This is a genomic window from Streptomyces scabiei 87.22 (assembly GCF_000091305.1).
GTDB classification, from domain to species: domain Bacteria; phylum Actinomycetota; class Actinomycetes; order Streptomycetales; family Streptomycetaceae; genus Streptomyces; species Streptomyces scabiei.
This window is the reverse complement of the sequence record NC_013929.1, coordinates 1,438,065-2,360,810: the sequence shown is the minus strand read 5'-3', so window position 1 is coordinate 2,360,810 and position 922,746 is coordinate 1,438,065. Positions and strand designations below refer to the sequence as shown.

The 922,746-nt window shown below is 71.5% G+C and carries 752 protein-coding genes, 2 tRNA genes, 24 pseudogenes and 1 riboswitch (2 of these 779 running past the window's edge); of the genes and pseudogenes, 414 read left to right on the top strand and 364 right to left on the bottom strand.

Going from position 1 to position 922,746, the window contains the following annotated elements; all coding sequences use genetic code 11:
- Window positions 1-541 carry the 3' portion of a uroporphyrinogen decarboxylase gene (gene hemE, locus SCAB_RS09860; protein ID WP_012999923.1) on the top strand. It extends 539 nt beyond the left edge of the window, so the window shows 541 of its 1,080 coding nt (coding positions 540-1,080); its start codon lies off the left edge, out of view; its stop codon occupies window positions 539-541.
- Between the two features lie 10 nt (window positions 542-551).
- Here the strand turns inward: hemE and SCAB_RS09855 are convergent, their stop codons facing one another.
- Window positions 552-1,361, bottom strand: coding sequence for a rhomboid family intramembrane serine protease (locus SCAB_RS09855; protein WP_012999922.1), 810 nt, complete (start codon window positions 1,359-1,361; stop codon window positions 552-554).
- 139 nt (window positions 1,362-1,500) lie between these two features.
- Between SCAB_RS09855 and SCAB_RS09850 the strand changes: the two genes are divergently transcribed.
- Complete coding sequence (locus SCAB_RS09850) at window positions 1,501-1,839, top strand: hypothetical protein (protein WP_012999921.1); 339 nt, start codon at window positions 1,501-1,503, stop codon at window positions 1,837-1,839.
- A gap of 542 nt (window positions 1,840-2,381) precedes the next feature.
- Here SCAB_RS09850 and SCAB_RS09845 read toward each other — a convergent pair.
- Both SCAB_RS09845 and SCAB_RS09840 read right to left on the bottom strand, forming a co-directional pair.
- Window positions 2,382-3,785 carry an FAD-dependent oxidoreductase gene (locus SCAB_RS09845; protein ID WP_012999920.1) on the bottom strand — a complete coding sequence of 468 codons (1,404 nt, stop codon included), beginning with the start codon at window positions 3,783-3,785 and terminating at the stop codon, window positions 2,382-2,384.
- Window positions 3,786-3,823: 38 nt separating this feature from the next.
- Window positions 3,824-4,816 carry a DUF4349 domain-containing protein gene (locus SCAB_RS09840; RefSeq protein ID WP_012999919.1) on the bottom strand — a complete coding sequence of 331 codons (993 nt, stop codon included), beginning with the start codon at window positions 4,814-4,816 and terminating at the stop codon, window positions 3,824-3,826.
- Window positions 4,817-5,028: 212 nt separating this feature from the next.
- Between SCAB_RS09840 and hemG the strand changes: the two genes are divergently transcribed.
- Entirely contained in the window at window positions 5,029-6,513 is a 1,485-nt protein-coding gene (hemG, locus tag SCAB_RS09835) for a protoporphyrinogen oxidase (protein WP_012999918.1), read from the top strand.
- Between the two features lie 5 nt (window positions 6,514-6,518).
- Window positions 6,519-7,250, top strand: coding sequence for a hydrogen peroxide-dependent heme synthase (hemQ, locus tag SCAB_RS09830; protein ID WP_012999917.1), 732 nt, complete (start codon window positions 6,519-6,521; stop codon window positions 7,248-7,250).
- Here the strand turns inward: hemQ and SCAB_RS09825 are convergent.
- The 7 genes from SCAB_RS09825 to SCAB_RS09795 form a co-directional block, all read right to left on the bottom strand.
- Window positions 7,247-8,803 (bottom strand): alpha/beta hydrolase, encoded by a 1,557-nt coding sequence (locus SCAB_RS09825; protein WP_041669004.1) that lies wholly within the window; start codon window positions 8,801-8,803, stop codon window positions 7,247-7,249. The genes hemQ and SCAB_RS09825 overlap by 4 nt on opposite strands.
- A 105-nt stretch (window positions 8,804-8,908) precedes the next feature.
- Entirely contained in the window at window positions 8,909-9,676 is a 768-nt protein-coding gene (locus SCAB_RS09820) for a TIGR04222 domain-containing membrane protein (protein WP_012999915.1), read from the bottom strand.
- 132 nt (window positions 9,677-9,808) lie between these two features.
- Window positions 9,809-10,585, bottom strand: coding sequence for a DUF4142 domain-containing protein (locus SCAB_RS09815; protein ID WP_012999914.1), 777 nt, complete (start codon window positions 10,583-10,585; stop codon window positions 9,809-9,811).
- 248 nt (window positions 10,586-10,833) lie between these two features.
- Complete coding sequence (locus tag SCAB_RS09810) at window positions 10,834-12,165, bottom strand: DUF692 domain-containing protein (RefSeq protein WP_041670478.1); 1,332 nt, start codon at window positions 12,163-12,165, stop codon at window positions 10,834-10,836.
- 197 nt (window positions 12,166-12,362) lie between these two features.
- Entirely contained in the window at window positions 12,363-13,166 is an 804-nt protein-coding gene (locus SCAB_RS09805; RefSeq protein WP_012999912.1) for a DUF4142 domain-containing protein, read from the bottom strand.
- Between the two features lie 140 nt (window positions 13,167-13,306).
- Window positions 13,307-13,915, bottom strand: coding sequence for a DUF4142 domain-containing protein (locus tag SCAB_RS09800; protein ID WP_012999911.1), 609 nt, complete (start codon window positions 13,913-13,915; stop codon window positions 13,307-13,309).
- A gap of 397 nt (window positions 13,916-14,312) precedes the next feature.
- Complete coding sequence (locus SCAB_RS09795) at window positions 14,313-15,065, bottom strand: peptidyl-tRNA hydrolase (RefSeq protein ID WP_012999910.1); 753 nt, start codon at window positions 15,063-15,065, stop codon at window positions 14,313-14,315.
- 71 nt (window positions 15,066-15,136) lie between these two features.
- Between SCAB_RS09795 and SCAB_RS09790 the strand changes: the two genes are divergently transcribed.
- Window positions 15,137-16,078, top strand: a complete 942-nt coding sequence (locus tag SCAB_RS09790) for an ABC transporter ATP-binding protein (protein WP_012999909.1) — start codon at window positions 15,137-15,139, stop codon at window positions 16,076-16,078.
- A complete protein-coding gene (locus SCAB_RS09785; RefSeq protein WP_012999908.1) occupies window positions 16,078-16,749 on the top strand; it encodes a hypothetical protein in 672 nt (223 codons plus the stop codon). The genes SCAB_RS09790 and SCAB_RS09785 overlap by 1 nt, the downstream gene beginning before the upstream one ends.
- Here the strand turns inward: SCAB_RS09785 and SCAB_RS09780 are convergent.
- The 5 genes and pseudogenes from SCAB_RS09780 to tnpA all read right to left on the bottom strand — a co-directional run.
- Window positions 16,741-16,932: a hypothetical protein gene (locus tag SCAB_RS09780; protein WP_012999907.1), complete on the bottom strand. Its 192-nt coding sequence runs from the start codon at window positions 16,930-16,932 to the stop codon at window positions 16,741-16,743. The two genes, SCAB_RS09785 and SCAB_RS09780, sit on opposite strands and share 9 nt — an antisense overlap.
- A gap of 34 nt (window positions 16,933-16,966) precedes the next feature.
- The gene (locus tag SCAB_RS09775) at window positions 16,967-17,845 is read right to left on the bottom strand and encodes a polysaccharide deacetylase family protein (RefSeq protein WP_012999906.1); all 879 of its coding nucleotides are present in this window, start codon (window positions 17,843-17,845) and stop codon (window positions 16,967-16,969) included.
- 39 nt (window positions 17,846-17,884) lie between these two features.
- Window positions 17,885-18,157 carry a DUF397 domain-containing protein gene (locus SCAB_RS09770; protein ID WP_012999905.1) on the bottom strand — a complete coding sequence of 91 codons (273 nt, stop codon included), beginning with the start codon at window positions 18,155-18,157 and terminating at the stop codon, window positions 17,885-17,887.
- Window positions 18,154-18,974 (bottom strand): annotated as a pseudogene (locus tag SCAB_RS09765) (helix-turn-helix domain-containing protein). Before SCAB_RS09765 ends, SCAB_RS09770 begins: the two are co-directional and overlap by 4 nt.
- Before the next feature lie 126 nt (window positions 18,975-19,100).
- A pseudogene (gene tnpA / locus SCAB_RS44615) lies at window positions 19,101-19,391 on the bottom strand (IS200/IS605 family transposase); the annotation flags it as partial.
- Between the two features lie 76 nt (window positions 19,392-19,467).
- Here tnpA and SCAB_RS09760 point away from each other — a divergent pair.
- Window positions 19,468-20,712 carry an RNA-guided endonuclease InsQ/TnpB family protein gene (locus SCAB_RS09760; RefSeq protein WP_012999902.1) on the top strand — a complete coding sequence of 415 codons (1,245 nt, stop codon included), beginning with the start codon at window positions 19,468-19,470 and terminating at the stop codon, window positions 20,710-20,712.
- A gap of 107 nt (window positions 20,713-20,819) precedes the next feature.
- On the opposite strand, the gene SCAB_RS09755 is transcribed toward SCAB_RS09760, so the two are convergent.
- The 5 genes from SCAB_RS09755 to zapE form a co-directional block, all read right to left on the bottom strand.
- The gene (locus tag SCAB_RS09755; RefSeq protein ID WP_173402853.1) at window positions 20,820-22,193 is read right to left on the bottom strand and encodes a PhoX family protein; all 1,374 of its coding nucleotides are present in this window, start codon (window positions 22,191-22,193) and stop codon (window positions 20,820-20,822) included.
- A gap of 108 nt (window positions 22,194-22,301) precedes the next feature.
- A complete protein-coding gene (locus tag SCAB_RS09750; protein ID WP_037724544.1) occupies window positions 22,302-23,138 on the bottom strand; it encodes a slipin family protein in 837 nt (278 codons plus the stop codon).
- Window positions 23,139-23,308: 170 nt separating this feature from the next.
- Window positions 23,309-24,823: a SulP family inorganic anion transporter gene (locus SCAB_RS09745; protein WP_173402852.1), complete on the bottom strand. Its 1,515-nt coding sequence runs from the start codon at window positions 24,821-24,823 to the stop codon at window positions 23,309-23,311.
- A gap of 56 nt (window positions 24,824-24,879) precedes the next feature.
- Window positions 24,880-25,458 carry a carbonic anhydrase gene (locus SCAB_RS09740; protein ID WP_012999898.1) on the bottom strand — a complete coding sequence of 193 codons (579 nt, stop codon included), beginning with the start codon at window positions 25,456-25,458 and terminating at the stop codon, window positions 24,880-24,882.
- A gap of 715 nt (window positions 25,459-26,173) precedes the next feature.
- On the bottom strand, window positions 26,174-27,328 hold the full coding sequence (zapE, locus tag SCAB_RS09735; RefSeq protein ID WP_049875679.1) for a cell division protein ZapE: 1,155 nt from the start codon (window positions 27,326-27,328) through the stop codon (window positions 26,174-26,176).
- Between zapE and SCAB_RS09730 the strand changes: the two genes are divergently transcribed.
- From SCAB_RS09730 to msrB, 4 genes are all read left to right on the top strand, one after another.
- The gene (locus SCAB_RS09730; RefSeq protein ID WP_041669001.1) at window positions 27,327-28,157 is read left to right on the top strand and encodes a pyrimidine reductase family protein; all 831 of its coding nucleotides are present in this window, start codon (window positions 27,327-27,329) and stop codon (window positions 28,155-28,157) included. The genes zapE and SCAB_RS09730 overlap by 2 nt on opposite strands.
- A 121-nt stretch (window positions 28,158-28,278) precedes the next feature.
- A complete protein-coding gene (locus SCAB_RS09725) occupies window positions 28,279-28,734 on the top strand; it encodes a hypothetical protein (protein WP_037724546.1) in 456 nt (151 codons plus the stop codon).
- Between the two features lie 128 nt (window positions 28,735-28,862).
- Complete coding sequence (gene murC, locus SCAB_RS09720; RefSeq protein WP_012999893.1) at window positions 28,863-30,248, top strand: UDP-N-acetylmuramate--L-alanine ligase; 1,386 nt, start codon at window positions 28,863-28,865, stop codon at window positions 30,246-30,248.
- Between the two features lie 13 nt (window positions 30,249-30,261).
- Window positions 30,262-30,669, top strand: a complete 408-nt coding sequence (gene msrB / locus SCAB_RS09715; protein ID WP_012999892.1) for a peptide-methionine (R)-S-oxide reductase MsrB — start codon at window positions 30,262-30,264, stop codon at window positions 30,667-30,669.
- A 62-nt stretch (window positions 30,670-30,731) separates the two neighbouring features.
- Here the strand turns inward: msrB and SCAB_RS09710 are convergent, their stop codons facing one another.
- The 4 genes from SCAB_RS09710 to SCAB_RS09695 form a co-directional block, all read right to left on the bottom strand.
- Window positions 30,732-31,703, bottom strand: a complete 972-nt coding sequence (locus SCAB_RS09710; protein ID WP_012999891.1) for an alpha/beta hydrolase — start codon at window positions 31,701-31,703, stop codon at window positions 30,732-30,734.
- 266 nt (window positions 31,704-31,969) lie between these two features.
- Window positions 31,970-32,839 (bottom strand): helix-turn-helix domain-containing protein, encoded by an 870-nt coding sequence (locus tag SCAB_RS09705; RefSeq protein WP_106437246.1) that lies wholly within the window; start codon window positions 32,837-32,839, stop codon window positions 31,970-31,972.
- Window positions 32,840-32,942: 103 nt separating this feature from the next.
- Entirely contained in the window at window positions 32,943-34,976 is a 2,034-nt protein-coding gene (locus SCAB_RS09700) for an AfsR/SARP family transcriptional regulator (RefSeq protein ID WP_012999889.1), read from the bottom strand.
- Between the two features lie 31 nt (window positions 34,977-35,007).
- Window positions 35,008-38,097, bottom strand: a complete 3,090-nt coding sequence (locus SCAB_RS09695; protein WP_012999888.1) for an AfsR/SARP family transcriptional regulator — start codon at window positions 38,095-38,097, stop codon at window positions 35,008-35,010.
- 274 nt (window positions 38,098-38,371) lie between these two features.
- On the opposite strand from SCAB_RS09695, the gene SCAB_RS09690 reads away from it, so the two are divergent.
- Window positions 38,372-39,748: an FAD-dependent monooxygenase family protein gene (locus SCAB_RS09690; protein WP_037724467.1), complete on the top strand. Its 1,377-nt coding sequence runs from the start codon at window positions 38,372-38,374 to the stop codon at window positions 39,746-39,748.
- 198 nt (window positions 39,749-39,946) lie between these two features.
- On the opposite strand, the gene SCAB_RS09685 is transcribed toward SCAB_RS09690, so the two are convergent.
- On the bottom strand, window positions 39,947-40,405 hold the full coding sequence (locus SCAB_RS09685) for a GNAT family N-acetyltransferase (RefSeq protein ID WP_012999886.1): 459 nt from the start codon (window positions 40,403-40,405) through the stop codon (window positions 39,947-39,949).
- Window positions 40,406-40,697: 292 nt separating this feature from the next.
- Here SCAB_RS09685 and SCAB_RS09680 point away from each other — a divergent pair, with 292 nt between their 5' ends.
- The 4 genes from SCAB_RS09680 (at window position 40,698) to SCAB_RS09665 (ending at window position 47,661) form a co-directional block, all read left to right on the top strand.
- A complete protein-coding gene (locus SCAB_RS09680; protein WP_012999885.1) occupies window positions 40,698-41,960 on the top strand; it encodes an MFS transporter in 1,263 nt (420 codons plus the stop codon).
- Between the two features lie 88 nt (window positions 41,961-42,048).
- Window positions 42,049-43,824 (top strand): glycoside hydrolase family 35 protein, encoded by a 1,776-nt coding sequence (locus tag SCAB_RS09675; protein WP_012999884.1) that lies wholly within the window; start codon window positions 42,049-42,051, stop codon window positions 43,822-43,824.
- The gene (locus tag SCAB_RS09670) at window positions 43,824-46,229 is read left to right on the top strand and encodes a beta-galactosidase (protein WP_037724472.1); all 2,406 of its coding nucleotides are present in this window, start codon (window positions 43,824-43,826) and stop codon (window positions 46,227-46,229) included. The genes SCAB_RS09675 and SCAB_RS09670 overlap by 1 nt, the downstream gene beginning before the upstream one ends.
- A 334-nt stretch (window positions 46,230-46,563) precedes the next feature.
- Window positions 46,564-47,661, top strand: a complete 1,098-nt coding sequence (locus tag SCAB_RS09665; RefSeq protein WP_012999882.1) for a LacI family DNA-binding transcriptional regulator — start codon at window positions 46,564-46,566, stop codon at window positions 47,659-47,661.
- A gap of 76 nt (window positions 47,662-47,737) precedes the next feature.
- Here SCAB_RS09665 and SCAB_RS09660 read toward each other — a convergent pair whose 3' ends face one another.
- The 3 genes from SCAB_RS09660 to SCAB_RS09650 form a co-directional block, all read right to left on the bottom strand.
- Window positions 47,738-48,553, bottom strand: coding sequence for an SAM-dependent methyltransferase (locus SCAB_RS09660; RefSeq protein ID WP_037724477.1), 816 nt, complete (start codon window positions 48,551-48,553; stop codon window positions 47,738-47,740).
- Window positions 48,554-48,675: 122 nt separating this feature from the next.
- Complete coding sequence (locus SCAB_RS09655; RefSeq protein ID WP_012999880.1) at window positions 48,676-48,936, bottom strand: DUF397 domain-containing protein; 261 nt, start codon at window positions 48,934-48,936, stop codon at window positions 48,676-48,678.
- A gap of 1 nt (window position 48,937) precedes the next feature.
- The gene (locus SCAB_RS09650; protein WP_037724550.1) at window positions 48,938-49,813 is read right to left on the bottom strand and encodes a helix-turn-helix domain-containing protein; all 876 of its coding nucleotides are present in this window, start codon (window positions 49,811-49,813) and stop codon (window positions 48,938-48,940) included.
- Between the two features lie 476 nt (window positions 49,814-50,289).
- Here SCAB_RS09650 and SCAB_RS09645 point away from each other — a divergent pair, with 476 nt between their 5' ends.
- Together SCAB_RS09645 and SCAB_RS09640 are read left to right on the top strand one after the other, a co-directional pair.
- On the top strand, window positions 50,290-50,748 hold the full coding sequence (locus SCAB_RS09645) for an ATP-binding protein (RefSeq protein ID WP_049875678.1): 459 nt from the start codon (window positions 50,290-50,292) through the stop codon (window positions 50,746-50,748).
- A 194-nt stretch (window positions 50,749-50,942) separates the two neighbouring features.
- A complete protein-coding gene (locus SCAB_RS09640; RefSeq protein WP_012999877.1) occupies window positions 50,943-51,854 on the top strand; it encodes an adenosine kinase in 912 nt (303 codons plus the stop codon).
- Between the two features lie 42 nt (window positions 51,855-51,896).
- Here the strand turns inward: SCAB_RS09640 and SCAB_RS09635 are convergent, their stop codons facing one another.
- The 3 genes from SCAB_RS09635 to SCAB_RS09625 form a co-directional block, all read right to left on the bottom strand.
- Complete coding sequence (locus tag SCAB_RS09635; protein ID WP_012999876.1) at window positions 51,897-52,499, bottom strand: GTP-binding protein; 603 nt, start codon at window positions 52,497-52,499, stop codon at window positions 51,897-51,899.
- 44 nt (window positions 52,500-52,543) lie between these two features.
- Window positions 52,544-52,972: a roadblock/LC7 domain-containing protein gene (locus SCAB_RS09630; RefSeq protein ID WP_037724478.1), complete on the bottom strand. Its 429-nt coding sequence runs from the start codon at window positions 52,970-52,972 to the stop codon at window positions 52,544-52,546.
- Window positions 52,973-53,046: 74 nt separating this feature from the next.
- On the bottom strand, window positions 53,047-53,328 hold the full coding sequence (locus SCAB_RS09625; protein ID WP_037724479.1) for a hypothetical protein: 282 nt from the start codon (window positions 53,326-53,328) through the stop codon (window positions 53,047-53,049).
- Between the two features lie 765 nt (window positions 53,329-54,093).
- Here SCAB_RS09625 and SCAB_RS09620 point away from each other — a divergent pair.
- Window positions 54,094-55,329, top strand: coding sequence for an acyl-CoA dehydrogenase family protein (locus tag SCAB_RS09620; RefSeq protein WP_012999874.1), 1,236 nt, complete (start codon window positions 54,094-54,096; stop codon window positions 55,327-55,329).
- Between the two features lie 255 nt (window positions 55,330-55,584).
- Here SCAB_RS09620 and SCAB_RS09615 read toward each other — a convergent pair whose 3' ends face one another.
- From SCAB_RS09615 to SCAB_RS48995, 5 genes are read right to left on the bottom strand one after another with little or no spacing between them, the layout of a single operon-like run.
- A complete protein-coding gene (locus SCAB_RS09615; protein WP_012999873.1) occupies window positions 55,585-56,169 on the bottom strand; it encodes a GAF domain-containing protein in 585 nt (194 codons plus the stop codon).
- Window positions 56,170-56,206: 37 nt separating this feature from the next.
- The gene (locus SCAB_RS09610; RefSeq protein WP_012999872.1) at window positions 56,207-56,809 is read right to left on the bottom strand and encodes a GTP-binding protein; all 603 of its coding nucleotides are present in this window, start codon (window positions 56,807-56,809) and stop codon (window positions 56,207-56,209) included.
- Window positions 56,787-57,155: a DUF742 domain-containing protein gene (locus tag SCAB_RS09605; RefSeq protein ID WP_012999871.1), complete on the bottom strand. Its 369-nt coding sequence runs from the start codon at window positions 57,153-57,155 to the stop codon at window positions 56,787-56,789. Before SCAB_RS09605 ends, SCAB_RS09610 begins: the two co-directional genes overlap by 23 nt.
- A 4-nt stretch (window positions 57,156-57,159) precedes the next feature.
- Window positions 57,160-57,594: a roadblock/LC7 domain-containing protein gene (locus SCAB_RS09600; RefSeq protein ID WP_012999870.1), complete on the bottom strand. Its 435-nt coding sequence runs from the start codon at window positions 57,592-57,594 to the stop codon at window positions 57,160-57,162.
- Window positions 57,581-59,416 carry a sensor histidine kinase gene (locus SCAB_RS48995; protein ID WP_012999869.1) on the bottom strand — a complete coding sequence of 612 codons (1,836 nt, stop codon included), beginning with the start codon at window positions 59,414-59,416 and terminating at the stop codon, window positions 57,581-57,583. Before SCAB_RS48995 ends, SCAB_RS09600 begins: the two co-directional genes overlap by 14 nt.
- Window positions 59,417-59,755: 339 nt before the next feature.
- Here SCAB_RS48995 and SCAB_RS09590 point away from each other — a divergent pair, with 339 nt between their 5' ends.
- Complete coding sequence (locus tag SCAB_RS09590) at window positions 59,756-60,670, top strand: IS982 family transposase (protein ID WP_012998283.1); 915 nt, start codon at window positions 59,756-59,758, stop codon at window positions 60,668-60,670.
- 288 nt (window positions 60,671-60,958) lie between these two features.
- Here SCAB_RS09590 and SCAB_RS09585 read toward each other — a convergent pair whose 3' ends face one another.
- Window positions 60,959-61,939, bottom strand: coding sequence for a helix-turn-helix domain-containing protein (locus SCAB_RS09585; RefSeq protein WP_012999867.1), 981 nt, complete (start codon window positions 61,937-61,939; stop codon window positions 60,959-60,961).
- Between the two features lie 364 nt (window positions 61,940-62,303).
- Here SCAB_RS09585 and SCAB_RS09580 point away from each other — a divergent pair, with 364 nt between their 5' ends.
- The 5 genes from SCAB_RS09580 to SCAB_RS09560 are packed head-to-tail and all read left to right on the top strand — an operon-like array spanning window position 62,304 to window position 66,435.
- Window positions 62,304-63,677 carry an ATP-binding protein gene (locus SCAB_RS09580; protein WP_012999866.1) on the top strand — a complete coding sequence of 458 codons (1,374 nt, stop codon included), beginning with the start codon at window positions 62,304-62,306 and terminating at the stop codon, window positions 63,675-63,677.
- A complete protein-coding gene (locus SCAB_RS09575; RefSeq protein ID WP_012999865.1) occupies window positions 63,674-64,087 on the top strand; it encodes a roadblock/LC7 domain-containing protein in 414 nt (137 codons plus the stop codon). The genes SCAB_RS09580 and SCAB_RS09575 overlap by 4 nt, the downstream gene beginning before the upstream one ends.
- Window positions 64,084-64,443, top strand: a complete 360-nt coding sequence (locus SCAB_RS09570) for a DUF742 domain-containing protein (RefSeq protein WP_012999864.1) — start codon at window positions 64,084-64,086, stop codon at window positions 64,441-64,443. Before SCAB_RS09575 ends, SCAB_RS09570 begins: the two co-directional genes overlap by 4 nt.
- Window positions 64,421-65,053, top strand: a complete 633-nt coding sequence (locus tag SCAB_RS09565; RefSeq protein ID WP_012999863.1) for a GTP-binding protein — start codon at window positions 64,421-64,423, stop codon at window positions 65,051-65,053. Before SCAB_RS09570 ends, SCAB_RS09565 begins: the two co-directional genes overlap by 23 nt.
- Window positions 65,054-65,103: 50 nt before the next feature.
- The gene (locus SCAB_RS09560; protein ID WP_041668997.1) at window positions 65,104-66,435 is read left to right on the top strand and encodes a cytochrome P450; all 1,332 of its coding nucleotides are present in this window, start codon (window positions 65,104-65,106) and stop codon (window positions 66,433-66,435) included.
- A gap of 34 nt (window positions 66,436-66,469) precedes the next feature.
- Here SCAB_RS09560 and SCAB_RS09555 read toward each other — a convergent pair whose 3' ends face one another.
- Window positions 66,470-67,717 (bottom strand): cytochrome P450 family protein, encoded by a 1,248-nt coding sequence (locus tag SCAB_RS09555; protein ID WP_041668994.1) that lies wholly within the window; start codon window positions 67,715-67,717, stop codon window positions 66,470-66,472.
- Window positions 67,718-67,917: 200 nt separating this feature from the next.
- Between SCAB_RS09555 and SCAB_RS09550 the strand changes: the two genes are divergently transcribed.
- Window positions 67,918-68,331 (top strand): hypothetical protein, encoded by a 414-nt coding sequence (locus SCAB_RS09550; RefSeq protein ID WP_037724486.1) that lies wholly within the window; start codon window positions 67,918-67,920, stop codon window positions 68,329-68,331.
- A gap of 168 nt (window positions 68,332-68,499) precedes the next feature.
- Here the strand turns inward: SCAB_RS09550 and SCAB_RS09545 are convergent, their stop codons facing one another.
- Together SCAB_RS09545 and SCAB_RS09540 are read right to left on the bottom strand one after the other, a co-directional pair.
- Entirely contained in the window at window positions 68,500-68,910 is a 411-nt protein-coding gene (locus SCAB_RS09545; RefSeq protein WP_173402850.1) for a DUF6114 domain-containing protein, read from the bottom strand.
- Window positions 68,907-69,569, bottom strand: coding sequence for a DUF6230 family protein (locus SCAB_RS09540; RefSeq protein ID WP_012999858.1), 663 nt, complete (start codon window positions 69,567-69,569; stop codon window positions 68,907-68,909). Before SCAB_RS09540 ends, SCAB_RS09545 begins: the two co-directional genes overlap by 4 nt.
- 737 nt (window positions 69,570-70,306) lie before the next feature.
- On the opposite strand from SCAB_RS09540, the gene SCAB_RS09535 reads away from it, so the two are divergent.
- Window positions 70,307-70,960: a hypothetical protein gene (locus SCAB_RS09535; protein WP_012999857.1), complete on the top strand. Its 654-nt coding sequence runs from the start codon at window positions 70,307-70,309 to the stop codon at window positions 70,958-70,960.
- Between the two features lie 102 nt (window positions 70,961-71,062).
- Here SCAB_RS09535 and SCAB_RS09530 read toward each other — a convergent pair whose 3' ends face one another.
- Window positions 71,063-72,121 carry a lytic polysaccharide monooxygenase auxiliary activity family 9 protein gene (locus tag SCAB_RS09530; RefSeq protein WP_012999856.1) on the bottom strand — a complete coding sequence of 353 codons (1,059 nt, stop codon included), beginning with the start codon at window positions 72,119-72,121 and terminating at the stop codon, window positions 71,063-71,065.
- A 405-nt stretch (window positions 72,122-72,526) separates the two neighbouring features.
- On the opposite strand from SCAB_RS09530, the gene SCAB_RS09525 reads away from it, so the two are divergent.
- From SCAB_RS09525 to SCAB_RS09495, 7 genes are all read left to right on the top strand, one after another.
- Window positions 72,527-74,338: a S8 family peptidase gene (locus SCAB_RS09525; protein WP_012999855.1), complete on the top strand. Its 1,812-nt coding sequence runs from the start codon at window positions 72,527-72,529 to the stop codon at window positions 74,336-74,338.
- A 131-nt stretch (window positions 74,339-74,469) separates the two neighbouring features.
- Window positions 74,470-75,078 (top strand): hypothetical protein, encoded by a 609-nt coding sequence (locus tag SCAB_RS09520; RefSeq protein ID WP_049875677.1) that lies wholly within the window; start codon window positions 74,470-74,472, stop codon window positions 75,076-75,078.
- Window positions 75,071-76,231, top strand: coding sequence for a damage-control phosphatase ARMT1 family protein (locus tag SCAB_RS09515; protein ID WP_012999853.1), 1,161 nt, complete (start codon window positions 75,071-75,073; stop codon window positions 76,229-76,231). The genes SCAB_RS09520 and SCAB_RS09515 overlap by 8 nt, the downstream gene beginning before the upstream one ends.
- A 130-nt stretch (window positions 76,232-76,361) precedes the next feature.
- Window positions 76,362-78,569, top strand: a complete 2,208-nt coding sequence (cyc2, locus tag SCAB_RS09510; protein ID WP_012999852.1) for a germacradienol/geosmin synthase Cyc2 — start codon at window positions 76,362-76,364, stop codon at window positions 78,567-78,569.
- 145 nt (window positions 78,570-78,714) lie between these two features.
- Window positions 78,715-79,332, top strand: coding sequence for a PDZ domain-containing protein (locus SCAB_RS09505; protein ID WP_012999851.1), 618 nt, complete (start codon window positions 78,715-78,717; stop codon window positions 79,330-79,332).
- Between the two features lie 281 nt (window positions 79,333-79,613).
- Window positions 79,614-80,687, top strand: a complete 1,074-nt coding sequence (locus SCAB_RS09500; protein ID WP_106437392.1) for an aminopeptidase P family protein — start codon at window positions 79,614-79,616, stop codon at window positions 80,685-80,687.
- 48 nt (window positions 80,688-80,735) lie between these two features.
- Window positions 80,736-81,662: an aminoglycoside phosphotransferase family protein gene (locus SCAB_RS09495; RefSeq protein ID WP_012999849.1), complete on the top strand. Its 927-nt coding sequence runs from the start codon at window positions 80,736-80,738 to the stop codon at window positions 81,660-81,662.
- A 57-nt stretch (window positions 81,663-81,719) separates the two neighbouring features.
- Here the strand turns inward: SCAB_RS09495 and treZ are convergent, their stop codons facing one another.
- A complete protein-coding gene (gene treZ, locus SCAB_RS09490; protein ID WP_012999848.1) occupies window positions 81,720-83,465 on the bottom strand; it encodes a malto-oligosyltrehalose trehalohydrolase in 1,746 nt (581 codons plus the stop codon).
- Between the two features lie 255 nt (window positions 83,466-83,720).
- Between treZ and SCAB_RS09485 the strand changes: the two genes are divergently transcribed.
- The 3 genes from SCAB_RS09485 (at window position 83,721) to SCAB_RS09475 (ending at window position 86,194) form a co-directional block, all read left to right on the top strand.
- Complete coding sequence (locus SCAB_RS09485; RefSeq protein ID WP_012999847.1) at window positions 83,721-84,272, top strand: DUF1707 and FHA domain-containing protein; 552 nt, start codon at window positions 83,721-83,723, stop codon at window positions 84,270-84,272.
- A gap of 195 nt (window positions 84,273-84,467) precedes the next feature.
- A complete protein-coding gene (locus SCAB_RS09480; protein WP_374194886.1) occupies window positions 84,468-85,790 on the top strand; it encodes a M14 family zinc carboxypeptidase in 1,323 nt (440 codons plus the stop codon).
- A complete protein-coding gene (locus tag SCAB_RS09475) occupies window positions 85,787-86,194 on the top strand; it encodes an SSI family serine proteinase inhibitor (RefSeq protein WP_012999845.1) in 408 nt (135 codons plus the stop codon). The genes SCAB_RS09480 and SCAB_RS09475 overlap by 4 nt, the downstream gene beginning before the upstream one ends.
- Before the next feature lie 58 nt (window positions 86,195-86,252).
- Here SCAB_RS09475 and SCAB_RS09470 read toward each other — a convergent pair whose 3' ends face one another.
- The 3 genes from SCAB_RS09470 to glgX form a co-directional block, all read right to left on the bottom strand.
- The gene (locus SCAB_RS09470) at window positions 86,253-87,506 is read right to left on the bottom strand and encodes a M14 family zinc carboxypeptidase (RefSeq protein WP_012999844.1); all 1,254 of its coding nucleotides are present in this window, start codon (window positions 87,504-87,506) and stop codon (window positions 86,253-86,255) included.
- Between the two features lie 208 nt (window positions 87,507-87,714).
- The gene (gene treY / locus SCAB_RS09465; protein WP_012999843.1) at window positions 87,715-90,057 is read right to left on the bottom strand and encodes a malto-oligosyltrehalose synthase; all 2,343 of its coding nucleotides are present in this window, start codon (window positions 90,055-90,057) and stop codon (window positions 87,715-87,717) included.
- Window positions 90,058-90,162: 105 nt separating this feature from the next.
- Complete coding sequence (gene glgX, locus SCAB_RS09460; RefSeq protein WP_012999842.1) at window positions 90,163-92,295, bottom strand: glycogen debranching protein GlgX; 2,133 nt, start codon at window positions 92,293-92,295, stop codon at window positions 90,163-90,165.
- A 327-nt stretch (window positions 92,296-92,622) separates the two neighbouring features.
- Between glgX and SCAB_RS09455 the strand changes: the two genes are divergently transcribed.
- The 3 genes from SCAB_RS09455 (at window position 92,623) to SCAB_RS09445 (ending at window position 95,232) form a co-directional block, all read left to right on the top strand.
- Window positions 92,623-93,870: an SAV2148 family HEPN domain-containing protein gene (locus tag SCAB_RS09455; RefSeq protein WP_012999841.1), complete on the top strand. Its 1,248-nt coding sequence runs from the start codon at window positions 92,623-92,625 to the stop codon at window positions 93,868-93,870.
- 160 nt (window positions 93,871-94,030) lie between these two features.
- The gene (locus SCAB_RS09450) at window positions 94,031-94,750 is read left to right on the top strand and encodes a 3'-5' exonuclease (protein ID WP_012999840.1); all 720 of its coding nucleotides are present in this window, start codon (window positions 94,031-94,033) and stop codon (window positions 94,748-94,750) included.
- Window positions 94,747-95,232 (top strand): GNAT family N-acetyltransferase, encoded by a 486-nt coding sequence (locus SCAB_RS09445; protein WP_012999839.1) that lies wholly within the window; start codon window positions 94,747-94,749, stop codon window positions 95,230-95,232. The genes SCAB_RS09450 and SCAB_RS09445 overlap by 4 nt, the downstream gene beginning before the upstream one ends.
- A 16-nt stretch (window positions 95,233-95,248) precedes the next feature.
- Here the strand turns inward: SCAB_RS09445 and SCAB_RS09440 are convergent, their stop codons facing one another.
- Window positions 95,249-96,112, bottom strand: a complete 864-nt coding sequence (locus tag SCAB_RS09440) for a phosphotransferase enzyme family protein (RefSeq protein ID WP_012999838.1) — start codon at window positions 96,110-96,112, stop codon at window positions 95,249-95,251.
- A gap of 247 nt (window positions 96,113-96,359) precedes the next feature.
- On the opposite strand from SCAB_RS09440, the pseudogene mgt reads away from it, so the two are divergent.
- Window positions 96,360-97,635: pseudogene (gene mgt / locus SCAB_RS09435) on the top strand (macrolide-inactivating glycosyltransferase).
- 39 nt (window positions 97,636-97,674) lie between these two features.
- Here the strand turns inward: mgt and SCAB_RS09430 are convergent.
- A complete protein-coding gene (locus tag SCAB_RS09430; protein ID WP_012999836.1) occupies window positions 97,675-99,321 on the bottom strand; it encodes a sigma-70 family RNA polymerase sigma factor in 1,647 nt (548 codons plus the stop codon).
- A 369-nt stretch (window positions 99,322-99,690) separates the two neighbouring features.
- Between SCAB_RS09430 and SCAB_RS09425 the strand changes: the two genes are divergently transcribed.
- Both SCAB_RS09425 and SCAB_RS09420 read left to right on the top strand, forming a co-directional pair.
- Window positions 99,691-101,124, top strand: a complete 1,434-nt coding sequence (locus SCAB_RS09425; RefSeq protein ID WP_012999835.1) for a glycoside hydrolase family 43 protein — start codon at window positions 99,691-99,693, stop codon at window positions 101,122-101,124.
- A 368-nt stretch (window positions 101,125-101,492) separates the two neighbouring features.
- Window positions 101,493-102,449 carry a CDP-alcohol phosphatidyltransferase family protein gene (locus SCAB_RS09420; protein ID WP_012999834.1) on the top strand — a complete coding sequence of 319 codons (957 nt, stop codon included), beginning with the start codon at window positions 101,493-101,495 and terminating at the stop codon, window positions 102,447-102,449.
- 78 nt (window positions 102,450-102,527) lie between these two features.
- Here SCAB_RS09420 and SCAB_RS09415 read toward each other — a convergent pair whose 3' ends face one another.
- Window positions 102,528-104,792, bottom strand: a complete 2,265-nt coding sequence (locus SCAB_RS09415; RefSeq protein ID WP_012999833.1) for an MMPL family transporter — start codon at window positions 104,790-104,792, stop codon at window positions 102,528-102,530.
- 236 nt (window positions 104,793-105,028) lie between these two features.
- Here SCAB_RS09415 and SCAB_RS09410 point away from each other — a divergent pair, with 236 nt between their 5' ends.
- Complete coding sequence (locus SCAB_RS09410; protein WP_012999832.1) at window positions 105,029-105,577, top strand: DUF1697 domain-containing protein; 549 nt, start codon at window positions 105,029-105,031, stop codon at window positions 105,575-105,577.
- A 51-nt stretch (window positions 105,578-105,628) separates the two neighbouring features.
- Entirely contained in the window at window positions 105,629-106,213 is a 585-nt protein-coding gene (locus tag SCAB_RS09405) for a TIGR03086 family metal-binding protein (RefSeq protein ID WP_037724497.1), read from the top strand.
- Window positions 106,214-106,233: 20 nt separating this feature from the next.
- Here SCAB_RS09405 and SCAB_RS09400 read toward each other — a convergent pair whose 3' ends face one another.
- The 20 genes from SCAB_RS09400 to SCAB_RS09310 all read right to left on the bottom strand — a co-directional run bounded on the left by SCAB_RS09400 (window position 106,234) and on the right by SCAB_RS09310 (window position 129,750).
- On the bottom strand, window positions 106,234-106,977 hold the full coding sequence (locus tag SCAB_RS09400; protein WP_012999830.1) for a sirohydrochlorin chelatase: 744 nt from the start codon (window positions 106,975-106,977) through the stop codon (window positions 106,234-106,236).
- A 5-nt stretch (window positions 106,978-106,982) separates the two neighbouring features.
- Entirely contained in the window at window positions 106,983-107,885 is a 903-nt protein-coding gene (locus SCAB_RS09395) for an ABC transporter permease (protein ID WP_012999829.1), read from the bottom strand.
- The gene (locus tag SCAB_RS09390) at window positions 107,872-108,660 is read right to left on the bottom strand and encodes an ABC transporter ATP-binding protein (RefSeq protein WP_037724500.1); all 789 of its coding nucleotides are present in this window, start codon (window positions 108,658-108,660) and stop codon (window positions 107,872-107,874) included. The genes SCAB_RS09395 and SCAB_RS09390 overlap by 14 nt, the downstream gene beginning before the upstream one ends.
- Window positions 108,661-108,696: 36 nt before the next feature.
- Window positions 108,697-109,806, bottom strand: coding sequence for an aliphatic sulfonate ABC transporter substrate-binding protein (locus SCAB_RS09385; protein ID WP_012999827.1), 1,110 nt, complete (start codon window positions 109,804-109,806; stop codon window positions 108,697-108,699).
- Between the two features lie 219 nt (window positions 109,807-110,025).
- Complete coding sequence (locus tag SCAB_RS09375) at window positions 110,026-111,360, bottom strand: sulfate adenylyltransferase subunit 1 (RefSeq protein WP_012999826.1); 1,335 nt, start codon at window positions 111,358-111,360, stop codon at window positions 110,026-110,028.
- Between the two features lie 2 nt (window positions 111,361-111,362).
- A complete protein-coding gene (gene cysD / locus SCAB_RS09370) occupies window positions 111,363-112,301 on the bottom strand; it encodes a sulfate adenylyltransferase subunit CysD (RefSeq protein ID WP_012999825.1) in 939 nt (312 codons plus the stop codon).
- The gene (cysC, locus tag SCAB_RS09365; RefSeq protein ID WP_037724556.1) at window positions 112,298-112,834 is read right to left on the bottom strand and encodes an adenylyl-sulfate kinase; all 537 of its coding nucleotides are present in this window, start codon (window positions 112,832-112,834) and stop codon (window positions 112,298-112,300) included. The genes cysD and cysC overlap by 4 nt, the downstream gene beginning before the upstream one ends.
- Before the next feature lie 95 nt (window positions 112,835-112,929).
- Entirely contained in the window at window positions 112,930-113,685 is a 756-nt protein-coding gene (locus SCAB_RS09360) for a phosphoadenylyl-sulfate reductase (protein WP_012999823.1), read from the bottom strand.
- On the bottom strand, window positions 113,682-113,861 hold the full coding sequence (locus tag SCAB_RS44600; protein WP_012999822.1) for a hypothetical protein: 180 nt from the start codon (window positions 113,859-113,861) through the stop codon (window positions 113,682-113,684). Before SCAB_RS44600 ends, SCAB_RS09360 begins: the two co-directional genes overlap by 4 nt.
- Entirely contained in the window at window positions 113,858-115,549 is a 1,692-nt protein-coding gene (locus SCAB_RS09355; RefSeq protein WP_012999821.1) for a nitrite/sulfite reductase, read from the bottom strand. The genes SCAB_RS44600 and SCAB_RS09355 overlap by 4 nt, the downstream gene beginning before the upstream one ends.
- 168 nt (window positions 115,550-115,717) lie before the next feature.
- The gene (locus SCAB_RS49250) at window positions 115,718-115,801 is read right to left on the bottom strand and encodes a putative leader peptide (RefSeq protein WP_309486338.1); all 84 of its coding nucleotides are present in this window, start codon (window positions 115,799-115,801) and stop codon (window positions 115,718-115,720) included.
- A 92-nt stretch (window positions 115,802-115,893) separates the two neighbouring features.
- Window positions 115,894-116,475 (bottom strand): GNAT family N-acetyltransferase, encoded by a 582-nt coding sequence (locus tag SCAB_RS09350; protein WP_012999820.1) that lies wholly within the window; start codon window positions 116,473-116,475, stop codon window positions 115,894-115,896.
- Window positions 116,476-116,550: 75 nt separating this feature from the next.
- Window positions 116,551-117,981, bottom strand: a complete 1,431-nt coding sequence (locus tag SCAB_RS09345; protein ID WP_012999819.1) for a hypothetical protein — start codon at window positions 117,979-117,981, stop codon at window positions 116,551-116,553.
- 191 nt (window positions 117,982-118,172) lie between these two features.
- Window positions 118,173-119,501: a helix-turn-helix domain-containing protein gene (locus SCAB_RS09340; protein WP_012999818.1), complete on the bottom strand. Its 1,329-nt coding sequence runs from the start codon at window positions 119,499-119,501 to the stop codon at window positions 118,173-118,175.
- A 360-nt stretch (window positions 119,502-119,861) separates the two neighbouring features.
- A complete protein-coding gene (locus SCAB_RS09335; RefSeq protein WP_037724503.1) occupies window positions 119,862-121,505 on the bottom strand; it encodes an acyl-CoA dehydrogenase family protein in 1,644 nt (547 codons plus the stop codon).
- Window positions 121,506-121,616: 111 nt separating this feature from the next.
- Window positions 121,617-122,627, bottom strand: coding sequence for a 2,3-diaminopropionate biosynthesis protein SbnA (gene sbnA / locus SCAB_RS09330; RefSeq protein WP_012999816.1), 1,011 nt, complete (start codon window positions 122,625-122,627; stop codon window positions 121,617-121,619).
- Window positions 122,628-122,673: 46 nt separating this feature from the next.
- Window positions 122,674-123,717: a 2,3-diaminopropionate biosynthesis protein SbnB gene (sbnB, locus tag SCAB_RS09325; protein ID WP_012999815.1), complete on the bottom strand. Its 1,044-nt coding sequence runs from the start codon at window positions 123,715-123,717 to the stop codon at window positions 122,674-122,676.
- Entirely contained in the window at window positions 123,714-124,766 is a 1,053-nt protein-coding gene (locus SCAB_RS09320) for a TauD/TfdA family dioxygenase (protein WP_012999814.1), read from the bottom strand. The genes sbnB and SCAB_RS09320 overlap by 4 nt, the downstream gene beginning before the upstream one ends.
- On the bottom strand, window positions 124,763-127,225 hold the full coding sequence (locus SCAB_RS09315) for a non-ribosomal peptide synthetase (RefSeq protein WP_012999813.1): 2,463 nt from the start codon (window positions 127,223-127,225) through the stop codon (window positions 124,763-124,765). The genes SCAB_RS09320 and SCAB_RS09315 overlap by 4 nt, the downstream gene beginning before the upstream one ends.
- Before the next feature lie 14 nt (window positions 127,226-127,239).
- Window positions 127,240-129,750, bottom strand: a complete 2,511-nt coding sequence (locus tag SCAB_RS09310; RefSeq protein WP_173402849.1) for a Pls/PosA family non-ribosomal peptide synthetase — start codon at window positions 129,748-129,750, stop codon at window positions 127,240-127,242.
- 566 nt (window positions 129,751-130,316) lie between these two features.
- On the opposite strand from SCAB_RS09310, the gene SCAB_RS09305 reads away from it, so the two are divergent.
- The gene (locus tag SCAB_RS09305; protein ID WP_173402848.1) at window positions 130,317-131,441 is read left to right on the top strand and encodes a YihY/virulence factor BrkB family protein; all 1,125 of its coding nucleotides are present in this window, start codon (window positions 130,317-130,319) and stop codon (window positions 131,439-131,441) included.
- Between the two features lie 60 nt (window positions 131,442-131,501).
- Window positions 131,502-132,188, top strand: a complete 687-nt coding sequence (locus SCAB_RS09300) for a helix-turn-helix domain-containing protein (protein WP_012999810.1) — start codon at window positions 131,502-131,504, stop codon at window positions 132,186-132,188.
- A 22-nt stretch (window positions 132,189-132,210) separates the two neighbouring features.
- On the opposite strand, the gene SCAB_RS09295 is transcribed toward SCAB_RS09300, so the two are convergent.
- From SCAB_RS09295 to SCAB_RS09285, 3 genes are all read right to left on the bottom strand, one after another.
- Window positions 132,211-132,636 carry a VOC family protein gene (locus SCAB_RS09295; protein ID WP_231884921.1) on the bottom strand — a complete coding sequence of 142 codons (426 nt, stop codon included), beginning with the start codon at window positions 132,634-132,636 and terminating at the stop codon, window positions 132,211-132,213.
- 139 nt (window positions 132,637-132,775) lie between these two features.
- Window positions 132,776-134,887, bottom strand: coding sequence for an alkaline phosphatase family protein (locus tag SCAB_RS09290; protein ID WP_012999808.1), 2,112 nt, complete (start codon window positions 134,885-134,887; stop codon window positions 132,776-132,778).
- A gap of 204 nt (window positions 134,888-135,091) precedes the next feature.
- Window positions 135,092-136,132 carry a LacI family DNA-binding transcriptional regulator gene (locus SCAB_RS09285; protein WP_012999807.1) on the bottom strand — a complete coding sequence of 347 codons (1,041 nt, stop codon included), beginning with the start codon at window positions 136,130-136,132 and terminating at the stop codon, window positions 135,092-135,094.
- Between the two features lie 599 nt (window positions 136,133-136,731).
- Between SCAB_RS09285 and SCAB_RS09280 the strand changes: the two genes are divergently transcribed.
- Complete coding sequence (locus SCAB_RS09280) at window positions 136,732-138,360, top strand: carboxylesterase/lipase family protein (protein WP_037724170.1); 1,629 nt, start codon at window positions 136,732-136,734, stop codon at window positions 138,358-138,360.
- A 19-nt stretch (window positions 138,361-138,379) separates the two neighbouring features.
- Here the strand turns inward: SCAB_RS09280 and mmuM are convergent, their stop codons facing one another.
- Window positions 138,380-139,333 carry a homocysteine S-methyltransferase gene (gene mmuM, locus SCAB_RS09275; protein ID WP_012999805.1) on the bottom strand — a complete coding sequence of 318 codons (954 nt, stop codon included), beginning with the start codon at window positions 139,331-139,333 and terminating at the stop codon, window positions 138,380-138,382.
- A gap of 135 nt (window positions 139,334-139,468) precedes the next feature.
- Here mmuM and SCAB_RS09270 point away from each other — a divergent pair, with 135 nt between their 5' ends.
- Window positions 139,469-140,941, top strand: a complete 1,473-nt coding sequence (locus tag SCAB_RS09270) for an amino acid permease (protein ID WP_012999804.1) — start codon at window positions 139,469-139,471, stop codon at window positions 140,939-140,941.
- A gap of 61 nt (window positions 140,942-141,002) precedes the next feature.
- Here the strand turns inward: SCAB_RS09270 and SCAB_RS09265 are convergent, their stop codons facing one another.
- Complete coding sequence (locus tag SCAB_RS09265) at window positions 141,003-143,114, bottom strand: autotransporter (RefSeq protein ID WP_012999803.1); 2,112 nt, start codon at window positions 143,112-143,114, stop codon at window positions 141,003-141,005.
- Between the two features lie 234 nt (window positions 143,115-143,348).
- On the opposite strand from SCAB_RS09265, the gene SCAB_RS09260 reads away from it, so the two are divergent.
- Together SCAB_RS09260 and SCAB_RS09255 are read left to right on the top strand one after the other, a co-directional pair.
- Window positions 143,349-144,422, top strand: a complete 1,074-nt coding sequence (locus SCAB_RS09260; protein ID WP_012999802.1) for a glycoside hydrolase family 43 protein — start codon at window positions 143,349-143,351, stop codon at window positions 144,420-144,422.
- Between the two features lie 11 nt (window positions 144,423-144,433).
- Complete coding sequence (locus SCAB_RS09255) at window positions 144,434-145,846, top strand: RICIN domain-containing protein (protein ID WP_041668988.1); 1,413 nt, start codon at window positions 144,434-144,436, stop codon at window positions 145,844-145,846.
- A gap of 7 nt (window positions 145,847-145,853) precedes the next feature.
- Here the strand turns inward: SCAB_RS09255 and SCAB_RS09250 are convergent, their stop codons facing one another.
- The gene (locus SCAB_RS09250) at window positions 145,854-147,548 is read right to left on the bottom strand and encodes a rhamnogalacturonan lyase B N-terminal domain-containing protein (protein WP_012999800.1); all 1,695 of its coding nucleotides are present in this window, start codon (window positions 147,546-147,548) and stop codon (window positions 145,854-145,856) included.
- 188 nt (window positions 147,549-147,736) lie between these two features.
- Here SCAB_RS09250 and SCAB_RS09245 point away from each other — a divergent pair, with 188 nt between their 5' ends.
- The 4 genes from SCAB_RS09245 to SCAB_RS09230 all read left to right on the top strand — a co-directional run bounded on the left by SCAB_RS09245 (window position 147,737) and on the right by SCAB_RS09230 (window position 152,446).
- Entirely contained in the window at window positions 147,737-148,783 is a 1,047-nt protein-coding gene (locus SCAB_RS09245) for a rhamnogalacturonan acetylesterase (RefSeq protein ID WP_037724174.1), read from the top strand.
- 318 nt (window positions 148,784-149,101) lie between these two features.
- Complete coding sequence (locus SCAB_RS09240; RefSeq protein ID WP_012999798.1) at window positions 149,102-150,853, top strand: DUF2264 domain-containing protein; 1,752 nt, start codon at window positions 149,102-149,104, stop codon at window positions 150,851-150,853.
- A gap of 106 nt (window positions 150,854-150,959) precedes the next feature.
- Window positions 150,960-151,850, top strand: a complete 891-nt coding sequence (locus SCAB_RS09235; RefSeq protein ID WP_012999797.1) for a metalloregulator ArsR/SmtB family transcription factor — start codon at window positions 150,960-150,962, stop codon at window positions 151,848-151,850.
- Window positions 151,847-152,446 (top strand): dihydrofolate reductase family protein, encoded by a 600-nt coding sequence (locus SCAB_RS09230; protein ID WP_037724175.1) that lies wholly within the window; start codon window positions 151,847-151,849, stop codon window positions 152,444-152,446. The genes SCAB_RS09235 and SCAB_RS09230 overlap by 4 nt, the downstream gene beginning before the upstream one ends.
- 31 nt (window positions 152,447-152,477) lie before the next feature.
- Here the strand turns inward: SCAB_RS09230 and SCAB_RS09225 are convergent, their stop codons facing one another.
- Both SCAB_RS09225 and SCAB_RS09220 read right to left on the bottom strand, forming a co-directional pair.
- Complete coding sequence (locus SCAB_RS09225; RefSeq protein ID WP_012999795.1) at window positions 152,478-153,074, bottom strand: TetR/AcrR family transcriptional regulator; 597 nt, start codon at window positions 153,072-153,074, stop codon at window positions 152,478-152,480.
- 196 nt (window positions 153,075-153,270) lie between these two features.
- Window positions 153,271-154,590, bottom strand: coding sequence for a jacalin-like lectin (locus tag SCAB_RS09220; protein ID WP_037724284.1), 1,320 nt, complete (start codon window positions 154,588-154,590; stop codon window positions 153,271-153,273).
- Window positions 154,591-155,052: 462 nt separating this feature from the next.
- Between SCAB_RS09220 and SCAB_RS09215 the strand changes: the two genes are divergently transcribed.
- Complete coding sequence (locus SCAB_RS09215; protein ID WP_063649836.1) at window positions 155,053-157,074, top strand: DUF11 domain-containing protein; 2,022 nt, start codon at window positions 155,053-155,055, stop codon at window positions 157,072-157,074.
- Between the two features lie 95 nt (window positions 157,075-157,169).
- Here the strand turns inward: SCAB_RS09215 and SCAB_RS09210 are convergent, their stop codons facing one another.
- From SCAB_RS09210 to SCAB_RS09185, 6 genes are all read right to left on the bottom strand, one after another.
- Window positions 157,170-160,079 (bottom strand): glycoside hydrolase family 2 TIM barrel-domain containing protein, encoded by a 2,910-nt coding sequence (locus SCAB_RS09210; protein WP_012999792.1) that lies wholly within the window; start codon window positions 160,077-160,079, stop codon window positions 157,170-157,172.
- A 21-nt stretch (window positions 160,080-160,100) separates the two neighbouring features.
- Window positions 160,101-160,994 (bottom strand): carbohydrate ABC transporter permease, encoded by an 894-nt coding sequence (locus SCAB_RS09205; protein ID WP_012999791.1) that lies wholly within the window; start codon window positions 160,992-160,994, stop codon window positions 160,101-160,103.
- Entirely contained in the window at window positions 160,991-161,956 is a 966-nt protein-coding gene (locus SCAB_RS09200) for a carbohydrate ABC transporter permease (protein WP_012999790.1), read from the bottom strand. The genes SCAB_RS09205 and SCAB_RS09200 overlap by 4 nt, the downstream gene beginning before the upstream one ends.
- A gap of 23 nt (window positions 161,957-161,979) precedes the next feature.
- Window positions 161,980-163,245, bottom strand: a complete 1,266-nt coding sequence (locus tag SCAB_RS09195) for an ABC transporter substrate-binding protein (RefSeq protein ID WP_037724178.1) — start codon at window positions 163,243-163,245, stop codon at window positions 161,980-161,982.
- A 249-nt stretch (window positions 163,246-163,494) separates the two neighbouring features.
- Complete coding sequence (locus tag SCAB_RS09190; RefSeq protein ID WP_012999788.1) at window positions 163,495-164,784, bottom strand: ROK family transcriptional regulator; 1,290 nt, start codon at window positions 164,782-164,784, stop codon at window positions 163,495-163,497.
- A gap of 320 nt (window positions 164,785-165,104) precedes the next feature.
- Window positions 165,105-166,352: an FAD-binding protein gene (locus SCAB_RS09185; RefSeq protein ID WP_041670464.1), complete on the bottom strand. Its 1,248-nt coding sequence runs from the start codon at window positions 166,350-166,352 to the stop codon at window positions 165,105-165,107.
- A 155-nt stretch (window positions 166,353-166,507) separates the two neighbouring features.
- Between SCAB_RS09185 and SCAB_RS09180 the strand changes: the two genes are divergently transcribed.
- The 6 genes from SCAB_RS09180 (at window position 166,508) to rsgA (ending at window position 173,955) form a co-directional block, all read left to right on the top strand.
- Window positions 166,508-167,515: a hydroxyacid dehydrogenase gene (locus SCAB_RS09180; RefSeq protein ID WP_012999786.1), complete on the top strand. Its 1,008-nt coding sequence runs from the start codon at window positions 166,508-166,510 to the stop codon at window positions 167,513-167,515.
- A 120-nt stretch (window positions 167,516-167,635) separates the two neighbouring features.
- On the top strand, window positions 167,636-168,007 hold the full coding sequence (locus SCAB_RS09175; RefSeq protein ID WP_012999785.1) for a hypothetical protein: 372 nt from the start codon (window positions 167,636-167,638) through the stop codon (window positions 168,005-168,007).
- 248 nt (window positions 168,008-168,255) lie between these two features.
- Window positions 168,256-169,599: a radical SAM protein gene (locus tag SCAB_RS09170; RefSeq protein WP_012999784.1), complete on the top strand. Its 1,344-nt coding sequence runs from the start codon at window positions 168,256-168,258 to the stop codon at window positions 169,597-169,599.
- A 312-nt stretch (window positions 169,600-169,911) separates the two neighbouring features.
- Window positions 169,912-171,468, top strand: a complete 1,557-nt coding sequence (locus tag SCAB_RS09165) for a cellulose-binding domain-containing protein (protein ID WP_012999783.1) — start codon at window positions 169,912-169,914, stop codon at window positions 171,466-171,468.
- 220 nt (window positions 171,469-171,688) lie between these two features.
- Entirely contained in the window at window positions 171,689-172,525 is an 837-nt protein-coding gene (locus SCAB_RS09160) for an alpha/beta fold hydrolase (RefSeq protein ID WP_012999782.1), read from the top strand.
- A gap of 320 nt (window positions 172,526-172,845) precedes the next feature.
- On the top strand, window positions 172,846-173,955 hold the full coding sequence (gene rsgA / locus SCAB_RS09155) for a ribosome small subunit-dependent GTPase A (protein WP_012999781.1): 1,110 nt from the start codon (window positions 172,846-172,848) through the stop codon (window positions 173,953-173,955).
- 139 nt (window positions 173,956-174,094) lie between these two features.
- Here the strand turns inward: rsgA and SCAB_RS09150 are convergent, their stop codons facing one another.
- On the bottom strand, window positions 174,095-174,577 hold the full coding sequence (locus SCAB_RS09150) for a DUF456 domain-containing protein (protein ID WP_012999780.1): 483 nt from the start codon (window positions 174,575-174,577) through the stop codon (window positions 174,095-174,097).
- Window positions 174,578-174,908: 331 nt separating this feature from the next.
- Here SCAB_RS09150 and SCAB_RS43710 point away from each other — a divergent pair, with 331 nt between their 5' ends.
- On the top strand, window positions 174,909-176,966 hold the full coding sequence (locus tag SCAB_RS43710; RefSeq protein ID WP_012999779.1) for a protein phosphatase 2C domain-containing protein: 2,058 nt from the start codon (window positions 174,909-174,911) through the stop codon (window positions 176,964-176,966).
- Window positions 176,967-177,408: 442 nt separating this feature from the next.
- Entirely contained in the window at window positions 177,409-177,903 is a 495-nt protein-coding gene (locus SCAB_RS09135; protein ID WP_046774269.1) for an ATP-binding protein, read from the top strand.
- Between the two features lie 150 nt (window positions 177,904-178,053).
- Here the strand turns inward: SCAB_RS09135 and SCAB_RS09130 are convergent, their stop codons facing one another.
- Window positions 178,054-179,112 (bottom strand): DUF2637 domain-containing protein, encoded by a 1,059-nt coding sequence (locus tag SCAB_RS09130; protein ID WP_012999777.1) that lies wholly within the window; start codon window positions 179,110-179,112, stop codon window positions 178,054-178,056.
- Between the two features lie 335 nt (window positions 179,113-179,447).
- Entirely contained in the window at window positions 179,448-180,314 is an 867-nt protein-coding gene (locus SCAB_RS09125; RefSeq protein ID WP_049875672.1) for a (2Fe-2S)-binding protein, read from the bottom strand.
- Between the two features lie 198 nt (window positions 180,315-180,512).
- Between SCAB_RS09125 and SCAB_RS09120 the strand changes: the two genes are divergently transcribed.
- Window positions 180,513-181,403, top strand: coding sequence for a GntR family transcriptional regulator (locus SCAB_RS09120; protein WP_041668986.1), 891 nt, complete (start codon window positions 180,513-180,515; stop codon window positions 181,401-181,403).
- A 243-nt stretch (window positions 181,404-181,646) separates the two neighbouring features.
- Here the strand turns inward: SCAB_RS09120 and SCAB_RS09115 are convergent, their stop codons facing one another.
- Together SCAB_RS09115 and SCAB_RS09110 are read right to left on the bottom strand one after the other, a co-directional pair.
- A complete protein-coding gene (locus SCAB_RS09115) occupies window positions 181,647-182,423 on the bottom strand; it encodes a hypothetical protein (RefSeq protein ID WP_037724290.1) in 777 nt (258 codons plus the stop codon).
- Between the two features lie 150 nt (window positions 182,424-182,573).
- Window positions 182,574-184,259 carry a PucR family transcriptional regulator gene (locus SCAB_RS09110; protein WP_012999773.1) on the bottom strand — a complete coding sequence of 562 codons (1,686 nt, stop codon included), beginning with the start codon at window positions 184,257-184,259 and terminating at the stop codon, window positions 182,574-182,576.
- Between the two features lie 342 nt (window positions 184,260-184,601).
- Here SCAB_RS09110 and SCAB_RS09105 point away from each other — a divergent pair, with 342 nt between their 5' ends.
- From SCAB_RS09105 to SCAB_RS09080, 6 genes are all read left to right on the top strand, one after another.
- Window positions 184,602-185,489, top strand: coding sequence for an FAD binding domain-containing protein (locus tag SCAB_RS09105; RefSeq protein WP_012999772.1), 888 nt, complete (start codon window positions 184,602-184,604; stop codon window positions 185,487-185,489).
- Window positions 185,489-186,109 carry a (2Fe-2S)-binding protein gene (locus tag SCAB_RS09100; protein WP_037724181.1) on the top strand — a complete coding sequence of 207 codons (621 nt, stop codon included), beginning with the start codon at window positions 185,489-185,491 and terminating at the stop codon, window positions 186,107-186,109. The genes SCAB_RS09105 and SCAB_RS09100 overlap by 1 nt, the downstream gene beginning before the upstream one ends.
- Window positions 186,110-186,111: 2 nt before the next feature.
- Window positions 186,112-188,499, top strand: a complete 2,388-nt coding sequence (locus SCAB_RS09095) for a xanthine dehydrogenase family protein molybdopterin-binding subunit (RefSeq protein ID WP_012999770.1) — start codon at window positions 186,112-186,114, stop codon at window positions 188,497-188,499.
- A gap of 281 nt (window positions 188,500-188,780) precedes the next feature.
- The gene (locus tag SCAB_RS09090) at window positions 188,781-190,226 is read left to right on the top strand and encodes an NCS2 family permease (protein ID WP_012999769.1); all 1,446 of its coding nucleotides are present in this window, start codon (window positions 188,781-188,783) and stop codon (window positions 190,224-190,226) included.
- Window positions 190,227-190,278: 52 nt separating this feature from the next.
- Window positions 190,279-191,445 (top strand): XdhC family protein, encoded by a 1,167-nt coding sequence (locus tag SCAB_RS09085; RefSeq protein WP_012999768.1) that lies wholly within the window; start codon window positions 190,279-190,281, stop codon window positions 191,443-191,445.
- 89 nt (window positions 191,446-191,534) lie between these two features.
- Window positions 191,535-192,311 carry a hypothetical protein gene (locus tag SCAB_RS09080; protein ID WP_012999767.1) on the top strand — a complete coding sequence of 259 codons (777 nt, stop codon included), beginning with the start codon at window positions 191,535-191,537 and terminating at the stop codon, window positions 192,309-192,311.
- A 73-nt stretch (window positions 192,312-192,384) separates the two neighbouring features.
- Here SCAB_RS09080 and SCAB_RS09075 read toward each other — a convergent pair whose 3' ends face one another.
- On the bottom strand, window positions 192,385-192,840 hold the full coding sequence (locus SCAB_RS09075) for an SRPBCC family protein (protein WP_037724185.1): 456 nt from the start codon (window positions 192,838-192,840) through the stop codon (window positions 192,385-192,387).
- Window positions 192,841-192,980: 140 nt separating this feature from the next.
- On the opposite strand from SCAB_RS09075, the gene SCAB_RS09070 reads away from it, so the two are divergent.
- Window positions 192,981-194,246, top strand: a complete 1,266-nt coding sequence (locus SCAB_RS09070) for a cytochrome P450 (protein ID WP_012999765.1) — start codon at window positions 192,981-192,983, stop codon at window positions 194,244-194,246.
- Between the two features lie 99 nt (window positions 194,247-194,345).
- On the opposite strand, the gene SCAB_RS09065 is transcribed toward SCAB_RS09070, so the two are convergent.
- A complete protein-coding gene (locus tag SCAB_RS09065; RefSeq protein WP_012999764.1) occupies window positions 194,346-195,695 on the bottom strand; it encodes a Gfo/Idh/MocA family protein in 1,350 nt (449 codons plus the stop codon).
- 65 nt (window positions 195,696-195,760) lie between these two features.
- Here SCAB_RS09065 and SCAB_RS09060 point away from each other — a divergent pair, with 65 nt between their 5' ends.
- The 5 genes from SCAB_RS09060 to SCAB_RS09040 are packed head-to-tail and all read left to right on the top strand — an operon-like array spanning window position 195,761 to window position 199,954.
- Entirely contained in the window at window positions 195,761-197,056 is a 1,296-nt protein-coding gene (locus SCAB_RS09060) for an ABC transporter substrate-binding protein (protein ID WP_012999763.1), read from the top strand.
- Complete coding sequence (locus SCAB_RS09055) at window positions 197,053-197,994, top strand: carbohydrate ABC transporter permease (protein WP_012999762.1); 942 nt, start codon at window positions 197,053-197,055, stop codon at window positions 197,992-197,994. Before SCAB_RS09060 ends, SCAB_RS09055 begins: the two co-directional genes overlap by 4 nt.
- Complete coding sequence (locus SCAB_RS09050) at window positions 197,991-198,863, top strand: carbohydrate ABC transporter permease (RefSeq protein WP_041668981.1); 873 nt, start codon at window positions 197,991-197,993, stop codon at window positions 198,861-198,863. Before SCAB_RS09055 ends, SCAB_RS09050 begins: the two co-directional genes overlap by 4 nt.
- A gap of 2 nt (window positions 198,864-198,865) precedes the next feature.
- On the top strand, window positions 198,866-199,483 hold the full coding sequence (locus SCAB_RS09045; protein WP_012999760.1) for a hypothetical protein: 618 nt from the start codon (window positions 198,866-198,868) through the stop codon (window positions 199,481-199,483).
- 42 nt (window positions 199,484-199,525) lie between these two features.
- Complete coding sequence (locus SCAB_RS09040; protein WP_012999759.1) at window positions 199,526-199,954, top strand: ankyrin repeat domain-containing protein; 429 nt, start codon at window positions 199,526-199,528, stop codon at window positions 199,952-199,954.
- Window positions 199,955-200,014: 60 nt separating this feature from the next.
- On the opposite strand, the gene SCAB_RS09035 is transcribed toward SCAB_RS09040, so the two are convergent.
- On the bottom strand, window positions 200,015-200,500 hold the full coding sequence (locus SCAB_RS09035; RefSeq protein WP_012999758.1) for a MarR family transcriptional regulator: 486 nt from the start codon (window positions 200,498-200,500) through the stop codon (window positions 200,015-200,017).
- Window positions 200,501-200,610: 110 nt separating this feature from the next.
- Here SCAB_RS09035 and SCAB_RS09030 point away from each other — a divergent pair, with 110 nt between their 5' ends.
- A complete protein-coding gene (locus SCAB_RS09030) occupies window positions 200,611-201,459 on the top strand; it encodes an alpha/beta fold hydrolase (RefSeq protein WP_012999757.1) in 849 nt (282 codons plus the stop codon).
- A gap of 63 nt (window positions 201,460-201,522) precedes the next feature.
- Here the strand turns inward: SCAB_RS09030 and SCAB_RS09025 are convergent, their stop codons facing one another.
- Window positions 201,523-202,539, bottom strand: coding sequence for a LacI family DNA-binding transcriptional regulator (locus tag SCAB_RS09025; protein ID WP_012999756.1), 1,017 nt, complete (start codon window positions 202,537-202,539; stop codon window positions 201,523-201,525).
- Between the two features lie 111 nt (window positions 202,540-202,650).
- Here SCAB_RS09025 and SCAB_RS09020 point away from each other — a divergent pair, with 111 nt between their 5' ends.
- Entirely contained in the window at window positions 202,651-203,802 is a 1,152-nt protein-coding gene (locus SCAB_RS09020) for a Gfo/Idh/MocA family protein (protein ID WP_012999755.1), read from the top strand.
- Window positions 203,803-203,862: 60 nt separating this feature from the next.
- Here SCAB_RS09020 and SCAB_RS09015 read toward each other — a convergent pair whose 3' ends face one another.
- Window positions 203,863-204,633, bottom strand: a complete 771-nt coding sequence (locus SCAB_RS09015) for a GntR family transcriptional regulator (protein WP_046773492.1) — start codon at window positions 204,631-204,633, stop codon at window positions 203,863-203,865.
- Between the two features lie 139 nt (window positions 204,634-204,772).
- A complete protein-coding gene (iolD, locus tag SCAB_RS09010; protein ID WP_037724190.1) occupies window positions 204,773-206,650 on the bottom strand; it encodes a 3D-(3,5/4)-trihydroxycyclohexane-1,2-dione acylhydrolase (decyclizing) in 1,878 nt (625 codons plus the stop codon).
- Between the two features lie 601 nt (window positions 206,651-207,251).
- Between iolD and SCAB_RS09005 the strand changes: the two genes are divergently transcribed.
- The 8 genes from SCAB_RS09005 to fxsT all read left to right on the top strand — a co-directional run bounded on the left by SCAB_RS09005 (window position 207,252) and on the right by fxsT (window position 219,446).
- Window positions 207,252-208,271 (top strand): sugar ABC transporter substrate-binding protein, encoded by a 1,020-nt coding sequence (locus tag SCAB_RS09005; RefSeq protein WP_037724191.1) that lies wholly within the window; start codon window positions 207,252-207,254, stop codon window positions 208,269-208,271.
- Window positions 208,272-208,276: 5 nt separating this feature from the next.
- Window positions 208,277-209,353 (top strand): ABC transporter permease, encoded by a 1,077-nt coding sequence (locus SCAB_RS09000; RefSeq protein ID WP_012999751.1) that lies wholly within the window; start codon window positions 208,277-208,279, stop codon window positions 209,351-209,353.
- 8 nt (window positions 209,354-209,361) lie between these two features.
- Window positions 209,362-210,336: an ATP-binding cassette domain-containing protein gene (locus SCAB_RS08995; RefSeq protein WP_231884918.1), complete on the top strand. Its 975-nt coding sequence runs from the start codon at window positions 209,362-209,364 to the stop codon at window positions 210,334-210,336.
- Window positions 210,337-210,688: 352 nt separating this feature from the next.
- Window positions 210,689-210,844: an FxSxx-COOH cyclophane-containing RiPP peptide gene (gene fxsA, locus SCAB_RS44015; protein WP_063649857.1), complete on the top strand. Its 156-nt coding sequence runs from the start codon at window positions 210,689-210,691 to the stop codon at window positions 210,842-210,844.
- A 33-nt stretch (window positions 210,845-210,877) separates the two neighbouring features.
- Complete coding sequence (locus SCAB_RS08985; RefSeq protein WP_012999748.1) at window positions 210,878-213,283, top strand: FxsB family cyclophane-forming radical SAM/SPASM peptide maturase; 2,406 nt, start codon at window positions 210,878-210,880, stop codon at window positions 213,281-213,283.
- 238 nt (window positions 213,284-213,521) lie between these two features.
- Window positions 213,522-214,109 carry a TIR-like protein FxsC gene (locus SCAB_RS08980; RefSeq protein WP_162934504.1) on the top strand — a complete coding sequence of 196 codons (588 nt, stop codon included), beginning with the start codon at window positions 213,522-213,524 and terminating at the stop codon, window positions 214,107-214,109.
- Between the two features lie 4 nt (window positions 214,110-214,113).
- Window positions 214,114-215,460: an FxsC protein gene (fsxC, locus tag SCAB_RS08975; RefSeq protein WP_012999746.1), complete on the top strand. Its 1,347-nt coding sequence runs from the start codon at window positions 214,114-214,116 to the stop codon at window positions 215,458-215,460.
- Window positions 215,457-219,446, top strand: a complete 3,990-nt coding sequence (gene fxsT, locus SCAB_RS08970; RefSeq protein ID WP_012999745.1) for an FxSxx-COOH system tetratricopeptide repeat protein — start codon at window positions 215,457-215,459, stop codon at window positions 219,444-219,446. Before fsxC ends, fxsT begins: the two co-directional genes overlap by 4 nt.
- A 69-nt stretch (window positions 219,447-219,515) precedes the next feature.
- Here the strand turns inward: fxsT and SCAB_RS08965 are convergent, their stop codons facing one another.
- Both SCAB_RS08965 and SCAB_RS08960 read right to left on the bottom strand, forming a co-directional pair.
- Window positions 219,516-220,454, bottom strand: a complete 939-nt coding sequence (locus tag SCAB_RS08965; protein ID WP_012999744.1) for an alpha/beta fold hydrolase — start codon at window positions 220,452-220,454, stop codon at window positions 219,516-219,518.
- A gap of 1,219 nt (window positions 220,455-221,673) precedes the next feature.
- The gene (locus SCAB_RS08960; protein ID WP_012999743.1) at window positions 221,674-223,410 is read right to left on the bottom strand and encodes a serine/threonine-protein kinase; all 1,737 of its coding nucleotides are present in this window, start codon (window positions 223,408-223,410) and stop codon (window positions 221,674-221,676) included.
- A gap of 166 nt (window positions 223,411-223,576) precedes the next feature.
- On the opposite strand from SCAB_RS08960, the gene SCAB_RS08955 reads away from it, so the two are divergent.
- The 6 genes from SCAB_RS08955 (at window position 223,577) to SCAB_RS08930 (ending at window position 230,252) form a co-directional block, all read left to right on the top strand.
- The gene (locus SCAB_RS08955) at window positions 223,577-224,008 is read left to right on the top strand and encodes a PPOX class F420-dependent oxidoreductase (protein WP_012999742.1); all 432 of its coding nucleotides are present in this window, start codon (window positions 223,577-223,579) and stop codon (window positions 224,006-224,008) included.
- 80 nt (window positions 224,009-224,088) lie between these two features.
- Complete coding sequence (locus tag SCAB_RS08950; protein WP_041668980.1) at window positions 224,089-226,431, top strand: ATP-binding SpoIIE family protein phosphatase; 2,343 nt, start codon at window positions 224,089-224,091, stop codon at window positions 226,429-226,431.
- A 342-nt stretch (window positions 226,432-226,773) separates the two neighbouring features.
- Entirely contained in the window at window positions 226,774-227,442 is a 669-nt protein-coding gene (locus tag SCAB_RS08945) for an SDR family NAD(P)-dependent oxidoreductase (protein WP_012999740.1), read from the top strand.
- A gap of 93 nt (window positions 227,443-227,535) precedes the next feature.
- Entirely contained in the window at window positions 227,536-228,369 is an 834-nt protein-coding gene (locus SCAB_RS08940; RefSeq protein WP_012999739.1) for a VOC family protein, read from the top strand.
- A gap of 152 nt (window positions 228,370-228,521) precedes the next feature.
- A complete protein-coding gene (locus SCAB_RS08935) occupies window positions 228,522-229,433 on the top strand; it encodes an alpha/beta hydrolase (protein WP_037724202.1) in 912 nt (303 codons plus the stop codon).
- A gap of 123 nt (window positions 229,434-229,556) precedes the next feature.
- A complete protein-coding gene (locus SCAB_RS08930) occupies window positions 229,557-230,252 on the top strand; it encodes an alpha/beta fold hydrolase (protein ID WP_012999737.1) in 696 nt (231 codons plus the stop codon).
- A gap of 52 nt (window positions 230,253-230,304) precedes the next feature.
- Here the strand turns inward: SCAB_RS08930 and SCAB_RS08925 are convergent, their stop codons facing one another.
- Entirely contained in the window at window positions 230,305-231,090 is a 786-nt protein-coding gene (locus tag SCAB_RS08925) for an MBL fold metallo-hydrolase (RefSeq protein ID WP_012999736.1), read from the bottom strand.
- 127 nt (window positions 231,091-231,217) lie between these two features.
- Window positions 231,218-233,191: a Xaa-Pro dipeptidyl-peptidase gene (locus tag SCAB_RS08920; protein WP_012999735.1), complete on the bottom strand. Its 1,974-nt coding sequence runs from the start codon at window positions 233,189-233,191 to the stop codon at window positions 231,218-231,220.
- Between the two features lie 376 nt (window positions 233,192-233,567).
- Between SCAB_RS08920 and SCAB_RS08915 the strand changes: the two genes are divergently transcribed.
- Both SCAB_RS08915 and SCAB_RS08910 read left to right on the top strand, forming a co-directional pair.
- The gene (locus SCAB_RS08915; protein ID WP_012999734.1) at window positions 233,568-234,836 is read left to right on the top strand and encodes a DUF418 domain-containing protein; all 1,269 of its coding nucleotides are present in this window, start codon (window positions 233,568-233,570) and stop codon (window positions 234,834-234,836) included.
- 182 nt (window positions 234,837-235,018) lie between these two features.
- Window positions 235,019-236,737, top strand: a complete 1,719-nt coding sequence (locus tag SCAB_RS08910; protein ID WP_106437389.1) for a sensor histidine kinase — start codon at window positions 235,019-235,021, stop codon at window positions 236,735-236,737.
- A gap of 108 nt (window positions 236,738-236,845) precedes the next feature.
- Here the strand turns inward: SCAB_RS08910 and SCAB_RS08905 are convergent, their stop codons facing one another.
- Complete coding sequence (locus tag SCAB_RS08905) at window positions 236,846-237,511, bottom strand: response regulator (RefSeq protein ID WP_037724206.1); 666 nt, start codon at window positions 237,509-237,511, stop codon at window positions 236,846-236,848.
- Window positions 237,512-237,868: 357 nt separating this feature from the next.
- On the opposite strand from SCAB_RS08905, the gene SCAB_RS08900 reads away from it, so the two are divergent.
- Window positions 237,869-239,203, top strand: coding sequence for a glycoside hydrolase family 68 protein (locus SCAB_RS08900; protein WP_106437242.1), 1,335 nt, complete (start codon window positions 237,869-237,871; stop codon window positions 239,201-239,203).
- Window positions 239,204-239,357: 154 nt separating this feature from the next.
- Here SCAB_RS08900 and SCAB_RS08895 read toward each other — a convergent pair whose 3' ends face one another.
- Window positions 239,358-240,368: a LacI family DNA-binding transcriptional regulator gene (locus SCAB_RS08895; RefSeq protein WP_231884916.1), complete on the bottom strand. Its 1,011-nt coding sequence runs from the start codon at window positions 240,366-240,368 to the stop codon at window positions 239,358-239,360.
- A 202-nt stretch (window positions 240,369-240,570) separates the two neighbouring features.
- Here SCAB_RS08895 and SCAB_RS08890 point away from each other — a divergent pair, with 202 nt between their 5' ends.
- Window positions 240,571-240,984 carry a hypothetical protein gene (locus tag SCAB_RS08890; protein ID WP_041668979.1) on the top strand — a complete coding sequence of 138 codons (414 nt, stop codon included), beginning with the start codon at window positions 240,571-240,573 and terminating at the stop codon, window positions 240,982-240,984.
- Between the two features lie 80 nt (window positions 240,985-241,064).
- Here SCAB_RS08890 and SCAB_RS08885 read toward each other — a convergent pair whose 3' ends face one another.
- Window positions 241,065-243,938, bottom strand: coding sequence for a hypothetical protein (locus SCAB_RS08885; RefSeq protein ID WP_012999728.1), 2,874 nt, complete (start codon window positions 243,936-243,938; stop codon window positions 241,065-241,067).
- A 152-nt stretch (window positions 243,939-244,090) separates the two neighbouring features.
- The gene (locus tag SCAB_RS08880) at window positions 244,091-245,104 is read right to left on the bottom strand and encodes a hydroxyacid dehydrogenase (protein WP_012999727.1); all 1,014 of its coding nucleotides are present in this window, start codon (window positions 245,102-245,104) and stop codon (window positions 244,091-244,093) included.
- A 371-nt stretch (window positions 245,105-245,475) separates the two neighbouring features.
- Between SCAB_RS08880 and SCAB_RS08875 the strand changes: the two genes are divergently transcribed.
- Genes SCAB_RS08875 through SCAB_RS08855 form a run of 5 tightly spaced genes read left to right on the top strand, consistent with a single transcriptional unit; the run spans window position 245,476 to window position 251,051 of the window.
- Window positions 245,476-246,801, top strand: a complete 1,326-nt coding sequence (locus SCAB_RS08875; protein ID WP_012999726.1) for an ABC transporter substrate-binding protein — start codon at window positions 245,476-245,478, stop codon at window positions 246,799-246,801.
- Window positions 246,802-246,834: 33 nt separating this feature from the next.
- Window positions 246,835-247,788, top strand: coding sequence for a carbohydrate ABC transporter permease (locus SCAB_RS08870; protein ID WP_012999725.1), 954 nt, complete (start codon window positions 246,835-246,837; stop codon window positions 247,786-247,788).
- Window positions 247,785-248,651, top strand: coding sequence for a carbohydrate ABC transporter permease (locus SCAB_RS08865; RefSeq protein WP_012999724.1), 867 nt, complete (start codon window positions 247,785-247,787; stop codon window positions 248,649-248,651). Before SCAB_RS08870 ends, SCAB_RS08865 begins: the two co-directional genes overlap by 4 nt.
- A 7-nt stretch (window positions 248,652-248,658) precedes the next feature.
- Window positions 248,659-250,254, top strand: a complete 1,596-nt coding sequence (locus tag SCAB_RS08860; protein ID WP_012999723.1) for a glycoside hydrolase family 43 protein — start codon at window positions 248,659-248,661, stop codon at window positions 250,252-250,254.
- Window positions 250,251-251,051 (top strand): alpha/beta fold hydrolase, encoded by an 801-nt coding sequence (locus SCAB_RS08855; RefSeq protein ID WP_012999722.1) that lies wholly within the window; start codon window positions 250,251-250,253, stop codon window positions 251,049-251,051. Before SCAB_RS08860 ends, SCAB_RS08855 begins: the two co-directional genes overlap by 4 nt.
- 194 nt (window positions 251,052-251,245) lie before the next feature.
- Here the strand turns inward: SCAB_RS08855 and SCAB_RS08850 are convergent, their stop codons facing one another.
- Window positions 251,246-251,806 (bottom strand): hypothetical protein, encoded by a 561-nt coding sequence (locus SCAB_RS08850; protein WP_012999721.1) that lies wholly within the window; start codon window positions 251,804-251,806, stop codon window positions 251,246-251,248.
- Between the two features lie 322 nt (window positions 251,807-252,128).
- On the opposite strand from SCAB_RS08850, the gene SCAB_RS08845 reads away from it, so the two are divergent.
- Both SCAB_RS08845 and SCAB_RS44595 read left to right on the top strand, forming a co-directional pair.
- Complete coding sequence (locus SCAB_RS08845; protein ID WP_012999720.1) at window positions 252,129-253,502, top strand: C40 family peptidase; 1,374 nt, start codon at window positions 252,129-252,131, stop codon at window positions 253,500-253,502.
- 196 nt (window positions 253,503-253,698) lie between these two features.
- Window positions 253,699-254,787 (top strand): peptidoglycan-binding domain-containing protein, encoded by a 1,089-nt coding sequence (locus tag SCAB_RS44595; RefSeq protein WP_049875669.1) that lies wholly within the window; start codon window positions 253,699-253,701, stop codon window positions 254,785-254,787.
- A gap of 35 nt (window positions 254,788-254,822) precedes the next feature.
- On the opposite strand, the gene SCAB_RS08835 is transcribed toward SCAB_RS44595, so the two are convergent.
- Complete coding sequence (locus SCAB_RS08835) at window positions 254,823-256,007, bottom strand: magnesium and cobalt transport protein CorA (RefSeq protein ID WP_078580083.1); 1,185 nt, start codon at window positions 256,005-256,007, stop codon at window positions 254,823-254,825.
- A gap of 251 nt (window positions 256,008-256,258) precedes the next feature.
- Between SCAB_RS08835 and SCAB_RS08830 the strand changes: the two genes are divergently transcribed.
- On the top strand, window positions 256,259-257,389 hold the full coding sequence (locus SCAB_RS08830) for a winged helix DNA-binding domain-containing protein (protein WP_012999717.1): 1,131 nt from the start codon (window positions 256,259-256,261) through the stop codon (window positions 257,387-257,389).
- A 111-nt stretch (window positions 257,390-257,500) separates the two neighbouring features.
- Here SCAB_RS08830 and SCAB_RS08825 read toward each other — a convergent pair whose 3' ends face one another.
- The 3 genes from SCAB_RS08825 to SCAB_RS08815 form a co-directional block, all read right to left on the bottom strand.
- Entirely contained in the window at window positions 257,501-258,292 is a 792-nt protein-coding gene (locus SCAB_RS08825; protein ID WP_012999716.1) for a S1 family peptidase, read from the bottom strand.
- Between the two features lie 354 nt (window positions 258,293-258,646).
- Window positions 258,647-261,505, bottom strand: coding sequence for a helix-turn-helix transcriptional regulator (locus tag SCAB_RS08820; RefSeq protein WP_012999715.1), 2,859 nt, complete (start codon window positions 261,503-261,505; stop codon window positions 258,647-258,649).
- Between the two features lie 300 nt (window positions 261,506-261,805).
- Window positions 261,806-262,705, bottom strand: coding sequence for a response regulator transcription factor (locus SCAB_RS08815; protein ID WP_012999714.1), 900 nt, complete (start codon window positions 262,703-262,705; stop codon window positions 261,806-261,808).
- A 101-nt stretch (window positions 262,706-262,806) separates the two neighbouring features.
- Between SCAB_RS08815 and SCAB_RS08810 the strand changes: the two genes are divergently transcribed.
- Entirely contained in the window at window positions 262,807-264,486 is a 1,680-nt protein-coding gene (locus SCAB_RS08810) for an AMP-binding protein (protein ID WP_012999713.1), read from the top strand.
- On the top strand, window positions 264,483-266,075 hold the full coding sequence (locus SCAB_RS08805; RefSeq protein ID WP_012999712.1) for an AMP-binding protein: 1,593 nt from the start codon (window positions 264,483-264,485) through the stop codon (window positions 266,073-266,075). The genes SCAB_RS08810 and SCAB_RS08805 overlap by 4 nt, the downstream gene beginning before the upstream one ends.
- Before the next feature lie 48 nt (window positions 266,076-266,123).
- Here SCAB_RS08805 and SCAB_RS08800 read toward each other — a convergent pair whose 3' ends face one another.
- Complete coding sequence (locus tag SCAB_RS08800) at window positions 266,124-266,828, bottom strand: hypothetical protein (protein WP_041668978.1); 705 nt, start codon at window positions 266,826-266,828, stop codon at window positions 266,124-266,126.
- A 283-nt stretch (window positions 266,829-267,111) separates the two neighbouring features.
- Between SCAB_RS08800 and gcl the strand changes: the two genes are divergently transcribed.
- Complete coding sequence (gene gcl / locus SCAB_RS08795) at window positions 267,112-268,896, top strand: glyoxylate carboligase (RefSeq protein WP_041668977.1); 1,785 nt, start codon at window positions 267,112-267,114, stop codon at window positions 268,894-268,896.
- A gap of 1,095 nt (window positions 268,897-269,991) precedes the next feature.
- Here the strand turns inward: gcl and SCAB_RS08790 are convergent.
- Both SCAB_RS08790 and SCAB_RS08785 read right to left on the bottom strand, forming a co-directional pair.
- Entirely contained in the window at window positions 269,992-270,882 is an 891-nt protein-coding gene (locus SCAB_RS08790; protein WP_041668975.1) for a 2-hydroxy-3-oxopropionate reductase, read from the bottom strand.
- 83 nt (window positions 270,883-270,965) lie between these two features.
- A complete protein-coding gene (locus SCAB_RS08785) occupies window positions 270,966-271,805 on the bottom strand; it encodes a TIM barrel protein (RefSeq protein ID WP_012999708.1) in 840 nt (279 codons plus the stop codon).
- Window positions 271,806-271,941: 136 nt separating this feature from the next.
- Here SCAB_RS08785 and SCAB_RS08780 point away from each other — a divergent pair, with 136 nt between their 5' ends.
- The 6 genes from SCAB_RS08780 (at window position 271,942) to SCAB_RS08755 (ending at window position 275,845) form a co-directional block, all read left to right on the top strand.
- Window positions 271,942-272,193: a hypothetical protein gene (locus tag SCAB_RS08780; protein ID WP_012999707.1), complete on the top strand. Its 252-nt coding sequence runs from the start codon at window positions 271,942-271,944 to the stop codon at window positions 272,191-272,193.
- On the top strand, window positions 272,190-272,552 hold the full coding sequence (locus SCAB_RS08775; protein ID WP_012999706.1) for a helix-turn-helix domain-containing protein: 363 nt from the start codon (window positions 272,190-272,192) through the stop codon (window positions 272,550-272,552). Before SCAB_RS08780 ends, SCAB_RS08775 begins: the two co-directional genes overlap by 4 nt.
- A gap of 86 nt (window positions 272,553-272,638) precedes the next feature.
- Window positions 272,639-273,157, top strand: a complete 519-nt coding sequence (gene uraD / locus SCAB_RS08770; RefSeq protein WP_012999705.1) for a 2-oxo-4-hydroxy-4-carboxy-5-ureidoimidazoline decarboxylase — start codon at window positions 272,639-272,641, stop codon at window positions 273,155-273,157.
- Window positions 273,154-273,546 (top strand): hydroxyisourate hydrolase, encoded by a 393-nt coding sequence (gene uraH / locus SCAB_RS08765; RefSeq protein WP_012999704.1) that lies wholly within the window; start codon window positions 273,154-273,156, stop codon window positions 273,544-273,546. The genes uraD and uraH overlap by 4 nt, the downstream gene beginning before the upstream one ends.
- Before the next feature lie 3 nt (window positions 273,547-273,549).
- Complete coding sequence (gene pucL, locus SCAB_RS08760; RefSeq protein ID WP_012999703.1) at window positions 273,550-274,455, top strand: factor-independent urate hydroxylase; 906 nt, start codon at window positions 273,550-273,552, stop codon at window positions 274,453-274,455.
- A gap of 10 nt (window positions 274,456-274,465) precedes the next feature.
- Window positions 274,466-275,845, top strand: coding sequence for an 8-oxoguanine deaminase (locus SCAB_RS08755; protein ID WP_012999702.1), 1,380 nt, complete (start codon window positions 274,466-274,468; stop codon window positions 275,843-275,845).
- A 115-nt stretch (window positions 275,846-275,960) separates the two neighbouring features.
- Here SCAB_RS08755 and SCAB_RS08750 read toward each other — a convergent pair whose 3' ends face one another.
- The 5 genes from SCAB_RS08750 to SCAB_RS08730 all read right to left on the bottom strand — a co-directional run bounded on the left by SCAB_RS08750 (window position 275,961) and on the right by SCAB_RS08730 (window position 280,920).
- On the bottom strand, window positions 275,961-278,159 hold the full coding sequence (locus SCAB_RS08750; protein ID WP_012999701.1) for an alpha-N-acetylglucosaminidase: 2,199 nt from the start codon (window positions 278,157-278,159) through the stop codon (window positions 275,961-275,963).
- A gap of 377 nt (window positions 278,160-278,536) precedes the next feature.
- Window positions 278,537-278,959, bottom strand: a complete 423-nt coding sequence (locus tag SCAB_RS08745) for an acyl-CoA thioesterase (RefSeq protein WP_041668974.1) — start codon at window positions 278,957-278,959, stop codon at window positions 278,537-278,539.
- A gap of 83 nt (window positions 278,960-279,042) precedes the next feature.
- Window positions 279,043-279,696 carry a hypothetical protein gene (locus SCAB_RS08740; RefSeq protein ID WP_041668973.1) on the bottom strand — a complete coding sequence of 218 codons (654 nt, stop codon included), beginning with the start codon at window positions 279,694-279,696 and terminating at the stop codon, window positions 279,043-279,045.
- A 45-nt stretch (window positions 279,697-279,741) separates the two neighbouring features.
- Window positions 279,742-280,341, bottom strand: coding sequence for a histidine phosphatase family protein (locus SCAB_RS08735; protein ID WP_012999698.1), 600 nt, complete (start codon window positions 280,339-280,341; stop codon window positions 279,742-279,744).
- 9 nt (window positions 280,342-280,350) lie between these two features.
- The gene (locus SCAB_RS08730; protein ID WP_012999697.1) at window positions 280,351-280,920 is read right to left on the bottom strand and encodes an HAD domain-containing protein; all 570 of its coding nucleotides are present in this window, start codon (window positions 280,918-280,920) and stop codon (window positions 280,351-280,353) included.
- Window positions 280,921-281,001: 81 nt separating this feature from the next.
- Here SCAB_RS08730 and SCAB_RS08725 point away from each other — a divergent pair, with 81 nt between their 5' ends.
- Window positions 281,002-281,655, top strand: a complete 654-nt coding sequence (locus SCAB_RS08725; protein ID WP_012999696.1) for a class I SAM-dependent methyltransferase — start codon at window positions 281,002-281,004, stop codon at window positions 281,653-281,655.
- A 54-nt stretch (window positions 281,656-281,709) separates the two neighbouring features.
- On the opposite strand, the gene SCAB_RS08720 is transcribed toward SCAB_RS08725, so the two are convergent.
- Window positions 281,710-282,918 carry a pyridoxal phosphate-dependent aminotransferase gene (locus tag SCAB_RS08720; protein ID WP_012999695.1) on the bottom strand — a complete coding sequence of 403 codons (1,209 nt, stop codon included), beginning with the start codon at window positions 282,916-282,918 and terminating at the stop codon, window positions 281,710-281,712.
- A gap of 95 nt (window positions 282,919-283,013) precedes the next feature.
- Between SCAB_RS08720 and SCAB_RS08715 the strand changes: the two genes are divergently transcribed.
- Window positions 283,014-283,646, top strand: coding sequence for a winged helix-turn-helix transcriptional regulator (locus SCAB_RS08715; RefSeq protein ID WP_012999694.1), 633 nt, complete (start codon window positions 283,014-283,016; stop codon window positions 283,644-283,646).
- A gap of 163 nt (window positions 283,647-283,809) precedes the next feature.
- Here SCAB_RS08715 and SCAB_RS08710 read toward each other — a convergent pair whose 3' ends face one another.
- From SCAB_RS08710 to SCAB_RS08700, 3 genes are all read right to left on the bottom strand, one after another.
- Entirely contained in the window at window positions 283,810-284,625 is an 816-nt protein-coding gene (locus SCAB_RS08710) for a hypothetical protein (protein ID WP_041668972.1), read from the bottom strand.
- Complete coding sequence (locus tag SCAB_RS08705; protein ID WP_012999692.1) at window positions 284,625-285,893, bottom strand: VWA domain-containing protein; 1,269 nt, start codon at window positions 285,891-285,893, stop codon at window positions 284,625-284,627. Before SCAB_RS08705 ends, SCAB_RS08710 begins: the two co-directional genes overlap by 1 nt.
- 130 nt (window positions 285,894-286,023) lie before the next feature.
- Complete coding sequence (locus SCAB_RS08700) at window positions 286,024-287,526, bottom strand: IucA/IucC family protein (RefSeq protein ID WP_012999691.1); 1,503 nt, start codon at window positions 287,524-287,526, stop codon at window positions 286,024-286,026.
- Between the two features lie 180 nt (window positions 287,527-287,706).
- Between SCAB_RS08700 and SCAB_RS08695 the strand changes: the two genes are divergently transcribed.
- The 3 genes from SCAB_RS08695 to SCAB_RS08685 are packed head-to-tail and all read left to right on the top strand — an operon-like array spanning window position 287,707 to window position 290,600.
- Window positions 287,707-289,392, top strand: a complete 1,686-nt coding sequence (locus tag SCAB_RS08695) for an IucA/IucC family protein (protein WP_012999690.1) — start codon at window positions 287,707-287,709, stop codon at window positions 289,390-289,392.
- Window positions 289,393-289,407: 15 nt separating this feature from the next.
- The gene (locus tag SCAB_RS08690) at window positions 289,408-290,322 is read left to right on the top strand and encodes a HipA family kinase (protein ID WP_012999689.1); all 915 of its coding nucleotides are present in this window, start codon (window positions 289,408-289,410) and stop codon (window positions 290,320-290,322) included.
- Window positions 290,319-290,600, top strand: a complete 282-nt coding sequence (locus tag SCAB_RS08685) for a SelT/SelW/SelH family protein (protein WP_012999688.1) — start codon at window positions 290,319-290,321, stop codon at window positions 290,598-290,600. Before SCAB_RS08690 ends, SCAB_RS08685 begins: the two co-directional genes overlap by 4 nt.
- A gap of 26 nt (window positions 290,601-290,626) precedes the next feature.
- Here SCAB_RS08685 and aceB read toward each other — a convergent pair whose 3' ends face one another.
- Window positions 290,627-292,261, bottom strand: a complete 1,635-nt coding sequence (aceB, locus tag SCAB_RS08680; protein WP_012999687.1) for a malate synthase A — start codon at window positions 292,259-292,261, stop codon at window positions 290,627-290,629.
- 185 nt (window positions 292,262-292,446) lie between these two features.
- Window positions 292,447-293,064 (bottom strand): nucleotidyltransferase family protein, encoded by a 618-nt coding sequence (locus SCAB_RS08675; RefSeq protein ID WP_012999686.1) that lies wholly within the window; start codon window positions 293,062-293,064, stop codon window positions 292,447-292,449.
- 261 nt (window positions 293,065-293,325) lie between these two features.
- Between SCAB_RS08675 and SCAB_RS08670 the strand changes: the two genes are divergently transcribed.
- Window positions 293,326-293,616, top strand: a complete 291-nt coding sequence (locus SCAB_RS08670) for a DUF5955 family protein (RefSeq protein ID WP_012999685.1) — start codon at window positions 293,326-293,328, stop codon at window positions 293,614-293,616.
- Between the two features lie 138 nt (window positions 293,617-293,754).
- Here the strand turns inward: SCAB_RS08670 and SCAB_RS08665 are convergent, their stop codons facing one another.
- Complete coding sequence (locus SCAB_RS08665) at window positions 293,755-294,564, bottom strand: IclR family transcriptional regulator (protein ID WP_012999684.1); 810 nt, start codon at window positions 294,562-294,564, stop codon at window positions 293,755-293,757.
- Window positions 294,565-294,833: 269 nt separating this feature from the next.
- Between SCAB_RS08665 and allB the strand changes: the two genes are divergently transcribed.
- On the top strand, window positions 294,834-296,174 hold the full coding sequence (gene allB / locus SCAB_RS08660) for an allantoinase AllB (protein ID WP_012999683.1): 1,341 nt from the start codon (window positions 294,834-294,836) through the stop codon (window positions 296,172-296,174).
- A gap of 52 nt (window positions 296,175-296,226) precedes the next feature.
- Window positions 296,227-297,366 carry an allantoicase gene (alc, locus tag SCAB_RS08655; protein WP_012999682.1) on the top strand — a complete coding sequence of 380 codons (1,140 nt, stop codon included), beginning with the start codon at window positions 296,227-296,229 and terminating at the stop codon, window positions 297,364-297,366.
- Window positions 297,367-297,412: 46 nt separating this feature from the next.
- On the opposite strand, the gene SCAB_RS08650 is transcribed toward alc, so the two are convergent.
- Window positions 297,413-297,616, bottom strand: a complete 204-nt coding sequence (locus SCAB_RS08650) for a hypothetical protein (protein ID WP_012999681.1) — start codon at window positions 297,614-297,616, stop codon at window positions 297,413-297,415.
- Window positions 297,617-297,795: 179 nt separating this feature from the next.
- On the opposite strand from SCAB_RS08650, the gene SCAB_RS08645 reads away from it, so the two are divergent.
- Together SCAB_RS08645 and SCAB_RS08640 are read left to right on the top strand one after the other, a co-directional pair.
- Complete coding sequence (locus SCAB_RS08645; protein WP_012999680.1) at window positions 297,796-299,073, top strand: sensor histidine kinase; 1,278 nt, start codon at window positions 297,796-297,798, stop codon at window positions 299,071-299,073.
- Between the two features lie 270 nt (window positions 299,074-299,343).
- Complete coding sequence (locus tag SCAB_RS08640) at window positions 299,344-300,189, top strand: hypothetical protein (protein ID WP_012999679.1); 846 nt, start codon at window positions 299,344-299,346, stop codon at window positions 300,187-300,189.
- 19 nt (window positions 300,190-300,208) lie between these two features.
- On the opposite strand, the gene SCAB_RS08635 is transcribed toward SCAB_RS08640, so the two are convergent.
- Window positions 300,209-301,237, bottom strand: a complete 1,029-nt coding sequence (locus SCAB_RS08635; protein WP_012999678.1) for an aldo/keto reductase — start codon at window positions 301,235-301,237, stop codon at window positions 300,209-300,211.
- Window positions 301,238-301,385: 148 nt separating this feature from the next.
- Between SCAB_RS08635 and SCAB_RS08630 the strand changes: the two genes are divergently transcribed.
- Together SCAB_RS08630 and SCAB_RS08625 are read left to right on the top strand one after the other, a co-directional pair.
- Entirely contained in the window at window positions 301,386-302,060 is a 675-nt protein-coding gene (locus SCAB_RS08630; protein WP_037724231.1) for a response regulator, read from the top strand.
- A gap of 35 nt (window positions 302,061-302,095) precedes the next feature.
- On the top strand, window positions 302,096-303,286 hold the full coding sequence (locus SCAB_RS08625) for a cytochrome P450 family protein (protein WP_012999676.1): 1,191 nt from the start codon (window positions 302,096-302,098) through the stop codon (window positions 303,284-303,286).
- A gap of 152 nt (window positions 303,287-303,438) precedes the next feature.
- Here SCAB_RS08625 and SCAB_RS08620 read toward each other — a convergent pair whose 3' ends face one another.
- On the bottom strand, window positions 303,439-304,449 hold the full coding sequence (locus tag SCAB_RS08620; RefSeq protein ID WP_012999675.1) for a Gfo/Idh/MocA family protein: 1,011 nt from the start codon (window positions 304,447-304,449) through the stop codon (window positions 303,439-303,441).
- A 129-nt stretch (window positions 304,450-304,578) separates the two neighbouring features.
- On the opposite strand from SCAB_RS08620, the gene SCAB_RS08615 reads away from it, so the two are divergent.
- The 8 genes from SCAB_RS08615 to SCAB_RS08580 all read left to right on the top strand — a co-directional run bounded on the left by SCAB_RS08615 (window position 304,579) and on the right by SCAB_RS08580 (window position 315,519).
- The gene (locus SCAB_RS08615) at window positions 304,579-305,316 is read left to right on the top strand and encodes a GntR family transcriptional regulator (protein ID WP_012999674.1); all 738 of its coding nucleotides are present in this window, start codon (window positions 304,579-304,581) and stop codon (window positions 305,314-305,316) included.
- Between the two features lie 136 nt (window positions 305,317-305,452).
- Window positions 305,453-306,598 carry an ROK family glucokinase gene (locus SCAB_RS08610; protein ID WP_012999673.1) on the top strand — a complete coding sequence of 382 codons (1,146 nt, stop codon included), beginning with the start codon at window positions 305,453-305,455 and terminating at the stop codon, window positions 306,596-306,598.
- Complete coding sequence (locus SCAB_RS08605; RefSeq protein WP_012999672.1) at window positions 306,595-307,176, top strand: hypothetical protein; 582 nt, start codon at window positions 306,595-306,597, stop codon at window positions 307,174-307,176. Before SCAB_RS08610 ends, SCAB_RS08605 begins: the two co-directional genes overlap by 4 nt.
- Before the next feature lie 138 nt (window positions 307,177-307,314).
- Window positions 307,315-310,164 (top strand): DEAD/DEAH box helicase, encoded by a 2,850-nt coding sequence (locus SCAB_RS08600; protein ID WP_041670448.1) that lies wholly within the window; start codon window positions 307,315-307,317, stop codon window positions 310,162-310,164.
- A complete protein-coding gene (locus SCAB_RS43700; protein ID WP_012999670.1) occupies window positions 310,161-312,443 on the top strand; it encodes an SWIM zinc finger family protein in 2,283 nt (760 codons plus the stop codon). Before SCAB_RS08600 ends, SCAB_RS43700 begins: the two co-directional genes overlap by 4 nt.
- Window positions 312,444-312,710: 267 nt before the next feature.
- Window positions 312,711-314,009, top strand: coding sequence for a bifunctional 3-oxoadipate enol-lactonase/4-carboxymuconolactone decarboxylase PcaDC (pcaDC, locus tag SCAB_RS08590; RefSeq protein ID WP_012999669.1), 1,299 nt, complete (start codon window positions 312,711-312,713; stop codon window positions 314,007-314,009).
- A 24-nt stretch (window positions 314,010-314,033) separates the two neighbouring features.
- Window positions 314,034-314,669, top strand: coding sequence for an MBL fold metallo-hydrolase (locus SCAB_RS08585; RefSeq protein WP_012999668.1), 636 nt, complete (start codon window positions 314,034-314,036; stop codon window positions 314,667-314,669).
- A 70-nt stretch (window positions 314,670-314,739) separates the two neighbouring features.
- Complete coding sequence (locus tag SCAB_RS08580) at window positions 314,740-315,519, top strand: exodeoxyribonuclease III (protein ID WP_012999667.1); 780 nt, start codon at window positions 314,740-314,742, stop codon at window positions 315,517-315,519.
- A gap of 11 nt (window positions 315,520-315,530) precedes the next feature.
- On the opposite strand, the gene SCAB_RS08575 is transcribed toward SCAB_RS08580, so the two are convergent.
- On the bottom strand, window positions 315,531-317,321 hold the full coding sequence (locus SCAB_RS08575) for an SGNH/GDSL hydrolase family protein (RefSeq protein WP_037724314.1): 1,791 nt from the start codon (window positions 317,319-317,321) through the stop codon (window positions 315,531-315,533).
- A gap of 183 nt (window positions 317,322-317,504) precedes the next feature.
- Between SCAB_RS08575 and SCAB_RS08570 the strand changes: the two genes are divergently transcribed.
- Complete coding sequence (locus tag SCAB_RS08570) at window positions 317,505-317,954, top strand: DUF6278 family protein (protein WP_012999665.1); 450 nt, start codon at window positions 317,505-317,507, stop codon at window positions 317,952-317,954.
- Window positions 317,955-318,189: 235 nt separating this feature from the next.
- Window positions 318,190-318,933, top strand: a complete 744-nt coding sequence (locus SCAB_RS08565) for an amino acid ABC transporter ATP-binding protein (protein WP_012999664.1) — start codon at window positions 318,190-318,192, stop codon at window positions 318,931-318,933.
- 155 nt (window positions 318,934-319,088) lie between these two features.
- Here SCAB_RS08565 and SCAB_RS08560 read toward each other — a convergent pair whose 3' ends face one another.
- Together SCAB_RS08560 and SCAB_RS08555 are read right to left on the bottom strand one after the other, a co-directional pair.
- Complete coding sequence (locus SCAB_RS08560) at window positions 319,089-320,687, bottom strand: CocE/NonD family hydrolase (protein ID WP_046773693.1); 1,599 nt, start codon at window positions 320,685-320,687, stop codon at window positions 319,089-319,091.
- 167 nt (window positions 320,688-320,854) lie between these two features.
- Window positions 320,855-321,616, bottom strand: a complete 762-nt coding sequence (locus SCAB_RS08555; protein ID WP_012999662.1) for a hypothetical protein — start codon at window positions 321,614-321,616, stop codon at window positions 320,855-320,857.
- A 183-nt stretch (window positions 321,617-321,799) separates the two neighbouring features.
- On the opposite strand from SCAB_RS08555, the gene ggt reads away from it, so the two are divergent.
- Window positions 321,800-323,605 carry a gamma-glutamyltransferase gene (gene ggt, locus SCAB_RS08550; protein WP_037724234.1) on the top strand — a complete coding sequence of 602 codons (1,806 nt, stop codon included), beginning with the start codon at window positions 321,800-321,802 and terminating at the stop codon, window positions 323,603-323,605.
- A 127-nt stretch (window positions 323,606-323,732) separates the two neighbouring features.
- Here ggt and map read toward each other — a convergent pair whose 3' ends face one another.
- Complete coding sequence (gene map, locus SCAB_RS08545) at window positions 323,733-324,500, bottom strand: type I methionyl aminopeptidase (protein WP_037724235.1); 768 nt, start codon at window positions 324,498-324,500, stop codon at window positions 323,733-323,735.
- Window positions 324,501-324,573: 73 nt separating this feature from the next.
- On the opposite strand from map, the gene SCAB_RS08540 reads away from it, so the two are divergent.
- From SCAB_RS08540 to SCAB_RS08500, 9 genes are all read left to right on the top strand, one after another.
- Window positions 324,574-324,849, top strand: a complete 276-nt coding sequence (locus SCAB_RS08540) for a helix-turn-helix domain-containing protein (protein WP_012999659.1) — start codon at window positions 324,574-324,576, stop codon at window positions 324,847-324,849.
- A 144-nt stretch (window positions 324,850-324,993) separates the two neighbouring features.
- A complete protein-coding gene (locus SCAB_RS08535; protein ID WP_012999658.1) occupies window positions 324,994-326,406 on the top strand; it encodes a hypothetical protein in 1,413 nt (470 codons plus the stop codon).
- Between the two features lie 234 nt (window positions 326,407-326,640).
- Window positions 326,641-327,483: a nitrilase-related carbon-nitrogen hydrolase gene (locus SCAB_RS08530; protein ID WP_012999657.1), complete on the top strand. Its 843-nt coding sequence runs from the start codon at window positions 326,641-326,643 to the stop codon at window positions 327,481-327,483.
- An 83-nt stretch (window positions 327,484-327,566) separates the two neighbouring features.
- Window positions 327,567-328,853, top strand: a complete 1,287-nt coding sequence (locus SCAB_RS08525) for an aspartate aminotransferase family protein (RefSeq protein ID WP_012999656.1) — start codon at window positions 327,567-327,569, stop codon at window positions 328,851-328,853.
- A gap of 31 nt (window positions 328,854-328,884) precedes the next feature.
- A complete protein-coding gene (locus SCAB_RS08520) occupies window positions 328,885-330,462 on the top strand; it encodes a PucR family transcriptional regulator (protein WP_012999655.1) in 1,578 nt (525 codons plus the stop codon).
- 155 nt (window positions 330,463-330,617) lie between these two features.
- On the top strand, window positions 330,618-331,460 hold the full coding sequence (locus SCAB_RS08515) for a nitrilase-related carbon-nitrogen hydrolase (RefSeq protein WP_012999654.1): 843 nt from the start codon (window positions 330,618-330,620) through the stop codon (window positions 331,458-331,460).
- A 180-nt stretch (window positions 331,461-331,640) separates the two neighbouring features.
- Entirely contained in the window at window positions 331,641-333,044 is a 1,404-nt protein-coding gene (gene hydA / locus SCAB_RS08510; protein WP_012999653.1) for a dihydropyrimidinase, read from the top strand.
- A gap of 11 nt (window positions 333,045-333,055) precedes the next feature.
- Window positions 333,056-334,075, top strand: coding sequence for a TIGR03842 family LLM class F420-dependent oxidoreductase (locus SCAB_RS08505; protein ID WP_012999652.1), 1,020 nt, complete (start codon window positions 333,056-333,058; stop codon window positions 334,073-334,075).
- A 217-nt stretch (window positions 334,076-334,292) separates the two neighbouring features.
- Complete coding sequence (locus tag SCAB_RS08500) at window positions 334,293-335,861, top strand: NCS1 family nucleobase:cation symporter-1 (RefSeq protein WP_012999651.1); 1,569 nt, start codon at window positions 334,293-334,295, stop codon at window positions 335,859-335,861.
- Window positions 335,862-335,910: 49 nt separating this feature from the next.
- On the opposite strand, the gene SCAB_RS08495 is transcribed toward SCAB_RS08500, so the two are convergent.
- Window positions 335,911-336,582: a hypothetical protein gene (locus SCAB_RS08495; RefSeq protein WP_012999650.1), complete on the bottom strand. Its 672-nt coding sequence runs from the start codon at window positions 336,580-336,582 to the stop codon at window positions 335,911-335,913.
- 297 nt (window positions 336,583-336,879) lie between these two features.
- Between SCAB_RS08495 and SCAB_RS08490 the strand changes: the two genes are divergently transcribed.
- The 14 genes from SCAB_RS08490 to SCAB_RS08425 all read left to right on the top strand — a co-directional run bounded on the left by SCAB_RS08490 (window position 336,880) and on the right by SCAB_RS08425 (window position 352,475).
- The gene (locus SCAB_RS08490) at window positions 336,880-337,710 is read left to right on the top strand and encodes a class I SAM-dependent methyltransferase (RefSeq protein WP_012999649.1); all 831 of its coding nucleotides are present in this window, start codon (window positions 336,880-336,882) and stop codon (window positions 337,708-337,710) included.
- Between the two features lie 59 nt (window positions 337,711-337,769).
- On the top strand, window positions 337,770-339,596 hold the full coding sequence (locus tag SCAB_RS08485) for a gamma-glutamyltransferase family protein (RefSeq protein ID WP_012999648.1): 1,827 nt from the start codon (window positions 337,770-337,772) through the stop codon (window positions 339,594-339,596).
- Between the two features lie 116 nt (window positions 339,597-339,712).
- Window positions 339,713-340,558, top strand: a complete 846-nt coding sequence (locus SCAB_RS08480; RefSeq protein WP_012999647.1) for an inositol monophosphatase family protein — start codon at window positions 339,713-339,715, stop codon at window positions 340,556-340,558.
- 156 nt (window positions 340,559-340,714) lie between these two features.
- Window positions 340,715-342,127: a phytoene desaturase family protein gene (locus SCAB_RS08475; RefSeq protein WP_041668971.1), complete on the top strand. Its 1,413-nt coding sequence runs from the start codon at window positions 340,715-340,717 to the stop codon at window positions 342,125-342,127.
- 173 nt (window positions 342,128-342,300) lie between these two features.
- Entirely contained in the window at window positions 342,301-343,299 is a 999-nt protein-coding gene (locus SCAB_RS08470) for an SCO3242 family prenyltransferase (RefSeq protein ID WP_012999645.1), read from the top strand.
- An 83-nt stretch (window positions 343,300-343,382) separates the two neighbouring features.
- Window positions 343,383-344,231, top strand: coding sequence for a sugar phosphate isomerase/epimerase family protein (locus SCAB_RS08465; RefSeq protein ID WP_012999644.1), 849 nt, complete (start codon window positions 343,383-343,385; stop codon window positions 344,229-344,231).
- A 65-nt stretch (window positions 344,232-344,296) separates the two neighbouring features.
- Window positions 344,297-345,094 carry an EboA domain-containing protein gene (locus SCAB_RS08460; RefSeq protein WP_012999643.1) on the top strand — a complete coding sequence of 266 codons (798 nt, stop codon included), beginning with the start codon at window positions 344,297-344,299 and terminating at the stop codon, window positions 345,092-345,094.
- Between the two features lie 80 nt (window positions 345,095-345,174).
- Window positions 345,175-346,029: a TatD family hydrolase gene (locus tag SCAB_RS08455; RefSeq protein ID WP_012999642.1), complete on the top strand. Its 855-nt coding sequence runs from the start codon at window positions 345,175-345,177 to the stop codon at window positions 346,027-346,029.
- 10 nt (window positions 346,030-346,039) lie between these two features.
- Window positions 346,040-347,206, top strand: coding sequence for a metabolite traffic protein EboE (eboE, locus tag SCAB_RS08450; protein WP_012999641.1), 1,167 nt, complete (start codon window positions 346,040-346,042; stop codon window positions 347,204-347,206).
- Window positions 347,203-348,615, top strand: a complete 1,413-nt coding sequence (locus SCAB_RS08445) for an alkaline phosphatase family protein (RefSeq protein WP_012999640.1) — start codon at window positions 347,203-347,205, stop codon at window positions 348,613-348,615. The genes eboE (SCAB_RS08450) and SCAB_RS08445 overlap by 4 nt, the downstream gene beginning before the upstream one ends.
- On the top strand, window positions 348,612-349,805 hold the full coding sequence (locus SCAB_RS08440; protein WP_012999639.1) for a cytochrome P450: 1,194 nt from the start codon (window positions 348,612-348,614) through the stop codon (window positions 349,803-349,805). The genes SCAB_RS08445 and SCAB_RS08440 overlap by 4 nt, the downstream gene beginning before the upstream one ends.
- A gap of 92 nt (window positions 349,806-349,897) precedes the next feature.
- Complete coding sequence (locus SCAB_RS08435; protein ID WP_012999638.1) at window positions 349,898-350,398, top strand: VOC family protein; 501 nt, start codon at window positions 349,898-349,900, stop codon at window positions 350,396-350,398.
- A gap of 386 nt (window positions 350,399-350,784) precedes the next feature.
- The gene (locus tag SCAB_RS08430; RefSeq protein WP_012999637.1) at window positions 350,785-351,294 is read left to right on the top strand and encodes an O-acetyl-ADP-ribose deacetylase; all 510 of its coding nucleotides are present in this window, start codon (window positions 350,785-350,787) and stop codon (window positions 351,292-351,294) included.
- A 275-nt stretch (window positions 351,295-351,569) separates the two neighbouring features.
- Window positions 351,570-352,475 (top strand): hypothetical protein, encoded by a 906-nt coding sequence (locus SCAB_RS08425; protein WP_012999636.1) that lies wholly within the window; start codon window positions 351,570-351,572, stop codon window positions 352,473-352,475.
- A gap of 5 nt (window positions 352,476-352,480) precedes the next feature.
- On the opposite strand, the gene SCAB_RS08420 is transcribed toward SCAB_RS08425, so the two are convergent.
- Window positions 352,481-352,849, bottom strand: a complete 369-nt coding sequence (locus SCAB_RS08420; protein ID WP_012999635.1) for an ArsR/SmtB family transcription factor — start codon at window positions 352,847-352,849, stop codon at window positions 352,481-352,483.
- A 57-nt stretch (window positions 352,850-352,906) separates the two neighbouring features.
- Here SCAB_RS08420 and SCAB_RS08415 point away from each other — a divergent pair, with 57 nt between their 5' ends.
- The 3 genes from SCAB_RS08415 (at window position 352,907) to SCAB_RS08405 (ending at window position 357,059) form a co-directional block, all read left to right on the top strand.
- Window positions 352,907-354,856, top strand: a complete 1,950-nt coding sequence (locus SCAB_RS08415; RefSeq protein ID WP_012999634.1) for a heavy metal translocating P-type ATPase — start codon at window positions 352,907-352,909, stop codon at window positions 354,854-354,856.
- Window positions 354,857-355,036: 180 nt separating this feature from the next.
- A complete protein-coding gene (locus tag SCAB_RS08410; RefSeq protein WP_041668969.1) occupies window positions 355,037-356,521 on the top strand; it encodes an AlkA N-terminal domain-containing protein in 1,485 nt (494 codons plus the stop codon).
- Between the two features lie 37 nt (window positions 356,522-356,558).
- Complete coding sequence (locus tag SCAB_RS08405) at window positions 356,559-357,059, top strand: methylated-DNA--[protein]-cysteine S-methyltransferase (RefSeq protein WP_012999632.1); 501 nt, start codon at window positions 356,559-356,561, stop codon at window positions 357,057-357,059.
- A gap of 57 nt (window positions 357,060-357,116) precedes the next feature.
- Here the strand turns inward: SCAB_RS08405 and SCAB_RS08400 are convergent, their stop codons facing one another.
- Complete coding sequence (locus tag SCAB_RS08400; RefSeq protein WP_049875668.1) at window positions 357,117-357,890, bottom strand: response regulator; 774 nt, start codon at window positions 357,888-357,890, stop codon at window positions 357,117-357,119.
- Window positions 357,887-359,146: a sensor histidine kinase gene (locus SCAB_RS08395; protein ID WP_012999630.1), complete on the bottom strand. Its 1,260-nt coding sequence runs from the start codon at window positions 359,144-359,146 to the stop codon at window positions 357,887-357,889. The genes SCAB_RS08400 and SCAB_RS08395 overlap by 4 nt, the downstream gene beginning before the upstream one ends.
- A 235-nt stretch (window positions 359,147-359,381) precedes the next feature.
- On the opposite strand from SCAB_RS08395, the gene SCAB_RS08390 reads away from it, so the two are divergent.
- Window positions 359,382-360,170, top strand: a complete 789-nt coding sequence (locus SCAB_RS08390) for a class I SAM-dependent methyltransferase (RefSeq protein ID WP_012999629.1) — start codon at window positions 359,382-359,384, stop codon at window positions 360,168-360,170.
- Window positions 360,171-360,191: 21 nt separating this feature from the next.
- On the opposite strand, the gene SCAB_RS08385 is transcribed toward SCAB_RS08390, so the two are convergent.
- The 4 genes from SCAB_RS08385 to SCAB_RS08370 all read right to left on the bottom strand — a co-directional run bounded on the left by SCAB_RS08385 (window position 360,192) and on the right by SCAB_RS08370 (window position 365,404).
- Window positions 360,192-360,926: an SIR2 family NAD-dependent protein deacylase gene (locus SCAB_RS08385; RefSeq protein ID WP_012999628.1), complete on the bottom strand. Its 735-nt coding sequence runs from the start codon at window positions 360,924-360,926 to the stop codon at window positions 360,192-360,194.
- A gap of 65 nt (window positions 360,927-360,991) precedes the next feature.
- On the bottom strand, window positions 360,992-363,292 hold the full coding sequence (locus SCAB_RS08380) for a protein kinase domain-containing protein (protein WP_041668968.1): 2,301 nt from the start codon (window positions 363,290-363,292) through the stop codon (window positions 360,992-360,994).
- Between the two features lie 458 nt (window positions 363,293-363,750).
- The gene (locus SCAB_RS08375; protein WP_012999626.1) at window positions 363,751-364,242 is read right to left on the bottom strand and encodes an NUDIX domain-containing protein; all 492 of its coding nucleotides are present in this window, start codon (window positions 364,240-364,242) and stop codon (window positions 363,751-363,753) included.
- A 64-nt stretch (window positions 364,243-364,306) separates the two neighbouring features.
- Window positions 364,307-365,404: an ADP-ribosylglycohydrolase family protein gene (locus tag SCAB_RS08370; protein WP_049875667.1), complete on the bottom strand. Its 1,098-nt coding sequence runs from the start codon at window positions 365,402-365,404 to the stop codon at window positions 364,307-364,309.
- Between the two features lie 189 nt (window positions 365,405-365,593).
- Here SCAB_RS08370 and SCAB_RS08365 point away from each other — a divergent pair, with 189 nt between their 5' ends.
- Window positions 365,594-366,757, top strand: coding sequence for a glycerate kinase (locus tag SCAB_RS08365; protein ID WP_049875847.1), 1,164 nt, complete (start codon window positions 365,594-365,596; stop codon window positions 366,755-366,757).
- Window positions 366,758-366,760: 3 nt separating this feature from the next.
- Here SCAB_RS08365 and SCAB_RS08360 read toward each other — a convergent pair whose 3' ends face one another.
- The 10 genes from SCAB_RS08360 to SCAB_RS08315 all read right to left on the bottom strand — a co-directional run bounded on the left by SCAB_RS08360 (window position 366,761) and on the right by SCAB_RS08315 (window position 379,314).
- Window positions 366,761-367,987, bottom strand: coding sequence for an alpha/beta hydrolase (locus tag SCAB_RS08360; protein WP_037724331.1), 1,227 nt, complete (start codon window positions 367,985-367,987; stop codon window positions 366,761-366,763).
- A 204-nt stretch (window positions 367,988-368,191) separates the two neighbouring features.
- A complete protein-coding gene (gene pssA / locus SCAB_RS08355; protein WP_012999622.1) occupies window positions 368,192-369,010 on the bottom strand; it encodes a CDP-diacylglycerol--serine O-phosphatidyltransferase in 819 nt (272 codons plus the stop codon).
- A gap of 37 nt (window positions 369,011-369,047) precedes the next feature.
- Entirely contained in the window at window positions 369,048-369,704 is a 657-nt protein-coding gene (locus SCAB_RS08350) for a phosphatidylserine decarboxylase (protein WP_078531507.1), read from the bottom strand.
- A 191-nt stretch (window positions 369,705-369,895) separates the two neighbouring features.
- Window positions 369,896-371,101: an acyl-CoA dehydrogenase family protein gene (locus SCAB_RS08345; protein ID WP_012999621.1), complete on the bottom strand. Its 1,206-nt coding sequence runs from the start codon at window positions 371,099-371,101 to the stop codon at window positions 369,896-369,898.
- Between the two features lie 5 nt (window positions 371,102-371,106).
- Window positions 371,107-371,613, bottom strand: coding sequence for a MaoC family dehydratase (locus SCAB_RS08340; protein ID WP_012999620.1), 507 nt, complete (start codon window positions 371,611-371,613; stop codon window positions 371,107-371,109).
- A gap of 5 nt (window positions 371,614-371,618) precedes the next feature.
- On the bottom strand, window positions 371,619-372,593 hold the full coding sequence (locus tag SCAB_RS08335; RefSeq protein WP_037724251.1) for an HpcH/HpaI aldolase/citrate lyase family protein: 975 nt from the start codon (window positions 372,591-372,593) through the stop codon (window positions 371,619-371,621).
- The gene (locus SCAB_RS08330; protein ID WP_012999618.1) at window positions 372,590-374,647 is read right to left on the bottom strand and encodes a protein meaA; all 2,058 of its coding nucleotides are present in this window, start codon (window positions 374,645-374,647) and stop codon (window positions 372,590-372,592) included. Before SCAB_RS08330 ends, SCAB_RS08335 begins: the two co-directional genes overlap by 4 nt.
- An 8-nt stretch (window positions 374,648-374,655) precedes the next feature.
- Entirely contained in the window at window positions 374,656-375,993 is a 1,338-nt protein-coding gene (gene ccrA / locus SCAB_RS08325; protein ID WP_012999617.1) for a crotonyl-CoA carboxylase/reductase, read from the bottom strand.
- Between the two features lie 422 nt (window positions 375,994-376,415).
- Window positions 376,416-377,243: a TetR family transcriptional regulator gene (locus tag SCAB_RS08320; RefSeq protein WP_079062398.1), complete on the bottom strand. Its 828-nt coding sequence runs from the start codon at window positions 377,241-377,243 to the stop codon at window positions 376,416-376,418.
- 256 nt (window positions 377,244-377,499) lie between these two features.
- Window positions 377,500-379,314: a 3-hydroxyacyl-CoA dehydrogenase family protein gene (locus SCAB_RS08315; protein WP_012999615.1), complete on the bottom strand. Its 1,815-nt coding sequence runs from the start codon at window positions 379,312-379,314 to the stop codon at window positions 377,500-377,502.
- A 387-nt stretch (window positions 379,315-379,701) separates the two neighbouring features.
- Here SCAB_RS08315 and SCAB_RS08310 point away from each other — a divergent pair, with 387 nt between their 5' ends.
- Window positions 379,702-380,277 (top strand): adenylosuccinate lyase, encoded by a 576-nt coding sequence (locus tag SCAB_RS08310; protein ID WP_012999614.1) that lies wholly within the window; start codon window positions 379,702-379,704, stop codon window positions 380,275-380,277.
- A 4-nt stretch (window positions 380,278-380,281) separates the two neighbouring features.
- On the opposite strand, the gene SCAB_RS08305 is transcribed toward SCAB_RS08310, so the two are convergent.
- The 3 genes from SCAB_RS08305 to SCAB_RS08295 form a co-directional block, all read right to left on the bottom strand.
- The gene (locus SCAB_RS08305; protein ID WP_012999613.1) at window positions 380,282-380,836 is read right to left on the bottom strand and encodes a GNAT family N-acetyltransferase; all 555 of its coding nucleotides are present in this window, start codon (window positions 380,834-380,836) and stop codon (window positions 380,282-380,284) included.
- 64 nt (window positions 380,837-380,900) lie between these two features.
- Window positions 380,901-382,472: an alpha/beta hydrolase gene (locus SCAB_RS08300; RefSeq protein WP_012999612.1), complete on the bottom strand. Its 1,572-nt coding sequence runs from the start codon at window positions 382,470-382,472 to the stop codon at window positions 380,901-380,903.
- Between the two features lie 148 nt (window positions 382,473-382,620).
- Window positions 382,621-383,664, bottom strand: coding sequence for an Rv2578c family radical SAM protein (locus tag SCAB_RS08295; RefSeq protein WP_037724254.1), 1,044 nt, complete (start codon window positions 383,662-383,664; stop codon window positions 382,621-382,623).
- A 209-nt stretch (window positions 383,665-383,873) separates the two neighbouring features.
- Between SCAB_RS08295 and SCAB_RS08290 the strand changes: the two genes are divergently transcribed.
- From SCAB_RS08290 to SCAB_RS08245, 10 genes are all read left to right on the top strand, one after another.
- Window positions 383,874-384,317 (top strand): SRPBCC family protein, encoded by a 444-nt coding sequence (locus SCAB_RS08290; protein WP_012999610.1) that lies wholly within the window; start codon window positions 383,874-383,876, stop codon window positions 384,315-384,317.
- Window positions 384,318-384,500: 183 nt separating this feature from the next.
- Window positions 384,501-386,855 (top strand): MFS transporter, encoded by a 2,355-nt coding sequence (locus SCAB_RS08285; RefSeq protein WP_012999609.1) that lies wholly within the window; start codon window positions 384,501-384,503, stop codon window positions 386,853-386,855.
- Window positions 386,856-387,019: 164 nt separating this feature from the next.
- Window positions 387,020-389,485: an ATP-binding SpoIIE family protein phosphatase gene (locus tag SCAB_RS08280; protein ID WP_012999608.1), complete on the top strand. Its 2,466-nt coding sequence runs from the start codon at window positions 387,020-387,022 to the stop codon at window positions 389,483-389,485.
- A gap of 130 nt (window positions 389,486-389,615) precedes the next feature.
- Window positions 389,616-390,341, top strand: a complete 726-nt coding sequence (locus SCAB_RS08275; protein ID WP_012999607.1) for a class I SAM-dependent methyltransferase — start codon at window positions 389,616-389,618, stop codon at window positions 390,339-390,341.
- Between the two features lie 140 nt (window positions 390,342-390,481).
- Entirely contained in the window at window positions 390,482-391,315 is an 834-nt protein-coding gene (locus SCAB_RS08270; RefSeq protein WP_012999606.1) for a M55 family metallopeptidase, read from the top strand.
- On the top strand, window positions 391,308-392,657 hold the full coding sequence (locus SCAB_RS08265; protein ID WP_012999605.1) for a M20/M25/M40 family metallo-hydrolase: 1,350 nt from the start codon (window positions 391,308-391,310) through the stop codon (window positions 392,655-392,657). Before SCAB_RS08270 ends, SCAB_RS08265 begins: the two co-directional genes overlap by 8 nt.
- A gap of 27 nt (window positions 392,658-392,684) precedes the next feature.
- Window positions 392,685-394,667 (top strand): LpqB family beta-propeller domain-containing protein, encoded by a 1,983-nt coding sequence (locus SCAB_RS08260; protein WP_041668967.1) that lies wholly within the window; start codon window positions 392,685-392,687, stop codon window positions 394,665-394,667.
- Window positions 394,664-395,593 (top strand): S66 peptidase family protein, encoded by a 930-nt coding sequence (locus SCAB_RS08255; protein WP_037729766.1) that lies wholly within the window; start codon window positions 394,664-394,666, stop codon window positions 395,591-395,593. Before SCAB_RS08260 ends, SCAB_RS08255 begins: the two co-directional genes overlap by 4 nt.
- A 72-nt stretch (window positions 395,594-395,665) precedes the next feature.
- Window positions 395,666-395,914 carry a lipopolysaccharide assembly protein LapA domain-containing protein gene (locus tag SCAB_RS08250; protein WP_037729765.1) on the top strand — a complete coding sequence of 83 codons (249 nt, stop codon included), beginning with the start codon at window positions 395,666-395,668 and terminating at the stop codon, window positions 395,912-395,914.
- Window positions 395,915-395,964: 50 nt separating this feature from the next.
- Window positions 395,965-396,534, top strand: a complete 570-nt coding sequence (locus SCAB_RS08245; RefSeq protein ID WP_012999601.1) for a GNAT family N-acetyltransferase — start codon at window positions 395,965-395,967, stop codon at window positions 396,532-396,534.
- On the opposite strand, the gene SCAB_RS08240 is transcribed toward SCAB_RS08245, so the two are convergent.
- Both SCAB_RS08240 and SCAB_RS08235 read right to left on the bottom strand, forming a co-directional pair.
- Window positions 396,531-396,884, bottom strand: coding sequence for a VOC family protein (locus tag SCAB_RS08240; protein WP_037729764.1), 354 nt, complete (start codon window positions 396,882-396,884; stop codon window positions 396,531-396,533). The two genes, SCAB_RS08245 and SCAB_RS08240, sit on opposite strands and share 4 nt — an antisense overlap.
- 268 nt (window positions 396,885-397,152) lie before the next feature.
- Window positions 397,153-398,115 (bottom strand): LLM class F420-dependent oxidoreductase, encoded by a 963-nt coding sequence (locus SCAB_RS08235; RefSeq protein ID WP_012999599.1) that lies wholly within the window; start codon window positions 398,113-398,115, stop codon window positions 397,153-397,155.
- A gap of 278 nt (window positions 398,116-398,393) precedes the next feature.
- Here SCAB_RS08235 and SCAB_RS08230 point away from each other — a divergent pair, with 278 nt between their 5' ends.
- The 13 genes from SCAB_RS08230 to SCAB_RS08170 all read left to right on the top strand — a co-directional run bounded on the left by SCAB_RS08230 (window position 398,394) and on the right by SCAB_RS08170 (window position 408,176).
- On the top strand, window positions 398,394-399,770 hold the full coding sequence (locus SCAB_RS08230; protein ID WP_012999598.1) for an NAD(P)/FAD-dependent oxidoreductase: 1,377 nt from the start codon (window positions 398,394-398,396) through the stop codon (window positions 399,768-399,770).
- The gene (locus SCAB_RS08225) at window positions 399,767-401,614 is read left to right on the top strand and encodes a transketolase (RefSeq protein ID WP_012999597.1); all 1,848 of its coding nucleotides are present in this window, start codon (window positions 399,767-399,769) and stop codon (window positions 401,612-401,614) included. The genes SCAB_RS08230 and SCAB_RS08225 overlap by 4 nt, the downstream gene beginning before the upstream one ends.
- Before the next feature lie 29 nt (window positions 401,615-401,643).
- Window positions 401,644-402,633, top strand: a complete 990-nt coding sequence (gene ligD / locus SCAB_RS08220; protein WP_012999596.1) for a non-homologous end-joining DNA ligase — start codon at window positions 401,644-401,646, stop codon at window positions 402,631-402,633.
- A 77-nt stretch (window positions 402,634-402,710) separates the two neighbouring features.
- Window positions 402,711-403,118: a gas vesicle protein GvpO gene (locus tag SCAB_RS44590; protein WP_078580301.1), complete on the top strand. Its 408-nt coding sequence runs from the start codon at window positions 402,711-402,713 to the stop codon at window positions 403,116-403,118.
- 60 nt (window positions 403,119-403,178) lie between these two features.
- Window positions 403,179-403,604, top strand: a complete 426-nt coding sequence (locus SCAB_RS08210; protein ID WP_012999594.1) for a gas vesicle structural protein GvpA — start codon at window positions 403,179-403,181, stop codon at window positions 403,602-403,604.
- Window positions 403,601-404,350, top strand: coding sequence for a GvpL/GvpF family gas vesicle protein (locus SCAB_RS08205; RefSeq protein WP_012999593.1), 750 nt, complete (start codon window positions 403,601-403,603; stop codon window positions 404,348-404,350). The genes SCAB_RS08210 and SCAB_RS08205 overlap by 4 nt, the downstream gene beginning before the upstream one ends.
- Before the next feature lie 65 nt (window positions 404,351-404,415).
- Window positions 404,416-404,679, top strand: coding sequence for a gas vesicle protein GvpG (locus SCAB_RS08200; RefSeq protein ID WP_012999592.1), 264 nt, complete (start codon window positions 404,416-404,418; stop codon window positions 404,677-404,679).
- Complete coding sequence (locus SCAB_RS08195; protein WP_041668963.1) at window positions 404,676-405,344, top strand: hypothetical protein; 669 nt, start codon at window positions 404,676-404,678, stop codon at window positions 405,342-405,344. Before SCAB_RS08200 ends, SCAB_RS08195 begins: the two co-directional genes overlap by 4 nt.
- Window positions 405,337-406,566 (top strand): SRPBCC family protein, encoded by a 1,230-nt coding sequence (locus SCAB_RS08190; RefSeq protein WP_012999590.1) that lies wholly within the window; start codon window positions 405,337-405,339, stop codon window positions 406,564-406,566. Before SCAB_RS08195 ends, SCAB_RS08190 begins: the two co-directional genes overlap by 8 nt.
- Window positions 406,563-406,931 carry a gas vesicle protein gene (locus tag SCAB_RS08185; RefSeq protein WP_012999589.1) on the top strand — a complete coding sequence of 123 codons (369 nt, stop codon included), beginning with the start codon at window positions 406,563-406,565 and terminating at the stop codon, window positions 406,929-406,931. The genes SCAB_RS08190 and SCAB_RS08185 overlap by 4 nt, the downstream gene beginning before the upstream one ends.
- On the top strand, window positions 406,928-407,713 hold the full coding sequence (locus tag SCAB_RS08180) for a GvpL/GvpF family gas vesicle protein (protein ID WP_012999588.1): 786 nt from the start codon (window positions 406,928-406,930) through the stop codon (window positions 407,711-407,713). The genes SCAB_RS08185 and SCAB_RS08180 overlap by 4 nt, the downstream gene beginning before the upstream one ends.
- On the top strand, window positions 407,710-407,898 hold the full coding sequence (locus SCAB_RS08175) for a gas vesicle protein (RefSeq protein WP_012999587.1): 189 nt from the start codon (window positions 407,710-407,712) through the stop codon (window positions 407,896-407,898). Before SCAB_RS08180 ends, SCAB_RS08175 begins: the two co-directional genes overlap by 4 nt.
- Window positions 407,895-408,176 (top strand): gas vesicle protein K, encoded by a 282-nt coding sequence (locus tag SCAB_RS08170; protein ID WP_012999586.1) that lies wholly within the window; start codon window positions 407,895-407,897, stop codon window positions 408,174-408,176. Before SCAB_RS08175 ends, SCAB_RS08170 begins: the two co-directional genes overlap by 4 nt.
- A gap of 20 nt (window positions 408,177-408,196) precedes the next feature.
- Here the strand turns inward: SCAB_RS08170 and SCAB_RS08165 are convergent, their stop codons facing one another.
- The 3 genes from SCAB_RS08165 to SCAB_RS08155 all read right to left on the bottom strand — a co-directional run bounded on the left by SCAB_RS08165 (window position 408,197) and on the right by SCAB_RS08155 (window position 410,851).
- A complete protein-coding gene (locus SCAB_RS08165) occupies window positions 408,197-408,367 on the bottom strand; it encodes a hypothetical protein (protein WP_012999585.1) in 171 nt (56 codons plus the stop codon).
- Between the two features lie 43 nt (window positions 408,368-408,410).
- Window positions 408,411-409,232, bottom strand: a complete 822-nt coding sequence (locus SCAB_RS08160) for a class I SAM-dependent methyltransferase (RefSeq protein WP_012999584.1) — start codon at window positions 409,230-409,232, stop codon at window positions 408,411-408,413.
- Window positions 409,233-409,357: 125 nt separating this feature from the next.
- Window positions 409,358-410,851, bottom strand: a complete 1,494-nt coding sequence (locus SCAB_RS08155) for a bifunctional phosphatase PAP2/diacylglycerol kinase family protein (RefSeq protein ID WP_041670437.1) — start codon at window positions 410,849-410,851, stop codon at window positions 409,358-409,360.
- Window positions 410,852-411,004: 153 nt separating this feature from the next.
- Between SCAB_RS08155 and SCAB_RS08150 the strand changes: the two genes are divergently transcribed.
- The 3 genes from SCAB_RS08150 to SCAB_RS08140 all read left to right on the top strand — a co-directional run bounded on the left by SCAB_RS08150 (window position 411,005) and on the right by SCAB_RS08140 (window position 413,537).
- Window positions 411,005-412,624 carry an ABC-F family ATP-binding cassette domain-containing protein gene (locus tag SCAB_RS08150; RefSeq protein ID WP_012999582.1) on the top strand — a complete coding sequence of 540 codons (1,620 nt, stop codon included), beginning with the start codon at window positions 411,005-411,007 and terminating at the stop codon, window positions 412,622-412,624.
- A 95-nt stretch (window positions 412,625-412,719) separates the two neighbouring features.
- On the top strand, window positions 412,720-412,953 hold the full coding sequence (locus tag SCAB_RS08145) for a DUF6158 family protein (protein ID WP_012999581.1): 234 nt from the start codon (window positions 412,720-412,722) through the stop codon (window positions 412,951-412,953).
- Entirely contained in the window at window positions 412,950-413,537 is a 588-nt protein-coding gene (locus SCAB_RS08140) for a TIGR03086 family metal-binding protein (protein ID WP_012999580.1), read from the top strand. Before SCAB_RS08145 ends, SCAB_RS08140 begins: the two co-directional genes overlap by 4 nt.
- A 157-nt stretch (window positions 413,538-413,694) precedes the next feature.
- Here the strand turns inward: SCAB_RS08140 and SCAB_RS08135 are convergent, their stop codons facing one another.
- The 3 genes from SCAB_RS08135 to SCAB_RS08125 all read right to left on the bottom strand — a co-directional run bounded on the left by SCAB_RS08135 (window position 413,695) and on the right by SCAB_RS08125 (window position 416,890).
- Window positions 413,695-415,800, bottom strand: a complete 2,106-nt coding sequence (locus tag SCAB_RS08135) for a catalase (RefSeq protein ID WP_041668962.1) — start codon at window positions 415,798-415,800, stop codon at window positions 413,695-413,697.
- Window positions 415,797-416,339, bottom strand: coding sequence for a type 1 glutamine amidotransferase domain-containing protein (locus tag SCAB_RS08130; RefSeq protein ID WP_012999578.1), 543 nt, complete (start codon window positions 416,337-416,339; stop codon window positions 415,797-415,799). Before SCAB_RS08130 ends, SCAB_RS08135 begins: the two co-directional genes overlap by 4 nt.
- 128 nt (window positions 416,340-416,467) lie before the next feature.
- The gene (locus SCAB_RS08125) at window positions 416,468-416,890 is read right to left on the bottom strand and encodes a DUF2795 domain-containing protein (RefSeq protein WP_037729756.1); all 423 of its coding nucleotides are present in this window, start codon (window positions 416,888-416,890) and stop codon (window positions 416,468-416,470) included.
- 162 nt (window positions 416,891-417,052) lie between these two features.
- Here SCAB_RS08125 and SCAB_RS48990 point away from each other — a divergent pair, with 162 nt between their 5' ends.
- Window positions 417,053-417,184: a hypothetical protein gene (locus SCAB_RS48990; RefSeq protein ID WP_267886436.1), complete on the top strand. Its 132-nt coding sequence runs from the start codon at window positions 417,053-417,055 to the stop codon at window positions 417,182-417,184.
- 21 nt (window positions 417,185-417,205) lie between these two features.
- On the opposite strand, the gene SCAB_RS08120 is transcribed toward SCAB_RS48990, so the two are convergent.
- Entirely contained in the window at window positions 417,206-419,020 is a 1,815-nt protein-coding gene (locus SCAB_RS08120) for a thiamine pyrophosphate-requiring protein (RefSeq protein ID WP_012999576.1), read from the bottom strand.
- A gap of 233 nt (window positions 419,021-419,253) precedes the next feature.
- Here SCAB_RS08120 and SCAB_RS08115 point away from each other — a divergent pair, with 233 nt between their 5' ends.
- The 4 genes from SCAB_RS08115 to SCAB_RS08100 all read left to right on the top strand — a co-directional run bounded on the left by SCAB_RS08115 (window position 419,254) and on the right by SCAB_RS08100 (window position 423,990).
- Window positions 419,254-420,042, top strand: a complete 789-nt coding sequence (locus SCAB_RS08115) for an RNA polymerase sigma factor SigF (protein ID WP_012999575.1) — start codon at window positions 419,254-419,256, stop codon at window positions 420,040-420,042.
- A 707-nt stretch (window positions 420,043-420,749) separates the two neighbouring features.
- Window positions 420,750-421,430, top strand: coding sequence for a hypothetical protein (locus SCAB_RS08110; protein WP_012999574.1), 681 nt, complete (start codon window positions 420,750-420,752; stop codon window positions 421,428-421,430).
- A 133-nt stretch (window positions 421,431-421,563) separates the two neighbouring features.
- A complete protein-coding gene (locus SCAB_RS08105; protein ID WP_012999573.1) occupies window positions 421,564-422,781 on the top strand; it encodes an aminotransferase class I/II-fold pyridoxal phosphate-dependent enzyme in 1,218 nt (405 codons plus the stop codon).
- 147 nt (window positions 422,782-422,928) lie between these two features.
- Window positions 422,929-423,990, top strand: coding sequence for an MBL fold metallo-hydrolase (locus tag SCAB_RS08100; protein ID WP_012999572.1), 1,062 nt, complete (start codon window positions 422,929-422,931; stop codon window positions 423,988-423,990).
- Between the two features lie 13 nt (window positions 423,991-424,003).
- Here the strand turns inward: SCAB_RS08100 and SCAB_RS08095 are convergent, their stop codons facing one another.
- Window positions 424,004-424,618, bottom strand: coding sequence for a DedA family protein (locus SCAB_RS08095; RefSeq protein WP_012999571.1), 615 nt, complete (start codon window positions 424,616-424,618; stop codon window positions 424,004-424,006).
- A 43-nt stretch (window positions 424,619-424,661) separates the two neighbouring features.
- Entirely contained in the window at window positions 424,662-425,435 is a 774-nt protein-coding gene (locus tag SCAB_RS08090) for an MBL fold metallo-hydrolase (protein WP_037729752.1), read from the bottom strand.
- Window positions 425,436-425,599: 164 nt separating this feature from the next.
- Here SCAB_RS08090 and SCAB_RS08085 point away from each other — a divergent pair, with 164 nt between their 5' ends.
- The 4 genes from SCAB_RS08085 (at window position 425,600) to dnaK (ending at window position 430,915) form a co-directional block, all read left to right on the top strand.
- Window positions 425,600-426,088 (top strand): hypothetical protein, encoded by a 489-nt coding sequence (locus SCAB_RS08085; RefSeq protein ID WP_012999569.1) that lies wholly within the window; start codon window positions 425,600-425,602, stop codon window positions 426,086-426,088.
- A gap of 149 nt (window positions 426,089-426,237) precedes the next feature.
- Window positions 426,238-428,352, top strand: a complete 2,115-nt coding sequence (locus tag SCAB_RS08080) for a phage holin family protein (RefSeq protein WP_012999568.1) — start codon at window positions 426,238-426,240, stop codon at window positions 428,350-428,352.
- A gap of 157 nt (window positions 428,353-428,509) precedes the next feature.
- Window positions 428,510-428,935, top strand: a complete 426-nt coding sequence (locus tag SCAB_RS08075; RefSeq protein ID WP_012999567.1) for an OsmC family protein — start codon at window positions 428,510-428,512, stop codon at window positions 428,933-428,935.
- A gap of 105 nt (window positions 428,936-429,040) precedes the next feature.
- On the top strand, window positions 429,041-430,915 hold the full coding sequence (dnaK, locus tag SCAB_RS08070; protein WP_041668960.1) for a molecular chaperone DnaK: 1,875 nt from the start codon (window positions 429,041-429,043) through the stop codon (window positions 430,913-430,915).
- Window positions 430,916-430,948: 33 nt separating this feature from the next.
- Here dnaK and SCAB_RS08065 read toward each other — a convergent pair whose 3' ends face one another.
- Window positions 430,949-431,812 carry a helix-turn-helix domain-containing protein gene (locus SCAB_RS08065; protein ID WP_037729748.1) on the bottom strand — a complete coding sequence of 288 codons (864 nt, stop codon included), beginning with the start codon at window positions 431,810-431,812 and terminating at the stop codon, window positions 430,949-430,951.
- 58 nt (window positions 431,813-431,870) lie between these two features.
- Window positions 431,871-432,725 (bottom strand): helix-turn-helix domain-containing protein, encoded by an 855-nt coding sequence (locus tag SCAB_RS08060; protein WP_037729769.1) that lies wholly within the window; start codon window positions 432,723-432,725, stop codon window positions 431,871-431,873.
- A gap of 206 nt (window positions 432,726-432,931) precedes the next feature.
- Between SCAB_RS08060 and SCAB_RS08055 the strand changes: the two genes are divergently transcribed.
- The 3 genes from SCAB_RS08055 (at window position 432,932) to SCAB_RS08045 (ending at window position 436,013) form a co-directional block, all read left to right on the top strand.
- Complete coding sequence (locus tag SCAB_RS08055) at window positions 432,932-433,237, top strand: 4a-hydroxytetrahydrobiopterin dehydratase (RefSeq protein ID WP_012999563.1); 306 nt, start codon at window positions 432,932-432,934, stop codon at window positions 433,235-433,237.
- 5 nt (window positions 433,238-433,242) lie between these two features.
- The gene (locus SCAB_RS08050) at window positions 433,243-433,986 is read left to right on the top strand and encodes a class I SAM-dependent methyltransferase (protein WP_012999562.1); all 744 of its coding nucleotides are present in this window, start codon (window positions 433,243-433,245) and stop codon (window positions 433,984-433,986) included.
- Between the two features lie 161 nt (window positions 433,987-434,147).
- Window positions 434,148-436,013 carry a rhamnogalacturonan lyase gene (locus SCAB_RS08045; RefSeq protein WP_012999561.1) on the top strand — a complete coding sequence of 622 codons (1,866 nt, stop codon included), beginning with the start codon at window positions 434,148-434,150 and terminating at the stop codon, window positions 436,011-436,013.
- Window positions 436,014-436,064: 51 nt separating this feature from the next.
- Here SCAB_RS08045 and SCAB_RS08040 read toward each other — a convergent pair whose 3' ends face one another.
- The 3 genes from SCAB_RS08040 to SCAB_RS08030 form a co-directional block, all read right to left on the bottom strand.
- Window positions 436,065-436,982, bottom strand: coding sequence for an endonuclease/exonuclease/phosphatase family protein (locus SCAB_RS08040; protein ID WP_012999560.1), 918 nt, complete (start codon window positions 436,980-436,982; stop codon window positions 436,065-436,067).
- Window positions 436,983-437,164: 182 nt separating this feature from the next.
- Window positions 437,165-439,831 carry a cellulose binding domain-containing protein gene (locus SCAB_RS08035; RefSeq protein ID WP_012999559.1) on the bottom strand — a complete coding sequence of 889 codons (2,667 nt, stop codon included), beginning with the start codon at window positions 439,829-439,831 and terminating at the stop codon, window positions 437,165-437,167.
- 128 nt (window positions 439,832-439,959) lie between these two features.
- Window positions 439,960-442,875, bottom strand: coding sequence for a glycoside hydrolase family 48 protein (locus tag SCAB_RS08030; protein ID WP_041668958.1), 2,916 nt, complete (start codon window positions 442,873-442,875; stop codon window positions 439,960-439,962).
- Window positions 442,876-443,254: 379 nt separating this feature from the next.
- Between SCAB_RS08030 and SCAB_RS08025 the strand changes: the two genes are divergently transcribed.
- The 4 genes and pseudogenes from SCAB_RS08025 (at window position 443,255) to SCAB_RS08010 (ending at window position 447,638) form a co-directional block, all read left to right on the top strand.
- On the top strand, window positions 443,255-444,967 hold the full coding sequence (locus tag SCAB_RS08025; protein ID WP_012999557.1) for a glycoside hydrolase family 6 protein: 1,713 nt from the start codon (window positions 443,255-443,257) through the stop codon (window positions 444,965-444,967).
- Window positions 444,968-445,148: 181 nt separating this feature from the next.
- The gene (locus SCAB_RS08020; protein ID WP_037729073.1) at window positions 445,149-445,745 is read left to right on the top strand and encodes a dihydrofolate reductase family protein; all 597 of its coding nucleotides are present in this window, start codon (window positions 445,149-445,151) and stop codon (window positions 445,743-445,745) included.
- 139 nt (window positions 445,746-445,884) lie between these two features.
- Window positions 445,885-446,781 (top strand): class I SAM-dependent methyltransferase, encoded by an 897-nt coding sequence (locus SCAB_RS08015; protein ID WP_012999555.1) that lies wholly within the window; start codon window positions 445,885-445,887, stop codon window positions 446,779-446,781.
- 118 nt (window positions 446,782-446,899) lie between these two features.
- Window positions 446,900-447,638, top strand: a pseudogene (locus SCAB_RS08010) (SDR family oxidoreductase).
- A gap of 99 nt (window positions 447,639-447,737) precedes the next feature.
- Here SCAB_RS08010 and SCAB_RS08005 read toward each other — a convergent pair.
- A complete protein-coding gene (locus tag SCAB_RS08005) occupies window positions 447,738-448,574 on the bottom strand; it encodes an aldo/keto reductase (protein WP_012999553.1) in 837 nt (278 codons plus the stop codon).
- 231 nt (window positions 448,575-448,805) lie between these two features.
- On the opposite strand from SCAB_RS08005, the gene SCAB_RS08000 reads away from it, so the two are divergent.
- A complete protein-coding gene (locus SCAB_RS08000; RefSeq protein ID WP_041668957.1) occupies window positions 448,806-449,588 on the top strand; it encodes a hypothetical protein in 783 nt (260 codons plus the stop codon).
- A gap of 36 nt (window positions 449,589-449,624) precedes the next feature.
- Here SCAB_RS08000 and SCAB_RS07995 read toward each other — a convergent pair whose 3' ends face one another.
- Both SCAB_RS07995 and SCAB_RS07990 read right to left on the bottom strand, forming a co-directional pair.
- Window positions 449,625-451,451: an AMP-dependent synthetase/ligase gene (locus tag SCAB_RS07995; protein ID WP_012999551.1), complete on the bottom strand. Its 1,827-nt coding sequence runs from the start codon at window positions 451,449-451,451 to the stop codon at window positions 449,625-449,627.
- A 1,099-nt stretch (window positions 451,452-452,550) separates the two neighbouring features.
- Window positions 452,551-453,426 carry a LysR substrate-binding domain-containing protein gene (locus SCAB_RS07990; protein WP_086022932.1) on the bottom strand — a complete coding sequence of 292 codons (876 nt, stop codon included), beginning with the start codon at window positions 453,424-453,426 and terminating at the stop codon, window positions 452,551-452,553.
- Window positions 453,427-453,567: 141 nt separating this feature from the next.
- Between SCAB_RS07990 and SCAB_RS07985 the strand changes: the two genes are divergently transcribed.
- Entirely contained in the window at window positions 453,568-454,611 is a 1,044-nt protein-coding gene (locus SCAB_RS07985; protein WP_012999549.1) for a bile acid:sodium symporter family protein, read from the top strand.
- Here the strand turns inward: SCAB_RS07985 and SCAB_RS07980 are convergent.
- From SCAB_RS07980 to SCAB_RS07955, 6 genes are all read right to left on the bottom strand, one after another.
- A complete protein-coding gene (locus SCAB_RS07980; protein ID WP_041668955.1) occupies window positions 454,550-455,785 on the bottom strand; it encodes a DUF4185 domain-containing protein in 1,236 nt (411 codons plus the stop codon). The two genes, SCAB_RS07985 and SCAB_RS07980, sit on opposite strands and share 62 nt — an antisense overlap.
- A 153-nt stretch (window positions 455,786-455,938) precedes the next feature.
- Window positions 455,939-456,808 carry a formate dehydrogenase accessory sulfurtransferase FdhD gene (gene fdhD, locus SCAB_RS07975; protein ID WP_037722690.1) on the bottom strand — a complete coding sequence of 290 codons (870 nt, stop codon included), beginning with the start codon at window positions 456,806-456,808 and terminating at the stop codon, window positions 455,939-455,941.
- 8 nt (window positions 456,809-456,816) lie between these two features.
- Complete coding sequence (locus tag SCAB_RS07970; protein ID WP_012999547.1) at window positions 456,817-457,677, bottom strand: 2Fe-2S iron-sulfur cluster-binding protein; 861 nt, start codon at window positions 457,675-457,677, stop codon at window positions 456,817-456,819.
- On the bottom strand, window positions 457,674-459,506 hold the full coding sequence (locus SCAB_RS07965) for an NADH-ubiquinone oxidoreductase-F iron-sulfur binding region domain-containing protein (protein ID WP_012999546.1): 1,833 nt from the start codon (window positions 459,504-459,506) through the stop codon (window positions 457,674-457,676). Before SCAB_RS07965 ends, SCAB_RS07970 begins: the two co-directional genes overlap by 4 nt.
- Before the next feature lie 6 nt (window positions 459,507-459,512).
- Window positions 459,513-461,438: a molybdopterin oxidoreductase family protein gene (locus tag SCAB_RS07960; RefSeq protein ID WP_012999545.1), complete on the bottom strand. Its 1,926-nt coding sequence runs from the start codon at window positions 461,436-461,438 to the stop codon at window positions 459,513-459,515.
- A 10-nt stretch (window positions 461,439-461,448) separates the two neighbouring features.
- The gene (locus SCAB_RS07955; protein ID WP_012999544.1) at window positions 461,449-462,420 is read right to left on the bottom strand and encodes a 2-dehydropantoate 2-reductase; all 972 of its coding nucleotides are present in this window, start codon (window positions 462,418-462,420) and stop codon (window positions 461,449-461,451) included.
- A 272-nt stretch (window positions 462,421-462,692) separates the two neighbouring features.
- Here SCAB_RS07955 and SCAB_RS07950 point away from each other — a divergent pair, with 272 nt between their 5' ends.
- Entirely contained in the window at window positions 462,693-464,027 is a 1,335-nt protein-coding gene (locus SCAB_RS07950; RefSeq protein ID WP_012999543.1) for an OFA family MFS transporter, read from the top strand.
- Window positions 463,993-464,130 carry an MFS transporter small subunit gene (locus SCAB_RS47660; protein ID WP_162934351.1) on the top strand — a complete coding sequence of 46 codons (138 nt, stop codon included), beginning with the start codon at window positions 463,993-463,995 and terminating at the stop codon, window positions 464,128-464,130. Before SCAB_RS07950 ends, SCAB_RS47660 begins: the two co-directional genes overlap by 35 nt.
- A 75-nt stretch (window positions 464,131-464,205) precedes the next feature.
- Here SCAB_RS47660 and SCAB_RS07945 read toward each other — a convergent pair whose 3' ends face one another.
- Together SCAB_RS07945 and SCAB_RS07940 are read right to left on the bottom strand one after the other, a co-directional pair.
- Window positions 464,206-465,651 carry a hypothetical protein gene (locus SCAB_RS07945; RefSeq protein ID WP_086022843.1) on the bottom strand — a complete coding sequence of 482 codons (1,446 nt, stop codon included), beginning with the start codon at window positions 465,649-465,651 and terminating at the stop codon, window positions 464,206-464,208.
- A gap of 54 nt (window positions 465,652-465,705) precedes the next feature.
- Complete coding sequence (locus SCAB_RS07940; RefSeq protein ID WP_041668954.1) at window positions 465,706-466,176, bottom strand: GtrA family protein; 471 nt, start codon at window positions 466,174-466,176, stop codon at window positions 465,706-465,708.
- A 123-nt stretch (window positions 466,177-466,299) separates the two neighbouring features.
- On the opposite strand from SCAB_RS07940, the gene SCAB_RS07935 reads away from it, so the two are divergent.
- The 18 genes from SCAB_RS07935 to SCAB_RS44585 all read left to right on the top strand — a co-directional run bounded on the left by SCAB_RS07935 (window position 466,300) and on the right by SCAB_RS44585 (window position 488,229).
- Complete coding sequence (locus tag SCAB_RS07935; protein WP_012999540.1) at window positions 466,300-467,316, top strand: glycosyltransferase family 2 protein; 1,017 nt, start codon at window positions 466,300-466,302, stop codon at window positions 467,314-467,316.
- Window positions 467,317-467,535: 219 nt separating this feature from the next.
- Entirely contained in the window at window positions 467,536-468,474 is a 939-nt protein-coding gene (locus tag SCAB_RS07930) for a beta-ketoacyl-ACP synthase III (protein ID WP_012999539.1), read from the top strand.
- 201 nt (window positions 468,475-468,675) lie between these two features.
- Window positions 468,676-469,350, top strand: coding sequence for a GntR family transcriptional regulator (locus SCAB_RS07925; RefSeq protein ID WP_063807178.1), 675 nt, complete (start codon window positions 468,676-468,678; stop codon window positions 469,348-469,350).
- Between the two features lie 330 nt (window positions 469,351-469,680).
- Window positions 469,681-470,862, top strand: a complete 1,182-nt coding sequence (locus SCAB_RS07920) for an ROK family transcriptional regulator (RefSeq protein WP_012999537.1) — start codon at window positions 469,681-469,683, stop codon at window positions 470,860-470,862.
- A 162-nt stretch (window positions 470,863-471,024) separates the two neighbouring features.
- Window positions 471,025-472,629 (top strand): sugar ABC transporter ATP-binding protein, encoded by a 1,605-nt coding sequence (locus SCAB_RS07915; protein ID WP_012999536.1) that lies wholly within the window; start codon window positions 471,025-471,027, stop codon window positions 472,627-472,629.
- Window positions 472,626-473,642: an ABC transporter permease gene (locus tag SCAB_RS07910; protein ID WP_037722698.1), complete on the top strand. Its 1,017-nt coding sequence runs from the start codon at window positions 472,626-472,628 to the stop codon at window positions 473,640-473,642. Before SCAB_RS07915 ends, SCAB_RS07910 begins: the two co-directional genes overlap by 4 nt.
- A gap of 36 nt (window positions 473,643-473,678) precedes the next feature.
- Entirely contained in the window at window positions 473,679-474,716 is a 1,038-nt protein-coding gene (locus SCAB_RS07905) for a substrate-binding domain-containing protein (RefSeq protein WP_012999534.1), read from the top strand.
- A 77-nt stretch (window positions 474,717-474,793) separates the two neighbouring features.
- Window positions 474,794-476,074: a Gfo/Idh/MocA family protein gene (locus SCAB_RS07900; RefSeq protein ID WP_012999533.1), complete on the top strand. Its 1,281-nt coding sequence runs from the start codon at window positions 474,794-474,796 to the stop codon at window positions 476,072-476,074.
- A 12-nt stretch (window positions 476,075-476,086) separates the two neighbouring features.
- The gene (locus SCAB_RS07895) at window positions 476,087-477,091 is read left to right on the top strand and encodes a sugar phosphate isomerase/epimerase family protein (RefSeq protein ID WP_012999532.1); all 1,005 of its coding nucleotides are present in this window, start codon (window positions 476,087-476,089) and stop codon (window positions 477,089-477,091) included.
- Between the two features lie 257 nt (window positions 477,092-477,348).
- Window positions 477,349-479,847 (top strand): PQQ-dependent sugar dehydrogenase, encoded by a 2,499-nt coding sequence (locus SCAB_RS07890; protein WP_012999531.1) that lies wholly within the window; start codon window positions 477,349-477,351, stop codon window positions 479,845-479,847.
- 9 nt (window positions 479,848-479,856) lie between these two features.
- On the top strand, window positions 479,857-481,242 hold the full coding sequence (locus tag SCAB_RS07885; protein WP_012999530.1) for a ThuA domain-containing protein: 1,386 nt from the start codon (window positions 479,857-479,859) through the stop codon (window positions 481,240-481,242).
- Between the two features lie 120 nt (window positions 481,243-481,362).
- Window positions 481,363-482,523, top strand: coding sequence for an inositol-3-phosphate synthase (locus SCAB_RS07880; protein ID WP_041668952.1), 1,161 nt, complete (start codon window positions 481,363-481,365; stop codon window positions 482,521-482,523).
- On the top strand, window positions 482,520-483,419 hold the full coding sequence (locus SCAB_RS07875; protein WP_012999528.1) for a sugar phosphate isomerase/epimerase family protein: 900 nt from the start codon (window positions 482,520-482,522) through the stop codon (window positions 483,417-483,419). Before SCAB_RS07880 ends, SCAB_RS07875 begins: the two co-directional genes overlap by 4 nt.
- Window positions 483,416-484,081 carry an EboA domain-containing protein gene (locus tag SCAB_RS07870; RefSeq protein ID WP_012999527.1) on the top strand — a complete coding sequence of 222 codons (666 nt, stop codon included), beginning with the start codon at window positions 483,416-483,418 and terminating at the stop codon, window positions 484,079-484,081. Before SCAB_RS07875 ends, SCAB_RS07870 begins: the two co-directional genes overlap by 4 nt.
- Window positions 484,081-484,929, top strand: coding sequence for a TatD family hydrolase (locus SCAB_RS07865; protein WP_012999526.1), 849 nt, complete (start codon window positions 484,081-484,083; stop codon window positions 484,927-484,929). Before SCAB_RS07870 ends, SCAB_RS07865 begins: the two co-directional genes overlap by 1 nt.
- A gap of 2 nt (window positions 484,930-484,931) precedes the next feature.
- Window positions 484,932-486,101: a metabolite traffic protein EboE gene (gene eboE / locus SCAB_RS07860; RefSeq protein ID WP_037722732.1), complete on the top strand. Its 1,170-nt coding sequence runs from the start codon at window positions 484,932-484,934 to the stop codon at window positions 486,099-486,101.
- 85 nt (window positions 486,102-486,186) lie between these two features.
- Entirely contained in the window at window positions 486,187-487,230 is a 1,044-nt protein-coding gene (locus tag SCAB_RS07855) for a sugar phosphate isomerase/epimerase family protein (RefSeq protein WP_012999524.1), read from the top strand.
- 124 nt (window positions 487,231-487,354) lie between these two features.
- A protein-coding gene (locus tag SCAB_RS44585; RefSeq protein ID WP_231884914.1) for an IS5 family transposase occupies window positions 487,355-488,229 on the top strand; the annotation gives its coding sequence in 2 pieces (ribosomal slippage) (window positions 487,355-487,744 and window positions 487,747-488,229; 873 coding nt in all).
- A 21-nt stretch (window positions 488,230-488,250) separates the two neighbouring features.
- Here the strand turns inward: SCAB_RS44585 and SCAB_RS07840 are convergent.
- The 4 genes from SCAB_RS07840 to SCAB_RS07825 all read right to left on the bottom strand — a co-directional run bounded on the left by SCAB_RS07840 (window position 488,251) and on the right by SCAB_RS07825 (window position 494,935).
- Window positions 488,251-489,639, bottom strand: coding sequence for an OFA family MFS transporter (locus SCAB_RS07840; protein WP_012999521.1), 1,389 nt, complete (start codon window positions 489,637-489,639; stop codon window positions 488,251-488,253).
- A gap of 213 nt (window positions 489,640-489,852) precedes the next feature.
- Window positions 489,853-491,985 carry an acetate--CoA ligase family protein gene (locus SCAB_RS07835; protein WP_012999520.1) on the bottom strand — a complete coding sequence of 711 codons (2,133 nt, stop codon included), beginning with the start codon at window positions 491,983-491,985 and terminating at the stop codon, window positions 489,853-489,855.
- Window positions 491,986-491,988: 3 nt separating this feature from the next.
- On the bottom strand, window positions 491,989-493,239 hold the full coding sequence (frc, locus tag SCAB_RS07830) for a formyl-CoA transferase (RefSeq protein WP_037722733.1): 1,251 nt from the start codon (window positions 493,237-493,239) through the stop codon (window positions 491,989-491,991).
- A 10-nt stretch (window positions 493,240-493,249) separates the two neighbouring features.
- Complete coding sequence (locus SCAB_RS07825) at window positions 493,250-494,935, bottom strand: thiamine pyrophosphate-binding protein (protein WP_012999518.1); 1,686 nt, start codon at window positions 494,933-494,935, stop codon at window positions 493,250-493,252.
- 143 nt (window positions 494,936-495,078) lie between these two features.
- On the opposite strand from SCAB_RS07825, the gene sucC reads away from it, so the two are divergent.
- The 6 genes from sucC to fusA all read left to right on the top strand — a co-directional run bounded on the left by sucC (window position 495,079) and on the right by fusA (window position 503,747).
- Window positions 495,079-496,209, top strand: coding sequence for an ADP-forming succinate--CoA ligase subunit beta (sucC, locus tag SCAB_RS07820; RefSeq protein ID WP_012999517.1), 1,131 nt, complete (start codon window positions 495,079-495,081; stop codon window positions 496,207-496,209).
- Window positions 496,210-496,220: 11 nt separating this feature from the next.
- Window positions 496,221-497,105 carry a succinate--CoA ligase subunit alpha gene (sucD, locus tag SCAB_RS07815; protein ID WP_012999516.1) on the top strand — a complete coding sequence of 295 codons (885 nt, stop codon included), beginning with the start codon at window positions 496,221-496,223 and terminating at the stop codon, window positions 497,103-497,105.
- A 101-nt stretch (window positions 497,106-497,206) separates the two neighbouring features.
- On the top strand, window positions 497,207-498,772 hold the full coding sequence (locus SCAB_RS07810; RefSeq protein WP_012999515.1) for an aldehyde dehydrogenase family protein: 1,566 nt from the start codon (window positions 497,207-497,209) through the stop codon (window positions 498,770-498,772).
- 186 nt (window positions 498,773-498,958) lie between these two features.
- A tRNA-Leu gene (locus SCAB_RS07805) sits at window positions 498,959-499,043 on the top strand.
- Window positions 499,044-499,341: 298 nt separating this feature from the next.
- Window positions 499,342-501,345 (top strand): glycosyl hydrolase, encoded by a 2,004-nt coding sequence (locus tag SCAB_RS07800; protein WP_012999514.1) that lies wholly within the window; start codon window positions 499,342-499,344, stop codon window positions 501,343-501,345.
- 332 nt (window positions 501,346-501,677) lie between these two features.
- On the top strand, window positions 501,678-503,747 hold the full coding sequence (gene fusA, locus SCAB_RS07795) for an elongation factor G (RefSeq protein ID WP_012999513.1): 2,070 nt from the start codon (window positions 501,678-501,680) through the stop codon (window positions 503,745-503,747).
- Window positions 503,748-503,911: 164 nt separating this feature from the next.
- Here fusA and SCAB_RS07790 read toward each other — a convergent pair whose 3' ends face one another.
- Complete coding sequence (locus SCAB_RS07790) at window positions 503,912-505,282, bottom strand: glycoside hydrolase family 43 protein (RefSeq protein ID WP_012999512.1); 1,371 nt, start codon at window positions 505,280-505,282, stop codon at window positions 503,912-503,914.
- Window positions 505,283-505,641: 359 nt separating this feature from the next.
- Between SCAB_RS07790 and SCAB_RS07785 the strand changes: the two genes are divergently transcribed.
- From SCAB_RS07785 to SCAB_RS07755, 7 genes are all read left to right on the top strand, one after another.
- Window positions 505,642-506,010, top strand: a complete 369-nt coding sequence (locus SCAB_RS07785; RefSeq protein WP_037722710.1) for a hypothetical protein — start codon at window positions 505,642-505,644, stop codon at window positions 506,008-506,010.
- A gap of 147 nt (window positions 506,011-506,157) precedes the next feature.
- Entirely contained in the window at window positions 506,158-510,066 is a 3,909-nt protein-coding gene (locus SCAB_RS07780; RefSeq protein ID WP_231884912.1) for an nSTAND1 domain-containing NTPase, read from the top strand.
- 188 nt (window positions 510,067-510,254) lie between these two features.
- Entirely contained in the window at window positions 510,255-511,133 is an 879-nt protein-coding gene (locus SCAB_RS07775; RefSeq protein ID WP_037722712.1) for a C40 family peptidase, read from the top strand.
- Window positions 511,134-511,306: 173 nt separating this feature from the next.
- On the top strand, window positions 511,307-512,197 hold the full coding sequence (locus tag SCAB_RS07770; RefSeq protein ID WP_012999507.1) for a helix-turn-helix domain-containing protein: 891 nt from the start codon (window positions 511,307-511,309) through the stop codon (window positions 512,195-512,197).
- Window positions 512,194-512,424 carry a DUF397 domain-containing protein gene (locus SCAB_RS07765; RefSeq protein ID WP_012999506.1) on the top strand — a complete coding sequence of 77 codons (231 nt, stop codon included), beginning with the start codon at window positions 512,194-512,196 and terminating at the stop codon, window positions 512,422-512,424. Before SCAB_RS07770 ends, SCAB_RS07765 begins: the two co-directional genes overlap by 4 nt.
- Window positions 512,425-512,578: 154 nt before the next feature.
- On the top strand, window positions 512,579-513,397 hold the full coding sequence (locus SCAB_RS07760; RefSeq protein ID WP_012999505.1) for a phytanoyl-CoA dioxygenase family protein: 819 nt from the start codon (window positions 512,579-512,581) through the stop codon (window positions 513,395-513,397).
- Window positions 513,394-513,669: a hypothetical protein gene (locus SCAB_RS07755; RefSeq protein WP_012999504.1), complete on the top strand. Its 276-nt coding sequence runs from the start codon at window positions 513,394-513,396 to the stop codon at window positions 513,667-513,669. The genes SCAB_RS07760 and SCAB_RS07755 overlap by 4 nt, the downstream gene beginning before the upstream one ends.
- 99 nt (window positions 513,670-513,768) lie before the next feature.
- Here the strand turns inward: SCAB_RS07755 and SCAB_RS07750 are convergent, their stop codons facing one another.
- Window positions 513,769-514,734: a glycoside hydrolase family 6 protein gene (locus SCAB_RS07750; protein WP_012999503.1), complete on the bottom strand. Its 966-nt coding sequence runs from the start codon at window positions 514,732-514,734 to the stop codon at window positions 513,769-513,771.
- A 305-nt stretch (window positions 514,735-515,039) separates the two neighbouring features.
- On the opposite strand from SCAB_RS07750, the gene SCAB_RS07745 reads away from it, so the two are divergent.
- Window positions 515,040-516,053 (top strand): LacI family DNA-binding transcriptional regulator, encoded by a 1,014-nt coding sequence (locus SCAB_RS07745; protein ID WP_173402846.1) that lies wholly within the window; start codon window positions 515,040-515,042, stop codon window positions 516,051-516,053.
- A gap of 266 nt (window positions 516,054-516,319) precedes the next feature.
- On the opposite strand, the gene SCAB_RS07740 is transcribed toward SCAB_RS07745, so the two are convergent.
- Window positions 516,320-518,779, bottom strand: coding sequence for a SpoIIE family protein phosphatase (locus tag SCAB_RS07740; RefSeq protein ID WP_012999501.1), 2,460 nt, complete (start codon window positions 518,777-518,779; stop codon window positions 516,320-516,322).
- A gap of 300 nt (window positions 518,780-519,079) precedes the next feature.
- Here SCAB_RS07740 and SCAB_RS07735 point away from each other — a divergent pair, with 300 nt between their 5' ends.
- Window positions 519,080-520,732 (top strand): N-6 DNA methylase, encoded by a 1,653-nt coding sequence (locus SCAB_RS07735; RefSeq protein ID WP_041668951.1) that lies wholly within the window; start codon window positions 519,080-519,082, stop codon window positions 520,730-520,732.
- Between the two features lie 27 nt (window positions 520,733-520,759).
- Here the strand turns inward: SCAB_RS07735 and SCAB_RS07730 are convergent, their stop codons facing one another.
- Genes SCAB_RS07730 through SCAB_RS07720 form a run of 3 tightly spaced genes read right to left on the bottom strand, consistent with a single transcriptional unit; the run spans window position 520,760 to window position 525,994 of the window.
- On the bottom strand, window positions 520,760-522,895 hold the full coding sequence (locus SCAB_RS07730; protein ID WP_012999499.1) for a UvrD-helicase domain-containing protein: 2,136 nt from the start codon (window positions 522,893-522,895) through the stop codon (window positions 520,760-520,762).
- Window positions 522,896-522,935: 40 nt separating this feature from the next.
- A complete protein-coding gene (locus SCAB_RS07725) occupies window positions 522,936-524,183 on the bottom strand; it encodes an McrC family protein (protein WP_012999498.1) in 1,248 nt (415 codons plus the stop codon).
- On the bottom strand, window positions 524,180-525,994 hold the full coding sequence (locus tag SCAB_RS07720) for a DUF4357 domain-containing protein (protein ID WP_012999497.1): 1,815 nt from the start codon (window positions 525,992-525,994) through the stop codon (window positions 524,180-524,182). Before SCAB_RS07720 ends, SCAB_RS07725 begins: the two co-directional genes overlap by 4 nt.
- Before the next feature lie 127 nt (window positions 525,995-526,121).
- Here SCAB_RS07720 and SCAB_RS44580 point away from each other — a divergent pair, with 127 nt between their 5' ends.
- Window positions 526,122-528,434 (top strand): DUF2786 domain-containing protein, encoded by a 2,313-nt coding sequence (locus tag SCAB_RS44580; RefSeq protein WP_012999496.1) that lies wholly within the window; start codon window positions 526,122-526,124, stop codon window positions 528,432-528,434.
- Window positions 528,435-528,672: 238 nt separating this feature from the next.
- Here the strand turns inward: SCAB_RS44580 and SCAB_RS07710 are convergent, their stop codons facing one another.
- The 4 genes from SCAB_RS07710 to SCAB_RS07695 all read right to left on the bottom strand — a co-directional run bounded on the left by SCAB_RS07710 (window position 528,673) and on the right by SCAB_RS07695 (window position 535,248).
- The gene (locus SCAB_RS07710) at window positions 528,673-529,794 is read right to left on the bottom strand and encodes a PASTA domain-containing protein (protein WP_037722717.1); all 1,122 of its coding nucleotides are present in this window, start codon (window positions 529,792-529,794) and stop codon (window positions 528,673-528,675) included.
- Window positions 529,795-529,895: 101 nt separating this feature from the next.
- On the bottom strand, window positions 529,896-531,533 hold the full coding sequence (locus tag SCAB_RS07705; RefSeq protein ID WP_012999494.1) for a hypothetical protein: 1,638 nt from the start codon (window positions 531,531-531,533) through the stop codon (window positions 529,896-529,898).
- Window positions 531,534-531,890: 357 nt separating this feature from the next.
- Complete coding sequence (locus tag SCAB_RS07700; protein ID WP_012999493.1) at window positions 531,891-533,138, bottom strand: McrC family protein; 1,248 nt, start codon at window positions 533,136-533,138, stop codon at window positions 531,891-531,893.
- Window positions 533,131-535,248 (bottom strand): McrB family protein, encoded by a 2,118-nt coding sequence (locus SCAB_RS07695; protein WP_012999492.1) that lies wholly within the window; start codon window positions 535,246-535,248, stop codon window positions 533,131-533,133. Before SCAB_RS07695 ends, SCAB_RS07700 begins: the two co-directional genes overlap by 8 nt.
- Before the next feature lie 276 nt (window positions 535,249-535,524).
- Between SCAB_RS07695 and SCAB_RS07690 the strand changes: the two genes are divergently transcribed.
- Window positions 535,525-536,886 carry an endonuclease domain-containing protein gene (locus SCAB_RS07690; RefSeq protein WP_037722718.1) on the top strand — a complete coding sequence of 454 codons (1,362 nt, stop codon included), beginning with the start codon at window positions 535,525-535,527 and terminating at the stop codon, window positions 536,884-536,886.
- Window positions 536,887-537,010: 124 nt separating this feature from the next.
- Here SCAB_RS07690 and SCAB_RS07685 read toward each other — a convergent pair whose 3' ends face one another.
- The 3 genes from SCAB_RS07685 to SCAB_RS07675 form a co-directional block, all read right to left on the bottom strand.
- A complete protein-coding gene (locus SCAB_RS07685; protein WP_012999490.1) occupies window positions 537,011-537,664 on the bottom strand; it encodes a class I SAM-dependent methyltransferase in 654 nt (217 codons plus the stop codon).
- A gap of 79 nt (window positions 537,665-537,743) precedes the next feature.
- A complete protein-coding gene (locus SCAB_RS07680) occupies window positions 537,744-538,244 on the bottom strand; it encodes a glycine-rich domain-containing protein (RefSeq protein ID WP_012999489.1) in 501 nt (166 codons plus the stop codon).
- A gap of 120 nt (window positions 538,245-538,364) precedes the next feature.
- Window positions 538,365-538,739: a DUF6415 family natural product biosynthesis protein gene (locus SCAB_RS07675; RefSeq protein ID WP_012999488.1), complete on the bottom strand. Its 375-nt coding sequence runs from the start codon at window positions 538,737-538,739 to the stop codon at window positions 538,365-538,367.
- 230 nt (window positions 538,740-538,969) lie between these two features.
- On the opposite strand from SCAB_RS07675, the gene SCAB_RS07670 reads away from it, so the two are divergent.
- From SCAB_RS07670 to SCAB_RS07660, 3 genes are read left to right on the top strand one after another with little or no spacing between them, the layout of a single operon-like run.
- Window positions 538,970-539,221: a hypothetical protein gene (locus SCAB_RS07670; protein WP_012999487.1), complete on the top strand. Its 252-nt coding sequence runs from the start codon at window positions 538,970-538,972 to the stop codon at window positions 539,219-539,221.
- Window positions 539,196-539,711: a DUF6879 family protein gene (locus tag SCAB_RS07665; protein ID WP_012999486.1), complete on the top strand. Its 516-nt coding sequence runs from the start codon at window positions 539,196-539,198 to the stop codon at window positions 539,709-539,711. The genes SCAB_RS07670 and SCAB_RS07665 overlap by 26 nt, the downstream gene beginning before the upstream one ends.
- A 6-nt stretch (window positions 539,712-539,717) precedes the next feature.
- On the top strand, window positions 539,718-540,572 hold the full coding sequence (locus SCAB_RS07660) for a DUF5753 domain-containing protein (RefSeq protein WP_012999485.1): 855 nt from the start codon (window positions 539,718-539,720) through the stop codon (window positions 540,570-540,572).
- Between the two features lie 661 nt (window positions 540,573-541,233).
- Here the strand turns inward: SCAB_RS07660 and SCAB_RS07655 are convergent.
- The 5 genes from SCAB_RS07655 to SCAB_RS07640 form a co-directional block, all read right to left on the bottom strand.
- Window positions 541,234-541,575 carry an XRE family transcriptional regulator gene (locus SCAB_RS07655; protein ID WP_037722719.1) on the bottom strand — a complete coding sequence of 114 codons (342 nt, stop codon included), beginning with the start codon at window positions 541,573-541,575 and terminating at the stop codon, window positions 541,234-541,236.
- Complete coding sequence (locus SCAB_RS49245) at window positions 541,572-541,715, bottom strand: type II toxin-antitoxin system RelE/ParE family toxin (protein WP_012999483.1); 144 nt, start codon at window positions 541,713-541,715, stop codon at window positions 541,572-541,574. The genes SCAB_RS07655 and SCAB_RS49245 overlap by 4 nt, the downstream gene beginning before the upstream one ends.
- Window positions 541,716-541,928 carry a type II toxin-antitoxin system RelE/ParE family toxin gene (locus SCAB_RS49240; RefSeq protein ID WP_012999482.1) on the bottom strand — a complete coding sequence of 71 codons (213 nt, stop codon included), beginning with the start codon at window positions 541,926-541,928 and terminating at the stop codon, window positions 541,716-541,718.
- Window positions 541,929-542,311: 383 nt separating this feature from the next.
- Window positions 542,312-542,548, bottom strand: coding sequence for a hypothetical protein (locus tag SCAB_RS07645; RefSeq protein WP_012999481.1), 237 nt, complete (start codon window positions 542,546-542,548; stop codon window positions 542,312-542,314).
- Entirely contained in the window at window positions 542,545-542,892 is a 348-nt protein-coding gene (locus tag SCAB_RS07640) for a hypothetical protein (RefSeq protein ID WP_037722720.1), read from the bottom strand. The genes SCAB_RS07645 and SCAB_RS07640 overlap by 4 nt, the downstream gene beginning before the upstream one ends.
- 151 nt (window positions 542,893-543,043) lie before the next feature.
- Here SCAB_RS07640 and SCAB_RS07635 point away from each other — a divergent pair, with 151 nt between their 5' ends.
- Window positions 543,044-543,286, top strand: a complete 243-nt coding sequence (locus SCAB_RS07635; RefSeq protein ID WP_012999479.1) for a GntR family transcriptional regulator — start codon at window positions 543,044-543,046, stop codon at window positions 543,284-543,286.
- A gap of 100 nt (window positions 543,287-543,386) precedes the next feature.
- The gene (locus SCAB_RS43690) at window positions 543,387-543,539 is read left to right on the top strand and encodes a DUF397 domain-containing protein (protein ID WP_231884908.1); all 153 of its coding nucleotides are present in this window, start codon (window positions 543,387-543,389) and stop codon (window positions 543,537-543,539) included.
- 6 nt (window positions 543,540-543,545) lie between these two features.
- Here the strand turns inward: SCAB_RS43690 and SCAB_RS43685 are convergent, their stop codons facing one another.
- The 5 genes from SCAB_RS43685 to SCAB_RS07610 form a co-directional block, all read right to left on the bottom strand.
- Complete coding sequence (locus tag SCAB_RS43685; protein ID WP_012999477.1) at window positions 543,546-546,392, bottom strand: competence protein CoiA family protein; 2,847 nt, start codon at window positions 546,390-546,392, stop codon at window positions 543,546-543,548.
- Between the two features lie 245 nt (window positions 546,393-546,637).
- Window positions 546,638-547,771: an EcsC family protein gene (locus tag SCAB_RS07625; protein WP_012999476.1), complete on the bottom strand. Its 1,134-nt coding sequence runs from the start codon at window positions 547,769-547,771 to the stop codon at window positions 546,638-546,640.
- Between the two features lie 65 nt (window positions 547,772-547,836).
- Window positions 547,837-551,868, bottom strand: coding sequence for an Eco57I restriction-modification methylase domain-containing protein (locus SCAB_RS07620; protein WP_012999475.1), 4,032 nt, complete (start codon window positions 551,866-551,868; stop codon window positions 547,837-547,839).
- On the bottom strand, window positions 551,868-554,834 hold the full coding sequence (locus SCAB_RS07615) for a DEAD/DEAH box helicase (protein ID WP_012999474.1): 2,967 nt from the start codon (window positions 554,832-554,834) through the stop codon (window positions 551,868-551,870). The genes SCAB_RS07620 and SCAB_RS07615 overlap by 1 nt, the downstream gene beginning before the upstream one ends.
- Before the next feature lie 29 nt (window positions 554,835-554,863).
- Window positions 554,864-561,217: a protein kinase domain-containing protein gene (locus SCAB_RS07610; protein WP_012999473.1), complete on the bottom strand. Its 6,354-nt coding sequence runs from the start codon at window positions 561,215-561,217 to the stop codon at window positions 554,864-554,866.
- Between the two features lie 257 nt (window positions 561,218-561,474).
- On the opposite strand from SCAB_RS07610, the gene SCAB_RS43680 reads away from it, so the two are divergent.
- From SCAB_RS43680 to SCAB_RS07585, 5 genes are read left to right on the top strand one after another with little or no spacing between them, the layout of a single operon-like run.
- Window positions 561,475-564,522: a sigma-70 family RNA polymerase sigma factor gene (locus SCAB_RS43680; RefSeq protein ID WP_049875666.1), complete on the top strand. Its 3,048-nt coding sequence runs from the start codon at window positions 561,475-561,477 to the stop codon at window positions 564,520-564,522.
- Window positions 564,523-564,569: 47 nt separating this feature from the next.
- Window positions 564,570-567,695, top strand: a complete 3,126-nt coding sequence (locus SCAB_RS07600) for a helicase-related protein (RefSeq protein WP_012999471.1) — start codon at window positions 564,570-564,572, stop codon at window positions 567,693-567,695.
- Window positions 567,692-569,539 carry a DUF1998 domain-containing protein gene (drmB, locus tag SCAB_RS07595; RefSeq protein ID WP_041668950.1) on the top strand — a complete coding sequence of 616 codons (1,848 nt, stop codon included), beginning with the start codon at window positions 567,692-567,694 and terminating at the stop codon, window positions 569,537-569,539. The genes SCAB_RS07600 and drmB overlap by 4 nt, the downstream gene beginning before the upstream one ends.
- On the top strand, window positions 569,536-570,621 hold the full coding sequence (locus tag SCAB_RS07590; protein WP_012999469.1) for a DEAD/DEAH box helicase: 1,086 nt from the start codon (window positions 569,536-569,538) through the stop codon (window positions 570,619-570,621). Before drmB ends, SCAB_RS07590 begins: the two co-directional genes overlap by 4 nt.
- 29 nt (window positions 570,622-570,650) lie before the next feature.
- A complete protein-coding gene (locus SCAB_RS07585; RefSeq protein ID WP_037722722.1) occupies window positions 570,651-571,046 on the top strand; it encodes a hypothetical protein in 396 nt (131 codons plus the stop codon).
- 21 nt (window positions 571,047-571,067) lie between these two features.
- Here the strand turns inward: SCAB_RS07585 and SCAB_RS07580 are convergent, their stop codons facing one another.
- The 3 genes from SCAB_RS07580 to SCAB_RS07570 all read right to left on the bottom strand — a co-directional run bounded on the left by SCAB_RS07580 (window position 571,068) and on the right by SCAB_RS07570 (window position 576,465).
- Window positions 571,068-574,271 (bottom strand): type ISP restriction/modification enzyme, encoded by a 3,204-nt coding sequence (locus tag SCAB_RS07580; RefSeq protein WP_012999468.1) that lies wholly within the window; start codon window positions 574,269-574,271, stop codon window positions 571,068-571,070.
- A 342-nt stretch (window positions 574,272-574,613) separates the two neighbouring features.
- Window positions 574,614-575,624 carry a Gfo/Idh/MocA family protein gene (locus tag SCAB_RS07575; RefSeq protein WP_012999467.1) on the bottom strand — a complete coding sequence of 337 codons (1,011 nt, stop codon included), beginning with the start codon at window positions 575,622-575,624 and terminating at the stop codon, window positions 574,614-574,616.
- A gap of 79 nt (window positions 575,625-575,703) precedes the next feature.
- Window positions 575,704-576,465, bottom strand: a complete 762-nt coding sequence (locus SCAB_RS07570; RefSeq protein WP_012999466.1) for an SDR family oxidoreductase — start codon at window positions 576,463-576,465, stop codon at window positions 575,704-575,706.
- A 297-nt stretch (window positions 576,466-576,762) separates the two neighbouring features.
- Here SCAB_RS07570 and SCAB_RS07565 point away from each other — a divergent pair, with 297 nt between their 5' ends.
- Window positions 576,763-577,806 (top strand): LacI family DNA-binding transcriptional regulator, encoded by a 1,044-nt coding sequence (locus SCAB_RS07565; protein WP_012999465.1) that lies wholly within the window; start codon window positions 576,763-576,765, stop codon window positions 577,804-577,806.
- A gap of 90 nt (window positions 577,807-577,896) precedes the next feature.
- Here SCAB_RS07565 and SCAB_RS07560 read toward each other — a convergent pair whose 3' ends face one another.
- A complete protein-coding gene (locus SCAB_RS07560; RefSeq protein WP_041668949.1) occupies window positions 577,897-578,883 on the bottom strand; it encodes a GlxA family transcriptional regulator in 987 nt (328 codons plus the stop codon).
- 81 nt (window positions 578,884-578,964) lie between these two features.
- On the opposite strand from SCAB_RS07560, the gene SCAB_RS07555 reads away from it, so the two are divergent.
- Window positions 578,965-579,936 (top strand): NADP-dependent oxidoreductase, encoded by a 972-nt coding sequence (locus SCAB_RS07555; protein WP_037722727.1) that lies wholly within the window; start codon window positions 578,965-578,967, stop codon window positions 579,934-579,936.
- A 591-nt stretch (window positions 579,937-580,527) separates the two neighbouring features.
- Here the strand turns inward: SCAB_RS07555 and SCAB_RS07550 are convergent.
- Window positions 580,528-581,343, bottom strand: a complete 816-nt coding sequence (locus tag SCAB_RS07550) for a CDP-alcohol phosphatidyltransferase family protein (RefSeq protein ID WP_012999462.1) — start codon at window positions 581,341-581,343, stop codon at window positions 580,528-580,530.
- A gap of 107 nt (window positions 581,344-581,450) precedes the next feature.
- Between SCAB_RS07550 and SCAB_RS07545 the strand changes: the two genes are divergently transcribed.
- From SCAB_RS07545 to SCAB_RS48350, 5 genes and pseudogenes are all read left to right on the top strand, one after another.
- Window positions 581,451-582,431 (top strand): zinc-dependent alcohol dehydrogenase, encoded by a 981-nt coding sequence (locus SCAB_RS07545; RefSeq protein WP_012999461.1) that lies wholly within the window; start codon window positions 581,451-581,453, stop codon window positions 582,429-582,431.
- Window positions 582,432-582,599: 168 nt separating this feature from the next.
- Complete coding sequence (locus tag SCAB_RS07540) at window positions 582,600-582,998, top strand: 6-pyruvoyl trahydropterin synthase family protein (protein ID WP_037722728.1); 399 nt, start codon at window positions 582,600-582,602, stop codon at window positions 582,996-582,998.
- Entirely contained in the window at window positions 582,995-584,236 is a 1,242-nt protein-coding gene (locus SCAB_RS07535; RefSeq protein ID WP_012999459.1) for a glycosyltransferase family 4 protein, read from the top strand. Before SCAB_RS07540 ends, SCAB_RS07535 begins: the two co-directional genes overlap by 4 nt.
- The gene (locus tag SCAB_RS07530; protein ID WP_012999458.1) at window positions 584,233-585,201 is read left to right on the top strand and encodes a class I SAM-dependent methyltransferase; all 969 of its coding nucleotides are present in this window, start codon (window positions 584,233-584,235) and stop codon (window positions 585,199-585,201) included. Before SCAB_RS07535 ends, SCAB_RS07530 begins: the two co-directional genes overlap by 4 nt.
- Window positions 585,198-586,169: pseudogene (locus SCAB_RS48350) on the top strand (lysylphosphatidylglycerol synthase transmembrane domain-containing protein); the annotation flags it as partial. The gene SCAB_RS07530 and the pseudogene SCAB_RS48350, both read left to right, overlap by 4 nt.
- A gap of 113 nt (window positions 586,170-586,282) precedes the next feature.
- Here SCAB_RS48350 and SCAB_RS44575 read toward each other — a convergent pair.
- A complete protein-coding gene (locus SCAB_RS44575; RefSeq protein WP_078580078.1) occupies window positions 586,283-587,077 on the bottom strand; it encodes a creatininase family protein in 795 nt (264 codons plus the stop codon).
- 78 nt (window positions 587,078-587,155) lie between these two features.
- Here SCAB_RS44575 and ribA point away from each other — a divergent pair, with 78 nt between their 5' ends.
- The 4 genes from ribA to SCAB_RS07500 all read left to right on the top strand — a co-directional run bounded on the left by ribA (window position 587,156) and on the right by SCAB_RS07500 (window position 591,343).
- Window positions 587,156-587,815, top strand: a complete 660-nt coding sequence (gene ribA, locus SCAB_RS07515) for a GTP cyclohydrolase II (RefSeq protein ID WP_037722729.1) — start codon at window positions 587,156-587,158, stop codon at window positions 587,813-587,815.
- A gap of 194 nt (window positions 587,816-588,009) precedes the next feature.
- Complete coding sequence (locus SCAB_RS07510; protein WP_012999455.1) at window positions 588,010-589,155, top strand: NAD(P)/FAD-dependent oxidoreductase; 1,146 nt, start codon at window positions 588,010-588,012, stop codon at window positions 589,153-589,155.
- Entirely contained in the window at window positions 589,152-590,192 is a 1,041-nt protein-coding gene (locus SCAB_RS07505; protein WP_037722730.1) for a saccharopine dehydrogenase, read from the top strand. Before SCAB_RS07510 ends, SCAB_RS07505 begins: the two co-directional genes overlap by 4 nt.
- A gap of 8 nt (window positions 590,193-590,200) precedes the next feature.
- The gene (locus tag SCAB_RS07500) at window positions 590,201-591,343 is read left to right on the top strand and encodes a saccharopine dehydrogenase family protein (RefSeq protein WP_012999453.1); all 1,143 of its coding nucleotides are present in this window, start codon (window positions 590,201-590,203) and stop codon (window positions 591,341-591,343) included.
- Window positions 591,344-591,472: 129 nt separating this feature from the next.
- Here the strand turns inward: SCAB_RS07500 and SCAB_RS07495 are convergent, their stop codons facing one another.
- The 7 genes from SCAB_RS07495 to SCAB_RS07460 all read right to left on the bottom strand — a co-directional run bounded on the left by SCAB_RS07495 (window position 591,473) and on the right by SCAB_RS07460 (window position 599,589).
- A complete protein-coding gene (locus tag SCAB_RS07495) occupies window positions 591,473-592,708 on the bottom strand; it encodes an IS701 family transposase (protein ID WP_078580077.1) in 1,236 nt (411 codons plus the stop codon).
- Window positions 592,709-593,062: 354 nt separating this feature from the next.
- The gene (locus tag SCAB_RS07490; protein ID WP_041668947.1) at window positions 593,063-594,289 is read right to left on the bottom strand and encodes a serine hydrolase domain-containing protein; all 1,227 of its coding nucleotides are present in this window, start codon (window positions 594,287-594,289) and stop codon (window positions 593,063-593,065) included.
- A 25-nt stretch (window positions 594,290-594,314) separates the two neighbouring features.
- The gene (locus SCAB_RS07485; RefSeq protein WP_012999450.1) at window positions 594,315-595,760 is read right to left on the bottom strand and encodes an MFS transporter; all 1,446 of its coding nucleotides are present in this window, start codon (window positions 595,758-595,760) and stop codon (window positions 594,315-594,317) included.
- A complete protein-coding gene (locus tag SCAB_RS07480) occupies window positions 595,757-596,335 on the bottom strand; it encodes a TetR/AcrR family transcriptional regulator (protein ID WP_012999449.1) in 579 nt (192 codons plus the stop codon). The genes SCAB_RS07485 and SCAB_RS07480 overlap by 4 nt, the downstream gene beginning before the upstream one ends.
- A 52-nt stretch (window positions 596,336-596,387) precedes the next feature.
- Window positions 596,388-597,023 (bottom strand): hypothetical protein, encoded by a 636-nt coding sequence (locus SCAB_RS47950; protein WP_012999448.1) that lies wholly within the window; start codon window positions 597,021-597,023, stop codon window positions 596,388-596,390.
- 202 nt (window positions 597,024-597,225) lie between these two features.
- Window positions 597,226-598,566, bottom strand: coding sequence for an MFS transporter (locus SCAB_RS07465; RefSeq protein ID WP_012999447.1), 1,341 nt, complete (start codon window positions 598,564-598,566; stop codon window positions 597,226-597,228).
- A 357-nt stretch (window positions 598,567-598,923) separates the two neighbouring features.
- Window positions 598,924-599,589, bottom strand: a complete 666-nt coding sequence (locus SCAB_RS07460; RefSeq protein ID WP_012999446.1) for a TetR/AcrR family transcriptional regulator — start codon at window positions 599,587-599,589, stop codon at window positions 598,924-598,926.
- Window positions 599,590-599,789: 200 nt separating this feature from the next.
- Between SCAB_RS07460 and SCAB_RS07455 the strand changes: the two genes are divergently transcribed.
- Both SCAB_RS07455 and SCAB_RS07450 read left to right on the top strand, forming a co-directional pair.
- Window positions 599,790-600,689 carry a shikimate dehydrogenase gene (locus tag SCAB_RS07455; protein ID WP_012999445.1) on the top strand — a complete coding sequence of 300 codons (900 nt, stop codon included), beginning with the start codon at window positions 599,790-599,792 and terminating at the stop codon, window positions 600,687-600,689.
- 229 nt (window positions 600,690-600,918) lie between these two features.
- Window positions 600,919-602,778, top strand: coding sequence for a sugar phosphate isomerase/epimerase and 4-hydroxyphenylpyruvate domain-containing protein (locus SCAB_RS07450; protein WP_046773297.1), 1,860 nt, complete (start codon window positions 600,919-600,921; stop codon window positions 602,776-602,778).
- Here the strand turns inward: SCAB_RS07450 and SCAB_RS07445 are convergent.
- From SCAB_RS07445 to SCAB_RS07410, 9 genes and pseudogenes are all read right to left on the bottom strand, one after another.
- The gene (locus SCAB_RS07445) at window positions 602,765-604,219 is read right to left on the bottom strand and encodes a pentapeptide repeat-containing protein (protein WP_041668945.1); all 1,455 of its coding nucleotides are present in this window, start codon (window positions 604,217-604,219) and stop codon (window positions 602,765-602,767) included. The genes SCAB_RS07450 and SCAB_RS07445 overlap by 14 nt on opposite strands.
- A 137-nt stretch (window positions 604,220-604,356) precedes the next feature.
- Window positions 604,357-605,238, bottom strand: coding sequence for a phosphogluconate dehydrogenase (NAD(+)-dependent, decarboxylating) (gnd, locus tag SCAB_RS07440; protein WP_012999442.1), 882 nt, complete (start codon window positions 605,236-605,238; stop codon window positions 604,357-604,359).
- Between the two features lie 10 nt (window positions 605,239-605,248).
- A complete protein-coding gene (gene opcA / locus SCAB_RS07435; protein ID WP_012999441.1) occupies window positions 605,249-606,214 on the bottom strand; it encodes a glucose-6-phosphate dehydrogenase assembly protein OpcA in 966 nt (321 codons plus the stop codon).
- On the bottom strand, window positions 606,211-607,740 hold the full coding sequence (zwf, locus tag SCAB_RS07430) for a glucose-6-phosphate dehydrogenase (RefSeq protein WP_012999440.1): 1,530 nt from the start codon (window positions 607,738-607,740) through the stop codon (window positions 606,211-606,213). The genes opcA and zwf overlap by 4 nt, the downstream gene beginning before the upstream one ends.
- A complete protein-coding gene (gene tal / locus SCAB_RS07425) occupies window positions 607,737-608,915 on the bottom strand; it encodes a transaldolase (RefSeq protein WP_374194938.1) in 1,179 nt (392 codons plus the stop codon). The genes zwf and tal overlap by 4 nt, the downstream gene beginning before the upstream one ends.
- A 22-nt stretch (window positions 608,916-608,937) precedes the next feature.
- A pseudogene (locus SCAB_RS48345) lies at window positions 608,938-609,215 on the bottom strand (transketolase-like TK C-terminal-containing protein); the annotation flags it as partial.
- Between the two features lie 63 nt (window positions 609,216-609,278).
- A complete protein-coding gene (locus SCAB_RS07420) occupies window positions 609,279-610,667 on the bottom strand; it encodes a glycoside hydrolase family 16 protein (RefSeq protein WP_037729885.1) in 1,389 nt (462 codons plus the stop codon).
- A 769-nt stretch (window positions 610,668-611,436) separates the two neighbouring features.
- Window positions 611,437-612,141: a TetR/AcrR family transcriptional regulator C-terminal domain-containing protein gene (locus SCAB_RS07415; protein ID WP_041668944.1), complete on the bottom strand. Its 705-nt coding sequence runs from the start codon at window positions 612,139-612,141 to the stop codon at window positions 611,437-611,439.
- A gap of 54 nt (window positions 612,142-612,195) precedes the next feature.
- Window positions 612,196-613,815: a gamma-glutamyltransferase family protein gene (locus SCAB_RS07410; protein ID WP_012999436.1), complete on the bottom strand. Its 1,620-nt coding sequence runs from the start codon at window positions 613,813-613,815 to the stop codon at window positions 612,196-612,198.
- Between the two features lie 170 nt (window positions 613,816-613,985).
- On the opposite strand from SCAB_RS07410, the gene SCAB_RS07405 reads away from it, so the two are divergent.
- The 4 genes from SCAB_RS07405 to SCAB_RS07390 all read left to right on the top strand — a co-directional run bounded on the left by SCAB_RS07405 (window position 613,986) and on the right by SCAB_RS07390 (window position 617,818).
- Window positions 613,986-614,870: an ABC transporter substrate-binding protein gene (locus SCAB_RS07405; protein WP_012999435.1), complete on the top strand. Its 885-nt coding sequence runs from the start codon at window positions 613,986-613,988 to the stop codon at window positions 614,868-614,870.
- A 38-nt stretch (window positions 614,871-614,908) separates the two neighbouring features.
- On the top strand, window positions 614,909-615,784 hold the full coding sequence (locus tag SCAB_RS07400; RefSeq protein WP_012999434.1) for an amino acid ABC transporter permease: 876 nt from the start codon (window positions 614,909-614,911) through the stop codon (window positions 615,782-615,784).
- A gap of 58 nt (window positions 615,785-615,842) precedes the next feature.
- On the top strand, window positions 615,843-616,643 hold the full coding sequence (locus tag SCAB_RS07395; protein WP_046773296.1) for an amino acid ABC transporter ATP-binding protein: 801 nt from the start codon (window positions 615,843-615,845) through the stop codon (window positions 616,641-616,643).
- Between the two features lie 77 nt (window positions 616,644-616,720).
- Window positions 616,721-617,818 (top strand): EstA family serine hydrolase, encoded by a 1,098-nt coding sequence (locus SCAB_RS07390; protein WP_012999432.1) that lies wholly within the window; start codon window positions 616,721-616,723, stop codon window positions 617,816-617,818.
- 58 nt (window positions 617,819-617,876) lie between these two features.
- Here SCAB_RS07390 and SCAB_RS07385 read toward each other — a convergent pair whose 3' ends face one another.
- Entirely contained in the window at window positions 617,877-618,758 is an 882-nt protein-coding gene (locus SCAB_RS07385; protein WP_012999431.1) for an IclR family transcriptional regulator, read from the bottom strand.
- Window positions 618,759-618,762: 4 nt separating this feature from the next.
- The gene (locus SCAB_RS07380; RefSeq protein WP_037729932.1) at window positions 618,763-619,188 is read right to left on the bottom strand and encodes a MarR family winged helix-turn-helix transcriptional regulator; all 426 of its coding nucleotides are present in this window, start codon (window positions 619,186-619,188) and stop codon (window positions 618,763-618,765) included.
- 235 nt (window positions 619,189-619,423) lie between these two features.
- Here SCAB_RS07380 and SCAB_RS07375 point away from each other — a divergent pair, with 235 nt between their 5' ends.
- The 4 genes from SCAB_RS07375 to SCAB_RS07360 all read left to right on the top strand — a co-directional run bounded on the left by SCAB_RS07375 (window position 619,424) and on the right by SCAB_RS07360 (window position 623,283).
- Window positions 619,424-620,341: an SDR family NAD(P)-dependent oxidoreductase gene (locus SCAB_RS07375; protein WP_012999429.1), complete on the top strand. Its 918-nt coding sequence runs from the start codon at window positions 619,424-619,426 to the stop codon at window positions 620,339-620,341.
- A gap of 11 nt (window positions 620,342-620,352) precedes the next feature.
- A complete protein-coding gene (locus tag SCAB_RS07370) occupies window positions 620,353-621,228 on the top strand; it encodes an amidohydrolase family protein (protein WP_037729931.1) in 876 nt (291 codons plus the stop codon).
- Window positions 621,229-621,304: 76 nt separating this feature from the next.
- The gene (locus tag SCAB_RS07365) at window positions 621,305-622,816 is read left to right on the top strand and encodes an acyl-CoA synthetase (RefSeq protein WP_012999427.1); all 1,512 of its coding nucleotides are present in this window, start codon (window positions 621,305-621,307) and stop codon (window positions 622,814-622,816) included.
- 11 nt (window positions 622,817-622,827) lie between these two features.
- Complete coding sequence (locus tag SCAB_RS07360) at window positions 622,828-623,283, top strand: MaoC family dehydratase (protein ID WP_012999426.1); 456 nt, start codon at window positions 622,828-622,830, stop codon at window positions 623,281-623,283.
- 74 nt (window positions 623,284-623,357) lie between these two features.
- Here the strand turns inward: SCAB_RS07360 and SCAB_RS07355 are convergent, their stop codons facing one another.
- From SCAB_RS07355 to SCAB_RS07320, 8 genes are all read right to left on the bottom strand, one after another.
- Window positions 623,358-625,055 carry a PHP domain-containing protein gene (locus SCAB_RS07355; RefSeq protein WP_012999425.1) on the bottom strand — a complete coding sequence of 566 codons (1,698 nt, stop codon included), beginning with the start codon at window positions 625,053-625,055 and terminating at the stop codon, window positions 623,358-623,360.
- A 20-nt stretch (window positions 625,056-625,075) separates the two neighbouring features.
- Window positions 625,076-626,908 carry a LamG-like jellyroll fold domain-containing protein gene (locus SCAB_RS07350; protein ID WP_012999424.1) on the bottom strand — a complete coding sequence of 611 codons (1,833 nt, stop codon included), beginning with the start codon at window positions 626,906-626,908 and terminating at the stop codon, window positions 625,076-625,078.
- A 30-nt stretch (window positions 626,909-626,938) separates the two neighbouring features.
- Window positions 626,939-629,896, bottom strand: a complete 2,958-nt coding sequence (locus SCAB_RS07345) for a glycoside hydrolase family 2 TIM barrel-domain containing protein (protein ID WP_012999423.1) — start codon at window positions 629,894-629,896, stop codon at window positions 626,939-626,941.
- The gene (locus SCAB_RS07340) at window positions 629,893-630,897 is read right to left on the bottom strand and encodes an alkaline phosphatase family protein (protein WP_012999422.1); all 1,005 of its coding nucleotides are present in this window, start codon (window positions 630,895-630,897) and stop codon (window positions 629,893-629,895) included. Before SCAB_RS07340 ends, SCAB_RS07345 begins: the two co-directional genes overlap by 4 nt.
- Before the next feature lie 26 nt (window positions 630,898-630,923).
- Entirely contained in the window at window positions 630,924-631,793 is an 870-nt protein-coding gene (locus SCAB_RS07335) for a carbohydrate ABC transporter permease (RefSeq protein WP_012999421.1), read from the bottom strand.
- On the bottom strand, window positions 631,790-632,674 hold the full coding sequence (locus tag SCAB_RS07330) for a carbohydrate ABC transporter permease (RefSeq protein ID WP_012999420.1): 885 nt from the start codon (window positions 632,672-632,674) through the stop codon (window positions 631,790-631,792). The genes SCAB_RS07335 and SCAB_RS07330 overlap by 4 nt, the downstream gene beginning before the upstream one ends.
- Before the next feature lie 124 nt (window positions 632,675-632,798).
- Window positions 632,799-634,079 carry an ABC transporter substrate-binding protein gene (locus tag SCAB_RS07325; RefSeq protein ID WP_012999419.1) on the bottom strand — a complete coding sequence of 427 codons (1,281 nt, stop codon included), beginning with the start codon at window positions 634,077-634,079 and terminating at the stop codon, window positions 632,799-632,801.
- 62 nt (window positions 634,080-634,141) lie between these two features.
- Window positions 634,142-635,152, bottom strand: coding sequence for a carbohydrate kinase family protein (locus SCAB_RS07320; RefSeq protein ID WP_037729863.1), 1,011 nt, complete (start codon window positions 635,150-635,152; stop codon window positions 634,142-634,144).
- Between the two features lie 150 nt (window positions 635,153-635,302).
- Here SCAB_RS07320 and SCAB_RS07315 point away from each other — a divergent pair, with 150 nt between their 5' ends.
- From SCAB_RS07315 to SCAB_RS07305, 3 genes are all read left to right on the top strand, one after another.
- Entirely contained in the window at window positions 635,303-636,052 is a 750-nt protein-coding gene (locus tag SCAB_RS07315) for a DeoR/GlpR family DNA-binding transcription regulator (protein ID WP_041668943.1), read from the top strand.
- Between the two features lie 130 nt (window positions 636,053-636,182).
- Window positions 636,183-637,523, top strand: a complete 1,341-nt coding sequence (locus tag SCAB_RS07310; RefSeq protein ID WP_012999416.1) for a 6-phospho-beta-glucosidase — start codon at window positions 636,183-636,185, stop codon at window positions 637,521-637,523.
- A gap of 83 nt (window positions 637,524-637,606) precedes the next feature.
- The gene (locus tag SCAB_RS07305) at window positions 637,607-640,654 is read left to right on the top strand and encodes an alpha-mannosidase (RefSeq protein ID WP_012999415.1); all 3,048 of its coding nucleotides are present in this window, start codon (window positions 637,607-637,609) and stop codon (window positions 640,652-640,654) included.
- Between the two features lie 108 nt (window positions 640,655-640,762).
- Here the strand turns inward: SCAB_RS07305 and SCAB_RS07300 are convergent, their stop codons facing one another.
- Complete coding sequence (locus SCAB_RS07300) at window positions 640,763-641,917, bottom strand: ATP-grasp domain-containing protein (protein ID WP_012999414.1); 1,155 nt, start codon at window positions 641,915-641,917, stop codon at window positions 640,763-640,765.
- Between the two features lie 264 nt (window positions 641,918-642,181).
- Between SCAB_RS07300 and SCAB_RS07295 the strand changes: the two genes are divergently transcribed.
- Window positions 642,182-643,120 (top strand): metallophosphoesterase family protein, encoded by a 939-nt coding sequence (locus SCAB_RS07295; RefSeq protein ID WP_247194797.1) that lies wholly within the window; start codon window positions 642,182-642,184, stop codon window positions 643,118-643,120.
- The gene (locus SCAB_RS07290) at window positions 643,065-643,784 is read left to right on the top strand and encodes a 4'-phosphopantetheinyl transferase family protein (protein ID WP_037729860.1); all 720 of its coding nucleotides are present in this window, start codon (window positions 643,065-643,067) and stop codon (window positions 643,782-643,784) included. Before SCAB_RS07295 ends, SCAB_RS07290 begins: the two co-directional genes overlap by 56 nt.
- 73 nt (window positions 643,785-643,857) lie before the next feature.
- Here the strand turns inward: SCAB_RS07290 and SCAB_RS07285 are convergent, their stop codons facing one another.
- The 5 genes from SCAB_RS07285 to SCAB_RS07265 form a co-directional block, all read right to left on the bottom strand.
- Window positions 643,858-644,085, bottom strand: coding sequence for a hypothetical protein (locus SCAB_RS07285; RefSeq protein ID WP_012999411.1), 228 nt, complete (start codon window positions 644,083-644,085; stop codon window positions 643,858-643,860).
- Window positions 644,086-644,212: 127 nt separating this feature from the next.
- Complete coding sequence (locus SCAB_RS07280; RefSeq protein WP_012999410.1) at window positions 644,213-645,643, bottom strand: FAD-dependent monooxygenase; 1,431 nt, start codon at window positions 645,641-645,643, stop codon at window positions 644,213-644,215.
- Entirely contained in the window at window positions 645,627-646,835 is a 1,209-nt protein-coding gene (locus SCAB_RS07275) for an MAB_1171c family putative transporter (protein WP_012999409.1), read from the bottom strand. Before SCAB_RS07275 ends, SCAB_RS07280 begins: the two co-directional genes overlap by 17 nt.
- A gap of 62 nt (window positions 646,836-646,897) precedes the next feature.
- Complete coding sequence (locus tag SCAB_RS07270) at window positions 646,898-647,428, bottom strand: hypothetical protein (protein WP_037725487.1); 531 nt, start codon at window positions 647,426-647,428, stop codon at window positions 646,898-646,900.
- A gap of 31 nt (window positions 647,429-647,459) precedes the next feature.
- Entirely contained in the window at window positions 647,460-648,116 is a 657-nt protein-coding gene (locus tag SCAB_RS07265; RefSeq protein WP_012999407.1) for a helix-turn-helix domain-containing protein, read from the bottom strand.
- A 274-nt stretch (window positions 648,117-648,390) separates the two neighbouring features.
- Here SCAB_RS07265 and SCAB_RS07260 point away from each other — a divergent pair, with 274 nt between their 5' ends.
- Window positions 648,391-649,074: an MmyB family transcriptional regulator gene (locus tag SCAB_RS07260; RefSeq protein WP_012999406.1), complete on the top strand. Its 684-nt coding sequence runs from the start codon at window positions 648,391-648,393 to the stop codon at window positions 649,072-649,074.
- Between the two features lie 70 nt (window positions 649,075-649,144).
- Here the strand turns inward: SCAB_RS07260 and SCAB_RS07255 are convergent, their stop codons facing one another.
- The 4 genes from SCAB_RS07255 to SCAB_RS07240 are packed head-to-tail and all read right to left on the bottom strand — an operon-like array spanning window position 649,145 to window position 652,486.
- The gene (locus SCAB_RS07255) at window positions 649,145-649,945 is read right to left on the bottom strand and encodes an ABC transporter ATP-binding protein (protein ID WP_012999405.1); all 801 of its coding nucleotides are present in this window, start codon (window positions 649,943-649,945) and stop codon (window positions 649,145-649,147) included.
- Window positions 649,946-649,977: 32 nt separating this feature from the next.
- Window positions 649,978-650,757 (bottom strand): ABC transporter permease, encoded by a 780-nt coding sequence (locus SCAB_RS07250; protein ID WP_037725485.1) that lies wholly within the window; start codon window positions 650,755-650,757, stop codon window positions 649,978-649,980.
- Complete coding sequence (locus tag SCAB_RS07245; protein WP_012999403.1) at window positions 650,754-651,527, bottom strand: ABC transporter permease; 774 nt, start codon at window positions 651,525-651,527, stop codon at window positions 650,754-650,756. Before SCAB_RS07245 ends, SCAB_RS07250 begins: the two co-directional genes overlap by 4 nt.
- Window positions 651,524-652,486, bottom strand: a complete 963-nt coding sequence (locus SCAB_RS07240; protein ID WP_012999402.1) for an ABC transporter substrate-binding protein — start codon at window positions 652,484-652,486, stop codon at window positions 651,524-651,526. Before SCAB_RS07240 ends, SCAB_RS07245 begins: the two co-directional genes overlap by 4 nt.
- Window positions 652,487-652,807: 321 nt before the next feature.
- On the opposite strand from SCAB_RS07240, the gene SCAB_RS07235 reads away from it, so the two are divergent.
- Entirely contained in the window at window positions 652,808-653,647 is an 840-nt protein-coding gene (locus SCAB_RS07235; protein WP_012999401.1) for an IclR family transcriptional regulator domain-containing protein, read from the top strand.
- 150 nt (window positions 653,648-653,797) lie between these two features.
- Here the strand turns inward: SCAB_RS07235 and SCAB_RS07230 are convergent, their stop codons facing one another.
- From SCAB_RS07230 to SCAB_RS49235, 5 genes and pseudogenes are all read right to left on the bottom strand, one after another.
- The gene (locus tag SCAB_RS07230; protein WP_012999400.1) at window positions 653,798-654,763 is read right to left on the bottom strand and encodes a PDR/VanB family oxidoreductase; all 966 of its coding nucleotides are present in this window, start codon (window positions 654,761-654,763) and stop codon (window positions 653,798-653,800) included.
- Window positions 654,760-654,942 (bottom strand): hypothetical protein, encoded by a 183-nt coding sequence (locus SCAB_RS07225; RefSeq protein WP_012999399.1) that lies wholly within the window; start codon window positions 654,940-654,942, stop codon window positions 654,760-654,762. Before SCAB_RS07225 ends, SCAB_RS07230 begins: the two co-directional genes overlap by 4 nt.
- Window positions 654,939-656,003 carry an aromatic ring-hydroxylating dioxygenase subunit alpha gene (locus SCAB_RS07220; protein ID WP_173402845.1) on the bottom strand — a complete coding sequence of 355 codons (1,065 nt, stop codon included), beginning with the start codon at window positions 656,001-656,003 and terminating at the stop codon, window positions 654,939-654,941. The genes SCAB_RS07225 and SCAB_RS07220 overlap by 4 nt, the downstream gene beginning before the upstream one ends.
- Before the next feature lie 734 nt (window positions 656,004-656,737).
- A complete protein-coding gene (locus SCAB_RS47530; protein ID WP_049875665.1) occupies window positions 656,738-657,349 on the bottom strand; it encodes a hypothetical protein in 612 nt (203 codons plus the stop codon).
- Between the two features lie 4 nt (window positions 657,350-657,353).
- Window positions 657,354-657,464: pseudogene (locus SCAB_RS49235) on the bottom strand (AAA domain-containing protein); the annotation flags it as partial.
- Between the two features lie 346 nt (window positions 657,465-657,810).
- Between SCAB_RS49235 and SCAB_RS07210 the strand changes: the two are divergent.
- The 15 genes from SCAB_RS07210 (at window position 657,811) to SCAB_RS07140 (ending at window position 673,607) form a co-directional block, all read left to right on the top strand.
- Entirely contained in the window at window positions 657,811-658,926 is a 1,116-nt protein-coding gene (locus tag SCAB_RS07210) for an ArsR/SmtB family transcription factor (RefSeq protein WP_012999396.1), read from the top strand.
- Window positions 658,927-659,026: 100 nt separating this feature from the next.
- Window positions 659,027-660,196: an indoleamine 2,3-dioxygenase gene (locus tag SCAB_RS07205; RefSeq protein ID WP_158512230.1), complete on the top strand. Its 1,170-nt coding sequence runs from the start codon at window positions 659,027-659,029 to the stop codon at window positions 660,194-660,196.
- The gene (locus SCAB_RS07200; protein ID WP_037729155.1) at window positions 660,193-661,083 is read left to right on the top strand and encodes an alpha/beta hydrolase; all 891 of its coding nucleotides are present in this window, start codon (window positions 660,193-660,195) and stop codon (window positions 661,081-661,083) included. The genes SCAB_RS07205 and SCAB_RS07200 overlap by 4 nt, the downstream gene beginning before the upstream one ends.
- Before the next feature lie 126 nt (window positions 661,084-661,209).
- Window positions 661,210-662,499 (top strand): kynureninase, encoded by a 1,290-nt coding sequence (gene kynU, locus SCAB_RS07195; protein WP_012999393.1) that lies wholly within the window; start codon window positions 661,210-661,212, stop codon window positions 662,497-662,499.
- A complete protein-coding gene (locus SCAB_RS07190) occupies window positions 662,496-663,992 on the top strand; it encodes an amino acid permease (RefSeq protein ID WP_012999392.1) in 1,497 nt (498 codons plus the stop codon). The genes kynU and SCAB_RS07190 overlap by 4 nt, the downstream gene beginning before the upstream one ends.
- Window positions 663,982-665,457: a 2-hydroxymuconic semialdehyde dehydrogenase gene (locus SCAB_RS07185; protein ID WP_012999391.1), complete on the top strand. Its 1,476-nt coding sequence runs from the start codon at window positions 663,982-663,984 to the stop codon at window positions 665,455-665,457. The genes SCAB_RS07190 and SCAB_RS07185 overlap by 11 nt, the downstream gene beginning before the upstream one ends.
- Entirely contained in the window at window positions 665,454-666,305 is an 852-nt protein-coding gene (locus SCAB_RS07180; RefSeq protein ID WP_012999390.1) for a 2-keto-4-pentenoate hydratase, read from the top strand. The genes SCAB_RS07185 and SCAB_RS07180 overlap by 4 nt, the downstream gene beginning before the upstream one ends.
- Entirely contained in the window at window positions 666,302-667,267 is a 966-nt protein-coding gene (locus tag SCAB_RS07175; RefSeq protein WP_012999389.1) for an acetaldehyde dehydrogenase (acetylating), read from the top strand. The genes SCAB_RS07180 and SCAB_RS07175 overlap by 4 nt, the downstream gene beginning before the upstream one ends.
- Entirely contained in the window at window positions 667,249-668,289 is a 1,041-nt protein-coding gene (gene dmpG / locus SCAB_RS07170) for a 4-hydroxy-2-oxovalerate aldolase (RefSeq protein ID WP_037729158.1), read from the top strand. Before SCAB_RS07175 ends, dmpG begins: the two co-directional genes overlap by 19 nt.
- A complete protein-coding gene (locus tag SCAB_RS07165) occupies window positions 668,286-669,047 on the top strand; it encodes a 2-keto-4-pentenoate hydratase (protein WP_012999387.1) in 762 nt (253 codons plus the stop codon). Before dmpG ends, SCAB_RS07165 begins: the two co-directional genes overlap by 4 nt.
- Window positions 669,047-669,469, top strand: coding sequence for a RidA family protein (locus tag SCAB_RS07160; protein ID WP_012999386.1), 423 nt, complete (start codon window positions 669,047-669,049; stop codon window positions 669,467-669,469). The genes SCAB_RS07165 and SCAB_RS07160 overlap by 1 nt, the downstream gene beginning before the upstream one ends.
- A 26-nt stretch (window positions 669,470-669,495) precedes the next feature.
- Window positions 669,496-670,017 carry a 3-hydroxyanthranilate 3,4-dioxygenase gene (locus SCAB_RS07155; RefSeq protein WP_012999385.1) on the top strand — a complete coding sequence of 174 codons (522 nt, stop codon included), beginning with the start codon at window positions 669,496-669,498 and terminating at the stop codon, window positions 670,015-670,017.
- Between the two features lie 4 nt (window positions 670,018-670,021).
- A complete protein-coding gene (locus tag SCAB_RS07150; protein WP_012999384.1) occupies window positions 670,022-671,038 on the top strand; it encodes an amidohydrolase family protein in 1,017 nt (338 codons plus the stop codon).
- A gap of 77 nt (window positions 671,039-671,115) precedes the next feature.
- Window positions 671,116-672,330 carry a PucR family transcriptional regulator gene (locus SCAB_RS07145; RefSeq protein WP_012999383.1) on the top strand — a complete coding sequence of 405 codons (1,215 nt, stop codon included), beginning with the start codon at window positions 671,116-671,118 and terminating at the stop codon, window positions 672,328-672,330.
- 56 nt (window positions 672,331-672,386) lie between these two features.
- On the top strand, window positions 672,387-673,607 hold the full coding sequence (locus SCAB_RS07140) for an MFS transporter (RefSeq protein WP_012999382.1): 1,221 nt from the start codon (window positions 672,387-672,389) through the stop codon (window positions 673,605-673,607).
- 441 nt (window positions 673,608-674,048) lie between these two features.
- On the opposite strand, the gene SCAB_RS07135 is transcribed toward SCAB_RS07140, so the two are convergent.
- The 13 genes from SCAB_RS07135 to SCAB_RS07075 all read right to left on the bottom strand — a co-directional run bounded on the left by SCAB_RS07135 (window position 674,049) and on the right by SCAB_RS07075 (window position 688,556).
- On the bottom strand, window positions 674,049-675,512 hold the full coding sequence (locus SCAB_RS07135) for a benzaldehyde dehydrogenase (RefSeq protein ID WP_037729160.1): 1,464 nt from the start codon (window positions 675,510-675,512) through the stop codon (window positions 674,049-674,051).
- 67 nt (window positions 675,513-675,579) lie between these two features.
- Window positions 675,580-676,098, bottom strand: a complete 519-nt coding sequence (locus SCAB_RS07130; protein ID WP_037729162.1) for a flavin reductase family protein — start codon at window positions 676,096-676,098, stop codon at window positions 675,580-675,582.
- A 30-nt stretch (window positions 676,099-676,128) separates the two neighbouring features.
- Entirely contained in the window at window positions 676,129-676,929 is an 801-nt protein-coding gene (locus SCAB_RS07125) for an SDR family NAD(P)-dependent oxidoreductase (protein ID WP_012999379.1), read from the bottom strand.
- Window positions 676,930-676,947: 18 nt separating this feature from the next.
- A complete protein-coding gene (locus SCAB_RS07120) occupies window positions 676,948-678,270 on the bottom strand; it encodes an acyl-CoA dehydrogenase family protein (protein ID WP_197696209.1) in 1,323 nt (440 codons plus the stop codon).
- 16 nt (window positions 678,271-678,286) lie between these two features.
- On the bottom strand, window positions 678,287-679,111 hold the full coding sequence (locus tag SCAB_RS07115) for a hypothetical protein (protein ID WP_012999377.1): 825 nt from the start codon (window positions 679,109-679,111) through the stop codon (window positions 678,287-678,289).
- Window positions 679,112-679,284: 173 nt separating this feature from the next.
- The gene (locus tag SCAB_RS07110) at window positions 679,285-680,730 is read right to left on the bottom strand and encodes a FadR/GntR family transcriptional regulator (protein WP_012999376.1); all 1,446 of its coding nucleotides are present in this window, start codon (window positions 680,728-680,730) and stop codon (window positions 679,285-679,287) included.
- A 175-nt stretch (window positions 680,731-680,905) separates the two neighbouring features.
- The gene (locus SCAB_RS07105; protein ID WP_158512229.1) at window positions 680,906-682,180 is read right to left on the bottom strand and encodes an MFS transporter; all 1,275 of its coding nucleotides are present in this window, start codon (window positions 682,178-682,180) and stop codon (window positions 680,906-680,908) included.
- Window positions 682,181-682,255: 75 nt separating this feature from the next.
- Window positions 682,256-682,633, bottom strand: coding sequence for a nuclear transport factor 2 family protein (locus SCAB_RS07100; RefSeq protein ID WP_012999374.1), 378 nt, complete (start codon window positions 682,631-682,633; stop codon window positions 682,256-682,258).
- A 6-nt stretch (window positions 682,634-682,639) separates the two neighbouring features.
- Window positions 682,640-684,121 (bottom strand): carotenoid oxygenase family protein, encoded by a 1,482-nt coding sequence (locus SCAB_RS07095; RefSeq protein ID WP_037729166.1) that lies wholly within the window; start codon window positions 684,119-684,121, stop codon window positions 682,640-682,642.
- Between the two features lie 541 nt (window positions 684,122-684,662).
- On the bottom strand, window positions 684,663-685,436 hold the full coding sequence (locus SCAB_RS07090; RefSeq protein ID WP_231884905.1) for an IclR family transcriptional regulator: 774 nt from the start codon (window positions 685,434-685,436) through the stop codon (window positions 684,663-684,665).
- A gap of 92 nt (window positions 685,437-685,528) precedes the next feature.
- A complete protein-coding gene (locus SCAB_RS07085; protein ID WP_012999371.1) occupies window positions 685,529-686,371 on the bottom strand; it encodes a fumarylacetoacetate hydrolase family protein in 843 nt (280 codons plus the stop codon).
- Window positions 686,368-688,056, bottom strand: coding sequence for a bifunctional 3-(3-hydroxy-phenyl)propionate/3-hydroxycinnamic acid hydroxylase (locus tag SCAB_RS07080; protein WP_012999370.1), 1,689 nt, complete (start codon window positions 688,054-688,056; stop codon window positions 686,368-686,370). Before SCAB_RS07080 ends, SCAB_RS07085 begins: the two co-directional genes overlap by 4 nt.
- A 5-nt stretch (window positions 688,057-688,061) precedes the next feature.
- Complete coding sequence (locus SCAB_RS07075) at window positions 688,062-688,556, bottom strand: VOC family protein (RefSeq protein ID WP_012999369.1); 495 nt, start codon at window positions 688,554-688,556, stop codon at window positions 688,062-688,064.
- Between the two features lie 221 nt (window positions 688,557-688,777).
- Here SCAB_RS07075 and SCAB_RS07070 point away from each other — a divergent pair, with 221 nt between their 5' ends.
- From SCAB_RS07070 to SCAB_RS07055, 4 genes are all read left to right on the top strand, one after another.
- On the top strand, window positions 688,778-690,409 hold the full coding sequence (locus SCAB_RS07070; RefSeq protein WP_012999368.1) for an MFS transporter: 1,632 nt from the start codon (window positions 688,778-688,780) through the stop codon (window positions 690,407-690,409).
- Window positions 690,410-690,614: 205 nt separating this feature from the next.
- On the top strand, window positions 690,615-690,959 hold the full coding sequence (locus tag SCAB_RS07065; protein WP_323806093.1) for a hypothetical protein: 345 nt from the start codon (window positions 690,615-690,617) through the stop codon (window positions 690,957-690,959).
- 94 nt (window positions 690,960-691,053) lie between these two features.
- Window positions 691,054-692,523, top strand: coding sequence for an aldehyde dehydrogenase family protein (locus SCAB_RS07060; protein WP_012999366.1), 1,470 nt, complete (start codon window positions 691,054-691,056; stop codon window positions 692,521-692,523).
- 34 nt (window positions 692,524-692,557) lie between these two features.
- The gene (locus SCAB_RS07055; RefSeq protein WP_012999365.1) at window positions 692,558-694,078 is read left to right on the top strand and encodes a carotenoid oxygenase family protein; all 1,521 of its coding nucleotides are present in this window, start codon (window positions 692,558-692,560) and stop codon (window positions 694,076-694,078) included.
- An 87-nt stretch (window positions 694,079-694,165) separates the two neighbouring features.
- Here SCAB_RS07055 and SCAB_RS07050 read toward each other — a convergent pair whose 3' ends face one another.
- The 3 genes from SCAB_RS07050 to SCAB_RS07040 all read right to left on the bottom strand — a co-directional run bounded on the left by SCAB_RS07050 (window position 694,166) and on the right by SCAB_RS07040 (window position 696,826).
- Window positions 694,166-694,753 (bottom strand): TetR/AcrR family transcriptional regulator, encoded by a 588-nt coding sequence (locus SCAB_RS07050; protein WP_012999364.1) that lies wholly within the window; start codon window positions 694,751-694,753, stop codon window positions 694,166-694,168.
- A 142-nt stretch (window positions 694,754-694,895) separates the two neighbouring features.
- On the bottom strand, window positions 694,896-695,381 hold the full coding sequence (locus tag SCAB_RS07045) for an SRPBCC family protein (RefSeq protein ID WP_012999363.1): 486 nt from the start codon (window positions 695,379-695,381) through the stop codon (window positions 694,896-694,898).
- A 35-nt stretch (window positions 695,382-695,416) separates the two neighbouring features.
- Window positions 695,417-696,826, bottom strand: coding sequence for a flavin monoamine oxidase family protein (locus SCAB_RS07040; RefSeq protein WP_049875845.1), 1,410 nt, complete (start codon window positions 696,824-696,826; stop codon window positions 695,417-695,419).
- Window positions 696,827-697,183: 357 nt separating this feature from the next.
- Between SCAB_RS07040 and SCAB_RS49230 the strand changes: the two genes are divergently transcribed.
- Both SCAB_RS49230 and SCAB_RS07035 read left to right on the top strand, forming a co-directional pair.
- Window positions 697,184-697,633, top strand: coding sequence for a hypothetical protein (locus SCAB_RS49230; protein WP_012999361.1), 450 nt, complete (start codon window positions 697,184-697,186; stop codon window positions 697,631-697,633).
- Window positions 697,560-699,383, top strand: a complete 1,824-nt coding sequence (locus tag SCAB_RS07035) for an MMPL family transporter (RefSeq protein ID WP_318787723.1) — start codon at window positions 697,560-697,562, stop codon at window positions 699,381-699,383. The genes SCAB_RS49230 and SCAB_RS07035 overlap by 74 nt, the downstream gene beginning before the upstream one ends.
- A gap of 108 nt (window positions 699,384-699,491) precedes the next feature.
- Here the strand turns inward: SCAB_RS07035 and SCAB_RS07030 are convergent, their stop codons facing one another.
- From SCAB_RS07030 to SCAB_RS43995, 10 genes and pseudogenes are all read right to left on the bottom strand, one after another.
- Entirely contained in the window at window positions 699,492-700,073 is a 582-nt protein-coding gene (locus SCAB_RS07030) for a nitroreductase family deazaflavin-dependent oxidoreductase (RefSeq protein ID WP_078580299.1), read from the bottom strand.
- Window positions 700,074-700,256: 183 nt separating this feature from the next.
- Window positions 700,257-700,661 (bottom strand): annotated as a pseudogene (locus tag SCAB_RS44560) (aldehyde dehydrogenase family protein); the annotation flags it as partial.
- Between the two features lie 604 nt (window positions 700,662-701,265).
- Window positions 701,266-702,183 carry an SDR family oxidoreductase gene (locus SCAB_RS07025; RefSeq protein ID WP_041670423.1) on the bottom strand — a complete coding sequence of 306 codons (918 nt, stop codon included), beginning with the start codon at window positions 702,181-702,183 and terminating at the stop codon, window positions 701,266-701,268.
- A 492-nt stretch (window positions 702,184-702,675) separates the two neighbouring features.
- A complete protein-coding gene (locus tag SCAB_RS07020; protein WP_041668941.1) occupies window positions 702,676-704,139 on the bottom strand; it encodes an aldehyde dehydrogenase family protein in 1,464 nt (487 codons plus the stop codon).
- A gap of 178 nt (window positions 704,140-704,317) precedes the next feature.
- Window positions 704,318-705,448 carry a hypothetical protein gene (locus SCAB_RS07015; RefSeq protein WP_012999356.1) on the bottom strand — a complete coding sequence of 377 codons (1,131 nt, stop codon included), beginning with the start codon at window positions 705,446-705,448 and terminating at the stop codon, window positions 704,318-704,320.
- Between the two features lie 148 nt (window positions 705,449-705,596).
- Window positions 705,597-706,325, bottom strand: coding sequence for a helix-turn-helix domain-containing protein (locus tag SCAB_RS07010; protein ID WP_267886877.1), 729 nt, complete (start codon window positions 706,323-706,325; stop codon window positions 705,597-705,599).
- Between the two features lie 64 nt (window positions 706,326-706,389).
- Window positions 706,390-707,202 carry a hypothetical protein gene (locus SCAB_RS07005; RefSeq protein ID WP_012999354.1) on the bottom strand — a complete coding sequence of 271 codons (813 nt, stop codon included), beginning with the start codon at window positions 707,200-707,202 and terminating at the stop codon, window positions 706,390-706,392.
- Window positions 707,202-708,446 carry an acyl-CoA dehydrogenase family protein gene (locus SCAB_RS07000; protein WP_041668939.1) on the bottom strand — a complete coding sequence of 415 codons (1,245 nt, stop codon included), beginning with the start codon at window positions 708,444-708,446 and terminating at the stop codon, window positions 707,202-707,204. Before SCAB_RS07000 ends, SCAB_RS07005 begins: the two co-directional genes overlap by 1 nt.
- A 187-nt stretch (window positions 708,447-708,633) precedes the next feature.
- Window positions 708,634-709,743, bottom strand: a complete 1,110-nt coding sequence (locus tag SCAB_RS06995) for an LLM class flavin-dependent oxidoreductase (protein ID WP_041668938.1) — start codon at window positions 709,741-709,743, stop codon at window positions 708,634-708,636.
- A gap of 96 nt (window positions 709,744-709,839) precedes the next feature.
- Complete coding sequence (locus tag SCAB_RS43995; RefSeq protein WP_012999351.1) at window positions 709,840-711,405, bottom strand: SDR family oxidoreductase; 1,566 nt, start codon at window positions 711,403-711,405, stop codon at window positions 709,840-709,842.
- A 248-nt stretch (window positions 711,406-711,653) separates the two neighbouring features.
- On the opposite strand from SCAB_RS43995, the gene SCAB_RS06985 reads away from it, so the two are divergent.
- The 4 genes from SCAB_RS06985 (at window position 711,654) to SCAB_RS48985 (ending at window position 713,958) form a co-directional block, all read left to right on the top strand.
- Window positions 711,654-712,151, top strand: a complete 498-nt coding sequence (locus SCAB_RS06985) for a flavin reductase family protein (protein WP_012999350.1) — start codon at window positions 711,654-711,656, stop codon at window positions 712,149-712,151.
- A 177-nt stretch (window positions 712,152-712,328) separates the two neighbouring features.
- Entirely contained in the window at window positions 712,329-713,186 is an 858-nt protein-coding gene (locus SCAB_RS06980) for an alpha/beta hydrolase (protein WP_197696208.1), read from the top strand.
- 223 nt (window positions 713,187-713,409) lie between these two features.
- Window positions 713,410-713,766 (top strand): sugar ABC transporter substrate-binding protein, encoded by a 357-nt coding sequence (locus tag SCAB_RS44550; RefSeq protein ID WP_158512228.1) that lies wholly within the window; start codon window positions 713,410-713,412, stop codon window positions 713,764-713,766.
- Window positions 713,767-713,832: 66 nt separating this feature from the next.
- Window positions 713,833-713,958 carry a hypothetical protein gene (locus SCAB_RS48985; RefSeq protein ID WP_264086509.1) on the top strand — a complete coding sequence of 42 codons (126 nt, stop codon included), beginning with the start codon at window positions 713,833-713,835 and terminating at the stop codon, window positions 713,956-713,958.
- Window positions 713,959-714,227: 269 nt separating this feature from the next.
- Here the strand turns inward: SCAB_RS48985 and SCAB_RS43675 are convergent, their stop codons facing one another.
- Window positions 714,228-714,584, bottom strand: a complete 357-nt coding sequence (locus tag SCAB_RS43675; RefSeq protein ID WP_012999348.1) for a transposase — start codon at window positions 714,582-714,584, stop codon at window positions 714,228-714,230.
- An 833-nt stretch (window positions 714,585-715,417) separates the two neighbouring features.
- Entirely contained in the window at window positions 715,418-716,269 is an 852-nt protein-coding gene (locus tag SCAB_RS49375; protein WP_012999347.1) for an IS3 family transposase, read from the bottom strand.
- 287 nt (window positions 716,270-716,556) lie between these two features.
- On the opposite strand from SCAB_RS49375, the gene SCAB_RS06960 reads away from it, so the two are divergent.
- The 3 genes and pseudogenes from SCAB_RS06960 to SCAB_RS48340 form a co-directional block, all read left to right on the top strand.
- On the top strand, window positions 716,557-718,029 hold the full coding sequence (locus SCAB_RS06960; RefSeq protein ID WP_012999346.1) for a carotenoid oxygenase family protein: 1,473 nt from the start codon (window positions 716,557-716,559) through the stop codon (window positions 718,027-718,029).
- Between the two features lies 1 nt (window position 718,030).
- On the top strand, window positions 718,031-718,804 hold the full coding sequence (locus SCAB_RS06955) for an SDR family oxidoreductase (RefSeq protein WP_012999345.1): 774 nt from the start codon (window positions 718,031-718,033) through the stop codon (window positions 718,802-718,804).
- Window positions 718,805-719,032: 228 nt separating this feature from the next.
- Window positions 719,033-719,095: pseudogene (locus SCAB_RS48340) on the top strand (hypothetical protein); the annotation flags it as partial.
- A 55-nt stretch (window positions 719,096-719,150) separates the two neighbouring features.
- On the opposite strand, the pseudogene SCAB_RS06950 reads toward SCAB_RS48340, so the two are convergent.
- The 5 genes and pseudogenes from SCAB_RS06950 to SCAB_RS06930 form a co-directional block, all read right to left on the bottom strand.
- A pseudogene (locus tag SCAB_RS06950) lies at window positions 719,151-720,389 on the bottom strand (RNA-guided endonuclease InsQ/TnpB family protein).
- Window positions 720,390-720,667: 278 nt separating this feature from the next.
- The gene (locus SCAB_RS06945; RefSeq protein WP_012999342.1) at window positions 720,668-722,200 is read right to left on the bottom strand and encodes an ISL3 family transposase; all 1,533 of its coding nucleotides are present in this window, start codon (window positions 722,198-722,200) and stop codon (window positions 720,668-720,670) included.
- A 600-nt stretch (window positions 722,201-722,800) separates the two neighbouring features.
- The gene (locus SCAB_RS06940) at window positions 722,801-724,054 is read right to left on the bottom strand and encodes an acyl-CoA dehydrogenase family protein (RefSeq protein WP_012999341.1); all 1,254 of its coding nucleotides are present in this window, start codon (window positions 724,052-724,054) and stop codon (window positions 722,801-722,803) included.
- A gap of 139 nt (window positions 724,055-724,193) precedes the next feature.
- Window positions 724,194-725,480 carry a FadR/GntR family transcriptional regulator gene (locus SCAB_RS06935; RefSeq protein ID WP_012999340.1) on the bottom strand — a complete coding sequence of 429 codons (1,287 nt, stop codon included), beginning with the start codon at window positions 725,478-725,480 and terminating at the stop codon, window positions 724,194-724,196.
- 1 nt (window position 725,481) lies between these two features.
- Window positions 725,482-727,134, bottom strand: a complete 1,653-nt coding sequence (locus SCAB_RS06930; protein ID WP_012999339.1) for an MFS transporter — start codon at window positions 727,132-727,134, stop codon at window positions 725,482-725,484.
- 195 nt (window positions 727,135-727,329) lie between these two features.
- Here SCAB_RS06930 and SCAB_RS06925 point away from each other — a divergent pair, with 195 nt between their 5' ends.
- The 3 genes and pseudogenes from SCAB_RS06925 to SCAB_RS48330 all read left to right on the top strand — a co-directional run bounded on the left by SCAB_RS06925 (window position 727,330) and on the right by SCAB_RS48330 (window position 729,140).
- Window positions 727,330-728,622: a PucR family transcriptional regulator gene (locus SCAB_RS06925; protein WP_046913750.1), complete on the top strand. Its 1,293-nt coding sequence runs from the start codon at window positions 727,330-727,332 to the stop codon at window positions 728,620-728,622.
- 88 nt (window positions 728,623-728,710) lie between these two features.
- A pseudogene (locus tag SCAB_RS48335) lies at window positions 728,711-728,755 on the top strand (hypothetical protein); the annotation flags it as partial.
- A 172-nt stretch (window positions 728,756-728,927) separates the two neighbouring features.
- A complete protein-coding gene (locus tag SCAB_RS48330; RefSeq protein ID WP_041668930.1) occupies window positions 728,928-729,140 on the top strand; it encodes a hypothetical protein in 213 nt (70 codons plus the stop codon).
- On the opposite strand, the gene SCAB_RS46890 is transcribed toward SCAB_RS48330, so the two are convergent.
- Window positions 729,091-729,636 carry a hypothetical protein gene (locus SCAB_RS46890; RefSeq protein WP_158512227.1) on the bottom strand — a complete coding sequence of 182 codons (546 nt, stop codon included), beginning with the start codon at window positions 729,634-729,636 and terminating at the stop codon, window positions 729,091-729,093. The genes SCAB_RS48330 and SCAB_RS46890 overlap by 50 nt on opposite strands.
- 180 nt (window positions 729,637-729,816) lie before the next feature.
- Here SCAB_RS46890 and SCAB_RS48325 point away from each other — a divergent pair.
- Window positions 729,817-730,245: pseudogene (locus SCAB_RS48325) on the top strand (IS110 family transposase); the annotation flags it as partial.
- A 156-nt stretch (window positions 730,246-730,401) separates the two neighbouring features.
- Here the strand turns inward: SCAB_RS48325 and SCAB_RS48320 are convergent.
- Both SCAB_RS48320 and SCAB_RS06910 read right to left on the bottom strand, forming a co-directional pair.
- Window positions 730,402-730,710, bottom strand: a complete 309-nt coding sequence (locus SCAB_RS48320; RefSeq protein WP_012999335.1) for a hypothetical protein — start codon at window positions 730,708-730,710, stop codon at window positions 730,402-730,404.
- A gap of 70 nt (window positions 730,711-730,780) precedes the next feature.
- Window positions 730,781-731,650 (bottom strand): IS5 family transposase, encoded by an 870-nt coding sequence (locus SCAB_RS06910; protein WP_041668929.1) that lies wholly within the window; start codon window positions 731,648-731,650, stop codon window positions 730,781-730,783.
- A gap of 146 nt (window positions 731,651-731,796) precedes the next feature.
- Between SCAB_RS06910 and SCAB_RS06905 the strand changes: the two genes are divergently transcribed.
- Entirely contained in the window at window positions 731,797-732,141 is a 345-nt protein-coding gene (locus SCAB_RS06905; RefSeq protein WP_012999333.1) for an IS110 family transposase, read from the top strand.
- A 325-nt stretch (window positions 732,142-732,466) separates the two neighbouring features.
- Window positions 732,467-732,721, top strand: a complete 255-nt coding sequence (locus SCAB_RS06900) for a transposase (protein ID WP_049875661.1) — start codon at window positions 732,467-732,469, stop codon at window positions 732,719-732,721.
- Window positions 732,722-732,908: 187 nt separating this feature from the next.
- Here the strand turns inward: SCAB_RS06900 and SCAB_RS49370 are convergent, their stop codons facing one another.
- Window positions 732,909-733,349 (bottom strand): transposase domain-containing protein, encoded by a 441-nt coding sequence (locus tag SCAB_RS49370; protein ID WP_225968240.1) that lies wholly within the window; start codon window positions 733,347-733,349, stop codon window positions 732,909-732,911.
- A 499-nt stretch (window positions 733,350-733,848) separates the two neighbouring features.
- Between SCAB_RS49370 and SCAB_RS06890 the strand changes: the two genes are divergently transcribed.
- From SCAB_RS06890 to SCAB_RS06885, 3 genes and pseudogenes are all read left to right on the top strand, one after another.
- The gene (locus tag SCAB_RS06890; protein WP_012999330.1) at window positions 733,849-735,084 is read left to right on the top strand and encodes an MFS transporter; all 1,236 of its coding nucleotides are present in this window, start codon (window positions 733,849-733,851) and stop codon (window positions 735,082-735,084) included.
- Window positions 735,085-735,313: 229 nt separating this feature from the next.
- Window positions 735,314-735,553 (top strand): annotated as a pseudogene (locus tag SCAB_RS48315) (IS5/IS1182 family transposase); the annotation flags it as partial.
- A 290-nt stretch (window positions 735,554-735,843) separates the two neighbouring features.
- Window positions 735,844-737,103, top strand: coding sequence for a cytochrome P450 (locus SCAB_RS06885; protein ID WP_012999329.1), 1,260 nt, complete (start codon window positions 735,844-735,846; stop codon window positions 737,101-737,103).
- 153 nt (window positions 737,104-737,256) lie between these two features.
- On the opposite strand, the pseudogene SCAB_RS06880 reads toward SCAB_RS06885, so the two are convergent.
- Both SCAB_RS06880 and SCAB_RS48980 read right to left on the bottom strand, forming a co-directional pair.
- Window positions 737,257-738,108 (bottom strand): annotated as a pseudogene (locus SCAB_RS06880) (transposase).
- A gap of 17 nt (window positions 738,109-738,125) precedes the next feature.
- Window positions 738,126-738,434 (bottom strand): annotated as a pseudogene (locus tag SCAB_RS48980) (transposase); the annotation flags it as partial.
- A gap of 120 nt (window positions 738,435-738,554) precedes the next feature.
- Here SCAB_RS48980 and SCAB_RS06875 point away from each other — a divergent pair.
- Entirely contained in the window at window positions 738,555-739,178 is a 624-nt protein-coding gene (locus SCAB_RS06875) for a 2'-5' RNA ligase family protein (protein WP_106437236.1), read from the top strand.
- Window positions 739,179-739,313: 135 nt separating this feature from the next.
- Here the strand turns inward: SCAB_RS06875 and SCAB_RS48310 are convergent, their stop codons facing one another.
- Window positions 739,314-739,802, bottom strand: a complete 489-nt coding sequence (locus SCAB_RS48310) for a hypothetical protein (protein WP_012999326.1) — start codon at window positions 739,800-739,802, stop codon at window positions 739,314-739,316.
- A gap of 134 nt (window positions 739,803-739,936) precedes the next feature.
- Here SCAB_RS48310 and SCAB_RS49365 point away from each other — a divergent pair, with 134 nt between their 5' ends.
- Complete coding sequence (locus SCAB_RS49365; protein WP_374195935.1) at window positions 739,937-740,083, top strand: hypothetical protein; 147 nt, start codon at window positions 739,937-739,939, stop codon at window positions 740,081-740,083.
- On the opposite strand, the pseudogene SCAB_RS48305 reads toward SCAB_RS49365, so the two are convergent.
- A pseudogene (locus SCAB_RS48305) lies at window positions 740,026-740,371 on the bottom strand (transposase); the annotation flags it as partial. The gene SCAB_RS49365 and the pseudogene SCAB_RS48305 overlap by 58 nt on opposite strands.
- Window positions 740,372-740,864: 493 nt before the next feature.
- On the opposite strand from SCAB_RS48305, the gene SCAB_RS06860 reads away from it, so the two are divergent.
- The 10 genes from SCAB_RS06860 to SCAB_RS06815 all read left to right on the top strand — a co-directional run bounded on the left by SCAB_RS06860 (window position 740,865) and on the right by SCAB_RS06815 (window position 753,456).
- On the top strand, window positions 740,865-741,707 hold the full coding sequence (locus tag SCAB_RS06860; protein ID WP_012999325.1) for a polyphosphate polymerase domain-containing protein: 843 nt from the start codon (window positions 740,865-740,867) through the stop codon (window positions 741,705-741,707).
- Window positions 741,704-742,381: a DUF4956 domain-containing protein gene (locus SCAB_RS06855; protein ID WP_012999324.1), complete on the top strand. Its 678-nt coding sequence runs from the start codon at window positions 741,704-741,706 to the stop codon at window positions 742,379-742,381. The genes SCAB_RS06860 and SCAB_RS06855 overlap by 4 nt, the downstream gene beginning before the upstream one ends.
- A complete protein-coding gene (locus SCAB_RS06850) occupies window positions 742,381-744,162 on the top strand; it encodes a CotH kinase family protein (protein WP_049875659.1) in 1,782 nt (593 codons plus the stop codon). Before SCAB_RS06855 ends, SCAB_RS06850 begins: the two co-directional genes overlap by 1 nt.
- Before the next feature lie 85 nt (window positions 744,163-744,247).
- The gene (locus SCAB_RS06845; protein WP_012999322.1) at window positions 744,248-744,994 is read left to right on the top strand and encodes a response regulator transcription factor; all 747 of its coding nucleotides are present in this window, start codon (window positions 744,248-744,250) and stop codon (window positions 744,992-744,994) included.
- The gene (locus SCAB_RS06840) at window positions 744,991-746,562 is read left to right on the top strand and encodes a sensor histidine kinase (RefSeq protein ID WP_012999321.1); all 1,572 of its coding nucleotides are present in this window, start codon (window positions 744,991-744,993) and stop codon (window positions 746,560-746,562) included. The genes SCAB_RS06845 and SCAB_RS06840 overlap by 4 nt, the downstream gene beginning before the upstream one ends.
- Window positions 746,563-746,592: 30 nt before the next feature.
- The gene (locus SCAB_RS06835; protein ID WP_012999320.1) at window positions 746,593-747,429 is read left to right on the top strand and encodes a fumarylacetoacetate hydrolase family protein; all 837 of its coding nucleotides are present in this window, start codon (window positions 746,593-746,595) and stop codon (window positions 747,427-747,429) included.
- Between the two features lie 152 nt (window positions 747,430-747,581).
- Window positions 747,582-748,871 carry a bifunctional glycosyltransferase family 2/GtrA family protein gene (locus SCAB_RS06830; RefSeq protein ID WP_012999319.1) on the top strand — a complete coding sequence of 430 codons (1,290 nt, stop codon included), beginning with the start codon at window positions 747,582-747,584 and terminating at the stop codon, window positions 748,869-748,871.
- 17 nt (window positions 748,872-748,888) lie between these two features.
- Window positions 748,889-751,129, top strand: a complete 2,241-nt coding sequence (locus tag SCAB_RS06825) for an ArnT family glycosyltransferase (protein WP_037724136.1) — start codon at window positions 748,889-748,891, stop codon at window positions 751,127-751,129.
- 51 nt (window positions 751,130-751,180) lie between these two features.
- A complete protein-coding gene (locus SCAB_RS06820) occupies window positions 751,181-751,924 on the top strand; it encodes a response regulator transcription factor (RefSeq protein ID WP_012999317.1) in 744 nt (247 codons plus the stop codon).
- A complete protein-coding gene (locus tag SCAB_RS06815; protein ID WP_012999316.1) occupies window positions 751,921-753,456 on the top strand; it encodes a sensor histidine kinase in 1,536 nt (511 codons plus the stop codon). The genes SCAB_RS06820 and SCAB_RS06815 overlap by 4 nt, the downstream gene beginning before the upstream one ends.
- Window positions 753,457-754,024: 568 nt before the next feature.
- On the opposite strand, the gene SCAB_RS06810 is transcribed toward SCAB_RS06815, so the two are convergent.
- Window positions 754,025-755,632, bottom strand: a complete 1,608-nt coding sequence (locus SCAB_RS06810; protein WP_012999315.1) for an MDR family MFS transporter — start codon at window positions 755,630-755,632, stop codon at window positions 754,025-754,027.
- Between the two features lie 45 nt (window positions 755,633-755,677).
- Window positions 755,678-756,220: an acyl-CoA-like ligand-binding transcription factor gene (locus tag SCAB_RS06805; RefSeq protein WP_012999314.1), complete on the bottom strand. Its 543-nt coding sequence runs from the start codon at window positions 756,218-756,220 to the stop codon at window positions 755,678-755,680.
- A 226-nt stretch (window positions 756,221-756,446) separates the two neighbouring features.
- Here SCAB_RS06805 and SCAB_RS06800 point away from each other — a divergent pair, with 226 nt between their 5' ends.
- The 3 genes from SCAB_RS06800 (at window position 756,447) to SCAB_RS06790 (ending at window position 761,756) form a co-directional block, all read left to right on the top strand.
- Entirely contained in the window at window positions 756,447-757,664 is a 1,218-nt protein-coding gene (locus SCAB_RS06800) for a sensor histidine kinase (protein ID WP_158512224.1), read from the top strand.
- Complete coding sequence (locus tag SCAB_RS06795) at window positions 757,661-758,335, top strand: response regulator transcription factor (RefSeq protein WP_012999312.1); 675 nt, start codon at window positions 757,661-757,663, stop codon at window positions 758,333-758,335. Before SCAB_RS06800 ends, SCAB_RS06795 begins: the two co-directional genes overlap by 4 nt.
- 196 nt (window positions 758,336-758,531) lie before the next feature.
- Entirely contained in the window at window positions 758,532-761,756 is a 3,225-nt protein-coding gene (locus tag SCAB_RS06790) for an efflux RND transporter permease subunit (protein ID WP_012999311.1), read from the top strand.
- Window positions 761,757-762,051: 295 nt separating this feature from the next.
- Here the strand turns inward: SCAB_RS06790 and SCAB_RS06785 are convergent, their stop codons facing one another.
- Window positions 762,052-763,254 carry an IS110 family RNA-guided transposase gene (locus SCAB_RS06785; RefSeq protein ID WP_012999310.1) on the bottom strand — a complete coding sequence of 401 codons (1,203 nt, stop codon included), beginning with the start codon at window positions 763,252-763,254 and terminating at the stop codon, window positions 762,052-762,054.
- Between the two features lie 367 nt (window positions 763,255-763,621).
- Between SCAB_RS06785 and SCAB_RS06780 the strand changes: the two genes are divergently transcribed.
- The 3 genes and pseudogenes from SCAB_RS06780 to SCAB_RS06770 form a co-directional block, all read left to right on the top strand.
- On the top strand, window positions 763,622-764,656 hold the full coding sequence (locus tag SCAB_RS06780) for an IS110 family RNA-guided transposase (RefSeq protein WP_037724140.1): 1,035 nt from the start codon (window positions 763,622-763,624) through the stop codon (window positions 764,654-764,656).
- A gap of 412 nt (window positions 764,657-765,068) precedes the next feature.
- The gene (locus SCAB_RS06775; protein WP_012999308.1) at window positions 765,069-766,139 is read left to right on the top strand and encodes an IS110 family RNA-guided transposase; all 1,071 of its coding nucleotides are present in this window, start codon (window positions 765,069-765,071) and stop codon (window positions 766,137-766,139) included.
- A 34-nt stretch (window positions 766,140-766,173) separates the two neighbouring features.
- Window positions 766,174-766,614, top strand: a pseudogene (locus tag SCAB_RS06770) (transposase); the annotation flags it as partial.
- Window positions 766,615-766,676: 62 nt separating this feature from the next.
- Here the strand turns inward: SCAB_RS06770 and SCAB_RS06765 are convergent.
- A pseudogene (locus SCAB_RS06765) lies at window positions 766,677-766,832 on the bottom strand (transposase); the annotation flags it as partial.
- 743 nt (window positions 766,833-767,575) lie between these two features.
- On the opposite strand from SCAB_RS06765, the gene SCAB_RS06760 reads away from it, so the two are divergent.
- From SCAB_RS06760 to SCAB_RS06750, 3 genes are all read left to right on the top strand, one after another.
- On the top strand, window positions 767,576-768,856 hold the full coding sequence (locus SCAB_RS06760; RefSeq protein ID WP_012999305.1) for a lipase family protein: 1,281 nt from the start codon (window positions 767,576-767,578) through the stop codon (window positions 768,854-768,856).
- Window positions 768,857-769,632: 776 nt separating this feature from the next.
- Entirely contained in the window at window positions 769,633-770,556 is a 924-nt protein-coding gene (locus SCAB_RS06755; RefSeq protein ID WP_148274186.1) for a tyrosine-type recombinase/integrase, read from the top strand.
- 794 nt (window positions 770,557-771,350) lie between these two features.
- Complete coding sequence (locus tag SCAB_RS06750) at window positions 771,351-771,929, top strand: TetR/AcrR family transcriptional regulator (protein ID WP_012999303.1); 579 nt, start codon at window positions 771,351-771,353, stop codon at window positions 771,927-771,929.
- Between the two features lie 59 nt (window positions 771,930-771,988).
- On the opposite strand, the gene SCAB_RS06745 is transcribed toward SCAB_RS06750, so the two are convergent.
- The 14 genes and pseudogenes from SCAB_RS06745 to SCAB_RS43660 form a co-directional block, all read right to left on the bottom strand.
- Window positions 771,989-773,548: a class I adenylate-forming enzyme family protein gene (locus SCAB_RS06745; RefSeq protein ID WP_012999302.1), complete on the bottom strand. Its 1,560-nt coding sequence runs from the start codon at window positions 773,546-773,548 to the stop codon at window positions 771,989-771,991.
- Window positions 773,549-773,571: 23 nt separating this feature from the next.
- Complete coding sequence (locus tag SCAB_RS43665; RefSeq protein ID WP_012999301.1) at window positions 773,572-774,048, bottom strand: hotdog family protein; 477 nt, start codon at window positions 774,046-774,048, stop codon at window positions 773,572-773,574.
- 73 nt (window positions 774,049-774,121) lie between these two features.
- Window positions 774,122-774,913, bottom strand: a complete 792-nt coding sequence (locus SCAB_RS06735; RefSeq protein WP_012999300.1) for an ABC transporter ATP-binding protein — start codon at window positions 774,911-774,913, stop codon at window positions 774,122-774,124.
- Window positions 774,910-775,905, bottom strand: a complete 996-nt coding sequence (locus tag SCAB_RS06730; RefSeq protein ID WP_012999299.1) for an ABC transporter ATP-binding protein — start codon at window positions 775,903-775,905, stop codon at window positions 774,910-774,912. Before SCAB_RS06730 ends, SCAB_RS06735 begins: the two co-directional genes overlap by 4 nt.
- Window positions 775,902-776,756, bottom strand: coding sequence for an ABC transporter permease (locus tag SCAB_RS06725; protein ID WP_037724141.1), 855 nt, complete (start codon window positions 776,754-776,756; stop codon window positions 775,902-775,904). The genes SCAB_RS06730 and SCAB_RS06725 overlap by 4 nt, the downstream gene beginning before the upstream one ends.
- 3 nt (window positions 776,757-776,759) lie before the next feature.
- Window positions 776,760-777,755 carry an ABC transporter permease gene (locus SCAB_RS06720; protein WP_012999297.1) on the bottom strand — a complete coding sequence of 332 codons (996 nt, stop codon included), beginning with the start codon at window positions 777,753-777,755 and terminating at the stop codon, window positions 776,760-776,762.
- Window positions 777,756-777,765: 10 nt separating this feature from the next.
- The gene (locus SCAB_RS06715) at window positions 777,766-779,400 is read right to left on the bottom strand and encodes an ABC transporter substrate-binding protein (protein ID WP_063649835.1); all 1,635 of its coding nucleotides are present in this window, start codon (window positions 779,398-779,400) and stop codon (window positions 777,766-777,768) included.
- Between the two features lie 632 nt (window positions 779,401-780,032).
- Window positions 780,033-781,448, bottom strand: coding sequence for an amidase (locus SCAB_RS06710; protein WP_046773329.1), 1,416 nt, complete (start codon window positions 781,446-781,448; stop codon window positions 780,033-780,035).
- Window positions 781,449-781,714: 266 nt separating this feature from the next.
- Window positions 781,715-782,107: pseudogene (locus SCAB_RS48300) on the bottom strand (IS110 family transposase); the annotation flags it as partial.
- 502 nt (window positions 782,108-782,609) lie between these two features.
- Window positions 782,610-783,506, bottom strand: a complete 897-nt coding sequence (locus SCAB_RS06700) for an intradiol ring-cleavage dioxygenase (RefSeq protein WP_012999294.1) — start codon at window positions 783,504-783,506, stop codon at window positions 782,610-782,612.
- Window positions 783,503-784,558 carry a maleylacetate reductase gene (locus tag SCAB_RS06695; protein WP_037724158.1) on the bottom strand — a complete coding sequence of 352 codons (1,056 nt, stop codon included), beginning with the start codon at window positions 784,556-784,558 and terminating at the stop codon, window positions 783,503-783,505. Before SCAB_RS06695 ends, SCAB_RS06700 begins: the two co-directional genes overlap by 4 nt.
- Before the next feature lie 2 nt (window positions 784,559-784,560).
- A complete protein-coding gene (locus tag SCAB_RS06690; RefSeq protein ID WP_012999292.1) occupies window positions 784,561-786,351 on the bottom strand; it encodes an FAD-dependent oxidoreductase in 1,791 nt (596 codons plus the stop codon).
- Window positions 786,352-786,477: 126 nt separating this feature from the next.
- Window positions 786,478-787,422, bottom strand: coding sequence for a helix-turn-helix domain-containing protein (locus SCAB_RS06685; RefSeq protein WP_012999291.1), 945 nt, complete (start codon window positions 787,420-787,422; stop codon window positions 786,478-786,480).
- Between the two features lie 103 nt (window positions 787,423-787,525).
- Window positions 787,526-788,128, bottom strand: coding sequence for an acyl-CoA-like ligand-binding transcription factor (locus SCAB_RS43660; protein ID WP_148274184.1), 603 nt, complete (start codon window positions 788,126-788,128; stop codon window positions 787,526-787,528).
- A 360-nt stretch (window positions 788,129-788,488) separates the two neighbouring features.
- Here SCAB_RS43660 and SCAB_RS48975 point away from each other — a divergent pair.
- Window positions 788,489-788,656: pseudogene (locus tag SCAB_RS48975) on the top strand (TetR/AcrR family transcriptional regulator); the annotation flags it as partial.
- Window positions 788,657-788,894: 238 nt separating this feature from the next.
- Here the strand turns inward: SCAB_RS48975 and SCAB_RS48285 are convergent.
- The 4 genes from SCAB_RS48285 to SCAB_RS06660 form a co-directional block, all read right to left on the bottom strand.
- Window positions 788,895-789,410 carry a MarR family winged helix-turn-helix transcriptional regulator gene (locus tag SCAB_RS48285; RefSeq protein ID WP_012999289.1) on the bottom strand — a complete coding sequence of 172 codons (516 nt, stop codon included), beginning with the start codon at window positions 789,408-789,410 and terminating at the stop codon, window positions 788,895-788,897.
- 54 nt (window positions 789,411-789,464) lie between these two features.
- Window positions 789,465-791,045 carry a thiamine pyrophosphate-dependent enzyme gene (locus SCAB_RS06670; protein ID WP_037724143.1) on the bottom strand — a complete coding sequence of 527 codons (1,581 nt, stop codon included), beginning with the start codon at window positions 791,043-791,045 and terminating at the stop codon, window positions 789,465-789,467.
- The gene (locus tag SCAB_RS06665) at window positions 791,042-791,995 is read right to left on the bottom strand and encodes an SDR family NAD(P)-dependent oxidoreductase (protein WP_106437233.1); all 954 of its coding nucleotides are present in this window, start codon (window positions 791,993-791,995) and stop codon (window positions 791,042-791,044) included. Before SCAB_RS06665 ends, SCAB_RS06670 begins: the two co-directional genes overlap by 4 nt.
- A 73-nt stretch (window positions 791,996-792,068) precedes the next feature.
- On the bottom strand, window positions 792,069-793,025 hold the full coding sequence (locus SCAB_RS06660; RefSeq protein WP_052771510.1) for a zinc-binding dehydrogenase: 957 nt from the start codon (window positions 793,023-793,025) through the stop codon (window positions 792,069-792,071).
- A 394-nt stretch (window positions 793,026-793,419) separates the two neighbouring features.
- Here SCAB_RS06660 and SCAB_RS06655 point away from each other — a divergent pair, with 394 nt between their 5' ends.
- From SCAB_RS06655 to SCAB_RS06615, 9 genes are all read left to right on the top strand, one after another.
- Window positions 793,420-793,923, top strand: a complete 504-nt coding sequence (locus SCAB_RS06655; protein WP_231884904.1) for a MarR family winged helix-turn-helix transcriptional regulator — start codon at window positions 793,420-793,422, stop codon at window positions 793,921-793,923.
- Window positions 793,920-795,197 carry an acyl-CoA dehydrogenase family protein gene (locus tag SCAB_RS06650; protein WP_012999284.1) on the top strand — a complete coding sequence of 426 codons (1,278 nt, stop codon included), beginning with the start codon at window positions 793,920-793,922 and terminating at the stop codon, window positions 795,195-795,197. Before SCAB_RS06655 ends, SCAB_RS06650 begins: the two co-directional genes overlap by 4 nt.
- Window positions 795,198-795,232: 35 nt before the next feature.
- Complete coding sequence (locus SCAB_RS06645) at window positions 795,233-796,075, top strand: class I SAM-dependent methyltransferase (RefSeq protein ID WP_037724145.1); 843 nt, start codon at window positions 795,233-795,235, stop codon at window positions 796,073-796,075.
- Window positions 796,072-796,626 (top strand): DUF1697 domain-containing protein, encoded by a 555-nt coding sequence (locus tag SCAB_RS43650; protein ID WP_012999282.1) that lies wholly within the window; start codon window positions 796,072-796,074, stop codon window positions 796,624-796,626. Before SCAB_RS06645 ends, SCAB_RS43650 begins: the two co-directional genes overlap by 4 nt.
- The gene (locus tag SCAB_RS06635) at window positions 796,626-797,183 is read left to right on the top strand and encodes a flavin reductase family protein (protein WP_106437384.1); all 558 of its coding nucleotides are present in this window, start codon (window positions 796,626-796,628) and stop codon (window positions 797,181-797,183) included. Before SCAB_RS43650 ends, SCAB_RS06635 begins: the two co-directional genes overlap by 1 nt.
- Window positions 797,119-798,201 (top strand): SDR family NAD(P)-dependent oxidoreductase, encoded by a 1,083-nt coding sequence (locus SCAB_RS44505; RefSeq protein ID WP_231884903.1) that lies wholly within the window; start codon window positions 797,119-797,121, stop codon window positions 798,199-798,201. Before SCAB_RS06635 ends, SCAB_RS44505 begins: the two co-directional genes overlap by 65 nt.
- Before the next feature lie 75 nt (window positions 798,202-798,276).
- Complete coding sequence (locus SCAB_RS06625; RefSeq protein WP_049875656.1) at window positions 798,277-799,434, top strand: zinc-binding dehydrogenase; 1,158 nt, start codon at window positions 798,277-798,279, stop codon at window positions 799,432-799,434.
- A 42-nt stretch (window positions 799,435-799,476) separates the two neighbouring features.
- Window positions 799,477-800,835: an acyl-CoA dehydrogenase family protein gene (locus SCAB_RS43640; protein WP_012999278.1), complete on the top strand. Its 1,359-nt coding sequence runs from the start codon at window positions 799,477-799,479 to the stop codon at window positions 800,833-800,835.
- Between the two features lie 32 nt (window positions 800,836-800,867).
- On the top strand, window positions 800,868-801,227 hold the full coding sequence (locus SCAB_RS06615) for a VOC family protein (protein WP_012999277.1): 360 nt from the start codon (window positions 800,868-800,870) through the stop codon (window positions 801,225-801,227).
- Here the strand turns inward: SCAB_RS06615 and SCAB_RS46875 are convergent.
- The 3 genes from SCAB_RS46875 to SCAB_RS06605 form a co-directional block, all read right to left on the bottom strand.
- Window positions 801,202-801,591 carry a hypothetical protein gene (locus tag SCAB_RS46875; RefSeq protein ID WP_148274183.1) on the bottom strand — a complete coding sequence of 130 codons (390 nt, stop codon included), beginning with the start codon at window positions 801,589-801,591 and terminating at the stop codon, window positions 801,202-801,204. The genes SCAB_RS06615 and SCAB_RS46875 overlap by 26 nt on opposite strands.
- Window positions 801,592-801,782: 191 nt before the next feature.
- Window positions 801,783-802,406 carry a TetR/AcrR family transcriptional regulator gene (locus tag SCAB_RS06610; protein ID WP_012999276.1) on the bottom strand — a complete coding sequence of 208 codons (624 nt, stop codon included), beginning with the start codon at window positions 802,404-802,406 and terminating at the stop codon, window positions 801,783-801,785.
- 348 nt (window positions 802,407-802,754) lie between these two features.
- Window positions 802,755-804,062, bottom strand: coding sequence for an MFS transporter (locus SCAB_RS06605; protein WP_012999275.1), 1,308 nt, complete (start codon window positions 804,060-804,062; stop codon window positions 802,755-802,757).
- A gap of 202 nt (window positions 804,063-804,264) precedes the next feature.
- On the opposite strand from SCAB_RS06605, the gene SCAB_RS47260 reads away from it, so the two are divergent.
- Window positions 804,265-804,408, top strand: a complete 144-nt coding sequence (locus tag SCAB_RS47260) for a hypothetical protein (protein WP_158512223.1) — start codon at window positions 804,265-804,267, stop codon at window positions 804,406-804,408.
- A 42-nt stretch (window positions 804,409-804,450) separates the two neighbouring features.
- On the opposite strand, the gene SCAB_RS06600 is transcribed toward SCAB_RS47260, so the two are convergent.
- The 7 genes and pseudogenes from SCAB_RS06600 to SCAB_RS06575 form a co-directional block, all read right to left on the bottom strand.
- On the bottom strand, window positions 804,451-805,689 hold the full coding sequence (locus tag SCAB_RS06600; protein WP_012999273.1) for an acyl-CoA dehydrogenase family protein: 1,239 nt from the start codon (window positions 805,687-805,689) through the stop codon (window positions 804,451-804,453).
- A 211-nt stretch (window positions 805,690-805,900) separates the two neighbouring features.
- A pseudogene (locus SCAB_RS49360) lies at window positions 805,901-806,323 on the bottom strand (zinc-binding dehydrogenase); the annotation flags it as partial.
- 97 nt (window positions 806,324-806,420) lie between these two features.
- The gene (locus tag SCAB_RS06590) at window positions 806,421-807,224 is read right to left on the bottom strand and encodes a dienelactone hydrolase family protein (RefSeq protein WP_012999272.1); all 804 of its coding nucleotides are present in this window, start codon (window positions 807,222-807,224) and stop codon (window positions 806,421-806,423) included.
- Window positions 807,225-807,284: 60 nt separating this feature from the next.
- The gene (locus tag SCAB_RS48970) at window positions 807,285-807,407 is read right to left on the bottom strand and encodes a hypothetical protein (protein WP_012999271.1); all 123 of its coding nucleotides are present in this window, start codon (window positions 807,405-807,407) and stop codon (window positions 807,285-807,287) included.
- Window positions 807,404-808,351, bottom strand: a complete 948-nt coding sequence (locus tag SCAB_RS06585) for an SDR family NAD(P)-dependent oxidoreductase (RefSeq protein WP_012999270.1) — start codon at window positions 808,349-808,351, stop codon at window positions 807,404-807,406. Before SCAB_RS06585 ends, SCAB_RS48970 begins: the two co-directional genes overlap by 4 nt.
- A complete protein-coding gene (locus SCAB_RS48280; RefSeq protein WP_041668925.1) occupies window positions 808,348-808,530 on the bottom strand; it encodes a hypothetical protein in 183 nt (60 codons plus the stop codon). Before SCAB_RS48280 ends, SCAB_RS06585 begins: the two co-directional genes overlap by 4 nt.
- 62 nt (window positions 808,531-808,592) lie before the next feature.
- A complete protein-coding gene (locus SCAB_RS06575) occupies window positions 808,593-809,774 on the bottom strand; it encodes an acyl-CoA dehydrogenase family protein (protein WP_037724149.1) in 1,182 nt (393 codons plus the stop codon).
- A 237-nt stretch (window positions 809,775-810,011) separates the two neighbouring features.
- Here SCAB_RS06575 and SCAB_RS44495 point away from each other — a divergent pair, with 237 nt between their 5' ends.
- On the top strand, window positions 810,012-810,164 hold the full coding sequence (locus tag SCAB_RS44495) for a hypothetical protein (RefSeq protein WP_012999267.1): 153 nt from the start codon (window positions 810,012-810,014) through the stop codon (window positions 810,162-810,164).
- Between the two features lie 115 nt (window positions 810,165-810,279).
- On the opposite strand, the gene SCAB_RS06570 is transcribed toward SCAB_RS44495, so the two are convergent.
- Window positions 810,280-810,684 (bottom strand): hypothetical protein, encoded by a 405-nt coding sequence (locus SCAB_RS06570; protein WP_012999266.1) that lies wholly within the window; start codon window positions 810,682-810,684, stop codon window positions 810,280-810,282.
- Window positions 810,681-811,013, bottom strand: coding sequence for a hypothetical protein (locus tag SCAB_RS46870; RefSeq protein ID WP_148274182.1), 333 nt, complete (start codon window positions 811,011-811,013; stop codon window positions 810,681-810,683). The genes SCAB_RS06570 and SCAB_RS46870 overlap by 4 nt, the downstream gene beginning before the upstream one ends.
- A gap of 37 nt (window positions 811,014-811,050) precedes the next feature.
- Between SCAB_RS46870 and SCAB_RS06565 the strand changes: the two genes are divergently transcribed.
- Window positions 811,051-812,049, top strand: a complete 999-nt coding sequence (locus SCAB_RS06565) for a PIN domain-containing protein (protein WP_012999265.1) — start codon at window positions 811,051-811,053, stop codon at window positions 812,047-812,049.
- Window positions 812,050-812,092: 43 nt separating this feature from the next.
- On the opposite strand, the gene SCAB_RS44490 is transcribed toward SCAB_RS06565, so the two are convergent.
- The 5 genes from SCAB_RS44490 to SCAB_RS06540 form a co-directional block, all read right to left on the bottom strand.
- Window positions 812,093-812,365, bottom strand: a complete 273-nt coding sequence (locus SCAB_RS44490; protein WP_231884902.1) for a hypothetical protein — start codon at window positions 812,363-812,365, stop codon at window positions 812,093-812,095.
- A 166-nt stretch (window positions 812,366-812,531) separates the two neighbouring features.
- Window positions 812,532-813,410 carry a hypothetical protein gene (locus SCAB_RS46865; RefSeq protein ID WP_148274181.1) on the bottom strand — a complete coding sequence of 293 codons (879 nt, stop codon included), beginning with the start codon at window positions 813,408-813,410 and terminating at the stop codon, window positions 812,532-812,534.
- Window positions 813,407-814,120: a ParA family protein gene (locus SCAB_RS06550; protein WP_012999263.1), complete on the bottom strand. Its 714-nt coding sequence runs from the start codon at window positions 814,118-814,120 to the stop codon at window positions 813,407-813,409. The genes SCAB_RS46865 and SCAB_RS06550 overlap by 4 nt, the downstream gene beginning before the upstream one ends.
- A gap of 183 nt (window positions 814,121-814,303) precedes the next feature.
- On the bottom strand, window positions 814,304-814,894 hold the full coding sequence (locus SCAB_RS06545) for a helix-turn-helix domain-containing protein (protein WP_046774077.1): 591 nt from the start codon (window positions 814,892-814,894) through the stop codon (window positions 814,304-814,306).
- On the bottom strand, window positions 814,876-816,381 hold the full coding sequence (locus SCAB_RS06540; RefSeq protein ID WP_231884901.1) for a helix-turn-helix domain-containing protein: 1,506 nt from the start codon (window positions 816,379-816,381) through the stop codon (window positions 814,876-814,878). Before SCAB_RS06540 ends, SCAB_RS06545 begins: the two co-directional genes overlap by 19 nt.
- Before the next feature lie 734 nt (window positions 816,382-817,115).
- Between SCAB_RS06540 and SCAB_RS06535 the strand changes: the two genes are divergently transcribed.
- A complete protein-coding gene (locus tag SCAB_RS06535; protein WP_037725482.1) occupies window positions 817,116-819,167 on the top strand; it encodes a phosphocholine-specific phospholipase C in 2,052 nt (683 codons plus the stop codon).
- 44 nt (window positions 819,168-819,211) lie between these two features.
- Here the strand turns inward: SCAB_RS06535 and SCAB_RS06530 are convergent, their stop codons facing one another.
- Together SCAB_RS06530 and SCAB_RS06525 are read right to left on the bottom strand one after the other, a co-directional pair.
- Window positions 819,212-820,192 carry a DMT family protein gene (locus tag SCAB_RS06530; protein ID WP_012999259.1) on the bottom strand — a complete coding sequence of 327 codons (981 nt, stop codon included), beginning with the start codon at window positions 820,190-820,192 and terminating at the stop codon, window positions 819,212-819,214.
- Entirely contained in the window at window positions 820,189-820,992 is an 804-nt protein-coding gene (locus SCAB_RS06525; protein WP_012999258.1) for a phosphatase PAP2 family protein, read from the bottom strand. Before SCAB_RS06525 ends, SCAB_RS06530 begins: the two co-directional genes overlap by 4 nt.
- Window positions 820,993-821,270: 278 nt before the next feature.
- Here SCAB_RS06525 and SCAB_RS06520 point away from each other — a divergent pair, with 278 nt between their 5' ends.
- Window positions 821,271-821,885, top strand: coding sequence for a TetR/AcrR family transcriptional regulator (locus SCAB_RS06520; RefSeq protein WP_012999257.1), 615 nt, complete (start codon window positions 821,271-821,273; stop codon window positions 821,883-821,885).
- A 169-nt stretch (window positions 821,886-822,054) separates the two neighbouring features.
- On the opposite strand, the gene SCAB_RS06515 is transcribed toward SCAB_RS06520, so the two are convergent.
- Entirely contained in the window at window positions 822,055-823,107 is a 1,053-nt protein-coding gene (locus SCAB_RS06515) for a DUF2510 domain-containing protein (RefSeq protein WP_037725479.1), read from the bottom strand.
- Window positions 823,108-823,401: 294 nt separating this feature from the next.
- A pseudogene (locus SCAB_RS06510) lies at window positions 823,402-823,684 on the bottom strand (MFS transporter); the annotation flags it as partial.
- A gap of 296 nt (window positions 823,685-823,980) precedes the next feature.
- On the opposite strand from SCAB_RS06510, the pseudogene SCAB_RS06505 reads away from it, so the two are divergent.
- Window positions 823,981-826,654, top strand: a pseudogene (locus SCAB_RS06505) (ATP-binding protein).
- Between the two features lie 199 nt (window positions 826,655-826,853).
- Here SCAB_RS06505 and pcaDC (SCAB_RS06500) read toward each other — a convergent pair.
- From pcaDC (SCAB_RS06500) to pcaH, 4 genes are read right to left on the bottom strand one after another with little or no spacing between them, the layout of a single operon-like run.
- Window positions 826,854-827,975 (bottom strand): bifunctional 3-oxoadipate enol-lactonase/4-carboxymuconolactone decarboxylase PcaDC, encoded by a 1,122-nt coding sequence (gene pcaDC / locus SCAB_RS06500; RefSeq protein ID WP_012999253.1) that lies wholly within the window; start codon window positions 827,973-827,975, stop codon window positions 826,854-826,856.
- Complete coding sequence (locus SCAB_RS06495) at window positions 827,972-829,426, bottom strand: class-II fumarase/aspartase family protein (RefSeq protein WP_012999252.1); 1,455 nt, start codon at window positions 829,424-829,426, stop codon at window positions 827,972-827,974. Before SCAB_RS06495 ends, pcaDC (SCAB_RS06500) begins: the two co-directional genes overlap by 4 nt.
- Window positions 829,423-830,028: a protocatechuate 3,4-dioxygenase subunit alpha gene (gene pcaG, locus SCAB_RS06490; RefSeq protein WP_012999251.1), complete on the bottom strand. Its 606-nt coding sequence runs from the start codon at window positions 830,026-830,028 to the stop codon at window positions 829,423-829,425. Before pcaG ends, SCAB_RS06495 begins: the two co-directional genes overlap by 4 nt.
- 6 nt (window positions 830,029-830,034) lie before the next feature.
- Entirely contained in the window at window positions 830,035-830,808 is a 774-nt protein-coding gene (gene pcaH / locus SCAB_RS06485; RefSeq protein WP_012999250.1) for a protocatechuate 3,4-dioxygenase subunit beta, read from the bottom strand.
- 341 nt (window positions 830,809-831,149) lie between these two features.
- Between pcaH and SCAB_RS06480 the strand changes: the two genes are divergently transcribed.
- The gene (locus SCAB_RS06480; protein WP_012999249.1) at window positions 831,150-831,611 is read left to right on the top strand and encodes a MarR family winged helix-turn-helix transcriptional regulator; all 462 of its coding nucleotides are present in this window, start codon (window positions 831,150-831,152) and stop codon (window positions 831,609-831,611) included.
- An 11-nt stretch (window positions 831,612-831,622) separates the two neighbouring features.
- Here SCAB_RS06480 and SCAB_RS06475 read toward each other — a convergent pair whose 3' ends face one another.
- Window positions 831,623-832,624 carry a DUF3048 domain-containing protein gene (locus SCAB_RS06475; RefSeq protein WP_012999248.1) on the bottom strand — a complete coding sequence of 334 codons (1,002 nt, stop codon included), beginning with the start codon at window positions 832,622-832,624 and terminating at the stop codon, window positions 831,623-831,625.
- Window positions 832,625-832,754: 130 nt separating this feature from the next.
- On the opposite strand from SCAB_RS06475, the gene SCAB_RS06470 reads away from it, so the two are divergent.
- Complete coding sequence (locus SCAB_RS06470; protein ID WP_041670407.1) at window positions 832,755-833,945, top strand: zinc-dependent alcohol dehydrogenase; 1,191 nt, start codon at window positions 832,755-832,757, stop codon at window positions 833,943-833,945.
- A gap of 47 nt (window positions 833,946-833,992) precedes the next feature.
- Here SCAB_RS06470 and SCAB_RS06465 read toward each other — a convergent pair whose 3' ends face one another.
- Window positions 833,993-835,069 carry an ATP-dependent DNA ligase gene (locus tag SCAB_RS06465; protein WP_012999246.1) on the bottom strand — a complete coding sequence of 359 codons (1,077 nt, stop codon included), beginning with the start codon at window positions 835,067-835,069 and terminating at the stop codon, window positions 833,993-833,995.
- Between the two features lie 88 nt (window positions 835,070-835,157).
- Between SCAB_RS06465 and ligD (SCAB_RS06460) the strand changes: the two genes are divergently transcribed.
- Window positions 835,158-836,168: a non-homologous end-joining DNA ligase gene (gene ligD / locus SCAB_RS06460; RefSeq protein ID WP_012999245.1), complete on the top strand. Its 1,011-nt coding sequence runs from the start codon at window positions 835,158-835,160 to the stop codon at window positions 836,166-836,168.
- A 61-nt stretch (window positions 836,169-836,229) separates the two neighbouring features.
- Here ligD (SCAB_RS06460) and SCAB_RS06455 read toward each other — a convergent pair whose 3' ends face one another.
- From SCAB_RS06455 to SCAB_RS06445, 3 genes are all read right to left on the bottom strand, one after another.
- On the bottom strand, window positions 836,230-838,359 hold the full coding sequence (locus SCAB_RS06455; RefSeq protein WP_012999244.1) for a HEAT repeat domain-containing protein: 2,130 nt from the start codon (window positions 838,357-838,359) through the stop codon (window positions 836,230-836,232).
- Between the two features lie 104 nt (window positions 838,360-838,463).
- On the bottom strand, window positions 838,464-840,668 hold the full coding sequence (locus SCAB_RS06450) for an OmpL47-type beta-barrel domain-containing protein (protein ID WP_173402844.1): 2,205 nt from the start codon (window positions 840,666-840,668) through the stop codon (window positions 838,464-838,466).
- Complete coding sequence (locus SCAB_RS06445; protein WP_173402843.1) at window positions 840,668-843,148, bottom strand: ThuA domain-containing protein; 2,481 nt, start codon at window positions 843,146-843,148, stop codon at window positions 840,668-840,670. Before SCAB_RS06445 ends, SCAB_RS06450 begins: the two co-directional genes overlap by 1 nt.
- 199 nt (window positions 843,149-843,347) lie before the next feature.
- Here SCAB_RS06445 and SCAB_RS06440 point away from each other — a divergent pair, with 199 nt between their 5' ends.
- Complete coding sequence (locus SCAB_RS06440) at window positions 843,348-844,406, top strand: multicopper oxidase domain-containing protein (RefSeq protein ID WP_231885224.1); 1,059 nt, start codon at window positions 843,348-843,350, stop codon at window positions 844,404-844,406.
- A gap of 33 nt (window positions 844,407-844,439) precedes the next feature.
- On the opposite strand, the gene SCAB_RS06435 is transcribed toward SCAB_RS06440, so the two are convergent.
- On the bottom strand, window positions 844,440-845,315 hold the full coding sequence (locus tag SCAB_RS06435; protein ID WP_012999240.1) for a hypothetical protein: 876 nt from the start codon (window positions 845,313-845,315) through the stop codon (window positions 844,440-844,442).
- Window positions 845,316-845,469: 154 nt separating this feature from the next.
- On the opposite strand from SCAB_RS06435, the gene SCAB_RS06430 reads away from it, so the two are divergent.
- Entirely contained in the window at window positions 845,470-846,528 is a 1,059-nt protein-coding gene (locus tag SCAB_RS06430; protein ID WP_012999239.1) for a LacI family DNA-binding transcriptional regulator, read from the top strand.
- 10 nt (window positions 846,529-846,538) lie between these two features.
- Here the strand turns inward: SCAB_RS06430 and SCAB_RS06425 are convergent, their stop codons facing one another.
- Complete coding sequence (locus SCAB_RS06425; RefSeq protein ID WP_231884900.1) at window positions 846,539-846,997, bottom strand: hypothetical protein; 459 nt, start codon at window positions 846,995-846,997, stop codon at window positions 846,539-846,541.
- 385 nt (window positions 846,998-847,382) lie between these two features.
- Between SCAB_RS06425 and SCAB_RS06420 the strand changes: the two genes are divergently transcribed.
- Window positions 847,383-849,350, top strand: coding sequence for a helix-turn-helix domain-containing protein (locus tag SCAB_RS06420; RefSeq protein ID WP_231884899.1), 1,968 nt, complete (start codon window positions 847,383-847,385; stop codon window positions 849,348-849,350).
- A gap of 71 nt (window positions 849,351-849,421) precedes the next feature.
- Here SCAB_RS06420 and SCAB_RS06415 read toward each other — a convergent pair whose 3' ends face one another.
- Complete coding sequence (locus SCAB_RS06415; protein ID WP_012999236.1) at window positions 849,422-850,639, bottom strand: glycoside hydrolase family 64 protein; 1,218 nt, start codon at window positions 850,637-850,639, stop codon at window positions 849,422-849,424.
- A 389-nt stretch (window positions 850,640-851,028) separates the two neighbouring features.
- Here SCAB_RS06415 and SCAB_RS06410 point away from each other — a divergent pair, with 389 nt between their 5' ends.
- The 3 genes from SCAB_RS06410 (at window position 851,029) to SCAB_RS06400 (ending at window position 853,008) form a co-directional block, all read left to right on the top strand.
- On the top strand, window positions 851,029-851,277 hold the full coding sequence (locus tag SCAB_RS06410; RefSeq protein WP_049875842.1) for a WhiB family transcriptional regulator: 249 nt from the start codon (window positions 851,029-851,031) through the stop codon (window positions 851,275-851,277).
- A gap of 211 nt (window positions 851,278-851,488) precedes the next feature.
- Window positions 851,489-852,829, top strand: a complete 1,341-nt coding sequence (locus SCAB_RS06405) for an SDR family NAD(P)-dependent oxidoreductase (protein WP_012999234.1) — start codon at window positions 851,489-851,491, stop codon at window positions 852,827-852,829.
- 106 nt (window positions 852,830-852,935) lie between these two features.
- Window positions 852,936-853,008: transfer RNA gene (locus tag SCAB_RS06400), tRNA-Trp, on the top strand.
- A 22-nt stretch (window positions 853,009-853,030) separates the two neighbouring features.
- Here SCAB_RS06400 and SCAB_RS06395 read toward each other — a convergent pair.
- The 4 genes from SCAB_RS06395 to ssgD all read right to left on the bottom strand — a co-directional run bounded on the left by SCAB_RS06395 (window position 853,031) and on the right by ssgD (window position 857,536).
- The gene (locus SCAB_RS06395) at window positions 853,031-854,008 is read right to left on the bottom strand and encodes an acyl-ACP desaturase (protein WP_012999233.1); all 978 of its coding nucleotides are present in this window, start codon (window positions 854,006-854,008) and stop codon (window positions 853,031-853,033) included.
- A 223-nt stretch (window positions 854,009-854,231) separates the two neighbouring features.
- Window positions 854,232-855,008: a dimethylargininase gene (ddaH, locus tag SCAB_RS06390; protein ID WP_012999232.1), complete on the bottom strand. Its 777-nt coding sequence runs from the start codon at window positions 855,006-855,008 to the stop codon at window positions 854,232-854,234.
- Window positions 855,009-855,179: 171 nt separating this feature from the next.
- Window positions 855,180-856,811 (bottom strand): ABC-F family ATP-binding cassette domain-containing protein, encoded by a 1,632-nt coding sequence (locus tag SCAB_RS06385; RefSeq protein WP_012999231.1) that lies wholly within the window; start codon window positions 856,809-856,811, stop codon window positions 855,180-855,182.
- A 308-nt stretch (window positions 856,812-857,119) separates the two neighbouring features.
- The gene (ssgD, locus tag SCAB_RS06380; protein WP_012999230.1) at window positions 857,120-857,536 is read right to left on the bottom strand and encodes a spore wall synthesis regulator SsgD; all 417 of its coding nucleotides are present in this window, start codon (window positions 857,534-857,536) and stop codon (window positions 857,120-857,122) included.
- 318 nt (window positions 857,537-857,854) lie between these two features.
- On the opposite strand from ssgD, the gene SCAB_RS06375 reads away from it, so the two are divergent.
- From SCAB_RS06375 to mmpA, 3 genes are all read left to right on the top strand, one after another.
- Entirely contained in the window at window positions 857,855-858,901 is a 1,047-nt protein-coding gene (locus SCAB_RS06375) for a WD40/YVTN/BNR-like repeat-containing protein (RefSeq protein ID WP_012999229.1), read from the top strand.
- Window positions 858,902-859,021: 120 nt separating this feature from the next.
- Window positions 859,022-859,711, top strand: a complete 690-nt coding sequence (locus tag SCAB_RS06370) for an endonuclease V (RefSeq protein WP_037725510.1) — start codon at window positions 859,022-859,024, stop codon at window positions 859,709-859,711.
- 128 nt (window positions 859,712-859,839) lie between these two features.
- Window positions 859,840-859,986 carry a morphogenic membrane protein MmpA gene (gene mmpA / locus SCAB_RS47525; protein ID WP_162471715.1) on the top strand — a complete coding sequence of 49 codons (147 nt, stop codon included), beginning with the start codon at window positions 859,840-859,842 and terminating at the stop codon, window positions 859,984-859,986.
- Between the two features lie 35 nt (window positions 859,987-860,021).
- Here the strand turns inward: mmpA and SCAB_RS06360 are convergent, their stop codons facing one another.
- Entirely contained in the window at window positions 860,022-861,200 is a 1,179-nt protein-coding gene (locus SCAB_RS06360; protein WP_012999226.1) for a saccharopine dehydrogenase family protein, read from the bottom strand.
- A gap of 370 nt (window positions 861,201-861,570) precedes the next feature.
- Between SCAB_RS06360 and SCAB_RS06355 the strand changes: the two genes are divergently transcribed.
- Genes SCAB_RS06355 through SCAB_RS06345 form a run of 3 tightly spaced genes read left to right on the top strand, consistent with a single transcriptional unit; the run spans window position 861,571 to window position 866,259 of the window.
- Entirely contained in the window at window positions 861,571-862,782 is a 1,212-nt protein-coding gene (locus SCAB_RS06355) for a CaiB/BaiF CoA transferase family protein (protein WP_012999225.1), read from the top strand.
- Window positions 862,783-862,828: 46 nt separating this feature from the next.
- The gene (locus SCAB_RS06350; RefSeq protein WP_012999224.1) at window positions 862,829-864,043 is read left to right on the top strand and encodes an acetyl-CoA C-acetyltransferase; all 1,215 of its coding nucleotides are present in this window, start codon (window positions 862,829-862,831) and stop codon (window positions 864,041-864,043) included.
- 41 nt (window positions 864,044-864,084) lie between these two features.
- Window positions 864,085-866,259, top strand: a complete 2,175-nt coding sequence (locus tag SCAB_RS06345) for a 3-hydroxyacyl-CoA dehydrogenase NAD-binding domain-containing protein (protein ID WP_012999223.1) — start codon at window positions 864,085-864,087, stop codon at window positions 866,257-866,259.
- Between the two features lie 87 nt (window positions 866,260-866,346).
- On the opposite strand, the gene SCAB_RS06340 is transcribed toward SCAB_RS06345, so the two are convergent.
- Complete coding sequence (locus SCAB_RS06340; RefSeq protein ID WP_012999222.1) at window positions 866,347-867,078, bottom strand: MerR family transcriptional regulator; 732 nt, start codon at window positions 867,076-867,078, stop codon at window positions 866,347-866,349.
- Window positions 867,079-867,282: 204 nt separating this feature from the next.
- Between SCAB_RS06340 and SCAB_RS06335 the strand changes: the two genes are divergently transcribed.
- From SCAB_RS06335 to SCAB_RS06285, 11 genes and pseudogenes are all read left to right on the top strand, one after another.
- Window positions 867,283-867,759, top strand: coding sequence for a F0F1 ATP synthase subunit B family protein (locus SCAB_RS06335; protein ID WP_037725451.1), 477 nt, complete (start codon window positions 867,283-867,285; stop codon window positions 867,757-867,759).
- 110 nt (window positions 867,760-867,869) lie between these two features.
- A complete protein-coding gene (locus tag SCAB_RS06330) occupies window positions 867,870-869,834 on the top strand; it encodes a Xaa-Pro dipeptidyl-peptidase (RefSeq protein WP_012999220.1) in 1,965 nt (654 codons plus the stop codon).
- Window positions 869,835-869,973: 139 nt separating this feature from the next.
- A pseudogene (locus SCAB_RS06325) lies at window positions 869,974-870,598 on the top strand (transposase); the annotation flags it as partial.
- 446 nt (window positions 870,599-871,044) lie between these two features.
- Entirely contained in the window at window positions 871,045-872,085 is a 1,041-nt protein-coding gene (locus SCAB_RS06320) for a LacI family DNA-binding transcriptional regulator (RefSeq protein WP_078580063.1), read from the top strand.
- Window positions 872,086-872,427: 342 nt separating this feature from the next.
- Window positions 872,428-873,501: a sugar ABC transporter substrate-binding protein gene (locus SCAB_RS06315; RefSeq protein ID WP_012999216.1), complete on the top strand. Its 1,074-nt coding sequence runs from the start codon at window positions 872,428-872,430 to the stop codon at window positions 873,499-873,501.
- A gap of 7 nt (window positions 873,502-873,508) precedes the next feature.
- Window positions 873,509-874,468 carry an ABC transporter permease gene (locus tag SCAB_RS06310; protein ID WP_012999215.1) on the top strand — a complete coding sequence of 320 codons (960 nt, stop codon included), beginning with the start codon at window positions 873,509-873,511 and terminating at the stop codon, window positions 874,466-874,468.
- 12 nt (window positions 874,469-874,480) lie between these two features.
- Window positions 874,481-875,320, top strand: coding sequence for an ATP-binding cassette domain-containing protein (locus SCAB_RS06305; protein ID WP_012999214.1), 840 nt, complete (start codon window positions 874,481-874,483; stop codon window positions 875,318-875,320).
- Window positions 875,313-876,290 carry a ribokinase gene (locus SCAB_RS06300; RefSeq protein ID WP_041668922.1) on the top strand — a complete coding sequence of 326 codons (978 nt, stop codon included), beginning with the start codon at window positions 875,313-875,315 and terminating at the stop codon, window positions 876,288-876,290. Before SCAB_RS06305 ends, SCAB_RS06300 begins: the two co-directional genes overlap by 8 nt.
- Before the next feature lie 4 nt (window positions 876,291-876,294).
- Entirely contained in the window at window positions 876,295-876,690 is a 396-nt protein-coding gene (gene rbsD / locus SCAB_RS06295; protein ID WP_012999212.1) for a D-ribose pyranase, read from the top strand.
- A 69-nt stretch (window positions 876,691-876,759) separates the two neighbouring features.
- On the top strand, window positions 876,760-877,056 hold the full coding sequence (locus tag SCAB_RS49215; protein ID WP_319184439.1) for a hypothetical protein: 297 nt from the start codon (window positions 876,760-876,762) through the stop codon (window positions 877,054-877,056).
- A gap of 83 nt (window positions 877,057-877,139) precedes the next feature.
- On the top strand, window positions 877,140-878,864 hold the full coding sequence (locus SCAB_RS06285; RefSeq protein WP_012999210.1) for a BCCT family transporter: 1,725 nt from the start codon (window positions 877,140-877,142) through the stop codon (window positions 878,862-878,864).
- Window positions 878,865-878,933: 69 nt separating this feature from the next.
- Here the strand turns inward: SCAB_RS06285 and SCAB_RS06280 are convergent, their stop codons facing one another.
- Window positions 878,934-879,884, bottom strand: a complete 951-nt coding sequence (locus SCAB_RS06280) for an NAD(P)/FAD-dependent oxidoreductase (RefSeq protein ID WP_012999209.1) — start codon at window positions 879,882-879,884, stop codon at window positions 878,934-878,936.
- A gap of 66 nt (window positions 879,885-879,950) precedes the next feature.
- Here SCAB_RS06280 and SCAB_RS06275 point away from each other — a divergent pair, with 66 nt between their 5' ends.
- On the top strand, window positions 879,951-880,979 hold the full coding sequence (locus SCAB_RS06275) for a hypothetical protein (RefSeq protein ID WP_012999208.1): 1,029 nt from the start codon (window positions 879,951-879,953) through the stop codon (window positions 880,977-880,979).
- A gap of 73 nt (window positions 880,980-881,052) precedes the next feature.
- Entirely contained in the window at window positions 881,053-882,693 is a 1,641-nt protein-coding gene (locus SCAB_RS06270; RefSeq protein WP_012999207.1) for an ABC-F family ATP-binding cassette domain-containing protein, read from the top strand.
- 114 nt (window positions 882,694-882,807) lie between these two features.
- Here the strand turns inward: SCAB_RS06270 and SCAB_RS06265 are convergent, their stop codons facing one another.
- From SCAB_RS06265 to SCAB_RS06260, 3 genes are all read right to left on the bottom strand, one after another.
- Window positions 882,808-885,192 (bottom strand): Tex family protein, encoded by a 2,385-nt coding sequence (locus SCAB_RS06265; RefSeq protein WP_012999206.1) that lies wholly within the window; start codon window positions 885,190-885,192, stop codon window positions 882,808-882,810.
- Between the two features lie 210 nt (window positions 885,193-885,402).
- Window positions 885,403-885,546, bottom strand: coding sequence for an LPFR motif small protein (locus SCAB_RS47650; RefSeq protein WP_020115189.1), 144 nt, complete (start codon window positions 885,544-885,546; stop codon window positions 885,403-885,405).
- A gap of 85 nt (window positions 885,547-885,631) precedes the next feature.
- Complete coding sequence (locus tag SCAB_RS06260) at window positions 885,632-886,498, bottom strand: SCO6745 family protein (RefSeq protein WP_012999204.1); 867 nt, start codon at window positions 886,496-886,498, stop codon at window positions 885,632-885,634.
- Window positions 886,499-886,621: 123 nt separating this feature from the next.
- Between SCAB_RS06260 and SCAB_RS06255 the strand changes: the two genes are divergently transcribed.
- Both SCAB_RS06255 and SCAB_RS06250 read left to right on the top strand, forming a co-directional pair.
- Window positions 886,622-887,581 carry a GlxA family transcriptional regulator gene (locus SCAB_RS06255; protein ID WP_012999203.1) on the top strand — a complete coding sequence of 320 codons (960 nt, stop codon included), beginning with the start codon at window positions 886,622-886,624 and terminating at the stop codon, window positions 887,579-887,581.
- Between the two features lie 10 nt (window positions 887,582-887,591).
- Window positions 887,592-888,227: a DJ-1/PfpI family protein gene (locus SCAB_RS06250; protein WP_012999202.1), complete on the top strand. Its 636-nt coding sequence runs from the start codon at window positions 887,592-887,594 to the stop codon at window positions 888,225-888,227.
- Between the two features lie 16 nt (window positions 888,228-888,243).
- Here SCAB_RS06250 and SCAB_RS06245 read toward each other — a convergent pair whose 3' ends face one another.
- Complete coding sequence (locus SCAB_RS06245; RefSeq protein WP_012999201.1) at window positions 888,244-888,987, bottom strand: enoyl-CoA hydratase/isomerase family protein; 744 nt, start codon at window positions 888,985-888,987, stop codon at window positions 888,244-888,246.
- Between the two features lie 247 nt (window positions 888,988-889,234).
- Here SCAB_RS06245 and SCAB_RS06240 point away from each other — a divergent pair, with 247 nt between their 5' ends.
- Window positions 889,235-889,750 carry an ATP-binding protein gene (locus SCAB_RS06240; protein ID WP_012999200.1) on the top strand — a complete coding sequence of 172 codons (516 nt, stop codon included), beginning with the start codon at window positions 889,235-889,237 and terminating at the stop codon, window positions 889,748-889,750.
- Window positions 889,751-889,793: 43 nt separating this feature from the next.
- Here the strand turns inward: SCAB_RS06240 and idi are convergent, their stop codons facing one another.
- The 4 genes from idi to galE form a co-directional block, all read right to left on the bottom strand.
- Complete coding sequence (idi, locus tag SCAB_RS06235) at window positions 889,794-890,387, bottom strand: isopentenyl-diphosphate Delta-isomerase (protein WP_012999199.1); 594 nt, start codon at window positions 890,385-890,387, stop codon at window positions 889,794-889,796.
- 125 nt (window positions 890,388-890,512) lie between these two features.
- Entirely contained in the window at window positions 890,513-891,040 is a 528-nt protein-coding gene (locus SCAB_RS06230) for a GNAT family N-acetyltransferase (protein WP_012999198.1), read from the bottom strand.
- Window positions 891,031-891,969 (bottom strand): cation diffusion facilitator family transporter, encoded by a 939-nt coding sequence (locus tag SCAB_RS06225; RefSeq protein ID WP_012999197.1) that lies wholly within the window; start codon window positions 891,967-891,969, stop codon window positions 891,031-891,033. The genes SCAB_RS06230 and SCAB_RS06225 overlap by 10 nt, the downstream gene beginning before the upstream one ends.
- A gap of 167 nt (window positions 891,970-892,136) precedes the next feature.
- Entirely contained in the window at window positions 892,137-893,105 is a 969-nt protein-coding gene (galE, locus tag SCAB_RS06220; RefSeq protein ID WP_012999196.1) for a UDP-glucose 4-epimerase GalE, read from the bottom strand.
- A 386-nt stretch (window positions 893,106-893,491) separates the two neighbouring features.
- Between galE and SCAB_RS06215 the strand changes: the two genes are divergently transcribed.
- From SCAB_RS06215 to SCAB_RS06125, 20 genes are all read left to right on the top strand, one after another.
- Window positions 893,492-895,297 (top strand): DUF5941 domain-containing protein, encoded by a 1,806-nt coding sequence (locus tag SCAB_RS06215; RefSeq protein WP_078580062.1) that lies wholly within the window; start codon window positions 893,492-893,494, stop codon window positions 895,295-895,297.
- A complete protein-coding gene (locus SCAB_RS06210) occupies window positions 895,294-896,046 on the top strand; it encodes a phosphocholine cytidylyltransferase family protein (RefSeq protein WP_012999194.1) in 753 nt (250 codons plus the stop codon). Before SCAB_RS06215 ends, SCAB_RS06210 begins: the two co-directional genes overlap by 4 nt.
- Complete coding sequence (locus SCAB_RS06205; protein ID WP_012999193.1) at window positions 896,034-897,098, top strand: iron-containing alcohol dehydrogenase family protein; 1,065 nt, start codon at window positions 896,034-896,036, stop codon at window positions 897,096-897,098. The genes SCAB_RS06210 and SCAB_RS06205 overlap by 13 nt, the downstream gene beginning before the upstream one ends.
- A gap of 28 nt (window positions 897,099-897,126) precedes the next feature.
- A complete protein-coding gene (locus SCAB_RS06200) occupies window positions 897,127-897,855 on the top strand; it encodes a CDP-alcohol phosphatidyltransferase family protein (protein ID WP_037725438.1) in 729 nt (242 codons plus the stop codon).
- A gap of 8 nt (window positions 897,856-897,863) precedes the next feature.
- Window positions 897,864-898,736, top strand: coding sequence for a glycosyltransferase family 2 protein (locus SCAB_RS06195; RefSeq protein ID WP_012999191.1), 873 nt, complete (start codon window positions 897,864-897,866; stop codon window positions 898,734-898,736).
- A gap of 95 nt (window positions 898,737-898,831) precedes the next feature.
- Complete coding sequence (locus SCAB_RS06190) at window positions 898,832-899,761, top strand: ABC transporter permease (protein WP_012999190.1); 930 nt, start codon at window positions 898,832-898,834, stop codon at window positions 899,759-899,761.
- Window positions 899,754-900,530, top strand: coding sequence for an ABC transporter ATP-binding protein (locus SCAB_RS06185; RefSeq protein WP_012999189.1), 777 nt, complete (start codon window positions 899,754-899,756; stop codon window positions 900,528-900,530). Before SCAB_RS06190 ends, SCAB_RS06185 begins: the two co-directional genes overlap by 8 nt.
- A gap of 418 nt (window positions 900,531-900,948) precedes the next feature.
- Complete coding sequence (gene hpnC / locus SCAB_RS06180) at window positions 900,949-901,851, top strand: squalene synthase HpnC (protein ID WP_012999188.1); 903 nt, start codon at window positions 900,949-900,951, stop codon at window positions 901,849-901,851.
- Entirely contained in the window at window positions 901,848-902,798 is a 951-nt protein-coding gene (hpnD, locus tag SCAB_RS06175) for a presqualene diphosphate synthase HpnD (protein ID WP_012999187.1), read from the top strand. Before hpnC ends, hpnD begins: the two co-directional genes overlap by 4 nt.
- Window positions 902,798-902,938 (top strand): DUF6380 family protein, encoded by a 141-nt coding sequence (locus SCAB_RS49355; RefSeq protein WP_369122713.1) that lies wholly within the window; start codon window positions 902,798-902,800, stop codon window positions 902,936-902,938. The genes hpnD and SCAB_RS49355 overlap by 1 nt, the downstream gene beginning before the upstream one ends.
- Window positions 902,935-904,362, top strand: a complete 1,428-nt coding sequence (gene hpnE, locus SCAB_RS06170; protein ID WP_012999186.1) for a hydroxysqualene dehydroxylase HpnE — start codon at window positions 902,935-902,937, stop codon at window positions 904,360-904,362. Before SCAB_RS49355 ends, hpnE begins: the two co-directional genes overlap by 4 nt.
- Before the next feature lie 89 nt (window positions 904,363-904,451).
- Window positions 904,452-905,504 (top strand): polyprenyl synthetase family protein, encoded by a 1,053-nt coding sequence (locus SCAB_RS06165; protein ID WP_012999185.1) that lies wholly within the window; start codon window positions 904,452-904,454, stop codon window positions 905,502-905,504.
- A 137-nt stretch (window positions 905,505-905,641) separates the two neighbouring features.
- On the top strand, window positions 905,642-907,636 hold the full coding sequence (shc, locus tag SCAB_RS06160) for a squalene--hopene cyclase (protein ID WP_012999184.1): 1,995 nt from the start codon (window positions 905,642-905,644) through the stop codon (window positions 907,634-907,636).
- Window positions 907,636-908,280 (top strand): phosphorylase family protein, encoded by a 645-nt coding sequence (locus SCAB_RS06155; RefSeq protein ID WP_012999183.1) that lies wholly within the window; start codon window positions 907,636-907,638, stop codon window positions 908,278-908,280. The genes shc and SCAB_RS06155 overlap by 1 nt, the downstream gene beginning before the upstream one ends.
- A 5-nt stretch (window positions 908,281-908,285) precedes the next feature.
- Window positions 908,286-909,317 carry an adenosyl-hopene transferase HpnH gene (gene hpnH / locus SCAB_RS06150; protein WP_037725429.1) on the top strand — a complete coding sequence of 344 codons (1,032 nt, stop codon included), beginning with the start codon at window positions 908,286-908,288 and terminating at the stop codon, window positions 909,315-909,317.
- 4 nt (window positions 909,318-909,321) lie between these two features.
- A complete protein-coding gene (gene ispG / locus SCAB_RS06145) occupies window positions 909,322-910,479 on the top strand; it encodes a flavodoxin-dependent (E)-4-hydroxy-3-methylbut-2-enyl-diphosphate synthase (protein WP_037725502.1) in 1,158 nt (385 codons plus the stop codon).
- A 41-nt stretch (window positions 910,480-910,520) separates the two neighbouring features.
- Complete coding sequence (gene dxs, locus SCAB_RS06140; RefSeq protein ID WP_012999180.1) at window positions 910,521-912,575, top strand: 1-deoxy-D-xylulose-5-phosphate synthase; 2,055 nt, start codon at window positions 910,521-910,523, stop codon at window positions 912,573-912,575.
- The gene (locus tag SCAB_RS06135) at window positions 912,572-913,978 is read left to right on the top strand and encodes an aspartate aminotransferase family protein (RefSeq protein WP_012999179.1); all 1,407 of its coding nucleotides are present in this window, start codon (window positions 912,572-912,574) and stop codon (window positions 913,976-913,978) included. The genes dxs and SCAB_RS06135 overlap by 4 nt, the downstream gene beginning before the upstream one ends.
- Window positions 913,979-914,110: 132 nt before the next feature.
- Window positions 914,111-914,743, top strand: coding sequence for a helix-turn-helix domain-containing protein (locus SCAB_RS06130; protein WP_012999178.1), 633 nt, complete (start codon window positions 914,111-914,113; stop codon window positions 914,741-914,743).
- The gene (locus SCAB_RS06125) at window positions 914,740-914,862 is read left to right on the top strand and encodes a DUF6126 family protein (RefSeq protein WP_012999177.1); all 123 of its coding nucleotides are present in this window, start codon (window positions 914,740-914,742) and stop codon (window positions 914,860-914,862) included. The genes SCAB_RS06130 and SCAB_RS06125 overlap by 4 nt, the downstream gene beginning before the upstream one ends.
- Window positions 914,863-914,896: 34 nt before the next feature.
- Here SCAB_RS06125 and SCAB_RS06120 read toward each other — a convergent pair whose 3' ends face one another.
- The gene (locus tag SCAB_RS06120) at window positions 914,897-915,694 is read right to left on the bottom strand and encodes a tyrosine-protein phosphatase (protein ID WP_012999176.1); all 798 of its coding nucleotides are present in this window, start codon (window positions 915,692-915,694) and stop codon (window positions 914,897-914,899) included.
- A 223-nt stretch (window positions 915,695-915,917) separates the two neighbouring features.
- On the opposite strand from SCAB_RS06120, the gene SCAB_RS06115 reads away from it, so the two are divergent.
- The 4 genes from SCAB_RS06115 to SCAB_RS06100 all read left to right on the top strand — a co-directional run bounded on the left by SCAB_RS06115 (window position 915,918) and on the right by SCAB_RS06100 (window position 921,438).
- Complete coding sequence (locus SCAB_RS06115; protein ID WP_012999175.1) at window positions 915,918-917,993, top strand: alpha-galactosidase; 2,076 nt, start codon at window positions 915,918-915,920, stop codon at window positions 917,991-917,993.
- Between the two features lie 305 nt (window positions 917,994-918,298).
- Window positions 918,299-918,455, top strand: a riboswitch (cyclic di-AMP (ydaO/yuaA leader).
- Window positions 918,456-918,459: 4 nt separating this feature from the next.
- Window positions 918,460-919,467: a M23 family metallopeptidase gene (locus SCAB_RS06110; RefSeq protein WP_012999174.1), complete on the top strand. Its 1,008-nt coding sequence runs from the start codon at window positions 918,460-918,462 to the stop codon at window positions 919,465-919,467.
- Between the two features lie 277 nt (window positions 919,468-919,744).
- The gene (locus SCAB_RS06105) at window positions 919,745-920,461 is read left to right on the top strand and encodes a DUF6250 domain-containing protein (RefSeq protein ID WP_012999173.1); all 717 of its coding nucleotides are present in this window, start codon (window positions 919,745-919,747) and stop codon (window positions 920,459-920,461) included.
- Window positions 920,462-920,652: 191 nt separating this feature from the next.
- Entirely contained in the window at window positions 920,653-921,438 is a 786-nt protein-coding gene (locus tag SCAB_RS06100; protein WP_037725423.1) for an SGNH/GDSL hydrolase family protein, read from the top strand.
- A 131-nt stretch (window positions 921,439-921,569) separates the two neighbouring features.
- On the opposite strand, the gene SCAB_RS06095 is transcribed toward SCAB_RS06100, so the two are convergent.
- Both SCAB_RS06095 and SCAB_RS06090 read right to left on the bottom strand, forming a co-directional pair.
- The gene (locus tag SCAB_RS06095) at window positions 921,570-922,469 is read right to left on the bottom strand and encodes a bifunctional helix-turn-helix transcriptional regulator/GNAT family N-acetyltransferase (protein WP_012999171.1); all 900 of its coding nucleotides are present in this window, start codon (window positions 922,467-922,469) and stop codon (window positions 921,570-921,572) included.
- A 113-nt stretch (window positions 922,470-922,582) separates the two neighbouring features.
- On the bottom strand, window positions 922,583-922,746 hold the 3' end of the coding sequence (locus SCAB_RS06090; RefSeq protein ID WP_012999170.1) for an alpha/beta hydrolase. It continues 805 nt past the right edge of the window; the window shows 164 of its 969 coding nt (coding positions 806-969); the start codon falls outside the window, past its right edge; its stop codon occupies window positions 922,583-922,585.

Here is a 922,746-nt window from a genome sequence, read left to right as displayed (position 1 = left end):
GGCGATGATGTACGGCGACCCGGAGCTGTGGGCCGACCTGCTCGACCGCCTCGCCGGGATCACCTCCGCGTTCCTCCGGGTCCAGATCGAGGCGGGCGCCTCGGCCGTCCAGCTGTTCGACTCCTGGGCGGGCGCCCTCGCCCCGGCGGACTACCGCCGCTCGGTGCTCCCCGCCTCCGCGAAGGTCTTCGACGCCGTCGCCGGGTACGGCGTGCCGCGCATCCACTTCGGTGTCGGCACCGGTGAGCTGCTGGGCCTCATGGGCGAGGCCGGCGCGGACGTCGTCGGCGTCGACTGGCGCGTCCCGCTCGACGAGGCCGCCCGCCGCGTCGGCCCCGGCAAGGCACTCCAGGGGAACCTGGACCCGACCGTCCTGTTCGCCGGCACCGAGGCCGTGGAGGCCAAGACCCGCGAGGTCCTCGACGCCGCCGCCGGCCTGGAGGGGCACGTCTTCAACCTCGGGCACGGCGTCATGCCCAGCACGGACCCGGACTCCCTGACCCGCCTCGTGGAGTACGTCCACACGCGCACGGCGCGGTAGTACGCCCGACTCACCAGCCGGGCCGCGCCCGTCTGCCGAACAGCAGACCGCGCGGCTCGGGCGGGGGCGGGGTGCCGGGGCGCAGCGGCCAGGCCAGCAGCATGCCGGCCACGAAACCGACCAGATGGGCCGCGTACGCCACCGTGCCGACGTCCAGGGCGTCCTCGCCGGAGGAGTTGAACGCCTGGAGCACGAACCAGAAGCCCAGCACCAGCCAGGCGGGCAGTCTCAGCGGCAGGAAGACCAGGAAGGGCACGAGGACCCAGACCCTGGCCCTCGGGTAGAGGACGAGGTACGCGCCGAGGACACCGGCGATCGCGCCGGACGCGCCGATCAGCGGGTCGGTGGAGTCGGCGTTGACGAAGGCGTAGCCGTACGACGCGGCGTAGCCGCAGGCCACGTAGAACAGGGCGAACCGTACGCGGCCGAGCCGGTCCTCGATGGTGGTGCCGAAGATCAGCAGGAAGAGCATGTTGCCCAGCAGGTGCAGCCAGCCCGCGTGCAGGAACAGTGCCGTCAGGACGGACAGCGCGGGCGACTTGTCGTAGCCCGGCGGGCCCAGCGCGCAGCCGCCCGACGGGGCGAGTGCGCCGGTGGGGACGAGTTGCGGCAGCTGTTGGCGGATCAACTCCGACGGCACGGCCGCGTACTGCTCCAGGAACGCCTGGGTGTGGCACAGCCGGGACAGTGCGCCGTCGCCCGGCGCGGAACCGGCCAGACCCGGCATGAAGACGAAGACGAAGACGTTCGCGGCGATCAGTGCGTAGGTCACGTAGGGCGTGCGGCTCACGGGGTTCACGTCGTGCACGGGGATGACCACACCAGAACTTCTGCCCGGGATGAGGGGCAGGAATCAGCGCCCGCGGCGGCGGTGCGGGCCCCGGCTCCGCCGCTGGTGAACGTACGGGGCGGGTGGTGCGTATGACTCCTCAACCGCGGATCTACGTGAGGAACAGGCGATGAACGACCGAGTTGTCCCGGCGATGCACGCCACCCCCGATGGTGAGGCCGAGATCTCGCTGGTGGTGCGGCTGCCCTGGGAGGACGTCGCCGCGCTCGGCCAGGAGGCCGGGCGGCTGGCGGCGCGGATGCAGCGGCCCGTGACCCTGGACGAGGCGGTGAGCCACCGGCTGCGGTCGGCCCGGCCGGCGGCCGCGCACGCGAAGCCGGCTGCGGCGCCGACGGCCCAGCCGGCCGCGGTGACGTCCGCGGCGTCGGTGTCCTCCCTGCCGTCCCGCCCCCCGACGGAGCAGGCCCGACAGGCCATCGACCGCATCACCGGCACATCGGCCGTCTGACGAACCCACGCCGAGCTCCCGGACTCGCGCCGGGCTTCTGGTCCCGCGCCCGGCCGTCCGGGCACGCTCCGGCGTTTCCGGGCATGTGCCGGGCCGCCCGGACTCGCGCCGAGCCTCCTGGGCAGGTGCCGGGCTCCCGAACACACCGGCCTTCCGGGCACGCTTCGGGCTGCCTCGCACGTGCCGGGCCTCACGGGCACGCTCCGGGCTTCCAGGGACGCTCCGGGCTCGGGCACGTGTCGGGCCTCACGGGCACACCCCGGCCTCCCCGGGGCTCGGCCCGGACCGGCTGGGTGCCGGGCTCTCAGGCACGCGCCGGGCTCCCGGGGACGCGCCGGGCTCCCGGGGACGCGCCGGGCTCGGGCGTGCCTCTTGGCCTCCCCGGGGCTCGGTCCGGACCGGATAGGCACCGGGCTCTCGGGCACGCTCGGGGCTCCCGGGGACGCGCCGGGCCCCGGACACGCGCCGGGCTCCCCGGCGTGCCCCGGGCTCGGGCACCGCTCCGGGCCTCTCGGACATGCTCCGGGCTTGGGCCGGAGCGGCTAGGCGCCGGCCGATCTGACCGCTGCCGTCGCCTTTCTCGCCGCCACCAGGACCGGGTCCCAGACCGGGGAGAAGGGCGGGGCGTAGCCGAGGTCCAGGGCGGTCATCTGTTCCACCGTCATTCCCGCGGTGAGGGCCACCGCCGCGATGTCGACGCGCTTGCCCGCGCCCTCCCGGCCGACGATCTGGACGCCGAGGAGCCGGCCGGTGCGGCGTTCGGCGAGCATCTTCACCGTCATCGGGGCCGCGCCGGGGTAGTACCCGGCGCGGCTCGTCGACTCGACGGTGACCGTGACGTACTGGAGGCCCGCCCGGTCGGCGTCCTTCTCGCGCAGACCGGTGCGGGCGATCTCCAGGTCGCAGACCTTGCTGACGGCGGTGCCGACGACACCCGGGAAGGTGGCGTACCCGCCGCCGGCGTTGGCGCCGATGATCTGCCCGTGCTTGTTGGCGTGGGTGCCGAGCGGGATGTGCCGCAGGCTGCCGGAGACCAGGTCGAGGACCTCGACGCAGTCGCCGCCGGCCCAGATGTTCTCGTGGCCCCTCACCCGCATGGCCAGGTCGGTCAGCAGGCCCCCGTGGTCGCCCACGGGCAGCCCCGCCGCCCGTGCGAGCGTGGTCTCCGGGCGTACGCCGATGCCCAGGACCACCACGTCCGCCGGGTACTCGGCGTCCTTCGTCGCGACCGCGCGGACCCGGCCGTCGGCGCCGGTGCGCAGGGCGGTGACCTCGGCGTCGTCGACCATCGTGATGCCGAGGCCCGTCATGGCCCTGTGCACCAGCCGGCCCATGTCCGGGTCGAGGGTGGACATGGGCTCGCCGCCCCGGTTGACGACCGTGACCTCGTACCCCCGGTTGATGAGCGCCTCGGCCATCTCCACGCCGATGTAGCCCGCGCCGACGACCACGGCCCGGCGGCCCCCGGTGGCGGCCAGGGTGTCCAGGAGGGCCTGGCCGTCGTCCAGGGTCTGCACGCCGTGCACCCCGGGGGCGTCGACGCCGGGCAGGTCCGGGCGGATCGGCCGGGCGCCGGTGGCGATGACGAGCTTGTCGTACGAGGTCCAGGACTCGGTGCCCGCGTCGAGGTCCCGCGCGCGCACGCGGGCGCCCTCGACATCGATCTCCACGACCTCCGTGCGCATCCGCAGATCGATGTGGCGCGCCCGGTGCTCCTCGGGCGAGCGGGCGACGAGCCGATCGCGTTCGGGGACGTCGCCGCCCACCCAGTAGGGGATGCCGCACGCCGAGAACGAGGTGAAGTGGCCCCGCTCGAACGCCACGATCTCCAGCTCCTCGGGCCCCCGCAGCCGGCGGGCCTGCGACGCGGCGGACATGCCCGCCGCGTCGCCGCCGACGACCACCAGGCGTTCCCGTGAACGTTCTTCAGTACGGCTCATGTTCATGGGCACACGCTACGGCGGCCCGGTGTCCCGGTTCCGCGTCACTCCCGCTCCGACCGCTCCTCCCGCTCCGACGGCTCCTCCCGCTCCTCCAGGACGGGAGCGACGGCCGCGGCGGCCGTCGCCGGGGCGGGCCGGCGGGTGCGGGTCAGGCGCAGCCACAGGAACACCACGACCGCGGTGACCACCGCGAAGGGGAGGATCGCGGCGAGCGCCATCGCCAGCCAGCGGAACACGGCGACGAACGCGTTCCAGCCGCCCGCCAGCGCGTCCACGAAGCCCGGCTCGTCGTCGGCCTTGTCGGCCTTCTTCACCGCGGTCTCGGACAGCGACAGCGTGATCGTGGCGAGGCTCGCACGGTCCTTCAGGGACTTCTGCTGGGCCAGCAGGGACTCCAGGTCGGCCTGCCGGCTGCTCAGCTCGCCCTCCAGGGTGACCACGTCACTGAGCTTGCCCGCCCGGTCCATCAGCTCACGGATCCGGGCCACGCTCGCCCGCTGCGTCTTGATCCGGCTGTCCACGTCGACGACCTGGTCGGTGACGTCCTCGGCCTTCTCCTTGCGTGCGATCAGCTTGCCGGTGCCCTCCAGGTCGCCGAGGACCTGCTCGTACTTGTCCGACGGCACCCGCAGGACGACCCGGGTGCGTTCCCGGTCCTCGCCGTCCAGGGTCGTGGACTCGCTGCCCACGAAACCGCCCACGCTCTCCACGGCGGTCCGGGCCTCGTCCAGGGCCTTCGGCACGTCCTTGACCCGTACGGTCAGCGAGGCGGTGCGGATGATGTGGCTGGGCGCGATCTTGACCGGTGCGTCGGCGGCGCCCTGCTCGCTGTAGCCGCTGCCGCTCTCGTCGTTCAGGGCTCCCTCCTGCCGGGCGGCGGACTTGTTCGACTTGGAGGTGTCGGATGCCGAATCGAGGGAGCCGCCGCCGTCCCGGGGGTCGGAGCAGCCCGCGAGCGCCAGGGCTCCCGTGAGGAACAGCGCGGCGAGAGCCCCTGCGGGCCGCCGGGAACGTCGTACGTGTGCGTGGGCCATTGCGGCGTACCCCCCGAGGGTCGTGGCAGGCGTGGGTCCGCCCGCACTGCTGACGACCCTTCGACGCCCGAGGGGGCCGGAACGTTGGCGGCCGCCGGTCCCGAAGCGGTCACGGTCGGGACTCGGCGGGGCCACGGGGACGGCCGGGTCCGGGACGGGCCGGGGCCGGGACCGGCGTCATGACGGTCCGTGAGGTCTGAGAGGCTGGAGCCATGAGCGGATCAGGTACGGACGCCGGGCGCGGCGCCGGGCACGTCGTCGTCATCGGGGCCGGCATCGCGGGGCTCGCCGCCGCGCACAGGCTGGTGGACCGGGGCGCGCGAGTGACCGTCCTGGAGGCCGCGGACCGCGTCGGCGGCAAGCTGCTGCCCGGCGAGATCGCGGGCGCGCGCGTCGACCTCGGCGCCGAGTCGATGCTCGCCCGCCGCCCCGAGGCGGTCGCCCTCGCGCGCGAGGTGGGTCTCGCCGACCGGCTCCGGCCGCCGGCCACCGCCACGGCCTCCCTGTGGACCCGGGGCGCCCTGAGGCCCATGCCCAAGGGCCATGTCATGGGGGTCCCCGGCACCGCGTCCGCGCTCGCGGGGGTCCTGTCCGACGAGGGCCTGGCCCGGATCGAGCGCGACGCCGACCTGCCGCGCACCGAGGTCGGCGACGACGTGGCGGTGGGGGAGTACGTGGCGGCCCGCCTCGGCCGCGAGGTCGTCGACCGTCTGGTGGAACCCCTGCTCGGCGGTGTCTACGCGGGCGACGCGTACCGCATCTCGATGCGTTCGGCCGTGCCGCAGCTCTTCCAGGCGGCGCTGACCCACACCTCCCTCACCGAGGCCGTCCGGGGCATCCAGGAGCGCGCGGCGGCCGCCGGGCAGACCGGGCCGGTGTTCATGGGCATCGAGGGCGGGATCGGCCGGCTGCCGCTCGCGGTGGCCGAGTCGGTGCGGGCCCGCGGCGCCGAGATCCGTACCCGCACGTCCGTCACCGGACTGCGCCGGGAGGCTCCCGGCGGCTGGCGTGTCGTCACCGGCGGTACGGGCGGCGGGGAGGAGCGTGTCCTGCGCGCCGACGCCGTGGTCCTGGCCGTCCCCGCCCCGGTCGCCGCCGCCCTCCTGCGCGCCGAGGCCCCCGGCGCCGCGGCCGAGCTGGCGGGTGTGGAGTACGCCTCGATGGCCCTGGTCACCCTCGCCTACCGCCGGGCCGGACTCACCCTGCCCGAGGGCAGCGGCTTCCTGGTGCCGCCGGTCGACGGCCGCACGATCAAGGCGTCGACGTTCTCCTCCCGCAAGTGGGGCTGGCTCGCCGAGGAGAACCCGGACCTGCTGATCCTGCGCACCTCGGTCGGCCGGTACGGCGAGACGGCGATCCTGGACCACGACGACGCCCACCTCGTGGACGTGTCGCGGACCGACCTGCGCGAGGCCACCGGCCTGACCGCCGCCCCGGTCGAGACCCGCGTCACCCGCTGGGACGACGGCCTGCCCCAGTACCCGGTCGGCCACCACGCGCGCGTGACCCGCGTCCGCGAGTACCTGAGCAAGCTGCCGGGCCTCGCGGTCTGCGGAGCGGCGTACGACGGTGTCGGCATCCCCGCCTGCGTCGCGAGCGCCACCGCGGCCGTCGACGAGATCCACGGCGACCTGCGCGCGCTGCGGGATCTCACCGCCGACCCGGTGCAGAGCCTCCACGGCGGAGCGGGAGAATAGGAGCCATGAGCGACGTCGCCCCCACCCCCGAGACCGGCCGGATCCCGAACAAGGGCAAGCTGGCCAAGGACCTCAACGAGGTCATCCGCTACACCCTGTGGTCCGTCTTCCGGCTGAAGGACGTGCTGCCGGAGGACCGCGCCGGTTACGCCGACGAGGTCCAGGAGCTGTTCGACCAGCTCGCCGCGAAGGACGTGACCGTCCGCGGCACCTACGACGTGTCGGGCCTGCGGGCGGACGCCGACCTCATGATCTGGTGGCACGCCGAGACCAGCGACCAGCTCCAGGAGGCGTACAACCTCTTCCGCCGCACCCGGCTGGGCCGCGCGCTCGCCCCGGTGTGGTCGAACATGGCGCTGCACCGCCCCGCCGAGTTCAACCGTTCGCACATCCCGGCGTTCCTCGCCGACGAGACGCCCCGCGACTACGTCAGCGTCTACCCCTTCGTGCGCTCCTACGACTGGTACCTGCTGCCCGACGAGGACCGCCGCCGCATGCTCGCCGACCACGGCAAGATGGCCCGCGGCTACCCGGACGTCCGGGCCAACACCGTCGCGTCGTTCTCGCTGGGCGACTACGAGTGGATCCTCGCCTTCGAGGCCGACGAGCTGTACCGCATCGTCGACCTCATGCGGCACCTGCGCGCCTCCGAGGCCCGCATGCACGTCCGCGAGGAGGTGCCGTTCTACACGGGCCGCCGCAGGTCGGTCGCCGAACTGGTCGCGGGTCTGGCCTAGCCCCGGGCGGGGGCTGGCTCCGGGCGCGGTGCGCAGGCCGCGCGCCGCTCCGGCAGCCGCCCCTCCAGCAGGTACGCCTCCAGGTGGCCGTTGACGCAACGGTTGGCCCCCCAGCCGACCCCGTGGTTGCCGGCGTCCCGCTCGGTCACCAGTACCGACCCCCACAGCCGCCGGTGCAGGGCGATCGCCCCTTCGTACGGTGCGGCCGCGTCCCGCTCGGCCGCCAGGATCAGCGTGGGCGGCAGCTCACCGGGACCGGTCCGCACGTCGAGCGGCCGCTGACGCGGACCCGTCCAGTACGCGCACGGCAGGTTCGCCCACACGTTGTCCCACGTCTCGAAGGGCGCGGTGCGCGCCAGCCGCGTGTTGTCGCGGTCCCAGACCCGCCACTCGGTGGGCCAGGGGCCGTCGTTGCACTCGACGGCCGTGTAGACGGCGCTCGCGTTCTCCTGCTCGACGGCCGCCTCCTCCGGGGACGGACCGGCGATCTGCACCAGCGGTTTCGGATCGCCCTTCAGGTAGGCGGACAGGGCCAGGGCACGCTGCGGCCAGTGGTCGTCGTAGTACGCGGCCTGGAGGAACGCCCCGTGCAGCTGTCCCGGCCCCACCCTGCCCCCGGCGGGCCGGGCCGCCAGTCGCGCCGCCGCCCGCTCGTAGCTGCGCAGCACCTTCTCGGGGGTGTCGCCCAGCCCGTACACCGCGTCGTGCCGGGCGGTCCAGGCCCGGAAGTCCGCCCAGCGTCCCTCGAACGCGGCCGACTGGTCGAGGTTGTTGCGGTACCAGATCTGCTCGGGGTCCGGGTTCACCACCGAGTCGAACACCATCCGGCGTACGTGGGAGGGGAACAGGGAGGCGTACAGCGCCCCGAAGTAGGTGCCGTACGACGCTCCCACGAAGGTGAGCCGCGGCTCGCCGAGAGCGGCGCGCAGGACGTCGAGGTCGCGGGCGTTGTTGAGGGAGTGGTAGTGCCGCAGCGCGCTCCCGCCCCGCCGGGCACAGCCGCGCGCGAACGCCTTGGCCCGCGCGACGCGTTCCTTCTTGTACGCCTCCGAGGGGTGCGTCGGCGCCGCCGAGGGCCCCCGGCGCAGTGTCCTCGGGTCCCGGCAGGACAGCGGCGCCGAGCGGCCGACCCCGCGCGGGGCGTACCCGACGAGGTCGTAGGCGGCGCCCAGCCGCTTCCAGTCCGGGAGGAGGCCGAGCAACGGGAAGAACATCCCCGAGGCCCCCGGGCCGCCCGGATTGAACACGAGCGCGCCCTGCCGGGCCACCTTCCTGCCCTGGGCGTCCTTGCCCTTGGCCCGGACCCGGCTGACGGTCAGTGAGATCTGTCTGCCGTCGGGGCGCGCGTAGTCGAGCGGCACCTTCACCGTCCCGCAGCGCACCCCGTCCGGCAGGCCCTCCGCCGCCGGACACGTCCCGAACCGGATGCCCTCGTCCGCGGCCCGCCGTGCCACCGGCCCGGTGAGCGTGTCCGCCGCGACCGCCGGGGGAGCGGCGAGGAGACCGCTCAGCAGCACCGCCGCGACGGTCACATGGAGAACGGCAGCCCGCATGGCGAATCCCTCCGAAGCACGACAGCGTCACAGGGATGTTTGGTGCGGAAGGGGGCGAAAGTAAAGCACCGGCGGACGGTGTCGCCGCCGTGTGCCCCTACGGTGTCACCGCTGTTCGAACGCCGCCCGCAGTTCGGGAGAGCCCACCGCCCCCACACCCCGGACGGCCACCGAGACCAGGTCCGGGACGTCGCCCCCGTTCCGCCCCAGCACCGCGTTGAGCACCCGCGTGCCCTCCGGCGACGCCCACCGCGTGCCCGGCGGCCCCTCGATCCGTGCGATGACCAGGCAGCTGAGCGTCAGCACCAGCGGCAGCGCGAACCACAGCGCCACCAGCGCCCGGTGCTCGGCGAACCCCTGCGAGGGCAGCATCAGCGCCAGCGCCCCGAGGCCGCACACACCGAGCGCGGCCCCCCGTACCTGGGTGACCGCGTCGGCCACGCCCGTGCGTGCGGCGTCCGGTACGGCCAGTCCGGCCGCGACGAGCCGGTCGGAGAGGTGCCGGACGGCCTCGGCGGCCGCGGCGGCCCGGCGTACGGGGGCTATCAGGGACTGTCCGTCCGGGCCTGTCGCGCCGATGACGGCGCGTTCCATCTCGTCCCGGCCCACGGGGTCCACGACGGTCACCCAGCCGGTGTGGGCGAGGAGGAGCCGGCGCTGGCGGGCCATGGCGACGAGGGTGAGGTCGGCGACGCGCGCCGGGCCGCCCGACAGGAACGCCGCCTCGTACAGGGTGAGCCGGTGGCAGTGGTGGACGTGGTCCGCCCGGATGTCGTCGGCTGCGGCGGCCGCCCGCAGCGAGGTCAGGCAGAGTCGGGCACAGGAGACGCCGGCGGCGGCCCAGGCCAGGAGGAGGAAGAGGACCCAGAGCATGGCGTGTTTCTACGGGCCCGCCCGGAGCGGCGGCAGGCGTTGACCGGAATCCTGAGGGAAGGTTCCCGGTCTCGCCCGTTTGTACGCGCCCTCGGCCCGCAATTGCCAGGCCGCGGGGTGACGTGCGGTGCTTCAGCCGTCGTCCGAGGGCCCGTTGGCGGCCGGTGGCAGGGAGTAGGCCGACGGGGTCGGGGAGGGGGTCACCGGGACCGGGGAGCCGGGGCCGGCCTGCCCGTCGGCCGGCGGGGCCGGGGAACTGGTCAGGGGCGGGGCGCTCGCGGAGGCGGTGTCGCGGGCGATCGCGTCGTAGTCGACGAGGCCGGTGGCCTCCAGGACCCTGATGTGGTCGAGGACGGTGGTGTTGGCGTCGTCGGCGAGGGCGCGGACCAGGGAGTTGCGGGTGGTGGCGCGGACCTGGGCGACCACGGAGAAGACCCTGCCGTGCGCCAGCCGCAGGATGTTGGCGAACTCGCGGTCGTAGGTCTCGCCCCGCGCCGCGTCCAGGGTGGCCAGCCACTGCTTCTGCTGGTCGCTGGGCTGGTTGGGCAGGGGCACGTTCAGGCGCGCCGCGACGTCACGGACGCGGGCGTCGAGGAAGGTGTGCCCCTCGATGAGGTGCTCACCGGCGGTCCGTACGGCCGCCGTGTCGCCCTTCGTCTCGGCCTGCTGTCCGGCGGGCAGTTCCCACAGCCCGGCCAGCCTGACCTTCGTGATGAAGTCGCGGTCCAGGGCGGACAGCGGACCGTACCGCGTCGTCATGGTCGTCGCGTTGAGGACGCTGACGCCGGTGCCGGAGCGGTCCGCGTACGACCAGACCGGGAAGACCAGCGCGACGAGCGTCGCCGTCAGTCCGGCGACGATGAGTCCTGTACCACTGAAGAATCCTCCCCTGCCCCTGGTGGTTCGCATGGCGCCTCCTGCTCGCGGCACCGCACGCGGATGCGCGGCGGGTGCTTGTCGGCCTACGGACCGGTATGTTACTGCCCGGTCCGCGCCAACTGCCGTATGCGGAGGAACGGTTGAGGAGGGGACAAAACCCGCCGAACAGGGTGAGCGGCTCGCTGGACCAATCGGTCGCAAACGGGTCACACGCGACGGTAAACCCGTGCGCGGGACACGGGTCTGTTAATCGCAGCACACTCGGACGGGGCCCCGGCTCAGCGGCGCAGCAGCACCCTGCGGGTGGCGCGGGCCAGCCGGGCCGCGGGGCGCCGGGACAGCGGGGCGGGGCCCGAGCGCTCCAGCCACCAGTGGCGCACCTCGCGCAGGACGTCCGCGTCGTCGGGACGGCCGGTCAGCAGCACGTGCTCGGCGAAGGACAGGGCGTCGCGCCGGTAGCCGTCGGTCATCGGGTGGCCCTGCGCGTACGCCACGAACGTCGGACGGTACGACGGGCCGAGGATCTCCGGCAGCTCCGGCGCCACCTTCGCCACGACGTCCGCCCGCTTGGCCGCGAGGGACCGTGCCTGGACGCCCAGCCGCACCCGGTCGAACCCCTCGGGCACCGGCGTCCCCGCGACCAGCGCCGACAGCAGCGCGGCCTGCGCGAGCGCGAGCCGCTGCCGGGCGACGGGCTCGGCGGCAGGCTCGGCCTCGGCGGCGGATGCCGTCCCGGTGGCGAGGGACGCCGTCCCGGAGTCGCGTACCTCGGCCTTCTCCAGCACGCCCCGGACGGACGCCAGCTCCCGCTCCAGCTCGCCCGGCTCGGGGAAGTTGTCGTCGCGCTCCAGCAGGACGCCCGGCGGGGTCACCCGGGAGGCGAGGTCGGCGAGGACGTCGAGGACCTGCAGGGGGACCGGGTGGGCGTGGCTGTCGTGCCAGACGCCGTCCCGCTCGAAGCCGCCCGCGACATGGACGTACGCGATGGCCTCGACCGGCAGCTCGTCGAGCGCCTTCGCCGGGTCCTCGCCCCGGTTGACGTGGTTGGTGTGCAGGTTCGCCACGTCGATGAGGAGCCGGACGCCGGTGCGGTCGACGAGGTCGTAGAGGAACTGCCCCTCGGTCATGTCCTCGCCCGGCCAGTTGATCAGGGCGGCGATGTTCTCCAGCGCGAGCGGCACGGGCAGCGCGTCCTGGGCGATGCGGACGTTCTCGCACAGCACGTCGAGGGCGTCCCGGGTGCGCGGCACCGGCAGCAGGTGCCCGGCCTCCAGCAGCGGGGACGCGGTGAGGGCGCCCCCGGCCCGGACGAACGCGATGTGTTCCGTCACGAGGGGGGCGCCCAGAATCTCCGCGCGCTCGGCGAGGGAGCGCAGGCGCTGCTCGTCGGGGCGGTCGGCGCCGCCGAGACCCAGGGAGACACCGTGCGGCACCACCGTCACCCCGCGCTCGCGCAGCCGCAGCAGCGACTCGTGCACATGGCCGGGACAGACGTTCTCGGCGACGACCTCGACCCAGTCGACACCGCCCGACCCCGCCATGCGCTCGACGGCGTCGGCGATCTCCGGCCGCCAGCCGATCCCCGTCCCCAACTGTGCGATCTGCTCCATCGTCCCCTCCACGGTCACATCGGCCACGGCTTCACCAGACCCTGTGCGTCTCCTCACGGCGGACCTGTGCTGCGGTGTGACGGAGTCATGGCCCCGGTACACGGGACCGAACCCCTGGGAGGGGACCTTCAGAGCAACATTTGAGCTTTCCGCTGAGCTTTTTCGCTGAGCTTTCGTCGAGCTGTGTGCCGCGCCCGCTACTGGACCGCCGGCTGGCCCTGGTCCTTGTTGATCTCCTCCGGGTCGGGGCGGCCGGTGGGCACCGCGGACTCGAAGGGCGACGGCTTGGACTGGGTGTCCGGGTTGGTGGACGGGACGGCCGGGGGCGCGGCCGGCGGCACCTGGCCGGCGACGGGCGGCGGCGGGCCGGTGGGGCTCGCGGTACCGGTGACCGAGTTCTGCGCGATGGTCGCGAAGTCGACCTCGCCGGTGGCCTCCAGGATCGTGATGTGGTCCAGCACGGTCTGGTTGGCGTCGGAGGCCAGCTGGCGGATCAGCGAGTTGCGGGTGGAGTTCCGCACGGAGGCGATCGCCGGGAAGATCTTGCCGTGGGCGGTCCGCAGCAGGTTCGCCCAGACCTTGTTGTAGTCGGCCTCGGTCTTGGCGGCCGTCATCTGGTCCAGGAAGCCCTGCTGCTCCGCCGTCGGCTGGTTCGGCAGCTCGACGCCCAGCTTGGCCGCGATGACCCGGGACCGCTTGTCCAGGTCGGTGTGGCCCTTGATCAGGTGGTCCGCGGCCTCCCTGACGGACTTGCTGCCGCTGCGCTCCAGGGCCTGCTGCCCGGCCGGCAGCTCCCACAGTCCCGCCAGCCGCACGCGGATGAGCAGGTCGCGGTCGCCGGGGGTGAGCGGCCCCCACTGCGTGGTCACCGTGTCACCGGTGAGCGCGGCCGCGGCCGTCGCGTTGCGGTTGGGGTACGAGTAGAAGACGGGATAGGCGACCGCGGTGAGCGTGCCGGCGATCGCCAGGGCGACGAGGACTGAGCCCTTCGAGCGTCGCAAAAGAGCCTCCGGGAGGAAACCAACTGATCGTTGGGGTCTGACTGTTGCTTGGGGGTGAGGGGTGACCGCTGGTGCGGAAGACGACCGCCGGGTGTGTCCGGTGGTCCGCGGCCTCCGCCCGGGGCGGGGCCGGGGACGGGTCAGATCGTGCCGTTGGCGATCGCGTCGAAGTCGACCTGACCGGTCTTCTCCAGCATCGTGATGTGGTCCAGCACCGTCTGGTTGGTGTCCGAGGCCAGCTTGCGCACCAGGGTGTTCTCGGTCTGGTTCCGGATCGTCCCGATGGCCGGGAAGATCTTGCCGTGCGCGGAGCGCAGCAGGTTGGCCCACACCCGGTCGAACTGGTCGTCCGTGGCGTTGTCCATCTGCTGGAGGAAGCCCTGCTGCTGCTCGTTCGGCACGTTCGGCAGCTCGACGCCCAGCTGGGTCGCCACCGCCCGCACCCGCTCGTCGAGGTCCTTGTGGCCCACGATCAGGTGGTCCGCCGCCTCCTTCACCTTCGGGCTGCTCGACCGCGCCATCGCCTTCTCGGCGGCGGGCAGCTCCCACAGTCCCGCGAGGCGTACGCGGATGATGAGATCCCGGTCGGAGGCCGTCAGCGGCCCCCACTGGGTGTTCACCGTGCCGGCGGCCATGTTGGCCTGAGCGGTGCCCGAGCGGTCGGCATAGGACCAAACGGGAAACGCCAGGGCGCCTACGGTGACGACGAGAGCCAGGCCGGCGATGAGCGAGCCGTTGAAACGCGCCAAGGTGATTCCTCCCGGATGATGCCAACTGGTCGTTGGGGCAGTTACGTGGCCAGTGCCGGAAGATACGCGCGGGGCGGCGGAGTTGTTCAACGGCCTTCGAACGACCTGTGGACACCCAGTGGAGGCGGACACGATTCAGCGGGGCGCGGGCGGGTGTGGGCCGGTGCGGACCGGTGCGGGCGGCGAGGGGTCGGCTGTTCGGCTGCGGGTGGGTGGGGGGCTGGTCGCGCAGTTCCCCGCGCCCCTTGAGGGCCTACGGCCGCTCAGGGACGAAAAGCACGGGGCGCAGCCCCTGCTTTTCAGGGGCGCGGGGAACTGCGTGACCGGCCCCCGCCGGCCCGCAGCCGGAGACGAAGGACGCAGCCCCTGGCGCAGGGACGGGTAGCGGGCCCGGGGTTCAGGTGCGCAGGGGGCGGTGATCCGCGACCACCGTGCTGGAGCCGGGGGCGACCTCGGTGAAGCCGGCGTCGCGGACGAGGGGGAGGCCGCTGGTGGTGAGGGTCTCCCAGAGGGGCGGGGCGGCGGTACGCACCGCGAGGGGGAAGCCCGCGTCCCGCCAGGCGGCGCGGGCCCGGTCGTCCAGGTCCCACCAGGCGAGCTGGGCGCCGTGACCGGCCTGGGCCATGGCCTTGCCCGCCGACATCTCCACCCCGGGGTTCAGCCAGAGGACCGGCGCGGCGGGGTCGGGCCCGGCCGGCGGTTCCGGGTCGTCGAGGTCCGTGCCCGAGACCTGGAGGCGGGCCAGATCCTTGGGCCAGCCGTCCAGCGGGACCGGCGGGAAGACGCGTACCTCCGCCGACTTGCCCGCCACGGTGATCCCCGGCAGTGCCTCGGCCCGCCGCCACTCCGCGCCCCGCGCCCGCCGGACCACCTTGCGGATCCGGGCGTCCTGCCAGCCGCGCATCGCCTCGGCCCACTCTCCGTCGCCGAGCGACCGCGCGTCGCCGAGCATCACGAGTACCGCCCGCGCCGCCGTCTCCAACGCGTCCGTACGCGCCGGCGGAGCCCCCCGCTCGATGCGCGCGACCAGGGGCAGAACGAACTGCGGCCCCTCGTCGCGCGAGGTCCGCTCGTCCCGGAAGGGACTGTCCTGGGCGGCAGCGGAGGAGGCAGCGGGGGCGGGGTCGGGGGTCGGGTCGCTCGTGGTCACCCGCCCAGTCTGCCAGGCGAAAAGGGGCCCTCCCCCGACCCGCACTCGCCCGTCTGTACGAGGATGGGGCCATGGAACGTGAGTTACTGCTGAGGCTGGAAGGTGTCGGCCGCCGCTACGGATTCCGTGGCCCCTGGGTGCTGCGCGATGTCGACCTGGAGATCGCCCCCGGCACGCTGACCCGGGTCGAGGGTGCGAACGGCACCGGCAAGTCGACGCTGCTCCGCGTCCTCGCCGGACTCGACGCGCCCACGGTGGGCCGGGCCACGGGGCGCCCGCGCACGGCGTACGTCCCCGAACGCTTCCCCGCCGCGCTGCCGTTCACCGCCGCCGAGTACCTCACCCACCTCGGTGCCGTCCACGGCCTCGACCGCCCGGCCGCGGCCCGCGCCGCCACCGAGTGGCTGGAGCGCTTCGGAGCGGCCGAGTACGCCCGGACGCCGATGGAGGAGCTGTCCAAGGGCAGCAGCCAGAAGGTCGCCGTGGCGCAGGCCCTGCTCGCCGCGCCGGAGTTGCTCGTCCTCGACGAGGCGTGGACCGGGCTGGACGCCGACGCCCGGGAGGAGCTGGAGCGCGTGGTCGTCGAGCGGACCGCCGCCGGGGCCGCGGTGGTGTTCGTGGACCACGATCCGGGGCGGCTCGCGGGGGCGCCGGACGCGGTCTACGCGGTGGTCGGGGGCGCGCTCGCGCTCCGGGAGGGGAACGAGACGGGGACGGGTGCGGAGGACACCCGCGCTGCCGCTGCCGCTGCCGCTGCCGCTGTCGTCGTCGAGGGAAGCGGCGCCTCAGGGCACCAAGTACCTGAGCAGATCGCGAAGTTGGCGACGACGGTCGAGGAGGGCGGCGCGGGGACCCACCGGTTCACCGTCCCGGCGGCGGCCTCGGACGCGCTGCTCAGGGCGCTGCTGGAGGCCCGCCCGCCCTGGCACGTGGTGAGCGTGGGCCAGGCACCCGCGCCCCCGGCCGCACCCGACCCCGCACCGGAACCCGCACTGGAAGGCGAACGCGCCTGATGAACGCCCTCCTCCGCTACCAGGCGGCCCTCCTCGTCCGCTCCCAGCGCTGGCTCCCGCCCGTCATCCTGTACGCGGCGTTCCTCGCCATCGGGGTGCAGAAGGGGCAGCCGGTGCTCGACTCGCTCGGCTACACGGCCGCCGCGCTGCTGCCCGTCGCCGCCTGGCTGATGCGGATCTGCGTCACCAACGAGCCGCCCGCGGCCCGCAGTTGCACGGGTGCCGCGGCCGGACCCGGCCGCGCGCACCTGGCCTGTGTGCTGGTGGCGTTCTCGGCGGCCGCGCTCCTCGGGACGGCGGCCACGGTCCTCGTCGCGCTCATCAGCGCGCCCACGAGCACGGACCACCAGACCCGCGTCGAGTCGCTTCCCGCGGCGGGCGCCGGCCTGCTGGCCGCGCTGGCCTGCGCCCTCCTCGGCACGGCCGTCGGCGCGCTCACGAACTGGCCCCTGCTCCGCTCGCCGGGCCGGTCCGTGCCTTCCCTGCTGCTGGGGGCGTTGCTGGCCCTGGTCGTGGCCGGTTCCCCGGCCCGGATCGCGGTCACCGCCCTGGTCGACGGCTCGCGGCGGGCGGCCGTCCCGGTCCCCGTCCTGCCGCTGGTCGCGGCCGGTCTGCTCACGGCGGCCGCGACCGCCGTGGCGTGCGCCCTGACGACCCGCCGCTCAGCCTGAACAGGCCGCCCGCTCGGCCTCCCGCCACTCGCACACCGGGCACAGCGCGATCCCCCTGTGGGACTCCGGGTACTCGGTGGGCTTCCGGCACAGGACGCACTCGGCGAAGGGCTCCGCCCCGTCCGCGGCAGGGGCGGACCCCTGAGCCGCGATCGTCTCTTCAGCTCCCCGGTAGTCACTCATCCGTCCAGCGTAGAACGGCCGGGCGGGCGTCCCCTCAGCGCGCGACGGCCGCCGCGGCCGTCTCCGTCGCCGCCGTGCCGACCAGGTCGGACACCTTCACGAACCGGTAGCCGCGGGCCCGGAGCACCGGCACGATCCTCCGTACGGCCTTCTCCGTGACCGGGGCGGCACTGCGCGTGCAGTGCATGACCACGACCGACCCCGGCCGCACCCCGTCCAGCACCTGCCGCACCACGTCGTCCGCGTCCGTCGCGAACGCGTCCCCGCTCACCACGTCCCACTGCACGGCCGTCACCCCGGACGCGCTGAGACTGCGCAGCGCGCGGCTGTCGTAGCAGCCGCCGGGGAACCGGAAGTACGGCATCGGCTCCGTCACGCCCGCCTCCCGGAACACGCGGTAGGCGCGCTCCAGGTCGGCCCGCATGCGTCCCGGCGCCATGGTCGGCAGGCCGTGGCAGTCCTCGGTGAAGGCGTGATGGCTGTACGAGCGGTTCGCCACCTCGAACAGGGGGTCCCGTCCGATGGACCGCGCCTGGATCGGGTACTCCTCGACCCACCGCCCCGTCATGAACAGCGTGGCCGGAACCTTCAGCCGGCGCAGCGCCGCGATCAGCTCGGGATTGTCGAACCGCTCACCGGCGGCGGCCCGGTCCCCTTGGTCCGCGGTCATGTCGGCGTCGAAGGTGAGCGCGACGGTCTTGTCCGCCGTCGTCCGCGGGCCGTGCTCGAACACCGGGGTCAGCCCGGCCGGGCCCGGCGCGAGCGTGGGCGGCCGGGACGCCGTGGCCGCCGAGGGGCTGGCGGTGGCGGTGACGATGCGTGTCGAGGCCTGCGGGGTGCCACAGGCGGCGAGGGCGGCGCCGAGCACGCCGACCGCACAGAGCGCGGTGATTCTTCGTACAGGACTGATCACCGTACGAACGTACGGCGATGAGGTCGTCCGACTGTCGGTTCAGCCGCCGAACGACAGGGAGTCCGGCACGAAGTCACCCGCCTGGGCGACGAAGGGCTCCCCTGCGGCGGTCGACAGAACCAGCTCCGGGCTGCCGGGGACCTTGGAGTCACGCACGTGGACGGCGGAGGGAAGGGTGGCGACTTCTACGCAGTCGTCGCCCTCGGTGCCGCTGTACGTCGACTTTCGCCAGTGGAGGGCGATCTCGACGCAGCTGTCGCCCTGCGTCCCGCTGTAGCTGCTCTTGAACCAGGCGAGTTCCGACCTGCTCATTGCGCTCCTCGCATTCGCTCCAACAAGCCCTCGGAGTTAGCCGGGCTGAGGGCCTGCGAGCGCAGTGTCGCATACCGCTGACAGAGCACACCGACCTCTTTCACGTCGGAGATCAGGCGACCGCTCTTCTGTCCTTCCGCGTAGGCGTGGCGTCGTCCGTCCGGCAGCTCAAGGAGTCGTAGAGGCCCATCGAGACAGGCGTGATGCCTGCTGTTCAGCGGCATGACCTGAACGACGACGTTCCGCAGCCGGATGCGCTCCAGCAGATGGTCAAGCATCCCGCGTGTCACCTCCGGGCCCCCCAACTCCCGACGCAGGAAGGCCTCTTCGATGATGAAGCTGAACGAGGTGTGGGGCAGTTCCCGGAACAGCCGCTGTCGTTCCATGCGGGCGGTCACCTGGGCTTCGAGTTGTTCGTCGGTCCGGGGCGGGATGCTCTCCCCGAACACCGCCCGCACATACGGCTCCGACTGCAACAGTCCCGGCACCAACCGGCACTCGTACGTACTCAGACTGACCGCCTGGCCCTCCAGCCGCGCCCACTTCCGGAACCACGAGGCCAGCCCCGGCTGGCGCGACAGATGCTTGCCCGCCCTCCGCAACGCCCCCGTCCCGCCCAGCACTTCGTCCGCCCGCTCGACGAACACCTCGTCCGCCATCCGCCGCCCCAGCTCGATCGAGGCGACCGTATGGACGCTGAACCGCACCAGCGGCGCGAATTGTTCCCTCGTGTGCCCGTGATGCTCCCGCAGTGCCTGCACGAACGCCCCGAACGTCTCAGACTGTCGGACGGGTCGGGTTCCCAGTCGACGCTCATGCTCGGCCACCTCCAGATGCGCCGGGTCTCCCCACGATCAACTCGCGCAGAGTGACGAACGGTTACCGGGACTTCTGCAGAAAGCCCCGGCGTGCACGCCGGGGACGAATGCACCTCAAGACTGCATGAGGGCGACCAATGGTGTTCATGCATCATGGCGCGGTTGATCCGGCCGGTGAACTCCTGCCGTATCCGGCGGGCAGAGACGCCTTTGAGGCTGTTGACCAGCTTGGAGGCGGCGACCTTCGGCGGATAGTGCACCAGCAGGTGGACGTGATCGCGTTCGCCGTTGAACTCCTTCAACTCCGCCTCGAAGTCCTCGCAGATCTCACGCATGATCTCTTCGCTGCGTGTCACTGTCTCGTCGTTGAACACCCCACGCCGGTACTTCGTCACGAAGACCAAGTGCACATGCATTGCCGAAAGAACGTGTCTGCCCCGTCTTTAGTCGTTCTGTCCATCCATGAGGGCAATCGTTAGTAGCGTCTTGGTTATGCAGCTCCGCTACAACTACCGGGCCTACCCGGATGCCGCCCAGCGCTGCGCGCTGGCAAGTGCGTTCGGGTGCGCCCGCGTGGTGTGGAACGACTGCCTGCGCGACCGCAAGGAAGCGCACGCGGCAGGGCTGCCGTATGTGAAGTCGGCCGAGCTGTCCCGGCTTCGGATCACCCAGGCCAAGCGCACCGAGGAACGCGCCTGGCTCGCCGACGTCTCAGCGGTCGTACTGCAACAGTCCCTGCGGGACCTGGACACCGCCTACAAGAACTTCTTCGACAGCCTCAAGGGCAAGCGGCAGGGCCGCAAGGTCGGCCCTCCCCGCTACAAAACGAAGAAGGACACCCGTCAGTCGGTCCGCCTCAACGCCAACGCCTTCTCCCTCCAGGGCAACGGCACGGTGTACGTGGCCAAGGTCGGCAACCTCAAGGTCAAGTGGTCCCGCCGCCTGCCGGCCGCACCCACGTCCCTGACCGTCACCAAGGACAGCTGCGGCCGGTACTTCCTCAGCTTCGTGGTGGACACCGAGCCGGACAGCCTGCCCGAGCTGGAGACCGATGCCGGTATCGACCTCGGCCTGTCCGCCTTCGCCGTCCTGTCCGATGGCAGGAAGATCGACAGCCCGCGCTTCCTGCGCCGGGCGGAGAAGAAACTCAAGTGTCTCCAGCGGGAGCTGTCCCGTAAGACCAAGGGATCGAAGAACCGGGCCAAGGCCCGCATCAAGGTCGCACGCCAGCACGCCAAGGTGGCCGACCGGCGTCGGGACTGGCACCACAAGGCATCCACACAGATCATTCGCGACAACCAAGCGGTGTACGTGGAAGACCTCGCGGTGTCCGGCCTCGGCCGCACTCGGCTCGCGAAGTCCGTGCACGACGCGGGATGGTCCGCGTTCGTCGGCATGCTGGAGTACAAGGCAGCTCTGCACGGCCGCACCTTCGCCAAGGTGGACCGCGCTTTCCCGTCCTCTCAGGTCTGCTCGGCCTGTGGATTCCGGGACGGTCCCAAACCCCTGGACGTCCGGGAGTGGACGTGCAGGGGCTGTGGCACCGTGCTCGACCGCGACCACAACGCAGCCCGCAACGTCCTCTTCGAAGGACGCCGCATCGTCGCCGCCGGACGGGCGGAGACGCTAAACGCCTGTGGAGCGCCGGTAAGACGGGCACCCGTGCCCGCACAGCGCGGTGAAGCAGGAAGTCTCCGGAAGGGGCAGACGACCCGGGCCGGAATCCCTGGACTTTAGGCCAGGGAGCACGTCAAGCGTGCTGTCCATCGAACACAACAACACACACACGCATGTACGGCGACGTGCCGTACATGCGTGTCCTCATCGACCCCGCTCGGCTCCGGTCAGGTGCGGCGCCAGGGCCCCGTCACCGCGAACGTCGTTCCCGGGGTGTAGCAGTTGACGTACATCGTCCGGCCGTCGGGGGAGAACGTGACGCCCGCGAACTCGCCCCATTCGGGCTCTTCCGGGGTGCCGATGTTCTGGGCGTTGCGGGCCATGGCGTAGACCTCGCCGTGGCGGGTGACCCCGTAGACGTGCTGGGCGCCGTTGCCGTCCTCGCAGACCATGAGGCCGCCGGAGGGGGCGAGGCAGATGTTGTCGGGGGACTCGCCGGGGAGCTGGAGGTCGGTGTCGGGGCCGAAGGCGATCACCAGGGTGAGGGTGCGGTGGTCGGGGTCGTAGCGCCAGATCTGGCCGTAGTGGTCGGCGGCCGAGCCGTCCGCGCTGCGGGCGAAGGAGGAGACGAAGTACACGCAGCGCCCGCCCCAGTAGCAGCCTTCGAGCTTCTGCGCGTGGGTGATGCCCTTGGGGCCGAAGTCCTGGTGGCGGATGGCCGTCGTCGTGGCCAGGGGGTCGGGGACGTCGACCCACTCGATGCCCTCGAAGCAGGCCCCGGGGTCCTGGATGGGGGACAGGTCCGGTACGCCGGGCACCCGCATCGCCTGGAGCCGGCCGCCCGCACGGAGTGAACCGAGGCCGCCCTTGGGCTTCTCGGGGAGGAAGCGGTAGAAGAGGCCGAAGGGGCGCTGGAAGGCGTCCTCCGTCTCGTAGACCACACCCCGCTTGGGGTCGACGGCGATGGCCTCGTGCTGGAAGCGGCCCATCGCGGTCAGGGGCACGGCACCCGAGCGGCGCGGGTCGGCCGCGTCCACCTCGAAGATGAAGCCGTGGTCCTTGGTGTAGCCGTTGGTGCCGGCCCTGTCCTCGGTCTCCTCGCAGGTCAGCCAGGTGCCCCAAGGGGTGGGTCCGCCCGCGCAGTTGACGGCCGTGCCGGCGATGGCGACGCCCTCCGCGAGGACCTTGCCGCGGGCGTCGAGCGTCAGGGACGTACAGCCGCCCTTGCCCATCGGGTCGTAGGTCAGGCCCTCGACCGTGGGGACCGGGATGCGGCCGGTGTGCCGGTTCTCGTGGTTGCGGACGAGGTGGACCCGCCCGTGTCTGCCGGGGAAGGCGGACATGCCGTCGTGGTTGCTGGGGACCAGACCCTCGCCGGAGCGCAGGGCGTCGCCCTCGCGGGAGAGGACCTGATAGCGGAAACCTTTCGGCAGGTCGAGCAGGCCGTTCGGGTCGGGAACCAGGGGGCCGTAGCCGGAGTGGCCGAGGTCGCTCTGTGCGGCTGCGGAGCCCGCGAAGAGTTCGGAGAGGGCTCCGGTGAACGCGATGCCCGCGATGCCCGCGCCGGAACGGGCGAGGGCCTGACGGCGGGTCACTGACATGGGGGGACCTTCCTGTTGGCGGACAGGATGTGACCCGCATGTGTGTATCACGCGGTCACGGCCACGTGAACCACGCGCGTAGAGGGAAGCGGAGGAGTCGGTCCCGTGTCACTCGGTCGGCGGGGGCGGGGACACGGGGGGCGGGGAGGGCGCCCGGGGCGGCTGGGGCGGCTCCGGCGGGGGGCCTGCCTGGGCTCGTTCCAGGAAGCGGAGCAGTTCCACCGGGAAGGGCAGGACGAGGGTGGAGTTCTTCTCCGCCGCGACCGCCACCACCGTCTGCAGCAGGCGGAGTTGGAGGGCGGCGGGCTGCTCGGACATCTGCTGCGCGGCCTCCGCGAGCTTCCTGGACGCCTGCAGCTCCGCGTCCGCGTTGATGATGCGGGCCCGGCGTTCACGGTCGGCCTCGGCCTGGCGGGCCATCGAGCGCTTCATGGTGTCGGGGAGGGAGACGTCCTTGATCTCCACGCGGTCGATGGTGACCCCCCACTCCACGGCCGGGCTGTCGATCATCAGCTCCAGGCCCTGGTTGAGCTTCTCCCGGTTGGAGAGCAGGTCGTCGAGGTCGCTCTTGCCGATGATCGACCGCAGGGAGGTCTGGGCCATCTGGGAGACGGCGAAGCGGTAGTCCTCGACCTGGACGACCGCGTTCGCCGCGTCGACGACCTGGAAGTAGACCACCGCGTCGACACGGACCGTGACGTTGTCGCGGGTGATGCCCTCCTGGGCGGGCACGGGCATCGTCACGATCTGCATGTTGACCTTGCGGATGCGGTCGACGCCGGGGACGACCATGGTGAATCCGGGGGTCCTCGGGGTACCGCGCAGGCGGCCCAGCCGGAAGACCACGCCCCGCTCGTACTGCTTGACGACCCGGGCGGCGGCCACGACGTACACGGCGCCGGCGGAGGCGACCGCCGCGGCGGCCACGAGCAGTTCTTCTAGCATGACGACCCCCTTGAGCCGTCCCATGTCCATGGGAATACCACGATATGTCGCGGGTGAGGACGTAGGCGAATGCCCGCGTTCACAGAGGGCCGCCCGCGCCCACGGCGTGCCGCCCCAGCGGTACGAATGCCCGTGGAAGGGCGAGCTGGGGCGACACGGGGTGCTGCAGGTCAGGACGGTGCTGACGTCGCCTTCTCCTGGTCCGGCACCGTCATGCGCACCGGCTCCGTACCGGTCGCGCTGTGGCGGGAGGCCCAGTTCTCCAGGGCCGTGCGGCAGGCGTGGTCGAGGTGGTGCAGACCGGTGAGGTGCAGCTCCACCGGACGGTCCTGGGGCAGGGACTCCAGGTTGTCGAGGATCTTCGGCAGGCGCAGGAAGGTCGCGTTGCCGGAGAGGTACGCCTGGACGGGACCCGCGCCCTTGTCGATGATCTCCAGCTTGATGTGCGAGGCCTCCCAGGCGGTCTTGGCCACGGAGAGGGCCAGACCGATCAGCACGCCCTCGAACATGTTGACCGCGACGATCGCCACCGCCGTGGCCACCAGGATCAGCGCCTCGCCCCGGTGGGTGCGCCACAGGGAGACGACCCCGCGGAACGGGATCAGCTTGAAGCCCGCGTGGACCAGGATGCCGGCCAGGGCGGGCAGCGGGATCAGGGCGAGGGCGCCCGGCAGCAGGGCCGCGAAGAGCAGCAGCCAGACACCGTGCAGGACCCGGGACGCCTTGGTCCGCGCACCGGCCTGGAGATTGGCGGAGCTGCGTACGATCACGGCCGTCATCGGCAGCGCGCCCAGCAGCCCGCACACGGTGTTGCCCGCGCCCTGGGCCATCAGCTCCTTGTCGTACTCGGTGCGCGGACCGTGGTGCATCCGGTCCACGGCCGCCGCGCTGAACAGGCTCTCGGCGGAGGCGATGAGGGTGAAGGCGAGGATCGTGCCGAGGATCGCCACGTCCGCCAGCTCGCCGAAGGCGTCGAGGCCCGGGGGCTGGATGGCGTCCAGCAGCCCCTTCACCTCGACGTTCGCCACCGGCAGGTCGAAGGCCAGGGAGGCGAGCGTGGCCAGCAGGACCGCGGCGAGGGCGCCGGGGACCAGCTGGGCCTTCTTCGGCAGCCGCTTCCACAGCACCATCACGGCGACGGTGCCCGCGCCGATCGCCAGCGAGGCGAGCGCGGCGGTGCTGCCCAGCGCCTCGACGAAGGCTCCGGGCAGACCCGCGAGCTTGTCGATGCCGGAGGCGGGAGCCTTCAGCCCGGCCGCCGCGTAGAGCTGGCCCGCGATGATCACGAGGCCGATGCCGGCGAGCATGCCCTCGACCACGGAGACGGAGATCGCGCGGAACCAGCGGCCCAGCTTCAGCGCGCCCATGGCGAGCTGGAGCAGACCGGCGGCGAGCACGATCACGCCGAGGGCGGGCAGCCCGAACTGGCGTACCGCCTCGAAGACCAGCACGGTCAGCCCGGCCGCCGGGCCGGAGACCTGGAGGCTGCTGCCGGGCATCAGACCGGCGACGAGTCCGCCCACGATGCCGGTGACCAGGCCGAGTTCGGCCGGGACACCGGAGGCGACGGCGACGCCCACGCACAGCGGGAGGGCGACCAGGAACACGACGAGCGAGGCGCCGAGGTCCTGTCGCAGATGGGGGAACCGGGATATGAGGGGGGACGGGGAGGATGCGGAAGACATGGAGGTCCTGGAGCTCTCGGAGGTCTGGTCGGTCGTCTCGGACACCTGGCCCTCGCTCACAGGGTCTCGAACCGGTCGGTGTCCGCGCGGTGTTCGCGCACCGCACCGGTGTGGACCTCGTAGTACCAGCCGCGCAGCCGCAGCCGGCCGTCGGCGAGACGCTTCTCCACGCACGGGTAGGACCGCAGGCGCAGCAGCTGGCTGAGGACGTGGTTCTGCACACCGTCGGCGACGGCCGGGTCCTCGACGGCCCCCTCGGGGCGCGGGGTGGCGTGGGTCAGCCAGTCCCGGACGGCCGGTACGGCGTCCAGGTCGTCGCCGCGCACCAGGGCGCCGACGGCCCCGCAGTGCGAGTGCCCGCAGACCACGATGTCGGTGACGCCGAGGACCTCCACGGCGTACTCGATGGTGGCCGTCTCGCCGGTGGGGCGCTCGGGGGCGTACGGGGGGACGATGTTGCCGGCGGTGCGCAGCTCGAAGAGCTCGCCGGGGCGGGCGCCCGTGATCAGGGCCGGGACGACCCGCGAATCGGAGCAGGTGATGAACAGGACCTCGGGGGACTGGCCTTCGGCCAGCCTGGCGAACTCCTCAGGGCGCTGTCCGAAGGTACGGGCGTTGTCGATGAGGGGCTGCATGATGGGGTGACTCCTCCTGGCGCGCCTCGGCGGCGCGTCGGGCTCGCACGGCAAGGTGTGGGGGGAACGGGCTGACGTGGCTCAGCAGCGGAAGACCTGGAGAGCGGCCGGGGTGGGGGCCGTACGGGATCTCGCCGCCCGGGGGTGCCGGGGCGAGGGAGGTTCGGACCGGCTCGTGGCCGTCGGGTCCTCCTCCCGCGACGGACGCGCGGGGGGACCGGGAACGGTGTGCGGTGCCGCGCGATGCCGGTCGCGGGTGCGGAGCGGACCGGTCGGGTCCTGAACGGGTGCGCATGTGCGGTGGGTGGCCGCCTTGTCACGCACCGGCTTCGCGGTGGGAGTGTTTCCGGGCTCGGCTTTGGCCTTGACATGACCCGGTGTGTGCGCGGCTGCGAAGGAAGCCGCGGGAGCGAAGAACGTGAGGGTGAGCAGGACGGCGGCTAGGGCCGACAGAGCGGTCCGGGTCGTCGTACCACGCAAAAGGGGCCTCCTCCCTGGCAGTTCTCGCTGTCTTCCACGCGTCCACAGGTGCCCGAGTTGGTCAACCGTTGGTCAATCACTGGTCAAGAAACACGTTAACCCTGCAAAGTTGTTTGCAGGGTTAACTTAACGTTGCGAGCTGAAGAGAGCCTGAAAAGCGTGGGCGGGTTGGCCGAAATCGACCCTTGACCTGGGGGAGTTCGTCAGGGGCGGTACGTGATCGCTGCTGGTGGGATCAGTGCTCCACGAGTCGCTTCGCGTCGCGCGCGAGGGCGGTGAGGCGCGAGATGGCGCGGAAGTACTTCTTGCGGTAGCCGCCGTTCAGCATCTCCTCGCTGAACAGCCGGTCGAAGGGGAGCCCGGAGGCGAGCACGGGCACCTCGCGGTCGTACAGCCGGTCGGCGAGCACCACGAGCCGCAGGGCCGTCGACTGGTCCGGGACCGGCTGGACGTCGGTCAGGCAGACCGCTTTCAGACCGTCCGTGAGCGCGCCGTACCGGCTCGGGTGGACACGCGCGAGGTGGTCCAGCAGATGCGGGAAGTCGTCGAGCGAGGCGCCCTCGGTGGCGTACGCCGCCTTGGTGACCTCCTCGTCGGAGTACGGCGCCGGGGCCTCGGGCAGACCGCGGTGGCGGTAGTCCTCGCCGTCGATGCGCAGCGAGCGGAAGTGGGCCGACAGGCCCTGGATCTCGCGCAGGAAGTCGACCGACGCGAACCGGCCCTCGCCGAGCTTGCCCGGCAGCGTGTTCGAGGTGGCGGCCAGGGCCACGCCCGCGTCGACCAGCTTGCCGAGCAGGGTCGAGACCAGGACGGTGTCGCCCGGGTCGTCCAGCTCGAACTCGTCGATGCACAGCAGGCGGTGCCCCGAGAGCGTCTGGACCGTCTTCTGGAAACCGAGGGCGCCGACCAGGTTCGTCAGCTCCACGAAGGTGCCGAAGGCCTTGAGCGAGGGCTCGGCCGGGGTGGCGTGCCACAGGGAGGCGAGGAGGTGGGTCTTGCCGACGCCGTAACCGCCGTCCAGGTAGGCACCGCGCGGGCCCGCCGGGACCTTGGGGGCCTTCGCCCTGCCGAAGCCGAGGGAGCCGAGGAGGCCGCGCCTGCCCGCGCCGGTCGCGTGCGCCCCGCCGAGGCCCGCCGCGAAACCGCTCAGGACGCGGACGGCCTCGGTCTGGCTGGGCTGGTTCGGGTCCGGGAGGTACGTGTCGAAGCGCACCGCGTCGAAGCGGGGCGGCGGCACCATCTCGGCGACGAGCCGGTCCGCGGGGACATGGGGCTCGCGGGTGCACAGGGACGAGGGGCCCGCTTCGGGTATCGGGCCGATTCCGGACACGGTGGCTGAGGACGACGACACGGTTACCGAGTCTAAGGGTCGTGCCAGACTGCAGGACATGCGACGCCTGTTCCCTGTGACCGAAGAGACAGTGGCCCCGGCACCCGGCGCGGCCGGCGGTGCGGAGGCGGCCGCGGTACGGACGCCCGGCTCCGCCGACCGGGAGTGGAGCCTCGCCGAGCTGGCCGCCGCGTACGCCTATCCCGCGGCGGCGCCGGGCGGCCGGGAGCCGTGGCTGCGCGTCAACATGGTGTCCACGCTCGACGGCGCCGCCCAGCACGACGGCCGCTCGCAGCCGATCTCCAGCGACGCCGACATGCGGATCTTCGGCACCCTGCGGGGGCTCGCGGACGTGGTGGTCGTCGGCGCGGAGACCGTACGCCAGGAGGGGTACCGCCCGGCCCGGGCGCGCGAGGCGTTCGCCGAGGCGCGCCGGGCGGCCGGGCAGACGCCCGCGCCGGCCGTCGCCGTGGTGAGCGCGAGTCTGGACCTGGACTTCTCGCTGCCGCTGTTCGCCTCGTCCTCCGTCCCCACCCTCCTGCTGACCGGTGCCGCCGCGCCCTCCGACCGGGTGGCGGCCGCCGAGAAGGCCGGTGTCCGGGTCCTGGTCGCCGGCGACGGCGCGGGGGTCGACCCCGCGCGCGCCGTACGGGCCCTCGCGGGCCTGGGGCTGACCCGCCTGCTCGGCGAGGGCGGGCCCCGGCTGCTGGGGCAGCTGATCGCCTCCGACGTCCTCGACGAACTGTGTCTGACCGTGTCGCCGATGCTCACGGCCGGGGACGCCCAGCGGATCGCCGGAGGACCCTCCGTGCAGGTGCCCAAGCGCTTCGCGCTCGCCTCGCTGCTGGAGGAGGGCGGGTTCCTGTTCGGTCGTTACCGTCGTACGTGAAAGCGGGCGGAATCTTCCGTTCCGTTCAGCGTTCGCCGGGCACACTAGAACCCTGAGGAGTGAGGGCCCGCGGGGCCCTCCGACGAGAAGGGCGCCTGTGGTGTCGTTCACCAGCGTATTGATGATCGAGAAGGCTCTGACGTCGGCGGACGTGGAGTTCGTCACGAACCTGCACGGCGACGAGCGGGCCTTCTTCCATGTGCTGCTCCAGCCCCGGGGCAATCAGGCCGACCGGCTGCTGCGAGCCATCGACGACCTCGCCCTCGGCGAACTGGACGAGGCGGCCCGTGAAGGGGAGACGCCGGAGGGGGAGCAGGCGCTCGACGCCGGGGAGCGGGCCCTGGAGGTGTCGTTGCAGGCGTTGCGGGCTGCCGGGAGCGAGGCCGAGGGCCGGCTGATCGAGGACCACCCGCTGGACGCGCTGAAGTCGCTGGTGGAGGAGGTGGGGGCCGATGAGGTGCTGGTGCTCACCGATCCCCACTACGTGGAGGAGTTCTTCCACCGGGACTGGGCCTCCCGGGCGCGGCACAAGGTCGGGGTGCCGGTGCTGAAGCTGTTCTCGCACAGCCGGGCGTAGACGAGGCGCGCCCCCGGAGGGCGCGGCCCCCGGCCACGGCTACATGGGCGCCGAGGTGTGTGGCTAGGGTGGGGGCGCGCCTGCTGTGGGGCGCGGATCGTCTTCGTACCGTCGCTTGGAGAACAGACATGGCACCCGGACTGCCTTCCGCCATGGATCGGCCGCACTTCATCGGGATCGGTGGGGCCGGGATGTCCGGGATCGCCAAGATCCTGGCGCAGCGCGGGGCGAAGGTCGCCGGCAGCGACGCCAAGGAGTCGGAGACGGCCGAGGCGCTGCGGGCGCTCGGGGCGACCGTGCACATCGGGCACGCGGCGGGCCACCTCGCGGACGACGCCACCTGCGTCGTCGTGTCGTCGGCGATCCGGGCCGACAACCCCGAGCTGGCCCGCGCCGCCGAGCTGGGGATCCCCGTGGTCCACCGGTCGGACGCGCTCGCCCGGCTGATGGACGGTCTGCGGCCGATCGCCGTGGCCGGGACGCACGGCAAGACCACCACGACGTCCATGCTGGCGGTCTCGCTGGGCGAGCTGGGACTGAAGCCGTCGTACGCCATCGGCGGCGACCTCGACGTGCCCGGGTCCAACGCGCTGCACGGGGACGGGGAGATCTTCGTCGCCGAGGCGGACGAGAGCGACCGGAGCTTCCACAAGTACGCCCCCGAGGTCGCGATCGTCCTCAACGTCGAGCTGGACCACCACGCCAACTACGCCTCCATGGACGAGATCTACGCGTCCTTCGAGACGTTCGCGGGCCGGATCGTGCCCGGCGGCACCCTGGTGATCTCCGCCGACCACGAGGGCGCGCGGGAGCTGACCTCCCGGCTGTCCGGGGTGCGCGTCGTGACGTACGGCGAGCGCGAGGACGCCGACGTGCGGGTGCTGTCGGTCGTCGCACAGGGCCTGAAGAGCGAGGTCACGGTCCTGCTGGACGGGCAGGAGATCACCTTCGCCGTGTCCGTGCCGGGACGGCACTACGCGCACAACGCCGTGGCCGCGCTGGCCGCGGGCGTCGCCCTCGGGGTGCCGGCGGCCGAACTGGCGCCCGCGCTGGCGGCGTACACCGGGGTGAAGCGGCGCCTGCAGCTCAAGGGCGAGGCGCGGGGCGTCCAGGTGATCGACTCCTACGCCCACCACCCCACCGAGATGACCGCCGACCTGGAGGCCATGCGGTCGGCCGCCGGGGACGCGCGGATCCTGGTGGTCTTCCAGCCGCACCTGTTCTCCCGCACCCAGGAGCTGGGCACCGAGATGGGGCAGTCCCTGGCGCTCGCGGACGCCTCGGTCGTCCTCGACATCTACCCGGCCCGTGAGGACCCGATCCCCGGAGTCACCAGCGAACTGATCATCGCGGCGGCGCGGAGCGCGGGCGCGGACGTGACGGCCCTGCACGACAAGGCGGAGGTGCCCGGCACGATCGCGGGAATGGCGAAGCCCGGTGATCTCGTTCTCACCATGGGCGCGGGTGACGTGACGGACCTGGGCCCGCAGATCCTGGACCGACTCTCCGAATGAGGGGCTGAGACGCATGTCGTACGACGTCGAGAAGCCGGACGAGCAGTGGCGCGCGGAGCTGACACCGGCCGAGTACGCCGTGCTCCGGCAGGCCGGCACGGAGCCCGCGTTCGTCGGTGAGTACACCGACACCAAGACCAAGGGCGTCTACTCCTGTCGCGCCTGCGGTGCCGAACTCTTCACCTCCGACACGAAGTTCGAGTCGCACTGCGGCTGGCCGTCCTTCTACGACCCGAAGGACACCGACGCGGTGGAGCTGCTGTCCGACCGGTCGCACGGCATGGTCCGCACCGAGGTGCGCTGCGCCCGGTGCGGCTCGCACCTCGGGCACGTCTTCGAGGGCGAGGGGTACGCCACCCCGACCGACCAGCGGTACTGCATCAACAGCATCTCGCTGACGCTGACCGCCGACGAGAGCTGACCGCCGACGAGAGCTGACGACCGGACGGCGACCGGCCTGTGGCGGGCCGGTCGCCGGGTGGCTCAGCCGCCGTGCAGGGCCGTGCGCAGCGTGCCCGTGGCCAGGGTGATCGCGGCCTGCGCGGCGTGTGTGCCGCGCAGGGCGTCGAGCATGACGAAGTCGTGGATGACGCCCTGGAAACGCACGGCGGTCACGGCCACGCCCGCCTCGCGCAGCTTGTTGGCGTACGCCTCGCCCTCGTCGCGCAGGACGTCCGCCTCGCCGGTGATCACCAGGGCCGGGGGCAGGTCCCTGAGCTGCTCGACGCCCGCCCGCAGCGGGGAGGCGGTGATCTGGGCGCGCTCGGCCTCGTCGGCCGTGTACTGGTCCCAGAACCACTGCATGCCGTCGCGGCGCAGGAAGTAGCCGGTCGCGAACTGGTGGTAGGAGGCGGTGTCGAAGCTCGCGTCCGTCACCGGGTAGAACAGCACCTGCTGGACCAGCGGCACGTCACCGCGCTGCTTGGCCATCAGGGTCAGCGCGGCGGTCATGTTGCCGCCGACCGAGTCCCCGGCGACGGCCAGCCGGGTGCCGTCCAGGTCCTTGGAGGCGCCCTGCTCGACGACCCACCTGGCGACCGTGTAGTTCTGCTCGATGGCGACCGGGTAGCGGGCCTCGGGGGAGAGGTCGTACTCGGGGAAGACCACGGCGGCGTTCGCGCCGACGGCCAGTTCGCGCACCAGGCGGTCGTGGGTGTGCGCGTTGCCGAACACCCAGCCCGCGCCGTGGATGTAGAGCACCACCGGCAGGACGCCCTCGGCACCGGCGGGCCGCACGATCCGCGCCCGCACACTGCCCGTCGGACCGCCCGAGACGGTGACCCACTCCTCGTCGATCTCCGGTTTCGCGATCGCGCCGGACTGCACCTCGTCCACCGCCTTCCGTCCCTCGGCGGGCGGCAGTTCGAAGAGGAAGGGCGGGTTGGCGGTGGCCTCCGCGAACGCGGCGGCCGCCGGTTCCAGGACCGGGCGGGTCGGCTCGAAGGTGTCGGACATGGGGATCTCCTGGTCTGGTGCGTCTGGTGCGTCTGGTGCGTCTGGTGCGTCTGGTGCGTCTGGTGCGTCTGGTGCGGTGTGTGTGCTGATGTGTGGTGCCGTGCGGTGCGTCTGACGGGACAGGCGTGTGGCGGGCGGGCGTGGTGCCTCGTCCGCGTCCGGCGCATGCTCAGGCCGGCAGGCTAGAAGCGGAGAGCCGTGGGCGATCGCCCGCCGGCGCACCGGAACCGGTCCGAGAGCGCACGGACCGGGCGAGCCGCCGCCGGTCAGGTCCGCCCGCCGGAGTGTCCCGCCGTGTCCCGCCACTCGCTCGGCGACATGCCGTACGCCGCCCGGAACACCCGGCTGAAGTGGGTGGCGCTCAGGAAGCCCCAGCGGCCGGCGACCGAGGCGATGGTGCGGCGGTTGCGCAGGCCGTGCACGAGGTCGCGGCGGCACTCCTCCAGACGGCGGCGCTGGATCCAGCGGCCCACGGTCGTGCCCTCGTCCCGGAAGAGCTTGTGCAGATAGCGCACCGAGATGTGGTGCGCCCCGGCGATCACCTCGGGCGACAGGTCCGCGTCGGAGAGGTGCTCGTCGATGAACCGCACGACACGCGCCACCATCGGCGACCGGACGCCCGGCGTCTGCGCCTCGTCCTGTCCGGACCGTTCCGTGGCGAGGGTGGCCAGCAGGTTCACGGCGTTGCGGGCGAGCATCTCGGCGACCGGGGGATCGGCGGAGACCGTGTCGGCCAGCTCGGACAGGAACGGCGACAGCAGTGTCCCCAGCCGGGAGGTCCGGGCGACCGGGGCCGCCACGACGCGCCGCAGATCGCCGTCCTCCAGCCCCAGTTCCTCGCGCGACACGAGGAACACCTTCAGCCGGCAGTGCGCGGGCAGATCCGGCGACGGCGGGTGGCCGGCGTCGTAGAAGCAGATGTCGCCCGGCCGGAGATGGACGTCCGGGATCCGCCCGGCGAGCGGGGCGCCGGTCCCGCCCACCCCCACCAGCAGATAGGTGCCGCCGGTCCGCCCGGTCAGCCGGTACGCGTCCGCCGCGGGCCGGCCGTCCCCGGGCAACGCCCCGGCCGCCCCGTCGAGGACGGCGACACGCAGGCCCGTCGTCTCCACGAAACCGGTGTCCGACCTGGTCATCTCTCTTCTCCTCCGGGGCAGTTCCAGCACGGCGTCAGCCGCTGCCCTCGGAGCGTAGGAAGGGAGATGTGAAAAAAGAGTGACGGCGAAGTGCCGACGGCCGCTACGGGGTCTCCGGGCCTGCCCCGTGACCGTGGGCGGCCGCCAGTTCGGCGGCGAAGACGCGCAGCAGCTCGTGCTGGGCGTAGCGGCCGGGCGCGCGCTCGGTGACGAGGTGGGCGTCGGCGAGGCCGTCGAGCAGGAGGCGGGCGCGGCGGGCCGGGAGCCCGGCCAGCGCGGCGGCCGCGTCGGGGGTCAGACCGGGCCCCGGGTGCCGGGCCAGCAGCCGGAACAGCCGGGCGCTCTCCGGCGGCAGCCGGCGGTAGGACCGGGCGAACACGGTGCGCAGGTCGGGCGGTGCGCCGGGGTCCGTGCCGGGCTCACGCCCGTGGCCCGCCGGGTCGGTGGGGGCGGCGGACCTCCTCGACGGGGCGGCGAAGGCGTCCAGGCTGGCCCGGGTGCGCCGGAGTTCGTCCGCGAGGGCCGTGAGCGGGATGTCCGGGCGGGCGGCCGCGCGGGCGGCGGCGAGCGTCAGGGCCAGCGGCAGCCGGCCGCACCGGGTGACGATCTCGTCGGCCGCACCGGGCTCGGCGGCGGGCCGGGCGGGGCCGGTGTGCGCCGCCAGCATCGCGCGCGCGTCCGCCGCCGGCGGCAGGTCCAGGCGCAGCGGATGGGTGCCCGAAGCGATCAGACCGGCCAGCCCGTGGCGACTGGTGACCAGGGTCAGACAGCCGGGCGAGGCCGGGAGCAGCGGCCGTACCTGCTCGGTGTCCGCCGCGTCGTCCAGCACCAGGAGCAGCCGCCGGCCGGCCAGCAGACTCCGGTACAGGCCGGCCAGGGAGTCCGTGCGGTCCGGCATCCGCGCGGCGGGCACCCCGAGCGCGGTGAGCAGCGCGCGCAGCGCCGCCGCCGGGTCCAGCGGTGCCCCTTCGGGGCCGAACCCCCGCAGCCCGACGTCGAGCCGGCCGTCGGGGAAGCGTCCGGCCACCTGGTCCGCCCAGTGCAGCGCGAGGGCCGTCTTCCCGATGCCGGGCATCCCGCTGATCAGCACGGAGGCGGGTGTGCCCGGGGCGGTCCCGGTGGCGGGGGCGGCCGTGTCCGTGATCTCCGCCAGACGGGCGAGTTCGGCGCGCCGTCCGACGAACACCGGTGACGCGAGCGGTAGTCGGTCGGCGGCGGTCGTGGCGGTCATAGCAGCTGTGGCGGTGGTTGCGGTGGTGGCGGTGGTGGCGGCCGACGGGTCGGCTGCCGGCGGGCGCGGCGAAGGACCCGACGCCCCGGGGTACGCGGGCGGCCGGTGGGTCGCCCGGTCCGGACCCGTCGTCGCCCGCGACCGGGTCGGTCCCCACTCCTGGCGGAGCACCCTGCCGTGCGCCGCGACGAGTTCCGCGCCGGGCGCCACCCCCAACTCCTCGGCCAGCAGCCGTCGTACGCGGTCGTACGCGGCCAGCGCCTCCGCCTGGAGGCCGGAGGCGGCCAGTGCCATGACGAGGGCGGCCTGCAACGACTCGTCCAGCGGGTCGCGTTCGAGGGCCTGCCGCAGCCGGGGCAGCACCTGCTCACTGCCACCGCTCAGCAGCGCGGCGTCGGCGGCCATCCGTGCCGTGGCGGCCAACTCGCGTTCCACTTCCGCGAAGACGGCGTGCTCCCGTACGGCGGCGGGCACCCCCATCCCCACCGGGCCCCGCCACTCGCCGAGCGCGTCCACGAAGTGCCGTGACGCCACCTCCGAACGCCCGGTGGCCGCCGCCCGCTTGCCCCGTTTCGTGAGCGCGCGGAACCGCAGCAGATCGACCTCGTCCTCGGCCGCCTCCAGCACATAGCCACCGGCGCCGCGCAGCAGCCGCCGTCCGGGTGCCCGGGGCGGCAGCCCGGGTTCGAGCAGCCGCCGCAGCGAACCGGCGTACCGGCGCACCACGTTGCGCGCGCTGGCCGGTGCCCGCTCCGGCCACAGCACGTCCACGATCTCGCCCGCCGGCACCGGCCGGCCGGCCCGGACCACCAGCAGGGCCAGGAGCGCCCGTTGCTGGGGGAAGCCGAGGTCGAGTTCCGTCCCGCTCCGGCGGACCCTGAGCGGCCCCAGCACCTCGAACCGCATCAGCGACGCCCCGCGAGGCCCGGGCCGCCGGTCACCCGCACCGCTCGCTCGCGATCACGTCCCGTACCCGGTCGGCGTCGGGGTGCCCGAGGGTGATGAGGAGGGTGAGGGCCTGCTGCCGGACCTCGTGGGCGGCGCGGTGGTCGCCCGTCGCCGCGTGCGTGTCCCCGATGTCGACGAGGGTGCGGGCCTCCAGGTACGGCACGCCCAGCTCCCGGTAGAGGGCCAGGGAGTGGCCGTAGCCGACGAGGGCGTCGGGATGACGGCCCTGCTGGTCATGGGCGTACGCGAGGGTGTGCCACGTGGCGGCCTGGCCGTAGCGGTCGCCGAGCTCCTGGAGCAGGACCAGGGCCTCCTGGCAGTGACGCAGGGCTTCCCGGTACTCGCCGAGCAGCGCGTGGTACCAGCCGACGGAGTTGAGGACACTGGCGTACGCCGCCCGGCTGCCCGCGCCCCGGAACAGGTCCATCGCCAGCCGGTTGTGGTGCAGGGCGCCGGGCAGATCGCCCTCCTGGTCCCTCGTCCAGCCGAGACTGCGATGGGTGTCCGCCTGCCCGATGTCGTCCCCCAGGTCGGCGAAGAGCCGTAGCGCCCGGTCGAGGCGGCGGCGGGCGGAGCCCTGCAGCCCGAGCCGGCTCTCGGCCCGGGCCAGCGCGCGCAGCCCCCGGGCCTCGTACACGGGGTCGGCCAGCCGCAGGGCGGCGTCGAGGGCGATCCGCTGGACCGTCGCCCAGTCGTGCCAGTGGCCCCGGCGGTCGAGGAACGGCTCCAGCGACCAGGCGAGCAGACACGCCGACCGGTCGCGGCCGGACCGGGCCGCCGCCCCGACGACGGCGAGCAGCACCGGATACTCGGCGGTCAGCCAGGCGAGCGACTGCTCGTGGCCGACGAGCGGCTCGGCGCGGACCCCGGCGGGCAGCGGCCCCGGGGGCATCGGGTCGGCGTACGGGGCGAGGAGCGGTTCGGTGGCGTGCGCGGTGTGCAGGTAGTACGCGTACAGCCGCTCGACGGCCGCCTCGTGCCCGGCGTCCGGGACCCGGTCCTCCAGGAGTTCGGCCGCGTGGGCGCGCAGCAGGTCGTGCAGGGCGTACCGGCCGGGGGCGGGCTCGCCCACCAGGTGGACGTCGGCCAGCTCGGCGAGGAGCGACCGGGTCCGGCGGGCGGGCAGCCCGGCCAGCGCGGCCGTCGCGGACACCGAGAAGTCCGGCCCGGGGTGCAGGGCGAGCAGCGGGAAGAGGCGCGCCGCCTCGGCCGACACAGCGGCCAGCGACCAGGAGAAGACCGCGCCCACGTTCGCGGAGGCGTCCGTCCGGCTGAACGCGTCCAGGCTGCCGTGCGCCGCGCGCAGCTCCGCCGCGATGGCCGACAGCGCGAAGTCGGGGTGGGCGGCGGCCCGCGCGGCGACACAGGCCAGCGCCAGCGGGAGCCCGCCGCACAGTGCCGCGATCTCCGCCACCGCCGTCGACTCACCCGTGAGCCGCCGGGCGCCCAGCCTGCGTTCGAGGAACACCCGTGCCTGTCCGGCGTCCAGCGGCCGCAGCGCCAGGGTGTGCGCGCCGTGCGCGGACACCAGGCCCGACAGCTGGTCGCGGCTGGTGACGATGGTGAGGCAGCCGGGCGTGCCCGGCAGCAGGGGCCGCACCTGCTCGGTGTCCCGCGCGTTGTCGAGCAGCACCAGGAACCGGCGGCCGGCCAGCAGGCTGCGGTACAGCGCGGCCTGGGCGTCCACCCCGTGCGGCACCCGTTCCGGCGGTACGCCCAGTGCGTCGAGGAAGATCCGTACGGCTTCCCCCGCCCGCATCACGGCACCCGAGGGCGTGAACCCCCGGAGGTTGACGTAGAGCTGGCCGTCCGGGTAGCGGTCCGCGACGCGATGCGCCCAGTGCACGGCGAGCGTGGTCTTGCCGATGCCGGCCATTCCGCCGATGGCGCTGATCACGACGGTGCCGGCGGAGGGCAGGGCGTCGCCCGCGTCGCCCGGATCGCCGCCGGGGCCGTCGAGAAGGGCCAGGACCTGCTCCAGTTCGGCTCGGCGGCCGGTGAACGTCGGCAGGTCGTGGGGGAGTTGGGCGGGGACGGCGGCGGGCGGAGGGGGCGGCGTCGGAGCGACGGGGGGTGCGGCCGGGCCGTCGGCCTCCGCTCGGGCCTCCGCTCGGGCCTCCGCTCGGGCCTCCGCACCGGCCTCCGCTCGGGCCTTCGTCCGGGCCTTCGTTCGGGCTCCGGTCCCGGCTCCGGGCTCGGCTCCGGTCCCGGCCTCGGCCTCGGCAGGGGCCCCGGCCCCGGCTCCGGCCCCGGCCCCGGCTCCGGCCCCGGCCCCGGCCCCGGAGGGAGCCGGCGCGGTCGTGCCGGAGGCGCGGACAACCGTCGCGTGGGCGGCGCGGAGTTCCGCTCCGGGATCGATGCCCAGTTCGTCGGCGAGTCTCGCGCGGGCGGCCCGGTAGGTGCTCAGCGCCTCCGCCTCGTGCCCGGCGGCGGCCAGTGTGAGCACCAGCCGGGCCAGCAGCGGCTCGTCGCAGGGGTCGTCGGCCGCGGCCTGCCGGAGCAGGGACAGGACGGCGGCGGGGGTTCCGGCGCGCAGCGCCGCGTCGGCCGCGTCCCGCAGGGCCGCGGGCCGTTCACGGTCGACCGCCCGGAACCCGGCCCGCTCCCGCACCTCCTCGGGCAGCCCCGCCGCGACGTGGGGCCCCCGCCACAGGCCGAGGGCCTCGGTGAGCAGCGCCACGACCCGGCCCGGCGACTCACGGCCGTCGGCGCCGAGGCGACGTGCCTCGTCCCGCACCCGGCGGAACCGCAACAGGTCCAGGGAGTCGGCGTCGACCGCGAGCCGGTACCCGCCCGCGTCCCGTATCAGCCACCGGCCGGCCGCCCGATTGGGCAGACCCGGCTCCAACAGCCGCCGCAGCGTGCCCACATGGCGTCTGATCACATTCACCGCGCTGTCCGGAGGGCGGCGCCCCCACAGCACGTCGACGATCTCGGCGAGCGCCACGGGCTGCCCCGCCCGCACCGCCAGCAGCGCCAGCAGCGCCCTTTCCTGCGGACGCCCGGGCACCGGCTCCGCCCCCGCCCGCTCCACCCGGACCGGCCCCAGAACCGCGAACCTCACCGGCTCCAGCGCCAATTGGCCCTCCTGATATCTCGTATCTCGTATCTTCCCCGCGCCCCCTGACGATACGTGAGAGGTGCAAGCACCCAGAGTCACCGGTGCGTCGCGTTCGGTGGGCGGGCCGGACCCGGTCCCGTCTCCGGTGTGCCGACCCGGAGGCTCACCGGCCACGGTGATACTGCTGTGCATCAGATGGATCTCCGGAAAGAAAGGGGTGCGGTCGGTGAACTCGATACGGACGGAAGGCCGTTCGATCTCAGCGGGGGCGGCCGGATCCGCGGGACGGCACGTGGTGATCGTCGGGGGCAGCCTCGCGGGGCTGCTCGCCGCCCGGGCCCTCGTCGGGCACGCGGAGCGGGTGACGATCGTGGAACGGGACCGTTTTCCGAAGGGGGACGCGCGAGGAGCGGCGTCCCGGCCGGGAGTGCCGCAGGGCCGCCACCCGCACGTCCTGCTGGAGGGCGGACAGGTCGCCCTCGACGCGCTGCTGCCCGGGTTCATGGCCGAACTGACGGCGGCGGGCGCGCCCCGGGTCGGGATGCCGGCGGACATGGCGGCGTTCCAGAGCGGCCGTTGGTTCCGGCGGATGCCCGCCTCGACCCACATCCACACCGGGTCGCGGGCGCAGATCGAGGGGCTGGTGCGGCGCCGGGTCCTCGCCGAGCCGTCGGTCACCCTGGTCGAGGGGACGGAGACGGTCGGCCTGACCGGGGACGCCGCGCGGGTGCGGGGCGTCCTGGTGCGCGAGCGCGGCGACGGGGCCCGGGGCGAACAGCGGGAGATCGCCGCCGATCTGGTCGTCGACGCCTCCGGCCGCGGGACGAAGGCGCCGCGCTGGCTGGCCGCCCTCGGTGCGCAGGCCCCGCGCGAGGAGATCATCGACACGGGGCTCGCCTACGCCTCCCGCGTCTACCGCGACACCACCGGCACCCTCGGTGACGGCCCGGCCGCCGGCACCCTCGGCCTCCATGTCGTGCCCGACCCCACGCAGCCGTACGGTGCCGTCGTCGTCCCGCTGGAGGACGGCACCCACCTGGCCACCTTCTCCGGTCTGCGCGGCGACGAACCGTCCACGGACGAGGAGGAGTTCGAGGCGTACGCCGAGCGGCTGCCGCATCCCGTGGTGCACCGCTGGATACGGGACGCCGAGCCGCTGTCGCCCGTCTCCGGCTTCCGGCGCACCGCGAACGTGCGGCGCCGCTACGACCTGCCGGGCCGCCGCCCCGCCGGCTTCCTGGCCACCGGCGACGCCCTGTGCACCTTCAACCCGATCTACGGGCAGGGCATGGCCGTCGCCGCGATGGGCGCGGTCGCCCTGCGGGACGCGCTGGCCGACCCGCGCCGGACGCCCACCACCCGCAGGGTGCAACGGGCGCTGCTCGCGGCGTCGCGGCAGGCGTGGGACATCTCGGCCGGGGCGGACAAGGCGATGCCCGGGGCGATCGGCAACGCGGTCGCGGGCCGCCCCGCCGACCGTGTCGCCGGCTGGTATCTGCGGCGGGTGCGGGAGCGGGTCCCGGGCGATCCGGCGGTGGGCCGAGCCTTCCGCTCCGTCGTCTCCCTCAGGGAGCCGCTGGGCGCCCTGCTGGCCCCCGCGGTGGCGCGGGCGGTCCTCTTCGGGCCCGTCAAGGAGACGCCTGCCGAACCGCCGATGACGCGGGAATGAGGCGGGGCGCGAGGCATGCGGAGAGCGGTGCCGCCCGGCCCTTGACGGGGGACGAGATCCGGCTCGCTCCGCCTGGTCGACAGCGCACAGAACGTCTGCCGACCCGCCCTCGGGCAAGGCGCGCCCGGCATCCGCTCCCGGGCGCGCCCGCGCTTCCCCCTCGCGCGGTGGCCGGACGGGAGCGCGGTCCCGCGCGGGTCAGGCCGGCGCCGCCGCGTAGCACCGGACGGCCACCGTCCGGTCCGGGCCCCACCGCTGCTCGACCGTGGCCCGGAACTGCCAGCCGAGCCGTTCGTAGAGCGCCGCCGCGGCGGTGTCGGACGCCACCACGTCGAGCACCGGATGCAGCCCGCGCCCCCGGGCCTCGGCGCCCGCGCGGGCCAGCAGCGCCGCGCCGAGCCCCCGGCCCCGCGCGGACGGAGCGACGAACAGCCGGCTGATCACGGCCGTCCGGTCGGCGCCCACCCCCGTACGCCCGCTCCACAGCCCGGGTGCCGCGTCCCCCGCGCCGCTCCGGGCCAGGCCCACGTGACCGGCGATCCGGCCGTCCAGCTCCGCCACCCAGGCGGCGAGGAGCGCCGGAGGGCTCAGCCAGGCGCCGGGCCGCTCGGGCCAGTCGACCGGGTAGCCGTCACGCCCGTGCACCTCCGCGAGCACCCCGGCACACCCGTCGAGATCCTCCTCGACGCGACACCGGACCCGGGGGGCCGCGCTACCACCGGATACGTTCCCGATCTTCACCGCGGCATGGAATCACGGGTCCGGCACTGTCGGCCATCCGGTTTCGCCGGGGGCGTCCCGTGACCGTCGGCCACCTTTCCCGCGTCCCCCGCACCCCACCCGTCACCTCCGCACCAGCCCCGGCACTCAAGCCCGCCGGAGATCTTGACTGCGGTGATGTTACCGGTAACACTTCGAGGGTTCCCGTCACGGAGAGGTGGATTCCGGCGTGCCCGAAGCATCGACCGCGCACGAGGTGACGCCCGTCCGCACGACCCCGGAGAGCCGGGTCTTCAGCCCGGCCGCCGTGGTCGCGTCGTGCGGCGGATTCGTCCTCATCGGCGCGCTCCAGGCGCTCTACGGGCCCTCCATCCCGGCCTTCCGCGACGACTTCGCGCTGTCGCCCTCGGCCGCCGGCCTCGGGCTCAGCGCCCACTTCGTCGGCGGGGTCGCCGGCGTCCTGGTCTTCGACCGGCTCTACGGGCGGCTGGGCAACCGGCTGCTGCTCGGCTCCTCGTACCTGCTGATGGCCCTCGGCGCGGCGGGCTTCGCGCTCGCCCCGACCTGGCCCGTCGCGCTCGTCGCCGCCCTGCTCGCCGGACTGGGTTTCGGCGGCATCGACTACGGCCTCAACCAGCTCTTCGCCGTCGGCTTCGGCCACCGCTCCACCGCCATGCTGAACATCCTCAACGCCCACTTCGGGGTCGGCGCCATCCTCGGCCCCGCCCTGGTCGCCGCCGTCGGCGCCGAGCACTACCCGGCGCTCTTCCTCGCCTTCGCCGCCGCCAACCTGCCGCTGCTGCTGTGCCTGCGGGGCGTACGCGACCAGGTGCCCCAGCCGGTCCCCGGCACGACCGGCACGGCGGCGGGCGGCTCGCCCCTCTCCCGGAGCCTCGGCTCGGTGCTCGCCGTGTTCGTCGCCCTCTACGTCCTGCACGTCGGCATCGAGGCCGGTGTCGGCGGCTGGGAACCCACGCACCTGGAGGCGGTCGGATACGGGGCCGGGGCCGCGGCGACCGCCACCTCCGGCTACTGGCTGATGATGACGGCCGGCCGCTTCCTGGCCGCCCCCCTCGCCCTGCGCCACTCGCCCCGGACGATCATCACCGTGTCCTGCGCCGGCATGACGGTCTGCCTGCTGCTGGCCTCGGTGCCCGCGCTCGCCCCGTACGCCTACGCCGGAGTCGGCCTGTTCATCGCACCGATCTTCCCCACCGGCCTGCCCTGGCTGAACGCGGCCGCACCCCGGGCCCGGCGGGCAGGAGCGCTCGTCATCGCCGCCTCCATGATCGGCGGAGTGGCGGCGGGCCCGGCGCTCGGCAAGGCCATCGAGTGGTCCGGCGTCCGCGCGGTCCCGCTGCTGCTCGGCGCGGTGTCGGCCCTGTGCCTGCTGGCCACGCTGTGGCTGATCCGCGCCACCCGCCCGCCCTCGCCCCTGCCCTCTCTCTCGCCCCTGCCCTCTCCCTCGCCCGTGCGCTCCCCCGCACCGTAGCCGGGCCGCGGGCGACCGCCCCGCCGCCCGGCCCGTACGCCGGACCGTCCCCGCACCCCCCCGTACACCCCGCCGAAGGGAAACAGCCTTGAGCACGCCCGCTCTGACCACGTCGTCCGACGGCTTCCTCCTGAACGGAGAACCGTTCCGGATCGTCTCCGGCGCGATGCACTACTTCCGCATCCACCCCGACCTGTGGGCCGACCGGCTGCGCAAGGCCCGGCTGATGGGCCTCAACACCGTGGAGACGTACGTCCCCTGGAACCTCCACCAGCCCGACCCCGACAGCCCGCTCGTCCTCGACGGGCTGCTCGACCTGCCCCGCTATCTGAGCCTCGCCCGCGCCGAGGGCCTGCACGTCCTGCTGCGCCCCGGCCCGTACATCTGCGCCGAGTGGGACGGCGGCGGCCTGCCCTCCTGGCTGACCTCGGACCCCGGCATCCGGCTGCGCTCCAGCGACCCCCGCTTCACCGACGCCCTCGACGGCTACCTCGACATCCTGCTGCCCCCGCTGCTGCCGTACATGGCGGCGAACGGCGGCCCCGTCATCGCCGTGCAGGTCGAGAACGAGTACGGGGCGTACGGCGACGACACCGCGTACCTCAAGCACGTCCACCAGGCGCTGCGCGCACGGGGCGTCGAGGAACTGCTCTTCACCTGCGACCAGGCGGGCTCCGGCCACCACCTGGCCGCCGGCAGCCTGCCCGGTGTGCTGTCCACCGCCACCTTCGGCGGGAAGATCGAGGAGTCCCTGGCGGCGCTGCGGGCGCACATGCCCGAAGGGCCCCTGATGTGCTCGGAGTTCTGGATCGGCTGGTTCGACCACTGGGGCGAGGAGCACCACGTCCGGGACGCCGAGAGCGCCGCCGCCGACCTCGACAAGCTGCTGGCCGCCGGCGCCTCCGTCAACATCTACATGTTCCACGGCGGCACCAACTTCGGCTTCACCAACGGCGCCAACCACGACCAGTGCTACGCCCCGATCGTCACCTCCTACGACTACGACGCCGCCCTCACCGAGTCCGGCGACCCCGGCCCCAAGTACCACGCCTTCCGTGAGGTCATCGCCCGCCACGCGCCGGTCCCCGAGGAGCCGGCCCCGGCGCCCGCCCCCAAACTCACCGGGATCACCGTGGAGTTGGACCACCGGGCTCTGCTGCTGCCGTACGCGACCGGCCTCGCCGCCGCCGCGGAGCGCACCGAACGGCCGCCGACCATGGAGGAGCTGGGGCAGCGCTCCGGCTACGCCCTCTACCGCACCACCCTCCCCGAGGCGGGTGACGGTCTGCTGCACTTCGACGGCGGTGTGGGCGACCGCGCCCAGGTCTTCGTGGACGGCGCCCCCGTCGGCGTACTGGAACGGGAACGGCACGACGAGACCCTGCCCCTGCGCGTCCCGCGCGTCGGCGCCACCCTCGACGTGCTGGTCGAGAACATGGGCGGCGTCAACTACGGCCCCCGCATCGGCGCCGCCAAGGGCCTGCTCGGCCCGGTCACCTTCAACGGCACCGCCCTGCACGGCTGGGACACCCACCGGCTCCCGCTGGCCGACCTGTCCGCGGTCCCGTTCGCCCCGGCCGAGGCGGCCCCGGTCACCGTCCCGGCCTTCCACCGCGGCACCTTCGAGATCGACACCCCCGCCGACACCTTCCTCTCGCTGCCCGGCTGGACCAAGGGCCAGGCGTGGATCAACGGCTTCCACCTCGGCCGCTACTGGAACCGGGGCCCCCAGCGCACCCTGTACGTCCCGGGTCCCGTCCTGCGCCCCGGCGCCAACGAGCTGGTCCTGCTGGAACTCAACGCCACGACCAGTTCCCGCGCCGAGTTCACCGACGTCCCCGACCTGGGTCCGGTGAAGCCCTGATGGAGCGGCCGCTCCGCGTGCGCCTGCCACGGCTCGACGACCCACCCCTGCGCGGGCACCTGCCCTTCGCCGACGCGCCGGGCGTGCCCGACCCCGTCGAGGTCACCAGCCGCTGGCTCACACGGGGCGGCCGCCCGTGGTTCCCCGTCTCCGGAGAGTTCCACTTCTCCCGCTGTCCGGCGGGGGAGTGGGAGGAGGAGCTGCTCAAGATGAAGGCGGGCGGGGTCACGGCCGTCGCCGCCTACGTCATCTGGATTCACCACGAGGAGATCGAGGGCGACGTCCGTTTCGACGGCGACCGGGACCTGCGGCGCTTCGCGGAACTCTGCGCCCGCCACGGCCTGGACCTGATCCCCCGCATCGGCCCCTGGGTGCACGCCGAGGTACGGAACGGGGGCCTGCCGGACTGGGTGCTCGCCCGCACCGACGCCCCCCGGACCGACGACCCGGCCTACCTCGGTCCGGTACGCGCCTGGTTCGCGGCGATCGCCGCGCAGTTGCGCGGCCTGGACCGCGCGCACGGCGGTCCGGTCGTCGCGATCCAGATCGAGAACGAGCTGTACGACCGGCCGGACCATCTGCTCACGCTGAAACGGACGGCCCAGACGGCCGGTTTGTCGGCCCCCTTGTGGACGTCGACGGCCTGGGGCGGGGTACGGCTGCCGCCCGACGAACTCCTGCCCCTGTACGGCGGTTACCCCGAGGCCTTCTGGACCGAGGCGGACGGCGGCTGGCCCGGCACCTGCCGCACGCACTTCTTCTTCACCCACGAGCGCGACGACGAGGGCATCGGCGCGGACCTCCGGCCGACGCGCGAACACGGCCGTGACGGGGCGGAACAGGCGGGCCGGTTCCCCTGGGCCACCTGCGAGCTGGGCGGCGGCATGGCGGTGGCCTACCACCGCCGGCCGCGCGTCGACGCCGCCGACGTCGGCGCCCTCGCCCTCACCAAGCTCGGCTCCGGCTCGGTCTGGCAGGGCTACTACATGTTCCACGGCGGCACCAACCCGCAGGGCGAGCGCACCACCCTCCAGGAGTCCCACGCCACCGGCTACCCCAACGACCTCCCGGTCCTCACCTACGACTTCCAGGCCCCCCTCGGCGAGTACGGCCAGTACCGCGCGTCCTACGACGAACTCCGCCTCCAGCACCTGCTGCTGGCCGACTTCGGCCCGCTTCTCGCCCCGATGGCCTCCGTCCTGCCCGAGCGGCGGCCGACGGGCCAGGACGACCGGGAGACCCTGCGGTGGGCGGTCCGCGGTGACGACCGGTCCGGCTTCCTCTTCGTCAACAACCACCAGCCGCACGAGCCCTTGCCGGACCACCCGGGGACGACGTTCACGGTCGAGTTCCCGGACGGACCCGGCGGGGGGCTGTCCCTGCCGAGCGAACCGGTCACGATCCCCCAAGGGGCTTATTTCTGCTGGCCGTTGCGGCTGGACATCGCCGGACTGCGGCTGGAGTGGGCCACCGCGCAGCCCGTCTGCACGGTCGACGACGGCCGCGGCCGCACGGTCCTGGTCCTGGCCGCGACCGACGGCATCGCCCCCGAACTCGCCCTGGACGTCCGTACGGTGACGACGCTCTCCGCACCCTCGGGCGAGGTCACCACCGTCGGTGACCGTGTTCTGGTGACGGGCCTGCGGCCGGGTACGGACGCCCTGGTCGAGGTCGACACCGCCGACGGCGGCCGGGCCGGTCTCCTGGTCCTGGACGCGGCCACGGCCCGCACCGTGTACCGGGGACGGGCCTGGGGCGCCGACCGGCTGGTCCTGTGCGGGTCCGGCGGTGGGGTCGTCTTCGACGCCCCCGCGGACGAGGTACGCCTCCACGGCCCGGCCCCGGAACCGTCGTTCGCGGTCCTGCCCGCTCCCGAGCGGCCCCCGGTGGTGCCCGGGGCGGTGGTGAAGGAGACGGCCGACGGCGTCTTCGTCCGCTACACCGTGGTGCCGGACGAGGACGGGCGGCCCGCCGCGCCCCGCGCGCTGCCCCTCACGCTGATCCGGCCCCCGGGCGAGGCGCCTCCGGTCACGGCGGGTGTGCTGGGGCGGGCGAGCGTGCCGGCCGACGAGTACTTCGACACGGTGGCCGCCGAGTACACCGTCGACGTGCCGGACGACGTGCCGCCCGGCACCCTGCTCCGTCTCCACTGGACCGGCGACGTGGCCCGTGCCTACGTGGGCGGTCGTCTCGTCGCCGACCAGTTCTACTCGGGCCGGGTCTGGGAGATCGGCCTCGACCGGTTGCCCTCCGGGCCGGGCCGGTGCCTGAAACTGCGGGTGCTCCCGCTGCCCGCGGGGGCACCGGTGCACGTGCCGGGCCGGCCGGGCGACCGTGCCGTCCCGGCGACGATCACCCGAGCGGAGTGCACCCCCCACCGAACGTGGCCCCTCCGTCCCGGCTGACCTCGTGGGGGTGCGTTGTCGGGTGCGGGCCCGGTGGGGCTTCTCGCGCAGTTCCCCGCGCCCCTAGAAGCATCAGGCCCCTGCGGGCCTGAAAGCCCAGGCCCCTGCGCGCCTGAAGGTGGCCGGTGTCGGCGCTGAAAAGCTCGGGGCGCAGCCCCTGCCTTTCAGGGGCGCGGGGAACTGCGCGACCAGCCCCCACCGGACGGACGCCTGGGGGGCCAAGGGGCGCAGCCCTTTGAGGGAGAACCCCCGCCCCACCACCCCGCACCTATCCTGTGCCCCACCACCCCGCACCGGACCACCCCAGCCCCCTCACGGACAGGAAGACAGCCGCATGCCCCCCAGCACCACGGACGGCACCGCGGCCGAGCCTCCCCCCGCCCCCAAACCCACCCGCACCCGCAGCCGCCGCAACTTCGCCGGCTCCCGCCCGGTGATGGACGACGTCGCCCGCCTCGCCGGAGTCTCCAAGCAGACCGTCTCCCGCGTCCTCAACGACCACCCGGCCGTCCGCACGGAGACCAGACAGGCCGTGCTGGAGGCGATGCGCACCCTCGGCTACCGCCCCAGCCGCAGCGCCCGCTCCCTGGCCAGCGGCCGCACCCGCATGCTCGGCGTGATCTCCTTCGACGCCGCCCGCTACGGCCCCGCCTCCACCCTGACCGCGATCAACACGGCCGCCCAGAAGGCCGGTTACCTCGTCAGCTCCATCGCCCTCGACACGGCGGACCGGAACACCGTCGTCGAGGCGGTCGACCGGCTGTCGGCCGAGGGCGCGGACGGCATCATCGCCATCGCCCCCCAGCGCCCGGTCGCCACCGCGCTCGCGCGAGCCCGCCCGGACACCCCGCTGGTGATGCTGGACAACGGCCTCGGCGACGGCACCCCGGTGGTCTCCTCGGACTTCACCGCGGGCGCCCGGCTGGCGACCGGACATCTGCTGGACCTCGGCCACCCCACCGTCCGGCACATCGCGGGCCCCACCGGCTGGACCTCCGCCGACCGGCGCGCCGCGAGCTGGCGCGAGACCCTGACGAGGGCCGGGGCGCGCGTCCACGAGCCGCTGGTCGGGGACTGGAGCGCCGACTCCGGCTACGAGCTGGGCCGCCGGCTGGCGGGAGACCGGGGCGTCACCGCCGTCTTCGTCTCCAACGACCAGATGGCGCTCGGCCTCCTGCGCGCCCTGCACGAGGCGGGACGCCGGGTCCCGCAGGACGTGAGCGTCGTCGGCTACGACGACATCCCGGAGGCGGCGCATCTGCTGCCGCCGCTGACGACGATCCGTACGGACTACTCGTCGATCGGCACGATGGCGCTGCGGCTGCTGCTACGACAGCTCGACGGCCCGGAGCCGACGGCGGACGAGCCGGAGCGGGACCCCGTCGTCCCCGTCGAGTTGATCGTCCGGGACAGCACGGCGGCGGCGGGGTAGCGCGCCCACGGCGCCCTGTGCCGGAACCCCCGGCCCGGCACAGAAGGCCGGGCCGGGGGAGAGGGGTGCGCCTGGCTCACGGCTTCCGGGCGATCGCCCCGTACATCGCGATGTCCTCGTCGCGGATGTTCTCCTCGCCGGTGCCGTCCGGGTGCCACTTGTGCACCTGGACGATCCCGGGCTCGACGAGTTCGAGGCCGTCGAAGAACTCGTGGGCCTCGTCGATCGTGCGCAGCCGCATCGGCATGTCGCGGGCGGCGTACTCGCGGGCGACGCGGCCCACCTCCTCGGGGGCGAACTCGGCGGTGCCGATGGTCATCGCCAGGTAGCTGCCCGAGGGGAGCGGTTCGAGGAGTCGGCGGACGATGCCGACCGCGTCGTCCTCGTCCAGGACGAAGTGGACGATCGCGATCACGGTGAGCGCGACCGGCTTGCCCAGGTCGAGGGTCTCCGCGAACTCGGCCGAGCCGAGCACGGTCTCCGGGTCCTGGAAGTCGGCCTCGATGTAGGCGGTCCTGCCCTCGGGAGTGCTGGCCAGTAATCCCTGGGAGAGGGTGAGGACGATCGGGTCGTTGTCCACGTAGACGACCCGGGACTCGGGGGCCACGGACTGGGCTATCTCGTGGAGGTTGGGCGAGGTGGGGATGCCGGTTCCGATGTCGAGGAACTGGCGCATGCCCGCCTTCTCGGCGAGCCAGCGCACCGCGCGGTTCATCCAGTCGCGGTTGGCGCGCATGTGGACCGGCAGGGCGGGCCACTCGTGCGCCATCGCGTCACCGGCCTCCTTGTCGGCCGGGTAGTAGTCCTTGCCGCCGAGGATGTAGTCGTAGATACGCGCCGAGTGCGCGTGCTCGGTGTCGATCCGGTCGGCCGGCCATCCGTTGTCGGGCAACGCCGTCCCTCCCATCAGGTCGTGTCATACATGTGTACGGTCGGGCGGTGCCGGGGGTTCGGCAGAGAAGGAACCCGCCGACGAAACAGGTGGTGCGTCAACGAGGTGTGGCAGCAAGCAGGTCAGAGCAGGAAGTCGGCCTCGCCCGCCTTCACACCGGCCAGGAAGCTGGTCATCTCACGCGGGGTGAACAGCAGCGCCGGCCCGTCCGGGTCGGTCGACTGGCGTACGGCGACCCGGCCGTCGGCGAGCTTCTTCACCTCCACGCAGGCACCGCCGGCGTCGTCGCTCCAGGGCCGGTGCCAGTCCTGCCTGCCGAGTTCGCGGGCGGGCATGCCGTTGCGGACGTCGTCGTGTACTCCGTCGGGTACGGGGTGGTGCACGTCAGAGCTCCTTGCGTAGCGCACCGAGGAGGGCCTCGGTCTTTCGGGCGGGCGCCGACTGCGCGCCCAGCCGGTCCAGGGCCTCGCGGTAGACGACGACGTCGTCGCCCTTGTCGAGGTAGACGGCGCCCACCAGACCATTGAGGTAGACGATGTCCGGCAACTCCGGGGCCCTGAACCGGAACAGGTGGAACGCACCGGCCCGCATCGCCGGATGCGGGCCGTTGTCGAACGGCATGAGCTGGACCGTCACGTGCGGCAGCCGGTTCAGCTCGATCAGATGGTCGATCTGGGCGCGCATCACCTCCGGGCCGCCGACCGGCCAGCGCAGCACGGTCTCGTCCATCACCACCCACAGCCGGGGCGGCTGGGCACGGGTGAGGAGTTCCTGGCGCCGCATCCGCAGCGCCACCCGCCGCTCGGTGTCCTCGGCGGCGGCGTGCGGATTCCCTGCGCCGAGCAGGGCGCGGGCGTACTCCTCGGTCTGGAGCAGACCGTGCACGAACTGCGCCTCGTACGCGCGGATCTGGAGCGCCGCCTGTTCCAGGCTGAGGTAGGCGGCGAACCAGTCGGGCAGCACGTCGCGGTAGGTGTGCCACCAACCGCGCTTGTTGGCCTCGCGGACGGACTTCAGGAAGGTCTCGATCTCCTGCTGGTCCCGCACACCGTAGATCTGGAGCAGCTTCTCGACGTCCGGGAGGCGGAGCCGGGCGACCTTGGCGGCCTCCAGGCGGCGGATCGTGGAATGGCTGACTCCGATCGCCTCGCCGGCCTGTTCGAACGTGAGTCCGGCGCGTGTGCGCAGCTCCTCCAGCTGTCTGCCGAGGATCATGCGCAGGACCGAGGGCGCGCCGCCCCACTCGGTTTCCGCGGTCACGCCCACCACCCCCTCACGCCGAGCACTGAGGTCATGTCGAACTGCCTTACAGCTCTTGCGCACTTTCGTTCAAGGCTTGCGCGTTGTTGTGCGAGTCGCTTCGAGTGCGCAGTCTGACACGATCTTGGCTCGAACGGCGACGACATGCGTCCCGCAAAATGCAAATTTCAACTTGCTGGTTGCGAGGTGTTGTTCGCGGATGCCACAGTGGACGTACCGTCACGGCTTCGGCAACACCGGAGCTGCGCGGCCAGGTTGGGGGAGATGTGGCCGCAACTCAGCGCTGTCCGCCATGAGTTGCCACAGCTCGCGGCGTGCGGCGAGACGGCCGTGGCACCGGTGCCCCTCCGGTGCGAAGGGCCAACGAAAGGCTTACGGCGATGGCTCCGCCCACTCTCCCCCCCTCCACGGACCGGTTACTCCCGACCATGTACCCACCCCTCGGACCAGAGACCTACGAACCGCACCGAGCGGGCGTGTTCGGACTGCCCGCGGTGCCCGCGTCGGCGGGCGAGGCGCGCAGAACCGTGCGCGAGCTGCTCGGTGAGTGGGAGGTGCCCGCGGAGACGGCCGAGGACGTCCTCCTGATCACGTCCGAGCTGGTCACCAACGCCCTGACCCACACGGACAGCGAGTGGATCGTGTGCCGTCTGCACTTCACCGGCCGTCGGCTCCGTGTCGAGGTCGAGGACCAGAGCGGCGGTCCCACACAGCCGGCCCGGCGTCGACCGGGCCCCGACGACCAGAACGGGCGTGGGCTCATGCTGGTCGGCATGCTCAGCAGCGACTGGGGGGTGCGCGACACCCCACAACGGTCCGGTCGTGTCGTCTGGGCAGAACTGCCGTCGGAGGGCCGGGAAACCCCCGAGCCCGCCCCTCCGACGGCTCCGCACGAGAACGAGGCCCTCCCGATGAGCGATCCCTCCTGGACCTAGCAGGCCCTGCTCCCACCCCCTCCCGCCGGGCTGACGGCCCCCCTCCCGCCGGGCCCAAGGCCCAACCCCCCGCCGGGCCCACGGCCCGGCCCCCGCGGGCCGGTGCGGGTGACCGGAATCCCGCTCCGGTCACCCACCGGCCCGCCCGGACGTACGCTGCCTCCACAGTCGAACCCCTCGCCGCTGGAGGCCCGTTGCGCACCGAGTCCGAGATCGATGTCCTCGTGCTGGGCGGGGCCGGCGTCGACACCATCGTCTACGTCCCCGAGCTGCCGCTTCCGTTCGCCGACAGCCACCTGGTGCCGGCCATCGAGACCCGGGCCGGGCAGACCGGCGACTTCCTGGCGGTGGCCGCGCACGCTCTCGGCCTGCGCACCCACCACCTGGACCTCCTCGGCGACGACCACGAGGGCGACCTGGTCCGTGCCCTGCACCGGGACCGGGGCGTGCCGCTCACCGAGGGGCCCCTGCCCGGCGGCACCCGGCGCGCGGTGAACCTGGTCGGCCCGGACGGCCGCCGCTGCTCCCTGTACGACGGCAGCCGCAGCCAGCAGGTGGACGAACTGCCCCCGGACGCGGTCCGGGCCCTGGCCCGGGTCAGCCGTCACGTCCACGTCTCCATCAGCCAGCCGTGCGCGGCCTCCCTGCCCCTGCTGCACGAGCTGGGCGTGCCCGTCTCGACCGACCTGCACGACTGGGACGGCTCCGACCCGTACCACGAGGAGTACGCCCACGCGGCCGACCTGGTCTTCCTGTCCGCCGCCCGGCTCACGGACCCGGAGCGGACCATGCGCCGGATCACCGAGCGGGGCCGTGCGCGGACGGTGGTCGCCACGGACGGGGCGCGGGGCGCGTACCACCTGGTCGACGGCGCACTGAGCCACGTCCCGCCGGTGACCCCGCCGTCACCGGTCGTGGACTCCAACGGCGCCGGGGACGCCTTCGCGGCGGGCTACCTCTTCGGCCGGCTCACCGGCGAACCGCCGCACCGCTGCGCCCTCTACGGGGCGATCGCGGGCGCCCATGCCTGCACCGTCCCCTCGACCCGCACCGACTCCGTCAGCCGTGCGGAGCTCCTCGCCCGGGCCGGGGAGCCGGCCCGCTGAGCCCGGGCCCGGCCCTCCGGCGGTCCCGCGGGGCCGGATCGCTCAGCCCGGCCTGAGGCCCGCCGCGACCAGCCGGGCCTCCATCTTCCGGCGGGCCGCGCCGAGCACGGCCAGCAGCAGTTCCCTGCCGGACTGGCGCTGGCGCACGTCGCAGAGCAGGACCGGGACGGTGGGCGCCAGGTCGAGGGCCTGGCGGACCTGCTCGGTGTCGGCCTCACGGCGGCCGTCGAAGCAGTTGACGCCGACCGCGAAGGGGATGGAGCGCGACTCGAAGAAGTCGACCGCGGCGAAGCAGGCGTCGAGCCGCCGGGTGTCGGCGAGGACCACGGCCCCGAGGGCGCCGCTGCACAGGTCGTCCCACATGAACCAGAAACGGTCCTGGCCGGGCGTCCCGAAGAGGTAGAGCACCAGTTCGGGGGAGACGGTGATGCGGCCGAAGTCCAGGGCGACGGTGGTCGACACCTTCCGCTCGACACCCCTGAGGTCGTCCACCCGCCGGCCCGCCGCGCTGATGTGCTCCTCGGTCGCCAGCGGGGTCACCTCGCTGACCGCGCCGACCATGGTGGTCTTGCCGACCCCGAAGCCACCCGCGATGAGGATCTTCAGGGCGGTGGGTACGACGGTCTCGGAGCTGACGGACACCATCCATCACCCTTTCGACGAGTTCCGGGCCCGGCCGCCGCGGCGGCTCACGCGTCCTGCACGTACTCGGACGGGGTCTCCGCACGGGGCGCGGCGCTGAGGTACTTGCCGACCTGCTTGACCAGGGTGCCCATCTCGAACGCCATCATCCCGACGTCCACCTCCTCCGAGGCGATCGCGGCCAGCCGCGCGCCCCGGCCCGCGGCGGTGACGAAGAGGAACGCCCGCTCCATCTGGATGACCGTCTGCTGGACCTCGCCGCCGTGGAAGTGGCGGGCCACACCCCGGGCGAGGCTGTGCATGCCCGAGCCGACCGCGGACAGGTGTTCGGCGTCGTCGAACCGGATGTCCCTGGACTTGCCGATGAGGAGGCCGTCGCCGGACAGCACGATGGCGCAGCGGATCTCGGGTATGCGCTCCACGAGCCCGTCCAGCAGCCAGTCCAGTTGGGGACCGCTTCGTTCCTGCTCTGTCATGTCGTGCGTGTTCCTCACGGTCGGTCGGCGCCGGGGCGGGCGCCGGTTCGTCGGGGCGCCGGGGGGAGCGCCCGTCAGGCGGCGTCGGGGCCGGGCCGTGGTGCCGGCCGGCCGTCGGCGCCGTCGGTGTCGTCCGGTCCGGCGAGCCGGGCGCGGTCCGAGCCGCGCCGGATCGCCGTCATGGCGCGGGCCAGGGCCTCCGGGGAGAGGGTGTCGTCCGTGTCGTCGTGCGTTCCGGGAGCCCCGGCCGCGTCCACGGCGGTGGTGGGCGCGGCGGAGGTGCTGCGGGGCCGGCGGGGCAGGCCCTGGAGGCGGTGCGGGCCGACGGCCTCGGTGCGGGGCGTGTCACCGCTCATCGGGGCCGCCGTGTCGCGGTCGTGTCGCGCGTGGGGCCGATGCGGGGGAGGGTGCCTGGCATCTGCTTCCTCGTACGACAGCGAACGTCCGACGGCGGTGGGGGCGCCGCCCGGCAGCCCTGTGCTCCCGTAGGGGACACACGGCGGCGGGTATCAGCGGGCGGACGGAACGGTATCAGGACACGAGCCCCGTCGTCAGCAGACTCCGGACCGCAACTTGGCGTCCGGAGCCGTCACTTGACGGCTCGTACGCAAAGTGCCCTGGCGGGTCCGGGGGCGTTCGGCGGAACCCTCGCTTCCGTCAATCGCGCCGAATGGATACTTGTCGACACGGCAGGGTCTCCGAATCGCCACGGTCCAGCCACATTCGTCGCTTGCGGAGGTGGCTTGAAATATGTGTAACCTTGATCAAACCTGTCCGGACGGCGTGTCAGTTTGGTATTTGGGGGTGCACAGCGCTGAGGGAAGCCCTGTCCGGGCGGGGGTGCCTGGTGGTCCGGCCGATGCCTGCCCGAAGTCGGGTCGGGGAGGCCGTGCAAGTTCGGCTTGGAAAGTATCAAAATGTGGACAACTTCCCTTTCCCGTCTCACATTTACGTTCAGATTTCAACTGTCAATCTTTCGGCCAAACCCTCTTAACGATCTTGGCGTTAGAGGTTGATTTGTAGACCATGTTGCAGGTCGGCCCGTCTCCCACCGGAACCACGGCTGACGCACCGCCACCGCGTCTCCCCCGGGCGCGGGGTAACGCTCAGAAGGGCTCGGCGTGGAACACGTCTTCACAACCCAGGAACACGAGGATCTACGGCAGCGCGTACGCGAGTTCGCCGAGCATGTGGTGCGGCCGCTGATACCCGAGATGGAGGCCTCCCGCACCGCACTGGTGGGGCTCTCCCGGCAGATCGCCCGACAGGGCTGGATCGGTGCCACCATCGACCCGGTCCACGGAGGGATGGGTGCGGGCCACCTCGCCAAGACGGTCATCATCGAGGAACTGTCCCGTGTCAGCGGCGCGATGGGGGCCATGGTCCAGGCGTCCCAGCTGGGAGTCGCCAAGATCGTCCACTTCGGCGACGACAGCCAGAAGAGCCACTGGCTGCCGAGAATCGCCGCGGGAGAGGTGCTGCCGACCATCGCGGTCACCGAGCCGGGGTCGGGGGGCCATGTGGCCGGCATGGAGAGCAGCGCGGTCCGGGACGGCGACGACTACCTCCTCAACGGCCGCAAGATCTTCGTCGGCAACAGCCATGTGGGCGATGTGCACGGTGTCGTCGTCCGTACCGGGCCGGGCTCCGGCGGCATGACGGCGTTCCTCGTCGAGTCCGACCGGCCCGGCTTCTCCCTCGCCGAGCAGGTGCCCTCCATGGGGCTGCACGGGTTCAGCTTCGGGGAACTGGTCTTCGACAACTGCCGGGTGCCGGCCGCCAACCGGCTCGGCGAGGAGGGTGAGGGGCTGGCCGTCGCCTACTCCTCGTCCGTCCTCTACGGCCGCCTCAACCTGACGGCGGTGTCGCTCGGGATCCACCAGGCGGTGTTCGAGGAGACCGCGCGGTACTGCGCCGAGACACAGCGCTACGGAAAGCCGCTGGGCCATCTGCCCAACATCAAGATCGAGCTGGGGCGGATGCTGCAACGCCTCACCCTCGCGCGGCAGAGCGCCTACCTCGCCGCGCATCTGCTGGACCAGGGGCGGCCCTGCGACATCGAGCTGATGTCCGCGAAACTCTTCAACGTCGAGTCGTCCATCGAGTCCGCCCAGGCGGCCGTCAAGATCCACGCGGCCTGCGGCCTGTTCACCGACCGCCCGGTGGAGCGCTACCTGCGCGACGCGTTCCACATCTACGCCCCCGCCGGCACCTCGGACATCCAGGGCCTGCGACTCGGCGAGTTCGCACTCGGCGAGAACAAGGGCCAGTGGTCCGAACGCCTCGCCGACCTGGTCCGCACCCCCCGGCCCGAGACACGGGAGCCGGAACCGGTCCCGGTCGGCGAACTGGTCTGACCCCGGCGGCCGGACGCACCCGAGGGTCCACGGGGGAGCCCTCGCACGTCACGGCCGGGCGGCGGCGCCGGGAGGTTCGAGCACAGCCTCGCGCGGCGGATCGGCCGTCGGCGCCCGCCCGTCGGCGTTGCCGAGTCCCGGACGCGGAGAAACCGCGGACACGGTGTCGTGTCCGCGGTCTTCGTGTGTGCGGGGGGTGGGTGCTCGCCGGTCCGGTTGTTCCCGACCCGGGGACCGGCGGCCTCCGGGTCGGGCTCAGCGGCCCGAGGCGATCGCGTGGATCTGGTCGGACATCTCCTGTGCCATGTGCTTGATGATCTCCAGCCGCTGCCGGCCCCAGGTGCGGGAGTCGGTGTCGACGACGCAGATCGTGCCGAGGTTCATCCCCGCCAGGGTGTCGACCAGCGGTGCGCCCATGTAGGAGCGGATGCCGATCTCGTCCACTACCGGGTTGCCCGCGAACCTCGGGTAGTCGCAGACGTCGTCGAGCACCAGCGCCGCGGTCCGCTTGACGGTGTGCGGGCAGAAGCCGTGGTCCAGGCGCATCTCCCGGCTCATCGAGCTCTCGCTCACCAGCCCCTGCGCGATGTTCACCGGCCCGGCGTCCGGCGTGTAGAGCCCGGCGAAGAACTGGCGCTTGTCGTCCACGAAGTTGACCATCGCGTACGGCGCGTCCAGCTCCAGCGCCAGCCGGCGCGCGAACGCGTCGAACTCGGCCCGGGGGACGTTGGCGAGCCCCAGCTGGGCGAGCCTGGCGGCGCGTTGCGGGCCGGCCGGATCCTCGGGAGTGAGGAGCAGGCGGTCGAGCGGCGGCTCATAGGAGGAATAGGGGCTGTTCATCGGAACTCCGTTCGCGGTAGGCCGAGTTGGAGAAGTATCAACGGAGCACGGGTGGCTCGTACGTCGCCACACCGGGGGTCATGCCGAGCAGGTGCTGCACGAGTTCGACGAGCACACCCGTGCCGGAGCTGCAGTGCCGGGCGTCGCAGAACACGATCGGCGCGTTGGACTTCAGGCCGATGGCGTCGCGCACCTCCTCGACGGAGTACTGGTACGCCCCGTCGAACTCGTTCACGCCCACCACGAACGGGATCTGGCGCACCTCGAAGAAGTCCACCGCGGGGAAGCACGCGTCGAGCCGGCGGGTGTCGGCGAGCACCACCGCGCCCAGCGCCCCGTCGGACAGCTCGTCCCACATGAACCAGAACCGTTCCTGTCCGGGGGTGCCGAACAGGTACAGGACGTGCTCCGAGTCGAGCGTGATCCGGCCGAAGTCCATGGCCACGGTGGTGGTGGACTTCTCCTCCACCCCGTCGAGACTGTCGGTGCGGACACTGGCCGTGGTGATGACCTCCTCGGTGCTCAACGGGGCGATCTCGCTGACCGCCCCGACGAAGGTCGTCTTGCCCACCCCGAACCCTCCCGCCACGAGGATCTTCAGGGCGGTCGGGAAGGGGTCAGAGCCGTGCGCGTAGGCCATTGAGCACCGCCTCCAAAACATTTCGGTTGGCGGCGGAGGCCGCCTCGACCGCACGGGGCGCCCGTGCGGTGAGCGCCTCGTGCTGCACCAGGTCGGACAACAGGACTTTGGTGACGGCGATCGGGAGGTTCATCCGCGCGGCCACCTCGACCACCGGAACCGGCCTGAGGCACAGGCCGAGCACCAGGTCGTGGTCGGGGCCGAGGTCGGCGGCCGGCCGGACTCCGGTGGCCATCACCAGGGTGAGCAGGTCGAACGACGTCGAGGGTCGAGTGCGCCCGTTGCTGACGGTGAAGGGCCGGACTAAGCGTCCCGCCTCCTCGTCCAGGAACAGCTCGTCCGTCATCACGTCACATCCCCGCGCCGGACGGCGCGTTGGGGCGACGGGCCGGCGTGGCGAGGAAGGGCTGCACGGCACGGATCAGCATGCCCATCTCGTAGCCGAGCGTCTCGGTGTGCGTGGTCGCGTCCGCGGTGACCGCCAGCACGGCGCCGTGGCCGGCCGAGGCCACGATGAGGATGCCGTTGTGCAGTTCCACGATGACCTGCCGGACGGTGCCGCCGTTGCCCAGCACCCTGTCGTGGCCGAAGGAACGGCCCAGGGAGTTGAGCCCGGAGGCTATCGCCGCCAGCCGGTCGGCGTCGTCGGTGCTCAGATCCACATGTGCCTTGCTCAAGCCGTCGGACGACAGCAACAGGACCTGCCGGGTGCCGGGGACGGTCTTCTTGAGGTTGTCCAGCAGCCAGTCGATGTTCTGTCCGGTGGGGTGGCTATCGCTCACCATGGTGGGGTTCTTCTCCTTGCGGTCGGGGCGGGGCCCAGCGCGCGTCGTCGACGGGGATCGCGTCGGAGGTCGCGCCGGCGAGACCGAAGCCTCGGTTGATACCGGCCAGGAGGCCGGGACTGAAGGTGAGGTCCTGCTCGTGGGTCTCGGGGCGCGCGGGAGGTCCCTGGCGCAGCTCGGGTGCCAGGTGCTCCATCGCGCGGCGCTTGGGCAGGACGGGCCGGGCGGACCCGCCCGACGCCGGACCCTCGTAGCCGGGCGAGGGCCGGTACTCGGACCGTGCGCCGGAGACGGGCTGGGACCGCTCGTGCCGGGCCGCCGCGGGCCGGGGGGCGGCCGGCCGCTGCGGCGCACCGGCCGGGGGACCGGCGTGGGAGTGCGCCGGGGCGCCCCCGTGCGGCGGTACGGCGCCGGGCGGCGGCGCGGGGGACCTGGCCTCCCAGGCGGGCGCGGGCTCCTGCATCGGGTGGGACGCGGCGGGACCGGCCTGCATCGGGTGGGGCGCGGCGTGCTGTGCCTGGACCGGGTGGGGCGCGGCCGGGCGCGCCTGGACCGGTGGCTGGGCTGGCGCCTGGACGGGGGTGTGCCCCTCCTCGTCGCCCAGCAGCCCCTGCGGGAGCACCAGGACGGCCTGGACGCCGCCGTAGATGTTGCCCTGCAGTTGGACCGCGATGCCGTGCCTGCGGGCCAGCGACGAGACCACGAACAGTCCGATCCGGCCGTCGGCGAGCAGCTTGGCGACGTCGATGCGGGCCGGGTCCGCGAGCAGCGTGTTGATGCGGTCCTGGTCCTCCTGGGGGATGCCGAGGCCGCGGTCCTCGACCTCGATGGCGATGCCGGCGGTCACCCGGCGGGAGCGCAGGAGGATCTGGGTGTCCGGGTGGGAGAACATGGTGGCGTTCTCGACCAGTTCGGCCAGCAGGTGGATGACGTCGGCGACCGCGTGGCCGCGCAGGGTGCCCTCGATGGGCGGCACCAGCTTGACGCGGGAGTACTGCTCGACCTCGGCGATGGAGGACCGCAGCACCTCGGTCAGCGTCACCGGGTTGGTCCACTGGCGACGGGAGATCGCCCCGCCGAGCACCGCGAGGTTCTCGGCGTGCCTGCGTATTCGGGTCGCCAGGTGGTCGATTCCGAAGATGCGCCGGAGCAGGTCCGGGTCCTCGACCTGGTTCTCCAGGTCGTCCAGTTCCCGGATGGTGCGGTGGACCAGCGACTGCAGCCTACGGGCGAGGTTGACGAAGACCTCGACCTTGTCGCTGTTGTCGTCGGAGGCGGCCTGGAAGTGGCTCGCCGCCCAGACGAGCGCCTCCCGCGCCCGGTGCTGGGCCTCCGTGACGTCGTACTCCAGCTTCTGGTACGGGTCTTCGGCGTGCGCGGCCTGGTAGGCGAACCCGCGCGAGAGCAAGGGCTCGCCGCGCTTGAGCCGGGTCAGGTCCTCTTCGAGGGCCCAGTTGCCGGTGGTGATGGTCCGCCGCAGCGACTCGGCGCGCTTGGCGTCGGACCTGGCCCGTGACCTGGCCGCCCGCACGGCCCCGGCCAGGCAGCCGCACCCGAGGACCGCGCCGCCCGCCAGCACACCCCAGGTGGCGCCGTCGGCCGTGCCCTCCTGCAGCCGCAGGACCGTGCCGGTGACGGCGGTGGATATTCCGGCCATGACGGCGGCCGGCAGCACGGCGAGGCGGGTCAACCGTGGCTGGACCGAGGAGGAGTTCGCGGAATCCGACGCCCCGGACTTTCCGTGCCGGTGCCGGGACGGGGGAGCCGTCGCATCCGGCCGACCGCGTTCCGGGGTCGCTGCGAAGGGCGGGGGTTCAGGCATCGGAGTCCTCTCGATCAGCCAGTACGCGACAGAGTAGCGAAGAACGTCAACCAGCTGACCAGCGGTCCTGGACGCTCGGGGGAGGTCTGTCACCTGAGATGCCGTCAGTGACGGCAAGGGTCTGTGACGCCTTTCTACCGTCTATTCAGGAGGCGGTGCCGCAGCAGTTCTTCACACCCCCGCCACGATCCCCGGCAGTCTGTGAAAGCCGGCCTCCGGGTGGCGGGTCACCTGCGGGTTCCTCGTCCCACGGGTCCGCCGGGAGTGCGCGCAGCGCCTAGATGAATGAGTCCAAGGGTTGGCCTGCGAACATAGGACGAGGGCGTCCAATGTCAGTGTGTGAAGACAGACCTGGACACCCTCGCAACGGCACTCTATGCCCGAATCGACGACGAGTTGAAGGCTTCGCCGTGGCTGGCCCCGTACCGGCCCGTCGTCGGGATCGCGCCCACGCTCAGTGACGCCGAACTGGTCACCCTCGCGGTCATGTCGGCGCTGCTCGGTTACACCTCCGAGCGGCGCTGGCTGCGCCGTGTGGGGAAGGACTTCGGTCGCCTCTTCCCTTACGTGCCCCAGCAGTCCGGCTACAGCAAGCGGCTGCGCGCCGCTTCCTCGCTGCTCACCAGCATGATCCGGATCCTCGCCCGGGACACCTCGCTGTGGAGCGATGACGTGTGGCTGGTCGACTCCACCCCGGTCGGCTGCGGATGCTCCCGCGAGACGGCCAAACGCTCGGACCTGGCGGGCTGGGCCCAGTACGGCTACTGCGCGTCGCACTCACGGTACTTCTGGGGACTGCGGCTGCATCTGGTATGCACGCTTGGCGGGCTGCCGGTCCTGTTCGCCCTCACCGGTGCGAAGGCCGACGAGCGCGAGACACTGCGCGACATGCTCGACACCGCGCCCGATGTCACAGCGGCCCGCCCCGGCCAGACGATCATCGGGGACAAGAACTACTACGGCCGCGAGTTCGAGCACGACCTGGCCGAGCGTCACCTTGAGTTGCTGCGGCCGGCCCGCAAGGGAGAGGCCGAACGGGCCGGGGCACACCTGTTCAAGCCGCTGCGGCAGGTCATCGAGTCGATCAACCAGACCCTCAAGGCCCAGCTCGACCTGGAACGACACGGCGGCAAGAGCCCGGCAGGGGTGGCGGCCCGCGTCCTGTGCCGGATCCTCGCGCTCACAGCGGCGATCTGGCACAACGACAAGACCGGACAGCCGATCAAACGGTCACTCACCGCCTACGATCACTGACCGCAACGACACCCCTTGGACTCATTCATCTAGTTCACGCCATTCCGTCGCAATGCTGTCTCGTGTCAACTTCTTCTGTGGCATGCGGAATCGGGCGCGGAACGGGTTCGGCCGCACAAGGCGCGCACCGCGTACCCGAGGAACATTCACACCAGGTGGCCCGGAATGCCAGGGATATCGGGGGTCCGGACATGCTTTGACCAAGCTTTAGACTTCAATCGATCGGCGGCCCGGTCCGGTGTGACACCCTGGCCCGGAGAGGGTCCGCCGCACGTTCCTCGCCGAACTCTACCGATTGGCGCCGCAGTTGGGCCGACGTGCGCTCTGACGCATTTCCCGCGGGCTCACGTCGTAGCGTCGGCGGAAGGCCGTGCTGAGGGCGCTCGCGGACGAGAACCCGGCGGCGTAGGCGAGATCCGTGATCGTCATGTGCTCGCACTCCGCACACAGCAACCGGTCCCGGACCAGGCGCAGTCGCTCCTCGCGGATCAGTTCCCGGGGTGTGGTCCCGGCCTGCTGCAGGGCCAGCTGGATCTGGCGCAGCGACCAGCCGAGTGCGCGCGCCACCGCCGTACCCGTGAGGTTCGGGTCGGCCACGTGGTCGCGCACATAGCGGCGGACCAGGGCCTCCACCTCGCCCAGCTGTCCGGGGGCGTCGGGGCGGTCGTCGCCGGCGGTGAGCATGCACACCAGCTCCACCACCCGGTCCGAGACGGCGTTGAACTCCGCGTCGGACAGGTGCTCCCGCTCCTCGTGCAGCCCGGTCAGCATCGAGCCGACGATCCGGCCGAGGCCGGTGGTGAGGTCCAGGCCGCTGGCCACCGGAGACCGGGTGCCCAGCCGCCCGTCCACCTCGCGGGCCGGGATCGTGAGGACGAACGCGTCGATGGCGTCGCTCTGGAGGCACTGGAAGGGCGCCGCGAAGGTGACCAGCGCCGCCGTCCCGGGGGTCAGCCGGGCCTCGCCGCCGTCCTGCCGCAGGACGATCTCGCCGCTCATGGGGAGCAGCAGCCGGTAGTCCTCGTCCGGGTCCCGGTGGACCTGACGCATCGTGCGGGTGTACTCGATCTCGTCGGAGCGGTACTTCACCAGCTGGTACGTGTCGGTGCGCTGGCGGACGGTCTCGCCGCGGAAGTCGTCGGACCGGGCGTACCCGAAGCCCATCCGGGACTGGTACGAGCCGATCCGCTCGGTCCAGAAGTCGGCACGCTCACGCGGGTTCACCTCCTCGGTGGTCAGCGCCTCGACGCTGTAACTTCCCGCGGGCAACGCCGCTCCTCCCTGGTGCCGGCCCCGAACGCCTGCCTGTGGTCCTCTACGGATCCCGGCGGGAAAATCTTCAATCTCCGGATGATCAAAGGTAGTTACCGCCCGGTCGGACCCGAAAGGCACCCTAGCGCGGCGGGCGGCCGCCCTGTCGCGGGCCGACGGTGGCCGAATATGCCAACGGAAGAGTCGCCGCTTCTCTCGCGCCCCTTGCGTCACTCGTGCGCCCTGTGACAACTTCCCTGCGCGTCCCGGAAAGAACCCGCGCGGCGGCGCCGCTAGCGTCGTGCGCTCCGTCAACTCCCGTCCGCCGTCCCGCATCCGCCGGCCGGCGCCAGGGACTTGAGGACGTAAGGACGCGTACTCCATGACCGAACCGATACCGCAGCCGGTGACCTGGGCGCTGGCGGCCGCCCTCCTCGCCGCCGCTGTGCTCCTGCTGCGCCAGTGGGGGATCGCCCGGCGGCAGCGCGCGAGGAACGCCGCCCTGGCCGAGAACCTGCGGGCCCGGGAGGAGGAGCTGCGCCATCTGGTCACGGTCCGTCTGCCGGCCCTCGCCGACCCGGCCGGCCGGACCGTCCCCGCCGTCGGACCGCTCGACGCGCGGCTCGCCGACACGGAGTTCGGCAAGGGCCTCGACGAGGTGCTGACCCGCTTCACCGGGACCGTCGAGCACGCGCGCACCCGTGCGGACCGGTCGGCCAAGGCCGCCCTCAAGGCGTCCATGCGCGCGATCCAGGCCCTCGCCAACGAGCAGCAGGTCTCCATCGCCGAGATGCAGGACCGGCACGACGACCCCGACGTGCTGCGCGACCTCCTCGAAGTCGACCACACCAACGCCCAGTTCGGCCGGCGAGCCCAGGCCATCGCCGTGCTGTGCGGCTCCTGGCCGGGACGGCAGCGCGCCACCGCCCCGCTCGTGGAGGTCGTCCGGGGCGCCACCTCCCGCATCCGCGACTACCGGCGCGTGCGCGTCCACGGCCAGGCCGGCATCGCCGTGGTGAGCCGCGCCGTGGAACCCGTCGTCCTCGCCGTGGCCGAACTGCTCGACAACGCCGCCCGTCACTCGCAGCCCGGCACCACGGTCGAGGTCGACGTCCAGCACGTCCACAACGGCGCGTGCGTCGTCATCGACGACGCGGGCGTCGGCATGGACGCCCACGCCGTGGCCCGCGTCGGCCAGCTGCTCGGCGGCCAGGGCGAGGTGGACGTCACCCGCCTCGGCGACCCGCCCCAGTTCGGCTTCGCCGTCATCGGGATGCTCGCCCGGCGCTACGGCTTCACCGTCTCCGTGGACACCCGCTCCCCGTACGGCGGCGTCCGCGCCGTCGCCTTCCTGCCCACCGCGCTGCTCACCCAGCCGGAGCCCGCCGTCCCAGAGCCGGCGTCCGGCCCGGCACCCGCGCCCGGGTCCGCCGCCCGGCCCGCCCCCGCCGGGAACCGCACCCCCGCACCCGCTCCCCAGGACACCGCCGTGGGCACCACCGAGGGCGGGCTGCCCAGACGACGCCGGCGCACCCCCGGGAACCCGCCCGTCCCCGAGCCGCGGGAGGCGCCCGCCACCGAGGAGAGGCCCGGCCGCTCGCCCGAGGACAACGCCCGCATCATGGGCGCCTTCGCCCGCGGCACCCGCTTCGGCCGGGCGGCCGGACGCATCCTCGACGAGGACGAGTACGTCCCCGACACCGCCGCCGGCACCGGACGGACCACCCCCCACGACGAAGGGACCCCCCACGCATGATCGAGCCCACGGACAACGAGCTGGGCTGGATGCTCGACGACGTGCTGAAGGTGCCGGAGGCCCGCCACGCCATCCTGCTCTCCGCCGACGGCATGCTCCGCGCCCACTCCGCCGACATCGACCGCGACGACGCCGAGCGGCTCGCCGCCGGACTCTCCGGACTGCAGTCGATCAGCCGCAGCACCGCCGAGTTCTGCGGCCCCTCGCAGAGCCCGTGGCGCCAGACCCTGATCGAGTTCGGGCACGGCTACGTCTTCCTCGTCGCGGCCGGCGAGGGCGCCTACCTCGCGGTGTCCACCGGCGACGAGGTCGACATGGAGTCGGTGACGTACCGCATGCACAAGCTCGTCGACCGGCTCGGCAAGGAGCTGTCCAGCCCGGCGAGGCTGGACACGGGAAGCAGGGCATGACAGCCCGCCGCCGGCCCGCGGAACGTCTGGTGCGGTCCTACGTCGTCACCGGCGGCCGCTCCCGTCCGACCCGCAACACCCTCGACCTGGTCACCCTGCTGATCGCCACCGGCGGCCCGCCGCCGTCCGGTCTCACCCCCGAGGCGCGCCGGGTCACGGAGCTGTGCCGCCCCGGCGCCCTCTCCCTCGCCGAGGTCGCCGGCCGGCTCTCGCTGCCGGTCAGCGTGACCAAGGTGCTGGTCGCCGACCTCATGGACGGCGGCCACATCGTCACCCGCGCCCCGGTCCCGGCCGCCCGGCCGTCCGACGCCAGAATCCTCCAGGAGGTCCTCGATGGGCTCCGCGCCCGCCTCTGACGACGTCTACCTGCGGCCCACCGTACGGACGGCGGCCAAACTGCTCGTCGTCGGTCACTTCGCGGTCGGCAAGACCACGTTCGTCGGCACCCTCTCCGAGATCCGGCCGCTGCGCACCGAGGAGGTCCTCACCGAGGCCGGCGCCCTGGTCGACGACCTGGCCGGCACCCGGGACAAGACCACCACGACGGTCGCCATGGACTTCGGCCGGCTGACCCTCGACGACTCCCTGGTGCTCTACCTGTTCGGCGCGCCCGGACAGCAGCGCTTCACCCGGCTCTGGCGCGACATGACCCGCGGCGCGCTCGGCGCGCTCGTCCTCGCCGACACCCGGCGGCTGTCCCACTCCTTCGACGTGATGGGCGCCCTGGAGGACATCGGGCTGCCGTACGCGGTCGCCGTCAACGACTTCGACGGCGCTCCCGTGCACGGGCTGGACGAGGTGCGCGAGGCCCTCGACCTGCTCGACGAGACCCCGCTGGTGCGCTGCGACGCCCGCGACCCGGACTCCTCCACCCGGGCCCTGATCGCGCTCGTCGAGTACCTGCTCGGCCGCGAGACCGAGACCGAGACCGAAACCGAGTCCGAGTCCGAACCGGAGCCCGCGTGACCGCCCCGCCCCCGGCCGGACCGCCTCCCGGCTGCCCGGCCCACCAGCCCATGTACGGACCGGAGTTCGCCGCCGACCCGGCCGCGTTCTACCGACGGGCACGTGCGCACGGCCCCACCGCTCCCGTCGAGCTGGCCCCCGGGGTCCGGGCCACCCTCGTCACCTCCTACGACGCCGCGCTGTACGTGCTGCGCGGCACGGAGACCTTCGCCAAGGACGCACGCCGCTGGCGAGACCTCGGTGACGGCACGGTCCCCCCGGACAGCCCCGTCGTCCCGATGATGATGTACCGGCCCAACGCCCTGTTCTCCGACGGCGAGGAGCACCGGCGGCTGCGCGGCGCCATCACCGACAGCCTCGCCCGCGTCGAGCCCCACACCCTGCGCGGCTACGTCGAGCGCAGCGCCGACACCCTCATCGACCGGCTGGCGCCGACCGGCGGCGCGGACCTGCTCGGCGAGTACGCCCAGGTGCTGCCCCTGCTCGTCTTCAACCACCTCTTCGGCTGTCCGGCCGAGCTGGGGGTCAAGCTGGTCGAGGGCATGTCCGCCATCTTCGACGGGGTCGACGCCGAGCGCGCCGACGCGCTGCTCACCGCCACGCTCGTCGAGCTGGTCACGCTGAAGCGCGAGCGGCCCGGTCCGGACGTGACCTCGTGGCTCACCCTGCACCCGGCGAAGCTCACCGACGAGGAGATGATCCACACCCTCGTCGTCCTCATGGGCGCGGGCACCGAACCGCAGCAGAACCTCATCGCCAACGCCCTGCGCCTGCTGCTCTCCGACGACCGCTTCGCCGGTGACCTGTCCGGCGGCAGCCTCCCCGTCGAGGACGCCCTGGACGAGGTGCTGTGGACCGACCCGCCGATGGCCAACTACGCCGTGCACTACCCGAAGCGGGACGTGCTCCACGAGGGCGCGCTGCTGCGGGCCGGTGACCCGGTCGTCGTCTCGCTGGCGGCCGCCAACACCGACCCCGCCCTCGGCACGGACCAGCGCACGGGCAACCGTGCCCACCTGGCCTGGAGCGCCGGTCCGCACAACTGCCCCGCCCGGAGCGAGGCCCGGCTGATCGCCTCGGTGGCGGTCGAGAAGCTCCTCGACCGTCTGCCGGACATCGAACTCGCCGTACCGGTCGAGGCGTTGGAGTGGCGCCCCGGACCCTTCCACCGGGCCCTGGCCGCGCTGCCGGTGACGTTCCCGCCCGCACCGGCCCTCGCGGCCTCCGCCCCCGTCGCCCCCGAGCCGCCCGCCGCATCCGCCCGACCCGCGCCGGAGCCGCCCGTCACCCCCGGCCCGCGCCCGCCGGAGCCCGCCCGACCGACGAGCGGCCGCGGCCGGCTGCTGTCCTGGTGGCGGGGCGAGCGGCCGGGCCGGGCGTGACGGGCCGCCCCGGCGGTCGCGGGCGCCGTGCCTGTCAGCTCCTGCGGACCGGCAGCCGGCGGTGGCCGTTGGAGATGAAGGACTCCACGTGGCCCAACTCCGCCTCCGGAGCGGCCAGTTCGAGGTCGGGGAAGCGCGCGAAGAGGGCCGGGAGCGCGATGCGGGCCTCCATGCGGCCGAGCGGGGCGCCCAGGCAGTGGTGCACGCCGTGGCCGAAGGCGAGGTGTTCCTTGTCGGCGCGGGTGACGTCGAAGACGTCGGCGTCCTTGCCGTGGCGCCCGGGGTCGCGCCCGGCGGCCGCGTAGGCGGCCAGGATCGGGTCGCCCTTGGCGATCACCACCCCCGCCGGGCCCCCGAACTCGCCGAGGTCGAGGTCCTCCACGGCGTAGCGCAGCGGCAGGTTCGCCACCGGCGCCTCCACCCGCAGCGTCTCCTCGATCACGTCGTCCCAGGTGGCGCGGCCCTCCCGGACATGGGCCAGCTGTCCGGGGTGGGTGAGCAGGGAGTGCACGGCACGGTCGAGGAGGTTGACCGTGGTCTCGTGCCCGGCGCTGACCACCAGCACCAGGGTGTCGAGGAGTTCCTGCTCGCTGAGCCGGGTGTCGTCCTCGTCGCGGGCGGCGATCAGCCCGCTGGTGAGGTCGTCGCCCGGCGACTCCCGCTTGTCCGCGACGAGTTCGCCCAGCACGCCGTACATCCGCTCGTACGCGGCCGTCATCTCGCCCGGCTCGGCGGAGGTGTCGAACAGCTTGTCCACCAGGTCCTTGAGCACCAGCCCCTTCTCCTCGGGGAGCCCGAACAGCTCGCTGATCACCTGGATCGGCAGCGGGTAGCAGAACTCCTTCCGCAGATCGACCGTCCCGCCGTGCCCGAGGCCCTCCTCGACGCGGTCGAGCAGCTCCTCGGTGATCTCCTCGATACGCGGCCGCAGCGCGGCCGTCCGCCGCGCCGTGAGCGCCTTGGACACCAGGATCCGCAGCCGTCTGTGGTCGCCGCCGTACGCGGTGAACATGTTCTGCACGGCGACCCACGTGAACAGGGGCCACTCCGGGGTGATCTCGCCGGCGGCCAGCCTCGGCCAGTGCTGCCGAGCGTCCTTCGACACCCGGGGGTCGGTGAGCAGCCGCTTGAGCAGATCGGGGCTGCTGACCGCCCATGCCTCGACATCGTGCGGCCCCGGGAGCAGGACCCGCGTCGCCGGGCCCCGTTCGCGGATCCGGGCGGCCTCACCGTGGATGTCACGGCCGGTCGGGTCGATCACCAGGGGGCTGGGGTGGCCCATGACGGGTCCTCCTGCGGTCTTAAGGAGTCCAACAGCGCAACGTACGAGCCCGGTCACGCTACGGCTCCGCGGCACCGCCCGGCGAGATCCCGCACCCCGCACTGCGTACGGCGGCAACTTCCCTGCGCGTGCCCGCAAGTCGGGTGCGGCGCCCCGCTCCTAGGATCGGCCGCACCCCCCATGAAGAGCCGGTGAGTGCCATGACTGTCAGCAGGGTCCCGCGCTGGTTGTGTTCCTACAGCCGCGACGTACGTACCGTGCCGGCCGGCCGCTGGTGGTCCGCCGTGCGGGTGCCGGCCGCCCTCGGTGCCCTGGTGCTGGAGCTGCTCGGTGACGAGACGGGCGCCGTCATCGAGGACGGCTACGGCGGCATCCTGTACTGGCTGGTCCCGCCCGGCGCCGCCGTGGGCTGGAAGCCGCCCGGCGTGCAGGTCCTCGGCCGGGGCAGCCATGTGGCCGTCCCGCCGCCGGGCCGTACCTCGGGTCCCGGTCTCTACTGGCGCGTCCCGCTCTCCCACGACAGCTACTGGACGAACGCGGAGCGCCTGCGCGCGGCCCTGGCCGAGGCGGTGGCCACGGCCTCCCGGAACGGCAGATCCCCGCGCCCCGTCTGAGGGGACGCGGGGATCCGCGCGAACGAAACGATCACGGACGGCCGTGAACGGGTACGGACGGTCGCGCGCCGCTGCCGCAGGACGGGGAGCGGCTGCCGTACGACCACGGGCGGGCCACCACGGCCGCGCGTGCCGGCGGGGTGTCCGCACATGCCGGACGGCCGTGGACTAGCCGATGTCCAGGGCGTGCTTCTCGCCCTGCTCGGCCGCCGCCCGCCTGGCCGACCGCTTCTGCCGGGGTTCCTGGTCCGGCAGCCAGCCGAAGGCCATCGTGCTGCCCACGGCCCCCATCAGCAGACCCACCACGAAGCCGCCGATGTTGGACGTGAGCCAGGTGCCCAGGGAGAGCATGATCCCGAGAATGGAGTAGAACAGCCGCTGAGAGGGGTTGAAGAGGATCAGCAACCCGCACACGATCATCAGCGAGGGCAGCAGGTAACCCGCCAGACCCTGCATTCCGATCTTCAGGATGACCGGCAGCGGTGCCTTCATGGTCAGCAGGATCTCGGCGCCGCCCAGCGCAAGCAACACACCACCGGCGAACGGCCGGTGTCCCCTCCACTCCCGGTATCGGCTCACTTCGGGCAGCCCCCGCTCGTGAAGTTCATGTGCAGGTCGGGGAGCTTGAAGACGGCCGCGGTGGCCGCGTAGTTGTGCTGGTACAGGTTGTTGATGGTGACCGAGTCGGCCTGCTGGCCGTAGACACCGGGAGGACCCTGCTGGTCGACCTTGTCGAACGTGCTGGAGTCCCGGCCGATCTCGATGTTGTTGAACGAGGCGTCACCCGAGATGTCGTCCGAGTCGATCGCCAGGTTCTTCACGCTCACCGGCGTGCCCTTGTTGCCGGCCGTGAGGACGAGCTGGATGCCGCCCAGGTCGACGCTCTGGCACAGGTTCGTCAGCTTGCCGTTCTTCACGACCGAGGTCACGACCAGCACCTGACCGCCGGTGTCACCCTCGTTCGGGCTGTTCTCGATCATGTGGTCGAGCGCGCCGAACTGGGCGAAGCCCTGGCCTTCGAGCTTGTCGGCGGTGACCACGAACGGCATGCCGGAGATGGCGAACTGGACACCCAGAGCGCCCTGCGCGGTGAGGATCATCAGACCCGCGGCGACCGCCGTGGCCGGCACCGCCATCACGGCGGCGCGCTTCAGACGGACCCGCCCGCGTCTTCCGGACGCTTCGGGACCCTCGGGTCTTTCGTTGGTGGACGCCGTGGCGTCCGAGGACGAGGCCATGTGTGCTCCCTGGACTTCCATGTCATTGCAGGTGGGGCTTCGACGGCACGTTGTCCTGGCGCGGACACCGGTAGCGGCGCAAGGCTCGACGCACCTCCCGTAGGTGCAAGGGCTTACTTGCTACGCCGCAGTAGCCATTTGGGAAGTTACCGGTGGTTACTTTCAAGGGTCAAGGCGCTTGTGGCAAAAGGATGTTGGTTGTGCCGCCCCTGTGAAACGTGAACATCTCTCACCTTTGGTTTTACCGTCGAGGGCCCTCGAATTTCGGCCAACCTCGGAGTGATCAAGGACAGCAACTTGCCTACGACGCCTTGACGTTGACTCTTCCTCAGGTCTACAACTCATCGGGGTTTCCCCCACGGATCCGTGGCGCCGGATCCGACGCGCAGCGCATGCCACCGTCCCGAGCTCCCCGTCGCAGGCGAGGAGTGGGTGGTACCACCTGATCGCGCTGCGCGGCCCGACGCAGCACCACCCATCGCCGCGGTGCCGGGCACGGTCGCCTTCCCCTCCACTGGGCCGTGTCCGGACCCCGGCTGTCGCTGTCGATCCGTCACGTACGGAGAAGGCGTGTCACGGATCGGCAGCGACCGTACGGCGTCGTGCGGCATCGCCGCGTCACCCCCGCGCGAACGGTGTCGTCCCGCGCCCTCAGTCCAGCCCGCTTCCTGAGGGCTGTCACCCGCACCTCCGAGAGCCGTCACCCGCGGCCTCACTTCATGAGAAGAGGCTCCCCCATGCGTACGCGATCCCTCCTTGCCCTCGCCGCCGGCACCGCCGCCCTGATGGTGTCGGCCGTCAGCCCCGCCTCCGCCGCCGACACCGTGCTCACCACCGGCGGCCTCGCCGGTGACGCCGTCGCGGTCGGCGACGTGCTCAACGCCTCGCTCGCGACCGGCACGACCGGCAAGTTCTACTCCAGCGCGACGGGCACGAGCGGCGTCAACTGCGCCACGTCGACCTTCACCGCCACGGTCACCGACAACCCGGCCGCGCCGGGCACCGCCACCGAGCGGGTCGACGCCCACACCTTCGGCAACTGCACCAGCAACGTCTTCGGTGTCACCGGCGTCAACAGCGTCACCGTCAACAACCTGCCGTACACCACGGCCGTGACCTCGGACGGCGTCGTGACGGTCACCCCGTCGGCCGGTTCGGTCCTGCAGACCACCGTCGTGCTGCGCACCCTGCTGGGCACCATCAACTGCGTCTACCAGGCCGCCAGCATCTCCGGCACCTCCAGCAACGCCGACAACAGCATCAACTTCACCGCCCAGCCGTTCACCAAGACGTCCGGCTCGTCCCTGTGCTTCGCCACCGGCTACTTCACGGCGAAGTACTCGCCCGTCACCGACGCCAACCAGGGCAACGCGACGGTCTTCACCAACTGACCCGACCCGTCAGAACGTCGGTTACCGGTCCGGCGGCCGGTAACCGACTCGGCCGAGCCGGACGCGCCGGCCGCCCGACCGGCGGCCGGCCCGTCCGGCCGGTCAGTCGTCGACACGAGAGCGGTGCCTGCGTCCGCGGAGGAACAGGACGGCGCCCACGGCCACCACCAGGGCCGTGGCGCCGCCCGCCACCAGCGGTACGGAGGTGCCGCTCTCGTCCGTCGTGGAGGCGACGGGAGTGCCGGCGTCGGCCGCCGGTGCTCCGGCGCCGCTGTCCGGGGGCGGGGCCTGCGTGCTGCCGCTCGGCGCCGCCGAGGCGGGCTCGGGCGTCTTCTCCGAGGCCGGCTCTCCGGCCCCCGCCCCCTCGCGTTCGGCGGGCGTCTCCCCGGAACTCGCCCCGCCCGTACCGGAGTCGGCCCGCTTCGTCTTCGGGAACACCACGTCCGAGCACGAGTAGTAGGTGTCGACCGTGCTCGTGTTCTGCCAGATCGTGTACAGCACATGGCGCCCGGACCGGTCCGCCGGCAGCTTCGCCGAGAACCGGTACGAGCCGTCCCGCAGCGGCGGGTCCGTGACCGAGGCGAACGGCTGCTCGGGCAGATCGGACCAGGCCAGCGGTTTCGTGGGGTCGTAGCCCGGCTTCGTCAGGAACAGCTTGAAGGTCCCGGTGTGCGGAATCGTCGACCGGTAGGTCAGGTTCAGCGTGCCGCCGGGGGAGAGGCGGGTCGAGGGCCAGTCGGCGCGGGCCAGGTCGAGCCCCTTGTAGGGCGCGAGCCCGCCGCTGCACAGCTGCCCGTCCGGGACGACCTGGCGGTCCCGCCCGTTCACCCCGGCGATCCGCAGGTTGTCCCACGCGGTGAAGGGGCCGCCGTTCGCGGCGACCGCCGCCCTGCACGCCGCCGAGCCCTGCGCTTCCCCTTCGGGCGAGCACGCCGAGACCCGGCTCACCGGATCCGTCGGTGCGCCGTGCGCCCGGGCCGGGGTGGCGGTGCCCGCGGTGAGGAGCAGGGGGGCGACGACGACGGCGGCTGCCGTCGCGACCGCGGCCCGGCGACCGCCGTCGCCACGGCCGGAGTCGCGGTGGGCGGAGTCGTGGTGGGCGCCGGGCCGGTGGGCACCGGCCGGGTGGGCGCCGGTGCGGCGGGCGGACAGGCGGTACATCCGATACGTCCGATCCATGGGGGGCGGGGAGGCTGACGGTCCACCGTGTCGTACGGGACCCGGGGGTGCCGCGTTCAACACCGCGATCCCGTTCGACCGGTCGGATCCGGCCAGACGCCGCGGGGCGGAGACGCCTCGGCAAACCCGGCGAAGTGGCACATCGGGACCCGACTGCCCTGCCGCATAGGGGAGTTCCCGAGGGGTCGAGGGTTTTCCCCATATCCCCATGACCTGCACTTTGCCTACTGTCATCGCACAGCCGAACCATAGGTAACCCCTGGTGGACGGCTCGCGCTTGGCCGGCTTTCTGCGCCATCCCTTTCCGGACCCCCCGCCGCTTCGATGAAGAAGCGTTTCACCGCCCGCTCCTCCCCTGACATGAGCAGGCCACGAAAGGCGAAGCCCTTGCGAACCTCCACCTCTCGCCCCACCGGACGGAAGCTCATATCCGTCGCCGCGGTCTCCGTCGCCCTCGTGGCCGGCATGACCTCCTCCGTCGCCGTCGCCCAGGCCCCCTCCGCCAAGGCCGACGCCGCGCCCGCCGTCGCCGGTGCCACCGAGGCCGCGCCCGGCACCACCGCCGAGCGCCTGATCGTCGGGTACAAGTCCGGCGCCACCGAGGCCACTTCGAACAAGGCGGCCGACGCCGACGCCGCGGCCAAGGGCAAGGAGACCGGCGAGAGCCTCGACTTCCAGCGCCGGCTGGGCAGCGGCGCCGCCCTCGTCGACCTGGGCGAGGACGTCACCAAGGCGGACGTCGCCGACGTCATCGCCGAGTACCGGGCCGACCCGCAGGTCGCCTATGTCGCCCCGGACCGCCTGAACAAGGCGATGGCCACCCCGAACGACACCGAGTACAGCAAGCAGTGGGACCTGTACGAGGCCACCGCGGGCATGAACGTGCCGGGCGCCTGGGACAAGGTCACCGGCACCGGAGTGACGGTCGCCGTCATCGACACCGGTTACGTGGCCCACTCGGACCTCGCCGCGAACATCGTCGGCGGCTACGACTTCATCTCCGACGCCAAGGTCGCCAACGACGGCAACGGCCGTGACAGCAACCCGGCCGACCCGGGCGACTGGACCGCAGCCAACGAGTGCGCCGCGGGCGACCCGGCCAGCACCTCCTCCTGGCACGGCACGCACGTGGCCGGCACCATCGCCGCCGTCACCAACAACAGCAAGGGTGTCGCCGGTATCGCCTACGGCGCCAAGGTCTCCCCGCTGCGGGTCCTCGGCAAGTGCGGCGGCTACGACTCCGACATCATCGACGCCATCACCTGGGCGTCCGGCGGCACCGTCTCCGGCGTGCCCGCCAACACCAACGTCGCCAAGGTCATCAACATGAGCCTCGGCGGTGGCGGTGCCTGCACCTCCGCGACCCAGACCGCGATCAACGCCGCCGTGAACCGCGGCACCACGGTCGTCGTCGCGGCGGGCAACAGCAACGCCAACGCGGCCAACTACTCGCCGGCCAGCTGCAACAACGTGATCTCGGTCGCGGCCACCAACCGCGCCGGCGCCCGCTCGTACTACTCCAACTTCGGTTCGGTCGTCGACATCGCGGCCCCCGGCGGCGAGACCCGTACCGTCCAGTCCGGCGGCATCCTGTCCACGCTCAACGCGGGCGGCTCGACCCCCGGCAGCGAGTCCTACGACTACTACCAGGGCACCAGCATGGCCGCCCCGCACATCGCGGGCCTCGCCGCACTGGTGAAGTCGGCGAACTCCGCGCTGACCCCGGCGCAGATCGAGTCCGCGATCAAGACCAACTCGCGTGCTCTGCCGGGCGCCTGCTCGGGCGGCTGCGGCGCCGGCCTCGCCGACGCGGCCAAGACGGTGCAGGCGGTGACCGGTGGAGGCTCCACGGGGGGCACCACCTTCACCAGCACCACGCCCCTGTCCATCCCGGACAACGGTGCCGCGGTCGAGTCCTCGATCTCCGTCACCGGCCGCACCGGCAACGCGCCCTCGGCGCTCCAGGTCGGCGTGGACATCACCCACACCTACCGCGGTGACCTGGTGCTGGACCTGGTGGCGCCCGACGGCTCGACCTACCGTCTCAAGGCCTCCAGCTCGGACAGCGCCGACGACCTGGTCACCACCTACTCGGTGAACGCCTCCAGCGAGGTCGCCAACGGCACCTGGAAGCTGCGCGTCCAGGACGTCGCGGCCTCCGACACCGGGCGCCTCAACAACTGGAAGCTGACCTTCTGATCCTCGGCCCCCGGGCCGAACCCCCCGGCCGGACGGCCGGACCGCAGGACCGCCACCCCCCACCGCCGGCGGCCGACCGATGCGAGCGGGCATCGGCCGGCCGCCGGCCCCTTTCCGCCGGGCGTTAGCGTATGCGTATGCCGACAGAGAACTCCGAGGCGCCCGCCCCCGTGCCGGCCCCGGTGACCTGCCCCCGCTGCGGGGCCTCGGGGCCCGCGGTGCGCACGGTCCCCGACGCCTGCGCCGACCCCGACTCCCGTCGCTCCGGCCTCTCCGACCGGCTCTCGAAGGCCCCGGGCGCGCATTCGAGATTCGACAGCTTCACGCATTTCCTGGAGGGCATGGTCCTCGCAGGCATCGGCGCGGGCCTCGCCCACAGCGGCGTGCAGAGCGACAAACCCCTCTACACGGTGGGCGGTTCGATCCTCGCCGTCCTCCTCTTCGCCGGCACCCTCTGGGTGATCCGCGGCGAGGCCCGCGAACGCGCCGCCGTCACGGCGGGCGGACCCCGCGCGGACGCCCTGTGGCGGCCCGCCCACCACTGCGCCTCCTGCGACGGCGTCTTCTACCCCACCGGCAGCCCGTGGCCGGTTCCGCTGACGACGGACCAGTTCCGCAAGTACGTCTGGACCGAGGCCGGCTTCGAGCGGTACATGGAAGGGCGGCTGGCCACGGTGGAACTCCCGCCCCGGACACCGGCCGGCCCCGCCGACCCGAGGAGCACGTACGGCCATGCCTGACGCTCCCGTCGTCCACAGCGACGATCCGGCCTCCTTCCCGCACAGCGTCCTCGCCGAACGGCACCCCGCCCTGCTGCGCAAGGTCCAGGACGCCACGCCCTACGGCCCCGAACAGCGCCGCGCCCTGGACGCGTTGCTGCACAACACCCTGCACGGCTCGGTCGAACCACCGCCGGACGACGACTGGTGGGACACCTGGGACGTGCGCCGCCACGCGGGCCGCTCCTGGTTCGCCCTGCCCTTCCTGGTCGCCGAGAGCTGTTTCTACCGCCAACTCCTGCGTGCTGTCGGCTACTTCGGTCCCGGCCCCTGGCAGGGCGTCGACCCGTTCCGCCCCTTCAAGCTCGCCGAACTGGACACCCCCGAGGCGGCCGCCGAACTCGCCGCCCTCGGCCCGCTGTCGCAGCGGCCCCTCCCGGACCGGCTCCTCGCCCTCCTGCACGGCTCCCTCTGGGGCAACCGGGCGGACCTGGGCTTCCGCCTCCAGGCAGAGAAGGCCGACGAGAGCACCGCCTCGTCCCCTCTGGTGGCGGACGACACCGACGCGCTGCTCTCCCTGCTGACGGGCGGCGAGCACGGCACCGCCGGACGCACCCTGTGCCTGGTCGCCGACAACGCGGGCCGGGAACTGATCCCCGACCTCCTCCTCGTCGACCACCTTCTCACCCACGGCCACTTCGCCCGCGCCGTCGTGCACCTGAAGCCGTACCCGTACTTCGTCTCGGACGCCACCACCGCCGACACCCTCGACGCCGTACGCCACCTGGTCGCGGCGAAGACCGACGCGGGCCACCGGCTGCACGCCGCCCTCGCCGAGGGCCGCCTGACCCTGCGCGCCCACCCCTTCTCCTGCGCCCCGCTGCCCTACGCGGACATGCCCGCCGACCTGCGCGCGGAGTTCGCCTCCGCCGACCTGACCCTGATGAAGGGCGACCTCAACTACCGCCGCCTGGTGGGCGACCGCCTCTGGCCCCCCACCACCCCCTTCGCGGAGGTCACCTCCGCCTTCCCCGGCCCCGTGGCCGCCCTGCGCACCCTGAAGTCGGACGTCGTCACGGGCCTGACCCCCGAGACGGAGACCGCCCTCGTGACCGCCGAGGGGCAGCGCTGGCGGACGAGCGGGACGAGAGCGCTGATCCAGGTCAGGGCCTGACGGACCCGGGCGTCTGCCGAGGGACGTGCCCGGTCCACCGCGCGCTCGGACTCACGTTCACGTTCACGCGATGGTGTGATCATGTACCCCCGTCCGGATGCCCGCCGGTGGCCACGGGTAGGGCCCGGCCATGACGCAGCCGTTCGCACTCCCGCACTTCTACCTGCCGTATCCCGCGCGGCTGAACCCCCACCTCGAAGAGGCCCGTGCCCATTCCTCCGTGTGGGCGCGGGAGATGGGCATGCTGGAGGGCTCCGGCGTATGGAACCAGGCGGACCTGGACGCGCACGACTACGGACTGCTGTGCGCGTACACCCATCCCGACTGCGACGGGCCGGCGCTCTCGCTCATCACCGACTGGTACGTGTGGGTGTTCTTCTTCGACGACCACTTCCTGGAGCTCTACAAGCGCTCCCAGGACCGCCCCGGCGGCAAGGCCCACCTCGACCGGCTCCCGCTGTTCATGCCGCTGGACCTCTCCACCCCCGTACCCGAGCCGCGGAACCCGGTGGAGGCGGGCCTCGCCGACCTCTGGGCCCGTACGGTGCCGTCGATGTCGATGGACTGGCGCCGCCGTTTCGCCGTGGCGACCGAGCACCTGCTCAACGAGTCGATGTGGGAGCTGTCCAACATCAACGAGGGCCGGATCGCCAACCCGGTCGAGTACATCGAGATGCGCCGCAAGGTCGGCGGCGCCCCCTGGTCGGCCGGCCTCGTCGAGTACGCGACCGCCGAGGTGCCGGAGTCCGTCGCGGACACGCGGCCGCTGAGGGTCCTGATGGAGACGTTCTCCGACGCCGTCCACCTGCGCAACGACCTGTTCTCCTACCAGCGCGAGGTCGAGGAGGAGGGCGAGAACAGCAACGGCGTGCTCGTCCTGGAGACCTTCTTCGGCTGCGGCACCCAGCAGGCCGCCGAGACCGTCAACGACATCCTCACCTCCCGGCTGCACCAGTTCGAGGACACCGCGCTCACCGAGGTCCCCGCGATCGCCGTGGAGAAGGGCCTCACACCGGGCGAGGTCGCCGCCGTCGCCGCCTACACCAAGGGTCTGCAGGACTGGCAGTCCGGCGGCCACGAGTGGCACATGCGCTCCAGCCGCTACATGAACGAGGGCGCCACGTCCGCGCGCGGCCCCCTCGACCTCGGCGGCGCGGTCCTCTCCGGCCCCGCCCTGGTCACCCGGGCCGGGCACGGCACGTCCGCCGCGGACGTGGGCGCGCTGCTCGCGACCGCCGCCGCGCAGCGGCTGCGGGCCCACACGCATCAGCCCTACCAGAAGGTCGGCCCCTCGCTCCTGCCCGACTTCCACATGCCGTTCCGGGTCGCGCTCTGTCCCCACCTGGACGGCGCCCGCCCCCGCCTCACCGCCTGGGCGCACGCGATGGGCATCCTGTCGGAGGGCGTCTGGGACGAGGAACGGCTCGCCGCCGCCGACCTGCCGCTCTGCTCGGCCGGCCTCGACCCGGACGCCACCCCCGAGCAGCTCGACCTCAGCTCCGCGTGGCTGGCCTGGGGCACCTACGGCGACGACTACTACCCCCTGGTCTTCGGTCACCGCCGCGACCTCGCCGCCGCACGCCTGACCACGGCCCGGCTCTCCGACTGCATGCCCCTCGACGGCGAGCGGGCCCCGCTCCCGTCGAACGCCATGGAACGGGCCCTCGTCGACCTCTGGACGCGGACGACGGCGGCGATGACCCCCGACGAGCGCCGCGGTCTGAAGGAGTCCGTCGACAAGATGACCGAGAGCTGGGTGTGGGAGGTGTTCAACCAGATCCACCACCGCGTCCCCGACCCGGTGGACTACCTGGAGATGCGCCGCGCCACCTTCGGCTCCGACCTCACTCTCAGCATGTGCCGGATGGGCCACGGCCCGCAGATTCCGCCGGAGGTCTACCGCAGCGGCCCCGTCCGCTCGCTGGAGAACGCGGCCATCGACTACGGGTGCCTCATCAACGACGTGTTCTCGTACCAGAAGGAGATCGAGTACGAGGGCGAGGTGCACAACGCGATCCTCGTGGTGCAGAACTTCTTCGGCTGCGACTACCCGGCCGCGCTCGGTGTGGTCCACGATCTGATGACCCAGCGGATGCGGCAGTTCGAACATGTCGTCGCCCATGAACTCCCTGTCGTCTACGACGACTTCCGGCTCTCCCGGGAGGCGCGGGACATCATGGGCGGCTATGTGACCGACCTGCAGAACTGGATGGCCGGCATCCTCAACTGGCACCGGAACGTGGACCGCTACAAGCCGGAGTTCCTGGCCCGCCGCGCCCACAACTTCGTCCCGGACCGGCCGCCGACGCTGTCCCTCACACCCCTGCGCACGGGCTGAATCCCGCCGGGGTCCGCCGGGTGGGGCGCCGTCACCCGGGTCCCGGCGGGCCCCGGACCGACATGACGGGGTGTCAGTCTCACTCTTTCGTGGCTCGTCGGGCCGTGCCGCCCGGGGTAGATCCCCGGCCGGAGGTGGCGACACCATGGAACAGACCGCGTTGAGACCCAAACCCTTGCCGGGCCGGGAGTCCGGTGACGAGCGCCCGCCGGGCGCCGCCCGGCGTCCGCACGCCGCGCCCCGACGCGCCCGGCAACGACTGATCACCCTGCTGTCCGCCCTGGTCACCTGCGTGATCCTCGTTCTGTCGGGCGTGGGGCTCGGCACGATGGGCGTCACGGTGATCGGCATGGGCCGGCCCGCCCAGTGGCGCGAGCCGTCATCGGCGGACGCCGCCCGGCCCGACGACGGCCGCTCCCGGACGGCATCCACCGAGTCCGCGTCACAGCGGGGGAGTTCACTGTCCACGGTCCCCGTGGCGGCCGTGCGCCCGACCCTCGGCGTCGACGTCGTCGACGCCCCCGGGGACGCCCGGGGCAGAGGCGCGCTCGTGGCCGGGGTGCATGTGCCCGGCGCCGGGTACCGCGCGGGCCTGGTCCGCGGTGACGTCGTCCTCTCCCTGGGCGGCACCCGGACCGGTACGGCGGCCGACCTCGCGCGGGCGGTCGCCGCCGCCCGCCCCGGAACGGCCCTCAGGCTCGCCGTACGCCACGCGAACGGCACCCGGCAGTACCTGGTGGCCGTGCCGGGGGTGGCCACCTGACCGGTGCCGTCACGCGGGACCGGGCCAGGGGCCGGCGCCGGGCGCCCGCCGGAGAGCCGTGCCCGGCCGACGTGATGCCGCAATGGGCTCGCGTGCGCCGCGGCGGAGGGGCAGGATGCTGCCCGTAGGCCCAGGGCAGCTCCGAGCGGACGGAGGCAAGGATGACCGGCACATCCGGCGAGGGGGACGCCGCCGCGCCCCGTGGCTCCGACGGCCCGCCCCCGCCCGTCACCGCCGGGGCGCCGCTGCCGCCCTTCACCGCCGACGACCACCGGGCCCGGATGCGGCGCGCGGCACGGGCCGCCGCGGACGCCGGGCTCGACGGGCTGCTCGTCGCGCCCGGCCCCGACCTGGTGTGGCTGACCGGGCACCGGCCGCCGGAGACCGAGCGGCTGACGATGCTCGTCCTGCGCGACGGCGAGGACCCCGTGCTGGTGGTCCCCACCCTGGAGGCACCGGACGCCGCCGCGGCCCCCGGCGGCCCCGCGCTCACGCTCCACGACTGGACGGACGGCAAGGACCCCTACGAGGCGGCCCTCTCCGTCCTCGGCCCGGGCGGCCGCTTCGGCGTCAGCGACAACACCTGGGCGCTGCACCTGCTCGGCCTGCGGCGGCGGCTGCCCGGGACGTCGTTCACGGCGCTCACCGAGGCCCTGCCGATGCTGCGGGCGGTGAAGGACGCGGCCGAGCTGCGGCGGATGGCGGCGGCGGGCGCGGCCGCCGACCGGGCTTACGAGGAGATCCGGCAGGTGTCCTTCGCCGGACGCCGGGAGGCCGAGGTCGCCGCCGACCTCGCCGCGCTGCTGCGCAGGTTCGGGCACTCCCAGGTCGACTTCACCATCGTCGCGTCGGGCCCGAACGGTGCCAACCCGCACCACGAGGCCGGGGACCGTGTCATCCGCGACGGCGACATGGTCGTCCTCGACTTCGGCGGCCTCAAGGACGGCTACGGCTCCGACACCTCCCGGACCGTCCACGTCGGTGAGCCGGCCGCCGAGGAGCGCGAGGTGCACGACGTCGTACGGGCCGCCCAGGAGGCCGGTTTCCGCGCGGTACGGCCCGGCGCGGCCTGCCAGGAAGTCGACCGGGCCGCCCGCGCCGTCATCACCGACGCCGGGTACGGCGACCGCTTCGTCCACCGCACCGGGCACGGCATCGGCGTCACCACCCACGAGCCGCCGTACATGATCGAGGGGGAGGAGCTTCCGCTCGTGCCCGGCATGTGCTTCTCGGTCGAACCCGGGGTCTATCTGCCGGGCCGGTTCGGCGTCCGGATCGAGGACATCGTGACGGTGACCGAGGACGGCGGGCGACGCCTGAACAACACCACGCGCGAGATGGCGGTGGTCGAGTGACCCACCGCGTACCCTCGCTGCTCTGAGCCCCCGGACGACGGCGCGACCATGACCCAGGCACCGACACCCACCGCGGACAGTGTCCGCCTGCTGGTCCGTTCCCTGCTGCGGAACGGGACCGGCCGCAGCGGCGACGGACCCGACGTACGGCCCGTCGCCGGGGACGAGACCCACCGCACCTGGTGGGTCGGCACCCGCCATGTGCTGCGTCTGACGACCGACCGGCACGCCGTCGTACGGCAGAAGCGCGAGCTGCGGCTGCGGGACCTGGTGCGTCCGCACATCGGCGTGGCCGTCCCCGTGAGCGTCGCCCACGGGGAGTGGTCGGGCGGGCTCACCTACACGCTCGACACGAGGCTGCCGGGCGGTACGGCGGAGGACCACGACGTGTCCGCGGTGGGCGAGGCCGACCTGGCGGCGGTGCTGACGGGTCTGCGCGAGGTGCCGGCCCGGCAGGCCGAGGCGCTCGGGGTGCCGCGGCTCGCCCCGCGCTCGCTGGAGACCCTGCGGACGGCGGCCGGGCGGGCGGCGCGGGTCCTCGCCGGCGCCGACGAGTTCGACGCGGGGCGGCTCGGGCAGCTGACGTCCGGGAGCGCCGCGCAGCTGACGGCACCGGGGGCGGTGCTGGTCCACCACGGGCTGACGGGCGACCATCTCGTGGTGAGCGCGGACGGCCGGGTCCGGGGGGTCCTCGACTGGACCGGCACGGTCGTCGGCGACCCCGCCGAGGACATCGCCGGCCTCGCCACGGCCGTCGGCTCCCCGGCCGCCGTCCGGGCGGCCACCCTCGCGGGGTACGGCGCCCGCCCCTGTCTGCGCGGTCTCTGGCTGGCCCGCTGCGACACGGTCATCGCCCTCGCACAGGGCCTGCGCGGCCCGGCCCCGGCCGCGCTCCCCGCCCTGCGGCAGCGCCTGCGGCACGCCTGGGAGGCGATCCTGCTGGAGCGGGTGACGGACCTGCGGGGCGAGGACTGAGAGGCGAGGACCGAGGACCGGGGGGCGAAGACCGAGGGGCCGGGCGGGAACCGGGACTCACGCCACCGTCAGGACCACGCACGACTCCCCGCCCAGCGTCAGCACCCCGTCCGCGCCCGGCGCCGGGACCGGGTCCCAGGACGCCAGCACCCGCGCGTGCGGCACCCCCACCGGGATCGAGGCGGTCTCCTTGCCCAGGTTCAGCGCCACGCACACGTCACCCCGCCGGAAGCCGAACCACCGCGCCTCCTCGTCGTGGGCGACCTTGACGTCGGAGAGGTCGGGGTCGGAGAGGTCGGGGAAGGTGCGGCGCAGCGCGATGAGGGTGCGGTACCAGGCCAGCATCCGGGCGTGCGGCTCGCGCGCCGGTTCGGACCAGTCGAGGCAGGAGCGGTCGCGGGTCGCGGGGTCCTGGGGGTCGGGGACGTCCTCCTCGGCCCACCCGTGCGCCGCGAACTCCCGGCGCCGCCCGCGCCGCACCGCCTCCGCGAGGTCCGGATCGGTGTGGTCCGTGAAGAACTGCCAGGGGGTGGAGGCGGCCCACTCCTCGCCCATGAAGAGCATCGGGGTGAACGGGCCCGCCAGCACGAGCGCGGCCGCGCAGGCCAGCAGGCCGGGGGAGAGGGTCGCGGCGAGGCGGTCGCCCTGCGCGCGGTTGCCGACCTGGTCGTGGGTCTGGGTGTAGCCCAGCAGCCGGTGCGCGGACAGGCTCGTCCGGTCCAGGGGGCGGCCGTGGTGGCGCTCCCGGAACGACGAGTACGTGCCGTCGTGGAAGTAGCCGCCCGTCAGGGTCTTCGCCAGACCCGGAAGGCCGGCCCGCGCGAAGTCCTCGTAGTAGCCCTGCGACTCACCGGTCAGGGTGGTGTGCAGGGTGTGGTGGAAGTCGTCGTTCCACTGGGCGTGCAGTCCGAGCCCGCCCCGCGGGCGCGGGGTCACCAGGCGCGGGTCGTTCAGGTCCGACTCGGCGATCAGGAACAGCGGCCGGTCCACCTGGGCGGCGAGCGCGTCGACGGCCGTCGACAGCTCCTCCAGGAAGTGCAGGGCACGGGTGTCCCTGAGCGCGTGCACCGCGTCCAGGCGCAGTCCGTCGATGCGGTAGTCGCGCAGCCAGGCGAGCGCGCTGTCCAGGAAGTACGCCCGCACCTCGTCCGAGCCGGGCGCGTCCAGGTTGACCGCCGCGCCCCAGGGCGTGTGGTGCCGCTCGGTGAAGTAGGGCCCGAAGGCGGGCAGATAGTTTCCGGAAGGGCCCAAGTGGTTGTGCACGACGTCGAGCACGACGCCGAGGCCCTGCTCGTGTGCCGCGTCCACGAAGCGCTTCAGCGCCTCGGGACCGCCGTACGGTTCGTGCACGGCCCACGGCGAGACGCCCTCGTAGCCCCAGCCGTGCGTCCCGGGGAACGGGCACAGGGGCATCAACTCCACGTGCGTCACGCCCAGTTCGACCAGATGGGCGAGGCGTCCGGCGGCCGCGTCCAGGGTGCCCTCGGGCGTGTACGTGCCCACGTGCAGCTCGTACAGGACCGCGCCCGGCAGCCCGCGTCCCGGCCACGCGGCACGCCACGCGTAGCGGCCGTGGTCGACGACCGCGCTCAGACCGTCGGGGCCGTCCGGCTGCCGGCGGGAGCGCGGATCGGGGAGGACCGGGCCGTCGTCGACGGCGAAGCCGTACCGCGTGCCGTCCGCGGCCTCCGCCTCCACCGTCCACCATCCCGGCCGCCGCGGATCGCGCTCCATCGCGTGGGTCGCGCCCGCGCGGTGGAGCGTCGAACGGTCGGCCTGCGGTGCCCACACCTCGAACTGCACGGAACGGTTCTCCCTCGGCTGCCGGTCGTCGTCGTGGGTAGTCAGGGGCCGAGCCGCCCCGGCACACGCCCGACGCGCCACCGGAACCGCTCCCCTCCATCGTGCGCCAAACGGGATCTCCGCGCGGCCGGATCGCCGCATTCGCCCCATGGGTCGCACCTCCCGTCGGGCAGGTGTCCGGGGATGTGTCCGGGGATGGTCACCGTTCACGGCTTGTCTGGACACCCCCCGCCCCCCTGACCGACAATCACACGCGTGACGTCGTCCTTCGAGTTCCACACGTATCCCGCGCGGCTGTCGGACGCCGAGCGCGACCGCGCGCTGAGGGCGCTCCGTGACGGCGTCGCACTGGGCCGTCTGTCACACGACACGTTCATCCGGCGGATGGAGCTGGCGCTCACCGCCCGGCGTTCCGACGAACTCGCCGCGCTCACCGCCGATCTGCCCGTCGAGAAGCGCTGGTCGCGGCTGGTGCTCGGCACCGTCGGGGCGGTCTCCGGCTTCGGTGTGAAGCTGCGCCGCGCCTGGCAGGCCGAGCGGCTCCCGAAGCTCCAGCTGCCGCACCCGGGGAGCGATCACGCCCTGCGCATCGGCCGCGATCCCGGCAGCGGTCTGCGGCTCAGCCACGAGACGGTCTCCCGGGTGCACGCCGAGCTGAGCCGTCAGGGCGGCCTGTGGATCCTGCGCGACCTCGGCTCCACCAACGGCACCACGGTCAACGGCCGTCGGGTGATCGGCGCGGCCGTCGTCCGGGACGGCGATCAGGTCAGTTTCGGCCGGATGAACTTCCGGCTCTCCTCGGAGTGACCTTCCGACCGAACCTACGGCAAAGCTCTGGCCTGGTATTTACGCAGCGAGTTTGTCACCCTCCCTTGCCTTCCAGGGTGTTGACGCACGTTCTCGGCCGTGACTGACTGTGGGTACACCATGCACACCAGGTGAACCGACGGCACCACATTCGTGGAGGTGTGTGCCCTGCCGCCACTCCTCCGCTATCCGACCGTGGACGAGTTGTCCGCCCGGGCCGCCCGGCTCGTCGCCCGCCACCCGCACCGCGCCCGGCTGCGCCGCGTGGGCACCTCGCGGGCCGGCACCCCGATGTGGCTGCTGTCCGTCGGACGGGGCGACCGCCACGCCCTCGTCGTCGCCGGCCCGCACGCCAACGAACCCGTGGGCGGCGCCACCGTCCTCCGGCTCGCCGAACGGGTCCTGGCCGACCCCCGGCCGGCCGACGCCGCCGACACCACCTGGAACCTGCTGCTGAGCCTCGACCCCGACGGCTCCCGCCGCAACGAGGGCTGGCTGTCCGGCCCTTACACCCTCGGGCACCACTTCCGGCACTTCTTCCGCCCCGGCTTCCTGGAACAGCCCGAGTGGCTGCCCGACGGCGCCGACGGCGCCGTCATGCCCGAGACCCGCACCCTGCTCGACCTCCAGGACGAACTGCGGCCCTTCTTCCAGTGCTCGCTGCACGGCGTCGACGTCGGCGGCGGCTTCGTCGAGCTGACCCGCGACCTGCCGGGCCTGGACCGGCGCGTCGCGGGCGCCGCGGCCCGCCTCGGCATCCCGCGCGAGCTGAGCCCGTACGACACCCTGTACTGGCCCCGCCTCGGGCCCGCCGTCTACCGCATCCCGCCCCCGAGCCGCGGCGACCTCGCCGCCGCCATCACCGAGGCCGCCGTCGAGTCCACCTGGTACCACCCCCACCGGTACGGCACGGTCACCGCCGTCGTCGAGGCACCGATGTGGGGCGTGAGCGCCGTCGAGGACGCCGCCCTGCCGGCCGACGCCGACGCCGTGCTTCGCCGGGTCAGCCAGGCCCTGCGCCGCGACACCCGGCTCCTGGAGGGCATCCTCGCCCGCGTCCGCCCCTCGGTGACCCGTGGCCCGGACGCCGCCCGGTTCCTCGCCCCGGTCGACGACTACCTCCTGGTCGGCCCCGGCCTCGCCGACTCCTGGGACCCCGACGTCCACGACGCCGCCGCCCGGCCGCTGCCCCCGCTCGACACCGCCCGGCTCACCACCCTCGCCATCTCCGGACGCCGGGTCGCCCTGCGCACCGCCGGGCTGCTGCACCAGCTGGTGACCCGCGCGGGACGCGACCCGGCGGACGCGCTGCCCGAGCTGGACCGGCTCGTCGACCTGTGGTGCGCCGACTACCGCGACGGCTACCGGGCGCGCTGGATCCCCGTCGCCCGCCAGGCGGAGTACCAGGCCCGCGTGGTCCTCGCCGCGTTCGAGCTGGCCGCCGGACGGGCGGACGAGTCCCTTTCGGGTGAGCCGGGATGGAGTTCCGAGCCCGTCGTGCCGATGCACCGGGAATGACGCACTCCACCCGCGCGGCCCGCGCCGGCCTGCTCGCCGCCCTCGCCCTCCTCACCGTCGCCGCCTCGGCCCCCGGCCGGACCGCCGCCGTCCAGGGCGACTGGCTCTACGTCTCCCTCAGCCGGGGCGACGCCCGCTCCTCCGACACCCGCGGCACCCTGCTCCTGTGCGACCCGCCCCAGGGCCACGGCCGCGCCACCCAGGCCTGCGCGGACCTGCGCCGGTCCGACGGCGACATCGCCCGCATCCCGCACCGGCCCGCCGTCTGCACCGAGATCTACGCCCCCGTCCGGGCCTCCGCCGAGGGCCAGTGGAACGGCCGGCAGGTCGCCTACGAGCAGACCTTCGCCAACGCGTGCGTGATGGCGGCCCGGACGGGAGCGGTGTTCGCCCTCGCGGACTGACGCCCGCGCCGCCTCCCCGGCCCCGCGGTGTGCCCGGAGGTGCGCCAGACGGGCACGCTCAGAACCCCGCGTCCCCCCGCGCGCAGGCCGCGGCGGCCAGCACCGTCCGCACCTGGTGCTCGACCTGGTCGGCCAACGGCACCCGCCGCGCGCGGAACCGGTCGGCGAACGACTCGCACCACTCGGCGACCAGGTCCTCCAGGAACGGCGCCCCCGGGGCGCCGGCGTCCGCCAGGACGCGCCGCAGCATCGCCGCGGCCCGCAACGGCAGCCGGCGCCCGAAGGCGTCCACACTGCCCACGTACGCCGTCGACAGGTCCGGCGGCGGCCCGTCGGTCCAGTCCCGGGCCAGCCCCGGCACCAGGGCCAGCGCCCACCGGGCGGCCCGCAGCATCGGCCCCTCGGGCCCCCGCAGCCGCGGCAGTTCCTCGGCGAGCACCCGCTCCACCCGGCCCGCGTCCGCGAGCAGCCGCCGCGCGAGATGCCGCAGCGCCGCCGCCGGGGCCGGGTGCGGGGCGATGTCGTCCACCAGGTCGCTCGCCCACATCGGCACCTCGACGACCGCGGTCAGGCCGCCGTACCGGTGCGCGTGGTACCAGGTGCTGTGCCGGGCGTCGTCCGGCATGCTCGGGTAGGCGGGGTGGCCGCCCGGCCGGGGCATCACGAACACCCCCGGCCCGGACACGGGCCAGCCCGCGGCGTCCGAGGCGCTCCTCTCCACCGGTATGCCCAGCTCGGCCGCCGACTTGGCGAACGGCTCGGCCAGCCCCGGCACGTTCCTCGTCAGCTGCACCCAGCTGCCGCCGAGATCCGTGCCGTGCAGGGTCACCTGGAGGTAGGGCCGCAGCTCGTCCAGCACGCCGAACAGGGCGTGCGTCTCGGGCGGCAGCCGGTCCGGCGGCAGCACCGACGGCGACCACTCCGGCTGCTCGGGACCCGCCGGACGGAAGAACCCCAGGTGGTAGTCGAGGAGCGTGCGCGGCGCCGGCGTCGTGTGCAGGCTCGCCCCGTCCGGGTCCGCGCAGAGCACGAAGTGCCAGGAGACGCCGGAGCGCAACTCCCGCTCCCGCGCCACCCGTTCGGCCAGCGCCAGCACCGTCGAGCCGCCGTTCGGTTCGTTCGCGTGGGCGCCCGCGACGACCAGGACCGCCCGTCTCGCATGGCCGACGGACAGCAGCCGCAGCGGCCGGCCCGCACGGGACACCCCGATCCGCCGCAACGAGCACAGCCCCGGCCGGCGCTCCGTGAGCGTCCGTGCCCCCGCCTCCAGTTCCGCCACCGTGGGATAACCGAGCTCCGACAGCAGACCCACCCCCGTCCAGTCCACCTGGCATCAGCATCCGCGCACCCGGCGCGGCCGGGTGGGAGATATGCCCAGTGTCCGTCCATATGGGGGGCGGCGCCCAGGGGCGCCCGAGCGCACTCGCGGTTTTCGGCCATGCGGGCCGTCGCTCCCCGGCCGCCGGGGTCCGCCGTCACCCGGCGGGGTACCGCAGGGCCGCGCCCGCGCCGAGGGCCCGTCAGACGCCGACACGCTCCAGCAGCGCGACCGGCAGGGTCGCGAAGAGGTCCGCCACCCGTACGTCGCCGGTGAACTCCCGCCCCGAGCCCGCCACCTCGGCCCACCGGCCCTCCGGCAGCGTCAGCAGGGTGTCGCCCCAGCCCCCGGCCTCCGCCAGCCGCAGCGACAGACGCGTCACCGCCGTGACCACCTCCCCGGACCGCGAGAAGGCCACACAGTGCCCGGCCCGCGGCCCGTCCGCCGGCAGCGGCACGTACGTCGCCGCGTCCCCGAACACCTCCGGCCGCCGCGCCCGCAGCCGCAGCGCGGCCGAGGTGAGCCGGAACTTGTCGGTGCCGGTCCCGTCGGGCTCCTCGTCCCGCGGCGCGAAGGGCCTGCGGTTGTCCGGGTCCACCAGCGCCCGGTACTCGCCCTCCGTGCCCTGGTAGAGGTCCGGCACCCCCGGCATGGTGAGCTGCACCAGGGCCGCGCCGAGGCTGTTGGCCCGTACGTACGGCTCCAGCTCCTCGCGCAGCGCGGCGACCCGCGCGTCCACGGCGGGGCCCCGGGCGACGAAGTCCGCCACCGCCCGTTCGTACTCCGGGTCCTGCTCGGTCCAGGAGGTCTGCAGGCCGGCCTCCCGCACATGCTTCAGCAGGGCCTCCCGCAGCCGGTCCGGGTCCGCCGGCCCGAGACCGAACGCCGTCTGCCAGGCCGCCCACGCCAGCTGCTGATCCGGTGCGCCGGGCTCGTCCCGGGTCACCTCCGCCAGCACGCCGGCCCACCGCTCGGGGCACTCGGCGAGCACCGCGACGGCCGCCCGCACATCGGCGCTGCGCTTGGTGTCGTGCGTCGACAGCACGGTCCCCGTGGCGGGCCAGTCGCGCTGCACCCGGGCGCAGTAGGCGTGGAAGTCCCGCACCGACACGGCCGGGCTTCCGGGATCGCCGCCCACCTCGTTCGCCGACAGCAGCGGGACATAGCGGTAGAACGCCGTGTCCTCCACCGACTTCGCCCGCAGCGCCGACGAGGTCTGCGCGAACCGCGCCCGGAACTCCGCGTGTCCGGGTCCCTCGCCGGCCCTGCCCAGCACCAGATCCCGTACGGCGTCCACCGAGCGGGCCTCCTCGGGCACCACGAACAGCGCGCGTGCCTCGGCCGCGGCCTCCTCGGTGACGACGAGCGAGGCGTCCTGGGAGGGGTAGGGCCGGTACACCTCCATGCGCGCGAGCAGCTCGCACAGCGCTGTGCGCAGCGCCCACGGCGCCTGGTCGCGCAGCGCGAGGTCGGGGGAGCGTTCGCAGAGCCGGTGCGCCACCCGGGTGAGCCGTTCCACCTCGGCGACCAGCTCGTGCGTGAGCACCCGGTAGGCGGCCCGGCGGACGGTCGCCTCCCACTCGCCGCCCCGGTCCGCCTGGGCGCCGGTGAACCGCCGGTACGCGCCCAGCAGTTCACCGCCACCCGCCGGGTCCGTGAACAGCCCGTCGACGTGCCGCAGCGCGTCGTAACCGGTGGTCCCCGCCACCGGCCAGTCCGCCGGCAGCGGCTCCCCGTCCGCCAGGATCTTCTCGACGACGGTCCACCGCCCGCCCGTCGCCCCGTGCAGCCGCCGCAGATAGGCGCCCGGATCGGCGAGCCCGTCGGGATGGTCGACGCGCAGCCCGTCGAGGACCCCCTCCTCCAGCAGCCGAAGGATCGTCGCATGGGTCGCGTCGAAGACGTCCGGGTCCTCGACCCGCACCCCGATCAGCTCCGAGATGCTGAAGAACCGCCGGTAGTTCAGCTCCGTCCGGGCCAGCCGCCACCACACCGGCCGGTACCACTGCGCGTCCAGCAGCTGCGGCAGCGGCAGCTTCTCGGTGCCCTCGCGCAGCGGGAACCTGTGGTCGAAGTAGCGCAGCTCGCGCCCCTCCACCACGAACCGCGCGACCTCCTCGCCGAGCGGCCCGCCGAGCACCGGCAGCAGCACCCGGCCGCCCTGCGCCTCCCAGTCGATGTCGAACCACCGCGCGTACGCCGACTCCGGGCCGTCCCGCAGCACCTCCCACAGCGCCCGGTTGTGCCGGGGGGCCATGGCCATGTGGTTCGGCACGATGTCCGCGACGAGGCCGAGCCCGTGGTCCCGGGCGGTCCGGGCCAGCGCCCGCAGCCCCTCCTCACCCCCGAGTTCCTCCCGCACCCGCCCGTGGTCGACCACGTCGTACCCGTGCGCGGACCCGGGCACGGCCTCCAGCACGGGGGAGAGGTGCAGATGGGAGATGCCCAGGGAGGCGATGTACGGCACGGCGGCCGAGGCGGCGGCGAACGGGAAGCCGGGCTGGAGCTGGATGCGGTAGGTGGCGGCAGGCACGACAGAGGTCATGCAGTCCTACGTACCCGCCCCACGACATTTGGAGCACCTCGACACGCGACGCCGCCCGGCCCGCCGCCTCCGGGGCGCCCGGGCCGGGCGGGTCCGGGCGTCCGGCTAGGCCGGCCTCCGGAACACGGCCATGCTCCGGTCCACCAGCGCCACCCGCTCCCCGGCCGCGACCTTCGGTCCGTCCGCGGGGACCGCGTCCTCGCGTCCGGTGTCCACGACCAGCTGCCACTGCGGTCCGTGGTTGACCGGCACCACGAACTCCAGCCGCTCCGCCGACGCGTTCACCATCAGCAGGAACGAGTCGTCGCCGATCCGCTCGCCGCGCGCGCCCGGCTCCGAGATCGCGTTCCCGTTGAGGAACACGGTCAGCGCCCCGGCCTGCGCCGAGTCCCAGTCCCGCTGCACCATCTCCTGTCCGCCCGGCGTGAACCAGGCGATGTCCGACAGCTCGTCGTGCGTGCCCTCCACCGGCCGGCCGTGGAAGAACCGCCGCCGCCGGAACACGGGGTGGTCCTTGCGCAGCCACACCATCGCGCGGGTGAACTCCAGCAGGTCCCCGAAGACGTCGTCGCCGGTGTCGCCGTCCTCGCCGGACGGCCACGGCACCCACGACAACTCGTTGTCCTGGCAGTAGGCGTTGTTGTTGCCGCCCTGCGAACGGGCGAACTCGTCCCCGTGGCTAAGCATCGGCACACCCTGCGACAGCATCAGGGTGGCGATGAAGTTGCGCATCTGGCGGACGCGCAGCCCGGTCACCCCGGGGTCGTCGCTCTCGCCCTCGGCCCCGCAGTTCCAGGACCGGTTGTGGCTCTCCCCGTCCCGGTTGTCCTCGCCGTTGGCCTCGTTGCGCTTCTCGTTGTAGGAGACCAGGTCCCGCATCGTGAAGCCGTCGTGGCAGGTCACGAAGTTGATGGAGGCCAACGGGCGCCGCCCGTCGTCCTGGTAGAGGTCGGAGGAGCCGGTCAGCCGGGACGCGAACTCCGCGAGGGTGCGCGGCTCGCCCCGCCACAGGTCCCGCACGGTGTCGCGGTACTTGCCGTTCCACTCGGTCCACAGCGGCGGGAAGTTCCCCACCTGGTAACCGCCCTCGCCCACGTCCCAGGGCTCGGCGATCAGCTTGACCTGGGAGACCACCGGGTCCTGCTGGACGAGGTCGAAGAACGACGACAGCCGGTCCACCTCGTGGAACTGCCGGGCCAGGGTGGCCGCGAGGTCGAAGCGGAAGCCGTCGACGTGCATCTCGGTGACCCAGTACCGCAGCGAGTCCATGATCAGCTGCAGCACGTGCGGGGACCTCATCAGCAGGGAGTTGCCCGTGCCCGTGGTGTCCATGTAGTAGCGCGGGTCGTCCGTGAGCCGGTAGTACGACGGGTTGTCCAGGCCCTTGAACGACAGCGTCGGCCCCAGGTGGTTGCCCTCGGCGGTGTGGTTGTAGACCACGTCGAGGATGACCTCGATCCCCGCCTCGTGCAGCGCCCGCACCGCCGACTTGAACTCCAGCACCTGCTGCCCGCGGTCGCCCCAGGACGCGTAGGCGTTGTGCGGGGCGAAGAAGCCGATGGTGTTGTAGCCCCAGTAGTTGCTGAGGCCCATGTCGGCCAGCCGGTGATCGTTCACGAACTGGTGTACGGGCATCAGCTCCAGTGCCGTGACACCCAAGGCGGTCAGATGTTCGATGATCGCCGGATGGGCCAGCGCCGCGTAGGTGCCGCGCAGCTCCTCGGGCAGCCCCGGGTGGCGCATGGTGAGGCCCTTGACGTGGGCCTCGTAGATGACGGTGTGGTGGTACTCGGTGCGGGGCCGCCGGTCGTCGCCCCAGTCGAAGTAGGGGTTCACCACGACGGAGGTCATCATGTGGGGTGCCGAGTCGAGGTCGTTGCGCTCCTCGGGCGCCCCGAAGCGGTAGCCGTACACCTCCTCCCCCCACTTGACCGAGCCGCTGATGGCACGCGCGTACGGGTCGAGAAGCAGCTTCGCGGAGTTGGAGCGCAGCCCGCGCTCCGGCGCGTACGGGCCGTGCACACGGAAGCCGTACCGCTGTCCCGGCATCACACCGGGCAGGTACGCGTGCCGCACGAACGCGTCCGACTCGCGCAGTTCCACAGCCGTCTCGGAGCCGTCGTCGTCCAGCAGACACAGCTCGACTCGATGCGCGGCCTCCGAGAAGACCGCGAAGTTGGTACCGGCGCCGTCGTACGTGGCACCGAGGGGGTACGCCTGTCCAGGCCAGACCTGCATGGATACGACTCTTCCAGTTGTCGCGCGCCGCTGGGGCGACTCCGAGGGGAGTCTCCCCCAAACTGACAAAACCTCCTAGGACATACGTCCCTCCTGCCCCGTGACGGGCACTTCGTGACGCCCCGGAGGCCGCCGGTGTCCCGTCGCAGCCGCCCGCCGCCGCGGACCGGCCCACTTCCGCGACCGACTGCGGGCCGGAACGGCCGCGTCACACGCGGTAGTTGGGAAACGACCTGTCCATCCGGCTGTATCGTCACCCGCTACCGGAGTACCCTTCCTTGATCGTTGAGTAGGGGCGGGCTCGGGTGAGCGGAAGGCGGTGCGCGGGTGGGCTCGGGAGGGCTGGAGCTTCCTCCTGGTGACACGGGCGACACGGGTCACGAGGGGAACTCCACGGATGTCCCGCCCGGCGCGGTGTCCCTGGCACGGCCGATGGAGACGGGGTCCATCGGCCCGGAACTGGACTGGAACGCCGACGCCTGGCTCGAAGTGCGCACCCGCGCCCAGCGGGCGGGCCGCGCCTACATCTGGCTGAACCTCGTCGAGCAGCGGCTGCGCGCCGTGGTGGCCGCCGTGCTGCGGCCCGTCTACGAGCCCGTCCACGGCGACGACTGGGTGGTCGCCGCCGCCGGGCCCGCCGGCCAGGAGTGGGTGCAGCGCGCCGTCGCGGTCCGTGAGGTCAGCCGCCGCAAGGGTTATCTGCTCGACCCCGCCGACGACAACACCCTGAGCTTCCTGACCCTGCCCCAGCTGCGCGAGCTGATGGTGCAGCACTGGCCCTGCTTCGAGCCCTACATCGACGAGCGGCGCGACGTGGAACTGGCCCTGGACGAGCTGGAGGTCACCCGCAACGTCGTCTCCCGCAACCGGGCCCTGTCCGAGGCCGTCCTCGCCCAGGCCGAGCGGGCCTCGGCGAAACTGCTGGAGATCCTCGGCGCGGGCAGCGACGTGCCCTCCGCCCGCCGGCTGCCCGTCGACGCGGTCGAGGAGCTGGTCGGCGACCGGTACGCGGACGTGGTGGGCGTCCACCCCGACCGGGTGCGGCTGCTGCGGCAGTTCCCCGCCGAGGACCTCTTCGGCGGCGCCCGCCGCCTCGACGCCATCGGCATAGGCCTGAACCTCCTCGTGCAGAACTTCTCCGGGCGGCGGCTCGTACGGCTCGCCGAGTCCGGCTGCCGGGCGCGGCTGCTCTTCCTCAACCCGGCCTCCAGCGCCGTCAAGCGGCGCGAGCGCGAACTGGGCATAAAACGGGGCGAACTGAGCCGTGCGGTCGAGATGAACATCCTCCACATGCGCCGGGTCCGCTCCCGGCTGCGCGACCCCGGCGCCTTCGAGATCCAGGTCTTCGACGAGACACCCCGCTTCACCGCCTACCTCGTGGACGGCGACGGCTCGGACGGGGTCGCGGTCGTCCAGACGTATCTGCGGCGCACCCGGGGCATGGAGGCACCGGTCCTCGTCCTGCGCGGCGGCAGCAGGATCCTCAAAGCCGACGAGAACGGCGAAGCCGGGCTTCTGGACACCTATCGGGAGGAGTTCGAAGTGGCGTGGGCGGACTCGCGGCCGGTGTCGTGAGCCGCACGTGACGCGGGCGCGGCACGGCCGGTGACGGCGGCGCGGCACGGCCGGTGACGGCGGGGCGCGGGCGCCGGGCGGAACGCGGTCCTCGGATTGTCAGTGGCCCGTGCGATGGTGGTGGTCACTGGGGGAAAGCACCACCGAGGAGGGGGGCCACATGGGTTGGCACCGGCAACTGCTGATCGGCTTCGACCTGGAGACCACCGGGACGGACCCGCGCGAGGCGCGGATCGTCACGGGCGCGGTGATCGAGGTCAGGGACGGGGAGCGGATCGGACACCGGGAATGGCTGGCCGACCCGGGCGTGGAGATCCCGGAGGAGGCGGTGGCGGTCCACGGCATCACCAACGCCCGCGCGGTGGCCGAGGGCAGACCCGCCGACCGGGTCGCCGACGCCATCGCCGACGTCCTCGTCTCCTACTGGCGCACGGGCGTCCCGGTCGTGGCGTACAACGCGGCCTTCGACCTGAGCCTGCTCTCCGCCGAGCTGCGCCGGCACGCCCTGCCGTCCCTGCGCGACCGGCTCGGCACGGACCCGGCGCCGGTCATCGACCCGTACACGATCGACCGCTCCGTCGACCGCTACCGCCGGGGCAAGCGCAACCTCGAAGCGGTCTGCGGGGAGTACGGCGTGGCGCTGGACAGCGCGCACGACGCCTCCGCCGACGCCCTGGCCGCCGCCCGGCTCGCCCGCGCGATAGCCGAGCGCCACCCGAAGGTCGCCGCCCTCGGCCCGGCGGAACTGCACCGCCGCCAGATCGAGTGGTACGCCGAGTGGGCCGCCGACTTCCAGGCGTTCCTGCGCCGCAAGGGCGACCCCGAGGCGGTCGTGGACGCGACCTGGCCGCTGCGCGAACTGGAGGACGAGACGGTATGACCGCGACAGCGATCTCCCTGCGCGAAGTACGCGACGGCGACCTGCCGTTCTTCTGGCGGCACTGGTCCGACCCCGAGGCCCGGCAGGTGGCCGCCTTCACCGGGGCCTACCAGTACGACCGGGCGCTCTTCGACCGGCACTGGGCGAAGCTCCGCGCCGACCCCGAGGTGCTGAACCGCACGGTGGTCGCCGACGGCGAGGTCGTCGGCTCGATCGCGGTCTACGGCCCCGCGGACGAACGCGAGATCACCTACTGGATCGACCGCGCCCACTGGGGCCGTCACATCGCCACGGCCGCCCTCGCCGCCCTGCTCGACCTCGTGCCCACCCGCCCCCTGCACGCCCGCGCGGCCGCCGACAACACCGGCTCTATCCGTGTCCTGCAGAAGTGCGGCTTCGTCGTCACCGGCCACGACCGGGGTTTCGCCCGGGCCCGCGACGCCGAGACCGACGAAGTGGTGCTGATACTCCGGGCCGTCTGAGCCGGCACCGCTCCGCTCAGAACGGATACCAGCGGACCGTCTCGTCCCCGTCGCGCAGCGAGGCGACACGGCGTTCGAATTCCGCCAGCGCCCCGGGACTGCTCGGCGCGTGCTGGGCGACCCAGGCGCAGCTGGCCGTCTCACGGGCGCCCCGCAGCACGGAGCAGCCCTCCCACTCCCGTACGTCCCAGCCGTAGGTGGCGGTGAAGGCGTCGTACTCGTGCGCTGGCAGACCGTAGCGGTCGTGGGAGAGGGCCATGACGACCAGGTCGTGCTCGCGCAGGTCGCCGGAGAAGGTCTCCAGGTCGACGAGGACCGGGCCGTCCGGGCCGACGTGCACGTTGCGGGGCAGGGCGTCGCCGTGGATCGGGCCCGGGGTCAGCCGCGGGGTGAGGGCGGCCGCGGCCGCCGCGAACCCGTCCCGGCGCGCACGGAGATACGCCGCGTCCGCCGGGTCGATCGCGTCCCCGGCCAGGCGCAGCCAGCGCTCCACCCCGCCCAGCAGTTCACGGCGGGGCAGGGCGAAGGGCGGCGCGGGCAGGGCGTGGACCAGCCGCAGCAGTTCGGCCACATCGGCGGCGCCGGCCGGGCGGACGGGGTCGGGCAGGCGGTGCCACACCGTCACCGGGTGCCCCTCGACGAGCAGGGCCCGCGCCGAGGCGGCCCGCACGGCCGGGAGGCCCGCCTCGGCGAGCCAGGCCGCGACGGTCAGTTCATGGCGGGCCCGGTCCAGGAGTTCGGCGTCGCGGCCCACCCGGACCACCAGGTCACCGGCGGCGAACACCGCGTTCTCGCCCAGCGCGAGCAGCCGCGCCTCCCGGGCCGCACCGGGCAGTACGCCGGCCGCGTCCAGGACGTCCCGCGCCCGTGCCTCGTCCATCCTTCGCCTCCGTGTCCGTACGGCCGGCGCTCCCCTCCGGGGGCACCGGGTTCACGCGCATCGGGGCAAGTCTCGCATTCGCACAGGTCGGAGCCTTGGCGCGCTGCCTTGACGCCCTGTCATGCGCGCAGCGCGCGGACGGGCCGCACGCGGACGGGCCGCACGTGGACGGGTCGCTCGCGGACGGGCCGCACGTGGACGGGTCGCTCGCGGACGGGCCGCTCGCGGACGGACCGCGCGGTTCGCCGTGCCGCCCGTCGCCGTCGAGCGGCACGGAAAACAGTTGCACGAGACGTCTCGTCTCGCATACGGTCGGGCGCATGACCTTCCACATCGCCATGTTCTCCATCGCCGCCCACGGTCACGTGAACCCCAGCCTCGAAGTGATCCGCGAGCTGGTGGCCCGGGGGCACCGGGTCACGTACGCGATCCCGCCGGCTCTCGCGGAGAAGGTGGCGGAGGCCGGCGCCGAACCGAAGCTCTGGCACTCGACCCTCCCGGGACCCGACGCGGACCCCGAGGCGTGGGGGACCACGCTGCTCGACAACGTGGAGCCCTTCCTCGACGACGCGATCCAGGCCCTGCCCCGGCTCGCCGAGGCGTACGAGGGGGACGAGCCCGACCTCGTGCTGCACGACATCACCTCCTACCCGGCACGGGTGCTCGCCCACCGCTGGGGCGTCAAGGCGATCTCGCTCTCCCCGAACCTGGTCGCCTGGACCGGCTACGAGGAGGAGGTCGCCGAACCCCTGTGGGCCGAGCCGAGGAGGACGGAGCGCGGCCGGGCCTACTACGCCCGCTTCGCCTCCTGGCTGGAGGAGAACGGGATCACCGAGCACCCCGACCCCTTCGTCGGCAGGCCCGCCCGCTCCCTCGTCCTCATCCCGAAGGCACTGCAGCCGCACGCCGACCGGGTCGACGAGAGCCGGCACACCTTCGTCGGCGCCTGCCAGGGCGACCGCGCGGCACAGGGCGGCTGGGTGCGGCCGGAGGGCGCGGAGAAGGTGCTGCTGGTCTCGCTCGGCTCCGCCTTCACCAAGCAGCCCGACTTCTACCGGGCCTGCGTGCGGGCCTTCGGCGACCTGCCCGGCTGGCACATGGTGCTGCAGGTCGGCAGGCATGTCACCGCGGCCGAGCTGGGTGAGGTCCCGGCCAACGTGGAGGTGCGGGACTGGGTGCCGCAGCTCGCGGTCCTCAGGCAGGCCGACGCGTTCGTCACCCACGCGGGCGCGGGCGGCAGTCAGGAGGGGCTCGCCACCGCCACGCCGATGGTCGCCGTCCCGCAGGCCGCCGACCAGTTCGGCAACGCCGACATGCTCCAGTCGCTCGGCGTGGCCCGGCACCTTCCCCGGGAGGAGGCGACGGCCGAGGCCCTGCGCGAGGCGGTCCTCGCTCTCGTCGACGACCCCGAGGTGGCCCGCCGCCTCGACGCGGTACGGCGGGAGATGGCGGCGGAGGGTGGCACCCGGCAGGCCGCCGACCTCATCGAGGCGGAGCTCGACGGCATGCCCCCAGCAGTCTGATGCCGCGTCACATGGCCTTCCCGGAGCGGTTGTTCGGCGTCAGGCCCAGGGCGCCACGAGGACGAAGGAGCGACTGGCCCGGTACGCGGCCGTGTTCTGGGAACGGTCGAGCCACAGCTGGAGGTCGTCCCGGTGGCGGAGGTAGCGGCCGGGGTAGTTGTACGACTCCAGGGAGACCGAACCGGCCGTGGAACCGGGGCGGGGGCAGAAGGTGACGTCCTTGCGGAAGAGGGCGGAGCCGTCGTCGGCGTCCAGCCGGACACGGAACGCGTAGTGCCGCAGATACCTGCCCGCGGCGTCCCTGAGCGAGTAGCAGCGGGGGTCGGCCAGGCCGGGAACGAAGGTGAAGGTGGCCGCCCGACGGGTGGCGGCGGAGCTGGCGGCGTTCACCGGGCTCAGGGCACCGAACCGACCGGAGCCGCTCACGTAGTCACCGTGGTCGTCGACCGACCGGAGGGAGTGCCGCCCCGAGAGCGGCGCCCCGGCCGTCACGGTCGGTGCCGCGGATGGAGTCTGCTTCCGCTTCCGCTGCTGCGTCGGTGACGGCGTCGGTTTTCCTGGGGCGGAGGTCTGCGGGGAGGGCGGCGCGGACGAGGGGGCGGGTGACGGCGGGGCGGCGACGGCGGGCCGCGGCGCCGGCTCGTGCGCTCCCGTGAACGTGTACCAGGCGACTCCGGCTGCCGCGAGCGTGACGACGGCTGCGGCCGAGACTGCCACCGCGCTCGCCGCGGGCTTGGCGGCCGTGGTGCCGATCGTCCACGCCGCACCTTTCGCACCCCCCGCCGCACTTATCGCACCGCCCGCCGTGTGCGTGCCCGCTGTGTGCGTGCCCGCCGTGTGCGTGCCCGCCCCGGCGGCCGCTCCGGCGGTTTCCGCCCCCGGCATCCTGGCCAGCACCAGACCGGCCAGGCCGACAGGCACCGGCGCCAGCGCGAGGCCGGCCAGCAGCCTCTCCGCCGGTATCAGGTCGGACGAGTTCGACAGGCAGTGCGGGCAGTCCCGGACATGGCGGGCCAGCCGCTTGCGCCACAGCCCGGACGGCCGCCCGTCCCACGGGGCGAGGGCGGCGGCCAGGTCCGTGCAGCGCGGCGAGGCCGTCACGGCCCGGACGACCGTGCGCGCCGTCTCCAGCCGTTCCTTGACCCGCTGGACCCGGACGGCCGCATGCTGCGGTGCGAGGCCGCAGGCCGCCGAGAGTTCGCCCCGGGTCAGTTCACCGGCGCTCTCCATCCACCACAGCGCGAGCACCTCGCGCTCCTCGTCCTCCAGCCAGCGGGTGGCCTCGACCGCTTCGCGCCGCTGGCCCGAGAGCGCGAGCCGCAGCACCACCAGGTCGGCGAAGTCGGCCTGCGGATCCGCTTCGTGCGTGGTCGCCTCCAGGGGCTCCGCCGTGAGCCAGGGCCGCCCCTTGCGCCACCGGTCACGGATCTGACGCACGGTGATGGCAACGAGCCAGGACCGGAACCGGTCCGGTCGCTCCAGCCCGGGCAACCCGTCCAGGACCCGCATCATCGTCTCCTGGACCACGTCGTCGACGTCGCCGTGGCCGTTCAGCGCCCGGCCGACGATGTTGTAGACCAGGGGCAGGCAGTCCCGTACGAGCCGTTCCGCCGCCTGCCGGTCCCCGGCCCGCGCCGCCATGACGACGGCGACGTCCGTCCGTTCCCGCGCGTCCTGCGAGCGCACCCCGCCTCACCTGTCCCGTCGCCGTGCCGATCCGTCGCGGCGACAGTGTGCCAGGAACGGATCCGGAGGACGGGCTCGGGTCGCTCCCGTCCTCGCCCCACGTCTCCTCGACATCCGTACGGGGATTTCTGTTATGCGCGGCGTCGGCGGCGCGTCTCCTGTGCGTACCGCCGCCTCTGTCCCTCCTCCCTCTTGACTCCCGTTCTTATGCAGCTCTAACTTCGTGCCCGACTTTACGAACAATGTTCGCAATGTCGAACAAGAGGGGGCGTGCCGGACTTCCGGCCCGCTCCCGCGGTACACACGCCCGGCACTTCGCTCCCCACTCCGTCCCGGCACCCGCACCCGCACAGAGACAGGAAAACGCGCATGTCAAGGGTTCTCACCCGGCTCGCGGCGATACTGGTCGCAGTCGGCCTCCTCTTCACCTCGCAGTCCCTGACCACGGCCCAGCAGGCGGCCGCCGCCGACCCCGGCTACCTGATGGTGCACTTCACCGGCGAGGGGGCGGCCAACCAGCAGATGTACCTCTCGCACAGCGCGGACGGCGTCCACTGGAACGACCTCAACGGCGGTGCCATGGTCCTGCGTTCCACGATCGGCACCAAGGGGGTGCGCGACCCCGCACTCGTGAGATCCCCTGACGGCAGCAAGTACTGGATCATCGCGACCGACCTGTGCATCAGCTGCGGGCAGGACTGGAACGCCGCCATCAACAACGGCAGCCGCAACCTGGTGGTGTGGGAGTCGTCGGACCTGGTGTCCTGGTCGGATCCGTGGCTGCTCAACGTCGCCGGCGCGATCCCCGACGGCCGCAACGCCTGGGCCCCCGAGGCGATCTGGAACCCCGCGACCAACGACTACGTCCTGTACTGGGCGACGAACGTGCCCCTCAACGGCAAGACGAAGCACCGCATCTACTACGCCCGCACCAGCGACTTCCGCACGGTCGGCACCCCGCAGACCTACATCGAACGTCCCGGCGCCCAGGAGATCATCGACACCCAGATCATCGAGATGCCCTCCGGCGTGGGCAACTACCGCTACGTGCGCGCCTCCGGCGACGGGCAGATCACCCTGGAAGGCAGCAACTCCATCCTGGGAACGTGGACCGACCTCGGCAACCTCTCCGGCATCGGTCTGACCGGCGCGATGGTCGAGGGCCCGATGTGGATGAAGTTCAACGGGCAGAACAAGTGGGGCCTCTACCTCGACCAGTACGCCGCCGGACGCGGCTACATGCCGGTCCTGACGACCGACCCGTCCAACCCCGCCTCCTACCAGACGCAGGCTGCGGGAAGCTACGCCATGGGCGGCACGAAGAAGCGCCACGGCTGGATCCTGAACCTGACGGCCGCCGAGGAGAGCCGGGTGCTCGCCCGCTGGCCCAGCACCCCGGCCCAGCGCCTGCAGTCGTTCAACTTCCAGGACCGGTACGTGCGCCAGTCCGACTTCGACGTGCGCATCGATCCCGACGTGAGCCCCGCCGACGACGCCCAGTTCCGGATGCGGCCCGGCCTCGCGGGCACCGGCACCGTCTCCTTCGAGTCGGTGCGCTTCCCCGGGTACTTCCTGCGGCACGCCAACTACGACTTCCAGCTGGTGCGCTACGACGGCAGCGCGCAGTTCGCCGCCGACGCGACCTTCCGGAAGGTCGCCGGCCTCGCCGACCCGGCCTGGTCGTCGTTCCAGTCCTACAACTACCCCGACCGCTACCTCCGCCACTACGCCTACCAGCTGCGCCTCGACCCCGTCACCACCGCGACGGGACGGAGCGACGCCACCTTCCGTCTGACGAACTAACCGTGATCCGGGACGCCGGCGCCTCCGCGGGGAAGCGCCGGCCCGCCCCGGACCTCCGGATGGCCGACGTCTCCGGTGATCACGGAAACGAAGATCGACCAGCTCATCGGCCCCTCGGGGCAAGAGGCGGATAGCGGGGCAAGCCGTCAGGTTCCACGTGAACCGTGAAGTCCCGGCACATTTTAGGTAACGGTCCGGTCGCTTCATAACGTTGAGGTAACGCCCGTCCCGCGAGACGGACGCATCGACTCTGTTGCCGGGTTGGACCGTTACCCCCTGCGAAAGGTTGTGGTCGGCACTTCTTGTACCTCGGATGAACCGAACCCAAGCTGGGTGTGAATTCATTTCGAACGCCAGGAAGTTGACCCATGCGCCGAGACATACCCGACCTCGCGGAAGTGCGCCGCGTCACGCAGAAGAAGCGCGACGCCTGGTGGACCGTGCTGCTCGTCGACCCGGTCGCCACCCCGCTGGTGCGGCTGACCGCGAAGTACACGAGGATCACACCCAACCAGCTGACCTGGGGTGCCTTCGTGCTGGGTCTGGTCTCCGCGGCCTTCTTCGCGCTCGGCGACTGGCGCTGGCTGATCGCCGGAGCCCTTGTCTACCACCTGAGCTTCATCCTCGACTGCATGGACGGCAAGGTCGCCCGGCTCACCGGCCAGGGCTCCGTGTTCGGTGCCTGGCTCGACTTCGTCTTCGACCGTGTCCGCGTCGCCGCGTGCTCGGTGGCCCTGATGGCCGGCCAGTACCACCGCACGGGCGACACCCTCTACATCTGGCTCGCCGCCGCCGTCATCGGCTGCGACGCCCTGCGGTACATCAACTCCCTGGAGACCTTCAAGGTCCGCCACACCATGCGCAAGCAGATCAAGGCCCGGCTGCGCGAGGCCCGCCGCGCCGAGAACGAGCGGGACCTGGCCTTCATGGAGGACCTGCTGCGCGAGAACCCCGAGGCCGACATCGAGCAGGACCTGCGCACGGCCGCCGCCGAGGTCACCCAGGCCGCGCCGCAGGCCCAGGTCGTCGACCTCCACCAGGAGTTCCGCCGCCGCTTCCCCGCCTATCTGCGCGTCCGGTCCTTCCTGCTGCGCCACCGGGTCCGCCCCCACCTGGTCAGCGGCATCGAGTTCCAGATGGGCGTCTTCATGATCGGCCCGTTCGTCGACTCCGTGCTGACGGCGACCGTCGTCTCCGGCGCCCTGCTGCTCGTCTTCGAACTCGCCATCGTCTACAAGCTGCTGCTCTCGACCCGCGACTTCACCCGCACCCTCGACTCCTTCGACCGGGGAGACGTACGCGAGGACGTGGCCCAGGCCGCCTGAGCCGGCGGACGCGCCTGTGGGCCGGGGGGCGGTGACACCCCCCGGCCCACAGGCGCGTCCGGAGATCCGGAGATCCGGTCAGACCCGTACCCGCGTGTCCCGGCCGGCCGGCACGGGCTCCGGGCCCGGCTCCGGCGACTCGTCGTGGGTGAGGTCCGGCAGCCGGTTCAGCCACGTCGGCAGGTACCAGTTGCGCTCGCCCAGCAGGGCCATCACCGCCGGGAGCAGCACACCCCGGATGATCGTCGCGTCGATGAGCACGGCGGCGGCCAGGCCCACGCCCATCTGCTTCATCGACTGCATGGACAGCGTCCCGAAGATCGCGAACACGGCGACCATGATGACGGCGGCACTGGTCACGACCCCCGCCGTGGTGACCACCCCGTACCGGATCGCCTCCTTCGTCGTACGGCCCCGCAGCCGGGCCTCACGGATCCGCGAGACCACGAACACGTGGTAGTCCATCGACAGCCCGAACAGGATCACGAAGAGGAACAGCGGCAGCCAGGTGATGATGGCGCCGACGCCCTCCGCGCCCACGAGCGAGGCACCCCAGCCGTGCTGGAAGACCGCGACGAGGATGCCGTACGCGGCGCCCACCGACAGCAGGTTCAGCACGATCGAGGTGACCGCGATCGTCAGCGAGCGGAACGACAGCAGCATCAGCAGGAAGGCGAAGACCACCACGAAGGCGAAGACCGGGACGACCGCTCCGGTCAGCTGGTCGTTGAAGTCCTTGTTGCCCGCGACCTGCCCGGTGATCGGCGCCTCCACCCCGTCGACCTCGCCCAGTGTGGCGGGCCGTACCTCGTCGCGCAGCCGGTCCAGGCTCGCACCCGCCCGGTCCTGGTCGGAGCCGCCCACCAGCGGCACGTACACGAACGCCACGTTCTGCGCGTCGTGGACCTTGATCTCCACCGGACCGCGGGAGGCGCCCGAGGCCACGGCCTCCTTCTTGAAGTCGGCCAGCGCGGCCCGCACCTCGGGGGCGTTGATGTCCTTCGCCTTCACGACCACCTCGGCCGGCTCCGAGCCGCCCGGGAAGGCCTCGTTCACCCGGTTGTAGGTCTGCACGATCGGCAGCGAGTCGCCGAACTCCTGGTCCAGTGTGAGGTTCTGCGTCTTCATCCCGACCGCGGGCGCGGCCACGGCGAGCAGCGCACCGGCCGCGACCACCAGCGACAGCGCGGGCCTGGCGAGGACGACCCGCAGCACGGCGTTCCAGAAGCGGCTCTCCGCACCGGCACCGGAGCGGCCGTTCTTCCGCCGCTTCTCCGGGTGCAGGAACGGGATGCGGCCCTTCTCGACCCGCCCGCCCAGCAGCGACAGCAGCGCCGGCAGCACGGTGACCGAACCGACCATCGCCACGGCGACGACCATCAGGGACGCCAGGCCCATCGCCTCGAACTCGGCGAGCCCGGTGAACAGCATGCCCGCCATCGCCACACACACCGTGACACCGGAGACGATGATCGCGCGGCCACTGGTCGCGGCCGCCACCCGCAGCGCGGTCTGCGCGTCCCGGCCCGCCGCACGCTCCTCGCGCTCACGGCGCAGATAGAACAGGCAGTAGTCGACGCCGACGGCCAGACCCACCAGCAGCATCACGGAGTTGGCGGTGTCGCTCATCGGGATCACATGGCTGACGATGGCCATCAGACCCATGGTCGCCATGATCGCGGTGACGGCCAGTGCCACCGGCAGCAGGGCCGCGACGACGGCGCCGAACGCGATCAGCAGGATGCCGAGCGCCACGGGCACGGCCGAGTACTCGGCCTTCTGGAAGTCGTCCCCGAAGGCGTCGTCGAACGTCTTCATCATCGAGGCGCCGCCGATCTCCTCGATCCGCAGCGTCCCGTGCTCCTTCTGGACGCCCTCGACGGCCTTCAGCACCGGCTCGATCCGCTCACCGGCGGTGTCCGACGCACCGCGCACGTCGAACTGCACCAGCGCGCTGCGGCCGTCCTCCGAGATCGTCCCCGTGTCGTACGGCGAGGTCACGTCGCCGACCCTGCCGGTGCGCCCGACGGCCTCCATCACGTCGTCCACGGCGGCCCGGAACGCCGCGTCCGTGGCCCTGGTGCCGTCGTCCTTCGCCTGGACCAGGACGCTCTCCCCGGCCGGCTCCTCGATCCCCGCCTTCTCGACGATGTGGGCCGCCGCGCTGGTCTCCCCCTTGAGCTGGTCGCTGTCCTTGACCTCGACCGAGCCCATCGCCGAGCCGATCCCCATCGTCAGCACCACGAACAGCACCCAGATCCCGACGGCCGCCCATCGGTGCCGGGCGCTCCAGCCGCCGGCGCGGGCGGCGATCCCCCGCACCCGTACGTCTCCGTTCCCCATGACGGGCCAGCCCCCTCGGTGACGATGGCGGCCCCCTGCCGCCACCTTTCGTTTCGAAGGTATGGGCCGGATAAGCGCATCTCATCGTGCTGCCCGGTGACCGCCGACGCCTACGAGTCCTCCCCTCGGACCCCACCCTCTCCCCACCAGGGAGGACAGTGGCCCCCTACACCTATCCCGGCCCCTCGGGGCCGCCCCTCAGGGTGCACCGGCCCCGACCTGCCTATCGTGGCTCCATGACGACGTACGCGGCGCTCCTGCGCGGGATCAACGTGGGCGGGAACAAGAAGGTCCCCATGGCCGACCTCCGCACCCTGCTGACCGGCCTCGGCCACACCGGCGTGGCCACCTACCTCCAGAGCGGCAACGCGGTCTTCACCAGTGACCACGGCGACGAGGACTCCCTCGCCGCCGAGCTGACGACCGCCCTCGCCGGGCACTTCGGTTTCACCGTCGACGTCCTGGTGCGCGACCACGCCTACCTGGAGGCCGTCCGTACGGCGTGCCCGTTCCCGGCCGCGGAACTGGAGGGCAGGCAGCTGCACGTCACGTACTTCTCGGAGACCGTGGAGGCGACCCGCTTCGAGGAAGTCGACCCCCAGGACTTCCTTCCCGAGGAGTTCAGGCTCGGCGACCGCGCGCTCTACCTCCACACCCCCGAGGGCCTCGGCCGCTCCAAGCTTGCGGAGACCCTGGCCAAGCCCCGCTTCCAGAAGGGCCTGATCGCCACCACCCGCAACTGGAACACGGTGGCGAAACTGGCGGAGCTGACCGCGGCGGGCTGACTGTCGCGTTTGTTCAAGAGGACCGGGCGCGCCGTCCCTAGCGTGATGCGTATGAACCAGCACGACGCCTATCCGTACATGGTCGAATGCGCCACCGAGGCGGCCCGGGTCGCCCGGGGTGTCACGGCGGACCAGCTCGCCCGTCCCACCCACTGCGGCGACTGGGACGTCCGCGCCCTGGTCAACCACTGGGTCCTCTACACCTCGCACGGACTCGAACACCGCGCCCTGCGCAAGCCACTGCCCGAGGAACTGACACAGCGCGACTTCACCGCCGCACCAGACTGGGCCGACGCCTACGCGGCCCGGCTGGACCGCGCGGTCACGGCCTGGGCCGACCCGGCGGTGTGGGAGGGCGACGTCGACCTCGGCATGGGCCCGCTGCCCGCCGCAGACCTCGCCGGCATGATCATCAAGGAGATGGCCGTCCACGGCTGGGACGTGGCGACCGCCACCGGCCAGTCCTTCCGGGTCCCGGACGACGCCGCCCGTTTCGTCCTCGGCGTCGTGGAGACCCACGGCGATCTCTACCGCCGCTACGACGGCTTCGCCGATCCGGTCCCGGTACCGGCCGACGCACCGGTGTTCGACAGGGCGCTGGCGTCGAGCGGCAGGAACCCCGCACGGGGCGTCTGACGACGCCGGGCGGGACGGACTCAGGCCGCGGCGAGCTGCCGCTGCCCGAGGGCGGCGGTGTAGCGGCGCAGCAGCAGCGCGGCCAGCTCGGGGGAGGGGCCGAGCACCTCGGCCAGGACGTCCGCGCCCGCCCCGGCCGCGCCGGCCGCGATCCGGTCCGGCAGTCGTCCGGGGGCGATGACGTACGGCGCCACGGCCACCCGTTCGCAGCCGAGGGCCCGCAGTTCGCGGACGGCGTCCTCGGTGCGGGGCAGGGACGCGGAGGCGAACGCGGGCCGCACGGCGCACCAACCGGTGTGCCACCACTCCCGCGCGATGTCGGCGATCACCGCGATCGCCTCCGGGTCTGAGGACCCCGCCGAGGCCAGCACGACCCCGGTCGAGGACTTGTCGGCGGGGCTGAGCCCCGCCTCGTAGAGCCGGCGTTCGAGCGCCGACAGCAGCAGGGGCGAGGGACCGAGCACCCCTGCCCGGCGGACGCGCAGGGAGGCGGGTGCCTCCCGCAGGACCGCCGGGATGTCCGCCTTGGCGTGGAAGGCGCGGGTCAGGAGCAGGGGCAGGGCCACCACGTCCCGGACGCCCTGGGCCGCCAGCGACTCCAGCACCGCCGGGACCGAGGGGGTGTCGAAGTCGAGGAAACCGGTCTCCACGCGCAGCCCGGGGCGCAGCGCCCGCACCCGCCGGACGAGGGCGTGCACGGTCGCGGCGTGCCGCGGGTCGCGGCTGCCGTGGGCGACGACGAGGAGAACCGGATGCTCGGCCATGGGGACTAGCTCTTCACCAGCAGGCCGCGGCTGCGCAGCACCCACCGCTCCAGCGGGCTGAACAGCAGCAGGTCGATGGCGATACCGACGATCAGGATCAGGAAGATCGCGAGGAACACCTGCGGCATGCTGCTGTTGGTGCGGCCCGCCTCCAGCATCTGCCCGAGGCCCGAGCCGATGTCGGGTGCCTTGGCGATGATCTCGGCGGCCATCAGCGAGCGCCAGGAGAACGCCCAGCCCTGCTTCAGACCGGCCACGTAGCCGGGCAGCGCCGCCGGCATCACGATGTGCCAGGTGCCCTTCAGCCCGGTCGCGCCCAGGGTGCGGCCGGCCCGCAGGAACAGCGGCGGCACCTGGTCGATGCCGGACACCAGACCGTTGGCGATCGACGGGACCGCGCCGAGCAGGATCACCGTGTACATCACCGACGGCTCCAGCCCCAGCCAGACCACCGCGGCCGGTACCCACGCCACCGACGGCAGCGACTGCAGACCGGACAGGATCGGGCCGATCGCCGCGCGGACGACCCGGACCCGGGCCACCAGCAGCCCCAGCGGGGTGCCGATCGCCAGCGCGGCCAGGAAGCCGAGCAGACCGCGCGAGACGCTGGTCCAGATGGAGTCCAGGAGGGTCCCCTGCAACCAGGCCTGCCGCACCTCGTCCCATACGGCGGAGGGCGCGGGCAGCTTGTAGGCCGGCGCGACCTCCGCCAGCACGAGGAGCTGCCAGACCGCCAGTACCAGGGCGACCGCGATGACCGGGGGCAGCACCTTCCGGACGAGCACCTGGCGCAGCGGCGGGCGCCCGGTCTGCACCGAGTCCAGCGCGTCGAGGCCCGCCTCCAGCCCGGCGAGATCGTCCGCGTCGTCGGCGCGTCCGGGGCCGCTCTTGGTCTCAGTGCTGGCCATGGCGGCGGATCTCCCTACGCAGTTCTTCGGTGATCTCGACGGACAGCTCCGCCACGGCGGTGTCCTCGATACGGCGCGGCTGCGGGATGCCCACGGTCCACTCGCGGGCCACCCGGCCGGGGCGCGAGGACAGCAGGACGACCCGCTCGGCCAGCCGCACCGCCTCGCGCACGTTGTGCGTCACGAACAGCACCGACACCTGTGTCTCGCTCCAGATCCGCGTCAGTTCGTCGTGCAGCACGTCCCGGGTGATGGCGTCGAGCGCGGCGAACGGCTCGTCCATCAGCAGCAGCTTGCTCTCCTGCGCCAGGGCGCGGGCGAGGGCCACGCGCTGGCGCATACCGCCGGACAGCTCGTGCACCCGCTTGCCGTACGCGCCCTTCAGCCGGACCAGACCGAGCAGGTCCTCGGTCCGCTCGCGCCGTTCGTTCTTCGGAACTCCCCGCAGTTTCAGGGCGAGTTCGATGTTCTTGCCCGCGGTGAGCCACGGGAACAGGGCGTGCTCCTGGAACATCAGGGCCGGACGCCCGTCGGTCGTGATGCTGCCCGCGGTCGGGGCGTCGAGACCCGCGACCAGGTTGAGCAGCGTCGACTTGCCGCAGCCCGAGGCCCCCAGGAGGGTGACGAACTCGCCGGGGGCGACATCGAGCGTGATGTCGTCCAGCACGAGCTGCTGCCCGGCCGGTCCGGAGAAGGACTTCGATACGTGCTCGATACGGGCGGCGTGCTCGGCCGCCTGGACGCCGTCGGCGGCCTTGGCGAGTGCGGTGGCCATGGTCGTCACCTCCTGGGAACTCATCGGACTTCGCGGTTACTTGACGCCGAGACCGGCGTCGCTGACCTCGTCGTCGCCCTCGGCCTTGAGGACCTTGTTGAGCAGCTTCAGGTCGTAGATCCCGTCCAGCTTCGGGTTCTCCAGCAGACCGGCCTTGACCGCGTGGTCGGCCTCGGTCTGCAGGGTGGACGCCAGCGGGTCGTTGATGAACTGGATGGACTTCCACGCCGGGTCGAGCACGTCCGCCGGCAGCTCCTTGCCCGAGTCGGCCTTGAGCTGGGCGTTCGCCGCGGCCTTCGCCTCGTCCGCGTTCGAGCCGATGAACGCGTTGGTCTTGACCGAGCCGCGCAGCACGGCCTCCACCACGTCCGGGTGCTCCTTCAGGAACTCCTGGCGCACGATGATGTTCGTGATCACGAACTTCTTGTCCGGCCACAGGTCGGCCTCGTCCAGCAGCACCTTCGCGCCCTCGGCGACCAGCTTGGACGCGGTCGGCTCCGGCACCCAGGCACCGTCGATGGCACCGGACTTGTAGGCGTCCGGGGTGACGGAGTTCTCCGTGCGGACCACCGACACATCGCCCTTGCCGGTGTTCGCGTCGACCTTCCAGCCCTGCTCCGCGATCCAGTTGAGGAACGCCACGTCCTGCGTGTTGCCGAGCTGCGGGGTGGCGATCTTCTTGCCCTTGACGTCCTTCAGGGACTTGATCTTGTCGGGGTTGACGACGAGCTTCACACCGCCGGACGCCGAACCGCCGATGATGCGCAGGTTGGCGCCGTCGGCCTTGGTGTAACCGTTGATCGCCGGGGACGGGCCGATCCAGCCGATGTCGATGGAGCCGCCGTTGAGGGCCTCGATCTCCGAGGGGCCGGCGTTGAAGGTCGTGTACTTCGCCTTGGTGCCGCCGAGCTCCTTCTGGAAGAAGCCCTTCTGGATGCCGACGAGAGCGGTCGCGTGGGTGAGGTTGCCGAAGTAGCCGATGTTGACGGTGTCGAGACCGTCGATCTTCTTGGCACCGGCGGCGACCTTGTCGGTCGTGGACTCCGTGGACTGGGAGCCGTAGCCGCAGGCGGCCAGGGCCAGCAGCGGGAGAGCGGTGAGGGCCGCGAAGGTGCGGCGGAAGGCGGCGGAGCGCTGAGCAGGCACGGGAGGTGTTCCTCTCGGAGGCCCGGCGGTCACGGTCTCTCAGGTCGTGGCCGGGAGGTCGGGTTTTCGTCTACGGCGGTGGGGGGTGAGGGCGCGCAGGCAGTGCGCGTACGTCAGCGCACACATCGCGCCACCCCGCCCTGTCCGCTGCCGAGGGCGCCGCTGCCCACGCGGCCGCCCTCCTTCGCGAACGTCCCGTAGAAGTCCTGGGAACTCATGTCAGAAGTCCCACCCGTCGTCCTCGGCCTCGTCCTTGACGGGCTCGGGGGAGGCGAACGACTCGCCGACCATGCCGGCGGTCAGCGTCGTGCCGTCGCTGGGGTCGATCAGGATGAACGAGCCCGTACGGCGGGAGTCGGCGTAGGAGTCCACCGGCAGCGGTTCCGCGGTACGGATCTTCACCCGGCCGATGTCGTTGGCGACGAGCTGTCCCGGGTGCGGGTGCAGGGACAGGTCGTCGAGCGTCAGCCGGGACGGGATGTCCTTGACGATCGCCTTGACCGTGCGCGTGCCGTGCTTGAGCAGCACCCGGTGGCCCACGGTGAGCGGCTGGTCGGCGACGTGGCAGACGGTCGCCTCGATGTCCTGCGTGGTCGCCGGGGCGTCCTTGCTGGGCACGATGAGGTCGCCGCGCGAGATGTCGATGTCGTCCTCGAGGAGCACGGTCACCGACTGGGTGGTCCAGGCGACGTCGACCGGCTCGCCGAGCAGGTCGATGCCGGAGATCTTCGAGGCACGGCCCGACGGCAGCACCGTCACCGACTCGCCGACACGGAACGAACCCGCGGCGATCTGACCGGCGTACCCCCGGTAGTCGGGGTGCTCGGAGGTCTGCGGACGGATCACGTACTGCACGGGCAGCCGGGCGTGGCAGTGGCTCAGGTCGTGGGTGACCGGGACCGTCTCCAGGTGCTCCAGGACGGTCGGGCCGCCGTACCAGTCCATGTTCGAGGACGGCTCCACCACGTTGTCACCGGCGAGCGCCGAGATCGGGATCGCGGTGACCTCCGGGACGCCCAGCTCGGTCGCGTACGCCGTGAACTCCTCGGCGATCGCGGCGAACACGGGCTCCTCGTAGGCGACCAGGTCCATCTTGTTCACGGCGAGCACCACGTGCGGCACGCGCAGCAGCGCCGCGAGGGCCGCGTGCCGGCGGGTCTGCTCGACGACACCGTTGCGGGCGTCGATCAGGATCACCGTCAGCTCGGCGGTGGAGGCACCCGTCACCATGTTGCGGGTGTACTGCACGTGCCCCGGCGTGTCCGCGAGGATGAACCGGCGCTTGGCGGTGGCGAAGTAGCGGTAGGCCACGTCGATGGTGATGCCCTGCTCCCGCTCGGCCCGCAGGCCGTCGGTGAGCAGCGCGAGGTCCGGGGCGTCCTGGCCGCGGCTGGCCGAGACGCGCTCCACGGCCTCCAGCTGGTCGGTGAGGACCGACTTGGAGTCGTGCAGCAGGCGGCCCACGAGGGTGGACTTGCCGTCGTCGACGGAACCGGCGGTCGCGAACCGCAGCAGCGTGGTGGCCGAGAGTTCCTCGGCGGTGATCGTGCTCATGCTTAGAAGTACCCCTCGCGCTTGCGGTCTTCCATCGCGGCCTCGGACATCTTGTCGTCGGCGCGGGTCGCGCCCCGCTCGGTCAGCCGGGAGGCGGCGATCTCGGTGATGACCTGCTCCAGCGTCGCCGCGTCGGAGTCGACGGCGCCCGTGCAGGACATGTCACCGACGGTCCGGTAGCGCACGAGGCGCCTCTCGACGGTCTCCCCGTCCTTGGCGCCGCCCCACTCGCCGGCCGTCAGCCACATACCGGCCCGCTGGAACACCTCGCGTTCGTGGGCGAAGTAGATCTCCGGCAGCTCGATGCCCTCACGGGCGATGTACTGCCAGACGTCCAGCTCGGTCCAGTTGGAGAGCGGGAAGACGCGGACGTGCTCGCCGGGCGCGTGGCGTCCGTTGTAGAGGTTCCACAGTTCGGGGCGCTGGCGGCGCGGGTCCCACTGCGAGAACTCGTCCCGCAGCGAGAACACCCGCTCCTTGGCGCGGGCCTTCTCCTCGTCCCGGCGGCCGCCGCCGAAGACGGCGTCGAACTTCTCCGCCTGGATCTTCTCGGTGAGCGGCACGGTCTGCAGCGGGTTGCGGGTGCCGTCGGGGCGCTCGCGCAGGACGCCGCGGTCGATGTAGTCCTGGACGGAGGCCACGTGCAGCCGCAGTCCGTGACGCGCCACCGTGCGGTCGCGGTACTCCAGCACCTCCGGGAAGTTGTGCCCGGTGTCGACGTGCAGGAGGGAGAAGGGGACCGTCGCGGGGGCGAACGCCTTCAGCGCCAGGTGCAGCATGACGATGGAGTCCTTGCCGCCGGAGAAGAGGATCACCGGCCGTTCGAACTCGCCCGCGACCTCGCGGAAGATGTGGACGGCCTCGGACTCCAGCGCGTCCAGATGGGACAGCGTGTACGGGGTGCCGGTCTCCCCCGGAACGGCGGCGACGGTGGTCGTCATGCCAGACCCCTCTCGGTGAGCAGCTTGTGGACGAGCGCCGCGGACTCCTGGACCGTCTGGTCCTGCGACTCGATGCGCAGGTCCGGGGCCTCGGGAGCCTCGTACGGGTCGTCGACCCCGGTCAGTCCGGAGATCTCCCCGGCCGCCTGCTTGGCGTACAGACCCTTCACATCGCGCTCCGAGCACACCTCGACCGGCGTGGCCACGTGCACCTCGACGTACGCGGCACCGCTCGCCGCGTGGTGCCGCCGGACCGCCTCGCGGCTGTCGGCGTACGGCGCGATGACCGGTACGAGCACCTTGACGCCGTTACGGGCGAGCAGGTCGGCGACGAACCCGATGCGCTGCACGTTGGTGTGGCGGTCGGCGCGGCTGAAGCCGAGGCCCGCGGTGAGGAACTCGCGGATCTCGTCGCCGTCGAGGACCTCCACGAGGTGGCCGTCCTCGCGCAGGCGGCCCGCCAGCTCATGGGCGATGGTGGTCTTGCCGGCGCTCGGCAGACCCGTGAGCCAGACGGTGGCTCCGGTCGTCACGTGGTTCTCCTGGTTCGTCGCGGGGGCACGGCCCGTCCCGGGGCCGGTGTTCCCGACGGTGTCGGCTGTCTCTGCGGTGTCGGCGGGCGCGGCGCTCACAGGTGCAGCCCGCACTCGGTCTTGGCGTTGCCCGCCCAGCGGCCGGCCCGCGCGTCCTCGCCCGGGGCGACCCGGCGGGTGCAGGGGGCGCAGCCCACGGAGGCGTAGCCGTCCATGAGCAGGGGGTTGGTCAGCACGCCGTGCTCGGCGACGTAGGCGTCCACGTCGTCCTGCGTCCAGCGCGCGATCGGGGAGACCTTGACCTTGCCGCGCTTGTCGTCCCAGCCGACGACCGGGGTGTCCGCCCGGCTCGCGGACTCGTCGCGGCGCAGTCCCGTCGCCCACGCGTCGAACCGGGCCAGACCCTCCTCGAGCGGCTTGACCTTGCGCAGGAAGCAGCACAGGTCGGGGTCGCGGTCGTGCAGCCTCGGCCCGTACTCGGCGTCCTGCTCGGCGACGGTCTGCCGCGGGGTGATCGTGACGAGGTTGACGTCCATCACGGCCTCGACTGCGTCCCGGGTGCCGATGGTCTCCGGGAAGTGGTAGCCGGTGTCGAGGAACACGACGTCCACGCCGGGCCTGGCCCGGGAGGCGAGGTGCGCGACCACCGCGTCCTCCATGGAGGACGTCACGCAGAAACGCTCGCCGAAGGTGTCCGCGGCCCACTGAAGGATCTCCAGCGCCGAGGCGTCCTCCAGGTCGCGGCCGGCCTGCTCGGCGAGTGCCCTGAGCTCGGCGCGCCTCGCCTCGTCCTGGCCGGCCGTGTCCGGCGAGGAGGCCGAAGTGCCGGAATCCGCCTGGACGGCAGTCATATGTGATCCCCTCCGCTGTCGGCTCGCTGGAGTCCCCGGGACAGCAGCCCGAGGAACTTCAACTGGAAGGCTCGATTGCAGGCTCCGCATTCCCACGCGCCGTGTCCGGTCTCGTTGGGGCGCAGGTCCTCGTCACCGCAGTAGGGGCAGTAGAAGGGTGCGGCTCGCTCGCTCACGACAGGGCCTCCTCGTCGGCGCGGGTGACCCACGCGGCGAACCGCTCGCCGTCCTCGCGCTCGTCCTGGAAACGCTTGAGGACGCGCTCGACGTAGTCGGGGAGTTCGTCGGCCGTGACCTTCAGACCGCGCACCTTGCGGCCGAAGCCGGCCTCCAGGCCGAGCGCGCCGCCCAGGTGCACCTGGTAGCCCTCGACCTGCTCGCCCGCGTCGTTCAGGACGAGCTGGCCCTTGAGACCGATGTCCGCCACCTGGATACGCGCGCAGGCGTTCGGGCAGCCGTTGATGTTGATGGTGATCGGCTCGTCGAACTCCGGGATGCGGCGCTCCAGTTCGTCGATCAGCAGCGAGCCGCGCGCCTTGGTCTCGACGATGGCCAGCTTGCAGTACTCGATACCGGTGCAGGCCATGGTGCCGCGCCGGAACGGCGAGGGGTTCACCGTGAGGTCCAGCGCCTCCAGGCCGGCGACGAGCGAGTCGACCTGCTCCTCGGTGACGTCGAGCACGATCATCTTCTGCTCGACGGTGGTCGCGACCCGGCCGGAGCCGTGCGCCTCGGCGAGGTCGGCGATCTTCGTCAGCGTGGTCCCGTCCACGCGGCCGACGCGCGGGGCGAACCCGACGTAGAAGCGGCCGTCGTTCTGCGGGTGGACGCCCACGTGGTCGCGCCAGCGGGCCACCGGCTGGTCGGGAGCCGGGCCGTCGACGAGCTTCCGCTTCAGGTACTCGTCCTCCAGGACCTGGCGGAACTTCTCCGTGCCCCAGTCGGCGAGCAGGAACTTCAGGCGGGCGCGGGTGCGCAGCCGCCGGTAGCCGTAGTCACGGAAGATCGAGATGACGCCCTCGTACACGTCCGCGACCTCGTCCAGCGGCACCCAGGCGCCGAGCCGCTGTCCGATCTTGGGGTTGGTGGAGAGGCCGCCGCCGACCCACAGGTCGAAGCCGGGGCCGTGCTCGGGGTGGCGGACGCCGACGAACGCGATGTCGTTGATCTCGTGCGCCACGTCGAGCAGCGGCGAACCGGAGATCGCGGACTTGAACTTGCGGGGCAGGTTGGAGAAGTCCGGGTTGCCGATGATCCGCCGCTGGATCTCCGCCATCGCGGGCGTGCCGTCGATGATCTCGTCCGCGGCGATCCCCGCGACGGGCGAGCCGATGATCACACGCGGGGTGTCACCGCAGGCCTCGGTGGTGGACAGGCCCACGGCCTCCAGCCGCTCCCAGATCTCCGGCACGTCCTCGACGCGGATCCAGTGGTACTGGACGTTCTGCCGGTCGGTGATGTCGGCCGTGCCCCGCGCGAACTCCTGCGAGATCTCGCCGATCACCCTCAGCTGGCGGGTGGTGAGGCGGCCGCCGTCGATCCGCACCCGCAGCATGAAGTACTTGTCGTCCAGCTCCTCCGGCTCCAGGATCGCGGTCTTGCCGCCGTCGATCCCGGGCTTGCGCTGGGTGTAGAGCCCCCACCAGCGCATCCGGCCGCGCAGGTCGTTGGGGTCGATCGAGTCGAAGCCACGCTTGGAGTAGATCGTCTCAATGCGCGTCCGCACATTGAGACCGTCGTCGTCCTTCTTGAACTGCTCGTTGCCGTTCAGCGGGGTGAAGTGTCCCGCGGCCCACTGGCCCTCACCACGGTGACGGCTCACCTTGCGGCGGGGCGTGGCGGGGTTCTGCGGGGTGGCGGCCATGGGTGTATGTCCTTCGGGAAAGGCGGAGAGGCGGCTCTGACCTGCGCTTGCGCGCGCATGCGAGCACACGCGGGCAGCGTGTGCGGCGCCTGCGCGTCCTTGCGCCGGCTGAAACAGAGTGGGTGCGGCGGTGTGGCCCGGGGTCGTCCAACCCCTCGCGGTCGGGCGTCAGCTCGCCGGACAGATGGCGCTGGACATGCGGCCGAGGTCGACGTGCCGCCGACTCACCAAGGCAATTCCAGTTCCAGACATGACGGAAGCGTGGCACGGCTCTTTAGACCGAGTCCACCGTTATCCACATGTCGGACAAGGATGTCCCGCATCGCGAGACGGTGTGATGTGGGTCATGGTGTGGGAACGGTCGCTCCGGGCCAGGGGCCCGGCGCCAGGACGTCCGGCTCTTCGGTCACCTTCGTGTCGAACAGCCGGAAACCCCGCCGCTGGTAGTTCCCCATGGCGTGCTCCCCGTCCAGGGAGCAGGTGTGCAGCCAGACCCGCTCGGTGGGCGGCAGCTGCGGCCAGCGCTCGGCGAGGTCCCAGGCGCGGGCCGTCCCCTGCGACAGCAGATGTCCGCCGATGCGCCGGCCCCGGAACGCCGGGACCAGCCCGAAGTACGCGATCTCCACGACCCCGTCGTCCTGCGGGTCCAGCTCCACGTACCCGGCGGGCGTGCCCCGGTCGTGGGCGACCCAGGTCTCCACCCCCGGGCGGCCCAGGTGCTCCTGCCACCGCTCGTACGGCCACGACAGCCGGTCGATCCAGCGGATGTCGCCGCCCACGGAGGCGTACAGGAACCGGCTGAACTCGGGGGAGGGGACCTCGGCACGCACGATGCGGACGTCGTCGCCCTCGGGCGCCGCGGCGGGAAGCAGATCGCTGGGCGAGGTCTGCTCCAGGGACCAGGTGGTGACGGGGCTGCTGCTCATGGGCCCAGACAACCACGGGGCCCGGCCCGCCTCCAAAGACGGGCCGGACCCCGTGGTGCGGTCCGGGCGGCCGGCCTACTCCAGGGCGCCGTCGACGTCCCGCAGCCGCACCGCGTAGAGCAGACGCTCGGGGATCGGATCGGTGAGCGTCCACAGCTGGCCCGTCTCCGGGGAGTAGGAGAGGGAGGAGGTGTGCCGCCCCCAGCAGGCGTACGACTCCAGGTCCGCGCCCGAGGCACCGCTCGACCCGCCCGCCGGGCACTTGGCGGCGTCGGCCCCGCCCTCGTCCTGCCGCCAGAGCGTGCCGTGCGTGCCGCGCTCCTCGGCGGCCTGGTCGACGTACCAGCCGCCGCGCTGGGCGAGGACGCCCCGGACACCGGTGGCCTCGGTCTCGTACGCCTCGGTGGCGACGGCGTCGCTCCGGCGTCCGCCGGTGGTGAGCAGGCCGGTGCGGTCGCCGGTGATGTCGAGGGCGTAGCGCCAGACGCGGGCGGGCTCCTCACCGCCCCGCCGGAACCGCTCGGTCGCCACGACCGTGGGCGGCGTCGACGTCCGGTCCAGGGAGAGCGAGCCGAGGCAGGGCACCCCGTCGTTGTCCCGGGCGTCGCAGCCGGCGCCCGCCGGGGGGCTGTAGGCGGCGACCGCCGGCAGGGCGTACCGGTAGTGGTGGGCCGACCAGCCCTCGCCCGTCCTGCCGATCGCGTCGCTGTCGGTGACGTCGGCGCGCAGGAAGCGGGCCAGGTCGAACACGTACAGGGAGTCGTCCTGCCCGGCGCGGCCGTGCGGGCCCCGAGCGGTGACGATCAGTTTGTCGTCGTACCAGGCCATGCCGCCGAGCCGGGAGCGCAGGCCCTCGAAGTTCTGCCCGCCGGAGGTCGGCACGACCAGCAGGACCCATCGGTAGACCGGGTTCGCCGGGTCGCTCGCGTCGACGAAGGCGACCCGGGCGAGCCCCTTCTCGTCGACGGGGACGGCCGCACCGCCTCGGCGCGTGCCCGGGCGGTCCGCGTTCGCCGCGCCGCCGCCGGGCGGGACGCTCCGCAGCCCGGTGTGCGACCAGCCGGCCGCGATCACCCGGTTGTCCCGGGACGTGGTGACCGAGCGGGGGACCCACTTGGCGTCGACCGCGTCGCCCGCCTCCCAGCAGTACGCCCGCACGGCCGCCGGTTCGACCGGCAGGTTGCCCTTCTCGCTGTCGAAACAGTCGCCCCGGCCGCGCATCGCGTGGTTCGCGCTGTGCAGCACCTCGTCGACACCGACCGCGCCGCCCGTGCGGCCGGCCAGGGTGCGCAGCGCGGAGGGGTCGGTCAGGGTCTCGCGCAGCTGGAGCCTGCTCAGCTCACCGGCCGAGGTGATCGGGGAGAGGGCGCCCGGCGTGCTGCCGCCCGCGGCCTGTGACGTACTGATCAGGGTGGCCGCCGCCGTGAGCGCCAGCGCGGTGCCCGCCAGGGTCGCGCGCAGCGCACGTCCCCGTCTGCGTCGTCGGTGCCTGCCGCGGTGCTGCATAAAACCTCCCGGGGACGGCCAACTGCCGCCCGTGAAGAAGATCTTGACGGGGAGGCAGGTGGGGCGGCCTGGCAGCGATGCTACGGCAGTGGGACACGTGTCACGCCGAGGTCCCCGGAAATACAGGGAGATCCCTCACTCCGAGGCCATGATCCGTTCACCGGGAGCTGCTGCGGATGTTCGAGCGGGGCTCACGGGACCGGCCCGGCGCGCTCGTGTCCCGGTGGCTCCCCGGGGTGGAGGACGCCGAGGGGAACGGCCCCCCGCGCCCGCACCACCCCGGGTGCCACCGAGTGCGGCAGCAGGTCCAACGAGGTCTCGGGCAGCAGCACTTCGACGTCGGCCCGCTCGGTGAAGCGGTACGGGCGGTGGTCGAGGAAGGCGCCGAGGTAACGGCGCACCCGGGACATCTCCGCGCGGACGGTGACCGTGCGCGCGGGGTCGCCGAACATGTCGGCGGCGAGGGCGGAGGCGCTGCGGCCGCCGCGGTGCAGGGCGAGCAGGTACAGCAGTTCGGCGTGGCGGGGGGTGAGTTCGTGCGTCCAGGAGCCCGCGCAGCCGGCCACCGTGACGCTCCAGCGGCGCGGCCGGGAGACGTCGAGGGTGATGTGCGTGGCGGCCGGGGCGAGCGCCGGATCGGCGGTGGGGCGTATCAACCAGCCGCCGGGCAGCGGCTCGACGGTGCACGGCCCGAGCGCCGGGAGCCGGCAGCGGCCGGGGGAGAGCGGGGTGGGCAGGGCGACGCGGCTGGTGTACGGCATGCCGGTCACCGCCGCCGTCCAGCCGTCCCGGTCGACGGCGACCGCGCGACCGCCGATGCGGGCCAGCACCGGAGCCGCCACCGCCCGCAGCTGTTCGAGCGAGGTCAGGTGCAGGTCCCGCAGTCGGGCCTGGGCGAGCCGGGCGACCGCGTCGACCAGGGCGAGGGTGGAGGGGTGCAGCGTCTCCAGGGGGCCGCTGATGTCCACCACACCGAGCAGCCTGCCGTCCCGCGGGTCCGTGACCGGGGCGCCGGTGCAGGTCCAGGGGTGCAGCGCGCGCACGAAGTGCTCGGCGGAGAAGACCTGTACGGCCCGGCGCGAGACGAGGGGCGTGCCGATGCCGTTCGTGCCGACGGTCTCCTCGCGCAGGTCCGCGCCGATCCCGAGGCCCTGTCCGTCGGCCTTGCGGAGCACGGCCGGACTGCCCTCCCGCCACAGCACCCGGGCGTCGGCGTCCGCCACCATCATGATGTGCTGCGTGGTGTCCGCGAGGGAGAGCAGCCCCTCCCGCAGGACCGGCAGGACGTGACGCAGCCGTGTGGTCCGGCGGCGGCGCTCGATCTCGTCGCGGCCGAGGAGATCGGACCGGAAGTCGTGGTCGGGGTCGACACCGCTGCGCACCGTACGCCCCCAGGACTCGCGGATCGCGGGGCGCGGGGCGGGTTTCGAGGGCCGTCCGTCGAGGGTGTGGGCGTGTACCTCGCCGAGGACGCGGGCCGCCCGGGCGGCGTCCGTGGCGGTGAGCCGCGCGACTTCCATCGGCGAGTGCGGCACTCGTTCCTCCCCGGCAGGCCGGTGCCTCCCCGGCCCCGGTGGCCGCGGAAGCCCGGATCTGCGCGACGGCGTTGACTGCGGGCTTCATAGTCTGCCGCTTCTCGGCCACGGAGGGACGCACTCCGGCCACAGAGCGCCGACGAGTTGCAACCCCCTGCAACCCTGGCGGACCGCCGGGGCCCTCCTCGAAACTTGTTCCACGTCGCCCGGTGCGGCGTACGTGCTCCGCTCGTGGGGGCTCTGGTGGCGGGGGTGGTGCCGTGTCGGCGCAGCACCACCCCCGCGCCGGACCACCCGGAAGAGGGGCGCCCGCCGCGGGCGCGGCGTCCCTCCCGGGGCGGAGCCTCAGCCGACCGGGCGCGCCCGTTCCACGATCGACGCCAGGTCCAGGGTGTGCGGCAGGGTGCCGAATGCCGAGCCCCGGTCGCCGCCCAGCCGGGAGGCGCAGAACGCGTCGGCGACCGCCGGCGGCGCGTACCGCACGAGGAGCGCGCCCTGGAGGACGAGGGCGAGCCGCTCCACGAGCCGCCGCGCACGGGCCTCGACGCCCTCCAGGTCGGCGAGTTCGGTGAGCAGGTCCTTGATCGCTCCGTCGAGCCGGTGGTCGGCCCCCCGGGCCGCGCCCACCTCCCGCAGACAGGCGTCCAGGGCTCCCGGCTCGCGCTGGAGCGCGCGCAGCACATCGAGGGCCTGTACGTTCCCGGCGCCCTCCCAGACCGAGTTGAGCGGGGACTCGCGCAGCAGCCGGGGCATGCCGGACTCCTCGACGTAGCCGTTGCCGCCCAGGCACTCCGCCGCCTCGGCCACCAGCGGGGTGCAGCGCTTGGTCACCCAGTACTTGGCCACCGGCACCGCCAGCCGCAGGAACGCACGTTCGTTCTCGGCGCCCGCCTCCGCCGCGTCGTAGGCCGCGGCCACCCGCATCGCCAGCACCGTCGCCGCCTCCGACTCCAGCGCCAGGTCCGCGAGCACGTTGCGCATCAGCGGCTTGTCGATCAGCGGCCCGCCGAACGCCTCCCGGTACGTGCAGTGGTGCACCGCCTGGGCCACCGCCTGCCGCATCAGCGAGGCCGCGCCCAGCGCGCAGTCCAGCCGAGTGGCCGCCACCATCCCGATGATCGTCCGCACCCCGCGTCCCTCGTCGCCGACCCGGCGCGCCCACGTCCCGTCGAACTCGACCTCGGCGGAGGCGTTCGACCGGTTGCCCAGCTTCTCCTTCAGCCGCTGGATACGGAACACGTTCCGCGACCCGTCGGCCAGCACCCGGGGCACCAGGAAACACGTCAGCCCTCCCGGCGCCTGCGCCAGCACCAGGAACCCGTCCGACATCGGTGCCGAGCAGAACCACTTGTGACCGGTCAGCTCGTACGTCCCGTCCTCGGCCAGCGGCCGCGCCGCGGTGGCGTTGGCGCGTACGTCGCTGCCGCCCTGCTTCTCGGTCATGCCCATCCCGAAGAGGGCACCCGCCTTCTGGGCGGCGGGCCGCATGTCCCGGTCGTAGAGCAGGGACGTCAGCCGCGGCTCCCACTCCGCGGCGAGCGCCGGGTCCGTGCGCAGGGCGGGCACCGCCGCGTGCGTCATCGACAGCGGGCAGCCGTTGCCCGCCTCGACCTGTGTCCAGACGACGAACGCCGCCGCCCGCCGCACATGCCCGCCGGGCCGCGTCCAGGCCGCCGTCAGCCCCGCCGAGACGCCCTTGCCCAGCAGCCGGTGCCAGGACGGATGGAACTCCACCTCGTCCACCCGGTTCCCGTACCGGTCGTAGGCCCGCAGCTTCGGCGGGTTCTCGTTCGCCAGCCGCCCCCACTCCTGCACCTGGGCGGAGCCCGACGTCCGGCCGAACCCCGACAGCTCCTCGCGGGCCTCGTCCCGTACCTCCGGCGCCAGATGCCGTGCGACCGCCTCGTCGAGCACCTTGTCGGCGGCGAAGACGTCGTAGTCCACCAGGGGCGGAGCCTGATTGGTCACTTCGTGGGTGCTGGATGCCATGTCCGGAACCTACCCGGCGGCGGGACGTCGTCACGGAGATGCCACCGGTGTCCGGCCGACCGGTGTCCGGCGCGGACCAGGACGGTCCGGCACCGGATCACGGAGGCCGCCTCAGACGGGCGCCGCCAGTTCGCCCGTCCCCACCTCGCCCGTCCCGAACTCCTCCTCGGGCGCCGCCACCGCCTCCCCGTACTGCTCCTGCGGCCAGCCCGGCCGGTAGATCGTGTCGAGGTAGCGCTCCCCGAGGTCCGGGGAGATCGCCACCGCCGTCATGTCGGGCGAGCCGTTGCGGGCCAGCCAGGCGCCCGCGCCGCTGACGACCGTGCCGGTGGAGCCCCCGAACAGGAACCCGCGCCGGGCCATGCCGTGACAGGCCCGTACGGTGTCGATCTCCTCCACCCGGACGACGTCGTCCACGTACGACGCGTCGAGCAGCGCCGGGGCCACGCTCGTGCCGAGCCCCGGGATCATCCGGCGGCCCGGCGCCCCGCCGAACGCCACCGAACCGACGCTGTCCACGGCCACGATCCGCACCCGGCGCCGCCGCTCCCAGAACCACTGGGCGCAGCCCATCAGCGTCCCGGAGGTGCCGACCCCCACGAAGAGCACGTCCAGGCACGGGAACTGCCGGGCGACGGCGGGCGCGGTGGTGCGGTAGTGCGCCTGCCGGTTCGCCTCGTTGGTGTACTGGTCCAGCCACACGTACCCCGGGTCGGTGGCGCACAGCGCGCGGACGTACGAGATCCGCGCCCCCAGGAAACCGCCGTGCGGGTCCGGCTCGGAGATGACGTGGACCCGGCTGCCCAGCGCCTCGATCATGCGCCGGGTCTGCGGATTGCACCGGGAATCGGTGACGCACAGGAACCGGTAGCCCCGGCTCGCCGCGATCATGGCCAGCGCCACGCCCAGATTGCCGGACGACGACTCCACGAGCGTCGCCCCCGGCCCGAGACGCCCCTCCCGTTCGGCGGCCCGCACCATCTCGGACGCGGCCTTGAGTTTGATCGAGCCGGCGAAGTTGAACCCCTCGCACTTCAGGAAGAGCCGATGTCCGACGACCTGGCAGAGATCGACGTACAGCTCCTCCTCGTTGAAGTCCGTGGGAACGGATATGACTGGCACCGCTGCCCCCCTGGTCGTGCACTGTCGTACGCGCTGCGCCCGGCCCTCAGCCGTGGCGGCGCAGCTCGTGGAAGAAGTCGTCCACGACCCGCAGTCCGCCGGAGCGGGCCACTTCCCCGTGGACATGGGCGCCGACCGCGAGGTCGAGGACCCCGAGGCCGAAGGGCGAGAAGACCACCGGACGGTCGGCCGGCACGGCCGCCCGGCCGGTGAGGACGTCGTGGAGCGTTCCGTCGAGGAAGTCCCGGTTTCCGGTGAGCCGTTCGGTCAGGTGCGGTGAGGTGTCCGCCTTGAGGCAGTGCTCGACGTCGTCGACGAAGTTCGCCGACGCGAGCAGCACCTCGGGCGCGAGATCGCGCAGCGACACGTGCAGCACCAGCGGGTGGTGGGCGAACCACTTCGGGTCACGGATGTGCGGCTCGCCCGCGATCGTCGCGAACACCACCAGGTCGCTCGCCCGGATCACGTCCTCGGCGCCCTCGTGCACGGTCACCCGGCCCGTGGCGCCGGACCGCTCCAGGTACCCCCGGAACCCGGCCGCGCTGTCCGCGGACAGGTCGTGCACCCCCACCTCCTCGAACACGAAGTCCGTCGCCGCGAGGAACGTGTGGACGTACCGGGCGATCAGGCCGGTGCCGACGAAGCCGACCCGGGCCGGGCGCGGCGCCCCCCGGCGCGCCCCGCTCAGCCGGTCGGCGGCCAGCGCCGCCGACGCCGCCGTCCGGGCCGCACTGATGACCGAGGCCTCCAGGCACGCGAACGGATAGCCGGTGGCATGGTCGTTGAGGATCAGCACGGCCGACGCGCGCGGCAGCCCGGACGCCGTGTTCTCCGGGAAACTGGAGATCCACTTCAACCCGTCCACCCCGACCTTCCCGCCCAGCGAGGCGGGCAGCGCGATGATCCGCGAGGACGGACGGTCGGGGAAGCGGAGGAAGTACGACGGCGGATTGACCGTGTCCCCCGTGTTCCCGTCGCCGTGCAGGAGATAGACGGACTCGACCAGGCCGACGATCTCCCGCTCCCGGCCCCGCAGGGCCTGCTGCACCTGGGCGCCGGAGATCACGGCGAAACCCGGAACCTCGGTCATACGCGACTCACCTCGTCCTTCGTCGGGAAACCGGCCGGCCGAACCGGATCGGCCAGGCCCACCAGCAGCTCGCGGGGCCCCTCGAAGGGCTCACGGCCGTGGGCACAGCGGATGTTGTCCACGAGGAGCAGGTCGCCCGGCCGCCACGCCCGGCGGACGGTGTGCGCCTCGTAGACCTCGTTGAGCGTCTCGACGACGTCGGCACCGATCGGAGCGCCGTCGCCGTAGCGGGTGTTGAAGGGCAGTCCGTCGGTCCCGTACACGTCCACCAGGTACGCGCGCACCTCGGCGTCCAGGGTCCACTCGCTGAGGAAGGCGATCTGGTTGAACCAGCAGCGGCGTCCCGTCACCGGGTGCCGCAGCACGGCGGGGCGCCGCTGCCGGGTGCGCAGCGACCCGTCGGGCCGCCAGTCGACGTCGATCGAGTGCGCCCGGCAGTATGTCTCGACGGCGGCACGGTCGTCGGTGCCGAACGCCTCGGCGACCGACGCCCCGATCTCGTCGTTGTACGAGCGGGTGAGCAGCCAGCCCTCCCGTTCGAACCGCTCGGTCACCTCCGCCGGCAGCGCGTCCAGTACGGCCGCCGCGTCGGCGACCCCGGTCGCCCCGCCCCGTCCGGCGGCCTCCAGACAGGCGAAGAGCAGCAGGCCGGGGAAGTCCAGGGCGTAGCTCGACTCGTGGTGCATGCACATCGGCTGGTTCGACGGCCAGGCCGTCGGCGCGTGCACGCCGTCCCCGTACGTCCGCCGGGGAGCGAACGCCTCCCGCTCGACCGTCAGGGTGTCGGCCAGGCCCCGGAAGACCGCGCCCACCTCGGCGGCGTCCCGCAGCCCGAGTCCGCGCACCAGCAGCGAACCGTGCTCCGCGACCGCGGCCCGCAGCGCCTCCCGCCGTCCGGCCGCCCACCGGGAGGCGGGTTCGCCGGGGGTGACGGTGAGGAGCGGCGGACAGTCGGTCGACAGCACGATGTCCGGCAGCGGAAGGGAGGCCGCGGTCGCCGTGTCCTCCCGGCGGCGCCCGGCGGCCCGGCGGCGGCTCAGAAAGCTCATGACGGCCTCCCCGCTCCGGCGGCCCCGGCCCTCGTGTCGATCAGCCCGGCCAGCCCGGACAGCACCGGATGCGCGGTCACGTCCCCGGGGGACACCGCCCGCCGCAGCACGATCGCGAGCCGCACCGCCGACAGCGAGGTGCCGCCCCGGTCGAAGAAGTGGTCGTGCCGGCCGATCCGGGCCCGCGGCACCCCGAGCACCTCGGCCCAGGCGTCGGCCAGCCGCTCCTCGGTCGCCGTCGCGGGCGGCCCGCCCGCCTCCCCGTCCCCCGTGCCGAGTTCCTCGGCCAGCGCCGTCAGCGCCCGCCGGTCGGTCTTGCCGTTGGCGGTCAGCGGCAGGCTCTCCCGCCGGTGGAACACCGACGGCACCATGTATGCCGGCAGCGAGGCCGCCAGCCGGTCCCGCAGCTCCTCGACGGGCAGGGGCCGGCCCGAGTGGAAGGCGACCAGGTGCCCGCCCCCGGCGACCACCACCGCACCGTCCCGCACGCCCGCCACCCCGAGCAGCGCGTTCTCCACCTCGCCGATCTCGATACGGAAGCCGCGCACCTTGACCTGGGTGTCCCGGCGGCCCAGGAACTCCAGTTTCCCGTCGGGCCGCCAGCGCCCGTGGTCCCCGCTGCGGTAGAGCCGTTCGCCTGGCCGGTACGGGTCGGTGGTGAACGCGTGCGCGGTGCGCTCGGGGTCGTTGACGTACCCCCGCCCGACACAGACCCCGGAGAAGACGATCTCCCCGGGCGCGCCGAGCGGCACGGGCGAGAGGCTCTCGTCAACGACGTACACGCGGACGTTGTGCACGGGACGGCCCAGCGGCACCCGGCTCCCCTCGGGGGCCCGGTCCATGACCTCGTGATTGGTGTCGTCCGAGGTCTCGGTCAGCCCGTAGGCGTTGACCAGGGGTGTGCCCGGCTCGCGGGCGAACCAGCGCTCCACCAGCTCCTTCTTCAGCGCCTCCCCGGTCACCGACACCCGCCGCAGGTCGGGCAGCGCGCGTGGATGCCGCTCCAGGTGGGCGAGGACCGCTTCGAGGTACGACGGCACGACCTGGAGCACGTTCACCCGGCCGTCCACGACCCGGTCGACGAACCGTCCGACGTCCAGGACCGCCTCCTGCTCCACCAGCAGGGTCCGGCCCCCGGCGAGGGGTCCGGCCAGCAGCTGCCACAGGGAGATGTCGAAGCACTGGGGGGCGGTCTGGGCGACCGTGTCCCCCTCACCGATGCCGAGGTCGTCGAGCTTGGCGTACAGGTGGTTGAGCATCCCGGCGTGCTCGCACATCGCGCCCTTGGGCTCGCCCGTGGAACCGGACGTGAAGTAGATGTACGCGAGCCGGTCCGGCCCGATCTCCAGGCCGAGGTCGACGTCCTGGTGGGCCTCGTCGTAGGCGTCCTCCACCAGCAGCCGCCGCACCCCCGGCAGGGACGCCAGCGCCCCGTCCAGCGTGGCCGTGGCGCCCCGTTCGGTGAGCACCAGCTCGCACCCGGCGCGGGCCAGCGTGGTCGCGATGCGCCCGGCGGGGAAGTGCGGCTCGACGGGCAGATAGACACCTCCCGCCTTGAACACGGCGAGGACGGCCGCCATCCAGTCGAGGTTCCGCTCGGTCACCACCGCGACCACGCCCTCGGGGCGAAGACCCCGGGCCAGCAGGGCCCGACCGAGCCGGTTGGCGCGGGAGTTGAGTTCGCGGTACGTCCACCGCCGCTCGCCGTGGACGGCCACGACGGCGTCCGGGTGGGTCACGACCCGCCGCTCGAACAGCTCGTGCACCCGGCGGTCGGGCAGGTCGCGGTCGGGCCCCGCCAACTCGTCGAGCTGGAAACGGAGTTCGTCGTCCGACACCAGGCTCCGCCGCGCGTGCCCGGCGTCCGGTTCGGTGGCCAGCAGGGTGAGTGCGGTGACGTGGTACCCGGCGATCCGGGCCGCGGCGTCCTCGTCGAGCGCGTCGGTGCGGTAGCGCAGCCGCAGCGCCGGGCCGCCGTCGTGGTGCACCAGGCCCACCCGCAGTACTGCCTCCCCGCCGAGGCCGTCGTCGCCCCCGTCGGGGTCGAGCACCGTCTCGAACGGCGGCTCCCCGAGACCGAGTTCGTGCCACATGGCGTCCACGGGATGTCCGGCGTGCGTCCGCAGCTCCGCCGTGGCCCGCCGCGCCCTCTCCCGCAGCGCGCGCCAGGTGCCGCCGGGGGCGACGGTGATCCGGCAGGGCAGCGGGCGGCCGTCCACCACCATGCCGGTGACGACCTCGCTCTCGCCCGTCAGCGCGGCGAGCACCTTCGCGTGGGCGGCCGTCAGCGCGGCCGTCCCGTCCGTGGCGGGCAACAGTCCTTCGGGCAGGGCGACGTCGAGGACGCCCGTCCCCTTCCCCGGGGCCGTGCTCCACCGCGGTATCGCGGTCCGCCCGCCGGCGGTGAGCACCTCGTGCCAGTACGCGCGGGCGGCCTCGCCCGACTCCGACCGATCCATCGTTCTCCCCCGATTCACCGTGCTCCGGTGTTCTCCGTCGCCGGGTTCCCGCCCCAGCGCGCGTGCGGCGGCACCTGCTCGCCCTTCATCAGGAAGGAGTCGGGCGCGAGCACCGCTCCCTCGCCCAGCACGACGCCGTAGTGGACGAACGCCCCGACCTCCAGCGTGCCGCCGGCGCCGATCGTGACGTGGTCGGACTTGTAGGTGCCGTCCTCCTGCGAATGCGCCTGGATCTTGCTCCCGGCGGCGAGTGTGCAGTCGTCCCCGACGGTCGTCAGCGTCCGTTCGGTGATGTACACCCCGTCGTCGAAGACCCGGCGCCCGATCCGCACCCCCAGCAGCCGCCAGACGAGGGACTTGTACGGGGTGCCGTTGAACGCCTCCAGGTGGGCGTCCGGCAGCTTCCACAGCCGCTCCTGCCGCCAGAAGACGGGGTCGTAGATGGAGCACAGCCGGGGCCGCAGCGGCCGGAAGCGGGTCAGGGTCCGTTCCACCAGCGCGTAGAACAGGACGGTGAACACCAGCGCCGCCGGGGGCAGCGCGGCGAGCGCGAGCAGTCCTCGCGGCTCGTCGCCGTGCCCGTAGAGGTCGTAGGCCGCGAAGCCGAGGACGGTGAGCGCGCAGGTGTGCAGCCAGCGCAGGAACAGGAACAGTGCCATCGAGCGCAGGTTGAAGCGGTTCTTCGCGGCGAGCCTGCGGGCGAGTTCGGGGCCCTCGCGCAGATGGTCGAAGCGGCTGTCGCGCTCCACCGAGCGGGGGATCTCGAAGGGCGGCGAGCCGAGCAGTCCGACCCCTTCGCGGATCTCGCCGTCGAGCGGCACCAGCACCTTCGTGGCCAGCAGGCAGTTCTCGCCGGTCCGCCCGCCCACCGGGTAGGCGATGGCGTTGCCCAGGAAGTTGTGCCCGCCGATCGCCGTGCGGGACACCCGGAAGGAGGTGGAGGAGTATTCCGCGTTCATCACCGACAGCCCGTCCGCGACCATCGTGCCGCTGCCCACCCGCACCAGGTACGGGGTCTCGTGCTGCACCGCGGTCCCGAAGTTGGAGCCGGTCTGCTCGACGCGCGAGAGGTCGTACCCGAGGGCACGGAGGCAGGGGACGATGTACGAGCTGTCACCGCACAGCCAGGTGAAGAACTTCCGGTTGGTCGAGCGGAAGATCGCGCGGTGCACCGAGTAGTGGAAGCCGTACAGCGGATAGGTGCGGTCCGGCCGCACCAGCGGGCGCAGCAGCCGGGGGACGAGGAACGCGGAGACCGCCGCGACGACGACGGAGCCGGCGAACAGCGCGAGCGACAGGGCCGTCGCCTCCGCGTAGAAGCGGGCCGAGGTGAGGTGCAGCGCCGCCGGGTCGAGCAGGGTCTCCAGCTCGGGTGCGGCGGTGAGCAGCAGATGGGCGCCGCCGACCGTCAGCGGCACGTACAGCAGCAGTGCCTGGAGCAGGGCGGCGAGGCCGTAGCCGGCGCGCCGGAGCGTGCCGCAGGGCAGCGGGGCGACCCGGATGTGGTCCACGTCGGTGCGCCGGGCGGGTGAGCCGTGCCAGCTCTCTCCGGCCGGCACCGACTCGCCGTCCCGCAACGCGGAGGAGTGGCCGAGCTGGGCGCCGTCTCCCAGGGCGGTGCCGATGTCGAGGACGGTGTGTTCGCCGACGAAGGCGTCCCGGCCGAGGGTGACGGGGCCGGTGCGGATGTGCCCGGCGCGCGCCCGGTAGCAGAGGAAGGCGCAGTCCTTGCGGATCACCGTGCCCGCCCCGATCGTCAGCAGATCGGTGCAGACCGGGAGGGTGCGGCTGAGGATCGTGACGCCCGGTCCGACGCGGGCCCCGAGGGCGCGCAGGTACAGCACGTACAGCGGGGTGCCGACGAGCAGGATCATCGGGCTGGTGCGCAGCAGCGCCTTGACGGTCCAGAACCGCAGGTACGCAGGCCCCCAGACGGGGAACTCCACGGGTTTCCACCGTCCCACCAGCAGCCACTTGGCGGCGACCGGCAGGGCGCACAGGGCGGACAGGGCGAGCGCGCCGAAGACCGCCGAGCGCAGGTAGACCGCGACGAGCCCCGAGGCGTCCGCCACCCACGCGTACCCCCGTACGTATCCGGCGGCGGCGAGCAGGCAGTACCCGGCGAAGAGGAGCAACTGCAGGGCCCCGCACAGGGTGTAGCGCAGGGTGCTGCCCACGGGCACGGGCCCGGCGGGCGGCGGCGGGGCGGCCTGCCTCGCCGGGGCGTTCGTCAGCGCGGCGGCGAGGCTGCGGACGGTGGGGTGACCGTAGACGTCCCGGATGGACACCGACGGCAGTTCCGGGTGCTTCCTGACGCGGGCGCAGAAATGCGCCATGGTGAGCGAGTTGGCACCGAGGTCGTCGAAGAAGTGGCTTTCTGCGGGCACGTGTTCGACGCGTGCGACATCGGCCAGGAGTTCGGCCATAAGTCGTTCGATAGTGGTGTTCGATTTCTCCGCGTCCGGCTCGGCCCTCGCGGCCTCGCCCGGTTCTTCCGCCACGGACCGTGGCGCTGGAAGTGTCATTGAATTTCTCCGCGACAGGTGTTGCGATGGAAGGCGCCCGGGGGTGAACGGGACGGCGCGCGGAATGACAGAAAGGGGGGAGGGGTGCGGAAAAGGAAAGCGGTGACGTGTGGGACGGAATCGATCGGACCTGCTGGGGACCGAAGGGGATGGCCCGGCGTGTGCTCCGCCGGCGCCTCCTCCGGATGGGCGCGGCGGAATGCAATCCGGATTCTTTCGGTACATTCGGGAACAGGTCAAGCATGGCCGGGTGATTGACGCTTTCCCGCCCTTTCCCCGAACTCGCCGCGGATGTCGGACCCGAACCCGCCCCCTGCTTCAGCGGGCAACTTTCCAAGAAAAGAAAAGAATGCGCCGGATCGTTCATCTTCCGGACTCGTCATGATTCGGCCAGCACGTGCATGACAGAAAAGGCGATCCGGAATCACCTTTGATTTCTCCTGGGTTTCCCCGGGTTTGCTGCCTCGTCACGCGACCGGAGGGGGCCGTGCGTCGCACGCGGACCCTGGCGCGGCCCACGGCACCGGGAGGTGAGGGTGACACGCGCAGGCGGATACCTTTAGGGCGTGCAGCCAGCAAGTCAGTCACCCCCACCGTCGGCGAGCCCCCATGGGCGTCTCCATCGCGCGCGCGCCCTCTACCGGGACGTGTCCAAGCGCAGGACCGCCTGGCTGCTCCTGAAGGACACCGTCAACTCCTGCATCGAGTACCGCATCCTGGGCCTGGCGGCCGAGGCGGCGTTCTTCACGCTGCTCTCCGTGCCGCCGCTGCTGCTCAGCATGATCGGCCTGCTCGGCTACGTCGACGACTGGACCGGCGCCGACACCATCGCCAGCCTGGAGCTCAACCTGCTGGAGGCCTCGCGGACCGTCCTGTCCGAGAAGGGTGTCGCACAGATCGCGCAGCCGATCCTGGACGACGTGATGAAGGGCGGTCGCCCCGACGTCATCTCCATAGGCTTCCTCTTCGCCCTGTGGTCCGGCTCCCGCGCGGTGAACGTCTTCATCGACACCATCACCGTCATGTACGGCCTCGACGGCGTCCGCGGCATCGTCAAGACCCGCCTCATGGCGTTCCTGCTCTTCCTCGTGGCGCTGCTCATCGGCTCGATCGCCCTGCCGCTGATGGTGGCGGGACCCGACGCCGTCGTCCGGATCGTCCCGTGGTCCGCGACCGTCGTCCAGGTCCTCTACTGGCCCGTCGTGATCGTCCTGTCCATCGTCTTCCTGACGACGCTCTACCACGTGTCGGTGCCGGTCCGTTCGCCCTGGGTCGAGGACGTCCCCGGCGCCCTCGTCGCCCTCGGCATGTGGGTGCTGGGCAGCTTCCTGCTGCGCATCTATCTCACCAACACGGTCGAGGGGGCGACGATCTACGGCTCCCTGGCCGCCGCCGTCGCCGTCCTGCTCTGGATCGGTGTGGGCGCCTTCGCCGTGCTCGTCGGCGCCGCCGTCAACGCCGCGATCGACCGCGTCTGGCCGGCCGCAGCCACGGCCGCCGCCCGCGCCGCCAACGAGCGCCTGCGCGAGGAACAGGCCGCCGAGTACGTCGCCCGTGCCGCCGCCGCCCGCACCTACGACCCCGAGGACCCCGACATGCCCTCCGAGTTCCCGGAGCGCTGGTCCCGCTTCCTCCCCCCGGAGGACGTGACGTCGCGCCTGCGGTCACCCGTGAAGAAGGGGGAGGACTGACGGCGGCCCCGCCCCGGAGGGCGGGCGCGGCCCGGCCTCCCCGGGCGTAGCCTCGTTCCCGTGTACGTGGAAAGGGCTTCCCGGCTGGACGGGGCCGTGGTGTGGACCGCCGGCCCCGGTGAGCCGGGTGCGGGGCGGGTCCTGCCCGACGGGTGCATGGACCTGCTGTGGCACGACGGGCGCCTGCTGGTGGCCGGCCCCGACACCCGGGCGTACGTCACCGGAGGGTCGTCCGGCGGCTGGGCGGGGCTCCGCTTCTTCCCCGGTCAGGCGCCCGCCTTCCTGGGGGTGCCCGCGCACGAACTGCGCGACCGGCGGGTGGCGCTGGCCGACCTGTGGTCGCCGGCGGACGTGCGGCGGCTCACCGCGCGGGTGAACGCGGCCGGTGATCCCGCGAGCGGACTCGAAGCGGTCGTCCTGGAGCGGGCGGCCGAGGTGGGGCGGCCCGACCCGGTGCTGCGACACGTCGTCACCGCCCTCGACGCGGGGCGGCCCGTCGCGGCGACCGCCGACGAACTCGGGCTCGGCGCCCGGCAGTTGCACCGCCGGTCGCTCGCCGCGTTCGGATACGGACCCAAGACACTGGCCCGCGTGCTCCGGCTGCGGCGGGCGCTCGCGCTCGCCCGGGACGGCGTGCCCTTCGCCGAGACGGCGGCCCGCAGCGGCTACGCCGACCAGGCCCACCTCGCCCGTGACGTAAGGGAGTTGGCGGGTCTGCCGCTCGGTGAACTGCTCGGCGGACGCTAGCGGGGGCCCGCCGGGCGCCGGGCTACTCAGGGGCAGGGGCAGGGGCAGGGGCGGATACGGAGGCCGGCAGAGGTGCGAAGAGGTCGACGCCGTTGCCGTCGGGGTCGAGGACGACGGCGTACCGCTGGCCCCACACCGCGTCCCACGGCTCGATCTCGCCGCGGTACCCGGCGTCCACCAGCTCCGCGTACACCGCGTCGACCTCGGCCGGGCTGTCGCACAGCAGGGCCAGCCCGCCGCCGCCCTTCCCGGGGCGGAAACCCGGATGGAAGGACCGGACGGTCTCCACGGTGTCGAGCAGCAGCCGGAGTCCGCCGGGCAGGTCCGCCTCGGCGTGCGGCAGGTGCTCGGCACCCTCCGGGAAGGCGAAGCCGAGGCGGCGGTAGAAGGCGACGGAGGCGGCCATGTCCGAGGCCACCATGCCGATCGCGTCGAGTCGTGGAGTCATGCGGCCACCGTAGGCGGACCGCCGCGAGCCGGTCTTGAAGGAATCGGACACGGGCCCCGCACCGTCGCGGGGCCCGCCCAGGGCCGCGGAGTCCGTGTGCCGGGTCCGTCAGTCCGTCAGTCCGTCAGTCCGTGGTCCGTCAGGACGTACCGCCCGGCTGCTGCGGGCCGAACGCCGTCATGAAGCGGTCGCGGAACTTGTCCATCCGCCACACCGGGGTGTTGTCGGCGGGCTGGAGACCGTCGGTCCAGCCCCAGTCGGCGACCTTCTTCAGGACCTCGGGGTCCTTGGCGACGATGGAGACCGGGACGTCGTGGCTGGGGTTGGCGCCGGTGACCGTCTTGTTGGGCTGGTGGTCACCGAGGAAGACCAGGACGGTGTCCCGGGAGCCGTGCTTGGCCACGAAGTCGACGAGACTGCTCACCGAGTACTGGATCGACTTGCGGTACTCGTCCCGTACGGCCAGCGGATCCTTCCAGACCTCCGTGGGGTTCTTGCCCTCGGCCTTCTGCAGCCCGTGGTAGACCGACCCGTCGCCGACCTGGTCGTCGGGGATCGTGCTCGGGATGGGTGCCCACGGGTTGTGGCTGGAGGTCAGGATGATCTCCGCCATCATCGGCTCACGGTCCTTCTTGCCGTGCTCCAGCTCCTCGAACGCCTTCAGCGTGTACTGGTCGGGCATCGTCGACCAGCTGAACTTCGGTCCCTTGTAGCCGAGCTGGTCCGAGTCGTAGATGTGGTCCAGGCCGAAGTACTTGCCCTCCGGCCACGCCTTCTGGGTACCCGGCACGACACCGACCGTGCGCCAGGCGCCGGTGCGCCGGAACGCCTCGGTGAGGGTGAGCCGGTCGCTGGCGACGAGGTTGGCGTAACGCGACTGGTTCTTGATCCACAGACCGGACAGGAACGTGGAGTGCCCCAGCCAGCTGCCGGCGCCCGTGATGGGGGAGCGCAGCCAGCCGCTCTGCGACGCGTACCCGGCGTCCTTCAGCTCCTGCGTCTTCTGCGCGAGCGTGCGGCTGAGCGGCTCGCCCATCCGCGGGTCGTCGATCGCGGAGCGGCCGTAGCTCTCGATGAACGTGATCAGTACGTCCTTGCCGCGCAGCCCCGTCAGCAGCTGCTCGGGCGGCACGTCCGCGAAGGCGTCCACCGCGGACTGCTTGCGGAACGCCTCGCCGTCCTTGAGGCCGTCGCTCACCGACTCGATCCGGTTCTCCACGAGCGTCGCCGCGCTGTGCGAGGCGACGGGGACGTCGGCCACCTCCAGCGTCAGCGTCGAACACATGATCCATGCGGTGCCCAGGACGAGCAGCGTCCGGCCAGCCGTGTGGCGGTTGCGCGTCATCAGCCGGCTGATCCGTGCCACCGCCAGTGTCATCAGCACCGGAAGCACCAGCGTCAGCGCGATCACCCCGACGGTCACCGCCAGCGCCGCCGTGTCGCCGAGCGAGTCCTGGACGAACGTCCGCGCGTTGTCCAGCAGGATCCAGTCGAGCACCAGGTCGAACGGGCGGTCCAGGGTCCAGTACGACCCCATGTCCAGCATCTTGAGCGTCGTCAGCAGCCCGAGCAGCACGCCGACCACCACCACCGCCACGCGCCGCGCCTTCGCCGGCAGCACGAGGAGCAGCCCCGCCACGAGGATGCCCTCGGCCGGGAGGCGCAGGAACCGTCCGAACTCGATCTTCGTGACGTCGTTCGGCACGAGCAGTGCGAACAGGACGAGCGCGACGGCCAGTCCGGTCACGGCCCAGGTGACGTACCGCGCGGCCCGGGGGTGCGTGGTGCGCCGGCCGGAGGGGGCTGCGGGGGTGGGGGCGGGGGATGCGGGGGTGGAAGCGGGTGCCGGGTCCGGCGACCGGGTCGGGTCCGATGGCCCCGGCACCGGGTCCGATGGCTCCGGCTCCGTCTTCGGCTCAGGGGCTGGCTGCGCCTCCGCCCCAGCCTCCGCCGCTGTCTCCGTCTCCGTCTTCGGCTCCGCCTCGGGCTCCGCCTCGGGCTCCGCCTCGGGCTGCGCCTCCGGCGCGGATTCCGGCCCCGCATCGGGTGCGGACGTGGACTCGGGCTCGGCGCCGGTTGCGTCCTCCGCCCCCGTACGAGCCTGCGCTTCCGTCTGTTCGCTCGCTGTCGCCGTCGCGTCCGGCGAAGCCTCTACGGACGTCGGCTCCGGAGGGGTGGCTTCGTCCGGGGTCCTGTCGTCGTCCGGTGCCGGTGTCGGTCCCGGAAGCTGCGGCGAGCGTATGTGCGACAACCCGAAGGTCCTTCCCTGTGGAGCATGTGGAGCTCGGTGCTGGTGGAGCGGAGTGGGCCGGGGCCGCTTGTACCGCCGGACCCCCCGATGGGCCGATTGCTATGCCGTACGGTCCCACGACGCCCACCGTTCACCCGCACTCAGGGTCTTCGCAACCACTTGACCGAACCAAAACGCGCCCATCGCCAACCCGTTCCCACCTGCTCAGACCGGGCGGGGCGCCCCCGTGCTGGCCCGCTCCACCAGCCGTGTCGACAACTCGGTGCGGGTGCCGTCCGGTTGGTCGCCCTCCATCATCCGCACCAGCAGCCGGAGAGCCGTCTGCGCCATCTCCGACAGCGGCTGACGGACCGTGGTGAGGCCCGGAGTCGTCCAGCGGGCCTCGGGGAGGTCGTCGAACCCGACCACGCTGATGTCGTCCGGCACCCGCAGCCCCCGCTCGGCCAGCGCCGCGTACACCCCGAGGGCCATCTTGTCCGAGCAGACGAACACGGCGGTCGGCGGCTCGGGGAGGTCGAGCAGCTGGAGCATGCGGTGGTGGGCGGTGGTCTCCATGAAGTTGCCGTAGCGCATGTACTCCGGCCGGTACGGGATCTTCGCGGCCGCCAGCGCCGAGCGGTAGCCCGCCACCCGGGCGCTGCTGCACATCTTGCGCCGGTACCCGGCGATCACCGCGATCCGCTCGTGACCCAGGGACAGCAGATGCTCGGCGGCGGTCATCCCGCCCTGCCAGTTGGCCGCCCCGACCGACACCACGCCGGGCGGCGGTTCGAGGACCGGGTCGATGAGCACGAACGGGATGCGGTGCTGGGTGAGCCAGGAGTGCTGGGCGGGGGACAGCTCGGCCAGGTTGAACAGCACGCCCGCGGAGCCCCGGGCGGCGAGCCTGTCGAACCAGCCGCGTTCGGGACGGACGCCCCGGGTGCGGCTCGGACCGGCCGAGACCACGACCTCCAGGCCGGCGTCGTGGGCGGCCTGTTCGACGCCGTGCAGGACCGCGCCCGACCAGGAACTCTCCAGGGAGTGGACCACCAGGTCGACCATGCGCGGCGGCTTCGACGGCTCGAACCGGGGTCTGCGGACGTAACCGAGCCGGTCCAGCGCCTCGGTGACCCGGCGCCTGGTCTCCGGGGCCACGTCCTCCCGGCCGTTGACCACCTTCGAGGCGGTCGGCACGGACACCCCGGCCTCGCGTGCCACCACCGCCAGCGTCGGCCCGGCCGTCGCGCTCCCGCCACGCACCATCGCGACTCCACCTCTCAGGCCCGTCCCGGGGCCGGTGAAATTTTCGAACAGCGTCGCCCGCGCGACGGAGGCGTCCCTCGCGTAGCAAGCGCTTCCTACCGTAAGCCCAACTCAACACGGCGGGAAGAAGCAGGGATTCACAGGACCGTCCGTGCCAAAACTTTCGAAACTTCGAACAAGGGGCCCTGGGCGGGTCGGCCGACCGGGCTGGGCGGTGGAATTCGGACGCGAGACCGGCTGCAGGCGCTGTCCGAGCGGGAGCGAGAGCGGGAGCGGTCACGGACCGGGCCGATGCCGTAGCCGCACCGAACGGCCTCCCGACGACCATCCGCACCCGAACGGCCTCCCGACGGCCATCCGCACCCGAACGGCGGCCCGTCGGCAGCCGCACCCGAACGGCGGCCCGTCGGCAGCCACACCGAACGGCGGCCCGTCGTCGGTACCGGCAGGAGCCCGCCGCGCACCCCGGCGTACGCCGGCCGGGTACCCGTCCCCCGAACGGCCGTCCCAGCCCCGGCACGACCGGAATACCGCGAGGGGATGTGGTGCTCTGAGGTGGACGACGGTCCACGAGCGGGCGGGCGTGAGGAGCTGGTGCGATGACGGCAGACCGGCAGGGCCCCGTGGTGAGGACGCCGTACGGTGCCGTACGCGGCGTCTACGAGTACCGCGACCAGGGCGGGAACGGGGACGGCCGCGGCGAACGGATCGCGGTGTTCCGGGGTGTCCCGTACGCGGCCCCGCCAGTCGGTCCGCGCCGGTTCCGTCCGCCCGTGCCGCCCGAGCCCTGGACGGGGGTGCGGGAGGCCGTCGCCTTCGGGCCGACTCCAGCGAAGCCGCCGTACTCGGAGGCGTTCGCCCGCTGTCTCTCGGACCCCGTCGTCCCGGGCGACGACTGCCTCAACCTGAACGTGTGGACACCGGACCCGCGCCCGGGGGCCCGGCTGCCGGTCATGGTCTGGATCCACGGCGGCGCCCTCACCCGGGGTTCGTCGGCGGTGCCGGTCTACGACGGCGCCGCCTTCGCCCGTGACGGTGTGGTGCTGGTGTCCCTCAACTACCGGCTGGGAGTGGAGGGTTACGGCCTCTTCCCGGACGCCCCGCCCAATCTCGGGCTGCGGGACCAGCTGGCCGCGCTGGAGTGGGTACGGGAGTCGGTCGGCGCCTTCGGCGGCGACCCGGACCGGGTGACCCTGGCCGGTCAGTCGGCGGGAGCCATCAGCGTCGGCGCGCTGCTGGCCGTCCCCCGCGCGCGGGGCCTGTTCCGGCGGGCCGTCCTGCAGAGCGGGCCTCCCGAGGCCCTGGACCGGGACAAGGTGCGGCGCATGGTCCGCCGGATGGCGGCCCGGCTGAAGGTCCCGGCGACCGCCGAGGCGTTCGCGGCCGTGGACCGGTCCGCCCTCGTCGAGGCGCAGGCGGAGGCCGGCCGCCTCAGCAGTCCGGTGCTGGGCGGCCCCGCCTTCGGCATCGTCGTCGACGGCGAGCTGCTGCCCAGCGATCCGCTGGAGGCGCTGACCGAGCACGGCGCGGCCCCGGGGACCGACCTCCTGATGGGCTGGACCCGTGACGAGCACCGTCTCTGGCTCGTCCCCGGCGGCCTCCAGGAACGCGTGGACCGTCTCGGCGCCGTCGCCCTGGCCGGCGCACGGGCCCGCTGCCGCTGCGGTCCGGAGCTGCCCCGCGGCTACCGCGACCTCCACCCCGACCTGGGAACCGCCGACCTGGTCGGCCGGCTCGTCACCGACCACCTCCTGCGCGTCCCCCTGCACCGCGTGGCGGACGCCCGCCTCGGCCAGGCCCACTCCTACCTCTACGAGTTCGCCTGGCCCTCCGGCGTCCCCGCCCTCGGCTCCTGCCACGCCCTCGAACTCGGCTTCGTCTTCGACACGGGCGACACCCCGGCCTCCACCAAGCTCGCCGGCGAGAACCCTCCGCGCGACCTGGCCGCCGCCATGCACACCGCCTGGGTCCGCTTCGCGACGGAGGGCACCCCCGGCTGGCCCGCCTGGGACCCCACCCACCCGGTCCGCGTCTTCGACACCCCGGACAGCCCGGACGGACCTGATTCCCCGGACGGCCCCCGGATGGTCCTCGGCCCCTACGACCCCGAACTCGCGCTCTGGGACGCCGACACCCGGCGCCCCCGGCGGGTGCAGGGCGCGGGCACCTTCGTCACCTCGGGCGGAGGCCCGCTCCCTGCCCTGCGCCGCTTCCGCCGCAGTCCCTGAGACCGGGCCCGGCGGCCCCTCAGGCCAGCGTCCGCGCGATCGCCGAGACGGCCTCGGGTCCCACCCGGCAGCAGCCGCCGATGAGCCGGGCCCCGGCCGCCCGCCACCCCAGCACCTGCTCCGTGGTGAACGTGGACCGCCCGGTCCAGGACCGGGCCGCCGCGTCCCAGGTCTCGCCGCTGTTCGGATACACGACGACCGGCTTTCCGGTGACCCGGACGGCCGTCTCGATCGCGCCGTCCACGTCCTCGGACGCGCAGCAGTTCACCCCGACGGCGACGATCTCCTCGGCGTCGGCGGCCAGTGCGAAGGCCTCCTCCAGGGGCTGCCCGGCGCGGGTGCGGTCACCGGCGACGGTGTACGACAGCCAGGCGGGCACGTCCAGACCGCGCACCGCCCGCAGCAGGGCCTCGGCCTCGTCGGTGTCCGGGATCGTCTCCAGGGCCAGTACGTCGGGGCGGGCGGCGGCCAGCACCTCCAGCCGGGGCCGGTGGAACCGTTCCAGCTCGGCCACACCCAGCCCGTAACGGCCGCGGTACTCGGAGCCGTCCGCGAGCATGGCCCCGTACGGGCCGACCGAGGCGGCCACCAGCAGCGGGCGTGCCTCGCCGCGGGTCCCGGCCTCGGCCGCCGCGTCCGCGGCCAGCCCGATGCTCAGGGCCATGAGTTCGGCCGCCCGGTCGCCGTCGATCCCGCGCTTGGCGAAGCCGTCGAAGGTGGCCTGGTAGCTGGCGGTGATGGCCACGTTCGCGCCCGCCTCGAAGTAGGCGAGATGGGCCTCGGTGATCGCCTTCGGGCTCTCCGCGAGCAGCCGCGCCGACCACAGCTCGTCGCTCAAGTCGTGCCCGGCCGACTCCAGCTGGTTGGACATACCGCCGTCGAGAACGAGGACGTCGGCGGCCAGGGCCGCGGCGAACCTGCCGGACGGAGGGCCGGGGACGGGGGAGGGGCTGCCGGATGCGTTGCTGGTCATGCCGTCGACGGTAACCGAGCCACGGGGGCGGACCCACCCCCAGTATGTCCATCAGATGAACAGATCGCCCACCATGTGGAACACGGCGGTACGATCGCGCCCTCCCCTTCCCCCGCTCATCCCCCGGGAACCGCCATGACCACCACCAGCACCCCCGAGGCCACCGAGCCCGAACCGGCCCCGGCCACCGGCACCGAGGCGACCGCGGCCTCCGGGCCGGTCGCGACGGGCGCGGCCGCCCCGGGCCGGAAGTTCGGCGTCGTGGCGGCCACCGCCCTCGTGATGGGCAACATCATCGGCGGCGGCATCTTCACGCTCCCCGCCACCGTCGCCCCGTACGGCACGGTCAGCCTGCTGGCCTTCGGTGTCCTGTCCGTGGCCGCCGTCCTGCTGGCGCTGCTCTTCGGGAAGCTGGCCCGGCGCAGCCCGGTCACCGGTGGCCTCTACGTCTACCCCCGCGACGCCTTCGGGCCGTTCGCGGGCTTCCTGTCGGCCTGGTCGTACTGGACGATGTGCTGGGTCAGCATCGCCGCGCTCGCCGTCGGCGTGGTCGGCTACGTGGACGTGCTGATACCCCTGGGCGACAGCAAGGCCGTCCTGGCGCTGGTGGCCCTGGCCGCCCTGTGGCTGCCGGCCGCCGCCAACTTCGCGGGCACCCGCTACGTGGGCGCCGTGCAGGTCGTCTCCACCGTGCTGAAGTTCGTCCCGCTGCTGCTGGTGGCCACCATCGGCCTGTTCTTCGTCGACGCCGACAACTACGGCCCCTTCAACGCCTCCGGCGAAAGCACCCCCGGCGCGCTCGCCGCCGCCGCCGCGCTCCTGCTCTACAGCTTCCTCGGTGTCGAGTCGGCCGCCGTCAGCGCGGGCGAGGTCAAGGACCCCGAGCGCACCGTGGGCCGCGCCAGCGTCCTCGGCACGCTCGCCTCCGCGCTGGTCTACATCCTCGGCACGGTCGCCGTGTTCGGTCTGGTCCCGCACAAGGAGCTGGTGGACTCGGGGGCACCCTTCGCCGACGCCGTGAACGCGATGGCAGGCGGCAGCTGGGGCGGCACGGTGATCGCGCTGGTCGCCGTCGCCTCGATCGTCGGCTGCCTGAACGGCTGGGTCCTGCTCAGCGCCCAGATGCCGTACGCCGCCGCCCGCGACGGCCTCTTCCCCCAGCGCTTCGCCCGGGTCGGCAAGGGCGGTGTGCCCGGCTTCGGCGTCCTCGCCACCGCCGTGCTCGGCACCCTGCTGATCGTGATCAACTACGCGGACGACCCGGACACCGCCTTCCGCGTCCTGGTCCTCATCACCACGTTCACCGGCTGCGTCCCGTATCTGCTCTCCGCCGCCGCCCAGCTGTACTGGCTGGCCCGGGGCACCCGTGAGCGGGTCCGCCCGGCCGGCCTGGTCCGGGACCTGATCGTCGCGGGCCTCTCCTTCGCCTTCTCCTTCTGGCTGATCGCCGGCGCCGGCTACGCGGCCGTCTACCAGGGCGCCCTGTTCCTGTTCGCGGGCATCCCGGTCTACGTGTGGCTGCGGGGCCGGCAGGAGGGCACCGAGGAGACGGACGCCGGGAACGCGCCCGAGGGCGGGGCCGAGGCGGTCGCCGAGGTCCGGGCCTGAGTCGCGGCGCGGGAGCACACCGCCGTACCGCGCCCGGCACGGCCGGGCGCGGTGGGGAGGCTCAGCCCGCGGCCGCGTGCCGGCCGCCGCCCTTGCCGCGGCCCCTCCCGCGGCGGCGGGCCACCGGAACCAGCAGCCCGCACAGCCCGCCGAGGGCGAGCGCGTACGGCCACCAGCCGAGCCCGGAGTCGGCGGAGGCGCTCAGGGTGCGCGTACGGGTCTCGACGGCACCGGCACCGGCGGTGCTCACGGCCGACGGCGCCCGGTGCGCCTTCACCCTGGTCAGCACGACGTCGTTGCCGTCACCGCCCCGGTAGGAGATCCGGTACGTGTGCGCGGCCGGCCTCACCTCGGCGCCCTCGGGCAGCCCGGTGAACGTCCCGGTGGTCCGGCCCTTCCCCCGGTGGTCGATCACGGTGACCCGCGCGCCGGGACGGCCGCCGGAGGTCAGCGCCGCGAGATCCAGTCCGCCGGCGAGGCGTGCCGCCCCGTTCACCCGCAACGGCCGGTCGCGCAGCACCAGTTCGCCCTTCGCGGTCTGGGTGAAGTCGCCGGTCACCGTGAGGCCGCCGGCGACCACACCCGCGTTGGTCACCGCGCCCTTCACCGTGCCCCTGCCCGACAGCGACCTGGTCACCCTCAGTCCCGCCGTGCCCGCGTCGAGCCTCGCCCCCGCGGTGGTGAGCCGAATGGTCCTGCTCCGGCCGAGAGTCGCTCCCTTCCGGAGCGCCAGCGTGCCCTTCGTGACGGTCGTCGCTCCGGTGTAGGTCACCTCGCCGCCGGTCAGGGTCGTGGTGGCCCGGCCCGCCTGGGTGAGCGAGCCGCTGCCGCCGACCCGTGACAGGGTCACCGGCTTCGCGACGTTCCGCACGATCAGCGAGCCGTCGTCGACCACCCGGCAGAGGGCGCCCGCGGTGTGGAGGCCGCCGTCCCCGCCCGGCCTGCCGCTGCCCAGCCGCAGCACCGCGCCCTTCTCGACCGTCGTCGACCCGTCGTAGTACTGGACGGCGGCGAAGGTGACGTCGTTGCCCCGGGTCCCGGCGACGACGACGTCCCCGGCGCCGGGCGCTGAGAGGGTGTCGTGGAAGCGGCCGCCGCCGATGGGGGCGCCCAGGGTGACGGGCCCGTCGTAGTCGAAGGTGAGCCGTGAACGGGAGCGCGCGGCGAGGAGGTTGATGTAGACCGTCTCGGCGGTGCCCGGCATGAAGATCTTGTCCGTCGTCCCGTCGCCCCACTGGACGTTCGCGCCCTTGATGTTGGTGCCGCGCTTGTTCACGTTCTTGCGCGCCGGCGTCCAGTTCAGGGCAGGGTCGCTGAGCGAGGGGTTGGTGTCGCCGCCCCGGTCGGACCAGCTGTACTGACCGGTGAGGATCACCTTGCTGCCGGGCCGCGACTGGACGTTGATGTCGCTGCCGTACTCGCGCTGGTAGAAGTCCATGCCCTGGGTGACGGTCCGGCCGAGCGGGGTGTCCACGGTCCAGGTGCCCTGGTTGAGGACCTTGCGCGCGTTCGGCAGGGAGGTCGCGTACTCCGGGCGCCCGGCGTTCACCTGCGTGCCGTTGTCGATGACCCCGGTGAACGGATGGGTGCCCGACAGGTCCCAGGTGGCCCACAGGAACCTCGGCTGGCTGACCAGGCCGGAACCGCTGATCGTCCCCAGGTTGTACGCCACGTCCTTCAGGGTGAGCCGCAGGGTGCCGTCGACGCGGATGTTGTTCTGGTTCAGCCGGAACGCCGGGGTGCCGTACGGGTAGTGGCCGATCACCCCGGTCGCGCCGCGGTTCCCGTACTGGAGGGTCGCGCCCCGCTCGACGGTCACGGCCGGCGGGTCCGGGCGGGTGACGGTGACGTACGGGTGGTTGCCGCCGAGGATCCGCACGCGTTGCCGCTGCCGGGACTTGGGCAGGGTGAAGTCGCTGTCCCGGGTGAGGACCAGCGTCCCGGTGCCGCGCACGGTGAGGGAGCCGGTGCCGCTGAACACACCGTCGTACGTGGTCGTCCCGGGCGGCACGGTCACCACCGTGTCCCCGCTGAGCGTGACGTCCCGCCCCGCCAGTACGTCGGGGGTCGCGTCGTGGGGGCCGGCGGCGGTGGCGGTGGGGGCGCCGAGCAGGAGGGCGGTGACCGCCAGGGCTCCGGCGGCGGCCGCTGTCTTGTGGAATTGGCTGTGCACGGTCCGGAGACGGTCCGGGGCGCACGCGGATAACAGAAACCTCGCGAGGTCCGGCTTCTCCCCATCGGTTCGTTCCTGTGAGCTTGTGTTCGTCTCGCCCGACCCGTTGACCTGGACGTAACACACCCTTACCTTTTCGCCGTTCGCCATGACCGATCTTGTGCGAAATGTCGAACGATTCTGTTTTCTTTTGTCTCCCCCCACCGTGCAGCACTCTGCAGAGAGGCAGACCGCGTGAGCCGCGAGCACGAACTCCCCCAGCCCCCCGACCGAAGGCTGCTCCTGAAGGGCGCCCTGGCCGCCGGCGCCCTCGCCGCGCTGCCCCCCACCGCCGCCCACGCGTCCCCCGGCCGGCCCGCGTACGTCAATCCGCTGGTCCGCAACCGCGCCGACCCGCACATCAACCGGCACACCGACGGCTTCTACTACTTCACGGCGACCGCGCCCGAGTACGACCGGATCGTCCTGCGCCGCTCCCGCACCCTGCGCGGGCTGTCGACGGCAGCCGAGTCCGTGATCTGGCGCAAGCACGCCACGGGTGTGATGGGCGCGCACATCTGGGCGCCGGAGATCCACCGCATCGACGGCAAGTGGTACATCTACTTCGCCTCCGCGCCCGCCGAGGACATCTGGGCCATCCGTATCTGGGTGCTGGAGAACGCGCACCCCGACCCCTTCAAGGGGACGTGGGTCGAGCGCGGTCAGCTGAAGACCGCCTGGGAGACCTTCTCCCTGGACGCCACCACCTTCACCCACCGGGGCTCCCGCTACCTCGCGTGGGCACAGCACGAGCCCGGGATGGACAACAACACCGCCGTCTGGCTCTCGAAGATGGCCGACCCCCTCACCCTGACCGGCCCCCAGGTGCGCCTGACCACACCCGAGCTGGACTGGGAGGTCATCGGCTTCAAGGTCAACGAGGGTCCGTCGGTCATCAAACGCAACGGCCGTCTCTTCATGACGTACTCGGCCAGCGCCACCGACTTCCACTACTGCATGGGCCTGCTGACCATCGACGCCGACGCCGACCTCATGAACCCCGCCCACTGGTCCAAGTCCCCGACCCCCGTCTTCACCAGCAACGACACCACCCGGCAGTACGGTCCGGGCCACAACAGCTTCACCGTCGCCGAGGACGGACGCACCGACGTCCTCGTCTATCACGCCCGCCAGTACAAGGACATCGTCGGCGACCCGCTCAACGACCCCAACCGCCACACCCGGATCCAGCGCCTCGGCTGGAAGCCCGACGGCACCCCCGACTTCGGAGTCCCCGTAGCCGACACGACCACCCCGAACACCCGGTAAGGAGAGCTGACATGAGACGTGTGTACGCGACGCTCCTCGCGCTCTGTCTGGCGCTGGCCGGCGCCCTCGTCACCGCCGGCCCCGCCCAGGCGGCGCCGCAGACCGTCCCCAACGGCACCCAGTTCAAGGACACGTCGGGCAACCCCCTGCACGCCCACGGCGGCGGTGTCCTCAAGGTCGGCACCTACTACTACTGGTTCGGCGAGAACCGCAACGCCGACAACACCTTCAAGTACGTGTCGGCGTACCGCTCCACGGACCTGAAGACCTGGGAGTTCCGCAACCACGTCCTGACCGAGGCCACGGATCCGGAACTGGCGACCGCCAACATCGAGCGGCCCAAGGTCATGTACAACGCGGCCACCGGCAAGTTCGTGATGTGGATGCACAAGGAGAACGGCGTCGACTACAGCGAGGCCCGCGCGGCCGTCGCCGTCTCCGACACCGTCGACGGGAACTACACCTGGCGGGGCAGCTTCCGGCCGCTCGGCCAGCACATGTCCCGTGACATCACCACGTTCGTGGACACCGACGGCACCGGCTACATGATCTCGGCGGCCCGCGAGAACTACGACCTGCAGATCTACCGGCTCACCGCCGACTACACCGGTGTCGCCGCCCTCGTCGCCGACCCCTGGCACGGCGGCCACCGCGAGGCACCCGCCCTGTTCAAGCGGGGCGGCGTCTACTTCATGCTCACCTCGGGCGCCACCGGCTGGAACCCCAACCAGCAGCAGTACGCCACCGCCACCAGCATCGCGGGCCCCTGGACGGCCATGACCAACGTCGGCGATGTCACGGCCTTCGGCTCGCAGACCGCGTACGTCCTGCCCGTGCAGGGCACCTCGGCCACCTCGTACCTCTACCTGGGCGACCGCTGGGGCAACTCCTTCGGCGGCACGGTCAACGACTCCCGCTACGTCTGGCTGCCGCTGACCTTCCCGACCTCGACCACGATGTCCCTGTCCTGGTCGCCCGAGGTCACCGTCGACACGGCCACCGGCACGATCAGCGGGACCAGCGCCACCTACAACACCCTGATCGCCCGCCACTCGTCCAAGTGCGCCGACGTCACCAGCCAGTCGCAGTGGCCGGGAGCCCAGATCAAGCAGTACACGTGCAACGGCGGCACCAACCAGAAGTACTGGTTCAAGTCCGCCGGCAGCGGCTACTACCAGCTCATGACCCGGCACAGCTCCCTGTGCGTGCAGGAGAACACCGGCACGGTCACCCAGGAGAACTGCGACGCCTCGAACACGGCCCAGCAGTTCTCGCTCGTCACCACCGGCTCCTACGTGAACGTCAAGTCCCGCGCGACCGGCAAGTGCCTGGACGTCAGCGGCGCGTCCACCGCCGACGGCGCCGCCGTCATCACGTACGCGTGCGGCAGCGGCACGAATCAGCAGTGGACGCGCGGTACATGACGAACCGTCAGCTCAGGAGGTCGATCGCGTCGACCGACGTCCCCGCGCTGAGATAGGACGTCGACCCCGATCCGCTCACCACGTTGATCCGCAGCACGTTGTACTGACTCGTGTCGGTCAGCCAGGCCGACGCGGGCACGCTGTAGGTGAACGTGTGGTTGTTGCCCCGGTAGGACCCGTTCGTCAGTGACCGGGTGTTCGGCTGGGTGGGCGGAGAGGGGATCGCCGAGGTCCACCGGTCGTTGACGACGACCTGCGGCCGGCCGTTGGCGTAGGCCGTCGTCACCCCGATGCGCAGGGTGTGGGCGGCGGCGGCCTGCGCGGCGGTCAGCCTGAAGTACACGAGGAGACCACTGTTCACGTCCTTCCAGAGGTAGCAGGGGAAGCCCGAGGTCTCGGTACCGCTGCCGACGACCACATTGCCGGTCCAGGCGGCGGCCCGGACGTCCGACGGATGCGCGTACGTCATCAGCTCGGCGTTCTTGAAGCCGCCCGGGGTGCCGTTCCAGTCGTTGATCCGCCAGATCGCGCCCGCGTTGGACGGGTCGTTCGAGGACGGGATCGCGATCGAGTTCAGTGCCGTCGTCCCGCCCGCGGTGACCGTCACCGAGGTGGTGTACACCGCCAGTTCGCCCTTGAAGACCGTCAGCGTGTACGTCCCCGGCAACACCCCCGTCACGGAGAACCAGCCGTCCGACGCCCGGGCCGGACCCCAGTACTGGGCCGCCGCGTTGGCGAGCCCGACCGTGTACGCGTACGCCGTGTTCCGGCCGGTGATGCCGACGCCCGTGACCCGGCCCCGGCCGCTCGCGGGGACGTATCCGGACAGGCCGAGCGAGTCCGCCCACGGGGTGGTCAGCGTGCCCGGGAACAGCGACGAGGAGGGCGCCCCGCCGTCCGTGAAGGCGATGACGTAGGGCCCCTGGAGGCCGAACCGCTGGTCCTCGGTCTGGTTCTGGCCGTAGTACAGGATCTCGTAGAGCCCGCCGCCGTCCGCGCTCTGGTGGCGCAGCAGGGAGCGGTAGAAGGGGCCGCCGGAGGCCTTCTCGTGGTTGCTGCGGACCATCCACAGGCCGACCGAGCCGGTCCTCCAGCCGATGTAGTCGTAGTCCGTCACCCGCAGTCTGGAGTAGTGCTTGGAACGGGTCTGGCCGTCGGACTTGGCGAAGACGTCCGACGCCTCGATGGTGGTGGGCGCGTAGGTGTACGCGTCGGGCTCGTCGTTGAGGAAGAGGCCCGCCTTCACACGCACGATGTAGCGGGTCGCCGAGACCGAGGCGTCGGCCTTGTTGGTCCACAGGTAGATGTTGTTCTCGCCGCTGCGGGCCGCGTAGTAGTGCCGAAGCGTGCCGTGGGCGACGGAGACGAGGATCGTCGAGCCGGACTGCCTAATGGTGACGGTGGAGGCGCCGAGGCCGGACTCGATGTGCGAGTTCATGCCGCCGTAGCCCTGGTACTCCGTGCCCCGGTAGGCGAGCGAGGCGAGGTCGCCGTTGCTCTTGCGGACCTTGAACACGAGGTTCGCGCCGGTGTCGATCACGTAGTGCGTGCCGTCGTCGGTGTAGCCGAAGGCCGCGGCGCGGGCGGTGCCGGCCAGGGGACCGGTGAGCGCGGCCCCGGCGGCGGTCGCGGCGGCGCCGACGACGAAGGCGCGGCGGCCGGGCCCGGACGCGGCCTCGGACGGGGTGGGGGATTCGGCCATGGGGGCTCCTCGGGTGCCGTGGGGGGAGTGCGGTGATTCGGAAGGGTGACAGTTGAATCGTTTTCGCGAAAGGGCTTTCGCGGGAAGGAAGTTGGCAATCATGTGAATGACGCGCCACCTCTAGAAAGCGCTTGTCGAACGATGTACCGTCCAGCCGCCGGGCCATGTCACCTCTCGGAGGAGCCGCAATGAGACGTTTCACCCTTGCCGCGCTGACGGTGGCGACGACCCTGGGCGCCGTCCTCACGGCGGTACCGGCCGAGGCGCGGGCGGACCGGCTCGTGCTGGGCCCGGAGAACTGCGCAGGGAACGCCTGCCACTTCGACGTCCCCGCCGGGACCTACGAGGTGAGGGTCCGCCTCGGCGGGGACGCGGCGGCGAGCACGGCCGTCACCGGCGAGACGCGCCGCACGCTCCTGGCGGAGACGGCCACCGACGCCGGTGAGCACGTCCGCCTCAGCTTCACCGTCGACGTCCGTACTCCCGAGGGCGAGCCCACCGGCCCCGACGGCACTCCCGGCCTGGACCTCTTCGTGGGCGGCTCGGCGCCCGCCCTCGCCGACATCCGGGTGACCCGCGCCGAGCGGGCCCGCCAGATCCTCCTCGTCGGTGACTCCACGGTCTGCGACCAGCCCGGCGACCCCTACTCCGGCTGGGGGCAGCAGCTCCCGCAGTACTTCGGCAAGGGCCTGTCGGTCGCCAACCACGCCGACTCCGGCGAGAGCACGGTCTCCTACCTCGCCGACTCCCGGCTGTGGGCCACCGTCCAGCCGCGGATCCGCCGCAACGACCTGGTCCTGATCCAGCTGGCCCACAACGACAAGCAGACCGACGCGGCCACCTACCGGGCCAACCTCGAAACCCTGGTCGCGGGCGTCCGCGAGAAGGGCGGGAAGCCCGTGCTGGTCACCCCGATCGTGCGCCGCTGGTTCAACGCCGACGGCACCCTCAACAACGGAACCGCCCTGCTGGTCAACGGCCTCGGCGTCGACCACCCCGCGGTGACCCGCGCGGTCGCCGCCGACCGGGGGGTGCCCCTGATCGACCTCACCGCGAAGACGAAGGCGCTGGTGGAGTCGCTGGGCACCGAGGGGTCGAAGGCGCTGTACCTCTACAACGAGAAACGGGACAACACCCACACCTCGGTGCGCGGCGCGACCGCGTACGCCGGCCTCGTCCGGGACGAACTCGTCGCCCAGGGGCTGGTGCCCGAGGGGAAGACCAGGGTGGGATAAGACCCCTGGGGCGTCCCGACCGGAACCGGGGCGCCCCAGGTCTGTACGTGAGGTCTGCGTGGGGGAGGGCCGGAGTGGGCGAGGTGCGTGGCCGGGTGCGGGTCCGGCGGGGCTTCTCGCGCAGTTCCCCACGCCCCTGAAAAGCAGGGGCTGCGCCCCGTGCTTTTCAGGCCCGAAGGGCCGTTGGCTTTCAGGCCCGAAGGGCCTGGGCTTTCAGGGGCGCGGGGAACTGCGCGATCAGCCCCCACCCACCCGCACCCGACCACGCCCCCCACCACCCCGAAACCGCCCCCGCCCCCCAGAGAAAGAGCGCACCCCATGCCCACCCCGCCGCAGGCAGACCGCACACTCAGCCCGTACACCGGCTACACCCGCGCCCACTGGGAGGCGGCCGCCGACGCGCTGCTGGCCGCCGTGGAGCCGTACGCCACTGCCGACGGGGCGCTCTACCAGCTGCCCGGCGACCGGACCAGCTGGACGGGCCGCCTCTCCGACGGGCTGGAGGGATACGCCCGTACCCTGCTGCTCGCCGCCTTCCGCCGCGACGAGAAGGCGCTCGCGCGGTACGCGGACGGCCTCGCGGCCGGAGTCGCGGGAGTCTGGCCGCGCATCGAGGACCGTACGCAGCCCCTCGTCGAGGCCGCGTCGATCGCCTTCGCGCTGCGCGTGACCCGGGACCTGCTCTGGGACCGGCTCGACGACGACGTCCGCCAGCGCGCGGCGGCCTGGCTCGGCGACGCGCTCACCGCCGAACCCTGGCCCTGCAACTGGGAGTTGTTCCCGGTGACGGTCGGCGGCTTCCTGGAGGAGATCGGCCACGAACCGGAGTTGGCCCGCCGGGTCATCGACCAGCGCCTCGACCGCATCGAGCAGTGGTACCTCGGCGACGGCTGGTACACCGACGGCGACGGCCGCAAGTTCGACTACTACAACGGCTGGGCCATGCACCTGTACCCGGTCCTGCACGCCTGGCTCGCCGACGACGACCGTCTCCTCGCACGCTACGGCGACCGCCTCTCGGCCCATCTCGGCGACTACGCCCGGCTGTTCGGCGGCGACGGCGCCCCCCTGCACCAGGGCCGCTCCCTCACCTACCGCTTCGCGACGACCGTCCCGCTGTGGCTGGGCGCCCTCACCGGCCGTACGCCGCTGTCGCCGGGCCGGACGCGGCGGCTGGCGTCGGGCGCGCTGAAGTACTTCCTCGACCGGGGCGCGGTCGACGAGCACGGCCTGCTGTCGCTGGGCTGGCACGGCCCGAACCTCGCCGTTCTGCAGGGCTATTCGGGGCCCGCCTCCCCGTACTGGGCCGGCAAGGGCTTCCTCGGCCTGCTGCTGCCCGCCGACCACGAGGTGTGGACGGCGACGGAGGAGCCGGGCCCGGTGGAGCTGGAGGACGAGCTGCGTCCCGTCGGCCCGCCCAACTGGCTTCTCCAGAGCACGCGTTCGGACGGTCTGGTCCGCCTGCACAACCACGGCAGCGAGGACGTCCGCTACGACCCCTTCTACACCCGGCTCGCCTACTCGACGGTGACCGAGCCCGTACCCCTGGCGGAGCCCGCCGAGTCGTACGACAACAGCGTGATCGTCGGCGGCGACGCGAGCCGCACGGACATCGAACCGCTGGGGGTGGGGGAGGGCTGGGCTGCCTCCCGGCACACGGTCGGCGAGGACGGTGTCCGGGTCACCAGCCTGGTGGTGGCCCGGGGGGCCGTCGAGGTCCGGGCCCATCTGGTGACGGGTGCGGCGCCCGGCACCCCGGTGCGGGTGACGGGCTGGGGGCCCGCGGAAGGTGTGGAGAGCGCGGTGCATCCCGTGCACGGCCTGTCGGACGCCGCCACCGGGCAGGGCCTCACCGGGGAGACGGCCGACGCGGACGCGACCCTCTTCGTCGCCCTCGCGCGCCTCACCGGCGACCCCGCCCCGCAACCCCTGGCGGAGCTGGCCTCCGTGGAGGTGCGGGGCGCGTACGAGGTCTCCGTGGACTGGGCCGACGGTGAGCGGGCCCGGTTCGTCTTCACCGCTTCGGACGGGCGATCCTCAGCGTCTTCGTGGTCGGTGATGCCCGGTTGAGGGCGGTCGAGCAGGACGGGGTGGCGTAGCGGCCGGTGGTCCTCGCTCCGACGGGCAACAACATATTCCTTGACACGAATATGCGTGAGGGTGAATACTCGTTGCCATGGACGCACTCCTCTCCGCACTGGCCGACCCGGCACGTCTGCGGCTCGTGAGCCTGCTCGCCGAGCGGCCCCGTCCGGTCGGCGTCCTCGCCGAGCTGGCCGAGGCCCGTCAGCCGCAGACGACCAAGCACCTGCAGACACTTGAGCGCGCCGGCCTCGTCACTTCCCAGCGCACCGGGCAGCGCCGCATCTACGCACTGCAGCCCGGTCCCCTGCGGGAGCTGGCGGCCGCGCTCGGCCGGCTCGCCGACTCCGCGGAGCGGGCCGGGGGCCCGCGCGAGACGTACGACCGGTACGGGGCCGGCCTCCACGCGGAGCGGCTCGCCGCGGAGGAGGCGGGGTGGGCCGACGGCCGTTCGTTCGCCTTCCGCCGGTCGCTGACGGGGCGTCCCGAGCTGGTGTGGCGCCACCTGACCGAGCCCTCCCTCCTCGCCCGATGGTGGACGCCTCACGACCTCCGCGTGAGCGAGCTCGTCTTCGAGGCGCGAGAGGGCGGGCGGATCGTCCAGGAGTACCGCGAGGCCGAGGACGCCGCCGCAACCGCCCCGGTCGCCGGGCGCGCGGAGGGAGTCGTCGACGAGGTCCGCCCGGGAGAGCGCCTCGCCTACCGGCTCTCCCCCCTGCTTCCGGACGGCGGCCTCGCCTTCACCGCCCACGTCGCCCTCGACCTGCGGCCCACCGCGACCGGCACGGACCTCGACGTCCACTGGCGGATCGCCGACAGCGCAGTGGACTCCGCCGACTTCGTCGCAGGCATCGAGATCGGCTTCGGTCAGAGCCTCGACCAGCTCGCGGCGACCCTCGCCGCGGACCCGCACGACACCGACACCACCGACCGCACCGACACCACCGACCGCACCGACCGCACCGACACAAGGAGCACGCCATGACTGCCTCGACCGGACGCCGTGTGACCGCGAACCTCTGCCTCTCCCTCGACGGGCGTTACCACGGCCCCGGAGGGCCCGGCGACTTCGGCATGTTCGTGCCGTATGTGACCTCCGAGGTCGCGCGGGGCCAGCTCACCCGCATCTGGGAGGGCGCGACGACGGTGCTGCTCGGCCGGATCAACGCCGAGGGGTTCCTGGGCTACTGGCCGAGTGTCGCCGAGGACGAGAACGCCGATCCGCGCGACCGCGGATACGCGAAGTGGCTGGTGGACACGGAGAAGGTGGTCCTCTCCACCACCTTGACCGAAGCACCCTGGGACCACGCCCGTGTGGTGAACGCCCCCGCCGCCGATGTCGTCGCCGAACTCAAGGCCGTCGGCGAGGGCGACATCCTCGTCAACAGCTCCCCGAGTGTCATCAAGCCGCTCCTCGCGGCAGATCTGGTCGACCGGCTGTACCTCATGATCTTCCCCGAGATCGCCGGAGACGGGCAGCGACTGTTCGACGACGGCCTGCCCTCCACGAAGTGGAAGCTCTCCCACCAGGAGACCGGCGAGCTGGGCGAGCTCGCCATGGTCTACGACCGGGTCCGCTGAGCCGGCCGGGCGGGTTTCCCGTCCGTCCGGGTCACACCCCGGTCCGGGCCCCCTCGGGGTCCTCGCGGGGCCAGTGCGTGAGCGCCAGGTGCAGTGCCTCGACGGACCGGTCCCACGACTTCCGTACGTCGCGGGGCGCACCGAAGCCGCCGCCGGCCTCCAGGGCGCAGAAACCGTGGAAGGTGCTGCGCAGCAGCCGTACGGCGTCCGTGAGATCGGGTTCGTCGAGGCCGTACGCGCGGAGCATGCCGTAGGTGATCTCGGCGGTGCGGCGCAGGGCGGGGGAGTCGGTGACGGTGGCCTGGTCGAGGGGGAGCTGCGTGGCCGCGTACCGGCCGGGGTGGCGCAGGGCGTACTCCCGGTAGGCCCCGGCGAAGGCTGCCAGCGCGTCCTTGCCGGCCCGGCCGGCGACGGCCGCCGCGATCAGGTCGATCATCTCGCCGCCTGCCAGCAGGGCCATCCGGCCGCGCAGGTCCTGGAGATTGCGCACGTGCGAGTACAGGCTCGCGTCCTTGACCCCGAAGTGGCGGGCCAGGGCGGACAGGGAGACGTTCTCGAAGCCGACCTCGTCGGCGAGATCGGCGGCGGCCGCGGTGATGCGGTCGGGCGTGAGACCGGCTCGGGGCATGGGCCACCTCTGTACGGGACGAGAACCTAGGGTCTCTAGGTTAAGGCCGCGCACCCCCATGTGGTTGAGGCCGCCCACCCGCCCGCGCCCTGCCCGGCTCCGGCGACGGCGGCCCCGGCGCGGCGGGGATCCGGCCGGCCCCGCCCCGTACTGTTCGGGGGTGGGACCGGGGGACCGTCGCCGCGCCGGGTGGTGCTCAGCCGATCGGCGCGTACAGCACGCCCAGCTTGTCGATCTCATTGCCCGAGCGGCCCGTGAAGCCGACGATCTGCCAGCCGGCGGGAGCGGTGAAGGTCGTGGCGTCCGAGGTGGCCGTGCCGGAGGCGAGGGTACGGCCCTTGTCCGTGCCGAAGGCGGCGGAGAAGATCCGCGTGTGGCCGTCCTTCTGGCCCTGCGTCAGCTTCACCGAGGTCAGGTGCTCCCCGGAGGCCAGGGTGAGGGAGGCCGCCGTGCCGCCCGTGCCGCCGTGGGTCAGCGTCGTGCCCCCGTCGTGCGTGAGCGAGACCCCGTCGAGGCGCGAGGCGCCGCGCAGGGTCAGGGTGCGGGGCGAGACCGTCGAGGGCAGGTCGTCCGCGTCGCTGAACGCCGTGCCGTGCGGGCCGCCGGCGAAGTCGCTGGCGCGCAGGCGCGGGTTGAGCTTCCAGGAGAAGTCGACCGTGTGCGGGAAGTGGTCGGAGAGGTTGCCGCCCGCGGAGTCGAGGAACTTCGCCCACTCGTTGTTGTAGCGGTTCGCGGTCAGGTCGACGACGTTGCTGTCCCGGTAGAGGACCTTGTCGACGACCTCGCAGTCGTTGGCCGGGGCCGTCTTCGGGCAGACCAGCGGTTCGGCGCCGAGCGCGGGGGCGACCCCGCCCTTGACCAGCTGCACCCAGGGGTCCGTCAGGCCGTTGTCACCGACGATGCTGCGGATGTTGTCGCCGGTGCGCGTGTAGCGGGTGTTGGTGTCACCCATGACGATCACCGCGTTGCCCGCCGAGTTCGCCTTGATGAAGTCCGAGAGCTGGGTGATGTTGGCGCGGCGCGCGGCCAGGGCCGCCGCGTCGTCGTCGGCGTTGGTGTGCACGTTGTAGAGGTCGACGTAGACACCGTCGTCGAGCCGCACCCGGGCGAGGGAGAAGCCCTTCGGGGTCAGGCAGTTGGTGCCGGTGCAGGTGTTCCACTTGACGCGCTCGAAGTCGTCGAACGCGTAGTCGGAGAGGGTGTTGAGGCCGTCACCGAACGGCACCCCGCCGCTGGTCGCGGTGCGGTAGGGGTGGTTGTCGCCCGCGTACAGGGCCGCGTGGTAGTTGAAGTCCTCCTGCACGTTGACGATGTCGTACGCGCCGAGGCGCGGCGAGATCAGCGGCGTGTTCGTCGCGGGCTTGCCGGAGCTCAGCCCCTCGGGGAGGCCGGCGACGTTGTACGTCAGCACGTTGAACGTGCCGCTGGTGGCCGCCGCGGCGGGGGTCGCGCCGGTGGTGGCGAGACCGGTGACGGCCAGCGCGCCGGCGGCGAAGGCGCCGAACAGTCTTCGCAGAGGGCGCGGCGGGTTCGCAGAAGTCATGGGGGCTCTCCGGGGGAGGCGTGGGGAAGTTGAGCGGTGCTCAGATTCGACGCCAATCAGTGTGACGCGCAAGGTCAGTTGGGGAAACAGTGAGGGACGAGAAGTTCAGATGTCTTTACGTCGTCACGTCCTGAGGCGGTCCGTGCGTCCCGGGCCCCGGGCGGGTTCACGGACCGTCCAGGGCCCCGGGCAGGTCCACGGACAGATCCCCCCCCCGGCAGATCCCCGGGCAGATCCCCGGGCAGGTCCGTGGGCAGGTCCGTGGGCAGGTCTCCGGGCACGTTCGCGTACGCGCGGTCGGGCCGGGGTGTCCCGCCAGGGGGCGGGGCCCGCCCGGCGGACCGTTCACCCGGCAGGTGGAACTCTGCGGCCCAGTGAGCCGATCCGCTGGCCAGCCGCTCCCGGGAGCCGAGGGAGCGTCCGGACGCTGACGGCATGTCCATCCTTGCTTCCCTACGGGGACCCCTGCGCGCCGTGGCCGTCCTGGCCACCGCGCTCGCGTGTGTCGTCGCCGTGCCCCACGGCGCCTTCGCCGCACCCGGTGACCTGGACACCACGTTCGGCACCGGCGGAAAAGTCAGCATCCCGACCCCTTCCTCCGCCGACGGCCGGGACGTGGCGATCCAGGCCGACGGCAAGATCGTCTCGGTCGGCTTCGAACAGGACCCGGTCGACCAGGACGCGGAGTTCGCCGTGCTCCGGCACCACCCCGACGGCAGCGCCGACACCTCCTTCGGCGGTACGGGCGGCGGCGCCGGCGGTGAGGTGCTGACCGACTTCGAGGGCGGCGACGACGTGGCCCAGGGAGTCGCCGTACAGCCCGACGGCAAGATCGTCGTGGTCGGCCGCCACCAGGAGACCGACGACGAGTTCGCCGGCTGCTGCTGGTTCACGGTGGCCCGCTACACCGCCGACGGCAGCCTCGACACCACCTTCGGCGGCGGGGACGGCTGGGTCAGCCCCGGGCTCGCCGGCGGCGCCGAGGACGCGGCCGGGGTCGCGGTGCGGCCCGACGGCAGAATCGTCGCCGGCGCCCGGGCCGGGGGCCTGTTCGGGCTCGTCCAGTACCTGCCGGACGGCACCCTGGACACCGCCTTCGGCGGCGGGGACGGCGTGGTCACCACCGCGCTCTCCGACGCGCCGGACGTCGGCGCCACCGCCCGCGACCTGACCCTCCAGTCCGACGGCAGGATCGTCATGATCGGTGACGTCGGCCGGACGGCCTTCGACTTCGCCCTGGCCCGCTTCACCGCCGACGGCAGCCTCGACACCACCTTCGGCGGCGGCGACGGCAAGGTCACCACGGACCTCGGCGGCTACAACTGGGGCGAGGCCGTCGTCGTGCAGTCGACCGGGAAGATCGTCGCCTCGGGATGGAGCGGCGGCCGCTTCACGCTCGTGCGCTACCAGCCCGACGGGAGCCTCGACAGCGGCTTCGGTACCGCGGGCGTGGCGAACACCGACTTCGGTACGGGCGCCGGCGTGAACGACCTCGTGGTCCAGCCCGACGACCGGATCGTGGCCGGCGGCACCGCGGGCGGCGACTTCGCGCTGGCCCGCTTCCACGCGAACGGCACCCTTGACACCGGCTTCGGCACCGGCGGGCGCACCACCACCGACTTCGGCACCGGCGACAGCGCGTACGGCCTCGCCCTCCAGGCCGACGGGCGGACCGTCGCCTTCGGCAGCAACGCCGACGGCGTGCGCGCCCTGGCCCGCTACCTCGGCGGTGAGGGCGCCCCGCCGCCCACCGGCGTCGACCTGGCGGTCACCAGGACCGGCACCGGCACGGTGAGCATCGGCGACCGCGCCACCCACACCGTGACCGTCACCAACACCTCCACCACCACCGCGGCCACCGGCGTCGGCCTCACCGACACCGTGACCGGCCCCGCCGCCACCGTCGTCTCGGCCACCCCGGGCCAGGGCACCTGCACCACCTCGGCCACCGGCGCGACCTGCGCCCTCGGCACCCTCGCCGCCGGCGCGAGCACCACGGTGACGGTCGTCGTCGAACCCCGGGCCACCGGGACGCTCACCGGCCGCGCCACCGTGAGCGGCGCCCAGAGCGACCCCGACCCGGGCGACAACACCGCCACGGCCACCACCACCGTGAACAACGCCCGGGGCTGCACCCGCATCGGCACCAGCGGCGACGACACCCTGACCGGTACCAGCGGCAACGACGTCATCTGCGGCCTCGGCGGCGCCGACACCATCGACGCAGGACTCGGCACGGACACCGCCTACGGCGACTTCGGCAACGACCGCGTCGACGGCGCCGGAGGCAACGACACACTGAACGGCGGTCCCGGCAACGACAACCTGATCGGCAACGCGGGCAACGACCGCCTCACCACGGTCGACGGCGTCTCCGCCAACGACACCGCCAACGGCGGCACCGGAACGGACACCTGCACCACGGACCCCGGGGACACGCGCGTGAGCTGCCCGTGACGGGCAGGGTCACGGGCCCACGCCCGTCGTGACACGGACGAGGAGCGGCCGACCGGCCCGCGGGCCGGTCGGCCGCTCCTCGTGTGTCCGCCGCCCTACGACTCCGTCGTCGAGAACACGAACGAGAACTCCGCCGGCCCGGCGAGCAGCTGGTACTGCGGCAGCGCGCCCGGACCGCAGGACTGGGAGCCGATGCCCGTCTGGCCGTGGTCCAGGTTGACCCACACCGTGTCGCCGGCCCTCAGGTCGGTCAGGTGCGTGGCGGCGTCCAGCTGTTCGGTGGTCCAGCGGCGGGCCGTGAACCCGAACTCCGGGTCGCCCTCGATCCGCAGGCCGCCCAGCTCCGCCCAGCGGACGTCGGGACGGGCCCCGTTCTCCTGCGGGCGGAGGTAGGGGGTCTGCAGCTCGTCGACCGTGGAGTGATGGCGGTCCACCATGGACGCCGATTTCGTGTCGGCGTAGCCCTCGCCGGGGCCGCCGCCGTACCACGTCACGGCGTCGGCGGACGGCAGACCGAAGCGGATGCCGAGCCGGGGCAGCGGGACGGTCCACTGGCCCTCCGGGACCACGGACACGGTCAGCTTCAGCCGGGTGCCGTCGGAGGTCCACCGGTAGGTCGTGCGCAGGCCGGCCTCCCGGGCGGCGGGCGCCACCCGCGTCCGTACCGTCAGCGCGTCCTCACTCAGCTCCACCGCGTCCAGGCGGTGCCGCATCCGGTGCAGGCCGAGCGTGCGCCACTGCTCGCTGGAGCGCGTGCCGTCCCGCCAGGAGGCGCCGTCGTCGTTGTCCGTCGGCGCCCGCCACACGTCCAGCCGCAGCCCGGTCACGTCGACCGAACCGATGGTCCTCAGCGCGCCCGTACGGACGTCGAAGGACGCCGGGCCCAGGTGGATGAGCTTCTCGCTCGCCGTGGGCCGGTCGGTCGGCGCGACGGACGGCGACGGCCGCTCCCCGGCCGGCAGCTGGGCCCAGGCGACCTGATGGTCCTTCCGGCCCCACGCCGTGTCCTCCGCCAGCAGCGCCCGTACGGTCCACAGCGCCTCGCCCGCCGGTCCGCCGGCCGGCGGCTGCGGCAGCTTGACCTCGGCCGACTCGCCGGGCTTCAGGGCGGGCACGGCGAGCGCGCCGGCCTCCATGGTCTTCCCGTCGACCTGGTACGACCACTCGAAGGCCAGCCCGGACAGGTCCGCGAAGTCGTAGGCGTTGCGCACCCGGACGGTCCCGGTGGTGCCGTCGCCGTCGATGCGGACCGGCTCGATGACCTTCTTGAACTCCAGCAGGCCGGGGGACGGCGTCCGGTCCGGGAAGATCAGGCCGTCGCAGACGAAGTTGCCGTCGTGCAGCTCCTCGCCGAAGTCGCCGCCGTAGGCGTAACCCAGCTCGGGGTGGGTGATCCCGTGGTCGATCCACTCCCAGATGAAGCCGCCCTGGATGCGCTCGTGGGCCTCGAAGATGCGCTGGTAGTCGGCGATGCCGCCGGGACCGTTGCCCATGGCGTGGCCGTACTCGCACTGGATGAAGGGAAGCTGCCGGCGCCTGAGGGGGCCGCCGTCCAGGCGCTTGCCGATGAGTTCGGTCTCGGCGTGGTCGGCGTACATCCGGGAGTAGACGTCGGTGTCCCGGCAGTCCCAGTCGCCCTCGTAGTGCACGAGACGTGAACCGTCCCGGCCGTGGATCCACTCGGCCATGGCGGTGAGGCCGCGGCCGGTGCCCGCCTCGTTGCCCAGGGACCACATGACCACCGAGGGATGGTTCTTGTCGCGCTCGACCATCCGGGCCGCGCGGTCCAGGAGGGCCGGGGTCCAGCGGTCGTCGTCGACGGGGTTGTCCCGCCAGTTCTGCTCGGTGAAGCCGTGGGTCTCCAGGTCGCACTCGTCGATCACCCACAGGCCGTACTCGTCGCACAGGTCGAGGAAGGCGGGGTGCGGCGGGTAGTGCGAGGTGCGCACGGCGTTGATGTTGTGCCGCTTCATCAGCAGCACGTCCTCGCGCATGGTCTCCAGGTCGAGCGTGCGGCCCTTGACGGGGTGCCACTCGTGCCGGTTGACGCCCTTGAACAGGATCGCCTTCCCGTTGACCTTGAGCAGACCGTCCTCCAGCGCGACCGTGCGGAAGCCGATCCGCAGCGGGACGCGCTCGCCCGCCAGCACCAGCTCACCGTCGTACAGCCTCGGGCTCTCGGCGGTCCACGGCTCGACCGGGACCGTCACCGGCTCTCCGGTCGCGACATCGATGTCGAGGGCGGGCACGAGGACCCGGCCGTCGACGTCGGAGTCGACCCGCAGGGTCCCGGTACCGCCCACATGGTCGTAGGAGGCGTGCACGAAGAAGTCGAGGGCGCTGCCCGCCGGGCGGTGCAGCAGCGTGACGTCCCGGAAGATGCCGGGCAGCCACCACTGGTCCTGGTCCTCCAGGTAGGAGCCCGCCGACCACTGGTGGACCCGGACGGCGAGGACGTTGCCCGCCGGCTTCAGCAGGTGCCCGACCGCGAACTCGTGCGCGAGCCGGGACCCCTTGAACTCACCGATGTCCGTGCCGTTCAGCCACACCCGGGCGCACGACTCCACACCGTCGAACCGCAGCACCGCCCCGCCCTCGTCGAGAGCGGGCCACCCCTCGGGCAGGTCGAAGAACCGCAGGTGGTCGCCGGTCGGGTTCTCCGACGGCACCCTCGGCGGGTCCACCGGGAAGGGGTACAGGTGGTTGGTGTAGATCGGCGCCCCGAAGGCGCCGTCCCCCTGCAGCACCCAGTGGCCCGGCACCGCAACCTCGGCCCACCCCCCGGCGTCGAACCCCGGCGCCGCGAACGAGTCGTCCTCGGCGTCGGCGGTGGGGGAGAGCCGGAAGCGCCAGCTCCCGTCGAGCGACAGCGACGGGGCGTCGGAGGACGCGTACCAGGCGCGGGGCGGCAGGGCCCCGCTGCCCGGTGAGACGTCCTCGACGTAGTCGACGGATGTGCCGGTGGCGGTCCCGGCCTCGGTGGTGCCGGTGGTGCGGACTGACATCGCTCTCCTTGCTGGTTCTTCCTAGCCCTTGATCCCAGTCTGCGCGATGCCCTGCACCAGCCAGCGCTGGAGGAAGAGGAAGACGAACACCAGGGGCAGGATGGATATGGCCGTGGCCATGAAGATCAGGTGGAAATTCACCGTCTGGCCGGTCATGTAGTTCGAGAGCGCGACCTGGACGGTCCATGCGCTCGGGTCCTGGCCGATGACCAGGGGCCACAGGAAGGAGTTCCACCCGCTGATGAACGTGATCGTCGCCATCGCGGCGAAGAAGTTCAGCGAGTTGGGTACGACGACCCGCCAGTACGCGCCCATGTAGCCGAGCCCGTCCACCCGTGCCGCCTCCTCCAGCTCCTTGGGGAACCCCAGGAAGTACTGCCGGAACAGGAAGCAGGTGAAACCACTGAAGAGGCCCGGGATGATGAGGCCCCGGTAGGTGTCGATCCAGCCGAGGGACGACACCAGCACGAAGCTGGGCACGAAGGTCACGGCGGTCGGGACCATCAGGGTGCCGAGGACGGCGTAGAAGATCTTGTTGGCGTGCTTGTACGGGATGCGGGCCAGGCCGTAGCCGGCGAGCGAGCAGACCAGCAGGGTGCCGACGGTGTGCAGGACGCCGACGACGGCCGAGTTCCACAGGGAGCGCGCGAAGTCGACCGACGGGTCGTCGAACGGTTCGCTGATGTTGCCCCACTGGATGTCGGTGGGGAACCACTTCCATTCCTCGCCCGTGATCTCCGGGTCCGTCATCAGCGCGTTGCGCACGATCAGATAGAACGGGATCAGGAAGAGGAGCGCGGCGAAGCCGGTGGCGACGTACAGCCCGGTCGAGCCGATCACACTGCCGGTGCGTACGCGACGCGGCTTGGCCGACACGTCCACCCGGTCCGCCGGAGGTGTCGTGGTGGTGGTCACTTGGACTCCTCACCCCTTCCGAATCCCATGAACTTGCCCTGGAGCAGGGTGACCAGGCAGATCAGTACGGTGAGGATCAGCGCGCCCGCGCTGCCCGCGCCGTAGTCCTGGCTGTCACCGAGCGCCTTGTAGTACAGCTCGACCAGGGGCGGCCTGCCCCAGGTGGTCTTCGACAGCAGGTTGAAGAACTCGTCGAACGCCTGGTAGGCCGCCACGAGCAGCAGCAGGATGACGGCCGTGGAGGTCGCGCGCAGCTGCGGCAGGGTGATGTGCCAGAAGGTCTGCCAGCCGGGCTTCGCGCCGTCGATCGAGGCGGCCTCGTACAGCTCCTGCGGGATGTTCTGCAGGGCCGCGATGAAGAGGATCATGTAGAAGCCGGCCTGCAGCCAGAGCCGGACGCTCAGGATGACCAGCCAGTACCACGGCGGGTCGGGGCTGGCCAGCCAGGCGGTGTTGTCGATGCCGAACAGGCCCAGGAAGGTGTTGGCGAGACCGAAGCGGACACCGTTGAAGATGGACATCTTCCACACCAGCGAGGCGGCGACGTAGCTGACCGCCGTGGGCAGGAAGAACACCGACCTGAAGAACGCCCGCATGAACCGCAGCCGGTTCACCATGAGCGCCAGCCCCAGCGAGGTCGCCCAGGTGACCGGCACGATGAAGACGGCGAAGACGGTGAAGGTGACGAGGGAGCCTATGAAGTCCTCGTCGGTCAGCATCGTCACGTAGTTGTCGACGCCGACGAACGTGCTCGGGGTGACCGTGAAGCGGGCCTCGAAGAACGACAGGTAGAGGCTCCACAGGATCGGCAGGTAGACGAAGATCCCCAGGCCGATCAGGAACGGCCCGGTGAAGAGCCAGAAGTTGAACGTGGGGGAGCCCCGCAGCCCCCGCCGCGGCCGGGCCGGAGCGGCCTTGACCGGGGCGGGGCTGGAGACGCCGTCCTTGGTGATGGTCGACATGTCGTGAGTACCTGTCCGCCGACCTATCCGAAGAGCTTCTTGAGCTCTTTGTTGACCTTGGCGTCGGCCTTGGTGAGCTCCTTGTCCGGGTCGCCGCCCTTGCGCACGGAGTTCGCGAGGACGTCCTCCAGGGCGGTGATGCTCGCCTGGGTCCAGCCGATGTTGTCGAAGTGACCGTAGTCGGAGAACAGCTTGACGCCCTCAGCGGGCAGGCCCGACTTCAGCTTCTCGGCCGACTGTGCGATGGAGGTGCGCGGCGGGATGTGGAAACCGTACGAGAGCGCCCAGTCCTCCTGGTACTCCTTCTGGTCGATCCACAGCCACTTCACGTATTCCTTGGTCTCGTCGACGTTCTTGCCCTTGGCGTTGACGAACATCGACCAGCCGCCGTTGTAGACGGAGAGCTTGCCCGCGTCGCCGACCTTCGGGAACGGGAAGATGCCGAGGTCGTCGCCGAGAGCCTCCTGCATCTGCGGCATCGCCCACATGCCGCACCACTGCATGGCGGTCAGGCCCTGGTTGAGCGCCGACGGGTCCCAGAAGTCGGTCGGGGCGTCGAGCAGCAGGTCACCGCTGGTGAACAGCTTGCGCAGCTGCTTGAAGCCGTCGACGACCGCGTCCGTGTGGTAGGCGATCTGGTTCTTGTCGTCGAGGTGCTGCGCGCCGGCCGACCAGATCAGCGGGTTGACCATCGAGTGCAGGGTGTTGCCGAGGTAGGCGCCCTTGACCTTGCTGGTGGTCAGCTTGGCGGCGGCTTCGGCCAGCTCCTCCAGCGTCTGCGGAACCTCGACACCGGCCTTCTCGAACAGCGACTTGCGGTAGAAGAAGAACTGCGGGTCGTCGATCATCCGGATGCCGTATATCTTCCCGTCCACCGTGTGCGAGGCGATGTCGGCCGGGTTGAAGTCGTCCTTGACCGGGTTGATCAGATCGCTCAGGTCCGCGACCTGGCCGCTCTCGATCATCTGCAGCTGCGGGTGGAACTCGAAGCAGTCGGGCGCCTTGTCCGTGAGCAGCGAGGCGAAGAGCTTGCTCTCGAAGTTGGAGCCGGTGATCCACTGCGTGGTGACGTTGCCGCCCTTGTAGGCCTTGGCGTACTTCTTGATCGCCTGCTCGGTGCCCGCCTCGCCGTACGCGTGGAAGTACTGCGTGAGACCGGCGCCCGACCCCCCGCCGTTGCTCCGACCCGTGTTGCTGCCGCATGCGGCCAGACCGCCGGCGGCGGCCAGGCCCATGGCGGCCCGCAGTACGGAGCGGCGGTCGAAGTTGCTGTTGCTCATTGCCGACATGCTGACGTCCTTGTCTCGAGTACGGCTGTGGCGCTGTGCCTGAAGGCTCTGCGGCTCAGTGCCTGTTGACGCAGTGGCTCAAAGAGGCTTGCGGTGCGGGACGTTAACCTTCGGCTAAGGCTTCGGCAAGGGGTTGGACGAAGTCTGTTCGAAGCGTTGTATTCGGTTCGGTGTTCCGAACGTCCGTGCGGTGCGGCCGATTTGACGTGGAAAGGAGGGCCGCCGGGTCAGGGTCCGGCGGCCCCCGGCTCAGGGGTGCGGATGGAGCCGTTGGCGCTCTTCGGAGCGCCCCCGGTGCCGTACCGCGGGTTTGACCGGGGCGGCGCGCCGGCCCGGTTTCTGGCCGACCGACTGGAGCGCGCCCTCGAGCGCGAACGTCGCCGCGCCCAGGCACGCCGGGTCGGTCGGGATCAGCGAGAGCACGATGTCGGTGGCGGCCATCGGGCGCGGCAGCGCATGCCGGGCGACGGCCTCGCGCACCTCCGCGACCAGGGGCTCGCCCAGGGCGGCCGCGACCCAGCTGCTGAGCACGACCACCTCGGGATTGAACAGGTTGACCAGGTCGGCGATGCCCGCGCCCAGGTAGCGGGCGGTGTCCCGCACCACCTTGACCGCCACCGGGTCCTGCCGGGCCACCCCGCGCGCGAGCGCGGCGATGGTGGCCGTCTGGTCCTCGGGGTGCAGCAGGGTGCTGCGCGGACTCAGCTCCCGGAGGTTCAGCATGATCCCGGGGGCGCCCACGTACGTCTCCACGCAGCCGTGGTTGCCGCAGTGGCACAGGCGGCCGTCCAGCACGATCGTGGTGTGGCCCCACTCCCCGGCGCTGTTGCTCACGCCCCGGTGCAGCCCGCCGCCCAGGACGAGCCCCGCTCCCACGCCGGTCCCGAGGTTGACGATCACGGCGTCACCGTGTCCCCGCGCGGCCCCGAACCACAGCTCGGCCACCGCGACCGCGCGCAGCGGGTTGTCCAGGTACAGCGGGTAGGCGATGTGCTCGGTCAGCAGGTCGAGCAGCGGCACGTCGTGCCAGTCCCAGTTCGGCGCGTACTCCGAGATGCCGGTGGCGCGGTCCACCTGACCCGGCACGCTCACCCCGACGCCCAGCACCCGGGCGCCCTCGATGCCGGCCTGGGCGACCACCGAGCCGACGGCGGCGGCCACGTGCCCGACCATCTGCTCGGGCAGGTTCTCGCCGGGACGGACGTTCTCCTCGGCCCGGGCCAGGACGTTCAGCGCCAGGTCGAACAGCTCGACATGGACGTACGTCTCCGCGATGTCGACGCCGATCAACGCGCCCCCCGACGCGTTGACGGCCACCAGTCCCCGGGGGCGGCCCCCGGCCGAGTCCTCGAACCCGACCTCGGTGATCATGCGGAGGTCCAGCAGCTCGCCCACGAGCGTGGCGACCGTGGCCAGGCTCAGCCCGGTGGCCGCCGCCAGCTCCTGCCGGGAGGTGGGAGACTTGGCGATGATCTGGCGCAGCACCTCGTACCGGTTCGCGGTGCGAATGTCGCGTGAGGTGCGCTTCACCGACGACATGATCCCCTCGATCCCTCCAGGCCATGACGAGGCCTGCTGCCCCGGCGCGGTCGAAGGCTATGGCGCGGAAGGGGCTTTCTACAAGGGGTTAGGAAAGGGGGTTTACGAAGTCGCCCGGTGAACCGCCCGCCCGTGGCCGGAGACCGACGGCGCACGACGGATCACGACGGATCACGGCGGATCGCGGCGGAACACGGCGGCGCCCGCCCGAGCCGCCCGGTACGCGCGACTCCCGATACGCCGCGCGCGGGCTCGCCCCCCCGCACGTGCCCGCCCGCCTGCACCGCCCGCCCCCGCCCCCGCCGCGCGCACCGCGCGCCTCAGGCGCCGAGAACCTCCCGCACGAAGGCGTTGCGGAACTTGCCCGCCGGGTCCAGTCCGTCGGCCACCCGCCGGAAATCACCCAGCCGGGGGTACAGCGGCCCCAGTTCGGCAGCCGGCACGGTGAACACCTTGCCCCAGTGCGGCCGGGCGTCGAACGGCGCGAGCACCTCCTCCACCCGCCGCACCACCGGCAGGACGGGCGCCGCGTCCGCGATCCACGTGAAGTGCAGCGCGACCGTGTCCCGGCCCTCGGCGGGGCTGATCCACTGCTCGTCGGCGGCCATCGTCCGGACCTCGCAGACCTGCAGCACCGGTGCCACCGCGTGCCGGATCGAGTCGAGCGCGCGCAGGGCGTCCAGGGCGAACGGGCGCGGCATCAGGTACTCCGACTGCAGCTCCTCCCCGCTGCTCGGCGTGAACTCCGCCCGGAAGTGCGGCAGCCGCTCGTGCCAGGGGCCGGGCACCCCGAACTGCTCGGTGCAGTTCACCGCCGGCATGCCCGGCACCGGATGCATCGCCTCGGCCGCGGGCTCGGCCCACGGGAACTCCGTCACGGGCCGGTCCTGGCGCCGCTTGACCCACACCTGGTCGAAGCCGGAGTGCTGCCAGCGGGTGAAGAGGCTCACGCTGTACGCCGAGGCCGTGACGGCGGCGAAGTCCAGCCCGTCCAGGGGGAGTTCACCGAAGACGTGCTGGGTCATCCCGAAGGCGGGTTCCAGGTCGAGGGTGAGCGCGGTGACCACGCCGAGGGCCCCGAGCGAGGTGACCGCCGCGCCGAAGCGGTCGTCGCCGCGCGTGAGCGTCAGCGCCGACCCGTCCGCCGTGACCAGCTCGACCTCGCGCACCGCCGCCGCGAGCGGTCCGTTGCCGTCGCCCGAGCCGTGGGTGCCGGTGGCCACCGAGCCCGCCACGGAGATGTGCGGGAGGGAGGCCATGTTGTGCAGGGCGAGACCGCGGGCGTGCACCGCGCGGGCCAGCTCCGCGTACCGGACACCGCCGCCGACCCGTACCGTGCGGGCCGCCGTGTCCACGTCGATGGTCGTCGGCAGCCCGGTCAGGGAGAGCAGGACACCCCCGGGGCCGGGCTCCGCGATCTCGTTGAACGAGTGCCCGCTGCCCAGCACCCGCACGCGCTCGCTGCCCGCGACCAGGGCCCGCAGCGCGTCGGCGGAGTGCGGCCGGTGCAGCTCCTTCGCGGTGTACGTGATGTTCCCGGCCCAGTTGGTCAGGGTCTCCGTCGTCATGCGGCTGTCCTCCGCGCTCCGTGAGCCGTAGCTGTCGAGGGCCATCCTCTCCGCTCCGGGCCGGTCCCCGTTCATTGACCCTCTCCGAGCGCCTGCCTACGGTAGAGAGCGGTTGCTGCCGCCGCCACCTCCTCCTCCGTCCGGAAGGCCCTTCCTTGCCCGAGCGTCCGCTCGCCCTGTTCGCCATGACGGCCGAGAACGTTCCGCAGGTCTTCCCGCCGGAGGTGCTCTCACGGCTGCGCGAGACCGTCGAGATCGATCCCGCCCTCGTCGCCGAGGACTTCTCCGACCCCCGGGTCCGCAAGGCGCTGGCCGAGACCGAGATCCTGGTCACCGGCTGGGGCTGCCCCCGGATCGACCGCGCGGTCCTGGACGCGGCGCCCGGACTGCGGGCGATCCTGCACTCGGCGGGCTCGGTGAAGGGGTTCGTCACCCCGGACGTCTGGGAGCGCGGGATCACCGTCTCGACGGCCGCCGACGCCAACGCCCTGCCCGTCGCCGAGTACACGCTCGCCATGATCCTGCTCGCCGGCAAGGACATCCTCAACCGCCGTGAACGCCTGCGGACCGAGCGCGTCTCGCCGGGCTGGGGGTTCGTCCCCGGCATCGGCAACCACGGCCGCCGCGTCGGTGTCGTCGGCGCCTCCCGCATCGGCCGCCGCGTCATCGAGCTGCTGCGCCCCTTCGACCTGCGGGTGAGCCTCACCGACCCCTACGTCGACGAGGCCGGGGCCGCCGCCCTCGGCGTACCGCTGCTGCCGCTCGACGAGCTGCTGCGCACCTCCGACATCGTGACCGTGCACGCCCCGGACACCCCCGAGACCCACCGGCTCCTCGACCGCCGCGCGCTCGCCCTGATGCCCGACGGGGCCGTCCTGATCAACACCGCGCGCGGCGCGCTCGTCGACCACGACGCGCTCGTCGACGAGCTGCGCACCGGCCGGCTCTCCGCGATCCTCGACGTCACCGACCCCGAACCACTGCCCGCCGACTCCCCCCTCCTCGACCTGCCGAACGCCTTCGTCACCCCCCACCTGGCCGGCTCCCAGGGCAACGAGGTCGCCCGCCTCGGCCTCGCGGTCACGGAGGAGGCCGAACGGCTCGCCGCCGGAGAGACGCCGGCGTACGCGCTGGACCGGTCGGTGCTGGAACGGACGGCGTGACGTCCACCAGCGGTTTTCGACCCTGGTCGAAAGGGGGCGCGGACGAGCCCCCGAGGCGGCAGGCTTCGGTGCGGGACCGGGCCGAAGGGCTCACGTCATGACACGAAGGGAAACACGTACATGAGGTTTCGATGGCTGCTCGCCACCGCCGGCGTGGCGGCCGCGCTCGGCACGACCCTCGCGGCGCCGTCCGCGTCCGCCGCGTCCAACTGCTGGCGGCACGAGGACGGCATCAGGTGGTGGTGCAACAACGTCTCCGGCGCCTCGGTGTACGGGTCGGTGGGCAACAACCACCTCTACCCCAACCCGAACCAGGTCGTCGGAACCATGAACAGCAACCCGAGCTGGTTCTACTGCAAGCTGGACAACCAGGCCTGGGTGGGCGGGCCGCACCCGACCCGCTGGCTCATGACAGTCGCCGACAACGGCAAGCTCGGCTGGATGAAGGACACCGCCATCTACAGCGAGACGGACCCGCTGCGCGACTGCTGACCCGCGGGAGGCCCACGTGGCCCGCTGCTCGCGCGGCCCCGCACCCGTGACGGCCTGCGGGCCGCCGGTGAGCCGGGCCGCGGCCCCTGGCTCCAGGGGTGCGGGGGCCGCGCGAGCAACCCCTCCCTCCCGCACGTGGCGACGCACCCGTACCCCCCACCCCGCCGCCCGACCGCCGGAGGCATACCGTGGGGAGGTGCGTGCGGGCGATCCCCGGACGCCGTCGTCGTGAGCGAGGAGACAACGGGATGGATGGCAGCCGCACCGCACTGGTGGAGGACCTGATGGAGAGGTTCCCGCACGTGCCACGGGAAGCCGTCTTCAAGGAGGACCTGCTCAGGGGCGGTGTGGCCTTCGACGCCTCCGCGCTGAGCGACAACGAGAAGGGCGAGGTGAAGCCGAAGTCGTACTTCATCTTCTCCTTCGACCACGGCACCCTCCCCGAGCTGGGCGAAGCCGCGCTGCGCCGCCCGCCGGAGGAGATCATCCTCACCGGCGGCCCGTACGACCTGCGCCGCACGGTCGTCTCCGTACGGGTCAACCCGTCCTCGCCCTACCGGGTGGCGTCCGACGAGGACGGCCTGCTCGGCCTGTACCTCGACGGCAGGCGCGTCGCCGACGTCGGTGTCCCGCCCATGCCGGAGTACTACAAGCACACCCTCTCCAACGGAAAGTCCGTGATGGAGGTGGCCCCGACCATCCAGTGGGGCTACCTGATCTACCTCACCGTCTTCCGCGTCTGCCAGTACTTCGGCGCGAAGGAGGAGTGCCAGTACTGCGACATCAACCACAACTGGCGCCAGCACAAGGCGGCGGGCCGCCCCTACACGGGTGTGAAGGACGTCGACGAGGTCCTCGAAGCCCTGGAGATCATCGACCGGTACGACACGGCGAAGACGTCCACCGCGTACACGCTCACCGGCGGGGCCATCACCAAGACGGTCTCGGGCCGGGACGAGGCCGACTTCTACGGCCACTACGCCAAGGCCATCGAGGAGCGGTTCCCGGACCGCTGGATCGGCAAGGTCGTGGCGCAGGCGCTGCCGCTGGACGACGTCAAGCGCTTCCACGACTACGGCGTGAAGATCTACCACCCCAACTACGAGGTGTGGGACGAGTACCTCTTCAAGCTGTTCTGCCCCGGCAAGGAGCGCTACGTCGGCCGCGACGAGTGGCACCGGCGGATCCTCGACTCGGCGGGTGTCTTCGGCGCGCGGAACGTGATCCCCAACTTCGTGGCGGGCGTGGAGATGGCCGAGCCCTTCGGGTTCAAGACGGTCGACGAGGCCATCGCCTCCACCACCGAGGGCCTGCGCTTCTTCATGTCGCACGGCATCACGCCCCGCTTCACCACCTGGTGCCCGGAGCCCACGACCCCGCTGGGCAAGGCCAACCCGCAGGGCGCGCCGCTGGAGTACCACATCCGGCTGCTGCAGGCGTACCGCGCCACGATGGACGAGTTCGGGCTGTCGTCGCCGCCCGGATACGGTCCGCCCGGACCCGGCAACGCCGTCTTCTCCGTCAGCTCCTTCATGGACAGCCTGCCGGCCGTCGAGGAGACGGCCGGGGGAGCGGTGAAGGGGGACGGCTGAGGAGCCGCCCCCGGGGCAGGGGCAGGGGCAGCAGCAGGAGCAGGAGTGGGGAAAGGGGCCGACACGGAGAGTGCCGGCGATGTTTCCGTTCGGTAACTCCTGTGACGGTTGAGTCGTTCGGGGTCGGCGTACGTACAACTCCTCAAGCGTGACCGCTGGTAACGGCTTTTGAAGACGCAGCTTGTCAGTTGTGCGGAAACCGTGAAAAGCTCTGGGCCACCCGCAAGGTGGTCCCCCCGAACTCCCTTGAAGCAAAGGGTAGTTGACCGCTTTTGCGAACTTCCCCCCTCGCTCTGTGGATGCAGGAGACCCATGCCCGACCTGCCGAAGCCCCAGGACGCCGCCGAGGCCGCGCTGTTCTCGGAGTGCTGGGACGCGGTCCTGTCGTACGCCGACCTGTGCACCTCGGGGTCGGCCGCGGCGACCCAACTGGCCACCGACGCCTTCACGCACGGCATGCACGAGGCGCAGGCCCTGGAGTTCGACACGGGAGCCGAGCGCGGCGCCGGACGGCGTGCCCTGCGGCTACCGCGCATACCCTTCCTCCTGACCTGGGTCAGGACCACTGCCGCGGCCTGGGAGGCGGGCGGCCAGGGCCACCGGCTCGACCCCGACCTGCGCCTCTGGCTCAACTCGGACAAGGCCGCGCGCTACACCGGCCCGCCGCTGTACCGCCCCCTCGCCCTGCGCGCCCTGCGGGACATGCAGGAACCCGACGCCGCGCTGCTGTGGCTCGCCGAGGTCGAGTCGCTGCCGCTGGGCTCGGTGGCCCGCCGCCTCGGCCTGGACCCGGCGGTCGCCGCGTCCGAACTCGACCAGGTGCGGGCGCTGTTCAGGGACCGCTGTCACCGCAGCCAGCTCGACACGCCCATGAACCCCGACTGCCGCGTCTACGCCCGGCTGCTCGACGCGGTCACCCGCTCACCCGGCACCGACACGCCCGACGACCTGTCGCGCCACCTCGCCACCTGCGTGGGATGCGCGGAGGCCGCGGCCTGTCTCGGCCTGCACGGCGGCGGGCTGCCCGCCGCGCTCGCCGGCGGCGTGATCGGCTGGAGCGGACTCGCCTACCTGGAGCGCCGCCGCCGCGCGGCCGACGCGGGGATGCTTCCCGGACGCGCCGACGCCACCGGCACCGACCGCGGACTCTCGCCCGGCCGCGAGGCCAGGTCCCGGTTCACCCTCAGCCGCAACGGGCTGCTCGTCGCCGCCGGCGTCGTCTCCGTGCTGACGCTCGCGGTCTCCCTCACCCCCTTCGGCGGGGACGACGCGACCGCCGGCGGCCCCTCCGACGGATCGCCGGTGGTCCAGCAGGACCCCAGGTTCCCGGTGACGGGGGCCCCGTCCGGCGACGGGTCCGAACCGCAGAGCACGGCACGGCCCGATGCGACCGGTTCCGGTGCGAAGGACGACTCGGGCGACGGCGACGGCAAGAACTCGGACACGGACAAGGGCAAGGACGGCAACAGCAACGAGCAGCCCCAGGGCGACGCCTCGACGCCGGCCCGTGTCTCCCACAAGCCGGTCGACCCCGGCAAGTCGCCCGCCGCCGCCTGCCACGTCCGCTACGAGCTCGTCAACGAATGGCCCGGCGGCTTCCAGGCCACCCTCACCGTCACCTCCAAGAAGGCACTCGACGGCTGGCGCCTCGGCTGGACCTACGCGGGCGACCAGCGCGTCACCCAGATGTGGGACGGCACCTTCGACCAGGAGGGCTCCCAGGTCAGCGTCACCGCCGCCGACTACAACAAGACCGTCGCGGCGGGCGGCACCTTCGGCGTCGGCTTCCTGGGCATCTGGCAGGGCTTCGACAACCCCGCTCCCGTGAAGTTCACGCTCGACGGCAGTCCCTGCGCCACCGGGAAGTGAGTACGGCCGGGCGAGCGGCTCCGCCCGCCCGGCCTTCGTTCCTCGCCTCGTTCCTCGCCTCGTTCCTCGTTCCTCGCCTCCGGAGGCGTTGCACTACGGGGCAAGAACCGGTGCACTCGCGGACGAGTGACAGGGGTGCGTTCTTCCTAGGGTCGTCGCAGTCCCGCACTGCGGGCCGCCGGCCGGACGCCGGCCATCGTCGAACGAAGGAACGATCCCCTTGCCGTACATCACCGTGGGTCAGGAAAACTCCACCACCATCGACCTCTACTACGAGGACCACGGCACGGGGCAGCCGGTCGTCCTCATCCACGGCTTCCCCCTCGACGGCCACTCCTGGGAGCGGCAGAGCGCCGTCCTGCTGGAGGCGGGACACCGTGTGATCACGTACGACCGCCGTGGTTTCGGACAGTCCAGCCAGCCGACCACCGGCTACGACTACGACACCTTCGCGGCCGACCTGAACACGGTCATGGAGACCCTCGACCTGCGGGACGCCGTCCTCGTCGGCTTCTCCATGGGCACGGGCGAGGTCGCCCGGTACGTGTCCGCCTACGGCACCGAGCGGGTCGCCAAGGTGGCGTTCCTCGCCTCGCTGGAGCCCTGCCTGCTGAAGTCCGACGACAACCCGGACGGGGTCGCTCCGAAGGAGTTCTTCGACGGAGTCGTCGCGGCCGTCAAGGCGGACCGCTACGCCTACTACACCGACTTCTACAAGGACTTCTACAACCTGGACGAGAACCTCGGCACCAGGATCAGCGAGGAAGCGGTCCGTCACAGCTGGGACGTCGCGGCGGGCGGCGGGTTCTTCGCCGCCGCCGCCGCGCCCTCCACCTGGTACACCGACTTCCGCCAGGACATCCCGGCCATCGACGTGCCGGCCCTGATCCTGCACGGCACGGGCGACCGCATCCTCCCCGTGGACGGCACCGCGCGCCTGTTCCACAAGGCGCTCCCGTCCGCCGACTACGTCGAGATCGAGGGCGCCCCGCACGGCCTGCTGTGGACGCACGCGCAGGAGGTCAACACCGCGCTCCTGGCCTTCCTGAAGAAGTGACGTCCCGCCGCGGGGCCGGCGCCCGGGGAGACCCCGGCGCCGGCCCCGCGGCGGCCGTTCGAAGCCCCGAGGAAAACAGTTGGCGTCCGCCGCCGGGTGTTCCTATCCTGAGGGGGCTTCACACGGTGGCCCGAGGCCACCGGTGTCGGACGTGTGTCAGTCGTACGGAGAAACGGGAGGTGTGACCGATGGCTGTCTCTGTGATGGGTGCTGCCCGCAACCAGAAGATCATCCACTCCACCTCCGTGGCCTCCGGCTGACCTTTCCCACCACAGCGCGCACACGCGTGCCGCCGGGGCCGCCCTTGTGAAGGGTTTCCCTTGAATCACCTCTCTTTCTCGGCTTCCTCCATCTCCCCGCACCCGCTCGCCCTGTACGGCTGGGACGAGGGCTGGGAAGCGGAGTTCGCCGTCCACGCCGAGCAGGGACTCCTGCCCGGCCGTGTCGTCCGGGTCGACCGAGGTCAGTGCGACGTCGTCACCCCGGCCGGTCTGCTGCGGGCCGACACCGCCTTCGTCACCCCCCACGACCCGCTGCGGGTGGTGTGCACGGGCGACTGGGTGGCCGTGGAACCCGCGGGCGACCCGCGGTACGTCCGCACCTGCCTGCCCCGCCGCAGTGCCTTCGTACGCTCCACCTCCTCCAAGCGCGCCGAGGGACAGATCCTCGCGGCCAACGTCGACCACGCGGTGGTCGCCGTCTCGCTCGCCGTGGAACTCGACCTCGGACGCGTCGAACGGTTCCTCGCGCTGGCCTGGGAGTCCGGGGCGCAACCGGTGGTCGTGCTCACCAAGGCCGACCTCGTGCCGGACGCCGCCACGCTGGCGCACCTCGTGCAGGACGTGGAGACCGTCGCGCCCGGCGTCGCCGTGCTGGCGGTCAGTTCCGCTCACGGTGAGGGCCTCGACGTCCTCGCCGCGGTGCTCTCCGGCGGGACCTCCGTCCTGCTCGGGCAGTCCGGCGCCGGCAAGTCGACCCTCGCCAACGCGCTGCTCGGCGAGAACGTGATGGACGTCCAGGCCATCCGCGACGTGGACGGCAAGGGACGGCACACCACCACCACCCGCAACCTCCTCGCCCTGCCCGGCGGCGGCGTCCTGATCGACACCCCCGGGCTGCGCGGCGTCGGCCTCTGGGACGCCGAGAGCGGGGTCGGGCAGGTCTTCGCCGAGATCGAGGCCCTCGCCGCCGACTGCCGCTTCCACGACTGCGCGCACATCGCCGAACCCGGCTGCGCGGTCCTCGGCGCGGTCGAGTCCGGTGAACTGCCCGAGCGGCGGCTCGACAGCTACCGCAAGCTGCTCCGCGAGAACCAGCGGATCGTCGCCAAGAGCGACGCGCGGGTGCGGGCCGAGATCCGGAAGGACTGGAAGCGCAAGCACGCCGAGGGCCGCGCGGCCATGGAGGCGAAGCGGGGTGGTCTGCGCTGACCGTCCCGGCGGGCGGCTGAGCGGGGCCCGTCGCGCGGCCCCGCCCGCCCGGCACGAGAGGGGGGAGGGGCCGCCTGGCGACTCCTCCTCGGCGGAGCGGGGCGGGCCCGGGTCCGGGTCCGGGCGGCTCGGACCCGGCTCAGTTCCCGACCACCACGCCCACCCACGCCCCCGCCACCAGCAGGCACGCGAAGAGTTCCGTCAGGACGCTCGACCCGCCCGCGCGCATCGCCGTGCGGGTGGCGGCCTTCGCGGCCCCGTGACGGCCCAGACGCAGCCGTTCGGAGAGGTAGATACCGCCGACGAAGCCGGGGATCGCGCCGAGCACCGGGAGCAGTACGAAGCCGAGGAAGGCGCCGGAGCCCGCGTACACGCCCATGCGGGGGGTGGCCCCGCTCTCGGTCAGGCGACGGGGCGGCAGGCCCCAGCGGACCGCCCAGGACGCCAGCAGTACGACGGTGGAGCCGACCAGCACCCACCAGGCGGCGGGCCGGGGGTCCTCCAGAGCCCACCACATGACCCCGGCCCACACCAGCCAGGACCCCGGCACGCCGGGCACCAGCACTCCGCACAGGCCGAGCAGCAGCACCACCGCGACCAGCAGGAGTTCCCACACTCCCATCTGCCCAGGGTGCAGGACCCCGCCCGAAAGCGCAGGTCAGGCAGGCCGGTCCCGGGCCACCACCGGGCCCGACGGCGAGGTCCCGCCCCGGCCGGCGACCGAGGGACACAGTCCCCATGGCGGAATCACAGGAGCATCCGGTACACGGGGGCCGACCGGGGCGGCATCGCCCGGCGGTCCCTCGGCGCCCCCGTCCCACCGGCCCCCTGACTCCCTTGCCTCGCACCGGAGTTCGACGGGTAGTCCGACACGCCGCGTGGTCGTCGGCTCCGCAGGCTGATTTTCCGGATGCCCCGTTTTCATACGGCTCCGGAGGTGGACAATCAAGGGCATGAGCCAGCAGGGGGAGAGGCCCACCGGTCACGAGGACGACTGGTGGCGGCAGTTGTACGACGACACCAACGGGGACACCGGCCCCTCGGTCGCGGCCGATTCCCTCGACGACCGCTTCGCCTCGGCGGCGGACACGGTCGGGGAGTCGCCGGAGACACCGGACGGCGCGCCGGACGTGCCGGACGTGTCGGGGACGCCAGGGGCGCCAGGGGCGACAGGTGCCGCTGGATCGCGGGGGACGTCGGGGGCGCCAGGGCCCTCGGGATCGCCGGAAGTCTCGGGATCGCCGGACCCGGCCGGTCCCGCGGACGCGCCGAGGGCCACGGGCGCGCGGGGTGCCTGGGGGGCCGTACCGGGCACCTCCGGTGCCTGGGCGGCCGTGCCGGGCACGTCGGCCGCGAGGAGCGCGTCCCGCGGCGGGTCCGACGGACGCCCGGGCGGGCCGGGCACCGACCCCGACACGACCAGGGGATCCACGGGCGTGGCCCCGCAGCCCACCGGCCGCACCCCGGTCCCGCACACGGACAGGGTGCCGCCCCAGAGCCGGTCGTCCGGGTCCCGGGGCGGGGAGGGCGGGAGCGATCAGGACGAGCACACGGTTCCCCTCGCACCCTCGTCCCCGCCCTCGCACCCCGGCGCCACCCCGAACCTCGGCCCCACGACGCCTCCCGACCGCACCCCTCCGCCTCCCGACCACGCGCCTGCGCCCCCGGTCCCGGACCACGCGCCCGCGCCTCCGGTCCCCTCCCATGCCCCTCCGCCCCCGGCTCCCACCCTGCCCCCCGACCGTGTGCCTCCTCCGGCGCCCCCCGCCCCCGCCCAGGACCCCCGTCGGCACGGCGGGCTCGTCTCGCGGCGTGCGCCCTGGGAGTCGCCGACGGCACAGCCGTCCGGGCCGGTGACCTTCCCGTCCGGGCCCACCCCGCCGGGCGTACGCACGGTCGCGCCCTGGCGGCGTGCGCCCGCGCAGCGGTCTCCGGGCGGAGCGTCCGCCGTGAGCCCGACGGCCGCCTCCCCGGCCGGACCGTCCGACGCCCGGCCCCCCACCCTCCAGGAGCAGGAGGTCATGCCGGTCACCGGGGGTCAGCGCGTCCGGGTCGACTACGTGGGGTCGGGGCCGCCCACCTACGACGCCGAGCCGACCACCTTGCCGCCGGCGGACCCGGAGGATCTCGGGGACCTGGTCGCGGACACGGTGCTGGACGGCGCGCGCTACGGGGCGTGCACCCTGCGTGCCGCGTCGCTGCGCGGCGATTCGGCGCGCTACCGGGGCGAGCCGCGACGCGACGCGCTCCTCACCGCCCGCTTCGGTCTCGGCGAACAGGCACTGGTCCTGGTGGCCATGGCGACCGGCGCCCGCGCCACACCGGGTGCGCACCGCGCGGCGGCGGAGGCGTGCCGGTGGATCGGGCGGGCCGTCGGGCTGAGCCACGCACGGCTGGTGGAGGACATCCGCGCGGCCCGGCGCGGTGACCTCAAGTCCGGGCTGCACCGGCTCACCGACCGCAGCCTCGGCAGACTGCGCGCCGGCGCGGTCGAACAGGGGCTCGACCCGGAGGAGTACACGGCGAGCCTGCGCTGCCTGCTGATCCCGGCCGATCCCCGGTGCCGTACCCGTGTGTTCTTCGGGGTGGGTGCCGGCGGGCTGTTCCGGCTGCGGGACGGGGAGTGGCAGGACATAGAGCCCCGGGTCGCCGACTCGGCCGGCGCGCCGGTGCTCGGCTTCGGCTCGCTGCCGCACGAGACCCCCGAGGGCGACCGCCTCACCATGGACCTCGGCATCACGACACCCCCGAGCCCGTACGAACCCGCTCCCGCGCCCCCCCGTGAACCCTTCCGCTTCCGGGCGTCCGTGGCCCGGGAGGAGGATGTCCTGCTCCTGTGCAGCAGCGGTCTGGCCGAACCCCTGCGGGGAGAGGCGCCGCTCGCCGATCATCTGGCCTCGCGCTGGGGGGCGGGCGAGCCACCCGGTCTCGCCGCCTTCCTCGCCGACGCCCAGGTCAGGGTCAAGGGTTACGCGGACGACCGTACGGCCGCCGCCGTGTGGGAGGCGTGACGGCCCACCCGCCCGCCGCACAAGGGGCGTCGATCGGCCGCGCCCCCTGCGGTGGTGGCCCGTTCCGGCGCAGGTTTCCGGCCAATCAACATCATCGAGCCGGGTGGCCGGTTCGGGCGGGGAGCGCGGTGTGCGGGAGGTGGCCGTCTCCCGGTGCGCGGCGGCCGGATCCGTGCCCCCGCATGGGCGGTTGCGTCGGTCCGCCGCCCCGGGCGCGCGGTGCCGGACGTGCGGCGGGGCCGGGTCCGGCGGACCGTGGACGGGTTTCGGGAGGGAACAAGCGCTCTCACGGCGCGTGACGGCTGGCTTGACCCTGTGCGTTTGAAAGCGTACGGAGGGTCGTTGACGATTCGACATGAGTGCCGCGATCCGGACGGGGCATGGATCCCCGTGTACGTGTTCGGAACAGGGGGGAATCGTCATCGGCGCGTGGGCGGGGGTCATGAAGAGGCAGGCACGAGGGAGCGGTCCCGTGGCGACAGGGGCCACCTCGGCAGAGACGGTGGAGGATGCGGTCGGCGACCCGATGGACAAGGCCGACGCCGAGCAGTTGGAGCGCACTCTGGGGCGGGCGGACCTGAAGGCCGTGCCCGAGGCCCGCAGGGCCCTGCGGGAACTGCTGCGGCAGTGGGGCCGGCCGGAACGATCGGAGATCGCGGAGCTGCTGACGAGCGAGCTGGTCACCAACGCACTCATCCACACCGACCACGACGCGGTGCTGACGGCGACGGTCTCACCGAGCGGACTCCACGTGGAGGTCCGGGACTTCGTGGGACGCAGGCCCAGACCGAGAGTGCCGAACGGCGACGAGAGCACCGGCGGACGCGGCCTCTTCCTCGTCCAGGCCCTCGCCGACGCCTGGGGAGTACGGCCCCACGGGGTGGGCAAGGCGGTGTGGTTCGACCTCGACGGCGGGCTGACGGCCCCCTCGACGTGAGCCGGGCGATGCCCGAAACGGGCGATCCCTGAACGATCGATGTCTGAACGGTCGATGCATGAACGGTCGATGCATGAAACGGACAGGGGCGCGGCTTCCTGCCGCGCCCCTGTCCGATGTGTGGCTCCTCGTTCGAGCCCTCGTTCGTGCTCAGCCGAACTGCTGCTCCAGGTCCTTGAGCTTGCGCTCCAGGGAGTCCAGTCGCGGCAGGGCCATGGTGTCGTCCTCGGCGGTGAGGTCGACGGTGAGTGACTTGTCAGCGTTGCGCACGGGCTGCAGGGACGGACGCGAGCGCACGGGCAGCTGCTCCGGCGTCGATATGGCAGGCTCCGAGGCCACCTGGGCCGCGGGTACACGCTCCACGGTGGTGTCCACCTGGCGCTGGCCGCCGCCACCGCCACCGCCGCCACGACCGGGCAGACCCCGGTGGCCGCGGCTGATCGCCTTGAGGTGGGCGCGCTCCAGACGCTCCTGCTCGCGCTTGCGCGACCGGTTCTCCTCCTTCATCCGCTTGTCCTCGCGCACCTCGTCCACGGCCTCGTCCAGGCTGCGCACGCCCTCCAGGAGCATCAGCGACCAGGCCCTGTACGTCTCGCGCGGGGCCCGCAGCCAGCGGACCACGCGGATCTGCGGCAGCGGGCGCGGCACGAGGCCCTGCTCGCGCAGCGCGGCCCGGCGGGTCTGCTTCAGCGCGCGGTCGAACAGCACCGCGGCGGACAGGGACATGCCGGCGAAGAACTGCGGGGCGCCGTCGTGGCCGAGACCCCGGGGCGCGTGCACCCAGTTGAACCAGGCCGCGGCGCCGGCGAACGTCCACACGAGTATCCGGGAGCCGAGGGCCGCGTCACCGTGGCTGGCCTCGCGCACCGCGAGCACCGAGCAGAACATGGCGGCGCCGTCCAGGCCGAACGGAACCAGGTACTGCCAGCCGTCAGTGAGACCGAGGTTCTGCTCACCGAAGCCGACCAGACCGCGGAAGGAGAGCGCGGCGGCGACCGCGGCACAGCAGAAGAGGAGGATGTAGGAGAAGAGACCGTAGAGGCTCTCCTTGCGCCTGCGACGCTCCTCGCTGCGTTCCCAGGAATCCTCGGTCTTCGCGTGCTCCCCGGAGCGCTTGCCGCGCGCGAGCACCGCAATCGCCGCCAGCATCCCCAGGAGCAGTACGGCGCCCGGAAGCAGCCAGTTCAGCGATATGTCGGTCAATCTCATCAGGGGTCCCTTGCATTGGGATAGGGCGTAACGCCCGCCATAGTGGCCCAATCCTCGCGGCCCTCAGAGGGTTTCGGGGCAAGAGACCGCCAAGGAAGTGCAATGAGTGACGCCAGGCGGCATTCTGCTCGAACTACCGCGCGAGGGACGGGAGTAGAGTGCGAGTGAGATTACCCGTTCGAGTGGTTCAACGGAAAGTTCCTGCGGCAAGTGAGGAACTTGTGAACTACCTGTAATCAAACGGGGGCCCACCCGGAGTTGATCTTACGGCACCTGCCGCGGGCGATCACCGGGGGGTCGCCCGGTGAGAAGCATCCCCGTCCCGTGAGGGTCCGTCAACTGGTGGAGGCGGCCGTCAGTTTGCCGAGGCGGTCCGCCTCGCAGGTGCGCGGGCAGGTGACGCAGGTGTCCTGCGGGGCCAGCGTGTAGAACATGCAGCAGCTCGCCCGGTCCCGGGTGGGCAGCGACTCGCCGCCGGGGCCGGTCAGTTCGCGGAAGCCGGCGGCGCCCACGTAGGGCCGCGTCGCACCCGGCAGCAGCAGTTCCAGCTCGCGCCGGCAGCGCTCCTGCTCGTCGGCGCCCAGGAGTTCGGAGACGTACCAGATCCCCTCGACGATCTCGTCGGTCGCCATGCCCCACAGCGCCCGCCCGCGCCGCCGCATCCGGGGACCGAAGCCGCCGAGTACCGGCTCTATGTGCTCGGCGAACGCCGCCCGCACCTCGGCCCGCAGCGCCTCCTCGTCCGGCACCACCCGTGCGCCCGGCTCGCCGGCCGCCGGATCGCCCGGCAGACAGACGAACGTGCCGCCGCGCACCGCCAGCCGGCTCTCCTCGCGGTGGAACGCCACCTCCCCGGCGGGGAACCGGGGCACCCGGCGCAGCAGGAACCAGGGGACGGTGAACAGGAGGCAGGCGTACCAGGCGTACCGGTGCAGCCCGAAGGCCGCCACCACGTCCGGGCGCCCCTCGCGGCCGTGGTCCCTGCGGATCTGCGCCTCGTCCCAGGCGAGGAAGGCGTCCAGCTCGGCTCCGGCCGCCGCGAGTCCGGCGGCGGACACCCACCCCTCGCCGTCGGGCAGCGGCTCCATGGGGGAGAGTTCTGTCACGCTCACCATCGGCAGGACCTCGGTCAGACGGGCGTACGCCGCCGTCAGCGGCGACGTACGGGAAGCCGGGGCCGGTGCCGGAGCTGAGAGGGGCATACGGGGACCACCGTTTCACCGTCGCTGCCAGGTAAGGCTTACCTTACCCGAGGTGGTCGAGGTTTGAACTGAGGGCATGTGCGCCTATGGTGCTTTACGACCGGTAACAACCCCAGTAGTGACCTAAGCGCCCCGATGTACCCCGGCGGGCCGCGCTGCTCGACCACTCGACACACGACTCGGCTCGCAGGAGGACCCGTGGAGCAGGCCGGACCGCGCTCGCGTCAGGCCACCCCGCGTGCACCGGAGGCCACCGCCGCGCGCCCCGCGTCGGCCTACCGCGTGCCCGTGCAGCCCGGCGTCGCGGACGTCGACCGGGAGCGGGGCATCGCGGCCGACGGCGGCGGACCGGCCGCGGTGCGCCGCGACACCGGCATCGTCGCCGACACGGTCCGTGGCGAGCACACCCACAGCGAGACCCCCATCCCGCTGCCGCGTACGCCCGGGCGCCCCGTCGTCCAGCGGGCCTCCGTGCGGGGGCAGATCCTCGACGCGCTGCGGGCCGCGCTCGCGGGCGGCGAGCTGACGCCGGGTGAGGTGTACTCGGCGCCCGCGCTGGGCGAGCGGTTCGGGGTCTCCGCGACCCCCGTGCGCGAGGCGATGCAGCAACTGGCCATCGAGGGCGCGGTCGAGGTCGTGCCCAACCGGGGGTTCCGCGTCGTACGGCGGGGCGCCCGGGAGCTGGCCGAGCTGGCCGAGGTGCGGGCGCTGCTGCAGGTGCCGGTGGTGCTGCGGCTCGCGCGCACGGTGCCGGCGGACCGCTGGGGCGAACTGCGGCCGCTCGCCGACGAGACGGCCCGCGCCGCGTCCTCCGGGTGCCGGGCCACGTACGGGGACGCGGACCGGGCCTTCCACCGGGGGGTGCTGGGGCTGGCCGGGAACGAGCAGCTTCTGCAGATCACGGACGATCTGCACCGGCGTACGCAACTCCCCCTGGGGGCCGGGCGTTCGGGTGAGGTCGGGAGCGGGGGCCGGGTCGAGTTGATGGCCGACGCGGCGGAGCACATCGCGCTGCTGGACGCGTTGGTGGCGGAGGATCTGGAAGCGGCGTGCTGTCTGGTGGAGAAGCACTTCGGGGTGGCGGGCTAGGCCGCGCCGGCGACCGCGGGCCCGGTGGGGGCTGGTCGCGCAGTTCCCCGCGCCCCTGAAAAGCAGGGGCTGCGCCCCATGCTTTTCAGGCCCGCAGGGCCGTTGGCTTTCAGGCCGCAGGGCCGTTTGGCCTTTCAGGCCCGCAGGGCCTGGGCCTTTGAGGGCGCGGGGAACTGCGCGATCAGCCCCCACCCAGCCGCACCCGACCACGCACCCCACCACCCCGAAACCGCCCCCGCCCCCTCAAGCCGTCGCGGCCGGCGGTGGCGCCAACTGCCGGGCCAGCCACGTCGGTACGCCGCCGAGCAGCCGGAACAACCGCCCCGCCTCCTCGCGGAGCCGGGACGCCTCCGGTTCGGACTCGGTCTCCGCGAGGGCGACGAGCGCCGGGGCGGTGCCGACCAGATAGCCCAACTCCTCCCGAATGCGCAGGGATTCGGCGAAGCCGTGCCGCGCCTCGGCCAGCTCGCCGTCCCGCAGGGCGAGCCCGGCGAGGTGACGCCAGGTGAAGGACTGCAGCAGCAGGTCCTCGTGGGCGGTGGCACCGGCGTGGGCCCGGCGGTAGGCCGCGCGGGCGGCCTGCGGGGAGCGGGCCAGGTTCTCGGCGAGGACGCCCCGCCGGAAGTCCAGCAGGGCCCGGCCGGGCGCCCCGGGAGCGATCAGGGCCGCCGCCCGGCCGAGCGCGGCCCGCGCCTCGTCGGCGCGGTCCCGGACCCGCAGCAGCGTGGCCGCGTACGCCAGTTGCCCCCGCTCGCAGGCCGCGGCGCCCCGCTCGTCGTCGGTGCGGGCCTGCGCCTCGGCCGTGCGCAGCGCGTCCTCGGCCTCCTCCCAGCCCTGCTCGGTGTAGAGGCAGCGTTCGACGAGCAGCGAGGTCCGCTGCAGCGCGGCCTGCGGGGTGTCGGGCTCGATCAGGGCTGCCGCGTCGACCCAGCACGCGCGTGAGCGCAGCCGCCATACCGCGGTCTGGAGTGGATCGTCACCGGCGGTCGTTCCGTTACCAGACATGGCGGTATGCGCCACGTTGCCCTCCCCGAGCACGCCCTTGAGCTTTGAGTGGTGGCCGCATCTCAGCACGGATTCCGGCGCCCGGCCAAGGGGGTGGGTGAAGGAATTCACAAAGTCATGGGGTGCGGACGGCGCACTTGGATCTTCGCCCACCACCCCATCGCCTCAGCTCATGCGCAGGGCCAGGAAGAAGTCCAGTTTGTCCTCCAGCCGGGAGAGGTCCCGTCCCGTCAACTGCTCGATGCGGCCCACCCGGTAGCGCAGCGTGTTGACGTGCAGGTGGAGCCGCGCGGCGCAGCGCGTCCAGGAGCCGTCGCACTCCAGGAACGCCTCCAGGGTGGGAATCAGCTCGGCGCGGTGCCGCCGGTCGTAGTCGCGCAGGGGGTCCAGCAGCCGGGCCGTGAAGGCGCGGCGCACGTCGTCGGGGACGAAGGGCAGCAGCAGCACGTGCGACGCCAGCTCCTGGTGGCCCGCCGCGCACACCCGGCCGGAGCGGGCCGCCGCCACCCGGCGGGCGTGCCGTGCCTCCTCCAGGGCGCCGCGCAGGCCCTCCGCCGAGTGCACGGCCGCGCTCACGCCGAGGGTGAGCCGTCCGTCGTCGTCGAGTCCGGCGGCCAGCGGGTCCCGTACGGCGGTGAGGAGCGTGTCGGCGTGGATGCCGGGTTCCGTGCCGTCGGGCCCCGAGGCGAGCGCGGGGAGCGGGACGAGGGCGACGGCCTCCTCACTCGTGTGGGCGACGGCGATACGGTCCGAGGGCTCGGACCCCGTCGCCAGGGGGTCGACGAGGATCTCCTCCAGCAGCGCCTGGGTGACCGGGCCGCCGTCGGCCCCGTCGCCGTCCCGGTCGAGGCGGGCCACGACGATCTGCCAGTGCGGGGCCGACCCGAGGCCGGGCAGCAGCACCGGCGCGGCCACCCGCAGCCGGGCCGCGATCTCGGCCGGGGCCGCCCCCGCCTGCACCAGCTCCAGGACCTCCTGCGCGAGCCGGCGCCGTACCGTACGCGCCGCGTCGCGCCGGTCGCGCTCGACCGCGATCAGCTGGGTGACGCCGTACAGCAGGTCGAGCCGCTCGGCCGGCCAGTCCCCGGCGTCGGCCTCGACCGCGAGGATCCACTCGGACAGCGCGGCCGCACGCTCGTCGCGTGCGGCGGCCCCGCCGGGGTCCGTGCCGCGGCCCGCGCCGCCGACCGGGAAGAGCGAGTACGTGGTGGTGCCGACGGCCACGCGGTGGGGTCCCCGGCGTCCCGTGCGGGTCGCCGCGAGGTGCTCGGCGGCCAGCCGCGCGCGCAGCTCCGCGGGCAGGGCGGGCCCGCCGTCCTCGGGGCCCGCGACGAGCCGGCCGGTGGGGGAGAGCACCCAGGCACGCAGGTCCAGGTCCGAGCCCAGCAGGTCCAGCACCACGTCCGGGCCGCCGCCCGCGGGGCCCGAGGTCATCATCCGGCGGTGCCGGTCCACCACCGCCGCCAGGTCCCCGGCGCGTTCGCCGGAGACCTGCCGTACGACGTGCTCGGTGATCGTCGCGAAGGCCACCGACTCGTGGACCGCGAAGAGCGGGAGCCGGTGCCGGGCGCAGGCCACGACGAGGTCCTCCGGAATGTCGCCCAGCTCGGCCTCCCCGGCCGCCAGCGCCGCCACCCCGGCGCCGGCCAGCAGCCGTACGAAGGGCTCGGAGTCGGCGGCGTCGCGGCGCCAGGCCAGGCCGGTGAGCACCAGCTCGCCGCCCGAGAGGTAGCGGCTGGGGTCCCTGAGGTCGGTGGTCATCACACCGCGCACGGTGCGGTCCAGCTCGTCCCCGCCGCCGAGCAGCCGCAGACCCAGCGCGTCGGTGTCCAGCAGTGCGCGCAGCCGCATTCTCGTCGCCGCCGTTCTTGTCTAGAAAACAACGTCCGGTTCGCCCGGGAAGCAGGTCCGGGGCTTCCGGAGGAGGGTGGTCGTGGAGGCCGGGAACCCCGCATGTGTGCGGGATGTTTCCAGCCGAAAACGCAGAGGTTGCTGACGGCCTACGTTCATACGAATCTACAAGATGCGCCCCTTGGCCAGCCAACTCCTTCATGTTTTCCGTGACTGACCGGGGCCCGGCGGGCGCTGTGTACTGAGACACACCACACGTGAACAGCCCACGGAAGAGCCGGGCCCGCCGCACACGATCTGGCTCAAAGAGAACGACACAGACGAATGAAGAGAGCCGGTCACATGGACTTCCTTCGCCCCGCCAGCTGGGAGGAGGCGCTCGCCGCGAAGGCCGAGCACCCCACCGCTGTGCCGATCGCCGGCGGCACTGACGTGATGGTCGAGATCAACTTCGACCACCGCCGGCCCACACACCTGCTCGACCTGAACCGGATCGGCGAACTCTCCGAGTGGGAGACCGGCGAGGACACGGTCCGCCTCGGCGCGTCCGTCCCCTACACCCGGATCATGGAGAACCTCCGTACCGAGCTGCCCGGCCTCGCCCTGGCCTCGCACACGGTCGCCTCCCCGCAGATCCGCAACCGCGGCGGCGTCGGCGGCAACCTCGGCACCGCCTCCCCGGCCGGCGACGCCCACCCGGCCCTCCTCGCGGCGGGCGCCCAGGTGGAGGCCGAGTCCGTACGCGGCACCCGGCTCATCCCCATCGACGACTTCTACACCGGCGTCAAGCGCAACGCCCTCGCCCCGGACGAGCTGATCCGCGCCGTCCACATCGACAGGGCGGACGGCCCCCAGCAGTACTCCAAGGTCGGCACCCGCAACGCCATGGTCATCGCCGTGTGCGCCTTCGGGCTCGCCCTCCACCCGTCCTCGCGGACCGTCCGGACCGGCATCGGCTCGGCCGCGCCGACCCCCGTCCGGGCCAGGGCCGCCGAGGAGTTCCTGAACGCGGCGCTCGACGAGGGCGGCTTCTGGGACAACGGCCGGATCATCACCCCGTCGGTCGCCAAGCAGTTCGCGGACCTGTGCGCCGGCGCGTGCAACCCGATCGACGACGTCCGCGGCACCGCGAGCTACCGCCGCCACGCGGTCGGCGTCATGGCCCGCCGCACGCTGATGTGGACCTGGGAGTCCTACCGCGGCACCGCCGCCACCGAGGGAGTTGCGTGATGCGCGTCCATTTCACGGTCAACGGCCGTCCCCAGGAAGCCGACGACGTGTGGGAGGGCGAGTCCCTGCTGTACGTGCTGCGGGAGCGCCTGGGCCTGCCCGGTTCCAAGAACGCCTGCGAGCAGGGCGAATGCGGTTCCTGCACCGTCCGGCTGGACGGTGTGCCGGTGTGTTCGTGCCTGGTCGCCGCAGGCCAGGTGGAGGGCCGTGAGGTCGTCACCGTCGAGGGGCTGGCGGACTTCGCCGAGCAGCGCGCCGCGCGCGGCGGTTGCGCGCCGGGCGCGTGCGGTACGTCCGGCGCGGACGGGACCTCGCTCGACTCGGCCCGGCGGTGGGCCGCCGGGGGCACCGACGCGCAGACCGGCGAGGGCACCGGCGTCTCTCCGCGCACGACCCTCTCTCCGATCCAGCAGGCGTTCATCGACGCCGGCGCCGTGCAGTGCGGTTTCTGCACGCCGGGCCTGCTCGTCGCCGCCGACGAGATGCTGGAGCGCACCCCGAACCCCAGCGACGCGGACATCCGCGAGGCGCTGTCGGGCAACCTGTGCCGCTGCACCGGCTACGAGAAGATCATGGACGCGGTCCGTCTGGCCGCCGCCCGGCAGTCCGAAGGGGTCTGACCATGGGAACCACCGGCCTGCCCGTCCACCTCACGCAGGGCTCCCGCACCAAGGGCGGCATCGGCGAGTCCACGCTCCGCCCGGACGGCACCCTCAAGGTCACCGGCGAGTTCGCGTACTCCTCCGACATGTGGCACGAGGACATGCTCTGGGGCCAGATCCTGCGCTCCACGGTCGCCCACGCCGAGATCGTCTCCATCGACACGGCCGAGGCCCTCGCCACCCCCGGCGTGTACGCCGTCATGACCTACGACGACCTGCCGACCGACGTCAGGAACTACGGCCTGGAGATCCAGGACACCCCGGTCCTCGCGCACGGCAAGGTCCGCCACCACGGTGAACCCGTCGCGATCGTCGCCGCCGACCACCCGGAGACCGCGCGCCGCGCCGCCGCCAAGATCAAGGTGGAGTACCGCGAACTGCCGGTCGTCACCGACGAGGCCTCCGCGACGGCGCCGGACGCCGTCCTCGTCCACGAGGGCCGCTCCGACCACCATGTCGCGCACGTCGCCCACCCGAACATCGTCCACCGCCAGCCGATCGTCCGCGGCGACGTGGCGGCGGCCCGGAAGCGGGCGGACGTGATCGTCGAGGGCGAGTACGTCTTCGGCATGCAGGACCAGGCGTTCCTCGGCCCCGAGTCCGGACTCGCCGTGCCCGCCGAGGACGGCGGAGTCGACCTCTACATCGCCACCCAGTGGCTCCACTCCGACCTGCGCCAGATCGCGCCCGTCCTCGGCCTGCCCGAGGACAAGGTCCGCATGACCCTGGCCGGGGTCGGCGGAGCCTTCGGCGGCCGCGAGGACCTGTCGATGCAGATCCACGCCTGTCTGCTGGCCCTGCGCACCGGCAAGCCCGTGAAGATCGTCTACAACCGTTTCGAGTCCTTCTTCGGGCACGTCCACCGCCACCCCGCCAAGCTGCACTACGAGCACGGGGCCACGCGCGACGGCAGGCTCACGCACCTCAAGGCCCGCATCGTCCTCGACGGCGGCGCCTACGCCTCCGCCTCCCCGGCCGTCGTCGGCAACGCGGCCTCCCTCGGCGCGGGCCCGTACGTGATCGACGACGTCGAGATCGAGGCGATCGCCCTCTACACCAACAACCCGCCCTGCGGCGCGATGCGCGGCTTCGGCGCGGTCCAGGCGTGCTTCGCCTACGAGGCGCAGATGGACAAGCTGGCGGCGAAGCTCGGCATGGACCCGGTGGAGCTGCGGCAGATCAACGCCATGGAGCAGGGCACCCTCCTGCCGACCGGCCAGCCGGTGGACTCCCCGGCGCCGGTCGCCGAACTCCTGCGCCGCGTCAAGGCGATGCCCCTGCCGCCGGAGCAGCAGTGGCTCACGGCGGGCGAGGCCGCGGACGTACGGCAGCTGCCGGGCGGCCTGTCCAACACCACACACGGCGAAGGGGTCGTCCGGGGCGTCGGCTACGCCGTCGGCATCAAGAACGTCGGCTTCTCCGAGGGCTTCGACGACTACTCCACCGCCCGCGTCCGGATGGAGGTGGTCGGCGGCGAAGCCGTCGCCACCGTCCACACGGCCATGGCGGAGGTCGGCCAGGGCGGCATCACCGTCCACGCGCAGATCGCCCGCACGGAACTGGGCGTCGCCCGGGTGACGATCAACCCCGCCGACACCCAGGTGGGTTCGGCGGGCTCGACCTCCGCGTCCCGGCAGACGTACGTCACGGGCGGCGCGGTGCGCAACAGCTGCGAGCTGGTGCGGGAGAAGGTGCTGGAGCTGGGGCGCCGCAGGTTCGGTTCCTTCCACCCGGCCTGGGCCACGGCCGAGTTGGTGCTGGAGGGCGGCAAGGTCGTCACCGACGGCGGTGAGGTGCTGGCCGACCTCGTGGACGTCCTCGGTGACGAGGCCGTCGAGGTGGAGGCGGAGTGGCGGCACCGGCCGACCGAACCCTTCGACCTGCGCACCGGGCAGGGGTTCGGCCACGTCCAGTACTCCTTCGCCGCCCACCGCGCGGTCGTCGAGGTCGACACCGAGCTGGGCATGGTCAAGGTCGTCGAACTGGCCTGCGCCCAGGACGTCGGCAAGGCGCTCAACCCGCTCTCCGTGGTGGGCCAGATCCAGGGCGGTACGACGCAGGGGCTCGGCATCGCGGTGATGGAGGAGATCATCGTCGACCCGAAGACCGCGAAGGTGCGCAACCCGTCCTTCACGGACTACCTCATTCCCACGATCCTCGACACGCCGACCATCCCCGTCGACGTGCTCGAACTCGCCGACGACCACGCGCCGTACGGGCTGCGGGGGGTCGGCGAGGCCCCGACCCTGTCGTCCACGCCGGCCGTCCTCGCGGCGATCCGCTCCGCGACGGGGCTGGAGTTGAACCGGACGCCGGTGCGGCCGGAGCATCTGACCGGCACGGCGTAGTCGTTGCCGCCGGGCGCGTATGAGCTCGGGGGTGCGGGAACTTTGGCGACCGCGGGCCCGGTGGGGCTTCTCGCGCAGTTCCCCGCGCCCCTAAAAGACCAGCCCCTGCTTTTCAGGGGCGCGGGGAACTGCGCGTCCAGCCCCCACCCACCCGCACCCGACCACGCAACCCACCCGCACACCCCACCGTCTCGGGCCGTCCCCCGGGTCGGGCACCATCCCAAATCCCGCCGAAGCCCAGCGCAACGGCCGGGTCCCTGTGAATCTTGGGAGAACGCCCCATGGCCCAACAGTCGCTCCAGCCGAGGACGGCCGCCGACGGCAGCGCCGGTCCGGCCGCCCGGTCCCGCCTCGACCGGTACTTCCACATCACCCACCGAGGGTCCACCGTCGCCCGGGAGATCCGCGGCGGCGTCACCACCTTCATGGCGATGGCGTACATCCTCCTGCTCAACCCGCTCATCCTCTCCGGCCCGGACGCCACGGGCGCCACTCTCGGCCAGCAGGCCCTGATCACGGCGACCGCGCTCGCGGCGGCCGTCACCACCCTCCTCATGGGCTTCGTCGGCCGGGTCCCGCTCGCCCTGGCCGCCGGCCTCTCCGTCTCCGGTGTCATCGCCTCGCAGGTCGTCCCCCGGATGACCTGGCCGCAGGCGATGGGCATGTGCGTGATCTACGGCGTGATCATCATGCTCCTGGTCGTCACCGGCCTCCGCGAACTGATCATGAACGCCATCCCGCTGGCACTGAAGCATGCCATCACCATGGGTATCGGCCTCTTCGTCGCCCTGATCGGCTTCTACAAGGCCGGCTTTATCCACCAGGGCGAGGCGACCCCGGTCAGCCTCGGCCCCGCGGGCGAACTCGCGGGCTGGCCGGTCCTGCTCTTCGCCGTCACCCTCCTCGCGATCTTCATGCTCCAGGCCCGTGGCGTTCCCGGCGCGATCCTGCTCGGCATCGTCGGCGGTACGGTCCTCGCCGTCGTCCTCAACGCCCTCGACGTCATCGACCCGAAGCAATGGGCGGGCGGCGCACCGGAGTTGCGCGGCGGCGCGATCTCGATGCCGGACTTCTCACTGTTCGGGCACGTCGAGTTCGGCGGCTGGGGGGACGTCGGCGCCATGACGGTCGGCATGATCGTCTTCACCCTCGTGCTCGCCGGGTTCTTCGACGCCATGGCCACCATCATCGGGGTGGGGACCGAGGCGGGGCTCGCCGACGACAGGGGCCGGATGCCGGGTCTGTCCAGGGCGCTGTTCATCGACGGCGCCGGCGGTGCGATCGGCGGTGTGGCCGGCGGCTCGGGCCAGACCGTCTTCGTCGAGTCGGCGACCGGCGTCGGCGAGGGCGCGCGCACGGGGCTCTCCTCGGTCGTCACCGGCCTGTTCTTCGCGGCCTGCCTGTTCCTCACCCCGCTCACGGCGATCGTGCCCGGCGAGGTCGCGGCCGCCGCCCTCGTCGTCATCGGCGCGATGATGATGACGAACGCCCGGCACATCGACTGGTCGGACCGGGCCACTGCGGTACCGGTCTTCCTGACCGTCGTGATCATGCCGTTCACGTACTCCATCACCGCGGGCGTCGCCGCCGGAGTCGTCTCCTACGCCGCCGTCAAACTGGCCCAGGGCCGGGCGCGGGAGGTCGGCGCGTTCATGTGGGGCCTCACGGCGGTCTTCCTCGTCTTCTTCGCCCTCCATCCGATCGAGAGCTGGCTGGGCGTGCGCTAGGCGCCCGGCGCCGAGTACCGTCCGCGGACCCGTTGCTGCAAGGAGACCGAACATGCTGGACATCGCCGAAGAACTGCACCGGTGGGTCGGGCAGGGGCGCGACTTCGCCGTGGCCACCGTGGTGGCCGTCGGCGGCAGCGCACCCCGGCAGCCGGGTGCCGCCCTCGCGGTGGACGCCGAGGGCACGGCGATCGGCTCGGTCTCCGGCGGCTGTGTGGAGGGTGCCGTCTACGACCTGTGCCGGCAGGCGCTGACGGACGGCGAACCGGTGCTCGAACGCTTCGGCTACAGCGACGAGGACGCGTTCGCGGTCGGCCTGACCTGCGGCGGCGTCATCGACATCCTCGTCACCCCGGTGCGGACCCGCGACCCGGTCCGTCCGGTGGTCGCCGCCGCGCTCCGTGCCGCCGCGGGCGGGGAGGCGGCGGCGCTGGCCCGGATCGTCTCCGGCCCGGCGGATCTGCGGGGCCGCGCCCTGCTGGTCCGCCCGGACGGCTCGTACGTCGGCGGCTACGGCGCCCATCCCGAACTGGACCGCACCGTGGCCGCCGAGGCCCGTGCGCTGCTCGACACCGGTCGCACGGGCACCCTGGAGATCGGGGAGCGGGGCTCACGGTGCGGAGCACCGCTCACCGTCCTCGTCGAGTCGTCCGTCCCGCCGCCCCGGATGATCGTCTTCGGCGCGATCGACTTCGCGTCGGCGCTGGTCCGCGTCGGCAAGTTCCTCGGCCATCACGTCACCGTCTGCGACGCCCGCCCCGTGTTCGCGACCCGCGACCGTTTCCCGGAGGCGGACGAGATCGTCGTCGACTGGCCCCACCGCTATCTGGAGCGGACGACCGTCGACGCCCGTACGGTCCTGTGCGTCCTCACCCACGACGCCAAGTTCGACATCCCGCTCCTCCAACGCGCCCTGCGGCTCCCCGTCGCCTACGTCGGCGCGATGGGCTCCCGCCGCACCCACCTCGACCGCAACGAGCGGCTCCGCCAAGCAGGCGTCACCGAAAGGGAGTTGGCCCGGCTCCGGTCCCCGATCGGCCTCGACCTCGGGGCCCGCACCCCGGAGGAGACGGCCCTGTCCATCGCCGCCGAGATCGTCGCCGCCCGGCGCGGCGGCAGCGGCGTCCCCCTGACCGGCGCGCACACCCCGATCCACCACGACGGTTCCCTTGAGCGTTCGCCCGGTGTCACACCGCTGCCGAGCCTGCGGGTCTCCTGAGGCCGACCCGAACCGATGCCCGCGACTTGACCCCCGCAGGGAGAGGGCGGACCGTTGTTCCAGGACAACAGCGCTACGGGGGCGGTCAGTTGAGTACGGCGAACGACGACGGGCGCCCGGCCGCGGGCACGGACGACAGCGGACGTGACGCCGGGAACGAGGACGGTGGCCGGAACGGACGCGAAAACGGCAGGGGCACCCCCTCGGGCGACCGCGCCGAGGACCGCGCCCCCGGCCCGGAGGGCGAGCACGCCCCCGGCGGCTCCGCAGGCTCGAACGCCTCCGCCGCCGACCGGCGGCTGTCCACCCCCTCGACCGCCCTGCTCGGCCTCTTCCTCCTCGCCGACGTCGTCTTCGTCTGCGGGGCCCTGGTGACGCTCTGGCCCGTGGTGCTCGCGACGGTCGAACCCGGGGCGGAACCGACGGCCACCGCGCGCTGGTCGCCCTTCGGCCTCGGCGACTGGTCCCTGACCGCCGACACCGCGATGCTGCTCGCCGTGGTCGTGTGCAGCGCGCTCGGCAGCTTCGTCCACGCGGCCACCTCCTTCGCGACCTACGTCGGCAACCGGCGGCTCTACGCGAGCTGGCTGTGGTGGTACCTCCTGCGCGCCGGCATCGGCGTGGCCCTCGCGCTCCTCGTCTACCTGCTGCTGCGCGGCGGCCTCTTCGCCGGCAGCTCCGGCGCCGGCGCCACCAACCCGTACGGCTTCTCCGGCATCGCCGGGCTCTGCGGCCTGTTCTCCAAGCAGGCCACCGACAAGCTCCGCGAGATCTGCGACACCCTCCTCAGCACCACGGGCGACGGCGACCGCGACCGCCGCGACGGCCTGGCCGCCGCCCGCAACGGCGACCCGGGCACGCCCTGACCGCCGCTCTGTCCGCGGTGCACGTCGAGGGCGGGATCGGTGACGCCGTCGGGGGAACGCCCGGGTGGGGGACTCAGCCCGGCGGTCGGCCGTCGGGTGCGAGCAGTGCGTCCACCGCCCGGCCGAACGTCCGTCGCGCCACGAGCGACAGCGGCCGGTCGAGGAAGCCCGGCAGCCCGCGCACCCGGAGGTCCTCCCGCCAGACCACACGGGACGTTCCGGCGTCGTGCGGGTGGACCTCGATCTCGGCCCACCCGGTGACGAACGAACCGTGCTTGACCAGACGGCAGTGCCCGGGCGCCTCTCCCTCCGGCGGCTGCCAGACCGTGACCTCCATCGGGTCGTCGAAGGCGAGCGGGCCGAGGCCGCTGCGGGCCACGAAGACCGTGCCCACCCCGTTCGGGGGAGGTGTGCGGACGGTGACGCGGGTCAGCGGGACGACACCGGCGTGCCGGGGCCAGTCGGTGAGACGCCGCCAGGCGCGGTCCGCGGGGAGCGGGGGGAGGCGTTCCAGGAGGAAGAGAACCACGAGGTGATCGTAGGTGCCCGGGTCCGGCCCGACCCCGTGCGACCCGCACGGCCGGTCCGGCGCGGAGCCCTACCGACGGCCCCCGCCGTACGGCACCATGAGGCGCGACCGCACGTCCGCCCCGGCCGGAAGGTGCTCCCGTGGATGCTGAACTGCACGGCAGGCTCGACGAGTTGCAGCGCGATCCGTATCCGCACTACGCGCGGGCCAGGGCGGCGGAGGGGCTGACGTACGTCCCCGAGCTGGACTCCTGGCTGGTGGCGCGGGACGCCGACGTACGGGAGGTGCTGCGGCGCCCGGAGGACTTCTCGTCGGCCAACGCGCTGCGCCCCGACGTCATGCCCGCCCCCGCCGCGCTCGCCGTGCTCGGCGGCGGGTTCGGCGGCCGCCCCGTCGTCGTCACCGCCGACGGCACCCTGCACCAGGAGTTGCGGGCCCCCCTCGTGCGCGGGCTGTCACCGGCGAGGGTCGCCGCGGTCCTCCCGTACGCCGAGGAGCGGGCCGCGGCCCTGATCGACGGCTTCGTCGAGGGCGGGCGGGTCGAGCTGATGTCCGCCTATGCGGGCCGCCTTCCCGGTGAGGTCGTCGGACGCCTCGTCGGCTTCGAACCGGAGGACGTCCCGGCGCTGGTCCGCGCCGGTCACCGGGCCGAACGGCTGCTGTTCCGGCCCATGACGGAGGCCGAGCAGATCGCGGCGGCCGAAGACGTGGTCGCCGCCGCCCACCGCCTCGACGCGTTCGTACGGGCCCGGCACGCCGACCCCCGCGAGGATCTGGGCACCGAACTCATCAGGTCCGTCGTCGGTCATGGGACCGACGCCGCCAACGCCACCGCCACTTCCTCCGCCACCGACGCCAGTGAGCTGACGCTCGACCACCGCCACCAGGTCGTCTCCCATCCGCAGAACCTGCTGATCGCCGGGCATCTGACCACGACCGCTCTCATCGGGACGACCCTGCTGCACCTGCTGCGCGACCGCCGGCAGTGGGAGCTGCTGTGCGCCGAGCCGGAGCGCATCCCGGCCGCCGTCGAGGAAGCCGCCCGTCACGACACCGCGTTGCAGGGCTTCCGCCGTGTCACCACCCGGCCGGTCACCCTCTCGGGCACCGAACTCCCGGCCGGGACACCGGTGTTCCTGGCCTTCGGCAGCGCCAACCGGGACGGCTCACGCCACCCGCGCCCCGACGACTTCGACATCACCCGGCCCGCCGCCGGCCGCCACCTCTCCTTCGGCCTCGGCGCCCACGCGTGCCCGGGCTCACAGCTCGCCCGTGAACAACTGCGCATCACCCTGAGGCTGTTGACGAGCCGCTTGCCGGGCCTCCGCCTCGCGGAGGACCAACGGATCACCATGCGAACGACGTTGATCCACCGCGCCCCGGAACGCCTCGACCTCGTCTGGTGAAGCTCCGAGGACTTCCGCTGACCCCCGGGGACACCCGCTCCGGCCCCGCCACCGGACGCCCCCGCCACCGGACCGCCCGGACGCGGACCGGGCGGCGGTTCAGACGTCCAGCACCTCCCGCGCCGCCACCGGCACCCCGGTCTCCAGCGACCGGTTCGCCGCCAGCCCCGTCACCAGCGAGCGCGCGCCGTCCACCGCGTCGGCCGCCCGCCCCAGCGCGTCCGGTGCGCGCTCCCCGAACAGGTCGGCCAGCATGCGGACGTCGCCACCGCCGTGCCCGCCCTCGTCGACGGCCGTCCTCACCTCGCGCGGCGGCTCCCAGAAGCGGCGGACCAGCAGTTCGGTCCGGCCGGTCTCCTCGTCGGCCTCGGCACCGTGCAGGACCGGGCCCGCGCCGGGCCCGCGGACGCCGGGGCGGGTCCAGGCGGACTCCTCCACCAGCAGTTCGAGGCGGCCCTCGCTGCCGTTGAACGCGACGCGGTAGCCCTCCCAGGGGGAGTACGCCGTCAGGTGGTAGGTCAGGGTGGCGCCGGAGTCGTAGCGGACGAGGACCGCCATGTCGTCCTCGATGCTCACGCCGGGGGCGAAGACGTTCCGGTCGCGGTGGTAGCCGTCCTCCCGCTCGGCGTCCAGGTAGAGGGAGGTGAGGACGGGGGAGTCCCGCAGGTGGAGGGCGAAGGGGTCGGTCTCGGCGGCCGGGGAGCCGTGGGCGCGGGTGTAGTCCCGGGCGAGGCCCCGGCGACGGCCGGCCTCGGGGCCGTAGAAGAAGAGGCCGCCCTGGGCGAAGACGGTGTCGGGGCGGGTGCCGAGCCACCAGTTGACCAGGTCGAAGTGATGGGTCGACTTGTGGACGAGCAGGCCGCCGGAGTTCGCCCTGTCGCGGTGCCAGCGGCGGAAGTAGTCGGCGCCGTGCCGCAGGTCCAGCAGCCACTCGAAGTGCACCGAGCCGATCTCGCCGATCGCGCCGCCCGCGATCAGTTCCCGTACGGCCGAGTGCACCGGGTTGTAGCGGTAGTTGAAGGCGACGCGCACCTCGCGGCCGGTCCGGTGCCGGGCGTGGAGGATGCGGCGGGCACGGTCGGCGTCGGTCGTCATCGGCTTCTCGGTGACGACGTCGCAGCCCGCCTCCAGCGCGCGCACGATGTAGTGGTCGTGGGTCCGGTCCACGGAGCACACCACGACGAGGTCCACGCGCTCGCGCCGCAGCATCTCCTCGAAGTCCTCGGCCCCGTACGCCGGGACGGGCGCGCGGCCGGGGTGGTCGGCCGCGATCCAGGAGTTGTGCACGGCGACGCGGTGGGCGTTGGTGTCGCAGAGACCCACCAGGTCGGTCCGCCCGGCGAACGGTCCGGTCAGCGCCTCGGTGAACATCCGCGCACGGGCACCGAGCCCCACCACGGCGACACGGCGGCGGGGCACGGAGGTGGTGCAGGGGTCTTGTTCTGACATCCGGACCTTCCCTAGGGTCGTACCGGGGGGTGGAAGCGCTTTCTAGTGAGAGAGGTGACCCACTCATGCCCCGAAACAGGACGAGGAAGTCCTGGAAACCCCGTGCGGCGGCCACCGCGTTGGCGCTCTGCGCGCTGCTGACCGGCTGTTCCGCGGCGGACGGGTCGGGCAGCGTCGGCGACGGTGTCGTCCTGCGCTACACCTGGTGGGGCAACCCGGACCGCGCGGCGAGAACCCAGGCGGCCGTCGACCTCTTCGAGAAGCGGAACCCAGGGATCGACGTCCAGACATCCTTCGCCGGCTACGACGCCTACAAGCAGAAGCTCGCCACCCAGGCCGCCGGCGGCGACGCGCCCGACGTGATGCAGCTCGACTACCGGATGATCGACCAGTACGCCTCCGGCGGTGTGCTCCTCGACCTCGCGGAGCAGCGATCGGCCCTGGACACCGGCGAGTTCGAGCCGGGGCTCCTCGCCACCGGCACGGTGGACGGCAGACAGTACGCGGTCCCGCAGGGGCGCGGCACCGAGACGATGGTCTACGACACCGCGAAGTGGAAGGCGGCGGGCCTGGAGCCGCCCCGCACGGGCTGGACCTGGAGCGAATGGGCCGAGGCCATGCGGACGGTCGCCGAGAAGACCGGGGAGCCCGGCGGCACCGACCCCGGGCAGAGCGAGGACGCCTTCGAGATCTGGCTGCGCGGACAGGGCAAGTCCCTCTACACCGACGACCGCCGGCTCGGCTTCGACGCCGGCGACCTCACCCGATGGTGGACCTTCACCGACCGGCTCCGCCGCGAGGGCGCCGTCTCACCCGCCGAGCAGACCACCCAGCTCGACGGCACGGTCGAGAACACCCCGCTCGGCCGGGGCAGGGCCGCCTCGGACGTCAACTGGGACGCCCCCGCGAGCGGTTACCTCGCCCTCGTCCCCACCGGGATCTCGCTCGCCCCGATGCCGGGCGGCGAGGACGGCACCCCCGGCCAGTACTTCAAGCCCTCCATGTTCATGGGCGTGGCCGCCGACTCCGGCCACCCCAAGGAGTCCGCCCGGCTCGTCGACTTCCTGCTCAACGACGACGCGGCCGCGAAGATCCTCGGCGCCACCCGGGGCATCCCCGTCAACGAGTCGATCCGCGAGGACATCGCGGCCGGACTCGAGGACTTCGACAAGACGATCTACGAGTACCAGGCCACCGTCGAAGGGAAGCTCGACCCGCCGCCCCAGGCGCCCCCCTCGGGCGACAGCGCCCTGCAGACCACCTTCCAGCGCGACTACGACCAGGTCTCCTACGAGCGGATGTCCCCTCGCGAGGCCGCCGAGAACTACGTCACCGAGGCGAAGGCGGAGCTGAGGTCATGACCACCACACACCTGCCGACCACCGTACGCGGCACCGGAGTTCCGCAGCCGGACCCGCCCGCCCGGCGCCGCCGCCGCGAGGGCGCGGCCTGGGTGTTCCTCTCGCCCTGGGTCCTCGGCGCCACCGTCCTCACCCTGCTCCCGATGGCCGTCTCGCTCTACCTGTCCTTCACCGACTACGACCTGTTCAACGCCCCCAGCTGGGTGGGCCTGCGCAACTACACCCAGATGTTCACCGAGGACCCCCGCTACTGGCGTTCGGTGGCGACGACCCTGCTGTACGTCGTCATCGCGGTACCGCTCCAACTGGCCCTCGCCCTCCTGGTGGCCCTCGCCCTGAAGAACATGAAGCGCGGCCGGGCCTTCTACCGCTCCGCGTTCTACGCCCCCTCACTCCTCGGCGCGTCCATGTCCGTCGCCCTGGTGTGGCGGGCGATCTTCAACGACGGCGGCACGGTGGACCACCTCCTCGGCACCGGCGGCTGGGTCAACCGCCCCGGCTGGGCGCTGCTCGCGGTGGCCCTGCTCACCGTCTGGCAGTTCGGGGCCCCGATGGTCATCTTCCTCGCCGGACTCCAGCAGATCCCGGGGGAGTTGTACGAGGCGGCCGAGGTGGACGGCGCGGGTGCCTGGCGCCGCTTCCTGTCGATCACGGTGCCGATGCTGTCACCGGTGATCTTCTTCAACCTGGTCCTGCAGACCATCCAGTCCTTCCAGGTCTTCACCCCGGCCTTCGCGGTCAGCGCCGGCAAGGGCGGCCCCGCCGACTCCACCCTCTTCTACACCCTCTACCTCTACGACCGGGGCTTCGTCGCCTCCCACATGGGCTACGCCTCCGCCATGGCCTGGGTCCTGCTCATCGCCATCGGCGCGGTCACCGCGATCCTGTTCCGTACGTCCCGCTCCTGGGTCTTCTACGCCTCCGAGGGGGACCGATGACCACCACCACGCCCGCAACCCCCGCCCCGCGCAAGCCTCTCGACCGGCGACGTGTGGCGCTGCACCTCGGCTGCGCCGCCGCGCTGCTGGTGATGCTGTACCCGCTGGCCTGGCTCCTCGCGACCTCCCTCAAGCCCGCGAACGAGGTCATCGCCAGCCTCGACCTGCTGCCGAGCCGGCTGGAGTGGTCCAACTACACGACCACGCTGGACGGGGTCAACGACGTGTCGGTGGGCAGGCTGCTCGGCAACTCCCTGCTGATCGCCGGCGGCGCGGTCGTCGGGAACGTCCTGTCCTGCTCCCTGGCGGCGTACGCGTTCGCCCGCCTGCGGTTCCGCTTCCGCGGCCCGCTCTTCGCCTTCATGATCGCGACGATCATGCTGCCGCACCACGCCGTCCTGATCCCGCAGTACATCATCTTCAACCAGCTCGGCATGGTGAACACCTACTGGCCGCTGATCCTGCCGAAGTTCCTCGCGACGGAGGCGTTCTTCGTCTTCCTCATCGTGCAGTTCATGCGGGGCCTGCCCAGGGAACTGGAGGAGGCGGCGCGCATCGACGGATGCGGACCGTTCCGCAGCTTCTTCTTGGTGATCCTGCCCCTCACCCGGCCCGCTCTGATCACCACCGCGATCTTCACCTTCATCTGGACCTGGAACGACTTCTTCACCCAGCTCATCTATCTGTTCTCGCCCGAGAAGTTCACCCTGACCCTCGCGCTGCGGTCCTTCGTCGACGCCTCCAGCACCTCGGCGTTCGGCCCGATGTTCGCCATGTCGGTGATCGCCCTCCTGCCGATCGTGCTGTTCTTCCTGGCGTTCCAGCGGTTCCTGGTGGAGGGCATGGCCAACTCCGGGATCAAGGGATAGGGGTGAGCGGTGTGCGCACCGGCGGGGAACGGGAGGCGGGCGAGATCTTCGGCCCCCGGATGACACTGTTCGCGGACGTGCTGAGCATCGGGATCGCGGTGGCGGTGGTGAGCCTCCCCCTGGTGACCCTGCCCGCCGCGCTCTCCACGGCCTGCGCGCTGCTGCGGGGCGTACGGGAGGACCGTCCGGTCACGGCCGGCCGCTTTCTCGTGGCCCTGCGGCGGCGCCTGCGCCCGGGTGACCTCGCCGCCGGACTCGTGGCCCTGACCGGTCTGGCCCTCGTCCTCGCCGACCTGGCCCTGGCGGCCGCCGGACTCCCGGGCGGACGGGCCTTCGCCTTCCTCGCCGCCGCTGTCGGCGCGGGCGCCGCCGTGGCCGGCCTGCGCGCCTGCGCACGCCCGGAGTCGGTCGACGACTGGCCGGCGGCGCTGCGGGCGGCGGCCCGGGACACGGTCCGTGATCCGGGCGGCAGCGCACTGGTCGTGCTGGCCGTGGCCACGGCGGCGCTGAGCGCCTGGATGCTGCTGCCGCTCGCCCTCCTCGTGCCGGGCCCGCTGGCGCTGGCACTCACCGCCGTCGACCTCCGCGGAAAAGAGGTCGCCTCCCGGCCGGGCGTGTGATGGGCTGACGCACTCGCACGTCGGCGGCAGGGGGAGCGCAGGGTGAACAGGCGCCAGCGCAAGAAGTGGTCCGTACGTCTGGTCTCGGCCGCGATGGTCGGGGACACGGCACGGGTCCGCGCGCTGCTGCGGGCCGGGGCCCCGGCCGAGACGACCGACGCCGAGGGGACGACACCCCTGTACGCGGCCTCCGTGCACGGAGCCGCGGACACGGTGCGCGTCCTGCTCGCGGCCGGGGCCCTGCCCGACACCGAGAGCGGACGCGGCACGGAGGGCACGCCGCTGTGCGGGGCCGCGTGCTGGGGACACACCGAGACGGTGCGGGCGCTCCTCGACCACGGCGCCGACCCCGGCCTCCGCGAGGACCACGGCACGGGCCGCACCCCGCTCGACTGGGCGACTGCCGGTCCCCACCCCGAGACGGCGGCCCTGCTGCTGGCCGCGGGGGCGCGGCCCTCCGGGGGCGCGTGAGGAAGGGGCGAGCGCGTACGGACCGAGGGCGGGAAGAGCCGGCAGGACGAGGCAACGGCCCTACCCCGGCGGAGGGGCGGTGTCCGGGCGGTCGGACTCCGTGGTCCCCGGCTGTGGCAGAAGATTCCGGGCGAGGACGTCCAGGGCGTCCGAGACCTCCCGCAGCCGCTGCGGGTCATCGGACCCCAGCGCGAGGGTGAGAGCCTCGTCGATGCCGGCGGCGCGCACCTGCGCGACCCGGTCGGACACCCCGGCGGCCTGACGCACCAGCACCCGGCGCCGGTCGGCGGGATCCGGGGCGGTGTGCACCGCCCCGGCTTCCTTGAGCCGGGCGACGGCCGACGACACCTGGCTCTGCGGCAGACCGGTACGGGCCGCGATCTCCCCGACGGCGGAGTCGGGGTGGGCGGTGATGTCGCCGGCGACGGCCAGCACCACCCGGGCGCTGCCGGCATACCGGCCGGCGCCGCCCGGAGGCTCCGGCAGAGCGCCCTCACCGATCTTCATCAGGGCGCGTCCCAGCAGGAACAGCTCGACTCCGTTCATGCCCCCAACATACTTCGAATTAGATGCATCGATATTGATGTATCTAATTCGATGGATTACGGTGCTGTCAGGCACGACGGAGAGCCCGCCGTGCACAAGGGGGAGACACCATGCTCGACACCACCGGCGCACTCGCCGTTCCCGGCGCGGCTCTGCACTACCAGGTCCGGGGCACGGGACCGCTGTTGCTGATCTCGCAGAGCGGAGAGGGCGACGCCGACCGCAGCACCGACCTCGTCGGCCGTCTCACCGACTCCTACACCGTGGTCACCTACGACCGCCGGGGACTGTCCCGCAGCCACCTCGCCGCCCCCGGGTGCGGCGCGACCCTCGCCGAGCATGCCGACGACGTCCAGCGCCTGCTGGCCTCGCTCACGGACACGCCGGCCCTCATGCTCGGCTGCAGCCTCGGAGCCGTCATCGGCATGCACGTGGCCGTCCGGTATCCCGGCCGGATCCGCACCCTCATCGCCCATGAGCCCGTCGCCCCGCGCCTGTTGCCGGACGGCGAGCGCGCCCACCACGAGCGCGAACTCGCCGCGCTGCAGGAGCTCTATCTCCGCGAGGGCCTGGCCGCCGCACTCCCGGAGATCGCCAGGACTCTCGGCATCGACCCCGCCTCCACGGACAGGGAACCCGATCTGACGCCCCAGCCGATGAACGCCCTGCGCCTGGCCAACTTCGACCACTTCATCCGGCACGACTTCACCGCGGTCCTGCACGACACGCTCGACACCACCGCCCTGAAGGACACCGGCACCCGCATCGTGCCCGCCGTCGGACGCACCACCCCGCACACCGTCTTCGACCACCGGGCCGCGACGGCCCTGGCCGAACTGCTGGGCCGCGAACCGCGGTTCCTGCCCGGCGGCCACAACGGGAACACCACCCACCCCCGGGCCTACGCCGCACAGCTCCGGGAGATCCTCGGCAGTGAGGACCGGCAGGGGCAGCGCTGACGGGCGTGCCTCCGACGCCCGGCAGCAGGGCCCGCTCCCCTCGACGCGGGAGAGGCCGACGCCTCAGTGACCGGCCGGCGGGCCCGTGGTGCCGCGTACCTCCAGGGTCGGTGTGGTCAGGACCAGCCGGCCGGCGCGCGTCGGGTCGGCGATGCGGTCGAGGAGGCACTGGGCGGCCGCCCGGCCCACGTCGTGGCTGGCGTTGTCCACGGTCGTGAGCCAGAGGTGGCGCAGGCGGGCGACGTAGGTGTTGTCGTAGCCGACGAGGGAGAGGTCGCGCGGCACCCTCAGGCCCAGTTCCTCGGCGGCGGAGAGGGCGCCCACGCAGGCCATGTCGTTGAACGCCACGACGGCGGTGGGGCGTTCGGCGGTGCCGAGCAGCCGGACCGTGGCGCGGTAGCCGCCCTCCTCGGTCAGATCGCCGCGCTCGACGGACGCGAGACCGCCCAGTCCGTGCTCGCGCATCACCGTCTCGAAGCTGCGGCGGCGCAGCGCGCCGACCACGCCGTCCCCGGCGATATGGGCGATGCGCCGGTGCCCGAGGCCGATGAGGTGCTCGGTGGCGAGACGGGCGCCGAGCTGGTCGTCGCCCGCGACGACGTCCACCCGGGGCAGCGTGGGCTCCCGGGCGCCCGCCACCACGGTCGGGACGAGCCCGGCCGCCGTGCGCAGGGCCTCGGACGGGGGCAGGGTGCCGACCGCGATCAGCCCGTCGACCCGCAGCTCGGTGAAGGTGCGGGTGAGGTCCTCGCCGAGCCGGCGGTTGAGATGGCCGTCGGCCAGCAGCATGCGCAGACCGTTGTCGTGCAGACGGGAGTTGAGGCCGTCCAGCAGCTCCACGAACCAGGGGTTGCGCATGTCGTTGAGGAGGACGCCGACCGTGCGGGTGCGGCGCTCGCTCAGGCTGCGCGCGGCGGCGTTCGGGCGGTAGCCCAGCTCGTCCACGGCGGCCAGCACGGCCTGCCGCTTCTCCTCGCGCACCTGCTCCGAGCCGCGCAGCACCAGCGAGACCAGGGACTTGGACACACCGGCCCGCTCGGCGACGTCGCGGATCGTCGGGTTCGCGGGTCCGGGTCTCATGGCCTGGACCGTTCCACAGCGCCGTGCCCGTGTCAAAGGGCTTGACAGTCCCGGAACCTGCCCTCAGTGTGAGCGGCGTACGCGTTTGGAACGGTCCAAAAGAGGGTGGTCATGGTGAGTGCGCTCGGTGTCGCCGTGGTGGGATTCGGCTGGATGGGGCGGGTGCACACGCAGGCGTACGCCCGCGTGGCCCACCACTTCCCGCAGCTGTCCCTCAGGCCCGAGCTGGTCACCGTCGTCGAGGAGGTGCCCGGTCGCGCGGAGGAGGCCGCCCGGCAGTTCGGCTTCGCCTCGACCGCCCGGGACTGGCGCGAGGTGGCCGCCGATCCCCGCGTCCGGGCGGTCAGCATCACCGCGCCGAACTTCCTGCACCGGGAGATCGGCGTCGCCATGGCGGAGGCCGGCAAGCACATCTGGATCGAGAAGCCCGTCGGGCTCACCGCCGCCGACGCCCGCGCGGTCGCCGACGCCGCCGCCAGGTCCGGCGTCCAGGGCACCGTGGGCTTCAACTACCGCAACGCGCCCGCGGTGGAGGCCGCCCGCGAGCTGATCGCCGCCGGCCGGATCGGCAGGGTCACCCATATCCGCATCCGCCTCTTCAGTGACTACGCCGCCCACCCCGAAGGCGCCCTGACCTGGCGGTACGAGCGGGAGCGCGGCGGCAGCGGCGTCCTCGGCGACCTCGCCTCGCACGGCGTGGACCTGGCCCGCTTCCTGCTCGGCGACCTCGCCTCCCTCACCGCCGACACCGCCGTCTTCGTCCCCGAGCGGGCCCGGCCCACCGGCGCCACCGCCGGGCACAGCCGCGCCGCGGGCGGCGAACTCGGCCCGGTGGAGAACGAGGACTACGTCAACTGCCTCCTGCGCTTCGCCTCCGGCGCGCGGGGCGTCCTGGAGGCGTGCAGGGTCTCCGTCGGCGAGCAGAACAACTACGGCTTCGAGATCCACGGCACCGAGGGCGCCCTCTTCTGGGACTTCCGCCGCATGGGGGAGCTGGGCGTCAGCAGCGGCGACGCCTACCAGGACCAGTCCGTGCACACCCTCTTCGTCGGTCCCGGCCACGGCGCGTACGGAGCCTTCCAGCCCGGCTCCGCCAACGCCATGGGCTACGACGACCTCAAGGTCGTGGAGGCGCACAACTTCCTGCGCTCGATCGCCGAGGGCACCCCGTACGGCACCACCCTCGCCGACGCCGTGCACAGCGCCACCGCGCTGGACGCGATGAGCCGCTCGGCGGCGTCGGGGGCGTGGGTGCACCTCTGAGCCCGGCGGCGGACACCGCCCCCGGAACGCTCCCGTACCCGAACTCCCGCTTCCTGTAAGTCAGTTGCGGACGAGGAGCTGGAAGTCGAAGGAGTAGCGCGAGGCTCGGTAGACATGGGTGCCGTACTCCACCGCGCGCCCGGTGTCGTCGTACGCCGTGCGCTGCATGGTGAGGAGCGCGGCGCCCTCCGGCTCGCCGAGGCGCTCGGCCTCCTCGGCGGTGGCGAGACGGGCGCCGACGCTCTGGTGGGCGCTGTGCAGGGTGATGCCGGCGTTGCGCATCATCTGGTACAGGCCCGTCGACTCCAGCCGGTCGGTGCCGAGGTCCAGCAGTCCGCCCGGGACGAAGTTGGCCAGGTACGCCACCGGCTGGCCGTGCGTCAGGCGCAGCCGCTCGACGAGGTGCACCTCGTCGCCCTCGGTGAGGCCCAGGGCCGCCGCCACCTCGGCCGAGGCCGGCCGGAGCTCGCTCAGCAGCACCCTGGTCGTGGGCCGCTGCCCGGCCGCCTCCAGGTCGTCGTAGAGACTGCTCAGCTCCAGCGGCCGTTTCACCTGGCTGTGCACCACCTGCGTGCCGACACCCCGGCGGCGTACGAGCAGGCCCTTGTCGACGAGCGACTGGATGGCCTGCCGCACGGTCGGGCGGGACAGGCCGAGCCGGCCCGCGAGTTCGATCTCGTTGCCGAGCAGGCTGCCGGGGCCGAGGGCGCCGTGCTCGATCGCCGACTCCAGCTGCCGGGCCAGCTGGTAGTACAGCGGCACCGGGCTGCTCCGGTCGACGCTGAGGCCGAGACTCCCTGTACTCCCCGTGTTCGAGCTGGTCACGCCCATGAGAGTAGCCGTCCGTCCGGATGACAGGAACCCCTGTCATCGCATTGTCCTGACATGAGCGGTGAGGGCCGGAAGTCCGGCCGGACGCGGCACCGAGGGCCCCGCCCGGCGGGGCCCTCGCGGACGCGCGGCGCCCGCGTCAGAGGTGACGTCGCCGGCCGGCCGCCTCGCGGTCGTACGCCGCGCGCGCCTCGACGGCCGCCGGACGGGAGGCGGTCTCGGCGACCGGTACGTCCCACCATGCCTCCGCCGGCGGAGCGGTGGGCGCCGGGTCGGTCTCCACGTACACACAGGTGGGCCGGTCCGAGGCGCGGGCCGTCGCGAGCGCCTCGCGCAGCTCCTTCACCGTCCTGGCGCGGAGGACGTCCATGCCGAGGCTGGCCGCGTTGGCGGCGAGGTCCACCGGAAGCGGGGCGCCGGAGAAGGTGCCGTCGGCGGCGCGGTAGCGGTACGCGGTGCCGAAGCGCTCGCCGCCGACCGACTCGGACAGGCCGCCGATGGAGGCGTAGCCGTGGTTCTGGAGGAGGACCAGGTTGACCGGCAGGCCCTCCTGGACGGCCGTGACGATCTCCGTCGGCATCATCAGGTAGGTGCCGTCCCCGACCAGCGACCAGACGGCCGTGCCGGGCGCCGCCTGCTGGACGCCGATCCCGGCGGGGATCTCGTAGCCCATGCAGGAGTAGCCGTACTCCAGGTGGTACTGGCGCGGGCTGCGGGCCCGCCAGAGCTTGTGCAGGTCTCCGGGGAGCGAACCGGCCGCGTTGATGACCACGTCCTCGTCCCCGACGACCGCGTCCAGGGCGCCGAGCACCTGGGTCTGGGTGGGCACGGCGTGCTCGTCGGCCGGGGTGTAGGCGGCCTCGACCACCTGCTCCCAGCGCTCCTTGCCGGCCCGGTACTCCGCCTCGTACGCCTCGCTCACCCGGTGGCCCTCCAGTGCCTCGGTGAGCGCCGTGAGACCGGCCCGCGCGTCGCAGACGACCGTCCGTGCCGAGAGCTTGTGCGCGTCGAACGCGGCGATGTTGAGGTTGACGAAGCGGACGTCCGGGGTACGGAAGAGGGTGTTCGAGGCGGTGGTGAAGTCGGTGTAGCGGGTGCCGACGCCGATGACGAGGTCGGCCGTGCGGGCGATGTCGTCGCAGACGGCCGTGCCGGTGTGGCCGATGCCGCCGAGGTCGCCCGGGTGGTCGAAGCGCAGCGAACCCTTGCCGGCCTGGGTGGACGCGACCGGGATGCCGGTGGCGTCGACCAGCGCCCTGAGCGCCTGTTCGGCCTCGCTGTGGTGGATGCCGCCGCCCGCGACGATCAGCGGCCGCCGCGCGCCGCGGATCGCCCGCACGGCCTGGGCCAGCTCCACCGGGTCGGGCACGGGACGCCGTACGCGCCACACGCGCTCGGCGAAGAACTCCTCGGGCCAGTCGTACGCCTCGGCCTGGACGTCCTGGGGGAGGGCGAGGGTGACCGCGCCGGTGTCGGCCGGGTCGGCGAGGACCCGCATGGCGTTCAGGGCGGCCGGGATCAGTGCCTCGGGACGGGTGATCCGGTCGAAGAGGCGGGAGACCGGGCGCAGGGTGTCGTTGACCGAGACGTCGGCCTCGCTCGGGTGCTCCAGCTGCTGGAGCAGCGGGTCGGCGGTGCGGGTGGCGAAGTAGTCGCCGGGGAGCAGCAGCACGGGCAGCCGGTTGATGGTGGCGAGGGCCGCGCCGGTGACCAGGTTGGTGGCGCCGGGGCCGATGGAGGTGGTGACCGCCTGCGCGGAGAGCCGGTTCAGCTGGCGGGCGTACCCGACGGCGGCGTGCACCATCGACTGCTCGTTGCGGCCCTGGTGGAACGGCATCGCCTCCTCGCCGGCCTCCAGGAGCGCCTGGCCGAGGCCCGCGACATTGCCGTGGCCGAAGATGCCCCAGGTCCCGGCGATCAGCCGGTGGCGCTCCCCGTCGCGCTCGGTGTACTGCACGGACAGGAACCGCACCAGCGCCTGGGCGACGGTCAGACGGCGGGTGGGGGACTGGGACATCGGGACCTCACGGGTGGGGTGGGGGCGGGTGTCGGGCGGGCGGTGCGGAGCTGTCACGTGGGGCGTCCGGTCCGGGCCGTGGCGGCCGTCCCCGCGCGAGAGGCCCACCGGGGCCGCCGACGGACGGGGCCCAGGATCCCTCAGTGCCTCGCCCCGGGCCGTGCCGCGGGGTTCGACACGCGCGGGATGGACGCCGGAGTGCAACGGATGGAGATCGATTCCGATACGGCCGTCGTGACCGGATCGGGGGATTCGGCGGGCTCGGGCATGCGCGGCGCTCCTCGGGCGGGGGGTGCGGGCCTCCGGACGCCCGCGGCGCCCGGGGATGCGCGCGCTCGGGTCCGGATGTATCCCAGGAATAGGACCCGAAGCGACCCCCTGTCAAGGCTTTGTACTGACATCCTGACCTGCTCCTGAAATAATGTCTTAACAAAGTCTTGACAGGGGGGTCCGGCAGGGGTTTGTATCCCGTCCCAACGAATCAGCGCAGTCGGCCTACCGGCACAATGATCCGGACTTTCCGAGTCCGGGCCCGCGCGGGCGCTCCGCCCGACGCTGTCCCGATCCCTTTCCCCCCGTCGCACAGTGAGGTGCAGGAAAGATGGACCGCACGTTTCACTCCCGCTCGCGCAGAGTGGCCCCCTTCTTCGCCATGGCCGCGGCATCCGCGCTGCTGATAGCCGGCTGCTCCAGCGGTTCCGGCGGCAAGAAGTCCGAGGAGGGCGGGGCGGACGCCTCCGCGGGCAAGGCCAACACCCCCCGGATGAAGGTCGCGCTGGTCACCCACCAGGCCCCCGGCGACACCTTCTGGGACATCGTCCGCAAGGGTGCGCAGGCGGCGGCAGCCAAGGACAACATCGAGCTGATCTACTCGGCCGACCCGAACGCCGGCAACCAGGCCAACCTCGTGCAGAACGCGATCGACCAGAAGGTCGACGGCATCGCCATCACCCTCGCCAAGCCCGACGCGATGAAGGACGTCGTGGCCAAGGCGACCCGGGCGGGCATCCCGGTCGTCGGCCTCAACTCCGGTCTGAGCGACTGGCAGGGCCTCGGTCTGATGTCGTTCTTCGGGCAGGACGAGAGCGTGGCGGGCGAGGCGTTCGGCAAGCGGCTGAACGAGGCCGGCGCGAAGAAGGCCGTCTGTGTCGTGCAGGAGCAGGGCAACGTCGGCCTGGAGCAGCGCTGCGCCGGTGTGAAGAAGACCTTCGAGGGCGACACCCAGATCCTCAACGTCACGGGCACCGACATGCCGTCCGTGAAGTCGACCATCACCGCCAAGCTCAAGCAGGACACCGCCATCGACTACGTCGTCGCCCTCGGTGCCCCCTACGCCCTGACCGCGGTCCAGTCGGTCGCGGACGCCGGCAGCAAGGCGAAGGTCGCCACCTTCGACCTCAACAAGGACCTGACGGACGCCATCAAGAGCGGTGACATCCAGTTCGCGGTCGACCAGCAGCCGTACCTGCAGGGCTACCTGGCCGTGGACTCGCTGTGGCTCTACAAGAACAACGGCAACTACAGCGGCGGCGGCGAGCAGGCGGTGCTGACCGGCCCCGCGTTCGTCGACAAGAAGAACGTCGACACGATCGCCAAGTTCGCCGCGAAGGGCACCCGGTGATCTGAATGTCCCAAGCAACGGCTCCGGCGGCGAGTTCCTCGCCGCCGGCTCCGCCGGCCGGCACCCAGAAGGACGGGCGCACCGCACAGCGCTCGCTCGGACGGCGGCTGCTGGCGCGCCCGGAGGTCGGCGCGCTGATCGCCGCGATCGGGGTGTACATCTTCTTCTTCTCGGTGGCCCCGTCCTTCCGGGAGGCCAGTTCGCTGGCGACCGTGCTCTACCAGGCCTCCGTCATGGGCATCATGGCGATCCCGGTGGCCCTGCTGATGATCGGCGGCGAGTTCGACCTGTCCGCCGGTGTCGCGGTCACCACCTCCGCCCTGACCGCCGCGATCCTGAGCTTCCAGCTCACGGTGAACGTGTGGACGGGCGTGATCGTCGCGCTGATCGTGTCGCTGGCAGTGGGGGCGTTCAACGGCTGGCTGCTGATCAGGACCGGTCTGCCCAGCTTCCTCGTGACCCTGGGCTCGTTCCTGATCCTCCAGGGCTCGAACCTGGCGGTGACGAAGATCTTCACCGGCAACGTCGCCAGCGACTCCATCAGCGACATGGACGGCTTCGACCAGGCCAAGAGCGTCTTCGCCTCCGAGGTCGGCATCGGCGGCGTCGAGGTCAAGGTCACGGTCTTCTACTGGCTGGCGTTCGCGGCGATCGCGACCTGGCTGCTGCTGCGCACGAAGTTCGGCAACTGGATCTTCGCGGTCGGCGGGAACAAGGACAGTGCGCGGGCCGTCGGCGTGCCCGTGCACTTCACCAAGGTCGCCCTGTTCATGGGCGTCGGCGCGGGCGCCTGGTTCGTGGGTATGCACCTGCTGTTCTCGTTCAACACCGTGCAGTCCGGCGAGGGTGTGGGCAACGAGTTCCTCTACATCATCGCCGCGGTGATCGGCGGCTGTCTGCTGACCGGCGGTTACGGCTCCGCGGTGGGCCCGGTGATCGGTGCCTTCATCTTCGGCATGGTCTCCCAGGGCATCGTCTACGCCAACTGGAACCCCGACTGGTTCAAGGCCTTCCTCGGCGTGATGCTCCTGATCGCCGCCCTCGTCAACTTGTGGGTCCGCAGCCAGGCGACCCGGAGGTGAACCACCCCATGACCGACCCCAACGGATCCCCGGCCGACGGTGCGACCGCGCACGACGCCGCGAAGGACCCCGCGAACGGCACCGCGAAGGACACCGCCGGCGGTGCCGCGCGGGACGCGGCGCCCGCCTCGGACCGCCCGATCGTCGAGCTGCGGGAGGCGGGCAAGTCCTACGGCAACATCCGCGCCCTGCACGGCGTGAACCTCACCGTCCACCCCGGCCGCGTCACCTGTGTCCTGGGCGACAACGGCGCCGGGAAGTCCACCCTCATCAAGATCATCTCCGGGCTGCACCAGCACACCGAGGGCGAGTTCGTCGTCGACGGGGAACCGGTGCGCTTCACCACCCCGCGGGACGCCCTGGGCGCCGGTATCGCCACCGTCTACCAGGACCTCGCCACCGTGCCGCTGATGCCGGTCTGGCGCAACTTCTTCCTCGGCTCCGAGATGACCAAGGGCCCCTGGCCCGTCCGCCGTCTCGACATCGAGCGGATGAAGAGGACCGCGGACGAGGAACTGCGCAACATGGGCATCGTCCTGGACGACCTCGACCAGCCGATCGGCACCCTCTCCGGCGGCCAGCGCCAGTGCGTCGCCATCGCCCGCGCCGTCTACTTCGGCGCCCGGGTCCTCATCCTGGACGAGCCCACCGCCGCCCTGGGCGTCAAGCAGTCCGGCGTGGTGCTGAAGTACATCGCCGCCGCCCGCGACCGCGGCCTCGGCGTCATCTTCATCACCCACAACCCGCACCATGCCTACATGGTCGGCGACCACTTCAGCGTCCTGCGCCTGGGCACCCTCGAACTGAGCGCCGCCCGCGACCAGGTCAGCCTGGACGAACTCACCAACCACATGGCGGGCGGCACCGAACTCGCCGCCCTCAAGCACGAACTCGCCCAGGTGCGCGGCGTCGACGTCGACGAACTCCCCGAGGCCGAGGAGCTCACCGCACCCGCGGTCGCCCCGAAGGACGGGGCCGCGTAACACCCCGGCCGCCGTACCCCGCGGGCGCTCGCGCCGACGGGACGGTCATGCCGACGACACGGCCGCGGTCGTCGGGACGGCTCCGCGCACACGGGCGCCCGCCCCTGGGAGAGGGCGCCCGGGAGAGCCGTCCCGACGACCGCGGCCGTGCGTGCCGACGGCGGTCCGCGAGGTGAAGTCCCCCGCCGGCCAAGGCGGTTCACCAGGCCCGGACCGCGTCCCCGGCGCCGCCGCCGACGCCGGGGCGATGTCGGTCCGATTCACGACTTGGCTGGCGATCGCCTTGCTGTTCGGTTACCGGGCCGTCACCATGAGGTGTGCCGCCCGGAGCCGTACGCTCGAGGAGACGCCTATGGACAGGTACGAGCAGCCCTTCGCCACGAGCGTCGTCAGGGACTTGCACGACACCTCACTGGACGAGGTACCGGAGTCCGCTCAGGAGTCGGCCATGGCAAGGACGCTCGCAGGTGGCGGAGAGCCGGTGGCCGCCTTCCAGTCCTCGCTCTGACCGGCCCGGCCGGAACGACGGGGAAACGTACCGGTGACGGTGGCGGCGCGGCCCTTCCGCCAGTTCGTGATCAAGGTGCACAGCAGGTGCGATCTGGCCTGTGACCACTGCTACGTCTACCAGCACGCCGACCAGAGCTGGCGTGGGCGTCCGGGGACGATGTCCGAGGAGACGTTCCGTCGTACGGCCGAGCGGATCGCCGAGCACGCCGCCGCCCACCGGCTCCCCCGCGTCCATGTCGTCCTGCACGGCGGCGAACCGCTGCTCGCCGGACGGGAACGGCTGCGTGGTTACGCCCGCGCGCTGCGCTCGGCCCTCGACGGCGTGGCCGCGCTCGATCTGCGGATGCAGACCAACGGACTGCGGCTGGACGACGCGTTCTGCGCGATGCTGGTCGAGGAGTCCGTCGTCACCAGCGTCTCGCTCGACGGGGACCGCGCCTCCCACGACCGCCACCGGATCAGACGGGACGGCTCCGGCTCCCACCACGACGTGGTGCGCGCGGTGCGCCTGCTGGGCGCGCCGGCCCACCGCGCCGCCTTCGGCGGGCTGCTGTGCACGATCGACGTCGAGAACGACCCGGTGGAGGTGTACCGGGCGCTGGCCGAACTCGACCCGCCCGCCGTCGACTTCCTGCTGCCGCACGCCACCTGGGAGTACCCGCCGCCCCGCCCCGGCGGGGAGACCGCCACCGAGTACGCTCACTGGCTGATCGCCGTGCACAAGCAGTGGACCGCCGACGGCATGCCGATGCGGATCCGCATGTTCGAGTCGATCAGCCGGCTGAGCCGCGGTCGCGGCAGCCTCACCGAGGCGCTGGGGCTGGGCAGTTCGGACCTGCTCGTGGTGGAGACCGACGGCGCCCTGGAGCAGGCCGACTGGTTGAAGACGGCCTATCCGGGTGCCCCGGAGACCGGGATGCACATCGGCACCCACCGCCTGGAGGAGGCGGCCGCGCACCGGGGCATCCAGGCCCGCCGCGCCGGACTGGACGGACTCAGCGCGCAGTGCCGTGCCTGCCCCGTCGTGACGGTCTGCGGCGGCGGCCTCTACGGACACCGCCACCGCAGGTCCAACGGCTTCGACAACCCCTCCGTCTACTGCGCGGACCTGCTGAGGACCATCGAGTACGTCCAGAGCGCGGAACGCGACGACGCCGACGTCCGGCACGGCTGGCACGGCCTGTCCTGGGTGCACTTCGACGAACTGGCCGCCGGACACGGCAGCACGGCGGCGGTCCGGTCCCTGGCGGCGGCCCAGAACAGCCAGCGCCGGGCGCTGCTGGCCGCCGCCCGCCGCGCGGACACCCGGGGACCGGGCGTCCGGGTTCCGGGAAACCCGGTGCCGGGCGGCCCGGCGGACGCGGCACCCGGCTGGGACGCGGTCCTCGCCCTGCCCGCCGCCGCGCTGGACGTGCTGCTCGCCGACCCGTACCTGCGCGTATGGGCCCTCGCCTGCGGCCAGTCGGTGCGCCGGCGGGCCGAGGGCCACCCGGCCGAGGCCGCCCTGTCGGCCGTCGCACGCACCGGGGGCCGGCTCACCCTGGCCGTTCCGCTGCGGCACGGCGCCGAGGGCGCGGCGGTCCATCTGCCCGGCATCGGACGGCTGTTGCTGCGCGACGGCGGCCGGGACCGGCCCTCCCGCACGGTCACGGTGACGGCGGCGGACACCGCCCTCGTCGTCGAAGGACGCACCCTGGGCCGGGAGCGGCCGCCCGACGGCATGATCTGGCAGCCGCTGCGCCACCTGTCCGCGGACGGGCTGGACGTGGCCCTGGACGACCTGGACCCCTCCCGCGACTGCTACGGCTACGCGCCCCGGCCCCGGCTGTCCGAGGCCGAGTTCCGGCGCTGGGAGGCGATGTTCGCGCAGGCGTGGGAGCTGATCCGGACCGAGTACGCCGACTACGCGCAGGGCATCGCGGCCGGCCTCACCACGGTGACCCCGCTCGACCCCGCCCCGTCCGGCGACGACGTCAGCGCCACCTCGCGGCACGCCTTCGGGGCCGTCGGCATCGCGCTGCCCCGCTCGGCCGAGGACCTGGCCCTGTTGCTGGTCCATGAGTACCAGCACGTCAAACTGGGCGCGATGCTGGACATGTTCGACCTGATCGACGGCGCCGACGAGCGCCGCTACCGCGTGCTGTGGCGGCCCGACGCCAGACCCCTCGACGCCGTCGTCCAGGGCGCCTACGCCCATCTCGCCGTCGCCGACGTGTGGCGGATCAGGGTGCGGCGCGGTGCGTCGGGTGGGGACGCCACCCTGTACGAACGTTCCCGCGCGGAGGCGGAAAGGTGGCGTACGGCCGTACTGGACGCCCTCGACACGGTGGCCGGAACCGGCTCGCTGACCGCCCTGGGCCACCGCTTCGTACGCGGTCTGAGAGGCGAGGCGGAAACTCTGGGCGGGGTGGCAGAAACGGGCCCGATCGCGGTGTAATGGTCGGCCATATCCCGTTCCTCGCACCCGTGTCCGGTACAACTTGCTCCGGCCCGACCCCTGGCACCGGCGGTGGTTCTCGCGTTCCAATGGATCCCTGGAGGAGATCCAGCTGCGATGTCCGGGCCTGGGAGGGGCCCGCGGTGGGCTTACGGGGGAGGGGAAAGGCGAGTCCATGGTTCAGGCGGTATCTCAGGCGACTCGGTCGGCGGATTCCTCCGATCCGTACGTGTTCTTCATGAGCTACGCACGGACGCGGTTGGCGGGGGTCCGGGACAGGAAGGACGCCTCGGACGTGGCGCTGGAACAGTTCCACGTCCAGTTATGCAGCGACATCATGCAGTTGACCGATCACGACGGTCTGGAACTGCCGGGATTCCTGGACAAGAGAATGCATCCCGGAGACGACTGGGAGGGCCGGCTCAAACAGGCCCTGGCCACCTGCCGGGTCTTCGTTCCGATCTACAACAGCCGGTACTTCAGGCGGGAATGGTGCGGAAAGGAATGGGACGCCTTCGCCCGGCGCCAGCAGCTCCGCACCCGGCCCTACACGGGCAACGCGATCATCCCCGTCCTGTGGGTGGGCGAGCAGCATCTGACGCTGCCGGCCGTCGCGGCCAAGGTGCAGTACGCCCACGCCGATCTGGGTAAGGATTACCTGCAGTCCGGTCTCTACGGACTGAAGCAGGCGGGCCGCCACGCCAAGTACCGCAGCTCCGTATGGGCGCTCGCCCAGATGATCGTGAGAGTGGCTCAGCAGACCAGCCTGGAACCGTGCGACGTGGAGCTCTTCAGTGACCTCCGGAACGTCTTCGAGGGGGAATAGCGGGATGCCGATGTTCTTCATGAGCTATGCGCGGGTTCCTGCTCCCCGGCACCGCGACATCTCCCAGGACCCCAACCGGCTGGTCTTCCGGTTCTTCGACGAACTGTGCGGGAAAGTGGCCCACCACGCGAGAGTCCCGCGGGACGAGGCCGGTTTCGTCGAGCGGCCCGGGGCACCGGGAGAGAACGCGATCAAGGCGCTTCTGGGCTGCCAGGTGTTCGTTCCGCTGTACTCGAAGCGGTACTTCAGCAATCCGCAGTGCGGGCGTCAGTGGACCGCCGTCACCCGGCAGAGCGTCCAGGGGGCCCGGCCGAGCATCGTCCCGGTGCTGTGGACGCCCTACTCGCCCACGTCGCTGCCCGAGCGGATCAAGGACGAGCAGCAGTACCCCGAAGTGCCGGAGGGCTTCGGCGAGGCCGCCGAGAACTACGCCTCCATGGGACTGCACCGACTGCTCGACCAGGTGCTCGACCTGACCGAACGGCCGGACCCGGACGACGAGCACATGGCGGCGCAGTTCTCCGCCCAGGTCTCCCAGCTGACCGACTGGCTCGCCCGGCGGATCGTCGACCAGGCGGCCGCGGTGCCCCGCCGGCCCTCCGCGCACTCCGGCGGAGGACGGACGGCCGAACCGACGACCCTGGCCGGGCTCGACGACGCCTTCGCCGATCCGCCCTTCGCCTCCCCGCTGCACATCACCGTCCTCGCCCCGACCGAGGAACAGTTACCGGTCGGCCGGGACAACACACGCTACGGGCCCCGCGTCGACGACTGGCGGCCCTACGGACAGGCGGTGGGCCCGCTGGTCGAGCAGATGGAGGCGCTGGCCCGCAACCTCGGCTTCGAGCCCACCGTGCATCCCTTCCACAAGCACCAGGCGGAGCTGCGGAGCACGGAGATCCCGACGGCCCCCTGGATCCTGGTGGTGGACCCATGGGCCCTGGAGGACCCTCAAATGGCGGCCCAGGCAAGGGAGTTCGACCGGGCCCGCCGACCCTGGACGGGCGTGCTGAGTACTCTGGCGGGGGACGACCTGCAGACCAAGGAGCAGTCCGACCGGCTGCGCGGTCTGCTGCTCTCCCACTTCCCCCGCTTCCTCAGCGAGGGGCGGACGGGGGAGCAGGAGGCGGTACGCGGCCTGACCGGCGCGGATGTCTTCACCCGCTGGTTCAGCGAACTGGCCGAGGCGACCAAGATCCGCTATCTACGGTACATTCATTCGCAATTGTCCCGGAGCGCCGTTGACGCCCGGGATGTTCCGGAATCCGGTGCGGACCTGCCCCGACGGCCCGACGCCGGCAGGGACGACGGGGCACCGAGCGACGGACGTCGCGTGGAGGGCAGGCCATGACCGGCGACGACGCGGGCAGGATCATCACGTTCTACTCGTACAAGGGCGGTACGGGACGGACGATGGCGCTCGCCAACACGGCCTGGATCCTCGCCTCCGCGGGCAAGGCGGTGCTGGTCGTCGACTGGGACCTCGACGCTCCGGGCCTGGACCGCTTCCTGCACCCCTTCCTCAGCGAGAACCAGCTGCGCTCCACGCCCGGCGTGCTCGAACTGGTCAGCCGCTCCACCCAGTCCATGCTCCAGTCCTCCGCCGTCGCGGAACAGAAACGCCCGGGCGAACTGGATTCCGAATCGTCGATCTCGGTCGACATGTGGGCGGCCGACGGCATCCCCCTCAACAGCTGTCTGATCCAGGTCGACTGGGACTTCCCCGAGGGCGGCCAGCTCTACTACCTCCCGGCCGGGACGAAGAACAAGGGCTATCTGTCGGCGTTCTCGCAGTTCGTCTGGAAGCCCTTCATGGACGGGCCGCTGGCCACCAGGTTCCTGGAGGCGCTCAAGCGGGAGTTCGTCGGCAACTTCGACTACGTCCTCATCGACAGCCGCACCGGGCTCAACGACATCTCCGACATCTGCACCGTCAACCTGCCCCACACGCTGGTCACCTGCTTCACCCCCAGCAGCCAGAGCATCGAGGGCGCGGCCGGCGTCGCCGAGCGCATCGACGGGATGTACGGCAACCGGGACATCCGCATCCTGCCGGTCCCCATGCGCGTCGAGAACGCCGAGGCCGACCGGCTGGACGCCGCCCGCGGGCAGATCCAGTACCGCTTCGACCGCGTCGTGCGCAAGCACATCCCGCACCAGGACCCGGAGGTCTACTGGGGGAGCGTGGAGATCCCCTACCGGCCCATCTACTCCTACGAGGAGACGCTCGCCCCCTTCCGCGAACAGCCCGGGGACCCCAAGAGCCTGCTCGCCGCCTACGAGAGACTCACCGAGGTCATCACCGAGGGCCAGGTCACCTCGATGCCCCGCATCGACGAGCCGCTGCGCCGCAAGACCCTGGAGCGGTACACCCGCCACCGTCCGCCGCGCATCTCCGACGTCTACGTCAGCTTCGTTCCCCAGGACCGGAGTTGGGCCCACTGGGCGGGCGCGGTCCTGGAGCAGGCCGGTTTCAAGGTGCACCTCGCCCAGGAGGGCACGGTCGAGAGCGCCCAGCGCAGGGACGAGATCGAACGCGGCGTCGAGTCGGCCTCGCACACCCTGGTCATCTTCTCCGAGGCGTATCTGAGATCGTCCCGCTTCCGCACCACCTGGGAGGCGGTCTACGCCGAGGGCGACCGGCGCTCCCACCAGCTGGTCTCGATGCAGGTCGACCGCAAGCTGTCGCTGGACGCGCCCTTCACGGAACAGCTCGCCGACATGACCCGCTGCGACACCGGGGAGGCCGGCCGCGAGGCGCTGCTGAGCAGCTTCGGCCGGTCGGCGGAGTCGCTGACCCGCAACGGCTTCACGGGCGCCGAGCAGAAGCTGCCCCGGTTCCCCGGGGCGGAACCGCCGATCTTCTCGGTCCCGCTGCGGACCTCGTCCTTCACCGGCCGTACCGAACTGCTGGAGGGCATCCGGGCGAAGCTGTGGCGGGAGGACACCAGAGCCCTGGTCCTCAAGGGCATGGGCGGCGTGGGCAAGACCCTGCTGGCGCAGGAGTTCGCCTACCGCTACCGGAGCGACTACGACGTCATCTGGCACATCCAGGCCGAGCAGCGCATCCTGGCCGTCGAGCGGTACGCGGGCATGGCCGAGTCGCTGGGCCTGCCCGAGCGCACCAACCCCACGGACACCGCCAAGACGGTGTACGAGGCCCTCAACCACGGTGAACCGTACGGTAGTTGGCTGCTCATCCTGGACAATGTGACCGAGGCCGACCACCTCCCCGAGTTCATGATGGACGGCCGCGGCGGCCACATCCTCATCACCAGTCAGCGCTCCGAGGGCTGGGGCCGGTTCGTGGACACCGTCGACGTCCCCGTGTTCGAGCGCGACGAGAGCATCGCCCACCTGCACAGCCGCCTGCCCGACTGCGGCTGGCCGGAGGCCGACCAGATCGCCGAGGCCCTGGGCGACCTGCCGATCGCCATCGAGCGTGCCGCCGCCTACATCGAGCAGACCCGGGTCGACGTCCGCGGCTACATCAAGCAGCTCCAGCCCCAGGCCACCGGAGCCCCCGCCGACAACACGGTCGGCGAGGTCGTCAAGTCCAGCACTAACACCTGGGAGTTCGCGCTCGGACAGCTCAAGGAGAACTTCCCGCCGGCGGTGAAGCTCCTGCAGATCTGTTCCTACTACAGCCCCGAGCCCATCTCCATGGACCTGCTGGAGGGCGTGGAGGTCTCCCGCGCCCTGGGCGGGGCACGCACGGTCTCCCGCGCCTACAAGGAGCTGAGCCGGTTCTCCCTGGTCACGGTCGACCGCAAGGCCCGGAGCCTGACGGTGCACCGCATGATGCAGATCGCCATGCGGGAGGAGATGACCGAGGCGGAACGCGAGGACGCCCGCGAGGTGGTGTACCGCTCGCTGATCGCCGCCCGGCCCAACGGGGACGACCCCGAGAACCCCAACACCTGGGAGAAGTACCGCATCATCTGGCCGCACCTCGGCACACCCTGGGCCGAGACGTCGTCCGACGAGGGCATCAGGGAACTCTTCGTCGACCGCGTCCGCCAGCTGCGCCGCCGGGGCGAGCTGACCCAGGCCATGGACTACAGCGTGCGCCGGGTGGAGGCCTGGACCGCACTGGGCCCGCCGGACGAACGCTGGACGCTCCACATGCGCTTCCAGATCGCCAACATCCTGCGCGCCCAGGGCAGATACGAGGAGTCGCTCTCCCTGGACCAGCAGATCCTGGAGCGGCAGCTCGCCGTGCTGGACGACGAGGACGACCAGCACATCCTCATGACCACCAGCAGCATCGCCGCCGACCTGCGCGGTCTGGGCCGCCTGACGGAGGCCCTGCGGTACGACGAGGAGACGTACCAGAGATACGAGCTGATCTACGGCGAGGACCACGCGCGCACCCTCAGCGCGGCCAACAACCTCGCGGTCGCGCTGCGGCTGTCCGGCGACTACTACAAGGCGCGCGAACTGGACCGCAGGACACTGGAACTGCGGGAGGCGATCCAGCTCCACGACCATCCGCTGACCATCGAATCGGCCGTCAACCTCGGCCGGGACCTGCGCGACTGCGGGGACTACGAGGAGTCCGTCACCCTGCTGAAGCGCGCCTACGAACGCTGTCTGCGCAATCCGCGCCTCACCCAGGGCTCGCCGACCGTGCTCAACACGGCCAAGGGCCTGGCCGGTTCACTGCGTCGCGCGGGCCAGCCGGTGGAGGCCGAGGAACTCGTCCGACACGTCCTGAGGAGCACCCCCGAGGGCGAGAAGGGATCGTCCTCGGAACGCTCGCTGCTGGAGATGAGCCTGGCGGGCGACATGGCCGCCCAGGGCCGTGTCGAGGAGGCACTGACCCTCATCCGCAGAGTCCTCGACGACCTGCGCAACAACCTGGGGGACGGCCACTCCCAGACGGTCGCCTGCTCGGTCAACTACGCCGTCCTGCTGCTCGACGACATCGCCACCATCCGCCCCGAAGCGGCGGAGAAGGCCTATGAGTTGCTGCTCTGGGCGCAGGCGACGTTCTGCGAACTCAACGGCGACCACCATCCCTATGTACTCATCTGCCGCGCCAACCTCGCCGTGGCGGAGGCCGCGCTCGGCAAGTGGGACGAGGCGAGGAAGACCAGCCACGACGCCTACGAGCTGCTCAAGGAGGTACTCGGCCCCACGCACCCGTCGACGCTGACCTGCGCCGGGAACCTGGCCGTCGTGCTGAGCCATCTGGGCCGGGCCGACGCGGCCCGCACCAAGCACCACGACACCCTGGCCGCGCTCAGCAAGCGCATCGGCCGGGAACACCCCCGTGTGGTGGCCCTGCAGGAGTGGAAGCTCAGCTGCCTCGACCTGGAGCCGCACCCGATCTGAGCGACGCCCGCACGCGCGGCCGGTGCCGGTGATCGGTGGCGGCCGCGCACCTCGTGTGCTGCAGCCGGGTCAGCCACCCGCCTTGTCCCGGGCCCAGGCGAGCACCTGGGGAAGGGCCGGCAGCGCCGCGAAATGGGCGGCGGACGGCTGCAGTACGGCCTTGGCCGAGGGGATCCGCTTGGTCAGCCAGTGGAAATGGGCGACCGGGGCGAACACGTCGCGCTCGCCGTGCCACAGCATCACCGGCACGGAACCGTCGATCTCCTTGAGTTCGAACCCCCAGTGCGTCCGGAACGCGACCAGGTCGTCCACCCAGCCCATCGGCGCGCGCGGATCGACGGACTCCTCCGCGCCCTGTTCCGCCCGGCCCACCGCCGACAGGTAGTTCCGCAGGAGGTGCTGGCGGATCCCGGCGTCCTCGACGATCACCCGGTCCACGTTCGGCATCTCCTCGCGCAGCGAGGCCAGGAACACGGTCGGATCGCGGCGGATGGTCTCGGCGTTACGGGCCAGCAGCGCACCCAGTTCGGTCACGTCGGGGGCGTGGCGGTCGAGCAGTTCGTAGGTCGACACATTGGACTCGGACATCTCCTTGTGCCAGTCGAGTCCGTCGCCGTCGGCGTCGGGCGGGGCGAGCGAGACCAGCGCCGCGACGCTCGCCACCTGGCTGCCGATGTTCCGGGCCGCGCAGGCCAGGGCGTGCGGTGCGCCTCCCGACCTGCCCACCACGGAGTACTTCTTCAGATCCAGGTCCTCGGCGATGGTGCTGACGTCCACGGCCGCGTCGACCACCGTACGTCTGCGATGGCGGCCGGAATCGCCGTACCCCGGCCGGTCGTAGGCGATGAGCCGTACGCCCAGCTTGTGGAGGTCGAAGGTGCGCAGCCGGGGCCCGAGCCGGCTTCCGGGAGTTCCGTGCAGCAGAAACACCGGGTGTGCCTTCGGATCGCCCCAGGTCTCGTAGGCGATCGTCCGTTCGCCGGACGGCGTCTTCACTGTCTTGAGCACCCGATGCCCTCCCGTGCCGGCGGCTGTGGAGTGAAGCGCGGGACCTCCCAGCATTACGCATGGGAGGTCCCGCTCCTAGTAGCTGCTCAGCCGTTCTGGCTTCATGTGGCAAGAATTGGGTAAACGTGGGCCACTCGGCTGTTCACGCCCCAAGGTAGTGCACCAGGGCACGAGTCGCCGGGTGAGGAGGGAATTCATGGTGGCCGAGTGAGTCATGGGATATGCCCCCTCATCGCGCGTCCGACGTCCGTTCCGCACCTTCGTGATGCCCGGCACCTGGGTGAACACACATCCACCCGTACGGAGCAGGACGGACGCTGACGTTCCGGGAAGTGGCGCGGGTCACGCCCCCGGCGCCGGTTCGGGACGGTGCACTCGCGGCCGATACAGGTCGTCGGGCGTCTGGTGGTGCAGTACGCGGTGGCGGCACTCGCACCGTCGAGCGCACCACCGCCTCCCACCATGCCGGGGACCGCACGGCCACCGAGCTGCGGTGCCTCGGCGGCGGTGCGGTCGCCCTGTCTGCTGACCGGCGCCCACGCCATCCCTATCGCGTACCGTGAAGCATCCCGGAGATCGTCGAGCGCATCCCGAGCAGGGGTTGCGATGAGACGTAACGGATCAGCTGTCCGCCAGATTGCAAGCCCTGACGGCGTGTGCCCCGCTGACCTCGAGGTCCCTGAGCAGTTGCACGCACATCCCGAAATCGCTGGGGCCGCCTCCTGATTGCCCGATGCGGCAGGCCCGCCTGACCCAGGTCCCGACTATGTACCCCCGGTTCGCCAGATACTGCCGACAGTCCTGCGCATTGGCCTGCGCCGGAGTCGCCAGCGCCACCGTCCCGGCAACGATCGCGGTCGCCGCGAGGGATGATGCCGAGGCTCCAGCTAACAGTCTTTTCGCTGTGGTCACGAACTCGCGCCTTTCGACAGGTGGATACTCCGTTGTCTCGGCTCTCGTGGTGGCGAGAGCTGCCCTTGAGACTAGCCTCGGATAGATCAACTGGGCCTACCAGAGCGCAAGTTGACTTGCCGCTGTCTCTGCGTTCCGTGTTGTACGACCGGTCGCCGGGATTGATGCCGGACGGGAAGGATGTCGGGACGCACAGGGAGACGTATCGTCCGCCGACAGCCTTCACCGGCCGGTCGGGATGCTGCCTGCCCGTTCTGGAGCGGGCTGGAGGAACGGGCCGCCGTTTCGTGCGGCCACGGGCTCCACGCTAGGAGCGGGCAGACACAGTGAAGCCGTCCCTGACCTTGTCGAAGGTGGGGCGGTAGGTATCCCAGTCGACGTCAGGGGCCGAGAGATAGATGTCGTACTCGCGTCCGCCTTCTCGGCCGTAGCCGAGGTCGATGGCGCGGAAGGTGCGGGCCCGTCCCTGGAAGGTGAACTCCCACACCGCGGCGGGCTGCCCACGGAAGGTGGTCTTCTGCATACGCAGCTTCCGGTAGGAGGTGGGGTAGTTGACCTTCGTGTTCGCTTCAATGTCCTTGAAGTGGGCCATGGGGTGCGAGCCGGCGGGGTCCACGAAGCCGATGGCGAGGCGGACCAGCCCTGTCTCGTCGGTGTAGACGACTTCCCCCGACGTCCGCTTCTTGGCCTTCCAGCCGTCAGGAACGGGGAAGGAGACGCCGAGCCCCTTCTCCGTGACCAGTTGGAAGCCCTTGGGCACCGGCGAGGGGGAGTACGAGGGGGTGGCGGAGGACTTCTCGCTGTTCGGGGCGGTGTCTCCACTTGGGTTCGATCTCGCGTAGAGAGTGGCTCCGACAACCGTGGCCGCCACGGTCATGGCGACAGCGATGGTCACCGGCAGGCGACTGGGACGCCGCGCCCGGCCGCCTTGACCGTGGTCCCGCCCCTCTCGATGCAAGATGCCGTCGCCGTTGGGCTCCGGGCCGACCGGTGCGGCTCCCCCCCGAGTTCCTTGGCTGGATGAACGACCACCTTCGCCGCCGGTTGCCCGGCCGGATGCCCGGTGAGTCTGCCGGACGGCACTGGCGGTGACTTCCTCGACGACTCCCCGATCCGCCCGCCCACCGGTGATGTCCCCACCGGGATGCCTAGGCAACGCGGTCGTCGTCTCTCCGGACACCGCCGCCCGCAGGGCCCGTTCCGTCTGCTCGACGGTGGGGCGGTCCGCGGGGTCCTTGGCGAGGAGGGCCTCGACGAGGGGTGCCAGGGTGCCGCCCTGCTTCAGGGGCTCCAGCGGGTCCACGGCGATGGCGTACGCGGCCTCCATCGCGGTGAGGCGGCGGAACGGCGGGCGGCCCTCGACGGCCTGGTAGAGGGTCGCGCCCAGGGCCCACAGGTCGGACGCGGGGCCGGGCTTCTGGCCCCGGATCCGCTCCGGGGCCATGTAGTGGATGGAGCCGACCATCTCGCCGGTCTTGGTCAGCGTGGAGGCGTCCGCGGTCATCGCGATGCCGAAGTCGGTGAGGACGACGCGCCCTTCGGCGGCGAGCAGGACGTTGCCGGGCTTGACGTCCCGGTGCAGTACGCCGGCGCCGTGCGCGGCACGCAGCGCGGCGACCATGCCCAGACCGATACGGGCCGCCTCCTCCGGCGGCAGGGTCCGGCCGTCCGTGAGGAGGTCGGCGAGCGTGGGCGCCGGGACGTACTCCATGACGATGCAGGGCGGGCCGTCTCCGGTGCGGCCCTCCAAGGCACCCTGCACACCGTCACCCCGACCGTCCACGTGGTCGTCCACGACGTCGTGGACGACGATCACGTTCGGGTGCGCGATCCGGGCCGCGCTCCGGGCCTCGCGGCGCGTGCGCTCGTACAGGGTGACCAGGTCGTCGGGGGACAGATGGGGCTGGACGTGCAGCCGCTTCACGGCGACCTGACGGCCGAGGACCTCGTCCCCGGCCCGCCACACCGTGCCCATGCCGCCGCGGCCTATCTGCTCCGTGAGCCGGTAACGCCCGGCGACGAGCCGCCCTACGTCCGACACCACGTGCCCTCCGCCAGCCCCGCATACGTTCGATTCGCCTCGTCAGCCTATCCGGCCCCCGGCAAGGCCCCGACAGGAGGAGCGGGTTCGGGGCGCGCGGGGGGCGGCGGGGCCCCGCACGGCGTGGCGCTGCCGCCCGGGAACCGCGGTGAGCGCCGATGATGGCCGGATGACCGCTACTTCGTTCGATCCGCATGCCCTGCTGGCGAAGAGCCGGCTCGGTGTCCTCGCCACCCTCAAGGCCGACGGCCGCCCCCAGCTGTCGCCCGTCATGCCCTCCTACGACCAGGAGGCCGGGGTCATCCGCATCTCCACCACCGAGGCGACCGCCAAGACCGCCAACCTGCGCCGGGACCCGCGCGCCGCACTGGAGGTGACCAGTGCCGACGGAATGTCCTGGGCCACGGCCGAGGGCACGGTCCGCCTCGTCGGACCCGGCACCGACCCCGGGGGCCCGGAGGTCCGGGCCCTGGTCGACTACTACCGCGCCGCCGCCGGGGAGCACCCGGACTGGGACGAGTACCGCGCGGTGATGGTCTCCGAGCGCCGGGTCCTCGTCGTCCTGACGGTCGACCACGTGTACGGGGCCGCGCTCAGCTGACGGCGCTCGCGGGCCGGGCGCGGGTCGGCCACGGGGCCGGCGGTGGGGCGGGGACGACGGTTCGGCGTACCGTCGTGACTGTGGACCTCACGGCAGACGGTCTCGTGTCCCGAGTGGCGCGTGAGCTCGTCCCCAGGGTGGACGAGCTGACCGCCGAGGTGGAGCGGTGCCTGCGCCGGGAGCTGCCCGCACTGTGGGAGCACCCCGACGCCATGGCGTCGGAGAACGTCGCCGAGCACGTCACGGCGGTGCTGTCCGCCCTGCAGTACGGCGTCGACCCCGGCGGTATCGAGGTACCGGACAGCGAGCTGGAGCGCGTCCGCCGCTTCGCCCGGCACGGCGTCCCCGTCAGCGCGGTGCTGCGGGCGTTCCGGCTGGGCCAGGCCATCCTGCTGGACCATCTGCTGGAGGAGATGGTCCGGCGTACCGACGACGCCGCCCTGATCGGCGAGGCCACCCGCGACCTGATCGCCACGGCGACCGGGTACGTGGACCGCACCTCCGAGCAGGGCGTCGTCGCTTACGAGGAGGAACGGGACCGGCGGCTGCGGTGGCGGCTGTCGATGGTGAACGAGGCGAGCATGCGCATCGGCACCACCCTGGACATCGCCCGCACCGCCCAGGAGCTGGCCGACTTCGCCACCGAGCACTTCGCCGACCTCGTCACCGTCGACCTCCTGCATTCCGCGCTCGACGCCCACGACACCCCGGCGGACGCCCCGCCCGCGTCACCCGCGCTGCACCGCCTGGCCCGTCGGTCGGCCGCCCACCCCGACACCGATCCCGCCCGTGCGCGCCCCCACACCTTCCCGCCCGGCTCACCGCCGGCCCGCGCCCTGAACACGGGCCGGCCGACCCGGCACCGGCTCGGCGTCGACGGCCGGGGCCCGCACGAGAGCGCGGGGCCCGCGTTCGGCGGGTGCGCGGGGGAGGGCGGGCCGGACGACGGTGCCGGTGCCGGGGACCGGGCCGTCAGCGGCGACGACCGCACGGCGGGGCGCGACGGCGGCCCGGAGGCCGTGGACGGCGTGCCGCCGGGCCGTGCCCGGCCGGTGCACTCCACGCTGGTGGTGCCGCTGCGCGCCCGGGGCGCCACGCTCGGTGTCGCGCAGTTCTGCCGGGACCGCAACCCCGACGCGTTCGACGACGAGGACCTGCTGCTGGCCCAGGAGATCGCCGCCCGCGCGGCGGTCGCCGTGGACAACGCCCGCCGCTACACCCACGCCCGCGCCACCGCCCTCACCCTCCAGCGCAGCCTGCTCCCGCGCCGTACCCCGCCGCAGTCCGCCGTCGACGTCGCCTTCCGCTACCTGCCGGCCGACTCCCGCGGCGGGGTGGGGGGCGACTGGTACGACGTGATTCCGCTCTCCGGGGCCAGGGTCGCCCTCGTCGTGGGGGACGTCGTGGGCCACGGCATCCACGCCGCCGCCACGATGGGCCGCCTCAGGACCGCCGTACGCACCCTCGCCGACATCGACCTGCCGCCCGACGAGCTCCTCACGCACCTGGACGACGTGGTGATCCGCCTGGCCGCGGAGGTCGCGGACGAAGAAGGAGGCGCCGCGGGAGACGGGGGAGGGGCCGAGGCCGGGGCCGGAACGGCCGAGGGCGTCGGCGAGGGCGGGGACATCGGCGCCACCTGCCTCTACGCCGTGTACGACCCCGTCTCGCGCCGCTGCACCCTCGCCCGCGCCGGGCACGTGCTGCCCGCCGTGGTGCGGGCGGACGGCGGCGTCGACATCCTGGACCTGCCCCCGGGCCCGCCCCTCGGCCTGGGCGGACTGCCCTTCGAGACGGCGGAGATCGACCTGCCCGAGGGCAGTCTGCTCGCGCTCTACACCGACGGCCTGATCGAGGCACGGGACCACGACATCGGCGCGGGCCTGGACCGGCTCCGCGCCGCCCTCGCCCGGCCCGCGCCCTCCCTGGAGGCCACCTGCGACGCCCTCCTCGACGCCCTGCTGCCCGCCCGGCCGCCCGACGACGTGGCCCTGCTCCTGGCCCGGACCCGGACCCTCGGCGCGGGCCAGGTCGCCACCTGGGACCTGGCGGACGAACCCGCCGCCGTCGCGAAGGCCAGGTCCCACGTCACCCGGCAGCTCGGCGACTGGGGTCTCGCGGAGGCTGAGTTCACCGCCGAGCTGGTGGCCAGCGAACTCGTCACCAACGCCATCCGTTACGGCAGGCCCCCGATCCGGCTGCGTCTCATCCACGACCGCACCCTCCTGTGCGAGGTCTCCGACTCCGGGGGCACCACCCCGCACCTGCGCCGTGCCCGCGCCTTCGACGAGGGCGGCCGGGGCCTCCTCCTGGTCGCCCAGCTCGCCGACCGCTGGGGCACCCGCCGGGCCCGGCGGGGCAAGACGGTCTGGGCGGAGCTGAACACCGCCGCCGCCCCGTTCCCGGCCATGGCCGTCCTCTAGGGCCTGTCGTTTGGATCGCGCCTGGGCCGCGGGGCTTGGCACGCACTCCCCCACTGCCTCAAGGGCGTGGGGGGACCCCCAGCGGCGTTGTCGTCAGTTGCCGACTCCCCCACTCTCGGCTTCGCTCGAGCGGGAGGTACCCCCATCGCGTCGACGCCTTCCTCCGCCTTGCAGCTGCACGCACCAAGCCCCGCTCACCGGCGGTCATCAGACACCGTGGCCCGAAGCCGGCATGATCCAAACGACAGACCCTAGCCCGCCGGCCGGCGGGGCTCGTGCACGATAGGGACCGTCGAGCGCGCCACCGGGGCCCCGCTCCTCGGCAAGGAAGGCCGGAAAGCCATGAGCACCATCGCCGTCATCGGAGCCGGGCCGGGTCTCGGCGCGGCCGTCGCCCGTCGCTTCGGCCGTGAGGGGTTCGCCGTGGCGCTCGTCGCCCGCGACGCCGAGCGGACGAGGGCACTCGCCGCGGACCTGGCCGGCCAGGGCGTCACGGCCCGGGGTTTCGCCGCGGACGTGCGCGACCCGGACGCGCTGACCGCCGCGCTCGACGCGGCGCACACGGCCCTCGGGCCGATCGAGGTCCTGCAGTACAGCCCGCTCCCGCACCCGGACTTCATGCGGCCGGTGCTGGAGACGAGCCCCGCCGACCTGGTCGGCCCGATCGAGTTCTCCCTCTACGGCGCGGTCGCCGCGGTCCGGCACGTGCTGCCCGGCATGCGCGGCCTCGGCCGCGGCACCGTCCTCCTCGTCAACGGCGGCACGTCCGTGGTCCCGCACCCCGACCGGGCCGGCACGTCCGTGGCGTTCGCCGCGGAGAGCGCGTACGGCCGTCTGCTGCACGACGCCCTGGCGGGGGAGGGCATCCATGTCGCCCAGCTGGTCGTGCCGGGCGCGATCGTCGCCGGGCACCCCAGGAAGGACCCGGCCGTCCTCGCCGACACCCTGTGGGGCCTGCACCGCGACCGGCACGGCTTCCGCCACTTCGCCGAGGACCTGGACGCCTCGTAGGGGTTTCGCGCCGCGCCCCGCCGCCGACGCGCGGTCGTGCGGGGCGGGTGTCAGGCTGAGATCACCGGATCCGCGAACGCGAAGGGGCATCCCGTGATCACCACCGACCTCACCCCCGGCTCCCCCTGCTGGCTCGACCTCGGCGTCCCCGACGTACCGGCCGCCGCGGCCTTCTACCGATCCGTGCTCGGCTGGGAGTACGAGCCCATGGGCGGCGGCGGGGAGGGGGACGAGGGCATGGAGGGCGAAGGGGGCATGTTCCGCAAGGACGGCAAGGTCGTCGCCGGGCTAGGCGCGCTCACCGAGAAGGGCGCCCGCCCGGCCTGGATGATCTACTACACCGTCACCGACGCGGACGCCACGACCCAGGCCGTGGAGCGCGCGGGCGGCACGGTTCGGGTGGCGCCGAGGGACCTCGGCGAGTGGGGGCGGATGGCGCAGTTCAGCGACCCCCTCGGCGGCCAGTTCGCCGTCTGGCAGCCGGGCGCCAACGCCGGTTTCGAGCTGGCCGACGAGGCGGGCTCCCTGTGCTGGACCGAGCTGTACACGACCGACGCCGCGGCCGCCAAGGAGTTCTACGGCGGCGTGCTCGGCTGGCAGTTCGGCGACATGCCCCTGCCGGGCGGCTCGGGCACGTACCACCTCGTCAGGCCCGCCGGTCTCCCGGAGGAGCGGATGCACGGCGGGGTGATGCAACTCCGCCCGGAGGACCTCGGGCTGACGGACGGACGGCCCTACTGGCACCCCGTCTTCGCCGTCACGGACTGCGACGCCGCCGTCGCGGCCGTCACCGGACACGGCGGCAGTCTGCAGATGGGGCCCGCGGACATGGAGGGCGTCGGCCGGCTCGCCGTCTGCCTGGACCCCTCCGGCGCGGACTTCGTGCTCCTCGCCCCCGACCCCGGCTCCACCCCTGCCGAGAGCTGACGCCCGCTCCCCGCGCCGCCTTTCGGCCCCCGCTCTCCCTCGACCCCGCTCTTCGCCGCCTCACGGCCATTGCGCGAAACAGGATCAGCGGCCATCATCCCATCAACAGGAATCCTGTTAATTCAACGTTGTAGGGATGGGCGGGGCCGATCATGCCGTTCAGTGCCAGAATCCAGGCCAGAGGGGTCCAGCTGCTGCTCAGCGGCGTCATGACCCGGGTCCACAAGGACCTGCGCTTCACCGACGTCCCGAAGCGGACGGAAACCCTCCGGGTGGAGACCGGCGCCGGACCGGTCGACTGCACCGTCTACCGCCCGCCGGCCGGCACCCCCGGCCCGGCCCCCGTGTACGTCAACTTCCACGGCGGCGGCTTCGTCGTGGCCCGCCCCGAGCAGGACGACCACATCTGCCGCTTCATAGCCGCCACGGCCGGGTGCGTGGTCGTCAACGTGGACTACGCCGTCGCGCCCCGGCGGACCTTCCCCACCGCCGTCACCCAGGCCTACGACGTCACCGAGTGGGTCGCCGAGAACGGCCCGGCGCACGGCTGGGACGGCTCCCGGCTCGCCGTCGGCGGACACAGCGCCGGAGCCAACCTGACCGCCGGGATCTGCCGTACGGCCCGCGACCGGGGCACCTTCACCCCGCGCCTGCAGATCATCGACTCCGCGCCGCTGGACCAGCTCGCCGACCCGGCCACCAAGCGGTCCCGCATCGCCAAGCCGCTGCTCAGCCCCCAGCTCATGCGGATCTTCACCGCCGCGTACGTCCCCGACCCGGCCGACCTCGCCGATCCCCTGGTCTCGCCCGGACTCGCCGACGACCTCGCGGGACTGCCGCCCGCCCTGGTCATCACCGCCGAGAACGACCGACTGCGCGACGAGGGCGACGCCTACGCCAAGGCCCTCGCGGACGCGGGTGTCCCGGTCACCCACCGCCTGTTCGAGGGCGTCGACCACTACTTCACCCACACCGGCCCGGTACCGGCGGGCAAGGAGGCCATAGCCCTGATGGCCGACACCCTGCGCACCGCCCTCGGCACCACGGTCCCCGACGCCGCCTGACGGCGTCCGCCCGCGGACACCGCATCGTCGTCGACGGCCCAACAGGGCTTGTCCGCAAAGCTGTTGGGCTTCGGAAGCCGCCGACGGCGCTAACCTGGGGCGACGACGGACGAAAGGTGTGACGTGCTGCTCCACACCCGCCGATGGGGCACGGGCGACCGGACGGCTCTGCTCGTGCACGGCATCATGTCCGACTCCCGTACCTGGCGGCGGGTGGCCCCGGCACTCGTGGAACGCGGCTACCGGGTGATCGCCGTCGACCTGCGCGGCCACGGCACCTCGCCGCGCGGTGAGTACAGCCCGCAACTCTTCGCCGACGACCTCGTCGACACCCTGCCCCGGCAGGCGGACCTGGCCCTCGGCCACTCCCTGGGCGGGCTCACCCTGTCCCTCGCCGTGGAGCGGCTGCGGCCCCTGCGGGCGGTCTACTCGGACCCGGCCTGGTCGTCGGCCGACCCCGCCCGGCACATCGGCCCCGAGATCTTCGCCTCCTTCAAGCACGCCACCCGCGGGCAGACCGTCGCGCTCAACCCGCGCTGGGACGCCGAGGACGTCGACATCGAGATGGCCACGCTGGCCGCCTGGGACGCTGCCTCCGCGCACTTCCTCGGCGGCCGTCCGCTCACCGGCTTCGTCCCCGAGCGCCCCGCCGTGCCCTCCCTGGTCCAACTCGCCGACCCCAGCTTCCTGGTCGGGGCCGAGGACACCGACCGGCTCCGGGCGGCCGGCTTCGAGGTGCGTACCGTCGCCGGGGCCGGACACACCATCCACCGCGACGACTTCGACGGTTTCATGAAGTCCCTGGACGGCTGGATCTGACGTCCCGCGCCCGGTCGTGCCCGGTTCGCGCGCGGGGCGTCCGGGCCGGCGTTCACGCCGTGGCGCGCGCCCTCTCCAGCAGCACGGGGTCGTGCGCGTTGACGACGGACAACCCGGGGTCGTCGCGCCCGTGCAGCTCGGCCAGCCGGGCGTGGTTGTCGCGGACCCGCCCCCGGTCGTCCGCCAGCAGCGTCTCCACCGTGCGGAGGGTGCGCGGCACCGGGTGACCGTCGAGCGTGGCCCGGTGGAAGAAGGCGTCACCGGCGTGCAGGATCCAGCGGGGCCCGGTGTCCACCGCGACGCAGGCATGCCCCCTGGTGTGCCCCGGCAGGGAGATCAGGACGATCCCCGGGGCGACGGCGTCGAGTTCCCGGGCGGCGGCGAAGCCGCGCCACGCCTCGCCGTCCGGGGTGTGCTCGACGATCTTCGGGCCGTGGGCCCACTGGACCGGCCGGTACCGGGACCGCTCCCGCCGGGACGGGGAGACCATGGACCCCAGCACCTCGGCGGCGGTCGTGTGCACCTGCGCGTCGGGGAAGTCGGCCAGCCCTCCGATGTGGTCGAGGTCGAAGTGGGTGACGACGACGTGCCGGACGTCGTCACGCCGGAACCCGAGCGCCTCGACCTGACGCGCGGCCGTCTCCTCGGCCCGCAGCACGGGCCTGAGCAGACGCCGGTCCCGCCCCAGCCGTCCCCGGGGGTCGGCGACGTCACGCAGCCCGAACCCGGAGTCCACCAGCACCAGTCCGCCGGGCGCCTCGACGAGCAGGACGTGGCAGACCAGCGCGCCGGTGAGCGGCGGGACCATGGTCCCGCAGTTGAGGTGATGGACCTTCACGGCAGCACCGCTTTCGCGACGTCGGGGGGAGCGCGACGCGGCCCGCTCCCGGCCCTCCTGCCGGAAGACCGGGAGACAGCGTACGGCCACGATCGGGCCGTGCGAAGGACAGCGGGCTCGTACGGGTTCAGTCCCGGTCCGACGGGCTGCCGGCGGCGGAAGCGCCACCTCGGGCGGCTCGGGTGGCACGGGCGAACGCGGCGGCGCCGCCGACGAGCGGGACGTGCACCGACGTACGGGCCAGGTCCAGGGTGAGCGTGGGGGTGCTGGACGGCGGTTCGATGAGGCCCTTGTCCGTGCCCGCGAGGATCAGGGCCAGGCGGTGGCCCTCGGGGACGACATGGTCGGTGGCCGCGAGGTCGAGCGTGATGGTGCAGGCCCTGCCCGGGGTGAGCGGGACCCCCTTGCGGTCGGAGGCGTGGTTGCCGAGGTCGGCCCAGCCGCGGCTGAACACGGTGTGGCCGACGGACCTCTTCTTCGCCCGGGTCGCCTTGAAGCAGGCGCTGTCCCGCTTGGTGCCGCTGCCCCAGCAGGTGCGGTTCGTGAGGGTGGTGATGCCCTCGGCCTTGTGGGTGTAGTCCCGGACGGTGGCGGGGCCGAGGTCGACGAGGACGGCGGACAGATGGGCCGTCGAGGTGGTCGGGGTGGCAGTGACGGTGACCTTGGAGGAGCCGGCCAGACGCAGGTCACGGGTGAGCGGCTCGGTCACGAAGCCGGCCTTCTCGGGCGTCGTGCCGCCGATCCGTGCCGCCCAGTCGTTCTCACCGCGCGCCCGGTCGTCGGTGAACGTCTCGGTGCCGGTGCCGGTGCCGGTGCCGGTGCCGGTGCCCGGGGTCGGGCCGAGGGTTCCGACGCCCGGCCGGCTGCCGGTGGCCGGGTGCAGGGTGGCGGTGTGCGTGGCGCGCGGCGGCCAGAGCTTCGAGGTGGCCCACCGGTCGGGGTGGCGCTCGATGTCGGCCATGGGCTCACGGTCGATGCCGTTGTCGTAGCCGAGGAGTTCGTGGTCGAACCAGCGGTGCAGGGTACGGACCCAGTCGGCGCGCCGGAAGTCGAAGGGGTCGACGTGACCGGTCTGGGAGAGCCAGATCTTGCGCTCGACGCCGTGCTTCGCGAGTGCGTCCCACCACTGCCCGACGTGCTTGGAGCGGACGTTGAGGTCCTGCATCCCGTGGACGAGGAACACGCTCGCGCGTATCTTCGCCGCGTCCTTGATGTAGTCGCGCTCGCTCCACAGGGGCGTCCAGTCACCGCTGCGCGGGGCCCCGTCGATGAGCTTGCGGTCCGTGGCCGCACAGTGCCTGGAGGCGTCGTTGCTCTGCACTGCGAAGGACAGCCAGTCGGGGCCGAACGCGGAGAACGGGGCACCCTTGGCGAAGTAGTAGTCGTACCAGGAGGAGATGGCGCCGATGGGGACGATGGTCTTCAGGCCCTCGACGCCGGTGGCGGCGACGCCGTTGGCGATGGTGCCGTCCCAGCTCTTGCCGATCATGCCCGTGCGGCCGTTGGTCCAGCTCGCCTCGACGGCGGTGCCGCCGCGGCGGCTGGTGTAGGCCCTGGCGCGGCCGTTCAGCCAGTCGATGACGGCCTTCGCGGACCGGATGTCGTTGCGGCCGCCGACATCGACGCAGCCGTCGGAGCGGTTGGTGCCGGCGAGGTCGACACCGACGAAGGCGTAGCCGCGGGGAACGAAGTAGTTGTCGTAGAACAGCGGCATCCGGTCGACGTGCCCACGCTTGTCGTACGTCTTCTTCTGGCTCTCGTTGCCGCGCCCGCAACAGGCGTAGTAGGGGCTGGCTTCCATGATGACGGGGACCTTGCGGCCCTGCCGGGCGGGTTCGCGGGGCCGGACGATGTCGGCGGCCACGCGGTCGTTCCTCCCGTCGAGGTCGCTGTCGAGTCCGGTGTCGACCCAGACGGACTCACGGACGGCACGGGCGTAGGAGTGGACCGGCCGGCTCTCTTTCGGGCCGGCGGCGGCCTGGGCCGCCGCCGCCGGTGTGAGGAGGGTGGCCAGCAGGGTGGCGACGGTCGCGGTCGCGTACGTGACCGGCGCCGTGCGCCGGGGAAATGACGTGGTGCGCGAGTTCTCTGTCCGAGGCATGCGCCCAAGATCGCCGGTCCGGGCGCACCGACGCGTCTGCCGACCTTCCGGACCGTCCCCGCCGATCGGCAGAGCCCGGTGAGCCGACCGGCACCACCCGGAACTCCGGAGCCGCAGCCGGAGCGGGAGTGGGTGCTGGTGCCGATGCCGCCGCCGGGCGTGTCCGCACCGCGTTCCCGCAGCCCGGCGTCCGAGCCGACGGCTGCCGGAGACAGGGCGCCCGCCCGCGACGGCCGAGGGCCACCGGGTCACCCCTGCGGCACCGCGATCGGTCTCGGTGAGGGCCGATCGGCTCGGCGCTCTCCGTCGTTCGGCGGGGGGTGGTCCGGAAACTCGGCAGACGCGTCGGGGCATCCGGACCGGCGACCTTGGTGGCATGACCCAGACAGAGATCTCGCACGACCCGTCACCTCCGCCGCACGCGGCACCGGCCGAGCCCGTCGGCGTGGTCGAACAGCGGCCGTCGGCAGGGCGGTTGGTCGGCGTGGACCTGGCCCGCGCGCTGGCGGTGTTCGGTATGTTCGCCGTCCACGTCGCCCCGCCCGCCGACGACGTGGACGGCTTCGGCGGCTGGCTGCTGGGACTGACCGAGGGCCGCTCGTCGATCCTGTTCGCCACCCTCGCCGGTTTCTCACTGATGCTGATCGCCGGCCGCCGGGAGCCGAAGACCGGCCTGGCCGGCCGGCAGGCGGGGGCCCGGATCGTGATCCGTGCCCTGGTGCTGCTGACACTGGGCACCGTGCTCACGATGCTCAAGACCGGGATCGTGGTCATCCTCGCCTTCTACGGGGTGTACTTCCTGCTGGCGCTCCCCCTGATACGACTGCGGGCCAGGACCCTCGCGATCACCGCCGCCGCACTCGCGCTGATCGGTCCGCAGGCGGCGTTCGGCATGAGGTGGGTGCTGGGGGAGGCGGCGTCGAAGGCCGTCAACACGTACGACCCGATCGACCGGCTCGGCGGTGACGGACTGCTGAGCCTGCTCCGTGACGGCTACTACCCCGCCATCACCTGGATGCCGTTCGTGATCGCGGGCATGGCGCTGGCCCGGCTCGATCTGACCGCCGGGGCGGTGCAGCGCCGGCTGGTCGCGCTCGGCACCGCGCTCATGGCACTGGGATACGGCACCGCCTGGCTGACGGCGAAGCTGTACCCGCCGCTTCTGGAGGGCAAGGCCGAGATGAAGGAGCTGTTCGCGAACCTGGACCCGCAGTCCATCGAGAACCTGGGACCGGGATCGCCGGCCTACGATGCCATTCAGGACATGGCCACGGACAGCCGGAACATCGCCCTGTCGCTGCTGGGCGCCGAGCCGCACAGCGGTACGACCTTCGAGATCCTCGGCGGCCTCGGCGTGGCGATCATCGTGATCGTCTGTGCGACCGTGGCCATGGCCCGGCCGACGTGGCTGCGCCGGGCGGCGAGCCCGCTGATCGCCGTGGGCAGCATGTCCCTGACGCTCTACGTCGCCCACGTCGCGGCCTACACCATGCTGCCCGACGGGGCCACCGACACCTTCGTGCCGCTGCTCGGATTCATCGCCGGAGCGATCCTGTTCGCGACCGTCTGGTCGCGCTTCTTCCGCCGGGGACCGCTGGAGTACCTGCTCAACAGCACCACCAAACTGGCCAAGTTCGTCCGGTGACACACGGCCCGCCAGGGGGCGCCCGCCCGACGCTCGAACGAGACCGGTCCGGGCCGGGCCCGGACACGGTGACCACCTCCCGTGCCCTCGGGTACGCTCGGCGCCGGTCACCGACCACCGGTCCGCAGCGCAGTCCCGCCGCGACCGGTGACCTCGGCCCGGACGACCCGTACGGCCCGCACATGGCTGCGCTCACCGGACGGGCGGGCGCCCGGCCCGTCGACCCCCGTCGTCGCCCTGGAGGTGCCGTGGCCGGCCACACGAAACCCGCCCGGGTCGTCACCGCCGAGCTGGTGACGACCTGGCAGTACCTCTCGGGACAGGGCCGATCGCTGTTGGCGTGGTGGCTGTTCGCGCCCGCCACGGCAATCGTCGTCGGCGTCGTCAGCCTGCCGGAGCAGCCCGCCACGGCGATCGGTCTGCTCACTGCCGCGGTCGCCCTGATCTGCCGGTTCACCAGGCCCGTCACCTCGCTGCTGGTGGGGACCGGCATCACGACAGTGGCCTTGATCTGGCCGAGTACGACCCTGTCGGCCTCTCTCTGGCCGGTGAGTGTGCTGCTCGCCTACGCGGTGGGCCGCCAGGTGCCCGACACCCGCCGCGCCGTGGCCGCCTTGGCGCTCGCCACCGGATGGCAGACCGCCGCCGGCCTGGCCGATCGGATCCTTTCCGGGGCGACGCCCGACCCGAGCGACACCGGCCTCAACGTCGTGATCACCGTGCTGACGGTGGTCCTGCCGGGCGCCATCGGCATGCTGCAGGGGGAGCGGGCCCGCGCCATGGACGCCCTGTACGAACGCAACACCCTGCTGGAACACGCCAACCTGCTCGGCGAGTCGCAGGCCCGCATGCAGGAACGGGCGCGCATCGCGGGCGAGATGCACGATCTCCTCGGGCACCGGCTCAGCCTGATCGTCCTGTACGCCGGGGCCCTGGAGATGCGCACCCGCACCGTGGCCCCCGAGATCAACGAGCAGGCCGACCTGCTGCGGACCACGTCCCGGACCGCACTCGACGAACTCCGCGGCGTCCTGGGCATCCTGCGCCTCGACGGTGCCGAACGCCCCGACGGCACCGATGCGACGGTCGGCACCCGCGAGGATGTCACCGGCCTGGCCGCCGAGGCCCGGCACGCGCACCTGCCCCTCACCCTCACCTGGCACGGCGACGACCTCACCGACGCCGACGCCGGCACCCGTCGAGCGGTGAACCGCATCGTGCGCGAAGCCCTGACCAACGTGCACAAACACGCCCCGGGCGCACCCACGCGGCTGACCGTCACGGTGGACGCCGAAACCGTCACCGTGCAGGTGCGCAACGCCGCCCGCCCGCCCGCCGTCCCGCCGCCCAGCAGCGGCCTCGGACTGGCCGGCCTGCGCGAACGGGTCCGGCTGGCCGGCGGCGACTTCACCGCCGGCACGGACCCGGTCACCGGCGACCACATCGTCACCGCCGAGCTTCCCCTGCACCCCAGGAGCCCGAGCGCGATCGGCCCGGCCGACGGCCGGCCCGTTCCGGCCGACCGGCAGATGCCTCCTCCCGGGGCGAGGGAGATACCGAGGGCGAGGCAGCCGAGGAGGACCAGGACGGCCCTCTCCTGCCTCGCCGCGGTCGCCGTCGTGGTCTGTGGCGGCCTCGGCTTCAGCGTCTACTACCGCATCGACTCCGCCATCTCGCCAGGGATCTACCGGCAGATCAGGACCGGCGACACCCAGGACAGGGTGCGCGAGCTGACGGGCGGGGACAGCGCGGCCGCCCGCGAAGAGGGCCTGGCCGAGCGACCGGCGACACCGGCCGGCACCACGTGCGAGTACGCGATGGTCGAGGGACTGGAGAGCGTCTTCCGCTTCTGCTTCAAGGACGGCAAGCTCACGCAGAAGGACAAGATCCCGAGGCAGTAGGCGCGGCACCGGAGGCTCTGTCCACGCAGGCGGGTGACGGCGGCCCCGCCCCGACAGGCTCTTCGCGTGGCTCGACGGGACGGACGACGCGACGGATGACGAGAAGGATCAGGAACGGCTCTCCGGCGGACGGATCCCGGCGTCGTGCGCCAGGATGGCCGCCTGGACGCGGTTGGTGCAGCCGAGGGCGGAGAGGATGCGGCTGACGTGCGTCTTGGCCGTGCCTTCGCTGATCAGCAGCGCCTTGCCGATCTCGGCGTTGGAGGAACCCTCACGGAGCAGGAGCAGTACGTCACGCTCGCGGTCGGTCAGGGCCGTGACACGGCGCCGCGCCTCGTCGGCCTGGCTCTGGTCACGGCTGACGCAGCGTTCGATCAGCTGCCTGGTGACCCCGGGCGAGAGGACGGGTTCACCGGCGGCCGCCATCCGGACCGCCCTGATCAGATCGTCGGGCGGGGTGTCCTTGAGGAGGAACCCCGCAGCGCCGCAGCGCAGCGCCCGGGTGACGTACTCCTCCTCACCGAACGTGGTCAGCATGACCACGCTGGTCCGCGGGGCCACCGTCCCGATCTCGGCCGCCGCGGCCAGCCCGTCGACGCCGGGCATGCGAATGTCCAGCAGCGCCACGTCGACGAGGTGTCGGCGAGCGAGCTCGACGGCGTCGGCCCCGTTGTCCGCCTCGGCCACGATCTCGATGTCATCGGCGACTTCGAGCACGAACCGGATCCCGGCGCGGATCAGCACCTCGTCGTCGGCCAGAAGCACCCGAATCACTTGCCACCCCACTCTGTCGACCGTGACGACCCCGACGGCCCGCACACGAGCCGGCGCACGGCGGGCGCCACGGGCACCGGCACCTCGATTATCGACGAACGCCGAGGCGGCACCCACCGAACGGCGACATGTGGAGATTCGGGCGGGTCCGGTGACCCGTGCCGGCCCCGTCGCCCTCGGGCGGTCCACGCCGCAGCGCGGCGAGGTCCGTGCGCCGACCTTCTGACCCCCGATGACCCAGAAGTCCCTCATCTGTAACGCGAGATGAGTGTGTGTCAGGTGAGAAGAGGGGTAGTCGCGAGTCGGAAGCGCTTCCCGCTCTGTTCCATTCGCTCACGCTCCTTCGAAGGACGACGCATGCGCAGATCACGGAGAGTGCTGATCCGGCTGGCCACGGGATTGATGGCCCTCGCGATGACGGGCGGTGTCGCGGCACCGGCTTCCGCGGACGAACCGGCCTCGTCCCGGACGGGAACGCGGCAGTACAGCGCGGACGACGACTACTTCGCCGTCTGGTCCCGCGCGGACGCGCTGAAGCTCCGGCAGGACAGGACCAACACCGCCCCCCGTGTGTCGCCGGACTTCCCGGTGATGACCGACAAGGTGTGGGTGTGGGACACCTGGCCGCTCACCAAGCTCACCACCAAGACCGCCACCTACAAGGGCTGGCACGTCATCTTCTCGCTGACGGCTCCGCGCTCGGTGCCCTTCGGCGACCGGCACTGGTACGCGAAGATCGGCTACTTCTACTCGCGTGACGCCAAGAGCTGGAAGTACGGAGGTGATCTGTTCAAGCCCGGCACCTCGTTCGGCTCACGTGAGTGGGCCGGCTCGACGGCGCTCGTCGGCGACAAGGTGTACTCGTTCTACACCGCCTCCGGGCGCGACAACGGCGGCGTCGACCCGAGCGACGCCCTGCAGCGTCTGGCGCAGGCGACCGGCAAGATCCACGCGGACAGGAAGCGCGTGTGGTTCAGCGGCTTCCAGGACCACCGCATCATCGCCGAGGCCGACGGCAAGCTGTACCAGACCTTGCAGCAGTCCCAGGCGGGCCCGATCATCTACGCCTTCCGTGACCCGTTCGTCTTCCGTGACCCCCGGGACCGCAAGATCCACCTCTTGTTCGAGGGCAACACGGGCGGTGTCGCCGGCACGTACCGGTGCACCGAGCGCGACATAGGTGACGTCCCGGCCGGCCATGAGGTGCCGGAGGACGCCAAGTACTACACGGGCAACATCGGTCTGGCCACGGCCGACAGCGGCAGCATGGACAACTGGCGGCTGCAGCCCCCGCTGCTCTCGGCCAACTGCGTGAACCAGCAGACCGAACGGCCCCACCTGGTCATCCGCAACGGCAAGTACTACCTGTTCACCATCAGCCACAAGTTCACGTTCGCGCCCGGACTGAGCGGCTGGGACGGCCTCTACGGCTTCGTTGGACCGTCCCTGCGCAGCGACTACCGGCCGCTCAACGGCAGCGCACTGGTCCTCGGCAACCCGGAGGCCGCCCCGACGCAGCAGTACTCGCACTACGTCATGCCCAACGGGCTGGTGGAGAGCTTCATCGACACCGTCCCGACCGCCGACGGCGGGACCCGCTTCGGCGGCACCCTGGCCCGCACGCTCCTGGTCTCCCTGAAGGGCGACCGGACCAAGCTCGTCAAGCAGTTGGACTACGGCTTCATCCCGTAACCGATCCACAGGTCGGTGCACCCGCCGCGGTCGGCCACGCGCACCATGGCCCCGCGGCGGGTGTGCGCGTAGATGAGGTTGCTCACGTCTCTGACCTGCAAGATTCATCCTTCGCCGATCCTGTCCGGACCGGCACGGCCTCGGCCCGGCGGCGTCATCCCAGCCGGCGTACCGACCGCCGTATCACCAGCTGTGTGCCGAGCACGACGTGGTCATCGGCCGTCAGGCGCTCTCCGCGGCCCAGTGCCAGTCGAACCGCCGTGCGTCCCAGGTCCTCGTAAGGAACCCGAACGGTGGTGAGGGCGGGACTGAGATCGGCGGCGAAGGGGACGTCGTCGAAGCCCACGAGGGACACGTCACCCGGGACGTCCAGACCCGCCTCCCGCAGCGCGGCCAGCGCGCCGGTCGCCACCACGTCCGTACCCGCGAAGACCGCGGTGAAGTCCAGTCCGGCGGCGAGCGCCTCCCGGATTCTCTGGTAGCCCGAAACCCGGGTGTAGGGGCCGGGCAGGTCGAGTTCCTCGGCGGGCGGCACTCCGTGGGCTCGCAGCGCGTGCAACCACCCTTCGCGACGTCGTTCGGCCGTGCTCAGCAGCGGGTCGCCGCCGAGGAAGAGAATGCGTCGGTGCCCGGCGGTGAGGAGATGGTCCACGGCCTGGAAGGCGCCCCCACGGTTGTCGTACTCGATCACTGTGACGGGAAGACCGTCGGGCAGCGACGGCCGGCCGACGAGCACCAGGCGGGACCCTGCGGCGTCCAGGGCCTTGGCGTACCCGGCCATGCGGGAGCGGTACGCGTCGTCCTGCACCGCGCCGCCCACCAGCACCACCGCGCCCGCGTGCTGTTCGCGCATCAGCTGCACGAGGTCGTCCTCGCGGGCCGCGTCCCCGTGCGTGGCGCAGACGAGGCTCAGCCTGCCGCGGTCCGCCGCCTCCTGCTCCACTCCGGCCGCCACATGGGCCAGCGACGGGCCGGTGATGTCCTGGATGACCAGGGCGATGGGGCCGGCCACCCGCCCTGAGAGCGCTTTGGCGTGCACGTTCACCACGTAGTGCAGTGACTCCACGGCGGCCATGACGCGTGCACGTGTGGTGGCGGACACCGGGTAGTTGCCGGCGAGGGTGCGGGAAACGGTTGCTACCGAGACGCCGGCCCGGGTGGCCACATCGCGAATGGTGCTGGGGCGGTCGCCGCCCTGTGTGCCGTTCGGCCCACGCCTGGACCGTCTGGCCTGTCCGCTGTCCGAGGAACTGTTTCCCGCGCTCGTCACAACCCGACGTTACTGCATCCGAACCCTCTTGCGAGGACTGAGTGCGGAAAACTACCGTCCAGGAACAGTAAACGTTTACTCCACCCTGTCACTCGGCATGGTGATGGTGTCGGCGATGCTCGGGCGCGTCCACCTCAGCGGACGCCCCGATCTGCTGACCCCGGGCCGGGCGGCCGTCGTCCGCAGGGCGGGGGACGTCTACAAGACCTACCGCCACCTGCTGCCGCACGCCGAACCGCACTGGCCGCTGGGCCTGCCCGGCTGGCGCGACGGCTGGCTCGCCCTGGCACTGAGGACCGACGGCGGTCCGACGCTGCCGGCCCTGTGGCGCCGGGACGGAGCCGCGGAGAGCGTCACGGTGCCCCTCCCGGGAGACGGTCGGCCGCGGGTGCTGTTCGAGGCGGGGAGGAGGGCGGAACTCGTGGAGGACGACGCCGGCCGCACGCTGAAGGTGACCCTGCCGGCCGAGCGGTCGGCAGTGCTCATCGCCCTCGATCCCGAGCGTTCCTGAGCCACGCACGGCATACGCCGGCCCTGTGGCTCCCGGACGAGACCGGAGGCGACAGGGCCGGCGCTTCCTCGCGCACCCGCTCAGCGTCTGCGCAGCACCACCGTGGTGCCGGGCTTCACGGTCAGCTCGGCGCCGTCCCTCACCTTCGCGCCGCTGCCGAGATTCACGGAGTCGCCGAAGCCCTCGGTGGCGAGTGTGTAACTCCGGTCGTCTGTGGTGTTCATGGCGATCAGGTACGGGCCGTACGCGCACCGGTAGAAGGAGGCGCGTCCGGCGTACGGGGTTTCCACGCCCGGCGGAGAGTCGGGTACGTCGTCCGGTGCCTTGGCCAGGGGCAGCACCTGTCCGGCGAACGCCTGGTGCAAGGGGGCGCCGGGAGGCGGGAAGCCGCCGCCGGGGAGGTTCAGGTCGGCCACGCCGAACTCGAAGTTGACCCAGTCGGGCTCGGTCGCGGCGCGGCCGTCGGGGACGTACTTCACGTCCTGCCCCACGGTCGCCGAGCGTTCGATGCCGTCGGCGTCGATGAGGTGGACGCGGGCGAGCCGGTTGACGCCCCAGCGGGCCCGCCAGTACAGCGAGGCGTAGAGGATCTCGTCGCCGTGCTTGACGGCGACCACGCCGTTCTCCTCGTCGGAGAAGACGAAGCCGGGTTGTCCGGGGGTCATGGGCAGACGGGTGCCGTCGTCCGCGGCGCCACTGACGTACGCGTGGTCGTCGGCCGTGGTCAGCAGGTTGAGGTTGGTCCGGGACGTGGCTCCCAGGTCGTAGGTCTCCTTGAGCACGTGGAAGACCTGGTTGTCGGTGAGGGACTGCCGCGCGTACGCGGTGATGTCGGGGTCCTTCAGCAGGGCGGCGAGCCGCATCGGGTGGCCGTCCCACTTGCTGCCCTCGTCGTAGGCGATCACTCCGGGGTACTCGGGGTCGCGCCAGCCGATGACGGCTTCGATGCGCATGGTCCGGTAGCCGTCGGTGTCCAGCGCCGGGTGGTGGAAGACCGCGCGGGCCTTGACCATCTTGACCAGGTGCGCGCGGAGCTCGTCGTCGTCGACGCCGCCGACGCCGATGACCGCGTCGTACACGAGCGCGAGCCAGTCCTGCAGCTCGCCGTAGTTCCCGGCGTAGCCGAGCTCCTTGGAGATGCCGGCCCTGGTGACCTGGTGGTAGGCGCCGCCCAGGGGCTTCGTCGGGGTGCCGTCGGCCTTCTCGGCGCCGAGCCAGGGCGTCATGCCCACGGACTGGTGGATGTAGGCGCGTGCCTTGGTCTCGCCCCACGCGTCGGCCGAGCCGAGGAGGCTCAGGCCGCGGTCGGCGAGGTAGAGGCCGATGGCGCAGATGATGGCCTGGTTGGTGTACTGCGGCCAGTTCTGCCGCCAGTACTCGCGGCTGTCCCGCAGCATCTTCGTCCACGCGTCGCGGCGGATCACGGGTGTGGCGGTCGCCGTGGCGGGCGGGGTGAGGGTGAGGTCGTCGAACCAGGCGGTACCCGCCGTCGCCAGGCGGACCTGGACCTCGGCCTGGGTGGCGGTGGCGGGGGTGGCCAGGGTGGCGGTCACGTGCTCCCAGTCGTGGGTGCCCGCCGAGGCGTAGAACTTGTGGTCGCCGCCGACGAGGGCGCCGGACCCGTTGAAGAAGAGCACGTCCAGATAGGCGCCGTCGGCGCCGACGCCGTCGGTCTTGATCCAGGCGCCGTAGGTGTAGGTGCCCTGCTCCAGCGGGACGCGGGCGCCGGGGGCGAGGCCCACGGTGCCCGCGAAGGGGACGGTCACTTTCGCCGAGGCCGTACCGCCGCGCGAGACGGTGGTGTCGCGGCGGACGGTGCCGCTGCCCGACCAGGTCACCGAACGCCAGCCGGTGGGGGAGGTGGTGCCGAACTCGAAGCCGGCGTTGGTGAGGGTGCCCGGGGAGCCGATGACCGGTTCGTCGAGCAGTGGCTCGTAGGCGTCGCCGAGCAGCAGCAGGACCAGGCCGAGGCGGCCCAGGCCCATCCACTGCTGGGCGGAGTCGGTCATCACCGTCCGGTCGCCGAGGTACTTCCAGTACAGGGCGTCCAGGCTGCTGGTGATCTGCAGGGGGACGGCGCTGTCGTGGTACGCGGCGGTGGACGGCATCGCGTAGGCCCGTGCCAGGAACTCCAGGTACCAGGGGTCCAGCTGCGGAGAGGTCCGGGACGCCTCGGCGGCGGCCTGGGCCACCACCCGGGCGCTGATGGTGTCCACGACCTCCTTGCCGGGGGAGGGGCGCAGCCGGACGCCGGGCAGGGTGCCGGTGACGTCGTGGCGGTCCAGCCGGAAGTACGGCTCCCGGTGGGTGTAGAGCCGGTAGACGCCCCGGCTGGGGCGGGTCATGGGCTTGTAGTAGTCGGCCGCGGACTGCGCGTACCCGGAGATGCGGCCCATGGAGCGGATCTCCAGGGAGACCGAGCGCTTGCCGTGGGTCAGGTCGGTCGGCAGCGGCAGCGTGTGGAAGTAGAACCGTTCCGGGGTGCGCGGGTCGTCGGCGGCGATGTCGAGGGGGTCGACGGCTCCGAGGTGGTAGTGGCCGACCTGCTTGCCCTCGGCGAACAGCTGCAGCCGGCCGAGGTCCTCACCCGCGTCCGATCCCCACAGTTTGATCGTCACGTAGGTGGTGCCCTTGGGGCGGCAGGCCATGGTCACGGCCAGGGTGCCGCCCCAGAAGTCCGCGGTGTCCTTGGGCCTGAGCACCCGGGCCGACTGCCCGAGGCCGCCGGTGACGACGTCGGAGAGTGTGGCCGTCAGCCTGTGCTGCGTCTCGGACGTGCTGTCGCCGAGGACGAGCGTGTCGAGGGCACGCGGCGCCTGCTTCCCGTCGGTGAGGAGAGCCGGCGGAGACAGCGCGTCGGCGGGGGCGGCCTGCCAGAGCTGGCCGACGGTGAGGGCGCCGGCGGTGCCGGCCGCCGCTTTGAGCAGGGATCTGCGCTGAAGGGCTTCGGACACGAGGAATTCCTTTCGGGTGCGGCTGCGGCCACCCGGGGTGGTGGCCGCCCGGCGCGGGCGCGCCGCGTCGACGGGGCATCGAGTGCGGCGGAGTGCCGTGCGACGGGCTGGTGAGGGAGGAGTCGGAGAGCCTCTGTGAGGGGGAGACGGGCTCAGGCGCTGATGGCGAGTTCGGCGCGGCGGACCGCGTGGGCGGGTGCGAGACCGGCCGTGAGGCGTTCCAGCTCCTCCACGGCCGTACGGCCGAGGCGGGCCAGTTCGTTGCCGAGGGAGCCGGCGATGTGCGGGGTGAGGAAGACGTTGGGGAGCCGGTAGAGCGGGGAGCCGGCGGGCAGCGGCTCGGGCTCCGTGACGTCGAGCACGGCACTGAGCCGGCCGGAGACGAGTTCGTCGGTGAGCGCGTCGGAGTCGACGAGACTGCCGCGCGCGGTGTTGATCAGGACACCTCCGTCGGGCATCAGGGCGAGCCGTTCGCGGCTGAGCATCCGGTAGGTCTCCGGGATGTCGGGCGCGTGCACACTGACGATGTCGCTGGTGCGCAGCAACTCGTCGAGCGGCAGCGGTTCGGCGCCGAGCGCGCGGGCCTCGGCCTCGGGGACGTACGGGTCGTACAGGCCGACCCGAAGATCGAAGGGGCGCAGCAGTTCCAGCAGGCGGCGGCCCACCCGGGAGGCGCCGACGACACCGACCCGGCGGCCGAGGTTGCCGACGGCGGTGTACTCGCCGGGGGCGGGGTACGCGCGCTCGGCGCGGAAGCGTTCGCGGAGCCCGAAGGCGTCCTTGCCGGCGAGCAGGATGGCGGCGAGCGTGTACTCCGCGACCGGGAGGGCGTTGGCGGCGACGGCGTTGGAGAGGGTGAGCCCGCGGTCCCAGAAGGCGTCCCCGACAAGGCTGCGCACACTTCCACCGGTGTGCAGGACGGCTCGCAGCCGGGGCGCGGCGTCCAGCACACCGGCGCCGAGGTGCGGGCAGCCCCAGCCGGTGATCAGCACGTCGGCGGTGGACAGCGCCCGGGCCGCCGCCGGCTCGGCGAAGTCCCGCAGGACGAGGCCCTGGTCGATCGTCGCGAGCTCCCGCAGCCGGGCCATCAGGGGCGGGGGGAAGAGCTCGGGGAGGTGCACGGGGTTCATCGCGAACACGGCGACGGGCGGCGGTGAGGTGGGCATGACGCTCCTGCATGGCGATGAAGGGGAGCGAACCGGACAGCGCGGTTCAGTAAACGTATTCCACGCTACGGAGAGGGCGAGGGGCCGGTCAATATGCGAATGACGGTAACCTGGACGACGCGACTGATCACGGAGAGTGTGAATGCTCCGTAATATGCGAGGTCAGGCGGCTGTTGAAGTAACGGCTCGGCAAGATTGGTGAAACAATCTCAATCCACCCTCTTGTGCCTGAGTCGCCCGGGGCCTACGGTCCACGACAGCAAACGGTTACTTTTCTCGGGCAGTGGATGCGGATTCCCTGTCCCGTCTCGTCTCTGACCGCGCCGGCACCCCCACCGCGAGCGCCGTCCAGTTCCCTGCGTGGAGGACCGATGTCCCAGTTCCGTACCAGAGCCCTCGCCTCGGCCGCCGCCGCGGCCTCTCTGTCCCTGTTGCTCGCCGGGTGCGGGGGCGGCGACGGCTCCGACTCCGCGGCCAAGAGCACCAAGGGCAAGGTCACGCTGGAGTTCTGGAGCTGGACCGACGGCATCGAGGCCCAGACCGAGGTGTGGAACAAGGAGCATCCCGACACTCAGGTCAAGTTCGTCAACGCGGCGGGCGACACCGTCTACCAGAAGCTGCGGGCCGCGGTGAACGCGGGCACCGCGCCCTGTCTGTCCAAGATGGACGGGATGAACCTGGCGAGCTTCGCCGCCGACGGCCTGCTGACCGACATCACCGAGACGGCGGCCCGGTACAAGGGCGCGTACACGGTCCCCGCGTGGAACGCGGTCAGCCCCGGTGGCACCACGTTCGGTATCCCGATGGGCTCCTCGCCGCTGTTCACCGCCTATCGCGCCGACCTCTTCGAGAAGTACGGCATCCAGGCGCCCAGGACCTGGGACGACCTGATCGCCGCCGGCAAGAAGGCGCAGAGCCGGAACAAGAACGTCAAGATCTTCAACATGGCCGGCGAGGACCCGAGCACCCTGGTCGACCTGTCCTGGCAGGCCGGCGCCCAGTGGTACAAGGTCGACGGCGACCACTGGGTCATCGACTTCACCTCGCCCGACGCCCTGAAGGCCGGTGACGTCGTGCAGCGGCTCGTGGACGACGGCCTGGCCTCCAGCGCCTCCTACGCCGACCCGGGCGTCTTCAAGACCTGGGACCTCGGCAGGACGATCGCGATGACCACCTCCACCTGGCAGCTGCCGATCTACGACACCAACTTCCCCAAGTCGAAGGGCAAGTGGGAACTCGCCGACGCCCCCGTCTTCGACACCGCCCGGCCGCGCACCTCCAGCAACTTCGACACCACCGCCGTCCTCAAGGGCTGCAAGTACCCGGACCGCGCCGCCGAGTTCGCCGCCTGGCTGTCCAGCAGCAAGGAGTCGCTGACGACGCTCACCGACCCGGCCTCCAAGTCGGGCCTCTTCCCGGCGGTCAAGGACGTCTCCCCGTACGTGGACAAGATCATCCCCAACGGGATGTTCAACGGGAGGTCCGACAGCGCGAAGGTGATCACCACGGCCGCCTCCCGGGTCGGCGACCAGTGGCAGTACGGCCCGAACTACGCCCCCATGTACTCCGAGATGCAGAAGCAGTGGGGCCGGGTCATGAAGGGGGAGCTGAAGGTGAAGGACATGCTGGCCTCGCTGCAGAAGTGGACCCTGGACGACCTGAAGTCCAAGGGCATCAAGGCCGTCGCCGGAAGCTGACCCGTCCCGTAGGCACCACGTCTGGAGACACCCGTGTCCACCCTGACGCGACCCGCGCAGGTCGCCACCGACTCCCCGGGCCGGCGGCCCTCCCCCCGCCGGCCCGGGCGAAGGGGAGCCCGCAAGGGGCTGCTCTTCGCACTGCCCTTCCTGCTGGGCTTCCTGGCCACCTACGTCGTACCGATCGGCTACGCCTTCAGCCAGAGCCTGTACGAGAAGAAGAGCAGCGGTCTCGGCTTCGGCCCGACGCGGGTCGTCTTCACCGGCTTCGCCAACTTCTCCTCGGTCCTGGGCGACACCGCCTTCTGGACCAGCATGCTGCGCACCCTGGCCTTCGGCACCGTCCAGCTCACCGTGATGCTCGGGCTGTCCCTGCTGCTCGCCCTGCTGCTGGACGGGGTGGCCGCCCGCGCGGTGCGCTTCTTCCGGGCGGCGCTGCTCATCCCGTACGTCGTACCCGCCGTGGTGTCGACCGTGATGTGGCTGTTCCTCTACAGCCCGACCGGCTCCCCGCTGCTCGACATGGCCCACGGCGCGGGCACGGACATCGACTTCTTCGGCGGCCTCAACACCTACCTCTCGCTGGGCAACCTGCTCACCTGGCAGGGGGTCGGCTTCAACATGATCCTGATCTCCGCCGCGCTCCAGGCACTGCCGCGCGAGCTGTACGAGGCGGCCCGCCTGGACGGAGCACGCGAGTGGCGGATCGCCTGGTCCATCAAGATCCCCAACATCACCGGGATCCTTGTCCTGACAGGCATGTTCTCCCTGATCGGCCGGCTGCAGCTGTTCGCCGAGCCGCTGCTGCTCCGCCAGATCGCGCCGGAGTCGATCAACACCGACTTCACTCCGATGATGGAGATCTACGACAAGGCGTTCAAGACCGGCAACTACCAGTACGCCGCCGCCGAGTCGCTGATCCTTGCCGTGGTCACCGGGATCATCGCCTTCGTCTTCTACCGCGTCACGAACAGGAAGATGTCATGAGCAGCATCGTCGACGGCGGCGCGGTGCGCCCCACCCGCCGGGCGGTGGCCCTGACCACCGGCCTGCTGGTCCTCTTCCTGCTCTACTCGCTCGCCCCCACCTGGTTCCTGGTCGTCTCCGCGACCAAGAACCAGACCGACCTCTACTCCACCTTCGGCCTGTGGTTCTCCGACAACCATCTGGGCGGCAACCTCAAGGACATCTGGACCTACCACGACGGGGTCTTCACCCGATGGATGGGCAACTCGGTCCTGTACTCCACCCTGGGCGCGGCGGGCTGCACCCTCGTCTCACTGGCCGCCGGGTACGCGATGTCGAAGTTCGATTTCCGGGGCCGGGGCGCGCTCTTCGCGGTCATCGTGGGCGCCTCGCTGCTGCCGAGCACCCTGCTGGCGTTCCCGCTCTACCTCGTCTTCGCGAAGATCGGCCTGACCGACACCATCTGGTCGATCCTCGTCCCGTACTTCATCAACCCCTTCGCGGTCTACCTGGGGAAGGTGTACGCGGACAGTTCCGTGCCCACCGAGCTGATGGAGGCCGCCCGCATCGACGGCGCGGGCGAGTTCAGGATCTTCTGGACGGTGGCGCTGCGACTGATGCGGACCGGCGGCATCACCATCTTCATGCTCGTCTTCATCGACATCTGGAACAACTTCTTCCTGCCGCTGTTCATGCTCACCGGAGAGCGGACGTTCCCCGTCAGCCTCGGCCTGTACTCCTGGCTCCAGCAGGCCCAGACCGCCCGGGACATGAACACCCTCGTCCTGACCGGATCCCTGCTGTCCATCGTGCCGCTCGCGGTCTTCATGTTCTCGCTGCAGAGGTACTGGCGCAGCGGCATCCTCATGGGCAGCCTCAAGTGAGGTACGCGTGATCCACAACCCCGTCCTGCGCGGCTTCGAACCCGACCCGGCCATCCTGCGGGTCGGCGACGACTTCTACATCGCCACGTCCACCTTCGAGTGGTACCCCGGGGTACGCCTCCACCACTCCCGGGACCTGGTCGACTGGCGTCCCCTGGGCGGCGTCCTGGACAGCAGGCGCCTGCTCGACCTCACCGGGGTACCGGACTCCGGCGGCGTCTGGGCCCCCGGACTGTCGTACGCGGACGGCCTGTTCCACCTCGTCTTCACGGTCGTCGACACCTACGCCGAGGGCTGGAAGGACCTGCCCAACCACGTCACCACCGCCCCCGCCGTCGAGGGCCCCTGGTCGGACCCCGTACCGCTGCACGGACGCGGCTTCGACGTGTCCCTCTTCCACGACCACGAGGGCGACGGCCGCAGCTGGCTGCTCAACATGCGCTACGACTGGAGGCCCGGGTACACGTCCTTCGCGGGCATCGAACTCCAGGAGTACGACCGCACGACCCGTTCCCTGCGCGGCGAGGTCCGGACGATCTCCGTGGGCACCGCCGCCGGGGTCGCCGAGGGCCCGCACCTCTACCACCGGGACGGCTGGTACTACCTGGTGCACGCCGAGGGCGGCACCGGCTACGAACACGGGGCGGCCGTAGCTCGCTCCCGCGACCTCTTCGGGCCCTACGAGCCCAACCCCGCGGGCCCCCTGCTCACCTCCCGGTACGACCCGAAGCTGGAACTGCAGAAGGCCGGCCACTGCTCCCTGGTCCAGACGCAGAAGGGCCAGTGGTACGCGGCACACATCACCGCTCGCCCCTACGGTGAGCGCGGACGCTGCGTACTGGGACGGGAGACCGCACTGCAGCCGGTGACCTGGACCGAGGACGGCTGGCCGCGCATCGCGGACGCCGTCCCGGCCGTGACCGTACCCGCGCCCGATCTGCCGTCCGCCCCCGCGCCGGAGCGGTCCACCACGGACCGGTTCGAGGTGCTGGGCCCCGACTGGTCCACCCTGCGCCGCCCGGCCGGGCCCGACTGGATCGAACCCGCCCCCGGGCGGCTTCGCATCCGGGGCGGCCAGTCGCCCGCGGGCCGTCGCGCCCCCAGCCTGGTCGCCCGCCGCGTCACCGCGCGGCAGTGCGTCTTCGAGACCGAGGTCATCTTCGCGCCCCGCACCCCCGACCACCTCGCCGGACTGACCGCCTACTACAACACCCGCAACTGGCACTACCTGTACGTCACCGCCGAGGACGACGGCTCCCCGGCGCTCCGGGTCCTGAGCTGCGAGGCCGGGAAACCGACCGCACACCCGTCCCGGGTCCCCCTCGAAGCGGGCCGCCCCGTTCTGTTGCGGGCCGAGTTCGACGGCCCCGACCTGCGCTTCTCCTACGACACCGGCTCCGGCGGTCTCCACGCGCCGGGACCGTGCCTCGACGCCACCGTCCTGTCGGACGAGCACGCCGACGAGTTCCACGACGGACAGCTGAGGGTCCTCGGCTTCACCGGCGCGATGGTGGGGCTGTGGGTGCAGGACCTCGACGGAGCCGGCGTCCACGCGGACTTCGCCCATGCCACCTACCGGGCCGCGCCGGACGGCAGCCGATGACCCTCCTCGACCTCGGCCGCATCCGTCTGTTCTGCACCTCGCAGGGCCCGTCCGGCGCGCCCACGCTGCTGTTCGTCCACGGCTGGGGCGGCGACGGACGGGAGTGGTCACCGCACGCCGAGGCGCTGAGCGACGGCTTCCGCGTCCTCGTCCCCGACCTGCGCGGCCACGGCCGCTCCGAGGTCCCGGACCTGGGCAACACCCCGCAGGAGATGGCCGACGACCTGGCGGCCCTGATCGACACCACGAACACCGGGCCGGTGACCGCAGTCGGTCACTCCATGGGCGGCCAGGTCGTCAACCTGCTCGCCGTCCGCCATCCGCACCACGTCCGGTCGGTCGTCGTCCTGGACCCGGCCCACGGGGCGCACGGCGAGGAGGTCGACCGGATGCCCGACCGGCTCGCCGCGTACGAGGAGCACGGAGCCCGCGCCGCCGCCGCCTTCGTGGCCGGGGCGTTCTCCCCGGAGGCCCAGCCCGGTCTGCGCACCGCGCACGTCCGCACCATGCTGGGCACCCCCGACCACGTCATCGCCCAGAGCTACGCGGGCATGTACACCGAACCCGGCGCCGTCGGCGTCCGTCCGCACAGCGAGGCCCACCTGCGCCGCCGCTCTCAGCCGGCCCTGACCGTGTGGACGTCCGCGGAGGCCGCCGCATGGGAGCGCGGCACCCTGCACGTGCCCGGCTCCCGCGTGGAGCACTGGCCGCACACCGGGCACTACCTGCACGAAGAACGAACGGAACGCACGATCCGCCTGATCCGTGACTGGGCGACGGGGGAGAGACCCGACTGAAGCCGCATGGGGCATGCGCCGGAGGCGGGAGCCCACCACGGCGGCTGCACGACGACCGCAGGTCCGGCGCGCCCGACCGGACATCACCCGGGCCTGCGATGTGGCTCGCACATCCGCCGGTTCGGTCCATGACCAGCGCGGACACCTGCTGCCTGAATGGACCCGGCAGGCCGACAGGCAACAGCAACGAATGGCTATGTCCTCGTCTCGCGTGTCATCAGGTAGGTGTTCCCGCTGTCGGGGTCGCCGTAGAAGAAGAACAGCTTCACCTCGTCGTGCTGATTGCGATCCACGTAGAAGGACCATGCGTAGGTCGACGGGGGCTCAGGAGCCGCGGAGGCGGCGGCCGTTGCGGGTGAACGGCTCTCCACCCGGGTTCGGTCCTTCAGTGCGAGCCGGACGGCCTGTCCGCCGTGGCCGTCGGTCAGTTGCCAGGTTCCCGTACCGGAGAAGCGCCAGCCGTCGTCGAAGTCGAAGTCCTGCCCGTCGAGCCTCTCGACGAGAGCCGTTCCGTCTGTGCGAAGCACCACGCGGGTCCCCTCGGCATTCTCCCAGCCCCCGGCGACTTCGGTCCGCGTGGCGTCGTGGATCCCGGTTCCCTCGTAGTACTGATACGGGCCCGCGCACGCAGTCAGAGCAGCCAGAACCAGCATCGAGCCACCGAGAACCGCCCCCCACGCACGCAGCCTGCTTCCGTCCGCCACCAGGTCCTCCCGTCCCCGGACCGTCTCGGCCCACTGATGAGAGCCGGTCATGGAGAGGTACCTTGTCAGATTCTTTGAACGTGTTCAAATGTGCGGCAAGGGCTGACGCCGTGGCACCCGCGGCTCGCTCATGGGCACCTTGGGTGTCGACGCACTACCAACAAAGTGTTCACTGAATGCCAACGACAAGCAGACGGCACCCGGGGCATTCTCGATCAAGCAAAGTCCCCGCCGGGTGCCCCACCCCTGGCGTCACCGCATCCCGCACGAGGGATCGCAGCGTCTCGGCCCTCTTGGGGGACGCTCACGAACTCGCCTGCTCCTCATTTGCTTGCAGGTTTCCGTGCAGGGTCATCATCGAACGGGGTTTGGCATGTTCATGCCTATTCAGTCGCGTCGTCTGCTCACCACTGCCATCGTCGTCCTCACCTCCCTCGGCGCCAGCACCGCGGGAACGCTTTCGGCCCAGGCCGCCCCCACCGATTCCGACCCGGCTGCCACCGCGCCGAGCGGATACGGCAGCCCGGGCCAGGGCCCGGTCACCCCGGTGCAGACGGGTGCACAGTCGTTGAGCGCCACCGCCAGTGCCCTGGCCCCCGCCATATCGCGAGCCGAGGTCATCAGCCGTGCCAAGTCCTGGGTGGGCAGGGGGCTGGACTACAACCAGGGCGCCTACTACCAGGGCTACCGCATGGACTGTTCCGGGTACGTCTCCATGGCCTGGAACCTGAGCTCCTCGCTCACCACCGACACCTTCGCCGGCAGGGGCGTCACGACGACGATCACCAAGAGCCAACTTCGCGCCGGCGACGCCCTGCTGGACGACGACGGCGGCAACAGCGGGCATGTCGTGCTCTTCGAGAAGTGGACGGATTCCTCCAAGTCCTCCTACATGGGCCTGGAGTTCTCCAGCACCGGTGTCCACTACCGCGAGATTCCCTACCCCTACTTCTCCGGCTTCGGCCCGTACGTCCCCGTCCGCAACAAGTCCATCACCGACACCGGCGGTGGCGCCCACGACTTCACGGGTGATGGGCGTGATGATCTGGCGTCGGTGGGTGCGGACGGTGTGTTGCGGGTCTATGGCAATGAGGGGGTGGGCAGGTACGACACCGTTGAGCTGGGTGGTGGCTGGAGCCCGATGAACAAGGTCGCGGCAGCCGATTTCAACGCGGACGGCAAGGGTGATCTCGTCGCGGTCAACAAGGACAGCGGAGCGCTCTTCCTTTATCTCGGTAAGGGTGACGGGCATTTCAGCGCGGCTGTGCAGATCGGGCAGGGCTGGCAGAGCATGTCCTCCGTGGTGGCCGGTGACTTCACCGGTGACGGCAAGGCCGACATCGTCGCCGTGGACGCCAATTCCAATCTGCAGCTGTATTCCGGCACGGGCACCGATGTGAACCACACCAAGCAGATTGGGCAGGGCTGGTCGGGCATGACCAACCTGGCCGCGGGAGACGTCAACGGCGACGGCCGTGCCGACATCGTCGCGATGAACAGGACCACCGGCGACATCCACCTCTACAAGGGCGACTCCTCCGGCGTCACCTCGGCAGGTGTCATCGGCACCAACTTCACTGCCATGAACCGTCTCACCGTCGCCGACATCAACGACGACGGCAAAGCCGACGTCGTCACCACCCACGCCACCAGCGGCGACCTCTACCTCTACACCAGCAGCGGCACCGACCTCACCGGCGCAGGCACCATCGGCCACGGCTGGAACACCATCCAGAACCTCATCTAGGCAGCCCGGAAGGCGATCGCCCCTGCTGCACAGGACATGGTGCCGGGGCAGGGATAGATTGGCAGAGGAAGGGCGTTCGGCCGACCCGGAACTCTTCTGACCGGTTCGGCAGGGCGGAATCTCATGCGGCCGGTCAGTCGCCGCCGACGGGGGAAGCGTCTTGTTGCCCGGCCCTGACCGCAGGGATCGATGCATTATGTCGGACGTAAAGGTCATGTGGACCGGGCTCGAATGCCAGATTCGTCAGGAAGCGGAAGACGAGGTCTTCGGCACGGTCCAGTTGATAGCGGGCACGAATCCGCAGCCCGTGATCAAGTTCCCGGACAGCGGCGGCGGGAAGTACGTCTTCGGGCCCCCGGGCCTGCGGATGGTCGCCGTCCAGCAGCCGCTCTATTCCGGCCCCGCGCAGGATCTCACGGTGTCCGCGACGCTGGTGGAATTCGACTCCGGCGACGTGACGGAGGAGAAGAAAGTCATAGCGGAAGCCGTCTCCAAGGCGGCTTCCGCCGCCGTCGCCGTCTTCGCCGGGGGCGGAGTGGCCACCGTGGCCACTCCCCTGATCGGGCTCCTGTCCACGGCTTTCGTCGATCTCGTCGCCGACCTGTTCGGCGTCAAGGACGACCCCTACAACCCGGGGGCGATCGCCCTGTCCAAGGACCAGCTCCTGACCGCCGACTCCCGCCGCCAGACCCGAACCCGCCCCGATGACCCGCGGAGCCTGCAGTTCACCGACACCATCGTCCTCACCGGCGTGGACGACGCCGGCGACATCGGGAAGTACGTCTTCTACCTGGACGTCCGGAGCGCGGGGCCCGGCTCGGGCACGCCGGACGGCATCGGCACTCCCACGGTGCGTCAGGGTGCCCAAGGAGAGGCCGTACGCAAACTCCAGCGACTGCTGAACGGGCACGTACCCGATCTGCCCTCCCTGGCCGTCGACGGCGACTTCGGGCCCGCGACGGACGCCCGGGTGCGCGAGTACCAGCGACGCGTCGAGATCATCGTCGACGGCATAGTCGGCCCCCAGACCTGGGGCATGCTGACGGACGGCGAGCTGGCGCAGGAGGCCTCCGCCGGTACCCCCACCCTGCAGCAGGGCTCGCACGGCCCCGCGGTACGGAAGCTGCAGCGGCTGCTGAACGATCACCTGCCGGACTTGCAGCTTGCCGTCGACGGCCGCTTCGGCCCGGTCACGGACGGCCGCGTCCGCCAGTTCCAGCAGCGCTTCGCCATCGTGGTCGACGGCATCGTCGGACCGCAGACCTGGGGCCACCTCACGCAGTAGGGAAAGACCTCAAGAGCCGACTTCACGGCGGCGGTTCAGAGCCAGTCCCGTCGCTTGAAGATGACGTACAGGCTGGTGCAGACGACCGCCATCAGGACGATCGCGAAGGGATAGCCGAAGACCCAGCGCAACTCCGGCATGTGCCTGAAGTTCATCCCGTAGATCGTCCCGACCAGCGTCGGGGCGAAGAGAATCGCCGCCCACGAGGAGATCTTCTTGATCTCCTCGTTCTGTTCGAAGCCCGCCTCCGCCAACGCCCTCATCTCCGCGTTCTGTTGTTGCGTGACGAGGGTGGCGTTCACCGTGAGGATCTCGGTGAGGGCCTGGCGGAAGCCGTCGACGCGTTCGCTGGTGTGGGTGACGTGGTCGGCGACGTCGCGGAGATAGCGCTGGAGTTCGTCGTCCGTCTCGTACTTGGTGAAGCCGGCCATGAGGCCGTGGAGCATGCCGACCAGGGGGCGGGTGGCGCGCTGGAACTCGACCATCTCGCGGGAGAGTTCGTAGATGCGCCGGGAGACCGCGGGGTCGCCGCGGAAGACCTCCGTCTCGATCTCGTCGACGTCGTTCTGCACCCCGGCGACGACGGGTGCGTACCCGTCGACCACCGCGTCGAGGATGGCGTAGAGGACCGCCTCGGGGCCGAGCCTCAGCAGCTCCGGGGTCTCCTCCATGCGGCGGCGGACGGCCGACAGGTCCGGTGCCGCGCCGTGCCGGACCGTGATGACGAAGTCCGGGCCGACGAAGACGTGCAGCTCGCCGAAGTCGACCTCCTCGGAGGCGTCCAGGTAGCGGGCGGCGCGCAGGACGACGAAGAGGGTGTCGCCGTAGCGCTCCAGCTTGGGACGCTGATGGGCCTCCATCGCGTCCTCCACGGCGAGCGGGTGGAGGTCGAACTCGGCCGCCAAAGAGAGCAGTTCGCCCTCGGTCGGGCGCGCCAGCCCGATCCACGCCATCCCGGCCGGCGCCTCCCGCAGCTCGCGGTAGGTGTCGGCCAGCGTGGCGGGGGAGGAGACACGCACGCCGTCCTGGTACAGGGCCGCCTCCACCACGCTGGCCGCCCGTTCGGCCGGGGTCCCCTCCGCCGGTTCGCGGGTCCGGGACGCGGGCGGCACGGGTGGTGTCGTCGGAGGAGGCAGGGCGCGGCGCCAGCCGGACCTCCGGTCGCCCTTCCGGGCGGAACCGGCACTCCCGGCGGCCGGGCGTGCGCGTCGATCGGCCATCGCGGATGCCTCCCGAGGTGCGCGTACACGTACGACTGTGCGATCACCGAGCAGGATATACGGGGCAAACGGTCAGAGGGTGGAGAGAGGCGGCGAGGGGCGGCGAGGGGCGGCGAGGGGCCGGTCGTGGGTGCTCCGGGGGCGCCCGGGCAGTGCGGCGACGGTGTCCCGGGCACATCGGAGACACCGGCCGCGTCGAGGAGCGGGGTTGCGGACAGAATCTGTCCGCAACCCCCGCTAGCGTGCACAGCATGACGAACAAGGCGACCCAGACGGCCCCCCGGATCGGCACCCGCGCGCTCAACCGCGCGACCCTGGCGCGCCAGCTCCTGCTGCGCCGGGAGCCTCTGTCCGCCCACGCCGCCCTCACCCACCTCCTTGGGCTCCAGGCACAGAACGTACGGCCGCCGTACTACGCCCTCGCCGCCCGGCTGGACGGCTTCGCGCCCGAGCACTTGTCGGCGCTGATGGCCGACCGGAAGGCCGTACGCATCGTCACCATGCGGTCCACGATCCACACGCACACCGCCGAGGACTGCCTCAGCCTGCGGCCGCTGGTGCAGCCGGCCCGGGAGCGGGAGCTGAACATGTTCCGCAAGGGGCTGGCCGGGGTCGACCTCGAACGGCTGGAGACGATCGCGCGGGAACTCGTCGAGGAGCAGCCGCGCACCCTGAAGCAGTTGCGCGAGGCGCTGATCGTGGAGTGGCCCGACGCCGACCCGTTCGCCCTCGGTCTGGCCGCCCGCTGCCGGCTGCCGCTCGTGCAGGTCACCCCGCGCGGTCTGTGGGGCAGGAGCGGGCAGGTCGCCCTGACCACCGCCGAGCACTGGCTCGGCCGCCCGGCCGAGGCGGCACCCGCCCCGGAGACCGTCGTCCGGCGCTATCTCGCCGCCTTCGGACCCGCCTCCGTCAAGGACATGCAGGCCTGGGCCGGAGTGACCCGCCTGCGCGAGGCGTTCGAGCGCCTGCGCCCGGAGCTGCTCGTCCTGCGCGACGACCGCGGTACCGAGCTGTTCGACCTTCCGGACGCGCCCCGCCCGGACCCGGAGACCCCGGCGCCGCCCCGGCTCCTCCCGGAGTTCGACAACCTGCTCCTCTCCCACGCCGACCGCTCCCGGGTGGTCCCGCCGGACCTCAAGGGCCGTTCCTGGCAGGGGAACCAGGCCTACCGCACCTTCCTCGTCGACGGTTTCCTGGCCGGCCTCTGGAAGCTCGGCGACGGCGCCCTCACCCTCGAACCGTTCGGCCCGCTCACCCGGGAGCAGCGGGCCGACCTGGTGACGGAGGCGGAGCGCACGCTCACGACGCTGCGCGAGGACGCGGGCGGCGCGGACCCCGACGGCACCGTCCACGACATCCGTTTCGGCACCGTGGCCGGCTGACAGCGGGCATGGAGAGGGGGCGCCGCGAACCGCTCGTGGCAGGTTCGCGGCGCCCCCTGTGAGTTCCCGGGGACGTGCCCCGGGAGCCTGTCGGCTCGCGCCCGGCCCCGGTTACGAGGCGATCTGCGCGGCCACCGTGCTGGAGAAGGTGGTCAGGCGGGTGTAGATGCCGGGGAACCCGGCGTCCGCGCACCCCTCGCCCCAGGAAGTGATGCCTGCCAGGACGCCCCCGATGAGCAGGGGACCGCCGCTGTCGCCCTGGCAGGTGTCGACGCCGCCGGAGGTGTATCCGGCGCAGACCATGTCGCTCGCGATGAAGTCGGAGCCGTAGGAGGTGCGGCAGCTGGAGTCGGACACCAGCGGGACGGTCGCGGTGCGCAGCTGGTTGGAGGAGCTGCCGTTCGATGCGGTGGCTCCCCAGCCGAGGATGCGGGCGGTGGTGCCGGCCGCGTAGACGCCCGTGTTCGAGGACGAGACGTACTTCGCCGTGGTGTACGGCATCGCCGTGGACAGGGTCAGCACGGCGACGTCGTCACCCGTCTTGACGTCCCGGAAGCTCGGGTGGACCCATATCCTGCTCACCCGGCTGACCGTGCCGTTGGTGCCGTTGGCGTAGGTGCGGCCACCGACGACCCTGACACTGCTGGTGGTCTCGCCCTCCATGCAGTGCGCGGCGGTGATCACCTTGGTGGGCGAGACGAGGGTGCCCCCGCAGAACTGGTCCTGAGCGGCGTCCGTGATCTGCATGACGAAGGGGTACGCGGACGCCGTGGTCGTCGTGCCGCCCACGATGGGCTGGGGAGCGGCGGCGGCGCCCGGCGCGGTGAGCAGCGCGGCCGCGGCGGCGGCAGCGGTGACCGTCGCGGTCGCCATCGACTTCTTGACGCGGTTGAGCCCGAACATGGTGCTCCTGATGGGGAGTTGCCGGTGGGGATACGCGCGGGTGGGGGGTGGAGCACAGAGCCTGCGGTGCCGCCCCCGCTCGGGGGAGCCGAGCGGGGGCGGCGGGCCGGTCTGTGTGCCCTGGCGTGCGGCACGTCACAAAAAATAGGAGCGGGAGGGATCGCCTCCCAAGGGGGGATCCCCCTAGGGGAGTTGGGGAGGGAAAACCCTCGATGACCCGGGCCGGGGTTTGAGCCTAGGCTGGAGCCGCAAGGTCGCCGCGCGCTCGTGGTCCCGCCGGGGCGCGGCAGACGGGACGGGGACGACAGGGCCCGGGTCCCGGGAGAAGGGACTCGTCATCCGGTGCCGGGGAGGTCAGTTCGTACGGTGTCCCGCCGCCAGTCGCACGATGTCCACACGCGACCGGATGCCCAGCTTCCGGTAGACGCGCGTCAGGGTCGCCTCGACCGTCTTCACGCTGATGTACAGCCGGCCGGCGATCTCCCGGTTGGTCGCGCCCTCCATGACCAGCTCCGCGACCTGCCGTTCGGTCGCCGCGAGCACGGCGAGGGCGTCCAGCGCCGAAGGGGCGATCGCGGGCTGCGGCGGGGGCGCCGGGACGACGGACGCCTCCTCCGCCCGGCGCAGCCAGGGCAGGGCGCGGCAGCGGCGGAAGAGCCGGGACGCCTCGTCGTACGAACCGGGCCCGGAGGCCGGCGCCGCCCCCGGCCGGGCGAGGCCGGGTCCCTGCGGCAGGGCGCGCAGCCCCGCCAGGGCGAACGCGGCCCGCGCCTCCTCCAGGCCGTAGCTCAGCTTGGCCAGCCGGTCCTGTGCCGACGTCAACTGCCGTACGGCGGCGTCCTGTTCACCGCGTGCCGCGCGGACCAGCGCCTCGGCCCGGTCGAGTACGGCGAGCACGCTCTCCCGGCCGAGCCGCAGGGCCTGCTGCCGGGTGACGTCGATGACGTCCTGTGCCTCCGTCAACTCGCCCACCCGCACCAGCGCTTCGGCGAGGTCGCCGTGCCACCGGCCGCGCGCGGGGTCGTAGATCCCCAGCCCGTCCTCCAACTCCCGTACGCGGCGCAGGGACTGCACCGTGCCCGGGGCGTCCCCGGCCACCAGCTGGGCGTGCCCGAGGGCCCCCAGGGCGCGGGAGAGGTACATCAGGTCGCCGTCCTGCTCGGCGCGGTCGGCGGCCTCGCGGGCCAGCGCCCGGGCCCGCTCCACATCACCGCCCGCGGCCTCCGCCAGCGAGGTGAGCATCGCGGACGCACCCTCGCCGATACCGGAGTCGCGGGCCAGGACGTACCCCTCGCGGGCGAGGTCGAGCGCCCGGCCGCAGTGCCCGGAGCGCAGCTCGGTCTCGGCGAGGAAGCGCACGTAGTGCACCTCGCTCTCGACCATGCCGCGCCGGCGCACCTCGCGCAGCAGCGAGGTGATCGTGGCGCGGGCCTCGCCGAGCTGGTCGCTCATCATCAGCCAGCGGAAGCGGGTCGCGCCCGCCCCGTTGTGGTGGCAGGCCAGCTGCGGGTCCTGCGGCTCCTTCAGTGCCCGCTTGATCGTCATGGGCGCGTCCGGGTGGCCCATCAGCATCTCGGTCTGCGCCTGGAAGGAGAGCGCGAGCAGCTCGGTGCGCCGGTCCTCGGCCCGCGCCGCCAGCTCCGCGGCCCGGGCGGCCTCCTCCCGGCTCTGGGCGAAGTCGCCTTCGAGGACCAGGGCGCGCCAGGCGAGCTGATAGCGGACCAGGCCGAGCAGCCGCGGGTCGTCGCCCGCGTCGGCGAGGACCTGCGGGTACACGGCGTCGACCTCGGCGAGCGACTGCCCGGCCGCGTCGATCACCACCATCCAGGCGCGGACCCGCTCGGCGGGCTCGGTGGCCCGGCTCAGTACCTCACGGGCGATGTCCCGGCCGAGGTCGTTCTCCCCGGCGGTCAGCGCGTCCTCGGCGGCCTGCAGCCGCCGTTCGTCGGGACCCGGCGTCGCGTCCGCCGGGGTGCGCCGGGCCGCGAGGAGCCCCAGCTCGGCGGCGACCGAGGGCGCGCCCCGGTCCCGGGCCACGGCCGCGGCCTCGCCCAGCCGCGCGGCGACCAGCGGATCGGCGCCGTGGGTGGACAGCGCCAGGTGCCGGGCCCGCTCGATGGGGTCGACGGCGGCGGTGGACAGCGCGGCGTGGGCGGCCCGCCGCTCCTGGGCGGTCGCCTCGGCGTACAGCGCGGCGGACACCAGGGGGTGCGCGAACCGCACGCCAGGGCCCTCGCGCTCCGGGGCGAGCAGCCCCAGCTCGACGGCCTGCGCGGCCTCCGCCTCGGCGTTCTCCCGCCCGGCGGCGCGCAGCAGCGCCACGGTGGGCCGGGCACCGGCACTGGCCACGAGCAGGGTGCGGCGCGCCTCGGCCGAGAGCATGTCCAGCCGGTTCAGGACCAGGGTCCGCAGCGAGGTCGGCACCGGCAGCTGCTCGCCGGGACGCGGCGGCGTCGGACTGTCGGCGAGGGCGCGGCCGAGTTCCAGGGCGAAGAGCGGGTTGCCGCCGCTGGTGCGGTGGATGTCGCGTACGGCGGAGCGGGGCAGCCCGGTGTAGCCGCGGTTCTCCAGCAGCTCGGCGACGTGCGTCCGGGACAGCGGGGTGAGCCGGAGGGCGAGGGTGTCGGGCGGGGACGCGCGTAGATACCTGTCCTGTTCGTGACCGTGCGGGTCCGTCGACGTGCGCACGGCGCACAGCATGCGCACCGGCAGCTCGCCCAGCCGCCGCGCCGCGAAGCCGAGCAGCTCGACACTGGCCGGATCCAGCCACTGCAGGTCGTCCGCGACGATGAGTACCGGGCCCTTGGCGGCCAGGGCGCGCAGCGTCGACAGCACCGCCAGCCGGAGCGCGAGTCCGTCGCGCTGGAGGGTGGACTCGCCACGGCCGGTGAGCGCGGACTCCAGCGCGGTGCGCTGCGGGGCGGGCAGCTGGTCGGACACCTCGTCCAGGACCAGCCCGAGCAGGTCGGTCAGGGCGAGGAACGGCAGATGCGACTCGGACTCGGTGGCCGAGCAGCGCAGCACCGTCCGGGCCGATTCCTCCTCGGCGGCGGCCAGGGCGCGCAGGATCGTCGACTTCCCGATCCCCGCGGAGCCGTGCACGAGCACGCTGCCGCCCCGTGCCAGCTGCTCACGCGCCCCGGCGAACAGCTCCTCCCGGCCAATGACCAGGTCGGGGCGGGGTCTCCCAGGCTCCTTGTACTCCCGTCGCACGGGCCACCGCTCCCCTCGAGTGTCGTGTCCGGGCCAATATTAGGCGTCCTGTCTTTGAATTTCGGAACGTAGGCCCGGTGTGGGAAATAACAGGAAGGGTACGGCATAAGGAATTTCACATGCCCGTTACATGAAAGCCCGCCTCCGCAACGCCCTCGTCACGGGACACTCCAGCCCCGTCCGGCACGTCCCCCCGGCCCTCGCGGCACGGACCGCCGGCCCCGCAGCGCGTCCCGTCGCCCACCTCCCGCGCGAGCGCCCACCTCCCGTGCGAGCGCCCACCTCCCGTGCGAGCGCCCGCTACGGCAGCAGTCCCGCCCGGCGGGCGGCCACCACCGCCTCCAGACGGGTGTGCGCCCCCAGCTTGCGCATGGCCGACCGCAGATACGCCTTCACGGTCTCCGGACGCAGTCCCAGCCGCTGCGCCGCGACCGCGTTCGTCGCCCCCATCGCCACACAGGCCAGCACATCCACCTCACGCGCGGTGAGGGCGACCCGCTCGCCGCCGTCCCGGACGGGCGCGGCCGGACCGGCGGCGTCCTCCCCGGAGGCGGACGCGCCCGCCAGCCGCCCGCACACCCGCAGCAGCTCGGCCCGCAGCCCCGGATCGTCGATGCGCGGGGCCAGCGCGCGCAGCGCCCCGTGCGCCTCACGGACCTCCTCCCACGCCCCGGCCGAGTTCCCGTGCGCGGTGCCCGCCCGGGCCGTGGCCAGCAGGTTCCGTGCCTCGTCGCGCACCACCAGCGACTGCTCCAGGTCCCGTGCCGCGTCCAGCGCGGCCCCCACCGTGCGGTCGCCCAGCGGCTGGGCCGCACGCAGCGCGCCGTACAGCACCCCGCGCACCTGACGGCGCACGACGACGGGTACCGCCAGGACCGAGCGGATGCCCTCGGCGGCGACGGCGGCGTCGTACTCGTGGCTGATCTGCCGTGACAGTGAGTAGTCGGTCACCCAGCAGGGACGGGCCAGCGCCACCGTCTTGCCGCCGAGGCCGTTGCCGGAGTGCACGGCGAGGCCCTGGAGCGCCGTCGTGCGGTTGCCCTGGAGTTCACTGATGCGCAGTTGCCCGGGGCCGGGCTCGACCAGCCCGGCGAAGGCGAGCGGCAGGCCGGTGGCCTGCCGCAGCGTGCGCAGCGCGTCCCGCAGGTCCGCCCCGCCCGGCCGTGCCGTCCCGACGGAGTCCGAGGGTTCCGATGCCACGAACGCACCCCTTCCGCGCGGCGCACCCCCGTTCGGGGGTGGTGAGACGTGTATCACGCATTACACGATGTCGGGCAACGGTCCGGCAATGAGGAGGACACATGTCGGCGAGGACGAGCGCCACGGACGAGTTCCGGGCGGCCCGGGACTTCCTGCTGGCCCATCGTGAGGACTACGCCACGGCCTACCGGGGTTTCACCTGGCCGCGCCCGGAGTACTTCAACTGGGCGCTCGACTGGTTCGACGTGATCGCACGAGGGAACGACCGCACCGCCCTGCACATCGTCGAGGAGGACGGCACCGAGACCGTCGTCTCCTTCGCCGAGATGTCCGCACGCTCCTCCCGGGTCGCCAACCGGCTGCGGGACCGGGGGGTGCGCGCCGACGACCGCATCCTCGTGATGCTCGGCAACCAGGCGGAGCTGTGGGAGACGGCCCTCGCCGCGATGAAGCTGCGGGCGGTCGTCATCCCCGCCACCCCGCTGCTCGGCCCCGCCGACCTGCGCGACCGGGTGGAGCGCGGCCGGGTGAAGCATGTGATCGTACGGGCCGAGGACGCCCCCAAGTTCGAGGACGTGCCCGGCCGTTACACCCGGACGACCGTCGGCGGCACGGTGGACGGCTGGCGGCCGTACGAGGAGGCGTACGCGGCCCCCGCCCGCTTCGAGCCGAACGGGCCGACCAACGCCACCGACCCGCTGATGCTGTACTTCACCTCGGGCACGACCGCCCGTCCCAAACTGGTCGAGCACACCCATGTGTCCTACCCCGTGGGCCACTTGGCGACCATGTACTGGATCGGTCTGAAGCCGGGCGACGTGCACCTCAACATCTCCTCGCCCGGCTGGGCCAAGCACGCCTGGTCCAACCTCTTCGCGCCCTGGAACGCGGAGGCGACGGTGTTCATCCACAACTACACCCGCTTCGACGCGGGACGGCTGCTGTCGGAGATGGACCGTGCGGGGGTCACCACCTTCTGCGCCCCGCCGACCGTGTGGCGGATGCTCATCCAGGCCGACCTCGCTCAGCTGAAGACCCCGCCCCGTGAGGTCGTCGCCGCCGGTGAACCCCTCAACCCCGAGGTCATCGAACAGGTGCGCCGCGCCTGGGGCGTGGACATCCGGGACGGCTTCGGCCAGACCGAGACCGCCGTGCAGGTCTCCAACAGCCCCGGCCAGCCGCTGAAGACCGGCTCGATGGGCCGGCCGGGCCCGGGCTTCAAGGTGGTCCTCCTCGACCCCGTCTCGGGCGCCCCAGGTGCCGACGAGGGAGAGATCGCCCTCGACCTCTCCAACCGCCCGGTCGGCCTGATGACGGGCTATCACGGAGACCCGGACCGTACGGCCGAGGCGATGGCCGGCGGCTTCTACCGCACCGGCGACATCGGCGCGCGCGACGCGGACGATTACATCACCTACGTGGGACGCGCCGACGACGTGTTCAAGGCGAGCGACTACAAGATCAGCCCCTTCGAGCTGGAGAGCGCCCTGCTGGAGCACGACGCGGTCGCCGAGGCGGCCGTCGTGCCCGCGCCGGACGAGGTGCGCCTCGCCGTGCCGAAGGCGTACATCGTGCTGGCGGCCGGCTGGGAGCCGGGCCCGGACACCGCGAAGGTCCTGTTCGAGCACTCCCGGACCGTCCTCGCGCCCTACAAGCGGCTGCGCCGCCTGGAGTTCGGCGAACTGCCGAAGACCGTGTCGGGCAAGATCCGCCGTATCGCGCTGCGCGAGGCCACCGCGGCGGGTTCGGACGCGGAGTACCGCGAGGAGGACTTCCGGTGAGCGGCGAACCGTCGTACACGCACGGGACGAGCGCGACCGCCCTGCTCGGCGACACCATCGGAGACAATCTAGACCGGGCCGTCGTCGCCTGGCCGGACCGTGAGGTCCTCGTCGACGTACCGTCCGGCCGCCGCTGGACGTACGCCCGCTTCGCCGCCGACGTCGACGCGCTGGCGTACGGGCTGCTCGCGAGCGGCATCGCCAAGGGCGACCGGGTCGGCATCTGGGCCGTCAACTGCCCGGAGTGGGTGCTCGTCCAGTACGCCACCGCCCGCATCGGCGCGATCATGGTGAACATCAACCCCGCCTACCGCACGCACGAGGTCGAGTACGTCCTCCACCAGGCGGGCGTCGGCCTGCTGTTCGCCTCGCAGAGCCACAAGGGGTCCGACTACCGGGCGATGGTCGAGCAGGTGCGGGGCCGGTGCCCGAAATTGAGGGAGACCGTCTTCATCGGCGACCCCGGCTGGGACGCGCTGATCGCCCGCGGGACGCCGGTGCCGTACGAGGAGCTGTCCTGCGACGACCCGATCAACATCCAGTACACCTCGGGCACTACGGGCTTCCCCAAGGGGGCCACCCTCTCCCATCACAACATCCTCAACAACGGGTACTTCGTGGGGGAGTCGCTCGCCTACACCGAGCAGGACCGGATCTGCGTGCCCGTGCCGTTCTACCACTGCTTCGGCATGGTGATGGGCAACCTCGCGGCGACCTCGCACGGCGCCTGTGTCGTCATCCCGGCCCCCTCCTTCGACCCGGGGGCCACCCTGGAGGCCGTCCGGCAGGAGCGCTGCACCTCCCTGTACGGCGTCCCGACCATGTTCATCGCGGAGCTGAACCTCCCCGACTTCGCCTCCTACGACCTCTCGTCCCTGCGCACCGGCATCATGGCGGGCTCGCCGTGCCCGGTGGAGGTGATGAAGCGGGTCGTCACCGAGATGCACATGCGGGAGGTCGCCATCTGCTACGGCATGACCGAGACCTCGCCCGTGTCCACCCAGACCCGGCGCGACGACGACCTGGAACACCGCACCGCCACCGTCGGCCGCGTCCTGCCGCACATCGAGGTGAAGGTCGTCGACCCGGTGACCGGCGTGACGCAACCACGCGGCACGGCAGGCGAGTTGTGCACCCGCGGCTACAGTGTGATGCTCGGCTACTGGAACGAGCCGGAGAAGACCGCCGAGGCCGTCGACGCCGGCCGGTGGATGCACACCGGCGATCTGGCGACCATGCGCGAGGACGGCTACGTCGAGATCGTGGGCCGGATCAAGGACATGATCATCCGGGGCGGCGAGAACATCTACCCGCGCGAGATCGAGGAGTTCCTGTACGGCCACCCGAAGATCGCCGACGTGCAGGTGGTGGGCGTGCCGCACGAGCGGTACGGCGAGGAGGTCCTGGCCTGTGTCGTCCCGCACGAGGGCGCCGAACCGCTCACCCTGGAGGAGCTGCGGGCCTACTGCGAAGGGCGGTTGGCGCACTACAAGATCCCGAGCGCGCTGCGCGTCCTGGACTCCTTCCCGATGACGGTGTCCGGGAAGGTGCGGAAGATCGAGCTGCGGGAGCGGTACGCCACCGGGTAGCCGCCGCGCACCGGGCGCCCCCGGGCTCCCGCGTACCGAGCGCCCCTCTCAGGCCCCCGCTCCCGGGGCGACCAGCTCCGTCGCCGCGCCGTTCACCGGCTGCGGGGTGCCCGTGAGGTCCAGCACGAACAGACAGACGCCCAGGCCGTCGGCGCGGTCGCGGGCGTCGTCGGTGTACCCGGCGAGGGAGAAGTAGGCGCAGCCGGCGGACTCCGTCATGGCGGTCAGCCACAGGCACTCGACGTCCCGGGCGCAGGCCGGGCGGACCGACGGGTCCACCTGGGCCAGCACACCCCGCGCGGCCAGGCCGATGCCGGACGGCTGCCGCTGGTCCGCGCGGCGGACGTCCCGGTAGCCCAGCCAGCGCAGATAGAGGGCGACGGCGGTGACCGCGTCGCGTGCCGTGCGGATGGTCAGGGGCCGGAAGTCCGCCCGGGGCCCGGCGGGCGCTCCGGCGGGGCCGGAGGCGGAGCCGGGTTTCCTTGCCGCCGGGGTGCCGGCCACGGGCACGCGCAGCACGGTCCCGCAGGCGCAGCCCAGCTCCGGGTGGGGCCACTGGCCGGTGCGTCCGCAGCCTCCGCAGCGGACGCTGATCCAGTCCTCGTCCCAGGTGTGGTGGGTGACGGAGGTGGCGCCGGCGCGGCGGTTCAGGGGCGGGGCGACCGGTGTGCCGCACGCGCAGGGATACGCCGGGGCGGCGTACGGGTGCTCCCGCCCGCAGTCCGGGCACCGCACCACCATGCTCTCGTCCATGCTCTCCACCCCACCACCGAGCGGCCTCGAAAACGCCTTCCCATAATCCTCCGGCCGGGGCCGCTCCGGCAGGCGAACACCCCGAGACGCCGCGGTGGATCCCCCGCCGCCCGTGCCCTTGACGCTCCCTGCCACCCCTCCTAATCTGATTCCAGATAGCAGAAAATACTTTCCGCATCATGGAAGTCAATCGAAGTGCGGAAACGTCAACCGACAGGATGACGGAAGTGCTCACCGCGGGGCGCGACGGGAGTGACTCCGGCAGCTGAAGCAGGAGTACGCAATGGCTCGTATGACCGCTGCCCGCGCGGCAGTCGAGATCCTCAAGCGCGAGGGTGTCCGTGACGCGTTCGGTGTCCCCGGCGCGGCGATCAACCCCTTCTACGCGGCCCTGAAGGCCGCCGGAGGCATCCGGCACACCCTCGCCCGGCACGTCGAGGGCGCCTCGCACATGGCCGAGGGATACACCCGCGCCCGCCCCGGCAACATCGGTGTGTGCGTCGGCACGTCCGGACCCGCGGGCACGGACATGATCACCGGGCTCTACTCGGCCATCGGCGACTCCGTGCCGATCCTCTGCATCACGGGCCAGGCACCCACGGCCGTGATCCACAAGGAGGACTTCCAGGCGGTCGACATCGCCTCCATCGCCAGGCCGGTCACCAAGATGGCCGTGACCGTGCTGGAGGCCGCGCAGGTCCCCGGCGTCTTCCAGCAGGCGTTCCACCTCATGCGCTCGGGGCGGCCGGGGCCGGTCCTCGTCGACCTCCCCGTCGACGTCCAGCTGACCGAGATCGAGTTCGATCCCGACACCTACGCGCCGCTCCCGGTCTACAAGCCGGCCGCCACCCGCGCCCAGATCGAGAAGGCGATGGGGCTGCTGAACGCCTCGCGGCGACCGCTGATCGTGGCGGGCGGCGGTGTCATCAACGCCGACGCCGCCGGACTGCTGGTGGAGTTCGCCGAGCTGACGGGTGTTCCGGTCGTGCCCACCCTGATGGGCTGGGGCGTCCTGCCCGACGACCACGAGCTGAACGCCGGCATGGTCGGTCTGCAGACCTCGCACCGCTACGGCAACGCGACCTTCCTGGAGTCCGACTTCGTCCTCGGCATCGGCAACCGCTGGGCCAACCGGCACACCGGGAAGCTGGACGTCTACACGGCCGGACGGAAGTTCGTCCACGTCGACATCGAGCCCACCCAGATCGGCCGGATCTTCGCCCCCGACTACGGCATCGCCTCCGACGCCGGGGCCGCGCTGGGGCTGTTCGTCACGGTGGCACGGGAGTTGCGGGAGGCCGGTCGGCTGCCGGACCGCTCCGCGTGGGCGGCCGCCGCACAGGACCGCAGGACCCGTCTGCAGCGCCGTACGCACTTCGACGACATCCCCATCAAGCCGCAGCGCGTCTACGAGGAGATGAACAGGGCCTTCGGTCCCGAGACCCGGTACGTCTCCACGATCGGGCTGTCCCAGATCGCCGGCGCCCAGATGCTGCACGTGTACCGCCCGCGCCACTGGATCAACTGCGGCCAGGCGGGACCCCTCGGCTGGACGGTCCCGGCCGCGCTGGGCGTCGCGAAGGCCGACCCGGAGGCGTCCGTCGTCGCCCTCTCCGGCGACTACGACTTCCAGTTCATGATCGAGGAGCTGGCGGTCGGGGCCCAGCACCGCATCCCGTACGTGCACGTCCTGGTCAACAACTCCTATCTGGGCCTCATCCGCCAGGCCCAGCGCGCCTTCGACATGGACTTCCAGGTCAACCTGGAGTTCGAGAACGTCAACTCGCCCGAGTTGGGCGTCTACGGCGTCGACCACGTCAAGGTCGCCGAGGGCCTCGGCTGCAAGGCGATCAGGGTGACCGACCCGGCCGACCTGGGCGCCGCCCTCGAACAGGCGAAGAAGCTCGCGGCGGAGTACCGGGTGCCGGTCGTCGTCGAGGCGATCCTGGAACGCGTCACCGACATCTCGATGTCGACGACGAACGACATCGGCAACGTGGTGGAGTTCGAGGAGACGGCGACGGAGCCGGGCCACGCGCCCACGTCGATCAGGCCGCTGCGGGTCTGAGGTCCCGCGAGGGCGTCGGGTGCGGCTCGTCCGGGGGCGGGCCGCATGCGTCGGGGCGAGCGGAACGGCTTACGGGAAGCGAAACGGCTGACGGGGGAGCGGGACGACGGACGGGAAGCGGGAAGCGGGACGACGGACGGGGGAGGCCCTGCGGTGGCACGGCCTCGCAGGATGCGAGCCCCTGTACCGTGCCGCCGCAGGGCCTCCCCCCGCCGCCCCCGGGTCTCCCCCGACCCCGGGCCCCCGATTCCCCCGTTTTCCTTGATCCCCCGTGCTTCCCCCGTGCCTCCGCGTTCCCCCGTGGAGGCTTCCCCCGTCGAGGCCCGCCGCCCCCGTGCCGGCGGGCCTCATGTGTCGAGAATGTGCCCTGTCTCACCGGTAGTTGAAGCCCCCACGCACGTGTTCAGAGGTTGATTTGAGGGTTCCGTAGACGGCCTACGCACGCTTGCGTAGGCAGGCGTCCCCCGGTCGTGGCCGGTGATGGCCGGTGATCGGGTTGTCCGGACCGGACCACCGCGGGCGGCAGCGGACGAGGACCGGACCGCGGGGTGCGGTCCGGTCCTCGTCGGGTCCCACCGTTCCGGAGCGGCGGTACGCGCCGGAACGCGGATGTTCTCGGGGGAGGGACGGACCGCGGCGGGTGCGTCGGCGCCGGTTCCGCGTCCCTCACGTCGAGACGCGGGCCGGAGCCTTCACCACCGCACTGGCGCGCACGCCGCCGCGGTCCGTGCCGTGCCCGCGGGCGTCCGACCCGCACCCCTCATCCGGGTCGGTCGGAAACGGTCGCGGGCGGCGCGTCCGGTGGCTGATGGGTGATCACCAGGGACCGGACGCCGTCGGGAAATGCATGAAGTCGATCGCCGGATGAGGCTGTTCCCGCACTCCGGGAGCGTCTCCCCGGCGTCGGCCAGACCCTCACCCACCGTCAGGAGGCGTATCGGTGTCGAGACGCGGCCCCGACGCGGCCAGTGAAGTCGGCGTATCCGGAATGGTGGTTCCGGGACGCCGGAAGGGTGGTTCCGGCCCGCGGCGGTGCCTGGGCGCGACAGGACAGATGTCGGCGCCGCCGCGGACCGGAAGATCGGGGGGTGTGTCTCAGACCCGGGCGCCGGAGAGGCGCTCCACGGTCCGCAGCAGGGCCGAGTGGTCGAGGCCGCCGTCGCCCTGGGCGCGCAGCGAGGCGACCAGCTGGGCCACCACGGCGCCGACCGGCAGGGCGGCTCCGACGGTCCGGGCGGCGTCGGTGACGATGCCCATGTCCTTGTGGTGCAGGTCGATGCGGAACCCCGGCCTGAAGTCCCGCTTCAGGAAGTTGTCCTTCTTGCGGGTCAGCACGGTCGACCCCGCGAGCCCGCCGTTCAGTACGTCGAGGGCGGCCGTCAGGTCCACGCCCGACTTCTCCAGGAAGACCACCGCCTCGGCGCACGCCTGGATGTTCACGGCGACGATCAGCTGGTTGGCGGCCTTCACGGTCTGTCCGGCGCCGTGCGGACCGCACAGCACGACGGTCCGGCCGAGCGCCGCGAAGAGCGGCTCGGCCTCGGTGAAGTCGGCGCGTTCGCCGCCGACCATGATGGACAGCACGGCCTCGACCGCCCCCGCCTCACCGCCGGACACCGGGGCGTCCAGCACCCGGATGCCCTTCTCCCTCGCGGCGGCGGCCAGTTCGACGGAGGTCCGCGGGGTGATGGAGGACATGTCGATCAGCAGGGTGCCGGGCCGGGCGTTCTCCAGGATGCCGGCGGGGCCGTACGCGACGGCCTCGACCTGGGGAGAGGCGGGCACCATCGTGATGACGACGTCGGCGTCGCGCACGGCCTCGGCGACGGAGGCCGCCGCGGTCCCGCCGGCGGCGGCCAGCCGGTCGAGCTTGTCCTGCTCCAGGGTGTGGCCCGTCACGTCGTAACCCGCCTTGATCAGGTTCTCCGACATGGGGGACCCCATGATGCCGAGACCTATCCACGCGACCTTGGGACGATTGCTCATGGTGAGGGTGCCTCTCTGACTGCTCTGCTGCGTCTACGGGGACGGGGCCGCCGGCCGCGCGGCGGGCCCGCGACGGCGGGGGCTCAGCGGGCCGCCCGGGCCTCGCGGGGGAGCCACGCGAAGGCCCCGGCGCTCGGCAGGTCGCCCGGCTTGTACTCCAGGCCGACCAGCCCCTCGTAACCGGCCTTGGCCAGCTGGTCGAGGAGGTCCTCCAGCGGGAGGCCGCCGGTGCCGGGGGTGCCCCGGCCGGGGTTGTCGGCGATCTGCACATGGCCGGTCCTCGCGGCGTGCTCGGCGATCATCCGCGGCAGGTCCTCGCCGTTCATGGACAGGTGGTAGAGGTCCATCAGGAAGCGCGCGTTGCCGAGCCCCGACGCCTCGTCGACCCGGTCGGCCACCTCGACGGCCGCCGGGGCCGACACCAGGGGGTAGCGCGGCGACTCCACCCGGTTCAGGGCCTCGATCAGCAGGATCGCCCCGATCCGGTCGGCCGCGCGGGCCGCCGCGACCAGGTTGTCCAGGGCCAGCGCGTCCTGCTCGGCCGGATCCACGCCGTCGACGCGGTTGCCGTACAGGGCGTTGAGAGCCGTGCAGCCCACCGACTCGGCGAAGGCCGCGGCGACCTCGATGTTGGCGCGGAAGCGTTCCGCCTCCTCGCCCGGGATCGACAGGGCGCCCCGGTCCGGACCCGGCAGCACGCCGGAGTAGAAGTTCAGCCCGGTGAGCCGCACGCCCGCGTCCTCCAACGCACCGCGCAGCGCGTCGAGTTCGGGCCGTGCGGGGGTGGGGGAGTCGACCCAGGGCCACCACAGCTCGACCGCGGTGAAGCCGGCCGCCGCGGCGGCCGCGGGGCGCTCCAGGAGCGGGAGTTCGGTGAAGAGGATCGACAGGTTGACGGTGTAGCGCTGCTCCGCGAATCCCATGGGCCTCGGGCGCCCCCTTCCGTGCTTACTTCCATATTGTGGAAGTTAGTTTCTGCTTAATGGAAGATTGCCGTCGGTCGTCGGGGCTTGTCAAGAGGGCCCGGTGGAAAACGGCGCCGCGCGTTAGGTTGGGCCCGTGCGATTGAGAGTGGAGTTCACGACCGAGCCCTTCGACCTGGACGAGGCCCCGGCGCACGCGCTCGTGGCCCGTGAGGTCGTCGAGGCGGCCGCCCTGGACGCGGTCGACGTCGGCCCGTTCGGCAACACCGCGGAAGGGGGCGCCGACGCGGTGCTCGGTGCCGTCGACGCCCTGCTGCGCCGGACCCTGGAGTCCGGCGCCACCCGGATCTCGCTGCAGATCAATGTGCTCGGGGAGGGCGGCGAGTGACCGGCGCCGGTGACGAACCCTTCGTCGCGGCCGTCAAGCCGCTGGTCGACGCCATGGGCGGGCTCCTGCTGCCGCCGGACGAGGCCGGCCCCGACGACGTCGTCCTCGCCTGGGAGGGTGCCGACGTCGTCGCCGTACGTCTGCCGCAGCTCGCGGAGTCCCTGGACCACATCCTCGCCGCGCTGGAGCGCCGGCAGGGCCGGCCGCTGGCCGACCTCGACCGCAGGGCCAAGCAGGAGGTCGTGCGGATGCTGGAGGCGCGCGGCGCCTTCTCCGTGCGTCATGGGGTGGAGACCGTGGCGAGCGCGCTCGGTGTCAGCCGCTTCACCGTCTACAACTACCTGAACCGGGACAAGTAGGGAGAAGCGGGGGCACGGGGGCTCCGGCGCCCCGAATTTTCAACAAACTGTTGACGTGATGTCGTGCGGGAGCGTTAGCTGGCCGCATGACGCCGACATCCGTGCCTCCGGGCCTGGCCCGGTTCAACGCTCTGGAGGAGCCCGCGGCGCACGCCGTGCTCCACGAGGCGTGCGCCTCCACGGCCTGGGTGAAGCGGCTGCTGGCCGCCCGGCCGTACGCCACCGCCGAGGACCTCTACGCCGCCGGCGACACCGCCACGGCCGCGCTGACCGACGACGACCTCGCCGAGGCCATGGCCGGGCACCCGCCGATCGGCCGCCCCACGCCCGGCGACGCGACCTCCGCCCGGGAACAGTCCGGGATGGCCTCGGCCGACGACGCGCTCAGGGCCGAGATGCTCGAACTGAACCTGGCGTACCAGGAGAGGTTCGGCCACGTCTTCCTGATCTGCGCGACCGGCCGCAGTGCCGAGCAGATGCGCGACGCGGTCAAGGAACGGATCGGCAACGCGCCGGAGCGGGAACGCGAGATCGTCCGCGTCGAGCTGGGAAAGATCAACCGTATCCGGCTCGCCCGCGTCGTCGAAGAGGACCGATCGTCATGAGTACGAGCACCACCGCCTCCGTGTCCACGCACATCCTGGACACCAGCGTGGGCCGCCCCGCCGAGGGGGTCGCCGTCCGGATCTCCGCCCGCCCGGGCAGGGGCGCCGCATGGCAGGAACTCGGCGGCTCCGCGACCGACCCGGACGGGCGGTGCAAGGACCTGCCGGCGCCGCCGGAGGGGACCAGCCACGTACGGCTCGACTTCGAGGTCGAACCGTACTTCCTGAAGAAGCAAGCCGATGCGCAGCAGGACGCCCCCGCGAACCGGGACAGCGGTGCCGTGTTCTTCCCCGAGGTGGCCATCACCTTCGCCGTGACGGCCGGGGAGCACTACCACGTACCGCTGCTGCTCAACCCGTTCGGCTACTCCGTATACCGAGGGAGCTAGCGCATGCCCACCATCCTGGGACAGAACCAGTACGGCAAGGCCGAGAACCGGGTCGTCAAGATCACACGGGACGGTGCCACCCACCACATCAAGGACCTGAACGTGTCCGTGTCGCTCTCCGGCGACATGACCGAGGTCCATCTGTCGGGATCGAACGCGAACGTCCTGCCGACCGACACCACCAAGAACACGGTGTACGCGTTCGCCAAGGAGCACGGCATCGAGTCCGCCGAGCAGTTCGGCATCCACCTGGCCCGGCACTTCGTGACCTCCCAGCCCGCCATCCACCGGGCCCGCATACGCGTCGAGGAGTACGCCTGGGAGCGCATCGAGCACGGCGGCGAGGGCGCGCACTCCTTCGTCCGCAGGGGACAGGAGACCCGGCTCGCGCAGATCACCTACGACGGCTCGTCCTGGGAGGTCGTCTCCGGCCTCAAGGACCTCACCGTCATGAACTCGACCGACTCCGAGTTCTGGGGCTACGTCAAGGACGCCTACACGACCCTGCCCGAGGCGCACGACCGCATCCTCGCCACCGAGGTCTCCGGCCGCTGGCGCTTCAACTGGACCGACGACGCCCAGGAGATGCCCGACTGGGACACCTCGTACGAGCAGACGAAGCAGCACCTGCTCCGGGCCTTCGCCGAGACCTACTCGCTCTCGCTCCAGCAGACCCTGTACCAGATGGGCTCGCGGATCATCGAGCACCGCGACGAGATCGACGAGGTCCGCTTCTCGCTGCCCAACAAGCACCACTTCCTGGTGGACCTGAAGCCCTTCGGCCTGGACAACGCCACCGAGGACGGTGCCGTGTACGTCGCCGCCGACCGGCCCTACGGCCTGATCGAGGCGACCGTCCTGCGGGACGGACGCGAGGCGCGGATCCCCACGGACCTGACCAACCTCTGAGGGGCCCACCATGACAGCACTTCAGCGCACCGTGATCGAGAACTGCTCGATCGCGACCGTGGACGCCGACGACACCGAGTACACCGACGGTCATGTCGTCATCGCCGGCAACCGCATCGAGTCGCTCGGCGCGGGCCGGGCCCCCGAGGGCCTTCCGGACGTCGTACGCCGCATCGACGCCACCGGCCACCTGGTGACACCCGGCCTGGTCAACACCCACCACCACTACTACCAGTGGATCACCCGGGGCCTGGCCACCGACCACAACCTCTTCGACTGGCTCGTCGCGCTGTACCCGACATGGGCGCGCATCGACGAGGAGATGGTCCACGCGGCGGCCCAGGGATCGCTCGCGATGATGGCCCGCGGCGGCGTCACCACCGCGATGGACCACCACTACGTCTTCCCGAAGGACTCGGGCGACCTGTCCGGGGCGATCATCCGCGCCGCCCGCGAGACCGGTGTCCGCTTCACCCTCGCCCGCGGCTCCATGGACCGCAGCGAGAAGGACGGCGGACTGCCCCCGGACTTCGCCGTGGAGACCCTCGACGGCGCCCTCGCCGCGACCGAGGCCACCGTCGGGGAGCACCACGACGCTTCCTTCGGTGCGATGACCCAGGTGGCCGTCGCCCCCTGCTCGCCGTTCTCCGTCTCCACCGAACTCCTGCGGGAGGGCGCCGAGTTGGCCCGCCGCCTCGGCGTACGGCTGCACACGCACGGCTCGGAGACCGTCGAGGAGGAGCAGTTCTGCAAGGAACTGTTCGGCATGGGCCCGACCGACTACTTCGAGTCCACCGGCTGGCTCGGCGAGGACGTGTGGATGGCGCACTGCGTCCACATGAACGACTCCGACATCGCCGCCTTCGCCCGGACGAGGACGGGTGTCGCCCACTGCCCCTCGTCCAACGCCCGTCTGGCCGCCGGCATCGCCCGCGTCCCGGACATGCTCGCGGCCGGCGTCCCGGTCGGCCTCGGCGTCGACGGCACGGCGTCCAACGAGTCCGGCGAACTGCACACCGAGCTGCGCAACGCGCTGCTCATCAACCGGCTCGGCGCACACCGGGAGGCCGCCCTCACCGCCCGCCAGGCCCTGCGCCTCGGGACCTACGGCGGTGCCCAGGTCCTCGGCCGCGCGGCCGAGACCGGCTCCCTGGAGGCGGGCAAGCTCGCCGACCTGGTGCTGTGGAAGCTCGACACCCTCGCGCACGCCTCGATCGCCGACCCGGTGAGCGCGCTGGTCCTCGGTGCGGCGGCCCCGGTCACGGCCTCGTTCGTGAACGGCCGTCAGATCGTCAAGGACGGCCGCCTGTTGCACGTCGACGAGGACGCCATCGCCCGCTCCACACGGGAACAGGCCCGCCGGCTGGCGCGGATCGCCGCCGAGGCGTGACCCGTTGAACTCCGGTCGAGGGGGACGGCCCTCGGCCGGAGCCGCGGACCCGACGCGGTCCGCGGCCGCGGTCTCCGGGGCGCGACGAACGTGCGCCCCGGAGACCGCCCATCCGTCAGGCGAGCGCCGCGAGCCGGTCCCGGACCCGCGCCGCGACCGCGTACGTGTCCCCGGCCGGCTCGGTCGCGAGCGTGCCCGGGTTCCGCGCCCAGCGGTCCTCCAGGGCGAACCAGTCGATCTTCTTCGGTGCCCGGCCCTCCGCCAGCGCGGCCCGCAGCTCCTCGAAGTACGTCGCCCAGCGCAACCGGTACAGCCCGCCGACCAGCCCCGCCCACTCCCGGTTGGCGTAGTCGCGCAGCCCCGCGTCCGCGCCCTCCCGCGTTCCCCACACGGTCAGCAGCGACAGGGCGTCGTACGCCAGCTCCGTCCGCTCGGTGGAGCCCACGGCCCAGGAGCGGGCATCGGCGACCCAACGCCCCAGCAGATGACGGGAGTCGGTGGCCACCAGCTCGTCCAGCAGATCCATGAGGGAGAGCCAGTCGCGGCTCCCCTTCGCCAGCCGCGCGGCGTCCTTGGCGTCGTAGGCGGCCTTGAGCTGCGGCAGCATGACCCGGCTGCGGTTGGACAGCGCCTGACGGGCCACGTCGAGCAGGTCGCGCCGATAGGCGGAGGACGCCCGCAGCTCCGGCCGCACCTTCAGCATCTCGCCGAGCGCGGGCTCGAAGTCGGCCGCGTTGTAACGGAGTTGCTTCGGTGACCAGCGGCCGGCCCGTACGGCGGTGAGCGCGGGCCGGGAGCCGAACAGGCCGTCGGCGCCTTCGCTCCACGAGTCGGCGCGGGTGGTGCCGTACGCGGTGCGGCGCAGGATGTCCCAGGCCGCCTCGGCATGCGGGTCACGGGCCCCGTACCGGGCGTGCGCCCACTCGGCGAACCAGGTCTCCAGGTCCAGCTCGCCCTCCCGCCAGGCCAGTTCGGAGAAGAGGGCGAAGGCGGCTGGGTTGTTGTCCGCCGCCTCCGGCATCAGGGCGATCCCGTGCAGCGTGCTGCCGTCCTTGGTGCGCCACTTCTCGTAGAGCGCCGCCCAGTCGGGGGTGTTCGCGCCGAGCGCGGTGTGGCCGCCGAAGTTCCAGATCGACCCGAAGGCGTACGGGGTGCCGCCCCAGTCGGCCTCCCGGTCGGTGACCGTGGGGAAGCGGTCGGAGAGCCCGTCGACGACGAGCATGTGCTGCTTGTCGACGGCGTCGACGATCGCGCGCGGCGGGTTGTGCTGCCAGCCGAGCATCACCCAGGTGGCTCCCGGGTGGGCCCGCTGGAGCGCCCGCTCGACGCCCTTGGCGGCGTCGGCGACGGGTACGTCCCCCGGGTCGCCGCCCTCGTGCAGCAGGTCCATCTTGTACAGGGCGGACGGGCCGAACATCTCGTCCTGCGTCCGGTAGAAGGCCGCCGCCACCCGCGCGAACTCGTCGGTGCGCGGGTCCAGCCAGTCGGGGCGCGCGAAGCCCATCCACCGGCCCTGCGGCACGGTCCGCGCCCCCGGCACCCGCTCGGCGAACCCGGCCGGGACCGTCCCGAAGTAGCCCGGGAACACCGGGATCATGCCCAGCTCGCGCGCCCGGTCGGCGATCCGGCGGCCGAGGACGGCCCGCGCGTCGAGGAGCTGCCGGGAGACGGGGGAGGGGAAGCCGGACAGGTTCTGCAGCAGCCACCACGGCTGATGGGCCGGTCCCGGCACCCACGCCCGCAGCTCCTCCTCCGTGTACCCGAACTCCTGGAACACCCGGTGGTACAGCGCGTCCGCGCCCGCGTAGACGAGGACCTCGTTGTAGCCGTGCAGCGCCAGCACGTCCAGCTCGCGCTCCCAGTACGTCCAGTCGAGGTAGGCGCCCGTGTAGCCGTCGTTGGTGTCGTTGAGCGCGAAGCGGTGGGTGACGTTGGCCCGGCGGACGACCGCCCCGTCGAGACCGGGCAGCTCGCGCGGCAGGGAGTCCGTCTGCTCGCCCGCCCAGTTGATCTCGGCGTACGCGATGTGCCGCAAGTACCAGTTGAGGCCGGTGAGCTGGGTGGCCGGGGTGTCACCGGCCACCGTGATGCGCCCCGCGCTCCCCGACACACGGAAGGTGTCGTACTCCCTCCCTTCCGCGAAGGTGATCTGGCGCCAGTGGTCCGGCAGCAGCCGCCGGGCCGCCGCCGAGGCCGTGCGCAGCGCCCGGTCGGCACGGGGTGTGTCGTCCGAGGGGATGGCGCGGGCCGGGGCACAGGCCACCGCGGGACCGGCGGCGAGGGCGGCGAGCAGGGCACGACGGGCGAGCGGCATGGTGTCTCCGGGGTGCGGTGGGGGTACGCCGTGGCAGGAATACCCGCCGAAACCGCACTTGTGCGCAGACATGCGGCCACACGGGGGAGAACCCGGCATGAACGACTCCTTCCGTCCCGGCGGGACCGCCCGCGCGCGGGCCGCGACGGGACCGCCGGACGGCGACCGGACGAACCGACACCGGGTGACCCGGCGAACGGGTGATCTGACGTCCGGGTACCCGCCAGGTGGCTGACGGACCGTCCCACCCGTTCGGCCGCCCGCGACGCGGAGCCCCGGCGTCCGTGGTGACGACGGTCCGTCCGCGGACGTCCCGAACGGGTTGCGCCGCTCGTGCCGGGCCGGGGCACCGGGACCTGTCGGCAGCGGGCGTACGGTCACAGACCGAACAGTGTGGGGTCCTTCGCCAGCGTCCGGAAGTACTCCCCGGGGTCCGCCACCAGTTTGCGGAGCCTGAGGTCCATCAGGCCGCCCACACCGGTGATCTCGGCCGCCACGGTGCCGTCCGTCCGGCGGACCGTCTGCTCGATGCGGAACGTCCTGCCCTCACCCCAGACGAAGACGCACGTCACCTCGACCTCGTCACCGGCCAGCAGTTCACGCCGGTAGCTGATCGTCGTCTCCAGCGCCACCGGCCCGACACCTCGCGCCATCAGGTCCGCCTGGCGGATCCCGGCCGCCTGCAGCAGCGACCAGCGCGCGTGCTCGCCGTACTGCAGATACACGCTCTGGTTCAGGTGCCCCTGCACATCGGTCTCGTACCCCCGCACGGTCACCGGAACGGAAAACGGCTCGGCCATGACTTCCCCTGCCTGACGCTGAGGTGAACACAACATCCACCAGCTTACTGAGCGCTTGCTCAGTGGCCGTGGGAGGCCCGCGCTCACGCGCGTCTCGGCGAGGCCAGCAGATACCGCTCCCGGGTGCGCGGATCGGTGTGCTCGCTCACCTGCCAGCCCGCACCCTCCAGCGTCGCCGCGCAGGCCGCCAGCGCCGCCGGGTCGGGCTCCCGCACGGCGACGGCCTCCGGCTGCGGAGTCGCCCGCACGCGGTAACCCCCGCGTGCCGACGCCGTGTCCGCGTCCGCCGGCCGGTGACCCGCGGCCTCCAGGGCCAGCGCGGCGGCCCGCACCAGATGGGTGCGCTCCCAGCCGCAGGGGCGGTCCGTGGCACCGCCCGGATTGGTCATCCGGCGCAGCTCCAGGAGCCCCTGCCAGGCGCTGTGCACCTCCCGGTCGCGGGCCGGGCCACCGGCGGCCGCCTCCTCGCCGCCGACCCGGGCCGTGAAGACGCCGGTCCCGGCTGGCGCGGTGCCGGCGTCCTGCGGCGCCGCCTCCGGGGCACCGGCCGGTGCCGTCTCCCGTACGCGGTGCCCGGCCGGCGTCAGGAAGTGGCCGTGCGGCGGACGCGGATGCCTAAAGGCCAGCCCCCGCTTCACCAGCGCGGCCAGCTGGGCCTCCGTGCCCGTCAGCCGTCCGGTCACCGGCTCGGCCGCGTCGATGATCCGCCGCTGGGCGGCGGTCGGCGGTCGTGTCACGGCACCCTCCCTCACCCGGACCCGCTGAGCACCCCACTCGGAAGGCTACGAGGAGGGTCTGACATTCCACCCCGCGACGACCGGGCGCCCGTGCTCCGTGCCGAGGCGGCAGACCGTGCCCGTGGCCAGCTGGAACAGCGCGCCGCCGGAGGCCGGCAGGCCGAGATAGCGGGCCGTGAGGACGCGCAGGAAGTGCCCGTGCGCCACGAGCACCACGCTCCCCTCGGTGTTCCCCAGCGCCGCGTGGGCCTTCGCCAGCATCCGGTCCGCGCGCGCCCCGACCTCCGCCGGGCTCTCCCCGGGGTGCTCCGGCGGACCGGGCGCGACCCCGTCCGTGAACAGGAACCAGTCCGGCCGCGTGCGATGGATCTCGACGGTCGTGACGCCCTCGTACCCGCCGTAGTCCCACTCGACGAGATCCGCGTCGACGCGCGCCCCGGTGAGCCCGGCCAGCTCCGCGGTCTCCCGGGCCCGCTTCAGCGGGCTCACGAAGACGGTGCCGACGCGGTGGGAGGCCAGCAGCGGGGCGAGGCCGCTCGCCTGCTCGCGGCCGTGGTCCGTCAGCGGGATGTCGGTCCAGCTCGTGTGCTGCCCGGACGCCGACCACTCGGTCTCACCGTGCCGCACCAGAAGAAGATCACCCATGTCCCCAGGCTACGATCCCGCCCCGCCGATGCCCTCCGGGCAGCCGCCCAGGGCGCGCGCCCATCGCTCCAGGTCCCTGAACTCCTCCTCCCCGAGGCCCCGGCGCGGATCGATCCGCAACAGCAGGGCCGGGGTGCCGTGGTGTTCGGCCACATGCCGGACGTCGAGGTCGGTGATCATGTCGTCGACCCAGACGAACGGCCGCCCCGCCGCCCACGCCAGGACCTCCCGGGTCTTCCAGTAGAGCCCGTCCGCGTCCGGGGCGAAGAGGTTGCCGAACTCGATGACCGGCAGGTCGCGGGGCAGGCCGATCACCGGCCCGATCATCTCGTTGGCCTCGTGCATCCACGTCGTGGCCCACGCCAACTCGTAGGGCAGCGCGAGCAGTCGCTCCCCGTGCGCCGGGTTCAGCCGGACCCGGAGGCCCCGGCGCAGCCGCCGGGACCCGGGTTTCTGCCGCGAGGACCAGACCGAGGGATGCACCCGGCGGGTCACATAGCCGCGTGGGCGCCACCACCGGGCACCGAACGGGTTGAGGGGACCGTCGACGTCGAGGAGGAGCAGGGGCCGGTCAGTCATGGGGGAGGTCTACCCATGCCGGGGCGGTCTCCGCACGTCCCGGCGCCGGCGATCGCCGTGCCGCCGACCACTGTCGCGGGCATGGTCGCACACGATGCCTTCGGCGCCACCCGGGATGCCTACGACGCCGTCGCCCCCACCTATGCGCGGATCTTCGCCGACTCGTTGCGGGACAGCCCCCTGGACCGCGCGATCCTGGGCGCCTTCGCCGAGGTCGCACGGGCGAGCGGGGACGGCCGGGTCGCGGACCTGGGGTGCGGGCCCGGCCATGTCACCGCCCATCTCGCCGGGCTGGGGCTGGACGCGTTCGGTGTGGACGCCTCGCCCGCGATGATCGAACTGGCCCGGGAGGCCCACCCCGGCCTGCGGTTCGACGTGGGCTCGATGGCCGCGCTGGACCTCGCGGACGGTGTGCTCGGCGGCGTCCTGTCGCGGTGGTCCGTCATCCACACCCCGCCCTCCGAAGTCCCGCTCCTGCTGGCCGAGTTCCACCGGGTGCCGGCGCCCAGCGGACATCTGCTCATCGGCTTCTCGGCGAGCGAGGGGCCGTCCCGTCCGACACAGGTCTTCGACCACACGGTCGCGCCCGCCCATCGCTGGTGGCCCGACCACCTCGCCGCGCTGCTGCGCGCGTGCGGGCTGGCCGAGGTGGCCCGGATGGTGCGCGAGCCGCAGCCCACCGACCGCAGACAGTTCAAGGAGATCCAGATGCTGGCCCGCAAGGCCGAGGAGTGACGCGTGCGTCCGGGGCCGCCACCGCAGGTACTCCGACGCGTGCGCCCGGGGCCGCTACTGCCGGTACCCGCTCAGGAACCGGCCGATGCGGCTGATCGCCGCGTCCAGGTCGTCCGCGTGGGGGAGGGTGAGGATGCGGAAGTGGTCGGGGGCGGGCCAGTTGAAGCCGGTGCCCTGGACGACCTGGATCTTCTCGCGCAGGAGCAGGTCCAGGACGAACCTCTCGTCGTCGTGGATCTTGTGCACCTTGGGGTCGAGCCGGGGGAAGGCGTAGAGGGCGCCCTTGGGCTTCACGCAGGAGACACCGGGGATCTCGTTGAGCTTCTCCCAAGCCACGTCGCGCTGTTCGTACAGACGGCCGCCCGGCGTCGTCAGCTCGGTGATGGACTGGCGGCCGCCGAGCGCGGCCTGGATGGCGTACTGGGCGGGCGCGTTGGCGCACAGCCGCATGGAGGCCAGCATCGTCAGTCCCTCCAGATAGTTGCGGGCGTGCTGTCGCGGGCCGGTGACGACCAGCCACCCGGAGCGGAAGCCCGCGACGCGGTAGGTCTTCGACAGGCCGCAGAAGGTGAGGACGACCAGGTCGGGGGCGAGCGCGGCGGCCGAGTGGTGCACGGCGTCGTCGTACAGGATCTGGTCGTAGATCTCGTCGGCGAAGACCATCAGGCCGTGGCGGCGGGCGAGGTCGAGGATGCCCTCGATGATCTCCTTCGGGTAGACCGCGCCGGTGGGGTTGTTGGGGTTGATGATGACGACGGCCCTGGTGCGGTCGGTGATCTTCGACGCCATGTCGTCCAGGTCCGGGTACCAGTCGGCCTGTTCGTCGCAGAGGTAGTGCACCGCATTGCCGCCGGCGAGGGTGGTGACCGCCGTCCACAGGGGGAAGTCGGGGGCCGGGATCAGGATCTCGTCGCCGTCCTCGATCAGCGCCTGGACGGCCATGGAGACCAGCTCGGAGACGCCGTTGCCGAGGAAGACGTCGTCCACGTCGACGTCCAGGCCCCGGTCCTGGTAGCGCTGGGCGACCGCGCGGCGGGCCGAGAGGACGCCGCGCGAGTCCGTGTAGCCGTGGGCCCTCGGCAGCATCCGGATCATGTCCTGGAGGATCTCCTCCGGTGCCTCGAAGCCGAAGAGCGCGGGGTTGCCGGTGTTGAGGCGCAGGACGCTGTGGCCCGCCTCCTCCAGTGCGTTCGCCTGCTCGATCACGGGTCCGCGGATCTCGTAACAGACCTCGCTGAGCTTGCTCGACTGCCGGAACTCCATGCGCTCTCGCCCTCCGGTTCGTTGGGTCGCCTGGTTCGCTTGGTTTTACCAAGTAGGCGCTTGGAAAGTCCAACGACTTGTCTAGACTGCGTTCCATGTCACCTCGCCGAAGCTACGACCAGTACTGTTCCGCCGCTCGGGCGCTCGACCTCGTCGGTGACCGCTGGACCCTGCTGATCGTGCGGGAACTGCTCGCCGGGCCGCGTCGCTACACGGACCTGCACGCGGACCTGCCGGGCGTCAGCACGGACGTCCTCGCGTCGCGGTTGAAGGACATGGAGCGGGACGGGGTGTCGACGCGGCGACGTCTGCCCCCGCCGGGGGCCGCGTACGTCTATGAACTCACCGACCGGGGGCGGGAGTTGCTGCCGGTGCTGCAGGCGCTCGGGGAGTGGGGGGAGGGCGCGCTCGGGGAGCGGCGGCCCACCGACGCCGTACGGGCCCACTGGTTCGCGCTGCCGCTGCTGCGAGCGCTGGAGGGGGCGGCCGCCGGGATCGTCGAAGTCCGCCTGGAGGAAGGGGAGTTCCACGTGCGGGTGGGCGCCGGGGAGGGGCCGGTGTACGGGGAGGGGGCCGCGCCGGGGGAGGCGGACGTACGGCTGATCCTCGACACGGACACCTGCGGTGCGCTGGGCCGGGGGGAGCTGGGGTTGCGGGAGGCGGTGCGGCGAGGGCTGGTCGAGGTGGTGGGGGAGGGGGCGTCGGCCAAGGAGTTGCGGGAGGTGTGAGGTTCGTGGTCGGCCGCGGCTCCGGTGGGGCTTCTCGCGCAGTTCCCCGCGCCCCTGAAAAGCAGGAGCTGCGGACGGGATCGAAAGGTTCCCCGGACTCGTCACCCTCCCCGCACGAGGGCCCGCCGAACCGGAAGGGTTCGGCGGGCCCAGGGGGTGACCGTCAGGCGCCCGGCGGCGGTACCCGGGCCGGGCGGCCCGAGCCACGGGTCAGCGTGTAGCCGCCGATGCCGGCCAGAGCCGCCAGCACCGCCCCCAGCGCCGTCCACACCCAGCGGTCGCTCCACCAGCCGGAGGCCCACCCGTCGTCGGGTTCGAGCGAGGAGAGGACGGCCTCGGCGGAGGAGTCGTCCTCGGCCTCGTCCTTGGCCGAGGTGACGGCGATGCCGGGCACCAGCGGCTGGGCCAGCGAGCCGTCGACGGCCGCGGCGCCGCCCATGTCCTTCGACTCGACGCCGACCTCGGCGCCGACGGGCAGCCCCAGGTCGGCGGTCGCCAGCCGGATCGTGGTGAGGCGGAGGTAGTACGTGCCCGGCAGCGGATCGTCGGCCCACGGCTCCGACCAGGCGCGCACCGTGCGCAGGGTGCAGGACAGCTCGACGGAGGCCGCCGCCGCCCCGGCGGTCCGGGTCTGCGCCCCGTACTGGCACGCCTGGCGGCGCCGCAGTCCGTCGTACACGTCGAGCTGCCAGGTGGAGGCGGACCCGGCGCCCTCGGGCAGTTTCACGGTCGCCCGCACGGTGGGCCGTTGCCCCGCGTCGGCCGGGAACGACCAGTACAGGTAGTCACCGGTCGAGGCGTTCGCCGTCGCGGTCTCCCCCTGCTCGAACTCCGTGGCCGTACGGAAGGAGGTGCCCGCCTCCGTGGGCGCGTCACCGTCCTTCGCGGGGCTCGCGGTGGGGGTGGAGTCGGCGACCGCCGGGGCCACGGCCAGGCCGAACATCAGCAGGGCCGCACCCAGCACACGTGTGATCCGCATCAGTTGGTCCTCCAGACCGCGACCCGCCAGCGTGACAGCCAGCCCCACAGCACACCCGCCAGGAACCCGACGAGCACCAGCACACCCAGCAGCCACCAGCCGCGGCCCAGGCCGAAGGAGGCCACGTCCGCGGCCTGGTCGGGAGCCTCCACGACGTCGACGGTGATCTCGAGCGGCAGACCGGGGGTGGTCTTCACCCCGCTCGCCGGCGCGTAGGAGTGGGTCACCTGGAGGCACACGGTCTCGGCGGCGTCCTCGTCCGCGTCGTCCTCGTCCTCGGCCTTCGGGTAGCGCAGACCCGTCGAGATGACGTCGGTACGGCCGTTGCCGGCCGCCTCGCCGCGGACGATCTCACGGTTCTCGGCGGTCACCGCGCGCAGCAGCACCCCGTAGTCCGGGTTGACGTCACGGTCGGCGGCGACGCTCACCGAGGCGCGCAGCTCCTGACCGGGCTTCACGTCCACGCGGTACCAGCGCTGCCGGGCGAACTCCTCGCGGTCGGTGTACAGACCCGAGGTGAGCGTCGGCGCCTTCGCGCACGCCTCGGCGCCCTCGACGGCCTTCGGCACGACCACGGGGTCGGCGGCCCGGTCGACCAACTGGTTGACCCTGTCGGTGAGTTCGTCGCGGTGCTCGATCGAGGTGTACGTGCCGCCGGTCGCCTCCGCGATACAGCTGAGCTGGACGCGCAGCTTGGCGTTCGGGACGAGGCCGAGCGTGTCGATGGTCAGGCCGATGCCCTTCGCCGCGATCTCGCGGGCCACCTCGCACGGGTCCAACGGGGCGCAGGTGTCCTCACCGTCGCTGATCAGCACGATCCGCTTGGTGCCCTCGCCGCCCTCCAGGTCGTCGGCCGCCTTCAGCAGCGCCGGGCCGATCGGGGTCCAGCCGGTCGGGGCGAGCGTCGCCACCGCCGTCTTCGCCTCCGTACGGTCCAGCGGCCCCACCGGGTACAGCTGCGCGGTGTCCTTGCAGCCCGTCTTGCGGTCGTCGCCCGGGTAATCGGCGCCCAGGGTGCGGATGCCGAGCTGCACCTCCTTCGGCGTGGCGTCCAGCACCTCGTTGAACGCCTGCTTCGCCGCGGACATGCGGGACTGGCCGTCGATGTCCTTGGCCCGCATCGAACCGCTGACGTCCAGCAGGAGGTTGACCTTGGGCGCGGTGGCCGAAATCTCGTCGGCGACTGCCGTGGTCGGGACCGCGATCCCGGCCGTCAGGACGGCGAGCAGGACGAACGCCCCTGTCGCCAGCCTTTGTCTTGTGATCATCGGCGGATCCTATTGATCCGGAGGGTCACCCTTCAAAACGAGACCGCCTGTTGACGATCCGTTCACCGGGCGCTCGACGCGCGGGCGATGCCCTTCGGACCTCATCGGCCACCGCAGCGGACCCCGTCGGTCACCGCAGCGGACTCGGCAGCTCCGCCCAGATGTCACCGGGCCGCTCCGGCGAAAGACGCATCAGCGTCAACGCCTTCGTCGGTACCGGCCCCTCCAGCAACGTGCCCAGATCGGGTGTGCGCGGCAGATCCCGCAGGGCGGCGGACAGCGCCTCGCGCAGCGCCGGTGTCGAACCGGCCGTGGCCCCCAGCGCGCCCGTGATCAGGGCGCCGAACAGCTTGCGCCGCAGGACTGTCTCGTCGTCCGTGACGATGCGGCCGGTCATCGCCGGGGCGGGGACGCCGTGCCGGGCCAGGCGCGCGGGGCTGACCCGGATGTCCGCGAGGTCCCGGTAGACGAGCCGGCGGGGGGCACCCGAGGGGGACAGGACCACCAGGAGGTTCTGGCCGTGCGCCTCCAGGGCCACGCCGAGGTCGAGCAGCCGGAGACAGACCGTGAGGGCGAGCCGGGCGAAGTCCGCCAGCCAGGATGGCGACCGGGGCAGCTCGGTCATCGCGAGCGCGGCCACCGGCAGGACCCGTTCGCCCGTCGCCGTGTCCGCGTACGTCTCCGGCGACTCGCGCAGCACCGCCGCGAGATCGGGCGAACCGGCGGTGACCGCGCCGAGGGTGCGCGTGACGTGCAGCAGCCCCTCGGTGCGGCCGGCGACCTCCGCCATGAAGTCGGACACGATCGCCGACGTCTCGATCGAGTAGACCGAGATGTCCCGGACGGACGAGGTCAGCCGGGCGCTCAGCGCGGTCTTGACGTGCGGGCCGCCGTCCGCGAGGGCCAGGGTGCGCAGGGACATCAGCGGGTGCGCCTCGATCACCTCCCCCGGCGGGCACTTGAGGACATGGGCCGCCTGCCACGGATGCACCGGCACCAGCACCCGCCCGCCGTCCCGGAACTCGGCCGGCCACTCCCCGACGACCAGCGCGTCCTCCACCGGTGCCAGGCCCAGCCGTACGACCTGCCGGTGCTCCGGCCCGTAGGCGAGCTGGTCGCCCGCCGAGAAACCCGGACGCGAACGGCAGTTGGGGTGGAAGGGATGGCCGTCGACGATCAGCTGTTCCCACTCCCAGCCGGTGGCCGGTGCGGTGGCGGCCTCCGCGGCACCGGCCCGGGACAGCGCCAGCGAGGCCGCGCTGTGGTCCAGCTCGACGGCGAAGGCCGCGCTGTGCGGCACCGCGAGGGCGGCCATCAGCCGCGCCGGACGGTCGTAGGGCCGCTCGTCGCACCACACCTCCTCGGTGTGCGCGGCGGTGTCGTACGGGTCCACGGCCGGGCCGTGCAGCCGGCGGCCGTCGGCGAGGTGGAGCGTGACGCCGTCGGCCCCGGCCGTGTCCCGGCGCACCACCCACGGCAGCGGCTCATGGACGAGGCCGCGCCACAGCCGGGACAGCACGGCCGCTCGGGCGCCGGGCAGAGCGGTCGTGTAGGGCAGCACCAGATCGGGGCGCACGGCGCCCAGTTCGGCGCCCAGCGCCGCCTCGGCGTCGGACAACGGGTGACGGTCCACGGAACGGGCTCCTCGGGTGAGGGACGGGCACGCAACCCGCATCGGCATCGGCATCGGCGTACGACCCCTGCCCGCCCGCCACCGCCGCGACGCCCGACGGCGGCACGGACGGCTTCGCGACCCGGGGCGACGGGCAGACATACTGATCATGAGTGCACCGTAAGGAACGAATGGACCCCCGTGGACACCGACCCGCCTCGTGACACCCCCGGCCCGCCCGGCGCCGTCGCCCCCGCTCCCGCCGCCGCGCCGGACCCGTCCGGCCCCCGCGACGACCTGGCCCGCGCCGCCGACGCCCGCGCCGCGGCCCCGCTGCTCAACTGTCTGTTGCGGGAGGCGGCCGAGCCGGTCGGGGAGTCGGACGGGGGCGTGGTGCACCGGCTCCGGGCCGGAGGGCGGTTGCTGCGGGTGCGGGGCACCCGGCGTCCCGCGCGTCCCGAGGTGCGTGCTGAGGGGGCCTGGCAGGCGCTCGGCCACACCGACCTCGTCAAACTGGTCGCAGAGGAGCTGCGCGCCCTCACCGGTCTGTCCGACTCCGAGCTGCCCGCCGAGATGCTCGACAGCCGCGAGGCCGTGGCCGCCCTGCTCGCCGCCCGGGCCCGCACACCGGCGCCCGGGGACCCCTACCGGCGCTCCGAGCAGTCCCTGATCACCGGGCACCCCTTCCACCCCGCCCCGAAGGCCCGCGGCGGCGGCCCGGTCGCCGGCTGGCTGCCGTACGCGCCGGAGGCGTACGCCTCGTTCCCGCTGGTCCTGCTCGGGGTCCGTGAGGACGCGGTGGTCGAGGAGGGCGACACCAGCGCCCTCGACCGGCTCGGCGCGGCCCCGCCCGGCTACCGCCTCCTGCCCGCCCATCCCTGGCAACTCGACCTCGTGGGAGAGGTGTTGGCCGAGGCCTTCGCGGACGGCCGGCTCGTACGGCTGGGGAGGACGGATGCCGAGGTGTGGCCGACGGCCGCGATCCGCACGGTGTACGTTCCCGGAACGCCCGTCGCCGGAACGCCCGTCGCCGGAGCGCCCGTTGCCGGAGCGCCCGTTGCCGGAGCGCCCGCCCCCGGACCGGCCACGGGGACCCCCGACCTCTTCCTCAAGTTCAGCCTGGACGTGCGGATCACCAACGACATCCGCCGTCTGTGGCGCCATGACCTGCTCAGGCTGCGCCGGACGGACCGGGCGGCCGCCCACGCCTTCGCGGGCGCGCCCGGTGCCTGGCTGAGCGATCGCGGCCACCGCACCGCCGACTTCGCCTTCGAGGAGCTGGCGGTCCTGGTCAGGGACGGCCTGCACGGGCAGGTGCCGCCCGGCACGACCCCCCTCCTCGCCGCCGCCCTCACCGAGGACACCGACGTCTTCCCGGACAACCCGCTGGCCCGGGCCACCGACCCCGACGCCTGGTGGGAGGCGTATCTGCGCGCGGTCGTCCCTCCGGCCCTGGCCGCCTTCCACGGCCACGGTGTCGTCGTGGAGGCCCACCTGCAGAACACCCTCATCGCCTGCGACCCCTCGGGAACGCCCGTCCGGGCCCTCTACCGGGACGCCGAGGGCGTGAAGCTCCTCCCGGAGGTGACGCGCGAGGCAGGCTGGGAACGCCTGGTCTACTGCCTGTTCGTCAACAACCTCCTGGAGATCGCGGCTGCCCTGGCCGAACACCACCCCGGCACCGACCCCTGGCCGGCCGTTCGGCGCAGGCTGGCCCGTCACGGCGACGTACCGGAGGTCGCCGGCCTCCTCGACTCGCCCACACTGCCCGGCAAGACGAACCTGCTGCTCCGGTGGACGGGGGCGGACGGCGCGGACGCGCGCTACCTGCCGCTGCCCAACCCGTTCGGGCGCCCGCCGGGCCGAGGCGGGCCACCGGCCGTCTGATCTACAGTGGCCGGTGTGCTGCGCGAAGTGACCGCTGTCCGATACGTGACCCCGCTCCGGGCGGGCGGCTCCGTCCCCGGGGTCGTCGAGGCCGACGACCTGGGCACCTACGTCGTCAAGTTCACCGGCTCCGCGCAGGGGCGCAAGGCGCTGGTCGCCGAGGTGATCGTCGGTGAGCTGGCGCGGGCGCTCGGCCTGCGCTTCCCCGAACTGGTCCTCACGCACTTCGACCCGGCGATCGCCGACAGCGAACCCCACCAGGAGGTGCGGGAGCTGCACGGCGCGAGCGCCGGCCTCAACCTCGGCATGGACTACCTGCCGGGCGCGAAGGACTTCACCCCGGAGGTCGCGCGGGAGTTCCGGGTGGACCCCCTCGAAGCCGGCCGGATCGTCTGGCTCGACGCCCTCACCGTCAACGTCGACCGCACCGTGCACAGTTCGAACCTCATGATCTGGCCCACGCTCGGTGTCGCCCCCGCGCGCCTGTGGCTGATCGACCACGGCGCGGCCCTCGTCTTCCACCACCGCTGGGACGCCTCGGACCCCGCCAAGGCGTACGACTTCCGCCACCACGCCCTCGGCCACTACACCCCCGACGTGCGCGCCGCGGACGCCGAACTCGCGCCGAAGGTGACGGAGGAACTGCTGCGGCGGATCGTCGCCGAGGTCCCGGACGCCTGGCTGTCCACCGAGGACGGCTTCGCGTCGGCCGACGACGTCCGTGACGCCTACGTCCGCTACCTCCACGCGCGCGCGGCCGCCTCAGCCGCCTGGCTCCCCACCGACTTCCCCACCCGGGAGGAACTCGCCGCCGAGCAGGCCCTGCGCGCGGCGAAGACCCGGCGGGACCGTCCGGCCTGGCTCAAGCAGGTCCCCGACCTGCACGGCGAACCGGCGGCGGAACAGGACTGGTCGGTGCATCTCGGATGAGTCCCGTCGTACAGATCGAGTACTGCACCCAGTGCCGCTGGCTGCCGCGCGCGGCCTGGCTCGCGCAGGAGCTGCTCACCACCTTCGAGACGGAGCTGGCCGAGCTGTCGCTCAAGCCGGGCACCGGTGGTGTCTTCGTCGTCCGGGTCGACGGCGAGGTGGTGTGGGACCGTCGCGCACAGGGCTTCCCGGAGCCGACGGCCGTCAAGCAGGCCGTACGCGACCGAGTGGCCCCGGGAAGATCCCTGGGCCACTCGGACCGGTCCGCCGGAGAGTAGGGCGGACCGGAGAACAGTGCGGCCGGTCAGCCCTTGAGCTGCTCGTACGCCGGGAGCGTCAGGAAGTCCGCGTAGTCCTCGTCGAGGGCGACCTGGAGGAGCAGGTCGTGGGCCTGCTGCCAGTGGCCGGCCGCGAACGCCGCCTCGCCGATCTCGGCCCGGACGGCGGCCAGTTCGTCGGCCGCGACCTTGCGGGCCAGTTCGGGTGTGGCCCGCACCGTGCTCCCGTCGTGCTCGAACTCGACGCCCGCGTTGATCCACTGCCAGATCTGGGAGCGGGAGATCTCCGCGGTGGCCGCGTCCTCCATCAGGTTGAAGATGGCGACGGCACCGAGGCCCCGCAGCCACGCCTCGATGTACCGGATGCCGACCTGGACGGCGTTGACGAGACCGGCGTAGGTAGGCCGGGCGTCGAGGGAGTCGACGGCGATCAGGTCGGCGGCCTTCACGTCGACGTCCTCGCGCAGGCGGTCCTTCTGGTTCGGCCGGTCGCCGAGGACGGCGTCGAAGGAGGCCATGGCGATCGGGACCAGGTCCGGGTGGGCCACCCAGGAGCCGTCGAAGCCGTCGTTCGCCTCGCGGTCCTTGTCGGCCTTGACCTTCTCGAACGCGACCTTGTTGACCTCCTCGTCGCGCCGCGACGGGATGAACGCGGCCATGCCGCCGATCGCGTGCGCGCCGCGCTTGTGGCAGGTGCGGACGAGGAGTTCGGTGTACGCCCGCATGAACGGGGCCGTCATCGTGACCGCGTTGCGGTCCGGGAGGACGAACCTGGCGCCGCCGTCACGGAAGTTCTTCACGATGGAGAACAGGTAGTCCCAGCGGCCCGCGTTCAACCCGGAGGCGTGGTCGCGGAGTTCGTAGAGGATCTCCTCCATCTCGTACGCGGCCGTGATCGTCTCGATCAGGACGGTCGCGCGGACCGTGCCCTGCGGGATGCCGCAGTACTCCTGCGCGAACACGAACACCTCGTTCCACAGGCGGGCTTCGAGGTGCGACTCGGTCTTCGGGAGGTAGAAGTACGGGCCCTTGCCGAGGTCCAGCAACCGCTGCGCGTTGTGGAAGAAGTACAGGCCGAAGTCGACGAGCGCGCCGGGGACGGGGGTGCCGTCGGCGTCGACGAGGTGGCGCTCGTCGAGGTGCCAGCCGCGCGGGCGCATGACGACCGTCGCCAGCTCCTCGTTCGGGCGCAGGCCGTACGACTTGCCGGTGCGCTCGTCGGTGAAGTCGATGCTGCGGGTGTAGGCGTCGGCCATGTTCACCTGGCCGAGGACCACGTTCTCCCAGGTCGGCGCGGAGGCGTCCTCGAAGTCCGCGAGCCAGACCCGTGCGCCCGAGTTCAGGGCGTTGATCGTCATCTTGCGGTCGGTGGGGCCGGTGATCTCGACGCGCCGGTCGTCCAGCGCGGCGGGGGAGGGGGCCACCCGCCACGAGTCGTCGGCGCGGATCGCGGCGGTCTCCGGGAGGAAGTCGAGCGTGGAGGTGCGGGCGATCTCGGCGCGCCGCTCGGCGCGGCGGGCCAGCAGTTCGTCACGCCGGGGCGTGAACCGGCGGTGCAGTTCGGCCACGAAGGCGAGGGCGGCCGGGTCGAGGATCTCGTCCTGGCGGGGCAGAGGCTCGGCGTCGACGATGGCCAGCGGGGACGGCGCTGGTGCGGACATGAGCGGTCACTTCCTTCAGCGGGCGTGGCACCGGGTGTCGGTCGACCCGGGTGGGACGGTGAACGCCCGTGGATGAGTCGGGCGCCTGGAAAATGGATACTAGTTTCCTCATGGTGGAAGTTCAATGTTTTGTTGATGTCAAGATTCTTCGGGTCGAGGCGCGGTGGCGCCGGGTGCCGTGACCTTCACTCCAGATGGGCGAGATCGGCCTCGGTGTCGATGTCGTACGGCCGCGCCACGTCCCCGCACTCGACCAGCGTGAGCGCGCCGCCGTGGGCGCGGAGATAGGCGCGCGCTCCCCGGTCGCCGGTGGCGGACTCGGCGACACCCGTCCAGTGCGCGGCGCCGAAGAGGACGGGATGGCCTCGCACCGCGTCGTACGCCGCCGCCGCGAGCGAGTCCCGCGACCCGTACGCGGCGAGGACGCGGGCCACCGCCTCCGGGCCGATCCCCGGCTGGTCGACGAGCGAGACCAGGGCGGCGCCGGCGTCGGTCCCGCTCAGCGAGGCCAGTCCGGCCCGCAGCGAGGAGCCCATGCCCTCGGCCCACTCCGGGTTGTCGACCAGGACGCAGCCGGGCAGTTCGGCCCGCGCGCGGACGGTGGCCGCGTCGGCACCCAGGACCACATGGATCCGGGTGCAGCCGCCCGCCCGCAGCACCCCGGCGGCGTGTTCGACCAGCGGGCGCCCGCGATGGGTCAGCAGGGCCTTGGGGCGGCCGCCGAGGCGGCGCCCGCCGCCGGCGGCCAGGAGCAGCCCGACGACCGGGCCCCGGGGCCGGCTCTGGGTCTCGTGGTGCGTCATGTCCCCTGCATACCCGACCGGGCGCGGGTGTCACGTGAAGCCGGACGGGCCGGCGGTGGGCCGGGTGAGGTCCCGGGACTGAATTTCGGTCCCCGTGGTGGCGCTCGCCACACCGTTTGGCGTTAACTGTCCCGCGCCACCTCCGGCGCCCGACCGACGCCACCGGTGGCGGGCCGTGCCCGGGCGCACGGCCGTGCCTCGCGCGCGAGGGAGCGGGCGGGGAGGGGGAGGGCTGTGTTGCGGAGCTTGGGGCAGAGGTCAGTGACCGGCAGTGACGAGGATCCGAGGGTGGCGGGATTGCGGTCGGCCGTGTCCCGGCTGCGCCGTGAACTGGCCGCGCATCCGGCCGAGTTCCCCGACCGCGGGATCGCCGAGGACGAACTGGCGGCGCTCGCGGCGATGGTGGTCACCGGCATGCCCGAGGTGCCGCGCTTACGACGGTCCCTGTTGCTGATCGCGGGGTCGATAGGGTCGGTGAGCGCGTTGGCCAGGGGGCTGGCGGACGTACGGACCGCGGTCGAACTCTTCGGGGAACCGCCGCGACGGCACTGACCTCGCCGACGGCCCTGCGGACCGCGAAGAGGCGGCGCCGACGGCCCTGCGGGTTGAAGAGGCGGCGGTGCTGCCCGCTTTCCGGGGGCCTGGCCACCGCGAGAGAGGCCCCGTCGCTTTGCGCCCGGCTGCGCGCCCTCAGCTCCCGGCGGCCGTTCCCGCGCCCGAACTCGCCAGCGCCTCCGACAGTTCCACCGCCACCTGACGCAGCACCGGCACGATCCGCTCCGTCGCCGCCTCGGTGACGCGCCCGGCGGGGCCGGAGATGGAGATGGCCGCGGCGGTGGGGGAGTCGGGGACGGAGACGGCGAGGCAACGGACGCCGATCTCCTGCTCGTTGTCGTCGACGGCGTACCCGACCCGGCGGACCTCCTCCAGGGCGCTCAGGAAGCCCTCGGGGGTGGTGATCGTCTTCTCGGTGGCGGCCGGCATGCCCGTACGGGACAGCAGCGCCCGGACCTCCTCGGCCGGGACGTCGGCGAGCAGCGCCTTGCCGACGCCGGTGGAGTGGGGCAGCACCCGGCGGCCCACCTCGGTGAACATCCGCATCGAGTGCTTGGACGGCACCTGGGCCACGTACACGATCTCGTCGCCGTCCAGGAGTGCCATGTTCGCCGTCTCGCCGGTCTCCTCCACCAGGCGCGCCAGGTAGGGCCGCGCCCAGGTGCCGAGCAGCCGGGACGCGGACTCGCCGAGGCGGATCAGGCGCGGGCCGAGGGCGTACCGCCGGTTGGACTGCTGACGGACGTAGCCGCAGACCACCAGCGTCCGCATCAGCCGGTGGATGGTCGGCAGCGGCAGCCCGCTGCTCGCGGACAGCTCGCTGAGACCCACCTCGCCGCCGGCGTCCGCCATCCGCTCCAGCAGATCGAAGGCGCGCTCCAGGGACTGGACGCCACCGGAGGACGACTTGGTGGACTCGGTGGCGCTGGCGCTGGACGTCGGCACGGGCACGGTCCTTTCGGATGGCAGGGAGGTCGCAGCCTACCGGGCAGTTCGTTGACTACTCGCTTGTGCGTCACTACGTTCTGCTCAGTGGAATTCTAATTCCGTCTTGTGGAAACATCCAGAGTGGATGCGGGCGAGGCAGAGTGGAAGGCGTGCCCTTGACGGGGTGCGGGCGGGGGTGAAAACTCCTTCAACAGAACGTTGAATTCCGTTACGCGGAAGTTAATACCGTGACGCGGAAGAGAGCAGCGGTACGGAGAGGGGTCCGGGTGTCCGAGGCTGAACTGGTGATGCGCTCGACGCGTGTCCTCACCCCCGACGGAACGCGCCCCGCCGCGGTCGCCGTCGCCGGCGGCAGGATCACGGCCGTCCTCCCGTACGACGCCGAGGTGCCGCCCGATGCCCGCCTGGAGGATCTCGGCGACCACGTCCTGCTGCCGGGCCTCGTCGACACCCACGTCCATGTGAACGACCCCGGCCGCACGCACTGGGAGGGCTTCTGGACGGCGACCCGCGCCGCGGCGGCCGGCGGCATCACCACCCTCGTCGACATGCCGCTCAACTCCCTCCCGCCGACCACCACGCCCGGCCATCTCCGCGTCAAGCGCGAGGTCGCCGCCGACAAGGCGCACATCGACGTCGGCTTCTGGGGCGGCGCCCTGCCCGACAACGTCAAGGAGCTGCGGCCGCTGCACGACGCCGGGGTCTTCGGCTTCAAGGCGTTCCTGTCCCCGTCGGGCGTGGACGAGTTCCCGCACCTGGACCGGGACGGACTCGCCCGCTCCCTGGCCGAGATCGCCGGCTTCGGGGGCCTGCTCATCGTCCACGCCGAGGACCCGCACCACCTCGACGCCGCACCCCAGCGCGGCGGCCCGCGGTACGCCGACTTCCTCGCCTCCCGCCCGCGCGACGCCGAGGACAGCGCCATCGCGACCCTCGTCGCCGAGGCCCGCCGCCTCGACGCGCGCGTCCACGTCCTGCACCTCTCCTCCGCCGACGCGCTCCCGCTGATCGCCGAGGCCAAGCGGGACGGCGTCCGCCTCACCGTCGAGACCTGCCCCCACTACCTCACCCTCACCGCCGAGGAAGTCCCGGACGGGGCCAGCGAGTTCAAGTGCTGCCCGCCCATCCGGGAGTCCGCCAACCGGGATCTGCTCTGGCAGGCCCTCGCGGACGGCACGATCGACTGCGTGGTCACCGACCACTCCCCGTCCACGGCCGACCTGAAGACCGACGACTTCGCCACCGCCTGGGGCGGCATCTCCGGCCTGCAGCTCAGCCTCGCGGCGGTCTGGACGGAGGCCCGCCGGCGCGGCCACGGCCTGGAGGACGTCGTCCGCTGGATGTCGTCGCGCACCGCCGAACTGGTCGGCCTGGACGACCGTAAGGGCGCCATCGAGGCGGGCCGCGACGCCGACTTCGCCGTCCTCGCCCCGGACGAGACCTTCACCGTCGACCCGGCCGCGCTCCACCACCGCAACCGCGTCACCGCGTACGCCGGGAAGACCCTGTACGGCGTGGTCAAGTCCACCTGGCTGCGCGGCGAACGCATCGTCGCGGACGGCGAGTTCACCGCCCCGAAGGGACAACTCCTCACCTGCACCCCCTGATCCACCCTCCGCACCCGCGGCAGGCGACCACCGAAAGGCAGACCTGATCATCGTGACGGCGCAGCAGCACTCCCCGTCGGCGGGCTTCACCGGCGACGCGAGCCCGTACGGCGGCGGCGACCCGTACGCGGACTACCGCACCGCCGACTTCCCCTTCACCCGGTACGCCGACCTCGCCGACCGCAGGCTCGGCGCCGGTGTGGTCGCCGCCAACGACGAGTTCTTCGCCCAGCGCGAGAACCTGCTGGTGCCCGAGCGCGCCGAGTTCGACCCCGAGCACTTCGGGCACAAGGGCAAGATCATGGACGGCTGGGAGACGCGCCGCCGCCGGGGTGCCTCGGCCGACCACCCCTGGCCGACGGCCGACGACCATGACTGGGCCCTGGTCCGCCTGGGCGCGCCCGGTGTGATCCGCGGGATCGTCGTCGACACGGCCCACTTCCGGGGCAACTACCCGCAGGCCGTCTCCGTCGAGGCCGCGTGTGTGGACGGGTTCCCGTCGCCGGCGGAGCTGCTGGCCGACGACGTCAAGTGGACCACCCTCGTCCCGCGCACCCCGGTCGGCGGCCACGCGGCCAACGGCTTCGAGGTCTCCGTGGAGCAGCGCTTCACCCACCTCCGCCTCAACCAGCACCCCGACGGCGGCGTCGCCCGCCTGCGGGTGTACGGCGAGGTCGTCCCCGACCCGGCCTGGCTGGCCGCCCTCGGCACCTTCGACGTGGTCGCCCTGGAGAACGGCGGCCGGGCCGAGGACGCCTCCAACCTCTTCTACTCACCCGCCACGAACACCATCCAGCCCGGCCGTGCCCGGGTGATGCACGAGTGCTGGGAGACCCGCCGGCGCCGTGACCGGGGCAACGACTGGATCCGCTACCGCCTGGCCGCCCAGTCCGAGATCCGCGCGCTGGAGATCGACACGGCGTACCTCAAGGGCAACGCGGCCGGCTGGGCCACGGTCTCGGTGCGCGACGGCGAGGACGGCGTCGACGGCGACTGGACCGAGATCCTCCCGCGCACCCGTCTACAGCCCGACACCCTGCACCGCTTCGTCCTCGACGCCCCGGTCGTGGCCACCCACGCCCGCGTCGACATCTACCCCGACGGCGGCATCTCCCGGCTGCGTCTGTTCGGCTCCCTGACACAGGAGGGCGCGACCCGTCTGTCGGCCCGCCACCAGGAACTGGGCGGCTGAGCGGCGTTGGGAAGGGCACGACTCGGCCCGCCCCGGCGGTGGCGTGTCAGCCGGACTTCCGGCCATCCGCCGCCGCGAACAGCGCGATCGCCAGGACGATCAGCGCGATGCTCACATAGATCTCGTAGCCGTCCAGGGTGCTCCACCGCTGCGTCACCCCCCACTTCAGCTTGCCGGTGAGTTCGTACACGAGACCGCCCGTGCCCTGCAGCAGGGCGAGGAACCCGAAAAACTCCAACAACTGCTTCATACAAGGGATCCTCGCCCCGCGGCGCCCGCCCGTTCATCGGCCGCGGGGCGGTGAACGCCCGACCGGAGTACCGGTCCACGGGCTCGCGGACCGCCCAAAGTCGGCCGGGCCGCTACTTTCGTCGCGTTCACCGGCGCGGGGGAGGTGGTGAGGTCCGACCCCGCGTAGATTCGTCGACCGTGAAGGGTGACAAGCCGGTGCCGGAACCCCCGGCCTTCCCCGGGCGGAGCTGGCTGTTGCCGTCGGCCCTGCTTGACGACGACCTCGCTCCCGGCACCGGTCCTGGCCAGGGCTCGGTCCCCGGCCGTCCCGGACGGCGGCCCAGGCGCACCGCGCGCGACTGGGTCGTCGACTTCTCCTGCTTCGTGCTGGCCGTGTTCATCGGTCTCCTCGGCGTGGAGGCGGTCAGGAACGAGCACGGCCTGCCGCAGATCTTCGCCGTTCTCGACCAGGTGCTGGGCGCGCTCGCCTGCGCGGCCGTCTGGCTGCGCCGCCGCTGGCCCGTCGGCCTCGCCGTGGCGATGCTCCCGGTCTGCTTCGTGTCCAACACCGCGGGCGGCGCCGGCCTCATCGCCCTCTTCACCCTCACCGTGCACCGGCCCTTCCGGTACGTGGCCTGGATCGGCGGCGTGAGCCTCCTCCTGAACCCGCTGTTCTACTGGCTGCGCCCCGACCCGGAGCTGGCCTACCCCTGGGTGGTCCTCTTCACCGTGCTCCTCACCGCCGCCACCGTCGGCTGGGGCATGTTCGTGCGCGCCAAGAGGCAGCTCATGCTGAGCTTCCGGGACCGCGCCCGGCGTGCCGAGACGGAGGCGGCGCTGCGGGCCGAACAGGCGCAACGGCTCGCCCGCGAGTCCATCGCGCGGGAGATGCACGACGTCCTGGCGCACCGCCTGACCCTGCTGAGCGTGCACGCGGGCGCCCTGGAGTTCCGGCCCGACGCGCCCCGCCCCGAGATCGTCCGCGCGGCGGGCGTCATCCGGGAGAGCGCCCACGAGGCCCTCCAGGACCTGCGGGAGATCATCGGCGTGCTGCGCGCCGGCGCACCCGACGAGGCGGGCCGTCCCCAGCCCACCCTCGCCGCGCTGGACACCCTCGTCGCCGAGTGCCGCGAGGCCGGCATGAAGGTCACCCTCGACCAGCACGTCACCGACCGCGCCGCCGTCCCCGCCTCCGTAGGCCGCACCGCCTACCGCATCGCGCAGGAGTGCCTGACCAACGCCCGCAAGCACGCCCCCGGCGCCGAGGTCACCGTCACCGTGCGGGGTGCCCCGGGCGAGGGAATCACCGTCGCCGTGCGCAACCCCGCGCCCCCGGGGGAGGTCCCGCACGTCCCCGGCTCCGGCCAGGGCCTCATCGGCCTCACCGAGCGCGCCACCCTGGCCGGGGGCCGCCTGGACCACGGCCCCGAGGCCGACGGCGGTTTCGCGGTGCGCGCGACGCTGCCCTGGGAGTGACCCCGGGGCCACACCTTCGAGCGGACCCTCCATATCGGGGTGCGCCACGCCATCTCGTCCCCCAAGATGGCCAGTTGACCCGTACGGCCGCCGAGGCACGTACGGCACACGGCACTGGAGCGTCCCGCGACCGGGACGGGAGGGGACAGCGCAGTGAGCGTCGGGGGACGGAACCCGTATCAGCCACCCTGGCCGCCACCGGGCGGACCACACCCACCGAACCCCCCATACATGCCGCCGTATCCCCCCTACGGCCCGCCGCCCACGCTCGTGCGGCGGCTGCGGGAGGACGAATGGCCGCCGCTCGGGCAGTTCCTGAGCGGACTCCGGCTGCACGGCTGCCTCTGGGCGCTGGCCGCGATGTGCGCGTGGCCGATGGTCGTCGGTCTGCTGGTGGGCTACCCGCTGGCGCGCTCGGCCCGCCGCCCCGCCCGCCGGGTCTTCCCCTCCCGCCCCCGCCACCGCACCCCGGACGACGACGTGACACGGATGCAGCGCCGACGCGCCTGGACGGCCACCCTCATGTCGCTGCTGATCCTGGCGGTGTACGGCAGACCGGAGGACGTCGACCAGGCGCAGCAGCAGTTCATGATGAGGCTGACCGTCAGCCCCTGGCTGCTGCTCCTGAGCGCGCCCGTGGTCGTCGCCGCCCTGTTCCGCTGGTCGTCGCCTGACGCGCGCCGGGCCATGCGCGCCCCGCTGCGCACCGCCGGCAGGTCCGCCCTGTGGTACGTGGGCGCCTTCACGGCGATCCCGCTCCTCGCCGGGGCGATCTACTACACCCGCACCCGCCTGGACCAGGACCTGAGCCTGTGGGTGCCTCTCGCCCTGCTGGTTCCCCTGCTCTGGGTGCTGCTGTTCGTCGTCTTCGCCACCGGGCCCGCCGTGCGCGGCGCCTTCAACACCGTCGATGTGCATCCCGCGCTCCCCGCGCTGCTCACCGGCGCCCTGGTCTGGGAGTTCTCCGCCATCAACCTCGCCGTCGGCGGACCGCCGCCGGGCCCGCCCCTGGTCCAGCTCGCCGCCCTCGTCGGCGGTCCGGCGTCGGTGACGGCCGTCGCGTGGTGGGAGATCAGCCGGCTGCGCACCCGGTACGGGGTACGCCTGCGTGCGTGAGGAGCGCCCCCCGACGCCGTCACACCCGGCGCGGCACCACCCGCTGCCCCGCCGCCCCGTACACCCAGGCGGACGCCTCGTCGATGAAGTCGCCGGGGAAGCCGACCCGGAAGGCGGTGGTCTCCTCCAGCCGGGCCAGCACCTCCTCGGGGAGGACGAGACGGGCGGCGCCCAGGTTGTCCATGAGCTGCTCGACGCGGCGGGCGCCGACGATGGGATGGACGGCGGGGGAGTGGGCCATGGTCCAGGCGATGGCGATCTGCGCCGGGGTGGCGCCGAGTTCGTCCGCGGCGCTCTGCACGGCCTCCGCGACCGCGCGCTCGCGCGCCCCGATCGCCTCGGCCGACAGCCGGGTGGTGGCGCCGGGCGCCACCCCGCCCGGGCGGGTGTACTTGCCGGACAGGACACCGTTCTGCAGGGGACTCCAGGCCGCCACCGACATGCCGAACGCCTCCGCCATCGGCAGCAGTTCGCGCTCGATGTCCCTCTCCAGCAGGCTGTACGGCACCTGCAGAGCCGACAGCGCCGACCAACCCCGCCATTCCGCCAGGGTGTTGGCGCGTGCGACCACCCAGGCCGGGGCGTCCGAGATGCCGACGTAGAGCACCTTCCCGGACCGTACGGCGTCGTCGAGGGCCCGCATCGTCTCCTCGACCGGGGTGTTCCGGTCCCAGATGTGCACCCAGTAGAGGTCGATGTAGTCGGTGCCCAGCCGGCGCAGGCTCGTCTCCAGGGACAGCGCGAGGTTCTTGCGGTGGTTGCCGGCGGCGTTGGGGTCGGTGCCGTCGCGGGAGACGGTGTACTTGGTGGACAGCACGAACCGGTCGCGCCGCCCCTTGAGCAGATCGCCCACGATCCGCTCGCTCTCCCCGCCCCGGTAGTTGACGGCCGTGTCGATCACGTTGCCGCCGGCCTCCGCGTACACGTCGAGGATCCGCGCGCACTCCTCCCGGGGCGCCCCCACCCCGCCCTGCTCCCCGAACGTCATGGCGCCCAGGAACAGCTCGGAGACGCGGAGCCCGGTCCGGCCCAGGAGTCGGTAACGCACCCAAAACCTCCGTCAGTTGAATGCCGTACCGGCCGACACTAACGGGTCGGCCGCGGCGGCGCGGCGGCTCCGGCACGGAGTGTCATTACGGTAGGACCCGCGACCGGCACGAGAGGTGCTTCATGACCGACTTCCGAACGGTGGGACGATGACCGCGATCCGACTCCTCCTCGTCGACGACGACCCCCTCGTGCGCGCCGGGCTCACGTTCATGCTGGGCGGCGCCGACGACATCGAGATCGTGGGCGAGGCCGCCGACGGCGACGAGGTGGACGCCCTCGTCGACCGCACCCGCCCGGACGTCGTCCTCATGGACATCCGGATGCCGACCGTCGACGGCCTCACCGCCACCGAGCGGCTCCGCACCCGCGCGGACGGGCCCCAGGTCGTGGTCCTCACCACCTTCCACGCCGACGACCAGGTGCTGCGCGCCCTGCGCGCGGGCGCGGCCGGTTTCGTCCTCAAGGACACCCCGCCCGCCGACATCGTCGACGCGGTGCGCCGGGTCGCGGCCGGTGACCCCGTCCTCTCGCCCGCCGTCACCCGCCGGCTCATGGCCCACGCCGCCGACGGCGCCCCCGGAACCCGCCACGACACCGCCCGTGCGCGCCTCGCCGTCCTCAACGACCGCGAACGCGAGGTCGCCGTCGCCGTCGGCCGCGGCGCCTCCAACGCCGAGATCGCCGCGGAACTCTTCCTCAGCGTCGCCACCGTCAAGACCCACGTCTCCCGCGTCCTCGCCAAACTCGGCCTCAACAACCGTGTGCAGATCGCCCTGTTGACCTACGACGCGGGACTGCCGGAGGACGACGGGCACTCCTGACCCGCCCCGGGAGTTGGACGGATGAGGGGGGAGCCATGGAACAGGAAGACGTGATCGATCTGGGGGAGTACGGGCCGGGGTTCACCGAGAACCCGCACCCCGTCTACGCCGCACTGCGCGAACGGGGGCCCGTGCACCGGGTCCGGCTGCCGAAGCCCGACGCGCACCACGAGGTCTGGCTCGTCGTGGGGTACGAGGAGGCCCGGGCGGCGCTCGCCGACCCCCGGCTGTCCAAGGACGGCTCGAAGATCGGGATGACGTTCCTCGACGAGGAGCTCATCGGCAAGTACCTGCTGGTCGCCGACCCGCCCCAGCACACCCGGCTGCGCGGGCTGATATCCCGGGAGTTCACCGGACGCCGGGTCGAGCGGCTGCGGCCGAGGATCCAGGAGATCACCGACTCGCTGCTGGACGCCATGGTGCCGCGGGGCCGCGCCGACCTCGTGGAGTCGTTCGCGTACCCGCTGCCGCTCACCGTCATCTGCGAGCTGCTCGGCGTGCCCGAGATCGACCGGGCGGCCTTCCGGAAGCTGTCCACGGAGGCGGTCGCCCCGACCAGCGGCGAGAGCGAGTACGAGGCGTTCGTCCAGCTCGCCTCCTACCTGGGGGAACTGATCGAGGACAAGCGCCGCTCGCCGCCCGCCGACGACCTGCTGAGCGCCCTGATCCGGACGACCGACGAGGACGGCGACCGCCTGTCGCCCGCCGAACTGCGCGGTATGGCCTTCATCCTCCTGGTCGCCGGCCACGAGACCACGGTCAACCTCGTCACCGGAGCCGTCCACGCGCTGCTCACCCACCCCGGACAACTCGCCGAGGTCCGCGCCGATCCGCGTCTCGTCGACGCGGTCGTGGAGGAGACCCTGCGCCACGAGGGCCCGGTGGAGAACGCGACATTCCGTTACGCCGCCGAGCCGCTGGACATCGGCGGCACCACCGTCCCGGCGGGGGACGCGGTCCTGATCGGCCTGGCCGCCGCCGACCGCGACGGCGCCCGCTATCCAGGCCCCGACGCCTTCGACCTCCACCGCGACACACGCGGCCACCTCGCCTTCGGCCACGGCATCCACTACTGCCTCGGCGCACCCCTGGCCCGCCTGGAGGCCCGAGTCGCCCTGAGATCCCTCCTGGACCGCTGCCCCGCCCTGACCCTGGACGGCCCCCCGGGCCCCTGGCTCCCGGGCATGCTGATACGAGGGGTACGCAGCCTGCCGCTCCGCTGGTGAGAGTGGTTCTCCGCGGGCCCGAAAGGCATGGGGCGCAGCCCCTGCCTTTCAGGGGCGCGGGGAACTGCGCGACCAGCCACCACCGGACCCGCGGCCGCGACACGGCACAAGCCCCCCGGACGGAGCGCACCCCGCACGCCGGAGGCAAACCGCTACTCCCGACCCCCCGCGATCTCCCCGAGGTTCACGGGCCGGTTCTCCAGCCGGGACAGCTCGCACGCCTCGGCGACCCGGAGCGCCTGGAGCGCCTCGCGCCCGTCGCAGGGGTTGGCCCGCTCCCCGCGCACCACCTCCACGAACGCACCGATCTCGGCCTCGTACGCGGCGGCGAAGCGCTCCAGGAACCCGGTCCACGGCTTGTCCGCGGGCGGCGGCCCCTTCGGCTCCGTCGACGCGACCGGCGTACGGTCGTCCAGCCCGACCACCACGGTGTCCAGCTCCCCGGCCAGCTCCAGCCGCACGTCGTACCCGGCCCCGTTCACCCGCGCCGCCGTCGCCGTCACCAGCGTGCCGTCCTCCAGGGTGAGCACGGCGGCGGCGGTGTCCAGGTCGTGCGCCTCCCGGAACATCGGGTGCCCGGCGTCCGACCCGGTGGCGTACACCGTGGTGACCTCGCGGCCCGTCACCCACCGCACGATGTCGAAGTCGTGGATCAGCGTGTCCCGGTAGATCCCGCCGGAGACCGGCAGGTACGCCGCGGGCGGCGGCGTCCGGTCGGCCGTGAGCGCCCGTACCGTGTGCAGCCGCCCGAGCCGGCCCGCGCGCACCGCCTCCCGCGCGGTGACGTAGCCGGAGTCGAAGCGCCGCTGGAACCCCATCTGCAGCACCGTCCCGGCGGCGTCGACCTCGGTCAGCGCGTTTAACGTGTTCGGCAGGTCCACGGCGATGGGTTTCTCGCAGAAGACCGGGAGACCCGAGCGTGCTGCCCGACCGATCAGTTCGCCGTGGGCCGAGGTGGCGGCCGTTATGACCACGGCGTCCACACCCCAGGTGAAGATCTCGTCCACCCCCGGCGCCACCGTCTCGCCGAGGCGTTCCGCGAGGTCGTGGGCCCGCGCCCGATCGACGTCCGTGATGATCAGAGAACCGACGTCGCGGTGGCGGCTGAGCGTGGTCGCGTGAAACGTCCCGATGCGACCCGCGCCGATGAGTCCGATGCGCATGGGAAACAAAGTGGGGTGGTACCCGCCGCTGTGTCAATGCTTTGTCCGGACAACCGAACTACGCAACTTCCCGTCATCCTGCACCGGGGCTACGCTCGGCCCGTGCCGAAACCAGAAGAGGCTCCGACCGTGTCGCTCCAGCTCAGCGTCGACCGCAGCAGTCCGGTCCCGCTCTACTTCCAGCTGTCCCAGCAGCTGGAGGCCGCGATCGAGCACGGCGAGCTGACCCCGGGCAGTCTGCTGGGCAACGAGATCGAGCTGGCGGCCCGCCTCGGCCTGTCCCGCCCGACCGTCCGCCAGGCCATCCAGTCCCTGGTCGACAAGGGCCTGCTCGTACGCCGCCGCGGCGTGGGCACCCAGGTCGTGCACAGCCAGGTCAAACGGCCCCTGGAACTGAGCAGCCTCTACGACGACCTGGAGGCCGCCGGCCAGCGCCCGGCCACGCGCGTCCTGCTCAACACCACCGTCGCCGCGTCCGCCGAGGTCGCCGCCGCCCTGGCCGTCGCGGAGGGCGGCGAAGTCCACCGGATCGAGCGACTCCGTCTGGCCCACGGCGAACCGGTGGCCTACCTCTGCAACTACCTCCCCGCCGACCTCATCGACCTCGACTCCCCCCAGCTCGAAGCCACCGGCCTCTACCGCCTCATGCGCGCCACCGGCATCACCCTGCACAGCGCACGCCAGACCATCGGCGCGAAGGCGGCCACCGCGGACGAGGCCGACCGCCTCACCGAACCCGAGGGCGCGCCCCTGCTCACCATGCAGCGCACCACCTTCGACGACACGGGCCGCGCCGTCGAATACGGCACCCACATCTACCGCGCCTCCCGCTACTCGTTCGACTTCCAGCTCCTGGTGCGGTCGTAGAAGAGGGCACCCCCTGCTTTTCAGGGGCGCGGGGAACTGCGCGGGAAGCCCCACCGGACCCGCACCCGAAAAACAACCCACGGCACCCCCCGCCCCCACGCCACACCAAGCGGAGCGCTAAGGCAGAATCGGCCCGATGAGCACTTACCGCGACTTCACCCACCGCGGCTCCGCGCGGGCCACCGTCCTGCGGACCGTGGGAACGCGCGAGCGCCGCTCCCACCTGACGGCCCCCCGCGTCCCCACCGTCGGTATCGACATCGGCGGCACGAAGGTGATGGCGGGCGTCGTGGACGCCGACGGCAACATCCTGGAGAAGCTCCGCACGGAGACCCCGGACAAGTCCAAGAGCCCCCAGGTCGTCGAGGACACCATCACGGAACTGGTCCTGGACCTCTCCGACCGGCACGACGTGCACGCCGTCGGCATCGGCGCCGCCGGCTGGGTGGACGCGGACCGCAACCGTGTCCTGTTCGCCCCCCACCTGTCCTGGCGCAACGAGCCCCTGCGCGACCGCCTCGCCGGCCGCCTGGCCGTACCCGTCCTCGTCGACAACGACGCCAACGCCGCCGCCTGGGCGGAGTGGCGGTTCGGCGCCGGCCGCGACGAGGACCACCTGGTCATGATCACCCTCGGTACCGGTATCGGCGGCGCGATCCTGGAGGACGGCCAGGTCAAGCGCGGCAAGTTCGGGGTCGCGGGCGAGTTCGGTCATATGCAGGTCGTGCCCGGCGGCCACCGCTGCCCGTGCGGCAACCGCGGCTGCTGGGAGCAGTACAGCTCGGGGAACGCCCTGGTCAGGGAGGCCCGCGAACTCGCGGCGGCCGACTCCCCGGTGGCGTACGGGATCATCGAGCACGTCAAGGGGAACATCGGGGACATCACCGGCCCGATGATCACCGAGCTGGCCCGTGAGGGCGACGCGATGTGCATCGAGCTGCTCCAGGACATCGGCCAGTGGCTCGGCGTCGGCATCGCCAACCTCGCCGCCGCCCTCGACCCCTCCTGCTTCGTCATCGGCGGCGGTGTCTCGGCCGCCGACGACCTGCTGATCGGCCCCGCCCGGGACGCCTTCCGCCGCCACCTCACCGGCCGCGGCTACCGCCCCGAGGCCCGGATCGCCCGCGCCCAGCTCGGGCCCGAGGCCGGCATGGTGGGCGCCGCAGACCTCGCCAGACTCGTCGCCCGCCGCTTCCGCCGCGCCAACCGGCGCCGGGTGGAACGGTACGAGCGCTATGCGAGGTACGTGGAGGCCCGCCGCACCACCCAGGACACCGCGTGACCACGTCGGTGCCGCGCCAGGGCTCCTCCCCGGAGGAGCCGGAGCGGCCCCCCGAGGACCGCAGGCACCGCAACCGCCGCCGGGCGATCACCCTGGCGATCATCGTGCTGCTCATCGGCGTACCCGCCGGCTATCTGGTGATCTCCGCCAACCAGAGCCGCGACAGCGGCAAGGACAAGGAGGAGAAGTACTCGGCGACCGGCCTCACCGCCCACTGGCCCTCCCTGGTCCAGCGGCGCCTCTACCAGGTGCCGATCCCGCCGTACTCCAAGCACGTCGCCTACTACGAGACGAACAACTGGCGGACCAGCCGCCTCTACGTGCAGTTCTACACGAGCAACGAGGGCCTGGAGAGCTTCCTGAACCAGATCGGCACCAGCACCGCCGACCTGAAGAAGGACAAGATGGCTATCAACGCCCGCGACCGGGGGATCGTCGGCTGGGACTTCACCGGCGTCGGCCCCTGGTACGGCCTCGTCAGCGACCGGAAGAACCCCGCCCCCACCCACGACATCGTCGTGAACCGCACCGACCCGAACCATCCGATGGTGTACGTGGTCTCACGCACCGTGCCCTGACCTGCACGGACACCGCCGCGGGCGGGCCGTCGCCCGCTCGCCGCGACCGATTGTCGGACCCCGCCCGTAGAGTCGGAGGCAGTGATCGGAGCCGCACCCCGGGCGGCTCCACCGACCGAAGGCGGGGTGACCGGACCCATGGGGGACACCGCCGTTCCCGGCACCGACGCCGGCCCCGCCCCCACGCGCCCGGCCGTCCCCGTCCGGCTGGCCGCCGTCTTCCTCCCGGCCCCGCTGCCCCGCCACGGACGGTTCGCGTTCTGGGACCCGGAGGGCGACGCACCGCCACCGGGCGACACCGAGGACCTCACGGTCGTACGGCAGCACGGCTCCGGAGCCCGCAGAGGCACCGTCCCCGCCGTCCGCCTGACCATCGGCGAAGCCCTCCCCCTGCTCACCCGCGCCCGCCGCGACCCCGCCGCCCACGCCGCCACGGCCTGCTGGGGCGCGGCCGCGCTGCACGCGCTGCGCCTGGTCGCCCGGGGCCGCCTGCTGCCCGGGCTGACCGCCGAGGGGTACGACGCCTGGCGCGCGGGTCCGCTCGACCCGGACGACATCGCGCACCTCAGGGCCGTCGCCGCCGCCCTGCCCCCCGAGGGCCACGCGGTCCCGCTGCCCGGCAGGGGCCCGCTGCGGCTGCCCGAGCCGGAGCCCCTGGTGCGGTCCTTCCTGGACGCGGTCGCCGACACCCTGCCCCGCGGCCCGGCGGCGCCGTACGTCTGCGGGAAACCCTTCGCCGCGCAGGCCGGACAGCGGCTGCCGCGGGCCCGTGACTGGGCGGCCGAGGTCGCCGCCGGCATGGACGCGGGCGTCCGCGTCTCCCTGCGCCTGGACCTCGCGGCGCACGACCTCTTCGACGACAGCGAAGGCGCCTCGCGGGCGGGCGCGGCGGTCGTCCAGGTGCACAGCCTCGCCGACCCCACGCTCGTCGCCGACGCCGCCGCCCTGTGGTCGGGGGACGCGGACGCGGCGTTCGGACCCCGCGCGCGCGTGGACGCGGCCCTCGCCGTCCGGCGCGCCGCCCGCGTCTGGCCGCCGCTGGACCGCCTCTGCGAACAGGACGTCCCCGATGTCCTCGCCCTCTCCGAGGACGAGCTGTCCGACCTGCTGGGCGTCGCCGCGACCCGGCTCGCGGCGGCCGGCGTCGCCGTGCACTGGCCCCGGGACCTGGCCCACGACCTGAGCGCCCGCGCCGAGGTCCACCCGGCCCCCGGCTCCGCCACGGACGGCACCGGCTTCTTCGAGGGCGAGGAGCTGCTGCGCTTCCGCTGGCAGCTGGCGCTCGGCGGCGACCCGCTCACCGAGGCCGAGATGGACGTCCTCGCCGAGGCCCACCGCCCGATCGTGCGCCTGCGCGACCAGTGGGTCCTCGTCGACCCGGCCCTCGTCCGCAAGGCCCGCAAACGCGAACTGGGCCTGCTCGACCCGGTGGACGCCCTGTCCGTGGCCCTCACCGGCCGGACGGAGGTCGACGGCGAGACGGTGGAGGCGGTACCGGTCGGCGCGCTGGCGGCACTCCGCGACCGCCTGACGGCCGGTGTCGGCCCGGTCGACCCGCCTCCCGGCCTGCGTGCCACCCTGCGCGACTACCAGCTCCGGGGCCTGGCCTGGCTGGACCTCATGACCTCCCTCGGCCTCGGCGGCTGCCTCGCCGACGACATGGGCCTCGGCAAGACGATCACGGTCATCGCCCTGCACCTGCGCCGGGCCCGTCCGGAACCCACGCTGGTCGTCTGTCCCGCCTCCCTGCTGGGCAACTGGCAGCGCGAGATCGCCCGCTTCGCCCCCGGAGTGCCCGTGCGCCGCTTCCACGGCCCCGACCGCACCCTGGACGACCTCGCCGGCGGCTTCGTCCTCACCACCTACGGCACCATGCGCTCCACCGCCCCGCGCCTCGCCCAGCAGGAGTGGGGCATGGTCGTCGCCGACGAGGCCCAGCACGTCAAGAACCCCTACTCGGCGACGGCGAAGGCCCTGCGTACGATCCCGGCGCCCGCGCGCGTGGCCCTGACCGGCACCCCGGTCGAGAACAACCTCTCCGAACTGTGGGCCCTGCTCGACTGGACCACACCGGGGCTCCTCGGCCCGTTGAAGTCGTTCCGCGCGCGCCACGCCCGCGCCGTGGAGAACGGCGAGAACCCCGGCCACGACGAGGCGGTCACCCGTCTCGCCCGGCTGGTCCGCCCCTTCCTGCTGCGCCGCAAGAAGTCCGACCCGGGCATCGTCCCCGAACTCCCGCCCAAGACGGAGACCGACCACCCGGTCCCCCTCACCCGTGAACAGGCCGCGCTCTACGAGGCCGTGGTCCGCGAGTCGCTGCTCGCCATCGAGACGGCGGACGGCATGGCCCGCCGGGGTCTGGTCCTGAAACTCCTGGGCGCCCTGAAGCAGATCTGCGACCATCCGGCGCTGTATCTGAAGGAGGAGCCGGCCACCGCCACCGGAGAACGGTTCGTAGGCCGGTCCGGCAAACTGGCCCTGCTGGACGAGCTGTTGGACACACTGCTCTCCGAGGACGGCTCCGCGCTGGTCTTCACCCAGTACGTCGGCATGGCCCGCCTGATCACCGCGCACCTCGCCGCCCGCGCGGTCCCGGTCGAGCTGTTGCACGGCGGTACGCCGGTCACCGAGCGCGAACACATGGTGGACCGCTTCCAGAGCGGGGCGACACCCGTCCTCGTCCTGTCCCTGAAGGCGGCCGGCACCGGACTGAACCTCACGCGGGCCGGTCATGTCGTCCACTTCGACCGCTGGTGGAACCCGGCCGTCGAGGAACAGGCCACCGACCGCGCCTACCGGATCGGCCAGACCCAGCCCGTCCAGGTGCACCGCCTCATCACCGAGGGCACGGTCGAGGACCGCATCGCCGAGATGCTGGAGTCGAAGCGGGCCCTCTCCGACGCCGTCCTCGGCTCCGGCGAGGCGGCGCTCACCGAGCTGACGGACCGGGAGCTGACCGACCTGGTGTCGTTGCGGAGGCAGACATGAGCGGGGGAGAGGAGACGCCCGCCGAGGCCCAGGGGTCGGATTCTGCGACCGGGGCCCGGCCCGCCGACACGGCCCGCCCCGCCGACGTCGTCCGCCGGGCGCTGCGCGCGGCGCGGGAGCGGGACAGGTACACCGCCGGCGCGGACGACCCGGACGCTCCGGGCGCTTCGGCGCCCGTGACGGAGAGCACGCCGTCCGGGGCCCGGACGGCTCGTCGGACTCCCGCCCGGCCGGGTGACGTGGCGCGGGAGGCGTTGCGCAGGGCCGCGGAATCCCGGACGGGGGGTCCGCAGGACCCGGCGCCGGAGCGCGAGGACGCGCTGGAGCCGGCGGAGCGTGCGTCCGCCGCCCCGGGGAGCCCCCGAGTCGACGACGGGCCCGGTCCGGGCGCTTCGCCCGGGAAGACGGGCAGGCCCGCGGCTCGCCCCGGCGACATCGCCCGCGAGGCCCTGCGGGCCGCCCGCGAGGCCACCGTCCGGGCCCGCGCCGAGGCGGAGGCCGCGCGCGCCGAGAACGTCGACAGCGAGGACCGGGACGCGCGGCGCGCGACGCCGCCGCCCGACCGGGCTCCGGCGCCCCGTACGCCCGACGGGCCCGAACTCCCCTCGGAAGTAACCGAGTCGATGTCCCCCGACACGTGGCCGCAATCCGGCACGGCCTCCACGGCCTCCACGGCCTCCACGGCGGCCCCGGCCTCCACGGCGGCCCCGGTCGCGCGGGACCGGGAGGCGGCGGGCCCCGGCACGACAGCCGGGAAGGCGGCTCCTGCGGATCAACTGGGCCCGAACTCCGCGCCGCACAACCCCGGTTCGGCGGGGGGCGGTCCCCCTCAGTCACTGTCGCCGCGCCCCCCGGCCCCACCGGCAGGCGGCCCCTCCGCCCGCCCGGCGCACCCCTCGGCGGTACCCGACCCCGGCCCGAATCCCGACCCCGACCGGCCGTCTCTCCTGGGTCCGGACACCGGCCTCCCCGCGGCCCCCCGTGTCCCCCGCACCATGGGCGCCCCCTCCCGGGACGGTGAACTGCGGCGTACCTTCCGTCCGTTCCCCCCACGCCCCACGGCCGGGGAGGCGTTCGCGGAGAGCTGGTGGGGCAATGCCTGGGTGACCGCGCTGGAGGAAGGCGCGCTCGACCCCGCACGGCTGGCGCGGGGGCGGACCTACGCGGACCAGGGCCGGGTGGACGCGATCACGGTGACACCCGGGCTGGTGCTGGCATACGTGCACGGCAGCAGGGCGCGGCCGTACCGGGTGCAACTGCGGCTGCGGACCCTGGACGCCGACGAGTGGGACCGCTTCCTGGACGCGGCGGCGGAGCAGCCCGCCCACATCGCCGCGCTGCTGGACAAGGAACTGCCCCCCGCCCTGGCGGGGCCGGGGCCCGGCGCGGGCCGGGGCACGCGTCTGCTGCCCGGCGCCGGCGAGCTGGAACCCCGGTGCAGCTGCCCCGACTTCGGGCACCCCTGCAAGCACGCGGCGGCACTCTGCTACCAGGCCGCGCGGCTGCTGGACGAGGACCCGTTCGTACTGCTGCTGTTGCGGGGGCGGGGCGAGCGGGACCTGCTCGACGCCCTGTCCCGGCGGAACGCGGCCCGTGCCGCCCGCGCCGCGCAGGAACAGGGGCACGAGCCTGCGGCGTTCCCGGGGGTCCGGGCCCGTGACGCCCTCGCGCCGCGCGCCCTCCCCCCACTGCCCGCCCCCCTGCCCCCGCCGCCGCACCCGGAGCAGCCGCCGGTGTACCCGGGCGCGCCCGGCGGACCGGACCCCTTCGCGCTGGACCAGCTGGCCACCGACGCGGCCGCCCGCGCCCACGCGCTGCTCACCACGGGACGCGACCCGGTGGCCGAACTGACGCTGTGGCAGGACGCGGTCCGGCTCGCCGCCGCCCGCCCCGGCTCCGGTCTCACCGCCGCGACCCGGGCCCTGTACGCGTCGCTGGCCGCGGCCACCGGCCGCACCCCGGCCGACCTGGCCCGCGCGGTCGCCGCCTGGCGACAGGGCGGTCCGGAAGGGCTGACCGTCATGGAGGAGCCCTGGGACCCGCCGGCCGGCCGCTTCGACCGCGCCCGCCCCTCGCTGCGCGCCGCGGACCTCCCGGCCTTCCGCCCCTGGCGCAACCACCTCACCCACCCCCGCGGCCACATCCAGCTCCGCCTCGGCCGCGACGGCCTGTGGTACGCGTACGAGTCCGAACCGGGCCACGACGACTGGTGGCCGAGAGGCACCCCGGACCTCGACCCGGTCGGCGCCCTGACCGGGCTCGGGGCCTCCGACGACTGACGGGCCGCCCGGCGCCGGAGGGACGACCCGCGCCCCTCCCCGGGCAGTGGCGGGACAGCGGCGCGCACCGCGGGACACGCGCCGCGCGACACGCGGGGACATTTGTTCGACGCCCTGGCCCGGCGCGCCGCGCGCGCCGCGCGCCCGCCCGGTGACCTGCGCTCAGGTGAAGACGATGTGAGAGTTGCCCGCTGATGTTCGGGAGCCGTCCGGGCCGATTCGGGGGCCCGGGGCCGAGCACCCGGCCGGGGACGTTAGCGTGGAGCGGTGAGTGAGACGCAGACCCCCGCCCTCCAGTACCGGTTCGACGGGCCGGACGACGCCCCGGTCCTGATCCTCGGGCCCTCGCTCGGCACGACCTGGCACATGTGGGACCGTCAGGTCCCCGAACTGACCAAGCAGTGGCGGATCTTCCGCTTCGACCTGCCCGGTCACGGCGGTGCCCCCGCCTATCCCGGCGGTTCGGTCACCGAGCTGGCGGCCCGGCTGCTGGCCACGCTCGACGCCGTCGGCGTGCAGCGTTTCGGTTACGCCGGGTGCGCGCTCGGCGGTGCCATCGGGGCCGAGCTGGCGCTTCGTCATCCCGAGCGCATCGCCTCGCTCGCGCTGATCGCCGCCTCGCCCCGCTTCGGCACGCCCGACGAGTTCCGCCAGCGCGGTGTGATCGTCCGTACGAACGGCCTGGACCCGATCGCCCGGACGTCCCCGGACCGCTGGTTCACCGGAGGGTTCGCGGCGGCACAGCCCGCGATCACCGAGTGGGCGGTACAGATGGTCCGCACCACCGACCCCGGCTGCTACATCGCCGCCTGCGAGGCACTCGCCTCGTTCGACGTGCGCGCCGAACTCGGCCGCATCGGCGTCCCCACCCTCGTCCTCGTCGGCTCCGACGACCAGGTCACCGGCCCCGCCGAGGCCCGTACGCTCGTCGCGGGCATCCCGGACGCCCGGCTCGCCGTCGTCCCCGGCGCCTCGCACCTGGTCCCGGTCGAGCAGCCCGCCGCCGTCACCGACCTCCTCGTCCGGCACTTCTCCACGGCCTGGCAGCCCGCCTACGACTCCACCACCGGCCAGATCGCCATCCCCGCGACCCCGGTCAAGCCGGCCCTGGCCGTCGTGCCGCCGCAGGCCGGACCGGTCGCCGAGATCGCCCCGGCCGCCGCCCAGCCCGAGGCACTGGGCAGACCGGACCCCTACGACGCGGGGCTCAAGGTCCGCCGCGAGGTGCTCGGGGACGCGCACGTCGACCGGGCGCTGTCCACGGCGGACGAGTTCTCCGGCGACTTCCAGGAGTTCATCACCCGCTACGCCTGGGGCGAGATCTGGGACCGGCCCGGCCTCGACCGCCGCTCCCGCAGCTGCGTCACGCTGACCGCGCTCGTCGCCGGCGGACACCTGGACGAACTCGCCTTCCACACCCGTGCCGCCCTGCGCAACGGCCTGACCCCGGACGAGATCAAGGAAGTCCTCCTCCAGGCCGCCGTCTACTGCGGGGTGCCTGCCGCGAACAGCGCGTTCCGGGTGGCCCAGCAGGTCATCCGCGAGGAGACCACTCCGCAGGAGTGAGCCGGCCGGGGGCAGGATGGACCCATGAAGCTCACGAAGAAGTCGCACGCCTGCGTCCGTCTGGAGAAGGCCGGACGCACGCTCGTCATCGACCCGGGCGGGTTCAGCGAGCAGGACGCCGCGGCCGGCGCCGACGCCGTCCTGGTCACGCACGAGCACCCCGACCACTTCGACGAGGGACGGCTGCGGGCGGCCCTGGAGGGCAACCCGGCCGCCGAGATCTGGACCCTGCGCTCCGTCGCCGAGAAGATCTCCGCCGCGTTCCCGGGCCGGGTGCACACCGTCGGCCACGGCGACACGTTCACCGCCGCGGGCTTCGACGTCCAGGTCCACGGCGAACTGCACGCCGTGATCCACCCGGACATCCCGCGCATCACCAACGTCGGCTACCTCGTCGACGCCGGCCGTGTCTTCCACCCCGGCGACGCCCTCACCGTCCCCGGCCACGCCGTCGAGACGCTGATGCTGCCCGTCATGGCCCCCTGGAGCAAAATCTCCGAGGTGATCGACTACGTCCGCGAGGTGAAGCCGCACCGGGCGTACGACATCCACGACGCCCTCCTGACCGACCTCGCCCGCCCCATCTACGACCGCCAGATCGGCTCCCTGGGCGGCGCGGAGCACCTGCGCCTGGCCCCCGGCGCCTCGGCGGACGTCTGACCGGGGCGCCGGTCCCGCCCCCGACCGGGCGGGACCGGCGTTGTCGTACCCGCCGGGTAGGTTGTGGAGCATGCGCATCGCGACCTGGAACGTGAACTCGATCACCGCCCGCCTCCCGAGGCTCCTGGCCTGGCTGGAGAGCAGCGGCACGGACGTGCTCTGCCTCCAGGAGGCCAAGATCGCCGAGGACGGCTTCCCGCTCGACGCGCTCCGGGAGGCGGGCTACGAGGCGGCGGTGCACGCCACGGGCCGGTGGAACGGCGTGGCGGTGATCTCCCGCGTCGGCATCGAGGACGTGGTCAAGGGCCTGCCCGGCGACCCCGGCTACGACGGCTCGGTGGAGCCCCGCGCGATCTCCGCCACCTGCGGCCCGGTCCGCGTCTGGTCGGTGTACGTGCCGAACGGCCGCGAGGTCGACCACCCGCACTACGCGTACAAGCTCCAGTGGTTCGAGGCGCTGAAGGCCGCCGTCGCCGGTGACGCGGCCGGCAGCCGCCCCTTCGCCGTCATGGGCGACTACAACGTGGCGCCGACGGACGACGACGTGTACGACGTCGCCGCCTTCGAGGGCCTCACCCATGTCACCCCCGCCGAGCGCGCCGCCCTGGCCTCCCTGCGCGAGGCGGGCCTGACCGACGTCGTCCCCCGGCCCCTGAAGTACGAGCACCCCTTCACGTACTGGGACTACCGCCAGCTCTGCTTCCCCAAGAACCGGGGCATGCGCATCGACCTGGTGTACGGCAACGAGACGTTCGCGAAGGCCGTGACCGACTCGTACGTCGACCGTGAGGAGCGCAAGGGCAAGGGCGCCTCCGACCACGCGCCGGTCGTGGTGGACCTGGAGGTCTAGGGCCCGTCGTATCAGAGGAGTCCGAGGTCCACCGACTCCGCCAGCGCGGCCAGTCCCGTCTCGTTCGGATGCAGATGGTCCCCGCTGTCGTACGCGGGGAGCAGCCGCGCCGGTCGGTCCGGGTCGCGGAGCACCGCGTCGAAGTCGAGGACGCCGTCGACGTCGTCGTTGCCCCGGATCCAGTCGTTCACCGCGACCCGCTGGGCGTCGGCTGCGGCCGTGCAGCGGGCCTCGCCCTCGCAGGGCGCGATCGTCGCCGCCAGCACGCGCAGGCCCCGCTCGTGCCCCCGGGCCGCGATCTCCCGCAGCCCGGCGACGACCTCGCCCGCCGTCGTGCCCCAGCGGACGTCGTTGACGCCCTGGAAGACGACGACGGTCCGGGCGGAGGTCTGGGCGAGGACGTCACGGTCGAGACGGTGCAGGGCGCTCACGCCGCCCGTGTCGGTGGAGACGCCGTCGCCCGGATAGCGGTCGGTGACCACCCGGTTCGCCGAGATCCCCTGGTTGAGGACGCCGTAGCGCGGCACCTCGTCCTGGTCCAGCAGGCGCCGGGCCAGCACGTCCGGCCACCGCCGGTTCGAGTCGGCCGTCACCTTCTCGCCGTCGGTGATCGAGTCCCCGAGCAGCACCACCGAGCCCGGACCGCCCGCCACGTCCACGCCGGTCAGCAGCGGCCAGGTCGTCACCGTCGAGGTGTACGGCGTCGCCGAGGTCTCGCCCGCGTGGTCGCCCGGCCCGCTCACGTACGACGTCTGCTGGGCGAGCCGGTGCACGGGCGCGGCCGTCACCGTGTCCGGCAGGTGGAAGCTCACGAGGAGGTCGGTGTCCGGGGGCACCTCGAAGCCCAGCGGGTCGCTGTACGCCTGGGCGCCCGCCGGGATCAGGGTGCCTACCGCGCCCCCGAACGACAGCGGCACCGGCGCGCCCCGGGCGGCGGCGCCCTCGGCCCGCAACGCCACCGTCGCGCTCCCCACCCGTACGGGCGCCGAGGCGAAGGTGTTGTCGAGCCGGATCCGCACCCGGGGCCCGCCCGCCGAGGTGTGGACGACGAGCCGCAGCGTCCGGTCGGTCCACGGCCCGACGGTCGTGTAGCCGGAGGTGGACGCCGCCCAACCGCCGGTCCAGCCGCGCGACTCGGGGCGGACCGACAGCGCGAACACATGCAGGTCGGGGTTGCGCGGCAGGGTCACCGAGGCCACCTCGCCGCCCCGCCCGACCGGCACGGTGACGACGTACAGCCGGGCCTTCTCGGTGAGTCGACCGCCGGGGGTGTTGACGTGGGGAAGGGCGACGGCCTTGGTGGCGAGCGGGCCGGTGCGCCAGTCGGAGGCGGTCAGGCGGTACGTGGAGCGGGCGCCGCTCGCGTAGCGGACCGTCCCCGTCCCGGCGGCCTCCGTGCCGCCCGTGGCGGCGACGAGGAAGGCGAGGGCGTCGCCCCGGCCCCGCACCCGGACCGACTGGCCGGCGGCGCGCACGTTGTCGGGCTCGCCCGCCGTGCGGCGCGGCCAGGTCAGGCGTGCGCCCTGAACGGTCAGCGTGCGCCCCGGCGTCCACCCGGCGGCCGTCAGGTCGGCGGCGGAGAGCGAGTTCCCTTGTCCGTCGAAGTCGGCCCCGGCGGGCCGCGCGTCGTCACTGACCGCCCGGTTGTCGAAGAGCCGTTCCAGGGGCGCCGGTCTCTCCTTCCCGCCGTCGGAGGCCCGGGCCGTGGCGACCGGCGCGGCCGTCGCCAGGAGTGCCAGTACACAGGCCGTTCCCCAGACGCGTGGGCGCACGCGGGACCCCTCCCGTTCGCTGATGACCATGTCGGCGACGACGATCGCGCATGCGACACCGGTACGGTGACGAGGCGACAGATGTGTCATGAACCTAAAGAGGCGTCAGGGGCCCGTCAATGAGGCGTGCTCGAACGGTGGACGAACTCCGGGCGAACAGGCGGGCCCGCGCGCCTGTGGTGCCGGGGACCGGGCGGATGACACGCTGAGCGCATGAACATCTCTTTCCTGGGCAACTGGCGCAAGAGGCGTGGTCCCGCCTTCGGGGTCGCGGTGTTCACCGGCGGCGACGGTGACGACGACGGTCACGCGGGACTCGCCGGACTCCTCGCCGAATGCGAACTGCTGCGCGCCCAGGCCGCACAGGCGGGCGTGCGCCTGGACGACTCCGCGTCCTCGCTGGAAGCCCTCGACCAGCTCGTCCCGCGCTGGCGCGACGACGACGAGCGCGCGGCCTGGCTCGGCAACGACGCCGGGCTCTACCTGGGCACGGTGGTCGTCCGGACCGTCCCCGGCGCCCGCTGGGAGATCTGGCCGAACGGCCAGCCCGTGGTGCGCCTGGCGTCCGGCCGGGAGATCGACGTGGTCGAGGCCGGGCAGCAGTGGGCGGCGAGCGGCGCGCCCGAACTCTCCCAGCTCTACGCCGAGGTGGCGGAGTCGTGACGCCCCCGCACCGCGCTGCCGCCCGTGCCGTCGCCCGTGGCCTCGCCGGGCGGCGACAATACGGCTAATGCGCGGCCGTGCGTGTCGTGGACGAGGGTCACGGCCGTCCGGATAGTTTGCGGCACCTGCGGCACGGCACAGCACGGCTTCACACGTCGGAGCACCGCACGACACACCACCGCACGACATGACAGGGCACACACGGCACGGCCGGAGCGAGTAGGGCGGGCAGGGCATGGCGGTCGATCCGCTGATCGAGATGCACGGCGTGAACAAGTACTTCGGGGAGCTGCATGTCCTGCAGGACATCGATCTCACCGTCGGCAGGGGGGAGGTGGTCGTCGTCATCGGCCCGTCGGGGTCGGGGAAGTCCACGCTGTGCAGGGCGATCAACCGGCTGGAGCCCATCCGTTCCGGCACGATCCTGCTCGACGGGCAGCCCTTGCCGGACGAGGGCAAGGCCCTCGCGGCACTGCGCGCGGACGTCGGCATGGTCTTCCAGTCGTTCAACCTCTTCGCGCACAAGACGGTCCTGCAGAACGTGTCGCTCGGTCAGATCAAGGTGCGCAAGAAGAAGAAGGAGGACGCCGAACGGCGCTCCCGTGAACTCCTCGACCGGGTCGGCCTCGCCGACCAAGCGCCCAAGTACCCGGCGCAGCTCTCCGGCGGCCAGCAGCAGCGCGTGGCCATCGCCCGCGCCCTCGCCATGGACCCCAAGGTCATCCTGTTCGACGAGCCCACCTCGGCGCTCGACCCGGAGATGATCAACGAAGTCCTGGAAGTCATGCAGCAGTTGGCGCGCGAGGGCATGACCATGGTGGTCGTCACCCACGAGATGGGTTTCGCCCGCTCCGCCGCCAACCGTGTCGTCTTCATGGCGGACGGCCGCATCGTCGAGGACCGCACTCCGGACGCGTTCTTCACGAACCCGGAGAGCGACCGCGCCAGGGACTTTCTCTCCAAGATCCTCAAGCACTGACCACCGCCACATGACCGGGCGCGGTCCTCGACTACGATGAGCGGTTCATCCACTTGGGGTGAGCGAGGCCGCGGACGCCACCCCGGCCGAAACAGGAGCGCCGCCGCCGGACACGCGGCGGCCAGGGGCCAGGCCCGTCCGGCGGCAGCCGGAGATCACTGCTCGCGCAGCGGGATCGACACGTACGACGGGTCGTTCGGCGGCGAGGAGAAGGTCAGCTGCGCGCCGGTCGGGTTGTGCTCGATGTAGAGCGGGTCGACCGTGTCGACGACCAGGGCGAGACGGTGGCCCGCCGGGACGTCGTAGGCCGTGGAGAGCAAGTCCAGGTCCACGCCGAACGGCTTGCCGGGCGTCACGCCGTGGAAGGTGTACGGCGCGTGGCTGACCAGCTTGCCGAGGCCGAGCGGGCCCACGTCGTAGAGATGGGCGACGAGGGTGCCGCTCTCCTTGGTCGGGGTCACCGTGGTGTGCAGCTTCGCGGTACCCCGCACGGCCTGTGCGGTCGTGTACTTCTCCGACTGCCATACGGCCGCCCAGCGGCGCGGCAGCAGCGGGATCGAGGCCACGGGCGGGAGTTGCGCCACCTGGTCCAGGATGCTGGACAGGAGGACGACCCCGCCGTCGGCACCCGAGTCGACGTTCGCGCGGATCGTGGTGCCGCCCGTCAGGGCGAACTTCTCGCGGGTCGCGGTGACGGACTTCCAGTCCGGATAGCCCTCGAAGGCGCCGCCCGTGCGGGACTTGAGCCGGACGGGCTGCTCGCGGTCGATGCCGTTGTCGGCGCCCTTGAGGTAGCGGTCGAACCAGCGCCGCGTGTCCGTCCACACGTCGTTGGGCAGCCCGAACAGGCCGGTCAGCTCGGTGGTGGCGTGGTCGCCGGGGCGCAGCTCCAGCCGCTTGGGGCCGGTGAGTTTCTCGTAGAAGTCGGCGTACTGGTTGGGCGGGAAGATCGAGTCGCCCCAGGCGTTGGCGAGCATGACGGCCGTGCCGTGCGTGTTCAGCTGGTCCAGATACGTTTCGGGGGAACGTTTCTTCCCCCAGGCGATCATGTCCTCCTCCTTCGTCAGGTCGGAGGCATAGAAGCTCTTGAAGATCTGCTGGAGTTCGGGGCTCCGGCGGCCCGTGATCCGTCCGGCGCCGTCCAGCAGGGCGGAGGCCTGCACGTGCTGGGTGCGTCCGCCGTAGATCGAGTCGATGAGGTCCGCCCAGCCGCTCAGCGCGGCGACCGCCTTGACGCGCCGGTCGTGCGCGGCGGTGAGCAGGCTGATGCCCGCTCCGTAACTCAGCCCCGCCATGCCGATGTGCTCGGCGTCCGCCGGGGTGTTGGCGAGGGCCCAGTCGATCACCTTGGAGGCGTCGGCCGTGTCGGGTGGGCCCGCGACCTCTATGTATCCGCCGGACTCCCAGAAGCCGCGCACGTTGTAACTGACCACCACATAACCGGCGTCGGCCAGTTTCCGTGCCTGGGCCAGGTACTCGATCTGCGGCAGGCCCCAGCTCGTGGGCAGCACGAGCAGCGGGTACGCGCGCGAGGTGTCGGCGGGCGCGACGACGTTGGCCTTGAGGACCGTGCCGCCGTCGCCGGCGATGTCCACGAAGCGGGTGGTGGGAGCGGCGGTCGAGCCGGAGGCCGCCCGGGCGGCGGGGGCGAGACCGAGGGCCGTGCCGGCGATCAGGGTGGCCGAGACGGCGCCGACGGCGCCGGTCCGCAGCGCCCCGGCCGTACGGGAGGTGGTGCCGTGCTGGTGTCTCATGGGTCGCCTCACTCGTGTCAGTGCAAAGTGACCCGACGGTAACCGGACGCCCTTACCGGAAGTAACTCCCCGGTAAGTTACGTGACGGTAACGTTCGATGGTGAACCGGTGCGGCGTGAACCCGGCGTGGCGGTGGATCGGCGCGGCGGTGAGCCGGCGCGGGGGCGCTAGGAGGCCCGGTGCGAGATCTGGGCCGGCGCGGAAGGCGCCGGGGCCGGGGCCTGGGCCGCGCGGGTGACGTCCGCGACGAGTTCGACGACATCGGCGCCGTACGCCTGCGAGTTGACGACCTTCAGCAGCAGGACGAAGGTGCCGGTGCCGTACTTGCGGTGCAGGCGCTCGTGGTTGCGGGCGAGGTAGCGGGTGGCGGCCTGGTTGGTGATCGCGCGCTGCCCGCAGAAGAGGAAGACGGGCCGGGCCTGGTCCGGCTGGCCGGTGGTGAGCCGGGCGAGGACGACGTGCTCGGTGATGCCGGGGTCCAGGCGGTACTGCTCGCTGCCGATCTGGAAGGCGGCCCGGTGGGGGCCGGGCTCGGGGTCGTTGTTGAAGACGACGCCGGGCAGCATCGCGGATATGTGCGCCGCCATCCGGCGATTCGAGATCGGACCTCCCACGCAGAATTCGGTGCGTTCGCCGAAGCCCTGCTGGGCCGCGTCCTGGGTGATCATCTGCGCGTGCGCGCCGCAGTCCTTGATCAGAGCGGAGAGTTCCAGCAGCGCGAACACGTCGTAGCGGTGGACGGCCAGGTCCGCGCTGGACGGATCACGGTTGACCACCAGCAGGGACTCGGAGTTGTCGGGCAGCCCGAAGAACGTCTGCTTGCGGCGGAGCTTCCTCTTCCACAGGTACGTCCGGAAGGCCCAGCCGAGCGAGGCGCTGAGGCCCGCCGCGAGCACACCGAGGACGATATTGCGCACGTCGTCATTCATGGCCGCGCATGGTAGCGGGCGCGGCCGAGACCTGTCCGAATCCATGTCCGATTCCAGACCCGCTGTCCCGGTTCGGCGGGCCGTCGCGGGGGTGTTGCGACACCGCCGGATGGCCGAGACGCCGCTGACGGGGTCATGGCACCCGCGTTAGTCTGCGCGAACGGTCCTTGACTGGAGGTACGGATGCGTCTGCGTCGCCCTGTCGCGCGGAAACTGGCTGTACTGGCGGCAACGTCCGCCGTGGTCGCGGTGGGGGCGGCCCCGCCGTCCCAGGCCGCGGCGGACCCCGTCGAGAAGGTGCCGCTCGCCGTCGGTTACGGCGGAGCCGTCTCCAGCGTCGACCCGGACGCCTCTGCCGCCGGTATCGAGGTGCTCCGCAAGGGCGGCAACGCGGTGGACGCGGCCGTCGCCACGGCCGCCGCGCTCGGCGTCACCGAGCCCTACTCGGCCGGTATCGGCGGGGGCGGCTACTTCGTCTACTACGACGCCCGCTCCCGTACGGTGCACACCATCGACGGCCGGGAGACCGCGCCCCTGAGCGCCGACGCGGACCTCTTCCTGGAGAACGGCACGGCGATCCCGTTCGCCGAGGCCGTCACCAGCGGGCTGAGCGTCGGTACCCCCGGCACTCCGGCGACCTGGCAGACCGCGCTGAGCAGTTGGGGCAGCAAGCCGCTCGCCAAACTGCTGAAGCCCGCCGTGAAGCTGGCCCGCCACGGGTTCACCGTCGACGCCACCTTCCGCTCCCAGACCGCCTCCAACGAGGCACGCTTCCGCAACTTTCCGGCCACGGCCGACCTCTTCCTCCCCGGCGGACAGCTGCCGGTGGTCGGCTCGACGCTGAAGAACCCCGATCTGGCCCGTACCTACGCGCTGCTGGGCCGCAAGGGCGTCGGCGCCCTGTACCGGGGCGACCTCGCCCAGGACATCGTCGACACGGTCAACAAGCCGCCGGTGGACCCGGGTTCGGGGTACAAAGCCCGGCCCGGCGACCTGACCACGGCCGACCTGTCCGCGTACCGGGCCAAGCGCCAGGCGCCCACGGAGACGTCGTACCGCGGTCTCGGCGTCTACGGCATGGCCCCCTCCTCCTCCGGCGGCACCACGGTCGCCGAGGCGCTGAACATCCTGGAGCGGACCGACCTGTCGAAGGCGAGCGACGTCCGGTACCTGCACCGCTACATCGAGGCCAGCCGCATCGCGTTCGCCGACCGGGGCCGCTGGGTCGGCGACCCCGCCTTCGAGGACGTCCCCACGAAGGAACTGCTGTCGCAGCGGTACGCCGACTCGCGGGAGTGCCTGATCAAGGACGACGCGGTGCTCACCAGCCCGGTCGCGCCGGGCGATCCGCGGAACCCGGCGCCCTGCCGGGCCGGCGGCACCGCCGCGCCGACGACCTACGAGGGGGACAGCACCACCCACCTCACGGTCGCCGACAAGTGGGGCAACGTCGTCTCGTACACGCTCACCATCGAGCAGACCGGCGGCAGCGGCATCACCGTGCCGGGCCGCGGGTTCCTGCTCAACAACGAGCTGACGGACTTCTCCTTCACCCCGGCCAACCCGGCCGTGCACGACCCGAACCTGCCGGGGCCGGGCAAGCGGCCCCGCTCGTCGATGTCGCCGACGATCGTGCTCGACCGGCACGACCGGCCCGTGGTGGCGCTCGGTTCGCCGGGCGGCGCGACCATCATCACGACCGTGCTGCAGACCCTGACCGGGTTCCTCGACCGGGGCCTGCCGCTCGTCGACGCGATCGCCGCGCCACGGGCCAGCCAGCGCAACCAGACCACCACCGAACTCGAACCGGGCCTGTGGAACAGCCCGCTGCGCACGGAGCTGGAAGCCCTCGGGCACGGTTTCCGGCAGAACCCGGAGATCGGCGCGGCCACCGCGGTCCAGCGGCTGTCGGACGGCAAGTGGCTGGCCGCCGCGGAGACCGTACGGCGCGGGGGCGGCGCGGCGATGGTCGTGCACCCCTCGAAGTAGCCGTCGAGGGGCGGGGCGTGGGGGTGCGGCGCTCCGGTGGCCGCGGATACGCCGTGGCCGCTCGCGCGGTTCCCCGCGCCCCGGCGAGGTTCGGTCCCCGTGGGCCCGAGCGCACGGGGCGCGGCCGCTAGCGGGCCGTCAGTACGCGCGGCCCGGCCTCCGTGACGGCGACCGTGTGTTCCGCGTGGGCCGCCCGGGACCCGTCGTCCGTGAGCAGGGTCCACCCGTCGGGCGCCGCGTGGAACCCGTCGCCGCCCCCGCCGATGACCATCGGCTCGATCGCCAGGACCGTCCCGTGCCGCAGCTTCATGCCCCGGCCGGCCCGCCCCTCGTTCGGCACGCCCGGGTCCTCGTGCATCTTCCGCCCGATCCCGTGCCCGCCGAACCCGTCCGGGATGCCGTACCCGGCGGAACGGCACACGGTGCCGATCGCGTGCGCGATGTCGCCGATACGGTTGCCCACCACGGCCGCCGCGATGCCCGCCGCGAGGGCGCGTTCGGCCGTCTCCACGAGCCTGAGGTCGGCAGTGCGCGGCTCGCCCACCACGAAGCTGACCGCCGAGTCCCCGGCCCAGCCGTCCAGCACGGCGCCGCAGTCGACGGAGAGCAGGTCGCCGTCGCGCAGCCGGTACGACGTCGGGATGCCGTGCACGATCGCGTCGTTCACGGAGGCGCAGACGACGGCGGGGAACGGCGTGGGCGCGAACGAGGGCCGGTAGCCGAGGAACGGGGACGAGGCTCCCGCCTCCCGCAGCACCTCGCGCGCCACCTCGTCCAGTTCGAGCAGGGACACTCCCACGTCGGCGGCCTTCCGTACCGCCGTCAGCGCGCGCCCCACGACCTGCCCGGCCTCGTACATCGCGTCCATGGACGCGTCCGTCTTCAGTTCCACCATGCCAATTACTATACCGCTCTGGACCCAATTAAAATACCGGTCACTCGGCGGCGGCCGGTATTAGAATGGGGCCATGGTGCGCACCCCCCTGACCCCCGAAGAGCGCGAACGCGGCGAGCGGCTCGGCCGGTTGCTGCGCGAGGCCCGCGGCGGCCGGAGCATGGCGGAGATCGCGGCTCACGCGGGACTCTCCGCGGAGACCCTGCGGAAGATCGAGACCGGCCGGGCCCCCACCCCCGCCTTCTTCACGATCGCCGCCCTCGCCCGCGCCCTGGGGCTGTCCATGGACGACCTCGTGACGCGCTGCGCGCCGGCCGCCGAGAGCGCGCCGACGGCGGCCGTCGCCTGAGCCGGCCCGGACCCGTCACGCACAGCCGTCGCCCGACCGCGCACGGCGAACCGCGTCCGCCCCGAAAACTGCGCGTAGCCCGCCCGTAACACAACTGGTGTTTTCTATCGGGTCGGAGCACTCCAGTCGGCCGGGGAGTATGCGGTGACGGTGAATCAACTCCCGGCAGAGGTTTGGGAGTTCGCGCAATACCTGAACAAGCTGATGGCGAAGCTGGACCAGGGCGGCGGCTGGTGCGCCGTCTTCTGGCAACGCGATCCCGACGGCATGCGCGCCTGCCTGGACGGCCAGGAGGTGCCGCCCTGGGACGTCGTCGAAGCGCTCATGCACGACCTCGACACCGCCTACGGCCCGGCCGCCGCGGCCCAGGAGACCGAGCGCGCCCGCGCCCTGCACGGCGCCTCCCTCGCCGCCTACGACGCCCGGCCCGGAGGCCGCGACGCCCTCGGTGACCGCCTCGACGTCATGCTCCGCGAACAGCGCTACGCCGCCGAACGCGCCGCCGAACTGACCAGCCGGCTCCGGTCGGCCACCACCCGGGTCGAGGCCGACACCGTCCGCCTCGACCTCGCCTGGGCCCACGACGACCGCGAACGCGCCACGGCGCGCTGCACGGAACTGCGCACCCGCATCGAGCACGCCGACCGCCGCGTCCCGCACGACTTCGCGCGGGACGCGGCACACGGCCGGGAGAACACCGCCGGGGGTCCCGTCCCCGTGGTGCCCGAGGAGGCCGTTCGCACCGTTCCGGACGCCCGCCCGGGCGCCGCCCGGGCCCCCGAGGCCGCCGCCCCGGCGCCGGTCAGGCAGCGTGCCAAGCGCCGCCCGCGCGGGGGCGCCCGTTTCGCCGGGGCGGTGGAGGCCGAGCACGAGCCGCCCGTGGCGTCGGACGACGACCCGCCCCACATCCCCGCCGCACCGTCCGCCGGCCGCGGGGGCGGCGCCCCCCGGGGCGCCCGGTACGCCGGAGTCGCGGAGCGCACCGAGGGGGAGGCGCCGGCGCAGCCGCGGGCGAGGCAGCCGCTGGACGACGACGCGCGGCGTGAGGTCGCCGGCACCGTGGAGCACCTGCTGCGGCTGCGCCGGGAGGGCCGCAGCGGCGAGGCGCACGCCCTCCTCGTGGAGGCCGCGCGCTGGCCCGCCGCCCGCTTTCCGCTGCTCGCGGCCGACCTGCACCGGGCGGGGCTCGACGCCGACTGGGCGACCCTGCTGTGGGAGGCCGGCTCGCTGCCCGCCGACCGGCTGGTCGCGGTGGCGGACGCCCTGCACGCGGTGGGCCGCGCCCCGGACGGGGAGCAGATGCTCCGGCAGGGCGTCGCCCGGCCCGCCGAGGAGATCGGCGAGGCCGTGCTCGCCCTCACCGCCGAGGGGCGCGAGCGGGAGGCGCGTGCGCTGCTCGACGTCTATGTGCGCGTGCGTACGCCGGAGGAGGCGGCCCGCACCGCGCAGGCCCGTCCGCGCCGGCTCAGGCCCCTCGTACTGGAGGCGGCGCGCCGCGTCTCCGAGGAGCGCTACCGCGAGGTGGTGCACGCCCTGCGCGTGCAGGGACTCGGCTGACCCGTCGGTCGCGTCCGCCCCGTCAGGCGCACCGGCACCGCCTCGCGGCGCCCGTGCGCCCCGGCACGCGAAACGCAGGGGTAATCACCCACTGGAGTGCGAAACGTGATCGACTCGGCCGGTTGACGACGATGGTCTTGCCCAGCCCGTCGACGGGGCTTAGTTTCAAGCCTCTACGACCTTCGTCTACGGGCGTAGAGGCTCTCTGAGGTCCCTGTCGAAGGAGCAGCTGAGATGGCCAACGTCGTACGCGCCGCCCTGGTCCAGGCGACCTGGACCGGCGACACCGCGTCCATGGTCGACAAGCACGTCGAGCACGCCCGCGAGGCCGCCCGGCAGGGCGCGAAGGTGATCGGCTTCCAGGAAGTCTTCAACGCGCCCTACTTCTGCCAGGTCCAGGAACCCGAGCACTACGCCTGGGCGGAGCCCGTGCCCGACGGCCCCACCGTCACGCGCATGGGGGAGCTGGCCCGCGAGACCGGCATGGTGATCGTCGTCCCGGTCTTCGAGGTCGAGCAGTCCGGGTTCTACTACAACACCGCCGCGGTGATCGACTCCGACGGCACCTACCTCGGCAAGTACCGCAAGCACCACATCCCCCAGGTCAAGGGCTTCTGGGAGAAGTACTACTTCAAGCCCGGGAACCTCGGCTGGCCGGTCTTCGACACGGCCGTCGGCAAGGTCGGCGTCTACATCTGCTACGACCGCCACTTCCCGGAGGGCTGGCGCCAGCTCGGTCTGAACGGCGCCCAGCTCGTCTACAACCCCTCCGCGACCCACCGGGGCCTCTCCTCCCACCTGTGGCAGCTGGAGCAGCCCGCGGCCGCCGTCGCCAACGAGTACTTCGTCGCCGCGATCAACCGGGTCGGCGTGGAGGAGTACGGGGACAACGACTTCTACGGCACCTCCTACTTCGTCGACCCGCGCGGAAAGTTCGTCGGCGAGGTCGCCAGCGACAAGGGCGAGGAACTGGTCGTACGGGACCTCGACTTCGACCTCATCGAGGACGTGCGGCAGCAGTGGGCGTTCTACCGGGACCGCCGCCCCGACGCCTACGAGGGACTCGTGCAGCCCTGACGGGACTCACAGCGCCCCGGCGTGGGCACGTACAGCCGTGACACCCGCAGAACCCGTACAGGAGTGAAAGGAGTGGTGCAGCCGTGACCGACGAACTGCTCGGACGCCACAAGGCCGTACTGCCCGACTGGCTCGCGCTCTACTACGCGGACCCCCTGGAGATCACCCACGGCGAGGGCCGCCACGTCTGGGACGCCGCCGGCACCCGGTACCTCGACTTCTTCGGCGGCATCCTCACCACGATGACCGCGCACGCCCTGCCCGAGGTCACCAAGGCGGTGAGCGAGCAGGCCGGGCGGATCATCCACTCCTCGACGCTCTACCTCAACCGGCCGATGGTCGAACTCGCCGAGCGGATCGCCCAGATGTCCGGCATCCCGGACGCCCGGGTCTTCTTCACCACCTCCGGCACCGAGGCCAACGACACCGCGCTCATGCTGGCGACGACCCACCGCCGCAGCAACCAGATCCTGGCGATGCGCAACAGCTACCACGGCCGTTCGTTCAGCGCGGTCGGCATCACCGGCAACAAGGGCTGGTCCCCGACCTCGCTGTCCCCGCTCCAGACGCTGTACGTGCACGGCGGCGTCCGCACCCGCGGCCCGTACGCCGACCTGAGCGACGCCGACTTCATCACCGCCTGCGTCGCCGACCTGGAGGACCTGCTCGGCCACGGCCGCCCGCCGGCCGCGCTGATCGCCGAGCCGGTCCAGGGCGTCGGCGGCTTCACCTCACCGCCGGACGGCCTGTACGCGGCCTTCCGCGAGGTGCTGCAACGGCACGGCGTGCTGTGGATCGCGGACGAGGTGCAGACCGGCTGGGGCCGCACCGGCGACAACTTCTGGGGCTGGCAGGCGCACGGGCAGAACGGCCCGCCGGACATCCTCACCTTCGCCAAGGGCATCGGCAACGGCATGTCCATCGGCGGTGTCGTGGCCCGCTCCGAGGTCATGAACTGTCTGGACAGCAACTCGATCTCGACCTTCGGCGGCACCCAGATCACCATGGCCGCCGGGCTCGCCAACCTCAACTACCTGATCGAGCACGACCTCCAGGGCAACGCCCGGCGCGTCGGCGGACTGCTCATCGAGCGGCTGCGGGCGATCACCGCGCAGATCCCGGAGGTGAAGGAGGTACGCGGCCGGGGCCTCATGATCGGCATCGAGCTGGTGAAGCCCGGCACCGACGAGGCCAACCCCGAGGCCGCGTCCGCCGTCCTCGAAGCCGCCCGCCGCGAGGGCCTGCTGATCGGCAAGGGCGGCGGCCACAACACCAGCGCGCTGCGCATCGCGCCCCCGCTGTCGCTGACCGTCGCCGAGGCCGAGGAGGGCGCCGAAGCCCTCGAACGGGCTCTGAGGAGCATCCGGTAGCACCGGAGGAACAGATCTGAGGAACACCGCCATGACCACCACCTCGGCCCCCGGCCCGGAACCCGCCCTGTCGGTACGCCAGGTCCTCAACCTGGACCGGGTCCTCGCCGGAGAGCCCGAGGTGGTGGCCGGGGCCGGTCAGCTCGACCGGCCGGTGCGCTGGGTGCACGTGGCCGAGGCCCCCGACGTGGGCGTGATGCTCACCGGCGGCGAGATGGTCCTCACCACCGGGGTCCTGCTCGCCGGGGACGAGGAGGCCCAGGCCGAGTACATCCGCTCGCTGCACCGGGCCGAGGCCGCCGCGGTCGTCCTCGGTCTCGGCCGGGCCTTCCCGACGCCGCCCGACGTGATGCGCCGGGCGGCGGAGCGGTGCGGCCTGCCGATGGTGGTGCTGCACCGGCCGTTCCCCTTCGCCGAACTGACCGAGGAGGTCCAGTCCCGGCTCGTACGGCGCAAGTTCGCGGCCGTGAGCCTGTCGGAGGCCGTCCGTACGGCCCTGACCGGTCTGATCACCGCCGGTGCCCCGCTGCAACGGCTCCTCGACGAGATCGCCCACCACGCGGGCTGTCCGCTCGTCGTCACCAACCTCGCCCATCGCGTCCTCGCCACCGCGGGGGAGCGGTCCGCGGTCGACGACGTGCTGCGCGACTGGGAGCGCATCGCACGGCAGGCGGGCGGCAGCGAGGGCGACGGCTGGGTACGGGCCGAGCTGGGCGGACGCGGGGAGCGCTGGGGCCAGGTCGTGCTGTGCGGACACCGCGGCGACACCGCCACGGGACGGCTGCTCGCCGACCGGGCCGCCGAGGCGCTCGTCCTGCACCGCATGCTCGGCGGTTCGGCGCACAGCTGGGAGGAACAGTCCGCGCAGAGTCTCCTGACGGACCTCGTCTCCGGGGTCGTACCGGCCCGGCAGCTGCTGCCGAGGGCCCGAGCCGCCGGACTCCCGGTCAACCGCCGTACCTTCGTGCCCCTCGTCGTACGCGCCGGGGAACCGGCCCAACTCGACCGCGTGCTCAGGATGCTGGGGCTCCCCGGCCTCGTCGCCGAGCTGGCGGAGGGAGCCACCGCCGTCCTGCTCAGTCTGGCCCGGGACCAGGACGCGACCGCGCTCACCGCGCACTTCGCGACCCGGCTGCGGTCCGAGTCGGGGGTGCGGACGACGGTCGTGGCAGCCGCCGAGGCCCGGACCACCTGGGAGGACGTACCGGGCGGGCTGCGCGAGGCCCGGCATGTGGCCGACGCTGTCGCCCAGTCCGCCACGACCGGGCTGGACCTCCCCGTCGTCGTCCGCCTCCGGGACGTCCACCTCCGCGGCCTGGTCCGGCTGCTGCGGGACGACCCGCACGTGCAGGCGTTCGCCGAGCGGGAACTGGACGGGCTGCTGTGCGGTGACGGGCACGCCGAGCAGGACCTGCTGCCCGTGCTGCGGACCTATCTCGCGACCGGCCGCAACAAGTCGCACACCGCCCAGCTGCACCACGTCAGCCGGCCCGCGCTGTATCGCCGGCTCGAAGCCATAGAGGCCCGCCTCGGTGTGGACCTCGACGACTTCGAACAGGCCGCGTCCGTCCACATCGCCCTCCTCGCCCACGACGCGCAACAGGGCTGAAACATGCCGGGACCTGCGAAAACGACGGTGAAACATGCGCCCAGGAAGAGGTGACACGGTGGAACGCAGAAGGCCCGCAGACGTGACACCGTGCAACTCAAACCGGATCTCCGGTCTTCCTACGCTCACTGCACACCGAGTGACCGGAGGTCCCGATGAGCAGAGTCATCCGCGCAGCGATCTTCCAGACGGCCTGGACCGGCGACAAGGAGTCGATGATCCAGGTCCACGAGCAGGCGGCCCGCGACGCCGCCGCGCAGGGTGCGCAGGTCATGTGCTTCCAGGAGCTGTTCTACGGGCCCTACTTCTGCCAGGTCCAGGACAAGGCGTTCTACGAGTACGCCGAAGCGATCCCCGACGGCCCCATCGTCAAGCGCTTCCAGGCGCTCGCCAGGGAACTCGGCCTCGTCCTCGTGCTGCCGATGTACGAGGAGGAGCAGCCGGGCGTCCTCTACAACACAGCCGCCGTGATCGACGCGGACGGCACGTACCTCGGCAAGTACCGCAAGCACCACATCCCGCAAGTCCCGGGATTCTGGGAGAAGTTCTACTTCCGCCCCGGCAACGCGGGCTGGCCGGTCTTCGACACCGCCGTGGGCAGGATCGGCGTCTACATCTGCTACGACCGGCACTTCCCGGAGGGCTGGCGTGCGCTGGGTCTCGGCGGCGCCGAGATCGTGTTCAACCCGTCGGCCACCTCACGGGGCCTGTCCCGCTACCTGTGGCAGCTGGAGCAGCCGGCGTCGGCCGTCGCCAACGAGTACTTCATCGGCGCCATCAACCGGGTCGGCGTCGAGGAACTCGGCGACAACGACTTCTACGGCACCTCCTACTTCGTGGACCCCGAGGCCCAGTTCGTCGGCGAGGTCGCGAGCGACAAGGAGACCGAACTCGTCGTCCGCGACCTGGACCTGGCCAAGCTCCGCGAGGTCCGCGACCGCTGGCAGTTCTTCCGCGACCGCCGCCCGGACGCGTACGGCCCGCTGACGGCGCCGTAGCAACACACGACCCGCGCCCCTGACGGGCCCCGCAGGGGCCTTCAAGGGGCGCGGGGCGGTGCCCGATATGCGGCTGCCGCCGCGATGGGGGCCCCTCCCGCTCGAGCGGAGCCGAGAGTGGGGGAGCGACCAGCCACAGACGACCGGCACTTTCCCGACAACCGAACGGAGCGTGACCGAATGAGCGGGCGTACAGTCATCCGCGGCGGTCTCGTCATCACAGCCTCGGACGAGATCCACGCCGATGTCCTGATCGAGGACGGCCGAGTCGTCGCACTCGCGGCGAGCGGAAGCACGACCGCCGACGCCTGGACGGCGGACCGCACCCTCGACGCCACCGGCAAGTACGTCGTCCCGGGCGGCGTGGACGCCCACACCCACATGGAACTCCCCTTCGGCGGCACCTTCGCCTCCGACACCTTCGAGACCGGGACCCGGGCCGCCGCCTGGGGCGGCACCACGACGATCGTCGACTTCGCCGTGCAGAGCGTCGGCCACTCCCTGCGCGAGGGCCTCGACGCCTGGCACGCCAAGGCGGAGGGCACCTGCGCGATCGACTACGCCTTCCACATGATCGTCTCCGACGTGAACCAGGACACGCTGAAGGAGATGGACCTGCTGGTGCAGGAGGGCGTCACCTCCTTCAAGCAGTTCATGGCCTACCCGGGCGTCTTCTACAGCGACGACGGCCAGATCCTGCGGGCCATGCAGCGCTCCGCCGACAACGGCGGACTGATCATGATGCACGCGGAGAACGGCATCGCGATCGACGTCCTCGTCGAACAGGCCCTGGCCCGCGGCGAGACGGACCCCCGCTACCACGGCGAGGTCCGCAAGGCCCTCCTGGAGGCCGAGGCCACCCACCGCGCCATCAAGCTCGCCCAGGTCGCCGGCGCCCCCCTGTACGTGGTGCACGTCTCGGCCATGGAGGCGGTGGCCGAGCTGGCCCGCGCACGGGACGAGGGGCTGAACGTCTTCGGCGAGACCTGCCCGCAGTATCTGTTCCTGTCCACCGACAACCTCGCGGAGCCGGACTTCGAGGGCTCCAAGTACGTGTGCAGCACCCCCTTGAGGCCGCGCGAGCACCAGGCGAAGCTCTGGCAGGGCCTGCGCACCAACGACCTCCAGGTGGTCTCCACCGACCACTGCCCGTTCTGCTTCGTCGGCCAGAAGGAACTGGGCCGCGGCGACTTCTCCAAGATCCCCAACGGCCTCCCGGGCGTGGAGAACCGGATGGATCTGCTCCACCAGGCGGTCGTCGACGGGCACATCTCGCGGCGCCGCTGGATCGAGATCGCCTGCGCCACTCCGGCCCGCATGTTCGGCATGTACCCGAAGAAGGGCACCATCGCGCCGGGCGCGGACGCCGACATCGTCATCTACGACCCGCACGCCGAGCAGGTCATGTCCGCCGAGACCCACCACATGAACGTCGACTACTCGGCGTACGAGGGCAAGCGCACCACGGGCCGGGTCGAGACGGTCCTCTCGCGCGGCGAACTCGTCATCACCGAGCGGGAGTACACCGGCCACGCCGGGCACGGCGTCTACACCCCCCGCTCCACCTGCCAGTACCTCACCTAGGAGCGGAGCACATGGACTTCGGACTCGTCCTGCAGACCGACCCGCCGGCCTCGCGCGTCGTCGAGCTGATGAAGCGCGCCGAGAACAACGGTTTCACGTACGGCTGGACCTTCGACTCCGCCGTGCTCTGGCAGGAACCGTTCGTCATCTACAGCCAGATCCTGTCCAGCACCTCGAGACTGACGGTCGGCCCGATGGTCACCAACCCGGGCACCCGCACCTGGGAGGTCACCGCCTCGACCTTCGCCACGCTCAACGACATGTTCGGCAACCGCACGGTCTGCGGTATCGGCCGCGGCGACTCGGCCATGCGCGTGGCGGGCCGCAAGCCCAACACCCTGGCCCGGATCAGCGAGGCCATGAAGGTGATCCGGGCGCTGGGCAGCGGGGGAGAGGCCGACCTCGGCGGTACGGTCATCCGCTTCCCCTGGATCAAGGAGGGCGCCGAACTCCCCGTCTGGATGGCGGCGTACGGCCCCAAGGCCCTGAAGATGACCGGTGAGGAGGCCGACGGCTTCATCCTCCAGCTCTCCGACCTGTATCTCACCGAGTACATGGTCAAGGCGGTCAAGGACGCCGCCGTCGCCGCCGGGCGCGACCCGTCCGAGGTGAAGATCTGCGTGGCCGCGCCCGCGTACGTCACCGAGGACGACTCGCCCGAGGCGCTGGCGCACGCCCGCGAGCAGTGCCGCTGGTTCGGCGGGATGGTCGGCAACCACGTCGCCGACCTGGTGTCGAAGTACGGCGAGCACTCCGCGGCCGTACCGGAGGAGCTGACGGAGTACATCAAGGCCCGCGAGGGGTACGACTACTCCCACCACGGGCGTGCCGACAACCCCGACACCCAGTTCGTGCCGGACGAGATCGTCGACCGGTTCTGTGTGATCGGCACCCCCGAGGCGCACATCGAGAAGCTCGGCGCGCTGCGTGCGCTGGGCGTGGACCAGTTCGCCGTCTACGACATGCACGACGCGCAGGAACGGGTGATCGACGTCTACGGCTCCACGGTCATCCCGGCCCTCAACGGCTGACTCCCCGGCCGCCCCTCCCTTCCCGGACGGGCCGGCGGCTGCGAGAATCCGGCCACCCCAATAAAGCGGAACCAGTGACTCCGATTCTGGCGCCGACCGCTCGGCCCCTCGACCCCCCACACCTTGTCTCCCTTCCCTCCGCCGTCCCGGAGGGGAGGGGCCCAAGGCCTCCGCACGGCCTTTCGTTCCCGTCCCGTCTCCCCTGATTGGCCTGCCCATGACCGACATAGCCTCCTCGGGGTCGCCGAGAGCCCAGACCGCCGACCCGTCCGGCCGGATCGAACTGGCTCCCGGGGCCTTCCCCGCCGAGAGTCCCTTCGCCAACGAGGACCTGCGCCCCGTACCCGTCTCCGAACGCAAGTGGACGACGTACAACTTCGCGGCGCTGTGGATCTCCATGGCCCACTGCATCCCCAGCTGGACCCTGGCCTCCGGCCTGGTCGCCCTCGGCATGGACTGGAAGCAGGCCGTCTTCACCATCGCCCTGGCCAACATCATCGTGCTGCTGCCGATGCTCGCCACCGGGCACGCCGGCCCCAAGTACGGCATCCCGTTCCCGGTGCTCGCCCGCGCCTCCTTCGGGCTGCGCGGCGCCAACATCCCGGCGATGATCCGGGCTGCCGTGGCCTGCGGCTGGTTCGGCATCCAGACCTGGATCGGCGGGTCCGGCATCTTCGTCCTCGGCTCCAAGCTGACCGGCGGCGAATGGGAGAAAGCGGGACAGATCGGGGGGCATCCCTGGCCGCTGTGGCTCTGCTTCCTCGTCTTCTGGGCGCTGCAGATAGCGATCATCTACCGGGGCATGGACTTCCTGCGGCACTTCGAGAACTGGGCCGCGCCCTTCGTGATCGTCGGCGCGCTCGTGCTGCTGGGCTGGATCGCGGTCAAGGCCGACGGCTTCGGCGCGCTGCTCGACCAGTCGTCCAAGCTCGGCTGGGGGCCGGACTTCTGGCCGGTCTTCTTCCCGTCGCTGATGGGCATGATCGGCTTCTGGGCGACCCTGTCCCTGAACATCCCCGACTTCACCCGCTTCGGCGCCAGCCAGAAGGCGCAGACCTGGGGCCAGGCCCTGGGCCTCCCCACCACCATGACCCTCTTCGCGGTCCTCGCCGTACTGGTCACCTCCGGTTCCGAGGTGGTCTACGGCGAGGCCGTCTGGGACCCGGTCGCGCTGGCCGCCAAGACGGACAGTGCCTTCGGACTGCTCTTCGCGCTGATCATCGTGCTGGTCGCCACGATCTCCGTGAACATCGCGGCGAACGTCGTGTCCCCGGCGTACGACCTGGCGAACCTCGCCCCGAAGCTGATCAACTTCCGCACCGGCGCCCTCATCACGGGCGTCGTGGGCATCCTGATCTTCCCGTGGAAGCTGATCTCGACGCCCGAGTTCTACATCTTCACCTGGCTCGGCGTGGTCGGCGGCCTGCTCGGCACCGTCGCGGGCATCCTCATCGCCGACTACTGGATCATCCGCCGTACCGTGCTGCACCTCGCCGACCTGTACACGCCCGGCGGGCGCTACTGGTACGCGTCCGGCTGGAACTGGCGGGCCATAGCCGCCTTCGTGGTCGGCGGTGTCCTCGCGGTCGGCGGCTCCTACTCGACCGTCTCCGAGGACGGCGTGGCCTCGGGTCCGTTCCCGCACGACGGCATGATCCCGTTCCTCAAGCCGCTCGCCGACTACGGCTGGGCGGTGGGTCTGGGCACCTCGATGCTGCTGTACGTGGTGCTGATGGCCGGCGAGAGGAAGAAGGAGCTGCGGCGGACGGAGAAGGTGCCCGTCTGACGGCGGCCCCGACCGGGGTGGCGGTGGCCGTGCCGGAGGGATCCCGCTGCTAGCGGGCGCCCTTCAGTACGGCCGCCGCCTCCTTCGCGGCCTTGATGGCGCCCTTGTTGATCACATCCGTGCCGGGCGCCTTCTGGGACTCGAAGTCGCTGCCGTTGTAGGTGACGACCACCAGGGCGTTGGACATGCGGACGTACACCACGCCCTCGCGGGTCTGCTGCTTGTCGTCCGTGGTGAGGTTCACCACGGAGTAGGCCTCGTCGCCGAGTCCCGGGACGGCCCCGCCGCCGCTCTTCTCCGTGGTCCGGGTCGCGTAGGCGCTGCGGGCCTTGTCGTCCGACTGCTGGATCTCGTACGAGACGTCGAGCCAGCGGTAGTCGAAGCCCTTGAGCGCGTTCCACGAACAGGTCCGGCGTACGGACTCATTGGTCGACGCGATCTCCTTGCCCACCGTCTTCGCCCCCGGAACGAGGGATTTGACCGTTTTGGTCGTCACGCCGGAACAGGGGGAGGGTGCCTTCGCGTACGTCTTCGTCACGGCCGTGGTCGACGGCGCGGACTCGGAGGTGGAGATGGGCGCCGACGCGGTGTCCTGTGTGGCGTTCTCCCCGGCCGGGCTCGCGGCCAGCGGACCGGACGACAACGCCCAGCCGGCGGTGGCGAGTACGGCGACGGGCAGCAGTCGCGCGGTGAGGGCGAGCGGCAGAGGCAGTTCACGCACAGCGCACTTCTCGGGGTCGAGGCGGTGGGTACCGCCGGGCGGTGGGGTACGTCAGTGTCACATGACTCTCTGTGGGACGAAAGTGCGGACTCTCTCCGTGCATACGTGGTGACCGGGTCCGGGGTTCACCGGTGGGAGTGGTGATCGTGTGAACGGTGGCGGACGCCGACCGCCGGGAACGATCCTGCACGCTGTCCGCCGCGCCCGGCCGGCTCGGCCGCGGCACAGGGGCGGGCCGGGACGGGGAGGGACGACAACCGTTTGCCGCGCGCTCCCCACGATCAGCAGTCTTGACGCATGAACCGGTTACCGGAAGTCACCGAGCCCACAGTCTCTTCTCTGCCGGAGGAGATCCTCGCCTGCTACGAACGGGGCGGGGAGAACACCCGCCTCAGGGAGGGTGCCGGGCGGCTGGAGTTCTGGCGCGCCCAGGACCTCCTGCGGCGGCTGCTGCCGGCCGCGCCCGCGCGCGTGCTCGACGCCGGCGGCGGCACGGGGATCCACGCCGAGTGGCTGGCCGAGGACGGGTACGAGGTCGAGGTCGTCGATCCCGTGCCGATGCACGTGGAGCGGTCGGGGCGGCTGCCCGGGGTCACCGCGCGGCTCGGGGACGCCCGCGCGCTGCCCGCCGGGGACGCCGCGTACGACGTGGTGCTGTTCCTCGGGCCGCTCTACCACCTGCCCGAACGCCCGGACCGGGTACGGGCGTTGACCGAGGCCCACCGGACCGTCCGCCCGGGCGGTGTGGTGGTCGCGGCCACGATCAACCGCTTCGCGGGGCTCAACGACACGCTCATGCTGGGGAACTACTTCATCCCGGAGCGCCGCGAGCACATCGACTCCGTGGCGGGCCACGGCAGACACCGCCGCTCCCCGGAGGACCCGCACTTCACCACCGCCTGCCTCGCCGATCCCGCCGAGGTGCCCGGGGAGTTCACCGAGGCGGGGCTCACCCACGAGGGGCAGTACGGCGTCGAGGGCGTCGCCTGGCTGATGGGCGGGGTGGAGGAGTGGCTGGACGCCCCGGAGCGCCGGGAGGCGGTGCTGGCCGCGACCCGGCGGATCGAGTCGGAGCCGTCGCTGCTCGGGGCGAGCGGGCATGTGCTGACGATGGGACGGCGTCCCTGAGGGCCGGCGGCGGACTGCGTACGATCGGCGAACGCCCGTCGCGCAGTGAGGAGTCCGCCGTGTTCACCACTCGACCGACGCTCCAGGGGACCTTCGGCATGGTGTCCTCCACGCACTGGCTCGCCTCCCAGTCGGCGATGGCGGTCCTGGAGGACGGCGGCAACGCCTTCGACGCGGCCGTGGCGGGCGGTTTCGTCCTGCACGTCGTCGAACCCCACCTCAACGGGCCCGCCGGTGAGGTACCGATCCTGCTCGCGCCGGCGGACGGCGAGGTCCGGGTGCTGTGCGGACAGGGCGTGGCACCCGCCGGGGCGTCCGTCCGGCACTACCGGGGGCTCGGACTGGAACTGGTCCCCGGCACGGGCCCGCTGGCGGCCGCCGTGCCGGGCGCGTTCGACGCGTGGATGCTCCTGCTGCGCGACCACGGCACCAAGGACCTCGCCGACGTCCTGAAGTACGCCATCGGGTACGCGCGGGACGGCCACGCTCCGGTGGAGAACGTGGCGGCGACGGTCGAGACCGTGCGGAACCTCTTCGAGCGGGAGTGGCCGTCGTCGGCACGGGTGTACCTGCCGGGCGGACGGGCGCCCCGCCCCGGTGAGCTGTTCCGCAACCCGGACCTGGCCGTGACCTGGCTGCGGCTCCTCGCCGAGACCGAGGGCGCGAAGGACCGCGAGGCCCGTATCGAGGCGGCCCGCGAGGTCTGGCGCACCGGCTTCGTCGCCGAGGCCCTCGTCCGGCAGTCCGCGCGGCCCACGCTCGACACCAGCGGGGAACGGCACACCGGGACGCTCACCGCGGCCGACCTCGCCGGCTGGTCGGCGTCCTACGAGGCCCCGGCGACCTACGACTGGAACGGCTGGACCCTGTGCAAGGCCGGCCCCTGGAGCCAGGGCCCGGTCCTGCTGCAGCAGCTCGCGCTGCTGCCCGAGGAACTCCCCGCCCACGGCTCCGCCGCGTACATGCACCTCCTCGTCGAGGGCTGCAAGCTCGCCATGGCGGACCGCGAGGCCTGGTACGGGGACGCGGCGCCGGTCCCGCTCGACGACCTGCTGTCCGAGGAGTACAACGCCGCGCGGCGGGCCCTCGTCGGTGACACCGCCTCGTACGACCTGCGGCCGGGCGCTCCGGGTGGCCGTACCCCGCGCCTGAGCGCGCACGCGCGCGTGGTGGCCGGCGAGGAGCCCGGCGGCGGTGCCCCGGGAGCCGGCGAGCCCACCGTCGCCCGGAGCCCCCGGTCGCCGGTACCGGGCGAGCCCGAGGTCGCGGCGGACGGGAGCACCCGGGGAGACACCTGCCACCTCGACGTCGTCGACCGCTGGGGGAACATGGTCGCCGCCACGCCCAGCGGCGGCTGGCTGCAGTCCAACCCGGTGGTGCCCGAGCTGGGCTTCCCGCTCGGCACCCGGCTGCAGATGACCTGGCTCGACGAGGGACTGCCCAACTCCCTCACCCCCGGGCGCAGGCCGCGCACCACGCTCACCCCGTCGCTGGCGCTGCGCGACGGGGTGCCGGTCATGGCCTTCGGCACACCCGGCGGTGACCAGCAGGATCAGTGGCAGCTCCACTTCTTCCTCGCCGTCGCCCTGCGCCCGCCGGTCCGCGGCGGCCTCGACCTCCAGGGCGCGATCGACGCCCCGAACTGGCACAACGACAGCTTCCCCGGCTCCTTCTATCCGCGCGGCACGCGCCCCGGCAGCGTCACCGTCGAGTCCCGCACGCCCCCGGAGGTCGTCGAGGAGCTGCGCCGGCGCGGCCACGACCTCGTCCTCGGCGAGGACTGGTCCGAGGGCAGGCTCTGCGCGGTCGCCCGCGATCCCCGCAGCGGGGTCCTGTCGGCGGCGGCCAACCCGCGGGGGATGCAGGGATACGCGGTCGGGCGCTGAGCCGCGGCTCGTCCCGGCTCGCACGGGGTACGGTCCGCCCCGCCTGTTCATGCCGATTCCGTACCGAATACACCGGACGGGCAGGGGTTGTCAGTGGCGCGTGCTGTCATGGAGGCATGATCGAAGACACCGAAACCATCGACGAGTTTCTCGCCCGGCACGCCTCGGACGTCGAGGCGGCGATCCGCAAGGCCGCCGCCGCGGAGATCATGCCGCGCTTCCGGCAGCTCGCCGCGCACGAGGTCGACCAGAAGAGCGGCCCGCACGACCTGGTGACCGACGCCGACCGCAAGGCCGAGCTGTATCTGACCGAGGCGCTCACCGCGCTGCTGCCGGGCTCGGTCGTCGTCGGCGAGGAGGCCGTGCACGCCGACCCCGCCTCGTACGAGGCGATCCAGGGCGACGCACCGGTCTGGATCGTCGACCCGGTGGACGGCACCCGCCAGTTCGTGAACGGCGACCCCGGCTTCTGCACCCTCGTCGCCCTCGCCCGCGGCGGCGTCCTGCACGCCTCCTGGACCTACGCGCCCGCCCTCGACCGGTTCGCCGTGGCGGTCCGCGGCCGGGGCGCCACCGTCGACGGCGTGCCCCTGCGGGCCGGCTCGCCCGCCCCGGACCGGGACCTCGACATCGCCACCTCCCACCCGGACTACACCACGCCGGAGCAGAAGCGGGCCCTGCTCGGCCTCCGGACGGACGGCGTGGCCCCGCGCCCCTGCGGTTCCGCCGGGCTGGAGTACCTCGCCGTCGCGGAGGGCCGGCTGGACGCGACCGCGTTCTCCTGGGAGGCGGCCTGGGACCACGCGGCCGGTCTGCTGCTCGTCCAGGAGGCGGGCGGCGCCCATCTCACCCTGGCCGGCGAGCCCTTCCGGATAACCGGCGGCAACACCCTGCCCTTCACCACGGCCCGGGACACGGCCACGGCCCGCCGGGTGGTGGGGCTGCTGTCGGGCGGCGCCTGACGAGCCCGATGGAGGCGGCGCCTCCGCCGGTGGGGTGCACCCTTGCCCGGGCCTGTCGGTGGCCGGGCATATCCTGGGCCCAGGTCTGTCCGCCGGCGGGGATGTCGCCGACGGCTCCTGACCATCGGCTGACGAAGGGGTCCGGACGTGCCGTCGATGCTCGACGCGGTGGTGGTGGGGGCGGGGCCGAACGGCCTGACGGCTGCCGTGGAGCTGGCCCGCCGAGGGTTCTCCGTGGCCGTGTTCGAGGCGAAGTCCACCGTGGGGGGAGGCTCCCGCACCGCTGAGCTGACCCTGCCGGGCTTCCGCCACGACCCCTGCGCGGCCGCCCACCCCCTCGGTGTCAACTCGCCCGCGTTCAAGGCGATGCCGCTGGAGCGCTACGGCCTGGAGTGGCTGCACGCCGAGCTGCCGATGGCGCACCCCTTCCCCGACGGTTCGGCGGCCGTGCTGTCACGCTCGGTGGGGGAGACGGCCGCCTCGTTCGGTCCGCGTGACGCGGGCGCGTACCGCAGGCTGGTCGAGCCGTTCCTGCCCAAGTGGGACACGCTCGCCCGGGACTTCATGTCGCTGCCGCTGTCCGCGCTGCCCCGCGACCCGGTCACCCTCGCCCGCTTCGGGCTCGTCGGGCTGCCGCCGTCCACCTGGCTGATGCGCCGCTTCAAGGACGAACGGGCCAAGGCGCTGTTCGCCGGTCTCGTCGCCCACGTCATCGCCCCGCTAGGCGGCCTCGCCACCGGCGCGGTGGGGCTCGTCTTCGCGCTCGCCGCGCACGCCGCGGGCTGGCCGGTCGCCCGGGGCGGCTCGCAGGCCATCGCCGACGCGCTCACCGCCTACCTGAAGGACCTCGGCGGCGCGGTCCACACCGACTACGAGGTCAAGCGCCTCGACGACCTGCCGCCGGCGCGCGCCTACGTCTTCGACACCTCACCCACCGCGCTGGCCCGGATCGCGGGCTTCGGCGGCCACTACGAGGCGTACCGCTACGGCGCGAGCGTGTTCAAGCTCGACTACGCGCTCGACGGCCCCGTGCCCTGGACCGCCCCGGAGGCGCGGGTCGCCGGGACCGTCCAGGTCGGGGCGAGCCGGGCCGAGATCGGCTCGGCGCTCGACGCGGCCTCCCGGCAGGGCAGGGCGCCCGACCGGCCGTTCCTGATCACCGTGCAGCCGAGCCTAGTCGACCCGAGCCGGGCCCCCGAGGGCAAGCACGCCTTCTGGGCCTACGGCCATGTTCCCAACGGCTGGACGGGTGACCTGACGGACGCCGTCGAGCGCCAACTGGAGCGGTTCGCCCCCGGGTTCCGCGACCGCGTGCTCGCGCGCGCCACCGCGGGACCGCCGGAACTCGCCGCGCACAACGCGAACTACGTGGGCGGGGACATCGCCTGCGGCGCGGCCTCGGGCCTGCAACTGCTGCTCCGGCCCAGACTCTCGCTCGCCCCGTACGCCACCCCGCACCCGGCCGTCTTCATCTGCTCCTCGGCGACCCCGCCCGGCCCCGGCGTGCACGGCATGTCGGGACACAACGCGGCCAAGGCGGTGTGGCGCCGGCTCCGGCAGGACCTGTGAGTCCCTCCGCGGACCGACCTGCGAGTCCGCCCGCGGACCGACCTGCGAGTCCCTCCGCGGACCGACCTATGAGTCCGTTCGCGGGCCCAGGGATCCGGACAACATCACGAATCGACAAAGGTCTTCACACTTTCTCCATGTGAATGTGCAGGTGGCATGGGTAAGTTGCCGCCATGAATGATCGGAGTGCGTTACCGGGCTCCGGCTCGCGATCTGCCGCGGGCCTCGCCGACCTCGCACAACTCGTCCGCGCCCCGGCCGCGTTGAGTGTCCCGGGCGACGTGCTCGCGGGAGCTGCCGCCGCGGGGCGACCCCTCGGTGCACGGACCCTCGGCGTGATGGGTTCGTCCGTCTGCCTCTACTGGGCCGGCATGGCCCTCAACGACTACGCCGACGCCACGGTCGACGCAGTCGAGCGTCCCGAGCGCCCCGTCCCCTCGGGCCGGGTCCCGCGCCGCACCGCCCTCGCCGTCGCGGGCGCCCTGACCGCCGGGGGCCTCGCCCTGGCCGCCGTCTCCGGGGGCCGCCGGAGCCTGCTGGGCGCGCTGCCGCTGGCCGGCGCCGTCTGGGCGTACGACCTGAAGCTCAAGTCCACCCCGGCGGGCCCCGCCGCCATGGCCTGCGCGCGGACCCTGAACGTCCTCACGGGCGCACTGGCCGGCGCCGGACGCGGCCCTGACCGTACGTCCGGAACCGGTGCCGCCCTGCTGCGCGGTGCCGTCCCCGCCGCGCTGGTCGGCGCCCACACCTACACGCTGACCGTGCTCAGCCGTCACGAGATCTCCGGCGCCCCCGCCCGGCTGCCGGCCGCGACCCTCGCCGCCTCCACGACCACCGCACTCGCGGCGGCCCTCCCGGCCGTCCGCACGGCCGCCGCCCACCGCGCCGGGAGCGACGGTGCCCCCGCGGTGTCGCCCTCCGCCGCGGCCCGGGCCGCCGTGGTCACCGCCGGGGCCCTCGCCTACCTCGGCAGCTACGGAACCGCCCAGGCCCGTGCCGTACGGAAGCCCTCGGGCGAGAACGTACGACGGGCCGTCGGAGCCGGGATCCTCGGGCTGATGCCCCTGCAGGCGGCCCTGACCGCCCGGAGCGGGGCCACGGCCGCGGCGGCGGCCCTGGGCGTCGTCCACCCCCTCGCGCGGCGGCTCGCGCGCCACGTGTCCCCCACCTGAACAGCGACCTCCCCGACCAGCACAGACCTCCCCACCAGCACAGACCTCCCCGAACAGCACAGACCTCCGCGGAGGAAGCCGGCATGACCCCGCCCCTCACCCCCCTCAGATTCGGCTACGGCACCAACGGCTTCACCAACCACCGGCTCGACGACGTCCTCGCGGTCCTCGCCGACCTCGGGTACGACGGCGTCGCGCTCACCCTTGACCACGGCCACCTCGACCCCTACGCGCGGGACCTGCCCCGACGGGTGGACGCGCTCGCCCGCGACCTGGCCCGGCACGGACTCGACGTGACCGTCGAGACCGGCGCCCCCTACCTCCTCGACCCCTGGGGCAAGCACCACCCCACGCTCATGGCGGACGACGCCGAGCGCAGGATCGACCTCCTGCGGCGCGCGGTCCGTATCGCCGCGGACCTCGGCTCGCCCACCGTCCACCTGTGCAGCGGCCCCGCGCCGGACGACGGACTGCCCGAGCGGGACGCGTGGAAGCGGCTCGCCGCGGGCGTCGAGACCGTTCTGGACACGGCGGGGCGGTACGGCGTCTCCCTGGCCTTCGAGCCCGAGCCGTACATGTTCGTCGACACCGTCGAACGGTGCCTGGAACTGGCCGAAATGACCGGCGGACACGAACTGTTCGGCATCACCCTCGACATCGGCCACGCGCACTGCGTGGAGGAGCGCACGGTGCTGGAGTGCGTCGGTCTCGCCGCCCCACGCCTGCTGAACGTGCAGATCGAGGACATGCGGCGGGGCGTCCACCAGCACCTCGAACTCGGCACCGGAGAGATCGACTTCCCACCCGTCCTCGCCGCCCTGCGGGACCTCGACCACCGCGGACTGGTCTCCGTGGAGATCCAGGGCGGCTCGCTCGACGCCCCCGAAGTGGCCCGTCGCTCCCTGGACTTCCTCCGCGCGGCGACGGCCTGACCCGCCCCCCAGCCCCCGACCACCACCCCCTCATGTCCTCCCACCCCGCAGGAGGTTGTTCCGTCATGCTCTCCACCGGACTGCCGACCCCCGAGACCCCCGATCCGGCCGAACCCCCCGACCCCCGGACCCTCCTCGCCTCCCACGCGCTGGACCCCGCGGCCCGCGCCTGGCTCGACGAGGCCGTGGCCCGTGTCGCCGACCGGCCCGCCGCGATCCGTGCCCTGTTCCCCGCCGTCCGACGGCACTGCGGCCGGGCCCGGCTGAACGCGGGCCTCACCGTCGACGAGGCCGCCCGCGCCGTGCTGCTCACCGCGCTGCCGCTGGGCGGGCAACCGCTCGCCGACGAACTGGCGGGCCTCTTCCGCCACGGCGACCCGGCCGAACAGCGGGCCGTCCTGCGTGCCCTGCACCTGTTCACCGACGACGACGCCGCGACCGGCCGGGAACCCCTCGGCGACCTCGCGCTGCCGCTCGTCCGCGAGGCGCTGCGCGGCAACGACGGCAGCCTCGTCGAGGCCGCCCTCGGCCCGTACGGCGCCGCCCGTCTGCCGGACGCCGAGTACCGGCAGGCCGTGCTGAAGTGCCTGTTCCAGGAGATCCCGTTGGCCCGGACCGCCTCTCCCGCCGCCCGCGCCGACGCCGAACTCGCCCGCATGCTGGCCGACTTCGCGCACGAACGGGTCGCCGCCGGGCGCGAGGTACCGGCGGACGTCTGGCCCGTCGTCGGCGCCTTTCCCGCGGCCGGCCCGCTGGCCGACCGGCTCACCGCCGAGACGGAAGCCGCCGCGCCCGACCGCAGGGCGGCCGCCGAACGCGCCCTGCGGTCGCTCCACCGCGCCACCGCCACCGCCTCCGCCTAGCCACCGACCGGCCCCTCAGGTCCCGTCGCTCTCGCTCACCAGGCGCACGGACCGCTCCCAGGAATCCGAGGCAGCAGCACATGCGTATCTTCGACCCCCACATCCACATGACCTCCCGCACCACCGACGACTACGAGGCGATGCACGCGGCCGGCGTGCGCGCCGTCGTCGAGCCGGCCTTCTGGCTGGGCCAGCCCCGCACCTCGCCGGAGAGCTTCTACGACTACTTCGACGCGCTGCTCGGCTGGGAGCCCTACCGGGCCGCCCAGTTCGGCATCCAGCACTTCTGCACGATCGCGCTCAACCCGAAGGAGGCCAACGACCCGCGCTGCCGGCCCGTGCTCGACGAACTGCCCCGCTACCTCGCCAAGGACCGTGTCGTCGCCGTCGGCGAGATCGGCTACGACTCGATGACACCGGAGGAGGACGAGGCCCTCGCGCTCCAGCTCCGGCTCGCGGTCGAGCACCGCCTGCCCGCCCTCGTCCACACCCCGCACCGCGACAAGGCCGCGGGCACCCGGCGGACCCTCGACGTCGTACGGGAGTCGGGCATCGCGCCCGAACTCGTCGTCCTCGACCACCTCAACGAGCTGACCGTGGGCACGGTCCTCGACAGCGGCTGCTGGGCCGGGTTCTCGATCTATCCCAGGACCAAGATGAGCGAGGACCGCATGGTCGCCATCCTCCAGGAGCACGGAACCGACCGCATCCTGGTCAACTCGGCCGCCGACTGGGGCCGTTCGGACCCGCTCAAGACCCGCAGGACCGCCGACGCCATGCTCGCCGCCGGGTTCGACGAGGACACCGTGGACCAGGTGCTGTGGCGCAACCCCGTCGCCTTCTACGGGCAGAGCGGCAGGCTCGACCTCGACGAGCCCAAGCCCGACGAGGAGTCGAGCTTCCAGGGCAACTCCGTCCGACGCGGCGGGGAGTGAGGGCCCGGCCATGCGCTTGCGGCACCCGGACGGCACGACCGTCCACCTCGGCTATTGCAGCAACGTCCATCAGGCGGAGGACGTCGACGGCGTCCTCGCCCAGCTCGCCGACCACGCGGAGCCGGTGCGCGAGCGGCTCGGCGCCGACCGGCTGGGCATCGGCCTCTGGCTCGCCCGCGACGTGGTGTCCGAACTGGTCGCCGTACCCGGAGAGGTGAAGAACCTCCGCGGCGAACTCGCGGCCCGGGGCCTGGAGACCGTCACCCTCAACGCTTTCCCCTACGCCGGGTTCCACCGCGAGGTGGTCAAGAAGGACGTCTACCTCCCCGACTGGGCGGACGAGGCCCGGCTGGCCCACACCCTGGACTGCGCCCGCGTCCTCGCCGCCCTCCTCCCGGACGACGCCGAGCGCGGCAGCGTCTCCACCCTGCCGCTGGCCTGGCGCACACCGTGGCCACCGGACCGCGCCGACACCGCCCGCCGTGCCCTGGACCGGCTCACCGCAGGGCTCGCCGCCATCGAGTCGGACACCGGCCGCCGTATCCGGGTCGGGTTCGAACCGGAGCCCGGCTGCGTCGTGGAGACCACCGCCCAGGCCGTCCGGGAACTGCGCGGCCTCGACCCGGAGCGGCTCGGCGTCTGTCTCGACGCCTGCCACCTGGCCGTGCAGTTCGAGGAGCCCGGCGCCGCCCTGCGGCGCCTCGCGGACGCCGGGCTTCCCGTCGTCAAACTGCAGGCGTCCTGCGCGGTCGAGGCCGCCGACCCGGCCGACCCCGCCGCCCACGCGGCCCTGCGGCGCCTCGCGGAGCCCCGGTTCCTGCACCAGACGCGCACGGCGGCCCGGCAGGAGTCACCGGACGTGCGGGGCGTCGACGACCTGCCCGAGGCGCTGGAGGGGGGCCTGCCCACGGACACCGGCCCCTGGCGCGTCCACTTCCACGCGCCGCTGCACGCCGACCCCGAACCGCCGCTGCGCACCACCGCCGACCAGCTGAGCCGGGTCCTGGCCGGACTGCTCGGCGGGGCCTCGGCCCACTGCGACCACATCGAGGTCGAGACCTACACCTGGTCCGTCCTCCCCGAACCGCCCACCGACCTGCCCGGCGGCATCGCCGCCGAACTCGCCTGGGCCCGGGACCGGTTGACCGGCCTCGGCCTTGAGGAGGACCAGAAATGAGCGCCAGGAACAGCACCCGACCCGACCGGCTCGTCGTCCTCGACATCGTCGGGCTCACCCCGAAGCTGCTGGCCCACATGCCCGCCGTGGCCGCCCTCGGCGAACGCGGCTTCCGGGCCCGGCTCGACCCGGTGCTGCCCGCCGTCACCTGCGCGGCCCAGTCCACGTTCCTCACCGGCGAACCGCCGTCCGTACACGGCGTGGTGGGCAACGGCTGGTACTTCCGGGACCTCGGCGAGGTGCTGCTGTGGCGCCAGCACAACGCCCTCGTCGGCGGCGAGAAGATCTGGGAGACCGCCCGCAGGACCGACCCCGGCTACAAGGTCGCCAACATCTGCTGGTGGTACGCGATGGGCGCGGACGTCGACCTCACCGTCACCCCCCGCCCGGTCTACTACTCCGACGGCCGCAAGGAACCCGACTGCTACACCTGGCCGCCGGCCCTGCACGACGAACTCACCGACCGGCTGGGCACGTTCCCCCTGTTCACGTACTGGGGACCCAACGCCGGCCTGCCCTCCACCCAGTGGATCCTCGGCGCCGCCCGCCAGGTCTTCGACGAGCACGAGCCGGACCTCACCCTCGTCTACGTCCCCCAGCTCGACTACGAACCCCAGCGCTCCGGCCCCGGTTCACCCGCCACGGCCCGTGCGGCCCGGCAACTCGACGACGCCCTGCGCCCGTTGATCGACCACTTCCTGGACGAGGGCGCCACGGTGGTCGCGCTCAGCGAGTACGGCATCACCCCCGTCTCCCGTCCCGTGGACATCAACCGGGCCCTGCGCCGGGCCGGTCTGCTCCAGGTGCACACCCAGGAGGGCATGGAGTACCTCGACCCCTGGACCTCACGGGCCTTCGCGGTCGCCGACCACCAGATCGCCCATGTGTACGTGCGGGATCCGGCCGACACCGAGGAGGTGGCGGGGCTCCTCGCCGGACTCGACGGCGTGGACGTGGTGCTGGACGACGCCGGCAAGGCGGCCCACGGGCTGGACCACGAACGCTCCGGCGAACTGGTCGCGGTCGCCGACCCCGACGCCTGGTTCACCTACTACTACTGGCTCGACGACGACCGCGCCCCCGACTTCGCCCGGCAGGTCGAGATCCATCGCAAGCCCGGCTACGACCCCGCCGAGCTGCTGTACGACGAGACCGTCCCCGCGGTGAAGCTCCGCGCGATCGGCCAGGTCGCCCGCAAGAAGCTGGGCTTCCGCTACCGCCTCAGCACGGTCCCGCTGGACCCGTCCGGCGTCGGCGGCAGCCACGGACGCCTGCCCGCCGACCCAGACGACGGGCCCGTACTGCTGTGTTCCGCACCCGAGCGGGCCCGGAAGGCGTACGCCGCCACCGAGGTCAAGTCGTTGCTGCTGGGCCTCGCGGGCCTGACGGAAGAGGAGCCGCACGCATGACCACCCACCCTCCCCACCCTCCCCTCCCCACCCTCCGGCCCCTGCTCGACCCGTCGCCCGAGTACGCCAAGTGGCGTACCGAGGAGCCGATCCGGCGCGTGACGATCTGGGGCGACAACAGCCCCTGGCTGATCACCCGGCACGAGGACGCCCGCGTGGTCCTGGCCGACCCGCGCTTCAGCGCCGACGCGACCCGCGACGGCTTCCCCGGCTTCCGCCCGCAGTCGCCGCCCCGCGGACCGGGCCAGTTCTTCATGATGGACCCGCCCGACCACACCCGACTGCGCCGCGTCCTGATCCCCGACTTCACCTTCCGCCGCATCGAACAGCTGCGGCCGGCGATCGCCCGGATCTGCGGCGAGCTGCTCGACGCGATGACGGCGGACGATGCCACGGCCGCCGACCTGGTCGAGGCGTACGCCCTGCCGCTGCCCTCGCTCGCCATCTGTGAACTGCTCGGCGTGCCGTACGAGGACCACGACTTCTTCCAGCGCCAGGCGAACGCCTTCAGCAGTTTCTCCTCCGGGCCCGAGGAGATGATGGCGGCCCGCACGGCCCTCCACACCTACCTGGGCGACCTGCTCGCCCGGCGCGGCCGGGAGCCCGCCGACGACCTCCTCACCCGTCTCGCACGCGACCGGGTGGCCACCGGCGAGATCAGCGCACCCGAGGCCGTCGGCATCGCCTCGCTGCTGCTGGTGGCCGGCCACGAGACGACCGCGAACATGTTCCCGCTCGCGGTTCTGGACCTGCTGCGCCACCCCGCACAACTGGCCGCCCTGCGCGCGGACCCCGCCCTGTGGCCCGGAGCCGTCGAGGAACTCCTGCGCCATCTCACCGTCACGCACGCGGGACTGCGCCGGATCGCCACCGAGGACGTGGTGGTCTCCGGTGTCCGCATCCGCGCGGGCGAGGGCGTGATCGTGGCGCTCCAGGCCGCCAACCGCGACCCGTCCGCCTTCACCGCCCCCGACACCCTGGACGTCCGGCGCACCACCACCGGCCACCTCGCCTTCGGCCACGGACTGCACCAGTGCATCGGCCAGTCCCTCGCCCGCGCGGAACTCCAGGTCGGCCTGCCCGCCCTCTTCGACCGCCTGCCGGGCCTGCGGACGGCCGGAGAGCCGGAGGACTTCACGCCGGCGATCAGCGCGGTCCACGGGGTGCGGTCGTTGCCGGTGAGCTGGTAGCCAACGGTTCGATCTTTCCGATCGGTCTGTCCTCCTCACCTCGGGAGGGACCGATCGGCCAGTGCGGCAGCACCGAGAGAGATGAGGGTTCGATGGCCGTGAACCGGCTCAACCACGCCGTCCTGTTCGTCCGTGACATCGAGTGTTCCGTCGCCTTCTACAGCCAGGTGTTCGGCTTCGCCGTCGAGCACGAGATGCCCGGCAGGGCCGCCTTCCTCAGGGCCCGGGGCAGCGACAACGACCACGACCTCGGCCTCTTCACCCTGGGACCCGACGCGCCCGGCCCTCAGCGCGACCGCGTCGGACTGCACCATCTCGCCTGGGAGGTCGGCACGCTCGGTGAACTCGCCGACACGGCGGACCTGCTCGATGCACGCCGGGCCCTGACCGGGAGCACCGACTACCTGGTGGCCAAGTCCCTGCACGGCGTGGACCCGGACGGCCACGAGTTCGAGGTGCTGTGGCGCGTCCCCCGCGCCGACTGGCCGGCCCCGGAGGAGAACCGGAGACCGCTCCCTCTGGACCTCCGGTCGGCGATCGACCGGTGGGGTCCCGATCTGCGCACGGGAGCGGCTGCCCGGTCGGTCACATGACCGGCCGAGGAACCGGGCGAACGACGCGAAGGGCACGGTGTGAAGGGCGGTGATCTGATGCGTACCCGGGGCGGCGTCCTGCTGGCCACTCTTCTCACCGGACTGGCTCTCGGCTCACCGTGACCAGCATCGGGTTCGGGGACTACGCCGAGCTGAACCGCATGTGCCCGCCGTGATCACCATCCTCGGCATCGTCGTCGGGGTCGGGCTGTGCCGCTGGGCCGGTGCCCGACGCCTCTTGCGTGTGGACCGGGGCTCCTGCGAGGGGTGAGCGGCGCGGCACCGCCGTGCGAGGAGGCCGGACCACGTCCGGACCGCGCCCGAGGGCGCCAACCGCCCCGTATTTCGGGGGCTCGGCCGCCCCGTCGGCTGGTATAGAGGCGGGCATGACCACCATCACCCTCGTCCGGGGGGACATCACCCAGCAGTCCGCCGACGCCATCGTCAACGCCGCGAACTCCTCCCTCCTCGGCGGGGGAGGGGTGGACGGCGCGATCCACCGGCGCGGCGGACCCGCCATCCTGGCCGGCTGCCGCAAGCTCCGCGCCTCGCACTACGGGCGGGGTCTGCCCACCGGACAGGCCGTCGCCACCACGGCGGGCGACCTGGACGCGCGCTGGGTGATCCACACGGTCGGCCCGGTCCACAGCCAGAGCCTGGACCGCTCCGCCCTGCTGGTCTCCTGCTACCGAGAGTCCCTGCGCGTGGCCGACGAACTGGGCGCCCGTACGGTCGCCTTCCCCGCCGTCTCCGCCGGCGTCTACGGCTGGCCGATGGACGACGCCGCCCGGATCGCCGTACAGACCGTCCGCGCCACCCCGACCTCGGTCGAGGAGGTCAGGTTCGTCCTCTTCGACGACGAGGCGTACGCGGCGTTCGCCGCACAGACGGGCTGACGGGCTGACGGGCTGACAGCGCAGCCGACAGAGGAGCCGGCATGGGGCGCAGGACGGGAAGCGGTCCGGTGTGCCGCCGCGCCGCACTCTGACGGACGAACGGCCCGAGCGGCTCGAACGGAGTCGTACGGAGCTGCCTGCCGGGAGAAAGACCCAGGTCAGGCTTGTCGGCGTGGCAGATTGACACGGCTGGGTCCGGTGCCGTGCTCGGTTGCGGCGGTTCCCGCCGCCTTCCACGGTGAGCGCAACGGACAGCAGCTTCGAAAGGAACGTGCATGCGCGCCCTCGTCTCCCGTGGTCTCCTCCTGTCGCCCCTGGTCTGCGGGGCACTGGTCCTCGGTCCGGTCGGCACCGCCACCGCGGCCGTCGACGCGGGCCGCACCGCCTCGGACCGTGCCTCGACGCGGACCGCCGCGGTCCCCGAACCCGATCTGGACGCGCTCTTCGACGCGTTGGACGCGGAGATCGACGCCCTCCTGGCGAAGGAGGAGGCCGACGCGGACGCCCTCGTCGCCCAGGAGCTGGCCGAGGTGGACGCGCTGCTCGCCCGGCTCGACCTCGACACGGACGGACTGCTGACCGACATCGAGGCCGACATGGACGCGGCCACGGCGACCGAGACCGAGACCGAGACGGTCACCGAGACGGAGACGGTCACCGAGACCGGGACCGGGACGGTGACGGACCCGGCCGTGGGGGCCGCCGCCGACCCGGACGTGCTGCTCGACCAGCTGGACCTGCTCGACCGCATGGACCGGGACGATGTCCTCGCCCCGCTGCTGGGCGAGCTGACCACGATCGCCGAGCTGGACACCGGCCGGCTCGACAAGAGCGAGGCGGCCCGGCACGCCGCGGCCCTGCGGACCGCCCACACCACCGTGCAGCAGCGGCTGCAGAAGCTGCGGGCGGCGCAACCGGCCGGCACCGACCGTGCCGCCGCGGCGGCCGACCCGGTCACCGATCTCCTGGCCACGCTCCAGTCCGCCGTCGACACCCTGCTCAAGGCGCTGACCTCGCTCGACCTGGGCGCGGTCCTGGGGGCCGTGACCGGTCTGCTCGCCCCGGTCCTCGGTGTCGTCACCGGCCTGCTGCAGCCGGTCCTCGGCCTGGTCGGCGGCCTGGTCGGGGGTCTCCTCGGCGGTGTGCCGGCCGTGACCCTGCCGGCGCTGCCCTCGGCGTGAGCGCCTCAGTCCCCGTCCGGCGCGTCGCTGAGTCCGAGCCTCAGGTGCTCGACATGGAAGACGGCCTGGTCCAGCAGTTCGGCGACATGGTGGTCGTGCAGCGCGTACACCACCGAACGGCCCTGCCGCTCTCCCACGACCAGGCCGAGGTTGCGCAGCAGACGCAGCTGGTGGGAGCAGGCGGACTGTTCCATCCCGACCTCGGCGGCCAACTCGGTCGCCGGGAGCGGGCCTTCGCGCAGCCGGGCCAGGATCAGCAGACGGGACGGGGTGGACAGGGCCTGGAGGGTGGTGGCCACCTTGGCGACGTTGCCCGCGTCGAGGCGCACGCGAGGGGTGGCGTCCTGCGCTGAGGTGACGGCTCCATGACCCATGGCCCGTATCTTACCCACCACACATGAAGGCATGAATGAGTCTTCATGTGTTCCTGTATGGTGTGGCGCGTGTCTGCCACCCTCGCCCCGTCACCCGTCCCTCGCGCGTCCGCGCCGACGGCCCCCCGCCGCCGTACCCGCCTCCTCGCCCTGCCCGAGGCCCGCTGGGCGCTCGCCTCGACCGTCGCCTTCCTGCTCGCGTTCCCCCTGGATCTCGCCGGCGCCTCCGCCTGGCTGTACGGCCCGCTCTACGCGGTCGCGTACGCGGCCGGCGGCTGGGAGCCCGCCCTCGAAGGGCTGCGGGCCCTGCGGGAGAAGAGTCTCGACGTCGACCTGCTGATGATCGTCGCGGCGCTGGGGGCGGCCGCGATCGGCCAGGTCCTCGACGGCGGTCTGCTGATCGTCATCTTCGCCACCTCCGGCGCCCTGGAGGCCCTGGCCACCGCCCGCACCGCGGACTCCGTACGGGGGCTGCTCGACCTCGCGCCCACCACGGCCACGCGGCTGCCGGCGGACGGCTCCGCCGAGGAGACCGTGCCGACCGACCGGCTCGCCGTCGGTGACGTCGTGCTGGTCCGCCCCGGCGAGCGCGTCGGCGCCGACGGGCGGGTCCTGGAAGGGGAGAGCGAGGCCGACCAGGCCACCATCACCGGCGAGCCGCTGCCCGTCCCCAAGGCCCCGGGCGACGAGGTCTTCGCCGGCACCCTCAACGGCACGGGAGCCCTGCGCGTCCGCGTCGAACGGGACCCGGCCGACTCCGTGATCGCCCGCATCGTGACCCTCGTCGAGGAGGCGTCCCGCACCAAGGCGCCCACCCAGCTGTTCATCGAGAAGGTCGAACAGCGCTACGCCGTCGGCATCGTCGTCGCCACCCTCGCCGTCTTCGGCGTCCCGCTGGCCCTGGGCGAGGACCTCACCGCCGCGCTGCTGCGCGCCATGACCTTCATGATCGTCGCCTCGCCGTGCGCGGTCGTGCTCGCCACCATGCCGCCGCTGCTCTCCGCCATCGCCAACGCGGGCCGCCACGGTGTCCTGGTCAAGTCCGCCGTCGCCATGGAGCGGCTGGGCGAGATCGACGTGGCCGCCCTCGACAAGACCGGCACCCTCACCGAGGGCACGCCCGAGATCACGGCCGTACGGCCGCTGCCGGGTTCCGGGCTCGACGAGGACGGTCTGCTGGCGCTGGCCGCGGCCGCCGAGCACCCCAGTGAGCACCCGCTGGCCCGTGCGGTGGTCGCCGCCGCCGGGGCCCGCGGGCTGCGTCTCGCCGCCGCCGAGGACTTCGCCGCGCTGCCCGGGCGGGGCGTGCGGGCGCGTGTCGGGGGGCGTGCGGTGACGGTGGGACGGCCGGGGGAGGGCGAGGGCGCGCTCGACGGTGAGTCCGCCGAGGGGACGACCGTCGTCGTCACCCGGGACGGGGAGGCCGTCGGGACGCTCACCCTGAACGACCGGCCACGGTCCGACGCACCCGGCGCGGTGGCCGCGCTCACCGCCCTCACCGGGGGGTCCCCGGTCCTGCTCACCGGGGACAACGCCCGTGCCGCGGCCCGGGTGGCAGCGGACACCGGTATCGCCGACGTACGGGCCGGGCTGCTGCCGCAGGACAAGGTGGCGGCGGTGCGGGAGCTCCAGGACGGGGGCAGGAAGGTGCTGTTCGTCGGGGACGGCGTCAACGACGCGCCCGCGCTCGCCGCCGCGCACTCCGGGGTGGCGATGGGGCGCGCCGGCTCCGATCTCGCGCTGGAGACCGCGGACGCGGTGGTGGTGCGCGACGAGCTGAGCGCGATCCCGGCGGTGGTGAGGTTGTCGCGGGCCGCCCGGCGGCTGGTGGTGCAGAACCTGGTGATCGCCGGGGTGTGCATCGCGGTCCTGGTGGTGTGGGACCTCGCGGGTCATCTGCCGTTGCCCCTCGGGGTGGCCGGGCACGAGGGGTCCACGGTGCTGGTGGGGCTGAACGGGCTGCGGCTGCTGAGGGAGTCGGCGTGGCGCCGGGCCACGCGGGCCTGAGCAGGGCCTGAGCGGGACCCGTGCCGGGCAGGACGGGACCCGAAGGGTCTGACGGGGCCTGACGGGGCCGCGCGCGGGGGAGGGGAACCGAGGGCTCCGCAGGTCGCTCCCACCTCGATGTCGGATTCTCGCCAGCCCTCACCCCCCGTCCTCCCCGATGCTGGTGTCATGCGGAACGGGATGCACAGAGACACGGAGCGGTGTGTGCGGGCCGTGCGGTCGAAGGACGCGCGGTTCGACGGGTGGTTCTTCACGGCCGTGCTGACCACACGGATCTACTGCCGCCCCAGCTGCCCGGTGGTGCCGCCGAAGGCGGAGAACATGACGTTCTACCCGAGCGCGGCGGCCTGTCAGCAGGCCGGGTTCCGGGCCTGCAAGCGGTGCCGGCCCGACACGAGCCCCGGATCACCGGAGTGGGACCAGCGGGCGGACCTCGTGGCCCGGGCGATGCGCCTGGTGGGGGACGGGGTGGTGGACCGGGAGGGTGTGCCGGGGCTGGCCCGGCGCCTCGGGTACAGCGCCCGGCAGGTCGAGCGGCAGCTGCTGGCCGAGCTGGGCGCCGGTCCGCTGGCGCTCGCCCGGGCGCAGCGGGCGCAGACCGCCCGGCTGCTGATCGAGACGACCGCGCTGCCGATGGCGGAGATCGCGTTCGCCGCCGGGTTCGCGTCGATCCGCACGTTCAACGACACCGTCCGGGAGGTCTTCGCGCTGTCGCCGAGCGAACTGCGCGAGCGCGCCACCCGCTCGGCCCGGCAGCGCTCCGACTCTCCCGGCACGTCCGGCGCGCTGAGCCTGCGGCTGCCGTTCCGGGCCCCGCTCAACCCCGACAACCTCTTCGGCCACCTCGCCGCGACCGCCGTCCCGGGGGTGGAGGAGTGGCGCGACGGCGCGTACCGGCGCACGCTCCGGCTGCCGTACGGCCACGGCATCGTGGGCCTCGCGCCACGGCCCGACCACATCGCCTGCCGGCTCACCCTCGGCGATCTGCGGGACCTGCCCGTCGCCATCAGCCGCTGCCGCCGGATGCTGGACCTGGACGCCGACCCGGTCGCCGTGGACGAGCAGCTGCGCACCGACCCCGTGCTCGCGCCGCTGGTGGACAAGGCGCCGGGGCGCCGGGTGCCGCGTACCGTCGACGAGGCCGAGTTCGCCGTACGGGCGGTGCTCGGGCAGCAGGTGTCCACGGCGGCGGCCCGGACGCACGCGGCCCGGCTGGTCCTCGCCCACGGTGAACCGGTCGACGACCCCGAAGGCGGTCTCACCCACCTCTTCCCGTCCCCCGAGGCGCTGGCGGCCGTCGACCCCGAGGCCCTCGCGATGCCCGGCACCCGCCGGACCACCTTCACCACCCTCGTACGCCGCCTCGTCGACGGCGAGCTGCATCTGGGTCTCGACAGCGACTGGGCCGAGACCCGTGCCCGGCTGCTCGCCCTCCCCGGCTTCGGACCCTGGACCGTCGAGGTCATCGCCATGCGTGCCCTCGGCGACCCCGACGCCTTCCTCCCCGGCGACCTCGGAATCCGGCGCGCCGCCCGGGAGCTGGGTCTGCCCTCCACCCCGGCGGCGCTCACGGCCCGTGCGGCGGCCTGGCGGCCGTGGCGGGCGTACGCCGTGCAGTACCTGTGGGCGACGGACAGCCATCCCATCAACTACCTTCCCGTCTGAGCCCGTTCCGGGCGCACGCATCTCTCGAGGATCACTCATGAAGCACCAGGCGTCGCAGAAGCGGCACACGGTCGTCGACAGTCCCTACGGCCCCCTCACCCTCGTCGCCGACGACGGCGTGCTGTGCGGCCTCTACATGGTCGAGCAGCGGCACAGGCCGCCGGAGGAGAACTTCGGCGCACGGGACGACTCGCTCTTCGCCGGGGCCGAGGAGCAGCTGAAGGCGTACTTCGCGGGCGAGCTGCGGGAGTTCAGCCTCGAACTCCGGCTGCACGGAACCCCGTTCCAGCAACTGGTCTGGGAACAGCTCGCGGCGATCCCGTTCGGCGAGACCCGCTCGTACGGCGATCTCGCCGACGCCCTCGGCAACCCCAAGGCGTCCCGCGCGGTCGGGCTGGCCAACGGCCGCAACCCCGTCAGCATCATCGTCCCCTGCCATCGCGTGGTCGGCTCCGACGGCAGCCTCACCGGCTACGGCGGCGGCGTCGAGCGCAAGCGCCGCCTGCTGGACTTCGAGCGGGGAGCGGCCCTCTTCTAGGCCGAGTCCCGGCGCCGGGCCCCGGGCGCGGGGGCCCGGCAGCGTCGCGGGCGCCGGTCACGACAGCAGCCGGCGCTCCTTCGCCACGGCCACCGCGCCCGCCCGCGTCTCCACGCCCAGCTTGGCGTAGATGCGGCCGAGGTGGGTCTTGACGGTGGCCTCGCTGATGAAGAGGGCCCGCGCTATCTCCCGGTTGCCCAGACCCCGGGCCAGCTGCCCCAGGATCTCGTGCTCGCGCTCCGACAACGCGGGGCGGGGGCTGCGCAGTTGGGCCATCAGCCGGTCGGCGACCGGTGCCGACAGCGTGGTGCGGCCGGACGCGGCGTCGCGGATCGCCGCGAACAGTTCCTCGGGCCGCTCGGCCTTGAGGAGGTAGCCGGTGGCGCCCGCCTCGATCGCCCGGCTGATGTCGGCGTCGGTGTCGAACATGGTCAGCACGAGCACGCGGGGCGCCGGTGCGGCGGAACCCTCCGTGCCGTGACCCTCCGTGCCGTGACCCTCCGTGCCGTGACCCTCCGTGCCGCGACTCTCCGTGCCGCGACTCTCCGTGCCTGCCGGGCGCGCCGTCAGCCGCCGGGTGGCCGTCACCCCGTCCACACCGTCGCCGAGCTGCAGGTCCATCAGGACCACGTCGGGGCGCAGGCGGGCGGCCAGAGCGAGCGCCTCCTCGCCGGTGCCCGCCTCGCCGACCACCTCGATGCCGTCGGCGCTGGACAGCAGCGCCTTCAGCCCGGCGCGCACGACGGCGTGGTCGTCGCACAGCAGCAGCCGCACCGGCGGCCGAGCGACGGGCGGCGGCCCGGCCCGCCCCGAGGACACCGGCCCGCTCATCGCACGCCCTCCCCGGCGGCGCCGACGACGACCGGCGTACGGGGAAGGGCCGCCGACACCACCGTGCCCTCGCCCGGCGTGGACTCCACGGTCAGGGTGCCGCCCGACTGCCGTGCCCGCACCCGCATGGCCGGCAGCCCGTGACCGCGCTCCCGCCCGGCCGCCGCCCCGGCGCGGCCCGCCTCCGCGGCCGCCGGGCGGTCCGCGTCGAAGCCCCGCCCGTTGTCGGCGATGTCCAGCGAGACCTGGTCGTCGAGGCAGGTCAGGGTCAGTGCGGCCCGGGTCGCGGCGGCGTGTTCGCGCACGTTGGCCAGGGCTCCCTGGGCGATGCGCAGCAGGGCCGCCTCGGCGCGCTCGGGCAGCGTGCCGAGGCGGCCGTCGAGGCGGAACTCCACCGTCAGGCCCGGCCCGCTCTCCCGCTCGGCGAGCGCGCCGAGCGCGGCCGGCAGCGAGCGCTCCACGAGATCGGCCGGAGCCAGGTCGTGCACGAAGCGGCGTGCCTCGGCCAGGCTGTGGGAGGTGATCTCGGCCGCCCGCGCGATGTGCGCACGGGCCGCGTCCGGGTCCGTGGCCCAGACGCGTTCGGCGGCCTGGAGCAGCATCCGCTGGCTGGACAGCCCCTGCGCGAGGGTGTCGTGGATCTCCGTGGCCAGCCGCTGCCGCTCCGCGAGGACGCCCGCCCGGCGTTCCGTGGCCGCGAGATCCCGGCGGGTGCGGACCAGGTCGCCGATGAGGACGCGCTGCCGGGCCGCCTGGCGCCGCAAGTGGACGAAGACGGCGGTGGCGACCGCCGCGACGGCCGGCGGCGCCGCGACCATGTTGGGGTTGATGGTGCCCTCGGACACCCGTATCTCGGCGGCGACGACCAGCGTGGTCACCAGGACCGCCAGAGGTACGGCCATCCGCGGCGGCAGCGTGTGGAACCCGGCGAACAGCAGCGGCATCGCACACCAGGTGGCACTCGGCGCCAGCGCGAGCAGGACGACCCAGACCGCCGTCACCGACCCCAGCCAGGTCAGATGCCGGGTGGAGGGACGGCCGCCGGGCGGCGGAGCGGGCGCCAGCAGCTGCCCGAGGGCGTACAGCAGCCCGAACACCGCGAACAGGGCGATCACCCAGCCGGTGCGCGCACCGCCCTGGTCACGCGTCAGGAACCGGGCGAAGGAGGAGCACAGCAGCAGGAAGAACGCGGCGTGCACGACGGCGGCCAGCCAGCGGCCGTCCGGGTCCGTGCGCTCGTACTTCGGCCAACTCATCGCCCCACCGGCTCTCTTGTCGTGCTCCCCGGGTACTTCACAGCCCGCCCTCCCGTGTCTAACGTGACCGGCTCCCGGCCGCATCAACCGATCGGCTGACACGAGGATCGCCCGATCCGCGCGCGGACCGGAGCCGGTCGGCCGAACCGGACACCCCGCCGCCGCCCCGAGGCTGACAGCACGACCCGAACCACTCGGGACGCGCCCCCCCCGAGTCCCCAGGGAAGGAAGCCCCGTGCCACCGACCGAGAAGAACCTCACCGTCAACCGGGCCGCCCTCGGCCACCGCGTCGGCTACGCCCTGCGCCACCCCGGCCGCGTGCCCCGCCACGTCGTCCGGGTGACCCGCGACATGTGGCTGCGCCACCGCCACCCGGACCACATCGACTACTACCGCGCGGTGATGCGCTCCGACACCCGTGCCGACCCGGACGCGGCGGTCGGCAGCCGCAGCCGGGAGAGATGGCTGGCCCTCGGCGCCCTGCAGTTCGACTATCTGCTCGGCCACGGTCTGCGTCCCGAGCACCGCATGCTGGAGATCGGCTGCGGCAACCTGCGCGGCGGCTGGCGGTTCATCCGGCACCTGGAACCCGGGCACTACTACGGCCTCGACATCTCGCCCGACATCCTCGCCGCCGCCCAGGACACCATCGTCGAGATGGGACTGCAGTCACGCCTGCCCACTCTGACCCCCGTACGCGACCTGACGCTGAAGTTCCTGCCCGACGCCCACTTCGACGTCGTGCACGCGCACAGCGTGTTCTCGCACTCGCCGCTCCACGTCATCGAGGAGTGCCTGTCCCACGTCGGCCGGGTGCTGACCCCGCGGGGCTGGTTCGACTTCACCTTCGACCGCACCGAGGGCACGGAACACCACGTGCTGCGGGAGGACTTCTACTACCGCACCGAGACGCTCGTCGCCCTGGCGGAGAAGCACGGACTGCGGGCCCGCTTCATGGACGACTGGGAGAAACTGCCGCACGGCCAGTCCAAGCTCCGCATCACCCACCCCGCCGCCCCCTGAAGCGCGGGGCCGGCGGCCCGGTCAGCCGCTCGCGGCCCCGAGCCCCCGCAACAGCGCCGGCAGCGCCGTCCCGATCGGCTCCCGCACGACCTCGTCGGCCCGCTCGTCGTACGGGGTCGGATCGGCGTTGACGATGATCAGGCGTGCCCCGTGGTCGGCGGCCACTCCGGCGAGCCCGGCCGCCGGCTGGACCTCGAGGCTGGTGCCGACGGCGATGAAGACCTGGCTGGCCTTGGTGAGGGAGACCGCCTCGCCGAGCACCACCGGGTCGAGGCGCTCGCCGAACATGACGGTGGCCGACTTCAGGACGCCCCCGCACTCCAGGCACGGCGGATCGTCCTCGCCTGCCTCGACGCGGGCGAGAGCGTCCTCCATCGGCGTACGGGCGCGGCACGCCACGCACACCACGGACCGTGCGCTGCCGTGGAGTTCGAGGACCTTGCGGGCGGGCATCCCGGCGAGCTGGTGCAGTCCGTCCACGTTCTGCGTGATCACCCGCACCGGCACCCCGGACCGCTCCAGTTCGGTCACCGCACGGTGGGCCACGTTCGGCTCCGCCTTCAGCGTCCGGTTCTGCCGCCGCATCTGCCACGCGCGCCGCCGGATCTCCGGATCGCCCATGTAGTACGCGTACGTCACCAGCTTCTCGGCCTCCGGGTCCCGCCGCCACAGCCCGTTCGGGCCCCGGTAGTCGGGGATGCCGGAGTCGGTGCTGATGCCGGCGCCGCTGAGGATGGCGACGAGGGGCTTGTCCATGGGGCGAGGGTAGGCCGGGCGCGCGGCCGGGGCGAACGGATAACCGGGCCGCGGTGCGGGCGGGGTCAGGGAGCCGGCAGGCCGTAGGTGCGGTCGTAGTGCTGGGCGACCAGGACGCCGCTGTGGTCGCAGGCGAGCTGCCAGTCGTTGACGCCGGTCTCCACGCCGTCGGTGAAGTTCCACAGGAGCCGGCCCTTGGCGGCGCCTATGGCGTAGATGCCGTCCCGGTTCTGGTAGGCCGGGACGTAGACGGCGTCGGGGCCCGCGGTGACCGGCTGGTCGATGTTGAGGCGGGGCGTCGGGCAGAACCAACGGCGGGCGCCGGTACCGGCGTTGAAGGCGTACACCCCGGCCGGGTCGGTGCCGGTGACGTAGATCGTGTTGCCGTAGCCGCCGAGGGAGGCGAACATGCCGCGTTCGGGCTTCACCCGCCAGCGGACCTTGCCGGTGGCGAGGTTCAGCGCCTCCAGGTGCCGGCTGATGGCGAACACGGTGCGGTCGAGGACGGCCAGGCCGGGCCGCAGGTCGTAGCCGACGGGGTGCCGCCACAGCACGCCGGAGCTGTCGGTGCTCCGGACGGTGACATTGCGCAGGCCGTCGGCGTAGACGAAGAACCCGGGCAGGATGACCGGCGCCAGCCGGACGCCGACGTCCTCCGGGCTGATGGGGATGACCTCCGCGCGGCGGCCCGCGAGGTCGACGCCGAACACCGTGTCCGTGGACGTCGCGACGCCCTGCCGCGCGGACTCCCGTCTGAGCCGGACACCGGTCACGGAGACCCACCGGTCGGCGGTGGCGCCGAGCAGCGTGTCGAAGCGGTTGTCCGGCCCGAAGTCGATGGTGAAACGTTCCGTTCCGTCGGCCGGGTCCACCCCGATCACCGTCGCCCCCTCGCCGAGCGCGATCGCGGAGTCGAAGGCCAGCACGGTGGGCGTCGGCGACTGGCTGATGCCCTCGTAGACCCACTTGGGCCGGGTCCCGTCCTTGAGGTCGAGGCAGACCAGGTCACCAGGGCGGGTCTTCACCAGGGCCGTGCCCTCGTGGAAGACGGCGGGTGCCTGGAGCATCGGGCCGCCCCGGTAGGTCCACAGCGGCTTCGGGGCCGGGCCGGCGGGTTTCGTGGAGCGGGCGGCCGGCTCGTCCGGCCGGCCGAGCACCAGGGCGGCGCCGACGGCCGCGGCGGCGGCGGAGCCGGCCGACAGGCTCAGGACCGTACGCCGGGACATGCCGGGCCGCGACACCGCGCGGCGATGGCCGGGGGCACGGTACGGCTCCGGCCCTCCGGGAGGGGAGAGGGGCGCCGCGCCGGTGCGGTCCTCGGCCCCCGACCGCGCCTCGCCGCTGCCGCCGGGCGAGGTCTCCCGCGCGGACCCGCCCGGCAGCCCGGAGCCGTCGTACGGGCGGGCCGGGTCCGGCGCCGACGGGCTCCCGGCGGCACCGGCCTCCTCGTCCCGCTCGAAGTCGTACGCGGCCCCGCTCCGCCGCGCGGCGTACACGTCCGGCTCGGGGCCGCTCCCGGCGGAGGGGAACACGACCTCGGCGTACGGCGTGGTGTCCAGGGTCCGTACCGCCGCCGCGCGCAGCGCGATCGAGGAGGCCACCGAGGCGGGCAGCCAGCCGTTCTCGGCCAGTTGCTCCACGCCTCCGGGCGCGCAGGCCGCCGCCAGCTTGTCCGGGGTGATCCGCAGCCGGGGGTCCTTGGTGAGACAGAGGTTGATGATCCGGTCCAGGGGCTCGGGGACCCCCGTCAGATCGGGGGCGGTGTGCACGACCTGGTAGAGGAGCGTGGCGGCCGCGGTGCCGCTGAACGGCGCGTGTCCGGCCGCGGCGAACGTGAGCACCGAGCCCAGGGAGAAGACGTCCCCCTCGGGGCCCAGCGGCTCGCCGGTCGCCTGCTCGGGGCACATGTACTCGAAGGACCCGAAGAGGGCGCCCGAGCGGGTGAGGTCGTAGCCGTCGCTCGCCCGGACGATACCGAAGTCGATGACCCGCGGACCGTCGGCGGCGAGCAGCACGTTGGACGGCTTCAGGTCCCGGTGCACCAGACCGGCGGCCTGCACCGAGATCAGCGCCTCGGCGATTCCGGCGCCGAGCACGAGCACCGACTCCACCGGCAGCGGGCCGTGCGCGGCGACCGCCTCGGCCAGGGTGGGACCGGCGATGTAGTCCGTGGCCAGCCACGGCACGGGTCCGTCCGGGTCGGCGTCCACGACGGGCGCGGTGTACCTGCCGCCCACGGCTCCGGCGGCCTCCACCTCCCGGCGGAAGCGGACACGGAAGTTCTTGTCCCCCATCAGCTCCGGACGGATCGCCTTGACCGCGACGGTCCGCCCCTCGGGAGAACGCGCCAGATAGACCCGTCCCATCCCTCCCGCGCCGAGCCGCGCCACGAGACGGTACGGACCTAGCTCCTCGGGATCGTCTGAGCCCAGTGGTTCCATGACCTCAGCTGCCTGTTCGGTGAGGACGGGCGACAATCGGCCCGCGGGTGGGGGGAGACCGACTGGTCCGGGCGGCTCCCGGTGACCGTTCCCCCAGGTGCTCCGGATCTCCCGGAGCCACGGCCCGCGCCCGGGCCGCCGGTCACGGGTGTCCCGAGTGCTGCCCCGGTTCCGGAGCGGGGCACGGGGCGCGATCGCTCGGACGGGGTTGGTGTCAGCCTAGATGCTGGAGTGACGCACGGGCAGCGTTTTCAGCCAGAGCTTCAAACTTCTATTAAGTGTCCGGTTCATTCTTCTCACGTTCCGTACAAGGGCAGTTGACCCGAAGTCAGGTGACTCCTGTCAACGACAGGACAGTGCCCCCGTGGCTGATCCTCGTCGGTTCAGCCGACCCGGCGGCCGTTCTCCAACTCGACCGGACCCGACCCGTCCGCGAGCGCGTCGAGGGCCGCGAGGACCCGCGTGCCGAGCGCCCCCGGGAGGTGCGCGCCGAGGTCGGCGCGCGGGACGAGCCGCCACGACAGCAGCTCCTCCTCCTGCAGACGGATCCGCTGCAGGTCCTCCTCGCCGAGCACCCCGCCGTCGTACACGTACGCCACCAACGGCGGCCGCCCCACCCCCTGTACCCAGTCCACGGCGAGAAGCCGCCCCGGCTCGACGTCCAGCCCGATCTCCTCCAGCGTCTCGCGCCGCGCGCCCCGCCTCGGGGTCTCCCCGTCGTCCGACTCGATCGTCCCGCCGGGAAGCGCCCAGCCCTCGCGGTAGTTGGGCTCGACGAGGAGGACCCGCCCCTCGTCGTCCCGGAAGAGGGCGGCGGCGCCGGCCAGGACACGGGGCAGGCTCGCGATGTACGCGGCGTAGTCCGAAGTGCTCATCCGGGCAGGGTAGACGGCACCCCGGGGCCGGAAATCGGCGCTCGGGGGCGGACGGCCCCCGCGCTCAGGGGCCGGCGGACCGGGCCAGCCGCACCGTGCGCTCCGCGAGTTCACTGATGCGCACCCCGTCGAAGCCGAACACGGCACTGCGTACGGTGTCCTCCAGCGGGTCCTTCCACCGGTCGGGGATCGCCGCCGCCCCGCACAGCACACCCGCCACCGAACCGGCGGTGGCCCCGTTCGAGTCCGTGTCCAGGCCGCCGCGGACGGTCAGCGCGATCGTCCGGGTGAAGTCGCCCCCGCCGTACAGCAGCCCGGCGGTCAGCACCGCCGCGTTCGGCACGACGTGGATCCAGCCGAGCCCCGCCGTCTCCTCGCCCGTCGTCGCCAGCGTGTCCTCCCAGCCCAGCCCGGCGTCGTGCAGGGCGACGACCCGGCGCACGGTCCGGGCGAGCCGGCTGCCCGCCGGGATCACCGCCAGCGCCTCGTCCACGGCCGCCCGCACATCCGGCGCCGCGAACGCCGCCGCGATCAGGGCGGCCGCCCACATGGCGCCGTACACCCCGTTGCCGGTGTGCGAGAGCACCGCGTCACGCCGGGCCAGCGAGGCCGCGTCCCGGGGCCGGCCGGGGCGCGTCCAGCCGTGCACGTCGGCACGGATGAGGGCGCCGATCCACTCCTGGTACGGGTTGTCGTACGTCGCGGTCAGCGGCGGCTTCAGTCCCCGGGCGAGGTTGCGGTACGCCGCCCGCTCCGCCGTGAACGTCTGCAGATACGGCAGCCGCAGCAGCCACAGGTCGCCGACCTGCTCGGTGCTGAAGCCGAAGCCGTGCGTCTCCAGCAGGTGCAGCCCGAGGATCGCGTAGTCGACGTCGTCGTCCCGGCAGCTGCCGCGGATCCGGCCCCGCACGCAGTCGCGCCACTCCGGCCGCAGCGCGCGCCGGTCACGCTCGGTGGCCGGTTCGGGAAGGTAGTCGGTGAGCGGGAGGGCGTCGGCCTCGCGCAGATAGCGGTCGATGCGCTCCCGCGTCCACACATCTCCCTGCTCGACCGGCTTGCCCAGCATGTTCCCCGCGATCCGGCCCAGCCAGCCCCCGAGGACACGGTCGCCGAGTTCGGCCCCCACCGGGGGTGTGCGGGTCGCGGGGCTCGTGGGCGTCATGTTCCAGGTCTACCCGCTCGCGGCCCCGTCGGCGCGCAGGGCGGTGTTCGGTGGGCGGGACGGGGCATGACGTACGGGGGCCCGGACGGTTAGGGTCGCAGCGGCGCGACTGCCTTGACGTGCGCAAGGCCCGATGAGCGAGGGGAACGCAAGGTGGCGAACGCCGCAGCGGACGGGATCGGTACGACCATCGACACGGGGGCAGGCACGGACGCGGACACGGCAGTCCCGCGGGTGCTGATCGCCGCGGACAAGTTCAAGGGCACGCTGACGGCCGTCCAGGTCGCCGAGCGGGTCACGGCGGGCCTGCGCCGGGTCCTGCCGGGGCTGGCGGTGGAGGCCCTGCCGGTCGCCGACGGCGGTGACGGCACGGTGGCCGCGGCGGTCGCGGCCGGCTTCGAACAGCGCGAGGTACGGGTCACCGGTCCGCTCGGTGAGCCCGTCACCGCCGCGTACGCGCTGCGCGGCGACACGGCCGTCGTCGAGATGGCGGAGGCGAGCGGGTTGCAGCGGCTGCCCGCCGGAACCTTCGCGCCGCTCACCGCCACCACGTACGGCTCCGGCGAACTGCTGCGCGCGGCCCTCGACGCGGGCGCCCGGACGATCGTGTTCGGCGTGGGCGGCAGCGCGACGACGGACGGCGGCGCCGGCATGCTCGCGGCGCTCGGGGCCCGCTTCCTGGACGCGTCGGGGGAGCCCGTGGGGCCCGGCGGCGGCGGTCTGCGCGACCTGGCGACGGCGGACCTCTCCGGCCTCGACGACAGGCTCACGGCCATCGACCTCGTCCTCGCCAGCGACGTCGACAACCCGCTGACCGGGCCGAAGGGCGCGCCCGCCGTGTACGGGCCGCAGAAGGGCGCGAGCCCCGAGGACGTGGCGGCGCTCGACGCGAACCTCGCCCACTACGCGGCCGTCCTGGAGCGGACGCTCGGCGGACGGGCCGCCGCACACGCCCTCGCACCCGGCGCGGGCGCGGCCGGCGGCATCGGCTACGGCGCCCTCGTCCTCGGCGCCCGCTTCCGCCCCGGCATCGAGGTCATGCTCGACGTCCTCGGCTTCGCGGCGGCGCTGGACAAGGCGACCCTGGTGATCACCGGCGAGGGGTCCCTCGACGAACAGACCCTGCACGGCAAGGCCCCGGCGGGGGTCGCGGCCGCCGCCCGGGCCGCGGGCAAGGAGGTCGTGGCGGTCTGCGGCCGCCTGACCCTCCCGCAGGACGCCCTCGACCGCGCGGGCATCCGCCGGGCCTACCCTCTGACGGAGGCCGAGCCGGACGTGGCGCGCTGCCTGGCGGACCCGGGGCCGATCCTGGAGCGGGTGGCCGAGAGGATCGGCCGGGACGTCCTCGCCTGACGGCTACGGCAGGGGGATCAGGTTGCCGTCCAGCTCCCTGAAGTATCTGCCGGTGCTCAGGCCCTCCACCTTGCCGTTCTTGAACCAGAGTTTCGAGAAGTGGTGGATGGCCTGGGCGGTGGCGGTTTCCCAGACCAGGGAGTGGCTGGATCCCTCGAGGCAGAACATCAGCTTCTTCGAGCCCCCGATGGCCGCGTAGAGATCCGGAACGGAGAAGTTCAGGTCGTCGGGCATCGGGGTCGGGCTATTGGCCGTGCGGTCCAGCTCCCCGTAGGCGATGAGCACGGGAACCCGGTCGCCGAGCACGTACCTGCCCTCGTACTTGAGCGGCGCGGTGCTGCTGTTCCAGCCCCACCAGTACGTGTTCCGGTACCGCAGGACACCCTCGTGTTCGCCGTTCGTGAGGGGTCCCCACTTGCTGGCGACCGGGTCGTCCTCCATGCAGGCGGCCCAGGCCAGCTCGTCGATGCCGGGCTCCCACAGGGAGGGCGTGCCCGTCAGCGCCCTCTTGAAGCCGGTCTTGCTGGTGACGTGCATCGGGAAGCCGAACTGGGCGGGCGGCTTGCCCACCGGCAGTGCGGTGACACCCGGGGGACGACCGAATGGGTCCTCGGGCTTCCCCGACCACCGTCCCCGCGGCGGGAACATCGGCGCGAGCAGGAACAGGGTCTCGACGTCCCCGGGGTGCTTGAGGGTGTAGGGGCCCATGACGAACGAGGCGGCTGACCAGCCGACGAAATGGATCCGCTTCCCCGGGCCGACCTGCTTCTTGATGAACTCCACCACCGTGGCCAGCTCTGCCTCGTCACTCTCCGAATTGCCCAGTTCGCTCTTGTACTTGGGTGTGCCGGGTGCCGGGATGGTGTGGTCGACGAGGACCGCCTGCTGCTGCGCCGGGTTGGTGTTGTAGGGATCGTCCATCTGGCCCGGTCGGGGCGACCGGCCGGAGCCTTGGAGATCCATGACGAAGACGTCGAAGTTGGCCTGCGCGAGGGCCTGGGCCCAGCTGTAACGGCCGGGCTTGCCGCCGGGCACCGGTGCGAGGTCGAAGCCTGCGAGCGCCGGCACGCTCCTGCCGTGCAGCATCAGTACCGGCTCGCGGTCGTGTGCGTGTCCGTTGCCGGGGGTGCCGTCGTACTCGCGGACGGGCAGCTCCAGCACCATGCCCGCGGTCGCCGGGACCGTCGACGTGTGCTTGACCTTGTGCTCTCTCAGCTCATAGTCGGCCATGTCCTTCTCCTGACGGTCGTATGAGTGCAATTCATGTGCTGTCCACTCATTTCCACCGTCCCCCTCTTCCTCACCCCCAGCAACTCGACCCCCACGCCATGTAGTTGACCCGTCAAGGTCACACCCCCGACGCCCTTGAACCCGAAACGGGTGTGGCCCGAGCCGTGAAGGCTCGGGCCACACCCGTCGAGGCGGAAAGCGGGGTCAGGGCAGCTGCGCCGCGCGGGCCTCGCGTCGGTTGTCGCGGAAGTTGTTCACCCGTCGCGCCGTGGCGAAGAGGGGGATCACCGCGCCCATGACGAGCTGCAGGGCGCAACCGGTCTGGAGGAGCAGCTGGCCGCCGGGGGCGTCGAAGGCCCAGGCCATCAGCAGGCCCATCGACAGGACGATCCAGGAGAGCATCGCGCCCGCGAGGGGACCGCGCGGCTTCGGGTACTCGACCCGGCTCACCATCAGCCACGCCGTACCGATGATCGCCAGGAGCGTCGCCACGAAGGGCAGCTCCAGGAGCACGATCGACACCACGGTCAGCGCGCCGAACGGCGACGGCATGCCCTGGAAGGTGCCGTCCTTCACCGTCACGCAGGAGAATCTCGCGAGCCTCAGCACCACGGCCAGCAGCACCACGATCGCCCCCACCGCCGCCACCCGCTGGTGCGCGTCGTCCGCGACCATGCCGTAGACGAGGACGAAGTACGCCGGCGCCAGGCCGAAGCTGATCAGGTCGGAGAGGTTGTCCAGCTCCGCGCCCATCGGCGAGGAGCGGAGCTTGCGCGCCACCAGCCCGTCGAAGAGGTCGAAGATCGCCGCGCACAGCATCAGGATCACGGCGGTGGCCGCGCTGTGGCGGGCCATGCCCGTCTCCTGGCTGCCGGTGAGGTGCGGGATCAGGATGCCGGTGGTGGTGAAGTACACCGCCATGAAGCCGCACGTGGCGTTGCCCAGGGTGAGGGTGTCCGCTATCGACAGACGGAGCGACAGCGGCATCTCCTCCGCGTCGTCCTCCACGTCGACCTCGGGCACCCAGCCCGCCCCGGTCTGGCCGGGCTGGGTCTCAGGATCAGTCACGGTCAATGCGAGTCACTCCAGCCACGGTCTTCTGCCCCACCTCGACGTCGATCTCCACACCCTCGGGCAGGTAGATGTCCACCCGCGAGCCGAAGCGGATCAGCCCGATCCGGTCACCCTGCTCGACCTTGGTGCCCTCGGGGATGTACGGGACGATACGGCGAGCCACGGCTCCGGCGATCTGGATCATCTCGATGTCACCGAGTTCGGTGTCGAAGTGCCAGACGACGCGCTCGTTGTTCTCGCTCTCCTTGTTGAACGCCGGCACGAACCCGCCCGGGATGTGCTCGACCGACGTCACCGTGCCGGACAGCGGCGCCCGGTTGACGTGGACGTTGAGCGGGCTCATGAAGATCGCGACGCGGGTGCGGCCGTCCTTCCACGGCATGATGCTCTGCACCACTCCGTCGGCGGGCGAGATGACCCGGCCCTGGGCGATCTCACGCTCGGGGTCGCGGAAGAACCACAGCATGCCCGCCGCCAGCGCGGTGGCGGGTACGGCCACGGCCCGTGCGGCACCGGAGCGGCGCGAACGGGCGAGGCTGAGTGCTGCGGTGGCGACGGTCGGGAGAAGCCACGGCGATGCTCCGCGCGCGAGCCGTACTCCAGCAAGGCTGTCGCGAGGTGCAGAGGTTTGGCTGTGGGGCATGGATGACCTTCGTAGCGGATGATGCCGCGCGGTGACTGGGGACGGCGGCTTTCCGGGGATGGTACCGGTCGCGGACCGCAACTGGGCAAGCCAGGAAGCCGAGTCGACGGCCGAAGAGTGCTCACGGGGTGTGATCTTCTTCTCGAAGAAAACACCCGCAAGCGGACAACCGGCACTCGACCAGCCCTTGACTAACCCTGGAACCGATACTCCTCGAGCAGCCGACGACCGATGATCATTTTCTGGATTTCTGCGGTGCCTTCACCGATCAGCAGCATCGGAGCCTCACGGTAGAGGCGCTCGATCTCGTACTCCTTGGAGAAGCCGTAGCCGCCGTGGATCCGGAAAGCGTCCTCCACGACTTCCTTGCAGTATTCGGAGGCGAGATACTTCGCCATCCCTGCTTCGAGGTCGTTTCGTTCTCCCGAGTCCTTTTTGCGCGCTGCGTTCACCATCATCGCATGGGCGGCCTCGACCTTGGTAGCCATCTCGGCCAGCTTGAACTGGATCGCCTGGTGCTGGGCGATCTGCTTGCCGAAGGTGTGGCGCTGCTGGGCGTACGAGACCCCGAGTTCGAACGCACGCTGAGCGACACCGCAGCCACGTGCGGCCACATTCACCCGGCCCACCTCGACGCCGTCCATCATTTGGTAAAACCCTCGGCCGGTGGTGCCGCCCAGGACACGATTGGCCGGAATGCGCAGTCCGTCCATGATGAGTTCGGTCGTGTCGACGCCCTTGTAACCCATCTTGTCGATCTTCCCGGGAATGGTCAGGCCGGGCCGGACCTCTCCGAAGCCGGGCTCCTTCTCCACCAGGAAGGTCGTCATCGACTTGTGGGGGGCCGTGCCCTCCGGGTGTCCTTCGTCACTTCGGACGAGGACGGCGACCAGGGTTGACGTTCCGCCGTTCGTCAGCCACATCTTCTGACCGTTCAGGACGTACTCGTCGCCGTCCCTGACCGCCTTGGACGTGATCGCCGACACATCGGAGCCGAGGGCGGGCTCCGACATCGAGAACGCGCCCCGGACGTCGCCGGCCGCCATCCTCGGCAGGAAGTGGTCCTTCTGCTCCTGCGTGCCGTGCTGCTTCAGCATGTACGCGACGATGAAGTGCGTGTTGATGATGCCGGACACGGACATCCAGCCGCGGGCGATCTCCTCCACGCACAGCGCGTAGGTGAGGAGGGACTCGCCCAGACCGCCGTACTCCTCGGGGATCATCAGGCCGAACAGGCCCAGCTCCTTGAGCCCGTCGACGATCTGCTGCGGGTATTCGTCCCGGTGCTCCAGCTCGGTCGCGACCGGGATGATCTCCTTGTCCACGAAGTCACGGACGGTGGAGAGGATCTCCTGCTGGATGTCGGTCAGACCGGCGGTCTGGGCGAGGCGTGCCATCGGGCTCAGCCCTCCTGAAGTTCCGGGCGGCCCGGCTGTTCGCCGCCGCGCTCCTTGATGTAGGTCTCGGTGGGCACCATGACCTTGCGACGGAACACGCAGACCAGCGTGCCGTCCTGCTTGTAGCCCTTGGTCTCCACGTACACGATGCCGCGGTCGTTCTTGGACTTGGACGGCCACTTGTCGAGGACGGTCGTCTGGCCGTAGAGCGTGTCGCCGTGGAAGGTCGGCGCCACGTGCTTCAGCGACTCGATCTCCAGGTTGGCGATCGCCTTGCCGGAGACGTCCGGCACGGACATGCCCAGCAGCAGCGAGTAGATGTAGTTCCCGACCACGACGTTCTTGCCGAAGTCCGTCGTCCTCTCGGCGTAGTTCACGTCCATGTGGAGCGGGTGGTGGTTCATGGTGAGGAGGCAGAAGAGGTGGTCGTCGTACTCCGTGACCGTCTTCCCGGGCCAGTGCTTGTAGACCGCCCCGACCTCGAACTCCTCGTAGGTGCGTCCGAACTGCATCGCGCTCAGCCCTCCGGGATCTCGAACTTCGACGTCCGGGTCATCCCGGCGGCCCGCCCCTTGCCGGAGATCACCAGCGCCATCTTGCGGCTGGCCTCGTCGATCATCTCGTCGCCGAGCATCGCCGAGCCCTTCTTGCCGCCGGCCTCGGACGTGCACCAGTCGTACGCGTCGAGGATCAGCTCGGCGTGGTCGAAGTCCTCCTGCGAGGGCGAGAAGATCTCGTTGGACGCCTCGACCTGGCCGGGGTGCAGCACCCACTTGCCGTCGAAGCCGAGCGCGGCGGCGCGCCGCGCGACCTCGCGGTAGCCGTCGACGTTGCGGATCTGCAGGTAGGGGCCGTCGATCGCCTGGAGGTCGTTGGCGCGGGCGGCCATCAGGATCTTCATCAGGATGTAGTGGTACGCGTCCGCCGGGTAGCCGGGCGGCTGCTCGCCCACGACCAGCGACTTCATGTTGATCGACGCCATGAAGTCGGCCGGGCCGAAGATGATCGTCTCCACGCGCTGGGAGGCCGTCGCGATCTCGTTGACGTTGTTCAGGCCCTGCGCGTTCTCGATCTGCGCCTCGATGCCGATCCGGCCGACCTCGAAGCCCATCGTCTTCTCGATCTGCGTCAGCAGCAGGTCCAGGGCGACGACCTGCTGGGCCGTCTGCACCTTCGGCAGCATGATGCAGTCGAGGTTCTGACCGGCGCCCTCGACGACGGTCACGACGTCGCGGTACGTCCACTCCGTCGTCCAGTCGTTGACCCGCACGACCCGGGTCTTGCCGGTCCAGTCGCCCTCGTTGAGGAACTTGACGATGGTGTGCCGCGCCTCGGGCTTGGCGAGGGGCGCGCAGGCGTCCTCCAGGTCGAGGAAGACCTGGTCGGCGGGGAGGCCCTGGGCCTTCTCCAGGAAGCGGGGGTTGCTTCCCGGCACCGCGAGGCAGGAGCGCCGCGGGCGAAGGCGGTTCACCTGGGGGACAGGGCTGGTCATGCGGGGACCTCCGTGCTGATGAGGGAGTCGAGCTTGTTGGCCTTGCGGATCTCGTCGACGATACGGCCGATGATCCCGGTGATGTCGAAGTCCTTCGGGGTGAACACGGCGGCCACTCCGGCGGCCCTGAGCTGTGCGGCGTCCGCGTTGGGGATGATCCCCCCGGCGATCACCGGGATGTCGGGGGCGCCCGCCTCCCGCAGCCGGTCCAGCACGTCCGGGACCAGCTGGGCGTGCGAGCCGGAGAGGATGGACAGACCGACCGCGTGCACGTCCTCGGCGAGGGCGGCGTCCACGATCTGCTCCGGGGTGAGCCGGATGCCCTGGTAGACCACCTCGAAGCCGGCGTCACGGGCCCGCACGGCGATCTGCTCGGCCCCGTTGGAGTGCCCGTCCAGACCCGGCTTGCCGACCAGGAAGCGGAGCTTGCCCACGCCCAGGTCCTTCGCCGTCAGCTCCACCTTGCGGCGGACCTCCGACATGGCCGAGCCCGCCTCGGCCGGAACGGCCACCGGCGCCGACGAGACCCCGGTCGGCGCCCGGAACTCCCCGAACACCTCACGGAGGGCCCCGGCCCACTCGCCGGTCGTGACCCCGGCGCGGGCGCACTCCAGGGTGGCCTCCATGAGGTTGTCCGTGCCCTTCGCGGCCTCCTTGAGCCGCTCCAGCGCCTTGCACGGGCGCGGGTGGTTGAAGGGCGGCTGGTAGCGCGTGTCGCGCCAGTGCTGCAGGGACGTGATCACCCGCGCCTCGACGGCCGGGTCGACCGTCTGGATCGCCGCGTCCAGGTCGGCGGTCAGCGGGTTCGGCTCGGTCGACTCGTAGATGTTGACGCCGACGATCTTCTCCTGACCGGACTCGATCCGGGCCCGGCGCTCGGCGTGCGAGGAGACCAGCTGCGACTTCAGGTAGCCGGACTCGACGGCGGCCATCGCGCCGCCCATCTCCTGGATCCGCTCGATCTCGGCGAAGGACCGCTCGACCAGCTCGGCGACCTTCGCCTCGATGACGTGCGAGCCCTCGAAGATGTCCTCGTACTCCAGCAGATCGCTCTCGTGCGCGAGCACCTGCTGGATCCGCAGCGACCACTGCTGGTCCCAGGGCCGGGGCAGACCCAGGGCCTCGTTCCAGGCCGGCAGCTGCACCGCCCTGGCCCGCGCGTCCTTGGAGAGCGTCACGGCCAGCATCTCCAGCACGATCCGCTGGACGTTGTTCTCCGGCTGCGCCTCGGTCAGTCCGAGGGAGTTGACCTGGACGCCGTACCGGAAGCGCCGCTGCTTGGGGTTCTCGATGCCGTACCGCTCGCGGGCGATCCGGTCCCAGATGCGGCCGAACGCCCGCATCTTGCACATCTCCTCGACGAAGCGGACGCCCGCGTTCACGAAGAAGGAGATACGGGCGACGACGTCACCGAACTTCTCGGCCGGGACCTGCCCGGAGTCGCGCACGGCGTCCAGCACGGCGATCGCGGTGGACATCGCGTACGCGATCTCCTGCACCGGCGTGGCCCCGGCCTCCTGCAGGTGGTAGCTGCAGATGTTGATCGGGTTCCACTTCGGTATGTGGGAGACCGTGTACGCGATCATGTCCGTCGTCAGCCGGAGCGAGGGTCCCGGCGGGAACACGTGCGTGCCCCGCGACAGGTACTCCTTGACGATGTCGTTCTGCGTCGTGCCCTGGAGCCGGGTGATGTCCGCACCCTGCTCCTCGGCGACGACCTGGTAGAGCGCCAGCAGCCACATGGCGGTGGCGTTGATGGTCATCGAGGTGTTCATCTGCTCCAGGGGGATGTCCTGGAACAGCCTGCGCATGTCACCGAGATGGGCCACCGGGACGCCGACCCGGCCGACCTCGCCGCGGGCGAGGATGTGGTCGGAGTCGTAGCCGGTCTGGGTCGGCAGGTCGAAGGCGACCGACAGACCCGTCTGCCCCTTGGCGAGGTTGCGCCGGTACAGCTCGTTGGACGCCTCGGCCGTGGAGTGCCCGGCGTAGGTGCGCATGAGCCACGGCCGGTCCTTGGCTTGCCCGCCCTCGGCGGGCTGACGCTCGCTCATCGTGGACCTCAGATGTTCCGGAAGCGGTTGATGGCGTCGATGTGCCGGGCGCGCTTGGCGTGGTCGCGCACGCCCAGGCCCTCCTCGGGTGCCAGCGCCAGGACGCCGACCTTGCCCTGGTGGAGGTTGCGGTGCACGTCGTACGCGGCCTGTCCGGTGTCTTCCAGGGAGTAGACCTTCGACAGTGTCGGGTGGATCTTGCCCTTGGCGATGAGGCGGTTGGCCTCCCACGCCTCGCGGTAGTTCGCGAAGTGCGAGCCGATGATCCGCTTCAGCGACATCCACAGGTAGCGGTTGTCGTACTCGTGCATGTAGCCCGAGGTCGAGGCGCAGGTGGTGATGGTGCCGCCCTTGCGGGTGACGAAGACGCTCGCGCCGAAGGTCTCGCGGCCGGGGTGCTCGAAGACGATGTCGATGTCCTCGCCGCCGGTCAGCTCGCGGATGCGCTTGCCGAAGCGCTTCCACTCCTTGGGGTCCTGGGTCTGCTCGTCCTTCCAGAACTTGTAGTCCTCGGCGGTGCGGTCGATGATCGCGTCGGCGCCCATCGAGCGGCAGATGTCCGCCTTCTGCTCGCTGGAGACGACACAGATCGGGTTGGCGCCGCCCGCCAGCGCGAACTGGGTGGCGTAGCTGCCGAGGCCGCCGCTGGCGCCCCAGATGAGCACGTTGTCGCCCTGCTTCATGCCGGCGCCGTTGCGGGAGACGAGCTGCCGGTAGGCGGTGGAGTTCACCAGGCCCGGGGCGGCGGCCTCCTCCCAGCTGAGGTGGTCCGGCTTCGGCATCAGCTGGTTGGACTTGACGAGCGCGATCTCGGCGAGGCCGCCGAAGTTGGTCTCGAAGCCCCAGATCCGCTGCTCGGGGTCGAGCATCGTGTCGTTGTGGCCGTCGGACGACTCCATCTCCACGGAGAGGCAGTGCGCGACGACCTCGTCCCCGGGCTTCCAGGCGTTGACGCCGGGGCCGGTGCGCAGGACGACGCCCGCGAGGTCGGAGCCGATGATGTGGTACGGCAGGTCGTGGCGCTTGGTCAGCTCCGAGAGCCGTCCGTAGCGCTCCAGGAAGCCGAAGGTGGACAGCGGCTCGAAGATCGAGGTCCACACGGAGTTGTAGTTGACCGAGGAGGCCATGACGGCCACCAGGGCCTCGCCCGGGCCGAGTTCGGGGACCGGGACCTCGTCGAGGTGGATCGACTTGCGGGGGTCCTTGTCACGGGTGGTGAGCCCCGCGAACATCTCCGTCTCGTCCTTGTGCACGGTGATCGCGCGGTACGACTCGGGGAGCGGCAGGGCGGCGAAGTCGGCGGACGTGGACTCCGGCGACTGGATCGCGTCCAGGATTTCCTTCACGGTGGTGCCTCCGGCGACGAGCGTCCTGAGGGAAGACGCTGCTGAGGGTTACGTCGGGTGCTGAACTGGTGGGCTGGGTGCCGTCGGTCCGGCGGAGGTGGTGCTGTGGCGGCGCTTTGTGGCGCGGAAGGGTGCCTGTGACGCAGGCGTCCGGGCGCGCGGACCGTGGTCTGCGGGGACAGCCGGCGAACGGGAGTTCTCTGCCCGCCGGCCGCCCGGACTCCTTCAACGTATGGCACGCCGTGTCACCCCGCAAGGCACCGAGTGCCAGAAAGTTCGCTCAGGTGAAATCTTTACGTAACACGTGAGCGATGATCGATCAGACAAGGGCCTAAAAGGGCCTCTGACATGGCAAAACGGCCACCCCGCAGGGTGGCCGTCCTCACAGTTACCGATGAGTAGAACGTGGTGCCGGATCGGGTTCAGCGGTCGCGGAGTGCCTCTTCGATGGTGCGCATGACCTCGTCGAGGGGGGCGTCGGTGCGGGCGACCGTCACCAGGACCTCGCCGTGGGTGGAGGCCGTCGCGGCGGCCGGCTCGGGTGCCAGGGTGCGGCCGGCGCCGATGCCCGTGCCGAACGTCCTGCGCACGATGGCGAAGGCGTGGTCGAGCTGTGCCTCCACGTCGCCCTGTCCGCCGGACCGGAGCCAGCGGCGCAGCACGTGGTTGTGCGCGGTGACGACCGCCGACGCGGCCACCTCGGCGAGCAGCGGATCGTCGTTGCCGGCGTCGTGGTGGGCGTTCTCGTCGAAGTGGCCCAGCAGATAACGGGTGAACAGGCGCTCGTAGCGGGCCACGGAGGCGATCTCCGCCTCCCGCAGGGTGGGCACCTCGCGGGTCAGCTTGTAGCGGGCGACCGAGATCTCCGGCCGGGCCGCGTACATCTTCATGACTTCCTTGATGCCGCGGCACACCGTGTCGAGCGGGTGCTCGTGCTGGGGTGCCGCGTTGAGCACCGCCTCCGCCCGGATCAGGGTGTCGTCGTGGTCCGGGAAGATCGCCTCCTCCTTGGAACGGAAGTGGCGGAAGAACGTGCGCCGGGCGACCCCGGCCGCCGCGGCGATCTCGTCGACGGTGGTCGCCTCGTACCCCTTGGTCGAGAACAGCTCCATGGCCGCGGCCGCCAGTTCCCGGCGCATCTTGAGGCGTTGGGCGGCGGCACGGCTTCCCGCGGCGCTCTCCGGAGCGTCGGGCGCAGCTGGCGTACGTGAGGACCTGGCGGGCTGGGACATGCCCCGAACGTACTGCATCCCCGCAGGAGAGTGCGCGTGTCCGGCCATCCCCCCGCCCTGCTCGGACGGGGGAGCGGCCGGGTCCGCGGAGGGCGGGGCGCAGGACCGGCCGGCCGCGGGGGCGGCGTAACGGGCGTACGGGGGGCGGCTGCCCGGGCCGAGCAGCCCGCCCCAGTCCGTGCCCGCCGGCGCGCGGTCCGCCCGGTCCCACCTCGCGGCCGGGCCCGGCGGGGACACCGGGCCCGGGGTCGCTCCGGGCCCGTCGTCCGCCCGCTCAGCGCTTGGCATATTCGCGGAAGCCGCGGCCCGTCTTGCGGCCGAGGCAGCCCGCGGCCACCAGGTGCTCCAGCAGCGGCGCCGGGGCCAGCCCCGGGTCGCGGAACTCGCGGTGCAGGACCTTCTCGATGGCCAGTGAGACGTCCAGCCCGACCACGTCGAGCAGCTCGAACGGGCCCATCGGGTAGCCGCCGCCCAGCTTCATGGCCGCGTCGATGTCGTCCAGCGTCGCGTAGTGCTCCTGGACCATCTTGACCGCGTTGTTCAGGTACGGGAACAGCAGCGCGTTCACGATGAAACCGGCCCGGTCGCCGCAGTCCACCGGGTGCTTGCGGACCTTCGCGCACACCTCGCGGACGGTGGCGTGGACGTCGTCGGCGGTCAGGACGGTACGGACCACCTCGACCAGCTTCATCGCCGGCGCCGGGTTGAAGAAGTGCATCCCGATCACGTCCTGCGGGCGCGAGGTGGCGCGGGCGCAGGCGACGACGGGCAGCGAGGAGGTGGTGGTGGCGAGGATCGCGCCCGGCTTGCAGACCTTGTCGAAGGCCGCGAACAGCTGCCGCTTGACCTCCAGGTCCTCGGCCACGGCCTCCAGCGCCAGATCGACGTCCGCGAAGGCGTCGTAGGAGCCGGCCGGGGTGATCCGGTCCAGGGTCTCGGCGGCCGCCTCGACCGTCATCCGCCCCTTGTCGACGGAGCGCGCGAGGGACTTGCCGATACGGGCCTTCGCGGCCTGCGCCTTCTCCTCGGTGCGGGCGGCCAGCACGACCGCGTACCCGGACTTCGCGAACACCTCGGCGATCCCGGACGCCATGGTCCCGGATCCCGCGACACCCACCGAGCGGACGGTGCGCCCGGCGCCCGCGGCGGTCCCGTCCGACGGCGTCAGCGCGTCCGGCACGACGGTGGCCGAGCCGGGGGCCTCGTAGGTGTAGAAACCGCGGCCCGACTTGCGGCCGGTCAGACCCGCCTCGCTGAGCTGCCTCAGGATGGGCGCCGGCGCGTGCAGCCGGTCGTGCGAGGCCGCGTACATGGCCTCCAGGACGGTGCGCGCGGTGTCGACGCCGATCATGTCCAGCAGCGCCAGCGGGCCCATCGGCAGACCGCAGCCCAGCCGCATCGCCGCGTCGATGTCCTCGCGGGAGGCGTACCTCGCCTCGTACATCGCGGCGGCCTGGTTGAGGTAGCCGAACAGCAGTCCGTCGGCGACGAATCCGGGGCGGTCGCCGACCGCGACGGGCTCCTTGCCGAGGTCCAGGGCGAGATCCGTGACCCGGGCGACGGCCCGGGGCGCGGTCAGCACCGAGGAGACGACCTCGACCAGCTTCATCGCCGGCGCCGGGTTGAAGAAGTGCAGCCCGAGCACCCGCTCCGGACGCGCCGACTCGGCCGCCAGCCGCGTCACCGACAGGGCGTTGGTGCCGGTGGCGAGGACGGCGTCGGGGCGGACGATCGCGTCCAGCTCGCGGAAGACCTGCTGCTTGATCTCGTACGACTCCGGGACCACCTCGATCACCAGGTCGGCGTCGGCCGCCGCCCGGAGGTCGGTGAAGGTGCGGAAGCGGGCGAGGGCCTCGCCGCGCTCCTGCTCGGTGAGGCGCCCGCGGGCCACGGCGCGCTCGGTGGCGGCCTCCAGGCCGGTGACGGCTCGGGAGGCCGCGGCCTCGCTGATGTCGATGCCGACGACCTCGCGGCCGGCCCGGGCCAGCACCTCGGCGATACCGGTGCCCATGGTGCCGAGGCCGACCACGGCGATCGTCCGGAACGGGGACTGCGGGGACAGCGACGAGTCGGAAAGGGGAGTGGCCATCGCGGGACTCCAGGATGTGGTGACGACTGAGGGAAACGCCGCGGGTACGCGAAGAGCGCGCGAACGGCGCGTGGCGTGCGGGTGCGGGTGGTGCCGGGCTGATGAACGCACACGCCCGGTGCCGTCGCCGCGGGCGTGCACACGCCCGGGGGAACGGCTGAACCGACCGGCCCTGTCCCGAGGCCGAGCCGTACTGGTACTCCGGTACCGAACACTCCGGGTACCGAACCGACTGGGCTCACGACGGCTGCGTCACCAAACCGTCGGGAGCGAACACGAGTGGGTAACTCGCTCGTCTGAGCTTAACCGGTGGGTAACGAGCGCGCCAGCCCTCGTGTTTGTGACGTACGTCCCCCAAGTGCGCCCCGCGCCCGTACGCTCGACGGCATGGACGAGGAGTTGCGATCACTCACGGAGCGTGTGCGGAGCGAGTCGGGCGGCGCGGCGGGGTACGAACGGCTCGTCCTGACGGCGAACAGGGACGAACTGGCGGGCGTGCTCGTCGAGCAGGGGCAGCCGCTCTGGGCGCGGGAGTTGGCCGCGTTCCGGCTGGGTCTCGCGGGGGACCGCCGGGCCTTCGAGTCCCTCGTCCTCCTGCTCAACCACCGCGATCCACCGCGCTGCGCCTCCGCGGCCTACGCGCTGGCGCGCCTCGGGGACCCGCGCACCGCGCGCGCGGCGGCCGCCCTCGCCACCAACGAACTCCGGGTCGCCTACGCCCTGCACCCGGTGCGCCTGCTCACCGAACTCCGCGCCCCCGAGTCCGTCCCGGCGCTGATCACCACGCTCCGGCGCCGTCTGGGACCGCACGACCCCTACCGCCGGGTCGCGCTCGCGTGCGTGGAGGGGCTGGGCGCCCTCGGGGACACCCGCGCCCGGCCCGTACTGAACGAGGCCCTCGCGCACCCCAGGCTCGCGGAGGCGGCGGTGCGGGCGCTGGCGCGCATCCCCGGGCAGCGCTGAGGGCTCAGGTCCCGGCGGCGCCGAGTCCCCGCACGTAGCGGACCTCCGGCACCTCGGTCCCGTCGGCCTCGAACGGCTCCTCGGCTCCGTCCGCGGTGAAACCGTGGCGGGCGTAGAAGCGGCGGGCGCGCGCGTTGTCCTTCAGCACCCACAGGAACAGCGAGCGGTGACCGGCCGCCGCGCAGCGCCCGGCGGACTCGCGCAGCAGCGCGGTGCCCACTCCGGTGCCCAGATGCCCCGGCCGGGTGTACAGCGCGTACAACTCGGCGCCCCCGGTGCGGACCTCCCCGTCGCGGCAGGGGCCGTACGCCGCCCAGCCGACGATCTCCCCGGCCCGCTCGGCGACCAGGTTCACCACGGGGTTGCCGGCCTTCGCCAGCATCCGGCGGCGGTTCTCGGCGTCCTCCTCCACGTCCATCGCGTCGAGGTACGACCGCGGGACGAGACCGGCGTAGGCGCTGCGCCAGCCGCCCACGCGGATCTCGGCCACGGGGCGGCAGTCGGACGGTGTCATCCGGCGGACGCGCGGTGCCGGGAGGCCGGTGGGGGTGCCGTTCATGGCGGCACCCTAGACCGGGCGGCCGCGGGAGTCCCGTGGTTTTCCGGGGCCCCCGCGGCCGGGCTCAGCCGCGGAAGCCCAGCAGGCCGTGCAGGGTCGAACCCCGGGAGGAGGCGGACGCGGCCTTGTTCTTCAGGGGCTTGGGGTCGGCGAGCTTCTTGCAGGTGGCGTCGGTCTCGCCCTGCCCGCGCGGCACCCTGCCGTCGGTCAGATAGGCCGTCAGGTGCTTGTCCAGACAGGCGTTGCCGCTCAGCGAGATGCCGTGGTTCCCGCCGCCCTGCTCGACGACCAGGCTGGACCCGCGCAGCAACTGGTGGGTGACGGCCCCGCCCTCGTACGGGGTGGCCGCGTCGTCGGTCGCCTGGAAGATCAGGACCGGCGGCAGCGCGGTGTTGGAGACGTCCACGGGGTCCAGGGACGCGGCGGGCCAGAACGCGCAGGGCGCGTTGTACCAGGCGTTGTTCCAGGTCATGAACGGCGCCTTCTCGTACATCGCCCAGTTGTCCTCGCGCCACTCGTTCCAGTCGCGGGTCCAGTGCGCGTCACGGCACTGCACCGAGGCGTAGACGCTGTAGCCGTTGTCGCCGGACGCGTCGACGGCGCCGAAGTTCTCGTACGCCTCGACCAGCGGATCGTCGTTCTTCTTGTTCACGAAGGCGGCGAACGCCTCGGCGAGATAGGGCCAGTAGCCGTTGTAGTAGCCGCCGGGCATGAACGTGTCCTCCAGCTCGGAGGCGCCCACCCGGCCGTCCGCGGGACGCGCGGCCAGCGCCGACCGCATCGCGTACCACTTGGCCTCGATCTTCTCCGGATCCTTGCCGAGCTTGTACGTCCCGTCGTGGCGGGCGATCCAGGCCATCAGGGCCCGGTGGCGGTCGTTGAACGCCAGGTCCTGCCGGAGGTTGCCCTCGTACCAGACCTCCGTGGGGTCCACGACGGAGTCCAGCACCGCGCGCCGTACGCGGTGGGGGAAGAGCTTGGCGTACACGGCGCCCAGGTAGGTGCCGTACGAGTACCCGAAGTAGTTGATCTTCTTGGCGCCCAGGGCCGCGCGGACGAGGTCCATGTCCTTCACCGCGCTGACCGTGTCGATGTACGGCAGCACGTCCGCGTGCTTCTCGGCGCACGCCTCGGCGAACGCCCTGGCCCGCGCGAGGTTGGCCCGCTCGGCCTTCGGGGTGCTCGGCACCGAGTCGGGGCGCACCGCGGCGAAGTGGCCCGGACGGCAGTTCAGCGCGGGCTTGCTCGCGCCGACGCCGCGCGGGTCGAAGCCGATGACGTCGTACTGCGCCGCCACCTTCTTCGGCAGCGAGGACGCCACGAAGCCGGCGAGGGTGAGGCCGCTGCCGCCGGGCCCGCCCGGATTGACCAGCAGGGGGCCCTGGTACGTCTTCGCGGTGTGCGGGACGCGGGAGAGGGCGATGGTGATCTTTCTGCCGTTCGGCTTCCCGTGGTCCAGCGGCACCTTCAGGGAGGCGCACTGGAGCTTCGGGTAGTCGGCGGTGGCGCACTTCTTCCAGGCCGGCTTCGCCGTCGGGGCGGCGGCGGAAGCGCCGCTCGCGCCGGCCGGGACCGCGGTGACCATTCCGGCCAGCACGGCGACGGCACCGCACAGAGCAGCTGTGCGTTTCTTCATCGTCAGGCCTCCCAGGGACGGAGGATTGCGGGCCGTGCACGCCACGGCCTTCGTCGCATCGTCCCGAACCGGGCCCCGCGAAGAACGCGTTCGGCCGACACTTGACCCGTTCGGGCGGCAGAAGCGCCCGGATGCTCCGGAGAGGGATTCAGAGCAGGGTCAGCTGGGTCGGCTCCGTGGGCGGGGCCGGCTCCGGCGCGGGGCGTTCGCGCACGGGCAGCCGTCGCGGCGGCTGCGCGCGCCGCGGGCCCATGCCGTACTCCTCGGCCAGCTCGTGGACCTGACGGGTGATCTGCCGCTGGTACCACTTCGGCGCATAGGCGCCCTCCGCGTACAGCAGCTCGTAACGCCGTACGAGACGGGGGTGGTGGCGGGCCAGCCAGGCCATGTACCACTCGCGTGCGCCGGGCCGCAGATGCAGCACCAGCGGGGTCACGGAGCCGGCGCCGGAGGCCGCGACGGCCCGCACGGTCTCGCGCAGCCGGTCGGGGTGGTCGCTGAGGAAGGGCAGCACGGGGGCCATCAGCACCCCGCAGCCGATCCCCAGTTCGGCGAAGGCGCGGACGACGTCCAGCCGGCGCTCGGGAGCGGGCGTGCCCGGCTCGACCGTGCGCCACAGCTCGTGGTCCGTGAAGCCGACGGAGACCGACAGGCCGACCTCGGTGACCTCCGCCGCCTGCCGGATCAGGTCCAGGTCGCGCAGGATCAGCGTGCCCTTGGTGAGGATCGAGAAGGGGTTCGCGTGGTCGCGCAGGGCCGCGATGATGCCCGGCATCAGACGGTAACGGCCCTCCGCGCGCTGGTAGCAGTCGACGTTGGTGCCCATCGCGATGTGCTCGCCGTGCCAGCGCGGTGAGGCCAGCTGCCGGCGCAGCAGGTCGGGCGCGTTGACCTTGACGACGATCTGCGAGTCGAAGTCGAGGCCCGTGTCCAGGTCCAGGTAGCTGTGGGTCTTGCGGGCGAAGCAGTAGACGCACGCGTGCGCGCAGCCCCGGTAGGGGTTCACCGTCCATTCGAACGGCATGCGGGAGGCTCCCGGCACCCGGTTCACGATCGTCCGCGCCCGGACCTCGTGGAAGGTCATGCCGCGGAACTCGGGGGTGTCGAAGGTGCGGCTCGTCACCAGGTCCGCGCCGAACAGTGCGGCGTCCCGGGCCGTGGCGGGGTTCTCGGCCAGATGGTCCCAGCGCATGGACGCCTCCTCGGTCGCTCTGCCCCCAGAATAGAACACATGTTCTCTTGATCGTGCGAACTGGTTTTCGAACATCGTGTGGAGGTCTCGTCGGGGGTCTTCGGGGCAGGCCGCCGCGGCCCTCGGGGGCACCCCGATTTGGGCCCTCCGGCCGTGGGGTGGTTGGCTTTCCGCACATCCCCGAGTTACCAAGTGCTGGAGGAAGTGCAATGGCGCAGGTCGAGGCCACGACCGAACGAGTCGTAGCGGCGGACGCGGAGACGGTGTTCGACACCCTGGCCGAGTACAACGGCGCGCGCGAGAAGCTGATGCCGCAGCACTTCAGCGAGTACGAGGTGCGCGAGGGCGGCGACGGCGAGGGCACCCTCGTCCACTGGAAGCTCCAGGCCACCAGCAAGCGTGTCCGTGACTGCCTGCTGGAGGTCACCGAGCCCTCCGACGGTGAACTCGTCGAGAAGGACCGCAACTCCTCCATGGTCACCGTCTGGCGGGTCACCCCGGCCGGCGAGGGCAGCTCCCGCGTCGTCGTCACCACCACCTGGCAGGGCGCCGGCGGCATCGGCGGCTTCTTCGAGAAGACCTTCGCCCCCAAGGGCCTCGCCCGGATCTACGACGCCCTGCTCGCCAACCTCGCCGCCGAGGTGGAGAAGTAAGCAGCGGGGCCGGCGGTCGTGCCGCCCGGCTCAACGGGCGCGTCCTGGGGGCGCGTTGCCGTCCTCACCGGTTCGGGTGGATCTCCGTGACGTGCGCCGGAATGCCGTAACTCGTCGCACTTGCCGACAGTTCCCGCTTATCGCGGGAAATGTGCGGTAAGTGCGACGAGGGGAGCGGTACGCATGGGCCCGACCACACTGGTGAAGGACGAACCGGCCACCACACCCGCGACACCGCCACCGGCGGACGGACCTCCCCCGCACGGCCCGCACCGGGTCCGGCTGGTCTTCTCCGCCCTCCTCCTCGTCCTGCTCCTGGCCGCGCTGGAGCAGATGGCCGTCGCCACCGCCCTCCCCGAGATCGTCGGCGAGCTGCGCGGCGTCGACCGGATGTCCTGGGCGATCACCGCCTACCTCCTCACCGCCGCCGTCACCCTTCCCGTCCACTCCCGGCTGAGCGAACTGCGCGGCCCCAAGGGCGTGTTCCAGTGCGCGCTGGTGCTCTTCGTGGCCGGCTCCGCCCTGGCCGGACTCGCCCGGACCATGGACCAGTTCATCGTGTTCCGCGCGCTCCAGGGAGTCGGCGCGGGCGGCCTCATGATCGGTGTCCAGGCGATCGTCGCCGACCTCGTGCCGGCGTGGCGCCGCGGCCGCCATCTGGGCGTCGTCGGGGCCGTGTTCGGGCTCGCCTCCGTCACCGGTCCGCTCCTGGGCGGCTGGCTCACCGACCACCTCTCCTGGCGCTGGTGCTTCTACGTCAACGTGCCCTGCGGGCTCCTGGCCCTGGCCGTCGTCACCTTCGCGCTGCGACCGCGGAGGACCACCGCGCGGGGGCGTCTCGACGTCCTGGGAACCCTGCTGCTCGCCGCCGTCTCGGCCTGCCTGGTGCTGCTGGCCGGCCGGGCCGGCTCCGTCCACGCCTGGAACTCGCGGCCGGTCCTCGTTCTCGCCGCCGGCGCGGTCCTGGCGGCCGCGCTGCTCCTCGTCGTCGAGCGGTTCGCGGTCCAGCCCCTGCTGCCCCTGCGGCTGCTCCGGGACCCGGTCTTCCTGGTGAGCGGCCTCGTGGGGGCCACCGTCGGTGTCGCGCTGTTCGGCACCGCCACCTACCTGCCGAACCAGCTGCGGATGGTCGGCGGGATCTCCGCCACCGCGTCCGGGCTGCTCATGCTGCCGATGACGGCCGGCATCGTCGGCACGTCCGTCGTCTGCGGCCGGCTCATCGCCCGCACCGGCCACTACCGGACGTACCCGGTCCTCGGCGCCGCCCTGGCCGCTCTCGGCGTCTGGCTGCTGTCCCGCCTGCAGACGGACACGCCCCCGCTGCAGTTCGGCATCCGGACGGCCGTCCTCGGCGCCGGCATCGGCATGGTGATGCCGGTCCTGGTCCTCGCGGTGCAGAACTCCGTACGCCCCGCCGACACCGGGACCGCCACCGCCGCCGGCGACTGCTTCCGGCAGCTCGGCGGCGCCGTCGGGGCGGCCGCCGTCGGCGCGCTCCTCACCGCCCGCCTCGCCGACCGTCTTCCCGAGCGCGCGGGGGCCGTGCTCCCCGACCCCGGCTCCCTGACCCCGGATCTCGTCCACGCCCTGCCCGACCCGCTGCGCGACACCTACGTCGCCGCCTACGCGGAGGCTTTGCCGGGGCTCTTCCTGTACCTCACGCCGGTGCTCGCCCTCGGGGCCTTCGTGGCCTGCTTCCTCGGGGAGCGGACCCCGCCGCCCTGCGACGAGGTGCCCGCCGGGCCCGCCGCCCGGGTGCCGCAGGCCCGTGCTCCCCACGAGGCCGGCGTCCCCGTCCTCGGTACGGTCCAGCAGTCCGACGGCACCGTCGTGCCCCGCGCCGCCCTCACCCTGATCGACTCCGGCGGCCGGCAGACCGGGCGGGGCGGCAGCGGCGAGGACGGGCGGTACGCGCTGTCGACCCCCGGGCCGGGGGCGTACGTGCTGATCGCGGCCGCCGGCGGTCACCGGCCGCAGGCCGTGAGCGTCACCGTCGGGGAGGGGCCCGTCGAGGTGGACATCGTCCTCGGCGGCGCGGGACGCCTGGCCGGGACCGTACGGACGGCGGACGGGCGGGCGGTGGGCGAGGCGACCGTCACGCTCACCGACGCGCGCGGCGAGGTCGTCGTGACCACCCGCAGCGGGCAGCAGGGCGACTATCTGGTCACCGAGCTGGCGGCCGGCGACTACATCCTCGCCGTGAGCGCCCACTCCCACCGCCCGGCCGCGCTCCCGGTCACCGTCCGGGCCGCCCGCGAGACCCGCCTGGACGTCGAACTGGCCGGGGGCGCCGTACTGCTCGGCACGGTCCGCGCCGGGAGCGGGCGGCCGGTGGAGGACGCGCGCGTGACGCTCCTGGACGCCGCCGGGGACGTCGTCGGCACGATCACCACCGGCGTCGACGGAACGTTCCGGTTCGCCGACCTCGCCGCCGGTGAGTACACCGTCATCGCCACCGGGTATCCCCCCGTCGCGACGGTGCTCCAGGTCGACGGCGACGGGACCGAACAGGACGTGCGGCTGGGACACGCGGACTGAGTGGGGGGCGTGCGCATGATCGCGCGCCGCCCGTGTGGCCTGCGCGTGCGCCGGAGGCTCCCGGGGAGCAATTCGCGTATTGCCACACATCGCGACGCTACGCGGCCGTACGGTAGTGGGGGCGGCGCAGATCTTGGGAGCCGTGGGGAGAGAGGGCCTTGGCCATGGACCGTGGCACCGACACGGGCGCGACTACCGGCCTCGGAGCCGGTGACGGCACGGCGGAGGGGGCCGCGGTCGGCCGTATCCCCCTGGCCGTGGTCGTCGTGGACCGCGCCGGCCTCGTATCGCACTGGAGCACCGGCGCACGCCGGCTCTTCGGCACCACCAGGGAGGAGGCGACCGGCCGGCCCGCCCTGGACCTGCTGCCCGTCGCCGGCGCCCTCCCGGACGAGGACCTCGCCCCACCCCACGGGGCGTACGGCGGCGCGTACGACGCGCTCGGCCACGACCTGGAGACCTCCCTCGACGGGCACCTCGCCTACCCGGCGGCCGGCCGCGCCCGGCTCACCGTGCCCGGCCGCGACCGGACGGACGTCCTGTGGTGGGCCTACCCGCTGGTCGGTCCCGGCCGGGAGCGCCTCCTGGTGCTCGCGGCCGACGCCGAGGCACTGCGCCGGCGCGACGACGGGTCCGCCGTCGCCGTCGAGCGCATCGCGCCCGGCTTCGCCCTGCACACCGACTTCCCCGGCGCCGAGGAACTGGCCCGCAGGCTCCCCGAGATCCTGCCCAGCATGAGCGTCGGTGAAAGCGCCCGCATCGTCGCCCAGATCCTCGAACTCGGCTATCCGATACTGGAGTTCAGCCAGAACGACCGGGTGCCCGTCACCCCCGACTGGGGCGTGCCCCGGCGCGCGGAGCGCCGGGCGCGCCGTGAGCGGGCCGCGCGCGCCGTCGCCGAGGGGCTTCCGGTGCCCCCGGAGGCGCTGGAGGATGCGCAGGACCTCGAATACGCGGCCGTACGCGAACGCCTGGAGTTCCTCAACGAGGTCAGCGGACGCATCGGCACCTCCCTCGACCTGTCGCAGACCATCGTCGAGGTCAGCCGGGCGGTCGTGCCCCGCTTCACCGATGTCGCCGGCACCTATCTGCGCGAGCAGGTCGTCGCGGGCGAGGGGTTCCCCGACGGTGTGCCGGACACGACGACCATGTGGCACCGGGTCGCCCTGGAGCACACCGACGAGCCGGGCCGCTGGGACGACGTCGTCCCCGTCGGCGAGGCCATGCCGTTCCCGGCGCACACCCCGTTCTTCCAGTGCATGACCACCGGCGAACCCGTCCTCGTGCCCCGGATCAGCGAGCAGATGGGGCACGCGATCGCCGCGCAGTTCGACAAGCGCGACATCCGGCCGCTGATCACGGGCCGCTCCATGCTGGTCGTCCCCCTGAAGGCCCGCAACGTGGTGCTCGGATTCATGATCCTGCTGCGCCACCCGGAGCGCGAGGTCTTCGACGACATGGACCGCGTCACCGGCGCCGAACTGGCCGCCCGCGCGGGCCTGGTCCTCGACAACGCCCGCATGTACACCTACCAGGAGAACGTCGCCGAGACGCTCCAGGACAGCATGCTCCCGCAGATCGAGGCCCACATGGCGGGCTGCGACATCGCCACCCGCTACCTCCCGGGCACCCTCCTCGGCAGGGTCGGCGGCGACTGGTTCGACTCGGTGAAGCTGCCCGGCGGCCGCACCGCCCTGGTCGTCGGCGACGTGATGGGGCACGGCCTCAACTCGGCCGCGATGATGGGTCAGCTGCGCACGGCCGTGCAGACCATGGCCGCCCTCGACCTGCCGCCCGCGCAGCTGCTGCGCAACCTCGACGACCTCGCCCAGCGCCTGGGCGAGCACTACCTCGCGACCTGCCTCTACGCCGTCTACGACCCCATCGGGGGCGAGTTGCACCTGGCGAACGCCGGGCACATCCCGCCCGTCCTGGTCCGCGCGGCGGACGGCCGCAGCGAACTCCTCGACCTGCCCACGGGCGCCCCGATCGGTGTCGGAGGGGTGCCCTTCGAGGCGGTACGCGTGCGCGTGGAGCCCGGCGACCGGCTCGTGATGTGCACCGACGGACTGGTCGAGGTGCGCGGCGAGGACATCGGTGTCGGCCTCGCCACCCTCTGTGAGTCCGCGGCCCACCCGGCCGCCTCCATGGACCAGGCCTGCGACACGATCATCCGCGCCCTCAACACACGCGGCGGCCGCAAGGACGACGTGGCCCTGCTGATGGCCCGGCTCAACGGCATCGAGCCCGAGGACGTCGCCGAGTGGCGCCTCACCCGCGACCCGGTCGAGGCGGCCCGGGCCCGAGCCGTCGTCCGTGAACAGCTCTACGTCTGGGGCCTCGACGCCCTCGCGGACACCACCGCGCTCCTGGTCGGCGAACTCGTCACCAATGCCGTCCGGCACGCGCGCGGGCGCCGTGTCGATCTCCGCCTGGTCCGCGGCGACACCCTGCAGTGCGAGGTCTACGACGACGACCCCACCCTGCCGACCCTGCTCAGCGCGGCGCCCACGGACGAGTTCGGCCGGGGGCTGCGCGTGCTGACCACCCTGGCCCGGGAGTGGGGCACCACCCGGACCGGCGCGGGCAAGACGGTGTGGTTCGAGCTGACGCTGCCGAGACGCCGCTGAACGCGGGGAGCGTGGCTCCGGGACGCGGCGTGAAGGTCCGTGCGGATCACTTGCCGCCGTGCTCCCGGCGCGGTAGACCGATCTGGGCCGCCGCGGCGGCGGCCGCGACGCTGTTTCCGGGGGGTTGGGCATGAGCGTGACGAGTCGGTACCGGGAAGCCTGGGAGGGGTTCTGGCGGGAGGCCCCGGACGGACCGGGGGAGGTCTTCTGGGACGCCGGGCCCGAACGGACCGCCGCCGTCCATCTCGCCCTGTTCGAGCCCCATCTGACCACCCCGGACCTGCCGCTCGTCGACCTCGGCTGCGGCAACGGCACACAGACCCGCTACCTGGCCGACCGTTTCTCCCGGGTGATCGGCGTGGACCTCTCCGCCGCCGCCGTCGACCTGGCCCGCCGCGCCGACCCCGACGGCCGGGCCGACTACCGCGCGCTGGACGCGGCCGACGGCACACAGACCGAGGCCCTGCACGCCGACCTCGGCGACGCCAACGTCTACGTACGCGGTGTGCTCCACCAGTGCGAGCCCGACGACCGGCAGCGCTTCGCGGACACGGTGGCCACGCTGCTGGGCGAGCGGGGCCGGGTCTGTCTCGTCGAACTCGCCGAGGCCGCCCGACCCGTTCTGATGGGGCTCGCCCAGGGGCCGGGCGGCCCTCCGGCCAAACTGGCCCCCGTCCTGCGTCACGGGATCGCCCCGGGCGAGGTCGGCGACGCCGCGGTCCCGGAGTACCTGCGGGCCGCCGGCCTGACCCTCGTCGCCCAGGGCGAGCTTCCGCTGATCACCACGGAGCACACGGCGGACGGCACCCGGATCGAACTGCCGTCGAGGTGGTACGTGGCGGGGCGCACGGCTTAGGAAGCGCACGGTGTGGAAGCACACGACGTGGGGCCCCGGAAGGGGCCCCGCGGCCCTCCCGGGGGCGTCCGTGGGCCGTGACGGTGAGAGTTATCCACAGGTCTGCCACGGATCGGCGCGAACGCGTACGGTTTCGAGCCATGAAGATCCTCATCAGCGCCGACATGGAGGGCGCCACCGGTGTCACCTGGCCGGCCGACGTCCTGCCGGGGACACCGCAGTGGGAGCGGTGCCGTTCGATGTTCACCTCGGACGTGAACGCCGCCGTGCTCGGTTTCCTGGACGGCGGCGCCGACGAGGTGCTGATCAACGAGGCGCACTGGACGATGCGCAATCTGCTGCTGGAGGAGCTGGACGAGCGCGCGCAGATGCTCACCGGGCGGCACAAGGCCCTGTCCATGGTGGAGGGCGTGCAGCACGGCGACGTGGACGGCATCGCCTTCGTGGGCTACCACGCGGGCGCCGGCATGGAGGGCGTCCTCGCCCACACCTACCTGGCCAACTCGATCACCGGGGTCTGGGTGAACGAGGAGCGGGCCAGCGAGGGACTGCTCAACGCGCATGTCGTGGCCGAGTACGGGGTACCGGTGGTGCTGGTGACCGGCGACGACGTGGCGTGCGAGGACGCCCTGGGGTATGCGCCCGAGGCGCTCAAAGTCGCGGTCAAGGACCATGTGTCGCGGTACGCGGCGGTGTGCCGCACCCCGGCGAGAACGGCCGCCGACATCCGCGCCGCGGCCGAGGAGGCCGCCTCGCTCGCCGTGCGGCACGCTCCGGTCAGGGGCGGCCCGTTCACCGTGGCGCTGGAGTTCGACGCCGAGCACCTGGCGATGGCGGCGACGGTCGTCCCGGGCGTGACCCGTACCGGTGAACGCAGGATCGCGTACACCAGCCCGACCATGTACGAGGGAATCCGTACGTTCAAGGCGGTCACCACGATCGTCTCGGCCGCGGTGGAGGAGACATATGGCTGAGTCGGCACGGCTCCCGCAGACGGCGGAGTCCACGGAGCGGCAGGCGCTGGACGAGGTCGTCCGGTTCACCTCCGACCTCATCCGTATCGACACCACCAACCGCGGCGGCGGGGACTGCCGTGAGCGGCCCGCGGCCGAGTACGCCGCCGCGCTGCTGGCCGAGGCCGGCCCCGAGCCCACCCTGCTGGAGCGCACCGAGGGCCGGACCAACGTGGTGACCCGGATCGAGGGCACCGACCCGTCGGCGGACGCGCTGCTCGTCCACGGTCATCTGGACGTGGTGCCCGCGCAGGCCGCGGACTGGACCGTGCACCCGTTCTCCGGGGAGATCCGCGACGGGGTGGTGTGGGGCCGGGGCGCGGTCGACATGAAGAACATGGACGCGATGATCCTCGCGGTCGTCCGGCACTGGGCGCGCACCGGCGTGCGGCCCCGCAGGGACGTGGTGATCGCGTTCACCGCCGACGAGGAGGCGAGCGCCGCCGACGGCTCGGGCTTCCTCGCCGACGCGCACCCCGGACTCTTCGAGGGCTGCACCGAGGGCATCAGCGAGTCGGGGGCGTTCACCTTCCACGACGGCGCGGGCCGCAGGATCTACCCGATCGCGGCCGGGGAGCGGGGCACCGGCTGGCTGAAGCTCACCGCGCGCGGCCGGGCCGGCCACGGCTCCAAGGTGAACCGGACCAACGCGGTGACCCGGCTGGCGTCCGCCATCGCCCGCATCGGCGCGCACGAGTGGCCGCTGCGGCTCACCCCGACCGTCCGTGCGGCCCTCACCGCCCTCGCCACGCTGTACGGCGTCGACGCGGACCTCGACCGCCCCGGCGGCGTCGACCGGCTCCTGGACAAGCTCGGTCCGGCCGCCGCCCTGGTCGAGGCGACCGTGCGCAACAGCGCCAACCCGACGATGCTGGACGCCGGTTACAAGATCAATGTCATTCCGGGGGAGGCCGTCGCCCGCGTCGACGGGCGGTTCCTGCCCGGGGGCGAGGACGAGTTCAGGGAGACCCTCGACCTGCTCACCGGCCCGGACGTGGAATGGGAGTTCGAGCACCGGGAAGTGGCCCTGCAGGCGCCGGTGGACTCGCCGACGTACGCGCGGATGCGGGCCGCCGTCGAGGAGTTCGCACCCGAGGGGCACGTGGTGCCGTACTGCATGCCGGGCGGCACCGACGCCAAGCAGTTCTCCCGGCTCGGCATCACCGGCTACGGCTTCTCGCCGCTGAAGCTGCCCGAGGGCTTCGACTACGCGGCGATGTTCCACGGGGTGGACGAGCGCGTCCCCGTCGAGGCGCTCCACTTCGGCGTCCGCGTGCTCGACCGCTTCCTGCGGACGGCCTGAGCGATGGCACACGGGGGACCGTGGGAGATGGGGGACAGGATGCAGACCCTGGCGTACGGCGACTGGCCCTCGCCGATCGACGCGGCGCTCGCCGCCGCGCACGACGGGCAACCCGAGTTCGTGGGCTTCGTCGGCGACGAGGTCTGGTGGACCGAGCCCCGGCCCGCCGAGGGCGGCCGGCGCACCCTGGTCAGGCGCACGGCCGACGGCCTGGAGGAGTCGGTGCTGCCGGCTCCGTGGAACGTGCGCAGCCGGGTGATGGAGTACGGCGGCCTGCCCTGGGCCGGAGTCATGCGGGACGACGGCCCCCTCGTGGTCTTCGTGAACCACGCCGACCAGCGCCTCTACCGGTTCGCACCCGGCGGCGAACCCGTCCCGCTCACCCCGGTGTCGCCGGTGGGCGGGGGTCTGCGCTGGGCGGACCCGCGACCGCATCCGGAACGCGACGAGGTGTGGTGCGTCCTGGAGGAGTTCACGGGGGACGGACCCACCGACGTCCGGCGGGTCGTCGCCGCGGTGCCGCTGGACGGCTCGGCGGCCGAGGACCGGCAGGCCGTACGCGAACTCACCGACGACACCCGGCGGTTCGTCAGCGGCCCGCGCCTCTCGCCCGACGGCCGCCGCGCCGCGTGGCTGGCCTGGGACCACCCGGGCATGCCGTGGGACGGCACCTCGCTGCTGGTCGCCGAGGTGACCGGGGACGGCCGGCTGGGCGAGCCCCGGACCCTGGCGGGCGGCCCGGAGGAGTCGGTGGCCCAGGCCGAATGGGCGGCCGACGGGACCCTGATCCACTCCAGCGACACCACCGGCTACTGGAACCTCTACCGACTCGACCCCGACAGCGGGGACCGCACGCCCCTGTGCGCGCGGGAGGAGGAGTTCGGCGGGCCGCTGTGGAAGATCGGCTGGCGCTGGTTCGCGCTGATGGACGACGGGCTCGCCGCCGTGGTGCACGGGCGGGGCGCCACCGCGCTCGGCATCCTCGACCTGGACACCGGCCAGATCGTCGACGCCGCTGGGCCGTGGACGGAGTTCGCCCCGTCGCTCGCCGTGCACGGCAGCCGTGTCATCGGCATCGGAGCCAGCCCCCGCAGCGCCTACGAGGTGGTCGAGCTGGACGCGGCCACCGGCGACGCCCGTGTGATCGGGGCCGCGCACGACGACCCGGTCGACCCCACCTACTACCCCGAGCCCCAGATCCGTTCCTTCCTCGGCCCCGCCGGACGCGAGATCCACGCGCACGTCTATCCGCCGCACCACCCCGGCTGCGTCGCCTTCAGCACCGAACTGCCGCCGTACGTGATCTGGGCGCACGGCGGGCCCACCAGCCGGGCACCCCTGGTCCTCGACCTGGCGATCGCCTACTTCACCTCCCGCGGCATCGGGGTGGCCGAGGTCAACTACGGCGGGTCGACCGGGTACGGGCGGGAGTACCGCAACCGGCTGCGCGAACAGTGGGGCGTCGTGGACGTCGAGGACTGCGCGGCGGTGGCGCTCGCCCTCGCCGACGAGGGCACCGCCGACCGGACCAGGCTCGCCGTCAGGGGCGGCAGCGCCGGTGGCTGGACCGCCGCCGTCTCCCTCACCACGACCGACGTCTACGCCTGCGGAACGATCCTGTACCCCATCCTCGACCTCACGACCTGGGCGTCCGGGGAGACCCACGACTTCGAGTCGCAGTATCTGGAGAGCCTGGTGGGGCCGCTCGCGCAGGAGCCGATGCGGTACGTGGAGCGCTCGCCGAGCGAGCACGCCGACCGAATCACCGCGCCGTTCCTGCTGCTCCAGGGCCTCGACGACGTGATCTGCCCGCCCGCGCAGTGCGAGCGGTTCCTGGCCAGGATGCAGGAGCGGCGGGTGCCGCACGCCTACATCGCCTTCGAGGGGGAGGGGCACGGCTTCCGGCGGGCGGAGACGACGGTGCGGGTCCTGGAGGCGGAGCTTTCGCTGTACGCGCAGGTCTTCGGGTTGAATCCTCCGGCAATCCCTACTCTGGAGCTCACCAAGTGACACCACTGACCAGACCCGCCCGTCTCGCCCCCGGTGCCCGTGTGGCCGTCGTCGCCCCCAGCGGGCCGGTTGCCGAGGAGCGGCTCAGCGCCGGGCTGGACATCCTGCGCGGCTGGGACCTCGACCCCGTCGTCGCCCCGCACACGCTCGACCGGCACCCCGACTTCCCCTACCTCGCCGGTACGGACGCCGACCGGGCCGCCGACCTCCAGGCCGCCTGGTGCGACCCGTCCGTGTCCGCCGTGTTCTGCGCCCGCGGCGGCTACGGCGTCCAGCGCATGGCCGATCTGCTCGACTGGGACGCCATCCGCGCGGCGGGCCCCAAGGCCCTCGTGGGGTTCAGTGACATCACGGCACTCCACGAGGCGTTCGCCACCCGCGCGGGAGTGGTGACGCTGCACGGCCCCATGGCGGCGGGCGTCGACTTCATCAAGAACACCCGGGCCCAGGACCATCTGCGCGCCACCCTGTTCGCCCCCGAGACGGTCCGCACGATCCGGGCCGCCGAGGGGAGCACCGCCCTGCTGCCGGGCCGCGCCCGGGGCGTCCTCCTCGGCGGCTGTCTGTGCCTGCTCGCCGCCGAGCTGGGCAACCCGCACGCCCGCCCCTCCGCCCGGGGGGCCCTCCTCTGCCTGGAGGACGTCGGCGAGGAGAACTACCGACTGGACCGCTACCTCACCCAGCTCCTGCGCGCGGGCTGGCTCGACGGCGTCGCCGGCGTCGTCCTCGGCTCCTGGGCGGAGTGCGAACCGTACGAGAAGGTGCGGGCCCTGCTCGTGGACCGGATCGGCGGGCTCGGCGTGCCGGTGGTGGAGGAGTTCGGGTTCGGGCACGGGGAGGGGGCGCTGACGATCCCGTTCGGGGTGACGGCGGAGCTGGACGCGGAGGCGGGGACCCTGACCCTGGACGAGCCGGCGCTGGTCTGACGGCCGGCGCCGCGGGCCCCCGCCGGGACCTCCCACCGGGCGGGTCCCGGCGACCCGCGTCATCCTGGAGACATGAGCCCGAAGACATCGGAACGGGTGGGGACGCACCGGCGCAGGCGGTGGGGCGACCTGCTGACACCCGGCAGGGTCCTCATGGGTCTGCTCGCGGCCCTCGCGCTGGTCTTCATCTTCCAGAACACGCAGAGCACCGAGATCGAACTGCTGGTCACCGAGGTCACCATGCCGCTGTGGCTGGCGCTGCTGGGGACGGGCCTGGTCGGGGCGGTGTGCGGAGCGTTCTTCATGAGACGGCGCAGGTGACACCCGGTCCGACGTACCGTGGCGGGGTGTCCGCACATGTTCGTCACCTCATGATGGGATCCCGCGTCGGGATCCGGCACTTCACGCCCGAGGACGGCTCCGAGTTCACCGCGCGGGTGCGGGAGAGCAGGGATCTGCACCGTCCGTGGCTGTTCCCGCCGGCCACCCCCGCCGCGTACGCCGCCTACGCGGCGCGGCTCACCGGGGATCCGACGAAGGCCGGGTACCTCGTGTGCGAGCGGGACGGCGGGGGGATCGCCGGGTTCATCAACATCAACAACATCGTGGAGGGCGGCTTCCGCAGCGGCGCCCTCGGCTACGGGGCCTTCGCGCATGCCGCCGGGCGGGGGCTGATGTGCGAGGGACTCGGACTGGTCGTCGACTACGCGTTCGACTTCATGGGGCTCCACCGGCTGGAGATCAACGTCCAGCCGGGCAACGCCGCCTCCATCGCGCTGGCCCGGCGGTGCGGCTTCCGGCTGGAGGGGTTCTCGCCGGACTTCCTCTTCATCGACGGGGCGTGGCGGGACCACCAGCGATGGGCACTGACGGTGGAGATGGAACGACCGGGACCGCTACGAGGCGCCGGTCCCGGTGACCGGGATCCGGGCCGGGGCTAGCCCGTCGCCCGGCGGTCGGCGTACTCGTAGACCGAACCGTCCGGATGGACCGCGATCAGGTTGCGGCCGACGGGGGTCGGGATCGGGCCGGCCAGCACCTGGGCGCCGGAGTCGGCGAGGACCCGGTGGGCCTCGTCGACGTCCTCGACGGCGAGGGTGGCGGTGACCTTCCGCAGGACCTCCAGCTCCGACTCCGGACCGCTCATCAGCAGGAAGCAGCCCACCGCGGCGACCTGGACGCCACCGCGTTCGAAACGCATCGCCGGTCCGCCCGAGAGTCTCTCGTAGAACGGGACCGCCGCTTCCAGGTCCTCGACGCAGATGCGGAGCGTGGTACCGAGAATCTCCATGTGCACGAGCGTAGTTGGGGCCGGGCGGGGACGGTGATCGAATCGCGCGGATCGAGGGGGATCGCCGAAGGGGGTGCCTTCTCGTTCTCGTGAGCGGGTGCGGGTCCGGTGGGGGCTGGTCGCGCAGTTCCCCGCGCCCCTGAAAAGCAGGGGCTGCGCCCCGTGCTTTTCGGGCCCGCAGGGCCTGGGCTTTCAGGGGCGCGGGGAACTGCGCGAGAAGCCCCACCGGACCCGCACCCGAAGACGCACCCGAGGACGCCCCCTCCGCTCAGCCCGCGTCCCGCAGCCGCGGCAGCACCTTCGTGCGGTAGAAGTCGAAGAAGCCCCGCTGGTCCGGGCCGATCTGGCTGACGTAGACGCGGTCGAAACCGGCGTCGGCGAACGCCCGCAGTTCGGCGACGTGTTCGTCCACGTCGTCGCCGCAGACCGTGTTCTCGCCCACCATCTGCTCGGTGACCATCGGCTCCAGCTGTTCGAAGTGGCTCGGGGTGGGCAGGATCTGGGCCATCTCACCCGGCAGGAGCTGGCTCGACCAGAGCCCGCGGACGCGGCGGACGGCCGCGTCCCGGTCCGTGCCCCAGCACACCTTCGTCCCGCCGCTGACGAGGTTCGCACCCCCGCCGCCCTTGCGGTACTGCGTGACCAGCTCCTCGTCGGGGCCCATGGTGATGAAGCCGTCGCCGACCCGGGCGGCGAGCGCGGTGGCCTTGGGGCCGAAGCCGGAGATGTCGATCGGCACGGGCTGGTCGGGGAGCGTGTAGAGGCGGGCGTTCTCCACCGTGAAGTGGGGGCCGCGATGGGTGACCTCCTCGCCGGTGAACAGCCGCCGCATCACCTGCACCGACTCCTCCAGCATCTCCAGGCGGACGTCCGCCGGAGGCCAACGGGTGCCCAGCACATGCTCGTTGAGCGCCTCGCCCGAGCCGATGCCGAGACGGAAGCGGCCCCCGGTCATCACCGCGCAGGTCGCCGCCGCCTGCGCGACGATCGCCGGGTGGATCCGCACGGTCGGGCAGGTCACCGCCGTCTCGACGGGCAGTGACACGGCCTCGGACAGCGCGCCGATCACGGACCAGACGAACGGGCTCTGGCCCTGGGCGTCGTTCCACGGATGGAAGTGGTCCGAGATCCACAGACAGTCGAATCCGGCCTGTTCGGCCATCCTCGCCTGCTCGATCAGCTCCGTGGGACCGAACTCCTCGGTCGCCAGGAAGTATCCGTACTCGGGCATGGGGGGGCACCTCCGCGACATGTGCGGTCGGGACGGGGTCGGTTCGGCGTCCGGGTACCCGGGGGCCGGGGCGGAAACCAACCGGACGGGCCGGGCCCGTCCGGTTTGGGCGCCCTGCCCAGGGGGACGCGGAAGGTCCGTACGTCACACGATCCGTACGCCACAGGATCCGTACGCCGAAGACCAGTACGCCGCAGATCCGTACGCCACAGGACCCGACCCGTACGCCTCAAGGACTCCGAGGACCCCGTATGCGCGACCCCGCCGGAGGCGAACCCGTGAGCCGACTCCGCATCCTGATCGTCGGCGCCGGCTTCGCCGGATACCGGACCGCCCGCACCCTCGCGCGGCTGACCCGGAACAAGGCCGACATCACCCTGCTCAACCCGACCGACTACTTCCTGTATCTGCCCCTGCTGCCGCAGGTCGCCGCCGGTGTCCTGGAGCCACGCCGGGTGACCGTCTCCCTCACCGGCACCCTGCGCCATGTGCGCCTGGTGCTCGGGGAGGCCGGGGACATCGACCTCGACGCGCGCACCGTGCGGTACACGGACCCCGAGGGCGGGACCGGCACGCTGACCTACGACCGGCTGGTCCTCGCGGCCGGCAGCGTGAACAAGCTGCTGCCGATCCCGGGTGTCGCCGAGCACGCCCACGGCTTCCGGGGACTGCCCGAGGCGCTGTACCTCCGGGACCACGTGACCCGGCAGGTGGAGCTGGCGGCCGGCAGCGAGGACCCCGAGAGCTGCCGCGCGCGCTGCACCTTCGTGGTGGTCGGCGCCGGGTACACCGGCACCGAGGTGGCCGCCCAGGGCCAGATGTTCACCGACGCACTGGCCCGGCAGCAGCCGCTGCGCGGAGGCGTCCGGCCGCGCTGGGTGCTGGTCGACATCGCGAAACGGGTGCTGCCCGAGATGGACGAGAAGCTGTCGCGGACCGCCGACGAGGTGCTGCGGCAGCGGGGAGTCGACGTGCGCACCGAGACCTCCGTGAAGGAGGCGACCGAGGACGGAGTGCTCCTGAGCGACGGGGAGTTCGTCGACACGCGCACGCTGGTGTGGTGCGTGGGCGTGCGGCCCGATCCGCTCGCCGAGTCGCTCGGGCTGCCGATGGAGCGCGGCCGGCTGCTGGTGGAACCCACGCTGCAGGTGCCCGGCAGGCCCGAGGTGTTCGCCTGCGGCGACGCGGCCGCCGTGCCCGATCTGACCAAGCCGGGCCAGTACACGCCGATGACCGCCCAGCACGCCTGGCGGCAGGGCAGGGTGGCCGCGCTCAATGTCGCCGCCTCCCTCGGCCGGGGCGAGCCGAGGCCCTACCGCCACAGCGACCTCGGCTTCGTCGTCGACCTCGGCGGCGTCAAGGCCGCCGCCAACCCCCTGGGCGTACCGCTGTCCGGCGTGGCCGCCGGCGCCGTCACCCGGGGCTACCACCTCGCCGCGATGCCCGGCAACCGCGTCCGGGTCGCGGCCGACTGGCTGCTCGACGCCGTACTGCCCCGCCAGGGAGTCCAGTTGGGCCTCGTACGGTCCTGGTCGGTCCCCCTGGACACCGCGTCGCCGGAGCTGGCGAGGATGCCGGCAGGAGCGCCGGGCGCGGAACCGGACCGTGAGCGGAGCGGGCCCCGAGACGCCGAACCTTCGGAAGGAGCGTCATGAACAGCCGTCGACTGAGCGAGCTGGCACAGCAGTTGAGGGTGGACAGCGTGCGCGCGTCCGGCGCGGCCGGATCCGGGCACCCGACGTCGTCGATGTCGGCCGCCGACCTGATGGCGGTGCTGCTCGCCAAGCATCTGCGGTACGACTTCGAACGCCCGCAGCACCCCGGGAACGACCGTTTCGTGCTCTCGAAGGGGCACGCCTCGCCGCTGCTGTACGCCGCGTACCGGGCGGCCGGCGCGATCAGCGAGACCGAGCTGATGACGTTCCGCAAACTGGGCAGCCGGCTCGAAGGGCATCCCACGCCCCGGCGGCTGCCGTGGGTGGAGACCGCCACCGGCTCGCTGGGCCAGGGCCTGCCCGTCGGCGTCGGCATCGCGCTGGCCGGGAAACGGCTGGACCGTACCGGCTACCGGGTGTGGGTGCTGTGCGGCGACAGCGAACTCGCCGAGGGCTCGGTGTGGGAGGCCGCCGAACACGCCGCGTACGAGCACCTGGACAACCTGACGGCGATCGTCGACGTCAACCGGCTCGGGCAGCGCGGACCCACCCGGCACGGGCACGACCTCGACGCCTACGCCCGCCGCTTCGCGGCCTTCGGCTGGCACACGATCGAGGTCGACGGGCACGACGTGGACGCCGTCGACCGCGCCTACGGCGAGGCCGCGTCCACCGTGGGCCAGCCGACCGTGATCCTCGCCCGCACCCTCAAGGGCAAGGGCGTCGAGGCCGTCCAGGACCGCGAGGGCCTGCACGGCAAGCCGCTCAAGGACGCGGACGAGGCGATCGCGGAACTCGGCGGCGTCACCGACCTGCGCGTCGAGGTCCGGCAGCCGCCCGCCGCCCGCATGCTGCACGCCGTCCGCACCGGGCACCTGGAACTGCCGCGCTTCGAGACCGGCGACGAGGTCGCCAGCCGCGACGCCTTCGGCCAGGCGCTCGCCGCGCTCGGCGACGCGCGCGGTGACATCGTCGCCCTGGACGGGGAGGTCGGCGACTCCACCCGCGCCGAGCTCTTCGCCAAGGAACATCCCGAGCGGTACTTCGAGTGCTACATCGCCGAACAGCAGATGGTGGCCGCGGCGGTCGGGCTCGCGGCGCGCGGCTGGGTGCCGTACGCCTCCACGTTCGCGGCGTTCCTCACCCGGGCGCACGACTTCATCCGCATGGCGTCGGTCAGCGGGTCCGGCCTCAATCTCGTCGGTTCCCACGCGGGGTGCGCCATCGGCCAGGACGGGCCCTCGCAGATGGGGCTGGAGGACCTGGCGATGATGCGCTCGGTGCACGACTCCACGGTGCTGTACCCGTGCGACGCCAATCAGACCGCCCGGCTCGTCGCCGCCATGGCCGGCCTCGAAGGCATCCGCTATCTGCGGACGTCCCGGGGAGCCCTGCCCGTCCTCTACAGCCCCACCGAGGAGTTCCCGGTCGGCGGCAGCAAGGTGCTGCGCGCCTCGGACACCGACCGGCTGACCGTCGTCGCCGCCGGGGTCACCGTCCACGAGGCCCTCAAGGCCGCCGATGCGCTGGACGCCGAGGGCATCCAGGTCCGGGTGATCGACCTCTACTCGGTCAAGCCGGTCGACCGCCGCACCCTGCGCGAGGCCGCCGAACGCACCGGCTGCATCCTCACCGTCGAGGACCACCACGAGGAGGGCGGCCTCGGAGACGCGGTTCTCGACGCCTTCCTCGACGGCCGCCCCGTGCCCCGCCTGGTCCGGCTCGCCGTCCGTACGATGCCGGGCTCGGCCTCCCCCGAGGAGCAACTGCGCGAGGCGGGCATCGACGCGGAGGCGATCGCGGTGGCCGGGCGGCTGCTGGTGGAGTACGCGATCGCGCCCTGAACACCGCGTCGACGGAAGGGAGCCAGGCGATGGCGAACACCCACCGGATGCGGGTCGGCCGCCGGACCGTCGAGATCCACCGGCCGGACAAGGTGCTGTTCCCCGGAAGCGGAGACAGCGACGGCGACGGCAACCGTGGTGACGGCGACGGCGACCGTGGTCACGGCAACCGTGGCGACGGCGGCGGCAAGGAATACACCAAGGCCGATCTCGTCGCCTACCACCGGGCCGTCGCCCCCTTCATGCTGCCGCACCTGCGCGGGCGCCCGCTGATGCTGGAACGGCACCCCGACGGCATCGACGGACCCATGTTCATGCAGAAGAACACCCCCGGGCACTACCCGGACTGGATCGAGCGCGTCGAGGTCACCAAGGAGGGCGGCACCGTCGTCCACCCCGTGTGCGAGGACGCGGCCACCCTCGTCTACCTGGCCGACCAGGCCTGCCTCACCCTGCACCGCTGGCTCTCCCGCACCGGCGACGTCCACCGGCCCGATCGGCTGGTCGTCGACCTCGACCCGGCGGTCGACGACTTCGCCACGGTCCGGGACGCCGCGGTCCTCGTACGGGAGCTGTTGGACGAGCTGAGGCTGCCGTCGGTGCCGATGACCACCGGTTCCAGGGGGGTCCACGTCGTCGTGCCGCTGAACGGCCGCGCGGACTTCGACGAGGTCCGCGCCTTCGCCGGGGAGATCGCCGGGACCCTGGTCCGCGCCCATCCCGGGCGGCTGACGACCGAGGCCCGCAAGAAGGACCGCGGCGACCGGCTCTACCTCGACATCCAGCGCAACGCCTACGCCCAGACCGCCGTCGCCCCCTACACCGTGCGGGCCCTCCCCGGCGCGCCCGTGGCCGCGCCCCTCACCTGGGAACAGCTCGCCGACCCCGCCGTCGACGCCCGCCGCTGGACCCTCGCGGACGCCCTCGACCAGGCCCGCACCGACCCCTGGGCCGGGGCGATGAGCAGGGGACGGGCGCTGGGGCCGGCCCGGCGGAGGCTCGCGGCGCTGCACGGCTGAGACCGGCGGCGAGGACGCGCGCCGGCCGGGAGAGGTTTGGCCAACGGACGTGGGGCCACTCGGTGTTCGAGGTGGCCATGTCGAACACATCCAACACAGCAAAAACACAGAGTTCACGTAAATCCCGAGAACCCGATGAGCCCGACGAAGCGGAAGCGGAGCGGGAGCCGGCTCAGGATCAGGAGCGGGAACCGGACGGCGCCGGGGAACCGGCGGGCGACCGGCCCAGCCCCATGCAGGTGCTGCGTCATGCGCGGACCCAGCTCGCGGAGCTGACCGGCATGGCGCCCGAGTCCGTGTCGTCGTTCGAGCAGACCGAGAGCGGCTGGACGCTGGAGGTCGAGGTCCTGGAGATAGCCAGGGTCCCCGACACGATGAGCCTGCTCGCGAGCTATCGCGTCGAGCTCGACCCCCGGGGCGAGCTGACCGGCTACCGCCGCGTCCGCCGCTACGAGCGCGGGAGGGCCGATCCGCACCGCCGGTAGGCCGTGGTCCCGCAGAACACATTCCCAGACAAGATCCACAGTCAAGGAGGATCGGCCGGCATGACCGTAGTACCGGCACAGCAGTCCGGCGGCGGAGGCGGCAGCAGCGGCCTGTACGACGTCCTGGAACTCATTCTCGACAGGGGCCTCGTCATCGATGCCTTCATCCGGGTCTCCCTGGTCGGCATCGAGATCCTGAAGATCGACGTCCGGGTCGTCGTCGCCAGCGTCGACACCTATCTGCGCTTCGCCGAGGCGTGCAACCGGCTCGACCTGGAGGCCGGACCGCGCAAGGACCCCGGCCTGCCGGACCTCGTCGGTGAGCTCACCGAGTCCGGCGCGCGCGGCAAGTCCAAGGGCGCGCTGTCCGGCGCCGCCGAGACGATCTCCGACGCGTTCAAGCAGTCCCGCGAGGAGAGCCAGTCCGAGTCGCGCCCGCGGGCCCGGAGGACCACGAGCGCGCGCAAGAAGGAGGAGCAGGAGTGAGCACGTACGTCTACGGCATCACCGCCGGCTCACATCCCGCCCTCCCCGAGGGCATGGGCGGCGTGGGCGAACCCCCGCGCCCGGTGCGCGTCCTCAAGGAGGGCGACCTCGCGGCGATCGTCAGCGAGGCCCCCGAGGGACTGCGCCCCAAGCGCAAGGACCTGCTCGCCCACCAGAACGTCCTGAGCGAGGCGGGTGCGGGCGGCTCTCTGCTGCCCATGCGGTTCGGCAGTGTCGCACCGGACGACGCGTCCGTCACCGCGGTCCTCGCCGAACGTGCGAAGCACTACCGGGAACGGCTCGGCGCTCTCGACGGCAAGGTCGAGTACAACGTGAAGGCCAGCCACGACGAAGAGGCCGTGCTGCACCGCGTGATGGGCGAGAACCCCGAGCTGCGCGCCATGACCGAGGCCAACCGGCAGGCGGGCGGCGGAAGTTACGAGGACCGGCTGCGGCTCGGCGAGATGGTCGTGGCCGCGGTGCAGGCCCGCGAGGCCGAGGACGCGGCGCAGCTGCGGCAGGCGCTGGAGTCGGCCGCGGACGACGTCAGCGCGGGGCCGGAATCCACCGGCTGGCTGGCCAACCTGTCGTTCCTCGTGGCCCGGGACGCGGCCGCGGGGTTCGTGGACGCCGTGGAGGAGGTCCGCAAGAGCCATCCGCACCTGGAGGTGCGCGTGAACGGGCCGCTGCCGCCGTACAGCTTCGTCGAACCGGGGCCCGCGCAGCCCGCCGGGACCGCGCACTGACGACGCGTTCCGCACAGGTCCACGGCGCGCCGAGCGCGGCGTTCCCCGGCTGAGGAGGCGAGTACATGGGACTGATCACCGAGGTGCTGCTGCTGCCGTTCGCCCCGGTACGCGGCAGCCTCTGGACGGTGCGACAGGTGCTCACCGAGGCCGAGCGCCAGTACTACGACCCGGCGGCCGTCCGAGCCGAACTCGCCCGCCTGGAGCAGCGGCTGGAGGCGGGCGAGATCGGCGAGGAGGAGTTCGACCGGCTGGAGGACGAACTGCTGGACCGGCTGGAGATCAGCGCACAGAGAAGCACAGGAACCGGCAACGGGACGACACAATGAATCGAATCGGGCTTGGCCTCGCCGTAGGGGCCGGATACGTCCTCGGACGTACGAAGAAGATGAAACTCGCGTTCGCGGTCGGCACGATGGTGGCCGGCAAGCGGATGCAGCTGAGCCCGCGGGCGCTCGCGGACCTGGTGTCCCAGCAACTGCTGAACAACCCGCAGTTCAAGGAGATCGGGGACCAGCTCCGCGGCGACCTGCGCGGGGTCGGCAAGGCGGCCACCGGGGCACTGGTCGAGCGGCAGATCGAAGGGCTCGCCGACCGGCTGCACGGACGCACCTCGCAGGTGCGCGACCAGCTCGCCGGTGTGGCGCCGGATCTGCCGGGACGCGGCGGGAAGGACCGCGACGACGACGAGTACGAGGACGAGGGCGAGCCGGATGCGTCCTCCGACGCAACGGACGACGCCCGGGACGAGGACGAGGAGCCCGAGGAGAAGCCCGCACGCAGGCGCCCGGCGAAGAAGTCGCAGTCCCGGGCCGAGGGGAAGCCGGCCGCGAAGAAGTCGGCCCCCGCGAAGAAGACCGCCGCTTCGGCGCGGAAGACCGCGAGCAAGGGGACGGCGGCGAAGAAGACGGCGCCCGGCAGGGCTCCGGCGAAGAAGACCGCGCGCAAGGCCACCGGCACGCGGTCCACGAGGGGAGGCGGCGACGATGACTGAGACCCTCGGCGCATCGAACGGACGTGCGACGGATCGTGCGAAGGACACGGCGGCGGGCAATCCGCTCGGCGACGTGATCCACGGTGAGGCGGTCGACCGCCTCAAGGAGGAGGCCCGGGAGTACCTGGCCGCCCAGGTCCAGCGGATGCTGGTCGGCGCCGGGCGCAAGCTCGGCGAGACCACGGGCAAGCTCAACGACATCGCGGAGGGCAACAGCCCCGGCTTCGCCCAGCTCGCCCTTGACGGCGGACGCAAGCTCGCCGAGGGCAAGGGGCCCCTGCGTACCGCACTGGAGGTGGGCGCGGGCCGCGCCAAGGACAACGTGCTCGGCGCGCTCAAGAACCTCGGCGGCTCGGGCAAGCGCAAGGGCGGCTCGGGCAACAAGCCCACGGTGATCATCGAGGCCGTCGACGTCGGGGTGCCGGTGCGCGCCGCCTACGACCAGTGGACCCAGTTCCAGAGCTTCAGCACCTTCGCCAAGGGCGTCAAGAGCGCCAACCAGGCCGACGACACGCATTCCGACTGGCAGATGAAGATCTTCTGGTCCAGCCGGAGCTGGAAGGCCCACACCACCGAACAGGTGCCCGACCAGCGGATCACCTGGACGTCGGAGGGTGCCAAGGGCACCACCAAGGGCGCCGTCACCTTCCACGCCCTCGGGGACAGCCTCACCCGGGTCCTGCTGGTCCTGGAGTACTACCCGAAGGGGCTGTTCGAGAAGACCGGCAACATCTGGCGCGCCCAGGGCCGCCGGGCCCGGCTCGACCTCAAGAACTTCGCCCGCTTCATCACCCTCAGGGGCGAGGCCGAGGACGGCTGGCGCGGCGAGATCCGCGACGGCGAGGTCGTCGTCAGCCACGAGGACGCCCTCGCGGAGGAGGAGCGGGACGAGCAGGAGGGCCAGGACGGGGAGCCGGAGGACGAGGCGGCGCAGGACGACGAACCCGAGGCCGAGTACGCCGACGACGAGCCGGAGGACGACGAGGACGAGCCCCGCGACTACGACGAGGCGGAAGAGACCGACGAGCCGGCGGAGACGGACGAGGGCGACGAGACCGCGGAGTACGACGAGGAGGACGAGCCGGAGGACGCCGAGGAGGTCCCCGAGGACGAGTACGAGGACGTCCCCGAGGCCGAGGGCGACGCCGGGGAGGACATCGAGGAGGAACCGTACGAGGATGAGGACGAGGAACCGGCCGCCGCGGGCAGGGGCCGTCGATGACCTTCCCCAGCCGGGTTCCCGAGCCGTACGGCCAGAGCGGCGGGAGTGCCAATCTGGCCGACATCCTGGAGCGTGTACTCGACAAAGGTCTGGTGATCGCGGGTGACATCCGGATCAACCTGCTCGACATCGAACTGCTCACCATCAAGCTGCGCCTGATCGTCGCCTCCGTGGACAAGGCCAAGGAGATGGGGATCGACTGGTGGGAGACCGACCCGGCGCTGTCGTCCCACGCCCGCCGCGACGAGCTCTCCCGGGAGAACGCCGAGCTGCGTGCCCGGCTCGCGGAGCTGGACGAGGGCGGGTACCGGCGGGAGCCGGAGCCGGCCGTCGAGAGCGGCCGCGCCAGAGAGGAGCCCACATGACCGGACTGCGTTACGTGTACGCCGTCTGCCGCCCCTTCGACGCGGCGCTCCAGTCCCAGCTCACCGGGGTCGCGGGGGCGCCGCCCCGGCAACTGCGCCACCACGACCTGATCGCCGTCGTCAGCGAGGTGCCCGAGAGCGACTTCGCGGAGCAGCCGCTGCGCGCCCATCTGGAGGACCTGGACTGGCTGACCGCGACCGCCCGTGCCCACCAGAGCGTGATCGACGCCCTCACCGTGGTCACCACGCCCCTGCCGCTGCGCCTCGGCACCGTCTTCCGCGACGACAGCGGGGTCCGGGTGATGCTGGAGGCCCGCGAGGAGGGTTTCCGGCGCACCCTGGACCGGCTGGCAGGCCGCGTGGAGTGGGGCGTCAAGGTGTACGCGGAGTCCGAGGAGCGTGAGCGGCCCCAGCAGCCCGCGAAGGTCTCCAGCGGGCGCGACTACCTGCGGCAGCGGCGGAGCAGCCACCGGGCCCACGAGGAGATGTGGGAGACCGCCGACCGGTTCGCGCGCACGCTGCACGGCACCCTCGCGGAGTTCGCCGAGGACACCCGGCTGCACGCCCCGCAGAACTCCGCGCTCTCCGGCGCCCCGGGACGCAATGTGCTGAACGCGGCCTACCTGGTGCCGCGCGCCCATTCCGAGGAGTTCGTGGAACTGGTGGACCGCACCAAGGGCGAGGAACCGGGGCTGCGGGTGGAACTCACCGGCCCGTGGGCGGCCTACTCCTTCAGCGGAGAGGGCGACACCGGCCAGGAGGAAGGGGAGGGCGGCCCGTGACCGTGATCGAACGCCGTGAGGTGGCCCTGGTGGACCTCCTCGACCGGCTGCTCGCGGGCGGGGTCGTGATCACCGGCGACCTCACCCTGCGTATCGCGGACGTCGATCTCGTCCGCATCGACCTGAACGCGCTGATCAGCTCCGTGAACGAACAGGTTCCCGCACCCTGGGGAGGCATCGAGTGACCAGCCGCAACCGCGTCGAACTGGAGCCCGACACGGTGGAGAGGGACCTGGTGAAGCTGGTCCTGACCGTCGTCGAGCTGCTCCGTCAGCTCATGGAGCGGCAGGCGCTGCGCCGGTTCGACACCGGGGAGCTGTCGGAGGACCAGGAGGAGCGCATCGGGCTCACCCTGATGCTGCTCGACGACCGGATGACCGAGCTGCGCGAGCGCTACGGCCTGCGGCCCGAGGACCTCAATCTGGACCTCGGGCCGCTGGGACCGCTGCTGCCGCGTGAGTGAACGCACCGTCACCGGCGGGTTCACCACTTGTACCAGCGTCCCCTTCCTCCGGAGGCGGACGTGCCGCGCACCAGGAAGCCGAGGAGCCACAGCACCAGGACGACCAGTGCCACGTACCAGAGAACTTCGACCGCGAATCCGGCGCCGAAGAGAATCAGCACCAGGAGCAGGACCAGCAGGATGGGAACCATGACGCGAACCTCCTGCTGGTCCGGGTTTCCGTGATGTGACGTTTCAGGCCGGTTTGCGGCAGAGAATTTCTCCGTGCAATACGGCGAACCAGCCGTCCTCCTGCCGCCCCCACTCCCGCCAGGCGGCCTCGATCTCCCGGAGCCGCTCCACTGTGGCGTGACCGCCCTGCGTCGCCCGTTCGGCGTACGCGGAGGCGACCGTCCGGTCCGCCCACAGCCCGCTCCACCAGGCCCGTTCCTCCGCCGTCGCGTAGGTCCAGGTGGCGGAGCCGGCCGTGATGTCGGTGAGCCCGGCGTGCAGCGCCCAGGACTTCAGCCGGCGTCCCGCGTCGGGCTCACCGCCGTTGGCGCGGGCCACCCGGCGGTACAGCTCCAGCCAGTCGTCCATGCCCGGGGACCGCGGGAACCAGGTCATCGCCGCGTAGTCGGAGTCACGGACGGCGATCAGGCCGCCCGGCCTGGTCACCCGGAGCATCTCGCGCAGCGCCTGCACCGGATCGCCGACGTGCTGGAGCACCTGGTGGGCGTGCACCACGCAGAAGGTGTCGTCAGGGAAGTCCAGGGCGTGGACGTCCGCGACCGCGAAGTCCACGTTGTCCAGGCCGCGTCCGGCGGCCGTGGCGCGGGCCTGCTCCAGGATGCCGGGCGCGTGGTCCACGCCGGTGACGCGACCGTCCGGGACCAGGGCGGCCAGGTCCGCGGTGATGGTGCCCGGGCCGCAGCCGATGTCCAGGATCTTCATGTCGGGCTGCAGCGAACCGAGGAGATAGGCCGCCGAGTTGGCGGCCGTCCGCCAGGTGTGCGAGCGCAGTACCGACTCATGGTGTCCGTGCGTGTAGACGGCGGTCTCCCGTGCCTTCGGCATGGCCGTTCCCCTTCCACGAGGTCCGTGAGGTCCGTGAGTGCGTCCTCGAACCGTACGCGACCATGCCGAATGATGAGATCGCCGTCTTGAATTATGGACACGCCGGGGTGGGCGCCGGGGCGCGCTCAGTGCATCGGCACCGGCCGGTAGACCGTCAGCGCCTCCGGGAGCTTGCGGAGCGTCAGGTCCCCGTGCGCCTCGGCGACTTCGCCGTCGTACGCGAGGAGGGTCCCCGGCGCGATGCCCTCCACCCGCAGCCGTCGTACGCGGACCGCCGCGTGGGCCGGGGTGCGGGTCAGCGGGCCGGCGAGGGCCGCCGCCAGCAGCCGCAGCGCCGGGCGCCGGCCGCCGTGCACGACCCGGACGTCCAGCAGTCCGTCGGCCAGGTCGAAACGCCGGGCCGGGGCGAGGCCGAGCCGGTGGTAGGTGCCGTTGCCCGCGAACAGCAGCCAGATCGGGCGCGGCCTGCCCTCGAAGGTGGCCTGGAGCGGATGGCGGTCGGCCCGCAGGACCCGCAGGGCCGCGATCACCCCCGCCGGCCAGCCGCCGACCGCCTTCTCCCAGCGCTCGCGCTCCCGCACCAGCTCGGGATACACGCCCAGGCTGAACGTGTTGACGAAGTGGCCCTCCGTGTCACCGCTCCTGAAGTGCCCGAGGTCCACCCGGACGGCCTCGCCGTGGCGCACCGCGCGGCCCAGGTCGCGCACGTCCTCCACACCCAGGTCGGACGCGAAGTGGTTGAGCGTGCCGCCCGGGAGCACGGCGAGGGGGAGGCCGTGGCGCAGGGCCACCTCGGCGGCGGCGTTCACCGTGCCGTCACCGCCGCACACGCCGAGCACGCGCGCGTGGGCTGCGGCCTTCTCCAGCTCGGCCCGCACGTCCCGCGGTTCGCACTCCACGGTCTCGGCGCCGGGGAGCACGTCCCGCAGGGCGCGCACCCGGTCCGACGTCCCCGAGGCCCGGTTGGCGACCACGACCAGGCCGTCCCCGTCCGGCAGCGCGGGCGCGTCCACGTACGGGCGGCCGGGCGGCGGGAGCTGGTCGCGGGTCGGCACCAGGCCCCGTACGGCGTAGGCGGCGCCCACGCCCAGCGCGGCGCCCACCAGGACATCGCTCGGGAAGTGCACGCCCGTGTACACGCGCGACAGCGCCACGGCCGTCGCCAGCGGCGCCACCGCCGCGCCCCAGCCGCGGGACTCCAGGGCGACGCCGGCCGCGAAGGCGGCGGCGGAGGCGGAGTGGCCCGAGGGGAAGGACGTGGTGATCGGCTGCCGCTTCAGCTGCCGGGCCGTCGGGACGTTGTCCAGCACCGGGCGGGGGCGCCGTACGGTCCGCTTGCCGAGCGTGTTGATCGTCGCCGAGGCGAGGGCGAGCGAGGCCACGCCCCGGACGGCAGCCCTGCGGGCACGCGGACTGCGGGTCGCCGCGATCGCCGCCGCCGTCGCGAACCACAGCACCCCGTGGTTCGCGGCGCGGCTCAGCTTCGGCAGGAGGGGGTGCGCGCCCGGCCAGTCGCGGGTCGCCACCGCGTCGAACAGGCGGCTGTCCGCGGCGAGGAAACGGTCCCGGAGGATGTGGTGGCCCGGGGGGCGGACGGTGAGGTCGACGTCTGGGGTCATGGTCCACGGGTACCCCATGCGGCCCGGAGCGTGTCGGGCGGGGTCGCGATCGGCGGCGGGGCGGGGGCCGGACGGGGCCCCGCGGCGCCGTGGGAACGGGTGCCCGGGAAATGGATTTGCCCGGTCGTTCGTCCGCCTCGGACAATGCGCCCCATGGGACATCTCGAAGCCGCTCATCTGGAGTACTACCTGCCGGACGGGAGGGCTCTGCTCGGGGACGTGTCCTTTCGGGTGGGGGAGGGGGCCGTCGTCGCCCTCGTCGGGCCCAACGGCGCCGGCAAGACCACCCTGCTGCGGCTGATCTCGGGGGAGCTGAAGCCGCACGGCGGTTCGGTGACCGTGTCCGGAGGGCTCGGGGTGATGCGGCAGTTCGTGGGGTCCGTGCGGGACGAGTCGACCGTGCGGGACCTGCTGGTGTCGGTGGCGCAGCCGAGGATCAGGGAGGCCGCGAAGGCGGTCGACGCCGCCGAGCACGGGATCATGACCGTGGACGACGAGGCGGCCCAGATGCGGTACGCGCAGGCCCTCTCCGACTGGGCCGAGGCGCGCGGCTACGAGGCCGAGACGCTGTGGGACATCTGCACCACGGCCGCGCTCGGAGTGCCGTACGAGAAGGCGCAGTGGCGGCAGGTGCGCACGCTCTCCGGCGGTGAGCAGAAGCGGCTCGTGCTGGAGGCGCTGCTGCGCGGCACCGACCAGGTGCTCCTGCTCGACGAGCCCGACAACTACCTCGACGTGCCCGGCAAGCGCTGGCTGGAGGAACGGCTGAAGGAGACCCGCAAGACCGTCCTGTTCGTGTCGCACGACCGTGAGCTGCTGGCGCGCTCCGCCGAGAAGATCGTGAGCGTGGAACCGGGACCGGCGGGCGCGGACGCCTGGGTGCACGGCGGCGGGTTCGCCACCTATCACGAGGCGCGGTCGCGGCGGTTCGAGCGCTTCGAGGAGCTGCGCAGGCGCTGGGACGAGAAGCACGCCCAGCTGAAGAAGCTGGTCGCCACATTGCGCCAGATCGCGGAGAACAGCCCGGACATGGCCTCGCGCTACCGGGCGGCCCAGACCCGTCTGCGCAAGTACGAGGAGGCCGGGCCGCCCCCGGAGCCGCCGCGCGAGCAGGACATCACGATGCGGCTCAAGGGCGGCCGCACCGGCGTGCGGGCCGTCACCTGCGAGGCCCTTGAGCTGACCGGGCTGATGAAACCCTTCGACCTGGAGGTCTTCTACGGCGAACGGGTCGCCGTCCTCGGCTCCAACGGCTCGGGCAAGTCCCACTTCCTGCGGTTGCTCGCCGGCGGCGACGTGGCCCACACGGGGCGGTGGAAGCTCGGTGCCCGGGTCGTGGCGGGGCACTTCGCGCAGACGCACGCCCATCCGGAGCTGATGGGACGCCCGCTGCTCGACATCCTGTGGAAGGAACACGCCCAGGACCGGGGCGCGGCCATGTCCCGGCTGCGGCGCTACGAGCTGACCGGGCAGGCCGAGCAGTCCTTCGACCGCCTCTCCGGCGGCCAGCAGGCCCGCTTCCAGATCCTGCTCCTGGAGCTGCAGGGTGTCACCGCCCTCCTCCTCGACGAGCCCACCGACAACCTCGACCTGGAGTCGGCGGAGGCCCTGCAGGAGGGTCTGGAGGCTTTCGAGGGCACCGTCCTCGCGGTCACCCACGACCGCTGGTTCGCTCGTTCGTTCGACCGCTATCTGGTCTTCGGCTCCGACGGCCGTGTACGGGAGACCCCGGAGCCCGTGTGGGACGAGCGCCGCGTCGAGCGCGCCCGCTGAGCCCCGGTCCGTGCCCGGGCCCCGGCCCGCGCGGGGGCCCGGGGCCCCGGACCTTCGTACAGTGGAGGGAGGACCACCGAGATCGGGGTACCACCATGACCGGAGTGCACCCGGACCAGCTCGACGACCAGCAGTTGATGAAGGAGCTGGAGTCGATCCACCGCACACGTCACGACACCCTGCTGCACGGGTCGACCGAGGCGCTGCGCACCCACAACGAGCGGATGGCGCTCCTGGAGGGCGAGTACCTGCGACGCCACCCGCGCCGGCCGGTCGTGCGGGGTCGCACCCGCGACGGCGCACGGGATCGAGGACCGGCGGGGCCATGACGCCCGACACGACCGCGCGTGCGCTGCTGGCCCGGCACACGCAGGCGCAGGACCTCTTCGGCGCCCGGGTCCACGCCGTCCGGGACGACCAGTGGGGCGCGGACACGCCCTGCGCCGAGTGGTCGGTCCGCGACCTCGTCAACCACCTCGTCTCCGAGCAACTGTGGGTGCCGTGCCTGGTCCGGGACGGCTGCATGATCGAGGAGGTCGGCGACACGTTCGGGGGAGACCTGCTGGGCACCGACCCGGCGGCCTCCTGGGACACCGCCGCGCACTCCGCGCGGGAGGCGTTCGCCGCGCCCGGCGCGCTCGACCGCACGGTCCACCTGTCGTACGGGGACACCCCGGCGGTCGCCTACTGCGGGCAGATGGTCGCCGATCTCGTCGTGCACGCGTGGGACCTGTCCCGGGCGATCGGGGCGGACGAGCGGCTGCCGGGGGAACTGGTGCGGTTCGCGGTCGACGAGATCGCTCCGTACGCCGGTGACCTGGAGAAGAGTGGGCTGTTCGCGGCACCGGTGGCTCCGCCGGCGCGGGCGGACGCGCAGACCAGGTTGCTGTGTCTGCTCGGGCGGCGGCCTTAGGGGCCGCTCGGTGCGCGGGACGAGGGCCGTTCGGAATTCGGGGCCGACGGGTGCGTCGCGGGGTGCGGGTGCGTCGTGGTTTTGATCGCGCAGTTCCCCGCGCCCCTGAAGGGCCGGGTCCGCCCCCTCGGGGCGACCCGGCCCTTCCCCGCTGTCGTCAGCAGTGGGTCGGCGGGCGGTCCCAGTGGCGGTGGGCCGCTATCGCCGCCACGAACTCCCTGGTGAAGTCCTCGCCGGCGGTGCCCTGGGCCGTGTCCGTCACCACGCCCCGGTCCGCCACCACATGGTGGAACTCGGACGAGAGCCGGACACCCTCCGGACGGAGGGCGGCGACGACCCCGACGCCGGACCCCAGGGCGCCGATCGGCTTGCCGTGCCGGTAGGCGTCGCGGACGAAGCGCATGGCGTCGGGGTCGGCGGCCCGGGACGGGGTGCCGACCGGGCCGCCGGGCAGGAACACCGCGTCGTACAGGACGGACGCCACCGTCGGCAGGGCCCGGTCCACGGTGTACTCCGCGCCGTCCGCGCCCCGTACGGTGCCGTCCCGGGCCGCGAGGGCCTCCACGATCGCGCCCTCGGCCGCCAGCGCCTCCCGCACACCAGTCACCTGCTGGGCGTCCACCCCGTCGGAGACCAGGACCGCGATCTGCCGGGTGCGGATGGAACCGGGGCCGCGCTGCGCCTCCAGGCTGAGCGCGGGGGAGGCGAGTTTGTACGGGGTCGGCCCTGCGTCCGCCGGGACGGGGACGCCGATGCCCTTCGCCACCTCGGCCGCCAGCTCCTGGTCCACCTTGGTCAGTTGTTCCACCGTGCGGGCCCGGACGGCCAGGGCGCCCACCTTGCCGAGTTCGAAGCGGAAGGCGGCGACGATGTGCTCCCGCTCCCAGGGGGCCATGCTGTTCCAGAACAGGGCGGCCTGGCTGTGGTGGTCCTTGAAACTCTCGCTGCGGCGGCGGATCGTGGCGCCGTCGACCCGCTCGGCGTAGTGGCGGTAGGCGTGCGGGTCGCCGCCCGCGTGGGCCGGACAGCCGCCGCCGAGCGAGTTCGGGAAGTAGTTGGTGCCGCCGTGCACCGCCGACTGGTGGTAGCCGTCGCGGTGGTTGGTGCGCACCGGCGCCACCGGGCGGTTCACCGGCAGCTGGGAGAAGTTGGGGCCGCCGAGGCGGATCAACTGGGTGTCCAGGTAGGAGAAGTTGCGGGCCTGGAGGAGCGGGTCGTTGGTGAAGTCGATGCCCGGGACGACGTTGGCGGTGTGGAAGGCCACCTGCTCGGTCTCGGCGAAGAAGTTCTCGGGGTTGCGGTCCAGGACCATGCGGCCGATCGGCCGCACCGGCACCTGCTCCTCGGGGATGAGCTTCGTGGCGTCGAGCAGGTCGAAGTCGAAGGCGAACTCGTCCTCCTCCGGCACGAGTTGCACCCCCAGCTCCCACTCCGGGTACTCACCGGCCTCGATCGCGTCCCACAGGTCCCGGCGGTTGAAGTCCGGGTCCCGGCCCTGGCACTCCTGCGCCTCGTCCCACACCAGCGCGTGCGTGCCCAGCTTCGGCTTCCAGTGGAACTTCACGAACGTGCCCCGCCCGTCGGCGGTCACGAAACGGAAGGTGTGCACGCCGAAGCCCTGCATCATGCGGTAGCTGCGCGGGATCGCCCGGTCGGACATCAGCCACATGATCGCGTGCAGGGTCTCCGGCTGGAGGGACACGAAGTCCCAGAGCGTGTCGTGGGCCGAGGCACCCGTCGGGATGTCGTTGTGCGGCTCCGGCTTCACCGCGTGCACGAAGTCGGGGAACTTGATGCCGTCCTGGATGAAGAAGACCGGGAAGTTGTTCCCGACCAGGTCGTAATTGCCCTCCGACGTATAGAACTTGGTCGCGAAACCGCGTACGTCCCGTACGGTGTCCGCCGAGCCGCGCGGCCCCTGAACGGTCGAGAACCGTACGAAGACCGGGGTGCGGACCGAGGGGTCCTGGAGGAACGCGGCACGGGTGAACTCCGCACAGGACGCGTACGGTTCGAAGTAGCCGTAGGCGCCCGCCCCGCGGGCGTGGACCACCCGCTCCGGGATCCGCTCGTGGTCGAAGTGGGTGAGCTTCTCCCGGAAGTGGAAGTCCTCCATCAGGGTCGGCCCGCGCTCGCCGACGGTCAGGGAGTCGTCGGTGTGGTCGACCGCCACGCCCTGGTCGGTGGTGAGGGGACCCGAGGCCGGGTCGTCCGGGTGGGCGGCCTCGCGCTGGTCCCGCTTGCGGTCCATGGGGGAGGTCATCGGGCCTCCTGGGCGAACACGTCGAGGAACGCCGCGCAGAACGCCTTGAGGTCGTCCGGCCTGCGGCTGGTGACGAGCTTGGCCGGGCCGTGGTCGCAGACGCGCACCTGCTCGTCGACCCAGGTGCCGCCCGCGTTGCGGATGTCCGTCCGCAGGCTCGGCCACGAGGTCAGGACCCGGCCACGGACCACGTCCGCCTCGACCAGCGTCCACGGCGCGTGACAGATCGCCGCGACCGGACGGCCCCGTTCGAAGAACTCCCGCACGAAGGAGACGGCCCCCTCGTCCATGCGCAGGGCGTCCGGATTGGCCACTCCGCCGGGCAGGACCAGCGCGTCGAACGACTCGGCCGCGACCTCGCCCACCACGGCGTCCACCGGGAACGTGTCCGCCTTGTCGAGGTGGTCGAAGCCCTGCACCTCCCCGGCCTCGGTCGACACCAGGACGGGTTCGTGCCCGGCGTCCTTCGCCGCCTGCCAGGGTTCGGTGAGTTCGATCTGCTCGACACCCTCGGGTGCGGTCAGGAATGCGATACGCATGACTCCTCCTCGGTCCTCTCGTCGTGTGGTGTCGTGCCGCTCGGCGGGACCGCCGCGACCCCCGCCGCGCCTGCGGGGACACGTCCGCGTCGGCGTGGCCCTGCCCGCGGTACCCGCGAGCAGGGGGCCTATGTGTCCTGCCCGGGCGCTGATTCCGTGCCGTCCTGCGCCGCGTCCGTGGTGTCGGCGACCGCCTGCGCGAGTGCGTGCGCCGAGTCGTAGCGCGCGGTCCGCGGCAGCCGCTCCAGCGGCTCCACCAGCGCGTCCGGGGCGTGCCGCTCGCGCAGGGTCCCGATCAGCTCCCGCGGACCCGCGGGAAAGGACGTACGGCCCAGGACCCGGGCCAGCTCCAGCTGGAGCGCGGCCACCCGGGAGGGGGCGCGGCCGGGTGTCACCGGCCCGTACGCGACCTCCGGGTCGTCCTCGGCGTACGGCTCGGGGTCGTGCCACTCCTCCGTGCGGGTGGGATGCCCGGAACGGAGCAGTCCCTGGAGTTCCTGCTTCATCTCGTCGTCGCGGTGGGCGCTCAGCCGGTTGCTGCCTCGCTGCATGACTCCCCTTGGATCGTCGGTGGCCCCCGCGTACCCGAACGCCGCACGGCGACACGGACGCACCGCGTCCGGTTCCTCGCGCCGCCCGGGTTTGTCGCGCCGCGCGGCGGAGACCCGGCGAGACGCCCCCCATCGCGCGTTTCCCGGGGAAGGACCGGACCCATGGCGGCTGTCGTCGTGCTCATTCCGCTGCTCATGCTCGGCGTCGTACTGGCGCTGGGCCGCTACGAGGAGATGCTGCTGCCATCCGCCGAGCCGGCCGACCGGCCGGAACCGGCCGTGCCGGTCCGCTGAACGGCGACGGCCACCTCCCGGTCACGCCTCCTTGCCGCCCCGGTCCTTGGCCCGGCTGCCGGGCAGGAACTCCTGCATCTTGGCCTTGAAGCCCTGCTTGACCATGGAGGCCCGGTCGGCGTCACCCTTGAGGATCGAGGCGGCCGTGGCCTCCATCTGCTCCCAGGTGGCGTGCGGCGGGATCGGCGGCACGGCCGGGTCGGTGACGAACTCCACGACCGCCGGACCGTCCGCCGCCAGGGCCGCGCGCCAGCCCTCCTCCACGTCCTGGGGCTTCTCCACCCGGATGCCGGTCAGCCCCAGCGACCGTGCGAAGGCCGCGTACTGCACGTCCGGCAGTTCCTGCGAGGGCAGGAACGACGGCTCGCCGCCCATCGCCCGCAGCTCCCACGTCACCTGGTTCAGGTCGTGGTTGTTCCAGACGCCCACCACCAGCCGCGGATCCTCCCAGCGGTCCTGGTACTTGGCCGCCGTGATCAGCTCGGCCATGCCGTTCATCTGCATCGCGCCGTCCCCGACCAGGGCGATCGCCGGCCGGTCCGGGTGCGCGAACTTCGCGCCGATCGCGTACGGCACCCCGCAGCCCATCGTCGCCAGCGTGCCCGACAGCGAACCGCGCATGCCGTCCCGCATGGTGATGTGCCGGGCGTACCAGTTCGCCGTCGAACCGGAGTCCGAGGAGATGATCGCGTCGGGCGGCAGCAGCGCGTCGAGGGTGTGCGCCACCAGCTCCGGGTTGACGGGGTCGGCCGACAGCTCCGCCCGGCGCGCCGTCACCTCGCGCCAGCGGGCCACTCCCGCGCACACCTCGTCGAACCACTCCCGGCCGCGCTCCGGATCGATCAGCGGGATCAGCCGCTCCAGCGTCGCCTTCGCGTCCCCGACCAGGTTCACCTCGTACGGATAGCGCATCCCCACCATGTGCGGGTCGATGTCGATCTGTACGGCCCGCGCCTTGCCGAAGTCCGGCAGGAACTGCGAGTAGGGGAACGACGAGCCGATGGTCAGCAGCGTGTCGCAGTCACGCATCAGCTCGTACGAGGGGCGGGTGCCCAGCAGGCCGATCGAGCCGGTGACGTACGGCAGTTCGTCGCTCAGCGCGTCCTTGCCGAGGAGGGCCTTGGCGACGCCCGCGCCGAGCAGTTCGGCGATCCGCGCGACCTCGGCGCGGGCCCCGGCGGCGCCCTGCCCGATGAGGATCGCGACCTTGTCCCCGGCGTTCAGGATCTCGGCGGCCCGCTCGACCGACTCCCGGGAGGGCACCGCCGTCCACGAGCCGCGGTCCAGGCTGGAGGGGACCATCTTGAACTCGTGGGTCGGCGGTGTGTACTCCAGCTCCTGCACGTCCCCGGGGATGATGACGGCCGTCGGCGCGCGACGGGCGTACGCCGTGCGGATCGCCCGGTCGAGGACGTTCGGCAGCTGCTCGGGCACGGTCACCGTCTCGACGAAGTCCGAGGCCACGTCCTTGAACAGGGTGTGCAGGTCCACCTCCTGCTGGTACGAGCCGCCCATCGCGCTGCGGTGCGTCTGGCCGACGATGGCGACCACGGGCACATGGTCCAGCTTGGCGTCGTACAGGCCGTTGAGCAGGTGGATCGCGCCGGGGCCCGAGGTCGCCGCGCACACCCCGAGGCGGCCGGAGAACTTCGCGTAGCCGACGGCCTGGAACGCGGACATCTCCTCGTGCCGCGACTGGATGAAGCGGGGTTCGTCCTCGGCCCGCCCCCAGGCCGCGAGCAGCCCGTTGATGCCGTCCCCCGGGTAGCCGAATACCTGTTCGACTCCCCATGCGCGCAGCCTCTGCAAGATGTGATCGGCGACCGTGGTGCTCATACTGGAACCTCCAGGGGTGTGATCTCCCGGGCGAGTGACCCCCCGGTGGAATGAAAAACCCCGTATGTGTTTGGCCCGCATGATCCGGGGGAGGCGCATAACTAGTGCTTCGGACAGGAGGCACGTCCGTGGAAGAGGCGATTCCCCTCACGGGTGTGTCATTCCTGTCACGTCCGCGCCCCCCACGGTGACCGTCCATCCCAGAAGCACCACCCAGGGAGTTGCGACGCACCATGCGTACCCAGGCGAAGCACCACCCCCACGACGACGCCCCCGACACGGCCGAGGACTTCCGCACACTGGCCGCTCTGCCGCCCGGTCAGCAGCGTGACACGCTGCGTGACCGGATCATCGAGGCGTGGCTCCCCATGGCCGAACGGCTCGCGGGCCGGTTCCGCAGCCGCGGCGAGAGCTACGAGGACCTCCGGCAGGTCGCGTCGCTCGGCCTGGTCAAGGCCGTCGACCGCTACGACCCCGAACTCGGCAACGCCTTCGAGAGCTATGCGGTGCCCACCATCACCGGTGAGATCAAGCGGCACTTCCGGGACCACATGTGGACCCTGCACGTGCCGCGCCGGGTCCAGGACCTGCGCAACCGCGTGCGGTTCGCCACCCAGGACCTGTCCCAGACCATCTCCGGGCGCCGGCCCACCGTGGCGGAGATCGCCGAGCACGCGAACATGAGCGAGGAGGACGTCCGGGTCGGGCTCGAAGCGCTGGAGAGCTTCACGGCGCTCTCGCTGGACGCGGAGCTGCCGGGGAGCGAGGACGGCTACTCGCTCAGCGACGCGCTGGGGTCCGCCGACCCCGCGCTGGACACGGTGGTGGACCGGGAGGCCGTCAAGCCGCGGCTGGCGGCGCTGCCGGAGCGGGAGCGGGCCATCCTGTACATGCGGTTCTTCGGCGACATGACCCAGAGCAGGATCGCCGATGAGCTGGGTATCTCGCAGATGCATGTGTCGCGGCTGATCAGCCGGTGCTGCGACCGGCTCCGCGACCAGGTGATGCGGGACGCCTCCTAGCGGCTCGGGGTGCTGCTGGCGCACCCTCCTGACTCGGGCTCCCCTGTGGGCGGCCGACCGATTCGCGGTCGGCCGCCCACGTCGCGGTGCGAGGGCCGGAGAGTGAGCCGGAAGGGGGGCGCGCCATTCGGCTGAGGCGGGCGGGGGCCGCGGCGGCCGGGGGGCCGGCCTTGTGCCGGGGTCCGTCGTTCGTGTGCCGGGGAGCCCTGGCCCGGGGCGACCGTCCTGTCTCCCGGGCGGGTGGCCGGGGCGTCCGGCCTGTCCCCGGGCCCGCGGCCGGGACTCCTGCCCCTCTTGGGGCCGGCGGCCGGGGCGTCTCCTCGTCCCGCGGGCTGTGGCCGGGGCTCCTGCTCGTCCCGGGGCTGCGCCGCCCGGGGAGCCCGGCCTGTCTCCAGTCCCGTGGCCCGGGCGTCTGTTCGTCCCAGGGGCTGTGACGGGGGCGTGTTCCCTTTCCCCGGTGCCGGCGGCCGGGCGTCTGCTCGCCCCGGGAGCTGCGGCCGACGTGCCTGCCTCTGACCCCGGCCGCGGCCCCCGGGTCGGCGTGCCTTCCTTCCGGTCCGGTGCGGAGCGCGCCGTCACCCACTCGGCGGCGCGTGTCCCGCGAATGGTGCCCGGCCGCGCGCGCACCGCCGGGCGCGGCGCTCTGATGGACGCGAGGCACGGCGGTCGTGCCCTGCCCGCCGGAGTCGGCCGAAGGAGCCCCACCCATGCGCCGCAGAGCCCGTGTCCTGTCCGCCACCGCCCTGATCGGTGCCGTCCTGGGCGCCGCCGCCCCGCCCTGCTTCGCCGATCCCGCGGCCGAGGTGAACCCGCACTCCGTGGCACCGGGCGACACGCTCACGTTCTCCGTCTCCTGCGACCCGACCGGCGGCCCCGCCCCCGAGACCATCGACGCCAGCTCCCAGGCCTTCGAACAGGGCACCGTCACGCTGCAGCGCCTCCCCGGCAACGACGACTCGGCGGGCGGCCCCTCCTACCAGGGCACCGCCAAGATCGCGCCGGCCGCCGACTTCGAGACCGGTACCGACGCGGCGAACTCCGCCACCGAGTGGGGTGTCGACGGCATCTGCCCGGCGGCCCCGGGCGGTGAGGGCAGGCAGTGGAGCGCCACCTTCGACGTCACACTGGCCGGCGACGCCCCGCTCCACGACCTGGGCTACCCCAGCCACCCGCCGACGCACCAGCCGACGAAGGACCCGACGCATCAGCCGTCCCACCGGCCCGACCACCCCACCGCTCCCGTCCAGCGGGGCGTCCACGCGGGCGGCGGCGGTGCCTTCACCGACTCCGTTCCGGCCCTGGCGGCGGGCGGCCTGCTCGTCGTGGGGGCGCTGGGCGCGGCCGTCCACCGGCTGCGCCGCCGCGACCGGGGGACGCCGCCCGTGTGACCGGCGCGACGCGTACGGGCGCCCATGGGGCGCGTGAGCCTGGGTACTGACCAGCCGAGGGCGCGTACGGCGCCGTTCCCGGCACGACGGCGACGCGTGCGGCACGACGCACCACGACTGCGCGGAGGCATCCATGCGGGGCACGGATCCGGAAGGGCACGGCCCGGTCCGCTACGGCCCGCCCCTTCCCGCCCAGGGCCTGCCCGTACTCCCCGAACTGGCCACCGTGCTCTCCGCCGCGGCGAGCGATCCCCGGGCCGTGCCGCCCGGTGGCGACGCCGCCCTCCTGGACGCCGCCTGCGGCTACTGGGACCGCCGGGGACTGCCCACCACCCCGGACAGGACCGCCGCCGCCCCCGGCGCACCCGCCCTGCTCCTCGCACTGACCGCCGCGATCGGCGGCGACGTCCTGCTTCCCCGACCCTGCGCCGCCTGGTGGGAGCCGCAGGCACGGGCGCTCGGCCGGTCCGTGTTCCCGGTGGCCACCCCCGCCGAATGCGGAGGTGTGCCGGACCCGTACGCGCTGCTGGAGACCGTGCGCAGGATCCGGGCCGAGGGCGGTGACCCACGGCTGCTCGTGCTGTGCGTCGCCGACGACCCGACCGCCACCGTCGCTCCGCCCGAACTGGTGCACGAGGCCATGGAGGCGGCGGTGGGGGAGGGGCTGCACCTGGTCAGCGACGAGACCTGGCGCGACACCGTGCACGATCCGCACGACACCGTGCTCCTCAGCCCCGCCGAGATGCTGACCGACCGGGTCACCGTCGTCACCGACCTCGCCGGACCGTTCCTCCCGCCGGGCTGGCCCGCCGCGGTCGCCCGGTTCCCCGCGAACGGGGAGGGGGCGGGGCTGCGCGACCGTGTCCTCGACGTGCTCACCGCGCTGGGCGCCCGGGTCGCCACCCCGGTCGCCGCGGCCGCCGCGTACGCCCTCGCCGAGCCCGCCCCCGTCACCGAGCGGCTCACCGCCGCGGTACGTCTGCACGCGCGCCTCGCCGACGCCGCGCACCGGGCCGTCGTGGCCGCCGGGGCGCTCGCCCTGCCGCCGCGCGCCGGACGGCATCTGTACGCCGACCTCGCCCCCCTGCGGTCCTCGCTCGCCGCGCACGGCGTCGGTGACGCCCAGGAGGCGGAGGACTTCCTCGGTGCCCGGCTCGGGATGCCCGCGCCCGGCGGCCACCGGTTCGGGGACGATCTCGGGGCGCTGCGCGTCCGGCTGTCCACCGCTGCGTTCCTCGGCGGCACCGACGCGGAGCGCGCCGGGGCCCTCGCTGCTTCCGACCCCCTGGAACTCCCGCATGTGGAACGTGCGTTGACAGTCTTCGGGGCGGCTCTGGAGAGCCTTCGATGACGTCCCCGGCGACCAGCGCCCCCAGCCCCTCCTCAGCGACCCGCCCTCTTCAGCGACCCGCAGCACTCATCAGCGACCCTCAGCGACGTTCAGATCCCCAGTGACGACGATTCTTCGTGACGACGCTCGGCGACGGGAGCCTCCTCGATGACGCAGCAGTCCGAGTCGACCACCTCTTCCACCCTCTCCTCCCTGTCCGGGGCGCGGAGCGAGCCGTCCTTCGCCCGCCCCGTCGCGCCCCCGCCGCTCGCCGAGCCCCGCCCGCTCGGTGAGCGGCGCCGCTGGCCCCGTTCCTTCGCCGACCGGCTGACCACACCCCTGCCCGGCCTGAGGGCCCTCGCCCGGTTCGCCCGCGAGGGCTCGGTCCGGCCCCGCCCCGAGGGCCTCGTCGGCATCCCGCGACTGCCGTACGAGCCCGGCCCGCTGCCCCGGGTGGACGCGCGTACCATCGCCGTCTCCTGGGCCGGGCACGCGAGTTGGGTGGTGCGGATCGGCGGGCTCACCGTCCTCACCGACCCCGTCTGGTCGCGCCGGATCCTCGGCACCCCGGCCCGGATCACCCCCGTCGGCCTCGACTGGGACGCACTGCCCCGGGTGGACGCCGTCGTCATCAGCCACAACCACTACGACCACCTCGACGCCCCCACCCTGGCCCGGCTCCCGCGCGACACACCGGTCTTCGTGCCCGCCGGGCTCGGCCGCTGGTTCCGGCGGCGCGGGTTCGGCCGGGTCACCGAGCTGGACTGGTGGGAGGCGGCCGAACTGCACGGCGTCCGCCTCGACTTCGTACCGGCGCACCACTGGTCCAAGCGCACCCTCACCGACACCTGCCGCTCGCTGTGGGGCGGCTGGGTCCTCACGGCCCCGGACGGCAAGCGCGTCTACTTCGCCGGCGACACCGGCTACGGCCACTGGTTCTCCCTCATCGGACGCCGCTGTCCGGGTATCGACCTCGCCCTGCTGCCGATCGGCGCCTACGACCCCCGCTGGTGGCTCAGCGACGTCCACTGCGACCCGGAGGAGGCCGTCCGCGCCTTCCAGGACCTGGGCGCCCGGCGCATGGCCCCCATGCACTGGGCCACGTTCGTCCTGTCCGCGGAACCGGTCCTGGAACCCCTGACGCGGGTGCGAGCGGCGTGGCGGGCCGCGGGCCTGCCCCGGGAGGACCTCTGGGACCTGCCGATCGGCGCCTCCCGGGTCCTCGACTGACCCTACGGACCGGTCAGCGGACCAGCCGCCGCCACACCCCCGGTGCCAAGCTGAGCAGCAACGTCAGCGCCACCGCCGCCAGCACGCCCTCCCAGGGCTCGTCGAACAGCGACCCTCCCAGGATGCCGATCAGCTGGTACGTCACGGCCCACGCCAGGCAGGCCGGCAGGTTCCCCCGCGCGAACCGCCGCAGCGGCATCTTCGCCAGCAGACAGGCCAGCATCACCGGGATACGGCCCGCCGGCATCAGCCGGGACAGCACCAGCACGGCCACCCCGTGGTCGTCCAGCTTCGCCTGCGCCTGCGCGAGGCGGTCCTCGGGCGCCCGCCGGCGGATCGCCTCCAGCCAGCGCGAGCCGTTCTTCGAGCCCATGCCGCGCCGCCCCAGCCAGTACAGCGCGATGTCGCCGAGGAACGCGGCGACCGACGCCACCACGAACACCAGCAGCAGCGAGAACGGCGCCTCCTGATGGAACGCCACCACCGCCGCCGAACTGACCAGCGCCCCGGTCGGCACCACCGGCACCAGCGCTCCGACCAGCACCAGCAGGAACAGCGTCGGATAGCCGATCGCCTGCTGGGTGGACGCGTACGACCCGGGCGTGCTCACGGCGGCCAGCAGTATCACCGGGCCTCCTCCACGAGCCGTGCGGCCCCCGTCGGCCGGTGTCTCATCGCGCCACCCCCGGACGAACGCTCTCCCCGTGCTCCAGCCGGTGCACCGCCACACCGGGAGCGTGTGCGGCGGCGAGCCGGACGAACTCCTCACCGGGGGCATGGAATTCATGGGGGCGCACGGCGTCCATCCCGATCGGCCAGTACGTGCCGTAGTGCACGGGAACCGCGCTCCGGGGCGCGAGCAGCGCAAGCGCCTGGGCCGCGCGCCCCGCGTCCAGATGGCCCTCGCCGAGATACGGCCCCCAGCCGCCGACCGGCAACAGGGCCACGTCGACGGGCCCGACCTCCTCGGCCATCTCCCGGAACAGCCCGGTGTCCCCGGCGAAGTACGTCCGCGCGTCGCCCTCGACGACGAAGCCGAGCGCCGGCGAACGGTGCGGCCCGACCGGCAGCCGCCGTCCGTCGTGCCGGGCGGGCACGGCACGGACGACCAGGTCACCGACGGTCAGCTCGTCCCCGGCCGCCACCTCGCACAGGCGCAGATGCGCCAGCCTGCGCAGCCCCGGCACCTGGCGCGACGCGCCCTCGGGCAGCACCACCTTGGTGCCCGGGGCGAGTCGGGACAGCGAGGGGACGTGCAGATGGTCGGCGTGCAGATGCGACACCAGCGCGACGTCCGCGACCGCGGCGGCCGCCGGGGGAGGCGCACCCCGGCGCCTGCGCAGATGCGCGAGCCGGCGCGCGAACAGGGGGTCGGTGAGCACTCTCGTGCCCGAATCCTCCACGGTGCAGGTCGCATGGCCCCACCAGGTGATCTCCACCGGCACTCCGTTCGCCTCCTTCGCGCTACTCCCCCGAGCCTACGGGCTGGAGTAGGGTCTGCGGCCTGGGCCTGTCCGGCGGATCATGCCGTGGACGGGCGTGCCGGACCCCGCGTCCGCGGCTCGTTCCGCCGGAGGGGCTCCGGGACCCGGAGGGTGAGGGGGACACCATGGGAGACGAGGCGGACGTCGGCGGCGCCCCCGGCGTGGCCTGCCAGGAGGCGGTGCGCGGGCGGGGCGGGGCGGTGGGACGTCCGGTGGTGGTGCGCGTCGCGGCCATAGCGAGCCTGACCCCGCTGGAGGAGCTGGAGGCGGACCCCTTCCTGGTCGACTCCCGCAGCCAGCACGCCATGTGCGCCCGCTGGGCCGCCGAGCGCGGGTACGTGGTGACGCGCGAACTGCTCGTCCGCGCGCTGCGCCCCGACCACTGCGCCCTGTGGGCCGACGTCGACGCCGGCCTCGTCGACCTCTTCGTCGCCCCCAGCCGCCGCGTCCTCGAACGCGCCCTCGCCTCCGTCGAGGACTTCACCGCCGAGTGCGCCCGGCGCGGCATCCGCGTCGAGACCGTGGGGCGCGCCGAACCCGCCTACGACGCCCAGATGAAGGCCCGCGTCCACCGCCGTCTGTCCATGCCGACGGCGGGCTACGACGGCCGCTGAGCGGCGGCCCGTCCCTGCGCCCGTGCCACCCCTGAACGCCACCCCGGCGCCCCCACCCGGTATGACAGTCTGGGCCCACGGACAGGACGTGAGGTGACCGGACCGTGGGCGGTGGACGTTGGCGGAGAGTACTGAGCGGTGTCGGGCGCATGCTCGCCGTATGGGCGGTGTCCACCCTGACCATGCTCGTGCTCGCGGGCGCGCTCCCCGACTTCCGGCTCCAGTCCGAGTCCGGTGAGAGCGCCACCCAGATCGCCGTCACCGCGGCCCTCGGCGCCGGCGCGTTCGGTCTGCTCTCCGCCCTCGTGTGGCCGCTGCTGGTGCGGGCGCTGCTGCTGGTGCCGGCGCTCGTCCTCGGCCTGCTCGTCTTCTTCCTCAACGGTTCGCTGCTGCTGCTCGCCCTGCGGATCAGCCCCTCGGGCCAGGGGGAGGCCGCCCCGGAGACCGCGGTGGTGGTCGCCGCGGTGATGTCCGCCGTCGCCTCGGCCACCGGCGGCGCCCTCGCCGTGCGGGACGACGACGCCTACCGGCGCCGCCTGTACCGGCTGGCCGACCGCCGCCGCCGGACCGCCGACGGCGGCCCCGGCCCGGCCGGACCCGGCACCGTCTTCCTCCAGTTCGACGGGGTCGGCCACGACGTGCTGGAGGCGGCCGTGGAGAAGGGCCTGATGCCGACCGTCGCCGCCTGGCTCGGCCACCCGGCCGACGGCGCGGCCCGCCCCCGCCCCACCCACCGCCTCACCCCCTGGCGCACGGACTGGTCCAGCCAGACCGGCGCCAGCCAGCTCGGCATCCTGCACGGCTCCAACCACGACGTGCCGGCCTTCCGCTGGTACGAGAAGGACACCCGGGAGGTGATGGTCTGCAACCGGCCCTCGGGCGCCGCCGAACTCCAGCGCCGGGCCGTCGACCGCACCGGCGACGGCGGCCTGCTCACCGTCGACGGCGCCAGCCGGGGCAACCTCTTCAGCGGTGGCGCGGAGCAGCTCGCGCTGGTCCTGTCGATCGCCGCCCGCCGGGGCCGGCGCACCCGTTCCCGGGCCGGGTACTTCGCCTACTTCTCCGACCCGGCCAACGCGGTCCGCACCGCCATGTCCTTCGTCGCCGACGTCCTGCGGGAGACCGGCCAGTCCACCCGCGCCCGCTTCGCGCGGCAGCGGCCCCGCGTCAAGCGCGGCGGCCTCTACCCGTTCATCCGCGCCTTCGCCACCGTCGTCGAGCGCGATGTCGTCGTCGCCGCGGTGATCGGGGACATGTTCGCGGGCCGCGCGGCGATCTACGCGGACCTGGTGGCCTACGACGAGGTCGCCCACCACTCCGGCCCGCACAGCCGCGACGCCGCCCAGGTCCTCGAACGCCTCGACCGTTCCCTCGCGCTGATCGCCCAGGTCGCCGGGCACGCCCCGCGCGCCTACCGGATCGTCCTCCTCTCCGACCACGGCCAGAGTCCCGGCGAGACCTTCCTCGGCCGCTACGGCCTCACCCTCGGCAATCTGGTCCGCGCCGGCTGCGGCCTGCCCGTGCCGCGCCGGGCCCGGCGCACCCACAGCGGCGCCGAGGCCCGCACGGCCGTCCGGGCCGCGCTGCGCATCCCCGGCGAGGAGCGCGTGGAGGAGCACCGGGCCACACGCCGCTCGGAGCCGGTCGTCCTCGCCTCCGGCAACCTCGGCCTCGTCTCCTTCCCGGACGTCCCGCACCGGATGAGCCGCGAGGAGATCGACGCCCGCCACCCCGCCCTGCTCTCCACCCTCGCCAACCATCCGGGCATCGGCTTCGTCCTCGTCCGCAGCGAGGAGCACGGCGGTGTCGTGCTCGGCGCCCACGGCGCGGAGGTCCCGGTCGGCGAGCTGAGCGACGAACACCCCGGCCCGCTCGCGGACTTCGGTCCCGGCGCCGCCGCCGCCGTCCGCCGCACCCACGGCTTCCCGCACACCGCCGACATCATGGTCAACTCCTGGTACGACCCCGCCGAGGGCGAAGTCCACGCCTTCGAGGAACAGATCGGCTCCCACGGCGGCCTCGGCGGCTGCCAGTCGCGCCCCTTCCTGATGTCCCCCCTCGCCCTCTCCGAGCCGACGGGGGACGGCGAGGACGTGGTCGGCGCCGAACACGTCCACCGCGTGCTCAGACGGTGGCTGCGGGAGGCGGACGGCCCCCAGGTCCCGCTGGCGGAGCCCGGGGCGCCCGTCCGGGGCGCGGGCGGGCGCGTGACGAGCCACGAGGATCCCGCACCCGTCAGGGAACAGAACCCGGCGGACGCGTAGGGCCTGTCGTCCGGACCGGCCATGGGCTGCGGTGCCCCGGCCGCCGTTCACCGCACGGGGGGCCGGTGTTCAGGGTGAGATGAGGCCCGGACGGCCCCGAGTGTGATCGGATGGGGGCACGGAACCCGGCAACGGGACCTCATCGAAAGGACTCATCGTGGCAACCACGCGCACCGCACACACGGTCTGGGAAGGCGAGCTCCTCAAGGGCACCGGCACCGTCACCTTCGACTCCTCCGGCATCGGTTCGCAGCCGGTGTCGTGGCCGTCGCGCGCGGAGCAGGCGAACGGCAAGACCAGCCCCGAGGAACTCATCGCGGCGGCCCACTCCAGCTGCTTCTCCATGGCTCTCTCGCACGGCCTCACCGGCGCGGGCACCCCGCCCACCCGCCTGGAGACGAAGGCCGACGTGACCTTCCAGCCCGGTGAGGGCATCACCGGCATCCACCTCACCGTCCGCGGCGAGGTCCCCGGCCTGGACGCGGCCGGCTTCCAGGAGGCGGCCGAGGGCGCAAAGAAGAACTGCCCGGTCAGCCAGGCCCTCACCGGCACGACGATCACGCTGACGGCCGAACTGGCCTGACGGCCTGCTTCGCGCGCCCCGTCGACGCCCCGTTGACAAGAACCCGCTCAAGTTTTGTGCTGGTGCCGAGAACACCGGGCGGAACCTTGCGGGAAGGGGACGGCGATGGGGCGTGCGGTCGGGGTCGATCTCGGGACCACGAACTCGGTGGTGGCCGTGCTGGAGGGCGGCGAGGCGACGGTCGTCGCCAACGCGGAGGGGCAGCGGACCACACCCTCGGTGGTGGCCTTCGCCAAGAACGGCGAGGTCCTGGTCGGCGAGGTCGCCAAACGGCAGGCCGTGACGAACGTGGAGCGCACCGCACGCTCCGTCAAGCGGCACATGGGCGACGGGAGTTGGCGCTTTCCCGGCCAGGGTTCTGTGGACGGCACCCGCTACCGGGCCCAGGAGCTGTCCGCGCGCGTCCTGCAGAAGCTGAAGCGGGACGCGGAGTCGTACCTCGGGGAGGACGTCACCGACGCCGTCATCACCGTGCCCGCGTACTTCGACGACGCCCAGCGGCAGGCGACCAAGGAGGCGGGCGAGATCGCGGGCCTGAAGGTCCTGCGGATCATCAACGAGCCCACGTCCGCGGCCCTCGCGTACGGCCTGGACCGGGGCGAGGAGCAGACCGTCCTCGTCTTCGACCTCGGCGGCGGCACCTTCGACGTCTCCCTCCTGGAGATCGGCGACGGGGTCATCGAGGTGAAGGCCACCAACGGCGACACCCGCCTCGGGGGCGACGACTGGGACCAGCGGGTCGTCGAGTACCTCGTCAAGCGGTTCCAGGGGCAGTACGGCGTCGACCTCGGCAGGGACAAGATGGCCCTCCAACGGCTGCGCGAGGGTGCCGAGAAGGCCAAGATCGAGCTGTCCAGCTCCTCCGAGACGTCCGTCAACCTGCCGTACATCACCGCGTCCGCCGAGGGGCCCCTCCATCTGGAGGAGAAGCTGACCCGCGCCCAGTTCCAGGAGCTGACGGCGGATCTGCTCGACCGCTGCCGCACCCCCTTCCACCAGGCCGTCAAGGACGCGGGCGTGAAGGTCGCCGCGATCGACCGGGTCGTCCTCGTCGGCGGCTCGACCCGGATGCCCGCGGTCAGCGACCTGGTGCGCGAACTCACCGGCAAGGACCCGCACAAGGGCGTCAACCCCGACGAGGTGGTGGCCGCGGGCGCCGCGCTCCAGGCGGGTGTCATCAGGGGCGACGTGAAGGACGTGCTGCTGCTCGACGTCACCCCGCTGTCCCTGGGCATCGAGACCAAGGGCGGCATCATGACCAAGCTCATCGAGCGCAACACGACGATCCCGACGCGCCGTTCGGAGATCTTCACGACGGCCGCCGACAACCAGCCCTCGGTCGGCATCCAGGTCTACCAGGGCGAGCGGGAGATCGCCGCGTACAACAAGAAGCTGGGCGTCTTCGACCTCACCGGTCTGCCGCCCGCGCCCCGGGGCGTCCCCCAGATCGAGGTGGCCTTCGACATCGACGCGAACGGCATCATGCACGTGTCGGCGAAGGACCTGGCGACCGGCCGGGAACAGAAGATGACGGTGACGGGCGGCTCGGCCCTGCCCAAGGACGACATCGACCGCATGATGCGGGAGGCCGAACAGTACGCCGACGACGACCGCCGGCGCCGCGAGGCCGCCGAGACCCGCAACCACGCCGAGCAACTCGTGTACCAGACGGAGAAGTTCCTCCGGGAGAACACCGAACGCGTCCCCGCCGACAGCCGCGCCGAGGTCGAGTCCGCCGTCGCCGGCCTGAAGCGCCTTCTGGAGACCCCCGAGGACACCGCGGCCCTGCGCGCCGCCACCGAGCACCTGGCGACCGTCAGCCAGCGCATGGGCCAGGCGATGTACACGGCGGCCGCGGCGGCCTGGGCCTCAGCCGCCCCGGCCTCCGACGGACCGCCGCCCGGCCCCGCCGAGGAGGACGGTGTCGTCGACGCGGAGATCGTGGACGACGAGAAGGGACCGAAGGGGGGAGCGGCGTAGGGGGAGCCGCGTGAGCCGGCGGCCGGCCGGCGCTCAGTACCGGTCGCGGTAGTGCCTCAGCAGGGTCCTCGTCCGCTCTGCGGACGCCGCGTGGGCGGCCATGTGGTCGAGGACCTCCAGGTGGAGCGCGACCTCGGTGCGGGAGTCGAGGTAGAGGGCGCCGGTGAGGTACTCGGTGTAGACCATGTCGGGGAGTTCGGGTTCGGCGAAACGGAAGAGCGAGAAGGGTGCGTAGGTGCCGGGGTGGGGTCCGTCGGCGAACTCGCAGACCTGAAGGATGACGTGATCCTTCTCGGTGATCTCCAGCAACTGGTCGATCTGGTCGCGCATCACCTGGGAGCGGTTGCTCACCGGACGCATCAGGGCCGTCTCGTCCATGATCACCCACAGGTGCGGCGGCGTCTCCTGGATGAGGAGCTTCTGTCGCGCCATCCGCAGCGACACATGGCGTTCGATGGTCTCGGGACCGGTCCGGCCGACGGTCCCGGCCTCCATCACGGCGCGCGCGTACTCCTCGGTCTGCAGCATGCCCGGCACGAAATGCGGCTCGTACTGCCGGATCAGATGCGCCGCGCCCTCCAGGCTGACGTACACACTGAACCAGTCGGGCAGCACGTCGTGGAACCGCTGCCACCACCCCGGTCTGTTCGCCTCCTCGGCCAGCGCCACGAACGCTGCGGCGTCCTCCTCGCCGACGCCGTACGTCGACAGCAGGACCTGGACGTACGGGATCTTGAGGGCGACGTCGGCCGTCTCCATGCGCCGTACCGTCGCCGGGGCGACATGGAGGACCCGCGCGGCCTCTTCGCGTCTGAGCCCGGCCGTCTCCCGCAGCTCCTGCAGACGTCTGCCGAGCACCACCTGGCCCACGGTCGGGGCGGGCCGCCGCTCACTCACGCCACGCCTCCCCACGGGCCGAGGTACCCGGCCAGTCTGTCATGTTCCGGTGGGCATCTCACATCAACGAGTGGAGGTACCTCACCGTCGCAGGGTCGGCCGGGAGGAAGGTCTCGATGGCCAGCTCCGCCACGGTCACGTCCATGGGGGTGTTGAACGTGGACACCGCGGAGACGAAGGACAGCACCCGGCCCTCGTGCTCGATCCGCATCGGCAGCGCGAAGCGGGCGGCGGCCCCCGTCCCCGGCTCCTCGGCGGGTTCGTCGTCGGGCGTGTCCGGCGGCAGCGGATACGCCGACACCTCCTCGTACAGCGCGCGCAGCGGCTCCGAGCGGTGCAGGGCGAGCTGGCGGCTCATCTGCTCCAGCAGATGCCCGCGCCAGGCGCGCAGGTTGCGGATGCGGGGCGCCATGCCCTGCGGGTGCAGGGTCAGCCGCATCGCGTTGAGCGGCGGTGCGAGCAGCGGCGCGGGGACGCCGTCGAGCAGCATCAGGACGCCCCGGTTGGCGGCCAGCACCTCGTACGTCGCGTTCATCACCAGCGCCGGATACGGCTCGTAGCCCTGGATCAGCCGTTCCACGCCCTCGCGCAGGGCGGCCATCGACGGATCGTCCAGCGGGGTCTGCGGATAGTGCGGGGCGTAACCGGCCGCGAGGAGCAGGGCGTTGCGCTCGCGGACGGGCACGTCCAGGTGCTCGGCCAGCCGCAGCACCATCTCCTCGCTCGGCCGGGACCGGCCCGTCTCGACGAAGCTGACGTGCCGCGCCGAGGACCCGGCCCGCAGCGCCAACTCCAGCTGACTGAGCCGCCGTTGCTCCCGCCAGGCCCGCAGCAGCGGGCCCACGCCCGGAGCGGGGAGGGCGGGCGACCGGCCCGGGGCGCCGGCCGGGGCAGTGGTCGGGACAGTGGTCATGCGGAGAAGGTAGCCGAGGCGGTCCCGCTGAGGCCCGTGTTCCTCCGCCGGACCGGGGCCCGGACGGCCCCGGACGCCGTCCGCACGGCCGGACAGGTGTGCCTCCGGCCGGGCGAACACCCGCTTGACCTGGGTCATGGCCGCGTTGCTGTGGCACGCTGAAAGGGACCGCGCATCACGGAGGGGCGTCGGGGAAGGAGTGGGTCATGTCTGTCGCACCCCTGTCGCGGGAGGAGATCGAGCACCGGCTGGCGGAGCTGCCCGGCTGGTCGCTGTCCGGGGACCGGCTCGCGCGCTCCTACCGCCTCGGCTCGCACTTCGCGGCGACCGCGCTGGTCGTCCACATCGCCCAGACGCAGGAGGAGCTGAACCATCACTCCGACCTCACCCTCGGCTACGACACCGTCTCGCTGACCATCAGCACGCACAGCGCGGGCGGCGCCGTCACCGAGAAGGACTTCGAGCTGGCCCGCAGGGTGGAGGCGCTCGCGCCCGGCCACGGGGCGGGCTGAGGCGGGTGCTGGACTACGGCAAGGAGGCCGGCGACTACGACGCCCTGCGCGGCGGCGAGCCCCGTGCCGAGGCCGCCGCCCGCGCCGTCCTGGACCTCGTCCCCGAGGGCGCCCGCCGGCTGCTCGACATCGCCTGCGGCACCGGGATCGTGACCCGGCGGTTCGCGGCCGCGCGGGACGGCATGCGGGTCACCGGCCTCGACCTCACCCACGCCATGGCGAGCCGGGCCGCCGTCCGGCTGCCCGGCTCCGTCGTGATCGGCGACGGGCGCCGGCTGCCCTTTCGTGACGGGGAGTTCGACGCCGTGACCAGCGTGTGGCTGCTGCATCTGCTGGGCGGCCCCGAGGACGTACGGGCCGTGGTCGGCGAGTGCGCCCGGGTGCTGCGCCCCGGCGGTGTCTACGTCACCACCGTCGACAAGGCCGCCTCCCACAACGTGGGCAGCGACATCGACGCCGTGCTCGCCCTGCGCCCGCGGGCTCCGGCCATGGATCCCGCGGTGGCCGTCGAGCAGTACGCCGCCGCACACGGTCTGGACGTCGCCGGGCACGCCCGTTTCCCGGGCCGGGGGCAGGGCCGCAGCCCCCGCCGTACCGTCGCCGACCTGCGCCGCGGCTGGTTCGTGACCCTCCCGCCCGGCGATCCCCTCGCCGACGACTACGCGGTACGGCTGGCGTCCCTCCCCGACCAGGACCGCCCGCGCCCGGACCCGGAGTTCAGTCTGCGGGCCTTCCGCAAGTCCGCCTGAGCCGCCGGGGCCATGACCGGACGGGCGGCACCGGCCGCACCGGGGGCACCGGCCGAAGTGGCCGAAAGAGACGAGGACACGGCCGAAACGTGCGGCAACGCGGTCGGGAAGCGTGGCGACTGAGCTGCGGAACCCGTCCGTCCTCTCTGGAGGTTCGTCACGTGCAGCACCCGCACAGGCACCACAGACGCCGAGCCCTGCGCTCGCTGGTGACCGTGGCCCTCGTCGCCGCCGGACTCACCACGCTCACCGGCCCGCCCGCCGAGGCCGCCACCGCCCGCCAGGTCGAGAACCTCGACCGGGGCCTGGTCAGCGTCCACGTCGACAGCGGCAACCTGGTCGGCTGGCGCTGGCTGGGCACCGACCCGGACAACGTGTCGTTCAACGTCTACCGGGCCGGTACGAAGGTCAACTCCAGCCCGGTCACCGGCTCGACGAACTACTTCCACTCCGGCGCCCCGGCCCAGGCCGACTACACGGTCCGCGCGATCGTGAACGGCGTGGAGCAGGGCGACTCGCCGCACGCGGTCCAACTCCGCACCGGCTACACGGACGTGCCGATCAGCCCGCCCGCCGGCGGGACCACCCCCGACGGCGTCGCCTACACCTACGAGGCCAACGACGCCTCCGTGGGCGACCTCGACGGCGACGGCACCCTGGAGTTCGTCCTGAAGTGGCAGCCGACGAACGCCAAGGACAACTCCCAGTCCGGCTACACCGGCAACACCATCGCCGACGGGATCAAGCTCGACGGCACCCGGCTGTGGCGGATCGACCTGGGCCGCAACATCCGTTCGGGCGCGCACTACACGCAGTTCCAGGTGTACGACTACGACGGCGACGGCCGGGCCGAGATCGCGATGAAGACCGCCGACGGCACCCGGGACGGCACCGGCGCGGTCATCGGGAGCTCCGCCGCCGACCACCGCAACTCCGGCGGCTACGTCCTGTCCGGTCCCGAGTACCTGACCATGTTCGACGGCCGGACCGGCCGGGCGATGCAGTCCGTCGACTACGTCCCGGCGCGCGGCACGGTCGCGTCGTGGGGCGACTCCTACGGCAACCGCGTGGACCGCTTCCTCGCAGGCACGGCCTACCTGGACGGCGCCCGCCCCTCCCTGATCATGGCCCGCGGCTACTACACCCGTACGGTCATCGCGGCCTGGGACTGGAGGGGCGGCGCCTTCACCCGCCGCTGGACCTTCGACACCAACTCCTCCACCAACTCCGGCAAGGGGTACGACGGTCAGGGCTCGCACAGCCTCTCCGTCGGGGACGTCGACAACGACGGCAGGGACGAGATCGTCTACGGCGCGATGGCCGTGGACGACAACGGGGCCGGCCTGTGGACCACGAGGACCGGCCACGGCGACGCCCAGCACCTGGGCGACCTCGACGCCTCCACCCCGGGCCTGGAGTACTTCAAGGTCTCCGAGTCCGCCTCGCAGCCCTCCGAGCTGTACATCGACCCCGCGAACGGCAGGGTCCGCTGGCAGCTCGCCGCCTGCTGCGACAACGGCCGGGGTGTGGCCGGTGACATCCACGCGGGCAGCGCCGGGCCCGAGATGTGGTCGGCCTCCGACTCCTCGGTCCGGGACCGGGCCGGGGCCGCGAAGGGCCGCGAGCCCTCCTCCGTCAACTTCCTGTCCTGGTGGGACGGGGACCCGGTCCGCGAACTCCTCGACGGCACCCGCATCGACAAGTACGGCACCTCCGGCGAGACCCGTCTGCTGACCGGCTCCGGGGTCTCCTCCAACAACGGCACCAAGGCCACGCCCGCGCTCTCCGGCGACATCCTCGGCGACTGGCGCGAGGAGGTCGTCTGGCGCACGGGCGACAACACCGCCCTGCGGATCTACTCGACACCCGTCGAGACGAGCAGGAGGATCACGACCCTGCTGCACGACCCGATGTACCGAACCGGGCTGGCCTGGCAGAACACGGCCTACAACCAGCCCCCGCACACCAGCTTCTTCATCGGTGACGGCATGCCGACGCCGCCCCGGCCGACGGTCTACGCCCCGTAGCCGACCCGTCCGGGGGCCGACCCGCCCCCGGACCCCGGCACGCCGTGCCGCTCAGCCCAGCGTCAGCGTCGCCTGGACGGGCAGATGGTCGCTGGGGTACTGGCCGTTCGAGGCGAAGGTGTTGACGGCCGCGCGGTGTGCCGTGACGCCCGGGGTGGTCAGGATCCAGTCGATACGGTCGCCGCCCGGGGTCAGCGGGCGGTAGCCGTGGAACGTCGCGTACAGGTCGGTGCGCTCGGCCGCCGCGTCCCAGGTGTCCACGAGCCCGGCGTCCAGCATCGTGTCGTAGACGGGGTTGCGGTGGGCCGCCACGTTGAAGTCGCCGGTGACGACGAGGGGGAGCGACCGGTCGAACCCGGCGATGCGCCGGACGATCAGGGCGGCGGCGCGGTCGCGGGCGTACTGGCTGAGGTTGTCGAGATGGGTGTTGAGGACGTAGAACTCCCGGCCGCCGTCCAGGAGATCGCGGAACCTCACCCAGGTGACCATCCGGATGGAGCCGCCGCCCCAGGTGTTCGAGCCGGGCACCTCCGGGGTGTCGGAGAGCCAGAAGTGCCGGTACTCCACCGGGGCGAGCCGGCGCGTGTCGTAGAAGACCGCCATGAACTCGTCGCGGTTGCCGCCCGCCCGGCCGGTGCCGATCCAGCGGTGGTTCCCGCCGAGGTCGGTCTCGATGTCGAGCAGCTGCTGGTGGAGGCCCTCCTGGGTGCCGATGACATGAGGTGCCTCCTGTCGCAGCAGGGCTTTCGTCACGGGCCTGCGGACCGCCCAGCTGTGGGGCCGGACGGTGTTCGCGTACCGCAGGTTGAAGGACATGGTGGAGAGCGGGGGCACGGGGGCCTCCTCTTCCGCCGCCGCGGCGGCCGGTGCGCTGGTCAGTCCGGTGGTGCGGGACAACGGCAACAGTACCGCCGCGGCCAGGGCGGTCTTGAGGCCCGTCCGGCGCGTGACGCGGCTGTGGTTCGGCACAGGGGCTCCTTCTGCGAAGGTCTCCGGGCGAGCCGTGCGTACACACTCAGGGATGCCCCTCCATGCTCGTCATGAACATGTCGGGCGGGTGAAGTGCCGGGGGTGACAGGGCGGGTCCGGAGGGTGCGAAGAGGGCGCGCGCCCGACCCGGGCGCGCGCCCTCTTCTCGTCCTGCGCGGGTGTCAGGTCACCGTGCAGGACTGGTCACCGAGCTTGAACGCGGTCGGTCTGCCGTTCGTCCCCGACCAGCTCCCGGTGAAGCCGAAGCTCACCGACGAACCGGCCGCCACATTCCCGTTCCAGGCGATGTTCTTCGCCGTGACCGCCGACCCCGACTGGGTGTGGGCGGCGTTCCAGATCTGGGAGACGCTCTGGCCGTTGGGGAAGGTCCAGCCGAGGGACCAGCCGGTCCACGCGCTCGTGCCCGTGTTGGCGAGCCGCACGTCCGCCTGGAAACCGCCCGACCACTCGCCCGTGATCCTGTACGTCACCGCGCAGGCCCCCGACGGCCCGGGTCCGGGGTCCGGATCCGTGCCCCCGCCCCCGCCGCCGGTGTCGGAGGAGTCGCCGTAGATGACCCCGCGCCCGTTCGTGGAGACGTAGACCCGCCCGTACACCCGCGGGTCACCCGTGATCGCCGCTCCCGTCCAGCCCCACCGGTGGGCGTCGTCGTTGATCCGGGTCCAGCTCGCGCCCTTGTCCGTCGAGCGGAAGATGCCGCGCACCCCGCCGATCTTCGCGCTGGTGTAGAGCGTCTGGTACGAGGCCCCCGCGGCCGCCTTGCCGAAGCCGATCGTGTCGGCCTGCTCGACACCGGAGAGCTTGGTGAAGGTGGCTCCCGCGTCCGTGGAGTGCCACAGACCGTACGCGCCGTCCGACGCCCCGCCCGCCAGCCACACGTCGCCCTTGACCCCGGGCAGCGCCTTGAAGCGCACGCTGTCGCCGCTCGGCAGGCCGGTCGCGTTCGACGCGGTGAAGGTGGCCCCGCCGTCCGAACTGACGTAGAACTTGCCGGACTTGAAGCCGTAGAAGGTCTTCGGGTCCACCCGGTCGGACTCCACGACCGCGTCGGCCGGGATACCGCTCGACGCCGACCACGAGGTGCCGAAGCCCGTCGTGTACCGCACGCCAGTGCCCGCCGGGCTCCACACGAACCGGCTGCCGTCCGAGGCCGCCGCGACCGTACCGCCGCCGCTCACGCCCGACGGGTCGGTCCCGGCGAACCAGTTGGCCCCGTTGTCGGTGGAGAAGGCGATGTGCGGCCCCGAGTCCAGGTTGCCGACCCGCACGACCGTGTTCGGGCCGGTCTCGGCGAAGTCCAGACTGGTCGTCGTGGTGAAGTTCGGCTGGGTGAACATCATCGACGGGACCTTCGTCAGATCCGTGTGCCGGAAGCCGCCGACGTCACCGAGCGCGCTGAGCAGCGGGGCACCGGACGGCGGTGAGGCCAGGTCGTTGACCGCGGTCTCCTCCAGCCCCCGCACCATCGGCTTGACGGTGAACTGCCCGCCGCCGTCCCAGTTCCCCAGGTTCTCCGTGCCGTAGATCGTGGCGCCCGTCCCGTACATCATCCGGTTCGAGTCGAACGGGTCGATCTCCAACGCCTCGGTCATCCAGCCGAGTTTGGGCGTCTGCTCCGGCGGCGAGGGGTTGGCGCCCCAGGTCAGCCACGGGGAGGACGAGACATCCATGGTGAAGCGGTTCGAGCGGTTCGGATAGGAGGTGTAGTCCCACGCCCGCGTCCAGGTCGCGCCGCTGTCCGTCGAGCGGAAGATCTGGGTGTCCGGCCACCAGGAGCTGTAGGCCGTCGCCATCACCGTCCCCGGACGCTGCCGGTCGACGCTCAGCCCGCTGAAGCCGTAACTGGTGTCGGCCTCGGCCACCGGGCTGACGTTCGTCCACGTGCCCGTCGCTGTGGCGTACCGCCACAGCTGGCCCTTGCCGCCGTCGTAGGGCCCGCCCTTGTCGCTGTACGACAGGTACAGATAGCCCTTCGTCGCGTCCAGGACGCCCTTGTGGGCCAGGAAGCCCGTCGGCTGTCCGGCCACGCGCGACCAGGTCGCGCCCGCGTCGGTGGACCGGTACACCGCGTTGTCCTTGTCGGCGACCCCCACGTACACGGTCTTCGTCGCGTTGCCGGACGTGCCCGTGGTCTCGTCGAAGGTGACCCAGACGATGCCCTGGTTGTCGCTGTTGTACCCGCTCGTGTCGGAGGGATCGGCCACGTAGGTGCCGACGTTGGGGAAGTTCGTCACCTGCGACCAGGTCGCCCCGGAGTCCGTCGAGCGCCACAGACCCTTGCCGCTGGGCGCCCCCAGGTACAGCACGCTGTTCCTGTTCGGGTCGACGGCCAGCCGCTCGCCCATGCCCCGGCCCGGCATGTTCCCGCCCAGCTTGAACGGCAGGGCGGCCTTCTGCCAGCTCGCGCCCCGGTCCGACGACCGCAGGACCGCCCCGTTGCCCGGGTCCCAGCTGTTGGTGTACGTACCGGCCGCCACGTACACCTTGTTCGGGTCGACGGAGTCGGAGGCGAGGCTCACGATCCCCGTGTGCCCCCAGTCGTCCCAGCCGACGGAGTCCAGCAGCGGGGTCCAGCTCTTCGACGACTCCACCCAGCGGTAGGCCCCGCCGATGTCGGTGCGGGCGTACGCGAGGTTCTTCTCCTTGCGGTTGAAGACGATGCCCGGCACGAAGCCGCCGCCGTCGATCCGGGCGTTCTTCCAGGTGTAGGTGTCGGCGGCGACGGCCACCGGCTTCTCGGTCCTGTTCGCGGCCAGCACGGGTGGGGATCCGGCGAGGAGGCCGGCCGCGAGGGCCAGGACGGTGGTGAGGACGCCGGTTCTTCGCAAGGTGGGGATCCTCTCCTGACGAGTGGGGGGAGTTCTCAGAAAAGGGCACAGCGACCCCGCGCCCCGAAGGGGGCGCGGGGCTACTGCGCGACCGGCACGGACGACCGCGTCCGACGGCCGGCCCGGAGCTACTCCAGCAACTCCGCGTACGCACCCATGGCCAGGGCGATGTCCGCCTGGGCCCAGAACCGGTGGTACGTGAACGAGGGCGCGGCGCCACCGGCCAGATACGCCTGGATCTTCGACCAGGCCGGGTCGTCCTCGTAGAACGTGCGGATCGACTCGAACGTCGACGACGAGTTGACCGTGTCGCCGTTCGGCATCGTGCCCGTCCATCCGCTCGGCACGTACACCCGGTCGTCGAACCGGTTGTAGTCCGTACGGGTCTCCGGGACGGCGACACCGAGCGCGTCCTGGTGGTGCTGCCACAGGCCGTCGAGCAGCCCCTTGGCGACCCGGGCCGCGTCGGCGTCACCGGAGCGGTCGGCGTAGTACGTCAGCGTCTTGGCGTACGAGCCCGCCACTCCCACGTCGTCGGTGTAGTCGGCGACGGTGACGTGCAGCCCGCTGTTGGAGCCGGGGCTGGACGCGTTCCAGGTGTTCGGGGCGCCGGACCACTGCAGGGTGGAGGGAATCCGGTACGTCCCGTCGGGGTTGATCGTGGTCTTGGACAGCGCCCAGTCGACCCACTTGTCGAGCACCGTCTTCGCGGCGGCGTTGCCGGTCTGCTGGTAGTACTCGGCGACCCGCTCCATGGACCACGTCTGGAAGCCGAACCACTGGTTGGACGGCGGGTCGTGGTACACGGGCTTCTCGTCGTAGTACATGCCGTAGAAGGTCGGCGTCCCGGCCGGGGGAGTGGCGTACCGCCCCGCCCAGCTGTTGGTGGCGCCGCCCGCGATGGCGCCCTCGTTCGACTGGAGCCAGCGGTAGAACTCGACCTGGCGGTCGAGGGACTTGGCCCAGTCCGCCTGCCCGGTCGCCGACTTCGGCTTCAGCGGGGCGTAGTTGGCCAGCGCGTACGCGGCCATCGGGTTCTGGTAGCCGCCGTGCGCGTGGCTGGAGCCGATGCGCCAGGCCCAGCCGGCGTTGGTGTCGGTGGCACCGCCCCACGCGTAGTACCACGAGAGCAGGTAGAAGGAGGCGTCCTTGCCGGTGCCCGCGGGGCACGTGGTCGGACCCACGCAGTTCCCGACCTTCTTGAAGTACTTGTCGTACATCGCGTAGCGCAGGTAGTCGCCCATCTTCGCGGCCTTGCCGACGGTCGCGGAGACGTCACCGCCCTTGCCCTGCTGCTTGGCCCAGACGTCCGCCCAGTACGCGGCCTGCACGGCGCGCGCGTCGGCGTCCGGGGCGTTGGTGAACTTCCACTGCTTGGCGTAGGAGGCGTCACGGGTGAACAGGTCCAGGTACCCGTTCCTGCCGCCGTACTTGAACTGGTCGCAGGTGGGCTGCGGGACGGTCTCCCACACCGACTCCTGCGGTCCGCGCTGGAAGGTGTTGATGTACGACGGGCCGGTGTCGGCCGGTCCGGCCTCGCACTTGCCCGGCGAGTTGCCGTAGCCGTAGACGTTGTCCACGTCCTGCAGCCAGTGCATGCCGTAGACGTCGTCCGTGTTGTAGGCGCTCTTCAGTTCGGCGGCGATGGGGTCCGAGCCGACCGAGACCGACGTGTTGAGCTGCGCCGGGTACTCATTGGGGGTGTCGTGCTCGGGCGCGTACGTCGCCGGCTTGCTCGCCGTGTAGAAGGAGTTGGTCGGCTGGTCGGCCTTGGTGGGGATCATGTACTTCTCCATGATCTCCCAGGCGCCGTTGAACTTGGACCAGTCGCCCGTCACCTTGCCGTACATGGCCTGCAGCCACAGGAGGTAGCTGTACGCCTCCGACGTGGTCTCATGGCCGTGGTCCGGCGCCTCGACGATCAGCGTCTCCACCGAGTGGTACGGGATGCCCTCGGGGGAGAAGTAGCCGTTCGCCGGGTTGGTGATCTTGCCGTACAACTCCAGGAAACGGGCGTCGTACACCTTCGACGCGGCCAGCTGCGTCACCGTCACCGAGGCCTTGGCGTGGCCGGTAGCCGTCGACTCGAAGACCGCCGAGCCCGTGCCCGAGGAGTCGGCCGTGACGGTCACCTTCTGGGCCGTGTTCCAGTTCGACGGCGTGAAGGTCAGCGACGCGCCGCCCGTGACCGACAGGCCCGAGTTGCCGGAGGCCCGCGCGCTCGTCACCGTCACATTGCCCGAGGGCTGGGTCGAGAGCTTCACGTCGTACGTGCCCGTCTTGCCCTGCTGCACGGCCAGTTGCGTCGGTGAGACCACCACCGCGGGGCCCGAGGCGACCGTGATGCCGACCGGCGTGGAGTCCGCCGACGCGCCCAGGCTGTCGTACGCCTTGGCGACCAGCGAGTGGCTGCCCACGGACAGACCGGTGGCCGAGAAGGTGTACGGCGAGGTCGTGTCCGTGCCCAGCAGCTTGGTGTCGTCGTAGAACTCCACCTTGCTGATGGTCGCGTTGTCCGCGGCCGCCGCGGTGGCCGCCATCGGCACCGGGTCACCCTGCGAGTACGTGGCGCCCGCCGTCGGGCTGGTCAGCACGGTGATCGGCGGCTGGTGGGCGCCGACACACGTGGTGCCGTTGACCGCGAAGCCCGTCGGCGCCGCGTTCGCGCCGCTGTACGTGAACTGGGCGCCGGTGCTCACGGCGGCCCCGACGGCGATCGTGCCGTTCCAGGACGCGTTCTTCGCCGTCACCGACTTGCCGGACTGCGTCCAGGTGCCGCTCCAGCCGTTGCTGAGCGTCTGGTTGCCGGCGTAGGCGTAGGTCAGGGTCCAGCCGTTGATGGCTTCGGTACCCCGGTTGGTGATCGTCAGCTCGGCGGTGAAGCCCGAGCCCCAGTCGTTGGTCTTGTAGTCGACGTTGCAGGCGACCGCGGCCGCGCTGGCTGACGTCGAGCCGGTGCCGAGCATCGTCAGGGGGAGGGCGAAGGCCGCGACCACGGCCGTCCACAGTCGCCGCGAGGCACGGCGTCTCCGTCTGGGGTGCATGCTCTGGTTCCTTCCGTGCGGCTCTGGCGAAGGTGGGGGCGGAGCGGCAACAACAAGCCTTGAACCAGTGGGAGCGCTCCCATATTGAGGACGAGGGTGCAAGGGGTCAAGGTGTTTGAAGAGTCGAAAAGATTCGATCAGGGGAGAAAAGATTCATCGGGCGCAATAACGCAAGACCTCTGTCTTTTACCGTGACTTGGCGCTACCTTCACCAGCACCAGTGGGAGCGGTTCCACCAGTCGACGCGTTTGTCCCGACGCGTCCGAGCTGCGAGGGACGCTCGAAGAACACCCCCCGTGTTCAGGTCTTTTACTCGCCTCGGCGACAGCGCGACGACTCCTCCTCGTACACCCCACTACGGAAGAGGAAACCCGCACTCATGAGCCGTACCAGAACAGCACTTCTGGCTGCGTTGGCGCTGGTCGCCGGCGCGGCCGGAACCTCCGTGGCCGCCGTGCCGGACGACACCGGTGTGCAGGCGATCCCCTGCACGGTCGACTACAAGGTCCAGAACCAGTGGTCGACCGGCTTCACCGCCGCCGTCACCATCACCAACAACGGTGCTGCCAAGTCCTCGTGGGCCGCGAAGTGGTCGTACGCCGGGAACCAGCAGGTCACCAGCGGCTGGAACTCCCGGATCACCCAGAGCGGTTCGTCGGTGACCGCCGCCAACGAGTCGTACAACGGCACGCTGGCCACCGGCGGTTCGGTCAGCTTCGGCTTCCAGGCCTCCTACAGCGGGAGCAACGCCCTGCCGGCGACCTTCACGCTCGACGGTGTGACCTGCAACGTCGACGACGGCGGCGGCGGCCCCGGCGAGCCGGGCCCCGGCACGCCGGGCAGCAGGGTGGACAACCCGTACGCCGGCGCCAAGGTGTACGTGAACCCGGAGTGGTCCGCGAACGCCGCCGCCGAACCGGGCGGCAGCCGGATCTCCAACCAGCCGACGGGCGTCTGGCTGGACCGCACCGCCGCCATCGCCGGTGCGGGCGGCAAGATGGGCCTGCGCGCCCACCTCGACGAGGCGCTGAAGCAGAAGGGCTCCGGCGAACTCGTCGTCCAGCTGGTGATCTACAACCTGCCCGGCCGTGACTGCTCGGCCCTCGCCTCCAACGGCGAGCTGGGCCCGACGGAGATCGACAAGTACAAGACGCAGTACATCGACCCGATCAAGGCGATCCTCGCCGACTCCAAGTACGCCGGCCTGCGGATCGTCACCACGGTCGAGATCGACTCGCTGCCCAACCTCGTCACCAACGTCGGCAGCCGCCCGACGGCCGTGCCCCAGTGCGACGTGATGAAGGCGAACGGCAACTACGTCAAGGGTGTCGGGTACGCGCTCAACAAGCTGGGCGACGTCCCCAACGTCTACAACTACGTCGACGCCGGCCACCACGGCTGGCTCGGCTGGGACGACAACTTCGCCCCCTCCGCCGCCATCATGAAGGAGGCCGCGACCGCCGAGGGCGCCACGGTCAACGACGTCCACGGCTTCATCACCAACACGGCCAACTACAGCGCCCTGAAGGAGAACAACTTCACCATCAACGACACCGCGGGCGGCAAGTCGGTCCGTGAGTCGAAGTGGGTGGACTGGAACCGCTACGTCGACGAGCTGTCCTTCGCCCAGGCCTTCCGTGCCCAGGCGGTCTCGGCGGGCTTCAACTCGAACGTCGGCATGCTGATCGACACCTCCCGCAACGGCTGGGGCGGCACCGCGCGGCCCACCGGACCGGGTGCGACGACCACCGTCGACACCTACGTGGACGGCGGGCGCTACGACCGCCGCTTCAACACCGGCAACTGGTGCAACCAGGCCGGAGCCGGTCTCGGTGAACGCCCGAAGGCCTCTCCGGCGACCGGGATCGACGCGTACGTCTGGATGAAGCCCCCGGGTGAGTCCGACGGGGCCAGCTCCCTCATCCCGAACGACGAGGGCAAGGGCTTCGACCGCATGTGCGACCCGACGTACACGGGCAACCCGCGCAACAACAACAACATGTCCGGTGCCCTGGGGAACGCCCCCCTTTCCGGGAAGTGGTTCTCCGCCCAGTTCCAGCAGCTGATGCAGAACGCGTACCCCGCGCTCTGAGTCCGCTCCGCTGAGCCGGTCCGCCAGGGGCAGTCACACTTCCCCCACCCCCTGGCGGACCGGTGGCATGCCCGTGTGAGCCACCTCACGATGAGAGGGAGGGGTGGGAGCGATGACTTCCGGGCGGCGCGGCGGTCTTCCTCGCCGTAAGCCCGTGACAGTGACAGGAAAAGAGAACGCCATGCGCATCGTGATCTGCGAATTCATGAGCCTCGACGGTGTCGTGCAGGCGCCCGGAGGTCCCGAGGAGGACACCGACGGCGGGTTCGCCCACGGTGGCTGGACGCACCCGTTCTTCGACCCGGAGGTCGTGGGCGGTGCCTGGGACGCCGCGCTGGGCCGGGCCGACGCGCTCCTCTTCGGCAGCCGCACCTGGCGGGCGATGGCCGGGGCGTGGCCGGACCGGGCGGGCGACCCCTTCGCCGACCGGATGAACTCCGCGCGCAAGTACGTCGTGTCCTCCACGCTCGCCGACTCCGAGCTGACCTGGGAGAACACCACGCGGATCCCGGGCGAGGAGGCCGTCGCGCACATCCGCGAACTCCGTGAGGCCGACGGCGGCGACCTGCTCGTCCTGGGCAGCCCGACCCTCGCCCGCACCCTCCTCGCGGAGGGTCTCGCCGACGAACTGGTCCTGATCGTCATGCCGGTCGTCCTCGGCGGCGGAAAGACGATCTTCCCCGGTGACGGGGCCAAGCGCACCCTGGAGCTGGTCTCCACGACCACCAACGGCGCGGGGGCGAACGTGTGCGTCTACCGGGTGGGGGACAAGGACTGAGCCGGTGTTCAGTCGGCCGCGTCCGGGTCCCTCGGCGAAGCCGTATCGGCACAGCGGTTTTGCCGATACGGCAACGGAAGTGGCCGTTCTCCGGTGCGCCGGAGCAAGCTGGCGGCACCCGGAAGAGAGGCACACCGCCATGGGACAGCACCACCACGGCCCTGACCACCACCACGGCCACAGCGGTCGGCACGGCCACACCGGCATCGACTGGAGCGACCTGGCCGAGCACCTGGAGGAGCAGGCCGAGCTGTTCGCGCCGCTGAACCGGCAGGCCGCCGCCTGGGTCGCCACCCTGCAGCCCGACCCGGGGCTGGTCGTCGACGTCGGCAGCGGGCCGGGGGTCGTGAGCTGTCTGCTGGCCGACGTGTTCCCCGGCGCCCGGGTCGTCGCCCTGGACGGGTCCGGACCGCTGCTGGAGCGGGCCCGCGCCCGTGCCGAACGGCTCGGCCTCGCCGACCGGTTCGGCACCCTGGAGGCCGAACTGCCGGACGGGCTGGGCGACCTGGAGTACCCCGCCGATCTGCTGTGGGCGAGCCGCAGTCTGCACCACCTCGGCGACCAGCGCGCCGGCCTCGCCGCCTTCGCCGAACGCCTGGCCCCCGGTGGCACGTTGGCCGTCGTCGAGGGCGGCCTGCCCAGCCGGTTCCTGCCGCGTGACATCGGCATCGGCCGCCCCGGACTGCAGTCCCGGCTCGACGCGGCGGAGGACCGGTGGTTCGGCGAGATGCGGGCCTCGCTGCCCGGCAGTGTCGCGGAGCCCGAGGACTGGCCGGGGCTGCTGACCGCGGCGGGCCTGCGCGAGGCGACGTCCCGCACCTTCCTGCTGGACCTTCCGGCTCCCGTCCCGGAGGCCGCCCGGGCCTACGCCGTCGCCTCGTTCCAGCGCGGCCGGGGGAACCTCGCGGACCTCCTCGACCCGGCCGACCTCGCGACCGTCGACCGGCTCCTCGACCCCGACGACAAGGCGAGCCTGCACCACCGCACGGACTTGTTCGTCCTCGCCGCCCAGACGGTGCACGTGGCCCGCCGCTGACGGATGCCCCCGGGCGCGTGCCGACGACGGCCGGCCTTGACTTCGAGAGCGCTTCAAGTGGTGGACTCCGTTCGTCGGCCCCACTCCGGTCGGCCGACGGGGAAAGAGGGGGAGGACCATGTCCGAAGCACCGGTCGCACTCATCACCGGCGGCGGCAGCGGTATCGGCGCCGCGGTCGCCCGGCAGCTGCTCGACCTCGGCCACCGGGTGACCGTCACCGGGCGCGGGGCCGAGCGGCTGCGCGCGTTCGCCGCCGAACTCGGCGATCCGGAAGGGCTGTTGACCGTCCCGGGCAACGCGGCCGCGTACGCGGACGTCCAGGCCGCGGTGGACGCCACGCTGAAGGAGTTCGGGCGGATCGACACCGTCCTCGCCAACGCGGGCTTCGGCACCCACGACACCGTCGCCGAGGGGGACCCCGCGGGGTGGACCGAGATGGTGCTGACCAATGTGCTGGGTCCCGCCCTGCTCGTGAGGGCCTCCATCGACGCCCTCAAGGAGACCCGGGGGCGGATCATGCTGGTCGGCAGCGTCGCAGGGTTCATCCACGGTCCCGGCAACATCTACGGGGCGACCAGGGGGGTACCTCCCGCTCGAGCGAAGTCGAGAGTGGGGGAGGGCCGTCACCGGGCTCGCCGAGAACACCCGGCGGCAGGTCACCGAGTGGGGGATCGGTGTGACCCTGATCGCGCCGGGCCGGGTGGAGACCCCGTTCTGGGACGCCTACGGAAGTCTCCCGCCGGGCTGTCTCCTCACCGCCGACCAGATCGCCGACTCCGTGGTCTGGGCGATCCGCCAGCCGGCCGGCGTCGACGTCAACACGGTGGTCGTACGCCCGATCGGCCAGCCGGTCTGAGGATCGCGTCCGCAAACGCGACCGCCCGCCGGACGACGTCCGGCGGGCGGTCGGCCGTCTTCGCGCTCCCGGCGGACGGACGCCGGGAGCGGCCCGGTCTCAGGCCTGGTCGAACGTCGCCGGGTCCGGGCCGATGCGCCGGTCCTCGTTCAGCGCGCTGATCGCGGCGATGTCCTCCGTGTCCAGGGAGAAGTCGAAGACCTCGATGTTCTCCTTGATGCGGGACGGGGTCACCGACTTGGGGATGACCACGTTGCCCAGCTGGAGGTGCCAGCGCAGGACCACCTGGGCGGGGGTGCGGCCGTGCTTCTGTGCGATCGCGATGACCGCCGGGACCTCCAGGAGCCCCTTGCCCTGGCCGAGCGGCGACCACGCCTCGGTGGCGATGCCCTGCTCCGCGTGGTACTCGCGGGACGCGCGCTGCTGCAGGTGCGGGTGCAGCTCGATCTGGTTGACCGCCGGGATGACGCTGGTGGCCTCGATCAGCGTCTCCAGGTGCTCCGGAAGGAAGTTGGAGACACCGATGGCCTTCGCGCGGCCGTCCGCGTAGAGCTTCTCGAACGCCTTGAAGGTGTCGACGAACGTGCCCCGGGCCGGCATCGGCCAGTGGATCAGATACAGATCCACGTACTCCAGGCCCAGCTTGGCCAGGGACGTGTCGAAGGCGCGGAGGGTGGAGTCGTAGCCCTGGTCGCTGTTCCAGAGCTTGGTGGTGACGAAGAGATCCTCGCGGGGCACGCCGGCGGCGGCGATGGCCTTGCCGGTGCCCTCCTCGTTGCCGTAGATGGCGGCGGTGTCGATGCTGCGGTAGCCGGCCTCCAGCGCGGTGGTGACCGCCTGCTCGGCCTCGTCGTCCGGCACCTGCCACACGCCGAAGCCCAGCTGGGGCATCTCGACGCCGTTGTTCAGGATGATCGGGGGGACCTTGCTGCTCACGAGCTCTCGATCCTTAAGTCGTCGGTTGGTGCTTCCCATCGTCAACGATCACGGAGCGCGATGCATTCCTGAGCGGACCGCTCGCGCTCCGAATCGCAGATTGGCCGGAAACGGATCCGGTGCTTCAAGAGTATCGGTCTGGACCATTGACCGAACACGGTCATGCGTGGACTCTGTCCCTGCCGTAATGCATGTCACTGAATGATGGTCACATATGTGAATGGATGGCCCATGACCCGCACACGAAGGAACGTCCTCGGCGCCGCGCTCGGCGGTGCCGCCGCGGCCACCGCCGGGCTGCCCGCCCCCGCCGCGCACGCCGCCTCCTGGCAGTTGAGGTGGTCCCCCTCGGCGAGCGGCGAAGGGCTGCGCGCCTTCGAGACCCTGGAGGACGACCGCGCCGGCTCGCATCCCTCCGCCTCGCCGCACATCCGCGCCGTCGGCGACACCTGGCGCTTCGACATGCACACCGTCGACCGGGACACCGCCACCGACCGGCAGCGTCATGAGGTCACCGGCCTGCGCACCGGCGACGGCTTCCTGCGCTGGACCGAGGGCCAGACCTGGCGCGTCACCTACGGGATGTACATCCCGGCCTCGCTGCGGGCGACCACCAGCTTCACGCACCTCATGCAGATGAAGCAGCCCGGCGCCGGTACCTCGCCCCTGGTGGTGCAGTCCCTGCGCCGGGTCGACGGAGTGCAGACGATCGAGCTGAAACTGCCGATCGACAACCTCCTCGTCGGCCGCACCGCCCTCGCGCCCCTGCACGACTCCTGGGTCGACGTCGACTTCCAGGTCAAGGTCGGCAACGGCGCGGCCGGTTCGGTGCGCTGGATCCTCCGCAAGGGCCCGGCCACCCTGATCGACGTCTCCCGCTCGGGCGTGGACACCTTCCTCGCCGACCGCCTGCGCCCCAAGTGGGGTATCTACCGTTCTCTCGGCGACACCTCGGACTCCCTGCGGAACTGCCACCTTCTGCTGCGGAACCTGAAGGGCTATCAACTGGTCTGAACGGGGAAGGGGGAGGCGGGGCCGGCCGGGGCGGTGTCACGCCCGGTACAGCGCCTCCACCTCTTTCGCGTACGCCTTCTCGATCGCCCTGCGCTTCAGCTTCAGCGACGGCGTCAGCAGCCCGTGCTCCTCGGTGAACTGGTGCGCGAGGATGCGGAAGGTGCGGATCGACTCGGCCTGCGAGACCAGGGTGTTGGCGGCGACCACCGCCCGCCGCACCTCGGTCTCCAGCTCCGGGTCGCGCACCAGCTCGGCCGCGGGCGGCGTCGGCTTGCCGCGCATCTGCAGCCAGTGCGCGACCGCCTCCCCGTCCAGGGTGACCAGGGCCGCGATGTACGGACGGTCGTTGCCGACGACGATGCACTGGGCGACCAGCGGGTGGTCACGCACCCGCTCCTCCAGGATCGCCGGCGAGACGCTCTTGCCGCCCGAGGTCACCAGGATCTCCTTCTTGCGCCCGGTGATGGTGAGATAGCCGTCCTCGTCCAGCGAGCCCAGGTCGCCGGTGGCGAGCCAGCCGTCGTGCAGGGTCTCGTCGGTGGCCTTCGGGTTGTTCAGGTAGCCCTGGAAGACATTGGGGCCGCGCAGCCAGATCTCGCCGTCGTCCGCGATGTGCACGCTCACGCCCGGGATGGGCCGGCCGACCGTGCCGTACCGGGTGCGCTCCGGGGGGTTGGCGGTCGCGGCCGCCGTGCACTCCGTCAGGCCGTACCCCTCGAAGATGTGGACACCGGCCCCCGCGAAGAACAGTCCGAGCCGGCGGTCCATCGCCGAGCCGCCGGACATCGCGTACTTGATCCGGCCGCCCATCGCCTCCCGGATCTTGGCGTAGACGACCTTGTCGAAGAACTGGTGCTGCATCCGCAGCCCCGCCGAGGGACCGGGGCCGGTCCCCCAGGCCCTCGCCTCCATCGCGTCCGCGTACTTCACGGCGACCTCGACCGCCTTCTCGAACGGCCCGGCCTTCCCCTCGCGTTCGGCCTTGCGCCGGCTCGCGTTGAAGACCTTCTCGAAGATGTACGGCACCGCGAGGAAGAACGTGGGCTGGAAGGCGGCGAGGTCGGGCAGCAGGACCGCCGCGTTGAGCTGCGGCTGATGGCCGAACTTGACCTTTCCGCGGATGCCCGCGACCTGCACCATCCGTCCGAAGACGTGGGCGAGCGGCAGGAACAGCAGCGTCGCCGCCGCGTCGCCCCTGCGGGAGGTGAACAGGGGAGCCCAGCGCTCGATGACCGTGTCCGCCTCCACCATGAAGTTGGCGTGCGAGATGACACAGCCCTTGGGGCGGCCCGTGGTGCCGGAGGTGTAGATGATCGTCGCGATCGACTCCGGGGTGACCGCGAGACGGTGCCGGTGCACCACCTCGTCGTCGAGGTGCGCGCCCGACTCGTACAGCTCCTGCACCGCGCCCACGTCCAGCTGCCAGAGCCGGCGCAGCTGGGGCAGCCGGTCGATGACCGTGGCGATGGTCATCGCGTGGTCCTCGTGTTCGACCATGGCCGCCGTGCACTGGGAGTCGTACAGCATCCAGAAGACCTGCTCGGCGGAGGAGGTCGGGTAGACCGGGACGACCTGGGCGCCGACGGTCCACAGCGCGTAGTCGAACAGGGTCCACTCGTAGCGGGTGCGGCACATGATGGCGACCCGGTCGCCGAACCGGATGCCCTGCGCCAGCAGCCCCTTCGCCAGCGCGAGGACCTCGTCGCGGAACTCGGCGGAGGTCATGTCGCACCACTCGCCCCGCTCGTCCTTGCGGCCGAGCGCGATGTGGTCCGGGTCCTCCTGGGCGTGCTCGAAGACGACGTCGGCCAGGCCGCCCACCGGCGGCGCCGACGCCAACGGGGGGTTGGTGAATTCGCGCAAACCCGCTCCTCGTGGCGCTCCGCACAGCGCGTGAAAGCTACCTCACCGCGAGGGGGTACGGGAGGGTTGTGGAGGGGGCGCATAGGGACGCAAGGCACGGGTCGGCGCAGGTGAACGGCCGCAGAAGAGGATGACTCCGGCATATTGCCCCACCGTGCGGCGGCTTGCGTGAGGTCAATCTCCACCGAACCCGCACGCGCCGATGACGGTACGTGTCTGTCCGAACGCGTTCCGGCCACACCGAACACGAACACCCCTCAACTCCAGGGGCTCGCCGGTGCGAGCCCGCCGGTGCGCCGGGTCCGCCTCATGAACGCGCGCCGTCGGCCGGGGTGCGGTCGGGGCGTAGGCGGGGCGCGGCCGGGGCGTCCGGCAAGGGTGCGGTCGGGGCCTCCGCGGGCGCCTGAGCCGGCGGCGACGAGCGCGCCGTCCAGGGCAAGGTTGAGGTTGACGCCGCTCAGGCCGCCGCTGGGCCTGCCGCAGACTCGCCCGCCCTCCGAGAGGCGAGGCGGGCCGCCGCCGGCGAGCCGGCCGACTCCGCCGGGGCCTTGCCGCCCCGAGTCGTCGCCGGAAGCCTGGTCGTGCTCGGCCCGGATCTTCGGCCGGGCTTCCGTCAGGGCTTCCGTCAGGGCGTCCGGCCGGGTGTTCGCCGGGGCTTGCGTCCAGGTCCTTGGGCGGATGCCGGAGGCGAAGACGGCCTCTTCCGGCCGGACCTCACCCGCCCGCCGGCCGGCCGGACCTCACCCGCCCGCCGGCCAGCCGGGCCTCGCCCGTCCCCCGGCCGGACCTCGCCGGCCGGACGTCGCCCGCCCGCCTCGGACCTCGCCCGCCCGCCCGCCGGCCAGCCGGACCTCGCCCGTCCCCCGGCCGGACCTCGCCGGCCGGACGTCGCCCGCCCGCCGGTCGGACCTCGCCCGCCGGCCGACCGGACCTCACCCGCCCCCCGGCCGGGGCCTTCGTCACCGCAGGTGTGGTCTGCCGGGCAGGAGGCCCCGGCGTCACGGCCGGGCGCCCGCAGAGACCCCCGCTCGGGTCCGTGGCCGGCCTCCGCCCGGGCCTTTGGGCCGCCCTCCCGCCGGCCCCCGGCCGAAGGCGGCCCTCAGAGCCCCCGTGGTCCGCCGTGCAGGCGGTCTCCGCCGGTGAGGATCGCTGCTGCCAGGGCGTCCGCCGCGTTCGTCGCCGCGCCGGGGCGGCGGCCGTGGACCAGGACGAAGTCGACCTCGCCGAGTTCGGGCAGCCCGGCCCGTTCGGGGACCCGGGCCAGGCCGGGAGGGACCAGGCGGCGGGAGTGCGCCATCACGCCGAGGCCCGCGCGGGCGGCGGCGATGAGCCCGTTGAGGCTTCCGCTGGTGCAGGCGATGCGCCAGGAACGGCCCTCGCGCTCCAGCGCCTCCAGGGCCAGAGCGCGCGTGATGCCGGGCGGCGGGTAGACGATCAGCGGGACCGGGCGGTCGGGGTCCACGCGCAGCCGCTCCGCGCCGATCCAGACGAGCCGGTCCGTCCACACCGGTTCGCCGCGCGGATCCTGCGGGCGCCGCTTCGCCAGCACCAGATCGAGCCGGCCGGCCGCGAGCCGCTCGTGCAGCGTGCCCGACAGTTCGACCGTCAGCTCCAGGTCCACCTCGGGATGGTCGTGCCGGAACGCCTCCAGGATCTCCGGCAGCCGGGTGAGCACGAAGTCCTCGGACGCGCCGAACCGCAGCCGCCCGCGCAGCCGGGTCCCGGTGAAGAACGCCGTCGCCTGCTCGTGCACCTCCAGCAGCCGTCGGGCGAACCCGAGCATCGCCTCGCCGTCCTCCGTCATCTCCACGGAGTGGGTGTCCCGCGAGAACAGCTGCCGCCCGGCCGCGTCCTCCAGACGGCGCACGTGCTGGCTGACCGTCGACTGGCGCAGCCCCAGCCGGCGGGCGGCCTGCGTGAAGCTCAGCGTCTGGGCCACGGCGAGGAAGGTGCGCAGATGGGAGGGGTCGTACACGATCGCCACCCTACCCGGTCATCGCGAAACGTGATGACAGTCAGAGCGGTATGACGGATTCCCGATCAAGGGACCGGAGAGGACGATGGAGAGGGGCCTTCCGGTCCCGGACCCACCCTCGTCGAACGCACGTGGAGCACCGTGAACCGCCTGAAGTGGCCGCGCCGGCTGCCGATCGATCCCTACGTCCTGCTGCTGCTCGCCACCGTGGGGTTCGCGGCCCTCCTCCCCGCGCGCGGAACGGCCGCCGAGGTGGCGTCCGGCGCGTCCACCGTCGCGATCGCCTTCCTCTTCTTCCTCTACGGCGCCCGGCTCTCCACCCGCGAGGCCGTGGACGGCCTCAAGCACTGGCGACTGCACATCACCGTCCTGGCCTGCACGTTCGTCGTCTTCCCGCTGCTGGGCCTCGCGGCTCGCGGCCTGGAGCCGGTGTTCCTGGACCACTCCCTCTACACCGGGCTGCTCTTCCTCACCCTCGTCCCGTCCACCGTCCAGTCGTCGATCGCGTTCACCTCGATGGCCCGGGGCAACGTGCCCGCCGCGATCTGCGCGGGCTCCTTCTCCTCCCTCGCCGGCATCGTCCTCACCCCGCTGCTGGCCGCGGCCCTGCTCGGCGGCGGCGCCGGCGGGTTCTCCGCCGACTCGGTGCTGAAGATCGTGCTCCAGCTGCTGGTGCCGTTCGTCGCCGGACAGCTCGCCCGCCGCTGGATCGGCGGCTTCGTCACCCGGCACAAGCGGATCCTCGGCCTCGTCGACCGGGGCTCGATCCTCCTCGTCGTCTACGTCGCCTTCAGCGAGGGCATGGTCCGCGGGATCTGGAGCCAGGTCAGCCCGCTGCGGCTGGCCGGACTCCTCGGCGTGGAGGCCGTCCTGCTCGCGGTGATGCTGCTGCTCACCTGGTACGGCGGCAAGGCCCTGCGCTTCGGCCGGGCGGACCGGATCGCCCTGCAGTTCGCCGGCTCCAAGAAGTCCCTGGCCTCCGGCCTGCCGATGGCGAGCGTCCTGTTCGGCCCCGAGGCGGCCCTCGCCGTGCTGCCCCTGATGCTGTTCCACCAGATGCAGCTGATGGTCTGCGCGGTCATCGCCAGGCGCCGCGCCGCGGACCCGGTCGAGGATCCGGCCGTCACGGAGCAGCGAGACGAAGCGACACGAACCGCGGTCGGTACAGGGACACGTTCCGCGTGATGTTCAGCTGCGCCGCCGCCGCGTCGGCGTCCAGCCAGTTGACGTCGTAGCTGAGCACCAGCCGCCCGTCGTCGACCGCCGGGTGCGCCTGCGGGTTGTACGCGGCGACCCCGCCGCCCGGCAACGGCGCGCGGAAGCCCTCGGTGGGCCCGTGCCAGGGCCCGGTGGGGGAGCAGGCCCAGTAGGCGGTCACGGTCGTCAGCCCCGCGGTCCCGGCGGCCATGGTGAGCAGCACATAGGTACGCCCGTCCCGGACGACGGTGAAGGCGCTGCCCACCCCCTTGTCGGCCCCGTTCCCGAGCACGGCCGCCGGCCGCCCCCGCACCTGCCAGCGCGTGCCGCCCCAGTACTCCCACGCCCCCGGCTCCCCGAGCCGGCCGCGCGGCACCCGGGCGACGTAGGCGTGCGAGGTGGGCCGGGAGGCGGCCTGCGCGTCGGTGCCGCCGAAGACGTACGTCCAGTCGCCCGCGTCGACGGCGGTCGTCCCGAACAGGACCCGCCGGGCCGGATCGGCCACCGACGTCTGGTCCAGCACCGTCGTGATCCCCTCCAGCCGCAGACCGGGCAGCGACAGCGTGGCGACCTCGGTGGAGGTGGGCACCCCGTAGATCCACGGCGACCTGCCCGTCGTGCGCGTCCACAGCAGCACCCGGACGACCTTCTCGTCCGAGCCGGGGGCACGCGGCTCCACCCGGGCGGCCACCGGCCAGCGCCAGCTGCCCGGCGCGGGGTCCGGGAAGACGGGGGCCGGGAGGGTGGCTTCGAGACGGCCCGAGGGGGACATCAGCACGGCCGAGTTGCGCACCAGCGGCGTCGCCGTGTCCCGCCACGCCACGGACTCGCCCGCCGGGTTGGGCGGCGGGTGCACCTGTCCCAGATAGGTGTCCGAGAACAGCCACAGCAGCCGTCCGTCGGGCAGCCGCACCGAGTGGGTGCCGTCGCCGCCGGTCCAGTCGTCGCCGCGGGTCGCGTCGTCGCCGTAGCGGGTGAACTCGCCGGTCAGGGCCGCGTCCGGGTCCCAGTCCCGGACCGTGCGCGCCGTGCAGGTGCCGCCGCCCTCCCGGTCGTCGTCCGGGAGGGCGGTGAGCAGCACGGCCGCGAGGGCCAGGGCCAGGGCCAGGATCAGGACCGGTCCGGCCCCCGTCCGTCGTCGTGCTCCTGTGTCTTCGGGCACGGGAGGGACGTTAGTTGCCCGCGTCCGCCCGGTCCATGGGGCGGTCGCGGGATCCGGCCGCGGTGTCCCGTGCGGGGTGCAAAGGCGGGGCCCCGAGGGCGCAGGGGGCGCTCCCCGCCGCAAGGGGCCCCGCCGCCGTGTCGCGGGAGCCGGTCAGCTCCGGTCGGCCGCGGACGCGGCCCGCAGAGCGATCCGGTGCTCGCCCGCGTACACGTTCATGGAGGCGCCCCTCAGGAACCCCACCAGGGTCAGCCCGGTCTCCGCCGCCAGGTCGACCGCGAGGGACGACGGCGCCGACACGGCCGCCAGCACCGGTATCCCCGCCATCACCGCCTTCTGCGCCAGCTCGAACGAGGCCCGCCCCGACACCAGCAGCACCGCCCTCGACAGCGGCAGCGCCCCGCTCTGCAGGGCCCGCCCCACCAGCTTGTCCACCGCGTTGTGCCGCCCCACGTCCTCGCGTACGTCGAGCAGTTCGCCGTCCTCGGAGAACAGGGCCGCCGCGTGCAGCCCCCCGGTCCGGTCGAAGACCCGCTGCGCCGCGCGGAGCCGGTCGGGGAGGCCCGCGAGGAGGCCGGGGTCGAGCCGGACCGGGGGAGCCTCGCCCCCGTGGGTGTCGTCGACGGCCCAGCGGGCGGTCGTCCGGACGGCGTCCAGCGACGCCTTGCCGCACAGTCCGCAGGACGAGGTCGTGTAGACGTTGCGTTCGAGGGTGATGTCGGGGACGACGACCCCGGGGGCGGTTCGCACGTCCACCACGTTGTAGGTGTTCGAGCCGTCCTCCGTGGCCCCCGCGCAGTAGACGATGTTCTGCAGGTCCGACCGCTCGGCGAGGACGCCCTCGCTGACCAGGAATCCCGCCGCCAGCGCGAAGTCGTCCCCCGGGGTGCGCATGGTGATCGCGAGCGGCTTGCCGTTCAGCCGGATCTCCATCGGTTCCTCGGCGACGAGGGTGTCCGGGCGGGTGGAGACCGCACCGTCCCGGATGCGGATCACCTTGCGTCGTTCCGTGACTCGTCCCATGTCGTGTCTCAGTCCCGGTTCTGTACGTGCTGGTAGCCGAATCGGCCCTTGATGCAGAGGTTGCCGTGGGTCACCGGGTTGTCGTGCGGCGAGGTGACCCTCACGATCTCATTGTCCTGCACATGGAGGGTGAGGTTGCAGCCCACACCGCAGTACGCGCAGACCGTGGTCGTCTCCGTCTGCGCCGACTCGTCCCAGGTGCCAGCCGCCCGCATGTCGAACTCCGACTTGAAGGACAGCGCGCCCGTCGGACACACCTCCACGCAGTTCCCGCAGTACACACAGGCCGAGTCGGTCAGGGGACCGTCGTGCTCCACGGCGATCCGCGCGTCGAAGCCGCGCCCGACGACGGAGATCGCGAACGAGTTCTGCCACTGGCTCCCACAGGCGTCCACGCACTTGTAACACAGGATGCATTTGTCGTAGTCCCGTACGTACAGCTCGTTGTCGACCCTCGGCTCCTCGTTCAGCCGGGCCGCGTCCGGGCCGAAGCGGTCCGGCTTCGCCTCGTACTCCTTGAGCCACCCGGCCACCTGCGGGGTTGTCGAGAGGTCGACCGAGGAGGCGAGCAGTTCCAGGACGACCTTGCGGCTGTGCCGGGCGCGTTCGGTGTCCGTGCGCACCTCCATACCGGGCTCGGCCCTGCGGGAGCAGGCCGGGACGAGGGTCCTGGCCCCCTCGACCTCGACGACACAGACCCGGCAGGCGTTCTTCGGGGCGAGCGTGTCGCCCTCGCAGAGGGTGGGCACGTCCTTGCCCGCGGCCCGGCAGGCGTCCAGGATCGTCGAGCCCTCGGGCGCCCGCACCGGCTCACCGTCGAGGGTGAACTCCAGCAGCCGACGCGGCACTCCCAGCGGGATCACGGTCATTCGTACGCCCCCAAGCGGTCGATCGCGGATTCCACGGCGTTCCATGCGGTCTGCCCCAGACCGCAGATCGAGGCGTCCCGCATCGCGCGGCCGACCTCCCTGAGCAGGGCGATGTCACCGGCGGCTGCCGCGCCGGTCCGCTCGGCGATCCGGTGCAGCGCCTCCTCCTGCCGTACGGTCCCCACCCGGCAGGGCACGCACTGCCCGCAGGACTCGTCGCGGAAGAACTCCGCGATCCGCAGCAGCAGCCGGGGCAGCGGGACCGTGTCGTCGAAGGCCATCACGACCCCCGAGCCGAGCGTGGTGCCGGCCTCCCGCGTCCCTTCGAAGGTGAGCGGGATGTCCAGCTCGTCGGGCCGTACGAAACCACCGGCCGCGCCGCCGAGGAGGACGGCCCGCAAGCGGTCCCGCACCCCGGCGAGCGTGAGCAGATCGCCGAGGGCGGCGCCGAAGGGCAGCTCGTAGATGCCGGGCCGGTCGACGCTGCCCGAGACGCAGAACAGCTTCGGTCCGGTGGAGCGGGCGGTGCCGATCGACGCGTACGCCGGGGCGCCCAGGGCGAGGATCGGCAGCACGTTCACGAGCGTCTCGACGTTGTTCTCCACCGTCGGCTTGCCGAACAGGCCCTTCTCCACCGGGAACGGCGGCTTCGAGCGGGGCTCGCCGCGGTAGCCCTCGATAGAGTTGAACAGGGCCGTCTCCTCGCCGCAGATGTAGGCGCCCGCGCCCCGGCGGATCTCGATGTCGAAGGCGTAGCCCTGCCCGAGGACGTCGTCGCCGAGCAGCCCCCGGGCGCGGGCCTGCGCGATCGCGTTCTCCAGGCGCCGCAGGGCGCGCGGGTACTCGCCGCGCAGATACAGGTAGCCCCGGTGCGCGCCGGTCGCGTACCCGGCGATCGTCATCGCCTCGACCAGGGAGAACGGGTCGCCCTCCAGGAGCACGCGGTCCTTGAAGGTGCCCGGCTCGGACTCGTCCGCGTTGCAGACGAGGTAGTGCGGCTGGTCGGGCTGCGACGCCGTGGCCTGCCATTTCCGGCCGGTGGGGAAGGCGGCGCCGCCGCGCCCGACCAGGCCCGAGTCGGTGACCTCGCGGATGACCCCGGCGGGGCCCAGCGCGAAGGCCCGGCGCAGCGCGGCGTAGCCGCCGTGGGCGCGGTAGTCGTCGAGCGAGGACGGATCGACGACACCGACCCGGCTCAGCAGGGTCAGGGAGGGGTCCCCGGCCTGGGGCACCGCCATGGAGGCCGGGGGTTCCTCGTCCGCCGAGTCGGGGGCGCTCGCCGCGAGGACGGCCGCCTCGACGGTCGCGGGTGCCGCGACCGCCGTACGCACCGGGTCCCCGGCCTTGATCGCGAGCGCGGCCGGGGCCCGCTCGCACAGGCCCAGGCACGGGCTGCGCTCCACGCTCACCCCGCTGCCGGGGCCGAGGCGGGCCTCGATCCCGGCGCACAGGCCGGCGGCCCCGGCCGCCGCGCACGCCAGGTCCGTGCAGACGTGCAGCACGGTCGCGGGACGCGGCCTGACCGAGAACATCGCGTAGAAGGTGGCCACCCCGTACGCCTCCGCCGGCGGCACGGTCAGCCGCCTGCAGAGGTAGTCCAGCGCGCCCCCGCTGATCCACCCGATCCGGTCGTTGAGGGCGTGCAGTCCCGGTAACAGCAGGTCACGACGGTCCCGGGCCTCCCGGCCGCCGCGCGCCCACCGCAGATCGCCGGCCGTCATCTCGTCGCGGGCCGCGCCCTCCCAGGAGGACTCCGGCGGCCCGAGCAACGCGTCGACCGCCGCTCTCTCCTCGTCCGTGGGCTTGCTGTCACCGAAGTGCAGGTCCACTTGACTTCACCTCACGATGGTCGCGACGGGCAGCTTCTCGATCCGGATCGCCGACGCCTTGAACTCCGCCGTGCCCGCGATCGGGCAGTTGGCCTCGATCGTCAGCCGGTTGGTGTCCACCTCGTCGGGGAAGTGCATGGTCATGAAGGCGAGGCCGGGCCGCAGGGCGAGGTCGATCCACACCGGTGCCACCACCGATCCGCGCCGCGAGGACACCTGGACCTCCTCGCCGACCGCCACCCCGTAGCGCTCGGCGTCCTCCGGGCACAGCTCGATGTACTCCCCGCGCCGCAGCGGCGAGGCGTAACCACCGCTCTGCACACCGGTGTTGTACGAGTCGAGCCGCCGCCCTGTGGTGAGCCGGATGGGGAACCGCTCGTCCGTCAGATCCACGGGCGGATCGTGCCGGACGATCCCGAACGGCGCGCGCCTGCCACGCCTCGCCGGGTCCGGGTCCCACAACCGGCCGTGCAGATAGGGAGGTTCGAGCCCGTCGGTGTCCGGGCAGGGCCACTGGATGCCCTGGTGCTCCTCCAGCCGGCCGTACGTCATCCCGTAGTGGTCCGGCGACACCGACCGCAGCTCGTTCCAGACGGCCTCCGCGTCGGCGTACTTCCAGTCGTGCCCGAGCCGGGAGGCGAGGTCGCAGATGATGTCGATGTCCTCGCGGGCCTCGCCGGGCGGGGTGACGGCCCGGCGTACCCGCTGGACCCGCCGCTCGCTGTTGGTGGTGGTGCCCTCGGTCTCGGCCCACCCGGCGGTCGCCGGCAGCACGACGTCCGCCAGCTGGGCCGTCTTCGTGAGGAAGATGTCCTGGACGACGAGGAAGTCCAGCCGGCCCAGCCGTCGTACTGCCTGTTCGCTGTCGGCCTCGGACTGCGCCGGGTTCTCCCCGATGCAGTACACGGCCTTCAGTGAGCCCTCCTCCATGGCCTCGAACATCTCCGTCAGGTTCAGCCCGTAGTGCGGCTGGATGACGGTGTCCCACGCCGACTCGAACTTCAGCCGGGTCCCGGGGTCGAGGATGTCCTGGAAGCCGGGCAGCCGGTTGGGTATGGCGCCCATGTCGCCGCCGCCCTGCACGTTGTTCTGGCCGCGCAGGGGCTGCAGGCCCGAGGCGTAGCGGCCCACGTGGCCGGTGAGCAGCGAGAGGTTGATCAGCGCGCGGACGTTGTCCGTGCCGTTGTGGTGCTCGGTGATGCCGAGCGTCCAGCACAGCTGGGCCCGCTCGGCCCGGGCGTACGCGTGCGCCAACTCCCGTATGGCGGCGGCCGGTACGCCCGTCACCTTCTCGGCCAGCGACAGCGTCCACGGCTCGACGAGTGCCTTGTACTCCTCGAAGCCGCTGGTCGCGCGCTCGATGAACGCCTCGTTGGCGAGGCCCGCGTGGATGATCTCCCGGCCGATCGCGTGGGCCATCGGGATGTCGGTGCCGACGTTCAGCCCCATCCAGCTCTCCGCCCACTCGGCGGTGGAGGTCCGCCTCGGGTCGACGGCGTACATCCGGGCGCCGTTGTGGACGCCCTTCAGCACGTGCTGGAAGAAGATCGGGTGCGCGAAGCGGGCGTTGGAGCCCCACATCACGATGACGTCGGTGTGCTCGATCTCCTCGTAGGAGGAGGTGCCCCCGCCGGAACCGAAGGCGGCCGAGAGGCCGGCGACGCTCGGCGCGTGACAGGTGCGGTTGCAGGAGTCGACGTTGTTGGTGCCCATGACCACGCGGGCGAACTTCTGCGCCACGTAGTTCATCTCGTTGGTGGCGCGGGCGCACGAGAACAGTCCGAACGCGTCGCGGTGGCGGGCGATGCCCCGTGCGGCGCGGTCCAGCGCCTCCTCCCAACTCGCCCGTCGGAAGGGCTCGTCGCGGGAGTCGCGGACGAGGGGATGGGTGAGCCGGGTGTACGTCCTGGGGGTCCGGTCGCGTTTCCTCATACGGCGCTCCTCATGCCGCGCTCCTCAGCGCGAGCAGGTCCGAGATGGCGTGGACGGTGCGCAGGGTGGGCACCTCGACGCCCGTGACGGCCGCCAGCTCTACGACGGCGGCCAGCAGGACGTCGAGTTCCAGCGGTTTGCCGCGCTCCAGGTCCTGGAGCGTGGAGGTGCGGTGGTCGCCGACGCGTTCGGCGCCGGCCATCCGCCGTTCGATGGAGACACCGACCTCGCAGCCGAGGGCCCGGGCGACGGACATCGTCTCGGCCATCATCGTCTCGATGACCTTGCGGGTGCCGCCGTGCAGACACATCTGCCGCATGGTCGCCCTGGCCAGGGCGCTGATCGGGTTGAAGGAGATGTTGCCGAGCAGCTTGATCCAGATGTCGCCCCGCAGATCGGGCTCCACCGGGCACTTCAGGCCACCGGCGACCATGGCCTCGCTGAACGCCCGGCAGCGCGCCGAGATCGTGCGGTCCGGCTCGCCGACGGAGAACCGGGTGCCTTCCAGATGCCGTACGACACCCGGTCCTTCCAGCTCGGTCGCCGCGTAGACGACACAGCCGACGGCCCGTTCGGGCGCGAGCACCGCGCTGACCGCGCCGCCCGGGTCGACGCTCTCCACGCGCCGGCCGTCGTGCGGGCCGCCGTGCCGGTGGAAGTACCACCAGGGGATGCCGTTCTGGGCGGCGATCACCGCCGTGGTGCTGTGCAGCAGGGGCTCGATCAGCGGCCCGCACGCCGCGTACGAGGTGGCCTTCAGGCCCAGGAAGACGAAGTCGACCGGGCCGATCTCGGCCGGGTCGTCGGTGGCGTGGGCGCGGGCGGTGAACTCCCCGCTCGGGCTGAGCACGCGCACCCCGTCACGCCTCATGGCCGCGAGATGCGGTCCACGGGCGACGAGATGCGTGTCCGCGCCGGCGCGGTGGAGCGCGGCGCCGACGTAGGCGCCGATCGCACCGGCGCCGAGAACTGCGACTTTCATGGTGAGGGAGCTCCGTTCGGTCGAGGGATACCGCGGAGATGGAGCACAGGACGAAATCTGTCGACGAAATATTGTCTACAGTATGGAAGTTGGAGCGGCAAGGGTTCGCACAGCGGCCGGGCAAGGCATTACCCGGACATGAAGGTGGCCGGTACGCGGGCCTGCGCGGTGGCCGGGGAACGACCGTTCGGCGCGCGGTGCATACCGCTCACCGCATACGGTCGCCGCGCCGCCTGTTCAATCCCCCTCGCCACTCCCTACCGTCCGGGATCATGAGTCCCCCCGTCGCACCTCCGGGCTGGAGCCGCTGGCTCGTCCCCCCGGCCGCGCTCTCCGTCCACCTCTCCATCGGGCAGGCCTACGCCTGGAGCGTCTTCAAGCCCCCACTCGAATCCGCCCTCGGTCTCAGCGGCACCCAGAGCGCCCTGCCCTTCCAGCTCGGCATCGTCATGCTGGGCCTGTCCGCCGCGTTCGGCGGCACCCTCGTCGAGCGCAACGGGCCGCGCTGGGCGATGACGGTGGCGCTGATCTGCTTCTCCTCCGGCTTCCTGATCGCCTCGCTCGGCGCGGCCACCGAGCAGTACTGGCTGATCGTGTTCGGCTACGGCTTCGTCGGCGGCATAGGACTCGGCATCGGCTACATCTCGCCCGTCTCCACGCTGATCAAGTGGTTCCCCGACCGGCCCGGCATGGCCACCGGCATCGCGATCATGGGCTTCGGCGGCGGCGCGCTCATCGCCTCGCCCTGGTCCGCCCAGATGCTGGAGTCCTTCGGCTCCGACTCCTCCGGCATCGCCATGGCCTTCCTGGTGCACGGCCTGTCGTACGCCGTGTTCATGCTGCTCGGCGTGCTGCTCGTACGGGTACCGCGCACCGAGAAGCCGGTCGAGGCCGGACCGAGCGTGCTGGACGGCCCCCAGGTCTCGGCCCGCGACGCCATCCGCACCCCGCAGTTCTGGTGCCTGTGGGTCATCCTCTGCATGAACGTCTCCGCGGGCATCGGCATCCTGGAGAAAGCCGCCCCGATGATCACGGACTTCTTCGCGGACTCCTCCACCCCGGTCACCGTCACCGCGGCCGCCGGCTTCGTCGCGCTGCTCTCCGCGGCCAACATGACCGGCCGCATCGTCTGGTCGTCCACGTCCGACCTGATCGGACGCAAGAACATCTACCGCGTCTACCTGGGCGTCGGCGCGCTGATGTACCTGCTGATCGCCCAGTTCGGCGACTCCTCCAAGCCGCTGTTCATCGTCTGCGCCCTGGTCGTCCTGTCCTTCTACGGCGGCGGCTTCGCCACGATCCCCGCCTATCTGAAGGATCTCTTCGGCACGTACCAGGTGGGCGCCATCCACGGCCGGCTGCTCACCGCCTGGTCCACGGCCGGCGTCCTCGGACCGCTGATCGTCAACTGGATCGCGGACCGGCAGGAGGAGGCGGGCAAGTCCGGCCCCGACCTGTACGGAACGTCGTTCCTCATCATGATCGGACTGCTCGTGATCGGCTTCGTCGCCAACGAGCTGGTCCGGCCCGTCAACCCCCGCTTCCACGTCCCCGCCCCGAGGGAGGCCACCGATGGAGTCCAGCGACGCCAGTCCGAATCCGCCTGACCGCCGCCCCCTGATCGCCTTCGCCTGGGTGTGGGTGGGCGTGCCGCTCGCCTACGGACTGTACGAACTCGTGCGGAAGGCCACGCAGTTGTTCACCGGGTGAGCACCCCCGCCGTGCCGCTCCGGTCCCGGGCCCCGGGAAACCGGAGCGCCACGACGGTCCGCCTCCGGGGAGGGGTCAAGGTGCGGAGGGCTGGTCGTCGGCGGCGGCCGCCGGCCGATGGGCTGTCACGGCGCTCGGGAAGGTGACGGTGGCGCTGTTCCGCCGGACGCCGGACTCCGCCGTGGTCCGGTCGGTGGTGCCGCGACCAACCCAGAGCAGCAGGAGGCCGAGCGCGCAGGCGAGCGCGGGCCAGTAGACGTAGCGGTAGTTCGTCGCCGGCACGATCGGCAGGTAGCCGAGGACGTAGGCCGCCGAGCTGATGCCCAGCGCCCGGACCGGCAGGGAGAACCGCCCCTTGCCGGGACGGACGGCGAGGACCAGCGCGACGGCGAGCCAGAACCACCCCCGGAACAGCGGCCGCAGATCGGTGGCCACGCCGTTGACGTACGAGGCGAGGGTGCCCTCCAGCCGGGGGCGGGCCACCTCGATCCCGAGGTCGTTGGCGAAGACGCCCGGCTGGTACACGTATCCGGTCTCGAAGAGCAGGGCGGCGAAGACCCGCAGCCGGTACTGCAGATAGCCGGAGACGTGTCCGCGCATCTCGCTCAGCCACAGGGAGGTGAGCTGGTCGGCGTCCCGGGCCAGTCCGTCCGCCGAGCGTGGGTAGCAGGCCCAGTAGGCGTCCGACAGGGCGTCGACCCGGTCGCACTCCACGGCGGCGGACACCAGGCGGTCCCGCAGCTCCGGCCGGACGTCGGCCGACCGCAGCTCCTCCACGGTCAGGACGTGGACGAGGTCGTCGAGCACGATCTGCGCGCCCTGATCCGTCTGCACGGGCCGTGCGATCAAGGTGATCGCCGCGGCGGGCAGGACGACTCCGGCCACCAGCGCCGCCGTGCACGCGGCCCACGTGCGGCGCCCGGGGGAGCGCCAGAGCGCGAGGACGAGCAGGGCGAACATCGGGATCGCGGCCAGGAACGCGTTCTTGCGCACGAGCACCGCGTAGGAGAGGAAGAGCACGCCCAGCCCGAACAGACCCCATCGCATCCTCGGGGAGAGGCCGCGGTCGCGCAGCCGCAGCCCGACGAACACCACCGCGCAGGCCGCCAGCAGCGCGCAGGCCGCGTGGACGTCCTTCCACACCACACCGACGAACGTCAGCACGGGCGGAGTCAGTCCGAGCCCGAGGACGGCGAGCGAACCGGCACGGCGCGCGGTCAGGTCCCACACGCACGCGGCGAGTACCCACAGCGCGCCCCAGAGGACGACGGACTGCAGGACCGCCATGGAGGCGGGCGTGCCGGTGACGGCGATCAGCGCGCGCCACACCAGACTCAGCACGGGCGGATGCCAGTCGGTCAGCGGCGTCCTGCCCATGGCCTGCCGGAGCTGGTCGATGCTGTCGGGACTCATGTACCCGGGACTGAAGACGATGCTCGTGGCCAGGCAGCACACCACGGCGACAGCGGCCAGCCACCAGCTCCAGCGCTTTTCGCCCGGAATGCGCACCATTTGTCCCATGCGGCGGATGCTAACAGCGCCGACAGGACCGTACGGGGCAGGGCGCGGCGCGGATCAGGGGGCGACGAAGACGTAGCGGCGGTACGTGAAGAAGCGGAAGAGGGTGGCGAGGACCCAGCCGAGCACGCGGGCGGTGTTGTCGCTGCCCATCGACTCCAGCCCGAGCAGATGGCGTGAGGCGAAGACCGTGCCCGCGGTGACGGCGAGGCCGACCACGTTCACGAACAGGAACAGCGCCAGTTCCTGCGTCACGTTCCGGCGATGCCGGTGACGGTAGGTCCAGTAGCGGTTCCCCGCCCAGCTGAAGAGCGCCGCGGCGGCCGTAGCGAGGACGGAGGCCCGCACGGGGGCGGCCTGCATCACCCCGCCCTCCGTGCCGCCGGGAAGGCCGAACACCAGCAGGTTGTAGCCGCCGTTGTCCACCACGAAGGCCAGCGCCCCGACGATCCCGAACGCGGCGGCCTCGCGCCAGACGCCCAGGACGGTGTCGCGCACACGCTGCGCCATGGATACGACAACCAGCACGCGGCGAGCGTAACGACCCGGCGCGTCCCGGCCGACCGGACGCGCCCATGACGCATTATTTCCTCCTATCATCCGAAATTATGGCGTCATCCGACACCGGGTCAGGTCCGGGTCAGACAGGGAGTGGCCGTGCAACCGACGATCGCGTGTGTCGTGCCGTGTCACAACGAGGAGGCCGCCGTCGGCAAGGTGGTGCGCGACCTGAGGATGGCGCTCCCCGAGGCGGACATCTACGTGTACGACAACGCCTCGACCGACCGTACGGTGGAGGTCGCCCGGGAGGCGGGCGCGATCGTCCGGGAGGAGTCGCGCAAGGGAAAGGGCAACGTCATCCGGCGGGCCTTCGCCGATGTCGACGCCGACGCCCTGCTCCTCATCGACGGTGACGACACCTACGACGCCTCCCGCGCCCGCGAGCTGGTCAACCTGCTCTTCGAGGGGCCGTACGACCAGGTGGTCGGCGCCCGGCGCGAGACGGTCAGCGCCGCCTACCGGGTGGGGCACGCGACCGGCAACCGGCTGCTGACGGGCGCGGTGCGCTTCCTGTTCGGCAACGACGTGACCGACATGCTCAGCGGATACCGCGTCTTCTCCCGCCGCTTCGTCAAGTCCTTCCCGGCGCTGGCCCGCCAGTTCGAGACCGAGACCGAGATGACCGTGCACGCGCTCCACCTCCGGCTCCCCACGGCCGAGGTGGAGGTGGACTACCGGGTCAGACCCGCCGGGAGCGAGAGCAAACTGCACACGTTCCGGGACGGCTGGCGCATCCTGCGGGTCATCCTCGACCTCGCCCGGCGCGAGCGGCCGTCGCTCGTCCACGCCGTCGTCGCCGGAATCCTGGCCCTCGTCTCGGTCGTCCTCGGCGTCCCCGTGATCGCCGAATTCATCCGCACGGGCACCGTGCCGCGCGTGCCCACGGCGATCCTCGCCGCGGCGATCATGACGATCGCGGTGCTCGTGCTGCTGGTCGGGTACATCCTGGAGTCCTTGATGCACATGCGTCAGGAGCACTCCCGGCTGGTGCACCTCGCCTACGCGGCGCCGGGGCGCCCCCCGCGCGCCACGGGACACCGGCTCGGCGTCGGTCCCGTGCCCGCCAGGAACGTCTCGGGCGCTCCCCGGAACCAGTCGTTCGGCTGAAGGCAGGGATTTCCCGCCGCCGGCCGCCGCGCTCCCCGTCGGAGCGTCGCGGCCGACGGTCGCCGGAAGGGACGCGCCGCTCGGGCAGCCCTCGTCGGGGCTCTGACGGAAGCCCACAACTCGGGCCGCGCTTTACTGTCGCCTCGGCCGCCCTCGTACCGGTGAGTCACTGATCAGACTGGTTGATCCCGCTGACCACAGGCTACGAGGGGAACACTCATGACTGGCTCGCGTATCGCCGCCGTCGGCCACTACCAGCCCGCCAAGGTGCTCACCAATGAGGACCTGGCGGGCCTGGTCGACACGAGTGACGAGTGGATCACGAGCCGCGTGGGCATTCGCACACGGCACATCGCCGGTCCCGACGAACCCGTCGACGAACTGGCCGGCCACGCCGCCGCCAAGGCGCTGGCCTCGGCCGGCCTCGGTCCGGAGGCCATCGACCTGGTCGTGGTCGCCACCTCCACCGCCATCGACCGCTCCCCGAACATGGCGGCCCGGGTCGCCAACCGGCTCTCCATCCCGAACCCGGCCGCGATGGACGTCAACGTCGTCTGCGCCGGGTTCACCCACGCGCTGGCCACCGCCGACCACGCCGTGCGCGCGGGGGCCGCCACCCGGGCGCTCGTCATCGGCGCCGACAAGATGTCCGAGGTCACCGACTGGACCGACCGCACGACCTGCGTCCTCGTCGGGGACGGGGCGGGCGCGGCCGTCGTCGAGGCCGCGGAGGAGCCCGGCATCGGACCGGTGCTGTGGGGATCGGTGCCCGAGATGGGCAACGCGGTCCGGATCGAGGGCACCCCGCCGCGCTTCGCGCAGGAGGGCCAGAGCGTCTACCGCTGGGCCACCACCAAGCTGCCGCCCATCGCCCGCGCGGCCTGCGAGAAGGCCGGACTCACGCCCGCCGACCTCGCCGCGGTCGTCCTGCACCAGGCCAACCTGCGGATCATCGAGCCCCTCTCGACGAAGATCGGCGCGGTCAACGCCGTGGTCGCGAAGGACGTGGTCGACTCCGGGAACACCTCGGCCGCGAGCATCCCCCTCGCCTTCTCCAAGCTCGTCGAACGCGGGGAGATCTCCAGCGGCGACCCCGTGCTGCTGTTCGGCTTCGGCGGCAACCTCTCGTACGCCGGGCAGGTCGTGCGCTGCCCGTGAGCCTGTGAGCAGGGCGTTCGTGGTGCCGCCCGGGGCGGTGTGACGAGGCATACTCGTCGTCCCCCTGGCCATCACGGGTCGTAGACTGTAGACGAAAGACAATCCATACTGGCTGTTGACTCGGACTTTCCAGTTCTTTCCAGTACGGGCCGTTGACTTTCCGTGTGCAGTACACCCAGTGGTGCTCTGGAGGGGGACCCGATGTTGTCGACCGGACTTCCGCAAGGGGCGGTGCCCAAGCTCGAACGCCCCGGCCCGCTGCGCGACCGCGTCTACGAGGCCCTGCTCGAACTCATCACCACGCGCGCGCTGCGCCCCGGCCAGCACCTCGTCGAGAGCGAACTCGCCGGGCACCTCGGGGTGTCCCGGCAGCCCGTCCGCGAGGCGCTGCAGCGTCTGAACACCGAGGGCTGGGTCGACCTCCGGCCCGCCCAGGGGGCCTTCGTCCACGAGCCGACGGAGGCGGAGGCCGACCAGCTGCTGACGGTCCGCACCCTGCTGGAGGCCGAGGCCGCCCGCCTCGCCGCGGCGAACGCCGGCACGGCGGGCATCGCGGCCCTGGAGGAGCTCTGCGCGCAGGGCGAAGGAGCCGTCGCCGCCGACGAGGTGGACGCGGCCGTCGCCCTCAACGCCCGCTTCCACGCCAAGGTCATGGAGCTGGCCGGCAACACGGTCCTCGCCGAACTCGCCGCCCAGGTCGACCGCCGGGTCCGCTGGTACTACACCCCCGTCGCCCGGCAGCGCGGCAGCCAGTCCTGGATCGAGCACCGCGAGCTGATCGCCGCCATCGCCGCCCGCGACGAGGCCCGCGCGACCCAGGTCATGCGCGCCCACACGGAGCACACGCGGAAGACGTACCACGAGCGGGAGAAGTAGCGCGGCGGTGTAGAGCAGGTGCTCTCGGCGGCTGTGTGCCGCCGTGCCGGCCGTACCCTCGTGTCGGCCGTACTCGCGTGCCCCCGTTGGGGTCGCCGCGCGTGATCGGCCGCCGGTGCCTCGTGGCTTGTAGCGCAGTTCCCCGCGCCCCTTCGGGGGCGCGGGCCTGCGTCACCGTCCGCTGCCCTCGTCCCCTTCTTTGTCCACTCAGTGGAGAAAGTCTGCGCTAATTACTGCGCAACTTCTTCCCAGCCCCGGCAGCCGCTGCTACGTTCCCCTCGAAAGCCACGCACGGCGGTGCCGATGAGGCGGGAGGGGCTTGTGAGACGGATGACGGCTCGACCTGCCAACGCGCACCAGGCCAAGCTGTTGCGGCTGTTGCGGGACGGCGGACCCAACTCCCGTGCACAGCTCGGGGACCGGGTCGACCTCTCGCGGTCGAAACTGGCCGTGGAGGTGGACCGGCTCCTGGAGACGGGACTGGTCGTGGCCGACGGACTGGCCGCCTCGCGCGGCGGCCGCCGGTCGCACAACATCCGGCTCGCCCCCCAACTCCGCTTCCTCGGCGTCGACATCGGCGCCACCTCGATCGACGTGGCCGTCACCAACGCCGAGTTGGAGATACTCGGCCACATCAACCAGCCCATGGACGTACGGGACGGCCCGGTCGCCGTCTTCGAACAGGTGCTGTCCATGGCGGCCAAGCTCCGGGCCTCCGGGCTCGCGGAGGGGTTCGACGGCGCCGGCATCGGCGTCCCCGGACCGGTCCGCTTCCCCGAGGGCGTCCCCGTCGCCCCGCCGATCATGCCGGGCTGGGACGGCTTCCCGGTGCGCGAGGCACTGAGCCAGGAACTCGGCTGTCCCGTCATGGTCGACAACGACGTGAACCTGATGGCGATGGGGGAGCAGCACGCGGGCGTCGCCCGTTCCGTGGGCGACTTCCTCTGCGTCAAGATAGGCACCGGCATAGGCTGCGGCATCGTCGCAGGGGGCGAGGTCCACCGCGGGACGACGGGCAGCGCCGGCGACATCGGACACATCCTCGCCGTACCCGACGGCCGCCCCTGCGCCTGTGGCAACCGGGGCTGCCTGGAGGCCCATTTCAGCGGCGCCGCGCTCGCCCGCGACGCCGAGGAAGCCGCCCGGCAGGGACTGTCGGTGGAACTCGCCTCCCGGCTGGAGATCAACGGCACCCTGTCCGCCGTCGACGTGGCCGCCGCGGCCGCGGCCGGCGACGCCACCGCGCTCGGCCTGATACGCGAGGGCGGCAACCGCACCGGCCAGGTCATCGCCGGACTCGTCAGCTTCTTCAATCCCGGCCTGGTCGTGATCGGCGGCGGGGTGACCGGCCTCGGCCACACCCTGCTCGCCGCCATCCGCACCCAGGTCTACCGCCAGTCACTGCCGCTCGCCACCAACAACCTGCCCATCGTGCTCGGGGAGTTGGGACCCACCGCCGGAGTCATCGGCGCGGCCCGCCTCATCAGCGACCACCTGTTCTCACCCGCGTAGGCCGTTTCCCACCACAGGAACCCCACCGATCGGCGCTCCGCTCCGCCCTCGCCCTCACCGGCGCCCTGCTCTGCTCTGCTCTGCCCTGCCCTGCCCTGAACACGCCTGCCCGCGCACGCGCACCGCCCTGCAACCGGCCCGCACGCCCGCCAAGGGGAACTCATGGCACCAGAATCACCGCTGCTCACCATGTCCGGCATCACCAAGTCGTTCCCCGGCGTCCGGGCCCTCGACGGCGTCGACCTCGACGTCCAGGCCGGAGAGGTCCACTGCCTGCTCGGCCAGAACGGCGCCGGGAAGTCCACCCTGATCAAGGTCCTGGCCGGCGCCCACCAGCCCGACGACGGCACGATCACCTGGCGCGGCGAACCCGTCACGCTGAAATCCCCGATCGCCGCCATGCGCCTCGGCATCGCCACCATCTACCAGGAACTCGACCTGGTCGAGGGCCTGTCGGTGGCCGAGAACGTCCACCTCGGGCATGAACCCACGGCAGCCGGGTTCGTCGTACGGGGGAAAGCGGCGCGTACGTCGACAGCCGCTCTGCTCAAACGACTCGGGCACCCGGAGGTCGATCCGGCGCGGCTCGTCGGCGAACTGTCCGCCGCCCAGCAGCAGATCGTGTCCATGGCCCGGGCCCTCTCCCACGAGGTACGGCTGATCGTGATGGACGAACCGTCCGCCGCGCTCGACCCGGACGAGGTGGACAACCTGTTCAGGATCGTCGGCGACCTGACCGCCGACGGGGTGGCCGTCGTCTACATCTCGCACCGCCTGGAGGAGATCCGCCGGATCGGCGACCGGGTGACCGTACTGAAGGACGGGCGGGCCGTGGCGGGCGGGCTGCCCGCCAAGTCCACGCCGACGCGCGAGGTCGTGGCACTGATGACCGGCCGCAACGTCGAGTACGTCTTCCCCGACCGGCCGCCCGCGCCCCCCGAGGAGGCCGCGCCCGTCCTGGAGGTGCGGGGACTGGCACGCACCGGGGAGTTCGAGCCGTTCGACCTCCAGGTGCGGCCCGGCGAGATCGTGGGGCTCGCCGGACTCGTCGGCTCGGGACGTTCGGAGATCCTGGAGACGATCTACGGCGCGCGCAGGCCCACAGCGGGTCAGGTCAGCGTGGAGGGGCGGCCGTTGAAGCCCGGCAGTGTCCGCGCCGCCGTACGGGCCGGGCTCGGGCTCGCCCCCGAGGAACGCAAGGCCCAGGGGCTGCTGATGCTGGAGTCCGTCACCAGGAACGTCTCCGTGTCGTCGATGGGCCGCTTCGCGCGCGTCGGCTGGATCGACCGGGGCGCCGAACACCGAGCCGCGCGGGCCGCGACCCGCGAGCTGTCCCTGCGCCCCGACAACCCCGACGTACCGGTCCGCACGCTCTCCGGCGGCAACCAGCAGAAGGCGGTGCTCGCCCGCTGGCTGCTGCGCGGCTGCCGGGTCCTGCTGCTCGACGAGCCGACCCGGGGCGTCGACGTGGGAGCCCGCGCCGAGCTGTACGCGGTGGTCCGCCGGCTCGCCGACGAAGGGCTCGCCGTACTGCTGGTCTCCAGCGAGGTGCCCGAAGTCCTCGGCCTCGCCGACCGGGTGCTCGTCCTGCGCGAGGGCCGGGTCGTGCACACGGCACCCGCCCGTGAGCTGGACGAACACCGCGTCCTCGACCTCGTGATGGAAGGAAGTCCGGTGGCCAGTGTGGGAAGTCCGGTGGCCGGTGCGGGAAGTCCGGCCACCGGCGCGGCACACCCCGTGACCGGTGAAGGGAGCCCGTCGTCATGACCCAGCCCATGTCCCCACCCCGGGACGCCGACAAGGCCGCACCCGCCGACGCGCCGCCCGCCTGGCGGGCCCGAGTCTTCCGCGCCGACGTCCGCACCCTCTCGCTCCTCGGCGTGCTCGCCGCGCTGATCCTCATCGGCGGACTCACCCGGCCCGACGAGTTCCTCGACACCCGCAACCTCCAACTCGTGCTCACCCAGGCCTCGGTGATCGGTGTCGTCACCGTCGGCATGACCTTCGTCATCACCTCCGGCGGCATCGACCTGTCAGTCGGCGCGATCGTCGCCCTGGCGTCCGTCTGGGCGACGACCGTGGCCACCCAGGAGTACGGGTTCGCCGGCATCCTCTTCACGGCGATGATCGTCGGCGTCGGCTGCGGACTGGTGAACGGGCTGCTCATCGCCTACGGCGGCATGGTCCCCTTCATCGCCACCCTCGCCATGCTCGCCTCGGCCCGCGGACTGGCCCTGCAGATCACCGACGGCAGCACCCAGGTCGTCACCGTCGGCTCCGTCCTGGACCTCGGCGAACGCGACGCCTACGTCCTCGGCGTCCCGCCGCTCGTCCTGGTCTTCGCGGTCGTGACGATCATCGGCTGGCTGGTGCTGAACCGCACCACCTTCGGCCGGCGCACCGTCGCCGTGGGCGGCAACCCGGAGGCGGCCCGGCTCGCGGGCATCGACGTCCGCCGCCAGCGGCTGTATCTGTACCTGCTCTCCGGACTGTGCTGCGGCATCGCCGCGTTCCTGCTGATCGTGCTGGCCGGCTCGGGCCAGAACACCAACGGCAACCTCTACGAACTCGACGCCATCGCCGCCGCGATCATCGGCGGAACCCTGCTCACCGGCGGCCGGGGCACCATCACCGGCTCCGTCCTCGGCGTCCTGATCTTCACCACGATCACCAACATCTTCGCGCTCAACAACCTGCAGAGCGACGTCCAGCAGATCGCCAAGGGCGCGATCATCGTCGCCGCGGTCCTGGTCCAGAGACGTACGGCAAGCACGACCTGAGACACCGAAGAGCCGACACGGGAAAGGTCCACCGCCATGCCAGACATCACCAGCCGCAGAAGACTGCTCTTCGGAACCGCCGCCGTCTCGGCCGGCGCCGTCCTCGCCGGTTGCACCAGCAACGAACCCAAGGACGACCCGGCCGCCGACAAACAGCCGGCCGCCGACGACAAGCCCGGCAAGGCCGTCACCATCGGCTTCGCCGGACCCCAGGCCGACCACGGCTGGCTCAACGCGATCAACCAGAACGCCAAGAGCCGCGCCGAGCGGTACGAGGACGTCACCCTGGAGATCACCGAGGGCTCCAACGACACGGCCCAGCAGATCGGGCAGATCGAGACCCTCATCAACAAGAAGGTCGACGTGCTGGTGATCCTGCCCGCCGACGGCAAGGCCCTCACCCAGGTCGGCCTGAAGGCGATGCGGGCCGGCATCCCCGTCGTCAACCTCGACCGGATCTTCAACTCCCCCCAGGCGTACCGCTGCTGGATCGGCGGCGACAACTACGGCATGGGGCTCAACGCCGGGACCTACATCGGCGAGCAGCTCAAGGACAAGGGAGACGCCCGGGTCATCGAGCTGGCCGGCCTCGACAACCTGGAGCTGACCAAGCAGCGCACCCAGGGCTTCGACGACGCGCTGAAGAACTACCCGAACATCAAGAAGGTGGCCCGCCAGGCCGCCGAGTTCACGGTCGAGTCGGGCCAGGCCAAGATGGCCCAACTGCTGCAGGCGCAGTCGAAGTTCGACGCCCTGTGGAACCACGACGACGACCAGGGCGTAGGCGCCCTGCGCGCCATCGAGCAGGCCGGGCGCGACGGCTTCCTGATGGTCGGCGGCGCGGGCGCGCTCTCCGCGTTCCAGGCGATCAAGAAGGACGACGGGGTGCTGAAGGCCACCGTCCTCTACCCGCCGACCATGGCCGCCTCCGCGATCGACCTCGCCCGCGCCCTCGGCCAGGGCAAGGGTGTCGGTGGCCTCGCCGAGTTCGAGATCCCGTCCTCGCTGACCCTCTACTCGGCCGTCGTCGACAAGGCCAACGTCGACCAGTACATGTCCACCGGCTTCAAGTGACGGGACCTGCCGAAGGGGCCCGGCCCACGGCCGGGCCCCACCCCGCACCGCGCCGCGACGACGAGGAGGACCTACGCATGGGACAGCCGCAGCAGCCCGACCAGGCCGAGGCGGAGGAGTCAGGAGCGCCGGCGCCCGGCGCGGACGCGCACGCGCCCGCCGGCAAGGACGGCAGACCGGTGCTGCGCGTCGGCATGGTCGGCTACGCCTTCATGGGGGCCGCCCACTCCCAGGGCTGGCGCACGGCGGGGCGGGTCTTCGACCTGCCGCTCGGCCCCGTGCTGGCCGCCGTGTGCGGGCGGGACGGCGACGCGGTGCGGACCATGGCGGACCGGCACGGGTGGGCGACGACGGAGACCGACTGGCGGGAGCTGATCGCCCGGGACGACATCGACCTGGTCGACATCTGCACCCCCGGCGACAGCCACGCCGAGATCGCCCTCGCCGCCCTGGCCGCGGGCAAGCACGTGCTCTGCGAGAAGCCCCTGGCCAACACCGTCGCGGAGGCCGAGCAGATGGCCGCGGCGGCCGAAGAGGCGTACGGACGTGGCCAGTTCGCCATGGTGGGCTTCAACTACCGCCGGGTGCCCGCCGCCGCGCTCGCCCGCCGCATGGTCGCCGAGGGCCGGCTGGGAACCCTGCGGCATGTGCGGGTGACGTACCTTCAGGACTGGCTCGTGGACCCGGAGTTCCCCCTCACCTGGCGGCTGCGCAAGGAGTCCGCCGGCTCCGGGGCGCTCGGCGACCTGGGCGCCCACATCGTCGACCTCGCGCAGTACATGGCCGGCGAGCCCCTGGCCGGCGTGTCCGCGCTGATGGAGACCTTCGTCCGCGAACGGCCCCTGCCCGCCGGCGCGTCCGCCGGCCTCGCCGCCACCGGCGCCGGGGCGGGCCGGGGAGCGGTCACCGTCGACGACGCGGCCCTGTTCACCGGCCGCTTCGCCTCCGGCGCCCTCGCCTCCTTCGAGGCCACCCGCTTCGCCACCGGCCGCAAGAACGCCCTGCGCATCGAACTGAACGGCGAGCGCGGCTCGTTGGCCTTCGACCTGGAACGCCTCAACGAGCTGGCCTACCACGACCACACCGAACCGGCCGCCCACGCGGGCTTCCGCCGCATCCTCGTCACCGAGCCCGACCACCCCTACCTGGACGCCTGGTGGCCGCCGGGCCACGGCCTCGGCTACGAGCACACCTTCGTCCACCAGGTCCGCGACCTGGTCCACGCCGTCGCCGAGGGCCGCCGGCCCGAGCCGTCCTTCGCCGACGGGCTCCAGGTGCAGCGCGTGCTCGCGGCGGTCGAGGAGAGCGCCGAGAAGAACTCCGTCTACACGCCGACCCACACCCCCACCTCGGTCTGAGGAGACCCGGACATGCCCCGCGACTTCACGCTCTTCACCGGCCAGTGGGCCGACCTGCCCCTCGAAGAGGTCTGCCGCCTCGCCCGCGACTTCGGCTACGACGGCCTCGAACTCGCCTGCTGGGGCGACCACTTCGAAGTAGACAAGGCACTCGCCGACCCGTCGTACCTGAACTCCCGGCACCAGCTCCTGGAGAAGTACGGCCTGAAGTGCTGGGCCGTCTCCAACCACCTCGTGGGCCAGGCCGTGTGCGACGCCATCATCGACGAACGCCACCGCGCCATCCTGCCCGGCCGCATCTGGGGCGACGGCGAGCCCGAGGGCGTACGGCAGCGGGCGGCCGCCGAGATGGCCGACACCGCGCGGGCGGCGGCCGCCTTCGGCGTCGACACCGTCATCGGGTTCACCGGCTCGGCCATCTGGCACCTGGTCGCCATGTTCCCGCCCGCCCCCGAGTCGATGATCGAGCGCGGCTACGAGGACTTCGCCACGCGCTGGAACCCCATCCTCGACGTCTTCGACGCCCAGGGCGTGCGGTTCGCCCACGAGGTCCACCCCAGCGAGATCGCCTACGACTACTGGACGACCCAGCGCGCCCTGGAGGCCGTCGACCGCCGTCCGGCGTTCGGGCTGAACTTCGACCCCTCGCACTTCGTGTGGCAGGACCTCGACCCGGTCGGCTTCCTGTGGGACTTCCGCGACCGGATCTACCACGTGGACTGCAAGGAGGCCCGCAAGCGCCTCGACGGCCGCAACGGCCGCCTCGGCTCGCACCTGCCCTGGGGCGACCCCCGGCGCGGCTGGGACTTCGTGTCGGCCGGCCACGGCGACGTCCCCTGGGAGGACGTCTTCCGGATGCTCCGCTCGATCGACTACCGGGGCCCGGTCTCCGTGGAGTGGGAGGACGCCGGCATGGACCGGCTCCAGGGCGCCCCGGAGGCACTGACCCACCTCAAGGCGTTCGACTTCGAACCCCCGACGGCCTCGTTCGACGCGGCGTTCGGCGGCAACGACTAGGGCCCTTCTGACGGATCTCCGCGGCGTCGCGACGCCCGGCACGCCCTCTCGCCGCACCGGGCGAAAGCCCAAGTACGTCCAGTACGAGGTCTTCCGCCCGGCACGCCGAGAGCACGCACCGAACGCCGCTCCTTCTCCCACGGAGATCCGTCAGAAGGACCCTAGCGCCCTCCCGTCCTCCGGGGTGACGGCGCACCCCGGCGTACCGCACACACCCGTACACCTCCGTACGACCAGCCCCACTCTGGAGGCATTTCGTGCACCCGTACGACGACAACAGACACCCCACCGGCGCCACCCGCACCTTAGGACGCCGCGGTCTGCGCGGACCGGTCGCCCTGCTGAGCGCTCTGCTGCTCGCGGGCGCCTCGCTCTCGCTCACCGCGCCCTCGGCGGGCGCGGCCGGTGCCGCACCGAAGGCCGCCGCCGAGGACTTCCAGCAGGTCACCCTCGCCAAGGGCGAACCGGAGGTCGGCGAGCCCATGTCGCTCGCCGTCCTCCCCGACCGCTCGGTCCTGCACACCTCGCGCGACGGCGAACTGCGGCTGACCGACGCGGCGGGCAACACCAGGCTCGCCGGCAAGCTCGACGTGTACAGCCACGACGAGGAGGGCCTCCAGGGCATCGGCGTCGACCCGGGCTTCGCCGACAACCGTTTCATCTACCTCTACTACGCGCCCCCGTTGAACACCCCGGCCGGTGACGCCCCCGAGACCGGCACCGCCGCCGACTTCGCGCCCTTCGACGGCGTCAACCGGCTCTCCCGCTTCGTCCTGAAGACCGACGGCACCCTCGACAAGGCCAGCGAGAAGAAGGTCCTCGACGTCCCCGCCTCCCGGGGCATCTGCTGCCACGTCGGCGGCGACATCGACTTCGACGCGGCCGGCAACCTGTACCTGTCGACGGGCGACGACAGCAACCCGTTCCAGTCGGACGGCTTCACCCCCATCGACGAGCGCGCCAACCGCAACCCGGCCTTCGACGCCCAGCGCACCTCCGGCAACACCAACGACCTGCGCGGCAAGATCCTGCGCATCAAGGTCGGCGCCGACGGCTCCTACACCGTCCCCGACGGCAACCTCTTCGCGCCGGGCACGGCGAAGACCCGCCCCGAGATCTACGCGATGGGCTTCCGCAACCCGTTCCGCTTCAGCGTCGACAAGAAGACCGGCGTCCTCTACGTCGGCGAGTACGGCCCCGACGCGGGCGCCGCCAACCCCGCGCGCGGCCCGGCCGGCCAGGTCGAGTTCGCCCGCGTCACCGAGCCGGGCAACTTCGGCTGGCCGTACTGCACCGGCAAGAACGACGCCTATGTCGACTACGACTTCGCCACCCGCACCTCGGGCGCGGCCTTCGACTGTTCGGCCCCGAAGAACACCTCGCCGAACAACACCGGCCTGACCGACCTGCCCCCCGCCGAGCCCGCCTGGATCCCCTACAACGGGGCCAGCGTCCCGGAGTTCGGCGACGGCTCGGAATCGCCCATGGGCGGACCGGTCTACCACTACGACGCCTCGCTCGACTCCCCGGTGAAGTTCCCCGCGGCCTACGACGGCGACTTCTTCGCCGGTGAGTTCGGCCGCCGCTGGATCAAGCGGATCAGCAGCGACGCCGACGGCACCGTGCAGTCGATCAGCAACGTCCCGTGGACCGGCACTCAGATCATGGACATGGCCTTCGGCCCGGACGGCGCGCTCTACGTCCTCGACTACGGCATCTCCTGGTTCGGCGGCGACGAGCACTCGGCCCTGTACCGCATCGAGAACGCCACCGACGGCCACTCCCCGGTAGCCGCCGCCGCAGCGGACCGCACCTCCGGCCAGGCGCGACTGCGGGTCCGCTTCTCCTCCGAGGGCACCACCGACCAGGACGGCGACGCCCTCACCTACCGCTGGGACTTCGGCGACGGCGGCACCTCCACGGCCGCCAATCCCCGGTACACCTACCGGACGAACGGCACCTACACGGCGACCCTGACCGCCAAGGACTCCACCGGCCGCACCGGCAGCGCGAGCGTACGCATCGTGGTCGGCAACACCGCGCCCGAGGTCGAGCTGCGCCTGCCCGAGGACGGTCAGCTGTTCTCGTTCGGTGACGCCGTCCCGTTCAAGGTGCGGGTGCGCGACAAGGAGGACGGCACCCCCATCGACTGCGCCAAGGTCAAGGTCACCTTCGTCCTCGGCCACGACAGCCACGGCCACCCGGTGACCTCCGCCAACGGCTGCACCGGCACCATCAAGACCAGCGCCGACGGCGGCCACGACGAGAACGCCAACATCTTCGGGGTGTTCGACGCCGAGTACACCGACGGCGGAGGCGGCGGCCAGGAGCCGCTCACCACCCACGACCGGCACGTCGTCCAGCCCACCCACCGCCAGGCCGAGCACTACAACGACTCCTCCGGCATCGCCGTCCAGTCCAAGGACACGGCCCACGGCGGCAAGACCGTCGGGAACATCGACGACGGCGACTGGATCTCCTTCGAGCCGTACGTCCTGTCCGACGTCACCAAGCTCACCGCGCGGATCTCCTCCGGGGGCACCGGCGGCACGCTGGAGGTCCGTGCCGGATCACCGACCGGTCCTCTCCTCGGCAGCGCCACCGTGCCGGTGACCGGCGGCTGGGACAGCTTCAAGGACGTCACGGCCGACCTGTCCAAGGGCCCGCGCGGCAGCACCACGCTCTACCTGGTGTTCAAGGGCGGCTCCGCCGGCGGCCTGTTCGACGTGGACGACTTCACCTTCACGAAGCGGTGAGGGGGCGCCATGCAGAGGAACCGACGACTGCCGGCCGCGCTGGCCGGCGCGGCCCTGCTGATCGCAGGCGTGGCGGGACCGGCCGTGTCCGATGAGGCGGACCGCTCCCGCGGCCAGGAGGACGAACGCCGCGTCCTGGTCTTCTCCAAGACCGCCGGCTTCCGGCACGACTCGATCCCCGCGGGGGTGACGGCCGTACGGGAACTGGGCGCGGCCCACGGCTTCGCGGTCGACGCCACGGAGGACGCCGGCGCCTTCACCAAGCGCAACCTGCGGCGCTACGACGCCGTGGTGTTCCTCTCGACGACGGGCGACGTCCTCGACCCGGCCCAGCAGTCCGCGTTCGAGCGGTACATCGAACGCGGTGGCGCCTATGTGGGGGTCCACGCGGCCGCCGACACCGAGTACGACTGGGCCTTCTACGGCGGACTCGCGGGCGCGTACTTCCAGGGACACCCCGCGATCCAGCCCGCGACGGTCGAGGTCGAGGACCACGCCCACCCGGCCACCGCCGGGCTGGGCGCCACCTGGAACCGCACGGACGAGTGGTACAACTACCGCTCCAATCCACGGGACCGGGCCCACGTCCTCGCCTCGCTCGACGAGTCCTCGTACAGCGGCGGCACCATGAACGGCGACCATCCCATCGCCTGGTGCCAGGAGTACGAAGGGGGCCGCTCCTTCTACACCGGCGGCGGCCACACCAAGGAGTCCTTCGCCGAACCCGCCTTCCGGCAGCATCTGCTCGGCGGCATCCGGTGGGCGATCGGCGAGGTCCGGGCCGACTGCCGTCCGGAGAACGGCTACCGGCCGCTGTTCGACGGAACGTCCCTGGACGGCTGGCGCCAGGCGGGACCGGGCTCGTTCACCCTGTCCGGCGACGGCTCGATCACCTCGTCCGGCGGGATGGGGATGCTCTGGTACGCCGGCCGCAGCTTCGGTTCGTACTCCCTGAAGCTGGACTGGAGGATGTCCGGCGCCTCGGGCGACGACAACTCCGGGGTGTTCGTGGGCTTCCCGCCCTCGGACGACCCCTGGTCCGCGGTGAACAACGGCTACGAGATCCAGATCGACGCCACCGACGTGCCCGAGAGAACCACCGGGTCCGTCTACGGCTTCCGCTCCGCCGACCTCAGGAAGCGCGACCGCGCCCTGAACCCGCCGGGGGAGTGGAACACGTACGAGATCCGCGTGGAGGGCGAGCGCCTGCGCGTCTATCTCAACGGCGTGCGGATCAACCAGTTCACCAACCGCGATCCGGTACGGAGCCTGCGCGACGGCCACCTCGGCATCCAGAACCACGGGGCCGGCGACCGGGTGTCCTTCCGTGACATCCGGATCAAGGAACTGCCCGCACGGGCCGCCGGCCGGGCGGACGCGCCGCCGGGCGACTGAGCGACGGCGGGCGGGGGACGCCGGACCCCCGCCCGCCGTCTCGCCCGCCCTTCCCCCTCCCTCCACTCCCACGGAGGGTTCCCGGCCCTTCCCACCCCTGGCCCGACGAGGAGGCTGCCCATGTCCGCGTCCGTGTCCGTCACCCCACCGAGCGTCGGCGTCTGGCTGATCGGGGCACGGGGTTCCGTCGCCACCACCGTCGTCGCGGGCTGCGCGGCCGTCACCGCGGGCCTGCACGCCCCGACGGGCATGGTCACCGAGACCGCTCTCTTCGCCGACGCGGGCCTCCCCCCGCTCACCGCCCTCGTCTTCGGCGGCCACGACACCGTCGACTGCCCCCTGCCCAAACGGGCCGAGGCCCTGGCGGCCGGCGGCGTCCTGCCGCACGGCCTGCCCGCGGCCGTCGCAGCGGAACTGGCCGCCGCCGACGGCGAGATCCGTCCCGGCGGACCTCTCCCGGGCGACACCCGGACCCCCGACGAGCTGATCGCCTCCCACGCCGCCGACATCCAGGACTTCGTACGACGCCGGAGGCTGACCCGGGCCGTGGTGGTGAACGTCGCCTCCACGGAATCCGCGCCCACCGGCCCCGCCCTGCCGCCCAGCTCCCTCTACGCCGCGGCCGCCCTCCGCGCGGGCTGCCCCTACGTCAACTTCACCCCCTCCACCGGCCTCCACCACCCGGTGCTCGCCCCCCTCGCCGACTCCTGCGGCCTCCCGCACGCCGGCCGCGACGGCAAGACCGGCCAGACCCTGCTGCGGTCCGTCCTCGGCCCGATGTTCGCCCATCGGGCCCTGGCCGTCCGGGCCTGGTCCGGCACCAACCTCCTCGGCGGGGGCGACGGCGCCGCCCTCGCCGACCCGGCCGCCGCGGCCGCGAAGAACGCCGGCAAGGAACGCGTCCTGACCGACAGCCTCGGCGCCACCCCCGAGGGCCGGACCCACATCGACGACGTCCCCGCCCTCGGCGACTGGAAGACCGCCTGGGACCACATCGCCTTCGACGGCTTCCTCGGCACCCGCATGGTCCTCCAGACCACCTGGCAGGGCTGTGACTCCGCGCTCGCCGCCCCCCTGGTCCTGGACCTCGCCCGCCTCCTGGCAGCCGCCCACCGGGCGGGCCTCAGCGGGCCCCTGGCCGAGCTGGGCTTCTACTTCAAGGACCCGGTGGGGGAGGCCCCGACGGCACTGGGGGAGCAGTACGCGGCCCTGGCGGGGTTCGCGCAGCGCCTGCGGACGGCACCGGGGCGTGCGGCAGAGCCGCGCGGGGAGACGCGATGAGCCGGCACGAGATCCCCCTGTCCTTCGGCTACGGCACCAACGGCCTCGCCGACCTCCGGCTCGACGACGCCCTCGCCCTCCTCGCCGACCTCGGCTACGACGGCGTCGGACTCACGCTCGACCACATGCACCTCGACCCGCTCGCCCCCGGCCTCGCCGCCCGCATCCGCCGCCTCGCCCGCAGGCTGGACGCCCTCGGCCTGACCGTCACCGTGGAGACCGGCGCCCGCTATGTGCTCGACCCCCGCCGCAAACACGGCCCGACGCTGCTGGACGCCGACCCCGACGACCGCGCCCGCCGCACCGACCTGCTGCTCCGTGCCGTACGGGTCGCCGCCGACCTCGGCGCCCACGCCGTGCACTGCTTCAGCGGAGTCACCCCGCCCGGCACGGACGAGGACACCGCCTGGAAGCGGCTGCCCGACGCGCTCGCCCCCGTCCTCGACGCGGCCACCGCCGCCGGCGTCCCCCTCGCCATCGAGCCCGAACCCGGCCATCTCCTCGCCACGCTCGCGGACTTCCACCGCCTGCGCGAGGCCCTGGACAGCCCCGCCGCCCTCGGCCTGACCCTCGACATCGGCCACTGCCAGTGCCTCGAACCCCTCCCTCCCGCCGACTGTGTCCGCGCCGCCGCGCCCTGGCTCCGCCACGTCCAGATCGAGGACATGCGCCGCGGCGTCCACGAACACCTGCCCCTCGGCGAGGGCGAGATCGACTTCCCGCCCGTCCTCGCGGCCCTGGCCGCCGTCGGCTACCGAGCCCTGACCGTCGTCGAACTGCCCCGCCACTCCCACGCCGGCCCCCACTTCGCCGAGCAGTCCCTCGCGTTCCTCGAACGGTCCCTCGGCCGCCGCCACGGCACGACCCGCACCGACCGTCCCGGGAGCCCCTCGTGACCCACCACCGGACCCCGGCCGACCTGCACCGGCACCTGGACACCCGCCTCCCGCAGGCCGCCCGCACCTGGCTGGCGCGGGCGCTGGACGAGGCCGCCGAGCATCCGGGCACCCACGGCCCCCTCGCCGTCTGGGAGCTGCGGCTCGCCGAGGCGGGCCGGCGCTGCGGCACCGAACACGCCGACGCCGTCCGCGTCCTGATCCTGCACGCGGCCCGCGCCGACGCCGACGCGCTCACCCGGGTCTACCGCCAGGGCACCGCCGACGAACGCCGGGCGGTGCTGCACGCGCTGCCCCACCTCGTGCCCGGCCCCGAGGCGCTGCCCCTCGTCGAGGACGCGCTGCGCACCAACGACACCCGCCTCCTCGCCGCCGCCCTGGGCCCGTACGGCGCCCGCCATCTGGCCCCGCACCCCTGGCGGCACGCCGTCCTCAAGTGCCTGTTCACCGCAGTGCGCGTCGACGAGGTCGCCGACCTGACCGGCCGTGCCCGCGGCGACACCGAACTCGCCCGCATGGTCCGCGCCTTCGCCGAGGAACGCACCGCCGCGGGCCGCCCCGTACCCGAGGACCTGCACCGCGTCCTGGCCCTGACCGCGCCCCCACCGGCCGCCGCGCCCCACCGCGACGGCAGCCACGGCCTTCCCGGCAAGGAGTCCTGATGCGCATCTTCGACCCCCACATCCACATGACGTCACGCACCACCGACGACTACGAGGCGATGCACGAGGCGGGCGTCCGCGCGGTTCTGGAGCCGGCCTTCTGGCTGGGACAACCCCGCACCTCGCCCGACTCCTTCGTGGACTACTTCGACTCCCTGCTGGGCTGGGAGCCCTTCCGCGCCGCCCAGTACGGCATCGCCCACCACTGCGCGCTCGCCCTCAACCCCAAGGAGGCGAACGACCCGCGCTGCACTCCCGTGCTGGACCTGCTGCCCCGCTACCTGCTCAAGGACGGGGTCGTCGCGGTCGGCGAGATCGGCTACGACTCCATGACCCCGGCCGAGGACCACGCCCTCGAACACCAGCTGCAGCTGGCCGCCGACCACGGACTGCCCGCCCTCGTCCACACCCCGCACCGGGACAAACTCGCCGGCCTGCGCCGGACCCTCGACGCCGTACGGGCCTCCGCCCTGCCCGTCGACCGGATGCTGCTGGACCACCTCAACGAGACCACCGTCAAGGAGGCCAGGGACAGCGGCGCCTGGCTCGGTTTCTCCGTCTACCCGGACACCAAGATGGACGAGGAGCGCATGGTCGCCGTCCTCAAGGAGTTCGGCCCGGAGAGGGTGCTGGTCGACTCCGCCGCCGACTGGGGCAGAAGCGACCCCCTGAAGACGCGGCGGGTCGCCGACGCCCTCCTGGCCGCCGGGTTCGACGAGGACGCCGTCGACCTCGTGCTGTGGCGCAACCCCGTCGCCTTCTACGGGCTCAGCGGGCGCCTCGTCCTCGATGTCACCGCCACGGACCCCACGCACGAGGGCAACAGCATCCTGCGCGGCGGTGAGTGACCGTGCGCTTCCGCCACCCCGACGGCTCCACCGTCCACCTCGCCTACTGCACCAACGTGCACCCGGCCGAGACCCTCGACGGCGTCCTCGCCCAACTCCGCGACCACTGCGAGCCCGTACGCCGCCGTCTCGGCCGCGACCGCCTCGGCATCGGCCTGTGGCTGGCCAGGGACGCGGCCGCGGCCCTGGTGACCGACCCGGCCGCCCTGCGCGGCCTGCGCGCCGAACTCGACCGGCGCGGCCTGGAGGTCGTCACCCTCAACGGCTTCCCCTACGAGGGCTTCGGCGCCGAGGAGGTCAAGTACCGCGTGTACCGGCCCGACTGGGCCGACCCCGAGCGCCTCGACCACACCACCTCCCTCGCCCGCGTCCTCGCCCGGCTGCTCCCCGACGACGTGACCGAGGGCACCGTCTCCACCCTCCCCCTGGCCTGGCGCACCGCCGCCGACGACAGCCACGCCGCCCGTGCCCGGGCGGCCCTGCGCACCCTCGCCGAACGCCTCGACGCCGTGGCCGAGCTGACCGGCCGCTCCCTCCGGATCGGCCTGGAACCCGAACCGGGCTGCACCGTGGAGACCACCGCCGACGCCATCGGCCCGCTGAGCGACATCGGCCACGACCGCATCGGCATCTGCGTCGACACCTGCCACCTCGCCACCTCCTTCGAGGACCCGCACACCGCCCTGGACGCGCTCACCCGGGCCGGTGTCCCCGTCGTCAAGTCCCAGCTCTCCGCCGCCCTGCACGCCGAGCATCCGCACCTGCCCGAGGTCCGCGAAGCCCTCGCCGCCTTCGACGAGCCCCGCTTCCTGCACCAGACCCGCACCTCCACCGCCGCCGGCCTGCGTGGCACCGACGACCTCGGCGAGGCACTGCGGGGCGACACCCTGCCCGACGCCTCCCCCTGGCGCGCCCACTTCCACGTCCCGCTCCACGCGGCCCCCGCCGCACCCCTCACCTCCACCCTCCCGGTCCTCAAGGCCGCCCTCACCCGTCTCGTCGGCGGCCCCCACCCCCTCACCCGCCATCTGGAGGTCGAGACGTACACCTGGCAGGCGCTGCCACCGCAGCTGCGCCCCACCACCCGCGCCCAGCTCGCCGACGGCATCGCCGCCGAACTCGCCCTCGCCCGCGACCTGTTGACGGACCTCGGCCTCAAGGAGCTGCCATGAGCCTCCACCAGGACCGACAGATCCCGACGCGTCCCAGGTGAAGCACTCACCACGGACGACGCCCGCCCAACGAAGGAGTCCCCGCATGAGCCGCATCTCCCAGCCCGATCCCGAACTCACCCACCGCCTCAGCAGACGAGGCATGCTCGGTGTCGCCGCGGGTGCCACCGTCGCCGCCCTGCTGGGCGCCGCCGCCCCCGCCCAGGCCGCCGCTGGCACCGGGACGGCCACCGCGGGCCAGGGCCGCCCCGTCCTCCCGCCCGGCCGTCTCGGCATCCAGCTCTACAGCCTCCGCGACAAGGTCTCCACCCTCGGCTTCGCCCCCGTCTTCGCCGAGCTGGAGAAGTACGGCTACGACGAGGTCGAGTTCGCCGGCTACACCCAGGGCTCGGCGGGCCCCATCACCCTCAAACAGCTGAAGCGGCTGGCCCGCGACCACGGCCTGGACCCGATCGGCAGCCACGTCGGCTACTACGCGAGCGACCCGAACGCGTACACCTTCGCCCAGAACCTCACCAAGGTCCTCGACGACGCCCAGGCCCTCGGCCTGAAGCACATCGGCACCGCCGCCGGCCCCTTCCGCTACGGCACGACCGTCGACGCGGTGAAGCGGGCCGCCCACGAGTTCAACACCTACGGCGCGGCCGCCAGGGCACGCGGCTTGAAGTTCTACCAGCACAACCACTCCGAGGAGTTCTCCTTCGCCACCGACGACCCCAAGGTGCGCCTCTACGACGTACTGCTCCGCGAGACCGACCCCGACCTCGTCTTCCTGGAGATGGACATCTTCTGGGCGTACGTGGCCCAGTTCCGTTTCTCCAAGCGGCCCGACGGCACCGCCGCGCCCTTCGAGCCGCTCGACTACGTCGTGCGCCGCCCGGACCGCTACCCGCTGTTCCACGTCAAGGACGGCGAGAGCGACCCGTCGAACCCGTACGGGTACCGCATGACGGACGTCGGCGACGGAGACATCGACTACCGGAAGTTCATCTCGGCCGTCAACGATCTGAAGGGTTCCCGACGCGCCCACCACTGGCAGGCGGAGCACGACAACCCCGCCGAGTCCTTCACCTTCGCCCGCCGCTCCAGCGAGCACCTGCACTCGCTGCGGGAGAAGAGCGGCGAGTAGAGCCCGGGAACGAGGACGCAACGCCGACGCCCGGCTGGGAGATCCCAGCCGGGCGTCGGCGGAAACACCGTGCGGCCCTAGGGTGCGTTTCAGAAGTGGATCTTGATGTGTCAAGATCCACTTCGTGGGACGGCATGATCTGACGAATGCACAATGGGCGAAGCTGGAGCCCTTGCTCCCGGCCGGCAAGAAGCCCGGACGGCCACCGGTGCACACCAAGCGGCAGTTGATAGACGGCATACGCTGGCGCACCCGCGCCGGTGCTCCGTGGCGGGACGTGCCCGAGCGGTATGGCCCGTGGGAGACGGTCTACGGTCTGTTCCGGCGCTGGCAGCGGGACGGCACCTGGCACCGCATCTTCGAGCAGCTGCAGGCCCGGGCCGACGCCGAGGGGCTGATCACCTGGGACGTCTCGGTGGACTCCACCATCGCCCGCGCCCACCAGCATGCGGCCGGTGCCCGCAAAAAGGGGATCTGCAGATCGAGCCGCCAGGTGGCGTGTTCATCGAGCCCGATGACCACGGGCTCGGACGATCCCGGGGTGGGCTGACCACCAAGCTGCACCTGGCGGTCGAGCAGGCCCAGAAGCCGATGGCGCTGGTCATCACGGCTGGACAGCGTGGTGACTCGCCGCAGTTCCAGGTGGTCCTGGGCCGTATCCGGGTGCCCCGGCTCGGGCAGGGCCGCCCGCGCACCCGGCCGGACAAGGTGCGTGCCGACAAGGCGTACGGCTCCCGCGCGAACCGCGACTACCTGCGCAAACGTGGCATCCGCTGCACGATCCCGGAGAAGCGCGACCAGATTGCCAACCGCAAGAAACGCGGTTCCCACGGCGGCCGCCCGCCCAAGTTCGACAAGGACGACTACAAGCAGCGCCACGCAGTGGAGTGCGGAATCAATCGCCTGAAACGGCACCGTGCGGTCGCCACGAGATACGACAAGCTCGCCGTCCGCTACGAAGCGACGGTGCTGGTCGCAGCCATCAACGAGTGGCTATGACCAGCACTTTCAAAACGCACCCTAGTCCGTGTCCCGGCTGATCGGCATCGGGTTGGCCGTCAGGCTCTTCGCCCTCGGCCGGCCCGGTGGGGTCAGGAAGAGGGCGATGAACGCGGCGAACAGGGAGATCGAGCCCGCCAGGGTGAAGGCCCCGTTGTGGCCCCAGTTGTCCACCACGACCTTGCCCATACCGGCGCCGAGCAGGCCGGACACCAGCTTGGAGCTGTAGACCAGCCCGTAGTTGGAGGCGTTGTTGTTCTCGCCGAAGTAGTCCGCCGTCATCGCCGCGAACATCGGGAAGATGGCGCCTCCGCCGAACCCGGAGATGCTGGAGAAGAGCAGGAATAGCGGCAGGTTCTTGAGGTCGGCGGCCCACAGGATCCCGTACTGCGAGAGGCCGAGGACGATGCACACGAAGATCAGGCAGCGCTTGCGTCCGTAGCGGTCGGACAGCCAGCCGATCACGCCCCGGCCGGTGCCGTTGACGATGGCCTTCATCGACATGGCCGTCGCGACGATGCCACCGGCGAAACCGGCCTCCTCGCCGATGTCGACCTGGAAGGCGATGCCGAAGATGTTCACGCCCGAGGTGCACAGCAGGCAGAACCACATCAGCGCGACACGTCCGGTCCGCCATGCCTCCCCGGGGGTGTACTGCCGCACGGCCGGCGGGTTCATCGCCAGTGCGCGGCGGGCCCGCGGGTCGTTCGGCGGCTGCAGCGGGTCGACGTCGGCGGGCCACCAGTTCTTCGGCGGGTCCCGGAAGAAGTAGCCGGCCACGGCCACCGTGGTGGCCAGGAAGAGGCCGACCGAGACGAGGACCCAGCGGAAGTTCGTCAGGTCCATGTAGTTGGTGAAGAGGAAGACGAACGGCACGGAACCGTAGGCGAAACCGCCGTTGACGAAGCCGGTCTTGCCTCCCTTGCGCTCCGGATACCACTTGCCGACCATGTTCACGCAGGTCGCGTACACCATGCCCGCGCCCATACCGCTGAACATGCCGAACCCGACGTACGCGACGATCACATGCGGTGCGAACGCGAGGGACAGGTATCCGAGCAGGGTGCCGAGCGCGCCGAGCATCATCGCCCAGCGGGCGGGCAGTCTGCCGCTCTCCCTGAGCTTTCCGGCCGGGAAGGCCACGGCCGCCTGGAAGAACACCCAGACACCGAGCATCCAGAAGATGTGCCCGTCGTTCCAGCTGTGTGCGATGTGCAGCGTGTCCTCGGCCGACGCGAAGGCGTACTCGGCCGAGCTGATACCCATCATGCCGATCCACGGCAGGATGACCATCCACTTGCGCCTACGGCCCATGATGTCGATATCGGTCTCACCGAGCCGATACACACGGCCGTTGCGGTCCGTCACCTCCCTGTAGGGGACGGGTGTCGAGATGTCGGTGGTAGTCATGACGGATTGCACCCCTTGTGTCGAAAGAGCTGGCCAGCGCCCCCTGTCCCACACCTTTCGTGCTTTCGGGGTCGGGGGCGGCACAGGGCCGCCCCCTCCTCGATCACCTCATCGGCCGCCCCCCAACAGCCCGGCGGCCCGCGCCCATCGAGCTGTGTCGTGCCCGGGGGGCAGCCCCCGGACCCCCGGCCGGATCGGGGCAGCCCGCGCCCGTCACAGCAGCCCCGCAGCCCGCGCCCATCGATATTTCGCACCGAGGACGGCGACCGGCTTCTCGGTCGTGTACGGGTACGCCACGACCCCGCGCTCGAAGAGGTACTGGCACGCCTCCTCCACCTCGACGTCGCCCGCGAGCGACGCGACGACCGGCTTCTCGATGCCCCGCTCGCGGAACTCGGCCACCACGCGCGCGGTGAGTTCGGCGAACACCATGGGCGGGGTGACGATGGTGTGCCAGTAGCCGAGGACGAGCGCGTGGATGCGCGGGTCCTCCAGGCCCAGCCTGATCGTCGCCTCGTACGTCGAGGGGGGCTCGCCGCCGGTGATGTCGACCGGGTTGCCCGCGGCCCCGAACGGCGGGATGAACGCCCGGAAGGACGCGTCCAGGTCCGGCGGGATCTCCATCAGGGTCAGCCCGTTGTCGGTGACCGCGTCCGACAGCAGGACACCGCTGCCGCCGGCCCCCGTGATGATGACGACGTTGTCGCCGCGCGGGGCGGGGAGCACCGGCAACGCGCGCGCGTACTCCAGCATCTCGTTCAGCCCCGGTGCCCTGATGACCCCGGCCTGCTTCAGGATGTCCTCGTACACCGCGTCGTCGCCCGCCAGCGCGCCCGTGTGCGAGCCCGCCGCCTTCGCCCCGGCCGCCGTACGGCCCGCCTTGAGGACCACCACCGGCTTCTTCGGGACGGTCGCCCGCGCGGCCTCGACGAACGCCCGCCCGTCCTTCAGGTCCTCCAGGTGCATCGCGATGCACTCGGTGCGGGGGTCCTCGCCGAACCAGGTCAGCAGGTCGTCCTCGTCCAGGTCCGACTTGTTGCCGAGCCCGACGATCGCCGACACCCCCGTCTTCGTGGCGCGCGCGAAGCCCAGGATGGCCATCCCGATGCCACCGGACTGCGAGGTCAGGGCGACCCCGCCCTTGACGTCGTACGGCGTGCAGAACGTGGCACACAGGTCCTGCCACGTCGAGTAGTAGCCGTAGATGTTCGGCCCGAGCAGCCGGATGCCGTGCCGCTCGGCGATCGCCACGATCTCGTCCTGGAGCGCGTGCTCGCCGGTCTCCGCGAAACCGGACGGGATCAGTACGGCGTTGGGGACGCCCTTGCGGCCCACCTCCTCCAGCGCCGACGCCACGAACTTGGCGGGGATCGCGAAGACCGCCACATCCACCTCACCGGGAACGTCCGTGACACTCTTGTACGCCTTGCGGCCCAGAATGTCATCGGCCTTGGGGTTCACCGGGTGGATCTCGCCGGCGAATCCGCCGTCGACGAGGTTGCGCATCACCGAGTTGCCGATCTTGCCCTGCTCGTTGGAGGCCCCGATCACGGCCACCGACGAGGGCTGCATCAGCCGGCGCATCGACGTGAGGATCTCCTCGCGCGAGTACCTGCGCCGCGGCTTCGGCACCGACTCCGCGAGGATGATCCGGATGTCCGCCGCGACCGCGCCCTCGGGGGTCGCGATCACCGGGTTGAGGTCCACCTCGGCGATCTCCGGGAAGTCCGCGACGAGTTCGGAGACCCGGCGGATCTGCTCCGCGACGGCCCACCGGTCCACGGCGGGAGCGCCCCGCACCCCGCGCAGGATCTCCGCCGCGCGGATCGAGTCCAGCATGGACAGCGCCTCGTCCGCGTCGACCGGCGCGAGCCGGAACGTCACGTCCTTGAGGACCTCCACCAGCACCCCGCCGAGCCCGAACGCGACGACCTTCCCGAACGTCGGGTCCGTCACCGCGCCGACGATGACCTCCTGCCCCTTCGGCAGCAGCTCCTGGACCTGGACGCCCTCGATCCGGGCGTCGGCCGCGTACGCGCGGGCGTTGTCGACGATGGTGTGGAACGCGGCCCGTACGTCCGCCGCGCCCTCCACCCCGACGATCACCCCGCCCGCGTCGGTCTTGTGCAGGATGTCCGGCGAGACGATCTTCATCACCACCGGCCCGCCGAAGCGCGCCGCGAACGACACCGCCTCGTCGACGTCCCGCGCCAGCTCCTCGCCGGGGACGGCGATCCCGTACGCGTCGGCGATCACCTTGCCCTCGGGGGCGGTCAGCGCGCTCCGGCCCTCCGCCCGTACGGCGTCGAGGAGCCCGCGCACCTTCAGCACCCGGTCTTCGGCCATCAATCAGATCACTCCGTTCGACTTGAGCAGGCGCAGCTCCTCGTCGCCGAGCCCCAGCTCGCCGACGTAGACCTCTTCGTTGTGCTCGCCGAGCAGGGGTGAACTGGTCACGTCCACCGGGGAGTCGGACAGCTTCAGCGGGCTGCCCACGGTCACGAACTCGCCGCGCTCGGGGTGCGGCACGGTGACCACCATCTCGTTGGAGACCAGGGACGCGTCCTCGATGATCTCCTTGGTGGACAGGATCGGCCCGCACGGGATGTTGTGCGCGTTCAGCCGCTCCAGCACCTCCCACTTGGGGAGCGTGGAGGACCACTCCTCGATCAGCTGGAACATCTTGCCCAGCTTGGGCAGCCGGGCCTCCGGCGTCGCCCACTCGGGGTCCTCGGCCAGTTCGGGCCGACCGATCAGCTCGCTCATCGGCTGCCAGCCGACGGGCTGCACGATGACGTACACGTAGTCGTTCGGGCCGCCCGGCGCGCATTTCACGGCCCAGCCGGGCTGGCCGCCGCCGGAGGCGTTCCCGGACCGGGGGACCTCGTCGCCGAAGTCCTCGTTGGGGTATTCGCGCAGCGGCCCGTGGGCGAGCCGCTGCTGGTCCCTCAGCTTCACCCGGCACAGGTTGAGGACGGCGTGCTGCATGGCCACGTTGACCCGCTGGCCGCGCCCGGTGTTCTCCCGCTGGTACAGCGCGGCGAGGATCCCCGCCACGGCGTGGACGCCCGTGCCCGAGTCCCCGATCTGGGCCCCCGTCGCCAGCGGCGGCCCGTCCTCGAAGCCCGTGGTGGCCATGGACCCGCCCATGGCCTGCGCGACGACCTCGTACGCCTTGAAGCCGGTGTACGGGCCGTCCCCGAACCCCTTGATGGAGGCGTAGACGATACGGGGGTTGATCTCCTGGATGCGGTCCCACGTGAAGCCCATGCGGTCGACCGCGCCCGGTCCGAAGTTCTCGACCATGACGTCGGAGCGCCGGATCAGCTCGGTGAGGATCTCCTTGCCGCGCTGGGTCTTGGTGTTGAGGGTGATGCTGCGCTTGTTGCAGTTGAGCATCGTGAAGTAGAGGGAGTCGACGTCCGGGAGGTCCCGCAGCTGCTTGCGTGTGATGTCCCCGCTCGGCGCCTCCAGTTTCACCACGTCCGCGCCGAGCCAGGCGAGCAGCTGGGTGGCGGACGGGCCGGACTGGACGTGCGTCATGTCGAGGACGCGGATGCCACTGAGGGCCTTGGTCGGTGCTGCTGCCGTCGCGGTCAACGGTTCCACCTCACTTGTACATCGTCTGGTTCATGGTTCCGGGGGCGTACGCGTCCGGGTCGACCCAGACGTTGATGAGCGACGGCTTGCCGGACTCACGGGCGCGCTGCAGCGCGGGGCCGATGTCGGCGGGGTCGCGGACCTCCTCGCCGTAACCGCCCAGCATCTGGGCGAACTTGTCGTAGTGGACGTCGCCGAGGGTGTTGCCGATCCGCTCGCGCTCCTCGCCGTACTTGGCCTTCTGGCCGTAACGGATCTGGTTCATCGAGGAGTTGTTGCCGATGATCCCGACGAAGGGGAGGTCGTAGCGGACGAGTGTCTCGAAGTCCCAGCCGGTGAGGGAGAAGGCGCCGTCGCCGAAGAGGGCCACCACTTCCTTGTCGGGCCGTGCCTTCTTGGCGGCGAGCACGAAGGGGACGCCGACGCCGAGCGTGCCGAGGGGGCCCGGGTCCATCCAGTGGCCGGGTGACTTGGGCTGGACGACCTGGCCGGAGAAGGTGACGATGTCGCCGCCGTCGCCGATGTAGATCGAGTCCTCGGTCAGGAACTCGTTGATCTCGCTGACCAGCCGGTAGGGGTGGATCGGCGAGGCGTCCGACCTCAGGCTGGGCAGCCGCTTCTCGATGGCGGTCTGCTCGGCGGCGCGCAGCTCGTCCAGCCACTCCTTGCGCCGCGACGCGCCCCCGTTGATCCGCCCGGAGGCCGCCTCGGTCACCGACTTGAGGACGAGGCCCGCGTCGCCGACGATCCCGAGGTCGATGTCGCGGTTCTTGCCGACGGTCCGGTAGTCGAGGTCGATCTGTACGACGGTCGCGTCCGGCGACAGCCGCTTGCCGTAACCCATGCGGAAGTCGAACGGCGTGCCGACGATGACGATGACGTCGGCGTTGGAGAACGCGTAGCGGCGGGAGAGCTGGAAGTGGTGCGGGTCGCCGGGCGGCAGGGTGCCGCGTCCCGCGCCGTTCATGTAGGCCGGGATGTTGAGGGTGCGCACCAGGTCGATCGCGGACTCGGTGCCCCGCGTGGTCCACACCTGGCTGCCCAGCAGGATCGCGGGCTTCTCCGCGTGCACCAGCAGGTCGGCGAGCTTCTCGACGGCCTCGGGGTCGCCGGCCGAGCGGGTCGAGGCCCGGTAGGCGCCGGCCTTGGGCACGCGGGCCTTCTCGACGGGCACCTTGGCGTCGAGGACGTCACGCGGGATCTCCAGGAAGGAGGGTCCGGGGGCGCCGTGGTAGCACTCGCGGAACGCCATCGAGACCATGTCGGCGGCGCGGGCCGTGTCCGGCACGGTCGCCGCGAACTTGGTGATCGGCGTCATCATGTCGACGTGCGGCAGGTCCTGCAGGGACCCCATCTTGTGCTGGGTGTGCGCGCCCTGGCCGCCGATCAGCAGCATCGGGGACTCCGCGCGGAAGGCGTTGGCGACGCCGGTGACGGCGTCGGTCGTACCGGGACCGGCGGTGACGACCGCGCAGCCGGGCTTGCCGGTGATCCGGGCGTAGCCGTCGGCGGCGTGGGCGGCGACCTGCTCGTGGCGGACGTCGACGACCTCGATGCCCTCGTCGACGCAGCCGTCGTAGATGTCGATGATGTGGCCGCCGCACAGGGTGTAGATGACCTCCACACCCTCGGCCTTGAGTGCCTTGGCGACGAGGTGACCACCGGAGATGAGTTCCTGGCTGTTGCCGTCGGGCATGGCGAAGTCCTGTCCCTTCGTAGGGGTTGGAGCGCTCTCGCGGTTGATTGCATACAGTCGACGAATACTGTATGAACCTTGTTATCCCGCATCCCCTGGGTGGTGTCCAGGGGGCGTGCGGCACTTTTGAGTCAGGAGCCGGAATGGACCTTTTCGAGCACCAGGCACGAGCACTCTTCGAGGAACACGGCATCGCGGTCCCGCGGGCCGAGGTCACCGACTCGCCCAAGGAGGCCCGCGAGATCGCCCGCAGGCTGGGCGGACGCGTCGTCGTCAAGGCACAGGTGAAGACCGGCGGACGCGGCAAGGCGGGCGGGGTGAAGCTCGCCGCCGACCCCGCCGCCGCCGAACTGACCGCACGGCAGATCCTCGGCACGGACATCAAGGGCCACACCGTCCGCACGGTGATGATCGCCGAACCCGTCGCGATCGAGAGCGAGTTCTACGTCTCCTACGTCCTCGACCGCGCGGCCGGCGGCTTCCTCGCGATCGCCTCGGCCGAGGGCGGCATGGACATCGAGGAGGTGGCGGCCACCCGGCCCGAGGCGGTGGCCCGCATCCCGGTCGACCCCGCCGAGGGCGTCACCTCCGCCAAGGCGTCCGAGATCGCCGAGGCGGCCGGTCTGCCCCCGCAGAGCGTCGACGTCCTCATGCGGCTCTGGCAGGTGCTGACCCGCGAGGACGCGCTCCTCGTCGAGGTCAACCCGCTCGTGCGTACCGCACAGGGCCGCATCCTCGCCCTCGACGGCAAGGTCACCCTCGACGACAACGCGGGTTTCCGGCAGAGCCGCTGGGGCGACGAGGGCTTCGCGCACGACGACCCGCTGGAGGCGGCGGCGGCCGCCAAGGGCCTCAACTACGTGAAGCTGGAAGGCGAGGTCGGGGTCATCGGCAACGGCGCCGGACTCGTCATGTCGACCCTCGACGTGGTCGCCGGATGCGGTGCCCGTCCCGCCAACTTCCTCGACATCGGCGGCGGCGCCTCCGCCCGGATCATGGCCGACGGTCTCTCCGTCATCCTCTCCGACCCGGCCGTGAAGTCCGTCCTCGTCAACGTCTTCGGCGGGATCACCGCCTGCGACGCGGTCGCCGAGGGCATCGTGAGGGCCCTGGACAGCGTGCGGTTGACCAAGCCGCTGGTCGTCCGTCTCGACGGCAACAACGCCGTACGCGGCCGGGCGATCCTCGACACCCGCGCCCACCCACTCGTCCACCAGGCCACCACCATGGACGGTGCCGCGCGCCGCGCCGCCGACCTCGCCCACGCGAACTGAGGAGCCCGGACATGGCCATCTACCTCACCCAGGAGAGCAGGGTCCTCGTCCAGGGCATGACCGGCGGCGAGGGCATGAAGCACACCCGCCGCATGCTCGCGGCCGGCACGAACGTCGTCGGCGGCGTCAACCCCCGCAAGGCCGGCCGCACCGTCGACTTCGACGAGCGGGCCGTCCCCGTCTTCGGCTCGGTCGCCGAGGGCATCGAGGCCACCGGCGCCGACGTCACCGTCGTCTTCGTCCCGCCGGCCTTCGCGAAAGCGGCCGTCGTCGAGGCCGCCGACGCCGGCATCGGCCTCGCCGTCGTCATCACCGAGGGCATCCCCGTCCACGACTCCGTCGCCTTCACGGCGTACGCGCGGTCCCGGGGCACCCGGATCGTCGGCCCCAACTGCCCCGGCCTGATCACCCCCGGCCAGTCCAACGCCGGCATCATCCCCGCCGACATCACCAAGCCGGGACGCGTCGGCCTGGTCTCCAAGTCCGGCACCCTCACCTACCAGCTCATGTACGAACTCCGCGACACCGGCTTCTCCACGTGCGTCGGCATCGGCGGCGACCCCGTCGTCGGCACCACCCACATCGACTGCCTGGCCGCCTTCCAGGACGACCCCGACACCGAACTGATCGTCCTCATCGGCGAGATCGGCGGCGACGCCGAGGAACGGGCCGCCGCGTACGTCCGCGACCACGTCACCAAGCCGGTCGTCGGCTACATCGCCGGCTTCACCGCCCCCGAGGGCAGGACGATGGGCCACGCCGGCGCGATCGTCTCCGGCTCCTCCGGCACCGCGCAGGCCAAGAAGGAGGCGCTGGAGGCGGTCGGGGTACGGGTCGGCGGCACCCCCACGGAGACGGCCCGGCTGGTGCTCGCCGCCCTGGAGTCCGAGGGCTGACCCCACCGGCGACAGCACCACCGGCAACAACCCCGCCGACGGCAGCCCCGCCGGCCACCGCGCACCCCGCCCCCGACTGTGCACCGAGAGCGGAGAACCCCATGGCACCACCCACCGCCACACCCACCCTCACCCTGAAGTCCGGCACGGCCTGGACCGACGCCTGGCGGCGCTGTCTGGCCGTCGCCCCCGAAGCCTTCCGGGACGACCGTGTCCTCAACCACTGGGGCGCCGCCTGGCGGGCCGACGGCCGCGCCCTGGCCGCCACCAGCCCCGTCGACGGCAGCCCCGTCGCGGGCCCGCCCCGCCTGGACGGCACCACCGCCCATGCGGCGGTCAGAGCCTCCCTCGACCAGCACCGGGCCTGGCGCCACGTCCCCCTCGGCGAACGCCGCGCCCGGGTCGCCGCCACCCTCGACGCCCTCGCCCAGCACCGGGAACTGCTCGCCCTGCTCCTCGTCTGGGAGATCGGCAAACCCTGGCGGCTCGCGCGGGCCGACGTGGACCGTGCGATCGACGGCGTCCGCTGGTACGTCGACGGCATCGAGCCCATGGTCGAGGGCCGCGTCCCCCTCGACGGCCCGGTCTCCAACATCGCCAGCTGGAACTACCCGATGAGCGTCCTGGTCCACGCGATGCTGGTCCAGGCGCTGGCGGGCAACGCGGTTATCGCCAAGACCCCCACCGACGGCGGCGTCGCCTGCCTCACCCTGGCCACCGCCCTCGCAGCCCGGGAGGGCCTCCCCGTCACCCTCGTCAGCGGCAGCGGGCGCGAGCTGTCGCAGGCGCTGGTCCGGGCCCCCGAGATCGGCTGCGTCTCCTTCGTCGGCGGCCGCGACACCGGCGCCGCCGTGGCCACCGCGGTCGCCGACCTGGGCAAACGCCACGTCCTGGAACAGGAGGGGCTGAACACCTGGGGCATCTGGAACCACACCGACTGGGAGACCCTTTCCGCGGTCGTCCCCAAACTCTTCGACTACGGCAAACAGCGCTGCACCGCGTACCCGCGCTTCGTCGTCCAGCGCGACCTGTTCGACGAGTTCCTCGCCGCCTACCTCCCGGCCGTCCGCACCCTCCGGATCGGCCACCCCCTGGCGGTGGAGCACCCCGACGACCCGTACCCGACGCTGGACCTCGGTCCCGTCATCAACGCGGCCAAGGCCAAGGAACTGGCCGACCAGGTCGCCGAGGCCGTCGACCGGGGCGCCGTCCCGCTGCACCGGGGCAGACCCTCCGACGCGCGCTTCCTGCCCGGCCAGGACACCGGTGCCTACGTCCAGCCCGTCACCCTCCTCGATCCGCCCGCCTCCTCCCCGCTCCACCACGCGGAACCCTTCGGCCCCGTCGACACGATCGTCCTGGTCGACACCGAGGCCGAACTCCTCGCCGCCATGAACGCCTCCAACGGTGCGCTGGTCGCCACCCTCTCCACCGACGACCGGGCGACGTACGAGCGGCTGGCACCCCAGATCCGGGCGTTCAAGGTCGGCCACGGCACACCCCGCTCGCGCGGCGACCGCGACGAGCTGTTCGGCGGCTTCGGCGCGTCCTGGCGCGGTGCCTTCGTCGGCGGTGACCTGCTGGTCAAGGCCGTCACTCGCGGTCCGGCGGGGGAGCGGCTGCCGGGGAACTTCCCCGAGTACCACCTCATGCCGTCCGCGGCCTGACGTGGCCGGTTCGTCACGTTCCGCACACATGGGGTGAGGCCGTGCGGGTCCGCTCGCCGAGACCCGCACGGCCCCGCCCGGGACCCGGACCCGCGGGCGGAAACGCAGGTGAAGGGCGCTCCGAAACCTTGGTATTGTTGTCCCTGTCGCCACCGGGAAAACCCCTGGCCAGGCGGCAGACACCTGGTCCGGGTGGCGGAATGGCAGACGCGCTAGCTTGAGGTGCTAGTGCCCTTTATCGGGCGTGGGGGTTCAAGTCCCCCCTCGGACACTCGCTACGGCGACACACGTGAGAAGGGCCCCGACCGGGACGGTCGGGGCCCTTCTCGTGTCCCCGGCCGCGCCCGTGCCCCCCGTGGCGCGCGCCTCGTGCCCCGCGCCGCCGCCGACGGCCTCCGGCAGATCGACCCGGCCTCTTTCGTTTCTTCTCAACCTCTAGTCAAATAGCGTCACTTGAACCACACGCCTCCCATGCGACGCACGTGGCCGACGGGCTCCGCGCGTGCAGGACATCGGCGCCCTCCCCCACCGCTGCCGTGCCGGCAGCCGAGCACGTCACAGGAGACCGCATGCCCAGCTCTCCCCTGAATCGCCGTACGTTCGTCCTCCTGGGCGCCGCCGTCGCCGCGGCTGCCGGGACCCGGACCTCGGTGGCCGCGCCCGCGGCGGTCCCCGGCACACCGACGCCGGTCAGGATCGTCGACGACAGGGCGACCCCCGCCACCCGAGCCCTGTTCGCGTACCTGAGACGGCAGCGGGGCAGGGGCATCCTGTTCGGGCACCAGCACGACCTGACCTACGGCTTCACCTTCACCACACCCGACGGCAGGGCGTCCGACACCAGAGCGGCGGTGGGCGACTACCCCGCGGTCTTCGGCTGGGACACCCTCGTCCTCGACGGCGACGAGCGCCCCGGTACCGAGGACGCCACCGACGCCGAGAACATCGCCGCGCTCAGCCGGTGCATCCGGCAGGGCGACGCCCGCGGCGGGATCAACACCCTCAGCGCCCACATGCCGAACTTCGTCACCGGCAAGGACTTCTACGACACCAGGGGCCGCGTCGTCGGCCAGATCCTTCCCGGAGGGGCGAAGCACGCCCGCTTCAACCGCTTCCTGGACCGCGTCGCGAAGGCGGTCAAGGGCGCCCGGCGCCCGGACGGCACCCTCATCCCGGTGATCTTCCGCCCCTTCCACGAGAACAACGGCGGCTGGTTCTGGTGGGGGGCCGGTCACACCACCTCGGGCGAGTTCATCGAACTGTTCCGCTACACCGTGGAGTACCTGCGCGACGTCAAGGGCGTCCACAACCTGCTCTACGCCTACTCGCCCAACGCGAGCCTCGGCGGCGACCCGGCCGCGTACCTGCGCACCTACCCGGGCGACCGGTTCGTCGACGTCCTCGGCTACGACTCCTACGACGAGGGCGCCGGACCGACCCCCTGGCTGGACGGTCTGGTGCGGGACCTGGCGATGGTGGTCCGGCTCGCGAACGAGCGGGGCAAGGTGCCCGCCTTCACCGAGTTCGGGGAGAGCGGCACCGAGATCCGCGACCCGCAGTGGTTCACCCGGCTGCTGCGGGCCGTCGAGGCGGACCCGCTGGCCCGTCAGGTGACCTACATGGCCACCTGGGCCAACTTCGGCGGCACCAAGCGCGCCTACGTGCCGTACCCGGGTCACGCCCTGCTGCCGGACTTCGTCCGGTTCCACCAGGATCCCTTCACCCTCTTCGCCGCCGATGTGCGAGGCGTGTTCGCCGCGCGTACCACCGCTGTCAGGAACGGCCCGTCCCTCCATCTGGTGACCCCCACGGACCGGCAGCGGGTGACGGCCGCCAGGACCACCGTCCGGGTGCGGGTCACGCCCGCGCGGGCGAGCCGGGTCACCTACTCCGTGGACGGCGGACCCGCCAGACGCCTGCGCCTGGACGCCGACGGCTATCACTCGGGCGTCTGGTCGATCGGCCCGGCCCTGCGGAGGAAGGGCTCGGCGACCCTCACCGTCCGCGCACGGGCGGGCGGCGAGACGCTCACCGACTCCGCCGTCGTCCTCCTCGGCGAGGCCGCCCCCCTGCCCGCAGGCTGGATCGACGACTTCGAGGGGTACGCCGGGGACGACGTCGCCCTCGGCGAGGCGTACACCCACCTCAACACCCACACGCTCGGCCTGTCGCGCGAGCACAAGTCCTCCGGCTCCTACGGGCTGGCCTACGCCTACGACTTCACCGCCGCGGAGTTCACCGGCATCGGCAGGCCGGTCGTCGCGGACTGGTCCGCCTTCACCTCCCTGGCGCTGTGGCTGCGCGGCGACGGGTCGGAGAACGCCGGGGCGCTGGAGATCGTCGCCGACGGGATCCCGTTCCAGTACCGCTTTGCGCTGGACGACACGAGCGGGCGGGAACTCAGGGCCCCCTTCGGCGAGTTCGGGCCCGCTCCCTGGGACACCGGCAACGCCGGCGCCGTGCTCGACGCGGCCCGGCTGGCGAAGGTGACGGGGTTCAACCTGTACCTCGGCCGGGCCAGCGAGACGGTGACCAAGGGGGTCGTGTACGTGGACGCCGTCCGGGCCGAGTGACTCCGGACGACACGGCGCACGGAAAATGCGGTGACCCGGCCCCCTCACCGTCCCTAGACTCACCCCACCAAGTGACGAGAGAGGGGAGCCCGGCCATGTGCGACCGCACCGCCGTCGTCGTTCCCCGTTCCCTGTACGAGGTGATCCTCGTGTCCTCGTCCGTCCGGTGCCCGCTGCGCGGCCGGTACCGGATGCCCGTGACGCACGCCTGACGTCGAATTCCTTTGCGCGGACGGAGCGACAGCTCCGTCCGCGCGCACGTTCCCGCCGTCCGCCGTGCCCGTACGGGAATCGCGCTGCCCCGAAACAGCTCAGCTGAAAGGCCACGGGCCATGCGCAGCACCGTCACCAACCCTCTGACCGCCGTCCGCAACCTGGGCATCCTCGCCCACGTCGACGCCGGCAAGACCACCGTCACCGAGCGGTTCCTCTACGCCACCGGGACCACGCACAAGCGCGGGGAGGTCCATGACGGCACCACCGTCACCGACTTCGACTCCCAGGAGCGCGATCGCGGGATCACCATCTTCGCGGCAGCCGTGAGCTGCGCCTGGGACGGGCACCGGATCAACCTCATCGACACCCCCGGCCACGTCGACTTCGCCGACGAGGTGGAGCGTTCGCTCAGGGTGCTCGACGGCGCGATCGCCGTGTTCGACGCGGTCGCCGGCGTCGAGCCGCAGAGCGAGTCGGTGTGGCGGCAGGCAGACCGGCACGGCGTCCCGCGCATCGCCTTCGTCAACAAGCTGGACCGCGCGGGCGCCGACCTCGACACCGCCGTCGAGTCGATCCGGCAGCGGCTCCATCCGGCGCCGCTGGTGGCGCAGTTGCCGATCGGCGCGGAGGACGGGTTCACAGGTGTGGTGGATCTGCTCCGGATGCGGGCGCATGTCTGGACGGACGACGACGGCGGCACGGCCGAGGAGGGCCCGGTCCCGCAGGCCCTGCGGGACGAGGCGGAACGGCGCCGACGGCTCCTGGAGGAGGCGGTGGCGGAACTGCATCCGGCGGCGCTGGAGGAGTTCTGCGCGCGGGGCACGCTCTCCGCGCGGACGCTGGCGGACGCGCTGCGCGACCTGACCCGCACGGGTGAGGGCGTGGTCGTGCTGTGCGGCTCCGCCTACCGCAACCGCGGCATCGAACCGCTGCTCGACGCGGTCGTGGCGTACCTGCCCTCGCCGCTGGACGTACCGCCCGTACGCGGGACGCACGACGGCACCGAGGAGGAGCGTGCCGCCGACGCGGCCGAGCCGCTCGCGGCGCTGGCGTTCAAGGTGAGCGCCACGGCCACGGGACGGCTGACCTATCTGCGGCTGTACTCGGGAACGATCAGGAAGGGGGACACCGTGCTGGACGCGGGCACGCGGCGCACCGAGCGGATCGGGCGGATCCTGCGGGTGCGGGCCGACCGGCACGCCGAACTGGACCACGCGACGGCCGGGGACATCGTCGCGGTCGTCGGGCTGAAGTCGGCCCGCGCGGGGACCACCCTGTGCGCGCCGGCGGCGCCGCTGCTCCTCGAACCCCCGTCCGTGGCCGACCCGGTGGTGTCGGTGGCCGTCGAGGCGCGGCGGAGCACCGACACCGACCGGCTCGCGACGGCTCTCGCACGGCTGGCCGAGGAGGACCCCTCGCTGGTCGTGCGGACCGATCCCGAGACCGGCCAGACCCTGCTGTCCGGGATGGGCGAACTGCATCTGGAGGTGGCGGTGGAGAAGGTCCGCCGGAGCCAGGGGCTCGACGTCGCCGTCGGCCGGCCGCGGGTGGCCTGTCGCGAGACGATCGTGCGCGGGGTGTCCGGTCTGGTCTATCGGCACGTCAAACAGGACGGCGGGGCGGGGCAGTTCGCCCATGTCGTCCTCGACGTGGCGCCCCTGGAGGCGGAGGGGGACCGTGCCGCGACGGGCTTCGTGTTCCGTTCGACCGTCGTCGGCGGCCGGGTGCCGCAGGAGTACGTGCGCGCGGTCGAGGCCGGGTGTCGTGACGCGCTCGCCGAGGGGCCGCTCGGCGGTCATCCGGTGACCGGGCTGAGCGTCACCCTGACGGACGGGGCGACCCACTCCAAGGACTCCTCGGAGATGGCGTTCCGTACGGCCGGGCGGTTCGGGCTCCGGGAAGCCATGCGGGCGGCGGTGATGGGGCTGTTGGAGCCCGTCGCCGATGTCACGGTGACCGTGCCCGCGGATGCCGTGGGGGGCGTGCTCGGGGATCTCGCCGCGCGGCGGGGAAGGGTGTCGGACTCCGTGGCCCGGGGCGGGTCGGTGGTCGTGACGGCGACCGTGCCGTTGGCTGAGCTGTTTGGCTACGCGACGCGGTTGCGCAGCCGGACGCAGGGGCGGGGGACGTTCACGGCGCGGCCGGCCGGGTACGCGCCCGCGCCGGGGGGTGTGCGGGTGAGTTAGGGGGAGGGCGGGGGTGGGAGTTTCTCTCGCCCCCGCCGCCCCTACCCGTCCCATCGCCAAGGGGCTGCGCCCCTTTGACCCCCACAGTGCGGGTTCGGTGGGGGTTCTCGCGCAGTTCCCCGCGCCCCTGAAAGACGGGGGCGCGGGGGCTTCGATCGGTGCTGTCAGGCCCAGGGGCTCACCGCCGTGAAGCTGCTGTCGGTGCGGAAGGTGTCCGTGGCCTCGTAGGTGTCCAGGCGCAGTTCGTAGTTGTAGTGGCGGATGTAGCGGCCGGGGTAGTTGTACGACTCCAGCCGGACCGAGCCGGAGGCCGTGCCCGGGCGGGCGCAGTACGTGGCGTCCTTGTCGAACACGGTCGTGCCGTCGTCCGCGTCGGACCGGATGCGGTAGTCCCAGTGGCGCAGATAGCGGCCGGTGGAGGTGCGGAAGGAGTAGCAGTTGGCGTCCGCGAGGCCGGGCACGACCGTGAACGTGGCGCTCTGCTTGACCGCCGTGGTGCTGGAGGACGTCACCGGGTCGACGTAGCCGAGGTTGTCGGAGCGCGCCACGGCGTAGCGGCCGGTGAAGTTGACGGACTGCAGGGACCGGGTGGTGTTGACCGGCAGCGTGACCCCGCCGGAGACCGTCTCCTTGAGGACCGTCAGATGCCGTACGAAGCCGGTGAGGCCGGGGAGCTCGGTCGGGGCCGACCAGGTGGCGAAGTTGTCGTAGCTGTCGCTGTACCAGTACTTCCCGGCGCCGTACGCGTCGTAGTAGATCCGCCAGCCGCCGTTGTCGAGCTGGACCAGGGCCGGGCCCTCCATCCCGGAGCCGAAGCCCGCCCAGTTGCCCGTCTTCGTGATGGTGTACGGGCCGGTGAGGCTGGAGGCGGTGCCGTACTCGATGTACTTCGTCGTCTCGTTCTTGGTGAACGCGTGGTAGGTGGAGCCGATCTTGACGATGAAAGTGTCGATGTAGTTCGGGCCGATGCCGGAGAGCCGGGTGGGCGCCGACCACGCGGTGAGCGCGGAGTTCGTCGCCGTCAGCTTGTACGGCTTGAAGATGTACTCGCCGTCGGCGGCGACCGACGCCGACAGGATGATGTTGACGCTGCCGTTGGTGTCGACGAACCACTCGGGTGCCCAGGCGCGCTGCAGACCGCTGATCGGGACCGTGTAGTCGTACAGGAAGGTCCAGTTGAGGCGGTCGGTGGAGCGGGCGAAGCCGATGGTGGTGGAGAGCGCCGACCAGGTGCGGGTGGTGTACGTCAGGTAGTAGTAGCCGTCCGTGTGCTTGAAGATGCTGGGGTCGCGGATCAGACCGGAGGGCGGGGTGTACGCGGGGCCCTTCCGGAGGGTGAAGCCGGTCGCGTCGGGCGAGTCGTAGACGTACATGTTCGACTCGCTGCTGTTCGTGAACGCGGTCATCGTGTAGCGCGTCGCCTGCCCGGCGGCCGGGTGGGCGGCTCCGGCCGGGGAGGCGACGGCGGTGGTGAGGCCCAGCAGGGCGGCCACCGAGGTGAGGAGGGCGATGACCGCCCTGCGGGTTGTGTTCAACGCTCGTCCCGTCTGTGCGCGAACTGCCCTGAGGCGTGGGATGTTGTTCGAAATGTCGGCTCTTGTGCGGAAGTTCGATCAGAAGATAAGAGGGGGGCATGTTCGCGTCAATGGATCGCGCAGGGTTTGTGCGAGGTGAGGTTCCGCTTTTTCGTCGCACGATGTGACCGTGTTGCCTCCGGTCAGGCGTTTCCCCAGTTCAGGGCCGGTTTCCCGGACGGCTCACAGGAGGGCAACAGGCAACTCGTCGACCCCGGTGGGCAGGAGGGCGATCCTGAGGTCGTCAGCACCGGGCTGGGCCCGCGGGACCACGTGGGAAGCCAGTGAGAACAGCCGGTGAGAACCAGCAAGGGGGAAACATGCGCAACATGATCCGTGGCGCCGTCGCGCTTCTGACCTCGGCGGCCGCGATGGTGGCGCTCAGCGGCACGGCCGAGGCCAAGCCGGCGGACACCTGGGACGGCTGCCCGTACGGCGCGGTCTGCATCTATGGCCAGGGCGTCGACCCGACAGCCAACCCGCACCCGACCAACGTGTACTACAGCTACAAGGCCCACAACCTGAGCAACCAGGTCGGGTACCACTGGGTCTACAACAACCAGTACGGCGGCGCCCTCGCGGACCTGTGCAAGCAGTACAACGGCGGGGACTGCATCGAGACCATCCCGGAGGGATACGCCTTCTACCGCGATCTCACGCCCATCAACTCGATCGTCCTCCGTCCGTAGTGCCACGGAGCGTCCTCCCGACGCCGTCCGGAACCGGCTGCCCGCGGTTCCGGACGGCGGCGTTTTCGCCACTCCGGGTGAAAGACTTGGCTGCCCCCGCCGACCCGGCAGTAACCTGGGTTTCCGCCGTCTCACGGCCGCACTGCCTTGGGGGACACCTTGGGGGACCCGCTGCACGGACAGCAGACAGACCCTCATCACGGACGGGACCGGGACGCGCCGACCACGCTGTCCTTCCCGGCGCAACTGCGAAGGCTGCGGCAGGAACGCGGACTGTCGCTCACCGACCTCGCCCGCCGCACCCACTACAGCAAGGGCTACCTCAGCAAGATCGAGACCGGTGCGAAGCGCCCCACCGTCGACGTCGCCCGGCTGTGCGACCAAGTGCTGGGCGCTGAAGGGGAGTTGCTGCGGCTGGTGCGGCAGACGCAGCCCCGGGACGGTGACCCCGCAACCGAAGCCGACCCCGTCGAGCGGCAGGCCGCCGAGACCTGTCCCTACCGGGGCCTGTCGGCGTTCACCCCCGAGGACGCGGAGTGGTTCTTCGGCCGCGAGCGTGCCACGGCCGCACTCGTGGAGCGGATCTTCGAACGGGTGGGCGGTGGGCCGCTGATGCTCGTCGCTCCCTCCGGTGCCGGCAAGTCGTCGCTGCTCAGTGCCGGTCTCGTCCCCGCGCTCGGCCGCGGCGATCTCCCCATGCCGGGCGCCGACCGCTGGCCGGTGGTCCAGCTCACCCCCACCGCGCGTCCCCTGGACGAACTGCTGGAACGCACCGCCAAAGCCCTGGGCGGAGACCTCGGTCTGACCGCCGAGGAGGTGCGGGACGACCCGGGCACCCTGCTCGGCGCCGTACAGGCCGCAGCCGCCGCCCCGCCGGAGGCACCCGGAGAGCGGCGGCCCCCGCCGCCCCGACCGGTCCTGATCGTCGACCAGTTCGAGGAACTCTTCACCCTCTGCACGGACGAGGACGAACGCCGCTCCTTCGCCCGTGTGCTGTCCGCCCTCGCCGGCGCCCGGCCGACCGCGTCCGCGCACCCGCCCGCCGTCGTGGTGCTCGGCGTCCGCGCCGACTTCACCGGCAGCTGTCTGGGCCTGCCCGAGCTGGCCCCCGTCTTCACCGGCGGACTGTTCGTGCTGTCCCCGATGACCGTGGCGGAACTGCGCGAGTCCATCACCCGCCCGGCGGAACTCGCCGGGCTCACCCTCGAACCCGGCCTGGTCCCGCTGCTGTTGCGGGACGCGGGACTCCGCGACGACCCCGACACCGGCCCCGGGGCCTCCGGAGCGGGCTCCGACGAGACACCCTCCGGCGCCCTCCCGCTGGTCTCCCACGCGCTGCTCGCCACCTGGCAGCGGCGCCGGGACAGCGCGCTGACCGTCGACGGGTACGAACGGGCGGGCGGCATCCAGGGGGCGGTCGCCCGCACCGCCGAGACCGTCTTCGCCCGGCTGTATCCCGCCGAACAGAAGACCATCCGCCGCATCCTGTCCCGGCTGGTGCTCGTCATGGACGGAGCCGGGGCGACCCGCCGCCGGATGAGCCGGGACGCCCTGATGGCGCGGCTCGGCGACGCCGACGGGGCCGCCGCCGCCCTCGACGCGTTCGTCCGGGCCCGTCTCATCACCATGGACAGCGACACCGTCGAGATCACCCACGAGGCACTGCTGCACGCCTGGCCCCGGCTCCGCGGCTGGATCCGCGCCGACCGGGCCGGACTCCTCCTCCACCAGCAGCTCTCCCACGCCGCCGGTGAATGGGAGCGCGAGCGGCGCGACCCCTCCGCCCTCTACCGGGGCACCCGCCTCGACACCGTACGGGCCTGGGCCGACGAGTCGGACGGCTGGAGCAGACTCGCGCCCGACGAGGAGGCGTTCCTGAGGGCCAGTCAGGCCGAGGAGGACGGGCGCCGCGGACAGGCCAGACGCCAGGTGCGGCTGCGGCAGTCCCTGCTCGCCACGCTCGCCGTGCTGCTCGGCCTCGCCGTCACCGCCGGAGGGCTCGCCTACCAGCAGCGCGCGGGCGCCCTCGACCAGGAGCGCGTCGCCCGCTCCCAGGCCCTCGCCGCGCGCTCCGCGTCCCTCGCCGGGGGCCGGCCGGAGGCGTCCATGCTCCTCGCGGAGGAGTCCTACCGCACCGCGCCCACCGCCGAAGCCCGCGGCGCCCTGCTCAGCACCCAGTCACAGCCCTTCTCCGCCCGGCTCGCCGGACACCGCGGCCCGGTCAACCAGGTCGCCTTCGCGCCCGACGACCGCACCCTCGCGACGGCCAGCTCCGACGGCACGGTCGTCCTGCGCGAGACCGCCGACGGCCACCGCGTCCTCGCCCGGTTCACCGTGCCCGGACGCGTGCGCTCGGTCGCCTTCAGCACCGACGGCCGTACGCTCGCGGTCACGTCCACCGACGGGCCCGTGACCCTGTGGAGCACCACCGGCCATCGGCGGACCGGGACGCTCCCGAAGGCCACGAAGGGCGCGCGGGCGGTCGTCTTCGACCCGCGCGGAGGGACGCTCGCCGTCGCCGCCGCCGACGGGAACGTCCAGCTGTGGGACACCGGGACCCGGCCACGGCGCACCGCCACCCTCCCCGGCCACGAGGGCGACGTCAACGCACTGGCCTACGCCCCCGACGGACGGACGCTCGCCTCCGCCGGCACCGACCGCGACGTCCGGCTGTGGGACACCGACCGGGCCCGGGTCGCCGACACGCTCGAGGGGCACGCCGACGAAGTGCTGGGCGTGGCGTTCTCGCCGGACGGCAGGACGGTGGCCTCCGCCGGCGTCGACCGGACGGTACGGCTGTGGGACGTCGCCGACGGGCGGCAGACCGACACGTTCACGGGAAGCAGCGACGACATCAACGACGTCGTCTTCACCCCGGACGGGACGACGGTCGTCGGCGCGGTCGGCGACGGCACGACCCGGCTGTGGGACGTGCGCAGCGGCCGGCAGACCCTGGTCCTGGCCGGACACACCGACTACGTCCTCGGGGTGGCCGTCACCTCCGACGGCGCCCTGCTGGCCACGGCCGGTTTCGACCAGTCCGTCGTCCTGTGGGACCTGGGCGGGGCGGTCCTGACGTCCCGTCCGTTCACGGAGGTCTGGCAGACCGCCTACAGTCCCGACGGGAAACTGCTGGCCACCGCCGACGCCGATCACACCGTACGGCTGTGGGACGCGGCGACGCACGCCCTCGTGGCCGCGCTGCGCGGACACACCGAGACCGTGTTCTCGGTGGCCTTCTCGCCCGACGGGCGGACCCTGGCGTCGGCCGGCTCCGACGGCACGGTCCGGCTGTGGGACGTCGCGGAGCACGAGGCACTGAAGAAGCTCACCGGGCACGAAGGACAGGTCTTCTCCGTCGCCTTCTCGCCCGACGGGCGGACCCTCGCCTCGACGGGAGCCGACCACACGGTGCGTCTGTGGGACGTGGCGAGGCGCCGCCAGCTCGGCGTGTTCCACGGCCACAAGGACTTCGTCAACGATGTCGCGTTCAGCCCCGACGGCCGCACCCTGGCCACCGCCGGCGACGATCTGACCGTGCGTCTGTGGAACGTCGCCTCACACCGCGAACGCGCCACCCTGACCGGCCACTCGGGCGCGGTGCGGGGGGTGGCCTTCAGCCCGGACGGCCGCACCCTCGCCAGCAGCGGCAACGACGGGTCCGTACGCCTGTGGGACGTCCGGCACCGGCGCTTCGAGACCGCCCTGACCGGCCACTCGGGCGCGGTACGCGGTGTGGACTTCAGCCCGGACGGCCGCACGCTCGTCAGCAGCGGCAACGACCGCACGGTACGCCTGTGGGACGTCGCCGGACGGCGGGTGTGGGCGACCCTCACCGGTCATACGAACGCGGTGTGGGGCGTCGACTTCGCCCCCGACGGGCGGACCGTGGCCAGCAGCAGCACCGACGGCACCGTACGGCTGTGGGACCTCGACCCCGGAGCCCGGCTGGCGGCCATCTGCCGGCTGCGGCTCGGCATCGCACCCGAGGAACGCGCCACCCTGCTGCCCGGAGTGCCCGTACGGGCGGAGCCGACGGAGTGCGGGGACCGCTGAGCAGCACCTGAGGACGCGGCGAAGCGTTCGGCAACCGCCCTGCTCACCAGGGGTTTCCCAGGTGTTTCCCGTTGCCCGCCCGGATGGGGCGACACCCGGATCTCGACGCGCGGGGCGGTGGTCGGCCAGGCTGCTGCACGACCACCACCATCCGTTCATCGAGACCGACAGGAAACGGGGGTTCCGGCATGGTGAGCCGGACCAATGTCATCCGCACACTGATCACACTCATGGCGCTGCTCCTGTGGGCGCCGGTGTCCACGGCCTCGGCCGCTCCGGCCGCTCCCGCCGCCGGCTGCGGCGTGCTCGCGCCGGGCGCCTCGGCCGCCGCCGAGCGGGCGATCGCCGCGGCCTGCGCCGAGGTCGCCGCCGGCACCTGGTACACCTGGGGCGGCGGCCACGGAGCCAAGCCCGGGGCCACCTACGGGCAGGTCGACCCCACCGACCCGGCCAGTGAACACGACCCCGAGCGGCGCGGCTTCGACTGCTCCGGCCTCGTCCGGTACGCCTACGCCCAGGCCACCGGCGGCACGGACATCCTCGACGGCGTCGCCAGCCAGCAGTACTACACGCACCGCGCCGCCGCCCGCTTCACCGCCGCCCAGGGTCTCGCCCCGCTGCTGCCCGGCGATCTCCTCGCCTACGGCAAGGACTCGACGGACATGCAGCACATCGCCATCTACCTCGGCGCGGGCAAGATGGTCGAGGCCAAGCAGTCCGGCACCAAGCTGATGGTGAGCGACGTCCGTCTGGGCAGCACCTACTTCGGCGCCGTCCGCGTCAACACCGGGACGCCCACCGGCAACATCCACCAGACCTGGGGCACCGGCGTCTGGACCAAGGCCGAGCCCCGCCTCGCGGCCCGCCGCGTCTACGCCTTCCCGTACTCGACCACCATCCGCGTGTACTGCCAGAAGCACGCGGAGAAGGTCGACGCGGAGGGGTACGAGAACGACGTCTGGTCCTACCTGCCGGACTACAGGGCGTGGGTCACCAACATCTACATCAAGGGCGCGGCCTGGCTTGAGGGTGTATCCGACTGCAAGGACGTACCTCCCATCACCTGACGCACCCGCGCCGGTGACCGTCGGGGGGCGGCCACCTGTGTGAGCGTCACCTGTGCCCGTACGCTGAGTCAGCGTACGGGCACATTCTGTGGACAGTACGCACGTCCTCCCGTCACGCTGGGTGCCGTCGGGGCATGGGGGCCACAGCGCACGAGGACCGGAGGTGGCCGCGGATGACGGGCGGCGGGATGGGCAACGACTACGACGAGGCAGTGGCCGACGAGGGGACGGCGGTGGACCGCGAACCCGACCCCTCGGACAGTCTGCGGACGTGGGGCGCCGTGACACAGGCGCTGCGCGAGCACGCGGGCTACAGCCGGACGGAGTTCGCGGATCTCGTCCGCTTCTCCCGGCACACGGTGGAATCGGTGGAGCAGGGGCGCCGGATGCCGGACGCGAACTACGTGCGGCGGGCCGACGAACTGCTGGGGAACACCGGGGCATTGCGCAAGTCGTCACAGTATGTGACGCGGGGGCGGGGGGACGTGGGCCTCGCGGCCTGGTTCCGCCAGTGGGCCCGGCTGGAGCGGGTCGCGGTGAGCCTGTGCACGTACGAATGCAGGCTGGTCCCCGGGCTGTTGCAGTCGCGGGACTACGCGCGGGCGGTCTTCGAGGGGACCGTCCCGGTGACACCGGACGACCAGCTGGACAGCTTCATGGACCGCCGGATGGAGCGTCAGCGGATGCTGTTCGAGCGGCCGACGACCCCGTTCAGCTTCATCGTCGAGGAGCATGTGTTCCGGCGGCGGTTCGGGGACGACGCGCGGATGCGGGGGATGCTCGACCATGTGCTGGAGTTGAGCGCGCCCCGCAATGTGACGCTCCAGATCGTGCCGTTGGAGACCGGGTTGCACGCCTGCCTCGACGGACCCGTGCGACTGCTGGAGACGCCGCAGGGGCAGCGGCTCGCGTACTCCGAAGGACAGCAGAACGGCCGTCTGATCTCCGACTCGAAAGAGGTGAGCCTGCTCCATCAGCGCTATGACACACTGCGCTCGCAGGCCCTGAATGCCAAGGATTCCCGGGCGCTGCTGGAGCGACTCCGAGGGGAACTGGACCTATGAGCACGACGGAACTGACGTGGTTCAAGTCAAGCTACAGCGGTAGCCAGGGCGACGATTGCGTCGAAGTCGCCGTCACCGGACAGGCCGTGTGCGTACGTGACTCCAAGGACGTGACCCTGCCGCACTTCGCGGTCGGACGGGCGGGGTGGTCGCGGTTCGTGGGGTTCGTGGGACACGAGGGCCCCCAGGGACACCGGGGGCACCGACAGGCGGACCTCACCGCCTAGTCCGCCCAGCCCGTGTGGTCGGCTGGTCCGCGGCGGTGGGCGTCTCCCGTTCGGGGGCGCCCACCGGCCGCGCCGGTTGCCGGTCGCGGAAATGGACCACCACAGGAAGATTTCAGCCCACTACAGGGCGATGCAGGGTCCGTAGGTTCGTCGTATGCCTACCAGCAAGAACCTCCTGACCTCGGTTCAGGTGGCCCGCTTCGTCGCGCAGGGATTTCTGCGCCTGGACGGGGTGGTGCCGCCGGACATCAACGAACGGGCCGTCGCCGCGCTGGCCGAAGGTCTGCCGGGAGTGCCGTACGGCACCCCGCTGAGCGCCGCGTTCGCGCCCGGCACCTTCGTCCGTGAACTGCTCGACCTGCCGGTCGTCGCCGGTGCCGTGGAGAGCCTGGTCGGACCCGGACCGACCGTCGACCACCAGGCCGTGCACGTCCGCGAGCCCCACGAGGGCCACGCGCAGGACCTCCACGCCGACGCGATCATCGACGTACGGCCGGACGCGTTCGACATCCAGCTCATGTACTACCCGCACGAGGTGACCGCCGAGATGGGCGGCACCCTCAGCGTGCCCGGCAGCCATCTGCGCCGGATCAACGAGACGGACATCGGCCGCGTCCAGAACCTGCGGGGACAGACCCGGCTGACCTGCCCGGCCGGCACGGTCGTCCTCCTGCACCACGGCATCTGGCACGGCGGCCGCCGCAACGACACCGACCGCCGCCGCTTCATGTACAAACTGCGCCTCAACCCGACCGTGCCGCAGGTGCGCCTCTGGGACACCGCGGACCTGCACGACCCGGCCGTCACCGCGGAGTTGGACACCCCCTTCCCGTGGTACGAGCAGGCCACCGGCCGACTGGAGATCTACAACCGCGTCCTGCTGTGGCGGGCCCTGACCGGCGACGAGTCGTTCGACGTCGAGTACTGGGTCACGCGCGTCAGCAACCGGCCCGCCCCGAGGAGCCACGCATGAGGCAACAGGTCCTGGTCCTGTATCTGTCGACCTCGGCGCTCGACTCCCCGGTCGTGGGCTGGTCCCGGTACGACGGGACCGGCCGGACCCGCCCGACGGCGGGGGACAGCGACGAGCCGCCGTACGCGACGGGGCTCGACGCGCTGCTCGACGGGTGGCGCCTCTTCCAGGCGTCGCAACTGCTGCCGCCCCGGCCCGGTCACGAGTACGACGTCTCGTTCCTGAAGCACGAGTTCTTCTTCGAGAAGCTGGAGGAGACCCCTGCCGGCTGACGCCGAGACCTCTCCCGGCTGACGCCGAGCCCGTGGCCCGGTCACGGGGCGAGTGGACCGGGCCACGGGAGTCCTGGAGCGGTGGGTTGGCGGCCGTGGTCAGTAGCCGTAGATCATCTTGTAGGCGACCTCGGGCAGGAACTGACCGGCCGAGGAGCCGGATCCCACACCGCAGTTGCCGTCCGACTCGCCCGGCACCTTGATCCACAGCAGCATCTCCGCGCCGCCGCCCATCTGGGTGGCGGGGCCGATGCGGCGGCCCGAGGGGTTGCACCACTGGCCGTTGGAGCCGTTGCCGTTGCGGCTGGTGTCCACGACGAACGGCTTGGTGTAGCCGTAGCGGGCACTGAGCTCCCTGTTCACCGCGTTGCCGTAGGCGGTGTTCTCGCCCGTGGTGAGGTAGTTGGAGATGTTCAGCGAGAAGCCGTGGGCCTGCCGCACGCCCGCCTCGTGCAGCCGCTTGGCCATGGTCGCGGCGTCCGTCCAGGCGGGGTTGCCGGCGTCCATGTAGACCCAGGTGTTGGGGGCCTGGCGGCTGAACTGGGAGACGGCGCCGCTGAGCATGCTCTGGCGCTCGGCTATCTGCGCCTGGTTCATGCAGCCGTAGTCCCCGAGGGAGTCCGGCTCCAGGATCACCAGCGCCGGACGGTTGCCGATGCCGCCGGCGAACTGGGAGATCCAGCTCGCGTAGGCGGACGGCGAGGAGGCTCCGCCCGCGGAGTGCCCGCCGCAGTAGTCGCGGTTGTAGACGTTGTACGCGACCAGAATAGGTAGCTTGTCCCGGCTGTCCGCGGCGCCCGTGAACGAGCCCGTGGCGGACCCGATCGAGCCGCTCCACGAGCCGAACCAGCGGGCCATCGGGGTGTTGGCGATGGAGGCGTTGATCGCGGACGCCCGGCCGTCACCGGGGTTGGCGGCGGCCCACCGCTTCGCGCTGTTGTCGGGGTCCACATAGAACCCGCTGGTCATGCCGGTCGGGTCGGCGGCGTGGGCGGACGGAGCGGCGGCGAGCGCGAGCGGCAACGAGCAGAGCGCTGCCATCAGGGCGCGGAGCCTGCGGCGCATGACATCACCTCGGAATTCCTGGCAGGGATGCGCCGCACGCTCTCGTCCGGAGCGTGCGACGCGCTGAGGAAGTGCGGTGGTTCGACGTGCCTGGAGAGGTGGGAGCGCTCCCATTGGAAGCGCTTCCAGTAGTGCGGAGAACCTTTGGGGTGTGGTCGGTATCGTGTGGCTGGCTGGTAGAACTGTCAAGAGTCGAGGGGCGAAACTCCCTCTGTACAGGGTGAGTCCGAGGCTCTACGGTCCCTATGACCGGAAGCGCTCCCAGTTTTCGGCGTGTTCGGCCAGGGGGAGGGGTCCACATGGTCATGGCAGGGGATCCACCGCGTCGCCCTCCCACACTCGACGCCGTGGCCGCGCTCGCGGGGGTCTCCCGCTCCGTGGCCTCCCGGGTGCTCAACGACGCGCCGCACGTCAGCCGGGGCAAGCGCGAGGCCGTCGAGCGGGCCGTCCGGCAACTCGGCTACGTGCCCAATCCGACGGCCCGCGCGCTGGCCACCCGGCAGACGGGAGCGGCCGCGCTGGTCGTCTCGGGAGAGGACCCGTCGATCTTCGCGGATCCCTTCTTCGCCCAGGTGATCGTGGGGGCGTCGGCCGCGCTGGAGGAGGCCGACCTGCATCTGATGCTGTGTCTGGCCGCGACCGACCGGGGCCGCAGACGGGTGGAGGACCTGCTGCGCGGCAAGGGCGCCGACGGCGTCATGCTGATGGCGCTGCGCGAGAACGATCCGCTGACGCGGGCGGCCGAGGAGGCGGAGATGCCGGTGGTGTTCGGCGGCCGCCCCGTCGGATCGGCCCCGCGCTGGTACGTGGACGTCGACAACACGGGCGGAGCGCGCGAGGCCACCGAGTACCTGCTCGCCCAGGGCCGCTCACGGGTGGCCGCGATCTGCGGGCCGCTGGACACCGAGGTGGGCCGCGCGCGGTACCGCGGCTACCGGGACGCGATGCTGGCCGCCGGGCGCGAACCGTTCCCGCCGTACGAGGGTGACTTCACGGAGCCCGGCGGGGCCGCCGTCATGGCCGCGCTGCTGGCCGAACACCCGGACGTGGACGCGGTGTTCGCCGCCAACGACAACATGGGGGCGGGGGCGCTGCGCACCCTGCGGGGGGCGGGGCGGCCGGTTCCCGACGACGTCGCCGTGGTCGGGTTCGACGACCTGGCCGTGGCCCGGATCGCCGATCCGCCGCTCACCACCGTCCACCAGCCGATAGCGGACCTCGGGCGGGAGACGGCGCGCATGCTCGTCGGGCTCGTCAACGGGCAGGACCCCACCCCGCTGATCCTGCCCACGCGCCTGGTCGTCCGCGCCAGCGCCTGAGACGGAGGGGCCCGGCCGGGACCGGCCGGGCTCGTTCTCGTCGCGGCGCGTGCACATGGAACGTCGGACCCGTGCTCGTCGCGGCGCGTGCTCGTGGTGGCTCGGGTGCGTGTTCGTCGCGGTGCGTGCTGATGGCGGCTCGGGTGTGTGTTCGTCGCGGCGCGTGCTGATGGCGGCTCGGGTGCGTGGCGACCCGTGCCCGTGGCGACCCGTGCCCGTGGCGACCCGTGCCCGTGGCGACCCGTGCTCGTGGCGGCTCGGCCTCGTCAAGGCTCCGGACGGGTGAGGGGCTGCGCGCACCAGATCGTCTTTCCGTCGGTGGTGTTCCGGGTGCCCCACCCCTGCGTGAGCTGAGCGACGAGCAACAGGCCCCGGCCGCCCTCGTCGAAGGCGCGGGCCCGGCGCAGATGCGGGGCCGTGTTGCTGGCGTCGGATACCTCGCAGATCAGAGCGGTGTCCCGGATCAGCCGCAGCCTGATCGGCGGCTCGCCGTACCGGATGGCGTTGGTCACCAGCTCGCTGACGACGAGTTCGGTGACGAACGCCGCCTCGGCCAGACCCCACGCCTCCACCTGGTCGACGGCCGCCTGCCGGGCCTGCTGCACCTGCGCGAAGTCGGCCTCGACGTCCCAGCCGGCGACATGGTGGGGATCCAGCGCGTGCGTGCGCGCGAGCAGGAGGGCCGCGTCGTCGGTCCGGCGACCGGGCAGGAGCATGGCGTCCATCACCGTATCGCAGAGAGTCTCCAGTGACGTCGCGGAAGGCCGCAGGACCCTCAGCAGATCGGCGATCCGCTGGTCGACGTCGCGTTCGCGGCTCTCCACCAGACCGTCGGTGTACAGGGCGAGCAGACTGCCCTCGGGGAGCTCCACCTCGGTGGCCTCGAAGGGCAGCCCGCCGATGCCGAGCGGCGGCCCCGGCTGCGCGGGCACGGGCATGCTGGTGCCGTCCGGGAGGACGACCAGCGGCAGCGGATGGCCGGCGCTCGCCACCGTGAAACGGCGCGAGACCGGGTCGTAGACGGCGTACAGGCAGGTGGCCCCGGACTCGCCGGTCGGCTGGAAGTGCCCGCCGGGGTGGTGGTCGCCGGCGAGGTGCAGGACCAGATCGTCCAGATGGGTGAGCAGTTCGTCCGGCGGCAGGTCCACGTCGGCGAGGGTGCGCACCGCCGTGCGCAGCCGCCCCATGCTGGCCGAGGCGTGCAGGCCGTGGCCGACGACATCGCCGACGACCAGGGCGACCCGGGCCCCGGACAGCGGAATGACGTCGAACCAGTCACCGCCCACCTCCGAGCCGGTCCCGGCGGGCAGATAGCGGGAGGCCACCTCGACCGCCTCCTGGCTCGGCAGCCGCTGCGGCAGCAGACTGCGCTGCAGGGTCAGCGCGGTCGTACGTTCGCGTGAGTACCGGCGGGCGTTGTCGATGGCCACGGCCGCCTTGGCCGTCAGCTCCTCGGCCAGAATCAGGTCGTCGGCGGTGAAGGCCTCGGGCCGGTCCAGGCGGGAGAACACGACGACACCGAGCAGTGCGCCGCGCGCCCGCAGCGGCACGGTGATCCGGCCGGTCAGTCCGTCCTCGGCGAGCGACTCGTCCACCACCGGGTTGCCCGGCGGCCAGTGGGCCGGGTCGGCGGCGAGCCCCGGCCCGAACGCCCATTCGCCGCCCTGCCCGGCCGGCGCGGTCAGTTCGACCGTGGACCTGCCGGTGGTCATGCAGCGGGCGGCCACGGAACCGGCGGCGTGGCTGACCGGCTTGGGGGGCTCGGTGAGGGAGAAGTCGTCGTCCCTCGCGCTGTGCTGTGCGGCGCGGCTGAGCGTGAGGGCCTCGCGAGGGCCGAACGCGGGTGACGAGGGCGGCTCCTCCCCGCGCAGCACCTCGTCGAAGAGGTCCACGGTGACGAGATCGACGAATCCCGGTACGGGGGTCCTGGCCAGTTCCTCGGCCGTGCCGATCACGTCGAGTGTCCGGCCGATTCCGCCGCTGGCCTCGTTGAGGAGGAGCAGTCGCTGCCGGGCCCAGTACTCGGCGCTCATGTCGAATCCCCAGTTGGCGACCGCGCGGACCGTGCCCTCGGCGTCCCGGACGGGCCAGATGCTGGTGGCCCAGGCATTCGCGTAGTCGCTGCCGCGCGGGCGGAAGACGGTCATGAGACGCGTGGCCTCGCCCGTCCTCGCCACTTCGGCGAGCGCGTCGGTGTAGGGCTTGTCGTCCCGTTGGGGGAACAGCGAGCGGTCGAACTCCGGAAGCACCTCGCGGTACTTCTTGCCGAGCACCTGCTCCTCGGTGTGCGCGATCACCCGGCCGGAGGAGGCGTTGATCCACAGAAACCGCAGCTCAGGGTCGTAGACACCCAGCGCGAAGGGGCTCTGCTCGAAGGCCCGGTCGGCGATCACCGGACGGCGCCCCCAGCGTTGCACGGTGAGGACGTGGCCCAGCGTCCGGCTGTCGGCGCCGTGCAGGGGATGGACCGCCACCACGGCGTCCAGCGTGGAACCGTCCCGGTGGCGGAGGGGGACGAACCCCGTGGCGCCGGGGCCGGCACCGTGGTCCTCCGGGAAGCCGGGCGGTACGGGATCGACCAGCAGCTCGGCCACAGGGCGCCCGACGGTGTCCGCCGCCGTCCAGCCCAGCAGCAGTGTGGCTCCCTCGCTCCAGCCGCTCACCACGCCGTCCGCGTCGACCACCACGGCGGCGGTGGGGGCATCCTGCTGGTCGGCCTTGTCCACGCAACACGCCTCCGTCCGGGCAGCGGGTCCCGTCAGGGCTGGATTCCAGCGGTCGCTTCCCAGCGTAGGTCCGCCCCCGCGCTCCGGCGCTCCGACCGGTGCGGCCGGGATCGGCGGGGCGCGGGGGCGGTGGGCGTGCCGGGGGCCCCGGTGGTGCTCAGGCGTCCCAGACGCCCGGGGCTGTTCGAGGAGTGAGTAAGTATTCACAGCGAGTATGCGCTGCGCCTTGGGAGATTTGTTGACGGCGTCAACGAGCCTGGTCGTTGATGGTCGCCGAGATCACTGTGTACGGTGGCGGGTATGGCAGATACCTCCCCGGCATCGACGAATGCGTTGGTCACCGGAGCCGAGATCGCCCGGCTCGCAGGCGTCACTCGCGCTGCCGTCTCCAATTGGAGGCGGCGGTACGGCGACTTTCCCGCGCCCGCCGGTGGCGGGGTGAACAGCCCGCTCTTCGACCTGACCGAGGTGCGGGCGTGGCTGGACAAGCAGCGCAAGGTGCAGGACGTCTCGATCGAGGTCCGGCTGTGGCAGGTGCTGCGCGGGGCTTACGGCGAGGAGATGATCGGCGGGCTCGTCGATGTCGCACGGCTGATCGCCGGGGAGGCGCGCCCGAAGGATCTGCCGGAGGACGCCGTCCGGCTTGCGCGAGACCTGATCGGCAGTGGTTCCACGGCCGAGGTGGTGGACGCTCTCGCGGAGCGCTTCACCGACTCCGTGCGCCGGGCCGGTTCGGACCAGGTCACCTCACCCCGCGTGGTCCGTGCGGTGCGTCGCTTCGCCGGCGAGGTGGCGGGTGACGCGACCCTTTTCGACCCGGCCTGTGGCATCGGCACGCTGCTTCTGGCCGTGGGGCCGGACCGAGGGCCCCTGCGGTACGGGCAGGAGTCCGACGCCCGCAGCGCCTGCTTCGCGCAGCTCCGGGCTGACCTCACCGGCCGCGTGGGCGTCGACATCGGCACCGGCGATTCCCTGCGTGGCGATCTCTGGGCGGATGTCAAGGCCGACCTCGTGGTCTGCGATCCGCCGGTCGGCGACACCGACTGGGGGCGCGAGGAACTGCTCCTGGACTCGCGGTGGGAATTCGGCACTCCGTCGCGCGCCGAGGGCGAACTCGCCTGGCTCCAGCACGCGTACGCCCACACCAGCCCCGGCGGCCGAGTCCTCATGGTCATGCCCGCCTCGGTCGCCTACCGCAAGGCCGGCCGCCGTATCCGAGCCGAACTCGTACGGCGTGGCATTCTCACCCAGGTCACCGCTCTCCCGCCCGGCACCGCTTCCTCGCACGCCCTCCCCGTGCACCTGTGGCACCTGCGCCGACCGCGCACGCTCGGCGATGCCGTGACCAGTGTCCGCATGGTCGACCTGACCGCGACCGACCCCGACGCATCCTCGGAACCGGTCCCGGGCCAGGTGGCGGACGTACCCCTGATCGACCTGCTCGACGACACGGTGGACCTCACCCCCGGCCGTCATGTGTCGGAGTCCCACCGTGACTACGTGGCCGAATACCTGTCTCTGCGGCAGGAGTTGACGGAGCAGGTGCGGCTGCTGGCCGACCTGCTGCCGACACTCGCCGCGGGTGACGGCCCCGGCGCCGTCCACGGGCCGTCCGTCAGTGTCGCCGACCTCGCCCGAGCAGGGCTCATCGAGTACGGCGATCCCGAGCCGGTCTCGGTCAGCGACCAGCTCGACACGGACTACCTGCGGGGCTTTCTGCGCAGCGCCTCGAACACCCGGCGCTCCACGAGCGCCAGCGGCACCTTTCGCCTCGACGGGAAGGGCGCGCGCATCCCGCAGATGGACATCGCCGAGCAACGCCGTTTCGGGGCGGCCTTCCGGGCGCTTCAGGAATTCGAGGAACGAGCCCGCAGAGTCGGCGAACTGAGCCGGGAGGCGGCGTCACTCGCGCGAGACGGGCTGAGCAACGGGGCGCTGGAACCACAGGAGTGACGTCTCATCACTGCCTTGCACGTCACATCAGTTCAGCCGCGGTACGAACGGACTTGCGATCCCGCTCCATGACACCGCCAGCGCCTCCCGCGCCCTCGTGCAGGCCACGAACAGCAGGCACCGCTCCCGCAGCAGATCGGAGTCGTGCTGCAACGCGTCCACGGAGGCGGGTGTCACCTCGCGCGCGAACGGCAACGCGCTCGCCGAGGCTCCGAGTACCGCGACACAGCGGAACTCCAGGCCCTTCATGGCGTGCATGGTGGCGAGCCGTACCCCGTCCACGCCCGGACCCGGATTCTCCCTGACCCGGAGCACGGGCACCCCGGCTGCGGTCAGCTTGTCGTGGACCTTGTCGAGCAGCACGTTGAACCGGGCGCACACCCCGATCTCCGAGGGCCGGATGCCCTGGGCGATCCACTCCTCGATCCTCCCGACGAGCGCGGCGACCTCTGCCTGTTCGGAGCCGTAGCCTTCCGCGTGTGGCCTTCGGCCGTGCAGCAGCGAGCGATATCCGGCGAGGCTGTCGCTGCCCTCGCCGCCCAGGTCGTCGACGTTCACCGGGCTGAGGATGCCGGTCGACCAGGCCAGGATCTCCTCCGTGCTGCGGTAGTTGATGCGCAGACGGTGGGTGCGTCCCGTCACCGAGACACCCAGCGAGCCGAGCGAGACCTTGGAGTCGTAGATCCGCTGGTGCGGGTCGCCCGTGATGAACAGGTCGTCGCTGCCGGATGCCACCGCACCGCGCAGGACACGCCACTGGGCGGGGTGCAGGTCCTGCGCCTCGTCGACCACGACGTGGTCGTGCGTGGGAGCAGATCCGGCGAGCAGGTCGGCCGCACGGGCACATACCTTCAGATACGTGGTGGCCTTCCGGACACGCAGCATCTCCTCGAACAACTCGACGGCAGGCCACAGCTGTTCGCGTCGCGCAGCCGACAGCGCGCTGCCGCGACCGCGCCGTACGACGGCCTTGTACGCGTCGAGAGTGCGCAGGTCCTGGGCGAGTACGACGTGACGGTACTCCTGCGCCAGGAACTGTTCCGTCCACGGCAGCCCGAGCTTCTTGACGACGCGCTCCCACAACTGGCGCTCCTCCCGGTCACCGACGGGGGAGGGGGATCTGCCGTCGAGGCGGGTCACGACGCCGTGCGCGTAGGAGTCGACCGTGGTCACGTCGACACGGGCGAGCAGTGCCTCGTCGCCGTCCAGCAGGAGGGACAGGTTCTCGCGCAGGGCGGCGGCCAGAGCGTTCGTGTACGTGGTGAGCAGGACGCGAGTGCCGGGGGCGCGGGTGAGGAGGTGCTTGACCCGGTGCAGGGCCGCGACCGTCTTGCCGGTGCCGGGGCCGCCCGTGACCTGGACCGGCCCGCCGTACGACACCCGATAGGCGACCCGGCGCTGCGAAGGGTGCAGGAAGACCCGCCAGGCCGCGAACGGCTTCTCCAGGATGTCGGCGAGTTCCTCCGGGCCGGTGACGAGCCTGATCCGGCTCGACGTGTTGGCGATGACGATGGCCAGGCTCTCGTCCGGATCGGGGCCCGCGTCGACCGGCCGCCGCACGGCCACCACGTCCCGGTACACCTCCTCCGCGCCGAAGCCCTCCGCGAGATACTGCAGCACCTCGAACTGGTCCTCGGGCAGCAAAGTGCCGAACGCTTCCAGCTGTGGTTTGTCGACGATGGTCCGTACAGCCCTCAGGATCTGGTCGTCGATGCCCAGTTCACGCAGCACGGTGTCGGAGTACTTCGCGAACAGCAGCGAGGGCGCGACGGCCGCCGCCTTCTCCAGGCTCGGGGTCAGCTGCTCGATGGCGACCACGTTGCGGACTTCGAGCGCCCGCGTCGCAGAGTTCGTCGTGTACAGCCGCTTGGCCGCCCACGTGTACGCGTCGTCGTGGCGGACGACGTTGACGAGCAGGAACACATCGCTGCCGTCGTTCGGTGCAAGTACGACGCCCCGCCAGAAGTCGTTGATGCGGATCGTCCGCATACGAGGGTCGCGGGCGTTCTCCACGGACTCCAGGTGCAGTCCCTTGTCCGCATGCAGTTCGGGCACGGTGAGCTGCTGGAACTTCTGCATCGCCTTGCGTACGCCGGCCCTGACGGGCTTCTCCAGGACGTCGTAGCTCTCCCAGAAACTGTTGGCGAACGCGAGCTGCGGCACGAGGTGAACTCCCCACCGTGGACGGACACTCCGCAGTCGATCATACGCGCGGTGTGTTCACCAGCCGGAGGGCCATCCCTTCGATGTCCGTGAGCAGTCCGGTCGGTTCCTGGTCCAGGTCGAGGGCGTGCTGGTGGATGAGGATGCCCGCATGGCGCACCTCATGGGCGGCGTGCGGGGCGTTGCCCTTCGCGTACACCAGGTGTCCCTCGCGCAGACCGAGGGCCGTGCAGTACGCCAGCATCTGGTACAGGTCGGCGTCCGGGTAGCCACCCCGTCTCTCCGCCTTGTACTTGGCGTCGACGACCGCGCACGGGGCGCCGCCGTCTGGCCCGTACAGCACGAAGTCCGGTCTCATGCGGATCGTGGCGGCCTCGTCGAGGTGGTGCGGATCCTGGAGCCGGGCGGTGTGGCCCGAGCCGGTGGTGCGAAAGGCCTCCCGCAGGGCGACCGTCACGAAGTCCTCGAAGAGCTTGTTCATGTCGAAGAGGAATCCGTCGATGCGCAGCCCGCCGGGCGAGTGCTCGGCGGAGACGCCGTCCAGGACAGCGCGGGCGAGTCGCAGGGCATGGTGGTAACGGGTGTTGAGGCGGGTGGGGAGCCAGTCGGGGACGGACTGTCCGCGCACGATCGCGGTCACCTCGGCCAGTCGGCCGCGCTGGTGCGACAGTCTGCGCCGTACGTCGCGCGGGACCCCGGGCAGCCGAAGGAGACGCTCGACGGCCGTACGCAGGATGCGGTTCTCCGCGATGTCGGTGGTGAACTCGTCGTGGACCACCTCCACCGGCAGCGCTGCCCCGAAACGACGCCGTATCTGCTCGGCCTCCCGGAGCCGTCCGCGCACGACGAGAGCGGTCTCCTCGGTCGCCCGGTATCCCTGTAGCAGTCCTGGGCGCAGCGCCCGGTCCACCTGCCGCTCCACCGCGTGGGCGAGAGCGGGCACCAGATCACGGTGTTCGGCGACATCCACCTCCCCGTCCCGCCAGCTCCCCTTGGGGTCGAGGCCGAAGCCGAGCAGGAAGAAGAGCCGGGCGATGGGCACCTTGGGTGTGACACGCACGGTGACCGGCGCGCTGCCGCCCGGTACGGTCACGGCCACCGCGCCGACTCTGCTGCCCGCCCGCAGCCACCAGTGACCAGGTGTGTACGGGTCGGGGGTCGCCTCCGCGATGTCGGCGGCGGCCAGCGCCCGACCGACGGCGTCGGGGAGGGCACGGCGGACGGTCGGCGCGTGCTCCACCAGCTCGATGGCATGAACGGATGCCAGGGGCTCCGCGGCCGATGTCACGCCAGTGACTCCCGCAGCGCGGCAAGCCCGTACCGCTTCTCGATGTCCACGCCCTCCCCGTAGTGGTGCTCCTCCAGCAGCGGAAGGATCTTCGTCCGCCAGGTCCGCTCCAGACCGCCCTCCCGGTAGACGCCCTTCTTCATCAGGTACGAGGGCCCGATGCGGAAGTCGGCGTCGTCGACACGGGAGTTGAGCGCGTCGAGCAGGTCGGCGGGCTCGCTGTCCCTGCCCTCCTTCGCCAGCCAGCGGCGCAACAGGCCGCTCGTCGGCTCCGTCCGGGGCGACAGCTCGACGAAGGCGAACCGGCGACGCATCGCCGTGTCCACGAGGGCGATCGAGCGGTCGGCGGTGTTCATCGTGCCGATCACGAACAGGTTCGGCGGCAGCGCGAAGTCGTCACCGGAGTAGGTCAGCCGTACCGACTTGTTGCGGTACTCCAGCAGGAAGTACAGCTCGCCGAAGACCTTCGCCAGGTTGGCCCGGTTGATCTCGTCGATGATCAGGAAGTGCGGGATGTGCCGGTTGCCCTCACGGGAGGCCAGGTCGGCGAGTTCGCGCAGCGGACCCGCCGTGAGCCGGAAGGCGACCTCTCGCGTCTGCGGATCCTCCTGGGGCCGGAAGCCCTCGAAGAAGTCCTCGTAGGCGTACGACGGGTGGAACTGCACGAGCTTCACCTGCTCGGGCCCGCCGCCGAGGAACTCGGCGAGCTTCAGCGCGAGGTAGGTCTTGCCGGTGCCGGGCGGCCCGTACAGCACCAACTGCCGCTCGTCCCACAGCAGGTCGCGCACCTCGCGCAGCCACTCGGCGTCGTGCACGAGGAGGTCAGCGGCCAGTTCGTCGGTGGGCTCGGGCAGCTCCAGCTCTCGGCGGGCGGTGAGCGCGGGAATCTCCACGCTCGGATCCCGCTCTATGGCTTCCGCCTCCTCGAACAGTTCCTCGTCGGTCAGGCCGAGGCCCTCGATGTGGGCCTGGACCGAGGTCAGGTCGACGACGTCGTGCTGGACGGAGAGCTTCTGTTGGAGTTCCTCCGGCAGATCGTCGTACGCGTGCCCGGCCGGCTCCCACTCCACCGGCCGACGCAGGTTGGAGCGCCGGTCCTCGGACTCCCGCTGCTCCGCCTCACCGGTGATCTCCCCGACGTACAACTGTCCGCCGGAGATGGTGCACACGGTGTCGCCCGGCTTCATCCGGGAGAGGAAGGCGTGCAGGTCCTCGACGAGCTGCTGCTTCTGGCTGTACGTGGCCGTCGACTCGTAGTCCTCCTCGACCAGGGCGCGCAGATGTTCCTTGCTGATGCCCTGCTGGACGCCCTGGCGGAGGCGGGGGGCGGCGAGCGTGACCCGTCCCTCCGGGAGCCACAGACGCTGGACCAGATCCAGCCCCGTCACGTTCGAACCACGCACCAGCCAGGGTCGGTTGGGGCCCGCCCACACGCCCGACATGTAGTCGGACAGGGGCGCGCCGTCCACGGTCCGCCACTCCTCCCACCCATTGCGCGGGGCACCCACCAGGAGCACGGCGGCGAAGGAGGGCGAGCCGCATTCCACGTCCTCGGTCAGCTCCAGCCACCCCGGCCAGCGCGTGGAGGGAACCAGCACGCCCTGGGCCTTGAGCTCCTCCCGCCGCTTGAACGGGCTCTTGAAGTGCGTGGCCAACGAGGGCATCACATGGTCGCGCGCGGGGGAACCGGCCCGTACCAGAAACTTCCTGCTCCCGTTCGTGCCCGTCTCGTCCAGCAGTACTCCCCGCGCCCGGTCGATCCCGTCACCGTTCGGCAGCCTTAGCCGGAACTCCGGATACTCGTCGGCCATGGAAATCCCCCCTCACACCCATTGGTCCGATCTTGCCTGCAGAGTACTGGCCCACACTGACAGCCCGGCTCCTCCCGGCCATCGCCCGGCTTCCTAGGATGTCCTTTCGCATCCGGGAGGGGATCACATGACAGTGAGCGGTACGGACGGCCTGTCGGAGAAGAAGTTCCGGCAGAGACGCGCGCACTGGTTGGAGATCAGGGCCGGCAACCTCGCCAACGTGTTAGAGACCGCCGGCCCGAGGCTGTACAGGTTGCTTCCCAGCGATCTGGGTGACCTCACGCTGGTGGCGGCGGTGACGGTCGCACGGTTGGCGGCCGACGAGGCACGGGCCCAGCCCGTGGGGGACTCCGTCCGATGGCTGGAGAGGCTGATCCCCGGGGGACACCTCCACGAGCTGGAGAGCGCGGTACGAGAACTCAGGTCCCGACTCGCGGCGAGCGGTGAACCGGCCCTGTGGTCCTGGAACGCTCAGGGCTGGGAGGAGATGCTGCTGTGGTGGTGGAGGCGGAGCCAGCCTGCCACTGACAACCTCTCGCATGCCCGCGCGGGATGGCGGGTGCGATGGTCGGCGGACATCCCGGGCGTGGGCGACGTCGACTGTCCTGAGTGGGCGCCGCGTCGACATGGCAGACACCTCCTCACGCCCACCGAGTTCTTCGCCGCTGAGCCGGAGCCGCTGAGGCTGCTGGCACAGGCAGTGCTCGACGCGCCCGGCACGGCCGCCGCGGTCCAGGACGCGGTGCTGTTGCGGGAGGAACACCTCCAGAGCGCGTGGCACTTGATGTGGCTGGCCGAGCAGCAGGCAGGCGTCGAACAGCTCGAAGCGTGGCGTCGCAGACATCAGGCCACGGGATCGGAGGCCACCCGGGCGTTCCTCGCGGAGCTGTCCGAAGCGGTCAAGAGATACATGTCGCTCGTACTCCAGCCGGTCGTCGACGCCCTCTCTGCGTGCGAGCGAGCACTGCTCGGCGACAGCAGGCACGGCGCGCGGCGCTCCGCCGCCGACTACCTGGACGCGTTCCTCGACGCGCAGGAGCAGCCGGGCGAGGAGGGATGGCGGGACGAACGGCTGAGCGAGGACGTCCAACAGCAGGCGCGGGCCCGTCATCTGCTGGGCGAGACAACCTGGCACGGCATGCTGGGTACGGTCCCCGTCTGGTACCGCATCGTCACCTCCAGGGAGGAGAGGGCGGCCGCGCTGGCCTTCTCCGGGAAGCCGTCGACGCCCGTCGTCCGGGTCAGGACCGGCGCGGGCCTCCAGAGGAACCTTCTCTCCGACCTGTTCGGGCCCCCGGCGGACGAGCACGAGGAGTGGTACCCCGAACCCGGCATCGAGATCGACTACGCCCCGGACAGCGCCTTCGACCTGTGCGCGCTGCTGGCTGTCTCCCAACTCGGCCACGCCCGGTTGGAGTTCCTGATACGGGATACCGACGGGAGTTTCCAGCGGCTTCGCTCGGTGCGGGCACGGGTCCGGGAGGACGAGACCGCGGCCTGGCGGCGCTGGGCGCTCGGGGAGCTGTCGGCGCTGGTGCCGGACCCGGAGGACCTGGCGGACCTGATCGCCCGGGAGGACGACGACGGCGCGGACGAGGACGACGCGGCGGACGCCCGGACACGCGCCGACGACCGTACGTCGTCCGGCTCCGGCACGTCCGGGTCCGACGCCCGGCCCGCGCGCGACGGGCTGCCCGAAGCACTGCTCAACAAGGTCAGGGCGCTACTGCTGAAGGCGGAGAACCCGGCAGCCACCGCGGACGAGGCCCGCGCCTACCTGGACAAGGCCTACGAGCTCATGGCCAAGTACGGCATCGAGCAGGCCATGCTCGACGCCGACGTGACCGAGGCGGAGCGGCCGGTGGACCGGATCGTCGATCTCCACCCGCCCTACGTCAAGGAGGGGCGCAGGCTGCTCGCCAGAATCGGCTACGAGATGCGCTGCCGATCCGTTTACCCCGGCGGCAAGGACAACCGCCACCGCGTCCACCTCTTCGGTTTCGAGACCGACATCCAGGCCACCGAGGTGCTGTTCGCGAGCCTGCGCCTGCAGATGCTGGAGGGCGCGGACCGTGCGGACCGCCTGCATCGCCCGGAGACCGAGGACGCTCGCGCCTACAAGCGTTCCTGGATGCTCGGCTTCATCCGCGAGGTGACCGCGCGGATCGGTGCCGCACAGCAGGCCGCGAGGGCGGCCGCCGAGGAGGAGGCCGGTGCGGACGAGGAGGGGGTGAGCGGGCGCAGTGTGGCCCTGGTGCTCGCCGACCGTACGACCTTCGTCGAGGCGCGCCTCGCCGCGCAATACCCGAAGCTGAACACGACGCGTCCGACGAAGTTCAAGGGCACCGGGTACTGGCAGGGGGTCGCCGACGGCCGACACGCCGACATCGGCGGCTCGGCCCTCGCGGACGAGGAGCCGAACGTGCAGCTCACCCGCTGAGGAACTTGGAGCAGGGGCTGCGGTTCGAGTCCTTCCGTGAAGTGGGCCGCCCGGAAAGGTGACAGCGGAGCTGTTGCCTGTCCGGGCGGCCCATCGTTGTGCGAGGTCAACCGCACAGCGGGCTACCCAGTGCTCCTCGCCTTGTGAGGTGGCAGCTTGCCGGTGTGCATGTCCTGAAGCCGCCCGGTGGTGGAGTGCGCCAGACTGACCGGCTGGGATTGACCGAGGCTGTGTCGGGTCAGGAGGAGCGCCAGCGGTTGCGGCCGTCGGATCCGGGGCCGCAGACCATGGGGGTTCCCGCCTTGGTGACGCCGGTCGCTCCCTGCGGAGAACAGAACGAGCCGGGGTGGACCGTGCCGACGCTGCCGCCGCCGGTGGAGCCGCCGGACGAGGACGAGGAGGACGACGAGGAACTGCCGCCTGTCGAACCGTTGTTCTCGCTGGTGCTGTTGTCACTCTCGTAGTCGGGATCGTTGGCCGGGATGTGGTAGGTCGTGTCCTTCGCGCTCGGGCACTCCTGGACGAGGTCGGCGTCGGTCCACCGGCCCAGGTCGAGGCTGACCGTGGTGGTGGAGGTGACCTTGGTTCCCTCGTCCGGGGACTGGAAGCACACCCGCCACTCGTCGCCGTCCTCAGCGGCCTCCTCGGCGGTGGGTGTGTCGATGTCGAGGTAGACGTCGTCGAGCGTGACGCCGTCGAGGTCGATGCCGGCCTGCTTCAGATCCTTGGTGGCCGAGGTGTAGGTGGCGCCGACCACGTCCGGCATCTTCGGCCACGGGAGCGGGCCGCCGTCCTTCTCGGGGCAGGGTTCGCCGCTCTTGACGGCCGCGAAGTCGATGATCTTCGCGGCTGTGTCGGCTTTCTGGAAACACACCGTCCACAGGGACCGCATGATGATCGAGCGGTCGTCCTCGGCCGCGTCGTGGCGCGCAGTCGTGAAGCCTGCGGAACGTGCCAGCCTCTCCGCCTCGTTCAGTGGCTTCCCGGTGTAGTCGGCGGCCTTGACGACGTTTGCCCGGGACGGGGACGGGGACGGGGACGAGGACGAGGCGGCCTCGACGCTCACCCCGCCGTCGTCCCGTGCCTTGGCCTCGGGCTGCTTCGTGGCACTCTCGTCGAGCTGCCCGCCCAGCCCCGCGCCGACCGACAACAGGACGAAGGCTCCGAACGTCGCGCCCAGTTTTGCGAACCAGCGCCACTTCGGCAGCACCCAGACCGCCATCATGGCGGCGATCATCGCGACGAAGCCGAGACCGAAGCTGAACGCGCCGAGCACCGCGACGAGGGCGAGGATGCCGAGCACGGCGGGGGTGGTGCGCCACCAAGGGCGGGGCGGGGCAGGAGAGTTGTAAGGGTTCACGTGCGCAGTGCTCCTCGGGTACGGACCGGTCCGGTCCCGGACTCGTGTCGACTGGATCCGGACTGGCGGGCCGCGGTCCGGCGATCGTTGTGCGGGGGGCCTCAGGTCAGGGTGTTGGTCAGATGCGGACCCATGTAGCCGACGTGGATTCCGTGATCGGTACAGGAGCCGTCGTAGTAGTGCAGGCGCGGCGCGACGGTGTTGCCTCCGCCGATCCGCACGTGGGCCCCCATGAAGACCTTGCCGTCCGGATGGACGTGGCGGGGCACGGGGAACGTGCGTGCCCGACTCCAGTCGCCGTTCGTTTTCACTGACTTCGATTCGTCCCTGACGATCTTGCGGGGTGAGATGACGTGCGCTCCCTCGGGCGCGTCCGCGCACCACTGCTTGAAGTCGCTGTTCGCCCTGCCGCTCGCGACGGCTTCCGCGAAGTCCTGGAGCGCCAGCAGCGCGTCCCAGGCCATTCGGACCCAGGACGACCCGTAGGCCTGGTCGTCGAGTTCCAGGGAGTACTTGCGTCGGCCGCTGAAGTGGACGTGTCGCATGTCGTCCATCCGGTCCAGGATCTCGGCGAAGGAGGTGGGTGCGTTCACCGAGGGGTCCACCGGTGCGTACGCCTGCTCGGCGGCGCCCAGTTTCAGGAGTTCTCTCTGTAGTTCCCTTATCTGTGCCTTGGCTCGATGGAGTTCCTTGTACTGCTCGTCGTAGTCGACGACGACCTGTGCCTCGTTGTCCTCCGCCTGACGCAGTTCCCGCTTGAGGTCACGGATCTCGTCGGCTCTGACCCGCTGTTCGCGTGCCGCCTCCTCCAGGATCTCGTGCAGGGCGTCGTTCTCGTCGCGCAACCGTTCCTGTTCGGAGGCTCCGACCCCGTCCCTGGCCCGAGTGCGCATGAGAGGCACGGAATCCAGGGCGTCGGGCAGGGGCAGGCGGGTGGCGAGTCCCTGGGGAAGTTGGTTCAGCAGGCGTGTGGCGAGCCGGGGGTTCTCGGTGATCAGCCGCTTCGACATCACACGGTGCCGCTGGCCGTCGGCGGGCCAGGCGGGGTCGACGCCGGGCAGGTAGGTGCGGACCCCTCCGTTGTACACGCGGTGGTGCTCCAACGCCCGGTTGAAGACCGACTCGGCTCCCGGGGTGAGTACGTAAAGGATCGCCAGCCCCACCAGGGGACGGACGAGAGGGTCGACGGTCTCCTCCAGCCAGGCGTCGAAGTCGACGTCGTACGGTGTGCTCGCCATGACGATGGGAAGGCGCCGGTCGGCGTCGCACAGTTCGTCTATCACCGCCTCGACGTCCTCCGCCTCGACGACTTGGGGTATGGCCGTCACGTCCGCCAGACCGTCGTGCGCGTCGAGTGCCTCCAGCAGGTGCTTCGCGAGCCGGGGTGTCTTGGCGGGCACGGGGGCCGCGTCGGCGTCGTCGGGGAGGTGCTCGACGTCGAGCTGGACCCAGGTCGGCTCGTCGGCGATCTGCCGCGTCACGACGGTGGTCTGCCAGGTGCCGCCGGGCGCGGTCTCCCGGAGCCGCCATCGTCCGTAGGTGCCGGTGGCAGCCGTGACGGAGTCGTGGTCGAGGGTCACTCCGCGGGCTATCTCGTTGCGGCCCTCGGCGAACGCGTCGACGTTGTACCGCTTGGGTGGTCCGGCGAGCCAGTGGCGCAGCTGCTCATCGACCAGAGCACCGGTCCGCACGTAGTCGGTCCGACTGGTGACCACCATGCGGTAGCGGCGGGCGTCCATGGTGCTGCTCCTCACGTGAACGGGAACGGCGGTGTCTTCAGGCGTGGCGGCGGTCAGAGCAGGGCACGGAGGCTGGTGTCGTTCATGGCTGGGCTCCCTTGGGCGCTCTGGTGGCTGCGGCGGGCGTGCCCCGAGGCGACGCGAGGGGCCGGTGAGCCGTTGGCAATCCGAGCATGACGGAAGCCTGTTAGCGTCGTCAACGGACTTGCATGGATTGCTGGACGGTGAATGCGTGTACGCGTGTTCGAGTATCCAGCAGGGAATAGGAACTGTGCTCGGCCGCCGCTCCGCCGAGCCGACGGTCCCGTAGTACGGCGTCACCCGCGGCGGCCGTCACCGACCGGGGGCGTGGCGTGGTCAGCGCAGTACTGAGCCGATCCAGGCCGTCGCCTGCTCGGGCGTGGTGCGGGTGTCGACACCGAGGACGGCGATGGTGCCCAACAAGCCGTTGGGGCCACGCACATGGAGGGTTCGCCGGTCGTGACGGCCCGTCTGGGGATGGACGATGACGGCCGTAGGGGCATCAGCGGACGCGTAGCCGCTGCTGTAGGTGAGGAGCTGGTGGACGTCGGCCGCGCTCACGCCGTGGTGGTCGTAGCGCTTGTACTTGGCGTCCACGGGCAGCAGCGTGCGATGCGCCGTGTCGTGGCCTGGAAGTGCTGGAAGGCTGAGTAGGAGATCAGGGCGGAAGGTCGAGGCGTTGCCCCGGTCTCCGTGGACCGTGATGCCGACGCCGCTTCCACCGGGTACGGCGTGGCCGCCGTGCGGGCCGACGGCCTCGGTGCCGAGACGGCGGACGACGGCTTCCCAGAGCGCGGGCATGGCGAGCAGGAGACCCTCCGCCGTGGTGCCCTGGTCCGTGAGCAGGTCGGTCACGCCGCCACCGCGCAGCAGCAGGCGGGCCCAGGTGTGGGCGGGCCGGTAGCGGGCGTTGAGGCGGGTGTAGTGGGTGCGGTCCAGGGCGCGGAGCGCCGCGGCCGGGGTCGGGGCGTGCGGAAACGCGCCGGCGGCGCCGTGCAGGGCGCGCGCGAGGTCGGGACTGACGGTCATGCCGAGTGCTGCCTTCAGCGCGCTTCCCAGGACGCGGTTGTCTGGGATGTCCGCCTCCCGGTCGAAGGTGCGGACGTGGAGCTGGTCCAGTTGCCCGTAGCGGCGGGTGGCCTGGGCGGCGATGTCCAGCCGCCCCCGGAGCACTGGTTCGACGCTCCTGCGGCGTACGTAGTCCCGGCGGAGCCCCTCGCGCAGCAGCCGCTCGCACTGGTCGAGCAGAGCGGCGGCGACCAGGTCGGCATAACCGTCGGGGCCGGTGGCCCACCGCCTGGCCGTTGCCGGGACGGGCGTGCCGAGGGCGTAGGCGAGCCAGCTCATGAGCTGCTCGCCCGGAATGGCGAACTTAGGTGTGATCACCACGCGGACACGGTCCAGGACCAGGACTCCGACGGTCGCGTCGGCCTGGAGCCGCCACCCGGTGCGTTCCCTGGTCAGAGTGAGACAGCCCCGCGCCTGGAGGGCGTGCAGGCGGTCGACGTCCCGGGAAGTGAGCTGACCGGTCTCCAGAGGGGCGGACTCGTACTCGCCGAGCCGGACCGGGGTGCGGTCAGGCATCCGGGCTGATGACGCCGCTGGTGAACTCGGTCGCCAGCGCGTCCGCCAGGTCCTGCGGGGGCATGAGGAGCGGACGTCCGGTCTCGGCGTCGACCAGTCCGCCGAGGATGCGGTGCAGCAGGTCCGCCCTGCCGAGGCAGTAGTCCTCCAGGAGCGGGATCACCTCGTGGTGGAGGGCCGCGGCCAGATCCTCCTCGGTGGCGATCGGCTCACCGTCCCGCAGCAGGTAGGCGTGTCCGATCTGGTGGTCTGCGTCGAGGTGGCGGGCGATGCGGGTGTTGAGGGACTCGAAGAACGCGGCCAGGTCCAGGGGACCCACGGTCCCGGAGACGGCGTCCGGGTCCGGGCCCACGGGCAGGAACGCGAAGCGGCGTCGGACCGCGGCGTCCAGATGGCTGATGCTTCGGTCGGCGGTGTTCATCGTGCCGATGACCCGGACGTTCGGCGGTACGGAGAAGCGGCGCCTGCTGACGGGCAGGGCGACCGGCAGGTTCCGTTTGTCGAGTTCGAGGAGCGTGATCAACTCGCCGAAGATCCGAGGCAGGTCACCGCGGTTGATCTCGTCGACGACCAGCAGGAACGTCTGGTCTGGGTGGGCGGCGGCCCGGCTGCACAAGGTGTGGAAAAGGCCGTCCGTGAGCGCGAGGGTGAGCCCCGGGCCGGTGACGCTCAGGTCCGGCTTGAAGCCCTCGACGAAGTCCTCGTAGCCGTACGAGGGATGGAAGGTGACCAGTCGGACGCGGTCGCCGTGCAGCATCTCGGCCTGCGCTTCGGCGCGTTGCCCGGCGTCGCCGCCGAGCACGTCCGCGCGGCCGTGCAGGGCGAGGGCGGCGGCGAGGGCGAGCCGGGTCTTGCCCGTGCCGGGCGGCCCGTGCAGGATCACCTGCCCCTTGCGGTCCAGCGCGTCCAGTACGGCCTGTACGTCCTCGGGCAGCGCGACCGGCGCGGTCGTCTGTACCTGCCCCGTACCCGGGACGGAGTCGGAGCCGGAGCCGGCGTCGTGCGCGGTGAACCTGGCGAAGAGGGCCGGGTCGACCTTGGCGAAGGTGGACCGCCACCCGTGCTGGGGCTTCGACAGTTTCTGCGCGTGCGAGAGGTCCCAGACCACCGGGACGACGTGATGGAACTCCGGGCGGTCCGGGTCGTAGTGGTAACTCCCGTCGACCCTGCCGGTGGCCAGGATTTCGTCCGTCCCGCGGTTGGCGACGACCCGGTCTCCCGCCTCCAGGTCCCGGAAGGCCAACAATCGGCGGGCGAGGGTCAGGCTGCCCCCGCTGCTGCGCGGCCAGTGGGCGTCCAGGGCCTGCTTCAGTTCGGTGTCGCTCTGGTACTGGCCGAGATCGCCGGGCTCGTCCCACCCGACGCAGATGAACCCACCGTCCCGGCATTCCTCCCACAGACGGCCGCGCTCACCGGGGGCGATCTTCCAGATGGTGCGTTGCCGGGGCCGAGGGTCGAAGTGCTCGTACAGGAAACGCATCACTTCATGCCTGGTCCAACCTTTGAACTCAGGCTGTACTTGGACGAGTTTGAGCAGGCGGCGATTGATGCGCCAGGCCGAGGCGTCGCCCTGGTCCGCGTCGCCCAACAGCAGGGCGACGAAACGGCGTAGGTGTTCCCCCGCGTAGATCGGCAGAAAGTGCTCGGGGAAGTAGGTCGCCAGGGTCTTCGTCACCAGTGCCGGTCCGTAGCGCAGCACTTCGAGGTCGTCCAAGGCCTCGAAGTCTCCCGCCCCGACGGCGTCGAAGGCCCGCACGAACTGTCCGCGCAGTTCCACCCAGGCGGCCTGCGGCTCCATACCCCTCAGCGGAGCGGCCAGCCGCCATTCGCCGGAGTTGTGGTGGTACATGATGTGCTTCGCGGCACTGCCGCCCTTGATGCTGCCCAGGTGGGGAGTGCCGAACTCCATGAGCCGGCAGTAGGTCGGCCCCGACCCGGGCGGCGAGGCCTGCCCGAGGGCGTAGCGCTCCAGAGGCAGCTCCGCCCACTCCTCCAACGGAAACTGGGCCAGCACCTGCTTGCGCTCGTCCTCGGCCGCCGACTCGACGTCCGCTACCGCCGTCCGGTCGAACTCGGCCGCCGCCGCGCGCACATCCACCCCGTTCGTCATGGGGTCATGATGCCGGAGTACGACGTGGCGCTCCCATCGTCCGGTGAGGTCGGGTAACTTCCGGCGTGCGATCCAGGTGGCCGGCAGAGAAGCAATGCAGGTACGCACTGAAGGAAGTTGCCGCAGGATCAACGCCCCTCAGCCGGCGGCGAGTCACCGGGTACTCGCTATCCCGGGGAAGGTCCGCGACCTTGGTCAGCACTCCTTCGAGACCCCACGCCCTGGCGGTCCGCGCCTGGAAGCCCGTGGCCGCGTCGGCGCCGATAGCCTGTCGGTATGTCGGAGCGTGTCATGCCCGGTCGCACGGACGGCCTGATCGCCCTCGGTGCCGCGGACGCTCTGTGGGTCGATCTGACAGCCGACAGTGCTGTGCCGACGGCTTCTGGGGCACTCACCTGCCCTCCCGCCCATGCCCGGACGGGGTACGTCCTGCTCGGCGGCCATGCGGTGGCGACGGTGAGGGTGAGCGGCGGTCGGTGGAGTGTCCCGGAGGGTGAGGTGCGCCGGGCGGCCGTGGAACTGAACGCGGTGGGGGTGGACCGGCGGGACCTGGTCCGCATCGGTCCGTTTCGCGGGGCGCCGGGGCAGGAGGGCGACGAGGAGAGGCCGCTGCGTTGGCGCCGGCGCATCACGGGTGAACTGCGGGAGCCGGGCAGCCCCGAGCGGGCAGCACGACGTGAAGTCGGCCGACCGCACCATCTCGCGGGGATCGACTGGCGACAGTTGCTCGTGGAGCAGACCCGCGACGGGACGCAGCGGACGTGGTGGCTGCCGCGCGCCGTGGTCAGGCTGCTGGACGCGGCCGAGCACGCCGAAGCGCGGTGGGAGCAAGCCGCGCGGACCCGCCGGGCAGGCACAGCCGCCACCGAGCCGCCCTCCCACCCCCGGCAGGCCCGAGACGCCGACGGTCGGCAAGACGCCGACGGTCGGCGGACCACGAGCCCTGAGGGCCCCACCGCCACACCGCGCCCGTACAACGCGGAGCTGGAAGGCCAGTTGTACTCGGTGCTCAGCAAGAAGCCGGGCACCTCCCGCAAGGTGGCCGGGTGGGCGTGCGCCGTCTGCCGCACCGCGCCCGCCGCAGTCCTCGACCACTGCCACGAACACGGCTACGTCCGCGCCCCCGTCTGCCAGTCCTGCAACACACTCGAACGTCCCGACCACCTGTACAGCAACGACATCCGCGTGGCGAACCGCTACACCCGCCTCTTCCACACCGACACCGACGACTGGCTCCGCCACTGGCACCGCTGCCCCGGCTGCCGCGCCCGCACGACCCTGCCCCTGCCGCACCTCGCCGCATGGACCGCTCACGTAGCCTGCCGATCGCTGCGCCCGACCCACCGAGCCTCCCGCGGGCGCACGCCGTGCGGTGTCCTGCGCGTGTCCTGGACGGGCAGTCAGAACGCGCCCCGTTCCTGCCTGCTCACGGTCGTCGTCGACTGCTGCCCCTCCGGCGAGCACCGTGTCCTGGCGCACGTCCCCTACCGCGAAGCCGTCGAGCGGTTCCGCGTCTGGTTGGCCGAGACGGCCCCCGCCGTGGCAGCCGCGGCCGGCCCCGACCGCGTGGACGACCTCCCCGCCCAGCCCCGGCCGGTCATAGCGGACACCAACGGCGAGGGCCTGGCACTGTTCTGACCGGGCACCGGCAGACCCGAACACCCCAACGTCACCCCGTAGCCACCGGCCAGGGGCGTTCCGTGGGCCATGAGGTGGTCCCGGTCGGCTACGGAGGATGCGGGCCGGGGCCGTGACGCGACTGTCAGGCGCGGGCCTGGACGACGAGCGTGCCGATGTGCCCGGCTTTCGGGGCATCCACCACCGTCGCCTCAGCGGACGTGAAACCGGCCTGGAGCAGGTGCCGCTCCCACACTGCGGGCTTGTAGCTGTACCGGTACGTGAACATGGCCTTCCCCGCGAACCCGCCCTTGTACATGCCCTGCGGCCCGTAGGCGCCCGGGATGGCCGGCGGCTGGGAGAACACGAAGACGCCGCCCGGGACGAGGTGCTGGTGGACGAGGGGGAAGAGGCGGGACGGGTCGGTGAACCAGGCCGCGCCGAAGACGGAGTACACGGCGTCGTACCGCCCCTCGTCGGCGGCGAGCCAATCGAGGATCTCTCCCGGTTCGATCCGCACCCCGAGCGGCGCCCACTTCTCGCCCGCGAGCGCGACCATGCGCGGCGACAGGTCGACCCCGGTGGCCTTGACGCCTTGTCGTGCGAGGTGGGCGAGGGCGCGGCCGGTGCCGCATCCGATCTCCAGCACGGTCTCCGGGTTGCCGAGGAGTTCGGGGCCGGGGCCGTGGCCGGCGTACTGGGTCCAGCAGAACGACGGCTCGGCGTCGTCCTTGAACGCGGACTCGGCGTACGCGTCCCACAGTTCGGTCTCGGCGGCGATGTCGTGCGGCACGGGCACAGCTGTTCCTCTGGTCGTCGGGATGCGGGGCCCCGCCCTCGGGGAGCCGTGAGGGCGGGGGCGACTGTAGCGGCCGGGATCAGTGGCTGTCGGGGACCTTGTCGTCGCACGGCGAGCAGTCCGTGCCGTCGACGGACCATAGCTCCTCGTCGATCGCCCAGCCCTGGGAGCGGAGGAAGTCGCCGGTGCGCAGGCACAGACCGTCGCGGCGGCGCTCGATGAACGGCGCGTGGTGCTTGAACCGGCCGCCGTTGTACAGGCGGCAGATGCCCCACCAGACGGGTGTGTCGAGGATGAGCTGGTGGACGCCGATGTCGACGAGCTTGCCGACGCCCAGGTGGACGTCGGGGTTCTCGATGGAGCCCATGACGTACATGACGGCGTTGCCGAGGATCCGTTCGGCCATGTCGCGGACCATGGTGTGGTCGCGCAGGAGCAGGGAGACCTCGCGGTCCCACAGGCTCATGCCGGAGTCGAACACGTTGACGGTCAACTCGGTGATGTGCGGAGCGACCGCGTTGAGGAGTTCCTTCGGGTCCCGCGTGAGCGTCCTGGCGGGCTGTTCGAGTGTGACGGTCATTGACCTGCCCTTCTGGGGTGTCGTTGCCGTGCTGTGTGGTGCAACCCGCCCCGGCTGCTCGACCTGTCCAGGGGTGGGGAGCCGGGGCGGGCATGCAGGGGTGTCACGAGGCGGGGAGGGTCACCGGCCGCCGAGGTTCTCGTAGTGGTCGCACAGGGCGACCACGGAGCGGGCCAGCTTCATCGACACGGACATGCGCACGGGGCTGCTGCCGCCGACATCCAGCCGGAGCCGCATGCTTGCTTCACGCGCACCGGCCAGGGCGCACTCGCGCGGGATGTCCCCTTTCGGGAACCTGGCGGCCAGGCCCTGGACGGCGGGGATGAGTAATTCGATCTGTCCGCGCATGCAGATCCGGAACGTCTCAAGGTCCTTGGGAGCGATGGGCTGCGCGTCGAAGGCGAGGATCCGGTCGGCGGTGGAGCGCATGGTGGTGATGTCCGGCGGATCGTCGAGGTCTGCCGCAGCGGATGTGCGGGCGGCACAGTTCGGCACGTCGACTCCTTCACAGTCGGCCATGCCCGGGGCCGTTCGGGCGGCTGCCGGGTTCCGTCGTCTGCCCCGACCGTAGGAAACCCTCCTCGGCCAGGCCACGATATTGCACCGAATTACATGGCAGTTTGAAGCTGCTGGTCATGAGTGAGATGTGCTCTTGACCGTGCGACGCTTACACATGATGGTGGTGTAAATCGCTGCAACCAACCAGCGCGGGAGAGTCAGCCACCATGAACATTGAGTTCGTTGGGATCGACCCCGAGACAGACGAGGACGGATGCCCCACAGTCTGGGTGGACACCAGCACGGACGATCTGCTGATCCAGAGCTACCAGGCCGACGACGAGACGACCGCGACATGCGACGCGTTGTCCCCAGCGAGGGCGCCCATCCCGTCCGGCGAGACTGTCATCAGGATCCCGGCCCGTATGATCCCGATCATCAGGAAGGCGTGCGATGAGCTCGATCCCGGAGTTCGCTGAACTCCTCGCCGACACCGTGCAGTCGGCCGCCCATCTGGAGATGAGGGACGCCTACTTCACCAACCCCCGCTTCGAAGCCTGGCAGGACGGCCGGCGCGTCGACTGGGACGACCGGGGTTCCTGGTGGCGTCCCTACCACCAGAACATCGCGGAGGCTGTCGCTCGCGGCGTGCACGTGCGGCGCGTCAGGATCGTGTCCGAGCCGGTCACCGACTACATCGCGTGGGAGCACTATCAGACCCGTGCCAACGTGGAAGCCGGCGAGGAGGTGCGCTGGCTCCCACGGCACCGCGCGTGGGACCTGCTCGTTCCGGGCACCGACTTGTGGATCTTCGACGGGCGACTGATACGCGTCCACCACTTTTCCGGCGGCGGCGAATGGGTCGGCAAGGAACTCTGCGACGAACCCAGCACGGTCTCCCAGCACGCGGCCGCATACGAACGGATCTGGGAACGGGCCACCCCTCACCACCAGTACGAGGTCAAGTAACCGTCCATGTCCACTTTTCCCACGTCCAGCGTGCAGGAAGCACGCGCGGCTCTCGCGGCCCGGCTGCGGGAGCTGCGCCTGGACGCGGGCATCACCGGCAAGGAGCTCGCCCGTCTCGCGGGCTGGTCCGTCGCCAAGTCGTCGAGGATCGAGAACGCTGTCACCGCGCCGGCCGACGCCGACATCCGCGTCTGGTGTGCGGCCTGCGGCGCGCACGACCAGGCGGACGACCTCATCGCGGCCAACCGGCAGGCCGACTCCATGTACCTGCAGTGGAAGCGGCTCCAGCGGACGGGTATGAAGCAGTTGGCGGAGTCCTCGGCCAAGCTGTACGAGCGCACCCGCCACTTCCGCGTGTACGCCTCTCATGTCGTGCCCGGCTATCTTCAGACACCCGGCTACGCGACGGCGCTGATGCGCACGATCGCGGGCTTCCGCGGCACCCCGGACGACGTGGCCGACGCGGTCGAGGTCCGCATGCGCCGCGCCCGCGTCATCCACGAGGGAGACCACCGCTTCGCGACGCTGGTCGAGGAGAACGTCCTCCATCATCGGGTAGGCGATCAGGACGTGATGGCCGGCCAGCTCGGCAACCTGCTGGCCGCGATGTCCTTGCCATCCATGTCACTCGGCATCATCCCGGCCACGGCCACGCGGGAGGCGGTCATGTGGCCGCTGGAGCAGTTCACGGTCTTCGACGACTCGCGGATCCATGTGGAGTTGCTCGCCGCGAAGGTGACCGTCACGGCGCCGGGCGAACTGGACATGTACTTGCGGGCGTTCGCCCGGCTCACAGAACTGGCCGTGTACGGGGCTGATGCGCGTGCCCTGATCTTGAAGGCCATCGACGCCCTGAGCTGAACCCGGTTCTGGGCGGCGGTGGCGTCCCGCCAGTTGGTGTAGCGGATCAACGCGCCGGAATCCGCAGGCCATCGCAGCAACGGCGCCGCTCGGGGCCGCGCAGGGCGCTGACGGCAGGTCAGCCGCTGCGTGGCTCGGGAGCCGTGTCCCATGCGGTGGCCGACGCTCGGCTTACCGGAACACGTCGAGCAAGGTCGCTTACACCATGAAGCGGGACAAGACCCTGGCGGCAGCACGCGGCCCCCAGAATCACTGTCTGGGGGCCGCGTCCGTGCCCCGTGCCTGCCATCCGGACTGCACCGCGGTGTGCTTCGCGAACGTTCCGTTCGCGGCTCGGTGTCACGGTAGGCGGCCACGCTCCCGGGCGGGGACACCGGCGGGAGCGTGCTCGTGCGGCCGGGGCTGAGGCCGGACCGGGGCCGAGCGTCTACCGGCGTTCGATGTCCGGAGGGCCGATGGTGCCGCCGGATCATGGCTCCGGCGGCACCATCGTTCGGCCTCTGCGTGGTTGGTCAGCGGCGGGGGGCAGCGTGTTCGACGCGTGGCCGTTGGGCAGGCGAGGCGGTGGGCCCTTGTCCGGAGACCGGCACGGCCGGGCACCGGGTGACCGAGGACGGGTCCGGTGCGGGCGCTGTGTCGGCCGCCGGGCCTTGATCGTGACTTACCCCAGCACAAGCGATTCATCGCCGAAGTCGGCCACGAGCTTGAGCTTTCCGCCGAGGGCTTCGACGTAGGCGGCAAGCGTGTCGACCTCGGAGCGGCTGAGCGCACCCTTCTCGATGGCCGAGACGCGTCCCTGGGTGACGCCGAGGATCTTGGCCACCGCAGTCTGTGTCATGTGCTGGCGCTTGCGGACCTCGGCGAGGCGGTAAGCGCGCACTTCGGACAGGAGCGCGGCGGTTCCCTGTGCGATCTCCTTCTGCTCCTCCGGGGAGAAGCCGAACTCTTCCTTGAGATCATCCCAGTCGACGGCGTTCGCAGTGCTCTGCTTCTTCACGCTCATGACTCCTCCCTGTACGCCGCGTACGCCTCTTCCGCTTCCTTGATCGCCGTCCGGTACCACCCGGACCAGTTGCCGGCCTTGTCGCCGCCGACCAGAATCACAGCGTTCCGCTCGGGATCGAACACGAACAACAGTCTCACCTAGCTGGTTCCGGATGAGCCGGGCCGTAGCTCCTTGAGGTTCGGCAGCGCCGAGCCGGTGATCCGGTCAACGAGAGGGCGCCCCAAAGCGGGGCCTTCGATCTGCAGAACGTTGAGTGCCTGCGTGATCTGGACGAGCGTGCCCCTGTCGGTTTGACGGAGACGGTGCAACCAGTTCCTCGCTGGTTCCACCACGACGATCTTGAAGGGCATACACTCCCTCATTCCCGTTCATTACCCCTGCACAATATCATGCAGGGGTAATAATTTGAGCACCCTTGGTCGTGCAGCGCACGGCTCCCAGAGTCACGCTCTGGGAGCCGTCGTCCGTGCCCCGCCATCCCGACGGGAACGCTGGCGCATGCCTCGCGGGACGCCGCCCGAAGGCCCGTCCGCGGGAGCCACTACCGGCCGTGTGGACCGTCGCGGTCGGTCCGGCAACGCGGGCAGCGGCACGGGGGCCACCCGAGGGAGCGTGCCCGTACCGGGGGCATACGCGGTCGGCTCCGCCACGCCGACCCGGCGCCCGTCGCCATCGAGGCGGTAGGTGCTGATGGTCAGGCGGGACCTGCCCGGTTCGGGAGGCGTTCCGGCGATCACCGCTCGCCACCGCCGCGGCGGGACGCGGGCGGCAGTGACAGCACATCCGGCACGCGCGGGAAGTGTGGGGCGCAGTCCCGGCACGCGTACACCGTGAAGCCGGGGCCGGAGCCCTGGTGCACCTCGGAGACGACGACCGGCGTACCGGTGATCGCGCAGCAGCGCACACACATCCGCACCGGCGCACGCGTCCCGCCCGGGGCCGTCTCGGAACGCTCGCTCTGCTCGCTCACCGGGCCACCGCCTCAGCGCCGACCACATGCAGGTCAAGGTCGATGCCGAAGTCCGCCGCCAGAACCATGGCGACACGACGCTGCCGCTGCCGCGCCCGCTCACACTCCCGCTCAGCGAGAACGACATACGGCCGGACCACGGCCGTCGCCTCGCCGGGCAACGGCTCCTCGATGCCGTACGGCGACCGCCGCAGGGGAGGCCACGGCGCAGGCGGGCGGGGCGCCTCCGGCGTACGCGCGGGGGTCAGGCGGGTGGCGCGCCCGTCTGTGCGGCGCCTTCCCGTGCCGGGCGCGAACACGCCCAGGATCCATCGCACGAACATGTGGATAATGCTCACTGTCATCAGCTCCTCAGAGGCTGGTGGCCATGCCCCGGGGCCCTGCAAGGCCGCCGGGGTCTTCTGTGCATAGAGTAGACCTAGCTAGCTAGGGTAGCTAGGCGATATTGGCGAACTCGTCTCGCCCATCCCGATAGGTCCGCCTAGCGTCCAGGGCATGGAATGGGAGCCGGACGTACCACGCTGGAAGCAGGTCTACGCCGTCGTTGAGGGGCGGATCGCGGACGGTACCTATCCGCCCGGATCACAGTTGCCGGGTGTTCTGGCGATTCAAAGCGAGTTCGGCATCGCACAGATGACCGCACGACGCGTGTTGACGGAGCTACGGACTGCGGGTCTCGCGCAGATGCACCCGGGCGTGGGGACCTTCGTCAGCGAACTCCCCGCGCAGCCCAAGTGACGGCGGGCGGCGAACGGTCCGTACGCCGACCGGCTCGCGAGAGGCTCAGGACGGTCTGCTGGTCCTGTGGTCGATGCGGCGTACAGCAGGGACGCCCTGTGTGAGACAGCGGTGGCCAGGGGACGACTGCGTTGAGGTCGCCGTCACCGAACAGGCCATCCACGTGCGGGACTCCAAGTACCTGGAGTGCCGACCCTTCACGGTCGGCCGCGAGGGCTGGACGCTGCTCGTGCGGTACACGGCGGACGCCTGAACGAAGTCAGCGGTGCTTCCATAGGCCGTAGAGCCTCAGGACATCGAGCTGCCACTGAGCGTGCAACTCGTCCTGCGGCACGGGCAGCTCTCGGCCGAGCGAGTAGGCCACGTGCCGGTACAGCGGGTGCTGCTCGCCGTTGTTCGTGGTCACCAGAGCGGAGAGAAGCGGCTCGCTCATCGGGGTGTCCGCGTCGGCGAGGACCAGTACCTCCCCCTGGTCGTCCGGGTGCAGGTGCGGAAGTTCGGCGCCCTGACGGTGCCGGAGGGCGGACCAGGTCGTGGTGGTGCCACCGCGTGCGGCGTCTTCCAGTGCGGTGCGCACGACGGCCGCGAGTTCAGAGAGCTTCTCCCCGCTCGGCCGGGACTCGCGGTCCGTCTTGGGATCATGGGCGCTCACCTCACTCAGCGACGCGGTCAGCTCGTCGAGTCGTTCCCCGCAGGCGCGGAGGACTGCTTGGAGGTCCTCCGGCAGCTTGCCGCGGTACTTCCTCTTCAGTTCCTTCGCCCTGTTCAGGCCGTCACGAAGGGTGCTGGCCGCTGCGCCTCCGTCCCTCCGTGAAAGGTTGTCGAGCAAAGGACGGAGTTCCGCCAGGACGTTCTCGTTCTCGCGGTCCCGGACCCATTCGCTCATGTCGCGCAGGTGGTTGCGGTGCTCGGCCTGGTTCTCAGGCGTCAGTTTCGTACCGTAGAGCCTGCCCGCCGCCTGCCAGACTTGCTTGGCTTCGGCGAGGTCGCCGGTCTGACGGGCTCTGTCGAATCGCCAGCGGAGCCCCGTGAGTGTGCCGATGGCCGCGGCTTCGGAAACGTCGGCCTGGGGTACGGAGACCGATGGAGCCACAGGGGCTGTGGCATCGGCCGGTGCTGTTTCGGCGGCCTTCCGCTGGCGCTCGGCGTCCGTGTACACGTCGCGGATTCGGCCCACCTCCAGTTGCCTGGCCCAGTGCACCTCGCTCGGGAGGCCCGGTACCGGGCGGCCATGCCGCTGAAGGATCGTCGCGAAGTACGGCAGTGGCTTGCCGTCGTCGGCCACGACAAGGGCCGCGTACATGAGGCCCCGGTCCTGGAGTGGCTCGTCCACGCGGAACAGGAGATTGGCGCACCGCTCGTCCGAGAGAAGTCGGAAGGCGAACCCCGTCGCCTCCGAGAGCTCACGCCAGGTCACGTCGGCGGCGCCGTTCCTCGCGCGTGCTCTGAGGTGCTCACGCAATGCGAGTACGAGTTGAAGCGTGGGAAGGCCGGCGGGTGAGATCGGCCCGCGGGCATTTTGGGGCTTCTGAGGCTCTCGCACCACCTGTGGATGACGTGGAGACGCGGGCGGGGTCTCCGCTACTTTCCCGCCTGGCGAAGCCTCGGCCGGGCTCGCGCCACAGAGCCGGTACGCCCGCTCCAGCTCGTGCAGATGGATCCGATGAACGTCCTGTGAGGATGTGCCTGGTGCCCAGCCCAGTTCGGTGAGCACATCGGCGAAGAAGGGGGCCGGTCCATCGCCGTCGGTGGTGAGCAGCGAGGACAGCACTGGCCTGTCCTGGGCACGGGGGAAGTCCATTGCCACGAGGAGCTTGAGGCGGCGTTCCGGTGTGATCGGCTCTGCGCCGTCCCCCATCGCCCGGACGAGCGTGGGCCAGGTGATTCGGCCACGGGAGCGGGCGGTGCGCTCCAGGTTCTGCCGGAGGGAGGCGACGATCTCGCGGTCGCTGAGGCGTGGTCGTGGCACGGCGGGCGCCGGCGCGGGCCGGACGGTCTGGGTGGGGCCGGTCACCGCCGACTCCGGCAGCGCTGGCTTGAGTCCGCTCCAGGCGGCAGCCTCCCGGGCGTTGAGGCGTCGCGCCCGGCTCGCAAGAAGGAGCCAGGCAGGGGCTTCTTTCGTGGCGCCGACGCCTAGAGGGGTCAGCGTCACTCCGTCCCCGAGGAGGTACACCCTGGACGGATTGGGGGCCGGAGTGATCAAGGGAAGGACGATGCGCGCCCGGAGTACTGCCGCGCCCATGGGCTGAATGTCCGCGTCGTAGACACGCCCTGTGGTTCCGGCCGGTGGGGATACGTCGTTCCGTGGTGCGGCCCTGGTGAAGGCCACGGTGTCGTCGGCCAGCCGGAAGGAGACCTGGGCGGGTGTGGTGGCTGCCTCGGCTGAACGCGGCATGATGCCCTCGGGTGTGTGCGCCAGGCTCGGCGTGACGATGCCCGCGCGTGTCATCGAGCACTCGGACAACGTCGTCCACTCGATGGTGCCGCCCGGAAGCTGGGTTCCGACGCGTACCTCACGCGTGACACCGACGGTCCGGCACTCGACGCGAATTGCGTAGCCGTGGGTCTCCACCCGGTCGTAGGCGAGCATGCTGTCCGGGCCGAACAACCACTCGACGCTGTCGGCTCCCCTGGCGAGGTCTTCCGCCTCCTGCCGCCACTGCCGGAGGCCCAGCCGGGCCATCTGTACGCGTACGAACTGTCGCCCGCCGGACAGCCGGAAGTCCACGGTTCCGCCCGGCCTGTCCCCGACCGTTCGGTACGACGCCTTGGCTTTCCGGTGGTTCTGCCGGGCGAGCCATTCGGCCAGGGCCTGGCCAATGTAGAGGTGGTCGGCGCTGGACTCGCCCATTGCGGTGCGGCGGCAGTGGACGGGCGGGCGGTGGGCGAAGTGGCACTTCTTCTCGGTGTACCGCTTGGGCGTGAGCTTCTTGCCACAGCCGCCGAGCAGGACGCCGCAGTAGAAGTCGTCGCGGGTCCGGCCCCGCATGAACCGGTCGAAGTCGTCGTGGTCGTAAGGCAGGAACACTGGCCAGTCCGACTCGGCCCGACCGATGACCGCCGTCTGAACCTTGCGGGTGTCTTCTTCGGAGGTGGGTGAGACCATCCTGGCTCCTGGCTTGGGCAGCGACGACGGTTGGGTCAGGCCGGGTGGCGGGGGTTTTTGCCTGGGGGTGGTCAGGGTGGAGGTGTACCTGAGCAGGTCGTGCGCTGTGCGAATCCAGGGGCGTAACGCGACCTTGCTTCGCAGTCAGGTGTGAGGAGCGCTCGCGTTCGTGGATTAGTGGCCCGGGGCCGGAGCCGTGCCCGTCCCAGCGGTCGCGTGATGACGTTCGCCGCCGGGACATCGGGTCAGTGGAGGTCTGGTCCGCCCGCCTCGGCAATCTCGTCGAGCAGGCTGATCTTCTCGTCGGCGTCGTCCGGGACGTCCTGGACGCCGTCGGGAAACGCTGAGAATTTTTCCTCGTCAGCGAGATGCGGGTACTTGTCCAGGAGGAACCGTCGTCGGTACGCCATGTCGGCGGCATCGACGATCCCTTCCAGAGTGGTCCAGTTGAAGGCGCCTCCCATGACGATCCCGAATGCGGGTACGGCCTTGCCGAGCCCCTTCTTGGTGAGACGAAATCCGAATGCTTTAGCGAACTGCTGGGAGACCTTGGTGACGAACGCGTCGTTCAGAACGTCCCATGCCTTGCCGCGGAAGAGCGCCTGGGTGAGCCGCGAGATGTCGGCCATCGCGGCGTTCTTGGCGGTGGCCGAACTCGCCGTGCCGACGTTGACTACGGACATCACGAAGAGTTTCTCGGCAGGCTCTTCGGGGTCGTAGCCGTAGAACAGCGAGACATGGCCGACGGCGCGGGACGCGAGTCCGAGTACAGCTGCGGTATCGGCGGCGAAAGCGCCCGCGATCGCACCCCCGGAAGGCGCTGCCGCAGCGCCGGCGGAGGCGGCGATGACGAGCTCTCCACCTGAGATCACCAGCCCCGCACTTGCTCCCGAGAGAGCTGCAGCAGCCGGGTAGTACCAGCTCGCCGCCCGTCCGCGCACCGCGTCGACCTGTTCGAGATCGAGGCGGCGCACGTCGCGCAGCGAGGCGACGTCGTGCCCGCGCTTCGTGTGGAGCGCAACCACGCGCTTGGACGAGAGGCCCGCACGCGCGGCCCGCCCCACGGTCTGGCGCACGGACTGAAAGGCAGTGCCGCTCCACTCCGGGAGGGCGTCGGCGGCTCCGCGCGCCCCAGCCCCGACCTTTTGAGCGCCCTTGGCGACGGCCTGCTGTCCACGTGAGACCGCCGACTTGGCCCGTGGGTGGTTCTCCAGTTGTTTCGCGGCACGCTTGCCGAGGGCCGTGACGCCGTTGGCGACTTGCTCGCCGGCGATACTCATCCCTCGCGACAGCGGGCGGCCCTTGAACTGCTGGACGGCCTGCCACGCCGCGAGTTCGTAGTCCGAGGGAAGCCGATCGGGCTGCTGCGGGTTGCTCATGGTCCCCCTGGGACGTGGATTGATGCACGAGTGGGTGACTCGCCAGGTCAGGTCGTCGAGAGCTGTCAGGCAGGGTGGCGTGGGCCGTGGCCCGGAGGTGGTGTGAGGGTGGAGGTGTAGTTCTCGCCGTCCACCAAAGGGTTGTTGAGGGTGAGACCAGCGGCGGCCATTCGGTCGTACTCGGCGAGGATCAATTCCTTGGTGCGGTAGGAGCCGTACTTGGCCTCGTCTTTGCGGCGGACGATGGGGAAGGTGTCGAGGATGTAGTCGGCGTCCTCGCGGGAGATGCCGTAGAGGTGGAAGAAGAGGGCATCTAGTTCGGCTCTGATCACTTGGCGGCGATTTTCGTCCCAACGGAAAGGTTGGCCGGTGTGGCCGAGGTCGCGACCGAACGAAGTAAGGTCATACGAAGTGAAAGTAAGTTCAAGCACTCGCGGGATAATGAATGCCCGGAAGCGTGTGAGAGCGTCAGGTGGCGGGACTGGAATCTGCTCAGAGGTACCCTTTGGGATGCTGGGCTGGCTGAGGCTATTCCTCAAAGCGTAGTCGTAAGGAAAGGAGTTGAAGGTGGCTTCAAGGAGGGCCAGATTATTCGCTGAGGGACCGGCAGATAGAATCCATCCATACGAAGCGGATCCCCACGGGATGATTGTGGCGATGCATGTGCGTTCGTCATTGCTTCGCGCTACACGTCGATGACCAAGCATTCCGGTTGTGCAGTCAAAGCGGCGACGTGTATGCCGGACATGAGTGTCTTCGGACGAGGTCCAATATTGCGGCTGCACCACGTATTCAGCGGATTCCAGTTGCGTGGTGGTCGACTCGGAGCCTCCTTTCGAGTCGCCGAAGCGGTGAGAGTACTGATGTCCCATGCGTCCCTCGTATAGAGGGAGCATTTGATCTCTCCCCTTCCGGAAGATATTTCCGTCAAGGGTCCAGCCGTCAGATTCCAGAGCCTCGCGGGAGTGAAGCAGGCTAGAATCATGGGAGATGTTAAACAAACCCTGCATGAATGACACGCCCCATGGGTTTCCATTTGCCTGCGCCGTCCTGATCATGACGGGAAAGCGATGGTACATGCTCAGCGTGATCTCGGCATCGCGTCGGGACCTGAAGACCGGAAGTGTCCCGGTGTTCGGATTGAGGAGCTCAATCTCATCCGGTGTCAGCGCGAAGGCTTTCTCCGGATCATCCAATTCGGTCGGGTCATGGAGAAAGAATGCGAACCGTGCAGTCGATTCACGCAAAAGTCGGCCGGTGACGGATAGAATGCTAAACTTCATGCGGGAGTCCACGGCCGGGAAGAGGCCGGCGCGGTTCTCGAAGTCGTACAACATGGCGATCGACCCGCTCCGCACCAGATCTTTCGAGAAGTACTGCGTCCGTGCGTCCGTCACGATCCCCGTCGGTACAATCACTCCCGCCCGCCCCTTCGGCCCGAGCAGCATGCGGTCTGTCTCCGTAAAGACGGCATAGGTATTCAGGTTCCCCTGCCCAGTCAACGGAACTCGCCCTGAATGCCGCAGGAAGTGGCTCTCTGCGTACACCTTCCGTTTGCCGGCCTCGAACTCCTGGTGCAGCGGAAGCGTGTACGGGGAGTCCTTGAGTGCTTCGATCATCTTCTTGCGCACGGACGTACGGGATGCCTTGGCGATCTCAGGCGCGCGGTGGGCGAAGAACTCCAGCTCGGGGAACTCCACGCTGTCCCATGGCGGGTTACCGACCACGGAGTCGAAGCCGCCAGCCCAGCCAGTCGCAGGGGACACACCCTGGCCATTCTCGGGGACGGAGAAGACCTCGGGGAATTCCAAGTGCCAATGGAAGAAGCTGTACTGGTCGCGCAGACACTTGATCTCGGCCTGTGTCTCCGCAGCGACACCACCGCCACTCGCGTCCTCCAGCGCCTTGAACACCGAGTGCGTCACCGCGCGCGGAGCCTCCGGCGTCTTGAGCCACACGAACGCCGCACACCAGGCGTCGGCGACACGCCGGGCACGCTGGTACGCCGAGGAGCCGGCCCACTCCTCGTACGCCTCCTCTTGGCGGCGCACGTCCGCCAACTCCTCCGCCTGAGCCAGCGTGATGGACCGAAGCCCACTGGCGAAGACGGTGTTGGCGACCTGGACCGCCTCGTCGCCGAGATCGAAGAGGCTGCCCTGTCCGACCCGTTCCTGTTGGTTGATCTTCTCCAGAGCCTTGGCGTGCTTCTTGTCGTCGCCCTCGGTGGCGATAAACGCGTCGTCGGGAATCCCGTCCCGCAGCAGCTTCGGCGTTGCTCCGATCAACCCGTTGCCATGCTTCACATGCGCGTCAAGGAATCCGAGCGGCTTCCCGGGCTCCAACGCCTCAAGCCACAGCGACACCTTGGCCAGCTCCACCGCCATTGGGTTGAGGTCCACGCCGTAGATGCAGCGGGCGACGACCTCGTGCAGCGCATGGCGCACCGCATCCAGAGTCGGCTCGGGGTTCCGCTCCCGTACCGCTGCCACCTGCTTGGCGATGCGCCTCGCCGATGCAACCAGGAAGTGCCCCGAGCCGCACGCCGGGTCGCACACCGTAAGCGAAAGCAGCTCGTTCACGATCGCGTCCGCGGGGTCGGTCGCCCCCGACTTCGACGCCGCCTCCTCGCCCCTCTTCACCGCGTCCCGTATCACCGGGTCCAGAGTCGAGTCCAGCAAGCACTCGATGAGCGAGGACGGGGTGTAGTAACTACCCGTCGTCTTACGGGTGTTGCCCGCCACCTCGACCAGCGTGAACGTACGGTCGGCCGTGCTGTGCTTCGGTTCCAGCTCCAGCAGGGACTCGTAGACGGAGCCCAGCTCCTCCGCGTCCAGGTGCCGGTAGTCGATCGCCCGCCAGCGGCCCGAGCTGCCGTCCCGCACCTGCGACAAGTGCCGTACGGCCGTCAGCAGCGCCTCGTTGGAGAGCTTCAGGCCGCGCAGCGGGGCGTCCGCGTCCGTGTCGTTGAAGAGGCCGCCGAGGCCGGGCAGGCCCAGTTCGGGGCGGCCCGCCTCGTCACCGAGGGCGTCGAGGACGATGCGCAGGGCCTCGTACAGGTCACCGTGGGCCGTACCCCGCCGCTTCCTCGCGTGGGCGCGCAGGCGGGCCGACGAGAAGTACGCCTCGTACCGCTCGCGTGCCTGCGGGTCCGCCTTCGGCGACAGCAGGGCGTCGCGGTCCTCGGCCACGAAGACGAACAGCAGGCGGTAGACGAGCCGCAGCAGCGCGGCCTGGAGGGGCTTCGGGCGGACGTCCTCGCGCAGGGCCGTGTTCTCCGGGTGCCGCAGGAAGCCCGTGCCCAGCGCGGTGATCGCGTCCTGGACGCCCTTGCGGAGCTGGTCCAGGGCGCGGGTGCCGGAGGCGATGGCCTCCGTGCGCCACTTTTCCAGTCGGCACGCGGACGGCGGCGCGTCCTCCGCCACCTCGAACCGCGACACATGCAGCACCCGGTACAGCAGCACGAACTCGCTGAACAGTTCGCCGTCGAAGATCGCTTCGAGATCGAACTCGACGTACGAGGCCGTGGCCAGTGCGCTGGAGTCACGCAGCAGGCGGACCTGGCGGCCGTTCGTGAGGACGCCCCACAGGTGGGCCTCCGTGCGGTTCAGGCACTCCTGGAGCATGGACTGCGGCGGGACCGTGCCCGCGCCGCCGGGGCGCTTGTCCAGGTTGGCGTTCCAGGGCGTCTGGTGGATCAGCGCGTGCCGCCAGCGGTGGGAGACCGGGAACTTCTTCTCCGTGTCCGAGTCGGCGGGGATGCCTGCTGCCCCGACCTGAGTCAGCGGGCCGAAGCCCAGCTCCCGCCAGAGCGGGGCCAGCCAGTCAGTGCCGGCGCGGCCGGTCGGGTCGGCCGCCGGGTCGCCCGTTTCCCGGTCCTCGGGCAGGTGCTTGCGCAGCTCGCGCCAGAGCGGCTTCAGGTACTCCCAGCTGCGTTCGGCCTCGTCGCGGACCGAGCGGGAGGACGGCAGGCCGTAGTCGGCCGGCTTCGAGCCGGGGACGTCCTTGCCCTCGGAGATCCGGACCAGCATGTCGGCGGGCAGCAGCCCTCCGACCGTGTGGACTGCGGTGAACACCTGGTTGCGAGTGACGGCGGACATCAGGCGGACACTCCAGGAGCGGCAGGGGCGGTGGCCGTAGCAGCGGCAGGGGCGGAGGGCAGGTATACGTACGCGCCGAGGATGTCGGCGGGCTTCTGCACGGTGACGGAGAGGCCTCGGACGATCTCGCCGGACGCCTGGCGTACCCGGCGGTGGGAGGCGTCCAGCTCTGCGGCCAGTTCCTCGCCGTACGTCTCCAGGTGGCCGTAGACGTCGGGGAGTTGGGTGAGCAGGCGGGTCATCGTGCGTTCGGCGTAGTGGCGGTCCGTGCTCTCGGACGCAGTCGCGTCGAGCAGGTCCCGTGCCCGCTCCGGCGGCAGCCACTCCGCCTTCCTGGCGGAGCCCTCGAAGGCGATCAGGCGGGCGTCCTCCGCGACCAGCTGCTTCTCGCCGCTGCGGGAGGGGAGTGTGAGGTGGAAGCGGTAGCGGACCAGGAGGAGGGTGGTCATGGTGCCGACCGCGTCCGTGGTGACCACGCCGCAGCGGCGGGCCGGGCGGGCGCCGTCGGCCTGGGTGTCCAGGGCGGCGTTCAGGACATGGGAGGCGAGGGCGCCGACCACCGGATCCGTCCGCACCAGTGCCGCCTCGCCCCGCGCCACCGCCGGGTCCGTGCGGAACGGGATCGCGCGGTCCTTCTCGATCGCCTCCGCGCCCACCACCGGCGCCAGCGCGTCCCGCAGGCCGATGGGTGTGCCGCCGACCTGGGCCGTGAAGTCCTCGCCGTCGCCGCGGAGAACGGCACCGAGGGCGCCCAGCGACTCCCGTACGAACGTGTCGATCTCGCCCGTACCGCCCAGCGCCTCCCGGACCGCCGCGACCTCGCGGGCCACCTCCTGCGGACGCACCGACCGCTGCGCGAACCGTGAGCGCGACGCCTTCTCGCGCTCGGCCGCCGAGTTCCAGTCGCTGTCCAGCTTCGCCGTGCTCACCTTGAACGCGTCCGCGCTGAACAGGGCGTCCTGGTCCTCGCGGCCCCGCATCAGCAGCCACTCGACGATCGCGTCCGTGACGCCCGTCGACAGTTCGTCGGGGACGGAGACCGAGATGCCGAGGTCCTTCTTGATCTGGCGGTGCTTCTTGATGAGGACTTCGAGGACCTTGCCGTCGATGCCGTTGTCGTCGCCGTACAGGGTGATGACGCGGACCTGGTCCTTGCGCTGGCCGTAGCGGTCGACGCGGCCCTCGCGCTGGTCGTGGCGGGTCGGGTTCCAGGCCAGGTCGTAGTGGACGACGGCGTCGAAGTGGTGCTGGAGGTTGACGCCCTCCGACAGGCAGTCCGTGGCGATCAGGACGCGACGGGCGGCGGCGTCCTCGCCGGCCTCCTCGGCCAGCTTCTCGATGCGCTCCAGGCGCTGCTGCGGGGAGAGCGTGCCGGTGACCGCCTTCACGACGGTCTTGGCGCCGAGCGGGCCGCGCCTGCCGGACTCCTTGTCGTTCTCCAGCTGGGCGGCGAGGTACTCGGCCGTCGGGATGTAGCGGCAGAACACGATCGGGTTGTGGCCGTCCGCGAGCAGTGCCTTGAGGTGCTTGATGAGCGCCTTGAGTTTGAGGTCCTTGGCCGGGCCCTCCAACTGCTCCGCGATCGCGGCGAGTTCGGCGAGGTAGGAGCGCGGGTCCCCGGTGTCCTCGGTCGTCTCCGCGCCCGGGGCGACGTCCATGCCCTCCATCGCGTCGCTGTCGGCCGCGTCGCTGTTGAGCGGGGCGCCCAGCTTGTCGGCCTCCTCCGCCGACGCGGCGATCGCCGCCGCCGAGCGGGTCCGCAGGGTCTGCGCGGCGGCGCGCGGGGAAGACACCAGGGAGCGGAGCAGCGCGATCGCCGACCACCAGGCGATGCGGGCCTCGCGCTTGCCCTGGCTGCCCGCCTGCTCGACGCGCTCACTCGCGTACGCGATCGCGTCGTCGAGCAGGGCCCGGTACTCCGGCGACAGCTTGTACGTCTCGTCCTTGAAGTAGCGGTCCGAGGGGAACGCGGTCCGCTCCGCGAGGGAGTCGTCGGTGAGCCCGTCCTCCTTGGTGAGGTACTGGCGTACGTCCGCCCGCTTGCGCGCCACGAAGTGCTGGGCGAGGAGCTTGCGGCCCGCCTCCGAGTCCAGGCTCACGTCGGCCAGTTCGGGCTTGACCAGGCCGAGGAGGTTGCGGAACGCGGACTCCTTGCCGCTGTGCGGGGTCGCCGTCACGAGCAGCAGGTGCCGGGTCTCGTCCGCCGCGACGCGGCGCAGCAGCTCGAAGCGGAGCTGGTTCTGCGACGCCGTCGAGGTGTCGTCGGCGACCACGCAGGTGTGCGCCTCGTCGACGATCACCAGGTCGGGGCAGTGGCGTACGAAGTCGTCGCGGTGGCGCGGGGACTTGATGAAGTCCGTCGAGACGATCACGTGCGGGTACTTGTCGAAGAGGGACTGGCCCAGGTCCAGGCCCCGTTCGAGGCGCGAGACCGTCGAGGAGAGGACCAGCTCCGCGTCGACGCCGAACTTCGTGCGCAGCTCCTGCTGCCACTGCTCGGCGAGCGCAGGCGAGCAGAGCACCGCCAGGCCCGTGGCCTCCCCCTGCGCCAACAACTCGCTCGCGACGAGGCCCGCCTCGATCGTTTTGCCGATGCCGACGTCGTCCGAGATCAGCATGCGGACCGTCTTCTGCCGCAGGGCCATCAGCAGAGGAACCAGCTGGTACGCGCGCGGCTCCACCGCGATCCCGGCCAGCGAGCGGAACGGGCCGGCGCCCGAGCGGAAGCCGACGCGCAACGCCGTACGCAACAGGCCCGCTGCCCGCTGGTCACCGAGGTCGCTCGGCTCGGGCGGCGCGAACTTCGCCTCGTCCACCGCCTCGAACGCCGGGAACACGGCGGCGATGTCGTCGTCCGAGCCGCCCAGCGGACGCAGGACGAGCAGGTCGGGCTTGCTCTCGGGGAGAACGACCCATTCCCGGCCGCGGGCCTTCACCAGGGAACCGGCGGAGTACGTGAGTGCCATGTGAGTCTTCAAGTCCTCTGGATGGGCGGTCAGTTGGCGGCCGGAGAGCCGAAGTAGCGGGCATTGGCAGCGGCGACTGCGTCCCAGTCGGCGTCGTGCGCGAAGCGGATGACGTCCCAGCGGGCGTTGAACAGACGGTCCTCGGCGTCCTCGTCCCGGGAGCTGTCCTGCTCCTGGTCCGGCAGGTCCACGAAGACGGCCACGTTCACGCCGGGCAGGCGGTACACGTAGTCGGGGGTCGCCATCGCCTCGGTGAGGAACGAGCCCGGCTCGTCCGGCAGCCGCAGGCCCCGCGCCTTCGCCCAGCCCAGGAAGTCGCCCCGAGCGGCCAGCTCGGCCGCCGATGCCCCGACCACCGCCCCGGCCGCTGCCTCGACCGGTGTCGGCTCGGCGGGGGAGGAGGGGGAAGAAGCGGGGGAGGAGGCCGCGGGCGGGGACTGGTCGAGCAGCCGCCGGTACTGCTCCGAGCGCGACTCGCCGCGTGACTCCCGCCGGGCGGTCGCCGTCGCCAGCCGCACCAGCAGGTCCCGCACCGAGTGGCGGTTGATCAGGGCGTGGTTGAGCTGGTTGCCGTAGGTCAGCAGGCACTCGTAGCAGCCGAGCGCGCACGGCCGGTCCGGGTGCGGGCCGCCCTGGTCGGTGCCGTCCGCGTCGAAGTGGCAGATGTCCAGGGCGCGTACGGCCGCCTTCGCCAAGGCGTCGGGCTCGGCCTGGAGGCGGCGCAGCACACCCGCGCCGCCCTCGGCGGCCTCCGTGAACAGGAAGCGGTTGCGCGGGCCGTCGTCCGGCGGCAGCAGCTCGCTCGACAGCTCGGAGTCCTCCAGCTCGAACGCGGCCTCGATGCCACGCTCCAGGGCGTACATCAGGGAGACGGCCACCGGCTCCGGCAGCGGCTCGTCGAGGGTGACGACGAGGATGTTGCGGCGGTCCTCCACATACGGGATGACCCGCTTCTTGCGGCGCCGCTCGTTGCCGTCCGCGTCGACCTTGTCCAGCTCGCTGAACTCGCCGGACGCCTCGGCCGCGTCCTTGCTCGTCATCCAGCGGCCGTCCGCCAGGTCCAGCCAGTAGCCCGGCGGCTCGTCGTTCTTGGCACGCAACGGGCCGATGTTGGTGATCCGAACGCTCGCCGAGTCGCCGTACGCCACCTCGGCGAGCGGCACGCCCGAGACGTCGGTGACCGCCGCGTTCAGGCGGCCCTTGCGAGTGCCGTGGTCCTGGAAGCGGTACGACGTCTCCAGCTTGAAGCCGGCGCGGCGCCGCTCCTCCTCGTCGGACGAGATCCGCTCACGGCGGGTGGTATACACGGTGTGCAGGTGCAGCAGGCCGTACGTCGCCGCGCCCAGCGGCTCGTGGCACATGGCGCAGCGGTCCTCCAGCTGCTCCGGGTCGTGGTGGTAGCCGCAGTGCGCGCAGCGGCGGGCCTCGCTGGTCGCCAGCTCGCCGGAGGAGTCCGGGGGGAGCTGGATGCGGGTCACCTGGTAGCGGGCGCCCTCGTGGTAGATCAGCGCACCCGGGCCGAACTCTCGGATCGCGAGGAAGCGCGGGCGCTGGAGGTAGTCGCCGTCCCCGCGGCGGCGGCCGACGGTCGGGATGTACGCGGCGAGGGGGAGCCGTGGGAAGCTGTAGCCGGGCAGGAAGCCCTCGGAGGCGAGATAGCGGTACGGGTTGAAGTCGGAGAGGACCGACTTGCTGTCGGCGCTCTCGTTCATCAGCAGGTTCAGTTGGGTCTCGGCCTCGCGGCGGCGGGCGTTGGCGCGGATGCGGTCGCCCTCGGTGAGGCTGTAGTCGAGGCGGCGCCTGTTCTGGATGTACTGGTCGTCGAGCGCGGAACGGAACAGCTGCCGCCAGCGGTCGAAGGCCCGGTCGAAGCGGGTCGCCACCGTCCGCACCCGGTCCTGGATCCAGTCGTCGTGCCACCAGGTGGTGTCGGCGAAGTCGGGCAGGAGCGGGCCCAGGACGCGGAGAGCCGCGTCGATCGTGCGGCGGCGGGCGCTCTCGTCGAGGGAGGCCGCGAGGATGTCCGGCAGCAGCTCCAGCGCCGGGTTCGGGCGGTCGCCCGTGTCCGGGTACGACACGTCCAGCACCTCGGGGACGGCACGACCCAGTTTCAGGCCGGCCTCCGCGATCCAGATGCCCTGGAGGTGGGAGAGGACGAGGTCCTCGTTGGCGAGGTCCAGGCGGGGCGGGGCGACGGCGCCGGCGACCATGCGCTCCGAGCGGCGGAAGTAGTACTGGTCGTGGCTGTTGCCCGTCGCGCAGTACGTGGTGACGAGGGCGGGCTGGCCACTGCGGCCCGCGCGGCCCGAGCGCTGCGCGTAGTTCGCCGGGGTGGGCGGCACGTTGCGCATCATCACCGCGTTGAGCTGGGAGATGTCGACGCCCAGCTCCATCGTCGGGGAGCAGTACAGCAGCTTCAACTCCGCCTTACGGAAGGCCTCTTCGCGCTGCTCCCGCTCCTCCGGAGAGACCTGCGCGGTGTGTTCGCGCGCGAACAGGCCGGACAGGGTGCCCGCCGCGTCCTTGTACAGGTCGCGGAAGAAGGTGTTGACGCGCGGGCCGTCGCCGCTCTGGTAGGTGCGGGTCAGCGGGTCGTGCGTGCCCCGCTCGCCTCTGCCGGCACGCCACACGAGGGACTGGGCGGCCACCCGGTAGCCGGTGGCGGCCGGGGCGGACGACCTGCGGTAGCGGCCGGCGCGCTGCGGGGCCTCCGTCACCTCCTTCACCAGGCCCGCCTTGGCCAGCACCTTCAGCAACTCCTCGATGACCAGCTGGAGATCGGCCGGATCGAGGGTCTTGAACGACGTGTCCGCGCGGCGCAGGTACTTGCCGAACTTGCCGCGCGCCGACAGGAACAGGGCCGAGCGGTCCATGCCCCGGCCGGACGGATGCGGATAGGCCGTGCCGACCTTCGGCTTGTCGGCCGCGGACAGCACCCACGGGTCGATCAGCCGTTCCTCGCTCGCCCGCTGGAGCGAGTCGAAGTCGTCACGGAAGTACGAGACGTCGATGGCGAGGGAGCGGCGCATCTCGTTGAGCAGCGCCTTCATGACCTCGGCCCGCAGCGCCGGGTCGGCGTCGCGCAGCGCCTCGTGCGTGCCCGCCCAACGGTCCTGCTTGGCCGCCACCCAGTCCAGGTCCTCGTAGCCGATCTCCAGCAGGCCGGTCTGTTCCAGGTTCGGCATGGTGATGCGCCAGCCGCGCTCCAGGTCCAGATAGAGACGGAACGCGATCACGTCACGCAGTGTCTTGGCGGCGTTGCGGGCGAGGGAGGGCGGCAGATCGCTCTCGCCGGTGTAGTCGGCCGGCTCGATGGTGAGAGCGTTCGTCACCGACGAGGCCAGTTCCTCGTGGTGGACGCCGTCCTCGCCCGCGTCCAGAGCCGCCCGGTACAGGGCGCCGCGCAACTGCGTGATCTGCACGAAGTCGTTGAAGTGACCCGCCTGGAGGGACGCGTCCTGCCGGTTGTCGACGAACGTGAGGAGCTTGCGCGCCTCCTTGTCCAGGGATTCCTCCGGCACCGACTTCAGCGAGCGCACCACCGACGCCGAGATCAGCGAGGTCGCGGAGGAGCGGCCCTCCTGGTCGAGCGTCGCCAGCTTCGCGAAGTCCCGGCCGCGCGTCTGCTCGTACGCGACCCCGCAGTGCAGACAGAAGAGGAAGGGGGAGGGCACGAACGCGGCCTGGAGCTCGCCGCGGCCCTCGTGACCGCGCGGATCGACGGTGACGGCACGCGGCACCCGGTCGCGGTACGACTTCTTCACGACCTCCTGGCCCTTGTCGTCCAACTCCAGCCAGGACTCGGGGAGTCGGCGATCGTCCACCGCGTACTGGACGTTGGACGGCCACGCCCGCTCGTGGTCGACGTAGAGGTAGCCGTCGCCCTGCCGGCCGCCCGTCGCGGAGGTGTCCCGGCGCGCCTCGTAGCGGACCTCGCCGTCCCTCTCGGTCCGCCACACCGTCAGATACTCCTGGCCGCACTCCCGGCAGAACGCCAGCGGCATCAGCAACCTGCCGTCGCTGCCCGGCTGTTCGAGCTGGTACGAGCGGGTGAGATGGCGCGAGAGCTTGTCCTCCAGGGTGACGTACACGGTGTCGCCCTTGGAGAGGAACTGGTGCAGCCGGAACGCGAACAGCGGCCGCTCGGTCACCGGGTGCAGCGCCTGCGAACCGGCCTCCAGGGTGGCGCGGATCGCGGCGGCACACTGGTCCTCGGCGACCCCGGACTCCTCGTGCAGTTCCTTCGCCGCGACCTCGATCTTCGTGGGCCGCTGCCGGACGAGCCGCCCCGTGGCCTCGTCGGTGGCCAGGCCGAAGCGGGTCTCGATCCAGCGGGCCAGCGGGTCGCGCACGAGATCGTCGTACGCGCGCGGCGCGGCGGGAGAGCCCAGACGCTCGGCGGAGACGATCTCCGGTGTGTCGTGGGTGGCGCGGACCAAGGTCTCGCCGATGACGTGCTCCGGGCGCACGGTCGTACCGAACAGGGTGCTCGCCACTCCTGCGACGACCTTCTTCTGGTCGTCGAGCGTGCCCTCCGTCGACATGGTGGCCGACGTCCCGATGCACTGCAGGTCCTGCGCCTGGCAGGCCTCGCGGACGCGGCGGATCAGCAGGGCGACGTCGGCGCCCTGCCGGCCGCGGTAGGTGTGCAACTCGTCGAAGACCAGGAACTCCAGGCCCCGCGCCATCTTGATGAGGCTCGCCCGGTCGGCCGGGCGGGTCAGCATCAGTTCCAGCATCACGTAGTTGGTGAGCAGGATGTCCGGCGGGTTGTCCCGGATCTCCTTGCGCTTCTCGTCGTCCTCCTGGCCCGTGTACCGGGCGAAGGTGACCGGCTCGCGGCCCGTGCCGTAGCCGTCGCGCAGATACTTCTCCAGCTCCTTGAGCTGGCTGTTGGCGAGCGCGTTCATGGGGTAGACGATGATCGCCCGGACCCTCTTGGCGGCGTTCGGCCCCTCGGCGTCCCGCTGGTGGAGGACCTTGTCCACGATCGGGACGATGTACGCGAGCGACTTGCCGGACCCGGTGCCCGTCGTCAGGACGTACGACGCACCGGACGCGGCGGCGTCGATGGCCTCGCGCTGGTGCTGGTGGAGTGTCAGCGGACGGCCGTCGGGCACCGTGCCGCCCTCGGTCTTCTTCGCCTGGAAGATCCGGGCGCACTCGTCGTGCAGCACCTTCTGCCCGGCGAGTTCGACCACCGTGCCGCCGCCCTGGAAGAAGGGGTTCAGCGACAGCCACGGGTCGGGCCACTGCGACTTGCTGTTGAGGTCGTCCTCGACGAACGCCGCGATACGGTCGTCACGGATGACGGTGCCGCCCTCGGTGAAGGAGCGGTAGTCCCTGATGAGCGTGCGGTGGACGCCGAATACGTCCATGCCCGCGCCGGAGACGGTGACGGGCGGCGGCTTCGGGGGAGTGGCCTGCGGGGCGGGGGCCTGTGCGGCGGGGTCGCGCAGGGGGCGGGCCGGGTCCAGGGCGCTCCAATGCGGCAGTTGCTGGGAGTCCCCGTCCTGTACGACCAGGGGAAGCAGCGCGTCGCGTACGGCGACGGCGTCCGCGGGACGGGCCGCCGGGTCCTTGGCGAGCAGCCGGTCGACGAGACGGACGAGCTCGGCGGGCACCTCGCTGCGGATCACGGCGATGGGCGTCGGCGCCTCGCGCGTGTGCTTGGCGGCCAGCTCGAACGGGGACTCGCTGGTGAACGGCGGTACCCCCACGAGCATCTCGTACAGCACACAGCCCAGCGCGTACAGATCGGCGGCCTGGGTGACCTGCTTGGCCTCGAACTGCTCCGGAGCCATGTAGCGGGCCGTGCCCACACTGACGCCGGTGCCGGTCAGCCGGGCCTCGTCGGGGTCGTCGACGATGCGCCCCATGCCGAAGTCGAGGACCTTGACCGTGCCGCCCCGGGTGAGCATGACGTTGGCGGGCTTGAGGTCCCGATGGACGATATCGGCGGCGTGCGCGGCGGCGAGGCCGGACGCGATCTGCGCACCGATGGCGGCGGCCCAGGTGACGGGGAGCTGCCGTTCCTCCTCGATGAGGTCGCGCAGCGTCTCGCCGTCCAGGAGTTCCATGGCGAGATAGGGAAGGCTGCCGTGGTCCTCGGCGACTCCGCCTGCGACGAGCCGAGTGAGGTTGGGATGGTCGAGGCGGCGCATGATGCGCACCTCGCGCGCGAAGCGCTCTACCGCCTTGGGGTCGGCACCGGTGTCGATCTGAAGGCCGGTACGACGGCGAAGGATGGTCTTCAGCGCGACCACGCGCTCGGGCGAACCCACGAGGGCGTCCAGGTCCTCGGCCCGGTGGACCTCCCCCATGTTGCCCTTGCCGATGACGCGCCCGATACGGAATCTGCCGTCGACCAGCTCGTGGCTCACGCCCCGCTCCTCTGTCCCTGTTTCCGCGGGTTCTCGCTGTTCCGAAACGGAATGCGTCCCCCTGACCTGACTGCGCCACCGCCCATCGTGACAGAGGGGGCGCCGCGGCCGCCGCCACCGTACACGATGGTGAGAATTTCCGATAGATGTTCAGTCTGTTGACGTCGTCAACGTGCTGCCTCTAGTCTCGTCCGTGGAATCGGTTGGGGGTAGCCGCGATGAGACACCAATCCGTCGCCGGTGCGGAAGCGCCGGGGTTGAAGGCCGCGCTGGGGGTCCTGCTCTCGCGGCTCCGGAGTGCCGCGGTGGACGGCGCGGTGCCGGAATCCGCCTTTGTGGAGCAGGTGCAGGCCTTGGGGCTCGGCGGTGCCGAGCGGGAACGGCTGCGGGACGAACTGGCCCGATTGGGGCTGCCCGTCCGGGAAGCGCAGGTACACAGTGACGCGGACACTCCTGATATGGAAAAGGTTGCACCGTTCCGTGGAGAAAATGTGTTCGCCGGGGCTGATGTGGTGCAAACGCTCCTCCTGCGCTATGCGGACGCCGACGGGTTCGTGACCTCCCGCGTCGTGCACGGCGTGGCGCGACTGGCCGGTCTCGGTGAGCGGGACACGGCGGTGTTGCGCGACGGGGCAAGGGTTCGGGACGTCGAGGCCGTGCCCGACGCATCCGCTGCATCGGGGGAGCCGGGGGCGGGCGGTGGGGATGATCCGGCGTCTGACGGGGAGCCGGAACACGCGGCCGTCGGCGGTGACAGCGATGCGGCCGTGGCCGCTGCGATGGCCGTGCTGCGGGAAGACCGCTTTCGCCGGCACCTGGGCAACAGCCTCCTGACGGCCGAGGCGGAGGTCGGTCTCGCCGTTCTGCTGCGGGGCGGTACGGACAGTGTCGGCCAGGAGCCCGAAGACGAGGAGCTGAGCGGGCTGCCGTCCGATGACATCAGAGTCCGGGCACGGGACTGTCTCGTCCTGCACAACCAGCGCCTGGTCCACTCGCTGATCCGCTCGTGTCTGGATCAGGGGCTGGAGTACGAGGACCTGGTCCAGCACGGAGTGCTGGGGTTGATGCGAGCGGCCCGCAAGTTCGACCCGGCGAAGGGCTACAAGTTCTCGACCTACGCGACCTGGTGGGTCCGGCAGTCGGTGTCCCGTGCCATCGCGGACGAGGGAGCCCTCATCCGGGTCCCCGTGCACATGCACGAGCAGATGCGCAAAGTGGCGGCAGCGGAACGGGCTCTGGCAGCGCAGGGGAGGCCCGCGGGGAACGTCGATGTCGCGGTCCAGTGCGACATGACCCTGGACAGGGTGGAGGAGATCCGGAAGCTGACCCGCCGCACCGACTCGCTCGACCGGATCATCGGTGACGGAGCCACGCTGGGCGACTTCGTCGGGAAGCGGCAGGCTCTGCCGTCCGTGGAGAACGACGTGCTGCATGTGCTCCTGATGGAGGACGTCATGGGCGTGGTCGGCACCTTCTCCGAACGCAGCGCCCGCATCCTCGTCCGGCGCCTGGGCCTCGACGGCGAGGAGCCTTCGACGCTCGACGAACTGGGGCGGGAGTTCGGGGTGACCCGTGAGCGCATCCGGCAACTGGAGGGCAAGGCGCGCTCGGAGTTCAGATGCAGGCTGCGGGCAGCCGGGTTGCTCAGTGGCCACGGGCCCCAGGACGAGGAAGAAGACGCCGGGAAGCAGATCCCGCCGAGGCGCGCCCGTGCCAGGGCAAGCGCAACGGTCGCGCCGGTCGGTGGGATGGACGCCGGCCGGGTCGTGCTTGAGGAGCCTCTGCCCGAGGTGGTGCCGAAGCCGAAGCCGGAGCCGCCCACGGAGCCGGCAAGGCCGGAACCGGCAGAGGAGTCGTCGACGCGGACCGATGAGGAGGCGGCCCCGGCGAAGGAGCCCGGGCAGTACACGGGGGAGAACGCGTTCGACGGTGCCCCCGACGAGCCACCTCCCGCCCCGACCGCCCTCGGTGGACAACAGGTGCAGCACACGGCGGACTGGGGGAAGGCCCAGCGCATGTCGGCGGAGTTCGCCGGAGGAATCGCTGAGGGGCGGCCGGGAAGACCCGACGCGGCCGACGAGGAGCCGAAGTCGTCCCCCGCCGAGGACGAGCGATACGTGGCATCGGTCCACGGACCACCCGAGCAGATGCACAGCTCTGGCCGTGACGACGGCGAACAGTGGGCTACGCCCCCTGGCCAGGACGCTGAGCATCATCGAACTCCCTCCGTCGCGGTTGCCGCACAACCGGCGTTTCCCACGGGGGAGAGCGCAGCCGAGTGGCAACCCGGCCCGCCCCGCGGCGAGCCTGACCAGCACCAGGGGTCGGTCCGGGTGGGCGTCGAGTCGGATCAGAGCCCCGCCCAGGCGAGGGAACTGCTGCTCGGTCCCGTTCGTGAGGAGACGCAGCAGCAGTCCACAGCTGGGGCTGAGGACCTCGGGCGGCAGCTCGCGCGGGTTCGGGCGGAGGCGCAAGCGGAGGCCGACGCAAGGCTCGCCCGGCACACGGCCATGGCCGAGGCGCGATTCGATCGGCTCCGCGCCGAATCCGAACGGTTCCTCGAAGCGGAGCGCCGCGAACACGAGGCTCGGCTGGCGCGCGTACATCGTGAACACGAGGTGCAGCTCGCCGCGGAACGGCAGGCCGCCGACGCCCGGGTCGCAGCCGCCGAGGCGGACACCGAGCGGCAGCTCGAAACTCTGGAAGAAGCACTCCTGTATCGCGTGGACATCGCGCTGAGCCGTCAGGAGCGGTATCTGAAGGGACAGGCAGAGGAGAGACTCGCCCGTCTGAGAGAGGGACACCGCGAGGCGCAGCGCATCATCGCCGAGCGTGCGGACCGTGCCCTGGAAGCGGCTCGGTCCGCAGCCCAGGGCTCGCCCCGCGACGAGCAGCAACTGACCATGGCTCGTCTGCGCGCCACCCAGGCGGAACAACGAGCGGTCGAGGCCGAGCGGCGGGCCGTGACAGCCGTCCAGCGTGCTTCACGAGCGGAGCAACAGGTGTTCGAGGGCGACCAGCGGCTACGACGGCAGCGCGAGGAAGCCGACGCGCACATCGAGAACATCGAAGAGAGGCTGGGGCGAGTCGAGGCCCAGTTGATCGAGCGGGACCACGCCATCGTCGCCGGCCGGCAGCAGGCACAGGCCCAGGTGGAGGAAGCCGAACAGCGGGCCGCTCAGCACACTGCCCAGACCGAACACGATGCCTGGGCTCGCATCAGCGAGCTCCAGGAAGAGCTCGCCGCCGTGCGCGGAGACGACGACGGGCGCACATCGTTCAGGGGCATCTGGCACCGGTCCTGACCCACGCCCACAGCCCCCGCGCCCGACGCAACTTCCCGAGGAAGACCATGGATCCCAGACACGAACTCGTCGCCTATCTCCACCGCCAACTCGTAGGCCCGGCCGGGGGAGAGCACGAGATGCTCGAGGCCCCGCCCGACCGGCAGTACCTGATGGGCACCCTGTATCCCCAAGAGGCCGACCTGCAGCGCCAACTGCACCTCGCCGCGGAGGACCCGGAAGGGGCAGGTACGGAACGCGCGGCCGAGGACACGGCCCCGGCGAGTGACCCGATCCCGGAGTCCAACGCATGGCTTCCCTCCTCCCTCGGCTTCAGCTTCTACACCGACGCCACCACTGTCGAAGTCCGCTGTGCGGGCGCCCGCTATGTGACCCACTCCGCCACCGGTGATCGCGGCAGGCGCTGGGAACGCGTGGTGTTGCCGACCGAGGACCACACTCTCGGCCCCGACCGAGACCACATCGACGTCCTCGACGGGAGGGCCGAACTGCGCTTCCGACGACGTCACTTCGGCGTCGGTCAGCTGGTCACCGTCGCTCTCGTCAACGCCGCCCGTCATGAACCGAATCTCGGGAAGACCGCCCAATGGGACCGCATGCTCTTCCAAGTACGCCTGGAGGCACGGCCCTTGGACGGCGAGGTCCTTCAGTACCCGAGTGTCCGTCTGGCCAGTCGTGACCCGGAGGAGCAGGAACTGCGCCTGCAGTACCGGCACGTCAGGACCCATGCTGTCGGCCATGGTTGCGCTGTCGAGGAGCGGTACGACGGCTCGGGGAGCCAGGTGACCGGGCTCAAGGCTGCGGTCATGCCTGAGGCCGAGGTCAGTGGAGTCCGTGCGGCGGGGCTGAGCGGATCTCCGGTACTCAACCTCCGGTACCTCGCCGACCCCGAAGTGTCTCTCGAACAACTACGAGAAGACCTCGGCGAGTTCGCGGCAGACTACCGAGCCTGGTACGTGGGGCAGCTGACTGCGGACATCCCCGCCTGGGGCCGCGACGCCGCCGACCGGGTCCTCGGCCGGATCGGTGCCGCCGTGGCCCGGATCGAATCGGGTGTACGCACCCTGTGCGACCCGAGCCGCCCCGAACTGCTGCACGCCTTTCGGACCGCGAACCGTGCCATGGCCCTGCAGATGCGCCACTCGGCACGCGACCAGGCCGGAGAGCGCCGGTCCCGCCGGGACGCCGTACTCCTCGACCCCGAACCGGATCCGCAGGCCACCTGGCGCCCCTTCCAGCTGGCGTTCTTCCTCCTCGCCCTGGACGGCGTGGCCGACCCACGGCACCCGGACCGGTCCACCACGGACCTGATCTGGTTCCCGACCGGCGGCGGCAAGACGGAGGCGTACCTGCTGCTCGCCGCCTTCGCCATGGTGCTCCGGCGGGGCGATCCCGTCGGCCGGGGCACCGCGGTCCTGAGCCGCTACACCCTCAGCCTCCTCACCACCCAGCAGTTCCAGCGCGCGGCCACCACCGTCTGTGCCCTGGAGACCTTTCGTCGCGACGCCCCGGACACCTATGGCGAGGAGCCCTTCTCGATCGGCCTGTGGGTGGGCGAGGCCACCTCACCGAACACGTACGAAAAGGCCCGGGCGGCCTTCGACGACGTCCGCGCCGCCACCCGGCCCGACGACGTGTTCATCCTCGACCGCTGCCCCTGGTGCGGGACCCGCATCCTGCCCGCCCACAAGTCGCCCGACATCGGGGACTACGGCGTGCGAGCCTCGGCGGACTCGTTCGCCTTCTTCTGCCCGCGTGACGAGTGTGCCTTCCACGACGAACTTCCCGTCGCCGTCGTCGACGAGCACCTCTACGACCGGCCGCCGACTTTCGTGCTCGGCACCGTCGACAAGTTCGCCCGGCTGGCGTGGGAACCGCGCGCGGGACGCCTGTTCGGCGCGGGCTCCCCGAACCTTCCGCCGTCACTCGTCATCCAGGACGAGCTGCATCTGCTCACCGGTCCCCTCGGTACCACCGTAGGCCTGTACGAATCGGCGGTGCTGGGGCTGTGCATCACACCCGACGGCATCGGGCCGAAGGTCGTGGCGTCGACCGCCACCATCCGCCGCTCCGGCGAGCAGATCCAGGCCCTTTACGGCGGCGCCGCCCAGCTCTTCCCGCCGGCCGGGCTCGACGCCCGGCACTCGTACTTCGCCGAACCCGACACCTCCCGCCCTGGGCGGCGCTACCTCGGCGTCATGGCCCAGGGCCACACGGCCGGTCGCGCCGCCGTGGCCACGGCAGCCACCATGCTGCAGGGCGCCTGGGAGTTGCCCGAGGAGCACCGGGACGCGTACTGGACCCTCGTCGCCTACCACCACAGCCTGCGCGAACTCGGCCGTACTGTCACCGCTGCCGCCGATGACATCCCCGCCCAGATCGCGGGACTCGACTCCGGTGCGGGGACACGCCGGTTGCTGGACCACCAGGTGCAGGAACTGACCAGCAACCTGCCGCGCGCGGAGCAGCCCGTCCTGCTCGACCGGCTGGAGAAGCCCTGGAACGACCCGCAGTCGGTTTCCTTCCTTCCCTGCACCAACATGCTGTCCGTCGGCGTCGACGTGAAGCGCCTCGCGCTGATGCTGATGCTCGGGCAACCCAAGACGACCTCCGAGTACATCCAGGCCACGAGCCGTGTCGGTCGGCACGCGGTGGCGGGTCTCGTCGTGACGTTCTTCAACGCCACCCGCCCGCGGGACCGTTCGCACTACGAGACCTTCGATGTCTATCACCGCTCCCTGTACCGGCACGTCGAGCCGACCAGCGTCACCCCCTGGTCGGTGCCGTCACGTCGTCGCGCCCTCCATGCCGCGCTCGTCATCCTCGTACGGCACCGGCTGGGGATGGCCGCCGAGAACCAGGCGGATCAGGTGATCGACCGGCTGCCCGAAGTGGAGACGGTGGTCGCGGAACTGGCGGCGCGTGCCGACGCGCGCGAGCCGGGAGTGGGCGACGACGTCAGGAAGGAACTTTCCTCGCTCCTCGCCGACTGGGAGGACGCCGCCCGCCAGGCCCGCAAGGAGGGCCGCGAGCTGTATTACCGCAGCCAGGGCAAGGGACAGTCCAACCTGATCAAGAGCTTCGAACAGAACTACGGCCTGTGGGAGACACCGAACTCCATGCGCAACGTGGACCGGGATTGCCAGGTGACGGTGAAAGGAGCCGACCTGTGAGCCGAACACTTCGGGTACGTCAGTCCCAGACGGTGGTGCCCTTCGGCGTCGGAGCCGTCTTCGACATCCAGGGCGAGTCGTTCGTCGCCACGGGAATCGGTGACTGGCCGACCCGTGGCAGACAGAAGGTCGACTCACCGAGGCTTGCCTCCAGGCTGGGCGTGACCGGGTTCTACGCTGCCCCCGCGACGGCCAACGACCGGTTCGACATCCCGGACACGCCCGGCGCGCCATACATCCGCTTTCCGTCCTGGCTGTTCTGCGGAGCCTGCCGGCGGATGAAGCGCTGGCGCATCGCAGACGAGAAACACGGACAGGCACCGCGCTGCCCGTCCTGCTCACCGGCCCGGACGCTCGCCCCCATGCGGTTCGTGCAGATCTGTTCGGGCGGGCACCTCAGCGACATCGACTGGTGGTTCTGGGCCCACTCTCGGCGCGAGGCCGCCGAGCGGCGGCAGTGCGGAGAGCGGGACAGGCTCCGCTTTCTGGTATCCGAACGTGCTTCGGGGCTTGAGGCACTCTCCGTGGCGTGCGCCGCGAAGGGGTGCGGTGCGGCGCGCGATCTGCTCGACATCCTCGGTACCCACGGGATGCGCTGCTCGGGTCGGAACCCCTGGCAGCGGGCGAGCGAGGGCGTCGAGTGCGTGCGACCGGTGCAGATCGTGCAGCGCACGGCCGGCAATCTCTACTACCCGGTCGTGCATTCGGCGCTCGACATCCCCGAGACGGAGCTACCGGCCCACACGGACGACGCCCTCGCCCAGCGGGTGCGGGAACACGACCTGTGGGTCTCCCTGTGCCGTACGGCCGGAACCCCGCGTGCCAAGGCACTGCGCACCATGATCCAGGACGACACCGGCGCCGGTGACGACCTCTTGGACATCCTCGTCGCCGAGGAGACGGGCGGGGCTTCAGAGGCTGTTCCCGCTGCTTCGGACGCTCCGGCCCGGCCCGACCTGAGCCGTGAGGAATGGGCCGCATTCACGGCTCCCGCGCCGCCGGTCACACGCGACTTCGCGCTGCGAGAGACGACGCTCGGTCTGGCCGGCGAGACGGCGGAGCCCTGGTCCGGTCTGCAACGACGCTTCGACCGGATCGTCCTCGCCGACCGCCTGCGCGAGGTTCGCGCCCTCTCCGGCTTCACCCGGGTCTCCCCGGACGCCTCCGTCGTACCCGCCGACAGCGCGCGGCGCCTGAAGTGGTTGCCTGCCGTGGAGGTCTACGGCGAGGGCGTCTTCCTCACCCTCGACCGGGACGAACTCGCCTCCTGGGAAAGCGGTACGAGGGTGCGACGGCAGGTGGCCGGTATGCGGGCCGACCTTGACCGCTCGTTCCAGAAGGACCGTCTTGAAGCTGTGACCGGGCCGGAACTCTCTCCGAGGTTCGTGCTGTTGCACACCCTTGCACACCTGCTGATCCGTCAGCTCTCCTTCGAGTCCGGCTACACGACGGCGAGTCTGCGGGAACGGATCTACGCCCGCCCCGAGCAGGACCAGTACGGCATCCTCGTGTACACGGCAGCCGGGGACGCCGAAGGCACCCTCGGCGGGCTCGTGCGCCAGGGCGAGCCCCCGCGCCTGGCCGAGACACTGCTGCGGATGACGGAGGCCGCCGCCTGGTGCTCGGCCGACCCACTGTGTGCCGAACACACAGGTCAGGGATTCGGCAACCTCAACCGGGCGGCCTGCCACGCCTGTGCACTTCTGCCCGAGACCAGCTGCGAGACCGGCAACACCCTCCTCGACCGTGCCCTCGTCGTCGGCGGCGAGCATGTGCCGGGCTATCTGGAGTCCATCGTCGCCGCTGCCCGCTCCGCGGCCGCCGACGCATTGGAGGAGACGTGACACTCACCTACCGCGACCTCACCGCGGAGCAGCGTTCCTGCCTCGACGGACTGCCCTTCGACGGAAATCACCTGATCAGTGGGCCGCCCGGCAGTGGGAAGAGCTTCCTGGCGATCCAGCGAGCCGTCATGCTCGCCCTCACCGGTACTCCGACCACGTTGCTGACGTACTCGAATCTCCTGCGCCAGTCACTGGCCGGTGCCGTACACAGGTTGGGCCCGACGGACCGCAGCGTGCGGGTGACTACCGCGCACGCATGGCTCGGCGAGTGGTACGGCGGCACACCCCCGAGGGGCGAGGACGGATGGTTCGACTGGCCGGCCATCTATGAACGTGCCGCGGAGCGCGGGCCCGTCCCCGGACTCACCCTGGTTGTGGACGAGGGCCAGGACCTGCCGCCCGAGTTCTACCGCCTGTGCCGACTCCTGGGAGCACGGCTGACCGTGTTCGCGGACGAGTGTCAACGGCTCGCCGACACGAACTCCACACTCGCCGAGATCGCCGAACGCCTCGGCGCGTGCAACCGCCACAGGATCGAGGGCAACCATCGCAACACCTACCAGATCGCGTCGTTCGCGGCCCACTTCCACACAGGAGCCGGTTCGCCTCCGCTGCCGGACCGGCAGGGACCCCCGGTGCGACTCCATCACCTGCCCGAACGAGGCGCCGCCGACCTACTGATTCTGCTGGCCCAAAGACGCCCGGGACGCAGCATCGGTGTCATCGCCCATTCGAAGCACACTCAGTTCTCGTTGCTCGGCACGCTGCAGCACCGAGCACCGCGGCTCAAACCACAGCTGTACACCTCCGACGCCAGGGGCGGGCGCTATCGCACGCTCGACCTCGGTCGCCCCGGCATCGTGCTGGTCCATCGCAGGAGCGCCAAGGGGCTCGGATTCGATACGGTGGTCGTCCCCGACGCTCACGCGGACGCCGCGGTCGATCCCACCTCGGCCGCTCTGCGCATGACCTACTACGTCCTTGCCACGCGTGCACAAGGCGAACTCCACTTCGCGTACGAGGGCGAGACGGAGCCGCCGCTGCTCGCGCAAGTAGGGGCTGGCGTGCTGCTGCGCGGTTGACCTGGGGCCAGTGTGCTAGGCATGTCGGCATGCCACTGCAGTACGTAGTTCTCACCGGTTCCCAGTACCGGCTGCTGGCCGAGGTGACTCTCCATCCCCTCCAGGACCCTGCTAGAGGGGATGCTGCCGAGCAGGAGGTACTCGCCCGAGGCTTGGATCCGCAGACGGTGCTGACAGACCTTCCGGAGCTGGTCTTTCTGGGGCTCGTGAAGCGAGAAAGAGGCAAGGTGACGGTCACTGTGCTCGGGGAGGCCGTCCACTACCGGTCGTTGTACGAAGCAGCAGATGAACGGCTGTCCGCTGTGGTGCGGCTCGCCTATGAGATCGCCGAATCCCACCCTCGAATCGCTCATGCCGTGAGAAGGGTGGCGTCACAGGACGGCTCCCTGGAGGAGGCGCTGTCGAGGCTGCGACGAGCAGACTGACGTGGAGACTTGGAACCGGGCTCAAGTCGCGATCTCTCCGGCGGAGAACAACCCGTCCGCTGCCGGATGCCGGGCTTTGCGCGCGGCGGTCGTGATGGGCAGGACTCCGGCCTCCATCAGGTCGGTCTCCGCTATCAGACGGCCGTCGAGGATCTCGCCGAGCAGAACCTCCTGGGCGGCGGCCACATCGACGAGGCGACGCAGGACGGAGAGCAGTTCCATCAGTTCGGTCGTCCACTCGTGCGGCCAGGATTCCACGTGGATGTCGTCCAGAGGGCTGGTCTTCTTGCTGGTGGGGGACGCCTTTCGATAGCCGAACCATTTGTTGACCACACCCATGCCGCCGACGTCGTACCTCCACACCGCCTCGGGGACAGGAGCGAAGACCCCCTCACCGACGTACAGGGTCTGGGTGGCGGGGTCATGGCGGATGCGGTCCGGCATCGTGCCACCGACGTGGGTCAGGTACCGCACCCGCCGTTCGTCGGCACGTGCGAACAGCACGTTCTTGGCCGGGCGCCCGGCAGCCGCGTCCACGTATCGCTCGCCGTACGTCGACGCCCAGAGGACTTCCCGGCCCAGAGCCACACCTGTGTCCCAGAACTCGCGCTCGCGGGTCAAGGGAAGACGCACCCCAGGAGTGAGTAGTTCCTCCGTGAACCGCTCGGTGAACGCCCCGTGACCGGCCACGGCCATCACGTACGCGGCCAGGTCGTGAACGGTGATCCGCTCCGCCCCGAGCAGACCGGCGAGAGAGGACAGGAGACCGGAGGCGGTGTTGGGGGAGCCGTCCGGATGCAGCAGGGGCATGATCCGGCCGCCGCGTCCGTTGAAGTGGTGGGTATCGGGGAGCAGATGGGTTGCCACCACGGCGGCACCGGAGTCTATGGCGTGGGACGCTTGCTGGTTGAGGAAGATCTGGAGGGGCTGCAGGGAAGCCCAGAGGTCGGGTCTCGGATAGTCCAGCACGCGGTTGTCGGCGATGAGATGCTGCCGGTCGAAGCTGCGCAGGGCGACGCGGACGAGGTGCGGGGTAGTGGTGACCTCCTGCTCGATGGGCGAGGTGGCCCGAGACTGTCCCGTAAGTTGCCGCGTCCTGCTGGCCAGGGTTCTGTCCCGAGTCTCCTTGAAGAGCCCGGCCTTCGCCATGGGATCGGTCTCCCGGACCATGCGGGCCCACCGACGGCGCAAGGTCTCGGCCGAGGGTGCGCTGACCCAGGAACGGTTGGCCTTCGAGCCCGGACTGCCCCAAGGGAAAAGGTCGTTGAGCGCAGGGAATTCGTCCCACCCCGACCGGGTCGCCGGTGTGAAAGGACTTACACCCTCGTCGTGCGCGTCCCGCCACCCCTCGTCGTCGAGGTGGATCTCCTTGAGCTGACGGAACTTGTCCGCTCGCTTTCCCGACACGGCTCGGTAGTGGACGCGGGCACGATGGGTCGGCCCCCGCTGTGTGTCCGCCCTGCGTACGAAGATGTGGATGGCAAGGGGCTGGGCGACTCCGGGGAAGACCCGGTTGGGGACCGGGGAGCGCTGGCCCTCGGGCGTGAGGTCGATGATCCATCCCTCGTCGCACGTGCGACGGAGGTAGTCGCGCATGCCCCGGCCGCCGGGACCCGTGGCCCAGCCGGACGGGGTGATGAGGCAGACCACCCCGTGCCGGTCGTCGGGATGGGCGTCGAAGACTTTCCAGGTGGCCCAGCGCCAGAAGTACACATGCATGTTCTTGAGCACATGCTCGTACCGGCCGTTGCCCTGGTGACGGAACGCGTCGAGCAAGGGCGGCTCCTGCCCCTGGGCACGCTTCTCCACCCAGCCGCCGCGGCCCTCCGCCTTGTCGTCGTAGGGAGGGTTCATGACCACGGCCGTGACGGGGATGTTCCTCTTGACGCGGTTCGCCCGCCTGCGGAAGGCGGACAGCGCGCCATAAGTGGAGGCGAGGTACTCGTCCTCGACGAACGGGTTGTCCAGGGTGTCCGTGACGAAGAAGTTGAGACCGTCACCGGGCAGCGCGGCATGGTAGCGCTTCAGCAGGTCGGAAGCGCGGAGTTCGGCGACGGCAAAAGGGCCCATCTGCAACTCGAAGCCGAACAGGCGTGTTGCCAGACGGGAAATGGCGTCCCGGGCCATGGCGGGTCCGTGATCCGCGACGGCCTGCTCCGCCACCCGCTCGATGATGGTGTGGAGGAACGTTCCGGTTCCCATGGCAGGGTCGATGATCTTCACCTCCTCGCTGCCGAAGCCGGCCTCCTGGTCCAGCCGTACTCTCAGGACGTCCTCGGTGAGGCGGACCATTTCCTCCACGATCTCGTGGGGCGTGTAGTACGAGCCGCTCTGCTGCCGCAGGGCCGGGTCGTAGACCGTGAGGAAGTGCTCGTACAGATGGAGATAGGCATCGCGGTTGCCGGAACGTATGGTCGGCCAGTCCACCCTTGCGATGGTGCGGGTCAGCAGGTCGAGAGTGACGGTGAAGCGCTCATTGACATTGTCCGTGAGCAGTTGGAGCGCTTTTCCTATGAGCGCGTGACCCGCGTCGAGGCGGCGGCCGATCTCATGGAACGAGTTCGGAGCGAGCGGAATGCCCTCGGCGCGGGCCAGAAGGAGCGCGAAGGTCACGGTCTGGGAGTAGCCGTCGGCGAACGTGGCGTCGTCGGCCGACGGGAAGAGCAGCCGACGCCAGTCGTTCTTCAAGCCGGTGAAGGGACGGGCTCGTGTGTCTTCCTCGGCCGCGGACGACCGTGCTTCGAAGGCCAGTTGTTCCATGACGGCGGAGCGCAGTAATCGACACAGTGGCGCTACATGCTGGACGAGTCTGGGGACTTGTGTGATGTGCGCGGGAGTCCAGCGCAGGAACTGTTTCAGCAGAGCGTCGAAGGCGGCAGCTTCGACCGGCTCCAGTTTCTGTCCGGCGGTCTTGAGGGCCCCTCGGAAGAAAACCGTCTCGCCCACTTGCTCGCCGTGGCGGAAGATCCGCCACTCGGTCCCGTTGGAGTAGAGGAGGTTCGGCAGGTCCCGGAGCTTCTCCCACTGTTCGCGGTTGGCCTTGCCGAACGTCTCGGGATCCACCGACAGGCCGGGCTTCTTCAACTCGATGTACCCGGTGATCTCGCCGTTCGCGCGTATGGCGTAGTCGGGCCGAACACCGAGGTCGGGGAGATGGAACTCGTCGTGCCATGTGACTTCACGGTGCTGATGGTGATCGCCGACAGCCCGCAGAAGAGCTTCCAACGGGCCGCGAATGGACGATTCCTGGCCGCCCCCGCCCGACAGTTTTCTACGACACTGACGGCCGAACTCCGACACGGCAATCCGTAACCAGCGGTACTCGTCCTCAGGCATTCCCCGCCCCCGGAATGAGAAGTGGCCCCGGCCGCTTTCTCTCCGGGGCATGCCATGGGAAAGACGGTGCGTCACATGCTGTTGTGTCTCAAGGATGGTGGCGGCACGTGAGGGCATTTGTCCATCCCACGTCGTTACGAAATCGGCGGAGTGCTCCCACGCGCCCCCGTCCGGCGTGTGCACAGGGCGCGGACGGGGGCTGCTTCAGGGCGGAGTGGGAGTGGGCGGAGCCTACAGAACCGCCTCGCGTACCTCCTCCAGCCGCACCGGGCGCCGCTCGGCCACCGACAGGGTCGCCGCCTCGGCGATCCAGCTGGCCTCCAGGGCGTCCGCGACCGTGCAGGGCGAGGTGCGGGTGCCGGCGACGACCTCGGTGAACGCGGTGAGTTCGGCGCGGTAGGCACCGGCGAAGCGGTCCATGAAGAAGGTGTGCGGGACGCCGGAGGGGAAGGTCACCCCGGGCTCGGCGGAGCGCAGCGGAAGCTGGGGGTCGAGGCCGGCGGCGATGCTGTCCTGCATGCCGTGGACCTCCAGACGGACGTCGTAACCCCGCGCGTTGTGACGGGTGTTGGAGATGACGCCGATGGTGCCGTCGTCGAAGGTCAGGAGCGCGGACGCCGTGTCGACGTCACCCGCCTCCTTGATGTACTCCGCGCCCTTGTTGGCGCCCGTCGCGTACACCTCGACGACCTCACGGCCCGTCACCCAGCGCACCACGTCGAAGTCGTGCACCGCGCAGTCGCGGAAGATGCCGCCCGACACCGCGACATAGGCCGCCGGCGGCGGGGCGGGGTCGAGGGTGGTCGACCGTACGGTGTGCAGCGCGCCCAGCTCCCCGCTGAGGACGGCCTCGCGGGCGGCCACACAGCCCGCGTCGAAGCGGCGGTTGAAGCCGATCTGCGCCTCGATGCCGCTCTCGCGCACCGCGCGCAGCACGGTCAGGCTCTCCTCGACCGTCTTCGCCACCGGCTTCTCGCAGAACACCGGGACGCCCGCCTCGACGGCGGCCAGGATCAGCCCCGGGTGCGCGTCGGTGGCGGCGGTGATCACGACACCGTCGATCCCCGAGGCGAACACCGCCTCGGGCGAATCGACCACGGTGGCGCCGAACTTCTCGCCTGCCGCCAGCGCCGCGGCGGCCACCGGGTCGGAGACCACCAGCTCCTCCACGACGTCCAGTCCGGCGAGAGTCCCGGCGTGGAAGGCGCCGATGCGGCCCAGCCCCAGGATGCCAATGCGCATGACGAGTGTCCCTTTCGAAAGTGCAGATGAAGCAGGGGGGAAGCAGAGGGGAGCAGAGAGGAAGCGGGTGGGCGGCGGGTCAGTCCGAGGCGCCCGGGACGTTCTGGTCCCAGTCGATCACCGAGCCGGTGACCACGCCGCTGCGGTCGGACAGGAGGAAGACCACGAAGTCGGCGATCTCGTCGACCTGGCCGAGCTTGCCCATCGGCAGGCGCTCGGCGGCCCGCTCGCGCCAGTCGTCGCCGGCGTCGTGGAACTCGCGCTGGATCGCGTCCTCGCCCTCGGTCTCCGTCCAGCCGATGTTCAGGTCGTTGATCCGGACGCGGTCCCAGCGGTGGGCGTGGGCGGCGTTGCGGGTGAGGCCCGCGAGACCGGCCTTCGCGGCGGAGTACGGGGCCAGGAACGGCGGGCCGCCGTGCGCGCAGTTCGAGCCGATGTTGACGATCGTGCCGGGCGCCTTGCGGGCCACCAGGTGCTCCACCACCGCCTGCATGGCGAAGAAGGGGGCGCGCAGGTTGATCGCGATGTGCGCGTCGAACAGCTCGGGCGAGGTGTCGAGGAGCGAGCCACGGGAGGTCAGGCCGGCCGCGTTGACGAGGCTGTCCACGCGGCCGTGGGCGGCTACCACCCGGTCCACGGCACCGCGCACCTGCGCCGGGTCCGTCAGGTCGGCCCGCAGGAAGCCGGCGCCGGTGTCCGCCGCGAGCTTCTCGCCGACCTCGGCGCGGCGGCCCGTGAACATCACGGTCGCGCCCTCGCGCAGGGCCGCCCGGACGATGCCCGCGCCGACGCCCTGGCTGCCGCCGTTGACGAGGACGACCTTGTCCTCCAGTAGTCCCATCAGGAGTTTCCTTTCGGTCGGCGCCGGTGGGCCCTGCCGGGCCCCGTCACAGGCACGGGCAGGGCGTCCCGGCCTTTCCCGGCGCCTTCGCCTCTGTCAGTCTTGAGGGGCGAAGGCCCTCGTACAACCCGCAGCAGGCCATCAAAAACCCATCATCCGGGTGCCCCGGGAGCACCGGCGGGACCGAGGCCGTTTCCCCCGCCGACCGCCGACCGCCGACCGCCGACCGCCGACCGCCGACCGCCGACCGCCGACCGCCGACCGCCGACCGCCGCCGACCCCCCAGGACGCCCCGTCATGACACACCCCTACACGATCCGGGAGATCGCCCGTCAGGCCGGGCTGAGCCAGGCCACGGTCGACCGGGTCCTCAACGGCCGGGGCGGGGTGCGCGAGAGCACCGCCCGCGAGGTGCACCAGGCCGTCAAGGACCTGGACCGGCAGCGGACCCAGGTGCGCATCGGCGGCCGTACGTTCATGGTCGACATCGTGATGCAGACCCCGGACCGGTTCTCCACGGCGGTCCGGGAGGCCCTGGAGGCGGAGCTGCCGTCCCTGCACCCCGCCGTCGTGCGGTCCCGGTTCCACTTCCGGGAGACGGGCTCCGCGACGGAGATGGTCAGGGTGCTCGACCGGATCGGCCGGCGCGGCTCGCAGGGGGTGATCCTCAAGGCGCCCGACGTCCCGGAGGTGACCGCCGCCGTCGAACGGCTGGTCGCGGCCGGGGTCCCGGTGGTCACCTTCGTGACGGACCTGCCGGGCAGCGCGCGCGGCGCGTACGTCGGCATAGACAACCGGGCCGCCGGGGCGACCGCCGCGTATCTGCTGCGGCAGTGGCTCGGCGAGCGGCCGGGTGCCGTGCTGGTGACGATCAGCCGCGGCTTCTACCGCAACGAGGAGGAGCGCGAGATGGGCTTCCGCGGGGTGATGCGGGCCGTCGACCCGCGGCGGACCCTCGTCGAGATCACCGACAGCGACGGCCTCGACGCCACCCAGCGCGACCTCGTCCTAGCCGCGCTGGAGCGCGAGCCGGGCATCGCCGCCGTCTACTCCATCGGCGGGGGCAACACCGCGACGCTCGACGCCTTCGCCGCGCTCGGCCGGAAGCCGCACGTCTTCGTCGCCCACGACCTCGACCACGACAACACCCGGCTGCTGCGCGAGCACCGGCTCTCCGCCGTGCTCCACCACGACCTCCGCCAGGACGTCCGCCGCGCCTGCCAGACGATCATGCGCGCGCACCAGGCCCTCCCCGACGAGGGGCCCCTCCTGCCGTCGGCGATCCAGGTGGTGACGCCCTACAACATGCCACCGGGAGCCGGCGCCGCCGTCACCGGCTAGCCCCGTCACTGGCTGGCCGCCGTGACCGGCTGGCCGCCGTGACCGGCCGGCCCCCGTCACCGGCTGGCCGCCGTGACCGGCCGGCCCCCGTCACCGGCCGGCCCCCGCGGGGACCTCCGCCCCCGCCCGGAACGTACGCCGGTACGTCAGCGGCGACACCCCGATCGCCGCGTGCAGATGCTGGCGCAGCGAGGTGCCCGTGCCGAAGCCGACCCGGCCGGCGATCTCGTCGACCGGGAGGTCGGTGGACTCCAGGAGGTGGCGGGCGCGGGACACCCGCTGCTGGACGAGCCAGCGGCCGGGGCTCATACCGACCTCGTCGCGGAAGCGGCGGGCGAAGGTGCGCAGGCTCATCCGGGCGTGCCGGGCGAGGTCGGCCAGCGTCAGCGGAGCGTCCAGGTGTTCGAGTGCCCACTGCCGGGTGGCGGCGGTGCCGCTGGCCGGGGCCTGGGGGACGGGCTGCTCGATGTACTGCGCCTGGCCGCCCTCCCGCCACGGCGGCACCACACACCGGCGCGCGACCCGGTTGGCGACCTCGCTGCCGTGGTCCCGGCGCACGAGGTGCAGGCAGAGGTCGATGCCGGAGGCGGCGCCTGCGGAGGTGAGGACGTCGCCGTCGTCGACGAACAGCACGTCGGGGTCCAGGTCCACGTTCGGGAAGCGTTCCCGGAACGCCTCGGCCACCGCCCAGTGCGTGGTGGCGGGCCGGCCGTCCAGCAGTCCGGCCGTGGCGAGCACGAACGCGCCCGTGCAGATGGACACCAGCCGGGTGCCGGGCCGGATGCGGGCGAGCGCCGCCGCCACGGGCTCCGGCAGCTCCGGCGACAGCAGGCGCGCCGAGGCGGGCGTCAGCCCGAACGAGGCGACGATCACGGTGTCGGCCGTGTCCAGCACCTCGGGGCCGTGGTCCACGGCGATGGAGAAGTCGGCCGCCGAGCGCACCGGGCGCCCGTCCACGGTGCAGGTCAGCACCTCGTACAGGCCCTCGGTCGCGTCGAAGATCCGGCTCGGCACGCCGAGTTCGAAGGGGTAGACCCCGTCGAGAGCGAGGACCACCACACGGTGCGGAGATGTCATGCCACCAGTGTGGCACGATCCCATCGAATGATGGCCATCGTGCCATTGTCGTGATCGCCGGCCCGCCGCAGGCTGGAGCGCATGACCGAAACCACCGAGAAGAACAGCGGCGCCGCCACCATGCGGGCCATGACCCAGGACACCTTCGGCGGCCCCGAGGTGCTGAGGCAGGCCGAGCTGCCGCGCCCCGCCCCGCGCATGAGCGAGATCCTCGTCCGGGTGCACGCGGCCGGCGTCAACCCCACCGACTGGAAGAACCGGGCCTTCGGACTGTGGCGGCCGGAGCCGCTGACCGTCCTCGGCTGGGACGTCTCGGGTGTCGTGGAGCAGGTCGGCCTCGGCGTCACCCTCTTCAAGCCGGGCGACGAGGTCTTCGGCATGCTGCCCTATCCGCACCTCGCGGGCGCCTACGCCGAGTACGCCGTGGCACCCGCCCGGTCCTTCGCGCACAAGCCGGCCGGCCTCGACCACGTCCGGGCCGGAGCCCTGCCGCTGGCCGCGCTCACCGCGTACCAGGCGCTCGTCGACACCGCGGACGTGCGGCCGGGGCAGCGCGTCCTGATCCACGCCGCCGCCGGGGGAGTGGGCCATCTGGCCGTGCAGATCGCCAAGGCGCGCGGCGCGTACGTCATCGGCACCGCCGGCGCGGGCAAGCACGCACTGCTGCGGGAGCTGGGCGCGGACGAACTGATCGACTACCGGACCACGGACTTCACGGAGGCCGTCGCCGACGTCGACGTGGTCCTGGACACCCTCGCCGGTGACGTCCGGAGCCGTTCCCTGGAGGTCCTGCGCAAGGGGGGCGTCCTCGTCACGATCCTCCCCTACGGCTACGAGGAGGACCGGAAGCGGGCCGATGAGCTGGGGGTGCGGCTGGAGCCGATGCTCGTCGAGGCCGACCGGGCGGGGATGCGGGCCGTCGCCGCACTGGTGGAGGAGGGGCGGTTGCGGCCCCACATCGACGCGACCTTCCCGCTCGCCGAGGCCGCCGAGGCACACGCCCTCGGCGAGACCGGCCGCACCACGGGGAAGATCGTCCTCACGGTCGGCTGAGCCTTCGCCGCGCCATGGTCGGGCGGGTCACGGTCCGCGCGGTCACGGTCCGCGCGGTCATGGCCCGCGTGCTCACCGGTCTACGCGGTCACCGGCCTGCGTGCTCACCGGTCTACGCGGTCACCGGCCTGCGTGCTCACCGGTCTACGCGGTCACCGGTCTGCGTGGTCAGCGGTCCGCACGGTCATGGTCTGCGAGGTCAGCGGTCCGGCGGGTCACGGTCTGCGAGGTCACCGTGGGGCGGGGCACGACCGCGGGTTCATGTTCCGCCGGGTCCCGGTCCGCCGACGGGTCCCGTCCGCACGGGTCCGGTCCGCACGGTCATGGTCTGCGTGGTCAACGGTCCGGCGGGTCACGGTCCGCGCGGTCACCGTGGGGCGGGGCACGACCGCGGGTTCATGTTCCGCCGGGTCCCGGTCCGCCGACGGGTCCCGTCCGCACGGGCCCGGTCTGCACGGGCCCGGTCCGCCGAGCCACGGCCGCGACCTCTACCTCCGTGACCTCCACGTCCGCGCTCTCCTCGTGCACGGCCCCTGAGCCGGGCCCCGCGCGGGAGGGGCTCGTGGCGAGCCCGTCGGACGGCGGTCAGGGTCAGCCGGCGACGAGTTCCGGGGTCCGGCGCCCCGAGGGGGCCGCCACGGCCACGGTCACCGTCTCGGCGGCGGTCGTCGTGGCCGGCCCCGTCCCGCCGGGGACCTCACGGTTGCGGAACAGCCAGGCGACGTCCCGGCCGAACGACCAGAGCAGCGAGCCCAGTGCCAGCGCGACCAGGCCGAAGCCCGCCGCGTACGGCAGCAGACCGGAGGCCGCGACCAGCAGGAAGACACCCTGGACGGCGGCGACCGTCTTGCGGGCCATGCTGTGCGGGAGGGAGTTGTTCAGCCAGGGCGCCACCTTGGCGGCGGCGACGAAGACGTACCGCATGAGACCGATCAGCAGCACCCACGGGCCCATCGACAGGGCGACGTACACGCTCAGCACCAGGATCAGGAACGCGTCGACCTCCATGTCGAAGCGTGCCCCCAGCGCGGTGGAGGTGTTGGTGCGCCGGGCCACCTGGCCGTCGACGCCGTCGAGGATCAGGGCCATGGCGGTCAGGGCGACGAAGAGCGAGACCGGCGGCGAGCTCTGGAAGGAGTCGGCGACCAGCGCGGTCACGGCGCCGACGAGTATGGCCCGGCCGAGGGTGACACGGTTGGCGGGGCCGAAGGTGCGGGTCCGGGTGCGCAGCAGGGCGCGGTTGAGGACGGCCCAGGTGGCGAGCCCGAAGGCCAGCCCGGTCAGCCAGCCCGCCGGGCCCAGTCCGATCGCCGTGCCCAGGAAGGCGAGGAGCAGCACCTGGGCGCCCGCGCCCACAGTCGTCTCCGAGAGCAACAGCCGGCCGTCGTATGTGTTGATCAGGGCCACCGCATACCTTCCGAACGTGTGACAAGTGGATCATCGCCGCGTACCGTGTCCGCGAACTTCCACCGCTGCGTACGTGGCGAACCGCTCGACCGTTCACGGAGACGCACATGAAACCGACAGCCCGAGCCTTCTGGCTACGCTCCCCCGGGCACGGCGAGATCCGCGACGAGACCCTCGCCACACCCGCTGACGACGAGGTTCTCGTCCGCGCGCTGTACTCGGGAGTCAGCCGGGGCACCGAGACGCTCGTGTTCCGCGGCCAGGTGCCCGAGAACCAGTACGCGACCATGCGCGCGCCCTTCCAGGACGGTGACTTCCCCGCCCCCGTGAAGTACGGCTATCTCAGCGTCGGGCGGGTGGAAGAGGGGCCGGACGCACTGCTCGGCAGGACCGTCTTCTGTCTGTATCCGCACCAGAGCCACTACGTCGTTCCCGTGAGCGCCGTCACCGTCGTGCCGGAGTCGGTGCCCGCCGCGCGGGCCGTCCTGGCCGGGACCGTGGAGACCGCCGTCAACGCCGTATGGGACGCGGCCCCGCTCGTCGGGGACCGGATCGCCGTCGTGGGCGGCGGCATGATCGGCTGCTCGGTCGCCGCGCTGCTCGCCCGCTACCCGGGCGTGCGGGTCCAGCTCGTCGACGCCGACCCGGCCCGCGCCGACATCGCCCGCGCCCTCGGCGTGGACTTCGCGCTGCCCGGGGACGCGCTCGGCGAGTGCGACCTCGTCGTGCACGCCAGCGCCAGCGAACAAGGACTCGTCCGCTCGCTCGAACTCCTCGCCCCGGAGGGCACGATCGTCGAGCTGAGCTGGTACGGCGACCGCGGGATCACCCTGCCGCTGGGCGAGGCCTTCCACTCACGCCGGCTCACGGTCCGCAGCAGCCAGGTCGGAACCGTCTCCCCGAACGCACGCGCCGGACGGACGTACGCCGACCGGCTGGCGCTCGCCCTCGAACTCCTCGCCGACGCCCGCTTCGACGCGCTCGTCACCGGGGAGTGCGGCTTCGAGGAACTCCCGGACGTCCTGCCGAAGCTGGCGGGCGGAGAGCTGCCGGGCATGTGTCATCGTGTCCGCTACGAGGCCGAGTGAGCCCGAGGTCGACCGTTCCGGGTTGTCCCACCCGCCCCTGAACTGCCCGAACGGAACATCGACCTCCAAAGAAACAGCAAAACTCGGCTGAACAACGGGTAGGGAGCAGCCGTACTACACGGCATGCCCCGGCCCGGGGGCAGACGTACCGCACTGGAGGGTCGTCCGTTGTTCAGCATCACCGTCCGCGATCACATCATGATCGCCCACAGCTTCCGCGGGGAGGTCTTCGGACCCGCGCAGCGCCTGCACGGCGCCACCTTCCTCGTGGACGCCACCTTCCGGCGCGCCGAACTGGACGACGACAACATCGTCGTAGACATCGGGCTGGCCACGCAGGAGCTGGGTGCCGTGGTGAGCGAGTTGAACTACCGCAACCTCGACAACGAGCCCGCCTTCGCCCACACGAACACCTCGACGGAGTTCCTGGCGAAGGTGATCGCGGACCGTCTCGCGGAGCGGATCCACAAGGGTGCCCTCGGGGAGAACGCCAAGGGCATCGCGGGCATCCAGGTCACCCTGCACGAGTCGCACATCGCCTGGGCGAGTTACGAGCGTGCCCTGTGACCGACGTGACCATCGACCGGGCGGCCGTCGGCACCGCCCAGGCATACGGCAGTGCTGTCCAGGCAGACGGGGGAGAGCAAGTGCGGCTCGGCTATGTGCCCGTGCAGAACGCGGTGCTGAAGAACGCGGCGATCGTCCCCATGTCGCTGCGTTCGATGCACTTCGTGATGCCGGGCGGCGTGGACGACCTGGCCCGCCCCAGCGGCGGCAACGCCTACGACCGCCGGATCTGCCTCGACCTGCCCGGCTTCGGCTGGCAGGTGCACAGGCACACCGTCGACGGCGACTGGCCGAGCCCGTCCGAGGCAGCCCGCGCCGAACTCGCCCGTACGCTGCGGGAACTGCCCGACGGCACGGTCGTCCTGCTGGACGGCCTGGTCGCCTGCGGGGTCCCCGAGATCGTCCTCCCCGAGGCCGAACGCCTGTGCCTGGCCGTGCTGGTGCATCTGCCGCTGGGTGACGAGACGGGCCTGGAGCCCGAGGTCGCCGCCGACCTCGACGCCAAGGAGCGGGCCACCCTGCGGGGTGTGTCCGCCGTGATCGCCACCAGCGAATGGGCCGTCCGCAGACTCGTGTCGCACCACGGGCTCGCCCCCGAGCGGGTCCATGTCGCCGCCCCGGGCGCCGACATCGCCCCCCTCGCCTCCGGCACCGACGGCGTCTCCCGGCTGCTGTGCGTGGCCGCGGTCACCCCGCGCAAGGGGCAGCACCGCCTGGTGGAGGCCCTCGCGACCGTCACGGAACTGCGCTGGAGCTGCGTCCTGGTGGGCAGCCTCGACCAGGAGCCCGAGTACGTCGACCACCTCCGCACGCTGATCGCGAAGTTCGGCCTGGAGGACCGCTTCCACCTGGCCGGACCGCAGGCGGGCGCGCAACTCGACGCCAGTTACGCCGCCGCCGACCTCATGGTCCTCACCTCCTACGCCGAGACCTACGGCATGGCGGTCACCGAGGCCCTCGCGCGGGGCATCCCCGTGCTCGCCTCGGACGTCGGCGGTCTCCCCGAGGCCGTCGGGCGCGCCCCCGACGGCGGTGTCCCCGGCATCCTCGTGCCGCCGGAGAACCCCGCGGCCATCGCGGCGGAACTGCGCGGCTGGTTCGGCGAGGCCGACGTGCGGCGCCGGCTGAAGGCGGCCGCCCGCGGCCGCCGGGCCGCGCTCGACGGCTGGGCCACCACGGCCCGCAGCCTCGCCCACGTGCTGGGACGGCTGCGGCAGGAACCCCGGAGGGCCGCATGACCACGTCCGCCGACATGACCGCGTCCGGCGGCGGCCCCCTGTCCGTGGGGGCCACCGCCGCGGTGGCCGGCGCGTCAGCAGCCGTGACCGCGCTGAGCATGGCGGGGCGCGGCGGCGCCACCCCGGAGCCCGAGGACCACCAGTACGCGCCGCAGTGGCTGGAGCTGCGCGAGAGCGCCGACGCCGACGCCCGCGCCGCGGAGCTGCTGGACCCGCTGCGCATCCGCCTGGCGAACCTGCCCGGGCGGGCCACCGCGCTGACCGTCCACGACCTGGGCTGCGGCACCGGCTCGATGGGCCGCTGGCTCGCGCCCCGGCTCGACGGCGCCCAGCGGTGGGTGCTGCACGACCAGGACCCGAACCTGCTGCGGCTGGCCGTCGCACGGGCCCCCCGCGCGGCCGCCGACGGCAGCCCGGTCACGGTCACCACGCGGCGCGGCGACATCGGGCGGCTGACGGCCCACGACCTGGCCGGTGCCTCGCTGGTCACCGCGTCCGCGCTCCTCGACGTCCTCACCCGCGAGGAGATCGAGGCGCTCGCCGCGGCCTGCACGGGCGCCGGGGTGCCCGCGCTGCTGACCCTGTCGGTGGTGGGCCGCGTGGACCTCGCTCCCGCCCATCCGATGGACTCCGAGATCACCGAGGCGTTCAACGCCCACCAGCGCGCGAGCGATCTGCTCGGCCCGGACGCGATCACCACGGCCTGCGAGGCGTTCGCCCAGCTGGGCGCCACGGTCCGGGTGCACCCGAGCCCCTGGCAGCTCGACGCGCGCCACCCCGCCCTCGTCGAGGAGTGGCTGCGCGGCTGGGTCGGCGCGGCCTGCGAGCATCGCCCGGAACTCACCGGGCGCGCCGACGCCTACCTGCGCGACCGCCTGGACGCGGTCGCGGCCGGCGACCTCCGGGTCGTCGTCCACCACAGCGACCTGCTGGCCCTGCCCCGGCCCTCGGGCGGGGTGTCATGACAGCGCCGGTGCAGGAGACGGTCGAGGCCCGCGTGTCCACACCGGGCTCCGGCCCGCGCGGGGCGGCCGCGGAGCCGGCCGCCGCGGCGACCGTCTCCGGCCCCACCGACCAGGACGGGGGCGCGGCCCCGAAGGCCGGCGGCTCGGCGTTCCTGCGCGTCCTGCGCACCCACGTCGGCACCCTCGCCGGAACGGTCATCCTCGTCGTCGTGTTCTGGCGGATGGGGACCGGCGTCTTCGTGGACGGGCTGCGGCGGATCGACGCCGGGACGCTGGCGGCGGCCGTCGCGATCGGTGTGTTCACCACGGTGTGCAGCGCCTGGCGCTGGTGCGCGGTGACACGGGCGCTCGGGCTCGCCCTCCCGCTCGGACCGGCGGTCGCGGACTACTACCGCGCGCTGTTCCTCAACGCGGCCCTGCCCGGCGGTGTCCTCGGCGACGTGCACCGCGCGGTGCGGCACGGCCGGGACTCCGGCGACATGGGCCGGGGCGTGCGCGCGGTGGTCATCGAGCGCACCGCGGGCCAGCTGGTGCTCGCGGCCGTGGGCGTAACGGTTTTGCTGGTGCTGCCCTCGCCGGTCCAGGAGCAGACCCGCCACGCGGCGGGCCTGGCCGGGCTCGTGGCGCTGGGCGCGTTCGTGATCCGGGCGGCGGTCCGGGCGGTCCGCGGGCCGAGCACGCGCGACGGCCGGGGCGGACGGGTCCGGGACGCCCTCACCGAGGCGCGCGGCGCGCTGCTGAACCGCGGCAGCGGTCCCGCCGTGCTGCTCTCGTCGGTGGCGGTGCTGGCCGGTTACGTGGCGACGTTCCTGCTCGCCGCACGCGTCGCCGGGTCCGGCGCGACCCCGCTGGAGCTGCTGCCCCTGGCGCTGCTGGCCCTGATCGCCATGAGCCTGCCGCTCAACGTCGGTGGCTGGGGCCCCCGCGAGGGCGTCACCGCCTGGTCCTTCGGCGCCGCGGGCCTCGGCGCCTCCCAGGGCCTGACCGTGGCCGTCGTCTACGGTGTGCTCAGCTTCGCGGCCGCCCTTCCGGGGGCCCTCGTACTCGTCGGACACTGGTACGGCTCCCTGCGGGCCCGCCGTCAGCCGGCGGTCGAGGCGGTCGCCGAGGACGTCCCGGGCGGAACCGTTCCCGTGTCCCAGGCGTCCGAGGTGACCAACGAGAAGTACGCACCGAAGGAATGGACGAACCCCGCCAGCAACTCCTTCCCCTTCGTGGCGGATGCCAGGGACGGACGGCCGATGACACCGGAATCGGTGTAGGCCGACATACCGAGGGAGAGGAGATGACGGCGGTCGTCGGCAAGGAAATCGGTGGTCTCGTGACCGGGCCGGACCAATTCGGGATGGCAATGCAGAAGTATGGAGGTCTCTATTTCTCCCGCATGCATATCACTGAGCAGCGAGGTCTGTACGCCCGCCCGTTCACGGGCGGCTTCCCAGTCCTCCATCGCCGGGAAAAGCGCCATTCGATGTCCCGCCGCGGTGGATTCCTGGACGACGTTGCCCAGGACATAATTCCCGCCGTGACCGTTCACCACCACCAGAGCCTCGACGCCCGAGCGGCGCAGGGACGCGGCGATGTCGCGGACCATCGCGTGCAGGGTCGTCGCGGAGATGCTGACGGTGCCGGGCCAGGCCGCGTGCTCGTGCGAGCAGGCGATGGTCACCGGCGGCAGGAGATGCACCGGATACGCGGCCGCTATCTCCCGGGATATGGCGCAGGCGACGAGCGTGTCGGTGGCCAGCGGCAGATACGGGCCGTGCTGCTCGTAGCTGCCCACGGGAAGCACCGCGACCTGCCGGCCGGCCGCCCGTGCCCCCCGCTCCCGGACGTCCGCGGTGGTGTCCGTCGGAACAAGACTCGAACTGCTCATCTTTTCACGGCCTTTCGTCTCTAGCTGATGCTCCGTCATTTTCGCATGACGCCAGGGCTTACCAGATTGGAACAGATCATGACAGAAAATGTTGGTGTACTCGGCACCAATGCCCAGTCCTCCGGCGCCGTACGTGTGGTGAACGCCCCCCTGCCCACGACGTACGGCGACTTCGAGGCCGTAGGTTATCTCGACCAGGACCGCGGCGAGGAACAAGTGGCACTGGTGTACGGCGACATCAGCGACGGTGAGGGAATTCTCATACGTCTGCACTCGGAGTGCCTGACCGGTGACGCGTTCGGTTCCCAGCACTGCGAATGCGGTGAACAGCTCGACAGCGCCCTGCGGTCGATCGTCGCCGAGGGCCGCGGCGTCCTCGTCTATCTGCGCGGCCACGAGGGCCGCGGCATCGGCCTGCTCGCCAAGCTCCAGGCGATGAAGCTCCAGGCCGAGGGCCTGGACACCGTCGAGGCCAACCTCGCCCTCGGCCTGCCCGTCGACGCCCGCGACTACCGGGTGGCCGCCGAGATGCTGCACGACCTCGGCATCCGGTCGGTCCGGCTGATGTCGAACAACCCGCGCAAGCGGGAGGCGCTGCTGCGCCACGGCATCACGGTCGCCGAGCAGGTGCCGCTGCTGATCACGCCCTGCGAGGACAACATCACCTACCTGCGCACCAAGCGGGAGCGGCTCGACCACTACCTGCCGCACCTGGACGCCGTGGTCCACTCCTCCTGAGCGCCGGGGTCCGCGCGGCGGCCGTCCCGGGGATCGGCCCGAGGCTCCGGCACCGGCCGCCGCGCCCGCCCGGACGCCCCGCGTACGGCGCTCCCGCACCACCGGTAACCGGGCGTTCCGCATGAACGTTCGCCCGTGGTGGAAGACCTGACTGGGTCGGGTCGTCCGGCCGGGGTCGGGCGAAGGGAGCGTTCGTGATCCGCAGCGCACGGGTCGTCGTCATCGGCGGAGGGGTCATCGGGACGAGCATCGCCCACCACCTGGCCGCCGCCGGAGTGGAGGACGTCGTCCTCGTCGAACGCGACGAACTGGCCTCCGGATCGACCGCGAGGGCCGCCGGCGGGGTCCGCGCGCAGTTCTCCGACGAGCTCAACATCCAGCTCGGCGCTCGCAGCCTGGAGGCGTTCGGCCGTTTCCACCAGGAACTCGGCCACGACATCGGACTGCACCGGGTCGGCTACCTCTTCCTCCTGACGACCCCCGGCGAGGTCGCCCAGTTCGAGGCGGGCGTCCGGCTCCAGAACGACCTCGGCGTGCCCAGCCGTATGCTCGACCCGGCCGAGGCCCGGCGACTCTCCCCGCTGATCTCCACCGAGGGCCTGCTCGCCGCCGCGTTCTCGCCCGACGACGGGCACTGCACGCCGGAGTCCGTGGTCCACGGCTATGCCGCCGGGGCCCGCCGCAACGGGGCGACCGTGCTGCGCAACTGCGAGGTCCTGGGCATCGAGACCTGGCGGGACACGATCACCGCCGTGGTCACGAGCAAGGGCCGCATCGTCACCGACACGGTCGTGTGCGCGGCCGGCGCCTGGTCCCGGTCGATCGGGGCCATGGTCGGCGTCGACCTCCCCGTGGAGCCCCTGCGGCGCCAGATCGCCGTCACGGAACCGGTCCCCGGCCTGCCGCCCGACCTCCCCATGACGATCGACTTCACCAGCAGCCTCTACTTCCACACCGAGGGCCCCGGCCTCCTCGTCGGCATGTCCGACCCCGACGAACGGCCCGGTTTCGCCACCGACACCCACGACCGCTGGATCCCCCGTCTGTACGAGGCCATGGAACGCCGCGCGCCCGCCCTGCTCGACCTGCGCCGCACGGGCGGCTGGGCGGGCCTGTACGAGATCACCCCGGACCACAACGCCCTGATCGGCGAGGCCGGTTCCTGCTCGCGCTTCCTGTACGCGACCGGGTTCTCCGGCCACGGGTTCCTCCAGGGCCCGGCGGTCGGCGAGGTGGTCCGCGACCTGTACCTCGGGCGCGTACCCTTCGTCGACATCAGCCCGCTGAGCGTCGACCGGTTCACGGCCGACACCCTGCGCCCGGAGGCCAACCTCGTATGACCGCTCTCCACTTGTGGCTCCGCCACGAGACCCGCACCACCGAACGCCGCACCCCGATCGTGCCCTCCGACGCCCGGCTGCTCACCGCGAGCGGAGTGCGGATCACCGTCGAGGAGTCCACCCGGCGGATCTTCCCCGTGGCGGAGTACCAGGAGGCCGGCTGCGAGGTCGCCGCCCCCGGCTCCTGGGTGTCCGCGCCGGCCGACGCGGTGATCGTGGGCCTCAAGGAACTCCCGGACGCACCAGCCGAACTGACGCATCGCCATATCTTCTTCGGGCACGCCTACAAGGGGCAGCCCGGAGCCGAGGCGCTGCTGCGCAGGTTCGCGGCCGGGGGCGGAGCGCTGCTCGACCTGGAGTACCTGGTGGACGAGCAGGGCCGCAGGCTGGCCGCCTTCGGCTTCTGGGCGGGCTACCTGGGCGCCGCGCTCGCCGTGCTGCACCACCGGGGAGCCCTGCGCGCTCCTCTCCGGCCCACCTCCAAGGAGGAGATGGAGGCCGAACTCCGTTCCTCACAGGGCGACTTGACCGCCCTGGTGATCGGCGCGCTGGGCCGCAGCGGCCAGGGCGCCCGGGCGGCGCTCGGCGAGGCGGGCGTCGAGCCGACCTGCTGGGACCTGGCCGAGACCCGCGACCTGGACCGGCGGGCCCTGCTCGCCCACGACCTGATGGTCAACACGGTCCTGACGACGAGCCCGGTCCCGCCGTTCCTGACCGACAAGGACCTCGACGGCCCGGACCGCCGCCTGCGGACCCTCTCGGACGTCACCGTGGACGTCGGCTCACCCCTGAACGTGCTGCCGGTCTACGACACCACCACCGAGTGGGACCACCCCGTACGGCGGCTGCGCGAGCACCCTCCGCTCGACCTCATCGCCATCGACAACCTGCCCTCCCTCCTGCCCCGGGAGGCGAGCACCGACTTCTCGGCCGCGCTGCGGCCCCAGCTGTCGGCCTTCGGCACCGGCGGGGCGTGGGGCCGGTGTCTGGACCGATTCCGTCAGGTGAGCGCCGGACCGGGGCTCACGGAGAGGTAGGTGGCCCGATGACCGCCGAGGTGGTTCCCGCGAGCGGTACCGTCCACTGGGTCGGAGCCGGACTGTCCACGGGCAGCGGACTGGCCGCGCTGTGCGACACCGCCGCCGGGGTGCGGCTGTGGCACCGAAGCGAGGAGCGCGCCGGGCGGGCCCTGGCCGCGCTGGGCCTCACCGGCCGCGCCGAGCCCCGCGCGTACACCCTGCCGGCCCTCGCGGCCGAGCTGGCACCCGGCGACATCGTGGTCTCGATGCTCCCGGCCCCGGACCACGGACCCCTGCTCGGGGCATGTGTCGGGGCACGGGCCCACTTCGCCTGCTCCAGCTATGTCTCGGACGCCGTCCTGGAACAGGTCCCGGCGGCCCGCGCCGCCGGGGTCACCGTGCTCACCGAAGCCGGCCTGGACCCGGGCATCGACCATCTCTTCGCGCACAGTCTGATCGACCGGGCCACCCGCGCCATCGGGCCGGAGACCCCCGCCTCCTACACCCTGACCTCGTACTGCGGCGGCGTCCCGGCCGTACCCAACGACTTCAGGTACCGCTTCAGTTGGGCACCGGCCGGTGTGCTGAACGCCCTGCGCTCGCCCGCCCGTTACATCGAGGACGGCGCCGAGACCACGGCCGACCGCCCCTGGACGGCCACCCGCCCCCATGTCATCGACGGCGAGACCTTCGAGGCGTACCCCAACCGCGACAGCGTGCCCTTCGTCGCCCAGTACGGAATCCCGCCGGCCTGGAAACCGCAGACCTTCGTCCGGGGTACCCTCCGCCTCGACGGCTGGCTGACGGCCTGGGCACCGGTCTTCGCGGAGCTGGAGGCGGGCGACGACCGGCGCATCGCCGCCCTGGCCGGCGAGCTGGCCGCCCGCCATCCGACCACCGACGCCGACCGCGACCGGGTCGTCCTCGCCGTCTCCCTCGACGTGCGGGCCGCGTCGGGCGCGCGCTGGTCCGGCCGCCACCTCCTCGACGCCGTCGGCACGCGGGAGGAGAGCGCGATGGCCCGCCTGGTGTCCCGCCCGCTCGCCCTCGGGGTGGGACACATCCTCGACGGATCACTTCCGGCGGGCCTGAGCCGGGCCGCGGAGACGGGGGAACGGTCCCGCGCGTGGCTGGCCGAACTGGCCGCCGCCGGTGTGGAGTTCACCTAGTAGTGCTTCGTTAGGTTCTGGGCTGTCTGTGGCGGCTTCGAGGGCGGGGCAGGGGGCGGCCGCAGGTGGTGCAGGTACCGGTCCAGCACCTCAGCAGGTCCTGAAGGACGTCGAGGACCTGGTAGAGGGTCAGGCCGGTGTGCGGACTTTTGGGTCGAGCCGCCGCAGGGTGAGGAAGGCTTGTGCGGCGGTGACGAGGGTGACGTGGTGGTGCCAGCCGCGCCAGGTGCGGCCCTCGAAATGGTCCAGGCCGAGGCCGTGCTTGAGTTCGCGGTAGTCGTGCTCGATCCGCCAGCGCATCTTCGCCCACCGCACCAGGTCAGCGGTCGGTGTGGTGGCGGGCAGGTTCGATATCCAGTAGTTGGTCGGAGTGTCCTGCCCGTCGGGCCATTCGACGAGCAGTGTCCGGACGGGCAGGATGCCGTCCCACCGGTTGCGGCCGCCGCCCGCCTCCTGAGCTGCGGCCAGGGACTGCTTGCCCGCGGGCCGCATGGTCAGCACCGCGAACCGTGAGGTCATCGCGCCTTTGCTGCCCTGCCTCCAGGTCACCTCGGTGAACTGCCGTGCACCCGCGTGCGCCGCGAGGACGGAAACGGCTTGGGGTGGGGTGCGGTAGCGGGGAAGGGCGGGCGGTCCGAGCCCGCCGTAAGCAGGCCGGTGCGGCTCGGCTTCGTCCGGGTGGGCGACTTCCTTCCCGGTCAGGGCCAGGACATAGGACAGCCCCCGCTCCTCAAGACCGAGCCGGAACAGAGTGCTGACGCCGTAGCCGGCGTCGGCGACCACGACCGGCGCCTTCAGCTGCCACTCGGCGAGCGTGTCCAGCAGGCCGAGCGCGAGGCGCCACTTCTCCCGGTGCACCACATCGTCGGGGACTCCTGCTCTGCGGCACCGGTCCGGCTCGTCCGTCCACTCCCGCGGCAGATACAACTGCCACTGCAACGGGCACGAGGCGGTGTCGGTGGCGGCATGGACACTGACCGCGACCTGGCAGTTCGCCCGCTTGCCGACCGCTCCGCAGTACTGGCGGGCCACCCCGACCGACGCCTTCCCGCACTTGGGGAACGACACGTCGTCGATCACCCACACCTCGGGCCTGACAACTTCGCACAGCCGCCCGGCGATCCGCCGCCGGACCGGCAGCGGATCCCACGGCGACTGGCTCACGAACTGCTGCAGAGCCTGCATGTTCCCGTCCGGCAGCCGCTCGGCCATCGGCTGCACCGACTTGCGCCTGCCGTCCAGCATCAGACCCCGCAGATAACACTCGCCCCACCGCCGCTGATCCCGCCGCGGAAACGACCCGAACACATCGGCAACGAACTCCGCCAACTCACCCCGGAGCCGTTCCACTTCCCCCAACCTCACCCCGGGAAGCTGCCCACGAACAGCCGAGATCACCCAACGTAACGAAGCACTACTAGGGTCTGTCGTTTGGATCATGCCGGCTTCGGGCCACGGTGTCTGATGACCGCCGGTGAGCGGGGCTTGGTGCGTGCAGCTGCAAGGCGGAGGAAGGCGTCGACGCGATGGGGGTACCTCCCGCTCGAGCGAAGCCGAGAGTGGGGGAGTCGGCAACTGACGACAACGCCGCTGGGGGTCCCCCCACGCCCTTGAGGCAGCGGGGGAGTGCGTGCCAAGCCCCGCGGCCCAGGCGCGATCCAAACGACAGGCCCTAGCGGCGTCGACGGGGACCGAATGGGCCGGAGTGGCGGACCGCGTTCAGTTCACCGCCTCGTGCACCAGCCTCCGCAGCTCCGGATACACCGAGAACGACGACCGGCGTCGCACCTGCGTCATGAACTGCACCGTGAGGTCCCGCCGCGGATCCACCCAGAAGATCGTCGTCGCGGCCCCGGTCCACCCGAACGTGCCCGCCGAGGACGGGTACTCGGTGGCGGCCGGGTCGACGACGACGGACACCCCCAGCCCGAAGCCGACACCCCGGTTGCCCGGCTGCCGGTGGAACGCACTGCCGTGGGTGTGGATGTCGACCCCTCCCGGCAACTGGTTGGCGGTCATCAGGTCGACGGACTCGGCGGACAGCAGCCGTACGCCGTCGAGTTCGCCGCGCCGGCGCAGGAACTCGGCGAAGCGGTGGTAGTCCCGGGCGGTCGCGGCGAGACCGCCGCTTCCGGAGAGGAAGCGCGGACGGCCGCCGCGCAGCGGCAGCCCCGGCACGGGCGCGATCGAGCCGTCCTCCTGCTCCCCGTACAACTCCGCCAGCCTGTCCGCCTGTTCGGGGCCGACCTGGAAACCGGCGTCCGTCATGCCGAGCGGTCCGAGGATCCGTTCGGCGAAGAACGTGTCGAGGTCTTGTCCCGACACCACCTCGACGATCCGGCCGAGGACGTTGGTGGAGACGGAGTAGTTCCACTGCGAGCCCGGCTCGAACTGCAGCGGCAGGCGCGCGTACTCCGCGCAGGTCTGCGCGAGGGTGGCGCCGGGCCGTACGGAGTTCTCCAGGCCCGCGTCGCGGTAGAGCGCGTCGACGGGGTGGTCGTAGTAGAAGCCGAACGTCAGGCCCGAGGTGTGGGTCATCAGATGGCGGACGAGGATCGGCCCCTCGGCGGGACGGGTCCTGACGTCGGCGCCCGACCCGGACTCGTACACGCGCGGCTCGGCGAACTCCGGAAGGTGACGGGAGACCGGGTCCGCGAGCGAGAGCTTCCCCTCCTCGATCAGTATCAGCGCGGCGACCGACGTGACGGGCTTGGTCATGGAGTAGACCCGCCACAGTGTGTCCGTCCCGACGGGGAGTCCCGCCTCGCGGTCGCGCTGCCCGTACGTCGTCAGATGGGCGACGCGACCGCCGCGCGCCAGGGACAGCAGATAGCCGGGCAGACGGCCCTCGTCGACCTGCCGGGCCAGATAGGCGTCCAGATCGGCCAGGGTCTTCGGGTCGAGGCCCGCCTCGCGCGGCTCGACCTCTCGGCGCAGTCGTTCCATGGTGGTTCTCCTCCGGTCGCCCGGGTCACGGCCCTTGTTCATCGCTGTTGTCCTCATCGTTCCGTACTGATCGCGTTCCATCCCTGGCGGGGCGGGCGGGTCGGGGCATTCGTACGGCGAGAGGTGCGCCGAGCGCGGCCACCCCGGCCAGGAGCAGCAGGGCGGGGCCCGTACCGAGCGGCATGAGCGAGGTCGCCGCCGCCACCCCCAGCGCGGGGCCGACGTTCAGCGCGGTCTGCTGCAGCCCGCCCGCCACCCCCGCCGACTCCGGCGGCGCCTGCCGGACGACGACGGCGGTCGCGGTGACCATCAGCGCACCGAAACCGGCGCCCAGCAGCAGGAATCCGCCGCCGATCACCACCGTGGACGAGCCCGGTCCGAGCCGGGACAGCGACAGCACCCCGCAGGCCAGCAGCACCGTGCCCGCCAGGGCCGTGGGGCGGGCGCCCCACCGGCGCAGCGCGACGGCCGACAGCGGCGCGCCGAGGACCATCGTCACGCCGCCGGGCAGCGCGACGAGACTCGTGTGCAGCGGGTCCAGGCCGAGGACGTCCTGGAGGACGAAACTGCACACGAACAGTGCGCCGAGCATCGCCGCCGACGCGGCCACCAGCGCGCCGAGCGCCGCCCGCACGGGTGCCGAGCCGAGCACGGCGGGCGGCAACAGCGGATCGGGCGTCCGCCGTTCGCGCCGGACCAGGGCGAGGGCGGCCCCGGCCGCGATCAACAGACCGAGCACACCGGTCACGGTCCAGCCGTGCGCCGGCACCCCGGTGAGCGTGTGCACGAGCGCCGCCAGGGCCACCGCGAGCAGCGCGGCGCCGGGCAGGTCGAGCCCGGGCCCCGGGGTCCTCGTCGTGTCCGGCGCCCGCGGGGGACGTACCGTCAGCGCCAGCACGCCCATGACCAGCGCCGGAACGACGTTGAGGAAGAACACCGCCCGCCAGCCCAGCTGGGCGACCAGCACCCCGCCGACCAGCGGACCGGCGGCGACCGCCACACCGATCGCGCTGGTCCGCAGCGCGATGGGCATTCCCAGCCTGTCGGGGGGATACGCGGCCCGCAGCATCCCGAGCGTGGCGGGCTGCAGCAGCGCGCCGAAGACACCCTGGACGACCCGCAGCCCGATCACCCAGCCCACTCCGGGCGCGCACCCGATGGCGGCGGAGGCCGCGCCGAACCCCAGGACGCCCCAGCCGAAGACGCGCCGGTGTCCGAACCGGTCGCCCAGCCGTCCCGCGAACACCAGCAGCCCCGCCACCGCGATCAGATAGCCGGTGCTGGTCCACTGCACCTCGGTGAGGCCGGCGTCCAGGTCGCGGCGCAGCGTCGGCTGGGCGATGGTCAGGACGGTGCCGTCGAGGGCCACCAGCACGGCGCCGAGCACGCTGCAGGCGAGGGTGAGACGACGGTGCGGCGCCGATGCCGGCGCGTCCGGTCCGGCGACGGTCCGCGCGGAGGTCGCCGTCATCGGCCCTCGCTCCCCAGGTGCGCGTCCAGCGCGGTGCGCAGCAGGGGAGCGACGTCGTCGGCGCCCGTGGTGAGCTGGAGGCTGCCCCAGGTCCACAGCTGGGCGATGCCGTGGAGGTTCGCCAGCAGGGCCCCCGCGACCAGCCGGGCGTCGGCGCCCGGCCGGGCCCGTCCGACGAGGTCCACCAGCAGGGCGAAGATCGGCAGGCTGGTGTCGCGCAACCCCAGCCCGTCGCTCTCCAGCAGGTCGTGACGGAACATCAGCTCGTGCATGCCCCGCCGGGTGAGCGCGAAGTCGAGGTACACGTGCGCCAGCGTGGCGATCTGCTCGCGCGGACTCGCCGTACCCTCCCCGAGCGCGGCCGTCCCCCGGGCGGCGAGGTCCTCGAAGCCCCGGCGCGCGATGGCGGACAGCAGCTCCAGATGGGTGGGGAAGTAGCGGCGCGGCGCCCCGTGCGACACCCCCGCACGCCGCGCGATCTCCCGCAGGGAGAGCGCCTGGACGCCCTCCGTCGTCACCAGCTCGACCCCGACCTCGACCAGCCGGGACCGCAGTCCCGTGTTCGGCTCACTCATAGACACTGTCTACCATCGGAGGTAGACAGTGTCTACTGACGGCTCCCGGTGTCTACTGACGGCTCCCGGTGTCCGCGCGAAGGATCCCGTCGTCCGCCCCGGGAGTGTCCGTCGAGGCCGATCCCGCCTTCTCCAGGACGCAGAGGCGGCCTTCGTCGGGATCGCCGACGTAGGTCCACAGGACCGGGTCCTTCGACGTGCCCCGGGCCTCGTAGCGGGCCCAGATCCCGGAGGGGGCGAACGTGAGGTGGACCGTGGAGACGGGAGCGCCCGTGTCGATGTCGTCCCCGGTCTCGTCGTGTTCCCAGCCGCCCTCGCCGGGGGCCGGGGCGGTGACCTCCTCGGCGCGGTCGTCGTCGTTGTCGTCGAAGTCGCCGCAGACCCCGTCCGACCCGAACGTCCCGTCCTGCCTGAGCGTCAGCCGCCCGCCCCGCTCGTCGACCCAGGTGCCGGTGACCTCGGACCGGCTCAGCGCGAGAGGCTCCCCGTCGGGGACGGGAACCGACAGACGGCTCACCACCAGCAGCAGGGCGAACGCGCCCGCCACCAGCAGAGACAGGCCGCAGCCGACCACCCCGGCCGCCGGCACCAGCAGCGCGATCCTCCAGCGCCGCCGGCTCGTCTCGGCCGACGGCCATCCCCGCCACGGCGGAGGCGTGGCTCCGTACGGGTCCTCGGTGCGTTTCATCCCTGACCCCCGGTGACGGTGCCGCGCGATCGTCGCGGTGCGGCCATCATGCCCCCGACCTGCGAAGCTCCCCGTGCTGGGGCCGCTCCCGCGGGGCCCGGGGTCTGCAGCCGGGCGTCCGGAGCCGGGCGTCCGGAGCGCGCACGCGTCCCCGGACACCTCGGGGGTGTCCGGGGACGCGGGGTGTGTTCCGGGCCGGTGCTCAGGCCGCGACGCGCTCCCGGTCGTTCTTCTCGCGCGGGGTGCGGACGCCGAGGAGGTCGGTCGGGATCCGGTGGGTCTCCCGGGCGGTGAGGGCGGCGATGACGGGCGGGACGCACAGGGCCGCGGTGAACAGGGCCACGGCGAACCAGTCGTCACCGTCCGGGCCGGCGATCTGCGCGGCGAAGGTGACGGCGAACCCGGCGACCGCGAAGCCGATCTGGGTGCCGATGGCCATACCGGACAGCCGGACGCGGGTGGAGAACATCTCGCCGTAGAACGAGGGCCAGATGCCGTTGGCGGCGCTGTAGACGACGCCGAAGGTGATGATGCCGAGGACCAGGACCAGCGGGTAGGCGCCGGTGGAGACCGCCCACAGGTAGACGAACATCAGCACCGCGCTGCCGCCCGCGCCGATCGCGAAGACCGGACGGCGGCCGATGCGGTCGGAGAGCGTGGCCCACAGCGGGATGGCGCCCAGCGCGACCAGGTTGGCGAGCGCCCCCACCCACAGCATGGAGGAACGGGACAGGCCGACCGACTCGCTCGTGCCGTACGCCAGCGCCCACACCGTGAAGATCGTGGAGACCGAGGCGACCAGCGCGCCCGCGACGACCCGCAGCACGTCCGCCCAGTGCTCCCGCATCAGGATGGCCAGCGGCAGCTTCGCGACGCCCTCGGACTCGGTCTGCTGCGTGAAGGCCGGGGTCTCGTCCAGGGTGCGGCGGATGACGTAGCCGACGACGGCGACCGCGATGCTCAGCCAGAACGGGACGCGCCAGCCCCAGGACAGCAGCTGGTCCTCGGGGAGCGCCGCGATCGGGATGAAGACCAGGGTGGCGAGGAGCTGCCCGCCCTGGGTGCCGCTGAGGGTGAAGCTCGTGAAGAAGCCGCGCCGGTCCGAGGGGGCGTGCTCCAGCGTCATGGAGTTCGCGCTGGCCTGCTCGCCGGCCGCCGAGATGCCCTGCAGCACGCGGCAGAGCACCAGCAGGACCGGGGCGAGGGTGCCGACCTGGTCGCGGGTGGGCAGGCAGCCGATCAGGAAGGTCGACACGCCCATCAGGATCAGCGTGAAGACCATGATCTTCTTGCGGCCCAGCCGGTCGCCGAAGTGTCCGAGGACCAGCGCGCCGATCGGCCGGGCCGCGTACGCGACGCCGAACGTGGCCAGCGACAGCAGGGTCGCGGTGGCCGGGTCGGACTCGTCGAAGAAGACCGCCGGGAAGATCAGGGCGGCGGCGCTGCCGTAGATGAAGAAGTCGTAGTACTCCAGGGCGCTGCCGATCCAGGCGGCCGTGGCGGCCTTCCGGGGCTGGCCGGGCGGTGCGGCGGGGACGGACACGGCGTACTCCTTCGAGGGTTCTCCACCGTAGGCGGAGCGGGGCGGAGGAAGACAGGGGGGTTCCGGCGGGGGAGAGGGCCGGACCCTGGGGGTGACGGGGCGGCCGCGCCGGGTGCGACCCGGCTAATTAACCCACTGGGTAGTTAGTAGCGGTTGCACGGATGTTGCGCCGACGTTTCCCGGGTGTCAAGAGGCAGCACCGAAGGATCTTCCCCGCGGGAGAGGCCCGCACGGGCCGGAGCGGACCGGCGCGGACCGGCGGGAGCCGGCATGAAAGGGCTGCGTCAGGCCGTGCACCTGCCGCGTCCGCCCGTGAACCAAGAGGTCCCGGGCCGGGCGTCACCAGGAGGCGCGGCCTCAGTCCGTCGCGCGGTCCGCCGTCAGGTAGGCGATCACCAGGTCGCCGAGCATCGTGCGGTAGTGCTCGCGCCGGCCCGGATCGACCAGGTCGCGGCCGAAGAGGGCGCCGAAGGTGTGCCGGTTGGCGACGCGGAAGAAGCAGAAGGAGCTGATCATCGCGTGCAGGTCGACGGCGTCGACGTCGGCCGTGAACAGGCCCGATTCGCGGCCCGACGCCAGGATCCGGCGGATCACGTCCAGCGCGGGCGAGCCGATCCTGCCGAGCATCTCGGAGGAGGCGATGTGCTCGGCCTCGTGGATGTTCTCGATGCTCACCAGGCGGATGAAGTCGGGGTGCGCCTCATGGTGGTCGAACGTCACCTCGGCGAGCCGGCGGATGGCCGCGACCGGGTCCAGATGCTCGACGTCCAGCTCCTGCTCCGCCTGCCGGATCACGGAGTACGCCCGCTCCAGCACGGCCGTGAACAGCTGCTCCTTGCCGCCGAAGTAGTAGTAGATCATCCGCTTCGTGGTGCGGGTCCGGGCGGCGATCTCGTCGACCCGGGCACCGGCGAATCCGGAACGGGCGAACTCCGCGGTCGCGACGTCGAGGATCTCGGCCCTGGTGCGGGCGGCGTCACGGATGCGCCCGTTCTGTCGTGCCGGTTCTTCGACGCTGGTCATCGCGTTCCTTCGGGCAAGGGGCCAGTGTCCGCGATTGTAGAAGCCGGCGGCCTGCGGCCCGGCGCCGCGTTCCGGTGCCGCCTCCCGCCCCCGCCCCCGGCCCGCCGGTCGTGTGTGTGCCCGGGCCTTCCCAGGACCGGCCCGAGGTGCTATGACTAACGTACTAGTTCGTACATTAGCCAGCTCAGGAGGCCCCCGCCGTGCCCCAGGTCTCGAACCGCAACGCCGAGCAGGACTCGTATCTCGTCGGCCTCGTCGGCTCCGGTATCGGGCCCTCGCTCAGCCCCGCCCTGCACGAGCGGGAGGCCGGACGGCAGGGCCTGCGGTACGTGTACCGCCTGATCGACATCCACGAGCTCGGGGTGGGGCCGGAGGCGGTCGGCGACCTCGTCCGCGCCGCCCGCGACCTGGGCTTCGACGGGCTGAACATCACCCACCCGTGCAAGCAGCTCGTCATCGACCACCTCGACGGCCTCGCCCCGCAGGCCGCCGCGCTCGGCGCGGTCAACACCGTCGTCTTCGAGGACGGCCGCGCCGTCGGCCACAACACAGACGTCACCGGCTTCGCCGCCTCCTTCGCCCGCGGCCTGCCCGACGCACCGCTGGAGAAGGTGGTCCAGCTGGGCGCCGGGGGAGCGGGCGCCGCCGTCGCCCACGCCACGCTCACCCTCGGCGCGGAGCACGTCACCGTCGTCGACGCGATGCCCGACCGGGCCACCGGCCTCGCCGCCGCCCTCAACCGCCACTTCGGCCCGGGACGGGCCACCGCCTCGACGCCGGACGCGCTGCCGGGACTGCTGGGGCAGGCCGACGGGATCGTCCACGCGACACCGACGGGGATGGCCGCCCACCCCGGACTGCCGTTCGCCGCGGAGCTGCTGCGTCCCGGGCTGTGGGTGGCGGAGGTGGTGTACCGGCCGCTGGAGACCGAGCTGCTGCGGGTCGCCCGGGGGCTCGGCTGCGCCACTCTGGACGGCGGCGGGATGGCGGTGTTCCAGGCGGCCGACGCGTTCCGCCTGTTCACCGGGCGTGAGCCGGACACCGCGCGGATGCTCGCCGACATCGGTGAGCTGGCCGGAACCGCGGGAGCGCGCAACTGAGCACCCGGACGGCCGGTCCGGCGCGTCGCCCGCGGGTCGGTCGCCCGCGGGTCGGTCGCCCGCGGGTCGGTCGCCCGCGGGTCCGCCCCGGCCGGCCGCGCCCCCGCGGCGGAGCCGCACCCTGTCACGCCCCGCGCCCCTGACCGGGGCGCGACCCCGTTCAAGGAGTGTCCCCATGATTCCCATGACTCCCACGCATCCCTCGGCTCCTGTGCGTCCCATGCGTCCCGTGCGTACGTCCATCGCCACCGTCTCCCTCGCCGGATCCCTCACCGAGAAACTCACCGCCGCCGCGCGGGCCGGCTTCGACGGGGTGGAGATCTTCGAGAACGATCTGCTGGCCAGTCCGCTCACGCCCGAGGAGATCAGGGCCCGCTGCGCGGATCTCGGGCTGAGCATCGACCTCTACCAGCCGATGCGGGACGTCGAGGCCGTGCCGACGGCCGTGTTCGAGGCCAACCTTCGGCGGGCCCGCCACAAGTTCGAGCTGATGGGACGGCTCGGCTGCGACACGGTGCTCGTCTGTTCCAGCGTGCATCCGCTCGCCGAGGACGACGACGCGCTCGCCGCGTCCCAGTTGCGGCAACTGGCGGACCTGGCACAGGAGTTCGGAATCCGGGTCGCGTACGAGGCACTGGCGTGGGGGCGGCACGTCAGCACGTACGACCACGCGTGGCGCATCGTGGAGGCGGCCGGCCATCCGGCGCTCGGCACCTGCCTGGACAGCTTCCACATCCTGGCCCGGGGCTCCGACCCCAAGGCCGTCGAGGACATCCCCGGAGAGAAGATCTTCTTCCTGCAGCTCGCCGACGCACCGCTGATGGCGATGGACGTGCTGCAGTGGAGCCGGCACTACCGCTGCTTCCCCGGACAGGGCGGCCTGGACGTCACCGCCCTGGTGAGGCATGTCATGGCCACCGGCTACGACGGCCCGCTGTCGCTGGAGGTCTTCAACGACGTCTTCCGGCAGGCCGACGCCGGCCCCACCGCCGTGGACGCCCACCGCTCGCTGCTGATGCTCCAGGAGGCGGCGGGCATCGCCGCGCTGCCCGAGCGCGTGGTGCCCACGGGTGTCGCCTTCGCCGAACTGGTCACCCCCGACGCCGAACCGGTGGGCGCGCTGCTCGACGCGCTCGGCTTCGCCCGTGCGGCCCGGCACCGCAGCAAGCCGGTCGACCTGTGGCAGCAGGGTGACGCGCGGGTCCTGGTCAACACCGGACCGGCCGCCCGGCGCGACGGCACCCGGCTCGCCGCGATCGGACTGGAGTCACCGGACCCGGCCGGCGCCGCCCGCCGCGCCGAGGCCCTCCTCGCACCGGTGCTGCCGCGCCGCCGTGCCGCCGAGGACGCGGCCCTCGACGCGGTGGCCGCCCCCGACGGCACGGAACTCTTCTTCTGCGCCACCGACCGCCCCGGACTCCCCAGCTGGACCGGTGACTTCCGGCCCGTGGACCACGCAGAGGCCGCGGGCCACACCGGGGCCGCGGGCCACACCGGGGCCGCGGGCCACATCGCTCGCTTCGACCACCTCGCCCTGACCCAGCCCTGGCACCAGTTCGACGAGGCGGCCCTCTTCCACCGCGCGGTGCTCGGCCTGCGGCCCGGCGGCAGCGTCGAAGTCGCCGACCCCTACGGACTGTTCCGCAGCAGGCCGGTCACCACCGAGGACGGCACCGTCCGGATCGTCCTCGGGGTGGGCCCCGCCCCGGGCGAGGGAGCCGCCCGCTCCCAGCATCTCGCCCTCGCCACGGACGACGTGGTCGCGGCGGCCCGCGCCTTCCGCGCGGCCGGGGGCCGACTGCTGGCCGTCCCCGCCAACTACTACGACGACCTGGCCGCACGGTTCGCGTTCGCCGACGGCGAGCTGGAGACGTACCGCGAACTCGGCATCCTCTACGACCGTGACGCGGACGGCGCGTTCCGCCACTGCTACACCGAGACCGTCGGCCGGGTCTTCTTCGAACTCGTCCAGCGGGACTGCGGCCACCAGGGCTACGGCGCGTCCAACGCGCCCGTGCGTCTCGCCGCCCAGCACGCCGGCAGGCCGGTCGGGCAGCGCGAGTCACGGGCGGGAGTCACTGGCGGCTGACGGCCCGCGTCACACCCGTGACGACCGTCGTCGCGAGGATCCAGCCGGTGATGACGAGCAGATACGACAGCCACTGCCCGGGACCCTCGGGCGCGAACGCCCGTTCCTGGCCGAAGTCGATGATCGGCAGGAGCAGGTCGAGGGTGTAGAAGACCGGGTTGAACAGCGGTGCCTCGTCCGCCTTGAGCGGGCCGGGCGGGTGCACCGCGTACGCCACCGAGCCCACCGCCATCAGCGACAGCAGCCAGACGGCCGCCCGCAGCGGACGGAAGCCGTAGCCGACCGTGACGTCCTGGGCGTACCCCCACAGCCTCCCGTACCAGCGCAGCGTGGCGCGATGGCGGCGCTGCTTGGCGAGCTGGACGCGCCGGGCCGCGTCCTCGTCACCGATCCTGCGGTACGCGGCCGTCAACTGCTCGTAGGAGTACGGCAGATACGCCTCGCCGTCCCGCTCCAGCATCGGCAGCCGCCGCTCGGCGGGCTCGTGCGGCATGAGGGAGGTGTAGGTGAGGCTGTTCAGCAGGACCTGCTCAGGAAGCATGTCCGGCTCCAGCATCAGCACCTCTATCTGGGCGCGGCGCATGTTGAGGACGCCCTCCACCGCGGGACCGTCGCGCAGCCACAGTTCGCTGATGACGGAACTGCTCACCCGCAGCGCCACGGCGCCGGGACTCGACAGCCGCGCGTATGCCAGGTCCAGTTGGCCGCCGACCCGGGCACCGCGCAGCTCCACCCGGCCGCGTACGTCCGCGCGGCGGAGCACGACATCGGACTCCGTGGAGAGTGTCTCCGCGGCGAGCGCGGTGCCGTCGGGCCGGTGCAGGCGGGCCCGTCCGAGGTCGACCCTGCCGGCGACATGGGCGCCGCCGAGCCGGACCTCGCCGTGCGCGCGCAGCCCGGGCCCGCACAACTCCTCCCCGATCTCGGCCTGGTTGAGCCGCAGGGCGGGCTCGTCGTCCGGTGCGGTGAGCTCGGCCCGCTCCATGAACAGGGTCCCGGAGATCTGCGCCCCGGTGAGCCGCACCGGCCCCAGGAACCGGCATTCGGTCAGCCGCAGCCCGCCGTCCACCCGCACCCGTGCCGAACGCAGGCCGGGCAGCACGGACCTGGTCAGATTGAGGTAGGTGAAACGGGCGCCCGAGAAGTCGGGGGTCTCGTCGAAGTGGCAGCCCCTCAGCCGTACGACACTGTCGACCGTCGCGTACTTCAGGTCCAGTGCCCCGGAGATCCGGGCGCCCTCGATCCTGAGGGCCGCGACCTCGCCCTCCTCCTGGGGGGCGGTGAGCAGTAACGCCCGCAGCACCCGGGCCCGTACGGTCCGCTCCGGACCCGGGTCGGCGCCGTCCGCCGTGGGGTCCCCGGACGTGAAGTCCACCGCCGCGCCGAGCGGGAAGGCGTCCCACACCCGCCGCTCGGCCGCCGTCAGGTCGTTGATCATCATCACCGGGAATCTCACCCGCGCCGCCCGGGCCTGTCAACCACGCGTGCTCCCCGGCCCCGGCCGTCGGCGACCGGGGGAACAGGCCGTTCCCCGCGCCCGAGGGTGCGCGGGGAACGGCCTGCCGTCGTGCCCGGCGCCTACTCGGTCGCCTCCACCGCGTGGCCGCCGAACTGGTTGCGCAGCGCGGCGATCATCTTCATCTGGGGGGAGTCGTCCTGACGGGAGGCGAAGCGGGTGAACAGCGAGGCGGTGATCGCCGGCAGCGGCACCGCGTGGTCGATGGCGGCCTCCACGGTCCAGCGTCCCTCGCCCGAGTCCTCGGCGTAGCCGCGCAGCTTCGCCAGGTGCTCGTCCTCGTCGAGCGCGTTGACGGCGAGATCCAGCAGCCAGGACCGGATGACGGTCCCCTCCTGCCAGGACCGGAACACCTCGCGCACGCTCGTCACCGAGTCGACCTTCTCCAGCAGCTCCCAGCCCTCGGCGTACGCCTGCATCATGGCGTACTCGATGCCGTTGTGGACCATCTTGGAGAAGTGCCCGGCGCCCACCTTGCCCGCGTGGACGTAGCCGTACGGCCCCTCCGGCTTGAGGGCCTCGAAGATCGGCTGGAGCCGTTGCACGTGCTCCTCGTCGCCGCCCACCATCAGGGCGTAGCCGTTCTGGAGCCCCCACACGCCTCCCGAGACACCCGCGTCGACGAAGCCGATGCCCTTGGCGCCCAGCTCGGCGGCGTGCTTCTCGTCGTCCGTCCAGCGGGAGTTGCCGCCGTCGACGACCGTGTCGCCCGGCGACAGCAGCTCCGCCAGTTCGTCGACGACCGACTGGGTGGCACCGCCGGCGGGGACCATCACCCAGACGGTGCGAGGACTGCCGTCGAGGCGCTCGACCAGTTCGGCGAGGCTGCCCACGTCGGAGACGTCGGGGTTGCGGTCGTAGCCGATGACGGTGTGGCCCGCGCGGCGGATCCGCTCGCGCATGTTGCCGCCCATCTTGCCGAGACCGATCAGACCCAGCTGCATCGGTGCCATGTCAGTTCACTTCTCCCTGAGCGTCGGAAACGTTTCGGACGGGCTTGTCGTCGGTGCTCCCGCCGCCGCGCAGGGCGACGGCGTACATCTCGTCGGCGTCCAGGCGCCGCAGCTCCTCGGCGATCAGCTCGGAGGTGGGCCGCACCTTCAGCGCGAGGGTCCGGGACGGCTGGCCCGGCAGCGTGAGCGTGGCGAGCGGGCCCTCGGGGCGGTCGATGACGACCTCCCCCCGGGCGGTGCCGAGGCGTACGCCCGTGACCACCGGCCCGGCGGTCAGGACCCGCTCGACGGACACGCCGAGCCGGGCCTCCAGCCAGCGGGCCAGCAGTTCGGCGCTCGGGTTGTCGGCCTCGCTCTCCACGGCGGCCGAGGTGATGGTCTCCTTGGCCTGGTCGAGGGCGGCCGCCAGCATGGAACGCCACGGCGTCAGCCGGGTCCAGGCGAGATCGGTGTCGCCCGGCGTGTAGGAGGCGCTGCGCTGCGCCAGGGCGGCGAGCGGGGACTCCACGGCGTACATGTCGGTGATCCGGCGCTGGGCCAGCGCGCCGAGCGGGTCCTTCGCCGGGTTCTCCGGCGCGTCCACGGGCCACCACACCACCACCGGCGCGTCCGGCAGCAGCAGCGGCAGGACCACGGAGTCGGCGTGGTCGGACACCTCGCCGTACGTCCGCAGCACGACCGTCTCGCCGGTGCCCGCGTCGGCGCCGACCCGTACCTCGGCGTCGAGGTGCGACTTGGTGCGGTCCTTCGGGGTGCGGGCGTGCCGCTTGATGACGACCAGGGTGCGCGAGGGGTGCTCGTGCGAGGCCTCCTCGGCCGCCTTGATCGAGTCGTACGCGTTCTCCTCGTCCGTCACGATCACCATCGTGAGGACCATGCCCACGGCGGGTGTGCCGATGGCCCTGCGGCCCTGCACCAGGGCCTTGTTGATCTTGCTTGCCGTGGTGTCCGTCAGGTCGAATTTCATGGCCTGCGCCAGCTCCGTCCGTCTCGTGCGAGCATCTCGTCCGCTTCCCGTGGGCCCCAGCTGCCCGAGGCGTACTGCGCCGGCCTGCCGTGCTTGGCCCAGTACTCCTCGATCGGGTCGAGGATCTTCCAGGACTCCTCCACCTCCTGGTGGCGGGGGAAGAGGTTGGCGTCGCCGAGCAGCACATCCAGGATCAGCCGTTCGTACGCCTCCGGGCTGGACTCGGTGAACGACTCGCCGTACGCGAAGTCCATGGTGACGTCCCGGATCTCCATCGAGGTACCCGGCACCTTCGAACCGAAGCGCACGGTCATCCCCTCGTCCGGCTGCACCCGGACGACGACCGCGTTCTGCCCCAGCTCCTCGGTGGCGGTGGAGTCGAACGGGGAGTGCGGGGCGCGCTGGAAGACCACCGCGATCTCCGTCACCCGGCGGCCCAGCCGCTTGCCGGTCCGCAGGTAGAAGGGCACCCCCGCCCAGCGCCGGTTGTCGATGCCGAGCCTGACCGCCGCGTACGTGTCCGTCGTCGAGGAGCGGTCGATGCCCTCCTCCTCCAGATAGCCGGGCACCTGCTCACCGCCCTGCCAGCCGGACGCGTACTGCCCGCGCACGGTGTGCCGGCCCAGGTCCTCCGGCAGCCGTACGGCCCTGAGCGCCTTCAGCTTCTCGGTCAGCAGCGACTCCGCGTCGAACGCGGCCGGTTCCTCCATGGCGGTCAGGGCCAGCAGCTGCAGGAGGTGGTTCTGGATGACGTCACGGGCCGAGCCGATGCCGTCGTAGTACCCGGCGCGACCGCCGATGCCGATGTCCTCGGCCATCGTGATCTGCACGTGGTCGACGTAACTGCGGTTCCACAGGGGCTCGTACATCTGGTTGGCGAAACGGAGCGCCAGGATGTTCTGGACGGTCTCCTTGCCGAGGTAGTGGTCGATGCGGAAGACCTGCTCGGGGTCGAACACGTCGTGCAGCACCGCGTTCAGCTCGCGGGCGCTGGCCAGGTCGTGACCGAACGGCTTCTCGATGACCGCGCGCCGCCAGGACCCCTCGGGCGGACTGGCCAGCCTGTGCTTCTTCAGCTGCTTGACGACCTCCGGGAACATCTTCGGCGGCACCGAGAGATAGAACGCGAAGTTGCCGCCCGTGCCCCGCGAGCCGTCCAGCTCCTCGACGGCCTCGCGCAGCCGCTTGAACGCCTCGTCGTCGCCGAAGTCGCCGGGGATGAACCGCATCCCCTCGGCGAGCTGCTGCCAGACCTCCTCACGGAACTCGGTGCGGGCGTGCTCGCGGACCGCGTCGTGCACGATCTGCGCGAAGTCCTCGTCCTCCCAGTCCCGGCGCGCGAAGCCCACGAGCGAGAAGCCCGGCGGCAGCAGGCCCCGGTTGGCCAGGTCGTACACGGCCGGCATCAGTTTCTTGCGGGACAGGTCACCGGTCACCCCGAAGATGACGAGCCCCGACGGGCCCGCGATCCGGGGGAGCCGGCGGTCCTCCGCGTCCCGGAGCGGGTTGAGCCACTCGGCGGTCATTCCCCATCAACTCCTCTGCTGTTCAACGACTTCGCCACCACGTCCGACAGGTCCTGCCACGCCGCCCCGAACGCGGCGACGCCCTGCTTCTCCACCATCCCCACGACCTCCTCGTAGGAGACACCCAGCGCCTCCACGGCCGCGAGATCCGCACGGGCCTGTGTGTACCCGCCGTTCACCGTGTTCCCACGGACGACGCCCCGTTCGGCGACGGCGTCGAGCGTGGCCCCGGTCATCGCATGGACGGTGCCGGGCGCGACCAGCTCCTCCACGTACCGGGTGTCCCGCTCGGCGGGGTTCGTCACGGCCGTGGCCGCCCACAACGGGCGCTGCGCGTTGGCGCGGGCCCCGGCGAGGGCGGTCCAGCGGCTGCCCGGCTGCCGTGTGCCGTCGGCCTTGCCGAACATCTCTTCGTACGCCTCATGGGCGAGCCGCGCGTGGGCGAGCCCGGCGCGGCCCCTCAGGTCCCGTGCCTCCCGCGTGCCGAGCAGCGTCAGCCGCTCGTCGATCCCGGCGTCCAGACGCGAGACGCAGAGAGAGGCGACGGAGTGGACGGCGGACAGGTCCAGGCCCGCCGCCCCCGCCTTCTCCAGGCCCGCCAGATAGGCGTGCATCACCTCGTAGTGGCGTTCCAGGGAGAAGACCGCCGTGGCGGCGACGCTGATCCCGAGCCCGACGACCTCGGTGATCGCCCCGAGGCCCGCCCTCGTCGCCGGGATCCCGATCATCACGTTGGGGCGGTCCACGAGCCGGACGAGCTGCCTGGCCTCGGCGACGGTCGCGGCACGGTCGTGGGCCGACCGGGGATCGACCGGAACGGCCACCCGGCCGTCCCGGCCCGCCGTCGCGTCGTACACCGGGCGCAGCACGTCGGCGGCGGCGCGGGCGTCGGCGGCCGTCATCATCCGAACGGCCTCGTCGGACGTCACCCCGCGCACGGCGAGGTCGTCGAGCTGGTCCTCGTAGCCCTCCGCGGAGCCGATCGCGGCCCGGAGGACGGACGGGTCGGCCGTCACCCCGACGACGTGCCGCTTCTCGACGAGTTTCGCGAGGCCGCCGGAGGCGATCTGGGGACGGGAGAAACCGTCGAGCCAGACGGAGACGCCCTCGTCGGCCAGGCGCGTCAGGGGATCCGCGACGAGGGCCGTCACGGCTGGTTCGGTGCTCACAATGATCATCTTCCTTCAGGCGCTCGCGTCAACCGCGCACGGCGGCGCGTGATTCCCGCGCGGCGGCGACGACGTGCTCGGAGGTGGAGCCGGACGCGGCGAACAGCGTCTCCGCGTCGGCGGAGGCGCCGAAGTGCGGGGAGAGACGCCGCGGCCGTGGTCACCGACGTAGCGGTACCAGGTCGGACCGATCCCCGCCCCGACCGCCACGCGGGCCCGCACGGACGGCGGCAGCACACGCGCGCGACATTCGCGCGGCTGTTCCTCGAACCACTCCGCCGACGGCATCGACACCACCCCGGCCCCGCACGGCGAAGGGGCTCCACGCCGATGCGTGGAGCCCCTTCCTGGTACGGGTCGACCGGCCGCTCAGCGGCCGAAGTTGAACCAGTTCACGTTCACGAAGTCCTGTGGCTGGCCGCTGGTGAAGGTCAGATAGACGTCATGGGTGCCGGTCACCCGGCTGATGTTCGCGGGGACCGTCCGCCAGGACTGCCAGCCTCCGGTGTTGGCGATCGAGAAACTGCCCACCGGTGCGTTCGCCCGGCTGTCGATCCTGACCTCGACCAGACCGCTCACCCCCGAGTTGGCGCCGGAGGCCACCCGCGAGACGAACTGTGTCGCGCCGGTGGAGCCGAAGTTCACGTTCTGGAAGAGCGCCCAGTCGCCATTGGCCAGCGCGCCGATGTTCTGACCGCCGCCGGTGTCGGTCGTGGTCTCGGTGAGGGTGCCGCTCTGGCCGTTGTACGACTCGGCCTGGATGGTGCTGTACGCGTCACGCGTGCCCGTCGGGGGAGGGGTGGTGGTGCCGCCGCCGGCCGACAGCACCTGGACGTAGTCGACGACCATGGGGACACCGGAGCGGGTGTCGCCGTCCAGGCCGCCGCCGAACGCGTCCGGGAACGCGCCGCCCATCGCCACGTTCAGGATGATGAAGAACCCGTGGTTGGTCGCGTTGGTCCACGTGGTGGCGTCGACCTGGTTCGCGTTGACCGAGTGGAACTGGGTGCCGTCGACCGAGAACCGGATCGTCTCGGGGGTCACCGAGCGGTCCCACTCCATGGTGTACGTGTGGAAGCCGGACTGGCAGGTCGTGCCGGGGCAGGCGGTGGAGTTGCCGATGCCGGTCGTCTCGTTGCACGGGCCGCCGGGGCTGGTGCCGCAGTGGATCGTGGCCCAGACCTGGTTGCGGCCCTGCACGTTCTCCATGATGTCCAGCTCGCCGACGCTCGGCCAGTTCTGGTAGTTGCCCCGGTAGGGGGCGCCCAGCATCCAGAAGGCGGGCCAGTAGCCCTCGGCGGCGGTGCCGGTGACGTTCGGCATCTGGAGCCGTGCCTCGACCCGCAGTTTCCCGCCCGCCGGGGGCTGGAAGTCGGTGCGGTTGGTCTCGATCCGGCCGGAGGTCCACCGGCCCGCAGCATCGCGGACCGGGGTGATGCGCAGGTTGCCGTTGCCGTCGAGCGAGACGTTGCTGGTGCTGTTCGTCATGGTCTCGACCTCGCCGGTGCCCCAGTTGGCAGGGCCTCCGGGGTACGAAGTCCCGGTGGCGTACTGCCAGTTGGAGGTGTTGACGCCGGTGCCGGCGGTGCCGTTGAAGTCGTCGGCGAAGACCTGCGTCCAGCCTGCGGGCGGTGTGGGGGCGGCGCCCTGCGCGGTCGTCGCCCACGCCGTGGCCAGCGCCAGCGCGCCGGCCATGGCGAGGAACACGCGCCTGAGCGGGCGGCGACGTCCGAGGGGTATGCCGGAGGGTTCACTCATAGCGGCCTCTTCGGGTGTACGGAGTGACGTGCGCGGGTGGGGTGGGGGGGAGCGCTCCGTGGAGTCCCGTCCTGAGAGCGCTCTCAAAAGCAGAGCGTGCGGTCAATGTGCGCTGCGGCGCTGCCGTCGTCAAGAGTTGAAGCGGAGAAAGTCCTTGCGCGCGGGCCGAGTTCACCTCTTTTCCGCGAGAGGGAGCCGGCGTTCACATCACGGCCGAACCGCGTCCGGCGGTGGGCGGCACGGAGCCTCGCGGCGGACGACCTGGCAGGTCGCACCGGGGCGGCGGTGGGCCGACCCGGTGTGAACGCCGGCCGCTGCGCGGTGAAAGGCAGGGGAAGTGCGCCCGGGGAGTGCCGAGGGCCGGGTCCGCCCGCCGGGGCGGCGTGTCGAGGCGGCCGTCGGCGATGAGGGCCGGCCGCACGCGCCGCACGGCGAGGTCCCGTGACCGCGCAGGTGCGGTGGAACCGGCGAGGGACGGCGGGACGTGCGGGGTGCGGTGGAACCGGCGAGGGGTGCGGCGGGACGTGCGGGTGCCGCGGAACCGGCGAGGGGCTGCGGGACCTGCGGGGTGCCGCGGAACCGGCGAGGGGTGCCGAGGGACCCGCGAGGGGAAGCGGCGGGACCCGCGAAGTGCAGCCGGGACTCGCGAGGCGCCGCGGAACCCGCGAGGCGCTGCGGAACCCGAGGGGCGCGGCGGGACGGGTCCCCGCGGGGACGCGGGGTGCCCTGTCGTGTCCCGGCGGTCCGCCGTGCCCCGGCGGACCGCCGCCTACGCCCGCGCGTTCGCCTTCGCCCGGATCGTGTCGATGACCGCCCGGACGGCGGTGACGAAGTTCTCGGGGTCGTCCAACGCCTTGAAGCGCGGGGCCAGTCGGGCGATGTGGGGGAACTTCTCGGGCGGCAGGTCGAGGTAGTCCGTCTTCCACGCCCGGAGATCCGCGTCCCGGATCTCGGGGGACAGGGACGCCAGGCTCGCGTCCATGGCGCTGTAGGACAGCACCAGATCGGCGAAGACCCGGTAGTAACGGGCCGCGTCGTCGTCGTCGAGACCCGCGCGGCGCATGCAGTCCAGCTTCCGTTCCACGGTACGGAACTCGTTCTCCCGGCGGGCGGTGCGCGCGGCCGCGAGGGCGCCCACCCGGGGGTGCCGGAGGAACGCGCGGTGGGTGTGGACCGCGATCTGCATCAGGTCGTGGGCCCAGTCGTCCGTCGGCGGAGGCGTGTGCGCCAGCGCCTCCTCGTGCAGGGCGTCGATGAGGGCCAGCAACAGCTCGTCCTTGTTGCGGAAGTGCCGGTAGATCGCCGTCGGATGAGCGCTCAGCTCGCGGCCGAGCGCCGAGAACGTCAGCTTGTCCATGCCGGACGAGTCGGCCACCCGGAACGCGGCCTCGACGATCGTCTCCTGGCTCAGGGTGCCGCGGGGCAGCCGGGGCCGGCGCGTGGCCTTGCCCGTACCGGCGTCACTGGTCGTCATATGTCCTTCCCCATGTCGGTTCTCCTCCATAGTGGTGCACCGCGACGGCCCCGGTCAGCCCGCGACGGCCGAGCCGTCCGCCCGCGGGTCGGTGGCCGCCAGCAGACGCGGACCGGCGGCGTCGTCCGCGCGGCGGACCAACTGGCCGTGCCCGACACCGTCGTCGTGCGTGCCGATCAGGTCGACGGCGAAGCCCGCGCCCTCGATCGCGCCGACGCCCGCGCCGGGCACGTCCCGCTCCGCCTTGACCGTGCCCGCGCCCTCCGTGACCCCGGCCTCCATGGCCCCGAGGACCCAGCGCGGCGCCGACACGGCACGCCCCGGAGAGGCGCCGGCGGCCAGCTGCAGGGCGAGATGGGTGTGCACCTGTGGCTGCGCGCGGCCTCCCATGACGCCGTGTGCTCCGACGAGCGTGCCGGTCTCCCGGACCAGGACCGGCATCAGGGTGTGCAGGGGGCGCTTGCCGCCGGCGAGCCGGTTCGGTGACGTCGGATCCAGCGAGAACGACGCACCCCGGTTGTGCAGGACGACACCGGTGCCGGGATCGAGCAGCCCGGCGCCGAAGCAGTGGAACACGCTCTGGATCAGGGAGACCCAGGTGCCGTCGCGGTCGGTGACGACGACGGCGACGGTGTCGCCGGACGCCTTCGGCCGGCCGAGCAGTTCGACCGGTGTGCCCGCCATGGCCCGCTCCGCGACGCGTCGCACGTACGGTGCCGACAGCAACTCCTCGGCAGGAGTGGCCTCCTCCCACTCCGGGTCGCAGCAGAAGCTGTCGCGGTCGGCGGCGGCCTGGGCGAGCACGGACGCCACCACGCCCGCGTCACGGCCCAGCGGGTCGAGCGTCCCGCGCACCGAGCGCACCACGTCGAGCGCGCGCATGCCCTGGAGGAAGTACAGGCCCTGGGAGTTGTCGCCGCCGGAGAGGTATTCGACGCCGTCGTACACCGCGCCGTGGGTCTCCGACAGCCGGACCCTGTGCTCGGCGAGATCCTCGGCCGTCATGGCCGAGCCGTGCCGGGCGAGCAGTTTCACCAGGCTCAGGCCCACGTCTCCGCCGTACAGGGCGGACGGTCCCTGCGCGGCGATCGACGCGAGCGTACGGGCGAGGGCGGGCTGCCGCAGGGTCCGGCCGGCCCCCAGGACGTCTCCGTCGGCGAAGAACACGCCCAGCATCCCGGGGTCACGGGCCAGGATCGGGCGCTCCCTGCGCAGGTCCAGAGCCAGCCCGGGGGCGACGGGCACGCCCTCGCGGGCGGCCGCCTCGGCGGGGGCGAGCGCCGCCGCGAGCGGGCGGGTCCCCCAGGCTTCGGCGAGCGCGGCCCAGCCGGCCACCGCGCCGGGGACCGTGACCGGGAGCGCGCCGAGGACGGGCATCCGCTCGTACCGGTCCGTCAGCTCCCGCACGTCGACGGCCCGCGGTGCCCGGCCGCCGGCGTTGACGAACCGGACCTCGCCGTCGGCCGTGCCCACGAGCGCCAGGAGATCGCCGCCGACCGAACACTGGTTGGGGTAGACGACGGTCAGCATGGCGGCGGCCGCGAGCGCGGCGTCCACCGCGTTGCCGCCACCGCGCAGGACGTCGGCCGCGGTGTCGCTCGCCGTCGAGTGCGGTGTCGCGACGGCCCATTCGCCGCCCGAGGCGGAGAGCCGACGCTCGGTGAGTACGGACATGGTTCCCTTCCCCAGCGCCCGCGGCAGATGGTCGTTAACCGCCCTGTTACGGGAGATTCCTTGACATCTTCCGAGCGCCCGCCCTAGCTTCCCTACATAGTCAACGGCATCGACTATCGCATTGACTAAGAGCCCACGCAACCACGGTGAATCCCTGAAGGAGGCCGGCAATGGCAAGATCGTTCCGTCGTGCCAGTCGTACGACACTCCCGGCGGCCTGTGCCGCCGTCGCGGCCATGGCCGTGCTCGCCGGGTGCGGCGGCGCCGCCGGGACCGCGCCCTCGTCCGCGCCCTCGTCCGCGGCCTCGCCCGTGGTCGACCTGCCTGCGGGGACCCTCGTGAAGGACGGGCAGATCACCTACTGCTCGGACATCAGCGCGCCGCCGCTGACCTACTACGACGCGGCGCAGAAGCCGGTGGGCGCCGAGATCGAACTCGGCGACGCGCTCGCGCAGCGGCTCGGCGTCAAGGCGAACTGGGCCAACACCGCGTTCAACGGCATCATCCCCGCCCTGCAGGCCAAACAGTGCGACGCGATCATCACCCAGCTCTACATCAAGCCCGAGCGGGAGAAGGTGGTGGACTTCGTCCCGTACATGTACGCCTCCAACACCCTGGTCGTGTCGGCCGAGAAGGGCGAGGGCATCAAGGGCGTGGCCGACCTGTGCGGCAAGAAGGCGGCGGCCCAGACGGGTACGACCGTCGCCGACCATCTCGCCGCCCAGTCGAAGAAGTGCCGGGCGGACGGGAGACAGAAGGTCGACATCCGGCTGTTCAACAAGGACACCGACGCCCTGCAGCAACTGCGCCTCGGCCTGGTCGACAGTTACGGGACGACCCTGGAGACCGCCGCCTACGTGATGAAGCAGCAGCCGGGCACCTTCGCACTCGCCGGTGAGCCCTTCAACCGCGTCAAGGTGGGTGCCGCGACCCGCAAGGACGACACCGCGCTGCACGACGCCCTCACGAAGGCGTTCGCCGCCCTCCGGAAGGACGGCGCGTACGCCGCCATCCTCAAGAAGTGGAACCTGACGGGCGACGACATCGCCGGTTAGCACCCGCCCGCGTTCCACCCAAGCAGGGAGAGGATGACGTGATCGACACGTCCTTGCTCGCCGGTCCGGCCCCCGTGTCCGGCTTCGACTGGCCGTTCTTCTGGCACTATCTGCTGTCCCCTTCGGGCATCTTCCTCGAAGGACTGTGGCGCACCGTGTACATATCGGTCGTCGCCCAGACGCTCGGTGTGCTGTTCGGGCTCGTCATCGCGCTGGCCCAGCGCAGCCGGTTCGCCGGCCTGCGCTGGTGCGGCCGGACGTACGTCTGGCTGATCAGGGGCACGCCCCTGCTGGTCCAGCTGGTCCTCGTCTACAACGGCCTCGCGGCGGCGGGCGTCTACCGGTTCACCGACGTCCAGGTGGGCGGCCTCGTCCTGCTCGGCGTCGTGCAGGCGGCCGTCCTGACGCTCGCGGTGAACGAGGCCGCCTACATGGCCGAGATCATCCGTGCCGCGCTCGACGCCATCGACCGCGGCCAGACCGAGGCGGCGCAGGCCCTCGGCATGACTCCCTCGCTGACCATGCGGGTGGTCCTGCTGCCGCAGGCGCTGCGGATCGTCGTTCCGCCGCTGGGCAACGAGTTCAACCTGATGATGAAGTCGACGTCGCTGCTGTCGGTCATCGGGCTGCAGGAGATGTTCCTGACGGCCCAGTCGATCAACTCGGCCACCTTCAAGACGTTCGAGATCTTCCTCGTCGCCGCGTGCTACTACCTCGCCCTGACGACGGTCTGGTCGTTCGTCCAGCGGTTCATCGAGCGCAGACTCGCCGACCCCGGGACCGTCCCGCCTCCCGGCCCCTCCCTGCGGGAGCGGTTCGTCGGCGGCGGCAGGGGCGGGGGCTCCGGCCCCGTCCGCCGACGGAGCGAGACCGCGGACAAGGAAGCCACACTCACGGGCAAGGAGGCGTACTGACGTGGAACCGATCGCGAGGGCGACAGGGGTGAACGAACCGCACGACCGTGTCGCACCGATCCGCAACTGCCCGACCGGCCCCGCGGATCCGTCGGCGGTGCTGTCGGCGCGCGGGGTGGTCAAGGCGTTCGGCGACACACGGGTGCTCGACGGTGTGTCCATGGACGTCCGGGCCCGCGAGGTGGTGGTGGTCGTCGGGCCGTCGGGCTCGGGGAAGACCACGTTCCTGCGGTGCCTCAACCATCTGGAGAGCATCGACGCGGGAGAGATCCTCGTCCAGGGGCGCCGGGTCGGGTACAAGGACGGCCGGGACCGCCTGGTGGAGGAGCGGCCGAGGACGATCGCCGAACGCCGGCGCACCATCGGCTTCGTCTTCCAGCGCTTCAACCTCTTCCCCCACCTCACGGCCCTGGAGAACGTGGCCGTAGCCCCGACGAAGGTCCTCGGTGTGCCGAAGGACGAGGCGAGGGAGCGGGCGCACGCCCTGCTGGCCAGGGTCGGCCTCGCGCACAAGGCGTCCTCGCGGCCGTCCGTCCTGTCCGGAGGCCAGCAGCAGCGGGTCGCCATCGCCCGCGCCCTCGCGATGAAGCCGGAGCTGATGCTGTTCGACGAACCCACCAGCGCGCTCGACCCGGAGATGGTCGGCGAGGTCGTCACCGTGATGAAGGAGCTGGTCGAGGACGGCCTGACGATGATCGTCGTCACCCACGAGATGGGGTTCGCGCGGTCCGCCGCGGACCGGCTCGTCATGTTCGACAACGGAGTGATCCTGGAGGAGGGGACCCCCGAGAAGCTCATGACGGACCCCGAACACCAGCGCACGCGCGCGTTCCTGAGGCGCATCGACGGCCACGGCTGAGCGACGGCCGGTGCCCCTGCCGGCCGCCGCGTTTAATCGATGGCTCGGCCCGGGGGCCCCGCGTTACCTTGCCCCTCATGGCCAAGACTCACGGTACGTGCACGGACCGGTTCGCCGCGGTGCGGCAGGCGCTCTCCGCCTCGTTGGACGACAAGGACGTCGGCGCGTCGGTCGCCGTGTACGTGGACGGAGAGCCGGTGGTCGACCTCTGGGGCGGGTACGCCGACGCGGCGCGCACGACCCCGTGGGAGCGGGACACGATCACGCACGTGTGGTCCACCACCAAGACGATGACCGCCCTGTGCGTGCTGATGCTCGCCGACCGGGGCGCTCTGGACCTGGACGCGCCGGTGGCGGAGTACTGGCCCGAGTTCGCGGCGGCGGGCAAGGAGCACGTACGCGTCAGTCATGTGCTCGCGCACACGGCCGGCCTGCCCCGCTTCGAGGCCCCCACCACGCTGGAGGACCTCTACGACTGGCCGACCGTCACCTCGCGGCTCGCCGCGCAGGCGCCGGCCTGGGAGCCCGGCACCCAGGCCGGCTACCACGCCGTCACCCAGGGGTATCTGCTCGGGGAGATCGTCCGCCGGGTCACCGGCCGCAGCCTGGGCACCTTCCTCGCCGAGGAGGTCACGGGCCCGCTGGGAGCCGACTTCCACATAGGGCTCGCCGCCGAGCACGACCACCGGGTGGCGCCGATCATCCCGCCGCCCTCCTCCCCGCCCTCGAGCGGCCCGCCGCCCAACCCGGCCGTCCCGGCGGACGCCGCCAACGCCACGGCCTGGCGCCGCGCCGAGATCCCGGCGGCGAACGGCCACGGCAACGCCCGCTCGGTCGCCGCCGTGCAGTCGCTCCTGGCCTGCGGCGGGACGGCGCGCGGGGTCCGGCTGCTGTCGGAGAAGGGGGCCGAACGGGCCCTGGAGGAACAGTTCGACGGCACGGACAACGTCTTCGGCGTCCCCATGCGCTACGGCATGGGCTACGGCCTGAACGGCGGCCAGCTGCCCAACCCCCGCACCTGCTTCTGGGCCGGCTGGGGCGGCTCGATCGTCCTGGTCGACTTCGACGCCCGGATGTCCGTGGCCTACGTGATGAACCAGATGATCGACGAGGGTCTCACCGACGACCGTGCCTTCATGATGCTCGCGGCCGTCTACGAGGGCCTGGCGGGCTGATCCGTACGGCCCGCCCGCAGGGTCTCGTCCGCCCCGTCGCCCGGCGACGGGGCGGACGTCATGGGGAGGGCGCGCCCCGGCCCGGGATCAGCGACCCCCTGCGCGGTTCGTCCGGCTGCCAGCCCAGGGCGCGGGAGATCCCGCGGGCCGCCACCCGGACCGCCGGTGACAGCACGGGCACCTGGGCGCCCGCCTGCGGTACCACCACCGACACGGCCGCGACGACCGAGCCGCCCGGCCCGCGCACCGGCGCGGCCACCGACAGCGCGTCCTCGGTGACCTGACGGCTGCTCACGGCCACCCCCGTACGGCGGACTTCGGCCAGCACCCGCCGCAACCGGGTCGCGTCGGTGAGGGTGTAGGGCGTGAAGGAGGCCAACGGCCCCTGGCAGTAGGTCTCCTGGGCGCCGGTGTCGACGTGGGCGAGGAGTGCCAGCCCCACTCCGGTGGCGTGCAGCGGCCAGCGGGCGCCGACCCGGATGTGGACGCCGACGGCCGAACGCCCGGAGAGCCACTCGATGTAGACGACCTCGTCGCCGTCGCGCACCGCGAGCTGCACGTTCTCGTGCGTGGCCTCGTACAGGTCCTCCAGGTACGGCAGCGCGATCTGGCGCAGCGCGAGCCCGCGCGGGGCGAGTGCCGCCAGCTCCCACAGCCGCAGGCCGACGTGGTAGGTCCCGGACGGGTCCCGCTCCAGCGCGCCCCACTCGGTGAGCGCGCCGACCAGCCGGTGGGCCGTGGTCAGGGACAGCCCGGCCCGGCGGCCGATGTCGCTCAGCGTGAGGGCCGGGTGCTCGTGGTCGAAGGCGGCCAGGACGGCGAGCAGCCGGTCCGGCGCGGAGCGGGCGGCTCCCGCGGCCGGCCCGGGCGCGGCCCCCGGCGGCGAGGGCTGCCGCGACACCGGTCCCGGCCACGGGAGCGCGTCGGAGGTCATCGGCATGGCGTCACCCCAGTCCGGCCTCGGCGACCTTCTGCAGCAGCACGTGGAGGGTCTCACGCTCGTCGGCGTCGAGGGGGTCCAGCAGGTCGTTCGTGACGCGCTGTCCGGCCTCGTCGGTGTCGCGGAGGAAGGACCGGCCGTTCTCGGTCAGGACGACGATCCGGCTGCGGCGGTCGTCGGGGGAGGGGCGCCGCTCGGCGAAGCCCAGCTTCTCCAGGTCGTCCACGAGACCGACGATCGCGCTCGGGTCGTAGCCGAGCGACGCGCTCAGCTCGCGCTGGAGCGCTCCCGGGGCCGTGGCCAGGAAGCGCAGCAGCGCGTAGTGCCGCAACCGCAGTCCCGACTCCTGGAGGGAGGAGTTGAACAGCTGCCCGGAGCGCATCCCCAGGCGGTAGAGCAGATAGCCCGTGTCGGCGTGCAGGCCGCGCATCCAGGGCTCGCGCTCGTCGATCGGGGCGGAGTTCTGCGTCTGCTGGCGGGCGATGGCGTGCTCCCTGGTCGAGGCCCCGGGCGGGGGCGAGCCTGCGTACCGCCCCAGCATGACGCAACGCCCGGGGAACAACAACTATTGACGTCAACAACTATTGCTCTTAACTTCGATCCCACAGTCGCAGTCGGCGCCTCTCCGGCGCCCGTCGTCGTACCCCCACCCGAAGGGACCCCTCGTGCCCAGCATCGATCTCACCGGCAAGGTCGCCGTCGTCACGGGCAGTGGCCGTGGCCTCGGACTGGCCTACGCACAGGCCCTCGCCGCCGCCGGCGCCTCCGTCGTCGTCAACGACATCGACGAGGCCGTGGCCGAGGCGGCCGTGAAGTCCGTCACCGAGGCGGGCGGCAGGGCCGTGGCCGAGGTGGTCCCGGTCGGCACGACCGAGGCGGCCGACCGGCTGGTGGGCCGCGCGGTGGAGGAGTTCGGACGGCTGGACATCCTGGTCACCAACGCGGGCATCCTGCGCGACAAGGTGCTGTGGAAGATGTCCGACGACGACTTCGACGCGGTGATCACCACCCACCTCAAGGGCACCTTCACCTGCGCCCGCGCCGCGGCGATCCGCATGCGCGAGCAGGGCGAGGGCGGTTCCCTGATCCTCGTCGGCTCCCCGGCGGGACAGCGCGGCAACTTCGGCCAGACGAACTACGCCGCCGCCAAGGCCGGCATCGCGGCCTTCGCCCGCACCTGGGCGATGGAGCTGGGCCGCGCGAACATCACGGTCAACGCGATCGTCCCGGTCGCCGCCACCGCGATGACCGAGACCATCCCGGTCTTCGCTCCGTACGTCGAGGCCCTGCGCGAGGGCACGCCGTTCCCGGACTTCCTGCGCAAGGGCGAGGGCTTCGGCACCCCCGAGGACTGCGCGGCCCTCGTCCCCTTCCTCGCCTCCGAGGCGGCGCGCGGGGTCACCGGCCAGGCCATCGGCATCGGCGGCGACAAGGTGGCACTCTGGTCACATCCGCAGGAGATCAAGGCGGCGTACGCGAACGGCGGCTGGACCCCCGAGGCCCTCGCCGACGTCTGGCCGACCTCGCTGGGCGCCGAGCCGCAGACGGTGGGCATCCCCGCCCCGAAGATCCCGGAGGCGTGATGAGCCAGGCCATGAACGTCGAGGACCTCGTCGCGATCGACGTCCACACCCACGCCGAGGTGTCCTCCAAGGGCAACGCCTCCCTGGCCGACGACCTCCACGACGCCTCCTCCGCCTACTTCAAGGTCGAGGGCAAGCGGAAGCCCACCCTGGAGGAGACGGCCGCCTACTACCGCGAGCGGAAGATGGCCGCCGTGATCTTCACGGTGGACGCCGAGTCCGCGACCGGCACCGAGCCCGTCCCCAACGAGGAGGTCGCCGAGGCGGCCGCCGCCAACGCGGACGTGCTCATCCCCTTCGCCTCCATCGACCCCTTCCGGGGCAGGGCGGGCGTGAAGCGGGCCCGCCGGCTGGTCGAGGAGTACGGGGTCAAGGGCTTCAAGTTCCACCCCAGCATCCAGGGCTTCTTCCCGAACGACCGCTCGGTGGCGTACGACCTGTACGAGGTCATCGAGGAGACGGGCACGATCGCCCTCTTCCACACCGGCCAGACGGGCATCGGGGCCGGGGTCCCGGGCGGCGGCGGCATCCGCCTGAAGTACTCCAACCCGCTGCACGTCGACGACGTGGCCGCCGACTTCCCGCACCTCAAGATCATCCTGGCGCACCCGTCCTTCCCCTGGCAGGACGAGGCGCTGGCGGTGGCCACGCACAAGCCGGGTGTGCACATCGACCTGTCCGGCTGGTCGCCGAAGTACTTCCCGCCGCAGCTCGTGCAGTACGCGAACACCCTGCTCAAGGACAAGGTCCTCTTCGGCTCCGACTACCCCGTCCTCACCCCCGACCGCTGGCTCGCGGACTTCGAGAAGCTGCCGATCAAGGACGAGGTCAGGCCGAAGATCCTGAAGGAGAACGCCGCCCGGCTGCTCGGACTGACGAAGCCATGACCGTGGCCGTCACGACGAAGCCATGACGAGACCGTGAGGGACACCCCCATGTGCAAGGACGGACAGGGGAACAGACATGCGCAATGAGGGACTGGGGTCGTGGCCGGCCCGCCGGGCCCGCAAGACGCCGCAGCGCATCGCGCTGATCCACGGCGACACGAGCATCACCTACGGGGAACTCCACGAGCGCACCACACGGCTCGCCCACGCCCTGCGCGCCGCCGGCGTCCGCCGCGGCGACCGGGTCGCCTACCTGGGGCCCAACCACCCCTCGTACCTGGAGACGCTGTTCGCCGCCGGCACCCTCGGCGCGGTCTTCGTCCCGCTCAACACCCGCCTCGCGGGCCCCGAGATCGCCTACCAGCTCTCGGACTCCGGGGCCAAGGCCCTCGTGTACGCGCCCGGGTTCACCGGGCTCGTCGCGGGACTGCCGGGCGACGGCACCGACGTACGGACGTATCTCGAGATCGGCGCGGAGTACGAGGCGCTGCTGGCCGGGGCCGAGACCGAGCCGATCGACCAGCCGGTCACCGCCGACGACACCTGCATCATCATGTACACCTCGGGGACGACCGGCCGTCCCAAGGGCGCCATGCTCACCCATGGCAACATCATCTGGAACGCCGTCAACGTGCTCGTCGACCAGGACGTCATCACCGACGAACGTGCCCTGGTCTCCGCCCCGTTGTTCCACACGGCCGGGCTGAACATGCTCACCCTGCCCGTCCTGCTCAAGGGCGGTACCTGTGTCCTGGTCGAGTCCTTCGTCCCGGACGCCACCTTCGACCTGATCGAACGCCACCGGATCACGTTCATGTTCGGCGTGCCCACCATGTTCGACCAGATCGCCCGGCACCCGCGCTGGGCGGAGGCCGACCTGTCCTCGCTCAGGATGCTCTCCTGCGGCGGCTCCCCGGTGCCGACCCCGCTCATCGCCCGGTTCCAGGAGCGCGGCCTCACCTTCCTCCAGGGCTACGGCATGACGGAGGCGGCCCCCGGCACGCTGTTCCTGGACGCCGAGCACGCCGTGAGCAAGGCGGGGTCGGCGGGCGTACCGCACTTCTTCAGCGACGTACGGGTCGTGCGCCCCGACATGACCCCCGTCGACGTCGACGAGCCCGGCGAGGTCGTGGTCCGCGGCCCCCATGTCATGCCCGGCTACTGGGGGCTGCCCGAGGAGACGGCCGCGGTCTTCGCCGACGGCTGGTTCCGCAGCGGGGACGCGGCCCGGATCGACGAGGACGGCTACGTCTTCATCGTCGACCGCATCAAGGACATGATCATCTCCGGGGGCGAGAACATCTACCCCGCCGAGATCGAGGACCAGCTCCTCGCCCACCCCGACATCGTCGAGTGCGCGGTCATCGGCGTGCCCGACGACAAGTGGGGCGAGGTGCCGCGAGCCGTGGTCGTGCCCCGCGAGGGCTGCGTCCTGGACGCCGACGAGGTCCTGGCCGCGCTGGCCGGGCGGCTCGCCAAGTACAAGATCCCGAAGTCGGTGGTGATCGCGGACGAACTGCCGCGCACCGCCTCCGGAAAGCTCCTCAAGGCCCGGGTGCGCAAGCGCTACGGCACCGACTCCCAGTGAAGGAACGTCATATGAGCATCACCGTGAACGGCATCGACGAACTCAAGAAGCTCGCCGGCAGCGACCTCGGCACCAGCGAGTGGATCGAGGTCACCCAGGAGCGCATCAACACCTTCGCCGACGCGACCGGGGACCACCAGTGGATCCATGTCGACCCCGAGAAGGCGGCCGAGGGCCCCTTCGGCGCGCCGATCGCCCACGGCTACCTCACCCTGTCGCTGTTCATCCCCCTGTTCACCGAGCTGCTGGACGTCGAGGGCGTGTCGACGAAGGTCAACTACGGCCTCAACAAGGTGCGTTTCCCCTCGCCGGTGAAGGTCGGCTCGAAGATCCGGCTGGTGGGCAGGCTGGCCTTGGTCGAGGACGTGCCGGGCGGCGTGCAGATCACGGTCGACGGCACGATCGAGATCGAGGGCGCGCCGAAGCCGGCGGCCGTGCTGCAGAGCCTGTCCCGGTTCTACGCGTAGGGGTGCGGGTGGGGAGCCCGCGGGACCGTCGGGCCGGTCCCGCGGCTCCCCGCACACCTGTCAGGCCCCGATGCTCAACGGACGTCCACGAAGACCGGGTTCGAGTAGAACCAGGTGTCCTCCCACGGGTCGCCGTTGCCCGGCTCGTGCGGGACCGGGCCGTGCGGGTCCACGGACGCTCCCAGATATCCCGCGCCGTTCCGCTTGCCGTCGCTGCCGCGCAGCCGGACGTAGAAGGACTCGTCCCCGGCCGTGACCGGGATACGAAGGGTGTATGTGCCCTTGCGGCCGCTCACCTCCGTCGTGTGGACGACCTTGGTGGCGGGGGCCTTCCAGGAGTCCCGGTCGCTCACCGGACCGCGCACCGCGCCCCGGACGACGTCCACGTGGGCCAACTGCGGCAGAATTCCCCGCGCGTTGGGGCGGGACGCGGTCGTCACCGTCACCTCCAGGGTGAGCTTCTCGCCCTTGCGGACCCGCAGTCGGCCGCCCAGGGTGACGCCCCGGCCGGGGCTGCGGTCGCGCTTCAGACGGACGTCGAGGCCGTCGAGCAGATGGCCGTGGTCGACCCAGACGCGGCCCGCGCGCAGGCCCCTCGTCACCGCGCTGTAGCCGTAGCGGGTGACGCCGACATGGGTGCGGCTGAACTGGCCGGGCCAGAAGTCGCTGCCGGGCTGCGGGGTGTCCGTGTCCACCGGGTCGGGCAGTCTGCCGGTGTTGTCGAAGTTCTGCCCGGCCGGCCAGTCGCCGTTCTTCCAGGTGTCGAAGACGATCCGGTGGGCGTCCGAGTTGGTGGTGACCGAGAACAGTCTGCCCTCGGCCAGCATGGCGTCCCACAGGCCGCCCACCGTCGCCGTCGCCCAGTCGAAACCGCCGTAGGTGAGGAACGCCTGCGCCGGGTAGCCGGGCCAGGACTGCGCCGACGGCTTGTTCTCGTACTCGCCCCGGACGGAGTTCGCGCCCCGCCAGCCGGGGAGGGCGGCGCCCTGGGCGCCGGGCGCGCCCTCCATGCCGATCATGATCTCAGGAGCCGCGTCCCGCCAGTTGCGCAGCTCGTGCGGGGAGTCGATGCCGAGGCGCAGCGGGTGGTTGGCGAGCACCAGCACATCGTCGACGTAGCCCGAACGCCGTTGCTCGGCAAGCCACTTGATCGCCCTGACCGCGTGCGCCTCGTTGCGGGCGGTGTCCGCGCCGCCCGCGGAACCGTCCGTGTAGTTCAGCAGCTTGCCGTCGTAGGCCCGCTCGAAGGCGGTGAGGAGGTCGACCTCGTGCCGCCCGGGGGTCGTGAAGACCGTGCAGTGCTCGGCGGCCGGGATGTACCACTCCAGCCCCTGGAAGATCAGCTGCCGGGGGTTCTCGGCGCGGGCCCGGAGGATCTCCTTGTGCTCCAGCGCGGCGCCGAAGTCGGCGTGCCCGAAGTTGGAGTGCTCGGTGAACACCATCCAGTCGAGGCCGTACTTCGCGCCCGCGGCGGCCAGTTGGGAGAACGTGTACTTCGCGTCGTGGCTGTAGACGCTGTGGATGTGGTGGTCGCCGACGAGGTAGGCGAGGCGCGGGTCCTCCCCGCCGTAGGGCTGGGGGCCCGCCGCGGCCGGTGTCGTCAGGGAGCCCGCGGCGCCCATCGCGAAGGCGGCGCCGAACAGGCCCGCGCCGCGCAGCAGGCCCCGGCGCGACACCCCCTGGGCGTCGAGGTCGGCGGGGGAGACGGACGGATCGGCCCAGGCGGGCAGTTGCTGCTCGTGTGTGCCGGACAGGCCGGACGGGTCGGACATGATCGGGGTCCCTTCGCGTCTCAGTGGTTCATGAACGACTTGACGGGCAGGGCCCGTTCGACGATGCGGACGTCACCGAGCCGTCCGTGCAGGATCTGGTCGATCTTTCCGGCGTACTCGTAGCCGCCGAGGATCCACGGCAGTCCCACCGAGGCCAGTCCGACGGCGGACGCCCTCGGGTTGCGCACGACCGGACAGCCCTCGACGTAGAGCGTGGTGTGCTTCCCGTCGTTGACGACGGCGAGGTGCCACCATGTCTCCAGCGGGGTCTCCTGCCCCCAGTTGGTGGCGATGCCCTGCTGGTTGAGCGGGCGCACCGCCCACTGCGGCTCCCGGTCGTTCGACAGCGACAGCGTGGCCAGCGGCTCGTCGGGGTCGTCGGCGGTCTTGCCCGCCGCGCCCCCGGTGCCGGTCCTGCCGAGAATGCCGGCCCAGGCGTGGCGCGAGGGGTCCCAGTCGGCGGGCAGCCGGTAGAACGCCTCGACGGTGTAACCGTCCCTGAACGTCAGGGAGTTCAGCGGAGCCCCGTCCACCGTCCGCAGATACGCGCCCTTCAGCGGGGGCTTGCCGCCGTCGAACTCCAGGCTGCCGTGACCGGGCTGGTCCGGGTGGTGGTCGGCGGACCAGATGAGCGAGCCGCCGCCGACGGAGACGAGGGTGAGATCGTTGCCGCGTCCGGAGCGGTCCGGGACTGTGCCGCCGACCTTCCCGCCGTCCTGCCGGCCGTCGAACCGCCAGTAGGCGACGGTGCCCGGTATCAGCATCCTCGACACCGGCCGCGACGCCCGCGCGGGCACCGGCGCGAAACCGGCGAACCGCTTCTCGAAGTCGATCTCGACCGTGAACCGGTCGGCGTCGCCCGAGAGTTCGCTCTCCTGCCGCTCCAGCTCGTTGAGCCCCTCGGCGGCCCGGCCCAGGATCCACGGGGAGACCGTCTCCACGTCGATGGTGTTCCGGTCGAGGTCGAAACGGTAGAGGCGGATCATCGCCGCGCCGCCGAAGTACCGGTTCTGGTAGTTCGTCAGATGCAGATGGACATCGTTGTCAGCGGTGTTCCTCCGCGTCGCGCGCGCCGCCGGCCAGTAGTGCCCGTTCAGGGTGAGGAAGATCTGGTCGTGGTCCTTGACCAGCCGGTCCCACAGGGTCTGCCCGTACGGGGAGAGGGAGTCGTCGCCGTCGACCAGTTCGTGCGTGGTGAGCACGACCGGCGTTCTCGGGTGCCGGGCCAGGACGTCCGTCGCCCAGGCGAACCCCTTCGCCGACAGCCGCCAGTCCAGGGCGAGCACCATCCACTGCCGGCCGCCCGCCTCGAACAGATGGAAGGAGTTGTAGCCGTCCGGCGAGGCCCCGCCGAAGGTGGGCCGCCCCTGGAAGCGGTCCGGCCCGAACGCGTCGAGGTAGGGAGTGGGACCCCGCTGGTCGTCGGTGGAGGAGCGCACGTCGTGGTTGCCGGCGAGGACGCTGTAGCCGACGCCCTTGCGGTCCAGCAGCCGGAACGCCCGGCCGATCGCCGCGGTCTCCTCGGCGGTGCCGTTCTGGGTGAGGTCACCGAGGTGGGACAGGAACACGATGTTCTCCTCCTCACCGTGTTCCAGGAGGTACTTCAAGGACGCCTCGACGGGCTCGCGGTCGATGCTCGGTCCGTCGAACAGGTACTGGGTGTCGGGCATGACGGCGAGCGTGAAACGGCGGCTCGCGGGGTCGGGCTTCGGGCGCCGGGGCGCCGCCTGTGCGGTGGCCGTGGGCAGGGCGACGGTCGCCGCCGCGCCCAGCAGGGCCGTGGCGCGCAGGAAGTTGCGTCTGCCCGAGTGGGCCCGGGCAGACTCCTGCCCCGGTTCGTGCGAGGTGCACACAGTGGCTCCGTAAGGGGTTCGTGAGTGGGGTCAGAGCGCCCGCAGCGTCCACGACCAGCGGTGGACGCCCGTCGGGACGAGATGGGCGGGTGAGGTGTCGGGCCCGCAGGAGGCGGTGCCGAGGCCCCGGTGCGCCGCGTCGATGTGGACGACGCAGCCCGGCCGGGGTGTCAGTTCGTCGTGGTGCGCGGCGGCCGTCAGGTCCTGCGCGCGGTGGCGGGTGACCGAGACCTGCCGGGGTCCGTCCAGCCGTACCGCCAGGGCGTGTCCGCCGCCGGACAGGGTGAAGTGCCGTACGCCGTGCCGGCCCCCGCTCTCCTGGGGCCGCAGATAGGGGGTGAACAGCGCGTCCACGGGGGCCTCGTGGTGGCCGACGGGCGCCCCGGCCGCCCGGTCCGGGTAGCTCTCCCAGGGGCCCTGCCCGTACCAGGCGAGCTGGTCGAAACCGGCCACCGTCTCGAACACCGTGCCCACGCGGGCCACGTCCGTCAGCCCCTCGGGCAGCACCGCCGTCTCCTCGACGAGGACCCGGCCGTCCACCAGCGCCGTGCACGCCTGCTCGTGCTCGACGAACCCGGCGCCCGTCGCCCACCGGGACCTCACCCGCACGGTCGAGCCCTCGCGTTCCACGGCGACCGGTTCGCGCTCGGCACGGTCGAGCCCCAGGGTGCGCCAGCACTCCGCCATGCCGCCGAGGACGTCGTTGTCGGTCGGGGCCCGCCACAGGCTCAGGACGGGCGGGGAGGCGAGCAGCGGGTGCAGCAGCAGCCCGGCCTCGTCCGTCTCCGGCGGCGGGACGCGCCCGGCAGCCTCCTCGGCGCCCACCACCGGCTCGCCCTCCTCCGCCGGGTACCAGCGGACCTGCGGGCAGCACACCTCGGTGCCGCGTGCCGCCCAGGGCTCGTCGGCGGCCGTCGTCACCCGCAGGGTCAGCCAGATCTCGCCGGCCCCGCCCGCCGGCTCGGGCCGGTCGATCACGGCCGAGCCCCCGGGCGGTACGTCGGGCAGCTGGGCCGGCAGGGTCCAGGTGCCGCCGTCGGCCGCCGCGAACTCCCACTCGGCGGCCAGCCACGACAGGTCGCGGAAGTGCTGCCGGTTGTGCACCCGCAGCACCCGCCAGGTGCCCTCGCCCTCCACGGACAGCCGCACGGGGGCGGCGATCTCCCGGTGCTCGTACATCACCGGCTTGGGCGTGCGGTCGGGGAGGACCACCCCGTCGGCGATGAAGGCGCCGTCGTGGATCGTCTCGCCGAAGTCGCCGCCGTAGGCCCAGCGCAGACCCGGTCCGGCGACCCCGTTCTCGTACAGCCCGGCGCCCCCACGCCCGGCCGGTCGTCCGTCGTTCACACGCTGGAGGATGCCGTGGTCCCAGAACTCCCAGATGAACCCGCCCTGAAGACCCGGTGTGGCCTCGATGGCCGCCCATGTCTCGGCCAGCGTGCCGTTGCTGTTGCCCATGGCGTGCGAGTACTCGCACTGGATCAGGGGCCTGGTCTGCTCGCCCGACAGCGCGTGCGCCACACAGTCCTCGATGGGCGCGTACATCGGGCAGGCGATGTCGGACGCGTCGTCCGTCGCCGCCCAGTCCAGCTTGGCCGCCCCCTCGTACTGCACCGGCCGCGTCGGATCGTGCCGCCGCACCCAGCCCGCCGCCGCGTCGTGGTTGGCGCCGTAGTCGGACTCGTTGCCCAGCGACCAGATGATCACCGAGGGGTGGTTCTTGTCCCGCAGGACCATGCGCGAGACGCGGTCCGTGAAGGCACTCAGATAGCGCGGGTCGTCGGCGATCTCGTGGGCGTGGTCGTGGGACTCGATGTCCGCCTCGTCCACCACGTAGAAGCCGAGTTCGTCCGTGAGGTCGTACAGGGCCGGGTCGCCCGGGGAGTGCGAGGTGCGGATCGCGTTGAACCCGAACCGCTTCAGCGTCACCAGGTCCGCGCGCATGTCCTCCCGCGACACCGTCCGCCCCGTCAGCGGGTGGAAGTCGTGCCGGTTGACGCCGCGGAGGTAGACGCGCTCGCCGTTGACCAGCAGGTCACGGCCGCTGATCCCGACGTCGCGGAAGCCGACCCGGTGGCGGGAGGTGTCGGCGACCGTGCCGTCCGCGCGGTGCAGCCGGACCGTGAGGCCGTACAGCTCGGGGGTCTCCGCGGTCCAGGTCCGCACACCGGGGACGACCGTGCCCATGCGCGCCTCGCCGAGGAAGTCGGAGACCCGCTCGTCCTCGGCGTTGAGCCGGTCGAACTCGCGGTCCTGGGCCAGCTCGACGCCGTCCAGATCCCCGCTGACGTACCACCCGGCGGGCAGTGCGCCCGTCCCGGTCCCCGCCGCCGCACGCACCCGGCAGTCCACCCGCAGCTCCCCGTCGGCGTGGGCCCGCACGCTCACGTCCGCGAGGTGGAGCGGATCGGTGGCGTACAGCAGGACCGGGCGGGTGATCCCGCCGAGCCACCACTGGTCCTGGTCCTCGATGTGCGAGGCGTCGGACCACTTCACCACCGTGAGCCGTACGGTGGCCCGTTCCCCGGGCCGGACCAGCGCGGACAGGTCGAACTCGGCGGCCAGCCGGGAGTCCTTGGACAGCCCGGCCGGCCGGCCGTCGACATGGACGAGCAGCACGCTCTCGGCCGCCCCGACCTGCAGGACGATCCGGCGTCCGGCCCAGTCGGCGGGGACGACGACCTCCCGCTCGTACACCCCGGTCGGGTTCTCGGACGGCGAGTCCGGCGGGAACTCGGGCCACGGCATCCGGACGTTGGTGTACTGCGGCGGGTCCTGCGCCTCCTGGAGCGCCCAGGAGCCGGGGAGTTCGGCCCGGGACCAGCCGGGGCCGGGCTCCCGGTCGGGGGAGGGCAGCAGCTGGAACCGCCACCCGCCGTCGAGCGACAGGGCCCCCTCCCGCCGGTCGACGGCGTTCATGGGCAGCCGCCCCCAGGAGGTCACCTCGGGTGCTTCCCAGGGGCGCAGGGCGAAGAGTGCGTCGGTCATGACCGTTCCGAAGGAGAGGAGGACGAGGGGGAGGGGGCGGAGGGGGCCGGCGGCCGGGGCAGGGCGCGGCCCCGCAGGTCCCAGGCGGGGTCGAGGGGGATGCCGAGCCGGTCCAGGACGGTGGGGGCGATGTCGATCAGGCGGGGTGAGTCGAGGCGGGTGCCGGCGGGTGTTCCGGGCTCGGAGAGGACGACGAAGACCTCCCGCTCGGCGCGGGTGTCGCCGCCGTGGCCGCCGGAGTCGAGGTGGCCGTGGTCGGTGGTGACCAGGACCGTCCAGTGCTCGTCCGCGCGCCCGGGATCCGCGCGCCGGGCGGCCACGGCGTCCAGCAGCCGCCCGAGGTGGGCGTCCTGGGCGAGCAGGGCCCTGTCGTAGGCGGGGCCGAGCGGGCCCGCGGCGTGACCGGCCTCGTCGGTGGCGCCGAAGTACACGAACAGCGCGTCCGGATCGTCCTCGGTGAGCCGGCGTACGGCGGTGTCGGCGACGAGACGGTCCGCGTCCGCGTAGCCGTCGCGCTCGCCGTCGTACGCCACGCGCCGGCCGATCGCGGGACCCAGGGCGCCGCGGTGCACCAGCTCCGGCCAGGACACCACGGCCGCCGTCCGCAGGCCGGGCCGCGCGCCGGCGGCGCGGCTGAGGAAGTCGGGGTGGCGGGTGTGGTCGGCGCCGGCGAAGTCGTTGTCCGTCACCCCGTGCCGGTCGGGCCACACCCCGGTCAGCACGCTCGACCAGCCGGGGCCGGAGTCGGTGTAGGCCATGCTGGTGGACGGCCCGCCCTCGGCCTGTCCGTCCGCCTCGCCGTAGGGCAGCAGGCTGCTGCCGTGGGCGCCCGCGGCCGCGAGGGCGTGCAGCACGGGTGCCGTGGCCGGCGGGCGGTACGGGCCCGGCGGGCCGCCGTCCGGCGGCCGGGGCAGGGGCAGCCGGTCCAGGCGCAGCCCGTCCATCCCCACCACGAGCACCTTGCCGCGCCCCGGCCGCCCGGAGCCGTCGGCGTCCGCCATCTCGTCCCCTTCTCGGAAAAAGCGGGTCAGCTGCCCTGGACGGCGCCCTCGGTGGCGCCCGCGATGAACCCGCGCGCGAAGATCGCGAAGACGGCGACCAGCGGGAGGGAGGCCATCAGGACACCGGCCATGACCATGCTGTAGTCGGTGTTGTGGCCGACGTTGAGCTGGGCCAGCTCCACCTGCAGCGTGACGTGCCGGGGGTCGGTGAGCACGATCAGGGGCCAGACGTAGTCGTTCCAGGCGCCGACGAAGGCGTAGATGGCGAGGAAGGACATCGCGGGCCTGATCATCGGCAGGGCCACGTTCCAGTACTGACGGAAGAAGCCGGCGCCGTCGATGCGTGCCGCGTCGAGCAGTTCGTCGGGAACCCCGGTCTCGATGTACTGGCGCAGCCAGAAGATGCCGAAGGCGTTGGAGAGGGCGGGCCAGACCAGTGCCTTGAGCATGCCGACCCAGCCGATCTCGGACATCAGGATGAACTGCGGCAGCACGGCCAGCTGCAGCGGCAGCATCATGAACACCAGCAGCAGTCCGAAGAGCATCCTGCGCCCGGGGAACTCGAACTTGGCGAAGGCGAAGGCCGCCAGGGAGTCCACGAACAGCACCAGGACCGTGGTGACGGTGGCGACGACGATCGTGTTGAGCATCGACCCGAAGAAGTCGACCGTGTCGAGCACGCCGCGGACGTTCTCCAGCAGACGCGAGCCGAAGGTCAGCTTCGGCGGGCTCTTGTAGATGTCCTTGGTGGTGTTGGTGGCCATCACGATCGTCCACACGAACGGGAAGACCGACACCAGGACGGCGACGCCGAGGAAGAGGTGCGCGGACAGGCCCCTGGGGCGGCGGGACCGCTTCGCGGCCGGGACCGGCCGTGGCGTGACGGCTGTGGTCATGACTTCCTTCCTCGTTGCACGATCCGCCAGTTGACGACGACGAGCACGATGATCAGCACGAAGAAGGCCCACACGATGGCCGCGCCGTAGCCGTAGTCGTTGTCCAGGAAGGCCGACTGGTAGAAGTACAGCAGCGTGGTCAGGCCCGCCTGGCCCGGTCCGCCGAGGTTCTGGTTGGCGGCGTTGCTGGCGAAGAGGACCTGGGGTTCGCTGAAGCTCTGCAGGCCGTTGATGGTCGAGATGACGACGGTGAACAGGATGATCGGCCGCAGGATCGGGATGGTGATCTGGAAGAACGTGCGGATCGGCCCGGCGCCGTCCATCCGGGCGGCCTCGTAGACGGACTGCGGGATGGCCTGGAGGCCGGCCAGGTAGATGATCATGTTGTAGCCGGTCCACATCCAGGTCATCAGCAGCGCGATGACCACCTTGATCAGCCATGGATCGCTCAGCCACGGCACCGGCGAGATGCCGACCGTGCCCAGGATCGCGTTGACCAGACCGAAGTCGTTGCTGAAGACCGCGCCGAAGAAGATCGCCACGGCGACGATCGACGTCACGTTCGGCACGTACAGGGCGATGCGGTAGAAGCCCTTGAAGCGGCGCACCGAGTGCAGCAGCGTCGCCAGCACCAGCGCGCCGAAGAGGGTGGGCACGGTGGAGAGCACCCAGATCGCCAGCGTGTTGCGGATCGACAGCCAGAAGACCGGGTCGCTCCAGAGGAACTCGAACTGCTGAAGGCCCACGAACTGCTTGGTGCCGAGGCCGTCGTAGCGCTGGAAGGACAGGTACAGCGAGTAGAAGACGGGGACGAAGGAGAACGCGAGGAAGATCAGATAGAAGGGCGAGATCGCGAGGTACTGCCGCCAGTACGACAGCACCCCGCGGCGGGTCGGCCGCAGGGCGCCCGCGGGCGGGGTGCGCCGCGGGCGGAAGCGGGCCGGGCCCGGCCCGCCACGGTGCTTCGGCACCGTGGCGGGGCCGGTGACCGGAGGTGACGTCACCTCAGTTCACCCCCTGTCGCCTGGCGATCTGCTTGGCCTGGGAGACCGCGTCCTTCCAGGCGTCCTCGGGCTTCTTGCCCTTGGCCTCGATGCTGGTCAGCTCGGCCATGAAGGGAGCCATGACCGCCGAGTCGGCGGGTGCCTCGTAGCTGACGGGGATGGCCTCGGCGGCCGGGCCGAAGACCTCGATGATCTTCTGTCCGCCGAAGAAGGCGTCGGGGCCCGTCATGGCCGGCATCGTGTACGTGGCCGGGGAGGCGGGGAAGATCGCGGCGTCGGTGAAGCTCTTGGCGTTGTTGTCCGGGCTGAGGATCCAGCTGATGATCTTGAATGCCTCTTCGGGGTTGCGGCACTGCTTGGGCAGGGTCAGATAGGAGCCGCCCTGGTTGGCCGGACCGCCCGGGGTCGCGGCGACCCGCCACTTGCCCTTGGTGTTCGGGGCCGCCGACTCGATGTCCAGCGCGTGCCAGGCGGCGCCGACCTCGGTGGTCAGGGTCTTGCCGACGGCCGCGTTCCAGCTCTGGTCGTTGATCTTGGCGTCGAGGCCGAGCGTGTAGGCGCGTATCGCGTGGTCCCACGCGGCGCGGATGTGGTCCTGGTCGCCGATGAAGTGGTTGTCCTTGTCGATGAACCGCTTCGTGCCCTGGCCGACCGCGATGCTGAAGACCGAGCCCATGTTGTTGATGAGGAAGGTCCCGGGCAGTGCCTTCTTCAGTTCGGTGCCGAGCGCGAAGTAGTCGTCCCAGGTCTTCGCCTCGGCCGCCACCTTGGCGGGGTCGCTGGGCAGGCCCGCCTTCTCGAACTGGTCGGCGCGGTAGAAGAGCGCGGTGGGGCCGATGTCGATCGGGAACCCGATCTGCTTGCCGTCCTCGGTCTGGGCGAGCCTGGTCTTCCACTCCAGGTACTGCGAGGAGATCTTCTTGAAGCCCAGGTCGTTCAGGTCGAGGAAGCGGTCGGCGTTGGGCAGGAAGGAGGCGATGTCCTCGCCCTTGATGCCGGTGATGTCCGGTACGGAGGAGCCGCCGGCCGCGAGGGTGGTGGTCAGCTTCTGCTTGAAGTCGCCGCCGATGGAGGAACTGGTCAGCTTGATCCGGCTCTTGAAGTGCGTCCTGGCCTCGGCGACCACCTTGTCGCTGAGGGCTCCGCCCCAGTACCACATGGTGAGGCTCTTGCCGTTCTTGGTGCCGCCGGATTCCGAGCCGCCGCCGCAGGCGACGGTCAGGCCGGAGGCGGCCGCGGTGAACACGGCGGCCTGGAGGAAGCCTCTACGGGAAAGGTCCACGAGTCACTCCTGTTTGTTCCTGTTCGTGGTACTGCGGGGCTGTGGTGCGGGGGTGGGAGGGGTCATCCGGGCGGGGTGACCGGGGCGTGGCGCACCGGTGGGCCGACGTCGGCGGGGACACGGTCCGCGAGGAACCCGTACGCCTTCTTCAGGCCGGGGTCGGTCAGCGAGCGCCACCAGCGGTCGACGCCGTACCAGCCGGGGGCCGCCAGACCTCCGCCGTGGTGGCCGACGGACAGCCCGGCGGACAGGACCGCGAACCGCAGCCGCTCCGCCAGGGGCCAGCCGCCGAGGCAGGCGGCGACGAAGCTCGCTCCGAAGACGTCACCGGCGCCCGTCGCGTCGAGCACGTCGACATCCAGGGCCGGGACCTCGGCGTACTCGCCGGTCGTCTGGTCCACCGCGATCGCGCCCTCGCCGCCGCGGGTGACCACGGCCACCGGCACCAGTTCGCTCAGCGTGCCGAGCGCGGCGACCGCGCTGTCGGTGCGGGTGTACGCCATCGCCTCGGTCTCGTTGGGGAGGAAGGCGTGGCACAGGGCGAGTTGGTCGAGCAGGTCGCGCGACCACCGCTGGGTGGGGTCCCAGCCGACGTCCGCGTAGATGTGCGTGCCGTTCGCGGCGGCCTTGGCGAGCCACTCGCGCGGCTCGGCCTCGATGTGCACCAGGGCCGTACGCGACTCGGGCGGGTCGCCCATCAACACGTCCTGCGAGTACGGGGGTTCCTGGCCGTGGGTGACCAGGGCCCGGTCGTGACCGTATGCCAGGGAGACGGTGACGGGGGTGTGCCAGCCGTCGGCGGTGCGCGAGAGGGAGAGGTCGACGTTCTCCTGGCCGGCGAGGACGTCGCGGCAGTACGCGCCGTAGTGGTCGTCGCCGAAGACCGTGGCCAGGGAGGTCCGCAGGCCGAAACGGGCCGCGGCCACCGCCAGGTTGGCGATGCCGCCGGGACCGCAGCCCATGCCGTCGGTCCAGATCTCCTCGCCGGGGGTGGGCGGCCTGCCCAGCCCCGTGAGCACGAGGTCGTAGAAGAGCAGCCCGGTCAGCAGCACATCGGGCCGGTCGTCGTCCACGCGTGCACCCTCTCGTCGAGACGTTCGAAGATCACTCTTCAAAAGTCTTCAATTTCGGTGCACAGATCGTGCGCGCCTCCGAGAGGTTTGGCAAGAGTCGAGCAGAAGTGAGCATAGAAATGATTGGGAATGACGAGTACTGTTCAGCGCGTGCTGGCAGAGCGTAGACACCAACTCATCCTGCGGGCCCTGCGATCAGGGGGCCCGGCGGCCGTCACCGACTTGTCCGAACAGCTCGGTGTGAGCCCCGCCACCATCCGGCGTGACCTCGTCCGGCTGGAGGAGGAGGGGCTGCTCACCCGCGTGCACGGCGGCGCCGTCGTGGACGAGGGCGATCAGCCCTTCGCCGAGGTCGCCGAGGTACGGGTGGCCGAGAAGGACGCGATAGCGGCGAAGGCCGCCTCGATGGTCCGCGACGGCCAGTCCGTGCTCCTCGACATCGGGACCACCGCCTACCGCCTGGCCCGGCAGCTGCACGGCCGCCGCCTCACCGTCATCACCAGCAACCTGGTGGTCTACGAGGAGCTGGCCGACGACGAGGGCATCGAACTGGTCCTGCTCGGCGGCATGGTCCGCCGCGAGTACCGTTCCCTCGTCGGCTTCCTCACCGAGGACAACCTCCGTCAGCTGCACGCCGACTGGCTGTTCCTCGGCACGAGCGGAGTGCGGCCCGGCGGCCAGGTGATGGACACGACCGTGGTCGAGGTCCCGGTGAAACGCGCGATGATCAGAGCCGGTGACAAGGTCGTCCTGCTCGCCGACTCCGCGAAGTTCCCCGGCACGGGGATGGCGCGGGTCTGCGGCCCCGGGGAACTCGACGTGCTCGTGACCAACGGGTCGCTCGACCCGGGCACACGGTCGTCGTTCGAGGAGTCGGGGGTCGAGGTGGTCACCGTATGACCGCGGGAACGGCCGCCCGGCGGCGACGGCTGACACGTGTCGGACGCGCCGGGCTCACCGGGCACACGGACCACGCGCAGGCCGGCGGGACGGCCCGCTCACAAGCACGATCGGCAAAGGTGGTAGTTGCGTGAAGCTGACGATTCTGGGCGGCGGAGGATTCCGGGTGCCGCTCGTGTACGGGGCGCTCCTCGGGGACCGCGCCGAGGGCCGGGTCACCCGTGTCGTCCTGCACGATCTGGACGCCGAGCGGCTCTCCGCCGTCACCCGCGTCCTCGCCGAACAGGCCGCCGGCGTCCCCGACGCTCCCGAGGTGCAGGCCACCACCGATCTCGACGAGGCCCTGCGCGGCGCCGACTTCGTGTTCTCCGCGATCCGCGTCGGCGGTCTGGAGGGCCGCGCGCACGACGAGGCGGTCGCCCTCGCCGAGGGCGTCCTCGGCCAGGAGACCGTGGGCGCCGGCGGCATCGCCTACGGCCTGCGCACGGTCCCGGTCGCCGTGGACATCGCCCGGCGGGTGGCCCGCCTCGCCCCCGACGCCTGGGTCATCAACTTCACCAACCCCGCGGGCCTGGTCACCGAGGCGATGTCCCGCCACCTCGGCGACCGCGTCATCGGCATCTGCGACTCGCCCGTGGGCCTCGGCCGCCGCATCGCCCGTGTCCTCGGGGCGGCGAACCCGGCCGAGGCGTGGATCGACTACGTCGGCCTCAACCACCTCGGCTGGGTGCGCGGCCTGCACATCGCCGGCCGCGACGAACTCCCGCGCCTGCTCGCCGACCGCGATCTCCTCGGCTCCTTCGAGGAGGGCAAGCTGTTCGGCGTCGACTGGCTCCAGTCCCTCGGCGCCATCCCCAACGAGTACCTGCACTACTACTACTTCAACCGCGAGGCCGTCCGCGCCTACCAGGCGGTCGAGAAGACCCGCGGCGCCTTCCTCAAGGACCAGCAGGCCCACTTCTACGAGGAGATGCGCCGCCCCGACGCCCACGCCCTGAAGACCTGGGACCGGACCCGCGCCGAGCGCGAGGCCACCTACATGGCGGAGAACCGGGAGACGGCCGGCGCCGGCGAGCGCGACGCCGACGACCTCTCCGGCGGATACGAGAAGGTCGCCCTCGCCCTGATGCGGGCCATCGCCCGCGACGAGCGCACCACCCTCATCCTCAACGTCCGCAACAAGGGCACGCTGTCCGCGCTCGACACCGAGGCCGTCATCGAGGTGCCCTGCCTGGTCGACGCCAACGGCGCGCACCCGGTTGCGGTGTCTCCGCTGCCCGGCCACGCCACCGGCCTGGTCTGCGCGGTCAAGGCCGTCGAGCGCGAGGTGCTGGCCGCCGCCGAGTCGCGCTCCCGTACGACGGCGGTGAAGGCGTTCGCGCTGCACCCGCTCGTCGACTCCGTGAACGTCGCACGCCGCCTGGTCGAGGGCTACACGGCGGTGCACCCTGGCCTGGACTACCTGAAGTAGGCTCCCGTCCAGAAAGCGCTTACCGTCCCCGTCCCGACCTGTTTCTCCCGCTTCCCGCTCTGCCCGCCGCCTGGAGACCTCACATGCATGACGAACGCCACCGGATCGAGGAACGCGTCGAGCGCGTCCACACCCAGCGCATCAAGCCCGCGATCTACGCGGCCTCCGTGCCCTTCGACGTCGAGGCCTGGCAGGCCCCGGGCGAGCCCGTCCCCTTCGAGGAGGCCGCCGGCGCCTCCTACGCCCCGTTCGCCATGGACACCCCCTGGGGCCCGCCGTGGGGGACGACCTGGTTCCGCATGCGCGGACAGGTCCCCGCCGAGTGGGCGGGCCGCCGTGTCGAGGCGGTCATCGACCTCGGCTTCGTCGGCGACTGGCCCGGCAACCAGGCCGAGGCCCTGGTCCACCTCACGGACGGCACCCCGCTGAAGGCGGTCAACCCCCTCAACCAGTACGTACCGATCGGCAACCCCGTACGCGGCGGCGAGACGATCGACTACCTGGTCGAGGCCGCCTCCAACCCCGACATCCTCGCCGACAACTTCTCCAGGCCCACGCCCCTCGGCGACGTCCTCACCGCCGGCGACAAGCCCCTCTACACCTTCCGGCGCGCCGACATCGCCATCCTCGACGAGGAGGTCTTCCACCTCGACCTGGACCTCCAGGTGCTGCGCGGGCTGATGGTCCACCTCGGCGAGCACGAGCCCCGCCGGCACGAGATCCTGCACACCCTGGACCGGGCCATGGACGCCGTCGACCTCGACGACATCGCCGGCAGCGCGACCGCCGTCCGCGAGATCCTCGCCCCGGCCCTCGCCAAGCCCGCCCACGCCAGCGCCCACACCGTCTCCGGCGTCGGCCACGCCCACATCGACTCCGCGTGGCTGTGGCCCATCCGCGAGACCAAGCGCAAGACCTCCCGCACCTTCTCCAACGTCACCGCGCTGGCCGACGAGTACGAGGACTTCATCTTCGCCTGCTCCCAGGCCGTGCAGTACGAATGGGTGCGCGACAACTACCCGCAGGTGTGGGAGCGGATCAAGAAGGCCGTCGACAAGGGCCAGTGGGTGCCGGTCGGCGGCATGTGGGTCGAGTCCGACGGCAACCTGCCCGGCGGCGAGGCCATCGCCCGCCAGCTCGTCCACGGCAAGCGGTTCTTCATCGAGCACTTCGGCATCGAGACCAAAGGCGTCTGGCTGCCGGACTCCTTCGGCTACAACGCCTCCTACCCGCAGCTCGCCAAGCTCGCCGGCAACGACTGGTTCCTCACGCAGAAGATCTCCTGGAACCAGACCAACCGCTTCCCCCACCACACCTTCTGGTGGGAGGGCATCGACGGCACCCGCATCTTCACCCACTTCCCGCCGATCGACACCTACAACGCCCGCTTCAGCGGCGAGGAGATGGACCGCGCGGTCCGCAACTACGCGGAGAAGGGCGCCGGTACGCGCTCGCTGGCGCCCTTCGGCTGGGGCGACGGCGGCGGCGGACCCACCCGCGAGATCATGGAGCGCGCCCGCCGCCTGGCGGACCTGGAGGGCTCACCGAAGGTCGTCGTCGAACACCCCGACGAGTTCTTCGCCAAGGCCCGCGCCGAGTACGAGGACGCCCCCGTCTGGAACGGCGAGCTGTACCTCGAACTCCACCGCGCCACCTACACCTCCCAGGCCCGCACCAAGCAGGGCAACCGCCACAGCGAGCACAAGCTGCGCGAGGCGGAGCTGTGGGCGACGACGGCCGCGCTCAACGCGCCCGGCTACGCCTACCCGTACGAGAAGCTCGACCGCCTCTGGAAGACGGTCCTGCTCCACCAGTTCCACGACATCCTGCCGGGCTCCTCGATCGCCTGGGTCCACCGCGAGGCGGAGGCCGAGTACGCGAGGGTCGCGAAGGAGCTGGAGGTGCTGACGGCCGAAGCCGTCGCGGCGCTCGGCGCGGGCGACACCCGCGTCTTCAACACCAGCCCCCGCGACCGCGCCGAGGTGGTCCGTACACCGGCGGGCGCGCCGGCGTACGTGACCGTCCCCGCGAACGGCAGCGCGCCCCTGGCCGCCGCCGAACCGCCGCACCCCGTCACCGTCTCCGGCCGGATCCTCGACAACGGCCTGGTCCGCGTCGAGATCGCCGAGGACGGCACCCTCGCCTCGGTCCGCGACCTGGTCGCCGACCGCGAGGTCCTCGGCGACAAGGGCAACCTGCTCCGCCTGCACACCGACCTCCCGAACTACTGGGACGCCTGGGACGTCGACAAGCACTACCGGAACCGCTTCACGGACCTGCTGGACCCCGCGTCCGTCACCGTGGTCGAGGAGGACCCGCTGCTCGGCGCGGTCCGTGTGGAGCACGCGTTCGGCAAGGGCTCCCGCATCAGCCAGACGATCACCCTGCGCGCCGGCAGCCGCCGGATCGACTTCGAGACGGACATCGACTGGCACGAGGCGGAGAAGTTCCTCAAGGCCGGCTTCCCGATCGACGTCCGCGCGGCCCACTCCTCCGCCGAGATCCAGTTCGGCCACATCCAGCGCCCCACCCACACCAACACCACCTGGGAGGCCGCCCGCTTCGAGGTCTCCGGTCACCGCTGGGTGCACGTCGGCGAGCCCGGCTACGGCGTGGCGGTGATCAACGACTCCACCTACGGCCACGACGTCACCCGCACGGTCCGCGAGGACGGCGGGACGACCACCACGGTCCGCCTCAGCCTGGTGCGCGCCCCGCGCATCCCGGACCCCGAGGCCGACCAGGGCAAGCACCGCCTCGTCTACTCCCTGCTCCCCGGCGCGACCATCGAGGACGCGGTCGCCGAGGGCTACGCCCTCAACCTGCCGCTGCGCGTCGCCGACGCGGCGGGCGCCTCCGCGCCGGTCGTCTCCGTCGACGGCGACGGGGTGACCGTCGAGGCGGTCAAGCTCGCCGACGACGCCTCCGGCGACGTCGTGGTCCGGATCTACGAGTCGAGCGGCGGCCGGGCCCGGGGCGTCCTGCGCACCGGTTTCCCGCTCGCCGGGGCCCGGATCACCGACCTGCTGGAGCGTCCGCTGTCCGAGGCCGCCACGGAGGGCGACGGCGTTCCGGTGACCCTGCGGCCGTTCGAGGTGCAGACCCTGCGGCTGGCGGTGGGGGAGCGGTGACCGTTCTTCTCGACGGGAGCTGAGCGGGGCCGCGGCGGACATGTTGTCCGCCGCGGCCTTGTCTGTGGGTGGTGGGGGCTCGGGTGTGTCGTCGGGTGCCCCCGGTCCTCAGACCGCCAGTGGCCGGTCCGCGGACGGCTTGCAGGCGACCGGTGTTCCCACCGCGAGCGCCCGCGTCTCCACGGATTCCGGCTCGGGCACCACCACGGCGACCGGCGTCTCGACCTGGTGCGGCAGGACGACGGGCCGCACCGGCCGCGTCCCCGACACCACGGTGTAGTCCTGCCCCAGCCGCGTCGGCACCACGTCCCCGGTCTCCTCGCCGAGCGCCAACCGCACAGCGGCCCACGGGGCGTTGATCCCGCACAGCGCGAGCTGGTGCAGCCCGCCGGCCGGGCGCGTGTTGACGTCCATCAGCACCGGCTCGTCGCCGAACATCCGGAACTGGATGTTGGTGAGGTGGTGCAGCCCGAACCCCTCCGCGATCCGCCGTGCCGGCTCGATCCACGCCGGGTTCTGGCTGAAGCCGCGCCGCCGCCCGTTCTTCGTGCGGCCCACGGCCATCCGGACCCGCCCGTCGGTACCGGTGAGGCAGTCCACGGACACCTCCGGCTGCTCCAGACGCGGCATGACCAGCCAGTCCACGGGCTCCTCGGCCACCCGCAGCGCCTCCACGACCAGATCCAGCTGGACGTGCGGGCTCGGGAACCCGCTGAGCTGGGAGAGGGAGAAGGGCGCGCGTGAGACGACGCGGAAGCCGACCCCGCCGGCGCCGGCCGCCGGCTTGAAGCAGGCCCGGTGCCCGGCCTCCTCCAACTCGTCGACGGCGGCGACGAGTTCGTCGGCGTTCGTCACCCGGAACCACGGCGGCACCGGAACCCCGTGCGCCTGGACCGCCTCGTACGCGGTCACCTTGTCCTCGAACAGCTCGATGGCCTCGGCCGTCGGCGCCAGCAGGGCGGTACCGGCGGCCGCGAACTCCTCGCGGTGCGCGGCCAGGGCCGCCTGGTGCAGCCGGGGCACGAACACGTCGATGCCGCGCTTGGCGCACTGGTCGAGCGCGTACTCGACGTACGCGGCGGGGGAGAGGCCCTCGGGCTCCAGGTCGGCGGTGTCCGCGGCGGCCAGCACGGGGGAGTCGGCGTCACCGTGGGTGGCATGGATGTCCACCGGACGAGCGTGCGGATTATGCCGCAGCTGATCCATGAAGAAGACGTTCTCCGCGTACGTGCGGTTGAGCCAGACGCGTACGCGAGAGACCATGCAGGCCGCCTTTCCAGGGTTCGCGGGCACGGCGGAGCAGGCCGTGCCCGGCCAGGGGGGATGGAGGTACGCCGAACCGCCGTACGCGAAAGGGAGGGCGTGGCGGTGGTGTAGGAGGGATCATACGGCCACCGGGACCCAGGTTTACGTCACGCGCGTGTTAATCCTTGCGCGGCGGGACGGGCGGGGCCCCCGGCGTGGCGCGGGCCGCGCGGTGCGGCAGGCCGGTCTTGTCGACCGGTGCGCCCATGTGATCTCGTGGCGATGTGCGGTGTTCGGAAGGGAGCACGAGTGGACTCGAAGGTCGGCCGTCACGGGAATCTGCTGGCCATCAGCGATCTGCACATCGGCTATTCCGAGAATCGCGCCCTGGTCGAGCGGATGCGCCCCGAGACCGACGACGACTGGCTCCTGGTGGCCGGTGACGTCTCCGAGAGCGTCGCCGACATCCGATGGGCCCTGGAGACCCTCGCCGGCCGCTTCGCCAAGGTCGTCTGGGCGCCGGGCAACCACGAACTGTGGACCCACCCCACCGAGACCGTTCCGTATCGGGGCGTCGAGCGGTACGAGCACCTGGTCGCCCTCTGCCGGGAACTGGGCGTCGTCACCCCGGAGGACCCCTATCCCCTCTGGGAGGGCCCGGACGGCCCGGTGGTGATCGCCCCGCTCTTCCTGTTGTACGACTACTCGTTCCTGCCCGAGGGCTGCACGACGAAGGAAGAGGGCCTGGCGTACGCGCACGGCACCGGCATCGTCTGCACCGACGAGCACGTGCTGCACCCCGACCCGTACCCGAGCCGCGAGGCCTGGTGCCGCGCCCGGGTCGCCGAGACCGAACGCAGACTCGCCGAACTGCCGCCCGGCCTGCCGACGGTGCTGGTCAACCACTACCCGCTGGACCGGCACCCCATGGACGTCCTGACCTACCCCGAGTTCGCCATGTGGTGCGGCACCGGACTGACCGCCGACTGGCACCGCCGCTTCCGTGTCGAGGTCATGGTCTACGGCCATCTGCACATCCCGCGGACCACCTGGCTGGACGGGGTCCGCTTCGAAGAGGTGTCCGTGGGATACCCCCGCGAGTGGCGGCCGCGTCCGGGACCGCCGGGCAGGCTGCGCCGCATTCTGCCGATGGAGGTCGAAGCCGGTGATCGAGGAACTGCTCCCGGGAGCGGTCGTGGCCGTGGAGGCGTACGCCCCTGACGAGGAGGCGGCCGTCGAGGGCTTCGAGCTGTACCCCGAGGAGGAGGCGGTCGTGGCGCGGGCGGTGGCCAAGCGGCGCCGCGAGTTCACCGTCGTCCGCGCCTGTGCCCGGCGGGCCATGGAGAAGCTGGGCGTGCCACCGCGGGCGCTCGTGCCCGGCGAACGGGGCGCCCCCGTCTGGCCGGAGGGGCTGACCGGCAGCATGACCCACTGCGAGGGGTACGCGGCCGCCGCCCTGGTCCGCCTCGGCGACCTCGCCTCCCTCGGCATCGACGCCGAACCCCACGGCCCCCTGCCCGAGGGGGTCCTGGCGGCCATCGCGCTCCCCGCCGAGGAGACCCGGCTGGCCCGGCTGGGCGCCGACGACCCCACGGTCCACTGGGACCGGCTCCTCTTCAGCGCCAAGGAGTCCGTCTACAAGGCGTGGTTCCCGCTCACCGGGCGATGGCTGGACTTCTCGGAGGCCGACATCGACTTCCGGGCCGAACCCGGCGGCCGCTCCGGCACCCTGCGCGCCCGGCTCCTCGTGCCCGGGCCGGTGGTGGACGGCCGGCGGGTCGACGCTTTCGACGGGCGCTGGACGGTCCGCCGGGGGCTGGTCGCGACGGCGGTGCCGGTCCCCCGTGCCGACCACGGCCTGACCGGGCCGTCGGCCTCTGCCTGACAGATCATCATGGCCGTTGCGGTCATGAGAGGGTGACGGTCCATCGGCCCCCGCGGACCGTCACCGCCCGCGCTCAGATCTCCGGGCACCAGCCCCGCAACAGCCTGAAGAACTCCTCCTCGTTGCCCGAGAGGCCCGCCGCCGACAGCGCCTGCTCCGCCTCGGCGAGCACGGCGGGCGGCACCACGGGTGGTCGGCGTGACTCCCCGGACCCGTCGAACGCTGCTCGTACGGTCCCCAGCAACCGCAGATAGGCCTGTACGGCGGCGCGTTCGCGGTCGGTCAGTACGGCGGTCTGCATCGAACGGCTCTCCCCTGGTCGGATCGGCGAAAACTCCGTGCCCGCCCCGGCGTACGGGTGGCACACTCCCAGCTTGCCGTCCGCCACTGACAATCCCGTTCTCCCGCGCGCTGAAGTCGCCCTGTGGCTAGCGCCCCGCCGCCCCCAGCACCGTCTCCCGCTCATGCTCCGTCAGCGGCGGTTCCGTCAGCGGGGATCTGGCCGGACCCCGCAGCACCGCCAGCACGACCTCCGGCCTGACCAGGGCGCCGATCGGTGCGCTGAGGGTGACCACACCGAGATACGCCTTGCACACCAGGGGCCGGCCCAGTGCCGTCCGCATCAGCCGCTCCACATAGCGGCCGAAGAGCTTCTGCACCGCGTTCGGCCGCTTTCCGATGGCCTCCGGGTAGCGGATGTCCGCCCCCGTGGCCAGGTTCCAGGCCAGGGACACCGGTACCGCCACCGCCTTCTGGACCCGGCGCGCGAGTCCCGGCGCCGTCAGACCCTGCGCGGCGACCCGCTCGCGCAGCGCCAGGGCGCTCTGGGCGGCGACGGACATGCCGTGGCCGTATATCGGGTTGTACGTGGCGACCGAGTCGCCGACCGCCACGAACCCGTCGGGCCAGCCGGACACCTTCTCGAAGAAGCGCCGCCGGTTGATCGTGCTGCGGGTGACCACGACGTCCGTCAGCGGCTCGGCACGGGCGATCAGCTCGCCGACGACCGGGTCCCTGACGTCGTCGCGCGCGAACGTCTCGAACTCCTCGGCCACGGCGCTCGGTTGCCCGCCCCGGGTGCCCGACAGCGTCACCAGCCAGCGCCCGTCCTCGATGGGCACGAGGGTCGCGCTGCGCCCCGGCACCGGCTGCGAGGCGTCCGGCTGCACATTGACCACCGGGTACTCCTCGGTGCCCGCCGGTGCCCGGAACACCCGGCTGGCGTACACGAGTCCGGAGTCGACCTCGTCCATCGGCGCCGGCGCTACCCCCAGGGCGTCGAGCCAGGCGGAACCCCGCGAACCACGTCCGGCGGCGTCCACCACCAGGTCGGCGGCGAGGACCCGCGCCTCACCGTCGGCGGAACGGACCCGCACCCCCGTCACCCGGGAGGCGTCGCCCTCCAGGCCCAGGATCTCGGTGCGGTCGAGCACGGTGACCCGGGGCCCGGCGAGAAGACGGGCGCGGACCACCGACTCCAGCAGATCCCGGCTGCACGCGATCATGAACTCCATCTCGGGCCAGCGCCGCACCCAGCCCTGGGGCGAGAGGGAGACCAGCCCGGTCGGCAGCGGGATGCGCCGGGCACCGGCCGCGAGCCAGGCGTCCGTGACCCCCGGCAGCAGCTCCTCCATGGCGCGGGCCCCGCCGGACCACAGCAGATGGGCGTGCCGGGCCTGGGGCACGCCCCGGCGGGGACCGGGCTCCTCGGGCAGCACGTCACGTTCGATCACGGTGACGTCGGCGTGGTCGCGCAGCGCGGCGGCGGCCAGCAGGCCGGCCAGGCCCGCGCCGACGACGACGGCACTCCGGGAGGTCGTGACCGCGGTGTCACGCGGGCCGCTAACGGGTTCGCTCATGGAAGTCGCTCTCTGACCTGGTCGCGGCGGCCCGTTCACGGGCGGCCGCTACGACGGGTGACTGACGCAGGGCGATGGACATCCGCACGAGGTCACGGGGGTTCTCCGTGGGCGGGGCGGTGGATGCGGAAGTGGCGGAGCTGATGACCCGGCCCTCCGGATCGTGCTCCCTGGCCCGCACGGCCGCCGTCACCATCGCCGCGTCGGCCTCCGCCCGCGCCTGGGCGGGATCGGAACCGGCCGCGACGGCGGCGTCGTAGGCCTTGGCGCGGACCTGGGCGTCGAAGTACGGGTACAGGCTGAGCATGCCGTCGTGGATGTCGGACTCCCGCTGGGTCATCTGGAGCCGGGCGGGCGCCCACCAGGAGATCCGCACCTCGTGGCTCGCCTGGGCCCAGACCGGGCGCAGCTCCCGCCACAGCGGGCCGAGCCGACGGTACATCGACCAGATGGTCCAGGAGTCGCCCAGGCGCTCCCCGGCCAGCGGCAGACAGAAACCGACCGCGCAGACCTGCGCGCCCACGGACGACAGCACGGGGGCGACGTACGTGCTCAGACAGTCCAGGTCGCCGCCCTGCCAGCGGGCCACCACGGCGATCAGCTTGACCGCCGCGAACGGGACGTTCAGCAGGAAGCCGAACGCGATGATCAGCAGCCCGGCGCGCAGCCAGCCCCGCACCTGCAGCGCCCAGCGCCAGCACATGACGTTCATCGCGACACCCGCGACGCTGAACCCGGCCAGATACAGCACGATCATCTCGCGCAGGAACGGCGTGCTGGCGTAGTACGTGTCGAAGTCCCGCACCCGCTCCACGGGCGCCTCGCCGAGCAGGAAGAGCAGCACGATCGCCGCGCACACCGCGCCGTAGCCGGCGATCCAGCGGTGCGAGAGCCGGCGGGTCGTCTCGGGCGGGCCGCCCCGCCAGTTGGTGATCAGCACCAGACACGAGCCGCTGAACGCGCTCAGCAGGAAGTAGACGACGGGCGCGGAGATGTTGGTGACGCCCGTGACGTGGTTGAGCTCGCTGATCGTCGGCGGCGCGGCGAAGCAGAAGACCAGGGCGGCCAGTGTCATCAGCGCGCACACGGACCTGATCAGGGGGTCGCCCCAGTTCCGCAGCAGCGCGGGCGTCTTCAGGGCCAGGGCGATCGTCATCGCGGCGGCCGGAAGGTAGTAGCTGGACCCGTCCATGTTCTCGGCGTTCTCGGCGTTCTCGGCGTCTCTGTGGCTTTGCTCTCGGCGTTCCCGGCCGCTCAGCCCTGCGGCCCGCGGCAGCCCAGCGAGGCACCGATGCGGCCGGCCAGGTGGTCGCGGCGCACGGGCCGGCGCAGCGCCGAACCGGCGAGCCAGGCACGGCACTTGCTCGCCAGCAGCAGTCCGAAGCTCTCGGCGTCCTGCTCGTCCGTCAGGTCGAAACGGGTACGGGCGGCGACCCTCGGCACGGTCTCCCGCAGATCGGCGTCGTGGCTCAGTAAGCGTGCGGCGACCGCGGTGCCCTCCACGTGCCGTCCGCAGTGGCCCGCGTGCATGTGCCACAGCTCATGGCCGAGGATCACCAACTGGTGGTCGGGCGCGGTGCGTTCCTCGATGACGACGAGATCCTGTTCGGCCATGTCCAGCCACAGCCCGCTGGCCGTGCCCGGCGGGAAGACGGCCGTGCGGTAGCGGACGGGGCGGCCGCGCCGCCGGCTCATGGCGTCGCACAGGGCGCCGTAGAGATCGGCGGGTTCCGCCGGTGCCGGGAGCGTGAGTTCGCCGACCAGCTCGCCGCACAGGCGGCGCATTTCCTTTCCGATGCCCACAGTTCTCCCCCGGTCAGGACTCGGGCCGCTTGACGCTCTCCAGCAGCATGTCCAGCCACTCCGCGACCTTGTCGCGGTGCTGGTCGGTGGGCAGCTGGGCCGCCCGCCAGGCGATGGAGCGCACCCCGTGGTTCTGCAGCAGCCGCTGCAGCGGGTCGTCCGCGGCCCCGGCCGCCGCGCGCTCGCGGTCGGCCAGCTGCTGGAGAAGCTCCTGCTCGGTCCGCATCAGGGCGCTCGCCAGCGCCTCGGGGTCCTCGGCGGTGAGGAAGCCGGCGTGCACCCGGAAGAAACGCTGGATGGCGTCGCAGTGCTCCATCGTCGGCCGCCGGTCCCCGTTGATCAGGGCGCCCGCCTGCTGGCGCGACATCCCGGCGCCGTCGGCGATCTCCTGCTGGGTGTACTTGCGGCCGCCCGGCTTGAGCCGGGTGCGCCGGAGCAGGTCCAGGCGTTGCAGGAAGCGGGCCTGGACGTCCGGTTCACCGGCGCGCTGTCCGCTCAGCAGGGTCTTCACGACCGCCTCCGGCACACCCGAGGCGACCGAGAGCCGCCGGGTGTCGAACACCTCCGTGTGCCGGACGCGCAGCTTGTCCGCCAGCGCGGTGACACGGGCCACGACGGCCGGCAGCAGAACCGTCGCCGCGGCGTCCGGAACCTCGAAGCCATCCGTCACCGACAGGTCTCCTACGTCTCTCTCAGGCCAATTTCGCGGTACTGCGGAATCCGTGGATCCAAGCCTGGCGCGAGACCCTGGTCCCGGCAAGTACACCGTGAACTGCGGGGAGACTAGCGGTTGTGTCGAACTCACATCCAGGTCTCGCCACAACTGTGGCGGGATTCAGCCGTCAACCGACGCCGAATGCCACGATAGTTGACACTGATCCGGCCGGGGCACCAGGATCAAGGCGCCGCGTGAAGGCCGCATAGGCAAGAGGGGTGACCTCCCGATGGCGTTTCAGGCAGGAGGGCAGCGGTGGGTACCGCGGTCCGTCCCCGACACTCTCGAAGCCCGGGAAGCACAGGCGTACCTCCAGGACTACGCCGTGCTGCTGGATTCCGTCCTGTTCCCGTCCGCCGTCCTCGACCACCGCTGGGACGTCGTCCTGGCCAACGCCGCGTTCCGGGCCCTGTTCAATGGGGTGGGGCCGCACCCGACGGCCATGCCGGACGACAACTTCCTCCGCTTCGTGCTCTTCCACCCCGACGCCGCCACGGTCCTCGGTGACCACGAGGCCGCCTGGTGCCTGCCGATGCTCGCGCACTTCGCCGCCGCGGTGGAGCAGCACCCCCAGGACCGGGGCCTGCAGGCCGTCCGCAGGGAGATCGCCCAGGACCCGATCATGGATGCCGCCTACCGCCACGGCCTGCCGCACTGGCTCCGTACGGTGGGTCCCGCGGCCGTCCGTCACGACGGCGCGGTACGCCCGGTGATCCACCCGGACCCGCGCTGGGGCGCCACCCTCTGCAGGGTCGTCGGCGAGAGCCCCGACACCCTGCGCGACATGGGCTACCACCGTATGACCCTCGTCCTGCGCGAGGTGGGCCGCCCGGCCGACCCGCTGCGCAGGACGCGACGCCCCCGGCCCGCCGCCACGGGCCATCTGAGCGTGGTGCCCTCTCCCGAGCGGTGAGCCGCACCCCCTCCGGCGCCGCCGGCGTTCAGGTCGCCGACGGCGCCGGAGGACAATCCCCGCCGCCCGTTCACCCCTTGCCCGGGTCGACGGGGACATCCCGCTTCGCCGCCTGGATCTGCTCGTAGACACGGGTCCGCAGCTCCGCGAAGCGCGGAGCCGCACGGGTGTGCAGCTGGTCCCGCTCGGCGGGAAGGTCGACATCCAGCCGCTCCCGCACGACGGTGGGGGAGGAGGAGAGGATCAGGACCCGCTCGCCGAGGTAGACGGCCTCGTCGATGTCATGGGTGACGAACAGGATCGTGATGCCTCGCTCCCGCCACAGGCCCCGCACGAGGTCCTCCAGGTCGGCCCGGGTCTGGGCGTCGACCGCCGCGAACGGCTCGTCCATCAGCAGCACCTCCGGCTCGTACGCCAGCGCGCGGGCGATGGCGACCCGCTGCTGCATACCGCCGGACAGCTGCCAGGGGTAGGCGCCCGCCGCGTCGGACAGACCGACGGAGGCCAGCGCGTCGTCGACCAGTTCCCGGCGCCGTGCCCTGCCCGACTTCCGCTGCCGCAGGGGCAGTTCGACATTGTCGCGGACCCGCATCCAGGGGAACAGGCTGCGCCCGTACTCCTGGAAGACCACCGCCATGCCCGGCGGCGGCCCCTCCACCGGCCGTCCCCCGAGACGGACCTCACCGGCGGTCGGGTCCAGCAGCCCCGCCACGCACTTCAGCAGGGTCGTCTTGCCGCAGCCCGACGGCCCCACCAGACAGACCAGTTCGCCGGCGCCGACGGTGAAGGTGAGGTCCCGCACCGCCTCCACCCGGCGCCCGGAACCCTCGTAGACCTTCCGCAGACCCGTCACTTCCAGCAGGGCGTCCACCGCCGGCCGCTCCTCCCCCGGTTTCCCCGGATTCACCACGACCGCCGCGAGGACGCGCGCAGGCCGTGGTACCAGCCCAGCACACGCCGCTCCACCAGGCGGAAGACGACGGACAGCAGGAACCCGAGCAGGCCGAGCACGAGGATGCCGGTCCACATGTCGGGGATCGCGAAACCGCGCTGGAACTGGACGACGGTGTGGCCCAGTCCGTCGCCGGCCGCGGTCATCTCGCTGATGACCATGAGGATGATGCCGATCGACAGCGCCTGCCGCAGCCCCGCGAAGATCTGCGGGCTCGCCGAGCGCAGCACCACGTGCCGCAGCCGGGCCGCGCCCGTGATGCCGTAGGACCGGGCCGTGTCGGTCAGCACGGAGTCCACCGCCCGTACGCCCTCCACGGTGTTGAGCAGGACCGGCCACACACAGCCGCTCGCGATGACGGCGATCCTCATCGTGTCGCCGATGCCCGCGAACAGCATGATGACCGGGACGAGGACCGGCGGTGGCACCGCCCGCAGGAACTCCAGGACCGGCTCGCAGACCGACCGCACCCGGCGGTGCAGGCCGACGACCGTGCCGAGCGCGACCCCGGCGACGGCCGCCACCGCGTACCCCGCGGACAGGCGCAGCAGGCTCGGCAGCACGTCGGCGCGCACCCGCTCCGCCGTCCAGACGTCCGGGAAGGTGGTGAGGATGGTGCGCAGGGGCGGCCAGAACACGTCGGTGCTGCCGGCGGAGGCGAACCACCACACGGTGACCAGGACGAGGGGAAGGGCGACGGCGGACAGCAGCCGCGGCAGCACCCGCCTCACACGGCCACCTCCCCGCGCACCGACTGGTGCCAGGACAGCGCCCGCCGCTCCACCGCACGGGCGCCCGTGTTGACCAGCAGCCCCAGCAGCCCGGTGACCACGACCAGGGCGTACAGCTCCGGCACCGCCTGCGAGGTCTGAGCGACCGCGATGCGCTGCCCCAGCCCCGGTGCCCCGATGACGAGCTCGGCCGTCACCGCGAGGACGAGCGCCACGGCTGCGGCCAGCCGCAGGCCCGTCATGACGTACGGCAGGGCGCTGGGCCACAGCACGTGCCGGACCCGCGCCCACGGGCCGAGGCCGTAGGACCGGGCGGTCTCCTCGGCGACCGGGTCGACGTCCTGGACCCCGTACAGGGTCTGGATCAGGATCTGCCAGAAGGACGCGTACACCACCAGGACCAGCACCGACCGCAGTTCGCTGCCGTACAGCAGGACGGCGAGGGGGACCAGGGCGACCGAGGGGATCGGGCGCAGGAACTCGATCGTGGAGGAGGTCGCCTCGCGCAGGTGGGGCACCACGGCGATGACGCCCCCCGTGAGGATCCCGGCCGTCGCGGCGATCAGGAGTCCGAGGGCCCAGCCGGTCAGGGTGTCGCCGAGCGCGGTCCAGAAGGCCGCGTCGGCCAGCTCGCCGGCCAGGGCGCCGGCGACCCGGCCGGCCGGCGGGAGATAGTCGTCCTCGACGAGGCCGAGCCGGGGGACCGCCTCCCACAGGGCGAGGAACCCCGTCAGCCCGGCCGCGCCGAGGAGCGCGTCGGCACCCCTCACGGGAGCAGCTTGTCCAGGTCCGGGGCCTTGTCGAACAGGCCGTCCTTCTGGCCGAGTTCGCCGAGCCGCTCGATGGAGGCCCGGTCCGGCTCGGCCGGCCAGTGGGGCAGGACGACGGACTCCAGCAGGTTCTGCGGGATCTTCGTGTACGTGGTGACGATGTCGCGGACCTCGTCCGGATGTTCGTCGGCGTAGGCGAGCGACTCCGCCGTCGCCTCCTGGAACTTCTTCACCGTCTCGGGGTTCTTCTCGGCGTACTGCTGCGAGGTGAAGTACATGGCCACGGTGAGGTACGGCGACACGTCGACGAAGTTCGACGCGAGGACCGTGCCGCCCTGGGACTTGATGGTGGCCAGCGCCGGCTCCACGACACAGGCCGCGTCGACCCGGCCCTTGGCGAGCGCGGCCGGCATCTGGTCGAACGGCATCTCCACGTACTCGACCTCGGACGGGTCGCCGCCGTCCTTGCGGACCGACTCGTTGACCGAGGTGTCGCAGATGTTGCCCAGCGTGTTGGCCGCGACCTTCTTGCCCTCCAGGTCGCTGGCGGTCCTGATCGGGCTGCCCTTGCGCACCGTGATCCCCGCGAAGTCGGCGCCCGCCTTTCCGGTGGAGGCGACCCCGTTCACCACGGCCTTGACCGGCACGTTCTTGGACTGGGCGACCAGCAGGGACGTCATGTTGCTGAAGCCGAAGTCGAACTGGCCGGAGACGACACCGGGCACGATCGCCGCCCCGCCCTGCGCGAGGGTGGGCTCCAGGTCGAGTCCCCGCTTGCTGTAGAAGCCCTTCTTCTCGCCCAGGTACAGGGGCGCCACGTCGATGATGGGGATGATGCCGAGCTTGAGCGTGGTGGTGCCCCCGGACCCCGCGTCCCCGCCGCCCGACTTCGTGGAACCGCAGGCCGTCGCGGTGACGAACAAGGTACCGGCCGCGAGACCGATGAGCAGACGACGCATGACTCCCCCTGGTGGGAACGCTCCTCGACAGGCTGTGCGCACACCGCACAGAAGTGCTCAGCGGGAAGGTAGAACGCCTCCGGTTGTGGGTCAATGCCCTTACCCCGCAAGCCCGTTGACAGTTGCAGAAGTGTGCTCCTAGCGTGCGCACCACGCACCGTCGTGCGTACGGTACGCGGGTGCGGTGCCTCGTCCGTGCGGTGCCCGTGCTTCGTGCGTGCTGCTCGTGTGCGGATCCGGTGCGGATCGGCGCGCGGCGCTCGGCCCGGTGCCCGGTGCCGTGCTCCCCGCGGTCCGTGACGCGTCTTCCTGGAGGCGACGATGCCCGATCGAGACCGGCTCGGCGCAGCCCGCGCACCGCACTTCGTCCGGTCCTTCGAGCGCGGCCTCGCGGTCGTCCGCGCCTTCGACGCCGAGCATCCCGCACTGACGCTGAGCGAGGTCGCGCGCACCTGCGAGCTGACCCGGGCCGCCGCCCGCCGCTTCCTGCTCACGCTCGTCGACCTCGGCTACGTCCACACCGACGGCCGGCTGTTCCGACTGACCCCGCGCGTGCTCGAACTCGGCTACGCGTACCTGTCGGGCGTCACCCTCCCCGATCTCGCCCTGCCCCATCTGGAGCGGCTCGTCGCGCAGGTCGGGGAGTCGTCCTCGCTGTGCGTCCTCGACGGCGACGACATCGTGTACGTGGCGAGGGTCGGCGCGCGCCGCATCATGACGGCGACGATCACCGTGGGCACCCGTTTCCCGGCCCACGTCACCTCCGTCGGCCGGGTGGTCCTCGCGCATCTGCCGGACGAGGAGATCGACGCCCGTCTCGCCCGCGCCGACCTCGTGCCCCTGACCCGGCGCACCCTCACCTCCGCCGACCGGCTCAGGACCGAGCTGCGCCGGGTGCGCCGGCAGGGGTACGCCGTCGTCGACCAGGAACTGGAGGAGGGCCTGCGATCCGTCGCCGCCCCCGTGCGCGACCGCCACGGCGAGGTGGTGGCCGGCGTGAACATCCCCGTCCACGCCGGCCGCACCTCGGTGGAGTCGGTACGCCGGGACCTGCTGCCCCACCTGCTGGCCGCGGTCGCCCGGATCGAGGCCGACCTGCGTGCGACGGGGACCGCCGGCGGCCGGGCACGCGCGGTGGCCGCGCCGCTAGGGCCCTTCTGACGGATCTCCGTGGGAGAAGGAGCGGCGTTCGGTGCGTGCTCTCGGCGTGCCGGGCGGAAGACCTCGTACTGGACGTACTCGGTCTTTCGCCCGGTGCGGCGAGAGGGCGTGCCGGGCGTCGCGACGCCGCGGAGATCCGCCAGAAGGGCCCTACAGGTCGAGCACCAGCCGTGACCCCCGGCACCGGGACACGCAGATGAGCATGGTCTCCCCGGCCTCGCGCTCCTCGTCGCTCAGCACCGAGTCGCGGTGGTCCGGGGTGCCCTCCAGGACGTCCGTCTCGCACGTCCCGCAGGTGCCCTCCGCGCAGGAGTAGAGCACCTCGACCCCGGCGGCCCGCACGGTGTCGAGGACGGAGACCCCGACGGGCACCGTGACGGTCTTCCCGGTCCGCTCCAGGACGACCTCGAACTCGCCGTCGGGGCCCGTCTCCTGCTCCTTCGGCCGGAACCGCTCGACCCGCAGCGCCTTCCCCGGGCACCGCTCCTCGACCGCGTCGAGCAGCGCTCCCGGCCCGCAGCAGTAGACGAGCGTGTCCTCGGGCAGCCCGTCCAGTACGGACCCGAGGTCGAGCAGCCCGGTCTCGTCCTGCGGGGCGACGGTGACCCGGTCCCCGTACCTGGCCAACTCCTCCCGGAACGCCATGGAGTCACGGCTGCGCCCGCCGTACAGCAGGGTCCACCGCGCGCCCGCCGCCTCTGCCGCGGCCAGCATCGGCAGGATGGGGGTGATGCCGATGCCGCCGGCCACGAACCGGTAGCGGGGCACCGGTTCCAGGGCGAAGTTGTTGCGGGGCCCCCGGACCCGGACCTTGTCGCCCTGTGCCAACTCCGTGTGCACGTAGGCCGATCCGCCGCGTCCGTCGGGCTCGCGCAGGACACCGATCCGCCAGACCCCGCGGTCCGCCGGGTCGCCGCACAGCGAGTACTGCCGCTCCAGCCCGGGACCGAGCAGCACGTCGACGTGCGCGCCCGGCTCCCAGGCCGGGAGTTCCTCGCCGAGCGGATGCCGCAGCGTGAGGGCGAGCACGCCGTCGGCCGCGAACTCCCGGCTGTCGACGACCAGTTCGGCCTCGTACTGGGGCGACGAGGGAGACGGCGAAGGGGGCGGGGTCATGAGGGGTTCCCTTGCGGCTCGTGTCCTCGGGGGTGGGCGAGCATCCACTCCCACATCTCGATGGGGTCCTGCGACGTGTGTTCGCGCCCGCAGTGACAGGTGCCGTGCAGGATGTCCGTGCCCGGCAGCCAGTCGATGCGGTAGACCTCTCCGGTACCGAACGCGGGGGAGGTGCTCACAGGACCTTCTCCACCGGCTTCTCGCCCTGCTCGACCAGCCGTGCCAGGATGCGGCGCGCGGCCAGACCGCCGGTGTCGATGTTGATGCTCAGCTCCTGGTAGCCGGTGCGCTCCGAGCCCAGCGTCTCCTGCAGCAGGTTCAGCGCCACGACGTCCTGCATGACGACCGTGTGGTTGTTGCCCCGGAGGAACTCGGTGACCTCGTCGCTCTCGGTCGCCCAGTCCCGCGAGACCATCCAGAAGTCGTACACCTTGCCGTCCGAGGACGGGGTGATCGCGTACGTGATCTCGGTGTGGAAGCCGTTCGGGTCGCTGCCGTCGGCCTCGGGGAGCACGCCCACGGGGGCGATCCGGCTGTGCAGCAGGTACAGGCAGGGCGCGAAGTACTCGATGTCCTGCCAGCGGGTGATCCGCCCCTCGATGCCGGTCGACCTCGCGTAGAACGGCGGGCACTCCGCGTCGTCCATGTGCCGGCTCACCCGCACCACGCCCGCGCCCTCGTCGACCTCGGTCGTGATCGGCGTCTCGGCGACCTCGGGGGTGCCGATGTAACCGCCGTGCAGATAGGTCTCGTGGGACAGGTCGAGCAGGTTGTCGACGAGGAGCCCGTAGTCCGCGTCGATCGGCTCCATGCCGCGCACGGTGGTCCAGCCGGGAGCCGCCAGGTGCCGGGCGCGCGGGATGGTCTGCGGGTCGGCGAGCGCCGGGTCGCCTATCCAGACCCAGATCAGCGAGTCCTGCTCGACCACGGGGTACGAGGCCACGCGCGCCGTGCGCGGGATCCGCTTCTGCCCCGGCACGTACACGCACGCACCCGTCGTGTCGTACGTGAACCCGTGGTAGCCGCACACGATCCGGTCCCCGTCCAGCCCGCTCTTCGACAGCGGGTACCGGCGGTGCACGCACCGGTCGTGCAGCGCCACCGGGGTCCCCTCCTCCTCGGTCCGGTAGAACACCAGCGGCTCACCCAGGATCGTCCGTCCGAGCAGTTCCCGCCCGACCTCCTCGGCGTAGGCGGCGACGTACCACTGGTTCCTGGCGAAGGCGGTCATGTGAGGCATGGGGTTCCCGTCCCTGTCGGCGGGGCGTCGTCGCCCCGCGTGCCGTGGTTGGACTCAGGGTCCTGACGGCTGGGGTGGCCGCGCAAGGCGGCTTCTGCCAGGCGGAAGTTTCTCTGTAAACGAGCTGGTCAGGGCCTTGTCAGGTGCCTTGCTCATCACTGGCAGGGGCTGCGGAGCACCGCCGCTGGGTGGTTCGCTCCTGAGGCAGCCGCTGATGGATTTGGCGACCACGTCTGATCGTAGTGATGCCGAGATTGTCCGGAAGCGGGACTTACGTTGGTGAACGCACCTTTTTCTTGCCCGTTCTTGAGTGGTACACCGGCAGAATTTGCATTCTCGCAGTTCAAGACTGGTCAACGCTGCCGCAAGGGCGTGCCGGGTCGAATCCGGGTCGAATCGGCCCGCCTTGGCGCACCTGGCTGGGTTATCGCAGGTCAGGAAGGTGGCAGACGGAATCAATCCGCGTGGGGAGAGGTGGACGGCTGCCTGGCACAGCTGTTGGTTTCCTCGCAGAAGCGGGTTGGGCAGCGGGGCGGGGCAAGCTGATGTGGTGAGGACCGCCGTGAACGGGTGGGCTCGCCCCTGTTGGCGGCGGAAATGCGAAGTTCCCTGCAGGTGGTCTGATCGTCTCCCCGCTCGCGGACACGAGATCTCCCCACTGACAGACGCGTGATCGTTCAGGTGTCTTGATCACCCGGCTTGTGCTCTTGGCCGGGTGAGGACCGAGGAGGAGATCATTGGAGTCGATCACCGCACAGGGAAGCGGTGTTCAGGTTGACGTGGGCGAAGCCTTGGAAGAAGTCGCTGCCCTGACGTGTGGTAAGCAGCGCGGCGGTGGATTCGCCGTCGCCGGCGAAGGCCGTGAGGCCGGCGGCGCCAACCCGGGCCAGGGCACGCTGGAACCATTGGTAGTCGTCGGGGCGGACCTGGCATCCGGGCTCGGAGGAGCCGGGGTCCTTGCCCTTACTTGGCTTCACGATGTCTATGGTCGGGTTTTTGTTCTCCAGGGGCAGGCCGATGTCTGTGGCGGGGGTGCCGTCCGGGATGTGCAGCCAGCCGCCGGGGCCGTCGGCGTGCAGGGCGTGAACGGTGAGCGGGTCGCCCAGGGAGATTTCCGTGCTGAACAGCGGGGCCGGGGTCTCGTTCCAGGCTCCGATGTGCACCCCGTCCGCATGGACCGCTGCGGAGGCGAGTTGCCCGTATGCCTTCTGCCGGTCACTGTGGTTGCCTTTGCAGGCGATCGGGAAGACGCGCGAGGATTCGCCTGGCTTCCAGACCTCGGCGAAGAACTGCGGGCGGTAGTGGTAGTCGACGGTCTTGGTTTTTGCCTTGTCCCGGCTGGTCAATGTCCGGATCACCGATGATCAAGGCCCGCCGAGCGCGGAACAGCAGCGGCAGGACCGAAGCGATGGAGCACTGACTGGCCTCGTCGACGACGACCAGGTCGAAGAGCTTCGCGGTCGGCCTCAGGTACCAGGCGACATCCGGGTCGCTGGAGGGCTGTCCGGGGCGAGCCCCTTGGCGTAGGTACCGATGACGGTGGCGTCGACGCAGGCTGAGCCGTCCCAGTGGCCGTCGGAGCCGGCCATGCGGCTTGCTCAGCGCGCGGCGGCCGCGGCTCCGTCCACGCCGATCACCCTCGGGACCACCTGCTGTGGCAGTGGCAAGTGCCGCAGATGGCGCAGCGCGGTGCTGCGGGAGACCGGCACGGCCAGCGGACGCCGTCCTGCATACGCTCAGCATGTCGGGGTAGGCACGGCGAGATACGGCGTGCCCGCGGCCGTTGCCCGGTAGAGGATGACGGGTCATGACGATCGTGTTCCGGATTCCGGCCACTGGTGCGGAGCGGGTGGGGTTCGCCTACTCGCCGACGATGGAAGCCGTACTGAGTCTCCATGTGCTGGTGGAGCCCAAGCACCACCCCGTCCAGCACGGTTGGGTGCGTGCCATGCGCAAGCTGTCCCCGGCGCTGAAGCGGGAGATCGAGGCGTTCTCCTACGCGGTGCGCTCGTACTTCCCTGAGTTCCTCTTTCCGCAGCCGACCGGCGGACTGACTGACTTCGCCGACGAGCTGGCCGCCCTGCGCACGGCGGATCCGGAGCTGGTCCGGCTGGAGTTCGCCATCCCGCTGCTCACGCCCTGGCCGGGCGGCGGCCAGGGCAGGGATCCGCACGTGCTGGACGAACCGGACGTACGTCGGCTGCTGCGGGAGCGGCTCGCACGGGAGAGCGACGACGCCATCGTCGCGATGCTCCTCGACGACCCCCGCGCGCTGCTCGAACGGTTCCTGAGCATGCTGGAGCGCTACTGGCGGGAGGCGTTCGAGGAGGAATGGGCACGGCTCGAACCCGAACTCGCCGCCGGCGTCAGCGAGGCCGGGCACCAGATCGAGCAGCGCGGTCTGTACGGGATGCTGCGCGGCCTGTGGCCGGAGGTGCGCAGCGATCCTCAGACCGAACGCTTCTGGCTGGAGCGACCGCACGATCACGAGGTCGCCATCGGTCCGGACGACACTCTCGTACTCGCCCCCAGCGCCTATGTGTGGCCGCACGTACGCGTCAACTGCGACGGTCCGTGGCCTCTCGGCCTCGTCTTCCCGGTCTCCTCCATCGCCCGGGAAGCCCGCCCAAGGATTCCACCCACCCAGCTCGTCGGCACGTTGCGGGCGCTCGCCGACGACACCCGGCTGCGTGCCCTCCGGCTGATCGCCGAACGCCCACGCAGCACCCAGGAACTGGCCCCGCTCGTCGGCGTCAGCGAGGCCGCCCTGTCCAAGCACCTGCGCGTGCTGGCGGACGCGGGCCTGCTGGAGCGCCGCCGCGAGGGCTACTACGTCCTGTACCGGCTCGTGCCCGGGCAGGTGGCGGGCCTGACCCCGGGCCTGGAGAGCTTCCTGAGGGGCGACGACACCGCGACGTCATAGTGCCCGAGCCCAATCGGAGGGCGCCGAGTTCGTGCCGGCGTCCATATGCCCCAGCTCGTGGGAAGGGCAGCCTCGTGGAGACGCACGAGGAGGAAGCGCAGTGATCCCTGAAACGACGCGCATACGCGCTCCCCGGCCCCGAGTGGCCGCGCTGGGCGAGTACGCCATCGATGCCGTGCACGGGTTCGTGCCCGCCGAGGACCCGGTGGACGCGCTGCCGGCGTACTACGAACCGTGGGAGCGGCTCGCGCGGAACATCGCGGCCCTGATCATGACAGGGCGGATGCGCCCGGCGGTCGAATCGCTGCCCGTCCTCGCACCGGACCGGCTGCACTCCAGCGGGGAGCAGGAACGGGCCATGCTGCTGTTGTGCTCTCTCGCGAACGCGTACGTGTGGGCCACCGACACACCCGCGGACACGCTTCCGGCGCCGTTGGCGCAACCGCTCCACGCGCTCGCCGAAGCCCTGGACCGGGCGCCGATCATCTCCCACGCCTCCATCGTGCTCCACAACTGGCGGCGCATCGACGCCGACGAACCGCTGAGCATGTCGAACATCGACACCCAGGTGACGTTTCTCGGCGGCGTCGACGAGAAGTGGTTCTATCTGGCGACGGTGGGCGTCGAACTCGCCGGCGCTCCCGGGCTGCCCCTGCTCGTGAGGGCCCAGCACGCGGCGGCGGCCGAGGACCAAGGCGGTCTCACCGAGGCGCTGCTCGGTATCCGCGATGTCGTCGACAAGGTCACCGACGCTTTCCTCGACGTCGAGCGCTGGTGCGATCACTACGTCTTCTACCATCGCATCAGGCCGTTCCTCACGGGATGGTCCGCGCCGGGGCTGCGCTTCGAGGGCGTGGACCGGGAACCGCTGGTGCTGGCCGGCGGGAGCGCCGCACAGAGCTCCCTCATCCAGGCCTTCGACGCCGGACTCGACATACCGCACCCGCACGGGATGACGGCGGGATTCCTGACCGGCATGCGCGCATACATGCCCGCGCCGCACCGTCGCTTCCTGGAGGATCTCGAGGCCGGTCCCTCGGTCCGTGAATGCGTCGAGCGCAACCGCGGCACCCACCCACGGCTCGGCGACGCGTACAACGCGGCGGTGGACGCCCTGGTCCGGCTCCGGGCCCAGCACATCGGCATCACCGGGCGCTACATCAAGCGGTTCCAGAGCGACCAGGAGACCGCCAAGGGAACCGGCGGCAGCGACTTCGTCGCCTTTCTGAAGAAGTCGCGGGAGGAGACCACCGATCGGCTGCTGCCATGACAGCACCTGTGTACGGGGACTTCGACCAGGACCAGCTGGACGCCCAGTACTCACCCAGCAGCATGGTGGACGACATCCGGCCGTTCCTGGACGACTACGCGGACCGCAGCCGTCTCGCCCAACAGGAGCTGGCCGCGGTGGCCCGCCGCGACCTGCGCTTCGGACCGGGAGACGACGATCGGCTGGACGTCTACGGTCCCTCGGGACCGGGCCCGGAAAGCCGACCCGCTCTGTTCTTCGTCCACGGCGGATACTGGCAGCAGCTGTCCAAGGAGGACACCGCGTTCCCGGCTCCCGCCATGGTGCAGGCGGGTGCTGTCTACGCCACTCCGGACTACACCCTCGCCCCGCGAGCCCGGCTCTCGGACATCGTCGACCAGGTGCGCAGGGCCTTCGTCTGGCTGTGGCGCCGGGCGGCCGACCATCGCATCGACCCCGAGCGGATCGTGGTCTCCGGATCCTCGGCCGGCGCTCACCTGGCCGCCATGCTGCTCGCCACGCCGTGGCGGCAGTGGGGTCTGCCCGCGGACCCCATCGCGGGCGCGGTGCTCTTCGGCGGGATCTACGACCTGACCCCGGTACGGCAGACCTACGTCAATGACGTCGTGGGCATCGACGGCAGCGAGGTCCAAGACTGCAGTCCGCTGTTGCTGACGCCTTCGGTCCGCTGCCCCATGGTGATCGCCTGGGGAGAACGTGAGACGGACGAGTTCAAGCGGCAGTCACGCGCGTTCGCGGAACATCTGCGCCGGCAGGGCTGCCCGGTCACCGCGTTCGAGCAGTCCGGGCGCAACCACTTCGACTCTCCCGTGGAACTCGCCGTGCCCTCCGCCCGAGTTCATGCCGAGACCCTCCGTCTGATGCGTCTGGCCGCGGCTCGGCGCTGACCGCTTCACTCCCCGCCACCAGAGCGACCAGCCCGCTCATGACCACCTTCGGCCCACGCGCTCCGCTTCGGCGCCTGCGTCGACCCGCATCGGTCATCCGGCTCCATTTCCCAGAAGGGTATTGCCTTGCTCGCGCGATCCACCGCCTCCGAAGCCGAGGCCCACCAGCTCGACGAAGCCCTCCCGGGGCTCCGCGAGCTGTTCCACATACCGCCCGCCGACGGCGGCAGATACACCGAGACCGCGTACCTCGCGGGCAACTCCCTCGGCCTGCAGCCCAAGGCCACCCTCGCGGAACTGACGGAGGACCTCTCCGACTGGAGCCGCTTCGGCGTCGAAGGCCACCACGACGCCGTACGCCCGTGGTTCGGCTATCACCGCCTGCTGACCGAGCCGGCCGCGCGCCTGGTCGGGGCGCTGCCCGAAGAGACCGTCGTCATGAACTCCCTGACGGTGAACCTGCATCTGCTGATGGTCTCGTTCTACCGCCCCCAGGGCGAGCGGACACAGATCGTGATCGAGGACAGCGCCTTCCCCTCGGACAGCTACGCGGTGCGCAGCCACGTGCGCTTCCGGGGCCTCGATCCGGACCAGGCGGTCACCAGGCTGCGTCCGCGTCCCGGGGAGGACTGCCTGCGCACGGAGGACGTCGTCGACTTCCTCGACCGGCACGGACACACCGTGGCCCTGATGCTGCTGGGCGGCGTCAACTACCTCACCGGCGAGCTGATGGACGTTCCCGCCATCACCGCGGCCGGCCACGCCGCGGGCGCGACGGTCGGCTGGGACCTCGCCCATGCGGCAGGCAACGTCCCGCTCCATCTGCACAACTGGGACGTCGACTTCGCCGCCTGGTGCTCCTACAAGTACCTCAACTCCGGACCCGGCGCTTTGTCGGGGGTGTTCATCCACCAGCGGCACGTCACCGACCGCGGCCTGCAGCGCCTGGAAGGGTGGTGGAGCACCGACGCCGCCACCCGGTTCCGGATGGAACCGGTCTCCCAGCCGCCGGCCACCGCCGACGCGTGGGCGATCTCCAATCCGCCGATTCTCGCCATGGGCCCGGTGCGCACCTCGCTGGAACTGTTCGACGCCGTCGGCATGGCGGCGCTGCGGGCGCGCAGCGAGAAGCTGACCGGGTACCTGGAGGGACTTCTCGACGCGATCACCCACACCCGTCCGCTGACGGTGATCACTCCCAGGGACACGCAACGCCGAGGTGCCCAGCTGTCGTTGCGCGTCGGCCGTACGAGCGCGGCTGCCCTGGCCCGCAAGCTGCGCCACGAGCACGGAGTCGTCGCCGACGCCCGCGAGCCGGACATCATCCGGCTGGCGCCGGTGCCCCTCTACTCCACCTTCCACGACTGCTGGCGGGCCGCCGACGCGCTGGCCCACTGCGTACCGGAGGAAAGATGACCCAGACCGGCAACGCGGCCCCCCTCCCGCCTGGGCAGGCGGCCGTCGCAGGCGGGGACCAACGGCCCCCGGGCGAGCTCGTACGCTCGCTCACCCACCGCCAGACCACCATGATCGGCCTCGGCTGCGCGCTGGGCACCGGCCTCTTCCTGGGGTCCGGTTCGGCCATCGGCATAGCAGGCCCTGCCGTGATCCTCTCCCACATCGCGGGCGCGGTACTCGTCGCCATCATCGCCCGGGTGCTGGCGGCGATGACCATCGCCCATCCCGTGCGCGGAACCTTCGGGACCATCGCCCACCTCTATCTCGGCCCCTGGGCGGGCTTCGTCGTCCGGTGGCTGTTCTGGGCCGGAACGACGGTCGCCATCGGCGGCGAGGTGGTGGCCGCGGCGATCTACATCCGCTACTGGTGGCCGCAGGCCCCGATGCTCCTGCTCATCGCCGCCGTCTCCGCGCTGGTACTGGGCGTCAACCTCTTCAGTGTCGGGTCCTTCGGCTTCGCGGAGTTCTGGCTGTCGAGCGTGAAGGTGACCGCAGTGGTGGTGTTCATCGCGGCAGGACTGCTGCTGGTGTTCGTCGGACTGCCGCACACGCCGGCCACGGGCCTGGGAAACCTCACCTCGGGTGGCGGCTTCTTCCCCAACGGGCTGACGGCCGTCTGGACCGCCCTGTCCGTCGTGATGTTCGCCTTCGTGGGATTCGAGACCGTCTCCATCTCGGCGGCGGAGGCAGCCGACCCCGCACGGTCCATCCGCACCGCGATGCGCGCGCTCATCTGGCGCCTGGGACTGTTCTACATCCTGTCCATAGGGCTCATCGTCACCCTCGTGCCGTGGCGGGACGTCGCAGGCGGTGACGGGGGCGTCGACGGCAGCCCGTTCGTCCACGTCTTCACCCAGGTGGGCATTCCGGCCGCCGCCTCGCTGACCAACGCGATCGTGCTGATCGCGGCGATCTCCTCGGCCAACGCGCAGCTCTACGCGGCCAGCCGCTTCCTGGACTCCCTGGGCCACGACAGATGCGCCCCCGCCGCCGTGGCCCGTCTCAGCCGCCGCGGGGTCCCGGTGCGGGCCCTGCTGGTCTCCGCCGTTGGCATCGTCGCGGCAGCCCTGCTGGCCGCTTTCAAGGTCAACAGCGTCTTCAACCTCCTGGTCTCCGTCGCCATCTTCTCCGTCCTCCTGGTGTGGCTGCTGATCCTCGCGTCCTACCTCGCGTTCCGCCGCTCCGCTCAACCGGCCGCACCGCAGGACCTGCGGGTTCCGGGCGGTGCCTGGACGGCCTGGGCCGGCATCGCGGGTGTGCTGGGGGTGGCCTCGACCGCCGCGGTGGTGCCCGTGATGGCGCAGGCCGCCTGGGTCGGCTCCGGCTTCACCCTCGCCCTGCTCCTGGTCTACGCCCTCAAGGTCCGCCACGTGATGTGCCGGAACGCACCCGTCGCGCCGAACAAGGAGGCGGGCGAACCCAACCCTCAGGAGGCACCCCATGTCCGCTGAACCGCTGCCCGTCATCCGCAACTTCGTCGGCGGCACCTTCGCCGAACCCGACGAGGAACGCTGTTTCACGAAGACCGACCCGGCCACCGGCACGCCCCTCGCCCAGGTGCACGAGGCGGACCGGCCCCTGGTCGACCGCGCGGTCCGCTCGGCACGCGGCGCCTTGGTGGACGGCTGGGCCCACACTCCCGTACGGGAACGCGCCGCGCTGCTGCGCCGGGCGGCCGACCTGATCGAGCAGCGCTTCGAGGAGTTCGTGGCCGCGGAGGTCGGCGACACGGGCAAGCCCGTGACCCAGGCCCGCGAACTCGACGTCGCCCGCGCGATCGCCAACTTCCGTACTTTCGCCGACATCGTGGCCGCGGCCGGTCAGGACTCCTACCTCACCGACCTGCCGGACGGGCGCCAGGCCCTCAACTACGCGGTGCGCAAACCGCTGGGCGTGGTGGCCGTGATCGTGCCCTGGAACCTGCCGCTGCTGCTGCTCACCTGGAAGGTCGCCCCCGCGCTCGCCTGCGGCAACGCGGTGGTCGTCAAGCCCAGCGAGGAAACCCCGTCCACCGCGGCCTTGCTGGCCGAGGTGCTGGCCGACGCCGGCCTGCCCGCCGGAGCCTACAACGTCGTGCACGGCTTCGGCGCCGGTTCCGCGGGCGAGTTCCTGGTGACCCATCCGGGCGTGGAGGGGATCACGTTCACGGGATCGTCCGCCACCGGGACCGAGGTCATGCGGGCGGCGGCGCCCGGAGTGCGCCCGGTGTCCTTCGAACTCGGCGGCAAGAACGCCGCGATCGTCTTCGACGACGTCGATGTCGACGAGGCGCTCGACGGGCTGTCCCGGTCGGTGTTCACCAACACGGGCCAGGTGTGCCTGTGCACCGAGCGGGTCTACGTCCACCGGGCCGTGTTCACGGACATCGTCGACGGCCTGGCCGAGCGGGCCGGCCGGCTGCGGCTGGACGACCCGTTCAGCGCGCACACCACCACCGGCCCGCTGATCTCCCAGGAGCACCGGCGCAAGGTGCTGCGCTACTACGACCTCGCCGAACAGGCAGGCGCCAAGGTCGTCACCGGGGGCGGCACTCCGGACCTCGGGCCCGGCCTCGACGGCGGCGCCTGGATCGAACCCACCCTGTGGACCGGGCTGACCAACGCCGACCGCCCCGTACGCGAGGAGATCTTCGGTCCCGTCGCCGCGCTCATCCCGTTCGACACCGAAGAGGAGGCCATCGCCCTGGCCAACGACACCGACTACGGTCTCGCCGCCGCTGTGTGGACCAACGACCTGCGCCGCGGTCACCGTGTCGCCCAACGCATGGACGTGGGCATGGCCTGGGTCAACACCTGGTTCCTGCGCGATCTGCGCTCTCCCTTCGGCGGTGCCGGGCTCTCCGGCATCGGCAGGGAAGGCGGCGCCTCCTCCCTCCACTTCTACACCGAGCCCACGAATGTGTGCGTGCAGCTATGACGACCGACACCGACACCGAGCCGAACACACCCGCCCCGCCGACGGGAGGAGACGACGCCGTCGAGGCCGCCGTCTCCCGCCTGACCCGCGCAGCCGCCACCGGAACGCCCTGTGCCCCCGTCCGTGACCTGCTCGGCGACACCGGCGTCGACACCGCGTACGAGGTGCAGAGCCGTCTCGCCTCCGCGCGGCTGGCCGCGGGAGCACGAAGGGTCGGTGCCAAGATCGGCCTGACCGCGCCCGCCGTACAGGAGCAGTTCGGCGTCTTCGAACCCGACTTCGGGATGCTCTTCGACGACATGGTCCTCGCCCATGGCGAGCCCGTCGCCCTGGACCGCTTCATACAGCCGCGCGCCGAGGGGGAGATCGCCTTCGTCCTCGACCGTGATCTCGACCGGCCCGGCGCCACCGTCGCGGACGTCCTGCGCGCCACCGCCTTCGTCCTGCCGGCCGTCGAGATCGTGGACTCCCGCATCGCCGGATGGGACCTGACCATCACCGACACCGTCGCCGACAACGCCTCCAGCGGCGCCGTCGTCCTCGGCACCGTCCCGCACACCCTGGCCGGGCTCGACCTGGCCCGGGTCGGGATGACGCTGTACCGCGACGACGAGCCCGTCTCCTTCGGTGCCGGTCACGCCTGCCTCGGCTCCCCGGTCGTCGCCGTCACCTGGCTGGCGCGCGAACTGGCCCGCCGGGGCCGGCCCCTGTGCGCCGGCGACGTGGTGATGTCCGGTGCCCTGGGACCGATGGCGGAGATCAACGACGGTGGCCGCTACCGCCTGGAACTGGACGGACTCGGCACGGTCGAGGCCCTCATCGAGCCCCGTACGGAGGACAGCGCATGAGCACCGGAACCACCGCCCGGGCCGACGGCGTCAAGGTCGCCGTCCTGGGCTCGGGGAACATCGGAACCGACCTGATGGTCAAGGTCATCCGGCAGTCGAAGAACCTGCGCATGGCGGCCTTGGCGGGCATCGACCCGGCCTCCGAGGGCCTGGCGCGCGCCCGGCGCCTGCACGTGGCCACCACCCCTGCGGGAATCGACGGTCTCCTGGAGATGGACGAGTTCGCCGACGTCCGGATCGTGTTCGACGCGACCTCGGCCGGCGCCCACGCCCGGCACGCCGAAGTCTGCCGCGCCCACGGCAAACTGCTTGTCGACCTCACGCCGGCCGCTTCGGGGCCGCTCACCGTCCCCTCGGTGAACCTGGAGAAGCACCTCGCCGCCGACGACGTCAACATGGTCACCTGCGGCGGGCAGGCCACCGTACCCGTCGCCGCGGCCGTCTCCCGGGTGACTCCGGTGGCCTACGCCGAGATCGTGGCTTCCCTCTCGACCCGGTCCGCCGGGCCCGGCACCCGCGCCAACATCGACGAGTTCACCGAGACCACCGCCCGGGCCCTGCGCGAGGTCGCGGGCGCGGCCACCGCCAAGGCCGTCATCGTGCTCAACCCGGCCGACCCGCCGGTGTCCATGCGCAACACCGTCTACTGCGTCGTCGAGGACGCCACGGCCGGCACGCTGCGCGCCATCGAGGACTCGGTGGGGCAGGCGGTCCGGGACGTCCAGGAGTACGTGCCCGGCTACGAACTCGTGCAGGACGTGCAGTTCGACGCCCTGCGGGAGGTGTGGATCCCGCACCTCGGCCGGCATGTGACGGGCACGCAGGTCACCTGCTTCCTCCAGGTCCGCAGCGCCGGCCACTACCTGCCGGAATACGCCGGCAACCTCGACATCATGACCTCCGCCGCCCTGCGGACAGCCGAGCGCATGGCCGAACTCCGAGGATGGGTGAGCAGCAAGTGAACCTCTACGTCCAGGACGTGACCCTGCGGGACGGCATGCACGCCGTCGGGCACCGCTACACCACCGCCCAGGTCCGCGACATCGTGGCCGCACTCGACCGGGCCGGGGTGGACGCCATCGAGGTCGCCCACGGCGACGGCCTCGGCGGCTCCAGCGCCACCTACGGCTTCGGGGCTCACACCGACGAAGAATGGATCCGGGCCGCGGCCGAGGTGATCGAGAACGCCACCCTCACCACCCTGCTGCTGCCGGGCATCGGCACCATCGCCGACCTGCGCCGGGCCCGTGCTCTCGGCGTGGGCAGCGTGCGCGTGGCCACCCACTGCACCGAGGCCGACATCAGCGCGCAGCACATCGCCTGGGCCCGCGAGAGCGGCATGGACGTCGCCGGGTTCCTGATGATGAGCCACATGGCCGCCCCGGCCCGACTCGCCGAACAAGCCCGGCTGATGGAGTCCTACGGAGCCCACTGCGTCTACGTCACCGACTCCGCCGGCCGACTGACCATGACCGATGTGGCCGAACGCGTCGACGCCCTGCGCCAGGTGCTCGCCGACGACACGCAGATCGGCATCCACGCGCACGAGAACCTGTCGCTGTCCGTCGCCAACAGCGTCACGGCCGTCGAGCACGGGGCACTGCGCGTGGACGTCGCGCTCGCCGGACAAGGGGCGGGCGCAGGGAACTGTCCAGCGGAGCCGTTCGTCGCCGTGGCGGACCTGCTCGGCTGGAGCCACGGCTGCGATCTGTTCGCCCTCCAGGACGCCGCCGAGGACCTCGTACGTCCCCTGCGGGAGCGGCCCGTCCAGGTCGACCGCGACACCCTGACCCTCGGCCGCGCGGGCGTCTACTCCAGCTTCCTGCTGCACGCGGCACGCGTGGCCGCGCGGCACCGGCTCGACTCCCGCCTGCTGCTCCAGGAGGCCGGCCGCCGCGGTCTGGTCGGCGGCCAGGAGGACCTTCTCACCGACATCGCCCTGGACCTGGCCCGCGTGCCCGCCGAGGCAGGAGAAACAGCATGAGCACCCCCGATCGACTGGAACTCGCCCTGCGTCTGCACACGGCTGCTCACCGGCGCACCCCCGTCCCCAGCCTCGCCGACACCCACTCTCTCGGCATCGACGACTCCTACGCCGTGCAGGAAGCACTGGTCGGCCTGCGGCAGACCGGGGGAGAGCGGCTCACCGGCGTGAAGCTGGGCTTCACCAGCAAGGCCAAGATGGCGCAGATGGGTGTCTCCGAGATCATCGTGGGACACCTGACCGACGCCATGCGCATCGGCGACGGCGCCGAGGTGGAACTGTCGGACTTCATCCATCCCCGGGTCGAACCGGAAGTGGCGTTCCGGCTGAGCCGACAGGTCGATCTCGACGACCCCGCGACCGACATCGCATCGTGCGTGGACGCGGTCGCACCGGCCATCGAGATCATCGACTCCCGCTACCAGGACTTCCGTTTCACCGTCACCGACGTCATCGCCGACAACACCTCGGCCGCCGGTTACGCCGTCGGCTCCTGGCACCCGCTCACCGACATCGCGAACAAGGCGGTGCGGCTGCGCACCCCGCAGGCGGAGGCCGTCGGATCCACCGCGGCGATCCTCGGAGCACCCCTGGCCGCCCTGCACGCCCTGCTCGACATCTGCCGCAGGCGCCGTATCCCCCTCGCCCCCGGGCAGATCGTCCTGGCCGGCGCCGCCACTGCGGCCCTGCCGCTCACCCCTGGCGTCACCTTCTGCGACATCGCTGGGCTCGGCACCGTAACCCTGAAGGGCCGCTGATGAACACCGCACGCGTAGTCGACGGGCAGGCCGCCCCCCGAGGACGGTTCCCGCACGTCAAGGTCGTCGGCGACCTCGTCTTCGTCTCCGGCACCAGCTCCCGCAGGCCGGACAACACCTTCGCGGGAGCCGAGGCCGACGCCCTGGGCACGACCACCCTCGACATCCGGGCCCAGACCCGCGCCGTCATCGAGAACCTGCGCGCCATCCTGCGGTCGGTCGGCGCCGACCTGGAGGACATCGCCCAGATCACCGCCTACCTCGTGAACATGAACGACTTCGGTGGCTACAACGAGGTCTACGCCGAGTACTTCGACGCCCACGGCCCCACCCGCACGACGGTCGCCGTCCACCAGTTGCCGCACCCGCACCTGCTCATCGAGATCCAGGCCATCGCCACCCTCAGCCGCTTGGGACACTGACCCGCCATTTTCCAAGGAGACACGTCATGACCGTCCTCCCCGAGGTCATCCATTTCCAGAAGTGGATCGACGACCACGCCCACCTGCTCAAGCCGCCCGTGAACAACCGCACCATGGCCCTGGGCGCGGACTTCATCGTCCAGGTCGTCGGCGGCCCCAACCAGCGCACCGACTACCACGTCGACCCGTACGAGGAGTGGTTCCACCAGGTGCGCGGCGCCATGTACGTCGACGTCATGACCGAGAACGGCCCGCGCACCGTCCACATCCGGGAGGGCGAGAGCTGGCTGCTGCCCGGGAACGTGCCGCACTCCCCGCAGCGCCCGGAAGCCGACAGCATCGGCCTGGTCATCGAACGCGTCCGAGAGTCGGGCACCCTGGAGAAGTTCCAGTGGTACTGCCCCGCCTGCCACGCCCTCGTCCACGAGGTGGAGCTCCAGGTCACCGACATCGTGGCCGACCTGCCCCCCGTCTTCGCCGCCTTCTACGACGACCGGCAGGCCCGGATCTGCGGCTCCTGCGGGGCCGAGCACCCCGGGAAGGGATGACCCCGTGCCCGAGCACTCGCACGAGGCCGACACCATCGACGTCCACACCCACTACGTCCCGCACGGCTGGCCCGACCTCCGCGCCGACGCCGGTCCCCAGGCGCCCTGGCTGCGCGTCGAGTCGGAGGCCGACGCGATGATCATGCTCGGATCCCGGGAGTTCCGGCGAATCGGCGCCGAGTGCTGGGACGCGTCGGCCCGTCTGAAGGACATGGACGCCGACGGCATCGGCATGCAGGTTGTCTCACCCACGCCGGCCTTCTTCCACTACGGCCGCAGCGGTGCCGAGGCGGCACGGATCGCACGGATCTTCAACGACCTGGCCCTGGACATCGTCGCCCCGGCCCCCGACCGCCTCGTCCCCTTCTGCCAGGTGCCGCTGCAGGACCCCGACGCGGCCTGCCGCGAACTGGAACGCTGCCTGGCCAACGGGCACCGGGGAGTCGAGATCGGCAACCACGTCGGCGACCACGACCTGGACAGCGCGGGCGTCGTCACCTTCCTCCAGCACTGCGCCCTGCTTCAGGTCCCGGTCTTCGTCCACCCCTGGGACATGGACGACTCACCCCGACTGCGCCGCTGGATGGCGCAGTGGCTGACCGCCATGCCCGCCGAGACCCATCTGTCGCTCCTGGCGATGATCCTCGGCGGGGTCTTCGACCGTGTCGACGACCGGCTGAAGATCTGCTTCGCGCACGGCGGAGGATCCTTCGCCCTCTGGCTCGGACGCATGGACAACGCCTGGCGGGGCCGCCCCGACGTGGTGGGCACCTCCGCACACCCGCCGTCGCACTACATCGGCCGGTTCCACGTCGACTCCGTCGTCTTCGACCCGCGCGCCCTGCGCCTGCTGGTGGACACCTACGGCGCCGGACAGGTCATGGTCGGCAGCGACTACCCGTACCCGCTGGGCGAGCGGCCCGCGGGCCGGGTCGTGCGCGAGAGCGACTTCCTCTCTGCCGAGGAGAAGGCGTCGATCCGCAGGGGCAACGCCGAACGCTTCCTCGGGCTCGCCGGTTGAGAGGCGGCGCCCGGTGCCGGGCCAGGACCAGTGCACAAGCCGCCTAACATGACTGCCGGACCTGCGGAGGTGGTGAGATGTCCCAGCTGGGCCGCGACGGCACGGCCGGTCGGCGTGAAGACCTGTTCTCGGTCATCGACGCCGCCGGGGAACTCCTCAACGTGCCGATCGTCCTGGAGGACACCGAGTTCCGGGTGCTCGCCTGGTCGAAAGGACAGCAGAGCGCGGACGAGGAAAGGGTCTCCGGAATCCTGGAGCGGCAGGCCCAGCCCTGGCTCGTCGAGGTGCTGCGCTCCCGGGGGGACATCGCCCGCCTGATCGCCTCCCCGGAGCCCGTCTTCCTGGACCCGGCCTCCGACCGGGCCAAGCCCCGGATGGCCTGCCGGGTCCAGCACGACGGTCCGCACCTGGGGTACCTGTGGGCCACCACCCAGACCCCGTTCGACTCACAGCAGACGGCGCACTTCCGCGCCGCCGCACGGACGATCGCCGTCCGTATGAGCCATGACGGACAGGGCACCACCGAGCAGGACGACCTGGAGGCCCTCCTGTTCGGGACGGCGGACGCCGAACAGGCCGCCGCGCGGGTGGGGCTGTCCACCACCAAGGCCACTGTCCTGGCCGCCGCGCCGGGCCGGCCGGCGCACGACGCGGCCTTCGGCGAGACCCCGTCGGACATGCTGCGTCTGTACCTGACGACCGCGCACCCCCGCTCCCTCGTCACCCGGCACGACCGCGCCACCTACGCGGTGCTGCCCTGGCCGGCATCCACGGACGACGCCGAGGCCAGGGCCCGCTCGGTGAACGTCGCCCGGGACCTGTGGAACCGTGCGGCGCTGCGGGAGCGCATCGTGCTGGCCGTCAGCTCCGCCGTTGCGGAACCCGGCCGGATCCCGTACGCCAGATCCCACGTCGACCGGATCACCGGACTGCAACAGCAGTACCCGTCGGCCCCCCGCGTCGCCGCCTTCGAGGACGTCCAGCTGCTGTACGCCCTCTCCCGGCTGCGGGGCGCCCTCCGCCAGGACGGCGAGACCCTGGGCGGCGCCGTCTCCGCACTGGAACGCCACGACCGGCACCAGCACACCCAGCTCCTGGCCACACTCCGCTGCTACCTGGACCACTTCGGCGACACCAACGCCGCCGCCGCGCAGCTGCATCTGCACCCGAACACCTTCCGCTACCGCCTCCAACGCATCAGAGAGGTGAGCGGCTTCGACCCGCGTGACGCGCAGACGCGCTTCCTGGCGGAACTGCACCTGCGCATGCGCGATCTGGAGATCCCCGACTGATTAGTGTTCCGACGAATAAGTTGAGCAGTGCGGGGGCCGCCGAGGACCCTTTCGGCATGGCACTGCTCAGCGACCGCAACCTCCTGCTGCTCTTCGTCGGCCAGGGCGTCTCCCGACTCGGCGACGGCCTGTACACCGCCGCCGTCGCCTGGCAGGCATGGGCCCTCACCCACAACCCGTCGGCGGTCGCGCTCGTCACCGTGGCCGCGTACGCCCCGGCGTTCCTGGCCACCTTCGTGGCCGCCTCGTACGCCGACCGCTACGACCGCAGACGCCTGATGATCGGCACCGACATCGCCCGCGCGGCCGTGGTGGCCGCCGGTGTTGGGATGCTGCTGGCAGGTGCGCTGAACCTGACCGTGCTGGTCCTGGGAACGGCCCTGCTGGCCCTCATCGGCGCGCCCTTCGCACCGGCACGGAACGCGATCGTGCCCCAGATCGTGCCGGCCGAACACCTGCAGCAGGCCAACGGCGTGCTCCAGGTCGCCTTCCGAGCCGCGTTCTTCGTCGGACCGCTGCTGCTCGCCCCGCTGCTCGCCTTCGCCTCCTTCCCGCTGGTCATGGCGGTGGACGGTCTCACCTTCCTGCTCTCCGCGGCGGCCCTGTACGCCCTGCGCGTCCGCCGTCCCGCCCCGGCCGGGCCGCGCGTCCGGCTGGGCGCGGACCTCGCCGCCGGCCTCGCGGCCCTGCGGGCGGCGCCCGATGTGCTGGTCGTCATCGCCACCTTCGTCCTCGCGCTCGCCGTGGCCAGTGGGTTCCTGGCCGTCGGTCTGGTGGTTCTGGTCGGCCAAGGCGGTGAGTACGGGCTCATGCTGGGCATCGCCGGCCTCGCCGAGATCGCCGGCGCCCTGGTGCTCGTACGCCTGCCTCTGCCCAGACTCGCCGTGACCGCGGTCCTGGCCTGGGCCCTGCTCGGAGCCTTCCGCCTTCCGCTGGGCCTGGTCCACGCGCCTGCGGCCATCGCCGTGCTCCTCGCCGTCACCGGACTCGCGTCGGCCCTGACCGACATCCCGTTGATCGCCTTCGTCCAACAGCGCATTCCCGAGGCCCACCTCGCCAAGGCTCTGGGCCTGTGGGAGGCCGGTATCGCGGGCGCGCTGGCGGTGTCGCCGTTCCTGGCCTCCAGCGTCATCGGACACATCGGAGTGGATCGCGCCTTCATGGTCTCCAGCGCCGTGCTCATAGCACTCGCGCTCGCTGCCGCGGTCGCGCTCACAGCGATGTCAGGAGCCCGCAGCCGCCCCACCGAGCGCGTCACGGTCCTGTCGCAGCCGTGACCCCTTGGCGACAAGTTTCTCGGCTTCGGCGATGGACCGATGGCCGGGCACGAGCACGCTCCTTCGGGCCGCCTGAGAAGCCATGAGACATTGACGGCACGCAACCCGCTCATGGCCCAATGCGCATGAAAGCCATGGCGACAGCCGACCACCGGCCGAGCGGCGCTCGCGGCGCCGCTCTTCGTGATGCGGCGGAAGCTGTTACGGGCCCTCAGCTGCATCGTGGGAAATGATCTTGAGCGGGATGGCGACGGCTAGGGGCCATTCGTAGCCGCTGGCCAGCGCGTTTCGTCGGTGTCCCTATGCCCCTGGACTTACGAATATGCGAGCGGGGAGGCTGATGCCGCTGCGGTTACCCGCTCAGTCTGGGGGAGATTGCGGCCCGGCACCCGTTTCAACTGATTCACGGTGACCTGAGCTCCGCGCCGGGGCAGCCTGGAATCAGAAGGGGTAGGCGGGGATGTCGCCCCGGACGGTTACCCACTGCTGCTCAGTGAAGGCCTCGAGGTTCGCGGTGGCGCCGCCGTGACGGGAACCGTTGCCGGAGTCGCCGCGCCCGCCGAAGGGCACGGTGGCCTCGTCGTTGACCGTCTGGTCGTTGATGTGCACGAGCCCGGTGGGAATGCGTTCGGCCAATACCAGACCCTTGGCGATGTCCCGGGTCAGCACGCCCAGCGAGAGTCCGTACTCGGTTCCGGTGGCCAGCCTCACCGCCTCGTCCAGATTGTGGAAGGGCACCACGGGTGCGACCGGGCCGAATATCTCCTCCCGGTAGGCGCGTGCGGTCAAGGGGACGTCGGCCAGCACGGTCGGCCGGTACAGAAGGCCATCGTAGGTGCCGCCTGCCACGAGCCGGGCACCTGCCGCCACAGTGTCGGTGACGACGGCGTGCGCGGCCTGCAACTGCTGCTCGTCGATCATGGGGCCAACTGTCACCTCGCTCCTCGCCGGGTCTCCCACTGTCACGGCATTCGCCCGCCGGACCAGCGACTCGACGTACTCCTCGGCGATCGACGCGTGCACCAGATGCCGGCTTGAGGCCATGCAGATCTGCCCCGCATGGTGGAAGGAGCCGAACGCCCCCGCGGACGCCGCCTTCTCCACATCCACGTCGTCCAGGACGATCAGCGCCGAGTTGCCCCCCAGTTCGAGGTGGACGCGCTTCAGATGCCGCGTTGCCGCTGCCGCGATCGCTTTTCCGGCCCTCGTGGATCCGGTGAAGGCGATCACGGGCACCTGGGGGTGATCCACCAGTGCCGCGCCGACGTCAGCGCCCCCCGGCAGTACGTGCAGCAGGCCGCTGGGGAGTCCCGCCTCCTCGAAAACCCTCGCGATCACCACACCGCCGCAGATCGCGGTCCGGGGGTCGGGCTTGAGGACGACGGCGTTTCCCAGAGCCAGCGCCGGAGCCACCGCTCGCATCGCCAGCACCATCGGTGCGTTGAACGGGGAGATCACACCGACAACGCCGACCGGGCGCCGACGGGAGAACGACAGCCGGTCCTCCACGGAGCGGAGCACCTCCCCGAACGGCGCCGCGGACAGCGCCGCGGCTTCGTGGCACTCCTCCGCTGCCCCGTTGGAGGTCTGGAACTCTGCGAACGCCCTGAGCGCCCCCGACTCCCGCACGATCCAGTCGGTGATCTCGGAGTGGTGCTCTTCGAACAGGTGCGCAGCACGCCGCAGGACCTGTGCCCGTTCGACGTACGGCAGCGCCGCCCACTGCTGCTGCGCCCGCACCGCCTGCCCCACGGCCCGGCCCAGATCGTCAGGCGTGGCCGCACCGACACGCCCCAGGGTCTCACCCGTCGCCGGCTCGAGCGCGTCGTACGTCTCGCCCGAACCCTTGATCCACTCACCGGAGAAGATCCTTTCCGACCAGTCGCCTGCTTCCAGAAACGTCATGATGTTCTGCTCCTCGTAAGGTGATGGGGGGTCAGCCGCTGCCGCGATTGACATCGCCGCCCGTCGGTCAAGCCGAAGCATGTGTCCGGGCGGGGGGCTGGGACGGGCCGAGTCGCTCGAAGTGCCCTTGATGGAACACCAGCGGCCTGACCTGCGGAAACAACGCGGTCCCGTGCAGCCGCAGCACGGCGATCACGTGGTCGCCCGCCTCGACTTCGGAGTCCAGCGCGCATTCCAGCCACAGCACCGTGCCCGGCAGGAAGACCGCGCCGGATTCCCCGGCCTCCCATCGGACATCCGCGAAACGATCTTCCGCCGAGGAGGCGAGCGCCCGGCACAGGGTCCCGTGGTCCTCGGCGAGCACGCTGACACCGAGGCTCGGCGCCTGGCGCAGCGCCTGCCACGTGCGGGAAGTGCGTGCCGCGCAGAACGACACCAACGGCGGTTTCAAGGAGACCGGCACGAACGAGCTCGCCGCCATCCCGACGGGCCGGCCACCCACGAGGGCGCAGACCGCCACCACTCCGGACGGCAGGTGACCGAACGCGTGGCGCAGCTCTTCGGGTGTCTCCGGGGATGCTTGCATCGACACTTCTCTCCTCGCCGCCTGAGCGGTTCAGTTGATGCCGCCGTCGATGACCAGGTTGACGCCAGTCACGAAGTCGGCGCGGGGGCTGGCCAGGTAGCAGACGGCGGAGGCGATGTCCTCCGGCCGACCGATGCGGCCGGCGGTCTGGCGGAACACCTCGACGGCGATGTGGCGCTCGTGCGCCTGCCACCCGCCCTCCAGCCGCATCTCGGCAGCGATGGCGGCGAGTTCCGCGGCGGAGCCGGGCGTGTGGATGATGCCGGCACTGATGGAGTTGGCCGTGATGCCGGTTCCGGCCAGGCCGCGGGACAGGCTGCGTGTCATGTTGATCTCCGCTGCCTTGGCCGCCTGGTAGTCGGGGAAATTGGGCGGTTGGTGCAGGGCGATGGCGCTGGCGATCTGGATGACGCGTCCCCAGCAGCGCTCCCTCATGGCGGGGACCAGGCTGTTGACCAGGGCTGCGGTCGAGATCACGTTCAGCTTGTAGGTCTCGAGCCAGTTGTCGGGCGAGGTACCGAACCAGCCGTCGCGCTCCCAGCCTCCGTGGCGTCCGCCCGCGTTGTTGACCAGGATGTCCACGCCGCCGGAGTCGAGCAGTCGCCGGCAGACGGCGTCGACCTGGTCGGCGTCCGTGAGATCGCCGAGCACCTCGTCGGCCTGGCCACCGTTCTCCCGGATCATCGCCGCGATCTTGGACGTGCGCTCCCCGTTCCGGCCGTGCACGACGACGTGGGCGCCCTCGTCGGCCAGTGCCAGCGCGATACTGGTGCCGATGCCCGAGCTGCTGCCGGTGACGAGGACCCGCTTGCCGTTCAGTTCGAGGTTCATGATGTCTCCTGGTCCGGCTCAAGCGACGGGTTCGACGATCCGCGGGGCCTCTGCGGCCTTGGCCACGCCGGGCACGGCCGCCATGCCGTCGCTGAATGGTGTCTGCCCCATGAGATGCCGTCCGCTGATCTCCGCCGCCGGGTCGAGCCGGGTGGAGCCGTGGGTCAACGCCACCCGCGCATCGCGTGCGAAGCGCTGAATCGGGTTGCGCAGACTGACCGTGGACGAGCCGAGCGCGATCTGTATCGCGTCGATGGCGGCACCACAGACATTGCCGGCGTGCACGAAGTCCATGGTGATCTCGGACTCCTCGGCCGCCGTGAACGGCTGTCCGTCGCGCGCCTTGCGGTCGATGTGGTCCGCGCGGCCGAACAGCAGGCTTTCCGCCGCGTTGATCATGGCGCGCGTCTTGCCCGCGACGACCTGCACCGACGGAGTGGCAGCCAGTGTGTCGTAAGGGAGGTTGAAAGGCTTCTTGCGCCGGCTCTGGTCGACGAAGCAGTCGAAGGCGCCCTTGGCCATTCCCAGGACCACGGCCATGGTCTCCATGGCCACGATGAGCATCAGGCCTCGGGCGTCGAGGGCGAAGCCCAGCCCCGCGTAGCGTTGGTGCAGGCCGTCCAGACGCCCCGGCATACCGGCGAGATCCGCGACGCGCCGTTCGGGGACGAAGACTTCCGCAGGTGTCGTGACGCTGTTGCTGGACGAACCGGACAGTCCCATGACGTGCCAGTCGTCGACGATCTCGTACTGGCCCTTCTCCAGCAGTGCCATCGCGCGCGTCGTGGTGCCGGGGGCTGTCTCCACCTCGATGCCGACGACCAGATAGGCGGCGTGCTTGGAGCCGCTGCCGAAGCCCCACTTGTTCCCGGCTTCGATCAGGTAGCCGCCCGGAACCGGGCGGGCCTTCTGAATCCTCTCCGAGAACAGCGAGGCGCTCACCACGACCGGCCCCGGCCACTGCGGAGCGCGTGCGTAGACCTCGGTGACCGTCTCCTGCGGGAAGGTGAGCATGACCCGGGTGAACCCGCTCGCGATCATGGCGGTCCAGCCCGCCGATCCGTCGCCGCTCGCGGCCGCGCTGACGATTTCGGCCAGATCGCGCGCTCCCAGGGCATAGCCGCCGAATTCTATCGGCACTGAGGCCCGAAACACTCCGGCCTCGTGCAGCGCATCGAGCGTGGGCGACGCCAGACAGCCGATTTTCTCACCTTCCAGGGCGTTCTCCCGGATCAGCGGTACCACTGCCCGCACGGCGTCACGGATGCGGCGCCCCTCCGGTGTCGTGAACGGCGACTCGTGGATAGACCCTGCTTGAGTCATATCTGGCGCTTCTTTCATGTACGTATCCTTTCTCTCACCAAGCCGATGGCGTGCCGAGCGGCAGGATTTCTCGTATTTCGTCGATACTGCGTATTTCGTTGTCGACCACTTTGAAGAGGGCCATCATGTAAAAAGAGCCGCTGTCGGGCCGCGGGCTGCCGGGGACGGGGTGGAAGTCGACGACGACCACACTCGCCGCGATCCCGCGGGCCACGTCGACAACGGGACAGCGGCGCCCACGGGCCGTCGGTCTGGCGCCTCGGGTGTTGTTCAGGCAACTCGCGACGGTGTGCACGGTGGCGTCCGGAGACAGCAGAGTGGTGAGGGTGTTCGTCACCTTCTTGCCGTTGTCGTAACGGTCACATCGGTATCCGAAGCGAGCCAGGCTGCCGTCGCTTTCCTGCAGTGCGGTCCAGTAGCTGTCCGCCGCGAGGACCAGCCCGTCCCGGTCGCAGGCTCGGTCGGGGGGAACCGGTGCGTCGTAGAGCACGTCGGGTGCCAGCAACTGGTCCACATCGGCGAAGTGCCCGCTCGGATCGGTACTGATGACGGCCTCTGCCTCGGTCACCTCGTCCCCGACGACCTTCAGTCGCAGGCCGAACGGCCGGCGTTGTCCCGCCGCGACGACGACCCCCATGGTGATGAGCTGCCCCTGGACCGGATCGGCGAAGGTCTGTAGGCCGAGGAAATCCTCGGCGGTCGCCCAGAGTCCATGTCCTGGCGCGGTCTCATCGGCGTTCTCCGTCGCCCGGAAAGAGTGCGCGAGGCTCGCGAGGCCCGGATCGTGCCCCACCAAGCTCTGCAGGAAGCTCTCCCCGTGCCTGAAAAGGTCCCGCTCGGGTTCCCAGCCGTGCGTCATTCCGACACCACCTGTCAGGGTTCGCATTCCTGCCCGCCTCCGCTCTGTGCGTGGATGTTTCCTATCGGTCCACGCAGATTGACCCTAGGCCTCGGCCCTCTCGGTAACCAGACGGCGTATTCGGGTCTGCCAGGGTTATTGACTGCGAAGGGGCCGGGTGCAATTCACCTGATTCACCGGAATTCCGGCTCCTGCCCTTCGAGCACGGCTTGGCGGTACTGCGCGAGCATTTCCTGTTTCATGGCCTGAAGCCGGGCTGCTTCCGGTGCGTCACGACGGCCGATGGCCCGCAGGACATCATGTGTGGACTGGGCGAAAAACTCGATGACCCAGGACGGCGCATGCAACTCCTCGCTCATGCTCCAGGACACATAGGCCTTGATGCCATTCACGAAGAGCGACAGCAGCACATTGCGCGCCAGGCGGTTCTGCAGCCTTTCGATCAGCTGAAAACTGGCTATCGGCGCGGCACTCGTCAGTTGTCGCAGTTCATCGAAGAGCGCGTCGAAAAGCTCGGCATCGCGGGGACCTGTCTTCCTGGCGGCGATCTCGGCCATCTCGATCATGAGACTGCCGAGTGCCAGGGCGGCGCCCTCGGGCGGTTCGGAGTGCGATGCGAGGTAGACGCAGACCTGACGGCTCAGGGGGGCTGGGCCCGGGCACCGGGTCACCAGGCCGTGTCCGCGTCCGGGCAACGTGACCGCCGTCTCCGCGTCCTCCATCATGCGGATCGCCTGGCGGATGACGCTGCGATCGACGCCGAATCGTTCGGCCAGTTCGCACTCGTTGCCCAGTGGCCGGCCTCGCACCCATTCCCCTGGCGTGATCTCCGACATCATCCGCCGCACGGCCGCGAACGCGGGTATGCGCATCTGCTCGAGCGGCTCCGGCACCGGCGTGCCCTTCCAGTCGCCCGTCCGTGCGACCTGCGCGAGGGTGTCCCGCGCCGCGCCGCAGAAGAGCGGACGCGCCTGACGCACGGCGTCCTCCGTACGGCCGCGATCGAGGTCATGGATGATCCGCTGCCGTATGTCGGCCAGCGCGTCGGCCTCCAGGGCGGTACTCATCCGCGGCAGCAGTGGGGCCAGGACGTCGTTGAAGTACTTCAGCGGACCGCTGTCGCTTGCGCCGATCACCTCGGTGGCGAATCGCCCGAGCAGCGCGGCGGTGTCCGGCATCTCGCCGTCGTCCGCCGCATGGTTCTCCCACAGCGGCCTTCCGCCGGCCTGCCGTGACCGGTCGCCTATGAGACGTACGGCGCTGATGTGCACGGCACTCCACGCCTCGACGATGTCCGGCAGTCCCAGGCCGGTGAGGTAGGCGTAACCGCCGATCATGACCAGCAGATGTGTGCCGCCCGGCCTGGCGACTGCGATGCCGCCCTGCGGGCCGCGCCGTACCCGCACCTCGTCACGTGCCTCCAGCACGCGTACGGCCTCCCGCATGACGTCCCGGCCGACGCCGTAGTACGCGGCCATGTCGGCCTCGCTGCCGTACACCTTGCCGACCGGCCAGCCGTCGCGGATGAAACGTTCCTCCATGTCCCGGGAGACGACCAGAGGCAGTTTGGTCAGTCGCTCCTGGTCGCCGACCACGCTGGAGTAGAGCTCCGACAGCATTTTTCCGGTCGCTCCGGTCGCTCCGGTCGCTCCGGTCGTACGGGGGTGCCGTGCTCCGCCGGGGCCATCGGAGGGCCCGCGAGAGCGTCTGGTTGTGTTCATCGCTGTCCCTCAGATCCGGGGGGTGGCGGAGCAACGGGCGTGATCGCACTCGGTTGCCGGCGGCTCGCCGAGGCTAGGGGGTTGCCTCCTGTCCGGAGAGGCGTGTGTCCGTCCCGCCCGTGACCGTGTGCGTCCTGCCCGCATCGCGAGGAGCGGGCTTGACCACCGCGTAGATGTACGGCTTGAGCCTGAACATGAGCAGCGCGGAAACGGTGGTGGCGGCCACAGCGAGTGAGATCGGGAGCGTGTAGCTGCCGGAGGTGTCGAAGCCCATACCGATCAGCGTGGGCCCGGTTCCGATGCTGATCATGCTGCACGCGAGGCTGATGCCGAATATCTCGGCGGATGCCCGAAGCCCGAAGTACCGGGTGATCAGGTAGGGCAACAGGAGCGTCACGGCGGTCAGCGCGCATCCCATCAGGACGACTCCGACGCCCAGCATCCACAAGGTGTCCCCGGCGGCGAGAAGCAGGACCAGGCTGATCGCCGGCAGGGTGTAGAGCACGGCGGCGACGCGGTGCGACCTGATGCGGTCGGTGAGGGAGCCGGAAAAGAGCACGCCGACCATCCCGGACACCGCCATGAGGGATACCAGGAAAGTCGCCGTGCCGCCGGTGACGCCGCGGCCGGTGAACCAGTGCACCATGTGCGCCTGCGTGCCGATCAACGAACTCGTCGCGAGGCACTCCGCCGCCGTCAGGGTCCAGAAGGTCCGGGATCGGTATGCCCGCTTTGCGGGCACGCCTTCGAAGACCGCCGGGGACGGCGTGGCAGCAGCCGGGGAATCCGTGGCGGCATCCGCGCTCCGCACCTTCAGGAAGAACAGGGCCGATATGCATCCGACGACCAGGACAGCGGCGGCCAGCACCTCGTAGGCGGTGCGCCAGCCGAATGCGTCGATCAGCCATCGCGCCACCGGCGCGACCAGGGACTGCGACAGTGCGGGGGCCACCGCGACCACCAGACCGAGGGCGAGCGCCCGGTTGCTGTCCCACCACGAGGAGACGACGCGCACGTGGGCTACCGGCCCGGCCAGTGCGGCACCGATGCCGATGCAGACGGCGGATGCCCAGAACACGAATCCTGTTGAGTGTATCCGGGACAGGCCGAACAGCCCCAGGGCGAAGGTCGCGACACCGATGGTGACCGGGATGCGCACCCCGACCCGGTCGATCAGGCGCCCGCTGAAGGGAGTGCTGAAAGCGCCGACGTAGGCGGACACCGTGAACACCAAGGTGAAGACGGAAACGCCCCAACCCATCGATGCCGATACCGGACCGAGAAAGACCGACAGAGATCCGACGTAAATGGCCGACATGCCGAAGGACATGCAGAAGAAAGCGGCCACTGTAGCGGAGATGCGAGGATACGATGACATTCGAAAACCCTCTCGCGACCGGGCTCCGTTGCCCGAATTCGACGTCTATCCTGCTTCTTTGGGAGCGCCGTCCCAGTGCTCGGCGAGCTTGCCGTCCTCGATCCGCCACATGTCGAACCAGTAGGAGCGATAGGTCTTGCCCGGGTCATCCGGATCGGGCAGGTCCCGGGCCAGCATCATCACGACCTTGTCTCCTTCGGCGACGAACACCGGAGGCTCGGGCGCAGGGCGCATGGATTCCCGGGCCACGCGAGCCTGATCGGTTTTCGTCCACTCGATGATCGCGTCGGCTCCCGAGTCGATGTTGGGATTGTGCTGGACATAGGACTCGGTGAGGTATTCGCGCGCCTGTTCCGAGGTCGAGGGATCGACGAGGAGTGACATCATCTTGAGCACGATGTCCTTGGACTGGTCACCGGACATGGCGGGTCACCTCCAGGAGGGGACGAGGGCGCCGTCGATCCACGTCGAATGGATGCCGAGGCGCATGCGTACAGGAAGCCGCAGCCGGGCGACCGGCCCGCTTGCGAGGTCGAGCGTGTCGAGGATGACGAGTTCGCTGCGCTTTTCCGTCGGCCAGTTGAGCGTGGCGATCAGATAGCCGTCGTCCTCTGCGGACTCAGGGGACTTGGTGAAGTACACGGGGTCCTGGAACGTTGCGGCCGGCCCGGGATACCAGTCGTCACGGGTCCCGGCTACCAGGTCGAAGTGACTGAGCTGGTTGAACATCACCGGATAGGGGCGGCCGTTGACGTCGGTCTCGAGCTTGTCGCGGTCGAGCGTCGGCACGAAGACGTGGCGGTACGGCTTCGAATCGCGGCGCGGGTCGATGTGCGGCCCTTCGCCGTTGACGACTGCCAGCACCTCCCGCTCGGTGAGCCGCTGCTCGCCTGTGTGGTAGTCGATGTGCCAGCGCACGTGCCGGGTGGTGACGCTGCCAGGCGGTGTCGGCCTGCCGTTCTTGTCGGGCACGACCGGTGCGAAGCCGTTGCCGTCCGCCTCGTACAGGTCGAAGACGATTGCGCCGTCCTCCTCGTAGGCGTTGATCGTGTGGCCGGGAAAGGCCGGCGGGGCCTGGAACCAGCGCACCTCGGAAGCATCACCGAAGCGCGGAATGACTCCGAAGACCTGCGGAAGGTCGCCGTCGTACACGAAGTGCGGGCCGCCGGCCTTCAGACGGTCGAGGTCGCTGGTGATGGGCATGACCGGGAAGAGCATGAAGTTCTTGGTCAGCGCGCAATCGTGGATCATGGCCGAGTACGGTGCCTCGAACCAAGCCTCGTGGATCACCTTGCCCGAGGCGTCGATCACGTAGTAGGCGATGTCGCGCGTGGTCTCGCCTTTCGCGGCGTAACCGAAACCGAACATCTCGCCGGTGTCCGAGTCGAATTTCGGGTGGGCTGTGAAGGTCAGACTCGTGATATCACCGTGCGCATCCCATACGCCCCGGGTCTCGAGGGTTACGGGATCGATCTCGTACGGCAGTCCGTCTTCCTTCGACGCCAGCATCCGGCCGGCGTGGAAGTAGATGGCGGTGTTCGCCGTCGTACGGCTCGTGCCGGCGACGCTCGGATCGTCGGAGTACGGATCCCGGTAATTCCCGTAGAGGGATCGGCGGGCCTCGCGCTCGAGCAGAAAACGCTCGGTGCGTACATAGCGGGTCCGGAAGTCGACGCAGCCGTCCTTGATTCGAAAGGCGCGTACCGCGCCGTCCCCGCCCGCAGCGGTGGTCATCGGCCACAGCACCGGGACCTCGGGAACATACACCTGGTCCGGAACCGCCTGGACGAACAGGCCGTCGATGTCCGCGGGTACTGAGCCCTCGAGGACCTCCAGATCGAACACCTCGATATCGAACCGGCACGGCTCGTCCATTCCCATGGTGATTTCGGGGGGAAAAGTCTTTGCCATGAAGCCGTCTCCTTTGACTGCCGTCGTGCAGAATTTCGCCACGAGCTGCGGTTTTCTGACAGTAGGACGCGGTCGCTGCCCAAACCAGACGGTGGAATCACCGCACCCCACTTCCGGTGAGGGCCGGGCAGGTACCAGGCGCCTCGCACGCCGCTGACCTGGGTGTTTCTGATCTGCGCTACGGTCCCGGTGAGCGTTGTCGCGCGAACTCCGCTCGGCTGTGCATCTGCCTTGTGATCCGTGTTGGTTGCTGACACCGGTGAGCGTCAATGGCTGGTCGACGTTTCCGGAGTTGGGGCTGTTTCCTCGCCGCGGCTGGCGAGCCGAGCTCTTTGTGCGAGACGGTGGTCATGCCTTCGCCGGTGCGTAGGACGACATCCGCCTTCCATTGCCTTACCGACGAATCGCTGGGCCTCGGAGGCATCCATCTCGACCACAGAGGGCCGGTCGCCGTGATACTGAGAAATTGTGTGCCTGGCGCACGGTCGAGCCCTGACACGGCTTACCGCGTCACCCCTCCCGGACGGAGCAGGACCAGGGGTCAGCCCGCGACGACGGCCATCCGCTCGCTGATCTCCTGCGCGGTGGCCAGAACCTTCTGAGCGATCTCCGTCTCCGCCTCCGGGTAGACCCGGGAGGCGAGGGCGGCCACGCTGACCGCCGCGACCACCTGCTTGTTCTCGTCCCGGATCGGGGCGGCGATGCCGACCACGTCGGGATCCAGTTCGCCGCGGGTGACGGAGTAGCCGATGCGGCGGATCCGGCCGAGTCGTTCCATCAGGGCGTCGACGTCGGTGAGGGTGGCCGAGGTGAAGCGGCGCAGTTCGGCGTTCTGCAACAGCCCGCGGGCTTCGTCGTCCGGGCTCCAGGCCAGCAGGACAAGGGCGGAGGCGCCGGCGTTGATCGGCAGGGCGCTGCCGCGCTCGTACGAGATCCGCACCGCGCGGGTACTTTCCGCGCGGTCCACGCAGACCACCAGGTCACCGGTGCGCCGGGTCAACAGCACGGTTTCGTGCACCTCCTCGGCGAGCGATTCCATCGACGGCACCGCGACCTCGGAGAGACCGTAACTGCGGCGGGCCACTCGGGCGATCTCCAGCACTCGTAGGCCGAGCCGGAAGCCGCCGCCCGGAGCTTCTTCGAGGAAACGCCCGGCCACCAGGCTCTGCAGGTAGCGGTACGCGGTGGAGCGCGCCACGCCGAGCCGCTCGGCCACGGCGGCTCCGGAGATGACGAGATGGATGTCGTCGAACATGGTCAGGATGTCCAGTGCCCGGTCGGCCGTGGAGTTGCGCTCGCGGTAGCTGGGAGACATGTTTCCTGACATACGAGAGACTCTAGTGGGTGGGCGTGGGCCGGTGGCGGCCGCGCGGTGCCGCATGGTCGCCGTTGTCCTGTGGTCATGGTTCACAGCTGGTCCTTGATGACGGTGTTGCGGAGTTCCCCGATGCCTTCCACGGTGGTGATCAGCACTTGTCCGGGGCGAAGGAACACCTTCGGATCGCGACCGGCGCCCACGCCGCCCGGGGTGCCGGTGAGGATCAGGTCGCCGGGCAGCAGCGTGATGATGGTGCTGATGTACGCGACGGTCTCGGCCACGTCGAAGAGCAGATCCGCGGTGTTGGACTTCTGCATGGTGTGTCCGTCGACGCTGCAGGAGATGTCCAACCCCGAGGCACCGGGCGGGAGTTCGTCGGGGGTGACGAGCGCGGGCCCGACCGGGGTCGTGGCCTCGAAGGTCTTGCCGGAGAGGAACTCACGGGTACGGTGCTGCCAGTCCCGCACGGTGACGTCGTTGGCGACCGTGTAGCCGGCGACGTACTCCAGGGCCTTCTCGCGCGGCACACGGCGGCCGGGGCGTCCGACGACGACTGCCAACTCGGCTTCCCAGTCGAGGTCGTCGCTGACCGGCGGCGTGTGGATGGCGTCGTGGGCGCCGATCAGGGCGCCGTCGTACTTCGCGAACAGGGTGGGGTGCGCGGGGGTGGGGCGGCCCATCTCCTTGATGTGGGTGGCGTAGTTGAGACCGAGACACACGATCTTGTTCGGGTGAGGGACGAGCGGGGCGAGTGACGACTCGGCCAGGGGCAGGCGCTCGCCGTCGGCGGAGGCCGCGCGTTCCTGCCAGTCGTCGCCGGCTGCGAGCAGCGCGCCCACGTCGGCGTAGGGGAGCAGGACGAGTTCGTCGCCTTCCTGCCGGGCGGCGGAGGTCACGCGGTCGTCGGCGATACGGACGGTGCTCAGTCTCATCGGGGTACTCCTGGGGTGTCGTACGGGACCTCGGGGGCGGGGTCGGAAGTGGGCGGGCAGGCGGGCGGGTTGGCGCCCGGGGTGGGGCGGGCAGGAGCGAAGCGCCGCAGCGTCGCGCCGACGTACTCGGCCCGGTCGGGGGTGAACACCGCGGCCACGAACCGGTCGGGGCGCACGAGGACGAAGGAACCGGTCAGCCCGGCGAGGAGGGCGTCGAGCCGGCCGTCGGCGTCGGCGATCCCCGTCCGGCCGGCCAGGTCACGCGGCGCGCGGTCGTCCAGGAAGACATCCACGGCGGTGGCCTCGGGGAGGCCGGCCCGGACGACGGTTGCCCAGCCGGTGTCGCTTACACCGATCCCCAGCAGGCTCCAGCCCTGTCCGAGGATGTCGTCGAGCCGTGCGGGGCGGTGGTGCGGCCCGTGCAGCACCCGTGGCTGCGGCAGCATCGTGCCGACCAGTTCACCGCCTGCGCGGTCCGCCGGGAGGACGGCCCCCACCCGCAGCCGGGTGTCGGGACGGTAGCGCATCTCGGTGAGGTAGCGACGGGCCGGCGGGATGTGCGTCGCCGTGCGCACCAGCGCGTCGCGCAGCAGGGCACGCGGGCGGCTGGTGGTCATGACGATCCGGCCGAGGCGCACGGAGAGGTCGATCACGGCGCGGGCGTGCGGACGCCGCTCGGTGTCGTAGGTGTCGAGCAGGGTGTCACCGGCCCGGCCTGCCACCACCTCGGCGATCTTCCAGCACAGGTTGGCAGCGTCCCGGATCCCGGAGTTGAGGCCCTGGCCGGCGAACGGCGGCATCATGTGCGCGGCGTCGCCGAGCAGGAAGCAGCGGTCCTCGCGCAGCCGGTCGGCCAGCAGCGCGTGGAAGCTGTAGGCGACCGCGCGCTCGATCTGGTCGGGCGTGATCTCCCGGTGGGGCCGCAGGAGTTCGCGCACGAGGGCGAACGGGGGAGAGGTACCGGCCTCGCACTCGCCCGGCTTGAGGCGGAACTCGTAGCGGCAACGCCCGTCCCGGCCCGGGACGATGACGACGGGGCGGTCGGGGTCGCCGTGGTGCATGCCGAAACGCTGGTCGTGCGTGTCCTCGAGGGTGTCGGCCACCAGCCACACGTCAGGGAAGCTCCGTCCCCGCATGGGCACGGACAGAAGGTCGCGCACGGTACTGCGGCCGCCGTCGCAGCCGAGGACGTAAGGAACGTCCAACTCCTCGACCGGCCCGTCCTCCCCACCTGTTCGCAGGGACACGCGCACCCGGTCGGGGTACTGTGCGAGGGCGGTCAGCCGGGTGCCGAAACGGACGTCGACACCGGGCAGGCGGCGCAGCTGCTCACGCAGCACCCGTTCCAGATCGGGCTGGGCGAAGGGGTTCTTGAACGGATGTCCCAGGCGCTGCTCACCGGTGCCCCGGGCGTGCACGAGCGGCCGCCCGCCCACGCCGAAGTACCTCGTGCCGGTGCCCGGCACAAGGATCGGGTAGACCGCCTCGTCCAGGCCGCCGGCCGACTGCAGGGTACGAAGGGACTCGTCGTCGAGGCTGATCGCCTTGGCGTCGTTGCTTGTGGTGGTGTTGCGCTCCACCAGCAGCACCCGTACGCCCCGGGAGCCCAGCAGGTGGGCGGCCGTCAGCCCGGTCGGGCCTGCGCCGACGACCAGGACCGACGGCGGCGCGGATGTCGTAGGCACGGCAGTTACTGGACCGGCTGGTAGGCCGGTCCGCCCTCGGTCAGCAGCCGCTCGGCCTCGGCCATGATCTCCTCGGGGGGCAGGTCCAGATCGAGGCTCTTGCGGAACGGCTGGCGCACGTCACGCTCCAGGCGGAGGTAGACCTCGTTGCGGTTGCCCTCGGGATCGAAGAAGTAGATCCCGATCGCGTTGCCGTGGGTGACCTCCTGCTGGACCTCGATGCCCTCGGCGCGGAACCGGTGGTGAAAGTCGATGATCGACTCCAGGGAGTCCACGCGCCATGACACCTGATGGGTGAGCTTGGCGCCGGCAGGGGCGGTGCGGCCCTGCTGGAGGACGAACTCGTGGTGCTCATCCTCGGGACGCGCGGAGAAGAACACGATGCCCTGCTCCGGGTCCTCATCGGTGACGGTCAGACCCATGACGCGGGAGTAGAAGTCGCGCATCTTCTCCAGGTCGTCGACCCAGAAGCCGGTGTGGCCGAGTCCAGTGATCGCCATGCTTGTCTCCTTTTTCAGGACGGATGTTTTGTTTAATGGGACGCTAGATCGCTGACTGTGCCGACGTCAACGGTGAATCTCGGCGGGTCGGGCCTCTTGACTGTTCAAGCGCTTGGGGTGCAACGTCCTGTCTAACGCTACATGCGTCCGAGTATGTGGGACATCTGTCAGGCCCTGTCGGGCCACCGGGAACCGCTCAAGCCGCTACTGGAGACACCCTCATGAACCATTCCGCTGCGGAGGACCCGCCCTCGCTGGGCCTCGGCACCTTGATCGCCGCCTGCCTGGCCATCTGCGTGGCCCAGATCGGCATCCCGCTCTCGTCCCCGATCATCGGAGAGATCCAGCGGGACCTGGGGGCGTCTGCCGCCGCCCTCGCCTGGATCCCGGCCGCGTTCATCCTCCCGACGGCCATCCTGGAGCTGAACTTCGGTGTTCTCGGTGACCTCTTCGGGCGCAAGCGTCTGCTCGTTCTCGGAGGACTCCTGATCGCGGTCGGCTCCCTGGCCGTCGCTACGTCAGGCACACTGACCCAGCTCATCGCCGGCCAGGCGGTCGCCGGACTCGGCGCCGCAGCGATCTTCCCCTCGTCGCTGGCCGTGATCGTCGCGGGCACCCCGGAGCCCGCCGCCCGCGCGCGGGCCCTGTCGTACTGGGCCGTCAGCCTGGCTCTCGGCGCCATGATGGCGCCGCTGATCAGCGGGTTCATCGCCGAGCACACCGACTGGCACTGGGCCTTCGTACCTCTGACGGTGCTCGGCCTGGTGACCGCCGCCGTCAACCTCCGCTGGATCACCGATTCCCGCGAGCCGGCCGGGCGCGGACTCGACTGGCCGGGCCAGGTCACGATCGCCGTCGCCCTGCTGGCGCTGCTCTACGCCGTCATCGAGGGTGCCGTCGACGGCTACACCGCCCCGCACATCGTGCTTGCTTTCGTGCTGTCCCTGGCCGCCCTTGTGGGCTTCTTCATTGCGGAGCGCAGGTCGCGTACGCCGATGCTGCGGCTGGAGCTCTTCCGGAACCCCTCCTTCGCCGCGGCTGCCGCCATTGGACTGCTCGCCATGTTCGGCTTCATCGGCACCGCGTACGCGCTGAGCATCAAGCTGGAGGCCGTGCACCACCTCTCCCCACTGAACGCCGCCCTGCCCTTCGCTCTCATCCAGGCGATCCCGCTGCTGCTCACACCCGTCCTGCCGAGGCTGCTTCAGCGTGTGCACCCCCGGGTACTGCTCGTCGGCGGTCTGCTGTCCCTCGCCACCGGTGAGGTCTGGATGGCGCTGCTGCCGGGTGACGCCACGGATCTGGCGGCGATGGCCGGATCGATCCTGCTGCTGGGGGCCGGCTTCATCACGATGTTCTCCGCGCTGACGGCCGTCGCGGTCGGCACCGTGGACATCCGCCACGCCGGTATGGCCAGCGCGGTCACAAGCCTCGTCCGCGAGACCGGGCAGGCTCTGGGCCCCGCGATCGTCAGCGCCGTCGCCCTCGGTACGGCGAGCAGTGCCCTCGCTGCGAAGCTCGGCGCCGCGAAGCTTCCTGCCGAGGCCGTGGGCGTGGCCCAGGGAGTCAACGCGGAGGGCGGCGCGCTTGCGGTCGCCAACGCCGATCTCGGCGAGCTGTCGCGCACGCTTGCCCCCCTGGCCCGCGAAACCCTAGAAGCAGGCCTCGACCTCAGCCTCTATCTCTGCGCCGGTGCCAGCCTGCTCGCCGCATTCATCGCCGTACTCGCCCTGCGGCACACGACAGCCGCGAATGCGCCCGGCGGCTCGGACGGCAGGGAGGCGGTCGACCTGTCCACCCCGCCGCAGGACATCGACTCGGCAGCCCCGGCCAAGGCGCTGCCCAGCCACTGACTCGGCTTACCGGACCCACCTCACCCCGAGAACCTCACCGTGATCCACTTCTACCGCGATGTCACCTCCCGGACGAACGGGTTGCACGGCGCCGCACTCCTGGCGCTGCGCGTCGGCGGCGGCCGGCTGTTCATCCTGCACGGCCTCGCCAAGTGCGACGCCGGCACGTCGGGCTTGGGCTTCGGCGTGCTGAAAGCCGCTCGGACTGCCCGCGACCGGGCTGCTGAGCGTGCTCATTCCCACCTTCGAGACAGCCGCCGGGGCCTCCCTCATCGCCGGACTCCTGACCCGGGCGGTCGTCCTTCTCCTCTCCGCACTGACGTTGACGACCGGGCCCTGGAACAAGTTGAGCGTCTGGCACACCGGCATCCTCGGCCCGAATGGCGCAGGTAGAGCCGAAGTCGATTTCCTCTGTCTCGTGGTGTGCCTGATGCTCTTCCCCGCCGGACCGGGCGTGCCGGCGGCCGACTCCGCGCTCGGCCTGGAGCGAGCCTCGCAGGACAGGGGCCAGCTCGGAGACAAGGCCCTTGTTGGGACATCCAGGGAGTGAAACAGGGGATTGATGCCGGCAAGCCCCCACCTCCCCACCTTCGCGACACAACACATAATCTTCGCGCCACGGCGCACTACCGAATCGGGACACCATGACGTTCTTGGACAGCAGCACCTGGGAAGGCCGCATCTTCTCCGGCTCGGGTGAGTGGATCAGCGGCACCGGCGAGGGGTACGACGCCGTCGAGCCCGCCACCGGCAAGACGTTGGGCCGCGTCGGCTCCGCCACGCCCGCCGATGTGGAAAGGGCGGTGGAGCGGGCGGTGCGGGCCCAGCGGGAGTGGGCCGCGCGGCCGTATTCCGACCGTGCCGCTGTCTTGCGCCGCGCCGCGCGTCTCTTCGAGGAGCACCAGCAGGAGATCGAGACCTGGCTGGTACGGGAGTCTGGTGCGACTCGGCCGTTCGCCGCCCTGCAGGTCAGCAGCGGCGGTGCGGAGGAGTGCCACGAGGCCGCCGCCCTCGCCGGGGCACCCTACGGCGAGCTCCTGCGTTCCGGACAGGAGCGGCTGTCCTTCTCCCGCCGGGTCCCGGTCGGGGTCGTCGGCGTCATCGCCCCGTTCAATGTGCCGATCATCCTGGCCATGCGGGCCGTGGCCCCGGCGCTCGCCCTCGGCAACGCGGTCGTCCTCAAGCCGGACCCTCGCACCGCGATCAGCGGCGGTGTCGTCTTCGCCCGTGTCTTCGAAGAGGCGGGCCTGCCTGCCGGTCTGCTGCATGTCCTGCCCGGCGGGGCGGACGTCGGGGCAGCCGTCGTGGAGCATCCGCAGGTTCCTGTCATCGCGTTCACGGGTTCCACTCGGGCCGGGCGCGCCATCGGTATCGCCGCGGCCCGGCACCTCAAGCGGGTCCACCTGGAACTGGGCGGGAACTCCGCGCTCGTCGTGATGGACGACGTCGACCTGGAGCAGGCTGCCTCGGTGGGCGCCTGGGGGTCCTTCGTCCACGCCGGCCAGATCTGCATGGCCAGCAGCCGTCACCTCGTCCAGGCGTCGGTCGCCGACGACTACACCGCTCTGCTCGCCCAGCACGCCGACGCGCTCAGGGTGGGCGACCCGGCCACCGAGGACGTCGCCGTCGGACCGCTCATCGACAGCGGTCAGCGCGACAACGTCCACCGCATCGTCACGGACACGGTCGAGGCCGGCGCCCGGCTCGCCGCGGGTGGCACCTACGAGGGCCTGTTCTACCGGCCCACCGTGCTCACCGGCGTACCGCTCACCGCGCCCGCCTACGCCGAGGAGATCTTCGGCCCCGTCGCGCCCGTCGTCCCCTTCCGGGACCTGGACGAGGCGGCCGGGCTCGCCGCCGGCACCGAGTACGGACTGTCCCTCGGCATCCTCACCCGGGACGTCGCGAAGGGCCTCGCCCTGGCGGAGCGCGTGCCCACCGGACTGGTCCACATCAACGACCAGACGGTCAACGACGAACCGAACATCCCCTTCGGCGGCGTCGGCGACTCCGGCACCGGCGCCCGTCACGGCGGCGCCATCGCCAACCTCGAGGCCTTCACTGAACAGCAGTGGGTCACCGTACGCGGCGAACTCCCGCGCTACCCGTTCTGACCGCCCCGACACACCAACCCGCACGGAGAGCCCCATGCCCGCGAACCCCATGACCGTCGTTCCCCGTGGGACCGGAGAGCGCCCCGCCCCCGCCGGCGCCGGAGCCGACTGGCACACCGGCAACAGGTTCCTCAACGGCCCCTTCGCGCCCTGGACGGAGGAGAACGAGGCGTACGACCTGGAGGTGGACGGCGAGATACCGTCCGACCTCGCGGGTGCGCTGTTCCGCGTCTCCTCCAATCCCCGTTTCCAGCCCCGCAACACCGACCGCTACCACTGGTGGGAGGGCGACGGCATGGTGTGCGGTGTCTACCTGCGCGAGGGCAAAGCCGCCTACCGCACCCGCTGGGTCCAGACCGACTCGATGAGGGTCGAGGTGGAGGCCGGGGAGGCGATCTACAGCGGCTTCGTCAACGGCGGCACCCCGGGCCGGCTGCCCGAGGGCGCCCCGCGCGCGAAGAACGTGGCCAACATCAACGCCGGCCTCTTCGACGACCATCTGCTCGTCTACTTCGACGGCGGACTGCCGCACGCGCTGGACCCCGAGACGCTGCGCACCCTCGGCACGTACGACTTCCACGGCGGCGTCGATGTCCTGTGCACCGGCCACTACAAGACCGACCCGGACACCGGCGACATGCTGTTCTTCGCTGCGGTCGGACCCACCATCACCTGGTACCGCGCCGACGTGAAGACGGCCGAGATCAAGGACTCGCACTCCTTCGACATCGGCGTGCCGGTCCTCATGCACGACTTCGCGGTGAGCGACACCTACGCAATCTTCTTTGTCACGCCCGCCCAGTTCCGCCTCGACCTGGTGGCCCAGAGCAGGCCCGGCGTGGTCTGGGACGAGAGCTCCCTTGAACATGGCGTCCAGATCGTCCTGATGAACCGCCACACCCACGAGATCACCTGGCACGAGCTCGGCGGCCACTGGGCCAACACCCACTTCTACAACGCCTACGAGCAGGACGATGAGCTGATCGTCGACGGGCACCGGATCAGCCGCCTCGGCAGCCCGGTCGACCGTCTCCTCACGCCCGTGGGCTCCCACGAGTGGTTCCCGCCGGCCCTGCCCTACCGCTGGCGCGTCGACCTGGCGACCGGACGGGCCACGGAGGAGATGATCAGCGGCGTCTTCGGCGAGTTCCCGAAGATCAACGACGCCTACATGGGTCGGCCGCACCGCTACGGCTACTTCGTCACCACGCGCAGCCTGGCCGACGACACCATGTCCGACGGCCTCGCCCGTCACGACTACCTTCTCGACCGCACCACCGTCGTTGACGGACCCGACGGCCTGACCAGCCCGAGCGAACCGGTCTTCGTGGCCCGTGAGAACGCCCGCAGCGAGGACGACGGCTACCTGCTCTCGCTGTGGTGGAACCGCGCCACCGACCTGAGCGAGCTCCTCGTCCATGACGCGGCCGACCTGCGCCGCACCCCGCTGGCCCGGGTCAAGCTTCCCAGCCGGGTGCCGTTCGGCTTCCACGGAAGCTGGGCCGACCACGACGTTCTGGACCGTGCCATCGCAGCGAAAGGCGACGACAGGTAGCGGGCGTTGCTTCGGATCCGGTCCTCGGTTCCGGGCGTCAACGGACTGCGATGGCGTGGGTGTCCTGGTCCGGACGACCGGGTGACCTCAGGCCATGGCCAGGACGGCCGAGACCAAGGACCGCAGGCAGGCGCTCTCGGCTTCCTCGTCCGGCAGGGAGAGGTGCTGCATCGTCAGTCCGTCGAAGCCGGCCAGGAAGAACCTCGCGATCGTCTCAGCGGGCTGGCCGAGCCGGTGACCGGTGCGTTCGGCGGCCTGCTCGACCAGCTTCGTCGTCACCGCCAGGACCTCGCTGTAGTGGTTCTGAAGGGCTTCCTTCAGGTGTGGCGTACGCAGGGCGAACATGCTCAGCTCGGTGAGCAGCTGGTGCGAGGCCGGCTGTTCGAGCACGGTACGCCAGAGTGCTTCGGCGAGCGTGACGACGGTTTCCTCGAAGCTCGCGTCCGTGGGCGCGGCCTGTGTCACCTGGTCGACGAGGTCGTGCGTGAGCTGTTCCATGACGGCCCGGTACAGCTCCTCCTTCGTGCCGAAGGTGTAGTGCACGGTCGCCTGCGCCACGCCGAGCTCGGCGGCGATGGCGCGGGTGCTGCCGGCGGCGACGCCCTCCCTGGCCATGAGGCCGATGGTCGCCTTGATCAGTTGCGGGCGGCGCTCCGCCGCGGATACATGAGCCATGACGTGATCCTATTCGACTCAGTCTGTCGAACAGGTCGCTCGACAAATCAGCGGTACATGATGACGGCCGCTCCTGGGCCCACGGCCGGTCGGACGGCCCGCCCGTCCGACCGGCCGCCGGCCCAGGAGTATTCGCCGCCTGTCAGAGAGCGGTCCTCGACGCCTCGGAACGCAGCAGGGTGTTGAGGTTGGCCATGGAGGTGCGCATGCCGGCGCGCATCGCGGGCTGCTGTATGGAGTCGAGGAGCAGGCCCAGCGGGCCGAGGCCGATGGTGTACTCGACCTGGTAGAGCATCTCCGTCGCCTCCCGGCCGTCGGCGCTCTGGACCGGGCGGAACTCGAAGGTGTTGGTGACGTCCTGGAGTGGGGTGAATCCGGTGCCCGTGTCGACGCGGCGCTTGAAGGGCTCGATCTCCCTGACGGTCCAGACCGAGTCGGTCTTGAGCGGGCCGAGGGTGCGGTTGCGCTCGGAGTAGGTCTTGCCGATGGTGGCGACGCCGTGGTGGTCGGTGACCTCGATGGCTCCGGCGACCCACTCGGCGTACCGGTCGGTGCGGGCGATGACGTCCCAGACCCGCCCGAGGGGGGCATCGATGACGGCGGTCTCGGTGACGACGAAACGGTTCATGACAGGGTTCCCTTGCTTGTCGGTACTTCTTGCGCTCAGTTCTGGTGGAGGAGGAGTTCGGTGGCGGTGTGGCGGCCGGAGCGGACCGCGCCGTCCATGTAGCCGTTCCAGTAGGGGGAGAACTCGGCGCCCGCCCAGTGCACGCGGCCGTGGGGGCGGCCCATCCACTGGCCGAAGTCGGTGAGCACGCCGGGGGCGGCGACGGAGGTGGGGCCGCCCTGGGTCCACTGCTCGGCGGTCCAGTCCTGCTCGACGTAGTCGACGGTGTCGAAGGCACGGTCCCCGACGACCTGGGCGAAGCAGCGCAGGACGGCGCCTCGGCGCTCGGCGGCCGGACGGTGGGCCCACTTGCGCCATTCCCGGCCGCCGAGGAAGCCCATCAGGACGCCCGGTCCGCCGTCGGGCGGGGTGTTGTCGAACATCTCACGGATGGGGGATCCGCCGCGCAGCAGGCCCATGCCTGACAGCCCGTCCTCGCGCCAGAACGGCTTGTCGTAGACGGCGACACACTTCATGAGGGTGCCGAACGGCAGCCGCTGGAAGAGCTGGTCCTGCTGGGCCGGCAGCAGCGGGTCCCACACGATCCGCGAGGCCACCAGCGGCGGTACGGCGACGATCACTCGGTCGGCCCGCCACTCACCGGCGTCGGAGACCACGGTGACACCGGTGGAGTCCTGGCTGACGCGCCGCACCGGCGCCGACAGGTGGACGCGGCCGTCGAGTTCTTCGGCGAGGCGCTGGGTGACGAGCTGTGAGCCGCCGACGAAGCGGCTGTCCTGGGCGCCTCCGGTGGTACCGGTGCCGCGCTCCATGGTGCCGGGGTTTGCCTCGTTGCCGAACGTCGAGACGTACCAGAGGCTGAACAGGGCGGAGGCGTCGCGGGCCTCGCCGCCGTAAGCGGAGTTCAGGAACAGGTTGATCATGTCGACGGCGTCGCCGGTGATCTCGGCCTTGCGCAGCCAGGTCTCATAGGTCAGGCCGTCCAGTTCACGGGCGTTCGGGGCCTTCCAGGGGGCAGCCGGGTCCACCTTGGCCGCGGCCTGGCCGATGCGGGCCAGGGCGATACCCATGTCCGGCAGCGCGAACAGGTCCGGAGGGGTGTGCCCCGTGAACCGCTTGGCCTTGCCGCCGTGCACGTAGACGGTCTCGCCGGGGACGGCGGCCTGGTAGGTGGCCACGCCGACCTCCTTGGCCAGCGCCAGGATGTGGTCCTGGGTGGGGCCGACGAACTGCCCGCCGATCTCGGTCACTTGACCGTCGCCGAGGTGGTGGTTGAGCAGCCGGCCGCCGACCCGGTCACGGGCCTCCAGCACAGCCACTGACTTGCCCGCCGCGACGACTTCCCGCGCCGCCGTCAGACCGGCCAGGCCCGCACCGATCACCACCACATCCGCCTTGCGGGCGTGGTGCGCCGTGGCGATGTCCTTGATCTGCGTGCTGCTCATGATCACTCCTTGTCCTGGGGTGGTCCCGGCGCTGCGGACGTGCTCCGCGGGGAGAACGGTGCAGGCCCATGACCTGGCTCTTCCCGGGGGCGGCGTGCTCCGGTGGCCATCACCATACACACGACATGGTCGGCTGACAATGTCGTGTGTTCAAGTTGAATGATTTGGTCGTATGATTTGATCGAACGACTTGAGCAAGTGATAAAGTCGATCGTCGAAGCGTGCCAGATGCCACCCACGGCACCGGCATGCCTCATGCCCGTGACCGCGCGACGGCACGGGCCCACCCGCTCCACCGTTCGTCCCGCGCCGCAAGGCGACGTCCGGGAAATTCCTTACGGACCTTGGGAGTTCGCCATGGCAGTCCTGCTCCATCGCCTGGGCCGCAGCGTCTACCGCCATCGCAAGCTGGTGCTCGGTATCTGGCTCGTGGCCCTGGCCGCGCTCATCACGTGCGCCGGAGTCTTCGGCGGCAAGCTCGACGACCGCTTCACCGTGCCGGGCACCGAGTCGCAGCGCGCGCTGGACACGCTCGGCAAGACGCTGCCCGAAGCCTCCGGAGCGGGCGCCCAGATCGTCTTCACCGCACCCGAGGGCCACCACATCACCGAGGCCCGCTACACCGCGGCCATAGCCACAACCGAGGCGGCGGCCACGAAGGCACCTCAGGTCAAAGCCGTCATGGGCCCCGAGCCAGTCCGGGGCCATCTCTGCCGACCGGAGCACAGCGATCGTGCAGGTGCAGTACTCCGTACAGCGGGCCGAGGTGTGCCCTTCGTCCCTGGACGTGATCGAACGGGCGGCTGAGAAGGCCGAGAAGAGCGGGCTCAAGACCTCGGTCGGCGGCAGCGCCTACGGCAGCAACGGCGTGCACATAGGCCCGTCCGAGATCATCGGCGTCGCCGTCGCTGTGCTCGTCCTCGTCGTCACCGTCGGCTCCCTGCTCGCCGCGGGCATGTCACTGCTGCCCGCCCTGCTCGGCGTGGCCGTGGGACTTGCCGGGCTGCTCGCCCTCACCCCGGCGTTCAGTATCTCCTCCACCGCCATCACGCTCGCGCTGATGCTGGGGCTGGCCGTGGGCATCGACTACAGCCTGTTCATCCTGACCCGCCACCGTCAGCAACTTGCCCGCGGAACCGACCCGCAGGAGTCCATCGCACTGGCCAACGGCACCGCCGGCAGCGCGGTCGTCTTCGCCGGCAGCACCGTGATCATCGCTCTGGCCGCACTCAGCGTCATCGGTATCCCGTTCCTGACCGTGATGGGCCTCGGTGCCGCCGGAGCCGTCCTTGTCGCGGTCCTGGCCGCGATCACCCTGCTCCCGGCCCTCGCCGGATTCGCCGGCACGCGGCTGACCCCGAAGCCCGGCAGCAAGGAGGCCCAGCGGGCCACCGACCCCGACGGATCCGCCGGCCGGACGACCCTGGGCGCTCGCTGGGTGAAGACCGTCGTCGCCAAGCCCCTGCTCACCGTCCTCGCCGGCGCCGGCATCCTCGTCGCACTGGCGCTCCCCGCGACGGACCTGCGCCTCGCTCTCCCAGACAACGGCTCGGCCCCGGTCACTTCCACCGAACGCAAGGCGTACGACACGGTCAACGACAAGTTCGGCCCCGGCTTCAACGGCCCACTTCTGGTGCTGACCGAGACCGACAAGGGCGCGGGCGCGCACGCGGGCGCTCAAGCCGCGCAGAAGCTCCGGAACCTCAAGGGGGTCAAGACAGTCCTGTCCCCCACGCCCACACACGACCCCGCGCAGACCGTCATCCAGGTCATCCCGAAGACCGGCCCCGACAGCACCCGCACCGGCCAGCTCGTCCGCGACATCCGCGCCGCCGCCCTGGACATCCGCGAGACAACCGGAGCGATGATCGCGGTCACTGGCACCACCGCCGTCAACATCGACGTCTCCAACCGCCTCAGCGACTCCCTGCTGCCGTTCATCGCGATCGTCGTCGGCCTGAGCCTGATCCTGCTGACCATGGTGTTCCGCTCGCTGGTCGTCCCGCTCAAGGCCACCGTCGGATTCCTGCTGTCGGTGGCGGCCTCGCTCGGCCTGGTCGGCGCCCTGTTCCAGTGGGGCTGGCTGGCAGACACCCTCGGCCTCGCCCACACCGGTCCCGTCGTCAGCTTCCTGCCGATCATCCTGACCGGCGTACTCTTCGGACTCGCCATGGACTACGAGGTGTTCCTCGTCTCCGGGATGCGCGAGGAATGGGTCCACACCGGCATGGCCCGCAGGTCGGTGACCGACGGCGCGCGGCACAGCGTCCGAGTTGTCACCGCGGCCGCCCTGATCATGTTCACCGTGTTCGCCGGCTTCTTCCCGCTCGACGACGCCCTGATCAAGCCCATCGCCTTCGCCCTCGCCGTCGGCGTCGCCATCGACGCCTTCGCCGTCCGCCTGACCCTCGTCCCGGCAGTCCTCACCCTCGCCGGACGCCACGCCTGGTGGCTCCCCGCCTGGCTCGGTCGCGCCCTGCCCGACCTCGACGTAGAAGGCACACGCCTCCAGACGACCCCGCAGACGCAGCACATGGAGCCCGAGCCGGCCCGCTGAACCGCCTGCGCCCCCAGCGGACTCGCCGCCGAAAGGAGCCCTGCCCCGGAAGAACCACGGGGCAGGGCCTCGCCTTTGCTGGGGGTGCCGTCTCCCAAGGCGCCCCGATCATGGGGACACAACCAGGCTGGCTGGAACACCGCCTCCACCATGGCGAGCAGCACGGGGCGCTCCCTCACCGAGAGACGGGATGGGGTGCCTGACAGCGGTGTCGAGCCGCACGAAGGGGATGGCTCGGCCGGCGTCGCGGTACGCCGCCTCGCCGCCGTCGACGGGCAGCCCCAGGTACGCGCACAGACGGTGGGCGGTGCGGGGATGCCTACGGGCATAGTCGGCCATGATGTCGGCGCCCTCGTCGGGCGTGAGGAAATGGGCCGTGACGGCGTGCGGCCGGTTGCCGAACTGGGTGAGGGTCTTTGGTTGTTCAAGCAGGTTCTGGTACCAGTCGGCCTTCGGTCCGAATCCAGAGGCGATGATCCAGCTCGCGTTCGCCGGATCGTAGGACACCACTTCCGGGACCACCATGCGGCCGAGGCCGCTGATCCGGCCTACGTGATGCAGCAGAAGCAGTCGTTTGCCGAAGAGGAAGCCGAGCCCGATGCGGAAGAGCAGGATCGGCAGCCGTGCGGCTAGGCGCCGCCAGCCGGTGGGAAGCGGGGGACGGCGGGCTGTGGTGTCTCTGTGGGGCATGGAGCTTCCGCGGGTCGGGGATGTCGGTTCTCGGCCTCGATCGGGTCCAACACCGGGTGCGAGCACCGCCTCGCGCACGCCACTTTTGCATGGTCTAAAGGTGGGGGAAGGGGCGCCTGCAGAGCCTGGAGGCGGCTCTCGAGGGCCGCGACATCGCTGGAGTGCGTCATGACCGACAAGAATCATCACGTGCTTGATGCGGGTGTAGTCGTCGAAGCCGTAGCCGGACAGGTCCTTGCCGTAGCCGGAGGCTCCGAACCCGCCGTGCGGCATCTCGGAGACGAACGGAAGGTGGGCGTTGGTCCACACGCACCCGAAGTCCAGGTCGCGGCTGAGGCGGTCGGCGGTGCCGTGGTCCCTCATCCAAACGCCGGCGGCGAGGCTGCAGGGCGCTCCGTTCGCCATCGCGACCGCCTCAGCCTCGTGCTGGAACGACTGGACGGTCAGGACGGGACCGAAAACCTCCTCCTGGACGATGCGATCGGACTGTCGCGCACCGGTGATCACGGTCGGGGCGAAGAAGAAGCCCCGCGTGCCGACCTGGGTTCCGCCCATCCGCACCTCGGCGTGGGATGGCAGGGTGTCGATGCACGACCCACCTTGGCGAAGTGCCGGGCGGCGGCGCCGCGGAGGCCAACGGCGGTCGGCTGGAGCACGACACCCGACCCAGCCGGGGCTGCACCGTTCGTCTGCTGCTGCCGAACGGGTTCGTTGCCGTACTCATGGAGGGCGAGCACCTGTCGAGACCGAAGGAGTTCCACCGGTGAAGCTCAGCACCGTACGACTGGGACGAAATGCCACGGCCGCCGCGCGTCTTCAGAAGACGCACTGCGTGCTGCTGCCCTCCCCTGACGTCGGGCGCTGATAGCGTCCGGCGACGACTGGCGGGAGCGGTTCGGTGCTGACACCGGTTCCTGTGCGCCGCGGGCGGTGCGGCATCCCGGCCGGTCGGCGGCGATGGGCATGTTGGGCTGGTTCCTGTGAGCGAGCGCAAGCCCTACAAGACCGACGTGAGCGACGAGCAGTGGGCGCTGGTGGAGCCTGTGATCGTCGCGTGGAAGGCCGCGCACCCCTCGGTCAGTGGCTGTCAGGGCCGTTACGCGATGCGGGAGATCGTCAACGCGCTGCTCTACCCGGCCGGACCGGTTGCCGCGTGGCTGGGAGGTCAGTCGACCGCGTCAGTGGAGGCGCCTCATTCCGCCATGTCCGAGCTGTCGGGGCCGTTCATCCGGTCGATCGCGGCTCTGGCGGAATTCGTGCGCTCGCGGATCATGGCCTGGAATTCGAAGCGATCGGCGCCGATCTCCTGCCTGACAGGAAAGGCGGCCAGCAGTTCTTCGCAATTTTCAGCCACCTCTCCGCGAAACTCGCTGTGGCTCAGAATATGGCCCTTGTTCCTGAGGATGGCGTCCACCACCATCTCGCCCACCTCCCGTGGGTCCATCCCGGCATCCCCTGTCGGCCCGTGGGCGCCGACAGGGGATGCCGCCTGTCCGGTGCCGAACCGCGCCTGGCGGTTCTCCTCGGCCAGCAGCATGCGGGAGCGGGTGAGCCCCGGATAGAGCGTCGACACCCCGATGCCGTGGGGCGCGAGCGAGAGGCGCAACGAGTCCCCCAACCCACGGACCGCGTATTTGGACGCGGCGTAGATAAAATTGTCCACCGAGGGAAGCAGGCCTGCCATCGAGGATGTCGAAACGATATGCCCGCCCTCGTTCTGGCGCAGCATGTGCGGCAGAAAGCTCATGATGCCGTTGACCACACCGCCCAGGTTCACCCCGAGCACCCAGTCCCAGTCCTCGTAGCGCATCTCCTCGACGGTGGGTGCGGTGCCGACGCCGGCATTGTTGACGAGGATGTGTACGGCGCCGAAGCGCTGGACGACCCGATCCGCCGCGTCGGCCATCGCCGTGCGATCAATGACGTCAACCTCCAAGAATTCGGTGGACGGCCCGTCGCCGAGGACAGAGCGAGCCTCATCGAGGTGATCGGAGCGCAAATCCGCTACGGCGACGCGGACGCCATGAGCGAGGAGGGCCTGAACGATCCCCAAACCAATCCCACTCGCACCACCGGTCACAAACGCCACTTTGTCCGTCAGATCTCTCATGTCATCCTTCTTGTCGCCATGGCGTTGGAAGCAGCGCCAACTCTTGATCTCGATTGACGCCGGATGGGGGACGGGGGTGCTCGGCGTGCCCCCGCCGGGCTCCACCGCAGTGCTCTGCACCCAGCGGACCAGCCGCACGCGATCGCACAACCGGCCGGGGTGTCACAGCCCGCGGGTCGGGCTCATGGGCCGACGTACGGTGGCATGGTTTCGGAACACGTACCTCTGCGCGCACGAAATCAGCCGCCGCAGTCAGCCACCGCGTCGGGATCTCGCAGGTCAGCGACCTGTTGACATCAACTGCCCGGGACATCACGCATCGGGCCCCTACGCGGCACACACTGCCCGTCAAGGCACAAGACCATGGCCGCATGAGCAGGAAGCAGCGGCCTTCCGGCCGAGCCCGCGGCAGTCCCTCCTGGACGGACACCGCGGGCGCAGGATGTCCCTTGCACCTCATCGAGCCGGCGCGCCGGCTCAGTGGCGGCTGCGTCAGAACGGATAGCTGGGGATGTCACCGCGGACGGTGACCCACTGCTGTTCCGTGAACGCCTCCAAGTTCGCGGTGGCGCCACCGTGCCGGGATCCGTTGCCGGAGTCGCCACGGCCGCCGAATGGAACCGTCGCCTCGTCGTTGACGGTCTGGTCGTTGATATGCACGAGCCCAGTGGGGATGCGCTCCGCTAGCGCCAGGCCCTTGGCGACGTCCCGAGTGAGGATGCCCAAGGACAGCCCGTACTCCGTATCGGTGGCGAGCTTGGCCGCCTCGTCCAGGTCGTGGAACCGCACCACGGGAGCGACCGGGCCGAATATCTCCTCCGCGTAGGCGCGGGCGTTGAGCGGCACGTCTGCCAGGACGGTGGGCCGGTACATCAGCCCCTCGTAGGTCCCTCCGGTCACGAGCCGCGCGCCCACCGCGACAGAGTCCGTGACGACGGCATGTGCCGCCTCGAGCTGTCGCTGGTCGATCATCGGTCCCACAGCGACGTCGCCGCCGGCCGGGTCGCCCACCATCGCGGCCTGCGCACGCTGTGCAAGGAGCTCGACGTACTCGTCGGCGACCCCGGCGTGAACCAGATGTCGGCTGGAGGCCATACAGATCTGGCCGGCGTGGTGGAAGGAGCCGAACGCGCCGGCGGACGCGGCCCTTTCCAGGTCGACGTCGTCGAGAACGATCAACGCGGAGTTGCCTCCGAGCTCCAGGTGCGTCCGCTTGAGCCGCTTCGCCGCCGCAGCGGCGATGGCCTTGCCGGCGCGGGTGGACCCCGTGAATGCGATGACCGGCACCTGCGGGTGGTCCACCAGCGCTGCGCCCACATCGGCGCCACCGGGCAGCACGTGCAGGAGTCCGTCAGGCAGGCCCGCTTCCTCGAAGACACGAGCGATCGCCACGCCACCGCAGATCGCCGTGCGCGGGTCCGGCTTCAGCACAACTGCGTTTCCCAGGGCCAACGCCGGCGCCACGGCACGCATGGCGAGCACCATGGGAGCGTTGAACGGGGCGATGACGCCGACAACGCCGACCGGGAAGCGGCGCGAGATGGACAATCGCTCGTCGATGGAACGGAGGACTTCGCCGTACGGCGCCGCAGCCAGGGCAGCTGCCTCGTAGCACTCCTCGGCTCCACCGTTCGAAGACTGGAACTCCGCGAACGGCCGCAGTGCTCCCGACTCCCGCACGATCCAGTCCGCGATCTCCGCCTGGTTCTCCTCGAAGGCTCGGGCCGCGCGCCGCAGTACCTGCGCCCTCTCGACGTACGGCAGCGCCGCCCAACTCCGCTGAGCCTGCGTCGCCCGCTCCACTGCTCGCGCGAGGTCGTCCGGTGTCGCCGCGCCCACCCGGCCCAACGTGTCCCCCGTGGCGGGCTCACAGGAGTCGTACGAATCACCCGAACCCTTGATCCAGCCTCCGGAGAAGATCCTCTCCGTCCATTCCATGGAGTCGAGCAGTGCCATGATGTCTTCCTCACTTCCCTTGTTCGGTTGGTCGTAACTGGTGCCACGCCCGCAGGTACTCCTATGAAGGGGCGCGTTCCTCATGGGCTTCGAGGAGATCGGCATAGACGGCTTCAGCCGCGCCCATCCCTCACTCGGTAGCTGTCGCACCTGGCTCGGCCACGCATGCCCGGACGCGTCATGGTCGATTCAGCCACTGCCGCCCGCGAAGGCGCCGGCCAGCTGATGCGCCCGTCAGAAGTGGTGGGACATCCACACCACCTCGTGCTGTCGGCGACGGTTCACGGACCGGAGGCTGAGTCCCAGCCCTTACCGGCGCCGAAGTTGAGCGGGATGAACACCGGCGCTTCGATCTCGTGAATCCGACCCGAGTGGATCTTGAATATCTCCAGCCACTGCGTGCTGAACGGCGACGGGTCGTCAGCCGGTCAACGCCCGGATAACCCGTGAGCGGGGCGCACCGGACGTCGCCGTTCTGCATGAACGGCGGAAACGCCGCTACGAGTTCCTTGACCTCGTCGATCACGATCGGCCGCCGCGGCCACACCTTCCACAGATCGGCGAAGAGGCCCGAATCGATCTGTTCGGCAGCACTGCGCACGCTCATGCCGTTCATGAGGATCTGCATCCGCTCCCGCTCGTCTGCGGGCGTGTTCTGCGGAAGCAGCAGTTGAGGCGGCGTCGAGTTGCCGGTGGTCCGCAGACCCGTCTCATGTCGCACACAGTCGGCCGCGAACGGAGCGCGGCGGCTGTCCTCGCTCGTCAGTGCGTCGAAATAGGAGTCGGCGATCAATTGCAATTCGACGCGATCATTGGGCTGCTCGAGCGGCACATCCTGGAGGAGCGCATCAGGGGGTCGCTCAAGATTCGCCCACGCCGCCGGCTGGATCATGTCAGTGAGGAGATGCTCACCTTCGATGATCCGTCCCTTCAGCACCCTGAGGCGTATGCCGGCGAGATACGGGCGTCCGCGAACCTCCAGCAACCCGCCGACGACGATCTGCTCGGAGACCGCGTCAACGACGTCGACGCGGAAGCCTTCCGGCGCTTTGGTCAGCGCCCGCCACAAGACCCCTTCACCCATCGGAATGGCGATGGCGTTCTCGGTCATGCGCACCTGCGGATCGAGGGCCAGTTCTGCGGGCGAGTGACGGAGCAGGGCGTCAAAGTATCGGTCGGCGAGCGACTTCAGCCAGCTCCGCGCTTCATCGCTCTCGTGGCCCGGCGTCCGCGCATACGCCACTTCGGTCCCGCTGTCGGCGACGAAGCGGGGTACTGCCTCCGAGTCGATCGTGTGGACGTTCTTCATGACTTGTCCTCTCAACTCGCCTACGCAGCAAAGGCTGTCGAAGGGAGAAGCTCACAAACAGGCGTACGCCAGTTGCCACAGATCGCGCGGCCCCTCGCCGCTCTGCATGAACGGCGGCTGCAACGGCGGCTGCCTGGCCGGAGCCGGATCATTCGGGTGCCGCCTTGCGCGCCTGCAACGCGATCTCTTCTGCTGCGACCGCGAGCAGCGCAGCCGACTTTTCGATGGCTGCCGCGTTATCGGGTCCGCTGGCGAGGGCAACAGTCAGGCTGCCGGCGATGCCGTGCCCGTCCTGCTTCAGCGGAATCGAAACGTGGAGGACGCCCGGGTCGGGATCATCCACACCGACGGCGTAGCCGAGCCCGCGAACCGCCCGCATGCGCCGCTTGAAGACAAGCCAGTCGGCATCACCTGAGTCGACCCGCTGGTAGATCGACCGAACGATCCGCACCTCAAGGAAGGAGAGGAGGGCCAGCCCGGGAGCTCCCCGGAACAGCGGGGCCAGACGCCCCCTGGCGAACGCGCCCTCCGGGAACGGCTCGGCGCCGATCCGATGCTCGTGCGTCGTCATGACGGAATCGCGATAGATGCGACTCAAAAAGATCAGGCCCGGTTCAGCGTACTCCGCTGCCATCCTCACGACGGCAGGCTCCGCGGCGCGGATCAGTGGATCGGAGAGGCGCAGTTGCCGTTCGTAGTGGATGATGCCCGGCCCGAGCAGGTAGCGACCCGGCCTGATGCTGAAGATCAGTCCAACCGCCGCCAGGCTCCGAAAATACCTGTAGACGGTGCTCTCGGACTGGCCCATCGCGACGCACGCTTGCTCTACCGTCCACTCCGGCCGCTCAGGGGTGAACAAGTCCATCACTGACAGCATCCGGTCCGAACTTGTCCCGCTTCGATGCGTTTCGTCAGCCACTGCCACTCTCTCCATCCTGCCGCTACCAACCCGAGGAGGCCTTCAATGGAAGGATCTCCCGGATCTCGTCGATGATCCGAATCTCACCATCCACCACCTTGAAGACTCCCAGCATGTACATGGCTCCAGCGTCAGGCCGCGGGTGGTCCGGGATGGGGTGAAAGTCGACCACCACAAAGCTCGCCGCCACGCCCAACTCTGTGTCGAGCACCGGAAATCGGCGCTCACGTGCGTGCGGGCGCGCCGCACGGGTGTCGTTGAGCGCGGACGCACAAGTGTGAACCTTGGCGTCGGGCGACAGAAGCGTACGCAATGTATTCGTCGTCTTGGCGCCGTTGTCGAACTTGTCGCACCGGTAGTTGAAGCGCGGAATCGTCCCGTCGCTCTGCTCCAATCCCTCCCAATATGAATTGGCCGCTGCGCGCAGTCCCTCTCGATCGACGCGGCGGTCGGCCGGAACTACTGCTGAATAAATGATGTCGGGCTTCAGAAGGCGGGCAGCGTCGGCGAAATGCCCTTGGGAATCGGAACTGACGATCGCTTCGGCTTCGAGAATCAGCTGTCCACGCACCTGAATACGTTGCGCGAAAGGCTGGGGCTGGCCGCCTTCGAATGTGACCACGCCCATGCAGACCGCCTGGCCGGTGAGCGGATCGGCGAAGCTGATGATCCCTCCGAATTGCGGCGCCCGACGCCACAGCCCGTGGCCGATCTCCACGAGTGCACCGTTCTCGGTGCTGCGGAAGTCAGTATGGAATCCGAGCGTCTCAGGTGCGCCACTGGACAGCGCGGACAGATAGGCGGCGAGAAGGCCGGTCAGATCATTTGAGTCCATCACGATATACCTACAGGGGAGTGACCGAAATGAACGCGACCATAGTTGATCGCAGCGCTGTCGGACTGATGCGCGAGATGGCCGCGCAGCACGCCGACATTGCGCCAGTACCGGCCCAGCAACGCATCCTTCCTCGCGGCCGAAGAGCCCACTGTCCGGAACATGATGTCGACTGCCTCGTGCGCGAGATGGACGCTTTGCAGCATGACCATCGCCAGGCGCCGGCTGTCGTCTTCCGAACATGGTTCGCCTGTCGTGAACGTTCGTTCCGCGATCTCCATGTAGTCGGCCGCGGTTTGTAGCAGCGCGGCTCGCGCCGTATCGACCAGGGCGCGGCAACGTCCGAAGTTGAATTGGTACTCGGCCAGATCGGCACGTGAGGCCCCGGCCGGGCCGGTCGCCTTCCGCGCCCGGAAGGTCTCCTCGTAGACATCGAGTGCGCCTTCTGCGGCACCGACGATCACTGCGACGGACTCGGTGATGATGAAGGGCCGAGCGGGGCCGTAGAAGAGCGAACTGTCGCGGTAGGCCTCGGCAGGGGGCATTGCCGCTGTCTGCGGGTACGGCTTGGTCCGGTGCGCCGGCACGAAGACCTCGTTCATCACGGCGCGGTGGGACCCCGTGCCCTGCATACCGATCACGTCCCAGTTCCGCACGATCTCGTAGTCGGCGCGTTCGAACAGCCCCATCCGCAAGGGCGAGTCACCCGGCCGAGGGTCGTCGACCTGGAATGTCAGCAGGATGTGCGTGGCGTGAGCGCACCCAGATGCGTAGTCCCACGCACCGCTCACCCGAAAGCCTCCCGGCACCGCCACACCGGTCCCCTGCGGGGCGGCCACCTCCGGCGCTCGGAAATCGCCGAGGGCGCCGTACGCCTCCCGCTGGGCATCGAGGGGGAAAGTAGCGAGCTGGTGCACGTGTCCCGACACGATGGAGAGCACCCAGGCGGTTTCCGGACAGCCGCGCGCCACCGCCGTGACAAGGCGGACGAAGGTCGGCAGGTCGAAGCCGTAGCCACCGAACAGACGCGGCTGGATCACACGGTAGAAGCCCGCCTCCACCATGTCCCGGTTGGTCTCCGCCAGGATGTTTCCCGCCGCCTCCGTCTCCGCCTGGCGGTCGCGAAGATGACCGAGCATCTCCTCGGCACGCAGGATCAGTGCCCCTGGGGACAGATCGGGCTCCGGAGGCGCGATCGAAATGAATGGTGCCGTGCGCTGCTGCGCGCGCATCGGAGCGGTCATGATGTGCCTCTCCTTGTTGAATGGCTGCGGCGAGTGGCCGCGGATCAGCAGCGAGTGCTGCGGTGTGGGCACACGGGGCCCGACAACGACTGGTTGTGGGCGATGGTCGGCTGTCGCGAGCGCTACCTGGCGACACGACGAGCCACGGTGTGACCGCGTCCCAGGCGGCCGACCATCACGCGAGCGATCAGGAGGTTTGAAGCTCGCGAGACAGGCCGTCGAGAGTGCCCTCGCAGGGCCAGCTCTTGACCTCCGGCAGGCACTTGTCGGCGAACAGACGCATGTTCCGCTTGGCTTCCTCGCGCGGCATGCCGCCGAAGTGGAAGTGCGGGAAGAATCCCTGCAGGTTCAGGTCCGCATTGATCCGCTCGAGCGCTTCGATCACCTCGGTCGGGTTCCCGGCCGGCATCACCTTTGCCGTGTTCTCGGCCATCTCCTCGATCTTCTCGGGCGAGATCCGCATCTTCGCGTAGAACTCGTTGCCCTTGGTCGTCCCGAAGCTCTCCTCGGCCATGCCGTAGTTCTTCACCGCGGCGCGGAAGTTCACCCGGTGGTACTTGATGGACATCTCCTTGGCGCGGTCGCTGCTCTCGTCGACGAAGATGGTGCCCGACAGCATCGGCGCGGGGGCCGAACGTCGCGCACTGTGCGTCTCCCCCCACACCTGGTGGTAGGTGTCGACGTCGACGCCGAGGTTGGCGCGTGGCTCCGGATTGATGATCAGGACGCCGATACCCAGCTCGGCAACGGTCCGAACCGATTCCGGCGAGCCTGCCGATCCGAATATGCGTCCCTCGAAACTTCTGAACGGCCGCGGACGCAGCTCGCGGCGAGGTTGCTTCGTGCGCTCGCCGCCTTCGATGACACCCGTTTCGAGCGCGGTGATGATCAGCTCGGCGTGCTCTCGATAGAGTTGACGGGTCTGGTTGATGTCGACCCGCAGACCGTCGTACTCCATCTTCCCGAGACCACGGCCGAAGCCGAGCAACAGCCGACCCTCCGTGACGTTGTCGAGCCACAGCGCCTGCTCGGCGACGCGCACCGGGTCGTTCCACGGCAGCACCACGACCTGCGTTCCGAGCTTCACTTGCTTGGTCCTGCCCGCGAGATACGCGAGCGACTGCAACGGTGAGGGAGAGATGGAGTAGTTGGAGAAGTGATGCTCCGTCACCCAGATGGACTCGAAGCCAAGGCCCTCTGCCTCGACCGCCATGTCGAGGTCTTCCTTGAGGAACTGCCTGTCATCGACCTCGTTCCCGCTCTGGTGCTGAAAACCAGTCGCGATACCTACATGCATCCTTCGCTCCTTCTGATCGGCCTGCGCGAGCACACTCCCAGACCGACCGTGCCGATTTGATCGTAACTTGTCACCATGTGAGAATGGAAGATGTTGTTACCCTGTGTTCTGAGGCGCCGAGCTTGAGGACTGGTCCGGCGCCTTCGTGCCTTCCGCCTCCAGGCGGTAGACCTCCCCCATCGGGCCGAGCGGGGGCAGCGCGAGATCCGACGGGGTCCGGGCGAGAGCCTCCAGCCACGGATCGAACACGCTCGTTATGCGCTCATCGGTCGCCGACGAGGGGAGGGCGTAGAGCGGCCCGTCACGCAGTGCCTCATGGATTCGTTTCGCAAGAACCGCTTCTTCCTCGTCCTCGTGAGTGAGGACGAGTGTCACCGCCAAACCCGTCGCGAGGAGTTCCGCCCGGAGCCCCTCGGTGAGGCCGACCAGGCTGCGGCCAAGCACCGAGTCCGCGCATCTGGCACTGTCGGCAAAAAGTGCGGTCGTCGGCAGAACGACCGCGACGCCTGCGCCGCCGGGGGACGCGACACGACCGGGAGCGAGCCCTCGGATGATGGTGAAACAACGCCGCAGGGCCTGATGCACTTGCGCCGTCCAGTCGACCGAACGTGAGCCCCCGGGGCTCTGTGGAGCGATGGCAAGCACCAGCGGCGCGGCATCCGAAGGGTCGCCCAGCTGCTCCGGCTCCTCCATCACTGTGTCGACCATCTTCATGTCGAGCACGTCCACCTGGCAGCCGAGAGCCGTCAGAGCGCGCCCCGCACGCGTCGCCCCCACGGGTTCAGCCAGAACGACCCTCTCGAGTCGGCTGGTCTTCCGTGCAGGAGTGGCGAGCCGGACGGCCCGCATGAGTGCATCGCGTCGCATCGTGACGACCGGTGCGATGCCGCCGTCGGTGAACACCATCGGCGCGTCTTCGTCGATCGCATCGAGCACTCGCTTGCCGACGTCGCGAGGGTCGGCGCCTTTCGACAGCAGCTCGCGAGCCGCATGCTGCACCCTCGCGCGCTCGATGTCGTCGCCCCGCAGGCCGCTGTCGCGATACGCCGCGGGACGCATCGTTTCATGGTCGTGAATGTTCGTATTCACCGCGGACGGGCACAGCGTCGTCACCCCGATGCCCTCCGCCGACAACTCCGTGCGCAGGCAGTCCATCACCGCGATCACGCCGAACTTCGCCGAGGAGTAGACACCGCCGTCGCTCGCCACCATGAGCCCGCCGGCGGAGGAGGTCGCCACGACATGACCGCCCGCGCCTCGTGCGCGCATGACGGGCAGCACGGTCTCCAATCCATTGGTGACCCCTTCCAGGTTGACTCCCATCAGCCACTCCCAGTCGGCCGGCCTGCTGCGCAGGATCGTCCCCAGAACACCGATGCCGGCGTTCAGGCAGAGGACGTCGACAGCGCCGAAACGGTCGCCAGTCGCCTCGACGGCATCGAGCCAGGCCTGCCTGTCGGTGACATCCAGCTGACGCGGCATCAGCCGGCTTCCGTGGCGGCGCAGGTGGTCCTGGGCATGAGCGAGGTGGTCGTCCCGCACATCGGCCACGACCACATTCATCCCCCGGTCGAGGAGTGCTTCGGCAATGCCGAGGCCGATGCCGCTGGCACCTCCGGTGATGAGCGCCGTATTGCCCGGCACCGCGGAGTGGGTGCGCATGTCCGCACTCCTCGGTCGCTTGTCCCTCGCGCCTTCCCCTGCGCCGACCCCGCGTCGTACCTCATCGCCCATGTCTTGGACGCTACCACGAAGCGACATGCATTGCCTCATCGTGAAAATCTATGTATGTTTTGGCAAGCCGGAGTGAGGTGTATCACGGTCAGGCGACCCCAAAAGGAACATCGGCGGGAAACGGCGAGCCCGCGCTTCGGCTCGCGCAAGCCGACTCCGACAGAGAGGACGAAGCGATGACGATGAACCCGGCAGACTTCCGAGCCGCCATGAGTCACCACCCGACGGCCGTCTGCGTGATCACGACAACCACCAGCGAAGGCAAGGCAGTCGGGATGACCGTCGGCACCTTCACCTCGGTGTCCCTGGATCCACCGCTGGTCGGCTTCTTTCCGGACAAGAAGTCCACGAGTTGGCCGCGCATCGCCCAGACCGGTCGGTTCTGCGTCAACCTCCTGGCCGACAACCAGGAGGATGTGTGCCGCACATTCGCCGGGCGAGGACCCGACAAGTTCGCGGATGTCGTGCACCGCTTCTCCGAGCACGGCCTGCCCCTGGTGGACGGCGCGGTGGCCTACATCGAGTGTTCGATCCAAAGCGTCGCCGAGGCCGGCGACCACTACTTGGTACTCGGCGAAGTGGACGCCATGACAGTCGGCCGCTCCGCTTCGCCGCTCATATTCCACAAGGGCACCTACGCGCAAGTCGCCCCCACCGCGCGCCAAGTCGCTTGAGCCATCCTCCCCGACGCGCGGCGATCCCCTGACAACGAGGTGCTACGACGCCCGCCCGCGTCGACCGTGTGAAGCCGGGAGCAAGACACCATGGAAAGAGGACACGTGCCGCAGTTTCGAGCAGACGCCTTCGGCCCTGGCGCCGTTCCCGGGGATGTGGCCGCCCACAACGCGGCCATGGCCCGGCAATTCGGCGATCCTCCAGACATCTGGGACGTCGGCATCGACCGAGCACGCAGCGGCGGCTTCATGCCGCTGCCACCGGTCTCACCTCGTGCGTTCGACATCCAGATCGCCGACCGCCTGTCTCTGCACGTGGTCCCGAGCGCTCGTCCCCGGGCCGTGCTGCTGCACATCCACGGCGGCGGCTTCATACTCGGCGGTGCGGCGCACCAGGATGCCCTCCTGGAGAGGATGGCGGATGCGGTCGGAGCGACATGCGTCAGTGTCGAATACCGGCTGGCACCCGAGAATCCGTACCCGGCCGCATGGGACGACTGTGAAGAAGCCGCTCAATGGCTGCTGAAGCACGCAGGGGAGCGATTCGGAGCCGAGACCCTCCTCATCGCAGGCGAGTCCGCGGGCGCGTTGCTGGCCGTGGCGACCCTTCAGCGCCTGCGCAACCGCGGCCTAGCGGAACGTTTCCGCGGGGCAGCACTCAGTTTCGGGGTCTACGACTCGACGATGACACCGAGCCAGACGCGCGCACGCACAGGAACGCTCAAGGCCGCGAGTATCGCGAGAATCGTCGATGCCTATGCTCCCGACATCTCCCGACGTCGCGACGCGGACCTGTCACCGCTGTACGGCGACCTCAGCGAGATGCCGCCGGCGCTGTTCACCGTGGGCACACTCGATGCCATGCTCGACGATTCGATGTTCATGTACTGCCGCTGGCTCGCTGCCGGCGGCCGTGCCGAACTCGCGCTCTACCCAGGAGCGGACCACGCTTTCACCGAGACCGCGCATCCCTCGGCGAGTGAGGCCAACGCGCGTATCGATCAATTCCTGACGTCGTGCATCGAGTCGCACTGACCGCCGGCATCCTGCCTCGCCTTCTTGCTCATCTGCCCTCTCACCTTCCGCACCGACTCAGGGACATCGCCAAGAGGATCGTTCCGTTCCAGGACAGGGCCGCGCAGCATCGCACATGCGTCGAGAGCGGCGGGAGAGACGGACCTGCCGGCCGACCAGTCCTCCGGACAACGGGTGGGGGTGGCGGCGCGCACACGTCGGCCTCGTCGCAGGCGTGGGCGCAATGGGACTGCTCCTGGCTGCTTGTGGTTCATCGACCGGCTCCAGCAGCGAGTCGCCCAAGACAGTCGTCTTCTCGCCGCCGTCGCTTTCGATCGCTCAGATGAAGTCGATGGCTTCCGCACTCAAAACGGAGGCCCGTCCCGACGGCTGGAAGGCCGTGAACCAGGACCCGAACGCGGACGCTCAGGAGCAGGCAGGGCAGCTGAGCGCGGTCGTCTCCTCCGGCTCGGCGGGCGCACTGTTCATCGTCGCGATCTCGACGTCTTCGTTCAGACAGGTCGTGCGCGACGCGCAGGCCAAGGGCATCCCGGTGGTGACCACCGCTACGCCGGCGGACCACGGATTTGACGGCCCCTAGCCCGGCATCACCTTCGACGCCATCGACTACAAGGCGTACGGGGAGGCTGTCGGCCGAGAACTCGGCATGTGCATCAACGAGAGGCTCGGGGGCAAGGTCGAGGTGGTGCGGGGCCTCCCGGTGGTCGGCTCGGGTGGCAAGGAGGAGATGGTGCAGGCGGCAGCCCCGGGGGGCCGCCTGCGGGCCGGATGACGGTGAGACAGGACGGTCAGGCTGATGCTGGTGTGAGGGCGACTTGGTGGCCGAGGTTGCGGGTTTTGCGGCCGGGGTCAAGGTGGCGGCGGTGCCAGTCGGCGCCGAGCGCCTGGTAGGAGGCGTCCGGGTCGTTGATCAGGTGCCGGGCGATGACGAGTGTCGAGCGGCGACGGCGACCAGAGCTTTGGCATGGCCGCGGCGTCTTGTCGATGCGCCGGTCGCGGGCGCCGAGGAAGGTGTCGGTGCGGGCGGCGGCGTTGGCGGCCTCACCGAGAGCGCCCTTTGGCCAGGGGGTACCCGGCCCGGCCGGCCCCGAGGTGTTCTTCGCGTTGGACGGACCGGATCGTGCGAGGGCACAACTTGGCCCAGGACACCAGACGTTCAAGGGTGGGGAAGCGGCTCGTGTCGGCGCCGATCTCGGCGAGGAGGATCCGCGCGGTGGCCAGCCCGATGCCGGGAACGGCGTCCAGCTTCTCGGGCAGAGTCCGCGCACTGAGCGCGGCGGCCTCGTCCCCGGTGCTTGTGCTGCCTGGCGGGGTGGTGATCTCCTCCAACGTCCGGGCGATCAGCCGGTCGAGTTCGTCGATCTGCGCGGTGAGGTGATCGACGGTGGACTGCGGCACCCTCAGCAGCCGGGCCGTGGTCTTCGAACTGTCCGGTCAGGGCTTCGATGAGGGCCGGCTTCTTCTTGTCCAGCTTGCTCTCGGCGAGGTCGGCCAGGGTGCGCGGGTTGCGTTCCCCGGCGACCATCGCGTCGAGCATGGCCCGCCCGGACATGACGAACAGGTCCGAGACAACGCCGGACAGTTTGATCTGCACGTCCTGCAGGGCCTTGCCGACGCGGGTGCTTGTGCCGGGTACGTTCCCGGACGAACACGGTGCGGGTGCGGGTGAAGTCCCGCAGCTGTCGCACCGGCTTCGGTGGGACGACGAGGCGCGGACCATGCCGCGTTCGGCGAGTTTGGCCAGCCGGACCGCGTCCAGCCTGTCGGTCTTCGGGCGTCCGGGGACGTTCTTCACGTCACGGGCGTTGACGAGCCAGCAGTCCAGGCCGCTGGCTCGAGCAGATAGAAGAACGGGCGCCAGTACGAGCCTGTCGCTTCCATGACCACCCGCTCGACGCGCTGGCACACAAGCCGGTCGCCGAGTTCGAGGATTCGACGGGGACCGGCGCCTCCGGCACCACCCCGGACGCCCGCATACAGGCAAGCAGCGGCACGACGGCACGCGGAGTCGTCCTCTTACGGCAGTTGTGCCGACGCTCGGCGAGGAACTCCTCGATCACCTGGTCTGTCAGGGCTGCCGGTTGCAGAGAGCCAGCGGCCCGGTCACCACCACTCGCGACGGATCACGCTCATACATGACTGCCCTCCCAACCGGGCTTCCACCAGTCAGGCAGGCCGAGCCGCCGCAGGCGACCCCTGCGTCATTCCGATCGATCTACTGCTTGCCACCTCTACCTGCACGGTCTGTGCCAGACCGGGATAACGCGAAGCTCGGAACAGTACGAGCATCTGCCCCGCAGTTCGGAGTCGCGGGTGTACTGGGCGATGATCGCGGTGATACTGCGCCGGCTGACCGCTGGCCGCCCAGCTCGACGAACTAAGCCACCTCGAAAGCCTCCCAACCGCAAGGCCAGCGCACCCACCGAACTTGGGGCGTGGCCATCGAAGGGTGTGATCGCGATCTTGGTGGTGTCGTCCGTGTGGTAGCCCCAGTTGCGCGCGAGGGACTGATTCTCAATCTGCACGGTCCTGTTGCCGGGCGAAGCCGCCGCTGACCCCGAACATGGCCCGGCAGCGAGCGAAATCGTCCTCGCACGTGTCGACGAGCGCCTGAGCCCACCGCGGTCCGTCCCCGAACTGCTTGTCGTACGTGTAGATGAGTTCGTGCTCTGGGCCAGAATCTCGATCGCCGCGCCGCGCCTCCCTCGTCCCGGGGCAGCCCCCCGTGACAGCCCAGCCCAGTGAGTCTCCCACCGCTTCGTGCCCTCCGGCAGGGGCGCACAGGGGAGGTCCTCGAGTGCGCTCTGGCTGGACAGACCCTTGAGTGAGGCTCCCCCCGTCATGCGGGAGGTGCTGATCAGCTGGTCAGCAGGGGTTGATGGGGGGGTGTTCAGATTCGTTGGTTCGGCCGTCGCCTGCTCGGCGCAGTGTTTCTCCTCGAACTCGATCGGGCTGAGGAATCCGAGCCGTTCCTGGATGCGGCGGGAGTCACAGAAGCCGTCGGTGTATTCGAAGAGCGCGATGTTGGCCTCAGCCCTCGCGGTGAAGGTGCGGCCGCGGATGCATTCAGTTTTGATGAGCATTCAGAGTCGCAGCTCCGCCTCCGTGGCCACCTGTGCGGCCCACCCGACCGGGCCCGGTCCGAGCACCGCCCGGGCGGCGGTCACCGGCTCCTCCTCGAGCGGTTCGCGTTGTGGTTGCCACCACAAACACCGGGCGGTTCATTGTCGTCCGGGACCGAGTGCGTGCAGGGGCCCAGCCGCTTGACTCTATCCAACGAGACCGGGCCGGGCCGCGACCGGACGACCGGACGCACGCCCCGCTTCGCCGCCCCTCGGCGGGGTCCCCGACGCAGTGGAAGGAATGCTGGATGCAGCAGATCAGGTTTCCGCAGAACGAGTTCCAGAGCTTCGAGGCGCCCATGCGCGCGGAGGTCGACATCCGAGGACTGGAAGTAGTTCAGGGCGAGGTTCCGGAGCATCTCGACGGCGGCTTCTACCGACTGCTCGGCGATCGCCAGTGGCCTTCCTTCATCGAAAACGACATCTTCCTGCTGAACGAAGATGGCATGGCCTCATGCCTGCGCATCTCGAACGGCCGCGTGGACTTCCGGACACGGTATGTCAAAACTCCGCGATTCGTTGCCGAGGAGCAGGCCGGCCGGGCACTTTTCGGCGCGTACCGCAACCCGCTCACCGACGACCCGTCAGTGCAAGGCGTCCGCCGCGGAACAGCCAACGTGACCATGCTCTCGCACGCCGGCAAGTTCTTCGCCCTCAAGGAGGACAGCCCGCCGGTCGAGATGGATCCCTTCACCCTGGAGACGATCGGGGAGTACACCTTCGGCGGAGACTTCACGTCCGAAGCCTTCACCGCCCATCCGAAGATCGACCCGCGCACCGGCGAACTGGTGTTCTACGGCTACTGCGCGAAGGGCCCGGCCACGAAAGATATCGCATACTACGAGGCGGACCGGACCGGGAAGATCATCCACGAGACCTGGTTCGAAGCACCATACACCTGCATGGTGCACGACATCATGGTGACCGAAAACTACGTGGTGTTCCCTATTACGCCGCTGCGTCACGAATACGAATGGCTGGAGAAGCGCGAGCCGGCGTTCAAGTACGACACCGGCGAGCAGGTGCACCTTGGTGTACTGCCGCGCAAGGGCACCGCAGATCAGATTCGCTGGTTCGTCGGCCCCAACCAGTGTCACGGGCACACCGTGGGCGCCTATGACGACGGTCGCTACATCTACGCCGACAACACGCTGAGTGTCCGCAGCTTCTTCCCGTTCTTCCCCAACGCCGACGGTTCGCCGTTCGACCCGGAAGACACGAAACCCTACATGAAGCGCTGGGTCATCGACATGGGTAGCGAGGGCGACACTTTCACGGAGCGTCAGCTGCTGCAGTATCCCTGCGAACTCCCGCGCATCGATACCCGTTTCGAGACCCAGCCCTACAGCTTCTGTGCGCTGAACCTTCTCGATGTGCCCGGTCAGGATCGGGTCGGCGGCGGGTGGCAGTGGATCGCGACCATGGATGTCACCGGAAAGAAGCCGACCCGGATTCGCTATGCTGGCGACAACTGCTCGATCAGCGAGCCCCAGTTCGTTCCGGCGCACGACGGGGCTGCCGAAGGCGAAGGCTATGTCCTCGTTGTCGTCGGACGACACGAGGAAATGCGCAGCGAGTTCCTGATCCTCGACGCGCAGAATATCGACGGCCCGCCGATCGCGACCGTCGCGTTGCCGATGCGCGTGCGCAGCACGGGCCACGGATTTTGGTATGGGAAGCGTCAACTGATGGGCGAGACGCATCTTCTCGGGGCGAACTGACATGCCGCGCCTCGCCGGAAAAGTTGCGCTCGTCACCGGTGCCAGCCGGGGTATCGGCCGCGCCATCGCCTGTCGCCTCGCCGCCGATGGCGCCTTCGTCGTCATCCACTACGGGAAAAGTGAAGAAGGCGCCCGAGAAACACTCGCCATGATAGAAGCGGAAGGCGGGAGTGGCTGCATCGTACAGGCCGATCTCGGCAAGCCGGCTCAGTCCGTCATTCCCATGTTCGAGGCTATCGACGGTGAGTTGATGGGGCGGCAGTCCGGCAAGGACCTGGATATCTTGGTCAACAACGCCGGGCAGATGGTTATCGGAACCATCGAAACCATTACCGAAGCGCAGTTCGACGATGCCTTCACTGTGGATGTGAAGGCGCCATTCTTCATCACCCAGGCTGCGCTGGCGCGGTTGCGCGACGGCGGGCGCATCATCAACATCTCGTCCGGCACCGCGCGTGTCGTCAATCCCGGGGTGATCGCCTATGCCATGGCAAAAGGTGTGCTCGAGGTCTTCAGTAAGACCCTGGCGCTGCATCTCGGTCAGCGCCAGATCACCGTTAACACGGTGGCCCCCGGACCAACGGGCACCGAGGAGTTTCTGAGAATGTCGGCGGGCGACCCCGGTTTCGTGAAGCAGGCAGCAGCGCAATCCGCGCTGGGACGTATCGGCACGCCCGAGGAGATCGCAGACATCGTGGCCTTCGTCGCGAGTGGTGAATCCAGTTGGATCACCGGACAGGTCATCGACGCGACTGGTGGAACCTTCCTCGGGTAGGCGACGATTAGGTGGAGCGTGGTGCAATGACCGAACCGACGAACGGAGCCGAATCGTCCGGAGAAAGCGAAGTCGTCAGCAAATCCGGTGTGGCGGTCGGCCGACGTAGGGAACGTCCATAGATGGCCGGAGCGCCATGAACTAGAAGTCACCCGCACCTGCATCGTGGCTGGGGGCCGGTATGCCCCTGGCCACCTCGGTGAGTTCACCCAGCACCTGCCGTTCGAGATGGTCGACGAGGCGCTGGCCGCGACGAAGACCACCCAGTCCCGGCTGCGCGCTTTGCCTTCTCATGTGGTGGTCTACCTGCTGCTGGCCGCCTGTCTGTTTCGTCAACGACCCGGGATTAAAGTCCCGGGCTTGCACAAAGGGCACCAGTGGCTGTGGCGCTGCGTTTGCGTCCTGTCCCACGCCTCGGTTGCGGGGGTGGGCCTGGGGCGGTTGACTGCGCCCCGCGTCGCCACAACTCCCACGCTCTGGCACGGATGTTGCGGGAGGCGTTCCGGTCCGCGTGATCAACGAATCCGCAGGACCGGCACGCGAACCAGGCCTGGGAGACCCGGTTCGCCTTGTCCACATGCCCGCACTCGGCGCAGGTGCGGGAGGTGTACGCCGGATCAACGTACACCACCGGCACCCCCGCTTTTCGGGCCTTGTACGCGATGAACTTCCCCAGCTGGGCGAAGGCCCAACTGGTATGTGTGGCCCGTTGGGGCTTGCGAAGCCGTACCCGTTCGCGGATGCCTGTCAGGTTCTCCAGGGCGATTCCGCGACCGGTGCGTTCTGCCTCGGCCACCACATGTTTCGCGATCTTGTGGTTGATGTCCTTGGCCCGCCGTGCTTCCTTGCGCCGCCGTTTCTTCAGGCGGCGCTTGGCGGACGGGGTGTTCTTCTTCTGGAGCTTGCCACGCAGAGTCCGTTCCCGGGCACGGATGCGGTTGAGCTCGCGTCCGGCCATGATCTCGCCGTCGGATGTGGTGGCGATGTTGACGATGCCCAGGTCGATGCCAAGGAAGTCATGCGGTTCGGTGTTCGGCGGGGCTTCGGGCACCTCGCAGGTGGCGTTCAGGAACCACATGCCGTCCCGGTACAGCAGGTCCGATTCGCCCTTTCGGTACAGGGTCAAGGTGGCCAACTGCTCCGGTGCAGCGGTGAACGCGACGTCCTTGACCCGTCCGCGCACGGTCCAGATCGAGATCCGCCGCTCGGGAACCTGCCAGGACAGCATCCGGTCGTCGTACGGCTGCGCCCCTTGCGGACGGAAGGCGATCGGTTTCTCAGTGGCCCGGCGGTAGCGCTTCGAGCCGCGCGTGCCGAGGTTCCCGGCCTTGAGGTTGGCCTTGAGCGTGGCGTACGCATCGCACGTCTATTTCACGACGTGCTGGGCGGCCTGCGCGCCCAGTCCCCAGCGAGCCTTGATCTCGCCATAGGTGTGCTCGCGCAGCGCGAAGTTCCGCTTCACATCCTTCTCGAACGCGATGTTGCCGACCCAGGTGGCCGCCTCGTTGCAGGCGCGCAGGGTCGCCTCAAGTGCCGTCGCCTGCTCCGGCGTCGGCAACAGCCTGACCTGCACCACCAGCTTCACGATCACCCAACGTACACACCCGTACGACACCCCACCGCACGTTCACCCCTCATCACCCGACCGGCTGAACCCCGACACCGTGTGCGCAGCACCGGCTCCGCCGGACACGACTCTCGGCCGCTCCGCGGTCGAGCATGCACAGGCGGTACCGCGGCGCTCCGCGCCGCGACCACGAGGATGCGATTCCTCCCAGGGCTGAAGTCCTGGGGTCCTCGCAAGAATCCGCTGAAGTCGGGTACTGCGGTGCGTGGCGCAAGCTGACCGCCGCGCTGGAGGGCCTACCGATCGCCACACCCACGGCTGGCGGGTTGTCCCAAGCCCGCCGGGCGCTCCGATGATAGCGATGGTCGGTTCTTGCCTTGGTCCAGCGCCGCCTCCGGCGGCGTGAAGATCATGGCTGTGAGCGCAGGGGCGGCAGGTCGCTGCCCTCGGCGGCCTTGATCCAGCGGGGTAGGAGGTGGCCGTCGAGGTTCTTCATCATCGTGGCGAACGACGCGATATGCCGTCAGGTCGGCGAGTTCGGGGCAGCGGGCCATGATGTGCTTGAGGCGGAGATGCTGACCGGAGCTGAGGTTGTCGGGGTGGCGGGTGAGCCAGCCGGTGACCTGCCGGACGGTGGGCGCCTCGGATCGCTTCGGCGTCGGCGCTTCGGCCGACCGCAGAGGTTCGAGCCAGCGCCGGACACTGCGGCTGGTCCCGCGATAGCCGCGCTGCTGGATCTCGCGGAACAGCCGTCCGCTGTCGGTGCAGCCTTCCTGCCAGCGCATGTTGAGGCACTTGGCCCAGGGTTGCAGCATCTTGCGGCTCTGCCGGGGCGGCGCAAGCAGTCCCTCCACCGTGGTCGCGTGGGCGTACTTGCGGATGGTCTTGCGGTCCATCCGCAGGGTCTTGGAGATCACGTCGATGGCGACGCCCTTGTCGTACATCTCGCGCACCGCGGCGAAGTGACGCCGGGTGTTCGCCGCTCGCTTTCCCTCGATCGCCGGCGGTCCGGCGAAGGGTTCCACGACCGCGTCCTGGACCTCGTCTTCCGGTGGCGTGAGGCAGCGCCGGTGGGCGAGGACGCACTTCTCGACCGTCTTGCACAGGTTGAGCCAGAGATGGAACCTGTCCGCGATTTGGACCGCGTCGGGCGCGGCCGTGCGCACCGCCTCCGCATACGCGCTGGCCCTGTCTCTGCACACGATCTCCGCTCCGGGGTGCTGCCGTAGCCAGGCGGGGAAGGTCTCGGCGGTGCGGTCCGGCAGCACGTCCACCGGACGGCCCTTCTCGATGTCGATCAGCACGGTCCCGTAGACGTGGCCACGTTTGAGGGCGAAGTCGTCGACACCCAGCACCCTCGGACTCCGATCCGGTGGCTCCGCCGGCAGTGCCCGGAGGCGGCCGAGCAGGGTATTCGCGCTGACGCGGCAGTGCAGCATCGCCGCGAGGCGGGCCCCGGCCCGCCCGGCCAGGAACCTGCCGATCACCGCCAGCATCGCCTGCTGTGACTGGCTGCGGCGCCTGTATCGGAAGGTCAGACCCTCGACCTGCTCGGCGAAGGTCCGGCGCGGACACGACGACGCCTCGCACCGAAACCGGCGGACCGTCAGATAGATCGTCACCGGACGTCCCCCGACGGCGACATCGGCAAGCCTGCGCCGGTAACGGTCGTGCACACGACGGGAGTTGGCCGTACAAGTCGGGCACGACGCGGTCTCCGCGACCGTCGTAGCGGTGATCGTCAGTGTCGTGCCGACGAGTTGGAGGTCAGTCGCGGCCACGGATGCCAAGTGCGGCAGCTGCAGGTCAAGTATCTGATCACGTAACACGCACCCCATGATCAATCTGATGCATGGTCGCTCTGGGCGATCCCGAAATATTGATCAGAGCCGTTCAAAGTGACCATTGACACGAGTGGCCGACGAGCGGCTTCCGCGGCTGGCCGAATCGGTCCGCGACGCTGCCGACGAGATCACCACCGCGCTCGCCCGCGGAAATTCAGCACGCTCTCGACGCATCCACGTGCCGCCGACTCGACGGCGGAACCAAATCTGGCGACGACGCTGCCACGGGTGATGCTGCTCCACGAGTGGACCCATCCCACCTCGCACGCCGGTTCACCCGGTTCGTCCGGCTCGAGGTCATGCTCACGGACGTTGTCACGACCCGGATCGGGAACGACCCGGCGCGTGCCGAGCTGATCGCCGGAGCCGCGAAAGCCGGTCACATGGCCGCCGGCTACCAGCCCGACGTCGATCCCAACGGCATCATCTCGCGTATCTCATCGATGATCCGCAGCTCACCATCGACGGCCTTGAACAAGCCGAGCAGGTACATCGACCCGGCGTCAGGTCGAGGATGGCCCGGGATGGGTGAAAGTCGACCACGGCGAAGCTTCCGGCCACCCCGGGGCAGCAGTCCTGCGCTCGTCAGGCGATGCCTACCGGGGGCAGCCCGAAGTGCGTGCGCCCGAAGTTGATGGCGGCGCTGTCCACCTGATGCGCAACATGGCCCCGCATCACGCATATGTTGCGCCAGTAGCGACCGAGCATGCTGTCCTTTCGTGCTGCGGAACTGCCGGCGGTCCGGAAGATGATGTCTGCCGCCTGATGCGCGAGTTCGATACCTTGCAAGAGGACCAGCGTGATGCGTCGCTCGACCTCATCCGAGCAGGGTTCATTCGTCGCCTGGATTTCGTCCGCAACCTTCATGAAATCGGCAGACGCCTGAAGCAGCGCGGCCCGCGCGGTGTCCACCAAGGCCCGGCACTTCCCGAAATTCAGCTGGTACTCCGAAAGCTCGTAACGGGAGACCTTGATCGGTCCAGCTGGCCTGCGGACGCGGAACCCCTCCTCATAGAGGTCCAGCGCGCCCTCGGCCGCGCCGATGACCACCGATGCCGACTCCGCGATGGTGAACGGCCGGAAGGGTCCGTGAAAGAGCGGGCTGTCCTCGTAGAACGCCGGCGGCAGAAGAGTGTGCCGCATCTCCATAGCGCCGGGGTAGGGCTTCGTCCGGTGCTCCGGAACGAAGATTTCGTCAAGCGTGACGCGATCCGACCCCGTTCCCTGCATCCCGATCGTGTTCCAATTACGGACGATCTCGTAGTCCCGGCGATCGAACAAGCCCATGCGTACCGAGTCGACGTTCGGCTGCGGCTCGTCCACCACGAATACCAGCAGGATATGGGTACCGTGCTCGCTGCCCGACGCGTAGTCCCATGCGCCGCTCACCCGGTATCCGCCCGGCACCGCGACACCCACGCCTTGCCGCGCTGCGACCTCAGGTGCCCGGAAATCGCCGACGTGGCCATAGGCGTCGAGTTGAGCAGCCAGGGGATAGGTCGACAACTGGTAGACATGGCCAAGGGTCAGCGAGAGCACCCAGGCAGTCTCGGGGCAGCCGCGCGAGATCGCCGCGATCATCCGCACGTAGGTCGGCAGATCGAAGCCGTAGCCACCGAAGGCCTTCGGCTGGACGACCCGGTAGAAACCGGCGTCCACCAACGCCTGGTTCGTTTCGACGGAGATGTTCCCCTCCGCCTCTGTCGCGTCCTGCCGCGAGCGCAACATGTCGCACATCGACTCGGCTCGACGGATCAACTCTTCGGGATCGAGATCGGGCTCGGGCGGCGCGATCCTGGGGATGGACTGAAGTTCCTGGGCCGGCATCGCGGAGGTCATCGTTTCCTCACTTTCATGGGCTGCGTGTGGTCAGGGCCTCTGCCGCGCGCATCGCCTCGGCGGTGTGTCGACGGTGCACATGCTCGCAGTCTTAGCGGGACAGCTGGCAGGCATTTCCATGTCTTTCGCAACTTTCCGCTCAGAGAAGTGAGCGAATCACGTTCGAGAATGTCTCAACCCGCGCCCGCTGGGCGCTTCGTGCCGCTTGCGGGTCATTTTTCCGGAACGCTGCCAGGACGGGCCGGGTCAGCGGAAGGTACAACTGGTTCATGATACTGAGAACGGAAATTCTCTCGGGGATTCTGGCCGGAGGATAGCCTCGCAAGCTTTGGGTAAGGATATCCAACAACGGATTGTCGACCGCTTCCAGCGCCGCTTCCTCGACGGCGAAAATTGAGGCGAGTCCCGTATTCGCCCCCTGATCCAGCGCCCGGCGTAAACTGCTGAGCGCGGTGGCGATCTGCTGACAGGTCGTCGGGGTTGCCCGCTCAGCGGCCAGCGCAACCATTTCGACGCTCAGCAGCCGGAAGATACGCATGACGATGTCGGGATGGATCCCGCTACTGGCGAGGAGACAGGCGACCAGCCGCGCGACGGCACCGGCACGAGGTGTCCTGCTCACGAGACCACGCCCACGGCCACAGTAGGTTTCCGCGGCACCTGCGCTCTCCAGGATGCGGACCGCCTGGCGGAACGCGCCCCGATCGACGCCATAGCGGAAGCAGAGATCCTCTTCCGAGCCGAGGCGATGGCCCTGCACCCACTGTTCCGCGGTGCATTCCCGCAGAATGCGTTCGGTGATCTGACCCGCTCGTGAGCGGTTCAGGACCTCCGGCGCGAACAGTACGGTTGGATTGCCCGGGATCGCTCCGTTTCCGGACATCATCTGGCGGATCGCACCGAGCACGTCATCGAATAGGTCGAGTGCGACGGAAACTTGCCCGACGATGAGATCAGCGTCGTTGCGGACGTCGTCGGACAGTCCGTTGCGGACGCGTTGGATTGCTTCTTCGGCCTCGACCAGCTGCGGTTCCGTCGTTCCGAAGAAGAGCACGAAACCCATCAGGAATTTGGCCGTACGAGTGTGGTCGACTTCGCGGACCCGAAGCCCGCTGTTCGGCCCGCTGGGGCCGCGCACCATGCGGGCCGTGCCGCGCACCTCGAGAATGCGCACCGCCTCGCGGACCACGGCGCGACCGACACCGTATCTCTCCGCGAGTTCGACCTCGGATCCCAACGACGCGTCCTGCGGCCAACCGCGCGCGATGAGATCCTCCTCGACAAGGCGGGCGATCCGGCAGGCTCCCTTTTCGTCAGCCCCGCCCCACTCGTCGATCACGTCGGCCAGCAGACTTGCATCGTGGACGGCGGAAGACATCGCAGCAGCCGGAAGGCCAGAATGATGCCTGCGTAGCACCTCGGGCATGTCAGCTACTCCCCTCGAGAACAGGGGAATCGTTCTGCTGGCGGGGGCTGTCGACGTAGCGGTAGGTGGGAAGGAATAGGGAGCCGATGAACCCGACGGTAATCACGCCTGCGACGATCGCCATGGGCACCGCGTAGCCACCGGCGAGATCGTGGCCGAGTCCAAGAAGGACCGGCCCGATTCCCATGCTGATCGTGAGGGCCGCGAGAGCGCCGCCAAGTATTTCGGAGCTCGCCTTCATGCCGCAATAGCGGGTCACCAGGAGGGGTACGAGGCCGGTGATGCTGCTGTACGTGAGCCCGAGCAGCGCCATGCCCGTCAGCAGGCCGGGGGTGCCTCCCAGGAAGAGCAGCGCCATGCCGATCGGCGACAGGAGCAGGAACGCGGCGACGATCTTCGGACTTGGCACCCGATCCATGACGAACCCGCCGACCAACGGTCCTACGGGGCCGACGAGCGAGTACAGAGACAGGGCGAAAGTGGCGGTGTCCGGACTGACGCCCTGTCCGGTCGTCCACGCGACGATGTGGTTCGTGACGGCCACCAGCCCTGCGATCACCAGGCAGTTCGAGCCGATGACCATGAGGAACGCCCGGGATCGCAGTGCCTGGGAGCCGGTCAGTCCCTCATCTCTCGACAGCGCGGGACCGGCCCCATGCCGGGCAGGCGCCTCGCGAATCAGCAGGATGGAAACCGGGATCGTCACCGCGGCGGCGACGACGGCGAGCATGCGGTACGCGGCGCGCCAGCCGTCGGCCTCGATCAGGCCCGCAGAGACCGGCACGGCCACGGCGGTCGCGATGGCGGGCACCCCGCTCAGCACCAGCCCGAGAGCGAGGCCCCGGTTCTTGTCGAACCAGCCACTGATGACCTTGGCATAGGAAATGGGCCCCGCGATCGTGGCGCCGAGCGCCATCAGGAGCGCAACCAGATACATCGCCGCGGGTTGGCCACCGATGAGTGACAGCGAGAAGAAGCCCGCACACCAGAGCACGAGCCCGAAGGGCAAGGTGCGGCGCACGCCGTAACGATCGATGAGCCGACCGACGAACGGGCCGACGACGGCGCCTGCCAAGCCGACCAGCAGGGACGCCTGAGGATAGAGCGACAAACTCCAGCCGAATTCGTCGGACACCGGCTTCAGGAAGACCGGAAAGGTTCCTATGAACAGCGGGATGATGCCGAATCCGATGCAGATTCCGCAACCGATGGCCGCCACCGCGGCAGTACGTGCGTTTCGTCCTTCCTTCGGCGAGGCCGGGGTGCTCACCGGGACTCCAGGCACTGGACGAGCAATCGATCGATCCGCGCATTCGCTGCGCCCGCCGAGGGGTGGGGTGTCTCGATGAATGCGTGATCCGCCCCCGGATAAATCGCTGGTTCGGCGCGCACGCCGGCGGCAATACCGTGTCCGGAAGTCCACGCGGCCGTCCGGGATGCGCAGGCATGAGGCCATGCCATCTTCGTTCAGCAGGAAGATGTCGTTTTCGATGAAGGATGGCCACTGGCGATCGCCGAGCAGTCGGTAGAAGCCGCCGTCGAGATGCTCCGGAACCTCGCCCTGAACTACTTCCAGTCCTCGGATGTCGATCTCCGCGCGCAGGGGCGCCTCGAAGCTCTGGAACTCGTTCTGCGGAAATCTGATCTGCTGCATCCTGCATTCCTTCCACCGCGTCGGGGACCCCGTCGAGGGGCGGCGAAGCGGGGCGGGCGTCCGGTCGCGGCTCGGCCCGGTTTCGTTGGATAGAGTCAAGGGGCTGGGCCCCTGCACGCACTCGGTCCCGGACGACAATGAACCGCCCGGTGTTTGTGGTGGCAACCACAAAGGGAACCGCTCGAGGAGGAGCCGGTGGCCGCACGATGGGTGCTCGATCTTCGGCCCGGGCCCACGCAACCGCCGGTGACGCCCTGCTGCCCGGCGCCGACGGTGACCGCCGCCCGGGAGGTGCTCGGACCGGGCCCGGTCGGGTGGGCCGCACAGGTGGCCAGGGAGGCGGAGCTGCGAGTCGTCGAGCTCGTGCCGGAGATGGCCGGTTCCACCTCCATCGACACCGTCCGACGGCCCGCGGAGGCGTGTATCCTCGCCATCCTCATCGCCCTGCACGCCGACACCCCCGGCGAGGCGGTCGCGACTCCGCAGCTGGCGCTCGACGGCAACCGCGACAGCGTGCACCGCGGCGTCGCCCTGGACCGGGTGCTCCACGCGATGTGGATCTCGCACGTGCACCACTACGAGCGACTGCTCGAGTTCCTCGACCAGACCCTGCCTCCGCACGAGCTCGCTGGCACGGTGCGCCGGGTGACCGAGCTTTCCTTCGCCTACGTGGAGGCATTCACGGCGCGGTTCAGCGCCGAGTACACCGCGGAGCGGGAGGCGTGGCTGGGCAGCCTCGCCGCAACGAGGCGTCAGGTCATCGAGGACATCATTGCGGGTGTCCCCATATCGGTGCGCGATCCGGAGCTGGTGCTCGGCCTCGACCTGTCGCGTCACCACCGGGCCGCCGTGCTCTGGACCGAGGACGATGCGGGGACCGACTCCGCCCACACCCTCCACCGGCTCGCGGGCCGCCTCGCCGACGCCGCGGATGCCGGCCGACCGCTGGTGGTGCGCCCCGGCGGGACCTCGCTGTGGCTGTGGATGAGCTGGGCCGCGCCGCCGGAGCAGCGGCTCGCCGAGCGGCTGCGCGGCGCCGTCGACGCCCCGCACGGTATCCGAGCCGCCCTCGGCCCGCTCGACGCCGGCATTGACGGGTTCCGCCGCAGCCACCTCGGCGCCCTTGAGGTCCGCCGCGTCGCTGCAGCCTCCACCCGACGGTCGTCGTGGCTCGCCGACCATGACGAACTCGAGGTGATCGCCCTGCTCACGGCGAACCCCGAACACGCCCGCTGGTTTGTCCACCGCCAGCTCGGTGCGCTGGCCACGGACGACGACCGCTCGGCGGAGCTACGCGAGACGTTGCGGCTCTACCTGGCATTCGAGCGCAGCCGCACGGCCGCCGCCCAAGTGCTGCACGTCGCCCCGAACACCGTCGGCTACCGTGTCCGGCAGGCCGAGGCCATCCTCGGTACCGACCTGGCCAAGGACCCGCTCCGGATCGGGCTCGCGCTAGAGATCTACGACTATCTGAATCCTGAAAAATAGATAGAACATCCTGCATCGCGGGCGTAGTTCGATCATCGGGCTACCGGGGGGGAAACTCGACCGCGGACCGGCCCTGGACATCCTCGGCATGCTCACCGACGACCGGCCGGTGGTCTCCGAGGCCGAAGTGGCCGGGCGACCGGGCACGTCGCGGTCCACGGCCTACCGCTACCTGCGGAGCCTGGTCGCTGACGACCCGGCGCCCGAGTTCTGCCCCGCTCAGCCGTCAGCTGTCCGTGCACCTCGCGTCGAACTCCCAGCCATGCAAGGGCGCCGACCGCGCTGGCCGTGGACTGTGGATCGAGATGGCCGAGATCGCCGCACGGAAGGTCGGCGCCGGCGACGCCGAGCTGATCGACGCTCCGCAGCACCTCGGCACGACAGAGCCGATCTCGAACGTCGCACCGATCGAGCGGGTACTGCAGCGCCTCGCGCAGAACGCATTGCTGTCCATCCTCGTGGACGGTGTCAAGGCGTACGACCACACGCGAGGAGCTCTCCGCACGATCCACCCTTGATGTCGTTCTGGCGATCCGGGACGGCGACGCCCAGGAAGCCGCACGCCTGCAGTCCGTGAAACGGGATGTGTTCGACAGGTGCCGCCAAGCCGTCGTCGTGAGCAGGGTGTCCGGCGACCTGCCGGTCTGACGTCAGGGGCCTGAGCCCGCATCCCAGCCGTTGCCGGCGCCGAAGCTGAGCGGGACTATGAGCGGCGAGGGGCGTGTCGCCGTTCTGAATGAACAGCGGGAACGCTGTCACGAGACCCTTTTCCTCGTCGAACACGATCGGCCGGTGTGGCCACACCTTCCACAGATCGGCGAAGAGACCCGAATCGATCTGCTCGGCGGTGCCGCGTACGCTCTTTCCCTCCATGAGGATTCGCATCCGCTCACGCTCGTCCGCGGGTGTGTTCTGCGGCAGCAGGGGCTCGGGTGGCGCCGCGTTGCCGGTGGTGCGCAGGCCGGTCTCATGCCGCACACAGTCGGTCGCAATCGGGGCGCGGCGGCTGTCCACACTCGTCAGCGCGTCGAAATAGGAGTTGGCCTCGCGCTTTCGCGAGTGAGCTTGTCCGGGTCTTGATCAAATATGCGGAGAGTGCTCCTGACCTGACCCTATGAGGGCTGGGGCTTCCCCTTGTGGTGCGTTCGGAGCACCCTGCTGTGGGGGAGCCGAGTCCGGGTCAGGAGGCCCGCGATGCAGGCTTACGTCGGGATCGATGTGCATCGCCGCCGGCCGCAGATCGCCGTGATGGACGAGAGCGGCCGGACGGCGGTGAACCGGAACGTCCCCAACGGGCGCGAGACGGTGCTGGGAGTGATCGGTGACCTGCCGGTGGGCACGCTGGTGGTGTTCGAGGCCGCGTATGGCTGGGGCTGGCTGATCGAGTTGCTCCAGGACTACGGCTTCGAGCCGCATCTGGCCCACCCGTTGCAGTGCAAAGCGATCGCTGCGGCCCGGTTGAAGAACGACAAGGTTGACGCGGCCACCCTGGCCCACCTGCTGCGCACGGATCTGCTGCCCGAGGCTTGGATCGCGCCGCCGGACATCCGCGAGCAGCGGGCCGTGCTGCGCCACCGAGCACAGCTCGTGCGGCTGCGCACCTTGTTGCGTAACCGCATCCACGCGGTTTTGGCCGATCACGGCTGCGACCGCGGGGCCAACTGCTTCAGTGGCGTGGGCCGGGAGTGGCTTCAGACGCTGCCGCTGCCGGAGGGGGCCCGGCGGACGGTGGCCGACCGGCTGGAGGTCATCGACGCACTGCAGGCCGTCATCGACCGGCTAGGCCGTGTTTTGGATCGCGCGGGCGGCCATCCACTTGGTGAGGTCGCCCGCGATCCGGTCGATACGGTTCTCGCTGCTCACGTGATGCTCGCGGCGAGCGGCGTCGCGGCGGACGATTTCGTAGCCGCCCTCGTCCAGGACCGCGACGGAGGCGAACCATGCGGGATCGTCCTGGTCGGGCTGGATGACGACAAACGTGTTGTCCTGGTCGTTGAGCTCGCCGATCAGCTCGAACAACGCGTCCTCGGACGGGTCATCGACGTGGTCGCCGTTCTCGCTGTCTGCGCAGTAGTACCTGGCGGCCACTGGACCTCTCCCCACCGTGCGCTGTCGCTTCCGGCGTCAGCATGGCATGGCTGGGTGGCCTCTCAGCGGCTCACAGCCACTGGTGGATCGCCGCGATCAGCACCGTCGCCTCGAACCGGACGGCGAGCTTGTCATAGCGGGTGGCCACCGCCCGGTGCTGCTTGAGGCGGCTGATCCCGCACTCGACCGCATGCCGGGCCTTGTAGTCCTGCCGGTCGAAGGCAGGCGGACGGCCTCCGGCAGTGCCGCGGCGCTTGCGGTTGCGGATCTGGTCGGCCGGCTCGGGGATCGTGCACCGGATCCCGCGTCGACGCAGATAGGCACGGTTGGCGCGCGACGAATACGCCTTGTCGCCCCGCACCCGCAACGGGCGCAGCCGAGGACGTCCGCCACCGGCGCGCGGCACCCGGATCGCCTCCAGGACCGGCTCGAACTGCGGGCTGTCACCCCGCTGGCCTGCCGTGACCAGCAGCGACAACGGCTTCTGTCCCTGCTCGCAGGCGAGGTGGACCTTCGTGGAGAACCCGCCACGGGACCGGCCCAGCCCGTGATCGTCCGGCTCGGTTCCGATGCCGCCCGGTGGTTCATTCTGTCCGGCGCCGTCCCGGCGGGCACCGGCGGCGTGCTGGTGAGCCCGGCAGACCGTGGAGTCCACGTTCACCTCCCACGTGATGAGACCGGCCGCATCGGCCCGGACCTGCAACGCGATCAGGATCCGGGTCCACACGCCCTCGCGCTGCCAGCGCCTGAACAGCCCGTACACGGTCTGCCAGTGCCCGTACTCAGCCGGCAGATCCCTCCACGGAACACCCGTGCGCACCCGCCACCGCACCCCGTTGATCAACCGCCGCTGGTTACGCGCCGGACGCCCCACCCCCGCCGTCGGCAACAACGGCTCCAGCACCGACCACTGATCATCCGAAAGATCCCTACGCCCCACACGGAGATCATCACCGCAAGAGGCGCGGCCGCAAGCTCAGTTCAAAAACACGGCCTAGACGCCTCGCTCGCCGCGGTGGCAAAGGCCGACCCGCGGGTCAAGGCCCTGACCGCGCTGCCCGGCATCGGCCCGCCCCGCTCACCGCTTTGATCATCGCGGCGGAGGTCGGCGACATCCGCCGGTTCTCCTCGGCCCGCAAGCTTGCCTCCTGGGCCGGGCTCACCCCCACGGTCCGCGGCTCGGACCGCACCGTGCGCTACGGGCACATCTCCAAGCATGGAGATCCCTGGCTGCGCTGGATCATGAACCAGGCCGCGCAGACCGCCAAGCGCACCCCGCCGTATGCCGCCTGCTTCGAACAGATTGCCTACCGCCGCGGCAGGAAGATCGCCACCATCGCGGTCGCCCGCAAACTTCTCACCCACGCCTATCACGTGCTGCGCGAGGTCGACGCGGCCCAGCAGCAGAAGGAGCCGTGCACAACGGCATGACGACCACACCCCAGGGACGGGGTGCCAAGCCCCGGGCGAGCCCGCATTGTTGCACGAGCCGGCCCCGCCGAGCTCGTTGACCTGAATGAGCAGCCCGGCCCCCGAAGGAAGGTCATGATCCGGCTCGGTCGGCCGGGATCGAATGGGTGCGTGCGAGTTGCCTCCGCACGACCATGACTCGGGGGACCACGGCCCTAACACCCCTGTCCACAAAGGCGATCAACCCGGCGCGAGCCCATCGGCACACACCGGGCCGGGGCATCGTGCACCTTGACAGCCCCAGCCCTCATGGGTGCAACGATGGGACTGTTGAGGGTCCTGGCAGATGAATGCCGCCTGGGTGCCGGCCGCCATGATCGCCGCCGACCTCGACGCATGGACCCGGCTCCTCCTCCTGCACGACGAACCCGAACTCGCCGCCGCGGAGCCGGAGACGATCCGTATGAAGCTCTACCACCTGCCCGCCCGGCTCACCGCCCACGCCCGACGCCGCACCCTGCACCTCGACCGGAGCTGGCCCTGGGCAGCAGCGTTCACCATCGACTGGCAGCGGGCCACTCAGCTTCCAGCTCTCACCTGACGGCCGGTCACCACCGCGACGAAGACCAGGAAGGAGAGGAAACCCCCGTCTCGGGCCCGTGGAACCCGACGCCTCCGCAGCGTCATGCGATGGCCCCTACAGCGACCGGTCGGACAAACCGGGGCAAGACACCGGATCAGCTGGACCAATCAGGCCGCTGACGAATCGAGGTTGACAGCCCTCGGGATCACGTGATCAACCGATGCAGGCACTGCCACGACCCTGGCCTGAGGGAACGGCCCCGGCATGGCGGTGCCACCAGGCCGACCGGAGTAGGCGTCGTCGGCGGGGGTGTCGTGCAAGTCGACCACGGTGCTGTCCACGGCCACCAGCCGCCACGTCCCGACCCAGCCCCCGGGGTGAGGATCTCCGTGATTGGCTCCGCCAGCCGCTCGTACAGATCCGCCAGCACCCCGGACCCCAGCCTCGGGCGGGACCACCGGTCCGTGAGCCGGGCCATCACCTGCTCGCAGTCATCACCGGACCACAACCCCAGAGCGAGCGCGAAGTACACCATCACATGCGCAGACAGTCTGGAATCCCGCCGCCTGGGCTGCCTGCCGTGCGCGACGACGACCTCGTCAACAGCCTCCCTGGACTGCTCCGAGGCCAGCACCCCGAACGGCATGAACTCCTGCAACGAACCCGATGGCATCCCGTCAACGTTCATGGTCACGGCGGAACCCTCCGCACACACAGACAGCGAGTTCTCACAGAAAATAGACAGACGATCTTAAGGTCGGGTTGCCCGTACACCTCCTGAGAACCGAGATCCGCCGTCTGGTTTTGCCGGCGATCCGAGGCATACCCTCCAGGCACCCAAGCGGGTAACTTGCCCGTAATCCTCTGGATACCCCGAAATATGGGTATATGGCATGTCTTGACCGGCATGCCAAGAATGATTCGGAAGTGAACGCCATCATCGCGTGAACGAAACCGACAAGGCGCGACTGCTTCGTGGAGGAATGAGTCAGGCACCGCACCGGAGCTGCCGGTGTGCGCGGCCCGCTGGGTACCGGGACGGCGCGCCAAAGGGAACCGAACTACCGGAACGTAGGGACGCAAAGACAGGAGGCGGCATGTCACGAAACGCTCGTATAGCCGCGACGGTTGGTATATTCATCTGCATGGCCTTCAGTATGGGAGGGATATTCGCGGGGTCCTTCTCGGTCTTCCTCAAGCCCGTATCCGAATCCCTGGGATGGGCCACAGCGGGCTTTACGCTCATTTTTACGCTTTCGCAGATTGTGATGGCGGTCATGAGCCCCGTAGCCGGGCGCATCATCGACCGGATCGGCGCGAAGACTCCTCTGTGTGTCGGGATCGCGTTCTTCGCACTGGGCCTCTTCGGGCTGTCGACGATGAAATCTACCGGAGCCGTCTATTGGCTGTCCGCGGTGGCCATAGGTATAAGCGCGGCCCTCGCCGGCCCGGTGGTGGCTATGCGGGTCGTGGCGTCCTGGTACAGCACAAGCCGCGCGCTTTTCCTCGGCATGGTGATCGCTGCCGCGCCGCAGTTGGCGCAGTCCATCGTCGCGCAAATATCTCGTTTGCTCATCAATGACTACGGCTGGCGCACCGCCTACGAAGTGTTCGCGCTGGCCGCTCTTGTGTGCGGCGGCAGTGCCGCGTTCTTCCTCGTGCGGACCAAGCCTGTCGACGCGGCGGACGTGGCACGGGTTGAGGTGGAGAAGGCGGCCAACGCGGCCGAGCCGGGAGTCCCCGCCAAGCAGGCCTTCCGCTCCCGGACCTTCTGGACCATCTCAGTGGCCGACGCTCTGGCGACCGGGGCCCTGGTCGGCGCGCAGACGGTGCTGGTGAACTGGATGACGGGACGCGGCACCTCTGAGGGGACCGCGACGACCCTGGCGTCGATTCTGGCCCTGTCCGTCGTGGTCGGTGTGCTCCTGAGCGGGTACGTCGCCGACCGTGCTCACTCTCCCCGAACCGCGACCGCGTTTTACCTCCTACCCATCCTCGGGCTGACTCTGCTCCTGGTCTCCGGTACCACGTTCGTCCTTCAGCTCCTCGGCGTCATCCTGACGGGTACCGGGATGGCGACCGTCGCCATGCTCCTGCCGTATCTGATCACCCGTTACTTCGGTCTGCGGACCTCCGCCGAGATCTACGGCGTCAGTGCGGGATTGAACGTAGTGGCAGCGGGCCTCGGCTCCGTGCTGATCGGTATCGGATTCGACGCGACAGGAAGCTACACACTCCCGATCTCGATCGCCGCGGGCGCCACAGTCATCGCCCTGTTGCTGATGACAACCTTGAAGCCCTACACCTACGGCGTCTCCACCCCCGAGGTGCCTGCGGTCAGCGATCCGCCGGCTACCACGTCAAACCCAGCCGTGTACTGATCTTTGACCACAGGCTTGATACGGGTGTGGCGAGTTCGCGGCCGGTCCCGGCCAGGAATCCGGTGAGGAGTTCGGGATGGCGCTCAATGAGGTCTTCTCAGCAACGTGATGGTTGCGGTGCGTGATCGCCTGTGCGTGCGCGGGATGGTGCCCCGGCGTCAGACACGTGTGAAGCCCCTGGTAGGAACGGGTCTGCCAAGATCACGTTCCGTACAGCCAGAGGCTTCACGTGCCGTCCAGTATCACCTGCACCGCTGTCCTCGATGTCCGCAGAGAGACTGCCGGGCATCTCGCGATGCTGCTGCGCGGCCACCGCGCCCGGCTGGGAACCCGCAGGGGCACACGGGTGCCGGGTGTCTTCAAGCAGGCCGTGCTGGTGCTGCGCTGGTCCGTCGACGGCGCGCGTCTGGTCCAGCTGGCCCGCGACAACGGCATCTCGCTGCCCACGACCTACCGCTGCCGGCACGAGACACCGGATCAGCGGGACCAATCAGGCCGCTGCCGAATCGAGGTTGGTCCAGCGGTCGGTTGCGGAAGGCTGCGACTTGTTCGTCGAGGTGGCGGGCCAGCGCCGAGACCTGCGACTTCTACACCATCTCCATGGACGCAACCGGGGGAGGCCTCTATAGCCGGGCAGATCACCCTGAACCAGGGGAATGAACTCCGGAGTTCATTCCACTCGTTGCGTCCGTACCACAGTGGTACTCCTTGAGCGCGGCCGTGGACTCTTGCCGCCGGCAGCGCGTACAGGAAGGGTGGATGGACGTGACGAAGTCGATAGACGAACACGTTAAGCATTTTGATATTCGCGACACCGCCTTTGACGACCCCGAACTGGTGTACAAGGTCTACGAGGCAATGCGGACGATCGGCGCTATTGTTCCCACTGACCAGCTCGACTTCAGCGGGCGCTTCAAAGAAACACTTCAGGTGATTGGCTATGCGGAGTGCCACCAGCTTCTGAAGGATTGGCGGCGCGTATCGAACGATCCGCGAAAGGCGTTCGACAATCTTTCCGAGATCGAGCGCCGGTCGGACCTCCCGGTCGACGACAGTGCGACCCCCATCAGTACTGATCCGCCGGTTCAGAAGGAGCTTCGAAAGGTATTGAGTCCGTCCTTCACTCCTGAGCGGATGGTCGCGCTCGAGCCAAAAGTTCGAGCGGTGGCGAACAGGCTCATCGACGAGTTCATCGAGGAAGGCAAGGGCGACCTCGCGGATTTTTCGTGGAAACTGCCGAGCGAGATCTTGTTCGCTGAGTTCCTTGGCTTCCCGGCCGAGCTGCTCGGCGAGGCGCTGGCGGCCCAGGGCGCAAGTTTGCTCGCGTCGGACGCGGCCGAGCGAGACCAAAGTGCCGCTAGAGTCTTCGAGCTCATCGCCGATGTGCTGAAGGAGCGCGTGGGCCAACCTCCGCGTGATGACATCATCGACGGCCTGCTCAATTCCGAGATCGGCGGGCGCCCGCTGACAGTGGGCGAGAGAATGGCCAACGCGACACTACTGGTCGCAGCCAGCCTGGAAACGACATCGAACGCGCTTTCCGCCGCCTACTACTGGCTGGCGCATCATCCCGCCGAGCGGAGTCGCCTGGTCGCGGATCCTTCACTCCTGCCCGCCGCGGTAGAAGAGTTCGTTCGATATTCGGGTTCAGTACACGGCTTGCCGAGGTACATCACGGCGGACGTCGAAATCTGCGGGTACGGCTTCAAGCGAGGTGACGCTGTCATCGTGAACTATGCGGCAGCAAATCGCGATGAAAATGAGTTCGCGGATGCCGGGAAATGCATCATCGATCGTGAGCCAAATCGGCACCTCGGGTTCGGCTTCGGCACGCATCGCTGTCTCGGTGCGCCCCTCGCGCGGCTCGAGCTTCGCGTAGGTTTTTCGGAGGTACTTCGGCGCCTTCCGGATTACCGGATCGCAAATGAAGACACGTGTGAGTTCAGTGGCTCATCCTTCACGCGCGGCTACCAAGCCCTGCCGGTTGCCTTCACTCCCGGCCGACGTGAGCATTCGTGACGCACAAGGCGGAGGCCATTTGCGACGTAAGCCTTGACGAAAGGTGAATGCAAGGTGGGTACGTACGAGACGGATCACGATGCGGACCGTACGGGTAGGTGTCTCGAGTCGTACGCCGATCGCCATTCTCGTAGGGACAGGTGAGTCCGACGGTCAGCCGGGGTTCGGCAGGAGTGCAAGCCGTTCGAGGGCGTCTGTGATCTCGCGGGTCCAGGGCCAGTGGTGGACGAGGCGGAGGATGCGGCGTCTGCCGGTGGTGACGAGCTGACCGGCCGCGGAGAACAGGCGGAGCCGCAGGCGGCGCGGTTCCCAGAGGCGGGCTTGCCCGGTCAGGGCGAGCACGGGCACTGTCTCCAGCCAGACCCTGTTCTGCGCGGTGTCGTGCAAGGGGAGGTTCCGCAGGCCGGTCGAACGTGCGGCCCGGATGCGGTCCTCCGCGCGGGCCCGCAGCCGGTGACGCAGTTCGAGTTCGGCGATCGGCCGGTCGGGGGTGTTGGTGGCGAAGCACGTGATCCGCATGCCGTCGGCGTCCGTGATTCTCAACTGGGCTGTGCGGCCGTTCCTTGAGGACGATCAACCCCATGCCTTTCGCCCAACCGTCGAGCAGGTCACCGGTGAGTTCGGCGACCCAGGCCCGTCACGGACTTCGCCGCTTGTCTCGACGGCCGGGGTCCAGGCCGATGCGGGGATCTCCAGGACGTGCTGGTGGACGGCCTCGGTAATCACCATGCCGACTGAGTAGGACAGCCAGCGTCCGCGCTGGGCGAGCCAGGCCACGAACTCATGGGTGCCGCCACCGGAGTCGCAGCGGACCAGCGTCCGCTGCCCTCGCCGGTACTTCCCTGGTAGTTGAGCGAGGGCGAGGCGGGTGGCGGTGATGTGGTCGGCGGCCGTGTTCGAGCCCGCGTTGCCTGGGCGCAGGAGAGCCGCGACGGGTTCTCCGGTCCTTCCGGGCCGTGGTCGACGAACCCCATGAGCGGGTGGTGGCCGTAGGTCTTCTTCCAAGTCGGGGCGGCGTCCTGCTTGTCCGAGTGCGCGACGGCCAGGACCCCGTCCAGGTCCACGATCACCTGCCCGCCGGCATCCGGAGCCTGTTCGCCAGCCAACTCCCAGACTCTTTTGCGGACTTCGGAACGTGCGGCGCGGATCGCGGTCAGCGCCTTCTCGCCCGAAGCGGCGAGGGTGTCGATCAACCGGGAGACCGTCGGATCGGAAGCCACTGGGCCGAACACGCCCGGCTCGGCCCGTGGCATGCCGACGTCGGCCAGGCAGGCGCCGCCGAGTGCGATGGCCAGGGTCGCATCCAGCAGGACCTTGCCCGGATCGTGCACGGCCCGCGGTTTGCGAGTGGTGGGTGTAGGTGGTGCTGGACGACACGTGAAGCCTCTCACCGACCTGCCAGCCGGTACGGCATCACGCACCGCAACCGTTGTGTTGCTGAGAAGACCTCAATGACGACGCAACCTGAGACCATGCGGAACCACTGGTGGTGGCGGCCCGGCTGGAGGGTGGGCCGCCGCTTCTACACCCGGCATCTGTCGTTCGAGGGCCAGGACGACGTGCACCGGCTTGCCACCGAGTACCGGTCCGCGCTCGCGCCTCTCGGAGACATCCTCACCCCGATCCCCGACCAGTGGCTGCACCTCACCATGCAGGGCATCGGTTTCGTAGGCGAGACCAAAGAGCAGCACGTTAACTCCATCGTGGAGGAAACACACACCCGCCTGGCCGTCGTACCGGCCTTCGATCTACGGATCGGCCCGGAGGTGCTGGACCCCGAAGCGGTGCTGCTGCATGTCCACCCCGACAGCCCAGTCCGGGCCGTCCGAAGTGCCATCCGGGAGGCCATCGGTGATGTCCTTGGAGATGTTCCGGAGAAGGCCGAAGGCTTCACCCCTCACGTCTCTGTGGCCTACAGCGCCGGAGACGCCCCCGCACAGCCGATCGCGCAGATCCTCGACGACCTCAACCTCACGCCGGCACAGGCACGTATCTCCAGCGCGGGACTGATCGTGATCCACCGAGACAACCAGATGTACGAGTGGGAGCCCTTCGCGAAGGTGTCTCTCGGTTAAGCAGCCTGGTCCGGGATCGGTACAACGACACGAAGGCACCGTGGGTGGGAGATCGGCCACTCAGCGGCCTCATCCACGGTGCGCGCGGTGCGGTTGGCGCCACATCAGTGATCTGCCGCGCAGACATGGCATGTCCTAAAGGCCTGCCTCGTCGGTGAGCAGCGTCATCCCCAGCGTGGTCGCGCCGACGGTCACTGCAACTGCCCCATGGCACTGGGAGTTCGGATCGTCAGCAGTAGGGTCGCCGTGGCACCCATTCGCCACGTACTCCGACCCCGCGTCCGTCATCTTCGTGATCTGCTCGGTGGTTGCCTCGTACGGTCGGCCGGAGTCGTTGATTGCGGCCTGCAGTTCACGGACAACGTCCATGATGTCGGCGACGTAGCGGGCGCAGGCATTGCTCGAGGGTAGCTGGCAGGCGCTCGTCGACTCTGCGTCCTTGCCTGCGGCGGTTTCTAGCTTGGGGCTGTAGATCGGCTCCAGCTTCTCGGGCTGCTTCGCTGCGGTGGAAGCGGCAGTCTTGGTCGGCGCGCTCTTGGAATCGACACCGTCGTCCATTGAGCAGCTGGCGACGGCCGTGGTGAGCAGAAGGACGGTGGCGAGTGCGGTCGCGGTGCGGCGCATGGTTCCCCCCAGTGGTTCGGCGCACGGTGCGGCATCCTGCGAGATCGTGTGTCGAGTGAAGGCTGCGTGTCTGGGTTGTGGCTGCGGATGCCGGCGCCCGGCCGCGCGCGGACGCGAGCCGGGGACAGGAGGCGGTGTGCCGTCAGCAGCTCTCGTCGTCCTTCACCGCGTACGTGCAACCGCTCCAGGACCAGCTCCAGCAGACGCCGCGGCGCCCGGTCGGCCACCAGACGGTCGCGGAACTCGCTCAGCACGGAATGGTCGAACTCGGGATCGGTTAACTCCAGCCCCAGAAGAAACTTCCAGTCGATGCGCCGCGCACGGTAGCGGCCCCCTGGCGATCCGACAGGCCCTCCACGAACTGCAGCACCGACACGAGCGCCAACTGATGTGGCGGCCAGGCGGGTTGACCACGTTGTGGGAACAGCTCCCACGAAGTCCTCGTCGGCGAACAGCGGCCCGAGCGCCTCCCGGATCCGCATGCACAGACAGCCCTTGGGAAAGGCCAGCCGGGCCACCTCGGCGGTCTGGGCCGGAACCTCGCCCGGCAGACGTGGACGCAGCGACATCTCGATCACCTCACGCTCGCGCCCCCACGCCGATCCGGCCATCATCCCGCCACCGCAAGGTCATTTGGCGACCACCGCCGAATTCGCCAACGGTGTCCTGAGAGGGACGTGACCGAAGCCCGCCCCGAACTGCCCGCGGCATCAACCCCCTGGGCACCCGAGACCGATACCGGCCGTCGCTGGGTCGGCCCACCGCACTGCAGGCGGTCAGCGCCGCCGCCCTACGGACCATCCACCAAAACCGACCAGAGCTGTCCCGGACCGTGAGGACGCCGCGTCAACGCGCGCAGTTCATCTACTGGTCACCTTGAGTACTCCTGGAATTACCTCGCAATTCTCAGCTGCTTCTCACATCCCACCGGTTTTGTGTCCTGCGTCGCCCGATCGGGCCGTACGACGAAGGAGGCGCATGGTGGCACTACCGGTGACCACGTGGCGGAAATCCGAGAGCCGGGGGGAGGAGCAGCCCCCGGCAGAGGAACAGCCGTTGCACGTGGCCAGCAGGCTGCACTCGTTCAACCGGTTCGAGCTCAAGTACCTCGTTCCGGTCGAGGAGGCGGCCGAGATCCGGGACGAGCTGGCCGAGCGGATGGACCGCGATCTGAACAGCCCGGTCGGCGGGTACGGGGTGTGGAGCCTGTACTACGACACCCCGCAGCTGCGGTTCTACTGGGAGAAGATCGAGGGCCTGAAGTTCCGGCGCAAGCTGCGCGTCCGCCACTACGGGAACCTGGACGGGGTGACCGACGAGTCCCCGGTGTGTGTGGAGATCAAGCAGCGGGTCAACCGGGTCACACAGAAGCGCCGTATCACCCTCCCGTACGGCGTCGCCCGGCAGTTGTGCGACGGCCGGGAGATGGTGGAGCACTCCGCCAGGGAAAGCGCCTTCATCCAGGAGGTGCTCGAACTCGTCGTACGACTGAATCTGCAGCCGACAGCGATCACCGGCTATCAGCGCGAGGCGCTGGTCGGCCGGGCCGCGGACACCGGGCTGCGGGTGACCTTCGACCGGCGCATCCGCGGCCGGGACCGGGACTTCCACTTCGGCACGCAGAACCCGGAGAACCGCTTCACCATCCCGCCGCACCTGTCGGTGATGGAGATCAAGGTCAACGAGCGCACCCCGTACTGGATCACGGACCTGGCGGCCCGCCGCAACCTCAGCCTCATCCGGGTCTCCAAGTATGTGCAGTCCATCGAGGCGTTCGGGCTCGCGCCCCGGTCCATCTTCCACGTCCACGAGGCCGACCATCCATCGCCTCACACCCCCACCACGAACGGGCTGTCCGAGCAGCCGTCGGCGCGTCAGGCGCCCTTGAAAGCAGGAGCACAGTGAACTTCGATCTGCAGGAACTCAGCGGCACGTTCAGCGTTGCCGATGTCGTCGTGGCCATGGCGCTGTCGTTCGTCCTGAGCACGTTGATCGGTTACGTGTACCGGTACACGCACCGCAACGTCTCCTACAGCCAGTCCTACGTCCAGACGCTCGTCATCGTGGGCATGGTCGTCGCGCTGATCATGCTCGTCGTCGGGTCCAACCTGGCGCGGGCGTTCTCCCTGGTCGGTGCGTTGTCCGTGGTCCGGTTCCGGAACGCGGTCAAGGAGACACGAGACGTCGGCTTCATCTTCCTGGCCATGGCGATCGGCATGGCCTGCGGCGCCCGCTTCTACACGCTGGCTGCGGTCGGCGCCGTGGTGATCTGCGCCGTCATGCTCGTCATGTTCAAGTTCAACTGGTTCGCCCTCAACGTGCAGCGGCAGGTCGTCAAGGTCCAGGTGCCGGCCGGTGAAGACTACGGCCCCGTCATCGGTGACGTACTGATCAAGTACACCAGCGAGTTCGAGCTTGTGAGCACCGAGACGATCCGCGGCGGCGCGCTGACCGAGGTGTTCTACACGGTGCGCATGAAGAAGGGCACCGAGCCCGGCGACCTGGTGGCCGCGCTGCAGGAGCGGACATCGGGCCAGCGGGTGACGGTGCTGACCGGTTACGACTCGACCGACCTGTGATGGCCGGCGGCAGCGAGGCGGCCCCCACGGCCGCTGTGCGCAGGCCGCGGCGGATGCGGGACCGGGTACCCGTACGGCTGCGGCACCACTGGAAGTCCGCCGGCGCCCTCTGCGCGGGACTGGCGGTGATGGTCTACTTCTTCGGCGACGCCCGAATCTCGCCGTACGTCACCTCCTCCTCCCGCGTGGAGGCTGACGCCATCACACAGAACGTCGAGGGCACGGTCGACCTGTACGACACCTCGGTCTCCCACTCCATCCAACTGGAGTACGACCAGACCGACTTCACGAAGATGATGAAGGAGTTCCGCGAGGACGGGACCAAGGACTACATCGAGGCCGACCTCACCATCGACGGGGTCTACCTCGAGGACGTTGGAATCCGCCTCAAGGGCAACTCCACACTGTCGTCCCTGCGCGGAAGCGGCCGGGGCAGGCCCGGTGGCGGCCGGACCATGCCCGAAGGCGCCGAGCAGGGCGCCCCGGAGGCGCAGCAGGACGGCGCCACCGGGGGCCGGGACCGCGGCCAGGCCAATGGCCGCGGTCCCGGCGGGGCCGGCGGCATGGGGGGCCTGATGACCAACTACAACCTGTCCGAGAAGAAGCCCGAGGAACTGCCCTGGCTCATCAAGATCGACGAGTTCGTCGAGGGCCGCGCCTATCAGGGCGAGCGGGAGATCTCGCTGCGCCCCGGAAGCAACGGCCAGGTGCCGGTGAACGAGGCCCTCGCGCTGAGCCTGACGGACACCACCGGTCAGAAGAACGAGCGGTACGCCTTCACGTCGGTGAAGGTCAACAACCGTCCGGTCGCCGCCCGGTTGATGGTCGAGAGCCCGGACACGGAGTACGCGGAGTCCGTCGCTGACGGGAACGGCGTGCTCTACAAGGCGCGGGCCGGCGGCAGCTTCGAGTACAAGGGCGACGACCCGACCGACTACGAGGAGTCGTTCGAGCAGCTCAACAAGGTGGGCAGTCAGGACCTGGAGCCGGTCATGAAGCTCATCAAGTGGGCGAACGAGGCGTCGGACGAGGAGTTCGAGAAGGAACTCGACCAGCACGTGGACGTCGAGTCCTTGGCGACGTATCTCGCCGCGCAGAACCTGCTCATGAACTTCGACGACATGGCCGGACCCGGCAAGAACTATCTGCTGTGGTACGACCTGGACACCAAGAAGTTCTCGGTCCTGGGATGGGACTACAACTTCACCTTCACCGGCGATGCGACCTCGGGCCCGGACGACGACACGGGCATGGGCGGTGCCTTCGGTGGTGGCGCTGGAGGTGCCACTGGGCAGAGCAGCCGGGGCGGCCAGGGCACAGGTGGCCAAGCCGCGCAGAACATGCCCTCCGGGATGCCGTCAGGAATGCCCGAAGGAATGCCTGAAGGAATGCCTGAAGGGATGCCTTCGGGGATGCCCGAGAATCTGCCGGAAGGCATGCCGTCCGAAATGCCTTCCGGTCTGCCGGGCGGTCAGAACGGCCAAGGCGGTCAGGGCGGTGAGGGCGAAGGCGGTGGGTTCGCCGGCATGATCGGCCACCCGCTGAAGGAGCGCTTCCTGGACTCGGACACCTTCGACCCCGTCTACAAGAAGGCGTACAAGGAGCTGTACCAGAAGTTCTACGGCTCCGGGACCGCACTGAAGGCGCTGAACGCCATCGCCGAACAGGCGGGGAAGGCCGGTGCCGACGGCAAGGAGCTGGACTCCGCCGTCGAGAAGCTGCGCAAGACGGTCACCGACCGTACCGCGGCGCTGGCCAAGAACAAGGAGGTGACCGGCTGATCCCCGGCGCCCGGACGGCAGTCCCCGTGGGGCGCCGTCCGGGCGCTCGGCGCACCGCGAACGCCTCACCAGCAAAGGAAGGTCTATGCCCGTCGCGCCGTCGGCGCCCGCGCCACCTCCACACAATGTGCTCGTCGTCGAGGACGACCCCAGCATCCGCACCTTGCTCACCTCCGCTCTGCACGCCGCCGGTTACTCCGTGAGCACCGCCGACACAGGTCAGACCGCCATGTTCGAGGCCGGTCGCGGCCAACCCGACCTGATCGTGCTGGACGTCGGCCTTCCGGACATCGACGGCTTCGCGGTGACCCGTCATCTGCGGGCTGAGGGCGTCTATACGCCGGTGCTGTTCCTGACGGCGCGTACGGACGTCGAGGACCGCATCATCGGCCTCAGCTCCGGCGGCGACGACTACGTCACCAAGCCGTTCCACGTGCAGGAGGTGCTGCTGCGCATCCGTGCCATCCTGCGGCGCAGCGACATGCCACCAAGCGGCGGGACCAGGAGGCCGCCGCTGCGGTACGAGGATCTGGAGCTGGACCAGCAGACCCACGAGGTGCGCCGGGCCGGGCTGCCCATCCAGCTGTCGCCCACCGAGTTCCGGCTCCTGGTCTGCCTGCTTGCGCAGCCGGAACGCGTGGTGGGCAAGAAGGAGATCCTGTCCGAGGTCTGGCACTACGACTTCGCCGGTGACGCCCGCATCGTCGACACCTACGTACGCAACCTGCGGCGCAAGATAGACCGGTTCGAACCCCAGCTCATCCAGACGGTCCGCGGTGTCGGCTACTGCCTGCGGGCCGCACGCCCCGGACCGGGGGCGGCGGCGCTGTGAGGCGGTGGCTGCGCCGGCTGAAACCGCGCTCGCTGCGCGCCCGCCTGGTGCTCGGCGTCACGCTGCTGGCCACCTCGGCGGTTCTGCTCTGTCAGGCGGCAGGGCTCGCCCTGCTCCACTCCTGGCTGACGGACCAGGTCGACGGGCGACTGAGCCGTTTCCAGCTGGTGCCCCAGCTTTACAAGGACGTGGCCGACGGCCGGACGGCGTCAGGGGCGTCCGCCAGGACGGGCGGCCTCCCTTCGGACTACCGGGTGTACTTCTACGACAGAGGCGGCCACCGGATTGCCATGTCGCTGAGCGGCGACGGGGGCAGTGCCGGGCCGCGACTCCCGAAGTCGGAGGCGGAACTCGGCCTCAAGAACGGCCGACCCGCCACGGTCGCCGCAACCGACGGCGGCAGTACCTGGCGGGTGATCGCCCGGACCGGCACCGACGGCACCCGGGTCGTGGTGGCGCTGCCTCTGAAGGAGGTGGACGAGGCGACCTCCCGGATGCTGTGGTTCAGCCTCGCTGTCGGGGTGGCCGTCGCAGCGGGGGTCGTCCTCTTCGGCACCCTCGCTGTGCGGCTGGGGCTGCGGCCGCTGGTCGGAGTCGAACGCACTGCCAGGCGCATCGCCGAAGGTGAGTTGGAACTGAGCGTTTCGGACCGGCATGCGGTCACCGAGGTCGGCCACCTCAGCCGTGCCCTGAACACGATGCTCGACCGGCTGCGCACCGCGCTGCGTCGCACCGAGGCGTCGGAGCAACGGCTGCGCCACTTCCTGGCGGACGTCGGCCATGAACTGCGAACTCCCCTCACGTCTCTGCAGGGCTTCGCCGAACTCCTGGTGCAGGAGCCGGAGATGAGCCTGGAGCGACGCCAGGAGGCGCAGCAGCTGATCGTGCGGAACGCCGACCGGATGAGCCGTCTCATCGAGAGCCTGTCCCAACTGGCCAGGCTCGGTGAGGTACCCGCGACGCGGTGGCAACCGGTCGACCTCCTCTCTCTCGTGGCCGACGGTATCGCTGCCGTCGCCGTGCGACACCCTGGGCGCAGCATCGGCCTTGGCACTCTCGCCGACCCCGAGGACGACGCCCGCGTGAACGAGTTGGACGTCGTCGACGCCGTCGGCGACCCGCATCAGCTGGCGCAGATCCTGTCGAATCTGCTCACCAATGCGTGCGTCCACACTCCGACCGGGACACACATCCAGGTGCGTGTCGGCACCCTTCGAGTCCGCCCACACGGGCCGGGCACGACGGGACCGGGCCGTACCAGCGCCAACGCTCCGCTCATACCCGGTACTCGGGTCTGTGTCGTCGAGGTCGCCGATGACGGGGCCGGCCTTGCCGAGTCGCACGCGCGGCGGGTGTTCGAGCGGTTCTACCGCGTCGATTCGACCGAGCGGGCCGCGGCAGCGGGGTCCGGCCTGGGGCTCGCGATCGCCGCCGGCGCCGCCGAGGCCAACGGCGGCCGTCTGGAACTCGAGGCCAGGCCAGGTGAAGGCTGCACATTCCGTCTGCTCCTGCCGTATCAGCCCGCCGCTGCGGCGACGGCTGCCCCGGCTCTCCACACCTGCGTATAGGGCCGCATCGCTACAAAAGGAGTGCCACCGGTGAAGCTCAGCACCGTACGACTGGGACAAGGCCGTACAGCCGCCGCACGTCTGCAGAAGAAACACTGCGTGGTGCTGCCCTACCCGGACGTCGGGGCGCTGGTCGCCTCCGGCGCCGACTGGCGGGAACCAGCCGCTGAGGAAACCGGTGAACGCCGCAGGCTGGACGACATCTCCTACGCGCCCCTCATCACCCGGCCGAGCAAGATCGTTCGTGTGGGACCCAACTACGCCGCACGGGTACGGGAGACGGGCACCTCCTTCCCCACCGTTCCGGTGTTCTCCGTGCGGCAAGGCGGCCAGGGCGTTGCAGGTGCCCGCGACGCCATCTGCCTGTCGGCCGAGGGCCGGGACGTGGACTGGGGCGTGGAGTTGGGCCTGGTGATCGGGTGCCGGACCCGTGAGGTCACGGCCCGGACGGCGCTGCGCCATGTCGCGGGCTACACCGTCGTCAACGGCGTCGCCGCGCGGAGCGACTCGGGAAGCGCCCCGGCGTCGGGACTGTCCACGGACGTCACCCTGGTGGGACCCGCCATGGTCACCACCGACGACGTGCCGACGGGCGGCCGGGGTCTGACGATGAGCTGTGTCATCGACGGACGGGTCCGCCAGAAGGCGAACACCTCGCAGCTGATCTTCGACGTAGCCACCGTCATCGCCCATGTCAGCACCGTAGTCACGCTGCTGCCCGGAGACCTGATCACGACGGGCAGGCCGGCCGGACCAGGCACTGGACGCGAACCCGAGGTCCTTCTGTACCCCGGTGTGGACATGGTCACCGAGATCAAGGGTGTCGGGGAACTCAGGAACTCCGTGGTGCGGTCGGGTTCGCAGTGAACCGTGGGAGTGCTTTCGGCCATAGATCTGACTCTCTGTCAGTTCTCAGCGTTCTTTCCCCGCCTCCACAGGCGGGGCGGCAACAGTGAGGCCGCGGCCCGGACCTGGGCCTCAGAGCCGCAGTCTGCCGTCCCCTCACGCCTGAGGAAGCCATGACTCCCACCCCCCATCTCACCGAGACCACTGCCCGCCCGGAGCGCTTGGCCCCGTTCCAGCAGGTCGAGCGGTCCCTTCATGCACAGGCCGGTACCGCGACGGTCGACATCGTCGTTCCGGTCTACAACGAGGAACGCGCCCTGCCCGGCTGCCTGCGCACACTCCACGCCCGACTGGCGGCGGACTTCCCCTTCCCCTGGCGGATCACGGTCGCCGACAACGCCAGCACCGACGAGACCCTCGCCACCGCCCGTCGCCTCGCCGACGAACTGCCGGGCGTCGGCGTCGTCCACCTCGACCGCAAGGGCCGCGGGCTCGCCCTGCGCACCGTCTGGGGCGCCAGCGACGCGGACATCGTCGCGTACATGGACGTGGACCTGTCCACCGGCCTCGACGGGCTGCTGCCGCTGGTCGCCCCCCTGGCCAGCGGTCACTCGGACCTCGCCATCGGTTCCCGGCTGGCACCTGGGTCGCGCACGGTGCGCGGCCCGCGCCGCGAGTTCATCTCCCGCTGCTACAACGGCATCATCCGGCTCACGCACGGCGTCCGGTTCACCGACGCCCAATGCGGATTCAAGGCGGCCCGCACCGAGGTGCTGCGGCCCTTGTTGCAGGTGGCCCGCGATGACGCGTGGTTCTTCGACACCGAGCTGCTGCTGCTCGCCGAGCACAACGGACTGCGGGTCCACGAGGTCCCCGTCGACTGGGTCGAGGACGTGGACACCCGGGTGGACATTGTGGGCACCGCCACGGACGACCTGCGCGGGCTGTGGCGGATGACGCGGCTCAAGGCATCCGGCGGCGCCCGGGTCGACGTACCGTCTCGCCCCGCACCGGCCGCCGAGCACCCCGACGCGGTCCTCGCACCCACCACCCGGCGTGGCGCGTTGTCGTGGGAGGTCGGCTGCTTCCTGGCGATCGGTGTCGTCTCCACGGTCGGGCAGGCGCTGCTTTACTGGCTGCTGCGCGGTTGGTGGAGCCCGGCCGTCGCCAACCTGGTCTCGCTGTTCGTCCTCGCCGTCCTCAACACGGAGGCGAACCGACGCCTCACCTTCCGGTACTCCACTGCTCCGCCCGCGCGAGCGCACTTGGGCGCCGGGGGCCTGTTCGTCCTGGGGTACCTGGTCACCTCCGGCGCGGTGCTGTGGTTCAAGTGGCTCGATCCCGGGGCCTCGACAGCCGCTGAGACCGCGGTCCTCGCCACGGCATCCGTGGTGGTCACCTGCGTGCGCTTCGCCGTGCTGCGGCTGGCCGTCTTCACCAGCGCCCCCCGCCGTACCCGTTGACGAGAGCGACTTCCGACATGAGCAATCCCACGCACCTCAAGCCCGTAACGGCCGCCTCAACACCCGACGATTCGCCTGCGTTCGTCCGCTCGCTGCCTGCCTGGGCTGCACCGGCCGCACTCGGAGCGATCCTCGTGCTCGCGGCCGTCCTGTACGGCTGGTCACTGGGCTCTCTGGAATGGGCCAACAGCTATTACTCCGCGGCCGTGAAATCGATGGGGAAGGGCTGGACCAACTTCCTCTTCGGCTCGTACGACCCGGCCGGGGTGGTCACGGTCGACAAACCGCCGGCCGCGCTGTGGCCGCAGGTGATCAGCAGCAAGATCTTCGGGCTGCACGGCTGGGCGCTGGTGCTGCCGCAGATGATCGAGGGCGTGGCCGCGGTCCTCGTCCTGCACCGCACCGTGCGGCGCTGGGCGGGGGAGGGGGCGGCGCTGGTCGCCGCTCTGGTGCTCACTCTCACGCCCATCACCGTGGCCATCAACCGGGACAACAACCCCGACACGCTGCTCGTCCTGCTGCTGGTGTCCGCGGCGTACGCGCTCACCCGCGCGTTGCAGGCCGAGGGCAGGACCGAGACCTGGTGGCTGTGTGCGAGCGGCTTCCTGATCGGGTGCGGATTCCTCACCAAAATGCTCGCCGCCTGGATGGTCATTCCCGCGTTCACTCTCGCCTGGCTCGTGGGAGGAAGCGGCCCCTGGATACCGCGAGTGCGGCGTCTGCTGGGCGCGGGGGCCATCCTGGCGGCGTCCTCCTTGTGGTGGGTCGCCATGGTCGCCCTGTGGCCGGGCGACCGCCCCTACATCGGCGGCAGCAAGGACGGCTCGGCCTGGGATCTCGTCATCGGCTACAACGGGCTGGGCCGGGTCTTCGGCTCGAGCGACGGGTCGTCCCAGACCATGGGCGGGTTCGGCGGCGGGTTCGGTGGCGCGTCCGGCCTGGGCCGGTTGTTCAACGCGCAGGTGGGCGGCCAGATCAGCTGGCTGCTGCCGGTCAGCGCACTGGCCTTGACCGTCGCCCTGGCCGGCGTGGTGATGCGCCGACGCGGCACGCTGTCCGCCGACGCCCTGCTGCCGGCCTCCGGCTGGCTGCTGTGGGGAACCTGGCTGGTGGTCTGCGCGGCCGTGTACTCGACACAGAAGGGCATCTTCCACCCCTACTACACCACCCAACTCGCTCCGGCGATCGCCGCCCTGTGCGGCGGACTGACCGCCACCCTGGTCCGTGTCCACCGTGCCGGCGTGCGCTGGGCGCCCCTGGTGGGCGTGGCCGCGGTCGTGGTCAGCGCGGTCTGGGCCGTGGCAGTGGTCCGCCGCGACTCCGACTGGAACGGCTGGCTGGTATGGCCGGTCCTGCTGCTCGGCTGCGCCGCGGTCGTCCTGCTGCTCCTCGCGCGGCGGCGCGGCCGGCTGCTGACGGTCGCCGTGGGTGCCGCCGTCGCGTCGGTCCTGGTGGCCCCGGGAGCGTGGGCGGTCAGCGTACCGGGCTCGACATCCGCGATGGGCGGCTCCAACCCGACGGCCGGTCCGATGACGTTCGGCGGGGGCGGCCGGATGCCCCGGCAGAGCGGGAACGACGGCGACCTTCCGTCGTCGGGGATGCCGTCGGGCTTCCCTGGTGGTGACGCCCCTTCGGGACAGTCCGGCCAGCCCTCCTCCGGCGATGTTCCTTCGGGAATGCCGTCAGGCATGCCGTCCGGTATGCCCACAGGGGGAGCGAACGGCATGCCCGGCATGTCCGGAGGCTCGACTTCGGGAGACAGCGGCATGCCGTCGTTCCCCGGCGGCGGTTCCGGGAAGGCCCCCAGCGGACGCGGTGGCTTCGGGGGCGGGGAACTCACCAGCGAGCAGCGCAAGATCCTCGACTACGCCGTGGAGCACGCACCCCAGGCCCGCATCAAGCTCGCCGTCGAAGGCGGTGCCATGGCGGCCAGCTCCTTCATCCTGGGCTCCGACGAGACCGTCATCGGCATGGGCGGTTTCACCAGCGGCGACAACGCGCCGTCGGTGGACGAGTTGAAGGAGTGGACGAAGAGCGGGGAACTACGCTATGTCCTGGGCTCCGACAGGAACAGCGGCGGCAGGCCGGGCATGACCGGGTCGGCTAACTACAGCAAGCAGCGTTCCGACTGGATCGCCGACAACTGCACCAAGGTTCCGGCATCGGCGTACGGCGGCACGTCGTCGAAGGAGAGCAGCGGTAGCGCGATGGGCTTCGGAGCAGGAGCCGACGTGCTCTACGACTGCGCCGCCAAATAGGCGACGCCGGAGCAACGGGGACCACCCGGGAGAACGGACCAGCATCACGTCATGACCGAGCAGTCCGCAACGACTCGTCCTCGACATCGGCTTCTCGTGGTCGAGGACGAGCCCAGCATCCGCACCCTGCTGGAGGCGACGCTCCGCCTGACCGGGTACGAGGTGAGCAGCACCGACACCGGACAGTCCGCCCTCGTCGAGGTCGAACGCCTGCGACCGCACCTGGTGCTGCTCGACGTGATGCTGCCGGACCTGGACGGCTTCGAGGTGACCCGCAGGCTGCGGGCGGCGGGTGACGAGTGTCCGATCCTGTTCCTGACCGCCCGCACCGGCACCGACGACCGCATCCAGGGCCTGAGCGTCGGCGGGGACGACTACGTCTCCAAACCGTTCAGCATCGAGGAGGTGCTGCTGCGCATCGAGGCCATCCTGCGCCGCACGGCACCGGTGGACGCGGCACTGCCACCACCGAGCGTCCTGCGCTACGCCGACCTCGAACTCGACGAGGGCGCTCACGAGGTGCACCGCGCGGGACAGTACATCGCCCTGTCCCCGACCGAGTTCAAGCTCCTGGCCTACCTCCTGTCCAACGCCGGCCAGGTGGTGAGCAAGGTCCAGATCCTCGACCACGTCTGGAGCTACGACTTCGCCGGTGACGCCAGGATCATCGAGACGTACGTCCGCTACCTGCGCAGGAAGATCGACTGCTTCGAGCCGCCGCTCATCCAGACCGTGCGCGGCGTCGGCTACTGCCTGCGGCTGCCCCGCGAGCACGAGGGGATGCCGGAGGAGTGATCCCCCGCCTGCCCCGGCCGCCCGGCTCACTGCGACGACGACTGATCCTCGGTGTCACTGTCCTTGCCACGGCGGCGGTCCTGATCTCCCAGGCCATCGGCTACGTGGTGCTCCGCTCCTGGCTGCTCGATCGCGTCGACCAGCAGCTGGTGGAGTTCCACCCCCCGGCCCCGGCCTTCTACGACGCCCTCCGTGGCGCTTTCCCCGCGCCGGCCGAGCGCCCGGACGTACTGCCGTCGGATTTCCACGTCTACTTCTACGACTCCTCCGGGCATCGCCTGAACAACTCCCTCGGCACGGAGGCAAAGCCGGGGCCTCGGCTGGCCGATCAGGCGCAGGACCTCGGCTTGCGGGACGGGCACCCGGAAACCGTGTCCGCCGTCAGCGGTGACGGCCGCTGGCGGGTGTTGGTCAATCCCGGCCCGGACGGCATGAGCGCGGTGGTCGCCCTGCCGCTCGACACCGTCGACGGCGCCACCTCGAAGCTGTTGTGGCTGAACGCCGTGCTGCTCGCTGTCACGATCGCCGGCCTGCTCGCCCTGGGCCGGTGGGTGGTCAGGCTGGGGCTGCTGCCACTGACCAGGACGGAACGTACTGCCCAGGACATCACCGCGGGCCGGCTCGACCTGCGGCTGCCGGACACCGACCCGCGCACCGAGATCGGACGGCTCGGCCGGGTGCTGAACTCCATGCTCGACAAACTGCAGACCGCCCTGCTGGCCCGAGAGGCTTCCGAGGCACGGTTGCGCCGGTTCGTCGCGGACGCCGGGCACGAACTGCGCACTCCGCTCACCGCCATCCAGGGCTACGCCCAGCTCGCGCTGCGTCCGGAGCGGCGCCCGGAGCGTGAGCTGCGGGAGGCCAACCGGTTCATCGCGCAGAACGCGGAGCGCATGAGCCTGCTCGTCGACGACCTCCAACTGCTCGCCACCCTGGACCGCGAACCCTCCTACCGAAAAGAACGGGTCGACCTGCTCTCGCTCGCGGCGGACGCGGTGAGCGCGGCCGCCGTCCACAGTCAGTCCCATCCCGTCGACCTCGGCCCGTTGCCCACTCCGGCAGATCCGGGCGGCACCGAGGAACTCGACGTGGCCGAGACCGTAGGCGACCCGCGCCGACTGGGCCAGATCCTGGAGAACCTGCTGTCCAACGCCCGCGTCCACACGCCGCCGGGCACCCGGGTCCACGTACGGGTGGGCACGACAGAGACCGGACCCGGAACGGGCGGCACCGACCGGCCGGGACGCACCTCCGCCTCGCCGCCGCTCCCGGAGCGCCTCCCGGTCAGCGTGATCGAGGTGGCGGACGAAGGACCGGGCCTCGCCCCCGTCGACGCCGAGCACGTCTTCGAGCGCTTCTACCGGGCCGACCCCGCCCGTTCCCGCAGCCACGGCGGGAGCGGCCTCGGTCTCGCCATCGCCGCGGCCATCGCCCAGGGCCACGGCGGCCGTCTCGAACTCGATACCGTCCCGGGCGAGGGCTGCACTTTTCGCCTGCTCCTCCCCGCAGCCGACTTCGGGCAGGGCCGTTGATGAGTCGGTGCCTTCGGGTGCCAGAGGTGATGCGCGGTGCTCGCGCCGGTGCGGGCGTCCGACGTTCCGACAGACCGTCGGCCACGCCGCGTCATGGCTGCGCCGAGGGTTGTCAGGCGCCGGCGGCGGGCGGCTCCGGGGCGGTCCGCCGTCGGCTGGGCTCCTGCCGCCGGGGCTGGTGCAGAGCTCTCGTCCTTGGCCGCGGCCTGATCGACGCGCGGGTAGCGCGGCAGCAGGAAGATCAGCAGGAGAGCGCGTTGAAACGATCCCCAGGGGTCGCGGGCGCGTCGACTGCCGCAGCAAGCACAGTAGCCCCTGCGTTGCAGGGCTCTGGAAACAGCACCAACTCGGCCGAGACAGGACCAAACGCTCAGTAAGTGCCGGCGAATGGACGGGAGCGACCAGGGCCCTTCTTCTTGGGCCCATCCAGACCACAGGTATTTCACGGTGATCGCGCCGTCGTCCCACTGGATGGCGACCGCTACAGGAAGCTCCGGCCAACGGGCCCTGGTCGAACTCAGCGACGCCTCTTCAACGGTGCGCCGGGCGGTCACTCCGCTCTGCAGCTTCATTTCCGTGTCATGGCCGCTGCTCCAGCCTCGGGCTCGCAGTCACCGCCGCCCGGAATCGCCTGATCCATTTTGGGCCCATTGCTGCCGCCCAGCTTCTTCTCCGGGAGGAGAAAAGCGAGTACGAGGCCCAGGGCGAACAACGGCGCCATGTATCGGAACACCGGGGTCAATGCCTGCTGATAGGCAAGGATCACGGCGTTCTGCACCTTGTCCGGCAGAGCGTGGACGAGAGTCGGCGTCAATGAGTCGGTGGATCCCACCACCTTGGCGTCCGCAGTGGAGAGTCGATCGGCGAGCTGGTCAGTCAGGCGGTGGGTGAACACGGCGCCGACTGCGGCGGTGCCCAGGGTGGCTCCGATCTCGCGGAAGAAGTTGTTGGCGGAGGTGGCTGTGCCGACGTCACTCGGCGGGAAGGCGTTCTGCACAGCCAAGACGAGGTTCTGCACGATCAGGCCAACACCCGCGCCCAACAGGAACAGGTAGCCACAGACGACAACGATCGAGGTGCTGGTGTCGAGCGTGGACATGAGCAGTACGGTGACGCCGACGACCGCGGTGCCGAGGATCGGGTAGATCTTGTAGCGTCCAGTCCTGCTGATCAGCTGGCCCGACGGGAGGGCAGTGGCCATGATGCCGACGACCATGGGGATAAGCAGCAGTCCGGACTCGGTCGCGGTCTTGCCGTACACCATCTGCAGGTAGGTCGGCATGTAGCCGACGGCTGCGAACATCCCGACACCGATGACGACCATGCCGAGCAGGGTGGCGATGCTGAAGATCCGGTTACTGAACAGCCGCAGCGGGATGATCGGTTCAGCCACGCGGCTCTGGGAGAACAAAAACAGGGCCCAGGCCACGACGGCGCCGACGGCGAGGCCGAGGACGAGCGGGTCGGTCCAGGCGTAGTCAGTGCCGCCCCAGTCGGCGACGAGTACGGTGCAGGTGACGGCGGCGGCCATCAGCGCGATACCGACGTAGTCGATCGCGACCCTGGTGCTACGGCGGGGTAGGCGCAGCGCGAACGCTGCGACTGTGAGGGCGAGCGCGCCGAGCGGCAGGTTGATCCAGAAGGCCCAGCGCCAGCCGATGCCATCGGTGAACCAGCCGCCGAGCAACGGCCCGACGACCGAGGCCAGCCCGAAGACGGCGCCCATCGGAGCCATGTACTTGGCGCGTTGGCGCGGCGGCACCAGGTCGGCGATGATGGCCTGCGACGTGATCATCAGGCCTCCGCCACCGAGACCCTGCACGGCACGGCCGATGATCAGAACGGTCATGTTCTGCGCCATTCCCGCGGTTGCGGAGCCGACGATGAAGACAGCGATGGCGCCGAGGAAGAGTGTCTTGCGGCCCATCAGATCGCCGAGGCGGCCGTATACGGGCATGGCGATGGTGGCGGCGAGGATGTACGCGGTGGTCACCCAGGCCATGTGGTTCACGCCGTGCAGTTCACCGACGATGGTCGGCAGCGCGGTGCTGACGATGGTCTGGTCAAGCGTGGCGAGCAGCATCGCGGTCATCAGGCCCGCAAATATCAGGCCGAAGTGTTGCGGAATCCCGGAGGAGCCCTGCTCCTCCTTCTCCGCCGGGGTCGGTCCACTCATGAAGGGTTCCTCAATTCGATGGGGGAACGTCGCACAAGGACGGGCTCAGTCGGCCGACAGGGCGTGCAGGAGATCCAAGGCGCGTTCCACGTACGGAATCGGAGAGTCGTCCGTGGCGCTTCCCGGTACTGCACGCGCCCAGCGCTCCAGACCGCTGCGCACCGCGGTCAGCGCGACGGCGGCGATCAGGCTCGGCACCTCGTCGTCCGGCCGCTGCCCCATCCGTTGGGCGACCACGTCGGCGATGGACCGCTGAAAGCCGTCGATACGTGCCAACATCGCGGCCAGTACGGGGGGATGGCTGTCCGCCAGCGCGAACACGTCGTGCATCAGCGCCCGCTCGGGCGGGTTGTCGGTCATCTCCCGCACGAGCAGTTGGGTCACATCCGCGAGCACGGTCCGGGGAGATGCGACGCCGGCCGCGACAAACTCCGCGGCCAGGGCCGGGGGCACCTCCTTCGGCCCCAGCAGCAGGGCCTCCTCCTTGTTAGGGAAGTAGTTGAAGAAGGTGCGGGGTGAGACCCCGGCCTCCGCGCTGATCATGTCGACCGTGACCTTGCCGAAGCCGTGTTTCCGGGCAAGCCGCAAGGCGGCTGTGTGGATTTCACGCCGTGTCTCGCGGCGCCGTCGGTCGCGCAGACCTTCACCTGGGGATGCCATGCCGCAATTCTTGCATATTCTGCAAACTTTGCGGACTACGCAAGATGTGAAGCTCATGACTCGCCCGGGCTGCCAGGCATACCGCCACCGCAGTAGAGACGGATGCCGCAGCTGGGTGACGAGCCGCCGTCGTGGCGCTGCCTACGCTGTTCATATGCGAACGATCGGCCAACTTGGCCGCGCGGCGGTCCGAAACCGACCAGGAGAGGCGCGCCTCGTCGGCTACGTGGCCATGGCATCTTTGGTGACCGCGTGCGGCGATCCCAACCGCTTTCCCCAGTGGCCCAGCCTGCTGGACATTGCATTCGCCTGTCTGGCGAGCATCGCGTTGCCGGCCCGAGGTCGCAGTGCGCTCGGCGTGCTTGTGACGGTCTCCGGGTTGTCCGTGGCCTACCAGGCCTGTGGGGGCCCGTTCTTTCCCGCGCTGCCGCCGCTCATGGTCGCCCTGTACACGGTCGCGCTGCACTCCGGTCGGCGTCAGGCATGGACCGCTGCTGCCCTCACGGTGACCGCCATGGCCCTGGCGGCCGCGTTCTTCCAGCCAGGCCCGTTGCTGGGGCCACAGCGCGTGGGAGCCGTCGCGTGGATGGGGCTGGCCACAGTCGTCGGCGACTCGGTCCGTAACCGCCGCGCCTACGTCCGGGCCCTTGAGGAAAGGGCAGAACGAGCCGAACGGACGCGCGAGGAGGAGGCCGCCCGCCGCGTGGCCGGTGAACGAATGCGGATCGCCAGGGAACTTCACGACGTCGTCGCGCACGAACTCACGCTGATCAACGCCCAGGCTGGGATCGGCGTCCATGTCGGAAGGAACGATCCGGTTCAGATGGCCGAGCTCCTTGAGGCCATCAGGGACGGTTCGAAGGGCGCGCTCGGCGAGCTGCGTTCCATCGTGGGACTCCTGAGCCAACCCGGGGACGCGGTGGCGCCACGCGAACCGAGCCCAGGACTCGTTCGGCTGGAGGATCTCGTGATCTCTTTCGACCGAGCCGGCCTGCGCGTGGACGTGGACCGTGACGGACCGGAACGGGCGACACCGTCTGCGGTGGATGTGGCGGCCTATCGGATCGTGCAGGAAGCGCTGACCAACGTGCGCAAGCACGCGGGCGTGGACGCTGCCGGGGTACGGCTGCGCTACAGCCACGACGTGCTGCACGTCACCGTGGAGAACGACGGTGACCCTCTACGGCCCCAGAGCGAAGGCGACAGCACGGGTCGCGGCCTGATCAGCATGCGCGAGCGAGCCGCCGCAGTGGGGGGAAGCACGGTGATCGGCCCACGCCCCGGCGGCGGATTCGTCGTGGAGGCATGGTTGCCGTTGAGCAGCGCGCAGAGCACGGAACGTGAACGAGTGAGGAACGAGGGCGCCCGATGACGATCCGGGTCCTGCTGGCGGACGATCAGGCGCTGCTGCGCGGCATGCTCAGACGGCTTGTCGACAACACTCCGGGCATGGAGGTGGCCGGCGAGGCAGCGGACGGTGCCGAGGCGGTCGAGCTCGTACGGGCTCAGGGCGCGGACGTGGTCCTCATGGACATCCGGATGCCCGGAACCGACGGCATCGAAGCCACTCGGACCATCACAGCTGATCCCGCCCTCGGCGAAGTGAAGGTGCTGGTCCTGACCACGTTCGAGATCGACGAGTACGTTGCGGAGGCGGTCCGGGCGGGAGCGAGGGGTTTCATCGGCAAGGGCGCCGACCCGGAGGACCTGCTGGCGGCGATCGAGACCGTCGCGGCCGGCGAGCCCATGCTGTCAGCAGCGGCAACGGCCGCCCTCATGGGCCGTTTCCAGGCTCACGCCCCGCGCAACTGGGCGAAGGAGACTGAGCGCTTGGCGGAACTCACGCCACGAGAGCGCGAGATGTTGGTCCTGGTGGCGAGCGGCCTGACCAATGACGACATCTCCGAGCGACTGCAGTTGAGCCGACACACCGTCAAGACGCATGTCAACCGGGCCATGACCAAGATCGGTGTCAGTGAGCGGGCGCAGCTTGTGACGATCGCCTACGAGAGCGGATTGGTGCAGCCGGGCGACATGCTCTGATACCGCGTCCGGCCCCCGAACGCGGTAGGCGGCTGTATGCATAACGCGCCCGCGGTAGGCGCAAAGCACCGCGGGTGGCTGACGACCGGGCGACCGGACGCGAGAGAGGCTGGGGCAGGTCGCCGGAGGCCAGGCGAATTCGGCCATGAGGCGACTCGCACGACTCCGTCCATTCCCAGAAATGAGACCTGTCTCGATGTCCTGGCTGTCTCGGATCAGTCTGGCCAACCGCAAGTTGGCCGCATTGATCACGATCATCGTCGTTGCCTTCGGGGCGTACGCCGCCTCGTCCCTCAAACAGCAGCTGATCCCTAACATCTCCTTCCCCGCGGTCACCGTGACCGCCACCTATGCGGGAGCCTCGCCGCAGGTGGTGGAGGACCAGGTCGTCAAGCCGATCGAGGACGCCGTCAAAAGCGTCGACGGGGTCGAAACGGTGACCTCCACGTCGAGGCAGGGCTCGGCCTCCGTCCAGCTGCAGTTCGACTACGACGCTGATGTCGACACCAAGGCGAACGACGTCCAGCAGGCGCTCTCGAAGAGCTCCGCGAGCCTGCCCGACAACATCGACCCCGAGGTCCAGAAGGGCAGCAGCGACGACCAACCGACCATGACGCTGGCCGTCACCTCCGACGAGGATCAGCAGGACCTGGCGAAGGTGCTCGAGGACAAGGTTGTCCCGGAGCTGAAGGCCGTCGACGGGGTCAACCAAGCCACGGTCACCGGTGAACGCGACCGGAATGTCGTCATCACCCCGGACTCCGGCAAACTTCAGGACGCCGGCCTGACCGTCCAGTCGATCAAGAGCGCGCTGACGTCGAACGGCTCCACCTCGCCCGGCGGATCCGTGAACTCCGACAAGAAGTCGCTCAGCATCCAGATCGGCGGTGCCCTGACCTCCGTACAGCAGGTCAAGGACCTGTGGCTGAGCGCGGAGACCGGCGCCGGCAGCGCCTCGGGGGCGAGTGGTCCCGGCGGCGCCGCGGCAGGCACGTCCTCGACCACGGGTTCCACGGGTTCCGGTTCCTCCAGCCCGGTGCAGCTCAAGGATGTAGCGACGGTCGAGCTCAAGGACTCCGACGCCACCACGCTCACCAGGACCAACGGCAAGGAGAGCCTCGGCGTAGCAATCACGATGGACCAGGACGGCAGTTCGTCGTCCATCTCCCAGGACGTCCGCGGGAAGCTGTCCGGCCTGGAGAAGGACCTCGGCCACCATTCGCGGATAACCGTGGTCTCCGACAACGGCCCGCAGGTTCGGCAGGCCGTCGTCGGCCTGTTCGAGGAGGGCCTGCTCGGTCTGCTGATGGCGGTCGTCGTGATCGTCGTCTTCCTGCGCTCCGTCCGCTCCACCCTGGTCACGGCCGTCTCGATCCCGTTGTCCCTGCTCATCGCGCTGATCGCGCTGTGGACGAAGGACTACTCGCTCAACGTCCTCACCCTCGGAGGCCTGACCCTGGCGGTCGGGCGGGTCGTCGACGACTCGATCGTGGTCCTGGAGAACATCAAACGCCACCTCGGCTACGGCGAGGACAAGCGCACCGCCATCCTGACGGCGGTGCGCGAGGTATCCACCGCGGTCACTCTCTCCACTCTCACCACGGTGGCGGTGTTCGTGCCCATAGCCCTGGTCAGCGGCCTGGTCGGGGAGTTGTTCGGACCGTTCTCGATCACCGTCGTGGCGGCGATGCTGGCATCCCTGCTTGTCTCGCTCACTATCGTGCCCGCGCTCGCCTACTGGTTCCTCAAGCCACCGAAGGAAGCCGAGGCCGCCGACCCCGAGGAGTTCCGCAGGAAGGTTGAGGAGGAGGAACGAAGCGGCACCCTGCAACGGGCGTACGTCCCCGTCATCGACTGGGCCATTGGCCACCGCAAATCCGTCCTGGGCATCGCGGCCGCCCTGCTCGTCTTCACGTTCAGCCTGACTGCAGGCCTCAAGACGAGCTTCCTCGGCGACTCCGGCTCGAACTCCGTGAGCGTTACCCAGACCCTGCCCGAAGGCAGCAGCTTGCAGGCTACCGACGCCGCAGCCAAGAAGGTTGAGAAGGTCATCTCCGCTGTCGACGGGGTTGACTCCTACCAGGTCACCATCGGCTCCTCGGGCGGCTTCGCCGTCATGGGCGGCGGCAGCAGCGCCAACAGCGCCTCGTACAGCATCGCCGTCAAGGACGGGGCTGATTCGTCGGCAGTCGAGGACACACTGCGGGACAGGTTCCACGCCCTCAAGGGCGCCGGCGACCTGACGGTCGGATCCAACAGCGGCTTCGGGTCCAACAACTCCATCCAGGTCGATGTGAAGTCCGACGACGACGCGAACCTCAAGACCGCCACCGACAAGATCGAGAACGCGCTCAAGGGCCTCAAAGAGGTCACCGACGTCAGCAGCGATCTCTCCACGCAGTCACCACAGATCAGCATCCGGGCCAAGGGTGAGGAAGCTGCCTCGTACGGACTGACCGACACGAGCATTGCCTCAGCCGTGAGCGAGGCTGTGCAAGGCAGCACCGTCACGCAGATCACCGTCGACGGCTCGGCACGCGACGTGCTCGTCAAGACCACCTCCACCGCACCGAACAGTGTCAGCGGCCTTGAGGCGCTGAAGATCTCGACATCTCACGGGGAGGTCCGGCTCGACAAGGTCGCCACGGTCACGCAGACCCAGGCACCCACCAAGCGCCAGCGCGTCGATGGTTCCGGTGACGCCGCTGTCACCGCCACCCCGGCCGGAGACAGCACAGGCACTGCCAGTGCGAAGGTGCAGCAGGCGATCGACAAGCTCGACCTGCCGTCCGGCGTGACCTACGAGATGGGGGGCGTGACAGCCAGTCAGGGCAGTGCCTTCAGCCAGCTCGGCTTGGCCATCCTGGCCGCGATCGCGATCGTCTTCCTTCTGTTGGTCGGAGTCTTCCGCAGCATCCGCCAGACCCTGGTGCTGCTGGCCTCCATCCCATTCGCCTTCACGGGTGCGTTCGCCCTGCTGCGCATCACCAACACTCCGCTGGGCGTGGCGGCGCTGATCGGCATGCTGATGCTCATCGGGATCGTGGTCACCAACGCCATCGTGCTGATGGACCTCGTCAATCAGTACCGAGCCCAGGGCATGAGCGTCCAGGAGGCCGTGCGCGAGGGCGGACGACGCCGGCTCCGCCCGATCTTGATGACCGCGTTGGCGACCATCTTTGCGCTCCTGCCGATGGCCCTCGGCATCACCGACTCGGGCGGCTTCATCTCCACGCCGCTAGCCGTGGTGGTCATCGGTGGCCTCTTCAGCTCCACCCTGCTCACCCTGGTGCTCATCCCGACCCTCTACACAATGGTCGAGACCCGCCGCGAGCGCCGCACACAACGCCGTGCCCGCCGGGCCGCGCGAAAGCCCGCGCCAACGGCACAGGAGAACTCCACGCTGCAGCCGCAGCCGTAGCAGCTCAAGAAGAAGAGGTCGTGTGTGCGGGGGCTCTATCGGCCACCCGCACACACGCGTTGGCCGGCCACCCCGTCGATCCTTGTCAGGAAGCAGCGAAGACCTGTGAGTCGTCGGCGAAAGCCTTGAACTCCAGGGCGTTGCCGGCCGGGTCGAGGAGGAACATCGGGGAGTGTAAATCTGACGGCGGATCCGACGATCATGGAGAGACGTCAAGTGACCGGCATCGCCGTGGAGTTGGAGACCGTGGAGCCTGTCGAGAGTGCCCCGTGGGGGGGTGCCTCTATGTCTTTCGTCAAGCGAGGCGGGGGGTTCGGGGTTCGTAGAAGGTGCCGTCGCGGAGCATCGCGAACAGCACGTTGATGCGTTGCCGGGCGAGGCGGAGGAGTGCCTGGGTGTGGGTCTTTCCGCGGGCCCGGCATCGGTCGTAGTAGGTGCGGGAGGCGGGATCGTGCAGGGCGGCGAACGCGGAGAGGAACATCGCGCGTTTGAGCTGCCGGTTGCCGCCTCTGGGTGCGTGTTCGCCATGGATCGAGGTCCCGGACGACTTTGTGGTCGGGGCGAGGCCGGCGTAGGAGGCGAGGTGGGCGGCGGTGGGGAAGCTGGTGCCGTCGCCGACGGTGACCAGCAGTGCGGCGGCGGTCCTGACGCCGACGCCGGGCAGCGACGTCAGGACCTTGGAAAGAGGGTGGTCCTCCAGCAGGGCTGTGATCTGGGCTTCTGCCGCCCGTCTTTGTTCGCGAACGGCGCCGAGCGAGCGGGTCAGCGACGGGATCACGACATCCAGGGTGCCGGTGCCCGGGACCACGACGGTCTGCTCGTCGAGCGCCTCGAAGACGTCGTCGATCAGCCGCTTTGCCATGCGCGGGGCTTTGGGCCGGATTACCTCGACCAGCCTGCGGCGTCCGGCCTTTCGCAGCGCGGCCGGGGATCCGTAGCGTTCCAGCAGCCAGGTGACCGCCTGGTGATCCAGACGTGGGCCCAGGACCCGTTCCAGGGAGGGGTGGAACTGGGTGAGCAGGCCCCGGATGCGGTTGCTGGTGCGGGTGGCCTCGGCCGCCAGGTCCTGGTCGAAGCCGACGAGGACGGTGAGCTCGGCGGTGATCTCGTCGGTCAGCTGAAGCGAGCGCAGGGTGTGCGGCATGGTGCGGGCGGCGTCCGCGATGACGGCCGCGTCGCGGGCGTCGGTCTTCGCCTCGCCCGGGTAGAGGTCAGCGATCCGCCGCATCGACAGGCCCGGCAGGTAGGCGACCTGGCAGCCCGTGTCGCGGGCCACCGTCAGCGGCAGAGCGCCGATGGAGGCCGGCTGGTCCACGACGACCAGGACGGTGCCGAACTTCTCGCGGAGCTTGTCGAAGACCTGCCTCAGCTTCGGTTCGGTGTTGGGCAGCTGCTTGTCGAAGACCTTCTTGCCAGCCGGGGTGAGTCCGTGGCCGTGGTGAGCGCTCTTCCCGACACCCAGGCCCAGGAAGACGCCTGTCTCGTCGTACTCGTTCAAGCCGTCCTCCCGAACGGGGCGTGCGGTGCTGGCCTGGGCGTTGGCGTCGTGCGCGCATCCACGTTATGCAGACCTGTCGCCCGTGTACGGCCGGGCATTGCGCTCGGCCGGGCGGTAGTCGGACCTCTGACTTGTTGAATCGGACCCAGACGCACGGTCTGCAGCCGTAGCGTCCAGGGTGCCGGTCAGCATGGGCTCGCGTGACCTCATGCCGCCCCAATTCGGGCTGGCTCATGATGAGTTTGCCGCCGCTGGCCGGCACCCGCGCGGTGTGGCTCGACAGAGGCGTGACCAATGGACGCTGAGACTTCAAGTCAGAGTGCCCACCGCACCCGTCCCATCCCGTTGCGACCTGGTCAGGGTGCCCGTGATCACCATCGGTATCGATCCCCACAAGTCCTCTCACACCGCCGTTGCCGTCGATGCCGCCGGGCATCAACTGGCCCAGCGGCGCTTCGTTGTCAACGCCGGGACCGTCCGTCAGCTCATGCGCTGGTGCGAGACGTGGCCCGAGCGGCGCTTCGCCGTCGAAGGCGCCCGCGGCCTGGGCCGCAGCCTTGCCCAGCAGCTGGCCGCTGCCGGGGAGAAGGTGGTGGACGTTCCGTCCACCCTCTCCGCCCGGGCCCGGCTGCTGGCCACCGGCGGGGACCGCAAGACCGACGCCGCCGACGCCCTTCATGTCGCTCAGGTCGCACTCTTCCGGCAGGACTTGCGCACGGTCGAACCGGAGGACCAGTCGACGATCCTGCGGCTGCTGACCGAGCGCCACGACGACCTCGTCAACGAACGCACTCGGATCATCAACCGACTCCACGCCGTCCTGCGAGACCTGCTGCCGGGCGGGGCTCCCACCCGCCTGTCCGCCGAGAAGGCCGCAGCCCTCATGAAGGGCATCCGTCCCGCCACAGCCACCGACTCCTGCCGACGCGATCTCGCCCGGGATCTTCTCGCGGATCTTCGACGCGTCGACCGCCAGGTCCGTGACAACGAGGCCCAGATGCGTGACGCCCTGGCGGCCGCCCGCCCCGCGCTGACCGCACTGCCCGGACTGGGCACCGTGATCGCCGCCAAGCTGCTCGGGCACGTGGGCGACGTCGCGCGCTTCCCTACCGAGCACCATTTCGCCAGCTATACCGGTACTGCCCCACTGGACGCCTCCAGCGGAAAGAACACCCGCCACCGACTCAACACCGGAGGAAACCGAGCCCTCAACTCGGTGCTGCACATGGTGGCTGTCTGCCAGATCCGCGACGGCGGCCGTGGACAGGAGTACTACCTGCGCAAGATCGCCGAGGGCAAGACACCGGCGGAGGCACGGAGGGCCCTCAAACGGCGCCTCTCGAACGTGGTCTATCGCACCCTCAAACGCGACCGCCGCAAGGCCCTCCCTACGGCCGCTTGACACACAGAGGCACTCATCAGCGTCTCCAACGGCGCCTCTCGGGCCCGGTGGCACCACCCCCCAGGTCATCTGTTCGACAGGGGGGAACAGCCATGCCGGGCCCGGAGGCCAGCGGCCCTCTTGCAGGACCGCGAAGAAGATAACTGTGAGAGTTCTTCTGCGGCCCGGGATGGGTTGCTGCCAGGCTCGGCGCTCGTGATCCGGCATGACTCGCAAAATAACTGGCGCCCCGTCAGGGGCTGCCGTTCCCCCGAGATGTCTGTCGGACGCGGGCGTCGGCCTGGCCCACCCGTTGGCTTGATCAGCAGCTTGTCCGCCGCCTCACGGCGTGACTCATCACAGTTCCGCCACGTGGTGACTCCACCCAGGCCGACGCCGACCACGGCCCGTCCGCCCGAAGGAGAACAACCGCGTGACCATGCTCGCAGAACAGGTCGACGGCGTCATCGGCGTCGACACCCACCGCGACACCCTTGCCGCAGCAGCCGTCAGCCCCATCGGCGCCGTCCTAGAGACCACCGACGCACCCGCCCACGGCCGCGGCTACCAGCGACTTCTCGACTTCGCCCTCTCGCACGTGCCTGACCGCCGCTGCTGGGCACTCGAAGGCACCGGCAGCTTCGGCGCCGGCCTCGCCGCGTTCCTCGAGGACGCCGGCGAACGCGTCGTCGAGGTCTGCCGGCCCAAGCGCCCGCCGGTCCGCGGCGGGCGCAAGACGGACATGCTCGACGCCATCCGCGCAGCCCGCGAGGCCCTGGCCGCCGAGCACGTCATCCAGCCCCGCATGCGCGGAGCACGCGAGGCGATGCGCGTGCTGCTGGCCACCCGGCAGGGCGCCGTTCACGCCTCCACAGCGGCAATCAACCAGCTCAAGGCGATGATCATCTCCGCGCCGGACGACCTCCGTGCCGAACTACGTCGACTCAATCGGCCGGCGCAGATCACCCGCTGTGCCAGCCTTCACGATCGTCCCGCGCTGTCCATCGAGCACCGAATGACTATTCGCGCCCTGCGCTCGACCGCACAGCGCGTCCGCCACCTGCAGGTCGAGGCCCGCGATCTGGAGAACGAGATTCTTCAGATCGTCCGCCAACAAGCGCCTGAGCTACTGGCGTTGCTCGGCGTCGGTCCGATCACCGCAGCGCAGATCCTGGTCAGCTGGTCGCATCCGGGCCGCTTCCGCTCCGAGGCCGCCTTCGCATCCTTCGCCGGGGTCGCCCCGATCCCGGCTTCCTCGGGCCTCACGAACAAGCACCGACTCAATCGGGGCGGCGACCGCCAGCTGAACCGGGCGATGCACACGATCACTCTGATCAGGATGAGGCTGGACCCCACCACGAAGGCCTACGTTGCTCGCCGGATCAGCGAGGGCAAGAGCTCCCGTGACGCCCAGCGATGCCTCAAACGCAACGTCTGCCGCCAGATCTTCAAGATCCTCGAACGAAGGAGTCAGAACGAAGATGAGCTCTCTCAAGCGGCTTGACACGACATAGCAGCCTCGGGGGCAGCCTGCGTCCGTGTCCGACGAGCAGCTGGTCGCGAGGCTGGTGGAGCGGGGCCGGTCGGAGGGGCTGCAGGTGACCAAACGGGTCCTGGAAGCCGCCCTGGAAGGCGAGATCACCGATCACCTCGGTTATGAGAAGCACGATCCGGCAGGGAAGAACAACGGCAACAGCCGCAACGGCACCCGTGCCAAGACCGTGCTGACCGACGTCGGGCCGGTCGAGGTGAAGGTGCCGCGTGATACCGCCGGCAGTTTCGAGCCGCAGAGCGTCGAGAAGCGGCAGCGGCGTCTGATCGGCGTCGATGAGATGGTGCTCTCCTTGTCCGCGAAGGGCCTTACCCACGTGGAGATATCAGCTCATCTCGCCGAGGTGTACGGCGCCGAGGTGTCCAAGCAGACCGTCTCCACCATCACCGACAAGGTGAGGGAGGGTATGGCCGAGTGGCAGAACCGCCGCTCGACCGCGCTTGACTTCTATCGGTGATTGCGAACGCCCCGCAACCGGTCCGGTCCGGCCCTGTAGAGCAGCGCGTTGACGATCTGCCGCATCTCGTACCGGCCCTGATGGCCGCTGACCGACGGATGCGCGGCCTTCCACGCGGCGATCACAGGCTCGATCAGCGCCCACTGATCGTCGCTCACGTCGGTCTTGTGGGGCTTGCGCTCGCTCACGGTGCCCAGCCCAACATGCCCATGGCCGCCGGCCGGCCGGGATGCCGCACCGCCACACGTTCAGGTGATGCCAAGACTCCTATGCACTCTCATTCCTCCCTCTCACAGCGCCGTGCAGCTCAGCTGGCCGACGGGCCACCTGAGCCGGTGACACCTACGGTGCTTTGCGCGTTGTTGGTGACAAGCAGCGTGCTGACCTGCTGACGACTATCCAGATTCATCGCACCAGGGCCGCACGTCAGTGGCCGCCGATGGTGGCAACTATCGCGCTTCGGCACACATGGACATGGAACCGGCCACCAAAGCGCCCCGGTCGAACGACGACGCATTGACAGACCGGGACATCGTGGGCGCTCGTGACCGGGCATGGCTCCCGCGTCGCTGAGGAGATGAGCAGAACACGTGGACCGGTCGGGGTGGGCAGATTAGGGCGCCGCCGTGTGAACACGACAGTAAGCGAGTGGGGGAGGGCTGGCGCTGATCTCTGCGGCGCGGTCCCCGGGCTGGTGCGCTGTCTGTCAGCTGGACGACCCGTCGCTCCGGGCTGTGGTTACCGCCCACCACCGACGACGACAGCGGCCACAACAACCCCTGTGCGTGCAAGAGCACGGCACGGATTTTTCACGAGGACACAGCGCAGACGGAGAAGGCACGCATCTCCTGACTATCAGTCAAGTCGTGGCGGTCCTAGCGTCAATAGCCCCGGCCACATCGCTCTCTCCGTGAAAAGAGGCCCCTTGGCGATGAAGAGATCACTCCTGCTCAGCGCCCTCACGACGGCCGCGGCACTCGTCGGAACCGTGGTGTCCCCGGCCTACGGCGTCACCGGGCACGCGGCTGCCGCACCCACCTGCAACGCGGCCGACTCCGACATCTACGCCGCTCCCACGAGTGTGGCCGCCACTCCGGGTACCGTCCTCAGCTGCCGTCCAGTCTCCCTCACCCAGGTGCCCGGCAACATCTCCATGACCGCGTGGAAGGTGCGCTACAGCTCAACCGACAACCAGGGTCGGCCCATCGCCGTCTCGGGCACCGTCGCCGTTCCGGCGGCCCCCTGGACCGGACCAGGCACCCGCCCGATCGTCGCGTTCAACCCGGGCACCCTGGGCCTGGGCCCCCAGTGCGCGTTCTCCAAGCAGCTCGCCGGGGCCTACCAGGACGAGTACGAAGGCGACAACATCGCCGCCCTGCTCAAGGCGGGCTACGGGGTCGCCGCCACCGACGGCGCCGGATACCTCGACGGACAGACACACCCCTACGTCTCCGGGACCGACGCCGGGCACGCCCTGCTCGACATCGCCCGGGCCGCCACCGCGCTACCAGCGAGCGGCCTCTCTCCGCAGACCAGCGTGGGACTGTGGGGCTACTCCGAAGGCGGCGCGGCAAGCCTGTGGGCCGCCCAGCTCGCCACCGCTTACGCCCCCGATCTGCATGTCGTCGGCGACGCATCGGGCGGTGTCCCCGGCGACCTCAAGACCGTCGCCGCCTCCCTGGAAGGCGGCGCCTTCTCCGGCTTCCTCGCCGACGCAGCCATCGGGATCCACGCGGCCTACCAGGCGCTCCCCTTCGACTCCCTGCTCAACGACGACGGCCGTAAGGCCGTCACATCCGCCAAGTCCCTGTGCCTGGCCGGTACCACGGCCACGCTCGCAGGCAAGAAGCTGGCCGACTACACCAAGGACGGGCTCAGCCTCGACCAGCTCTACCAGCAGCGCGGTACCGACGGCCGTACCTGGGGCCAGGTCCTGGATGCCCAGAAACTCGGCGTGGACGTGGGCCCCGCGTCCACCACCGCCCGCTACCGCATCCCCTTCCCGGTGCTGCAGTACCGCGGTCTGCTCGACGAGGTCATCCCCACCTCCACCGAGGACGCGACCCGCGCCGCCTACTGCAGCGCCGGCATCACCACCGCTTGGCGAACCTACCCCGGCGACCATCTGCTCACCGACAACCAGGCGATCGGCGACGTCGTCAACTGGTTCGGCGACCGCTTCGCCGGACGCACGGCCCAGAACGACTGCTGAGGCCACGCGTCGGCCGGACATCAGGCAGATCGGAGGGTGAGCGCCAGCGAGTCCCACATCCACCTCGACGGCCCCGGTCCGGCCATAGCGGTCTATGGCACGAGAAGGAGCAATGCTCAGAACCTGTGGATCGCCCGGGGAGGACGTACCTTCCCGGGTGATTGATCGATAGGTCACCGAGCAAGACCGGCGTTCGCAGTACCGGCCGGGAAGGTACGTCCGTGCTCACCGTAGTCAGCGAGAACGGCTCCACTCACGACCTTCGCCGGCGTGCTCGCCCACCAGCTCGCCACCCGGGCCGAAGTCCTCGGCTTCACGCCCCACAAGCAGTCCGGTCCCGCAACACGGGAGGTCTCCCGCCGCCGTGCCAGCCGCACGTCCCCGCCGGTGTCCGGCCAGCTCCTCGATCCCGGGCAGCCGCCCCTGTTCGCCATGGAGCGGGAGTGGACCGCGCTGCGCGGGCTGAGTACGACCGAGCTTCCGGCCCTCACCGAGCGTGCGGCACAACTGCCGGCCGGCTTCGCGCCGCTGACGCCGGTTCCCGACCCGCGGCGCCCCGCATCGGCAGGTGCGGGGTCCTGCGAATTCTCTAGGCCTGGTTGGGCGCCGAGGCACCGTTCAGCGTGGAGGATGTCCTTGGTCTGTCCGCCACGTTCTCCCCGACAGCAACGGCGCGCGCTCTGGGGTACCTGCGACGCCAGGGTCTTCTTCGCCCCGCCGGCCCCGCCCAGCAGGACGAAGATGCGCTACGCGAGATCCACGCCGGGGGGGCCAGCGTGTCAGCGAGCTTGGCCCGCGAACGCCGCAACCGGCGACACGAAGCCGCGATCGCCGCCAAGCTCACCGTGCTGCCCGGCCCGCTCGCCGCCCAGGTCCATGTATGGGTGAGGGTCATGCGCGGCCAGGGGCGACGCTGTCACCGGGCTGCCGACTACGCCCGTATCCGGCGCAACCTCAGCACCGCCCTGCCCGTGCTCAAGGCATGGGCCAGCGTCGGCCTGGACCTGCGGCAGATCACCGCCGAGCACATCCGCACCGAACTCAACCAGCGTCAGGTCAGCCAAGCCCGCGCGCTGCACCACGTCCTGCGCAGCGTCTTCGCCGCGTTGAAGCAGGAGAAAGTTCTCTTCCACAACCCGACGTTGGGAATCTCGCTGACCACCGCGGTGCCCGTCCCCACCCCGCTGCCCAGCGACCGGCTCCGCGGCCTCCTGGACCGCCTCGAGGGCCCCCGTGCCAGGCTCACCGTCGGCCTGGTCGCGGTCCACGGAGTGCGGCCTCTCGAAGTCACGCGGCTCAGACTCGCCGACCTCGATCTGCACCGCCGCACCCTGCGCATCCGGCGCGGCAAGGGCCACCAGCACGTCGTCCACCTGGACGTGCTGACTCTGCACCTTCTCGCCGCCTGGCTCACCGAGCGCCGCAAGAACTGGCCCACCTCGGACAACCCGCACCTGCTCATCACGAGCCACTGCGCCCACCACCCCGCCCAGCCACCCATGAGCTACTGCGCACTGAGGGCCGCCTTCGACCAGACCGGCATGCTGCCGAAGCAACTGTGGAGCGACCGCGTCCTCGACGAAGCCAGACACACCGCCGATCCTGTTCACCTCGTCCGCGTCTTCGGCATCCACCCCCACACCGCCGTCAGGTACGTCCACGCAGCCCACCCGGACAAGGCCTTGGCGAGAATCCGCTGAGGCGACGCCGGCCCCCGCGCGGTGATCCGTGCCAGCCCCAAACGCTGGGAAAGGAAGTTCTTCGAGGGGGAAAGGATGGGTACCCCGGGGCCGTCGCACAGGCCCACGCCGGCTTGGGGTGCCGGTAAGAACGCTGTCAGCAGCCGCAAACAGCGGTGATTCCTGACCGTTGCGAACGCCGACGCCCCCAGGCGCGGAAGCGGCAGCCAGTCTGAGTTCGTTGCTCTTCCCCAGCCGGGCGATAGCGGCCACCCCCGACCCTCCGTGGGGAGGGCCTGGCACCCGGGACCAATGAGGTCCGGCTCGCCGCGTGCGAGACCCACACAGGTGGGCTGACACTGCCCGACGAGGTCATCACGCTTGCCGCGGCCTTCCACTACGCCGACTACCGCCGCGTCAGCACCTGTGGCATGCCTCTGACGACCCCACGGGCTAGGCAGTCGACCAGATCTACGCCCGGATGGCCGGAGCCAAGAACGGCGTCCATGCACCGGAACGGGCGGCCGAGGCACTCCACTGGGTCGTACGGGATCTGAGGCAGGAGTCCCCAGGGCGGCTGAGCCTATGGCGCTTCATCCATCTGGGGCGACGAGGCCACGGTGCGGGTCGACTCCGTCACGCATGGTGCCCTGTGTTCGCGGGCATGCACGGACGGCGGCTCCGAGGTCATGGTCTCGACGACGGTGCTCATGACGCACCTCCGGGATATGTTTCGCTTGCTATATTTCGATGTCTGTGAGTCGTGCCGGGCGAGGGCCGGGTGCGCGGGCGGGGAGGTCTCAGTGCCGCGGTATGTGGATCCGGAGGAGCGTGTTCGCGACATCGTCGCGGCCTCCCTGCAGGCTTTGAGTGAGGGAGGGCTGGCCGAGCTGACGCTTCGGAAGATCGCGCAGCGGATGGGCGGGTCCATCACGCTGATCACGCACTACTTCGCCAACCGTGAGGCCCTGCTGGATGCCGTCCTGCAGTACGCGTTGGCTGATGTGGACGTCGTCCTTGAGGAAATGGGGCAGATTGCCGAGCCCCGGGACCGGCTGCGGGTCGCCCTGCAGTGGTTCCTGCCGGACACCGAGGAGGCGCTGAGAGATGAGCGCGCGCGGGTGGCGTTGCTGACGCATCAGGGTGCGGAGCCGGTCATCCGGCGGCACCTGGCGCGGATGGAGCCGGCGATGCGAGCGGTTCTGGTGCGGGCCGTCGAGGAGTTGGTCCCGGCCGACGAGCTGGAGGACACGGTCGACATGGTGCGGGTCTGGGTGTCCGGTATAGCCCTGTCCGTGGTCGAGCACCCGGAGATCTGGACGCCGGAGCGTCAACTGGCCGCGCTGGAGCGTTTCCTCAAGGTGCTGTCGCTCGTGGAGCTCCCGGCCGGTTGAGCGGACCGCAGCGAGGGAGCGGACCGGCCGGTGGCATCCGGTCGATCCGCTGCTCTGTCTCAGGGTGCCCGCAGATCGACGGCGTGTGCACGGTGCGGTTCGGCGCGGAGTTCCGCCTTCGCGATCTTGCCGCTGGCCGTGTGCGGCAGGCTGTCACGGAACTCGATGTAGCGTGGCACCTTGAAGCGGGCGAGCCCCCTCAGGCACCACGCCTCGATCTCCTGGGCGGTCAGGCTGGCCCCCGGCTTGAGTACGACGACCGCCTTCACCTCTTCGTCGCGCTGGGGGTCGGGAACCGGTATGACACCGACCTCCTCCACCTCCGGCATGCTCATGATCTGCAGTTCGACCTCGGCCGCGGCGATGTTCTCTCCGCTGCGGCGGATGACATCGCGGACGCGGCCCTCGTAGTAATGCTGTCCGTCGGCGTCCTTGCGGACGATGTCGCCGGTACGGAACCAGCCGCCGGGCAGGAAGAGTTCGGCGTTGGCCTCGGGGCGGTTGTGGTAGCCGAGCATCATGCCGGGTCCCCGCAGGCACAGTTCACCCGAGCGGCCCGGCTCGACCTCCTCGCCGTTCTGGTCGATGATCTTCGACTCGCGCTGAGGGAAGCACCAGCCCATGGAGCCGGTGCCGACGGTGTCGGTGCGCTCGTACGGGACAAAAGTGCCGTTGCCGACCTCCGTGCTGGCGTAGACCTCGCGCGCCCGCAGGCCGAAGCGGCGCTCCAGCGGCTCGTGCAGGGAGGGCGGCATGGCCGACACGGGTGCTTTTTTCAGGGCCAGTTTCCGGTCGGCGTCGCTCTCCGGGAGATCGAGCATGCCCTCGTCGATCCAGGCCATGTCGATCTGGTGGTCGACGAGCCAGTTCATGAACTTGCGCCGGCTCAGCCCCGCGGTGACGTACAGGCCACCTCCGCCGGCCAGCGCCATCATCAGATAGGCCTGGTTCTGCATGTAGTAGAAGGGGTGGTCCGCCAGGATCCGCTGGGCGTCGCCGAGCGCCGAGCCGTAGACGCCGATCTGGATCCAGTAGGTGTGGGTGAGCAGGCATCCCTTGGGGAGCCCGGTCGTGCCGGACGTGAACTGGATGTTGACCACCACACCGGGGTCTGCCCGGTGGGTGCGCGGCGTCGGCTCGTGCGCGGCCAGCGTGGCGAAGTCGTGCAGGCCGGTGACGGGTTCGCCGACGACGATGATCCGTTCGCTCGCCACGGGGCCGATGCCGTCATCGGTGAGTGCGCCGGTGACGACGTCGTCGGCGGCGACGAGCCACCGGGCGCCGGCGTCACCGAGGACGAAGTCGATCTCCCGCGGGGTGTACTTGGGGTTCATCGGCACGGCGACCGCGCCGGCTTCGATGACCGCGAGCCAGGTCAGCGGGAACTCCTCCTGGTTGCGCAGCAGGATGCCGACCTTGTCGCCGGGCGTGAGGCCGAGGAGTTCGAGGCCAGTGCGCACCCGGCTGATCCGCTCGCGCAGTTCCGCCCAGGTCAGTGTGGGGCCCCCGCCCTCGATGTGGGTGAGGGCGAGGTTGTCCGGCCACTGCCCGGCGGCGTAGTCCAGTGCCTCGGGGATGGTCTTGTCGAGGAGGTACTGCTGGTGTGCGTCCAGTTCCATGTTCTCGGCCTCTCTACGGCAGTTCAGACGGTGGACCACAGGGCGCGCTGCGTCGCGACGAATCCGGGGCGCTCCCGGCCCCTGACCTCGGCGCGCAGGTCGGTGACGACGAGGTGGCCCTGGTCCCCGCGGTCGATGACCTCGCGGACGTGGCCGTGGACGCGGAAGGGGTCGGTGGTGCGGATCACCGAGACGAAGCGGACGTTGTCCAGCCCGTAGTTCCAGGCGATCCACGGGCCCTCGGACCACAGGGAGTGGTTGCACAGCACGTCCAGCAGGCTGAGCAGGTGGAAGCCCTCCACCAGGCCGTCGCCGTACTCGTCCTCGCCCTCGTAGGCGTGCGGGTACTCGTCGTGGTACGACGCCTTCTCGAAGTCCTTGGTGCGTTCGTCGTCGACGACGAACCAGGGCGTGGTGAACGTCCCGCCCAGCAGAGCCGGTGCCTGGGAGGGGTGGGGGACGGTCAGGGTCGTGGCTCCCTCGGTGGAGAGGATGCCCATGGTCGGCTCCTTTGTGTAGCGATTGATTTACTACGAGGGCGTACGTGGCCCGGAGGCCGGCGGGCGCGGGGTGTCAGGCGCTTCGGCGGCGGGGCTGCCAGCCGGGCCGGGGCACCGCGTCCAGCAGTTCCCGGGTGTACGGGTCCCGGGGGTGGTCCAGCACCTCGGCGGTGGGCCCCTGTTCCACGACGCGACCGTCGCGCATGACCAGGCATTGGTCGGTGACCTGGCGGACCACCGCAAGGTCGTGCGAGACGAACAGGAACGCCACTGTGGTGCGCTCGCGAATGTCGCGGAGCAGGTTCAGTACCTGTGCCTGCACGCTGACGTCGAGGGCGGCGACGGCCTCGTCGAGGATCAGGATCTCCGGCTCCAGGGCCAATGCCCGGGCGATGGCCACGCGTTGCCGCTGTCCGCCGGACAGATCGCGCGGGAGCCGCGCCGCGTGCTGCTCGTCGAGCCCGACCTCGGCCAGCAGACCCACAGCGCGCTCCTGGGCCGCGGCACGCCCGAGCCCGATGCGCACGCGCAGCAGTTCCGTCAGACCGGCGCCGATGCGCTGGCGGGGATCGAGGGAGGCGAAGGGATCCTGGAAGACCATCTGCACGGGGCGCGCGGTCCCCTTCCCGCTGCCCGCGGCGGTGACCGTCCCGCTCGTGGCCCGCTCCAGCCCGGCGATGATGCGCGCAGTGGTGGTCTTGCCCGAGCCGGACTCGCCCACGACGGCCAGCGAGCCACCGCGCTCCAGGGTGAAACTGACGTCGTCGACGGCGACGAGCGCCTTGCCGCCCCGGGAATGGGAGGGGAACTCCTTACGCAGACCCTCCACGACGAGTGCGGGAGCGATGACTGATCGGGTCGTCATGAGTGCACCACCTGGGCAAGCTCGGCGCCGATCTGTTCCACTCGATGGCAGGCGACCAACCGGTCCTCCACGGTGCGCAGTTGTGGCCGGTTTTTCCGGCATTCCTCGGTGGCGAAGGGGCAGCGTGCGGCGAACGCGCAGCCCGAGGCCACCTCGTACGCCGAGACCGGCCGGCCCGGGATCGGCTTCAGCCGGGTCACGGCCGTCGCGCTGGGACGGCAGGCGAGCAGGCCGGCCGTATAGGGGTGCAGGGGACGGGAGTAGACCTCCGCGGTGGTTCCCCGTTCGACGACGGTCCCGGCGTACATGACGGCCAGGGAGTCGGTCACAGCGGCGGCCAGATCCAGGTCGTGGGAGATGAACAGCAGCCCGAGGTTCCGCTCGCGGATCTGCTCCTGCAGGATCGCCATGACCTCAGACTGCACGGTCACGTCCAGCGCGGTGGTGGGCTCGTCCGCGAAGACCAGCTTGGGGGAGGGCAGCAGCGCGGCCACGATCATCATGCGTTGCAGCAGGCCGCCGGAGAGCTCGTGCGGGTACTGGGTCAGGCGGTGCTCGGGGTCGGTGATGCCTATGCCCGCCATGAGTGCGCAGGCCCGCTGCCTGGCCTCTCGGGGGCCGAGCAGTTTGCCGGCCACGACGCCTTCGATCAGGAAGTCCCCGACGGTGCGCAGCGGGTTGGTGTGGGCGCGCGGGTCCTGGTGGATGAGCGCGACGTCCCGGGACCGGTACGCGCTCAGTTCACGGCGGGAGAAGCCGAGCACCGAACGTCCCTCGAAGTCGATCCGCCCGGACGTCGCGGCATGCCGTGGCAGCAGTCGCATGGCGGACTTGACCAGCATCGACTTGCCCGAGCCCGACTCGCCGACCAGTCCCACGGTCTCGCCCGCCGCCACGGTCAGATCCACGTCGCGGACCAGTGTGCGCCGGTTCCTGCGGTCCCCGGCAGTGATGCCGACGCCCTGCAACTCCAGCAGGGGTGCGTTGTTCATCGGGTCCCTCCGAACCGCTGGGTGAGGCGCTCCCCCAGCACGTTGAACGCCACCACCGAGATGACGATGCACAAGCCCGCCGCCATGCTCTGCTGCACGGCACCGTCCAGCACCTCGGACCGGCCGTCGGCCACCATCACTCCCCATTCCGGCGTCGGAGGCTGGATGCCGAGCCCGAGGAACGACACAGCCCCGAAGTCCATCAGCGCGGATCCGAAGCCGATCGTCGCCTGGGCCAGCACGATCGGTGCGACATTGGGCAGCAGGTGCCGCAGGCAGATTCGCCACGTCGGCAGACCCGCCAGCTGCAGTGCCTCGATGTAGGGCAGCTGTCGCTGCCGCACGGCGACACTGCGCACCACCCGGGCCACGTACGGCGTGTAGACGAGCGTCAGGGCCAGGACCGGCGCCCAGAAGCCGGCGCCGAACACGGCCGCGGCGACGACGGCCACGAGCACGCCGGGAATCGCGAACAGCAGGGTCAGCAGCCGGTTCAGCAGCCGGTCGACCCAGCCGCCGTGCCAGGCGGCCGCGAGCGCCAGCAAGGTGCCCAGGCCGGCGCTGCCCAGGACGATGATGCCCGGTCCCGCGAAACTCAGCCGGGCCCCGGTCAGGGCCCGGGAGAAGATGTCCCGGCCCAGCGAGTCGGTGCCGAACAGGTGGGCGCCGCTCGGTCCCTGGCTCGCGGCGAGGACATCGGTGGCCGCCGGGTCGTACGGCGCGATCCAGGGGCCGATCACCGCGAGGACCACCAGGCCGGCGGCCAGTGCTGCCGAGACCATGAGCAGCGGGTCACCGGGACGCCTGGTGCTGGTTCTCCGCAGACGGAGAGTGGCTGTGAGCGTGGCCATCGGTCAGCGTCCTTTCCTCAGTCGCGGATCCAGCAGGTGCTGGCCGGCGTCGAGCAACGTGGTCACGACGACGAACACGGTGACGATCAACGCGCTGACGGCGGTCACGACCGGGTAGTCCTTGGCGGAGACGCTCCTGATCAGCAACGAGCCGATGCCGTCGATACCGAAGGCGGGCTCCACCACCACCGCGCCGGCCACCAGCCCGGCCACGGTCAGACCGGAAGCGGTCAGGATCGGCAGTGCGGCGTTGCGCAGAATGTGCCGCCGGAAGACCCAGGAGCGGGGCAGCCCCCGGCCACGGCCGGTCAGCACATGCTCGGCCTCGGCCTCCTCGCCGATCGCACTGGAGGTCATCTGGATCAGATAGGCGGCATACCCGATGGACAGCGCGATGGCGGGGAGGGTGAGGTGCCACAGCCGGTCGGTGAAGCCGCTGCCCGCGCCGCCGGTCGGGAACCATCCGAGGTTCACGGCGAAGACACTGATCAAAAAGGTGGTGGCGACGAAGGCCGGCACGGCGATGCCCAGCCCGGCCAGGGCGTTGACCAGCGGGCGCCACCGCGGACTCGTCCCGCCGATCCCGCCGAGGACCAGGCCCGCGACGAGGATGAGGACCGCTGCCATGCCGACGAGCACAAACGTGGTGAGCAGCCGGGGAGCGAGCAGATCGGAGACCGGTTCCCGGTAGGTCAGCGAGGTGCCGAGGTCTCCGTGCAGGGCGCCGGTCAACCAGTGCCAGTATCGCTCCGGCAGCGGGTCGTCCAGCCCGAGCCTGACCCGCATCGCGGCGCGCGCGGAGTCAGAGGCGTGCGGCCCCAGCAACTGGGCCACCGGGTCTCCGGGAGACAGGGTGAGGACGGCGAACAGGAGGAAGGAGGCGCACAGGATGGTGAGGACGGGGCCCACGACGTAGGTCATGGCGAGGGCCGTGGCGGGGTGGCGCCAGGAGGTGCGGATCCGGGCCGGCACACCGGTCGCGGAAGTGGACACGGACATCTCGTCGCTCCTACTTCTGCGTGGCGCCGACGTAGGCCATCTGCGGCATGGACCAGTAGGCGAACGAGGTGATCGCCCCGGTCAGCCGGTCGTTGAGGAAGGTCGTGGTGTTGGTGGAGACCAGCGGGATGACCGCGTCGGCCTTCTCGTACAGCGCCTGCATCTCGATGATCTTCTCGGCTCGCTGGGTTCCGTCGAAGGTGCTGCGTGCATCGTCGAACAGTTTGGTGGCCTGCGGGTCGTCGTAGTTGACGTAGTTGTAGGTCTGCTTGGGCAGGAACGTGAAGCCGATGGTCTCCAACGGGTCCGGCGTGGCGCTGAAGTTCGACGACAACATGAGATCGACGCCCTTGCGCTTGGAAGCGTCGTAGCCCGCCTGTGCGTAGACCAGCGGCTGCATGCTCTGGATCTTGATCGTCAGGCCGGCTTCCCGGCCCTGCTGCTGGAGCAACTGCGCCGTGCGCGACTGAGTGTCATCGCCCGCGGCGATGGCCAGGACGATCTGCTGTCCCTTGTAGGAGGAGGACTTGACCAGCTTCTTGGCTGCGTCCATGTCGTAGGACCGCGCGGTCTCGAAGGCCTTGTACGCCTTCTCGTACGCTGCGCGCTGGGCGTTGGGCCAGGTTGCGGGGGGTGTCATGGTGTACAGGGGGGTGGCGGCTCCGTGGTACACGGCCTTCGCGAGGGCCTCGCGGTCGATCATCCGCTGCAGGGCGGCGCGCAGGTCGCCGTCGGCCATCACACCGTCCGGACGGGCGACGTAGAGGTTCATCGACTGAGGAGAGAGCCCGAAGACCAGTCGCCCCTTCTTGGACTTCTGCAGGGCCGGCACGGAGGAAGCAGACAGCTCGTAGGCGCCGTCGATCTCGCCGGCGTTCAGCGACTGGGCGAGGGAGGTGGCATCGGTGACGAACGTGAACTTCACCGACTTGGCGAACGGGCGCCGCTCGCGGTTCCAGTAGGCGTCGTTGCGGCTCATCGTGATGCTGTCGCCGCTGGTCCATTTGTCGAGCTTGAACGGCCCGCTGCACATCAGGCCGCCGGCCGGGGTGCCGAGCTTGGAGCCGGCCTTCTCGGCGAACGTCTTCTTCAGGACCACCATGTTGGCCAGTTCGCTCGTGAACATCTCGTCCGGCTGTTTGAAGGTGACGGTGACCTTGTCGGCTGCCGTCGCCTTGATGGAGTCGACGTTGGCGAAGAGATAGCTGGTGACCTTCGACGGGTCGGCTGCCCGGCGCAGACTGAAGGCGACGTCCTCCGCGGTGACGGTGGACCCGTCCCAGAATGTGGTGTCCGGGCGGATCGTGAGCACGAGTTTGGTCGGCGACTGCTGGTCGTAGCTCGCCAGGTTGGGCTTGAGGTTGTACTTCGCGTCCAGGGTCAGCAGGGAGTCGCAGAGATTGCGGACCACCTGGCCGCTCTGCGGGGTCGCGGCGTTGGCCGGATCCAGCGTCTCCGGCTCGCCGCCGGTGAGGTTCCACGTGATCCGGTCGACGTCACCCTTTGCGGCCGGAAGTGAGGGGATCAGGTCGTCGGCGGAGACCGGCTTCTGCCCGCCCGATGAGCCACCGGAACACGCGGTGAGCGTGGACGCGGCCAGTGCGAGGCTGAGCACCGCGGCTCCTGGAATGTGTCGTATAGCCATCGGGACGCTCCTTCGGCGCAGCCTGTGGCCGCTTTCGAGCCAAGTTGACGGTGAATGTATAGCGACTGATGTACAACAGGCAATGAGTCAAGGGCGGGGTTTTCCAGGTCGTAACTTTCGTCCGGCAGCGCCCCTCTGTGCCGGTGCGGCTACCGTGCGTATCGCGACAGGTGTACGACGCCCGTCGGGCGCGCATCGCAACCGGACCTGCCGCATGGTGGCGCTCTGCCGCCAACGTGTGCCCCAGGTTGGGACGATGTGTCCTGGCCCACTTGTGGTCCGAGCCGAGGGCACCGGACCACAACGCGAGCACCGACGTGAGCGCCGAGTCCCGGGTGCTGTGCACTCGTCGGGAGGGCGCGGCACGGCGCGCGCTCTGGGCGACGGCAGCCGGTGGCGGACGGTGCCGTGCGCCGCCGCCCCGCGTCGGCTCGGTGTCCCGTCGTTGCCGGTGGGTCGACCCTGGTTCCAGCCCATGCTGTCGCGTGCCCGGGGGTTACCGGCGACGGGGCCTGGCGACCTCTCCACGGCCGAGCTCGAGACAGAGGGTCGCCGATTTCAGCCGCATGTGCGGTCGGCGAGTCCTCGTCCGCTCAGCCCAGGATGCGGCGTGCGGGGTGGACTCGGTGAACTCACAGGGCGGGGTGCCGTGTCCACCAGTCTGTGGCGCGCTCGTAGCGGGCGGCAGCGGAGACGACGGCCTCGTCGGCGTGCTGAGGTCCGATGATCTGGAGGCCGACGGGAAGACCTCCGGCCGTGAAGCCGCAGGGCACGGAGACGGCGGGGAGTCCGGCATGGCTGGGCGACTCGGTGAGCCGGTGCAGGTGCCATCCCGGATCGGCGAGAGGCAGCCCGTTCACGGTGGCGGGACCGCCCACGTCCCCGGCGTGGGGGAAGGCCGGGAAGGGCGTGGTGGGGGTGACCAACAGGTCGAAGTCGGCGAACACCTCCGCATAGGCGAGGTAGATGGCCGTCTTCGTCTCGCGCGCGGCACGTCCCACGTCCACGGGCGAAAGGCGCGCCGCCCGGTCCGCCATGTCCACCGCCAGAGGCCAGATGTCGAGCTCCGCCGCGCGCATCTCCTCCACGATCGTCATGTACTCGGGGCCCCAGTAGGCCACGGCGAATGCCATGGGGTCCGGCACTTCCACCTGGGTCTCCTCCACCACCGCCCCGGCGGCCCTCAGGTCCTCCAGAGCGGCGGCGAAGACGCGCTGCGTCTCCACGTCCACCGGGCCGTGCAGCAGGCCGCGGTCAGCCGCGATGCGCAGGCCGCTCAGGTCCCCCGCGGCCAGGGCCGCCTCCGCATACCGTTCGCCGGTGGCGGGCAGGGAGAGGCGGTCGAGGGGGTGGGGGCCGACGGTGGCATCAAGGAGGAGCGCGGCATCCACGACACGGCGGGTGATGGGACCCTCGGTGGTGTCCGGCTCCGTGTTGGCGAGGTGGGGAATGCGGCCGGTTGAGGGCTTGACCCCGACCGCTCCGCAGAGCGAGGCGGGGACGCGGATGGAGCCTCCGCCGTCGGAGCCCCAGGCCACGGGCGCGACGCCTGCGGCGGTCGAGGCCGCGGCGCCACCACTGGAGCCGCCGGCCGCACGGGCCGGGTCCCATGGAGTGCCGGTGGTGCCGGTCAGCTTGCTCTCGGTGACGCCAAGGAATCCGAACTCGGGGGTCGTGGTCTTGCCCAGCAGGATCGTCCCGGCGTCCTTGAGCCGGGACCAGGCGGCGGCATCCTTGTCGGGCACGTGGTCGGCGTAGGCGACGCAGCCGTATGTGGTGCGCACACCGGCCGTGTCGGTGAGGTCCTTCACCGTGATCGGAACTCCGTACAGCGCAGGCAACTCCTCCCCGGCGGCAAAGCGCTGCTCGGCCTTCAGCGCCTGCTCCCTGGCGGCGTCCGCGGTGACCGTCACCATGACGTTCAACCGGGCGTCCACCCGATCCAGGCGGTCCAGCGCCGCACCGACCACCTCCACCGGCGACAATTGCCGGCTTCGGTACAGCTGCCCGAGTTCATGTGCGCTGAGCCATGTCAGGTCGTCGGCCATGGCGGTACCACCCTCATCTGCATCCGATTTAATGAAGCAGGTGCTATACGAACGCCTTCGGCTTGTTGCGTCAAGAGGTGGGAGCGATCGGTAACGTGGGTTGCTGGAGCGGCCTGCGCTGTTCACATCTCCCTCGGAACCCTCAAAACCAGCCATGAAGGGTTCACCGCCCGCCACCCCAAGATCACAGCAGGCACCGACGGTGCCCGCATCCTCCGCGTGATGAAGCTCGACGCAACTGACCGCACTGCTGGTCCCGTCGCAGGCGGTGGGGTGGGCGTGAAGTGCCTCTTGTCACGGAGCATGGCCCAAAGGACGTCGACTCGGCGGCGTGCGAGGGCGAGCAATGCCTGGGTATGGATCAGACCCTCCGCGCTTCTTTTCAGGTAGTGGTCACGAGAGAGGCCTGGGCGCATCATGGCGGTTTGGGCGGCCGGCGTCTGCGTAGTTGGACAGATCTCCAACGACGGCGAGGAACTCGGCCCCGAGGATGGGGCCATCCTCGGCAGCGAGTTGATGACTTCGGCACGCTCGTCGAGGCGGAACATCTCGCGGATCTCCCGGTCGGTGTCTTTGATCCATACGTTGAGCATGAGGAGGTGGTGGGCGAGGTCGCACACGAGTTTGGCAGCACGGCTTTCGCCTGGCAGGGCGGCCTGCCCGTCATCAGCATCCCGACCACCTATGCCGGCTCCGAGATGACCCCCATCTGGGACCTGACCGGGAACGGTCGCAGACGAACCGGCCGATGCCCCTCGGTCCCACCGCGCTCCGGGGTCCGCGACCCCGAACTCACCCTCCACCTCCCCTCGGACATCTCGGTGACCAGCGGGAGAGGCAGGCGGCGGCTGTTCACTACTTCGAAGCGTTGCTGGCGATGCCGTCGTGCATGAGCAGCAGACCGCTGACTCCTCGGCGATCGAGGCATGGGATGTGCCCGGCCGCGTGGTGCGCTTCTTCGACCGCCGCGGTGCCGGTGGCGGGCTGTGGTCGACGGCCCTGTCCTGCCGAGTAGACGCCGTGACGGCGGTTGGGGAGTGGTCGCAGCGGCCTTCACAGCTGAACCGTTGACGACCGACCGGGCCCACAGCGCTCCAGTGTTCGCGATGGGCCCGGCCGTCATGATACGCGGCAGACCGGAACCCTGCCGCGGACATGATGTCACCCCCGGCTGCCGGTGGGTGCGAGGACGATGTCGAAGTGGACCTGCGTCCAGGTGCCGTCGATGACGCGCCCGTCCGGCGTCGGTGTGCCGGCAGGACGCTGCTCGAAGTCCTTGACGAGGGACTCCTTGACGCCGAAGACGGTGTCGGAGTCGAGCAGTTCGTCGCCGCTGACGAAGATGTGGGTTACCAGGGTCCGGCACTGCGGGGCCTCCACCATGAAGTGGAGGTGCGAGGCGCGCATCGGCGAGCGTCCGGTCGCGGCCAGCATATTGCCGACCGGCCCGTCGTGCGGGATCGGGTATGGAGTCGGTGTTATGCCCCAGAAGCGGTAGCTCCCGTCGGCGTCCGTGAACAGGTGCGCGCGGGCCGCGACCCGGTCGTCGTCGTACTGGACGTCGTAGAAGCCGTCCTCGTCTGCCTCCCAGACCTCGATCTTCGCCCCGGGAATCGGGTTGCCGTGGGTGTCGCGCACGGTTCCCTCGATCCAGCAGGGCTCGCCTGCGGCTCCGAAGGACATGTCTCCGCCTGGCTCGATCCTCGGGGAGCCCTCAACGAAGAAGGGTCCGAAGACGGTGGCCTCGGTGGCGTCGCCGTAGGCCTCGTTGTTGATCGCGATGGTCTGCATGGACGCGCCGAGGGTGTCCGAGAGCAGGATGAACTCCTGGCGTTTGTCCTCGGTGAGGTGGCCGACGGCGGTGAGGAACTCGATGCCCTTGGTCCACTCCTCCTCGGTGAGGCGGACCTCGCGCAGGAAGGCGTGGAGGTGTTTGACGACCGCCTGCATCAGCTCCTTGAGGCGGGGGTCCTGGCAGGAGTCGAAGGAGCGCTGCACCCGCGCGATCAGGTCTTCCTCGCGGGCCGCCTGCTCCGACGACACATCGTGGAGGGTCATGCGGGGTCACTTCCTTCCCAGGCCGCGCGCAGCAGCGCGGTGAGGTTCTCCTCGGTCACGGGGGTGGGGTTGTCCGCGGGAATCGCGGCGAGGACCGGCGCCACCGCGCGGGCAATGCCCTCCTCGGGCATGCCGTAGTCGCGCAGCGCGCGCGGGGCGTTGAGGGTTGCGCGCAGTGCGGCGAGTCCGGCTAGCGCCGTCGGGCTGCCGAAGGCCTCCGCGACGCGCCGTTCGGTCTCGGACACGGCCGGGGCGTTGAAGGCCAGGACGTGCGGGAGGACCACCGCGTGGGTCTGGGCGTGCGGGAGGTTGAACATGCCGCCGAGCACGTGGCAGATCTTGTGGTGCATGCCCGAGCCGGCCGAGGCGAAGGCGACGGCGGCCAAGTAGGCGCCGTAGAGCGTCTGTTGGCGGCCGTCCAGGCCGGTCGGGTCGGCGGCCACGGCGGGCAGGCCGCGGGCCAGGCCCCGGATGCCCTCTCCCGCCAGGGCCCGGTCGATCGGGTCGGCGTGCGGAGCCCACATGGAGTCGACGCAGTGGGCCAGGGCGTTGAGGCCGCTGGCCACGGACATCTCCACCGGCAGGCTCGACAGCAGCGAGGCGTCGTAGACGATCGAGCGCGGCAGAACCCGCGGGTCGATGCCGGTCGTCTTCACCTCGCCCTCGGTCAGGCCCCAGACGTTCGTCGCCTCCGAGCCGGCGTAGGTGGTGGGGACGGCCACGATCGGCAGGCCGGTCGTCAGCGCCACCGCCTTGGCCAGGCCGGTCGTCGAGCCGCCGCCGACGCACACCAGCGCGTCCACGGCACCCTCCGTCGCGGCCTTCCGGGCACGCTCGGCGACGTCGACCGGGACATGCATGACGACCTCGTCGTGGCGCACCGCCACCGGCAGGTCCGCGCCGACGCGGTCGGCGAGAGCCGCCTCCCCCGGTGCGGCGAGGAGCATCACCTTCGTCGCCTTCAGCGCGGCCACCTCGGCGGCCACCGCGGCCGGCGCCGCGCCGGGGGCGAAGACGACCCGCTGCGGCAGGGTCTCGTGGATGAACCGCACGGTCACGCCTTTCCGAGGAGCTGGGCGAGGGCGCCGCGCAGGGCCGCCTCGGGCTCGTCGGCGAGGCTCATCGAACGCCAGGCGACGTGTTTGTCGGGGCGCACCAGGATCGCGCCGGACTCCTCGACCTCGCGCAGCTTGGCCCAGTCGTAGTAGAGGTCCGTCACCTCGCGGCCGGGGCCGATCACCACGGCTTCGAGCGGGATGACGAGGTCCTGCGCGACCTTCTCGGCGGCAGCGGCCCAGTCCTCGCCGGCGATGCCCGTGATCAGGGTCCAGCGGGTGTAGGGCGCGAGGTCCATCAGGGCGAGCTTGGTGACGTTGTCGCCGACCCAGGCGTGCGGAAGGTGCGCGCCGGGGCTGGTGGACATGACGTGGTAGAGGTCCTCGTCCCTGCTCGGGGCGGGGCGGGTGCCGTCGGAGACGACGGCGGCGGACTCGTAGAACTGGCCGAGTTCGACGCCGTGCGCGTTGAACTCGTAGTGCTTGGTCTCCATCGCCGCCACCAGCGCGGCCCGCTTGGCCGCGCCCTCGGGGGTGTTGGCCTTGCGCTCCTCGATCAGGGCCCGCATCTCGTCCTCGTCCTGGGCGTCAAGGACGCCGAGGGCCTCGAAGAGGTCGACGAACTCGCGGCTGGACCTGTTGGCGCGGGTGACGATCCGCTTCGCGACAGGCGCCCGCTCCACCGAGTACGTCTCCAGCAGCGACGGGTCGGCCTGGCCGCGCAGCACGGCCGCGAGCTTCCAGGCGAGGTTGTAGGAGTCCTGGACGCTGGTGTTGGAGCCCAGGCCGTTGCTCGGCGGGTGGCGGTGGACGGCGTCGCCCGCGCAGAAGACACGGCCCTTGTGCAGGCGGGTGGCGTACATCTCGTTGTTCCCCCAGAGGCTGGTGCCGGTGATCTCGACCTCGAGGTCGGGGATCCCCAGCAGCTGCCGCACGATGCGGATCGCCTCGGCGTTGTCGACCACGGGGGGCTCGGAGTCGATGTCGTAGCCCCACACGATGAGCCACTCGTTCCACGGGCGGACCATCCGGACCAGTCCGGCGCCGATACCGCCGACGTTGGCGCCCGGCTGGATCACCCAGTACAGGACCGAGGGTCGGTGGCCGACGTAGGACGTGATGTCGGCCTTGAAGGTGATGTTCATCGAACCGGCGATGTCCATCGCGCCCTCGTAGGGCAGGCCTATGTCCTCGGCGACCCGGGAGCGGGCGCCGTCGGCGCCGATGAGGTACTTCGCCCGGATGTCGTACTCCTGGCCGGTGAGCCGGTCACGGACCCGGACGGTGACGCCCGTGTCGTCCTGCGTGTGCGCGAGGTACTCCGTGGAGAACCGGGTCTGGGTGCCGCGGACGGTGGCGTTCTTGACGAGGATCGGTTCGAGATAGGTCTGCGGGATGTCGACGGTGAGGCAGGGCGAGGCCAGCCGGTAGTCCGCCTCCCGGTCGGGCCGGGTCCCCCAGGTGTGGATACGGCCGATCTCCTCGCCCGCGATGGAGGTGCAGAAGACGGTGTCACCGACGAGGTCGTGGTCGGTGGCGTCGGCCAGCACCTGGTCCTCGATCCCCATGTCGCGGTAAATCTCCATCGCCCGCTGGTTGGTGATGTGCGCCCGGGGCGTGTTCGCGGTCCACCGGTACTTGGTGATCACGATGTTGTCGATTCCCAGGGTCGACAGGAACAGCGCCGCCGAGGCGCCGGCCGGGCCGGAGCCGACGATCAGGACATCGGTCTCGACGTGCGACGATGCCGGAAGTTCGGTCTCGCGTTGACCGTCGTTGAACTCGGGCATGGGGTCCCTCGCCTTCTTCTCGCGGTGCGCTGAAGGCAGCTTGCCCCCGGATTCGGCCGCATCCGGCGGGACGGGGTGGAGGACGGCCGAAATCCGTATGTCGGCGCTGTTTCCCTTGCGCTTCGTTCAGTCGCGCTTCGCTGCGGTACGGCGCAACTCGCCCGCCGTGACCCCGAATCGGGCGTGGAAGGTCTGTGAGAAGTGAGCGACCGAGCTGAATCCACACATGGCCGCCACCGACGCCGTGCGCGATTGGGCGGCGTCCGGTCCCGTCAGCACGCCGTAGGCGAGTTCGAGGCGCCGTCCCAGCACGTAGCGCGGAAACGTGGTGCCTGCCTCCGCGAAGACACGGGTGAGCTGACGGACGCTGATGCCGACCGCTTCGGCGACCTCGGGGGCCGACAGGCGTGGATCACGCAGTTGCTCCTCGATGCGGGCGCACGCGAGGGCGCGGTGCACGACGGGCCTCCGGGTGGCACCCCCGCTCACGAGCGCGGACGCCAGGTCGACGATCGCCTGCTCGTCGGGCCGGATCGCGGCCTCGCCCCCGACGGAGCGGCCGACCAGGCGGGCGAGCGCGCGGCCGTAGGGGTTCGCTTCGCTGCTGCGGACGATGAGCGGTTCTCCGAGTGCGGCCCGCTCCGGCAGCGCCTCACGATGCACCCGTACCGCCAACTCGTCCAGACCCTGGCCGAAACCGCGGACGAAGCTTCCGTCCGCGTCACAGACCACGACGTCGCCGGGACGGACGACCTGGCGTCGGCCTGCCTGCTGGAACAGCGCCTCCCCGCGCAGGGAGACGTAGACGGCGACGGAGCCCGTCGGCCGCCGTTCGACGAGGTCGGCGGAACGCTCCACGACGTGGGCCGTGGCGCAGACGCGCGCCAGATGGACCCGCCCGAGGGCGAGGTTGTCCTCGCGGGCCCGGAAGTCCTCACCGCCCGGTGTGCGGCACTTCAGCGCGATCAGGGCGTCGGCGTTGTGCTCCTCCCAGGCCCGCAGCCGCTCGGCCGGCGGCACATGAGCCGTCGAGAACGCCTGCGCCGGGCGGGGCGCCGCTGCGGGGTGCATGGCTCCGAGAGTAAGACCGTCAACCCGGATTCCCGACCCTTCGGGCGAAGAAGGCGTTGAACCAAGTCATGACGGGCCTCGATCGAGCCCTCAAGGGTCTCGGTCAGGCCTGAACCGTGAGTGCGGCCATCGCACGATCGAGCAGCAGTGATGAGGGCACCGTGGCCTCGCACGCCACCCAGGCTGCGACGGCCGCGTCGAGGCAGGCGAGTGTGGATCCGACCAGGGCGTCCGACCGGGGGTCCGTGAAGCCGTCTGCGCCATCGCTCAAACGGCGGGAGACCTCCGGCAACAGGGCCTCGTGCCAGCTCAGCTGTTTCTCCCAGTAGCGGGCACGCAGTGACGGGGTCTCTCTGATCATCCGCAGGTGGCGGAGCGACTCCTGCGGTGCCTCGTCCCACGCCCCGGTGATGACGTGGAACGTGTGCCGAAGTGCCTCCCAGGGCGTCTCATTCTCGGGCTGGGAGGAGAGGACGTCGGCGATGTCGCGGACTCGGTCACCGACCGAAACGGTGGTACGCGAATCCGTCCCGCAGTGGACGATCCTGCGCGCCGCCCGGTCGCGCAGAACTTCACCGAGGACGTCTTCCTGGAGCCGGTCAGGGCCGGAAACCTGGCACTGCCCTCCGCCGAGGGACGCGAGGCGTTCATCGACGTCGCCGACATCGCGGACGTCGCCGTCGCCGCGCTCACCAGCGACGCCCACACGGGCCGCGTGTACGAACACCGGGCCAGAGGCATTCTCCTTCCGCACCATCGCCTCCCTCATCTCCGAAGCGACGGGACGCGAGATCCACTGCACCCCGGTCGACCGCGCCACGTACCTGGACACCCTCGTCCAGCAGGGATTCCCGGACGAGGCCGCCCAGGCGGTCACGAACCTGATGGAGTCGATCGCCCACGGAGTCGGCGACAGGGTCACCGACGACGTCCGGCGGGTTCTGGGCCGCCCGCCGCGTCTCTTCGCCGACTACGTCAAGGAAGCGGCCGCATCGGGCGCGTGGGTTCCTGGCGGAACGGCCGGTCGTCGCCGCGTGAGGCGGACGGCGGGAACCGGCAGCACGGCATGTCGCCGCCGGGACGGCTCTCGGAACCGCGTAAGCGCGAGATCTACGAAGCCGTCCTCGAGCTCCTGTGCGAGGTGGGCTACCAGGGCCTGTCGATGCCGGCGCTCGCCGCCCGGGCACGCAGCCCTGCCACCATCTATCGCCAGTGGCAGGGCAAGGCGGGACTGGTGATCGCCGCGCTGATCAACCGTCAACCCGAACTGGCGGCGGATGTCGACACCGGTTCGCTCGCCGGCGATCTGTACGCGCTCGTGCGTCGGCTTCCGGACGTCGCATCGGGAGAGATCGAGCTGATGGCGGCGCTCGCGCATGCCGCCATGCGTGAGGAAGACGTCGCGAAAGCGATGCGCGACGCGCGAAGGGCCACCCGTGTGGGTAGCCCTTCGCTGACGATCGTCATCTCGGCTAATCCGTCTGTGGCACGAAGGCCGGCGGAAGGCACGCCGAGATCTCCGGACGTTCCAGCAGCGGCGCCAGTGCCTTGGCCAGCTGCTCCTGGTCTGCGGCGGGGAGCGTTTCGAGGAAGCGGTCGATGACGCTCCGGTTCACGGCTTCGAACCCTCTGATGGCGGTACGGCCGTCGTCGCTGATCCTGATCCGCTTCATCCGCCGGTCGGTCGGATCCTCGCGGCGTTCGATGAAGCCGCGGCGCACCAGACCGTCCAGAGACCGGCTGATCGCCCCGAGGGAGATCATCGCGAACTCGGCCGCCTCCTTCACGCTCAGCTCGGTGTCGATCTCGTCGAGGTGGTGCAGCACTCGGATCTGGGTGGTTGTCAGCTCGAGTGCGTCAACGGTGTCGAACACGTTGACCGTCGCCTCCCGCCCGAAGTAGGCGATGAGGGCGAAGAGGCTCGTCGACAGATCGGGTCTGGCGACCTCGCCGGACCCGGATGACCCGGTACCGATTGATGCGTGCATGCACGCAATTATTGCAGGCGTGCCGCGGGGCTTCAACTACGACAGCGTTGATCCTCACCCGGCGACGTCGAGTTGCAGCACCAGCGGACTCGTGCGCGTCCGCAGGCCCGGGAGGATCTCCTTGAGCAGTGCGTCGAGCTCTTTGCGTGTGCTGACGGAGTACGCTTCGCAGCCGAAGCCGGCGGCGAGCGCGGTGGCGTCGAGTTCGGGGAATCCTCCCCATGGCCCCTTCCCGCCGGCGTTCGCCGCGAGCCGATCCATCACGGCGTATCTCCGGTTCCTGACGACCACGGCCAACGCGCCGATGCCGTAGTGGGCCGCAGTCCACAGCGCTTGCACGGTGTACGCTGCGGAGCCGTCGCCGAGCACTGCCACGACGGGTCTGTCGGGCAGGGCCATGCGAAGCCCGATCGCGCCGGCGAGACCGAAACCGAGCCAGCCGGATCCGTTGCTCACGAAGGACAGCGGGGTGGTGGCGGGAATCGCCTCGACGAGTTCCAGGCGGGTGGACGGCGACTCTTCGACGAGGATCGCGTCCTTGTCCAGGTGCTCGGCCAAGGTCGCGAACGCCGCGGCCGGTGTGAGCTCCGCCGAGCCGTTGACCACGGCGGCCGGTCGGCTCCGCCAGGGCCCGGGCGTCCGCGCCCGCAGAACGGACGCGAGGGTGCTGCAGGTGCTCGCGAGATCGCCGAGTACTGCCACGTCGCATCCGCTGCGGTGGGCCTCCTCGGGAACGGACGTCAGAACCGCGAGACGGGTGCCGGCTGCGTAAGTCGGTACCGCCTCGTCGTACAGGTAGCCGCGCAGCATGCTTGCGCCGATCGCCAGGATGGCGTCGTGCCCGTCGAGTGCCGAACGCACGGCGCCGCGCTGCCACGGGAGATCCCCGCGGTACGCGGGGTGGTCGTGCGGGAAGCCCTGACGGCTGGCAAACGGTTCCTGCCAAACGGGACAGCCGAGCCGCTCGACGAGAGTGACGACCTCGTCCCACGCGCCGTCGATCGCCGCTCCGGAGCCGATGACGGCGACCGGATTGACGGATTCCTCGAGGAGGGCGACGAGCGGCTCGAGCTGATCGGGCGTCACAGTCCGTCCTAGCACGACGGTGCGCGGGGCTCCGGTCGCCAGCGGATCAGCCGGTTCGGACCAGTCGCTGAGCGGTGCGACCACGACGGCCGGACCAGCACCTGCTGCGGCCTCGTGATGAGCACGGGCGACGGCCGCGGGAAGATCCTGCGGCCGGGCCGGTGTCGTGGACCAGACTGCGTAGTCTCCCAGCAGGTTCTCCAGGCCGCTGGCGCTGAGGAACGGACCGCCGGCGATGTGGCGCCGGTCCTGCTGTCCGACGAGCACCACGAGCGGGACCCGCGCGGCATGGGCATTGGACAGGGCACCGACGGCATTGCCGAGGCCGGCGGACGTGTGCAGGTTCAGCAGCGCCGGTTTGCCGGTTCCCATCGCGTAGCCCGTGGCGATTCCGGCGATCGCGCCCTCGTGCAGGCCGAGCACGTACCGGAAGTCGGCGGGAAGATCGGTCAGGAACGGGATCTCGGTGGACCCGGGATTCCCGAACACAGTGGTCGATCCGAGGTCGCGCAGGACATCGAGAGTCGTGTCGCGCACCGAAAAGGTCATGAGGGGCTCCCGGGGATGCCGAGCGCGAGTTCTCCGGTGCCGGGGACGAAGCCCGGAGGCGGTCCCAGCCAGAATCCCGACTCGGGTGGATCGGCGAGGTCTTGCGCCGCGGTCCGGTCGACGACGGATTCCCATGCGTCGGCGACCTCGTCGACGGACGGGGCGGTGAGGCGGACGCCGTCGGTCTGGCGGTAGAGCACCTCGTGCAGGTGTCCCTCCTCGGCGACGACGTTCTTTCCCGATGCGGGGCAGTCGGGATGGACGAGGTAGGCGGCGATGGGCGCGACGCGGTCGGGCGAACGTCGCTCGATGACCTCCGGACTGAGCGGCGGGATGTCCGCCAGGCGCGCCGACATCGTGAGCGCGCCGGGGGAGAGGGTGTTGACGGCGATGCCGTCCTGCGCGCCCTCGAAGGCGAGGGTACGCGTGAGCCCCCAGATTCCGGATTTGACGGCACCGTAGACCGAGCCGTAGCCCGCGCCGAGCATCGCGCCGGACGTCGTGTTGAGGATGCGGCCGCCTCCGTTGCGCAGGAGATGCGGCCACACGGCCCGGCACATCCAGATGGTGCCGTAGAGGTGGACGTCGATCATGCGCGTGATCTCGTCGGGCTGCAGTTCGAGGAACTGGGCGAAGCGCATGACACCGGCGTTGTTGATGAGCGCGTCGACCCGGCCGTACGCGTCCAGCGCCGTGGCTACGACTGCGAGCGCACCGTCCTCGGTGGCGACCGAGTGCGTGTCGACGACCGCCGTGCCGCCGAGGTCGCGTATCTCCTGCACGACGGTCTCCGGGTGTGCGGCGAACGTTCCCTTGCCGTCCGGTCCGACGCCTAGGTCGTTCACGACTACGCAGGCGCCAAGTCGAGCGAGAAGAAGAGCGTAGGAGCGGCCCAGGCCCGGGCTACCGCCGGCACCTGTGACGATGACAACCTGACCATCGAAGTTCACTTGTCTGTTTCCTTTGCCGAGGGCGTCATCGCCACGGGTTGGCGGGCACCGTATTCGTGCTTGATCATGCTTGTCAGTGCTTCGGTACGATCGCCGCGCCGAGCACCGAGCGGTCGGACACGTCGGCCATCGCCGCGGCCGCGTCTTCGAGCCGGTACGTGCGCTCGGCGAGTTTCGCAAGGTCGAACACGCCGCGCTCGGCGAGCTGCACCAGCCACGGAAGGTCGCGCGCCATCAGCGCCGATCCCTGCTGGCACGGATGGATCGTGCGTCCCGCGATGACTGCGAACTCCGCGAGCGGGAACGAGACGCGGGCGAAGGGGTCTGACGAGATGCCGGCGAGGACCAGATGCCCGCCGAGGCCGGTCATCGCCCATGCCTGCTCGATGCCGCGTGCGTCGCCGGACGCGTCGAAAACGAAATCTGCGCCCCCGGCGAACAGGGCTCCGCCGCCATCATCGATCTTCCGCACCTCGGCGACGGGGTCGACGGCTCCGGGATCGAAGACATCGTTCGCGCCGAACCGCTCTGCGGCGGCGCGGCGCTGCGGGAGCGGGTCCACGGCCACGATCCTGGAGGCTCCCGCGAACCGTGCCGCCTGCACGTAGCCGAGTCCGATCGGGCCGCACCCGACGACGGCGACGACGCTGTCCGGCGTGATCGGAGCGGTGATCAGCGCGGCGCCCGCCCCGGTGACGATGGGGTTTGCCACCAGTGCCAGCTGATCGTCGGGGAGATCCGTGTCGACCGGGGTGCAGTGGTACTCGGTGGTGATGGTGTGCTGTGCGAAGAGCCCGACGTTGCTGTTGCCGTGCACCGGCGTTCCGTCGGCCGTTCTCGCGTAGGCGCGGCCGAACGGGACGAGCTTCGCGCAGTATTGCGGGAGGCCACGGACGCAATACCTGCAAGAGCCGCAGTTCGGCGTGCTCACCACGATCACGCGCTGCCCCGGCCGCACACGGTCGACCGCGGACCCGACCGCCTCGACGACCGCGACGCCGCCGTGGCCGTTGACGAGGTGGGTGGGCATCGCCGGGCCGCCTACGTCGAATCCCGCGCCGCCGGGCGGCATGCTGGGCCCACCCGCCGGGGGACCCGGGGGCATACCAGGGCCGCCGGGCGGCGGGCCCGGAGGCATTTCGGGACCTCCGGGCGGGGGGCCGGGAGACATGCCCGCGCCGTCCAGTGCCGGTGGTGCCAGCGGGATGTCGGCCGAGCCTACGTTGGCTGCGCTGACGCGCAGAAGCACATCGTTGGCCTGCAACTCGCCCAGTTCGATTTCCTCGACCTGCAGGCCGGCCGGTGTCGAGATCGCTGCGATTGTCTTCATGGCACCTCCACGCCTATGGCATCGGCATCTTCGATAAACGCTTGCACGCATGCAATGGTTGCATGCGTGCTTCTAACGTGCAACCATTGCATGCGTGCAAGCAGCCAGTGACCGCGGACACACCGGGCCCGAGAGGGCCGTGCGCTCCGATCTCGGGGCCGGCTCAAGCGCGATCGCGGCCTTCTTCGGTAAGGAGGGTGTCGCCGGCATCTTCAGCGCCGTCGACGCGCTCGACCTGACCATGACCCAGGTCCGAGTGCTGCACCACGCCGCCGAGGCGGACCCCGAACTGTCAGGCAAGGAGGCAGCAGAATCCGTGGTGATGTCGATGGCGGCAGTCAGCCGGGCGGTGGACAGCCTGGTGCGCCGCGGGTACCTCGAGCGACGTGAGGACCTCGTGGACCGCCGGATGAAGGGGATCACCGAGTGCGGACGCCGGGCCATCCGGTACTCCGAGGCTGTGCACAGGGACATGATCGACCGGTTCGTGGAGGCGCTTCCGAGCGCCGAACGCGAGCGGCTCGCGGCGGCTCTGGCCCCACTGATGGAGAGACCGGAGATCGCCAGCCGTCTGCCGCGGCCTCAGTCGGGCGCGTGACGTTGCACCACAAACATCAGGCCCGTCGCCTTAGATGCGGCGGGCGAGAACAGCAGGAGGCAAAAGTGGCTGTTGAGGCCACGGTCGGCACATCAGTCGACCGAGAGGAACTCCTTCGGCGCGCGCGAGAGCTTGTGCCAGCCCTGCGAGAACGGGCGCGCGCGACGGAGGAGGGCTGCAAAGTCCCGGAGGAGTCGGTGCGCGAGATCGTCGCAGCCGGGCTTGTCCGCGCGGGCACGCCACGGCGCTTCGGCGGCTACGACGTCGAGTTCGAGACCGTGCACGAGATGACAATGGAGCTGGCCCGAGCCTGCGCCTCGACGGCCTGGTGCTTCCAGCTGTGGGCGCTGCACTGCTACTGGATGGGCTTTTGGCCGCTCGAAGCGCAGGAGGAGGTCTTCGCCGACGGTCCCGACATGCTGAGCGCGAGCGTTCAGCTGAGCGTGTCATGCGACTACGAGCGGACGCCCGGGGGCTACCGGCTCTCCGGCCGCGGACGGTTCGCCAGTGGTTCGGATCCCTCGCAGTGGCTCTTCGCGCTCGGAGTCGGGGCGGAAGGACCTCTCCAGTTCCTTGTTCCGCGCGCGCACTTCGCCGTACTCGACGGTACGTGGGATGTGGCCGGCCTGTGCGGCAGCGGCAGTAAAGACGTTGTGGTGCAGGACGCGTTCATCCCGTCGCACCGGGCCATCCGGCCGGCACCGCCGATCGACTTCGCACCCGAAGGTCCGCTCCCGTACGACCAGCACCGGCAGCGCCGGTACTCGGTTCCCCTGTCCGCCATCCAGGGGTGGGACTTCCCGGCCGTCGCCATCGGCGCGGCGCAGGGGGCGTACGACGAGATCGTGCGGCGGATGCACGGCACCAAGGGCTCGGTGCGCGCCGCGGATTCACCGGTGATCCAAGCTCAGATCGCGCAGTCCGCCGTGGAACTCGATGTCGCACGCACGCTGCTGCACCGCGACCTCGAAGACTCCCAGAGTAAGGGCGAGCGGGGCGAGACCCTCGCGCCGGTCGACTACGCCCGTTACATGGCCAACAAGTCCTACGCGCACGAGCTGGCTGTCGGGGTGGTCAACCGAATGTACGCCCTGGGCGGCGGCCGGAGCTTGTCGCGAAACGACCCGCTTCAGCGCGCGCACCGCGACGCGCACGCGACGGCCCACCCGGGAACGATCGGCCAGTTCCCGATGGCCTCCCAGCCGTACGGCCGCTGCCTGCTCGGGCTCGACCCGCGCGAGGTCAACTTCTGGACGGGACCGGCCCTGGGGTGATCCCCGCGGCTACCGGAGAAAAGGAGAACGAGAACATGCCCGAGACCCAGACGTCGGCGCCCCCCATAGCCGAACCCCCGATGCCGGCGCCGAAGCCGCCGATGACCCTTGAGGAGGCTTGGACGGCGATCGCCGTTCCGATGCCGCCGCCCGCGCAGGCCGCGGAGAAGCAGTGCTTCTCCACCGAGGAACTGCGTCAGGACTTCTACAGCTCCCGCCCGCCGTTCGGCGACCGGTTCATGCCGAACTGGATGCAGATGCGGCAGTCGGAGTTCACGCGGGTGCTGCTGGACAAGGCGGCACTGAAAGCCGGTGAGCGGGCGCTCGTGCTCGGCGAATTCCTCGATCACGTCGGATTCGTCGACATGATCAGCGGCGAGGTACAGCCCGGAGGTACCGCCGAATACGTCGACATGGTCCCGATGATCGAGGCCCACCGCGTGGGGCGTTTCGACCCCTACACCGAGATCGCCGCGAAGCACGAGCCGGAGGCGTTCGACGTCGTCATCGCCTCCCAGTGGGAGCACCTGCTCGACCCGGACGCGGAACTCAAGGCGCTCAGCCGACTGGTCCGCCCCGGCGGCAGGGTCCTGCTGTTCCATCCTGGCCCGACCGCGGCGACGTTCGCGCTGGCCGAGCAGGATGTCTGGCTGGACATGCTGCTGAGCTTCTTCATCACCTTCGCAGGCTCCCGTGAGGTGCCGCTGGACTCGGCGTTTCAGTGGAAGAAGGCCGCTTGGCTCGCCGTCAGCGTCGATGATGTGCGCGACGCGGCGGCCCGCTGCCTGACAGACGTGACGGCGTGGCAGCACCGCGGGATGGCGATCGTCGACGGTCGCAAGCCCGCTGCCGGGGACGAGCCCGGGAGGTCGGCGTGAACGTTCAGATCGCGTTCCTGCGCGGCGTCGGACACGGGCCAGGCGACATGCTGGACATGCCGGCGCTGCGCGAGGCGCTCGCCGAGGCGGGCTTCGCCGCTGTGCGCACGTACCTGGGCAGCGGAAACGTCGTGCTGCTCGACGATGGGGAGCCCGGCGTTCTGGCCGCTCGCGTCGGCGAGATCCTCCAGAAGCGCTTCGACCGGGACATCCACGTCATCGTGCGCAGCCTCGACGAGCTCTCCGAGGCGGTGGCGCGCAATCCGTTCCCCGACGCCGCCGCCGACGCCGAGCACTACAACGTCGCCTTCCTGGAGACGACGCTCGATCAGGCCGAAGTCGAACAGCTCGCCGTGCTCGCCACGGGGCGGGAACGAGTCGCGGTGATCGGACGCGAGCTGTACGGCTGGTACCCGGACGGATTCGCCGGTTCGCGGCTCATCGGCGGGATCATGGGCCTTCCGGTGCCCGCGACCGCTCGTGACTGGACGACGGTGACCGGCGTGCTCGACCTCGCGCGCGAGGTGCGCGCGGAGAATCGGAGCCGGTGATGCGTGAGCACGCGACGGGTGCATTGGCCTCGCCCGATGACCGGCTGACGCCGACCGGTTCCGGGCAGTTGGATCCACGCGGTCTGCGCGACGCGTTCGGCTGCTTCCCCAGCGGGGTGATCGCGCTCTGCGCGCTGGCGCAGGACGGCGTGCCGGCCGGAATGGCGGTCAGCTCGTTCACCACCGTCTCGCTCGACCCGCCGCTGGTGTCGGTGAGTATGCAGAACACATCGACGACCTGGCCGATCCTGCGCGAGCGGGCACGGCTCGGACTCAGTGTGCTGGCCGAACAGCAGCATCGCGAGGTCCGGCAGCTCGCCTCGACTGGAACCGACCGGTTCGCCGGAGTGAGCTGGCACGCCGCCGACGACGGCGCAGTGTACCTGGACGACGCGGTCGGCTGGTTCAGCTGCAGTGTCTGGAACCAGCTGCCTGCGGGCGATCACACCATAGCCCTGCTGGAGATCAGAGGGCTGCGAACTGTCGCGGGCGGTGCCCCCTTGGTGTTCCACGCAAGTCGATTCCGCCGACTGGCCCCCGTCGACCAATCCGCCTGAACGCACCCAACGGCCACTCTTCCCAAACGCAACGACGCGACCAGGGAGTAGAAGTGATCAAATCAGGAAGCGCCCGGGATCTGCGCTTCGACGACCAGGTCGTCATCATCACCGGCGCCGGAGGCTCACCGAGTCTCGGCCGCTCCTACGCCCGACTGCTGGCCAGCCGCGGAGCACGCGTACTGGTCAACGACCTGGGCGCGGGACCGGACGGCAGCGGCGTGGCGCCCGCGAACGCCGAGCTCATCGCCCGGGAGATCATCGCCGGGGGCGGCGAGGCCGTAGCCGACACGCACAGCGTGAGCACGGAGGACGGGGCCCGCGCCTCGTCCAGACCGCGATCGATCGCTGGGGCCGGGTCGACGCCCTCATTAACAACGCCGGCGTACTGCGATTCGGGCTCATCGAGGAGCTCGATCCAGCGGCCATCCGCGCGATGGTTGACGTACATCTGCTCGGCACGATCTGGATGTGCCGTGCGGTGTGGCCGCACATGCGCGACGCCGGCTACGGGCGGATCGTGAACACGACGTCGCCCGGGATGCTCGGCTCGGGCTACGGCTCCGTCTACGGCGCCGTGAAGGCGGGCAGCTACGGCCTCACCAGATCGCTGGCGATCGAGGGTGACCCGTTCGGCATCAGAGCCAACGCGCTGGCACCGCTGGCGGCCACGATCGCCTGGGACGTCGTTCAGGCGCCCGGCAAAGAGGCGATGGACGGCCCGGTCGCACAGGACATGAGTCCGGATCTGATCGCGCCGACCGCCGCCCTGCTCGCGCACCGCGTCTGCCCGTTCTCGGGCAAGAACATCACGGCGGATCCCGGTCGAGTATCAGAGACCTACTACCGCCAGACCGCCGGGTACGCCAAGGTCGCGCCGACGATCGAGGAACTCAACGACTCACTGCGCCAGGTCGTCGATCGATCCGACGCGCACGACATCGGCGATCCCGCTGAGGCGGCCACCTGGGTCGGCGGCCCGCCCCCGGTGCCGTCGGCCGGAGCGGCCCGCGCATGACGTGACGTTCGCTCGCGGTCCGCCAACGCTGCGGGCGAACGTCACCCGATCCACCTTCGCAACAAGGGAGTTTTCGTGAAGTTCTCAGCAGCGGTGTGGGACCACGCGGACGGCGTTCGTGTGGAGGAAGTCGAACTTCTCGAGCGACATCCGCGTGACGTACTCGTCAGGATCGAAGCGTCCAATGTGGCCAGCTCGGAGGCGAGCGCCCTGCTCGGCCCCGCCCCCGCCCCCGCCGACCTACCGCCCGACCTTCCCCCAGGCCTTGCTCTGCCGCCGTTGCCCTTGCACATCCTCGGCCACTCCGCGGTCGGTGTGGTCGAGGAGGTCGGCCCCTCCGCGGAGGGGGTGAAGGTGGGCGACCGGGTCCTGATGACCGGCAACAACAACTGCGGCGTGTGCCACTTCTGCCAGCGGGGCCGCTACGACCAGTGCGCCGCGATGGCGCTGTTCGGCCCGGCCACCGCTCGAACCGCGAACGGCGTGGACGTGCACCCCTTGGGTTACGTCGGCAGCCTCGCCGAGTGGGCCGTCGTGCTCGACAACCTGCTCGTGCCCGTGCGCACAGACCTGCCCGCCGACCAGTTGTCGCTGATCGGCAACCCGGTGTGCACCGGTGTCGGCGCGGCGCTGCGCACGGCCAGGATCGAGCCGGGCAGCGTGGTCGCCGTCGTCGGCTGCGGGCCGGTCGGCCTGTCCTACATCCAGGCGGCGCGACTGGCCCTGGCCGACCAGATCATCGCCATCGAGCCGCTGGCGCACCGCCGCGCGGCGGCACTGCGGATGGGCGCCACCACCGTCATCGACCCCGCCGAGACGGATCCGGTCGAGGCCGTGTGCGAGCTGTCCGGGGATGCCGGCGGGGTGAATCAGGGCCGTGGCGCCGACTACGTCTTCGACGCGGCGAACGATGCGTCGGCGACCGAGCAGGCCTGGGCCATGACCCGGTCGGCGGGCGATCTGACGCTGGCCGGGCTCGATCCGAGGCCCGGAGCCAGGGTCAGCTTCCCGATGGTGCAGTTCTCGAACTTCGGCAAGACGATCCACAGCTGCCAGATGGGCTCGCTGCTGATGCGCCGCGACCTGCCGTGGATGGTCAGGCTCGCCGAGCGCGGACAGCTCGACCTGGCCTCGCTGGCCGAACGCACCTACCCCCTGAAGGCAGTCGGCGAGGCCCTCCGCGACGTCGCCGAGTGCAACGTCCTCGGCGCGACCGTCGACCCGCGGCTGTGATCGTCGCACCGCACCCTGACCGGCATTAAGGAGATCAACGCCATGACAGCGCAGACGCCGACCCGCTCGATCGAGCGTTCGCCGGCCGAGCTGGTCGCGCACGCCGCCCAGCTTCGGGAACTGATACGCGACCAGGCCGAGGAGGCCGAGGGCCTTGGCCGCTACAACCAGGATGTGCACAAGGCCTTCCTGGAGGCGGGCTTCTACCAGCTGCTCACCCCGCGCCGCTACGGCGGCCTCGAGGTGGACCTTCGCACCTTCGCCAAGATCGTAATGGAGGTCGGCCGCGGTGATCCAGGCACCGCCTGGTGCCTGTGCCTGGGGCAGGGGCACGCTCTGACCACCGCCGCGCTGTGGCCGGAGAAGGCCCAGGACGAGGTGTTCAACAACGCGAGCGGCTACTTCCGGGCCTCCCACGCGTTCAACCCCGCGGGCACCGCCAAGCGCGTGCCCGGCGGGCTGCTGATCAACGCGAACTCCCGCTACCAGTCCGGGGTTCCGTACGCCACGCACGCCACGGTCTCCGTCGTGCTCGTCGACGAGGACGGCGGACCCGCCGGCGCACCGCCCGGCGCGCCTCCCGGTCCTCCGCCGGGTGCTCCGGTCGGCGCGCCGTCCGGGCCCCCACCGGGTGCTCCCGCCGGTGCGCCGCCGATGCCTCACGGCGACGTTCCGCCCTCTCAGATGCTCCAGGTGCTGATTCCCAAGGAGCAGTTCACGATCGTCGAGAACTGGGGCGCCGACGCGGTGCTGGGGATGCGTGCGAGCGGCTCCAACAGCATCACCGTGGAGAACCAGATCGTGCCCGAGCACTACGCGATCACCATGTCCCCGGACCTCTTGGCCTCGACGACCTCGCACGGCGTGAAGCTGCACGGCAACCCGATGTACCTGGGCGCGGCGACCGGCTCGTTCTTCCAACTCGAGCTCGTGGTCAGCGTCATCGGCGCAGCCCGGGCCGCCCTCGACGAGTACGAGAGGCTCGCCCGCACCAGGACCACCGCATACCAGGGCGGCGGCCTGCGCAACAAGGACCCGTTCTACCAGCGCGACTTCGGCGCCGCCAAGACGAAGACGGATGCGGCAACTGCGATCGCATGCTACGTCGCCGACACCATCACCGAGCGGAGCAGCGAGGCCATCGCGGGCACCATAACCTTCACGCCCGACACGGACATCGAACTCGGCTGCATGCTCATGCAGGCCGGCCACCTGGCCGCCGAGGCCGTGGACATCCTTTTCGCCTCCGCGGGCACCTCCGCATCCGGGCGCGGCCAGCGCATGCAGCGCTACCTTCGCGACGTCTGGATGTACCGCACTCACATCGGCGCGCAGTACGACCCGTTCGTGCGGCGATCCGGCGCCGGCAGCCTCGGCGACCCGCAGCCGTTCTTCCTCTGATCCGATCCAAGCCACTCCACCGGAGGGCAAGGATGTCCAACCCAGCAACTCACGGCGAGATCCACGCCAAAGACGCCGACGCACTGCAGCGCTTCTACACGGCGGCATTCGGCTGGGAGGTGCAGGACGTGGTCGACGGTGCGTACCACGTCCTCGCCGACCCGGACGCCGACCGCGGCATCCTGCATGTCGGAGTCGGTCGCGCGCCGCAAGACCGGGCCGGTCACCTGACCTTCTACGTGGAGGTTGACGACCCGGCGGCGGTGCTCGAGCAGATCGAGCGCCTCGGCGGTCGCACGGTCCGACCGCCCGCGCGGATGGGCACAGGACCGACGCTCGCCCTGTTCGAAGACCCCGAAGGCCACGTCATCGGCCTCGTCGAGCGCCACTGACCGGCGGAGGAAAAACGCATGTGGTCGCTGATTGTGCGCACTGGATCTGTGAGGTGGTCGTTCTCGGCCCGGGAGCAGCCGCGGTATCACAGAAACGAAACCTATCTATTTCGATTACCGTAGGGCGCCGCCGCTCGAATTCAACCGTTTCGATGGACGGGTTGTCGTGCCCCGGGGACGTGGGTCCCGGCTGCCAGGACTTCTGCATCACGCGCTCGGGCGGCGTGGTCTCGGCTTCCCCGTGATCGTGCGTCTCGGCGAGCTTCTTCTCCGGCAGCCACAAGGCGAGGATCAACGCGGCCACGAAGAGGGGCACCAGATAGCCGAACACCGGGGTCAGCGCGTGCTGGTAGGCGTCGATCACGATGTCCTGGCTTTTCGGCGGCTCGGCGGTGTCGCCGAAGCGAATGACGGCAGCCCGGAGCGCCGCGGGGCACAGCCCGCAGAGGACCGGCGCCGGGGGACCGTGACGCCTCCCCCACCGGGCCGACGGACCGCGGCGATCAGGCGCGGGCGGGCCGGGGGTCTGACGCCGTGCGGCTCGCCGTTTCCACGTCAGGACTCCGCGGGTGCGGGATGCCTGAGGGAAGGGAGCAGCACGGCGTCCACCAGGCGCAGCATGTAAGCCTCGTCGGCCTCCTCACCGTCCAGCACCGGGCGGGTCAGGCCGAGCGCGACCAGCATGATGTGGCAGAACTCGCGGGCCGGGTTGTCCGGGGAGATCTCGCCGCGGGCGGCGGCCCGGTCCACGATCCGCTTCGGGATCTCCGCGGCGGGCTTGGTGAACTGCTCGCGCATTGCCGTGGCCGGCTCCGGGTCTCCGAGGAAGGCGTGGGACAGCCCGGCCACGAGCTGGTGCTCCGGTGGCGCCGCACGGCTGACGCGGCGGACCATCTCGCGCAGGGCCTCGCGCAGCGAGCCCGTGTGGGCGTCCAGCTCCGCCGGGACCGGCTGGATCCGCTGGTGCTGGAGCGCGGCGACGACCAGCTTGGGCTTGCCCTGCCACTGCCGGTAGAGCGTGGCCGTACTGCACCGGCCGCGGCTGGCGACCGCCTGCAGGGTCAGCGCCTCGTAGCCGACCTCCCGCAGTAGTCGGAGGACGACCGAGTACAGCTCGGCTTCCCGCTCCGGGGTGAGGCGGGTCCGTCTGCCGGTCTGCGAGGCGACGTTGCTGGGCATCGGCTTCTCTCCGAATGGGAATAGTTTCGTTTCGAAACTAGGCCGCCCCCCGCGCATTGCAACGCCCCGGTCCCCGCGGCGGACTCTCGGGGTCCTCGCAACACCTGATGGCCTACGTGGTCGTCAGTAGATCACGCATACGCCGTGGCCCGGTTCACCCCGACCGCCCGGGCAGCACCCGAGAAGCTGCCGTTCTCCCGGTCCAGCGCCCCGAAGAACCTCGCCCTCAGCTCCGCAAAATCCACGATCCCCGCAACTCCCTCAACTCCAGGGTGTGGCGGGGATCGATAGAACCCGCCCGCGGCCGTGGGGCCCAGGACCTGGGCGGAGCGACCGGGCGGAGCGATCTCAGGGATGGGCGGCGCGGCCGGGGTCCGGGGCAGGAACGTCCCGGTCTGCTGTGAGTTCTTTCGCGGCCTCGGTCTCAGGCTCCGGGTAGCGAGGCATGAAGAAGGCCACGGCCGTGGCGATCACGATGGCGACGAGCATGACCAGGAGCACGCCGTCGTACGTGCCGGCCTGCTCCACGGCCACCTGTACGAGGAAGGGGATGGTGCCGAAGGCGACGACGCCGGTGATGCCGAGGGTCAGTCCCAGGAGCGGCGCGAAGGACCGGTCCCCGAAATACCGGCCCAGCAGATAGGGCGCGATCGTGTACTCGGCCCCCTGGAACCCGCCCAGCAGGGCCAGGGCGACGAACAGCAGCCAGGTGGTGCCGTGGGTGGTCGTCACGATCAGCATTCCGAGCAGGACACTCGCGAAGAAGGGGAAGGCCGCCCGAGCGGACTTCGACCGGTCCATCACGGGCCCGGCGACGCACTGGCCAGCGAACGACGCGAGCCAGAAGACCGACAGCGCGAGCGACACGGTCCCGCTGCCGTACCCGCGCTCGCCGAACAGATCGACACCGAGGGTCCGTACGGACATCGTGACCCCCGTCGGGACCAGGATGATCAGCATGAGGAGGAGCCAGGCACGCGACCGGAGCGCCGCGGCCAGCGGGACGCCGGGGGCGTTACGGTGTTCCTGCGGGCTCGCGTGCGCCGAGGCCTCGATGACTGGTCCGCTGTCCGGCACCGGGCGGGCCCCGGGGGCCGGCGGTGCCGTGTCCGGCTGGGAGAGCAGGACGATCTGGGCCGGAACGCAGAGCACCAGCACGCACAGGCCCAGCACGAGATACGTGTACCGCCAGCTGAAGGAGCTGGTGGACCACTCGAACAGCGGCGAGTAGACGGCGCTGGACAGGCTCGCCACCGCGCTGATCAGGGAGAACCCTACCCCGCGGTGGCGAGGGAACCATATCGACACGGTCTTGAAGCCCACCACCTGGGCGCAGACCTGGCTGCCCGCCAGGGCGACGACGGCGAGGACGCCGAAGAGCGCGCTCGCTGGCACCACCATCATCAGGCAGAACGCGACCCCGTAGATCAGCGAGGACCACACGGCGACGGTCCGCATGCTTACCTTGTCGACCAGGTAGCCACCGAAAGTGAGCACGAAGGGCGAGGAGAACAGCGGCAAGGACGACATGAGCAGCACCGTCTGCGACTGCGACCAGCCGAAGTCCTCGGATACCGGAGCGAGCATGTACGTGGTGAGATTGTTCACCACCGAGGGGCCCAGGATCATCGCGGTGATACCCGCGCAGATCGCCATCCACGCCCCCCGGGGGTAGCTCCGCAGCGACGCGAAATACTCACGAAGGGAGCCGCCCGCGGGATCGGGACCGGCAAGGGGTTGCTGGGGTGTGGGGTGAGGGTGGGGCATCGTTGACCTTCCTCTGGGGCAGTCGTGGGCCAAGTAGACGTCGTCCGGTCCGCGGCCCGCCGTTCTGCGGGGCCCCGGGGTGACCGGCGTCATGACGCCGGTGCGCGACGGGAGGGGCGAGGTCGTGGCGGCGCTCGCCGAGCGGGTCGGGCCGGCGGCCGAGGCGGAGATCGTCACGAAGGTGGTGGCCACGGCCACGGCCATCGGCGACCGGCTCGCCACGGCCGCGGACTGACCGTCGCCGGCTGACGGTCGCGGCTGAGGGGGAGCGGGGCCCTCAGAACGACCAAGCATGCGCCTCCCCGAAGCTGTGCGCCCCGTACTGCCGGGCGAACGTGTGGTACTGCGCGCCGATGTGGGTCCGCCACATGGCCACGTCGCGCAGGTAGCGCTGCATGCGCTGGCCCTGCCCGGACGCCGAGGTGCCGGCGGAGTTGAACAGGGTGTCCACGGCCTCGGCGGCCAGGTGCCCGGCCTGCATGAGCGTGGCGCCGAGCCCGGAGCCCATCTCCGCGGTGATCGTGAGCCGCCCCTCGACGGACTCGCGGCTCCACTCGGTCATGAGGTCGGCGGTGTGGCAGACGATGGCCTCGGCGGCGTTGGCCTTCAGCCTCGCCTCCCCGAAGTCGCGCTGGTACAGGGGGTCCTTGAAGCGCGGGCCGCCGCCGGGGACGGTGGTGTTCCGGGTCCGGGCCAGGTGCTCGAACTCGTCGAGGGCGGCGCGGGCGGCGCCGACGACGCTGACGACCAGCTCCAGGACGAAGAAGCCGCCCGTGACCGCCCCGAGGTACATCGGGTTGCCGTGCAGCCGCACCCCGGGCGAGGTGGTGGTGTTGATCTTGTCGGGGTCCATGACGATGCCGTAGTGCTCGGGCACCACCTGCTGCTCGACGATGACGCTGTTCGAGCCGCTCGCCCGCATGCCGAGGACGCGGTCCCCGCCCCAGTCGTCCGCGATGGTGAACTGCCCGGCGGGGATGAGAATCTGCATGAGGCGGGCGCCCGCGACCGGCTCGCCGGGAACGGGCGGCGGCGCGCCCTCCTCGCCGACCAGCACGGACACGGTGGCGTGGGAGGCGTACGGCACGCCGGACTGGTAGCGGGACCGGGCGTTCACCAGCCAGCCGCCCTCGACCCGCGTGGCGGTGCCGGCGGGGTTGAACGCGTGGGAGGCGCGGAAGTAGCCGTGTTCGTTGGTGAACACCTCGTCCTGCGCCCGCTCCGGCCAGTGCGCGGCGACGCTGAGCGCGTGACCCTGTCCCAGGCACAGGCACCAGGCGGTGCCCGGGTCGCCGCGCCCGACCTCCATGATGACCTGGGCGAAGGTGCGCACGTCCACCTCCAGGCCGCCGTAGCGGCGCGGGGTCAGCAGCCGGTAGAAGCCGGCCTCCTGGAACGCCTCGTGCACCGCCGGCGTGTAGTGGCCGAGCCGCTCGGCCTCCTCGGCCTGGTCCCGGATCAGGTTCCGCAGCTTCTGGGCGCGTTCGATCAGCACCGCCGCCGTCTCCGCAGTCATCGTGTGGCTCTCCTCGTCGTTGTTTCTCAGGGCAAGTCTGGTGAGGTGGGGTGGGTGGGGCAGGGCAGGGGAACTCAGCGGCGGGGACCACGCTGGCGCCGAGCACGGAGCAGTCGGCGACGTCCCGCATGGCCTGCACGACCTCGTCGAGGCCGTAGCTGCGCTCGGCCATCGCCTTGAGGTCGAGCTGCCCCTGCTCGGCGAGCCGCACCATCCAGGGCAGGTCGCGGCGCATCCGCAGCGAGCCCTGCTGGCAGCTGTGCACCGTCTTGCCGTGGTTGGAGAACTCCATCATGGGGAACGTGACGGTGGCGCCGGGGTCCTCGCTCAGCCCGGCCGGCGTCAGGTGCCCGGCCGAGCGGGTCATGGCCCATGCCTGCTCGACGGCCCGGGCCTCGCGCGCCGCCTCGAAGACGAAGTCGGCGCCGCGCCCCTGGTTGATGCCCCCGAGGTCCCCCGAGAGGTCCATGACGGCCTCGACCGGGTCGACCTCGGTGGGGTCGAGGGCCGTGGTGGCGCCGAGGCGCAGGGCGGCCTCGCGCCGGTGGGGCAGCGGGTCGATCGCGATGATCTGCGCGGCCAGGGCCAGCCGCGCCGCCTGCACGTAGGACAGCCCGACTGGCCCGCAGCCCACCACGGCGACGACGCTGCCGGGCTCTGTTCGGTGATGTACGCGCACACGGCACTTCACCTTCCTGTGCTGTGCTGGTCGGGTCCCGTGCGGTCGCCGCTCAGTCGGCGGGCTCGGCCGGGGTCGCCAGGTGGTGGGTGAAGAACTCGCGCACCAGGCGCCATCCCTCGACGGCCGCCTGGGGGGTGTAGCCGCCGCTGGACCAGTCGAAGAAGTCGTGGTCCGCGCCGTCGAAGAGGTGGTAGTCGAAGTCCTTGCCGGCGTCCCGAAGCACCTTCTCCTGGGCGGCGACCTCCGAGGGCGAGGGGACCAGGTCCTCGGAGCCGAACAGGCCCAGCAGCGGGGCCGACAGGCCGGGGGTGAGGTGGGCGATGGGCTCGACGAGCATGGGCGAAGGGTCGGGCGGCGGGGGGCCGGGAAGGGCCGGGGGCTTGTCCGGCTTGTCCACGATCACGCCGCCTCCGCCGTTGACGATGGCGTCCGCCCAGGTGGAGGTGCAGCCGATGTAGTAGGCCTGCCGGGCGCCCGAGCAGAAGCCGATCAGCCCCACCCGGCCGTTGGCGTTGGACATGGCGCGCAGGTACGCGGCGGCGCCGGCCGCGTCAGTGGCGACCCGGTCGTCCGGGGCGCCCCCCAGGCGGCGCATCTCGGCGGCGGCGTCGTCGGGATCACCCCACGGGTTCTCGCGGTGGTGGAGGTGGGGGCAGATGGTGTTGAAGCCATAGACGGCGAGCCGGCGGGTGTATTCCTTGCTGGCCTCGTCGTAGCCGGGCTCGTGGTGGAGCACCACCACGCCGCCGAGCGGTCGGTCGGTGAGCGGGCGAGCCACGTAGGCCTCGATGGGCTCGCCGTCCTGGCTGGTGAGGGTGATGGTCTCGGCCAGCGTGGCGTCGTACCGGGACATCGCTGTCCTCCTTCGTGCTGGGTGATTCGTGCGGTGTGCGGGGGTCGGGGCGGGTGGGGCTCAGGCCGGGCAGCGGCCGTCGACCACGGCCATGCTCAGCCGGCGCAGCACTGTGAAGGCCGCCTCGCGGACCGTGCCGGGCCCGTCGGTCAGCGGGTGTGCGGGCGGCACGCGGCCGGTCATCGGGAGTCCTCGGGGGGCCCACCGGGCCAGAAGCCGTCCCGGACGGGGTCGCCGTAGTCGCGGGACTGCTTGCGGTCGACCACCCGATGCCAGTGGGCCGCCAGGTCCTCGACCGTCATGCCGGGGTTGCCCCAGCCCTCGGTCTGGGCGAAGTAGCTCTCCCAGACCCGGCCGGACTCCGAGTGGATGCCGGCGCCCGAGCAGGGGCAGGACTCGTGGGCGAGGTAGGCCGCTGCCGGGGCGACCATCTCGGGGGTGCCGATCTCCGGCGGCGCGGGGTGGCCGGTCTCCGGCGGCGCGGGGATGCCGGGAGCGACCCGGACGGAGCCGGTGGCGGCGCCGGGGGCCAGGGCGTTGACGACGATGCCGTGTCGGTGCCCCTCCAGGGCCAGGGTGCGAGTCAGGCTCCACACGCCGGCCTTGGCGGCGCCGTACACCGAGGAGTAGCCCGCCCCGGTCATGGCCCCGGAGGTGGTGTTCACGATGCGCCCGTAGCCGGCCTCGCGCATGTGCGGCCACACCGCCCGGCACATCCAGATGGTGCCCATGAGGTGCACGTCGACGAGCGCGGAGATGGCGTCGGAGGGGAGGCGGTCGAACTCCCCGACCCGGAACACGCCGGCGTTGTTGATCAGCACGTCCACCCGCCCCCAGGCGTCCAGGGCGGTGCCCACCACGCCCTTCGCGCCGTCCTCGGTCGCCACCGAGTGGGTGTCGGCGATCGCCTCGCCGCCCTCGGCGCGGATCTCGGCGGCGATGGTCTCGGCGCTCGCGGCGTACGTGCCGCGGCCGTCCGGGCCCACGCCCAGGTCGTTGACGACGACCCGTGCGCCCCGCCGCGCAAGCAGCTGGGCGTAGGAGCGTCCCAGGCCCGGGTTGCCGCCGGCGCCGGTGACGACGACGACGCGGTCGTCGAAGCGCAGGGTGGGCTGTTCCCCGCTCACTCCACACCCTCCGGCACTGCGGCCAGTACCCGCTGCACGGCCGCGGCCAGCTCGAGGGCGGAATCCCGGCTGACCTCCACGGCGACGTGGGGGTGGGCGGGCGTGGGCAGGGCGATGGCCTCCCAGGCCTCCTGTGCCGTGCGGCGCGGGCCGCTCGGCGGCTTGCGTTCGATGGTCATGTCGGTCACTCCTGTCGGAGGTGAGGGCGGCCGCCGCCGAGGCGTGGCGCACCGCGGGTCGGTCAGAGGCGGAGCCCGAGGGGGTCCAGCCCCAGCACCGCGCGGGCGTAGGGCTGGGAGGCGATGTTGAAGTTGCCCAACGGCCCATGGGTGGCGGCGTGGACGTCGCGGTGGAGGCGCTGCAGCGGGTCCTTCGTGGACAGCGAGCGGGCGCCGCCCAGGTCGAATATGCGGTTGACGGCCTGCACCGAGAGCTTGCAGCCGTAGCCGCGGTTCCGCAGGTGGGCGGTGAGGTGCTCGATGGAGGGGTAGTCGCCGGCCTCGCCGATGCGCTGGGCCACCTCCATGTCCTCCAGCAGCATGGACCGGGCGGCCGCCACCTCCACCGTGGCCTCCGCGATCTGGGTCTGCACCATGGTGGAGTCGGCGCTTTTCACGCTGCCGGAGGTGCCGCGGGTCCGGGCGATGAGCTCCTCCGCCGCCCCCTGCGCGCCGCCGATCGCGACACAGGTCAGGTCCTGCAAGGTCGACATCGGGGCGAGGTAGCGCCGCTGCCGGTGGTAGCCGTACGCGCGCTCCAGGTCCGGGTCCCGCTCGAAGTCCACCGGGGGCCGCGGGATCTTGCCCCGGTGCTCCGGCACGAAGGCGTCCTCGATGAGGACGTCCTTGCTGCCGGTGCCGCGCAGGCCGGAGACGTCCCAGCTGCCGGCGTCGATGGTGTAGTCGCTGCGGGGCAGGATGAACTGCCGGATGCCCTCCTGTCCGGGGGCCACGACGAACATCCACTGGGAGTGGTCGCAGCCGCTGGCGAACTTCCCATGGCCGGATACCCGGTACCCGCCCGGGACCTTGCGCCACTCGGACTTCACGCCGAGCTGGACGCTGGCGGAGAGCATGTCGGGCCCGTCGGCGAAGACCTCTTCCTGGGCCTCCATCGACCAGAAGCCCATCCAATAGGCGTGCAGCGCCTGCAGGACGTACACCCAACCCGTGGACGGGCAGGAGCGGGAAAACTCCATGGCGACCTCGTACGTGGTGGCGACGTCCACGTCGAGGCCCCCGAACTTGATCGGGGTACCGATGCGCACCAGCTCGGCATCGATGATGTCCTGCATCGTCTCCTGGGAGACCTGCGAGGCGTCTTCCGTGGCCTGCGCGCGCTGCCTCAGCGCGGGGGCCAACGCGGCGGCGCGTTTGAGAAGCTCCTCGCGGGCTGCCTGGTCCACTCCGGACTGGATGCTCATAACCTCACCTCGGGCCACAACAGGGGGAAGTCGGTCAGCGGCCGCTCGTGCGGAGGGCGTGGCACGAGAGGATGACCGTGACTGCTTGCGCGCATGCAATGGTTGCACGCTAGAAGCGTTCCATGCAACCATTGCATGCGTGCAAGCGTTTGTCGGATCCCCTGCCGACTGCCCAGCGGGAGGCCGCGAACAGCGCGGCGCCGGATCTGCGACTGGACGCCGCGGTGCGGCTATTGAGTGGCCTTCGGCGGGCAGCTGGTGCAGAGCCAGACGCCTCGGATCCGGACCGAGATCAAGCGTCACTTCGATCTGTTCAGCGCCGAGTTTGCCAGCGAGGACGGTCTACTGGCGTTGCCGCATGCGGCCTTGCTCGCGCGTGCGCGTCGCTGACCCAGGTCGGCTGCTGTCACGCAGCGGTCAGACAGGAGTCCGAGCCAGCCGGGCGTACATCTGAAGTTCGGCCGCTCTTCATCTGTGTACGGACCAATGTCCCGAGCTGTCAGGGTCAGGGGCGGCCGGGGACGGTGTCTCCGGTTCTCGGGCTGATCAGGGTGACGCCGCTGTGAGCCTGCAGGGCGACGCGCAGGGCCTCGTTCTCCAGGGTCAGGCGCCGGATGTGGTCTTCGTAGATGTACAGGTGACGGGTGAGGTTCTCCTTCTCTGCGCGCAGGCGGGCAATGGTCTGCTGGTCCTTATCGGTGTTGCGGGCGCGGGGCTGGGTCGCCGAGCGGGCTGCTTCCGTCTGGAGCCGGGTGATCTGATCGGGGAAGTCCCGGTAGAGGGTCTGGCGGGGGACGTTGAGGCGGCGGGCAAGAGCGGAGACAGTGGCCCGGGGCCCGTCTGCGGCGTCTTCCAGCAGAGCCTCGACGGCAGCATCGACGGCCTGGAGGGTCAGTTCGTGCCGTCTCATGTCCGCGCCTGTTGATCTGGTGCTGGGGTGGGATAGCCGAGAAAGGAGGCGATCTCGTCGCGGCGTCGGACCAGCCGGTCGCGGACGAGTGGAGCGAGGATGTCGCCGCGCGCTAACTGGACGTCCAGCAGGGCGAGTCGATGGCGCCAGGCCGCCCTGTTGTCTTCGGTGAAGGCGGCGTTGTTGCAGGCCAGGGGCTGGCAGCTGTTCAGTGCAGGAGCCTGGGCGCTGTCGGCCGGTGGCCTGCAAAGACGGCGGTCGGGGTTGTCGCTGCAGGTGACGAACGTGCCCGGATAGATCCGCGGATGCGGGCGGGTGATGTTGGACACCAGTGCGGCCGCTACGCTCGCTCTGCTGGAGCGTGGCGTGTCCGAGCAACTGATCGGCCAGCGGCAGGTGGTCATGACGACTGACCAGCTTCTGGCTGACACGCTGCAGGCCAAAGAGTCCATTGCGCTGCGGTCCGATATGACACTGGCTTGGGATGAGCGCAGCGCCAGTACCGCCGTCCTGACCTCGACGCCCGAGCAGTTGGCCGCGCTGCGGTCCACGTCAGCGCGGCCGGTGGAGATCATGCAATCAGCTCCCCGGGTGTCACGGCCGGAGTTGCGCAGCCTTCCACGACTGCCCAGCGGCCGTCGTGGCACGGAATGGCTGACGGCCGTCGACTACGCCAAGGAACACGGCCACATCCTGTGGTGCGACGACCGAATCTTGCGCGCTGTCGCACGGTCGCAGGGCGTGGCCTCCTTCGGCACGCTCGCTCTCATCGACGCCTGCGTGCAGAGCAACCTGATGGAGCCCCGGGAGGGATTGGTCATGAAGGCCGAGCTGCTCCGAAACTACTACGTCGACATCCCGTTCTTCGCCGACCTCTACAGTACTGCGGCGCAGGCCGACGGCTGGCAGGCAACGGCGGTTGCTGTGGCTGTGTCACGGCCAGGCGCATGGTCCGACCCACAAGCCGCGGCGGCATTCGTCCTCAATGCTGCTTCGCAGACCATTGGCTCCCTGCCGCACGAGGCCTCGGCATGGCTCAGCGCCGCCTACGCCGGCCTGTATCGGGCGACACTGCCCTCGCACCGGCCGCGCAACCTCCAGGTCCTTTCTTGGCAGGTCATCACCCAGCCGTGGGTTTCGGCCTCCTCGCTCCCGTTCGTCCTGGCGGGGCTGCACGCTGGCAGGGAGGATGTGGCCGACACCGACGCCCCGCTTCGGGCTGCAATCACCCAGTACTACGGCGCCCTGGTCGACCAGTTTGGCCATATCACCGCCGCCAGCACTCTGATGAGTCTGTTCGCCCTCACCGAGGGGGAGGACAAAGCCACTGCGGCGCGCACCGTGCTGACCTACCTTGCCCGGTAGACAGCAGGAAGGGAGCCCAGCGGCAGTTGGTCCGACTGCCCGCTCATGGCGTTTCAGCCTGGGGCAGGGCGAGGTCGGGTGGGTAGCCCTTGGCACGAAGCCAGCTATCGAGGGCCAGGGCGACGATGTCGCCGTGGGGAACGTCCTGGTCGGCGTAGTAGCGACGGATGCGTCTCTGAAGTTGCAGGACGTCAGGGACGGCGTAGTTGAGCTGTCCGCGTTTGATGTGGCGGTTGCCGATCACCGCGAGAGTGTCGGGATGGGGAGTGAGCGGATCGTCGGCGGGCTCGGACTGCGCATCGAGTGCGTCGGCCACGTCGCGTAGCCGACGGGCGTGGTGGGAGAGGTCGGGCACGAACGTTGCTCCGGTCAGTGCGGCTAGGCGGCTAGTTAGCCGCCTATTGGGCTATTGGAATAGTCGGCGGAAGGGGCGGCCGCGCACTCCGCGAGCTGGCTGCCGCCCCCCTGTGCCGTACGGCGGGTCAGAACCCGCGGGTGGTGAGCCACTCGTCCAGCGCGACCGAGACGATGTCGCCCATGGGCAGGTGGTCGAGTTCGTTGTCCAGCGCGAAGCGCTTGATCCGCTTCTTCAGCTTCAGCGCAGCAGGGACCGAGGCGTCCAGGCTCTCGCGCGCGATGATGCGCTGATTAAGGACGACTGCCGCCTCCGGGATGTCCTTCGGACGCCCCGGCCCCCGCTCCCATGACGTCCCGTTACTGGGCGCGGCATCCGAACCGGCATGCTGCTCGTGCTGAGGACTCGCTGCGCTGGCGCTCGCAGGGAACGCACTACTTCCCGCAACGGGAAGGACCGTCGAGTGAACCGCCACCTCAGCGGTGTACGCCCCACCTGGAGCGGTGCCCGTGTTTCGGGACGACCCACGCTGTGAGACGTGCTCGACTGACTGCGGGGGCTGGACCGCAGGTGCTGCAGGCCCCGCTGCCGGGGCCACGGTCTGTCCCAGCGCTTGCTGCTCCACCGACTCCACAGCAGCTACTGCTCCCGCCTCGGGGGCGACGACGGCCTGACCAGTCTCCTGATTGGCGGCCGACACCTGCACCGGGCTCATTGGTGCAGTCTCGATGCCCGCGTGGGCGGATGGTGTCGCAGGCGCCTGCGACACCTCGGCCATCGCCTCGGTCCGGGCCTGCGCTGATGCCTCGACGGGCACAGTGGAAGGGGGCTGACCTTGGGACTCCCTTGCAGCGGGACGGCCTTCGCCCTGGTCGGTGGCCTGTTCGGCGGCGTACTGCTCGGGGGTGAGCTCGGCGGCCGGGGGAGGGGGAGGTGGTGCCGTCTTCTTGGCCCCGCCCAGGGTGCGGCCGGTGCGGCGGGCCGGGGGTTTCATTCGCTCGCTCATGCGGTGAGCTCCTTCATCAGCTCGGCGTACTCGCTCAGCTCGGTCGGGATCTCGCCGAAGGCCTCCATGTAGTGCACCCAGGCGTGGATGACGGTCTCGGCGAGCGGGAACGGCTCGTCGCGGTCTGGGCCGATGCCCTCACCCTTCTCGGGCTCCAGCAGCTTGTCCTTGGCGTTGCGGGGCAGGCTGGTGCGGTCGTCGGCCTTCACGAGGACCACGTGGGCGGTGACGTCGCGCTCGTTACGGGCGGCGGCGCGCTCGGCCTCGTCGAAGGTGGCCACGAGCTTGCGGCGCTCGATCTTGGTGGGGGCGACCGGCACGAGCAGCAGGTTCGCCTCGGTGACAGCCTCGTGGAAGATGCGGGCGCTGCCGCCGCCGGCGTCGACGACGATCGCGCCGAACTCGGACCGCTTCTCACGGATGTACTCGGCGATGTCGTCGAACGGGTACCGCTCGACCACCAAGTCGGCCGGGATCTCGAAGCCGGCGGCCTGGGCGACCTTGCACCAGTCGTAGGCGGACTGGCTGGTGGCGTCGGCGTCCAGCAGCAGCGTCGGCAGCTCCAGGACGACGGCGTAGTAGAGGGCGATGAACCAGGCGGAGGTGGTCTTGCCGGTGCCGCCCTTGAGCATGCCGACGACGATGACGAAGGCGTCCCAGGCGCGGGCTGTGGCCGCGGCCAGGGTCTTGATACGGGTGTTCTCGTTCACGTGTGCTTGTTCTCCTGAAACTGGAAAGGGTGCGTTGAGTTGTGGGGGTCTGCGAGAGAGCCGACTTCGGTGCGCTGCTTGCCGATGACGGAGGGGCCCGTGCAGCCGCGCCGCGCCCGGCATGGCGCACGGTCGACTCCCTCTGTCGGGCATGGCGGGGGACACCCGACAGGCTGGGGGCGCTCATGACTGTTTCCTCGGGTCACGGGCTGGGCTGTGGTTGTGCTGGGGACGCATCCGGGTGCCGGCCTGGTGCAGGAGCCGGTAGACGGTGGCGACGGAGTAGTTGCACTCCTGAGCGAGGTCCGGGACTGAGGCGCCGGCCTCGTACCGTGCCCGCAGGGACAGCGCGAGCTTGTGCCGCTCGACGGCCCGCGCTGCGGCGCGCACCCGCAGCGTCTGCTGAGTGGTGCGCACGGTCCCACCGGCCTCGATCAGCAGGCGTCGGGCAGCACGCCTCGTCTCTCCCGCGGCCGCGGCGAGCTCCGTGAGGGTTGCGCCATGCTGCTCGTACAGGGTGCGCAGGTGGGCCGCCAGACGCTGGCGAGCCTGCGGATCCTGGCGCATCCGACGGGTTTGCCACGACGTGCGCATCACCGTCCCCACCTCGTGCAGCCGGTTGAGAACCGTGCCGTAGGACAGGCCGCTGGCGGCGACGAGTTCGTCGACTGTGGCGCCGGACTCGTACTGCTTGCGCAGGTCCTCTGGGGTCACCGGCTGGCTTTGGGCAGGGTTGGTTGGAGGGTGTTGTTGGTTCATGCGGCGGAGTTCCATTCGTTGAGGGCTTCGGCATGGGCGGCGGCCAGCTCGTCGTAACTGCGCTGGTCGGATGGGGTGATGAGGATCAGGCGGCCGTCGGTGGCGACCCGCCAGTCGGCGGCCGGACGACCTGTGACCGGGTCCAGGACGCGCCCGTCGGGGGCGTGCCAGGCGGACGGGATCTCGTCGGGACGTCGTGCGGGGACCAGGATTTGGCGGCCGTCGCGGTCGATCACCACGGCCTTGCTGCGGTGCTCCGCAAGCCGGTCCAGCGCCGCCCGGTACGCCGCACGCTCGTTTGCGTGAAAGGCCTTCCGTCGGGCTGCGACGCCCGTGGTGCCGTGGTGCTCGGCGACCTCGGCCCAGCCCTGTGCCGGTGTTGCGGCGAGGCAGGTGTCCGCGTCCGGGAGGCTGTTACCGAAGCCCTCCAGTGCGCGCGGTGCGAGAGCCCAGGTCTCCCCGGTGTGCCGGACGAGCCCGTGGTCGGCCAGGCGTTTCAGAGTCCGGTAGGCGGTCGCGCGGGACACCGAGGAAGTACCGACCAGCTCGGCGACCGTCTGGTGGGGGCGCTGGTGCAGAGCGCTGATGAGCATGAGGGCGGCGCTGCCGAGGCCGTGGTGGGCGAAGGCGTCGTGGCCCATCAGCCGGCCGAGGACGGTGGAGTCGATGTCGGCCGTCGTGGCCGTCTCAGGGGTGGTCCACTCCTCAAGTGCCGGGTCGGGGGGGAACTGAGTGGTCCGGAAACGAGACAACGAAGCAGGGGCACCGTGTCCGGGGGCGCTGCCGTCGCCCAGGTACCACGTGGAGCCCTCCCGGCCGTGGCCGACCCGCAGTCGGCGCAGCCAGCCCTGCGGCTTGAGGACGGTCTCGTAGACCGCCCGCAGCGTCGTGCGGGAGATGCCGGCTTCCTCGGCGGTCTGCCGTTCACTGGCGTGATGCAGGGGACCGCCCGCGATCTCGGCGAAGGTCAGATGCGCCCGCAGCACCCGCAGCGCGGTGCGTCCCCGCTCCCCGCGCCACGGCGTGGTCTCGATGCGGTCGCGCAGCGCGGCAAGGACCTCGTACGCGTCGTGCCGGGAGCTCAGCGCCCTGGTGCTGCTGACCGCTTCCGTGGCGTTGGCCCACACCCGGCGGATGTAGTCCAGGGCGCGCGACTGCCCGGACCGCAACGCGATGTTCCTCGCGTGCCGTCCGCCTTCGTGCTCGGGGTGCAGCAGGACCTGCGTGAGCTGGTCGACGGTGCCGTCGGCGCGGGCCACGTGGCAGGCGATGGCCGCGGTGATCCGGTGCCCGTGCTCAGCCGCGCCCTGGCGGTCCGCGCGCAAGGCCACAGTCCGGCCGCCGGAGGCGAGTCTGCTGTAACTGCCGGTGGCGTAGCGGCCGGTGAGGTCTCCGAGCAGAATGAGATCGGTCGCGGCCGACGGAAGTCGGACGGGGCTGAGAATGCCGCGGAATTCGGCGGAGTTTCGTTGAGAGAGGGCGTGATGGGTGCTGTTCGGCACGGTGGGTTCGTCTCGCAAGAACGTGGACGCCACCCAGGCCCGCTAAAACCACGGGTGGTGTCCGGAACCGACCTCCATCGGCGCCAGCAAGGTCTCCAGAATGGCCGTCCTGGAGGCCTTCGTTTGCCTGGCCCCGAGCGGAGGCAGGCGTCCCCATCGCAGCTCGACCGAGGTCGAAACAGAGCACCGCCAGAGTGATCCACTCTTGATCGACACCCGTCAACTCAGCTCCCCCAGAGGCCTGTTGCAGAGGTCGCTGCCTCTGACTGCCTCTGAGCGACCCGGGTCGAACCGGGGTCGAATCAGAGCGGTTTCCTCTGACTGCCTCCGCTCGCCTCCGCAACCCGTCCTAGCAGGTCACAGCCTCATCGCCCCCACACAAGCGCAGGTCAGAAAGGTGCGCTAGCTGTACCACTGATTCCTGGCGAAGGCGGTCATGTGAGGCATGGCGATCCCGTCCCTGAGAACCCTGAGCGCGGAGCCACGTCACTCCGCGTGTCACCACATTCCTGAGCGTGCACGGGGCCGGGCAATACCCCTTCCGTCAGGCGGAAGCCCCGCCGCGCACTGACTTTGCCCGCGGGAGGGCCGCCCGCCCGCCGCTGTTCGCCCGGCAGCCCTTCCCGTGTCACACCCGCGCCACGGACCCTTCCCCCGCGTTCGTTCCTCTTGGACCATTCCCAGCGCGCAGGTCACATCCGACGCACCACGTCAGGACAAGAGGTCATCCACCCATGCCTGAAGTCAACCGGCGGCGATTCCTCCAGGTGGCGGGCGCCACCACGGCGTTCAGCGCCCTGTCGGCCAGTATCCAGCGGGCCGCGGCACTGCCCGCGCACCACCGTTCCGGCACGATCGAGGACGTCGAGCACATCGTCGTCCTCATGCAGGAGAACCGGTCCTTCGACCACTACTTCGGCGCTCTGAGAGGCGTACGGGGCTTCGGCGACCCGCACCCGGTGACGCTGGACGACGGCCGGAGCGTGTGGCACCAGTCGGACGGCACGAAGGACGTCCTGCCGTTCCACCCCGACGCCGACGACCTCGGCATGCAGTTCCTGGAGGGCCTGCCGCACAGCTGGCCCGACGGCCACGCGGCCTACAACGGCGGCAAGTACGACCGCTGGGTCCCGGCCAAGGGCACCACGACGATGGCGTACCTGACCCGCGAGGACATCCCGTTCCACTACGCCCTCGCCGACACCTTCACCGTCTGCGACTCCTACCACTGCTCGTTCATCGGCTCGACCGACCCCAACCGCTACTACATGTGGACGGGACACACGGGCAACGACGGCAAGGGCGGCGGCCCCGTCCTCGGCAACGACGAACGCGGCTACGACTGGACCACCTACCCCGAACGCCTCGAAGCGGCCGGGGTCTCCTGGAAGATCTACCAGGACATCGGCGACGGCCTGGACGCGGCCGGCTCCTGGGGCTGGATCGCGGACGCCTACCGGGGCAACTACGGCGACAACTCCCTGCTCTACTTCAACAAGTACCGCAACGCCGCGCCCGGGGACCCCTGGTACGACAAGGCCCGCACCGGCACGAACGTCAAGGCCGGCGACGGCTACTTCGACCGGCTGAGGGCCGACGTCAAGGCGGGGAAGCTCCCGCAGATCTCCTGGGTCGCTGCCCCCGAGGCGTTCTCCGAGCACTCCAACTGGCCCTCGAACTACGGCGCCTGGTACATCTCCCAGGTCCTCGACGCGCTGACCTCCGACCCGGCGGTCTGGGCGAGGACGGCCCTGTTCATCACCTACGACGAGAACGACGGCTTCTTCGACCATCTCGTGCCGCCGCTGCCGCCGCGCGACGCCTCCCACGGCCGGTCCACGGTGGACGTGGGCCTCGACCTCTACCCGGGCGACGCCGGCCGTGTCGCCGGCCCCTACGGGCTCGGTCCGCGCGTGCCGATGCTGGTCGTCTCCCCCTGGAGCAAGGGCGGTTACGTCTGTTCCGAGACCCTCGACCACACCTCGATCCTGCGGTTCATGGAGCGCCGGTTCGGGGTCGCGGAACCGAACGTCTCGCCCTGGCGGCGGGCGATCTGCGGTGACCTGACCGCCGCGTTCGACTTCTCCCGCGAGGACAGCCGGCCCGCCGCACTGCCGGACACCGACGCCTACGCGCCGCGGGACCGCGAACGGCACCCCGACTACCGGCCCGCCGTGCCCGACGACCCCAGCATGCCGAGGCAGGAGCGCGGGGTGCGCCCGGCCCGGCCGCTGAAGTACGCGCCGCGCGTGGACGCCGCCGCCGGCCCCCGGACCGGGACCCTCACCCTGACGTTCGCCTCCGGCGGCAGGGCAGGCGCGGCCTTCCACGTCACCTCCGGCAACCGTACGGACGGGCCGTGGACGTACACCACCGGCGCGGGCAGGACGGTCTCGGACACCTGGGACCTCGCGGGCTCCGGCGGCGCGTACGACCTCACCGTGCACGGCCCGAACGGCTTCCTGCGGGTCTTCCGGGGGCCGGGCACGACGGGGAAGGCCCGTCCGGAGGTGACCGCGCGGCACACCGGCGACGACGTGGAGCTGACCTACACCAACAAGGGCGCCGAAACGGTGGCCCTGAAGGTCGCGAGCGCCTACGGCGGCCGGTCCCGCACGGTCCGGGTGCGCCCCGGGGCGACCGTCCGCGAGGTCGTCGGCCTGCGGTCGAGCCACCGCTGGTACGACCTGACCGTCACCGCCGGTGAGGGCTTCCTGCGCCGGTTCGCCGGGCACGTGGAGAACGGGCGGGCGGGGGTGAGCGATCCGGCGCTGGGCCGGCGGTAGGACCTCGGGCCGGGGGAGCGGGTGGGCACCGGCTCCCCCGGCCGTCACAGGGCAGTGAGGTGTCCGGGCGTCGGGGACGGCTCCGTCGGCGCGTGCCGGGACTCCAGGGCCAGAACGGCCGCCACCGGGTGCTCCTCGTGCGGTTCCCCGTACGCCTTCCCGTACGCCCCCTCGTGCGCCGCCACGGCCTCCGGCTCCCGGATCCCGGCCGGTGCCGCCCTGGTCAGCAGCACCACGCCCCGCGCCGCGACCAGGGCCCCCGCCGCCGCGAGCAGCACGCCCGCGGTCCCGCCCCGCAGGCCCTCGCCGAGGAGGGTGAGGCCGATCAGGGCGGCGGCCAGGGGGTTCGCCAGGGTCACGACCGCGAGGGGCGCGCCCAGGCCCCCTCGGTAGGCCGTCTGCGAGAGCAGCAGGCCGCCGACGGCGAACGTGGCGACCAGGAGCGCCACCACGACGACCTCGGCGTCCAGGAGGGAGCCCGAGCGGTCGGTCGCGGCGACCGTGACGGTCTGGGTGAGCGCGGAGGCGACGCCCGAGGCCATGCCGGACGCGCCCGCGTGGCGCAGCCCGGGCCTGGTGCCGGGCCGGGAGAGGAAGCCGATCAGGGCGGCGGTCGCGCCGGCCACGGCCACGGCCTCCGGGACGCTCAGCACGTCGTCGGGGGCGGGCCCGGACGCGGCGACCAGGATCGCGGCCAGCCCGGTCAGCGTGAGCGCGGTGCCCCGCCACTCCGTCGCGGTGACCCGGCGCCCGGCCAGCCGCGCCCCGAGCGGCACGGCCGCCACCAGGGTGAGCGCGCCCAGGGGCTGCACGACGGTCAGGGGGCCGTACTTCAGGGCCACGACGTGCAGCAGCGCGGCGCCCGCGTTGAGCGCGACGGAACTCCACCAGGCAGCGCTGGCGAGCATCCGTGCGACGCCCGCATCGGCGCTGCGGGAGGCGAGCCGCTCCTGGGCCACGGCGGCGGCCGCGTAGGCCACGGCGGACACCAGGGACAGGGCGACGGCGACGAGGGTGGCGTTCATCGGCCGGCCCCCACCAGGACGGGCTCCTCGGCCGGGGCGAGGGCCGTGGAGCGTCGCCGGCCGGCGGTGCTGCTCGTCCGGTGCGGCCCGGGGACCACGGCGAGGGCGGCGGCCAGCAGGGTGCCCGCCACGATCGCGTCCAGCCAGTAGTGGTTGGCGGTGCCGACTATGACGAACAGGGTCACCAGCGGGTGCAGCAGCCACAGCGCACGCCACCGGGAGCGGGTCGCGGCGATCAGGCCGACCGCGACCATGAGGGCCCAGCCGAAGTGCAGCGAGGGCATCGCCGCGAACTGGTTGGCCAGGGAGTCGGTCGCCGGCACCGCCGAGTACACAGTCGGCCCGTACGTCTGCCCGGTGTCCACCAGCCCGGCGGCGTCCAGCAGCCGCGGCGGTGCCAGCGGGAACGCGAGGTGCAGCAGCAGGGCGGCGGCGGTGAGGGCGGTCAGGACCCGGCGCGCCCAGACGTAGTGCGCGGGGCGCCGCAGGTACAGCCAGACCAGGAAGGCCACGGTGGCCGGGAAGTGGACGGTCGCGTAGTAGACGTTCGCGAGGTGGACCAGCGTGTCGCCGTGCAGCAGCGCGGCCTGCACGGAGCCCTCGTCCGGCAGGCGCAGGAGCCGCTCCCAGTCCCACACGAGGTGGGCGTTGCGGTAGGCCTCTGCGGTGTGGCCGTCGGCCAGCGTCCGGCCGAACTTGTAGACGAGGAAGAGCCCTGCGACGAGCAGGAACTCACGGACGAGCGGCGGCCGCGCTGTCGCGGCGGTCCGCTCCTCAGCAGGCTCGGTGCGGCATTCCATCCCCCGGCCCTTTCACTGACGGCGCTGGTGGCGCTGGTTCCCTTGGCGGTACTGACGATCGATACGGGTGGGTACCGATACGCGGAAGTACCGATACGCGAGTGTACCGATACGCCACTGTACCGAAACGGAAGGGTACCGAAACGAGTGGGTACCGAAACGGGTAAGTTCCGAAACGATTAGGTATCGATACGGAGCTGTACCGATACGATGGCGTTCCGGTACAGTGGCGTACCGGCAGGCCTTTCGGCAGGGGACGACCGAAGGAGACACGAGTCATGACGTCGCAGGCAGCGGAGGGGCCGGAGACGGCCGTCGCCTCGCGCCGCTCCAAACTCACACCCGAGCGTGAGCAGGAGTTCTTCGACGCCGTGCTCGAACAGATCAGAGAGTGCGGCTACGACTCGGTGACCATGGAGGGCGTCGCCGCGACCACGCGGTGCAGCAAGTCGACGCTCTACCGCCAGTGGCGAACCAAGCCCCAGTTCGTGGCGGCCGCCCTGCGCGCGCGCCGCAGCGTCCGTTTCGCGGAGATCGACACCGGCAGCCTCGCCGGCGACCTGCGCGAGGTGGCCCGGCACGCGGGCCAGGGCCATGTGCTGGAGGGGCGGCTGTTCCAGGCGCTCGGCCACGCCGCCGTGCAGGACGACGAACTGCGGACCGCCCTGCGGGACGCGCTGGTGGAGCCGGAGATCGACGCGCTCCGGACGATGATCGCCCGCGGAGTGGCCCGGGGCGAGGTGCCCGCGGACCACCCGGCGCTGGAGTTCGTCCCGGCGCAGATCTTCGGTGTGCTGCGCGCCCGGCCGGTCCTGGAGGGCCGGGACGCGGACGAGACGTACATCATCAAGTTCATGGAGGCCGCCGTGCTGCCGGCGCTCGGCCTCACGTGAGACTCAGGACGCCGTCCGCGGAGCGATCCCGGACGGCGTCCTGATCGCGCCGCACCGTGGGGACGGGGGCGGCGCGTACCCCCCGGCCGGGTGGGGTTCCTCCGGAGCGGAGAGGAATCCCACCCGGCCGGCCTTCCCGGACCGGGGCCGGGTGGGCGGGCCGTGGGGGTCACACCCCCTGACCGCTGCCTCCTCCGTCGATCGACGCCTCCTTGATGCCCTTGGTGATCTCGTCGATGACCGACTGCCTGGGCGCCTTGTCGCTCACGTCGACCCCGAAGCGGACCACGACGAGCCGCTTGGAGTCGGCCGGGGAGGGGAAGGCCAGCGATTCGACGTAACCGTCGTCGCCCTTGCCCGTGACCACCTTCCAGCGGACGTAGTAGCCCTTCTCGCCGGCCACGGTCACCGCCTTCGACGCCAGCTCCTCGTGCGAGGTGATCTTCCCGTAGCCCTCGGTGCCGTACGCGTCCTCGGCGGCCTGGGCGATGTCCTCCTTGGCGGCCGCCTCGGCCGTGGTGGCCTTCAGCTTCAGCAGTTCGGCGGGCGAGGAGTAGGCGCCGCCGCGCGTGCAGGTCTTGGTGGCGTCGGCCGGGCACTTGTACGACGCCTCCGTCGTCACCTGCGCACCGGCCCGCAGGGGCGCGCCGAGCCAGCCGTCGGGCACCGGGATGCTGATGCCGCTGGTGGTGTCGGTGGCGTACCCCTCCTCGATCTGCGGAGGCTGCCCGGAGCCGTCCGGCGCGGGGCTCTGGCCGTCGGAGCCACCGGAACCCCCCGGCCCGCCGGGTCCGCCCCGGCCGTCGGAGTCGCCGCCCCGGCCACCGTCGTCGCCGCCGTTCTGCCCGCCCGAGCCCTGGGAGGTCGTACTGCCGTCGCTCCCGCGGTCGTCGCCGGCCAGCGCGTACACGCCCACACCGATGCTGACCAGCACCGCGGCGGCCACCCCGATCGCTATCCCGATCCGGAGGCCGCGCCGGGGAGCGGGGGCCGGGTACCCGGGGTACCCCGGATGCCCCCCGGCCATCGGCGGGTAGGGGCCGGCCCCCGGGGGGTACGGCCCGGCGGCCGGCGGATGGACCGGGGGCCCGAACCCCCCGGCCGAGCCCACGGGCCGGACCTGGTCCGTCCACGCCTTGCCGTCCCACCAGCGCTCGGTGGCGGGCGCGTCATTCGTCTGGCCGGGGTCGGGGTACCAGCCGGGAGGAGTCACCTGCGTCATGGGGCAACCGTATGAGGCCGGAGTGAAAACCGGATGAGAGGGGACGGTTATCGGCCCGCCCACGGCACGATTCCGCCTCGGAACCGGTCAATTACCAAGCCCATCATGCCTTTTCCGAGCCAACCTCCTTAATTGGCTTCCAACCGGGCTATTTCGGCCGCGGCTGTTCACTCGCAGGCCGGTGGATTCCCGCGCGAGAAGCCGAGCGCCCCGCTCCGGGGCGGCCCACGGCCCACGGCTCGCGGCTCACCGCAGCACCAGCCGCACCGGGGGCCGCACGTCATCCGCCCGCGCCGACCCGTACAGGCCCCGTCGGCCCGGGGGGCGCGAACTCCGTCATCACCGACACCGCGCCGCCGAACCCGCCGCCTGCGGAGAGCCCCTGCACCACCCGGAGGAAGGTCGGCAGCCAGGGAGCGAGGGCGCCGACCGTGTCGTAGGCGGGGAGCGCGCCGATCAGCGTCGTCGCCGGCGTCATCGGGACGATCACCAGGATCAGCACCGGGCGGCGGCCCGGCCGGTCACCGAGCCTGGCGAAGAGCGCGGCGCCCACCGGCCGGAAGAAGAACGCCGGCGCGACTGCCCGGCCGGGGCGGGGTGAGGGTCCTGGCCGGGCGCGGATGCGGTCATGGCGGCTTCTACAGCAGTGAGGACCCGTCTACACCGGGAAGGTCGGAAAATCAGCCTCGGGGCACGGGCAGTTGACTGTCCGTCACCTCCAACGGCACAGGTGGGAACCCGGATGCGTCGTCCGCCGGCCGCCCGTTGTCACCCGACACGGCAACAGGTGACCGGACCCGCCTCCACTTGGGCATTCAGGGGGCTACGCTCAATGACCTGTGCATCGTTCGGGCGACCTGGGGAGGTAGCGGGATGACGGAGGCACGGCCCGGCGCGGCAGCCTCGGCCTCCCTGTGGGAGCGGGACGTGGAGATCACCGCCGTGAAGGAGGCGATCGACGAACTCCGCGCCGACCAGGCGTCACCCGGGAGCGTCCTGGTCTTCGACGGCGAGGCGGGCGTCGGCAAGACCGCCCTGCTCACCGAGGCCCGCCGGATAGCCGAGGAGCGGGGCTGCACGGCCTGGTACGCACGGGGCGGCGAGACCGTCACCTCCGTCCCCTTCAACGTCGTACGCCAGTTGCTCCAGCCCGGCCTGCTCGGGCTGATGGAGGAGGAGACCCGCGAGTACCTGGGCGACTGGTACGACATCGCCGGACCCGCCCTGGGGCTCGCCGAACCCGGCGCGCGCCAGCCCGACCCCCAGGGCGTCTGCGACGGCCTGGTCGCCGCCGTGAACCGCCTCGTGCGCAGGGCCTGGCCCCTCGTCCTGCTGATCGACGACGTCCACTGGGCCGACCAGGAGACCCTGCAGTGGCTGTCCGCCCTCGCCGACCGGCTGAGCGAGATGTGCGTCCTCGTCGTGATGGCCTTCCGCCCCGGTGAGGCCACCGGAGAGCGGGCCGAACTCATCGCCCGGGTCGCCGCCAAGGCCCGGCCGGTCAGCACCCTCAGCGCCCTGACCCCCGCGGCGACCGCCGGGCTCACCCGCGCCACGGTCGGCCGGCACGCCGACGACCCGTTCTGCCGCGAGGTGTGGGCGGTGACCGGCGGCAACGCGTACAACACCGTCGAGCTTCTCGCGAAGGTGAAGGACAGCGAGCTGGAGCCGGTCGAGGACTCGGCCGCCGAACTGCGCGCCCTGAACCGCTCGGCGCGAGGCCACGGGCTCGTCGCCCGCCTCGAGGAACTCGGCGTCGAGGCCACCCGCTTCGCCTGGGCGGCGGCCATCCTCCACACCGGCATCACCGTGGAGATCGTGGCACGCCTCGCCAGTCTGTCCCTGGCCAAGGCGCGACTCTGCGCCGAACTGCTGACCTCCGCCCGCATCCTCACCGAGCCCGATCCGGCCAACCGTCAGGTGGACGCCGGAGACCTGGAGATTCGTGCACCCGCTCATCGCCACCGCCGTCTACGACTCGATCCCGCCCGGCATCCGGACCGCGTTCCACGGAGTCGCCGCGACGGCCGTCACCGAGTCCGGGCGCGGTGCCGCGGCCGCCTCCCGCCACCTCATCGAAGTCCATCCGGACGGCGAGGCCGACCTGGTCGAACAGCTGCGGGCCGCCGCGAAGGAACACCTGGCCGTGGGCGCCCCGGACGCCGCCCGCCGCTGTCTGGAGCGCGCCCTCAAGGAACCTCCCCTGCCGGACGTCCGGGTGCGTGTGCTCTACGAACTGGGCTGCGCCACCCTGCTCACCTCCCCGGCCACCACCGTCACCTACCTCCGCTCGGCACTCGCCGAACCGGGACTCGACAACGCCGAACGCGTGGACGCGGTGTTCCGCCTCTCCCAGGTGCTGGTGCACAACGACCAGCTGGACGAGGCCGTCCGCACGGTCGACGCGGAGATCGCCCGGCTGGATCCGGGACCCGCCCGGATGCGGCTCCAGGCCGCGCGGTACATGTGGGAGGGCGCCCACGCCGGCGAGGAGCTGCCGCCGACGCACTCCCAGGAGCTCGCCGCACTGGCCGCGACCTGCACCGGCCGGGACAACTCCGAGCGGGCGATGCTCATCCTGCGCGGCTTCGACGCGATGACACGCGGCGAGAACGCCGAAGAGGTGGTCGAACTCTGCGACCGCGCGCTCGTCAACGGCCGCCTCGCCCCCGGGCTCGGCTGGACCGACTCCGAGTGGGGCATCGAACTCCTGCTGATGCTGGCCACCACGTACGCCTACGCCGACCGGCTCGACCGCGCGGAGAGCCTGTACACCGAGGCGTTGCGGACCTACGAGTCCGACGGCTGGAGCGGCGGCCATCTGGCCCTCGCCCACGCCTATGTCGGGCTCGGACACCGCATGCGGGGCCGTCTGCGGGACGCGGAGGCATCCCTGCGCAAGTCGCTGGTGCTCGCCGAGAGGGTCGGTCGCGGACTGCCCCTGTACTGGACCACGACCTGCAACCTCGTCGACACCCTCCTCGTCCGCGGGCATGTCGAGGAGGCATGGAAGGTCGCCGAGCAGTACAACTTCGCCCCGCCGTACCCGTCCACCATCGTGCTGCCCGAACCCCGCTCCGTCCGCGGACGGCTGCTCCTCGCCGTCGGCCGCACCAAGGAGGGCATCAACGAACTGGAGGCCGCCGAGAAGGCCACGGCCGCCCGGGGGCACCACAACACCGTGTCGGCCACCTGGGGCGGAGCCCTGGCCCGGGCCCTCGCCACCGAGGATCCGCGCCGCGCCGCCGAACTCGCCGCGAGCGTGCGTCGCCGTGCCGAACGCTTCGGCACGGACACCGCCATCGGCGAGGCACTGCGCGTCGAGGCGGCGCTCGCCACCGGCCGCAACGCCGTCTCCCTCCACACGCAGGCGGTCACCTATCTGGCCGCGTCGCCCGCCGCGTACGAGCACGCGGCGGCCCGCGTCGAGTACGGCACCGCCATCCGCTCGGTGTCCGAACTCGAACGGGGCCTGACCCTGGCCGAGTCCTGCGGCGCCGACGGTCTGGCCCGGCAGGCACGGGAGGCGATCGACCGCCTCGGCTAGGGCCCTTCTGACGGATCTCCGCGGCGTCGCGACGCCCGGCACGCCCTCTCGCCGCACCGGGCGAAAGACCGAGTACGTCCCGTACGAGGTCTTCCGCCCGGCACGCCGGGAGCACGCACCGAACGCCGCTCCTTCTCCCACGGAGATCCGTCAGAAGGACCCTGGCCCGGAGCCGGTCTCCCGACCCCGGGCGGGCCGCTCAGTCCTCGTCCTCCTCCGCCAGCACCCGTTGAGCTGTGGCGAAGGCCGAGTTCGCCGCCGGCACCCCGCAGTAGACGGCGCTCTGCAGCAGGACGGCGCCGATCTCCTCCGGGGTGAGGCCGTTGCGGCGGGCGGCGCGGATGTGCATGGCCAGTTCGTCGTAGTGGCCGTGGGCGATCAGCGCGGTCAGCGTGATCATGCTGCGTTCGCGGTGCGACAGGGTGGGGTCGGTCCAGATCTCGCCCCAGGCGTAGCGGGAGATGAAGTCCTGGAAGCGGGCCGTGAACGGTGTCTGCCGCGACTGGGCGCGGTCCACGTGCGCGTCGCCGAGGACCTGGCGGCGCACCTCCATACCGCGGTGCGCATAGCCGTCGAAGTGCCCGCGCAGAGCGGCCAGTACGGCTTCCGGACGTTCGGCGGGGGCGAGGTGGGAGGCGCCGGGGATCTCCGTGAGCGACGACCCGGGCACCGCGTCCGCGATCTCCCGCAGATGCGCGGGCGGGGTCGCCGGGTCCTGCCGGCCCGCGACGAGCAGCGTGGGCGCGGAGATGCCCGGCAGGTCCTCACGGATGTCGAAGGAGGCGAGCGCGTCGCAGCAGGCGGCGTAGGCCGCCGGGTCGGCGTCGCGGTGGTCGTCGACCAGCGCCGGCACGGTGAACCCCGGTGTGAACCAGCGCGCGTCGGCGGTCTCCGCGAGCCCCGCGAGCCCCTCCCGGCGCACCAGTTCCGCCCGCTCCCGCCACGGCCGGGACCCGTTGAAGTGGGCCGAGGAGCAGATCACGGCGAGGGAGGAGATCCGCTCCGGGTGGTGCGCCGCCAGGTGCAGCCCGACCGCGCCGCCCAGGGAGACCCCCGCGTACGCGAACCGCTCGATGCCCAGCGTGTCCGCCAGGCCGAGCACCAGGGCGGCCAGGTCACCGACCGTCGCCCCCGGAGCGATCAGACCCGCCGGTGAACCGCCGTGCCCCGGCAGGTCCCAGCGGATCACCCGGTGCGTGATCGACAGCTCGGGCGCCACCTTGTCCCACAGCCGGGTCGACGTGCCGAGGGAGGGCCCGAGCAGCAGCGGGGGAGCGGAGGCCGGACCCTCCGCACGGTGGTTGAGGATCTTGTCGGTCAACGTCGCTCCAGAGCACGGTCGGTGAGGGTTGCGGCGGAGCCGGTGTAGCGCCTGGGATCGACGAGATCCGCCAGGTCGAGGCCGAGGCCGCTCAACTCCGGCTCCTCGGACAGCAGTTCGCCCAGCGGGCGGCCCTCGGCGTGGACCCGCCGGGCCGCCCGGGTCAGCAGCTCCTTGGCGCGGGCCCGGCCCAGGACGGGGGCCAGCTCGGCCGCCAGCCGCTCGGAGACGATCAACCCGTGGGTGAGGTCGAGATGGGCGCGCATCACATCGGCGTCCACCCGCAGCCCCCGCGCGAGGTCCACCGCGTCCCGCGCCGCGCCGCCGGCCAGGCGCAGCAGATCGCGCAACGGCTCCCACTCGGCGTGCCACGCCCCGGCCGGCCGCTCGTCCTCGGCGGCCAGCGCGCCGTACAGGGCCGCCGCCAGCTGGGGAGCCCGCCGGGCCGCCGCCGCGATCAGCGTGGACCGTACGGGGTTCGCCTTGTGCGGCATCGCCGACGAGCCGCCCCCGCTGCCCTCGGCGACCTCCGCGATCTCCGTCCGGGCCAGGACGAGCACATCCGCCGCGACCTTCCCGAGGGCGCCCGCGGCGAAGGCCAGCGCCCCGGCGAGGTCCGCGACCGGGGTGCGCAGCGTGTGCCAGGGCAACTCGGGCTCGCGCAGCCCCACTTCACGGGCGTACGCGGCGACGAGGGCGTGGGTGGTGGACGCATTTTCGGCGCCGGTGCCGGCTGCCGCGTTCTCGGTGCCGGAGCCGGCCGCGTTCCCGTCGTCGGTCGATTCGTCGGTCGATTCGTCGGTCGATTCGTCGGTCGACTCGTCGGTCGACCGGAAGACGGTGAAGGCCGCCAGCGTGCCCGCCGCGCCCCCGAGCTGTGCGGGCAGGCTCGCCCGGACGACCGCGAGCCGGTCCCGGGCGTCCAGCACCAGGGAGCGCCAGCCCGCCGCCTTCAGCCCGAAGGTCGTGGGCACGGCGTGCTGGGTGAGCGTACGGCCCGGCATCACGGTGTCCCGGTGCGCGGCCGCGAGGGCGGCCAGCGCGGACTCCGTGCGCCCGAGGTCGGCCAGGATCAGGTCGAGGGTGCGGGCGGCCACCAGCATCGTCGCCGTGTCCATGATGTCCTGGCTGGTCGCCCCCCGGTGGACGTACGGGCCGTAGGGGTCGCCCACCGCCTCGGTGAGGTCCGCGACCAGCGGGATCACCGGATTGCCGCCGCCGCGGGCGCGCTCCGCGAGGGACCGTGCGTCGAAGGCGGCGGCGTCCGCGGCCGAGGTGACCGCGGGCCCGGCCGCGGCGGGGACCAGCCCCAGCGCGGCCTGGGCGCGGGTCAGCGCGGCCTCCGCGTCGAGCAGCGCCCGCAGATAGGCGGTGTCGCCGGTCGCGGCCGCGGCCGGGGAGCCGGTCCACCCGGGGGCGAGCAGACCGGTGTCGGCGTCAGCAGAAGTCACTGGAACTCCAGGAAGACCGTCTCGCCTTCGCCCTGAAGGCGGATGTCGAAACGGTAGGTGCCGTTCCCCTGCTCCTCGGCGATCAGCGTGCTCCGGCGCGCCTCGTCCACCCGGGAGAGCAGCGGGTCGGCGGCCAGCGCGGCCGGGTCGCCCGGCAGGTAGATCCGGGTGAACAGGTGGACGAGCAGACCGCGCGCGAAGACGCACACGCTGAGGTACGGCGCGTTCCGCCCGCGGGCGCCGGGCCGCAGCGTTCGGGCCATCCAGTGGCCGGACGCGTCGGCCTGGACACGGCCCCAGCCGGTGAACTCCACGCCGTTGCGGCCGAGGAAGCCGCCGCTCGCGGGGTCGCGCCGCATGGCGCCGTCGACCCGGGAGAGGTTGCCGTCCGGGTCGGGGCCCCACAGCTCCAGGAAGGCGTCCGGCAGCGGGTCGCCCGCACCGTCGAGGATGTGGCCGTGGAGGGTGATCGTGTCGGGGTGGCCCACGGGGGCGATGTCGCCGCCGCCGGGGAAGGGCAGGGCGTGGCCGTAGAACGGGCCGACCGTGTGGGACGGGGTCGGGAGCACCGTCTCCGGGCGGCTGGTGTCGATCTTCGTCATGGCGGGTCAGCGTCCTTCTTCGATCCAGGTGGCCTGCGGGCCGTCCAGCACGATGTCCCAGGCGTAGCCCATCGAGAACTCCGGCACGGACAGGCTGTGGTCGTAGGTCGCGACCAGCCGCTGCCGGGCCGCGTCGTCCGTCACCGACTGGATGATCGGGTCGTAGGGGAACAGCGGGTCGTTCGGGAAGTACATCTGCGTCACGAGCCGCTGGGTGAAGGCCGAGCCGAAGAGCGAGAAGTGGATGTGAGCCGGCCGCCAGGCGTTGACGTGCTGGCGCCACGGGTAGGGGCCCGGCTGGATCGTCGTGAAGTGGTAGTGCCCCTGGTCGTCGGTCAGGGTGCGGCCGACACCGGTGAAGTTCGGGTCCAGGGGTGCGTCGTGCTGCTCGCGCTGGTGGGCGTAGCGGCCGGCCGAGTTGGACTGCCAGATCTCGACCAGTTGGCCGCGCAGCGGGCGACCGGCGCGGTCGAGGAGCCGGCCGGAGACGGTGATGCGCTCGCCGATCGGCTCCCCGTCGTGCTGGCGGGTGAGGTCGTTGTCGATCTCGGTGATGTCCCGTTCCCCGAAGGCGGGCGAGGCCAGCTCCACCAGCTCCGGGTCCTGGGTGACGTCGATCCCGACGGGCGGCTGCCTGGGGTGCCGCAGCACCGAGGACCGGTAGGGGGCGTAGTCCCGGCGCGGCTGGTGCTCCACGGGCGCGCCGTCGGCGACGCGCTTGGCGTAGGCGGCGTGCTCGGCGGCGATCTCCTGGTCGATGTCCGCTTGGGTGAGTGTCATGGCGGTTCCTGACGTCTTGTCGGGCTCGTCGAAGGCGGGGCCCCGGGGCAGGGCGGGGGCGGGGGTGGGGGCGGGTCCCCGGGCCGCCTCGGTTGGTCTCGGCTCATCTCGGCGATTTAGTCAGCGCACTGAGTATTGGGGTGAAGTTTCGTTTACGCTGCCACTCCCTCCGTCCCCTCGTCAAGGCCCATGAGGGCGGTGAAATCACTCGTGGGCGGGCATCTGGACACACTCTGCCGGATGTCGGATGCTTATTCAGTGCACGTACGAATCGTCACTGACAGCTGACAGCTGATGGCGGCGGCGCACGGTGTCCGACTCATTCGAGCCGAGGAGCGAACATGGCCGCGGTGGACCTCTCCGCCCATCCCGGGCACCTCGCCCGGCGGCTGCAGCAGGCGCACTACCTGCTGTGGAACGCGATGGTCTCCGAGGAGATCACCTCGCCGCAGTTCGCCGTCCTCAACACGCTCGTCGCCGAGCCGGGCCTCGACCAGCGCACGGTGGGGGAGCGGGTGGGGCTCGACCGTTCGACGATGTCCGAGGTCATCAGCCGGCTCGGGCGCCGGGGCCTGCTCGACAAGGTGCGCGATCCGCAGGACGGGCGGCGTTTCCTGCTCCGGCTCACGGAGGACGGCGTGCGCACGCACCGCAGGCTCACGGTGCGGACGGCCCGGATGAACCAGGTGTTCCTGGCGCCGCTGTCGGCCGACGAGCAGGACCTGTTCTTCGAGCTGATCCGGCGGGTGGCCGACGCGGCGGAGGAACTGCGCAGCCCGGCCGAGTCCTCGGGCGCCCGGTAGAACGACAGATCTCACGCCTTCACGTACACCACCCAGACCTGGCCGCGCGCGAAGTCCATCGGCGCGCCGTCCGCCGTCGTGAAGGTCGTGCCGTCCGTCGCGTCCTCGCGCTCCCAGTGCGCCTCGAAGACCCGGCCGTCCCGCAGGACCTCCGCCCGTCCCGCGCCGACCGTCTGCGTGTACGGGGTGTTGTTGCCCAGGTAGTCGCGGAAGCGGGACGGGCGGATCGGCACGTGCTGGACGACGACCGTGGCGGGGGCGACCCGGGCGCCGTCGGTGGTGATCGTCGGGGTGCCGTCCATGGAGACCTGCCAGCGGTTGCTGTCGCCGGACCAGGTGAAGGTGAAGCGGGCCGCCGGATAGCGGACGGTGCGGGAGTCCTCGGGAGTGCCGCCGTCGGGGGCGGGACCGTGGCGGAAGCCGGTGGTCAGGGCGCCGGGGCCGGGCGGTGGGCCGACCAGCTTCTCCGGGCGCAGATACAGGTTGTGCGGCACGGGCTTCTCGTCGCCGCGGTAGTACGCGCCGCCGGCGTCCTCGGGAGTCTTCGCGTGCAGGGGCGCCCGGTCTATCAGGGGCAGGAGCTTGCTCTGCGCGCCGGAGAAGGCCAGGGTCGGCTCGTGGAACTGGCGCAGCAGCTCCAGATCGGACTCACGGGCGCTGCGCACCGGGCCGACGCTCGCCGGGAACCTCGTCGCGTACACGGCCATCAGCCGGCTGAGACCGCCCTCGACCTGCTCGGCGTAGACCACGTCGGCGGCGTCCAGGCCGGTCTGCGGGCGGGCGGCCGAGACGTTGTCGATCTTGACGGCGAGCACGGAACCCACGGGCGACGCACTGGCCCGGTCGTCCCCGCCGCCGTCGCTGCGTCCGTGCCCGCCGTCGCCCTCCGAGCCGGTCCCGGTACAGCCCGCGAGCAGGGCGGCCGCGGCCAGGGCGGCGAGCAGTGCCCCTGTCGTCGCGCGGCGCCCCGCCCGCGCCCGCGGTCTTCTGCCGGTCGTGCTCGTCTCGTCCATGATGTCTTCGATTGTGCGCTTATTGGTTAATGGATGGCCATACCAGTTCGTTTCTGACTGGTTCGTGGACGGGCTGTCGGGTACCCGTGCCGGACTCACCGACCGAGGCAGGAAACGGAGTGTGGGCGCGATGAAGGCAGTGACGTGGCAGGGCAAGCGGGACGTACGCGTGGAGACCGTGCCCGATCCGGTGATCCAGGAGCCGACGGACGCGGTCATCCGGATCACGTCCACCGGGCTCTGCGGCTCCGACCTGCACCTGTACGAGGTGCTGACCCCGTTCATGACGCCGGGCGACATCCTCGGGCACGAACCCATGGGCATCGTCGAGGAGGTCGGCGCCGCGGTGCCCGACCTGGCGGCAGGGGACCGGGTGGTCGTGCCGTTCCAGATCGCCTGCGGGGCTTGCTGGATGTGTCTCACCGGCCTTCCCACCCAGTGCGAGACCACCCAGTGCACCGGCGAGGGCATGGGGGCAGCCCTCTTCGGCTACACCCGGCTGTACGGCGCGGTCCCCGGAGCCCAGGCCGAGTACCTGCGCGTCCCCCAGGCGCAGTTCGGCCCGATCAAGGTGCCGCAGGGGCCGTCCGACGACCGCTTCCTGTACCTCTCCGACGTGCTCCCCACCGCCTGGCAGGCGGTCGAGTACGCGCACATCCCGCCCGGCGGCAGTGTCGCCGTGCTGGGCCTCGGCCCCATCGGGGACATGGCCTGCCGGGTGGCCCTGGAACGCGGTGCCGAGCAGGTGTTCGGAATCGACCTGGTGCCCGAGCGGCTGCGCCGGGCACGCGAGCGGGGTGTCGAGACGTTCGACCTGCGGGACTACGAGGACGAGAAGGACCTGGTCGCCGCGGTCCAGGACCGCACCGCCGGACGAGGGCCCGACTCCGTGATCGACGCCGTCGGCACCGAGGCCCACGGGAGCGCGGCCGCCCGGCTCGTCCAGAACACGGCCGGGCACCTGCCCCGCGCGCTCGGCGCACGTGTCGCCGAGCACTTCAGCGTGGACCGGCTGGCGGCGCTCTACACGGCCATCCACCTCGTACGACGCGGTGGCACCATCTCGCTCTCCGGTGTGTACGGCGGCAAGGTCGACCCGCTGCCGCTGCTGACCATGTTCGACAAGCAGATCCGGCTGCGCATGGGCCAGGCGAACGTCCGCACCTGGACCGACGACATCCTGCCCCTCCTCACGGACGGTGACCCCCTCGGCGTCGACGACTTCGCCACCCACCGGGTGCCGCTCAGCGACGCGCCGCACGCGTACGAGATGTTCCAGCGCAAGGAGGACGGGGCGATCAAGGTCGTCATGGAGCCCTGACGCGGAGCCCTGTCGCGGACCCCTGACCGGTGCCGGGGCGGAGGCCGTTAGGGACCGGCGTCGGGGCCGAGGATCTCCGCCAGGTCGTAGGTGACCGGCTCCTCCAGCTGCCCGTAGGTGCAGCTCTCCGCCGTACGGTCGGGGCGCCAGCGGCGGAAGCGGGCCGTGTGGCGGAAGCGGACGCCGTTCTCCATGTGGTCGTACGCGACCTCGGCGACCCGCTCGGGCCGCAGCGGCACCCAGGAGAAGTCCTTCTTCGCCGACCACCGGCTCGGTGCCCCCGGCAGCCGGGCCGTGTCGTGCGCCGCCTCCTCGGCCCACGCCGCCCAGGGGTGCTCCCCCACGTCCTGAAGGCGCCACGGCTCCAGCTCCGCCACCAGTTCCGCGCGCCGCTTCATGGTGAAGGCCGCGCAGACACCGATGTGCTGGAGGGCGCCGCCGGCGTCGTACAGGCCCAGGAGCAGGGAGCCGACCACCGGCCCGCTCTTGTGGAAGCGGTAGCCGGCGATCACCACGTCCGCCGTCCGCTCGTGCTTGATCTTGAACATGGCCCGTTCGTCCTGCCGGTAGCGCAGATCGAGCGGCTTGGCGATCACCCCGTCCAGACCCGCCCCCTCGTACTGCTCGAACCACCGCTCCGCCAGCTCACGGTCCCTGGTCGCCGGAGCCACGTGCACCGGGGCCGTCACCTCCGACAGGGCCAGCTCCAGCAGCGCGCGCCGGTCGGTCAGCGGGACGTCGAGGAGCGACTCGTCGTTGAGGGCGAGCATGTCGAAGGCCACGAAGGAGGCCGGAGTCGTCTCCGCCAGCATCCGGACACGGGAGTCGGCGGGGTGGATGCGCTCGGTCAGGGCATCGAAGTCCAGATGACCGCCCCGCACGATGACGACCTCGCCGTCCATCACACAGCGCTCCGGCAACCGCTCGCGCAGGGCCGCGACCAGCTCGGGGAAGTACCTGGTCAGCGTCTTGCCCGTCCGGCTGCCGATCTCCACCTCGGCGCCGTCGCGGAACACGATCGCCCGGAACCCGTCCCACTTCGCCTCGTAGTGCATGGCCGGCGGGATCTTCGCCACGGACTTGGCGAGCATCGGTTTCACGGGCGGCATCACCGGAAGATCCATGCTCCGATTCTGCGACCGCGCTCCGGGCGCCGCGCGGTGGAATACGCCGGGTATGCGGCTTTCCTCCGCTCCGCCTACCGTGGCTCGCATGGGCGAAGCGGTGGAGCTGGAGGCGGCGGGGCGGACGGTACGGCTGTCGAGCCCGGGAAAGATCTTCTTCCCGGAGCGCGGCTTCACCAAGCTGGACCTCGCCCGGTACTACATCGCCGTGGGCCCCGGCATCCTGCGCGCCCTGCGCGACCGGCCCACCACGCTGGAGCGCTACCCGGAAGGGGTCGCGGGCGAGAACTTCTTCCAGAAGCGGGCCCCCAAGAACATGCCCGACTGGATCCCCACCGCCCACATCACCTTCCCCAGCGGCCGCAGCGCCGACGAGATGTGCCCCACCGAGGTCGCCGCCGTCGTGTGGGCCGCCCAGTTCGGCACGCTCACCTTCCACCCCTGGCCGGTCCGCCGCGCCGACGTCGACCGCCCCGACGAACTCCGGATCGACCTCGACCCCCAGCCCGGCACCGACTACGGGGACGCGGTGCGCGCGGCGCACGAACTGCGCGAGGTGCTGCACGAGTACGGCGGGCTGCGCGGCTGGCCCAAGACCTCCGGCGGGCGGGGCCTGCACGTCTTCGTGCCGATCCGGCCGGACTGGACCTTCACCCAGGTGCGCCGGTCGGCCATCGCCGTGGCCCGCGAACTGGAGCGCCGGATGCCCGAGCAGGTGACCACGGCCTGGTGGAAGGAGGAACGCGGCGCGAAGATCTTCGTCGACTACAACCAGACCGCCCGCGACCGCACCATCGCCTCCGCCTACTCCGTACGGCCCCACCCGCACGCGCCCGTCTCCGCCCCCCTCACCTGGGACGAGGTCGGGGCCGCCGTGCCGCGCGACTTCGACCTGGGGACCATGCCGTCGCGTTTCGCCGAGGTGGGGGACGTCCACGCCGACATGGACGAGCACGCGTTCTCGCTGGAGGCGCTGCTGGAACTGGCGGCGCGGGACGAACACGACCACGGCCTCGGGGATCTGCCGTATCCGCCGGAGTACCCGAAGATGCCGGGCGAGCCGAAGCGGGTGCAGCCGAGCCGGGCCAGGAAGGGCTGACCCGCCGCCCGTGAGGCGCGGGCGGGACGAGTGACGGGGAGGAGCGCAGGCGTCCCGCCCGTCACGCGGTGCTCCCCTCCGGACCGGTCCCCGCGCCGGACTCCAGGACCGTGACCGTGCGCCGGCAGTCCCTCAGCAGCTCCTCGTCCGCCGTGATGTCCTGGCGGGGGTCGGCGGACCCGTCGTGGTGATGGCGGCGCGGTGACGCCAGTTCCGCCCGCAGCAGGGGAAGCGCCGGGGCCGCGGCGGCGCCCATCTCGGCGAGGCAGGCCGCGATCGACGGCCGGAACCCGGGATCGGCGGTCCAATGGCGCAGGAGGCGCGGCAGAGCCGCCTCGGTGTCGGCGGTCACCTGCCAGAGGGCGATCGCGGCACGGGCGGTCCCGTCCGCCGTGCGCAGGACGTCGCCCAGGGGCGCCGCCGCCGGACCCAGGGAGCCCAGCAGCCGCAGGGCGAGGTCGCGGACGGCCCGGTCGCCGGACTCCAGACCGGACCGCAGGGCGGGCAGCGCCGTCGCGGTGTCCCCGGTCGTCGCCCACAGGGCGTGGGCGGCTGCCAGGCGGTCGTCGGGGGGTTCGGCCTCCCGGGTCAACTCCCGCAGCAGCGGCGCCGTTCCGGCCGCCGCCTCGCCATAGCGGGACAGGGCGCGCAGCACGCACCGCCGCGCCGTCCCGCCGCCCCCGCTCGCGCGCAGCCGTCCGACGAGCAGGTCCAGCGACTCGGCGTGCGCGATGAGGCCCAGCCCGCCGACGAGAAGGTCCCCGGTGGCGCTCCGGTCGTCCGGCCCGAGCGCGGCGAGCCGGTCGTGCAGCACGGGCCCCAGTTCGGCGGCCGTCCCGGGGTCGAACGCCCGCAGCCACCGCTGAAGATGCGCCGGCGGTTCGGGGAGCCGGCCCACTGCGGACCGCACCGCGTTCACCATGCGCTCGTCGCCCTGGAGCGCCAGCAGGTCGATGGCCCTGCCGAACGCCATGTCGTCCCAGGACAGGCCCTGTTCGTCGCCCCGGGTGCCCGACGAGAACTCCATGAGGAAGTCCACCACCTCATCGGTGACGGCACCGGTGATCGGGGCGAGATCGCGCAGCTCGCCCAACGCGGCCCGGCACAGCCCGAGGTCGGGCTCCCGCAGCTGCCGGGCGAGCGCGGTCACCGGCTCGTCGTCCCGGGCCCGCCATCCCCGCAGCACCTCGCCGCACATGGCGATCGCCCGCAGGCGCCGCTCCCGGTCGGGGCTGCCGAGCTGGTCGATCAGCAGCGGGAACCGTATGTCGGTCCGGTCGCCCAGCGAGCGGTGCAGCCGGCGCAGGATGTCGTGGGTCTCGTCGGCGTCCGCCTCCGCGTGCCGTGCGGCCTCCAGTTCACGCAGATGCGACACCAGCGTGGGCGTCCGGGGCCGCTCCGGTGTCGGGCCGGGCGTCCCGGCGGCGGACGTCCGCCGCTCGTACGCCTGCCCCAGCACCTCGACGGCGATCTCCGCGGTGTCCTCGGGCAGCGACCCCGGCGCGCCGTGCGCCAGATGATCGAGCGCGGTCAGCCGCGCCTCGGGGGCGCAGTCGTCCCGTCGGGCCGCCGCGCCCAGCACGGGACCGGCCCGCTCCGCCACGTCCTCCCCGTGCCTGACGGCCAGTTCTCCGACCGCGTCCACCAGCGCCAGCTGAGCCCCCGCCTCCCGCTCGTGCGGCAGCCGGGCGCTCAGCGCGGTGAAGGCACGCGCCGGATCCGGGTGCACCAGGGCCAGCGCCGCGGCCGCAGCCGCCCGTACCTCCGGGTCAGGGTCGGCGAGCAGCCCGAGGAAGACGTCCGCACGCGCGCGCACCCCCTCCCAGGCGTCCAGGAACGGCCGGACGTACGCCGCGTCCTCCTCCTCGTCCTCGAAGAGACCGCCGACCTCCTCCGGGTCGGGTTTCTCCTCGCCGTCGCCCCCGATGCTGCACAGCAGGTGCACGAGGGCGGCGCGGTCGGCCAGGCCCTCCCGCGACGCCAGCTCGAACAGGAACGGGATGCAGGCCACGGTGCTGCCGTACACGTCCCCCTGGTGGTGCACCGCCCCGTACATGCTGTCCAGCGCGAGGTCCCGTTCGGCGGGGTCGTCCGACGCCAGACCCCGCAGCAGGTCCGGGACGTCGGTCGCCGAATCGGTGTACGCGTGTCCCATCGACGCCCAGTCGACGTCGTCGATCCCCGTGAGCACACAGCCTCCCCGTCGCACGGCAGTGGCGTACGGCAGCCACTGATCACAGCTTGCCGTACGCCACCGACAACGGGCCGGCCGGGCCGGAGGGGGCCCGCGAGTCCCTACAGCTCCTTGATCCTGACGTCCCGGTAGGAGACGACGTCCGTCGTGCCGTGCACCTGGAGGCCGAGGTAGCCGGAGGCGAACCGCCGTCCGTCCGTGCCCGGGTCGTCCGCGCGGGGCGGACTGAAGTCCTGGCCGCCGGTGTTGTCGAACTCGTTGATCAGGACGCCGTTGCGGTAGACCGAGTAGTGCTGGTCGACCACGCGGATCTCGTAGTCGTTCCAGGTGCCCTTCTGGGTGACGCCCGCGCCGGCGAGCCCCACCCGGTCGAAGCCGTACACCGACCCGGTCTTGTACAGGTCGCCGTCGGGCCGGTCGAAGACCTGGACCTCATGGCCGTACTTGATGGCGACCCACTCGGGCCGCGACTCCTCGGGGTGGTCGTGGACCCCCGGGAAGCGCACGAACACACCGGAGTTGGCGTTGCCGGTGCCGGGGGCGTCGTCCCGCCACTGCAGGCGCAGTGAGAAGTCGCCGTACTTCCGTTCGGGGAACCACAGCATGCCGAGCCCGTCCCTCGTGGTGCCGGAGGTGATCGAGCCGTCCGCGTTCCGCGCGAACGAACCGCCGCCCACCTGCTGCCACTTGGCGAAGGACTCGGCCGTGCCGTCGAGGATCGTGCGGTAGCCCTCCGTCTGTCCGGGCCTGCCGATGCCGGACCTCTCCGCGGCCTCCCGCACGGCCGTGTGCTCGCGGGCGTCGACGACCCCGTTCTTCAGCAGCCTGCCGAGGACGGTGTCCACGTGCTTCAGGAACAGGACGTGGGACGTCCACTCCTTCTCGTCCTCGATCAACTCGTTGATCCGGCACCGGTTGTCGGTGACCCGGTTCGGCACTCCCGAGTCGACCGTGCCGACGAAGACCGTCAACCGCTCGTCGTACTCGGCGCAGTTGGGGGCGGGAACCCCGCCGCCCGCGACGACGGTGAAGCTCACCGAGCGCGCGGCGGCCGTGTTGCCCGCCTTGTCGCTCGCCCGGTAGGCCACCGTGTGGGTGCCCGCGCGATCGACCACCACGGGCGCGCCGTAGGCGAGATAGGGGCCGCCGTCCAGGGAGTACTCGACCGTGGCGACGCCCGAGCCGCCGTGGTCGGTCGCGCCGACGGTGACCTTCGCGCTCCTGAGGTACGCACCGGCGGAGTTCCGGTCGCCCTCGACGGTCGCGCCCGTCACCGGGGGAGTCCGGTCCTCGGCGGGCGGTGCCACGACGGTGAACCCGACGTTCTTCTCCGCCGAGACGTTCCCCGCCCTGTCCGTGGCCCGGTACCGCACCTGGTGCGTGCCGGTCTCGTGCACCATCACGGGTGCGGTGTAGGGCCGCCAGGTCCCCGAGTCGCCGAGCGCGTACTCGATGGTGTTGACGCCCGATCCGGTGTCCGACGCGGAGACGGTGACCGTCGCCATGGAAACGTAGTCGCCCTGCGGGTTCCTCTCGCCGGTCACCGTCGCCGAGGTCTCCGGCGCGGTGGTGTCGTCCGTCGGCGGTGCCACGACGGTGAACCCGACGCTCTTCTCAGCCGCCGTGTTGCCCGCCCTGTCGACCGCCCGGTAGCGGACCTCGTGCGTGCCGACCCGGTCGATCACCACGGGCGCGGTGTACGGCAGCCAGGCGCCGGTGCCGCCGAGCGCGTACTCCACGCGTTCCACCCCGGAGCCGCCCGGGTCGGTCGCCCGTACGGCCACCGACGCCGAACCAACGTACGCGCCCTCGGAGTTGCGTGTCCCGGTGACCTCGGCCGACGTCTCCGGCGCGGTGGTGTCCTCGCCCGTCCCCTCCGTCACCACGAGGATGCCCTGCATCTGACCGTGTCCGGGGATCGTGCAGTAGTAGCGGTAGCGGCCCGGGGTGAGCGTGACCTCGGCGGTGTGCCGGCCGCCCTGGTCGTCGCCGGGGTTGGCGAGGATGTTGAGCGGCACGTCGTTGTTGTACTCCGGGTCGGAGACGTCGAAGGTCAGGGTGTGCGGCATCCCCATGGTGTTGCCGGTCGCCCTGCTGTTCTCGAAGACCAGGGTGGTGGGGCCCGCCACGGCGGTCCGCGGGGCCGTCAGGTACTTGGTGATGTCGTCCCCGGCGGTCCAGGTGAGCACCTGGCCGGCGGCCCGCTGCCGCGCGCCCTCCGTACGGCCGGACGCGGGCGTCGACGTCAGCCCGACCACCGTCAGCAGGGCCGCCAGCAGGGCCGCCCACACACGTCTGCTCCGCATCACTCCGCCTTCCTCGCCAGCTCGTGGGCCGCCGGTGTCGGACCGCCGCCCGTGTAGGTGACGCGCCACAGCGCCGACTTGGCGTCCGAGGTGAAGAAACCGCGTCCGTAGTCGAGGACGTACAGCGCGCCGTCCGGTCCGAACTTCCAGTCCATGAGGTTCCTGATGCCGTCGGCCCCGACCGGCACGATCTTCTTCAGCGACTCCGCGTGGACCGGGAGTCCGCCGCTGCCCTGGTTCCTCGGGTCCATGACCACCGCGTGGCGCGGCTGGTCGGCGTCGTAGAAGTCGCCGACGAACCACTTGCCGTCCCAGTAGGCGGGCCAGCGGACCGCGTCGTCACCCGAGGCGGAGTACCGGTAGACCGGCCCGTTCATCGTGGCCTGGCCGCCGCCCTTGAGCCACGGCAGCAGGTAGGTCGCCTCCTCGTTCTTGTAGGAGGGGATGCCGCTCGCGTCCCGGGGGAAGTCGGGGGCGCCTCCCTGCGGCGAGTACCAGATGTTGTTGCCGGTCACGGGGGGCAGGTTGACGAGTCCGTCGTTGTTGGGGGACTCGTTCTTCGGGTGGTCGCAGTCGTACCAGCCCAGCGGCTTCGACGGATCCGGCAGATCACGGTCGCGGTAGGGCTGCTTGTTGCCCATGCAGTACGGCCAGCCCCGGTTGCCGGCCTCGGTGATCGCGGCGAAGGTGTCGTACTTCGCCGGGCCCCAGGTCGTCGACGGCGCGCCGGCGTCGGGGCCGACCCAGCCGGCGTAGAGGACGTCCGTCCGCCGGTCGACGAAGATCCGCGCGGGGTTCCTGACGCCCATCACATAGATCTCGCCGCGGGTCTTGCCACCGCCCTCGGCGGTCTCCCGGCCGGTGAAGAGGTTGCCCGGGGGCAGGGTGTAGGTGCCGTCCGGTTCGGGATGGATGCGCAGGATCTTGCCGTTGAGGTTGTTGGTGTTGCCGGCGGTGCGGCGCGCGTCGGCGAACGACAGCCCCTTGTAGTTCGGTTCGGGGTTGTTGCCGGAGTAACCGCCGCTGAATCCGCTGGAGTTGTTGTCCCCGGTCGCGATGTACAGGTTGCCCTCGGAGTCCCAGGTCATCCCGCCGCCCGCGTGGCAGCAGCTGTGGATCTGCACCGGCCACTTCAGCAGGGTCTTCTCGCTGCCCAGGTCGAGCTTGTTCGTCGCGAGGTCGAGGGTGAAGCGGGAGACGCGGCGCTCGGCCGTGCGGGTGTCACGGTCGATCCGGGAGTGCGGTGTGTAGTGCAGGTACACCCAGCCGTTCCGCTGGAAGCCGGGGTCCAGCTCGATGCCCAGCAGCCCCTCCTCGACCTTGATCAGCTCGTCTCCGCCGCCCTTGTTGCCGAAGACGGTGAGCGCGCCCGCGAGGGTGACCTTCTTCGTCCGGGGGTCGTAGACGTGGATCTCGCCCTGACCCTTGCCGATGTCGGGGTTGTTCCAGTCGGTGACCACCGGCCGGGAGGAGTCGGCGCCGCCCCGGCCGATGTAGAGGACCCGTCCGTCGGGTGCGGTGACCAGGCCGTGCGGCTCGCCGATCTGGTCGTTCTGCCCCGGCTGGTTGGGCCGGGTCAGCCGCTCGGCCCGGTAGTTGGCGTCGATGGTGGCCTTGCAGTCCGCCCGGGCCAGCCGGGAGGTCCACAGCAGGGCGCCGCGCAGATGGCCGCGGAAGTCGGTCTCGTCGTACGCCGAGACGGTTCCGCCCATCGCCGTGTAGAAGGAACGGCCGCCGTCGTAGTCACGGCACCAGCTCACCGGATGGTCCCAGCCGTTGGCGCCCGCTCCCGGCCGGTACGTGGACTCGCGGACCCGGGCCACGGTGTGCACGGTGCCGGACGGGTTCTTCGTCCAGTTGAGCCACTTGTCCGGCCGCTTCCACTGCACGGGCAGATCCTTGGTGGCCGGATGCCTCCGGTCGCCGACCTCGACGGTCGCCCGCTGCACGGCCGTCGGACCGGACGCGGCCGGGCGGGCACCGATCAGGCCCGTGAACCAGTCCGAGTACGGCTCGGCGCGGGCCGCGTCATGGACACCGACGAACCCGCCGCCCGCCTCCATGTAGCTCTCCAGCCCCGCCTCCTGCTCGGGATCGAGGACGTCACCTCCACCGGTGAGGAAGACGACGGCGTTGAACCCGCTCAGCCGGCTCGCGTCGGTGAAGACGGACGCGTCGCCGGTGGCGACGGTCTCGAACCGTTCGGAGGCCGGCCCCGACAGGCCGATCCGCTCGATCGCCTCGATCCCGGCGTTCACCACGGGCGACTCGTCCCCGGCCGCCGCGGAGCCGTGGAAGATCAGCACCCGGGGGCCGGAGCCGCCCGGCGGGGAGGTGATCGACATCGTTGTCAGTCGCGGTTCGGGCGCCTGGCCCGCGTGGGCCACGGGGCCCGACAGGAGCCCCGCGGTGACGACCGAAGCGGTCAGCGTGGCCGCCCAGGCCCGTCTCTTGGCGTCGCTCAACCCTCGTAAGTACATGGGCACCTCCTCGGTCACAGCAACAGCGCCATGGAAGCTAGCCCCCATTTGCGCGGCTCGCCAAGACCTATGACCGGAATGGTGCGAACTTTGTCCTGGGTGTGGAGAAACGGCTGGGGTGCCGCTACCGTCACACGGGTTGATCACAGGTGCGTCTCCGCAAGATCCGTATGAACGTGGGGAGTTCCGCATGGACGCCATGGACAGGCGAGGGTTCAACCGGCGGGTGCTGCTGGGCGGCGCGGCCGCCGCGACATCGTTGTCCGTGGCTCTCGAGACCGTCGCCGCCCCCGAGGCCGTGAGCGCCGCCGCCAGGGCGAGGACGGCTCCGGCGGGCGGCGAGGTCAAGCACGTCAAGCTGTACGCCGAGAAGCTGGCCGACGGGCAGATGGGCTACGGCCTGGAGAAGGGCAAGGCCTCCATACCGGGCCCGCTGATCGAGCTGAACGAGGGCGACACGCTGCACATCGAGTTCGAGAACACGATGGACGTGACGGCGAGCCTGCACGTCCACGGTCTCGACTACGAGACCTCCAGCGACGGCACCAAGCTGAACAGGAGCGAGGTCGAGCCCGGCGGCACCCGCACCTACACCTGGCGCACCCACGCCCCCGGCACCCGTCCGGACGGCACCTGGCGTCCGGGCAGCGCCGGATACTGGCACTACCACGACCACGCCGTCGGCACCGCACACGGCACGGGCGGCATCCGCAAGGGTCTCTACGGTCCGGTCGTCGTCCGCCGCAAGGGCGACGTCCTGCCCGACAAGACCGTCACGATCGTCTTCAACGACCTGCGCATCAACAACAAGCCCGCCCACACCGGCCCCGACTTCGACGCCACCGTCGGTGACCGCGTCGAGTTCGTCGTCATCACGCACGGCGAGTACTACCACACCTTCCATATGCACGGTCACCGCTGGGCCGACAACCGCACCGGCACCCTCACCGGCCCCGACGACCCCAGCCAGGTGATCGACAACAAGATCGTCGGCCCCGCCGACTCCTTCGGCTTCCAGGTCATCGCGGGCGAGGGGGTGGGGGCCGGCGCCTGGATGTACCACTGCCACGTCCAGAGTCACTCGGACATGGGCATGGCCGGCCTGTTCCTGGTGCGCAAGACGGACGGGACGATCCCGGGGTACGAGCCGCACAAGCCGCACACCGCCGCCGATCCCGGGACGGCCGGTACGGCGGACGGTACGACGGCCGGTACGACGGACGGGGCCGGCCCGACCGGGACCTCCCACCACCACTGAGGCACGGACGGGGCGGGGTGACGCCCGCGAGGCTCACCCCGCCCGTGACGCCCCGACGTCGCACACGAACCACTCGGCGTACGGCTCCTCCTGCACGTACAGCCGCGTCCCCCGGCTCACGACCCGGCGCCGCAGGTGCAGGGGCGCGCCGTCCGGTCGGGTCAGGAGCGCCGTGCGGACGGTCTCGACGGAGGTGTCGGTGAGGCGGGCCAGGGTGAGCCGGTCGCGGTTGCCCCGGTAACCGCCGAGGAACGCGGCCCGGTCCTCGTGCACGGCCACGCCCGACGCGCCGTCCACCCCCGTCGTACGCGCCCGGAGCGAGCCGTCACCCCCGACCTCCACCAGCGGAAACCCCGTGTACGGGTACACCCAGGCCCCGCCGCGGCCCACGTTGAGGGCGTAGCAGTCGGCGATGTGGTCGACGCCCGGGGGCGGCCGGTACTCCCACAGCGCGGTGCCCGTGCTGCTCCAGCGGCGGGCGCCCGGCGCGCTCAGCGGGTCGCCGAAGACGCCCTCGTCGAAGTAGCCGATCCACAGGTCACCGGCTTCGTCGGTCAGCAGGTGCTCGATGGCGTCGCCGACACGGAACGTCCACGAGTGGCGGCCCAGCGCGTCGAACACCTGCACCTGGTCGTCGCCGTCACGGCTGCGTGCGTCGGCCACGACGAAGCCGCCGTCCGGGAGGGAGTCCAGTCGTGGGAAGCGGGCCGACACCGGGCCGAGGCCGGTCGTGCCGACGCCGCCGTCCGTGACCGTGACGACCACCGCGTCGTACGGCGGCGAGGGGTCCGCGTGCTCGGTCAGCAGCCAGTGGGCACGACCGGACGCGTCGATCGTGCTGTGCCGGGGATGAAGGTCGCGGTACGCGCGCGGCAGGCGGGCGTACGGGGACAGGCGCTCAGCCCTCATGGGCCTTTCTCATGGTCATCCGGGGATCCTCGGGCACCGACGGCCCGCAGCGCAACGGGATTTCGGCCGGGTCGGCCGGTGATCAGGGAGCGCTCTCAACGGCCTTGTCCCCAGGGCTATCCTGATCGCACCCGCCCCGGAGGAGAGACCACCAGTGACCGAGACAGCGTCGCGCCCCACGCTGGAGGCCGTGGCCGCGCGGGCCGGGGTGTCCAGGGCGACGGTGTCCCGGGTGGTCAACGGAGGCGAGGGCGTACGGGAGGTGCTGGTCGAGCGGGTGCGCAGGGCGGTCGAGGAGCTCGGGTACGTGCCGAACCAGGCGGCCCGCAGCCTCGTCACCCGGCGGCACGACGCCGTGGCCGTGGTGATCGCCGAACCGGAGACCAGGGTCTTCGCCGACCCCTTCTTCGCCCTGCAGCTCCGCGGCATCAGCAAGGAGTTGACCGCGCACGACTCCCAGCTCGTCCTGCTGCTCACCGAGGGCCCGGAGGACTACGCGCGCGTGGGCCGCTATCTCGCCGGCGGGCACGTCGACGGGGCGCTGGTCTTCTCGCTGCACCTGGACGACCCGCTGCCGGGCCTGATCCGGGGCGCCGGCGTCCCGACCGTGTTCGGCGGCCGGCCCGGCTGGGCGGACGGCACCCGGGGAGACACGCCCACCGTGTACGTCGACAGCGACAACCGGGGCGGCGCGCGGGACGCGGTACGGCATCTCGTCGGCCTCGGCCGCACCCGGATCGCCCACATCACCGGGCCGCTCGACCAGACCTCCGCGGTGGACCGGCTCGACGGCTTCCGGGACGTCATGGTGGACGCCGACCCCCGGCTGATCGAGGAGGGCGACTTCACCCCGGCGGGCGGGGAGCGCGCGATGCGGGCACTCCTCGAACGCTGCCCGGAGGTGGACGCGGTGTTCGCCGCCAACGACGTGTCCGCGGCCGGGGCGCTGCGCGTGCTGCGGGAGCGGGGGCGGCGGGTGCCCGAGGACGTCGCCGTGGTCGGCTTCGACGACATGCTCCCGGTGGCCGAGCACTCCGAACCGCCGCTGACGACGGTCCGTCAGGACATCGAGGAGATGGGCCGGTTGATGGCCCGGCTGCTGCTCCGGGGGCTGGAGCGGACGGCCGCCGACCGGCAGGGGGGCCGGACGCCGGTCGGCGCGCCGACCAGCGTGGTCCTGCCGACCACACTGGTGCGACGCGCCTCTGCATAGGAGCTCCGGCTCAGCAGACGACCCGGTCGAAGTAGAAGTGGTCGGCGTTGGTGATCTTCCGCCAGATGGCGTCCTTGCCCCGGCGGTCCTCCGAATTCGCCTCCTTCGACTGGCCCCACCAGTGGTAGTAGGTCTTGCAGTCCTTCGGGAACCTCACGGCATCGGTGTCGTAGAAGGACGAGTAGTTGTCCTCCCGCTGCCCGGGTGACAGCCAGACCCGCGCGTTCCGCATGTTGCCCACCCGCACCGGGTTGCCGTGGCACGGCAGGTTGTCGCCGTTCTCCCAGGTGCCGTAGGAGTCGGCCCAGCAGTTGGAGATGGACAGGTAGGCGTTGGTGTTGTTGTCGACCTCACCGCCGCAGTTCGGAGTGTCACAGGTCGAGGCCGCCGCCGGACCGGTCAGTGCGGTCAGATTCATCGTCGCTGCGACCACGGTGACCAGCACCGCGGACACGAAGCTCTTCCTCAACAGAATTCCTCCCTGGATCTCCCGGCGTCCCGCGGCACGTTCCGCGGAGTCCCCGCTCGGGACGGACGGGTGCAGGTGTCGCCGGCGCGGCAGCGTTGCCGTGGTGCGTGTCCCCCCGTCGCCGGTTCGCCCGGCGAGGAAGATCTTCGATGGCCGGAAACCGAAGGACAAGAGCGGCACGGCAAGTTGGCACGCCTGGAACGCGGTCCACGCCCTGGACTGGGAGAACGCGCAGCGCTGGAACGCTACGGCCGGGGGTGAGGGGCCCGGGCGCACGGTCCGGGTACGCCGGGGGAGGGGTTCCGCGGCGGCGAACCGGCGTTCGACAGTGGCGCATACTGTGCGCACGGCTGCTGGGGGGGCGGCCTCGTACCGGACCGATGCCGTGGCAGAGAACCAGGGGAACCACATGGCCCAGGCGTCGCATCGCAAGCAGCTCGGGGCCCTCCTCGAAGACCTCAAGCAGCGCAGCGGGCACAGCTATCAGTGGATCGGCCAGAGCGTCCGCGCCAGCAAGTCGACCGTGTACCGGTACTGCACCGGACAGATCGTGCCGCCGGACTTCGCCACGGTCGAGCGCATCGCGAAGGCGTGCAACGCCGGCAGGGCCGAGATGGCGGCGCTGCACCAGCTGTGGATGGCCGCGTCCGCCGGCCCGGAGGATGTGCCCGCCGACGCGCGCGACGAGGCGTGGTCCGACGCTCGGGGCGAGGTGCCGCCCGCCGGCCAGGACGAACTGCCGTCCGCCGCCGCGGAGGAGACACCGGACGGCCTCCCGGACGAGGCTTGCGACGACGTTCCGGAGGCGGTTTCCGACGGCCTTCCGGACGACGGCGGGGACGACCGCCCCGAGCGCCCCGAGGAAGCCGAGCGGCCCGGCGTCCCCGTTTCCACCGGGCCGGGTGCCGCCGCCGGACCGGGAGTCCCCGCGGGTGTCCCTGCCGGCACGAACTCCCCGACCGCCGGCCCCACCAACCGCGTGCCACGACAGCGAAGACGCTCGCTGCTGCTGGTGCTCTCCGCCGCGCTGATGACCCTGGTGGTGGCGGTGACCGCAACGGGCAGCAGCCCGGCCGACCGTGACTCCTCGTCAGGGTCGGCCCGGCAGTGGATACCCGGCCCCGCCTGGGTGAGCGCCCCGGCCCCCGTACCGTCCACTCTCTTCGGCGTCACCCTCAACAGCACCACGGGCACCATGCCGTCGTTCCGGACCGGGGCGGTGCGTCTGTGGGACAGCGACACGCGCTGGTCCAACATCCAGCCCCGGCGGGGCGAGTTCGACTGGAGCATCCTCGACCGGCTGGTCGACGGGGCCGAACGTGCCCGTCTGCCCGCACTGTTCGTCATGGGCGGCACTCCGCGCTGGGCCAGCCCGGACGGCCCTGTCGGCCCCTACGCCGACGGCTCCCGGGCCGCGCCCCCCGACCGTCTCGCCGACTGGGACACGTACGTGCGCGCCCTGGTCGAGCGGTACGAGGGCCGCATCGAGGCGTACGAGCTGTGGGTGCTGGCGAACGACCCGCGGTTCTACGACGGCAGCGTGCGGACACTGGTCGAGATGGTCCGCAGAGCCGCCCGGACGATCCGGGCCGTCGACCCGGACGCCACCGTCGTGTGCCCCGGCATGGGGCGCCTGTGGGACCCGGAGGCCGTCCGCGTGTTCGAACGCTTCGCGGAACTCGGCGGATACCGCCACTGCGACGTCGCGGGCGTCAAGCTGTACCAGCGCACGGCCTCCGATCCGCCGGAGACCATGCTCGCGCTCACCCGCACCGTCGACCGGATCCTGCACCACGCCGGGGTCCATCCCCGTCTGTGGAACACCGGCACCATGTACGAGATCCCCCTCCAGAAACCTCTGGGCCGCCGCAGGGCCGCCGACTACGCGGTGCGCTTCTACCTCGTGGGGCTCTACGCACGGAACGCCAACGTCGAGCGCATGTACTTCTACAACTGGGGCGGCACCAAGATCCCCATCGTGCTGCAGGCCGAGGGCGGTGCGCCGACACAGGCGGCGCTGGCGGTCGAGCGACTGCAACGCTGGCTCGCCCACGCCCGGATCCACTCGTGCGGCCACGGTCTGGCCTCGGGCCTCGGCGACAACGTGTGGGAGTGCAGGTTCACCGTGACGGGGTCCCGGCTGCGGCACGAGGCCGCCATCCGCTGGACCGACTCCGGCACCGCCGTCACCACCTCCGCACCGGACCTGGCGGCCGTGCACCGCCTCGACGGCACGGTGACCCCCGTACGGCCCGGCGACACCATCAGAATCACCGAGCAGCCGATCCTCCTCGAAGAGCACCCGCGGAGTCTCAGGCCGGTGCGCCGGGAACCGTCCTCGGCGGACGGCTGATCCACCTGGCCCCGAGCGTCGAGGCCCCGGCCGACAGGCGCCGGCCGGGGCCGTCGGTCGTGACGGAGTACTCACGCGCCCACGGTCACCGTGAACCGGCGCGGGTTGCCGTCGTGGGCCGCGCCCGACACGTCCGGCTGGCCGTCGGGGCGTACGTCGTCGTAGGGGAAGGCATATCCGATGGGCGAGTTGGCGTGCACCACCCGTGACCAGTGGTTCGTCACGGTCCCCCGGTAGTAGTCGGCCGTGGTCGTCCCGTTCGGCTGGGTGGGGTGGGTGAGCATGATCGAGCGGTTGAATCCGGCGGCGAGCCTGGCGAGCAGCGCCTTCTTGGTGTCGGGATCACCGGGGTTGTTGGCGAACGGGCCGTGGTTGCAGGTGAAGATGTCCTTCGAGGCCGGGCGGGCGAAGGAGTGCCCGCCGGCGAAGGTGAGCGTGTCGCCGACGACGCGGCCGGCGAGGACGCCCCGCCCGCCCTGGAGGTCGATCCGCAGGTCCGTGCTCCGGTACTTCTCCCACACCTGGTTGACGTAGGAGTCCCAGTAGGTGCGGAACGGCATGCGGTCCGGCTGCCCGAAGTACGGCGCCATCAGGTTCTGCGGGGAGATGACCCGCAGCACCCTGCCGTCGCCGCCGCGGATGACGAGCCGGTCCCACGGCTGCCCGTCCCGCGCCGACTGCGCCACCAGGTCCGCCGCGATCCGGCCCACCGCCCCGTCGGGCAGCGGCGCGACCGTGTGCGTGCCGTCGCCCTCCAGGGTCAGCCCGATCGGCAGGGCCGTCACGAGGTCGACGTAACTGATGTTGGCGAACAGTTGCGTGGAGTTGAACGTGAACTCGCAGAACGACCAGGTCTTGCCGTAGTTGGGGTCGGCGGGTGTCGCGAAGGCGGGCTCGACCAGCGCCGGGCCCGGGTTGAGGAAGAACTGCAGGGTGCTGTCGCGCACGAAGTAGATCCGGGCGCCGAACATCTGAGGAAGCGTCAGCACGGTGGGCGCCGAACCCGCCGCGCCGAGCGGGATCGCGCAGTCGACCGGCAGGGGTGTCTGCGGCGCCGCGGGCGAGGACGGCCGGTAGACGCTCCCGTCGGCCCGCAGCAGCACCCAGGCGCCCGTCGCCTGCTCGTGCCCGGTGACGTACGCCCGGACCGTGCCCGGCAACGAGGCGTTGCGCAGAGCGAGTTGGCAGGTCGCGGGGGCGGCCTGGGCGGGTGGGCCGAGAGCGCCCCCGAGGGCGGTCGCGCCGACGGCGGCAGTGGTTCCGGACAGGAAGATACGGCGGGAGATCACGATGGCCTCCTGGCACGTGGGGGAGTGGAGGCACAGCGGACGGGGCCCCTGCTGTGGTGCACCCACTGTTCCCAGGGGACGTTGAGCCGTCAATACTTATGACTGAGAGCGCTCTCAAGACTTTGGTGTCTTCATGAGATGACGACACACCGAACGATGTCCGAACCCCGTCCCGACGCCCGCGTCCCGGCAGGTGGCCCGCGCTCCGCACGGCTTCGCCCGGCGCGCCGTCGTGCGCCGCCGCACCGGTTCCGGGGACCATGCGGGGACGCGAGGCCCGGGCGACCGGTCTCCGGCGCAGGCGCTCGCCGCGGGCGACGGCCGCCTGCGGCCGTCGTGTTGATGCCGCGTTGATCGAACGTTTTTCGGCGCGCGGCACGATGCCGGACATGCACAACGACACGATCACCCCGATCGACAGTGCCTGGCAGGAGCGGGCGCTGTGCGCGCAGACGGGGGCCGACTTCTTCTTTCCCGAGCCCGGCAGTTCGGTGCGCGAGGCGAAGCGCATCTGCGGGATGTGCGAGATGCGCACCGAGTGTCTCGCGTACGCCCTGTCCCACGACGAGCGGTTCGGCGTCTGGGGCGGACTCTCCGAGAAGGAGAGACTGCGGCTCCGCCGCGCCGAGGGCGGCTGACCCGAGGGCAGCGCGTCCCCCGCATCCCGGCGCACCGCCCTCCCACCGCTCTTCTCGTGAACTGCCTCCCGCCGCAGGCCCGTCGGTGACAAACCGGTGGGCCCTGACCAGGGCGGTCGCATAGGATCCGGGCACGCTTGCGACGGCCGTGCGGCCGGACGGATCAGCGGTACGGGGCACAGGGCGCGGGACACGCGGGGCGGGGGCACGCATGGGCGAGGGCGGCGGTATCACCGAGGAGGAGCTGGCGGCCTTCCACCGTACGGTCGGCCGGCTGCGGGCGCTGCCCGTGGACGACCCCGTGCGGCTGCGGACCGAGCGGGTCGCCGCCTCCTTCGTCCGCAACGGCTGGAAGCGCAGGCGCCAGGCGCTCGACGCCGCGCGGTCCGCCGCGGACGCCGCCGTGACGGCCGCGACCGCCACCGGCGCCCCGGAGCGGCGCGAGGACGCCCCGCTGTCGCCACGAGCGGCGGGCGGCGGGGGAGTGCTCCATAGGTCGCAGCACTGCTATGTCTGCAAGGCGTCCTATCGACACGTCGACTCCTTCTACCACCGGCTGTGCCCGGAGTGCGCCGCCGACAACACCGCGCGGCGTGCTCTGAGCACCGACCTGAGCGGCCGACGTGTGCTGCTCACCGGCGGCCGGGTGAAGATCGGTTTCCAGCTGGCGCTGATGATGCTGCGCGACGGCGCCGACCTGCTCGTCACCAGCCGCTTCCCGCACGACACGGTACGCCGCTTCCGGGCCGAGCCCGGAGCCGGGAAGTGGCTCGACCGGCTGACCGTCGTCGCGGTCGACCTGCGCGACCCGCGTCAGGTGCTGGGCCTGTGCGAGCAGTTGCGGCAGGAGGGCGAGCCGCTCGACATCCTGGTGAACAACGCGGCCCAGACGGTACGCCGGCCACCGGAGTCGTACGCGCTGCTGGCCGGCGCGGAGCTGGACGCACTGCCCGAGGGCGCGCGGCAGGCACCCGGGTTCACACCGATGCGGATGCTGGAGAACGGCGCCGCCGCCCTGCCCGTCGCCCTGCGCGAGGCCGACGAGGCCGGGCTGCTGCCCGACCCCTCCCCGGAGAACTCCTGGTCCGCGCGGCTCGGTTCGCTCGACCCCGCGGAGGTCCTGGAGACGCAGCTGGTCAACTCCCTCGCCCCCGCGCTCCTGTGCGACCGGCTGCTGCCGCTGCTGCTCTCCGCGCCGCGCCCGCGCCGGTACGTGGTCAACGTGACCGCCGTCGAGGGCCGCTTCGCCGTACGCAACAAGACGGCCGGGCATCCGCACACCAACATGGCCAAGGCCGCGCTCAACATGCTCACCCGCACCAGCGCGGCCGAACTCGCCGACCGGGGCGTGCACATGTGCGCCGTCGACACCGGCTGGATCACCGACGAGAACCCGGCCCCGAAGAAGCAGCGCATGGCGCGTGCCGGTTTCCGTACCCCGCTCGACATCGTCGACGGCGCGGCCCGCGTCTACGACCCGATCGTGCGCGGCGAGGCGGGCGACCCGGTGTCGGGTGTCTTTCTCAAGGACTACCGGGAGGCGGAGTGGTGAGCCGGCCGGGTCCGTGCCACGCCGTCACCGGCCGGGGCGACGGGCCGCCGACGGCAGGCAGGTGACGGCAGGCAGGCGAAGGCAGGCCCTAGGATGGCCCGCAAGGCGGGGTGTAGCGCAGAGGCAGGCGCGCCGGTCTCCAAAACCGGAAGACGTCGGTTCGAATCCGGCCGCCCCGCCCCTCACGCCCGTGGACGCCGGTCAGGCCCCGGCGCGGGCCGCCATCCGGGCCTTGCGTGCGGCGAGCTTCTCGTCGAACTTGCTGGCCTCCGCGTCGAGTCCGCCCATGTACAGACCGAGCTCCTCCTGGGCCTTCATGCCCTCGGGGCCGAGGCCGTCGATCTCCATGATCTTCAGGAAGCGGATGACGGGCGCGAGGACGTCGTCGTGGTGGATGCGCATGTTGTAGATCTCGCCGATGGCCATCTGCGCGGCGGCGCGCTCGAAGCCGGGCATGCCGTGGCCGGGCATGCGGAAGTCGACGACGACGTCACGGACGGCCTGCATGGTCAGGTCGGGGGCGAACTCGAACGCGGCCTTCAGCAGGTTCCGGTAGAAGATCATGTGCAGGTTCTCGTCGGTCGCGATGCGCGCCAGCATGCGGTCGCACACGGGGTCACCGGAGTGGTGGCCGGTGTTGCGGTGCGAGACGCGGGTGGCGAGCTCCTGGAAGGCGACGTACGCGACCGTGTGGAGCATCGAGTGCCGGTTGTCCGACTCGAAGCCCTCACCCATGTGGGACATACGGAACTGTTCGAGCTTGTCCGGGTCGACCGCGCGCGAGGCGAGCAGGTAGTCGCGCATCACGATGCCGTGCCGGCCCTCCTCCGCGGTCCAGCGGTGCACCCAGGTGCCCCAGGCGCCGTCACGGCCGAAGAGGGTGGCGATCTCGTGGTGGTAGCTCGGCAGGTTGTCCTCGGTGAGCAGGTTCACCACCAGGGCGATCCGGCCGACCTCGGTGACCTTCGACTGCCCCTTCTCCCAGGCCTCGCCGTCCTCGAAGAAGCCGGGGAAGTTGCGGCCGTCGCTCCACGGCACGTACTCGTGCGGCATCCAGTCCTTGGTGACCTTGAGATGCCGGTTGAGCTCCGTCTCGACGACTTCCTCCAGCGCGTACAGCAGGCGTGCGTCGGTCCATTCGCTGGACGGGCTGCCGAGATGGGGAGAAGTGATCGACACAGGTGCTCCAGGGGGACGAACTGGGGTTTGTCTTCCGGCCGGCCACGGGCGGGTGACCTGAACCTACGGCATCGTAGGCTACGAATCCGTAGGTTACGATGCCGTAGGTTAAGGGTGCTGTAAAGAGTGCTGATCAGCGGGGTTCCGCAGGGCTTCGGCGGGTCTGCCGAAGGCCCCGTGGAGCCGCAGGTCCCGGGGCCGGAAGCGGGCAGGGATCACTCGCTCAGGCGTACAGATCCCGCAGCCGCACCGAGAGGCATGTCACACAGCCCTCCAGCTTCTCGAACTCGCCGATGTCGACCACGACCGGCTCGTACCCGAGATCGGAGTACAGCTCGGCCGTCTTCGGCGCGCTGGCCGCTATCAGCAGCTTGTCGCCGCCGAGGAGCACCACGTGCGCGCCGGCCTCCTCGGGCACCGGCAGGAAGCGCCCGAACAGCGAGGGCGTGTCCATCTTCGGGATGTGCCCGACGACCGTGCCGTCGGGCAGCGCGGTGACCGCCGACTTCAGATGCAGCACCTTGCTCACCGGCACCGAGACGACCCGCGCCCCCAGCGGCTCGAACGCGGCCCGCAGCTGCTGCACCCCGGCCGCGTTGGTGCGCCCGCCGCGCCCGACGAAGACGGTGTCGCCGACCTTGAGGACGTCACCGCCCTCCAGCGTGCCGGGTTCCCAGACCCAGTTCACCGAGCAGCCGAGCGCGGCCACGGCCTCCTCGATCCCCTCGGTCTCCTCCCGCCGGGACTCGGCGCCGGGGCGCGCGATCAGGGCCACGTTCTTGTACATCACCACGGTGTCCTCGACGAAGACCGAGTCCGGGCAGTCGTCGGCCGGCTCCACCTCGATCGTCTCCCAGCCGTGCTCGCGCAGGGCCTTTCCGTACGCCTCCCACTGCTCGACCGCGAGGTCGACGTCCACCTCCGTGCGTTCGACGTGCGTGACGAGGCCCTCGGCCAGGCGGGGGCTCGGACGGCGGACAAGGGCTTTCCTGCTGGGCACGTGGATGACTCCGAATCGAACGACGGTTTTCCGGCGCCCGTGGAGCGACGCCGGTCCGCCATCATGCAGCCCCGGCCCAGGCGGACAAAACCCCCGGAGCCAGGCTGTGGCCCTCCTGAGATACTCGGCGGTAGCCGGCCCCGGCCCCGGCGCCCCCGCCGGCCGGCCCGGTCAGCCGGCCGCCTCGATCTCCTCGGGCGTCGTCATCCGCAGCTCTCCCTCCTCCATCAGCAGCCACCGGGTGATCCCGATGGACTCCAGGAACGGCAGGTCGTGGCTGGCCACGATCAGCGCCCCCTCGTACGACTCCAGCGCGGTCGTCAGCTGCCGCACGCTCGCCATGTCGAGGTTGTTCGTCGGCTCGTCCAGCATCAGCAGCTGCGGGGCGGGCTCGGCGAGCATCAGGGCGGCGAGGGCGGCCCGGAACCGTTCCCCGCCGGACAGGGTCGCCGCCGGCTGGTCGGCGCGGGCGCCCCGGAACAGGAAGCGGGCGAGACGGGCCCGGATCCGGTTGTTGGTGGCGTCCGGCGCGAACCGGGCCACGTTCTCCGCGACGGTCAGCCCGTCGTCGAGGACGTCGAGCCGCTGCGGCAGGAACCGCAGCGGGACGTGCGTCCTCGTCTCGCCGGCCACGGGCTCCAGCTCGCCCGCGATCGTCCGCAGCAGCGTGGTCTTGCCCGACCCGTTGCGGCCGATCAGCGCGACCCGCTCCGGCCCGCGCAGATCGAGCCCGCCCTCGATCCGGGCGCCGTACCGCAGCTCCAGGTCCAGCAGGGTGAGGACGGTACGGCCCGGAGGGACGGCCGTGTACGGCAGTTCGACGCGGATCTCGTCCTCGTCCCGAACGGCCTCCACCGCCTCGTCCAGGCGTTCCTTCGCCCCGGCGAGCCGCTCCTCGTGCAGGATGCGGTGCTTGCCCGCGGACTCCTGGGCCGCCCGCTTGCGTGCCCCCGCCACGATCTTCGGTACCCGCTTCTGGTCCTGCATCTTCTGCCCGAACCGCTTGCGCCGGGCCAACTTGACCTGTGCGTCGACGAGTTCGCGCTTCTGCTTCTTCAGGTCGGACTCGGCGACCCGCACCATCCGCTCGGCCGCCTCCTGTTCGCCGGCGAGCGCCTCCTCGTACGCGGAGAAGTTGCCGCCGTACCAGGTCACCTCGCCGTCGTGCAGATCGGCGATCTGGTCGACCAGGTCCAGGAGTTCACGGTCGTGGCTGACCACGACCATCATCCCGGACCAGGACGCGACGGCCTCGTACAGCCGGCGTCGCGCGTACAGGTCGAGGTTGTTGGTCGGCTCGTCCAGGAGGAGGACGTCCGGCCGGCGCAGCAGCAGCGCGGCCAGGCGCAGCAGCACCGACTCGCCGCCCGAGACCTCGCCGATCGTGCGGTCCAGGTCGACGTGGCCCAGGCCGAGTTGGCCGAGTGTCGCCAGGGCGCGTTCCTCCACGTCCCAGTCGTCGCCGACCGCCGCGAAGTGCTCCTCGGCCACGTCGCCCGACTCGATGGCGTGCAGCGCGGCACGGGCGGCGGCGATACCGAGCGCCTCGTCGACCCTCAGGCCGGTGTCGAGCGTGACGTTCTGCGGGAGGTAGCCGATCTCGCCGGCCACGCGGACGGTGCCGTCGGTCGGCACGAGTTCCCCGGCGATCAGCTTCAACAGGGTTGATTTCCCTGATCCGTTGACGCCGACGAGCCCGGTCCTGCCGGGTCCGAACGCGATCTGCAGATCGTCCAGGATGGGGGTGCCGTCGGGCCAGGCGAACGACAGGGACGTACAGGTGAGAGAGAGGGGAGTAGACATGAGCGACCTCGCGGGTGAGGGAAGCGGCCAGGGGCGACGCGTTCGAAACACCGCGGGGCGACACGACGAGAGGCGGGAGGAAAGCCCGCTGTCGAAAGGACGGCTCGTACGCCGAGGTCGCACGCAACGCACACAGGAGGCCGGGATACGGCAGGGTGTGTGACGCGGTGTCTCAGGACCTCAGACGAGCAACGTCCTTCTCCAATCGGCGGCAACAGGACCGTGAACCAACGTACGGAGCGGGCCGGAAGGCTGTCAACGCATTAACGCGCTGCCCCGTCCGGGGCGGCGCGTGCCGGGGCGGAGCCTCAGCAGGCGTCGCGCATCAGCTGGGCCAGGTCGTGGTCGAGGTCGACGTGGTGGTGCTCCAGACCCAGCGGTACCAGGTCGATCGTGCCCTCCAGGAAACGCCGTACCTCCCCGGCGTGGACGTGCACCACGGCGGTCCCCTCGGGGGCGTGGAACTCCAGGACCAGCCGCTCGTAGCCGTACGGGCGCACGCGTACGTCCCCGTGGCCGACGGACTCCTCCATGCCGGTCACCAGCAGTTCCCGGGCGAAGGTCCAGCAGACCTCGACGCCCTCCAGGGTGGCCGGGGCGGGGAAGGTCATACGGACGGCGAAGGGGTCGCTGCGGTCGTAGTGGAGCGTGGCGGGAATGCTCGGCATCCGCGGCGCGGCGGCGACGAGACGGGCCTCTACGGGCTGCTCGATGACGGTGGACAACGCCTTGCTCCCTCGTGACGTGTGGACAGGCTCCGGAGTGACGGGTGGACGGGCTCGGACGACTGGGGCCGGGCACTGCAGAAGACGCCGGATCGGGCCGATCCGTGCACAGGAGGGCCGAGTGACCTCTGTCACCGAGCCCAATCACCGACGTGATCGATTTCTCGTCCCGTGTTCCCGGCGTATGGGAGAGGACACCGGACGCCGCCCGCCGGTTCCCGGCCGAGGCCATCTGGACGGCACCCGGGCGGTGCACTAGCTTCGCCCGCCATGAGGGGCTTGGGGCAGTCGAGACGGATGAGTCGGACGAGTCGGACGATGGCGACGGGCCTGGCCGCGGCGGCACTCGCCGCCGCCCTGGCGGTGCCCGCGCAGGCGCACGGTGAGGGCCGGCCACCGCATTGGGAGGAGAAGCGGACCGGCACCGAAGCGCGCTTTCGCGGTCTGGCCGCCGTCAGCCGGAACACGGCGTGGCTGGCGGGTTCCGCGGGGACGGTGCTGCGGACCGGCGACGGGGGCAGGACCTGGCGCGACGTCTCACCGCCCGGTGCGGGGGAGCTGCAGTTCCGGGACATCGAGGCGTTCGACGCGCGCAGGGCGGTCGTGCTGGCCATCGGGGAGGGCGAGGCCTCCCGGGTGTACCGCACGGACGACGGCGGCGCGACCTGGACCGAGTCGTTCCGGAACACCGATCCGCGCGCCTTCTACGACTGCCTCACCTTCTTCGACCCCCGTCACGGACTCGCCATGAGCGACCCGGTCGACGGCAGGTTCCGCATCCTGTCCACGAAGGACGGGGGCCGCTCCTGGGCGGTCCTGCCGAACGAGGGCATGCCCCCGGCGCTGGAGGGCGAGGCGGGCTTCGCCGCGAGCGGTCAGTGCCTGGTCTCCTCCGGCCCGCGTGACGTCTGGATGGCGACCGGCGGGGCCGCACGCGCGCGGGTGCTGCACTCCGCGGACCGCGGACTGACCTGGACGGCGGCCGACACAGGCGTCCCGGCCGGCGACCCGGCCCGGGGCGTCTTCGCCCTCGCCTTCCGCGACCGGGCGCACGGCATCGCCGTGGGAGGCGACTACCGCGCCGACCAGCCGTCCCCGCGGGCCGCCGCCACCACCGGGGACGCCGGCCGCACCTGGAGGCCCGCCGCACAGCCGCCGCCCGCCTACCGCTCGGGGGTCGCCTGGCTCCCGCACAGCCGTACGACCGCCCTCGCCGTCGGCCCCACCGGCACCGACGTCACCACCGACGGCGGGCGCACCTGGCGCACGGTCGACACCGGCTCGTACGACACCGTCGACTGCGCGCCGGACCGGGGCTGCTGGGCGGCGGGGGAGAAGGGGCGCGTGGCCCGGCTGGAGAACTGATCGCCCCGGGGCCGGTCCGGCGCCGCGGGACGCCCGCGGCCGCCTGCCCCCGCGCGCCCACGGCGACAGCGGGCCCCGAACCGCCCCGCCGCGCCCGGGGTGCGTACGCTCGTCGGCACCATGACGACCGTACGCACCCCGGCGGGCTGGCCCGCCACCGCAGAGCAGGCCCTGGCCGTGCAGGACGAGTTGCGGGGCCGGGTGGTCCTCGACGAGACCGGGCCGCCGCCCGGCACCGGGTACGTCACGGGCGTCGACGTGGCCTACGACGACGAGCGGGACGTGGTCGCGGCGGCGGCCGTGGTGCTCGACGCGGCGACGCTGGCCGTGGTCGCCGAGGCCACGGCGACCGGGCGGGTGTCCTTCCCCTACGTCCCCGGACTGCTCGCCTTCCGTGAGATCCCGACCGTGCTGGCCGCCCTCGACGCACTGCCGTGCGATCCCGGTCTGGTCGTCTGCGACGGCTACGGCCGCGCCCATCCGCGCCGCTTCGGCCTCGCCGCCCACCTGGGCGTGCTGACCGGCCTGCCCACGATCGGCGTCGCGAAGAACCCCTTCACCTTCACCCACGAGGAGCCGGGCACCCCGCGCGGCAGCGCCGCCCCGCTCCTCGCGGGCACCGAGGAGGTGGGCCGCGCCCTGCGCACCCGCGACGGCGTCAAGCCGGTCTTCGTCTCCGTCGGCCACCGGGTGGGCCTCGACAACGCCTGCGCCCACACGCTCGCCCTCACCCCGGCCTACCGCCTCCCGGAGACCACCCGCCGCGCCGACTCCCTCTGCCGCCGGGCCCTGCGGGAGACGGCCGGCTGAACCCCGGCACCGGGGTGCGAGCGGGCGCCGGAGCACCTCTCGTGCGTCCGTACGGAGCTGATACCTGAGTACGAACTGAGTACGTGTACGGATGCCGGCGCACCGTCATGATCGGCAGGCTGTGCCCCATGACGACGCACCGAGCCCCGAAGCCCGCCCCCGCCCCCACCCAGTCCGTCGAGCGGGTCGTGACGGCCGGGCTGCTGCTCGCCCTGATCGCGGGGCTGGCCTGGATCGCCGGGATGGTCTACACCCTGACCGGATGGGCCCAGTAGGCCCCTCCCGGACCCGCCGGGAGGGACCGGTGCCGCTACCGGGACGCCACCACCCGGAACGTGATGCCCGCCGCGCGCAGCCGCTCGATCAGCGTGTCACCCATCGCGACGGCCGTGGTGACCTGCCCCGCCGTGGCCGGCAGGTCGTCGAGGGCCAGGCACAGCGCCGACTCGGCGAACATCTTCGCCGTCTCGCCGTACCCGGGGTCGCCGCCCGCGACCTCCGTGAAGACCCGGCGCCCGCCGCCCTCGCCCACGAACCGCACCGAGAACCAGCTCTTCGCCCGCTTCTCCGCGCTCGGCCCCTCGCCCGGCTTGAGCCGGTCGCCCAGCCAGCGCCGCACCGGCGGCACCTGGGCCGCGGCGACGACGGCACCGACGAGGGCGACCCCGCCCACCGCGAAGGGCAGCGTCTTCACGGCCGCGTAGTGGCGGTAGCGGAAGTCCGGCCCGTAGCACCGCAGGGCGCGCGCCGAACGCTGCACCACCTGCGCGTCGATGGTCGGCAACGGCAGCGCCCACGCCCCGACCTCCCTGGCGAACCGGGGCCCGCTCACCGGCGCGTACGCCCGGCGGCCCACCGTGCGCGGCTCGTGCCGCTTGCGGTCCTGCGCGGCCGCCATCGTCTGCCGGGCGCGCGAGAACCCGGTGAGGGCCGAGTGGAACGTGCCGCCCGAGAACATCCCCTCGGCGCGCACGAAGCCGTCCACGGTGATCGGTACGTCCTCGGGGAGCTGCCGCACGGTGAAGTACGCGCCCAGGTCGTGCGGTATCGAGTCGAAACCGGCCGCGTGCACGATCCGGGCGCCGGTCTCCCGCGCGCGTGCGTCGTGCCGGACGAAGGTCAGGTCGACGAACTCGGGCTCACCGGTGAGGTCCAGATAGTCGGTGCCCTCGTCGGCGCAGGCGGCCACCAGCTCCTCGCCGTGCGTGATGTACGGGCCGACGGTCGTGGCCACCACACGGGCCTGCCGTGCGAGTTCGCGCACGGCACCCGGGTCCGAGCCGTCGGCCCGGAGCACGCCGATCCCCGCGCCACCGGGCAGCCGCTCGCGCAGCGCCGCGAGCTTGTCCGCGTTGCGCCCGGCGATCGCCCAGCGCAGCCCTTCGGGCGCGTGCGCGGCGAGATACTCCGCGGTGAGTTCCCCGACGAACCCCGTCGCCCCGTAGAGCACGACGTCGTACGCCCGATCCGCCCTGTTCTGCCCGCTCATCGCACCCCTCAGCACTCGCCCACGCGCCGTTGTCGGTCGCTGAGGCTAGCGTGAGTGACGAGCAGCCGAGCGCGCGGGACCCGGAGGTGGCCGTGACCGTACCCAGGAACGCCCTGAAAAGTGGCAGAAGGTACGCGAGTTCGCCCTCGGCATGCTCGGTGCGGTCGCGGAGTTCCCCTGGGGCATGACGGGAGGCCCGTGCCGCCCCCCAGTACCGGGGGCGTGAGCGCGCGGGCTGACACCCCGCCGGGACTCCGGGCACAATGCCCACAATGACTAAGCGTTTGCTCACTCGGGGCTTGTGCCGAGCGGACCCCGTTCCTAACATCACTGGTGTTACATCATGTGTGTCACAGAGCATGGGGGCTCGATGACAGAGGCGAAGACGCCCGGGCACGGCCCGCTCGCCGGTGTGCGCGTGGTGGAACTCGCGGGCATCGGACCGGGACCGTTCGCCGCCATGCTCCTCGCCGACCTCGGCGCCGACGTCGTCCGCGTCGACCGGCCGGGCGGCACGGGCCTCGCCGTGAACCCCCTCTACGACGTGACCAACCGCAACAAACGGTCGGTGCTCGTCGACCTGAAGTCCCCGGCGGGCCCGGACCTCGTCCTCGATCTGGCCGAGCGTGCCGACATCCTGATCGAGGGCTACCGCCCGGGCGTCGCCGAGCGCCTCGGCGTCGGCCCCGCGACCTGCCACGCCCGCAACCCGGCGCTCGTCTACGGCCGGATGACCGGCTGGGGCCAGCAGGGCCCGCTCGCACAGCGCGCCGGCCACGACATCGCCTACATCGCCCCGACCGGCGCCCTCGGCATGATCGGTGCCCCGGACACCCCGCCGCCCGCCCCCGCCAACCTCCTCGGCGACTACGCGGGCGGCTCCCTGTACCTCGTCGTCGGCGTCCTCGCCGCCCTCCACCACGCCCGCGCGACCGGCACCGGCCAGGTCGTGGACGCCGCCATCGTCGACGGCACCGCACACCTCTCCGCGATGCTCCACGGCATGCTGGCGGCCGGACGCTGGCAGGACCGCCGCGCCGCCAACCTCCTCGACGGTGGCTGCCCCTTCTACGGCACCTACGAGACCGCCGACGGCCGGTACATGGCGGTCGGCGCCCTGGAGCAGCAGTTCTACGACGAGTTCGTGGAGCTCCTCGGCATCGCCGACCGGGCCCCGGCCCGCAAGGACGTGGCCGCCTGGGACGAGCTGCGCGCGACGGTCGCCGCCCGCTTCGCCACCCGTACGAGGGACGAGTGGACGGCCGTCTTCGAGGGCTCCGACGCCTGTGTGGCCCCCGTCCTCTCCCTGGGCGAGGCCCCGCACCACACGCACCTCGCGGCCCGGGGCACCTTCACCGACTTCGGCGGCATCACCCAGCCCGCCCCCGCGCCCCGCTTCTCCGCCACCCCCACCTCGGTGCGCAGCGGACCCGCCCAGCCGGGCGCCGACACGGCGGACGTGGCCCACGACTGGGGCATACCGGGACTGACGCGCGACGCCCGCGCCGAGGCGGGCGCGTCGCCGGGCGTCACCGCCGCCGACGCCGCCGCGTCGGACGCTTCCGTCAAGGACACCGCCTGACCCCGGCCCCCGGGCCGCACCCTCCCGCACTGGAAAGGCCAGACTCGTGAGCACCGAAGCGTACGTGTACGACGCGATCCGCACCCCGCGCGGCCGCGGCAAGGCCAACGGCTCCCTGCACGGCACCAAGCCCATCGACCTCGTCATCGGCCTGATCCACGAGATCCGGCGCCGCTTCCCCGGCCTCGACCCGGCCGCGGTCGACGACATCGTGCTCGGCGTCGTGGGCCCGGTGGGCGACCAGGGCTCCGACATCGCCCGGACCGCCGCGATCGCCGCCGGACTGCCGGACACGGTCGCCGGCGTCCAGGAGAACCGCTTCTGCGCCTCGGGTCTGGAGGCCGTCAACCTGGCCGCCGCCAAGGTCCGTTCGGGCTGGGAGGACCTGGTGCTCGCGGGCGGTGTCGAGTCGATGTCCCGGGTGCCGATGGCCTCCGACGGCGGGGCCTGGTTCAACGACCCGATGACCAACCTGGCCGTCAATTTCGTGCCCCAGGGCATCGGCGCCGACCTCATCGCCACCATCGAGGGCTTCTCCCGGCGCGATGTCGACGAGTACGCGGCCCTGTCCCAGGAGCGGGCGGCCGCCGCCTGGAAGGACGGCCGTTTCGACCGCTCCGTCGTCCCGGTCACCGACCGCTCCGGGCTCGTGGTCCTCGACCACGACGAGTACATGCGGCCCGGCACGACCGCCGACTCCCTCGCCAAGCTGAAGCCGTCCTTCGCGGACATCGGCGACCTGGGCGGCTTCGACGCGGTGGCGCTGCAGGAGTACCACTGGGTGGAGGAGATCGACCACGTCCACCACGCGGGCAACTCGTCCGGCATCGTGGACGGCGCCTCGCTCGTCGCCATCGGCAGCGCGGAGATCGGCGAGCGGTACGGGCTGCGCCCGCGCGCCCGGATCGTCTCCGCCGCCGTCTCCGGTTCCGAGCCCACCATCATGCTCACCGGCCCCGCCCCCGCGACCCGCAAGGCCCTCGCCAAGGCCGGGCTGACCATCGACGACATCGACCTCGTCGAGATCAACGAGGCGTTCGCGGCGGTCGTCCTGCGCTTCGTGCGGGACATGGGCCTCCCGCTCGACAAGGTCAACGTCAACGGCGGCTCGATCGCGCTCGGCCACCCGCTCGGCGCGACCGGCGCGATGATCCTCGGCACCCTCGTCGACGAACTGGAGCGGCAGGACAAGCGGTACGGGCTGGCCACGCTCTGCGTGGGCGGCGGCATGGGCATCGCGACGATCGTGGAACGCGTCTGAGAACCCGGCGGAACCAAGAGACTTCAACGGAGACCCCCGCTATGACCGAGAGCACCACCATCCGCTGGGAACAGGACCGCACGGGCCTGGTCACCCTCGTCATCGACGACCCGAACCAGTCCGCGAACACCATGAACCAGGCGTTCCGCGACTCCCTCGCGGTGATCACCGACCGCCTGGAGGCGGAGAAGGACACCATTCGCGGTGTCATCATCACCTCCGCCAAGAAGACCTTCTTCGCCGGCGGCGACCTCCGTGACCTCATCCGGGTCACCCCCGACACCGCCCGGCAGCTGTTCGACGGCGGCCTGGAGATCAAGCGCAACCTGCGCCGCATCGAGACGCTCGGCAAGCCCGTCGTCGCGGCGATCAACGGCGCGGCCCTGGGCGGCGGCTACGAACTGGCCCTGGCCTGCCACCACCGCGTCGCCCTGGACGCCCCCGGCTCGAAGATCGGCTGCCCCGAGGTCACCCTCGGCCTGCTGCCCGGCGGCGGCGGTGTCGTGCGCACCGTCCGTCTGCTGGGCATCGCCGACGCCCTGCTGAAGGTGCTGCTGCAGGGCACCCAGTACAGCCCGCGAGCCGCCCTGGAGAACGGCCTGATCCACGAAGTGGCCTCCACCCGGGACGAGTTGCTGGACAAGGCCCGCGCCTTCATCGACGCCAACCCCGAGTCGCAACAGCCCTGGGACCGGCCCGGCCACCGCATCCCCGGCGGCACCCCCTCCCACCCGAAGTTCGCGGCGAACCTGCCCGCCTTCCCCGCCACCCTGCGCAAGCAGACGGGCGGCGCGCCCTACCCGGCCCCGCGCGCCATCCTCGCCGCCGCCGTCGAGGGCGCCCAGGTCGACTTCGAGACCGCCCAGGTCATCGAGGCGCGCTACTTCGTGGAGCTGGCGGCGGGCCGGACGTCCAAGAACATGATCCAGGCCTTCTTCTTCGACCTCCAGGCCGTCAACTCCGGCGCGAACCGCCCCCAAGGCATCGAGCCCCGCCAGGTCCGCAAGGTGGCCGTCCTCGGCGCCGGGATGATGGGTGCGGGCATCGCCTACTCGTGCGCCCGCGCGGGCATCGACGTCGTCCTGAAGGACGTGACGCCCGAAGCGGCGGCGAAGGGCAAGGAGTACTCGGAGAAGCTCTGCGCCCGAGCGGTCGCCAAGGGCCGCACCACGCAGGACAAGGCCGACGCCCTCCTCGCCCGCATCACCCCCACCGCCGACCCGGCCGACCTCGCGGGCTGCGACGCGGTCATCGAGGCCGTGTTCGAGAACACCGAGCTGAAGCACAAGGTGTTCCAGGAGATCGAGGGGGTGGTGGCGCCGGACGCCCTGCTCTGCTCCAACACCTCCACCCTCCCCATCACCGAGCTGGCCGAGGGCGTCGTGCGCCGGTCCGACTTCATCGGCCTGCACTTCTTCTCACCCGTCGACAGGATGCCGCTCGTCGAGATCATCAAGGGCGAGCAGACGGGAGACGAGGCCCTGGCCCGCGCCTTCGACCTCGTCCGCCAGATCCGCAAGACACCGATCGTCGTCAACGACTCGCGCGGCTTCTTCACCTCCCGGGTCATCGGGCACTTCATCAACGAGGGCGTCGCGATGGTGGGGGAGGGCATCGAGCCCGCCTCGGTCGAACAGGCGGCGGCCCAGGCGGGCTACCCCGCCAAGGTCCTCTCCCTCATGGACGAGCTGACCCTCACCCTGCCCCGCAAGATCCGCGCCGAGTCCCGGCGGGCCGTGGAGGAGGCGGGCGGCACCTGGGTGGAGCACCCGGCCGACGCGGTCATCGACCGGATGGTCGACGAGTTCGCCCGCCCCGGCCGCAGCGGAGGCGCCGGGTTCTACGACTACGGTCCCGACGGCCGCCGCGGCAAGCTCTGGCCCGGGCTGCGCGAGCACTTCACCCGGCCCGGGCACCGGATCCCGTTCGAGGACATGCGGGAACGCATGCTCTTCGCGGAGGCCCTGGACACGGTCCGCCTCCTCGAAGAGGGCGTCCTGACCTCCGTCGCCGACGCCAACATCGGCTCCCTCCTCGGCATCGGCTTCCCCGGCTGGACCGGCGGCGTCCTGCAGTACATCAACGGCTACGAGGGCGGCCTCCCCGGCTTCGTGACCCGGGCCCGGGAACTCGCCGACCGCTACGGCCCCCGCTTCACCCCACCGCGACTGCTCCTGGAGAAGGCGGAGAAGGGGGAGCGCTTCTCCGACGGGTGAGGCGTCCGGCGCCGGGCCCGAGGAGCAGCGGGCGCAGCCCCTGCTCCTCAGGCCCGGGCGGGGGAGGCGGGGCGAGGAGAAGGCCCCTCAGGACTCCGCCGCCCACCCCCGCATCTCCTCCGTCAACGACCGCTGAAAGGTCGTCAACAACGCCTGCACCACCAGTGGTTGCATCCGCGCCGACAACGACCGCGCGTCCTGCGCGTCCCGCTCCGCCACCGCCTCCCGGAACAGCCGCGACAACGCGTACGCGGCGGCCCGCGAGTGCTCGATCAGTACACTGCGCGCGGCCAGGATCGACTCCTCGGACAACGGCACGTCGAGCAGTTCCACCCCGAGCCGCAGCAGCCCGGTGTCCACCCGCAGACCGTCCCCGTCCCGCTCGGCCACGCCCATCGCGAGCAGCCGCTCCACGTCCGCGTCCCCCAGGGCCCGCCCGGCCCGCCGGTCCAGCTCCTCCCGCGTGACCGTCTCCACCGCGTCGGGCGCCCACGAGGCCACCACCGCACGCTGCAGCGCGAGGTCGCGCGGGGTGAGGTCCGGCGGCAGCTGTCCCAGGTAGCGTTCGATGGCCGCGAGGGTCATGCCCTGCCGCTGCAGTTCCTCGATCAGCGCGAGCCGCGCGAGGTGGTCCCGGCCGTAGTGACCGACCCGGCGGGGCCCGATCACCGGCGGCGGCAGCAGCCCCCGGGTGCCGTAGAAACGGACCGTGCGCACCGTGACCCCCGCGCGCGCGGCCAGCTCGTCCACGGTGAGAACGATCTCTGCGGCGCTCTCGACGGAGCCGCCGCCGGTGCTCTCTCCGGTGTCGGTGGTCATGCACAGCAGTATCGCCGTCCCACCGGTGCCGTGACACCTCGGACGGCCGATTGCCGGTCCCGCCCCGAACGGCGGCGTCATGAAGGGGACCACCTCCGTCCGGGGGCGCCACCACGCCGCCGTCCGGCGACGGTGCACGACCTCGGGCACCGCTCCCGAACCGGCGCGCGGTACCGCCGGGACACGAGCGGGTAGGGCACCGGTATGCATCTGCTCCCCATGGACATCGGCCCGCTGAACCCGGTGGTCGCGGAACTCGTCGCCGCGGCGGGACTGTTCGCGCTCGTGTTCGTCTTCTTCGTCCGCATGGTGCCCCGCGTGCAGCGCGTCCTGGACGAACGGGAGGCGGCGACCAAGGGCACGGAGGCGGAGGCGGCAGCCCTGCGTGCGGAGATCGAGGTCAAGCGCGGGGAGGTGGCACAGGTTCGGGCCGAGGCCCGGCACGAGGCCGCCCGTATCCGTCAGCGCGCCCACGAGGAGGGCGCCGCCCTGATCGCCGGGGCCCGTGCCGACGCCCACCGCGCGTGCGCCGACCTGCTCGCCGAGGGGCACGCCCGCCTCACCGAGGACCGCGATACGGCCGAGGCCGAACTGCGTGCCCACGCCCACGTACTGGCCCGCGACCTCGCCGGCAGGATCGTCGGCGAACCGGTCGGGGAGACGGTCCGACCACGGCCCTGAGGATCACGGCCCCCTCGCGGTGGCCCCTTTCCGGCCAGAGCGTGGCCGAAGCCCCGCGAGCACCAAAAGTGCCTCTGTTGCACGGGAGTTGACCGCAGTACCGTCCGCGCATGCGGATACCTGTGCGACGTACACGCTTCACGACCTGGAGATCGCTGGCGACGGCGGCCACGGCCGCCGCTCTCACGGCCTCGTTCCTCACCCCTGCGGTCGCCGGCACTCCGGCCCCCCGCAGGAGCGAACCGGTCTACTCCTACGGCAATGCCATCCGCGAGGCCGTCTGGGTGGACACCGGGCTCGACGCCGACCGCGACGGGAGGAAGGACCGGGTCGCCGTCGACATCGTCCGTCCGAGAGAACCCGCCCAGCGGGGCCGCAAGATCCCCGTGATCATGGACGCCAGCCCCTACTACGCCTGCTGCGGACGCGGCAACGAGAGCCAGCTCAAGACCTACGACGCGGCCGGGAACATCGTCCAGGCGCCGCTGTTCTACGACAACTACTTCGTGCCCCGCGGTTACGCCTTCGTCGCCGTCGACCTCGCCGGCACCAACCGCTCCGACGGCTGTGTGGACGTCGGCGGCCGCTCCGACATCCGGTCCGCCAAGGCGGTCGTCGACTGGCTCAACGGCCGCGGCAGGGCGTACACCACCCGCACGGGCACCAAGAAGGCCAAGGCCGGCTGGACCAACGGCCGCACCGGCATGATCGGCAAGAGCTACGACGGCACGATCGCCAACGGCGTGGCCGCCACCGGCGTCGAAGGTCTGGAGACCATCGTCCCGATCGGCGCGATCTCCTCCTGGTACGACTACTACTTCGCCAAGGGCGCCCCCCTCTACAACTCCGGCCCCGACTGGCTCGCCGACTACGTGGAGAGCCCCGGGGCCCGCGCCAAGTGCGGCGCCGTCCAGCAAAAGCTCGTCGACGGTGCCCCGCGCACCGGCGACTGGACCCCGCTGTGGACCGAGCGGAACTACGTCAAGGACGCCCGGAAGATCGATGCCAGCGTCTTCGTCGTCCACGGACAGCAGGACCTGAACGTCCGCGCCAAGCACTTCGGCCAGTGGTGGGACGCGCTCGCCGCGCAGGGCGTCGAGCGCAAGATCTGGCTCTCGCAGACCGGCCACGTCGACCCGTTCGACTTCCGCCGCGCCGAGTGGGTCGACACCCTGCACCGCTGGTTCGACCACGAACTCCTCGGCTACGACAACGGCATCGACGACGAACCCATGGCCGACGTCGAACGCCACCCGGACCGGTGGCAGACGTCCTCGGTGTGGCCGCCCCGCGCGGCGAAGACCACGACCCTGCGCCCGGGCAAGGGCGGTGCCCCGGGCGTCGGCACCCTCGGCCTGCGCAAGGGCACCGGCACCGAGACCTTCACCGACGACCCGGCGCTGAGCGAGACCGACTGGGCCGCGCACGTCGACCGGTCCACCCCCGGCAAGGCGGGCTTCGTCACCGCCCCGCTCACCAAGGCCCTGCGGCTGTCCGGTTCCGGCAAGGTCACCGTCACGGCGACGCCGACCACCTCCGCCGCCCACCTCTCGGCGGTCCTCGTCGACCTCGGCCCGGACACCATCCGCGACTACGCCGCCGCCGGTGAGGGCATCACCACCCTCACCGAGCGCACCTGCTGGGGGCCGAGCACCACCGGCGACAGCTCCTGCTTCCGGGAGACCCGGGCGAAGACCGCCGACGTCGACTACACGATCTTCAGCCGCGGCTGGGCCGACCTCGGCCACCACGCCTCCGGCACCGGAGCCCCGCTCACGCCCGGCACCCCGTACACGATCACCCTCGATCTGCACGCGAGCGACCACGTCGTCCCGGCGGGCCACCGTCTCGCGCTGATCGTCGCGGGCACCGACAAGGACCTCATCGACCCGCCCGCCGGCACCCCGGCCCTGACCATCGACCTCCGCAAGACCTCCGCGAAGGTCCCGCTGGTCGGCGGTGCCGGAGCCTTCGAGCGGGCCACCACCGGCGCCACGGCCGCCCCCGGGGCCATCGTCCTCGACGGCGTCCGCGACCCGGGCCGTGCCGCCCGCGTCCCGGGCGGCACGAAATGAGGGCCCGGATCGCGGGCCGTGCCGGCCTCGATCGCGAAGACTCGGAAGCTGCCGGTGTCGACCGGCGCGCTCTGACGACAGCCGGCCTCGCGCTGTCACGAGGTGAGGTGTCCCAGATTTGATCAAATAGGCGGAGGGCCCGCTGATGGGGTCCGTCGACCACGGTCCGGGCGGCACCGGCGAGCCCGTGGCGGCCCCGCTCGGACCGGGCAACGCGGACGCGAACACGGCTGCCGACCCCATCACCGCCGCCCACCTGGCGCCGGCTCGACTGCCGAAGAAGTACCGGCGCCGGCGCCGGACGTTGATCCGGGCCGACTCCGCGGGCGGCACCCACGACTTCGTCGCCCGGCTCGTCAGCGAGGGCGGTGGCTGTCCTGCTCGGTCGACACGGTGAGCACCGAGCAGGACAGTCGGCATGTGCTGAAGGTTCCGGCACCGGCCTGGACAGCGGCACTCGAAACCGTGGGCGAGATCCGCGACGGCGCCTGGCTCGCTGAACTCGCCGGTGACATTCTGGACGGCAGGCCGACGGGCATGTGGCTGATCGTCAGACGGGAACGACCCCATCCCGGAGCCCAGTTGCGCTCACGGATGCGGACGGCATGCGGCTGTCCTGGTTCGCCCCCAACACCTGGGCCGCCCGATCGCCGATCGCCGAGCTCCGGCACCGGCTGCGGGCCCGGGCCGAGGACCGCATCCGCGCCACCCGGGCCACCGGCTTGCGCAAGCTGCCCCTGCACCACACGGCCCGGAACCGGATCTCGAACGCCTCGCACTCCTGCCGAACCCCGGCCGACCAACGGATCCCCGACTACGTCGGCGGACCGTCACGAGGCTTCGAGGCCGGGCAGTGGACGATCCACCGTGACTCGTCCTCGCCCTCGATCTTGAGCGCCACAGCGGTCACCGCGCCCTCCGGATCGAACGGGTCGCCCTTGGCTGCAAGCTCGTCATCGAGGGTCCTCGACGTACACGTCCCGCCGTGATGATCAAGGCGCTGACCAGGTGATCGTTGAGATGGCGATCAAGGTGACGCCCGAGTTTGACCTGCAAAGCAGGGTTTCGAACTCTTTACCAAAGGATTTCGGGCAACCTCTTGCGCATCGGTGGATCGGCAGTCGATATTCATCCAACGCAACCGAATCAACTCGTGTTGACAACACGAGTTGATGTTCCAGAACGCAGCCCCGAGCCGAAGGAGGGTCCGATGGCAACTCGCCGTGACGTGGCGCGTCTGGCGGGCACCTCCGAGGCCCTGGTCAGCTACGTCCTCAACAACGGCCCCCGCAAGGTCGCCCCCGCCACCCGCGAGCGGATCCTCGCGGCGATAGACGAGCTCGGCTACCGCCCCAACGTGGTGGCCCGGTCCCTGAAGACCTCGCGGACCATGACCTTCGGGCTGGTCGTGCCCGACAACTCCAACCCCTTCTTCGCCGAGTTGGCCCGCGTCATCGAGGACGTCGGCTTCGCCTCCGGCTACACGATGCTGCTGGGCAACGCGATGGGTGACGACGCCCGCGAGGCGACGTACATCCGGACCCTGCTCGACCGGCAGGTGGACGGGCTCATCGTGGTCCCGATCCACGGCCCGCACAGTTGGGTCGCGGAGCTGTCCGACCAGACCGTGCCCCGGCTGGTGCTCGACCGCGAGCTGGACCTGCCGGGGGCGACGCAGGTGCTCACCGACAACGAGGGCGGCGCGTACCAGGCCACCGCCCATCTGCTCGGTCACGGCCGGGAGCGGATCGGGTGCATCGCCGGGCTGGAGGGTGTGCACCCGACGGTCGACCGGGTCGCGGGCTGGCGCCGGGCCCTCGTCGAGGCCGGGCGGGACCCGGAGAGCGCGTCACTGGCGCATGTGCCCTTCGGACGAGCCGACGGGTACCGGGCCGGACGGCGGATGCTCGCGGAGGCGGGACACCCGGACGCACTCTTCGTGGCGAGTGACGAGCAGGCCATCGGCGTCCTTCGAGCCGCCGCCGAACTGGGGCTGCGCGTCCCCGACGACGTGGCGGTCTGTGCCTTCGACGGTATCGACGGCAGCGAGTACACGGTGCCCGCGCTCACCACCATGCAGCAGCCCTTCGACGAGCTGGGCCGCTCGGCCGTCCAGTGGCTCCTGGCCAAGATCGCCGATCCCGCCCTGCCGGTACGGCGCATCACCCACCCCACCACTCTGATCGCCCGCGGCTCCTGCGGCTGCCCGGACCTCACCGGGGGCGACTCGATGATCGGCGAGGGCTTATAGCGCCAGCGGGTGAGCGGTGGGAGCGGGCGACCGGTCACGGCGCGCCCGGCTCGCACCGATGCCCGACTCGCACGCCGCGTACACCCGTACGAGTCGTACGACCCGCCTGCTCCGCCGGATCCGTCTGACCCGCACGACGGATCACGCCGTCACCGTGGGCCCCGGGCTCACCTGGCCCCGACCTCGAACTCGGCCCCCGGTCCCGGACTTACAGGCTCCCGGACCCATGAACTCCCGGACTGCGACCCGGCCTCCCCGGCCTCGAAGTCCGGCGGCTCCCCGCGCCCCACGCGGACCTCACCCCACCCCGTTTGACGCAATGACGCGACGAAAGGCACTCCCATGAACACCAACGTCAGCGCCCGCTCCGGCGCCACCGCCAACCGCACCGCACGCAGAGTCCGTTCCGCCACCGCCACCGCTGCCGCCGTGACGATGCTGCTGGTGGTGGCCGGTTGCGGCCGGGGCGGAGACAGCTCCGACAGCGGCGACAAGTCGGGCGAGGCGAAGATCGCCATCGTCACCCGGAACTTCACCAACCCCTACTGGGCGGCGCTGCGCGACGGTGCGATAGCCGAGGGCAAGAAGCAGGGCGTCAAGGTGGAGGTCCAGGCGGGCAAGTCGGAGACCGACAGCACGGGTGAGAACGCCAAGATCTCCACCCTCGCGGGCCAGGGCTTCAACTGCTTCGGCGTCGTGCCGGTCAACGCCACCAACGTGATCACCCCGCTGGTCCCGGTCGCCCAGAAGAAGATCCCGATCCTCAACCTGGACACCCAGATCGACGCGAAGGCCTCGAAGCAGGCCGGGGTGTCGTACGCCTCGTTCATCGGCTCGGACAACCTGTCGGCGGGCGAGAAGGCGGGCGAGGGCCTGCTGAAGCTCATGGGCGGCAAGGGCGAGGTGGCCATCCTCCAGGGCATCGCCGGCGAGCAGAACGGCATCAACCGCCAGAAGGGCTTCACGGAGAAGGTCGCGGGCAAGCTGGACATCGTCGCCACCCAGCCCGCCGACTACGACCAGGCCAAGGGGCAGACGGTCACCGAGGCCATCCTCAAGGCCCACCCGAAGATCACCGGCATCTTCGCCGCCAACGACACCATGGGTCTGGGTGCCGCGCAGGCGGTCCGCAACGCCGGTCTGACCGGCAAGGTCTCCATCATCTCGGTGGACGGCATCAGCGCCGCGCTGGAGGCGGTCAAGGCGGGCACCCTCAGCGGCACGATCTCCCAGTACCCGTACGCCGAGGGCCAGTTGGCCGTGCAGGCCTGCATCGACCTGGTCGCCAAGAAGAAGGTGCCCAGCCGGATCGTCGCCCCGATCGCCCTGATCGACGCCACCAACGTGGACAAGGCGACCAGCTCCGCCCCGCAGCCGTTCGTTCCGTTCGAAAACCCGCTCTCGGCCGGGAAGTGATCTGATCATGGCTGACACTCAGGCGCCGGGCCGCTTCGGCCTGGACTTCTCGGTCGAGGCGGCGGCACGCTACGCCGCCCCGATCGGGCTGGGCGTGGTGTTCCTCGTCTTCTTCATCGCCACGCCCGACTTCCTCACCACGTCCAACATCAGCGACCTGCTGGTGTCGGCCTCGATCCTGCTGGTCCTCGCCATGGGCCAGCAGCTGGTGGTCACCGTCGCCGGTATCGACCTCTCGGTGGGCTCCAACCTGCCCTGGTCGGCGGCGGTCCTCGGGTACGCGTACACCAACGGCTGGGGACTGACCGTCTCCATCGTCCTGGCCCTGCTGGCCGGGCTGGCGGTGGGCGTGGTCAACGGTCTGCTGGTGGCCCGGCTGAACATGACCGACTTCATCGTCACCCTCGGCTCGCTCTCCGTGGTCAGCGGTCTCACTCTGCTGCTGACCAGCGGCAACACCGTCCCCGTGAACTCGGACTTCCTGCGCGCGCTGGCGATCGACGGCATCGGTCCGGTGCGCTGGTTCTGGGTACTGGCCTTCGTGGTGGCCGCGCTGGTGGGCTTCCTTCTCTACCGCACCCGTACCGGCACCTATCTGCTGTCGACCGGCGGCAACATCGAGGCCGCGCGGGGTGTGGGCATCCACGTCAACCGGATCCGGCTGATCGCGTACGCGAGTTCCGGGCTGGCCTGCGGGGTTGCGGCCGTGTTGTTCGTGGCCCGCACGGGCGGCGCCGACCCCAGCCTCCAGACCGACCTGCTGCTCAGCTCCATCGCGGCGGTGGTCCTCGGCGGGTCCAGCCTGTTCGGCGGGAAGGCCTCCGTGTTCGGCACGGTGACCGGCGCGTTGCTGCTCCAGAGCCTCATCAACGGGTTCACCCTGCTCGGCATCTCGCAGTACTACCAGCCCATCGCGGTCGGCACCGTCGTACTCGGCGCGGCCTTCATCTCCCGGTTCCAGAAGTAGGAGAAGCCAGCCATGACCGACACTCCGGCCCGTGTGACGGGCACATCCGCCGCCGCCCCGGCCGCCAACCAGAGCGCCGCCTCGGCCGGTCAGGTCGTCTCCCCGCTCGTGGAGATCACCGGGCTGCGCAAGTCCTTCGGCGCGGTCCACGCGCTCCAGGGCGTGGACCTGAAGCTCGCTCCCGGCGAGGTCACCGCGCTCCTCGGCGACAACGGCGCGGGCAAGTCCACGCTGGTGCGCTGTCTGACCGGTGTGCACCCGCAGGACGCGGGCGAGATCCGCTTCCGGGGCGAGCAGGTACGGTTCCACTCCCCCGACGACGCCCGGCAGTTGGGCATCGAGACGGTGTACCAGACCCTCGGCCTCATCGAGGACCTCACGGTCTGGCAGAACCTCTACCTCAACCACGAACTGACCAGCGGCTTCGGCCCGTTCCGGGTGCTGGACAAGAAGTCCATGATCGCCCAGAGCGGCGACATCCTGTCCCGGCTGGACGTGAACGTGCCGAACGTACGGGCCACCGTGCGGCGGATGTCGGGCGGTCAGCGGCAGTGCATCGCCATCGCCCGCGCGGCCAACTGGGGTCGCACCCTGGTCATCATGGACGAGCCGACGGCGGCCCTGGGCGTCCGGGAGACGGCGGCCGTGGAGGAGCTCATCGCCCGGCTCCGCGAGGCGTCGGTGACCGTGCTGCTGATCAGCCACGACATGGCTCAGGTGCTCCGGGTCGCCGACACCGCGTACGTACTGCGCCGAGGCCGGACCGCCGCGCGGCGAACCGTCTCCGCCACCACGGGTGACGAGCTGGTGGGCCTGATCACCGGGGCCGTGCAAGGGGACGCGCATGCCTGAGGCCGTGCCGGGTGTGTCACCCCAGGTCGTGGTGATCGGCTCGGTGAACATCGACCACGTCGTCGTCGCCGACGCCTTCCCTTCCCCCGGCGAGACCGTCCTCGGCCGTACCGCGTACGTCACCCTCGGCGGCAAGGGCGCCAACCAGGCGGCCGCGGCGGCCTCCGGAGGTGTTCGTACGGCGATGATCGCCCGGGTGGGCGAGGACGCCGAGGCGGACCGGGCCCGTGCCCGGCTGGTCGCCGGCGGAGTGGACGTCGACGCGGTGACCGCGGTGTCCGGTGCCGAGACCGGTACCGCGTGGATCACCACGGCGGCGGGGGACAACACCATCGTGGTGGTCGCCGGCGCCAACCACCAGTGGCCGTCCGAGGGCGACCCCACCGAGGGGCTCGGGGCTCAAGCGTCCGTTGTACTGGCCCAGTTGGAGATCCCCTTGGATGTCGTCCGCCGCGCGGCGGACGCCTGCCGGGGGCGGTTCCTCCTCAACGCCGCCCCCGCCGCCGAACTCCCCGACGACCTGATCGCCCGCTGTGACGTGCTCATCGTGAACGAGCACGAACAGGCGGTGGTGTCAGGCCGGTCGGCGACGGATGCGGCGGAGGAGGTGGAGGGTGCGCCGGAGACCGCGGCCCTACGCAGGGCGCACGACGCGCTGCGCGCCCGGGGCGCCAAAGCCGTGGTCACCACCCTGGGCGAGGCGGGCGCGGTCGTCACCGACGCCGACGGCGTCTCCACCGCGCTCCGGGCCGTCCCCGCGACCGTCGTGGACACCACGGGCGCCGGTGACGCCTTCGCCGGGGTGCTCGCCGCCCGGCTCGCCGCCGGTGACTCGCTCCTGGACGCCGCCCGCCTGGGCATCGCCGCGGGCTCCATGGCCGTACGGGTCTCCGGCGCGCCCCAGCAGTACGCCGACCTGGCCACGCTGCGCGCCCTCGCCGCCACCACACCCCCTATCGAAAAGGACTGAACCCGTGCAGCGCAACGGCATCATCCACAGCGGGCTGGCCGGGCTGATCGCCGGTCTGCGCCACACCGACACCTTCGTGATCAGCGACGCCGGGCTCCCCCTGGCGCCCGGCACCCCCGTCGTGGATCTCGGCTACCGGTACGGCCAAGCCCCGTTCCTGGACGTCGTCCAGACCGTGCTCGACGAGATCGTCGTCGAGCACAGCTGGGTGACCGACAAGATCCGCGAGGTCAACCCCGCCGTCCACACCGGCCTGCGCTCCTTCGGACTCGACCCCGAACCCATCGACCACGACGAGTTCAAGGCCAGGGTCCGGGACGTCAAGTTCGCCGTACGGACGGGCGAGGACACCTTCTACGCCAACGTGCTCCTCCGTGCGGGGGTCCCCTTCACCCCGTGACCACCGCCCGCGTGACGGGCGGCCGGACCTGGAGGGCGGAGGACCGTGTGGTCGGGGCGGCGTTTCTGGTTGTCCTCGACGACCGCCGCCAGCGCGGCGAGTACGACGACCGCGGACCGTGCGGACCCGGGCCCTGTAGCGGGCCCCGTTCGCTGTGGCCTCGGCCGCCGGGGCCAGGGGCCTACTTTCTGCGGCTACCGCCCCACCGCACAACAGTACGAGGACGGCACCGATGAGCCGGCCCTGCACGCCGTCCGCGTACGCCCCGGCGGCGACGGCGCCGGCGGCAGTGCGCTCGTGCCGCTGCTGCTCGACGAGAGCGCGCCGTACCGCCTGACGGAGGGAGTGCCCGACACGACCGGTTGAAACAGAAAGGGTCGAGGTCACATGTGATAGGCGTTCCTGGGCAGGAGAGGTTCAGTTCCAGCCACTCTTGAAAGGTTCCACCTGTGACGCACGACCAACACACCACCCACCACGGGGGAGGCGCGCTTCCGGGCTCGGAAGCGGGCCTCTCCGGCGGCGGGCGGCCAGGTACGGACCGCGTCGTGTTCGGCGTGACGGCGGCACTCACCCTGGCCTTCGTCCTCTGGGGCGCCATCTGGACCGACTCGCTCGAAACCGTCAGCGGCAAGATGCTGAGCGGACTGATCCACAACGGTGGCTGGGCCTTCATGCTGGCCGCCTCCTGTTTCGTGATCTTCGCCCTGTGGCTCGCGGTCAGCCGCTACGGCCGTATCCACCTGGGGGTCGAGGGCGAGAAGCCCGAGTTCCGCACGGTCTCCTGGGTCGCCATGATGTTCAGCGCCGGCATGGGCATCGGTCTGATGTTCTACGGCGTGAGCGAGCCCCTCGCCCACTACACCTCGCCGCCGCCGGGCACGAACCCCGGGGGCTCCGGCGAGCGCATGGAAACGGCGATGGCGACCACCCTCTTCCACTGGACGCTGCATCCCTGGGCGATCTACGCGGTGGTCGGCCTGGCCATCGCCTACAGCACCTTCCGCAAGCGGCGCCGCCAGACCATCAGCGCCGTCTTCACCCCGCTGATCGGCGAGAAGCACGCGAACGGCACGGTCGGCCGGGTCATCGACATCCTCGCGATCGTCGCCACGATCTTCGGCTCGGCGGCCTCCCTCGGCCTCGGCGCCCTCCAGATCGGCTCCGGCTTCAAGGAGCTGAACTGGATGGACAAGGTGGGCACCGGCCTGCTCGTCGGCATCATCGCGGTCCTCACCCTGGCCTTCGTCGCCTCCGCCGTGTCCGGTGTGGAGAAGGGCATCCAGTGGCTCTCCAACACGAACATGGTGCTGGCGCTGCTGCTGGCGGTCTTCGTCTTCGTCGCCGGCCCGACCATCCTCGTCCTCGACCTGCTGCCCACCTCGGCCTTCGCCTACCTGGGCGACCTCGCCCAGATGGCGGGCCGCACCGAGGCGTCCGGCGGCCAGGGCGTGGCCGACTGGCTCGGCAGCTGGACCGTCTTCTACTGGGCGTGGTGGATCTCCTGGACGCCCTTCGTCGGCATGTTCATCGCCCGGATCAGCCGCGGCCGCACCATCCGCCAGTTCATCGGCGGCGTCATCCTCGTCCCCAGCACGGTCAGTCTCGTCTGGTTCGCCGTCTTCGGCGGTACGGCGATGAAGCTCCAGGAGCAGGGGCGGCTCGGTGACAAGGCCACGCCGGAGGGCCAGCTCTTCGCGGTCCTCCACGAGTTCCCCGCCGCCACGGTCTCCAGTCTGCTCGTGATGATCCTCGTCGGTATCTTCTTCGTCTCCGGCGCCGACGCCGCCTCGATCGTCATGGGCACGCTCTCCCAGCGCGGAGCGCTCGAACCCGGCCGTTTCGTCGTCGTCTTCTGGGGTGCCCTCACCGGCGCCGTCGCCGCGATCATGCTCCTGGTCGGAAGCGGCCAGGGCGACGCGCTCACGGGCCTGCAGAACCTGACGATCCTGGCCGCGGCCCCGTTCGTCCTCGTCATGATCGGCATGTGTGTCGCGCTCATGCGCGACCTGCGCCGGGACTCGGTGATCGTCCGCGAGGAGATGGCCTCCGAGGCGGTCGAGCTCGCGGTCATCGAGGGCCACAAGCGCTACGACGGGGAGTTCGAGATCAGGGTCGGCCCGGGGCAGGGAACGGAGATCGAGGGCGACCCGATCGGCCACCGGGCCCCCTGAGAAGGGCGGGGCGCGGGCGGACGCGAACGGATCGCGGCCGCCCGCGCGGCGCGCCCGCGCCCGGGCCGGTCACCCGGAGGCGAGGCGTGCCGCCTCCCGTGCGCACCCCCACGCCACCGTGACCCCCGCCCCGCCATGACCGTAGTTGTGCACCAGCACCCGCCCGCCCGGCAGCACCTCGCGCTCCAGCCGCACGGCCGGGCGGGTGGGCCGCAGCCCCACCTTGTGCTCGATGATCCTTGCCCCCGCGATCTCGGGCCGGATCGCCGCACACCGCCGCACGATCTCCTCCGCCGCCACCGGGTCCGGAGTCAGGGACCAGGCGTCCTCCTCCGCCGTGCCGCCGAGGATCAGACGGTCCGGCTGCGGGATGAAGTACGTGCTCTTCGACCCGGAGTGTTCGACCGAGGTGAGCCAGGTGGTGACACCGGGGTTCTCCACCACGACCAACTGCCCCCGCACCGGCCGTACGGAGGGGTCCGGCACCAGCTCCCGTGCGCCCAGCCCGGTGCAGTTGACGACGACCGGCGCGTCGACCGCCGCGAGATCCGTGACCGTACGGGACTCCACCACGCCGCCCGCCGCGACGAACCGCTCGCGCAGCCACCGCAGATGGACCGGCATGTCGACCAGCGGCAGCCGCGCCCACAGCCCGACGCCCGGGTACTCACCGGCCGTCGCCGCCCGCAGCCCGGCCACCCGGGAGGCCCATGCCCCCAGTCCGTCCAGCCGGGTCCCGCCGTGTACGCCCTCGACCATGCGTACGCCCGTCTCGTCGGACCGGGCCGCCAGCTCCTCGTAGACGGCCAGGGTGGTGAGCGCCCACGCGCCGACCAGTTCCTCCGGCTCGATCCGATAGGGCCACCAGAGTCCGCCCGCCACGGCGGACGTCGTCAGCTCCGCGGGCTCCCGCGTCCGGATCCGGACCCGCCCGCCGGCCTCCGCCAGGACGACGGCCGTCGTGAGACCGACGACCCCGCCGCCGACCACGATCACCTCGCTGTTCGATTCATGGGTCACGCGGGGACGTTAACGGAATATGGTCCGCCGTGCGCACAAGTATCGCTTTGTGGGGATACTCACACCATGTCTGCCGAGTACGCGACCTTCGGCCTGGCACCGGCGATGCGAGCCGGTGGCGTCCTCGCCAACGGTGACTACCAAGTGCACCGGGATTTCGTGGACTTCATCGTCGACGGGCGCCCGCTGCTGTTCCAGCTCTCCGACCTCGACGCCGTCTCCCCCCTCGCCTCCGACGTGCCGCCCTCGATCTTCACCGCCCAGGTGCACGGCCTGCTCCTGGAGGCCGACGCCCCCCTGACGGACGGCCGTCACGTCATCTACGGCTGCCCCGAATGCGCCGACCTCGGCTGCGGAGCCGTGACCGCGGTCATAGAGCGGGCCGGCGAGGACGTCGTCTGGCGGGACTTCGCCTGGCAGACGGGGGAGGTGGCCGACCTCGAACGCAACGGCTACACGGGCATCGGCCCCTTCCTGTTCCACGGCCCCGAGTACCGCGGCGCGTTGCGGTCCCTGCTGTCGCGGTCCGCCGCCGAGCCCTCGGCCCGCCGCCGGGTCCTCCTCATCGGTGCCCGGGTCGCCGTCCTCGCCCGGCTCGCCGCCGCGCTGCGGGCCATCGGCATCGGCACCGATCTGGCGCAGGACGCCACCGGCGTGCCCGACGAGGAACTGCGCGCCTACGGGGCGGTGGTCTTCGGCCGGGCCGTCCGTGAGGCGGACCGCGCCGCCGTACGGCTGGCCTTCGACCGCGCGGGGGTCACGGTCGCCTACGTCGACGGACTGGCCCCGATCATTCCGCTGCTCGTCGCCCAGATCGAACACGCCCTCGACCGCAGCCCCGAGCAGCAGCGCCGCCTGACCCGTCTCGTCGCCGCCGGAGGGCAGGCCGGCATCGAGATCACCTCCACCTGCCGGGTGGAGCTCACCGCCTACCGCCTGGACCGGCTGTACCGCCCCCACACCTATCGCTTCTTCGACGGGATCCTCCCGGCCGGCCGGCACCGCATCGGCCTGGACCCCAAGGCCGTGAAGGGGGAATCGTTCATCGTCGCCCGCACCGCGGGAACGGTCCTCGTGGAACCGATGGCGCGATGAGGGCCCACGGGCGGCGGCCCCGCCCCCGAGGCGGCTGGGAGGTCCCGCCCTCCTGTCGTTAGGATCGCCCCCTGTGACCGCCACCCTCGTCGTCAAGAACCTCGCCGCCGGCCACGGCGACCGCTCCCTCTTCTCCGGGCTCGACCTCGTCGTCGCCCCCGGCGATGTGATCGGGCTGGTCGGTGCCAATGGCGCGGGCAAGTCCACGCTGCTCAGGCTGCTCGCCGGGCTGCTCCCGCCGGAGGAGGGCGAGCTGCGGCTGTCCCCGCCCACGGCGACCGTCGGCCACCTGCCGCAGGAGCCGGAGCGCCGGGAGGGCGAGAGCGTACGCGAGTTCCTCGCCCGGCGCACGGGCGTGGCCGAGGCCCAGCGCGTGATGGACGAGGCCACCCAGGCCCTCGTGGACGGCGCGCCCGGCGCCGACGACGCGTACTCGGTGAGCCTGGAGCGCTGGCTCGACCTGGGCGGCGCCGACCTGGACGAGCGGGCGGAGGAGGTCACCGCCTCCCTCGGCCTCGGCGTCGGCCTGGACCAGCCGATGACCGGTCTCTCCGGCGGGCAGGCCGCCCGCGCCGGACTCGCCTCGCTCCTCCTCTCCCGCTACGACGTCTTCCTCCTCGACGAGCCCACCAACGACCTCGACCTGGACGGCCTGGAACGGCTCGAACGCTTCGTGTCCGGCCTGCGCGCCGGCACCGTCGTCGTCAGCCACGACCGCGAGTTCCTCACCCGCACCGTCACCAAGGTCCTCGAACTCGACCTGGCCCAGAACCGGATCAACCTCTACGGCGGCGGATACGAGGCGTATCTGGAGGAGCGGGAGACCGCCCGCCGACACGCCCGCGACGACTACGAGGAGTACTCCGACAAGAAGGCCGCGCTCCAGGACCGCGCCCAGATGCAGCGCTCCTGGATGGACAAGGGCGTCAAGAACGCCCGGCGCAAGGCGAACAACGACAACGACAAGATCGGCCGCAAGTTCCGCAGCGAGGCGAGCGAGAAGCAGGCCGCGAAGGCCCGGCAGACCCAGCGCATGATCGAACGGCTGGACGTCGTCGAGGAGCCGCGCAAGGAGTGGGAACTGCGCATGGAGATCGCGGCGGCCCCGCGCTCCGGCGCCGTGGTCGCCACGATGCGCGACGCCGAGGTGCGGCGCGGCGACTTCGCCTTCGGCCCGGTGTCGCTGCAGATCGACTGGGCCGACCGCATCGCCATCACGGGCGCGAACGGCGCCGGCAAGTCGACGCTGCTGGGCGCGCTGCTCGGCCGCGTCCCGCTGGACTCGGGACAGGCCACCCTCGGCTCGGGCGTCCTGGTGGGCGAGGTCGACCAGGCGCGAGGGCTGTTCCACGGCCCCGAGTCCCTGCTCGACGCCTTCTGCGCGGCCGTCCCCGACACGGAACCCGCCGAGGTGCGCACGCTGCTGGCCAAGTTCGGCCTCAAGGCGGCCCACGTCCTGCGTCCGGCGGTGACCCTCTCGCCGGGCGAACGCACCCGCGCCGCCCTCGCGCTCCTCCAGGGCCGGGGCGTCAACCTGCTGATCCTCGACGAGCCCACGAACCACCTGGACCTGCCCGCCATCGAGCAGCTGGAGTCCGCCCTGGACGCCTACGAGGGCACGCTGCTCCTGGTGACCCACGACCGCCGGATGCTGGACGCGGTCAGGGTCACCAGGCGCCTGGAGGTGGAGGCGGGCAAGGTGACGGAGAGCTGAGCGGCTCGAGCGGGCTGAAAAAGGCAGAGGGCGAAGCCCCTGCCTTTTTCAGGGGCGCGGGGAACTGCGCGAGAAGCCCCACGCACCCGCACCCGACAGCGCACCCCCAACCACTCAGCCCCGCTTCTTGTCCACCAACCCCGCCCGCCGCAACGCGTCGGCCATCGCACTGTTCGCCGGCGGCGCCGCCGCACCTCCCTGCCGCGCACCCCCACGCCCCTGCTGCCGGGGCGGCTGCCCGCCACGGGCACCCCGCTGCTGCCGTGAACCCCCGCCGGGCGACCCGGCCGCCCCCTTCGGCGCCGCCTCGTCGTCCAGCCGCAGCGTGAGCGAGATCCGCTTGCGCGGAATGTCGACGTCGAGCACCTTCACCTTCACGATGTCCCCGGGCTTCACCACGTCCCGCGGATCCTTCACGAAGGTCTTCGACAGCGCCGAGACATGCGCCAGCCCGTCCTGGTGGACACCGACGTCGATGAACGCCCCGAAGGCCGCCACGTTCGTCACGACCCCCTCCAGCACCATCCCGGACACCAGGTCGGAGATCTTCTCGACACCGTCCTTGAAGGTGGCCGTCTTGAACGCGGGACGCGGGTCGCGGCCCGGCTTCTCCAGCTCCTTGAGGATGTCGCTCACGGTCGGCAGACCGAAGGTCTCGTCCACGAAGTCATGCGGCCTCAGCGACCGCAGCACGCCGGTGTTGCCGATCAGCGCCGCCACCTCCTGCCCGGAGGTCTTCACCATCCGCCGCACGACGGGGTACGCCTCCGGGTGCACGCTGGACGCGTCCAGCGGATCGTCGCCGCCCCGGATCCGCAGGAACCCCGCGCACTGCTCGTACGCCTTGGGGCCGAGCCGTGCCACGCCCTTCAGCTGGGAGCGCGAGCTGAAGGGGCCGTTGGCGTCGCGGTGGGCCACGATGTTCTCGGCGAGGCCGGAGGAGATGCCGGACACGCGCGCGAGGAGCGGCGCGGAGGCCGTGTTCACGTCCACGCCCACGCCGTTCACACAGTCCTCCACCACCGCGTCCAGCGAACGCGACAGCTTCACCTCGGACAGGTCGTGCTGGTACTGCCCGACACCGATGGACTTCGGGTCGATCTTCACCAGCTCGGCCAGGGGGTCCTGGAGGCGGCGCGCGATGGACACGGCGCCGCGCAGCGAGACGTCCATGCCCGGCAGCTCCTGGGAGGCGAACGCCGACGCCGAGTACACGGACGCGCCCGCCTCGGACACCATCACCTTGGTGAGCTTCAACTCCGGGTGCTTGGTGATGAGTTCACCGGCGAGCTTGTCGGTCTCGCGGGAGGCCGTGCCGTTGCCGATCGCGATCAGGTCGACCGCGTGCTCCTTCGCCAGACGCGCCAGCTTCGCGACGGCCTCGTCCCACTTGTTGGCCGGGACGTGCGGGTAGATCACGTCGGTGGCCACGACCTTGCCGGTCGCGTCCACCACGGCGACCTTCACGCCCGTACGGAAGCCGGGGTCGAGGCCGAGCGTGGCGCGGGTGCCGGCGGGGGCGGCCAGGAGCAGGTCGCGCAGGTTCGCCGCGAACACGTTCACCGCCTCGTCCTCGGCGGCCGTCCGCAGCCGCAGCCGCAGGTCGATGCCGAGGTGGACGAGGATCCGGGTCCGCCAGGCCCAGCGGACCGTGTCCGTCAGCCACTTGTCACCGGGGCGCCCGCGGTCGGCGATCCCGAAGCGATGGGCGACGATCCCCTCGTAGGAGGAGGGACCGGGCTGCTCGGAGGGCTCCTCCGGCTCCAGCACGAGATCGAGGACGTCCTCCTTCTCGCCGCGCAGCATCGCCAGGATGCGGTGGGAGGGCAGATCGGTGAACGGCTCCGTGAAGTCGAAGTAGTCGGCGAACTTGGCGCCCGCCTCCTCCTTGCCGGTCTTCACCTTGGCGGCCAGCCGCCCGCGCACCCACATGCGCTCGCGCAGCTCGCCGATCAGGTCGGCGTCCTCGGAGAACCGCTCGGTGAGGATCGCCCGCGCGCCGTCCAGCGCGGCCTGCGGATCGGCGACGCCCTTCTCGGCGTCCACGAAGGCAGCGGCGGCGGCCAGGGGCGCGACGGCCGGGTCGCCGAGCAGCCCCTCCGCCAGCGGTTCGAGGCCCGCCTCGCGGGCGATCTGGGCCTTCGTGCGCCGCTTGGGCTTGAAGGGCAGGTAGATGTCCTCCAGTCGCGCCTTGGTCTCCGCGGCCCGGATCTGCGTCTCGACCTCGGGCGTCAGCTTGCCCTGCTCGCGCACCGAGTCGAGGATCGCCGTGCGCCGCTCCTCCAGCTCCCGCAGATAGCGCAGCCGCTCCTCCAGCGTGCGCAGCTGCGTGTCGTCGAGCATCTCGGTCGCTTCCTTGCGGTAGCGGGCGATGAAGGGCACGGTCGAACCGCCGTCGAGCAGCTCCACCGCGGCTCTGACCTGCCGCTCCCGTACGCCGAGCTCCTCGGCGATCCTGCCTTCGATGGACCGTACTTCGATCGACCCGGGTGTCGTCACGTTCCCGTACCGCCTTCTCCGCTGGGGTTGCGCGGCAATTGTGGCAGGTGGCGACGACAGCGGGGGCTCAGGGCGTGAGACTCGTCGGGCCGGTCTCGACGGGCCCGGTCTCGGCGGGGCCGGACTCGACAGGCCGCGACCGGGCCGGGACGCGGGGGAGCCGGACGCGGCGCGCGCGTCCGGCTCCGGATGTCTTCGGCCCGGCCGTTCTCAGGCCCGGCGGGCCCGTCCGCCGCCGCGCGTCGAACTCGACGCGCCGCCGAAGAGCCGGGCGACGGCCCGGAACGGCAGCGTGACCACCGTGGCGATGGCCCCACCGATCTGCCGCAACACGTCTGCGATGGCACGGAACACGTACTTCCCCTTTCGTCTCCCGGCCGGGTGTGCCAGGAAAGATCGGGTACCGCACTGCGTGCCGTTCATGCCTGGACCGGGCGGATCAGCCCTTGCCGATCATCCCCGCCGGGAACGCGCCCGCGGCGAGCATGCGGGTCACCAGCGCGGTCATCAGCTCGGTGAGCCGCTCCACCCCGGGCGCGCCCAGATGCTCGTACGGCGCGCTGTCGAGACGGTCCGTGGTGTCCTCCAGCTCCCGGCGCAGGGCCACGCCCGCCTCCGTCAGCGCGCCCTCGCCGTCGAGCAGTCCGCGCCCACGCAGCCGGTCGCTCGCGGCGTCCCACTCGTCCCGGGTCCAGCCGCGCGTGCCGAGGGCCCACTTCGGGGACATGCCCTTGCCGGTGGCGGTGTGGCTGACCAGCGCCTCCACCGGGTCCAGGCCGGCGTCGAGGAGGGCGGCGAGGTGTCCGTCGCCGCGGTGCTCGCGCAGCAGGGTGGCCGCGTGCCAGAGCGCGAGGTGAGGGCGTTCGGGTACGGGGAGATCGGCGTGCGCCGCGTACAGGGGGCGCGCGGTCCTCGTGCACGCCTCGGTGGCGCGCAGCGCCAGCCGGGCCGCCTCGGCGACCTCCTCGGAGGCGGTCACCTCCTCGCCCAGCAGCCGCCGCAGCGTGGCGTCGGCCGCGTGCTCACGGGCCTCCAGCACCACCGCGGGCGCGGCGGTCTCCCACACGGCGGGCACGTGCTCCGCCACCCGCTCGTGGCGGAAGTTGAAGAACGTCGCGGTCACCACGCCCGCGCCGACCGCGCCCATGGCCGCGGACCGCACCGCGAAGTACGCCGCCTGTGGGTCCTTCACCCCCACGGCGGCCAGTTCCCGGCCGAGATCCGGCGAGAAGTAGTGCGCGGCGTGGAACGGGTTGAGGAGCCCATGGCAGCGCCGCCCGGCGCGCTCCGGCAGGGAAGAGGTCATGGCCCAATGTTACCGACCGGTTGGTAGGTGGAAAGGGCCCGGCCGGTCTCCTCCCGTCCCATGGCAGGAAAGGTGGGGTACTCGTCATTGCGGCCATGGCCCGCCCACCCAAGAATCGATGCCATGCGAACTGTCCTGGTCGTCCTCTTCGACGGCGTGCAGAGCCTCGACGTCACGGGCCCGCTGGAGGTCTTCGCCGGGGCGGAACTGCACACACCGGGGACCTACCGCATCGCCACGGCCTCCCTGGACGGCACCCCCGTACGCACCTCCAGCGGCCTCACCCTCGTCCCGGACCACTCCCTCGCCGGCGCACCCGCCCCGCACACCCTGCTCGTGCCCGGCGGCCACGGCACCCGGAACCCCGCCCCCGAGATCGTCGCCTGGCTGCGCGCGCACGGTCCGCGCGCGACGCGCCTGGTCTCGGTCTGCACCGGCGCCGTCCTGCTCGCCGAGGCCGGCCTCCTGGACGGCCGCCGGGCCACCACCCACTGGGCGTACTGCGACACGCTGGCCCGCCGCCACCCGGCCGTCGAGGTCGACCCCGACCCCATCTTCGTCCGCGACGGGCACATCGCCACCTCCGCCGGGGTCACCTCCGGCATCGACCTGGCGCTCGCGCTGGTCGAGGAGGACATCGGCCGCGAAGCCGCCCTCGCCATCGCCCGCCACCTCGTGGTCTTCCTCCGCAGACCGGGCAACCAGGCCCAGTTCAGCGCCCAGCTGGCCGCCCAGACGGCCCAGCGGGAGCCCTTGCGCGAGGTTCAGCAGTGGATCACCGAGCACCCCGGTGACGACCTGAGCGTCGAGCGGCTCGCCGCCCGCGCCCGGCTCTCCCCCCGCCACTTCGCCCGCGCCTTCCAGGCCGAGACGGGCACGACCCCGGGCCGGTACGTCGACCGGGTCCGCCTCGAACACGCGCGCCGCCTGCTGGAGGACACCGCCGACGGCGTCGAGGAGATCTCCCGCGCCTGCGGCTACGGCACCTCCGAGGCCATGCGCCGCGCCTTCGTGAAGGCCCTCGGCACCTCCCCGGCGGAGTACCGCCGGCGCTTCCGCCCGGCCTCCGCCCCCACCCACTGAAAGGACCCCCATGCAGATCGCCGTCGTCCTCTTCGACCGCTTCACCGCCCTCGACGCGGTGGGCCCCTACGAGACCCTCGGCCGGCTCCCCGACGCCGAACTCGTCTTCGTCGCCGAGGAGACCGGTCCGGTCCGCTCCGACACCGGCGCCCTGGCGCTCACCGCCGACAGGACGCTCGCCGAGGTCCCGCACCCGGACATCGTCGTGGTGCCGGGCGGCCCCGGCCAGTTCGCGCAGATGGAGAACGAGGCCCTCTTGGCCTGGCTGCGCACGGCCGACCGCACCAGCGCCTGGACGACCTCCGTGTGCACCGGCTCGCTGCTGCTGGCCGGTGCGGGGCTCCTGGAAGGCCGCCGCGCCACCTCGCACTGGCTGGCCCTGGACTTCCTCGCACAGTACGGCGCCGAACCCACGGGGGAGCGGGTCGTGATCGACGGCAAGTACGTCACCGCGGCCGGGGTCTCCTCCGGCATCGACATGGGCCTGACGCTGGTGGGCCGGATCGCGGGCGACGAACACGCCCAGGCGGTCCAGCTGATGACCGAGTACGACCCGCAGCCGCCCTACGACGCGGGCGCACCGCACAAGGCACCGGCCCACCTCGTGGAGGAGTTCCGCACCAACAGCCGCTTCGCCCTGATGTGACGCGCGGGCGGCCCCCTCACACCGTCCAGGTGAACCGGGGCCGCCGCCGCTCCAGGAAGGCCGCGACGCCCTCCGCGGTGTCGGTGCTGCCGCGGGCCTGCTCGGCCCAGTGGGCGTCACGGTCGGTGCGGCCGTTCGCGAACTCCTTGGCTGCAGCCTGGGTCAGCCGGGAGCGAGAGACCAGCACCCGGGTGAACTCCGCCACCCGCACGGCGAGTTCGCCGACACCGAGGACCTCGTCCACGAAGCCCGTGCGCAGCGCGCGCTCCGCGTCGATCAACTCGCCGGAGAACAGGAGGTACTTGGCGGTGCCCGGCCCGACCAGCGACACCAGCCGCCGGGTGGAGGAGGCCGGATAGACGAGCCCCAGCTTCGCCGGGGTGATCCCGAACAGCGCGCCCTCCTCGGCGAACCGCAGATCGCAGGCCGCCGCCAACTGCGCGCCGCCGCCCACGCAGTGCCCCCGGATCGCCGCGACGACCGGCAGAGGGAAGGCCGCGAGCGCCTCCTCGGCACGGCCCGCCAGCTCCTGGGCCTCCCCCGGGGACTCCCGCAGCGTGGAGATGTCGGCGCCCGCGCAGAACGTCCCGCCCTCCCCGGTGAGCACCAGGGCCCGCACCCCGGGGTCGGCGGCGAGCCGGTCGAGCAGCGGCGGCAGCGCGCGCCACATCCCGGCCGTCATGGCGTTGCGCTTGGCCGGATGGTGGACGACGACGGTCGCGACCCCGTCCGCGACGGTGTCCAGCAGCTGAGGCTCCATGGACCGGATGCTAGTGCGATGGCCCAGGCCGGCCCGCCACCGGCTCCGACGCCAAACCCGTACAACCCGAATAGTTCTGGATCGGACAAGCGCCGAACAAACTCGGTCGCACGTCTGACGGGATCGCTCGCGGACGGTCGTGAAATCGTCGATACGCGCTGACTTCTGTTCAGTCCTTCGTGCTCGGCCTCGGGTTACCAACACTCGACATGTGGTGACAATCGAGCGCAAGGGTGGCGACCGGACAATGGACGACCAAGGGCGCGGGAGCGACCCTCGCCCTGACGGCGGCGGGCACGGCTCCGACGACCCGAGGCCGCCGGAGCCACTGCCCTACGAAGGGGTCTGGCGGTTCACCGCTGCCGCCGTCGACGCCTCGGTGCCGCAGGCGCGGCGCGCCGTCCGGGAGCTGCTCGCCCGTCAGGGCGTGCCGATCTCGGACGACCTCGTCCAAGGACTTCTGCTGATCGTCTCCGAGCTGGTGACGAACGCCGTGAAACACGCGGCGCTCCTGTCCCCCACGCTGGCCGTCGAGGTCGCCGTCGGAGCGGAATGGGTGCGGGTGTCCGTGGAGGACAACCACCCCTACCGTCCGACCGCCCTGGAGACCGACCACGGCCGGCTCGGCGGCCGCGGCCTGCTCCTGGTGCGCGAGATCACCCTGGAGGCGGGCGGCGTCTGCGACGTCGAGCACACCGCGAGCGGCGGCAAGGTGATCTGGGCCGCCCTGCCGCTCAGACCCGCACACCTGATCCAGGGGTGAGTGGCCGCCGGTCGGTGGACCGGCTTCCCCGGACCGGGGGCCGTCACCAGCCCGCGGACGGGCCCGTCAGCTCCCTGACCGCCGGGCGGGCCGCGTCCAGCACCGTCATGAACCAGGCCGAGAAGGGGTCCTTGGCGTGCCGCTCGGCCAGCTCGTCCGGGGTCACGAACGCGGTGGCCCCGACCTCCTCCGGGTCCGGCCGGAGCGGGGCCTGCAGCAGCCCGACGAACAGGTGGTTGAACTCCTGCTCCACCAGGCCCGAGTCCGGGTCCGGGTGGTTGTAGCGGACCGTGCCCGCCTCGCCGAGCAGCGCCGGGGAGACCCCCAGCTCCTCGTGCGTCCGCCGGGCGGCCGCCGCGAAGGGGGACTCGCCCGGGTAGGGGTGCCCGCAGCAGGTGTTCGACCAGACGCCGGGGGAGTGGTACTTGCCGAGGGCCCGCTGCTGGAGCAGCAGCCGCCCCCGCTCGTCGAAGAGGAACACCGAGAACGCCCGGTGCAGCTGACCGGGCGCCTGATGAGCGGCCAGCTTCTCCGCGGTGCCGATCGTGGTGCCGTCCTCGTCGACCAGCTCCAGCAGGATCGCTTCCGTGGTCCCGTACTGCGAACTCTGCACCGCGGTGGCAGGTGTGATCGGCATGCCCATCCTTCGCCTCGTTCTTCGAGCCTCAAGTCTGCCGCACGAAACCGCCGCTCCCGGCACTTCGCGCGAACCCGCATGTCCTACCCGCCCGCCCCGCCCCGCAGACACCCGCGGCCCGCGCGTCAGACCCCGAAGGCGGCCGGATACCTGATGACGCCGGGCGTCACCGGCGCGGAACCGTCCGGCACCAGGGCCATCATCGCCGCGTCCGGCACCTCGAAACCCGGCCGGATGCCGTACGCGGACGCCCGCACGAAGCCGAAGCGCGGGTAGTACTCCGGATGCCCCAGGACGAGGACCGGCCCCTCCCGGCGCGCGCGTGCCGCCTCCAGCACCGCGCGCACGACGGCCGCGCCCGCGCCCCGCCGCTGCACCTCCGGCAGCACGGCGACCGGGGCGAGCGCCAGCGCGGGGGCCTCGTCCACATGGCAGCGCGTGATCAGCGCGTACGCCGCGAGCGTGCCGTCCGGCGCCTCGGCGACGTACGACAGCTCCGGCAGCCACGCCCCGGGGTCCTCGCGGAGCGCGTCGACGAGCCGGGCCTCCGCGTCGGTCCCGAAGGCGGCGGCGTTGACGGCGTACACCCCCTCCCGGTCCGCGGGCGTCTCCGGCCGCGTCGTCCAGGGGGTCGTGCCGGTGGTCAGTGACACAGCTTCGCCTCGTGTTCCGCGTGGCCGCCCGGCTCCAACTGGAAGGTGCAGTGCTCGACGTCGAAGTGGTCGCCGATGCAGCCCTGGAGTTCGTGCAGCATCTTCTCGTGGCCGATGGAGTCCAGCGTGTCGGAGCCGACCACCACATGGGCGGAGAGCACCGGCATACCGGACGTGATCGTCCAGGCGTGCAGGTCGTGGACGTCCTCCACGCCGGGCAGGGCCAGTATGTGGGCGCGCACCTCGGCCATGTCGACGTTCTTCGGTGCCGCCTCCAGCAGGACGTCGAGGGTCTCGCGCAGCAGCTTCACCGTCCGCGGGACGATCATCAGACCGATGGCCAGCGAGGCGATGGGGTCGGCGGCCTGCCAGCCGGTGAGCAGGACGACCACCGCCGAGATGATCACCGCCAGCGAGCCGAGCGCGTCCGCCGCCACCTCCAGGAAGGCGCCCCTGACGTTCAGGCTCTCCTTCTGGCCGCGCATCAGCAGGGTCAGCGAGATCATGTTCGCCACCAGACCGACCGCGCCGAACACCACGGTCAGTCCGCCCTCGGTGCCGACCGGCGTGATGAAGCGCTGGACCGCCTCGTACAGGACGTAACCGCCGACACCGAGCAGGAGGAGACAGTTCGCGAGCGCCGCGAGTATCTCGGCGCGGGCGTAGCCGAAGGTGCGGTTGCCGCTCGGCGGGCGGTTGGCGAAGTGGATCGCGAGGAGCGCCATGGCCAGGCCGACCGCGTCCGTCGCCATGTGAGCCGCGTCCGCGATGAGCGCGAGCGAATCGGCGAGCACGCCGCCGACGATCTCGACCACCATGACCGTGAGCGTGATCGACAGCGCGATCCGCAGCCGCCCGCGGTACGCCGCGGCCGCCGTACCGGTGGTCGGCGCATGGTGCGCGTGTCCGTGATCGTGCCCAGCCCCCATCGGGTGCCCGCCTCCTGTGCGTCCGTGTGTTCGGCTCCGGATCACAGTGAACTACGGGTGGGGGGTATCCGGCAACGCGGCACTGAACACCGTTGTCATGTGCTCTGACCTGCGGAAACGATACGCAGGTCAGAGCGTTGCCATGGTCGGGGCGCGGGCTTCGACGGTCAGAGGCCGCGGTGCAGCCGCCAGCCCGCCCAGGCGGACTCGACCATCTCGCGCACATCGCGCCGGGCCGTCCAGCCGAGCTCCCGCCCGGCCCGCGCGGCCGAGGCCACCGCGCGCGGCGCGTCGCCGGGACGGCGTGCCTCGACGAGGGCGGGACGCCGGTCGCCGGTCACCTCGCCCACGAGATCGATGAGTTCGCGGACCGAAACGCCCTCGCCGCGGCCGATGTTCACGGTCAGGTCGCCCGTGGCGCCCCCGGTCGGACGCCGGGCCGCCGCGAGGTGCGCCTCGGCGAGGTCGGCGACGTGGATGTAGTCCCTCACGCAGGTGCCGTCCGGGGTCGGGTAGTCGTCGCCGAAGATCCGCGGGGCCTCGTCGCGGGTGAGGCGGTCGAAGATCATCGGGATGACGTTGAAGACGCCCGTGTCGGCCAGGGCCGGCTCGGCCGCCCCCGCCACGTTGAAGTAGCGCAGGCACACGGTCGCCATGCCGTGCGCCCGGCCCGCCGCCCGGACCAGCCACTCACCGGCGAGCTTGGTCTCGCCGTACGGGCTCATCGGGGCGCACGGGGTCTCCTCGGTGATGAGGTCCACGTCCGGGTTGCCGTAGACGGCGGCGGAGGAGGAGAAGACGAAGCGCTCCACCCCGGCCCCGGCGGCCGCCTCCAGGAGACCGGCGAGACCGCCGACGTTCTCCTGGTAGTAGCGGGTGGGCTGGGCGACGGACTCGCCGACCTGCTTGCGGGCGGCGAGGTGGACCACGCCGGTCACGGTGTGCTCGGCCAGCACGCGCTTGAGCAGGTCGCCGTCGAGGGCGGAGCCGTGGACCAGGGGGATGTGCCCGGGAAGGCGGCCGCGGACCCCCGCCGAGAGGTCGTCCAGTGCGACGACCTGTTCGCCGGCCTCGGTCATGACCTTCGCCACGTGTGCGCCGATGTAGCCCGCCCCGCCTGTGATCAGCCATGTCATGAGGTCACTTTATGCGGGGGCGTGTTGTGTCCGTTCGTCGTGGAAGGTGTGCGGAATCGGCGGGCGGGGTGCCGGCGGCCGGCCCCCGCGCCTCCCGATGGGCGCGCAGCGAGACGTCGCCCACGCGCCGATCCCATCCCTTTATTCCTTATCGACCGATATCCGCACCGGAGTTTGTGGCGTACCCCCCACATCCCCGATGATGATCGCGGCGGAGGCCCGACGGCCTGAGCAGGCGCGATCGATCGGGCCGTGAACGGGCGGTGAACGCCCGCTTCTCTTCATCCGATAACCTCTGCCGACACGCTGCCGGCCCCCAGGGCCTGGGCGCCTTCCACCACGTACATGTCCGGCGCGGTCGCGTCGGCACCAGGGAGTGAGTTCCTCTGTCGACCGCCATCCTCACCGGTCAGCCGGTGCCCGGATCGTCGCTGGAGGGCGATCTGCGGTCGCTCGGCTTCGACGTACGGGTCGCCTCCGACGCCGGTGACGCCGCGAGGCTCCTGGCGACGGTGCCCGCGGACCAGCGGGTCGCGATCGTCGACGCCCGGTTCGTCGGCCATGCGCACGCCCTGCGCCTCGGACTCACCGACCCCCGCTTCGACGCCGCCGCCCTCCCCGGCGCCGTGACCGTGCGGCCCGCCGCCCGTCAGGCGCTGGCCCGGGTGCTGTCCCGCGAGGATGTCACCGCGAGCGGCGGCACCGCCGTCGCCGTCGGCAGCGTCGCCGACCGGATCGTCACCGGCCTCGACGCGGACGGCGTCAGCCCGTACCGCCCCGAGCTGGGCACCCTGGTCGCCGTCGTCCCCGACGGCCCGCAGGCCCGTGACGAGGCCCGGCGTGCCGTCGACGCCGTCGACGACGAGGCCGTCCGCCTGCGCACGGCGGTGAAGTCCCGCGACGGCTTCTTCACCACCTACTGCATCAGCCCGTACTCCCGCTACCTCGCCCGTTGGTGCGCCCGCCGGGGCCTGACCCCGAACCAGGTCACCACGGCCTCGCTGATCACCGCCCTGATCGCGGCCGGCTGCGCGGCCACCGGCACCCGCGGCGGCTATGTCGCGGCCGGACTGCTGCTGATCCTCTCGTTCGTCCTCGACTGCACCGACGGCCAGCTGGCCCGCTACTCCCTGCAGTACTCCACGCTCGGCGCCTGGCTCGACGCCACCTTCGACCGCGCCAAGGAGTACGCCTACTACGCGGGCCTCGCCCTCGGTGCCGCACGGGGCGGCGACGACGTATGGGCCCTCGCGCTCGCCGCGATGGTCCTGCAGACCTGCCGCCACGTCGTCGACTTCTCCTTCAACGAGGCGAACCACGACGCCACCGCCAACACCAGCCCCACCGCCGCCCTCTCCGGCAAGCTCGACAGCGTCGGCTGGACGGTCTGGGTCCGCCGCATGATCGTCCTGCCGATCGGTGAGCGCTGGGCCATGATCGCCGTCCTCACGGCCCTCACCACGCCCCGCATCACCTTCTACGCGCTGCTCGTCGGGTGCGCCTTCGCCGCGACGTACACCACGGCGGGCCGCGTCCTGCGCTCGCTGACGCGCAAGGCGCAGCGCACCGACCGCGCGGCCCGGGCGCTCGCGGACCTCGCGGACAGCGGGCCCCTGGCGGAGGTGCTCGCGCGCGTCATGCCGAGCCGCTACGCGGTCCTCGCGCGGCTACTGGCCCTGGCCGGTGCCGTCCTCGTGGTGCTCGCGGCCTGGATCGACGGGCCGGGCTGGTCGGTGGTCATCTGTGCCGGCGTGTACGTCCTGGTCTCCGCCGACGCGGTCGCGCGCCCCCTCAAGGGCCCCCTCGACTGGCTGATCCCCCCGCTCTTCCGCGCCGCCGAATACGGCACCGTCCTGATCCTCGCGGCCAAGGCCGACGTGAACGGCGCCCTTCCCGCGGCTTTCGGGCTCGTGGGGGCCGTCGCCTACCATCACTACGACACGGTGTACCGCATCCGCGGCGACGCCGGCGCACCGCCTAGGTGGCTGGTGCGGGCGATCGGCGGTCACGACGGCAGGACCCTGCTGGTCACCGTTCTCGCCGCGCTGCTCGTGCCCACAGATTTCAAGGTCGCGCTCACGGCTCTCGCCGTGGCCGTGGCGCTGCTGGTGCTCATCGAGAGCATCCGCTTCTGGGTGACCGCCCATAAGACAGGCGCACCCGCCGTACACGATGAAGGAGAACCCGCATGATCGGCCTCGTGCTGGCGGCCGGCGCCGGACGGCGTCTTCGCCCCTACACCGACACCCTTCCCAAGGCTCTGGTGCCGGTCGGCCCCGAGGGCGCGGAGGACAGCCTGACCGTTCTCGACCTCACGCTCGGCAACTTCGCCGAGATCGGCCTGACCGAGGTCGCGATCATCGTCGGGTACCGCAAGGAAGCCGTCTACGAGCGCCGCGAGGCGCTGGAGCAGAAGTACGGCGTCAAGATCACCCTGATCGACAACGACAAGGCCGAGGAGTGGAACAACGCCTACTCCCTGTGGTGCGGCCGTGACGCCATCAAGCACTCGGTGATCCTCGCCAACGGCGACACCGTGCACCCCGTCTCCGTGGAGAAGACCCTGCTCGCCGCCCGCGGCGACGGCAAGAAGATCATCCTCGCCCTCGACACGGTGAAGTCCCTCGCCGACGAGGAGATGAAGGTCGTCGTCGGCCCCGAGGGCGGCATGACCAAGATCACCAAGCTGATGGACCCCGCCGAGGCGACCGGTGAGTACATCGGCGTCACCCTCATCGAGGGCGAGGCCGCCGACGAGCTGGCCGACGCCCTGAAGACGGTCTTCGAGACGGACCCGCAGCAGTTCTACGAGCACGGCTACCAGGAGCTCGTGAACCGCGGCTTCCGTATCGACGTGGCGCCCATCGGTGACGTCAAGTGGGTCGAGATCGACAACCACGACGACCTCGCCAAGGGACGTGAGATCGCGTGCCAGTACTGACGAGGCTCATCCCCTCGCCGGTCGTCGTGGACATCCGTCCCGGCGCGCTCGATGACCTGGCGACGATTCTGTCGGACCAGCGCATCGCGCCGTCGGGCCGGCTGGCCTTCGCGATCAGCTCGCGCTCCGGCGCCGCGCTGCGCGACCGGTTCGCCCCGGCGCTGCCGGAGGCCGACTGGTTCAGCGACGCCGACGGCACCATCGACGGAGCGGTACGGCTCGCCGACTCGATCAAGAAGGGCGGTCACTACGACGCCGTGGTCGGGCTCGGCGGCGGCAAGGTCATCGACTGCGCCAAGTACGCGGCCGCCCGGGTGGGCCTGCCGCTGGTCGCCGTCGCCACCAACCTCGCCAACGACGGCCTCTGCTCCCCGGTCGCCACCCTCGACAACGACGCGGGCCGCGGTTCCTACGGTGTGCCGAACCCGATCGGCATCGTCATCGACCTCGACGTCATCCGTGAGGCCCCGGTGCGCTTCGTGCGGGCCGGTATCGGCGATGTGATCTGCAAGATCTCCGCCGTGGCCGACTGGGAGCTGTCCAGCCGGGAGACCGGCGAGAAGGTCGACGGACTGGCCGCCGCGATGGCCCGGCAGGCCGCCGAGGCCGTGCTCCGCCACCCCGGCGGGGTCGGCGACGACGAGTTCCTGACGACGTTGTCCGAGTCCCTCGTCCTGTGCGGGATCTCCATGTCCGTGGCCGGCGACAGCCGTCCCGCCTCGGGCGCCTGTCACGAGATCAGCCACGCCTTCGACCTGACCTTCCCCAAGCGCAACGCCCTGCACGGCGAACAGTGCGGTCTCGGCGGCGCGTTCGCCACGTTCCTGCGGGGCCACCACGAGGTCGCGGGCCAGATGGTCGAGGTCCTGCGCCACCACGGGCTGCCCGTCCTCCCGGACGAGATCGGCTTCACCGTGGACGAGTTCGTCCAGGTCGTGGAGTTCGCCCCGCAGACCCGGCCGGGCCGCTACACCATCCTGGAACACCTCGAACTGAGCACCGACCAGATCAAGGACGCCTACGCCGACTATGCCAAAGCCATCAGTAGCTGAACTCCGGCCGGTCGTTCACCCCCCGGGTGTGAAGGACCGGCGGAGCGGTGAGCACTGGGCCGGCCGGCTCTACATGCGCGAGATCTCGCTGCGGATAGACCGGCACCTGGTGAACACCCGGGTCTCGCCCAACCAGCTGACCTATCTGATGACCGTCTTCGGCGTCCTCGCCGCCCCGGCCCTGCTGGTGCCGGGCATCCCGGGCGCCGTCCTCGGTGTGCTGATGGTCCAGCTGTACCTGCTGTTCGACTGCGTCGACGGCGAGATCGCCCGCTGGCGCGAGCAGTACTCGATGACCGGCGTCTACGTCGACCGCGTCGGCGCCTACCTGTGCGACGCGGCCGTCCTGGTCGGCTTCGGCCTGCGCGCGGCCGACCTGTGGGGCACCGGCCGCATCGACTGGCTGTGGGCCTTCCTCGGCACGCTCGCCGCTCTCGGCGCCATCCTGATCAAGGCCGAGACGGACCTCGTCGGGGTCGCCCGGCACCAGACGGGCAAGCCGCCGGTCCAGGAGTCGGCCGCCGAGCCGCGCTCCTCCGGCATGGCGCTGGCCCGCAAGGCCGCCGCCGCCCTGAAGTTCCACCGGCTCATCCTCGGAGTCGAGGCGTCCCTGCTGATCCTGGTCTTCGCGGTCCTGGACCAGATGCGGGGCGACCTCTTCTTCTCCCGGCTCGGCGTCGCCGTGCTCGCCGGCATCGCACTGCTGCAGACCCTGCTGCACCTGGTGTCCATCCTGGCCTCCAGCAGGCTGAAGTGAGCGGCGCCATGAAGGTCGGCGCGGTGATCATCACCATGGGCAACCGCCCCGACGAGCTCCGCGCCCTCCTCGACTCCGTCGCCAAGCAGGAGGGCGACCGGGTCGAGGTGGTCGTCGTCGGCAACGGCTCGCCCGTCCCGGACGTCCCCGAGGGTGTACGGACGGTCGAGCTGCCCGAGAACCTCGGCATACCCGGCGGCCGCAACATCGGCATCGAGGCGTTCGGGCCCAGCGGCCGGGACGTCGACGTCCTGCTCTTCCTCGACGACGACGGCCTGCTCGCGCGCCACGACACCGCCGAACTCTGCCGCCGGGCCTTCGAGGAGGACCCCGGGCTCGGCATCGTCAGCTTCCGGATCGCCGACCCCGACACGGGGGAGACCCAGCGGCGCCATGTGCCCCGGCTGCGGGCCGCCGACCCGATGCGCTCCTCCCGGGTCACCACCTTCCTCGGCGGCGCCAACGCCGTACGCACCCAGGTCTTCGCCGAAGTCGGCGGGCTCCCGGACGAGTTCTTCTACGCGCACGAGGAGACCGACCTGGCCTGGCGGGCCCTCGACGCGGGCTGGATGATCGACTACCGGTCCGACATGGTCCTGTACCATCCGACGACCGCCCCCTCCCGGCACGCGGTCTACCACCGCATGGTCGCGCGCAACCGCGTCTGGCTCGCGCGCCGCAACCTCCCGGCCACGCTCGTCCCGGTCTACCTGGGCGTCTGGCTGCTGCTGACCCTGCTGCGCAAGCCCTCCGGCCCGGCGCTGCGGGCCTGGTTCGGCGGTTTCAAGGAGGGCTGGACGAGCGCCTGCGGCCCCCGCCGGCCCATGAAGTGGCGTACGGTGTGGCGGCTGACCAGACTGGGCCGACCGCCCGTCATCTGACACGCTCGAAATCTGAGAGCATTCGGCCGTACCCGGCCCAGGTTTCCGCCTCGGCCCGATCAGGCCACGCACTTTGAGGACGAAAGTTTCCATTTGTGAGTGAGACAACGCATGACGGCAGGGTTGTGGTGAGCGACCGACCGTCGCCCGACGACGGGCTCTCCGCCACGGAACTGGCCGCCAAGTACGGGCTCGCCGTGAGCGGCGCCCGGCCCGGACTCCTGGAGTACGTCCGCCAGATGTGGGGGCGGCGCCACTTCATCCTGGCCTTCTCCCAGGCGAAACTCACCGCGCAGTACAGCCAGGCCAAGCTCGGCCAGCTGTGGCAGGTGGCCACCCCGCTGCTCAACGCGCTGGTGTACTTCCTGATCTTCGGCCTCATCCTGGGTGCCGACCGCGGCATGCCCCGCGAGGTGTACATCCCGTTCCTGGTCACGGGTGTGTTCGTGTTCACCTTCACCCAGAGCTCGGTGATGGCGGGCGTCCGCGCGATCTCCGGCAACCTCGGCCTGGTGCGCGCCCTGCACTTCCCCCGCGCCTCGCTGCCGATCTCCTTCGCGCTCCAGCAGCTCCAGCAGCTGCTGTTCTCGATGATCGTGCTGTTCTGCGTGGCGGTCGGCTTCGGCAGCTATCCGTCCCCGTCCTGGCTGCTGATCGTCCCCGTGCTGGCCCTGCAGTTCCTGTTCAACACCGGCCTCGCGCTGATCATGGCCCGGATGGGCTCCAAGACCCCGGACCTCGCGCAGCTGATGCCGTTCGTGATGCGGACCTGGATGTACGCCTCCGGCGTCATGTTCTCCATCCCGGTGATGCTGGAGGACCACCCCCAGTGGATCGCCGACGTCCTGCAGTGGAACCCGGCCGCGATCTACATGGACCTGATGCGCTTCGCGCTGATCGACGGCTACGGCTCGGAGGCCCTGCCCCCGCACGTGTGGGCGGTCGCCGGCGGCTGGGCGGCGCTGACCGCGCTCGGCGGTTTCGTGTACTTCTGGAAGGCGGAGGAGAGGTACGGCCGTGGCTGAGTCACTGATTCCCACCGTCATCGCGGACGAACTGCACATCGTCTACCGCGTCAACGGCGCCAAGACCGGCAAGGGCAGCGCGACGGCCGCCCTCAGCCGCATCCTCAAGAGGGGCTCCGACGACGCGAAGCGCGGTGTGCGCAAGGTGCACGCCGTCAAGGGCGTCTCCTTCGTCGCCTACCGCGGCGAGGCCATCGGCCTGATCGGCTCCAACGGCTCCGGCAAGTCCACGCTGCTGCGCGCGATCGCGGGACTGCTCCCGGCGGAGAAGGGCAAGGTCTACACCGACGGCCAGCCCTCGCTGCTCGGCGTCAACGCCGCCCTGATGAACGACCTCACGGGCGAACGGAACGTCATATTGGGCGGCCTCGCGATGGGCATGTCCCGCGAGCAGATCAAGGAGCGCTACCAGGGCATCGTCGACTTCTCCGGCATCAACGAGAAGGGCGACTTCATCACCCTGCCGATGCGCACCTACTCCTCCGGCATGGCGGCCCGGCTGCGCTTCTCCATCGCGGCGGCCAAGGACCATGACGTCCTGATGATCGACGAGGCCCTCGCCACCGGCGACCGCGCGTTCCAGAAGCGGTCCGAGGCCCGCATCCGCGAGCTGCGCAAGGAGGCCGGCACGGTCTTCCTGGTCAGCCACAACAACAAGTCCATCCGCGACACGTGCGACCGCGTGCTGTGGCTGGAGCGCGGCGAACTGCGCATGGACGGCCCGACGGACGAGGTCCTGAAGGAATACGAGAAGTTCACGGGCAAGTAGGGCTCTCCGGACCGACGCGACCCGGGCCCCACCGGAACTGTTCCGGTGGGGCCCTGCGTCTGCAAGGGATACCGGGGAAGCGGTGTCGCGCAAAGGAAGCGCCAACTTCGGCAAGGACCGTGTCAACTCCGGCCACCCATAGGAATCTTGGGGGCAATCGGTGCGTTCTTGTGATGTGCAGGACACCCCGACGGAGCATGGTGCGTTGTACAACGTAAGCTGTAACGGTGCCCAATCGCGGCAAGTGGGTCCATAATGCGCGACACCCGGCATCCGCCGCAGACGCCGCCCACTGGGCGGCGTGTCCGAAATAGTGCGTATTGGGTCGGCAGTGTAGAACGGGAGATGTGACGGCCATGGCTCTGAAGACTCCCCAGCTCAACCACGCTTCTGCCGTGCCCGCGCCGGGTGACGAGCGGTGACCGAAACCGGGACGGCGCGCACCCGTGACCCGGAGCGCGACACCCTCGACAAGGCCGGAGCCGAGAACTTTCCCGTCGCCCCGTTCTTCCTGCCCCGGGCCTGGCGCGAGGACCTCATGGCCGTCTACGGCTTCGCCCGCCTCGTCGACGACATCGGTGACGGCGACCTCGCCCCCGGCGGCGCCGACGCCCGTCTCCTCGGCGTCGGCCCGCGGGACGCCGACGACCGGCTCCTCCTGCTCGACGCCTTCGAGGCCGACCTGGCCAAGGTATTCGACGGCACCCCGGGCCACCCGCTGCTGCGCCGCCTCCAGCGCACGGTCCGCGGACGCCGTCTCGCCCCCGAGCCGTTCCTCGCCCTGATCGCCGCCAACCGCCAGGACCAGCTGGTCAAGCGGTACGAGACCCACGACGACCTGCTCGCCTACTGCGCGCTGTCCGCGAACCCCGTCGGCCGGCTGGTCCTCGCCGTCACCGGCACCACCACCCCCGAGCGGGTCCGGCACTCCGACGCGATCTGCAGCGCGCTGCAGATCGTCGAACACCTCCAGGACGTCTCCGAGGACCTGGGCCGCGACCGGATCTACCTCCCGGCCGCCGACCTGAAGCGCTTTTACGTCCAGGAGGCCGATCTCGCCGCGCCCGCCGCGGGCGCCCCGGTGCGCGCGCTGATCGCGTACGAGGCGGAACGCGCACGGAGCCTCCTGGACGAGGGCACTCCGCTCGTGGGGAGCGTCCACGGCAGGCTGCGGCTGCTCCTCGCGGGGTTCGTGGCGGGCGGCAGGGCGGCCCTGCACGCGATCGCCGCCGCCGGACACGACGTACTTCCCGGCCCGCCCAAGCCCGGCAGGCTCCGGCTGCTGCGCGAGGCGGGCGCGACCCTGCGAGGAGAGGGGTGATCCGGACCGTGGAGACGGAACCGCACACGTCCGCGCCGGTACTCGCCGCCTACAGCTACTGCGAGGCCGTCACCGGACAGCAGGCCCGTAACTTCGCCTACGGCATCAGGCTGCTGCCGACGCCCAAGCGCCGCGCGATGTCCGCGCTGTACGCCTTCTCCCGGCGCGTCGACGACATCGGCGACGGCGCGCTCGCGGTCGAGGTCAAGACGGCCCGGCTGGAGGAGAGCAGGACGCTGCTCACCCGCGTCCGAGGCGGCTCGGTCGACGAGGACGACACGGATCCCGTCGCGGTCGCCCTCACCCACGCGCAGTCCGCCTTCCCGATCCCGCTCGACGCGCTCGACGAACTCATCGACGGCGTCCTCAAGGACGTACGCGGCGAGTACTACGAGACCTGGGACGACCTCAAGGTCTACTGCCGCTGCGTGGCCGGATCCATCGGCCGGCTCTCCCTCGGTGTCTTCGGCACCGAACCGGGGGCACGCGGCTCGGAACGCGCGCCGGAGTACGCCGACACCCTGGGACTCGCGCTGCAACTGACCAACATCCTCAGGGACGTTCGCGAGGACGCGGAGGGCGGCCGCACCTACCTGCCCACCGACGACCTCGCGAAGTTCGGCTGCTCGGCCGGGTTCGCCGGGCCGCTCCCGCCGGCCGACTCCGACTTCGCGGGTCTGGTGCACTTCGAAGTCCGCCGGGCCCGCGCCCTGTTCGCCGAGGGCTACCGGCTGCTGCCGATGCTCGACCGCCGCAGCGGCGCCTGCGTCGCGGCCATGGCCGGCATCTACCGCCGGCTGCTGGACCGCATCGAGCGCGAGCCGGAGGCCGTCCTGCGCGGCCGGGTCTCGCTGCCCGGCCGGGAGAAGGCGTACGTGGCCGTGCGCGGTCTCTCGGGTCTCGACACCCGCCACGTGTCGCGCCGTACCGTCAGGAGGCGTGTCTGATGGACAATTCACTCAGCGGTGAATCCATCGGGGAAAAGTGGTACGCAACCCTCCGCACCGGCGCGGCGTCCCTGACTGCGACGGACCGCCATGGCGGGCTTCGACACCCCGGCGGACCGGCAGGGGAGGGCGCACGATGACCGACGGCGCACAGCCCGGGGGACCACCCGACGGGCACCGTACGGGCCGGACCCCCGCCACGGCCGTGGTGGTCGGCGGGGGACTGGCCGGTGTCACCGCCGCGCTCTCGCTCGCCGACGCCGGCGTCCGGGTCACCCTGCTGGAGGGGCGGCCCCGCCTCGGCGGACTGGCCTTCTCCTTCCGGCGCGGCGACCTGACCGTCGACAACGGACAGCATGTGTACCTGCGGTGCTGCACCGCCTACCGCTGGTTCCTCGACCGGGTCGACGGAGCCGCGCTCGCGCCCCTGCAGGATCGTCTCGACGTGCCGGTTCTCGACGCCGGGGCCCGGGCCGGGCGACGGCTCGGCAGGCTGCGGCGCGACGCGCTGCCCGTCCCCCTGCACCTGGGACGCAGCCTCGCCACGTACCCCCACCTCTCCCTCGCCGAGCGCGCGCGGGTGGGGCGGGCCGCACTCGCGCTCAAGGCTCTCGACCCCGCCGATCCCGCCCTGGACGCACAGGACTTCGGCGGCTGGCTGGCCGCGCACGGGCAGTCGGCGCGGGCCGTCGAGGCGCTGTGGGACCTCGTGGGGGTCGCCACCCTCAACGCGGTCGCCCGGGACGCCTCCCTCGGGCTCGCGGCGATGGTGTTCAGGACGGGCCTGCTGTCCGACCCGGGCGCGGCCGACATCGGCTGGGCCCACGTCCCGCTGGGCGAACTGCACGACGCGCGCGCCCGCAAGGCGCTCGACTCGGCGGGCGTGCGCACCCTGCTCCGCGCCCGCGTCACGTCGCTCTCCCCCGCGGGCGACGGGACCTGGCGCGTCGAGACACCCGGCGAGAGCCTCGCCGCCGACACGGTCGTCCTCGCCGTGCCGCAGCGCGAGACGTACGACCTGCTGCCCGCTGGAGCGCTCGACGAGCCCGGACGGCTGCTGGAGATCGGCACCGCGCCGATCCTCAACATCCATGTCGTGTTCGACCGGAAGGTGCTGAGCCGGCCGTTCTTCGCGGCGCTCGGCTCGCCCGTGCAGTGGGTCTTCGACCGCACGGAGGCGTCCGGGCTGCGCGAGGGCCAGTATCTGGCGCTGTCGCAGTCGGCCGCCCGGGACGAGATCGACACCCCCGTCTCCGCACTGCGCGAGCGCTATCTGCCCGAGCTGGAACGGCTGCTGCCCACCGCGCGCGACGCGCGCGTGCGGGACTTCTTCGTGACCCGGGAGCGCACCGCGACGTTCGCTCCCACCCCCGGCGTCGGACGGCTCAGGCCCGGCGCCCGCACCAAGGCACCCGGCCTGTACCTGGCCGGAGCGTGGACCGCCACCGGGTGGCCCGCGACCATGGAGAGTGCGGTCCGCAGCGGCATCGGCGCGGCGGACGCCGCCCTCGCCGCGCTGGGCCGGCCCCGGGACCACCTCTTCGCCTTCGAGGAGGCCGCGTGACGCTCGAAGCGCACCGGAGCGGTTCCCGCACTCCCGATACCACGAACACACCGACATCTGGAGAGACTGTGCCCACTGTGCCCCCGGCCGTGACGGCCGCTGCGAGGACCGCGGTGGACGTGACCGCGCTCCTGGAGCGCGGGCGGACCCTGGCGACCCCCGTGCTGCGGGCGGCCGTCGATCGCCTGGCGCCCCCCATGGACACCGTCGCCGCCTACCACTTCGGCTGGATCGACGCCCACGGCAACCCGGCGGACGGCGACGGCGGCAAGGCCGTACGTCCCGCCCTCGCCGTCATGTCCGCCGAGGTCACCGGCGCCGCACCCGAGGCCGGCATCCCCGGCGCGGTCGCGGTGGAACTGGTGCACAACTTCTCGCTGCTGCACGACGACCTGATGGACGGCGACGAACAGCGCCGCCACCGCGACACCGTCTGGAAGGTCCACGGCCCCGCCCAGGCCATCCTCGTCGGTGACGCGCTGATGGTCCTCGCCAACGAGATCCTGCTCGAACTGGGGACCGTCGAGGCGGCCCGCGCCACCCGCCGCGTCACCACGGCGACCCGGGCCCTCATCGACGGCCAGGCCCAGGACATCTCCTACGAGCACCGCGAGCGGGTCACCGTCGAGGAGTGCCTGGAGATGGAGGGCAACAAGACCGGCGCCCTCCTCGCCTGCGCCTGCTCCATCGGCGCCGTCCTCGGCGGCGCCGACGACCACACCGCCGACACCCTGGAGAAGTACGGCTACCACCTCGGGCTCGCCTTCCAGGCCGTCGACGACCTGCTGGGCATCTGGGGCGACCCGGTCTCCACCGGCAAGCAGACCTGGAGCGACCTGCGCCAGCGCAAGAAGTCCCTGCCCGTCGTCGCCGCCCTCGCGGCCGGCGGCCCGGCCTCGGAACGGCTCGGCGAGATCCTGGCCGCCGATGCCAAGGCCAGCGACTTCGAGAACTTCTCCGAGGAGGAGTTCGCCGCGCGCGCCGCCCTCATCGAACAGGCGGGCGGCCGTGAGTGGGCCGTCCAGGAGGCCCGCCGTCAGCACACGATCGCCATCGAGGCGCTGGACTCGATCCGGATGCCCGAGCGGGTCCGGGACGAGTTCGCGGCCCTCGCCGACTTCGTCGTCGTACGGAAGAGATGACCACCCTCACCCAGGAGCCGGCCCTCATCGGCCGAATAGCCCTCGCGTAGTCGCCGGCCGGTGCCCGTCACCGGACACGCACCGGCCGACGGCTGACCCACCGCAGAGAGATCCGTCCACTGCACGAAGGGGAAGCCATGACAGCGACGACCGACGGAAGCACCGGGGCGCTGCCGCCCCGCGCACCCTCGGCCAGCGACACCGACCACGGCACCCCTGTGGCGGCAGGGGTTCAGGAGGCGGCCCTGCACGCCGTGGGGCGGGCCACCGACTTCCTGCTGTCCCGGCAGGACGCCCAGGGCTGGTGGAAGGGCGACCTGGAGACCAACGTCACCATGGACGCCGAGGACCTGCTGCTCCGCCAGTTCCTGGGCATCCGCGACGACGCGACCACCCGGGCCGCCGCCCTCTTCATCAGGGGCGAACAGCGCCCGGACGGCACCTGGGCCACCTTCTACGGCGGCCCGCCCGACCTCTCGGCCACCGTCGAGGCGTACGTCGCGCTGCGGCTGGCGGGCGACGACCCGGCCGCGCCGCACATGGCGAAGGCGTCCGCCTGGATCCGGGCGCGGGGCGGGATCGCCGCCGCCCGGGTCTTCACCCGTATCTGGCTGGCGCTGTTCGGCTGGTGGAAGTGGGACGACCTGCCGGAGATGCCGCCGGAGATCGTGTACTTCCCCACGTGGATGCCGCTGAACATCTACGACTTCGGCTGCTGGGCCCGCCAGACGATCGTGCCGCTGACCGTGGTGTCGGCGAAGCGCCCGGTGCGGCCGGCGCCGTTCCCGCTCGACGAACTGCACACCGATCCGGGGCGGCCGAACCCGCCCAGACCCCTGGACCGGCTGGGCAGTTGGGAGGGAGCCTTCCAACGGCTCGACCGCGCCCTGCACGGCTACCACAAGGTGGCACTGAAGCGGCTGCGCCGGGCGGCCATGAACCGGGCGGCCCGCTGGATCGTCGAGCGCCAGGAGAACGACGGCTGCTGGGGCGGCATCCAGCCCCCCGCCGTGTACTCGGTCATCGCGCTGCACCTGCTCGGCTACGACCTGGGGCACCCCGTGATGCGGGCCGGGCTGGAGTCCCTGGACCGGTTCGCCGTGTGGCGCGAGGACGGGGCCCGGATGATCGAGGCGTGCCAGTCCCCGGTGTGGGACACCTGCCTCGCCACCATCGCCCTCGCCGACGCCGGGCTGCCCCCCGACCACCCCCAGCTGGTCAAGGCCGCCGACTGGATGCTCGGCGAGGAGATCGTCCGCCCCGGCGACTGGTCGGTGAAGCGTCCCCAACTCCCGCCCGGGGGCTGGGCGTTCGAGTTCCACAACGACAACTACCCCGACATCGACGACACCGCCGAGGTCGTCCTCGCACTGCGCCGGGTGCGGCACCCCGACCCCGAGCGCGTGGAGAGGGCCGTGCGGCGCGGGGTGCGCTGGACCCTGGGCATGCAGTCCGGGAACGGGGCGTGGGCGGCGTTCGACGCCGACAACACCAGCCCCTTTCCCAACAGGCTGCCGTTCTGCGACTTCGGCGAGGTCATCGACCCGCCGTCCGCCGACGTCACCGCGCACGTGGTGGAGATGCTCGCGGCGGAGGGCCTGTCCCACGACCCGCGCACCCGGCGCGGCATCGAGTGGCTGCTCGCCGAACAGGAGCCCGGCGGAGCCTGGTTCGGCCGCTGGGGCGTCAACTACGTCTACGGCACCGGGTCGGTGGTCCCCGCACTGGTGACCGCGGGGCTGCCCGCCGCGCACCCCGCGATCCGCCGGGCCGTGGCCTGGCTGGAGACCGTCCAGAACGACGACGGCGGCTGGGGCGAGGACCTGCGTTCCTACCCCGACCCGGCCGAGTGGGGCGGCAAGGGCGCCTCCACCGCCTCCCAGACCGCGTGGGCGCTGCTCGCGCTGCTCGCGGCGGGGGAGCGGGACGGCAAGGCCACCGAACGCGGCGTCGCGTGGCTGGCCCGGACCCAGCGGGAGGACGGCTCCTGGGACGAGCCGTACTTCACCGGCACCGGCTTCCCCTGGGACTTCTCGATCAACTACCACCTCTACCGGCAGGTCTTCCCGCTCACCGCGCTCGGCCGCTACGTCCACGGCGAGCCGGCCGTCCTGAAGCCCGGGACACGCTGATGACCGCGTCCTCCGCCCCGGCCCCGCTGCTGATCGCCTGCGCGCTCGGCATCGAACGGCTCGCCCTGCGCGGCCGCGACCGGGGCGGCGCCGGAGGACCCGTCACCGTCCTGCGCACCGGCATGGGGCCGAGGGCCGCCGAGCGGTCCGTCACCCGGGCCCTCGCCGGCCCGGGGCTGCGTGACGCGGCCGTGCTGGCCACCGGGTTCTGCGCCGGACTCGCGCCGGGCATGCGGCCCGGCGACCTGGTCGTCGCCGAGGAGACCTGGGGCCCCGGCGACGCCGTCACCCGCTGCGTCTCCTCCCGGCGCCTGGTCGAGGAACTGCGGCGCGCCGTGCCCGGACGCGCGGTCCACACCGGCCCGCTCACCGGCTCCGACCACGTCGTACGCGGTCAGGAACGGTCCGCTCTCCACGCGACCGGCGCACTCGCGGTCGACATGGAGTCCGCCGTCACGCTCCACTGCGCCGTGCGATCGGGCGCACGCCCGGTTGCGGCCGTCCGGGTGGTCGTGGACGCTCCAGAGCATGAACTGGTCCGGATCGGCACGGTACGCGGTGGAATATCGGCTTTCCGCGTCCTTCGTGCCGTCCTTCCCGCTTACTACGAATGGCACCGTTCCTTGCTGCTCCCCAGGAGGTGAGCCAGATGGCCATGCCGCTCCGCCAGTCCATCAAGGTGGCGACGTATCTCGCTGAACAGAAGCTCCGCAAGCGGGAGAAGTTCCCGCTGATCGTCGAGCTGGAACCGCTCTACGCCTGCAACCTCAAGTGCGAGGGCTGCGGCAAGATCCAGCACCCGGCGGGCGTGCTCAAGCAGCGCATGCCGGTGGCGCAGGCCGTGGGCGCCGTCCTGGAGTCCGGAGCGCCGATGGTGTCGATCGCCGGCGGCGAACCGCTGATGCACCCCCAGATCGACGAGATCGTGCGGCAGTTGGTGGCGAAGAGGAAGTACGTCTTCCTGTGCACCAACGCCCTGCTGCTGCGCAAGAAGATGGAGAAGTTCAAGCCCTCGCCGTACTTCGCGTTCGCCGTCCACATCGACGGGCTGCGGGAGCGGCACGACGAGTCGGTGGCGAAGGAGGGAGTGTTCGACGAGGCCGTGGCCGCGATCAAGGAGGCCAAGAAGCGCGGCTTCCGGGTCACGACCAACTCGACCTTCTTCAACACCGACACCCCGCAGACCATCATCGAGGTCCTCAACTTCCTCAACGACGACCTCCAGGTCGACGAGATGATGATCTCCCCCGCCTACGCCTACGAGAAGGCCCCCGACCAGGAGCACTTCCTCGGTGTCGAGCAGACCCGCGAGTTGTTCAAGAAGGCGTTCGCGGGCGGCAACCGCCGCCGCTGGCGCCTGAACCACTCGCCCCTGTTCCTCGACTTCCTGGAGGGCAGGGTCGACTTCCCGTGCACGGCGTGGGCGATCCCCAACTACTCGCTGTTCGGCTGGCAGAAGCCCTGCTACCTGATGAGCGACGGCTACGTCACCACGTACCGGGAGCTGATCGAGGACACCGACTGGGACGCCTACGGCCGGGGCAAGGACCCGCGCTGCGCCAACTGCATGGCGCACTGCGGCTACGAGCCGACCGCCGTCCTCGCCACCATGGGCTCGCTGAAGGAGTCCCTGCGCGCCCTGCGCGAGACCGTCTCCGGGAACCAAGGAAACCAGGGGTGACGTGATGAGCGCCGTGTCGCTGGGTGTGCCCGAGGTACCGGTCCGGCCGATCGCCGAGCGGCGCGTGTCGCGCGGCATCCGGGTCGGCTCGGTGGCGGTCGGGGGCGGGGCCCCGGTGTCGGTCCAGTCGATGACGACGACCCGTACGTCGGACATCGGCGCCACCCTGCAGCAGATCGCCGAGCTGACGGCGTCCGGCTGCCAGATCGTCCGCGTCGCCTGCCCCACGCAGGACGACGCGGACGCGCTGCCCGCCATCGCCCGCAAGTCGCAGATCCCGGTGATCGCGGACATCCACTTCCAGCCGAAGTACGTGTTCGCGGCGATCGAGGCCGGCTGTGCCGCCGTTCGCGTCAATCCGGGCAACATCAAGCAGTTCGACGACAAGGTCAAGGAGATCGCGCGGGCGGCGAAGGACCACGGCACCCCGATCCGGATCGGGGTCAACGCCGGCTCGCTCGACCGGCGGCTGCTCCAGAAGTACGGCAGGGCGACGCCCGAGGCGCTGGTGGAGTCCGCGCTGTGGGAGGCGTCGCTGTTCGAGGAGCACGGCTTCCGGGACATCAAGATCTCGGTCAAGCACAACGATCCGGTCGTGATGGTCGAGGCGTACCGGCAGCTGGCCGCCCGCTGCGACTACCCGCTGCACCTCGGGGTGACCGAGGCCGGACCCGCCTTCCAGGGCACCATCAAGTCGGCCGTCGCCTTCGGGGCGCTGCTCGGCGAGGGGATCGGCGACACGATCCGGGTGTCGCTGAGCGCCCCGCCGGTCGAGGAGATCAAGGTCGGCATCCAGATCCTGGAGTCGCTGAACCTGCGGCAGCGGCGGCTGGAGATCGTCTCCTGCCCCTCGTGCGGACGGGCGCAGGTCGACGTGTACCGGCTGGCGGACGAGGTGTCCGCCGGGCTGGAGGGCATGGAGGTCCCGTTGCGGGTCGCGGTCATGGGCTGCGTCGTCAACGGGCCCGGCGAGGCGCGGGAGGCGGACCTGGGAGTCGCCTCCGGCAACGGCAAGGGGCAGATCTTCGTGAAGGGCGAGGTCATCAGGACCGTGCCCGAGTCGAAGATCGTGGAGACCCTCATCGACGAGGCGATGAAGATCGCCGAACGGATGGAACGGGACGGCGTCGCGTCGGGGGAACCGGCGGTCACCGTGAGCTGACAACACGGGCTGAGAGAGCACGGATCGAGAGGGGGCCCGACGTGACGATTCTGGAGAGCATCCGGCAACCGCGCGACCTGAAGGTGCTGACCGAGGCGGAACTCGGGGAACTGGCCGAGGAGATCCGGGAGTTCCTGGTGCACGCGGTCGCCAGGACCGGCGGTCACCTGGGGCCCAACCTGGGGGTGGTGGAACTGACCATCGCGCTCCACCGGGTCTTCGAGTCGCCGACCGACCGCATCGTCTGGGACACCGGTCACCAGAGCTATGTGCACAAGCTGCTGACCGGTCGTCAGGACTTCTCCAAACTGCGCGGCAAGGGTGGCCTGTCGGGCTATCCCTCGCGCGAGGAGTCCGAGCACGACATCGTCGAGAACAGCCACGCCTCCACCGCCCTCGGCTGGGCGGACGGCCTCGCCAAGGCCCGCCAGGTGCGGGGGGAGCGGGGACACGTGGTCGCGGTGATCGGCGACGGCGCGCTCACCGGAGGCATGGCTTGGGAGGCGCTCAACAACATCGCGGCCGCCAAGGACCGACCGCTGATCATCGTCGTCAACGACAACGAGCGCTCGTACTCACCCACCATCGGCGGCCTCGCCAACCACCTCGCCACCCTGCGCACGACCGACGGATACGAGCGGTTCCTCGCGTGGGGCAAGGAGGTGCTGCTGCGCACCCCGGTCGTCGGCAAGGAGGTCTACGAGGCGCTGCACGGCGCGAAGAAGGGGTTCAAGGACGCGTTCGCGCCGCAGGGCATGTTCGAGGACCTGGGCCTGAAGTACGTCGGCCCGATCGACGGACACGACACCGGGGCCGTCGAGTCGGCGCTGCGCCGGGCCAAGCGCTTCCACGGCCCCGTCCTGGTGCACTGTCTGACGCAGAAGGGCCGGGGGTACGAGCCCGCGCTCGCCGACGAGGAGGACCACTTCCACACGGTCGGCGTGATGGACCCCCTGACCTGCGAGCCGCTCGCGCCGGCCGGCGGACCCTCCTGGACCTCGGTCTTCGGCGACGAGATCGTCCGGATCGGGGACGAACGCGAGGACGTCGTGGCGATCACGGCGGCCATGCTGCACCCCGTCGGGCTCGGCAGGTTCGCGGAGAAGTTCCCCGACCGGGTGTGGGACGTCGGGATCGCCGAGCAGCACGCCACCGTGTCGGCGGCCGGCCTCGCCACGGGCGGCCTGCACCCCGTCGTGGCCGTCTACGCGACCTTCCTCAACCGGGCCTTCGACCAACTGCTGATGGACGTGGCACTGCACCGGTGCGGGGTCACCTTCGTGCTGGACCGCGCCGGGGTGACCGGCGTCGACGGCGCGTCGCACAACGGCATGTGGGACATGTCCGTCCTCCAGGTCGTCCCCGGGCTGCGGATCGCCGCCCCGCGCGACGCCGAGCAGCTGCGGACCCAGCTGCGGGAGGCCGTCGCGGTGGACGACGCCCCCACGCTGATCCGGTTCCCGAAGGAGTCCGTGGGGCCGGAGATCCCGTCCCTGGGGCGGGTGGGCGGCATGGACGTCCTGCACCGCTCCGACACACCGGGGGACCCGGAAGTCCTGCTGGTCGCCGTCGGCGTGATGGCGCCGGTGTGTCTGGGAGCCGCCGAGCTGCTCCGGGCGCGGGGCATCGGCTGCACCGTCGTCGACCCGCGCTGGGTCAAGCCCGTCGACCCCGCGCTGCCCGGGCTCGCCGGCGCGCACCGGCTGGTGGCCGTCGTGGAGGACAACAGCCGGGCCGCCGGGGTCGGTTCGGCGGTCGCCCTCGCCCTGGGCGACGCCGAGGTCGACGTGCCGGTACGACGGTTCGGGATTCCGGAGCGGTTCCTCCCGCACGCCAAGCGCGGGGAGGTGCTGGCCGACCTGGGGCTGACGCCAGTCGACATCGCCGGCCGGATCAGCGCCTCGCTGACCGCCGGCGACGAGGCGGCGAAGGGGGACCTGTCCGGGGCCGGGCCCTCGGAGGTCCGGCCGTCCGTGGCCGGTCCTCGCACGGCCCAGCCGTCCCCGGCGCAGCCGTCCCCGGCCCAGCCGTCCCCGGCCCAGCCGTCCGTGGCCGGTCCTTGCGTGGCCGGGCCGTCCGAGGAGCACCCACGATGACCACCCTGGAACCCGCCGCCACCGAGGAGTTCGACCTCGGCAGACTCCTGGCCGAACGCGGCGCCGAGCGCTACGAGCTGCACGCCCGGCACCTCAACCACCAGCTCCCGCGGATGCTGCACACCATCGGCTTCGACAAGGTCTACGAGCGGGCCGAGGGCGCCTACTTCTGGGACGCGGACGGCAACGACTACCTGGACATGCTCGCCGGGTTCGGGGTGATGGGGCTCGGCCGCCACCACCCCGTGGTCCGCAAGGCGCTGCACGACGTGCTCGACGCCCAGCTCGCCGACCTGACCCGGTTCGACTGCCAGCCCCTGCCCGGCCTGCTCGCCGAGAAGCTGCTCGCCCACAGTCCCCACCTGGACCGGGTGTTCTTCGGCAACAGCGGCACGGAGGCCGTCGAGACCGCGCTGAAGTTCGCCCGGTACGCCACCGGCAGGCCACGGGTCCTCTACTGCGACCACGCCTTCCACGGGCTCACCACCGGCTCGCTCTCGGTCAACGGCGAGGACGGCTTCCGGGACGGTTTCGCACCGCTGCTGCCCGACACGGCCGTACCGCTCGGTGACCTCGACGCGCTCGCGAGGGAGCTGAAGAAGGGCGATGTGGCCGCCCTCGTCGTCGAGCCCGTCCAGGGCAAGGGGGTGCACGAGGCGCCGCCCGGCTATCTGCGCGCGGCCCGCGAACTGCTCCACGCGCAGGGCGCGCTGCTGATCGTCGACGAGGTGCAGACCGGGCTCGGCCGCACCGGGGACTTCTACGCCCACCAGCACGAGGACGGGGTCGAACCCGATCTGGTGTGCGTGGCGAAGGCGCTCTCCGGCGGCTATGTGCCGGTCGGCGCCACCCTCGGCAAGGAGTGGATCTTCAAGAAGGTCTACTCGTCCATGGACCGCGTGCTCGTGCACTCGGCGAGCTTCGGCTCCAACGCCCAGGCCATGGCCGCCGGGCTCGCCGTCCTCTCCGTGATGGACAACGAGCGGATCGTGGCGAACGCCCGGGCCACCGGCGACCTGCTGAAGGCCCGGCTCTCGGCGCTGGTCGACAAGTACGAGCTGCTCAGCGACGTACGCGGCCGGGGACTGATGATCGGCATCGAGTTCGGCAGGCCGAGGTCGCTGAAGCTGCGCAGCCGCTGGACGATGCTCCAGGCGGCCCGCAAGGGGCTGTTCGCCCAGATGGTCGTCGTACCGCTGCTGCGCCGGCACCGCATCCTCACCCAGGTCTCCGGCGACCATCTGGAGGTGATCAAGCTGATCCCGCCCCTGACCATCGGGGAGCGCGAGGTGGACCGCTTCGTCGAGGCGTTCACCGAGGTCATGGACGACGCGCACAGCGGGGGCGGGCTCATGTGGGACTTCGGAAAGACGCTGGTGAAACAGGCGGTGGCCAACCGTTAGTGAACAGCCCGGTGGAGTACGGCAGTGGAGGTGCGGCGGGTGTGGCGGGTGTGGCCGGTGGGCGGAGGCTGGGCTCTTTGCCTCTGAGGCAAGGAATTTGCCGCTGAGGCAAAAATCCGGCTGAATGGAGGCATGAGCCCCTCCGAGGGTACGCACCCTCCCGAGCCCCCGGCGGACGAGACACTGCCCGCCGTCGCACCGCAGTTGCGGGCCCTGCGCCGCCGGGCCTCCCTCACCCTGGAGGCAGCGGCCCGCGCCGCCGGCCTCTCGCCCGCGCACCTCTCCCGGCTGGAGACCGGCCGGCGCCAGCCCTCGCTGCCGATGCTGCTCACGCTGGCCCGCGTCTACGGTACGACGGTCTCGGAGCTCCTCGGTGAGTCCGTCGCCGAGCGGGACGCCGTCCTGCGCGCCACCGACACGGAGCCCACCCGGGCCGGCGGCTGGACGTACTGGCAGGCGGGCGCGCCCGGGCGCGGGATGCAGGCACTGCGTGTCCATGTGCCGCACGGCTCGCAGGGCGACATCGTGCGCGTGCATCCCGGGGAGGAATGGCTCTACGTCCTGACCGGGCGGCTGCGCCTGCGCCTCGGGGACACCGCGCATCTGCTCGCGCCCGGTGACAGCGCCCACTTCGACTCGCTGACCCCGCACCGCATCGCCGCCGCCGACCAGGACGGCGCCGATCTCCTGTTCGTCCACACCCTGTTGCAGAGCCCGGCCGCCGCGCTGTGCCTCGGGCCGACCACTCCCGGAGAGACACCATGACCGACCTGGAAGAGAAGTTCCCCCGCGCCCTGTGGGTGCGACTGATCGTCTACATCGCGGTCGGCCACGTCTTCGCGGCCTTCATCTATCTGCTGTTCGAACTGGGCGCCCGGCAGTAGCCGCCGGGCCGATCCGGCCCGATCCGGCGCGGTCCTAGTCGAGCAGGCGCTCGCGCAGCCGCTCGCGGGTCTGCGGGGTCAGCTTCAGGCCCTGCTCCAGATAGGTGTCGACATCGCCCCAGGTCTCCTCCAGGGTGTCGAAGGCCGCCTGGAGGTACTCGGCGCGGGCGTCGAAGAGGGGGCTCAGCAGCTCCATGATCTCCGGGGACCAGGCGCTCTCGGAGGTGCTGCTGCGGTGCACCTTGTAGCGGCGGTGCTTGGCGTTCGACTCCAGGTAGTCGGCGAGCACGGCCTCGCGCTCGACGCCGAGGGCGAGAAGCGTGACGGCGACGGAGAGCCCCGCGCGGTCCTTGCCCGCCGCGCAGTGCATCAGCGCGGGCACACTGTCCTCGGCCAGCGCGTGCAGGACGCGGGAGTGCTCGGCCGTACGCTCCTTGATCATCTTGCGGTAGGAGGCGGTCATCCGGCCGGCCGCCCTGCCGTCGCCCAGCAGCGCGCGCAGCTGGTCCAGGTCGCCGTCCCGGACCATCTTCCAGAACTCGGCACCGTCGGCCGGGTCGCTCAGCGGCAGGTTCACATTGACCACGCCGGGGAGCGGGATGTCCGGCCCCTCCAGCTTCTGGTCGGCCGCGTTGCGGAAGTCGAAGATCGTGTGCAGGTCGAGCGAGGCGAGGAACGCGGCGTCCTCGTCGGTGGCGTGCGCGAGGTGCCCGCTGCGGAACAGGACCCCGTGACGCACGCGGCGGCCGTCCACCGTCGGCAGACCCCCCACATCGCGGAAGTTGCGCACTCCGGTCAGCTCGGGCTCGGTCGACGGGATCTGCTGCGTCACTGGGGCTCCCTCCCATCCGGCCGTCGGCGGCGATCGCCGGCGGGCACGCACTCCGCACTGAGGCGCGCCCTCGACGATACGACATGGGTGTGCGGCCCCCTGAGTTGTCCACAGGGGGCGCGGCGCCCTCGTCCGCGGTTGTCCACAGGTCCCGTCGAGCACACGGACCGACCTGCGATGATGTTGCCGCTTGATCGCACCTGATCGAATCTGTGAGGGCTTGATGTTGGAAATCGGCGCAGACGGCCGGACCTGGATTCTCACCGGGCCCAGGAGCAGCTATGCCCTGCGGCTCACGGACGACGGCGAACTCCTGCACCTGCACTGGGGCCCGCGGATCGCGCTGGCCGACGCCGAGGAGCTGGCCGCCCGGCAGCGGTTGCCGTACTGGCCGTTCGAGGCCCCGGTCGACGGACACGAGGAGTACCCCGTCGAGGGCGGCCCCCGCTTCACCCGGCCCGCCCTGTCCGTGCGCACGGACGAGCGGCGCGGCACCGAGTGGACCTTCCGGGAGTACGAGGCCGACGGTGACGAGCTGCGGCTGCGGTTCGCCGACGGCGGGCTCGGGATCACGCTGCACTACCGGCTGCGCGACGACGTGATCGAGCGCTGGGTGACCCTGGTCAACGACGGGCCGGCGGTGGAACTGCTGCGGGCCGACTCGGCGACCTGGACGCTGCCGACCCGCGCGGAGGAGACCTGGCGGCTGTCCCAGCTGCACGGACGGTGGGCGGCCGAGTCCCGGCTCGTGCGCGCCGACCTCACCTACGGGGAGAAGGTCATCGGCAGCCGGCGCGGCCACACCGGGCACCAGCACCTGCCCTGGGTCGCCCTGGACACCGACGCCACCGAGGAGCACGGCGAGGTCTACGGCTGCGCCCTCGGCTGGTCGGGGTCCTGGCGGATCGCGGTCGCCCAGCTGCCGGACGCGCGGGTGCAGATCACCGGTGGCGCCGGGTACGACGAGTCCGGTCTGCTCCGGCTGGAGACGGGCGAGACGTTCACCACGCCCGTCTTCGCCGGACTGTGGAGCGACGGCGGCCACGGCGGCGCGAGCCGCGCCTGGCACGCGTACCAGCGGACGTACGTCATCCCGCACGCGGACCAGGACCGGCCGGTGCTCTTCAACTCCTGGGAGGCCACCGAGTTCGACATCTCCGAGGAGCAGCAGGGCGCGCTCGCGCGGCGTGCGGCGGCCATCGGGGTCGAGCTGTTCGTCGTGGACGACGGCTGGTTCGGGGCGCGGACGAGCGACCGGGCCGGCCTCGGCGACTGGACGCCCAATCCGGACCGCTTCCCGCAGGGTCTCAAGCCCCTGGCCGACGAAGTGCACGCCCTCGGTATGCAGTTCGGTATCTGGGTCGAGCCCGAAATGGTCAACCCGGACAGCGAGCTGTACCGGGCGCATCCCGATTGGGCTCAGTTCCAAACGGGTCGAAAGAGGACGGAGCTGCGCAATCAGCTCGTCCTCAACCTCGCGCGCGAGGACGTCCAGGAATACCTCTGGGAGAAACTGGACACGCTGCTGTCCAGTGCGCCGATCGACTATGTGAAGTGGGACTTCAACCGCTGCTTCACGGATGCCGGCTGGCCCGGCGAGCCGTATCCGCAGAAGCTGTGGGTCGAACACGTGCACGCCTACTACGCCCTGCTGGACCGGCTGCGGGCCGCGCACCCGGGGGTGGCCTTCGAGTCGTGCTCCGGAGGCGGCGGCCGCATCGACCTCGGGGTGATGGCCCGGACCGACCAGGTCTGGACGTCGGACAACACCGACCCGCTCGACCGGCTCGCCATCCAGCACGGCTTCAGCCAGATCCACCCGGCCCGGACCATGGCCGCATGGGTCACCGACAGCCCGAACAACCAGCTCAACGGCCGCGTCAGCTCCCTGCGGTTCCGCTTCGTCAGTGCCATGGCGGGTGTGCTCGGGGTCGGCGGCGACCTCACCGAGTGGACGGAGGAGGAGCTGGCCGAGGCGGGGGAGTGGGTCGAGCTGTACAAGCAGATCCGGCCCGTCGTGCAGCGCGGTGATCTGTACCGGCTGCGGCCGCCGACGGGTGGGCTAAGTGCCGTGCAGTACGTCCACGGTGACGAGGTGGTGGTCCTGGCGTGCCTCCAGGCCCAGCACTACGGCGAGCCGCCGGCCCCGCTCCGGCTGCGCGGCCTGGACCCGGCAGAAGCATACGAGTGCCGCGAAACGGGCGAAGTCCACCGAGGGGCCGTGCTGGTGCACCACGGGCTGTCGACGGGCCTGCGTGGCGACTTCGATGCGAAGGTTATCCGCTTGCGTCGCATCTGAGTGATCCGTCCGAAATGCAGCCTTGATTCCAACAAGCCCTGGAATAAAGCCTACTGGCACGTAGGGGCGTGAGCAGCGTCATATTCGTGACGTTCCGCTGTCGCCATGTGCACGTAATTCGCGCACGATTCCAGGGCGGTTGGGAAAGGGGCACGACCGGTCTTTTACGGAGCGTGAGGGTGCTTTGATGTAAGGATCACGTAGGAAGACGCACAGTAAGTCCCCATGGTTGTCTCTATGGGCACAAGTCGCTTACGTTCGGCGTCAATCCGGACGGACGCCCAATCCTGCCGCCGACCGGAGCCGCACACCGAACCGATCCACGGCAGGAGCGGGGGACCCACAGGAATCACCGCCTGTTCCGGTCTCCGGAACAAGCTAGGGGTCAAGCCGTGCGCGAGCACGGCCGGACATCTCCAGTCCGCACCCGACAGCTCACCTCGCAGGCGCCGGAGAGGAATTCGCCATGCCCGCGAGGGGTAAGCACCGCCGTCCCAAGTCCCAGCGTTTCACCCGCTCCATCGCCGCCGCCGGGACCGGTGGCGCGGCGCTCGCACTGCCGCTGATCGGAGCCGCCGGCGCCCAGGCCGCCACCCCGGCGACCGCCGTGTCCGGTGTGTCCGAGAAGACGGCCACCATCACCACCGAGCGGGCCGCGGCCGAGGCGGGCGCGCGGATCGCCCAGGCCGAGAAGACCGCTCAGGCCGAGCGGACCGCCACCAAGAAGACGGCCAGAACCTACTCGGTGAAGGTCGGCGACTATCTGGCGAAGATCGCGGACGAGCAGGACGTCGAGGGAGGCTGGAAGCGCCTCTACTCGGACAACCGCGCGGCGATCGGCTCCGACCCGTCGCTGATCCACCCGGGCCTGAAGCTGTCCGTCGGCGGGCCGGCCGCGGGCGGTACGCCGCAGTCGTCGAAGCCGCAGCTGTCCCAGTCGTCGAAGGCCGTCGAGCCGTCCGAGTCGTCGCAGTCGCCGAAGTCCTCCGGCCCCTCGAAGCAGGAGTCCAAGGACACCCAGGCGTCGGCCTCCACGTCGAACGGCCAGTCCTCCTCGGCCAACGGCTCCGGCTTCAGCCTGCCCATCCAGGGTGCCACCGTGGGCACCGCGTACAAGACCGCCGGCAGCATGTGGTCCAGCGGCTACCACACGGGCGTCGACTTCGTGGCCCCGACCGGCACCCCCCTCAAGGCCGTGGGCGCGGGCACCGTCGTCTCCGCCGGCTGGGGCGGTGCGTACGGCAACCAGGTCGTCATCAGGCTGGCCGACGGCTACTACGCCCAGTACGCCCACCTCTCCTCGATCTCCGTCTCCGCGGGGCAGTCCGTGAGCGGCGGTCAGCAGATCGGCCTCTCGGGCGCGACCGGCAACGTCACCGGGCCGCACCTGCACTTCGAGATCCGCACCACTCCCTCCTACGGCTCGGACCTCGACCCGCTGGCCTACCTCCGCTCGAAGGGCGTCAGCGTCTGAGGCGCCGCTCCTCGATGACGCCGAAGGCCGGCCCCGCTCCCGCGGGGCCGGCCTTCGGCGTCCCGGGCGTGGGGCCGACCCCGCATGGCGGTCCCGGGTCGCGAGCGCGTGTCACGAGCCCTGCTCCGAGCCCTGTCGCGAGCCCGTGTTGCGGTTGCGTGGCATGGCCGGTGGAGGCCTCGACGGGGGGTGACCGGGAGGACACAGTGATCTCCGTAAGCGCTTTCTGCTCGGGGAGCCCATGTCCCGTGGCGCGTCGTCGACGGACAGGAGTGTCATGACCACCCGCAGATCCTTCGGGGTTCTCGCAGCCGGTGCCGCCCTCGCGGCGCTCGGCCCGGCCGGGACGGCGACCGCGCACGCCCCCGGGCGCCGGGGCCGGCTGATCGCCGCCGACGACTTCCGGCACGGACTCGGGTGCTGGGCGGTGGAGTTGGAGCGAGGCGGGGAGGTCACGGCCTCGCGCGGTGTGCTGGAGGTCGACGTGCCGGCCGGGGCCACGGTCTGGTTCCGGCGGCGGCTGGAGGGGCCGTACGCCGTCGAGTACACGGCCACCCCGGTCTCGGCGGGCGGGGCCAACGACCGGGTCTCCGACCTCAACAACTTCTGGAACGCCGTCGACGTGCGCTCGCCCGGAGATCTGTTCGCCACCCCGCGCGCGGGCGCTCTCGCCGAGTACGACCACCTGAAGACGTACTACGTCGGGTACGGCGCCAACACGAACACGACGACCCGCCTGCGCCGGTACGTCGGTGAGCCGGGGGTGCGGCCGCTGATCCACGACTACACCGAGCCGCTGCTCGTCGCGAACGCGCCGCACCATGTGCGGATCGAGTCCGACGGGTCGACGGTGCGGTGGTGGAACAACGGCCGGCTGGTGTTCGACTACCTGGATCCCGCGCCGTACACCCAGGGGCACTTCGCCTTCCGCACCACCTGGAGCCATTTCCGGATCGAGGACTTCCGGGTGTGGAGGTTGCGCGGTCGCCCTTGAGGGGGCGGGGAGGGGGAGCGGACTCGGGGAGGGCGAGGTGCCGCCGCCCCGACCTGCGGTATTCCGGGTTGACCAACACTTGACGCGTGGTCTATCTCACCGGTCGTCAAGCCCTTATTACGGTCGCGTAGGTCACATGTGAAGGTGAATCATGGGCCGATGTGGCAGACGATTCGAATGACAGCAGAACGATGATCGGGTCGTACGTGGCGCTGGGGGACAGCTTCACCGAGGGCGTCGGCGATCCCGGACCCGACGGGCGGTTCGTGGGCTGGGCCGACCGGTTCGCCGTGCTCCTCGCGGACCGGGTGCCCGAGGGCGACTTCGACTACTCCAACCTGGCCGTGCGGGGAAAGCTCCTCGACCAGATCGTGGCGGACCAGGTGCCGAGGGCACTGGAACTCGCGCCGGATCTGATCTCCTTCTGCGCGGGCGGCAACGACATCATCCGGCCGGGCACCGACCCCGACGAGGTCGCCGAGCGGTTCGAGCGCGCGGTGGCCAGGCTCACGTCGGCGGTCGGCACGGTCATGGTGACCACCGGGTTCGACACCCGTGACGTGCCCGTGCTGAGGCATCTGCGCGGCAAGATCGCCACGTACAACCTGCATGTGCGGGCCATCGCCGACCGGTACAGGTGTCCGGTGCTGGACCTGTGGTCCCTGAAGACGGTGCAGGACCGGCGGGCCTGGGACCTCGACCGCCTGCACCTGTCCCCGGAGGGGCACACCAGGGTCGCCCTGCGGGCCGGGCAGGTGCTGGGCGTCGGCATCCCCGCCGACCCGGACCAGCCGTGGCCCCCGCTGCCGCCGCGCGGCACGCTGGAGATGCGGCGGGACAACATCCAGTGGGCGCGGGAGTACCTCGTGCCGTGGATCGGGCGGCGGCTGCGGGGAGAGTCCTCCGGGGACCACGTCTCGGCGAAGGGGCACCTGTCGCCGGACGACATCAGGGTGCGGATCGGGGCGGTGGCCTGACCGGGGTGCGTCCGACGGTCGGCCGCATCTGATGCGGGCCCGTGGCCGGGGCCGCGTCGGGTGCGGTGCCTCGCGGAGGTCTTCGGACTCGACGAGAGGACCGCGATGCGCCACGAAGGCCGTCGGAACCCTCACTCCGACGACGCCGTGGTGATCCGCTTCTCGAACCAGTGGTGGGCATAAGGCTCGTCGTTGAAGGCGGCGACCTCCTCGAAGCCGTAGGAGCGGTACAGGCCGATCGCGGCGCCGAGAGCCCTGTTGGTGTCCAGGCGCAGCACGTCGAAACCGCGCCGGGCGGCCTCAGCCTCCAGCTCGGCCAAGAACCGGCGCCCGAGGCCGAGGCCCCGGGCGCGAGGCGCGACCCACATGCGTTTGACCTCGGCCGGGGCGCCGGGCGGCAGCTTCAGACCCGCGCAGCCGACGGGCTCGCCATGCAGCCGGGCTACCAGAAACAGCCCGTGCGGCGGCCGAAGTTCGCCCGCATCGGGCAGCAGGCTCCGCGCAGGGTCGAAGCCGGCCTCGAAGCGCTCCTGCAGCTCGGTGAAGTAGGACCGCAAACAGTGCCGGCCATCGGGGTGGTCCGGGTCCACACCGTCCAGTGCGACCGTCGCGGCGGTCAGCAGGCGGTCGACCTCGGCCATGGCGGCCACCAGCCGGGTGCGCCGGCCGGTGTTGAGGGGCTCCAGAAGGCGGCCGGCCAGCTCGTCGCTGCGGCGATCCAGTGCGGCGCGCTCCGCACGGCCCGCGTCGGTGAGCCGGACAGTACGCACCCGCTTGTCCCGGGGCTGCGGCTCCACCGTCACCAGGCCGTCGGTCTCCAGAGAACGCAACAGGCGACTGACGTAACCGGAGTCGAGCCCGAGGCGCTCGCGCAACCGCCGAACGTCCTGGCCCTGCTCGCCGATCTCCCAGAGCAGCCGTGCCTCGCCGACGGGCCGGTCCTGGCCCAGGTAATGGTCGTGCAGCACGCCCAGGCGTTCGGTGACGGTGCGGTTGAACCGCCGCACCTGATCGATCTCCGTACGATCCATTCTCTGACTCTAGTCAGATAACTTCCCGGTGTGCACACGGGCGGGCCCGTGGGTTCGCTCGGAGGAGGTCTTGAACAAGGCTGAAGCACACGACCGAAACTCGTCGACCTCACCTACGTGGCGGGGCTCGTGAGCAGGAGTCGGGCGAGCCAGTCGGTGCGGGTTCGGCGGGCTGTGGCCGAGATGTGTGCCTGCGGGTAGAGGGCGTCGAATCCGTGGAAGCCGCCTGCCCAGACGTGGAGTTCGGCCTGGCCGCCGGCCGCCCAGATGCGGGTGG

Excerpts from the sequence above, each read along its gene's own strand:
- SCAB_RS09730 (WP_041669001.1), top strand. The coding sequence starts at position 27,327 with ATGCGACGCCTGTTCCCTGTGACCGAAGAGACAGTGGCCCCGGCACCC.
- SCAB_RS08935 (WP_037724202.1), top strand. The coding sequence starts at position 228,522 with ATGCCGTTCAGTGCCAGAATCCAGGCCAGAGGGGTCCAGCTGCTGCTC.
- SCAB_RS06930 (WP_012999339.1), bottom strand. The coding sequence starts at position 727,134 with ATGCAGCAGATCAGATTTCCGCAGAACGAGTTCCAGAGCTTCGAGGCG.
- SCAB_RS06450 (WP_173402844.1), bottom strand. The coding sequence starts at position 840,668 with ATGCGGAGCAGACGTGTGTGGGCGGCCCTGCTGGCGGCCCTGCTGACG.
- SCAB_RS09255 (WP_041668988.1), top strand. The coding sequence starts at position 144,434 with ATGAGACGTGTGTACGCGACGCTCCTCGCGCTCTGTCTGGCGCTGGCC.
- SCAB_RS44595 (WP_049875669.1), top strand. The coding sequence starts at position 253,699 with ATGTCGGACGTAAAGGTCATGTGGACCGGGCTCGAATGCCAGATTCGT.
- SCAB_RS09310 (WP_173402849.1), bottom strand. The coding sequence starts at position 129,750 with ATGACACTTCCAGCGCCACGGTCCGTGGCGGAAGAACCGGGCGAGGCC.
- SCAB_RS08470 (WP_012999645.1), top strand. The coding sequence starts at position 342,301 with ATGAATGATCGGAGTGCGTTACCGGGCTCCGGCTCGCGATCTGCCGCG.
- SCAB_RS08140 (WP_012999580.1), top strand. The coding sequence starts at position 412,950 with ATGACGCCCGACACGACCGCGCGTGCGCTGCTGGCCCGGCACACGCAG.
- SCAB_RS48985 (WP_264086509.1), top strand. The coding sequence starts at position 713,833 with ATGTGCATCAACGAGAGGCTCGGGGGCAAGGTCGAGGTGGTGCGGGGC.
- SCAB_RS08165 (WP_012999585.1), bottom strand. The coding sequence starts at position 408,367 with ATGGTTCCCATCCTGCTGGTCCTGCTCCTGGTGCTGATTCTCTTCGGC.
- SCAB_RS09450 (WP_012999840.1), top strand. The coding sequence starts at position 94,031 with ATGGGTTGGCACCGGCAACTGCTGATCGGCTTCGACCTGGAGACCACC.
- SCAB_RS06155 (WP_012999183.1), top strand. The coding sequence starts at position 907,636 with ATGACCGCGTCCTCCGCCCCGGCCCCGCTGCTGATCGCCTGCGCGCTC.
- SCAB_RS08900 (WP_106437242.1), top strand. The coding sequence starts at position 237,869 with ATGCGCAGATCACGGAGAGTGCTGATCCGGCTGGCCACGGGATTGATG.
- SCAB_RS07110 (WP_012999376.1), bottom strand. The coding sequence starts at position 680,730 with ATGCTGTCGGAGCTCTACTCCAGCGTGGTCGGCGACCAGGAGCGACTG.
- SCAB_RS08600 (WP_041670448.1), top strand. The coding sequence starts at position 307,315 with ATGGGGGACACCGCCGTTCCCGGCACCGACGCCGGCCCCGCCCCCACG.
- SCAB_RS07055 (WP_012999365.1), top strand. The coding sequence starts at position 692,558 with ATGCCCGCGAACCCCATGACCGTCGTTCCCCGTGGGACCGGAGAGCGC.
- SCAB_RS09335 (WP_037724503.1), bottom strand. The coding sequence starts at position 121,505 with ATGGCATCCAGCACCCACGAAGTGACCAATCAGGCTCCGCCCCTGGTG.
- eboE (WP_012999641.1), top strand. The coding sequence starts at position 346,040 with ATGCGCTTGCGGCACCCGGACGGCACGACCGTCCACCTCGGCTATTGC.
- SCAB_RS07930 (WP_012999539.1), top strand. The coding sequence starts at position 467,536 with ATGACTGGCTCGCGTATCGCCGCCGTCGGCCACTACCAGCCCGCCAAG.
- SCAB_RS08020 (WP_037729073.1), top strand. The coding sequence starts at position 445,149 with ATGCGCATCGTGATCTGCGAATTCATGAGCCTCGACGGTGTCGTGCAG.
- SCAB_RS07655 (WP_037722719.1), bottom strand. The coding sequence starts at position 541,575 with ATGAGCGTGAAGAAGCAGAGCACTGCGAACGCCGTCGACTGGGATGAT.
- iolD (WP_037724190.1), bottom strand. The coding sequence starts at position 206,650 with ATGTCCCAGTCCCCCACCCGCCGTCTGACCGTCGCCCAGGCGCTGGTG.
- sucC (WP_012999517.1), top strand. The coding sequence starts at position 495,079 with ATGGACCTTTTCGAGCACCAGGCACGAGCACTCTTCGAGGAACACGGC.
- SCAB_RS09440 (WP_012999838.1), bottom strand. The coding sequence starts at position 96,112 with ATGGACGAGGCACGGGCGCGGGACGTCCTGGACGCGGCCGGCGTACTG.
- SCAB_RS09665 (WP_012999882.1), top strand. The coding sequence starts at position 46,564 with ATGCCCCCCAGCACCACGGACGGCACCGCGGCCGAGCCTCCCCCCGCC.
- SCAB_RS06125 (WP_012999177.1), top strand. The coding sequence starts at position 914,740 with ATGACCGACCTGGAAGAGAAGTTCCCCCGCGCCCTGTGGGTGCGACTG.
- SCAB_RS08625 (WP_012999676.1), top strand. The coding sequence starts at position 302,096 with ATGGAACAGGAAGACGTGATCGATCTGGGGGAGTACGGGCCGGGGTTC.
- SCAB_RS09725 (WP_037724546.1), top strand. The coding sequence starts at position 28,279 with ATGATCGAGAAGGCTCTGACGTCGGCGGACGTGGAGTTCGTCACGAAC.
- SCAB_RS08340 (WP_012999620.1), bottom strand. The coding sequence starts at position 371,613 with ATGCAGTTCGGACGCACCTACGAGGAGTTCGAGGTCGGGGCGGTCTAC.
- SCAB_RS07750 (WP_012999503.1), bottom strand. The coding sequence starts at position 514,734 with ATGCGCCGCAGGCTCCGCGCCCTGATGGCAGCGCTCTGCTCGTTGCCG.
- SCAB_RS09410 (WP_012999832.1), top strand. The coding sequence starts at position 105,029 with ATGACGACGTACGCGGCGCTCCTGCGCGGGATCAACGTGGGCGGGAAC.
- SCAB_RS07070 (WP_012999368.1), top strand. The coding sequence starts at position 688,778 with ATGAACCATTCCGCTGCGGAGGACCCGCCCTCGCTGGGCCTCGGCACC.
- SCAB_RS08630 (WP_037724231.1), top strand. The coding sequence starts at position 301,386 with ATGACCGCGATCCGACTCCTCCTCGTCGACGACGACCCCCTCGTGCGC.
- SCAB_RS07230 (WP_012999400.1), bottom strand. The coding sequence starts at position 654,763 with ATGACCCCGCCCCCTTCGCCGTCTCCCTCGTCGCCCCAGTACGAGGCC.
- SCAB_RS08345 (WP_012999621.1), bottom strand. The coding sequence starts at position 371,101 with ATGGCACGCCTCGCCCAGACCGCCGGTCTGACCGACATCCAGCAGGAG.
- SCAB_RS09110 (WP_012999773.1), bottom strand. The coding sequence starts at position 184,259 with ATGCGGCTGCGCGCACTGCTGGACACCGACGCGCTGGGTCTGCGGCTG.
- SCAB_RS06100 (WP_037725423.1), top strand. The coding sequence starts at position 920,653 with ATGATCGGGTCGTACGTGGCGCTGGGGGACAGCTTCACCGAGGGCGTC.
- SCAB_RS06725 (WP_037724141.1), bottom strand. The coding sequence starts at position 776,756 with ATGGCCACGCTCACAGCCACTCTCCGTCTGCGGAGAACCAGCACCAGG.
- SCAB_RS07865 (WP_012999526.1), top strand. The coding sequence starts at position 484,081 with ATGCGCATCTTCGACCCCCACATCCACATGACGTCACGCACCACCGAC.
- SCAB_RS44590 (WP_078580301.1), top strand. The coding sequence starts at position 402,711 with ATGTCGAACACATCCAACACAGCAAAAACACAGAGTTCACGTAAATCC.
- SCAB_RS07560 (WP_041668949.1), bottom strand. The coding sequence starts at position 578,883 with ATGACATCTCCGCACCGTGTGGTGGTCCTCGCTCTCGACGGGGTCTAC.
- SCAB_RS09740 (WP_012999898.1), bottom strand. The coding sequence starts at position 25,458 with ATGCAGCCCCTCATCGACAACGCCCGTACCTTCGGACAGCGCCCTGAG.
- SCAB_RS07300 (WP_012999414.1), bottom strand. The coding sequence starts at position 641,917 with ATGGTCTCTCGCGTACGCGTCTGGCTCAACCGCACGTACGCGGAGAAC.
- SCAB_RS08530 (WP_012999657.1), top strand. The coding sequence starts at position 326,641 with ATGGCCAACGTCGTACGCGCCGCCCTGGTCCAGGCGACCTGGACCGGC.
- SCAB_RS47660 (WP_162934351.1), top strand. The coding sequence starts at position 463,993 with ATGGAGTCCAGCGACGCCAGTCCGAATCCGCCTGACCGCCGCCCCCTG.
- SCAB_RS09065 (WP_012999764.1), bottom strand. The coding sequence starts at position 195,695 with ATGTCAGAACAAGACCCCTGCACCACCTCCGTGCCCCGCCGCCGTGTC.
- SCAB_RS08890 (WP_041668979.1), top strand. The coding sequence starts at position 240,571 with ATGGTGATGGTGTCGGCGATGCTCGGGCGCGTCCACCTCAGCGGACGC.
- SCAB_RS07625 (WP_012999476.1), bottom strand. The coding sequence starts at position 547,771 with ATGAGCAACCCGCAGCAGCCCGATCGGCTTCCCTCGGACTACGAACTC.
- SCAB_RS09375 (WP_012999826.1), bottom strand. The coding sequence starts at position 111,360 with ATGAGCACGATCACCGCCGAGGAACTCTCGGCCACCACGCTGCTGCGG.
- SCAB_RS09090 (WP_012999769.1), top strand. The coding sequence starts at position 188,781 with ATGGCCCAACAGTCGCTCCAGCCGAGGACGGCCGCCGACGGCAGCGCC.
- SCAB_RS47950 (WP_012999448.1), bottom strand. The coding sequence starts at position 597,023 with ATGAAACGCACCGAGGACCCGTACGGAGCCACGCCTCCGCCGTGGCGG.
- SCAB_RS07355 (WP_012999425.1), bottom strand. The coding sequence starts at position 625,055 with ATGTCCGACCCGTCCGGCCTGTCCGGCACACACGAGCAGCAACTGCCC.
- SCAB_RS07910 (WP_037722698.1), top strand. The coding sequence starts at position 472,626 with ATGACCCAGCCCATGTCCCCACCCCGGGACGCCGACAAGGCCGCACCC.
- SCAB_RS08015 (WP_012999555.1), top strand. The coding sequence starts at position 445,885 with ATGGGACAGCACCACCACGGCCCTGACCACCACCACGGCCACAGCGGT.
- SCAB_RS06305 (WP_012999214.1), top strand. The coding sequence starts at position 874,481 with ATGACCGACACTCCGGCCCGTGTGACGGGCACATCCGCCGCCGCCCCG.
- SCAB_RS09215 (WP_063649836.1), top strand. The coding sequence starts at position 155,053 with ATGTCCATCCTTGCTTCCCTACGGGGACCCCTGCGCGCCGTGGCCGTC.
- SCAB_RS48285 (WP_012999289.1), bottom strand. The coding sequence starts at position 789,410 with ATGCACGCATCAATCGGTACCGGGTCATCCGGGTCCGGCGAGGTCGCC.
- galE (WP_012999196.1), bottom strand. The coding sequence starts at position 893,105 with ATGACATGGCTGATCACAGGCGGGGCGGGCTACATCGGCGCACACGTG.
- SCAB_RS06830 (WP_012999319.1), top strand. The coding sequence starts at position 747,582 with ATGACTCCCACCCCCCATCTCACCGAGACCACTGCCCGCCCGGAGCGC.
- SCAB_RS08030 (WP_041668958.1), bottom strand. The coding sequence starts at position 442,875 with ATGCACCCCAGACGGAGACGCCGTGCCTCGCGGCGACTGTGGACGGCC.
- SCAB_RS08080 (WP_012999568.1), top strand. The coding sequence starts at position 426,238 with ATGCTCGCCGTATGGGCGGTGTCCACCCTGACCATGCTCGTGCTCGCG.
- SCAB_RS07210 (WP_012999396.1), top strand. The coding sequence starts at position 657,811 with ATGACGATCGTGTTCCGGATTCCGGCCACTGGTGCGGAGCGGGTGGGG.
- SCAB_RS06605 (WP_012999275.1), bottom strand. The coding sequence starts at position 804,062 with ATGGCGATCTGCGCGGGTATCACCGCGATGATCCTGGGCCCCTCGGTG.
- SCAB_RS07155 (WP_012999385.1), top strand. The coding sequence starts at position 669,496 with ATGACCGTCCTCCCCGAGGTCATCCATTTCCAGAAGTGGATCGACGAC.
- SCAB_RS09560 (WP_041668997.1), top strand. The coding sequence starts at position 65,104 with ATGTACGGACCGGAGTTCGCCGCCGACCCGGCCGCGTTCTACCGACGG.
- SCAB_RS07575 (WP_012999467.1), bottom strand. The coding sequence starts at position 575,624 with ATGCGCATTGGCATCCTGGGGCTGGGCCGCATCGGCGCCTTCCACGCC.
- SCAB_RS07600 (WP_012999471.1), top strand. The coding sequence starts at position 564,570 with ATGGATCCCAGACACGAACTCGTCGCCTATCTCCACCGCCAACTCGTA.
- SCAB_RS08480 (WP_012999647.1), top strand. The coding sequence starts at position 339,713 with ATGATCGAAGACACCGAAACCATCGACGAGTTTCTCGCCCGGCACGCC.
- SCAB_RS09780 (WP_012999907.1), bottom strand. The coding sequence starts at position 16,932 with ATGAGTGACTACCGGGGAGCTGAAGAGACGATCGCGGCTCAGGGGTCC.
- zwf (WP_012999440.1), bottom strand. The coding sequence starts at position 607,740 with ATGACCGCCGAGTGGCTCAACCCGCTCCGGGACGCGGAGGACCGCCGG.
- SCAB_RS08250 (WP_037729765.1), top strand. The coding sequence starts at position 395,666 with ATGAGCCCGAAGACATCGGAACGGGTGGGGACGCACCGGCGCAGGCGG.
- SCAB_RS08650 (WP_012999681.1), bottom strand. The coding sequence starts at position 297,616 with ATGAAGCAGTTGTTGGAGTTTTTCGGGTTCCTCGCCCTGCTGCAGGGC.
- SCAB_RS07380 (WP_037729932.1), bottom strand. The coding sequence starts at position 619,188 with ATGCGCGGCCTGCACGCCGACACGGGCTATCTGCTCTACCGCCTGGGG.
- SCAB_RS07285 (WP_012999411.1), bottom strand. The coding sequence starts at position 644,085 with ATGCAGACCGCCGTACTGACCGACCGCGAACGCGCCGCCGTACAGGCC.
- SCAB_RS06260 (WP_012999204.1), bottom strand. The coding sequence starts at position 886,498 with ATGACCTCTTCCCTGCCGGAGCGCGCCGGGCGGCGCTGCCATGGGCTC.
- SCAB_RS09600 (WP_012999870.1), bottom strand. The coding sequence starts at position 57,594 with ATGGTGAGCGATAGCCACCCCACCGGACAGAACATCGACTGGCTGCTG.
- SCAB_RS07240 (WP_012999402.1), bottom strand. The coding sequence starts at position 652,486 with ATGCGTCGTCTGCTCATCGGTCTCGCGGCCGGTACCTTGTTCGTCACC.
- SCAB_RS08825 (WP_012999716.1), bottom strand. The coding sequence starts at position 258,292 with ATGTTCGGGCTCAACCGCGTCAAGAAGTCGATGGCGACCGCGACGGTC.
- SCAB_RS07545 (WP_012999461.1), top strand. The coding sequence starts at position 581,451 with ATGAAACCGACAGCCCGAGCCTTCTGGCTACGCTCCCCCGGGCACGGC.
- SCAB_RS07785 (WP_037722710.1), top strand. The coding sequence starts at position 505,642 with ATGCGCAACATGATCCGTGGCGCCGTCGCGCTTCTGACCTCGGCGGCC.
- SCAB_RS07135 (WP_037729160.1), bottom strand. The coding sequence starts at position 675,512 with ATGACGTTTCTGGAAGCAGGCGACTGGTCGGAAAGGATCTTCTCCGGT.
- SCAB_RS07620 (WP_012999475.1), bottom strand. The coding sequence starts at position 551,868 with ATGTCCGCCGTCACTCGCAACCAGGTGTTCACCGCAGTCCACACGGTC.
- SCAB_RS07660 (WP_012999485.1), top strand. The coding sequence starts at position 539,718 with ATGTCCACTTTTCCCACGTCCAGCGTGCAGGAAGCACGCGCGGCTCTC.
- SCAB_RS07090 (WP_231884905.1), bottom strand. The coding sequence starts at position 685,436 with ATGTCTCCCAGCTACCGCGAGCGCAACTCCACGGCCGACCGGGCACTG.
- SCAB_RS08115 (WP_012999575.1), top strand. The coding sequence starts at position 419,254 with ATGCGTACCCAGGCGAAGCACCACCCCCACGACGACGCCCCCGACACG.
- SCAB_RS08540 (WP_012999659.1), top strand. The coding sequence starts at position 324,574 with ATGGTGCGCACCCCCCTGACCCCCGAAGAGCGCGAACGCGGCGAGCGG.
- SCAB_RS43685 (WP_012999477.1), bottom strand. The coding sequence starts at position 546,392 with ATGGTCTCACCCACCTCCGAAGAAGACACCCGCAAGGTTCAGACGGCG.
- SCAB_RS09060 (WP_012999763.1), top strand. The coding sequence starts at position 195,761 with ATGCCCCGAAACAGGACGAGGAAGTCCTGGAAACCCCGTGCGGCGGCC.
- SCAB_RS09415 (WP_012999833.1), bottom strand. The coding sequence starts at position 104,792 with ATGGGGAACGGAGACGTACGGGTGCGGGGGATCGCCGCCCGCGCCGGC.
- SCAB_RS07270 (WP_037725487.1), bottom strand. The coding sequence starts at position 647,428 with ATGCGCCGCCTGTGCGGCGAGCTGGTCGGCGAACTCACGCTCCCGGCA.
- SCAB_RS43710 (WP_012999779.1), top strand. The coding sequence starts at position 174,909 with ATGAGCCAGCAGGGGGAGAGGCCCACCGGTCACGAGGACGACTGGTGG.
- SCAB_RS08580 (WP_012999667.1), top strand. The coding sequence starts at position 314,740 with ATGCGCATCGCGACCTGGAACGTGAACTCGATCACCGCCCGCCTCCCG.
- SCAB_RS07095 (WP_037729166.1), bottom strand. The coding sequence starts at position 684,121 with ATGGCAAAGACTTTTCCCCCCGAAATCACCATGGGAATGGACGAGCCG.
- SCAB_RS09035 (WP_012999758.1), bottom strand. The coding sequence starts at position 200,500 with ATGAACGGAGTCGAGCTGTTCCTGCTGGGACGCGCCCTGATGAAGATC.
- SCAB_RS07960 (WP_012999545.1), bottom strand. The coding sequence starts at position 461,438 with ATGAGGAAACGCGACCGGACCCCCAGGACGTACACCCGGCTCACCCAT.
- SCAB_RS09340 (WP_012999818.1), bottom strand. The coding sequence starts at position 119,501 with ATGGAAGTCGCGCGGCTCACCGCCACGGACGCCGCCCGGGCGGCCCGC.
- hpnH (WP_037725429.1), top strand. The coding sequence starts at position 908,286 with ATGGCCATGCCGCTCCGCCAGTCCATCAAGGTGGCGACGTATCTCGCT.
- SCAB_RS07420 (WP_037729885.1), bottom strand. The coding sequence starts at position 610,667 with ATGAGTGAACCCTCCGGCATACCCCTCGGACGTCGCCGCCCGCTCAGG.
- SCAB_RS07220 (WP_173402845.1), bottom strand. The coding sequence starts at position 656,003 with ATGCCTCACATGACCGCCTTCGCCAGGAACCAGTGGTACGTCGCCGCC.
- SCAB_RS08675 (WP_012999686.1), bottom strand. The coding sequence starts at position 293,064 with ATGACGCACCACGAGACCCAGAGCCGGCCCCGGGGCCCGGTCGTCGGG.
- SCAB_RS08560 (WP_046773693.1), bottom strand. The coding sequence starts at position 320,687 with ATGAGACACCAGCACGGCACCACCTCCCGTACGGCCGGGGCGCTGCGG.
- SCAB_RS09345 (WP_012999819.1), bottom strand. The coding sequence starts at position 117,981 with ATGCAGCACCGCGGCAGGCACCGACGACGCAGACGGGGACGTGCGCTG.
- sbnB (WP_012999815.1), bottom strand. The coding sequence starts at position 123,717 with ATGACCGAGGTTCCGGGTTTCGCCGTGATCTCCGGCGCCCAGGTGCAG.
- ligD (WP_012999245.1), top strand. The coding sequence starts at position 835,158 with ATGGGCGAAGCGGTGGAGCTGGAGGCGGCGGGGCGGACGGTACGGCTG.
- SCAB_RS48995 (WP_012999869.1), bottom strand. The coding sequence starts at position 59,416 with ATGCCTGAACCCCCGCCCTTCGCAGCGACCCCGGAACGCGGTCGGCCG.
- SCAB_RS09350 (WP_012999820.1), bottom strand. The coding sequence starts at position 116,475 with ATGAGCAGCAGCCCCGTCACCACCTGGTCCCTGGAGCAGACCTCGCCC.
- SCAB_RS08730 (WP_012999697.1), bottom strand. The coding sequence starts at position 280,920 with ATGACTGACCGGCCCCTGCTCCTCCTCGACGTCGACGGTCCCCTCAAC.
- SCAB_RS06480 (WP_012999249.1), top strand. The coding sequence starts at position 831,150 with ATGGCCGCGGTGGACCTCTCCGCCCATCCCGGGCACCTCGCCCGGCGG.
- SCAB_RS07305 (WP_012999415.1), top strand. The coding sequence starts at position 637,607 with ATGCATGACGAACGCCACCGGATCGAGGAACGCGTCGAGCGCGTCCAC.
- SCAB_RS09610 (WP_012999872.1), bottom strand. The coding sequence starts at position 56,809 with ATGGCCTACGCGCACGGCTCTGACCCCTTCCCGACCGCCCTGAAGATC.
- SCAB_RS09845 (WP_012999920.1), bottom strand. The coding sequence starts at position 3,785 with ATGAACATGAGCCGTACTGAAGAACGTTCACGGGAACGCCTGGTGGTC.
- pucL (WP_012999703.1), top strand. The coding sequence starts at position 273,550 with ATGCCCACCATCCTGGGACAGAACCAGTACGGCAAGGCCGAGAACCGG.
- SCAB_RS06980 (WP_197696208.1), top strand. The coding sequence starts at position 712,329 with ATGGCCCGGCAATTCGGCGATCCTCCAGACATCTGGGACGTCGGCATC.
- SCAB_RS07490 (WP_041668947.1), bottom strand. The coding sequence starts at position 594,289 with ATGGAACGACTGCGCCGAGAGGTCGAGCCGCGCGAGGCGGGCCTCGAC.
- SCAB_RS08465 (WP_012999644.1), top strand. The coding sequence starts at position 343,383 with ATGACCCCGCCCCTCACCCCCCTCAGATTCGGCTACGGCACCAACGGC.
- SCAB_RS08000 (WP_041668957.1), top strand. The coding sequence starts at position 448,806 with ATGACCCGCACACGAAGGAACGTCCTCGGCGCCGCGCTCGGCGGTGCC.
- SCAB_RS09820 (WP_012999915.1), bottom strand. The coding sequence starts at position 9,676 with ATGCTCTGGGTCCTCTTCCTCCTCCTGGCCTGGGCCGCCGCCGGCGTC.
- SCAB_RS06300 (WP_041668922.1), top strand. The coding sequence starts at position 875,313 with ATGCCTGAGGCCGTGCCGGGTGTGTCACCCCAGGTCGTGGTGATCGGC.
- SCAB_RS07530 (WP_012999458.1), top strand. The coding sequence starts at position 584,233 with ATGACCACGTCCGCCGACATGACCGCGTCCGGCGGCGGCCCCCTGTCC.
- SCAB_RS08855 (WP_012999722.1), top strand. The coding sequence starts at position 250,251 with ATGACCCTCCTCGACCTCGGCCGCATCCGTCTGTTCTGCACCTCGCAG.
- SCAB_RS09810 (WP_041670478.1), bottom strand. The coding sequence starts at position 12,165 with ATGGAGCAGATCGCACAGTTGGGGACGGGGATCGGCTGGCGGCCGGAG.
- SCAB_RS07335 (WP_012999421.1), bottom strand. The coding sequence starts at position 631,793 with ATGACCACAGCCGTCACGCCACGGCCGGTCCCGGCCGCGAAGCGGTCC.
- SCAB_RS08225 (WP_012999597.1), top strand. The coding sequence starts at position 399,767 with ATGAACAGCCGTCGACTGAGCGAGCTGGCACAGCAGTTGAGGGTGGAC.
- cyc2 (WP_012999852.1), top strand. The coding sequence starts at position 76,362 with ATGACGCAGCCGTTCGCACTCCCGCACTTCTACCTGCCGTATCCCGCG.
- SCAB_RS08145 (WP_012999581.1), top strand. The coding sequence starts at position 412,720 with ATGACCGGAGTGCACCCGGACCAGCTCGACGACCAGCAGTTGATGAAG.
- SCAB_RS06935 (WP_012999340.1), bottom strand. The coding sequence starts at position 725,480 with ATGCCCGAGGTGCTACGCAGGCATCATTCTGGCCTTCCGGCTGCTGCG.
- SCAB_RS06645 (WP_037724145.1), top strand. The coding sequence starts at position 795,233 with ATGCCCGAGACCCAGACGTCGGCGCCCCCCATAGCCGAACCCCCGATG.
- SCAB_RS08330 (WP_012999618.1), bottom strand. The coding sequence starts at position 374,647 with ATGAGCGAGCGTCAGCCCGCCGAGGGCGGGCAAGCCAAGGACCGGCCG.
- SCAB_RS07085 (WP_012999371.1), bottom strand. The coding sequence starts at position 686,371 with ATGAGACTGAGCACCGTCCGTATCGCCGACGACCGCGTGACCTCCGCC.
- SCAB_RS06600 (WP_012999273.1), bottom strand. The coding sequence starts at position 805,689 with ATGACTGCGGAGACGGCGGCGGTGCTGATCGAACGCGCCCAGAAGCTG.
- SCAB_RS08245 (WP_012999601.1), top strand. The coding sequence starts at position 395,965 with ATGATGGGATCCCGCGTCGGGATCCGGCACTTCACGCCCGAGGACGGC.
- hpnE (WP_012999186.1), top strand. The coding sequence starts at position 902,935 with ATGACCGACGGCGCACAGCCCGGGGGACCACCCGACGGGCACCGTACG.
- SCAB_RS06635 (WP_106437384.1), top strand. The coding sequence starts at position 796,626 with ATGCGTGAGCACGCGACGGGTGCATTGGCCTCGCCCGATGACCGGCTG.
- SCAB_RS08725 (WP_012999696.1), top strand. The coding sequence starts at position 281,002 with ATGGTCGCACACGATGCCTTCGGCGCCACCCGGGATGCCTACGACGCC.
- SCAB_RS07705 (WP_012999494.1), bottom strand. The coding sequence starts at position 531,533 with ATGGACGCCCGCCGCTACCGCATGGTGGTCACCAGTCGGACCGACTAC.
- SCAB_RS06745 (WP_012999302.1), bottom strand. The coding sequence starts at position 773,548 with ATGGAACTGGACGCACACCAGCAGTACCTCCTCGACAAGACCATCCCC.
- SCAB_RS07000 (WP_041668939.1), bottom strand. The coding sequence starts at position 708,446 with ATGACCGCTCCGATGCGCGCGCAGCAGCGCACGGCACCATTCATTTCG.
- SCAB_RS08375 (WP_012999626.1), bottom strand. The coding sequence starts at position 364,242 with ATGAGCACTTCGGACTACGCCGCGTACATCGCGAGCCTGCCCCGTGTC.
- treY (WP_012999843.1), bottom strand. The coding sequence starts at position 90,057 with ATGACCTCTGTCGTGCCTGCCGCCACCTACCGCATCCAGCTCCAGCCC.
- fxsT (WP_012999745.1), top strand. The coding sequence starts at position 215,457 with ATGACCGGCGACGACGCGGGCAGGATCATCACGTTCTACTCGTACAAG.
- SCAB_RS09020 (WP_012999755.1), top strand. The coding sequence starts at position 202,651 with ATGGTGAGTGCGCTCGGTGTCGCCGTGGTGGGATTCGGCTGGATGGGG.
- SCAB_RS07760 (WP_012999505.1), top strand. The coding sequence starts at position 512,579 with ATGCCTACCAGCAAGAACCTCCTGACCTCGGTTCAGGTGGCCCGCTTC.
- opcA (WP_012999441.1), bottom strand. The coding sequence starts at position 606,214 with ATGAAATTCGACCTGACGGACACCACGGCAAGCAAGATCAACAAGGCC.
- SCAB_RS48330 (WP_041668930.1), top strand. The coding sequence starts at position 728,928 with ATGGCCGAGATCGCCGCACGGAAGGTCGGCGCCGGCGACGCCGAGCTG.
- SCAB_RS07415 (WP_041668944.1), bottom strand. The coding sequence starts at position 612,141 with ATGACGACCAGTGACGCCGGTACGGGCAAGGCCACGCGCCGGCCCCGG.
- SCAB_RS06105 (WP_012999173.1), top strand. The coding sequence starts at position 919,745 with ATGACCACCCGCAGATCCTTCGGGGTTCTCGCAGCCGGTGCCGCCCTC.
- SCAB_RS09605 (WP_012999871.1), bottom strand. The coding sequence starts at position 57,155 with ATGACGGACGAGCTGTTCCTGGACGAGGAGGCGGGACGCTTAGTCCGG.
- SCAB_RS06890 (WP_012999330.1), top strand. The coding sequence starts at position 733,849 with ATGGCCTTCAGTATGGGAGGGATATTCGCGGGGTCCTTCTCGGTCTTC.
- mmpA (WP_162471715.1), top strand. The coding sequence starts at position 859,840 with ATGACGACGCACCGAGCCCCGAAGCCCGCCCCCGCCCCCACCCAGTCC.
- shc (WP_012999184.1), top strand. The coding sequence starts at position 905,642 with ATGACAGCGACGACCGACGGAAGCACCGGGGCGCTGCCGCCCCGCGCA.
- SCAB_RS07775 (WP_037722712.1), top strand. The coding sequence starts at position 510,255 with ATGGTGAGCCGGACCAATGTCATCCGCACACTGATCACACTCATGGCG.
- SCAB_RS07185 (WP_012999391.1), top strand. The coding sequence starts at position 663,982 with ATGTCCGCTGAACCGCTGCCCGTCATCCGCAACTTCGTCGGCGGCACC.
- SCAB_RS09770 (WP_012999905.1), bottom strand. The coding sequence starts at position 18,157 with ATGAGCAGGTCGGAACTCGCCTGGTTCAAGAGCAGCTACAGCGGGACG.
- SCAB_RS06615 (WP_012999277.1), top strand. The coding sequence starts at position 800,868 with ATGTCCAACCCAGCAACTCACGGCGAGATCCACGCCAAAGACGCCGAC.
- SCAB_RS06995 (WP_041668938.1), bottom strand. The coding sequence starts at position 709,743 with ATGCATGTAGGTATCGCGACTGGTTTTCAGCACCAGAGCGGGAACGAG.
- SCAB_RS48970 (WP_012999271.1), bottom strand. The coding sequence starts at position 807,407 with ATGACCGGCCGCGTGCCGCCCGCACACCCGCTGACCGACGGGCCCGGC.
- SCAB_RS08755 (WP_012999702.1), top strand. The coding sequence starts at position 274,466 with ATGACAGCACTTCAGCGCACCGTGATCGAGAACTGCTCGATCGCGACC.
- SCAB_RS06685 (WP_012999291.1), bottom strand. The coding sequence starts at position 787,422 with ATGCACCCCGCAGCGGCGCCCCGCCCGGCGCAGGCGTTCTCGACGGCT.
- SCAB_RS43700 (WP_012999670.1), top strand. The coding sequence starts at position 310,161 with ATGAGCGGGGGAGAGGAGACGCCCGCCGAGGCCCAGGGGTCGGATTCT.
- SCAB_RS07175 (WP_012999389.1), top strand. The coding sequence starts at position 666,302 with ATGAGCACCGGAACCACCGCCCGGGCCGACGGCGTCAAGGTCGCCGTC.
- SCAB_RS09570 (WP_012999864.1), top strand. The coding sequence starts at position 64,084 with ATGACAGCCCGCCGCCGGCCCGCGGAACGTCTGGTGCGGTCCTACGTC.
- SCAB_RS09150 (WP_012999780.1), bottom strand. The coding sequence starts at position 174,577 with ATGGGAGTGTGGGAACTCCTGCTGGTCGCGGTGGTGCTGCTGCTCGGC.
- SCAB_RS08490 (WP_012999649.1), top strand. The coding sequence starts at position 336,880 with ATGAACCGGTTACCGGAAGTCACCGAGCCCACAGTCTCTTCTCTGCCG.
- SCAB_RS09705 (WP_106437246.1), bottom strand. The coding sequence starts at position 32,839 with ATGACCAGGTCGGACACCGGTTTCGTGGAGACGACGGGCCTGCGTGTC.
- SCAB_RS09700 (WP_012999889.1), bottom strand. The coding sequence starts at position 34,976 with ATGCGGTTCGAGGTGCTGGGGCCGCTCAGGGTCCGCCGGAGCGGGACG.
- SCAB_RS08440 (WP_012999639.1), top strand. The coding sequence starts at position 348,612 with ATGACCACCCACCCTCCCCACCCTCCCCTCCCCACCCTCCGGCCCCTG.
- SCAB_RS09295 (WP_231884921.1), bottom strand. The coding sequence starts at position 132,636 with ATGACTCCACGACTCGACGCGATCGGCATGGTGGCCTCGGACATGGCC.
- SCAB_RS49355 (WP_369122713.1), top strand. The coding sequence starts at position 902,798 with ATGGACAATTCACTCAGCGGTGAATCCATCGGGGAAAAGTGGTACGCA.
- SCAB_RS08910 (WP_106437389.1), top strand. The coding sequence starts at position 235,019 with ATGGCTGCGCTCACCGGACGGGCGGGCGCCCGGCCCGTCGACCCCCGT.
- SCAB_RS06825 (WP_037724136.1), top strand. The coding sequence starts at position 748,889 with ATGAGCAATCCCACGCACCTCAAGCCCGTAACGGCCGCCTCAACACCC.
- SCAB_RS09185 (WP_041670464.1), bottom strand. The coding sequence starts at position 166,352 with ATGACGACGGAGACCCTGACCAACTGGGCCGGGAACATCACGTACACC.
- SCAB_RS06310 (WP_012999215.1), top strand. The coding sequence starts at position 873,509 with ATGGCTGACACTCAGGCGCCGGGCCGCTTCGGCCTGGACTTCTCGGTC.
- SCAB_RS09760 (WP_012999902.1), top strand. The coding sequence starts at position 19,468 with ATGCAGCTCCGCTACAACTACCGGGCCTACCCGGATGCCGCCCAGCGC.
- SCAB_RS07025 (WP_041670423.1), bottom strand. The coding sequence starts at position 702,183 with ATGAGAGATCTGACGGACAAAGTGGCGTTTGTGACCGGTGGTGCGAGT.
- SCAB_RS08300 (WP_012999612.1), bottom strand. The coding sequence starts at position 382,472 with ATGAAGAAACGCACAGCTGCTCTGTGCGGTGCCGTCGCCGTGCTGGCC.
- SCAB_RS08915 (WP_012999734.1), top strand. The coding sequence starts at position 233,568 with ATGACCCAGACAGAGATCTCGCACGACCCGTCACCTCCGCCGCACGCG.
- SCAB_RS06735 (WP_012999300.1), bottom strand. The coding sequence starts at position 774,913 with ATGACGACCCGATCAGTCATCGCTCCCGCACTCGTCGTGGAGGGTCTG.
- SCAB_RS07360 (WP_012999426.1), top strand. The coding sequence starts at position 622,828 with ATGAGCATCACCGTGAACGGCATCGACGAACTCAAGAAGCTCGCCGGC.
- SCAB_RS07915 (WP_012999536.1), top strand. The coding sequence starts at position 471,025 with ATGGCACCAGAATCACCGCTGCTCACCATGTCCGGCATCACCAAGTCG.
- SCAB_RS07680 (WP_012999489.1), bottom strand. The coding sequence starts at position 538,244 with ATGACCGTCACACTCGAACAGCCCGCCAGGACGCTCACGCGGGACCCG.
- SCAB_RS08290 (WP_012999610.1), top strand. The coding sequence starts at position 383,874 with ATGGCGCAGGTCGAGGCCACGACCGAACGAGTCGTAGCGGCGGACGCG.
- SCAB_RS08370 (WP_049875667.1), bottom strand. The coding sequence starts at position 365,404 with ATGACGCCCACGAGCCCCGCGACCCGCACACCCCCGGTGGGGGCCGAA.
- SCAB_RS08705 (WP_012999692.1), bottom strand. The coding sequence starts at position 285,893 with ATGATCACAAGACAAAGGCTGGCGACAGGGGCGTTCGTCCTGCTCGCC.
- SCAB_RS08295 (WP_037724254.1), bottom strand. The coding sequence starts at position 383,664 with ATGCGCTGGGACCATCTGGCCGAGAACCCCGCCACGGCCCGGGACGCC.
- SCAB_RS06475 (WP_012999248.1), bottom strand. The coding sequence starts at position 832,624 with ATGGACGAGACGAGCACGACCGGCAGAAGACCGCGGGCGCGGGCGGGG.
- SCAB_RS08475 (WP_041668971.1), top strand. The coding sequence starts at position 340,715 with ATGCTCGACGCGGTGGTGGTGGGGGCGGGGCCGAACGGCCTGACGGCT.
- SCAB_RS08455 (WP_012999642.1), top strand. The coding sequence starts at position 345,175 with ATGCGTATCTTCGACCCCCACATCCACATGACCTCCCGCACCACCGAC.
- SCAB_RS08185 (WP_012999589.1), top strand. The coding sequence starts at position 406,563 with ATGACCTTCCCCAGCCGGGTTCCCGAGCCGTACGGCCAGAGCGGCGGG.
- SCAB_RS08130 (WP_012999578.1), bottom strand. The coding sequence starts at position 416,339 with ATGCGTATCGCATTCCTGACCGCACCCGAGGGTGTCGAGCAGATCGAA.
- SCAB_RS08260 (WP_041668967.1), top strand. The coding sequence starts at position 392,685 with ATGGGGGACAGGATGCAGACCCTGGCGTACGGCGACTGGCCCTCGCCG.
- SCAB_RS07955 (WP_012999544.1), bottom strand. The coding sequence starts at position 462,420 with ATGAAAGTCGCAGTTCTCGGCGCCGGTGCGATCGGCGCCTACGTCGGC.
- SCAB_RS09420 (WP_012999834.1), top strand. The coding sequence starts at position 101,493 with ATGCGCCGAGACATACCCGACCTCGCGGAAGTGCGCCGCGTCACGCAG.
- SCAB_RS09530 (WP_012999856.1), bottom strand. The coding sequence starts at position 72,121 with ATGTACCGCCTGTCCGCCCGCCGCACCGGCGCCCACCCGGCCGGTGCC.
- SCAB_RS09630 (WP_037724478.1), bottom strand. The coding sequence starts at position 52,972 with ATGACAGAGCAGGAACGAAGCGGTCCCCAACTGGACTGGCTGCTGGAC.
- SCAB_RS08515 (WP_012999654.1), top strand. The coding sequence starts at position 330,618 with ATGAGCAGAGTCATCCGCGCAGCGATCTTCCAGACGGCCTGGACCGGC.
- SCAB_RS06355 (WP_012999225.1), top strand. The coding sequence starts at position 861,571 with ATGACAGAGGCGAAGACGCCCGGGCACGGCCCGCTCGCCGGTGTGCGC.
- ligD (WP_012999596.1), top strand. The coding sequence starts at position 401,644 with ATGGCGAACACCCACCGGATGCGGGTCGGCCGCCGGACCGTCGAGATC.
- SCAB_RS09400 (WP_012999830.1), bottom strand. The coding sequence starts at position 106,977 with ATGGCCGAGCATCCGGTTCTCCTCGTCGTCGCCCACGGCAGCCGCGAC.
- SCAB_RS09580 (WP_012999866.1), top strand. The coding sequence starts at position 62,304 with ATGACCGAACCGATACCGCAGCCGGTGACCTGGGCGCTGGCGGCCGCC.
- fxsA (WP_063649857.1), top strand. The coding sequence starts at position 210,689 with ATGGACAGGTACGAGCAGCCCTTCGCCACGAGCGTCGTCAGGGACTTG.
- SCAB_RS08830 (WP_012999717.1), top strand. The coding sequence starts at position 256,259 with ATGACGAACAAGGCGACCCAGACGGCCCCCCGGATCGGCACCCGCGCG.
- SCAB_RS06590 (WP_012999272.1), bottom strand. The coding sequence starts at position 807,224 with ATGTCCCGGTACGACGCCACGCTGGCCGAGACCATCACCCTCACCAGC.
- SCAB_RS09105 (WP_012999772.1), top strand. The coding sequence starts at position 184,602 with ATGGACTTCCTTCGCCCCGCCAGCTGGGAGGAGGCGCTCGCCGCGAAG.
- SCAB_RS06320 (WP_078580063.1), top strand. The coding sequence starts at position 871,045 with ATGGCAACTCGCCGTGACGTGGCGCGTCTGGCGGGCACCTCCGAGGCC.
- SCAB_RS06700 (WP_012999294.1), bottom strand. The coding sequence starts at position 783,506 with ATGACCCTCCACGATGTGTCGTCGGAGCAGGCGGCCCGCGAGGAAGAC.
- SCAB_RS09825 (WP_041669004.1), bottom strand. The coding sequence starts at position 8,803 with ATGCGGGCTGCCGTTCTCCATGTGACCGTCGCGGCGGTGCTGCTGAGC.
- SCAB_RS09615 (WP_012999873.1), bottom strand. The coding sequence starts at position 56,169 with ATGAACAGCCCCTATTCCTCCTATGAGCCGCCGCTCGACCGCCTGCTC.
- SCAB_RS09175 (WP_012999785.1), top strand. The coding sequence starts at position 167,636 with ATGAGGTTTCGATGGCTGCTCGCCACCGCCGGCGTGGCGGCCGCGCTC.
- SCAB_RS08180 (WP_012999588.1), top strand. The coding sequence starts at position 406,928 with ATGACCGGACTGCGTTACGTGTACGCCGTCTGCCGCCCCTTCGACGCG.
- SCAB_RS06195 (WP_012999191.1), top strand. The coding sequence starts at position 897,864 with ATGAAGGTCGGCGCGGTGATCATCACCATGGGCAACCGCCCCGACGAG.
- SCAB_RS06715 (WP_063649835.1), bottom strand. The coding sequence starts at position 779,400 with ATGGCTATACGACACATTCCAGGAGCCGCGGTGCTCAGCCTCGCACTG.
- SCAB_RS09635 (WP_012999876.1), bottom strand. The coding sequence starts at position 52,499 with ATGGTGTCCGTCAGCTCCGAGACCGTCGTACCCACCGCCCTGAAGATC.
- SCAB_RS06985 (WP_012999350.1), top strand. The coding sequence starts at position 711,654 with ATGACGATGAACCCGGCAGACTTCCGAGCCGCCATGAGTCACCACCCG.
- SCAB_RS09170 (WP_012999784.1), top strand. The coding sequence starts at position 168,256 with ATGGATGGCAGCCGCACCGCACTGGTGGAGGACCTGATGGAGAGGTTC.
- SCAB_RS08835 (WP_078580083.1), bottom strand. The coding sequence starts at position 256,007 with ATGGCCGATCGACGCGCACGCCCGGCCGCCGGGAGTGCCGGTTCCGCC.
- SCAB_RS47260 (WP_158512223.1), top strand. The coding sequence starts at position 804,265 with ATGACGCCGGTGCGCGACGGGAGGGGCGAGGTCGTGGCGGCGCTCGCC.
- SCAB_RS07165 (WP_012999387.1), top strand. The coding sequence starts at position 668,286 with ATGAGCACCCCCGATCGACTGGAACTCGCCCTGCGTCTGCACACGGCT.
- SCAB_RS06470 (WP_041670407.1), top strand. The coding sequence starts at position 832,755 with ATGAAGGCAGTGACGTGGCAGGGCAAGCGGGACGTACGCGTGGAGACC.
- SCAB_RS08360 (WP_037724331.1), bottom strand. The coding sequence starts at position 367,987 with ATGGCCGACTATGAGCTGAGAGAGCACAAGGTCAAGCACACGTCGACG.
- SCAB_RS08585 (WP_012999668.1), top strand. The coding sequence starts at position 314,034 with ATGAAGCTCACGAAGAAGTCGCACGCCTGCGTCCGTCTGGAGAAGGCC.
- SCAB_RS08435 (WP_012999638.1), top strand. The coding sequence starts at position 349,898 with ATGGCCGTGAACCGGCTCAACCACGCCGTCCTGTTCGTCCGTGACATC.
- SCAB_RS07485 (WP_012999450.1), bottom strand. The coding sequence starts at position 595,760 with ATGACGGCGACCTCCGCGCGGACCGTCGCCGGACCGGACGCGCCGGCA.
- SCAB_RS07060 (WP_012999366.1), top strand. The coding sequence starts at position 691,054 with ATGACGTTCTTGGACAGCAGCACCTGGGAAGGCCGCATCTTCTCCGGC.
- SCAB_RS08135 (WP_041668962.1), bottom strand. The coding sequence starts at position 415,800 with ATGACCTCCCCCATGGACCGCAAGCGGGACCAGCGCGAGGCCGCCCAC.
- SCAB_RS09210 (WP_012999792.1), bottom strand. The coding sequence starts at position 160,079 with ATGTCAGTCCGCACCACCGGCACCACCGAGGCCGGGACCGCCACCGGC.
- SCAB_RS07570 (WP_012999466.1), bottom strand. The coding sequence starts at position 576,465 with ATGGGACTACTGGAGGACAAGGTCGTCCTCGTCAACGGCGGCAGCCAG.
- SCAB_RS43640 (WP_012999278.1), top strand. The coding sequence starts at position 799,477 with ATGACAGCGCAGACGCCGACCCGCTCGATCGAGCGTTCGCCGGCCGAG.
- SCAB_RS08085 (WP_012999569.1), top strand. The coding sequence starts at position 425,600 with ATGGGAGACGAGGCGGACGTCGGCGGCGCCCCCGGCGTGGCCTGCCAG.
- SCAB_RS49250 (WP_309486338.1), bottom strand. The coding sequence starts at position 115,801 with ATGTCTGGAACTGGAATTGCCTTGGTGAGTCGGCGGCACGTCGACCTC.
- ispG (WP_037725502.1), top strand. The coding sequence starts at position 909,322 with ATGAGCGCCGTGTCGCTGGGTGTGCCCGAGGTACCGGTCCGGCCGATC.
- SCAB_RS09355 (WP_012999821.1), bottom strand. The coding sequence starts at position 115,549 with ATGGCCGCCACCCCGCAGAACCCCGCCACGCCCCGCCGCAAGGTGAGC.
- SCAB_RS07260 (WP_012999406.1), top strand. The coding sequence starts at position 648,391 with ATGGCGTTTCAGGCAGGAGGGCAGCGGTGGGTACCGCGGTCCGTCCCC.
- SCAB_RS09755 (WP_173402853.1), bottom strand. The coding sequence starts at position 22,193 with ATGTCAGTGACCCGCCGTCAGGCCCTCGCCCGTTCCGGCGCGGGCATC.
- SCAB_RS07370 (WP_037729931.1), top strand. The coding sequence starts at position 620,353 with ATGAACGTCGAGGACCTCGTCGCGATCGACGTCCACACCCACGCCGAG.
- SCAB_RS06545 (WP_046774077.1), bottom strand. The coding sequence starts at position 814,894 with ATGGAACTCCGCCGCATGAACCAACAACACCCTCCAACCAACCCTGCC.
- SCAB_RS08920 (WP_012999735.1), bottom strand. The coding sequence starts at position 233,191 with ATGCCTCGGACAGAGAACTCGCGCACCACGTCATTTCCCCGGCGCACG.
- SCAB_RS07100 (WP_012999374.1), bottom strand. The coding sequence starts at position 682,633 with ATGTCCGGTGACCAGTCCAAGGACATCGTGCTCAAGATGATGTCACTC.
- SCAB_RS08880 (WP_012999727.1), bottom strand. The coding sequence starts at position 245,104 with ATGCCCACCTCACCGCCGCCCGTCGCCGTGTTCGCGATGAACCCCGTG.
- SCAB_RS08110 (WP_012999574.1), top strand. The coding sequence starts at position 420,750 with ATGCGCCGCAGAGCCCGTGTCCTGTCCGCCACCGCCCTGATCGGTGCC.
- SCAB_RS06135 (WP_012999179.1), top strand. The coding sequence starts at position 912,572 with ATGACCACCCTGGAACCCGCCGCCACCGAGGAGTTCGACCTCGGCAGA.
- idi (WP_012999199.1), bottom strand. The coding sequence starts at position 890,387 with ATGCCGATCACACCTGCCACCGCGGTGCAGAGTTCGCAGTACGGGACC.
- SCAB_RS06820 (WP_012999317.1), top strand. The coding sequence starts at position 751,181 with ATGACCGAGCAGTCCGCAACGACTCGTCCTCGACATCGGCTTCTCGTG.
- SCAB_RS09100 (WP_037724181.1), top strand. The coding sequence starts at position 185,489 with ATGCGCGTCCATTTCACGGTCAACGGCCGTCCCCAGGAAGCCGACGAC.
- SCAB_RS06410 (WP_049875842.1), top strand. The coding sequence starts at position 851,029 with ATGCACAACGACACGATCACCCCGATCGACAGTGCCTGGCAGGAGCGG.
- SCAB_RS09785 (WP_012999908.1), top strand. The coding sequence starts at position 16,078 with ATGAACGCCCTCCTCCGCTACCAGGCGGCCCTCCTCGTCCGCTCCCAG.
- SCAB_RS08160 (WP_012999584.1), bottom strand. The coding sequence starts at position 409,232 with ATGCCGAAGGCACGGGAGACCGCCGTCTACACGCACGGACACCATGAG.
- SCAB_RS07855 (WP_012999524.1), top strand. The coding sequence starts at position 486,187 with ATGAGCCGCATCTCCCAGCCCGATCCCGAACTCACCCACCGCCTCAGC.
- SCAB_RS09015 (WP_046773492.1), bottom strand. The coding sequence starts at position 204,633 with ATGGGCGTGACCAGCTCGAACACGGGGAGTACAGGGAGTCTCGGCCTC.
- SCAB_RS06530 (WP_012999259.1), bottom strand. The coding sequence starts at position 820,192 with ATGAACGCCACCCTCGTCGCCGTCGCCCTGTCCCTGGTGTCCGCCGTG.
- SCAB_RS07015 (WP_012999356.1), bottom strand. The coding sequence starts at position 705,448 with ATGAAGAACGTCCACACGATCGACTCGGAGGCAGTACCCCGCTTCGTC.
- SCAB_RS09425 (WP_012999835.1), top strand. The coding sequence starts at position 99,691 with ATGTCAAGGGTTCTCACCCGGCTCGCGGCGATACTGGTCGCAGTCGGC.
- SCAB_RS06610 (WP_012999276.1), bottom strand. The coding sequence starts at position 802,406 with ATGCCCAGCAACGTCGCCTCGCAGACCGGCAGACGGACCCGCCTCACC.
- SCAB_RS07565 (WP_012999465.1), top strand. The coding sequence starts at position 576,763 with ATGACACACCCCTACACGATCCGGGAGATCGCCCGTCAGGCCGGGCTG.
- SCAB_RS08315 (WP_012999615.1), bottom strand. The coding sequence starts at position 379,314 with ATGGCCACTCCCCTTTCCGACTCGTCGCTGTCCCCGCAGTCCCCGTTC.
- SCAB_RS06465 (WP_012999246.1), bottom strand. The coding sequence starts at position 835,069 with ATGGATCTTCCGGTGATGCCGCCCGTGAAACCGATGCTCGCCAAGTCC.
- SCAB_RS08320 (WP_079062398.1), bottom strand. The coding sequence starts at position 377,243 with ATGCAGTACGTTCGGGGCATGTCCCAGCCCGCCAGGTCCTCACGTACG.
- SCAB_RS07720 (WP_012999497.1), bottom strand. The coding sequence starts at position 525,994 with ATGGCCGACGAGTATCCGGAGTTCCGGCTAAGGCTGCCGAACGGTGAC.
- SCAB_RS08350 (WP_078531507.1), bottom strand. The coding sequence starts at position 369,704 with ATGCCCCACAGCCAAACCTCTGCACCTCGCGACAGCCTTGCTGGAGTA.
- SCAB_RS09095 (WP_012999770.1), top strand. The coding sequence starts at position 186,112 with ATGGGAACCACCGGCCTGCCCGTCCACCTCACGCAGGGCTCCCGCACC.
- SCAB_RS06730 (WP_012999299.1), bottom strand. The coding sequence starts at position 775,905 with ATGAACAACGCACCCCTGCTGGAGTTGCAGGGCGTCGGCATCACTGCC.
- SCAB_RS09315 (WP_012999813.1), bottom strand. The coding sequence starts at position 127,225 with ATGGATCGGTCGGAGTCGGGCGAGGCCGCCCGCGCGTACTGGCACGAG.
- SCAB_RS09790 (WP_012999909.1), top strand. The coding sequence starts at position 15,137 with ATGGAACGTGAGTTACTGCTGAGGCTGGAAGGTGTCGGCCGCCGCTAC.
- SCAB_RS07970 (WP_012999547.1), bottom strand. The coding sequence starts at position 457,677 with ATGACCGTGATCCCGCTGGGAGTGCCGCGTCGGCTGCTGGAGTTCACC.
- gnd (WP_012999442.1), bottom strand. The coding sequence starts at position 605,238 with ATGCAGCTGGGTCTGATCGGTCTCGGCAAGATGGGCGGCAACATGCGC.
- SCAB_RS07885 (WP_012999530.1), top strand. The coding sequence starts at position 479,857 with ATGCAGAGGAACCGACGACTGCCGGCCGCGCTGGCCGGCGCGGCCCTG.
- SCAB_RS07200 (WP_037729155.1), top strand. The coding sequence starts at position 660,193 with ATGACAGCACCTGTGTACGGGGACTTCGACCAGGACCAGCTGGACGCC.
- SCAB_RS07875 (WP_012999528.1), top strand. The coding sequence starts at position 482,520 with ATGAGCCGGCACGAGATCCCCCTGTCCTTCGGCTACGGCACCAACGGC.
- sucD (WP_012999516.1), top strand. The coding sequence starts at position 496,221 with ATGGCCATCTACCTCACCCAGGAGAGCAGGGTCCTCGTCCAGGGCATG.
- SCAB_RS08100 (WP_012999572.1), top strand. The coding sequence starts at position 422,929 with ATGACGCAGCAGTCCGAGTCGACCACCTCTTCCACCCTCTCCTCCCTG.
- SCAB_RS08155 (WP_041670437.1), bottom strand. The coding sequence starts at position 410,851 with ATGACCCCAGACGTCGACCTCACCGTCCGCCCCCCGGGCCACCACATC.
- SCAB_RS08025 (WP_012999557.1), top strand. The coding sequence starts at position 443,255 with ATGAGCCGTACCAGAACAGCACTTCTGGCTGCGTTGGCGCTGGTCGCC.
- SCAB_RS09025 (WP_012999756.1), bottom strand. The coding sequence starts at position 202,539 with ATGAGACCCGGACCCGCGAACCCGACGATCCGCGACGTCGCCGAGCGG.
- SCAB_RS08460 (WP_012999643.1), top strand. The coding sequence starts at position 344,297 with ATGCTCTCCACCGGACTGCCGACCCCCGAGACCCCCGATCCGGCCGAA.
- SCAB_RS07020 (WP_041668941.1), bottom strand. The coding sequence starts at position 704,139 with ATGGCACTGCTCGACTCCATGGAATGGACGGAGAGGATCTTCTCCGGA.
- SCAB_RS06900 (WP_049875661.1), top strand. The coding sequence starts at position 732,467 with ATGAATGCCGCCTGGGTGCCGGCCGCCATGATCGCCGCCGACCTCGAC.
- SCAB_RS08750 (WP_012999701.1), bottom strand. The coding sequence starts at position 278,159 with ATGCCGCTCGCCCGTCGTGCCCTGCTCGCCGCCCTCGCCGCCGGTCCC.
- SCAB_RS07005 (WP_012999354.1), bottom strand. The coding sequence starts at position 707,202 with ATGGACTCAAATGATCTGACCGGCCTTCTCGCCGCCTATCTGTCCGCG.
- SCAB_RS06225 (WP_012999197.1), bottom strand. The coding sequence starts at position 891,969 with ATGGGGGCTGGGCACGATCACGGACACGCGCACCATGCGCCGACCACC.
- SCAB_RS06720 (WP_012999297.1), bottom strand. The coding sequence starts at position 777,755 with ATGTCCGTGTCCACTTCCGCGACCGGTGTGCCGGCCCGGATCCGCACC.
- SCAB_RS49375 (WP_012999347.1), bottom strand. The coding sequence starts at position 716,269 with ATGCTCATCAAAACTGAATGCATCCGCGGCCGCACCTTCACCGCGAGG.
- SCAB_RS08150 (WP_012999582.1), top strand. The coding sequence starts at position 411,005 with ATGGGACATCTCGAAGCCGCTCATCTGGAGTACTACCTGCCGGACGGG.
- SCAB_RS06110 (WP_012999174.1), top strand. The coding sequence starts at position 918,460 with ATGCCCGCGAGGGGTAAGCACCGCCGTCCCAAGTCCCAGCGTTTCACC.
- SCAB_RS06845 (WP_012999322.1), top strand. The coding sequence starts at position 744,248 with ATGCCCGTCGCGCCGTCGGCGCCCGCGCCACCTCCACACAATGTGCTC.
- SCAB_RS06710 (WP_046773329.1), bottom strand. The coding sequence starts at position 781,448 with ATGGCCGACGACCTGACATGGCTCAGCGCACATGAACTCGGGCAGCTG.
- SCAB_RS08210 (WP_012999594.1), top strand. The coding sequence starts at position 403,179 with ATGACCGTAGTACCGGCACAGCAGTCCGGCGGCGGAGGCGGCAGCAGC.
- murC (WP_012999893.1), top strand. The coding sequence starts at position 28,863 with ATGGCACCCGGACTGCCTTCCGCCATGGATCGGCCGCACTTCATCGGG.
- dmpG (WP_037729158.1), top strand. The coding sequence starts at position 667,249 with ATGGGTGAGCAGCAAGTGAACCTCTACGTCCAGGACGTGACCCTGCGG.
- SCAB_RS46865 (WP_148274181.1), bottom strand. The coding sequence starts at position 813,410 with ATGAGCGAGCGAATGAAACCCCCGGCCCGCCGCACCGGCCGCACCCTG.
- SCAB_RS08285 (WP_012999609.1), top strand. The coding sequence starts at position 384,501 with ATGGGCCCGACCACACTGGTGAAGGACGAACCGGCCACCACACCCGCG.
- SCAB_RS49370 (WP_225968240.1), bottom strand. The coding sequence starts at position 733,349 with ATGCCGTTCGGGGTGCTGGCCTCGGAGCAGTCCAGGGAGGCTGTTGAC.
- SCAB_RS08410 (WP_041668969.1), top strand. The coding sequence starts at position 355,037 with ATGCACAGAGACACGGAGCGGTGTGTGCGGGCCGTGCGGTCGAAGGAC.
- SCAB_RS08275 (WP_012999607.1), top strand. The coding sequence starts at position 389,616 with ATGAGCGTGACGAGTCGGTACCGGGAAGCCTGGGAGGGGTTCTGGCGG.
- SCAB_RS07770 (WP_012999507.1), top strand. The coding sequence starts at position 511,307 with ATGACGGGCGGCGGGATGGGCAACGACTACGACGAGGCAGTGGCCGAC.
- SCAB_RS08865 (WP_012999724.1), top strand. The coding sequence starts at position 247,785 with ATGAGCAGCATCGTCGACGGCGGCGCGGTGCGCCCCACCCGCCGGGCG.
- SCAB_RS07765 (WP_012999506.1), top strand. The coding sequence starts at position 512,194 with ATGAGCACGACGGAACTGACGTGGTTCAAGTCAAGCTACAGCGGTAGC.
- SCAB_RS08790 (WP_041668975.1), bottom strand. The coding sequence starts at position 270,882 with ATGAGCAATCGTCCCAAGGTCGCGTGGATAGGTCTCGGCATCATGGGG.
- SCAB_RS06955 (WP_012999345.1), top strand. The coding sequence starts at position 718,031 with ATGCCGCGCCTCGCCGGAAAAGTTGCGCTCGTCACCGGTGCCAGCCGG.
- SCAB_RS07695 (WP_012999492.1), bottom strand. The coding sequence starts at position 535,248 with ATGACGAACGGGGTGGATGTGCGCGCGGCGGCGGCCGAGTTCGACCGG.
- SCAB_RS09710 (WP_012999891.1), bottom strand. The coding sequence starts at position 31,703 with ATGTCCGACACCTTCGAGCCGACCCGCCCGGTCCTGGAACCGGCGGCC.
- SCAB_RS06130 (WP_012999178.1), top strand. The coding sequence starts at position 914,111 with ATGAGCCCCTCCGAGGGTACGCACCCTCCCGAGCCCCCGGCGGACGAG.
- SCAB_RS09030 (WP_012999757.1), top strand. The coding sequence starts at position 200,611 with ATGCTCGACACCACCGGCGCACTCGCCGTTCCCGGCGCGGCTCTGCAC.
- SCAB_RS06375 (WP_012999229.1), top strand. The coding sequence starts at position 857,855 with ATGGCGACGGGCCTGGCCGCGGCGGCACTCGCCGCCGCCCTGGCGGTG.
- SCAB_RS07130 (WP_037729162.1), bottom strand. The coding sequence starts at position 676,098 with ATGCAAGCATCCCCGGAGACACCCGAAGAGCTGCGCCACGCGTTCGGT.
- uraD (WP_012999705.1), top strand. The coding sequence starts at position 272,639 with ATGACGCCGACATCCGTGCCTCCGGGCCTGGCCCGGTTCAACGCTCTG.
- SCAB_RS09085 (WP_012999768.1), top strand. The coding sequence starts at position 190,279 with ATGCTGGACATCGCCGAAGAACTGCACCGGTGGGTCGGGCAGGGGCGC.
- SCAB_RS07050 (WP_012999364.1), bottom strand. The coding sequence starts at position 694,753 with ATGGCTCATGTATCCGCGGCGGAGCGCCGCCCGCAACTGATCAAGGCG.
- SCAB_RS06850 (WP_049875659.1), top strand. The coding sequence starts at position 742,381 with ATGGCCGGCGGCAGCGAGGCGGCCCCCACGGCCGCTGTGCGCAGGCCG.
- SCAB_RS08125 (WP_037729756.1), bottom strand. The coding sequence starts at position 416,890 with ATGCAGCGAGGCAGCAACCGGCTGAGCGCCCACCGCGACGACGAGATG.
- SCAB_RS48990 (WP_267886436.1), top strand. The coding sequence starts at position 417,053 with ATGGCGGCTGTCGTCGTGCTCATTCCGCTGCTCATGCTCGGCGTCGTA.
- SCAB_RS06810 (WP_012999315.1), bottom strand. The coding sequence starts at position 755,632 with ATGAGTGGACCGACCCCGGCGGAGAAGGAGGAGCAGGGCTCCTCCGGG.
- SCAB_RS09200 (WP_012999790.1), bottom strand. The coding sequence starts at position 161,956 with ATGTCGACCATCACCAAGGACGGCGTCTCCAGCCCCGCCCCGGTCAAG.
- hemG (WP_012999918.1), top strand. The coding sequence starts at position 5,029 with ATGAGCGGATCAGGTACGGACGCCGGGCGCGGCGCCGGGCACGTCGTC.
- SCAB_RS08405 (WP_012999632.1), top strand. The coding sequence starts at position 356,559 with ATGAAGCACCAGGCGTCGCAGAAGCGGCACACGGTCGTCGACAGTCCC.
- SCAB_RS09505 (WP_012999851.1), top strand. The coding sequence starts at position 78,715 with ATGGAACAGACCGCGTTGAGACCCAAACCCTTGCCGGGCCGGGAGTCC.
- SCAB_RS07460 (WP_012999446.1), bottom strand. The coding sequence starts at position 599,589 with ATGACCAGCGTCGAAGAACCGGCACGACAGAACGGGCGCATCCGTGAC.
- SCAB_RS07950 (WP_012999543.1), top strand. The coding sequence starts at position 462,693 with ATGAGTCCCCCCGTCGCACCTCCGGGCTGGAGCCGCTGGCTCGTCCCC.
- SCAB_RS09815 (WP_012999914.1), bottom strand. The coding sequence starts at position 10,585 with ATGCGAACCACCAGGGGCAGGGGAGGATTCTTCAGTGGTACAGGACTC.
- SCAB_RS07145 (WP_012999383.1), top strand. The coding sequence starts at position 671,116 with ATGTCCCAGCTGGGCCGCGACGGCACGGCCGGTCGGCGTGAAGACCTG.
- SCAB_RS07745 (WP_173402846.1), top strand. The coding sequence starts at position 515,040 with ATGGCAGGGGATCCACCGCGTCGCCCTCCCACACTCGACGCCGTGGCC.
- pcaG (WP_012999251.1), bottom strand. The coding sequence starts at position 830,028 with ATGACGAAGATCGACACCAGCCGCCCGGAGACGGTGCTCCCGACCCCG.
- SCAB_RS08995 (WP_231884918.1), top strand. The coding sequence starts at position 209,362 with ATGACCGACCCCAACGGATCCCCGGCCGACGGTGCGACCGCGCACGAC.
- SCAB_RS06515 (WP_037725479.1), bottom strand. The coding sequence starts at position 823,107 with ATGACGCAGGTGACTCCTCCCGGCTGGTACCCCGACCCCGGCCAGACG.
- SCAB_RS44550 (WP_158512228.1), top strand. The coding sequence starts at position 713,410 with ATGGGACTGCTCCTGGCTGCTTGTGGTTCATCGACCGGCTCCAGCAGC.
- SCAB_RS09625 (WP_037724479.1), bottom strand. The coding sequence starts at position 53,328 with ATGAGCGGTGACACGCCCCGCACCGAGGCCGTCGGCCCGCACCGCCTC.
- SCAB_RS08810 (WP_012999713.1), top strand. The coding sequence starts at position 262,807 with ATGTCGGCGAGGACGAGCGCCACGGACGAGTTCCGGGCGGCCCGGGAC.
- SCAB_RS06790 (WP_012999311.1), top strand. The coding sequence starts at position 758,532 with ATGTCCTGGCTGTCTCGGATCAGTCTGGCCAACCGCAAGTTGGCCGCA.
- SCAB_RS06240 (WP_012999200.1), top strand. The coding sequence starts at position 889,235 with ATGGACGACCAAGGGCGCGGGAGCGACCCTCGCCCTGACGGCGGCGGG.
- SCAB_RS06575 (WP_037724149.1), bottom strand. The coding sequence starts at position 809,774 with ATGAGCATCCAGTCCGGAGTGGACCAGGCAGCCCGCGAGGAGCTTCTC.
- SCAB_RS06960 (WP_012999346.1), top strand. The coding sequence starts at position 716,557 with ATGCAGCAGATCAGGTTTCCGCAGAACGAGTTCCAGAGCTTCGAGGCG.
- SCAB_RS07670 (WP_012999487.1), top strand. The coding sequence starts at position 538,970 with ATGAACATTGAGTTCGTTGGGATCGACCCCGAGACAGACGAGGACGGA.
- SCAB_RS08505 (WP_012999652.1), top strand. The coding sequence starts at position 333,056 with ATGGACTTCGGACTCGTCCTGCAGACCGACCCGCCGGCCTCGCGCGTC.
- SCAB_RS06360 (WP_012999226.1), bottom strand. The coding sequence starts at position 861,200 with ATGAGCGGGCAGAACAGGGCGGATCGGGCGTACGACGTCGTGCTCTAC.
- SCAB_RS08715 (WP_012999694.1), top strand. The coding sequence starts at position 283,014 with ATGTCACCTCGCCGAAGCTACGACCAGTACTGTTCCGCCGCTCGGGCG.
- SCAB_RS06440 (WP_231885224.1), top strand. The coding sequence starts at position 843,348 with ATGGACAGGCGAGGGTTCAACCGGCGGGTGCTGCTGGGCGGCGCGGCC.
- SCAB_RS09240 (WP_012999798.1), top strand. The coding sequence starts at position 149,102 with ATGCCCACCCCGCCGCAGGCAGACCGCACACTCAGCCCGTACACCGGC.
- SCAB_RS08380 (WP_041668968.1), bottom strand. The coding sequence starts at position 363,292 with ATGGGACGGGTCTATCTGGCGCGTTCTCCCGAGGGGCGGACCGTCGCG.
- SCAB_RS06445 (WP_173402843.1), bottom strand. The coding sequence starts at position 843,148 with ATGTACTTACGAGGGTTGAGCGACGCCAAGAGACGGGCCTGGGCGGCC.
- SCAB_RS09575 (WP_012999865.1), top strand. The coding sequence starts at position 63,674 with ATGATCGAGCCCACGGACAACGAGCTGGGCTGGATGCTCGACGACGTG.
- SCAB_RS07040 (WP_049875845.1), bottom strand. The coding sequence starts at position 696,826 with ATGAGCAGCACGCAGATCAAGGACATCGCCACGGCGCACCACGCCCGC.
- SCAB_RS08555 (WP_012999662.1), bottom strand. The coding sequence starts at position 321,616 with ATGAATGACGACGTGCGCAATATCGTCCTCGGTGTGCTCGCGGCGGGC.
- SCAB_RS07295 (WP_247194797.1), top strand. The coding sequence starts at position 642,182 with ATGTGCGGTGTTCGGAAGGGAGCACGAGTGGACTCGAAGGTCGGCCGT.
- SCAB_RS06570 (WP_012999266.1), bottom strand. The coding sequence starts at position 810,684 with ATGAGACGGCACGAACTGACCCTCCAGGCCGTCGATGCTGCCGTCGAG.
- fusA (WP_012999513.1), top strand. The coding sequence starts at position 501,678 with ATGCGCAGCACCGTCACCAACCCTCTGACCGCCGTCCGCAACCTGGGC.
- uraH (WP_012999704.1), top strand. The coding sequence starts at position 273,154 with ATGAGTACGAGCACCACCGCCTCCGTGTCCACGCACATCCTGGACACC.
- SCAB_RS06340 (WP_012999222.1), bottom strand. The coding sequence starts at position 867,078 with ATGACCACCGACACCGGAGAGAGCACCGGCGGCGGCTCCGTCGAGAGC.
- SCAB_RS07835 (WP_012999520.1), bottom strand. The coding sequence starts at position 491,985 with ATGGCCGAAGACCGGGTGCTGAAGGTGCGCGGGCTCCTCGACGCCGTA.
- SCAB_RS07190 (WP_012999392.1), top strand. The coding sequence starts at position 662,496 with ATGACCCAGACCGGCAACGCGGCCCCCCTCCCGCCTGGGCAGGCGGCC.
- SCAB_RS07115 (WP_012999377.1), bottom strand. The coding sequence starts at position 679,111 with ATGACGCACGGCTGGGAACCCGAGCGGGACCTTTTCAGGCACGGGGAG.
- SCAB_RS08875 (WP_012999726.1), top strand. The coding sequence starts at position 245,476 with ATGTCCCAGTTCCGTACCAGAGCCCTCGCCTCGGCCGCCGCCGCGGCC.
- SCAB_RS09850 (WP_012999921.1), top strand. The coding sequence starts at position 1,501 with ATGAACGACCGAGTTGTCCCGGCGATGCACGCCACCCCCGATGGTGAG.
- mmuM (WP_012999805.1), bottom strand. The coding sequence starts at position 139,333 with ATGACCAGCAACGCATCCGGCAGCCCCTCCCCCGTCCCCGGCCCTCCG.
- SCAB_RS43995 (WP_012999351.1), bottom strand. The coding sequence starts at position 711,405 with ATGCGCACCCACTCCGCGGTGCCGGGCAATACGGCGCTCATCACCGGA.
- SCAB_RS07505 (WP_037722730.1), top strand. The coding sequence starts at position 589,152 with ATGACCGCTCTCCACTTGTGGCTCCGCCACGAGACCCGCACCACCGAA.
- SCAB_RS49240 (WP_012999482.1), bottom strand. The coding sequence starts at position 541,928 with ATGCCCTTCAAGATCGTCGTGGTGGAACCAGCGAGGAACTGGTTGCAC.
- SCAB_RS08400 (WP_049875668.1), bottom strand. The coding sequence starts at position 357,890 with ATGAGCGGGCCGGTGTCCTCGGGGCGGGCCGGGCCGCCGCCCGTCGCT.
- SCAB_RS08620 (WP_012999675.1), bottom strand. The coding sequence starts at position 304,449 with ATGCGCATCGGACTCATCGGCGCGGGTCGCATCGGGACGTTTCACGCG.
- SCAB_RS08685 (WP_012999688.1), top strand. The coding sequence starts at position 290,319 with ATGAGTCCCGTCGTACAGATCGAGTACTGCACCCAGTGCCGCTGGCTG.
- SCAB_RS08120 (WP_012999576.1), bottom strand. The coding sequence starts at position 419,020 with ATGAGCACCACGGTCGCCGATCACATCTTGCAGAGGCTGCGCGCATGG.
- SCAB_RS06760 (WP_012999305.1), top strand. The coding sequence starts at position 767,576 with ATGAAGAGATCACTCCTGCTCAGCGCCCTCACGACGGCCGCGGCACTC.
- SCAB_RS09135 (WP_046774269.1), top strand. The coding sequence starts at position 177,409 with ATGAAGAGGCAGGCACGAGGGAGCGGTCCCGTGGCGACAGGGGCCACC.
- SCAB_RS08800 (WP_041668978.1), bottom strand. The coding sequence starts at position 266,828 with ATGGACGAGAGCATGGTGGTGCGGTGCCCGGACTGCGGGCGGGAGCAC.
- map (WP_037724235.1), bottom strand. The coding sequence starts at position 324,500 with ATGGTGGAACTGAAGACGGACGCGTCCATGGACGCGATGTACGAGGCC.
- ribA (WP_037722729.1), top strand. The coding sequence starts at position 587,156 with ATGACAGAAAATGTTGGTGTACTCGGCACCAATGCCCAGTCCTCCGGC.
- SCAB_RS08745 (WP_041668974.1), bottom strand. The coding sequence starts at position 278,959 with ATGGCCGAGCCGTTTTCCGTTCCGGTGACCGTGCGGGGGTACGAGACC.
- SCAB_RS08570 (WP_012999665.1), top strand. The coding sequence starts at position 317,505 with ATGAACATCTCTTTCCTGGGCAACTGGCGCAAGAGGCGTGGTCCCGCC.
- SCAB_RS44575 (WP_078580078.1), bottom strand. The coding sequence starts at position 587,077 with ATGAGCAGTTCGAGTCTTGTTCCGACGGACACCACCGCGGACGTCCGG.
- SCAB_RS08720 (WP_012999695.1), bottom strand. The coding sequence starts at position 282,918 with ATGGAGTTCCGGCAGTCGAGCAAGCTCAGCGAGGTCTGTTACGAGATC.
- SCAB_RS08445 (WP_012999640.1), top strand. The coding sequence starts at position 347,203 with ATGAGCGCCAGGAACAGCACCCGACCCGACCGGCTCGTCGTCCTCGAC.
- SCAB_RS09750 (WP_037724544.1), bottom strand. The coding sequence starts at position 23,138 with ATGCTAGAAGAACTGCTCGTGGCCGCCGCGGCGGTCGCCTCCGCCGGC.
- SCAB_RS07390 (WP_012999432.1), top strand. The coding sequence starts at position 616,721 with ATGGCCAAGACTCACGGTACGTGCACGGACCGGTTCGCCGCGGTGCGG.
- SCAB_RS07410 (WP_012999436.1), bottom strand. The coding sequence starts at position 613,815 with ATGTCCGTACTCACCGAGCGTCGGCTCTCCGCCTCGGGCGGCGAATGG.
- SCAB_RS06370 (WP_037725510.1), top strand. The coding sequence starts at position 859,022 with ATGACGACCGTACGCACCCCGGCGGGCTGGCCCGCCACCGCAGAGCAG.
- SCAB_RS08785 (WP_012999708.1), bottom strand. The coding sequence starts at position 271,805 with ATGGGATTCGCGGAGCAGCGCTACACCGTCAACCTGTCGATCCTCTTC.
- SCAB_RS06520 (WP_012999257.1), top strand. The coding sequence starts at position 821,271 with ATGACGTCGCAGGCAGCGGAGGGGCCGGAGACGGCCGTCGCCTCGCGC.
- SCAB_RS07075 (WP_012999369.1), bottom strand. The coding sequence starts at position 688,556 with ATGGCGATCACTGGACTCGGCCACACCGGCTTCTGGGTCGACGACCTG.
- hemQ (WP_012999917.1), top strand. The coding sequence starts at position 6,519 with ATGAGCGACGTCGCCCCCACCCCCGAGACCGGCCGGATCCCGAACAAG.
- SCAB_RS07925 (WP_063807178.1), top strand. The coding sequence starts at position 468,676 with ATGTTGTCGACCGGACTTCCGCAAGGGGCGGTGCCCAAGCTCGAACGC.
- SCAB_RS09395 (WP_012999829.1), bottom strand. The coding sequence starts at position 107,885 with ATGGCCAGCACTGAGACCAAGAGCGGCCCCGGACGCGCCGACGACGCG.
- SCAB_RS07755 (WP_012999504.1), top strand. The coding sequence starts at position 513,394 with ATGAGGCAACAGGTCCTGGTCCTGTATCTGTCGACCTCGGCGCTCGAC.
- SCAB_RS07880 (WP_041668952.1), top strand. The coding sequence starts at position 481,363 with ATGTCCGCGTCCGTGTCCGTCACCCCACCGAGCGTCGGCGTCTGGCTG.
- glgX (WP_012999842.1), bottom strand. The coding sequence starts at position 92,295 with ATGCAGGTCTGGCCTGGACAGGCGTACCCCCTCGGTGCCACGTACGAC.
- SCAB_RS08310 (WP_012999614.1), top strand. The coding sequence starts at position 379,702 with ATGGACGAGGAGTTGCGATCACTCACGGAGCGTGTGCGGAGCGAGTCG.
- SCAB_RS07160 (WP_012999386.1), top strand. The coding sequence starts at position 669,047 with ATGAACACCGCACGCGTAGTCGACGGGCAGGCCGCCCCCCGAGGACGG.
- SCAB_RS07030 (WP_078580299.1), bottom strand. The coding sequence starts at position 700,073 with ATGCCCCACAGAGACACCACAGCCCGCCGTCCCCCGCTTCCCACCGGC.
- SCAB_RS09225 (WP_012999795.1), bottom strand. The coding sequence starts at position 153,074 with ATGCCCCGAGCCGGTCTCACGCCCGACCGCATCACCGCGGCCGCCGCC.
- SCAB_RS08710 (WP_041668972.1), bottom strand. The coding sequence starts at position 284,625 with ATGCGGATCACACGTGTGCTGGGTGCGGCCCTGCTGATGTTCGGCCTG.
- msrB (WP_012999892.1), top strand. The coding sequence starts at position 30,262 with ATGTCGTACGACGTCGAGAAGCCGGACGAGCAGTGGCGCGCGGAGCTG.
- ggt (WP_037724234.1), top strand. The coding sequence starts at position 321,800 with ATGCGTCTGCGTCGCCCTGTCGCGCGGAAACTGGCTGTACTGGCGGCA.
- SCAB_RS07120 (WP_197696209.1), bottom strand. The coding sequence starts at position 678,270 with ATGAAAGAAGCGCCAGATATGACTCAAGCAGGGTCTATCCACGAGTCG.
- SCAB_RS09230 (WP_037724175.1), top strand. The coding sequence starts at position 151,847 with ATGACTGCCTCGACCGGACGCCGTGTGACCGCGAACCTCTGCCTCTCC.
- SCAB_RS07500 (WP_012999453.1), top strand. The coding sequence starts at position 590,201 with ATGACCGCCGAGGTGGTTCCCGCGAGCGGTACCGTCCACTGGGTCGGA.
- SCAB_RS08955 (WP_012999742.1), top strand. The coding sequence starts at position 223,577 with ATGACCGCTACTTCGTTCGATCCGCATGCCCTGCTGGCGAAGAGCCGG.
- SCAB_RS07900 (WP_012999533.1), top strand. The coding sequence starts at position 474,794 with ATGGGACAGCCGCAGCAGCCCGACCAGGCCGAGGCGGAGGAGTCAGGA.
- SCAB_RS06095 (WP_012999171.1), bottom strand. The coding sequence starts at position 922,469 with ATGGATCGTACGGAGATCGATCAGGTGCGGCGGTTCAACCGCACCGTC.
- SCAB_RS09190 (WP_012999788.1), bottom strand. The coding sequence starts at position 164,784 with ATGTCGTCGGTGAAGCGCACCTCACGCGACATTCGCACCGCGAACCGG.
- SCAB_RS08190 (WP_012999590.1), top strand. The coding sequence starts at position 405,337 with ATGACTGAGACCCTCGGCGCATCGAACGGACGTGCGACGGATCGTGCG.
- SCAB_RS07010 (WP_267886877.1), bottom strand. The coding sequence starts at position 706,325 with ATGCTGTCAGTGATGGACTTGTTCACCCCTGAGCGGCCGGAGTGGACG.
- SCAB_RS08055 (WP_012999563.1), top strand. The coding sequence starts at position 432,932 with ATGTCTGTCGCACCCCTGTCGCGGGAGGAGATCGAGCACCGGCTGGCG.
- SCAB_RS07615 (WP_012999474.1), bottom strand. The coding sequence starts at position 554,834 with ATGGCACTCACGTACTCCGCCGGTTCCCTGGTGAAGGCCCGCGGCCGG.
- SCAB_RS06335 (WP_037725451.1), top strand. The coding sequence starts at position 867,283 with ATGCATCTGCTCCCCATGGACATCGGCCCGCTGAACCCGGTGGTCGCG.
- SCAB_RS09745 (WP_173402852.1), bottom strand. The coding sequence starts at position 24,823 with ATGTCTTCCGCATCCTCCCCGTCCCCCCTCATATCCCGGTTCCCCCAT.
- SCAB_RS06535 (WP_037725482.1), top strand. The coding sequence starts at position 817,116 with ATGCCTGAAGTCAACCGGCGGCGATTCCTCCAGGTGGCGGGCGCCACC.
- gcl (WP_041668977.1), top strand. The coding sequence starts at position 267,112 with ATGGCTCGTATGACCGCTGCCCGCGCGGCAGTCGAGATCCTCAAGCGC.
- SCAB_RS08735 (WP_012999698.1), bottom strand. The coding sequence starts at position 280,341 with ATGGGTGATCTTCTTCTGGTGCGGCACGGTGAGACCGAGTGGTCGGCG.
- SCAB_RS07445 (WP_041668945.1), bottom strand. The coding sequence starts at position 604,219 with ATGATGATCAACGACCTGACGGCGGCCGAGCGGCGGGTGTGGGACGCC.
- fdhD (WP_037722690.1), bottom strand. The coding sequence starts at position 456,808 with ATGGGACGAGTCACGGAACGACGCAAGGTGATCCGCATCCGGGACGGT.
- SCAB_RS06660 (WP_052771510.1), bottom strand. The coding sequence starts at position 793,025 with ATGCCCACCCACCTCGTCAACGGCCACGGCGGCGTCGCGGTCGTCGAG.
- SCAB_RS09245 (WP_037724174.1), top strand. The coding sequence starts at position 147,737 with ATGAGACGTTTCACCCTTGCCGCGCTGACGGTGGCGACGACCCTGGGC.
- pcaH (WP_012999250.1), bottom strand. The coding sequence starts at position 830,808 with ATGACACTCACCCAAGCGGACATCGACCAGGAGATCGCCGCCGAGCAC.
- SCAB_RS07125 (WP_012999379.1), bottom strand. The coding sequence starts at position 676,929 with ATGAACCTCGAACTGAACGGCAAGCGGGTCCTCGTCACCGGCAGCAGC.
- SCAB_RS07585 (WP_037722722.1), top strand. The coding sequence starts at position 570,651 with ATGCCACTGCAGTACGTAGTTCTCACCGGTTCCCAGTACCGGCTGCTG.
- SCAB_RS08980 (WP_162934504.1), top strand. The coding sequence starts at position 213,522 with ATGAGCTACGCACGGACGCGGTTGGCGGGGGTCCGGGACAGGAAGGAC.
- SCAB_RS06875 (WP_106437236.1), top strand. The coding sequence starts at position 738,555 with ATGACGACGCAACCTGAGACCATGCGGAACCACTGGTGGTGGCGGCCC.
- SCAB_RS07640 (WP_037722720.1), bottom strand. The coding sequence starts at position 542,892 with ATGACAGTGAGCATTATCCACATGTTCGTGCGATGGATCCTGGGCGTG.
- SCAB_RS09360 (WP_012999823.1), bottom strand. The coding sequence starts at position 113,685 with ATGACTGCCGTCCAGGCGGATTCCGGCACTTCGGCCTCCTCGCCGGAC.
- SCAB_RS07810 (WP_012999515.1), top strand. The coding sequence starts at position 497,207 with ATGGCACCACCCACCGCCACACCCACCCTCACCCTGAAGTCCGGCACG.
- SCAB_RS09550 (WP_037724486.1), top strand. The coding sequence starts at position 67,918 with ATGACTGTCAGCAGGGTCCCGCGCTGGTTGTGTTCCTACAGCCGCGAC.
- SCAB_RS09125 (WP_049875672.1), bottom strand. The coding sequence starts at position 180,314 with ATGCCCCTCTCAGCTCCGGCACCGGCCCCGGCTTCCCGTACGTCGCCG.
- SCAB_RS08565 (WP_012999664.1), top strand. The coding sequence starts at position 318,190 with ATGGCGGTCGATCCGCTGATCGAGATGCACGGCGTGAACAAGTACTTC.
- SCAB_RS08385 (WP_012999628.1), bottom strand. The coding sequence starts at position 360,926 with ATGGACAAGCCCCTCGTCGCCATCCTCAGCGGCGCCGGCATCAGCACC.
- SCAB_RS06210 (WP_012999194.1), top strand. The coding sequence starts at position 895,294 with ATGATCGGCCTCGTGCTGGCGGCCGGCGCCGGACGGCGTCTTCGCCCC.
- SCAB_RS09270 (WP_012999804.1), top strand. The coding sequence starts at position 139,469 with ATGACCACCACCAGCACCCCCGAGGCCACCGAGCCCGAACCGGCCCCG.
- SCAB_RS07700 (WP_012999493.1), bottom strand. The coding sequence starts at position 533,138 with ATGCCTGACCGCACCCCGGTCCGGCTCGGCGAGTACGAGTCCGCCCCT.
- SCAB_RS08270 (WP_012999606.1), top strand. The coding sequence starts at position 390,482 with ATGAAGATCCTCATCAGCGCCGACATGGAGGGCGCCACCGGTGTCACC.
- SCAB_RS07735 (WP_041668951.1), top strand. The coding sequence starts at position 519,080 with ATGGCAGATACCTCCCCGGCATCGACGAATGCGTTGGTCACCGGAGCC.
- SCAB_RS08235 (WP_012999599.1), bottom strand. The coding sequence starts at position 398,115 with ATGCCCGAGTACGGATACTTCCTGGCGACCGAGGAGTTCGGTCCCACG.
- SCAB_RS09000 (WP_012999751.1), top strand. The coding sequence starts at position 208,277 with ATGTCCCAAGCAACGGCTCCGGCGGCGAGTTCCTCGCCGCCGGCTCCG.
- SCAB_RS09515 (WP_012999853.1), top strand. The coding sequence starts at position 75,071 with ATGCCTGACGCTCCCGTCGTCCACAGCGACGATCCGGCCTCCTTCCCG.
- SCAB_RS09235 (WP_012999797.1), top strand. The coding sequence starts at position 150,960 with ATGGACGCACTCCTCTCCGCACTGGCCGACCCGGCACGTCTGCGGCTC.
- SCAB_RS09320 (WP_012999814.1), bottom strand. The coding sequence starts at position 124,766 with ATGAGCTTTCTGAGCCGCCGCCGGGCCGCCGGGCGCCGCCGGGAGGAC.
- SCAB_RS07345 (WP_012999423.1), bottom strand. The coding sequence starts at position 629,896 with ATGACCGACGCACTCTTCGCCCTGCGCCCCTGGGAAGCACCCGAGGTG.
- SCAB_RS07920 (WP_012999537.1), top strand. The coding sequence starts at position 469,681 with ATGACGGCTCGACCTGCCAACGCGCACCAGGCCAAGCTGTTGCGGCTG.
- SCAB_RS06940 (WP_012999341.1), bottom strand. The coding sequence starts at position 724,054 with ATGACCTCCGCGATGCCGGCCCAGGAACTTCAGTCCATCCCCAGGATC.
- SCAB_RS09500 (WP_106437392.1), top strand. The coding sequence starts at position 79,614 with ATGCGGCGCGCGGCACGGGCCGCCGCGGACGCCGGGCTCGACGGGCTG.
- SCAB_RS08415 (WP_012999634.1), top strand. The coding sequence starts at position 352,907 with ATGGTGTGGCGCGTGTCTGCCACCCTCGCCCCGTCACCCGTCCCTCGC.
- SCAB_RS08265 (WP_012999605.1), top strand. The coding sequence starts at position 391,308 with ATGGCTGAGTCGGCACGGCTCCCGCAGACGGCGGAGTCCACGGAGCGG.
- SCAB_RS07275 (WP_012999409.1), bottom strand. The coding sequence starts at position 646,835 with ATGGACGGGTCCAGCTACTACCTTCCGGCCGCCGCGATGACGATCGCC.
- SCAB_RS07905 (WP_012999534.1), top strand. The coding sequence starts at position 473,679 with ATGCCAGACATCACCAGCCGCAGAAGACTGCTCTTCGGAACCGCCGCC.
- SCAB_RS06885 (WP_012999329.1), top strand. The coding sequence starts at position 735,844 with ATGGACGTGACGAAGTCGATAGACGAACACGTTAAGCATTTTGATATT.
- SCAB_RS07800 (WP_012999514.1), top strand. The coding sequence starts at position 499,342 with ATGCCCAGCTCTCCCCTGAATCGCCGTACGTTCGTCCTCCTGGGCGCC.
- SCAB_RS09390 (WP_037724500.1), bottom strand. The coding sequence starts at position 108,660 with ATGGCCACCGCACTCGCCAAGGCCGCCGACGGCGTCCAGGCGGCCGAG.
- SCAB_RS06330 (WP_012999220.1), top strand. The coding sequence starts at position 867,870 with ATGCGGATACCTGTGCGACGTACACGCTTCACGACCTGGAGATCGCTG.
- SCAB_RS08430 (WP_012999637.1), top strand. The coding sequence starts at position 350,785 with ATGACCACCATCACCCTCGTCCGGGGGGACATCACCCAGCAGTCCGCC.
- SCAB_RS06315 (WP_012999216.1), top strand. The coding sequence starts at position 872,428 with ATGAACACCAACGTCAGCGCCCGCTCCGGCGCCACCGCCAACCGCACC.
- SCAB_RS08335 (WP_037724251.1), bottom strand. The coding sequence starts at position 372,593 with ATGACCAGCCCTGTCCCCCAGGTGAACCGCCTTCGCCCGCGGCGCTCC.
- SCAB_RS06670 (WP_037724143.1), bottom strand. The coding sequence starts at position 791,045 with ATGACCTTTTCGGTGCGCGACACGACTCTCGATGTCCTGCGCGACCTC.
- zapE (WP_049875679.1), bottom strand. The coding sequence starts at position 27,328 with ATGTCCTGCAGTCTGGCACGACCCTTAGACTCGGTAACCGTGTCGTCG.
- SCAB_RS08060 (WP_037729769.1), bottom strand. The coding sequence starts at position 432,725 with ATGACCACTGTCCCGACCACTGCCCCGGCCGGCGCCCCGGGCCGGTCG.
- SCAB_RS06795 (WP_012999312.1), top strand. The coding sequence starts at position 757,661 with ATGACGATCCGGGTCCTGCTGGCGGACGATCAGGCGCTGCTGCGCGGC.
- SCAB_RS07045 (WP_012999363.1), bottom strand. The coding sequence starts at position 695,381 with ATGAACCGTTTCGTCGTCACCGAGACCGCCGTCATCGATGCCCCCCTC.
- SCAB_RS07555 (WP_037722727.1), top strand. The coding sequence starts at position 578,965 with ATGACCGAAACCACCGAGAAGAACAGCGGCGCCGCCACCATGCGGGCC.
- SCAB_RS08945 (WP_012999740.1), top strand. The coding sequence starts at position 226,774 with ATGAGCACCATCGCCGTCATCGGAGCCGGGCCGGGTCTCGGCGCGGCC.
- SCAB_RS08520 (WP_012999655.1), top strand. The coding sequence starts at position 328,885 with ATGACCACCACCTCGGCCCCCGGCCCGGAACCCGCCCTGTCGGTACGC.
- SCAB_RS08105 (WP_012999573.1), top strand. The coding sequence starts at position 421,564 with ATGCGGGGCACGGATCCGGAAGGGCACGGCCCGGTCCGCTACGGCCCG.
- fsxC (WP_012999746.1), top strand. The coding sequence starts at position 214,114 with ATGCCGATGTTCTTCATGAGCTATGCGCGGGTTCCTGCTCCCCGGCAC.
- SCAB_RS09250 (WP_012999800.1), bottom strand. The coding sequence starts at position 147,548 with ATGGCCGAATCCCCCACCCCGTCCGAGGCCGCGTCCGGGCCCGGCCGC.
- SCAB_RS09535 (WP_012999857.1), top strand. The coding sequence starts at position 70,307 with ATGCGTACGCGATCCCTCCTTGCCCTCGCCGCCGGCACCGCCGCCCTG.
- SCAB_RS07690 (WP_037722718.1), top strand. The coding sequence starts at position 535,525 with ATGTCGGAGCGTGTCATGCCCGGTCGCACGGACGGCCTGATCGCCCTC.
- SCAB_RS48280 (WP_041668925.1), bottom strand. The coding sequence starts at position 808,530 with ATGACCATCGAACGCAAGCCGCCGAGCGGCCCGCGCCGCACGGCACAG.
- SCAB_RS09555 (WP_041668994.1), bottom strand. The coding sequence starts at position 67,717 with ATGGGCCACCCCAGCCCCCTGGTGATCGACCCGACCGGCCGTGACATC.
- SCAB_RS07280 (WP_012999410.1), bottom strand. The coding sequence starts at position 645,643 with ATGAGCGAACCCGTTAGCGGCCCGCGTGACACCGCGGTCACGACCTCC.
- SCAB_RS08240 (WP_037729764.1), bottom strand. The coding sequence starts at position 396,884 with ATGGAGATTCTCGGTACCACGCTCCGCATCTGCGTCGAGGACCTGGAA.
- SCAB_RS07180 (WP_012999390.1), top strand. The coding sequence starts at position 665,454 with ATGACGACCGACACCGACACCGAGCCGAACACACCCGCCCCGCCGACG.
- SCAB_RS08850 (WP_012999721.1), bottom strand. The coding sequence starts at position 251,806 with ATGACCGGCTCTCATCAGTGGGCCGAGACGGTCCGGGGACGGGAGGAC.
- SCAB_RS06345 (WP_012999223.1), top strand. The coding sequence starts at position 864,085 with ATGACCGAGAGCACCACCATCCGCTGGGAACAGGACCGCACGGGCCTG.
- SCAB_RS06405 (WP_012999234.1), top strand. The coding sequence starts at position 851,489 with ATGGGCGAGGGCGGCGGTATCACCGAGGAGGAGCTGGCGGCCTTCCAC.
- SCAB_RS08305 (WP_012999613.1), bottom strand. The coding sequence starts at position 380,836 with ATGAACGGCACCCCCACCGGCCTCCCGGCACCGCGCGTCCGCCGGATG.
- SCAB_RS09840 (WP_012999919.1), bottom strand. The coding sequence starts at position 4,816 with ATGGCCCACGCACACGTACGACGTTCCCGGCGGCCCGCAGGGGCTCTC.
- SCAB_RS07480 (WP_012999449.1), bottom strand. The coding sequence starts at position 596,335 with ATGAGTGAGCCGAACACGGGACTGCGGTCCCGGCTGGTCGAGGTCGGG.
- SCAB_RS43665 (WP_012999301.1), bottom strand. The coding sequence starts at position 774,048 with ATGGGCATCCTCTCCACCGAGGGAGCCACGACCCTGACCGTCCCCCAC.
- SCAB_RS09050 (WP_041668981.1), top strand. The coding sequence starts at position 197,991 with ATGACCACCACCACGCCCGCAACCCCCGCCCCGCGCAAGCCTCTCGAC.
- SCAB_RS09195 (WP_037724178.1), bottom strand. The coding sequence starts at position 163,245 with ATGTCGGCAATGAGCAACAGCAACTTCGACCGCCGCTCCGTACTGCGG.
- SCAB_RS08420 (WP_012999635.1), bottom strand. The coding sequence starts at position 352,849 with ATGGGTCATGGAGCCGTCACCTCAGCGCAGGACGCCACCCCTCGCGTG.
- SCAB_RS08845 (WP_012999720.1), top strand. The coding sequence starts at position 252,129 with ATGTTCATGCCTATTCAGTCGCGTCGTCTGCTCACCACTGCCATCGTC.
- SCAB_RS06435 (WP_012999240.1), bottom strand. The coding sequence starts at position 845,315 with ATGAGGGCTGAGCGCCTGTCCCCGTACGCCCGCCTGCCGCGCGCGTAC.
- SCAB_RS07635 (WP_012999479.1), top strand. The coding sequence starts at position 543,044 with ATGGAATGGGAGCCGGACGTACCACGCTGGAAGCAGGTCTACGCCGTC.
- SCAB_RS08610 (WP_012999673.1), top strand. The coding sequence starts at position 305,453 with ATGAGCACTTACCGCGACTTCACCCACCGCGGCTCCGCGCGGGCCACC.
- SCAB_RS06800 (WP_158512224.1), top strand. The coding sequence starts at position 756,447 with ATGCGAACGATCGGCCAACTTGGCCGCGCGGCGGTCCGAAACCGACCA.
- SCAB_RS08395 (WP_012999630.1), bottom strand. The coding sequence starts at position 359,146 with ATGAGTTGGCCGAAGTACGAGCGCACGGACCCGGACGGCCGCTGGCTG.
- SCAB_RS06275 (WP_012999208.1), top strand. The coding sequence starts at position 879,951 with ATGTCTGCCGAGTACGCGACCTTCGGCCTGGCACCGGCGATGCGAGCC.
- SCAB_RS09495 (WP_012999849.1), top strand. The coding sequence starts at position 80,736 with ATGACCCAGGCACCGACACCCACCGCGGACAGTGTCCGCCTGCTGGTC.
- SCAB_RS08575 (WP_037724314.1), bottom strand. The coding sequence starts at position 317,321 with ATGGTCATCAGCGAACGGGAGGGGTCCCGCGTGCGCCCACGCGTCTGG.
- dnaK (WP_041668960.1), top strand. The coding sequence starts at position 429,041 with ATGGGGCGTGCGGTCGGGGTCGATCTCGGGACCACGAACTCGGTGGTG.
- SCAB_RS08200 (WP_012999592.1), top strand. The coding sequence starts at position 404,416 with ATGGGACTGATCACCGAGGTGCTGCTGCTGCCGTTCGCCCCGGTACGC.
- SCAB_RS09130 (WP_012999777.1), bottom strand. The coding sequence starts at position 179,112 with ATGAGATTGACCGACATATCGCTGAACTGGCTGCTTCCGGGCGCCGTA.
- SCAB_RS08195 (WP_041668963.1), top strand. The coding sequence starts at position 404,676 with ATGAATCGAATCGGGCTTGGCCTCGCCGTAGGGGCCGGATACGTCCTC.
- SCAB_RS06385 (WP_012999231.1), bottom strand. The coding sequence starts at position 856,811 with ATGTCTACTCCCCTCTCTCTCACCTGTACGTCCCTGTCGTTCGCCTGG.
- SCAB_RS07840 (WP_012999521.1), bottom strand. The coding sequence starts at position 489,639 with ATGACTACCACCGACATCTCGACACCCGTCCCCTACAGGGAGGTGACG.
- SCAB_RS07140 (WP_012999382.1), top strand. The coding sequence starts at position 672,387 with ATGGCACTGCTCAGCGACCGCAACCTCCTGCTGCTCTTCGTCGGCCAG.
- SCAB_RS07365 (WP_012999427.1), top strand. The coding sequence starts at position 621,305 with ATGCGCAATGAGGGACTGGGGTCGTGGCCGGCCCGCCGGGCCCGCAAG.
- SCAB_RS48310 (WP_012999326.1), bottom strand. The coding sequence starts at position 739,802 with ATGCGCCGCACCGCGACCGCACTCGCCACCGTCCTTCTGCTCACCACG.
- SCAB_RS44580 (WP_012999496.1), top strand. The coding sequence starts at position 526,122 with ATGACAGTGAGCGGTACGGACGGCCTGTCGGAGAAGAAGTTCCGGCAG.
- SCAB_RS07405 (WP_012999435.1), top strand. The coding sequence starts at position 613,986 with ATGGCAAGATCGTTCCGTCGTGCCAGTCGTACGACACTCCCGGCGGCC.
- SCAB_RS09540 (WP_012999858.1), bottom strand. The coding sequence starts at position 69,569 with ATGGCCTCGTCCTCGGACGCCACGGCGTCCACCAACGAAAGACCCGAG.
- SCAB_RS09005 (WP_037724191.1), top strand. The coding sequence starts at position 207,252 with ATGGACCGCACGTTTCACTCCCGCTCGCGCAGAGTGGCCCCCTTCTTC.
- SCAB_RS07945 (WP_086022843.1), bottom strand. The coding sequence starts at position 465,651 with ATGGGACAAATGGTGCGCATTCCGGGCGAAAAGCGCTGGAGCTGGTGG.
- SCAB_RS08500 (WP_012999651.1), top strand. The coding sequence starts at position 334,293 with ATGACCGACATAGCCTCCTCGGGGTCGCCGAGAGCCCAGACCGCCGAC.
- hydA (WP_012999653.1), top strand. The coding sequence starts at position 331,641 with ATGAGCGGGCGTACAGTCATCCGCGGCGGTCTCGTCATCACAGCCTCG.
- SCAB_RS07665 (WP_012999486.1), top strand. The coding sequence starts at position 539,196 with ATGAGCTCGATCCCGGAGTTCGCTGAACTCCTCGCCGACACCGTGCAG.
- SCAB_RS07235 (WP_012999401.1), top strand. The coding sequence starts at position 652,808 with ATGCCCGATCGAGACCGGCTCGGCGCAGCCCGCGCACCGCACTTCGTC.
- SCAB_RS07825 (WP_012999518.1), bottom strand. The coding sequence starts at position 494,935 with ATGCCCGACGGCAACAGCCAGGAACTCATCTCCGGTGGTCACCTCGTC.
- SCAB_RS08280 (WP_012999608.1), top strand. The coding sequence starts at position 387,020 with ATGGACCGTGGCACCGACACGGGCGCGACTACCGGCCTCGGAGCCGGT.
- SCAB_RS49230 (WP_012999361.1), top strand. The coding sequence starts at position 697,184 with ATGGCAGTCCTGCTCCATCGCCTGGGCCGCAGCGTCTACCGCCATCGC.
- SCAB_RS06245 (WP_012999201.1), bottom strand. The coding sequence starts at position 888,987 with ATGGAGCCTCAGCTGCTGGACACCGTCGCGGACGGGGTCGCGACCGTC.
- SCAB_RS06115 (WP_012999175.1), top strand. The coding sequence starts at position 915,918 with ATGTTGGAAATCGGCGCAGACGGCCGGACCTGGATTCTCACCGGGCCC.
- SCAB_RS09670 (WP_037724472.1), top strand. The coding sequence starts at position 43,824 with ATGGAGCGGCCGCTCCGCGTGCGCCTGCCACGGCTCGACGACCCACCC.
- SCAB_RS09285 (WP_012999807.1), bottom strand. The coding sequence starts at position 136,132 with ATGGTGCGTGGCGGGAGCGCGACGGCCGGGCCGACGCTGGCGGTGGTG.
- aceB (WP_012999687.1), bottom strand. The coding sequence starts at position 292,261 with ATGTCCGCACCAGCGCCGTCCCCGCTGGCCATCGTCGACGCCGAGCCT.
- SCAB_RS09520 (WP_049875677.1), top strand. The coding sequence starts at position 74,470 with ATGCGTATGCCGACAGAGAACTCCGAGGCGCCCGCCCCCGTGCCGGCC.
- SCAB_RS06525 (WP_012999258.1), bottom strand. The coding sequence starts at position 820,992 with ATGGAATGCCGCACCGAGCCTGCTGAGGAGCGGACCGCCGCGACAGCG.
- SCAB_RS09475 (WP_012999845.1), top strand. The coding sequence starts at position 85,787 with ATGACGCACTCCACCCGCGCGGCCCGCGCCGGCCTGCTCGCCGCCCTC.
- SCAB_RS09055 (WP_012999762.1), top strand. The coding sequence starts at position 197,053 with ATGACCACCACACACCTGCCGACCACCGTACGCGGCACCGGAGTTCCG.
- cysD (WP_012999825.1), bottom strand. The coding sequence starts at position 112,301 with ATGACGACCACCGTCGCCGCCGTTCCGGGGGAGACCGGCACCCCGTAC.
- SCAB_RS09280 (WP_037724170.1), top strand. The coding sequence starts at position 136,732 with ATGACGGCAGACCGGCAGGGCCCCGTGGTGAGGACGCCGTACGGTGCC.
- SCAB_RS07340 (WP_012999422.1), bottom strand. The coding sequence starts at position 630,897 with ATGGCGGACGCCGACGGCTCCGGGCGGCCGGGGCGCGGCAAGGTGCTC.
- SCAB_RS06690 (WP_012999292.1), bottom strand. The coding sequence starts at position 786,351 with ATGCCCGAGTTCAACGACGGTCAACGCGAGACCGAACTTCCGGCATCG.
- SCAB_RS09165 (WP_012999783.1), top strand. The coding sequence starts at position 169,912 with ATGCCCGACCTGCCGAAGCCCCAGGACGCCGCCGAGGCCGCGCTGTTC.
- SCAB_RS06255 (WP_012999203.1), top strand. The coding sequence starts at position 886,622 with ATGCGAACTGTCCTGGTCGTCCTCTTCGACGGCGTGCAGAGCCTCGAC.
- SCAB_RS07385 (WP_012999431.1), bottom strand. The coding sequence starts at position 618,758 with ATGCCGATGACCTCCGACGCGCTCCCGTGGCCGGGACCGGTGTCGCGG.
- SCAB_RS09565 (WP_012999863.1), top strand. The coding sequence starts at position 64,421 with ATGGGCTCCGCGCCCGCCTCTGACGACGTCTACCTGCGGCCCACCGTA.
- SCAB_RS09405 (WP_037724497.1), top strand. The coding sequence starts at position 105,629 with ATGAACCAGCACGACGCCTATCCGTACATGGTCGAATGCGCCACCGAG.
- SCAB_RS06250 (WP_012999202.1), top strand. The coding sequence starts at position 887,592 with ATGCAGATCGCCGTCGTCCTCTTCGACCGCTTCACCGCCCTCGACGCG.
- SCAB_RS07895 (WP_012999532.1), top strand. The coding sequence starts at position 476,087 with ATGCCCCGCGACTTCACGCTCTTCACCGGCCAGTGGGCCGACCTGCCC.
- SCAB_RS09445 (WP_012999839.1), top strand. The coding sequence starts at position 94,747 with ATGACCGCGACAGCGATCTCCCTGCGCGAAGTACGCGACGGCGACCTG.
- SCAB_RS08425 (WP_012999636.1), top strand. The coding sequence starts at position 351,570 with ATGCGCGCCCTCGTCTCCCGTGGTCTCCTCCTGTCGCCCCTGGTCTGC.